The organism is Rhodococcus sp. USK13, assembly GCF_018343855.1.
Taxonomy (GTDB): Bacteria; Actinomycetota; Actinomycetes; order Mycobacteriales; family Mycobacteriaceae; genus Rhodococcus_F; species Rhodococcus_F oxybenzonivorans.
In genome coordinates this window covers 3,277,440-4,197,925 of the sequence record NZ_CP069242.1, presented here as the reverse complement: position 1 = coordinate 4,197,925, position 920,486 = coordinate 3,277,440, and the positions used below count along the sequence as shown (strand labels likewise).

Below are 920,486 nucleotides of genomic sequence, written 5' to 3'. Positions count from 1 at the left end.
ACCGGCGAAGACTAGGCGCACGTCGGCGACCCACACAGCTGACGACGGACCGCGGTGCGGGCCGAAACGATACTCACGAAAAAGCTCCCCTTGGGTCGACGGTGTGACGACCAGTCTAGGGAGTCGCGCGCCTCACGATGACACTGCGATGCGCAACCACGACAAACCGGCGGGCTCCAGGAAATGTCGCGGCACGCCTGCCCCGGTACGCCGCCGTCGCGGCATACCTCCACGAGCGGGATGGTGACCCGGTGACCGCTGCACGGCTCTACGCGGACGCTGCCCGATCGGCGTCCAGCCTCGCCGAACGCGACCACCTCACGCGACAGGCGGCACGACTCAACGCGCAAGGCCGCCGGTGATCCCCGGCGACAGGCCACACTCGCGTCTGCGATTTCAGAAGTTGCTGTCGACGACTACCTGGGGAATGTCCGCGCCGATCGGAACGAACTCGCATCGCGCATTCGGAATGGCGTTGGGGTCCAGAGCCGTTCGGATGAGATCCAACGCGAACGGATCGTACGGTGCCCGGAAATGCCCCGACCCGTCCTGCGGACACAGGTCCTGGATGACGAGGTTCACCGCCCCGTCGCCGTGCAGCGCCATGTTGGAATACGGCTGGATCATTTCGTCGTAGCGCGAGCTGACGGTGGTGTAGGAGACACCGGGAACCGTGTCGCCGCCGGCATTCAGTTCGGTCATGAACGGCGACCCCTGCATCTGCTGACCGACCGCCACAGAGGTGAGCTCGGTGACCACGTCCGGCCCACCGGGGAGCGCCTGGAACATCGGGGCGAGCCCGAACATCACACCGCCGTAACTGGGCGAAGCGAGCCCTACCCACTGGTCGACGAAGCGCGCACCACCGAGCTTGTTCACGTAGTACCTGCTGACATTCGCTCCTTGCGAGTATCCGACCACGTCGACTTTTTCCGCACCCGTCGACTCGCGGACCTGAGCGACGAATCGGCCGAATTCTCCGGCACTGTCGACGATGTCTTCGGTGCCGTACGTGTCGGCGCCGGGTTTGCCGCCGTAATTGAGGGCGAAGACGCAGTATCCGTCCGCCGCGAGCAAGGGAGACAACGCCGCCCAGTCGGTGTAGGCGCTGGCGTCGGTGCCATGCGCGAGAACGACGGGCTCGGGATGCTCGGGCGCGGGCGTACAGGAGAAATCGTTCGATCCGGCGGGAGCGCTGCCCGGATGCGCTTCCGCGTACGCGGCGGCCGCGCTGCGCGCGCTCTGCGGGACCCCGACACCCGCGGGCACTTCGAGTCCCGACGCCTGAACGTCTTCGGCCTGGGCTGTGGTCGGCCCGGCGGAAAACAGCAAGGCAACACAAGCAGCGACCGTGACAACACCTCGAAGGTTCATGATCTCTCCCCGACACCGCGGATATTCCCTGTGAACTTTCCCAGAGTGTGCCCGTGGTGTCGCGACGAGAGTGGGACCCTACGCGCGGTGTGTCGCTAGGAGTCGGCGCTCTTCGTGTCGCCGGAGTCCTGTTCGTCCTCCGCGAGAAGCCGGTACAACGCACGCCGGGTTTCGGTGAGAATTTCTCCGGCTCGCCGGATCTGATCCTCATTTCCCACAGCGGCAACCTGCCCTGCCGCGCCCATGAGCTGCCCGATCAGGCCGCGCAGGTCTTCGGCCGGCCGGCCGACACTCTCGCGGACGTCGTCCCAGGGGGTGCCGAGCTCTGCGGTGTTCGCCTCGACGAACGCCTTCCCTTCCTCGGTCAGACGAGCGGTCTTGCGTCCCGCGACCTTCTCGATGAGAACGAGCCCCTCGTCCTCGAGCTGCGACAGTGCGGGGTAAATCGATCCGGGGCTGGGCTTCCACACCCCACCACTCCGGTCGACGATCTGCTGGATGAGCTCGTACCCGTGCATCGGTTCCTCCGCGAGCAGCAGGAGGATCGCCGAACGGACATCACCGCGTCGCCCCCTGCCACCGCGGCCCCGGCCTCGGCCGAACGCCATACCCGGACCGAATCCGGGATCTCCGTCCGGACCGAACGGCCCGCGACGGTGCCCGTGACGGTGCGCGCCCTCTGGGCGGCCCGTCCGCTGGTGCGCGAATCGGTCCCTGCGGGAACCGCGGTGTCCGAAATCAAAGTTCTGCATGTCAGCCTCCTCAGGCTTATCGGTGATGCATCAACGATATATCGTCAAAAGCCCTCGCGCAACCATAGGGGATGAGTGCATTGGCATCAGCCGATGTGGATGGGGTCGATCTGGACTCGCACCGGATGCGATTCCCGCCGGGCACTGCGGACCGCCTGAGCTGCAGACAGCGCCTCCGCCAACGGTTTTCCCTCACCACGGGGTACGCGCACCAGCATCCGCTCGACATCGGCCGGCTCCGGCGAATCACCGGCGACAGGCAAGCGGGCCCCCTCCGGCAGTTCCACAGGGCCCAACAACTCCGCGTTATCAGGAAGGTCGGCCAGTTCCAGGAGCTCCGCGACAGCCTTTGCGCTGCCGTCGACGGCCGCCAGATGAATCGCCGGCGGAAACCCGACTTCTGCCCGTTCTTCGTACTGCGCGCGGGCGTGACCGACCGGATCCCATCGGACCAGTGCTTGCACTGTCGGAATACCTGAATCGGCGACAACGACCACCTGGCCACCGTCACCGAACGGCTTCACGAGGGCCGAAGCCGTCATCCAGCGCCGCAGGGTCTCCTCAGCCGCTCGGAGATCCGGACGTCCGAGCAACGCCCAGCCGTCCAGGAGCAGTGCGGCGCCGTATCCGCCGGTCATCACCGGTTCGGCGCCGACGGTGGAGACCACCAGCGCCGGCCCCGGCTCGACGACATCGATGACGTCGCTTCCCCCGGACATCCGGACCGGTACACCGGGAAACGCTCGCCCGAGTTCCTCCGCCGTCCGGCCTGCTCCTACCACCACGGCCCGCAGCGCTCGGGCGCCGCAGGCGTGACAGCGGTGCGCGGCGTCCGCGACCCCGCACCATCGGCATGCCGGTGTGCCCGCCCCGTCCGGACCGGCGGCCGACGGAAGCGCCAAGGGCCCGTTGCACCGTCTGCAGCGGGCAGGAGCGCGGCATTTGCCGCACGCGAGACTCGGGACATACCCACGGCGGGGCACCTGGACCAGCACTCCCCTGCCTGCACCGAGCGCCTCGCGTGCCGCGGCGAAGGCAATGGCAGGCAGGCGGGCAGCGCGGGCTCCCGGGTCTCTGGCGAGCGCATGATCGCTGTCAGCGAGGGCGGTGATCTTGGGGGCGCGGGCCCGGACCACGTCGCGGGACGCGACCAGGTCGTGTGCCCATCCGGAGTCGACGAGGGCCTGCCCCTCGGCGGTGCGGGCATGCCCGGCCACCACCATTGCGCTCCCGGCGGCGTACGCCCGCAGGAGCGCCACCTCGCGAGCGTGGGGGTAGGGCGCCCGCGGCTCGGAGTGACTGTCGTCGCCGTCGTCCCAGATGACGATCAAACCTGTCCGAGGCGTCGGCGCGAACACGGAACTGCGGGTGCCCACGACCACTTTGGCGGTCCCCCGAAGGGCGGCAAGCCAACGCCGGTACCGCAGCGCGGGGCCGAGACCCGCGGCGAGACCGACGACCCGGTTACTGCCCAGCAGGGACTCCACAGCCGCAACCACCCGATCCAGATCGCGCTGATCGGGCACCACGATGACCGTGCTGGTGTCGGCGCCGGCGGCGATTGCCGACAGTTCGGCCAGCCGTGCCGGCCAGTCCTCGCCGGGCAGCGCCTGCCAGACGGCCCGCGGACTCCGCTGCTCCGCAAGGGCGGACAGGAACGCCTCACCGTGAACGTACTGGGCCCACGCTTCTCGGTCGACGGCGTGTTCCGGTGTCGGAGCGGATTCCGGCGCGCCCTCCGCTTCTGCCCGGGCGTGCCGCGGCGGAACGGCCAGACGCAGCACATCCGCTCGGGTACCTGCGTACCGAGCGGCAACGAGTTCCACGAGCCGGGTGATCTCCGGAGTGAGTACTCGCTCCGGAGAGATCACCCGTTCGAGCCAGCCGAAGCGTCCCTGGTGATCGCTGGTCGCCGTACGGGAAACCACGAAACCGTCCACGAGACGCCCCGCAAATCGGATGCGCACCCGCACACCCGGTTGAGCCTGCTCGTCGAGCTCGCGAGGAACGAGATAGTCGAACTCGCGGTCGAGGTGCGGGAGCGGCAGCATCGGCAGCACCCGCGCCACCGGATCGACCTCCGCCGCAAGCTTGGCTGACGTCACAGCCTGCCCTCCACCAGGACGGCGCCCGCAGCAGGGCGGCTACCGATCAGAGACCTGCAGCTGCGCGCAGCTTCTCCGCCCGATCGACACTCTCCCAGGGAAGATCGATGTCGGTGCGGCCGAAGTGACCGTACGCGGCAGTCTGTGCGTAGATAGGGCGCAGCAGGTCGAGGTCGCGGATGATGGCGCCCGGACGCAGGTCGAAGGTTTCGGTGATCGCCTGTTGGATCCGCACCGGATCGGTCTTCTCGGTTCCGAACGTCTCCACGAACAGCCCGACCGGCGCAGCCTTTCCGATCGCGTACGCCACCTGAACCTCGATGCGATCCGCGAGACCTGCCGCGACTGCATTCTTGGCCACCCAGCGCATGGCGTATGCGGCCGACCGGTCCACCTTCGACGGGTCCTTGCCGGAGAACGCGCCACCGCCATGACGGGCCATACCGCCATAGGTGTCGACGATGATCTTCCGCCCGGTCAGCCCGGCATCACCCATCGGGCCACCGAGGACGAACTTGCCCGTCGGATTGACGAGAAGTCGAATGTTCGACGTGTCGAGCTCCGGCATCCGGAGGTCGGCGAGCACCGATCCTAGAACCTTCTCCCGCAGATCCGGTGTGAGGAGGTTGTCGAGATCGATGTCGGCAGCGTGCTGCGTAGAGATGACTACGGTGTCGAGGCGGACGGGCTTGTCCCCGTCGTACTCGATCGTGACCTGCGTCTTTCCGTCCGGTCGCAGGTACGGCAGGACGCCGGACTTACGGACCTCGGTAAGGCGACGGGAGAGCCGGTGAGCCAGCGCGATCGGCAGCGGCATCAGTTCCGGGGTGTCCGTGGTGGCGAACCCGAACATCAGTCCCTGGTCGCCGGCCCCTTGCCGGTCGATGTCGTCGTCGGTCAGGCCACCGGTCCGGGCTTCGTGTGAATGGTCGACGCCCTGCGCGATCTCCGGGGACTGCGCACCGATCGCTACGTTGACGCCGCAGGAATTGCCGTCGAAACCCTTCGCCGACGAGTCGTACCCGATCTCGAGCACGGTGTCGCGCACGATCTTGGGTATGTCGGCGTAGGCGGTGGTGGTCACCTCGCCGGCGACGTGGACCTGTCCTGTGGTAACCAGGGTCTCGACTGCGACCCGGGCGCGTGGGTCGTCCGTGAGGAGGGCGTCGAGGATGGAGTCGCTGATCGCATCACAAATCTTGTCCGGGTGCCCCTCGGTCACAGACTCACTGGTGAATAGCCGACTACCGGACTGGCTCACAGAATTCCCTCTCGACAGTTGTCTTCTGGACAGCGCTTGGAAACAGCTTAGCTATGTACCATCGCGAACGACCCTAGCGGCACCCCGGTGTGAGTGACACCTTTACGCTCACCGAAACAACCGAGGATCCGTCCTCAACGGGCCCGGAACAGTTGCTCGACGGCATCGAGCACCCGGCTCGCCATCAGTGCCTTCGAGCCGTGCTCGAGGGCGGACTCCGAACCGTCCGCGCCGAGTAGCCATCCGTCGTTGTGGTCGACCTCGAAGGCTTTGCCCTCCCCGACGGCGTTGACGACCAGGAGGTCGCATCCCTTCCGGGCGAGCTTCGCGCGCGCATAGGTGAGGACGTCTCCGTCCGCGTCACCGGTTTCGGCGGCGAAACCGACGATCACGGTGGCCGACGGAATCTCGCCTTCGGCCCGGGACTGCACCAGACCGGCCAGAATGTCCTCGTTCTTGGTCAGTGCGATGGAGTCGGGTTCTCCGGCGCCCTTCTTGATCTTGCTGGCCACCGTGGTGGACGGACGGAAGTCGGCGACCGCGGCCGCCATCACGACCGCATCGAACTCGGGTGCGTGTTTGGCGACGGCAGCACGCATGTCCTCGGCCGTGCGCACGTGAACGACGTCGACGGCGGCCGGATCAGCGAGGCCTGCGGTGTATCCGGACACCAGCGTGACGTCGGCGCCGCGCTGCACCGCGAGACGGGCGATGGCATAGCCCTGCTTCCCGGAGCTGCGATTGCCGAGGAAACGGACCGGATCGAGCGGTTCCCGGGTGCCACCGGCTGAGACGAGGATCCGACGCCCTTCGAGATCGCGCGGCAACGCGTCGGGCCGCTCGAGGAGCAACGAGGCGAGCCCGACGATCTCATCCGGTTCGGGCAGTCGGCCGGCGCCGGTGTCCTTGCCCGTCAGGCGACCGGATGCCGGCTCGATCACCGTGGCCCCACGCAAGCGCAGGGTTGCCACATTGGACACCGTGGCGGGATGCTCCCACATCTCGGTGTGCATCGCGGGTGCGAACACCACCGGACATCGTGCAGTGAGCAACGTCGCGGTGAGCAGGTCGTCGGCCCGCCCGGCGACGGCACGGGCCATCAGATCCGCGGTGGCAGGCGCGATGACCACGAGGTCCGCTTCCTGTCCCAGGCGGACGTGCGGCACCTGCGGAACGTCGGCGAATACTCCGGTGTGCACCGGATTGCCGGACAGCGCCTCGAACGTCGCCCGGCCCACGAACTCGAGGGCGGACTCCGTCGGGATGACGCGCACGTGGTGGCCGCTCTCGGTGAACGCGCGGATGATCGCGCAGCTCTTGTACGCCGCGATACCGCCGCCGACACCGACGACGATTCGCTTGCGTGCGACTGCGGAGGGGGCAGATTCGGAGAGACCCGTTTCGAGCCCGGGGCTCGCCGCCTTGTCGGGCACGGCAGTTCCTCCGCTCACTCGCCTTCGGTGTGCTCGAGCAGATCGGAGTGGATCTCACGCAGCGCGATGGACAAGGGCTTTTCCTGCAGGCCCGGCTCCACCAGGGGTCCGACGTACTCGAGGATGCCGTCACCGAGCTGGTTGTAGTAATCGTTGATCTGCCGGGCACGCTTGGCCGAGTAGATGACCAGCGCGTACTTCGACGAGGTACGTGCGAGCAGCTCGTCGATCGGAGGATTCGTGATTCCGAGCGGTGTGTCATAGGCAGGCAGGGCGCCATGGCTGGGGGTTGCGGACGCGGCTGCGGGGGTGCTGCTCACTCGGTATCTCCTGAAATAGTTCTGGCTAGTGGATGTGAGAACTAGTGGTCTACCCGGACTGTTCCCGGGGTCCAACCAACAAGGATACCAACTCGTCGCACGATCGGCTGACATCCTCGTTGACGATGACCTCGTCGAACTCGTCCTGAGCCTCGAGCTCGACCTTCGCGGTGGCGAGACGACGCTCCACCACTTCCGGCGATTCGGTGCCCCGGCCGGTCAAGCGCTCGACAAGTGCTTCCCAACTGGGCGGGGCCATGAAGACCAGAAGCGCCTCCGGCATTGCAGCCCGCACTGCCCGGGCACCGGCGAGATCGACCTCGACCAGCACCGGTTTTCCCTGCTCGATGGCGCGGCGGACCGGTTCGGCTGGGGTGCCCGACAGCTGGAGGCCACCGTGGATCTCCGCCCACTCGAGCAGCTCGCCCGACTCGATCATCCGCTGGAATTCGTCGCGAGAGGTGAAGCGGTAATCCTTGCCGTCCACCTCGCCCGGGCGTGGGTCACGTGTCGTCGCGGACACGCTGAAGACGAGCTCCGGCAGCCGTTCCCGCAACAATCGCACCACGCTGGACTTACCGACAGCCGAGGGGCCGGCCAGGACAACCAGCCGACCCCTCCGCACTGCGGTCTTTCTTTCTGACACTCGAGCGTCAGCTACCACTGTCGTGCTCAGGCCTCGAAGTCGAACCTGGCGAGCAGGGCCTTACGCTGCCGATCGCCGAGGCCACGGAGGCGACGGGTCGGAGCGATCTCCAGCTCGGTCATGATCTCCTGCGCCTTGACCTTGCCCACCTTGGGCAGTGCCTCGAGCAACGCCGACACCTTCATCTTGCCCAAGATCTCGTCGTCCTCGGCGTCCTTGAGAACCTGCTTGAGGTCGGTGCCGCCACGCTTCAGGCGCTCCTTGAGCTCGGCCCTGGCTTTACGGGCAGCAGCTGCCTTCTCCAAAGCAGCAGCGCGCTGCTCATCAGTCAACTGGGGAAGGGCCACGGTTCCTCCGTCTCGTCGTTGGCAAATAGTCCAAACCACTGGATAACCAGCAGCGATAGCGACCGTACTCACGCCCGGCGCCGATTGCGAACCCACCCCCCGAGGTCAAAGCCGGATTCCGGTGGGCTATGAGAGTGCGGACTCGACCTCGTCACGAACCTTCACAGCGGCCGCACGCAGGGCCGTCACCGACGGACCCTCACGGAGAATACCGCGAGAACTGTTCGGCAGCAGCAACTTCCGGGAATCGGGAAAAATGTCCGCAAGGTCACGTGCTGTGGCACCCTGGGCACCCAGTCCCGGCGCCAGAATTGGTCCAGAAAAATTCGACAAATCCAGACCGTGTCCGCGTGTCGCACCGACGACCAGCCCGACCAGGTCGGATTCTGCCGCATTGTGCTCGGCCGCCGCATTCACCACGGACTGCGCCACCGACACGCCCCCGGCAACGTCAGCACCCTGCAACTCCCCGCCCTCGGGATTCGAGGTGCGAGCAAGCACGAACAGCCCGCGGCCCTGCTCCGCCGCCAGCGAGAGGGCCGGTTCGAGCGCACCGAACCCCAGATAGGGCGAGACCGTCACCGCATCGGAAGACAGCGCCGAGTCCAGGCCGAGCCACGACTGCGCGTAGGCGGCCATCGTCGACCCGATGTCACCCCGTTTCGCATCCGCGACGACGAGCGTCCCGGCCTCCCGGAGAACACAGATGGTGCGTTCGAGCACCGCGTACCCGGCCGAGCCGTACACTTCGAAGAACGCCACCTGGGGCTTCACGACGGCCACCTCACCGACGAAGGCCTCCACGCAGATCTCGGCAAAGGCCTCGAGCCCCTCCGCATCGACGGGAAGGTCCCACGCCTCGAGCAACCCCGGGTGCGGGTCGATGCCGACGCACAGGCGGCCGCGGTGCTCGACCGCGGCCCTCAGCCGAGCACCCCACGCCTGGTCCTGGTGCCGGTCCGTCACGAGGTGAGGGAACCCGTGTCGGAACCATCGAACGGGGCCGGTGAGCGCAGCCGGGCATGCAACGCCTGCAGCGACTGAACGCCGATGTCGCCGCGGATCGCGGCCTCGATGCCCTGGACCGCAGCGGACGCGCCCTGCACGGTGGTGACGCAGGGGATGTTCACGCCGACGGCCGCGCTACGGATCTCGTACCCGTCCACCCGGGGCCCGGAGTTGCCGTACGGGGTGTTGATCACCATGTCGACCTCACCGTCACGAATCTGGTCGACGATGGTGCGGGCGCCCTCCTCCAGGGGCTCGCCGGAGTGCTTGTGCACGTCCTCGCAGACGATGCCGTTGCGGCGCAGGACCGCCGCGGTGCCCTCGGTCGCGAGAATTCGGAAACCCAGGTCGGCCAGCCGCTTGACCGGGAAGATCAGCGACCGCTTGTCCTTGTTCGCGACCGAGACGAACACCGACCCGGAGATGGGGAGTGACCCGTACGCAGCTGTCTGGCTCTTGGCGAACGCGGTGCCGAAGTCGGCGTCGATACCCATGACCTCGCCCGTCGACTTCATCTCGGGACTCAGCAGTGTGTCCACCCCGGTGCCGTCGGCGCGTCGGAACCGGTTGAACGGAAGAACGGCCTCCTTGACGGCGACGGGTGCGTCCGCCGGGGTGAAACCACCGTCACCGGTGGCCGGAAGGAGTCCGGTTTCCCGCAACTCCGCGATGGTCTCGCCGAGCATGACGCGTGCGCAAGCCTTGGCCAGTTGCACGGCCGTGGCCTTCGACACGAACGGCACGGTCCGGCTGGCACGGGGGTTGGCTTCGAGGACGTACAGGATGTCGTCCTTGAGGGCGTACTGCACATTGAGCAACCCCTTGACGCCGATACCCTTCGCGAGCGCCTCCGTCGAACGGCGGACGTTCTCGAGGTCAGCGCGACCGAGGGTGATCGGGGGCAGGGCGCACGCCGAGTCGCCGGAGTGAATGCCGGCTTCCTCGATGTGTTCCATCACTCCCCCGATGTACACCTCGTTCCCGTCGCAGAGCGCGTCGACGTCGATCTCGATGGCGTCTTCCAGGAACCGGTCGACCAGTACGGGCCGGTCGTCGGATATTTCGGTGGCGCGGGAGATGTAGCTCTCGAGCGAGGCCTCGTCGTAGACGATTTCCATGCCGCGGCCACCGAGCACGTAAGACGGTCGCACGAGCACCGGGTATCCGATACCGGCGGCGATGTCGCGGGCACCGGTGAACGTGGTTGCCGTTCCGAACTTGGGCGCCGGCAATCCCGCCTCTACCAGTACCTTGCCGAATTCGCCACGGTCCTCGGCGAGGTCGATGGCCTCGGGGCTGGTCCCGACGATGGGCACTCCTGCGGCTTTGAGCCGTTTCGCCAGACCCAGCGGTGTCTGTCCGCCGAGCTGCACGATCACGCCGGCGACGGTGCCGGACAGCGACTCCGCCCGGTACACCTCGAGCACGTCCTCGAACGTGAGCGGCTCGAAGTACAGCCGGTCGGCGGTGTCGTAGTCGGTGGAGACGGTCTCCGGGTTGCAGTTGACCATCACCGTCTCGTAACCGGCCTCGGACAACGTCAGGGCCGCGTGGACACAGGAATAGTCGAACTCGATGCCCTGACCGATGCGGTTGGGGCCTGAACCGAGGATGAGGACCTTCGGACGCTCCGTCTGCGGAGCCACCTCCGACTCGGCCTCCGGATCGAGCTCGTAGGTGGAGTAGTGGTACGGCGTCTTCGCCTCGAACTCGGCTGCACAGGTATCCACGGTCTTGTAGACGGGGTGGATGTTCCACTGCTCGCGCAGCGCCCGAACGGAATCTTCGTCACCCAGCTCGGGGCGAAGCACCGCAACCTGCCGGTCGGAGAACCCGTGGTGCTTGACGCGCCGCAGCACGCGCTCGTCCACCTCGTCGACCTCGCGCAGCTCGCTACCGAGCTCGTGGATCTGCAACATCTGGTCGAGGAACCAGGGATCGATTCCCGTGGCGTCGAACAACTGCTCGAGGGTGGCACCGAGACTCATGGCCTTCTCGATGCCGTACAGCCTGCCCTCGTGCGGCACGGCGAGCTCGGCGAGCAGCGTCTCCAGGTTCTCGGTGGCCACCTGCGGCCCGGTCCAGAATCCTGTCTGCTTCGTCTCCAGCGAGCGCATGACCTTACCGAGCGCCTCGGTGAAGTTGCGGCCGATCGACATGGCCTCACCGACCGACTTCATCGTGGTGGTGAGAGTCGCGTCGGCACCGGGGAACTTCTCGAATGCGAAGCGGGGAGCCTTCACCACCACGTAGTCGAGCGTGGGTTCGAAGCACGCCGGGGTTTCCTTGGTGATGTCGTTGACGATCTCGTCGAGGGTGTAGCCGATGGCGAGCTTCGCCGCGATCTTCGCGATCGGGAAGCCCGTCGCCTTGGACGCCAGAGCACTCGACCGCGACACCCGCGGATTCATCTCGATGACGACGAGGCGGCCGTCGGCCGGGTCCATCGCGAACTGAATGTTGCAACCACCGGTGTCGACGCCGACCTCGCGCAGGATGTCGATCGACAGGTCGCGCATCGCCTGGTACTCGCGGTCGGTGAGAGTCATCGCGGGAGCGACGGTCACCGAGTCACCGGTGTGCACGCCGACGGGATCGACGTTCTCGATGGAGCAGACGATGACCACGTTGTCGCGGCCGTCGCGCATGAGCTCGAGTTCGTATTCCTTCCACCCGAGGATCGATTCCTCGATGAGCACGTTGGCGGTGGGCGACGCGGCCAGTCCGCCACCGGCGATGCGGGCGAGGTCCTCGTCGTCGTACGCCATGCCGGACCCCAGGCCACCCATGGTGAACGACGGCCGGACCACCACCGGGAAGCCGAGTTCGGCCACCGTGTCGCGGACCTCGTCCATCGTGTAGCAGACCCGGGACCGGGCCGACTCGCCACCGACCTTGGCGACGATGTCCTTGAATTTCTGGCGGTCCTCGCCGCGTTGGATCGCTTCGAAGTCGGCGCCGATCAGTTCGACGTCGTACTTCTCGAGGATCCCCTGCTCGTGCAGGGCCACTGCGGTGTTGAGCGCGGTCTGACCACCGAGGGTCGCGAGAACCGCGTCGATGGGGTGACCGTTCGCGGCCTCGAGAGCGATGACCTTCTCGACGAACTCCGCCGTGATCGGCTCCACGTAGGTGGAGTCGGCGAACTCGGGGTCCGTCATGATGGTGGCCGGGTTCGAGTTGACGAGGCTGACCCGCAGGCCCTCTTCGCGCAGCACCCGGCATGCCTGCGTACCGGAGTAGTCGAACTCGCAGGCCTGGCCGATGACGATCGGGCCGGAGCCGATCACCAGGATGTGGGAGAGATCTGAACGGCGTGGCATTACTTCTTGACTCCCTCGAGCAGGCTGGTGAATCGGTCGAACAGGTAAGCAGCATCGTGCGGGCCGGCGGCGGCCTCAGGGTGATACTGCACCGAGAAGGCCGAGCCGTCGAGCAGACGGACTCCTTCGACGGCGCCGTCGTTGGCGCAGGTATGGCTGATCACCGCCCTGCCGAAGGGCGTGTCGAATTCCTGCCCGGCCTCCCCTTCGAGCGCGAACCCGTGATTCTGTGCGGTGATCGCGATGCGTCCGGTTTCGTGTTCGATCACCGGGACGTTGATTCCGCGGTGACCGAATTTCATCTTGTAGGTGCCGAGGCCCAGCGCGCGGCCCAGGATCTGATTGCCGAAGCAGATACCGAACAGGGGCAGGCCCTGCCCGATTACTTCCTTCGTGAGATGTACGGCGCCGTCCGCGGTGGCCGGGTCGCCCGGACCGTTCGAGAGGAACACGCCGTCGGCCTTCAGGTCGAGGATCTGCTCGAGCGTCGCGTCGGACGGCAGAACGTGTACGCGGATACCCCGCTCGGCGAACATGCGCGGGGTGTTGGTCTTGATACCCAAGTCGATCGCGGCGACCGTGAAGCGGGCCTCGCCCCCGGTCGGCTCGACGACATACCCGCTGGTGGTGCTGACCTCACCCGCGAGATCGGCGCCGAGCATCGACGGCTGGCTCTTCACCCGCTCCAGCAACACCTCCGGTTCGGCGAGCGCATCTCCGGAGAACACTCCGGCCCGCATCGACCCCCGGGTGCGCAGGTGACGCACGAGGGCGCGGGTGTCGATGCCGGCGATCCCCACGACACCCTGCTTCACCAGTTCGTCCTGTAGCGACCCGGTCGCGCGCCAGCTCGAGGTGCGGCGCGCAGGATCGCGGACCACGTAACCGGCTACCCAGATTTTCGCTTCCGCACTGCTGCCGGTGGGACCGACGGACTCGTCGTCTTCGTCGTTCCAGCCGGTGTTGCCGATCTGCGGCGCCGTGGCCACCACGATCTGGCGGTGATAGCTGGGGTCGGTCAGTGTCTCCTGGTAGCCGGTCATGCCGGTGCTGAAGACGGCCTCGCCCAGTGTCTGCCCGACGGCACCGAACGTGGTGCCGCGAAAGATCCGACCGTCCTCGAGGACCAGTACTGCCGAGTCGGTGTCATAGCCGCTCATGCGTTCTCTCCGTTCTGCTCGACCTCGCCAGAGCTCGCCGCATTCGCTGAATCTTCACTGTCTGTGGTGCCGCCCGACTCGCCCGAGTTGACCCAGACGGGGTAGACGGACTTGTCGTCGCTGCGGAATCCGGTGTCGATCTCGGTGCCGGACGGCAGTGCCCATCGGATCACCAGGAGTCCGTCCTTGCTCATGACCTTGCCGGCGAGGCCGCGCTCCGTGCGCACCGCACGAATCGCGTCCTGCGGAATCCAGATCGCCGAGGCGCCGTCCCTTTCGAGCAGGATGCCGGAGTGGTACCTCGAAATTTCACCGGTGGCCCGGAACCCGAGGTCCCCGACCGCAATTCGGTCCTGCCAGCTGGGTGCAAGCGTGCTGCCGACGTAGAGTCCGGTGGCCGGCGCGATCGTCTGCGCACCCAGGTGGGCGGGAACGGACGGCAGCTGACCGATGCGGTCGGCCTGCCAACGGGCCCGGCCACGCCATCCGACGTACATGAGGTAGATCGCCAGCGCCCAGAAGGCGGCCAGGCCGACGATCCAGAGGATTCTCTCCATCACTGTCCTCCGCCGCCGCGTACGGGAATGCGGACGTCACCGTTCCGCGCGGTGACCCGGCCCCGGAGGATGGTGGTGGTGACCCGCGCCGGCAGCGTCATCGACTCGTACGGCGTGTTGGACGCCACGCTGGCGAGTGCGGGCCCGTGCACCGTCCATTCGGCATCCGGATCGACCAGCACCAAGTTGGCCGGTTCACCGACGGCGATGGGACGCCCCTGGTCGTCGAGTCCGACGATCTCTGCGGGACGTTCGCTCATCACCCGGGCCACCCCACGCCAGTCGAGGAGGCCCGGCCGGACCATGGTCATCGCGACGATCGACAGCGCCGTCTCCAGACCCAGCATGCCGGGACGGGCCGCGGCGAATTCGCAGCACTTGTCCTGCTCGGCGTGCGGGGCGTGATCGGTGGCGACGCAGTCGATGACCCCCTCGGCGAGACCGGCGCGCAACGCCGCGACATCACTGGCTTCGCGCAGCGGCGGGTTCACCTTGTTGACGGCGTCGTATGTTTCGAGACGTGAGTCGTCGAGGAGCAAATGATGCGGCGTCACCTCGGCGGTGATCGAAATACCCTGCCCTCGCGCCCATTTCACCAACTCGACCGTTCCGGCGGTGGAGGCGTGGCAAATGTGGACACGGGCGCCGGAATCCCGGGCGAGCAGCGCATCACGGGCGACGATCGACTCCTCGGCTGCACGAGGCCAGCCGGCCAGGCCCAGCCGGGCCGCGGTCGGGCCTTCGTGGGCGACGGCACCGACGGTCAGCCGGGGTTCTTCCGCGTGCTGGGCGATGAGCACACCGAGCGAGCTCGAGTACTCGAGGGCGCGGCGCATGAGCAGTGGGTCGTAGACGCAATGACCGTCGTCCGAGAACATCCGGACCCGGCCGGATCCTGCGGCCATCGTCGCCATCTCGGCGAGTTGCTTCCCCTCGAGGCCGACGGTGACGGCCCCGACCGGATGCACGTCGACGAGCCCGACTTCCTGCCCGCGGCGCCACACGTGGTCGGTGACGACCACCGAGTCGGCGACGGGGCTGGTGTTGGCCATGGCGAACACTGCCGTGTACCCACCGAGCGCAGCCGCAGCCGAACCGGAATCGATGGTTTCGGTGTCCTCGCGGCCCGGCTCACGCAAATGTGTGTGCAAATCGACGAATCCGGGCAGCAGAATCTGGCCGGCCGCATCGATGACCTCGGTTTCTGCAGCAGCGGACTTCGCGGCGTCCGCGCCGATGGCAGCGACGAGCCCGTCGTCGAGCAGCACATCGGTGGGTTCGCCCTCGCCGTACAGCAACGCGTTCTTGATGAGCACTGTCTCTCCTGTTCCTGTCGAGTTGCTCATCCGGCAACTTCCTCTGCACCGACAAGCAGTCGGAACAGCACGGCCATACGCATGTGCACTCCGTTGGTGACCTGTTGCAGCACAGCGGCTCTCGGGGAGTCCGCGACTGCGGAGGCGATTTCCATACCGCGCAGCATCGGGCCCGGGTGCAGCACGACGGCATGCTCCGGGAGCAGAGCGAGGCGCTTCTCGGACAGTCCGTAATTGATCGAGTACTCACGCTGGGACGGGAAGAATCCCCCGTTCATCCGTTCCGCCTGCACGCGCAGCATCAGGACCGCATCGAGCCCGGGGAGTTCGGCGTCGAACGAGTGTGCCACCGTGACCGGCCAGGAGGAGGCACCGACCGGGAGCAGCGTGGGCGGTGCCACGAGAACGACCTCGGCACCGAGCATCGACAGCAGCAGCGCGTTGGACCTGGCCACCCGGCTGTGCAGGATGTCACCCACGATGGCGATGCGCTTGCCCTCGATGTCCCCGAGGCGCTGCCGCAGCGTCAGTGCGTCGAGCAGCGCCTGGGTGGGATGCTCATGGGTGCCGTCCCCCGCGTTGATGATCGCCGGTCCGCCGTCGTCCTGGCCGGCCGTCCACGAGGCGATCTGGTGAGCGGCGCCCGAAGCCGGATGGCGCACGATCAGCGCGTCGGCGCCCGCGGCACGCAACGTCATCGCCGTATCACGCAGCGATTCGCCCTTCGAGACCGACGAGCTCGAGGCGCTGACATTGATGACATCCGCGCTCATCCACTTGCCCGCGACCTCGAAGGACACCCGGGTCCGTGTCGAGTTCTCGAAGAACACTGTCATGACGGTGCGGCCGCGCAGGGTCGGTAGCTTGTGGACCTCGCGCCCGAGGAGGGCCTGTTCGAAGCGCTCCGCCTCGTCGAGAAGCTCGACCGCCGATCCTCGGGTCAGGTCCGCAATCGACAACAGGTGCTTCACTTAGCTCTTTCCCCCGGAGATCATGACCGCGTCACGGCCGTCGTGTTCGCCCAGGAGAACCTTGACGTCCTCGGTTCGGGCGGTCGGCACGTTCTTCCCCACGTAGTCGGCGCGCAACGGCAGCTCCCGATGGCCGCGGTCGACGAGGACCGCGAGCTGAACTGCGCGTGGCCGTCCCAGGTCACGCAGGGCGTCGAGAGCCGATCGGACGGTGCGACCTGAAAACAGCACGTCGTCGACCAGCACCACCAGCGCGTTGTCGACACCGCCCTCGGGGACGGAGGTCCGCTCGAGGGGGCGGTGCGGCTTGGTGCGCAGGTCGTCGCGGTAGAGGGTGATGTCGAGTGAACCGACCGGCGGACGCACGCCGGAGAATTCTTCGATCTTCGCAGCGAGACGCGCCGCCAGGGTCGTGCCGCGGGTGGGTATCCCGATGAGGACGACGCGAGGCGCTTCACCGTCGGCGGCGTCGATCGCGGTCTTCTCGATGATCTGATGCGCGATACGCGCAATGGTGCGGCCTACATCCGCTGCGGACAACAACTCACGCGCGGGCTCGACTGCCGGTGACGACTTCGGTGTTGCGTCTGCCGGTTCCTCGGCAGGGCGGGACCCTTCGGGCACGCGCATACAACGACCTCCTTCTCCGCCTCACTGGACGGATCGTTAAAGGATGCCTGACGCGGCCAGCTTAGCAGCGCGCCGAGTTGCGCCAGGCCGGGACCCCGGCCTCCGGTTCCCGCGCGCCACTCGGCCTGAGGGACGCCGCGGGACCGGAGTGAGGCAGATGGACCTACGAACGCGGATCTTCCGGCTCGTCGCTTCCTGATTCGGCACGCCGGGAGGTGGCCGCGGCAGCCGACCGCACCTGCGGGGCAACCAGCACGACCTGGCCGAGGACGCCGTTGACGAATCCCGGCGAGTCGTCGGTGGAAAGCTGTTTGGCCAACTCGACCGCTTCGTCCACCGCCACGACCGGCGGGACATCGGTGGCATGGAACAGCTCCCACACGGCGATCCGCAGAATCGCCCGGTCCACCGCCGGTAGCCGCTCGAGCGTCCAGTCCTGCAGGTGCGAGGAGATCACCGCATCGATCCGGTCGAGGTTTTCGGCCACGCCGGTGACCACGGTGACGGTGTACGGGGCGACGGGCGCAACGGACTCGTCCTTGCCGGACATGTCCGCCCGCTCGGTCGCGAGATCGACCGGGTCGAGGTCGCGCGCTTCCGCTTCGAAGAGGAAGTCGACGGCGCGCTTACGGGCCTTGTGCCGTGCGCCGAGCTTCTTATGGGTACCGGACACTCAGGAATTCACACGCCCGAGGTAGTTGCCGTCGCGGGAATCCACCTTCAACTTGTCGCCGGTGTTGATGAACAGCGGCACCTGAATTTCGGCACCGGTCTCGAGGGTGGCGGGCTTGGTACCACCGGTGGAGCGGTCGCCCTGCAGACCCGGATCGGTGTGCTTGACCTCGAGCTCCACCGTGACGGGCAGCTCGACGAATAGCGGGACGTCCTCGTGCACGGCAACCTGAACCGCCATGTTCTCGAGCATGAAGCGTGCACCGTCGCCGACCGTCGCCTCGTTGATCGAGATCTGGTCGTAGGTGTCACCGTCCATGAAGATGTAGTCGCTGCCGTCGTGGTAGAGGTACGTCATGTCGCGTCGGTCGACGGTGGCAGTCTCGACCTTGACGCCGGCGTTGAAGGTCTTGTCGACGACCTTGCCCGACAGCACGTTCTTCAGCTTGGTTCGCACGAATGCGGGGCCCTTGCCCGGCTTGACGTGCTGGAACTCGATAATCGTCCACAGCTGGCCCTCGATCTGCAGGACCAGACCGTTCTTGAAATCACTAGTGGAAGCCACTTGCTTCGCGTCTCCTCGATAAGGTCGAAACCGTCTACACGACAGTCAGGTCTTTGGTGGTGAGGGTGAGTAGCTCCGGACCCTGCTCCCGGACCACGAGCGTGTCCTCGATCCGCACGCCTCCGCGCCCGGAGAAATACACGCCCGGCTCGACGGTCACCGCCGCACCGTCCAGAAGTGTACCGGTGCCCAGCTTGCCGATTCCGGGTGCTTCGTGGATTTGCAGGCCGACGCCGTGCCCGAGCCCGTGCAGGAACAGCTCTCCGTAGCCTGCTTCCTCGATCACGCTGCGGGCTGCCGCGTCGACGGCGGTGACCTCGGCGCCCGGCCGCAGGGCGGCACATCCGGCCGCCTGCGAGCGGGCGACCAGGGCGTACACCTCCCGTTGCCAGTCGGCTGCCTGTTCGAGGATGTACGTGCGCGTCATGTCCGAGTGGTAGCCGCCGACCTCGGCCCCGAAATCCAGTTTGACGAAGTCGCCGCGCTGCAGCACCGCCGAGGTGGGACGGTGGTGGGGAATTGCGGAATGGGCACCCGCCGCGACGATCGTCTCGAATGAGATGCCGTCGGCACCGTGATCGAGCATCAAAGCCTCGAGCTCGCGCCCCACCTCTTTCTCGGTGCGTCCCGGCCGGAGTCCGCCACGCTCGAGAAGGTCGGCGAGCGCGGCGTCGGCGGCAGTGCACGCGGCCCGGAGCAACTCCACTTCATAGTCGTCCTTCACCATGCGTAGCTCCTCCACCAGCCCGGGAACCGGTTCCAGACGCGTATCCGGGGCGAGCAGCGACCACGCTGCGAACTCGTCCACCGTGACGACATGACTTTCGAAGGCGAGCGACGACGCTGTCCGGCGGGCGACCGACTCGACGAGGTGGGCGGCGCTGGCGCGGGCGATTTCGGCCCGGAGGTCGGGTACCTGCTCGGCCACCTGGGTGAGGTAGCGCCCGTCCGTGCAGATCACCGTGCGTTCCTCGGCGCCGTCGGCGTCCGCCGCGTCGACGAGCACTGCGGCATTGGACCCGGTGAAGCCGGTGAGGTACCGCACGTTCACCAGATCCGTCACGAGAAGTGCGTCGAGATCGCGGGCGGCGAGCGCCGCGCGCAGTGCCGCGCGCCGCGAACCATGATCAGCAGGCATGAGAGCAAACGTACCGGCATTGCCACCCGCCCCGCTGACGAGGGACACGACCCGCGCGACGGCGCCGAAATCGACCACCATCGGCGGTGAGAACAGGTTGCAGACAGCGCGTCTGTGGGTTAGACCACACGCCGGAAAACCTTCTCGTTACGCTGTGCCCATGAATGCGTGGGTGGTACGCGGCCTCGGGATGGCCCTGATACATATTTTGGTTCGTGTGTTGCTCGGTGCGGCGATCACACAGTGGCCCCTCCAAGGTTCGATCCTGAGGTGGGTGGCACTCCTGGTCGTGGTGTTGGTGGCGTTGATCTGGGCGGGTATCGACGGCATCCGGGACCGGCATCGCAACCCGGACCCCGACCAGGGTGCCGACCTCACCATGCTGTGGCTGAAGGCAGCGTTGCTCGGCGGCATCGTTGCGGGGGTCGGCAGCTGGCTGGCCGATCTGTTGCCCTCCCTCAACGTCACGCAGAACTCGTTCTTCTTCGAAATCACCTCCGGTGCCGCCTTCACTGTCCTGCTCATCTTCGTTCCGGCCATGCTGGCCGTCTTCCTGGGCCGTTTCTTTGCCGGGCGTGACGCCAAGAAGGCATCGCAGGGGCGTGGCGGCGACCGAGATGCCCGGAGGGGCGCCGGATCGGCGGCAGGCGCAGCAGCGGGAGGTACGGCAGCCGCTGCTGTCGCCGACGACAACGGCTATGGGCAGCACTATCCGGACGGAACGCACGACCAGACCGGTTACGCCGATCCCGATGCCGACACCGCGGTTTTCGAACCGGTACACAACTACCGCCAGGACACCTCGGACCTCGATGCCGGCGAGGGGCAGGACACCACCTGGCAGGAACCCGTCGACCTCGGCAAGCGCAACCCCGAAGAGCCGAAACGCGGCGAGTAGACCGCACGGGTCGGTCTGGTCCGAAGGCGCCGCCGCGGCGGAGGTGAGCGGGTGCTCGCCTCCGCCGCGGCGTGCCTCGGCGTCAGAGAAGTGTCGTGTTTCTGGGTCAGAGAAGTACTGCGCCGCCGGCGGTCTCCTCGCGGGCGACGGCCGAGTACGCCGCGACGAGCAAGGACGGGTCGGGGCCCTCCAGACGTCCGGGCTTTGCCAGTCCGTCGAGAACCACGAACCGCAGCACGCCGGCGCGGTTCTTCTTGTCGGTCTGCATTCCCTCGACCAGCTGACCGAACGCGTCCGCGTCGTACGTCGTGGGGAGTCCGACCAGTTCGAGGATCCGGCGGTGCCGATCGGCGGTCTCGTCGTCGAGCCGGCCGGCCAGACGGCCGAGCTCGGCCGCGAACACCAGTCCGACCGACACCGCGGCGCCGTGACGCCAGCGGTAGCGCTCGCGCCGCTCGATCGCATGACCCAGCGTGTGCCCGTAGTTGAGGATTTCCCGCAGATCGGATTCGCGGAGATCGGCCGCCACAACTTTGGCCTTCACCTCCACCGAACGCTTGATCAGTTCCGGCAGCACGGACCCGGTCGGGTCGAGCGCTTCCTCGGGGTCACTCTCGATGAGGTCGAGGATCACGGGGTCGGCGATGAATCCGGTCTTGATGACCTCCGCCATCCCGGCGACGATCTCGTTGCGGGGCACGGTCTCCAGTGTCACGAGGTCGATGAGCACGGCCGACGGCTCGTGGAACGAACCGACAAGGTTCTTGCCCGCCTCGGTGTTGATTCCTGTCTTTCCGCCGACCGCGGCGTCGACCATGGCGAGCAAGGTCGTCGGCACATGGACCACCCGCACTCCGCGCATCCAGGTGGCTGCGACGAATCCGGCGAGGTCGGTGGCCGCGCCGCCGCCCAGGGAGACGACGGCGTCACTGCGGGTGAGTCCGATCCGTCCGAGCACCTCCCAGCAAAAGCCGGCCACGGCCAGATCTTTACCGTCCTCGGCGTCCGGAATTTCGATCCGGTGAGCGTCGATGCCCTTCTCGGCGAGTGCCGCTCGCACTGCCTCCGCCGTTTCGGCCAGCGGCGGCTGATGGAAGATCGCCACCGTCCTGGTTCCGGTGAGCTCGTCCACCAGCTCACCGAGCAGACCGCGCCCGATGATCACCGGGTAGGGGTGTGCCGTCTGCACCTGTACACGTACCGGTTCGGTCACTGTCTGCTCCGCTCCGTCTCGTCCGATGTTCTCGGATCACCTGTTCCGCCGGGGTCGCACCTCATCCGGCAAGCTTCGCGACCAACTGCTGCACCACCCGCGCGGGGCTACGTCCGTCCGTCCGTATCCGAATGGACGCCACCTCGCGGTACAACGGCCGACGTTTGCGCATCAACTCGGCGTACTTTTCGCGGGGGTCGCCACCGGCGAGCAGGGGACGTGCAGTGCTCGTTCCTGTCCGTTTCAGGCCCTCACCCACGCTGATCTCCAGATAGATCACCGTGTGGCCCTTCAGGAGTGCCCGAGTGCGCTCGGACAGTATCGAGCCGCCTCCGAGCGAGACGATACCCTCGGAACTCTCGATCGCCTTGCGGACGATCTCCTCCTCGAGGGCGCGGAATGCGGGCTCGCCGTCTTCGACGAAGATCTCCGCAATGGTGCGCCCCGCTTCCTCCTCGACCGCCGCATCGGTGTCGAACAGCGGCAGGTCGAGGGCCTGCGCAAGACGTCGGCCGATGGTCGACTTACCCGCTCCCGGGGGGCCGACGAGCACAGCTTTCGGTGCCACGGCCCGTCACCGCCTCGTTTCGACGGCGGACGCGGCGGTCATCGCGCGAGCCGCGCGGCGACACCGGAGGCGTAACGCTCGAAGTTCGCGGCCGTCTCGGCAATGGAGTCGCCGCCGAACTTCTCGAGTGCAGCCTGGGCCACAACCAGCGCGACCATGGCCTCCGCCACGACACCTGCGGCGGGCACGGCACATACGTCGGAGCGCTGATGAATCGCGACGGCTTCTTCACCCGTCGACATGTCGACGGTGGAAAGGGCGCGGGGAACGGTCGAGATCGGCTTCATCGCGGCGCGGACGCGCAGTGCCTCACCGTTGGTCATGCCGCCTTCGAGCCCGCCGGCGCGATTCGTGGATCGCAGAATGCCATCGGGACCCGGGCGCATCTCGTCGTGGGCCTGGCTGCCGCGGCGGCGGGCGGTCTCGAAACCGTCGCCGACCTCGACACCCTTGATCGCCTGAATGCCCATGAGCGCCGATGCGAGGCGGGCGTCGAGACGATCCGCGCCACTGATGAACGAGCCGAGACCCACGGGGAGCCCGTGCACGACCACCTCGACGACCCCGCCGAGGGTGTCGCCGTCGCGCTTGGCCGCCTCGATCTCGGCGATCATCGATTCTTCGGCTGCCTTGTCGAATGCGCGCACCGGGCTGGCATCGATGGCCGCGATGTCGAACGCCGTCGGCTCGACACCGACGTACGGATCGGACGCACCGATGGAAATGACGTGTGAGAGCACCTCGACGCCGAATACCTGGCGGAGGAAGTTGCGGGCGAAGGTCGCAGCCGCGACGCGCGCCGCGGTTTCACGCGCGCTCGCCCGTTCGAGAACGGGACGGGCGTCGTCGAAACCGTACTTGAGCATGCCGGAGTAATCGGCGTGCCCGGGTCGCGGGCGGGTGAGGGGTGCGTTCCGCGCCTGATCGGCGAGCAGGTCGGGATCCACCGGATCGGCGGACATGATGGTTTCCCACTTGGGCCACTCGGTGTTGCCCACCTCGACCGCGATGGGCCCGCCGAGCGTCCGACCGTGGCGCACACCTCCGACGATGGTGACCTTGTCGGCCTCGAACTTCATGCGTGCGCCGCGCCCGTAACCGAGACGCCGTCGCGCGAGTTGAGTCGAGATGTCCTGGGACGTCACTTCGACGCCCGCAACCATTCCCTCGAGCATCGCAACGAGGGCGGGACCATGGGATTCTCCGGCAGTTATCCAGCGCAGCACGACCAATATCCTTCCACGTCGCCGCGACCCGCAGTGACGGTGGTCCTCCCAACCCGGCGCGGACCGAAGGCGGCGCTCACGGAAGGTGCGTGGCCAGCAGCGCGAGGACGGTCGCGGCGCACATGGCCGGCCCGTGGGGAACACTCGTCGGAGATGCCGCGTCCGACTCCGGGCGCGAAGGCCGCGAACGTGCCCTGACCAGTGCGACGCACCCCGCAGCGGCCGTGAACGCCGGTGCCAGGAGGGCGGCCCACACCCAGGCTCCTCCCCCACCCAGTGCGGCCAGCGCGCCCACACCCAGCGCGAGCTTGACGTCACCCGCCCCCAGCGATCCGGGCGCGCAGAGATACAGAAGGAGATACGCCGCCGCGAGCAGTACACCCCCGATCACTGCGGCCGGCGCCTGACCGGTAATACCCGCAAGAACGACGACCACCGCGAATCCGGGCAGAGTCAGGATGTTCGGCAATCTGCGTGCACACCAGTCCGTAGCGGCGAGGCTGACGCACCACCATCCCAGCAGGACAGCGGCAGGTACCAACGCGGGTTCCGGTTCCCGGCCCGAGGATCCGCACCACACCGCGACCGCCACGCCCGCAGCGCACGAACTTTCACACCATCCGCGTCGCACGGCCGCGCCGCCGACGAACCTCGTCGCCGTACGCCGCGCGCACCATCCTGCGCCTGCGCCGGCGAGTACGCCGACCGAGATGAGCCACCACATGGACACAGCGTGACCGGTGCTCGCCAAGCCTCGTCGTCGGCGACGTGCAGAAACTCCCTGGCTTGTGGAGAAAACCGGGCCTGTGGACAACTAGCCCAATGCGGCCACCATCGCCTCTCTCGGCGCAGGCCGGCCGGTAAACTGCTCCACTTGCCCGAAGGCCTGGTGGAGAAGCATCGACAACCCGCCGACCACCGTTCCACCGGCAGCCTCTACTGCGGCGGCCAACGGCGTCGGCCACGGGTCGTAGATCGCGTCCAGCACGAACGGCGCCTGTCCGAGGACATCCGCACAGTCGATGATTGCGGCGGACGGCACGGTGCTGACGAGGGCGGCCGCTCCGGCGCACCGCGCGGCAAGTTCGCGGCTGTCGAAGCCGAGGAGTCGAACCTCGAGACCGATCGCCTCGGCACAGGCCAGCGCGCCCGCGGCCCGACCCTCGTTCCGGGCCACCACGGTGACGCTCTTCACACCCATGTCGGCGAGTGCCACCAGCGCCGGCCTCGCCGTCCCACCCGCGCCCACGACCACGGCGTCGGCTCCGGCAATCGTGCCGATCCCGCCCGCGGTCAAAGCACCCCGGACGCCGTCCACATCGGTGCAATCCGCACGCCATCCACCCTCAATGCGAACCAGCGTGTTGGCGGAGCCGATCGTCACCGCGCGCTCGGTCCGCTCGGTGGCGAAGTCGAGCGCCGCAATCTTGCCCGGCATCGTGACCGACAGGCCCACCCATTCCGGGCCGAGACCGGACACGAGACCCGGAAGACGTTCCCCGTCGCACTCGATGCGCTCGTAGGTCCAGTCGGTCAGTCCCAGCGCCCGATACGCCGCGAGATGCAGCTGCGGAGACCGGGAGTGGGCGATCGGGCTTCCCAGGACAGCAGCCTTGCGTGCCGACCTCACGTCACCGTCCACTGTCGAGGATCCCGTTGTTCAGCGCCTGGTCGATGTTGGACAAGTGCTCCTCATAACTCTTGGTGAACAGCGTCGTCCCCTTCGCGTCCACGGTCACGAAATAGATCCAGTCCCCCGGCTCCGGGGATTCGACGGCCTGCAGGGCCGCGATACTCGGCGACGAGATCGGGGTGGCCGGCAAACCGGGGCTGGCGTAGGTATTCCACGGGGTGACCGTCGCCCGATCCGCATCGGTGGTGGCCAACTCCGTCGTGTCGAGCGCATAGTTGACCGTCGAGTCGAACTGCAGCGCCTGGTTGACTGCCAGCCGGTTCAAGATGACACGCGCCACCTTCGCGAAGTCTTCGGGCATCGCCTCCCGCTCCACCAGCGACGCGGCGATGAGCATCCGGTAGGGGGAAAGGCCCACCACGTTTCCCGCGGTGAGGATGCCCGTCTCCTCGTAGCTCGCCGCGCTCTCGGTCACGAGCTTCCGTAGGATCTCGGCAGCACCGGCCGTCGGATCGAAATCCCAGCTGCCGGCCGCGATGAGACCCTCGAGCTGCCGGTCCCGGTCGGGTACGCCGGCAACGGCATCTCTGGCCCAGTCCGGTACCCCGAGTGCGCCGATGTCGCCCGCACCGGCGTTGTTCAGTTCGTCGTAGCTGATGCACCGTTCCTGCCCGGCTTCGCCCAGGCAGCTTGCCTCCGAGATGAGGGTGTAGATCCCCTTCTTCACTGCACCCGTCTGCACGTCGGTGGTGTCGTGGAGCTGACGGCCCTCCGAAATGATCATCTGGCCCACACGCGACGCCGGATCGACGAGTTCTCGGACGGCATCCACGGCAGGGATCTGTGTCGAGAGACTGTAGAACCCGGGCTGCACCGAATTCATCGCAGTGTTCTGGACCGCGGCGTTGAAGAAGGCCGATCCGCTGGCCACCACGTCTCGCTCGGCCAGCGTGGTCGCGATCTCCTCCGCGGTGTCCCCCGCATGGACCTGGACCACGACTTCGGGTCCGCCCGGACCCGGGTAGTCGGCCGGGGCGTCCGGGCCACCGAAAAAGAGCGTGCCGCCGACGAAGACCATTCCCGCCAAGACGACAAGAACGACTGCGGCCGCCAGCGCTCCGAGGATCTTGCCCCTGCGTGCCCGGCCGCGGGACTTCTGCTCGCGTCGCGCGTGCACGCGCGACGGCGGGGCGGGATGCTCGACGGGAATGGCGGCAATGACCTGTGTTTCGGCCTCGTCGAACGCGGCGTCGGCTCTGTCGTACGGTGCGTCATGTCGCCCCTCGACGGAGACATGGTCGTCGACCGGAAGGCCGTCGTACTCGGTTTCGTGAACTTCGTGCTCGTCATACGCGCGCTCGTCATACGCAGCCTGGTCATACGCAGCTTCGTCGTACGCGGACCGGTCGTACGTGTGTTCATGGGCGGGCTCGTCGAGGGGGTCCTCACGGTAGCGATGCACGGGCTCGTGGTGCGCAGGTCCCGAGTGGGCCGCATCCTGGCGCGCGAGGTAGTCGGGACCGGGCTGGTGGTAGCCGTACACACGATCATCGAGCGCGGAATCGGTGTAGCCGGTGCGGTGGTAACCGAGTTCGGCCGCTTCGGCACGGTCCGGGAAATCCGCGCGCTCGGGGCCGGACTCGTACTCGACCGGTTCGTCCTCGTCGAGATAGCGGTGCCGCCGCGGTTCACGGGGAGGATAGTCGAAACCAGGCTGTTCCCCTGCCGGCCGCCGATGATTGCTCACTGGCCCGCCTCCGGTTGCTGCCTGTCCCCGACTGAATCCCCTGCATTCACCGACCTGCTCCGCTCGTCCAACCACCCCTGCAAGATCGCCACCGCCGCGGCCTGGTCGATCACCGTACGCTGGCTTCTCGCACTGACACCGCTCTCGCGAAGCGCCCGCGTGGCGGTGACGGTGGTCAGACGCTCGTCCGCCATCCGCACCGGGATCGGATCCACCGCCCTTCGCAATCGCTTCGCGAACACAGTAGCGATCGAGGCCGCCTTGCCTCGTTCGCCCCGCAAGGTCTGCGGCAGACCGACGATAACCTCCACGGCCTCGTATTCCTCGACTATGTCGGCAATGCGCCGGATATCCGGCGCGTCGGGGCCGCGTTCCTTCGACCGGGGAACCGTTTCGACCGGGGTGGCGAGAACCCCGTCGGGGTCGCTCGAGGCGACTCCGATCCGGACGCTCCCCACGTCGATACCGATGCGTCGACCGCGCCCAGGGTCGTCGACGCCCGGTCGATCCGGACCGCCCTGTTCCGCGCGATGCACCGCTACTGGTTCCCTACCTTGTCCGCCACGGCCCCTCGGACCGCATCGAGCGCCGCCGCGATGCCGGTGGTGTCCGAGCCGGACCCCTGGGCCATGTCCGCTTTGCCCCCGCCGCGACCCCCGATCAGGGGGCCGAACTCCTTCACGAGGTCACCGGCCGCGACTCCGAGTTCCTGCGCCGCCTTGTTGACGGCGACAACGAACGGAACCTTGCCGTCGGCATCGCCGAACAGGGCGACGACAGCCGGCTGCGTGCCGAACCGTCCGCGAATGTCGGTGACGAGACTCCGGAGGTCGTTGCCACCGACACCGGCGGGAGCCGAGTCCGCCACCAGCAGCACCGGTCCCACGCGCTGAGCCCTGTCGAGGTAGGTTCCTGCGGAGGCCAGAACTGCTTGTGCCCGAGCCTGTTCGAGCTCCTTCTCCGCAACGCGAAGCCGTTCGACCAAGGCCTCGACACGGGCAGGCACCTCTTCGGAGGGCACCTTCAGCGAGGACGACAGTCCGGCGAGCAGCGCCCGTTCCTTGGCCAGGTAGCGGTACGAGTCCAGCCCGACGTAGGCCTCCACACGCCGCACACCCGAGCCGACGGACTGCTCACCGAGGAGGGTCACGTTGCCGATCTGCGCCGAGGTTCCCACGTGTGTTCCGCCACACAGCTCCATGGAGAACGGTCCACCGATCTCCACGACACGTACCTCGTCGCCGTAGTTCTCGCCGAACAAGGCCATGGCGCCCATCGCCTTTGCCTTGTCGAGGTCGGTGACGAACGTGTTGACCGCGTAGTCGGCGGCCACGGCCTCGTTCGCCACGACCTCGATGTCCTGCTTCTGCGACTCGGTGAGCGCACCCTGCCACGAGAAGTCGAACCGCAGATATCCGGGCTTGTTCAAGGAACCGGCCTGAACGGCGTTGGGCCCCAGAACCTGTCGGAGGGCGGCGTGGACCATGTGCGTACCGGAGTGACCCTGGGTGGCACCCTTACGCCACCCGGCATCGACCTGCGCCAGAACGACGTCGCCTTCGGTGATCTCGCCTTCCTGGACGGTGACCTTGTGGACCCACAGCTTCTTCGCGATTTTCTGGACGTCGTTGACCTTCACCCGCAGTCCCGGCCCGGTCAACGCGCCCAGGTCTGCGATCTGGCCGCCCGCTTCCGCGTACAGCGGGCTGCGGTCGAGAATGACCTCGACGTCCTGGCCGGTGGCGGCGACGGGAACGCGCTGCCCGTTGGAGATCAGGGCGAGGACACGCGCCTCGGACACCAGTTCGTGGAAACCGGTGAACTCGGTGGGACCGCGGTCGAGAAGTTCCTTGTAGACGGTCAGGTCGGCGTGCGCGTGCTTGCGTGCCTGGGCGTCGTCCTTGGCACGCTGACGCTGCTCCGCCATCAGCGTGCGGAATCCCTCTTCGTCGACCGACAATCCAGCCTCGGCCGCCATCTCGAGGGTGAGGTCGATGGGGAAGCCGTAGGTGTCGTGCAGCGCAAAGGCTTGATCGCCGCCGATGACCGACTTCCCGGAAGCCTTCACGGACTCGGCGGCACCCTCGAACAACTTGGACCCCGAGGTGAGGGTCTTGAGGAACGCGGTCTCCTCGCCGACCGCGACCGTCTCGATGCGGCCGAAGTCGCTGTCGAGGACCGGGTACGAGGGGGCCATCGTGTCGCGTACGACGGTGATGAACTCACGCATGCTCGGCTTGTCGGCACCGAGCAACTTCGCCGAACGCACGATGCGCCGCAGCAGTCGGCGCAGCACGTACCCGCGTCCGTCGTTGCCCGGATTCACACCGTCCGCGATGAGCATGGCCGCCGTACGCGCGTGATCGGCGATCACCCGGAACCGGACGTCGTCGTCGTGATTGACGCCGTACCTGCGGCCCGACAACTCCTCGGCCTTCGCGATCACGGGGCGCACGAGGTCGGTTTCATACACATTGTCGACACCCTGCAGCAGGAACGCGACGCGCTCGACTCCCATGCCCGTGTCGATGTTCTGCTTCGGCAGCGGGCCGAGGATCTCGAAATTGTCCTTGCTGATGCCGAGTCCGCGCTCGTTCTGCATGAACACGAGATTCCAGATCTCGATGTAGCGGTCTTCGTCGGCCTCCGGGCCGCCTTCCTTGCCAAACTCGGGGCCGCGGTCGTAGTAGATCTCCGAGCAGGGCCCGCACGGCCCGGGGATGCCCATGGACCAGTAGTTGTCTGCCATGCCTCGGCGCTGGATCCGCGCCTCGGGAACGCCGACCTCGTCGCGCCAGATGTCGCGGGCCTCGTCGTCGTCGAGGTAGACGGTGACCCAGATCCGCTCGGGATCGAATCCGTAGCCGCCGTCGTCGACGCTGCCGGTCAGCAACGCCCAGGCGTGCTTGATCGCTTCCCGCTTGAAGTAGTCGCCGAAGGAGAAGTTCCCGGCCATCTGGAAGAACGTGTTGTGCCGGGTCGTGATGCCCACGTTTTCGATGTCGAGGGTGCGCACACATTTCTGCACACTGGTCGCCGTCGAGTACGGCGGCGTCTGCTGGCCCAGGAAGAACGGCACGAACTGGACCATTCCCGCGTTGACGAACAGCAGGTTCGGATCGTCGAGAATCAGCGAGGCGCTGGCTACCTCGGTGTGGCCTGCCTTGACGAAATGGTCGAGGAAGCGCCGGCGAATCTCGTGGGTCTGCACGTCAGTGATCCTTATTGTCTGTCTCGAGGGCAACTGCGGGGTGCTGTCCTGCCGGGCACACGGGAGCCCGGCAGTTCGGCAACAATCAGCTTAACCGGCCACCCGGACGGGTCTCGCCACGGACGATGGCACGCAACTTGTCGACCCGGGCCGCAATGTCGCGCTCACCACCGTGCGTGGTGGGTTGGTAGTAGTCGACGCCGACCAGTTCGTCCGGCGGATATTGCTGGGGCAGCACGCCGTCCGGGTGGTCGTGGGGATAGCGGTATCCGACGGCGTTGCCGAGTTTCGCCGCACCCGCGTAGTGCCCGTCGCGCAGATGCGGGGGCACCAGGCCTGCGTTGCCCGCGGCGACGTCGGCCATCGCCGCTCCGAGCGCAGCGATCACCGCCCCCGACTTCGGTGCGGTGGCGAGGTGGATGGTCGCCTGGGCGAGCGCAAGGCGGGCCTCGGGCATGCCGATCAGCTGCACGGCCTGGGCGGCCGCGGTGGCAGTCTGCAGTGCGGTCGGATCGGCCATCCCGATGTCTTCACTCGCGTGGACCACCAGCCGACGCGCGATGAAGCGCGGGTCTTCCCCCGCGGTCAGCATCCGCGCGAGGTAATGCAGTGCGGCATCGACGTCGGAGCCACGGATCGATTTGATGAAGGCACTGATGACGTCGTAGTGCTGGTCACCGTCGCGGTCGTAGCGGACCGCCGCCTTGTCGACGCTGGCCTCTACCGTGGCGAGGTCGAGCAGAATCGGCCGATCCGCATCGCCCGCCTGGTCGAGGGCAGCCCCTGCGGCCGCCTCGAGCGCCGTCAGCGCTCGACGCGCATCGCCCGCCGCCAATCGGACCAGATGATCCAAGGCATCGCCCGCGATCTCGATCTCACCGCCGAATCCACGCTCGTCGGTGCGCGCCCGCTCGAGGAGTTCCTCGATATCGCCGGGCGTCAACGACTGCAGTTGCAGCACCAACGACCGGGACAGCAGCGGTGACACGACCGAGAAGGACGGGTTTTCGGTGGTCGCGGCAACGAGGAGCACGATCCGGTTCTCCACGGCAGCGAGCAGGGCGTCCTGCTGGGTTTTCGAGAACCGGTGTACCTCGTCGATGAACAACACCGTCTGTTCCCCCGCGAGGAGGCGCCGCCGCGCGAGTTCGATGACGCCGCGCACTTCCTTCACACCCGCGGACAGCGCGGACAACGCCTCGAATCGGCGGCCCGTCGCCCCCGAGATGAGTGAGGCCAAGGTTGTCTTGCCGGTACCGGGAGGGCCGTACAGCAGCACCGACGCTGCTCCGGAACCCTCGACCAGACGCCGTAGCGGCGCTCCGGGCCCCAGGAGGTGCTGCTGTCCGACCACCTCACCGAGAGTGCGCGGGCGCATCCGCACCGCGAGTGGTGCGTGAGGGTTGACAGCCACGTGTCCGGGACCGGATTTCGGCGCGGGTTCCACCTCGGGCCGCACAGTCTCGAACAGTCCGGCCGACTCGTCCTCGCCCAACTCCGAACCGAAATTATCGCTCACAAGTTCGACGCTACTCGGAACGCGTCGCGGAAACCCACTCCGGTCTGCCAGTCGGCGTCACCCGACAGACAAACCTCGAAGCTTGTCGGCAACGAGGCGGGCGTGGTGGGCGACCACCGTGTTCCCGGCGTGGTCGGCGCTTCGGGCCAACCTGTCCCAGCGCTGCGTCAGGGCTTCGGACCGCGGAACCGACAGGTGATGCTCGCGCACGGCGGCGATGCGACTGTGATTCTCCGGAAGGAACAGATACGTGCTGACCCACACCCAGATGAGCTGCGCTTCGACCATGCGGGTGGCCAGCACGTTGTCGTCGGCGAGCGCGGGCCACATCCCCACGACCTCAGCGCGCCAGGCCTCGATCATGGCCTGCGTCCGCTCGTCGGACAGTTCCACGGTGCAGAGGCAACCGGGGAAGGAGACCAGTGCATACGCGATGTCGAGCATCGCGTCGCGGAAGCCACCCCACTCGTAGTCCAGGAAACGAACACCCTCGTCGTTGACCATGATGTTGTCCGGGCACAGGTCCGAGGGGCTGAACGCCCGGAATCGGCCACTGTCGAACAGCTTCGCGGCGCGCGCCACCTGCGCCGTCATGTCCGCGGACACGTCGACACCCAGGATCCGGGAGAGAAGGCGGGGCACCTCGGGAACCGCGCGGTGAACCTGCTCGGCGACGGTGTCGTCACAGTGCGCCACCTCGGCGCGGCGAAGAAGGGCGGTGAAGTCCTCTTCGCGTCCCACCGTGGCCGCGTGCATACGGCCCAGCGCCTGTGCCATGGCCATCAAAGTGTTGGTGACCGTATCGGCGTCGGAATGCTCGAGCAGGGCACTGATCGGCGAGGCGTCACCGAGGTCGCTGAGAACGAGGAGTCGCGCCTCGAGGTCGGAGGCGAGCAGTTCGGCGCCCGGCCTGCTGTCGGTCGCCAGTGCAGTGGCGAATTGGTACGACACGGCTTCACGGAGGAACGCGCTACTGCTGTCGCCCGACAGGTCGTCGGGATCGACCGTCCGTGAGCCGGACACGCCGACGTCCTCACGCAGTTGCTTGATCACCAACGTCCGCGGAAGGGAGAACGGATTCTCGGCCACGCGTACGCGGAGCACGATGGTACGACCACTACCGCCGAGGTCGACGGGGTCTACCAGTGTCACGGGTGCCCCGGTACGACGCGTGAGCAGCTTCTCGGCTGCGGCAACTACCTCGGAAACGGGGTCGGCCAGTATTGCAGTCATCGCGGTCCAACTTACCTGCTAGTGACACGGATCATCGAGTCCTCCGCCGGAAGCCTCGGTGAATTTCAGCATTTCGGCTGATCGGGCGCGAGCGGATGGAGGGGTGCCACGTCAACCGACACCGCAATGGTGCTGTTTCGTGCCTCGGTGTATATGACTCCGCGCAGCGGCGGCACATCCGCGTAGTCCCGGCCCCACGCCACCAGCGTGTAGCGCTCGTCGACGAGTTGATCGTTGGTCGGGTCGAAAGCCAGCCAACGGTCGCCGGGCATCCACACGGCGGCCCACGCGTGGGTGGCGTCGACCCCGATCAGTCTTTCCTGACCGGGCGGCGGCTGCGTTTCCAGATATCCCGACACATACCGGGCGGCGAGCCCGTGTGAGCGCAGACAGGCGATGGCGAGCCGAGCGAAATCCTGGCATACCCCGGACCGCTTCTCGAGCACCTCGGTGACCCGGGTGGACACGGACGTCGACCCCGATCTGTACTGGAAATCGCGGTGGATGCGGCTGGTGAGGTCGAGGACAGCGTCGAGGAGCGGACGTTCCGGCGGGAAGCTCACGGCCGCGTAGTCGCGCACGCCGTCACTGATCTCGGCCGGCTGCACGTCCAGCACGAAGTCCTGCGCCAACGCCCCGTCCGTCCCCACCGGCCGGGACAGCTCCCACCGCGAGTTCGCGGGTGCACTGACGAGCCGGTGCGGTTCCGGCCCGTACACCTCGACTTCGGACTCGGCGGTGACGATCAGCTCCTCGTGCGCTGCGCTCACCTGGAAGTAGAGGTCGCGATTGCCATACACGTCTACACCCACCGACCGATCGGCGGGCGCGGGCGAGATGTCGACGGCCGATCGGACACAGCGCTGATCCTCGGTGTCGCGCGGAAGCAGGTAGCAGCGGCCGTAGGACGACGACACCGGCTCCGAATAGGTGTAGGTAGTGCGGTGGGTGATCCGGTATCGCCGGAGTACGGGGCGCTCGCTGGTCGAATCAGCCGGGGGCGACGGGTCGATCATGCGGGAACTTCCCCCGCGACCGTCCACGAGGCCGTGCTACCCCACAGCGGTTGCATACCGCCAGGCAACGACAACGGCCCCTTCGACATGACCTCGGACAACCGGCCGAGAAGTCCGACGATCTCGGTGGTCAGTTCGCCCACTTCGGTGCGTACTCCGGTATCGTCGATGCGCTCGAGCCGGGCAGGGTCGACCCGTCGAACCGTGTTGAGCATGTCCTCGGCGAGCCGCTCCGCCGGCGAGGATCCGGAGGCGTCGGGTAAGGCCGCCAGATCGGTCCGCAGCGCCTCGAGCTGGAAGACGAGCGAGCGGGGGTTGCCGATGTCGAACAGCAGCAACTCGGCCACCGCGGCAGGGCGGATACTTCGATTCCGCCGGCGGTACACCACCGAGCTCTCGGTGGCGATCAGAAGTGATTCGATCAACGCTCGTTCGGTCGCGGGATCACGCTTCCGCCCCATCGTGGACGCCACCAGGGTGGTGAGGGTAGAGGCCCGTTCGATCCGCTTGCCGATGTCCATGATGTGCCAGCCGGTGTCGCGGACCAGCGATTCCGCTGAGACACCGGACAGCGCCAGCATGCCGCCGAGCACTGCGGATTGCGCCTCGAAAAGCCGGGAGCCATCGTCGATCGACTCGTCGGAGACCTCACCGAGAGCGCGTTCCACGGTGCTCAGCACGGCCCAGATGTCGTTCGACAACTGGCCGCGTACCGCCCGCGCGGCATGCTCCACGTCCCGGACGGCTCGAGCGAGTGATCCGTCGCGGTCGGGATCGACGGTGAGAGACCGCAGTTCCGCCCGCACTTGCTGGAGATCCGCAGTGGGATCGGAGCCCGCAGTTCCGTCGGGAGCGTTCACCGACCGTGCCGGCGCGCCCCCTTCCCCCGGTGCATTTCCCTGCTCCGCGACGGTGAGGACGGCGTCGAGAAGAATGGGAAGACACCCGGCTCCCGGCAGCCACGGGCGGAGCCGATAGTCGCGGTACTTCTCCCCCACGGCGATCATCAGCCGTGCCGAACCCTCGGCCCGCTCCGCGCATCGCCCTATCGAGAAGAGTTCGGACAGCGCGCGGGGCGAGGCCAGCAGATCGGACGAGGTTGCTGCGTAGGTGGGCAGCGACTCGACGTCACGGGCTGCGCCCTCACCGGTATCTGCCGGGCCGAGCCGCGGCGCGAAGCGCACCCAGACGTCCTTGGCTCCCGCATGCCGGCGATCCCAGCGCTCGGCACCCGGGATCAGGGTCGTTCCCAGGCCGCCGGACATGGGTACGTAGCCCACCCGTTGAGCCACGGAGAACAACCGGACGCCGACGGGTGAGAGAGTGACCTCTCCCCCGGCGCCGGCCGACGGCGCATACGACGAGTCGGGGATGATCTGCCCCACCCAGTTGCCGGGATCCGCGCGTACCTGTTCGAGAAACTCCGCGCGCCGGACATCATCGAGTGCGGAGGGGACGACGGGCGGCCCGCCGCGGACCGCGCGGAGCACCATCGATGAAACGTTGGCCAGGAGGTGCGTGAGTTCGGAGCGGTCACCTCCCCAGAACGTCGGCACGGACGGCAACAACAGATCCTCGTCGAGCAGTTGCCGCGAGAGTGCCGGCAGCAGGCGGGTGAGTGCCGGATTCTCCAGGACTCCGCTGCCGAGGGTGTTCACAACGGTCACTGCTCCCCGACGCAGCACCTCGACGAGGCCGACGACGCCGGACCGGGAGCCGGGGCGCAGATCGAGGGGGTCGGCGAGTTCGGCGTCGACCCGCCGGATGATGACGTCGACCTGTTCCAACCGGCCCAGTGACCGCATCCAGACGCGGCCGTCACGGACCACCAGGTCGGCGCTCTCCACGAGCGGGAACCCGAGGACGGTCGCCAGGTAGGCCTGGTCGAACGCGGCACCCGACCTGGTGTGCGGACTGAGCACGACCACGAGCGGGTCTTCCGAGCCGGCGGGCGCCGCGTCGATTGCCGCGAGCCGCATCGACTGCGCGAACGAGGACAACGGCCGGGGGCCCACGGTCTCGTAGATACCCGGAACCGCTCGGGCGATCACTCGGCGGTTCGCCATCGCGTAGCCGGCCCCGCCCGGAGACTGGGTGTGGTCGCGAACAGCGTGGAAATTGCCGTCCGTGCCGCGGCCGACGTCGAGACCGTGGAAGAACAACTGGTGCCGACCCGGGATCGACATGCCGTGCGCAGGCCGAAGATATCCGGGATGACCGAACACGAGGCGGGCGGGCACGGCACCACTCCGCAGGAGCGTCATCGGCCCGTACAGGTCGGCGAGGACGGCATCGAGAAGCCGCGAACGCTGGAGGAATCCCGCTTCGAGGTGCTCCCATTCGTCGGCCGCGAGGAGAAGCGGTATCGCGTCGATCTCCCACCGAGACGGGCCGGTGGCGAGGTCCGATCCGTCGAGGGGGTTGTAGGTGATGCCGTGGTTGTCGACGAGGAGCCGGATGCGGGACTGCAACCGGCGCACGGAGCCGCTGTCCGCGCCGAGGACGCCGTCACCCAGTTCGGACCACGGCGCACGGACCTTCCCGTCGGCATCGAACAGTTCGTCGTTTTCCTGGCCGCGGTGCGGCGCCGCGGTCACCGGAGTCTCCGGACTTGGTGGACGCGGTCTTTCCGTGCCTCGGCGAGCAGGCGATCGGCTCCGTTACCGGCTCGCAACCGCAGCGCGAGGACCAGCACCCCGGCCACCACGATTCCGACCATGTTGATGCCCAGTTGCAGTGCGGACAGTGCGGCGATGCGCCACTCGCCGACCGTCACGGCGACGACGGCGAAACCCGCCGCCGGCACGGTGGTGACCGAGATGAAGACACCGACGAGTGCCGCGGACTTCGCGGACACGAGCGCGAGCATCCCGGCTGCCCCCGCGAGGACGGCGACCACCAGCGACAGGGGTCCGACCTTGTAGATGTAGTCGACCTGATCCTGGGCGTCGAGGCTGTCGAGAGCCATCCACCCGATCCGTTCCATCACCAGCGTGGCAACCAAGGTGGCAGCCATGGCGAAGGGAAAGCCGAGGAGCAGCGCGAACAAGGAGCGTCGTGCGAGACCGGGTTTGCGCCGTGCCAGAGCCACGGCGAGTGCTGCCAACGGACCGAACTCCGGTCCCACCACCATGGCACCGACGATCGTGATCGGTGAGTCGGTCACGACTCCTACCGACGCGAGCAGACACGCGATCGTCAAGAAGGCGAGGAAGGTTCCGTTGAGGGTCGACTCCTCACGGGTGCGGCTGACAAGTTCCTCCCACACGACGCTGTCGGCCGGATCGCCGGGAGCCGCTTTCTCTGCCTTCCGTGCGGCCGTGGACAGGACCGTCTCGACCGGTCCCAAGGTGATCGCGCCCGTGTGCTGGATGTCCAGCGCTTCGAGCGCGTCGATCACCTCGTTGGCCGCCTCGCGGGCCACATCTGCTTGGACCACGTCACCGGCCGGGTCGATCGCCGCACCGCGCAGGACCACCACGTGGGTGGCCCCGGGCTCCGCGGCGAGCACACCGAGAACATCGTCGGTGTGCTCGGCGGGGCAGATCACCCGTAGATGCAACATGGCGTCCCCCTGGTGTCCGCGTCGGTCCCCGTCGATCGATCTAGGTGCCGGCGACCGCGTCCTTCGCCACCGGCGCTGCGCCGGCGCCGCCCTTCGGCTCCGGCTTGGCGTCCACACCCGACTCCTTGCGCTGCTGCGCGGTGATCGGGGCGGGAGCCTCCGTCAGGGGATCGACGCCGCCGCCCGACTTCGGGAATGCGATCACCTCACGGATCGAGTCGACTCCGGCGAGCAGGGCCGTGATGCGGTCCCAGCCGAACGCGATGCCACCGTGCGGCGGTGCACCGAACGCGAACGCGTCGAGGAGGAAGCCGAACTTCTCCTCGGCCTCCTCGTGCGAGATTCCCATCACCTTGAACACTCGTTCCTGAATGTCCTTGCGGTGAATACGGATACTGCCGCCGCCGATCTCGTTTCCGTTGCAGACGATGTCGTATGCGTACGCGAGTGCCGAACCGGGGTCGGTGTCGAACGTGTCGATCGATTCGGGCTTCGGCGAGGTGAAGGCGTGGTGTACCGCCGTCCACGCGCTGTAGCCGAGGGCGACGTCGCCGCTGGCGGTCGCGTCGGCGGTCGGTTCGAACAGCGGCGCGTCCACGACCCACACGAAGGCCCAGGCGTCGGGGTCGATCAGGTTCTGCTTGCGGGCGATCTCTCCCCGCGCCGCGCCGAGCAGCGCACGCATCGGCTTGGTGGCTCCCGCTGCGAAGAAGATGCAGTCTCCGGGCTTCGCGCCGACGTGGTCGCAGAGCCCGGCGCGTTCGGTGTCGGTGAGGTTCTTCGCGACCGGACCGGTGAGGGCGCCGTCCTCGCCGACGAGCACGTACGCGAGCCCCTTGGCGCCGCGCTGCTTCGCCCACTCCTGCCATCCGTCGAGCTGACGCCGGGGCTGGGCGGCACCACCGGGCATGACCACGGCGCCCACGTACTCCGCCTGGAACACCCGGAAGGTGGTGTCCTTGAAGAACTCCATGCATTCGACGAGTTCGATACCGAAACGCAGGTCCGGCTTGTCCGAACCGAACCGCCGCATCGCCTCGGCGTACGTCATCCGTGCGATCGGGGTCTTGATCTCGTGGCCGACGAGCTTCCACAGTGCGGTCAGGACTTCCTCGGCCAGCAGGATCACGTCGTCCTGGTTGACGAAGCTCATCTCGATATCGAGCTGGGTGAACTCCGGCTGACGATCCGCGCGGAAGTCCTCGTCGCGGTAGCACCGCGCGATCTGGTAGTACCGCTCGATGCCACCGACCATCAGCAGCTGCTTGAACAGCTGCGGGCTCTGCGGCAACGCGTAGAAGCTACCCGGCTGCAGTCGGGCGGGGACGAGAAAGTCGCGTGCACCTTCCGGCGTCGACCGCGTCAGCGTGGGCGTCTCGACCTCGACGAACTCGTGGTGCGCGAGAACGGAGCGGGCAGCGGCATTGACCTTCGAGCGCAGCCGGATGGCGTGGCCCGGGCCCTCCCGGCGCAGGTCCAGGTAGCGGTACTTCAGGCGCGCTTCTTCTCCGGCCTGGTCGTCGAGCTGGAACGGTAGCGGCGCGCTCTCGTTGAGAACCTCGAGGTCGGTGACGTTGACCTCGATGGCCCCCGTGGGAATCTCGAAGTTCTGGTTGCCCTCGGGCCGGACCTCGACGATGCCGGTGACCTTCACGCAGTATTCCGCGCGCAGTCGATGCGCCTGGTCGGCAGCAGCTCCCTCACGGAACACCACCTGCGACACGCCCGAGGCATCACGCAGGTCGATGAAGATCACCCCGCCGTGATCACGACGCCTGGCGACCCAACCGGTGAGGGTAACGGTCTGCTGGGCGTGCTCGGCTCGCAATGAACCGGCGAGATGTGTGCGCAGCACGGGATTCCTTTCGAAACGTGGGGCAAGCTACTTCTTTGGCTGCGATCCTACGGAGACACTGTGCGTGAGCGGAAACTCATACCCGCTTCACGTGCAATGCTCGAGCTACCCGTACCGCGACACTCGGAGAGAAAGCGACGACACATGACCTTCAACGAGGGCGCCCGCATGGACTCCGGCCGGGTCTCGGTCGGGGGCGGCGGCGGAGGAGGTGGCCTCGGCGGCAAGTTCGCGATGGGCGGCGGAGCCGGGGGCCTGATCGTGCTGGTTCTCGCTCTGCTGCTCGGCGGCGACCCCGGATCCCTGCTCGGTGGACTGAGCGGTGCCGCCGACCCGTCCGCCCAGAGTCCCGGTGCCAGCCTCGAAGGTTGTGAGACGGGTGCGGACGCCAACCGCGACGTGGATTGCCGGGTGGTGTTCACGGTCGGCAGTCTCGACTCCGTGTGGGGGCAGGAACTCGGTGCACAAACGGGAACCGACTACATCCCGCCCGAGGTGGTGCTGTTCTCCGGCGCGGTGAACACCGGGTGCGGAAACGCCACCAGCGAGGTGGGGCCGTTCTACTGCCCGGCAGACTCGACGGCGTACTTCGACACCAGCTTCTTCCAACTCCTCGTCGATCGCTTCGGGTCGAGTGCCGGACCCCTCGCTCAGGAATACGTCGTGGCGCACGAGGTGGGACACCATATTCAGAATCAGCTGGGCGACATCGGCCGTGCGCAGACCGATCCACGCGGAGCCGACTCGGCCGCGGTCCGCACCGAATTGCAGGCCGATTGCTACGCCGGCGTGTGGGCCCACTACGCCGACACACTTCCCGGGCCCGACGGCGGACCGCCGTTTCTGAACACCCTCACCGACACCGACATCCAGGACGCGCTGTCCGCGGCCTCGTCGGTGGGTGACGACCGGATCCAGCAGTCCGCGGGCGGCCGGGTCAATCCCGAAGGTTGGACGCACGGCTCCTCCGAGCAACGACAGAAATGGTTTGTCACCGGGTACCGGACAGGCCAGGTCGATGCCTGCGACACCTACTCCGCCCGCGATCTGAACAGCCCACCCGCCCTGCGCTGAGACTCCCGGCGGCTCGCGTTCCCGCGCAAGGGAAACTGGGCTCGCTACGCGAAAGGAGACGCCGTGTCGTTCACGGACCAAGAGGTCGCCTACCTCCGCTCACAACCCGTCGCACGGTTCTCCACTGTCTGCCCCGACGGGCAGCCCGACGTGGTTCCGCTTGCCTTCGAGTTCGACGGGACATACTTCTGGATCGGCGGTTCCGGGCGGGCCGTGACCAGAACGCGTAAGTTCCGCAACCTCCGCGCGGGCAACGTCAAGGTCGCCTTGGTGGTCGACGACCTCGAGTCGATCGAACCGTTCATCGCCCGATGCATTCGGGTTTACGGTATCGCGGAGCAGCCGATCGAGCGGGTGGGCATCGTCGGCCCCGGCATGTATGCCCGCATTACGCCGACGATCTCCTGGAGCTGGAACATGGTCGGCGAACCCGTTGGGACCGAATGGTATGAACCGAGACGCACGGTTCACCTGCCGCCCGACGAGGACCCCGAGGGAATTGCGATCAGAACAGAGTGAGAGTCGGTCCGGTACCGCCGGCTCGTACGAGTTCGCGGCGCGCGGACTCTTCCCGACCTGCCGCTCCGGCGTCACGATGTTGCGCGCGACCGGCCAGACCGTGACGCTCGACAAGCGGGTCGACGCGCGCCTTCAGCCACGACTTGTACTCGGCCGGCACATAGGCAGATCGACCGTACAACTGCCGGTACTGCCGTATCAGTGCGGGATGTTCGGTGGAGAGCCAGTTCATGAACCAGCCCTTGGTACTTCCCCGCAGGTGCATCGGCAGCACGGTGACTTTCGACGCTCCTGCCTGCGCGATGGCCTCGAGTAAACCGTCGAGGTGCCGTGCCGAGTCCGTCAGGAACGGGATGACCGGGGCGACCATCACATTGCACGTCATGCCCGCATCCGTGATCGCCCGGATCAGATCGAGGCGCGCCCTGGGCGACGGAGTGCCGGGTTCGATCGACTTCTGCAGGTCGGCGTCGTGGATGGCCAGCGACACGCCGATACTCACCGCGACCTGCTGTGCAGCCAGTGTCAGGAGCGGAAGGTCGCGCCGCAGAAGCGTTCCCTTCGTCAGGATCGAGAAGGGTGTGGCCGACTCGGTCAGTGCCCGGATGATTCCCGGCATGAGTCGGTACCGGCCCTCGGCCCGCTGATACGGGTCGGTGTTGGTACCCAACGCCACGTGCTCCTGCTTCCACGACTTACGGCTCAGTTCTTTTCGGAGCACCGCCGCGACATTCGTCTTCACCACGATCTGACTGTCGAAATCCCGGCCGGCATCGAGGTCGAGGTACTCGTGGGTGGGCCGGGCAAAGCAGTAACGACACGAATGCGAACATCCCCGAAAAGCGTTGACCGTGTAGCGGAACGGGAGCTGGGACTCCTCGGGCGTCTTGTTGAGCGCACTCTTGCAGAGCACTTCGTGAAAGGTGATGCCCTCGAACTCGGGCGTCTGCACGCTACGCACCAGGCCTGCCCGCTCGAGCCCGGGCAACGCGCCGTCGTCCGCATCGAGCGCCTGCCCATCCCACCTCATGCGTACATGCGAACATGTGTTCTAACGGGTGTCAAGTCCAACCGGCGCGACAAGGGCGAAGCCGGCGTCCGGTAGCGCGTGAAGATGTTCCACTCGGGGTACTCGCGGGAGCGTCGACCACACCCCTTGCGAGGTAACCATGTCCACCGACGCGATCGTCCTCCTGCGCAACGACCACAAGGCAATCCGAAAACTTTTCCGCGAGTTCCGCAGCGCCGGCCCCGACGCCGAAGCGGAGAAGGGCCGGATCGTCGACCAGATCATCGAGGCGCTGACCGTGCACACCTACCTCGAGAACGAGTGCATGTACCCAGAGGTACGCAAACTCGCCCCAGACCTCGAGGACGACATCTTGGAGTCGTTCGAGGAGCACCACGTCGCCGACGTTCTCGTAACGGAGCTGGCGGCCATGAAGCCCGACAACGAACGATTCGACGCGAAGACCACCGTCCTCATCGAGAATGTCGAGCACCACATCGAGGAAGAGGAGCAGGAGTGGTTCCCGAAGGTGCGGGAAGAGCTGGGGCGTAAGCAACTTCAGGAAATGGGTGCGCGACTGCTGGAATTGAAGGAAAAGGCACCCCATTCGCCTGCACAACCGTCGGCGTTGAAGAAGACGGTGGACGCCGTCATCAAGTGATGCACCTGGTGGACCTGAAGTGATGGGGAGACCTCCGGCGACTCCACGAGCGTCCTCTCGCAGTGACCCGCTGGACGTCTGCCGGGTAGCGCGCGGACAGCACCTTCCTGTAGAACTGATCCGGATGCCGATTTGTGACGTAAACCACACCTGAACGTTACCGAACAAGCCGGCTACCGGAAACCGAAGCCACCCCGCCCGGAGACACCGCAGTGGCAGTGCGGATCCGCCGTTCGGGAAGGAAGGACACCCCGCATGCTGCTGCCGATGTCGCCGACCGATTCACTGTTCCTGCTCGGCGAGTCGCGGGAGCATCCGATGCATGTGGGCGGCCTGGCGGTGTTCACACCCCCGGACGGCGCCGACGCCGCAGACATGCGGGCGATGTTCGACACGGCCACGACCTCCACCGAAGTCGCTCCGCTGTTCCGCAAACGCGCCCGACGCTCGATGACCACCCTGGGACAGTGGGGGTGGGTCACCGACACGGAGTTGGACCTGAACCATCACGTGCACCGCCACGCCCTCCCCCGCCCGGGCGGCATGCCCGAACTGCTGGCGTTGTCGTCTCGGTTGCATGCAGGTCTGCTCGACCGCAACCGCCCACTGTGGGAGATGCACCTGATCGAGGGCCTCGCCGACGGGAGCTACGCGGTCTACACGAAAATCCACCACGCGCTTGCCGACGGCGCCTCCGCCATGAACCTCCTGCGCCGCAGTATGAGTGAAGATCCCGACCGACGAGGAATGCCAGCCCCCTGGCAGCCGATGCCCACCGCGAGCGGTCGTGTCACACCACCACCGGGAACGGCGGCGCCACACCTGCCCGGAGTTGCAGACGTGCTGGGCCTGCCGAGACTGGCGTTGCACGGCGCCCGAGAAGTCGCAGGTCTGGCACCGGCGCTGGCAGGCACCATGGACCGGGCCCTGCACGCCCGGGGCGGGCCGCTCTCGATGCGCGCACCGCACACCGTGTTCAACGTTCCGATCGGCGGGGCGCGCCAGTTCGGCGCCCGATCGTGGCCGCTCGAACGGATCAGGTTGCTGGCCAAGCACGCCGACGCCACCGTCAACGACATCGTCCTGGCGATGTCCGCCGGAGCTCTGCGCAGCTACCTCGACGACCTGGGCGCCCTACCGGACGAACCGCTCATCGCGATGGTCCCGGTTTCCCTACGCGCCGATGACGGCGAATCCCAGGGTGGCAATCGAGTGGGAGTCCTGATGTGCAACCTCGCCACACACCTTCCCGAGCACGGAGCGAGACTCGCCACGATTCGAACCTGCATGAGCGAAGGTAAGCAGGCCCTGCGCGCGATGAGCCCGGCCCAGGCGTTGGCGATGAGCGCCCTCGGAGCCGCCCCCCTCGGCCTCGAGATGCTGGCCGGCCGGCGGGGACCACTGCGCCCTCCGTTCAACCTCGTCATTTCCAACGTCGCCGGCCCCGCCAGCCCCCTGTATTGGAACGGCGCCCGCCTCGATTCCCTGTACCCTCTGTCGATCCCGGTGACCGGACAGGCACTGAACATCACTGTCACCAGTAGCGACGACCATCTCGTGTTCGGATTGACCGGATGCCGATCCGCCGTCCCGAATCTGCGCCCGATGCTCGATCATCTCGACACCGAACTCGACGCCCTCGAGCAGGCCGTCGGCCTGTAGCCGCCTCGACGGCGGTCGCACGCCTTTGCCAAGTTCTCGATCACCGACGCGCGGTTTCGAGTTCGGTCAGGGAGGTGTCGAGGTGGCCGATGATCCGGTGCAGGTGGGGAACCGCGGTGCGATCGCCCACGACACCGACGTGTAACTCCCCGGATCGGCTGGTGAGGGTGATGCTCAACGCCTGGCCGCGAGCGAGGGCCGGTACCGGGTAGACGGCGTCGAGGCGAGCGCCGTTCCAGAATCGTGGGCGGGTCGGACCCGGGGTGTAGGAGATGGTCACGTTGAAAGGCGGCGGGATCTCCTCGAGCACCCGCCGTACCGGTTCCAGCATGATCGGACTCAACGTCAGCGCGCTCACCAACTGAAACTGTGAGCGACCGAGGGCGGCGACGACCCTGCTGGTATGGGCGACGGAGTCGGCAATCCGCGCCAATCGCGCGAGGGGATCGGCTTCGTCGGTGGCCAGCGACACCACCATTGCCCCGACTCCACGGCCCGCGGCCCCGATGGTAGGGCCCTCACCGAAGTCGAGTGGGACCGGCAGCATTGCGGTCAACGGCGCCTCGGGGAGGGCGTACTGCTCGAGCAGATACTCGCGGAGGGCGCCCGCGCACATCGCCAACACCACCACCTCCAGCGGTGCGCCGGTGCAGGTGGCGAGCCGCCGCAGCGGCTTCAGTGGCCAGGACCGGGTCGCTACCTTGCGGGCGCGACCAGTCGGTGCGTTGAAGATCGTCGGCGGTGACTGCAGCGGCAACGTCAGATGTTCTTCGGTCAGCCCGCGGTAGCCCGTCCGCATCAAGGTGGGGAGAATGGCCGCGCACTGCCATGTCAGTTCCACACCGGACCGCAGTGTCACTCGCGGGTCGAGGGAGAGATGCCGCGCTGGGGCCGCGACCGACGGACTCCACGGCGCCGGGCAGTCTCGGATGCCCGGGTCGATCGAGAGCGTGCGGTGCAGTAGCCGTAGCCCGGAGGCACCGTCGGTCAAAGACAGATGGAACTTCGTGTACACCGCGGTGCGCCCGTCGGTCAGTCCTTCGATGACGTGCATCTCCCACATCGGGTGCTGCGGATCGAGCGGCATCGAGTGCATCTGGGACACCAGCGAGAGTAGGTCGGTCATGGTCCCCCCGCCAGGAACTGCGGTGTGCCGCACGTGATAGTCGAGATCGACCTCCTCGTCGACGCGCCACCACGGATACCCGTGCATCAAGCGGACCGGGCGTTTGCGGAACAGTTCCGAGATCTCGGCGTGGGCGCGGAGACTCCCGACCATATCGGCGGCGTGCGCGCCGGGCACGGTGCCGCTGGGTGGCGCGAAGAGCGTCAGGGTGGCCACGTGCATCGGGTGCGAAGGGGACTCGAACAACACGAACATCGCCTCGGTCATCCCCATCGGCGCCAGTCCGCCGAACGCAGTTCGCACACCGCACCTCCCGGCTCTGTGGTCCCAGCACAGCACACTCCGCTCGCGAAGACTGCGTTTCCCGCAGAGACGAAGCACTGCGACCGGTCCACCGGATGGCACCAGCGATCCTCGGGCGCCGGCCACGGGCAAGTACGCATATCGGTTGCCGCGGGCCCATGAATAATCCTTTTTTCTATCCGACCGAATAGACCATACGCCGACGCATTCGATCGAGCGTCCAGTAAATAAATGGGCATTTGTCCAAGAGTATCTGGGCATTTGTTCAATTCGAAACAAAAAATTCTTTCCGCCCGGTGAAACGTTGCGGAAAGTCTGGTCGATATTCGAGTTAAGCGTGGATCAACTGATCCCGGGGAAATACAACAAAGGTGAGGAGTGACTTCAGATGGGTTCTGCAGGTATCGACTTCAGTGTCGCCTTCGACGCTTTCTTGAAGTGGTTGAGCGTCACATTCGGCGGCGGCATCGGCATCGGCTGACAACGCCGGGCATATACGAAGAACGACAGCAGCTCGACTCACCACACCAGTGGTAGCCGAGCCGCTGCCATGGTCGGCCCGACCCGCTGGTCCGCCTCTCTCGTGATCGCCGGCCTGTTCGAGCGCCAGCCTCTTTCGAGCACATTGGGCATTGCGGTGCATGGGTACACGCGCGTATATTGAGAACTGCGGATCGAGATAGTAATCGGCAACGGTGAAAGACTCGTGAAGCAGAGATCCGGCCGAGAATGTGAGAGCATTCCCGGCCGAACCCCTGTCTGGGGTATGCCTCGCCAGTGCGTCTGGCGACAGTTGTCGCCGCAACCTCCGAATACGCCGCAACCTCCGAATACCCCGAGTCCCCGAGTACGCGAGCGCACTGACGCCGCGCACGCCGCTTCCCTCGACGAGAATCGGGTCGAGATGGCATCCCTCCGGCCGAAGGGGTCAGGCGGCCGGAGGGACTGGCTGTCGCGGGTTCGCCGTCCGAGGTCGCGCGGCAGCACAGACATCGGATACCCGCATCCGCCTGAATTACTCCTCGGGCCCGGACGCCGAGTTCCTCTCGCGTTCTGCCGGTGTTCGGTGAGGACTCGGGTCGTCACCGCGGGTGGCCTTCTCGAATTCTCCTGTTCATGGTGCGCCACTACGCCGGCGGTGGCATATTCCTGACCATGCCGAAGTACAAGGTGACTCTTCGCGACGGAAGCTCGAGCGACAGAACCTTCGAATCAGACTTCCAGGCGATCAACGAGACCCATAGGCCGACCGAATCCGTGGCAAGCATCGTCCGGATCGACCGCTACGAAGACGATGGGGATCCCCGCGGCGTGTGGTCGGCGCCGCCCACTCGCCAGACACGACGCGATTGACGCTCGGCCCTGGAAGGAGCGAATAACCTCCTCCTTTCTTTCGTCGGCGGGAGCTGGACAACCGACTTCAACAGACACGTATTTCTGCCAAGGGTTGTGCGGTTCGCGGTTGCCGAAGTTTCGGAAATGGGAAACGCTCACGAACGGGCAACCGCATCGAGCACAATGGCTACCGGACGAAGCGCGATGGCTTGCCGGAGGTCGTTACCGCAACCGCGAACAGCCTTTTCCCACTATGGAATAGCTTCTGAGCCAGAGGAGCAGACCCAATGCCCGTTCCACAGCACAAATTGCTGCAATCCGTCCAGGATCGCACCATCGAGCTGCGGAGGTGGTTGGACGCTGACCACAACAGCGCGGCCCTCACGGCATATCTGCGCGACGAACCGGTCGACGACCGGTGGCTTGCCACCTATCTCCGGCTCCAACATGACCTCCTCCGAGCGGTCGGCCACGCGCACGAGCCGGAGGCGTCCCGGAAGAGGGCCGACCAGCATCGACACCGACGCAGTGGTGCCGCCACATCCTCACCACGCCGAGGGCGATGAGGGAGGGGACGAGCGGATCAGTGCCTGATACCGTCTCGACCGCTCTACCAACACTTTCCGGACGGCACGTCGGTCAGCCGTCGATCGTGGACTCCCGAGCACTTGGCCGCTCGTCCAACAGACCCCTCGGTGTCGTGTGAGTGTCGCTCGAGTGCAGAAGCCGGAATCGACCGTGAGTCACCGCGATATCCGCCCGCGAGTCGATGGCCCTGAGTAGCATCTATATCATCTCGCTCGAATCCCTTTCGGAGGCCGACGTGCGTGGACTGGGTATCGATCTCGGAACTGCCAATACTGTCGTCGGCACACCGGAAGAGGGTGTCGTCTTGAACGAGCCGTCATTCATGCTCGTTCGCACCAAGGAACCACACCGTGCTCTCGCCATCGGCCACGATGCTCGCAGCCTCGTCGGCCGCACTCCCATCGGCATCACGCAGGTGCGTCCAATGCACAACGGGGCGATCGTCGACCTGGAAACCGCCCGCACGTTCGTCAGCGCCGTCATCAAACGGGCTTCCCCACACAGGCCGTACGGCGTGCGACCGAAGGGTGTCATCGCGGTCCCCGCGGGCGCCACACCCCTCGAACGCCGCGCTCTGCTGGAGGTCGGGCACGAGGCGGGTCTGCGGAAGGTCGGTTTGATACCGGAACCTGTCGCGGGAGCACTCGGCTGCGGTATCAACCCGCTCGAGCCGCGCGCCCACCTCGTTGTGGATATCGGCGGTGGCACTTCGGAAGTCACGGCGATTTGTTTCGGTGGCATTCTCTCGCATCGCAGTTGCCGGCTCGCCGGGGACGAACTCACGCACGCGCTCTACCAATACCTACGGGCCGAGCACAACATCATCGTCGGTGAACTCACGGCCGAACGAGCGAAGGTGGGCGCGCCCGACACCGAGGACGGACAGTCACTCGTCGTGGAAGGCCGCGACGCCGTGACCGGCCGCGCACGTCTGGTCACGCTCGAAACCGAGGAAGTAGCCGATGCCTTACGCCCGACTATGTCGGGGATCGTCCAGACGCTGACCGAATGCCTGGAGGACCTTCCCGCCCAGGCGATCGGCGACGTGATGGCGGAAGGTGTGCTCGCCATCGGCGGTGGGTCGATGCTGCGTGGTGTGTCGGAGATGCTGGAACAGGCCTTCGGATTCCCGGTGAAGACGGCCGAGCGGCCGCTCACCTGCGTCGCCGAAGGCGCTACGGCATGCTTGGAGCACCCCGAGGTCGTGGCCGCGTACAGCAATTGATCACCGAATCGGCAGCACGCCGGGCGGCCGTGGGAAGTAGTGCTCGAGGATTTTCTTGACGACGGGCCCGGAGGTCGCGGACCCGAAACCACCGCCACGAACCAGCACCGACACCACGATCTGGGGAGCGTCGAAGGGTGCGACCGCGGAAAACCAGGCGTTGAGTCCTTCGCCGGGCGCCGACGGATCCTCGGCCGTACCCGTCTTTGCACCCGCCGGCACCGGCAGTTCCGCAAGCTGTCCGGCCGTGCCGGCCGCCGCGGAAGCCCGCATCCCGGCCCGCACCGGGTCGAGTCTGTCTGCGAAGGGCAATCGCACAGGTTCCGCTGTCGGGATGGGGACGACGTCCGGCCCGTACCCTGCTGCGAGCTGGGGGGTGACCATCGCACCCGTCGCAATCCCCGCCGTCCAGCGCGCCACCTGTATCGGGGTGGCAGTGACGGTGCCTTGGCCGATTCCCATCAGAAGCGTAGATCCGGGATACCAAGTGGCGCCGATACTTCCGACATTGGCCGGGGTTCCGAGGAAGCCCTCGGCCTCGCCGGGAAGGTCGATCCCGGATCGTCGGCCGACACCGAGTTGGTCGGCCACTGCGGCGATGTTTTCGGGACCGAGGAGTTCGCCGAGCTTGTAGAAGTAGACGTTGTCCGACCACTGGATGGCCTGGAGCAGATTGTGGGGGCCCATCGGTTGCCAGTTCCGAAAGGTGTGCCCGCCGTATGTATAGGCGGCACCGGTTTCGATCACGGTCTCCGGCGCCAGGACCGGGTACTGCGTATTCGCCGCGGCGACGACGATCTTGAATGTCGAACCGGGCGGCACTGCGGTCTGGGTCACGTTGTTCAGTAACGGGCTCGGGCCCGGGGTCTGGGCCTGAGCCGTCAGGGCAACGAGGTCGGCCGGGGGGCCGTAGACGTTGTTGTCGAATCCGGGAACGCTGGCCATCGCCAGCACTGCCCCGTTGCGCGCATCCATCACGATGGCAGCGCCGAGGTCGCCCCTGCTCTTACGCATCGCCTCGGTGAGCGCATCCGTAGCAAGGTTCTGCACGCCGACGTCGAGGTGCAACCGCAGGTCATGCCCTCGTACAGGGTCTACTCGCTCCCCGGTGGCGACGGGATGCCCGGAGGGATCCACGTAGACGCACTGTTTGCCGTCGCTGCCGCGCAGCAGGGCATCGTACTGCTTCTCGAGTCCCGCCTTGCCGACCCGCGATCCGAGGGCAAGGTGCGGCCAGCGTTCCATGTCCTGCTCGTCGGCCACCCCGACGTGTCCGAGGACGGAGGCGAGCACCGCGCCGTACGGATAGTGCCGGCGACCGGAAGGCACCACGAGAACCCCGGGCAGACGAGCATCCACAACGCGCCGAGCGACTTCGGGGGCGACTGTCCCCACGACGACGTCCTGTTCGCCCTCGCCACGTTCCCGCACGACACTCGTCACCTCCTCCGGCGAGATACCGAGGACTGAGGCGAGACGGCGGCGGGAACCGGCGTCGTTCTCGTCGAACATCCGGGCGACCACCGCTACGGCATACTCCGCAACGTTCACTGCGAGGGGAACACCATTGCGATCGACGACGAGACCGCGCTCGGCCGGCAGGCGGATACAGCGCATCATCTGCTGGTCGCTCATCGCACGTAGGTCCGCGCCCCGGTCGTGCTGCAGCTGCCAGGTGAACAAGGACATCGCGACGAGCAGCGCAGTGACGGTCACGGCGCCGACGGACAGCCCCCTCGGCCGGCGGCGGCGTCGGGGCTCCGGCGCCCAGAGCGGTCGTGCTACGCCGTCCCTCCGCACGGCGAGCACCAGTCCGACGGCCACGAAGCCGACGATCGCCGCAGTGCCTCCGTAGCTGAACAGCGGAATCGGCATGCCGTTGTGCGGCAGCAAGGAGAGACTCGCACCGATCGACACGAGTGCGTGAATCCCGAACAGTCCACCGACGCCCGCTGCGACGAGTGCCGCTTCCCTCGTCCGTGCCGTTCTGGCTGCAAGTGCAGCCCGCCACACGATGACCGAACTCGCCACCACGACAGCGATTCCGGCGATCAAGCCCCATCCATACACCAGGCTCGCGAACGCCAGGTCGTGTTCCGATTCGGGAAGGTATTCGGCACGCACCTCGAAGAGCGGGTCACGCGAGAGGCCCCACAACCCGCCGCTACCGATCGCGATGTTCGCCTGCATTTCGGCCCACCCTGCCCCGCTCGGGTCGGCATTGCTCGACAGGAACACATGGACCCGTTCGAGCTGGTACGGCCGGAGAAAGAGCACGGCGAGTGGCAACGAGGCGATTCCCAGCATGAACAACGGCAACAACGGCAACAGCGGAACCCGCGCCAGGACGAGCATGAATCCCGCGGTCACCACGAGGACGACGGCAGTCGACAGGTCGGGCTGCAGTGCGACCAGCGCCACGGGGATTCCCACGACCGCCAGCGTCGCAACGAAGCGGCGGAGTGTGAACCCCGCAGCAAGCAACCCCGCCGCCACCAGAATTACAGCCAGCTTCGCCAGTTCGGACGGTTGAATGGTGAATATGCCGAAGTCGAGCCAGCGCTGGGCGCCTTTGGTCGCGACCCCGGCGAGTGGGACGGCAGCCAGCATCGCGGTGGTGACAGTGAATATCGCCCAGCCGAATGCTCGCAGGTCACCCATCCGCAGGCGAGAGACGACGCGCATCAATCCGAGTCCGGCTGCAGCGAAGAGGGCATGGCGAACGGCGTGCGAGGTCATCCCCGTCGACGTCAGATTGAGCAGTCCGAGCACCACGAGGACGACCGCTGCCGTGACGATCCAGGGATCCGATTCCCGCTTGTCTTCCTGCATGTCTCACCGCTCCCCGATGCTCAGCAGGATGCGTTCTCGGCAGGTATCAGCACCGGCTCCGAGGCGGCCGTCGCGGGGAAACTCGTGACCGCAGCGACGGCGAGGGCGGTGCTGGGGGGCAGATCTGTCCGGCCGATGCCGTATACCTGTTGTGCGCCGGGTGGGACGTGGAGCGACACCTCCTTGCCCGTCCGCACCTCGCCCGAGCATCGGTCGTACACATTCAGCTTCCAGACCACGGTGCCTTCATTCGGGGCCGAGGCGAGATGAATGTCGACCCTGATGTCGCACGCACGTCCCGACGTGCATTCTCCGTTGGCGAGTGTGGCGGTAACCAAGGTGATGATCCCCGCACTGGCGGGGGCCCCGACCTCCACCGATATCGGTTCCGCACGCTGTCCCCCCGGTGCCGGTGAACCCGGATCGCCGGTGGGTTCGGGTGGCGGTGGCGATACCGGGGCGATCTGATTCTGGTCCGACGGATTCACCGGATTCAGAACGGCATCCCAGCCGCGACGCAATTCCGACCACACCCGCGGCGCCGTCCACAGCGCTCCGGCGAGCACCACGATCGCGATGAGACCCAGCGCACCACGGCGACGCGAGAGCCGTCTCTTTCTGCGGTGCCACGGACTTCGAACCGGTGGAAACCAGTCGCCGGTGGCAAGTGATGCCCCGGCAGCCCCCGGCCGGCGGCCCCGTGGGGTCCGTTCCTCCCCTGTCTCACGGCCATCCGATAGTTGGCGCCCCAGCGTGGCGGAGACCAGCGCGCCGAGTTGTCGCCGCGTCCTTTCTTCGTCGGCCGGGTCGATGTCAGGTGCGATTGCCCGACGAACTCGTTGCATCACATCGACGAGATCTGTTGCTTCTGTGATTGATTCGTGTATCCGCTCAACCAGTGCGGACCCGCGGCAGTTCGCCGCGATGCTTCTCAACAGGTCGGCAATCGCATCGCTGATCTCGCGCCAGGACGCCGCACGCCCGGCGAACTCGATCGTGAGCTTTCCTTCTTCGAACACTGTGACGGCATCTTCTCGGAACAGGATCGGTAGGCGGCCCCTGCTGCGCGCCAGCTCGAGCTGGTCGAGCGCATCGGTGATGAGCCACGACGCCTGCGCCGGGGTCAACGCCGCAATCCCGAGCAGCCTTCGGAGTGAGACGCCGGTACCACGTGCGTCCTCATCTTGTCGTTCAGGAGGTACGGACCCGACCACGACGGGCTCGCCTCTCCCCGCGAGGAGCCCTGACACCACTTCGATCATCGCGCACCCCGAAACGCTATGCCTCCCGCACGGGTTGGAACAGAACCGGGCGGGCGGCGGCGGACCTTGAGCTGGGCTTACTCGCTGTCGAACTCCCATATGCCTGTGAGAGTCAATTTAACTCTCATCCGCGCTCCCGGAACACCGATACGCACTCCCGGAACATCCCGTTACTCATCCGAGATACACGGCGACAAGCACCTCGGCCCATCGCCTGGCCGTACTGCCATACGTGAACCGATCGCGGGTCAGCTTTGCCTCTCCTTCAAGAGATTCCGAATCTGTGCGAGATCCCGGACGATGAGAAGCCGAAGGCGTGAACTGACGCCTGATACGAAAGCGCCTCTGGTACCGAAAGTCTGGACGAGCGACCAAGTCGAAAGTGACCTCCTCCGCCCGATGCCGCATTGCCCTTCAGGTGACGTTTCGCGGAAACACCCGGTTCGGCGCCCACGGTCATCGGCGGGTTACCCCTGCTGCCTTCTCTCGATATCACTCGGCACAGGTGCATCCGTGGGAACATCTCAACTGGTCGAGACGAGACCGAGGGCGATCAGAGGAGGGGTGCGTCGTATGGAGTTGATTCCGCCCGGACGCGCGGTGGCACTGGTAACGATTGCCGTCGCCTCCGCGCTGCTGCTCGCGGGATCAGGGAGTCGAGACGCGGACTCGTCGTCACCGAGCGCGTCGACGGTGGTGGCGAGCGGGGCGGCCCCAGAGGTCGGCACCTCGGGCGAACCGCCGGCAGCCGAGGAGCGCGACACGAGCGGTGTCGACCTGGCGCAGTATGCCGGCGGGGACCCGAGTGTCGCCTACGGCTTCGTCACCCCGTCAGGAAAATGGCTCTGCGCGATCACCCCGGCGAACGGGATGGTCGCCTGCGCGTCTCACACGCCGGGGACGCCTCCAGGAGTTCCCGGCCCGTTACAAATCCCCGTCCAGGCCCCCAGGCCCTCCGCCGAGGCAAACATCGTCGCCATCGAAGCCGCGAAGGGACCGAGCTTCCAGACCGCGAACCAGCCTCTCTTTCCCGGAAACCCCAACGTCCTCCCCTACGGGTCGACCTTGTCTGCCGACGGCTTCACCTGCAATGTGCAGTTCTCGGGCGTCTCGTGCAGAGAGGACGCAACGAATCAGGGATTCACCATCTCGACCGGCGGCTACAAGTTCGAGTTCACCCCGATACCGGGCGCCCCCGACGCCGGCCCACCGCAGATCACGCCTACCGAGCCGACCGCACCTCCTCTTCCCCAGTTGGAAGGCGGATCGAATCAGTGTGGCCGCGTCGTCTACCCGTCGACAGGCGAACCCGCAACGGTCGTCATCGTGAAGGGAACGATCCGCTGCGACGCTGCTCATGCCATGCTCAACAGGTACTTCACCGCCCCCGACGCGACGGACGCGGTGTACGACGTCGACGGATGGAAATGCCGAACAAGGGGCGACCCACACTCCGCGGCGACTGGATACAGCGTCACGTGCACGGATTCCGGCGGGAACATCGTGGTTGCGCAGCCCTAGAACCAGCTTTCCGCAGGTCGAAGGGGTAGCGGGGCGGAGGGGGCGACACGGACTCCGCTGCCTGCGGCCCCCCGGGAAGGTACAGGGAGACGAAAAATAGGTATACCCACGGGCCATCCGGCCGATGTGGCGTAGCCGCACCCGGTGGCAGTCTGTGACTTGTCACACACGCGTCACCCGGCGGCTTCCGGAACCGCGTCGATTGCAGGAGAGGTCCCGCACCATGAAGGCAGAACCGCTTACCTGCGGTGACTATGTCACCGCGACGTTCGCTCGCGACTTCGTCGCGGAGGGATTCGACTATGACACCGTCGAGCGAATCCATTCCGGCGACCTCGACGAATGGACGTTCGCACTCGCCCAATCGGGGCTGTTCACCAACCGCGTGGTCGCGCACGCCCGGCAGGCGTGGCAGGACGATCCGCGATCCCTTCTCGACAGCCTCCTGGCCGACGCGGACGAGATGACAGTCAAGCGTTACGACGTCGTCTGGCAAGCCCTGACCCGGACCGCCCAGTTCGGCACTTCCGGGGTCGCCGCCGAATATGCGTGATCGACGTCCTGCCCCCCGAACAGTCCACATCGCCCACTGAACAGACCACAGCGAAGAACGAGAACCATGACCGTCAACACCTACCCCACCGCCGAGACGATCCGATTGGGCGTACGCGGTCACGAATGCCGTTACTGCGGCCAAACCGTCAGCGCAGACGGCAACCGCTTCCGACATACCGCGACGGGGCAGTACCGGTGCGAACCGGCAAAGCGGGCGTCGTACGAGAAGTCCCTGTCCGACAGTCTTATTCGAAGCTGAATTCGACCTTTCCGGACCGGCCGGCGTCACAATTTCTCTGACACCGATCGCCCCTTCGCTGCGATGAGCACCACCGCGACGACTACCGTGACCACCACCAGGTAGGCGGCCCACATCAGGAGGAAGGGTTGCAGCCATCCGTTGTCGGTCGTCTGCCCCCGTTCTCCCACGCAGTACAGGGTGACATTGGTGGACCGACCGTCCCCGGTGGAATAGGTATCCGACACGACGACCGCGTCGTGTCCGGGCTGTTCGCAGAACACAGGCGCAAGGTAGACGGCTTGTCCCGGCCAGATCAGCGAAGAGATCAGGGTGAGGAAGCCGACGCTCACCGTAATGCCGATTCCCCACAACAGGAGCGGCTTGGCCGCACGGCGCTTCCGAGGTTGTGGATCTACACCCAGTTCCACCGGCTCGGTCATAGCGGATGCACCCCGACCACCGCTCCGTCGGCATCGAACACGACCACCGACCGCGACCGCGGCGACTCGACCATCGCTGTCGGCGAAATTCCGCCAGCCCTGGTCACCGAGATGCCGACTACCTGACCGCCCTCGAGACCGCTGCGGGAGAGGGCTTCGTCTACCAGATGCTCGACTCGACCCAATGCCGGAACGTCGTCGAGGGTGAATGCGCGCGCATCCAGGTCTTCCAGCGCAGAGACCACCACTGGACCGGGCTCACTCACATTCTCACCATCGAAGGTGTACTGGTCGAGCTGATCGGGGTTCGCCGGATCGCGGACGGTGACAGCCAACTGCTCGACCGGCGCGATGTCCAGATTTGTCACCTGCACTTCTGCGACGCCGTAGCGAACGGCGAGCGCTGCTAAACCGTCGCCGACGAGGGCCGAGGTCATACCCCCGCCCCGGGCTCGCATATCCGCGTCGAATTCAGCACGGTCGACAGCTCCGATACATGCCGTGGCGCCGAAGACCACAGCCACCCCCATCGATGACCACACCGACACACGCAACACTGGCGAACGCAGCAGCGGCGGGGTCTTCATTGCATGAGACTATCCACGTCACGGACTTCTCAGGTGGTCCGGCGCGCGGTCAGGTGTCGGATGTTCTTTCCACCGAGATCCTCATAGTGGCTCTGCATCGAGTCGATCAGCACTGCGAACACGCGGTGGGCAGCAGCCAGGTCGGCATCGGGGACGTCCCGCAGGGCACGCGCCGTGCGCTGTCCGAGTGGGGCGAAGAACTCGCGGGCTACTTCCAGCCCGTGGTCGTCGTAACGCAGGATGACTTTCCGGCGGTCCGACGGGTCTGCCTCCCGCCGAATATGCCCTGACGACAGCATGCGCTCCACCAGATAGGTCACCGCCGCCGACGACAGCCCGAGCAGGCTCCCCAGTTCCCCGGCGGTCAGCGGCGTGCCATTGGTGTCGGCGACCATGACGTGCATCAGCGCCTGGAAGTCGTTGGGGCTGAGATCGTGCAGCGCACCGAAAGTGCGTCCGATCTGCTCCGACGCCACGGTCATCGCGCGGACATCTGCCGAAATGTCTGCTTCCAGTCTCGCTCTCGCGTCGGGACGAGCACTGTCCGGCATGTCGTCTGTCATCTCTAGGCCCTCTCAGCGGTCGGCCGACAGCCTATCCTCTCCACTTCTCTCAGTTGCTTAACTATTCAGTTTCTGAAATATTCGAACGGTGAACACCGATGGGCATGCACCGACAGAACACCGTTCTCTCGCTATCCGGGATCGACTCGCCTCCGCCGTGACCGGACAGCGGTCGTGGGCAGTGGCCCTCACCGTCCTTGTCTTGGCCGGCGCCTTCATGGCGCTCGTCGGTGGCAACGACGCCGCGGGACAGTCACCGGCCTCCCTGCCCGCGTCTGCGGAATCGGCCGAGGTGGACGGCCTCCTCACCGACTTTCCCGAATCGGGGGTGACACCGGCGATTCTCGTCGGCAGTCGTGCCGACGGCGGCGTGTTGACCGACGCAGACCTCGCCGCGTTCGACGCGGCTCGGAACCGGATGCTCGGTGTCGACCGCACCCTCGAACCGAGCCCAGGACCGGCACTCATCCCGTCACCGGACGGCAGAGCGGTGATCGGACAGGTTCCCGCCGATTCGGAACTCTCAGGTTTCGCGTTGAACGATCGCGTCGCCGAACTGCGGGCGGCGGCCACCGACTCGCTACCGCCGGGGCTTTTGGCGCAGGTGACGGGAGGTCCGGCATTCGGCGCTGACATCGCCGACTCGTTCTCGGGCGCGAATGTCACGTTGCTCGCGGTCACTGCGCTTGTCGTCGCGGTCCTGCTGATCGTCACCTACCGCTCACCGATCCTCTGGCTCGTGCCACTCGCCGTGGTCGGCTTCGCCGATCGGGTTGCGTCGACCGTCGGTACTGCCGTGGCCGAACTGACCGGGCTGACCTTCGACGGGTCGACGTCCGGCATCACGAGCGTGCTGGTTTTCGGTGCCGGAACTAACTACGCGCTACTCCTCATCTCCCGCTACCGGGAGGAACTCCGCGCGGAGCCGGACCACCGGGTCGCCTTGCGCCACGCCGTGCGCCGGGCCGGACCGGCGATCGTCGCGTCCAATGTCACTGTGGTACTTGCCCTACTGACCCTGCTGTTGGCGACCATTCCCAGTACCCGCAGCCTGGGTGTGCTCGCGGCCGCCGGCCTGCTGGTAGCGCTCATCTTCGTGCTGCTGGTCCTCCCGCCCGCTCTCGCACTCAGCGGAAAGCGATTGTTCTGGCCGTTCGTGCCCCGTGTGGGCGACCCGGACAACACCACGCACGGCGCCTGGTTCCGGGTCGCCTCCGCGGTAGCACGACACCCGCGACGCACCGCAACTGTGTCGATTATGGCGCTCGGGGTCTGTGCGGCGGGGTTGATCGGCACCCACGTCGGGCTGTCCCAAACCGAACAGTTCCGGGTCGCAGCGGAATCGGTCGACGGCTTGGACACTCTCGCTGCTCATTTTCCGTCCGGGCTCTCCGACCCCACCACCGTGGTCGCCCGCACGGAAGCGACCGACGCCGTACAGCGGGTTCTCGCCGACGCCGAAGGGGTCGTGTCGGCGAGCGAGGCCGGCCGGTCGAGCACCGGTTTGATGCGATGGGCCGTCGTACTCGACGCACCACCTGCAACGGAGGAGTCCTTCGCGACCATCGACACCATCAGGGCAGCCTTGGCCGACATCGGCGGTGCGGATGCGCTCGTCGGTGGCAGCGACGCCCAGGCGCTGGACAAGCGGGACGCCGCCCTCCGGGACCAGGTGATCGTCATTCCGGCGATCCTTCTCGTGGTCCTGGCCGTGCTCGTAGTGCTCCTGCGGGCCGTGGTCGCACCCCTGGTCCTCGTCGGGACGACGGTACTCAGCGCGGTCGCGGCGCTCGGGCTGGGCAGCTGGGTGAGCACGCGCATCTTCGGGTTCCCTGCGCTCGACGACACCGTTCCGCTGTTCGCGTTCCTGTTCCTCGTGGCCCTCGGCGTCGACTACAGCATCTTCCTCGTCACCCGGGCGCGGGAGGAAACACCGGGGCGGGGCACGCGGGCCGCGATCGTGCGGGCTGTTGCCGCGACCGGCGGCGTCATCACCAGTGCCGGAATAGTACTCGCCGCCGTGTTCGCCGTCCTCGGTGTGCTGCCGCTGATCACACTGACCCAGCTGGGCATCGTCGTCGGGCTCGGCATCCTCCTCGACACGTTCGTGGTGCGAACACTCGTCATCCCGGCGCTGTTCACGCTCGTCGGGGACGCGGTGTGGTGGCCGAACCGCCAGGCCACCTCGACGCTCGACTCACGGGGCGAAGCAAGGAGCGCGGTTCCGTCAGAAATCTGAGCGTTCGCAGACCGGTCAGGAATCGAGAAGCGTCTCATCGCGGGCCGCATTAACGTCACTCACATGAACATCACCATTCACTCGGCCTTCCTTCCGCACACCGACCACGAGGCCTCGCTGGCCTTCTACCGCGACATCCTCGGGTTCGAAGTCCGCAAAGACGTGGGTTACAACGGGATGCACTGGATCACCGTGGGACACCCGGACCAGCCCGGTACCTCCCTCGTTCTGCACCCACCGGCGGCCGATCCCGGGATCACCGACGAGGAGCGCCGCACCATCACCGAGATGATGGCCAAGGGGACCTACGCCATCCTCACATTGGCCACCCCCGACCTGGACGCAACCTTCGCCCAGCTCGCGGCGAGCGACACCGAAATCGTCCAGGAGCCGATCGACCAGCCGTACGGCATCCGTGACTGCGCCGTCCGCGATCCCGCAGGAAACCTCATCCGCATCAACGAGATCAAGGAGGAGCGCTGACATGATCACCATCAATAGTCTCACCCTCGACACTCCCGAGCCCACCGCCGCGAAGGCCTTCCACACCGCACTCGGCGTCGATGCCCACATCACTGCCCGGGACGCGGACGCACCGACCACCGGCTTCCGCGGTTTCACTCTCTCACTCGTCGTGTCCCAGCCGAACATCGTCGACGCCTACATCCAGGCCGCCCTCGACAACGGCGGCGCCACGATCTCACCGGCCAAGAAGAGCCTCTGGGGGTATGGCGGCGTCGTACAGGGCCCCGACGGCGCCCTGTGGAAAGTCGCGACGTCGTCGAAGAAGAACAAGGGACCGGCCACCCGGCACTTCGAGGACCTCGTGCTGCTCCTCGGAGTCGGAGATGTCAAAGCCGGCAAGCAGTTCTACCTCGACCACGGTCTGGAAGTGACGAGAAGCTTCGGACGCAAGTACGTCGAGTTCGCCACCGGTCCGAAGGTCAAGCTCGCGCTCTACGGGCGCCGCGCCCTCGCCAAGGACGCGGGCGTCTCCCCCGACGGCACCGGCGCCCATCGAATCGTCATCCGCAGCAACGCCGGCGCCTTCACCGATCCGGACGGTTTCTCCTGGGAAACCGACTGAGTCGACACGCTTTCGAGGGCAGGACCCGCCGCAGCGGCACATCACCACCGATGGCGGGCCTGTGAAAGAAGATGATCCCTCCGACGCGTCCGTGCGGGGAGTCAGCGCCCCCGCACCACTTCGAGCGCCGCGGCCTCGATCGTGTCTTCGGACAGCAGGACCTCGAGTGCGGCGTCGCCGAGGGGGATGAAGCTGTTCTCGCTCGCAACCCGGGCGAGGCGGCCGGTGAAGCCTTGGTCCACCAATGCCATGACGACGCCCTCCCCCACACCACCAGCTGCCCGGGTTTCGTCGACGACGAGGACTCGGCCGGTGGCGTTTGCCTCGCGGACGATGTCCGGCACCGGCAGCGGCGCGAGCCACCGCATGTCCACCACCCGGGTCGAGATATCGGCTCGTTCGAGGCGACGCGCCACTCGGAGGCTCATGTGGACCCCGTTCCCGAAAGTGACGATGGTCAGGTCCGTTCCCTTGCCATAGGTGCGCGCCCGCCCGATCTGTACGGAATTCCCGACGCCCTTCAGTGGATCCGGGTAGGGGGCGAGCCACTGCTCGTCGCCGTCCTCGTGCAAATCCCTGGTGTGGTACAGCGCAATCGGTTCCAAGTACACGCACACCGCACCGGCGGTGTGGGCGGCTGCAACACAGGTGTGCATCATGGCCGCGGCGTCGTCGGGCCTGGCCGGGGAGGCGATGACGATGCCGGGGATGTCACGCAACGCTGCGACGGCATTGTCGTTGTGGAAGTGCCCCCCGAATCCCTTCTGGTACCCGTAACCGGCGATACGCACCACCATGGGGTTGCGGTATTGACGATCGGAGAAGAATTGCAGGGTCGCGCCTTCACCGCGGATCTGGTCGGCGGCGTTGTGCAGGTACGCGAGGTACTGGATCTCCGGGATCGGCAGCAGCCCGGAGACTCCCGCGCCGAGTGCGAGCCCGAGAATCGCCTGTTCGTCGAGGAGGGTGTCGAAGACGCGGGCAGCCCCGACTTTCTTCATCAGCCCGCGCGTGACCCCGTAGACGCCACCCTTCCGGGCGACGTCCTCGCCGAAGATCAGCGACTCCGGGTACTCGATGAGCACGTCGAGCAGGGCACGGTTGATCGACGAGGCCAGGGTCAGTGGACCCTCTTCTTCGGGTAGCGGGCCGCCGAAGATGTGTGCGCGGCGAGCGCCTTGGGTCCGTTGCGGTTCGGCCGCCATCGCTTCGTCGAGGCCCTCCCTCAGTGGTCGCATCACCGCGGCGGGACTATCGAGTTGGGGTAGCTCGCTCACGTGCCGTGCGAGTCCGATGACTTCTGCGCGCTTCTTCTCGTAAAGCGCAAGCACCTCGTTCGGGCTGAGATGCCCGCGCTCGATCAGCAGTTGTGCAGTGCACAGCACCGGATCTCGGTCGAAGTCTGCGCTGATCTCGCCGGTGGTGCGGTAGGCGGCTTCGACGTCGGATCCGGCGTGGCCCATCAGTCTCACCGTGCGCAGATGCAGGAACGCCGGGCGCCTGTTCCTGCGGACCCAGTCGGCGGCATGCTGCGCGGTGGCGTAGGCCATCGGCAGATCCGATCCGTCGACGGTGAAGTACTCGAGCCCTTCACGGTTTCCGAAGTTGGCACCGATCCACCCTGCCGGGGTCTTGGTGCTGATCCCGATGCCGTTGTCCTCGCAGACGAACAGCAGCGGAATGGGAAGGCCCTGAAACGCCGAGTAGACGGCGGTGTTGATGGCGCCGATCGCGGTCGAGTGGTTGACCGAGGCATCTCCGAAACTGCACACTGCGATCGCATCGTCAGGCCAGGGTGAGGGGGCGTGTAGCTTGGCGGCGCGCGCGAGGGAGAAGGCAACGCCGACCGCACGCGGCAGATGAGATGCGATCGTCGAGGTCTGGGGGATGATATTGAGGTCGTGGCGACCGAACACCTTGTGCCGGCCACCCGACATCGGTTCCTCGGCGGCGGCGACGACGCCGAGAAGCACATCGCGCAGCGGGTCGCTGCCCTGCACTTGCCGGGCGCGCTCGAGGAAGAACGCACCGGAGCGGTAGTGCAGCAAAGCCGGATCGGTGAGACGGAGGGCGCGGGCCACGACGGCGTTTCCCTCGTGCCCGGATGAGCCGATCGTGTAGAAGCCCTTACCTTTCGAGCGTAACCAGCGCGCCGCGAGATCGAGATGACGGCTGCCCAATTGCGAATCGAACAAGTCCAGAATCTCCTGCACAGAAAGGCTCGACTGCGCCTCCACGGCTCCGTCGCGATCACGTACCCCCGCCCGTACTCCGCCTACCATCTCGGCGATGGTGGTGGTGAAGTAGTCATCGATCTGTTCGGCCATGTATCCGGCTCCTGATAGGCAGGTCATCCTCGTCCGCAGGGCGGTCTAACAGGACGCGTGTCCCCTCACCAGGGTATGCATCTCACGGGTGCCTTCACGCGTCATTGCCGATGATCCGCGTTGCACACGCATCGTGCCTCGCCCCAGATGTGGTCTTGTCCGCCGCGGACAAAACCTGGCGAGAACTCGAGCCTCGCGGAATATTTCGGAGCACCGCCCCCGCGCATAGTGTCGTGAATCACACGGCAACGAAGGGGATCGAAACAGTGTCCGACATCGGCTATTTCACCTGGGACCTCGCGACCGCACACGGCGACGCACCGTGCCTGCGCGACGACCACAGCGACCTCACGTACCGGCAGTTCGCCGATCGGGTGGATGCGTTCGCGGCGCAACTGAGCGAACGAGGGGTCCGCGAGGGTGACGTCGTCGCAGTGATGCTGCCGAACCGGGTGGAGCTGCTCGTCGTCCTCATGGCGGCGTGGCGGCTGGGTGCGGCCGCGACACCGGTCAACCCCACCTTCACCGCCGCCGAAGCGGAGTACCAGATCACCGACGCCGACGCTGCGCTGGTCGTGAACGAGGGACCGGACGCTCCGAGCGCCGGTCGTCCGTCTATTGCGGTCGACGAGATGCACGCATCCCTGCCTGCGGGGCCGGCCCCGGACTTCCGCCCGACGGGGAGCGACGTCGCGCTACTGATCTACACGTCGGGGTCGACGGGACGACCCAAGGGCGTCATGCTCACTCACGACAACCTTCAGTTCATGAGTTCATCGCTGGCCGAGCATCTTTCGCTCACCCGCGATGACCACTGCCTGCTCATCCTGCCGTTGTTCCACGTCAACGCGATCTGCGTCAGCTTCCTCGCGCCGATGCTGGCCGGAGGGCAACTCAGTGTCACCGGACGGTTTTCCCCGGCCCGGTTCTTCGACGACGTGGCCCGGTTGCGGCCGACCTATTTCTCCGCGGTCCCGACGATCTACGCACTACTCGTCTCCCAACCCGATGAAGTTGTCACCGACACGTCGTCGTTACGGTTCGGGGTCTGCGGAGCCGCGCCGATCTCCAAGGAATTGCTCGACCGCGCCGAGCAGCGCTTCGGCCTGGTGATCGTCGAAGGATACGGGCTCACCGAGGGCACCTGCGCGTCGGCGTGCAACCCACCCGGCGGCGTCCGCAAACTCGGCACAGTCGGGCCCGCACTGCCCGGGCAGACCCTCGCGATCATGGACGAGTCCGGCGTTCTGCTCCCACCGGGAGCCGTCGGCGAGATCGTCATCCGCGGCGCCAACGTGATGCACGGCTACCTGAGGCGTCCCGAGGAGACACACCGGACCGTTGTCGACGGCTGGCTCCACACGGGCGACGTCGGGCGACTCGACGAGGACGGCTACCTCACCCTCGTCGACCGGATCAAGGACATGATCATCCGGGGCGGCGAGAACATCTACCCCAAGGAGATCGAGAACGCACTCGCCACCCACGACAGCGTCCTCGAGGCAGCCGTGGTCGGCGCACCTCACGAGGTATATGGCGAAGTACCCGTCGCCTACGTGGTCCCCTATCCCGACAGCCCCGTGACCGACGGACAGCTCACCGACCACCTCCGTGAGCGGCTCACGAAAGTCAAACTGCCCGTCGCTATACACGTCGTCGACGCCTTGCCCCGCAACCCCGTCGGCAAAATCGACAAACCCGGACTGCGCAGCCGGCACCGGCTGCCCACCACTGCTCGCGGCTGAGCAACCGCTCTCACCGCCACCACAGCACCCGTCGCAACTCGGCCCACACCCGAGGCAATGACCCCTACCCCCGCCCGCCCTATCCAGGAGACTTCCGATGGGATTCACAACCGGGAACTTTCCCGAAGTAGACCCCGCAACATTCCTCGACCGTCCCTTCTTCGACCGCATCCGCGCCATGTCGACGCACTGGGTCGACTACGGCTTCGGCACCCCGAAGATGGTGCACACCATCTACATTCTGAAACTGCTGGTCCTCTACATCGGCGCCGGACTGTCCATCGCCACATTCACCTCCGGCTACAACGTGCTCGACATCGGCGCGTGGTGGAACGCACCGATCGTGTACCAGAAGCTCATCCTGTGGACGCTGCTGATCGAGACCATCGGCCTGGGCGGTTCCTGGGGGCCACTCGCCGGCCACTTCAAGCCGATGATGGGTGGCGCTCTGTTCTGGCTCCGGCCGGGCACCATCCGCCTCCCACCCTGGCCGGGGAAGGTGCCACTGACTGCCGGCGACTCTCGCACCGTCTTCGACGTTCTCGTCTACGCCGCGATCTTGGTCAATATCGTCCTCGCGCTCGTGCTCACCGGTGTCCACACACCGTCCATCGACGCGGCACTGCCCGGTAATCACGGCCTGGTGAACCCCACGCTCTTGTTGCCTCTGATCGCACTACTCGTCGTGATCGGGTTGCGCGACAAGGTCATCTTCATCGCCGCCCGCGGCGAGCAGTATTTCCCGGCCGTCGTCTTCTTCGGTGTTCTTCCGTTCGTCGACATGATCGTCGCGCTCAAGCTGCTCATCGTGTCGGTGTGGGTCGGCGCCGGCATGTCGAAGCTGGGCCACCACTTCTCGATGGTGGTGCCCCCGATGCTGTCCAACACTCCCTGGTTGCCGTCGAAGGCGATCAAGCGCGCCCATTACCGCAGCTTCCCGAACGACCTGCGGCCGTCCATCGTCGCCGGTGGTGTCGCCCACGTCCTGGGCACCGTCGTCGAGGTGGTGACGCCACTGGTGTTGCTGTTCAATACAAATGGAACCGTTACCCTGCTCGCTGTTGCACTGATGGTCGCGTTCCACCTGTTCATCCTGTCGACGTTCCCGCTCGCAGTGCCCCTCGAATGGAACCTGTTGTTCGCCTACGCGGCAGTCTTCCTGTTCCTCGGATTCCCCAACGCCGCAGGTTACGGGCTGGGTGACTTCTCCTCACCGCTACTGCTCGCCGCGATCATCGCCGCGCTGGTGTTCTTCCCGATCCTCGGCAATCTGCGCCCCGACCTCGTCTCGTTCCTGCCCTCGATGCGGCAGTACGCCGGCAACTGGGCCTCGGCCACCTGGGCGTTCGCGCCGGGCGCGGAAGACAAGCTCGACCAGTTCATCAAGCGCCCCAGCCAGAACACCCGGACCCAGCTACTCGAAACGTACCCGCCCGAGGTCGCCGACGTCGTGATGCACCAACTGCTGGGCTGGCGGTCGATGCACAGCCAGGGCCGCGCCCTGCTGTCACTGATGAGTCGCCATCTCGGCGACGACATCGACACCTACTCGCTGCGCGAGGCCGAGTTCAGTTGTAACTCGCTGGTGGCCTTCAACTTCGGTGACGGACACCTCCACAACGAGCACCTCATCGCGGCCATTCAGCGGCGCTGCAACTTCGCGCCCGGCGAGTTCCTGATCGCATGGATCGAATCGCAGCCCATCCACAAGGGCGTCCAAGAGTACAAGGTGATCGACGCCGCCCTCGGCGTCATCGAACGCGGAACCTACAAGGTGTCCGACGCCATCGCCGAGCAGCCTTGGCTGCCGAACGGTCCTATCCCGTTCGACGTGAAGTGGACGTTGGATATCGACGCCGACCGGGAATTTACGGATCCCGAAACCTTGTCGGAACCGAGAATGCGCAGCAAGCACGCTAATTCGTCCCGTCAGAGTGACGAAGGCACCGGAGTGCGGCAGTGAGCACAGCGGTCGTGGTCGGCAGCGGGCCCAACGGGCTCGCTGCCGCGGTCCACCTCGCCCGGCATGGGGTCGAGGTCCAGGTCCTCGAGTCGGCCGACACCATCGGCGGCGGTACCCGTTCGAGCGAACTCACCCTTCCGGGGCTTCTGCACGACGAGTGCTCCGCGTTCCACCCCATGGGAGCGGGGTCGCCGTACCTGCAGACGCTCGACCTCGAACGCTACGGCCTGAGCTGGAAGTGGGCCGACGTCGACTGCGCGCATCCCCTCGACAGCGGACAAGCAGGGCTTCTGCACCGTTCCGTCGACGCGACAGCCGCCGGCCTCGGGGCCGACGGGCGTCGCTGGCAGCGGATGTTCGGGGGCCTCGCCGATGGATTCGACGATCTCGCCACCGACCTGATGCGGCCGATCGCGAACGTCCCGCGACACCCCCTGAAGCTCGCGAGCTTCGGGCCCCGGGCATTGCTGCCCGCGACCGCCACCGCCCGCTGGTGGCGCACCGAGAAGGGCCGGGCACTGTTCGGGGGCGTGGCCGCGCACGCGTACTACCGGCTCGACCGCCCCGCCACGTCCGCGGTCGGGTTGATGATCGTGGCCGCCGGCCACCGTTACGGCTGGCCGGTCGCCGAGGGCGGATCCCGGTCCATCACGACCGCGCTCGCCGCGATGCTCACCGATTGGGGAGGCAAGATCACCACGGGCACCCGAGTCCGCAGCGTCCGCGATTTCCCGCCCGCGGACGTCGTCCTGCTCGACGTTGCCCCGTCCGCCGCAGTCGACATCCTCGGCGACCGGCTGCCGTCCCGGGTCGCCAAGGCCTACCGCCGCTACCGCCACGGCCCGGCAGCGTTCAAGGTCGACTTCGCCATCGAAGGCGGCGTTCCCTGGACGAACCCCGACTGCGCACTGGCCGGAACCGTCCACCTGGGTGGCACGTTCGCGGAGATCGCCGACGCCGAACGTGACGTCGCGACGGGCCGGATGCCGACGCGCCCGTTCGTCCTCGTCGGCCAGCAGTACCTCGCCGATCCCGGCCGGTCGAAGGGCGACCTGCATCCCCTGTACGCGTACGCGCATGTTCCGCACGGCTATTCGGGCGACGCCACCGAGGCAGTGGTCGCGCAGATCGAACGGTTCGCCCCCGGGTTCCGCGACCGTGTCGTGGCCACCGTGAGCAGCGGGCCGGTGCGGTTGGCCGCGTCGAACCCGAACTACGTCGGCGGCGACATCATCGGCGGCGCCAACACCGAGACTCAGGTGGTACTGCGACCACGGATCGCCCTCGACCCCTACAGCACCGGAGTGCCGGGCACCTATCTGTGCTCCGCGTCGACGCCGCCGGGCGCCGGCGCCCACGGAATGAGCGGATACAACGCCGCCCAATCCGCACTGCGTTATCTGCGCAGACACGGTGACGATGTGCTGTAGCCGCAGGTACGCCGCTTGAACAGGAAGGATAAGACGGTTGGAGCAGTTCGGGAGAAGTGATCACCCTGGTGCGGCGTTCCTGGAGCGACGTGGTCCGGTCGCAATCATCACTCTCAATCGACCCGAGTTGCGTAACGTCGTCGACGCGGAGGTCTCCGCCGGGGTCGGCGCGGCGATGGAAACCCTGGCTCGTTCTCCCGACCTTCGAGTCGGCATCATCACAGGCGCGGGAGGCACCTTCTGTGCTGGCGCGGATGTTGTGGCACTGACCGCCGGGCACAGTATCGACGCACCCGGACACCCGGAATGGGGCTTTGCCGGCTTCGTCCACCACGAGATCGACAAACCTCTGATTGCAGCCGTGAACGGTTCGGCCTCGGGCGGAGGCCTCGATCTCGTACTGGCGTGTAACGCCGCCATCGTCAGTTCCCACGCCACCCTCGGGCCCCGAGCAGTGCGGAGATACGAGGACTGCAATTTCCGCTCCGGTGCACTTGGCGGCAGACTTCGGTTCGAGTCGGTTTCCTTCAGAGACACGCTCCACCCGGAGACCGCCCTGCGCTGCGGAATTATCGACCGGATCGTCCATCCACACGAAGTATTGCCGGAGGCCATGCGATTGGCGCGTGCACTGGCAACGACACGTCAGACCCCGGACGGGATCGGCGCCGCAGTTCTGCGTCGCCGATCCGGCAAGGATGATCCCGGGTTGCAGCGATCGTGCGGTGCCGATGCGCACGGCCCACGATACTCACGAAGAGGAACCGACACACCATGCTGAAACGTCTCTACGCAGCGCTCCTCACGGCAGCCGGACTGTCCTGCGACGGCTACATCACTCTCGACGAGGCCGTGCGCAGTTCCGACCGCCCACCGCGGACAGGCACAGACCCGCCGACCGGGACGCAACCGGAGGTCGATACGCCCTCGAAGTGAAGCGGGACCACCTGCCCCTGGCATCACAGCCCACCCACGTGGCCACCCTTCGCCTGATCCGGTGTCAGGACAGCAGGTCCCAACCATTGGCACACGAGCAAGGCGAGTTCGACGGATAGGCGGTCCCGAGTGAAATCCTCCCCCCGCTCCTCCGCGGCGCGCTTCACCCGATACTTCACTGAGTTGTAGTGCAAGTCGAGAACTTTCGCGGCCGCAACATTGCTGAGATTGTTCGCGAGGTAGACCTGCACGGTCTCGCGCAGGCGGGCCGCGTTCTCGTTGTCCGCCGCCAGGCCGCGCAAGACGCTCTGTACCCACGTCCGGGTAGCCGCGGGGTCCTCGGTGAGCATCGCGACGGTCGACACTCCTGGTTCGTCGTATGCGATCGCGACGGGGGCATTTTTTCCCGCAGCGATGGCAAGCGCTCGTGCGCGTTGGGCGCGCGCGTGGGACTGCCTGAATCCTTCTGGTCCGGAGGTTATTCCACCGACGGCCACAACTAGCTCCGAATGACGGTCGTGAAGGAATTCGCGCAGCTCAATGTAATCTCGCCGGGGAGCCGATCGGGTACCGAGGGGGACCCATACCCATCCAGTGACGCGGTCCGCCGCCACGAACAGTGGATCGGTCACTGCCCCCATGAACCCGGAGAAGTCGTGTGCAGCCGATTCGATCTTGGCCAGCATGTCTCCTGCACCGGCATCGGGGGCCCAAATGATCGCCGCCAGGTGATTTTGAATCAGGACGTAGTTGAGGGCAGCGCTGGCCCCTGCATCCGGTTGTTCGTTGCCCGCCAATATTTCCTGAACTCGGACGGCACGCACGCTACTCTGGTGGGCCAACCACCGTTCCCGTTCACGCTCGTAGACTGCGACCACCTGCTGCGACACCCTGTCGATGTACACGGACATCACGGTGATGATGCGCTCGAGCACCGGAACGCCCAGTTCCGGCTCAACCGTTTCCCCACCCAACTCGTCGAAGACCAGCTTGAGGAGATTGGTCTGTCCGAGTCGATATGCGCGTACGAGCGCGTTGACCGGAACCCCCTGTTGAGCGAGACGTCTCGCGTACTCCATCGCCGCGGCCGGCGCCTCCAGATTTTCCGGCGCGATGTTGTGCTGCAGCGTGTGAAAGATGGTGTCGAGGTTTCCTTCGACACTCGCCCCGAGCAGTTCGAGCAACTGTCGATCGGCACGCAAGTCGGGAATTTCGGTGTACAACACGTCGGTGATGTCTGCCGTCAGCGACACCAACCGCCGGTTGAGCGAGCTTGCTATTCTTGCGACCAACAGCGCGGTGCGCTCGTCGTGTGAAGCCATGCGAAGACAATAGAGCAGTTGCCTCCCACGCATGACGATTCGCCGCGAAAGCCATTACCAACGTCCCCACCTGCACCTTTCTATCCAGCCGGGAGTCACGGCCCTCACCCGTTCGACACGAGTTTGTCCGATGAGAACAAACCGCGCCACATTCTTGATTCTTCGCGGACGTGGTCATCATCACAGGACTTCCCTACCGTGAAGGGCGCTCGGCCGCAGCCCCAACCATGAAGGGATCACGATGAACGACAAGCGCTTCCGCGGGAGAACCGCCGTCATGTCCGGAGGAAGTCGCGGCATCGGACTTGCTATCGCAAGGGCGATCGCGAGCCGCGGCGGAAACATCGTCCTGCTCGCCAAGACCGATACCCCTGACCCCCGACTACCCGGAACGGTTCACACCGCCGTCGCGGAACTGGCCGAGTTGGGTGGACACGCTGTCCCGGTGGTGGGCGACGTCCGCAACGCCGACGATATCGCCCGAGTCGTCGATTCTGCCCGCGACAACTTCGGCGGCATCGACATCGTCGTCAACAATGCGAGCGTGCTGGACATCTCGAAGACCGAGGCGCTGCCCCTGAAGCGGTTCGATTTGATGCAACAAGTCAACGTGCGCGGCACTTTCGCGCTGACCCAGGCGTGTCTTCCGTACCTGCGGAAATCTTCGAACCCACACGTACTGACGCTCTCACCGCCGCTCAACATGTCGAAATACTGGCTGGGCGCCCACCCGGGCTACATGCTGGCCAAGTATGGGATGACGCTGGCCGCGTTGGGTATCGCGGCTGAACACGCGGATATGTCCTTCTCCAGCAACTGCCTGTGGCCGCAGACAATGATCGCGACAGCAGCGGTCGGGAACCTACTCGGCGGATCCGACAGCCTGCGACACTCACGCTCCCCCGAAATCATGGCCGACGCTGCAATCGAACTACTCGGCCGTCCCGCGGGCACCGACAACGGTCGCACAGTCCTCGACGTCGAAGTGCTCACCGAAGCCGGTGTCACCGACTTCACGAAGTATGGCGGAAACGCTCCGCTGACCATCGACATCTTCGTCGACGAGCCCGGGATCTCCGATAGCTCGGAGCCGTTCCACCGCACCTCCCCGGCCAGCCCGCGGACCAGTAGTTTCGCGTGACATCGGCCCTTTCGTCGGGTCGAGGAGATCGACATCGAGGTCGCGTTCACCAGCGACATCGCTGAACACGGACCCGCACCGCAACCCCGAATCCTCGAGGGCCGGAACCAGATCGCCCACGTCACCGCTAGCCTGGTCGTTCGCCCGCTCAACGGCCGAGCGCGGCCGCGGAAATGGGGAGTCCCACCGCCACGAGACAGTCGCAGACATCAGCCGGGGTGCCGAGTGGATTGCGCCGGGGCGGCGGCGGTCGCGCTACCGCCTGATGGACCAGCACCCCGTCGAGGTGGAACAGATCCATCACGAATTCGTCCGAATGCTTGGCGTCGATACACCGCTGAGTCGTGAGAAGTTGGATGCGAGCAGCCAACTATGTGAGACTCCCCATTTAGTCAACTAGATTGATCAATGTGGTTGTACGCTTTGCTCATGATCACCGAACAGGCCACGGCGCAAGTCCTGCGGGAAGCGCTGCGCCCAATTTGGCGGCAGCTCGCAACCGGCAGAACGATCTCCGTCGGCAAGATAGGTGTGCTCAGCTATCTGTCGAAGTACGGACGAACGTCCGCCTCGACACTCGCCACGGCCGAAAAGATCAGCCCCCAAGCAATCGCAACGACAGTGCGCGAACTCGAAAATCTCGGCCTGATCGTGCGCACCCCCGACGAGCAGGATCGACGCCGAATCTGGATCGAGCTCACCGATGCCGGTCACGAGAGGCTGGCGCAAGAGCGGTCACAAGGCCTGGAGTGGCTCGAACACGCCATCGCGGAAAGGCTGACCGTCGAGGAGAGAAAGACCCTCGACGCCATGGTTCCGATTCTGCGCAAGTTGGTGGACGATGCCCCCGTCGACTGAGTCCACAACGCGTGCCCGGTTACTGCCGGCCCTGGCGTATGCCGCCCTGACGACCGCGGTCGTCAGTTCACTCGGCATGCTGCTGGTGCCCACCATCTCCCACGACATGCACGTCGAGGTGAGCACCGGCCAATGGATGCTCACCGTCAACCTCCTGGTCGGGGCGGTCGCAACACCGATCATGGGACGGCTGAGCGACGGCCCCCACAAGAAGCGCCTGCTCCTGTTCTCCCTGACCACGATCCTCGTCGGTTCGATCGTCGCGGCCGCGGCTCCCAACTTCACTGTCTTCCTGGTCGGGCGCGCCTTGCAGGGACTCACCTACGGGATCGTTCCGGTGACGATCGCTCTGGCCCGCCGCTATCTTCCCGAAAATCAGGCCCGGCTCGGCATCTCCAGCCTGTCGGTAACGGTCACAACTGGCCTGGGACTCGGGTACCCCCTGACCGGCATCCTCGCCGACCTTCTCGGGTTCCGTTTCGCCTTCTGGTTCGCGGCGCTATTCCTGATCACCACCATCCTCGTCGTCTGGCGTGTCGTTCCAGCAGGCCCCGACGAGCGGGCACCACGCAACACACTCGACGTCCCGGGCGCTCTGCTGGTCGGCACCGGACTCGCGTCCCTACTCGTCGCCGTCAGCGAAGGCTCCCGGTGGGGCTGGGGCTCACCATGGACCATCGGATTCTTCGCCGGTGCGGCCACACTGCTGACAGCGTGGTCCCTCGTCGAACTGCGCACCCCGCACCCGCTGATCAACCTCCGAGTCCTCCGCAACGGTGACGTTCTGGTCGCGAACAGCACCGCGATCGGCCTCGGCGCCGCGATGTACATCGGACTCTCGATCGGCAGCCTCATCGCCCAGGCGCCCGCCTCCACCGGATACGGCATTGCGCTGCCCCTGTTCTGGGCCGGATTCGTGATGCTTCCCCTGTCGGTCGCAAGTTTCGGCGCGAACCGGCTCGTGCGCGCCCTCTCGCACCGGATACGCATGAGGACTCTCCTGCTCGTCGGCGCCGGGCTCGTGACGGCCTCGAGCGCGCTTCTCTGGGTCGCCCACGACGCGTTGTGGGAAATCCTGATCGGTATGTTCGGGTTCGGACTGGGGATGGGCATGACCTACGGGGCGATGCCGGCCCTGATCGCCCGCAGCGTGGCCGACACCGAACTCGGCAGCGCCGTGAGCTTCAACCAGGTGCTGCGCACCGTCGGCGGCTCGTTCGGCAGCGCCCTCGCGGGCGCGGTGCTCGCCGCGAACCTGGCACCGGACCTACTTCCCACCGAAGGCGGGATCAAACTCGCCCTTGCCGTAGGTGCGATCGGGTGCGCGGTCGTCTTCGCCGCACTCCTCGTCAATCACGTGATGTCGCGTCCGCCGACTCCGACATCGGAGCCGGCGGAGCGCCATTCCAGTCGCCTTTAGACCCCTTCGACGATGGCAGCCATTCCCTGCCCGCCACCGATGCACATCGTGACGAGCGCCTTGCCGCCGCCGCGCCGCCGCAGTTCATGCAGCGCGGTGGTCGTCATTCGCGCTCCCGTCGCGCCGATCGGGTGTCCGAGCGAGATCCCGGACCCGTTGACGTTCAGTCGGTCCCGGTCCTCGAATCCCCATTCCTTCAGCACGCCGAGCACCTGGCACGCGAATGCCTCGTTCAGCTCGATCAGCGTGAAGTCGTCGAAGCTCGCGCCGGTCCTGCGAAACAGCTTGGACGTGGCCGCGACCGGTCCGAGGCCCATCAGCGCAGGTTCGCACCCGGCGGCGGCCCACCCGGTGAGGAAACCCATCGGCTCGAGCCCGAGTTCGTCGAGTTGATCCTCGGCCACGACGAGCATCGACGACGCCGCGTCGTTCTGCTGGCTCGCGTTGCCCGCGGTGACGACACCGTCCGGGAGCGCGCTGCGCAGCCGTGCCAGCGTCTCGGGCGTAGTTTCCGGGCGGATACCCTCGTCGCGGGCCACGACAGAGACATTGCCCTTGCGGTCGGTGATCTTGACCTCGATCACCTCATCGTCGAACTTGCCTGCCTCCCAGGCGGCGTGGGCCTTGGCGTGGCTTTCGGCGGCGAACGCGTCCGACTCCTCACGGCCGATTCCACACTGTGTTGCGACGTTCTCGGCGGTCTCGATCATGCCGCTGATCTTCCCGAACCGCCATTCCGGCTGGGAGCGTTCCCGCCCGCGGTCGAGGCGGTCGTACAGGTTCAGCGATCCGGCGCGGGTCCCCCAGCGGGCCCCGGTGGTGTAGTGCTCGATATTGCTCATCGACTCGACACCGCCCGCTAGCACGACGTCGGCTGCGCCGGTCTGCACCATCATCGACGCGGTCACGAGGGCCTGCAGGCCCGTGCCGCACCGGCGGTCGGTCTGCAGTCCGGCGACGGAAATCGGCAGTCCTGCTTCGAGGGCGGCCCACCGGCCGATGCACGGGGCCTCGGAGTTGGCGTACGACTGGCCCATCACCACGTCTTCGATGAGGATCGGGTCGATCCCGGACCGCGCCACGGTCTCCTTGATCACGGTGGCGGCCAACGTCTCTGCCGGGACGTCGCGCAGTGCGCCGCCGAAACGGCCGACCGCGGTGCGGACCGGGGCGACCAGTGCTGCTCTTCGCATGTGACTTTTCCTTGTCTCGGGGAACCAGGGCCCCACAGATCACTTGTGTACGGGTTCAGAGTGCTTTCTTGGCTTCGCGGACGAGGCCGCCGCCGATGATCAGACGCTGGATCTCGCTGGTGCCCTCGTAGAGGCGAAGCAAGCGGATGTCCCGATAGATGCGTTCGACCGCAACACCTCTCATGTATCCGCTACCACCATGGACCTGCACCGCGAGGTCGGCGACATTGCCGGCCATTTCCGTGCAGTACAACTTCGCCACGGACGGGGCGATACGACGGTCCTCACCGCTGACGTACTTCTGTGCCGCCTCCCGCACCAGCGCGCGGCCCGCGGACACACCCACCTGCTGGTCGGCGAGCATGGCCTGCACCAGCTGGAAGTCGCCGATCGGAGTGCCTCCCTGCTTCGTGACCGCCGCGAACGACACGGACTCGTCGAGCGCGCGCTGTGCACTGCCGACGGCGAGGGCCGCGATGTGCACCCGGCCCCGGGCAAGGGAGGTCATGGCGGCCCGGTAGCCAGCCTCTTCACTACCGCCGACCAGGGCGGATCCGGGGACGGTGACGTCGTCGAATGCCACCTCTGCCGTCCAGGCACCCTCCTGGCCCATCTTCTTGTCTTTCGGACCGACCACGACACCGGCGGTGTCGGCCGGAACGAGGAACACCGCGATCCCGGTGCCGGTCTCGTCGGCGGGACGGGTGCGGGCAAACACGACGAACAGATCGGCCAACGGTGCGTTGGTGATGAACCGCTTGGTGCCGTTGATCGTCCACGTGCCATCTGTCAGGACGGCGCGGGTGGTCAGGCCCGCCGGGTTCGACCCTGCCTCCGCTTCGGTCAGTGCGAACGACGCGACCACGTCACCCGACGCGATCCGCTCGAGCCATTCCGACTTCTGCTCGTCCGTACCGAAGTTCACCAGCACCTGACCGGCGATCCCGTTGTTGGTGCCGAACATCGACCGCAATGCCAGGCTCGTGTACCCGAACTCCATGGCCAGTTCCACGTCCTGTGTGAGGTCGAGTCCGAGCCCGCCCCACTGCTGCGGGATGGCGTACCCGAACAGACCCATCTCCGCCGCTTTACGGCGAACGTCATCCGGGATCACATCTTTGTCCGCGATTTCACTTTCTCTCGGAATTACTTCCTTCTGAATGAATGTTCTCGTCTGCGCGAGAATGTCCTTGAAGTCTTCATCACTCACTTCGCGTTCAGCCATGAAGGTGAATATCCAGCAATCCCGACCCTGGTGTCAAGTACGGACCACGCGCGAAAACGTGCTGTACAGAGGCCCTTCGATCCATAGGAAGGGGTTAACTCTCGGTTTCCCGGACCGTCTTTGACCACAGCGGATAAAAGCGCTTGAATATGTAGCAGCCTCCGGGCGAATTACTCGTCTCAGACGATTCGCGAACGACAATTTTTATCTAGTGAGACGAGACTCGACATTCCCGGACAGCTTCCGGATCCACGGCGGTGGCGGCTACTCCGAGTTGGGTCGCCTCATGCGAGAGGCACCGTTCCTTCTCATCGGTGAGGGCACCAACCCCGTACACCTACAAACTTAGGGAAACACATGACACTCCTCGAGGGGCGGGTCGCGGTCGTCACCGGCGCGGCTCAGGGCATCGGTTTCGAGATGGCCCGCAAGTTCGCGAGCGAGGGCGCCTCGGTCGTTCTCGGCGACATGCACGCCGAGAACGTCAAGGCCGCCGCCGGAAAGCTGGAGGCCGACGGCTTCCAGGCCGTCGCCGTCGCCTGTGACGTGACGGAGCCGGATCAGATGCAGAACCTGGGAAAGACGGCGCTCGACGCGTTCGGCGGAATGGACGTGTGGGTCAACAATGCCGGCATCACCCGCGACGCGACGCTGCGCAAGATGACGCTCGCCGATTTCCGCTCCGTCATCGACGTGCACCTCCAGGGCGCGTGGCTGGGCACCCAGATCGCGTCGATCGCAATGCGGGAGGCCGGCAAGGGGTCGATCGTGAACATCTCGTCGATCTCGGGCAAGGTCGGCCTGGTCGGACAGACCAACTACAGCGCCGCGAAGGCCGGCATGGTGGGTCTGACCAAGGCAGCCGCGAAAGAACTCGCCCACCTCGGAGTCCGGGTCAACGCGATTCAGCCCGGAGTGGTGAATACCGACATGATCCGCGCCTTGCGCGCCGACATCCTCGAAGCGAAGCTCAGGGAGGTTCCGATGGGACGCGGCGCCGAACCTGAAGAGATCGCCAACGTCGCATTGTTCCTGGCCTCCGATCTGTCCAGCTACATGACCGGCACCGTTCTCGAAGTCACCGGCGGGCGCCACATCTGACAAGCAGCGGATCGGTCGCGGCGTAGGCAGTACTCTGCACGGGTGGAGTCGCGACACGTCGAATACTTCCTCGCCACCGTCGACAACGACGGCTTTGCACTCGCGGCCGAGGCCCTGGGCGTCACCAAACCGTCGTTGTCGAAGGGGTTGCGCAATCTCGAACGTGAGCTCGGTGCCGAATTGTTCCACCGCGTCGGCCGCGGTCTCGTGCTCAGCGCGGCGGGAAAGGCGTTCGTCGGTCCGGCCCGGCAGATTGTGCGAGACCTGGTGGCCGCCGAGAGCTCGTTCGTCGACGTCTCGGGATTTCCGCGCGGGCGACTCGACATCTGCGCGTCGGCACACGTTGCCGAAGGCCCTGTCACGGAACTGATCGGATCCTTTCGCAAGCAGTATCCCGGCGTGGTCGTCCGGCTCGCCGACCTCAGGCCTTCCGAGGTCATCGGGTCACTGATCCGGGACGGACATTGCGAAATAGCCTTCAGTCATCTCCCTTTTGCCGCAGCAGGGTTGACAACACGAGCACTCGGATTCCACGAATACTGGTTGGTGGTCCCCCCGATCGCCGAAATACACTGGCGCGAACCATTCCCCCTCGACGATCTCCCCAATCTCCCCGTGGTGGGGCTGCCCAAGGAATCGTCTTCGCGCACCGTCATCGAGAAGGCGCTACAGGCCGCAGGGAGCCGGACGATCATGTCGGCCGTGGTCGAGCAGCGAGAAGCCGTCGGCGCATTCGTCGTCCAAGGAATAGGAATGTCGTTCATCGAACGCACCAATGCGGAACGGGCCGCAGTCGGTGGCGCCCGGATCTGCCCCCTCGACCCGCCGATCACCGCGCCCTACGGGGTGATCTACGACAAGGCCCGGCTGTCTCCGGCAGGACGGGCATTCCTCGACACGCTCGCGCCCTGAACCTCGTCGAGGGCGGCGATGAACGCCGCCGCAGCGGGAGGAAGCGGATCCGGTCGATGGACGAGACCGATGGTGCGCACCTCCGGCGGTGCGAGCGAGCGAACCACTACACCCGGCAGTTCCTGCTCGGCGACGCGTCGCGGCATCAGGGTCGCCCCCGCACCCTGGACAACCAACTCCCACATCGACTGACGATGCGCACACTCGACTGCGACATTGTGCACCGGCAGTCGTGGACGCGACCCGATCTCCACGATCATCGGAATATCGGCAAGCAGGTCGACCGGCACCGGATCGGGTAGTTCGATCGCCAGATCCGCGTGGATCGCGAGCACGATCTCCTGCTCCCCCACCACTCGGAACCCGAGCACCTGGTCATCGACGAGTAGTTCGGTGAGCCCGAGGTCACACTCACCCGACCGGACCGCGCGGCCCACGCCGTCGGGAATGTCCGCCGACACCGTCGACAGGAGAATCCGTGGGAACAGTCGATGAAACCGACCGACGAGACGTGGGAGTGGATCGGCGGCAAGGGAATTGAGAACAGCAATAGTCAGCGTGCCAGACTGCACGTCGGCCACGTCCTGCACGACCGCCCGCGCCCGCTCGACATCGGCAAGGACCTGCCGCGCCGCATCCGCGAACGCCCTACCCGCCGGAGTGATCCGCAGCTTCCGTCCTCCACGATCGAACAACTCGACACCCAGATCGCGTTCGAGAGTGCGGATCGCCTGCGACAGTGAAGGCTGCGCGATGAACAGCGCCCGCGCGGCCTCGGTGATACTGCCGTGATCGGCCACGGCGACGACGTACTCGGCGTCCCGGATATCCACCAGTCGAGTCTAGCGGCCACGCAGTTCGCCGAGGCCCCCAGTTCGCCGAGGCCACGGCCGGTCGTGGAGTGTCGCGACCTAGTCGATCTGCCGCCCGTTCACGCGGATCCGGCTCCAGTCGTCGATATCGTGATTGACACACACTGTCGTACTCGGTTGGAAGCGCAGCAACTTCATCATTTTCAGTGATCCGGTCGCGTCGGTGGTTTCGGAGTCAGCCGGCATGCCGACGCAACAGCTGATGTTGTCCTGGGTGCGCGCGACGGCGCCGGACAGTATCAGCGTGTTCCGACCGGCAGGCGGAGCTGTAGCCCGAGTGAATCCGGGGTGTGTCCGGGCATCGACAGCACTATGACACTGCCGTCCCCGAACACGTCGTGGTCGTAACCGGCGGGCACCTCCATCCAGTCGATCCGATCGGCCGCGTCGAGGTCCTCCTGACGGAAGAATGCCGTGACGTGGTCGTCGGGAGCGCACGTATCCGAGCTCCCCGGATCGCCGGCTCGCGGGAAGGTTCAGCCGGGCGGCCCCGCACGACAGCGGCCCGCAGATCGGCCTTGCCGGGCGCCGCGGTCACCGGGCGGGCGCGAATGGTACATTATGTCGAGTCTCTGGATCCGGGAAGGTGCGACCGACGATGGCCCTGAATGACAGATCAAGGCGACAGCAACTTCCAGAGGAAGTTGCCACATACGTACGCGAGATGATCATTTCCGGCGAGGTGCGTGCAGGCGATTTCCTCCGCATCGAGCGGATCGCCGAAGCCGTGGGAGTCAGCACGACGCCCGTGCGAGAGGGACTCCTTGCGCTCCGGAGCGAAGGATTCGTCGAGATGGTTCCCCGGCGCGGCTTCGTCGTAGCCCCGTTCACGAAGCAAGACGTGCGCGACCTCTTCTGGGCACAGGCGCAGCTGGCCGGCGAACTGGCCGCCCGGGCCGCGAAGAACATCACACCCCAGCAGATCGTCGAGCTCGAAGGCATCCTTCAGCAGCACCAGGAGGCCATTGCCCAGGGCGACACGGAACGTATCGCCTCCCTCGGCCACGCGTTCCACCGCAAGATCAACCTGACCGCGGACTCTCCGCGCCTTGCGCGCCTCCTGGGCTCCGTCGTCACGAACCTTCCCAACCGCTTCTACGCCACCATCGAAGGCCACATCACCACCACGCAGGAGGAGCACCCCGTCCTCCTCGAGGCGCTGCGCAAGCACGCGGCCAAGAGAGCGAAGACTCTCATGGAATCGCACATCCTGGACGGCGCAGATCACCTGATCGACGAACTGGAGCAGCGCGGGCTGTGGGATGCCGACGACGAGGCGAACGTAGGCTGATTCGAGGCCTGTCGCGCCCGTTCCTCTCAGCGCCGTGAGCGCTGCACCGTTTCGGAGGATAGGGATCCGAATCGCTCGATCTTGCTGAGCGAACCGGCCGTGATGGAAGAACCCCACCGCGTGCAACTCCGGCGCCGCCGAAACAACCGTCCGGCTCGACTCCACCGGATACGATTTGGCGCCGAGGAGGAGATCATCATGGTCGGCGAAGCGCGCAGGACACACCGTGACGTCTCCCCGCTCGAGCTCTTTTTCGATCTGGTCTTCGTACTGGCGATCGGTCAGCTCACGCACCATCTCGTCGAGCATCTGACGTGGCGTGGCGCAGCCGAGACTCTGGTGGCGCTTGTCGCGGTGTGCGGCGTCTGGGCATTTACCACCTTCGAGGTCACCCTGCTCGACATCGAGCACACCGCCACGAGGGCCGTCACGATCACGGTGATGGGCCTCGGCTTGTTCATGAACGCCGGCATCGGACACGCATTCGACGACAGTCCGTGGCTCTTCGTGATGCCCATGCTGCTGGCCCTGGTCGGCCCCGCCGTCTACGCGGCTGCCACCGCCCCGACGTCCCGCTTGCGCAGGCACTTCGTGCATGTGCTGATCTGGTTTGCCGTCTCGGCGCCGTTCTGGGTGGCCGGTGCCGCACTCGACCCGAAATGGCGTCTCTGGTGCTGGGCGGTGGCCGCGCTCATCGATCTCACCGGCACCTGGTTTGCACACCCCGTGCCGAGCGGCACGACGCGAACGCAGCAACTTCCATTCGACGCCGAGCACATGCTCGAGCGCATGCGACTGTTCCTCATCATCCTGCTCGGCGAGACCGTACTGACTCTGGGACGTGTGATCGCAGCTCATCACTCCGATGCACTCACACTCGTACTTGCCGCGGGTTGCTTCGTCGCCCTCGTCTGCCTGTGGGCGGCATACTTCGGTCGTGCCGAACGGTTGGTGGAAAACCACATCGCCGTCACCGAGAATCCGATTCGATCCGTGCACATCGGGATCAACGTCATCTACGGCGTCGTCACCGGCCTCGTCATGTTCGCGGCAGGTAGCGAGTTGGTGCTCGCCCACATTGGTGACGCCCGAGCCGGTGTGGGCGGTGTGCTGATGCTCGCGGGTCCGGCGATCTACCTACTCTCACACGCAATCTACTTCCGCATCACCACCGGAACCGGGTGGGTCGCGCGCGCAGTGGGTGCCGCTCTTCTCGGTATGGCGGCGATCGCAGCGTATGCGCTACCGACTTATGTCGTCGTCATCATGCTGGTCGTCATCCTGCTCGTGCTGGCCATTCACTTGAACAAAGACACGAACCATGAGCCCATATCGAAACCTCTGCTCCCCTGACTGATTCGTGATTCGGAGGGACGTACGTCGAAGCCCCGCATCCGAAAGGATGCGGGGCTTCACCAGTCGGCTGCCGCCGGGCCCCGTCAGGCGTATGCCGCGATGGCTTCCGCCTGCTCGATGATGCCCTCGGCGGTCTTCACGTGTGCGATATCGATGTGCTGCCCTTCGAAGTCGACGGCCGCACTGCCTGCCGCCTCGGCCACCTTGAACGCCTCGATCATGCGGCGGTAGAAGTCCACCTGATCGGCGGACGGCGTGAACACCTCGTTGGCAATGGCGATGTGTGAGGGGTGAATGCACACCATGCCGCGATATCCGAGCTGCTTGTTGTCCAGGCAGAACTGCCGGGCACCGTCGAGGTCCTTGATGTCCTGCCACACGCCGGCAACGGGGTGGTGCAGGCCGGCCGCGCGGGCTGCGAGAACGATTCGGCTCCGGAGGTACAGCGTCTCCAGGCCGGCCGGGGTGAATTCGAAGCCCAGCTCGCGGCCTACGTCCGCACTGGGTCCCGTGGCGCCCAGCAGGCTGCGGATGCGCGGGGTGGCGGCCGCCATCTCCTCGCAGTGCGCCATCGAGACCGCCGTCTCGTAGCTCACGATCAGCCCCACGCTGCCGGCTTCGAGGCCTTCCCGTGCTTCGATGTGTGACACCACCGCATCGATACGCACCAGTTCCTCGGCGTCGAAAACCTTGGGCAGGAACAGGCCGGCCAGACCCGGCCGGATCACAGCCTCGAGGTCCTTGCCCTGGATTCCGGACACGGACGCGTTGGGCCGCACCCACAGGTCGGCGCGAACACCGTCGACATGCAGACGGCCGATGGTGTCGGCGACAACCAGACGCGCCTCGTCCTTGTCTGCGGCGGGCACCGAGTCCTCCAGGTCCAGGATCAGGGCGTCGGCACCAGAGGCGAGACCCTTGTCGGCCCAGCTCGGCTTGTGTCCGGGCACAAACAGCATGGAACGGTACGGTTTCATGAACACTCCTCAGGGATATGCGAATTCAGCGAATCAGGACTCGTCGGCGAACAAGACGCCGGACTCGATTAGTGCGTCGATCTTCTCGGCGGGAAGCACCTCGCTCGCCACGGCTCGGGTGTCGGAGCCGACCCTGGGTGCGCGGGCCCCGCGGTCCGGTCGCTCACCGTCGAAGGTCCATGGCGGGCGGATCAGTGGCAGACCGTCTGGCTGCCACTCGACCAGCTTCAGGTGCTCGACCTGCTCGTGCTCCAAGTAGCCGGTCATCGACAGGACGGGCGCGAACGGCACGTCGGCCTCGGTGAGGACCTTCTCCCAGTAGTCCTTCGACTGCTTGGCGAACTCCGCCTCGACGATCGGCACAAGCTCGAAGTAGTTCGATTCCCGCGGGCGGTACTCGGCGAACCGCGGGTCCTCGGTCAGGTCCATCCGGTCCATGGCGCGGCACAGCGCGTGCCAGAACTTCTGCGATGACGACAGGTGCACGGCCAGGTACTCGCCGGTCGACGTGGGGACGCAGAAGTTCTGCGCCTGGGGGTGCCGGCTCGTGCGGGCAGGGTTGTTGCCGAGTTCGAAAGACTGGGTGATGCCGTCGACGGTGAGCGCGCTGACCGCCTCCATGATCGACGTCTCCATCCGCTGCGGCTTCCCGGTCTTCAGCCGCCCGACCAGGGCCGCGAGGACGCCGGTGGCGGTGCTCAGGCCCGTGACGAGGTCCGCGCTCAAGCCACCGGCCAGTTGCGGGTGGTCACCGTCGCTGAACAGCGAGTACAGACCGCCGAACGCGTGGCCGATCGTGTCGTAGGCGGGACGGTTGGCCAGCGGGCCGCCGGCACCGAACCCGGTGACCGAGCCGTAGACGATGTCGGGACGGAGCGCGCGGCAGTCCTCGGGACCCAGCCCCATGGCCGCCACCTTGCCCGGGCGCAAGTTCTCGAGTACCACGTCGAAGTGCGGTATCAGCGCCTTGACCAACGCGACGCCCTCTTCCGACTTCAGGTCGACCGACAGACTGCGCTTTCCGGTGTTGTATTGCCGAAAGTACGGGCTACCGTCATTCTGGTGCCGCCGGAAGTCCTCGCCCACCACCGGGCGCTCGACCTTGACCACCTCGGCGCCGAGCGCGCACAGCATCGACGTCCCGAACGGGAGCGCGATGTATCCCCCGATCTCGAGTATCCGAATACCCTCGAGTGGCTTGTGCTGCATGTTGCCTCACCTTCGTGTCAGCTCAAATATTATATATAGTCACACCGGAGGTCAAGCCTTTGTCCGGCCCGGCGCCGGGCTGTTGCGGACCTACGCCACGCGAGACGGCATCGGGGTTTCATCCCTTGCCGGAACATAATATACTTTACATGGTGCAGCTCACATATCGAGCCGAAGGCCGTCGTCCAGGCTGGACAGATGACTCCCACCCGAGACCCGGGCACGTCTATGACGAAGCGAATGCGAAGGAGCGGCACAATGAGTGCGCAGACTGAACTGTGGCAAGGACAGTACGACACACTGTTCATCGGCGGACAGTGGGTGCAGCCGGCATCCGAACGCACCTTCGAGGTGATTTCCCCGGCCACCGAACAGCTCGTCGCGCGGGTACCGGAGGGCGTCGAGGCCGACATCGACGCGGCCGTCACCGCGGCGCGTCAGGCGTTCGACAAGGGGCCCTGGCCTCGGATGTCGCTCGACGAGCGCATCACGGTCCTGCGGAAGCTCAGCGCGGAACTCGCCGCGCGTGAGGGCGAGGCAGCCGCGCTCGTCAGCGCAGAGATGGGGTGCCCGATCACCCTGTCCACGAAGATGCAGTCCATCGGCCCCCGCATGCTTCTGGACGCCTTCCTGGACATCGCGCCCACCTACCCGTGGAGCGACACCCGCACGTCCGCATCCGGCAACGCGCTGGTGACCCGCGAGCCGGTCGGCGTCGTCGCCGCCGTCGTACCGTGGAACGCTCCCCTGCTCATCACCATGATCAAGCTCGCCCCGGCGCTGCTCGCCGGCTGCACCATGGTCGTCAAGCCCTCCCCCGAGACACCCCTCGACGCGTATCTACTCGGTGACATGCTCGACAAGATCGGTCTGCCCGAGGGTGTCGTGAACATCGTCCCTGCCCAGCGCGAGGTCAGCGAGTACCTGGTGCGCCACCCCGGCATCGACAAGGTGTCGTTCACCGGGTCCACGGCTGCGGGCCGTCGCATCGCCTCGCTCTGCGGCCAGGACCTGCGCCGCGTGACCCTCGAGCTGGGCGGCAAGTCCGCCGCCATCCTGCTCGACGACGCCGACCTCGACGCCGCCGTCGCCGCGATCCGCGCCGTGTCCCTCCGCAACAGCGGCCAGGTGTGCAGCAACAAGACCCGCATCGTCGTGGCGCGCTCGCGACGTGACGAGCTCCACGACCGTCTGCTGGACCTGATCGGGAAGATGCCAGTCGGTGACCCGTTCGACCCGGCGACCGAAATCGGACCGATGGTCAGCGACCGTCACCGAAGCCGGGTCGAGGGCTATATCGCCGACGCGAAGACGTCCGGAGCCTCCCTGCTGGTGGGCGGCGGACGCCCCGACGGCCTCGACCATGGCTGGTACGTCGAGCCCACGATCTTTGCCGATGTCGATCCCTTCGCGAAGATCGCGCAAGAGGAGGTTTTCGGCCCGGTTCTTACCGTGCACACGTTCGACACCGAGGCCGAGGCCATCGAGATTGCCAACAACTCGGAGTACGGCCTCAGCGGATCAGTGTTCGCCGCCGATCCCGAGCACGCACTGACGGTGGCCCGCCACATCCGCACCGGCACAGTCGAAGTCAACGGCAGCCCGGTGGGCTTCACCGCCCCGATCGGTGGTTTCAAGAACAGCGGCATCGGCCGCGAGGCCGGCCTCGAGGGCTTCGACGCCTACGTCGAACTCAAGTCATACGGCATCTCGGCCGGGCTGCTCGGTTCGCTTTCCTGACCCCAACTCTGCAAAGGACACACACATGGGCACCCTCCCTCCCGTCGAAGAAGCCGTCGCCCGGCTCGTCACGGACCTGACCTTCGACACGATCCCCGCCGACGCACTCGCCGGCGCACGCCGCCTCATGCAGGACCAACTCGCCCTTCAGGTCGCCAGCGCCTCTCTGCCCTGGAGCCGGGCGGTGCTGGAGTTGACGCGCGCTGCGCACGTCCCCGGCAAGGCCCATGTCGCCGCCAGCGGCGACCAGATGAGCGCCGCCGACGCCGCCTTCGTCAACGCCACCTACGGCCACGGGTTCGAATACGACGACGCCCACCGGGCCAGCTCGTCGCACCCGGGCAGCGCCGTCGTGTCCGCCGCACTCGCCGTCGGCGAGGAACTCGGCGCCACCATGCGCGAGGTCATCACCGGCATCGTCGCCGGCTACGAGGTGTACACCCGGATCGGCAACCTCGCCGCTCCCGAACTCCTCGAACGCGGCTTCCACCCCCACGGGCTGCTGTCGAACTTCGGCGCGGCCGCCGTCGTCGCCAAGATGCGCGGCTTCGACGCAGAGACCACGGTCCACGCCCTCGCCATCGCGCTCAGCCACGCCTCCGGCACCACCGAATACACCTCCTCCGGCGGCTCGATCAAACGCGTCCACTCCGGCATCGGCACCCGCAACGGCATCCGCGCGGCGGAGATGGCCGCCGCGGGCATCACCGGTCCGACGACCTTCCTCACTGGCGGCAAGGGCTTCTACCGCACCTTCGTCGGCCGCCCCGTCGCCGACGACGCCGCCGCCACCTTCGGCCTCGACAACACCTTCGAGATCACCCGCATCTGGATCAAGCCGTACTGCTGCTGCGGCATCAACCACGCTTACATCGACGGCGCCCGTCAACTCGCCGCCCGCGCCGCCGACATCGACTCGGTACTCCTGGGCATCCAGACCGGCGGCGACGTGATCATCGGCAACAAGAACGCCAACGCCTACGCACCCAAGATCATCGAACACCTGCAATACAGCCTGCCGTTCCAATTCGCCCTCTCCACACTCGGCAAGGGCAACGGCTTCGCCACCCACCACGCCTACCTGGACGGGCAGCTCGACATCGGACCCGGCAGCGATGTCGCCGCCCTCGCGCAGAAGGTCAAGATCGAGGTCACGCCCGAACTGGACAAGGCCTACCCGGGCCGGTGGGTCGGCGACATCACCGTCACCTACACCGACGGCACCACCGAACACCTGTTCATCGACAACCCCACCGGCACCGCCGAAAACCCGATGTCCCAAGACGGCCTCGACGTGAAGTTCCGCGACGTCATCTCGGGCTCACTCGGCACCGAACGCGGCGACACCCTGCTCCGCGCCATCCAGAGCGGCGACCCCGACCAGCCCGCCTCCGACTTCGCAGCCCTGCTGAAGGTCTGATTTCCTCCCGCCCCGACCCCACCGGGCCGGCGGCCGATGACGAGAAGGAGAGCTGATGGGCGCCCAGACCACAGCCCGGCCGATCCCTGTCGAGTTCACAGGATCTGGTGGGGTCCGCCTTGTCGGTGATCGGTGGGAGACCGACGATCGGCTGACCGATTCGACAGGGGGGACCGTTCTTCTCCTCCACGGCGGCGGCCAGACCAGGCACTCGTGGGATCGCACGGCGGCGCGAATGGCCGAGCACGGCTGGCGCGCGGTCACTCTCGACGCTCGGGGGCACGGTGACAGCGAATGGGCACCCGAGTATTCGGCCGAGCTTTTCGCGGCCGACCTCGAGGCTGTTCTCGCGGACCTCGGCGGCCGTATCGTCGTCGTAGGCGCCTCGCTGGGCGGCCGGACGGGCATCGTCGTCGCGGGCGGACGCCCCGGTTCCCTCGCCGGGTTGGTGCTGGTCGACATCACGCATCGGATCGACCGCACCGGCCAGCGGAGGGTCCGCGACTTCCTGGGCGCGGCGCCCAACGGGTTCGCCTCGCTCGACGACGCATCGGCGGCCATCGACGCCTTCCGCGGCACAGCGCCCCGCCGTCGCCGCAGCGACGGGTTACGAAAGAACCTGCGTCTGCGCGGGGACGGACGCTGGTACTGGCACTGGGATCCGGCGTTCGTCGGCTATGCGGACAATCGCGTCAATTCCGACGAGCGGCGACTCGCCGACCTGGCCGCCCGGATCACGGTCCCCACCTTGATAATTCACGGAACCAAGTCGGAGATCGTCTCGCGGGAGGCGGTCGACGAGATGCTCGCCCTGGTGCCGAACTCCGAGGCCGTCGAGGTGGACGCGGGGCACATGATCGCCGGCGACGACAACGAGGCGTTCGCCCTGCACCTCGAAGGCTTCCTCGAACGGGCTCTTCCACCGCGCTGAACCCTGCCGCCGGTGTTTTGCACTGCGGGTGCCCCGCATCCGAGTGGGGGGCTCGGATGCGGGGCGTCTATGGGGGATGGAGTTATGTTGCGGCGCTAGCCCGGTCAGGCCGCGGCCGGACCGGCCCGCCGGTTGTGCGAGGGCAGCGGCCCGCGGAAGGGGTCGACACTCGGCGGTGGAATGAACCAGGGGTGCCGGTCGGGGCCGATCTGGACTCCGACAGATGCCGGGCTGCGGTGATCGTCAGCGGCCCCATCCACGCCGCCCAGGCGACCCCCGTTTCCGCCAGCACCGCCGCCCAATCCTCCGGAGAAGCGGGCCGGTCGACACTAGTTGGGTCGGCGGGGCCGGCGCCCGAAGCGTGCATGTCGGTGCCGCCTGCGGCGCCTGTGCGGTCGACGCCGCGGGTGTCGATCAGGTCCCGTGCCCGCACCTGCACGCTGATGTGCGGTCGTTCACCGGCCTCGGTGCCGTTCAGTCCGGCCGCGAGGTACCGGCGCAGCAATTCGGTGAACGCGTCGGCACGCCGCCGTCCGGGGGTGCGGGCGTCCCGGGTCTCGTCCGCGGCCGGTCGTGGTGCGGCCAGCTTCGACAACGCGGTCAACAGCATCTCTCCGGTTATCGCATCCAGGTCACCTTCGACCGAGACCCGTCCGTTCAACAACTTCGACGCGTGCAGTTCGTTGCGGTCGACGTCCTCGCTTGCGGGGTGCTCGTCGGTTTCGAAGATCCGCTCCGCCTTGGCGATGCCTTCCCGGATGAGGTCGGTGCGGGCTTGTGGTCCGTCCGCTGCGGCGAGCAACGCGTCCAGCACCGGACCCATTGCGCCCAGCGGCATTCCCTTCGGGGGTCGTTCACAGAACCGCAGAATCAGCCCTGCGTGATCCGCGGAGATCTCGCAGCCGTAGAACTTTGCGGCAATCGCTGGCTGCGACCGCAGCCCACGCGCCAGGTTCACGATCCGGCCAGCTGCCCCGGTTCGAGCATCGTGTGCGCCACGAGCCACGCCTTCGCGTTGGGATGGCCCAGGATGTCGACCCGGCAGCGCGCATCCACCGCGTCCATCAGCTTCACCCGTACCGCCTCGAGGCGAGCGATTTCCGAGGACACCGTCAGCACCGTCTCGAGCAACTGATCCTCGGACAACCGCCACGTCTCCCCCACCGCCGGATCATCGTCCGGCACCGCCCCCTGAGTTCCCTCCCCGTCACCCATGCATGGAGACTACTTCGAACATCAGTTCGAAGTCAATGGGAATTCAAGTAATCATACTGTGCCGAAACGTATTCGACGCGGAGCAGGTCGCCCGGCCTCGGGCTCGCCTGCGCCGGAGTGTCCAGATAGTTGGACACTGCCACCCCGGCTCCCGGGTTTACGTTCAGCGTGGCGAACTCGCCGAATCGAGGAACCACGGAGGTTGCATTGATGACTCGGAATCCATCGGCGGCTGAACGAAAGTGGTCGACCCGAAAGATGCTGCAAGTGCGATTACGTACAACCTTGATGGCAATCAGCCTTGCTGCGACCATGTCCATCGGCACTGTTGCCACTCCCCCAGCAGGCGCGGCCCCGACGGATGATGCGACGGGACCGAGCTACCTTCTGGTCGGTGGCACAGGCTCGTCGAACATAGGAGTGTTGCGTGAATCGAGCGGTCGACTGACTCCCGTCGGGCAGCCCGTGCCCACCGATACCGGCACGCTGTCGATCGCGGTCACGCCGAGTGGCCGATTCGCCTATGTCGCACATACTGTCTCGGGAACACTTCAGGGATTCCGCGTCGACGACGACGGCACACTCGAGCGCCTCGAGGGCGCCCACCTCACCCCCGGCCGGCCGATCGTGGGTGCCGTCGTGAGCATGGACGGGAAGTGGCTCTTCGCCACCGTCGGCTCGGTGACCAACGACGTGCAGACGTATGCCATCGCGCCGTCCGGCGTTCTGACACAGGTCGATTCGGTAACGATCCCCGGTGCGACGAGCGGCCTGTCCATTCCGGTGGTGTCACCGGACGGCCGATTCCTGTTCGCGCCGAGCTTCATCGGAGCGACGATGGACTCCTACGCGATCGGATTCGACGGCAGGTTGACGCGGACCGGCTCGCAGGTGCCGACCGGTGATCGTCCGGCGCTGCCGTCGGTGACGCCCAACGGCAAGTTCCTGTACATCACCAACGAGGGAACCAATGACGTCTCCGGCTACCGCATCGCGCCCGACGGTGTACTGACCCCGATCGGGCGCTTCCCGACGAAGGCGATTCCGCACGGTATGGCCATCACACCGGACGGCAGGTATCTCTACCTTCCCCAGACCGGCGGTCAGGCTGTGAACGGATTCGAGATTCGAGACGACGGCGCCCTGGTTCCCGTGCCCGGCGCCGACGCACCCAGCGCACCGGGACACTTCCCCGGCCGCGTCGTGCTGAGTCCGGATGCCCAGCGGCTCTACGTCATCGACACGCTGACCACGACCGGCACCGAGAAGGTGTTCACCTACCGGGTGAAGCCGGACGGGGCACTCGAGGCCACGGGAGAACCGCCCGTCGATACGGGTGTGACGTTCTCCGACGGCGCAACCGGAGTGTTCGCATCCGTCGGCCCTGCGTGAACGACCCATCTACCCCGCACTACTGAATGAATTCTGGAAAGGACATCGACATGGGACTACTGGACGGCAAGGTCGTCTTCATCACCGGCGCCGCACGAGGGCAGGGGCGAGCGCACGCGGTGACTGCAGCGAAGGAAGGAGCCGATGTCATCATCACCGACATCTGCTCACCCGTCGACGGGATTCGATACGCGCTGGCCAGCAAGGAAGATCTGGACAAGACACAGGCCCTCGTCGAGAAACAAGGCCGACGGGCGGTCAGTGCCCTCGCCGACGTCCGTGATCAGGGTGCGCTCGACGCGGCAGTCGCTCTCGGGCTCGACGCATTCGGCCGCCTCGACGCGGTCATCGCCAATGCCGGACTGTGGGATCTGGGGCCCAAGTCCTGGGAGATCACCGAGCAGATGTGGACGACGGTCACCGACGTGGTGCTCGGCGGCACCTTCCGGACGATCAAGGCCACCGCGCCGCATCTTGTCGAGCAGCGTGGCGGTGCGATCGTCTGTATTGCGTCGGTAGGTGGGCTGGAGGCCACGGCCGGATACACCCACTACATCACAGCCAAGCACGGCGTCCTCGGCCTGATGAAGAACACCGCTCTGGAGATCGCGGAGTACAACGTGCGGTGCAACGCTGTCTGCCCCGGCGCGGTGGACGCGAAGATCTGGGACAACCCGATGGGCCACCAACTGTTCGTCGCCCCCGGCGAGACTGCCAACCGTGATGTCGCAATAGCCGCCACGTACGGATATGCGCCACTGGCCGGCCGGCCCGCGCTTCCGCCGAACGCCACCAGCAATGCCGCATGCTGGCTGCTGTCCGACTACGCCGAGCACATCACCGGTGTCGCCCTGCCGGTCGACGCGGGGCACCTCCTGCTGCCCGGCGTGAACTTCGCACCGCAGACCGAGGGCCCGGAAGCCGATCGCTACCGTTCACCGGCCCAGTCGCCCGACGATCTGTGACGGCCTGACCGACACCGGCCCCGACCGCTGCACGCGGTCGGGACCGGTGTCTATGCGTCCCCGGCCGACGCTTGCCCAAAGTTCGAATATATTATATTGTGTTCTCGCTCAATGTGGTGTAAGTCCGTTCTCATTGCACCTGGTCAGAAGGTGGTGTCGGAGTGCTCAGTAGCTCAGCGCATTCCACGGTCGACGCTCGTCCGGAGATCGCGTCGTCGTGGATGCGTTCGCAATTGTCGGGTCTCGACTGCGCTACGACGTTGAAGCTGGACAGGATCGACGTCGCCCCGGACGGGTGTCTCCGACGCGCCGCGACGCCTGTTCTGGAGCGTGTCTGCCGCGAGTTCGACGGTGCGCCACTGGTGTTCGTTCTCGCCGACCACGACGCCCGGATCCTGGATATCAGGCACGCCAGTCCGGGCGTCCGCGACGCGGTCGACTGGATCGGCATCGAGCCCGGCATCCGGCTGGCCGAGGAAGAGGTGGGAACCAACGCGGTGGGCACCGTCCTGGAAGCCCGGCAACCGCTACTCGTCCACGGCCCCGAACACTTCATGTCCGCGTTCCACGAGTTCAGCTGCTTCGGCCAGCCGATCATTCATCCGATCACGCGACGACTCGAAGGCGTTCTCGACGTCGGGGGCGGCGCCGGCGAGGATCACCGGTACTTCGCGCCGATCGCCCAGCGGTTGGTCAGGGAGATCGAGGACCGGCTGGCGCTGAGCACCCCTGTCACTCAACGAAATCTGCTGGCGGCCTTTCATTCTGCGGCACGGCGGAAGGAACGGCCGGTGATGGTGCTCGGGGAGGGGATGGTCCTCGCGACCCCGGCGGCCCTCGACCTCCTCGATCCCGCCGACCATGCGGCCGTCCGAGCCAGCGCCGACACCGCTCGCACAACGGCCGTCACCAATCGCCTCACGCTCGAATCCGGGCGCGAAGTGGAGTTCACCTGCACTCCGGTCGACGGCGGGAACGGCGTCCTGGTCGATTTCGCAACGGCGAGGACGGGCCCGAAGCCGCAACCACGACCCTCGGTCGAGGAATGGCCGCTCCTCCTCGTCGGAGAAACCGGCACCGGCCGGACAACCGAAGCGGTGCGTGCGGCCGGACCGGGCGGGGCGATCGTCGACGCCGCGGACGTCGTGCATACGGGTGAGCAGGCCTGGGCCGTCGGACTCGGTCGACAGCTCGAGCACGATGGTGCCGTCGTGATCATCGAGAACGTCCACTTCCTCACCGACTCGATGGCCACACTGGTTGCCCGCCTCATCCGGGGCACGCGGCGACACGTCGTCCTGACCTCGACGAGTGCGAATAACGACGCGGGGATCCACCCCTCCCTGGTTGGGCTCTGCGCCGCACGACGTGAACTCGCTCCGCTCCGTCGGCGCCGCCACGAGATCCCCGGGCTGGCGCGGCGGATGCTGGCGAAGGAAGCCGTGACGTCCGACCTGCGCCTCACCTCGGCGACACTGCAGGTCCTGGCAGCACATCCATGGCCGGGCAACCTCGCGGAACTCCGGCGGGTGATTCACGCCCTGGCCCGGACCCGCTCGGCCGGAGACATCATTCCGACCGACCTTCCCGCACCGTACCGGGAAGTCGGCACACCCCTGTCACCCATTCGACATGCCGAACGGGAAGTGATCGTCGCGGCGATCGAAGCGGCAGGCGGCAACAAGCTCAAGGCCGCTCAGTCACTCGGGGTGAGCCGGTCGACTCTCTACAACCGGCTCCGGGTTCTCAAGATCGCCTGACCGCTCCTGTCCTACATCCGGCCCAGTCGCGCCAGTCGCTCCTGGGTCGGCGAACCGTCCTCGGCGGAGTTGAGCACCAACTGCTGCTCGGGCGCGCCCGAGTAGCGGAAGATCTCCCAGTCGAGGGTCAGTTCACCGACGACCGGGTGATTGAGCACCTTGACGCCGAAGTCCTGGCGCGCAACATTTCTCGCCGCCCACCATTGTCCGAACTGACGATCGGCAATCGTGAGTTCGCCGACGAGCGCGGACAGGGCCGGATCGGCCGGATTGATGGCCGCCTCGCGGCGCAGGATCGCCACACAGGACCGTGCGACCGCCGTCCAGTCGGCAAACAGCTCCCGCATCCGAGGGTCGGTGAAGATGAGCCGCACATAGTTCAGCTCGTGCGGCGCCATCGCATCGAAGTCGGCATATACCTTGGTGGCCAGCGGATTCCACGCCAGAATGTCGGTCCGTGGCCCCAGGACGATGGCGGGGGTGTCGGTGAGCTGGTCCAGTAGCCGTCGCACCTGCGGGCGTACCCGGCTGCCGCCGGTGCGCGACTGCGCCGCCGGACGGGGCGTGGACCGGTGGGTGGCGTGATCGGCCAGGCTGTCGAGGTACTCGGATTGATCCGAGTCGAGTTGCAGCGCTCGCACCAAGGCGGCGAGCACCTGCTCGGACGGGGCGAGCCGCCCCTGCTCGATCCGGGTGTAGTAGTCGGTGCTGATCGCGGCGAGCTGCGCCACCTCCTCGCGCCGCAGCCCGCTCACCCGGCGGCGCTGGTCGAGGTCGGGTAGGCCGACGTCGGACGGCGACAGCTCGCTGCGGCGGGTTTTGAGGAACGCGCCGAGCTCACGTAGATGTGGTGCCTGGTGTACCGGACTGGGCATGAAACCAGGGTAGGTCCGGGGCGCGGATTTATCCTGGGAAGGATTGTTCCCAGGATAAATGCCTCCCTTCCCCAGTTTCCCGGGAACTCCGAGACTAGGTGTCGAGCGATCCGGAAATGCGGATCGGAATTCTCGAAACACCACGGAGGCACCATGACCACCAAATTCGATGTTCGGTTCACCAGCAGCGGCTTTCAGCTCGCCGGCCACCTCTACACCCCGACCGAGGTCGACGGGCGGCTGCCCGCGATCGTCGTCGGACATCCCATGACCGGTGTCAAGGAGCAGACCGCGGCACTGTACGCACAGCGCCTCGCCGATCAGGGATTCATCACCCTGGCATTCGACGCCGCGTACCAGGGTGAGAGCGAGGGCGAGCCGCGCGGACTGGAGGATCCGTTCCAGCGCGCGGAGGACTTCCGTAACGCGGTGACCTACCTGAGTGCCCGCGACGACGTGGATCCGGAGCGGATCGGCGTCCTCGGCATTTGCGCCTCGGGCGGATACGTGCCGTTCGCCGCGCAGACCGACCACCGCATGAAGGCCGTCGCCACCGTCAGCGGCGCGGACGCCACCTGCTTCTTCCGGGTGCCGGATCCGGAGGCCTTCGCGAAGCTGGTCGATCAGGCAGGGGCGGCGCGGACTGCGGAGGCGAAGGGCGAGGAGGTCCCCATGGTTCCGGTGCTGCCGGACTCGGTGGACGCGTCGACGCCGAAGGCCGTCGCAGAGTTCTTCGACTACTACAAGACTCCGCGCGCACAGCACCCGCGGTCGATCGGGAAGTTCGCGCTGCGCAGCGTCGACCAGCTCGACCAGTTCGACGCCTACGCCGGGGTCGCGAAGATTGCGCCCAGGCCGCTGCTGATGATCGCGGGAACCGAGGCCGAGACCAAGGGATTCAGTGAGGGCGCGGTTGCGGCCGGCGGCGAGACCGCCGAGCTGTTCGAGATCGAAGGCGCCACCCACGTCGACCTGTACGACGTCGACCAGTACGTCTCTCAGGCAGCGGACAAGCTCACCGAGTTCTTCACCAAGAACCTGGCCGGATAGCAGTCGCGACTGTCACCGGTCGAGTGTGACCGTGCCCCGGCCCCGACTGGGGCACGGTCACATAGCACTGACGGTGCAGCCCTGGGGGACGGCGATATCAGGGCTGAATGCCCATCTCCGGGCCGATGTACTCCCGCACGCGAACTGCCTTACCGTCACGCGCTTCGACGATCTGGACGAGGTGCAACTTGACCGGCTGGCCGCCCATCTCCAGTTCGACGGACGCCTCGTTGAAGAAACCCTTCTCGGTGAATGTGATGCCCTCGGGGCGGAAGTCCGGAATCGGACCGTCTCCGGCGCGTTCGTAGACCGCGGCGACGGCCTCGGACACCGAGACCCACTTGTCGTCGGCACTGTGCCATACGGGGCAGTCCTCGACGCAGATTTCGAGGAACAGGTCTATGTTCGCCAGGGCCTTGACCCAGTTCTCCGAGAGTTCGATGGTCGCCTGGTCTGGGGTGCTGCTCATCTGTGATCGGACCTTTCCGTCGGGTTCACTGCAGGTGATCTGCATCACCCATGCTGCCCGCGCGTGAGCCGATCGAGTGTCCAGATATCTGGACACTGCGCGAAAGACTCTGACGCAGAGTCACCTTCGTCAGGAAACCCGTTCGATGAGATTTACCTTGACGTGGTCCGGTCGCGCGAGGGTGCGGTCGGGCACGAGTTCGACCACCGCCTTGACGCCCAGCGCCGACCGGACCCGCTGCTCGATCGACGAGCGCAGGTTGTCCTGCTGCTCGGCACCGAGTCCGTCGGAATACTCCACGACCAGCATGAGCGGCTTCTGGGTCGAATGCCCCTCGAAGTCGACGCGGATACGCATCTCGCCGGTGGTGGCCGGCGCCAGCTCCGACACCAATTGCTTGACCGCGGAAGGAAAGAGGTTGATGCCGCGCACAATCAGCATGTCGTCGGTCCGGCCGACGCACCGCACCTTGTACCCGGTGCGGCCACACGCGCAGTCGGTGCCGGTTACCACCACGTGATCGCGGGTGCGGAACCGCAACAGCGGCGACGCCTGCCTGCGGAGCGCCGTGTACACCAACTCCCCCTGCGCGCCGGCCACGGGCGCGACGATCTCGTCCGTCTCCGGGTCGATCAGCTCGGCCACCATCAGATCCGGGGAGAGGAAGTGCATTCCGTCGCCCGCGTCGCACTCGCCCCAGTAGATGCAGGCGATATCAGTGCCACCCAACATCTCCCGCGACGTGGCGCCCCACAACGACTCGAGCTTGCCGCGAACGGCGGGCAGGCCGCCGCCGGGCTCGCCGCCCACGCTGATCGCGCGCACACCCAAATCCCTGGCCTGCATGCCGAGAATCACCGGCGCCTGCTCGGCCAGATATGCCAGGAAGTTCGGCGTGCCTATCAGCGCGTCGGGACGCTGGTCTGCCTGCACACGCAAGAGTCGCTCCGCGCCCGCCTCCGCGCCGATCGGGATGTCGACGATGCCCATGTACTGCGCCATCTGCACGACGGGGATCCCGCCGACGAAGCCCTTGCTCATACCGAACCCGTGCAGCAACCGGTCGCCGGGGCGAAAACCGTTGGCGTACAGGGCTCGCGCTCCGAGCTCGCACCAGACGTCGATGTCACGCCGCGTCAAACCGACGTAGGACGGGCTACCGGTAGTACCCGAGGACGCCTGGATCTGCACAATGTCGGCGGCCTCGGCCGCAACGTGGCTGCCCAGCGGCGGCGTGGCCGCCAGGCTGTCCCGCAGTTCCTGCTTTTCTGTGAACGGCAGGCCCGCGAGGTCCTCCACCGTCCGCACACGCGTGACGTCGACAGAATGCTCGGCGAACTTCGCCTTGTAGAAGTCGCTGTGGGCGGCCAGATACTCGAGTTGCTCGCGCAGCCGACGATTCTGCAGATCCGCAGCGTCGCCGGGCGCGATCGACTCGACCGCGCTCCAATGCCGCGCCGAATGGGGAACAGCCATGGTGCGATCCCTTTCCTCTACTCGAATTCGACCCGGATGGCGTCGGTGTGCGCACCGAGTGCGGGCACCGCGCCGCTACGCACCGGCCACCCGTCCGCCACCGCGGGCGGCAACAGCGCCGGAACCGGGCCGGACGGGGTACCCACCTCGCGCCACCGTCCGCGCTCGACCAGCTGCGGGTGCTCGGCCAGGTCGCGCACGCTGCTGAGGCGGGCGTTGCCAATCCCCGCGGCGTCCGCGGTCTTCTGGATCTCCGCCAGCGTGTGCTCGGCGCACCACGCCCCCACGACCGCGTCCAGTTCGTCACGCGCCTCGACGCGATTGTCGTTGTGCGCGTATCGGGATTCGTCGGCGAGTTCCGGTCGGCCGATCATCTCGGCGAGGCGCCGCCACTCGCGGTCGTTGGTGGTCCCGAGCACCGCGGTCTGGCCGTCAGAAGTGGGGTACGCGCCGTAGGGCGCGATCATCGGTGAGCCCATACCGACCGGAACCGGCTCGGTGCCGGCGTGGATGACCTGGTTGAGGGCGAACCCCATCATCTCGGCGACGGTGTCGAGCATGGCGATCGGGATGACCGCTCCGCGCCCGGTCCGCTCCCGGTTATAGAGGGCGGCCAGCACCGCGGAGTACGCGTACAGCGCCGTGCCGACGTCGGCCACCGGGATGCCCGGCTTGGCCGGGTGTCCCGGTGCACCGGTGATGCTGCAGGACCCGCCCTCCGCCTGGATGAGCAGGTCGTACGCCCGCTTGTGGTCGAGGGGACCACCCTTTCCGTAGCCGGAGATGTCCACGACGATCAGGCGCGGGAAGTTTCGCGAGAGGTCCCGGGTGCCGATCCCCAGCCGGTCGAGCGCGCCGGGCGCGAGGTTGCTGACCACGACGTCGGCGGTGGCGAGAATGTTCCGGAAGATCCCCATGTCGGCTGCGGACTTGAGGTCCAGCGCCGCCGACTCCTTGCCGTGGTTCAACCAGGTGAAGTGTGCGGACATCCCCCCGACCACGGAGTCGTACGCGCGCGTCGAGTCGCCGTAGCCGGGGGCCTCCACCTTGATCACGCGGGCCCCGAGGTCCGCGAGATGGCGCGTGCAGAGCGGCGCCGAGATGGCCTGCTCCAGTCCGACCACGGTGATGCCGGCGAGGGGTCCCTGCGTTTCCTGTTCGGTTCCGGTCACGAGAACTTCGGCTCCCGCTTCTCACGATGCGAGGACACGCCCTCGACCACGTCGGGACCGCCGAATCCGTAGAACTCCAGTCCCAGCGACGCGTCGAAGATCGGCATGGCCTGCCGGTACCAGCCGTTGAGGGCCATCTTGGTGCCTTGGATACCGGCCCGGGAGCCGGCGGCCAGCCTCCGCGCGATCTCCATCGCCCGGTCCTGCACCTGGTCGTCGTCGACGCACAGCGACACCATGCCGATCCGCTCCGCCTCCTCGCCGGTGAGCACCTCGTTGGTGAGCAGGTAGTACTTGGCCTTCGCCATGCTCGTCAGCAGCGGCCAGCAGATGGCCGCGTGATCCCCGGCCGCGACACCCAACCGGACATGTCCGTCGACGATCTTGGTGCGGCGGCCCGCGACGGAGATGTCCGCGAGCAGCGCGGCCACCAGACCGGCACCGGCAGCCGGTCCGTTGATCGCGGAGATGATCGGCTGCGGAACTTCGATGATGTTGCGCACCAGGTCGCGTGCCTCACGCATCACCCGGGTCCGCGACGAGTAGTCGCCGATCATGGCCTCGACGAGATCGAAGCTGCCTCCCGCCGAGAACGCCCGCTCTCCGGCGCCGCGAATGATCACCGCGCGCACCGACTGGTCCAGCCCGATCACGGGCCAGATGTCGGCCAGCTCGCGGTGCGCGTCCGGGCCCACCGCATTGAGGTTCGGCCCGTCCAGCATGATGCGGAGAATGCCTTCTTCCGGGCGGTCTACCTTCACGGACGTGAAGTCCTCGTAGCTGGTCACTTGTCTTCCTTCCTGGGAAATTCTCGGGTCGATCGGTGCGGCGGCGGTTCTATCAGGCGCCGACGCCCCACCGCGACGCGACGTCCTCGGTCGCGACCGTGCCCACCCGCGGGATCTCGGGTTCACGAGCGGGTGTGCCGCTGAAACGCGGCGCGGGCATCGGATGCAGGACACCGCCGACGGTCCGGTAGACGCCGCGCTGGGTGTTGTGGGGATCGACCGCAGCCTCGTCGAACGTGAGCACCGGGGTGACGCAGGCATCGGTACCGGCGAACACCTTCTCCCATTCGTCACGGGTGCGGCGCTCGACCGCGTCGCCGATGAGCTTGCGCAGGTGCGGCCACGACGCGCGATCGTTCTGGTCGGGCCAGTCGGCGGTCTCGGGGCCGAGGCGCGACACGAACTCCCGATAGAAGTCGGGTTCGAGCGCACCAACGGCGATGTACCCGCCGTCGGCGCACCGGTAGGTGTCGTAGAACGGTGCTCCGGAGTCGAGGAAGTTCGTCCCCGGATCGTCCGAGTAGAGGCCCGCGGCGCGCAGGCCCTGCAACTTGGCGGTCAGGGCCGCGACACCGTCGACCATCGCCGCGTCGATCACCTGCCCCCGCCCCGTGCGCGCGGCGGAGACCAGGGCGCACGCGATGCCGTACGCCCCCATGGCGCCGCCGGCCGCGTAGTCACCGAGCAGGTTGATCGGCGGGCGCGGCGCACTGTCGGACCTCGCCATGGCGTGCAGTACGCCGGACTGCGCCACGTAGTTGATGTCGTGTCCGGCATCCCGCGAACGCGGCCCCGTCTGTCCGTATCCGGTCAGCCGCACGTAGACGAGGCGCTCGTTCCGTGCCATCACCTCGTCCGGTCCGAGCCCGAGCCGTTCGGTCACGCCGGGCCGGTATCCCTCGATGAAAATGTCTGCAGCCTCGGCCAGTCGCAGCACACGCTCGCGTCCGGCCGGATCCTTCAGGTCGACGGCCACCGCGTCGACGCCCCGGTTGACCACGTCGACTTCCTCGGTCAGACCGTCCGTCTGGCTGAGCACGCGGGCCGACCGGTTCGGTGGCCGCACCACCCGCACCACGTCGGCTCCCATATCGGCGAGCAGCATCGAGACGTACGGCACCGGGCCCATTCCCGCGAGCACCAGCGCCCGGACTCCAGCCAGCGGACCGGTCATCGTCACACTCCTTCGTCGGTGGGGCTCAGTACGACCGCGGCAGGCCTAGCACCTGCTGCGAGACGTAGTTGCGCACCATCTCCTGCGAGAACGGCGCGTTGCGCAGGAGACGCACCTCCCGCCACAGCCGCTCGATGTGGTACTCCTTCGCGTACGCGTAACCGCCCAACGTCGAGAACACCCGGTCGCACGCTTCGAAGCCGGCCTCGGCGCCGAGGTACTTCGCTGCCGCGGCCTCGTGCCCGCACTCCTGTTTGTCGTCGAAGAGTTTCGCGGCGTGCATCGCCATCCGCTCGGCCGCCTCGAGACGAATCCACGAGTCCGCGAGCGGATGGGCGACGGCCTGGTTCTGGCCGATCGGGCGATCGAACACCACCCGGTTCTTCGCGTATTCGGTGCCGATCTCGAGGGCCGCGCGACCGAGGCCGATGCCCTCCATCGCGACGACGATGCGTTCGGGGTTGAGTCCGTCGATGATGTAGTAGAAGCCCTTGTCAACCTCGCCGACCACGTCCTCGTCGGCCACGAACAGGTTGTCGATGAACAGTTCGTTGGTGTCGATAGCCGCGCGGCCGAGCTTGTCGATCTCGCGGATCGTAACGTGTTTGGGGTCGAGTTCGGCGAAGAAGATCGTCATCCCGTGCAGCGGCTTGTCGTCGCGCCGCGGCGACGTGCGGGCCAGCAGCAGGATGCGGTGCGCGTTCTGGGCGTTGGTGATGAACACCTTCTGGCCGTTGATGACCCAGCCACCGTCGACCTTGGTCGCCTTCGTCTTGATGCGTGAGGTGTCCACACCGGCGGTCGGCTCGGTGATGCCGAACGCGGTGAGCATCTCACCCGAGGCCAGCTTGGGGAGATACTTCTTCTTCATCTCCTCCGAGCCGTACCGGACGATCGGCGCCGGCGGGAAGACGTAGAAGTGGATCGCCGAGCCACCGCTCATGCCGCCGCCGGAGGATGCGATTTCGCCCATCATCACCGCGGCCTCCTGCAGGCCCAGACCGATCCCGCCGTACTCCTCCGGGATCATCGCGCCGAGCCAGCCCCCGTCCGCGAAGGCCTTGATGAAATCCCACGGGTACTCGTGCTTGTTGTCCTTGTCGAGCCAGTAGTTGTTGTCGAACTTTCGTGCCAGCTCGCGAGTCGCCTTGCGGACGATCTCGATGTTGCTTTCGGTGTCGAAATCTGCCATCTCAGTACTCCTAGTCTTCGCCCGCGTACACGGGAATGTCCTCGAGCGGCGTCGCCGGGTCGAGCGACGACATGTCGCCGATCGGGGCACCGATGAACCGCGACCGGATGGCGCGGCGCATAATCTTTCCGTTCTTCGTCTTCGGCAGCGTCGGCACCGCATATACCTCGGGCGCAAAGGATTTGCCCGCATTCGCAAGCGCCGTCGCCTGCAGGTCGTCGTTGTCGACACCGTCGGCGCGCAGGACCGCGAACGCCACCGCCCGCTGACCGCGCATCTCGTCCGGCACGCCGATCACCGCAACCTCCGTGATCCGGTTGTCCCGCAGCAGGGCGGCCTCGATCTCGGCCGGTCCCACGCGGCGCCCGGAAAGCTTGATCGTGTCGTCGGAGCGTCCGTGGATCCGCCACATGCCGGCATCATCGACGCTCGCGAGGTCCCCGTGCACCCAGACCCCGTCCCAGCGACTCCAGTAGGTGTCCATGTAGCGGTTCCGGTCCTGCCAGAAGGCATGCGTCATCCCGGGGAACGTGTTGAGCACCGCAAGTTCGCCGATCTGGCCGACGACGGGCTTCCCGTCGTCGTCGAGCACGGCCGCATCGACGCCGGGCAGTGGCCCGGTGAACGCCGCCGGTGCGGCGGGAAGGAACGGGAAGCCGACGAGGATACCGCCGCCGACCTCGGTGCCGCCGCTGTAATTGACGATCGCGCGCTCTCGCCCGCCCACCTCATCGAACAGCCACCACCAGGTCGGCTCGTCCCACGCCTCCCCGGTGGAGACGAACGTTTTGAGGGTCGGCATCGCCGGAGCGCTGCCGTCACCCGCCGCCTTGAGTGCGCGTGCCGCCGTCGGTGCGATGCCCTGCACGGTGACGCCGTTACGGTTCACGATGTCCCACATCCGATTCGGTGTGGGGTGGGTCGGCAGGCCCTCGATCATCACGATGGTCGCGCCGAGCTGCAGCGGACCGGTCATGAGCATCGGGCCCACGAGCCAACCGAGGTCGGTGATCCAGGACACCACGTCGCCGGCGTGTACGTCGAAGCCATAGGCGAAGTCGACCGCAGTCTTGGCCGCGAAACCGCCGTGCGAGTGCACAATGCCCTTCGGCCTGCCCGTGGTGCCGGACGTGTAGACGATGGCCAGCGGGTCGTTCGACTCGGTCTCGGCGGTCGGCACCGGCTCCGGATCGGCGGCCAGTGCGTCGTAGTAGACGTCGCGACCTTCCTGCATCGGCACGTCGGTTCCCAGGTGCCGGACCACCACAACGGAGCGCACCGTCGGCGCCTGGGCGAGTGCGGCGTCTGCGGTCGCCTTCATCTCGACGACCTTGCCTCGGCGCGTCGTGCCGTCGGCGGTCACCAGAAGGACGGCGTCCGAATCCTGCAGTCGCGTGGCCAGGGCGTCTGGCGCATATCCACTGAACGTGGGCACCGCGACCGCGCCGATCATCGCGATCGCGAGGAAGGCCACGGCCGCCTCGGGCACGACCGGCATGAACAACACCACCCGATCGCCGCGGCGCACCCCCAGGCCCGCGAGGTGCGCCGCGAACCGGCTCACCTCCGCCGCGAGTTCGGCGAAGGTCAGCGTGCGCCGCGCTCCCCCGTCGCCCTCGTAGACCACCGCGGTCTTGCCGGCGAGGTCACCGCGGGCGTGCCGGAGGGCCGCCAGTTCGGCAACGTTGATCCGGCCGCCCGGGAACCATCTCGGGAATTCCTTGCCGTCGGACTCGTCGAGAACCCGGTCGAACGGCACCGAGAACGCGACGTCGAGGTCGGCGAGCGCCTCGCGCCAGAACCACTCGGGATCGGCGACGGCGCGACGGCCCAGCTCGGCGACGGCAGCAGCATCGTCGCCGAGGCCCCAGCTCTTCATCGCCGCGAGCAACCTCGCACGCTCGCGCACCGCGGGGCCGGGAACCCAGGCCATCTCCTCGGGCCGGCTACTGATGCCCATTTCCGTCTTCTCCTCGTCTGGGATTGTCGGTCGTCCGGTCGGGGTGTGCGATCAGGCCTGCTCGTCGGCCGACTTCTTGAGCATCAGGCCGACGCGGGTGGCGTCGCACACGATCTCGTCGCGCTGGTTGATGCCGTAGTGGCGGAAGGTGACGATGCCGGAGTCATTGCGGCTCTTCGATTCCCGGGCCGACACGATCTCGGTGCGCACGTGGATGGTGTCACCGTGGAACACCGGCTTCGGGAACTTGATCGAGTCGAAGCCGAGGTTGCCGAGGGTGGTCCCGTACGTGGTGTCGTGCATCGAGATACCGGCAACGAGACCGAGGAGGAACAGGCTGTTCACCAGACGCTGCCCGTGGATGGAGTTCTTGCTGTACTCCGCATCCAGGTGCAGTGGCGCCATGTTCAAGGTCATCGTGCTGAACATGACGTTGTCGGTTTCGGTCACGGTGCGGCGCACCTCGTGATCGATGACCATTCCCGGTGCGAATTCCTCGAAGTACAGACCCGGCATGTGACGTCCTTTCTCTCGAGCGACGGAGAGTACGACCCTCGGTCGCTGCAGTGCGTATCCTCACAATAGGAGAAATATATTATGCACGCAACTGCCGATGTTTTGTGCCTGATGTATTGCACCACCGGGCGACTAGGTGAATAGTATATGATGTACAACACAGGATGTTGATGGCGTGATCTCGACGACAAGATTGAAGGACACCCTTACGTGAACAACACTGAAGAACACCTCGTGGCCGACCCCGTGCCCACGAAAGTCCCGCGGTCCGAACCGGCAACCGAACCGCGCAAGCTGACGGCGTGGGGCATCACGGGAATGCTCGTGGTGCTCTACCTGATGAACGCGTCCGACAAGGCGGTGTTCGGCCTCATCGCCCAACCGCTCAGTGAGGACCTCGGGCTCAGCGCGTCACAGATCGGCTTCACCGGCAGCATGTTCTTCCTCGCGTTCAGCTTCGGCGGCTTCTTCGCGGGGCCGATCAACAAGGTCCTCGCCCTCCGGTGGTCCATCGCGATTATCGCCGTGCTGTGGGGCGTCGTCATGCTGCCGCTCGTCGTGTGGTCGACGTTCGCCGTGCTACTCGCGAGCCGGATGCTTCTCGGCCTCACGGAGGGCCCGACGTCCGCGTTACTGCACACCGCCGCCTACTCGTGGCATGCGCCCGCGAAGCGGGGACTACCGAGCGCACTCATCATCAGCGGAAGCATGCTCGCCAAGATGGCCGTCGTCCCGATCCTCGCGCTCGTGGTGGCCGAGTACGGATGGCGGGCAGCCATCATCGTGCTGGCGTTCGCGACGACGCTGTGGTGCATCCCGTGGCTACTGACCTGGCGTCCCGGCCCGTATACCGTGGGTGGCAAGCACACATCCATGGAAGACATCACCGACAGCGAGCCCGCGGTCGCCTGGAAGCGCCTGCTCACATCGAAGACCTTCGTGTCCGCCGTCCTCGTCGCAATGAGCGCCTACGCGCTCATGACCGTTGTGCTCACCTGGTTGCCTTCGTACTTCGAGCAGGGTTTGGGATACTCGCGGCTCGAGTCGGGCACGTTGTTCGCGGCGCCGAGCTTCGTCGGGCTCGCGACACTGGTCTGCGGGTCCTGGCTGAGCGATCGTGGGATCAGCCGCGGCTTGTCAATCCGGCTGGTCCGCGTGGTCGTGCCCTGCGTCGGCGTCATCGTCGCCGGTGTGTTGCTGCTGAGCCTGCCTGCCCTCGGCTCTCCGCTCCTTGCGGTCTGCGCGGTGTCGGTGGCATACGGCCTGGTGGTCGCAATATTCCCCCTGCTCAATGCCGCGGTGATCGCGACGTGCCCGCCGCGCCAGACAGCCGGGGTCATCGGCGCCTTCTTCGCGATCCAGGCAATCGGCGGGATCATCGGGCCGTGGTCGATGGGGATCGTCGTCGACGCCTCGGCCACGAAGATCGACGGATACCAGGCGGCATTCCAGTGCCTGGGCATCGTGGGTGCCGTCGTCGCGGTTCTCGCGCTGATTCTCGCCGACCCGGCGCGTGACCGCGAGCGCCTCCGCGTCTCCCACTGATACACCGGTAGTAACCGATACCCAGGGAGGCTCCGAACTGTGCGCAGTACTTCTGTCGGTCGACAGAAGTACTGCGCACAAACGTCTGTCGCCGGGCACCCCGAGCGCGACAGCTACTCACCGGCTGGTTGACCGCCCTCGCCTTTTAATATATTATGTTTTCTATTCTCGTCGAGCGATCGGAGCGTGTCCAGTGAGTGCACCGCACGCCGCACCGGAAGTAACCCCGGAAGAATGGCGGTTGCGCGCGCGTTGCCGCGGTATGGATATCACCGTCTTCTACCTCGAAGAGGACAAAAAGAATTCGCAACTCCAGCGCGAGAGGATCGCGAAGAACATCTGTCGACGGTGCCCGGTTATCAACGAATGCCGCCAGTACGCCATCCGTTTCGGCGAACAACACGGCGTGTGGGGAGGATTGACCGCGAGGGAACTCGGCGCTGCCAGAAAATGGAGCCGCTGGCAAAGGAAGCCGGGGTAGGGCTGTAGCGAGCGCCTGCATACCACTGCGCCGCCCTTGCCGTCGAAGTCTCCGGCAAGGGCGGCGCTGTGTTGCGATCCGATCAGCCGACGGGGTTGGACTGCAATCGGTTCAGGATGGTCGAGATGTCGTCGACGTTCGCGAGGTCGTACACGGCGTCTATGACGGCGTCTGCGTCCGCGTCGCTCACGGCTCCGTCGATGGTGTGGCGGAACTTGGTGATCAGTTCGTCGTCGGTCATGTACGTGACCGGGCTTCCAGGAGTCAAATGGTGATCTCCGTCGATTCGCAAGGCGTCGTGGACCGCAGCGGCAGTGAACGTCTCGCTGCGGCCGGCCTCCGGGGCCGTTCCGCAGGAGTCATCTCGTACTCAGCTCGGTTCCGCGGTCGACTCAGGCCGATGCAGAGGTGCGCGGCGACGTGTCCATCGCCTCAGTCGGCAAGCTGTCGATCGTCCGGCCTCGCTGCACCAGCGCGAGCACTCCCACCAATGCGGCACCAGCGATCGAAGGCACCATGAACGCAATAAGGCCGCTGCGCGGGGTCGCGAAGATCGCCCCGAGCTGGGGACCCAGAATCGCCCCCAGACGACCGATGCCCAATGTGAATCCGATCGCCGAGCTGCGGCTAGATGCGGGGTAATGCGCGGCAATCACTCCGTACATCAGTGTGCTGGTACCGATAGTGCCCACCCCGGCGAAGAACGCAGCGATGAAGATGCCGACCACACCCAACTCGGTGCCGTAGGCCAGCGCGCCCAGCGCCACCGCACCCAGTAGGAAGTACGGCACGATGGTCTGCGTCGCGCCGCCGCGGTCGATCAGGATCGCGCCGATGATGGTCCCCACCGCCGCACCGATTTGCAGCATCATCAGCGCCAGCATGCCCTGCATACCGCCGAAACCCATCTCCTTGGTCATGCTGGGCAGCCACGTGTTGGGGCCGTAGCTCAGCACCTGGGTGCAGAACATGATCAGCGTGAAGATCACCGTCGCCACCACGTATTTGGGCGAGAGCAGGAGCCGGTAGCCGCCGCCCGCGCCCGTCTCTTCATGGGCGCGTTGGTCGGCCACGATCCGATCGAAATCCATTCCGAATCGGCGCGCGACGGCGGCCGCCTCGTCGTCGCGACCACGCGCGATCAAGAAACTCGGTGACTCGGGTAGCCGCCGCCACATGAATGGGATCACCAGCAGGAAGGTCGCCGCGAGTCCGTACATGGCACGCCAGCTCTCGTCCGGTGGGTTCGAGGCCTTGATCGCCTCGGCGCCGGGGATGACCGCCAGCGCGACCACCGTGGTGAGAATCCCGCCTACCGCATAGCCGGTCAGCGTGATGCCGTTGAACAGCTGCCGACGACTCGGCGGCGCGAACTCGTTCGCCAGCGCGACCGCCGACGGAACCACCGCGCCCAGACCGAGCCCGGCGAGCACGCGGGCGACTCCGAAGGTGGTGAAGTTCGGAGCGAGGGCGCACAGCGCGCACAACACCGAGAACCACGAGCCGCCAGCGATCAGCACGATGCGGCGGCCGTACCGGTCAGCCAATGGACCAGCGACGAGGAAACCTACCATCAGGCCCGCCAGCGTCATGCTATGAACATTGGCCAACGCCGCCTTACTCAGGCCCCACTGTTGCATCAACGACGGCAGGGTAGCGCCGAAGATGATCAGGTCGAACCCGTCGGCGAGGATCGTAATGAAGCAGATCACGAGCACCATGAAACTGCCCTTCTGCGACCGAGATTTGTTCATGGCTTCCTTCGAATGGATGTAACCGGATGAGCCGCCTCGAATTCGCGGCAAATGTGGCCGCCTCCGTAACGCCGGCGACCCGATAGCGCCTTACCGTGCGCCTATACCATTCATACATCAAACATATTGTTTGGTTGCGAACAGTCGTTACGGGCAATCAAAATTCGATTACTGCCTTGCCGCCGGTTTGCATATCGAAGTTTCGGTACGCGTCGACCGCGTCGTCCAGCCGCCAGTGGTCGGTGAATACTTTGTCGACCTCGACTCCCTGTCGCGCAATGAATTTCGCACAGTCGGCCTGGCCCACCGTGGAGAAGGTGTACGAGCCCATGATGGTGAGCTGCTTCCGAATCATGTCGGGGCTGACGTCCAGGGTAACCGTGCTACCTTCTCCGACGAACGCGACGCTGCCCCATTTCGCGGTGGACTTCACGGCCGCCGCGCGCGCGGCGGGCGCCCCCGAGCAGTCCAACGCCTTGACCACGCCCTTGCCGCGTGTGAGTTCCTTGATCGCCACGACCGGGTCGGTCTCGGCCGAGTTGATGGTGTGCACCGCACCAAATTCCCGTGCCCGGGCCACCCGCTCGGCTGCAACGTCCACAGCGATCACCTCGGCGCCCATGGCGGTGGCGAGTTGCACAGCCGCCTGGCCGACCGGCCCCTGCCCGAATACCGCCAGCGAATCCTTCGCATTCACGTTCATCCTCACCAGCGCCCCGAAGGCGGTACCGGTGCCGCACGAAATCGCCGCGCCAGCCGCGAAACTCAGCTCATCGGGCAGCCGGACCAGGGTGCGAGCGGGCACCTTGATGTAGTCCGCGTGCCCGCCGTGGGCGGTCGCGCCGTAGATCACGTTGCCGCGATCGCACAGTTGAGGCCAGCCGGTGCGGCAATTGTCACAGAACCCGCACCCGTCGTAGTGGTGCACCATCATCCGGTCACCGATACGGATCACGCTCGGATCGATGGCGGCACCGACCTCGACGACCACCCCGCACGGTTCGTGTCCCCCGATGAATCCGGCGTCGTCACCAACCATGCCGAACGCGGCAAGCGCCTGCCCAGCGGGCGCCCGGTAGAAATGCAGGTCGCTGCCGCACATTCCGGATGCCTTCATCTCGAGCACCACCTCGTCGGGGCCGGGGTGGGGATCCGGGAAGTCCTGGATCTCGAGAACCCGCTCGCCCTTGAAGATCACTCCACGCATCTGGTACTCCTTTGGTTTCTGCAATCATTTGGTTTCTGTATCCCGATTTGTTGCCGGACTACCGCTAATGCGCGGCGGCGAACATCAGGCTCTCCTCGTCGGCCTCGTCCGGGGAGAATTCCGCCGCAATGCTGCCCCCGCGGGCGACTAGCACACGATCCGAGAGGGCCTGGATCTCTGGGATGTATGACGAGATCACGATCACGGCAACACCTTCGTCAGCGAGGGCGCGGATCATGGCGTGAATCTCGGGGATGGTACCCAGGTCCACACCGCGGGTGGGCTCGTCGATGATCGCCACCCGCGGCTTGCGCGTCAGCCCCTTGGCCAGCACGACTTTCTGCTGGTTTCCACCCGAGAGCTCCTCCACCACAGCCTTGTTCGGAGCCAGGGTCCGGACTTCGAACTGCTCGACGAATTTCTTCGCGATCGCCCGGCCCAACCTGGGACGGAACCACAGCGGCAGACGCAGCGCGCTGCACAGATACCCGAGGAAGATGTTTTCCGAGATGGTCAGGTGACCGAAGAAGCCGGATGCCTTCCGATCCTCAGTGATGTACACGATCCCAGCTTTTCGAGCGTGCCGTGGGGTGCGGAAACGGACCCGCTCGCCACCCAGCCACACCGTGCCGCCACGCATGTGCCGACGCTTGACCACACCGCTGATGATCTGTGCGACCTCCGAACGCCCCGCCCCCACCAGCCCGTACAAGCCGAGGATCTCGCCGCCGTAGGCGGAGAAGGACATGCTGCGAACTGCCGGCAGCAGGGTGAGATCCTCGACCTGGAGGGAAGGAAAGATGTCCGGCCTCCGGCTCGACGACTTTCGGCCCATCTCGACGGTGCGGCCGACCATCATCTTCACCACCCGGTCGTGACCGAACTCTGAGCGATTCAAGGTGCCCTGGACCACCCCGTCCCGCAGGACGGTAATCCGGTCCGCCTGCTCGAATGCCTCATCCAACATGTGGGTGATGAAAACGACCCCGATGCCGCGCCGACGAAGACTCTGCATCGACATGAACAACTGCAAGCGCTCCTCCGGGGTCACCGATGCGGTGGGCTCGTCCAGGATCACCACTTTGGCATTGCGGTGCACGGCCCGCGCGATCTCCACCATCTGTTTTTGCCCGATGCCCAGCGCACCAGCCTCGGCATCCGGCCGGATGTGGAAGTTGTGCGATTCGAGCAGTTCGCGGGCGACCACATTCAGAGTCCCGAAGTCGTTGAATGCCCGCTCGTCCCCGAGGAACAGATTTTGCGCCACTGTCATGGATTCGACGAGCGAACCCTCCTGGTAGACCATCGCCACCCCGGCCTCGGTGGAGTCCCGCGGCGCGGCGAAGCGCCGCTCTGCACCCTCGACTTCGAGAGTGCCCGCATCTTGGGTGATAGCTCCCGAGATGATCTTCACCATCGTGGACTTGCCAGCGCCGTTCTCTCCCAGCAGCGCGTGGATCTCACCGGGGCGCACGTCGAAGTCGACACCCTGAACCGCGAAGGTCCCGCCATAGCGCTTGCTGACACCGGTCAGTCGGATAACGGGGGTGATGTCGAGGTCAGTGCTGTGCTCGGTCATGAGCGCCCCTCCTGTGCAGTCTCGTCGGTGTGCAGTCGCAGAACTGAGCCGTGACCGTGCAATGCGGTCACGACCTGGCCGTCAGCGACGGCCACGCCGGTGACTCCGTGCCGCGGACTGTCCACCCGGGCATGTGCGCTCTCCGCGATGCGCCCGGTGTCGTCGAGCCGGAACACCACGCCACAGGACCTGGCGGGCGCCCAGCCCTTTACCTGGCCGAGCACCCGCAACTGCCCCATCTGCATCGCTTCGGTAAACAGACTCCCGCTGCGCAACTGCGGGACGAACCACTCCTCCCGATTGATCGTCTCGACCATCTCCGAAAGCAGTGGCCGCTCATCGAGGAGCATCTCGGTGATCCGGTTTCGCGGGTACGGCGCAGCCACCCAGTGGCCATCCGGCACGGCGACGATTCGTCCGGGGTACACCGGTAGGTTGGTAGCTATGGATAGGACCGGCTCGCTCGGATCGCTCAGCGACCGGATCTCCAGGCGGTGAGTCAGGCTCATTGCCACGATCACCTGACCGTCGCCGCTGGGGGCAATCCCGGAGGGCCAGGCCAACCCTGCAGCGACCACTGAGGCGGCACCGTCCCGCACCCGCACGATCCGTCCCGACGCGTCGCCTGCGAGCAAGGTGCGCGCCCAATCGCCGCGCACATCGGCGGTAGTGGATCCGACTGTGACCAGCAGGTCTCCTCCGGGTACGACGGTCAGCGCGGTGACACCGCGCGCGACCGCTAGGTCGGCACACAGCGGGGTCACCGCACCGCTCGCGTCGACCGTGACCAGACCGACGCCTTCGACGGCCGCGACCACCGCGTTCCCGACCGTCGTGACCGCGGCGATGCGCGCGGCACACCGGGCGATCAAGCAGATATCGTCTCGCTCCCAACGCAGCAGCTCACATCCGCTGGAAAGTACGACGGTGCCGTCCTCGGTGACCGTGATGTCGTCCGGAGTGTGCACACCGGCGGCAAGCAGCTCCTCGGCCTCGTCCAGGCGCAGGTTCGGGCGGAGGCCGGTCTCCATCCGGGGCACCGACCGATGCCGCGCCCTGTCCGGATTGATCCACTCTTTGATGGTGTCCAGGACCGAACTCATGAGCCCACCTCCGCGGCGGTCCGGGTGCCGAAGGTGCCGGGCACCAGATTGGTGTCGATAGTGCCGACCTCGTCGGGGTCGAGCTCGAGTCGGCCCAACCGGTTGTTCGAGACGCCGGCGAAGTAGAGGTAGCCATCCCGCTCGGTCGCGGCTGTCACCATCGGATAGTTTTTCAGGCTCTTGTCCCACTTGACGGCAATGATCTCTCCTTTGTCGGAGAATTTGACGATGCAGGAGACGTTGAGCTGCGGCACCATCCAGTTGTCCAGCGAGACCTCGCGCGTCATCCGCCGCCGCACCTCCGGATAGCGGTTGAGCAGATCCGACATCGGAGTCCGCAACGCCACCAGCGGCATCCAGTAATTTCCGTCCGACGAGCGGTGAATGTTGTCCGGATAGCCCGGCAGATTCTCCAGCACCGGCTCGAGCACGCCCTCTTTCGGTCCGGAGATCCACAGCCGATCGACCCGGCACAACCCCGTGCTGGAGACGAGGATCGATTCGCCGTCGTGCGCGGTGCATACACCGTTCGGGAACACAAAGTTCGAGGCCACGACCTCCGCCTTCCCGTTCGGAGCGATTTTGATCAGCCGGCCGTTCGGGCGGAACTCCACAAGTTCCAGGAGGAAGTCGGTGGAATTGTTGCGGATAGAAAAGTCCGAGGCGTAGATCGATCCGTCGGGTGCCACGTCCAGATCGTCGACAGCACGCAGACCGGAGTCGTCAACCAACGACAGCGGGCTCCGTGCGACTCGGTTCGCCACCATCTGCGGCTCTCCGTCGGCGTCGATGCGATAGACGCCCATGCCACCGACCGCCACCAGCATCCGTCCCTCCCGGTCCCATGCGTGCCCGCAAGGGAAGCCTCCGGTTCGCGAGAAGATCTCGCCCTCGGTGTCGTCCGGTCCCCGGAAGCGCCACACCCAGCCGCGCTGGTCACCGGCGTAGATGTTGCCCTCGGGGTCGACGGCACACGCCTCGGCGCCCCGGATCCTGCCAAGTCCCACAGGCGGTGCGTCGGTCAACGCGCAGTTCGGGGTCCAGACGGTGCCTGGCGCCGTAACATCGGTCAGCGGACCGAGTCGCACGCGCGCGGGATCGATCTTGAGCTTCTCGACCGCACGTCGACGGTACTTTCCCCATTGCAGGTCGAGAATGGTGAAGGCGAGCAGTGCTGCGGCGAGGATCACCGTGTAGTAGTTGAAATCGAGTCCTTCGGCGATGGTTGCCTGCCGGATGACGGCCACGACGATGACGCCGACGGTGGCACGCAGGACCGACCCGCGACCTCCCTTGAGGCTGACTCCGCCTAGTACAACGGCGGTAAGCACGATGAGTTCCCAACCGCGTCCGATCGCCGCATCGGTGCGACTCAGCCGGGCCGTGGTCAGAATGGCGGCGCTGCCCGCCATCGACCCGGAAAGCACGTAGGCCCAGAACGTCACCGCGCGCACGGGGATGCCGTTGCGGCGGGCGGACCGGCGGTCGGATCCGGTGGCGGTGACCCACCATCCCCAGCGCGAACGAGTAAGCATCACGTGCGCGACAACGAGCACGCACAGGAACGTGAACCACGCTGTCGGGATGCCAATGATCTTGCCGTAGGGGATGGCGTCCCACACCAGCGCCGGGCGCGCGATCCCAATCTGGGTGGTGTGCGCGTTCTGCAGGGCCACTGCTGCGCCACCGAATGCAATAAGCGTTACCAGGGTGGTGATGAACGGCCGCATACGCAGGAAGGCGATGAGATACCCGTTAACCGAACCGAGCAACGCACCGAGAACCACGGTCGCAGGGATCACCCATCCCGGCGGCCAGTACCAGACCCGGTCGGAGATCAATGCGAACATCGAGCACAGACCGACTATGGAACCGATGGAAAGATCGATGCCGCCGGCGACCAGCACCACCGTCAGACCGATGGCGAGCAATCCCCATTCGGCGACGTCGTCGATGGCGAGCGGTGCGTTCGCGGTGCCCACATCCGTCGTGGCGATCACTACGAAACACAGCAACAGTGCCAGCACCAACGGCACCGCTCCCTCCATCCAGCGTTTCTCGAACAGATCAGAAACGGTGCGGTAGCGGGCGATCCGATCGGAGGCCCGGCCCCCGGTCATCCGGTAGGCGTCAATTCCCCGGCGAAGCGGATTGGGTCCGCGGCGGAGCGTGGTCGTCGTCATTCGTCGACTCCTAGTTGGACCGGTAGCAGGCGATGGTCGTCTCGTCGGCGGTCTTGCCGTCCACGACGTGGTACGAGACGTAGCCCACGTCGTGGCGGCTCCCCGCGGGCGCGCCGTTGATCAGGAGGTTCTGCACCGCTACCGCGCCTGCAGCCCCGATTCCCTGAACGTCGTACGCCGCTGTGGCGGTAACCGTGCCGCGTCTGAGTTCCTCGCAGGTCGCCGAGTTCGCATCCAGGGTGTAAACCCCGATCGCGGCGGGCTGAATCTGCCTACGGCTCTCGGCGGCCTTCACTGTCTGGCCGACTGACACTGCGTTCAGGTCGAAGGTGACCAGGAAGCCACACAGATCGTTGCCGTTCTGCTGCATCGCCGCCTCGGCCGCTGCCTGCGCCTTGGAATTGTCGAACTGTGAATGGCTGACCTGTACCTCGTAGCCCTCGTGCTCGGCTACATCCTTGATTCCGGCGTTCCACAGCAGGGACGCCGGGTCATTGCCCATGCCGTCGATGATCGACAGCTTCTTCGTGGTGCCGCGGGCATTACAATCCTCCACGGCCCGCTTGGTGATCGCCTGCGCTGCACCGTATACATCGACGCCGACGAACGCGTCGCTGAGCCGGGTGGACATCATGTTCAACACCACGGTGTAGATGCCCGCCTGCGCTGCACGTTCAATGACGTTGTCCAACAGGCCCTGCGCCGAACTCTGCAGCACCATCACATCGGCCTGTTTCCGCGCGATGATGTCGTTGAGGATCGCCAGCATACGATCGGGGTCGAAATTCGGATCGTGAATGGTGACCTGGGCTCCGGAGGCCTCGAGCGAGCGTGTGAGCGACGTGCCCCAGTTTTCGGTGAGCTGATACCCCTTGTAGAGCATCGGAACGAATGCGACCCGTTTGCCCTGCATGATGTCCTGCACTTTCTGCCGTGCCGGTAGCAACTCGACGTTGGCACTGAAGCCGTGCCCGTCGCCTCGCTCACCGCCGGTTCCGGCCCCGGCACCGGTGTTCACTGTGCAGCCGGCGATCATGCCGGCAGCGAGCAGCACCGCACTGACAGCTGTCCACTTCCTGTGTGATGACATGTGGTTCTCCTACGTTGGGATGATGTTCGGGGAGCGACGCCGGCGTGGCGTCAGAGCTCACCAGACTTGTCGGTCTCGTCGTTGCGTGGATGCAGCCAGGCGTCGAAGCCGATGGCACCGAGCAGAACCGCTCCCCGGATGAGGTCCTGGACCGCAGTGGACAGTCCATGCATGACCAGAAGGCTGTTCAATATTCCGACGAATAGCGCACCGGCCAGCACTCCGAGGACAGTTCCGCGACCACCCGACAACGAGACACCGCCAATCACCACCACCGTCAACGCGGTGAACAGGATCGGGTCGAACGAGCTGGACGTGGTCTGGATACTGCCCTGGATTGCGACGGTGACGAATCCGGCCAACGCGGCCAGCAGCGCGGACAGTACGTAGGTGAGCACCTGCAGAGGACGCACCGGGGCGCCGGAGGACCGGGCAGTGGCGAAGTTGTCGCCCATCGCCCGGATGAGCCGGCCCGGTGTTGTAAGAGTGATGAACAGCCATGCCGCGAGGAAGATGATCGCCGCGATCAGCACTGGCCGCGGAACGGACCAGAACGCGGTACCACTCAGCCCGGCCAGCACAGAGTCCGGTGGAACTGTGTACACGTTCTGGTCGAGGATCAGTATTCCGATCCCCCCTATCGCCAGCATTCCGGTGGCCAGCGTGACGAATAACGCCGGAACCTCGACAAAGGCGATGATTACACCGTTGGCCAATCCGATGAACGCCGCGAGCAAAATCATCGCCCCGACGGCCTGCCACTGTCCCCACCCTTGGTTTATCAGCGCGAGGGTGGCCTGGGCGCAGCCGAGGCCGATTCCCGCGATCGACAGGTCGAGGCCCTTTCCGATCACTACAATCGCCTGCCCGACCGCCATGATGCCGAACGCAGCGGAAAGATTGAGGATAGTGCTCAAGTTCCCCGTGGTGAGGAAGTTCTTGGTGGTGGCACCGCCGACAAGTACCAGTACCAAGGTGATCGCCAGGACCAGGTACGCCTGGTCGAACGACCCGATCCTGGCCCGGAGCGAGACCCGGGGTCGCTCGGTAAGGGCTGCGGTCATGTCATCTCCTGGTCTGTGGGTGGGGCGTGGCTCAGCGACGGGGTTTCGTCAGGTCAAGCAGGACTGCGACGTCCACGACGTTCTCCAGATCGGAGACGGGCCTCGACGATCGTTCGGCGGCCGCATCGGATACCGCCCCGTCGACGTTGTGCCGGAACTTGGCAATCAGCTGTTCGTCGGTCATGTACGTCTCCAAATCCGGCGATGGCACGCAGTTCGGGTATTGGCGGGAAGCGAGCGGTGGCGGGCCGGAGCGCGAAGTGGTGGCAACCAGTGTGAAGCCAGACACACCTGTCGACATCTGCCGTGGGTTCGATCTTCAGTACGACCTACGGACGATGTTCCAAATCGCGTATAGTATATGATCCGTGATATGAAACACACTCCCGAGACGACGTGGAGGCTGTGGTCATGCGACTGAGTGATATCCGCCCCGTTCACGACGGCATACTGTCCACTGACCTGTCCGCAGAGGTCCGGTCAGTGGGCACGCATGCCGAGGCGGTCCTCGACCGCCCCTTCATCGAACACGGGGCGATGTCCACAGGATCGGCGAAACGATTACTCGATCGTGTGTGGACGGCCACGCTCGGCGAGCTCACCCAGCTTCCGCCCACGACTCCTCCTGGCAGAATTAGTTGCTTGACTTCACTGCTCGGCACCGTCCGCACTCTCGAAAGCCGCATCGACGAGTCGCGTGTGGCGGCGAACGTCGAAGTGATGCGGTCGATCCACCGCTCCCTCGTACGATTACAGTCCGCCAAGACCGTCGACGAGTTACTCAAAAGCGCCGCTGAGGAAGTGATCTCCATCGGTTTCGATCGCGCCCTGATCTCCACTGTGGAACGCGGGCGCTGGAATCTGCACACGATGGTCATCGAGAAGGACCCTCGCCTCGCCGAGGAAATGGTGGCCGCCGGACGAGAACATCCGCCGGCCTTGGACGGCACTTTGGTGGAGTCGGACGTCGTCGACCGTGGCGAACCCGGTCTCGTCTACGACGTACAGGACAACCCCAGGGTGGATCGCACACTCGTGGCGATATCCGGGTGCACGTCCTACGGCGTCGCGCCGATCAACGTGGGCGGGCGGGTCATGGGTTTGGTCCATGCCGACGCCCACTATGCACGTCGTCCAGTCGACAACACCGATCAGTCAATCCTCAACCTTTTCGGCGAAGGCCTCGGCCACGCGCTGGCCCGGGCTACCGTGCTGGAACGAGTGTCGGCGCTGACCACCACACTGTCCGACCTCACCGGAGGCGCAGTCTCTCCGAGTGTGCAGAATTCCTCCTACGGCCTGTCCGGCCGCGAAGTCGAAGTACTCGAGCGGATGGCTGCCGGCGACAACAATCGCATGATCGCCCGCCGCCTGACGATCTCCGAAGGCACCGTCAAGACCCACATCACGCACATCCTGCGCAAGCTGGATGCCGGCAACCGCGCCGAAGCGGTGGCGTATTGGCTGCGCCGCTGACGCGTTTGCACGGCCCCGAAGCTTCCCGACGACGGTGGGGGCGACCTCGACCGCTCCCCCGCCGAATCGTCACTTGGCGCGGAACAGGGTCTTGTACTCGAGATAGGCGTCCAGTGCCTGCGGGCCGAGCTCGCGACCCATCCCGCTATTCTTCACCCCACCGAACGGGGTTTCGATCGGCAGTGTCGCGGTATTGATCCCCACGCTTCCGCTCACGATCCGCCGCGCCACCTCGGTGGCCTTCTCACGATCTGAGGAGAACACCCCACCGCCCAGGCCATACTCGGAATCGTTGGCGATCGCCACAGCTTCGTCGACCGTCTCGTACGACATCACTACCAGTACCGGGCCGAAAATCTCCTCACGCGCGATGCGCATGTCGTTGGTGACGTCGGTGAAGATGGTCGGCTCCACGTAATAGCCCCGCTCGAGACCTTCGGGCCGCCCACCACCCAGAACCACAGTGGCGCCCTCCGCGCGGCCAAGAGCTATGTACGACTCGACCCGCTCACGCTGGGGGGCATTGACCAACGGCCCGAACAAGTTCACCGGATCGCTGGGATCGCCTTGTGGGATCGAGCTCAGCGTCTCCGTGAGCATTTCGACGATCTCATCGTGACGGGACGAGGGCACCAGCACTCTGGTCAGTGCGCGGCAGGTCTGGCCGGTGTTCGGCGAGCACGCCGACAATACGAGCGGCCGGAATTCATCGAGGTTGACATCGTCTAGAAGAATTCCGGCGGACTTGCCGCCCAGTTCCAAAGTCACGCGTTTGAGTTGGGCTGCGCATTCTGCGGCGATTGCCCGACCCGCGCGGGTAGAACCGGTGAATGCGATCTTTCGAACGCCTTGATCGGCAACCAAGGCCGCGCCCGTTTCTCGTCCTCCGGTGACGATATTGACTACGCCGTCGGGTACGTTCGCCTCGGTGAGAATCTCGGCGAACAAGAACGCATCGAGCGATGTCTCCTGCGCCGGCTTGATCACCACCGTGCAGCCCGCTGCCAAGGCCGGACCCAGCTTCCAGGCGGTCAATGGCTGCGGACCATTCCACGGGATGATCGCGCCGACTACGCCGACCGGCTCTCGCCGTACGATCGCATCACCACTGGCGGTTTCCACCAGTTCCTCTGGTTCGAAGACGTCGGCGAGATCGGCGAAGTAGCGGTAAACCACGGGCACCTGGGACTGCATGGCCCGGGCGATCGAGATCGGGGTTCCGTTCTGCCTGGTGACCAGTGCTGAAATCTCATCCATCCGCGCTTCGAAGGCATCGGCAATCGCCCGCAACACGGTCGCGCGTTCGGCCGCGCTCAACGCCGCCCAAGCGGGTGCGGCCGCTTCGGCCGCTCCGACGGCTGCTGCGATGTCACGGGCGTCACCGTCGGCGATCGTCCCGATGACCTGCTCCGTGGCCGGGTCAATCACTTCGATGCGACCAGCGGAGTGTGATTCGACTAGCTTTCCACCGATAAAATGCTGATGGTGCTCGATCATCATTTGAATGGTTACCTCATTCCGGTGAACAGAACCTGGGGTCGTAGCTGGGAAAATCATCATCGGGCTGTTGACAGTGAAGCCCATTGCCGCGCTGCGTGCATCTGCCGCTGTTCGTATTGCGCATCGTCCGAAAGGGGGACGGGTGACGACACTGGGCCCTGCGATTCGGCATTCAGCTTCCACTTCTCCGGCGGAGTTTGCGCCGGCGGTTCGATGAATCAGACCCGCCGACGGCGGATGCGTCGGCGGGCCTGATTCCTCGGCAGAAGCCGCAGCCTGATCGGACTACATCTTTACCCCATCAACCGAGGTTGATGTAGACCGCTTTCGGGTAGAGGTAGCTTTCGACATGCTCTTTGGCGCCCTTCCAGCCGTACCCGCTCATTTTTGTGCCGCCGAACCCGATGGCCGGATCCAGTACGCCGTAGCAGTTGACCCAGACCGTGCCCGCATGGATTCCGCGTGAGACCTTGTGTGCCGTAGCCAAGTTTTGCGTCCACACCCCGCCCGCCAGTCCGAAGGGTGTGTCGTTGGCGATGCGAAGCGCGTCTTCGGGTTCATCGAATGGGATCACCGATGCGACAGGACCGAAAATTTCTTCTTGCGCGATCGTCATCTCGTTGGACGCACCCGCGAAGACGGTTGGCTCCACGAAGAAGCCGTTCGCAAGGGCTCCACCGAGTCGGCTACCGCCGCTGGCCAACTGCGCGCCTTCACCTCCGCCGATGTCGATGTAGTTCATGACGCGGTCGAGTTGCCGTTGTGAGATGAGTGGGCCGAGTTGAGTGTTCGGGTCGAGTCCATCTCCGACCTTGATCGTTTTCGTGAATTCTGTCATTCGCTCTACGAATTCGTCGTGTATCGAGCGCTGAACAAGTATGCGTGTGCCGGCGACGCATACCTGACCGCTGTTGGTGTACACGCCCATGGACGCACCAGGAACGGCCTTGTCCAGGTCGGCATCGGCGAAGACGATGTCCGGTGATTTGCCCCCCAGTTCCAACTGGAGACGCTTGAGGTTGCCCGCAGAGGCTCGGACGATCGATTGGGCTGTGCCGATGGACCCCGTGAACGCGATTCGGTCGATGTCCTTATGTTCCGCCAATGCCTGTCCCGCGTCTCGACCGTATCCGGTCACGACGTTGATCACTCCGTCGGGTAGACCGGCTTCCGACATCAACTCCGCCACGCGTAGCACCGAGAGTGATGCGTCTTCGGCGGGCTTGAGGACCGCGGTACAACCGGTGGCAAGCGCCGGACCGAAAATCCACCACAGACCGATCAACGGCCCGTTCCAGGGGATGATGCCACCGACCACCCCTACAGGGGCAAGGCTTCGAAGGGTGAGGAAATCACCTGGCAGCGAGTTCTCTGGAGTCGCTACGGTTCCGGCGCCACACTGTGAAGCGAAGAAGTGCAGAACTTGCGAGGTCCACTCTGCGAGACCCTTCGTTCGCGACAACGGAGCACCCATGTCGAGGGTTTCGATCAGAGCAAGTTCCTCGAAGTTCTCCAAAACGAGATCGTGAATCTTCAACATCAACTTGCGGCGCTGGTGCGGAGTCCACTGACTCCACTCACCTTCGAACGCCGATCGCGCCGCCGATACTGCGAGATCGATGTCGGTGCTGTCACTTGCTGCGATCTCGCACATCTTCCCGCCGGTAGCGGGATTGACGACATCTATTGTTCTTCCGGATGCAGCGTCGACCCACCTTCCGCCGATCAGATTCTTTTTCTTACCCGCAATGAAATCGGGACGGGGAGGTGAAATCGCCTCTTGTGTAGTCATAATGACTCCTTCTAGTTCTACCGCGTTCGCTTGTGATGTCGCCTGAATACGGACGGGTACGGATCAGTCGAACTCGAAGACACCCTTGCCCGCGTCTTGCTTGTCGAACCACTCGTAGGCCTCGGCTGCCTGATCGATCGTCCAACGGTGCGAATAAAGGTCGTCGACCGGCAGATTGTGGGAGACCACGTAGTCGGCGCAGCGCGCTTGTTCGATGGACGACATGGTCCACGAGGTCATGACCGTCCACTGCTTCTTGTATACGGCTTGCGTCGTGAATTCCACTTCACCAGGCAATCCTGAAAAGCACGCTCGGCCGAATGTCCCCAGCACGCTGAACGCGTCTTTGGTCGCCCGCCCGGACGTCTCCATCACGACATCAGCCAAACGTCCACCGGTGTAGTCACTGACAACGTCGAGCAACGATTCCTCGCGAGAGTTGACGACGACGTCCGCACCGAAGTGTTTCGCGCGCTCCAACCGCCGTGCATCGATGTCCACGCCAATGACCGTCGCACCCATGGAAGCCGCAAACATCGTGGCGGAAAGTCCGACTGGACCCTGGCCGATAACAACGGTGACGGTGTCACTGACTCCGCCGAGTCGCTTGATCGCACCCCATGCAGTTCCAGTACCGCACCCGATCGCCGCGCCGGCTTTGAACGACATTCCGCTGGGCAGCGGCAGTATCGAAGAAACCGGTACGACTGCGAACGGTGCATGTCCCCCGTCGACGTGGACGGCCATCGTCTTGCCTTGACCTGTCTCACACATCTGTGGCCAGCCCGCGCGACAGCGCCTGCACATACCGCAACCGAAGTAGTGGTGGATCATGACGCGGTCGCCGACCGTTGCGGCGGTGGGCGCGACGCCTTCACCGATTGCGTAGATTTCTCCGCACGGTTCGTGTCCCTGGATTACAGAGTGGTCGAAATCGAAACTGCCGTGGTAGAAGTGCAGATCCGATCCGCACATCCCTGAGGCTCGGATCTTGACGACCACCTCGCCAGGGCCAGGTGTCGGCTCCGGCATCTCCCGCAGCACCGTAGTGCCATCACCTGGGAACAGTATGCTCTTCATCACTGTGCCTTTCCACGTAGCGCATCGGTACCAGCGGCGTCGATCCGCAGACCTTCCGGGTCGTTGCGTGGGTCACCGACGACGACGACGCCGTATTGTGCTGCAGCAGCATCAATGCTGACGTACTCGTTGCGTACGTCGGCCAGAACTCGTTCGGGGTCTCGAGCGAAGGGATCGCCCCAACCCCCACCTCCGTTCGTCAAACAGCGCAGGATGGTGTTCGGTGCGGTCGCCCAGACCTGCCGGCGTGCGAAATAGTTGTACTCGCCGTTTTCGGGGTCGAGCGCATGCGTCGACGGATTGAGAACGCCGGCGACCGGTTCGCTGTGTTCGTACGCGCTGTCGGTGGTATCGACGAGGCCTTTCACCGGAGCATCGGTCGTCGGTGGAAATAGCCACATCGCGCCGTTCGGTCCTGCCATGCCTCCGTTGGCGCCGACACCGCTCGGCTTCTTCGTCCGGAAGGGCGACAAATAGTGCTGGCCGGCCGTCAGCCATAAAGTATCTTTCAGATTCGCCGCTCCGCCTCGGAACGTACCCGCGCCACCCGTGTCGATCGCGTGCTCTTTCCGCAGAACGACGACCGGTGAGTCGTGTTCGATCGTTTCGGTAGCCGGGTCGAGATTGTTCAGGGTCAGGAGCACGGTGTAGCTGTCGCCGTCACCGGCCTTCGATGCACCCCACGGGCCGTGCTCCCCTCCGCATTGGGTCGCGCTCGTCCATGGTGTGCCGTCCGGCCGCACGCCAGAGGCATTGTGGGTATTGGTGGAACCGTAGTCTCCTCCCACACCCTGCACTCCGAGAACAGGATTGAGCGCATCGAAGATAGCCGACGCGATCGCGCCCGATGCCTCCCAGAACATCATGATGCCGCCGTCCGGGGGTAGCGAGGAGACGATAGTCCCGGCGGGAGCGGCGATGTCGATGTTGCGCCAGGTTCCGGATGTGAACGGAACTTTCGGATCCAGCAGGATGGTCAAGGCGACACCCACTGCAGTCTTTGCATCGAGTACCCCGCAGTTTATGCATGTCCGCGCCTGAGCCGAGGTCCCCGACAGATCGACCTCGATGTCATCTCCTCGTTTGCGCACCAGCACGCGGACCGTGTAGTCGAGGGTGTCATCCAATCCATCCGCATCGATCAGCGCAGACCCGGCGTAGTCGCCGTCGGGAACGCGTCCGATAGCGTCGCGCATTCGTTCGGCCGACGTGTCGCACGAATAGTCGAGTGTCCCGAGGTAGGAGTCGAGTCCGTAGCGGTCGATGTTTTCCAGGATCAACCGCTCCCCAAGCTTCAATTGCTGATAGATGCTCTTGAAGTCCGGGAGCAGCATTCCCCCCCATCGGGTGTTGTCGAAGATCAGACTGAAGGTGGATCGGACCGGCTTGTCCTCCGACCACAACAACATCGGTGGGATGACGAGGCCATTCTCGTAGACGTTCGACTTGGTGGCCGAAAATCCGCCCGGTACCGTGCCACCCATGTCCAACTGGTGGGCGCACAGGTTGACGTAGGACACGATTTTTCCGTCCACGAAGACCGGGCGCGTGAATGCGACGTCATTGACGTGCCTGCCTCCGCGGTAGGGGTCGTTGCAGATCAGGACATCTCCGGGGCGCAGATTTTCGGGACCGTACTCATCGACGGCGTTGCGAACCGCGTCACCCATCGTTCCCAGGAAGACGACGAGGCTGTTGCTCACAACGGCCATCGGGTAGTCCCGGTCCGCCGGCCCACTGATCGTGCACGCGAAGTCGTACCAATCGCGGATGATCGGAGAGAACGCCTCTCGCATGAAGCCGGTGGACATGTGCTCGACGGCGTATCGGAGCCGGTTCAAGATCACGGATGCGCTGAAGCGGTCGCACCCGTAAGTGTCCTTGAATTCGCTGTCGCTGAGGTCGCGGAGTCGCCGAGTCGATTCCGGCGACACGGCCGGGACGGTCAGAGTGGACATAGTTATTTCCTCCGAATGATCAGTTCGCCGTACTCGCCGACAGTCGCCTGCTGGCCGGCGCCCACATGTGTGGTGGACAGTCCCTCGTCGATGATGGTCGGGCCGGAAAGCACATCACCCGCGCGCAGCGTCGACCGCTCATACACGTGAGCCTCTTGCGCGCCGTCGCCTCCGTCGATGTCGCCGAGGAAACGCAATGTGGTTGTGCGTACTGGAAGTAGGGGCTCGTCGGCTCCGCGAGCGGGGACCCGGGGGAATTCGATTTTCGACGTCTCGACGACGGCGCGTATCCGAAACGTCACGCCTTCGACCGGCATGGCTTCGAAACGGTTGCCTGAGCGACTCTCGTACGTGTCGTGGAATGAGGTCACCATCGTTGCTACGGCGTCTGCGTCGATCACCCCGTCGGGTACCGGCACAAAGGGTGTATCCCAACTTTGACCGACAAGGTGCGCGTCCATGCTGCGGAGGAAGGTCACCGCGGTGGTATCACCCACCTGTTCGCGGAGCTGAGCTTCCATCTCGGCGAACACGGCGTCGATCGACGATGCCTTGTCCGGCGACAGCAGCAGGTAAGCGCTCCGGTTGACCGTGAACACCTGGTCGGCGGCCAACAAACCGATCGCCGAGAACAGACCAGGATTCGGCGGCACGATCACCTGCTTGCAATGCACGGTGTCGAGAACGGCGGGTAGCAACATCGGTCCGGCTGCACCGAAGGCAACGAGGCTGTAGTCACGCGGGTCGACACCGTTCTTGATGGCGACATTGAACACGCCCTCGGCCATGTTGTTGACCGCCATCTCGTACGCATAGCGGACTCGCTGTGCGAGGCTGAAGTCGGTGTCGAGCCCTTCGAACGCGCGCTCGGAGGCCGCGATGTCGAGATCGAGTTCGCCGCCCGCGAAACCTTCCGGCTCGATGATTCCGATCATCAGACACGTGTCTGTGGTCGTGGGTACGGTGCCGCCCCGCCCGTAGCAGGCGGGGCCGGGCTGTGCCCGTGCGCTGTCGGGACCAACCAGAACTTCCCCGGACTGTCCGATCGCGACGATGCTTCCGCCACCGGCGCCGATGCTGGAGATGTCGTTGGCGAGGGCGTTGACGACCAGATCGTGCTCCAGTTCGAAACTGGTGTTGACGAACGGAGCCCCGCCCGTCACTACGCTGATGTCGCAAGAGGTTCCGCCGACGTCGGCACACAGTAGGTCGTTTTCACCGATGAGGTCGCCGAAATGAGCGCATGCGACTGTGCCTGCGGCCGGTCCCGAGAACACGATCCTGAACGGCAGGTCCATTGCGCGCGAGGCGGGAACGAGGGTCGCCGCGCAGTCTGCGAAGTTGAGTTGGCCGGTGAAGCCGAGCTCGGTCAACCCTTCTCCCAAGCTTGCCGAGTACTTGGTGTAGATGATTTTCATCAAGGTGTCGATCACGGTCGTCGATGCGCGTGCGTACTCTTTGGCGAGGGGCGAGACCTCACTGGAGATGGAGCACGGGACGTCGCCCAGCACCTCGCTTACCAGCTCACGTAGCCGGATTTCGTGGGCGGGGTTGACGTACGCATTGATGAGGCAGATCGCCACCCCGGTCACATCGCACCTACGCAGAACTTCTAACTCAGCACGGGCCTGCTCCTCGTCCAATTCGAAAAGCACGCTTCCATCCGAAGTGAGCCTTTCGCGGATGCCTCGGCGGAGGTATCGATCGACGATCGGCCTCGATGCGTCACCGAAGCTGCGGCGCCAATGCGGATCGAGAATTGCATCTGCGGGTCGCCAGACGCGTCCCATGTCGAGAATGTCGCGATGCCCCTCGGTGGTCAGGAATCCGATTTTGGGCAGCTTTCGAGTGATGACCGCGTTGAGGCCGTGCGTGCTGGCGTGGTTGAAGACATCCGAGCCTTCGACTCCGAGCAGCTGCGCGCCCTCGAGCACCGGTCCCGCGACCTCGGTGTAGTCGGTAGACACCTTGGTGGTCAGAATCTTGCCGTCGCGCCATGCGACGACATCGGTGAAGGTGCCCCCTACATCGACTGCAATCATATTTCGTACTCCTAGAGGGTTGCGATTAAACGAGATCGGCGAGCAGCTGGATGTGTCCGAGACGCGACCACCGCTCACGCTCCACGGAATGGAGACAGTTCTGACACTTGACGACGTGGAGCCAGCCGGTCTCGGCGACGACGGGATACGCGCGCAGCTGCTCCTGCCCGCATCGGGGGCATGCCCCTTCTCTCGCGAGCCTCTCGACTTCGAGTCTTGGGGCTTCGTGCGTGGGTTCTGACATGGATTGAGTCCTCCTGTGGGAAGCGACGGTCTAGTCCCAGAACGCTGATTCACAACGCTAAGCAGGAGAGATGCGGGTCACAATCCTCGAAGCGAAGGCGCGGTATCCGCGAAGCGAAGGTGGCACATTCCCTCGGTAAGGCATAATATATTTATAAAGTGTGATACGGGTCACCAGAGGAGGGGAAGGGCCTTGCTACAGGTAGCAGCGACGTCGAGACTCCGGAAGTTTCGAACCGGCGATCCCGACGTCGCCCACAGACACGTAGCCACGACCTTTGCGAACCACGAATTGGCTTTGGACGATCGGCAGCCAGTCGACTTTCGTCTCGACACGATTTCGTCCGGACGCCTTACGCTCGGTCGCATGTCCTACGGGGCGGCGGCCATTCTCAACGGCCCCCCGATGCAGTCCTGCTATCACGTCAACTTCTTGATAGAGGGCAGCAGTGTCGTCGAGCAGCGGGGAGTTCGGAGGAACCTGGATGCGAGGCAAGACGGCGTGGTCTTCGTACCCGATGCACCCGTGATGATCGACTGGAGCGCGGACGCAACGCAGTATCATCTGAAACTGCCCATCGACACTCTGGAGACCCATGCGGGTACGTTGCTCGGCCGACCGGAGAAGCAGGAAGTTCGCTTCGACTTAACCTTCGATACGGCCGCTGGAGCAGGTAGGTCGCTCCTCGCCGCCGTGAAATTCCTCTACCGAGAACTCGCACGTGAGGAGGGGATTGCCACGATGCCTCTCGCACGTCACGATTTCGAATCTTCGCTCATGACCCAACTGCTGCTCACCGTTCCGAACCAGCTGACAGAAGCACTCGTCGGGCCGTCACCGCGTGCTGGGTCGCCAACGGTGCGCCACCTGATCGAGTTCATCGACGCACACCCCGACGAGGCAATGACGACCGCCGACCTTGCCGCCAAGGCAGGCGTGACCGCGCGGGCTTTGCAGCTCGGATTTCAGCAGGCCGTCGGAATGCCGCCCAGTGAGTACGTACGTTCGGTGCGGCTCGATCGAGTCCGCAGCGATTTGGCGACGGGTCGGTCGGAATCGGTGAGCGCTTCTGCCGCACGGTGGGGCTTTTTCCACCTCGGTAGGTTCGCCCGACAGTACCGCGAGAAGTTCGGCGAATTACCCTCCGAGACACTGAACCGTTCGATGAGATAGAACGAAAAACGCCGCACCGGATGCTGTTACTACACCATCCATTTCGACGAACCAAGACGGCGTGTGGGAAGCATTGACTCGGCGGGGAACTCGGCGCTGCAAGAGAAATGGAGCCGCTGGCAGAGGCAGCCCGGGAAGGACTGTAACGAGTGCCCACACAGCACTGCGCTGCTCTTGCCGTCGAACTCTCCGGCAAGAGCAGCGCAGTGTTTCGATCCGATCAGTCAGTGGGGTTGGGTTGCAGTCGGTTCAGGATCGTCGAGATGTCGTCGACGTTCTCGAGGTCGTACACGGCCTCGATGACGGCGTCCGCGACCGCGTCGCTCACTACTCCGTCGATGTTGTGGCGGAATTTGGCGATCAGTTCGTCGTCGGTCATGTAGGTGACCGGGTCGGGGGACGGACTGCCCTTGGGGTAGCCGCGTTCGCCGGTGAACCGGGTGCCGCGCGCGTGGACCTCGATGCGCGATCGGCGTGCGGCCGGGTTGCTCGCCAGTGCCGCGGTGTAGTCGGGGTGTTCCTGAAACGTCGTCTTCGTGGTGAGCTCGAGGACGGACGGATCGAGGACCGCTTCCGGGGTCTGCCAGTCCTTGCCGGGGGGAATCCGGTGCGCGGCGAGGGCAAGGCCGTGGGTCATGCTGAACTGCGCGTCACGCGGATTGCGGATGGTCTCGTTGACCCACACCGGCTGCATCACGAAGCTCTCACCCCAGGCATTGATGGCCTCGATCTCGTCGGGCTTGATGTCGTTGACCTCGATGATCTCGGTGAGGGCATCGAACAGCGCGTGCATCACCCGGCAGTGCGGATACGGCTTGAACGACTGGAACGGGGTGAAGGTCCACTCCGTCCCCAAACCCGCGGTGATCGGCGCCGGCTCCCAGCGTGAGGTCCCGATGAATCGGGGGAAGCCGTACTCGCGGTCGTCGAGCATCTGACGGTCACCGGTGTGGCCGAGTTCGGCCAGCTGTGCGGCCGTGACCGCCGACAGGGCCATCCCCCCGGCGAGCTGGTACTTGATCGTCGTCGACGGCGCGTGCATCATCCATGCCCGCTGGGTGTTGGTCGGCATCGTCGAGCCCATGATCCCGAGCGCATCGGCAAGCGTGTCGTTGCCGAACCCCTTGACCACGCCGATCGCGGCCGCCGCACCGAACAGCGTGCTGCTGTAGCCGATGACCTTCGGGATGGTGACCACACCATCCTTGATGTCGCGTAGATAATCGGTGGCCTTGCCGATGCGATACGACATCTCGTGCGCCACTGCGATCGCGGTGAGCAGGCGTTCGCCCGAGGAGTGCAGAGCTTCTGCCGTCGCCAACGCGCCGGGCACCACGTAGGGGGTCACGTGACCGGGCGGCAGGACCGCGTCCTGGTCGAGTGCGTTGACCAATTCGGCGTTGGCGAACGCCGCACCGGGTACCGACGTCTTCACACCGGTTCCGATAATCGACGCCGGGCCACCAGACCCGCCGAGAAACTGGCCGTACTCGATGCCCCGGCGCGCGCCCGCGTCGCCGAGCGACGCCACCGCGCAGCCGAGGGTGTCCAGCAGAATCCGCTTGGACTCGGCAACCACGTCACCCGGGAGTGACCGTGCTTCGGCGCCGGCGGCGAAATCCGCGAGATCTTCGACAATTGTTGGCATCAGATTCTTCCTCTTGTTGCTGTGATGGTGATCGTGACGTTGGTTCGGTTACACAGGCCACTGAATGTGCTTGACTTCGAAGAACTCACGGAATCCCTCTTCGCCACCTTCGCGGCCGATGCCGCTGTGTCCGGGTCCGCCCCACGGGGCGTCCCCGCGCATTCCGCCCCCGCCGTTGATGGTGACGGTGCCCGACCGAAGACGACGAGCGAACGCGAGTGCGTCGAGGGTGGGGCCCCACACGTTGGCATTGAGGGCATACTTGACACCGTTGGCCATGCGGACCGCTTCGTCCAGGTCGGTGTAGGGCATCACCACCCCGACGGGCGCGAACAGTTCCTCCTGCGCGATCTCCGCGTCGTTCGAGATACCGGTCACCAGAGTCGGTTCGAGGAAGAAGCCGTCATCGAGGCCGGGCGGGCGGCCCCCACCGACGGGAACCTCGGCGCCCTCCTCCCGGGCGCGCGCCAGAAAGCCCTCCACATTTCTACGATGCTCGCCCGTGATCAGCGGTCCCAGGACGGTGTCGGGGTGATGGGGGTCGCCGACCGTGAGGCCACCGAGAAACTTGCCAGACCTCTCGACGTACTCGTCGAACTCGGCCTGAGGCACCAGGGTTCGTGTCGTCGCCCCACATGCTTGGCCGCTGTTTCGGGTGAAACGCAGCGCGGAGGCGGGTACCGCCTTCTCGATGTCGGTGCCGGGCAGCACGATGTTGGGTGATTTGCCGCCGAGTTCGAGGACGACCTTCTTCAGCGTCGGCGCAGCCAAGGTGAGAATCCTGCTGCCGACTGCGGCCGAACCGGTGAACGTCACCAGGTCGACCTCGGGCGCACTGACCACTTGCGCGGTCACACTCGGCGGACCGAAGACCAGGTTGACCGCACCCGGCGGGAATCCCGCCTCCTCGATCAGCCGCATGATCGCGGCCGTCAGCAACACGGCCTTCGGCGAGGTCACCAGGACGGTCGAGCAGCCCGACGCCAGGGCGGGGCCGAGCTTGTACGCACACATCATGACCGGGACGTTGTAGGCGACGACCGCGGCCACCACGCCGGCCGCGTCCCGCACCAGCATGCTGCTCGAGACCACCGGGTCGTGATGCAGCGGAAGGGGCTGCTCGTATCCGTCCCGGGGGCCCCGTGCCGCCGCGTCAGCGAACCATCGGAAAAACCTGACGGGCAGATCGACGTGCAGGGCGGCGGCGCTGCTGATCGGTGTGCCGATCTCGGTGGCGGCGAGGGCGATGATCTTCTCTCGGTCCCGCTCGAGCAGATCCGCCAGCCGGTGTAGCAGGGCACCACGCTCACCCGGCCCGAGGCGGCTCCACTCGCCGTCATCGAACGCCCGCCTGGCAGCGGACACCGCTGCGGCGACCTGCGCGGGGCTCGCCGCCGGTGTGACGGCCAGTTCCCGACCGGTCGTCGGGTTGATCGACCGAATCGCCTCCCCCTCACCCGCGATCGGGCGCCCGTCGATGTGGCACTCGGCCTCGGTAATCGGTGCGGTCATGACAATGAACCTCTACCTCTCGATCGTGTACGGCGCACTCCCCGGCTCACGGCCGGTCCAGGCCACCGTACTCAATATATTATGTTCTTAGGACGATAGCGGCGTTATCCCGCCATATATCCGCCATCGACGACGAACGAGCCGCCGGTCGCATAGCCGGCGCGATCAGAGAGGAGCCAGCACGCCATCTCGGCGATATCGTCGGGTTGAGCGAGCGCGCCGAACGGAATCCGGGACATGATGGTGGATCCGCTGCGGCGCTTGGCATCCTTCATTAAATCGGTGTCGGTATAACCCGGGCACACCGCGTTGATCCGGATGGTCGGCGCGTATTCGATTGCCGCAGTCTTGGTCAGGCCGACGACGCCGTGTTTGGCCGCCGCATACCCGGCTGTGGTTTTGAATCCGGTGAGACCTGCGAGGGATGCGGTATTCACGATGACGCCGCCACCCTGCGTCACCATCTGCTTCAACTCAGCGCGCATACAGAGCCACACGCCCTTGAGGTTCACTGCGACGGCCCGGTCGAATGCCTCCTCGTCCCAATCCGCGACGGATCGACCACCTTGACCGATCTGCCCGCCGCTCACTCCCGCATTGTTGAACGCGCCGTCCAGGCTGCCGTAGTAGTCGACGGCCGCGGCGACCATCGCATTCACCGACGATCCGACCGTGAGGTCGGCGGGAAGCGCGATCGCCTCACCACCCGCCGCGCGCACGAGGTCTGCCGTCGCCGCGACGCCCTCCTCGGACACATCGGTCGCCGCGACCCGGGCGCCTTCCTTCGCGGCCAACAGGGACGCCGCGCGCCCGATGCCTCCCGCCGCACCGGTAACGAGTACTACTTTCCCGTCGAGTAGTCCTGACATTTTCCGTCCTTCTTCCGAGTAGATGCGTTGGTACCTATCCGACGCGTGATGCCGGCCAGTCGCGGGCCGGCGAACGCCATGCTGGCCAGTTGTCCTCGGGCTCGGGACGGGTCACCGACACATGGTGAAAGCACTCTTGGCACTTCACGACCATGCGGGGCCCTAGGTGATTGGCGACGGGATAGCGAGCGAGACTCGTTGCGCCGCACGACGGACATTCGCCGTCGACGGTGGTGCGTTCGACGTAGACCCGGTCGGTCTCGGGACGGGGAAACAGGAGCCGGTCGACTGCCATGGGGATGCCTTTCTCAGAGATTCCAGTTGCGGGGGGTGGCCACCGGTACGCTCCAGCGCCCCTGGTCGCGGTCGGCGGCCAGCTGCGCTCGTCGTGCCGATGTGGCGGCCTCGTCGACGTCACCGTTCGCGATCACGACACCGTGGGCGTCGGCCGCGAACTCGGGGCTGACAAGTCCGCTACGGACGTCCTGCAGCACCTTCCCGGGAATGCGGGTCAGGGGGTCACCCCAGCCGCCGCCACCGCCGATGACGAAGCGGAGCGCATCGCCGGCTTTCAGGACGAGTCCGGAGAACTTGCCGGTCTGGTAGCGCGCACCCCGCCCAAACTCACCGTTGTTCGGGTCCGGCCGACCCTGATCGTCGAACATGCCGAACAGCGGCTCGGCTCCACGCAGGTCGAGTGGATCACCGTGTTCGGCAAGGTCGAAGTTCTCGATGTACCAGCCGTAGGCCGGCGAGCCGGCGCCACCTCCGTTCGAGCCGGGAGCGCCGCAGCGGACCCGGTCGGCGGTGATGGTGACCATTGTGTCGGACTCGGCGAAGATCGAGTAGACCGAGCCGAGACCGCCGCGGAATTCTCCGGCCCCGGCGGTGTCGATCACCATCTCGTGTTGGACGATGACCAGGGGACTCTCGATCTCGACATGTTCCTGCACCGACGTCCGGCAGTTGCCGATCGGAATCACGCAGAAGGAGACACCGTCGTCCTTCCACGTGCCGCCCCAGCCGCCACCGGCGAGCGCGAAGGCACCCCATGGCGCGCCTTCGTGGCCCGGGCGGGTATCGATACCGCCGAGGCTGACGACGACGGCAGTGCCTGTGTCACAGGCGAATGCCTCGTCCATCGCCTGGCTCAGGGCCTGCGTGACGACATTGATCCCCCGGGCGCCGATATCGGCGTGGTTGGAGCAACTCGACGGAGGCAGAACCTGCACCACGCTGCCGGACGGCAGCAGAGTCTCGATCGGGCGTAGCGTGCCACTGTTGACCGGTGTCGACGGGTCGACCATCAGCTTGACCGCCTCGATGCAGCGGGAGGCCTCGCACCAGGCGGTGCCACAGTTACCGAGGGGCTGACGACCCGAACCGGAGAAGTCGATCTCCATGGAATCTCCGCGCACCTTCACGGTCACGTTGACCGGAATCGGCTCGTCGGTGACGCCGTCCTCGTCGAGGAAGTCCTCGGCGGTGTAGTCGCCGTCCGGAATACTCGCGATACCTCGCCGCATGCTGGCCTCGGTGGCCTCGATGGCGAAGCGGCCGGCCGCACGCACCTTCTCCAGGCCCCCGCGGGCGATCAGATCCTGCAGCTGGCGCTCGCCGACCACCAGGCAGCCGTGCAGGGCCCGCAGGTCCCCGAGCACGAGCTGCGGCACCCGGTTGTTCTCCAGGATGAAGTTGAACAGCGGACGAACCGGAACGTCGTTCGCGTACAGCAACGTCGGCGGCAGCTTCAGCTGCTCCTCGAAGTGCGTCTGGGTGCCGTTGGAGAAGCCGCCCGGGATCGCACCACCGAGATCGACGAGGTGGGACGTCGAGTGCAGCAGGAACTCCACACGGCCATCGACGAAGACGGGCCGGAGCAGGTTGACGTCGGACTGGTGGATGGTGCCGCGCCACGGGTCGTTGACGAAGATGACGTCACCGGGCTGCATGCTGTCGATGTCCCACTCGTCCATCACGAAGTTCGCAATGTGCGGGGCGGTGAAGGCGTGCTGCATGCAGCCCTCCCACAGCGCGACGGTTTCCCAGCCGTCGTCGGTGCGCATGTGAATGGCGCTGGTGCAGTCCAGGATGTCGCGACAGACCGGGGAGAAGGCGCTGCGCATCAGCGAGTCGAGCATCTCCCGGGCGACCTCGGTGAGGCCGTAGCGGAGGATGTCGAGTTCGACGTCGACCGCGGGGCCGGCGTCAGGGGTGGTGATCGTCATGGTCTGCTCCTCAGCTCTGGGGCTCGATGATGAGATTCAGGTCGCCGTCCACGTAGGCCATCCGGCCGGGAAGGACGAGGGTTGTCGCGAACTTCTCGGCGACGAGGGCGGGGCCCTGCACCCGCTCGAAGGGTTGGAGGCGCTCCCGAACGTAGATGGACACCTCGACCTGCTCGGTCGTGCCCGGCAAGGTGAGCTCCGTCGTGCGGAGGAATGCCTCGCCGTCTTCGGGGGTGAGGTCGGTCTTGTGCTGCTCGCGCGGGATGATCGCCGTCACCTCCACCGTCGAGATCACGACGGGAATCTCGGTGGCCGCGAAACCGTATGACTCCCGATAGAAGTCGTGGAACTGTGGCACGAGTTCGGTCACACCGTCGGCAGTGAGAGCGCCGGAGTGGATGGGCATGCGGTTGTCCCACGTCTGGCCGCGATACATCGCGAAAACGGCCCGCTCGAAGCGGATTCGATCCACGTCGGCGCCCTGGCTGTCGAGTTCACCGCGGATGCGGTCCTGCAATGCGGCGAAGGCGGCCTCGATCGATTCGGCGCTCGACGGTGCGAGCGGGCTCATGATCGACTGCGCCCGGGTGACCATCAGGTCGCTGCGGAGCAGCCCCATGGCCGAGAACTGGCCGGGGTTGCGAGGCACGATCACCTTGTCCAGGCCCAGGATCTGCCCAACGCGGTCGGCGAGCATCGGGCCGGCCGATCCTGAGGGCTGCAGGGCGAACTCGCGGACGTCGAGTCCCCGGTAGACCGAGATCGTGCGGACCTTCGCGGCGATGTCCTCACACGCGACCTCGTAGGCCGCCGACGCGAGCTCGAGGGCCGACATGCCGAACCGTTCCCCGGTCTTTCGGAGGGCTTCGAGCGACGCGTCGACGTCGAGCCGAATGGAGCCGTTGGCGAACAGGTCCGGCTGGAGGACCCCGAGAGCCGCGCACGCATCGGTGAGCGTGGGCTCGACGCCACCGCGCCGGTAACACACCGGACCGGGATTGGATCCGGCCGAAGCCGGACCGACCGCCACATTGCCGAGCGTGCTGGGCCGGATCAGGCTACCGGCACCCGAGCCGACGCTCTCCACGTCGACCAACGGCATGGTCAGGGTGAGACCGGTTTCCAGCGTCCACAGATCGGTGAGCGGCGTCTTGCCGTGCACAATCGCTGCCACGTCCGTGCTCGTGCCACCGACGTCGATGGTGAGCAGGTTCGGCGAACTGCTCTCATTCGCAAGCTTGACGCTGCCGCTCACGCCACCGACCGGGCCGGAGACCAGCTGGAACACCGGGGCACGCCCCGCGTCGGCGAACGTCGCGACCCCGCCGTTCATCATCATGATCCACAGCGTCCCAGCGTAATTGCGCTCGGACAGCTGGCTCATCAGACGGTCGAGGTAGCCGACGACGGCCGGGCCCACGTACGCGTCGAGGGCGACGGTCGTGGTGCGCTCGTGCTCCTTGGTTACCGGGTACAGCGCCGAAGTTTGAATGTAAGCGTCCGGCAACTCTTCTGCGACGATCTCGGCCGCCCGCTGCTCGTGGGCGGGGTTGATGTAAGAGTTCATCAAACACACGGCCACCGACTTCGCGCCCTGGCTCGCGAGCGAACGTGCAGCGTCGCGAACGGCATTCTCATCCAACGGCAACAACTCGGACCCGTCGTACCGCAGGCGCTCGGGAACGCCGAAGCGCGATTCACGCTGCACGATGGGCCGTTCCTGGTGCGGCCGAAGCCAAGTGGGATCGTAGAAGCGGTCACCGAATTCGCGGTGCATGCGACCGATGTCGAGCAGATCGCGGTGACCGCGTGTCGCGATCAGACCGGTGCGCTCGCCGGTGCGACTGAGCAAGGCGTTGATGCCCACCGTATGGCCATGCACAATTTCGGCGACATCCGGGATCTCGACGCCTATCGCCGCGATACTCTGCAGGACGCCTTCCTCCTGTCGGAGCGTGGAGAGCACCTTGCCGTCGCGGGTTTCTCCCGTTCTGCGGTTGAGCCCGATAATGTCGGTAAAAGTGCCGCCGACGTCGATGCCGACTACCCAGTCGGCCACCCTGTCACTCTGCGTCATATTTCGGCCTCCGTGGTGTGTGCTGCAGTGACATGCGCAGTGCATCTGCGCCATGCGCTTGTGTTGCAGGTCACTCTTCCGCACGGAGGGCGCGGGAACATCTGTCCGGGGTCGTAGATTCGTACGACCTTCGGCCGGCGTCAGCCTTGCGTCGTAGTGCGCGTGTCGTCGGAATTGCGCAGCCAGATCGACACGGCCTCGGCCCGGTTGACTGCGCCAAGTTTGCGCAGGATGCGGGTGATGTGGGTCTTGACGGTTCCCTCGGAGATGACCAGCTTGCGGGCGATCTTGCCGTTGGAGTCGCCGTCTGCCATGAGCCGCACGATCTGCACCTCGCGGCGGGTGAGGACGGAGTCGTCGTCGCGCCCGAGCGCGACGGACTTCGCTACCCCGGGGCCGGCCGCCTTGGTCCAGCGTCCGAGTCCGTCCAACTGGGTACGCACCACCGAAAGCCCCTCGAGCACACTGACTCTCGCCAGGTTTTGGCTCATCGCTTCGGCGAACGTCGACAACAGCGCTTGATCGACACTGGTGAGATTGCGTTGCTGGTGATAGCAGTCGCCGTGCACCAGGCCGACGACGTCACCGTCGACTATCAGCGGCGCGATGCCGTAGGACGAGGACCTGGTGATCTCGGCGAGCGGGCGGTTGACGCGTGGGTTGTCCTGCACCTCGTGGACGAGCGTCGCGCGAGCGCCGACCACGGTGTCGTTCTCGACGAGCATGCGGTCGAGAACCGGCGGGTTCTCCCTGCCCACAGCCACGATCTCCTCCGCCCAGCGCGGGTCGCGGACGACGTGCATCGAATGCAGCCGCCACGACCCGTCTACCGTCGACAGCAGCGCACGATCGAAGCCGAGGCTGCATACCGCCTCGGGAGCGCGCGCCAACAGCGCGTCGACGGTCTGCGCGTCGCCGACCCGTGCCAACGCGGACTGAACCTTGGCCAGTATCTCCGCGTGATCGGCCAGCCCCAACCGCGCCACCGCGGCCTCCGCCTCGCGTATGCGACCGAGAATCGCCATCAGGGACGTCAGAACATCGGACGACGGGTCGTGTTGGCCGATCGCACGCGTCATCTGGGCGGTCACGAGGTCCCACAGCCAGCCCAGCGCCTGACTGTGGGACTGTGCGCCGACCGGCTGCGGACCGCTGAGGTCGCGGTCCAGCAGCACACTCACGTCGTGGGTGATGTCGGCGATCGCATCGTGCAGCGCCACGGCATCTTGCCGGATCGACGTGTTGCGCATACTGCACTCCCATGAACTCGCTGACCTACACCATGCTAGGCATCCTGGTGAGCCACGTCACGACCGGCGCCGGGGCTAATGGCGCTGTCGCTCCAGCACTGTGACCTCGGAGGCCTCCGACGGTGCGTTCGCGTCACGCCTCGTCCGACGGGATTGGTCGAACAGCCCGCCACCGATTACCAGCACCGCGCACCCGATGATCAGCAGCGATACGCCCCACGTCGAGTGGCTGGACGACATGGTCACCATCGTCAGCGCAAGGATTGGGGCCAAGCCGCCCGCAGCGGCGCCGCTGACCTCCCGGCCGGTGCCGATGCCCGAGGCGCGCACCTCGGTAGGGAACTGCCGTGCCATGTACGGGCTCGCCGCCACCATGATCATCGGCGCCAGGACACCAGTGGTCACGACCATGACACCCCAGATGAGCGGGGAGCGGCCGGTGTCGAACAGCCAGAAGGCGGGGAAGGCCATCAGTGCGACCCCGATCGCGCCGCCGATCATGACCTTGCGGGTGTCCACACGGTCGGACAGGCGCCCGATCAGCGGACACGCGATGATCGCCGCGATGCTCGCGAACGTCACCCCGAGGGCGCCGACATTCTTCGCCACACCCTGAAACTCCGTGAGGTAGGACAGCGAGAACGTCTTGAAGGTGTACGAGAGCGCGGAGTACCCGCCGTACACGGCCGCCACCACGAGAAGGCCCTGCCAGTTACCACGCACCAGGTCACGCAGAACCTGGAAGCCCTTACGTTGCCGCGCCTCGGTCGCCACCTTCTCGAATTCCTCCGACTCGGGCATCGCGCGGCGAATCCAATAGCCCACGATTACGATCGCGAAGCTCGCGATGAACGGCACGCGCCATCCCCACGTGTAGAGCGCTTCGTCGTCGAGGCTGGTGACCGCGGCGACAGCGAGTGACGCCGCGAGCAGGCCGATCTGTGCGCCCATCACCGGGTACGCGCCGTACCGGCCCCTGGTCTTCTCGTCGGCATGCTCGTAGGCCACCGTGATCGCACTGCCAAGCTCGGCACTCGCGCCGAAGCCCTGCAGGATCCGCAGAATGATCAGCAGCGCCGGTGCCGCCACGCCGATCGCGGCATACGAGGGCACGAGCCCGATGAGCCCGGACGCGATTCCCATGATCAGCAGGCTGATCGACAGCACCGCCTTGCGCCCGATGCGGTCACCGAGGATTCCGAAGAGGATGCCACCGAAGGGCCGGGCCAGGAATCCGACCGCGAACGTGGAAAACGCCGCGAGGGTGCTGGCCGACGAATTCGCCGACGGGAAAAATACCTTCCCGAAGACGAGCGCCGCCATCGAAGCGTAGAGGTAGAAGTCGAACCACTCCAGCGACGTTCCGATGATGACTGCCGCGCCGACCTTCTTCACCCTTTGCGGGGATTTCCGCCCAACGGATATTTCGCGTTTCTTCGCCACGCGTCAAGTCCTCTCTCAGTGGCCAACCTGTCGCGTGAATCTATTATGCATAATCTTTAAAATCAAGCGACCGGGATCACTGCGTGGAACCGCATGAGAGGTGCGCCACTCCCCCGGCGGCGCGAAAGGAACATGGCTGCCCTCTGCACACGTGCCGTTATTCCGATCGGGCTGCCGTCTCGCTCCGTCCAGCTGTGCCGAACTGATCAATGCACCGCACAGCCCACGCGGTCAGAGACATCCGCCGAACTGTGAACAAGGAGCACCCGCGGGAACTGTCGATGAAACTGACTGACGAGGCGCGGAAGCAGATCGGCAACAAGGAGTTTGAGAACCGCAATCGTCTGCCTGCCGGACCGCAGTTCGGCGACGTCGTGCACGACGGCCCGCGCCTGCTCGACATCGTCAGGGATCTGCCGCGATCGGCCACGGCGAGGACGCACTCGGCATCCCGGACGGGCCCAGGGGCGGTCACCGACCAGCCACCCTCGTCAGTCCTTCCGGGGCGGCGCGATGGGTCATACCAAGCTCACTACTGGAGAATCTTGTGAAGACCTGGGAGATACACGCCCAGGACGGGGCCACATCCGTGTGTATGCGGCCCCGTGAAGGTTTGTCAGACTCCCCGCACGCTCTGGGCTTGCGGACCCTTCTGCCCCTGGCCGACCTCGAACTCCACACGCTGGTTCTCGTCGAGCGACTTGTAGCCGCTGCCCTGAATCTCGGAGAAGTGGACGAAAAGATCAGCTCCGCCATCGTCCGGCGTGATGAATCCGAAGCCCTTTTCACCGTTGAACCACTTCACAACGCCCTGTGCCCTGCTTCGTCTCCCTGCAGCAACTGCGAGCCGGGACCTCACAGCGAAGTCCCGATCTCATGCATGATCCTGCCAGCATCGAGCGCCGTTCACCGGCACGGTTCCACCGAGGACGTCACTACGTCGTTCAAATGCGGTCACTCGTCCAAGAGACGGGCAGTGAGATCCGGCATCAGGTGGACGTCAGGCTGCCGGAAGGGGGCTTGCGGGTTCAGGTATGTTTCCGCACATGAGAGCCGCATCGTGGTTGAGCGTGGCGACCGGGGTGCTGTCCGGCGCCGCCGTTGCCGCAGCGTGGCGGAGGGCATATCTTGCCGAGCAGGCAAGGCTCGACGCCGAAGCCGAGCGGGACGCGGCATTGGAGCAAGTTGCCGAAATAGGGCGGACCGCCGTGCAGCAGGAAAGCCCACGCCCGCAGAACGTCGACTTCCACGTCCAACGCATCCGGGGAGCGGTCGACCGGTTCCGGCTTCGGAATGTCGGGGGCAGCACGGTCACGGACGTGCGCTTCGTCATAGACCCAGCGGAGGAGCAGAACCGCCGCATTCCGACACCACAGTGGCTACACGACGAGCCGGTGACCTTGTTGCCGAATCAATGGGCCGACTTCAGCGCGAGCGCTCTTTCACTCGTCGCCGGTTCCTGGCGAGTAGTGTTTCCGGCGTTTGTCACCGTCCTCTGCGAAGAAGGCAGCACACCCTTGCGAATAGACCTGCCCACTGCCGGCGTTGCCGAAGACGACTCAATCGGCTGACCACTCGATTCGGGTTTCCGACAGACTGCGTCGTCGAGGCCGCCGTCGCCGGAAGCCGATACTGTGGCCACCTGCTACCTGCTCGGAGTCTCGACCCGCCGGATGGAAAAACTGGTCGACTCGCTCGGCATCACCTCACTGTCGAAATCCCAGGTGTCGGTGATGGCGAAGGACCTCGACACCCAGGTCGAGGCGTTCCGCAGCCGCCCGTTGGATGCCGGCCCGTACACGTTCGTCGCCGCCGACGCCCTGGTGCTCAAGGTCCGGGAGAACGGTCGGGTGGTGAATGTGCACACCCTGGTCGCGGTCGGGGTGAACGCCGATGGCTACCGGGAGATCCTGGGCGTGGATGTGACCTCGTCCGAGGATGGTGCCGGCTGGCTGGCGTTCTTCCGGTCGCTGGTGGCCCGCGGCCTGTCCGGGGTGCGGTTGGTGACCTCCGACGCCCACGCCGGCCTCGTGTCGGCGATCGGTGCCACCCTGCCCGGGGCGGCCTGGCAGCGATGCCGAACTCACTACTCGACGAATCTGATGTCCCAGACCCCGAAGTCATCCTGGCCCTGGGTGAAGACCCTGTTGCACTCGGTCTACGACCAACCCGACGCCGATTCCGTTCACGCACAATATGATCGGATCATCGACGCTCTGTCGGAGAAGTTACCGAGGGTAGCCGAGCACCTCGATGCCGCACGGTCTGACCTGTTGGCGTTCACCGCATTCCCGAAGCAGATTCGGAAACAGATCTGGAGCAACAGGAGCGCCTCAATAAGGAGATCCGTCGGCGAACCGATGTGGTCGGGATAGGGACTATCAGTTATTCGGTGGAGCTGGATCTGGCACATCGGTTTAGTTCTCACTCGTGGTGAGCCGGCCCTCGAACGTGATCGCGAATGCGTTCAGTGCCGGCTTCCATCTCACTGCCCATCGTGCTCTGCCCTTCCCTGTCGGGTCCAGTGCCCGGGTCGCGAGATATAGACACTCGAGCGCCGATTGGTCCGTGCGTTTCCACGTCCCGTCGTCGGCGCGGTCAACGGCCCTGCCGCGGGAGTGGGTGTGTCGCTCGCGCTCGCATGCGACCTCACCGTCGCCACCGAGTCCAGCTACTTGCTCCTCGCGTTCACCAAGGTTGGCCTCATGCCCGACGGCGGTGCCACTGCCCTCGTCGCCGCGTCGATCGGTCGCGCGCGTGCACTGAAGATTGCTCTGCTCGCCGAACGCCTTCCCGCCCCGAGGCCCTTGCGGCCGGGTTGATCGCCGACGTGTACCCCGACGCCGAATTCGTCGATAGTGTCGATACTCTCGCACTCGGTATGGCGAGCGGCCCCTCTCAGGCGTACTGCTGGACGAAGAACGCCGTCAACGACGCGACCCTCACACAACTCGGCAGCGCCTTCGCGCGTGAACGGAAAAGACAGCTCGAACTGCTCTCCTCCGCCGATTTCACGGAGGGAATCGCGGCCTTTCTCGAGAAGCGCCAAGCCGCCTTCGGCTAGATGTCGAGACGTACACCGCACCAGTCGACGGAGAACGGCGCTGGTCGTCGGGGCTGACTCGGGAACATGGCCGGAAGCTGTGGCTCCAATCAAACCCCGAGACCTCGCACAGTCAGAACGATTCTTTGCCCTTTCGCTCCACTACCCAGGCCGCGGTCTGCGTCCGGGAGTGGAAGCCTAGTTTGGACAGCAAGTGCTCGGCGGGCACTGTCACGTAAATCGAAAAGTATAACGCTACAGTTGGTTCGGGGCAGGACACTACGGGGACACCGCCGGGCCCTTCACCTACAGAACGAACATCTCGTCGGGATGCTCCGACTCACCCGCGGCGAGCAGGCACCGTTCTACACGCCATCTCTTAGCCGCCTGTCCCCGTCATTCCCTCACCCTGCACTACGTGGTGGAGTTCCTCCTCAGCCACAAAGTGCCGATCGCAACCACCAACTGCCTTATCCCACCGTCCGACGTCTGGGTGCGCACCGGCGCTCTCGTGCCGACGGACACACAGAACGTCCGAGCCGGCCTCGACAATCTCAACGGCCTGACCGGCAGCCACCGTAAAACCGTCGAGATGATCAAGAGGACATACCCCGGGTGAACGTCGACCTCGACGAGTCGATGAGGTCGGACATCGACTATCCGTGCCCGCGATCGCATACGTTGAAAGCATCGAATTCGACTCGAGCGCAATCTAATTCCTGACTACACCGACCGGCCTCTCAATGGGGGGAGATCTTGCGGTAGAGGGTCTCGTGAGAAGGTCCAGCCGTCGGCATCGCCGGCCCCCAGTCACGGCCTCTACCGCCCCGGAACCCGAGGCAGACCGGGGCGCAGGCGGTCCCGCTTCTGCTCGGCGCGCGCCACGAACGGATCCAAACTCTACAGCCACCAAATCACACCGGTCTCGACCCCCACCCTCGCACCGCGCCGCACGCCCGAACGGCACCCGATGCGGCCAATGCCCACCGACCAAGACAAACCTCTGATGTGACGAGCATGGGTCGGAGGGCCGGCGGTCGGAACGGATACGGGGACCGCCGGCAAGGACATCCGCGTCGCGTCCGGGACCTCCCTCACCATCCCCAACCCGGCGCCGCATTCGCGGCCGCGGCCAGCAGCAGGGAGCCGACCATGACGACGGCGCCACCTCGCCAAACGCCACCACCGCGGTCCGACCATGGGTGGCGCCGCGGTCGGGCAGTGGCGAGCGAACCTCGGCGACTCGGCCGTCGCCGGGCCAGGCCGCGCGAATGCGCGTCTCTGACGGTGTCCGAGGCCCTCGCGCGGGGCTGGACTGTGAGCGCGGGTGCGACGAACAGCGGGATCACCCTCCCGCATCAGGTACAGAGGCCACGGCAGCGTCTCCACACCCGCTGATGCTCCGTGCCGGTCGTGCCTGGCCCCGCGTCCCGATCATGGTGGATCGCAACACGCCGCGGACGCCTTCCCCACCAACCCAGCGCTCTCACTGCCACTGTCCCACGTTGGACTCGCACGCCGTATCGACAGCGCGGCAGTGGAATTGGGATACCAAGTCGTCTGACCGTCACGCACGGGGATCTCCAGCTACAGCCGCAGCGCCTCCCGGACCGGATTCAGATGTCGCGGGCGGTACCGAGGACCTGGCTGACGACCGAGTCCAAAATCGGGTACAGCCAGGGGCGTGTGCAGGCGATCAGCTTGGTTGCCTTCTTCTGGCCGATCTCCGGCAGCGCCCACAGGGCGGTTTCCAGGTCCCAGACGGGCCATCCCGGGGCGAGCGGGTTCGGTTCGTCGACCAGGTCCCGATCCGGGCCTACCGCCGTCAGAAGGGGCGTTCAGCGCCTTCGCCTGGGTGTCAGGATCGCCCTCGCCGACTTCGGTGGGACCTAGGGCATGTCCGACAAATGTTGGGTCCAGGCGATGACGGCGTTGAGGACCACTGCGGCTCGGTAGACGATGGCGAGTTTGTCGTAGCGCGTGGCCAGTCCTCGCCATTGCTTTAGATGGCATAACCGGCGTTCGACGACGTTGCGACCCCCGGTAGTCATCACGATCGAATGCTGGTGGGCGGCCGCCACGTGAACCCCGCCGGCGCCGATGGCCGGCCTGATCGTCCGGTTCCGCGATCACCGCCCCGATCCCGCGGCGGCGCAGTAGGTCGCGGTGGGCTCGGCAGGAGTACGCCTTTCTCGTCCCGGACTCGATCCGGGCGGGTGCGGGGGCGCGGCGCCTACCGCCGGCACGCGGTACCTGCAGGTGTGCGAGCAGATAAGGAAATGCTGGTGAATCGCCCGGCTGTCCCGGTGCCACCAGCACCACCAGCGGTAATCCGTGACCGTCGACGAGCTGATGGGCGCGGGCGATGGTCGAGTCCACCGATACTGCCCAGTCGATCATTCCGGAGGCTTCGGCCGCGGTCAGAAGCCGTTCGAGCACTCGATCCCAGGTACCGTCACCGGCAAGCCGCCGATGCCAGGTCCAGATCGTCTGCCAGGGGCCGAACACCTGCGGAACGTGGGTCGGATTTACATGCCAGCCGAGCTGTTCGAGTCGCCGGAATCGCCGTCGACACAGAACCGCTCAACCGGAAGGTCGGGAGAGCGGTGGGCCGGTCCGATCTCGGCAAACAATGCCGCACTGTCGGCGGCGGACCTACGATCGGATGGTTGGTCGAGCTACCTGTGGGCGCTCCTTATACCGCCGGTTGTGTCGCCGTGCGTGCGGCATCGAGCATGTCGTTGATATCGGTGAACTTCACACGCGGGCGACCCTGTTCACGTCCCCGCGAGCGTTCCTCCGCGTCGATCGCCAGCCAGCCTTTCCGGTCGACGACCTCGGGTTGGCGCTCCCGGACCAGCGCCGTGAGAGCTTCTCGGTCGCCGGCGAGTTTCGGCTGCGGCAGCCGTCCCGCGACTACGTCGTCGATCAACGCTGTCACGGTGTCGTGGGCGCAGTGCTTGTTCGTGCCGATCACCCCTGAGGGTCCACGCTTGACCCAACCTGTGGTGTAGACCCCCGAAACCGGGCTGTTGGTATCCGGATCGACGACCCTACCGTCGACGTTGGGGATTATTCCCAATCGGTTGTCGAAAGGAACGGCCGGCACAGCCCTGCCGCGGAAGCCGATCGACCGCAAAACGAGCCCAGCTTCGAGGATCTCTCGGTCGTCGGTCGCTCGGGCTTCGAAGGTACCGTGGTCGCTTCTCACCAACTCGTTACGGACGATCTCCACGCCTTCGACTCGTTCGTCACCAAGGATTCGGGTCGGTGAAGCCAGGTAACGCAGGACGATGCGCTTGTGCGCTGGATTCGGGGCGGAATTCGCAAATTCTCGTGCAACACTGGTCTTGAGATCCATCGAGAAGGAGTGTGTCGATTCGGTCGTTTCACCGAGATCGAGTTCGGTCCGGTCGACCACTACGTCCACGTTCCGTATCCGGCCGAGCGCGAGTAGCTCGGGGGTCGTGTAGGCGGCGTGACCTGAGCCCCTCCTGCCAAGCACGACGACCTCTCGAATATTGCTCTTGCGCAGCGCGTCCACTGCATGCTCTGCCATGTCGGTCCGAACGAGATCGTCCGGGTCCGTCACGAGCAGCCGGGCAACATCGAGTGCGACATTCCCGTTTCCAACGATCACCGCACGCTCACAACCGAGGTCGAATGTCCGGTGTGCGTAGTCCGGGTGGCCGTTGTACCACGCCACGAACTCGGGGGCTGCTGCACTACCCGGAAGCTCGGTTCCGGGAATGTCGAGTTTGCGGTCGTCGAGTGCGCCGACGGCATAGACGACGGCATGGTGGTGATCGAGCAGTTCATGGTGGGTGAGGTGTCGGCCGATCTCGACGTTGAGGTGGAATCGAAACCCGGGTTTCGCTGCGATCTTGCGGAACACCTCGGTGATCGTTTTCGTCGCGAGGTGGTCGGGAGCGACACCAGCACGCACCAGACCCCATGGCGTCGGGAGGCGGTCGAACATCTCGATTTCGACGCTGCCACTCGGCATTCTCCCCATCAACTCTGCCGCCGCATATACGCCGGCCGGACCGGAGCCCACTACGGCCACGCGCAAAGGCACGTCCGGCTTCGACACCTTCACCGGATGCTGCCGGTCCGGCGAGGGGAGTGCGGAGTCGAGCGGGTGGTAACGGAAATACTCAGCGTTGATGTCTCGGTACCGCGCCTGGTCGTCCGGGAGCTCGTCTTCGGGGTATATCGCCTCGACAGGGCACGCTTCCATGCATGCGCCGCAGTCGATGCAGGTCTCCGGATCGATGTACAGCATCTCGGTGGTGCGAAACGCCGGATCGTCCGGGGTAGGGCGGATGCAGTTGACAGGACACACCGCGACACAGGTGGCGTCGTTGCAGCATGGCTGTGTGACAACGAAAGACACGAGAACTCCTCAAAGCTAAGGCAACCGGACCATCGGCTCGAACTTCGGCACTACAGGCATGCACATCGCCACGTCGAACACCGAGAGAAAGGTCAACGCGTGATCGCTCGCGAAGCCGAGGCTCTCCTCCTCGTTCGCCATCCTCGTCGCATCAACCGGGGAGACCAGTTCACAGAGGGCGCCCATCGGGCGGACGCCGGCGGACCGCATTAACCGCACCACCGATTCGGCCATCCCCGACCCCGCGCCTCGTGCGATGAGCGGTGCCACATGCCCCGGCCTGGACAGCGCAGATGGATCAGTGCGCGGATCTGCGATGGTCCTGATCGTGTGAGCCCGGTCGGCTGCGGAAATTCCGGTACCGATACCTTCCACAGCATCCACGGTCACCGACGGGATGGAACTTTCCGCCGATTGGACAAGCTGCCACATCTGGGGCAACTGCAGTCGCACGCAATCCTCCTCCGGTACCGCTACTTTCACGAATCCGGAGGTGTGCCGAATCATGAACGCCACAGATTCGGTGGTCGCGCACTCGGCAGCGACAACAAGACTCGCTTCTCCGCACGCGGGATCGAAGAGGACGATCGTCTTTCCGACGGCGATATCGTCCGCCGTCCGATCGACACGAGCGTGCACGGTGCTCCGCGGATCGAACGGGGGCATGTAACGGATCTCAGCGATCGACATTTCCGCTCCTTGTTCGCACTTCGGTTCCAGCCCTGCTTCGCTTAGCCGCGAAGACGGCGACCGCATCACGGAAGCTGTCTGTGGTCGTCAGCCGAATCTGTCCGTCGCGCTCACGGGCGAAGGCGTTGTCGAGTTCGCTCAGGCTCGCGTCGTTGATCGCGCGTTTCGTTTCGATGAGTGAGTCGAACGAGATTCCGCTCAGTCGTGCTGTCAACTTCTCGAGTTCCGACTCGAACACCTCCGGCTCGTACGCCGCGGCCACCAGACCGGCGCGCTCGGCGTTGGACGCGCTCAGGCGCTCGCCGAGCAGCGACATCCGCATCGAGATCGCCCGACCGGCCGACGCCGCGACCAGCGCGGTGGCGCCACCGTCGGGCATCAAACCGATGGAGGTGAACGGCATCGAGAAGTAGGCATCGGAGCGGATGACGGTGAGATCGGCGGCGAGCGCGAGCGAAACCCCCACCCCCACGGCCGGTCCCCGAACCGCGGCGACGACCGGACGCGGTGCTCGCGTGATCGCGGCGATGCACCGGGACGCGGCATCGGAGGTATCAGCCGTGTTCTCGACCGACAGCGGATCCTCGACATCGAGATCACCACCGGCACAGAAAGCCCGGCCGGTCCCCGACAACACGATTACGCGCACCGTGGGATCCTCACCGGCGCTCTCTACGGCGTCGGACAGCCTGTGCAGGGTCTCCTTGTCGACGGCGTTCATGCGTTCGGGACGATCGATCAGGATGTGCCGCACCGATTTGTCGTCGACGATACTCACAGTCATGGAAGAACCTTCCGGAAGAAGTCAGCGATCTCGGCGACGCCGTCGCGTGCTCGAGGGAGAAAGTCGGTGAAGAGCGTCCACGCATGGCAGGTGTCCGGGTAGACGGACAGCGTGCTCGCACCGCCCCCGGACTGCACCCCATGGCGGATCCGGACCGCATCGTCGAGCAGGATTTCGCTGTCGCTGGCCAGCAGCAGGATCGGAGGCAGGCCGGTCAGGTCGGCGAAGACCGGAGAGGCAAGGGGGTGGTCATGGCCGTGCCCGCGGAGGTATGTGGCGGCGAGCATGCCGAGCGAGCGTTCCGTGATGACGGGGTCGGTGTCGCGGTTGGTGGCGACGCTTTCTCCGGATACCGTGAAATCGGCGAGCGGAGACACCACCGCGGCGACCGCGGGCAATGTGGCGCCGCGGTTGCGGGCGTCGACCAGGACGGACACCGTCAGACCACCGCCGGCGGAGTCACCGCCGACGGCCGTGTGCTCGGGTCCGTACTCGGCGACGAGGGCGTCGACCACGGCGGCGGCGTCCTCGAGCGCCGCGGGGAACGGATGTTCCGGGGCGAGCCTGTAGTCGGGTAGGACGACCACGGACCCCAGTGCCCGTGACAGGGCTGCAGCGGCGTGGCGGTAGCCGTGTGGACTGCCCATGACGTAACCACCGCCGTGGAACCACACGAGGACGTTGTCGTCGATCGCAAGTCCGGCCGCGACGCGCAAGGCCTGGACTCCGCCGACAACGATGTCCTCGACCGAAACATCCTCGGCGAGTGTGGACTCGAGCATCATCGTGTCGAGGTTGCGCCGGAGCTGGTCGAGCGGGAGCCTGCCGTTGCCGAACACCGCGGCGAAGGAGTTGCGGGCACGCGCGAGCGCGGCGTCGGCGTCGGCATCGGCATCGACCGTGGTGTGCCGCGATTCTGTGTTTGTCATCGGTGTGTCCCGCCGGCGGTCGTGTGCATCGGTGCGATTGCCGCGTGGGTGCCGAAGACCCTGCCGTGGTAGGTCAGGGGCGGAATCGTTTCGCTCGCGATGTCCATCACGCGGCCGAACAAGACCGTGTGATCGGCCACCTCGAGGGTTTCCATCACGTCCGCGGCGATCCAGTGGGGGACATCGGCGATGCGTGGCAAGCCCGCGTCGACTCGCCACGGCACGTCCTGGAACTTGTCCGGGCCCTTGCGCGCGAACTGCGCGGCGAGCTTTGACTGCCCGCTGCCGAGGACGTTCATCCCGAAGCGTCCCGATTCGAGGGCCAGTGCCAGCAGATCTGATCCCCGATCCAGGGAGACCAGTACCGACGGTGGCGACATCGACAGCGACGCGAAGGCACTGACGGTCGTGCCGTGGGGACGTTCACCGTCCATCGCGGTCACGACGGCGACGGGGGTACATACCGCGGCCATCGCGTCGCAGAACCGCGCCGCCAGTTCGTCGAGTTTCTGGGGCATGTCGGATGCCTTTCGTACGTGGTGATGCCGGATGGAGGATTGGAACGCGGGTGGCGCACCGCCGGTGCGGCACCCGCGTGTCTTTCGGCTCGTCAGGACGTCAGAGTCCGAGGTGCTTGCGGATGAAGGCTCCAGCTTCATCCGCGGCCTGAATGCCCTCCGGCAGGATCGACGAGAACAGCGGCCACACATGGACCATGTCGTCGTACGTCGAGACGCTCGCCGCTCCCCCCTTCTCCACGATCGCGGCGGCCGCTCGGCGGGAGTCGTCGAGGAGCACCTCGCCGGAACCGACCAGGAAGAGTGTCGGTGGCACGTCGTGCAGGTCGGCGAAGAGCGGAGATGCCAGCGGATCCTTCGGATCGTGGCCCTGCAGGTAGGCGTCGCCGACGTTGCCGATCGACCCGCGGGAGACCGCGACGTCTTTGCCGTCGAATTCGTCGATGCTGTCGCCGCTAGCCGTGAGGTCGAGGAGGGCTGAGATGAATACCGCGGCGGCGGGAAGCGATTCATTCTTGTCGCGCACCGCAACGAGAGCGGCGAGTCCGAGTCCGCCGCCGGCCGAGTCGCCACCGGCCGCGACATTGCCCGCACCATACTGCGAGACGAGTGCGGAGATCACGGCGATGCCGTCGTTGACGGCATCGGGGAACGGGTTCTCGGGTGCACGCCGGTAGTCGGGCAGGACGACGGTCACGCCGCTGGCGCGTGAGAGGTTGTGTCCGAGTTCCTGGAAGCCCCGCGCGCTGCCCATGATGTACCCGCCACCATGGAACCAGACGAGGACCTTGTCCTGCGCCGCTCCCTCAGCCGTGACGAACAGGACGGGGACGCCGCCGACCTCACCCTCGACCGGTTCGGTGCCCTCGGGGAGGGGGAACTGCAGAAACAGCCGGTCGTATGCGTCGCGCAGATCGTCCACCGTCGCCGTCGCCGGGTCAGGGAAACTTTCCACCCACATCTTCTCTGCGCGCACGAGAGCTTCGGTCCTGGCCATGGATCCTCCGAAAATCGAGTTCGAATCCCGACATCGCCTCGCGATGGGGTTGTGAGCAATGTTACATAGTTATCACTAACTGTGGAAGGCATTTCCCAGGACTTTTTTCCGAATGCACAATGATCTGGCCATAACGGAGGTTCACAGGATAGATTTCAGCAGATAGCGGCACGGCCCGGATCACACCAGCCTGTGCCGCAAAGTCACCGCCGGTACCCGCACCCGCGGTCCCGGTCCTTTCCCCCGGCCCGAGTTCTGCTCCGTCGCGACACATCCCCGGACGCGGACACAACGGCCGGGCACTCGCCCAGACGTCCCCACTCTCGCCCGGAGGTCCACAACCATGACCCTCATCTCGGACGACGGTTCCTGCCGCACACAGGAGTCCGACGTTCGCCCCTCACCCTCTCTCGAACGCGTGCTGAACCCGTCGACCATCGCGGTCGTCGGATTGAGTGACAAGTCCCCGGTTGCGTCCTTCATCCGCCCGACCCTCGACAGCGATGCAACGGTGTTCTTCGTCCATCCCACGGCCGCGACCGTTCTCGGGGTACCGACGTATCGCTCCATCTCGGATGTTCCGGTGCCGATCGATGCGGTCCTGTCCGTGATGTCTGCAGAGCGGACGGTGTCCCTGGCCGAGGAATGCGCGACACTCGACTGCGGAGGGCTCGTCATCTACGCCGCCGGCTTCTCCGAAGTAGGCGCGGATGGGGAGGATCTCCAGCGTCGACTCGCCGCCGCGGCGCAACGCGACGGAATGGCCGTGATCGGGCCAAACAGCCTGGGCTACATCAGTGTTCCCCGCAGTCTCAACCTGACCGCCTCGGCGGACTACCGGCCACCGGCGGGTGGGGTGTCGATCGTCTCCCACAGCGGCGCGATGATTGGCGGCATCGCCATCGCCGCCCGCGCCCGCACCGGCACGGGTATCTCACGATTGATCTCAGCCGGAAATGAAGTCACCACCGACATGGCCGACTACGTGGACTTCCTGGCCTCCGATCCGGAGACCGCCGCCGTGGGACTGATTGTGGAGGGCATCCGCCGGCCCGAGGAGTTCCTGCGCGCGGCCCGCCGATGCATCGCGGCAGGAAAGCCGATCGTGGCGATCAAACTCGCACGCAACAGCCGGACCCAGCAGATGGCGGCCTCGCACACGGGAGCTCTTGCCGGGAACGCCTGGGCCTACGACGTGGCGTTCCGTCACGCAGGCATCCAACTCGCCCACGATCTCGAGGAACTGGTGGACCGGCTGTCGCTCGTCGGCCAACTCGACCCCGCAAAGTGGAACAAGGTCGAACGCCTGGGTGTCGTTGCCGGGACCGGAGGCTTCGCGTCCCTGGCCTACGACCTCGCCGAAGCGGAAGGTCTGGTCCTCCCGCCCCTGGACGACCTTGCTGACTGGGTGCGCTCGACCATCCCGGGCATCACCGTCCCGAACCCCCTCGACACCACCGGCTTCGGCGCGACGTTCTGGACGGACATCGTCGACCGTTACGTCGGATCACCCGAACTCGACGCCGTCGTGTTCGTCAACATGTGGGGCGAGGGCGACGACTCCCCGATGTACCGCCGCCTCATCGACGACGTTGCCGTCGCTGCACGCCGATTCGGAAAGCCGGTCGCGATCGCGGCCGGCGTCGGCCCCGTCGGTGCCTATGCGCAGGAAGTCATCGGTTCCGATGGGAGCGTCGCACTCGGGTACGGGCTCCGCGGCACGCTGCGCGGACTGCACACGATGGGAACCTTCGTCCGCGACCGTGAGACGCCACGTCCGCCGGCCGACGTGATTACGCCCGTCGGGCGCCCGACCGGACCGCTCCCCGACGCCGGTGACGGCCGGAGTTTTCTGCCGTTCACCCCGGCGATGGCGCTGCTCGACCGGTTCGGCATACCCACGGCGCCGCATTGCACGGTCGACACTGGTGAGCAGGTCGAGCCCGGTTTCGCGGGACCGTACGCGGTGAAGCTCGCCGATGTGCCCCACCGGACGGAGCTCGGAGCCGTCGCGCTGAACGTCGGCCGGGACGATCTCGAACGCGCCGTGGCCGACATGCGCGCGACCGCGCAGCAACACGGACTCCCCGAGACCGTCGCCATTCAACCGATGACGGCCGCGCGAGGTGAACTGCTGGTCGGCGTCGAGGGGCGCAGCGAGCTCGGGCCGATGGTGGTCCTGGGTATCGGTGGCATCCTCGTCGAGGTACTCGAACGAGTCGGTGGTCGTCCGGCACCGTTGACCCACACCGACGCCGTGGCTCTCATCGACGAGTTCCGAGACCTGCGCCTCATGCACGGTTATCGCGGATCCGATCCCTGGCACCTCGCGCAGCTCGCCGATCTTCTCGTCGGCTTCGGGCACCTGGCCGCCGCGTGCCACGGCTGGATCGAATCACTCGATGTCAATCCGCTCCTCGTCACCGAGGACGGTCTCGTCGCGGTCGACGCCCTCTGCATCGTGCGCAACACGGAAGGAATTCGATGACGACGACCGAAGCAGTCATACGTTGCGGCAACGACGTCCGTACCCACTCGGAGATACGGGCGCGCGCCACTCCCCTGGCCTCGGCGTTGTCCGCGCTCGGTGCGGGGCACGGTGACCGATACGCGCTGGTGATGCGCAACGAGACCGGCTTCGTCGAGGCCACCCTCGCCGGTGCCGCGATCAGTGCGGTTCCGGTCCCTGCGAACTGGCACGGGAACTCCGACGACCTCGGTCACGTGCTCAGCGACAGCGCGGCCAAGGTGGTGCTGGTGCACACCGACCTGCTCCCGAAGGTCGAAGCGGTTCTCCCGCCGGGTACCACGATCGTCGAAGTGCGGACGCCGGAACGACATGATCATCTCCGGCGGGGTCAACATCTATCCGGCCGAGATCGAATCGGTGATAGTCGGCCTCGACGGAGTGGCCGACTATCAGAGTGTTCGGCATTCCCGATCTGGATTTCGGTGAAGCCGTGGCGGCGCACGTTGAACCGGATCCAGGGGCGACCCTCGCCGACGACGACGTCCGCGCGCACGTCGCCCGTCGCCTCGCACGGTACAAGATGCCCAAGGTTGTGGTGTTCGAGGACGTCCCGCGTGAGGACACCGGCAAGTTGTTCAAGCGGCGGTTGAAGACCCACTACTGGGAGCCGCACACGTCCGAGGTGCCCACCGGACACGCATAACGCGGGTACCACACACGAGATGCGCGCCCGATCGATTCGATCGGGCGCGCATCTCGTCCTCGGACGCTGTTGTCGTCAGAATGCTGCCTCGTCCAGGCCCATCACGGAATCGTCGACGGCACCGGCGATCCTGCCCTCGGCCACCACGACAGGAAGGACGTTGCGAGCGAAGAACCGCGCTGCCGCAACCTTGCCCTCGTAGAAGGACCTTTCGGCCGCGGGAAGGTCCGTGTCGAGCGCGCGGAGAGCGATTGCGGCACTGCGCAACAGTAGCCATGCGACAAGAATGTCGCCGAGCACGTAGAGCAGCCGGGTGGCGTTGAGCCCGACTTTGTAGACGTTCTTCTCGGCGCCCCCTGCGACAGTCGGATTCGACTGCTGCAGGTCGGCTGTCATCTTCGCGACGATCGCTTCGACGCTGCCGGTTGCCTCGGCGAGCAGGTCTCGTTCGAACGCGAAGTCGGTGGTCGCGGACGGGTCGCCGGCGAATCCCGAGATCTCTTGTACCAGGTGCCCGAACGCCACTCCCCGGTTCCGGACGATCTTGCGGAAGAACAGGTCCTGCGCCTGGATGGCGGTCGTTCCCTCGTAGACGGTGTCGATCTTGGCGTCGCGCACGTATTGCTCGAGCGGGTAGTCCTGGAGGTATCCCGACCCTCCGAAGGTCTGCAGGGATTCCGTTCCGAGGATCGTCCACGAACGTTCGGAGCCGTATCCCTTGACCACCGGCAGGAGCAGATCGTTGACGCCTTCCGCGAGGGTCGTGTCGGTGCCGGCGGCGTTGCCGATCGCGATCTCGTCCTGCCAGGACGCGGTATAGAGCACCAGGGACCGCAGTCCCTCGGCGAAAGACTTCTGTGTGAGGAGCGACCGGCGGACGTCGGGGTGGCGGGTGATGGGAACCTTGGGCGCCGCCTTGTCAGACGACCGCGTCAGGTCAGCTCCCTGCACCCTGATCTTCGCGTACTCGAGCGCGTTGAGGTACCCACTCGACAGGGTCGCGATCGCTTTGGAACCCACCATCATCCGGGCGTCCTCGATCACGTCGAACATCTGACCGATGCCGTCGTGGACCTCCCCGAGAAGCCAACCGCGGGCGGGCTCGCTCTCACCGAGGGTCATCTCGCAGGTTGCGGAGACCTTCACGCCCATCTTCTTCTCGACATTGGTGACATAGACGCCGTTGCGCTCGCCGGTGAGCTCACCGGTCTCGAGGTCGAAGTGGAACTTGGGGACGAGAAACAGACTGAGGCCCTTGGTGCCGGGTTCGCCGGCGCCCTCGACACCGACGGGCCGGGCCAGAACCATGTGGATGATGTTGTCCGTCAGGCCGTGTTCGCCCGCGGTGATGAACCGCTTGACCCCGGTGATGTTCCAGGTGCCGTCGTCGTTGGGGGTGGCTTTGGTGCGGCCGGCCCCGACGTCGGAGCCTGCGTCCGGTTCGGTGAGCATCATCGTCGCGCCCCACTGCTTGTCCGCGGCGATCTGCGCGATCTTCTTGTCGCGTTCGGTGCCGTGCCGGTACACCACGCGAGTCGCCGTCGGGAACCCTACATAGGTCCACAGAGTGGGGTTAGCACCCAGGACGAATTCGCCGAGAGCCCAGTTGAGGGAACTCGGCGCGTTGGTGCCACCGAGTTCGGGAAGCACACGCAGGCACCACCATTCGGCGTCCATCCACATCTTGTACGTCGCAGCGTAGGACGGCGGAACGGTGACCGTGTGCGACGCGGGGTCGAAGACGGTGGGGCTGCGATCGGAGTCTTCGAACGATTCCGCAAGTTCCTCGCGGGCGAGACGATCGACCTCGCGCAGTGCGACTTTCGCCGTATCGAGATCCACCTCCTCGAACAGCCCGGTGCCGAGTACACGGTCGCGTTCGAGTAGTTCGAACAGGTTGAACTCCACGTCGCGGAGATTGCTCTTGTAATGCCCCATGGTCGGGTACCTCTCACAGTCGTCGACCTGCTGCGGGCAGGCCGGAACGCCGGCCGTGCCCGAAGGCGCGGCCGGACCGGAATCTCAGGTTCGGACCGGAATTTCGGATCAGGCTTCGGCTTCTGCGTAGATCGGGAGCAGAACCCCCGCGGCATTGACGAGCATGATCGGATCGACGAGGAGGTGCTGGGTTGCGACATTCATGTCGCGAACGAAACGGCCCAGCGTGCTCTTGCGGCCGATGCTCTGGCTGCCACCCCAACGGTGGGCGAAAGTCACGACATCGGCTGCGACTTCGTGTACCCAGGACAGCATCTGGCCCACCCGGGCGATGTGTTCGGGGGTCACCGCCTGTCCGGAGTTCACGGCCGCTTCGGCCGCCTTGGTGACCTCGTAGCAGTACAGACGCGCGGCCTGGAGATTGGCTTCCTTGCGCGCGAAGTCGATCCGGAAGATCTCGGCGTCACCCACCGGAACCGTGTAGGTGGGACGCGTTTTTCCGGCGGTCACGCTCGCCACCAGTTCCAATGCCCGGGTCGCGATTCCGAGTGCGATCGCAGCGTGAGGCAGGCCGCCGGCCAACTCGTTCGTCAGCTTGTACATGGTTTCCGACCGGGTGGGGGTGCCGCCGAAGGTCGGGGTGGTGTACTCGGCGGGAACGAACTGTTTCGTGATCGTGTAGTCGTTGCTGCCGGTGCCCGCCAGACCCCATACGTCCCAGTTCTTCTCGAATACACCCTGGCCCTTGGGCAGTAGGGCGATACGTGCCTGCGGCTGGCCGTTCTCACCCAGGATCGGGTTTCCCTGCTCGTCGGCGACGAAGAACCCGGCACCGATCCAGGTGGCGTGGTCCGAGCCGCTGGCGAAGGAGTACTTGCCGTCGATGATGTAGCCGCCGTCAACCTTGACACCGGGGTACCGCGGGAGGAGCTGACCTGCGACAATGAAGGGCTCGTCCTGGCTCATCAGTTCCTTCGTCACCGCGGGATCGAGGTAACCCACGACGCCGGCAGTGCCCCATTCGCTGGCCATCCACGCCCAGCCCGTCGAGGCATCGGACTTCGTGACCTCCTCGAACACCCGCATCCCCTCACTGGGGAGCAGGCCGCCGCCGCCGAGTTCTTCCGGGATCAGCATTCCGTGCAGACCCAGTTCGACGAGCGCGTCCGCGACCGGTTTCGTGATCGTCCGGCCCTCCTCTATGGCGGCCGCTTCCTGCCTGATCAGCGGTGCGATGGAACGGGCGCCCTGCAGATAGTCGGCCTCCCTTTCGCTGCCGGCTACTGCGTCTCGGGTCAGCGTCTCGGTCATGTTCATGCCTTTCGTGGGGATGTTCCATCCGGAGGCGTGCCCAACATTCGAGTGTCTCCCACGCAACCGGTCTTTCGTAGTCTCTACGGCGCTCCCGAAGCTGGTCGAGAAGCATTCCGGTGTGAGTAAGGTAACATAGTTATGACTAATGTCAAGAGCTAATGGCGCAGGTCACGGCGCACTTCATACCAAGATTCTCCACAATGGCTATTTACCGACTCGTTCGCGCAGGGCAAGTAGCTTGATTCGGACAATCTCGGATCTATGCCCAAACGGTCATATGCGAGGAGCGCGCACCGCCCCAGGTGGTCCACCGATCTCATCAAGACGAATCGGGTACATAGTTATGACTAACAGAATGGTCAACTTTGCAGCACACGCGCTATTGACTGCCGCTCCGCGCCATAGTTAGCATTAACAAACGGGCCGATCACCCGCCGCGACGTCGGGCTACCACCAGACGCGAACCGAGCGGTCGAACATCCGAGGACATCCATCGCAGTACGGCGCTGCGAGTTGCGAAAGGCAGGAACCACATGCGCATCGGCACCATCCTGGGCCACGGCCGCCCCTTCCACGAATTAGCTTCGGAGGCAGCGGATTACGAATCCGCCGGACTGGACTCCGCAACCCTGGGCGAAGCCTACTCGTTCGACGCGGTCAGCCAACTCGGTTACCTCGCCGCACGTACGTCGCGAATCGAACTCGCGACCGGCATTCTCGCCCTCGACGCCAGAACCCCCGCCACGCTCGCCATGACCGCCGCCGGCCTCGACTACGTATCCGAGGGACGATTCCGACTCGGAATCGGAGCCTCCGGACCACAGGTGGTGGAAGGATTCCACGGTGCACCCTTCGGCCATGCAGTGGGCAAGACACGGGAAACGATCGATATATGCCGCACCGTATGGCGACGTGAACCACTCCGCCACGAGGGACGCCACTACAACGTTCCACTTCCGGCAGACCGGGGAACCGGCCTGGGCAAACCTCTGAAGTTGATCAATCATCCTGTGCGTTCGGATATTCCGATATCGATCGCTGCACTCGGTGACCAGATGGTCGAGCTGGCCGCCGAGCTCGCGCAAGGTTGGGAACCCATCTTCTTCCACCCGGAGAAGATGCACGAGGTGTGGGGTGAGGCGCTGCAACGCGGGAAGGCCAAACGCGCCGCCGCTCTCGACGAACTGAACACCATCGTTCGCCTTCCCTTCGCGATCGTCGAGGACACCGCGCCCTGGCTCGACCGCGCCCGCCCGCAGCTGGCGCTCTACATCGGCGGGATGGGGTCGCGGGAGCGCAACTTCTACAACACGCTGGCGTGCCGTTACGGATTCGCCGACGAGGCGGCGAAGATCCAGGATCTGTTCCTGGCCGGACGTCATGCCGAAGCCACGGCCGCGGTTCCCGACGAACTCGTCCGCGCCACCTCGCTCATCGGCCCGGCCTCCTACGTGGCGGAACGCGTCGCGATGCTGGGCGAACTGGGCGTCGGCCTGCTCAACGTCGTCCCGATGGCAGCCACGCACGCCGAGCGGCTCGTGGCGATCGAAACCCTTCGCTCCCTGATCGCGTGACCCCTACCCCCCACTCCGGAAGGACAACCGTGAGCCCTGTCTTCACGCCGAACCCGAACCTCGACCGTGCCACCGTGCACGCTGCGGTTACCGCAGGCAACATTCCGTGTCTGCTCCCCGTCCTCTATCAGTTGACCGGTGAGGAGAAATGGCTATCCGCGCCGTACGTTCCCGCCTCGACCAAGGGGTTCGAGGAGCTGAACGACGGCGGCCTCGCACCGGCGATCCAGGCGGAGATCCACAACGCGGTCACCGACGCGGTGCTCGACTGGTGCAACGGCAAGCCGATCGCACAACCCGCTCCGACCGGCAGCGAGCTGACCCGGTTGATGAGCACGGTCATGGGCGAACCGATCTCCGGCGCCTACGCACCGATGATTGCCGAACAACTCGGGTTCGCACCCTTCACCCCCGAGAACGTCGGTGACCTCGTCCGGACGGCGCGCCCCGACTTCGGTGTCGCGATTGTCGGCGCCGGAATATCCGGCATAACCTGCGCCATCAATCTGGAGAAGGCCGGCATTCCCTACACCGTCCTCGAGCGCAACGACCACATCGGCGGTACCTGGTGGGAGAACCGGTACCCCGGCGCACGGGTCGATATCCCCAGCGACCTGTACTCGTTCTCGTTCCGTCCCAAGAATTGGTCCGAATACTTCGCCCGTCGCAATGAGATCTTCGACTACCTCGCCGATGTCGCCCGCGAGGCCGGAATCACCGACCGGATCCGGCTCGGTCACTCGGTCGACACCGCAGTATGGAACGCGGACGAGCAACTGTGGATCCTGTCGGTCACCGGACCCGATCGCACACAACACGAAGTGCGCGCTACCTCGTTGGTGACCGCCGCCGGCCTGCACAGTACTCCCAACGTCCCCGACTTCCCCGGCACGTCGGAGTTCAGCGGTGAGATCGTCCATTCCGCACAGTGGCCCGAAGATCTCGACCTGACGGGCAAGCGGGTCGCGGTGGTCGGCAGCGGCGCGAGCGCCATGCAGCTCGTCGTGGCGATCGCCGATCAGGTCGAGAGCATGGCAGTGCTGCAGCGTCAGCCGCAGTGGATCGCCCCCAACGAGCACTACTTCCAGCAGTCGGATGCCACCAAGCACTGGCTCTACGACAACATCCCATTCTACCGGGGCTGGTACCGGTTCCGTCTGTACTGGCTCTACACCGAACGCACCTTCGCCGCGCTGCCGGTCGACCCGCGCCGCGAGGAGAAGGGCAAGCACGTCAGCTCCCTCAACGACGCGTACCGGGCGCACTTCACCGCGTACCTGAAGCGCCAACTGGCCGGTGAGGAAGAACTGCAACGCAAGACGCTGCCCGACTACCCCCCGTTCGGCAAGCGGCTCCTCATCGACAACGGCTGGTTCGCCACACTCCGCAAGCCCCACGTCGAGCTCCTCACCGACAGCATCGAACGACTCACACCCGACGGAATCGTCACTGCCGACGGTGAACACCGCGACATCGACGTCCTCATCCTGTGCACCGGTTTCCAGCAGCAACGCTTCCTGTACCCGATGGACATTCGCGGGACCGACGGAACGTCGCTACGCGACATCTGGAACGACGACAACGGGCGCGCGTACCTCGGCATCACCACGCCGGGATTCCCGAATCTGTTCTTCCTCTACGGCCCGAACACGAACCCACCCGGCGGTAGTTACATCACCATCGCCGAAGCTCAGGTGCGGTACGTCGTCGAGTCGATCAGCCGGCTCGTCACCGAGGATCTCGCAGCCCTCGAATGCAAGCAGGAGCCGTATGAGCGCTACAACTCCGAGCTCGACGAGGCCAACGCCGCCATGGTGTACGCGATGGACGGGGTGAGCAGCTACTACCGTAACTCCAGCGGACGAGTGGTCACCAACTCGCCTTGGCCGGTACCCGAGTACTGGGCGCGCACCGCCAACCCCGAACCTGGGGACTTCACGGCGACGAAACGTCGCGGGGCCTGAAAGCCGACAAGAGGCAATAGAAATTCGCCGGGTTTCCGAAGAAACCCGGCGAATTTCTATTGCTACTCGGTCGACCGTCGCTACTCAGTGGATTGTCGCGAAGACCTCCGACTCGAGGTCGGACTCGTCGAGGCAGATCGAATTTCCGCCGTCACGAGCTTCCAGCTGCCCGTCTCGGACCTCACCGACGTAATAGCAGGTCGGGTAGGAACGGTCGGTGTCGGAGTACGTCAGCGGCGGAGCCAGCCCGCCAAGTGTGTCACCATCGATTTCGCCCAGTCCCCGAGCGACATCGGCGGGTGTGGAGTCCGACGTCAGCCCTGCGCGATCGGCGGCGGCCTCGAAAAGCTTGCCGGCGATCCAGGAATCGAACGCAACGGCCGAGAACTGCGCCGAGTCCGTCAATCCCTCGTAGTACGAGTCGATCGCCTCCCGGGCCTCACCGACGACGGGAACGGACGGGTCGTAGTACGGAGCATTGGACTGCGTGAACAACAATCCTTCGGCGGCCGGTGACTCCATGAATTCGTTACCGACCGCTCCGGCGGAACTGTAGAACTGGGGCTCGTAACCGATCTTGTGGCAGTCCTCCGCGATCCGGACGTCCACACTGGTGATGTGAGCCAGGAAGAGGCCGTCGACGCCCTCGTTCTTCATCGTTTGGCACACCGCGGTGTAGTTGGGAGCGGCCGCCGCGGCCTTGACCGAGAAATACCCGATTCCGACATCGACCGCCGACTTGCCCGCCAGCGCATCCGAATCCGCGCACACAGGTGATTCCGAGCAGTACACGACACCCAGCTTGGTCGTGCCCTCTTCACGGGCGAGCTTCGCCAGACCGTAGGTGATGACCGGGTTGGGAGAGCCCGCGAGGTAGAAGTTGTCGCTCGCGAGGAACGTTGCGTCGGAGGGCACGCCCCCGAGTACGGGGATCCCCTTCTCCTCGACGTACTGCCTCCACGACCCGGTGGTACCGGTGATGGGACCGACGATCGCAACGGCCCCATCCTCCTCGACGAGGCTCTTGACCGCGGCCAGCGCCTTCGACGGCTCCTGGCCGATGTCCTTGACGATGACCTCCACCGGATGGCCGTTAATTCCACCGGAATCGTTGACGCTCGCGGCCCAGGCCTGCGCGACGTCGTCGACCCGGCCGTGGGTGGGTGCGGACACACCCGAGCACCCACAGACCGTGCCGACCACGATTGCAGGTTTGGTCAGAGTCGTCGACGGTTTCGGTGACTGCTCCTGTTCGGCGGAACAGCCGGACAGCACAAGTGCTCCCACCGCGGCCGCGAGCGCAGCCTGCCTCCACATCGTTCTCATCACACGTTCTCCTCAGCTGTAGATTCTTTCAACTCGGTAGCAATTTCGATTCCCAGGTATCGGCTCATGAGTTCGTCCTCGTTCAGCGACGACGGATCGAGCGGTCCTGATACCTGTCCCCGGTCGATCAGGTGCACCACATCCGCACTGCCCAGTGCGCGACCGACATATTGTTCGACGAGCAGGATCGACTTCCCGGACTCCCGGAGGACGTCGAGGGCATCGAAAATCTGGTCGATCACCAACGGCGCCAACCCCATCGACACCTCATCGAGGATGATCACGGAACTGCGGGGCAGGAAGGCGCGTGCCAGAGCGACCATCTGCTGCTGGCCACCGGACAGGCTTCCCGCTTTCGCGTCCATACGCCTGCCGATCTCGGGAAAGGTTTCCAATGCCAGCGCGTACTGGTCGCTCAGAGAGCCGTCCACCGCGAGGAGGAGGTTCTCCCGCACGGACAGTCCTGGAAAGATCCCCCGCCCTTCGGGTATGAGGCAGATCCCTGCAGCGGCGCGTGTGGCCGGCCGGTGCGAGGTGATGTCCGCTTTCCCGAGCCGAACGGAACCCGAAGTCGGTGTGAGCACACCTCCGATCGCCGCGAGTAGGGTGCTCTTTCCGGCACCGTTCGGACCGAGCAGCGCGACGACCGAACCGGGCTCCACGGTCACGTTCGCGTCCCGCAGCACGGTCAGTTTCCCGTAGCCGGCGGACAGTCCGGTCACCTGCAGGGTCGGCGTGGTCATTTGATCTCCTCCAGTTCCCGATCCGACTGCACGTCGTCGACCGGCTCGGTTGTTCCGAGATATGCCGCCTGCACGACACTCGAGCGACGCGCGTCGGCGGAAGAGCCGGAGAAGATGACGCGTCCGAATTCGAGAACGTACACCTCGTCGGAGACGCCGAGTACCAGCGAGACATCGTGTTCGACGAGGATCACGCCGATTCCGCGTTCGTCGACGACCCGCCGGATCAGCTCGCCGAGCCGCGCCGACTCGTTGTGGTCCAGACCGGCCGAGGGTTCGTCCAGGAGCAGGATCGTGTGGCCGCCGGCAAGACAGCGGGCGACCTCCACCAATCGTCGAGTACCGGTCGGAAGATTCATCACATGCTGGTCGGCGACGTCCTCGAGGCCGCACGCCGTGAGCGCGGATTCGGTCGCCGACCGGATATTGTCCCGTTCGGCTTTCGAGGACCGCAGGTGGGTGGTCGGGTCGAGCCGGACGGTTCGTCCCTCGGCACCGACCGACACGTTGTCCCGCACCGTCATCGACTCGAACAGCTCGACGGTCTGGAACGTGCGGCCGATGCCCGCACGCGCCCGGGCGGACGCACTCTTCCCTCGAAGGTCAACTCCCCCGAAGGACACCGATCCGCCGGAGATGGCGACCAATCCGGTCACCGCGTTGAACAACGTCGATTTGCCCGCACCGTTGGGACCGATCAGCCCTGTCACTCGTCCCGGAGTGCACACGATGTCGGCACCATCGAGCGCCTTGACGCCTCCGAACGCGACACCGACCTTCGAAACCTCGAGTACTGCAGGGTCGATCGGTTCGACGTCCACCGGTTCGGTGCGCAGTGGCGGTGCGGTGTGCAGTGGCGGTGCGGTGTGCAGTGGCGGTTCGGTCCGATCGTCGCGACGGAACCACCGGTCGACGAGAGACGTCACCCGCACCGGGAGCTGTGCCGGCGGCAGCACGACGAGCGCGATCGCGCTGAGCCCGAACAGCAGTTGCAGGTAGGTCCCCACCTCGGCGCTCGGAAAATAGCTGGGAATGAGCGTGTATGCCGCCGCAGCGAGGACCGCGTTCCACGGCACCGCCGGACCGTTCAGGACGATGATGACGAAAACGGTCAGCGAGATGATCGGGGCGTAACTATCGGCCGAGATGCTCTGCTGGGCGGAGGCTGCCAGCGCTCCCCCGATCGCAGCGAGGAACGCCGCGATGCAGAAGATCAACACTCGCGTCATGGCCGCAGGAACTCCGTTGGCCTCCGCCGCTCGTGGCGACTGCTTGATATAGGTCAGTAGTCTGCCCATCCGGCCACGTTCGAGTGTGAACACCACGGCCACCGATACGACCGCGATCGCCAGAACGAGGTAGTAGTACCCGGCATCCGATGCGAAATCGACGATCATGGTGTCGGGCCGTCGTACCTCGAGACCCGACGACGCGGCACCGAACATGAAGTCCTGCGTGTAGAACATCTGCTGCAGAAAGATCCCGAACCCGAACGTCGCGATCGCAAGGTACAACCCACCGAGACGGATCGCCGGTACCGCCAGCACCGCACCGATCGGCACGGCGACCGCACCGGCGAGCAGCAGCGCCACGGGCCACGACATTCCAGTGCCTTGCAGCAGGTGTGAGAACGTCGCGGCACCGACCGCCATGAACCCGATCTGGGCGAGCGACACCTGTCCGGAGGTGTGCACCAGCAACGACAGCGATCCGAAGACCAGGATCATCGCCACCGCGACCGTCCAGTCGACCAGATGGATGCCGGCAAAGAGCGGGACGGTCACCAGGAAGGCGACGACCAGGGCGCCGCCCATGGCCTGGAGCCGGACCGGAGCCTTCCACGTCGGCCGGGGATGTATCCGGACGGCGGTCTTGTCGACGAGGTACTTCTTCGGGAAGAAGAGCAGTACGACGAACAGGATCGCGAAAGGCAGTGCCGCCGGGAGCGAGGCGAGGATGCCGTTCGTCAGCCATCGGGTCGACAGGGCGGCCAGCACACCGACGACGAGTCCGCCGGCGAACGTTCCCGGCAGGTTGCTGAAGGTGCCGATCGCGGCGGCGGCATAAGCTGCGACGACCAGCAACGTCAACTGGACCGGGTCCAGGGGCATGATCGGTGCGAGCAGGACACCCGACAGGGAGGCCATCACGGTGCCGAGAATCCAGGCCCACCGGCGCACCCGTGTTGCGCTGTGCCCGACCAGCTCGAGCAGTTCGGGGTTCTGCACCACAGCCTTCATCGCGATCCCGGTCCGGGTCCACCGGAGGAACGCCCACAGGCCCGCCGTCGCCGCGACAGCGATCACGAAGGTCAGGACATCGTCGTACTGGATGAGGGTGCCACCGACCTCGATGCGGCCCTTCGGCAGGAACGACGGTACCCGGCGCACCTCCTGGGCACCGAAGATCAGCAGCGTCCCGGCCTGGACGACCAGCAGAATTCCGACGACACCGGCGATCTGGAGCGGCAACGCGGCGCCTTGCAGTCGCCGGGCGAGCAATTCGAGGAGCAGCCCGACCGCGGGTCCGACTACGCACACGGTGACGAACGCTGCGATCGGCCACGACAGCTCGAGTTGAACATTGAGCACGTAGAACGAGTAGGCGGCGAGGGCCGCCAGTGCGCCGTGCCCGAGGTTGAATACTCCGGAAGTCTTGTAGGTGAGAACGAGGCCGACGGCCGCCAGTCCGTAGATCGAACCGGCCACCAACCCGATGATGACGAACGAAACTATGTCCACTCTTGCTCCTTGGGCCAGGGCGCACAGACGCGCGCCGCCGGAAGGTCAGTTGATCCCGCGAGCCATCCCCTCCCAGTAGGGAGCCCGCAGGTCGCGCTTGAGCACTTTTCCGACCGCGCTGCGCGGCAGCGAGTCGACGAACACCACCTCGGCCGGGCACTTGAACCGGGCGAGATCGGCCCGGCAGTGCTCCAGTACGTCGTGTTCGGTGAGGTCTGCCCCCGGTCGGGGCACCACGAACGCGATCGGGCTCTCACCCCACCGCTGGCTCGGCACACCGATGACGGCGACGTCGGCAATACCCTCCATCGTGAAGAGCACCTCTTCGATCTCCCGTGGGTAGATGTTCTCCCCACCCGAGATGATCATGTCCTTCACTCGATCCGAAATATACAGGAACCCTTCGGAATCCAGGTATCCGGCGTCGCCGGTCCGGAGCCAGCCGTCGCCGAGGGCCGTGCGGGTGGCGTCCTCGAGAGCCCAGTACCCACTCATCAGCTGCGGCCCTCGCACGAGGACCTCGCCGACGGATCCGGCCGGGACGTCACTGCCGTCCTGTGCCGCCACGCGCAGCGCGGTTCCGAGGACGGGCCGCCCCGCAGACATGAGGATTCCCGGGTTCGATTCGAGCGCCCGATGGTGGTCCTCCGGGGCAAGAATGGTTGCCACCGCGCAGGATTCGGTCATGCCGTATGCCTGCGCGAAGTCGCATCCGAACACGCCCATCGCCTTCTTCAGCACTTCCACCGCCATCGGCGCCGAGCCGTAGACCATCAGGTCCAGAGCGCTGAAGTCCAGTTCCGCGGTCAGCGGGTCGGCGACCATGTCCTGGATCATGGCCGGTGCCAGGGTGAGAAGCTGGATTCGCAGTTCCGACATCGACCGGAGCACGCTCGCCCGATCGAAGTCGCGGACCACGCGGATCGAGCAGCCACCGGTCGTGTACGCGAGAATCTGCAGTGCCGCGCCGGCGTGGAACAGCGGCATCACGCACAGCGTTCGTTTCCTGTTCGCATCCAGGGCGAGCTGGATCTGAAAAGCGTTGGCACACGCGGCCCGGTGGGTCACCATTGCGCCCTTCGGTTTGCCCGTGGTCCCGCTGGTATACATCTGGTGATAAATCGCCTCGGCCGACACGTCCGTGTCGATGCGATCGGTCGGGTATGCGACCACGTCATCGGCGAACTTCAGCCGGGAGTCCCTGTCGTCCCGCATGACCGAGGCCATGACGCCCGGTACGACGGCGGTCAGTGCTTCGGCGTAATCTTCGTGGACGACGGCCAGTGTGCACCGCGCGTCCTCCACGATGTACTTCCACTCCTGGGGTGCCAGCCGGAAGTTGAGAGGCACCGGAACCACCCCGGCGCGTGAGGCGCCGAAGTACAGCGCGATCATCTCCAGCGAGTTGCGGTCGAGCATGCAGAATCGATCACCGGGCTGCAGTGTGTCGGCCAACCAGTTGCCGACCCGATGCGTCCACTCCCGCATCTCGATCCAGGTAAGACTCCGATCGCCGTCGCTGACGTAGATCTCGTCCGGGAAGCGGTCGGCCCAGTGGTCCAGCAGTTCGTGGACACGCATGTCCAACCACCCTTTCCGATCAGCCGGGCAGACCGGCACGCAGTGTGGTCGAAATCTGTTCCTGTACGTCTTGTTCGGAGAACTCGAGCACGGCGTCGACGAGGCTCCTGTCCGGGGGACCGTCGCGGTAGGCAGCGCCGAGGGTTTCGGAGATGTCTCGTCGACGCCTACGCAGCGTGTCGACGTCGACGGCCGGCTCGGGGTCGGGTGCGAGTCCGAGCCGCACCGCGAGCTCCTCGGTGCGTTCGCACGCCTGTCCCAGCTGCGTCTCGTCCCACGCGAGACGTTCCGCCAGGTTGTCGAGCTGTTCGAGCACCGCGGCGAGTTCCACCCGGGCGGGTCCGTCCGGGAGGGCCGGAGCGACGCGCCGACCGAGTGTGTCGGTGATCGTGCTCAGCAGCCTGGGCAGGTCTGTCGAATAGACGGTCATGTCAGTTTCCCCATTCTCCGTCGCGGAGCATCTTCGTCAGCCAACCGATGCTGTAGTAGACGCTGTGCGCCATGTTCGAATACCGCAGTTCGTCGCGGTCCCCGCGCTTGTACACATCCACGGCCTGCAAGCATCCGACGGCGGTCTTGACCAGGGACTGGACCGACCACCAGGTGAGTGTCTCGGGGCTCGGCCGCCACCCGCCCGCCGCCTCGTACTCGTCGAGGAACGGCTCGAGTTCGATCAGCTTGCACAGCAGCGGAGATCGACCCCGCGAGGTGCGCTGCGCGAACCAGGCGATGTCGGCGGTGGGATCGGAGAAGTGCGCGGTCTCCCAATCCAGGACCCCGGAGATCGCTCCGTCCTGCACCACCAGGTTCCCGATTCGAAAATCGTTGTGCACCAGACTTACCCGTCCGGACACGGCGTCGCTGCGATGGTCGAGCCACGCACAGGCCAGATCGAGCACCGGGATCGGGATGTCGGTGACCTCGCGGTACGCCCCAGCCCACTTGTCGTTCTCCATCCTGCCGGTATCGGCACCGTCCGGTACCTCCCCGAGCACACTCAACCCCATCGTGCGCGGATCCACGCTATGTAGACGCGCCATCTCCCGGGCGACCTCCCGCCCGAGGTCCGCGCGCTGTCCGGTGTTAGGGATGAGCCGCGACACGGTGTTCGGCATCGGGATGATGCCCGGCACCTTCGCCATCACGAAAAACCCACGCTCGCCGCGTGTCTCGCCGCGATGTGCGATCACCGCCGGAACCCGCATCCCGGTGCGCGCCGCCGCCTCGAGCAGCGCCACTTCCCGCACGACGTCGTAGTCGCCGGTGATGCCGCTGATCGGCTGGCGCTTGACCGCGAATGTGTCGGTATGCGGGTCGCCGGTGGCGGTCCACTCCGCGGTGACCAGATAGGTTTCCCACGAATTGCCCTCGCCGCGCTGGTCGATGTCGGTCAATCGCAGGGTTCCGCCGGCGGACAACGCAGCATCCAGTGATGCGGTCAGCTCGGCGAAGAAGTCGTCGTGCTCGGTAGTAGGGATGCCTGCCTCGGCCACGGTCGTCACGGAAAGCCTCACTCGTTGTCGGTCGTCAAAAGATGGTCGGATTCGGGCCGCCACCATCGACGACCAGGTGCTGGCCGGTCACGTACCCCGAATCCGGAGAGACCAGGAATGCCACGGTGCCGGCTACGTCCTCGGGCCGGCAGACCCGGCCGAATGGCGACTCGGCGTCGAGGTCGCCGATGTCGGCGCCCTTCGCAGCGGACACCAGACGCTTGCCCATCTCGGTGGCGATCAGTCCGGGGGCCACGATATTCGCGTGGATGCCGTAACGCCGCTCCTCCCGGGCGATCGTGCGGATACACGTCTCCATCGCGGCCTTCGCCATCGTGTACGGAGCCGAGTTCGGCGGAGCAGACATCGTCGTGTTACTCGAGATCATCACGATGTCGCCGCGTCCCACCGCGCCGGACCCAGCCTTGCGCATGTCGGGGAGTAACTGCTGGATCAGGCCGATCGGGCCCAGCGCGTGCACGTGCAGCTGTTGCAGGTAGTCGGCATGCGGCGTGGACGCGACATCCTGACCGCGGCTGGCCGACCCGGCGTTGCTCACGATCAGATCGACTGGACCGAGATCAGACCGGATCGCCACCACCATGTCCGCGACGGCGGCCTCGTCGTCGATCGACGCGCGGTAGGCCGCCGCGCGGCCTCCGGCTGCGATGATCTGCTCGACCACCTCGTCGGCGGCCGCCGCGTCGCGCCGGTAGTTCACGGCCACCGCGGCGCCGTCATTGGCCAGCCGCAGTGCGACGGCTCGGCCGACTCCGCGCGAGCCCCCCGTGACGAGCGCGGTACGTCCGGCGAGCGGGCCTGCGTTCGGTGTGCCGTTCATCGGGTCACCACCGCCCGACCGACCAGATCCTTCATCACTTCGTTCGCTCCTCCGTAGATTCTTTGGATGCGTGCATCGCGCCAGATCCGCGCGATCGGATATTCCTCCATGTAGCCGTAGCCGCCGAACAACTGCAGGCACCGGTCGACCACCTCCCACTGCAGTTCGGTGGCCTTGTACTTGATGCCCGCAGCGTCGTCCGCGGTGAGGTCGCCGCGATTCAGCGCTTCGACGCATCCGTCGACGTAGTGCTGGAGGACCTGGATGTCGGTGTGCATTTCCGCGATCGCCATACGCACCGACTGCAGATCGGCCAGAGGTGCACCGAAGGCCACCCGGGAGCGGACGTGGTCGAGCGCGAGGCCCAGTGCGTGTGCGGCGGACGCGACTCCGGACACCGCGATCGACAGCCGCTCGCGCGGCAGGTTTGCGATCGCCGATCCGAATCCGCGACCGGGCTCACCGACGATGTTCGCGACGGGTACCCGGCAGTCGGTGAACACCAGCTCGGCGGTGTCCTGCGCCTTGCGGCCGATCTTGTGCATCGGTCGGCCGCGTTCGAATCCCGGTGTTCCGTTCTCGACCACGACGAACGACGTCCCGCGTCCGTCCCGCTCTCCGGTCCGCACCAGTACGATCACCAGGTCGCAGGTGGCGCCGCTGGTGATGAACGTCTTGGTGCCGTTGATGATCAGATCGTCGCCATCGCGCACCGCGCTCGTCCGTATCGACGCCAGGTCCGAGCCGGCGCCGGGCTCGGTCATGCCGAGGGCCGTCACGCATTCGCCCCGAGTGAACTTCGGGAGCCAGCGTTGCTTCTGTTCATCGGTGGTGAGGTCGCGCAGATACGGGACGATGATGTCGTTCTGCATGCTGAAGGTGTCGCCGGCCATGCCGGAGCGCACGACCTCCTCGGTCATCACGGCGTTGTAGCGGAAGTCCGAGATTCCGAGGCCACCGAACTCCGGATCGAATTCGAAACCGAGGTAACCGGATTTGGCTGCCGTGGTGATGAAGTCCCGGTCGACGGTCCCGGCCTGTTCCCATTTGTCGACGTTCGGCACGGCCTCCCGGTCGAGCAGCGCGCGAAACGCGGACCGGAACGCCTCGTGTTCCGGGGTGTAGATGCTCCTTCGCACGAATCAGCCCTCCCTCAGCGAGGCCGGCGGGGTGAACCGCGGCCCGTACGCGTCGGCGAGTTCCTGCGCGCGGCGAACGAACGCCTCGGTGCCACCGGGGTATCCGGCGATGAACTGGCTGGTGCCGCCGGTCCAGGTCGGGAATCCGATGCCCAGCAGCGACCCGACGTTCGCATCGGCGGTCGAGCGGAGGATCCCGTCCTCGTGGCAACGCACCGTCTCGAGCACCTCGGCGAACAGCAGGCGATCACGCAGGTCGGTCAGGTCGGCACGTTCGCCGCTGACCGGGAAGCGCTCGGCAAGGCCCGGCCACAACGAACCGCGCCGGCCGTCCGGGTACTCGTAGAAACCGCCACCGGCCACCCGGCTGGGACGGCCCAGCTCCTCGACCATCGCGGTGAGCACCGTGTCGCCGGGATGATCGGCGAGCTCGGCGCCCTGCTGCTGTGCGACCTCGCGGAACTGCCCGCGGATCTTCAGCGGCAACGACAGGGTGAGCTCGTCGAGCAGCGCCAGGGTGCCCACGGGATAGCCGGCCTGCAGCGATGCCTGCTCGATCGACTGGGGGTCGATGCCCTCACCGATCATCGCGGCGGCCTCCACGAGACGCTGCAGGATGACCCGGCTGGTGAAGAAGCCGCGTCCGTCTCCGACGACGATCGGGGTCTTGCGCATCTGCAGCGCGATGTCGAAGGCCTTCGCGAGGGTCGCATCGCTGGTCTTGTCGCCGACGATGATCTCGATCAGTTCCATGCGATCGACGGGCGAGAAGAAGTGCAGTCCGATGAAGTCGTCGGGTCGCGGAAGTTCGCTCGCCAGCTCAGTGATGGGGAGGGTGGAGGTGTTCGAGGCAAGCACGGCCTCCGGCGCCACCACGTCGAGTACCTCCGCGAAGACCGTGCGCTTGAGGTCCGGATCCTCGAACACCGCTTCGATCACCAGGTCGGCGTCGGCGAGGTCGGCGACCGATGCGGTCGGTGTGATGAGGTTCAGGATCGCATCGGCGTCCTCCCGGGTGCGCTTGCCGGCATCGACCTGCTTGCCCAGCACCTTGCGGGCATAGTCCTTGCCACGTTCCGCGGCGGCGATGTCGATGTCCTTGAGCGCCACCCGCATTCCGACGAGAGCGCACGACAGGGCCACGCCGGCGCCCATCATGCCGGCACCGAGTACGGCGACGAAGTTCGCGCGGTGGGCGGGGAAGCCCTCCGGGCGGCTCGCGCCGGACTTGATGGTCTGCTTGTCGAAGAAGGTGCCCTGGATGATGTTCTTCGAGATCGGGCCTGTGGCCAGGTCGACGAAGTACCGGGTCTCGATCGCGGACGCGGTGTCGAAGTCGACCTGGGTGCTCTCGACGGCCGCGGCGAGAATGTCGGCCTGCGCCGGCATCGGCGATCCCTTGTGGCGGGCGCGCAGAGTCGACGCTCGCAGCGGCAATGTCGCCTCGACGGCGGGATCGTATGCCGTTCCGCCGGGGATCGGTGCCTTCCGGTCCCACGGCTGGGTTGCCGCCGGATTCTCCGAGATCCATTCCTGCGCAGCAGGTACGAGCAAATCCGCGTCGGGGACGACGCGATCGATCAGGCCCAGTTCGAGCGCATCCTGCACCCGGTGTGCGGTTCCGGGCAGCAGGACCTTGTCGAGCGCGACGTCCAGGCCGAGCAGGCGCACGGTGCGCACGACGCCACCGCCGCCGGGCAGCAGACCGAGGGTGACCTCGGGAAGCCCGATCCGCAGCGCCGCCGAATCCACCGCGATGCGATGGTGGCACGCGAGCGCGATCTCGAAACCGCCGCCGAGTGCGCTGCCGCCGAGTGCGGCAACCACCGGGACACCGAGGGTCTCGAGCCGTCGCAGCATCGCCTTCGCGCCGTCCGCGAATGCGGTCAGCTCGCCCGCCTGCTCGGGTGTCGTCGCGAGCAGGTCACCGAGATCACCGCCGGCGAAAAACGTCTTCTTGGCGGAGGTGAGGATCACGCCGGTCAGGTCGGGTCCGAGGGCGGCGAGCCGATCGAGGGCTGCGGACAGGGATGCGGACCAGGCCGCGGTCATCGTATTGACCGACTGTGTGGGGTCGTCGAACGTCAGGACGACGACCCCGGATTCGGTCTGTTCCCAGGTGATGGTCTCGGTGGTGGTGTCTGTGCTGGTCACGGCGCTGGCCTCGCTCATGGTGTGGTCACGATTGTCTCGGTGCGATGTCTGTCGGGGGAAAATGTCGGTCACGTGCACTCACACCCGCTCGACGATCGTCGCGATACCCATGCCGCCGCCGACGCACAGCGTCACCAGTCCGCGGTGCAGATCACGACGCTCGAGTTCGTCGACCATCGTCGAGATCAGCATCGCGCCGGTCGCGCCGAGCGGATGCCCCATGGCGATCGCGCCCCCGTTGACATTGACCTTCTCGTGCGGAAGATCGAGGTCTCGCATGAAACGCAAGGCGACCGAGGAGAAGGCCTCGTTGATCTCGAACAGGTCGATGTCGTCGACGCTCAGTCCGGCGACCTCGAGGGCCTTGCGGCTCGCCGGGGCCGGCCCGGTCAGCATGATCGTCGGGTCGGAGCCGCTCACCGCACCCGCGACGATGCGGGCGCGCGGTGTCAGGCCGAGTTCGGTGCCGACCTGTTCGTTTCCGAGTGCGACGAGCGCGGCGCCGTCGACGATGCCCGACGAGTTACCGCCGGTGTGCACGTGTTCGATCCGCTCGACCCAGTGGTACTTCTGCAGCGCGACCGCGTCGAAGCCGGCTGCACCGAGCCCCACGAACGCGGGCTTGATCCGGCCGAGCGACTCGACGGTCGTGCCCCGGCGGATGTGCTCGTCGTGGCCGAGGATGGTCTGTCCGTTCCGGTCGAGCACCGGCACGATCGAGCGCGCGAATCGGCCCTCGTCCCAGGCGGTTGCGGCGCGGCGCTGCGATTCGACGGCGAACGCGTCGACGTCCTCGCGGGTGAAGCCTTCGAGGGTCGCGATGAGGTCGGCGCCGATGCCCTGCGGGACGAACCCGGTGGTCAGGTTGGTCTCCGGGTCGTTGGCCCATGCACCGCCGTCCGATCCCATCGGAACACGGGACATGCTTTCGACGCCGCCGGCGAGGACCAGCGACTCCCACCCCGATGCCACCTTCTGTGACGCGGTGTTGACGGCCTCGAGACCGGATGCGCAAAATCGGTTCATCTGCACCCCGGCCACGGTGTCGGGCAGGCCGGCGGCGATCGCCGCGGTACGCGCGATGTCGGCTCCCTGATCGCGCAACGGTCCGACCACGCCGAGGATCAGATCGTCCACGCGCTTGGGGTCGAGGCCCGGGTTGCGGTCCTGAAGCGCCTGCAGCAGACCGACGACCAGAGAGATGGGCTTGACGCCGTGCAGGGCTCCGCCTCGTCCACGCCCTCGCGGGGTGCGGAAGGCGTCGTACACGTACACGTCATGGGGCATTTCGAATCCTGTTCTCGAGGTGGTGCGGTCGCGCCGGAAGGGGTCCGGACGTCAAGCGCGCGATGCTGCGGCGTCCGCGGTCGTCCAGTACGCGTCGCGGAGCGGTTTCTTGTAGAGCTTGCCGGTGGGCAGCCTGGGCATTTCGTCGGTGAAGTCGAACGATCTGGGGCACTTGAACTTCGCGAGATTCGCTCGGCAGAACTCACTCAGCTCGGCCGCCAGGCCGGAATCGGCCTGTGCCGGGTCGACGGCTTGGATCACGGCCTTGACGGCCTCGCCGAAGTCCTCGTCCGGGACGCCGAAGACGGCGGCGTCCATGACTTTCGGGTGGGTGACGAGCAGATTTTCGATCTCCTGGGGATAGATGTTGACCCCACCGGAGATGATGACGAACGCCTGGCGGTCGGTGAGGTAGAGGAATCCGTCCTCGTCGAGGTAGCCGATGTCGCCGATCCTGGACATCGTGCCGGTGGGGTCCTTGGCCTCGGCCGTCTTGCCGGGGTCGTTGAAATATTCGAAACCGCTGCCCTCGCCGCGGAACCAGATGTTGCCGGCGACGCCGGGTGGGCACTCGTTGCCCTCGTCGTCGAGGATCACCGGTTCGCCCATGAACGGTCTGCCGACGGTTCCCTTGTGCGCCAGCCATTCTTCGGGGGTGCATCCGCACATGCCGTTGGCCTCGGTGCCGCCGTAGTACTCGTAGATCACCGGGCCCCACCAGTCGAGCATGGCCTCTTTCACCGCGACCGGGCAGGGAGCGGCTCCGTGCACCACGACTTCGAGCGACGAGATGTCGTGGTTGCGCTTGTCCTCGGGCAGCTTGAGCATCCGGGAGAACATCGTCGGTACGACCATCGAGTGTGTGATGCGGTGCTGCTCCACGAGTTCGAGGTACTGCTCGGCGTCGAACTTCTCCATCACCACGATTGTCGCTCCCAGGCGCAGGCCGATCGCGACCGTCGACTGCGGACCCGAGTGGTACAGCGGGGCCGGCGAGAGGAACCGCATCCCCTCACGCAGATGGAACAGCTTGCGGCCGAAATCCTCGATCGCCAGGATTTCGCCAGGATGCGCTTCGGGCACAGCGCGTTTGATCGCCTTGGGGCGACCTGTCGTTCCGGACGAGTAGAACATCGGCGTGCCGAGCCGCTCGTGCTCGCCGGGTTCCGTCCCGAAACCGGCGACGGCGGCACTGTAGGACTCGTACGGTCCCGTCAGAGCAATCGAGCCCGGATCGGCGTCGGCCATGAGCCAACGAGTCACCTTCGGGCACAACTCAGGAAAGTCCCGGGCAACAGTCGCTTTCGCCGCCGTAGTGAGGACGAGCCTGGACTGCGAGTCGTCGATGATGTACGCGGCCTCGGACGCCGACAGGAACGAATTGACCGGAGTGTAGAACAGCCCCGAGCGCTCTGCTGCGGACATCGCCACGATCATCTCCATGTTGTTCTCCATGAACAACGCGATGTGATCGCCCGGACCGAGCCCCTCGGAGCGAAACAGCGCGGCCAGACGATTGGCGCGTGCGTCGAGGTCTGCGTAGGTCAGAACCTCACCGCGGGGGGCCATGATGATCGCCGGTCGGTCGGGATGTGTGGTGGCATAGCGCCCGGGGTACATAACGGGACTCCTATCGGACGGTCGTATGAGGGACGAGGTGGCGCAGTGTGTTCAGGGGTGGATGGGACGCAGGAACTCCGCGACCGCCCAGCCGCCGTGACCACCGGCCAAGTCGACGGTCATCTGAGCCATCCGGACGGCGCGGTCCTCGGTTCGCTGGGTGACCGGTACGAAATGCCGGATCGCCCCGTCGACGACGATCGTCGGTAGTCCTTCTGCGGTGATGATGCCGACATGGCGTCCGTTGTAGGTGGATTCGCCCGCGTAGTCGGTGTGCACCGTGTAGTCGGTGATCGGGTGCGCCACGCCGTCGGTCGTGAGTACCGCGCCGGCGGACACCCGGTTCCCGGACTTCTCGTATTCACCGTACGCACTGAACGCGGTGCCGTCGGCAAGCCAGCCGGCCAGCCACTCACCGGTGTACGACGCCCACTCCCGCGGACCCCACGAGTGGTCGCGGAACGAGGTGACCTTGTCGAGCACCCAGGTGCGGTTGCCGACCCGGATGGTGCCTGAAAGGTGTCCGAACTGTTCGTAGTGGTCGCTGGCGATGACGGAACTTCCCGGTGTGCAGTCGCCGTCACCGTCGCTGTTGATGACGAACATCGGGCTCGACGCCTCGTAGGACAGCGAGATCTCGCATTCCTCCGACGGCGCATTCTTGAGCGCGATGCGGCCGTTCTCCGCCATCAACGACGGATGTACCACGCGTGCAACGGTATCGCGGTAGGTAATCTCCGCGGTCCGTGTAGGTTCCTTGATCGTGATCTCCAGGCCCTGACCGGAGAAGCCGTCGTTCGTCTCGCACGGGGTCCGCCCCGCCCTGAACGCGATGGCTCCGCCGGGCAGGGTCAGCTGCACCGATGTCTCGCTGTACCCGAGATTCGGTCGGTTACCGATCCGGACGAGTCCACCGAGCTGCGAGATGGGGTCGACGAAGTTGAAGTAGACGCTCTCGTTGAAATTGGGGATGCCGGCGAAATCGTGGGTTCCCTCCGCATCGGCGCCGTACTTGCACACGGTGAACGGTTCGGTCGTCATAGCACTCCTCAGGTCGATTAGCTTCGATGTCAGAATTTTTCGGCCGGTGACGGATCCAGGGGCGGGAAGACTGCCGGTCGACGTTCGAGGAACGACAGGATCCCTTCCCGCGCGTCTTTCGAGTCGACTCGGCCGGCGTAGGTACGGGATTCGTCCGCCGCCGCCGGACCCGGATGTGCGTGCTGCCAACCCGAGGCCAGGAGCCGCTTGGACAGGGCCACCGAGGTCGGAGACGTCTCGTGGACGAACTGCTCCGCGTACGCCCGGGCCGCCGACATCACCTGATCCGCGGGCACCACCCGGGTGAGATACCCGGCCTCGTACCCCTCGGCGGCGTCGAAGACCCGGCCGGTCAGAATCCAGTCGGTCGCGCGCCCGACCCCGACGAGTCGAGGCAGGAACCACGACGACGCGCCCTCGGGGACCACTCCCCGACGGGTGAAGACGAATCCGAATCGGGCGTCCTCACTGGCGATCCGAATGTCCATCGCCGCCGCGATCGTCGCGCCACCCCCGATCGCATGCCCGTTGAGAGCCGCGATCACAGGCTTCTGCATCGCGAAGAGCCGTTCACTGATCCGTCCCGCGGGTTCTCGGTAACCGGTGGGAGTGTGCCCGTCGGTGTCCTCGACCAGCGCCCGGGAAAGAGTTTCCGGACCGTCCAGGGCCGCACCGACGGAGAACTCGTCGCCGGCGCCGGTGACGATCACGGCCCGCACCTGGGGATCGCGGTCGGCACGATCGAGGATGCGCAGCAGGTCGACCAGCATCCCCACGCGCATCCCGTTGCGGCGCTCGGGGGCATCGAGGGTTAGGACGGCCACGCCGTCGGACACCTCATAGCGCACGTCCTCGTAGTCGAGCGCAGCCTCTTCGTCTTGCACGGACATGTCCGTCACAGCCCTCCGCCGCAGACCAGGACCTGGCCGGTGATGTAGCTCGATTCGGGGCTGCACAGCAGGTAGACCGCGCCGGCCGCTTCTTCGACAGTGCCTGCCCGTCCGAGGGCGATCTGCTTGGTGGCCGCGTCCATCACGGCGGGATCGACACCGACCTTGATGTCACGGTCCTCGACCTTGATGGTCTTCTCCTCGGTGGTCACCGACGTCAGCCGGGTGTTGATCACGCCGTACGCGACGGCGTTGGACGTGACGTTGTACCGTCCCCACTCCTTGGCGATCGTCTTCGTCAACCCGACCATCCCGGCCTTCGCCGACGAGTAGTTCGCCTGTCCCGGATTGCCCTGCAGGCCGGAAGTAGACGAAATGTTCACGACCTTGCGGCACGGCACGAGGCCGGCCTCGCGCTCGCGCTTGACTGCGGCGCTGATGACCGGCTGGGCCGCACGCAGGATGCGGAACGGGGCGGTGAGATGCACGTCGACGATGTCCGCCCACTGCTGGTCGGTCATCTTCTGGATCACGTTGTCCCAGGTATAGCCGGCGTTGTTGACGATAATGTCGATTCCGCCGAAGTTGTCCACAGCTGCGGCGACGAAGCGATCGGCGAAGGCAGGGTCGGTGACGCTACCGACGCACGCGACGGCCTGTCCGCCGAGGGCTTCGATCTCGGCGACCACTTCCTTGGCAGGTTCTGCATCGAGATCGTTGACCACGATCCGGGCACCTTCGGATGCCAGCTTCACGGCGACCGCGCGCCCGATACCGCGGCCCGATCCGGAGACCAGTGCCACTTTGTCCTGCAGTTTGTGGACGCTCACGTGCTTCCTCCTGAGATGTCTGCGTCGAGCGCTCGGCCGCCGATCGCGGCGGCGTCGTTACGCCGAGAATTGTGTTGTGACCCCAGTCACTGGGGTGAATACTAACTTCGCCGCTGTTGCGCGTCAATGGCTACTTTTACTCGGTCTTTGCGGCAATTGTTAGTCATGAATATGTATAGTCGTTGGGAGTACCCACGGAAACCACTTCGAACGAAAGGCAGGCCCCATGAGAAACGTCTGCATCAGCGGCGTCGGAATGATGCCGTTCACCAAACCTGGCAGAAGCGAGACGTACGACCGGATGGGTGCCGCGGCAGCAGCAGCGGCGCTGAAGGACGCCGGTCTCGAATACACCGACGTACAGCAAGCTTTCGTCGGTTACGTGTACGGCGATTCGACGTCGGGTCAGAATGCTCTCTACGAGATCGGAATGACCGGCATCCCGGTCGTCAACGTCAACAACAACTGTTCGACGGGATCGAGCGCCCTGTGGCTCGCACGCCAGGCGGTAGCCTCGGGGTCGGCGGAATGTGTTCTCGCTCTGGGCTTCGAGCAGATGCAGCCCGGCGCTCTCGTCAACGGTTACGGTGATCGTCCGAGCCCCACCGCACGCGGGGAGAACGTCGCCGCGTCGATGCCGGGCGGCGACGAGAACGCCCCGATGGCCGCGAAGCTCTTCGGCGGCGCTGGACTCGAATACATGTCGCGCTACGGCGTATCCGCCGAATTGTTCGGCCGTGTATCGGTGAAGGCGCGCGCACACGCGGCCCAGAACCCCCTTGCGGTGTTCCGTGATCCGATCGATCTGCCCACGGTGATGTCGTCGAAGCAGATCTGGGGACCGCTGACCCTCCTGATGTGCTGCCCGCCGACCAACGGCGCGGCCGCCGCCATCGTGTGCAGCGAAGAGTTCGCCCGCGCCCACGGACTGGACGCAAGCGTCCGAATCCGCGCCCAGTCGATGGTCACCGACCTGACCGGCACCTTCGACACCACCGACATGATGCGGGTCGCCGGATACGACATGACAGCCAAGGCCGCGGCCGAGGTGTACGAACAGTCCGGCGTCGATCCGCTGGACATCCCCGTCGTGGAACTACACGACTGCTTCAGCACCAACGAGGTGATTACGTACGAGGGCCTCGGCCTCACCCCCGAGGGCACCGCGGAGAAATTCGTGCTCGACGGCGACAACACCTACGGCGGGCGGGTCGTGACAAACCCCTCCGGCGGCCTCCTCTCCAAGGGACATCCCCTCGGCGCCACCGGGCTGGCACAATGCGCCGAACTGGTGTGGCACCTGCGCGGGCAAGCCGGGGACCGTCAGGTCGAAGGAGCGCGAATCGCGTTGCAGCACAACCTCGGTCTCGGTGGCGCCTGCGTCGTCACCATGTACGAGAAGGTGGACTGATGTCACTCGACCACGCAATCCTCGATGTCACGGTTCCGCCGATCGTCACCGACGTCGAACGGGGCCGGATCCGGCAGTTCGCCATCGCAATCGGCGAGGAGAACCCGATCTACCGCGATCGTGATGCCGCCGTCGCCGCCGGCCACCCGGACGTACTCGCACCCCCCACCTTCCTGTTCGGCCTCGAACTCGAGAACTCGAACGTCTTCGCCGATCTCGCGGCCCACGGAGTGGATCTCGGCAACGTCCTGCACGGCGAGCAGCGGTTCCGCTACTTCGCCGACGTCCACGCCGGCGACCGGGTCACCTTCGAATCCGCATATGTCGACGCCTACACCAAGGCCGGAGGCGCACTCGACTTCCTCGTGCGTCGCAGCACCGTGACCCGCGACGGCACCGTCGTGGCAGAACTCGAGAGCGTCAGCGTCATCAAGAATCCCGAGGGTAAGAAATGACCTCATTCACACCCACCGCCTCCGACGTCGTAGCCGAGTTGAAGCCCGGTGCCATCTCACGTACGACCCTGGCGTTGTTCGCCGGTGCCTCCGGCGACCACAACCCGATCCACATCGACATCGACTCGGCGAAAGCCTCCGGGATGGAGGACGTCTTCGCCCACGGCATGTTGTCGATGGCCTATCTGGGACGTCTGCTCACTGACTGGATTCCCCAGAGCCGCATCCTGGAACTGTCCACACGGTTCACCGCCATCACGCCGGTCCATGCCGAGCCCGTGTTGACCGCAACGGTCAAGGAGATCGCCGCGGTCGACGGTGAGCAGCGTGCCCACCTGGACCTGAACGTGGTACTCGCCGACGGAACCCGAACCCTGACGGGCGCTGCGGTAGTGGCGTGGTCTGATCCCGATTCACCGGGGAATGCGACACTGGTTCCATGACCGAGCCGAGCGGGAAGAACTGAGATGTCACGATCGACAGCGGCACGTACTGACGTCGAAGACGTTGCCACACCGTCACCTGGACGCGGGAGCGCGCGCACCGAGCAGATCGCACGGGCCGCGGCCAACCTCTTTCAGGAGTTGGGCTATCAGAATGTCAGTATCGATCAGATCGGCGCCGCCGTCGGCCTGACAGGCCCCGCCGTCTACCGGCACTTCAAAGGCAAGCACGGCATTCTCGTGCATGCTCTGATGAGCCAAGTTCGGCTCGTGGACGAGCTCAACGCCCGCGCCGACCAGAAAGGCTCGACCGCGCAGGAACAGCTCGACCTGTTCCTCGAAGGACTCGCAGATCTCACCGCAAACGGTGACGAGGCGACGTTGTGGCGGCGCGAGCAACGGCATCTCGAACCCGCCGAACGCGAGCAGTTCCGTGGCCACTTCGCTGCTAATCAACACCGAATTGCCGCCAAAATCAGGGCGGCGAACCCCGCGATCGACGCACACAAGGCCGAATTGCTCGGCTTCGCAGTCCTGGCGGTGTACTCGAATACTCCCGACATCCGTGGCAGTCTGTCGGCGGAACGGTTGATGGAGATCCAATCGGCGCTGGCCAAGTCGATCCTCGGCTGCAACCTGCCCGCCCCTGATCCCGACGCCGGTTCGGCGCCGCTTCTCGTTCCCCGGCAGCCTGCAGGGCGCCGCGAACGGATCATCGATGCCTCGGCGAAGTTGTTCGACGAGCGGGGGTTCTACGACGTGCGGATCGACGACATTGCCAAGGCGTCGGAGATGTCGGTAGCGACGTTGTATCAGCACGTGACCGGTAAGGCTCAGGTGCTCCGCGCAGTGCTGGAGCGGGGCGCGGAAGGTCTTCTCTACGTGACCGCCGACGCGCTCGCGCTCGCTACCACTCCGGACGAGGTGCTCGACGCCTTGATTCGCACCTACGTCCGTCAGGCGCTCGGTATCCACGGACGGATCATGCACATCCTCTCTACCGACCTGCTATACCTGTCCGACGAGGAACAATCCGCGCTCCGCGAGACCCAGCGCGAATACGTCGCCGAATGGATCGCTGCCATCTGCGCACTCTCCGACGAGCTGGCCACCTCCGACGCACGCGCTCTTGCTCAGGCCGTGATCGGTGTCGTGACCGACGTGGCGCAAACACCCCAGCTCCGGGAACGCCCGGGACTCGCCGGGGAACTGACAGTCCTCGCGCGGGCAATGGCGCTGCCGCCGAGTCTCGTTCCGAAATAGCCACCCCCGAACCCTGAGAAGGGCACATATCTCATGTCCGAAATTGAACCGCGCAGCGCGGTCGTGGTAGGCGGTGCCTCCGGCATCGGTGCTGCCATCGCACGAGCGCTCGCCGCCGACGGAGCAACCGTCACTGTGGCCGACCGAAACGTCGACCAGGCCAAAGAACTCGCCGCCGAACTCGGTCCCACCCACCACGCGGCGCAGGTCGACGTCACCGACGAAAACTCGATCCTCAGATTGTTCGAATCGGTACGCGCAGCACGCGGCCGAGTAGATATCGCCGTGAACAGTGCAGGCATCAGCGTCGCCGGATCCATCACTGATCTTCCCGTCGACAAGTTCCGTCTCGTCGTCGACGTCTGTCTCACAGGGGCATTCTTGGTAATCAAGCACGCAGCCCGAGCGATGGACAACGGCGGGGTGATCATCTCCCTGTCCTCACTCAACGCACGGCAACCCGGCACCGGGATGAGCGCGTACTGCTCGGCCAAGGCGGGGCTCGCGATGCTGACCGAGGTCGCCGCGCTCGAGCTGGCCCCCCGGGGGATCAGAGTCAACGCGATCGCGCCGGGCATCGTCATGACCCCGCTGACCACGCCGTCGATGTCTGTCCCCGGCCTCGAGGACGACTACCTCGCCAACACGCCGCTCGGCAGATCAGGCACCCCCGAGGAGATCGCCGACGCGGCCATCTACATGACCCACGCGTCATGGCTCACCGGTGAGAGCCTCGATCTGAACGGCGGGGCACACCTGGTGAAGTACCCGGACCTGTTGACGCATTTCCGCCGAGCCACCGCCTGACACCACCCGGTGGCACGCGATCTCACCCGTGCACGACGTTCCGCCCTCCGCTCCCATCACGCCCGGCGCCGATTGCAGCGGAGCGCGGATTCGTCGTGCGCACCGCGGACGGTCTATTACTCACCGAAACTGACATACATTCAGAATTATCACTAACATTCGCAGTCAGAATGACTCCGGCCGACACCGCTTCCTGGCACGACTGCCCCTCCTGGCGGGAGATGAAACGACGGGCCAATGTGCCGAATTCGATTCTTTTGCAGAACCATTCGTGCACACTCAAGGAGAAGACACCGTCGACTTCCATCTCACACCGGAGATCGACCAAAGATTTTCATTGACGGCCGGTCGACGCCATGTCACGATATGATCGTTCACAGACTATGTGCCGCCCGTCACACTCTCACGGGTCGCCCCTCCGGTTCGGTCGATCACAGCAGTCACCCGTTCATCGGCTGCACGAATCCCGGACCGAATGTCACGGCACTTCCGCCGCTATCGAAGGAGCACACATGACAACCACACCGGCCGGCGACGTACTCGGCACCGACACAGCCTCCGACACCGGGGGTCACCCCGCCTTTCCGTTCGGCCGTACGTGCCCGTTCGCGCCGAACGACAAGTATCAGTCGTTCAGCGACGACAATCTGCAGAAGGTGGACTTCAAGGGCACCCCCGGATGGCTCGTCACCGGGTACAACAACATGCGCACGGTTCTCGCCGATCCCCGCATGAGCGTGCGCGGGATCGACGATTCCTCGCGCGGCGACGACGGCGAGCAGGCAGTTCCCGGCTTCTTCGTCGCGATGGACCCACCGCAGCACGACGACCTGCGCAGGATCCTGGCGAAGGAGTTCACTCCGCGTCGCATGGCAGCGATGCGCCCGACGATCGAGCGGATCGCCAACGATTTGATCGACGAGATCCTGAAGTCCGACGAACCCGTCGACATCATCGACGCGCTCGCTCTGCCGCTCCCGTCGCTGGTCATCTGCGAGCTGCTCGGCGTCCCCTACGACAGGCACGACTTCTTCCAGGAACGCACCCGCGCCGTTCTCGCAGCCGGCAGCACTCCCGAACAGGTCGGCGCGGCCATCGGCGACGTCATGACCTACCTCGCCGAGCTGGTGACCATCAAGCAGGAAAACCCCGGCGACGACCTGGTCAGCCTACTGGTCAAGCACATCGAGTCGGGCGACCTCAGCGTGATCGACGTCGCGGGCATGTCCACCTTCCTGCTCATGGCCGGCCACGAAACGACCGGCAACATGATCGGCCTCGGCCTTTTCGCGTTGCTCGAACACCCCGACCAACTCGCCGAGCTGCGTGAGGACCCCGAACTCATGCCGCAGGCTGTCGAAGAACTGCTGCGCCACCTCGACATCATCGGAAGCCTCCCCCGGACCGCGACCGAGGACCTCGAAATCGACGGCCAGCGGATCGCCAAGGGCGAATTGCTGATGTTCTCGACCGAGGCGGGCAACCGCGACCCGTCGGTGTTCGACGAGCCGAACCGCCTCGACTTCCATCGGGATGCAAGCCGGCACCTGACGTTCGGACACGGCATCCACACCTGCCTGGGCGCGCCGCTGGCGCGACTCGAGCTGCAGGTCGTGTACTCGCTTCTTCTCGAGCGCATCCCGTCCCTGCGCCTGGCCGTCCCCGCATCGGACATCAAGCTCAAAAACGATGCCCGAATCTTCGGCGTCCACGAACTCCCCATCATGTGGGACCGACCGTAACAACACAACGACGCATCAGGCGGAAAGGAGAAATCCCGTGACGACCCACAACGACAGCGACTTCGACACCGTCGTCGAGGATGATGAGTTCGATGTCGTCGTCGAGCGCATCGAGCCCGCCGCCACCGACGTCAAAGCGCTCGTCCTGCGACCGGTCACCGGCACGACGCTTCCCACCTGGACGCCCGGATCACACATCGATGTCCTCCTTCCGTCGGGAACGGTCCGCCAGTACTCCCTGTGCGGCGATACCTCGGATCACGATGCGTGGCGGATCGCCGTCCTTCGGGAACCACCGGGGAGAGGCCGTGGCGGGTCCGAGTACATCCACAACGCCCTGCACCCGGGATCGAAGTTGCGAGTGGGACTACCACGCAACAACTTTCCGCTCGTCGAGTCGACTCGATACCTGTTCATCGCCGGTGGCATCGGGATCACCCCTATCCTCCCGATGATCGCGCACGCCGAGAAGCAACACCTCGACTGGCGGCTCATCTACGGTGGCCGGAACGCCGAGTCGATGGCCTTTCGCGACGAACTCGCGCGGTACGGCGACCGAGTCGAGATCGTTCCCGAGGACCGCACCGGCCCCCTCGACCTGGGCCATACGCTCGGTATTCCGCGGTCCGACACCGCGGTGTACTGCTGCGGTCCCTCCGGACTGCTCCAGGCGGTCGAGGCAGCGTGCAGTTCCTGGCCGGACGGCTCGTTGCACATGGAACGATTCGCGCCGGCCCCATCACAACCGGATTCGGGCGACACGGCCTTCGAGGTCGTCCTCGCAAAACAGGGCCGCACTTTCGTCGTACCACCGGGCGAGACGATCCTGCACACCCTGGAAGCCAACGGCGTCGACGTCCTCTCGTCCTGCCAGCAAGGAATGTGCGGACGCTGCGAGCAAACCGTGCTCGAGGGAACTCCCGACCACAGGGACGAGATTCTCACACCCGAGGAACGAGCCGCGGGCGAATTCATCCTGATCTGCGTGTCCCGGTGCCACGGCGACCGCCTGGTACTGAATCTGTGATCCCACAAAGAAATCCGAAAAGGAGTAAGCAAATGGGCCGTGTAGAGGGAAAGGTCGCCATCGTCACCGGGGCAACCAGTGTCGAGCCGGGAGGCCTCAACATTGGTGGCGCCACCGCAACCGAACTGGCCTCCGAGGGCGCCCGAGTCGTTCTCGCCGACATCAACGTCGACGGAGCCGAACGCCTCGCGAAGATCCTCAACGATCGCCACGGTGACAAGACCGCACTGGCGGTCGGCATCGACCTGCGGCACGAAGACCAGATCGAGAAGCTCGTCCAGCGCACCGTCGACTACTTCGGCGCACCCGACATCGTCGTCAACAACGCGGGCATCTTCCCTGGCGACGACGGTGACGTCGCCACCATGGCCATTGAAGTGTGGGACAACGTCATGGCCGTCAATGTCCGAGCCGCCATGCTGCTCACCAAACACGCTCTTCCGCATCTTCGAAAACGCGGCGGCACGATTATCAACACCGCATCGACTCACGCGTTCGCCGGTGACACCAGCCTGACTGGATACGGCGCCACCAAGGCTGCGCTCATCGCGTTGACAAAGTACACCGCCACCCAGTACGGGAAGGAAGGCGTGCGTTGCAACGCGATCTGCCCAGGCACCACCACCACACCCCCTGCCCTGGCCTTGCCACAGGAGATCAAAGATGTCTACGTTCGGCACACGATGAGTCCAAAACTCAACGGCCCCAGCGAACTAGGAAAGGTCTACCTGTTCCTCGCATCGGACGAGTCGCGCGGTATAAATGGGGAGGAAATACGCGTCGACGGCGGCCTCCTCGCCCACCAGCCGTTCGTCCCAGACATGCAAATGCTGGGGATGACAAACGCACCCGAACAATAGGTGCCCCGTGCTTACCTCCGTCGATCCGGCACAGAAACGTGCCTGGGTGGTGATGGCTGTGCACCGACGACTCTTCCTGCGTTGACCTCACCAGGGTCGCGCTGATGCGGTCCGAATGGGTGTAGATGATCAGGGGTGGTGCCGCGGAGAAACTCGATGATGAAGAGCGAGAGCCCGGTGTCGTCGGCGAGGTCGATCGTCGGCAAGGAGGGCGCGGACACAGCGGAGGATCGGGATGTTGTTCATCACCGCTTTCTACACCGGCTCGAACGACACCCGCCAACTGACGAGCAGAATGCTCCCCCGCAGCGGGACTCGGTTCCGCTCGGTGGCCCAGCGGGACTCGGTTCCGCTCGGTGGCCCAGCGGGACTCGGTTCCGCTCGGTGGCCCAGCGGATCAGCTTGCCGACCGCGTTGCGGTGTCCGACGTCCTGCTTGATCGTGAGTAATTCCCCGTTGCGGGTGAAGAACCCAGCCCGCGTGCAAGGCCCTATGGTCTCGAACACACGTTGCCGACCGGCAAAGTGGTAGGGCATTTCCGCGATCCTCGCGGCCGTCACCCGCACATGCCCGGTGGCCGGTGTGGAAACTGCAGTCGCGGTTCGCGGTCCAGCTCGCAAGAATGTTGCCGGTGAATGCCTGGTCCGCTGCCGGATCGCGTTCAGCGACGTCTTCCGCACAACTCCGCACGAGGAGGTGGTGTGAAAATTGCGTTCGATTCAGTTGTCGAGCAGAAACACTCCGGGTGCGAGAGTTACGTCGAGGACGTTGTAGGTGTTGACACCGTTGGCGTCGACGCTGCTGGACCCTAGGCCATAACCTGGTTCACACAAGACCCCACGAAGCTTCCATACGCCGCACACTTATGTGCGGAACACTTGTTGAAAGGTACCGACTCATGGGACAACTCGAGAACAAGGTCGCATTCATCACCGGCGCTGCGCGTGGGCAAGGACGGAGTCACGCGATCCGGCTGGCACGGGAGGGGGCCGATATCATCGCAGTCGACATCTGTCGCCCAGTCGAGACCGTTCCGTACCCCACGGCCACTCCGGACGATCTCGCGGAGACGGTCCGACAGGTGAAGGCATTGGGCCGTCGGGTAGTCGCCGCCGAAGCCGACGTTCGGGATCTCGAGGGCCTGAAATCGGCGGTCGACGACGGGGTCGACCAACTCGGCCGTCTCGACATCGTGCTGGCGAATGCGGGGATCTCCGCACCTGCGTCCACACTCGAGATGTCCGAAGAAGTGTGGTCGACGATGATCGACATCAACCTCACAGGCGTGTGGAAAACGTGCAAAGTTGCTGTTCCGCACATCATCGCAGGTCGCGAGGGCGGCTCGGTGGTCATCACCAGCTCGCTGGCGGCCTTGAAGGCGAACGAGAACATCGCTCACTATTCCGCAGCCAAGGCGGGACTCATCGGATTGATGAGAGTGCTCGCAAAAGAACTTGCGCCGAGCCAGATTCGTGTTAACACGGTCCATCCGACCACGGTGGCCACAGAAATGATTCTTAACGACACCACCTACCGACTCTTCCGGCCGGATCTCGCGCATCCCACCAGAAACGACTTCGAGGAAGCCGCGGGCACTCTTAACGCACTGCCGGTCGCCGTCACGGAGGTTGAAGACATCTCACACGCTATCGTGTACCTCGTTGCTGGCAGTGGCCGCTACGTCACCGGCACGACACATGTCGTCGACGCTGGCGGACTGCTCTGACGCCACTGCTGCGTATGTCAGCACGGTCAGAGGCGCGTGGCCTGCCGCCGACCGCGCGTACGACCGAACGGAACCGCGTCCCACTGAGCCGGAGTATGGTGAATTCGACGAGAACGCCGACAGATGTAGCTGCGCGTGCCGCATCGATTTGTAAGCGTTTCATCGCCCGCTCGTGCTACCGGGCCGGCTGATGCGAGTTCGCGGCTCGATTGTTCAGGTACTTGAATCGTCGATGCTCGACGGAGTCGAGCAGGTCGCGATGCGCGACAGTGTAGCTAGCCAGCTTGTCGGTGACCAGCACACGTATCGCACTCCCTTGAGCAGCTTAAAGGAAGAATTGCTTCCGGGAAGGCTCTATGCCAGTGCGTTCATGTCGTCCCATCCGTCGACGTGTTTCCGAGCCACGCAACGTACCGTTTGGCTGTCTCGCTAGGTGAATTCGTCGGTCACCCCGCGACGAGGACCCGTTGGCTAATGCCGCCGAGCGCCGGCGATTCCTTCACGAACCGCGAGATCAGTTACGATGCCATCTTCATCGATCATCGTGGGTGTCACCGGCAGGTGGACGCACGCTTCCTCGACGATCGCGGCACCCGTGTAGTTCAGCACCAGTCGCAGAGATGCGTGGGCGCCGGCCGCGTTCGTCGCGTTGGCGGAAACGTTGATCCACACGGTGGGCTTGTCACCGACCTCGATGCCACCCACAGTCCAGTCGAGCAGATTCTTGAACGATCCGGGCAGCGCCCCTGCGTATTCTGGCGTGCAGATCAGCAGCGCAGCTGCACTGTCGATCTGTTGCCGTAGGTGGACCACCGCCTCCGGCAACGGATCGTGGTCGTCGTCCGGGTTGAAGTGTGGAAGTTCTCCCATCTCGAGGTACAGCACGCCGCGGAAGTTAACAGGGACCAGAGTTTCGACCGTGCGCAGGAGTGCCGAGTTGCTCGACTTGCCGCGCAGGCTCCCAGAAACCAGCAGGATGTCCGACATAGTTCACACCTTCCAATTGACTGCAGATGAATGCGCACTATGCATTACTCAACGTCGATGGTTGCGCGATCAAGGCGGGGCCGACAGCTAGTTGTATGAGGCCATAACGTTGGTGACACCGGCGTGGAGCTTGCGCGCGGGTGGCCGGTTTCCGGCGGCAGTGTGAGGTCGATGGTAGTTGTAGTGCACGTTCCACACTTCGAGAGCTTGTGAGCGCTGCTGCTCGCTGGTCCAGGTTCGGGCGTAGAGGAATTCCTCGGACAGGATCGAAGTTGTAGCGCTCGACCTTGCCATTGTGCCGTGGGGTGTATGGGGGTGATCCGCTGGTGGCGCGCGCCGTGCAGGACCTTGGCGAAGTCTTTCGCGCGGTAGCATGAGCCGTTGTCGGTGACGACCCGATTGATGTGGCCGATGCCGTGTGCAGCGAAGAACACCCGGGCTCGATGCATGAATCCGATTGCCGTGGATGCTTTCTCATCAGTCAAAGCCTCGGTGTAGGCAAGGCGGGAGAACCCGTCGACGGCGGAGTGCAGGTACACGTATCCGGCGCGGGCTCCGGCAGCCTTGGCGCGTTCGACGGCCTTCGCCTGGTCAAAGCCCTTGCCGTGGGCACGCCAGCCACCGCCTTCCGGTATCCGTCCGACTTCGGCCCGCGTCGCCGTGCAACTCGAAGTATGCGAGGCCTTCAAGTCGCGGCGGGAAGTGTCAGTTCGCCGTCCGCACAGCACAGCCACGTCCGAGCAGATCGGTTGCCGACCGGTCATGAGCTCGCATATGTGGGCACGAACCAGCGCTCCAAATCGCGCGGTCGGCATCGTCAGTCCATCGATCCGCTGCTGCGGATCGATCATCGTCACCAGGACATAGAACTCCCGCGCAGCGTCCCCGCGGGTTCCGCCCTGCGCGGTACCGAGCTTCCACCCCGCCAGGCGCGCCTTGTGCTGATGCATGATCGCCATCAACGAGCGGAGATCGCCGACATCCTTTGCAGCTGACCGGCTTTGCCACGCAATCGCCTTCAGGACCACCGCGGCCTCGACGTTAGGAACCAGCACATCGAAGACCAGCGTGTCGCCCCGGTGCAGGCGCGCATGGACCGACACCTAGACAGGTGGGGCGGCCGTCGTTGCTCGCCGACGTCGTTGCCGCGGCCCTGGGTGTGTGCGAGACAGGTCGGCGCGGCCGGTGCGGGAGGTGCTGGTGGACTTCCTCGACCTGAGGCGTCTGCTTGCTCCTCGCGATCGACAACTGCGAGCAAGTGATCGATGCAGTAGCCGCGCTGACCAAGACGCTGCTCAGGGCGTGCCCCGAGCTGAAGATTCTCACCACGAGCCGTGAACCCCTCGGTATCGGCGGTGAGACGGCGCTGCGGGTTCCTCCCCTAGCAGCGCCGGATCCGGACCGTCCGTCCTCATTGCAGGGTCTTCCCGGACACGACGCGGTGACGTTGTTCACCCAACGAGCGACCTCCTCGATGCCGGATTTCAGGCTGACCGACGACAACACGGGGGCGGTAGCCCGGATCTGCGGGTAGCCCGACTGGTGGCTCGGGGAATGACAAACAAGGCAATCGCGTCCGAACTCGTCATCGCCCAGCGAACGGCTCGAGGACACGTAGAGCACGAACTCGCCAAGCTCGGCTTCACCTCCTGCGCGCAGATCGCGGCATGGGTGGTGGAACACGGCAGCCACGGGTGAGGGTAGGTCGCCCTCTATGTGGATCGACCAAGGCTGTGCACCTGATCGGTGATCCAGCCGTGCTTCGGCAAGAAGTTCGAGCGCGGCGTGTGACGAACGCAGATCCGAGCAGGTTCCTTCGGAATGCATATGCATTACGGGCACGTGACAGTCACGGCTCATCGATGCTGCGATGCGTCTCAGCGGCGAAGCGCCCCGCTCAAATTGCCAACCACTAGGTCGCCTGTTGGCGACCTCGCTACAGGCCCGTGACAGACGACGGGAATCCATAGATGCCGCTGCCCAGAACGCGAGGATCGCTATCCCGCGCCCGCAAACTGGTCAAAACGCTTCCCCTTTTCCGGACGTCACTGTAAATGACGTCACTCCCTTCGTCCGGCTCATTCGGATGACCCGATCGTGGACGCCATCCGTCCTGCACTGACCGTGCCGACGATAGGCGACATGCCCCGTAGGCGACTGCCGTCGATTAGAGCGGCGCTTGCCCGTCGAACTCGTGATATAGGGCGGGGAGGAATTGGGCGAGGTGATGCATCTCCTGGCCGCAGTGCAACAGCAGCTCCCGCGCGGAATCCATATCGGTAGCGATGTCCCTAGGGTCGAGGGACGGCCCCCGCTCGACGGCGGCGACGGCGTTGCGGATGTCGGGAAGTCGTAGGCCCCACATGCCGAGATAGAAACGGCTTCGCATTTCACATCCTCCGGCAATCGGACGGACCTGGTGTGCAAGCCATCCGACGTCTAAGGGGGCGACAGCACTGCCGACTCTAGCCAGGATCGTCGTGTGGTCATCGGGCACCTCGAAGCCGTGGGCGAGTGGGTTCTGGAACGCGATCCTCAACTGCTGTAGTTTCGGGCCGATGTACTCGTCGACGTAGGAAGCGTTCCCGATGTACTTGGCTCGGTCAGGGATCGGCTCGGCGGTGTTGTCCACTGCGAGGCCGGCGTATAAGTGCGCGTCCGGATGCCACAGCTTGTATCGGGCGGATTCTGCCGAGTGCCAGCCGAACCACCAGTCCCACATCGCCGCCGTGACGCCCGGCATCTCGGTGTGCACGGCCACCCACACCTTGCCCGAAGTTGCCCTGCCATAGCCGGTCTCGATCGGTGAAGAACCGGTCGCGGCGAGTTCGGTCTGCAGTGTCGAGACTTCCGGGATTTCATGCGCGGGAGTCGGCGGGCCGGCGTAGGCCGCGGCAACCGAAGGCGTAGCGGGCAACGTCCGATCCGCCATGAACTTCGCATACGGCCTCGCCCAATCCTCAGGCGAGTAGCCGCGATAACGGGCGGCGGACACCGGACGCGCACGAGCCGCGCCCGCTCTCAGGCCCGCGGCCCCAGACCCGACCACGAGAACTCCGAGAACAAGGGCCGCACGGCGGGTTACACCCGCATCTCTCAACATCCGTTGAGAGTACGCCCCTGGTGGGAGCCCGTACCCGAGTTGACTAAGTTCGGTCAGGTGACAGCACCGCGCAAATCCCGCCAAGACTCGGCACAACGGCGAGGAGAAATCGCAACAGCCGCATTGCAGGTTCTCGGTGAATCCGGTCTACGCGGACTGACCCATCGCGCCGTCGACGCCGCGGCCGCACTCGCCCCCGGCTCGGTCAACTACCACGCCCCCACACGGCAGCGCCTACTGGATTTGGCCATCGATGAACTGTTTGCCCGAGACATGGCCATCGCCGAACGCTTCTTCCTCCGTGTGCAGAATTGGACACCTGCCGCGATAGCAGAAGCCGCAGCCGGATTCGTCGACGCCATGGGCGGGCCCGGACATCGGCACCTCGTCGTCGCTCGCCACCACCTGCTCGGCGAAGCACAATACAATTCGGCATTGGCCGAAAAGTTCCGGCAGCAACGTGCCGCCTTCGTCAACTTCGTTCGAGACCGGTTCGAGGCCGAGGGCCATCCAGCGTCCACCGCGCTCGCCGAGATGTACGTCATCGCGATCGACGGGCTGACCCACAGGCAGGTTTTCTTCGCCGCATCCGCTCTCGCTCCACACGAAGTGATCGCCGCGCTTCGAACCATCACGGTGCCCCCCTAGCGCCGACACAGGCGCAAGGTGCAGTCCCGTCGGCAGACTCGGCAGTGACGCCCAGGACAGTCCCCACCTTCTCACGTCCTTATTCTCTGCACGGGGACTGTCGGGATAACGGTTGAACTGGCTCTGGCCGACACGCCGAGTTAGCTTGGCGAGAAGGCAAGACAATGACCGAAACACTCGATCCTATGGATCAGACGAAGATCGACCACCAGAAGCTGGCCCAACAACTGCTGGCGCAGGCGAAAGCCGAAGGTGTCGAGCTGGTCGGCCCAAACGGACTGCTCAACCAGCTCACCGCGAACGTCCTGGAAACCGCACTCGAAGCCGAGATGGACGAGCACCTCGGCTATGAGAAGCACCACGTCACGGGGCGAAACGGCGAAAACTCCCGGAACGGGAGGAGGACGAAGACCGTGCTCACCGAAATCGGACCGGTACAAATCCAGGTACCACGGGACACCGATGCCTCGTTCGACCCGCAGATCGTCAAGAAACGGCAGCGACGCCTGACCGGGGTCGACGAGATCATTCTGTCCCTCTCGGCGAAAGGACTGACCACGGGGAAATTGCGGCACACTTCGACGACGTCTACGGCGCATCGGTCTCCAAGGAGACCATCAGCAAGATCACCGACAAGGTCCTCACGGAGATGGCCGAATGGTCCGTCCGTCCCCTCGACCCGGTGTATCCAGTGATGTTCATCGATGCCATCCACGTCAAGATCCGCGACGGTCAGGTCGCCAACCGGCCCGTCTACGTCGCGGTCGGCGTCACCACCGCCGGGCAACGCGACATCCTCGGACTATGGGCAGGTGACGGCGGTGAGGGCGCCAAGTTTTGGCTCGCCGTCCTGACGGAAATTCGCAACCGCGGGGTCGCCGACGTGTGCATCGCGGTTTGCGACGGACTCAAGGGCTTACCCGACGCGATCACGACCGTGTGGCCACGAACCGTGGTCCAGACCTGTCTGATTCACCTGCTGCGCAACACCTTCCGTTACGCATCACGCCAGTACTGGGACGAGATGTCACGAGACCTGCGGCCGATATACACCGCAGTCAACGAGACCGCGGCCAAGGAGCAGTTCACCGAGTTCGCCGACAAATGGGGGCCGAAGTATCCGGCGATCGTCCACCTGTGGGAGAGCGCCTGGAGCGAGTTCGTGCCGTTTCTCGACTACGGAGCCTGTTGCAGAATGCGTGTCGTCGGGACTGATCGTGACGCTCGTCTGGGAAAATTTGGGTATGGCCAAGGGATATCGTCCGGTGTTGCGCGATCAGGTGTTCCTTTTGCCTCCGGATATGCGGGAATGGCTTCCTGCGGATCATCTTGTCTGGTTTCTGTTGGAGACGATCGAGGTGCTCGATTCCCATGAGTTCGACCGGCGTCGTCGCCGTGGTGGGGTGGGCGCGGCCGGTTACGACCCGCGGATGCTGCTGGGACTTCTGATTTATGCCTACTGCAGAGGGATTCGATCCTCGCGGCAGATTGAACGGTTGTGCTCGACCGATGTCGCGTTCCGGGTGCTGTGCGCGCAAGACATCCCCGACCATTGCACGATCGCCCGGTTCCGCGCCGAATGCCAGGACGCGTTCACCGGGTTGTTCACGCAGGTACTGATGATCGCCGGCAAGGCCGGTCTGGGGCATTTCGGAACGGTCGCAATCGATGGTACCAAGATCGCCGCGAACGCATCGATCGACGCCAACCGCGGGCATGAGTGGCTGAGCGAGCAGGTCACTCGCATGGTTGCCGAAGCCGAACAGACCGACGCCACCGAGAACATCCGCGCTGCGCAGCGTGCACATGATGACGATGATCGGGTTCCTGCGCGGCTGATGGACCAGAGCAGTCGTGCACAGCGAATCCGTCAAGCGGCCGACGAGGTGGCCGCACAATTGAAACGCCAGCGCAACAACGAGGATGAGCGCGATGCAGCGGCACGGGCACGGTTGGCGAAATCGCAAGCGGGTGAACCTGTGGTCGGTCGTATCCCTGACGGACCGCACCGGCTCGCGGAAGCACGCGCACACCTGGCACGTGAAATCGCTACTCACCAGTCGAAACTCGAACGACGTGCCGCACTGATCGCCGCGGGGAAGAAACCGATGGGTGCCCCACCTGTTCCATTGGAACAGCACTCACGAATCATCCGCGCCCGACGAGTCGTCGAAGCCGCACTGACGGCCGAACACACAGCTTCCGCCACGAAGCCGGCCAAACCTGTATTGCCGAAGACGGTTGCCAACACCACCGATCCACAATCACGGTTAATGCCGACCAGGCGCGGATTCCTCCAGGGCTACAACGCTCAACTCGCCGTCACCAGCGATCAGATCATCGCGGCCGTACAGATTGGTCAGAGTCCCAATGACATTGCATCCCTTGTACCGATGATGGAGGCAAGTGGGCGCGCCGCCGCGATGCTGCACACCGATACCGGCAGATCCGAACACATCATCGGTGTCGTCCTCGCTGACGCCGGGTACTGCAGTGACAGCAATCTTTCTGCGCCCGGACCAGAGCGGTTAATCGCGTTGAACAAGACACGCGACCACGTGAAAGCGGTCATAGAACAGCCCGTGACAGGACCACCTCCGGAAGGCGCGAGCCCGAGACAGGCGATGTCGCACCGGCTACGCACACCAGAAGGATCCCGTCTCTACAAACGCCGCGGGGCCACCGTCGAACCCGGCATCGGCAACCTGAAGAAGGTCCTCGACCGATTCTCCGGCCGTGGTCTAAACAGCGCCCTCGGCGAGCTCAACCTCGCGGCCAGCGCTTTCAACCTGATGAAGATCCACCGAGCAACAACCAGCTGAACGCGCCGGCCGGAACGTGTCGGCAACCTCAGAATCGGCAGCAAACGAGAAAACCGACTCGACTGCCCCACCTGTTATGCCAGCGCGCATTCTGCGACGGGCTCTACGACGTCGAGATCCGCCGGGTCATTTGCTCGACGAACGCGATCGAGTCCCTCAACGCGCGCTACCGGCGGTCGGTGCGGGCGAGGGGCCATTTCCCCAGCGAGCAGGCCGCGCTTAAGTGTCTCTACCTCGCCACCCGGGCACTGGACCCCACAGGTAAAGGAAGAGCACGATGGGTGACGAGGTGGAAGCCGGCCCTCAACGCGTTTGCTATCACATTCGAAGGCCGCATCACCCCAACGGTGATCTAGATTCATGCGCCAGAACTGGATCCACCGATGTTCTGACAGTCCCTCTGCACGTAGCGGGTCGCCGATGAACTGTTGGATTAGGAGTCGATCACTTGCTGTGCGCGTCTCGACTGCAACAGTTGTCGGTCTTCGACCTCGTTACGCGTCGTGGATCGGTGTAAAATGCTCCACGCGGCTCGTGGATGCGTCGACCGGTGTTCCTTCGACGCGAAGGTGTCACCGAGGATCATTGGTCGCTGGAGTCGGAATTCGAAGCAGGACAGTTCTTTAGCGTTAGATCGCTGGCGGACGAGTTCTGCCATGGATCGCAAGCAGCGGTCCGTGGACGACAAGGCCGGGATAGCCCTCGATGCCCGTGGTGTAGGGGTGGTCGTAGTGAATACGGTGTGTGTTGGCGGTAAGTGCGCTGAACCGGAATGGCCGGGCAGTGTCGGGATGTGGTTCGGCGGTCCAGGTGGCGGTCGACTCTGTTAGAGGTTCGGTGGCACGCGTATATGTGGTGGTCGAGCTAGAGTCGCTGCGGTAGAACAGGTTCTGTTCCTCGACGAGTGCGGTGCCCCCGTCCTGCCGGTATCCGCTGCGTTCGGTGACGAATAGCAGTTTACCGATGCGACCGCGTTTGGTTTGGATGCGGGCGAGACTGGTGTGTTTGGTCGTCGACACTCCCAGCCGCAGCGGTTGGCGTTCTTCGATGCGTGAGCCAGCGAACATTCTGCGGCGGTGCGGGATCGGTGGCAGGAAGTGTCTGTCGCGGGGGTGACCGTCGGCACCGAGGCCACCGGACTGTGGCAAGGCGAGGAAGTACAGCCAGTGCCAGGGCAACGGCGGACAGTCCCCGACTGCGAACGTCTCCTCGGAATCGAGGGCTGCGGTCAGATTATTCACGGGGCCTGGTGGAAGGCCGTCGTGGGTGACAATTGGGTCGGGGTGCCAGTTGGTGACGAACTGCTCAATCCCGGACTCGCTCGTGGCGGTGTGTGTCATGCGCGATTCCTGGTCAATGGGTGGCGATAAGTTCGATGGCCAGCCGGTCGCTGCCGGCACTATACTTCTTCAGTGCCGGCATACCAGCATTCTCCTTGTTAGATCAGGAGTCTCCACCTCGTCCAGGATGCTTCTATATCCGTCAAGTCATGCTGGGGCCGGATACGCGGCGGTCAGTGTTCGGAACAATTGCCGGGTGATGTACCTCTTCAGGCATCGCATGATCTCCTTGGTCGTGCGACCCTCGCTGCGGCGGCGGGCGACATACGCGCGGGTGTCGGGGTGGGTGCGCATCCGGACGAGGACGATAGTGGTCAGCGCCCGGTTCAGTCGTCGATCCCCGCCACGATTGAGCCTGTGACGCATCGTGTTCCCCGACGACGCCGGTATCGGGCAGGTTCCGGCGAGGGCTGCGAACGCGGCTTCGGAACGGACTCGGCCCGGATGAGACCAGGCGATGAGCACCGAAGCGGCGACCACCGATCCGACACCGGGTAACTCCGGCAGTTCCGGTGCGACGGCGTTCACCGCAGAGTCGAGTGCCTTCCTGTTGTCGATCAACTCGGTATCGAGGGCACGGATTCGTCTCGCCAGTCGTACCGCCTCCTGCCGGCACGTTTGCATGGTGATGTCCTCCGACCGGGAACGCCAGGTAGATATCGCATCAATTTGTCTGCGCGTCAGCGCTTTGCGCGCATCGACACCAAGGTCGGTGATCCGGAGCAGGGCGGTGAGCGCATTGACCGCTCGGGTCCGCTCACCAGCCATTTGTTCCCTGGCCACGACCAGGACCCGAAGGGCGGCGCGGGGCCCCTCGGCGCGCGGCCAGCGGAGCCGTGAGATGTCGACCGCGAGCACCGACCGGGCGATCCGGACGGCGTCAAGCGAGTCGGTCTTGCCCACACCGCGGCGGCGCGCCGCCGACATCGCGGCGGGTTCGACGACCGCCAATCTGGAACCGAGGACACGCTCGGCGAGACCTGCTCCGTAGGAGCCGACGCCTTCGATAACTACCAGAGTCGCGTGCTCACCCACGCGCCGGCGGATCCATGTCACCGCTCGCTCGAGCCCGGATGGGCTCGTCGGAAGCATTGATTGGTCGACAATTGCTCCGGTCGCGGCGGTGACAACCGACAGTGAGTGGGTAGCGGCGTGGGTATCAACCCCGATGACGAATTCGTACTGATCTGCAACGATAGGCATGGCGGCGGAATCCTTCCCAAGAGGTGACGTCGTGTCGGCGTCGGCCCGGGAAGAACACTTCGAGGCAGGCCTGTAACGGGCCACGACCCGCGCACACGGGTCGGGCAGGCTTCTGATCAAGCCACCGAAGCGGGACCGGGTCGGCGTCGCCGTCTCGGCCGAGTGGACAGATCCTGGACAGTGCACCCCGAAGGGGCCATGCGGTTCAGGGGTCACACTCAATCGCGACGACGGCACCGATCCTGCCAGCCAGCCCCGGGCCAGCCACTACAAACACTTACAGACGGTTCACTCCCGGCAATGTCACCGCCGTCACCCGACACAGACCAGCACGCCCACGACCGCCACTGCAACCAGCGAAGCGCCGCCGCAGATCAACCACGCCCGTGTCGCCAGCTGCCGCCACCGCTCGCACCGCTCGTCCACGTATACGTCCGAGCCGCTCAGATTGGGATCGGACGCACGGGACTTCGAGAGGCGGCGAACCTTTGCGTCGGCTCGCGCCGCCACACCGAGCGCGACGGGCACCATCAACAGTGCAGCCACCAGTAGAGCCACCATCGCACCCATGCCCGTCCCGAACACTGCCGTTCCTCTCATACCAACAGGCGCCGTCACAGATACCGCGCATTGATCACAGGCCAGGCGGCACCCAGAGGCACAACCACGCCGCCCCCGTCAGCTCCATCGCTGCACAGCCGCCGCCCCGCGTCTCACTTCGCAACGCCAGGCATCGGTGGAAGAGCATGAAGCGCCGTGCGGCTACACGCCGGGCATCGGGAACTTCCACACCGCCACCACGATCACGCCCATGATGAGTGCGGCGTACAGAACGGTCCCAACCACACCGGCCCGCAACGTATTCAGCAGATTCGAGCCCAGGTTCTCGGTGATTCGTGCCATGACATCTCTTCTCTCACGTGCAAACAATCTCGACTGCCACATCCACGGTGGCGTACGGCCTACCAACTACCTTGGACCGTCTTCGACACCTGCACATCGGCCGAACTACCTACACCCATACCCGAAATCAGGTCTGAAAGTTTGGGTCCCGGTATAGGGTGGCAACCGAACATTGCCGAACGCCAGGCTTCTCCGACTAATTCAGCTGTGTTATACGTCACATGTCCGGGCTCGAACCTGAGGCCAGTCGTTCTCCCACAGGTTCTCACGAATCGTCGACATCACACTTACCGGTCGGTTACTGAGGTCGCCGAAAATAGTGCAATGGCGTGGATCACACTCTCTGGACTTCCGGGCTTCGGCTCTCGAAAATCATGGTTGCGCTGCTCGTTACTACGTGCAGATTGTCCGTGTAGCGCCCCCGCCCGCTGATATACATCGCTGGCGGGGGCTGCGCTTGGCTGCGCCGCCACATCACACCCTCACCGGGCGATCAGCGGCCCGCCCGCAGTGCGCCAATGGACGAGACCGCCGCTCATGTTGACCGCGTCGAACCCGGTCTCTACCAACAAGTTCGCAGCACCGGCCGAGCGGATTCCGCCGGTGCAGAAAGTGATGAGCAGGCGGTCGTCAGGAAATTCCAGGCACCGATCCAGTAATTCCTCCAGTGGCGCGTGCACGGCGCCGGGGATGTGGACCCGATTCCACTCGAACTGGCGTCGGACGTCGATAACGAGCGCGCCATCTTCGACGAGGCGAACCGCCTCCGCGGCGCTGACCGCCGGCGGCCGGTACAGGTAGTGCCGAAAACTCATTCGCTGCGAGCCTCTTGTCGCAGGTTGACCATCGTGAGGGGGCCGCTGAGCACGGGCACGAGCGCACCGACGCGGGTCCGGGTCGTCAAACCGCGACCGAGCAGTGCCGTGACGCCGACGGCCAGGTAGAGCGCACCGTGGATCGGACCGAGGACGCGAGCCAACGTGGCGTCGTGCACGGTGCCGAGGTTGATCAGCAACGCGAGGACACTGACGGTCTCGAGCGCCGAGAGCGCAGCCAGGGCGCGCAGCACCCCGGTCATGCGTAACCCGATCCGGGCCGCACGATCATGAGCACGACGACGACCACCCACAGCAGGTTGAACAGGCCGGTCACCATGCCGAGGCGCCGGAGGTGGTCTCCGTCGCCGGGTGCGGTGAGCGCATGTTGCTGCATTGGGGCGATCTGCAGGGCGAGTAGTCCACCGGCAAGGGCGGTGAGCACCATCGCGACCACCACCCAGACCTCGCTCGTGCGGCCTTGCACGGAAGCGAGGACCAGGCCGACGAGGGGGACCGCGAGCGCCAGGACCCCGTAGACACGGGTGATCCGGTGCAGCACACGGGCGACGTGGATGCTCCGCTCGACCTGCGTCGCACCACCTGCCGGGGCGGTCACCGGTGCGTATCGAGGGAACAGACTGGTGGCCACCGCGACCGGACCCACGAAGAGGATGCCCGCCACGACATGGACGGAAAGCAACAGCGATTCCATAACCTTCAGCCTAACTGAAGGTTGGTGATGGGGTCAGTCGGTGGCCGACATCACCCGCAGCATGTGCACCCGCAAGGCCTCGGTCAGCTCGGGATGCTGCGCGGCGAACTCCGCGTCGAGTCGGACAACCACCTCGGCCGCCCGAGCCAGCAGTGATTCCCCCTTCGCCGTGACCCGCAGAGTGGATGCCGCCCCGGCGTGCGCAGTCCCGTCGTCGACCAGCCCGGACTCGACGAACGCCGCGACCGCCGTGTGAGCGCTCTGCACAGTGATGCGGGACCGCCGAGCGAGCTCGCTGAACGAGATACCCGGCGTTCTACGAATGTGCCCCAACAACCCGTACCTCCGGGTGGTCAACCCGAGCGGCTTCAACCCCTCGGCGAACGCGGCATCCCACACTCGGCCCACCGTCAGCAACGCGACCGTGGGACTGAAAGGAGGAAGCTCCGACATGGGAGAAGGCTACCCATCGAACTCGTCACGTTCCGCAAGCGCCGATTTCCGAAACGCCGACCAAGTCTTACCGATAATCGCGGTAACGTCTATCCTGTCGAGATGCCCACTCCAACGGTCTTCATCACCGGCGCTGCCGCCGGGATCGGACGTTCCACTGCCCTCGAATTCTCCCGCGCCGGATACCTCGTCGGGGCCTACGACATCGACGCGACGGGCCTCGCCTCGTTGCAGGAGGCGATCACGTCCGCCGGTGGGCGCGTCGTCACAGGAGTTCTGGACGTCACCGACCCCGAGCAGTGGGAGAAGCGCCTGAGAGAGTTCGACGCCGAAGCGGGTGGTCGTCTCGATATCCTCGTCAACAATGCCGGCATTCTGGTCGCGGGCCGGTTCGAGGAAATTCCGCTGGAGGTACACAAGCGGCAGATCGACATCAACGTCAACGGTGTCGTCTACGGAACGCACGCCGCCTTCCCCTACCTGAAGGCAACGCCGGGCGCACAGGTGATCAATCTGTGTTCCGCCTCGGCGATCTACGGTCAACCGGAACTCGCCACCTACGGTGCCACCAAGTTCGCCGTGCGCGGCATCACCGAGGCACTCGACCTCGAATGGGCCGAGTACGACATCTCGGTGAAGGCGATGTGGCCGTTGTTCGTCAACACCGCCATGACCAAGGGCGTCTCCACGGGCACCACCACCTCGCTCGGTATCAAACTGAGCGCCGACGACGTGTCAGCGAGCATCTTCAAGGCGACTCGTCCCTCGAAGCGGCCGTACCACAAGGTGCATTTCCCGGTGGGCCTGCAATCGAAAGCGCTGTCGCTGGGGTCCCGCTTCTCCCCCGCGTGGCTCACCCGTGAGGTCAACCGCAGACTCAGCCACACCTAGAGTCGCATGCTCGGCGCCGGCTTCCGCTCGGTGCGGGAGGTTTAGCCTCTGCCCGGTCGGAAACGGCGCGACCACGCGGATCTACCCTACGGAAGTCGGGTAGTGCTACTCATGTCTCACGCAGAGTCGACCGCCAAACTGTGTTGCATGACACCGACACCGACACCCAGAACGACGACCGCCTTCTTCGTTCAGGCGGGTATCGCCTTTGCCATCAGTTTCGCGGGATCGCTCATCGGAATCGCCTACCTGCCCATCGATCCGTGGCAGCGTGGCTTTCTCTGCATGACGTTGTTGTTCCTGGTGACGAGTACGTTCACGCTCGCCAAGGTGGTGCGTGATCATCAGGAGGCGTCGACGGTACGCGTTCGCGTGGACGAGGCGCGGCTCGAGAAGTTGATCGCCGAACACGACCCGTTCAAGACGGTGGCCTGATCGCGCCGAGATCCCGTGCAGTCACCGCACAACACCGGCGGCGACTCGCTATGCTCCGGCGATGCACTCTGCGAGATCGTCGATCGCCGTACGCTCGGTCATTTCACTCTGCGCAGTGATCATCAGCGCGGGAGCCCTTCCCGCGCATGTTTCGGCGCAGCCGCCAAGTTCCCTGAGCACGGCATGCGGTGAGGCACTGACGAAGCCGGAGCTCGCGCGGATCATCGAACTCTCCGACCTGTCGACTCTCCCGGACACCCCGTCACTGGAACGCCTCGAGGACGAGGTGGCCCGTCACGCGGAGATCACCGCCGTTCTTGTGCGCCATCACGATTGGCGCGGACTGTTCTCCCTCGGACTCGACGCGGTGGAACACTCTGCGGTGATGCCTCTGCAGCGCGACCCCACTGCGTTCGCGGATCGCCGGTGGGCACCTGCGATCAGTTCGGATCTGCTGCGCCGGTATCTCCGCAACCTGCATGCCGAGTTCACGGGCACCGCCGTCGAGCCACAGTGGGAGCGGTACTTCTCGCTGTCGAAGCAGTGCTCGCTGAGTCCCGCCCGTGTCGCGATGGTGGGGTACAACGCGCACATCACCATCGATCTGGCACGGGCAGTTGCGTCATCCGGCACCGCCGCTGACGACATTCCCGACTACTACGAGATCGTCGATTCCATTGCTCGCGACGGCGACACCATCGTCTCCCGTACCCAAGAAATCTACGGTGCCGATCTCGGGCCTCTGTGGCGGTTCTACTTCGTCGGCGAGGGTCTCGATCGCCTGGCCGGATCCGATGTTCCCTCGGATCTTCTCCTGCGCGCTGCGGACAGTGGTTACAACACTGTCACTCTCGCCAATGGCTTCGCATTGCAGTCACCCAACTCGGCGCCGGTCGCTGAGGCGGAGATGGCGGCGCTGGCACAGGCAACCGACGCCGCGCTGGGAGTCCTGTCCGATTTCGGTGGGCTCTGAGGCGTAGCGCCCTCCTCACCCCACTGTCGTGAATTCCCCCGCCGCGGACCATCTCTGCCGTTCGGCGGCGAAGGCGACAGTCTGCCCGGCGCGGAATTCGCTGATCGAATCGGCGTGCGCGCTGAGAAACCGCTCATGATCGGCGAGCGAAAATGTGCCGTCGGTGATGTCGATGCCACCCCCGCGCCCTGCCGCGACGTCGGACCGCAGATCCATCAGTTCCTCCGGTTCCACGGGATACCAGGAGATCCGGTCGAAGAAGCGAAGCAACCATGGAGTTCCGTCCTCGAACGGACCGGACTTCTCGGGGTGGCGGTGGTTCCACACTTGGGTCGTGCGGCCCACGAACTGGTATCCCCCGGGCCCTTCCATTCCGTAGATGCACAGGTACGCCCCGCCGATCCCGACCGCGTTCTCGGGGGTCCAGGTGCGTGCCGGGTTGTACTTCGTCGTCACGAGCCGATGACGCGGGTCGAGGGGTGTTGCCACGGGCGCGCCGAGGTAGACATCGCCGAGACCGAGCACCATGTATTCGGCGCCGAACACGGTGTCGAATACGTCGTCGACGCTGCCTAGACCGTTCATGCGGCGGATGAATTCGATGTTCCACGGGCACCAGGGGGCGTCGGCGCGAACTCCGTGCATGTACCGCTGGATTGCTTCCCGCGTCGAGGGGTCGTCCCAGGACAGCGGCATCCGAACGGACCGACTCGGAACGACGAGCTCGTTCGCCGCGGGCAATGCGTCCTCCGCGTCACCGAGCAATCCCATGAGCTTGGAAATGGGCAACACATCCGGATCGACCCGGACTTGCAGCGAACGGATCCCCGGGGTGAGGTCCAGAAGGCCGGCCGGCTTCTCGATCTCGAGCCGCTGATGCAGTGCGTGGGCCCGGGCCCGAAGAGCAAGATCCAGGGTCATGTCACCGTATTCGACCAGGACATTGTCGTCGCCGGATCGGCGGTAGGTGACGGCGGTGTCACCGTCGCGGCGTGCGATCACGCCGTCGTCGCCGTCACCGGTAGTGGAGAACACCGAGGAGTGCGCAGCGCGACGGGCAGGACCGAGCGCGCGGGTCGACGCCGCCCTACTTGCTTTGATGGGTACGAATCGCACCGTGTCGCCCGGGGCCAGCTGGCCCAGCTTCCATCGTTCCGCCGCGACCACGGTGACCGGGCAGACGAAACCCCCGAGGCTCGGTCCATCGGGTCCCAACAGGATCGGGGTGTCCCCGGTGAAGTCGAGTGCGCCGACGGAATACGCGTTGTCGTGAATGTTGGACGGGTGCAGTCCCGCCTCGCCGCCGTCGGTCCGGGCCCAGTCGGGTTTCGGACCGATCAGCCGCACCCCGGTGCGGTCCGAATTGAAATGCACCTCGTAATCGGTTTGGTACAACGTGTCGATGTCGGACCTGGTGAAGAATTCGGGAGCGCCGTGTGGCCCTTCGGTGACCGCGATCTCCCAGCGTCGGCAGATTGCCGGAACATGTTCGGCGGGAACGTCCTTCACGGACCCGTTCGCGTCACCGATTGCGAGGATGTCACCCTGTCGCAGGGTCCGGCCCTGGTGACCGCCGAACTTGCCGAGGGTGAACGTCGAGGCGCTCCCGAGGTAGTCCTCGACCTCGAGACCGCCCTGCACCAACACGTAGATCCGCAGTCCGGGACCGGACACGGTACCGACGTCGAGAATGCCCCCGGCCGGTACGTGTATCGGGCGCCATTGCGCCGCCAGGACACCGTCGACGGTGACCGGTGCCGGTGCACCCGTCACGCACACCACGATGTCCTTGTCGAACTGCAGGGCGGGACCTGCCATGGCGCACTCGAGTCCGGCGGCGCCCTCGTCGTTTCCGAGCGCACTGTTGCCGAGCCGGAAGGACAGATCGTCCATGGGGCCCGACGGCGGAACCCCGATGTGCCAGTAGCCGGTCCGGCCCGGAAAGTCTTGCACCGTGGTGAGCATGCCCGGCCGCTGCACGGTGATTTTGCCGGTCATCGTCGGACCCCCGTCGGGCGTGTCACGATCATGCGCACCGGTGTCGGATCGAAACCGTTGCACGGATTGTTGATCTGCGGGCAATTGGACACCAGTACCAGAACATCTCGTTCTGCGCGCAGAGCGAGCCGCTTGCCGGGCGCCGACAGGCCGTCGACGATTCCCAGTGTCCCGTCCGCCTCGACGGGGACGTTCATGAAAAAGTTGATGTTCGACACGAGGTCGCGCTTGGCTATCCCCCACTTGGAACCCTCGGCGAGAAAGTTCTCCACGCACGCGTGCTGGTGTTTGGTGTGGTGGCCGTAGCGCAGCGTGTTCGATTCTTGCGAGCAGGCTCCACCGACGGTGTCGTGGGAGCCGACTTCGTCCGCCACCAGGGTCATCAAGGCATCGTGGTCGTCGGATCTCAGGACACTTCCGGTGGTGAGGAAGAGGTTGCGCTGTGCAGACACGGTCGCAGCCGCCGAGTACCGCTGCCGGTGGTCGTCTGCGGCGTAGACGAGGGTGTCCACGGCCTGATTGCCGTACAGGTCGACGATGGTGAGGACGTCGCCGGCCTCGACGACGGCGGACCACGGTCCGCGGGCGTCGACTTCTTCGTCCAGGACGACCGTTCCCGCCACCAGGGCGGCGGTGTCGGTGCTGGTGGTCATGCCTGCTCCTGCCCCTGCGACTGCGCGGCAGCCCAGCTGTCTTCGGTGTTGAGGAATGCGCGCCGGTATTCCGGCTCGGCTGCTGCGGGTTCTTCGATGCGCCCGCCCGACCACGCGAGTACCTCGAGCGCGGTCGTGTCGAAGGTCGGTGACGGGTCCAGCGGGTGAGCGGTATTCGCGATCAGGACGACGAGTGGGAGATGCAGAACCAGCTCGACTACGCCGCCCGGTCCCGCCGAACCGATGCTGTTCAGGGAGCCATCCGCGCCGACTCGTACTCCGTGGAACAACGACAGTGAAGGTGGCAGATCGCGTCGGTCGAGCCCGTGTTTCGCAGCGGCCACCGTGAAGAGTTCGCGGCCTGCCGGTGACGGCGAATGTAACGAACCGTCCCCGTATTTCGCAGCGTTGGACGCGAGCGACGTAGTGCCGCACAGCGCGTCGTGGTGTCCGGACGTGTCGGCGACGACGGTGGCGAGCAACCTGCCTTGATCCGACAGCAGCGGATGTCCTTCACCGATATACGCCTGCCACTGCACTTTGACCGTGTCGGCGACGTTCAACCGCTCCCACGGCGCATCTGCGCGGAACAGCATAAGGTGTGCGCAGGCCAACCCCTCCAGATCTCGCAACCGCACACGTGTTCCGCGTTCGAGGACCTTGCTGGTGTATCGGCCGCCTGGAACCGTCTCGGCCCACGTCAGGGCCGCCGGGTCGACATCGGCTGGGGGCGCCGGCCACGCCGATGCCGGGACCACGGGCATCGATCCGGTGATCGCGCCCGCCTGGGCGCGCGCGTGTTCTTTCGCGGCAGTGGTGGTCGAGGTATCCACTGAGGTCATGTCAGGCTCCAATCGTGACGGGGTTGGGGGTGCTGCGGCCGCGCGGGAAGCACAGAATTCCGAGTGCGATCACAGCGGTGACCGTGACGGGTGCGGCCCACTGCAGAAGGGGGTAGGCACCGCTCGGGTCGAAGACCTCGGCCCGCGGCCACGAGAGGTTCACCACCATGAGGGCGCCGTAGCCGACAGCCAAAATGTTCACGGGTAGGCCGAGTCGGCCCAGCGAGAAAAGACTCCGGCCGTCCGCGTCCACCTGCGGGCCACCGTGCGGCCAGCCCTTGAGGCGGCGGACCAGGAGGGGCACCGTGACCATCAGATACGCGAGGTAGATCAGGATGATGCAGACACTCGACAAGGTGGCGAAGATTGCGGAGTTTCCGACGTTCACCGCGAGGATCGCAATGCAGACGACACCGATGAGGACGGACGGTGCGATGGGAGTTCCTGTGCGAGCGTTCACCTTCGAGAGCACCTGCGAGGCGGGCAACCGACCGTCGCGGGCCATGGAAAACACCAACCTCGACGCCGCCGTCTGAATGGCGAGTGTGCAGACGAACACGGCGACCGCGACATCGGCCAGAAGCAATGTGCCCCAGGGCGAACTGAGAATCGACGACAACACGTACGGCAGACCCTCCGCGGCGAGGCGACCGTCGGTCAAGCTCGGAGCCGCCATGAGCGCGCCGATGATCATCAGGCCACCACCGAGCGCCGAGACGGACAGCGCCAGCCGGATCGTGCGCGGGGCCACCCGCCGCGGGTTCCGCGTCTCCTCCGCGAGCTCGCCCGCCGAGCCGAACCCGACCATCACGTAGGCGGCCATGAGACCGGACACGATCCAGGCCCAGCCGTATCCGGGGTCGGTGCCCGCCGCACCCGTGTCGAATACGACCTGCGGTCCCCGCTGCGCGTGCGTCAGGAACATGCCGACCACAGCGACGACTCCGACGATCTCGCACGTGACACCGATGTTGTTGATGCGCGACATCCAGTTCACACCGATGCAGTTGATGAAAGTGGTGAGTACCAGCAGGACCGATCCGAGCAGGACCGCGTTGGCGGCACCGCTGGCGGACGTCAACGTGCTGTCTTCGCCGATGATCTGGAATCCGCTCCACACGTTCGGAAGCACAACCTGCAGTGCGATCGCCGCGGCCGAGGCCGTGACCATCTGCGCCAGGATCATGAACCAGCCGGCGAACCAACCCACCACCTCCCCGCCCATCCGGCGCGACCACTGGTAGATGGCACCGGAAATGGGATACCGGGCAGCCAATTCGGCGAAGTTGAGCGCCACCATGAACTGACCGACGAATACCACCGGCCACGTCCAGAAGAACGCCGGTCCGGCGAATCCGAAACCGAGACCGAACAATTGGAAGATCGTCGTGAGGATCGACACGAAGGAGAAGCCGGCCGCGAACGAAGCGAACTTTCCCAGCTTCCGGTGCAGTTGCTGCTCGTAGCCGAATTTACCGAGGTCGCCGGAGTCGTCGATTCTCTCGGCCCCGGTCGGAACAGGAGGTGCAAGTACCGGTGCGGACGGCACTTGCGCAGTCCTCGTAGGTGTACTCAAGGGCCTTCTCCTTCGGCGAGAGCAATATCTGTCGATCGATAGTTTTCTCTCGCGCCCTACCGGATGGGTGACGCGGACGTATACAGATCGGCCCCCGCCGTAACAGGATCGTTGCGAACGTTTCGGAGGTATGACGAAATGCTCACGGCGGGTGTCCACGGTGGCGTGGAGAACCGACCTGACATCATGAGTAGGTGAGCACCGGGCCGGGACGACCGCGACTGACCAGTCAACGCAGGCCGGGTCGGACGACGCCCGAGGAGATACTCGACGCCGCCGGAGAGTTGTTCACAACCAAGGGCTTCGCTGCCACGTCCACCCGCGAGATCGCCGACATGGTGGGCATCAGACAGGCATCGCTCTATCACCACTTCGCCAACAAGGAGGAGATCCTGGTGGCGCTCCTCGAGGAAACAGTGTCGCCCGCACTCGCCGCCGCCCGAGTCCTCGAGATGGTCGACGCGCCTGCCGTCGTACGCCTGCACGCACTCGCCACCTATGACGTCACCCAGCTCACCGGCACGCGCTGGAATCTCGGTGCCCTCTACCTTCTGCCCGAACTACGCACCGAACGCTTCGCCCCGTTCCGGGCGCAACGCACGCTTCTGCGCTCGCACTATCAGCACTGCGCCGAACAGGCGCTCACCGAGATCACGGCCGGCGACACCGAATCATCACCCGGCCTTACCGATCTCCCTTTTCGCATCGTCGAGAGCGCTATCGCCACCCGGGCGGACGTCGAAAGCGGAGCGGTCCCGACACCCGAGAACATCGATGCCGCTGCCCTCCTCGCCGACGCCTGCTTGCGCGCCCTCGGATGGTGGCAGCCACTCGACGAAATCCGTGCGCAGTCGCGGGTTCTCCTCGACCACACGGCAGGTGGCACCTCCCGCGACCTTCCGCCGCCGACGTCGGATCTGTGAGATAAAGTCTGGCGAACGCTTACTACCTGGGGGGTTATCTTGAGCGATGTCTTCGTCGTCACAGACGGCATTCGGCGTTACGGTGCGACGGCGGCGCAAGCCGCGGAGCAGATCAGTAGTGCTGCAGCGATCGACCTCGGTGCCGACCTCGCCGCGCTGGCGCCGGTGTTCGGTCCGATCGGAGCCGACTTCCTCGCGTCCTTCGCGGTGGCGCAGGGCAACCACGCCAAGTCGGTCGCCGAACTCGCCTCCCACTACGCTCACACCGCTGTCGCGTCCGGGGCCACCGCAGACTCCTACGATTCCGTCGACGACGCGAACGGCAGCGCCCTCGGAGACATCGGCGGGGCCATCGGAGACCTCGCATGACGTCTCCCGAGCCCGCCGGCGACATCGCGCACCCGTCGATCCTGGATCTGCTGCAAGGTTCCGCGTTCGGTGAGGCGGTGAACACGCCTCTGCCGAGCACGCCGCTCGAGGCGTTGCAGAGTTCGCCGCTCGGCCCGCTACTCGACACCCCGATCGGCGTGCCGGCGCTGCCCGAACTCCCACCGTTGCCTGCTCTTCCGCCGTTGCCGCCCAATCCGGTGGAGGCCCTCCTCCAAGGACAAGGCCTGCCCGGACTGCCGGGAATCGACCAGTTGTTCAAGCCACTCACCGACCTCGCGGGCGCCTTCGGTACCGGGACGTTCGGCTCCGTCGATCCGACCTCGGTGCTCGACATGTCCTCCGGACTGATCGACCAGGCCATGTCGCTCAGCATGTCGGGACTGAAGGCGCTCGATCTGATCTGGCAGAGCCAGGCGGCGCAGGCCGCTCAGGTCCAGGGACAGCAGGCTCAGGTGAGCGGCGCAGAACTGAGCGAGCGCGGCAGGCAGATTTCCGGGACCACCCAGACCGCCGCTGCGTCGGTGGCCCGTGGCAACGCCAATCTGATGACCATCTCCGAATCATTCGCGTCCACTGCGGTCGCTGCAGCACCGATGGTGATGACGCCCCCCGGGCAGGCGATGCTTCTCGCGTCGGCCGCCGAACACATCAAGGCCGCGATCGGAGTGGTCACACAGACACGAACCGAGCTGAACGAGCAGACCCTCACCATGAACGGCCTCGCGGCACCGGTACCCGTACCACAGCCGCCGCCCGGACCGCCCGCCGCGCCGACGTCGCCGTTTGCAGTCGCGAGCACCGTGCTCGAGAGCGTCGGTACCCCGATGATCTCCACAGTCACCGACAGCCTCGGTCAACTCGTCTCGGCCACGACGCAGGCCGCGAGTGTGTCGCCCAGTGACGTGTCCGCCGACTCCGTCGCGGCCAGGTCCGGCTCGCCCGCGCCGGCCGGTGCAGCGCACGGTGCCCCCGGCTCAGTTGGCATCGCAGGTGGTACCGGAATCGGCATGTACGGCGCCGGCGGCGGAACAGCTTCCGGGATCGTCGCTTCCGTGCCGCGCGCACCGGTGGCCGGTTCCGTTCCGCCAGGCGCTGCTGGTGTGGCGACTCCGGCTGCCACGGGCACGCCAGGAGCACTCGGCACGTCGACAACGACCGGAGCGGGAACAGCCGGCGGACCGATGGGCGCGATGGGCGGCGGCGCAGGAATGGCGGGGGCGGGTCGCGGAGGGGACGAACAGCTCAGCGGCCGCACCACACCCGGCTACCTCGTGAACGCCGGCGACAGCAACGCCTTCGTCGGCGACCTTCCAATGGTGGCTCCGGCCGTCATCGGCGGCGAAGAACTCGACGACGGCCAGATCGACGCCAGGAACTGACAGCCGCAGGTGGGGCGGAGGCACTGCCGCCCCACCTCGGTCTGACTACTCGACGAGCGCTGCTACCTCATGATCGGTGAGCGTGGTCATCGGGACTCGTCCGGCTGCACGGACCAACTCCACCGCCCGGAACAACGGGCGCTCGGTCAGCGCGGCGTCGCGCGCCTCGGCACGTAACTGCTCGATGAGCACCGAGGCGATCGCTGCGGCCGGCACCAGTTCGCTCGTGGTCAGTGCGTCGGCCAGCTTCCGCAGCCCCAGCACGTCCAGTTCACGGCCGCCGTCAGTGGTGTACAACGCCAACGGCACCGCGAGAACACCGTCGGAATCGGTGATGCGGACACTCACTTCGCTGACCCGAGCCGAGCGCACCACCACCTCCGCCGCCACCGCCTTCGTGACATCGACGTGACGGGTTCGCATACCCCCGGTCGACGAAATGACACCGCGTTCCAGCACGACCTTGCGACGCAGGGTGACGAGCGCCGACAGGGCGGTAGGGACGGCGATCACACCGCCCACCACCACGGCCAGCCACAACGGAGTGAAGAAGCTCAGCACGGCACCGACGACCACGCCGATCAGTACGGCGATCATCGCGACCCGCCTGAGGCGCGGCGCAATCAGCTCGATGGGGACGAGGTCGAGTGACACCGGCGGATCGTGCTCAGGCGCCAAGGATCGCTCCGACGTGCGCGACGACATCGGTCGCCGAGATCGATTCCTGGTCACCGGTGGCCAAAGTCTTGATCCCGATGGTGCCCTCGGCGATGTCGCGGTCACCCAGCACGAGTGCGAGTGCGGCACCGGAACGGTCCGCGGCCTTCATCGCGCCCTTCACGCCACGGTTGCCGTAGGCGAGATCGACCCGAATGCCCTGCGCGCGCAACTGCTGGGCGATCACCACCAGCTTCGCCTTCGCCTCGTCGCCCAGCGGAACCCCGAAAACCTCGCAACGGGCTGTCGACCCTGCCGTCTTGCCCTCCGCGGCCAGCGCCAGGACGGTGCGGTCGACGCCGAGCCCGAAACCGATGCCGGACAACGGCTGACCGCCGAGTTGCGCCATCAAGCCGTCGTAGCGTCCGCCGCCGCCGATGCCCGACTGCGCGCCGAGACCGTCGTGCACGAACTCGAACGTGGTCTTCGTGTAGTAGTCGAGGCCGCGAACCATCCGCGGGTTGATGACATACGGCACGCCCAATGCGTCGAGGTGGGCAAGGACCTCGTCGAAATGCGCCTTCGCGGTATCCGAGAGGTGGTCGAGCATGAGCGGCGCATCCGCGGTCATCTCCCGCACCTCCTTGCGCTTGTCATCGAGAACTCGCAGTGGATTGATCTCGGCGCGGCGACGCGTCTCCTCGTCGAGAGGAAGGCGGAAGAGGAACTCCTGCAGACGTTCCCGGTACTGGGGCCGGCAGGTGTCGTCACCGAGTGACGTGATTTCCAGCCGGAAGCCCTCGAGCCCGAGACCCCGGAACCCGGCGTCGGCAACTGCGATGACCTCGGCGTCCAGGGCCGGGTCGTCGACACCGATGGCCTCGACCCCGACCTGCTGCAGCTGTCGGTAACGTCCCGCCTGGGGACGCTCGTAGCGGAAGAACGGACCGGCATAGCTCAACTTGACCGGCAACTGGCCCCGGTCGAGACCGTGCTCGATCACAGCGCGCATCACGCCCGCGGTCCCCTCGGGGCGCAGGGTCACCGATCGATCACCCCGGTCCGCGAAGGTGTACATCTCCTTGCTGACGACGTCCGTCGATTCACCGACACCTCGCGCGAACAGTCCGGTGTCCTCGAAGATGGGAAGCTCGATGTGGCCGTAGCCTGCCAGTCGCGCAGCGCGGGTGAGCCCGTCGCGGACCGCGACGAATTCGGCGGACTGCGGCGGGACGTAGTCGGGAACGCCCTTGGGGGCCGAGAAGGTGCTGGCTTTACTCACTGTCGCTACTTTTCCTTACTTCGAGCCCGGGAGTCCAACGAGGAACGGGTTGGATGCGCGCTCGGCCCCGATGGAACTCGATCCGCCGTGCCCGGGCAGCACCGCCGTGTCGTCGGCGAGGACCAGAAGCTTGTCGGCGATCGACCGCAACAATTGTTCGTGATTGCCACCGGGCAGGTCACTGCGCCCGATCGATCCCTGGAAGAGGGTGTCCCCGGTGAGTGCGAGCTCGACCCCACCGGTCTCCTGCTCGACCCGGGTCCGGAAAACCACGGAACCCTGTGTGTGCCCCGGAGTGTGATCGACGACGAACGAGATGCCCGCCTGCTCGATGCGATCGCCGTCCGACAGTTCGATCACCTCGCTCGGCTCCACGAAATCCATCCCCTCGATGAACGGTTTCATCGTCGGCCCGATACCCCGTCCGGGGTCGGACAACATGTACCGGTCCTCGGGATGGATGTACGCGGGGATGCCGAACTTGTCGCACACCTCATGAGCGTTCCAGACATGGTCGAGGTGACCGTGTGTGAGCAGCACCGCCGTCGGTGTGAGATTCGACTGGGCGAGAAAGTCGATCAGCGGGCCGGCAGCATCCTGACCGGGGTCGACGACGACGCACTCGCGGGCATCGTCCTGGGCGAGGATGTAGCAGTTGGTCTGGAACATCCCGGCCGGAAATCCTGTGACGAGCACGCGCGACGCTCCTGTTCGAGTGATCATTGCAGTCGCTACAGCCTAAGCTGCCGCCCCGCCAGCTCGTTCTCAGGTTCGGATGGCAGACTCTGGAGGTCGTGTGCCGGGGGCAGATCACACCGACCAACTGCTATATCGACCGACTGCCAGAGAAGACCGATACGGGAGGACCACCGCAGTGCCGAGCAACGAGCAGCGCCGGGAAGCAGCGAAACGAAAGCTCGAGCGTCAACTCGAGCGCCGCGCGAACAGAGCACGCAAGCGCAAGCAGCTGACCATTGCCGGTTCGGTGCTCGGTGTAGTGCTCGTCGTGGCGGCCGGCGCGGTCGTCTTCGCCCTCACCAGCGGTGACGACGACACGACCGAAGCCTCCGCCGACTCGGTGTCCGCCTCGCCCCAGTCGCCCGGTGTCATGCCCGCAGGACGCGCCGAGCCGCTCCCCGAGAAGGTGTCGTGCACGTACACCCCGGACGGTCAGCCGCCGGCCAGGCAGGTGAACCCGCCGCGCACCGAGGACATCGACACCACGCTCAGCGAGGTCAGCGTCAGCGTGGAGACCACCCAGGGCAATATCGGACTGACGCTGGACAACGCCGACTCCCCCTGCACGGTCAACAACTTCCTCAGCCTCGCGAGCCAGAACTACTTCGACAACACGCCATGTCACCGGCTCGTCACGTCCGAAGGCCTCAAGGTGCTGCAGTGCGGTGATCCCACGGGCGCAGGCACCGGCGGCCCCGGGTACGGCTTCACGAACGAATTCCCCACCGACCAGTACCCCGCCGACGATCCGTCCCTGCAGGTTCCCGTCACCTACCCGCGCGGAACCATCGCGATGGCCAACAGCGGCCAGCCCGGCAGCAACGGCAGCCAGTTCTTCCTCGTCTACGCCGATTCCCAGCTGCCTCCGCAGTACACCGCTTTCGGAACCATCGACGAGACCGGCCTCGCCACCATCGAGAAGGTCGCGGCCGCCGGTGACGATGCCTCGATGCAGGCGGGCGGCGGCAAGCCGAACCTGCCGATCGACATCAAGTCCGTCCGGATGGACTGAGGCCGCCACATGTGAGGATGGACCGATGAAACGCACCTCGATTCTCGTCGCAGGCGTGGGCCTCGCGGTCCTCCTCGCCGGTTGTTCGGACTCGCCCGACTCGGGCGGTTCGGCAACCGGCACCTCCTCGAAGGCATCCCCCACGAGCGCCGCGGCGCAGTCGCTCGACCTCTCCCGATTCGGCACGTTGCCGCCGGTCCCGGCACCCGCGGCGCCAACCGTCGACTGTTCGTACCAGGCGGGTCGACCACCCGCCAAGGACGTCACTGCCCCGTCCACCACCGGTGTGTCCACCGCAGGCACCGTCGCAGTGAACCTCACCACCAGCGCCGGCCCCATCGGTCTGACCCTCGATCGGGCCGAGGCACCGTGCACGGTGAACAGCTTCGTAAGCCTCGCCGAGCAGGGATACTTCGACGACACCCCGTGCCATCGCCTGACGACGGAACAAGGGTTGCAGGTCCTGCAATGTGGTGATCCGAGCGGCGTCGGCACCGGCGGTCCCGGCTACGGATTCACCACCGAATATCCCGAAACCGCGTTCGCGCCGAACGATCCGGCACTCGCGAATCCGGTGGTCTACCCGCGCGGCACTGTCGCGATGGCGAACAGCGGACAGCCGGGTAGCAACGGCAGCCAGTTCTTCCTCGTCTACGCCGACTCGGTGCTCCCGCCCAATTACACCGTGTTCGGTGCGATCTCCGAGGAGGGCCTCGCAACGGTCGAGAAGGTGGCGGCCGACGGCGACGACGGCTCCATGTCCGCGGGCGGCGGCAAGCCGAACACCCCGGTTCAAATCGAGACCGCGAAGGTCGGCTGACCGCCCGACCTTCCCGGCGCCCGGTCCCGTACCCCGTCACGCACGAACGGGACGTTCGTTCGGTTAGACCGAACGAACGTCCCGTTCGTGCATGTTGGACAGGGCGGAGCTGTCAGGCGGCGGAGGTCACCCGGTAGACGTCGTAGACGCCCTCCACGTTCCGGACGACGTTCAGCACGTGGCCGAGATGCTTCGGGTCGCCCATCTCGAAGGTGAACTTGCTGATGGCTACCCGGTCACCCGACGTCGTCACCGACGCCGACAGGATGTTCACCTTCTCGTCCGCGAGTGCCTTGGTGACGTCGGAGAGCAGCCGGTGCCGATCGAGGGCCTCGATCTGGATGGCAACGAGGAATACCGAGGACGGTGACGGCGCCCACTGGACCTCGATGATGCGCTCGGACTGCTCCTGGAGAGACCCGGCGTTGGTGCAGTCGGTCCGGTGCACGCTGACCGCGCCGCCCCGGGTGACGAAGCCCATGATCTCGTCGCCCGGAACCGGCGTACAGCATTTGGCGAGCTTCGCGACGGTTCCTTCCGCTCCCGGCACCAGGACACCGGCGTCGCCGGTACTGCGCGGGCGCATCGGCATGGTGGACGGTGTGGCCCGCTCGGCCAGCTCCTCCTCCACGTCTCCGACACCACCGAGGTGGGCCACCAGTCGCTGCACCACGTGCTGCGCAGACACGTGGCTCTCCCCGACCGCGGTGTACAGCATCGACACGTCCGTGTAGTGGAGTTCGTGTGCGATGGCCGCCATCGATTCGGCGTTCATCAGTCGCTGCAGCGGGAGACCGACGCGTCGCACTTCCTTCGCGATCGCGTCCTTACCGTTCTCGAGCGCCTCCTCCCGGCGCTCCTTGGCGAACCACTGCCGAATCTTCGTCTTCGCCCGCGGGGACACCACGAACGACTGCCAGTCGCGGCTGGGGCCCGCATTGACCGCTTTGGAGGTGAAGACCTCCACCACTTCTCCGTTGTCGAGGGTGCGCTCGAGGGCAACCAGCCTCCCGTTGACCCGGGCGCCGATACAGCGATGCCCGACCTCGGTGTGGACTGCGTAGGCGAAGTCGACGGGCGTCGACCCTGCGGGCAACGTGACCACGTCCCCCTTGGGGGTGAACACGAAGATCTCCTTGACCGCGAGGTCGTAGCGGAGAGACTCGAGGAACTCGCCCGGATCGGCGGCCTCACGCTGCCAGTCGAGGAGCTGCCGCATCCACGCCATGTCGTCGACCTCGGCGACATCACCGGAGTGCTTGCCCTTGGTCTCCTTGTACCGCCAGTGCGCTGCGATCCCGAATTCGGCGGTCCGGTGCATGTCGTGGGTGCGGATCTGCACTTCGAGTGGCTTGCCCTCGGGCCCGACGACGGTGGTGTGCAGCGACTGGTAGACGCCGTAGCGGGGTTGCGCGATGTAGTCCTTGAAGCGGCCTGCCATGGGCTGCCACAGCGAATGCACCACACCCACTGCCGCATAGCAGTCGCGGACCTCGTCGCAGAGGATCCGCACACCGACCAGGTCGTGGATGTCGTCGAAGTCGCGCCCCTTGACGATCATCTTCTGATAGATCGACCAGTAGTGCTTGGGTCGGCCTTCGACCACCGCGTTGATACGCGACGCCGTCAGCGTGGCGTTGATCTCCGCGCGCACCTTGGCCAGGTACGTATCCCGCGACGGCGCCCGGTCGGCGACCAGCCGCACAATTTCGTCGTACTTCTTGGGATGCAGAATCGCGAACGACAGGTCCTCGAGCTCCCACTTGACGGTCGCCATTCCCAGCCGGTGCGCCAGCGGGGCAATCACCTCGAGAGTCTCACGTGCCTTGCGGGCCTGCTTCTCGGGCGGCAGGAACCGCATGGTCCGCATGTTGTGCAGGCGGTCCGCCACCTTGATCACCAGCACGCGGGGGTCGCGCGCCATCGCGATGATCATCTTGCGGATGGTTTCGCCCTCGGCCGCGTTTCCCAGAACGACCTTGTCGAGTTTGGTGACGCCGTCGACGAGGTGCGCCACTTCGTCGCCGAACTCCTCGGTCAGCTGAGCCAACGAATACCCGGTGTCCTCGACGGTGTCGTGCAGCAACGCTGCGACCAGAGTTGTCGTATCCATGCCGAGCTCGGCGAGGATGCTCGCGACGGCGAGTGGATGGGTGATGTACGGATCACCGGATTTGCGCTTCTGACTGGCGTGCTTTTCCTCGGCGACGTCGTACGCGCGCTGGAGGAGGGCCAGATCGGCCTTGGGATAGAGCTCGCGATGCAGACTGACGAGGGGCTCGAGAACCGGCCGGATGGTCGCGTTCCGTTGCCCCGTGATACGTCTGGCGAGTCGCGCTCGTACCCGGCGCGATGCAGACGCCGGAACGGCGAATCCCTGCGCTCCGCGGCTGTTGCCGGAAGCGGGATCCGCTACAGGTGACTCGGCATCGGACTGTGCAGACGAAGGGGATTTCGCGTTCTGCGACCGATCGAGATTCGAAGTCATGCCGTCACCTCCTACCACTGGTTAGCTGGGCCTTTCGGCACCACCAGGCACAACTTTAGTACTCAGACCGTGACGAGGGACGTGAGCGGGTACTTTCCGAGCCGCGTCCTGCCACCGAGCGCCACGATCTCGAGAACCACCGCCACACCGATCACTACGGCACCTGCCGATTCGAGGAGGCGAGCGGTGGCCTCGATTGTCCCACCGGTGGCCAGGACATCGTCGACGACGAGCACCGAGCGGCCGCCCAATCCGAGGGAGTCGGCAGGGATTTCGAGCGTCGCCGTACCGTATTCGAGGGTGTACGACTGTGCGAGCACCGGCGGCGGTAGCTTGCCTGCCTTGCGCACCGCCACCACGCCGGAGCCGAGCTCCCGTGCGACCCCGCCGCCGAGAAGAAATCCTCGCGCGTCGACGGCGGCGATCATCTCCGCTTCCGGCGCGCATGCGGCCAGAGCATCGACCACGACGCGGAATCCGGTGGCATCGGAGAAGACGGGCGTGAGGTCCGCGAACCGCACCCCAGGCTCGGGAAAGTCGTCCGCCCACCGGGTGAGCCGGGTGACGACGTCATGTGCGGAAGAAGTGTCGGTCACCGCCGCAGAACCCACCTGTCCATATTCCATCCGGCGCCGGAACGCGTCGGATTGACCGCTCCGGCCTCGAGACCCGCCGCGAACCCGACGGTGCGGGGCTGATTGAACAACGGCACGGTGGGCACCTCCGACCACAGGATGTTCTCGGCCTCGGTGGACAAGGCCAGCTGTGTTGCGGTGGAGCTGTCGACCGCGAGCTGATCGACGATCTGATCCACCCGGCCGTTGGCATAGTCCCCGAAGTTGTTTCTGCTACCGCCGCGAAGTGCGTACATCGCGGTAGTCGGCGCCGCAGTCCCGGCCGCGCCCGGAGCGGACGCCGTTCCTGCGAGCAGGCCATCCACCTGTCCGTCTCGCAGCATCGACGGAGTGAACTCTTCAGACCCGGCGTCCTGCACGGTAATTCCGGCCGGGGCGCACGCCGCGGCCACGGCAGCCACGATCGCGGCACGGCGCGGATCTGGTCCGAGGTACCCGATCCGCACGGTGGCCGCGGTGTTGTCGGTCTCGGCCAGCGCCGCAGTGGCTGCGGTCGTATCCGGCGTCTCGTACCGGCCACCGGCGGTTGCCGCGACCGACTCGTACACGAGGCTGTCGGGTGCCGTGAACCGGGTGTCGACGGAGGCCGCGGCGGCACCGTCCTCCGCGGCCGTTCCGAATTCCGCGGCCAACTCCTCGCGGGGCAGGCAGGAGGCGAAGGCGCGGCGCCCGGCCGGGGTCTCGAACAACCCCGACGTGGCCAGCACGAACTGCTCGACGCTGCGCGAGGGCACGTCTGTCACGTCGAAGCCGCCGAGATCGATGTCCGGGACCGATCCCGTGGCCACGTCGACCACCTCGACGGACTCGTCTGCGATGCGCGCAGCCAGATCGGCCGCCTTGGGCCACACGACGATTCGGGAGGTGGCGGGACGATTTCCCCACCAGCGGTCGTTCGCCACCAGCACCAGACCTTCGTCCGCGGAAAACGATTCGACCTTGTAAGGACCGGACGCGGGGAAGAGGGCGAGATCGAGTTCGCCGGGCGTCATCGTCCATCCGTCGTTCCAAAAGTCTGCGATCCGGGCGAGCGCCTCGTTGTCCGAATTCTGAACGGCGGCAACAAGGTCGGGAACACCGGCGGCTCGGGCGACCACATGGGCGGGCATCATCGACGTCGCCCCGAACAGCGACCGCCAATCCGTGAAGTTTCGCCCCGCCTTGAAGGTCACCGTGGCTTCCTTGGCCCCGGTCTGGCAGTCGACACGGTCGATGTCCGAGTAGCCGGCTGCACTGGCCGCATCGAACAGCGGAACCGTTGCCTCGCCGGGTCGGGTGAACCGCCCGCTGTTCGCGGCCCAGGTGAGCACGAGATCATCGCAGGACATCGGAACTCCATCGGAATACACCGAATTGGGGTTCAGCTTGTACTGCACCGTCAGCGCGTCCCCCGGCACGGCGTTGGCCGTGCCGATGTCGGTGTCGGCCACTGGCCCACCCTCCGGCCCGGTATAGCTGAATCCGGGCAGCACGCGGGCGAACGCCTGCCGTGCCCCCGACACCGAGCCGGCCACGCTCCCGGCGTTGTAGGTGGTGACGGTGCTGTCGATCGCGTACCCGATGGACGGGATCTGCTCCCCCTCGTCGGAACATCCGACGAGCGTGCCCGCGAGCACGACGGTGGCGAGCAGTCCGGCACCCGACACCGCCGCAGCGCGGTGGTGTCGGGTTCGAACTCGGGCCGATGCGCGCATGTCAGTGCCTCTTCTTGTGGCGCTTCCCGGTGGGACGCGTTCCGGGCCGAGGCGCACCGCCGGCGGCACGCCGCGGTGCGGCCCCCGCCGTGGCCCCGGCGCTCACTCCGGTCGCGGATGTTGCGGCGGCCGTCTTCACCGACCCGCCCTCCGCGAGCGCTGCTCGGCGAGCGAGCACCTTACGTGTGTGTGCAGCCACGGGACCCCACCGCTCCTTGAGTGACACCAGCAACGGCGTCGCGAAGAAGATCGACGAATACGCACCGACGACGATGCCGACGAGCTGAACCAACGCTAGATCCTTGAGGGTGCCCACACCAAGCATCCACACCGCGATCACCATCAGCGCAAGGACCGGCAGGACGCTGATCAGCGTGGTATTGATCGAGCGCATCAGCGTCTGGTTGACCGCCAGGTTCGCTTGCTCCGCGTACGTTCGGCGGGTCAGGTGCAGGATGCCGCGGGTGTTCTCCTCGACCTTGTCGAACACGACCACCGAGTCGTAGAGCGAGAAACCGAGGATGGTGAGCAGGCCGATCACCGTCGCGGGTGTGACCTCGAAGCCGACCAGTGAATACACGCCCGCCGTCACGGCGATATCGAAGAACAGCGCGACGATTGCCGCGATCGCCATGTCCCGCTCGAAACGGACGGCGATGTACACGCTGACGAGGACGAGGAACACCAGCAGCGCGATCAGCGCCTTCTGGGTGATCTGACCGCCCCACGTCTCGCTGACATCCGCGACGCTGATGGTGTTCTTACTCACCGCGCCGTTGCTGTCCTTGGGCTGGAACTCCTCGTACAGCGCGTCCTGGAGCGTGATCACCTGAGCGGCGTTGAGCGCCTCGGAGCGAATCTGCACCGTTGCGCTCGATCCCGACCCCACGGTTTGCACGGTGACGGGGTCCGTTCCGAGCGCCTCGCTGTACACCTGTTCCACCTGCGCGGTGTCGACGCCGTCGCCCGCGGGAAACTGGATACGCGATCCTCCCTCGAAGTCGATACCGAGGGTGAACCCGCGGACGAGGATGCTCAGCAGGGAGATGAGCACGATGACACCCGTCAGGATGTAGTAGAAGCGTCGCCGCCCGATGATCTCGAATGCGCCGGTTCCGGTGTAGAGCCGGGAGAGCAGGCTGTGTTTCGGCATGGACGCCTGGTCGACACCCGAGTCGGACAGCGAGGCTTCGGCGTCCGCCGGGGATCCGGCTCGGGACGTGGTCGATTCGCTCATACTCGTGACTCCTTCGCCGACGCTGCGGCAGCCTTACGTTCCTTGGCGATCTGCTGCACGGCTCCCAGCCCGTTGACGCCCGGCCTGGACCAGAACGGCGACTTCGACGCCAGGTGCACCAGCGGCCACGTCACCAGGAAGACAACGACGACATCGAGGATCGTGGTCAGTCCGAGCGTGAACGCGAACCCGCGCACCTGACCGACCGCGAGCACGTAGAGGACTGCGGCGGCGATGAAGCTCACCGCATTCCCCGAGAGAATCGTTCGGCGCGCCCGAGCCCAACCGCGGGGAACCGCCGACCGGAAACTCCGGCCTTCCCTCATCTCGTCCTTGATTCTCTCGAAGAACACCACGAACGAGTCTGCAGTCATACCGATACCGATGATCAGACCGGCGATACCGGCCAGGTCGAGGGTGAAGTTGATGTACCGGCCGAGCAGAACCATGATCGCGTACACCATCACACCCGACAGCACCAGCGACAACGCTGTGAGCACCCCGAGCATGCGGTAGTACAGCAGGCAGTAGAGCAGCACGAGGATCAGACCCACGAGGCCGGCGATCAGACCCGCCTCGAGCGAGGCGAGACCGAGCGTCGCCGACACCGTCTCCGCCTCGGATGCCGCGAACGAGAGGGGCAGCGAGCCGTATTTCAACGTGTTCGCCAGTTCCTTGGCACTGGCCGCCGTGAACGAACCGGTGATCGAGGTGGAGCTGCCGGCGGGTGTGGCGCCCTGGACCACCGGCGCACTGACCACCTTGGAGTCGAGGGTGAAAGCGGCCTGTTTGCCGATGTTCTGCGACGTGAACGCGGCCCAGGTGTTACTGCCCTCCGTCTTGAACGTCAGGCTCACCTCGTGCCGCGACTGCTGGGAGTTGTAGCCGGACGTGGCGTCGGCGATCTCCTGCCCGTCGATGATCGACGGCGCGAGCAGGTACACCGCTTGACCGTCGGTGGAGCACGCCACCAGGGGCAGCGCCGGATCGTCGTTTCCCCGCAGCGGGTCGGGAACCGAGCAGTCGAGCGTCGCCATCGCCGCCTGCTGTACTGCGGGGTCCGTACTCTGTCTGCTCGCGCGTGCCGCTGCGATCTCGTCGGCGGCCTCAGCGGTTTCGGACCCGGAGCCGTCGGCCGGGGCGGCCTCGTCGGACGGGGTCGGTTCGGCGGGTGCGGACGGATCCTGCGCCGGGAACGGACGGTTTTGTGGTGCCGGTGCCGGCGTGGCGGGTTCCGGTGTCCCGGTGGGCTCGGCCGGGGTTTCGCCGGCGGGAGCCTGCGCGCCGGGGGCAGCCGCCGCCTGCGACGTCTGCACAGGACGCACGTAGAGGCGGGCGGTCTGACCGAGCGAACGCGCCTGAGCACTGTCGTCACCAGGAACGGTGATCACCAGGTTGTCACCGTCGATGACTACCTCCGAGCCGGAGACTCCCAGCCCGTTCACACGGGTCTCGATGATCTCCTGCGCCTGACGCAGGCTGTCCGGCGTCGGCTTACTGCCGTCGGGTGTGCGCGCCGTGAGGGTGACTCGGGTCCCGCCTTGCAAGTCGATGCCCAGCTTGGGTGTCGCGGACTTGTCGCCAGTGAAGAACACCAGGGCATACAGAACCGCTACGAGCACCGCAAAAACGGTGAGGTAGCGGACGGGATGCACCGATCCTGTGGAAGGTGCCACGATCTCTATGTCTCCTCAGTACGTGCAGTTCGAGTGGAACGTTCGGTGGGCACCCCGCCGCCCTTGCAGGGCTCGGCCCGGTGCAACGCCCGCCGCGCCTCGGACGCGACGGCTACGCGCGGTACGCAGCGGATGCGTCGATCAATCCTTGGTCAACCGCGGCGTGGTGTCTCCGCCGTTCTCGTGGTCATCGGGCGCAGCGTCAGACGCGGGCTCCGCGGGCTCGATCGGAGAGTCGACGATCTGCTCACGGATGACCAGGCGCGACCAGGTCGTGATCACACCGGGGGCGATCTCGAGGTCGACCGTGTCGTCGTTCATCGCGACGATCGTCCCGTGCAGCCCCGCTGTGGTCAGGATGCGGTCGCCGACCGAGAGGGATTCCTGCAGAGCGGTGGTCTTGGCCATCTCCTTCTTCTGCCGGCGGATCCCCAGGAACATGGGGACGAGCAGCGCCAGAATGAGCAGCGGGAAGAGAAAGTCCATCGGTAAGTCAACCTCGAGGTATGTCGCACGATCCGTAGCGCACCGGTCCCGGTTGGACCGATGCAGTACACCAGTGTGCCATTACCGTCCCGTACATCGGTTCGGTCGGCATGCGGCGGCGCGTTCCGCCCGGCCGATCAGGGGTCTTCCGGATCGAACAACGAGGCCTGCGGTTCGTTGACCCGCACCTCGATTCCACCGGCGACGGCGTCCGGTGGCGGCGTCAGCCCGAGTTGGGTCCACGCGGCGGCCGTTGCCACTCGACCGCGGGGTGTGCGGGCGATCATGCCCGCCCGGACCAGGAACGGCTCGCAGACCTCTTCGACCGTCGCCGGCTCCTCACCCACCGCGACAGCGAGGGTGGACACGCCGACAGGGCCGCCACCGAAGCTTCGGACGAGGGCACTGAGAACGGAACGGTCGAGACGGTCGAGGCCCAGTTGGTCGACGTCGTAGACGGCGAGCGCCGCGTGGGCGATGTCGCGGGTGATGACGCCGTCGGCACGAACCTCGGCGTAATCACGCACCCGGCGCAGCAATCTGTTGGCGATGCGGGGTGTGCCGCGGGACCGGCCAGCGATCTCCGCCCCGGCCTCCGCACCGAGCTGCACACCGAGAATCCCTGCCGACCGCATGAGGATTTGCTCCAGTTCGGCGGGTTCGTAGAAATCCATGTGCGCCGTGAACCCGAACCGGTCGCGCAGCGGCCCCGTCAGCGCCCCCGAGCGCGTGGTGGCACCGACCAGCGTGAAGGGGGCCACTTCCAGGGGAATCGACGTAGCGCCCGGCCCCTTACCCACGACGACGTCGACCCGGAAGTCCTCCATTGCGAGGTACAGCATCTCCTCCGCCGGACGGGCGATGCGATGGATCTCGTCGATGAACAGCACGTCCCCTTCGACGAGATTGCTGAGCATGGCGGCAAGATCACCTGCCCGCTCGAGCGCCGGTCCGGAGGTCAACCGTAACGACGACCCGAGTTCGGCGGCGATGATCATCGCCATACTGGTCTTTCCCAGGCCGGGTGGTCCGGACAGCAGGATGTGGTCGGGGGTGCCGCCGCGCATCTTCGCGCCGGTCAGGACGAGTTGGAGTTGTTCCCGCACACGGGGCTGGCCGATGAAGTCGTGCAGGTTCTTGGGGCGCAGACTGGCTTCTATGTCGCCGTCGCCGGCAACGAGGTCGGGCGATACCGGTGACTCGTCTTCGAAGTCCGCGTGGGATTCGAGATTCATCGTGTCTTCCCGAGCAGGGACAGGGCGGAGCGTAACGCTGCGGACGTCGTCGATTCAGGCGCTTCCACCAAGACGGAGTCGGTGGCCTGCTCGGCCTGCTTGGCCGGGAATCCGAGGCCGACGAGGGCTTCGACGACCTGATCGCGAATCGAACCGCTCCCGGCGGCGATCGCCACTGCCCCCGACGACGCAACCGCGTCCACCTTGTCGCGCAGTTCGACCACCATTCGTTCCGCTCCCCGTTTGCCGATCCCCGGTACCCGGGTCAGCGCGGTCACGTTGCCCTCGGCCAGGGCTGTGCGCAGTGCGTCCGGTTCGAGGACAGCCAGCGTGGCCATGGCGAGCCGTGGTCCCACCCCCGACACCGTCTGCAAGAGGCCGAACAGTTCCTTCGACTCAGAATCGGGGAAGCCGTACAGCGTCATCGAGTCTTCACGCACGATCATGGCGGTGATCAGGCGGGCTTCACTTCCGCGGTGCAGCCCACCGAGGGTGGCGGGGGTCGCGTTGACGCGGTATCCCACCCCTGCGGACTCGATCACCGCATGATCGAGCGCGATCTCGAGTACCTCGCCGCGGACGGACGCGATCATCGTGTACCTGCCTTCTTCACCTCGGCCAACCGGGCCTGGTATCGACGTTTCTGTTCGGCCGCGGCCGCCTCGGCCCGGGCCATGCGTTCGATCATCGGCGCTCGCCAACAGTGACAGATGGCGAGTGCCAGGGCATCCGCGGCGTCGGCAGGCTTCGGTGCGGCCGCGAGTCGCAGGATGCGCGTCACCATGGCCGTCACCTGAGCTTTGTCTGCCGATCCGCTGCCCGTGACCGCGGCCTTGACCTCGCTCGGAGTATGGAAGCAGACCGGGATCCCGCGGCGGGCGGCCGCCAGCGCGACCACACCACCGGCCTGCGCGGTGCCCATGGCAGTGCGCACGTTGTGCTGGGAAAACACCCGCTCGATGGCGACGACCTCGGGTCGGTGGAGGTCGATCCACGACTCAGCCGCCTCGGAGATCCGCAGCAGCCGGGCAGACAACTCGAGATCCGCAGGGGTACGCACCACGTCGACAGCCACCGGGATGACCGTCCGTCCTCCTGCGCCGTCGACCACACCGAATCCGCACCGGGTCAGACCGGGATCCACACCCAGCACACGCACGCCCTGCCACCTCTCCCACGCCGAACAGCTGTTCGATAGCTTAGCCGGGGGGTCGGACGGTGAGGCGCACCAACACGCAGGACGAGTGGGGGCGGGTGAGCACCGCTCCCCCGCCCCTCACCGGTTGCCGGCGGTCAGTCCTCCAGCTCGGCGAGGACCTCGTCGGACAGGTCGACATTGGTGTAGACGTTCTGCACGTCGTCGGACTCCTCGAGAGCGTCGACGAGCTTGAAGACTTTGCGTGCTCCGTCTGCGTCGACCGGAACCTCGACGGACGCGCGGAAGTCGGCCTCGGCGGAGTCGTAGTCGATTCCTGCCTCCTGCAGCGCGGTGCGCACGGCGACGAGGTCGGTGGGCTCACTGACGATTTCGAACGTGTCACCGAGATCGGTGACCTCTTCGGCGCCGGCGTCGAGGACGGCCATCAACACGTCGTCTTCGGACTGATCACCCTTCTCCAGGGTGACGACGCCCTTGCGGGTGAACAGGTAGGACACCGATCCCGGGTCTGCCATGTTGCCGCCGTTACGGGTCATCGCGGTACGCACCTCACCCGCGGCGCGGTTGCGGTTGTCGGTGAGGCACTCGATGAGGACGGCGACGCCATTGGGTCCGTAGCCCTCGTACATGATGGTCTGCCAGTCGGCACCGCCCGCTTCTTCACCGGCACCGCGCTTGCGTGCGCGCTCGATGTTGTCGTTGGGCACCGAGGTCTTCTTGGCCTTCTGGATGGCGTCGTACAAGGTGGGGTTTCCCGCAGGATCGCCACCGCCGGTACGGGCCGCCACCTCGATGTTCTTGATCAGCTTCGCGAAGGCTTTGCCACGCTTGGCATCGATCACGGCCTTCTTGTGCTTGGTGGTGGCCCATTTGGAGTGGCCGCTCATGCGATTCAAGCCCCTTTCCTGCTGCCTGTGACACGCCGAATGCGCGGTTTCAGCTCTGACGATGTTACCCGCCCCTCTGTTGTTGCTGCGCGTTCCGGTGCACCGACTCGCATTTATCGCCATTGTTTGCATAGAATGCAAACATGTTGATGCGAGTCGACCACGGGTCGAGCACTCCACTGGGCGAGCAGATCGCCGCGAATGTGCGCGGAGCGTTCATGAGAGGAGAGATAGCGGCCGGCGATCGCCTGCCCTCGGCCCGTGCGCTGGCCGAGTCCATCGACGTCAACTTGCACACCGTCCTGCGTGCGTACGCCGTGCTGCGCGACGAAGGACTGATCGACCTGCGGCGCGGACGGGGAGCAGTGATCCGCGCAGACACGAATTCCGCCCACGCCGGGCTCACGGAAGCCGCCCGAGCATTCGTGGCCGAAGCACGACGCCTCGGCCTGGACACAGACCGGATGATCGACATGATCAAGGAGATTTCGAAGAAATGACCACCACTCGCATACGCCTCGGCGCCGGTGCTGCCGCCACCGTGCTCCCGCTACTCGCCCTCGTCGTCGCGCGGATCGGCTGGGGCGCTGAAGCGCCTCCCGTGATCCCGCAGCACTGGTCCGGGACGCAGCCGGACCGATTCGGGAACACCACGGCGTACTTCTGGATCGCGCTGGCCGTGTGTTGCGTGGCCGCAGTGGTCGCCGGACTGGTGGTGGCCCGCGACAGAAGTGACGCCGCGCTGTGGCTCCCGATCACCGCACTCACCACCTGGACGGTGTCCTCGGCCTGGATCCTCGGCGTCGCCCTCACCGGGCGCGCCGGATCCCCTGCCGCCGCCACGATGGGCGCATGGATCGTCATACCGCTACTCGGGCTGGCTTGGGGCGCGGCAGTATTCGCGATTGCACCCAAGGCCACCCGGGCGCGGCTCAGCGGGCCCACCCCGACCCTGTCCCCACCTCTGGCGCCCAGCGAACGGGCCTCGTGGACGGCATACGCCCGCGGCCCCTGGGCCGCTGCGCTCACCCTCGTCATGACGGCCACCGCAATCGGATCCCTGCTGATGGGCGTCTGGTGGCTCGCCCCGCTCTTCCTGATCCTGGCCGTCGCGAGCGGCGTGTTCGCCTCTGTCGGTGTGCACGTCGATCGAGCGGGTCTGACGCTGTCGTCCTGGAATGTGCGGTGGCGGCGAATTCCCCTCGACAGCATCGAATCGGCCCAGGTGGCCACCATCCGGCCCGCCGAGTGGGGTGGGTGGGGTTACCGTTTCAGCCCCCGAGGCACCGCAGTCGTGGTGCGGGGCGGCGAGGGAATTCTGCTCACCTGCCGGGACGGCAGGCAGTTCGCAGTCACGGTTCCTGCGGCGGAGCAGGGTGCCGCCCTGCTCAATTCGCTGCTGGCCGTGCGGGCAGCGAGTTAAGCCTCACGGACGAGGTCCACGAACAACTCGTGTACCCGCCGGTCGCCGGTGACCTCGGGATGGAAGGAGGTTGCCACCACGCGGCCCTGCCGGACGGCGACGATGCGTCCGGCAGCGGCGCCGCCCGACTCGGGGACACGAGCGAGCACCTCGACGGCGTCCCCGACTCGCTCGACCCAGGGGGCGCGAATGAAGACGGCGCGTACCGGATCGCCGATGATGCCCTCGAAGTCGAGGTCGGACTCGAACGAATCGACCTGCCGCCCGAAGGCGTTGCGGCGAACCGTCATATCGATCGCGCCGAGATGCTGCGCATCCGGCCGGGTGTCGAGGATCTCGCTCGCGAGGAGAATCATTCCAGCGCAGGAACCGTAGGCGGGCAGGCCGTCCCGTAGTCGCGTCTTCAGCGGCTCGAGCAGCTCGAAGATTTCCAGCAACTTGCTCATGGTGGTCGACTCGCCGCCCGGAATGACGAGACCGTCGACCTTGTCGAGCTCTTCCGGACGACGAATACCCACGGCGTCGGCGCCTGCGTCCTGCAGTGCGGCAAGGTGTTCACGCACATCGCCCTGGAGAGCGAGAACACCAACGAGGGGACGGGTCATGCCATATTTCCTGTCTCGATATCGCGCTTGTCCTGGTCGCGCTGGATGCGGGTCAAACCCTCCTGGACCACCGCGGCCACCATGGCGCCGTTCTGGTCGAACATGCGGCCCTGGGTGAGGGCACGACCGAAACCAGCGGAGGGTGAAGTCTGGTCGTAGAGGAGCCACTCGTCGGCGCGGAACGGGCGCATGAACCACATGGCGTGGTCGAGTGACGCCGTCTGGGTCACCACGCCGGGATGCGGCACCTTCGACGCTCCGAGCAACGTGATGTCACTGAGATAGGCGAGGGTACAGATGTGAAGCACCTGATCGTCCGGAAGCTTGTTGCGGTATCGCATCCAGACACGTTGCTGGGCGGCGATGCCGGGAATCGGCTTGACGGCATCGGATGGAACGATGCGGACGTCCCATTCCTTCCACTCCTGATACAGCTCGGTGTTCGCGAACTCCTCGACGGTCTGCGCGTCGACGAGTTCCTCCGGATCTGGCACGGACGGCATCGTGTCCTGATGTTCGATTCCGGCGTCCTCGGCGTGGAAGGAGGCGGACATGGTGAAGATCGCTTTGCCGTCCTGGATACCGGTGACGCGACGAGTGCAGAAGGACCGGCCGTCACGAATGCGGTCGACGAGATACACGGTCGGCTCGGTGGGGTTACCCGGCCGCAGAAAATACCCGTGGAGCGAGTGAACCCGAAACCTCTCGTCGACGGTGCGGACCGCCGACACCAGCGACTGACCGGCCACCTGACCACCGAAGGTCCGCTTCAGCACCGAAGGATGCACCGCGCCGCGAAAGATGTCCTTCTCCAGCGCTTCCAGTTCGAGGATGTCTTCAATGCTCGCCATGTGCCCTCCTACGGTGCCCGTCAAGGTTATCTGCCCTGTTCGCGCTCGAGGCACGATGGGTGTCATGACGATGTTCACACCGACGAGCCCGGAAGGACTCGTCACACTCGTCACGACACGCTGCCTAGACGTCGACGGCACGGTTCTCGTCGCGATCGACGCACCCGACGGCGCTCGCCCGGAGCTGCTGGCGAACGCAGTCTGCGTAGCCCTGCGCGAGCGCGGACGCCCCTGCGACGTCGTCTCGCTCCACGACTATGTTCGACCGGCTTCCCTGCGCTTCGAGCACGGACGCGACGACGAGCTGAGTTACCGCACGCTGTGGTTCGACTACGAGGCGCTCGGCCGGGAGGTCCTGCGGTCGGCACGCACCGAGGGCGTCTGGTTGCCGCGCCTGTGGGACGAAACGGCCGATCGCTCGGCGCGGTGTGCGCGTGTTCCCATCGCGGCGCGGCAGGTACTCCTCGTCACCGGTCCGATGCTCCTCGGGCGCGGACTCGACTTCGACGTCACCGTGGCACTTCACCTGAGCGATGGCGCGTTGCGCAGGCACACACCTGCAGATGCGCTCTGGACCGTGCCCGCGCTCATCCGGCATGCAGCCGGCGTCCTGGATCCACCGGACCTGCTGGTGCGATACGACCACCCACCGAAGCCGGCCGTGCAGACGCTTCGATGACGAGGCAGATTCACTCTGCGCGCAGGAACCGGGTCAACCCTTCCTGGACCACCGCGGCCACCAGGTTCCCGGCCCGATCGAAAATACGGCCCTGGGCCACTGCACGGCCGAAACCTGCGGACGGTGACGTCTGGTCGTACAGCAACCACTCGTCCGCGCGGAAGGGCCGCAGGAACCACAGCGCGTGATCGAGAGAGGCACCGTTGATGTGCACGTCCTTGTGGGGTGTCCTGGCCGAACCGATCAGCGTCATGTCGCTCATGTACGCCAGCGCACACACGTGGAAAACCGGGTCGTCGGGCAACGTCCTCCGCGAACGGAACCACACCTGCTGCTGTGCGGCCGCTCCGCGTCGGCGGTCGACCTCACCGTCACCGACCATCCTGATGTCCCAGTCGGACCATTCGCGGGCAAGCCGGGCAATCTCCGGGTCGTCCGAATCGCGGGCAAAAGGCAGGTTGTCCGGCGGCGGCACCACGGGCATGGCGTCGTGGTGCTCGATGCCGCTCTCCGAGACCTGGAAGGACGCGGACATCGTGAAGATCGCTTGACCGTCCTGAACCGCACTCACCCGCCTGGTCACGAACGATCGCCCGTCTCGAATCCTGTCGACGAGATACACGATCGGCATGGTCGTGTTGCCCGGCCGCAGGAAGTAGCCGTGCAGCGAGTGCACCGCGAACTGGGGGTCGACCGTACGCACCGCCGCCACCAGCGCCTGCCCGGCGACCTGCCCGCCGAAGGTACGGGGAAGCGTGGTCTCGGTGGCAATGCCGCGGAAGATGTTCTTCTCGAGACGTTCCACCTCGAGAATTTCTTCGATCGTCGCCATCTAGTTTCCCTTCCCGATGTTGTTCCGCTGACACTCTCACATCCCGAGTAGAGGCCAACGCAGGAAAGTACTACCGCCGCTCACCGGCCGGCGCAGCGAAGAGATGGGATCGTGCGCCGAGAACACTCGGACGCGCGCAGACGTCACGCAAGGCGATGCCGGATTCGGCAATCCTGCCGTCGGAGGCCTCGTCGTGGCAGCGTTGGGCCATGGCCCTCTCCACTGCCGGGTCGCTCGTGCGCACCGCGCACCCTGGCCCGGCCGCCGCGGTCACCGTACTCACTCTGGTGATTGCGGTCGGTATGGATGCGGATCCGGACACCGTGATGGTCCTCGGAACCGCAGTTCTCAGTGGTCAGCTCGTCGTCGGATGGACCAACGACCTGCTCGATCGCACCCGCGACCAGGTGGCCGGCCGTACCGACAAACCTCTCGTCACCGGACGCATATCCGTGACCGCTGTCCGCCGGGCTGTCGGCATGGCGTCCGCGACATGCGTGGTCGCGTCCTTGCTCTGCGGCCTGGTGGCGGGGCTTCTTCACCTGGCGCTCGTCGGTGCTGCCCTGGCATACAACGCGGGACTCAAATCGACGGTGTGGTCCTGGCTCCCGTACGCACTGGCGTTCGGAGGGTTACCGGCCGTCGTGTCACTGGCGCTCGACCCGGCGCAGATTCCGCCTCTGTGGATGGTGGTGGCCGGCGCACTGTTCGGGATCGCGGCGCACCTACTCAATGTCATGCCCGACCTCGCCGCGGACGCAGCCACCGGCGTGCGGGGACTGCCACATCGCCTGGGCACCCGCACGATTCGGATCATCGCGGCACTGACCCTGGTGGCCGCCTCGGCCACCGTGTTCCTCGGAACCGGTAACCCAGCCACGGTGTGGCACCGGGTATTGCTGGGCGCCGTTCTCGTTCTTGCCGCGTTGACCGTCCGGGCGCCGAACAGAACGCCGTTCTACGCAGCGATCGCCGTCGCCGGCGTCAACGGCATGATGCTCCTGCTCGAGTGAACCGGGCCGACGACCCAGAAAATTCGTCGGCCCGGATCAGTCACCGGTCGAGCGTGCAGATCACCAGCCGCGTTCGGCGAGGCGGTGCGGAACCGGGATGTCGTCGACGTTGATCCCGACCATCGCCTCACCCAGTCCACGCGAGACCTTCGCGAGCACGTCCGGGTCGTCGAAGAACGTGGTGGCCTTCACGATCGCCGCGGCCCGCTCCGCCGGATTACCGGACTTGAAGATCCCCGACCCGACGAACACACCCTCCGCACCGAGCTGCATCATCATCGCCGCATCCGCCGGGGTCGCGATGCCACCGGCGGTGAACATGGTGACCGGCAACTTCCCGGCCTTCGCCACCTCGACCACCAGGTCGTACGGCGCCTGCAGCTCCTTCGCCGCCACATACAGCTCGTCCTCGCTCAGCGACGTCAACCGGCGAATCTCCCCACCGATGGTCCGCATATGCGTCGTCGCGTTCGACACATCGCCGGTACCGGCCTCACCCTTCGACCGGATCATCGCCGCCCCCTCGGTGATCCGCCGCAACGCCTCACCCAGATTGGTCGCACCACACACGAACGGGACGGTGAACTTCCACTTGTCGATGTGGTTCGCGTAATCGGCCGGGGTCAAAACCTCGGACTCGTCGACATAATCGACCCCCAGGGACTGCAGGATCTGCGCCTCGACGAAGTGCCCGATCCGGGCCTTGGCCATCACCGGAATCGAGACGGCGGAGATGATGCCGTCGATCATGTCCGGATCACTCATCCGCGACACCCCACCCTGCGCGCGGATGTCCGCGGGAACCCGCTCGAGCGCCATCACCGCGACCGCACCGGCGTCCTCGGCGATCTTCGCCTGATCGGGGGTGACAACGTCCATGATGACCCCACCCTTGAGCATCTCGGCCATGCCCCGCTTGACGCGCGCAGTGCCGGTGGTGGGGGTGGTGTCGGGGGTGCTCACAGCGAACTCCTGGGTAGTGGCGGGGTGGAACTTCGATGGCGGCATGCGCGAGCGACGACGTTCACGCTGCTTTGTTCGATTCTAGGACGACGGCCCGCGATGCTCTGTAGCCAGTCTCGGATTGCTGGCCTCGTCGAGTCCGCTCCGCGACCTACGTGATGGCGCGCACTTCGGGGTTGTCGGCGGCGGCTGCGACGGCTGCGGCCTCCTCGAGCAGATCGGCAAGATCGCGTGGATAGACGGCTTCACCGGCAGCCGTCAGTTCCCGGACGCAGTCCGCAGTACACCACCGGTGGCCGGTGATAGTGCGCTCCTCGAGTTCTGTGAACCCGCCGTGGTGAGGTTCGAAACCCTCCGTCTGCAGGGCGAAGAACAGTTCCTCGGAGCGAATCAGCTCACCGCCCCAAGAGAAGATCGCCACCCGGCGCCACATCGGGCCGCGCAGCGACTCCGCGGAAGCGGTGTACCCGGTCTCCTCGGCGATTTCCCGGACCGCCGCAGCACGCAGGTTCTCCCCCTTTTCGACCGCGCCACCGATCGTGAACCAGTAGTAGGTGTCGGGAATCTCCGGATCGTGGCCCCTCAGCAACAGCACACGGCCCCGCTCGTCGAGCAGCACCACCCGCGCGGACGTGCGGACGGAGTCGAGAGACAAACCGTCGGTCACCGCCGCAGCCGACGCGCGTTCCGTGATCTCGAAATAGGTCGGTAGCGGTGCGGTGCCGCCCAGGTGTAACCAGCGAACGGGTCTGCGAGCGCGTAATGCCAGGGTGTCCCGTACGGCATCGTTGTGGAAACGGCGCGCAATCAGGACCCTCGCCTCCGCGTCCGCGAGTTCCGCGACGAGCTGAGGTCTGAGATCTTCGGGATCGAGCAGCGAGAGCGCGCTGGACAACGCGTTCTCCGCGCTTTCGCGTTCGGTGCGCTCCGACCGCTCGGCGCGGGCGGCCAGGGCAGTGAGCCTCCTTGCCTCGGGTGGGTCCATCGCCGCAGCCGCAGCCCGCACGACCACCGCCCGACGGGCCAGCGCGGAGTCGAGGGCCTGCCAGGACAGATCGGAACGCACGTGCAAACGGTCGAGTCGGTTGGCCGTTCCGTAGGCCCACAACCCGATCGCCAGAACGACCACTGCCACGAGGGCCAGAACGAAGATGGTCAGCGCGGAGAAGGTCACGATCCGACCTCGTGGACGCCGTCGCGCCCGACGGTTACCGTCTCGTACACCCGCAGAATCTGTTCGGCCACCACCGGCCAGTCATATTCGGTGACGACCGTCCTCCCGACCTCGGTCAGTGCGGCACTGCGCGCCGGGTCGCCGAGCACGGAATCGATACCCTCGGCGAGCGCCGCGGAATCACCCACCGGCACGAGCACACCCGCCTGCCCGTCGCGGAGGACGCGGCGGAACGCGTCGAGTTCACTTGCCACCACCGCGGCGCCGGCCGCCATCGCTTCCACCAGCACGATCCCGAAACTCTCCCCGCCCAGATTGGGGGCGCAGTACACGTCGGCACTACGCAGAGCCGACGCCTTCTCGGCATCGCCGACCTGGCCGAGGAGGCACAGGTGCCCGAACAGCGGGCCCGCCTCACGACGTAGGCGGTCCTCGTCTCCCCGGCCGACCACCAGCACCTGCAGCTCCGGGTACTTGTCGACCAGCGCGGGAAGCGCGCGCAACAGCACAGACATGCCTTTGCGCGGCTCGTCGTATCGCCCGAGGAACACAATGGTCCGGCCCGGGCGGGGGTAGCCCGGCAACGGTTCGGCGTTCGCAAAGGCCCCCACGTCGACACCGTTGGGGATCTCGACGGCGTCCGACCCGAGCGATTCCACCTGCCATCGGCGCGCCAGTTCCGATACCGCGATCCGTCCGCTGATCCTCTCCAGGTAGGGCTGGAGGACTCCCTGAAAGGTGCTGAGCACCAATGATTTCGTCGTCGACGTGTGAAAAGTCGCCACGATCGGTCCCTCGGCCACCCGCATGGCGAGCATCGACAGGCTCGGCGCATTGGGTTCGTGGATGTGCAGGACATCGAAGTCGTTGTCGGAAATCCAGCGCCGCACCCGCGCGCTCGCGGTAGGTCCGAAACTCAACCGGGCCACCGATCCGTTGTACGGAATGGCCAGCGCCCGGCCGGCCGACACGACGAAGTCGGGCAATTCGATGTCGTCCGAAGCGGGGGCCAGGACGCTGACCTTGTGCCCGCGTTCGATCAACACCTCGGCGAGATCTACGACGTGGGCTTGTACCCCGCCCGGAACATCGAACGAGTACGGACACACCATGCCGATCTTCACGGGCTCTCCATACGCGTGAGCCTCGCCTGCGACAGGTCGGACAGCCAGAGCGGCTGCAGCATGTGCCAGTCCTCCGGGTGCTGGGCGATGTTCGCCTCGAACCGTTCCGCCAGCGCCTGGGTGGCCGCCGCCACCCCGACTGACGTATCGATCGGGGGATCGATTCGGAAACCCCACCCGTCCTCGGTGAACCAGCAGTGCACGGGCAGGAGCGGAGCACCGGTGTCGATCGCCAGCTTCGCCGGACCTGCGGGCATCCGCGTCGGTTCCCCGAAAAATGTGACGGGAACGCCCTTCTTCGCGAGATCGCGTTCACCGAGGAGGCACACGATTCCGTTGTCGCGCAGACGCGCCGACAGTTCGACGAACGGGGGATGCTCTCCCCCGCTCAGCGGGAAGATCTCGAATCCCAGCCCTTCGCGGTAGTCGACGAAACGCTGATACAGCGACTCCGGCTTCAACCGCTCGGCCACGGTGGACAGCGTGCCCCAGTGCTGCACACACCACACTCCGGCCATGTCCCAGTTACCGCTGTGCGGCAGTGCGAGTACCGCTCCGCGGCCCGCGGCTTTCGCGGCGTCCAGATGCTCCTGTCCTTCGATGAGCGCGTCGAGAGCCGCCCCGGTCTTCTCCAAATCCATGGCCGGCAGCCGGAACGCCTCCCGCCAGTACCGCGCATAGGACCGCAGCGACGCACGCACCAGCGACTCCGGAACCTCCTCCGGAGTCACTCGCAGCACGCGAGCAAGGTTGCGGCGCAACTGTTCGGGACCCCCGCCTTTGCGTGCGGCGAAGTCGGCACCCGTCTCGAACAGGGTGACAGCGACTCGCTCGGGCAGGGCGCGGACCAGCCGCCAGCCGGCCGCATAGCCGAGGTCGGCGACCCGATCACCGACGCTCATTGCGCCGTCGCCTGTCCGTCTTCGGGCGTCGTGCCGGGTGCCGGCAGCGAGAGGACGTCCCGTGCGCCGGCCGACCCCCGCACCGCCAGAACCCGCTGGAACACCGTGAGCACGCTGCCCGCAGCGAGGAGCCACATGGCGACGTGGATCGCCCAGGGCACGCCGAGCCCGGTGACACCGGCCCCGATGAGGACGATGACCAATCGATCGGGTCGTTCGATGAGTCCGCCGTCCGCGGACAACCCGCTCGCCTCGGCGCGGGCCTTGGCGTAGGAGATCACCTGCGAGGTGACCAGGCACACCAGAGTCGCGATCACGAGCGGCTTGCTCGCCTCGTGGTACACGGCCCACCAGGCGAGACCGGCGAAAATCGCACCGTCCGCCACTCGGTCACAGGTGGCGTCGAGGACGGCGCCGAATCGAGTTCCCCCACCACGGGCACGGGCCATCGCGCCGTCCAGCATGTCGAACAGGACGAACACGGTGATGACAACCGCACCCCAGAACAGATGTCCGCTGGGAAACAGCACGACCGCCCCAGCCACGGTCGCGACGGTCCCTATCACTGTGACCGAATCGGGGGTCAGCCCGGTCTTGACCAGAGCCCTCCCCAACGGCGCGGTCACCTTGGACACCGGTGCCCGTCCGAAAAAGCTCAGCACCTGCCCACCCCGTTCATCACGTCCTGCCACCGACCCTGCACGGAGGAGTGTGCGACCCCCGCGTCATTCATCTATCGAGTCATTCATTCCAAGCCTTCGCCAGCAGACCACGGGTCTCGCGCAACAACTGTGGCATGACCTTGACGCCGGCGAGGACCGTGATGAAGTTGGCGTCCCCACCCCACCGGGGAACCACATGCTGATGGAGATGTTCAGCGAGGGAGCCGCCGGCGGCGGCCCCCAGGTTCAGACCCACATTGAAACCGTCCGGCCGCGACACCCGCTTGATGACGCGCAGCGCCTGCTGAGTGAAGGACATCAGCTCGGCGCTTTCTTCCTCCGTGAGGTCCTCGAGCGCGGCGACCTTGCGGTAGGGCACGACCATCAGGTGACCAGGGTTGTACGGATACAGGTTGAGCACCGCGTAGACGTGCTCGCCGCGCGCGACGATCAGCCCGTCCTCGTCGTTCATCTTCGGGATGTCGGTGAACGGTTCGTTCGGAGTGTCCGGAGACTTCGGCGCCTCGGCGATGTACGACATGCGGTGCGGCGACCAGATCCGCTGCAGATGGTCCGGCTGACCGGGACCACGATCGACGAGACTACCGGGACTGTCTCGAATCCCGTCGGCGGTCACATCATCCCCTCCTGCCATGTGTGTCACCCTCTCCCACCGGGTTGGAGCAACTCCGCGGTCGGGGATGCGTTCTCACGGCGCGCGACCCATTCGGTGACGATCCGAACGGCATCGTCGACCGCCACACCGTTCACCTGAGTGCCGTCGCGGAAGCGGAAGCTCACGGCACCCGCCTCGACGTCGCGGGCACCCGCGAGGAGCATGAACGGAACCTTCTGCGCGGTGTTGTTGAAGATCTTCTTCTGCATCCGGTCGTCGCTCGCGTCGACCTCCGCGCGAATCCCCGCCGCCTTCAACTGCTTCACCACGTCGAAAAGATGATCGGCAAACGCCTCGGCGACCGGGATGCCCACCACCTGGACGGGTGCAAGCCAGGCCGGGAACGCACCTGCGTAGTGCTCGGTCAGCACACCGAAGAATCGCTCGATCGAGCCGAACAACGCGCGGTGGATCATCACGGGCCGCTTCTTCGTGCCGTCGTTCGCCGTGTACTCGAGGTCGAAGCGCTCGGGCAGGTTGAAGTCGAGTTGGATGGTCGACATCTGCCAGGTCCGACCCAGGGCGTCCTGCACCTGCACCGAAATCTTCGGACCGTAGAAAGCGGCGCCCCCGGGGTCGGGCACGAGGTTCAGCCCCGACGCCTCGGCGACCTCGGCCAGCGTCTGCGTGGCCTCTTCCCACACCGCGTCGTCACCGACGAATTTGTCCGGGTTCTTGGTGGACAGTTCCAGGTAGAAGTCGTCGAGCCCGTAATCCTTCAGGAGCCCGAGAACGAACTGCAGGGTGGTGGCCAATTCGTCGCGCATCTGCTCGCGGGTGCAGTAGATGTGCGCGTCGTCTTGTGTCATGCCGCGCACGCGGGTCAACCCGTGTACGACACCCGACTTCTCGTACCGGTACACGGAGCCGAACTCGAAGAGCCGCAACGGCAATTCCCGGTACGACCGTCCGCGGGACCGGAAGATCAAATTGTGCATCGGGCAGTTCATCGGCTTGAGGTAGTAGTCCTGCCCCGGCTTGCGCACGGTGCCGTCCTCGTTCAATTCCTCGTCGATGTGCATGGCCGGGAACATGCCGTCCCGGTACCAGTCGAGGTGACCCGACACCTCGTAGAGGTGCCCCTTCGTGATGTGCGGGGTGTTGACGAACTCGTAGCCCTCGTCGACGTGCCGCTTGCGCGAGTAATCCTCCATCTCGGTGCGGATGATGCCGCCCTTGGGGTGGAACACGGGCAGGCCCGAGCCGAGCTCGTCGGGGAAACTGAAGAGATCGAGTTCGGCGCCCAACTTCCGGTGGTCGCGCCGTTCTGCTTCGGCGAGCAGCTCGAGGTGCTGTTCCTGGGCCTCGGCCGATTCCCAGGCGGTGCCGTAGATCCGCTGGAGATCGGCGTTGTCCTGGTTACCTCGCCAGTAAGCGGCGGAACTGCGGGTGAGCTTGAACGCGGGAATGTGCTTGGTGGTGGGGATGTGCGGGCCACGGCAGAGGTCGCCCCAGATCTTCTCCCCTGTGCGCGGATCCAGGTTGTCGTAGATGGTCAGCTCGTTGCCGCCGACTTCCATGACCTCCGGGTCGTCGATGCCCGACTTGTCGTCGATCAGTTCGAGCTTGAACGGTTCCTTCGCCAACTCCGCGCGAGCCTCGTCGAGAGAGTCGACGACACGACGAGAAAACCGCTGAGAGCCCTTGATGATCTTCTTCATCCGCTTCTCGAGGTTCGCGAGATCCTCCGGAGTGAAGGGACGATCGACCGCGAAGTCGTAGTAGAAGCCGTCCTTGATGGGCGGACCGATGCCGAGCTTGGCCTCGGGAAACTCCTGCTGCACGGCTTGCGCGAGGACGTGCGCCGCGGAGTGGCGGATGACGCTGCGCCCGTCCTCGGTGTTCGCGGCCACCGGCTCGACGTCGGTGTCTACATCCGGCACCCACGACAGGTCCTTCAGCTGACCCTCGGCGTCACGGACCACGACGACGACGTCCGGACCCTTGCTCGGGTAACCGGCTTCCCGAACCGCGGTTCCGGCCGTAGTCCCTGCGGGCACCCGGACAAGGGCGGCGGGGGCGACGGATGCGGGCGTGGTCACAGCGATGTTCTCCTAGGTGAGGTGTGCGGTGCAGACATGAAGAATGTGCCAGCCCATGCTATCGGCCCAGCTGTGCTACCCAATCATGCGTCCGCTAGAGGGGGCTCTCCAGCCACGGGTAGTCGAGGCCGATCCACGTCCCGACCAGACCGAACGTTCCCAGTAACCACAGGGTGGCCAGCACGATCAGACCCGTCAGCACCGCGCCGACACCTTTGACGAGCAGCGACTGCCGGGAGAACCAGTCCATGAAGGCGTCGTACTTCGTGCGCGCGAAGCGAAGCAGTCGATGGGCCCACTCGAACTCGGACGCCAGAATGCCGAGTCCGGCGAAAACGATCAGCCATCCGGGACCGGGATACGGAATTGCCAGCACGCCGGCGGCCAGCACCAAGGCGCCGATCACACCGACGGCGATGCGGTAACCGAGGTTCAGACTCGGCTTGGCGGCGATCCGAGCGCGCCACCGCTTCCAGCGGCTCTCCGCCTCCTGGAACGGCGACAGGTCGGAATCCTCGGTGTCGACAGGGTCGGGACCCTCCGTGTCGGCCTTGTCGGCACGGTCGGCCTCGTCCGGCCGGACTTCCCCGGTGCTCACGATCTACCTGCCCCTCGTGTGTCGACCCAGTGTGAACGGCGATCCGTGACGAAGCAGGCACGGAGGCGCGAGTGAAACTGCCATCATCCACCCTACCCAGTGCCCGCCGCACGGTCGCGCCGTCAGTTCTGGTCTAGCCCTTCACACACACGACCTGCCGCAGATGTGCCACGACCTCGACCAAATCGGCCTGCGCATCAATCACCTGCTCGATGTCCTTGTACGCGGCCGGGATCTCGTCGATCACCCCTGCGTCCTTACGCGACTCGACGCCGGACGTTTGACGCCTCAAGTCGTCGACCGTGAAACGCTTCTTCGCCTTCGTACGGCTCATGGTTCGACCGGCACCGTGCGACGCGGAGTTGAAGGACAGTTCCGACCCCAGTCCCCGCACCACGTACGAACCGGTGCCCATGGAGCCGGGAATGAGACCGAGATCTCCCTTCCCGGCGCGAATAGCACCCTTGCGGGTCACGAGCATCGTCTCCCCGTCGACGACCTCCTCGGACACATAGTTGTGGTGGCACGAGATCGGATCGTCGAAACGGACGGGTCGAGTCGGCAGAGCGTCCCGGAATGCCTGCATGATCAGGGCGAGCATGACGGCGCGGTTGCGGGCCGCGTATTCCTGGGCCCACGACAGGTCGTGGCGGTAGGCGTCCATCTCGGGTGTACCTGCGAGAAAGACCGCGAGATCACGATCGACCAGCCTCTGGTTGTGCTGCAATGTCCGCGCCACCGCGATGTGTCGCTCGGCCAGTTCCTTCCCGATGTTGCGGGATCCGGAGTGAAGCATGAGCCACACCTCGTCTGCGTCGGACAGACACACCTCGATGAAGTGATTCCCGCCGCCGAGCGTTCCGATCTGCTTCATCGCCTTCGATTCACGAGACTGCACGCCCGGGTGCAGATCGCGGAACTCCTGCCAGAATCGCGTCCATCCCTTGTGGACGCCGGCGCCGGACACCGAGAGGGCACCGGTGTCGAGGGACTTTTCGTGCATGGCGAATCCCACCGGAACCGCACGCTCGATGCGCGCGCGCAGCGACCGCAGACTGTCCGGTAGGTCGTCGGCGGTGACATCGGTCCTGACCGCTGTCATGCCGCAGCCGATGTCGACCCCCACGGCGGCAGGTGCGACAGCCTGACGCATCGCGATGACGGAGCCGACCGTCGCGCCCTTACCGACATGGACGTCGGGCATGACTCGGACACCATGGACCCACGGCAGGTCTGCCATGGTGCGGAGCTGGGCAAGTGCAGCCGGCTCTATGGTCCGTTCTTCCGCCCACATCAAGGTCGGCGCTGCAGTGCCTTCGAGGGTGACGGGAAACATTCGACTTCGATCCTTCGACAGCGGCCACCGCGGGTGCAGTTCGGCCTGCCCTGTCATTGTTCGCCGTTTCCGTGTACCCGGACAACCGAATATCGGCACGTGAGGGCGCACGCAGAAAAGGGCGTCTCCGAATTCCCGGAAACGCCCTCTTCGTGTTCTCGGTGGTCCCGGCTGGGATCGAACCAGCGACCTCCCCGGTGTGAACGGGACGCTCTTCCACTGAGCCACGGGACCGAGGCAACTTGCTCGCGCTCGAACGAGTTGGAACATTAACACGACGGACCGGCCGAACGAAAATCACGTCGTGGTGATTCGCGGTCACCCGCACAGACCACTGCTTCCTGGATGCGCCCCGAAGCCCGGCAGCACTCATGACCTGCAGATTTGTAACTAACAGGCATGGTCGGCTAATGTTCTCAACCGCACCACGGAGAACATTCTCCGCGAGTTACACGGTGCATGCGGACGTGGCGCAGCTGGTAGCGCACAACCTTGCCAAGGTTGGGGTCGCGGGTTCGAATCCCGTCGTCCGCTCGAGAGGTTGGACTCAACCTTCACGGTGGAGTGGCCGAGTGGTGAGGCAACGGCCTGCAAAGCCGTGCACACGGGTTCGATTCCCGTCTCCACCTCGCGCGATTAGCTCAGCGGGAGAGCGCTTCCCTGACACGGAAGAGGTCACTGGTTCAATCCCAGTATCGCGCACCGAGATAGATCGTAGGACTGTAGTACTTGCACGACAGTGGACTCCCCCGGACTCGGGGGTTTTCACGCATGCGGACGTGGCGCAGCTGGTAGCGCACAACCTTGCCAAGGTTGGGGTCGCGGGTTCGAATCCCGTCGTCCGCTCCATTTCTTCTCGATCTCGCGCGATTAGCTCAGCGGGAGAGCGCTTCCCTGACACGGAAGAGGTCACTGGTTCAATCCCAGTATCGCGCACCATCTCTTCGGTTCATCCGAAAAGACATTCCCAGCGGTTCGGCCCCGGTCATACGACCGGGGCCGAACCGCTGTCTGTCACGCCGAGTGCACCCTGTTTGCGCCGGAAATCATCGCGCGCAGCGCCGACTCGGTGTCGGATTCACCGATTCCCATCGTCCACAGTCGCACTCCCCCCGCCTCGCACCTCAGGAAGGTTGCCGTGCGGTGCCCGATTCGATGCTGGTGGAAGGCGAGGATCTCGATCGAACATCCGGCGTCGTAGAGCATCGACGTCATCGCGGACACCGGGCCCGGCGCGAGTGCGCTCATCGTGCAGATCGATTCTCCGATACCCAAGGTCGCCTCGAAGACCCACAGGCCCGGGGCGGCTTTCTTTTCGGACCACCGACCGAGACGGAACGGGCCGGACATCGGCGCATACAGGCTCTCGAACACGGTCCAGCTCATCCCGGCTGCCTCGTCCGCGAATTCGCGGGGGAGCGGCTTTCCGTGACGTGTCGCGAAGGGATCGGCGGCGCTGCTCGACGTGCGACAAGTTGCGGCAAACGAAGTGGAGGTGATCATTCTCGTGGTCTTCCTGAAAGTGACGGGAGGACCAACGCGTAGCTCAACGACCCGCAGCGAGGGGTCGGTCCGTATCAGACCCCGCTACGGCGGAGAACTACGAGAATGCGCTGCATGGGAAGACACTCTAGGCGAGGATCGTCCCGAAGGACAACCTGCTACCTCATCGGGAATCCGGCCGCATATCTTCCCGGTGACGAAATTGTTATCCACGAGCCTGGAACGTGAGGAAATCCTCATGTATCGTCGAACGTGCCATCCACCCCCCCGATGGCAATGAGCCCCAGCCATGACCCCCCATCCAAGGCTGGGGCTCAGTCTTGTTCCGGGTCACCTCCGTCGAACAGAATTCCCGGACGGTCACCGATTCGGGCTGTCATTTTCTCCTTGCGCCGGACTCTGCGCAGTCGACAACGAAGCATCGCATACGGTCGGTTTCACACGCCGCACAGGGCGTGGCAGATTGCGGTGAGGACGCAGCTACGGGACAGTACGCACATAATGGTGAAGAACAGGAAAGACGCGGTGACTGAACGGTGACGGTCGAAATAAATTCCGCGGGGATTTGGGACTCCGAGGCGATCGCCGACGTAGCGGCGGCGACGTTTCCGCTCGCCTGCCCACCCGGCGCCACCCAGGACGACATCGCCACCTTCATCGATGATGTGCTGTCGGCGGAACGATTTTCCGAGTACCTCACAGACCCGCGCCGCACCGTGCTCAAGGTGACCCACGAAGGCGCCATCGTCGGCTATGCAATGTTGATCGACGGAGAACCTGCAGATCCCGAGGTGGCCCGGAGCGTGTCACTGCGTCCCGTCACCGAGATCAGCAAGCTGTATGTGCTGCCGGGCAATCACGGCACCGGAGTCGCGTCCGCGCTGATGAACGCCATCGTCGAGCGCGCCGTTGCCGGGGATTGTGCGGGACTGTGGCTCGGAGTCAATCAGGAGAACCTGCGCGCCCAGCGTTTCTACGAGAAGCACGGCTTCGAGACCGTCGGGACGAAGACCTTCCTGGTCGGGTCGCAGCTACACCACGATTTCGTGATGCAGCGGGCCCTCTGAGCCTGCCGGCTCAGTTCGCGGCTACCTCGAAGCGCGACAACGCGAGGAGCCGTGAGGTGGCGCGGAGATACTTCTTGCGATACCCGCCGGCGAGCATCTCGGGCGTGAAGATGGAGTCGAGCTTCGCGCCCGCCACCGTCACGGGGATGCTGGCGTCGTACAGGCGGTCCGCGAGAACCACGAGCCGCAGAGCCACCGACTGGTCGTCGGCCGGATGGACACCGTCCAGGAACACTGCCGGGATGCCCTCGACCAGCTTGTTGTATCGCGACGGGTGCAGGGTGCTCAGGTGGGCACACAGCGCATCGAAGTCGTCGAGTGTGGCACCGGGGATGGCGTCGGCACGCTCGAGGAGCTCCTCCGAGGAGATCGGGTCGGGCGCCGGCGGCAGGTCGCGGTGCCTGTAGTCGGGGCCATCCACCCGGATGGTCTCGAAGATCGAGCCAAGTTTCTTGATCTCCCGCAGGAAGTCCTGCGCGGCGAAGCGGCCCTCACCGAGCTGGCCGGGAAGGGTGTTCGACGTCGCGACGATGGACACACCACGCGCGGACAGCTCGGACAGCAACCGGGACACGAGCATGGTGTCACCCGGATCGTCGAGTTCGAACTCGTCGATGCAGAGGACACTGTGGTCGGAAAGCTGCTCGACCGCCTTGTTGAACCCCAGCGCGCCGACCACGTGGGTCAGTTCGACGAAGGTGCCGAATGCCTTCGGCGACGGGACGCTGTGGTAGATCGACGCGAGCAGATGGGTCTTGCCGACGCCGAACCCACCGTCGAGGTAGAGACCGGCACCGGTGGACGGCGTCTTCTTCCCGAAGAGGCCACGTCGGCCGCCGCTGCGGATCTTGCCGACCTTCTTCGAGAACTCCTCGGCCTTCTGAACGGCCACGGCCTGGCTGGGCTCGGCGGGGTCGGGGATGTACGACGCGAAGCTCACCTCGTCGAACATGGCCGGGGGCACCATTTGAGCGACCAACTGATCAGCCGGCACCACGGGGCTGCGATCGACAAGACGTGCATGCATACAAGCAGGGTATCCACGTGTTGTGATCACTAACATGCAGCGTGTGCATATTGCGACCTACCTCACATCGGACTCCGCGCAGCCGGGGACGGATGCCGGTGAATTGACCGGGGACGCCCTGCGTGAGCTGTATGCGTACCCGGTGGAGATGCCGCGACCGTGGGTGCGGGCGAATTTCGTGTGCAGCATCGACGGAGCCGTCTCTGTCGGTGGTGTGAGCGGAACACTCGGAACGCCCGCCGACAAGAAGGTGTTCGACACCCTTCGGGAGGCGGCCGACGTCGTCCTGGTGGGAGCCGGAACCGTCCGCGCCGAAAACTACGGTGGCGTGCGAATCGACGCGGACGGCAGGCAACGCCGTATCGCATCGGGATTGTCCGCCGTCCCGCCGATTGCGGTCGTGTCGGCAAGGGCACACCTCGACGCCGACGCCCGACTGTTCACCGATACCGAGGTGGCGCCCATCGTGATCACCTGCGCCGCCGCCGATCCGGTTCGGGTGGCTGCCCTCGCCGAGGCCGGTGCTCACGTCGTTCGCACGGGCGGTTCGGAGATCACAGGCCCTGAGGTGATCGCCGCAGTGGAGGGACTGGGACTGCGCAGAATTCTCTGTGAGGGCGGGCCGAGCCTGTTCGGACAGCTCGTGGCCGACGACCTCGTCGACGAACTCTGCCTCACCACGGCACCCGTCCTGGTGGGGGGAACCGCCGGGCGCCTCGCCACCTCCCCCCACGTCGCCACGGTCTCGATGACACCTGCGCACGTCCTCGCCGACACCGACGGCACGGTTCTGACACGCTGGGTGCGGCTTCCCCGCCCGTGAAGGAACCTGGCAGGCTGTCCGGCATGCGCAGATTGGGGTTGCTCGCACTGGTTCTCGTGGTGTGCAGTGCGTGTGGAGCCGGACCGTCGAACCGGCCGCACGTCGCCGTCGAACGCGAGGGCGGCGGCAGCGAACCCACCCCGACCGAGTCCGAGAACGCCGACGCTCCCCCGCCCCAGTTGCAGGTTCCGAAGACGGACCTCACGTGGACGGACTGCACCCCGGGCACCCTCGAGACGCTGGGCCCCGGAGTGGTGGCGCCTTCGGGTCTGATCTTCGAGTGCGCGTCGTACGAGTCGGCCGTCGACGAGAGCGGAGTCCTTCCCGGATCGTTCACCATGGGCGCGATGCGGGCGCGACTCGCGGACACCCCGGCAAACGCCGCCCCCCTCGTCCTGACGTCCGGGTCGGACCGGTCGTCGACGTCGACGCTCGCCGCGCTGAGTACGGGAGGGTTGGCGACTTTGCTCTCGACGCGTCCGGTTGTCGCCGTCGATCGCCGCGGAATCGCGTCGTCACAGAAAATCGAATGCCTTTCGCCGCCGACCTCCGACCTTCGGCGCAGGCTGGCCGACCTCGCACAATTCGATCCGGGTGCCGGCGACCAGGTCGACAAGGTGGCCGCTCTCGGGCGAGATGCCACCATCGCCTGCACCGATTATCTGCAACCGCAAGAACTCGCCTTCGACAGCACCCACGCCGCAGATGACATCGAACAGCTGCGCCGCACGTGGGAGGTCGACTCCCTCGGGATACTGGCCACCGGAAACGGGAGCGCCGTTGCATTGAGCTACGCCGCCGAATACCCGGGACGGGTCGGCCGGCTCGTCCTCGACTCCCCCGCGGTGACCACCGTGGACGCCGCGACCGCCACCGAGCAGCAGGTGGCCGGGCAGGAAGCGGCGTTCGACGCCTTCGCCCGGCAGTGCACCGCACTGAACTGTTCCCTCGGCCCCGACCCGCGAGCGGCGGTCACCGCAGCCGTGGCCGCGGCCGCGGCCGGTCGGATCCCCGGGGTGTCGTCGAACGCGCTACTCACGGCGATCTCGGGAGTACTGGGCACAGCCGGAGGCGACCAGCAGGGCCGGGTACGCATATTGTCCGACGCCGTGTCGGCCGCGACCGCCGGCAACACCGCGCCGCTTCTGGCCCTCGCAGCGCAGGCGGAGGCGGCCTACGAATCCGACGGCCAGTTCATCACCCGATGCACGGACGGGCAGCAGTGGCCTGCCCCGGATCGCGTACGCGAACTCCAGCGCGTGTGGGGTGAACACTTCCCTTTGTTCGGCCCCGATGCGGCCGTCGGCCTCCTGTTGTGCACGTCGTGGCCTGCGACCGCACCGCCCGCGCTCCCCGGTGACCTCGCGATGCCCGTGCTCGTGCTCAGCGGCGCGGCCGACCCCGTCGTCGGTAACGCCGGCGTCGGCACCGTCACCGGGGCAGTGGGCAGCGCGGGCGCCACCACCGCGACCCTGACGTGGCACGGCCGGGGTCACCCGGCCACCCACTCGGACTGCGCGCAGAAGGCCATCGTCTCGTATCTCGCCGACGGAACACTGCCCCCCGACGGCAGCGCCTGCCCCGCCTAGCCGGTGACCGGGCCCGACACCCGCAGGGGGTGCGTGACCGCATGTCACGGCTAGCCGGTGTACCGTGCCGTGGTGTTCCTTCGACATCTCGAACCGCGCACCGGGCGGACTCCTCACGAGGTCATCAACTTCGCGTTGTGGCCGATCGCCGTCATGACCGTGCTGCATCGAGTGGTTGTCAAGGCGGTCAACGGCTACATCACCGACGACTTCCGGCCGGTCTACAACGCCGCCCTGGCGTTCCTCAACCGCCGACCCGTCTACACCGCCAATTTCGACTGGGTGGACCCGCACTACTTGTATCCGCCGTCCGGAACGCTGCTGATGGCACCGATCGCGATCATCGACCCCGAGAAGTCGCGGTGGCTGTTCATCCTGGCCAACACGATTGCCATCGTCATCGCGTTGTACCTGCTGCTGCGGTTGTTCGGCCTGGGTCTGAACTCGATCGCCGCCCCGATCCTCCTCTTCGCGACGTTTTCGTCGGAAACCGTCACGAACACGCTGGTCTTCACCAACATCAACGGTCTGGTGCTGCTCGGGGAGATTGCGTTCCTGGTGCTGCTCATGAAGCGACGGGACATGTGGTCCGGCGTCGCCATCGGCCTGACGTTCGCGGTGAAACCGATCCTGGCGCCACTTCTCTTACTTCCTCTCGTCCGCGGGCAGTGGAAAGTGTTCGTCACCGCCCTCGGCATCCCCCTCGTCCTCACCGCCGTAGCGTGGCCGCTGTCGGCGGATCCGATGGACTTCGTTCACCACACCGTTCCGTACCTGATGGAGTCGCGCGACTACTTCAACAGCGCGATCGTGGGCAACGGCAGGTACTACGGTCTCCCGACGTGGATGATCTTCACGCTCCGTGGAAGTTTCGCCGCACTGGTGGCGGGGTCCCTGTGGCTGCTGTACCGCTATTACCGGCATGACGAACTGTTCTTCGTGGTGACCACGTCCGGTGTCCTGCTGACCGCGTCCTGGCTGCTCGGTTCGCTGGGCCAGATGTACTACTCGATGATGCTGTTCCCGCTCGTCATGTCAGTGGTACTGAAGAACTCGGTGATGCGAAATTGGCCCGCGTGGCTGGCGGTGTACGGGTTCCTCAGTTACGACAGTTGGCTGTCGGGACGGTTCGTCGAGGCGGGCCGCACCGCCGAATACATGAAGACCACCCTCGGGTGGAGTCTGCTGTTGATCGTCATTTTCGGGGTGCTCGCAGTCCGTTACGTCACCGCCAAGCGTGAGGGTCGGCTGGACCAAGGCATAGATCCGGGGTTCCTCCTCGAACCTCGCCCGAAGACCCCGTCGACGGAACCCGAGCTCGAACCGGAACCGGAACCGGAACCGGAACCGGAAACGGAGTCGGCTGTCGCCAAGTCGTAGCCGACTCGCCGGGCGCTGCGGACCCGCGAACGCGAAACGTATTAGCGTGGAGCCATGAGTTCGCAGCAGAAGGATCCCACTCAGTCCGCACCGAAGGTCGTCCTCTCCGACAGTGAATGGCGGGAGAAGCTGACGCCCGAGGAATACGCGGTACTGCGGCAGGCCGGAACCGAACGTCCCTACGTGGGTGAATACACCGACACGACAACCGAGGGTGTGTACCACTGCCGGGCATGTGGCGCGGAGTTGTTCCGCAGTACCGAGAAATTCGAATCCCATTGCGGGTGGCCGTCGTTCTTCGACCCCGCCGATTCCGATGCCGTCATTCTCCGCGAGGACACGTCGCTGGGTATGCGCCGCGTCGAGGTCATCTGTAAGACGTGCCACAGCCATCTCGGTCACGTCTTCGAAGGCGAGGGCTACCCCACCCCGACCGACCAGCGTTACTGCATCAACTCCATTTCGCTGGTCCTCGAGCCGACCGAGAAGTGATCGTCGGCGGGTCGAAGGCGCGAATCGGCGGCAGCTCGTCCAGATAGCGTTCGATCTGCACCAGCACGTGCTGGCCCGTGCAGCCGCGGGACAGTGAAGAACTGCCCACGTCCGCGGTCAACACGTTCGGGTTGCCGTGCACGCACAGCGACTCCGGGTCGGTGGGGTCGAGCGGGTCGTACCAGGCGCCCGTCGACAACTGCACCACGCCTCGCCGGACACCGTCGTCCACCACGACACCGGCGAGGCAGGAGCCGCGATCGTTGTAGACCCGGACGACGTCACCGGCGACGATGCCGCGAGCCGCGGCATCGTCGGGGTGGATCCGGAGCGGTTCGCGGCCCTTGATCTTCGATTCCCGGCTGGTCGCGCCGTGATCGAGTTGGCTGTGCAGCCGACTCCGCGGCTGATTGGCGATCAGGTGCAGTGGATACTGCTGTGCTCGATCGCCACCGAGCCATTCCTCCGGCTCGTACCAGCGTGGATGGCCGGCGCAGTCCGCGTAACCGAAGCTGTCGATGTCTGCCGAGAAGATCTCGATGCGACCGCTGGGTGTCGCGAGTGGGTACGTGGCCGGGTCGGCACGGAAATCGCCGAACAGCACGAGGTCGTCTTCGGTGCGCATCCGCACCTGCCCGTTTGTCCAGAAGTCGTCGAAGCTCGGCGCCGGGCCGCCGTCCGCCCGAACGAATCCGCGCCATTGTTCGTAGAGATGCTCGAGCCATTGCTGCGACGAGCGTCCTTCGGTGAACTTCTCGCCGACGCCCAGCCTGCGGGCGAGTGCGCTGAATGTGTCGTAATCGTCCTGGGCATCGGCGTACGGGCACACCGCGGCGTGCATGGCGACGAGCAGCGGGTCGTTGCGGGTGCAGCTGATGTCGTCCCGCTCGAGCGACGTGGTGGACGGCACCACGATGTCGGCGTGCCGTGCCATCGGGGTCCAGTACGGCTCGTGGACCACGATCGTCTCGGGGCGTGCCAGGGCCCGCCTGAGCCGGCCGAGATCCTGATGGTGGTGGAACGGGTTTCCCCCAGCCCAGTACAGCATTCGGATATCCGGATAGGTCAGCCGCTGACCGTCGTAGTCGAAGGGTGCTCCCGGATTCAGGAGCATGTCCGAGACCGCCGCCACCGGGATGAAGTCCGGGACCGGGTTGAGTCCCTGCGGCAGGGTGGGCAGGGGGTACGGCACGGGTGCGAGGCCCGGCTCGTTCATCGAACCGTAGCCATGGCCGAAGCCCCCGCCGGGCAGACCGACCTGTCCGAGCATCGCAGCAAGAGTGACGCCCATCCACGGCGCCTGCTCCCCGTGCCGCACGCGCTGCAACGACCACGTGACGGTCACCATGGTCCGGCTCGCCGCCATCCGTCGTGCCAGTACCACCAGTTCGTCTGCGGCGATTCCCGAAATCTGCTCCGCCCACGCCGGCGATTTGGGCACTCCGTCGGAACGTCCGAGTAGGTACTCCTCGAAACGGTCGTAACCGACGCAATGGCTTGCCAGGAACGCCGTGTCGTGCAGGCCTTCCGTCGCCAGAACGTAGGCGAGGGCGAGCATGATGGCGACATCGGTGCCGGGGACGGGTGCGTGCCGTTCCGCGGCGCCGTGGAGGTCGTCACGCAGCGGACTGAAGGACACGATGCAGCCACCGCGACGCCGGAGCGCGTCCAGCGCGCCTCGTGTCGGGTGGTCGCTCGTGCCGCCGTGGTTCACTCCGGTGTTCTTCAGCGGGACACCGCCGAAGCACACCAGAAGTTCGGTGTGCTCGGCGATGACCTTCCAGGACGTCGACCGTGCGAACAACTTCCAGTGCGTACCGACGACGCGGGGCATGATCACGCCCGTCGCACCGAGTGAGTAACTGTGGACGGACCGTGTGTAGCCACCGAGCGAGTTGAGGAACCGGTGCACCTGGCTTTGCGCGTGGTGGAACCGTCCGGCGCTGGCCCATCCGTAGGAGCCGCCGAAGATCGCGCTGTTGCCGTACGTGTCGATCACTCGGCGCAGTTCACCGGAAAGGCGCTCCGTCAGCTCTTCCCAGTCGACGGACACGAACTCGTCCGAGCCGCGGGCACTGCTGGGGCCGGGTCCGTTCTCGAGCCAGCCGCGCCGCACGGCAGGGCCGGTGATGCGCGCCTTGTTGCGGACCGAACCGGCGATGTTGCCCAGCGCCGGCGACGGGTCCGAGTCACCCGAATACGGGTGAACCGCGACGACCTCGCCGTCCGACACCTCGGCCTCGAACATCCCCCAATGGGACATGTGCTGGTAGCGGACCCCGCGGTCCGCCTCGTCGACGTCACTCATGGATGGTGCGGTGGATCACGGAAGAGCCGTGACGAGCTTCTCCACATCCACCCGGGGACCGGTGAAGAACGGTACTTCCTCCCGGACGTGCAGGCGTGCCTCGGTGGCCCGGAGATCGCGCATGAGATCGACGATGCGGTACAGCTCGGGCGCCTCGAACGCGAGGATCCACTCGTAGTCCCCCAACGCGAACGAGGGCACGGTGTTGGCGCGGACGTCCTTGTAGGCGCGGGCGGCCATGCCGTGGTCGGCGAGCATCTTGCGGCGCTCCTCGTCCGGCAGGAGGTACCACTCGTAGGACCGCACGAACGGGTACACGCAGATGTAGTTGCCCGGGTCCTCCCCCGCAAGGAAGGCGGGGATGTGGCTCTTGTTGAACTCGGCAGGGCGGTGGCAGGCCACATTGCTCCACACGGGTGCGCTCGCCCGCCCGAGCGCGGTGGTGCGCCGGAAGTCGGAGTACGTGGCCTGCAGCGCCTCGATGCTCGGCGAATGGGTCCAGATCATGAAGTCCGCATCGGCGCGAAGACCGGCCACGTCGTAGAGTCCGCGGACGACGACCCCCTTCTCCGCCTGAGCCTCGAAGAAGATCCGAGCCTCCTTGATCACAGCTTCCCGGTCGTCCCCGAGAACACCGGGTTCCACCTGGAACACGGAGAACATCAGGTAGCGGATTTCAGAGTTCAATGCGTCGAAGTCGAGGCGTGCCATGGGTCTATCGTGCCACTCGCTCGGCGAGGCGTGTAGCCGCCGTCGTCGCAGAGGCGACACAGGCGGGAACACCCACCCCGTGGAGCAACGCGCCGGACACCTCGACACCGTCCAGACCTGCGATGTCGCGCTCGATCTCGGCCACCCGGTCGAGGTGCCCGGGGCCGTACTGCGGCAATCCGCCGTACCACCGCTGGACCCGCGCCGCCACCGGTTCGTCCGTTACTCCGGTGACCGTACCGAGGTCGCGTCGCGCCGCCGCGACGAGATCCGCGTCGGGCGCATCGACGATGCCGGCGTCACCGAACCTGCCGAACGACGCGCGGACCACTGCCACGTCCCGACCGGCGAGATGGGGCCATTTCCGGCTGGACAGCGTGAAGGCCTTGGCCGCGAGCGACGCGTCGGTTGCGACGAGGATTCCCGAGTTCTGCGGTAGGTCCGCCGCGGCGGGAAGAGCCAACGCCACAACAGCAGAGGAGGCGAGGGGAATGAGCCCGGCGGCCGCAGCCGCACCAGGCGCGATCTCGGCGAGCAGGTCCGCCAGTTGCGGTGCGGGTACGGCGAGGACGATGCCGTCCACGAGCCCGACCGGATCGGCCGACCAGCCGCCGCACTCGCGGGTGATGCTCCGTATCTGTTCGTGGACGACGTGCGCGCGTGCGGCGGCTGCGAGCGCGTCGAGGAGAACGCCGTAGCCGTCGCGCAATGCCCCGAAGACCGGCCCGGCGGAGGGCGGAGGAAGCGCCGCCGCCACGGCGGCAGACAAGCTTGTCGCTCCGCGATCGAGGGCGGCGGCAAGTGTGGGCAGGGCGGCCCGCACTCCGATCGTGTCCGCAAGACCCGAATACACGCCTCCGAGCAGCGGATCGACCGAGCGCCGCACGACCTGCTCCCCGAACCGCTCGCCCACCAGCGAACCCACCGCAACGTCGGAGCCGCGAACCCAGCGCAGGGGCAGCTCCGACTCCTCCTCGATCCGGGCGAGTGTCCCGTGGTCGACCAGTCCGGCGAGATCTTCGGGCCGGGCGGGGATGCCCATCAGCGTGTTCTGCGGCAACGGGTGCAGCGAATCCTGGGACCAGATGAGCGGACGCAGGCCCGCCGGATGCACAAGTTGCTCGGTCAGGCCCAATTCGGCCAGTAGCGCAGGCACCTCAGGGCGTCGTGCGATGAAGGCCTCCGCCCCCAGATCGAGGGGCTCCCCCGCCAGTAAGTCCGTGCGCAGCTTGCCGCCGAGTCGCCCGGCACCCTCCGCGAGGGTGATGCGCGCTCCGTCGCCCAATTGCTGACGCAGGCGGTACGCCGCGACCAGGCCGGAGATGCCGCCGCCGACCACGAGCACATTCGGCGACGACACCGTCACAGCGAGTGCACCAACTCGACGACGGCGGTGAGGACTCCCGGGTCGGTGTCGGGCAGAACGCCGTGACCGAGGTTGAAGACGTGACCGGTCGTCCCGGATGCCATCGCAGCATCGGCCTCCGACACGATCCGGCGGACCTGCTTCTCGACGGCCGCCGGTCCGGCGAACAGCACGGAAGGATCCAGGTTGCCCTGCAGCGCCTTACCCGGGCCGACGCGACGGGCCGCGACGTCCAGGGGAATCCGCCAGTCGACGCCTACCACGTCGGCACCCGCTTCCCCCATCGCACCGAGCAGTTCGCCGGTACCCACACCGAAGTGGATTCGCGGAACTCCGGCGCTCTGAATCTCGGCGAACACTCGTTCCGAGTGGGGCAGGACGAACTCGCGGTACTCCGCCAGGGACAGTGCGCCCGCCCACGAGTCGAACAGTTGGACCGCGTCCACCCCGGCGCGCAACTGGGCCTGCAGGAACGTGATCGTGGTGTCGGCCAGGGTGCTCAGTAGTGCGTGCCACGTCTTCGGGTCGGAGTGCATGAGCGCCTTGGTGCGCTCGTGGTTGCGGCTGGGGCCGCCCTCGACCAGATACGACGCGAGAGTGAAGGGGGCACCCGCGAAGCCGATCAACGGGGTCGAGCCGAGTTCGACCGTGAGCAGCCGGACTGCCTCGGCCACCGCGCCCACCTCCTCGGGGACGAGCCGTGGCAGAGCTGCCACGTCCCCGATCGATCGAACCGGGTTGGCCACCACGGGCCCCGTTCCCGCCACGATGTCCAGGTCGATACCGGCCGCTTTGAGCGGCACGACGATGTCGGAGAAGAGAATCGCGGCATCGACACCGTGGCGGCGCACCGGCTGCATGGTGATCTCACTGACCAGCGCAGGGTCGAAGCACGACTCGAGCATTCCGATGCCCGCCCTGATCTTGCGGTACTCGGGCAGCGAGCGCCCCGCCTGCCGCATGAACCAGACAGGACGGTGGCTCGGCGTGCGACCGTTCGCGGCCGCGAGGAACGGTGCGTCGGGAAGCACCCTCCTCGAGGTGAACGTGGCCCGCTCGGCCATGCCTGCATTCGTGCTTTCCAACCCGCTCATCGGTCCTCACGCTCTCTGCCGGCTCGTATTTCGGCAGCTCTCATGCTGCCATGTCCTCGCGCCGTCGCCGATCGGCCCTGCTCGGCGCGCCTCCGACGAGATGCGAACGTCCGGGTCTAACGTCCCGAGCTGTGACGACTTCGGGATCGCGCGCCGAACCCGCCGAGTTCCGCGCCGCCGTCGACGCGATGAACTCCGCGCAGGTTCGTGCGGACATCGAGCTGGGCCCCATCCGGCCCCCTCAGCGACTGGCGCCGTTCAGCTACGCCGTCGGCGCGGAAGTCGTGCACGAGGACACCGGTGTCGTTGCCGAACAGAGCGAGGGCGACGCGTTCGGCCGGCTGATCCTCCTCTACGACCCGGAGGGCGACGAGGCCTGGAACGGCACGATGCGGCTGGTTGCCTACATCCAGGCCGACCTCGATGCCGCTGTCGCGGCGGACCCGCTGCTTCCCGAGGTCGCGTGGAGCTGGCTCGTCGATGCCCTCGAGTCGCGGTCGGAACCACTCACTGCGCTCGGTGGCACGGTCACCGCCACCACGTCCGTCCGCTATGGCGACATCGCCGGACCACCACACGCACACCAATTGGAACTCCGCGCGTCGTGGACCGCGACGTCCGTCGAACTGGCGGCCCACGTCGAGGCGTTCTGCGAGGTACTGGCTTACGCCGCGGGCCTGCCGCCGGCCGGTGTCGCGCAGCTCAAGACCCAGAACGGCGATTAGCCGCTACGCCGGTTCCTCAGCCGCCGGAACGTCGGTGGTGGCGCTGCGCGACCATTCCAGGAATCGCCCGACCGCCTGGGTCACCGAAATGCTGCGAATCGACGGGAAGACGTCGAAGGCGTGCTGGGCTCCCCGCAGTTCGGCGTAGGCGACTGGATTGCGGGACACCTTGCGTAACTCGTCGACGAAGAACCGTGCCTCCGCGACCGGCACCAGGGAGTCGCTCGCGCCGTGTATGACGAAGAACGGCGGAGCGTCGGCCCGCACCTGTGCCAAGGGTGACGCGGCCCGGTAGTCGTCTGGGAAGGTGGCGTGCCTGCCGAGGATCAACGGCATCAGTCCGGAATGGACACGCTGAAGGACGGCCCTGATTCCCGAGTCACCGGCGATGTCGTAGACGCCGTAATACGGGACGCACGCGTGTACGGAAGTGTCGGCGTCCTCGAAACCGGGCTGAAACCGCGGGTCGTTGGCGGTGAGACCCACCATGGCAGCCAGGTGACCGCCTGCGGACCCACCCGTGACAGCGATGAAGTCGGGGTTGCCGCCGTAGTTCTCGATATTCTTCCTCATCCAGGCCAGCGCCTGCTTGATCGCGACGAGGTGTTCGGGCCACTTGGCCCGCGGCGAGAGCGGATAGTTCACCGCCACGCACACCCATCCGCGCGACGCCATCTCGAACATCAGCGGCAGACCCTGCTGGTCCTTGTTGCCGATGACCCACCCGCCGCCGTGGATCTGCAGCAGGATCGGGCTGCTCGCCGGGCGGTCCTTGTGGTGGTAGATGTCAAGTTGCGCACGACGACCGCCCGGGCCGTACGCGAGGTTGCGGATGCGCGTGACGTCTTCGTTGGCCATCCGGAACGGATTGAGCAGCTGACGCCATACCGGCCGTCCCGAACGTTCGATGGCGTCGTCGCGATCGGTGTAGTTTTCGCCGAGCGCCTCGACCAGCGCGCTTTCGGCTTCCTCACCTGCTCCACGGCCGGTGGCGATCGCGGCGGCCAGTCCGCTCATCGAGGCGATTGCGAGTGCGACCCCGATGCGGTCGGTGCGGGAACGAATTCCGTGTCGCGCGACGTGGACGGCCGTGTCCGCAGCAGTCGCCGCGAGGAGGTGCGGCGCCAATTCGGTTGTCAGCCATCCGGAAAAGAAGGCGAAGACCGACGTCGGTGCGCCGGGCAGGGGACGCAGCGCATTGGCGGCGAGCGCCGCCCCCACGCCGTGCCGGAGAACGAAGCCTCGAGTCATCCCGACATCGTAGAACATGTTCTATAGATCGACGCCAGGTGCGACCGAGCACCGAGCTGAACAGATGACTGCGCACCTCCTCCACGCCCCGGAGGCCGCCCATCTCGCATTCTCTCCTTTCCATGGACCAATTACTAGAACGTGTTCTACTATTTGAAGATGCAGCGACTCAGCGGGCTCGATGCCTCCTTCCTGTACCTCGAAACCTCGACGCAGCTCCTCCACGTCTGCGGGCTCATCGTGCTCGATACGTCGACGGTCCCCGGCGGCTACAGCTACGGCCGGTTGAAGGAGGAACTCGGCATCCGGACCGAAGCCATCCCGTCGTTCCGGCGGAAGCTGCAGGATTCCCGCTTCAATCTGGATCACCCCGTCTGGGTCGACGACGCCGATTTCGACATCGACCGGCACTGCCACCGGGTGGCCGTTCCGGCCCCCGGCGGACGGGAGGAGCTTGCCGAATTGTGCGGAAACATCGCGGGGCAGCCGCTCGATCGCGCACGACCACTGTGGGAGATGTGGGTCATCGAGGGCTTGGAGGACGGGTCCGTCGCGGTCATGTCCAAGATGCATCACGCAGGAGTCGACGGAGTTACCGGCGCGAGCATGATCGCCCAGCTGTGCGGCCTCGAACCAGATTCGCCGAGGCCCGATCCCACAGACTCCGCCCAGGGCGCCGGCGACGCCAGCTCACTCGAGATCGCCGTCGGTGGATTGCTGTCCGTCGCGTCACGGCCGGTGAAGCTGTTGCAGATCATTCCCCGGAGCGTCGGCCTGCTCCCCCGCTGGATCGACCGTGCACGGCGTGGAGACGCAATGCCCGCGCCGTTCACCGCGCCCCGAACTTCGCTCAACGGCACGCTGACCAGCCACCGCACCATTGCCTTCACCCAGCTCGATTTCGACCTCGTCAAACAGGTGAAGAACGCCTTCGGGGTCAAGGTGAACGACGTGGTCCTCGCCCTCTGCTCGGGGGCACTGCGGACCTACCTCGATATGCGTCGGGAACTACCCGACAAGTCGCTCGTCGCCATCGTGCCGGTGTCGGTGCGCGGCAAGTCGGACCGGCCCGGAACCAATCAGGTGAGCGGGATGTTCACCGAACTGGGCAGCGATATCGAGGATCCGGTGGAACGACTGCTCGCCATCGCCGAACACAACTCCACGTCGAAAGAGCACAACGAGACGTTGGGCGCGACCCTCCTGCAGGACTGGTCCCAGTTCATCGGGCAGTCGGTATTCGGAGCCGCCATGCGCCTGTACTCGACACTCGGACTCGCCGAACGCCATCCCGTCGTGCACAACCTGGTGATCTCGAACGTGCCGGGACCAACAGATCCGCTCTACTTCCTGGGCGCCCTGATCAAGGCGATGTATCCGATGGGACCGATTTTCCACGGGGCCGGCCTCAATGTGACGGTGATGTCCCTGAACGGGCAACTCGACATCGGCTTGATGAGTTGCCCGGAGCTCGCTCCACAGCTCTGGGACCTTGCCGACGCCTTCCCCGACGCTCTGGACGAACTCGCCAAGGCCGCGGCCACCCGTGCCTGACACCGCCGAATCGCTGCGGGAATCGGGCGGCGACGTAGAGTCAGGTCTCATGTCCGAAGTCACCGACGAGACCTCGTCCACTGTTGCCGACGAGACCTCGTCCACTGTCACCGACGAGACCTCGTCCACTGTTGCCGACGAGCAGACCGCCCGGCAGGTGGTGCCGCTTCTTGCCCCACGCGATGGGGTGCCGCAGGTGGTGACCACGGCGGAGGGCGTGGCGAAGGCGGCTGCCGCCTTGGGTGAGGGCACCGGGCCTTTGGCTGTGGACGCCGAACGTGCTTCCGGTTTCCGGTATTCGGCTCGGGCGTATCTGGTGCAGCTGCGCCGGGAAGGCGCGGGGACGGTGCTGCTCGATCCGATTCCGACGGCGGCCGACCTCGCACCGCTCGCGGAGGCGATCAATCCGCTGGAGTGGATTCTGCATTCCGCTGATCAGGATCTGCCGGGGCTGGCCGAGCTGGGGCTGGCACCGGCGGCCTTGTTCGACACCGAACTCGCCGGTCGTCTCGCGGGCTTCGAGCGGGTGGGACTTGCCGCCATCGTGGAGCGGACCTTGGGCCTCGAGCTGAGAAAGGGGCACGGTGCCGCGGATTGGTCGAAGCGGCCTCTTCCCAACTCGTGGCTGAATTACGCCGCACTCGACGTGGAGGTTCTCATCGAGTTGCGCGAGGTCATGGCCGCGGAACTCGAGAAGCAGGGTAAGACCGAGTGGGCGGCGCAGGAGTTCGAGCACATCCGGCTGGCCGGTCCGCCGAAGCCCAAGCCCGACCGCTGGCGTCGAACCTCACACATCACGTCGTTGAAGACGCAACGCCAGCTCGCCGCGGCGCGCTCCCTCTGGCAGGCGAGGGAGGACCTTGCCCGCACTCGTGACGTCTCCCCCAGCCGGGTGCTGCCCGACTCCGCGATCATCGAGGCGTCGGTGAAGAGTCCGCGGAGCATCGACACTCTGCGCGCCCTTCCGGTGTTCGGCGGCCCGCGTCAGCGGCGGCACACGCGAATCTGGTTGGCGGCGCTGGAGGAGGCGCGGGCGTTGCCGGACGCCGAGTTGCCACCCAAGACTCAGCCCTTCACGGGACCACCTCCGCCGAGCCGGTGGGCGCGGCACGACCCGGCAGCTGCCGACCGGTTGACGGCGGCTCGTGCTGCGCTGGCCACTCTCGGTGTGGAGGTGTCGGTTCCGGTCGAGAATTTGCTGACCCCGGATCTCGTGCGCCGACTGTGCTGGGACTGGACGCCGCCCGTGGACGGGAACGTCGGTGCAGCCGTCGACCGCATCCTCGCAGCGGGTGGCGCGCGTCCGTGGCAGCGGGAGTTGACGGTGCCGGTGCTCGGCGCGGCACTGTCGGCGACCCCCGGCGACGAGCCGCCCAGCGCCTGACCGGCACGATCGCCTGGTTCTGCGGGCAAAATCCTGATGAAGCACCCATTAAGTTACCCGCGAGTAACGATAGGGGTAGTCTGTGCCCGAGGCCGGACGCTTGGCCGTGATCCGGCACCAGACTGCTCCATCAGGAGGAATTCGCGTGGCTCCATCCACCACATCGCAACGCAACGTCGTGTTCGTCGACGGGATCCGGACCCCGTTCGGCAAGGCCGGTCCCAAGGGCATGTACGCCGAGACCCGGGCAGACGACCTCGTCGTCAAAACCATTCGTGAACTACTCCGCCGCAATCCGCAGCTCGATCCCGCGCGGATCGACGAGGTCGCCATCGCCGCGACCACGCAGACCGGTGATCAGGGTCTGACCATCGGCCGCACCGCAGGCATCCTCGCCGGCCTGCCCGAAACGGTTCCCGGTTTCGCGATCGACCGAATGTGCGCCGGCGCCATGACGTCGGTCACCACCACCGCGTCCGGCATCGGTTTCGGCCAGTACGACGTGGTGATCGCCGGAGGCGTCGAGCACATGGGTCACCACCCGATGGGTGAGGGCGCCGACCCGAACCCGCGATTCCTCGCCGACCGCCTCGTCGACCCCAGTGCCCTGGTGATGGGCAACACCGCCGAGAACCTGCACGACCGGTTCCCCAGCATCACCAAGGACCGCACCGACGCGTACGCCGTCGCCAGCCAGAACAAGTACGACGCCGCCAAGAAGGCCGGCTTCATTGCCGACACCCTCGTTCCGGTGGCCACCCGCTCCGCCGCGGGGTGGGGACTCGCCACCGAGGACGAGCCGCCGCGCCCAGGCACCACGATCGAAGACCTCGCCAAGCTGAAGACTCCGTTCCGTCCGGCGGGCCGCATCACCGCCGGCAACGCCGCCGGTCTCAACGACGGCGCCACGGCGGCGATCCTCGCGGGTGAGGACACGGCACACGAGCTCGGACTGCCGATCGGGATGCGCATGGTCGGATTCGCGTTTCAGGGTGTCGACCCCGCCGTGATGGGCATCGGCCCCGTCCCTGCCACTGAGAAGCTGCTCGCGCGTACCGGTCTGAAGATCGAGGACATCGGCCTGTTCGAGATCAACGAGGCATTTGCCGTGCAGGTGCTCGCATTCCTCGAGCACTACGGCATCGCCGACGACGATCCGCGGGTCAACCAGTGGGGTGGCGCCATCGCCTGCGGTCACCCGCTCGCGTCCTCCGGCGTGCGCCTGATGACTCAGCTTTCCCGCCAGTTCGCCCAGCGTCCCGACGTCCGCTACGGCCTGACCACGATGTGCATCGGTCTGGGCATGGGTGGAACGGTGATCTGGGAGAACCCGATTTTCGACGGAGCGAAGTAAATGACTTCTATCACCACAGCATTCGCCGACGAGGTCGTGACGAACGCGTACACCAAGATCGTGGCAGTCCCGGGCATCGAGGGTCCGGTCGCCCTGATCACGCTCGACAACGGTTTCGACCACACCAAGCCGTCGTCGTTCGGCCCGGGCGGCCTCGCTGCCCTCGACGCAGCCCTGGACGAGGCCTTCGCGGCGAACCCGGTTGCGGTCGCGATCACCGGCAAGCCGTTCATCTTCGCTGCCGGCGCCGACCTCAAGGGCGTCCCGAGCATTACCGACCGCGAGCAGGCGCTCGAGCTCGGCCGGTTGGGTCACAGGGTGTTCCGTCGCCTGCGTGAGTCCTCCGTGCCGACTTTCGCCTTCGTCAACGGGGTCGCGCTCGGCGGCGGTCTCGAGGTCGCGCTGCACAGCCACTACCGCACGGTATCCGAGAGCGCCGGCGCGCTGGGTCTGCCCGAGACGTTCCTCGGTCTGGTCCCCGGCTGGGGTGGAACGCAGTTGCTGCCCAACCTGATCGGGCCCTCGAACGCGGTGACCGTCGTCGTCGAGAATGCGCTGAACCAGAACAAAACTCTCAACCCGAAGAAGGCTCTCGAGCTCGGTGTCGTCGATGCCGTGTTCGGTTCGGCCGACTTCCTCGAGCAGTCCTTCGCCTGGGCGGCACAGGTTCTCGCGGGTGAGATCACTCCGTCCCGTCCCGAGATCGATCGGGGTCAGGGCTGGGACGAGGCAATCTCGCGCGCAAAGGCCATCGTCGAAGGCAAGACGAAGAACAACGCTCCCGGACCGGTCAAGGCCGTCGAGCTGCTGGAATTGGCTCGCAACACCGACCTCACCGATCCGGCGTCGCTGGACAAGGGTTTCGCCGCAGAAGACGAAGCTCTCGCCGACCTTCTGCTGGCGGACGAGCTCCGCGCCGGGCTGTACGCATTCGACCTGGTGAACAAGCGGGCGAAGCGTCCCGCGGGTGCGCCGGACAAGTCCCTCGCACGCAAGGTCACCGGCGTCGGCATCGTCGGTGCCGGCCTGATGGCCAGCCAGCTCGCCATGCTGTTCGTGCGGCAGCTGAAGGTTCCGGTGATCCTCACCGACATCGACCAGGAGCGCATCGACAAGGGTGTCGGCTACGTCCACGGTGAGATCGACAAGCTCCAGGGCAAGGGGCGGCTGTCTCCCGACGCCGCGAACCGCCTCAAGGGCCTGGTATCGGGATCGCTGGACAAGTCCGCCTTCGCGAAGACCGACTTCGTGATCGAGGCCGTGTTCGAAAATCTCGATCTGAAGAAGAAGATCTTCGCGGAACTCGAGGAGTACATCGCTCCCGAGACGATCCTGGCGACCAACACGTCTTCGCTGTCGATCACCAAGATGGCCGCGGACCTGAAGCATCCCGAGCGGGTCGTCGGCTTCCACTTCTTCAATCCTGTTGCGGTCCTCCCGCTTCTCGAGGTGATCAAGGGTGAGAAGACCGACGATGCCACTCTGGCAACGGCATTCGCGACCGCGAAGGCGCTGAAGAAGTCGGCCGTCGGTTCCGCCGACCTGCCCGGCTTCGTCTTCAACCGGCTTCTGATCCGCACCCTCGGTGAGGTGATGAACGCGGTGGACGAGGGCACCCCGTTCGAGGTGGCCGACAACGCCATCGCCGAACTGGGCATGCCGATGACGCCCTTCACGCTGCTCGCACTCGTCGGACCGGCGGTCGCGCTGCACACCGGCGAGACGCTCGCCGAGGCGTACCCCGAGCGGTTCCACAACTCCCCCGGGCTCGAGGCCTTGGTCGAGGCCAAGAAGCCCGCGGTGTGGAGCTACGGCGCCGACGGCAAGCAGGTCGTCGACCCCGAGGTCGCCGAATTGTGGAAGCAGGGCGACAAGGCGTCCACGTCCGAAGAGGTTCTCGAGCGCACTCGTCGCGCGTTCGCCGAAGAGATCCAGATCATGCTCGACGAGGGTGTCGTCGCCGCGGCCGAGGACATCGACCTCTGCCTGATCCTGGGCGGCGGGTTCGGTTTCTGGAACGGTGGCATCACGCCGTACCTGGACCGCACCGGCACCTCCGAGGCAGTCAACGGGAAGCGGTTCCTGGCGCCGGGCGTCGCAAGCGTCTGATTTCCTGGTGGGGGCGAAGGACGCCACCGTCCTTCGCCCCCACCTGTGTCAGGCGACCGGGACGCTGTTCGCCGCGCTCAACGCCTGCCGGGCGTAGGCCCGTACATCGGCATCGGTGTCGCCCAGGGCCTCGGTCAAAGCCTGAGCCGCAGTCCGATCGCCGGCCCACCGTCCGAGTGAGAGCACGGCTGCCTTCCGCACATCGAGGTGCGGATCCTCCAATGTTTCCGCGAGAGCGGGCACGGCAATGCCCGGGTCCGCTCCGGCCAGTCCGCGTGCTGCCCCCTGCCGTATCTGCCAGGCGGATTCGCGCAGTGCCGTGACGACGAGGGCGACATCGTCGTCGCGGCACCCCAATCCGGCGAATGCCGTCAGTGCCGCTGCACGCACCAGCGGGTCGCGGTCACCGGCCAACTCTCGCACTGCGTCGAGTCCACCGAGACCGATGGTGGCGAGCCCGTGCGCCACGGTGATCCGCACTTCCCGGTTCTCGTCGTGTGCCCCCGACGCCACCGACTCCCACTTGTCCAGCGACACCAGGCCTCGCACCGCTTCGATCCGAACGTGGTGATCGGAGTCGGACAACGCCGTCAGGAACTGCTCCGCCGACCCCGCGTGCAGTGCGCGCAGCACGTCGATCACCGCGGCCCGGACCACGGCGTCACCCGACTCCAGATGCGCCTCCAGCCCAGCGGCAGAGGTGAGCACCTCGACCAGTTCGCGCAACCCTTCGGCGGCGGCGCGGCGAACGGTGACGGCTTCGTCGGCGAGCGCCGCGAAGAGTGCTCCCGTGAAGCCGTCGGGCGTTCCCTCGGTCAGCACGGACAGTGCGGTCACCCGGACCTGGGGGTCGTTATTTCGGAGGTACGGCTCCAGCTCGTCGATGCTGGGTGCATCGAGGCCGAGCAGCGCGACGAGGGCGGGCGACGACGGTTCCTGCCGGACCGGCGCGGCGATACGTGAACGCTCCTCGACCGGCGCGCGTCCTCCGACCAGCGGCGGCTGAGTCACCGCGATCACCGTCTGGTCCTGCGGCGGAAGGGAATCGAGGCCCGGAACCGAAACGAAGTACGGTGCGACCGGCCTCTTGAAGAATTCCATCTCCCCGTTCGCCCCGCGACGCAGGTTCAGGTGATACCCCCATTCCTCGTCGCTCGACTCCGGTAGGTCGGCGCGCTCATGGTAGAGCCCCCAGCGGCTCTCGGTTCTGGTGAGGGAACTGCGGGAGGCCATCTCGGCGCAGTCACGGATGAACGTGACCTCCGCGCAGCGCATCAACTCGTGCGGGGTGGTGGCGCCCATCTCGGCGATCTCGCGCTCCATCCGTTCGAAAGTTTCCACGGCAATGGACAGCTTGGTGGCCGTCTTCGGCGGCGCGACGTAATCGTTGACGAATCGGCGCAACTTGTATTCCACCTGCGGCTGCGGGGGCCCGTCGGGGTTGCGCAGCGGCCGGTAGATCAGCTCGTGCGCCTCCTTCAACTGGTCTTCGGGCAGCAGGGTGGGCGCTGGGATTCCGGGCAGCGTGCCGGTCGCGTGTGCCCCGGCGAGGTCGCCGTAGACGAACGCGCCGATCATGTAATTGTGCGGAACGCAGGCGAGGTCGCCTGCGGCGTACAACCCGGGAACGGTGGTGGCGCCGTGCTCGTCCACCCACACTCCGGACGCGGAATGCCCGCTGCAGAGTCCGATCTCGGAGATGTGCATCTCGATGTCGTGACTGCGGTAGTCGTGACCGCGGCCCGCGTGGAAGGTGCCGCGGGTGGGACGCTCGGTGGTGTGGAGGATCGATTCCAGGGTGTCGAGCGTTTCCTCCGGAAGGTGGCTCACCTTGAGATAAATGGGCCCACGAGCCGACTCGATCTCGCTCTTGACCTCGCTCATCATCTGCCCCGACCAGTAGTCGGAATCGACGAACCGTTCACCGTGCGCGTTGACCTGATAACCGCCGAACGGGTTGGCGACGTAGGCGCAGGCAGGCCCGTTGTAGTCCTTGATGAGCGGATTGATCTGGAAGCACTCGATGCCACTGAGTTCTGCGCCGGCGTGGTAGGCCATCGAGTAGCCGTCGCCGGCGTTCGTCGGATTCTCGTAGGTGCCGTACAGGTATCCGGAGGCCGGTAATCCCAGTCGGCCGCAGGGACCGGTCGCCAGGATCACCGCTTTCGCGCCGACTGCCACGAACTCCCCCGTGCGGGTGTTCAGCGCAGCGGCCCCGACGGCCCGGCCGTTCTCCGTGAGGACGCGAACGGGCATCAATCGGTTCTCGATGCGGATCTTCTCCCGCATCTTCCGCTGCCGCAGCACCCGGTACAGAGCCTTTTTCACGTCCTTACCCTCGGGCATCGGCAGCACATAGGAACCGGAGCGATGCACGCGCCGCACCGCGTACTCCCCGTACTCGTCCTTCTCGAACTTCACTCCGTACTTTTCGAGGCGCTGCACCATGGCGAAGCCGCGGGTTGCGGTTTGATAGACCGTGCGCTGACTGACGATTCCGTCGTTGGCCCGGGTGATCTCCGCGACGTAGTCCTCGGGTTCGGCCTTGCCGGGAATGACCGCGTTGTTGACGCCGTCCATGCCCATGGCGAGGGCCCCTGAGTGCCGCACGTGTGCCTTTTCCAGCAGCAGGACGTTCGCGCCGTTCTCGGCTGCTGTCAGGGCAGCCATCGTGCCGGCTGTGCCACCGCCGATGACCAGTACATCGCAGTCGAGACGCACGGTCTCGGCAAGGTCGGGGATGTTCATCGGTTCTCCGGATCGTTCGTCGTCGGGGCGTCATCGGTCTGTTCCAGCGCCGCCAGTACCTCGCCGCGTGCGGCTCGGGTTTCGGCGTGGCCGAGGAACTCCCGCTTGCGCGGGTGGGGAATGTCCACGAGCGCCCGCAGTGGTCTGCCCGCTCCGCCCAGGACCGCCACCCGGTCTCCGAGCAGGACCGCCTCGTCCACGTCGTGGGTCACGAAGACCACCGTCGTGGGGTGGGTGCTCCAGGTGTCGACGAGAAGCCGCTGCATCACCCCGCGGGTCTGCGTGTCGAGAGCGCCGAACGGCTCGTCCATCATCACGGCGCGGGGTGCGCCGGCGAGACCACGCGCCAACTGCACACGTTGTCGCATGCCGCCGGAGAGGTTCTTCGGGAGGAAGTCTCCGAACCCGGTGAGACCGACTTCGTCGATCCAGCGGTCGGCAGTGGCCCGGCGGCCCTTCCTCGGCTCACCGCGAAGCGCCAGGGCAAGTTCGATGTTCGAGCGCACGCTGCGCCACGGCAGCAGAGCGTTGTCCTGAAACACCACGGCCCTGTCCCGGGACGTCGACACCACCGACTCACCGTCCGCGACCACCCGGCCGGCGGCGGGTGGCAGCAACCCGGCCAGAGCCCGGAGCACTGTCGATTTACCGCAGCCGGACGGCCCCGTGAGGACGAGGATCTCACCCGGCACCACGGTCAGCGACAGCGAGCGGATGACCGGAGCTCCGGTGTACGACAGTGTGACGTCGTCGAGTATGAGTGACATTCCGGTCGCGAGCGTGGTGGCGGTCATGCGCGCTCCCCTCGGGGCAGCCAGCGGGTGACACGCCTGCCGAGCAACTCCACCGCCGCCGATGTGGCGAAGCCCAGGATGCCGATGGTGATCATGCCGACGAATACACCGGGATAGTCGACGATCGTGTAGGCCTGCCAGGTGCGGTAGCCGACGCCGAGGCGGCCGGAGATCATTTCCGCGGAGATGACGCAGATCCACGCGACACCGATCCCGACCGACAAGCCACCGAACACTCCGGGCAGGATCCCCGGAAGCACCACCCGGGCCAGCACATCCCAGCGCCCACCCCCGAGGGTGCGCACCGAGTCTTCCCACAGCGTGGGCAACGCCCGGACCGCGTGCCGGGTGCTGACCATGATCGGAAAGAATGCGGCCACGAAGGTGATGAAGACGATCCCGGCCTCGTCGCTCGGAAACAACAGGATCGCAACGGGAACCACGGCGATCGCCGGAATGGGCCGGGCCAGTTCGGTCAACGGTCCGAGGACGTCGGCGAACAGCGTCGACCTGCCGAGCGCGATCCCGGCGGCCACACCGATCACGGTGGCGAGTCCGAACCCGCTGAGGATGCGGATCAGGGACTGGCCCAGGTCGAGGTAGAAGAGGTCGTTGCGCAGCTGGGTGCCGAACGCGGACACGACGTCGGTGACGGTGGGAAGGGTGTCGAATCGCAACCACAACCGCACGTCGTTGGCCGTCAGCAGCTGCCACGCTGCGATGGCGGCGACGACGGACGTGATGCGCAGAAGGCGGGATCGCCACGAGGATGCCCACGCGGGCAGCGGTGCCGGATCGGGCTGCAGTACCGCGGCCTCGGATTCGATCGATACGATCGACGGCTGCAGGGTGGTCACTGCCGAACCTCCTCCACAGCGCGGTCGTACGTGACGACTGTTCCCGCCGGGTGGGCGCGCAGGTAGCGGCCGGCGGCGGCGTCGGTGGTGAAGGGCAGGAAGGTGTCACCGTCGCGCACCCACACCGCCTTGTCCGCGAACCAGCGGGTGCCCAGTTCGGCATCGGGAACGTACGCGCTGCGGACGTCACGACCCTCGGCGCGTGCCTGTTTGACCGCCCGGAGCAGGCAGGTCGGGCTCGCCGCAGGCTGGGTCTGCGTCGCATCTGCGAACCAGACTTCCCCGGCCAGAGCCGGATCGGTCGCAGGCGTGCCGCACACAGGATCGGTGCCGGTCACCGCTGTGGGGCTGCCGGGCGTCGTGACAGTGGCATCGTAGTTCTGCCCCTCGGCATCGAATGCCGCGCGCAGAGGCACGTCGTCAACGAACCCCTCGACGTCGAGATCCGCGAAGTCACCGATCGATTTCAGATACGGGACGTCTGCCTTCAGCGCTTCGACCAGTTCGGGTCGGAGCGTGGTGTCGAACGTCGTACCACCGGGCCCGTTGTACAGGTAGACCACCTCCTGCGGCAGTCCGCTGTCTTCGGCGACGATGCGTGCAGCCTCGAGTGGCTCGGTCCGGATGAAGTGCGTGGCGTCGAGTTGTGCACGGAGGAACGCATCGACGACTTCGGGGTGCTCGTCCGCGTAGGCCTCCCGCACGACGACCCCGTGCAGGGTGGGTGTGTTCAGCTCGGCGCCGTCGTAGAGCAATTTCGCCTTGTCCTGGAACACGAGAAGCCCGGGCCAGGCAACGAACTGTGACAATGCCGCGACCTGACCGGATTCGAGGGCGGAGGATCCGACCGGCGGTTGCTGGTTGAGAACCTCGACGCCGGTGCTCGGGTCGATTCCGGCGCGGTCGAGCGCACGGACGAGGGTTCCATGCCCGGCAGAACCGACGCTGGCAGACACTTTCCGGCCCGCGAGATCGGCGAGCGTGGTGGCGGGAGAGTTCGGAGGGACGACCACCATGTTCAGGGCACCCTCCGGGTTGTACCCGGTGACCGACACGATCTCGGTTTTCGATCGCGGATTCGCCTGTGTGCGTGAGCCGTTGATCAGCATGGGATAATCACCCATCGAGCCGATGTCGATCTTCTCGGCCACCATCTGCGCGGTGATCGGCGCGCCGGTGTCGTAGTCCTGCCATTCGACGAAGTACCTCGTCCCCGTCTCCTCGGTCAGTTCTTGCAGACGCTGTTCGAGGTAGCCCTGGGCTCGCAACAGTGTTCCGGCGGTGACCGTGTTGATCGTCTTCGATTGGTAACCGATCACTACGGGCACTGCATCGTCGCTCCCGGCGGTGGTGTCTTCCAGCGAGCAGCCGGTCGCGAGCAGTGCGACCGCAGCGGTCAGCACGAGAGAGAAGTAGGGACGCAACATGTTTTCGAAGTCTTTCGCTCAGCGGAGGAGGTACGGCATATTCACGGTGACGGCGCCGGTGGGACAGCGGGCTGCGCACGGGCCGCAGTACCAGCATTCGTCGACGTGCATGAAGGCCTTGCCGTTGTCCGGGTTGATGGCCAGCGAGTCGAGAGGACAGATTTCGACGCACAGCGTGCACCCCTCGATGCACAGTGACTCGTCGATGGTGACCGGTACGTCGGCGCGGGCGTTGACAAGTGTCATGTGAGCTCCCAGTTCGAAATTTCGGGACGACGGATGAGGTTGCTGCGCATGGTGATTCGATCACCGCGCATGCGGATGTACTCGAGGTCGACGGGACGTCCGTCGACGAGTCGGGTGAGACGCTCGAGCAACAGGAGCGCGGCCCCGTCCGGGGTCTGTAGGTTCGCCGCCGAGTGCGCATCCGCATTCACCGATTCGATCGCCACATCCGCGGAACCGAGTGGTAGCCCACAGACCTCCTCGATCAGCGTGAAGACGTCGTTGCACTCGAGGTCGCGGCCGAGGATGTTCCGCCCGATGTCGGGCACCAGATAGGTGAGGTCGAGACTGAGCGGGAGGTCACCGAGATAGCGGATACGTTCGATGTAGACCGCGAATTCCCCTGCCGCCAACTGTAATCGGCGCACCACGGCCGGTGGTGGCGTGATCTCCCTGGCCACGCGCACGTCGTTGCGCACCTCACCGTGTTCCTTCAAGGTCTCCCTCAGTCCGAGCAGGGCGTCGAGCCCGTGGTCGTACTTGCGCCGCGTCACGTGAGTGCCTACCCGGGGCGCACGGTCGATCAGGCCCTCCTGCTTGAGGAGCGCGAGCCCGTCCCGCACCGCGTTCCGAGACACCCCGAATTCGTGCGCCAACTCCGATTCCGGAGGCAGTGCGCGGTCGGCGAAAGAGTCCGCGTGGATCTGCTGCCGCAAGAGGTCGGCGAATCGGCGAGCCTCGTCGGCGCGAGATCTGCGCGCAGAGGGCTGGCCGTGCAGGGCAGTCGGAGCCACCACCGCCTCTGCATCATCCCCGGCGAGCGCCATGCGTTTCCTCCGTCGATTGTGCAGTGTGCTGAACGACAAGAGACGCTAACTGCTGTTCGACCACCGGAAGTCGCGCCTGCGGACCACCCGGCGCGACCGCCGCGAATCTGCCGGTCGGGTCCCGTGGACTGCCTCGCTCACCTGCGTAAACGCGAATACGGCGCCCCATTACGCCACCGCTGAACCGGAAGCAGAGTTCGAATCACGGTGATCCGAAGTCGAGCGCAGAACCCGGCCCCGGCCCGATATCTAGGTTAGGCTTACCTTTTACTCGCTCGTCGAAGGAGTCGTTGCCGTGTACACATCCCCACGCCCGATCGCTGCCGCACTCGCCGTGGCCGGCACCGCGCTGCTGGTCGCCGCCTGCTCGTCCGGCGACGGCGGCACGAGCGCGGAGGGCGGCGGTGCCGGCTTCCCGGTGACGATCGAGAACACCTTCGGATCCACCACGATCGACGCCGCCCCGGAGCGCATCGTTACCCTGGGCTGGAACGCCCAAGACGTCGTTTACGCGCTCGGCGAGACCCCCGTCGGCATGCCCAAGTACTCCTACGGCGCCGAGGCGAACGGAGTGATGCCCTGGCTCCAGGACCGCTACGACCCGAGCCGGACCACCCTCCTCGACACCGCCACCACCATTCCCGTCGAGCAAGTGGCCTCGCTGGCACCCGATGTCGTCCTCGCACCCTACGAGGGATTCGACCAGGGCACCTACGAAAAACTTTCCGCACTCGCCCCCACCGTCGCCTACCCGGACAAGCCGTGGCAGACCCGCTGGCAGGACCAGACCACCCTGATCGGTCAGGCGCTCGGTAAGACCGCGGAGGCGGACGCTCTCGTCACCGGCCTCGACGACCGGCTCGCGCAGACCGCTGCCGAACATCCGGAGTTCGCCGGAAAGACGGTGTCGGTGGTGAACTTCGATACCGACGCTGCCACGGTGAACGTCTACATGCCCTCCGACCCCCGCGTGCAGGTGCTCACCGAGCTCGGATTCACAGTCGCACCCGGTGTGTCGAAGCTCGCCGAGTCGAATCCGGACAAGTTCTTCGCAGACATCTCGGTGGAGAACATCGCCGATATCGACGCCGATGTCGTGGTCGCGTTCGTCGCCGACGAGAGCACCGTCGCGGCCAACCCTGCCTACGCGAATCTCGGCGCCCTCGGCCGGGGAACCGCGGTGACATTGTCGGATACGAAGGTGATCGCGGGACTCAGCCAGACCAGCGTGCTGGCCACTCCCTGGGCGCTCGAGAGGCTGACGCCGCAATTGAGCGAGGCGGCGAACAAGACCGGTGCGTGAAGTCCCGCCTGATCAGGCAACGCGGGCGTAGCGTGATTCCACACGAAATTTCGTAGCCGGCCCACAGCCACGCTCGCCGAAAGCAGGTATGCGATGACGCAGATATCCGAAAGACACACCGCCAAGGTCATCGGGGTCACGGTCGCTGCAGCCGTCGGGGGTTTCCTGTTCGGATTCGACAGCTCAGTCATCAACGGAGCCGTCGATTCCATCCAGGGGCACTTCGAATTGAGTTCGTTCTTCACCGGCTTCGCCGTGGCAATCGCGTTGCTCGGATGCGCTGTGGGCGCGTGGTTTGCGGGCCGCCTCGCAGACCGGTGGGGCCGCAAGAAGGTGATGCTGCTGGGTTCGGTGTTGTTCGTCGTCTCGTCGATCGGCTCCGGACTCGCTTTCAGCGTCCCCGACCTGATGCTGTGGCGCATTCTCGGCGGCCTGGGAATCGGAATCGCGTCCGTCATTGCGCCGACCTACATCGCGGAGATCGCACCGGCCCGCTACCGGGGCGGCCTGGCCTCTCTCCAACAGCTCGCGATCACCCTCGGCATCTTCGCCGCGCTGCTGTCGGACGCCGTGTTGCAGAACGCGGCCGGTGGAGCGTCGAACGAGCTCTGGCTCAATCTCGAGGCGTGGCGGTGGATGTTCCTCGTCGGAGTTGCGCCGGCGCTGGTGTACGGCCTTCTCGCACTGCTCATTCCCGAGTCGCCGCGATATCTGGTGGGCAAGCACCTCGATCAGGAAGCGGCGGACGTCCTCGCGAACATCACGGGTGAACTGGACCCGCACGAGCGGGTCTCCGAGATCCGGCTCACCCTCCGCCACGAATCGACGGCGTCGTTCGACGATATTCGCGGCCCGAAGTTCGGGCTGCAGCCAATCGTCTGGGTCGGCATCTTCATGGCCATCTTCCAGCAGTTCGTGGGTATCAACGCGATCTTCTACTACTCCACCACGCTCTGGAAGTCGGTGGGCTTCACCGAGAACGAATCGTTCACCACCTCGGTCATCACAGCGGTGATCAACGTGGGCATGACGTTCGTCGCCATCCTGTTCGTCGACCGGATCGGCAGGCGCATCCTGCTCATGGTCGGCTCGCTCGGCATGTTCGTGAGCCTGCTCACGGCCGCAATCGCGTTCTCCCAGGCGACGGGCAGCGGCGACGACGTCGTGCTCCCCAGCCCGTGGGGGGCGGTCGCCCTGATCGGCGCCAACCTGTTCGTGATCTTCTTCGCTGCCACGTGGGGCCCGGTCATGTGGGTGATGCTGGGCGAGATGTTCCCCAACAACATGCGCGCCTACGCACTCGGCATCAGCACGGCGGCGAACTGGATCGCGAACTTCACGGTCACGCTGTCGTTCCCGCCGCTGACCCGTTCGGTGGGCCTGTGGTTCCTGTACGGCCTGTTCGCGTTCTTCGCGCTGCTGTCGTTCTTCTTCGTCCGGTCGAAGGTCCGGGAAACGAAGGGGATGGAACTCGAGGAGATGACGACCTGACGTGGTCTACCTACCGATCCTGCCGAATCGCTCCGATTCGGCAGGATCTGTTCTTCACGGGTGTGTCAGCTCTGCCGGCCGCTGTTCTCGATGTGTTCGGCGCTCTCGTGCGCAACCACCCCGTTGGCCGAAGACGGGGGCTGGTTCCCCAGACTCGCCACCCAGCCGGTGATCTGGCGGGCGACGTCCTGCGCAGTCAACCCCAGTTCGGCGTGAACCTGGGTACGGGAGGCGTGGTCGAGGAACCGTTGCGGAACGCCCAGATCCCGGCACGGGACATCGACGCCGGCAGAGCGCAGGGCCGCCGACACGGTGGAACCGATTCCTCCATGGAGGCCACTGTCCTCGACCGTGACCACCATGCTGTAGTCCTCGGCGAGCTTGACCAGTGATTCCGGTACCGGAAGGACCCAACGCGGGTCGACGACCGTCGCAGAAATGCCTTGCTGCTCGAGACGATCGGCGGCGGCCAGAGTGAGTCCGGCGAACGCCCCGATCGACACCAGCAGGACATCCTTTCGGCCGGAGGAATCCCGCAGGACGTCGACGACACCGTCGATTCGGCTCAGAGCGGGCACGTCGTCACCGACGGTGCCCTTGGGGAAGCGCACCGCCGTGGGCCCGTCATCGACAGCCAGCGCCTCGTCCAGTTCTTCGCGCAGAGTCGCGGCGTCGCGCGGGGCCGCGACCCTCATGCCGGGCACGATGCCCAGCAGCGACATGTCCCACATGCCGTTGTGGCTGGCCCCGTCGTTTCCCGTAATCCCTGCGCGGTCCAACACCAGGGTGACCGGCAACTTCAGCAGGGCGACATCCATCAACAGCTGGTCGAATGCACGATTGAGGAAGGTCGAATACACCGCGACCACGGGATGCAGGCCTCCGAGTGCCAGCCCCGCCGCCGAGGTGACGGCGTGCTGCTCGGCGATGCCGACATCGAACATCCGGTCGGGATAGGCGTCACCGAACGCTGCCAGACCCGTCGGACCCGCCATCGCGGCAGTGATCGCAACGATGTCCTCGCGGCGACCGGCCTGCTCGATCAACTCGGCCGAGAACACGGAGGTCCAGTCGGCGGACGCCGTCGCCGTCGACTTCCCGGTCAGGGGGTCGATCACACCGGTCGAATGCATCTGGTCGGCGACGTGATTCTCTGCGGGTGCGTACCCCATGCCCTTGCGGGTGACGGCGTGCACGATCACCGGTCCCCCGAACGCCTTGGCACGGCGCAGCGCAGACTCGAGGGCAGCTTCGTCGTGACCGTCGACGGGACCGAAGTACTTGATTCCCAGATCCGTGAACATGACCTGCGGGGCGACCGCGTCCTTGAGACCGGCTTTCATCCCATGCAGGACGGAGTAGGCGGTTCGGCCCACCCACGGCAGCTTCTTGACGATTCTGCGACCGTTGTCGAGCACCCGCTCATACGCGGGCTGCAGACGGAGGGTGGCGAGGTGATCGGCGAGACCCCCGATCGTCGGCGCGTACGACCTGCCGTTGTCGTTGACGACGATGATCACCGATCGGCTCTTGCCTGCCGCGATGTTGTTGAGCGCTTCCCAGCACATACCGCCGGTCAGTGCGCCGTCACCGACGACGGCGACCACGTGGCGGGCCTGGCCGGTCAATTCGAATGCCTTCGCGAGACCGTCCGCATAGGACAGTGATGCGGAGGCGTGCGAGGACTCGACCCAGTCGTGTTCGCTCTCGGCGCGGCAGGGGTACCCCGACAGTCCGCCCTGCTTGCGGAGCGACTCGAAGTCGCCCTTGCGACCGGTGAGGATCTTGTGAACGTACGCCTGGTGACCGGTGTCGAAGATGATCGGGTCGGCGGGCGAGACGAACGTGCGGTGCAGCGCGAGCGTCAGCTCGACGACACCGAGGTTCGGTCCGAGGTGGCCGCCGGTCGCGGATACCTTCTGGACCAGGAACTCACGGATCTCCGCGGCGAGTTGCTTCATCTCCGCGGGGTTCAGCTGACGCAGATCGTCAGGCGTCTGGATACGGGCAAGAACACCCAACGAGATCGCTCCCTCCGTGATGCACGCCGCATTACGTGCCTCTGCGTCGTGGCTTCGTGTCACGTCACAGTGCACCCAGTCTACGGAGCCGCGGGACCGGGCGACACACCATGTGCACACAGGCGTCCTCCGAACACGCCCGCATCCTCGACAGCGCTTGACCGGCCGTGACCGGGTTCACACGACTGCGGCCACACGGGCACCCCTCGGAACCCCCGACTTCGCCGTCGTCAGGCTCTAGGGTCGTCTCATGAGCACCGTCGTCGACGCGTTGATCGGGAAGATCTTCTCCGAGACCTCCAGCAACCGCGGCGGCGAGCTGGCCGATTACATTCCGGAGCTGGCGGCCGTGGCCCCCGACTCGTTCGGTATCTGCATCGCCACGGTCGACGGATACGTGTACGAGGTGGGCGACACGCGCCTGCCGTTCACCATCCAGTCGATTTCGAAACCGTTCACCTATGCCCTCGCGCTCGCCGACCGAGGCGCGGAGGCCGTCGCGGAGAAGATCGACGTCGAACCGTCGGGGGAACCCTTCAACGAGATCAGCCTCGACCCGACGACCGAGCGGCCGCGCAATCCGATGATCAACGCCGGTGCGATCACTGCTGCGTCGTTGGTGGCCGGCCCCGACGTGGACTCGCGATTCGAACGTATCCGCGAGGCCTACTCACGGTATGCGGGGCGAGAGCTCACCTTCAACGAGGCGGTGTACGCATCCGAGTCGCACACGGGCCACCGCAACCGCGCCATCGGGCACATGCTGCGCTCGTTCGACATCATCACGGGCGACCCCGACGAGGCGGTAGACCTCTACTTCCGGCAGTGCTCGATCGACGTGACCTGCCGGGACCTGAGCCTGATGGCGGCGACGATGGCCAACAACGGGGTCAATCCCGTCACGCACGACACGGTGCTCGCGCCGGTCCTGGTCGAGCGGGTGCTGAGTGTGATGTCCACTTGCGGCATGTACGACGGCGCCGGTAAGTGGCTCTACGAGGTGGGCCTGCCCGCCAAGAGCGGCGTCGGCGGCGGGATCGTGGCGGTTCTGCCGGGCCAGATCGGCATCGCCATCTACTCGCCGAGGCTCGATGCCCACGGCAACAGCGTCCGCGGAGTCGAGGCATGCAGGGCACTGTCGGCCGAACTCGAGTTGCATTTCCTTCACGTCACCCGGGCGGCACGCGCCGCGATCCGCGCCCGCTACTCCGTGTCGGATGCCCCGTCGCGCATGCGGCGCACTCCGGTCGAGCGGGCCACCCTCGACGATGTCGGCAAACGCAGCCGCATCTACGAACTGCACGGCGATCTGTTGTTCGCCGGCGCGGAGACCGCCGTCCGTGAGATCGGCGGCGTCGACGAGGACCTCGAGGTCGTGGTGGTCGACGTCCGGCGAGTCGACGATGTGAGCGGGGTGGCCTGCCGGATGATCGACACCCTGCGAGGCACGCTCGCCCAGCGCGGGTGCGCCGTGGCGTTCGTCGACCCCGGCGGATTGCTCGGCAACTCCCGCTCGGACCTCGCGGGAGACACCGGACGGGTATTCGCCGACCTCGACGCCGCCGTGCAGTGGTGTGAAGACGTTCTCCTCGATCGGCACTGCCGGTCGGCTCGCCAGCCGGCCTCCCTCGCTGTCAGCGAACATCCGGTCCTGTCCGCACTCGACCCCGAACAGCTCGATCGGCTCACCCGCGACCTCGAGATCCGAACCTTCGACCGCGGCGAGCACATCGTTCACCGAGGGGATTCCGCCTCCGGGCTCTTCCTCATTCTCTCGGGGAAGGTGAGCACCACGATCACCGATCAGTCGGGGTCGACGTACCGCATCATCACGTTGTCAGCCGGGATGAGTTTCGGTGAGATGCCGATGATGCTCGATTCCCGCTTCCTCAACGACGTCCGGGCCGACACCGCGGTGACCGTCGCGGTGCTGACTCCCGAGCGGTACGCCGACATGGCGTCGAAGGAACCCGCACTGAAAGTCGCGCTGCTCGAGCGACTGGCGTCGGGCGCCTACGAACAGCTCGACCTCATGCTGCGGTCGCTGTTGAGGCAAGGGAACGGCACCTGAGCGGCATACCGAAATCCGCTTGCCGGAATCGGGAAAATCGGACAGGCTCGGGGTCTCGGGATTCGACGACATTCGAATGCGAAGGCAGGGCGCAATGCTGACAGCCACGAAGCTGGCCATCGAGACGACGAGACTCGTCAAGACTTTCGGTTCCACCCGCGCCGTCGACGGACTCGACCTCTGCGTACCCCTCGGCGGCGTCTACGGCGTCCTGGGTCCCAACGGTGCCGGCAAGACCACCGCGATCCGCATGCTCGCCACGCTGCTGCCCCTCGACGGCGGATCGGCCACTGTACTCGGACACGACGTCGCCACCGAACCGGACGCCGTCCGCGGCAAGGTATCGCTGACGGGTCAATTCGCCTCGCTCGACGAGGATCTGACGGGGACCGAAAACCTCCTGCTGCTCGGCCGCCTCTTCGGTTACTCGCGCGCGGCAGCGCGATCGCGATGCGAGCGGCTGCTCGCGGCGTTCGGGCTCGAGGAGGCCGGAAATCGACAGGTGAAGAACTACTCGGGCGGGATGCGTCGCAAGCTCGACATCGCCGCGAGCATCATCGTCACACCCGAGATGATCTTCCTCGACGAACCCACCACCGGACTCGATCCCCGCAGCCGCAACCAAGTCTGGGACATCGTGCGCGCCCTCGTGGCCGGCGGGACGACAGTGCTGCTGACCACGCAGTACCTCGACGAGGCAGACCAGTTGGCCGACCGGGTGGCCGTGATCGATCACGGCAAGGTGATCGCGGAGGGCACCACCGGCGAACTCAAGGCGTCCGTCGGATCCGGGGCTCTGCATGTGCGCGTCACCGATGCGGACACCCGGCCGGCCGCAGCGAGGTTGCTCCGTGACGTACTCGGTGTCCCAGTGACCGAGGAGAACGACCCCGTGGCGCTGACTGCCCGCATCGACGATCCGCGAAGGGTCGCGCAGGCACTCCCCGCCCTCCACGACGCCGGAATCGCCGTCAGCACCTTTGCATTGGGGCAGCCGAGCCTCGACGAAGTATTCCTTTCCCTGACCGGCCGACCCACCGAGGAGCCTGCGTCATGACCTCCACCGCCGACCGGACCACCGACACCACGAAGGCGGTCGCCGACGTCCTGAAGATGCCCGGACCGCGCCCTTCGCGTCCCACTGCGTGGTCGACCTCCCTGTCGTTCGGGTGGCGTGCATTGCTGAAGATCAAGCACGTTCCCGAACAACTCTTCGACGTCACCATGTTCCCGATCATGTTCACGTTGATGTTCACGTACCTATTCGGTGGGGCACTCGCCGGATCGACCGACGCCTACGTCCAGTTCCTGCTGCCCGGCATCCTCGTTCAAACCGTCGTCATGATCACCATGTACACCGGCCTGACGCTGAACAAGGACATCGAGAAGGGTGTCTTCGACCGCTTCCGTTCGCTTCCGATCTGGCGTCCGTCGCCCCTCGTCGGCGCCCTGCTCGGTGACGTGGTGCGCTACACGATCGCCTCGATCATCGTCCTGATCCTCGGTCTGATCCTGGGTTTCCGACCGGATGGCGGGATCGTCGGAGTCGCGGCGTCGATCGGACTGCTGTTGCTGTTTTCCTTCAGCCTGTCCTGGATCTGGACGATGTTCGCGATGCTCATGCGAACCGAGCAGGCGGTGATGGGGGTGTCGATGTTCATCCTGTTCCCGCTGACATTCGCCAGCAACATCTTCGTCGATCCCGCCACGATGCCCGGATGGCTCCAAGCGTTCGTGGGGGTCAATCCGATCAGCAAGCTGGTGACGGCCATTCGCGGACTGATGGCCGGATCGGTGCAGTCGGCTGACCTCGTCGTGGTCTTCGGCTGGTGCGCCGGTTTCATTGTCATCTTCGGACCCCTGACGATGCGCCTCTACAACCGGAAGTCCTAGTGCCCGGCACCGGCCGGAAGCGGGTGTCTAGTCCTTCTCGGTCCGGACCGGGCGCTGAGGCGGCGCAGCACTCTGCACGCGACCGTTTCGCTGTTGCACAGACGCGGTAAACGTCTCGTTGAGTTGCAGCAGCGACGTCACCGCGGCCGATGCCTGCTCCTGGGACCAGCCGTCCAACATGGCTCGCAGCCGTTCCGCGCGACGTTCGGTTGTCTCGCGGAGGACGTCGAATCCCTTGGGCGACACTTGGATACGCGACGCGCGTTTGTCGTGCGGGTCAGCCGTGCGCAGGACGTATCCCGCATCGACGAGTTCGGCGATCTGCCGGCTCAGGGACGACTGACTGACGCACAGGTCGGCGGCGAGCTCGTTCTGCCGGCACTCACCACGGGTGGACAGCACGAACAACACGCTCGTCAGAGCGGGCGCGATCACCGTCTCACCGCTCGTGAAGACGACTGCACGCAGGGAGCGCCCCAGTGCGAGTACCGCATCGGCGAGTGCCCGCGCTGTATCTGGCTGTACCGACATCCGATCCCCGTCCTAGTCCCGCTGTTGCAGGGAGAACTATACGGAGGTCGGGGTGCGGCACGCCGCTGCAGTCCGGTCACCGCGTGAGCAGGGCGATGCACTCCACGTGGTGAGTCAACGGGAATGCATCGAAGGCCCGGACGGTATCGAGCCGGTAGCCCTCACCGAGGTAGAGACCGACGTCCCGGGCGAAGGACGCCGGATCACATCCGACGTGCACGATGCGTTCGGCACCTGCCGACGACACCGCCGCGATCACGTCTCGCCCCGCGCCGGTGCGCGGCGGGTCGAGCACCACCACCCGGGGCGGCCTCGCGAGTTCGGACAGCGCACGTTCGACCCGCTCCGGATGGAAACGGACCTGCGGTAGATCCGCCAGTGCTGCTCTTCCGTCGGCGACAGCCTGCTTCGAGGACTCCACCGACTCCACGAGCCCCGCGCCTGCCAGTGCTGCCGCGAACACACCCACCCCTCCGTAGAGGTCCCACGCCGTATCACTCGCGGTCACACCGGCCCACTCCGCTACCACGGTCGAATACGTCTGCGCCGCTCCACGATGCGCCTGCCAGAAACCGGTGGCAGCCAGCGTCCATTCTCGGTGGTGTACCCCTTCCCGCGGGCGCCCAGACCCCTCGAACAGCCGCTCGATTCGCGGCGCCGCGACAGCCGCCCGTCGCGCTGCGGCACCCCGTCGACCGGGACTCGTGCGTCCCGTCTTCGACACCTTCGGGGGCGCGATCTCGACAACGTGGCGCTCTCCGGCACCGTCGAGAACGATCTGCACCTCACTGCCCGGCGTCCACTCGTGCTCGGCGATGCCGTCATACGCAGCACTCTCGATTTGCGGGCACTCGAGGTCGGTAACGATGCCCGAACTTCGATATCGGTGATATCCCGGCAGCCCGTTGCCATCGACAGCCAACCGCACACGGGTGCGCCAGCCGGTTCCGTCACCGGTGCCGGGCAGTTCCTCCACGTCCACGTTCCGGTCCACCCGCGCGAGCCGCAGCAGCTGCTCGGCCACGATCTGCGACTTCATCTGTCGCTGGAAGGCGACGCGGGCATGAGACATGTCACAGCACCCAGCGCCTCCCGGTCCCGATATCGGGCAGATCGACGCAATCCGCTCCGGCGATCCCTCGAGAATGTCGACGGCCTCCGCGCGGCAAAACGATCCGCCACGATCTTCGGTGACGATCGCGATGACCCGCTCCCCGGGCAGGCCATGACGCACGAACACCACCCGCCCCTCGTGCCGTGCGACGACGAATCCACCGTGCCCAGGATTGCCGAGGGTCAGCTCGAGGCGCCGGCCGGTCCAGTTCTCAGTCAACGCTGCCATCCGTCCAACACTGCCATTCGTCACTTCTCTTCGGGGTCGTACCCGCGCCGGGTGGCGCCGGCGGTGTACTCGACGCCGAGCGTCTTCGCCTTCTCCGACGAGTTCAGCTGCCAGGGAACGCTGGTCACCATCACACCTGGTTGGAACAACAGCCTGCTCTTCAGTCTCAGCGCGCTCTGGTTGTGCAGGATCTGCTCCCACCAGTGCCCGACGACATACTCGGGAATGAACACAGTGACGACGTCACGCGGAGCATCCTTGCGGACCCGCCGCACGTAGTCGAGGACCGGTTTGGTGATTTCACGGTAGGGCGATTCGATGACCTTCAGGGGCACCGCGATGTCGCTCTTCTCCCACTGCCGCACCAGCGCCCGCGTATCCGGTTCGTCGACGTTGACAGTGATCGCCTCGAGGGTGTCGGGGCGAGTGGCCCGGGCGTACGCGAGTGCTCGCATGGTCGGCATGTGAAGCTTGGACACCAGGACGATCGAGTGGGTCCGGCTCGGCAGCACACCGTCCCATTCCTGCTCCTCGAGCTCGGCAGTGACACTGTCGTAATGCTTCCGGATCATCTTCATCACCACGAAGATGGCCACCATGGCGACGATGGCGATCCATGCCCCGGCCGCGAACTTGGTGATCAACACGATGATCAGGACCGCGCCGGTCATGGTGAGACCGATCGAGTTGATCACCCGCGAACGCTGCATCCGACGGCGTTGCCGCGGATCGGTCTCCGAGGCGAGATGCCGGGTCCAGTGCCGGATCATCCCGGTCTGGCTCAGGACGAACGAGACGAACACCCCGACGATGTAGAGCTGGATCAGCTTGGTCACCTCGGCGTCGAAGAGGACGACGAAGGCAATGGCCGCACCGGAGAGGAACAGGATGCCGTTGCTGAAGGCGAGCCGGTCACCACGGGTGTGGAGCTGCCGCGGCAGATACCTGTCCTGCGCCAGGATGGAACCCAGGACCGGGAACCCGTTGAATGCCGTGTTGGCCGCCAGCACGAGGATGAGCGCCGTGACGATGGCAATGAAGTAGAAGCCGATGGGAAATCCACCGAAGACCGTCTCGGCCACCTGAGCGATGAGCGTCTTCTGCTCGTAGCCGGTCGGCGCGCCGATCAACTGTGCAGCGGGATTGTGTGCGTAGACGATTCCGATCTTCTGCGCCAGGATGATGATGCCCATCAGGAGGACGATCGCGATCGTGCCCAGCAGGAGCAGCGTCGTGGCGGCGTTCCGGGACTTCGGTTTACGGAACGCGGGAACACCGTTGCTGATGGCCTCCACACCGGTGAGCGCCGCGCACCCCGAGGAGAACGCGCGCGCGATGAGGAAGGCGAAGGCGACGCCGTACAGGTGGGAGTCCTCTGCCGCGAGTTCGAACCCCGCAGATTCCGCCTGTAGGTCTTCGCCGAGAACGTAGATCCGGAACAGCCCCCAGGACAGCATCAGCACCATGCCGAAGATGAACGCATACGTCGGAATCGCGAACGTGGTACCTGATTCGCGGATGCCGCGAAGGTTGATCGCGGTGAGCAGGACGATGGCCGCCACGGCGAAGAGAACCTTGTGCTGAGCCACGAACGGCACGGCCGAGCCGATGTTGGACGCTGCCGATGAGATGGACACCGCGACGGTCAGCACGTAGTCGACCAGCAGCGCGCTGCCCACGGTGAGGCCGGCAGTGGGACCCAGATTGACCGTGGCGACCTCGTAGTCGCCGCCGCCCGACGGATAGGCGTGCACGTTCTGCCGATAGCTCGCCACCACCACCGCCATCACGGCGGCCACGGCAAGTCCGATCCACGGCGTGTACGCGTACGCGGAGATGCCTGCCACCGACAGCACCAGGAAGATTTCCTCAGGCGCGTACGCAACCGAGGACATCGCGTCGGACGCGAAGACCGGTAGTGCGATTCTTTTGGGAAGCAGCGTGTGCCCGAGCTTGTCGCTCCGGAAGGGTCTGCCGAGCAGTAGCCGCTTGGTGGCGGTCGAGAGCTTTGACACTGGCAAAGCGTAAGCCGTCGGCGAAGAAACTGGACCGTCGCCCACCGAAGTGTCCGGATTGCGATCTGTGTCTCGGTTGCTCTTTCGCCTGGGCACTGTACGGTTCGATTCGGTATGCACGTGCTCGGGACGTGACACCACAAGTCCATGAACGGAGTAACAGGTGTATGTGGTCATCATGGGATGCGGCCGAGTCGGCTCGTCCCTCGCCGGATCGCTGACCCGCATCGGACATGACGTCGCGGTCATCGACCGCGATCCGGCCGCATTTCTGCGACTCGATCCCGACTTTCCCGGACGCACGGTCGTCGGGATGGGCTTCGACCGCGACGTACTGGTGAAGTCCGGTATCGAACGGGCCGAGGCCTTCGCGGCCGTGTCTTCCGGCGACAACTCCAACATCATCTCGGCACGTGTGGCGCGGGAGACGTTCGGAGTCGAGCGCGTAGTCGCCCGCATCTACGACGCGAAGCGCGCCGCGGTCTACGAGCGGCTCGGAATCCCCACCGTGGCGACGGTCCCGTGGTCGACGGATCGTTTCCTGCACACCCTGACTCGTGACAGCCAGACGGCCAAATGGCGTGACCCCTCGGGAACCGTTGCCGTCACCGAGTTGTCGCTCCACGAGGACTGGATTGGCAGGCCGATCGCCGAACTCGAGGCCGCCACCTCGTCACGGGTGGCCTTCATCATCCGTTTCGGAACGGGCATCCTCCCCGACCGCAAGACGATCTTCCAGGCTGACGATCAGGTGTATATCGCGGCAGTGTCCGGAACCGTCGCCGAAGCCGTCGCTCTCGCGGGCAATCCCCCACCCTCGGAGAACTGAGTGCCAGTGAGAAATTTCACGATCGAACACCCGAACGGAAGCAGCCGATGAGAGTCGCAATCGCAGGCGCGGGTGCCGTAGGACGCTCCATCGCGCGGGAATTGGTGCGCAGCGAACACGACGTCATGCTGATCGAGCGCAAGCTCGAACACATCGAGCAGGAGTCCGTACCCGAGGCCACCTGGGTTCACGCCGACGCCTGTGAACTGAGCAGCCTCGAGGCCGCCACCCTGGAAACGTACGAAGTGGTGATCGCTGCCACCGGCGACGACAAGGCGAATCTCGTCCTCAGTCTCCTCGCCAAAACCGAGTTCGGGGTTCGCCGCGTCGTCGCCCGGGTCAACGACCCCCGCAACGAATGGCTGTTCGACGAGTCGTGGGGCGTCGACGTGGCGGTGTCGACGCCACGCATGCTGGCGTCACTCGTCGAGGAGGCGGTGTCGGTCGGCGACCTGGTTCGCCTCATGACCCTCCGTCAAGGGCAGGCCAACCTGGTCGAGGTCACGCTGCCCGACAACACCCCACTTGCAGGCAAAGCCGTGCGCAAGCTCCAGTTGCCGCGTGACGCAGCGCTGGTCACCATTCTTCGCGGTGGTCGAGTGATCGTGCCGCAGCCGGACGACCCGCTCGAGGGCGGCGACGAACTTCTCTTCGTCGCCGGAGTCGACGTCGAAGACGCTCTGCGGACCGCTGTCGGCCTCTCGTAGGCTCGCGGAGAAGCGGATGAGGCGGTCGGGGCGACCGCCTACGACGACCGTGGATCCTCGCGGGGTCCACCCGCCTCCGTGTCGTCGGTCGGCATGACCGCGCCCTCCGGATGATCGGTGGGCTCGGCCGCCTCCGTGGGTCGCGGCTCGACGATCCGATCGGCGCGCCGCACGGCCCAGATGGTCACCAGCAGCGCCAATCCGGCGAGCGGCCACCCCATCGCTATGCGGGCGACGGCGAGCCAGCCGGTCTGGTCGGAATCGTACAACTGTGACTGCACGAGGTACCGGGCACCGAAGACCAGCGCCCACGCCCCGGTCGCCACGTCATAGGCCCGCACGGCGCCCCGGTGGCGACGCCACAGATTCCCGTGGCCGTTCAGGAACCCCCAGATGATGCCGACGATCGGCCAGCGCACGAGGATCGAGCCGAGAAACACCGCAGCGTACGCGAGGCTGGTGTAGATCCCGAAGAGGAAGTAGCCCTTCGCATCACCGGTGCGATAGGCGATGAAGGCAGAAATTCCGACCCCGAAGAAGCCGGAGATGGCCGGTTGGACGGGACTGCGGCGAATGATGCGCCAGACGAGGATCGACGCGGCAACACCCAGGGCGGCCCAGATCGCCGGACCGAGACCCCATACTCCGTTGACCGGCACGAAGACGAGAATGGGCAGGGTGGAATAGATCAGTCCGCTGAACCCGCCGAGCTGCTCGAGAACGGACTGCTGCTTCGTTTCGGTCACTCGACGAGAGTGCCACACGAACCGGGACCTACGATTCGCCCCGCAACTCGTAATACGGGTTGAAGATCACCTTCTGGCCGTCGCGATCACCGACACGACCCCGGACCAACAGGGTTTTGCCGGGTTCGATCCCCGGAATTCGGCGTCGCCCGATCCAGACCAGCTTGACCTGTTCGGTGCCGTCGAAGAACTCCGCTTCGATGCTGGCGTTGCCGGACTTGGGACACGCCTCGACGCTGCGGAGCCGGCCCAGCATAGTTACTTCCTCGCCGCGGCTGCAGTCGCAGGCCCGCTGCGCGCCGGACGCCTGAGACGTCTCGGCCATTTCCTCGGCGTCCAGCTGATCGAGGTCTTCGGTGAGCCTGCGGGTGAGCCGACGAAAATATCCTGCCGTGGCGGGTGCCATTGCGCGCTCCTGGAGCATGTGCGGCGCGAGATCTTCGCGCCGCTCGTAGGGCTGTGTAATCGCCACTGTAGACCCAATGCTTCGCGGCAACCACACGACCGCAGTGGCATCGTGACGGACCAGGCAAGATCACCTCATGCCTTCGACATTCCGGCCACGCACGGCCGTGGTCCTGCCAGGAACGGGATCCGACGCGGACTTCGTCGCACGGGCCTTCACCGAGCCTCTTGCCCGGCGCGGAGTTCGCACACTGGCCGTCGACCCGGACCCCCGGAGAGTCGTCGGAAGCTACGTGGACGCACTGAACACCGCCGCCGCGGCCGGTGAACCGATTCTGGTCGGTGGAGTCTCCATCGGCGCCGCGGTTGCGCTGCAGTGGGCCGCGACCCACCACGAACACGCGGCAGGTGTGCTGGCGGCTCTCCCAGCCTGGACCGGAACGGCCGAGGATGCGCCAGCGGCTGCGAGCGCACGATTCACGGCGGCCCGACTACGCGCGGACGGCCTCGAACAGGTGACCGCCGAGATGGTCGCATCCAGTCCGCCCTGGCTCGGCCGCGAACTGGCGAAGTCGTGGCGGTCGCAGTGGCCGCATCTTCCGGCTGCCCTGGACGAGGCGTCGCGGTACCACGGTCCCGCCGAGGACGATTTGGAACGGATCGACGTGCCGGTAGGGATCGCCGCGGCCACCGACGACGCCGTTCACCCGATCGAGGTGGCCCGGACGTGGGCCGCTCTGCTACCGCACGCGGGCCTGTTGACCGTGTCACTCGACGACATCGGCGTGGACCCGGCCGTACTCGGATACGCGAGCCTGCGCGGGCTGGACTCGGTACTGCGCCGGCCCTGAGTGGTCAGCGGCCCAGCTGCTGCATCGCGGAGCCGGATTCGCCGCGCCGTTGTTGGGGCGAAGCCGGTGCCGGCTGCCCGTCCTGGGGTTGCGCGGGAGCCGTCGCGGGCTGCGCACCGGATTGCTGAGAAGCAGGCTGGGCAGCGGCTTGCTGCTGAGCCAGCTGCTGCTGGTGGGCCGCCGCGAGCTGCTGGGCGAGAGCCTGCGGCAGGACGACCGGGAGCGGGGTCCGGACCGGGTGCGGTTCGGTTCCCCGCTTGACCACGGTATCCCGCAAGATGGCCCGGGCTGTGGCGACGAGGTCGGAGTCGGCGGTGTTTCCGCCACTGGGACCGGCGACGACGCACCGCACCATCCACCGGTAACCGTCCACTCCGATGAAGCGCAGGTCTGCGTTGGGCGTCACGGCGAAGACCTCACGTCCCCACGGCCCGTTCTCGATGCTGACCGCCGCGTTGTCGCCCCTCAGGGACTCGGCGAGGTCGCCGGCCACTTCCCGCCACTGGCCGGGCGACTTGGGTGCGGCGTACGCCGCGACCGTGATCCGTCCGAGCTGGGTGACCAGATGAACAGCCTGCGGAGAACCGTCGGGCGCCATCTCGACCTGCAACTGAGCGCCCTGAGGCATCGGGACGAGCACCGACCCGAGATCGAGCCGGGTCCCCACCTCGCCCACCGTGAGGTCGGCGTCCGATTCGAGGTCGTCGGCGTCGTAGGGGCCGCCGTCCACATCGCCGATCGCGTCGTAGTCACCCTCGGCATCGTCGTAGTCGTCAGCGGGGATTGCCGCGTCGGCGTCGTCGAAGAAGCCGGGACGGTCCTCCTCGGATTCGTTCTTCTTGCGGCGTCCGAACATGATCACGCTCCTTCTCTGGCGTTGCCGACGAGGCTGGCATGGCCTCCGCTCGACCCGTGTCCGTCGGTGCCGCGAGTGGTGTCGTCGAGCGACTCCACCTCGACGAAGGACACCAACTCCACACGCTGCACCAGCAGCTGGGCGATGCGGTCGCCGCGGCGGATCTCGATCGGTGTCTCACGATCGTGGTTGATCAGGCAGACCTTGATCTCACCGCGGTACCCGGCGTCGATGGTGCCGGGCGTGTTGACCACCGACAGTCCCGACTTCGCGGCCAGACCGGACCGGGGGTGAATCAGCCCGACGGTGCCCAAGGGCAGCGCGATCGCGATTCCGGTACCGACGAGGGCGCGCTGACCCGGTTCGAGGGTGAGATCGGAAGTGCTGCACAGGTCGACACCGGCGTCGCCGTCGTGCGCGCGTCGCGGTACCGGAATGGCTGGATCCAACCGCTGGAGGCCAACGGGGGGAAGGGCTGCAGTTCCTGCGAGAGGAAGGCCGGGAGATAGGTCGCTCACGTGCACCGAGCCTACTCGTAGGCAGCGACTATCCTGGTGGCGTGTCAGAAACGTCCAGGCCCGAAGCCGCGCCCACCGACCACACCTCGCCGACGCTGTACTCGGAACGCCTCTGGGTACCCGTCTGGTGGTGGATCGCGGGCCTCTTCGTCGCCGGACTGCTGGCTGCAGAGGTACACATGGGTGCGCCCGGCCTTCGTGCCTGGTTGCCCTATGTCCTGCTACTTCCCCTCCCGATATGGGGAATGGTCTGGCTCAGCAGAACGAGAGTCGAACTCGTCGACGAGGCGGACGGCGTCCACCTCCGAGTCGGACAGGCTCACCTGCCGGTCGATGTCATCGCGCGGGTTGCCGAGGTTCCGGCCACCGCGAAGAGCGCAGCACTAGGACGGCAGCTCGACCCGGCCGCCTTCGTGCAGCACCGGGTGTGGGTGAAGACGATGGTGCTGATCGTCCTGGACGATCCCGAGGATCCGACTCCGTACTGGTTGATCAGCACCCGACGGCCGGCCGAATTGCTGGCCGCTCTCGATCGTGTGCGCCCCGAGGGACACTGAACCGGGTCCTGTACCGGCGGTACCGGCACGGTTCGCTCCGCAGACACAACGGCCGGATCAGTCCCCCGGCACATAAAACGGACGGTGGTATTCCACCGTCCGTCGCATGCGCTCGTACCTCAGGCTGCGCAGTCCCTGCACACGAGCACTCCACCTGCATCGGTGGCGAGGCGGCTGCGGTGGTGCACGAGGAAGCAGCTCGAACAGGTGAACTCGTCGGCCTGCTTGGGGATGACCCGCACCGAGAGTTCCTCGCCGGACAGGTCGGCGCCCGGAAGTTCGAACGATTCCGCGGTGTCGGATTCGTCTACGTCGACAACAGCCGACTGAGCCTCGTTGCGTCGCGCCTTGAGCTCCTCCAGCGAATCCTCCGAAACCTCGTCGGACTCCGTTCGCCGCGGTGCGTCGTAGTCAGTTGCCATGTCGTCTTCCCCTCATCTTCTTTCATGTATCCCGGCCTCGCGGGGCCCGTCGAACGAAAGTCGGTCGATCGTCCACACGAAAACCGCCTCGGCGCAGATCACACCCGCGGCGGCACAACGTCGCAGCGGCCGCCCACGTGCCCGGATCCAGCTCCCGGGGACATGATGTGCGCCTCACTTCGTCTCTTCTGTCCGCCCTCGTCGTACGTGCATTTAACGACTGGGGCCGCCAGACAGTAGCCGAAGGGAGTACAAAAGTCGTAACCGAATCAACGGATCGCGCAAATTGTCTGCTAATCGTCACCAACCCCACAGCAAGTTGTGACATTCGACAAAAGGGACGGGTACGGAGATATGACACTGGTGGGATCTAAGGTAGGTGCCGAACCTGCGCCACAACGTGTGGCCGGGCCCTGTATCGATGCGCTGTACGGGGTGGACGTATCCAGCGCTGTTCGTAGGAGAGGTCGAGGCACACTGTGGTTTCACTGATCACCGAAGGCAGTTCGCGCGACGAGAACGGTCGTCCGTTCCGGCGACGGCGAGCGTTGCCCATTCTCGTGGTGTTCGCGGTTCTCGCCCTACTCGGCGCGGTGGTGTGGGCGGGAATTCTGGGCGAGGACGAAAACCTCGCCACCACCGTGGATTGCAACGCTCCTGCGCCGGCGTCGCAACCGGCGGATCCGGGGGCCCCGCCGCAACAGACTCTCGGTGAAAAGGTAGACCCGTCGACGCTCCGGGACGTCGAGCCGGCCGCCCTGTCCGCCACCAAGGTGCGGGTGTTCAACGCGAACGGTGAGCACGGCCAGGCAGCCCAGGTCGCCGCCCAGCTGAGCGACTACGGCTTCGCGAGCGCACCCGACGTGCAAGCCGGCAACGACCCGATCTACCTCGACCAGAACATGCAGTGTCAGGGGCAGCTGCGGTTCGGTCCTCAGGGTCTCGCCGCCGCGAGCGCCGTCTGGCTGGTGGCGCCGTGCGCGGAACTGATCCAGGATGCACGCACCGACGACACCGTCGATCTCGCGCTCGGCACCTACTTCCGGAAGATCTCACCGAACACCGACGCCGAGGAGGTGTTGCGGTCCCTGAAGGATCCTCCTCCGGGAACGCAGCCCGCCCCACTCGACATCGACCTGCTGAAGGCCGCTCGCACCGCCCGCTGCTGATCCCGCGGCCGTTACTCCGGGATCGGCCGGTCGCACCCGACCTCCGCGAACAATGCGTCGAGGGCGTCGGCGATGCCGGGGGCGGCAGCGACGGTGATCTCCCCGTCGGCGCTGGAGGTGTGCGGTGACGGGACGCGTACGCGGGCGCCCGCCTCCGCGGCGATCAGCGATCCGGCGGCCCAGTCCCAGGGGCTCAACCCGTGTTCGAAGTGGGCATCCACCCGGCCCGCAGCGACCATGCACAGATCGAGCGCCGCTGAGCCGATGCGTCGGATGTCCCGCACGCGCGGCAGAATGTCGCCGATCAGTGCGCCCTGTACGGCGCGCCTGCCTGCGCCGTATCCGAATCCTGTGGCGAGCAGAGTCATCGACAGCTCGCGGACAGGGTTGCAGCGTAATTCGCTCACCCGGCCGTCCACATCAGTCATCGTGGCACCGCGGCCCGACGCGGCGGAGTAGGTCGACTGCGCCGCCACGTCGACGACCGCCCCGGCCACCGAGACCCCGTCGATCTGCGCCGCCACCGAGACGGCGTAGGCCGGTACGCCGTACAAGAAGTTCACCGTGCCATCGATCGGATCCACCACCCACCGCACGCCGTCGAGCGAATCCCCCTCTCCCCCACCTTCTTCCCCGAGGATCGCATCGTCCGGACGCCACTGCGCGAGGCGCTCCCGGATGACGAGTTCAGCTTCGGTGTCGACCACCGTCACAGGATCGGTCGGACTACTCTTCGACGCTACCGAGTCGCCGGAACCCAGTCGGCTCCCGACGATCCCGAAAACCTCGGGCCGCCGGGCGCGGACATGAGCTGCGGCCTCCTGCGCCACCGCCACGGCAACCTCGCGGAGATGCTGGGGATCGGGGGCGGTGTGGCCTCGGACAGTGTCTCGACTCTGGGGTGCGTGCACAGACCCATCGGATCACACTTCCCCTGCCTCCCACCACCGCTGGAGGCACGGTGGGGCCTCCGTGTCATCCACCCAACTCGGCACGACCCATTAGTGTGACGATCAGCAGGAGCGTTTCCGAGCACGCCACAGTCGACACGGAGGAGTACACGCGATGACCAGGACCGGGTTCGGCGTCGACGTCGGAGGCAGTGGCGTCAAGGGCGGTGTGGTGGACCTCGAGACCGGCAAGCTGGTCGGGGATCGCATCAAGATTCTCACTCCACAACCGTCCACGCCGGAGGCCGTCGCCGACACCGTCGCCGAAATCGTTCGTCAAGCGTCGTGGGACGGGCCGGTGGGGATCACCTTGCCGAGCGTCGTCACCGGCGGAGTCGCCCGGTCCGCGGCGAACATCGACAAGAAGTGGATCGGTACGGACGCCCGTGCACTGTTCAGCGAGGCGCTCGGCGGACGGAGCGTCACCGTCCTCAACGACGCCGACGCCGCCGGGATCGCCGAGGACGCCCTCGGCGCCGGCAGGGACGCCAAGGGCGTCATCATCCTCCTCACCTTCGGCACGGGTATCGGATCGGCGATCCTCCACAACGGCGTCCTGCTTCCCAACACCGAGTTCGGGCACATGGAAGTGGACGGAGAGGAAGCCGAGCATCGTGCGGCGTCCTCGGTCAAAGAGGACAAGGATCTCTCCTACAAGGAGTGGGCGGTGGAGGTGTCCCGGGTGCTCACCCGCTTCGAGGACCTCCTGTGGCCGGATCTGTTCATCGCCGGGGGCGGAATCAGCCGCAAACACGAGAAGTGGATTCCCCATCTCACCAACCGGACCACCGTCGTACCTGCTGCCCTCCTGAACTCGGCGGGCATCGTCGGCGCTGCTCTGGCGGTCGAAACGGGCATCGCTCCGTAACTGTTTCGGATAGGTCGTTACAATGGAAGAGCCCGGCTGCGCGCCGGCAAAACCAGTAGACCTCTCCGCCGGATGACCACTCTGGCGTGACGCCGCACGACACCGTCACGAAAGGGCGTACGTGGCAGCCACCGATACACGTCAGACTGCTGATTCGACTTCAGAGTCAGGACCGGAAGCACCAGTCGCACAGGCCGCCGACGGAACTGCTTCGGCAGTCGAGGAAGCTCCCGCGAAGAAGGCTCCGGCCAAGAAGGCTCCCGCCAAGAAAGCGGCGGCAAAGAAGGCTCCTGCGAAGAAGGCAGCAGCAAAGAAGGCGGGCGGCAAGAAGGCCACGTCCGGCAAGACCGGCGACGGTGAGGACGGCCCCGACGAGGATGTCGCGGACATCGAGGACATCGACATCACCGAGGGTGACCTCGCGGAGGTTGAGTCCGATGTCGTCGAGGTCGTTGCAGTCGGCGAGGAGGACGAAGCCGAAGAGCCGTCCGACAAGGACAAGGCATCCGGCGACTTCGTGTGGGACGAGGAAGAGTCGGAGGCGCTCCGGCAGGCCCGGAAGGACGCCGAACTGACGGCCTCGGCCGACTCGGTCCGTGCCTACCTCAAGCAGATCGGCAAGGTCGCCCTCCTGAACGCCGAGGAGGAGGTGGAGCTCGCCAAGCGGATCGAGGCGGGCTTGTATGCCACGCAGATCATGCAGGAGCTCGCCGACGCGGGCGAGAAGCTTCCCGCCGCCCAGCGTCGCGACATGAGCTGGATCTGCCGTGACGGCAACCGCGCCAAGAACCACCTGCTCGAGGCGAACCTTCGCCTCGTGGTGTCGTTGGCCAAGCGCTACACAGGCCGCGGCATGGCTTTCCTCGACCTCATCCAGGAAGGCAACCTGGGCCTCATCCGTGCAGTCGAGAAGTTCGACTACACCAAGGGCTACAAGTTCTCGACCTACGCAACGTGGTGGATCCGTCAGGCCATCACCCGCGCCATGGCGGACCAGGCACGCACCATCCGTATCCCGGTGCACATGGTCGAGGTCATCAACAAGCTCGGCCGCATCCAGCGTGAACTGCTCCAGGACCTGGGTCGCGAACCCACTCCCGAAGAGCTCGCGAAGGAAATGGACATCACGCCGGAGAAGGTGCTGGAAATCCAGCAGTACGCCCGTGAGCCCATCTCCCTCGACCAGACCATCGGTGACGAGGGCGACAGCCAGCTCGGTGACTTCATCGAGGACTCCGAAGCTGTGGTGGCCGTCGACGCCGTGTCGTTCACGTTGTTGCAGGACCAGCTGCAGTCGGTACTCGAGACGCTGTCCGAGCGCGAAGCAGGTGTCGTCCGGCTCCGCTTCGGACTCACCGACGGGCAGCCGCGCACGCTCGACGAGATCGGACAGGTGTACGGCGTCACGCGCGAGCGCATCCGTCAGATCGAATCCAAGACCATGTCGAAGCTGCGGCACCCGTCCCGGTCCCAGGTGCTGCGCGACTACCTGGACTAGACGCACAGATCCCACTCGATGCCCCGGACTTCCGAGTCCGGGGCATCGTCGTGTCGTAGGGACCGGTGTCGGGCCCTCAGGCGCTCGCGCGCACTCGCAGCCATGCTTCGGCGACCGGTTCCACCACACGCGCCGCGATGGGTCCGATGACCGCCATCAGGAGAACGTAGGCCGTGGCGAGGGCGACGAGTTGGCTTTCGACTGCACCGGCCGCCACGGCGAGTCCGGCGATGACGATCGAGAATTCCCCCCGCGCAATCAGCGCCACCCCGGCCCTGGCGCGGCCCAGGCGGCCGACACCCTGTTGCTTGGCCGCCCACGCACCGGTGATCATCTTGGTGAGCGCTGTGGTGACCGCCAGAAGGACGGCCCAGCCGAGGACCGGGGGAATTGCCGTCGGATCCGTGTTGAGACCGAACACGACGAAGAACATGGCGGCGAAGAGATCGCGGAGGGGTTCGAGGACGCGGCTCGCGTTGTGCGCGGTGGAACCGGAAATCGCGATCCCCAGCAGGAAGGCCCCCACCGCAGCCGACACCTGCATCGCCGAACTGATCCCGGCGATCAGAAGGGCTGCGCCGAGCAACTTCAACAACAACGTCTCACTGTCCGGGCTGTCCAGCACAGCGGAGACGTAGCGTCCGTACCGCAGGGCGATCACCAGGACGACCGAAATCACTATCAGCGAGATGCCGACTGCCTCGAGGCCACCGAGAATACTGACCCCGGCGAGCAACGCGGTGAGGATCGGAAGGTAGACGGCCATCGCGAGGTCCTCGAACACCAGGATGGACAGCACGACCGGAGTTTCCCGGTTGCCGAGGCGGCCGAGATCGGTGAGGACCTTCGCGATGATGCCGGAGGACGAGATGTAGGTGACGCCGCCCAGCACCACCGCCCCGGTGGTCCCCCAGCCGAGGAATAACGCGACGGCCGCGCCCGGCGCGGCGTTCAGAACCAGATCGACGACACCGGCCATCCACGATCTGCGTAAACCGGTGACGAGCTCCGAGGCCGTGTATTCGAGGCCGAGAAGCAGCAGAAGCAGTACGACTCCGATCTCACTGGCGATATGGCTGAACTCACTGATGTCTCCGAGCTGGACGAAGCCGCCACTCCCGAAGCACAGCCCGCCCAGCAGGTAGAACGGGATCGGCGACATGCCGAATCGTGCGGCGAGGCGGCCGAGAAGCCCGAGCGCGAAAAACACCGCGCCCAGTTCGATGAGCGCGAGCGTGGTGGTGTTCACGGGACTGTCAGCCGTTGGCCAGGAGCTTGGCCGCTGCGTCCAGTCCCTCTGTGGTTCCGACGGTAACTAGAAGATCGCCTGACGTGAGCATGAAATCCGGCTTCGGCGACGGGTACACCTCGCCCGCCCGCATTACCGCGACGATCGAGACCCCGGTGCGGGTACGCATCGCCGTATCCCCGAGCGGACGCCCGTCGAACCGGGAATCTTCCTTGATGTAGAGCTGCTTGGTGCGGATTCCGGGGAGGTCGCGGTGCTCCTCTTCCAATTGGGCCACCAGTTGCGGCGCACCCAGCAGATTGCTGAGGACCGCCGCCTCCTCGGTACTCAACGGCAGGGACGCGGCGCACGCGTCGGGGTCGTCCTGTTTCGACACGATCAGGTCTGTGCGACCGTCACGATGGCTGACGACACCGATACGACGACCGGAGGCGAGTACGAAGTCTTTGCGTACGCCGATTCCGGGTAGAGGCGTCACTTCTACGTTCATGCCTCCACGGTAGTCCCGCGGGGCGACACGGCGGTGTCGGGCGCGCGAGAGGGTGTTCGGCGACCCGCGCGGTCTTTCGGTTCCGTCACACCAGAGCGGGAAACCGGCCGTCGGCGCCGGGACGGTAGTCCTCGATCGAGGTGACCGCAGCCAACGGCAGTGGCCCGTAGAGGTGGGGAAAGAGCATCGAGGACGGGTCGGTCGGCACACCGGGCTCCCAGAGCACCGGCGAGCCGAGAGCGGTCGGATCGAGCCACAGAATCACCAGATCCGAGCGCCCCGCGAAGAGCCGGTTGGCCGGCAGGTGCACCTGCGCCGGCGTCGACAGATGAATGAATCCGTCGGCGCCGAACGACTCCGGTATACGTCGGCCGCTTCCCAGCGCCTCATTCCAGTCATCGCGGCTACAGATGTGCACGAGCGCCTGTTCCGAATTCACTCGGCGAGAATAGCGTTCCGACGCGGGACGGCGAATCAGCTGTCAGCGAACTCATACCGCGAAGTCTGTTCATATTCGCCCTCGTCACGGGGTGTTGCGCAGGTTTCCGAGCTGTTTCGTGTGTGATGCAACACTGAGAAACGCCTACGGGAACAACGCGTAAACCGCAAACGTCTGACAGAGTAGATCCACCGCGCCACCCCGACGCGGCGGACCAAGGCCCCAGGCACTCGGCACCAGTCGAAAGCCAGTACGGAGGAGTCATGCCCGGAACACTGACCAGCCCCCCGTTGACCGCAGCCGACCGGTGCGACCGGTGCGGTGCGGGAGCCCGCGTTCGCGCGGTACTTCCGACCGGAGGAGAGTTGCTCTTCTGCGGTCACCACGCCAACGAGCACGCAGACCGTCTTCGCGAGATGAACGCCACGATCGTGTCCGAAGCCGAAGCTGCAATCTGATACGTCAGCCCGGGTGACCCGTCCCAGGCTCACCTCTTCAGACCGAGAGACCGGCGAGTGCCTGCACTCGCCGGTCTCTTCTGTGTCGCCCACATGTGCACGAGCTACCACTGGCGCAGGGTGGCGATCCGATCGGTCAGCTGCTCGACGGTGGCAATGGCCGTCGGCGGTCCACCACAGACTCGGCGCAGTTCCCCGTGAATGGTGCCGTGCGGCTTTCCTGTCCTGTGGTGGTGCATCGCGACGAGACTGTTCAACTCGCGCCGGAGCTGGGCAAGCTGCCCCGCTGCTGCCACCCGCTCGGCGACCTGCGGGACCGGTGGCGCAACGACGGGCGGGGCCTCCGGCTTGCTGATCTGCTCCTGCTGGCGTTGACGAAGTAGCGCGCGCATCTGCTCGGCGTCGAGCAGCCCCGGCAATCCCAGGTAATCCGCCTCCTCGTCCGAACCGGAGAAGGTCGCCGTCCCGAAGGACGAACCGTCGTAGATCACCTGATCGAGTTCCGCGTCGGCGCCGATCGAGGTGAACGCCTTCTCGTCCTCCCCGAGCTCGTCCTTCTGCTTGTTCGCGTCGGCGAGGAGGTCGTCGTCGAACCCTTCCTTCTCCCGATGCGGCTTACCCAGTACGTGATCTCGCTGTGCCTCGAGCTGGCTGGCAAGGTCAAGAAGAACCGGCACCGACGGAAGGAAGACGCTGGCGGTCTCACCCTTGCGCCGCGACCGCACGAACCGTCCGATCGCCTGCGCGAAGTAGAGGGGGGTGGACGCACTGGTGGCGTAGACACCGACGGCCAAGCGGGGAACGTCGACACCCTCGGACACCATCCGGACGGCGACCATCCATTTTTGGGTACTTGCGCCGAATTCCGCGATCCGCTTGGAGGCCGTGGGGTCGTCCGAGAGCACGACGACCGGTTCTTCGCCGGTCACGGCCGTCAACGTCTGGGCATACGCGCGGGCAACCGTCTGATCGGTGGCGATAACAAGTCCGCCCGCGTCGGGCATACCACCCGCACGTAGCTGTCCGAGCCGGGTGTCGGCGGCGTGCAGCACAGCCGGAATCCAGTCACCGGCAGGGTCGAGCGCGGTCCGCCAGGCACGCGCAGTCTGTTCCGCGCTGAGGGGCTCGCCCAGTCGAGCCGAGAATTCCTCGCCCGCGTTGTTCCGCCACCGGGCCTCACCGGAATATGCGAGGAACACCACCGGCCGGACGACTCCGTCGGCGAGCGCATCGGAATATCCGTACGAGTGATCGGCCTTCGACCGGAGAAGCCCCTCTCGGTCGGGTTCGTACGTGACGAAAGGAATCGCGCTGTCGTCGCTTCGAAAGGGCGTTCCGGTCAGCGCAAGGCGGCGCGTGGCATCACCGAACGCCTCACGGATCGCATCTCCCCAGCTCTTCGCGTCACCGCCGTGGTGGATCTCGTCGAGGATCACCAGCGTGCGCCGGCTCTCGGTGCGCACCCGGTGCTTGAACGGGTGGGAAGCCACCTGCGCGTAGGTGACCACCACACCCTGGTAATCACTCGAGGTCTGCCCGGTCGAGTTGGAGAAGTACGAGTCCAGGGCGATCCCGTTGCGGGTTGCCGACTCGGCCCACTGGTGTTTGAGGTGTTCGGTGGGTGCGACCACCGTCACCTGGTCGACCGTGCGGTCCCGCAGCAGTTCCGACGCCACCCGCAGCGCGAACGTCGTCTTACCGGCACCCGGTGTTGCGACAGCGAGGAAATCGCGCGGACCGGTGGACAGGTATTTGGCCAGGGCACGACGCTGCCAAGCGCGCAGTGACCCCGCCGCCGGTCGAGCTGGTTCGGTCTGAGCGAGATATGCCTCGGTGCCCACTATCTGCGCCGCCCCGGGACCTACGGTCTCAGCACTCACTGGCGGCCCTCCGCTGACATGGCACTGTTTGCTGCACTCCTCGTGTGTCCGTCCGACGTGTTCCGGTCCAGCCCCGCGGGTGCTGTCCGTCAAGGAGCCTAGCGTCCGAGTCCGACTCGAACCGCATTCGCGGCGCCCGGCAGCGGCAGATTCTTTGCGACACGAGGAAGGCAGCGGTGGGCAACCGGGCGTGTCGTCAGGGATGCTGGAGGAATCATGAGCGAAACGCGCGCGAAGGCGTCGGACAAGGGCGCCGCCCGACACCGAGCGCGGTGGCATCCGCTACACCGGACGCTGAGCGTGATCACGCACACAGCGAGCCAGGCGTGGGACGACTCGATCTTCGCCAAGGCGGCGACCGCTGCGTTCTGGCAGACCCTCTCGCTGCCCCCGCTCCTGCTGGGACTGCTCGGAATGCTCGGTTACGTGGGGGGATGGTTCGGGCCGGACACTGTCGACATCATCCAGTCCAAGATCATCACCTTCAGTGGAACCGTATTCAGCGACAGTGTGGTCGAGGAGATCATCCGCCCCACTGTCGGCGACGTGTTGCGTCAAGGTCGCCCGGAGATCGTATCCCTGAGTTTCCTGCTGTCGCTGTGGGCCGGGTCGTCCGCAATCTCGACGTTCGTGGACTCGATCGTGGAGGCACACGGGCAGCAGGAGGCACGCCACCCCGTCTGGCAGCGGGTCTTCGCGTTGTTGCTCTACGTCGCTTTTCTCGTCCTCGCGGTGTTCACCCTGCCGCTGGTGGCGCTGGGACCTACCCTTGTCGGCCAGGTCCTGCCCGAGGCGTGGCGCACCATCGGAACGGAAGTCGTGGACACGTTCTACTACCCGGGTGTCGGATTGCTCATGATCATCGGCCTGACCACCCTGTACAAGGTGGCGCTGCCGAAGTCGCTGCCCTGGCACCGCCTGCTCGGCGGCGCACTCGTGGCGGGAGTCTTCTTCCTGGCCGCCAGCACGGGCCTGCGGCGGTACCTGAGCTGGGCGACCGGTACCGGATACACATACGGGGCGCTCGCCGCCCCGATCGCGTTCTTGCTCTTCACGTTCTTCCTCGGTTTCGCCGTGGTTCTGGGCGCCGAGTTCAACGCAACGATTCAGGAGTTCTGGCCGGCCCGCGCGACTCGCATCGATCAGATGCGGGACTGGATCGCCGCCCAAGCCGATAGCCCCTCGGCGGGTCCGGTGACCAACCTCACCCGCCGCATCGCCACGGGACCGATCAACATCATCGGCGACCGCAATCGGCAAGGCGGAAGACATGAGGCCTCCGACGGGGACGCCACACCAAACCGTCCCCGAGACGGCAGCCCGGGAGAGGGCAGCCCTGAGAGCGCCCCGGAAGACGGGGTCCTACGGGACGAAACCCCCGCGTCCCCCGGTCTGCGTGAACCGTCGACGCCTCATTCGCCCTTGCGCAACCCCTCATAGATCTTCTTGCAATCGGGGCAGACGGGTGATCCCGGCTTCGCGGACTTGGTGACCGGGAAGACCTCACCGCACAGCGCGACGACGTGCGTGCCCATCACAGCGCTCTCGGCGATCTTGTTCTTCTTCACGTAATGGAAGAACTTCGGGGTGTCGTCATCGGTCGACTCGTCAGTGGTGACGTCGGGCCGTTCCTTTGTTTGAGTGCTCACCCCTCAATAATGCCGCAACGGCCCGAGGATCCCACCCCCACGACCCGCCGTGTGCATTTGCTCCCCGACAGTGGAACAGTGGAGGCATGGCCCGAAGTGCAGGGTTCGGCGCATCAGGCGAAGCCGGCTCACCGAACAACCCGGTTCTCATCACCGAAGCGGCGCGATCCATCGAGGATCAGCACCGCGCGCGTGTCCGCAAGTACTTGATCATCATGTCGTTCCGCTTCCCTGCACTTATTTTCTCCGCGGCGGCCTACGGCATCTGGGGCAATGCCTGGATCTCCATGGCGATCATCGGTCTGTCCATCCCGTTGCCGTGGATCGCAGTCCTCATCGCGAACGACCGGCCCCCGCGCACCAAGGACGAACCGAGTCGGTACGACCATCGAGACACCACCGCTCTGCCTGCGCCGCCGCACCGAACGATCGAAGGCTGACACCGGAGCGCGACCTGCAACAATGCACCGGTGAACCGCAACACACTGCTGTCGATCTGCGCTCCCCTGCGAGAAGCTCTCCTTCGCAACCGGTATGACACCGACACCCTGCTCGACACGCTGGGCCCGGACATCCATGCCGCACTGGGCCGCAACGAGCCCGTCCCGGTCCGGCGGGCCAGCGCGAGCTGCGGTGAACTCGGAACACTGATCCGGTTGTTCCTTCTCGGCGACGACTGCCCGACCGCCGAGGTCGCGGCCGCACTCCACCCGCTGAGCGTCGAGGCGGCGGTCGACGCGGGTCTCCTCGAGAGCGATGCCGGTGTCGTCCGCGCGGCACTGGACCTCCGGCCCATCGATACCGGCTCCGGAAATCGGTGGGTGCTTTCGGACCTCGACGGGTCGATGCGCCCCCGCGAGACTGCGGTCGATCACGTCATCGGGGTCGGCCACGCCTCTCTGTCCTTGTTGCAGGCCACCCCGGCGGCGCCCGTCGGGTCTCTCCTCGACGTGGGAACGGGGTGTGGCATCCAGGCCCTGCACGGAACGACCTATGCGCAGTCGGTCACCGCAACCGACCTGAACGTCAGGGCGGTGGATCTGGCAGCCGTCACGATGGCCCTCAACGAAGAGGAGGTCGAACTGCTGACCGGGTCGTGGTTCGAGCCGGTGGAGGGCCGCACTTTCGACCAGGTCGTCGCGAATCCGCCGTTCGTCGTCAGCCGAGCGACAGTGGGCCGCACGTATCGCGACTCCGGCCTCGACCTCGACGGTGCGAGCCAACTGATGATCTCCCGGTCTCCCGACTACCTGGCTCCCGGCGGCACCGCCGCGCTCCTCGCGTCCTGGGTCCACGTCGCGGGAGAGGACTGGCGGAGCCGGGTGGCGTCATGGTTGCCCGCACACGGCATCGACGCGTGGGTGGTCCAGCGGGACGTGGCCGACCCAGCCCTCTACGTGGGCACCTGGATGCGCGACGGTGGACTGGACACCAAGGATCCCTCTGCCGCCGCGACGGCCGAGCAGTGGCTCGATCACCTCGAGAGCGCCGATGTCGAGGGAGTCGGATTCGGGTTCGTCTACCTGCGTCGGACCGACGCGCCCACCGACCTCCTGGCCGAGGATCTCACGCACGGTTTCGACGATCCGCTGGGGGCGGAGGCGCTCGCCTACTTCGACCGGGTGGCGTGGTTGCGCGAGAACGACGTGCTCACGGCCCGCTTCCACGTGCAGGAGAGCACAGCGCTCGAGCGGGTCTTCCTCCCCGGTGAGGAGGGGTGGACTCAGGTGGTCGCACGACTGCATCGCGGGAACGGTCCCGCATGGCAGCACGAGATCGACGACCTGGTCGCCTCCCTCGTCGCGGGAATGCGGAGCGACGGTCTCGTTCTGGGAGAACTGATCGATCTCCTGGCTGCCGCCCACGACATGGTTGCCGCCGACCTCGCCGAGTCGGCGATACCGCTCGTGCACTCTCTCGTGCGGCACGGTTTGGTGCTGCCGGTGTAGCCGCTGGGGTTCCGTGCGGTTCCCCTTATACGTGTTCTCAGCAACTTCTCAGGACCGAACGCACGAAGTCGCAGGTCAGAGCCCTCCTACCGAAAAGTGTCCGGGAACTTTCCGTGCCCGTCGGAGCGTTGTTCCCTATGAGACACCACCGATGAGGAGGCAAGTCATGACAAGCCCCAGCACCACTACTCGCATTCGCCCCAGCGCCGCCGATCTGGACGCCCAGAGCCCGGCTGCCGACCTGGTCCGCGTCTACTTGAACGGGATCGGCCGCACCGCTCTGCTGACTGCCGCAGACGAGGTGGAGCTGTCCAAGCGAATCGAGGCTGGGCTGTACGCCGCGCATGTTCTCGAGACCGGCAAGCGACTGTCCCCCGCGAAGAAGCGAGACCTTGCAACGATCGTCCGCGACGGACAGTCGGCCAGGGCGCACCTGCTGGAGGCGAACCTTCGCCTCGTCGTGTCGCTGGCCAAGCGCTACACGGGCCGCGGCATGCCCTTGCTCGACCTCATCCAGGAAGGCAACCTGGGCTTGATCCGGGCGATGGAGAAGTTCGACTATTCCAAGGGTTTCAAGTTCTCGACGTATGCCACGTGGTGGATCCGTCAGGCGATCACCCGGGGCATGGCCGATCAGAGCCGCACCATCCGGCTGCCAGTGCACCTCGTCGAGCAGGTGAACAAACTCGCCCGCATCAAGCGTGAACTGCACCAGCAACTCGGCCGTGAGGCCACCGACGACGAACTGGCGGAGGAGTCGGGCATTCCGGCCCACAAGATCGCGGATCTCCTCGACCACAGCCGCGACCCGGTAAGCCTGGATATGCCGGTCGGCAACGACGAAGAAGCTCCTCTGGGCGACTTCATCGAGGATTCGGAAGCCACGTCGGCGGAGAACGCGGTCATCGCCGGTCTTCTGCACAGCGACGTTCGCAGCGTTCTGGCCACTCTCGACGAACGCGAGCAGCAGGTGATCCGCTTGCGGTACGGACTCGACGACGGTCAGCCGCGCACCCTCGATCAGATCGGCAAGCTCTTCGGGCTCTCACGCGAGCGGGTCCGCCAGATCGAGCGTGAAGTGATGGGCAAGCTTCGTCAGGGTGATCGCGCGGAGCGGCTGCGTTCCTACGCCAGCTGATCCTTCGCTCTGCACCGACTGATTTGTGTCTACCCGCTGCCGGTGCCGGTCTTCGAGACCGGCGCCGGCAGCGTCGCATCTAACGGAGCCTGCGTGGCCCCAGGTCGGCGAAACTCGGTTCCGGACCGATGCGCACCCGTGAGTCGGTAACCTGAGCGCCCTCGGCGGACGCGAGTACGGGTTCGCAGGCCAGTTCCCGTACCTCGGGGAGGTCGTCGGCGAGCGCGGAGATCCGCTGGACCAGATCGACGAGCGCCGACTTGTTCACCGGCACCGCACTCCGGTAGCCCGACAGCAGCGGTGCAGCCTTCGGCGCATCGATCAGTTCGGTAGCCGCGTCTTCGGTGAGGGGCAGCACCCGGTACGCGCGGTCCCCGAGGAGGTCGGAAATCACGCCGGCGAGCCCGAACGAGATGAGTGAGCCGAACGACGGGTCGTCCTGCACGCCGACCACGCAGCCGATTCCCTTCGTCGCCATTCGCTGCACGTGAAGGAGGGGTTCACCGGATGCCGCGGCCAGGTCGCGGTATGCCAGCCGAACGGAGTCGGGGCCGACGAGGTCGAGCCGCACACCCCCGAGGTCGGGGCGGTGGCGCCACTGCTCACCGGTCGCTTTCACCGCCACCGGGTAGCCGAGTTCGCCGGCCGCGGCAACAGCTTCTTCCTCGGTGGTGGCCGAGCGGAACTCCACCACCTCGACTCCGTAACACGCGAGTAGTTGCGCCGCCTCGTAATCGGACAGCCACCGCCCCGACGACGTGGACAGCCAGGTGTCCACCATCGCTTTCGCCTTCTCGGGGTCGATCCCGGCGGGTCGCACGACCTTGGATGCGGGTTTGCTCTTCCACGCGGCATACCGCCAGGCGCGCGCAAGCGCCAGCGCGGCCCGTTCCGGTCCCGGATAGGACGGCACCGAGCCACGCGTGGGATGTCCGTCCTCGCCCCGCACCGCGAGGACGTCCGGGACGCCCTCCGCTGCGAGGAACGTGGTCAGAACCGGCTTGTCGGCATCGCGGACGGCTTCCTTCAGCGCCTGGGCGAACGGCTCGACAGGTATGGCCACGGGCGGAACGAAGACCGCGATGACCGCGTCGACGTCGGCCGAGGACAGCGCCGTGCGCACGGCACTGGCGAATTCGTCCGGTCCGGCCTGCGGTCCGAGGTCGACCGGGTCGCCGACGTGCAGGCCTTCGCTGCGCGCCGCGTCAGCGGCCAGCACCCCCAAGGCGGTGGAATTTCCGACCACAGCGAGCCGCGGCCCCGCAGGCAGCGGTTGATACCCGAACAGGAGGGCGCAGTCGAACAGCTGGGAAATCGACCCCACCTGCACGACACCGGCCTGCTCGAACAGTGCCCGCACGATCGAATCGTCCATTTCGACGCCCGTGGCCGCCAGGGCCGGGGGAACCGCGTGCCGGCCACTTTTCACCGCGACGATCGGCTTGTTGCGGGCGACGCGGCGAGCGATGCGCGAAAACTTCCGTGGGTTGCCGAAACTTTCGAGGTAGAGCAGGACCACCTCGGTAGCAGGATCGGAATCCCAATACTGCAGGAGATCGTTACCCGAGACGTCAGCCCGGTTGCCGGCCGAGACGAACGCAGACAAGCCGATTCGACTGCGGGCAGCCTCGTCGAGGATGGCGATTCCGAGCGCACCGGACTGGCAGAAGAATCCGACGTTGCCAGGGCTCGGGAGCACGGGCGCCAGCGTGGCGTTGAGGGACACCGTGGTGTCGTTGTTGGCCACTCCGAGTGCGTTGGGCCCGATGAGCCGCATCCCGTGCGCCCGCGCCGCGTGTACGAGACGCCTCTCGGACTGCTTTCCGTCGAGCCCGGTTTCGCTGAATCCGGACGAGACCACGACGAGCGCTTTGACGCCTTTGTCGAGGCAGTCGTCGAGAACCGCGCTGATCGACTCGGCAGGGACGGCGACCACGCCGAGATCCACCTCGTCGGGAATGTCGCGGACGGTCGGGTAGGCCCGCACACCCTGGACGGAACGATGCTCAGCATTGACCGGGTACACGGGGCCGGTGAACCCGGCCCGCAGCAGGTTGGTGAGCACGGCGTGCCCGACCTTGGCACTGTCTGTGGAGGCACCGATCACCGCAACCGACCGCGGACTGAGCACGTTCCGCATGCTGCGCGCCTCGGCCGCCCGCTCCCGGGAATTGCGCACCGAGACCATGGCTTCGGTGGGGTCGATCGCGAACTCGAGTTTGAGCACTCCGCCCTCGTAGCTGCGACTGACCTGATAACCCGCTTCGCGGAACACCGTGACCATGTTGCGGTTCTCCGCGAGGACCTCGGCGACGAACATGGTGAGCCCGTTTTCTGCTGCGGCCCCGGCGAGATGCTCGAGGAGGATCGGCCCGAGTCCCCGTCCCTGGTGCGCGTCGGCGACGACGAATGCCACTTCCGCCGACTTGCCGTCACCCTCACCGACGAGCCGTTCGTACCGCCCGACGGCGATGATCTCGTCGCCGAGCACCACCACGAATGCCACCCGATTCTTGTGGTCGACGGTGGTGAAGTGCACGATGTCGCGTTGGGACATGGTGGGGTACGGGCCGAAATAGCGTAGGTAGCGGGTACGTTCGGACAACTTCGCGTGAAACGCGACGAGCTTCTCGGCGTCCTCCGGCACGATCGGCCGCAGCGCCACCGCGCCGCCGTCCGCTGCCAGCACATCGACCACCCAGTGATGCGGGTAGTCGTGCGCCGAATCGGGAGCGCCGTCCGTCGATTCAGTCACGAGGATCCTCCGGATCGAGGCCGAGTAGCGGGAAGCAGGCCCGGCGGGTGGCGATGACTGCGGAGTCGATGCGGGTCAGTGCGCGGTCGACCGAAGCGTTTCCTGTTTCCGGTGTGCCTCCCGGTCCATCCCAGGGCAGGTAGGCGACCTCGCCACCGTCACCCATCGTCTCGGGTAGGTCGACACTGGGTGCGAGCGCAGACGCTTGCTCGCGCCACACCTCGGGTACTGCGGTGCCGGTGTCGATCTCGCGGTCCAGGGCCGCGGCGATGAGGTGTGTCCACGACCGCGGAACCACCCGCACGAGCCCGTAGCCGCCGCCGCCCACAGCCAGCCAGCGACCCTCCGAGTACCGATCCGCAAGGTCACGCATCGCGAGAAACGCTGCACGCTGACCGTCGACCGTCAGTGACAGGTCGGCGAGCGGATCCTCACGGTGGCTGTCGACACCACATTGGCTGATCACGATCTGCGGGCGGAACGCCGCGATCGCCCCGGGAACGATGGCGTGAAACCCTCTGAGCCACAGTGCATCCACCGTGCCCGGAAGGACCGGAAGGTTGATCGAGGTACCCTCCCCCGCCCCCTCGCCCACTTCGCTGGACCACCCGGTATTGGGCCACAACGTCGCAGGATGCTGATGCAACGAAATGGTCAGTACACGTGGATCGCCGGCAAAAGCGTGCTGGACACCGTCCCCGTGGTGCGCGTCGACATCGATGTAGGCGATGCGGTCGAACCCGTTGTCCAGCAACCAGGAAATGGCGATGGCGACATCGTTGTACACACAGAAGCCGGACGCCCAGCCGGGCATCGCGTGGTGCATTCCCCCGCCGATGCTCACCGCCCTGCGTGTGCGCCCCGATGCGATTTCCTTGGCCGCAGCGAGAGAGCCGCCGGCGAGGATGGCACTCGCCTCGTGCATCTGCGGAAACACCGGATTGTCCTCGGTACCGAGCCCGTACGGCGCGTCCGCGCCGAGCACGCCCGAGGCTTGCGAGTGCCCGGCCTGCTTGACCGCCTCGACGTATCCGGGGGTGTGGATGCGCAGAAGATCTGCGTCGGCGGCCGCGTCGGGACGAACCAACTCCACACCCTCGAGCGTTCCCAACGCACGCGCGAGCGACATGGTGAGCTCGAGCCGAGTGGGATTCATAGGGTGGTCCGCACTCCACCGGTAGCTGAGATAGTCCGGACTCCACACGACTACACGGTTCGATACCACTGCAGCCGAATCCTCCCCGGAACTGAACGACGCGGTCATGAACTCACGCTACTGGTCCTCCGCAGACCGTGCGAGCAGACCCCTCCCGCGGCCCGGGGACCGCGCGAGCAGACCCCTCCCGGGGCCCGGCTGAGCGCGCTCCGGGAGGGAGCGCGCCGGTGAGGGCCGATGACCGGTAGAATCGGCAAGGACGAAGGGGTGTGAGTGTGAAGGATCTGGTCGACACCACGGAGATGTACCTCCGGACGATCTACGACTTGGAAGAAGAGGGCGTCGTCCCACTTCGAGCACGGATTGCCGAACGACTGGAGCAGAGCGGCCCGACGGTGAGCCAGACCGTCGCCCGGATGGAACGCGACGGCCTTCTCCTGGTCGCCGGTGACCGCCATCTGGAACTGACGGAGAAGGGGCGCGAACTTGCGGTGTCGGTCATGCGCAAGCACCGACTGGCGGAGCGCCTTCTGGTCGACATCATCGGCCTGAAGTGGGAAGAGGTCCATGCCGAGGCGTGCCGCTGGGAGCACGTCATGAGTGAAGAGGTCGAACGGCGGCTCGTGGAGGTGCTCAACAACCCCACCACGTCGCCGTACGGAAATCCGATTCCCGGACTCGCCCTGCTCGGCCTCGAACGCCCGGTGGACGCGCCGGAGACACTCATCCGTCTCACGGACGTTCCTCCCGGTAAGCCGACAGCTGTAGTCGTGCGGCGCCTCGCCGAGCACGTTCAGTCGGATCCCGATGTCATCGGTCAACTGCGCGAGGCAGGCGTGGTTCCGGACGCCCGCGTGACGGTCGAGACCAAACCGGGATCGGTCACGATCACCGTGCCCGGTCACAGCGGATTCGACCTTTCCGAAGAGATGGCGCACGCCGTCCAGGTGAAGGTCCAGGGATAGTCGATGAAACTTCTCGTCACCGGCGGCGCCGGTTATGTCGGCAGTGTGTGCAGCACTGTGTTGCTCGAGCGGGGACACGAGGTCGTCATCATCGACGACCTGTCCACGGGCAATGCCGACGCGGTGCCGCTCGGTGCCGAGTTCATCGAAGGTGACGTCGCCGACGTCGCCGTGGATGTCCTCGGGACCAGCGGAACTCCCCGGTTCGACGGTGTGCTGCACTTCGCGGCCCAGTCGCTCGTCGGCGAGTCCGTGGAGTACCCGGAGAAGTATTGGCGCGGCAACGTCGTCACCACTCTCGAACTCCTCGAAGCCATGCGGCATTCGGGAACGCGGCGGCTCGTCTTCTCCTCGACGGCCGCCACGTACGGTGAGCCGGCGCATTCGCCGATCACCGAAGCGGATCCGACCCGTCCCACGAATCCATACGGAGCCACCAAACTCGCCATCGACCATGCCATCACGTCCTACGCAGTGGCGCATTCGTTCGCCGCGACGAGCCTGCGCTATTTCAACGTGGCGGGCGCGTACAAGTCGGTCGGCGAAAACCGGGTCGTGGAAACGCATTTGATCCCTCTTGTGCTTCAGGTCGCGCTCGGCCAACGCGAGAAGATTTCGATGTTCGGAACCGACTGGCCCACGCCGGACGGGACGGCGGTCCGCGACTACATTCACGTTCTGGATCTGGCCGAGGCGCATCTGCTCGCGCTCGAGTCGTCCATCGACGGCCGTCACAGAATCTACAACCTCGGCAGCGGTGCGGGATTCAGTGTCCGCGAGGTGATCTCGGCCTGTGCCCGGGTCACCGGACTGCCCATCCCGGTGGAGGACGCACCGCGCCGAGCCGGCGACCCAGCGATTCTCGTCGCGTCCAGTGACCGCGCCATCGCGGAACTCGGATGGCGGCCGGAACACACCGATCTCGATGAGATCGTCGCCGACGCGTGGGCCTATCTGCAACAACTCGGCGACAGGTCCCACGCGGCGCGGCGATGATGCTGTTCTCAGGTGTCGATCGGCGGCGGCAGGGTGACGCCGATCTTCCGCGCTGAGTCGTAGCCGAGACCGGCCAGTTCCCGAACCGACGCCGGCCGAAGTCCCGACTGCAAGGCGTTGTCCAGGAGCGCGGCCAGTGCATGGTCAGGATCGGATTCCAGTGCCGCGCAGAAGGCAACGCCGGCCAGCGGTCCGTCGCCGCGTACGTACGCGCTGTACCCGAGAAGGGCTGCTGCGGTGGCCCGTTCGGGATCGGGAAGATGACGTGCCAGCAGAATCCACAGTTGTTCGGCATCGTCGGCATATGCGCTGACGGCGAGCGCGAGAAGACTGTCGCGAACAACCAGATTGTCCAGCGCCAGGGCCAGCTCGACATATTCGTGCGCGGCCACTCCCTGTCCCGAATGCAACCGTGCGATGTGGGCCAGCACGAATTCCAGTTCGCGGCGATCACCCCGGGTGTCGATGCGTCCCACGAATCCGCCTCTCGGCGCGGCGGATTCGCGAACATCGTCGAGGAGTTCGGCGATGCGGACCCGCTCGCCGACCGGACCTGCCTCTACGGTCGCTTCCAGATCCTCACGGGACGACCGGATCACCCGGCCACTGACGACCTGCGCCACGGCGACATGAGAGGCCGCCGGATCCGACTGCACACCGTATCGTCCCCCACCCAGCAGTCCGAACCACCGGTTGCCGGCGCCGATGTCGGCGGTCACGAAGACATCGAGCAGTTCGGTGGACGTCCGATCCAGGAGGTCCTCGAATTCCGACACGATACTTGCCACTTCGGCCCGTGACGTGTCCGTAGGATCCGCGAATCGGTCGTCGACGAGGACGACCAGCACGCCCGTGGCCTGTTCACGCTCGCATACCACAGCGAATTGGTCCACGGCCGCGTACATGGGTGCAGTCGGTGTATCACCGCCTCCGAGCACGAGGTCGTGCCTCATCACGGCCCCGACCGTCGAATCATCCGTCAAACACACGGCCACAATGGACCGTTCCGGACGGAAGCCGAGGAGCGCGGGGATCGCGGCGAGGAGGTCGCCGGGATCGCACAGGCGGAGCTGCTCGGGTGGCAAGAAGTGTCGGCCGGTGGGGTCGGAACCGGACCTGTGTGGAAACGCGGACGTCGTCATGCACTTGACTCTGAACGCGCACCGGAGCCCCCGAATTCACCGACCAGCGACAATGGGTCGGGCTGTGGATGAGCGGCAGGTTGTGGACAAACGGGCAGCCGAGCCGGACGAATGCGCTGTGGACCCGCGCAGGGTGTCGGAGCCGTGTGCTAGCTGCCGCGCTCAGCCTGACCGAACCTTCTGCACCGCTTTCGTGAACACGTCGTCGAGCGCCGAGGTGTCTGCCGTGGCGTGTCCGAAGGACATGAACGTTGCCGACACACGGACATCTCCTACCTGCGCGATCAACGTGAGCATCGACTGCGTGACCTTGTCGCCGTCACTGCCGGATCGAACCGTGCGGCGCAGGGCCAGCGTGTCGTCCGCTCGAATCGGCGGGGCAGGCATGATGTCGGTGGCGACGGTCGATTCGGCACCGCTGGCCGTTACGGTCATCTCACCGCAGTTCGCAGTCTGCTGCTCGAGTTCGTCGAGCGGTGTGTCTGTCTTGGCGAGCTCCACCGTGATCGTCGACCGGCTCGCGTTGTCGGTGCCCACGGCCATCACCGTTCCGGTCGGCCCGTAGTCCTGGGTCGGCGGAGCACACTCCGACGGATCGACGACGGCGTCCTGGGGAACACCCGTGAGATCCGGTGCGGCCATCGACACAGCGTGCGGCGGCAACACGATCGCCAGATATTTGGACGGGAAGTCGGACGGCTCCAACAACAGTGCCGACAAACCCTTGCCGGAGGGCACTCCGGCCGCGATGCTGCTCGAGGGCTGAGCCACACCCGGGACCTCGGACGCGCATGACGCGAGCGCCCCGGCTACCGCGGCAAGCACAGCGACAGGAACGAGGACCGCGCTTCGACACGTCGTACGCCGCGAACTCACCGTCGACCTCCCGTACCGCTGCTGGCGGCTCGTCGCGAGCCCTTTCCGCCACTCTGCCAGACGCCCGCAGTGCCCTCGGGGAGGCAGAGCGCTCAACTTCGCGCGGGCGATGGGCCCGCGGATTCGACACCTCGTTACCCGCGTCCACGCCATTTTCCGAGAGGAGCTGCCATTGTCCTGGGCGTATCGTGAAAAGATGAAGACCAAATCGGTTCAATACGAGCTCGCCCGGCGATTGGCCGAGCGGGATCAACTGAACGTCGACATCCTCGAACTAAGGGGTCGACTCGCACGAGCACAGCGCCGACTTCACGAGTTGTCCACCGAAATCGCTTCGCTGGGGCACGTCGAGCACTGAGTGCCGCTCATCCGCCCAGGAGCGCGGATGCCGTTCGCGGCGACCTGCCCACCACGCTGGGCATGGGATCTCGCTGTGGGCGAACACGGAAACGGGGTACACGGGAATTATCCGTTGCCTTCGAGGCGTTCCCCCGAAGCAGACCTCCGCGAAGAATGTCCGACGTATCGATGCCGGAGACGATAGGGGACACTGGAGGTCACGCACGAAGGAGATGAGGTCTGTGATGGACGAACAGTCGAAGATGTACGAGCTCGAGTTTCCCGCGCCGCAGCTGTCCTCCGCGGACGGGCAGGGACCGGTGCTGATCCACGGACTCGAAGGTTTCTCCGACGCGGGCCACGCCGTCAAACTTGCAACGACACACCTCCGGGAGAGCCTCGAGAGCGAATTGGTCGCCTCCTTCGCGGTGGACGAACTGGTCGACTATCGCTCACGTCGCCCGACCATGACTTTCAAGTCCGACCACTTCTCGGACTACGACCAGCCGGAACTGAATCTGTATGCCCTGAAGGACACGGCGGGGACCCCCTTCCTTCTGCTGGCCGGAATGGAGCCCGATCTGCGGTGGGAACGCTTCACCACTGCGGTTCGCCTGCTGGCAGAACAACTCGGTGTCCGGCGCACAGTAGGCATCAACGCGATCCCGATGGCGATTCCGCATACTCGGCCGCTGGGAGTGACTGCTCATTCGACCAACAAGGAATTGATCAAGGACCACCAGCGCTGGGCAGGCGAACTTCAGGTACCCGGCAGCGCGTCGTCGTTGATCGAGCTACGGATGGCTCAGCACGGTCACGAATCGGTCGGGTTTTCCGTTCACGTTCCGCACTACCTTGCGCAGACCGACTACCCGGGGGCGGCCGAAACCCTCCTGGAGAATGTGAGTGAGGTCACAGATCTTCAGCTGCCCCTCAACGCGCTCGGGGAGGCAGCCGCACGGGTGAAGGAACAGGTCGACGAGCACATCGCGGGTAACGAAGAGGTCCAAACCGTGGTTCATGCCCTCGAGCGTCAGTACGATGCCTACGTAACGGCCCAGGAGCAGCAGTCGAGCCTGCTGGCCAGCGAGGAAGACCTTCCGAGCGGGGACGAATTGGGGGCCGAATTCGAGCGTTTCCTTGCCGAGCAAGCGCAGCAGGACGGCCATGGAGAGCGGTCCGATGGCGAGTCCGGAACAGCGGGCGGAGCCTGACGGAAAGGCGGCTGTGCGGCCGCCACCCGGTGGCTGTGCGACCGCCCTGATCAGTTGTTCACCGGACGCCCGTGCAATAGCGTCGAACCGAAGCGGATGATTGAGAGGTCAACATTCGGGAAGTTCACCTAGTTCAGGAGGCGACATGAGCGACACTCGCATTCGTAAGCTCAGGCCTGTTCCCGACGCCGAAACCCGCATGATGTTTCGCACCATCCACGGATACCGTCGCGCGTTCCGCATGGCCGGTGAGGGCCCAGCCCTGCTCCTGATCCATGGAATCGGGGACAACTCGTCCACCTGGACCGAGATCATCCCGCATCTGGCCCGCAACTACACAGTCATTGCACCGGACCTTCTCGGTCACGGACGCTCCGACAAGCCCCGCGCCGACTACTCCGTGGCGGCCTACGCCAACGGCATGCGCGATTTGCTCTCGACCCTCGGCATCGACAACGTCACCGTCATCGGGCACTCACTCGGTGGCGGAGTAGCTATGCAGTTCGCCTACCAGTTTCCGCAGATGGTCGACCGATTGGTCCTGGTCTCTGCCGGCGGCGTCACCAAGGACGTCCATCCCCTGCTCCGCCTCGCGTCGGTCCCGATCCTGAACGAGGCACTCAAACTGCTGCGCATTCCCGGAGCAATGCCGACGGTCCGGCTGCTCGGCAATGCGATCGGCCAGCTCAACGGAACCAGGCTCCGCCCCGGCGCGATCCTGCACGACACCCCGGACCTCGTCCGCGTGCTCGCCGAGCTGTACGACCCCACGGCGTACGAGGCGTACCTACGCACGCTGCGCGCGGTCGTCGACTGGCGCGGTCAGGTGGTCACCATGCTCGACCGGTGTTACCTGACCGAGAACCTCCCGGTGCAACTCATCTGGGGCGACCAGGATGCGGTCATCCCGGTCGCTCACGCCCACCTCGCTCATGCCGCCATGCCGGGTTCACACCTCGAGATCTTTCGCGGTGCCGGTCACTTCCCGTTCCGGGACGACCCGATGCGCTTTCTGCGCACCATCGAGAAGTTCCTCGCCGGCAGTCGTCCGCTGGCATTCGACGAGGCCAGATGGCGGCAGATGTTGATTTCCGGTGTCGGTGAGGGAACGATCACCGGCAGTGCGTCCACCCGAATGGCTGTTCTCGACGCCATGGGTTCCGACGAACGCAGCGCTACATAGGCGCGAGAGTGGCGCGCTGCTGTACGGCTAGCCTGTAGCAGTGCTTCTTCCCGACCTTCTCCCCGAAGACGCGGATCCTGATTCCGTTTTCGACGCCTTCACCTCGTGGACCGAAGATCGAGGTCTGCGGCTCTATCCCGCCCAAGAAGAGTCGATCATGGAGCTCGTCTCCGGCGCCAATGTGATCCTGGCGACGCCCACCGGATCCGGCAAGTCGATGGTCGCGGTCGGTGCGCACTTCTTCGCCATGGCCACCGGGAAGCGCACCTTCTACACCGCCCCCATCAAGGCCCTGGTGAGCGAGAAGTTCTTCGCGCTCTGTGAGGTGTTCGGCGCAGAGAATGTCGGAATGATGACCGGTGACGCCGCCGTCAACTCCCGGGCGCCCATCATCTGCGCGACCGCAGAAATCGTCGCGAATCTCGCCCTACGTGAGGGACCCGACTCCGACATCGGGCAAGTCGTTATGGACGAGTTCCATTTCTATTCCGAGCCGGATCGTGGCTGGGCGTGGCAGGTGCCACTCATCGAACTTCCCCACGCCCAGTTTCTCTTGATGTCCGCCACCTTGGGTGAGGTCGACTTCTTCTCCACCGACCTCACGAGGCGCACGGGCAGGCCTACCACCGTCGTCGCCGGTACCGAGCGACCCGTTCCGCTGATGTTCTCGTATGCGACCACCCCGGTGAGCGAGACCATCGAAGAACTGGTGACCACCAATCAGGCTCCGGTATACGTCGTGCACTTCACCCAGGCCGCGGCGCTCGAACGTGCCCAAGCGCTGACCAGTGTGAACTTCTGCTCCCGCGCCGAAAAGGATGCCATCGCCGAGGCACTCGGCGGCTTCCGATTCACCACCGGCTTCGGCAAGACCCTCTCCCGCCTCGTGCGGCACGGTATCGGTGTGCACCATGCGGGGATGCTGCCCAAGTACCGCAGGCTGATCGAGAAGCTGGCCCAGGACGGACTACTCAAAGTGATCTGTGGCACCGACACACTGGGGGTGGGCATCAACGTGCCCATCCGCACCGTGCTCCTCACCGGCCTGACCAAGTTCGACGGCAGCCGCACGCGCCACCTGCGTGCGCGCGAGTTCCATCAGATCGCGGGACGTGCCGGCCGCGCGGGGTACGACACCCTCGGCACCGTCGTGGTCCAGGCCCCCGAGCACGAGGTCGAGAACCTGCGGGCACTGGCCAAAGCCGGCGACGACCCGAAGAAACGTAGGAAGGTCCAGCGTAAGAAGGCACCGGACGGATTCGTCTCGTGGAGCGAGGCCACGTTCGACCGCCTCGTCGCAGCCTCACCCGAGCCGCTGATCTCACGGTTCTCGGTATCGAACTCCATGCTGCTCAATGTCATCGCGCGACCCGGCAACTGTTTCGCCTCGATGCGGCATCTCCTCGAGGACAACCACGAATCGCGGCCCGCGCAGCGTAAGCACATCTTGAAGGCACTGTCGCTGTATCGCGGGTTGATCGACGCGGGCATCGTGCAGCGCCTGGACGAGCCGGATGCCGATGGGCGGATGGCCCGGCTCACGATGGAACTGCAACGGGACTTCGCTCTGAACCAACCGTTGTCGACATTCGCGCTCGCGGCGCTGGAACTACTCGACGCGGAGTCGGAATCCTATGCGCTCGACGTTGTCTCGGTCATCGAGTCGACCCTCGACGACCCGCGGCAGGTACTCATGGCGCAGCAGCATGCCGCCCGCGGCGAGGCTGTCGCGCAGATGAAGGCGGACGGAATCGAGTACGACGAGCGCATGGAACTCCTCGAGGAGGTCACGTGGCCGAAGCCGTTGTCCGATGTACTGTTCCCGGCGTTCGAGATGTATCGCGGTGGGCATCCGTGGATTTCGGAGTTTGCGCTGTCACCCAAGTCGGTGGTCCGCGACATGGTCGAGCGGGCAATGACCTTCGCCGAGCTCGTCAGCCACTACGGACTGGCACGGTCCGAGGGACTGGTCCTGCGCTACCTCGCCGACGCCTATCGCGCCTTGCGGCAGACGGTTCCGACGGAAGCTCGGACGGAAGAACTCGACGATCTCATCGAGTGGCTGGGTGAACTCATCCGCCAGGTGGATTCCAGCCTTCTCGACGAGTGGGAATCACTTACCGATCCGGGCGCGGAAGGTGACGTTCAGCAGGTCGCGTTCGGTGCCGACGTCCCACGACCCATTTCCGCCAACGAACGTGCATTCCGGGTGATGGTGCGCAATGCGATGTTCCGGCGCATCGAGCTGGCGTCACGGCGACGGTGGTCCGAGCTCGAGGCGCTCGGCGACGGCATCGACGCGTACGAGTGGGAGGAACAGCTCCTCCCCTACTTCGACGAGTACTCCACCGTGGGCACCGGACCCTCCGCGCGTGGACCCCAGCTCTTCCAGGTGGAGGTGGCCCCCGAGTTCTGGCGCGTGCGTCAGGTCCTCGAGGACCCGCAGGGCGATCACGGCTGGGCCTTGACCGCCGTCGTCGATCTCCCCGAGTCCGATGCCGCCGGAGAAGTGGTGTTCGACGAACTCAGCATCGTCGAGGGCTAGCGGTTCACGAACGTCGTTTCCGGGGCTGATCGCGTCGTGCCGCCTTCTTCTCCTTGATTCGCACGGCCTCCTGCCGAACCTCGGCCTGGGTGGCGCGCTCCTGTTGCAACCACTCCGGCCGATCCGCCATGAGGCTGTCGATCTCCTCGGTGGTGAGGGCCTCGGTGACCCCGCCACGCGCCAGGCCCGCGATGGAGACCCCCAGCTTCGCCGCGACCACGGAACGCGGGTGCGGGCCGTTGCGCCGCAGTTCGAGCAACCACTCGGGCGGATCGGACTGCAGCGCGGTGAGCTCGTCGCGGGACACGACACCCTCCTGGAACTCGGCAGGTGTGGCTTCGAGGTACACACCCAGCTTCTTCGCCGCGGTTGCCGGCTTCATCGTCTGGGTGCTCTTGTGCGACGTCATGGTGCCAAGAGTAACGAGGATGCGCAGTGGTTCCGACCACGGCCGGTAGCCTGACGGAGTGACAGACGCGGTAGTGCCCCCTTCGTTCCGCCTTGCGTACGTCCCGGGGGTGACACCCACCAAGTGGATCCGGATCTGGAACGAGCGGATGCCCGGCGTACCCCTCACCCTGATTGCGCTGTCCGCGGCCGACGCGCCCGCAGCTCTGCGAGACGGCGAGGTGGACGCCGGGCTCGTCCGGGTGCCGATCGACAGGGAAGGCCTCAGCGCCATCCCCCTCTATGCCGAGACCCCCGTCGTCGTCATCCCCCGAGACCATGTGGTGGCAGCGGTGGACGAGATCGCCGCGGAGGACCTTGCGGACGACGTCGTGCTGCATCCCCTCGACGACATTCTCGATTGGGCAGAATTCCCCGGAGTACCGGCGAAGGAGCGTCCCGCCACGACGGCGGATGCGATCGAACTGGTGGCGGCCGGAGTGGGCCTCGTCGTCGTACCGCAGTCGCTGGCCCGGCTGTATCACCGTAAGGATTTGACGTTCCGGCCGGTGACCGACGGCCCCGAGTCGCGGATTGCACTGTCGTGGCCCGAGGATCGGAAAACGGAACTGGTCGAGGAGTTCATCGGGATCGTGCGCGGGCGTACGGTCAACAGTTCGCGAGGGCGTCCACCGGCCGAGCCGGCGAAGAAGAAACGTCCGGAACCCGGCGCTACGCGGCAGCAGCGGGCAGCCGGGAACAAGAATGCCCGTGGAGGTTCGGGGAAGCGCGGTGGCAGCCGCGGGAGACCTCGCCGCCGGTCGTGAGTTCGCGGCGGGGGCTCAGTCCCGAACGGTGAGCCGCCGTCGGCGGCTCAGTCCCGAACGGTGAGCCGCCGTCGGCGGCTCAGTGCGAAGTAGTGACCGGGGCCGAGTTCGTGAGCAGGGCCGCCAGCTGCCCGTAGTCTTCGGCGCGCGCACTCGACGAGCGGAAGACGAGTCCGATCGTCCGGCCCGGAGCGGGGGCGGCAAAGCGTGCGGTGGCCAAGGGGCCGCGCCCGATCTCTACCCGCACGGCACACTCGGGGACCAGCGTCACCCCGAGCCCGCCTGCAACGCACTGGACCACCGTCGACAGCGACGTCGCGCGGGTGTCGCCCGCCATAGGCTGGACATCCGCCGATCTGCAGAGGTCGAGGGTCTGGTCCCGCAAACAGTGACCTTCGTCGAGGAGCAGGAGCGGCAACGCACCCAGCACCGAGGGCGAGATACCCGTATGTCCGGCCAGCTCATGCCCTTCGGGCACGACCATCACGAAGTCTTCTGTGTACAGCGGTATTTCGGTGAGCCCGGCCGCGCCGCTGGGCAGTGCCATCACCGCGACGTCGAGCGAGCCGGTGCGCAGTGATTCGAGAAGGCGCGCAGTCTGATCCTCGATCACCTGTGGTTCCAGAGCGGGCATGTCCTGCCGGAGGGCCGGCAGCAATGCGGGCAACACGTACGGGGCCACAGTGGGGATCAATCCGATCCGCAGCGGTCCGGTGAGCCGCTCCCCCACGCCCGCCGCCGTCGCGACGAAACCATCGGTGGCTTCGAGGATGACCTTCGCCTGGCCGAGCAGTCTCTCACCGGCTGTGGTCACGAGGACCCGGCGGGTACTCCGCTCGATCAGCTGTACGCCGAGGCCGCTTTCGAGGGCGGCGAGGGACTGGGAGAGTGTGGGTTGGCTCACACTCAAACGTGTAGCCGCAGTGCCGAAATGGCGGTGTTCGGCCACCGCGACGAACGCACGCAGCTGCGACAGTGTGGGTTGATAACTCTGATCAGCCATGCCTATCAGTATAGAGACATCTATCGGCTTTACCTTTCAGCCGGTTTCGTGCAGAATGGAATCACACCAGAAAACGCGGGTGCACGACCTTCGTGCCACCCGCTTCCGGTACCGAAACCCTCAACTGCGCCTTCGGGTGTGGTTGCACTGCGTTCGACGTGTTCACAAGACAAGTAGGAGGACGAAATATGGCTCTGCTCACCATCGGCGATCAGTTCCCCGCGTACAACCTGAAAGCCGTCATCGGCGGTGACCTCTCCAAGGTCGACGCCCAGCAGCCCGACGACTACTTCACCACGATCACCAGCGACGACCACGCCGGCAAGTGGCGGATCGTCTTCTTCTGGCCCAAGGACTTCACGTTCGTGTGCCCCACCGAGATCGCCGCATTCGGCAAGCTGAACGACGAATTCGCCGACCGCGACGCGCAGGTGCTCGGTGCGTCCGTCGACAACGAGTTCGTCCACTTCCAGTGGCGTGCCCAGCACGAGGACCTGAAGACCCTTCCCTTCCCGATCCTTTCGGACCTCAAGCGTGAACTGGTCGAGGCCACCGGCGTTCTCAACGCCGACGGTGTCGCCGACCGCGCCACCTTCATCGTCGACCCCAACAACGAGGTCCAGTTCGTCTCCGTCACCGCCGGTTCCGTGGGCCGCAACGTCGACGAGGTCCTTCGTGTCCTCGACGCCCTGCAGTCCGACGAGCTGTGCGCCTGCAACTGGAAGAAGGGCGATCCGACGATCGACGCCGGCGAACTGCTGACTGCGAGCGTCTGAGTCATGACTGTCGAGAATCTGAAGAACTCACTCCCCGAATACGCCAAAGACCTCAAGCTCAATCTGAGTTCCATCGCGCGCAGTACCGTGCTGAACGAGCAGCAGCTGTGGGGCACCCTCCTCGCCACCGCAGCTGCCACCAAGTCGGCGACCACCTTGAAGGAGATCGCCGAAGAGGCGGCCGACTCGCTGTCGGCCGAGGCCTACAACGCAGCTCTGGGTGCCGCGTCGATCATGGGCATGAACAACGTCTTCTACCGCACCAAGGGCTACCTTGACGGTAAGTACGACGATCTCCGTGCGGGCCTGCGGATGAACATCATCGGCAACCCGGGTGTCGACAAGGCCGATTTCGAGCTGTGGTCGCTCGCGGTCTCCGCGATCAACGGCTGCAACCACTGCCTCGAAGCCCACGAGAACACCCTCCGGCAGGAAGGCGTCGACCGTGAGGTGATCTTCGAAGCGATCCGCGCCGGTTCGATCGTCGCGGGTGTCGCTCAGGCCGTCGAGGCCAACGAGACCCTCGCCACCGCGAGCGTCTGACACCTCGCAGAGGTACTCCCGAAGGGCCCCGCTCGCGTACTGCGCATGCGGGGCCCTTCGTCGCTCCTCGGAGCGATAGAGTGCGTCAATGCCCCTTCACGTAGACGTCGTCCGGGTATTCACGGACGAGAACGGACGCCACGGCAATCCGCTCGGCATCGTCGATGCGTCGACCGTCCCGCCCGGCGACCGGCAGAAAGTCGCGGCCGCCCTCGGATACAGCGAGACGATCTTCGTCGATCTCCCCGCCCCGGGCGACGACTCCGCCCGCGCGGTAATTTTCACACCCGGAACCGAGCTTCCCTTCGCAGGACACCCCACCGTCGGGCTGTCCTGGTGGCTGCGTGAACGCGGTACCGCAGTGAAGACGCTGGACGTACCAGCTGGACCTGTGACCACCCGGCACTCGGGTGCGATCACCTGGGTGCGGGCAAAGCCGGAGTGGGCGCCCGAATTCTCGTTGTACCTGATGAACAGCGTCAGGGACGTCGAGACTGCCGATCCGAAGAAGTTCGGCAAGGGCCACCACTACCTGTGGGCCTGGACCGACAAGGTGGAGCACTCGATTCGGTCACGAATGTTTGCGCCCGACATGGGCATCGTGGAGGACGAGGCGACTGGAGCCGCCGCCGTCCGTATCACCGCTCACCTCCGGCACGCCCTGCTGATCACGCAGGGCCGCGGCTCCGAACTGCGCACCACGTACGACCCCGCCGGCTGGGTCGAGGTCGGCGGGCGGGTGCATGCCGAAAAGTCACGAACCCTCTGACGGGCGACGGCCGCGCCCCGCGGCGAGATCGGCGTCGCTGAGGACGACCTCGATCTCGCGGCCCAGCGTGACACCGGGGACCAGGGGAAGCCGGTCGCCACTCCAGAACTTTCCGGGGTCGTACCAACTCGTGCGGTGATCCCCGGCGAGAAGGCCCATCTCTTCGTAAGTTGTGGCGACCACCTCGGCACAGTAAGCACTTTCGAGGCTCCCTGAACGAATGCCCGAGTTCCGCGTGCCACATCAGCGGCGGCAGATCTTCGAGCACTACCGACATGCCCACGTGGTTGACGGGGCTGTTGGTCAGCGTCTGAATGGCCCGGTCCGCCGGCGATTCTCCGCGGAAGATCCAGATATCTCCGGTGCGGGTGATGTTCACCGCGGTGTCGAGGTCGATACGGGAACCGGCCGATCGAGCGTCGGTGTGCGAGGGCGCGTGCATGGGCTCTAGCCTAAGGCGATGAGACCCCGAGGCAGACAGTGGTGGAAACTCGTCGGGCTCGCCGGTGTGGTGGGCGTGGCAGCGACCGGTGTCGTGGCGGCCCGCGCAGACCGGCAACGCAAGGCATACACGCCGGACGAGGTCCGCGCCCGGCTCCATGAGCGCTACACCCGCGCCTACGCAGCACGCGATGGGAAGCAGGAGATTCCGTTGACACCGCCGACCTGGCGGGCTCGCTCGGCCGCCGCCCTGCACCGACTCCGCAGCCGGCTACCCGGATCGCACTAGCCGAGTGCGCGTCCGAATCCGTCGGCGAGCGCGCCCACCTGCTCGTCCGTCATGACGAACGCGGGTGAAATCTGCATCGCACCTTGACCGGCGGCACGACTCGAAATTCCGTGTTCGCGAAGAGTCTTTACCAAGGGCAAAGCCTCCTCGGGGTCGGCGAGTTGCACGGCGGCGACAGCGCCGAGGCCGCTGCGAATCTCCGCGACCCGGGGGTGGTCGGCGAGCGGTGCGAGGTGCCGATGTAACGAGGCCTCGAGGCGCTTCGAGTCCGCGAGAAGGTTCTCCCGCTCGATGATGTCGAGGTTGGCAAGTGCAGCGGCCGCCGCGCCGGCGTGGCCACCGTAGGTGTATCCGTGACGCCACCAGACACCGCCGGCGAAGAAGGGCTCCGCCACCCGGGGTGCGATGAAGACCGCCCCCATGGGGACGTAGCCGGAGGTCAAGCCCTTCGCCGTGGTCATCATGTCGGGTTCGAGACCGAACCGCGTGGACGCGAACCAGTCGCCGCCGATTCGCCCGAAGCCCGTGACCACCTCGTCGACGACGAACAGGATGTCGTGTTCACGGCAGATGTCCCGGACCTCGGTGAGGTAACCGTCCGGCGGCAGATACACGCCGCCCGCGCCGATGATCGGCTCGCAGAAGAATGCCGCGATCCGGTCGGCGCCGACCTTCTCGACGAGCTCGAGGAGACTCTTGGCGTCGTCCCATGCCACGGTCGCGGCGTCGGACATCAACTCGCCGTAGCCCTCCCGGTTGACGGGGATGCCTGCCAGCGCGGTACCCGCGACATGCATGCCGTGGTACGCCTTCTGCCTGCCGACCACGATCGTCTTGTCGGGCCTGCCCATTTCGTGCCAGTAGCGGCGCGCCAGTTTGGCTGCCGTGTCCACGGAGTCGGATCCACCGGAGGTGAAGAAGATCTTGCTGCCCGGCACGGGAGCCAGCGCGGCCAGCCGGTCGGCGAGTGCTGCTGTGGTTGCGGGGACGAAATCACCGAAATTCGAGAAATGCGCGACGGTCCGAAGTTGGTCCGCCACAGCGTCCGCGATCTCCGAGCGCCCGTGGCCGACGTTGGTGAACCACAGACCCGCGGTGGCGTCGAGGTAGCGGTTTCCCTGATCGTCCCAGATGTACGCGCCGTCGCCGCGGGAGACGACGAACGCGCCGTTCTCCTCCACCGCGCCCATATCCGCGAAGCCGTGCCACAGTGCCGACGCCATGATCATCCCTTCGTGAACCCCACTCCGAGGCGACTATGCCATGTCGCCGGGCAGGGATCTCGCCCGCCTACTTCTCGGCGTATGCGGTGGGATGCGGTTCCGTGTCGATTCCCGGCAGCCCCCGGCCTCGGATGGAGGCTCCTGCCGTCTCGGCCACGAAGTAGAGCGCCACGAGACCGATCCCGCACGCGATCATCATGTAGAACGCGGGCATCAGCGTGTTGTCCGTCCACTCGATCAGCAGTTCGTTGACGGCAGGCGCCGTTCCCCCGAACAGCGAGGTGGACACGTTGTAGGCGATGGCGAATCCGGCGAAGCGCACGTGCGTGGGAAACATCGCCGGGAACGTTGCGGAGATCGTCGACAGCTGCAGCACGTACAGCAACCCCAGGACGGCGAAAGCGAAGATTGCCCAAGCGAATCCCTGGCGCATCAGCAGATACATCGGCACCGCCAGCACGATGAGACCGACGAGCGAGACGTACCACAACGGTTTTCGTCCGAATCGGTCCGACAACCCGCCCGCGAACGGGATCACCGCCATCATCACGAGTTGCCCGACGATGAACAGGGTCAACGACGCGGTGGACGACAAACCGATCTGGGTTTCCAGATACGTCGGCATATAGCTGAGCAAGGTGTAGTTGGTGACGTTCAGAGCGACGACGAGACCGGCGAGCAGCAACATCGGCCGCCAGTACTCCGTCACCAGATCCTTGAACTCCGTCGCGGCCCCCTCCTCGACCGCCCCTTCCTCGTCGAGTTCGCGGAAGACGGGTGTTTCCTCGAGTTTCGTGCGCAGGTACAGGCCGATCAGACCCATCGGGCCCGCGATCAGGAAGGGAATACGCCATCCCCAGGTCTCCATGAACGGTTCGGTGGACGCCAGCTCCACCGTCAGAACCACAATGGCGCCCAGCGCGTATCCGCCGAGCGTGCCGAATTCGAGGAAACTACCGCAGAATCCTCGCTTCCGGTCGGGCGAATACTCGGCCATGAAGGTTGCCGCGCCGCCGTACTCACCTCCGGTGGAGAAACCCTGGATCATGCGAAGAAGCACCAGCAACAAGGGTGCCCAGAATCCGATGACGTCGTATCCGGGAACGAGTCCCACACAGAACGTCGCTCCCGCCATCAGCAGGATGGTGAGCGCCAGAACCTGTCGGCGGCCGAGACGGTCACCGAGCGGGCCCCAGACGAGCCCGCCGAGGGGTCGCACGACGAAGGAGACAGCGAACACCAGCAGGGCATACAACGTGGCAGAGCCGGTGTCGCCGGGAAAGAAGGACGCCGAAATATACGACACCGTGAACGCATACACGCCGTAGTCGAACCATTCGGTGGCGTTACCCATTGCCGAAGCCGCGATTGCGCGTCGAAGAACTCCTGGCGGCAGGGCATCCTGGTCGGCTGGTGGATTCTCGTATGCCATGTTCCGCCCCCTCGAGGCCGCTGTCAGGTGAGTCCATTGTGTCCCGAGTGGCGGATGTTGTCGCCACTTTTGCGATTGCCACCGTGTCCGCGGACGCCGATATCTTCGACCAGCGGCAGTGTGCGCCGACTCATCGACGGGTAGTCGACCGGGATGAACAGTCGCATCATCGCCGTGGCCGTCGACTGCCACGACGCGCAATCACTGGCCCAATTCTGGTGTGAGGCTCTGGACTATCCGTCGACCCGCCAGTGGAACGACGCGTACGGCCGCACCTACCTCGAGGCGAATCGACCGGGACTTCCGGCGCTGCTCTTCCAACCCGTCGCAGAAGAGAAAGCGGCCAAGAATCGACTGCACCTCGACATCGCCCCGTCGTCGCGCACGCAGGACGCCGAGGTGCAACGACTCCTCGCGCTCGGGGCCCGGCTGCTGAGCAACGATTCGAGGGTGCCGTGGGTGGTGCTCGCCGATCCGGAGGGCAACGAGTTCTGTGTTCTTCCCCCACACCCGGTGGGCGACGATGCGGGCGGATAGCGACGCCCTTCGGTCAGCGGTGAGACCGCGACACCCGCTGCCGAACCACCCGCCCCCATGCCGCCACCCGGCGACGAGCGGTGTCGATCCACGGATGCTCGGTGACCAGCAGCACGGCGTCCCGCCAGGCACTGGGTGCGGGCAGCGATTCCACCGACCTCGTGACGAGACGATCGAGCGCCTCCGAGACCAGTGACGCCCGTTCCAAATGCACCATGTGTCCTGCGCCGGGCACCCTGACGAGTTCTGCCTCCGGCAATTGCTCGGCGATCGCCTTCGAATACCGGAACGGCGTCAGGAGGTCCCTGTCGCCGCACAGCACCAGAGTGGGAACCGGTTCGAGGAGCGGCACCGCGGCGGTTTCGTCGTGGTTCTTGAACGAGGGCAGAAAATCGACGAGCGTCTTCAGGGGTGTGTCGTTGATCATCTGTTCGGAGTGCCAGACGATGGCCGGGCTGATACGACGATCACCGAACGACGCCGACCGCAGAATCGGCGCCAGCACGCGCTTGCTCGCGCCCCGGCCACCCTGGACTACGCGAGGCAGGGCACGTGCCGCCGTGCTGAATCCGGCGACCACCGGCGTGTTGAGGGTCCGCGCGAGGCCGACGTCCCCCAGTGCACCCGCCGCGGTCGCGATCAGTCCGACCCCCACCACCCGGGAACCGATCAGGTCGGGATACCGGCCGACATAGGAGAGCACCGCCATTCCGCCCATGGAGTGCCCGACCAGCACGATCGGCCCCTCAGGGACGAGTGCCCGGATCACGGCGTCGATGTCCCGGGCGAGGTGCGGAATCGTGCAGGTCTCACGTCGCGGCACACCCGAATTGCCGTGCCCACGCAGATCGAAGAACACCATGCGGATCGTCGGTCCCCATACCTCTTCGAGGTGTACGCGCTGGAAATGCCAGCCGGTCATCCGGTTGCAGAAACCGTGCACGAAGACCACGGTGAGCGGCGCATATTCGGGACCGACCTCGCGGACGGCCAGCGGAACGCCATCGTCGGCCGCGACGACGCTGCCGCGGTCGCGGCTGAGCAGGTCGAAATTCTCACCTGCGAACTCGTCGAACATAGTCTCCCAGCCGTTGCCGATATCGGGGTACGCGTCTGACGTTGGTCGTCCTGGAGAATAGCGCGTGGCGACGACCTGCCCCCGCCGCTACGCCCGAGCCGTCGGCTCGTCGACCGCGTTGGCTAGGCTGTAGCTCAGCATGTCCATCACAGCACCGAGCCGGCGAGATCTGAAGAACTCCCTCGGCGAACTCACTTTGCGCGACGAGCACCGGCTCCGCAGGCGACTGGACCGAGCGCGCACGCCCCAGGCGCTCGCCGGCGTCTCGGACGAGATCGCGACCGCCCGCGCCCGGCTCGAGCGCCGACGGGCGAGCGTTCCCCGCATCGACTACCCCGACGCGCTCCCGGTCAGCCGGCGCCGTGACGACATCGCGCACGCCATCTCGGAGCACCAAGTGGTAATCGTCGCGGGTGAGACCGGGTCGGGCAAGACCACGCAGATTCCGAAGATCTGCCTCGAACTCGGCCGCGGGGTACGCGGGCTCATCGGGCACACGCAGCCCCGCCGGCTCGCAGCCCGGACGGTAGCCGAACGGATCGCCGAAGAGGTACACAGCGAACTCGGGGAGACCGTCGGCTACACGGTGCGGTTCACCGACCAGGTGTCGGACGGCACACTCGTCAAACTGATGACCGACGGCATCCTCCTCGCCGAGATTCAGCGAGACAAAATGCTCCGCCGGTACGACACCCTCATCATCGACGAGGCTCACGAGCGCAGCCTGAACATCGACTTCATCCTGGGGTACCTACGCCAGCTACTCCCCCGGCGACCCGACCTCAAGGTCGTCATCACCTCGGCCACGATCGACCCTCAGCGGTTCGCCGAGCACTTCGCCGTCGACGGCGTGCCCGCGCCGATCGTGGAGGTGTCGGGGCGAACCTTCCCTGTCGAGATGCGTTACCGCCCTCTCACCGTCGAAGTGGGCGATCAGACCTTCGATCGTGATCCCGTCGACGCGGTGTGTGAAGCCGTCGAAGAACTGTCGGCGGAAGGGGACGGCGACATCCTCGTCTTCCTGTCCGGCGAGCGGGAGATCCGCGACACCGCGGACGCGCTGCGGGACAGACGACTACGGGGTACCGACATCGTTCCGTTGTATGCGCGACTCTCCGCGGCGGAACAGCACAAGGTGTTCACTCCCCACACGGGACGTCGGGTCGTCTTGTCGACGAACGTCGCCGAGACGTCCCTGACCGTGCCCGGCATCCGTTACGTCGTGGATCCGGGAACTGCCCGCATCTCGCGGTATTCGGTGCGCACAAAAGTGCAGCGTCTCCCGATCGAGCCGATCTCCCAGGCCTCCGCCCGCCAGCGCTCCGGTCGCTGTGGACGCGTCGCGGACGGCATCTGCATTCGGCTGTACTCGGAAGAAGACTTCGAGTCCAGGCCCCCGTTCACCGAGCCGGAGATTCTTCGCACCAACCTCGCATCCGTCATTTTGCAGATGACCGCCCTCGGTCTCGGTGACATCGCCGCGTTTCCGTTCGTCCAACCGCCCGATCCGCGCGCGATCCGGGACGGCATCGGCCTGCTCGAAGAGCTGGGCGCGATCGAGCAGTCCACCCAGAAGGAGCAGCCCGTCCTGACCCCGGTCGGACGCGAACTCGCCCAGATTCCGGTGGACCCTCGCATGGCCCGCATGCTCGTCGAGGCGCACCGCAACGGCTGCCTCGCCGAAGTCCTCGTGATCGTCTCCGCCCTGTCGATCCAGGACGTGCGCGAACGTCCTGCCGAATTCCAGCATGCGGCCGACGAGAAACATGCCCGTTTCGCCGTGGAGAACTCGGACTTCCTGGCCTTTCTCGAGCTGTGGAAGTATCTCGGCGAACAACGGAACGAACTGTCCTCCAACCAGTTCCGGAAGATGTGCCGCAACGAATTTCTTCACTGGCTCCGCATCCGCGAATGGCAGGACCTCCATGGTCAGCTCCGCCAGATCACCCGCGGACTGGGCTGGGAGGTGAGCAGCACCTCCACCGCCGGGGAGGCGGCGATTCACCAATCGCTGCTGGCGGGACTGTTGTCGCACATCGGACTTCGCGAGGGCGACAAGCGCGACTTCCTCGGTGCGCGTGGAAGCCGATTCGCCATCTTCCCCGGTTCGAGCCTGTTCAAGAAGCCCCCGCGGTGGGTGATGGCCGCAGAACTCGTCGAAACCTCTCGGTTGTGGGCACGCATGTCCGCGAGGATCGAACCCGAGTGGGCCGAGAAGCTCGCGCCGCACCTCGTGAAACGCACCTACTCCGAACCGCACTGGTCGTCCAAGCGCGGATCCGCGATGGCGTACGAACGCGTGACGTTGTACGGAATCCCCCTCGTCGCCCGGCGCGCGGTGAACTACGCTGCCATCGACCCCGAAACGTCCCGCGAACTGTTCATCCGCCATGCACTCGTCCAGGGCGAATGGCAAACGCAGCACACATTCTTCCACGCCAACCGCGCACTGCTCGAAGATGTCGAGGAACTCGAGCATCGCGCGCGTCGCCGCGACATCCTTGTCGACGACGACACGTTGTACGAATTCTACGATCAGCGTGTGGGCGTCGAGGCAGTGTCAGCCCGCCACTTCGACTCCTGGTGGAAAGTGGCCCGCCGCGCCACGCCGGACCTCCTCACCTTCACCCAGTCGACGGTCGTCAACGCCGATTCGGCCGCCGTGCTGGGCGGCGACTACCCCGACGCCTGGCGTCAGGGCGATATGCAGTTCCCGCTCACCTACCAGTTCGAGCCCGGAAACGAGGACGACGGCGTTACCGCTCGCATCCCGATCGCCCTGCTCGCCGGTCTCCGGCCGGTGGGCTTCGATTGGCTCGTCCCCGGCATGCGCGTCGAGTTGGTGACGGCCCTGATCAAGACTCTCCCCAAAGCCCTACGCCGGCAGGTGGTTCCGGCTCCCGACTTCGCGGCAGCGGCCCTCGCGGCGGTGAAACCGCGTTCCGAACCGCTCGTCACCGCGATGGCTCGGGAGTTGTCGCGACTCGGCGCATGCCGCATCGATCCGAAGGACTTCGATGTCGCGGCACTCCCCGACCACTTACGCATGACGTTCGCGGCCGTGGACGAGAAGGGCACCGTTCTGGGCCGCGACAAGGATCTGTTGGCGCTCCGCACGTCCCTCGCTCCCCGCGTGCAGAAGGAAGTCGCGAAGGCGGCCTCCACTTCCGAGCGGCCCCCTGCGCTCACCTGGACGCCGGACACGCTCGGTTCCCTCGAGCCGACGGTGACCCGAGAACTGGGCGGGCAAAAAGTCACCGGCTATCCCGCCCTCGTTCCCGAGGGCGACGGTGTCGCCGTCCGTGTCCTGAGCACACCGTCCGAGCAACGGGCGGCTATGCGCGCCGGAACCCGCAGGCTCCTCCTGGCCGCCGTACCGACCCAGGCCAAGACGGTCGTCTCCGGGTTGAGCAATACCCAGCGACTGACCCTCGGCCAGAATCCGGACGGCAGCCTCGACGCGTTGATCGACGACTGCCGCAATGCCGCGGCTGACCAGTTGATCGCCGCCCACGGGGCGCCGATCCGCACTCCCCGTGACTTCGACGCGCTCGTCGCCGAGGCGCGAGCGGCGATCGCCCGCGAGGTCGCAATTCTGCTGCGCCTTGTCCTGCCGATTCTGGAATCTGATCACCGACTGGCAGTGGTTCTCGAACGGGCCACCGGCGAGGCTGCCGACGACGTGCGGGAACAGCGCGCGGCGCTGCTCTTTCCTGGTTTCGTTGCCGAGACCGGATCCGCGCGGCTCCGTGAGCTACCTCGGTATCTCTCCGCCGCCACCGCACGCCTCGAATCGCTCCCCGGCAGTGCACCCCGCGATCGGAAGGGAATGGACGTCCTCGACCGCGTATATGCAGCATATGAACGCATGCTGGCAACGCTGCCGGAGGAGCGGCACCATTCGCCCGACATCGACGCGATCCACTGGATGATCGAGGAACTTCGAGTCAGTTTGTTCGCCCAGACGATCGGGACACCGATACCGGTGTCCGAAAAGCGGGTTCTCAGCGCGATGCAGAAGGTGCGCTGATAGCCGAACCGGGTGTCATTCGCTTTCGCGGGACTCGCGATGAGCGCGTAGTTCTTTGATTTCGCGCGCGAAGTCTTCCGCCGAACTGAACGAGCGGTACACGGACGCGAAACGCAGATACGCGACCTCGTCCAGATCCCGGAGGGGACCCAGGATGGCGAGCCCGACCTCGTTGCTGGGAATCTCCGCGGAACCTGAGGCCCGCACGGCATCTTCGACTTGCTGGGCAAGAAGGTTCAGTGCGTCGTTGTCGACCTGGCGGCCCTGGCAGGCGCGCCGAACGCCGCGCACCACCTTCTCCCGACTGAACGGTTCGGTGACACCGCTGCGCTTGACGACCGAGAGGACCGCGGTTTCCACGGTGGTGAACCGGCGGCCGCACTCGGGACACGAGCGTCGCCTGCGGATGGCCTGACCTTCGTCGGCTTCCCGGGAATCGACCACACGTGAATCGGGGTGCCGGCAAAACGGGCAGTGCATGGCGATTCCTTCGTCGTAGCCGTCGTAGCCGCGGCTTTTCGCCTCCCCCGATGGCGAACCGACGAATACGGATTCACGCAGCGGATGCACGATCTCGACGCGACCACACGAAGTGGTGGGACTGACAGCATTCGAGACTACTCGTCTGTCGATCGGTGGAGGCATGCAGAGCCACCCCGATCACCGGGTGCCGGACGCAGGAACGATCAACGTCTGCCCCGGATGCACGACGGAGTCCGACATGGCATTGAGTTCCATGATCTGTTCGACGACCCGCGCCACAGGACGGTCCGGGAAGGCAGTCGCGGCCACAGCAGCGAGAGTGTCTCCCTCCCGAACGTGAACGACCTCGGTGGCGCCCGACGACCCCATGTCGTCGATGGTGGCAAGCTGCGCCGCTCCCACGAGCCCCAACAGAACTGCGGCCGTGATCGCGATGCTTGCGAGGACCATCTTCCAACCCACGTCGCTTCCCCGATGCGCGTGCTCGGCGCGAGACATGCGTGACCGGGTGCCGTAGGCGACCGTTCCGGCTGCGGGACGGCGAAGGTCACCCTCGACGAAACGCCGGCGAGGCCGTGTCCGGTACGACCGCCCCCCACGCGAGCGGACGACGCGTGACCCGGCGCCTGCCCGAACCGCGCGCGGGCCGAGTGCCTGCCGATCCAGGACGGCCTGGCCATCCAGGTTTCGGCCGTTCAGTACCGACTGCCGATGGAGAACTGACTGCCGATGGAGAACTGCGTTGCTCATCGGGACCTCCGCTGCTCGAATCCGATTCCGTCCCGCCAGGCGTGGGAGTCTGCCGGGTGTTCGATCACGCGTTCGAAAGAACACATGTTCGATTTCTACCACGCGGGTCCGACAAAGTCTTCCCTTCGCGGTCGAACACGTGCACGACACGGTCGAACAGGTGTTTGATACTGCGGCGGAACCGCGATAGATTCGAGGCAACGAAACAACAGTCACATACGACCCATTTTCGAGTGGATCCGCACGACCCACAGCACCCGATCCACATCCGCACGGCAGAAGATCGACACGACAAACGGAGGCCCCTCGCCATGAAGGACGACAGCTCGACCGACGGTTCGGCTCCACAGGTGAGCGGCGGCACCGCCGCCGGGTTGACCGATCGGCAGCGCCGCGTCCTCGAGGTGATTCGGACGTCCGTGAACGAACGGGGTTACCCGCCGAGCATCAGGGAGATCGGCGACGCGGTGGGCCTCACCTCGACATCGTCGGTCGCCCACCAGCTCCGCACGCTCGAACGCAAGGGCTTTCTCCGCCGCGACCCCAATCGTCCACGCGCCGTCGACGTGCGCGGTGTGGACGAGGTCGCCGCAGGCGCCGCCGCGAACGCTGCCAATGCGGGCAATGCTGCCCGCGCCACCACCGCCCCTTTGGCCGCGGTTCCTACCGGTGTCGAGGGCGCACCGCTACCGGAGCCGACCTTCGTGCCGGTTCTCGGCCGAATCGCCGCAGGTGGCCCGATCCTCGCGGAGGAGGCTGTCGAGGACGTCTTCCCGCTTCCCCGCGAACTCGTGGGCCAGGGGTCGTTGTTCCTGTTGAAGGTGGTCGGTGAGTCGATGATCGACGCGGCGATCTGCGACGGCGACTGGGTGGTGGTGCGTCAGCAGAACGTGGCGGAGAACGGTGACATCGTCGCCGCGATGATCGACGGCGAGGCCACGGTGAAAACCTTCAAGCGCACGAAAAACGAGGTGTGGCTGATGCCCCACAACGCGTTGTTCGAGCCGATCCCCGGCAACGAGGCCGTGATCCTCGGCAAGGTCGTCACCGTGATGCGCAAGATCTAGAGCGCAATCCTCACACGGAAGAGCCCGCGGCACACACGCTGCGGGCTCTTCCGTGTTCTCGAGATGGCGCTGACCGGTCAGAGGTTGAGACCCCGACCGATGATCTCTTTCATGATCTCCGTGGTTCCGCCGTAGATCGTCTGCACACGGGAATCCATGTAGGCCTTGGCAATCGGGTACTCCTTCATGTACCCGTACCCACCGTGCAGCTGCAGGCACCGGTCGATGAGCCGGACCTGGGCTTCGGTGGTCCACCACTTGGCCATGGCGGCTTCCTGGACGGAGAGCTTCTCGTCGTTGAGCAGTTCGATGAACTTGTCGACGAGGACGCGTACAGCTGTTGTCTCCGTAGCGAGCTCGGCGAGTACGAAGCGCGTGTTCTGGAAACTGCCGATGGACTTGCCGAAGGCCTTCCGGTCGCGGCAGTACTGAATCGTCATCTCCAGCGCCGACTCCATGGCCGCCGCGGCCACCACGGCAATCGACAGACGCTCCTGCGGGAGATTCTTCATGAGGTAGAGGAAGCCCATTCCCTCCTCACCGAGCAGATTCGCCGCGGGAACACGCACGTCGGTGAAGCTCAATTCCGCGGTGTCCTGGGCCTTCATGCCGATTTTGTCCAGGTTGCGGCCGCGTTCGAAACCCTCCATGCCCCGTTCGACGACGAGGAGGCTGAATCCCTGCGCGCCCTTGTCGGGATCGGTACACGCGACGACGATCACGAGGTCTGCGTTGATGCCGTTGGTGATGAAGGTCTTGGAGCCATTGAGAACCCAGTCGTCGCCGTCACGAACCGCACGGGTCTTGATTCCCTGCAGATCACTGCCGGTACCGGGTTCGGTCATGGCGATCGCCGTGATCAGCTCACCGGAGGCGAACCCGGGCAACCAGCGCTGCTTCTGCTCCTCGTTGGTGAGCTCGAGCAGGTAGGGGGCCACCACGTCGTTGTGCAGTGTGAAGCCGATGCCGCTGTATCCCCCGCGCGTGGTCTCTTCGGTGATGATCGCGTTGTACCTGAAGTCGCGGACACCGCCGCCGCCGAACTCCTCCGGCACCGCCATACCGAGGAAGCCCTGCTTACCGGCCTCGACCCACACGCTGCGGTCGACAATGTTCTGTTCTTCCCACTTGGCGTGGTTGGGTTCGGCGTGCTGGGCGAGAAACTTTCGGTACGACTCCCGGAACAGTTCGTGCTCCGGTTCGAACAGGGTGCGCTCCACGCCGTCTCCTCATATCAAACTTGTTCGGGTACGTCTCGTTCGACGGTAGAGGTGGCGGGCGCAGCGGAGAATGACCCAGGTGATCGCGATTCATGACCCACCCGGTTCGGTCAGGACCTGCGGAACCTCGCGAGCGACCGCATGACGGGATAGGCGACGAGGATGCCGATCGAACCCCAGGCGATTCCGCCGAGCTCCACCGAGCCCATCGTCAGCGTGAGGTCACCGATGCCGGCGACCAGCGCCGCCGCAACGACGGTCAGATTTACCGGGTCGGTGAAATCGACCTTCGCCTCCATCCAGATGCGGACACCCAGGACGCCGATGAGCCCGTACAGCACCAGAGTCGCGCCGCCGATGACACCGCTCGGGACGGTGAAGACCAGGGCGCCGAACTTGGGGGAAAATGCGAGGACCACGGCCGTGGCGGCAGCAACCCAGTACGCCGCGGTCGAATAGACCCGTGTCGCGGCCATGACCCCGATGTTCTCGGCGTAGGTGGTGGTGCCGGAGCCACCGCCGAATCCCGCCAGGGTGGTGGCGAGTCCGTCCGCGACGAGTGCGTCGCCGGCAACGTCGTCGAGTGATCGGCCGGTCATCGCGGACACCGCTTTCACGTGGCCGACGTTCTCGGCGACGAGGACGATGACGACGGGCAATGTCAGCGCGATCACCGACCATTCGAACGTGGGCCCCCGCAACTCGGGCATTCCGAACCAGGCGGCATCGCGCAGGGCGGTCACGCGTTCGTCGGCGAGGCCCCCGGTGATTGCCGCGAATATCCAGCCGAGGACAACGCCGACCAGGATCCCGAGACGGCCGAGCAATCCGGGTCCGAGAACGGTGACGACAAGAATGGCGAGCAGGGTCACGCCCGCGATGAGGGGTTGTGACTCGAACGAATCGACCGCTGTCGGAGCGAGATTGAGCCCGATCAGCGCCACGACAGCGCCCGTGACGACGGGCGGCATGACCGCGTCGATCACCCGGGAGCCCGCCAGTTTCACGGCCACGCCGACCAGCAAGAGGAGCACACCCGCCGCCGCCACCCCGCCGAGCTGGGCGGCAGGACCTGATGCCTGGGATGCCGTCAACGGGGCGATGAACGCGAAGGAGGAACCGAGGTAGCTGGGAATGCGGCCGCGGGTCAGGAGCAGGAAGAGCGCCGTTCCGATCCCGGAGAACAGCAGCGTGGTGGTGACAGGGAAGCCGGTAATCGTCGGCACCAAGAGGGTGGCACCGAACATCGCGATGACGTGTTGCATCCCGATCCCGACCGTACGGGGCCAGGTCAGACGCTCGGCAGGTGCAACGACCTCGCCGTCGGCAATCCGCCTACCGTCACCGTGCAGGGTCCACCCGAAGGCCTTCGCGGGGGCGGCCTGGTCGGAACCCTCTCCGACAGGGCCGTCGGAGGCGTCGATTTCTCTTCTCGTCACAGTTGGCCAATAGTAGGGACGATCTGCGAATTTCGCGCCGCGGGGCCCGAAACGACACGGCAAGCGTCGTCAGCCCAAGACCCGGGCCGCGACGTTCCGCGCCTCCATGGGATCGCTGGTGGCCAGTACCTCCTCGGCGGCGCGACGGCACTGTTCCTCGGACACCGTGCCTATCTTGGCGCCAACGCCGGACACCGCAGCACCTGCGCAGGACAGCGACGTCACCCCGAGCCCCACCAGCACGCATGCGAGAAGAGGATCGGCTGCTGCCTCGCCGCACACTCCCACGGGCTTCCCGGCCGCGAGTCCCGCCGCAGCGGTGCGCGCGACGAGGTCGAGGACCGCAGGCTGCCACGGATCGGTGAGCGCCGCGAGTTCGGAGGACATGCGGTCGGCAGCCATCGTGTACTGCGCAAGGTCATTCGTACCGATCGACAGGAAGTCGACGTGCCGGAGCAGGCGGTCCGCGAGCAGCGCAGCCGCTGGTACCTCGATCATCACGCCGGGGGTCAGACCCCGCGCGCGGACCTCGGCAGCGAAGTTCTCGGCCTCCGCGGTGGTGGCGATCATCGGCGCCATCACCCACGGCTGTGACTGAGTCTGTTTCGCCGCAGCAGCGATGGCGTCGAGTTGCCTACCGAGAATGCCCGGGTTCTGAACTGCGATGCGGATTCCCCGGACGCCGAGCGCCGGATTGGCCTCGTCTGCCGTAGTGGCGAAGCGCAGCGGCTTGTCCGAACCGGCATCCAAGGTGCGGATCACTACCTTCCGACCGGAAAACGCCTCGAGCACCTCCGCGTAGATGTCCGCCTGCTCGTCGACACCGGGTTCGACATCACGGTCGAGGAAGCACAGTTCGGTGCGGAAGAGGCCGACGCCTTCGGCGGCGGTCTCCCGTGCGGATCTGGCGCCGGCGCCGTCCTGCACGTTGGCGAGGATCGATACGGGTCGGCCGTCGCTGGTCTGCCCCGGACCCGACCACGTCGAAATCCTCGCCCGCTCCGCTCGGCCGTGCTCGACCGCGGCCCGCGCTTCGGCTGGATCCGGCTCCACCACCACTTCGCCAGCCGCACCGTCGAGCAGCACGGGAGTGCCGGCCGGAACCGACTCGAGATCGTGTACTGCCACCACGCACGGAATGCCGAGCTGCCGCGCGATGATCGCGGTGTGGCTGGTCGGCCCCCCGAGCAGGGTGACGAGTCCGACGATCGACGCGGGGTCGAGACCAGCGGTGTCTGCTGGAGCCAGATCCCGGGCGCACAGGATCGACGGCGCATCGGGAACGGGAATGCCGGGTTCGGGTAGACCCCGGAGTTCCGACACGACCCGATCGCGGATGTCGCGCAGATCGGTCACGCGTTCGGCCATCAGCCCACCCATCTTGGTGAACAACGCCGCGAACTGCTCGGTTGCTTCGGAGGCTGCTTCCTCGGCGGGCGCCCCGCCGGCGATCAGCTTCTGAGCTGCGCCCAGCCACCCCCTGTCTGCCGCCATGGCCGCGTTGGCCTGAAGGACTTCCGCAGCAGCTCCCGACACGGTGGCTGCCCGATCGCGCAGGCGCTGAGCGACCACCGCTGCAGCTTCCTCGAAGCGGATTTTCTCCTGGTCGCGCCCGGATTCGTCGACCCTCGGCAGTCCGCTGGTGACCTCAGGTCGAGCGGCGGGCCAGATGACCGGCGCATAGGCGATGCCCGGCACCACCGGGGTACCTCGCACGATTTCACGGTTCTCGGTCATCGGGTCCTCCTGGCCGGTCGGTTCAGTCATCGCGTGGTTCGCACACGCATCAACTCTGTGACGGAGATTACTCTCAACTCTTGACATGTCAACACAGTCGGGCGTAAAACAACATGACACAACATTTCGTGTGATGCGGACCATAGCGGACTTTTGTCCCGATCGGACTTCCTCACCGAACTTCTTCGAGACAAGGAACGGGGAGACGGTGTACCCGGAAGAACGTCAGCAGGCAGTCACCACACTGATCTCGCAACGCGGCCGCATGTCGGTCGCGGATCTCTCCGACACCTTCGGCGTCACCACCGAGACGGTCCGGCGGGATCTCGCCCTGCTCGAGCGGCTGGGACACGTCCGACGCGTGCATGGTGGCGCGGTGCCCGCAGGATCTCTCACGGTCACCGAACCGGGCATGACGGAGCGGGACCACACCCGCGCCGAGCAGAAGGACCGGATCGCCAAGCGCGCGGCCTCGTTCCTGCCTCCCTCCGGGGGAAGTGTGCTGTTCGATGCGGGAACGACCACCGGCCGGATCATCCCGGAACTGCCGTCCGACGCCGACCTCACAGTGATCACGAACTCCGTGCCCATTGCCGCCCGGCTTGCCGGACTGAACTCGGTCACCCTTCACCTGCTCGGCGGCCGGGTGCGGGGTGTCACCCAGGCCGCAGTCGGCGAGGAGGCATTACGCATTCTCGACGTTCTTCGGGTGGACGTCGCATTCATCGGCACCAACGCCCTGAGCGTCGGCCACGGTCTGTCCACACCGGACACCGACGAGGCGGCGGTGAAGCGGGCCATGGTCCGATGCGCCAACCACGTCGTGGTGGTGGCCGACTCGTCCAAGGTGGGGCGCGAGCACCTGGTGAGTTTCGCACCCATCCACAGCGTCGACATTCTCGTCACCGATTCCGACATCAGCCCCGCAGACCGAGCCCATTTCCACGACCAGGGAATCGAGGTGGTGATCGCATGATCGTCACGCTGACCGCAAATCCGAGTATCGACCGCACCGTGACCCTCGGGGGACGGCTCGAACGCGGCTCCGTCCTTCGCGCTGTCGCCACCCATAACGATCCGGGTGGCAAGGGTGTCAACGTGGCGCGCGCACTGACCTCCGCCGGCGTCGCCACTGTGGCGATCCTCCCCGCCAACGCCGGCGATCCGTTGCCGTCCACCCTCAGGGACAACAAAATCGAGCACGTCACCGTGGCCATGTCCGGCTCGGCCCGCACCAACATCACGATCACCGAACCCGACGGCACGACCACGAAGATCAACGAACCCGGTGTCCCGATGACGGCTCAGTCCCTCGCCGATCTGCACACCGCGCTTTCCGAGTTCGGTGCGCGTGCCGACTGGGTCGTGCTGGCTGGTTCCCTGCCGCCTGGCGTTCCGACCGACTGGTACGGCACGCTTGTCGAGTCGCTGCGCTCGGCGTCCTGCAAAGTGGCGGTCGACACCTCCGACGCGCCCCTACTGGCCTTGGCGGAACGTTTTCCCTCCGCCGCGCCGGACCTCGTCAAACCGAACAGCGAGGAACTCGCCCAGCTCACCGGCTACGACGGTCGTCTACTCGAAGAGGCCGCGCTGCAAGGCGATCCGACTGCGGCCGCCCACGCAGGAAGGCTGCTCCTCGATCGGGGCGTCGAGACGGTACTCGTCACCCTTGGAGCGGCCGGTGCCGTTCTCGTGACGAACGACGGATCCTGGTGGGCGACGCCGCCACCCATCGTCGCGCGAAGCACCGTCGGGGCCGGCGATTCCTCGCTGGCCGGCTATCTGGCGGCGCACGTCGCCGGTGCAGCCCCTCCGGAGTGCCTACGATCCGCCGTCGCCTACGGCAGCGCGGCGGCGGCCCTCCCCGGTACCACCCTGCCGAGTCCCGAACACGTGCACAGGGACGCAGTCACTGTGACCGTCCTCACCTCCCCCGCCCCCGATCCGGCCTGACCCGAAGGACACCCCATGTCTCACTCCACTCCCGACCGCGATTCGGGGCCGCAGATCATCAGCGAAGATCTGATCTCCCTGGATTCCGACCTCGGAACATCCAAGGAGGACGTGATATCCGCGCTCTCCACCCGGTTGGCCGACGCCGGCCGAGCCACCGATGCGGACGCTCTTCGCGACGCCGCGCTGGCACGCGAATCACAATCCGCGACAGGCCTTCCCGGTGGAATCGCCATTCCCCACTGCCGCGCGGAGGCCGTGTCGGCTGCTTCCCTCGGCTTCGCCCGGCTCGCACCCAAGGTCGACTTCGGCGCCCCCGACGGCCCCGCCGACCTGGTGTTCCTCATCGCCGCCCCGGAGGGCGCCGGCGCCGAGCACATGAAGTTGCTGTCCTCACTCGCCCGGGCGCTGGTGCGTCCCGACTTCGTCGGTGCACTGCGGGAGGCGTCCACCCCGGCCGACGTGGTCACCCTCGTCCAGGGCGTGCTGTCCCCGGCACCGGCCACTGCCGCGGCGTCGACACCCGCGCCGACACCGACCGCGGCGTCGACTCCCGCTGCGGCCGCACCCGAACCGGCTGCCGCCGCACCCGAACCGGCCGCCGATGAGGTGTCCCGCCACATCGTCGCCGTCACGGCGTGCCCCACCGGAATCGCGCATACCTACATGGCCGCCGACTCCCTCGTCGCCGCCGGTGAGCGTGCGGGGGTGAAGGTGCACGTGGAAACCCAGGGTTCGAGTGGCAGCACTCCGCTGGCCCCCGGACTGATTGCCGGCGCCTCCGCTGTCATTTTCGCCACAGATGTCGGCGTGAAAGGCAAGGAGCGGTTCGCGGGCAAGCCCGTGGTCGCCTCCGGCGTCAAGCGCGCAATCAACGAGCCCGACGTCATGATCACCGAGGCTCTGCGCGCAGGGCTGAATCCGTCGGCATCGACGGTGGCGGGCACCGCATCCACCGAGCCCGCGGAACCGGCCGGCTCGATCGGCTGGGGCACCCATCTACGTCAGGTCCTGCTGACCGGCGTCAGCTACATGATCCCCTTCGTCGCCGCGGGCGGCCTGCTGATCGCCCTCGGTTTCCTGCTCGGTGGGTACGAAATCTCCGGACCTGCCGAGGACATCGTCCTGAACAACTCCCTCGGTAGCCTGCCCGAGGGCGGTCTCACCACCTATCTGGGTGCAGTGCTGTTCCAGCTCGGTTCGCTGGCATTCAGCTTCCTCGTTCCGGCCTTGGCCGGTTACATCGCCTTCGCGATAGCTGACCGACCCGGCATCGCGCCCGGTTTCACCGCCGGCGCGGTAGCGGTATTCGTCGGAGCCGGCTTCATCGGCGGCCTGGTCGGTGGGCTCATCGCGGGTGTCGTCGCCCTGTGGATCAGCCGAATCGCCGTTCCTCAGTGGTTGCGCGGCCTCATGCCGGTGGTCATCATCCCGCTCTTCGCGACCCTCATCGTGGGTGCGCTGATGTTCCTGGTGCTCGGCCGTCCCCTCGCCGCCATCACGTCCGGCCTGACCAATTGGCTCAACGGACTGTCCGGCAGCTCGGTCATCTTCCTCGGCATCATCCTCGGGCTGATGATGTGCTTCGACCTCGGTGGTCCGGTCAACAAAGCCGCCTATGCCTTCGCGGTGGCAGGACTCAACGTCAACGATCCCGCCTCGCTCCGCATCATGGCGGCCGTCATGGCGGCCGGAATGGTTCCGCCGCTGGCCATGGCCCTCGCGTCCACCGTCCTGCGACCGAGCCTGTTCAGTGAGGCCGAACGGGAGAACGGCAAGGCCGCCTGGCTCCTGGGTTCGGCGTTCATCTCCGAGGGCGCCATTCCCTTCGCCGCCGCCGATCCCTTGCGCGTGATCCCGTCGATGATGGCCGGCGGCGCTGTCACGGGCGGCCTCATCATGGCGTTCGATGTAACCCTGAGCGCACCCCACGGCGGCATTTTCGTGTTCTTCGCCATCGGCAACCTGCTGTGGTTCCTGATCTCCCTGGCCGCCGGCGTGGTCGTCGCCGCTCTCTGTGTCGTCGGAGCCAAAGAATTCATCAAACCCGGCGCGTCCGACGCCGAACTCGACCCCGACGTTGCGACAGTCGCAGCATAGGAAACAACACCGCGAGACAACCCCAACAGACCAAGGAGAGATTCATGCCCAGCACCACAGTCGCCGTTGGTTCGTCCATCGGACTGCACGCCCGCCCCGCCGCCGTCATCGCCGAAGCGGTGGCCGCTGCCGGAGTCCCCGTCACCCTCTCGGTCGCGGACAGCGAACCGGTCGATGCCGGCTCCGCACTCCTCATCATGACGCTCGGCGCCACCAAGGGCACCGATGTGACAGTGACCAGCGACGATGCGGATGCCGTCGAGAAAGTGGCTCAGCTGGTGGCGGCAGATCTCGACGCATAGGACACGCGAAGCCGCATCGTTCCGCGTCCGGAGCCCTGCACGCGCCGCCACACCCGGCCGGGCAGGGCCCCGTTCGCGTTGCTACCCCGCGCCGCCGGCTACTCGAGCAGCACGATTTCTCCATCCGGGCCGATTCGGACCGCGCGCCGAGCATGAATCAACAGCATCAGTCCGAGCAGCCCGGCGACCTCTCGTTCGGCGGGCAACAACCTACGGAGGATCCGCCCCAGCCGGATCGCTTCCTCGGCGAGATCGAGCCGTTGCAGGTCGTTGCGATCGAGGCTATTTTGGGCGACCGGCCCTCACGCCGCACCTATTCAGCGGGTGCGACGAAGACACGCGTAGGCCACGACCGCGATGAGCCCGCACAACGCGACTGCCCCCACTCCGATCGACAGCCCGGCGGAGGAACTCTTCTCCTCATCGGACGCCGCTTCGGAAGAGGCGTGATCCTGCGCCATCGCCACCGCCCCGCGGAGCACCTCAACGGGGGGTATGGGACCGTCCCGCGCCTCGGAGGCAATGAGAAGATCCCCGTCCTCGGTGAACGCCACCGCCTCACCTTGCGGCTGCGCAGGCAGGTGCACCCGGACGGTGGGACCCGCGGCCAAAGCCGCCGCGACATCACCATCCGGGGCGGCGAACAGGAACACGTCGGTGTAACTGCGCACCGCCGCAACGGTTCCGTCCGCGGATACCGCACCTCCGGTGAACATGGTGGAATACACCGCCGGGGCCGTGGTGCCTGCGCCCGTGGTCGCATTGCCGGCGCCGTTCGGTTCCGCGACGTCGAGTGACCCCACCCTCTCGAGCGGGGTCGGCCCGGGACTGGCCAAGGCGTCGACAGACACTCCCCCCGCAGGCCGGTACACGATGCCCGGCCCGAAGACCTCTTTCGTCACGATCAGCGGTGTGCCGTCACGCTGGACCAGCACCGTCTCGGCGTCGTGGGCGCCATCCGGATACGTGAGCCGGTGCAATTGCCCTGCCCCGGTCGCCCGGTCCATTCCGATCAGCGCGACCGTCTCCCGCCTGCGACCGTTGTCGCCGATGTCGGCCAGCCACAGACGCCCGTCCGGGCCGGTTGCCAGATCCTCGACGTCGTAGGGATCGACGGGCACCGACAGCCAGCCGGTGACGCCGCAGGAGCCGTCCAGGTCGGCGACAGCACGATCGGAGCCGCTGTCACCGACCGCGTAGGACCGGCCCTTCACCGACACCAGTCCGGACAACTCGTCGAGCGACGCTTCGTCCGGGATCGACCCCGGATCGACTGTGTGCGGGGTGCAGAATGGTTCGAAGTCGGACGCTTCCACGGTGATCTGATCACCCAGGATCGGCTGCGCCGAACCCGACGCGGTAGTCGCCAGGGGTGCACAGACGGCCACGACTGCGACCGATCCCGCAGTGAACCACCGGGACCGTTCAGGCACTGCCGGCGTACTGCAGCAGCGCCGACGCCAGGGCCTGCGGCACACGCGCGTGGATCAACGTGCCGTCCTCCTCGTGCGAGGATTCGAGGATCTGTCCATCGGAGTGGATCCGCGCCATGAGGTCGCCCCGCGAATACGGGAGACGCACGTTGACCTCGATCTCGGGTCTGAGCAGTACCTCGTCGAGTTGCGTCCGCAGTTCAGCGATTCCCTCACCCGTGCGGGCGGAGACGAACGCCGCACCGGGTAACAGTCCGCGCAGCTGGGTCAACGTGACCGGATCGGCTGCGTCGATCTTGTTCACCACGATGAGTTCGGGCGGCGCCGGCGCGTCGTTCTCCCGGATCACCTCGGTGATCACGGCATGGACGGCGCGGATCTGATCGAGCGGCAACGGGTCGGACCCGTCCACCACGTGCAGCAGAAGATCCGCATCCGTCACCTCCTCGAGTGTGGATCGGAAGGCCTCGATCAACTGTGTGGGCAGGTGCCGCACGAAACCGACGGTGTCGGTGAGGATGTACTCGCGGCCGTCGTCGAGCGCAGCCCGACGGGTGGTCGGGTCGAGGGTGGCGAACAGGGCGTTCTGCACGAGCACCCCGGAGCCGGTGAGCGCGTTGAGCAAACTCGACTTTCCGGCGTTGGTGTAACCGACGATGGCGATCGACGGCACCTCACTGCGCAGGCGCCGGGTGCGCTTGGTGTCGCGGGCGGCCTTCATACCCTTGATTTCGCGCCGCAGCTTCGCCATCCGCTCACGGATGCGACGCCGGTCGGTCTCGATCTTGGTCTCACCCGGTCCGCGCAGACCCACACCACCGTTGCTGCCGGCGCGACCACCGGCCTGCCGGGACATGGACTCACCCCAGCCGCGCAGTCGCGGCAACATGTATTCCATCTGGGCCAGCGCCACCTGGGCCTTGCCCTCTCGGGACGTGGCGTGCTGGGCGAAGATGTCGAGGATTAAGGCCGTCCTGTCGATGACCTTGACCTTGACGACCTTCTCCAGTGCGGTGAGCTGCGCAGGAGTGAGTTCACCGTCGCAGATGACGGTGTCCGCCCCGGTGGACAAGACGACCTCGCGCAGCTCCTGCGCTTTACCCGAGCCGATGTAGGTGGCGGCATCAGGCTTGTCCCGCCGCTGCACGAGGCCTTCGAGGACCTCGGATCCCGCGGTCTCGGCGAGAGCGGCCAGTTCGGCCATGCTCGACTCGGCCTGCGCTGCGGTGCCCTGAGTCCAGACACCGACCAGGACCACGCGTTCGAGTCGGAGTTGTCGGTACTCGACCTCGGTGACGTCGGTGAGTTCGGTGGACAGGCCGGCAACTCGGCGCAGCGCGCTGCGATCCTCGAGTTGCATCTCGCCGACCGAGGGCCGCCCATCGTCGTGGGCGAACTCACCGGAGTCCGAGATCGGCGATTCTTCTGTGCGATGTGATTTCGTCATACACCCTCATGATCCCACGGAATGTCGAGGGTGCGCACGTCCATTTCGCGCAGGGCGATCAGGTGAGCGCGTTCCACCACGAATCGTCGACAGTGCCCGACGCCACCAGGACGGACGGCCCGCGCAGGGTCGCCCGGCCGTCGGACAGCGAAACAGTGACCTGACCACCGGGAATGCGGACGATGACCTCCCCGGAGTCCGCGCCTTCGTGACGCAGAGCAGCGGTTGCCGCGGCGACCGTTCCGGTCCCGCAGGAGCGTGTCTCCCCGACCCCACGCTCGTGGACCCGCATGTCGACTGCACCCGAATCGATGCGGGTGAGGATCTCGACGTTGACGCCGTGCGGGAAGAAGCCGGGGTCGAAGCCGGGCGCGGCGGTCAGGTCGAGCGCGGAGAGTGATGCGGCGGTGAGGTGGGGGTCGACGCACGCCAGATGCGGATTTCCGACGTCGATGCCGATTCCGTTGAACACTCTGCCGTCGAGGGTGGCAGTGCTCGATCCGAGGTCGCGAACCTTTCCCATGTCGACGGTCACCTCACCGAGCGGACCCGCGGCCGAGTGGACGACAACAGGCTTACCCCCGGCACGACTCCCGACCACGAATTCATCGCGTGTCTCGAGTCCGGTGGACAGAAGGTAGTGGGCAAAAACCCGGACGCCGTTGCCACACATCTCGGCGAGAGAACCGTCCGCGTTGCGGTAGTCCATGAACCAGTCGTCGGCGGATGTTCCGTCGGGCAGGTCGGCGAGGACACCGGCCTCGGCGAGCGCGCCCGCCTTGGCGACCCTCAGGACGCCGTCGGCGCCGAGTCCGCGCCGGCGATCGCACAGTGCCTTCACCCGCGGCACCGTCAGGTCGAGGCGCACGTCGAGATCGGGAAGGACGACGAAGTCGTTCTCGGTTCCGTGCCCCTTGCTGAAGTCCATGTGTCCCACCTTATCCAACCGAGGTGCGCGCCCACCCGGACCGCGCTTGTTCGCGGCCGCTCATCGTCGCTGTCGGGCGATCTCATAGAGGGCAACGGCACCGGCCGAAGGTGCACCTAGCGAACTGGCGGCGCCGCCGATGGGAATGTTGACCACGGTGTCGCAAGCCGCTCGCCACGCGGCGCTCATGCCACGAGTCTCATTGCCGATCACCAGAACCGTGCCTCCGGTGAAGTCGTGGGCGTCGATCGTGACGGAACCTGTCTCATCCGTTCCCACGATGTGCAGATCGGTGCCGGCCGCTCGACGTGTGTCCCGGAAGGCGAGGATGTCGTCGACCGAGGACGCGGTGACGACCGGCATCGCGAAGAGCGAACCGGTGGAGGCGCGCACGCTCTGCGGGTCGAACGGGTCGGCGCCGTGGCCAACCACGATTACCGCGTCGGCACCGAATGCGTTGGCGGACCGGACAAGGGTGCCGAGGTTGCCCGGCGAGCTCGGCCGGTCGAAGACCACGATCAACGGACTCGTCTGCAGCTCCAGATCTTTCAGTCGCGGTGCGCGGATCTTCGCCACGGCGATCAGTTCCGGGGCGGTGTCGGCCTTCTCGCCCAACTCCCCCATCAGTTCGGCACTGACACCGATCTGTTCGATCGACCGGGCGCCGCGCACGTCGCGGGCCCACTCCGACAGGGGTGGGCCGTCGACGCGGTACAGCAGCGATTCGATCGGCCACCCGTAGTCGAGCGCCAGCGTGAGGGGGCGCACACCCTGAATCAGGAAGCGCCCCGCTTTCGAGCGTTTACTGCGGTTGGTGAGGTAGGACTGCCACTGCTGGAAGCGGGCATTGCGGGCGGTGACCAGGAGATTCGAGGTCGGACGGTTCCGTCCGGACGGCGTGCGGCTCATCGTTCTCCCGGTGTCGGCGGCTGTTGCAGCATTCGGACGGTCGTGTCGGCGAGGTGTGGATCGCTGCCGTCGACCCAGCGGATACGCGTGTCTCGGCGGAACCACGACCGCTGACGGCGCACATAGCGACGAGTCCCGATGAACGTGCGCTCCCGGGCCTCGTCCAAGTCGTATTTCCCGTCGATCCACGCGAGTACCTGCGCGTAGCCGATGGCGCGCGGCGCGGTCACCCCTTCCCGCAGGCCCACGTCGATCAGACCGCGCACCTCCTCCACGAGACCGCGATCGAACATCAGCTCGGTCCGAAGTCCGATGCGTTGATCTAGCTCCGCGGTCTCCCTGTCGACACCGACAATGCGTGTGCCCCATCGTGGTTCACCGATGCGGGGCGCAGATGCCGCGAACGGCCGACCGGTGATCTCGACAACCTCGAGGGCCCGCACCAGACGTCTGCCGTCGGTCGGAAGGATGGATGCGGCGGCATCAGGATCCACCCGGCTGAGCTCCGCATGTACTGCGGCGACACCGTGCTCGGCGAGGACGGCTTCCCACCGCGCGCGCACCGAAGGGTCGGTGGCCGGGAAGCTCCACTCGTCGAGCAGGGACTGCACGTACATCATCGATCCGCCGACGATGATGGGGACGGCGCCGCGCGCCGCGATCGCCTCCACGTCATGGACTGCGGCCCGTTGGTAGTTCGCCACCGTGGCGGTCTCGGTCACGTCGAGCACGTCGAGTTGGTGGTGCACGATGCCGCGTCGCTCGTGGGGTGCCAGTTTCGCGGTCCCGATGTCCATGCCGCGATAGAGCTGCATCGCGTCGATGTTGACGATCTCCCCGCCCCACCGTTCGGCGAGGTCGAGGGCAAGCTCCGATTTCCCGGTGGCCGTGGGCCCGACCACCGCCACTGGAACCGGCGACGTCATGGACGCCACTCCCCCACGTGGTACGCCACTCCGTACGGCGCCGCGCTGTAGAGCGTCCGGCACGAGGAAGGGGGCGCGTCGAACACGCCGGCGAGCACCTGCCACGGAACCCGTCCACCGAGCCCCAGTTGGTTGCACAGCCCCGGTTCGAGGGCCAGAAGAGCATCGCGGTCGCCTGATTCCAGCGCCGCATCGATTCGGGCCTGCACTCCCTCCGCTCGCGGGTCGAACGCACCGGGCGCCTTCGCGGTCAGGGTGTTGGCCCCGTCCGCGACAATCATGAGGCCGCGGGGCTCGTCATCTCGGTCGAGGAAGCCTCGCAGTGCCGCGCCGTACTCGGCGCACCGCTCGACCGGCAGGTCGGCGGCCAATACACGGGCGTCGACTACCGCGTCCGGCGCCCAGGTTCCGCGTATCCATCCGGCTGTCAGTGCCGCGAGCGGTAGCTCCGGGTCCGGATTCTCGGCGTGTCCGGGCCGCAGCGTCACCCGGACGTCGACCCCGTAGCCCAAGTACGTGCCCTGCGCCTCGGAAGGCACATCGATGGTGGTGGCGCCCGCACCTACCGCAACCCACTCGGAGGAGAGCGCCGACAACGCCTTGGCGGCCACCGCCACCGCGTCCCTCAAGGACGCCGTCTCTGCTGCCGCTGCGCCCGCCAGTTCAGGGACCAGAAGCGGCGGTGAGGGCACGAGAATTGCGGCGGTGAACACACGCGTCACGCTAGTCGACCGCCCGAACGCACCCGACATCCGATTCGGCGCCTGCACTCGTTCGGTACCAACGGTGCCCGTCTGACCTGATTCAATAGTCCCCAGAGCCCGTACCGGGTTGAATGGAACAAGCCCTGCCGGGTCGGTATGGAGCCGGTAATGCGTTCAGGCAGCCGTGACGCGCGGCAGAGATGAGGAAGCGATGACCGACAGTAGCGACGCACAGCCCGCCGTGGAGCCTGCCGCCGAGCAGCACGACACGCCGAAGCCGAGTGTCCCTAAACCGGGCGGCGCCGCGAAACCGGGTGCACCCAAACCGGGCCCCACGCCGAAGCATGCACTCTCCGCCCCCGCCGTCGCAGCCCCGCCCGGGAGCGACCCCAGCAAGTTCGGCCGGGTGGACGACGACGGCACCGCATGGGTCAAGACCGCCGACGGTGAACGCCAGATCGGTTCGTGGCAGGCCGGTGACGCTGCCGAGGGGCTGGCCCATTTCGGTCGACGATTCGACGACCTCGCCACCGAGGTGGCCCTCCTCGAGGCCCGGCTCAACTCCGGAGCCGGAGACGCGAAGAAGACCAAGGCCGCGGCGATCGCACTCGCCGAATCGTTGCCGACCGCAGCGGTGATCGGTGACATCGAATCGCTCGCTGCCCGACTCGATGCCGTCATCGCCGGCTCGGACGAAGCCGCCGCGCACGCGAAACACGAGAAGGAAAAGTCGCGGCAGGCACATACCGAACGCAAGGAGGAGCTGGCCGCCGAGGCTGAGCGGATCGGCGCGGAATCCACGCAGTGGAAGGCCGCGGGTGATCGCCTCCGCGAAATCCTGGAAGAGTGGAAAACCATTCGCGGAATCGACCGGAAGGTCGACGATGCGCTGTGGAAGCGGTACTCCAAGGCGCGGGAGGCATTCAACCGACGCCGCGGCGCGCACTTCGCCGAACTCGACCGCGAACGCGCGGCGGCGAAGACGAAGAAGGAAGAGCTCGTCGCCCGCGCCGAGGCCCTGGCCGACTCCACCGATTGGGGACCCACCGCCGGGGCGTTCCGTGATCTCCTCGCCGAATGGAAGGCCGCCGGGCGCGCTCCCCGCGAAGCCGACGACGCACTGTGGAAGCGGTTCAAGGGCGCTCAGGACTTGTTCTTCGCCGCGCGCAACGCCGCCTCCTCCGAACGCGACGCCGAGTTCGAGGAGAATGCGGTCGCGAAGGAGGAGCTGCTGAAGTCCGCCGGACACATCGATCCCACCAAGGACATCGACGCTGCCCGGGCCGCACTACGCGACTTGCAAGAGAAGTGGGATGCCATCGGCAAGGTGCCCCGCGAGCGGATGCACGACCTCGAGGGCAAGTTGCGGGCCATCGAGAAGCGCGTGCGTGACGCCGCCGACGAACAGTGGCGACGCACTGATCCGGAGGCTCTCGCCCGGGCAGCGCAGTTCCGCGAACGCGTCAGCCAGTTCGAGGAACAGGCCGCCAAGGCGACCGCGGCGGGTAAGACCAAGGACGCCGAAAGCGCACTCGCTCAGGCGCAGCAGTGGCGTGAATGGGCCGAGGCCGCGGAAGGCGCCGTCAGCGGACAGTAAGTCGCGAGAACGGCGTCGTCAGACGTTCCAGTCGCCGCGTCGCTCCGCTTCGGCGGCAGCGGCGCGGCGTTCCTCTTCCGCGGCCAGCTGCAACGCGGTCCTGCTCCACACGACTTTCAGCCAGTGGAAGGTCAGCACGATCACGGTCAGCCAGCCGATGATCAGGCCGATTCCCGGACCCGCCGCCTCGACACCCGGCGCCGGAGTCTGGCGGGTCCAGATGGCGAGCATCCCGAAGACGATCGACACGGCGGTTCCCGCGAGCGCAACCCAGGCCAGTGCCCAACGGCGCGTGATCAGCGCCAGCATCGACGCGACGACGCCGAACACCACTTCGAACCAGACGAACAGTCGCGACGGCAAAGTGATGACTTCTGCGCGGGCATCGTCCCCGTAGACCAACACCTCCCAGCCGTTCGCGACACCGGAATGCGGCAAGGTCAGGGACCCCAGCAGAATCACGACAGCGATCGCGACGACCAGCGCCCGCACTCCCGGGTCGATCTCACCGGCGACCTTCTTCTCGGCCGCGTCGAAATCTTTCAGATAGCTCTCGATCGGATCGCTCTCGCCGCTCGGACCGTTGTCCCCGCTGGTGCGATCGTCGTCATGCGAGGAGGTCATGCGCTGCATCCCATCTGAGCGGGTAGTGGTGCCGGTGCACCGATCTGCGGGAGTCCGAGCCCGACACCGATAGGCGGAGTCTTGGGCGTGACGCCCTTCTCGAAGGAGTCACCGGCGCGGGTGCGACGGTGGGTGAGGACCGGGGTGTCGGCGACCAAGTGGTGCGGGGCCGCCGCGCTCACCACCAGGGTGACGACATCGCCCGGCCGGATGTTGCCGTCGATGTTGCCCTCGGGACGGAAATGGACGAGCCTGCCGTCGCGGGCGCGTCCGCTCATCCGCAACGTTTCGGCGTTCTTGCGACCCTCACCGGCAGCGACGAGGAGTTCCACCTCGGCACCGACCAGCTTCCGATTCTCCTCGAGCGTGATCTCCTCCTGAAGTGCAATGAGACGCTCGTACCGTTCCTGAACGACGGCTTTGGGAAGCTGACCCTCCATGTCGGCGGCGGGCGTGCCCGGACGCTTGGAGTACTGGAAGGTGAAGGCACTGGTGAACCGGGCCTGCCGGACGACGTCGAGTGTGCCTTGAAAGTCTTCCTCGGTCTCACCGGGGAAACCGACGATGATGTCGGTGGTGATCGCCGCGTGCGGCATCGCAGTGCGGACCTTCTCGATGATGCCCAGAAACCGCGTCGTCCGGTACGAACGCCGCATCGCCTTCAGTACGCGGTCGGAGCCGGACTGAAGCGGCATGTGCAGTTGCGGGCAGACCGCCGGAGTTTCCGCCATGGCCTCGATGACGTCGTCGGTGAACTCGGCCGGGTGCGGAGACGTGAATCGGATCCGCTCGAGTCCGTCGATCTCGCCGCATGCGCGCAGCAGTGCGGCGAACGCCCCCCGATCGCGCGGCTGCTCCGGGTCGGCGAAGGACACGCCGTAGGCGTTGACGTTCTGGCCGAGGAGGGTCACTTCGAGGACGCCCTCGTTCACGAGAGCCTGAACCTCGGCGAGAATGTCGCCGGGCCTGCGGTCGACTTCCTTGCCACGCAGGGCGGGCACGATGCAGAACGTGCAGGTGTTGTTGCAGCCCACCGAGATGGACACCCACCCGGCATACGCCGACTCTCGCTTCGCGGGCAGCGTGGACGGGAACGCCTCGAGGGCGTCGAGGATCTCGACCTCGGCTCGCTGGTTGTGACGCGCACGGTCCAGCAGCGCAGGGAGCGACCCGATGTTGTGGGTTCCGAACACCACGTCCACCCACGGCGCCTTCTTCACGACGACCTCGCGGTCCTTCTGGGCCAGGCAACCACCGACCGCGATCTGCATGTCGGGGTTCTTCTCCTTCGCAGGCGCGAGATGACTCAGATTGCCGTACAGCTTGTTGTCGGCGTTCTCGCGCACCGCGCACGTGTTGAACACCACGAGGTCGGGCGTCTGCCCGGTGGCCGCCTTGGTGTACCCGGCGTCCTCGAGCAGACCCGACAGGCGCTCGGAGTCGTGCACGTTCATCTGGCAGCCGTAGGTGCGCACCTCGTAGCTGCGCTGAGAGTTCTGGTCGATCGTGTCCACGTTCCCAGGGTACGGGCCTCGACAAATCGCCTCGTCGGGGCCGCTGTGCACCACGACACACCGTCGGCACCCGGCAGTAAAGTTTCCGTGACATCCCGAGGATTCTCGGAGTAAATGTCGAGACTGCCGCTTCCACCACATAGGGTCATCGACTATGACGCAAGCCGACGACGCGACGCCGACACCCCCGACGGGTGCGGCCACGTCCATGATCTCGATGCAATCGGTGAACAAGCACTTCGGCGCCCTCCATGTTCTTCAGGACATCGACCTCGAAGTTCCGCGCGGGCAGGTCGTGATCGTCCTCGGACCCTCAGGTTCCGGGAAGTCGACGCTCTGCCGCACCATCAACCGCCTCGAGCCGATCGACTCCGGGGTCATCGCAGTGGACGGCAAGGTCCTGCCCGCCGAGGGCAAGGCTCTGGCAGCGCTCCGCGCCGACGTGGGCATGGTGTTCCAATCCTTCAACCTGTTCGCCCACAAGACAATTCTCGAGAACGTGATGCTCGCTCCGATGAAGGTCCGGAAGAAGAGCACCGCGGATGCGAAGGCCACCGCTCGCCAACTGCTCGAACGGGTCGGCATTGCGAATCAGGCGGACAAGTACCCCGCTCAGCTGTCGGGTGGACAGCAGCAGCGCGTAGCGATAGCGCGTGCCCTCGCCATGAATCCGAAGGTGATGCTGTTCGACGAGCCCACCTCCGCACTCGACCCCGAGATGGTCAACGAGGTCCTCGACGTCATGACCTCGCTCGCCAAGGAAGGCATGACGATGCTCGTGGTCACCCACGAGATGGGGTTCGCCCGCAAGGCCGGTGATCGCGTCCTGTTCATGGCCGACGGCCAGATCGTCGAAGACTCCGATCCCAGCACCTTCTTCACTGCTCCCGAATCGGAGCGCGCGAAGGACTTTCTCGGCAAGATTCTCAGCCACTGATCCAGTCGAGGGCCGCGGGCGGACATCCGCTCGCGGGCTTCGGTGGACTGCCCTGTCTCAACCCGTTATTTCTATGGAGAGGAACTCGATGAGGATCAATCGCGCGATTCGTTGGGGAATCGGCGTCATGGCAGTCGCCGTCGTCGCGTCCGGCTGCGGCGGAGGTGAGGAGAAAAGCGCTTCTCAGAGTGCATCCGAGGGCAAGTTGACCGTGGGCATCAAATTCGACCAGCCTGGTCTCGGGCAGCGTAACCCCGACGGAAGCTTCAGCGGCTTCGACGTCGAGGTGGCCGAATACGTGGCCGGTAAGCTGGGCGTCGCACCCGAGAACATCGAGTTCAAGGAGTCGCCGTCCGCACAGCGCGAGACCCTGATCCAGAACGGTGAGGTCGACTACATCGTCGCCACCTACTCGATCACGGACGCCCGCAAGGAAAAGGTCGACTTCGCGGGACCGTACTTTATTGCGGGACAGTCACTTCTGGTGAAGTCGGAGAACACCGACATCACGGGCCCCGATTCACTGCGCGGCGGAAAGAAGTTGTGCTCGGTCACGGGTTCCACGCCCGCGCAGAAGGTCAAGGACCAGTACGCCCAGGATGTGCAGCTGCAGGAGTTCGACACCTACTCCGCCTGTGTCGAGGCCCTGCGTAACGGCGCGGTCGACGCCGTGACCACCGACGACATCATCCTGGCCGGTTACGCCGCCCAGTACCCGGGTGAGCTGAAGGTGGTCGGTGAACCCTTCACCGAGGAGCGGTACGGAATCGGCCTCGCCAAGGGCGACGACGAAACCCGCGGCAAGATCAACGACGCCGTCGACGCGATGATCGCGGACGGTTCGTGGCAGACCGCGTTCAACGACACCGTCGGAGCTTCCGGCTACCCGCTGCCTGCACCGCCGACCGTCGATCGTTACTGAGTATTTTCTCTCCGTGTCGGACGGCCTCGCTTCGGCGGGCCGTCCGACACGGTTCGACTCCAACCACCGGGATCTCGGGAGACGGTAAGTGGACCTATTGAGCAAGTACAGCGATCAGCTGATCGACGCCTTCTGGACGACGGTGCAACTCACCGCCTTCTCGGCCATCGGCGCGCTGATACTCGGCACCATCCTCGCCGCGATGCGGGTGTCGCCGATTCCCGTCGCACGCGGCGTCGGCGCCGCGTACGTGACAATCTTCCGGAACACTCCCCTGACACTCATCATCATTTTCTGTTCGTTCGGGCTCTTCCAGACGATGGGCGTCACTCTCGCCCCCGAACAGTCACCGACTTTCTTCACCGAGAACAACTTTCGGCTCGCCGTTCTGGGTTTGAGCGTCTACACCGCGGCCTTCGTCTGCGAGTCGCTCCGGTCCGGTATCAACACCGTGCACGTCGGGCAGGCCGAGGCCGGACGGTCACTCGGCCTCACGTTCTCTCAGAATCTGCGCCTGATCGTGCTGCCCCAGGCTTTCCGCGCCGTGACCGCACCCCTGGGTAGCGTCCTCATCGCCTTGACCAAGAACACCACGATCGCCTCGGTGATCGGCGTCGCCGAGGCGTCACTTCTCATGAAGGAGATGATCGAGAACGAGGCCGCAATCTTCGTCGTCGGTGGCATCTTCGCCCTCGGATTCGTGGTTCTCACACTGCCGATGGGCCTTCTGTTCGGCTACCTGAGCAAGCGATTCGAGGTTGCACGATGAGCAATTCCGCCACTGTCCTCTACGACGCCCCCGGACCCCGCGCGCGGAACACCTACCGCTTGATCTCCGTGGCGGTGGCCGTCGTCCTCCTCGGCATCGGTTACCTCGTCTTCGTAGCGCTCGACGACAAGGGACAGCTGACGTCCGCGAAGTGGAATCCCTTCGTCGAGTCGACATCGTGGACCACCTATCTGATTCCCGGCATCCGCGGAACGCTCGTGGCTGCAGCCGTGTCGATCGTGTTTGCGTTGATTCTCGGCGCGATTCTCGGTATCGGCCGACTGTCGGATCATCGACCGATTCGGTGGATTGCCGGCGGGATCGTGGAACTTTTCCGTTCCATCCCGGTGCTGATTCTGATGATCTTCTCGTACCAGCTCTTCGCCGAATACGAGGTCTTCAAGTCGAAGTATCTGGCCCTCGCCGCCGTCATCGTGGGTCTCACTCTCTACAACGGTTCGGTGATCGCCGAAATTGTGCGCGCAGGGATCAACTCACTCCCCAAGGGGCAAAGTGAGGCGGCGATGGCCCTGGGTATGCGCAAAGGCCAGATCATGCGGACGATCCTCCTTCCGCAAGCCGTCACGGCGATGCTGCCGGCCATCATCTCGCAGATGGTGGTGGCTTTGAAGGACTCCGCTCTCGGTTACCTCATCGGGTACGTGGAGGTGGTGCGCTCGGGGCAGCAACTCGGCGCCTTCTACGGCAACTACCTGCCCGCGTTGATTGTCGTGGCCATCATCATGATTGTGCTCAACTCGACACTGACCGTGGTGGCGACCCGAGTGGAGAAGCGACTGCGTTCCGGTCGCAAGGGTGGAGCGATCCCCCCTGCGGACATCGGGGTCGTTCCTGCGGTCTCGGTTCCGGGACTGGACATCACCGACAAGAGACTGTGATGTGGAGCGGCAGGGTGGAACGCCGTCCCACCCTGCCGTAACTGCCGGAATGCTGCGGGGCTCACCCGTCGTCGAACATTCCGTCGGTGTCGTCGCCGAGGTGATCGAGCTGCTCTTTGACCACCTCGAATGCCATTCCCTGTGAAAAGCCCCGGCGCGCAAGCATCGACACGAGGCGTCGAACTGCCCGGTCGCGGTCGTCGACGGAAAGCGTCCGCAGCTTCTTCGCGACCAGTTCTGTGGCCCGTTCGCGTTCGTCTTCGTTGTCGATCTGTGCGAGCGCCTCGCTGGCGTGCTCCTGGCCGATGCCTTTGCGGCGCAATTCCATGGCTAGCGCCCGCTTGCCTTTGCCGGAGTAGGTGTGCCGCGACTGGACCCATTGCTGGGCGAAGTCGGCGTCATTGACCAATCCGACTTCGCTGAGGCGATCGAGTACACGTTCGGAAATATCGGCCGAGTAGCCCTTCTTCGCGAGCCGCTCGGACAGTTCTGCTCTGCTTCGGGCACGATCCGTGAGGAGACGCAGGCACAATTCCTTGGCCTGCGTCTCTGTCCCACCTTCGCCCGTCGGACGCACGGTCTCTTCCCTAGAAGTCGACCGGGGCAGCGTCGTCCGTCACAGCGGTCACGTCGGCCCCGATCCCGAGCTTTTCCTTGATCTTCTTCTCGATCTCGTCCCGGATATCGGTGTTCTCCAGCAAGAACTTTCGGGCATTTTCCTTACCCTGCCCCAACTGGTCGCCTTCGTACGTGTACCAGGATCCGGACTTGCGGATGAACCCGTGCTCGACGCCCATGTCGATCAGCGAGCCTTCCTTGCTGATTCCGAGGCCGTAGAGGATGTCGAACTCTGCCTGCTTGAACGGCGGGGCCACCTTGTTCTTGACGACCTTGACGCGCGTGCGGTTACCGACCGCGTCCGTGCCGTCCTTGAGGGTCTCGATACGCCGAACGTCCAGGCGCACCGAGGAGTAGAACTTCAGCGCTTTACCGCCCGTGGTCGTTTCGGGGGAACCGAACATGACGCCGATCTTCTCGCGCAGCTGGTTGATGAAGATGGCGGTGGTGCCCGAATTGCTGAGCGCACCAGTCATCTTGCGCAGCGCCTGGCTCATCAGACGGGCCTGCAAACCCACGTGGCTGTCGCCCATTTCGCCTTCGATCTCGGCACGGGGGACGAGCGCCGCCACCGAGTCGATCACGAGAATGTCGAGGGCGCCGGAACGGATCAGCATGTCGGCGATTTCGAGTGCCTGCTCGCCGGTGTCGGGCTGCGACACCAGCAGGGCATCGGTGTCGACACCGAGCTTCTGGGCATAGTCGGGATCGAGAGCGTGCTCGGCGTCGATGAAGGCGGCGATGCCGCCGGCAGCCTGGGCATTGGCGACCGCATGCAGAGCGACCGTCGTCTTACCCGACGACTCCGGGCCGTAGATTTCGACGACTCGGCCCCGGGGCAGGCCGCCGATGCCGAGGGCCACGTCCAACGCGATGGAACCGGTCGGGATGACAGCGATGGGCTGACGCACACCTTCGCCCAGGCGCATCACCGAGCCCTTGCCGAAGTTCTTGTCGATCTGCGCAAGCGCCAGGTCGAGCGCCTTGTCGCGATCGTGTGCGTGTGGTGCCATCGTCGGTCCCCATTCTCGAGTTCGTCTGTGCTCTGCGGTCAGGTTAGATCCAGGTAGCGACAAGAACCGTGACCACTGAACATCTCCAGCATAGGGGAACGTGTGTTCGATTGTCGCGATCGGGTGTTCGACACGCCGCCCGGATTGCCGGCCGCCTGATCAGGCGGCGGTGCCGCTCATCTACCCCGCGGCGGTGCCGCTCATCTACGCTGCGGGGGGACGTCGAATTCGGCGCAGAGTTCTCGCCACACTTCCCGTGGTTCGCGGCCTTCCTCGATGGCTTCGGCGGCGGTTTTGCCACCGAGGCCGAGGAGGACGTGGTCGACGAGCAGTGCGTCGCCGCGCATCTGCCCGAACTCGTCGCGGACCAGTTGGTGAAATTCGGTCAGTCGCACGTTTCTACGCTAGCGGACGCGCGCAGCGCAGGTTGTCATCGCAGCGCTCCACGGCACACTTCGACGGGATCATCGACTTCGGCGACGGTTTTCGCGGCCCGTTGTGCCGCCTCGGTGAATGCCGCGTGGGACAGCACCCGTTCCACCGCGGCACGAAGAGCATCCGGGCTCGGTGGTCGGACGATGACGGCGCTCCCCTGCCGGACGGCTCGGTTGGCCAGTTCCCATTGATCGCCGCCTCCGGGCACTACCACGACCGGGACTCCTGCAAGCAGCGCCTTTGCGAGCATCCCGTGGCCACCCCCGCAGACGACGACGTCGGCATGCTGCAACATGACGTCCTGCCGTCCGAGCCCGGCGCGCGCCCAGGCCGGGACCGTCGTCGGCGCTCCCTCCAGGATGGAGGCGATCACCCGCACTCCGGCTCCCTCGAGTCCGCTGAGGGTGGTCTCGAGCATGCCTTCGGCGCCGGTGAAGGCGGTGGACGGCGCAACCATGACCAGCGGATCGCTGCCGTCGGGGACGGGTAGCACCTCGTCGGTGGGTTCCCACAACAGCGGGCCGACCACATACGTCTCCGCAGGCCAATCGGGTCGCGGCACCTCGAGCGCAGGGAGGGTGGCGATAAGTCGGCGCACAGGCCCCGGGTCCTCGCTCGGCAGTCCGACACTGACGCGCGCCTGCGTGCGCTGCCGCTCACCCTGCCGGATCGATCGTGCCGTCGCGGCCCGCATGAGGGTATCGCGAATCCGGCCGCGGACACCGGTCCCGGGAGCGAGACCACTACCGATCGGCGGCAATCCCTTCGACGGTGCGTAGAGCGGATGCGGTGACAGTTCGATCCAGGGGATCCCCAACCTCTCGGCGGCCATTCCTCCGCCCGCGGTGAGGATGTCGGATACCACCAGGTCGGGGTTCATCGCGCGCAGGTCGGGCAAGAGTTCGGTGGAGATGTGCGCGGCCCGTCCGTGGATGCGCGCGCCTGCGTCGAGATCGTCATCGATGGGCCGCGGTGCGAGGCCCCTCAGCAGTTCGGTGGGCACTCCGGCGGCCCGTGCCGGCTCGATCCAGCGGGCGCCTGTGAACAGGACCGGTTCGTCGCCCGCCTCGATGAATGCCAGGCACAAGGCAAGGGCAGGAAAGGCATGTCCGGGATCCGGCCCGGCGACCACAGCGACTCGCACGAGCACAGGGTGTCACACGGCCGTCGTCACCGAGTCTCGAACGCCGATTCGGCAGCGCCCAGCGCCCGCGCCCGGTCGGCCGCGACGAGCCCGATCCGGGTACGCCGGTCGAGGAGATCATCTACGTCGAGCGCGCCCTCGTGCGAGACCCCGAAGTCGAGTTCGGCACGGCTGACGTCCAACCCGTCCGCAATCGGCGCCAGCATGGCAGGGTCGGCGGCGACCAGCGCGGCTTCGGTTCCGTAGCGGGCGATCAGCGACGGCGGCGCGGCCACGTTTCGCAGGGCGTCCGGGGAGGCGGCACCGACGAGCGGCAGTGCGCGAGTGCGGCAGGGACCCGCCGGCAGTCCTGCGAGCTCGACGACGGCGTCGACCGCGTCTTCCGCCATCTTGCGGTAGGTGGTCAGCTTGCCACCGACCACGCTGACGAGTCCCGTGCTGGAATGCAGGACCGCGTGGTTGCGGGACAGGTCGGCCGTCGAGCCGTCGCCGGTGTGGAGGAGAGGGCGCAGACCTGCGAATGTACCCAGAACATCCGAGCGTCCCAGCGGGTTCTCCAAAGCAGTGTTGACTGTGGCCAGCAGGAAGTCGATCTCCTCCTCGGACGCGGCCGGGATGTCGGGCACAGGCCCGGGTGCCGCCTCGTCCGTCAAACCGAGGTACACCCTGCCCAATTGGGCCGGCAACGCGAAGACGAAACGATTGGACGCCCCCGGGATGGGCACGGTCAGCGCGGCGGTGGGATTGCCGAGGCGGCCTGCGGACAGCACGAGGTGCGTGCCACGACTCGGCCTGAGACTGATGTCGGGGTCGATCTCCCCCGACCAGACCCCCGCCGCGTTGATCACCGTGCGCGCCTCGATCACCATTTCCGACCCGGTCAACTCGTCACGCAGTGTGGCCGACGTGCCGGTCACCTTGTACGCGCCCGTCCGTGTGAGAATTTTCGCGCCGTGCATCGCTGCCGTACGGGCGAGACCGATCACGAGTCGAGCATCGTCGACGAGCTGTCCGTCGAACGCGACGAGACCGCCTCGCAACCCCTGCCTGCGCACTGCTGGGGCGAGCTCGGCCACACGGTCGGGACGCACCGTCCGCGACCTCGGCAGGATGGTCGGCGACGTGTGTGCCCCGGCGCGCAAGATGTCGCCCGCGAGGAAACCCGCGCGAACCAGGGTCTTGCCGAACACGGTGGTGGAGTCGAGGACGGGAACCAGCTGCGGCAGTGCCCGGACGAGGTGTGGGGCCGTCCGGGTCATCAGAATCCCCCGTTCGATCGCACTTTCCCGTGCGATACCGACGTTGCCCGACGCCAGGTAGCGCAATCCCCCGTGCACGAGCTTGGAACTCCACCTGCTGGTTCCGAACGCGAGGTCGCGTTTCTCGACGAGCACGACATTCAACCCCCGCGTCGCGGCATCGAGGGCCACACCGGCGCCGGTCACGCCGCCACCGATCACGAGTACGTCGATGCGCCCGTCGTCTGCCAGCTGGTGCAGTTCGCGGGTCCTGCGGTCGGCATGGAGCGCCGAGGGGTGAGTCGAAATTCCGTCGTTCACCGAAGTCCTCCAGCGCTCTCGTGGTTCGGTGGTGCAAGGTAGGCACCGATCGCCCGGCGCAGCTCTCCGGTAAGCGCATCGTCGGGTAGTTCCTCGGCGACCATTGCCGCTGATTGGACCGCGGACTGCGCGACGAGCAGCACCATGGTGGCGATGTGGCGACTGTCGCCGGCGCGCACGGAGTTCTGTCGCTGGCCGGCAACCACGGCGAGTGCCACCCGGTCGATGATCGCTTTCTGGCTGGTTCCCAGGCGCTCGAGGACGTATGTCGTGAAGAGTTCCTGATCCGAGCGCAGAATCTTGACGAAGAGCGGATGATGTCGCACCGCCGCGGAGACATCGACGACAGCGTCGACGAGTTGGTCGTAAACCGGCTCGTCGAGTGTGAATGCCGGGGTGAGATCGGCGATCTCGCGCGTCATGAGGTCGGCGACCACCGCCCGGGTGTCCGCCCAACGACGGTAGACCGTCGGTCGGCTGACCCCCGCCCGGCGCGCGACCTCGGCCAGGGTGGTTCTGCGCAACCCGAAGTCGAGGATGCAGGAACGAGCTGCGTCGAGTATGGCGTCGTCGACGCTCGGCGTGCTGTCGTCACGCGACAGAGGATTACGGATAGACATCGTGTGTAACACCGTAACGCATCGGCGATGTTCTCACCTCGGCACCGCAGTACTCAACTGTGCTCGAGACTGTGGGCGTCGGCCGTCAGTGGAGGGCGCGGACACGTAGTTCGGGAATCGTAGGGTTTCCGTCACGGCCCGAGTCTTGAACCGCCACCGCAAGCCCCCGCCACGCCGGCGCGGGGGCCACAGCGCTTCAGGAAGGCGGAGTCACTCGAAGTAGTAGAGGTCGAAGCCGACGGCGCGGTCGGCTTCGAATCCGGGCTGTGGGGCGGTGACCGCCTCGACCTGGGCGCGCGCCTGTTTTCCCACGGGGATGTCGGACAGCGCTTCGAGATAGCGTGCATGCTCGGCGAGTGACAGCACGGCTCGATCGACGGTGTCCGTGACGTCGACCGCATGAGTGGGTTGCATGGTGTTGACCGCGACCCAGCGCACGCCGCGCCACGGCGGCAGTCCCCTCTCCCCCAGTTCGGGAAAGATCCACTCGTTCGCGGCATCCGCTGCGGCATCGAGGACACTGCGTCCGAGGGCGCGATGGTCGGCACTGTTGGGCTGCCCGGGACCCCAGGTATCGCCGAAGTGTGCGGTTACCACCATGTCGGGGCGATGACGCCGAATGGCCGCAGCGAGGTCGCGGCGCAGATCCAGACTTTCGACGAGCCGCCCGTCGGGGTAGCCGAGAAACTCCACTTGGGACACCCCCACGACGGCCGCCGAGCGACGCTCCTCCTCCTCGCGGATGGGACCCGATTCACGAGGGTGCAGTCCCGCGATTCCGGCTTCGCCACTGGTCGCGAGCACATATCGGATGTCCTTGCCCTGCGCGGTCCATCGGGCGATCGCCGCTGCCGCCCCGTATTCGATGTCATCGGGGTGGGCGACGACGACGAGCCCGCGATGCCAGTCCTCAGGTACCGGTTGCATGGTTCGAGACTGCACCTCAGAGGCGTGTGATGTCAGACGTCTCGCCGGATCCGGACATCGCCTTGTACAGGAGGTATGCCCCGAACACGACTGCACTGACGACAAGTACCCAGAACAGGCCCTCGATCAAGGCACCGACGACGGCCAGCGCGATCCAGATCAGCACGATCGCCAGAACGATTTTCCAGAACATGACTTCCTCCACTCACATCTCCCCGATCGATTCCTGCGCGACATCCGATGGACCCCACTCGTCGGGTACGCACACCAGCCTGGCACGTAGCTGCTCGTAAAGCACCAGGTCATCGCAAAGATCAGGGAAAGTTCAGGGTTGTCCCCCACTCCCCTGAGCCCGGACGGCGCCGGTCACGACGCCATGGGAAAGACATGACCGAGCTCAGCGGTATCGGCGCACGACGTCGTCGATCTCGCCGAGCGCCGCGGCGAGGCCGGCCAGCTTTTCGGTAGCCGAAACCAGCTCCGCACGTTCGGTGGCCAGGCCGCCCACCGCCCCGGACGCGCCGGGAACCGTGACTTCGGCGGCAGCAGCAACCAGTTCCTCGAATTGATCGACGCCGTCGTCGAGTTGTGCAGCGGCGGAAGCGATGGCCCGGTGGAGCGACGGCGCTGCCGCCCGGCTTCCGGCGGCGGCGCTCTCCATCTCCGCGATATCGACGGCGACCGCGTGCAGAGCGGCCGCCGCGGACCGCGCTGTGCGGTGGGTGTCTTCGACATCATCCGGCCTGATCGCCGCCGAACGACTGAGCACCCCCAGAATTCCGTGGAGTGCGCGCTCGCTGTGCACGAGCCGCTCCATCGGCTCCCGGGCGGCCGAGGAGGGCGGCGGGAGGGACCGTCGGTCAGGGCGGCCCGGCGGCGGCACGACGGCGTCGAGCTTCCGGTAACGGTTCAGCGCCATCACCGCCGGCACCGCGAACACGACCGCGCCGCCGCCGGCCATCACCATCGACCATTCGGGAGCAGCAGCGAGGGCGAGGCCCGCAGCACCGGTCGCCGAGGATCCGGACACGACGCCGTAGCGCTGCGCCCACCGGCGAGCGCGTCGCTTCTTCCGTAACAGGCGTTCGCGCGGATCACGCCAGCGCTGAGCAGCCTCGACGACCGACTCACCGGCGTCCCGCAAGGCGCCCTGCACTCCAGCGAGGCCGGATACGACAGTGGCCGACCGGACGACACGTCCGGGTCGGCCACCTCGGGTGGAACTCATGGGGATCAGTGTTCGGCTACTGACCCGCAGTGCCGGTCTGGCCCGCGGCGGGAGGCTGCTGGTTGGCGGCTGGGGTAGCCGGGGCGGCGGCGGCGCCACCGGAAGGGAGCGCATCACCCTTCATCGACGCGCGGATCTGCTCGAGGCGGCTGTGGCCTGCCATCTGGATGCTGGCCTGCTGCACTTCCATCATGCGACCGGAGACCGAGTTCTGGGCGAGTTCGGCGGAGCCCAGTGCGTCGGCGTAGCGGCGTTCGATCTTGTCGCGCACGGCGTCGAGGCTGGGTGTATTGCCGGGCGCGGACAGCGTGCTGTCCATCGAACGCAGCGACTCGCTGACCCGCTCCTGCATCTTCGCCTGCTCGAGCTGACTGAGCAGCTTGGTGCGTTCCGCAACCTTGGACTGCAGTGCCATCGCGTTCTGCTCCACGGCCTTCTTTGCCTGCGCGGCGGCCTGGAGCGACTGATCGTGCAAGGCTTTGAGGTCTTCGACGCCCTGCTCTGCTGTGACCAGTTGAGCAGCGAAGGCCTCGGCGGCGTTGGTGTACTGGATCGCCTTCTCGGTGTCACCGGCAGCTTGCGCCTGATCAGCCAGGTTGACGGCCTGCCGGGCATTGGCGTTCAGCTTCTCGACCTCGTCGAGTTGACGGCTCAGCTTCATCTCGAGCTGGCGCTGGTTGCCGATGACAGACGCGGCCTGCTGTGAAAGGGCCTGGTGCTGACGCTGCGCATCCTCGATCGCCTGCTGAATCTGAACCTTGGGGTCAGCCTTCTCATCGATCTTGGAATTGAAGAGCGCCATCAGGTACTTCCATCCCTTGACGAAAGGATTAGCCATGGGTTTGATCCTGCCTCCATCTGTTGCGCCGCGCGATGCGCGACCCGATGCGCGACCGTCACGCACCGGAACAAGGGCTGCGCCCCGACTGCCTGTCTGACCACCGAAGACGAGATCGGCGTTACGTGAAATCTATCGGTTCGGCGGGCGCGGTGCTACGCAGCAGCGAGTGCCTGCGCCGTCGGGGCGGGAATCACGACCCTCGTGTCGCGGGCGATGGTCGTCGAACCGGCCCGTGCGGACACCTCGGCCGAAGCTCCGTCAGCCGCACGCTCGGCCGACGATCGGTCGGACAGCGACTCGCTGACGTCGACGAGGACATCGGAGAGTGGAACCTCCAACGCATCGCAGATCGCCGCCAGAAGCTCGCTCGAGGCCTCTTTACGCCCCCGCTCGACCTCGGACAGGTACCCGAGGCTCACTCGCGCACTGTTCGACACCTCACGCAGGGTCCGGCTCTGCGAAACGCGCGTGCGCCGAAGACTGTCACCGATTGCCTCACGCAATAGCAGCGCCATCTCGCTCCTCCTTCATCCGTCACCTGTCTCGCCTACTCAACGCGCGAACAGGACCGATTGGTTCCCGACCTTAGCCTGCGGATGTTTCCTGCATGCGATCGAGGAGTTCCGACACGGCCGCAGAAACCGCAGATTTACGGATTCCCCATCTGTCGCCTGCCAATCGCAGTTCGAGCACCGAGTGCCCACCGGCACCGGCGATTCCCAGGAATACCGTGCCGACGGGGTGCCCGTCCTGCGTGTCCGGGCCCGCGACACCGGTCAGGCCGATCCCCCAGTCGGCGGTGCAGCGCACGCGTGCAGCCTCGGCAAGTCCGCCGGCGGTGGACGCCGAGACGGGTCCGTCCGCGGCCAGCGAGACGGGATCCACGCCTGCAAGGGTCTCTTTGAGATCTGTCGCATAGACGACGAGGCCGCCGCGGAGGATCTTGCTGGCGCCCGGAACGCCCGCGATGGTCGCCGCGAGAAGTCCCGCCGTCAGTGATTCCGCAGTCGCGACCGTCTCACCGCGCCGGGTCAGCAGATCCACCAGTTCGCCCACGCGGGTGCCGGGGGTCAACGGGTCGGTCATGCGCCGGTGCCCGCCCTCATCTCGACTCGGTGGACCCCGGCGCGTAGACGAACGGCCTGGACGACATAGTCGAGCCCGGTGATCACCGTCAGTGCCACGGCAGCGCCCATGAGTACCCAGCCGGCGACATCGAAGGCGTCGGGAAGGGGCAAGAGGTAGAAACCGATCGCGATCGTCTGCACGAGTGTTTTGAGCTTTCCTCCCCTGCCTGCCGGAATGACGGCGTGGCGCAACACGGCGAACCGCAGCAGGGTGATGCCCAGTTCACGTACCGCGATGACGACCGTCACCCACCAGGGCAGATCGCCCAGCACGGAGAGACCGACCAGTGCGGCACCGATCAGCGCCTTGTCTGCGATCGGATCGGCGAGCTTGCCGAAATCGGTGACCAATCCGTATTTACGGGCCAGCTGACCGTCGATCCGGTCCGTGATGGCCGCCACCGCGAACACGCCTGTCGCCACCAGCCGCCACACCAGCTCGTGACCGTCGCCGATCAGCAGTACGACCAGGAAGACCGGCACCAGCAAGATCCGCAGGATCGTCAGAATGTTAGCGATGTTGAGTAGTGGCACCTGCGTCTCACTCGCCGGCTCGACAGCGGGGTTCGGAGCCGTCGGGTCATCTGCCGACGGCCGATCCTCACGCTGCGTACTCATCGGCACACCACGGCGTCGAACTGCGCCCCTGGACGTCCTGGGGATCGGGGAGAAGTCAGAGGCGGTACCGGCACGTGCCTAAGAATATCGGTAGGGCTGTTGGCTAATGTTCACGCCATGACATCTCGGACGCCGAACACCGCCGACAATCAGCTGATCGTGCGGCGAGCACGAACCTCCGACGTGCCCGAGATCAAGCGTCTGATCGACATCTACGCCGGCAAGATTCTGCTCGAAAAGAATCTCGTCACCCTGTACGAATCCATCCAGGAGTTCTGGGTCGCCGAGCGTGACGGCGCTGTAATCGGTTGCGGCGCAATGCACGTCCTGTGGGCCGACCTGGGCGAGGTGCGCACCATCGCAGTCGATCCGCAGGCGAAGGGCCGGGGTGCGGGCCACCAGGTGGTCGCAAAACTGATCGAGGTCGCGCGCGAACTCGAACTCGAACGACTCTTCGTGCTCACCTTCGAGGTCGATTTCTTCGCCAAACACGGGTTCGTGGAAATCGACGGCACACCCGTCACCGCGGAGGTATACGCCGAAATGTGCCGTTCGTACGACACCGGTGTCGCCGAATTCCTCGACCTCAGCTATGTCAAGCCGAACACCCTCGGGAACACCCGGATGCTCCTCACACTCTGACGAATCCCGGCATCCGGGACGAAATCGGCCCAGCCGCGAGTGAATTTTTCATACCTACAGAGAGCGAGAACATGTCACTGTTCGTAGTGGAGTACACCTATTCGGACGAGACCGCGGCCGGCCGCGACGAACACCGTGCCGCCCACCGGGTCTGGCTCGGTGACCTCGTCGAGCGCAAGACCGTACTGTCTTCGGGTCCGTTCGCCGACGGCAGTGGTGCCTTCATCATCGTCGACGCCGCCGACGCCGAGACCGTGGAGTTGCTGTTCACCCACGACCCGTTTGCCGTCCACAACCTGGTGACGGCGTCCCGGATCGTGGAGTGGATCCCGGTACTCGGCGAGTTCAGTCTCTGACCCGCCGAGTACCGGCCCCCACCGGCGTTCCGCGAGTGAACGCTACGTGACGGAGCTCATGTTCCGCGTCTTGAGGAGGCTGGCCACAGTCGTGACGGCCAGCACCCCGACGATGACGGCGAGAGACGTTCCCGTCGTGATCTCGGGGACCGCGACGTGTTCCCCGCCGTTGACGAAGCCCAGCGTGTTCTCGTGGAGGGCGTGCAACACCAGCTTGACACCGATGAACGCCAGAATGATCGACAGCCCGTAAGACAGGTACACGAGCCGGTCGAGCAGCCCACCGATCAGGAAGTACAGCTGGCGCAGTCCCATGAGCGCGAACGCGTTGGCGGTGAAGACCAGGTACGGCTCCTGAGTGAGGCCGTAGATCGCCGGAATCGAGTCGAGGGCGAACAGCACGTCGGTGAAGCCGATGGCGACGAGTGCCAGAAGCAGCGGTGTGACCACGCGCTTGCCGTTGATCCTGGTGACGAGCTTGTCGCCGTCGTAGGAATCCGTGGTGGGAAGAACCTTCTTCACCAGGGCGACGATCCTGCTGTCGCGTTCCTCCTCGACCTCTTTCTCGTGCCCGTGGTCACGGACCAGCGTGTACGCGGTGTAGATGAGGAACGCGCCGAACAGGTAGAACACCCAGCTGTAGGTGTTGATGGCCGCCGCGCCGACGGCAATGAAGATGCCGCGCATCACCAACGCCATGACGATGCCGATCAGCAGTACCTTCTGCTGGAACTCCCGCGGCACGGAGAACGTCGCCATGATGATCACGAAGACGAAGAGGTTGTCGACCGACAGCGCTTTCTCGGTGACGTAACCCGCGAAGTATTCCCCGCCGTACTGGCTGCCCCAGAGCCACATCACGATCAATCCGAACAGGATCGCGATGGCGATGTACACCGTCGACCAGAAGGCCGACTCCCGGAAGCTCGGGGCGTGCGGGGTGCGCACGTGGGCGAAGAAGTCGAAGACGAACAGTCCGAGAATCACCACACAGGTGATGACCCAGACCAGCGGCGAGACATGCATGTAGACAGACCTCCGGTAGACCTCGTTGGGTACCGGAGGTCTCTCCCGCCGAGTCGAACCGAGGTCCGACCGACTGGCAGCCCCGGATCGGCAATGGTGCCGATCGTGCTGACGATGCTGCCACAGAGGTGGGGATACTCCCCTCCAAGTCGCTGACCATTCAACCACATCGCGCCGGAATCGCACATTTCGGACACTGCGTCCGCTCTACTCGTCGGACGGGGCCTCGTTCGGATCTCCACCGCGGATCGACCACAGCAGGCCGTCCAACTCATCGGGCTTGATCAGAACCTCACGTGCCTTGGAGCCTTCGCTGGGTCCGACCACACCCCGAGTTTCCATCAGGTCCATCAACCGGCCGGCCTTCGCAAACCCGACACGCAGTTTGCGCTGCAGCATCGACGTGGAACCGAACTGGCTGGACACGACGAGTTCGACCGCCTGCAGCAGCACGTCCATATCGTCGCCGATATCGGAGTCGACATCCTTCTTCTCCCCGACCTTCGCCGCGGTGACACCCTCGGTGTACTCCGGCTCCGCCTGGTTCTTACTGAAATCGACCACCGCCGAGATTTCTTCGTCGGTGATGAAGGCGCCCTGAAGACGGGTCGGCTTGCCCGCACCCATCGGGAGGAACAACCCGTCGCCCATACCGATCAGCTTCTCGGCACCGGGCTGATCCAGGATGACTCGGGAGTCGGTGAGCGAGGACGTCGCGAAGGCGAGTCGCGAGGGCACATTGGTCTTGATCAACCCGGTTACGACGTCCACCGACGGTCGCTGCGTGGCCAGCACGAGGTGGATGCCGGCTGCACGCGCCTTCTGGGTGATGCGCACGATTGCTTCCTCGACATCGCGCGGCGCGGTCATCATGAGGTCCGCGAGCTCGTCGACGATGGCGAGAATGTACGGATACGGACGGTAGACCCGTTCACTTCCGAGTGGGGCAGTGATTTCCCCGGACTTCACCTTGGAGTTGAAGTCGTCGATGTGACGCACCCGATTGGCCTGCATGTCCTGGTAACGCTGTTCCATCTCTTCCACCAACCAGGCCAGCGCGGCAGCGGCCTTCTTGGGCTGGGTGATGATGGGCGTGATGAGGTGCGGAATGCCCTCGTACGGCGTCAGTTCGACCATCTTGGGGTCGATGAGGATCATCCGAACCTCGTCGGGCGTCGCGCGCGAGAGCAGCGACACCAGCATCGAGTTGACGAAGCTGGACTTACCGGAGCCGGTCGACCCTGCCACGAGCAGGTGCGGCATCTTTGCCAGGTTCGCGCTGACGAAGTGGCCCTCGATGTCCTTACCGAGGCCGATCACCAGCGGATGGTGGTCCTTCCGCGTCGAAGGCGCGGTGAGGACGTCGGCCAGGCGCACCATCTCGCGGTCTGAGTTGGGCACCTCGATACCGACGGCGGACTTTCCGGGGATCGGCGCCAGCAGGCGCACGTTGTCGGTGGCGACGGCATACGCGATATTGCGGGCCAGAGCGGTGATCTTCTCGACCTTGACGCCGGGACCGAGTTCCACCTCGTACCGGGTGACGGTGGGGCCCCGGGTGAACCCGGTGACCGCGGCATCTATCTTGAACTGGTCGAGGACCTCGGTGATCGCCTCGATCATCGCGTCGTTGGCCGAACTGCGCTTCTTCGGTGGATCACCGTCGATCAGCAGCGACGTCGGAGGCAGCGTGTAGTCACCCTCCACAACCCGATCGGTCACGAACTTGTCGACCTCGGGCAGCGGCGGCTCCGGTTCGGGTTCCGGCTTCGGCGCCACCACCGGCTTGGTCTTGGGGCGAGCGGGTTTCGGCGTCGGAACAGGTGGCGGCGGCACCGGCTCCGCCGCGGTCTCGGCGTCCCAGAGTCCGAGGACTTCCGTCTTCGCCGTGTCGCTCACGGTGTATTCGTCGGTGGGATAGTTGTCGGCCGGTGCGCCCTTCGGTCCGGACGCGTAGTCGTCCACCGGGTAGCCGTCGGCGTCGAACAGCGTGGGGTCGTATTCGCCGTCCTCGTAGTACTCGCTGTCGTAGTCGGCGTAGTGGTCGCGGCCGAAGGATGTGCCGAAGTACGCCTGCAGCTTGCCGGGGACTTCGCGCACCGTGGTCCCGGTGACCAGCAGGACGCCGAAGAGCGCTGCCATGAGCAGCAAAGGAGCGGACAACCACACGGTCAGTCCGTCCGTCAACGGGCCGCCCGCCGCATAGCCGACGAAACCCGCACCCTGCGCGCGGCCGTCGGCGTCGGTGGGGGCGCCACTCGCGATGTGCCAGAGACCCAGTGCGGGCAACCCCACCAACAGCGACCCGAGCACCAGTCGCGGCCGGATCTCCGGCTTCGGCTCCGTTCGCATCAGCACGACGGCAATGCCGACGCCGATCACGGGCAACACCGCGGAGGCGCCGCCGAATACCGCCCGGACACCGGTTTCGATCCACTCCCCCACAGGACCGCCCGCAGAGAACCAGATGCCTCCGGCGATGACGACACTCATCGCGATCAGGCCGAGGGCGATTCCGTCGCGCCGATGTCCTTGTTCGATCTCGGCAGCCTTACCGACGGTGCGGGTGGTTGCCCCGACACCCTTGGCCACCAGCGACCATCCGGCGCCGATGCCGCGGCCCACCGACTTCAACGGGCTCGCGCCGGACGCCTTCTTCGCCGCCGGCTTTCTGCCACCGCCGCGGGCGGCACCGGCACGCGGCGAGGTGGCCTTACGCGGAGTGCTGACCGTGCGGGTCGTCCGCGACTTCGGCTTGGACGCAGACGAGGCACCCCGCACGCCCGTCCTTGCCGTGGACGTCGTCGTGCTCGAACCGCGGGCGCTCGCCTTACCTGCCATGGTTCTCAGATTAGTCGCTGCGGCACCTTCCGGACCATCCGCAACACCCGTAACAGCCGTCGACCTGTGCCGAGCGCCTCAGAAGCTACGGTCCAGTGACATGATCGCGGCGACATCCTCGGCGTCGCCCGCGGCTTCGATCCGTACGGCGTCTCTCCCGAACGCGTGCAGGGCCAATTCGGCCGGTTCACCTCGGAGAACGACCTGTCGGGGCGCGGCGTTGCGCACCGTCGCCTGCTCACCCGACGGACGTTCGAGCACCACCGTGACAGGCGCGCGGCGATAGCCGAGCCGTCCCACCTTGCGTGCCAGACCCCACAGGGCGTCCTGGCGCGCTGTGGGGAGAATCCGCGGCTCCCACCCCTCGTGGGCACGGCGCACGTCCTCGTGGTGGACGAACATCTCGCCCAGGTTCACCTGAGCGTCGACCCAGTACATCGGCGACCACCGCGGAGGACCGGTCCGGACCTCGTCGAGCAGCCGGCTCCACGGGCGCGTCGCCGTCTCGTTCTGGACCCGCTCGGTGTAACCGGCGAGACGGCTGACGAGGATTCCCGGGGCCGCGTCGAGCCGCCGTTCACGGACGACGAGGTGGGCAGCGAGATCCCGGTTGGTCCAGTCCCCGCAGAGGGTGGGCGCATCCGGGCCGAACTCGGCCATCGAGTCGACCAGGGCAAGGCGTTCATCTCGGGCGAAGGTCACCCGAACGAATTTACCTGCCGCGGAACTATTTGCCGTCGAACGACGGCACCGCGATCACGGTGGGCACGATCATCGGCCGGCGACGGTACTTGTCCGCAACCCACTTACCCACTACCCGCCGGATCGCCTGGGCGATCCGATGCGCGTCGTTGATGCCCTCCGTGGCCAGGCGCGCGAGTTCCGCCTCGACCAATTGGGCGGCATCCTTGAGGGCGGTCGGGTCGTCGGAGAATCCGCGCCCGGACACCTCCGGGGTGCTGACGGCGCGGCCGGTGTGGTCGTCGATCACCACGTTGATCGCAATGAACCCGCCCTCCCCGAGAACCAATCGATCCGACAGCGTGGAGTCGCCGACATCACCGACGGACAGTCCGTCGACGTAGACGTGTCCGACCGGCACCTGCCCGACGATTTCGGCGAGACCGTCCACCATGTCGACCACGACGCCGTCCTCGGCGAGCACGATGCGTTCTTCCGGAACGCCGGTGGCCTTGGCCAGCGCGGCGTTGGCGCGCAGGTGCCGCCATTCGCCGTGCACCGGCATGGCGTTGGTGGGCCGGACCGCGTTGTACAGGTAGAGCAGCTCACCCGCCGACGCGTGGCCGGAGACGTGCACCTTGGCGCTCTGCTGCGTGACCACGGTGGCACCGCGCTTGGCGAGACCGTTCACGACCGCGAAGACGGAGTTCTCATTGCCCGGAATCAGTGACGAGGCGAGGACCACCAGGTCGTTGGCCCGGACATTGATCTGCCGGTGTTCACCCCGCGCCATCCGCGACAACGCCGACAGCGGTTCACCCTGAGAGCCGGTGGAGATGAGAACGAGGCGATCGTCGGGCAGGTTCGCCGCGGTGTCGATGTCGACCACCAGACCGTCGGGCACGCTCAGGTAGCCGAGATCCTGTGCGATCTGCATGTTGCGGACCATGGATCGGCCCACGAACGCAACCCGGCGGTTGTAGCGGTGCGCCACGTCGACGACCTGCTGGATGCGGTGGACGTGGCTGGCGAACGACGCCACGATCACACGTTGCTTCGCCTTACCGATGACGTTGTCGAGCACGCCGCCGATCTCACGTTCCGGTGTGACGAATCCCGGCACCTCGGCGTTGGTCGAGTCGACCAGGAACAGGTCCACTCCTTCGTCGCCGAGACGCGAGAAGCCGGCGAGGTCGGTGAGCCTGCCGTCGAGCGGAAGCTGGTCGAGTTTGATGTCACCGGTGTGCAGCACGACTCCGGCGTCGGTCCTGATGGCGACCGCGATCGCGTCCGGGATGGAGTGGTTGACCGCGAAGTACTCACACTCGAACGGGCCGTGTGCCGTGCGCTGGCCTTCCGTCACCTCGACGAGGTTGGGTCGCTGACGATGTTCCCGGCACTTGGCTGCGACGAGCGCGAGCGTGAACCGGGAGCCGATGACCGGCAGATCCGGCCGGAGGCGGAGCAGGAACGGGATCGCCCCGATGTGATCCTCGTGACCGTGGGTGAGGACGACGGCCTCGACATCGGCCATGCGATCCTCGATGTGCCGGAAGTCCGGCAGGATCAGATCCACACCAGGCTGCTGATCCTCGGGAAACAGCACGCCGCAGTCGACGATGAGCAGTTTGCCCTGATGCTCGAAGACGGTCATGTTCCGGCCGATTTCACCGATGCCCCCGAGGGCGACCACTCGCAGTCCCTTGAAGGGCGCCTTGGGCGGTGCACCGAGCCGCGCGGTCGGATCGGGAGTTGCCGCCCGGTTGTCCGGACGCTTGTTGCCGTTACCACCGCGACGAGAGCGCGAGGGCGACTTGCCGGTGGCGCCCGTCTTGGTGGATGCAGCCTTCACCGGCGCGGACTTCGCTTGCTTCGGCGCAGTGGGGCTCTCTGCGAGCGGGGGTTCCGATTTCGGTTGCTCCACCGCCGCCGCCGACGGCTCGGGCACGGGAGGTGCTGCGGGCTGCTCGGCCGGGCTGGGAGCCGGCGGTCCGGCCTGACGGCTTGCGCTGCGACGACGGGGGGGACGGGTCATGCGAGTACCCCCGCAGCGTGAAGGTCGGCTGCCAGGAGATCGAGCTGATCGTGGGTGGGTGCCACTTGAGGGAGCCTGGGTTCGCCCACGTCGAGACCTATCAATCGCAATCCTGCCTTTGACGCACTGACCCCGCCCAACCGCGCAACGGATCGGATGACCGGGATCAGGGTGAGGTTGATGGCACGCGCCCGGGCGATATCGCCGGCCGCGAATGCCGTGTGGAGTTCACGCAGCCGGGACGGCACGAGGTGCCCGATCACGCTGACGAAGCCGGTGGCGCCGACCGCCAACCACGGCAGGTTCAGCGGATCATCGCCCGAGTAGAAGAGGAGGTCGGTGGTTCCGATCAATTCGGCGCCGGCGTTCAAATCGCCCTTCGCGTCCTTGACCGCGACGATGCGCGGATGCTCGGCGAGGCGGCGGATCGTCTCGGTCTCGATGGGGACGACTGAGCGCGGCGGAATGTCGTAGAGCATCACCGGAAGGTCGGTGGCATCTGCGACAGCGGTGAAGTGGGCGTACAGACCCGCCTGCGGCGGACGCGAGTAGTACGGGGTGACGACGAGGAGTCCCTGCGCCCCGGCGCGGGCGGCGTCGCGCGCGAGTTCGACACTGTGGGCGGTGTCGTTACTTCCTGCGCCTGCGATGATCTTCGCCCGGTCGCCGACGGCGTCGATGACGGCGCGGAGCAGCTCGAGCTTCTCGTTCTCGGTGGTTGTCGGCGACTCACCGGTGGTACCGGCGAGCACGAGAGCATCGCATCCATTGTCGACGAGGTACGCCGCGAGGCGGACACCCGCGTCGACGTCCAGCTTTCCGTCGGAGGTGAACGGCGTCACCATCGCAGTGGAAACTGTGCCGAACGGACGCTCGACGTGAGAAGCGGAATCACCGTAGGTCATGGTCAGAAGGCTACCCGGTGGCCCAGGTACTTTCGCACACCACTCACAGGTCGGCGGAAAACGTGCTCCGCGCCACTTCCGATCCGTCTCCCCAGTCGACGATCTCGAAGTCGCCGAACACATTAGGTGCCGCCTTCTGCAACTGCCTGAGGCATTCGACAGCAAGTCGACGAATCTCGACGTCGGCGTGCTCGGTCGCCCGCATCGACACGAAGTGACGCCACGCGCGGTAGTTGCCGGTGACCACCACCCGGGTCTCGGTCGCGTTGGGCAATACGGCCCGGGCGGCCTGGCGGGCCTCCTTGTTCCGCACGGGAAGGCTCGAGGTCTCCGCAAGCTTGGCCTCGAGTGCTTCGAGCAGCTCGCCGTATGCCGCCCGGCTCGCGTCCGTCGCTCTGGCGAAGAGTGCCTCGAGCTCGGGATCACCGGCGATCGCGGGCGGCACGACCACGTTGGAGTCGTTCTCCCGCACGAACCGCTGCGACAACTGCGAGTAGGAGAAATGCCGGTGCCGAATCAGCTCGTGGGTGCACGAGCGGGAGATTCCGGTGATGTAAAAGGTGACGCTGCCGTGTTCCAGGACGGATTCGTGCCCGACTTCGAGGAGGTGGCGAAGATACCCGGCGTTGGTCGCCGTGCGCGGGTTGGGCTTCGACCAGCTCTGATAGCAGGCGCGTCCCGCGAACTCGGCCAGCGCCTCCCCTCCGTCGGCGTCCGTCTCCCACGGGATGTCCTCCGGTGGAAGGAACTCCGTCTTCGCGACGAGCTGCACCCTGAGCGACACCGTCTGCGGCACTGCGTGATCCTCCTACCGGACCCGAGAACGGATCCATTCCTGATGCATAAACCCTAGTTGCGCCGTGATTCGGGCTCCGTGCGGGTGGGGGCGCCCGTGCGGCGGTCGCAGCCACCCCTCGACCGACACCCTTGACCGACGTCACAGATGACGTCATGCTGGCGTCATGAACCTCGACAGTTACGTCGCCCGGCTGCGCGACGACCTCACGGCAGCCGCAGCCCTCGGCGACGACCGGACCCGGGACACAGCGGCGGCGCTCGCGGTAGCCGTCGAACCGGCGGCCCGGCTCCTCCTGCTGTCCGCACTCACTGAATTCGCTGGTGAGGTGTCTTCTGTGCTCGAGAGTCGCACCGTGAAGGTGCGACTGGAGGGTACCGAGGTCGGGGTCGACATTGCCCGTACCACCGCAGACACCGCAGGAGCGGAGGACAAGAACACCACCACCGCCGAAGACATCAGCGCGGCCTTCGATGACGCCACAGGTGACATCAGCCGCGTCACTCTGCGGCTGATGGATCAGATCAAGTCGAAGGCAGAGGAGGCCGCGTCACAGAACGGAGTGTCGCTGAACTCGTGGGTGTCCCAGGCAGTGCAGGGCGCCCTCAAAGACCATATGCGCCGTAACCTCGGCAACAATTTCTGAAGCGGCGCCGCACTCCCTCCATGGCCCCGGCACCGACGGTGGTCTAATTACGTCGCAACAGCCACACGGTGAGAGTCGCCACGGGCTCGAAGGAGCGAAAAATATGGCCGTTTCCGGCGTCAAAGAGTTCGAGATCAAGGCCGATCCGGCCACGGTGATGGCCGCGATCGCCGCGGTGGATCGGCTGCCCGAGTGGTCGTCTGCCCACAAGTCGGTGACCATCGAAAGCACCCACGACGACGGCCGCCCCCACCGTGTTCGGATGAACGTCTCCATTCTCGGCATCAGCGACGAGCAGGTGGTCGACTACACCTTCGAGGGTGACGACACCGTGTCGTGGCACCTCGTCGAGAGCGGTCAGCAAAATGCGCAGGACGGCTCGTATGTTTTGACCGAATCAGGCTCCGGTACCAAGGTGACTTTCGAGCTGACGGTCGATCCCAAGATCCCGTTGCCCGGTTTCCTCGTGAAGAAGGCGCAGAAAACTGCACTCGAGACGGCCAGCAAGGGTCTCACCAAGTTCGTCGAAAGCCTGTAGCGCTCACACTTCTCGCGGTCGCTTCGCCGCGGCCGCGAGAAGTGGGGCGAGATCTCCACGCTTGTCTACCGTGACTTCGCCCAGCTCGAGCCACTCCGCCATCCGGTACAGCTCGGACAGCAGCGGCTCCACCACCCGCTCGGGACGCGCTCCCGCTTCGACGAAGGCCGACCGCACCTCGAGCGCTCCCCTCGCTCGGTCGGCTTTCACATCGACTCGGGCTACCAACTCGCCGTCGAGTAGGAACGGAAAGACGTAGTAACCGTGCACCCGCTTGTGCGCGGGAGTGTAGATCTCGAGGCGATACCGGAAGTCGAACATCCGCTCCGTCCGCGGCCGGAAAAATACAAGCGGATCGAACGGACACAACAGCGCAGCGCCCTCTACCCGCCGCGGCGTCCGGACGTCGCGATGCATGTAGGCCGCAACGTCCCAGCCTCGCACGGTGACCGCGTGGAGCACACCGTCCTCGACGAGGTCCTCGACTGCGGGCTTGATCTGCGCCGGGGACAGCCGGTAGTAGTCGCGCAGGTCAGACTCCGTCGCTACTCCCAGCGCCCGTGCGGACCGGCCGACGAGCCGCCGGATCGACTCCTCCTCCGAATACTCCTGCGCGAGAATGCTTTCGGGCAGCACTCGATCGGTGAGATCGTAGTGACGGGTGAACGCGACTCGTTTGTCGACCGCGAGGGCCCCGGCGGCGAACAACTGCTCGCATACGACCTTGGTGTCGCTGCGGTCCCACCACGGCCCTTTGCGATCGGGCCGATCGACCTCGAGGTGCTTCTCCACGTCGCGGGCGCTGCTGGGACCCACCGCCCGGATCACGTCGAGCACATCGGCGGCGAGGGTGGGATTGCTGTCGAGTACCCGGGCCTCGCCTGCCCACCTGCCGTGCCGGTAGCGGTGCATACGCCACCGGAACAACGGCCAGTCCTCGACCGGGATGAACGCCGCCTCGTGCGCCCAATACTCCGCGAGCATGCGCGGCGTGCGGGCACGGTGCGACCACGCCGCCGAGTCGAGCAGTCCCCGGTCGTAGACGCCGATTCTGCTGAACAGCGGAACGTAGTGGGCCCGAGCCGCCACCGACACCGAATCGATCTGGAACAACCGGATCCGGTCGAGAACCGAGCGGATGTGCCGTCGGGTAGGGATACCCGTCGGCCTGGCATCGGCAAATCCCTGCGCCCACAGTGCCGACTTTCTGGCCGCGGCGGCGGTCATCTCACGCATGACCGCATCCTGTCACCAGGTACCGACAGTATGAGGCAGGATCGCGGATCGACACGTCCCAGCGGGCGTCAGATGCCCTCGGCGAGAACCACTGCCACCGTCGCACCGAGGTCGTAACAGCGCTCACGTGCTGCCGCGTCGACCGCACCGGTGAGTTCGAGCGCTTCGGCGGCTTGCGTGAGTGCGAGGCCGGTCACGATCTTCTGTACCGACGTGACCGCGCCGGCTGTGTCGTTGTTGCCGTGTACCCACAGACCGTAGGGGCGGCCCGCGACCGCGTCGAGACAGGGGTAGTACACCGTATCGAAGAAGTGCTTGAGCGCTCCCGACATGTAACCGAAGTTGGCGGACGTCCCGAACAGGAAGCCGTCGGCGGCGAGGACGTCGGGCACGGTGGCCCCGAGAGCGGGTATCGACCGCACCTCGACGCCCTCGATGTCGGGGTCCCGGGCACCCTTCAGCACCGCTTCGAGGCACTCGCGGGTGACCGGCGACGGGGTGTGGTGGACGACGAGGAGTGATGGCACAGTCGTCAGCGTACGACCGGTTGCGGCATTACTGCCCCGCCCCGCTCTCGCGTTCGAGACGTTCCAGTTCCACGGCCCGCTTCATCGTCTCCCGGGCGCGGCCGCGGTCGCCGGCGTAGTCGTAAGCGCGGGCAAGCCGGTACGAGCTCCGCCAGTTGTCGGGATCCGCCTCCCATTCCGCCTTGACCTGCTGGAAGAGGGCGTCGGCAGCGTCGCGGTCTATTCGTCCGGACGGACGCTTCGGCAGATTCGTGACGTCCAGTTCGAGACCCTCGTCGCCGATGCGACGGGCGAGTTTCTGATGTTGCAGGCCTGCCCGGAGTGTCGCGTAGACGATCCACGCACCGAGGAACGGAAGGATGAGAACTCCGACGCCGAGCCCCACCGCGGCGACCCCGCCATCCTGGATCAGGGCGATCCCACGCTGACCGAGCAGCACGAAGTAGAACACGAGCGCGGCGACAAGCAATGCGATCGTGACGACCGTCTTGGTCGACTCGTTACTCTTCACAGGTCGAGAAGCGGGTCGATACCCACAGTGAGGCCGGGGCGGGACGCGATCTGCCGCACCCCGAGGAGTACGCCGGGAGCGAAGGAATTGCGGTCGATCGAGTCGTGCCGGATGGTCAGCGTCTCCCCCTGTGTTCCCAGGATGACCTCCTGATGCGCGACGAGCCCGGCGAGCCGGACAGAGTGCACCCGGACACCGTCCACATCGGCGCCGCGGGCACCGTCGAGTTCGGTGGTGGTGGCGTCCGGACTGAGGCCGAGGCCCGCCTTGCGGCGCGCCTCGGAGATGAGCGCCGCGGTCCGGTAGGCGGTGCCGGACGGTGCGTCCGCCTTGTTGGGGTGATGCAGTTCGATGACCTCGACGGAGTCGAAGAAGCGCGCGGCGGCCTCGGCGAACCGCATCGACAGAACGGCTCCGATTGCAAAGTTGGGAGCGATGAGGACGCCCACCGAGGGCTGATCGGCCAGCCACGACCGCACCGTGTCGAGGCGGGTGTCATCGAAGCCCGTGGTTCCCACCACTGCGTGAATGCCATTGGCAACGAGAAAGTTCAGGTTGTCCATCACCACATCGGGGTGCGTGAAGTCGACGACAACCTGAGCACCGGACTCGGTGAACACCTCCAACCGGTCGCCGTGATCGACCTCCGCCACGAGCTCGAGGTCCGACGCCTGCTCCACCGCCTCGCAGATCGCTCGGCCGACCTTGCCCTTGGCTCCGAGAACTCCGACCCTGATGGGTGCTGCTGCGCTCACTTCTCCACGCTCCGTCCAGTCACATCGATTCGCCCGAAAGCCTACGCAACCACCGGGTGACGGCCGAAGTGCAGGGGCCGACCGGGAGATCTTCCTCTCCTCACCCGTAGCTTCCACACCCGTAGCCGGGTGCGATCAATCGAAGACGATGATCTGGCGGATCGCGCGGCCCTCGGCGAGTTCGTCCATGCCGTGGTTGATCTGGTCGAGTGAGATGCGGGACGAAATCAGCTTCTCCACGGGCAGCTTCCCCGAACGCCACAGATCCTCGTAGACGGGGATGTCCCGAGCGGGAACAGCCGATCCGAGGTAGCTGCCGATGATTGTGCGGGCCTCGGCCACCAGGGTCAACGGCGAGATCGACGAGCGCGCCTGTGGGGACGGCAGCCCGACGGTGATGGTTTTTCCGCCGGGGGCGGTGGCGGACACGGCCGATTCGAAGGCTCGCGCATTGCCGGCGGCCTCGATCACGATGGGCGCCCGTATGCCGGCCTCCACCAGTTCGGCAGGCGTGTATACCGCCGTCGCACCCAGTTCGAGTGCGGCCTGGAGCTTTTCCGGCACCGAGTCGACCCCGATGACCTCGCCGGCACCCCGCGAGACGGCGGTGAGAATCGCGGCCATTCCGACCCCACCGAGGCCGACCACCATGACGGCCTGACCGGGGCGCGGATTGCCGGCGTTGAGAACGGCTCCGCCTCCGGTGAGAACAGCGCATCCGAGTACCGCGGCCACATCGGCGGGCACGTCGTCACCGACAGGAACGACAGAATGGCGGTTGACCACGGCATGCGTGGCGAAACCGGACACTCCGAGGTGGTGGTGCACCGACTCGTCGCCCCGATGCAGACGCGAGCCGCCGTCGAGCAGGGTTCCGTCGTTGTTGGCTTTCGAACCCGGCACGCACGGCCTCTGGCCGTCGGTGGCGCAGCCCTCGCACTGGCCACAGCGCGGCAGGAACGTCATGACGACCCGTCGTCCGACGCTGAGGTCGTCCACGCCAGCGCCGAGTTGCTCGACACGCCCGGCCGCCTCATGACCGAGCAACATCGGAACCGGCCGGACCCGATTGCCGTCGACGACGGACAGGTCCGAATGGCACAGTCCCGCAGCCTCGATCCGGACCAGAATTTCACCCGGACCCGGCTCGTCCAGTTCGAGTTCGGCGATAGAGATGGGCGCGGACTCCGCGAAGGGTCGTGTTCGGCCGATCTCTTCGAGCACTGCTCCACGAATCTTCATCTCGCACGCCTCCTGTTGTCGGGCTCGTTACCGGACGATGCCACGCACCGACGCGGGCAAATCACGTTTGCGCCGATACGGCCCTACGACGGCGGCGCCGAAGGGGCGCTGCAACAGCACCCTCGCCACGTCACGAACCTCGTCGGTGGTGACCGCATCGATCTTCGCCAAGGTTTCGGCGATGCTGCGATGGTTGCCGTAGTTCAGTTCGCTCTTGCCGATGCGGTGCATCCGCGATCCCGAATCCTCCAGGCCGAGGACCAGACCCCCGCGCAGAGACCCCTTCGCGCGGGCACATTCGGCGTCTGCGATGCCGTCGGCGGCGACGGTGGACAGCACCTCTCGGATGACCGTGGCGACCTCGCCGAGGTTCTCGGGCTGGCAGCCCGCATAGACCGAGAACGCACCGGTGTCGGCGAACGTATCGACGCCGGAGTACACGGAATACGCGAGCCCGCGGATTTCGCGCACCTCTTGGAAGAGACGGGAACTGAGCCCGCCCCCGACGGCGGCATTGAGCACCGACAGCGCCCACCGATGCGACTCGTGCCTGCCGAACGCCCGAACGCCGAGGGAGAGATGGACTTGTTCGCTGTCGCGGTTGGTGAGGCTCAGCGTGGGCGCTGTGCGCAGCCGCAACGCACCGGCGCGGCGAGGCGCGGGCTCGGCCGCCTCCTCGAGATGACCGGCGAACGCCCGGCGCACCATCTCCACCGTGTGCTCGTGGTCGACGTTCCCGGCCACCGCTACCACCATCCGCGGCGGTGTGTACCGGCGAACGTGGAACGAGTGCAGCTGGGTGCGAGTCATCGATTCGATCGACTCGACACTGCCGATCACGGGACGGCCGACGGGGTGGTCGCCGTACAGAGCCGTGAGGAAGGCATCGCCGAGCAAGTCCTCGGGATCGTCGTCACGCATCGCGATTTCCTCGAGGACCACCTGGCGCTCCACGTCGACATCCGAGGAACGGCAGCGGCCTCGAAGCACCACATCGCTTACCAGGTCGACTGCCAGGGGCAGATCCTCATCCAGCACGTGCGCGTAGAAGCAGGTGTGTTCCTTCGAGGTGAAAGCATTGAGTTCGCCTCCTACACCGTCCATCACCTGGGCGATGTCGAGGGCACTGCGTGACGGAGTGGCCTTGAAGAGCAAATGCTCGAGGAAGTGCGCAGCTCCCGCGACCGTGGGTTGCTCATCGCGGGATCCCACACCGACCCACACACCGACGGATGCGGATCGCACGCCGGGAACGTATTCGGTGACAACGCGGAGACCGCCGGGAAGCACAGTGCGCTCGACACCGGGATCCGGTTCACGCAGGGTCGACGCTGCAGTGGGGGCCGCGACGCGGCGGCGATCGATCTTGGCCATGTAGTGGTTCAGCGGTCCTCGAAAACTGGGCGACGTCGAACGGCAAACTTTACACGGAGACACCGACCGACCCGTTTCCGCCTCCGGCGGGATCACTCGTCGAAGCTACCTGGGCGTAAACCGGCTCTCGACCCCACATCCGTGGCGGCCAGTACGACGATCCGCTCGGTTCGCTGCCCAGGGAGAATCATTCCCCGCTCCTCCAGCATCCGCGCGCGGCCGGCGAGTGCTGGGCCGAACGGAACGTGTTCCGAGGCAACGACCTCGACCCGCAGACCCCGCTCCTCGAGCATGGTTCGCGACTTCTCCACACCGTTCAGAACAGACTGGACGAGGAGAAGAGTGCCGCCCGGAGCAAGGAGTTCCGGGACCGCGACGCAGAGGCGGTCGAGGACGGTGCGCCCGTCGATTCCCGCATCCCACGCCAGCCCGCGAACGCGCCCGCGACCGCGACCGCGAACAGAGTCGTCCGACGTCGCCGAGTACGGCGGATTCGCCACCACCACATCGAAGCGCAGCGTCCGCACCGGGTCGACGAGATCGCCCCGCACCACCCGCACGGTCCGGCGGTTCAGCTTGGAGTTGAGCCAAGTGCTGATCACGGCGCGGCGAGACACGTCGACGGCGGTGACCCATCCCGCGCCACCTTCACAGGCGGCCACACTCAATGCGCCGGTGCCACAGCATAAATCGAGCACACGCGTTCCCGGCCCGAGCTTTCGTCCGGCAAGTACCTCGGCGAGCAACCAGGTGTCCCGCTGAGGCCGATAGACCCCGGGCAGGCGAAACAACATGACCGGCTCCCTCCCACGCCGTTGATGACCAGCGTGGGAGGGACCCACAGTTACATGCAACTCGACTGGCCGCATTTCATCCGGTGTTCACGTCGGATCCCGTCCGAGCCGGCTGAAGACTTCGCGAATCGGGTATATGACGGGGGTGCCCCGTTCCTATTCCGCCGATTCTCCCGCGCCGGCCGACGCGATATGGTCCCTGCTGTCACGGCCGTCACGGTGGCCAGAATGGGCTCCGCACATTCGCGGTGCCTGGGCTCTGGGATCTCCGGAGGTGCAGTGCGGGCGCCGCGGGGCAGCACGGGTGCTGTGGTTCATTCCGGTTCCGGTGGTCATCTCCGCCAAGACGCCCGGTCGGTCCTGGACCTGGCGGGTGGGTCCCATGGACCTCGAGCACTCCGTCGAACCTCTCGGTTCCGGCTCGCGAATCACGATGACGCTGTCGGCGCCCGGGCCGGTGGAGCCGGTGTTGGCCGCCACCTACGGGCCGATCATCGCCCTTCTCGTTCGGCGGCTCGCCCGCGTCGCCGGCGCGGCACCCGCCACCTGACAGTGGTCCCGAATACGCGAGCGGCCCCGCACGAGTAACGTGCGGGGCCGCTCGGCAGGAGCCGGGAGAGACCTACTTCTCGGCTGCCTGCTCTTCGTCCTGCTCGGTGGCCGGCGCAGCGCCGTCCTCCTCGACCGGGATCAGCGAGATCTTGCCGCGGTTGTCGATGTCGGCGATTTCGACCCTCAACTTGGAGCCGACGCTCACGACGTCCTCGACCTTGGCAATGCGCTTGCCGGAGCCCAGCTTCGAGATGTGCACCAGCCCGTCGCGGCCGGGGAGGAGCGACACGAATGCACCGAAGGCGGTGGTCTTGACGACCGTGCCCAAGAAGCGCTCGCCGACCTTCGGCAGCTGCGGGTTGGCGATGGCGTTGATCATGTCGATCGCGGCCTGCGCGGACGGGCCGTCCGTCGCACCGACGAACACGGTGCCGTCATCTTCGATGGAGATGTTGGCGCCGGTCTGCTCGGTGATCGAGTTGATCATCTTGCCCTTGGGCCCGATGACCTCGCCGATCTTGTCGACGGGCACCTTGATGGCCGTCACGCGCGGAGCGAACGGGCTCATTTCGTCCGGAGTGTCGATGGCCTCGGCCATGACGTCGAGGATCGTCGCACGCGCATCCTTGGCCTGCGACAACGCGCCGGCGAGGACCTTCGACGGGATGCCGTCGAGCTTCGTGTCGAGCTGGAGGGCCGTCACGAAGTCCTTGGTGCCCGCGACCTTGAAGTCCATGTCACCGAAAGCGTCTTCGGCACCGAGGATGTCGGTGAGGGCCACGTAGCGGGTTTCCCCGTCGACCTGGTCGGACACCAGACCCATGGCGATACCGGCAACCGGAGCCTTCAGCGGCACACCGGCGTTGAGCAGCGCGAGCGTCGACGCACACACCGAACCCATCGAGGTGGAACCGTTGGAGCTGAGGGCCTCCGACACCTGGCGGATGGCGTAGGGGAACTCCTCGACACTCGGCAGTACAGGCATGAGTGCCCGCTCGGCCAGCGCGCCGTGTCCGATCTCGCGGCGCTTCGGCGAACCGACACGACCAGTCTCTCCGGTGGAGTACGGCGGGAAGTTGTAGTGGTGCATGTACCGCTTGGTGGTCTCGGGCCCGAGGCTGTCGACCTGCTGCGCCATCTTCACCATGTCGAGGGTGGTGACGCCCAGGATCTGGGTTTCGCCACGCTCGAACAGCGCGGAACCGTGTGCCCGCGGCACGAGGGCGACCTCGGCGGAGAGCGAACGGATGTCCGTGATTCCACGGCCGTCGATGCGGAACTGGTCGCGCAGGATGCGCTGACGTACCAGCTTCTTGGTCAGCGAACGGAACGCTGCGCCGAGTTCCTTCTCACGTCCCTCGAACTTGGGTGCGACCTGCTCGAGCACCTCGACCTTGACCTCGTCGGTCTTGTCGTCGCGCTCCTGCTTGCCGGCAATGGTGAGTGCGGCACTCAGCTTTTCGGCGGCGGCCTCTTCGACCGCGGCGAACACGTCGTCCTGGTAGGCCGGGAAGACGGGGAACTCGCCGGTGGGCTTCGATGCCTTCGCCGCGAGCTGCTGCTGAGCGGTGCACAGCCGCGCGATGAACGGCTTGGCCGCCTCGAGGCCCTCGGCCACGATCGCCTCGGTCGGCGCCTGAGCGCCGTCCGCGATCAGGGCGATCACGTTGTCGGTGGCCTCCGCCTCGACCATCATGATCGCGACATCGGCGTCGTCACCGGAACCGGAGACGATGCGGCCGGCAACGACCATGTCGAAGACTGCGTTCTCGAGCTGCTCGACCGTCGGGAATGCCACCCACTGGCCGGCCTTGTTCTCCGCCGAGGTGATGAGCGCTACACGCACACCACCGACAGGACCGGAGAACGGCAGGCCGGCGATCTGGGTGGACGCCGACGCCGCGTTGATGGCGACCACGTCGTAGAGGTCCTGCGGGTTGAGGCTCATCACCGTGACGACGACCTGGATCTCGTTACGCAGGCCGTCGACGAATGACGGGCGCAGCGGACGGTCGATCAGGCGGCAGGTGAGGATGGCGTCGGTGGAGGGCCGGCCCTCACGGCGGAAGAACGAGCCGGGAATGCGACCGGCCGCGTACATCCGCTCCTCGACGTCCACCGTCAGGGGGAAGAAGTCGAAGTGCTCTTTGGGGTGCTTGCTGGCGCTGGTGGCCGACAGCAACATGGTCTCGTCGTCGAGGTAGGCGACGACGGCGCCGGCGGCCTGCTGGGCGAGGCGGCCGGTCTCGAATCGAATGGTGCGGGTGCCGAAGGACCCGTTGTCGATCACGGCGGTGGATTCGAACACGCCCTCATCGATCTCTACTGCGGAGTTCTCTGTCATCTTTTCTCTTCACTTCCCTCTCGTCTTCGCCGTACCCGCGCGGGCGTTCTCACCCTCCTGGCGAGAACTGCGCACCTGAGGGACATCCCCCTCTCGAGATCTCGGGATGTCGCTGTGCGGAGGCGGCCGTCGATCGAAGTCCCCCGGACCGTGTCCGGACGACCACTACCGAAGACCGACACCACATTCTCGGGTGCATACGGTAGTGCTGCCCTACGGCAGCGAACGCCGATAGCCAGCGAGGCCCAGTCTAAGCAAGGCCACGCCGGCTACCGGAGTGATTGGCGATCGAATGATCGCCGTGCCACGAAACTCAGCGACGCAGGCCGAGACGCTCGATCAGCGAGCGGTAACGCTCGATGTCGACCTTCTGGACATACTTGAGCAGACGACGACGGCGTCCGACCAGCAGCAACAGGCCGCGGCGGGAGTGGTGGTCGTGCTTGTGCATCTTGAGGTGTTCGGTGAGATCGACGATGCGCTTGGTGAGCATGGCCACCTGCGCCTCCGGCGAACCGGTGTCGGTCTCGTGCAGGCCGTACTCGCCCAGAACCTGCTTTTTCTGTTCGGTGGTCAATGCCACTGTTTTCACTCCTGGTAATGACGTTCGCGTGAAAGGATCGATATTCGACGCGGCCACCGCGAACCGCAGCGCACGCCAGCGGACTACTTTACCAGCTGAAATGCGGCTCGATTACGTTGCGCTGTCCGAAGCGGACAGGATTTCGCGCGAGCGCTCCGCGTCGCGCCCCATCGCGACGATCAAATCGTCGACGGAGTCGAATTTTTCCATCCCGCGCAACCGCTCGACCAGGTCGACAGCGACATGCTGGCCGTAGAGGTCGGCCTCACGATCGAGAACGAAGGCCTCCACCGTGCGGGTGCGGCCCGAGAACGTGGGGTTGGTGCCGACCGACACGGCCGCCATGTAGCGCTCCCCCGAGGTGACCGTCCCCAGATCGACGCCGTGCCCGAGCACGGTGAACCAGGCTGCGTAGACCCCGTCCGCGGGGATGGCTGCGTACATCGGAGGCGCGACATTGGCCGTCGGATAACCGAGCTGACGGCCGCGACCGTCCCCGTGGACGACGACCCCCTCTACCCGGTGGGGCCGGCCCAGGGCCTCCGTCGCGGCGGCCATGTCACCGGCATCCACGCACGAACGGATGTAGGTGGAGGAGAAGGTGACGGCGTGCTCGGCGAGCAGCGTGACGCCGTCGACCGCGAACCCGAACCGGTCGCCGATCTGACGCAGCAGGTCGACGTTGCCCGCGGCCTTCTTGCCGAAGGTGAAGTTCTCACCGACGACGACCTCGGCCACGTGCAGACGCTCCACGAGAATTTCGTGGGCATACCGCTCCGGCGTCAGCTTCATGAATTCGGCGGTGAACGGCATGACGCAGAACACGTCGATCCCGAGGTCTTCCGCGAGTTCGGCGCGGCGGGCCAGCGTCGTCAACTGGGCGGGATGACTGCCCGGGCGAACCACTTCCATGGGATGTGGGTCGAAAGTCATGAGCACGCTGGGTATTCCACGCTTGCGTGCAGCCGACACTGCCCGGCTGATCAGTTGGGCGTGACCTCGGTGCACGCCATCGAATACGCCGATCGTGAGTACACAACGACCCCAGTCGGCAGGAACCTCGTCGAGACCACGCCATCTCAGCACGACTGGCAGCCTACGGTGCGGCGCGCCGATGTTCATCTCCGGACCGGCCGGTCCCCCGGGATCGTGTAGGCGGACGTGCCGTCACCTCGCCGTTCTTCCCCCGCGAGTCCGCCTTCGAGGTGTGTCGATGTGTCTGTCCGGTAAGACTTGCCTAAGCTCGGGGCGTGGCCGGAAACAAAAATGACCAGATCGCGACCGAGGACACGGCATCGGAGACCGGCTCCTTGTCGGCTGTGGCGCAGGACTACCTCAAGGTCATCTGGACCACCGGGGAGTGGTCGCAGGAGCGGGTGTCCACCAAGTTGTTGTCCGAGAAGATCGGCGTGTCGGCGTCCACCGTGTCGGAGGCCATCAGGAAGCTGTCCGATCAGGGGCTGGTCGATCACGCCCGCTACGGTTCCATCGCACTCACCGAGGCGGGCAGGGTAGCCGCCATCGGAATGGTCCGTCGCCACCGGCTCATCGAAACGTATCTGGTGCGCGAACTGGGGTACGGCTGGGACGAGGTCCACGACGAAGCGGAAATACTGGAGCACGCCGTGTCCGATCTCATGATCAACCGGATGGATGCCAAGCTGGGACACCCGGAGCGGGATCCCCACGGTGACCCCATCCCGTCGGTCGACGGTTCGGTTCCGACTCCCCCGGCCCGCCAGCTGAGTCACTTCGCGAACGGCGAAAGCGGCCGGATCGCGCGGATCTCCGACTCGGACCCGGCCATGCTGCGCTATTTCGATTCGGTCGGAGTAGCACTGGACGTCGAAGTGACGGTGCTCGAGCGACGCGACTACGCGGGGACGGTGTCAGTCCGGCTCGACGCCGGTCCGGACTCCGTCGAACTGGGCAACCCGGCGGCCCAGGCCATCTGGCTGGTGTGAGCTATCTCAGCGTCGCCGGACGAACCACCATCACCGAACTGGCACGCTTGCCGCGCTCCTGCAGCAGTGCGATGGTCGACCCGCCCGGGTCGATGGCGGCGTACACACCCTTGATTCCGACCGGCTCGAGCCACCGGCCCTGACTGATCGACTCGGCCTCCGCAGCATCGACGAGTCGGTGCGGGAACGCAGTCTGCGCTGCCGCGTCGATGTCGAGGCTGACCGCCGGCTCCTCGGCCAACTGTTCGAGGGTTCGGGCATGGTCCAGTGTGAATGGCCCGACTCGAGTTCGCCGCAACCTTGTCAGGTGACCGCCCACCCCGAGCGCGGCGCCGAGATCGCGGGCGAGAGAACGAATGTAGGTGCCGGACGAACATTCCACCTCGACATCCAGATCGACGAACGTGTCCTCGTCGCGTCGCGCGACCACGTCGAAGCGGGACACCGTCACCGAGCGCGCCGCCAGTTCCACTTCCTCGCCCGCACGAATCCGGGCATGGGCGCGTTGCCCGTCGACCTTGATGGCGCTGACACTCGCAGGAATTTGCGAAATCTCGCCCGTGAGGAGCGCCACGTGTGCGGCGATCTCCTCGTCTCGCACAGCAGAGGCATCGGCCGACGCCAGAGTCTCGCCCTCGGCGTCGTCGGTGGCGGTCGACTGCCCCAACCGAATAGTCGCGGTGTACGCCTTCGTGGTCAACGCCAGAAGCCCGAGCATCTTCGTCGCCCGCTCCACACCGAGGACGAGGACGCCCGTCGCCATGGGATCCAAAGTGCCCGCATGCCCGACTTTCCGGGTTCCGAGGAGTTTGCGGCACCGCGCCACGACATCGTGGCTGGTGATCCCGGCGTCTTTGTCGACGATGAGCAGACCGGCACCGACGAGACCGGACGAAGGCTTTTCACGCGCAGGCACGTGTTCCGATTCTGCCAGCCCGGCAAGCGGCACTCTCACTGCACCGCAATTGTTGTGATGATGAGGCCGTCCGACACCATCCAGCGTCCGTCGAACGACGCCAGCGGCGGCCCGTCGAGGGTCTCCCCCGAAATGAGCAGATTTGAATGAAAGGTGCCCGTGCCGCCGTCCGTGGCCTCGAAGGTGATGTGTGCGTCCTCGAAACCCAGCCATCTCCCGGTGAGCGGGAACCATGCCTTGTACGTCGCCTCCTTGGCACAGAACAGCAGCCGGTCCCAGTGCACCGAGTCGTCCGTCCCCGACAGCCACTTCCGTTCCACTTCGAGGCTCACCGCGTCGAGCACACCCTCGGGCAGAGCCTCGTGCGGCTCGGCGTCGATTCCGACGGACCGCACCTGCATCGCATACCCGAGCACGGCGCCGCGGTAGCCGTCACAGTGCGTCAGACTTCCGACGACGCCGCGAGGCCACACCGGCGCGCCTTTCTCTCCCCGGAGAATCGGGGCAGGGTCCACACCCAGCTTCGCCATGGCCAGTCGCGCGCAGTGCCGGGCGCTGGTGAATTCGCGGCGGCGTTTCTCGACCGCCCGCCCGATCAGCGCCTCCTCCTGCGGATGCGGACGCAAACCCGGTGGGTCTTCGAAGAGCTCGGCAGACGCCACACCGGAGGGCAGGATCCTCTCGATCACAAAGTCCCCCTCGCCCGCATCTTCTCCACTTCCGCCTCCTGCTCGGGAGTCACCTTGAAGTGACCGCCCCACTTGTTGAGCGTCCCCGGCGGATACTCCGGCACCGGCATGATCTGGCGGAGCAGTTTCTCCGGAAGGCCACGCCGCTGCCACTCCCTCGGATAGCCGAGAGAGACCTCTTCGAACCGCACGCCGTCGTAGTAGGTGGTACGCGGAATGTGCAAGTGCCCGTACACCGCACAGACCGCGTTGTACCGGGTATGCCAGTCCGCCGTCATCTCGGTGCCGCACCACAACGAGAATTCCGGGTACCACAGCACCTGGGTCGGCTCACGCACGAGGGGAAAGTGGTTGATCAGCACCGTCCGGGTGCCGGCGGGCAGCGCATCGAGGCGCTCCTTCGTCGTCTCCACGCGGTGACGGCACCACGCATCCCGGGTGCCGTACGGCTCGCTCGACAACAGGAACTCGTCCGTCGCCACCACGTTCTTCTCCCGCGCGATCGCGAGGCCCTCCTCCTTGTTGGCCGCTCCGGCGGGCAGAAACGTGTAGTCGTAGAGAAGGAACATCGGAACCAGCGTGACCGGGCCGTCCTCTGCCTCCCACACCGGAAACGGATCCTCGGGAGTGATGACGTCGATCTCGCGGCACATCGTGACCAGGTAGTCGTAGCGCGCGACGCCGTGCATCTGGACCGGATCCTTGGCCGTCGTCCACAGCTCGTGATTGCCGGGCACCCAGATGACCTTGGCGAACCTGCTCCGAAGCAGCTTCAGGGCCCAGCGAATGTCGTCGGTCTTCTCGGAGACGTCACCCGCGACGATCAGCCAGTCCTCCGGGGAATCCGGGTAGATCTCCTCGGTGATCGGGCGATTTCCCCGGTGTCCGACATGGGTGTCGCTCACGGCCATCAACTTGGCTGCCACGTCCACTCCCCTTCCCGATCTGTTTCCTTGTCGATCGCTCGCTTCACCGGTTCGCGTTTCACTCCGCGTCAGGACTCGGGGCACCGGACCTGAAGGTCGGCACCGGTCACCGCCCAGCGGCCGGTGCCGACGCGCCAGACGACCGCCAGCATCCGAAGCACTATGAACACGGTCAACCCCGTCCAGATTCCCGCCAGACCCCAGTCGCGGAGCATCGACAGCCAGATCAAGGGCAGGAAGCCGACCAACGCGCAGGCCAGCGTGGCATTCCGGAGAAACACGACATCTCCCGCCCCGAGAAGCACACCGTCGAGAGCGAAGACCACTCCGGCCACGGGAATGATGGCAACGAAGAACCACCACACCACCGCCATGTCGTCCAGCACCGCAGTATCGGAGGTGAACAGGCGGGGTACGACACTGTGACCGAGCGCGAACATGAGCGCCAACGCCGACGCGAAGAGCGTGGACCACCGCGTGATACGCCACGAGAGGCGGGTGGCCCCGCGGGCGTGCCCCGCGCCCAATGCGGCACCCACCAAGGCCTGTGCCGCGATCGCGAGGGAATCCAGGGTGAGTGCGACCAGATTCCACAACTGCAGGACCACCTGATGTGCGGCGACAGCTGCGGCCCCGAACCGGGATGCGACTGCGGCTGCCGAGAGGAAACACGCCTGGAACGCCAGACTCCGGAGGATCAGGTCCCGGCCGAGGATCATCTGAGCCCGCATCACGCCCCACCGCGTACGCAGCGGCACTCGTTCGAATACCAGCGCACCGACGAAGAGACTGGCCGACACTGCCTGGCCGATCACATTCGCCACGGCCGAACCCTCGAGTCCGAGGCGCGGGGCGCCCCACAGTCCGTGTACGAGCAGCGGACAGGCGATCGCCGACACGACGAGGCCCGCGATCACGAACCGTAGGGGCCGCACGGTGTTCTGCATGCCGCGCATCCAGCCATTGCCGGCCATCGCGATCAGGATCAACGGGGCGCCGAACACGGCGATGCGCAACCAACTCGCCGCCGCGTGCGCGATGTCGGAGCCACCGGCGATCGCCGAAGTCACGGGACCGGCCAGCAGATGAACGAGCGCGACCACCGTCACGCCGATGATGAGCGCCAGCCACGTCGCCTGCACCCCCTCGCGGACGGCACCACGCTCGTCGCCGGCACCGTGCATCCGCGAAGCGCGGGCCGTGGTCCCGTAAGACAGAAACGTCAGCTGGGTGCTGACCTGCGCCAGGATCAGTCCGCCGACCGCAAGACCCGCGAGTGCCAGCGCACCGAGCCGTCCGACGACAGCGATGTCGAACAGCAGATAGATCGGTTCCGCGGCAAGCACCCCCAGTGCCGGGAGCGCAAGACCGAACACCGTGCGGGCAGCGACATCGCCCGAAACCTTCGTCCCAGCCGTTACATCGCCCGTGCTCTCCGAGACTTCCGCCAACTGACCCGAACCTCAGCCGAGCGACTCGACGAGTGACGCCACGATCTCGTCGACGGAGGTGACTGCGGTGTACCCGGCCGCGAACCGGTGTCCGCCGCCGCCGAGGTATCCGGCGACGAGCGAGACGTCCACGTCGGACTTGGAGCGCAGTGAGACCGACCAGGTGCCGTCTGCGGCCTCTTTCAAGACCGCGGCGACCTCGGCCTCCGAAGTGGTGCGGACGATGTCGATGACGCTTTCGATTTCTTCGGAGCGCAGACCCCGCACATCGGCCTGTCGGATGACGGCATAGACCAGACCACGGCCGCCTGCGGCGCCGGGAACGAATGTGGCTGATCCCAGCACCGTGGACAGCATCGGCAGCCAGCCGAAGGGATGGGTGTCGAGCAGCCGCCGGGCGATCCGGGCACCGTCTATACCGGTCGCGAGTAGCCGCTCGGCGAGGGTGTGGGTGCCGGGCTGGACCCAGCGGAACGAACCGGTGTCGGTCACGAGGCCGGCGTAGAGGCAGTGCGCGAGGTCGGCGTCGATCTCCACGCCCCACAGGTCGAACATCTGAGCCAGGACTGCAGTGGTCGATTCCGCCGACTCGTCCACCAGGTTCATCCGTCCGAACCGGGTGTTGGACCGATGGTGGTCGATGACGAGCGTCTCCGCCGCATCATGGAGGCGGCCGGCGAGCGTGCCGAGCCGTCCTGCGCTGCCACAGTCGACGGTGACCAGCAGATCGACGTTTCGATGCACCTGATCCGCCGGCACCAGCAGGTGGGTGCCGGGCAATTCGCGCATCGACTCGGGCAGTTCGTCCGGAGCAGCGAACGCCACCTGCACCGGGATACCTTTGCGCTCGAGAACCAATCCGAGCGCAAGGCCGCTGCCGATGGTGTCGGCATCGGGCTGAACGTGACACAGAACCGTCACCGACGTCGCGTTCTCGAGGACGGCGACCGCCTGCGGCAGATACACCTCTTGGCGATCGAGATCAGACAGGGACGTCTCCTGAGTGTGGGTCATGTCGTCGGCGTCAGTCCGCCTGGCGGGAACCGGACGGCTCGTCGACATCCACGTCGTCCGAGTCCTCGGTTCGTGGCTCCTTGTACGGGTCCGGGTCTCCGGCCGGGGACGCCGCGGCAGCGACACGGGCGACCTCGTCGTCCGCGGCACGAGCGCGGGCGAGGAGTTCTTCCATATGACGGGCGGTGTCCGGCACGGTGTCCGCGACGAACGTCAGCGTCGGCGTGAATCTCACGCCGGTACCGGCACCGACCTTGGAGCGCAGAACACCCTTGGCCTTCTCCAGGCCTGCGGCCGCAGCAGCGAGATCGGGTTCCGACTCGAGGTCGGCGCCCATCACGGTGTAGTACACGGTCGCGTCGTGGAGGTCGGCCGTCACCTTGGTATCGGTGATGGTCACGAACGCCAGGCGGGGGTCCTTGATTTCGTGATCGATTGCCGTCGCAACAATGGTGCCGATGCGCTTGGCGAGCTTGCGTGCCCGGGCGGGATCCACCATGACAATCAGACTCCTCTCCCTGGCCGCTCGATAAGTTGTGGTCCTACTTTTGCTCTGTCTTTCTCATTCTGCACGCCGGGGCGTCGTGACGACCCGCCGGGCAGGGCATACCGAGTCAGTCCTCGGGCCCGAAAATTCTCCGCCGCACGGCGAGTAGTTGCAGCTCCGGCAGATCTGCAACATGCCGCTCGCAGGTGTCGAGCACTTCGTGTACGTGATCGACGGCCGAGCTCGCCATGGTGACGCCCAGCATCGACCGGCGGTACCGATCTTGTTCGCCGGTTTCCGCGGCGGACACACCGTAGCGACGCAGCTCCGCGAGAACCGGTTTGACCATTGCACGCTTCTCTTTCAGAGATCGCACGTCACCGAGCAAGATGTCGAGCTCGAGCGCACCGACGTACAACTTTCCTCCTTCGGGGAGACGTGCGCTTCTCCGGCCGAACCAGTCGGCCGGAGAAGCGCACGCCGGATAACGCTGCTACGTCACCCCACTCGAAAAGGGAGATCAGTCACGCGGCTTTTCCCGAAGCTCGTAGGCCTCGATGACGTCACCGACCTTGATGTCGGTGTAGGTGACCGTCAAACCGCACTCGTAACCCTCGCGTACCTCAACGACGTCGTCCTTCTCCCGCTTCAGCGAAGAGATGGTGACGGTCTCGGCGACAACCGTGTTGTCACGCAGCAGCCGGGCCTTTGCATTGCGACGGATGCTACCCGAGGTGACGAGGCAACCGGCAATGTTGCCGACCTTGGACGAGCGGAACATCGCGCGGATCTCCGCCTTGCCCAGCTCGACCTCTTCGTAGATCGGCTTGAGCATGCCCTTGAGGGCCTTCTCGACCTCGTCGATTGCCTGGTAGATCACCGAGTAGTACCGGATGTCGACGCCCTCGCGGTTCGCCAACTCGGTCGCCTTGCCCTCGGCGCGCACGTTGAACCCGATGATGATCGCGTTCGACGCAGCGGCCAGGTTGACGTTCGTCTCGGTGACGCCACCGACACCACGGTCGATGACGCGCAACTGCACCTCGTCGTCGATCTGGATGCCGTGCAGCGCCTCCTCGAGTGCCTCCACGGTTCCGGAGTTGTCACCCTTGAGGATGAGGTTGAGCTGCGACGTCTCCTTGAGGGCCGAATCGAGGTCCTCGAGGCTGATCCGCTTGCGGCTCTTCGCGGCCAGAGCGTTGCGCTTACGCGCATTGCGCCGGTCGGCGATCTGACGGGCGATGCGATCCTCGTCGACCACGAGCAGGTTGTCGCCTGCACCGGGGACCGACGTGAAACCGACCACCTGCACGGGACGTGAGGGCATTGCCTCGAGTACGTCCTCGCCGTGCTCGTCGACCATCCGGCGCACACGGCCGTAGGCGTCGCCGGCGACGATCGAGTCACCGACCCGCAACGTTCCACGCTGGATGAGCACGGTCGCGACGGGTCCGCGTCCACGGTCGAGGTGCGCCTCGATAGCGACACCCTGTGCGTCCATATCCGGGTTGGCCCGCAGGTCGAGGGCAGCATCCGCCGTCAACAGCACGGCGTCGAGCAGTGCATCGATGTTGGTGCCCTGCTTCGCCGAGATGTCGACGAACATGGTGTCTCCGCCGTATTCCTCGGCCACCAGCCCGTACTCGGTGAGCTGCTGCCGGATCTTGTCCGGGTTCGCGCCTTCCTTGTCGATCTTGTTCACCGCGACCACGATCGGCACATCGGCCGCCTGGGCGTGGTTGATCGCTTCCACCGTCTGCGGCATGACGCCGTCGTCGGCGGCGACGACCAGGATCGCGAGGTCGGTGGCCTTGGCACCGCGAGCACGCATGGCCGTGAAGGCCTCGTGACCGGGGGTGTCGATGAACGTCACGAGACGCTCGTTGCCGTCGAGCTCGGTGAGCACCTGGTAGGCACCGATGTGCTGCGTGATACCGCCGGCCTCGCCCTCACGGACATTGGCCTTACGGATCGTGTCGAGCAGGCGGGTCTTACCGTGGTCGACGTGGCCCATGACGGTGACCACCGGCGGACGGGACATGAGGTCCTCTTCGCCGCCTTCGTCTTCACCGTAGGTGAGGTCGAAGCTGTCGAGCAGCTCACGGTCCTCGTCCTCCGGGCTGACGACCTGGACGACGTAGTTCATCTCGCCGCCGAGCAGCTCGAGGGTCTCGTCGTTGACGGACTGGGTAGCCGTCACCATCTCACCGAGGTTGAACAACGCCTGCACGAGGGCGGCCGGGTTCGCGTCGATCTTCTCCGCGAAGTCCGAAAGCGAAGCACCGCGAGCGAGGCGAATGGTCTCGCCGTTGCCACGGGGCAACCGCACGCCACCGACGGCGGGCGCCTGCATGGAGTCGTATTCCTGGCGCTTCTGACGCTTGGACTTGCGCCCACGACGCGGGGCGCCACCGGGGCGACCGAACGCGCCCGCTGCTGCACCGCGCTGACCGGGGCGTCCACCGCCACCGGGACGGCCGCGGAAACCACCTGCGGGTGCGCCGCCACCGGGAGCACCGGCACCGGCACCGGGGGCACCGCCACCGCGGTAGCCACCGCCGCCGCCCGCACCGCCGGGACGCCCACCGGGAGCGCCGCCGGGACGGCCGGGACGACCACCACCGGGAGCGGGACGAGCCGAGCGTGCCGGCATCGCGCCGGGGTTCGGACGCGGAGGCATCGAACCGGGACTCGGACGAGGACCGCCCTGACCCGGAGCCGGACGAGGACCACCCTGACCCGGAGCCGGACGAGGACCACCCTGACCCGGAGCCGGACGAGGACCACCCTGACCCGGAGCCGGACGAGGACCGCCCTGACCCGGAGCCGGACGAGGACCGCCCTGGCCCGGAGCGGGTCGAGGAGCACCGGGACGCGGTGCGCCGGGAGCCGGACGCGGCGCCGGACGCTCGGCCGGAGCCGACGAGTACGGGTTGTTACCGACACGCGGAGGCTTGGGGCCCGGTCGCGGCCCACCCGGCTTTGCGCCGGTGGACGGAGCCGCGGACGCACTGGCGGCCGGAGCCGACGGCGCAGCGGGTGCCGGCGCGGCCGGAGCCGGGCGACCCGGCTTCGGCGCATTGCTGATCGGTGCACTGCTGGTAGGTGCACTGCTGGTGGGTGCACTGCTGCTGGGAGCTGCCGGAGCCGCTGCTGCGGGCGCCGCCGGAGCCTGCGCCGCAGGCGTGGCTGCGGGAGCTGATGCAGCCGGGGCCGCCGGTGCGGGTGCTGCCGGAGCCGGAGCTGCCGGCTTGGGGCCGGGACGGGGTCCGCCCGGCTTGGCCGACGTCGTCGACGGTGCGCTCGGCGCCGGCGCGCCGGGCTTGGCCGCCGGGCGTGCCGCTGAATCGGGCGACGAAGACTTCGGGAACGACTCCCGCAGACGTCGGGCAACGGGCGCCTCCACTGTGGAGGACGCCGACTTCACGAACTCGCCCTGCTCCTTGAGCGTTGCGAGTAGTTCTTTACTTGTGACACCGAGTTCTTTAGCCAACTCGTGCACGCGGGCCTTGCCTGCCACTGCTCTCCTCACTGATGAGGTCGAGCAGGAGGCTCCCCTGACAGGGGCCCGCACGACCTCGGGTTATCTCCGATGGACGATCATCGCTGGTGCTTCACGGTGTGCTCATGAGTGCTTGTGCCTGTTCTGTTCGAGAGGTACTGCTCTGCGTGTGCGTTCTGCTCGTACCCAATGTTCGATCTCTGACGTATCCACACTTCCGGTGACTCGCAGCGCTCTGCCGAAGGCTCGGCGTCGCTCCGCGAGACTCAGGCAAGCCTGATCGGGGTGCAGCCACGCACCTCGTCCGGGAAGCCTACGTCGTGGGTCGGGAACGAGTATATGGCCTTGCGGCCCACTCTCACTTACCACGACCCTGAGCAGATCGAGAGCCAGCGCGCGCTCTCGACATCCAATGCACGTCCGTACCGGCGAACCGGCACTGGCGCGCGTGAAGTCCGGGAGCTCATGCTGAACCATTGACCACTCTACCGCTGACTCGCCCCGATCTCCGCATTCCACGCTCAACGAGTGGTCGCGGCGGGTCCGTCGGCCGACTCCGGGGTGGGCGCCGCATCACTGCGGATGTCGATCCGCCAACCGGTCAGGCGCGCAGCCAGACGGGCATTCTGCCCTTCCTTGCCGATCGCGAGGGACAGCTGGAAGTCGGGGACGACGACTCGCGCCGCGCGCGCATCCGGATCCACCACTGTGACGGACACCACCTTCGACGGCGACAACGCGTTGCCGACGAACCGGGCGGGATCCTCGTCGAAGTCGATGATGTCGATCTTCTCGCCGGCGAGTTCACTCATCACGTTCCGCACGCGCTGGCCCATCGGGCCGATGCACGCCCCCTTCGCGTTGAGTCCCGAGACGCGCGACGCGACGGCGATCTTCGACCGGTGGCCCGCTTCCCGCGCCACGGCGATGATCTCCACCGACCCGTCCGCGATCTCCGGAACCTCGAGCGCGAACAACTTCCGGACGAGATTCGGATGTGTCCGGGAAAGGGTGATCTGTGGTCCGCGCTGCCCCCGCGACACCCCCACGACGTAGCACTTGAGACGCTCGCCGTGCTCGTAGGTCTCGCCGGGAACCTGCTCGGCGGGCGGTATCAGCCCCTCGGCACCGTTGGCCTCGCTGCCGATCCGCACGACGACCATGCCTCGGGAATTCGCCCGCGTGTCGCGCTGGATGACACCGCCGACGATCTCACCCTCGTGGGTGGAGTACTCACCGAAGCTCCGCTCGTGCTCGGCGTCGCGCAGGCGCTGGAGGATGACCTGACGCGCGGTGGTCGCCGCGATGCGGCCGAAGCCCTCCGGAGTGTCGTCCCACTCCTCGCCGACCATGTTGCCGTCCGCGTCGACGTCGTGCGCCATCACGCGCACGATGCCGCTTTTCGTATCGACGTCGATCCGCGCATGATTCTTGTGGCCCTCGGTGTGCCGATAGGCCGTCAGCAGCGCCGTCTGGATCGTCGAGATGACGGTTTCGATCGAAATGCCTTTGTCAGCCTCGATGGCGCGCAACGCCGCAATGTCGATATTCACTTGTCCAACTCCTCTGCTACTTCTTCCTCTTCCGATATATCGGAGTCGGACGGCGACACCCGACCCTCGGGTATTCCACCTGCGAGCTCCAACTCTCGCGGGTCGGGCTTCGAAAACTCCACCTGCACAATGGCTTTCTCGATGTCCGACACGGATACTCGGCGAACCTCCGGCCCGGAGCGCGACCCGATCACCACCTCGACTGCGTCGTCGTCCCACCGACCGATCCGGCCCACGACGGTCTCGTTCGGAAGGTCGATGCGCACCTTCCGGCCGCGGGCCCGGCGCCAGTGCCGCTCATGCGTGAGCGGCCGGTCGATACCGGGAGAGGTGACCTCGAGCGTGTACGGAGTCTCCCCGAAGTCGGGAACCGAGTCGAAGACCTCCGAGATCGTGTGACTCAGGCGAGCCACGGCATCGAGCTCGAGCCCGGCGTCGCTGTCCACCATGATCCGGACCGCGCTGTGCTTGCCCGCAAGGTTGACGGCAACGTCCTCCAAGTCGTAACCCTGGCTGTGCACCAGGTCGGAGATGAGCTCCGTCACCCTCTCCTTGGATGGAACCGGCATCGGGAAAGCTCCTCGTTTCAGTTGTCGTTCGTCGGGCGGGTCGTTCGTCGGAAGTCTGGGGCTGCTGTGTCACGTGCTGGGCGCACGCGGCACCGCTACCCGTTCCGACGGGTTCGGGCATCTAAGAGTAACGCTGATCGGAGGCTTCCGTGACCAGCACCGCTCGCCGATTCCCGGCTTCGCCACCCGACCTGGCACCATGGACCGGTGCTCACGCCCACCGCCTCCCGACCGCCGACGTTCGGCCCGGCCGTGTCCCGGCGCGCCGCTCTCCGGCTCGCAGCAGTCTCCGCAGTCGGTGCCACCGGTGTCGCCCTATTGGCGGGGTGCACCGAGGACACGAACGACCGGGCAGAGGTCGATTCCCTCGTCGCCCAGTCGCAGCTTGCCCGACGTGATGCAGCAGGCGCTGCGGCCGCGATCGCACTGCTCCCCGACCGCAGCGCCGCGCTCGACCTCGTCCGCGTCCAGCGCACCGCGCACGCAGACGCGTTGGACGCCGAAATAGCTAGAGCTGCAGGAACTTATCCGGACGGAACGACGCCGACCACCTCGCCGTCCGCGTCCGCGGCACCGACCGTGCCGGTTCCCCCGCCGACATTGGATCAGCTACGCGCCGAACTCGCCGAGTCCCAGCGCAGTGCAGCTGATTCGGCGCGGACTCTGAGTGGCTACCGCGCCGGGCTGTCGGCGTCCATCAGCGCCGCGTGCGCCACCTACCTGGCGGTGGTGCTGTCGTGACCGCTCCTACCGAATCCGAGGGGCGGAGTCTCGCCGACGCACTCGCCGCCGAGCATGCCGCAGTATTCGCTTACGGGGTGGTCGCTGCATTCTCCAATCCGGTTCGTGCGGATCAAGTGGCTGCCGGCGCCGCGGGCCACCGTGCACGCCGCGACGCCCTGATCGACACGTTGACGGCCGCAGAGTTGACGGCCCCGGCCGCCGAGGCGGGTTACACCCTGCCGTTCCCGGTCACCGACCCTGTCTCGGCGGCCCAGCTCGCCGCACGAGTAGAGGCCGATACCGCCATCGCCTGGCGCGCTGTCGTCGAGCACGGCGAGACGGAGGACACGCGGTCGCTGGGTGTCGCCGGGCTGACGGAGTCGGCGATCCGGGAGGCGGGCTGGCGGCTCGCGCTCGGAACAGACCCCACGACAGCGGTCTTCCCCGGCCAACCGTAACCGCGCCCAGGCCCCGACGACCCGGTTCCCGGCCACCGGGATGCGCACACCCACGCGGCTCGTTCTCGGCCTAGCGTCTGAGCCAGGCCACTGGTGGAACGAGAGGACGACGGCGTGGACGATCGCTCGATGGAACGGCGTCTGGACGATCTCGAGAGGGTCGAGGCCATCAAGGCACTGAAGTACCGGTACTGGCGGGCCTGTGACGGAAAGGACCCGGACGCGTTCCGGGCCTGCTTCGTCTCGTCGGGCGCGTCGATCGACTTCGGCGTCCTCGGCCGGTTCGACGACGCTGACCGCATCACCCAGGTGTTCACGGACATTGCACTACGGGAAGTGGACGGTCGGCCGGTCATCCTCGACATGCATCACGGCTTTCATCCCCACATCGAGTTGCACGGCGAGACCGAGGCGTCCGGCGCGTGGACGCTGGCCTTCCGTCAGGTCGATCTGCTCCACGGTACGGAGACGGTGTCCTCCGGCGAGTACGACGACGACTATCGGGTCGAGAACGGTGAATGGCGAATGTCGCGGTGCCACTACAGCGTGAGATGGTCGATAACCCGTCCGCTCACTTCGGACACGGTGGTGGTGCAGTGACCGCCCGCGTTGCCTTGGTCACCGGGGCGAGCCGCGGCGTCGGTAAGGGTGTGGCCACGGCTCTGGGTGCGGCGGGATGGACGGTGTACCTGACCGGCCGGGGCCCCGCACCGGAAGGCAGCCCACTGGTTGCCGCTGCCGAGACGGTCTCCGACTCTGGCGGCACCGGAGTCGCCGTTGCGTGCGATCACCGGAACGACGACGACGTGCGGACCCTGTTCCGTCGCATCGCCGACGAGCAGGGTGGCCGGCTCGACCTGCTGGTCAACAACGTCTGGGCGAGTCCGCGAGGGTTCGGGGGATTCAGCACTCCCTTCTGGGAGCGTCCGCTCGACGACTGGGACTCCCTCATCGGCGTCGGATTGCGGGCCCACTATGTTGCGTCCGTGGAGGCTGCCCGGCTGATGGTTCCGCGCCGCCGCGGCCTGATCGCCAACATCTCGTCGTTCGGCACCAGGAGCCACCTTCATTCCGTCCTCTACGGCATGTCGAAGGCGGGGCTGGACAAGATGGCCAGTGACATGGCCGTCGAGCTGGCGCCGCATGACGTGCGGACGGTGTCCCTGTGGCCGGGGATCGTCCGGACGGAGATGATCCTCGCCAGCGGTGTCGACAGCATCGCGGGATTTCCTGTCGCGGACGCCGAGTCACCGCAGTTCGTCGGTCAGGTGATCTGCGGGCTCGTCGACGATCCGTCCCTCTCCCACCGCAGCGGTCACACCTTCGTGACCGCGGAACTCGCGCGCGAGTACGGAATCACCGACACGAACGGCCGCACCCCGCCGTCCCACCGGGCGGCGTTCGGCGGCGGACCCGTCTTCTGAGCCGCCGCTGTCGATGCGACCGACACCGCAAGCACCCCGCCGCACTTGATCTTGCTCAGCACACCCGCGGCGGGGCAGGATAGGAACGTGCCGAAGGGTTGTCGCCGTGGACCGAGACACTGAATCTCGTCTGAGCTATTCCGATCGGGAAGGTCACCACCACACCGTGGACCTCTCCCTCGAATCGCCGCGCGTCACCATCGGACGATCGCCGGGTTCCGACCTCCCCCTCACCGAAGACGATGAGGTGTCACGACTCCACGCCGTGGTCGAATGCGTGGGCTCGCACTGGACCATTCTCGACGACGGACTGTCCCGTAACGGCACCTTCGTCAACGGCGAACGCCTTGCCGGACGGCGGCGACTACGGCAGGGCGACAGCATCCGCATCGGTGCCACCCGCATCCGCTATCAGGAGTTCGGCGGCGGACCCGACGAGGCAACCCGGATGGGCACCGACATGCCCGACGTCCGGTCTCTCACGGAGACGCAGCGCGGCGTGCTCACGGCGTTGTGCCGGCCCTACAAGCACGGTGCCGCCTTCGCGAATCCGGCGTCGAATCAACAGATTGCCGAGGAGCTCTTCCTCAGCGTCGATGCGATCAAGACGCATTTGAGGACGTTGTTCGCAAAATTCGGGGTCGGGGATCTGCCCCAGAATCAGAAGCGCGTTCGCCTGGCGGAGCAGGCGATGCGCAGCGGCATCATCAACGAACGCGATCTCTGATCAGCCGACCGCCATCAGTTCACGGCCGGAGGCGGCGGGCGCGGTGTGCGCAATCCGCTCGACCAGCCCGATGATCGCGGCTGCCACATCGGCCGCACGTTCGAGAATGACGGAGTGTCCCGCCCCGTCGACACTGACCAATTGCGATGCGGGCAGCAGCGACGCCATGGCAGCGGAGTGCTGGAACGGTGTGAGCATGTCCACCGAGCCGCAGAGGACCAACGACGGGATGTGCGCGAGAGCCGCGAGGGAGGCGCGCTCGTCGAAGCCGAGCAGCGATTCGAGGAAGCTGGACATCGTCACCACGGAGGTCGTGTTGACCATGGCGGCCACCAGAGCGGCGAGCCGTGGGTCGACGGGCCGATTGCGTGCCTCCGCCGCTTTCGCCAGTGCAGTACCGACTGTCCGGCCGAGCTTTTTCGATCCGTGCACGACCCGTGGCGCCCGCCGGACAGCGCTGCGAAGCAACGACACTGCCGGACTGCGCAGATGGCGGGCGAGGCCCGCCTCGGCGAGATCGTATGCGGCCGTCGATATCAGGGCCATCCCGACGATGCGCGAACCGATCGTGTGCGGATTCTGCCGCGCGTACGACAACGCGGTCATTCCGCCCATCGAGTGTCCGACGAGAACGATCGGACCCCGGGGCGCCACCGCGTTCAGCACCGAACCGAGATCGCGACCGAGTTGGTCGATGGTATACGTCGAGGCAGGGGCTTCTCCGGACTCACCGTGCCCGCGATGATCGTAGAAGACCATGCGCACCTCGTTGCGCCAGAAGCGGACCAGCTGCTTGCGCAGCGCCCACCAGGATTCGGTGCGGAGGCAATGTCCGTGGACGAACACCACCGTAGTCGGCGCATCGGGTGGCCCGAACTCTCGCACTGCAAGAGGAATCCCATCTTCTGTCCGGACCGTGAGCCGGCGACCATCGTGCTCGGATGAAACCGGGGTGTTCGACATGAGGGCCTCCTCGGTATCTTCGCTCGGGACGGGTGGAGTGTTACCGCTCCTCGACTGATGTCCACCTTGCCGTCCGGCAACCGAACCCTCCAGCACCCTCAGAGGTGGCGCTCGCCCCCGAAGGTGTCGGTATTTACACCCTTGGTGGGGATGACGACATGGCGAAGCCCCCTCGGAGAGGGGGCTCCCGGGACAATCGTCCACGCCGCTCGATCAGCTCGAGTCACCACCCGCGGGACCGGCTTCGATCGTCCGATGCTCACCGGCACCGAGGCTGGATACTTCGATCCGGCGCGGCTTCGCCCGTTCGGCGACCGGGATGGTCACACTCAGCACCCCGTTCTCGTACGACGCCGAAATCTTGTCGGAGTCGATACCTTCGCCGAGTGACAGCTGCCTCCGGAATGTACCGGTGAACCGTTCCGAGGCGATCCACTGCACGTTCTCCTCGGATTGAGCGCTCCGATGAGCCGTCAGCGTGAGCGTCCCGTTGTCGACACTGACGTCGACCGATCCCGGATCGACACCGGGCAGGTCGGCGTGCAGAACATAGTGGTCGTCGACCTTGTACAGATCCATCGGCATGAATCGCGGGACCCGGGCGGAACCGACCGGAGAGCCGAGCATGCTCTTCGTCATGGATTCGAGATCACTGAAGGGGTCGAAGCGAAGCACAGCAACACACCTCCCACGTCTCCAACGGTGCCCGCCACCGCGGCGGACATCCACCATCACTGTGCACTTGAAAATTTAGCACTCGTCACCCGAGAGTGCCAGCATGAATCTGTTCGGAAAACCGGCACCCGCCGGTGCCGGTCCACCGCGAAAACGGCACCCGCCGAGCGCAACCCGCATCTGCGGCATTCCACGTGGATATCGGCGAGTGTCTCTGCCACACCAGAATGCACTGCCTACACCACCGAGGCCAGCCACCCTGGGATGGCCATTCCCGCACCCCTGTCGCACGACCGACGTCGCCACCGCCGACCGTCGAAGGCCGCGACCAACCCTACGGGCTCATCTCGTAGGCGCCGTCGTAACTCTCCACCTGCGTCCACACTCGCGAGAATCGCTCCGCGTCTACCACCGGACGCCGGATCGCACCGAGCGCCCACTTCTGCTGCCCTTCGGTTGCGGACGACTTTCCGTGCAGCGCAACGGCGTAGCCGGAGAAGTCCCGAATCTGGAAGTGGAAGATCTGGTCGATCAGTTCGCGGTTCAGGTGAAGGATGTCCGCCTGCTCGAGGATCAGCTGCCCGTAGACGACGAGCGAGAACAGGTGACCGAGGTCGAGCAGGAAGTCGAGATCCTTCTGCTGCGCCGCATCGGGCGGAGCGGTGGTGAGCAGTTCCCGCAATGCGGTTGCCTGCTCGTAGAACCGGGCCACGTTGGGAATGTCCGAGTGCGCCTCGTATTCCTTCGTCCAATCGTGGAACCGGATCTTGCCCGCGCCGCGGGTCGGGCCCTGAGCCCAGAAGAAAGTGTCGTCGACGGCGTCGAGCCGGGTGCCGATCTCCGGGTACTCCGCGGGGTTGAGCAGGTAGTTCGGCATGAACTTCAGAATGAGTCCGACGTTGACATGCACGGTGCCCTCGAGCTTCGGCAGGGTGCCGATCAGCTGAGCCGCCTCCCGGAAGTAGGTGTTCTTCTCGTACCCCTTCGCCGCGATCACGTCGTGCAGTAGCGCGATCACCTTCTCCCCTTCGGAGGTGACCTTGGCCTTCGTCATCGGGTTGAACAGCAGGTACCGGCGATCGTCGAGACTCGCGCTGCGGAAATAATCGACTGCGCGGGCACTGAACAGCTTCATCGCGATCAACCGGCTGTAGGCGTCGACGAAGTTCCCGCGCACATGCGGAAAGTCGGTGACCGGGTTGCCGTACAGGACCCTGTTGTGGGCATGCGTGATCGACTCGTAGAACGCGTGCTCGGAGATTCCGATCGACCCGGTGCACAGATTGAACTTCCCGACGTTGACGGTGTTCAGCGCCGCCTCGAACGCCGCTACGCCGGTGTGCAGGATGTCCTCCTCGCGCACCGGGTACTCCTCGAGCCGGAAGGTGCTGACGTACATCTGCCCGCGCACCACGTTGCCCGCGAGGTGGTAGGCGGGATGCCTGCTGTCGGCGACGAAGAAGACGTACCCGTCGCTGCCCTCGACGTCGGTGCGGCGCCCGAACACCGACACCATGCCGGCGACGTTGCCGTTGCCGATGTAGTACTTGTCGCCGGTCGCGGTAAAGGCGAGGTCCCGGTCCGGAGAGGGTGTGAGAAGCATGTCCGTCGAGTAGACGTCGGCGCCGTGTGCCTTCTCCGACAGACCGAAACCCAGCACCCCGCCCTCGTCGAGAAGTCGGGCGGCGCGTTCCTTCCCCGCCCGGTTCGCACTCATCCAGATCGGACCGAGCCCCAGTACTGTCACCTGCCACGCGTACCAGTACGCCAGCCCGTAGAACCCGAAAATTTCGCTCAGCGCGGCGTTGCGCGCGGCGTCCCAGCGCTTGTCCGGGTTGCCGTCCGCGAGTTCGGCAGGAGTCAGGAAGGTCGCGAACAGCTTCTCCCGCTTCACGAACTCCAGGAATTCGGCCGGCCATACCGCCCCGAGATCGTCCTCGAGCAGCCTCTTCTTACCCCGCGCCTCGAACCAGTCGATCAGCGACCGCAGTTGCCGTCGCGTCTCGGGGTCGAAATGCTCGGGGTCGTAGGAAGTCGGGTCGAACAGCAGGGAGTTCGTCACAGCGGGCCTCTCGTCCGAACGTCTCAGGCCAAGCTAACAGTCGAGACGAAAGGCGCGCGGCGATTTGATCAGCCCCTGACGGTCTGCACGATCTCGCTCAGCGCGGACTCGGCGGCAACCTCACGGCTCTCGCCGGTGAAGCGATCGCGGACCTCCACCTTTCCCTCACCCCAGCCGCGCCCGACCACCACGACCAGTGGCACGCCGAGCAGCTCGGAGTCCTTGAACTTCACGCCGGGCGAAGCCTTACGATCGTCGAGAATGACCTCGAGTCCGGCCTTGTCGAGTTGTGCCGCGAGCCCCTCCGCGCCCTCACGCGCGGTGTCGTCCTTGTTGGCGATCACTACGTGCACGTCTGCGGGAGACACCTCCGCCGGCCAGCGCAAACCCTTGTCGTCGTGGTGCTGTTCCGCGATCACGGCGACGAGGCGGGACACGCCGACACCGTAGGAGCCCATCGTGGGCCGGACCGGCTTGCCGTTCTCGCCCAGAACGTCGACGGAGAACACATCCGTGTACTTGCGACCGAGCTGGAAAACGTGGCCGATCTCGATGCCACGGGCAGCCACCAGGGCACCAGCGCCGTCCGGCGACGGGTCCCCGTCTCGAACCTCCGCCGCCTCGATGGTGCCGTCCGGGGTGAAGTCGCGGCCGGCGACGAGACCCACCACGTGCTTACCCTGCTGGTCGGCGCCGGTGATCCAGCTCGTGCCGTCCACCACCCGGGGGTCCACGAGGTAGCGAACACCGTTCTCCTGCAGAGCCTTCGGTCCGATGTACCCCTTCACGAGGAACGGGTTCGCCTCGAAATCGGCCTCGGTGAGCATCTCGAACTCCGCCGGCTCCAAGGACGCACCGAGGCGCTTGTCGTCGATCTCCCGGTCACCGGGGATGCCGATTCCGAGCAACTGCCACTTGCCACCGGGCTGCCGGGTCTTGACCAGGATGTTCTTCAACGTGTCGGCGGCCGTCACGGTCCGGCCGAGGTCGGCCCCGTTGGCCCAGTCGACGAGCGTCGCGATGGTCGGTGTGTCCGGCGTGTCGTGCACCTGCGCGGGAGGAAGCCCGTCGAAGGGAATGGGCTCGGGCGCCAGGGTCTCGACCGCTTCGACGTTGGCGGCGTAGCCCGACTCGAGGCAGCGGACGTAGGTGTCCTCGCCGATCTCGCTTTCCGCCAGGAACTCTTCGGACGCACTTCCGCCCATAGCGCCCGAAGTGGCCGACACGATCACATACTTCACACCGAGACGGGCGAAGATCTTCTCGTAGGCGTCCCGGTGGGCCTGATATGAGGCGATGAGACCGTCATCGGTGAGGTCGAAGGAGTACGAGTCCTTCATGATGAATTCGCGACCACGGAGAATCCCGGCGCGGGGGCGCTCCTCGTCGCGATATTTGGTCTGCACCTGGTAGAGGGTGACCGGGAAGTCTTTGTAGGAGTTGTACTCACCCTTGACGGTGAGCGCGAACAGCTCCTCGTGAGTGGGGCCCAGCAGATAGTCGCCGCCCTTGCGGTCCTTGAGGCGGAAGAGCCCGTCGCCGTACTCGGTCCAGCGATTGGAGGCCTCGTAGGGTTCGCGCGGCAGAAGCGCGGGCAGGGAAATCTCCTGGCCCCCGATCGCGTTCATCTCTTCCCGCACCACCCGCTCGACCTCACGCAGCACGCGCAGACCCAACGGCAGCCACGAGTACACACCGGGAGCGATACGCCGTACGTAGCCGGCACGGACCAGCAGCTTGTGGCTCGGAACCTCGGCGTCGGCGGGGTCGTCACGCAAGGTGCGGAGGAACAGGTGGGAGAGGCGGGTAATCACGGGTCATCAGAATAGTCCGCTGGTAGCCGCACCACTGCGTCGGCACGGCTTCGGCATCGATGAAAGGGCCGATCGGTAGGGTCTCCACCGTGCTGGTGTTGCTTCCTCCCTCAGAAACCAAGTCCGACGGTGGCGCCGACGCCCCCCTCGACCTGGCCGAGCTGTCCATGCCGCAGCTCACCGACACTCGAGAGGTGCTGGTGTCGGCGCTGGTGGCTCTCGCCGCCGATGCGGAGGCGTCGCAGGAGGCACTGGGCCTCGGCCCGACGCAGGCCGACGAGATCGAGCGGAACGCCAAGCTGTGGGTGTCGCCGACCCGGCCGGCGTTGGAGCGATATACCGGCGTCCTGTTCGACGCGCTCGACGCGAAGTCGTTCACCAAGGCACAGAAGTCGAAGGCTCTCTCGCGCCTCGCGATGGGATCGGCACTGTTCGGCGCGGTGCGCGCGGGTGACCTGATCCCCGCCTACCGGTTGTCCGGCGGGTCGAAGCTGCCCGGTCTGGGGACCCTCCGGTCGTTGTGGAAGCCGGAATTGAGCCGGGCAATCACCGCGGAAGCGGATGGCCTCGTCGTCGATCTGCGATCCGGGACGTATCAGCAGCTCGGCCCGATTCCGGACGCGGTGATCGCCACCGTGCTCACCGAAAAGCCGGACGGCACCCGCACCGTCGTGAGCCATTTCAACAAACACCACAAGGGGCTGCTCGCCCGCGCGCTCACCCTTTCGCGCGCCGAACCCCGGGACGTACGCGGCGTCGCCCGCGTGGCGTCGAAGGCCGGACTCCGCGTCGAAGTCGCCTCGAAGCGGGAGTTGATCATCCTCACCGACTAACCCCCGTGAGTACTTGTCAACCGCGGGCGGTTAACAAGTACTCACGGGGGGCTACTCCGGTTTGACGGCCAGAACGGGCTTGCGGCAGGACAGCAGCAGGCGTTGCGCAGTGCTCCCCATCAGCAGCTTCCCGACGGGGGTGCGGTCGCGGATACCGATGACGAGCAGCTCGGCGGTCGGTGCTGTCGTCGCCTCGATGATGACGTCGACCACCTCGTCGCCGACGATTTGCCGGACCTCGTGTTCGACACCGCTGTCGGCGAGCTTCTCTTCCAGTTTCTGCAGCTGCGTGTGGTCGGCGAACGACTGATCCGCAAGAGCGTCGCCCTTCGAGGAGTTGATCACCACCAGTGATGTCTGGCGCAGCCGTGCTTCTGCGAGGCCGTGGTCGAGGGCTGCCTCTCCGTACCGGTCCGGGGTGTAACCGACGACGATCATGCGTGCGCCTTCTCTCTGGTGTCCGGGGAATCGTCGGCGGACGGTCCCTCCGGGAAGTCGAGTGTGGGGACTGGAAGCCGCGAACGGACGAACTTCGCGACGAGCGGGGCGAGAAGCAGAAGCGCGATGATCACGTAGACGATGATTGCCACCGGCTCGGTGAACAGACTTCCCCAGTCTCCGCCACCGAGTTGCAGACTCTGCCGCAGTTGCCGTTCGATGCGCGGACCGAGGATGACACCGATGATCAGTGGCAGCACGGGCAATCCGAATCTGCGCATCATCAGACCCATCAGGCCGAAGACGAGGAGCAGCGCCAGGTCCAACCACTGGAGGTTCACTGCGAAGGCGCCGAGCGCAGCGAAGAACAAGATGCCCGCATACAGGTAGGGGCGCGGGGTGCGGAGCAGCTTGGCCCACAGCGGCGCGAGAGGCAGGTTCAGGACGAGCAGGAGGAAGTTGCCGATGAACAGGCTCGCGATCAACGTCCAGATGAGGAGCGGTTCCTTCTCGAACAGGGTCGGTCCGGGCTGGATCCCGTACGAGACGAAGGCGGTGAGCATGACAGCCGCGGTCGCGTTGGTGGGCAGACCGAGCGACAGCATGGGCACGAGCGTGCCCGCCGCGGAGGCGTTGTTGGCCGCCTCGGGGCCTGCGACCCCTTCGATGGCGCCCTTGCCGAATTCGTCCTTGTGCTTCGAGAGCTTCTTCTCGGTGATGTAGGACAGGAAGGTGGGAAGTTCGGCGCCACCGGCGGGGAGTGCCCCGAACGGGAATCCGTACGCGGTCCCTCGCAGCCATGGCTTCCACGACCGCTTCCAGTCCTTCTTGCCCATCCACGGCCGGCCGACCGGAATGACCTCGGCCGGCCTGCGGCGCAGGTGCGCCGCCACCCAGAGGGCTTCACCGAGCGCAAAGACTGCGACTGCCACGACGACGATATCGATGCCGTCGGACAGCTGCGGGATCCCGAAAGTGGCGCGCGGTTGCCCGGTGAGGAAATCGATCCCGACCAGCCCGATCGCGAGCCCGAGCAGCAGGGAGATGCATCCACGAAGCTTCGAGCTTCCCAACACCGCCGTGACGGCAACGAGGGCCAGCAGCATGATCGCGAGATACGAAGGAGCACCCAAGGTTACCGCGAAACTCGAGACCGCGGGGGCGAAGAGTACGAGCAGCATCGTGCCGATCGATCCGGCGACGAAGGAACCGATCGCCGCGGTCGCCAGAGCCTGCGCCGCTCTTCCTGCTCTCGCCATCTTGTTGCCTTCGATGGCCGTGATCACCGAGGACGACTCCCCCGGGGTGTTCAACAGAATGGATGTGGTGGAGCCGCCGTACATTCCGCCGTAGTAGATGCCGGCGAACATGATGAAGGCGGCGCTCGGACTGACGTTGTAGGTGACGGGGAGCAGGAGTGCCACGGTCATGGCGGGGCCTATGCCGGGAAGGACGCCGACGGCGGTACCGAGCAGGACGCCCAGGCATGCGTAGAGGAGGTTCATCGGGGTGGCTGCCTGCTCGAACCCCTGCAGCAGCCAGTTCAGATTGTCCATGTCAGAGAATTCCGTCCAGAATGCCTGCGGGCAGCGGGATTCCGAGCCCGACGTAGAACGCGTAGAAGCTACCGAAGCCGAGCACCGCACCGATGGCGATGTTGCGTACCCAGTGGCGGCTGCCGAGAATTGTTGCCGCCCCGGCGAAGAGGAACGTTCCGGTGATCGCCCATCCGAGGAAGTCGATCAGCGCGATGGTGGCGGCGAACAGACCGACGAGCAGCCCCACCGTTCGCCAGTCACTCGACGAATCGAGGTCGACGTCCTCGCCCCCGTCGGCCTCCCCCGTGGAGCCGCGCAGGATCGCGACAGCAAGGATCGCGGTGAGGACGAGCAACCCGATGCCAACCGCCAGCGGAAACAGCCGCGGCCCGACCGGGTCCACCTTCGCGAACCCGGCGCTGAGGGTCAGTGCGTCGACGATGAGAAACACGCCCACCGTGAGCATGACCGCACACACGATGAACTGCGCCAGGTCCCGTTTGCGTGGCGCCGGGACCACGTCGGGGGCGCCGGCGGGCGGTGGCACGGGCGTGGTCATGCCAACCCCAGTTCGGACAGGGTGGACGAGACCCGCTCGTCCTGGTCGCGCAGGAACTGCTCGAAATCCGGTCCCGTCATGAAGGCGTCACTCCAACCGTTCTTCACCAGGGCCTCCTTCCATTCGGGTGTGTCGTGCAACTTCTCCAGCGCCTCCACCATGTCGGCCCGGGCACTGTCCGAAAGGCCAGGGGGCGCAAGGACTCCACGCCAGTTGGTGAAGGTGAGATCGATTCCCGCCTCCGACAGCGTCGGCGCATCGACGCCCTCGACCCGTTCGCTACCCGACACCGCGAGCACGCGCACCTGACCGGCTTCGATCTGGTCGACGTACTCCCCCAGCCCCGAGGTGCCCGCGGTGATCTTCTGTCCGAGCAGCGCCGTCAACAGGTCACCTCCACCGTCGTAGGAGACGTAGTTCACTGCATTGGGATCCACCCCTACCGCGCGGGCGGTCTCCATCGGGAACAGGTGGTCCGGCCCGCCCGGTGACGATCCGCCGCCGATCGTGACCGAGGCCGGGTCGGCCCGCCACGCCGCGACGAAGTCGTCGATGGTGCGCAGCGGCGAATCCGCAGGAACCAGAATGCCTTCCTGCTCTTCCACCACCTTCGCCAATGCGGTCGCGTCGGACACGCGGGCGGACGACCCGTTGGTGTAACCGGCACCGACGACTCCGAGACCCATCATCATCATGAGATCGTCGTTGCCCGACTCGTTCATCAGTCGAGCCATGGCGACCGTTCCACCTGCACCTATGACGTTGAAGACCTCGACTCGGCCGGTAATGTCCTGATCTTCCATGATCTTCACCGCAGTCCGCGCGGTGAGGTCGTAGCCGCCGCCGGGGCTGTTCGGAACCATCATCCGCACCCTGTGCAAGCCCTCGTCCTCGCCACGGGTAACTCCGCACCCGGCCACGAGAAGGCCTACGAGCGCCAGCAGGAGCACCGCGCGTACGCTGCTTCCGCCACCTGTTCTCGCCATCGTTCCCCATTTCGCCATCGATGTGATCTTCGGCAATACTGTCCCCATTGGTGACGCACGTCACCTATGCGAACGAAATGGAACTTAAGTTCATTGTGGTCACCACGTCACCCCAGAGTGCGAAGTCTTGCCGGGCAGGTCCTGGTGCTCCAGCTGGTGGTCGTCGGCGTCGTCCTTCTCGCGGTCGCTGCCGTCTCGGTTCACCAATCGACGGTGGAGTTTCGCGAATTGCAGGGCCAGCGCATGATCGCCGTGGCCGAGAACGTCGCCTCGACCCCGGTGGTGCGTGACCGCCTCTCGGACCCGTCGGTCGAGCGAGTCCTCGCCCCCGAAGTGGATCGGGCAGTCAATCTGTCGGGCGCGACATTGGCGGAGATCGTCACACCCGAAGGGGTGACGGCAGTGTCCTCCGACCCCACCCGGATCGGGCTGCCCGCGGAACTCGGCGGCAGCGACGTGCTGACCGGCCGCGCCTGGTCGGGTGATGTCGTGGTCGACGACCGGCGCGCCATCGTCGGCCACGTTCCTATCCTCACTGCCACCGGTGACGTCCTGGCAGCAGTATCGGTCAGCGACGACTACCCGTCGACCTGGGCCCTGCTCAGCAGTGCCGGTGCGCGGCTGCTCCTCTACCTCGGGATCGGCGCCGGGCTGGGACTTCTCGGTTCGTGGCTTCTCTCACGCAGAATCAAGACACACACCCGGGGGCTGGAGATCGCCGAGATCGCCAGTCTCGCCGACCACCGGGAGGCCCTGCTTCACAGCATCCGTGAGGGCGTGGTGGCGGTGAACACCGAGGGCATCATCACGCTCCTCAACGACAGCGCCCAGGAACTACTCGACCTCAGCGGTGACGTCGTCGGCAGGCACGTCGACGACGTCCCACTCGACCCGGGCGTCCGGCGGTATCTCCTCACCGGCGAGGACGGCCGTGACGTGGTGCTCTCGACGTCCTCGCGCATGCTGGCGCTCAGCCGGCGGGCCGCTACCAGCCAGGGCCACAAGATCGGCACCGTCACCACCATGCGCGACAGCACCGAGCTGGCGTCGATGCAGAGCCAGCTGTCGTCCCACAAGAGCGTCACCGACACGCTGCGCGCGCAGACGCACGAATTCGCCAACCAGTTGCACACCATCTCGGGACTCACTCAGCTCGGTGACTACGACGCCGTCACCGAATTCGTCGGAACCCTCACTCGACGCCGAGCAGAGATCAGCGACGCGGTGACGCAAAGGATTTCCGATCCCGCCGTGGCCGCCCTCCTGATCGCGAAGACCTCGTTGGCGGCGGAGACCGGAGTGTCTCTGACACTCGAGCCCGATTCACGCCTGCACGCCCTCGACCCAGAGCTCGCGACCGACGTCATCACCGTCGTCGGGAATCTCATCGACAATGCCGTCGACGTGTCCGAAGGCGGACCGCACGCGACGATATCGATTCGAATCACGGACGGCGACGGCATTTTGATCGAGGTCGCCGACTCGGGCCCCGGGGTACCCGAGTCGATGCGCGAGGAAATCTTCTCCCGGGGAGTCACGTCCAAGACAGGGGTGCCAGGAGGTCGCGGGATCGGGCTGGCCCTGGTGCGACTGGTCAGCGCGCAGCACGGCGGATTCGCATCCGTGTCGGACGCGCCCGGCACCGGAGGCGCTTTGTTCACCGTCCACGTTCCCCGTAGTTAGACTCTCCGACCATGACCGTTCGGCGGAACGATGTATGAGGTGCTGGTCGTCGACGACGACTTCATGGTCGCGGAGATACACCGCCGGTTCGTCGACAAGACGCCGGGGTTCACCACCGTCGCAGTCGCGCGGACCGCGGCCGACGCCCTCGATGCCGTGCGCTCTCGTCGGCCGGATCTCGTGCTTCTCGACGTGTACTTGCCGGACATGTCCGGACTCGATGTCCTCCAGTCCCTCCGGGCGGAGGGAAATCCGGTCGGCGTGATCATGATCACCGCTGCAAGAGAGATCGACACCGTCAGCCGCGCACTGCACGGCGGCGCCTCCGACTACCTGGTGAAACCGTTCGAGTACGCCCACCTGCAGGAGAAGCTCGAGAACTTTCGGCGGCGGGCACGGGCACTCGAATCACAATCCGGCGCGGATCAGTCGTTGATCGACTCCCTGTTCGGCAGCGCAGGCAAGAACGCCGACCCGGGCCGCCTCCCCAAGGGGCTCAGCGCCGAAACCGGCAAGTTGGTCCTCGACATCGTGCAGGAGCGGGGCGAGTTGTCGTCCATGGAATGCGCCGAGCTCGCGGGACTGTCCCGGGTGAGCGTGCGCAGGTACCTCGAGCATTACCTGGCCGAGGGTTTGCTCGAAGTACGCCTCGAGTACGGGGGCGCGGGCAGACCTGTTCGCCGGTACCGGCCCGTTCGCCACTGAGGCAGGCGGCATCAGGACAGTCTGCGGGGGCCTGCCGCTACCCCACCGGCGTACCCGCGTCGGCGGACACCTCGTAGGCTGCGATGTCGAAACGCTGTGTCTGGCGGCGGAATTTGAAGGTGAAGTCGGGCCACAGTGTGGTGTTGTTGCCGTGCCGATCGAGGTACCAGCTGGCGCATCCGCCCGTCATCCAGACGCTGTTCGACAGCTTCTCCTGAAGGTCCCGGTTGTAATCGTCCTGAACCTCCTTGCGTACCTCGACCGTGCGAAGTCCGTTCTGCTCCAACGCCGCAATGGCATCGGCGACGTAGTTGATCTGTGATTCGATCATGTACACCATCGACGTGTGGCCGAGCCCCGTGTTGGGTCCGACGAGAAAGAACATGTTGGGGAAGTTGGCGACAGTCGCGCCCTTGTAGGCCTGCATACCGGCCTCACCGAAAACCTGCGCCAGACTGCGTCCGTCCCGCCCGAAGATGACCTCGAACATCGGTGAATCCGTCACCTGGAATCCGGTCGCGATGACGATGGCATCCACCGGACGCACGGTGCCGTCCCTCGTCACCACCGCATGCTCTCGTATCTCCGCGATCGGGTCGGTGACGAGTTCGACGTCGTCCCGGTCGAGGGCCGCGTAGTAGTCGTTGGAAATCAGCATTCTCTTGCAGCCGATCCGGAAGTTCGGAGTGACTTTCTCACGCAGGGCCGGGTCCTTGATCTCCGTCCGGATCTTCATGCGCGCCAGCCATTCCAGCGGTTTCATGAAGACGGGCGCCTTGGCGAGGCCGACCACCTGCACTTCCCGGCCTCCGTAGATTGCGGCGCGGAGCAGTCGCTGGACGCCGGGCACGTGGTGGAAGGCCCACCGCTCGATCCGGGTATAGGCCCGGTCGAATCGCGGCAGCAACCAGGGGGCGGTGCGCTGATACACGTCCAGGTGTTGCACTTGGTCGACGATGGCAGGAACGATTTGAATTGCCGATGCTCCCGTGCCGATCACTGCCACGCGTGTGCCGGTGAGGTCGGCATCGTGATTCCATTGCGCCGAGTGGAAGATCTCGCCGTCGAATACTTCGATCCCGGGAATGCTCGGCAGAGAGGGCTCGGCCAGCGCCCCGAACGCGCAGATCACGGTGTCCGCGGAGAAGTGGCCGCGGCTGGTGGTGAGCTCCCACCGCGAGACGCCGCAATTCCAGCGGGCCTCGGTCACGTCGCAGTCGAAGACGTGCTTTCCGAGGACGTTGTACTGACGCGCAACCCTGCGAATGTAGTGCTGGATCTCCGGTTGTGCCGAAAACGAACGTGACCATTCGGGGTTGAGTGCGAACGAGTAGGAGTACAGGTGCGAGGGCACGTCACAGGCCGCGCCGGGATAGGTGTTGTCGCGCCAGGTGCCCCCGACATCACCGTCCCGCTCGAGGACGAGGAAGTCATCCCGCCCGTCCTTGCTCAGTCGTATAGCCGCACCGAGTCCCGCGAAACCACTGCCGATGATCACCGTGCGGACGTGCCGCACGCTGTCCTCCGGAACGACGCCGACCGCTGCAGTGTCTGTTACCCGGTCATCCATATAAATGACCCTAGACAGTTACAGAACGCCAGGCACAGCGATTGCGGATCTTTTCGCCCGCACGCCCGGGGAGGGCGAGTCAGGACTGCTGCGCTGCCTTTTCGGCCGCTTGTGCCTGCGCAACCTGTTGCGGGGTGAACCGGATGAACAGTGCCGCCAGACCGGCGATCAGCGCACAGACGGCGCTGCCTACCAGGGCGAAGGTGTAGCCCTCACCGAGCGCAGTGATCTGCACCGGCGTCATGTCGGCGATCTTGCCCGACACCCCACCGAGGGACAGCGTCCGGGATGTCGCCATCGCCCCGATGAGAGCGAGGGCGAGCGGGCCGCCGAGCGTCTGCGCGACCTGAGCAATGGCGGCCACCGGTCCGATCTCGGTTTCCGGCACTCCCGCGATGGCGCACAGAGGAAGCGGAACGACGGCAAGTCCGACACCGAAACCGATTCCCACGACCGGCACGAACAGGTTGGCCGGATACGTCGCCGACGCGTCCAGGGTGGAACCGTAGAGCAGGCCCACCACCATGATGGCCGCCCCGGCGATCACCAGCCAGCGCGGCTGGATGCGGACGGCGAGTTTCGACGCCACGAAGGCCGCGGCTCCCAGACCGAACGCGAACGGGATGAAGGCCAGGCCCGCTTCGAGTGGGCTGTAACCGAGAATGTCCTGGACGAACAGCGCCACGAAGGCGGCGACTGTGAACATCACGGCGCCTGCGAAGAAGATGGCGACGAAGGTGGCCACCCTGTTCTTGTCGGTGAACAGCGAGAAGGGAAGCAACGGGTTGTCGGCGGTGCGCTCGACATACAGGAACGCGACGAACAGCAGCAGACCCGCGATGAGCGCACCGATCACGAAGGGACTGGTCCACCCGAGTTCCGGTCCCTCGGTGAGAGCGAACACCACACCGGTTGCCGCGACCGTCGCCAGAACGGCGCCCGGTACGTCGAGCGCCAGGCGCTCACCGGCCGTCTCTTTCAACGCCGTGAAGGCGAACAGCACGATGACCACACCGATGGGCACGTTGATGAGGAAGATCAACCGCCACGACACTTCGGTGAGTGCACCGCCGATGATCAGCCCCGCGATCGATCCGATCCCGGTCATTGCAGCGAAGATCGCAATGGCCTGGTTGCGAGCGGGACCGGCGGCGAACGTCGTCGCTACCAGGGCCAGCGCGGTGGGCGAGGCCACCGCAGCACCCACACCCTGCAGGAAGCGGGCACCGATCAGCATGAATTCGTTGACCGCGAGGCCGCACAACAAGGAGGCGACGGTGAAGAGTGCGACGCCGCCGATGAACATTTTCTTCCGGCCGAAGGCGTCCCCGAGCCGGCCCCCGAGGAGCATGAGCCCACCGAACGCCAATGCATAGGAGGTCAGCACCCAGTTGCGGCCGCTGTCGGTGAGACCGAGGTCTGCCTGCAGGGGGGCCAGGGCCAGGTTGGCGACGGTCCCGTCGAGGACCACCATCATCTGCAATCCGCTCAGGACGATGATGGCGAGACCCAGCACACGGGTCGCCGCGGCCGGGACCGCTGGGGCATCTGCCGCAGAGTTCACTGAAGCAGATTTCGGCACTCGGGAATCAGACACGAGCGTTCACGTTACCCAGCGTCCACGCTAAACCCTGCCACCGGTCCGATGACCACGATGGCGGGCGGCCGAATCTGCTCTTCTTTCACCCGGGCCGCGACACTCTGCAGATCCGCGCGGAGCGTGCGCTGAGTGCGCAGTGTGCCCTCCTGGATGACGGTGACCGGGGTGTTTACGGGCCGGCCGCCCGCCATCAGGACCGTCGCGAACGCGTCGATGCGTTCGACCGCCATCAGCAACACGATGGTGCCCTTCAGCCGCGCCAGCGCCGACCAGTCGACGAGAGAATCGGGATGGTCGGGAGCCACATGCCCGCTCACGACCACGAACTCGTGGGTGACTCCTCGGTGGGTCACCGGAATTCCGGCGGCCGACGGGACCGAGATCGCGCTGGTGATACCGGGGACCACCGTGACGGGGACCCCTGCTGCGGCGCACGCCTCGAGCTCTTCGTACCCCCGTCCGAACACGTAGGGGTCGCCGCCTTTGAGACGAACCACGAACTTGCCCGCCTTGGCGTTGTCGATCAGGGCCGCGTTGATAGCTTCCTGCGCCATCGCGCGGCCGTACGGAATCTTCGCAGCATCGATCACGTCGACATCGGGACCGAGTTCGGCCAGAAGCTCCGGCGGCGCCAGACGATCGGCCACCACGACGTCGGCGCGCGACAGCAGTCGGCGGCCGCGGACGGTGATGAGGTCGGGGTCACCGGGACCTCCGCCTACCAGCGCCACACCGGCTGCGGGCGCCTCGTCGGTGTCGGGAACGACTCCGGACTGCAAGCCTTCCACCAGGGCGTTTCTCACGGCCGCGGAGCGGCGGTGATCGCCGCCCGCCAGCACACCGATGCTCAAGCCGTCGTAGCCTGCACTGGCCGGGGTGACGGCTGTGCCGTACCGGGCGTTGTCTGCCCGGACACAGAACACCCTGTTCCGTTCGGCCTCGGCGACGATCGCCGCATTGGTGTCGGGTTCGTCCGTGCAGGCGATGGCATACCAGGCGCCGTCGAGGTCACCGTCCCGGTAGTCGCGCAGTTCCAGGGTGATCTGACCGGAGGTCGCCATCCCCTCGACCGCGGGAGTGACGGCGCGGCTGATCAGATGCACGCGTGCTCCCGATGCGATGAGCAGGCCCAGTCGACGCTGTGCGACGCTTCCGCCACCGATCACGACCACACGGCGATCGGTCAAATTGAGGCCGACCAGGTAGTTGGTCTCGTCTCCGGTGGCGGCAGTCACGCGCTATCCCCGTTTCTCCAGATTTTCCGGTAAGTCTTGTCTCGAACCTACGAAACTTTACGGGCTGCCGCGACGACGACGCCATTCGCGGACCGTTTGGGAATGATCAGTGGCCCGCCGCCGGCGCTCAGTACCGCCGCCGCCTCCGCGATACTCGGCGAACCGGTGCGTGCATGCACCACGCCGGACGGGTGTGGGACGACGACGGCAGCGAGATCTCCGGTGTCGAATCCGAGGACCGGAACCCCGAGTACCGCGGCCGCACCCACGACGGCAGGCTCGTTCGCCTTGCGGTCGAGAGTGCCCAGGCAGATCAATGTCACGGGCGCCTCGACGTTCGCGGACTCCAACGCCGCGCGCACCGCCGAGACGATGTCGGCGCTCGACGCACTCGTGCGGAACCCGACGCCCACGCAGACCTCAACCATGGTCGGCGAAGTCGCGGGCGGCGCTCACGAACCGCGCGACAGCGGTGGGGTGTCCCGCCGGATGCGTGTGAAGGTACGACGCGTGAATGCCCCCTCCAGCGAAACCTTCGCGCGCAGGTGCACCGTCCCACGGCCGCCATCCCCACGCCGGCGTATAGCCGGACGCCTCTGCCCGGGTGAGCGACGTTCGATGGAATTCGTGCCCCACCACCCGCTCGCCCGCAGCGAAGAGCGGCGAATCGGTCAATGCCACGGCATCGCGGTAGCCCAGAGTCAGGCGTGAGCCGAACGAGGCGTCGACATCGATGACCGATGCCATCGCCGAACCGTCGAGGCTGCGCGCGAGATACAGCAGTCCGGCGCATTCGGCGTGTATCGGTGCGCCGCCGTCGGCCAATGCGCGTATCTGTGCGAGGAGGCGCCCGTTCCCGGCGAGCGCGGCGGCATGCTCTTCCGGGAAGCCGCCCGGAAGGACGACTCCGGCCGTGTCCGTGGGCAGTTCGTCGTGCAGCGGGTCGAAGGTCACGACGCGCGCCCCGGCCGCCGCGAGCAGTTCTCGATGTTCGGCGTACCCGAAAGTGAAGGCCCGGCCGCCGGCGATTGCCACCGTCGGGCGAGCACCGGCGGGCACCTCACCCACCTCGACGGTGGGATCCCACGCCGGTCCGTCGATCGCAGAGCGTGCGAGCGCCCGGATCGCAGCCAGATCGAGATGCCGGGCGGCCAGCCGTGTCATCGCCTCCATGGCCTGCATGGCAGCGGCGCCGTGTTCGGCAGCGGGAATGAGGCCGAGATGCCGGCTCGGCACTTCCAGTTCCGCCATCCGGGGAACCGCGCCCAGCACGGGGAGTCCGACGCGCTCGCTGGCCTGTCTCAGCACCTCCTCGTGCCGGGCGCTTCCGACCCGGTTGAGGATCACACCGCCGATGCGCACCGACGCGTCGTACGTCGAAAATCCGTGAAGCACAGCGGCCAGAGACTGGCTGTGCCCGCGGGCATCGACCACCAGCACGACGGGAGCGCCGAGCAGTGCCGCGACCTGTGCTGTCGATCCCTCGGCCGACGGCTCCGCAGACGCGGCGTCGATCTTGCCGTCGAACAATCCCATGACACCCTCGACCACGGCGATGTCGCACTCGGTGCTCCCGTGACGGTAGAGCGGGCCGATTCGGTTGGCTCCCACCATCACCGGGTCGAGATTGCGTCCGGGCCGACCCGCGGCCAAGGCATGGTAGCCGGGATCGATGTAGTCGGGGCCGACCTTGAACGGCGCCACCGCATTTCCCGACTGACCCAGCGCACCCATCAAGCCCGTGGCGACTGTCGTCTTTCCGCTCCCCGAGGCAGGGGCCGCAATGACTACGGCGGGAACCGCGGAGTGCGCAGTCACCACTCGATGCCTCGCTGGCCCTTGCGGCCCGCGTCCATCGGATGGGCGATCTTCGTCATTTCCGTCACGAGGTCGGCCGCGTCGATCAACGCCTGTGGGGCATCCCTGCCGGTGATGACGACGTGCTGTGCACCCGGCCGGTCACGCAGTACTGCGACGACCTCGTCGACGTCCACCCACCCCCACTTGAGGGGATAGGTGAACTCGTCGAGCACATAGAAACGGTGTTCCTCGGCAGCGAGCCGCCGGGCGATTTCACGCCATCCCTCGGCAGCGGCCGCGGCATGGTCTTCCTCGGAGCCGTGCTTCCGCGCCCACGACCAGCCCTCACCCATCTTGTGCCATTGGACGGCGCCGCCGACCCCGGTGTCCTCGTGAAGTTGCCCCAAGGCACGGAACGCCGCCTCCTCCCCGACCTTCCACTTGGCGCTCTTCACGAACTGGAACACCCCGACATCGAAGCCCTGGTTCCACGCACGCAACGCCATCCCGAAAGCCGCGGTGGATTTTCCCTTACCCGGGCCGGTGTGGACCGCGAGTATCGGTGCGTTCCTTCGCTGCCGTGTGGTGAGGCCGTCGTTCGGGACGTTCTCGGGAACACCCTTGGGCATGTCCTACTCTCCTACCGTTCGATAACACCCGGCTTCTTGTATGCCGGTTCCGTTACGTCGAATATCGTTATGCCGCAGCGCGAACGACACCTGCGACGTGCTGCGCGGAGAGTTCACCGAGTCGGACGTACCCGCCACGCAGATGCCGGGCGAGTTCTGCCGCCAGACCGAGCCGGACCATTCCGGTCTCGCAATCCACCACCACCGTGGCGACTGCACTGTCGGCGAGCAACCCTGCCGCCACTCTGGCGCGGTGCAGAGCGTCCTTGCCGCCCGTGGCCCGTCCGTCGGTGAGTGTGACCACGAGCGCCCGCCGTTGCGGGTCACGGAGCCGCTCACGCAATACCACCTGCCGAGCCCGCAGAAAGCCCTCCGCCAGAGGCGATTTACCGCCGGTGCGCATCCCGCGCAGCCGACGGACCGCGATGTCCACCGACGATGTCGGTGGCAGAACCAATTCGGCGTCTCGTCCACGCACGGTGATGACGGCCACCTTGTCCCGGCGCTGATAGGCATCGCGCAGGAGGGAGACGACGGCCCCGGTGACCGCGGACAGCCGATCTCGCGCCGCCATCGAGCCGGACGCGTCCACGACGAACACCACGAGGTTTCCCTCGCGGCCTTCTCGGACAGCGCCTCGCAGGTCGGCCGAGTCGAGAATCATCCGGCCGGCCGTGCGTCCGCGAGCGGCCTGCCGTTCCGCTGCCGCGAACAGCGTGCCCACGAGGTGCAGGCCGTGCCCTTGCTCGCTCGCCGCCCGTACCGCTCGACCACGCGACGAGCGGGAACGCGAGCGCCGACCCGGCGCGCCTTCACCGACACCGGGAATCTCGAGCAGCTTGGTGGTGAACTGCGAGCCCGCCGGCCCGGCAGGCCGGTCCGGCGGCGGCGCTCCGCCCCCGGGTCCGCCCGGGTCGTCGGGTCCGTCGGGATCCTCCGCGGCCCCGCCCGCGGTCGGCTCGGACGAATCCTCGCTCGACGGTGCTTCGGCGGGCGGTTCGTCGGCCGCCGCCCTGGTGTCCTCGTCGGCCTGACGCAACGCCTCGTCGAGTTGATCCTGGTCGAGGCCCGGCTCGTCGAACGGGTCCCGCCTGCGCCGGTGCGGCAGCGTCAACTCCGCAGCAACCCGCACGTCCTCTGCCGTCACGGCGTCCGCACCGCGCCAGGCGGCGTGCGCGGTGGCCGTGCGAGCGAGGACGAGATCGGCGCGCATACCGTCGACGTCGAACGAGGCGCAGAGGAACGCGATCCGGCGCAGTTCGGTGTCGTCGAGCTCCACCGAATCGAGTCGATTGCGGGCTTCCAGGATGGCGGTGGCCAGAGCGTGATCCTGCTCGGCATAGCGAGCGGCGAACGTCTGCGGGTCGCGTTCGAAGTCGAGGCGCCGCCGCACCACCTCCATCCGCACATCGACGTCACGCGACGCAGCGACATCGACAGCGAGGCCGAAACGGTCCAGAAGCTGCGGCCGCAGTTCGCCTTCTTCCGGATTCATGGTGCCCACCAGAACGAACCGCGCCGGATGCGAGTGGGAGATGCCGTCCCGCTCGATATGTACCCGGCCCATCGCTGCGGCGTCGAGAAGAACGTCGACCAGATGATCGTGCAGAAGGTTCACTTCATCGACATAGAGAACGCCCTGGTGGGCAGCGGACAGCAGGCCCGGACGAAAGGCGCGTTCACCGTCGCGCAAGACTTTCTCGAGGTCGAGTGAACCGACAACACGGTCTTCGGTGGCTCCCACCGGCAACTCGACCAGCCGCGCGGGCCGCGGGCCGTTCTCGTCACGGACCGCCGGCAACAACGTGGTGAGCGCCCGGACGACCGTCGACTTGGCCGTGCCCTTCTCGCCCCGCACCAGGACGCCGCCGATGCCCGGGTGGACGGCGCACAGGACGAGCGCCAGACGCAGCTGGTCCTGGCCGACCACCGCACTGAACGGGAAACCCGTCGAGGAGTCCCGTGGAGACTGGTCCACGTCACGGTTCGTGCGCACGATGCATCCCTTCACGCCCCGGTTTCCTCGCCGAGAGCTGTTGGCTGGTACGAATGCCGCGGCGATCTGGCTGGGACTTCCGATTCGCCGCGCCCGTGGCAGCAGCGAATCAGAGATCCGTCACAGTGGCGGGACCGCGCCTGATTGGAACAGGACTTCCCCGCGGACATTCTTTCGCCGACCCTAGTCGGCGCTCACCGGCCCGCCGTCGACGGGGCACCCTGCGCATTCGATACCGACGCCGTATCCCCCGCATCGCGGGGCGCCCCGCCACCACGCTTCATGGGCACGTGCGGGATACCGTCCTCGACGAACTCCTCGCCATCCGGGGTGAATCCGTGCTTCGCATACATATCCACCAGGTAGGTCTGGGCGTTGATCCGGCAGGGTGCGGACCCCACCTCTGCGAGCGCCGCCCGCAGGAGACGAGTGGTATGGCCCTGCCCACGCGCGGGCCGCGACGTGCACAGTCGCCCGATGCGGAACGAGGTGGTGCCGTCGCCGTGCTCCTCGAGCAGACGGAGTGTGCAGACCACCTGACCGTCCTGCTCCAACCAGAAATGGCGCGTCTCCGCCAGCAGATCCTGCCCGTCCAGCTCCGGGTACGGGCAGGCCTGCTCCACGACGAACACCTCGACTCGAAGCTTCAGCAACTCATAGAGCGTCTTGTTGTCGAGATCGAGTGCCCACGAACGCTTCAGTGCTGCAGTTGCCGTCATGACAAGCAACTATGGCACAGGCCCGCTCGGCGCGCCCCCGCAGCCGAGCCCGCCCGTCGCCATCAGACCGCGGCGACCGAGGCCTCTTCCACCGCGATGGTATCGAGCTGAAGGACCTTGGACGTGTGCTCCCAGACCTGCGCGAACAGCCCCGGTTCGTCAGTGAGCTTCACCCCGAGCGACGGCACCATTTCCTGCAGCTTCGGCTTCCAGGACTCGTACCGGTCCGGGAAGCAGCGCTCGAGCACGTCGAGCATGGCCGGCACAGCCGTGGACGCGCCGGGAGACGCACCGAGCAGACCGGCGATGCTGCCGTCCGCGGCGTTGACCACGGCGGTGCCGAACTCGAGGACACCGCCCTTGCCCTTGGCCCGCCGGATGACCTGGACACGCTGGCCGGCGGTGATCAGTTCCCAATCCTTGCCGACGGCCTTGGGTACGAACTCGCGCAGCGTGTCGATCCGTCCGGCCTCCGACTTCGTGAGCTCGCTGATCAGGTATTTGACCAGGCCGAGTTCACTGACACCGACGCCGAGCATCGACAGAAGGTTGTCGGGCTTGACCGAACCGGGGAGGTCGGTGACGCGACCTTCCTTGAGGAATTTGGGTGACCAGCCGGCGTAAGGGCCGAACAGCAGTCCGGGCTTGCTACCGATCACCCGGGTATCGAGGTGCGGCACCGACATGGGCGGAGCGCCCACGGCAGCCTTGCCGTACACCTTGGCGCGGTGCTGGTCGATGAGTTCCGGATTGGTGCAGCGCAGGAAGGCTCCGCTGACCGGAAATCCGCCGAAGCCCTTGGCCTCGGAGATACCCGACTTCTGCAGGAGATGCAGGGCACCGCCGCCGGCGCCGACGAAGACGAACTTGCTGCGCACCACCTTTTTGGCACCGTTGCGACGGTTGGTGACCTTGACGACCCAGCTGCCGTCGGACTGCTTGGTGAGATCGGTGACCTCGTGACCGAAATGCACGATGCCGCCGGATGCACCGACGTAGCCGAGAAGCTGCTTGGTGAGGGCACCGAAGTCGACGTCGGTGCCGTTCTCGGTCCAGTTCAGCGCGATCGGATCGCTGTAGTCGCGGCCCTTCGCCATCAACGGCAGGCGGCGGGCGAACTCGACCGGATCCTCCACGTATTCCATGCCCGCGAAGAGAGGGTGTCCGGCGAGCGCGTCGTAACGGGCGCGCAGATACTTCACGTTGGCCTCGCCGTGCACGAAGCTGACGTGGGGAATCGGGTTGATGAATTCCTTCGGCTTGGTCAGGACGCCGTTCTCCACGGCGTGCGCCCAGAACTGGCGCGACACCTGGAACTGCTCGTTGACGTTGACGGCCTTCGCGATCTCGACGGTGCCGTCGGGGTTCTCGGGTGTGTAGTTGAGTTCACACAACGCGGAGTGACCGGTGCCGGCGTTGTTCCACGGGTCGCTGCTCTCGGCCGCGACGGCGTCGAGCCGTTCGAAGGTGGTGATCGACCAGTCGGGCTGCACCTGCCGCAGGATCGCCCCCAACGTCGCGCTCATGATGCCCGCGCCCACCAGCACTACATCCGTCTTCGTCTCTACCGCGTTCTGATCTGACACTGGAGAATCGACTTCCTTGTCCATTTGCCGTGCGCGCATCCGCCTGCCGTGTTCGCCGCATAGGTTACCCGCGCGTATGAGCGGAAGTTACCTGCCCCAATTGTGCCCCTCCCCGCGGCCCGGGATCGCCCATTAGATTGTGATCTGTGACTACATGGGCTCCCGACGTCCTCGGCGACGGATATCAGCAGTTGACCATCCCCCTCGGTACCGATCCCGACGGTGAAGGTGAGGTCGAGGCAACGTTGATCCGTTACCAGCCTGCACAGGAGACGAAGCGGACCGGCCGGGCCGTGCTCTACGTGCACGGGTTCACCGACTACTTCTTCCAGAAGCACCTGGCCGAGCACTTCGCCGACCAGGGATACGCCTTCTTCGCCCTGGACCTGCGCAAGTGTGGTCGTTCCCTCAAGCCCGGTCAGACGGCGCACTTCGTGTCCGACCTCACGCTGTACGACGCCGAACTCGACGAAGCGCTCCGCGTCGTGCGCGAGGCGACCGGCGAGGGCCAGGTCCTGCTGGTCGCGCACTCCACCGGGGGACTCGTGCTCCCGCTGTGGCTGCACCGACGGCAGAAGAAGGCCGGCGGCACCGCGGCCCTCGGCGTCAGCGGCGTCATCCTGAACAGCCCGTGGTTCGACCTGCAGGGGCCGTCGTACCTGCGAAATGTGGGAACGGTGGCCGTCGACGCACTGGGCCGTGTCAAGCGGAAGTCGATCGTTCCGAAGACCACCCTCGACACCTACGGGGTGAGTCTCCACGTCGACGGCAACGGAATCTGGAACTACAACCTGGACTGGAAACCGCTGGGCGGCTTTCCCGTCACCTTCGGCTGGCTCCGCGCCGTGCGCCGCGGGCATGCGCAACTGCACCGGGGTCTCGATATCGGTGTTCCTGCGCTGATTCTGCGTTCCAAGGCGTCGTACTTCGCACCGAGATACGACCCTCAGGTCGACACAGCCGATGCAGTCCTCGATGTCCGGCAGATCGCCCGGTGGGCCGGGTGTCTCGGCGACCGCACGACGATAGTGCCCATTCCGGGCGCCAGGCACGACGTCTTCCTGTCTTCGGACGAACCTCGCGCCCAAGCGTTCGCCGAGGTGGACCTCTGGCTCGACTGGCTGCACGGCCACAATTCCGCGGAGGCGCCGCGATGACCCACTTCGATCTCGCCATCATCGGCTCCGGGTCGGGCAATTCCCTTCCCGACGAACGCTTTTCAGACAAGAAGATCGCTCTCCTCGAGAAGGGCACGTTCGGCGGGACGTGCCTGAACGTCGGGTGCATTCCGACCAAGATGTTCGTCTACGCCGCCGAAGTGGCCCGCACGGTCACCGATACCGCGAAATTCGGCGTCGACGCCCAGCTCGAGGGTGTGCGCTGGCCCGACATCGTCAAAAGGGTCTTCGGCCGCATCGATCCCATCTCCGCAGGCGGTGAGCGCTACCGCGCGGAAGACACCCCGAACACGACGCTCTTCCGCGGGCACGCGTCCTTCGTCGGGCCGCGGACGATCGACACCGGAGCAGGTGAGGTCATCACCGCGGATCAGGTGGTCGTCGCTGCGGGATCGCGGCCGATCATCCCGGACGTTGTGCGCAGTTCGGGGGTGCCGTACTACACCAACGACGACATCATGCGGCTCCCCGAGCTCCCCGAGCGCCTGGTGATCATCGGAGCCGGTTTCATCGCCGCGGAGTTCGCGCACGTGTTCTCGGCACTGGGCACGCGGGTGTCGCTGATCTCGCGGGGCGAGCACCTGTTGCGCCATCTGGACGACGACGTGGCCCGTCGGTTCACGGATCTGGCGGTCTCGAAGTGGGATGTGCACCGTGGCCGGACGGTGGCGTCGGTGCGCCCGGACGGTGCCGGGGTCGCAGTGGAACTCGACAACGGACGGGTCGTGGCGGGCGACGCCCTCCTCGTGGCCACCGGCCGTCGATCCAACGGGGACGTGATCGATGCGGCCGCCGGCGGCATCGACCTCGACCAGGGGCGCGTCGTCGTCGACGAGTTCCAGCGCACCAGCGCCGAGGGGGTGTTTGCGCTCGGCGACGTCTCGTCGCCCTATCAGCTCAAGCACGTTGCCAACCACGAAGCGCGCGTCGTCCAGCACAACCTGCTGCGGGACGCGTGGCAGGACACGTCGGGCCTGCGCCGCACCGACCATCGTGTCGTGCCCGCGGCTGTGTTCACCGACCCGCAGATCGCCCACGTCGGGCTCACCGAGCGCGAGGCTCGGGACGCGGGCTGGGACGTCACTGTGAAGATTCAGGCTTACGGCGACGTCGCCTACGGGTGGGCCATGGAAGACGACGAGGGTTTCTGCAAGATCATCGCCGAGCGTGGCACCGGGCGACTGCTGGGCGCACATGTGATCGGCGCACAGGCCTCCACGGTGATCCAGCCCTTGATCCAGGCCATGAGTTTCGATGTGACGGCACACCGGTTGGCTCGGGGCCAGTACTGGATACACCCGGCTCTCCCCGAGGTCGTCGAGAACGCCCTGCTCGGGCTCGACGTCGACGACAGCGGCCTGTAATCGACTCGGCGCTCGACTACCAGGGGCTGGTGCGGAGAACGATCTCGGTGGCGAGCGCGGCGGCCGCGGAGGCCGGGACATTGGTGACACCGTCGAGTTCCACGACGCGGAAATCCGAGTAGACGAAGCGACCACTCGCATCGGCCTCGGCTCGCCGCGTGGGGCTTCCGACCATCACGGTCGTCGGGAGCTCCACCGGTGGGCATCCCGCCTCGCGGACCACACCTTTGTCGTCGGGCGCCGCCGGGTGACCCCGATCGGCAACGACGAGACTGGCGAAGCGCCCGAACTGGCGAGCGGCGAGCGTCCAGGCGAGCTCGGCACCCTCGCGGCTTCCCACGAGGTTGACCCATCCCACCTTCAGCTCGTCGAGCAGCCCCATCACAGCGGAGTCGTCGAGTCCCTCGACGGACTCGGGCACGATGGTGCGCAGATCCGAATTGTGCAGGCGGGCGCACACATCGTCGTAGACGTCCGGGGCGTCCCCCGCACCGGGCAGCAGCAGGACAGCGTGCCTGGTCGACGGCCCGTCGAGCCGAACTGTACAGTCTCCGTCTCCCACAGCCACGTGTGTCAGTTCCATGGCAGAAAACCTACGCGATCCGCGCCGCCTTGCGCTCGCACCCTTATCCGGTCCGGTTCACAACGCTGGTTCGGCAGATCGGAACATGGCTGATCGTGCGCGGGCAACTGCCTAGAAAGAGAGGCGGGAGCCGATGGTGGCCAGCCCCTCCGGGGCACCTTCACCGATCAAGGTGTCCAGGGCGCCCACATCCACGTGCTTCTCGACGAGATCAGCCAACAGGTCGAGCTGCGCGACCCGCACGGCGGCCACGTCGGTGTCGGGGGCGGGGACGAAGCCGGTTCGACCCGAATGCTCCGCGACATCGTCGAGGAGTAGACGGCGGAATCGATCGTTCTCGAGCAGACCGTGCCAGTGCGTTCCGTAGACAGCTCCGCGGATACTCCCCTCCGCCGCCCCGGTGCTCGCGTAGAGCAGCGGCTGATCACCGTTACGCCGGACCCGACCGTGGTGTATCTCGTAACCGTCGACCGGGACCCCGTACGCGTCACCGGTGACCCGGCCCAGCACTTTATCTGCCGCGAACTCCACCTCGAGGTCGAGCAGTCCCAGACCCGGGGTCTGGCCGCGACCGGATTCGACGTCGTCGACGATCACCGAGCCGAGCATCTGGTAGCCGCCGCAGACGCCGAGTACCGGGCGGTCGAGATTCGCCTGCGCCACCACGGCATCGGCAATTCCGTTGCGCTGCATCCACTCGAGGTCCGACACCGTCGACTTGCTGCCGGGCAGGACGATCAGGTCGGCATCCTGCAGGCGGGAAGGATCGTTGACCCAGCGAACCGAAACTCCGGGTTCGCACGCCAGCGCTTCCACATCCGTCGAGTTGGAAATTCGTGGCAGGCGGATCGCCGCCACTCGCAGCCATTCGCTTCCCACCGGCGGTCCGGGACGCCCGACGGGGGCGTCGCCCACGACGCCGAGCGAATCTTCCGCGTCCAGCCACAGGTCGTCCGCGAACGGAATGACACCGAGGGTCGGCCGGCCGGTCAGGGCAGTCAACTGCTCGAGGCCCGGGGTCAGCAACGACACGTCGCCGCGGAACTTGTTGACGACGAAGCCGGCGATCAACGCCTGATCTTCGGGCGAGAGCACAGCCACCGTGCCGAAGAGGTGGGCCAGCACTCCACCGCGGTCGATGTCGCCGACCACGAGCACCGGAATCCGGGCGGCGCGGGCAAGACCCATGTTGGCCAGATCCGTTGCCCGCAAGTTGATCTCGGCGGGTGAGCCCGCGCCCTCACAGATCACCACGTCGAACTCGTTCCGCAGGGACGCCAGTTCCTCGGCCACCACCACCCGGAGATGGTCGCGGTGCTCGATGTAGTCGCGGGCACCGACGGAAGTGACGGCGCGGCCGCGCACCACCAGCTGGGACGTCCGATCACTCCCCGGTTTGAGCAGCACCGGGTTGAAACGCACGCTCGGTTCCAGTCCACACGCGGCGGCCTGCAGCGCCTGCGCACGTCCGATTTCGCCGCCGTCGAGGGTGACGACGGAATTGTTGGACATGTTCTGGGCTTTGAACGGCGCCACCCGGACACCGCGACGCGCCAGCATCCGGCACAAGCCGGCAACGAGCACGCTCTTCCCAGCATCCGACGTGGTTCCGGCGACGAGCAGTGCGCCCTTCAGTTGGCCCGGGCTCAAGGCAGGGTGAGAATTTCGGCGCCGGTCTCGGTGACCACGATCGTGTGCTCGAACTGGGCAGTCCACGAGCGATCCTTGGTGACCACGGTCCAGTCGTCTTCCCAGACCTCCCAGGCGATGTCACCGAGATTGATCATCGGCTCGATCGTGAACACCATTCCCGGTTCGATCACCGTGTCGACCGACGGCTCGTCGTAGTGCAGGATGACGAGGCCGTTGTGGAACGTGGTGCCGATGCCGTGGCCGGTGAAGTCCCGGACCACGCCGTAGCCGAAGCGGTGGGCATACGATTCGATAACCCTGCCGATCACGTTGAGCGCGCGTCCGGGCTTGACCGCCTTGATGGCCCGCATGGTGGCCTCGTGCGTCCTCTCCACCAGCAAGCGGTTCTCCTCGGCGACGTCGCCTGCGAGGAAGGTCGCGTTGGTGTCTCCGTGCACCCCGCCGATGTAGGCCGTGACGTCGATGTTGACGATGTCACCGTCCTGGATGACGGTCGAATCCGGGATCCCATGGCAGATCACCTCGTTGAGCGAGGTGCAGCAGGATTTCGGAAAACCCTTGTAACCCAGCGTCGACGGATAGGCGCCGTGGTCGATCATGTATTCGTGGGCGATGCGATCGAGTTCGTCGGTGGTGACGCCGGGCGCCACCGCCTTTCCCGCCTCCTGAAGAGCGCGGGCGGCGATCTGGCTCGCCAGGCGCATGGCCTCGATCGTCTCGGGTGTCTGCACCCACGGCTCGTGACCCTCGTTGGCCGTCGGCTTCCACGCGTACTCGGGCCGCTCGATACTCGCAGGCACGGCGAGGACGGGTGACACGGTTCCGGGGCTCAATGCTGTGCGGACAGACATGGGTATCAGGGTAGACCTGCCCTTCTCCGTGCGCCTTTCTGGTAGCGGGAACTACCAGAAAGGCGCACGAGCGCGAAGCGCCTACCGCTGGCGCAGGAGGTAGCGCTGCACCTTGCCGCTGGGAGTCTTGGGAAGGTGCGGAACGAAGTGCACGGTGCGCGGATAGGCGTGTGCAGCGAACTTCTTCTTCACCAAGGTCTGCAGCTCGACTTCGAGTGCGTCGGTGCCCTCGACTCCGTCGCGGAGAACGACGAAGGCTTCGAGTACCTCACCGCGCAGGTCGTCGGGCATTCCGACGACCGCGGCCTCGACAACGGAGTCGTGCATGACGAGCACGCTCTCCACGTCGAAGGGCCCGATCCGGTATCCGGCCATGATGATGACGTCGTCGTCGCGGGCCGAGAAGAAGTAGAAGCCGTCCTCGTCGGTCTGGCCCGCATCGCCGGTGAGGTACCAGCGGCCGTCGCCGGTGAAGCGCTGCGCGGTCTTCTCGGGGGCGTCGACGTACCCGGTGAACCACAACAGCGGGCTGTTCCGGGTGTCGATAGCGACCCGGCCCGGTGTCCGGGGCGGGGCGATCGCGTCGGAGTCGTCGGCGAGTACCGCACAGGACCAGCCTGGGAGCGGCTTGCCCATCGAGCCGTCGCGGACCTCGTCCTGCAGACCCTCCGCCCACGCATTGGCGATAAACATTCCGTGCTCGGTCTGCCCGTAATGGTCGCGCACGAGAACCCCGAGGTTGGCCTTCGACCACGAGATCACGTCCGGTGTGAGTGGTTCACCGGCAGACGACGCACGCCGCAACCGCACCGTCTCGGGGATCGGCGTCGGATCCGCCCGCAGACTCCGGTAGACGGTCGGGGCGGCCGCAAAGTTGGTGACCCCGAAGCGTTCCATGACCTTCCAGGTGAGCGGCGCCGAGAATCCCGCGTGCAGCAGGATGCTGCGCGTCCCCGCGGCGAGCGGCCCGAGGAGTGCATAGTAGAGGCCGTACGCCCACCCTGGATCCGCGGCGTTCCAGAAGACGTCGTCCTTGCGAACGTCGAGCCCGAACTCCTGGTAGGCGTGGAACGACGCCAGCGCCCGAACCGGGACCGGCACGCCCTTGGGGGTTCCGGTAGTCCCACTGGTGAACAACTGCACGAGGGGTCCGTCACCGCCGACGGCAACGGCCGCACCCCGGGCATCGCTGGGATCGTGCGACGTCAACAGCGTCTCGAAGTCCACGGTGCCGGACTTCTCGCCGCCGACGACCACCACCTGCCAGGGCGCGTCTGCCGGAATGTCCTCACCGGGCGTCAGCTTGTGCAGCTGGTTCGCATCGGCGATCACAACCTTCGCTTTGCTCGCCCCGAGTCGGAACGCGATGGCCGGGGAGGCGAACGCCGTGAACAACGGAACGTGGACCGCCCCGCGACGCCAGATCCCGAGCAGGGCTACAACCAGTTCCGCCGACTTGCCCATCAGCGTCGCCACGTGCTCACCCGGTTCGACACCGAGGTCTGCCAAGGCTGCCGCACATCGTGATGACTGTTCGCGAAGGAATCCGTAGGTGAGGTCCGTCGAGGTCAGATCCGCTTCCACAACGGTGAACGCCACGTCGTCGGCAGGGTGTCGATCACACAGCAACTCCGCCGCGGCGGCGGTCGGCGTGTCGTACTGATCGAGCAATTCACGCACGCGTGCGGTGGGATCGGTGGTCATGCGGTACTCCTCGTATTCTGCGGGCTGGTATATCGGGTCCGAACGTTCGCGGGGCCGGGTCGGCGACGGCGTGGCCTCATCCGAACTCGCTACGGTTATGATCTAGCTCACAGACCGCCCTGACTACCCCCGGAAAGGGGTGACCCACTTGGTTCTCCCGTCGCTACTACGCCCCCGGGACGGCGACGCCCTGCGCGGTGAGCTGCGCACGATCGCCGCCCAGGGTGTCGTGCCGGTTCTCTTCGGCGGTGAAGTGAGCGACGACACTCTCCATCTCAGCGAGTTCTTCGGAACACGGACCAACAACCTCAAAGGGCTGGCCATCCCACCGCTGTCCGGCCTCGGCGGCCGAGTGGTGGCTCAGCGCAGGCCTGTCTCGGTCAACGACTACAGCTCCTCCCAGACCATCACGCACCACTTCGATCGCCCCGTCCTCAGCGAGGGTCTCCGCTCCATCCTGGCCGTGCCCGTCATCGTGCAGGGCAAATCCCGGGCCGTCCTCTACGCCGCCATCCGCGAGTGCGCCCCGATCGGTGATCGGACCGCGGATGTCGTCGTCGCGGCCTCGCGCCGACTCGGTACGGAGATCGCCATTCGTGACGAGGTCGACCGCCGCCTCCAGATGCTCACGACGTTGGACGCGCAGGGTGTCGACGGCGCCACCACCGAAGAGCTTCGCGACATACACGCTCAGTTGCGGAGTGTGGCCCAGACGGTCACCGATCCGTCGTTGCAGGAGCAGTTGCGCGGGTTGTCCCAGCGGCTCGCGGCAGTCGTCCGCCCCGGTGGCGGCGATGGTGCCGACGCGTCTGACGACGCTGGTATCACCCTCACCCCCCGAGAGGTCGACGTGCTGGCGCACGTCGCGCTGGGATGCACCAACGCCGAGGTCGCCCAGCGGCTGTCGGTGGGAGCCGAGACCGTCAAGAGTTACCTGCGCAGTGCCATGAACAAGCTGGACGCGCGGTCCCGCCACGAAGCCGTGGTCACCGCACGCCGGCTGGGTTTACTCCCCTAGCGACAAGCGTCTTCTCGGCCGGGAAGCGCGCGCAGCGAAAGGCGGTGGGTCATGGGATCGACAACGGATTCGAACGCGTCGAGCTCGAATGCGTCCGGTGCGAGTTCTTCCGAGCAGCCGAGCCTGAAGCGGGTCATGGGACCCGGTCTGCTTCTGTTGTTCATCGTCGGCGACATCCTCGGAACCGGCATCTACGCGCTGACCGGCAAGGTGGCGAACCAGGTCGGTGGCGCGGTCTGGTTGCCCTTTCTCATCGCCTTCCTCGTCGCCATCGTCACGGCCTTCAGCTACCTCGAACTCGTCACCAAGTTCCCCAAGGCAGCGGGCGCTGCGCTGTACACACACAAGGCTTTCGGGGTGCACTTCCTGACGTACATGGTGGCTTTCGCCGTGATGTGCTCCGGCATCACGTCTGCCTCCACAGCGTCGCGTGCCTTCGCGGCCAACTTCGTCGAAGCCTTCGATCTCGATTTCACCACCGGAATCGGGATCACTCTCCTCGGTCTCGCGTTCATGACGCTGGTGGGAATCATCAACTTCCGCGGGGTCAGCGAAAGCGTCAAAACCAATGTGGTTCTCACGTGCATCGAGCTGTCCGGGCTTCTGATCATCATCATGATCGGTCTGTGGGCACTCGGCGTGGGCGACGGTGACTTCTCCCGGGTCGCCACGTTCGACACCGGTGAACGATCCCCGGTCGGCGCCGTGATCGCGGGTACCGCGCTCGCCTTCTTCGCGATGGTCGGTTTCGAGGATTCGGTCAACATGGCCGAGGAGTGCAAGGAACCCAGCCGGATCTTCCCCAAGGTGTTGCTGACGGGACTTCTCGTCACGGGGGCGATCTACGTGTTCGTCTCCATCACGGCCATCGCGCTGGTACCGGTGAGCGACCTCGGCGAAGGTGACACACCACTGCTCAAGGTGGTGCAGGCCGGCGCCCCCGGCTTCCCGATCGGGATCTTCGCCTTCATCACCATGTTCGCGGTCGCCAATACCGCACTGATCAACATGCTGATGGCAAGCCGGCTGCTGTACGGCATGAGCCGCGAGAAGGTACTCCCTCCTCCGTTCGGGAGAGTGCACGCCCGCCGCCGCACTCCGTACGTGGCCATCGTCTTCACCACGCTCGTCGCGTTCGGCTTGATCACGTTCGTCGGTGAGGTGCCCGAACTCGGCGGCACCACGGCCCTGCTCCTGCTGTGCGTGTTCACGATCGTGAACGTCACCGTGCTGGTCCTCCGGAAACAGCCCGTGGAGCACAACCACTTCCGGGTACCGACGATTCTTCCGATCGTCGGCACCCTGACGTGTGGCTTCCTCGCCACACCCTTCGCCGACCGCCCGATCGTGCAGTATCAGATCGCCGGCGTGCTACTCGGGATCGGCGTCGTCCTCTGGGCGGGCACAGTGCTCGTGAACAAGAGGCTCGGAAAAGGCGGCCCGGAACTCGATCCCGAAAAGCTCGCCGAACACGAGTAGCGCGTCAGAGAGCATCCCTCAGAAGGCGGGCATTGCGGACGCTGACGCAGGGCACCCCACGGCCCCTCGCCTGCTGCATCGCCATGGCTTCCGCTGGGGTGCAGAGTCCGTCGAGGACGTCTTCGGTGGCGATGACGCACAGGACGTCTCCTTCGCAGGAGCTGATCGACGCGATTCCGCGGCCCGACGCCCACTGCTTCATCGCGAGCCACTGAGTCAGTTCCGTGCCTGGGTCCGGATTGCCGACGAACAACACTGTGCGGACGCCATCCGATGCGTCTACCCGAGCTTCTTCCGAGACGAGTGTCATGTGTGAAAGTCCCTGTCTGCGTGGTCTCTTCGATCCCGCGGTTGCGAAAATCTTCTGCAACCCACTATGGGCGCTCCCGACGGCGGTGTCTGTCCCCCGAACGGGTCCCTGAACCGACTACACCTGTGTCCCCCGATCGGCCGATGACGCCTCGACGACACGGGCGGAGGGTCAATACCCTTCGGGCAACGCCGCAAACATGTCTCGGGTGACGGCGACGGCATTGTCGGAACTCCCGCCCCGGACCACCAGCGTGGCGAAGGCGAGATCACCTCGATAGCCGACGAACCAGGCGTGCGAGCCACCCTCGACCTCGGCCTCCCCCGTCTTTCCGTATACCTCGCCCTGGTCCTCGATCCGTTCAGCTGTGCCACTGGTCACCACGAGCCTCATCATCGAGCGCAGCCCCTCGACCATGTCGGGGCTGATCGGCGGATGGTCACCCTCGATGACGGTCTCGCGTCCGGCGATCAACCGCGGAACGGGAGTCGAACCGTGCGCGATCGTCGCCGCGGCCAGGGCCATTCCGAACGGACTGACCACGACCTTGCCCTGGCCGAAGCCGTCCTCTGTTCGTTGCACCAGCTCTTCGGCCGGCGGGACGGAGCCGGAATCGGTCGGCAGGCCCACGACCTGGTAGTCGGGGCCGATCCCGTATTGCGACGCTGCGACCGTCAGCGCGTCGGGCTTCATCTCACTGGCCAGTTTCGCGAACGAGGTGTTGCACGAACGGGCGAATGCCGTGGCCATCGGCACGGTGCCCAGCGCGAACTCGTTGTAGTTGGGAACGCTGCGCTCCCCGATCTCGATACGTCCCGGACACGGCACCATCGTGTCGGGGCTCGCGATCCCCGAAGAGATGGCTGCCCCGGCGGTGATGATCTTGAACGTCGATCCCGGAGGGTAGAGACCTGTCAGGGCGACCGGCCCGTCCCGGTCTGCCGCCTTGTTCTGCGCCACCGCGAGAACGTCTCCGGTCGACGGCTGGATCACCACCATCATGGCCTGGTCGGTCCTGGCGTCGACGGCGTTCTGCGCCGCAACCTGAATGGGCCGGTCGAGGCTGATCGAGAAGGACGGGGAGGTCTGCGGCGGGGTCTCGGTGAGGACATCCGTGTCGACGCCGTTCTGGTTGACGGTGACCACGCTCCACCCGGCTTTGCCGTCGACCTCGTCGATCACCGTCTTCTTCACCTGTCCGACGAGGTCCGGGGCGAAAGTGCGATCCGTGGCCACCAGGTCCGCCTCGTCCGAGACACTGACTCCGGGAAGGGCGCCGAGGATGCCCGCGACCTGCTCGTAGTCTTCGGACCGCAGTCGGGTGACGAGGTAGTCACCCTCGACCGCCGTCGCAGATTCCGCGATCGACTGCGCGGTGAGCGTGTTGTCGAACGGGGAGAGCGCGGCGGCAAGACCCTGCGCCGTGGAGATCACGTTGCCCGACTCCCCGGCGTCGAATTTGACGCGGTACACCACTCCGGGAACCAGAACATCCGAGCCGGAGTGCTCGTTGACGCGAGCGCGGGGAGCCGCAGTCGACCGGAGCGACATCGTCTGCCGGTCGCCGAGCCGAGGGTGGATGTTGGTGGAGCTCCACCGGACCGCCCACTCCCCGTTCCGGCGCCCCATCTGCAGCTCACCGGAGTAGGTCCATACCCGATTCTTCGGTAGATGCCATTCGTAGGCGTAGCCAACGGTGGCCGTGTCTCCGTTGATGTCCACGTCGGTCGTCTTCGCCTCGAGCGACTCCGCCTGCAGCGATTCCCAGGCCGACTCGAGAACTCGCTGAGCATCGTCGGGCCGATCGGACAATTGTGCGGCCTGCTCGGAATCGCGGTCGGCGAAGGCGGTGAGAAATGCCTGAGCGGCGGGCGCGGGGCCGTCGGGCTTCGGTGTGCACGCCGTCGAGCCGAGGATCAGTGCGGCCGCGCCGCCGAGGGCGATGGACCGCACGACGCGGAATCGAGTGGTTGGCCAGAGGTTCATCGCCGCTCATGGTATGTCTCCGACCACCGTCGGCACGGTAGGCGGCCAGCGAGTCAGTCCAGGAGAATTGTGGCGAACGTCGCGACTTGGCTGAAACCGATGCGTGCGTACGCACTGCGGGCCACGGTGTTGAAGCTGTTGACATACAGACTGGCGATCCGGCCGTCGGCGATGACGGCCTCGGCCACGGTTGCCGTTCCCGCGGCCCCGAATCCCTGCCCTCGATACATCGGGTGGACCCAGACGCCCTGGATCTGCCCCACCCGCGACGACACCGACCCGACCTCGGCCTTGAAGATCACCTGTTCGTCCTCGAACCGGGCCCAGGCTCGGCCGGCGGCGATGAGATTGGCGACCCGGCGCCGGTACCCGCGACCGCCGTCATTAGCGCGGGGGTCGACGCCGACTTCCTCGATGAACATGGCCACCGCTGCGGGAAGGTACTGCTCGAGTTCGTGCATCCGGACTTGGCGGACGAGCGGATCGGGGCGGCAGTGCGGCTTGCCGGCCAACGCGAGGAGGGGCTGGTCGGCCCGGACCTCGCGAGCGGGGCCCCAGTCCATTTCCAGCATCTCCCACAACGGCAGTGTCAGCTCGGCCCTGCCCACCAGCGACGAACACATGCGGGGCGTCCGGCAGGCTCGGTCCGCGAACGCGCGCATGTCGTCGACGCTGCCGCGAAGCGGAACGAAGTTGGCACCGGAGAAGCACAGCGACTCGAGCGGTCCTCCTCGACTCCACAACTCCCCGTGGATCATCCGCGGATCGACTCCGCATTCTTCGACGCGCGCGGCGACCATGCAGGCGGCGACAGGATCGGCGTCGAGAACGCGGAGCACATGTGCCGCGTCTCGACTGCTCAACTGTTTGGCACCGAGGAGCTTGAGCATCTACCCAACCTTGTCAGCTAGTGGTTCTGCCCACCAGATTGCCACGAACACGCCAGAAACGGGAGACGTTTCGATGCCCAGGGGCGGGCGGGTCAGCTGACGGTCACGACGGGGGACCCGGCCGACGCGTCACCCTCCATCTCTTCCGCGATGCGCATCGCTTCCTCGATGAGCGTTTCGACGATCTGCGCTTCCGGCACAGTCTTGATCACTTTGCCCTTCACGAAGATCTGGCCCTTGCCGTTTCCGGAGGCCACTCCGAGGTCGGCCTCGCGGGCCTCGCCGGGACCGTTCACCACGCAGCCCATGACGGCGACGCGCAACGGGATTTCCATGCCTTCGAGCCCGGCGGTCACTTCGTCGGCCAACGTGTAGACGTCCACCTGGGCGCGCCCACACGAGGGGCACGACACAATTTCGAGCTTGCGCGGGCGCAGGTTCAGTGATTGCAGGATCTGCGTTCCGACCTTGATCTCCTCAGCGGGCGGCGCCGACAGCGATACCCGGATGGTGTCGCCGATGCCCTCGGAAAGGAGCGCACCGAAGGCGACGGCCGACTTGATCGTTCCCTGGAACGCCGGACCGGCCTCGGTCACGCCCAGGTGCAGGGGGTAGTCGCACTGCGCGGCCAGCTGACGGTAGGCCTCCACCATGATCACCGGGTCGTTGTGCTTCACCGATATCTTGATGTCGCCGAACCCGTGTTCCTCGAACAGCCCGGCTTCCCACAGAGCCGACTCGACGAGCGCTTCCGGCGTCGCCTTGCCGTACTTCTGCATCAGCCGGGGGTCGAGCGACCCGGCGTTGACTCCGATGCGGATCGGGATGCCGGCGTCACCGGCCGCCTTGGCGACTTCCTTGACGCGTCCGTCGAACTCCTTGATGTTGCCCGGGTTCACGCGTACCGCGGCACACCCCGCCTCGATGGCCGCGAAGATGTAGCGCGGTTGGAAGTGAATATCGGCGATAACCGGGATCTGGCTCTTCTTCGCGATCGTCGCGAGTGCGTCGGCGTCCTCCTGGCGCGGGCAGGCGACTCGGACGATGTCGCAGCCGGACGCGGTGAGTTCGGCGATCTGCTGGAGGGTCGCGTTGACGTCGTGGGTCTTCGTGGTGCACATCGACTGCACGGACACCGGAAAATCGCTGCCGACGCCGACTGTCCCGACCTGCAGTTGACGGGTCTTGCGGCGGGGCGCGAGAACGGCGGCCGGGCCTTCGGGCATACCCAATCCGACAGGGCTGGTCACGTGGGTGCCTTCTTTCGTAGCTTCAGGTCCGAGTTTAGCGATCACTGGAAGAGCTTGATCGGGTTGACGATGTCGGCGGTGAGGGTGAGCAGCATGTATGCGCCGCCGATGACGATCACGACATAGGTCACGGGCAGCAACTTCAGGTAGTCCACGGGGCCGCCTCGGGGCAACCCTCGCCTGCTCCGGAACCAGTCGCGAATTCGCTCGTAGAGCGTCACTGCCATGTGTCCGCCGTCGAGTGGGAGCAGCGGGAGCATGTTGAACATGCCGAGGAAGAAGTTGAGGCTTGCGAGGAGGAGAACGAACGCTTCCCAGATCCCCTGTTCGGCGATCTGGCCGCCGATCACGCTCGCGCCGTACACGGAGATCGGTGTCTCCGGGTCCCGTTCCCCGCCGGTCACGGCGTGCCACAGGTCGACAGCCTTGCTCGGCATCTGCACAAGACGTTCGGCCGTCATGACGAACATGTCACCGGTGAATTCGAAGGAGGCTGGGACCGCAGATACCGCCGAATGCTCGACGACCACCGGCGGCGCGGCGATGCCGACAGCACCGACGGTCGCCTCGTGCGGTTGGCTCTCCCCCTCCTCCTGAACCCACCGCTGTACCTGCTGGACGGGAACGACGACCGTCTGCTCGGTGCCGTCCCGTTCGACAGTGAAGTCCACTGCACCCGACAGCGGTCGCGTTGCGGCGGCGACGTCCGCGAAGGTGGGCGTCTCCTTGCCGTCCACCGCGACGATGATGTCGCCCGCCCGGATACCGGCCTCCTCGGCGGGCCCGGTACCGGTGCACGGGGACAGCGCGTAGTCGGGAGCGGGACCCTGGGTGGCGGCCACACAGCCGACCGAACCGACCTCGGCATGGCTGGGCCGGTCGAGGTCGGGCAGACCCCACCCGACGGCAAGGACGTACACCAGGACGAGACCGAGCAGGAAGTTCATGCCGATCCCGCCGGACATCACGACGAGGCGTTTCCAGGTCGCCTTCTTGTACATGGCCCGGTCTTCTTCGTCCGGCGCGAGTTCGTCGAGGGCCGTCATTCCCGCGATGTCGCAGAAGCCACCGAGCGGCAGGGCCTTGAGCCCGTACTCGGTTTCACCGCGGCGGAAGGAGAAGATCCTGGGGCCGAAACCGATGAAGTATCGACGGACCTTCATGCCGGTGGCCTGAGCCACCCACATGTGACCCGCTTCGTGAAGCGCGATCGACAGTGCGATTCCGAGGGCGAAGAGAACAACGCCCACTGCGAACACCATGCAGTTCTAGCCTTCCTGCTTGACGAGCTGACGTGCTCGGTCACGCGCCCAGCCGTCGGCGGCCAGTACGTCCTCCACGGTAGCCGGTGGCGCCGCCCACTCGTCCGCCTCGGACAGCACGGCGGCGACGGTGCGGACGATGGCCGGGAATCGGATGATCCCGTCCAAGAATGCCTGAGCCGCGACTTCGTTGGCAGCGTTGTAGACGGCGGTGAGGCAACCGCCACGCCTGCCGGCTTCCCGCGCGAGGTCGACAGCAGGGAAGACTGCCGAGTCGAGTGGTTCGAAGTCCCAGCGGGAGGCGCTGGCGAAATCGCACGGGGCGGCAGCTCCTGCGACCCGGTCCGGCCAGCCGAGCGCGAGCGCGATCGGCAGCTTCATATCGGGCGGGCTGGCCTGTGCGAGCGTGGAGCCGTCGGTGAAGGTGACCATCGAGTGCACGATCGACTGCGGGTGAACCGTGACGTCGATGCGGTCGTACGCGATCCCGAACAGCAGGTGGGTCTCGATCAGTTCTAGTCCCTTGTTCACCAGCGTTGCGGAGTTCAACGTGTTCATCGGGCCCATCGACCAGGTGGGATGGGCGCCGGCCTGCTCGGGAGTGACCGAGTCGAGTTGCTGAGCGGACCATCCCCGGAAGGGACCGCCCGAGGCCGTGAGAACGAGGCGGGCCACCTCGTCTGCACTGCCTCCGCGCAGGCACTGGGCGAGCGCGGAATGTTCGGAGTCCACGGGCACGATCTGGCCGGGGGCCGCGGCGGCGGTGACAAGGGGCCCGCCCGCCACGAGGGATTCCTTGTTCGCGAGCGCGAGCCGCGCGCCGGACTCCAGGGCGGCCAGGGTCGGTTCCAGACCCAGGGAGCCGACGAGGGCGTTGAGGACGACGTCCGCTTCGGTGTTCTTCACCAGTTCGGTGACCGCGCCCGGACCGCTCAACACTCCCGGCCATTCGAGTGTGGCAGCGGCCCGCGGATCGGCGACTGCGACGGATGTCACACCTGTTTCGGCGATCTGCCGTGCGAGAAGGTCGACACTTCCACCACCGGCGGCGAGGCCGACAACGGAGAACTTGCCGGGGTTGGCCGCGATCACCTCCAACGCCTGGGTGCCGATCGAACCTGTGCTGCCGAGCAGCAGGACGCGGGTGGGCCTGGTTTCATCCACCCACCCATTGTTCCTGATCGAACAGCGGTCGCCCGCCATGGATGGCCCCGGTACATACGACGGACGGTCGTATGTCACGATATGGCGAGTAGCGCAACCGAATCTGCAGGAGGATCGATCGTGGCCGGTACCCAGTTGGAGCCCTCGTCCAGCGACCCCGTCGTGGCCGCACACGTCGATACGGCCGAGGTCCCGTCGGCGGCATGGGGCTGGAGTGGTGAAGCGCCCAAGACGTTCCGCTTCCTCGGCTGGTTCTTCGCGCTGTTCCTGCTGCTGATGATCATCGGTAACCACACCGGCCGGGTCGAGGACCTGTGGTTGGTCGGCTGCGCAGGCCTCATGGTCGTCGTCCTGGTCCGCGACATCCTCCGGCGGCGCAAGCCCCGGTAAACTCCTGCTTTCCACGAAAACCCCTCGCCCGAAGTCCTCGGCGAGGGGTTTTCGCGTGCCTGTTGTCGCTACTCGTGGCGGCGAATCAGTTTTCGGCGGCGAGTTGGCCGCACGCCGCGGCGATCTCCTGCCCCCGGGTGTCCCGCACCGTGCAGGACACACCTTGCGCGATGACGCGGCGAACGAATTCCTTCTCCACCGGCTTGGGGCTGGCATCCCATTCGCTGCCCGGTGTGGGGTTGAGCGGGATGAGGTTCACGTGCACGAGGGGACCGAGAGCCTTGCGCAGCTTCTTACCCAGCAGGTCCGCTCGCCACGGCTGGTCGTTGACGTCCCGGATCAAGGCGTACTCGATCGAGACGCGTCTGCCCGACTTGTCCGCGTAGTAGCGGGCGGCATCGAGGACCTCGGCTACCGACCACCGGTTGTTGACAGGCACCAGGGTGTCGCGCAGTTCGTCGTCGGGTGTGTGCAAGGACACCGCGAGGGTGACGCTCAAATCCTCGTCGGCGAGCTTGCGGATGGCAGGCGCCAGTCCCACCGTCGAAACCGTCACCGAACGCTGCGACAAACCCAGGCCCTCGGGGGGCGGGGCCGTGATACGACGCACTGCCGCGACGACCCGCTTGTAATTGGCGAGCGGCTCCCCCATACCCATGAACACCACATTCGACAGGCGCCCCGGACCTCCGGCAACCTCACCGTCGCGCAGGGATGCGGCCGCGGCCCGCACCTGGTCGACGATCTCGGCAGTCGACAGGTTGCGTTGCAGACCGCCCTGGCCGGTCGCGCAGAACGGACACGCCATTCCGCACCCGGCCTGACTCGAGATACACAAGGTCGCACGGTCGGGGTATCGCATCAGAACACTCTCGAGAAGTGTTCCGTCGTTCGCCTTCCACAGAGTCTTCCGGGTATCTCCACCGTCGCACGCCAGATGTTTGACGGGTGTCAGCAGCGTCGGGAAGAGGGCGGCCCCCACCTGCTCCCGGACCGCAGCCGGAAGATCGGTCATCCTCTCCGGATCCGCCTCCAAGCGCGCGTAGTACTGCCGGGCCAGCTGGTCGGCACGGAAACCGGGCAGACCCAGTTCCTGGACGACCTTCCGGCGTTCGGCGGAGTCGAGGTCCGCGAGATGCCGCGGCGGCATCCCGCGCCGGGGCGCGGTGAACACGAGGGGGAGCGAGACAGCCATAGTTTTCCCATTGTCCCATTGATTCGGGGGCCGATGTCGCGCGGATACGTGATCGACGCCATTCCGCCGTCCGATGCGGGTGCAGAACCGCGCCGAGTGGGTGAAGATCGAGTTATGTCGACAACACCGGACGACCCCTCGCATTCCCCTACGGATGTCCCGGCCGGCGGTGGCCCAGTCGGCGGGCCCACGCCTGGCGATCCGCCCTACCCGGACACCACCCATCCAGGACCCCAGCATCCGGACGTCGGACGGAAGAAGGGCATCAGACACACTCGGGCGGGCGCGACCTGGACCGGCCTCGTCATCGGAATCATCGTTCTCGTACTGCTTCTCGTGTTCATCCTGCAGAACCTCGACAGCGCAACACTCGAACTGTTCGCCTGGGAGTTCACGCTTCCGCTCGGCGTGTCGTTGTTGCTGGCATCGATCGCCGGCGCCGTGATCATGGCCCTCGCCGGGGGAGTCCGGATCATCCAGATCCGGCGAGCGGCAAACCGGCAGCAACGCCTGAACACTAATTACTGACTGAACAATAGTTACGCAAGTGGATCGGGTCGGCGCCGACCGCGCATGATGGTTGTCGTGGATATCACCGGAACGGTACGACTGTGAAGGCCGACATGGAGACGACTGTGGCACCGCGCATCGCTGCCGAGCAGGCGCGATCCTGGCTGCTGGTTCCCGCCGGCAAGCGCGAAGGTTTCGAGGCGGCGCATGCGAGCGCCGCGGACGCCGTCATCCTCGACCTCGAGGACGCCGTCACCCCCGACCGTAAGCCTCGCGCGCGCGCCGACGTGGTCGCCTGGCTCGGCGAGAATCGGCGGGCGTGGGTTCGCATCAACGATGCAACCACCCCTTTCTGGGCAGACGACCTCGCTGCACTGAACGACGTCCCCGGACTCGAGGGCGTCATGCTCGCCAAGACCGAGAGTGGAATGCAGGTCGACGCCACAGCCGATCGCCTTCCCGCGGGGACCAAGGTGCTCGCTCTCGTCGAATCCGCCATGGGTCTCGAAGCTGCGCCGGAGATCGCTCGCGCCGAGGCGACTTTCCGGCTCGCCTTCGGTAGCGGCGACTTCCGGCGCGACACGGGGATGGACGATTCGCCGCTGGCCATGGCCTATCCGCGCTCACGGCTGACGATCGCGAGCCGCGCCGCCCGGATCGCCGCACCGATCGACGGGCCTACCCTCGGTTCGGACGTCGAGGCGCTGGTGCGCGCGTCGGCGCTCACGCTGTCGATGGGAATGACCGGGAAGCTGTGCATGACCATCGCTCAGACGGCGTCCGTGAATGATGCGCTCAGCCCCTCCCCCGCTGAAGCCGAGTGGGCGATGGATGTGATCGCCGCCCTCGGCGAAGACGGATCGCGGGTACGCGATGGTAGTGACCTGCCCAAACTCGCGAAGGCGAAGAAGATTCACGCGCTCGCGAAGCTGTTCCACATCGCGCCGCGTCCGTAATCACTCGGTACGCGGTACTTCCAGCCCGGCCGGCTTTCGGCGAATGTGCACGCGGTAGCGCACGTCGACGGCCAGGCCGGGCGTCTGCGCATAGGCTTTCGCCGCGGTGCTTCGGGTGAACTCGATGCCCAGGACTCGGCGCAGCGACTCCCGATCCGGGAAGAGCCACCGCGTCTGAACCCGGGTCAGGTCGAACCCCTGCGCCGCGAAGAAGGCTTCGACCGCGGCCGGTCTGTAGTGCGGCATGTCGGCACGCATCCATGCACCGTAGGGCTCCGCCGTCGCGTCGAGATCGATGACCGCGAGCGCTCCTCCCGGTCGGAGCACCCGCATCGCCTCGAGTATTCCCGGTCCGCATCCTGGGCCGAAGAAGTAGGCGGTTCGGGCGTGCACCAGGTCGACGCTCGAGTCTTCGAGGGGAATCTGCTCGGCCGATCCGGCAAGTATTCGCACGTGGGACAGGCCGGAGACCCGCTGCCGGGCGAGGTCGAGTAGAGGTGGATGCGGTTCGACACCGATCACGGTGCTCGCTGCTTCGGCGAAGACCGGAAGATGAAAACCGGAACCGCAGCCGATGTCGACGACGGTCTTGCCTTCCCAGTCCAGGGAGGACCGTAGATGCCGGAACAGCGCACCGTCGACGTCCTGCGCCCGGTTCTCAAGCTCGTAGGTGTCGGGCCAGTGCCAGATGTTGGGGCTGGGAATGGTCACGGCCGGTCGGTCACACGAGGACCGTGAGCACCAGCCACGTCACGAACGCCGACGGCAGCAGGGAATCGAGACGGTCCATGATTCCGCCGTGTCCGGGAAGAAGGGTGCCCATGTCCTTGATCCGCAGTTCACGTTTCACCTGGGATTCGATGAGGTCACCGAGCGTGGCCGTGACCACCAGGACCACACCGAGCAGTACACCGATCATCGGGTTCTCGCCGAGGATGAGGGTGACCGTGAGCAGGCTGCCGATCACGCAGAACAGCAGGGAACCGAAGAAACCCTCCCACGACTTCTTCGGGCTGATCGCCGGCACCATCGGATGCTTACCGAAGAGAACTCCGGCGGCGTAACCACCGACGTCGGAGCAGACCACCCCGATCATGAGGCAGAGCACCCGGCCCGCCCCGTCGTCCTGCAACACCATCAGCACCGCGAACGAGGCCAGAAGGGGAATCCACGCGGCCACGAATACGGTGATCGCCGTGTCCCGCAGATAATTCCGTGGGGTCGCCTTGAGTCCGTGGTCGAACAGGCGCCACACCATGCACACCAGAGCGGTACCCGCGAACGCGCTGAGCACACCCTCCGGGCCGAATGGCCAGGCCAGCCACAGTACGGCCTGCCCGCCCACGAGCAACGGTATCCGAGGAGCGCTGATGTCCGCTTCCCGCAACCGCTTGGTGACCTCCCAGGTGGCAACGGCCATCGCGACGGACACGACACCGATCCACACCAGCGGTACGTACACGAGTATCAGGATCAGTGAGACTCCGAGGCCGACGCCGACAGCGATCGCGGCGGGAAGGTTCCTTCCCGCCTTCGATCCTGTGGCCGGGGGCACCTCCGACTGTGCGGGGCGCGTTCCCTCCGACTGCGCGGAAGGCTCGCCCTCGGACGTTGGCCCCCCTGGCGTCCCGTGTTCTGTTGGCACGGTCACTGTCCCCGATCCACTCCTCGTCCCGCGCTCAAACCTCGAGCAACTCGGCTTCCTTGTGCTTCACCAGCTCGTCGATGTGCGCGACGTAACGAGCAGTCGTCTTGTCGAGTTCCTTCTCGGCGCGCCCGACCTCGTCCTCGCCGGCTTCACCGTCCTTCTGGATGCGGGACAGTTCGTCCATCGCCTTGCGGCGCACGTTGCGCACCGACACCTTCGCGTCCTCGCCCTTCGCCTTCGCCTGCTTCACGAGTTCGCGGCGGCGTTCCTCCGTGAGCTGCGGCACGGAAATGCGGATCAGGTTGCCGTCGTTGGACGGGTTGACGCCCAGATCGGAGTTACGGATCGCGTTCTCGATCGGTCCGAGCTGAGAGGCCTCGTAGGGCTTGACCACCACCAGCCGCGCCTCCGGGACGTTGATGCTGGCCAGCTGTGTGATCGGGGTGAACGCACCGTAGTAGTCGATACCGATGCGCGAGAACATTCCAGGGTTCGCCCGGCCCGTCCGGATGGAACCCAGGTCATCCTTGGCCACCGTGACAGCCTTCTCCATCTTCTCCTCGGCTTCGAAGAGAGTTTCATCAATCACGGCCGTTCCTCCATGTCGTTCTGCATCGATTCGTCATGACTTGACGAGCGTTCCGATCTTCTCACCAGATACTGCCCTGGCAATATTGCCCTCGGTGAGCAGATTGAACACCATGATCGGCATTTCGTTGTCCATGCAGAGACTGAATGCGGTCGCATCGGCCACCTTGAGTCCCTGTTCGATGACCTCGCGGTGGGTGATCTGCGTGTACATCGTCGCGGTGGGGTCGAGATTGGGGTCCGCCGTGAATACGCCGTCGACCGCCTTCGCCATCAGCACCACCTCGGCGCCGATCTCGAGAGCCCGCTGGGCAGCCGTGGTGTCGGTCGAGAAATACGGCATTCCCATCCCCGCCCCGAAGATCACGACGCGCCCCTTCTCGAGATGACGCTGCGCGCGCAGCGGGATGTACGGCTCGGCCACCTGCCCCATGGTGATCGCTGTCTGCACGCGGCTGTCGACGCCTTCCTTCTCCAGGAAATCCTGGAGTGCAAGGCAATTCATCACGGTGCCGAGCATGCCCATGTAGTCGGAACGAGCACGGTCGAGGCCTCGCTGCTGCAGTTCGGCACCACGGAAGAAGTTTCCGCCGCCTATCACTACCGCCACCTGCACGCCGGACCGCACGACTCCGGCGATCTGTTCGGCGACCTTGGTCACCACGTCAGGGTCCAGGCCGACCTTTCCGCCACCGAACATTTCGCCACCGAGTTTGAGAAGGACTCGATGAAATCCTGGACGTTCGCTGGCTGGTTCGGACATTGCTCTCCTCGGTTCATCCGCACTCGTCGGTTCCACTACAGCCGAGCGGACCGACGGGCCGGCTCGACACCTACAGACGGCCATCCTCATCCTGCCTCATCGAGGAAGGGGCGGCACACGTAGACCCCGCCGGGCGAGCGCACTCGTCCGACGGGGTCATACGATTGACACGACTAGCTCGAAGAACCGACCTCGAAACGCACGAAGCGCTTGATCGTCACGCCGGCCTCGTCGAGGATCGCCTTCACGGACTTCTTGGAATCCTGAACCGAGGACTGCTCGGTCAGCACGACGTCCTTGAAGTACCCGTTGACACGGCCTTCGATGATCTTCGGCAGCGCCTGCTCGGGCTTGCCCTCCGCGCGGGCGGTCTCTTCGGCGATGTGGCGCTCGTTGGCGACGATGTCCTCGGGGACCTCGTCGCGCGTCACGTACTTGGCCTTGAGCGCGGCAACCTGCATGGCTGCGGCGCGAGCGGCCTCGGCCGCAGCGTCGCCTTCGCCGGTGTACTCGACGAGAACGCCGACGGCGGGCGGCAAGTCCGCACTGCGCTTGTGCAGATAGACGGCAACGGGACCGTCGAAGGACGCGATCTTGCTCAGTTCGAGCTTCTCACCGATCTTCGCGGACTGTTCCTGCACGACGGTGTCGACAGTCTTGCCGTCGAGCTCGAGGGCCTTGAGGGCGTCGATGTCGGCGGGCTTCTCCGCGGCGGCGACCGAAACGATCGACTCGGCCAACTTCAGGAAGTCTTCGTTCTTGGCGACGAAGTCCGTCTCGCAGTTGATCTCGAGCAGGACGCCGTCCTTGGCAACGACCAGGCCCTCGGCCGTGGTGCGCTCCGCACGCTTACCCACATCCTTGGCACCCTTGATGCGCAGCTGCTCGACAGCCTTGTCGAAGTCGCCGTCGGCCTCGGCGAGGGCGTTCTTACAGGCCATCATTCCGGAGCCGGTCAGCTCGCGGAGCCGCTTGACGTCAGCGGCGGTGTAGTTCGCCATGGTGAGCGAGCCTCCTCATATGTCTGTCGGGACGTAAGTCAGGGTAGTACTCGGTGCAGACCGTGAAACGGCCCTGACCACTCGAGCTTCTGGTCAGGGCCGTTGTCATCGGATCAGGCCTCGGTGGCCGGTGCCTCTGCTGCGGGAGCTTCGGCTGCGGGAGCTTCGGCTGCGGGAGCTTCGGCTGCCGGAGCGGCAGCGGCCTCGTCCGCGGGGGTCGCCTGGGACAGCAGTTCCTGCTCCCACTCGGCGAGGGGCTCACCGGCGCCGGCCTCGGGCTTCGCGTCCTTGTCGGCGCTCAGTCCGGCACGGGCCTGCACTCCCTCGGCCACTGCGGAAGCGACGACCTTGGTGAGGAGCGCGGCACTGCGGATGGCGTCGTCGTTACCCGGGATCGGGTAGTCGACGAGGTCGGGGTCGCAGTTCGTGTCCAGGATCGCGATGACCGGGATGTTGAGCTTGCGAGCCTCGGCAACCGCCAGGTGCTCCTTGTTGGTGTCGACGACCCACACCGCGGAAGGAACCTTGGCCATGTCGCGGATACCGCCGAGGGTGCGGTCCAGCTTGGTCATCTCACGCGTGAGCATGAGGATTTCCTTCTTGGTGCGTCCCTCGAAGCCACCGCTCTGCTCCATCGACTCGAGTTCCTTGAGGCGGAGCAGACGCTTGTGGACGGTGGTGAAGTTGGTGAGCATGCCGCCGAGCCAACGCTGGTTGACGTAGGGCATCCCGACGCGAGTGGCCTCGGCCGCGATGGACTCCTGGGCCTGCTTCTTGGTGCCGACGAAGAGAACGGTGCCGCCGTGGGCAACGGTCTCCTTGACGAATTCGTACGCCTTGTCGATGTACGTCAGCGTCTGCTGCAAGTCGATGATGTAGATGCCGTTGCGGTCGGTGAAGATGAATCGCTTCATCTTCGGGTTCCAGCGACGGGTCTGGTGACCGAAGTGTGTGCCGCTGTCGAGCAGCTGCTTCATTGTTACAACAGCCATGGCTGTGTATCTCTCTTTCATTGCCGGTTGATGCACAGCATCGGTGATGCTGTGCCCTGACGCCCGTGACCACCGGAACTCACACCGAGATGCGAGACCAGCCGATGGCCGATAACCTGCGCGGGCGCGCGAAGTCGGACTGTGCGAGCACAGACCGCTCGATCAGTGTACGGCCTCGGTGGCGTTCGCCCTAACCGTGCCGTCTCCCGGGCACACACGCGCCCGTCGCGCAAGTGGTGCCCGCGCATCTGTGGATCGACCCGGACCTGTCCACAGATTCCCCGGGCGCCGGGTTCGGGTCTCCGGACTGCGGCATGGTTCGAGCCGTGACGATGATCGGTACAACTCTTCGGACGCTGGTGTCGACAGTCGCCGTCGCCACCGTGCTGTGTGCCTCGGTCGTCGCCGCCACGCCCGCCGACGCGGCTCCCACCGCGGAGTTCGATTGGCCGCTCCACCCACGACCACGCGTCGTCCGGGTGTTCGACAATCCGGAGCACGACTGGCTTCCCGGTCACCGCGGCGTCGATCTGGGCGGCGTGCCCGATCAAGCGGTGCTCTCTGCGGGGGAAGGGGTAGTGGTATTCGCCGGCACGGTGGCCGGCAAACCCGTCGTGTCCGTCGACCACCACGGTGGGCTACGCACCACGTACGAACCGGTCACCGCCCGCGTCACCGCCGGTCTCCGGGTAGGCAGGGGAACCGTGCTCGGCACGCTCGAACCCGGACATCCGGGCTGTATCGCGCCCGTCGCCGCGTGCCTGCACTGGGGTCTTCGCCGCGACCGCGTCTATCTCGACCCGTTGGGTCTGGTCCGGGTGGCACCGATACGGCTGAAACCCGTCGTTCCGCGGTGATCCGGGGAGTTACCGCCATTCCGCGACGGCGTGCCGGCCAGCCGACTCGGGGAAGTCGTCGGCCACCATCGCCGCGAGTTCGACGAATGCCTGACGTGTCTGCGGTCGCACGAGGTCGAGATCGACGACCGACCCCTCCGCGAGATGCTCGTCGAAAGGCACCACCTTCACAGCCCGGCAGCGCTGCAGGAAGTGATTGGCCAGTCCCGTCATATCGATTCCGGACGACCCCGGCCTGGCGGCACTGATCACCACGACGGTGCGGGAGACGAGGTGACCGTAACCGTGATGCCCCAGCCAGTCGAGAGTGGCCGCCGCGCTCCGCGCTCCGTCGATCGCGGGCGAGCTGACCAGAACCAACGAATTTGCCAGTTGCAGAACGCCGTTCATCGCAGAGTGCATGATGCCCGTGCCGCAGTCCGTCAAGATGATGTTGTAGTACACCTGCAGGATGTCGATCACGCGGCGGTAGTCGTCCTCGCTGAAGGCCTCGGAGATGGCCGGGTCCTGTTCGCTCGCGAGCACCTCGAGCCGACTCGGCGCCTGCGACGTGTGCGCGCGAACATCCGAATAGCGGCGGATCGTCGACTCAGCCGCAATGAGATCGCGGACCGTCGAATGGGTCTGAAGAGGTACCCGCTGCGCCAGCGTCCCGAAGTCGGGGTTTGCGTCGACAGCGATGACGCAGTCTCCACGCAAGGACGCGAATGTCGAGCCCAGTCCGATGGTGGTCGTCGTCTTACCGACACCGCCCTTGAGGGACAGGAACGCTATCCGGTAATCCCCCTGAATCGGTTGCCGAATACGGGCGAGGAGTGCGGCGTCGCGCGCTTCCCCCGAGGACTCCCCCGGATTCAGCGTTCCGCCCGTCAGCCGGTGCAGACCCCGCCGCCACCCGCGGGCGGGGGCACGTCGCGGCCGCCTGAGCAGGGCATCCGCCACCAGGTCCTGGTTGCTGATCTGATGCTGGCTCGTCGCCGGAGGGCGTTCGTCCCACGACTGTTGCCCCCACGGATCCGTAGCCGCGGTCCCCCTCGGTGCTTCGCCGCCGTCGTTCAGCCACGCCGGCTGCGGCCCTGTCACGTTTTCGCGGTCCACGATTCCCCCGGGATAGTGCAGAAAAACTGCAGATTCGTGGAGCGACGCTACCAAACGGGCTCAGGCGCGGGGATGCGCCTGATCGTGCACGGCGCGCAACCTCGCCACGGACACATGCGTATACAGCTGAGTGGTGGCCAGGCTCGCGTGACCGAGCAGTTCCTGGACCACGCGCAAATCGGCTCCGCCTTCGAGCAGATGCGTTGCCGCAGTGTGCCGGAGTCCGTGCGGACCGAGGTCGGGGGCACCGGGTACGGCGGACAGAACCTCGTGAACGGCTGTCCGCGCCTGACGTTGATTCAGCCGCCTCCCCCGCTTCCCGAGCAGCAATGCCTGCCCGGACGCCTCGGTCGCCAGAGCCGGACGGCCGATATGCATCCAGGCGTCCACCGCCTCGGCCGCCGGCTTGCCGTACGGCACAGACCTTTCCTTGTCGCCCTTGCCGATCACACGCAGCAGCCGCCGCTCGCGATCCACCGAGCCGAGGTCCAGCCCGCACAGTTCACCGACCCGAATACCCGTGGCGTAGAGCATTTCGACGATGAGGCGATCACGCAGGGCAAGGGGGTCCTGCTCCCGCGCACCCGTTTCCGCGGCGTCCATGGCGTCGGCGGCCTGCGACTGTCGCAGAACCGCCGGCAACGTCCGGTGCGCTTTCGCCGCGCCCAGCCTGGCGCCCGGGTCGAGCGGGATTCGCCTCGTACGTAACAACCAGGCTGTGAAGTTTCGCACGGACGACGTCCGCCGAGCGAGTGTCGTGCGCGCGACCCCCGCAGCAGACTGGCCGGCCAGCCACGAGCGCAGCACCCGGATGTCCAATTCCGCGAGTTGTGCGCCGGGCGCTGTCGACAGCCAGTGGTGCATCAGCGATCTCGCGTCCGCGAGGTACGCCTTCACCGTGTGCGGGGAGCGTCCGCGTTCGAGCCCGAGATGCCGCGCGTACTCGTCGAGTACCGTCTCGAGATGCGGCGGCAAGGCGGTACTCATGGTGGCAAGAGTCGCCGCGCGGGGACGACGAGTCAAGCGGCCGCGCCGGTAGAGTTCATTCGTGCAGCGAACGATCTCCATTCCCATGTTGTGTGTGCTGGCATTGCTGTCGGCGATCGCCCCGCTGGCCACCGACATGTATCTCCCCGGACTACCCGTCATGGCGGAGAGCCTGCGCACGTCGGCGCCCAGTGTTCAACTCACACTCACCACCTTCATGGCCGGGCTCGGCATCGGCCAATTGGTGGTGGGTCCGCTGTCGGATGGTCTGGGTCGACGACGCCTTCTCCTCGCGGCCACGGTAGTCACGACGATCGCAGCGATGGTGTGTGCTCTGGCACCGAGCGTCCAGACTCTGATCGCGGCACGACTTTTCCAGGGCCTCAGTGGTGGCGCCGCGATCGTGCTCGCACGTGCCTGCATAGCGGACCGCGCCCGCGGCGACAACGCCGCGCGGCTCTTCAGCATCATGATGATCATCGGCGGGGTCGCGCCTGTTATCGCTCCGCTGATCGGAGGAGCGTTACTGGGCCCGGTCGGCTGGCGGGGAATCTTCTGGGTGCTCGCCGGCGCAGGGTTCGTGATGGTGCTCGGCGTGCTCACGCTCGTGCCGGAAACACTTCCCGTCGAGAAAAGGCATGGAGGCGGTCTCGCGGCTCTCGCCCGGAATCTCCGGTATGTGGTCGGCAACCGCGTGTATCTCGGCTATGCGTTGACGTTCATCTTCGGATTCGGTGCACTCTTCGCCTATATTTCCGCTTCACCCTTCGTCGTTCAAAACGTGCTGGGGCTCAGCCCCGGCCAGTTCTCCATCGTGTTTGCGATCAATGCTTCGGGCATGGTGATTGCCGCGATCGCGAACACGCGCCTGCTCGGCACTTTCCGCGCCCGTCAGCTGCTCGGGTTCGGGGTTACGGTGCTGCTTGTCGGCGGCGCGGTACTGCTCATCGCCGCGACAACGATCGATGCCCCGTCGTGGTGGATGCTCCTGGTTCCGTTGTTCGTCTCGGTGGCGAGCCTCGGGTTCGTCATGGGAAATGCGACCGCGCTTGCTCAAGGCGAGGTGACCGAGGCATCGGGAACTGGTTCCGCCCTGTTGGGTGCTGGTCAGTTCGGGTTGGCGGCACTCGTCTCCCCTCTGGTCGGAGTCGCCGGCCCCGCCACCGCGGTCCCGATGGCTGTAGCGATTCCGCTCTCGGGCGCCATCGCGATGCTCGCGCTCGTGCTGCTGACGCGGCGGACGCACACGGCGTAACGCCCGCCGCGAAGATCAGCGCGCGGCGCCCTCGCTGGCAGCGAGTTCGGACTTCCACACGCGGAAGCCTTCCTCGGTGCGCCCGCGACGCCAGTAGCCGGAAATCGATGCGGAGGAGGCCGGCACTCCGCGCTCGTGTCGCACATAGGACCGCAGATTGTGCATGACGGCCTGCGCTTCGCCGTGGATGAAGACCTGCGGATTGCCGGACAACCAGTCGGCGTTCTTCACCGCCCCGATAAGGGGCGCGCTGTCTCCGGACGCGTCGTCACCGATTCGGTCTGCTGTGTCACCGCGGTGTATCCACGCTATGTCGACCCCTGCCGGTGCGTCGAAGCCGACCTCGTCTTCCGGTCCTGCCACCTCGAGGAAGACGTAACCCTTCGCTGCCGCGTCGAGCTTCTCGACCGACGCCGAGATGGCGGGGATCGCGGTCTCGTCGCCGGCGAACAAGTACCAGTCGGCCGCGGTGTCCGGAGCGAAGGCGCCGCCGGGACCCCGAAGCCGCACAGTGTCACCCGCCGTGGCGGCTGCCGCCCACGGCCCTGCGACGCCGGCATCGCCGTGGACCACGAAGTCGATGGCGATCTCGCGCTCGACAGAGTTCACCGAGCGGATCGTGTATGTGCGGAGCGTGGGCTGTTCGCTGGGGCCGAACTCGAGCTTCGCGTAGGCGTCGGTGAACGCGTTGGGCACAAAGCTGTCGAATCCTGGGTCACCCAGGAAAACGCGAACCATGTGGGGGGTCAGCCACTCGGTCCGGCGAACGGTCAATGTGGCACTCGGCTTGGCCATGCGTCACCTCTCCACTACACATCAAGTTGGTTAGTCTTACCTAACTACGGTACAGGAGGGGTAACCAACGTCCTCGCACAGCGGGACTCCGACCCGTTCCGAAGAGGATCGGACCCACCGCTTTCGGCTCTACGAGCCGGACGCAATCAACAAGCTCAAGACGTGTGCGACGAAGTTCCGCCACAGATCACCCGCTGATCCCATGTCTCACTCCTTACGTGATCCCGAACCTTGCCCGGTTCGTCTGCGATTGGGAGGTAGCACTACGAAGGTTGTACCTCAGCTCGTAGCCGATCGGGTGCTTCGACTCGCGCTTCCCGTCACCGAACGAAGCGCCGACCATCTTCATCACTGCCGCGACCACCCCGTGTCGCCGGAGTCCACGAAACCTTCCATTTCGAGCATCGGCAGCACCGCCCGCACCTTCTCGACCGCGATACCGGAGGCCTCCGACAGCTCTCGCACTCCGCTGGCACCGAGCGCCGGCAACGCCTCATACACCACCAATGCATCCCCCGACAGTCCGTCGAGAGCACGCACGGCATCGAGATCGCGTTCGACATCACCATCAACTCCCGCACGCAACCCGATCGGACCCGCCTCGTCGACCACGTCGACCGCATTCGCCACCAGACGAGCCTCCCCCTCCCGGATCATGCGATTGCACCCTGTCGAGGACACCGACGTCACCGGCCCCGGCACCGCCATCACCGGGCGCCCGAGCTTGCGCGCCCAACTCGCCGTGTTCCGGGCACCACTGCGCCACCCTGCCTCCACCACGACGACACCGTCGGACAAACTCGCCACAAGCCGGTTCCTGGCAAGGAATCGGTACTTCGCCGGTGTCGTCCCCGGCGGATACTCACTGATCACCGCGCCGTTCTGCGCGATCTGGCGCAACAAGCGGGCATGACCGGCCGGATACGCCCGGTCCACTCCGCATGCCAGCACTGCCACGGTCAGACCACCGACACCCAACGCCGCCCGATGCGCGGCGCCATCGATCCCGAACGCCGCCCCCGACACAATGGTCCAGCCGTCGACGGCGAGGTCACCCGCCAGCTCTGCAGTGACGTGTTCGCCGTAGCCACTCGCCGCGCGGGTGCCCACAACAGAGATCGCGCGTTCAGTCAGCTCGGTCAGCGAACGTGAACCCAGCACCCACAGCGCAAACGGCGCGCCGTCCTCCCGCGACGCCGACAGAGTGTCGAACCCGAGTAGCCGCCACTGTGGCCACTCGTCGTCGTCGGGAGTGATGAGCCGACCACCCATCCCGGTCACCAGATCGAGGTCGTGGGCAGCAGTATCTACGTGCGCCCGCGCAACAGTCTTCTCCCCCAGCAACTCCGACAGATCCCGTTCACGTACCGCGCGCGCAGCCTCCTCCGGTCCCACCTCGTCGACGAGTCGCGACAGCGCCGGGCACGGACCTTGCACCACCTTCGACAGATAGGCCCAGGCCAACCGACGCGGATCGTGCGCACCCGGCCGATTGTCGGTACCGCCGCGGATCTCCACAGTCATTGAAAACTCCGATCACGAAATCCCAAGGCGGTCACCACTTGCTCCGGTCCGGGCATCGCGAGACCGGCCAGATCGCCTACCGTCCATGCCACCCGCAGTGCCCGATCGGCGCCACGCGCGGTGATCATTCCCTTCTGCAGCGCACGCTCCACCGGTGCGAGTGCGGGCCGGGACAAGCGGAACTTCTGGCGCAGAGCCGGCCCCGGCACCTCCGCGTTGGTACGCCAACCGTGGTCGTACCAGCGCTCCCCGGCCGCGGCGCGGGCATCGGCCACCCGCCGGCGGACGTTTTCGGTGCTCTCACCGATCTCGTCGATGAACGCGCCGGTCGCCACCGCCTGCATCCGCACACGCAGGTCCACACGATCGAGGAGCGGCCCCGACAATTTCCCCAGATACCGCCGCCTCGCCGTCGGAGCGCAGATGCAGTCGGCCTCACGGGCCGGGGCACACGGACACGGGTTCGCGGCGAGGATCAACTGGAAACGAGCGGGGTAGCGCGCCACACCGTCCCGGCGGGCGATCCGCACCTCGCCGTCCTCCAGGGGCGTACGAAGGGCCTCGAGTACCTTGGTGCCGATTTCGGCGAATTCGTCGAGAAACAGCACGCCCCGGTGTGCACGACTCACGGCGCCCGGCCTCGCGACGCCACTGCCCCCGCCGACGAGAGCGCTGACCGTAGCCGTGTGGTGTGGCGCGATGAAGGGTGGGGCGTCGATCAGTGGCCTATCCGGTGGCAGCAGGCCCGCCACCGAGTGAATCGCGGTCACCTCGAGCGATTCGTCTTCGGTCAGCGGTGGCAGTATGCCCGGAAGCCGCTGTGCGAGCATCGTTTTGCCGACTCCGGGTGGGCCGGTGAGCATGAGGTGGTGCGCACCGGCCGCGGCGACTTCGATGGCCCAGCGCGCCTCCGCTTGACCGACCACCTCGGTGAGGTCGCCGCGCACAGGCTGAATCAGACGCTCCGTCGGTTCGGGATACTCGAGTTCGTACTCGCCGCGCATCCATGCGACAGCGGACCGCAGATCACGCGCGCCCAGGACCTCGATCCCGCTGACGAGCCCGGCCTCGGGCAAGGTCTGTACGGGTACCACGACCGTCGACCATCCCGCGTTCTTGGCCGCGAGCACCGCTGGGAGCACACCGCGCACCGCACGGAGCCGGCCGTCGAGCGCGAGTTCGCCGAGCAGTACCGTCTCACGGAGCCGATCACGCTTGACCTGCTTGGCCGCATCGAGCACCGCCGCCACCAGTGCGAGGTCGTATACGGACCCGACTTTCGGCAAGGTCGCCGGCGACAAGGCCAGGATGACCTTCGAATCCGGCCACTGTTCGCCCGAATTCGTCACGGCGGCGCGAATTCGGTCGCGCGCCTCCTGTAGCGCCGTGTCCGGGAGTCCCACGAGGTGCACGGCCGGAAGACCGCGTCCGATGTCCGCCTCGATTTCCACCAATTGACCGTCCACCCCCGTCACCGCTACCGAATGCGCGCGCCCCAGCGCCATCAAAACGCGTCCCGGACATGCTCGATCTGTGGTTCCCCGGCACGGTTCACCATGATCGCAACGACATCGAACCGCACCCGGGACCAATGCCGGCCCGAGTCGCGCAGCCATTCCACCGCCAGCAATCGGATCCTTCGCTGCTTGGAAAACGTCACCGCCTCGGCCGGGCTACCGAAACCGAGACCGCGGCGTGTCTTCACCTCGACGAATACGAGCCAGTCACCCTCTGCTGCAACGAGATCGACCTCCCCGTACCGCGACCGCCAGTTGCGGTCGACGATCTCCATACCCGCATCGGTGAGATACCGGGCCGCCAGATCCTCCCCATGTGCGCCGAGCGCAAGATTGTGCGCCATCGCAGCCTCCGTCGACTCCCCGGCGGTCCACCGATGCGGACCGCGCCCCTCCATCACTGTGCCGCCGGGCGAATCGTGCGGGACCCTGCGAACTGGTCGAAAAGATTGACCTGTGGAGCAACCACAGGTTGTGGACAACTAGGCGATCTACGCCTCGGATCAGCACTCGAACCGCTGGTCAATCGTGTCAAGCTCGGAAAACACGCTCACGATTCGAACTTCACTGGCGGCCGACCGCACCGGGCGGAATGCTGGACGAAAGAACGTGCACCGGAGAACGAGAAGGAGAGTCGGCGCCATGGTGGTCGGATTCGACTATTGGCAGGTCATCAGCCACTATCCCGAGTATTTTCGCGAGCTCGCCGACATGCATCGGTCGGCCGGCCACGACGTGGTCATCATCTCCGCCGTCGGGGATCGCACCGCAGGCACCGTCGAACGTGACGTTCGAACACTGGGATTCAGTACCGCCATACCGGTGTACGAGGTCAGGTTCGACCATCCGCGCCAAGCGCCCGAATTGAAACTCGACAAGTGCCGGGAGCTACGGGTGAGCGTCTTCTACGACGATCGCGACGACGTGTGCCGGATGATGAACGCCCACGGCATCCTCGCTCTGCGCGTGACTCGCCGGGACGGCTCGACGTACGACCTCGGTTCGGAGCGGGGCTAGGTCCCCGACATGCCGGTGTCCGATCCGGTGAAGCCGGCAGAGTCCTCGACCGTGGCAGTCAGTCCGGCGTCAGCAAGAGCACTTTCGGTGCGGGCGCGACCCAGTTCGATCATCTCCGCCGCGCGATGGAAGTCGAGACTGCGACATGCGGTGCGCGGAATGCGGACGAGGACGTCCGGTGGGTACGCAGCGAGCTGGTATCGAGCCAGTGTTGCCTGCATCATGTCCAGCGAGCGGTTCATCACTGCGAATCGGCTGAACTTGGGAACAGCCATCGCCCCGCCCGCATTCACGCTGTCCCCGCCCGGCACCTCGACCGTGTCGTCCAGCGAATCGAGCTCCGCATGGGCAGTACCGAATCGGCCGACGACCGATCGCATGATATCCAGTTCACGGAGCTGGGCAGTACTGCGGCGGAACCTCGCGAGCCACTCGTCGACAGGTCGCGAGTCCGCGCTCGCGTTCTCGGGAGCCTGAGACCGGTTTTCCCTGTCGTCGGCACCCAGGCTGACCGCGATTCTGAGCGCCGGCCCCGCAGCCACGAGTGGGGCCAAGGGCAACGGATCGAGCACCCCGCCGTCGGCAAGCACGCGACCATTGAGCACGGACGGCGTGATAACTCCGGGGATGGCGATCGATGCTCGGATCGCGGCGTCGACAGGCCCCCGCTGGAACCACACCGATCGTCCCGCTGCCAGATCGGTCGCGACCGCGGTATACGGAATAGGAAGGTCCTCGATCCGGACCTCGCCCAGTACCTCACGAACTCTCTGGAGAATTCTCTCCGCGTGAATGGCACCGGGAGCCGAGACCGACAGATCCAGCAGGCGCATCACATCGAGCTGAGTCAGGCTCAACGCCCAGCGCGTGAAGTCGTCGAGCTTTCCGGCCGCGTACACACCCCCGACAAGAGCGCCCATGGACGACCCCGCAATCCCGACGATCTCGAAACCGTGCTCCTCGAGCACCTGAATCGCTCCGATGTGCGCATAACCGCGCGCTCCCCCGCTGCCCAGAGCGAGCGCAACGCGCCTCTGTTCGGCCATCGGCTGATCGTACGTGGACGAAACCTCAGGACAACCCGTTGTCGGGCAGCCGTAGGTCAGGTTTGTCCAGTTCCTCGATGTTCACATCCTTGAAGGTGATGACCCGGACATACTTCACGAACCGCGCGGGCCGATACATGTCCCAGACCCACGCGTCGGACATGCGCAGCTCGAAGTAGATTTCACCATCCGCGTTGTGCGGCAGCAACTCCACCGAGTTGGCCAGATAGAACCGGCGCTCGGTCTCCACGACATAAGAAAACTGACCGACGATGTCCCGGTACTCGCGGTAGAGCGACAGCTCCATCTCGGTTTCGTACTTCTCGAGATCCTCGGCACTCATCGGTCTCGGAGTCCTCCTGCTCTGGTGTGAATAGTCATCATCTCGCACTTTCCGAACGGTTATCCACTCGGTGCCGCGGTGCCCTGCACTCGGTTCCGTACCGCGGCGACGTTCGCCCACGACCGGCGGTGCTCGCGACAGGGGCCCAACGCCTCGAGCGCGCTCGTGTGTGCGGATGTGCAATAGCCTTTGTGGATCGCGAACCCGTAACCCGGATACTCGTCGTCCATCTCCACCATGACGCGGTCGCGGGTGACCTTCGCCAGGATGCTCGCGGCCGCGATGCATGCCGCCGCGCCGTCACCGCCGATGACCGGCAAGGAGGGAGCGGGGATACCCGGCACGCGGAAACCGTCGGTGAGGACGTAACCCGGCGTGGTGGACAACCCGGCAACCGCCCGACGCATGCCCTCGATGTTGGCAACGTGTACTCCGATGCGGTCGACCTCCTCGGCCGAAATGGACACGACACTCCATGCCAGGGCAAGCCGGGTGATAGCCGGGTAGAGCTCCTCACGCGTCCGTTCGGTGAGCTTCTTGGAATCGTCGAGCCGAGCCAGGGCGGGATAGGGCTTGGGGGCCAGGACGCAGGCCGCTACGACGAGTGGACCCGCACATGCTCCCCGGCCCGCCTCGTCCACGCCCGCCACCGGCCCCAGCCCGCTACGAATGAGGGCCGATTCCATCGTCCGCAGACCAGCCGACCTGCGGATGACGATACGTGGCGGCCAGGAAGTCACTTGCCCTGAATATCGGGGGAGCTGATGGTGCCCATCCGCGACGGTGGCAATGCGATAACGACCGCCTTGCCGATGACGTTGTCGAGCGGAATGGTGCCCTGCATGTCGTCGCCGACGTGATATCGCGAGTCCGCCGAATTGCTGCGGTTGTCACCCATCACCCACACGTGCCCCTCCGGGACGGTAACCGGACCGAAGCAGCGCGCCGACTTCAGCGCGGTGTCGCAGGCCTGCGAACCGGGCACGAACGGGAAGTCCGTCACGACGTACGGCTCGTCGAGGGGTTTGCCGTCGACGAGGATGCGTCCCTGTTCGTCGCAACATTCGACGGTTTGGCCGCCGGTGGCAATCACTCGCTTGACCAGGTCGTTCTCGTCCGGCGGCACGAGGCCGACCAATGAACCGAGTTCTTGTGCGCCGCGAACCACCACATTCGAGGAACGAATGGAGACGAAATCCTGCGACCAGGAGTCGGGACCACGAAAGACGATGACGTCACCCGGCTGAGGTTCACCGAAGTGGTAACCGACCTTTTCGACGACGATGCGGTCGCCGGTGCACCCGGCACATCCGTGAAGGGTGGGTTCCATCGACTCCGACGGGATGAGATAGACGCGGGCGATGAAGGTCTGCAGAAGAAAACTCAGCACGAGCGCGACCAGAATGAGGATCGGCAACTCGCGCAGGAAAGAGCGGGGCTTCTTCTCCGGCTTTGTCGCACCCGCAGGGGCGGATGCGACCGCGGGATCGCCGGTGGTATCGGATTCCGACGACAATGCCCGCTCCTTCGAAGAATCTGTCACGAAATCAGATTAGCCCGGCACTGCGCGAACGCAGTGCCGGGCTTCTGGGAAAGCTCAGCGCTTTTCCTTGATCTTGGCAGCCTTGCCACGGAGATCGCGGAGGTAGTACAGCTTGGCGCGACGAACGTCACCGCGGGTGACGACCTCGATCTGGGCCAGGTTGGGGCTGTGCACGGGGAAGGTGCGCTCGACGCCGACGCCGAAGGACACCTTGCGGACGGTGAAGGTCTCGCGGACGCCGCCGCCCTGGCGGCGAATGACGACACCCTTGAAGACCTGCACACGCTCCTTGGAGCCTTCGATGACCTTGACGTGCACGTTCAGGGTGTCACCGGGACGGAAGTCGGGGATGTCGTCGCGGAGGGACTTCTTGTCCAGGAAATCGAGCGTGTTCATCGGTGTTCCATCCTTGCGTATTCGCAGGAGCAGAGGAACCGAGCGGCACCCGAACGTTCGAGGAACGCCGTTGCTCGTCTGGTTCGTGCCCAGTTCACGTAATGCTGCCTGGTCCAGGCAACCCGTCCATTGTGCCAGACGCGACCGCGCGTGACGAAATCGGCGGGGGCGCCGGATGCACCACCTCGTCGAGTTCCGCCTCCGCGGCCACCTTGGCGTGCTCGGCAGCTTCCTTCACGTGCTCGGCGCTCGGGGTCCCCGCGATGAAGTCCTGCACGAAGATCTTGGCCCGGATCACCGGTCGGCGCAATTTCCGTTCGCGCTCGAGCGCGCGAAGCATCCGCTTGGGCTTGCTGGTGTATCGCCAGCGGGCCCACGGCGCGCTCGGCCTGCTCAACCGGATGGCGCCGACCAAGAGGATCGGAAAAATGAACAGACCCAGCAGCCCGGTCCAAATTTTCCCTTTGAGCAGCACCACGCCGGCGATGAGCAGATTGACCACGGAGAGCACGCCGATCGCCACCCGGACCCACGGGTCGGGTGAGTCGCGGAAGCTGGTGACGTCCATCAACTCGAGCGGTCTGAGTCCGAGCAGCAGCAGGCCTGTGACGGCGATCGCCACGAAGACGGCGTCCACCGACGCCCTCCCCTCGTCGGCCCAGTACACGTCCTGCAGATAGAAGATCAGTGCGAACTCGTCGAGCACCAGTGCGGCGCCGATTCCGAAGAAGGTGGCGAGCACCGCGCCGGTGGTCTGTGTCCCGTCCACGTAGACGGCGACGAGCGCGACACCCGAGATCAGCATGGTGACTACACCGAAGACGACGTGGTGCACATGGTGCCCGCCGGGCTTGACATTCCCCGGCCACCACGACACCTCCGCGCGGATCATCCGGACGCTCAGTCGAATGAAGAGGAAGGCCCCGAGAAACCCCAGCAGGAAGAAGAGCAGGGGCAGGCGCCCGTGCCCGACGATCTCCCGATCCAGCCATTCGTACATGGACATCCACTATCCCAGCAAAGAACTGGTCACTCCATCGAAAAGCGAATGCTCGTGCCCGACACGGTGCTGATCAGACACGGTGCTGATCAGACACGGTGCTGATTACTTGCCGAAGCCTGCCTTCCGCAAAGCATCCGCCATCGAGCCACCGGCGGGGGCCGGGCGCGCATCCCGGCCGCCGCGTTCGCGGCCACCTTGCTGGGGCTTACCGCCCCCGCGGCGATCCTGCCGTTGTCCCCCGCCGCGCTGGCCCTCGCTCTTGCGCGCCGCCGCGCCCACCTCGTCATCGAGCCGCAAGGTCAGCCCGATGCGCTGCCGCGCCTCGTCCACCTCGAGCACCTTCACCTTCACCACATCGCCCGACTTCACGACGTCGCGCGGGTCCTTCACGAAGTTGTGAGACATGGCGGAGACATGGACGAGACCGTCCTGGTGCACGCCGATGTCGACGAAGGCGCCGAACGCTGCCACGTTGGTGACCACTCCTTCGAGTGTCATCCCGGGCTTCAGGTGCGCCACTTTTTCGATGCCCGCGGCGAACGTCGCCGTCTTGAACTCCGGCCTCGGGTCGCGCCCGGGCTTCTCCAGCTCACTGATGATGTCGGTGACCGTCGGCAGTCCGAAGCGGTCGTCGACGAAGTCTGCGGGATTGAGGCTGCGGAGAACCGCCGTGTTGCCGATGACGTCGCGCACACCGCTGCCGCTGGCGCCGACGATCTTGCGCACCACCGGGTACGCCTCCGGGTGCACGCTGGACGCATCGAGCGGATCGTCGCCGTTGGGAATACGGAGGAAGCCGGCGCACTGTTCGAACGCCTTGGGCCCGAGTCGAGCGACATCCTTGAGTCCCTTGCGGCTCCGGAACGGGCCATTCTGGTCCCGGTGCGCGACGATGCTCTCGGCCAAGGAGCCTGCGATACCGGACACGCGGGACAACAACGGCACGGACGCCGTGTTCACATCGACACCGACCGCGTTCACCGCGTCCTCGACCACAGCGCCGAGGGACCGGGCGAGCAGCGTCTCCGAAATGTCGTGCTGGTACTGCCCCACACCGATCGACTTGGGGTCGATCTTCACCAACTCCGCGAGGGGGTCCTGCAGTCGACGGGCGATCGACACGGCGCCGCGGATGGAGACGTCGAGGTCAGGCAGTTCCTGCGACGCGTACGCGGATGCCGAGTACACCGACGCGCCGGCCTCGGACACCACGATCTTGGTGAGGTTGGTGGCACCGGACTTCGCGATCAGTTCGGTGGCGAGCGCGTCGGTCTCACGCGATGCGGTGCCGTTTCCGATAGCGATCAACTCCACGCCGTGGCGAGCCACCAGGTCGGCGAGGGTGGCGAGCGCGGCGTCCCACTTGTTGTGGGGCTGGTGCGGGTAGATGGTGTCGTACGCAACTACCTTGCCGGTCGCGTCGACGACGGCCACCTTCGTTCCGGTGCGGAAACCCGGGTCGAGACCCATCGTGGCGCGGGTGCCTGCCGGCGCCGCGAGCAACAGGTCGCGGAGATTGTTGGCGAAGACGTCGACAGCGTCCTTCTCTGCCGACTGACGCAACCTCATCCGGACGTCGATGCCCAGCGTGACGAGCAGCTTCGTCTTCCACGCCCACCGCACCGTGTCGAGCAACCACTTGTCGGCCGGCCGGCCACGGTCGGCGATCCCGAACCGGCTTGCGATTCGGCCCTCGTAGACGGTCGGTTCACCGGGAACCGGCTCATCCCGGTCCGGAGCCAGCGTGAGCGTCAGTACCTCTTCTTTCTCACCACGCAGCACGGCAAGGATTCGGTGCGAGGGGAGGGTGGTGAACGGCTCGGAGAACTCGAAGTAGTCGGCGAACTTCGCGCCTTCTGTCTCTTTGCCCTTGCGGACGACGGAAACCAGCTTGCCGCGCGTCCACATCAGCTCGCGCAGATCGCCCACCAGATCGGCGTCCTCGGCGAAACGCTCGACGAGAATCGCTCGCGCACCCTCGAGTTGCTCGGCCGTGTAGGACGCGGGGTCGGTGGCGGGGTCTGTGATCAGCGCATCGGCGACAGGCTCGTGACCCGCCTCGCGGGCGATCTGCGCCTTGGTGCGCCGCTTCGGCTTGAAGGGCAGATAGATGTCTTCGAGCCGAGCCTTGGTCTCGGCCGTCATGATCTGTCCGCGCAACTGGTCGTCGAGCTTGCCTTGCGAGTCGATCGACTCGAGTACCGCGACACGCCGTTCGTCGAGCTCACGCAGGTAGCGGAGCCGCTCTTCGAGCTGGCGAAGCTGAGCGTCGTCGAGGGTTCCGGTGACTTCCTTGCGGTAACGGGCAATGAAGGGAACGGTGGCCCCGCCGTCGAGGAGGTCCACGGCGGCCGCGACCTGTCCCTCCCGGACGTCGAGCTCCTCGGCAATGCGTTGGTTCACGGTCTTCAGAGTCACAAAAATGGACCCTACCGCTACCGGGGGACACCCTCGTCGGCGGTGAGGCGGTCGGGAGTGCGAAAGCGGCGTTTCATGCCGGCCGTCGCCTCCGGGGACAGATCCGGTGCGCGGGGCATCGACGACCGGGGACAGCCGCTGGGCTGACTCAGGGCAACAGGTCCGGCCGGCGCTCCGCGGTGCGCTGCAACGATTGCTCGTGGCGCCACTGCGCGATCTTGGCGTGGTCACCCGACAAGAGCACCGGTGGGACGTCGAGTCCGCGCCACGTGGCAGGCCGGGTGTAGCTCGGCCCTTCGAGGAGCCCGTCGCTGAACGAATCTTCCTGGTGTGACTGCTGATTGCCCAGGACACCGGGGACCAGCCGGACGAAGGCCTCGACCATGACGAGTACTGCCGCCTCACCCCCGATGAGGACGTAGTCGCCGATGCTGACTTCTTCGACCCGCACGCGCCGGGCAGCGTCGTCGATGACTCGTTGGTCGATGCCTTCGTATCGCCCACAGGCGAAAACGATGTGGCGCTCCCCTGCCCAGCGTTCCGCCGTCGCCTGGGTGAAGGGGACGCCCGCCGGTGTGGGGACCACCAGAAGTGTGTCGGCGTCGTCCCCGCCCCGGGCGAGGACGTCATCCAGGGCCGGTCCCCACACACTGGGTTTCATGACCATTCCGGGGCCGCCGCCATAGGGCGAGTCGTCGACAGCTTTGTGGACGTCGTGCGTCCAGTTCCTCAGATCGTGCACGTCTACCGAGAGGAGTCCCTTGTCGATCGCCTTGCCGAGCAGGGCAGCGCGAAGGGGCTCGAGGTACTCCGGAAAGATGGTGACCACGTCGAGACGCATGGTTACCGGCTCATTCGCCGACAGGAGATTCACCGAAGTCAGGGTCGAGCAACCCTTCCGGTGGGTCGATCTCGACGACGCCGTCCGCAACGGACACCGAGGTCACGATCGCGGCGACGAACGGAACGAGTAATTCCGGCGCCCCCTCACGACGGACGGACAGGAGTTCGCCTGCCGCCGAATGCAGTACCTCGACGACGGTACCCACCGGAGTGCCGTCCGCCAGCCGAACGGCAAGGCCCTCGAGTTCGTGATCGTAGAACTCGTCCGGGTCCTCGGACGGTTCGAGTTCCGCACTGTCGATGACGAAGAGCGTGCCGCGCAACGCATCGGCGGCAGCACGATCCGCTACACCCTCGAGGCGCAGCAGAAGCCGCCCGGAATGCTCCCGGGCGGCTTCTACCGTGTACGTGGTGAGCTTCTGCTCGCGCGGCTTCCGTCCCCGCAGCACGGCACCGAGAGCGAAACGCTGTTCGGGTTCGTCGGTGCGAACCTCGACGACGACTTCCCCTTTGATGCCGTGTGACTTGGCGACACGGCCGACGACGAGCTCCACTGCTGTGCGGCCGCTACTGATCGGTGTCGACGACGTCGACACGGATCCCGCGGCCACCGATACCGGAGACCAACGTGCGCAGCGCTGTCGCTGTGCGACCGCCACGTCCGATGACCTTGCCGAGGTCGTCAGGATTGACGTGAACCTCGACAGTGCGCCCCCGACGCCCGGTGATCAGCTCGACACGAACGTCGTCGGGATTGGCGACGATGCCACGAACGAGGTGCTCCACGGCATCGGCGACGACGGCACTCACTTGTCAGCAGCCTCGGAGTTCTCGGCCTCTGCACCCGACGCGTCGGCAGCAGCCTCGGCGTCATCGGCCTTGGCCTTCTTCTTCTTCGGGGTGATGGCCTCGGACACCGGCTCGTTCTCGGCCTGCGCCAGCGCAGCCTGGAACAGCTCCAGCTTGGACGGCTTGGCTTCCTTGACACGGAGAGTGCCCTCGGTACCCGGCAGGCCCTTGAACTTCTGCCAGTCGCCGGTGATCTTCAGGAGTGCCTCGACGGGCTCGGTGGGCTGCGCGCCCACGCCCAGCCAGTACTGCGCCCGCTCGGAATCGATGTCGATCAGCGAGGGCTCTTCCTTGGGGTGGTACTTGCCGATGGTCTCGATCGCGCGGCCGTTGCGACGGGTGCGGGCGTCGGCAACGACGATGCGGTACTGCGGGTTCCGGATCTTGCCGAGCCGGGTGAGCTTGATCTTGACAGCCACTGCTGTACTTCTCCTTCGGTGCGCACACCAAGTGCACACATTGTCACGTGCAATTCAGCGACGCACAGGAATAGTGCGTCCGGTTTTGCCTCTCACCTGTGACCGCCGCGCGGTACGGAACCGGATGCGACGAACAGCGGATCATTCTGCCAGACGAGCACCGTCAGGGTAAAACCAGGTCATCGCGTCTTGACGACATTTCCGCGCAGTACCACGATGTCGGGTGCGGCGAGGGCGTCGCTTCCGGTACGTGGGTCGTCCCGGTAGACGAGCAGATCCGCGGGTGCGCCCGGTTCCAGCCCGGGATGCCGCAGCCAGGTCCGGGCGTTCCAGCACGCAGCGCCGAGCGCGTCGGTCGGCGACAGCCCGACGGCTTTGAGCTCCTCGACCTCGTCGGCGATCCGGCCGTGCACGATGGATCCGCCGGCATCGGTGCCCGCGTAAATCGGAATCCCGGCCTCGTGGGCCGCGCCGATCGTGTCTTTCACCCGCGAGTGCAGGTCCCGCATATGAGCCGCGTACACCGGGTACCGCGTCGCAGAGTCGGCGATCTCGGGGAAGGTAGCGATGTTGATGAGCGTCGGGACGAGGGCAGTGCCGTGCCCCACCATCAGCTCGATCGTCTCGTCGGTGAGCCCCGTACCGTGCTCGATGCAGTCGATACCGGCGTTGATCAGACCGGGAAGCGCGTCCTCGGCGAAGACGTGGGCCGTGACCCGTGCGCCTTCTCGGTGGGCGGCGGCGATGGCTTCCACCAGAATGTCGTCGCTCCACAAGGGTGCGAGGTCACCGATCGACCTGTCGATCCAGTCACCGACCAGCTTGACCCAGCCGTCACCGGCGCGCGCCTGCCGCGCAACCTCGGCCGGCAACTGCTCCTCGTCCTCGAGGTCTACCGGCAGCCCCGGAATGTATCGCTTGGGCGCGGCAATGTGCTGACCTGCCCTGACGATTCGCGGCAGGTCGACCCGCTCGTCGAGGAATCGGGTGTCCACGGGAGACCCGGCGTCGCGGATCAGGAGGACACCGGCATCGCGCTCGGTCTCCGCCTGCGCGATCAGCCCCTCGATGCTCTCACCACCGCCGCCGCCGAACTTGATGCCGACATGGCAGTGCGCATCGACCAGTCCGGGAACGATCCACCCCGAATCACAGATGGTCTCGGCACCGGCGATCGGCTCGGTGGAAACGACCCCTTGATCCACCCAGTATTCGACGGGCTGTTCGCCGGGCAGGCCGATACCCCGCAAGTGCAGTGCGCTCATCGCTCTACTTCTTCGGCAGCTTCAACTGCGACAGGTCGATGCCTTCGAGACCGGGCGGTAGCTCGTCCAGCCCCTTCGGCATGCTCGACAAATCCGGCATGCCTGCCGGAAGGCCACCGGGCATTCCGGGGAAACCACCCGGCATGCCCCCGGGGAATCCTCCGCGCACCTTCGGCGGCGTCGGACCCTTCCCGCCCTTCTTGCCCTTCTTGCCCTTCTTGCTGCGCTGCGGCTTGCGGGATCCGGGCATGCCCATCCGACCGGCCATCGCCGCCATCATCTTGCGGGCTTCGAAGAAGCGGTCGACGAGCTGATTGACGTCGGACACCTTGACGCCCGAGCCGTTGGCGATCCGCAGCCTGCGCGAAGCGTTGATGATCTTGGGGTCTTCGCGCTCCGCCGGTGTCATGCCCCGGATGATGGCCTGCACCCGGTCGAGTTGCTTCTCGTCGACGTTGGCGAGGGCGTCCTTCATCTGACCGGCGCCGGGAAGCATCCCGAGGAGGTTGCCGATGGGCCCCATCTTGCGGACGGCCATCATCTGTTCGAGGAAGTCCTCGAGGGTCAGCTGCCCCGAGCCGATCTTCTGCGCGGTGGCCTCGGCCTGCTCGGCATCGAAGTGCTGCTCGGCCGCCTCGATGAGGCTGAGGACGTCACCCATGCCGAGGATGCGGCTGGCCATCCGGTCGGGGTGGAAGACGTCGAAGTCCTCGAGCTTCTCACCCGTGGAGGCGAAGAGGATGGGCTGTCCGGTGACCTCACGGACGCTCAGAGCCGCGCCGCCGCGAGCGTCACCGTCGAGCTTGGTGAGCACGACACCCGTGAATCCGACGCCTTCACGGAAGGCTTCGGCGGTACTGACCGCATCCTGGCCGATCATCGCGTCGAGAACGAAGAGAGTTTCGTCCGGATCGACAGCATCGCGGATGCCCGCGGCCTGCGCCATCAGATCTGCATCGATACCCAGGCGCCCCGCGGTGTCGACGATGACGACGTCGTACTGCTTGTTGCGGGCCTCGTCGATACCGGACCGCGCGACTTCGACCGGGTCTGCCGCGGTGATCCCGAGCGGGTTGTCACCGCCGCCGATCGACGTGCCCGGGTGGGGCGCGAACACGGCGGCGCCTGCGCGTTCACCGACGATCTGCAGCTGGGTGACAGCACCCGGACGCTGCAGGTCGCACGCCACCAACAGTGGGGTGTGCCCCTGATCGCGCAGCCACTTGGCGAGCTTGCCGGCGAGAGTGGTCTTACCCGAACCCTGCAGACCGGCGAGCATGATCACGGTCGGCGGTGTCTTGGCGAACGCAAGTCGACGGGTCTCACCGCCGAGGATCCCGACGAGTTCCTCGTTGACGATCTTGACGACCTGCTGCGCCGGATTGAGCGCCGCGGACACCTCGACGCCCTTGGCCCGCTCCTTGATCCTCGCGATGAACGCGCGCACCACGGGCAGCGCGACGTCCGCCTCGAGCAGAGCCAACCGGATCTCACGACACGTGGCGTCGATGTCGGCCCCGGAAAGGCGACCCTTGCCACGCAGATCCTTGAGGGCTCCGGTCAACCTGTCGGAAAGGGATTCGAACACCGAGTGCGCTCCTGAAGTCGTGCGAGTATGCGGTGGATATTCTCGGGCACCAGCGTAACCGCTCCGGTCCGGCCGATCACTCCCGCCCGCTGCCCTCCTGCTTCTTCGGCTTCGGCAGCGGAACGACGCCGAGGATGGCGCGCTCGACCTCTTCCCTGCTCGCCCGCGTGTCGTGATCGCCGACATCGAGGCAGAACGAGTCGACGACCGATGATCCCAGCGTCGTCACCTTCGCCCACCGGACGTCCGCGCCGCAGGTATCGAACGCGGCGGCCAGCCGGCACAGGAGACCCAGCCTGTCTTCCGCACGCAGTTCGAGAATCACCTCGCCGGGGACCGCGGTGTCGAACCAGAGGACCCGCGGCGGGGCCTGCGCGTACAACACGGGAACGGCGTCTCCCCGCTCTTCCTCCGCCGCGACGCGCTGGCTCTCGCGGGCCTCGTCCTCCTTGGCCGTGAGCATCTCCAGCAGATCCAGTTCGCCGGCCAGCGCTCGGATCAACTCCTGCCTGAGCAGCCCTGCCTGCGGCGGTGCTCCGAAGCGCGGCGACACGACGAAGGAATTGACGGCCGAATCACCGGAGCTGCCCAACGAGGCCGAATAGACCCGAAGGGAATGCAGCGCAAGCACTCCGGCGGCTTTCGACAACAGTCCGCGCTCGTCGGGGGCGATCACGGTGACCACGTAGGTGTGGGGACTGTCGGCCGGGTTCAGCGCGACATGGACCCCACCGCCCGCCGCCAGCGCGACATGTTCCGGATCGAGCGGATCCGGCGCGGGAAGATCCTCACCCGCCATGACCATGCGGCACCTGCGGACCAGCTCCCCGATGAGCGACGACTTCCAGTCGCCCCACACGCCGGGACCCGTCGCGAGCGAATCGGCCTCGGCCAACGCGTGCAGCAGCTCCAGGAGTACCCCGTCCCCGCCGAGCGCCTCCACGACCCGTTCCACCGTTTCCGGATCGTCGAGGTCGCGTCGGGTCGCGGTCTGCGGCAACAGCAGGTGATGGCGCACCATCGCCGTCAACGTCGCGATGTCCGACGGCCACAGCCCGAGCCGCTTACCGATCTGGATCGCCAGTTCGGCTCCCACGACGCTGTGGTCACCTCCCCGCCCCTTCCCGATGTCGTGGAGCAGAGCGCCGAGCATCAGCAGGTCGGGCCGGGCGACGCGCGTGGTGAAACCGCTCGCGTACGCCGCGGTTTCGACGAGATGACGATCCACCGTCCACGTGTGCACGGCGTCCCTCGGCGGTAGGTCGCGGACGGCTCCCCACTCCGGCAGAAGCCGCCCCCACAGTCCCGTACGGTCGAGCGCTTCGATCGCGGCGACGGCCCTGCTTCCCGAGCCGAGGAGGACCAGAAGGTCGTTGACCGCCTCCTTGGGCCATGGTTCCCGCAGTTCCGGCGCGTGGTCGGCCAGGCGGTTCAGCGTCGAAGCGGACATCGGCATGCCTGTGGTGGCCGACGCTGCCGCCACCCGCATGACGAGACCGGGGTCCTTGCCGGGCCGGGCATCGCGCGCCAGAACCACTTCGCCGGCATGCTCGACCACACCCTCGTCGAGAGGTCGCCGCACAGGCGGCCTCCGCAGTCGCGCGAGACCACGGCGGGGCAGGGCATTTCCCGCCGTCCGCACCCCGACATCCACCGAGTAGCTGATGGTGCGGGCGGCGTCGCTGAGCATGCGGGCCAGATCGAAACGATCCCCGATCCGCAGCGCCGCGCCGATCTCGTCGGCGTCCTGGGCCCGCAGCTGGTCACGGGGGCGTCCCGCGACCCGGTGCAGCTCGGTACGCACGTCGAGGAGACGACGATGCGCCAATGCGAGTCCCCCACCGGGCGATTCGGGTCCGAGTCCGGGCATGCCGTCGGTGAGCTGCGCGATGGACAGCGCGTTGAGCAGCTGTACGTCCCGCAGTCCACCGCGACCGCTCTTGAGGTCCGGTTCGGCGCGATGGGCGATTTCGCCGCTACGTTCCCACCGCGACCTGGTCTGGGCGATCAGCTCGTCGAAGCGGTTGCGGATGTCGGTGCGCCATTGGCGCCGGACGCCGCTGATGAGCAGGTTGCTCAATTCGACGTCGCCGACGATGTGCCGCGCCTCGAGCATCCCCAGTGCGGCAGTGATATCCGTGGATGCGACCTGCAACGCCTGCGGGATGGTGCGGACACTGTGGTCGAGTTTGATGTGCGCGTCCCACAGCGGATACCAGAGCTGGTCCGCAACCCGCGACACCACGGCAGGATCCATGTCGTCGTGGAGGAGCACGAGATCGAGGTCCGAGTAAGGCAGCAGCTCGCGGCGGCCGAGCCCGCCGACCGCGACGAGCGCGAACCCGCAGTCGGGCTTGATACCGAGTTCGGCGCCTTTCGTGGTCAGCCAGAATTCGTGGAGGTCGACGAGGGCGTGCCGGAGCGCAGGCGCGTCGAGCCTTCGGCCGTGTCCTCCCCTCGCCCCCGGGGTGCTCTCCGAACCGCCGCTGAGGAGCTGTCGGCGTGCGCGGGCCAGGTCCGCAGCTTCGTTCGATCCGCCTGACGCAACCGGCCCTGGTTCCGTCGCCTTCGCGACGGGACCAGGGCCGGTCTTACCGGACCCGTTGGGGTCAGAGCGCATCCGCGCCGCGTTCCCCGGTGCGTACCCGGATGACCGACTCGACGGGTGACACCCACACCTTGCCGTCACCGATCTTTCCGGTGCGGGCTGCTTCGACGATCACCTCGACGACCTTGTCCACTGCCGCATCGTCCACGACGACCTCGACTCGAACCTTCGGTACGAAATCGACCGAGTACTCGGCCCCGCGGTAGACCTCGGTGTGACCTTTCTGGCGGCCGTAACCCTGGACCTCGCTGACGGTCATTCCGAGGACGCCCGCCTGCTCGAGTCCCGTCTTGACGTCCTCGAGAGTGAACGGCTTGACAATTGCGGTGATCAGCTTCATTTCCTCATCCCTCCTTGCCGGACACGCGAGCGGTTGACGAATTTCCGCCGAGTGCAGCGAAATCGTAAGCCGTTTCTGCGTGTTCCGACTCATCCACTCCCAGTGATTCACCCTCGTCGCTGACCCGCAGACCGATGGTGAACTTCACGATCAACGCAACGATGGCCGTACCGACGAGCGAGTAAAGCAGTACTGCTCCGGCGCCCACTGCCTGACGCCAAAGTTGATCGAAACCTCCACCATAGAACAGTCCGTCGACGCCCGCGGGTGCCTCTGTGGTTGCGACGAGTCCGACCATCAGAGTTCCGACGATGCCGCCGACGAGGTGCACTCCCACCACGTCGAGTGAATCGTCGAAGCCGAAGCGGTACTTGAGCCCGACGGCGAGTGCGCAGAGGGCACCGGCGACAACACCGATCGCCAACGCGCCGAGGACGTTCACGGACGAGCAGGAGGGGGTGATGGCAACCAGACCGGCCACGATTCCGGACGCGGCACCGAGGGTGGTCGCATGGCCGTCGCGGATGCGTTCGACGAGAAGCCACGCGAGCATCGCTGCACACGTTCCGACGACGGTCGTGATGAAGGTCGCTCCGGCAATTCCGTTGGCGCCGACGGCAGAACCTGCGTTGAAGCCGAACCAGCCGAACCACAGCAGGCCTGCGCCGAGCATCACGAAGGTCAGGTTGTGCGGGCGGAAGGGCGTGCCCGGCCAGCCGCGGCGCTTCCCGAGGATGATGCAGAGGACGAGTCCGGCGGCGCCGGCGTTGATGTGCACGGCCGTACCACCGGCGAAGTCGATGGCGGCGAGTTTGTTGGCGATCCAGCCACCGGTCTCGGCGGTGACGCCGTCGAAGGCGAAGACCCAGTGCGCCACCGGGAAGTACACGACCGTCGCCCAGAGGCCGGCGAACAGCAGCCAGGGACCGAAGCGCAGGCGATCTGCGACGGCACCCGAGATCAGTGCAACGGTGATGATGGCGAACATGGCCTGGAAGGCCACGAAGACCGTCGCGGGAATCGTTCCGACGAGGGGGATCGCCGAATCGGCGATGACCGAACCGGCGTCATCGGTTTCCGCGAGGTACGAGCCGCCGATCAGTCCCTTCAAGCCGAAGTACTGGAACGGGTCACCGAAGAGGTTCGACTGGTCTTCACCGAACGCGATGGAATAGCCGTAGAGCACCCAGAGGATGCCGACGACGCCCATGGCGCTGACGCTCATCATGACCATGTTCAGCACGCTCTTGGCACGAACCATGCCGCCGTAGAAGAACGCAAGACCCGGAGTCATGAGCAACACAAGCGCGGCGCTGGTCAGCATCCACGCTGTGTCCCCGGTGTCCGGTGCACCGATAGTGGGGAAATCCACCTTGAGCCTCCTCCTTCTCAGCCCAGCCCGTTGCTGGCTGACGACCTGAGAAGAAGGGTGCTCATGCGGTGTTTCAGCCGTGCCACTGCACTGTTTCGCGCAGGTGAACGCATCACCCATTTGTGTTGCGTACAGGTTTCGTCGCGGCAATTCCAGGTTTTGTGAGGTCGTTCCGCTCAGCCCAGCAGGGCGTCGACGAATGCACCCGGCTCGAACGGGGCGAGATCGTCGGCGCCTTCGCCGAGTCCGACGAGCTTCACCGGAACACCGAGTTCGTGCTGCACCTGAAAGACGATGCCACCCTTGGCCGTGCCGTCGAGCTTCGTGAGCACCACTCCGGTGATGTCGACGACCTCGGCGAACACGCGTGCCTGCGCCAGACCGTTCTGGCCGATCGTCGCATCGAGTACCAGAAGCACGTCGTCCACCGACGCCTTCTTCTCGATCACCCGCTTCACCTTGCCGAGCTCGTCCATCAATCCTGTCTTGGTGTGGAGGCGGCCCGCGGTGTCGATCAGCACGGCGTCCACGCCGTTCTCGATGCCCCTCGACACGGCATCGAATGCGACGGCAGCCGGATCCGCTGCTTCCTTGCCCCGAACCACCTCGGCGCCCACGCGTTCCGCCCACGTCTGGAGCTGGTCCGCAGCCGCGGCGCGGAACGTGTCCGCTGCCCCCAGCAGGACGCGTCTGCCGTCGGCAACGAGAACACGCGCGAGCTTGCCGGTGGTGGTCGTCTTGCCGGTGCCGTTGACTCCGACGACCAAGAGGACCGCAGGGTGGTCATCGTGCGGCAGCGCACGAATCGATCGATCGAGCTCGGGCCGTAGCTCAGCGATCAACACTTCGCGCAGCAGTGCCCGCGCGTCTGCCTCGGTACGGACGCTCCGCGCCGCCATCTGCTCACGCAGCGCGGTGACCACCTTCGTGGTGGTCGCCGAGCCGAGGTCCGCGATCAGAAGAGTGTCCTCGACCTCTTCCCACGAATCCTCGTCGAGGTCGCCGCCACCGAGCAGGCCCAGCAGACTCTTCCCGACAGCGGACTGAGAGCGGGACAGCCGACCGCGCAGGCGGTCGAGTCGGCCCTCGGTCGGGGCGATCTCGTCGAGCGCGGGCACGGGCGGCGCTGCCGGTTCCGGCGTGACCACCGGCTCAGGTGCGACCACGGGTTCGGGTGCGACCACCGGCTCGTATGCGACCACGGGTTCCGGCGCGACCACGGGCTCGGGTGTGATCACGGAATCCGTGTCCGCGGGCTTTTCGGGAGCCGGAATCACCTCGTCCGGCGTCGTCGTCGGCTTCGCGGGCGGGACCACCTCGGGAGTGGGCGCCGGTGTCGGGGCCGGGGGTCGTGGCGCCGGCGCGGGTTCACGCGGCGGAGCAGTCGCCGTCGACCCTTCACTGAAACTGAAACCGGTGCCTGCCCGATAGCCGCCCGACCGGTCCTTCTCCGCGGCGATCTGTGGCGTGTCGGGCGCCTTCAGGGAGATCCGGCGTCGCCGGTACAGCACTGATCCGACAACGAGAACGACGAGAAGAACGGCCAATGCGGCCGCGATGGCAATCCAGGCTCCGGTAGTCACGTCGCCCATTGTTTCAGGCTCCGGTTTCGCCCGCGCAGTGCCTTCCCACGTGCGAGGGCTCCCACCGAACCCCAGATCAGGTCCCGGCGGCTGCCATGTCCTGACCCCGCAGACGCTGGGAGATGACGGTGGTGATGCCGTCACCGCGCATGCTCACACCGTAGAGAGCGTCCGCAACTTCCATCGTCGGCTTCTGGTGGGTGATGACGATCAGCTGCGACTTCTCCCGCAGCTGCTCGAACAAGCCGATGAGACGACGCAGGTTGGTGTCGTCCAGCGCGGCCTCGACCTCGTCCATCACATAGAAGGGTGACGGCCGGGCCCGGAAGATCGCGACCAGCATGGCGACCGCGGTCAGTGACTTCTCCCCACCCGACAGCAACGACAGTCGTTTGACCTTCTTTCCGGGCGGACGGGCCTCGACCTCGATGCCGGTGGTGAGCATGTCGGACGGGTCGGTGAGCACCAACCGACCTTCACCACCGGGGAACAATTTCGCGAACACCTGCACGAACTCCCGTTCGACGTCGGCGTACGCCTCGGTGAACACCTGCAGGATCCGGGCGTCCACATCGGCGACGACACCGAGCAGGTCCTTGCGGGCCGTCTTGACGTCTTCGAGCTGAGTCGACAGGAAGTTGTACCGCTCCTCGAGTGCCGCGAACTCCTCGAGGGCCAGCGGGTTGACTTTGCCGAGTGTCGCCAGATCTTTCTCCGCACGCTTCGCGCGACGCTCCTGCGCAGCCCGGTCGTAGGGAATTGGCGCAGGCATCGTGACCTGCTCCCCCCGCTCCTTCGCCTGCTCGTACTCCTCCATCTCCAGCGGCGAGGGCGGCAACGGCACATCCGGCCCGTATTCGGCGATCAGGTCGTCCAACCCGATGCCGTGCTGTTCGAGGATCGATTCCTCGAGCTGCTCGATGCGCGTCGCGGCCTGGGCGCGGGCCACCTCGTCGCGGTGGACGGCGTCGGTCAGTGAAGCGAGCTGTGCCGTCAACTGACGGACCTTCTCCTTGACCTGCTCGAGCTGCTCGGTCCGCTCGGTGCGCGACCGGGCGAGTTCGTCGCGGTGCGCCATCGCCGCTGCGACCACCTCGCCGAGATGGTCGGCCACCCGCTGTCCCGATTCGGCCACCGCAGCCGCGACAGCGGCAGCGTTCTGCCGCGCCTTCATCGCACGTTCCGCACGCGCCCGGGCGTCGCGTTCCACCTGCGCTGCCCGGCGCAGCGAATCCGCCTTTCCGCGCACCGACTCCGCCCGCTCCTCGGCCGTGCGAACCGCGAGCCGGGCCTCCACCTCGACGGCGCGCACTTCGGCGAGCGCAGCGGCCGCCATCTCGCGCTCGTAGCTCGTGGAGTCGGACCCACCCGATTCGGCGCCGCCGGGCGTGGCGTCCTGCTCAGCCAGGCGCAGCCGCTCTTCGAGTTCGGCGAGAGCCGCCAGGGTCTCCTCGCGCCCGCTTTCCGCCTTCTCCCGCTGCCGGGTGAGGCGATCGGATTCGGCATGTGCCGCGCGAGCCGCCTGCCCGAGGCGGCCGAGCCGCTCGTAGATGGCGGACATCGCGGCGTCGGACTCGTTGAGGGCGGCGAGGGTCTGCTCGGCGTTCTCCTGTCGGGCGACCTGTTCGGCAAGCGCTCCCGACAACGCCGCGGACAATTCCTCGGCACGCCGTTCGGCATGAGCCAGATCGCTCACCGAGTTGTCGATCGCGGCCTGAACCTCGAGAGTGCTGGGCTGCCTGTCCGAACCGCCACTGATCCACCCGGCACCGAGCAGGTCTCCGTCCCGGGTGACGGCGCGCAGTTCCGGTGCCGAGTCGACGATCTCGACGGCGTGGTCGATCGAGTCGACCACAACTACACCGGCGAGGAGCGCGAACAGGCCTGTTCGGAGCTCGGCAGGGCACTCGATGACGTCGGCCGCCCAACGAGCGCCGAGGGCGAGCGAGGCACCGGACGAGGGAATCCGGTCACTTCCGATCACCAGAGCGGCCCGTCCGCTGTCGGTATCTTTCAGCGCGCCGACCGCTGCGCGGGCCGCATCGAGTGAGTCGGCGACGACGGCATCGGCTGCCGGACCCAACGCCGCTGCGACCGCGCCTTCGTACCCCTTCTCTACGGTGATGAGGCCGCCGAGTGGTCCCGCAATGCCGTCATCGCGGCGATTCTCGACGAGCCAGCCTGCCCCGTCTTTGCGTTCGAGTCCCATCGACAGGGCGTCGATCCGGGCGCGAAGCGATGCCACTTCCTGACCTGCCGCGCGTTCGGCGCTCTGCAGTTCGGTGACACGCTCGGTGACCAGGCGCAGCGCTTCGACCGCTCGCTCGTGGTGGGAGTCGAGTCCGACCTCCCCCGCGTCGAGGTCACCGATCTCGTCCTGGACCACTTCGAACTCGGCTTGCGCGGCGTCGCCGCGCGCCCTGGCTTCCTCGATCGCCATCGTCAACCGCGACACCTCGGCGTCCACCGAGTCGGCGCGAGTCCGCAGGGTGTCGACCTGGCCCGACAGCCGGGCAAGCCCCTCCCGGCGATCGGCGATGGCACGGACGGCGGCCATGTGCGCGCGTTCCGCTTCGGCGGCAGCCTCCTCCCCCGCGGCGAGCTGCTCCTTGGCCGCGTCGAGTGCCGCGCGCGCCATCTCGACGGCCTCGGCCAGTTCTTGTTCCTCCGCGGCGAGCCGATCGGCACGCGCCTCCATCTCGTCGGGATCCTGACCGCGATGTGCCGAAGGCTCCGAATCGAGATGCCGTGCCCGTTCGCGCGCGATCCGAATGGTGGCATTGACGCGCTCAGCGAGGGCGGACAACCGAAACCACGTCTGGGCTGCCGCCTCGGCGCCCGGCGTCAGCCGCGACAGCTCCTGCTCGTGACGGCCGAGCTCGAGAGTGGCCCCGTCGAGTGCCTCGGTGACGGCATCGTGCTGCTCACGGGCTCTCTTCTCGTCCTGCGCCTGATTCGCCAGCTCCGCCCGGCGGGTCACCAGGTCATCGGCAGCGAGCCGCAGCTTGGCATCGCGAAGGTCGGCTTGCACGGTCTGCGCGCGCCGAGCCACCTCCGCCTGCCGCCCCAGTGGCTTGAGCTGTCGACGCAACTCGGCCGTCAGATCGTTGAGCCGGGCGAGGTTGGCCTGCATGGAGTCGAGCTTGCGGACGGCCTTCTCTTTACGTTTGCGGTGCTTGAGCACTCCCGCTGCTTCTTCGATGAACGCACGCCGGTCCTCGGGCCGCGACTCGAGGATGGACGCCAGACGCCCCTGCCCGACGATGACGTGCATTTCCCGTCCGATGCCGGAGTCGCTGAGCAATTCCTGCACATCCATCAGCCGGCAGGAACTGCCGTTGATCTCGTATTCGCCTGCACCGTCGCGGAACATTCGACGGGTGATCGAGACCTCGGAGTAGTCGATGGGGAGTGCGCCGTCCGAGTTGTCGATGGTCAGCGTGACCTCGGCGCGGCCCAGCGGCGCCCTGCCCGCCGTGCCCGCGAAGATGACGTCCTCCATCTTGCCGCCGCGCAGGGCCTTCGCGCCCTGCTCCCCCATCACCCAGGTGAGGGCATCGACCACGTTGGACTTACCCGATCCATTGGGTCCCACGACGCACGTGATACCGGGTTCGAATCGCAGAGTCGTTGCGGACGCAAAGGATTTGAATCCCTTCAGCGTCAGACTCTTCAGATGCATGACGGACGACTTTACCTTCGGTTCACCGTTCGACGAACCCGGTGACGTCTCCGCGAGCGGAATCCCATTGCTCGACCACCAGGTCCACGGTGCCCGGTGTGTTGCCCGAACGCAGGAGTGCGAGCAGCGCGTCCAGCTTGTCGCGCGGGCCCTCGGCTATCACCAGCACCCGGCCGTCCGCCTGGTTGGCCGCATAACCGACGAGACCGAGTTCCAGCGCCCGCGCGCGCGTCCACCACCGGAAGCCCACGCCCTGCACGTACCCGTGAACCCACGCTGTCAGTCGTTCCGTCGTCATGTCACGGCCGTTCCAGTCGGTAAATGGTTCCGGTGAAACTCGTCACGTACAGCGCGTCCGCGTTCCAGCCCGGCCCGGCGCCGAACCGCACCGACGACACCAGCGGGAGCCCGGACGCGAGTGCGCAACTCTCCCCGGTCGCCGGATCGACGCGCACCACCTTGCCGCCGCCGTTGTACGCGACGTACACGATGCCGTCCGGTCCTACGGTGAGATCGTCAGCGGCATTGAGCGGACCGGCCCCTGGCAACGGTATCGACACCACCGGGCCGGTCAGGTCGTCCTCTCGCAGAATGCGCAACGTGGTGGCCGTATCGAACGTCGTCACCGTGTAGATGTTCCCGTCGTGGGCAGCGAGGCCGTCGACGGTTCCCAGGTCGGTACGCACCACTTCGGGTGTGTGTGGATCCGCGGCCGGAACACGGGTCACTCCTGCGCCCGACCCCAGATTCCGCGCGGTGAGGAGGTCGCCGTTCCCGAGCCGCACCAGCCCGTTCGGCATGACGAGTCCCTTGGCCACCGTGTGCGTATCCCCGGTGTCGAGATTCACGACGTCTATCGTTCCACTTTCCGTCCCGGCAACTCCTGCGGAGAACGAATTTCCGGTGGCGAAGTAGGCGTCGGAGCCATGCATCGCGATTCCGCCCGGCGCGTCGACATCGGGCACGATCGAGCGGACCGTTCCGTCCGGCTCCACACCGTCCAGGGCGCCGCCGCCGACGAGACCGGTCCGGGACACCAGCATCGTTCCCGCCCCGTCGAATGCGAGGTTCTCGAGGATGCCCGCGCCGGAGACCACTTCGGACACCGACCAGGGCGTGCACACTCCGACCGGCGGCGCGAACGCCGGTCCGGCAGCAGCGGGCGCGGCCACGAGAAGGCCGGCGCTCAATACCAGCCCTCCGGCGAGGGCGGTCAGCTCACGCCGCATCATGCGTCGCTTTCGATGGTCAGTGTGACTTTCGTTCCCGTCTTCAGAGTCCGGCCCACGGTGCATACCTTGTCGATCGAGCGCTCCACCAGCGCGACGAGACGCTCCTGCGCGGCAGCGTCGAGCTCGCTCAGGTCCAGTTCGAGGACCTCGTCCAACTGCGGGTACACCTCGTTCTCCCGGTCGGCCGCACCCGACACCCGGATCGTGGCGTCGTAGTTGTCACCCAGCCGTCGAGAGAGAGGGAAATCAGAACTCATCCCACTGCACGCCGCGAGCGCGATCTTCAGCAATTCACCCGGAGTGAATACACCTTCGACGCCCTCCGAGCCGATCAGGACCTCGGCGCCGCGTGAGCTGCGTCCCGTGTAGCGGCGGGTGCCCGTTCGCTCGACCCACAACGAGGTCGTGGCCGGCGTGTCGGAAGTCTGTTCTGCCATGCGCACAATCCTGCCACTCGGGGCCGACGGACCTGCACCGTGGGCGTCCATCCTCCCGACGGGCAGTCGTAAGGCGGGCTGTGGATTTGCAGGCACCGAAGCACGGCACGGTCGATCGGTGCACCGTAGGGTGAACCGACCAATGACACCGACACGTAAGCGGGGCAATGCAGATGGGCCAGATCGGTAGCGCGGGTGAGCGAACCCTTCAAGTCGAGTACGGCACCGAGGATCGCGCCGTGAAATTCTACTCTGACCAGGTGCTCGACCACCTCAATCCGACGATGATCGATTTCGTCGGCCGCCAGGAACTCGCGTTCGTCGCTACCGCCGACGCATCCGGCGAATGTGACAACAGCTTGCGCGCCGGCGCACCCGGTTTCATGCACGTCATCGATCCGAAGACGGTGGCGTATCCGGAATATCGTGGCAACGGAGTGATGGCGAGTCTCGGCAACATCCGGGAAAACCCACACGTGGGAATCATCCTCGTGGACTTCGTCCATGACCTGATCGGCTTGCACGTCAACGGTTCCGCCCGGATCGTGGAAGACGCGGACCTGCGTTCCGAGATCTCGGATCTACCAGCAGATCACACCAAGGGACGGGTGCCCGAGCGATGGGTCGTCGTGGACGTGGAGGAGGCGTATATCCACTGCCGCAAGCACATTCCCCGGATGGCACCCGTACCGCACCACCGGGAGTGGGGCACGGACGACGTCAAGCGCAAGGGCGGCGACTATTTCGAGGCCAAATCGACTCTGCGACACGATGAAGAGCTCAGGCAGGGCGTTTCGGCGGACTTCGCCGCGGCGCAGGCTGGCACCTCGGGCAGCTGAACGACGAGCGATTCATGAACTTCTCACGACGAATTGCAGTGCCGCACCGCGGGCAGGGACGATCCTCCTGCCCGTATGCGGACAGCGATCGATCGAAGTAACCGGACTCGCCGTTCACGTTCACGTACAAGGCATCGAAGGACGTGCCGCCCTGATCCAGGGCTTCGCGCATGACTTCTCGAGCGGCCCCGAGCAGCTGGCGGAGGGTCGCAGCAGTCAATCGATCGGTGAGGCGGGTCCCGTGGATCTGCGCGCGCCACAGGGCCTCGTCGGCGTAGATGTTCCCGATTCCCGACACCACCGTCTGGTCGAGAAGAGCACGTTTGATCTCGGTGTGCTTGCGGCGCATCACCGTAACGGTCGCCGCAGAGTCGAATCTCGTGTCCAGTGGATCCCGGGCGATGTGCGCAACCGAATCGGGGACGAGCGAGCCGTCGACATCGACCAGAGGCGCGAGCGCCCATCCGCCGAAGGTGCGCTGATCCACGAACCGCAAATCGAGCCCGGAATCGAGCCGCGCCCGAATGCGCAGATGTTTCTCGGTGACGGCCTCGGGTGGCTGCACGAGCATCTGCCCGCTCATCCCCAGGTGGACCACGAGCGCGACGGCACTGGGCTCGAGGACCAGCCACAAGTACTTTCCGCGGCGGTCAGCTCGCGCAATTCGCTCGCCGGTGAGCTGGCCGGCGAGATCCGCTGCGCCCAGAAGATGCCGCCGGATCGCACGGGGGTGGAGGACGTCGACCGAATCGATCGAAGCTCCGACAATGTGCCGTTCGAGTCCGCGGCGAACTACCTCGACCTCGGGTAGTTCAGGCACTGACGTCGTCGGCTGCTACGTCCGGACCACCGTCGGACAGAGCGTTCCACGCGGTACTCGCGGCCTTCTGCTCGGCTTCCTTCTTGGATCTGCCGATTCCGACACCGAACGCCTTGCCGCCCACCACGACGGTGGCGGTGAATTCCTTGTCGTGGTCCGGTCCCGTTGCGGTGATCTCGTATGAGGGCACACCGACACCACGTTCCGCTGTGAGTTCCTGCAGGCTCGTCTTCCAGTCGAGCCCTGCGCCGAGACGCGGAGCGCGTTGGAGTAGGTCGCTGAACAGGTCGAGTACCACTCGACGCGCTGTCTCGATCCCGTGCTGCAGATGGATCGCCCCGAGTATCGACTCCATGCCGTCCGCCAGGATGCTCGGCTTGTCGCGCCCGCCGGTCATCTCCTCGCCCTTGCCGAGGAGCAGATGCGCTCCCAGCCCGCCGTCACCGAGTGCACGAGCCACCTCGGCGAGCGCATGCATGTTGACGATGCTCGCCCGGATCTTCGCGAGGTCGCCCTCGGACTTCTGCGGATGCGCAAGGTACAGCTGCTCGGTGATGGTGACTCCGAGCACGGAGTCGCCGAGGAACTCGAGTCGCTCGTTGGTGGGAAGGCCACCGTTCTCGTAGGCATACGAGCGGTGGGTCAACGCCAACGTGAGCAGCGAAGGTTCGATTTCTACGCCGAGAGCGGCGAGGAGGGAAGCATGATCCTCCTCGCCGCCGGCGGGTGTATTACTGATGTCGCTCGTCACGACGCCTCTCCGTGGCGAACTAGACGGCGGCAGTGACCTGGCGGCCCTTGTATGTGCCGCAGGACGGGCACGCGATGTGGGGCAGCGTCTTCTCGCCGCAGCCACGGTTGGGGCAGGTAACGAGGGTGGGCACAGTGGTCTTCCACTGGCTGCGACGCGACCTCGTGTTGGATCGCGACATTCTGCGCTTGGGGACAGCCACTTCTACTTCTCCTCGGCTTCGTTGTTCACAAGATTCTTGCTGGGATCTGATTCCACGCCAAATTTGGCTGCAAGACCAGCCCAGCGAGGATCAAGTATGTCATGCCCATGGCCAGATTCGGCAATCGCCAGGCGAACGCCACATTCTGGGCACAGTCCTTGGCAGTCGTCGCTGCAGAGCGGCTGCAGAGGAAGCGCGAGTCCGACCGCGTCGATGATGACGGGCTCGAGGTCGATCTCGTCGTCCTCGACGCGATAGATCTCATCCTCGTCCGTGGTCTCCTCGGTGGCGCTGTCCGGGTAGGCGAACAGCTCGGTGAGGCTGAGATCGACAGATCCGCTGAACGGCTCGAGGCATCTCGAGCACTCGCCGACGGTGTCGGCGCTGACGGAACCGGTGACCAGGACGCCCTCGGACACGGCTTCCAGGCGGAGATCGAGATCAATCTCCGATCCCTCCTCGATCGCAATCATGTCGAGTCCGATGCGCCGCGGCGCCGTCACCACCCGTTCGACAGTGCGCATCGAACCAGGACGACGGCCTAGTTTGACCGTGTCCAGCACGAAATCCGCGTCCCTACGGGAACGCGATGAGCTGCGGCGATGGGTTGACAAGACACTTCACTTTCGAGATGAGGAGAACGACTTTGGGCAACCACTCCACGATACGCAATCGGCGTAGATGATCCAAATGCCGGTCAGCGGCGGCGCTCGGCCCGCCGGTCGTCTGCGTCGTAGTCGGAAGCGTAGTCGGGCACGCCCGAACCCGTCCGCAGCTGCTGGCGTCCCCGTCCGACGGAGCGAATAGTGCCGGACAGGAACTCCTCGAACTCGGCGAGTTTCGTGTCGACATACAGGTCACAGTCGGACCGGAGCCGGTCGGATTCGGCGTGTGCGGCGTCGATCACCCGGGCGGATTCGGCATGCGCCTGCTGCACCACCTCGGTCTGGGATACCAGGCGTTCCTGCTCGGCGGTGCCTTCGGCGACGGAGCGCTCGTACGACGCCTTCCCTGCCTCGATCATGCGATCGGCCTCGGACCGGGCGCGGGTGGTGAGAGTGTCGTACTCGCGCTGGCCCTCGGCGATGGTCGCCTCGGATTCTGCCTCTGCGTCGGCGACCAGCTGTTCGGCGTGCGCACGCGCCTCCGCGACCATCCTGTCGGCCTGAGCTTTTGCGTCCGCGAGAATGCGATCGGCGTCGTCCCGTGCATTCTCGATCGTCGACGTAGCTTCGGCGTTGGCGCTGGCGACTGTCTTTTCAGCGTTGGACCTGGCGTCACCGACCAGCTTGTCGCGGTGGTCCAGCACGTCCTGGGCGTCGTCGAGTTCACCGGGAATGGCATCGCGCACATCGTCGAGTAATTCGAGAACATCGCCGCGTGGGACCACACAGCCTGCGGTCATGGGCACACCGCGTGCCTCTTCGACAATCGCGACAAGTTCGTCGAGCGCCTCGAAAACCCGGTACACGAGCAACCCCAATCTTTCATGACCTCAGCAGGTCGGCGCAGCCTTCTTCGTGCAAGTCTGCCGGATGGGGACGCCAGTGGTGTGCCGTGACGGCCGGTGTGTCGGGTATCAGCTCTCGGCGGCCCGCTCGGCGATCCTCGTCAGCAGACGGGCGTGCACTTTCTCGGGCAGCATTCCCGTGACGTCGCCGCCGAAGGTGGCCACTTCCTTGACCAGTGAGCTGGAGAGGTAGCTGTAGGCAGGGTTGGTGGGAATGAACAACGTGTCGACGCCAGTGAGTTTCTGGTTCATCTGCGCCATCTGCAGTTCGTAGTCGAAGTCGTTGGCGCCACGTAGACCCTTGACGATCGCTGTGATCCCTTGCTGCTTTGCGTAATCCACGAGCAGGCCGTGCCAGGAACTGACTCGCACGTTCGGCAGTGCACTGATGGAATCCTCGAGCATCTCGATCCGCTCTTCTACCGTGAAGAGGCCACGCTTGCTCTTGTTGATCATCACCGTGACGATGACCTCGTCGAACTGCGCGGCAGCTCTGCCGATTACGTCGAGATGACCATTGGTCACAGGGTCGAAGGATCCGGGGCAGACAGCGCCAGTCATGAGTCCAGACCGTAGCAGGTCGCCAGCTCGATCCGAGCCTCGCCGTACTTCTTCGCCTTGACGGGCGCATAGCCCTCCGGCCACGACGTCTCCGGTGACCGCGACGAGCGCTCCAGGACCACGATCGACCCGTCGGCCACCCAGCCGTGCCCCCGCAAATCACTCAGAACCGTCTGCACCGCGCCGTCATCCACCGCATACGGCGGATCCGCGAGAACCAGGTCGTACACGCGATCGGCGGTGCCGGCCAGCACCGCGGACACCGGAGCCGTCCGCACCGCTGCACCCGGCAATCCCACCGCACTCACATTCTGCGAGATGACCCCCGCAGCTTTCGCATCCGATTCGACGAGCAGGACACGATCAGCGCCCCGCGAGAGCGCCTCGAGCCCCAGGGCCCCCGAACCTGCGTACAGGTCGAGAACCGAGGCGCCCTCGAGATCCATCCGGCTGTGCAGGGCACTGAACAACGCCTCACGGACCCGGTCCGAGGTGGGCCGGGTCCCGCTCGGCGGGACCCGCAGGCGTCGGCCGCCCGCGAGCCCCGCGATGATGCGGGTCATCGAACGTCCGTCACTCGCTTGCGGACTCCTTCGTCGAGACGACGGCGAGGAGGTCGCCGCCCTCGACTTGCTGGACGGAGCCGATGGCCAGGCGGGTAACGGTTCCGCCGCGAGGTGCGGTGATGGCCGCTTCCATCTTCATCGCCTCGATGGTGGCGAGAGTATCGCCGGCCTCGATGTGCTGCCCCTCGGTGACGGCGAGAGTGACGACGCCGGCGAACGGGGCGGCGACGTGGCCGGGATTGCTCTTGTCGGCCTTCTCCGTGGCGGGGATTTCGCTGGCGATGGAGCGGTCACGCACCGACACCGGACGCAACTGGCCGTTGAGAATGCACATGACGGTGCGGTAGCCGCGCTCGTCGGGCTCGGAGATCGCCTCGAGACCGATGATCAGCTCGACACCCGGGGCGAGCCGCACCCGATGCTCGTCGCCGCTCCGAAGGCCGTAGAAGAACTGGTTGGCCGACAGCTGGGAGGTGTCGCCGTACTTGTCGCGGTGCTCGAGGAATTCCTTGGTTGGACCGGGGAAAAGCAACCGGTTGAGCGTCGCTCGGCGTTCGGCGGAGGTACCGGACAGCGCCTTCTCGTCCTCCACCGACAGGGCGACTTCGGGTTTGGCCGGCCCGCGGCCCTCGAGAGCCCGTGTACGGAACGGTTCGGGCCAGCCGCCGGGCGGGGTGCCCAGCTCGCCGCGCAGGAACCCGATGACCGAATCCGGAATGTCGAAGCGGGCGGGGTTTTCCGCGAACTCGTCGGTGGAGGCACCGGATCCGACGAGGTGCAGGGCGAGGTCGCCGACCACCTTCGACGACGGCGTCACCTTGACCAGGCGTCCGAGCATGCGGTCGGCGGCGGCGTAGTTGGCTTCGACGTCCTCGAAACGGTCGCCGAGACCCAGGGCGACGGCCTGGGTACGCAGATTCGACAACTGCCCACCGGGGATCTCGTGGGTGTAGACGCGGCCGGTCGGGGCCGGCAGCCCGGACTCGAACGGCTTGTACACCTTGCGCAGCGCCTCCCAGTACGGCTCGAGGTCGCACACCGCTTGCAGGTCGAGCCCGGTGTCGTGCTCCGAGTGCGCGGCCGCCGCCACGATCGCCGACAACGCCGGCTGGCTGGTGGTGCCGGCCATCGCCGCGGAGGCGCCGTCCACGGCGTCCGCGCCCGCCTGCCAGGCGGCCAGATAGGTGGCGAGCTGGCCACCGGGGGTGTCGTGGGTATGCACGTGCACCGGCAGGTCGAAGTTCTGGCGCAGCGCCGTGACCAGGGTGGTCGCGGCCGGGGCGCGGAGCAGCCCGGCCATGTCCTTGATCGCGATGATGTGCGCTCCGGCCTCGACGATCTCCTCGGCCAGGCGGAGGTAGTAGTCGAGGGTGTAGAGCTTCTCGTTCGGGTTCGACAAGTCGCCGGTGTAGGACAGGGCGACCTCGGCGAGCGCGGTACCGGTCTCGCGGACGGCGTCGATGGCCGGCCGCATCTGGTCGACATTGTTGAGGGCATCGAAGATGCGGAAGATGTCGATACCGGTGGCCGCGGCCTCGTCCACGAACGCCCGCGTCACCTTCTCCGGGTACGGGGTGTAGCCGACGGTGTTACGTCCGCGCAGCAGCATCTGCAGGCAGATGTTCGGTACGGCCTCCCGCAGCGCCGACAGCCGGTACCAGGGGTCCTCGTGCAGGAACCGCAGTGCCACGTCGTACGTCGCGCCTCCCCACGCCTCGATCGAGAGCAGTTCGGGAGTCATCCGGGCCACGTGCCCGGCGACGTCGAGCAGACCGCTGGTCCGCACCCGGGTCGCGAGCAGCGACTGGTGGGCGTCGCGGAACGTGGTCTCGGTGACGGCGAGGGCCTTCTGCTCCCGCAACGCCCTGGCGAATCCCTCCGGCCCCAGGGCGAGCAGCTTCTGGCGGCTGCCGTCCGGCGGCGGGGTGGACAGGTCGATCTGGGGCAGCTTGTCACGCGGGTACACCGCGGACGGCCGTTCCCCGTGCGGCTTGTTCACCGTCACGTCGGCGAGGTAGGTGAGGATCTTGGTGCCGCGGTCGGCGGAGCTGCGCAGCGTGAGCAGCTGGGGGCGTTCCTCGATGAACGAGGTGGTGACTCGGCCCGCCTTGAAATCGGGGTCGTCGAGAACCGCCTGCAGGAACGGAATGTTCGTCGAGACCCCGCGGATGCGGAACTCCGTGACTGCCCGGCGCGCCCGGGCGACGGCGGTGTCGAAGTCGCGGCCGCGGCAGGTGAGCTTGACGAGCATCGAATCGAAATACGCCGAAACCTCGGCCCCGACCGACGTACCGCCGTCGAGGCGGATACCGGCACCGCCCGGGGTGCGGTAGCCGGTGATCCGACCGGTATCCGGGCGGAACCCGTTGGCCGGGTCCTCGGTGGTGATCCGGCACTGCAGCGCCGCACCACGCAACGTGATCTTGTCCTGACTCAGGCCCAGATCGGCGAGGGTCTCCCCCGAGGCGATTCGCAACTGCGACTGCACCAGGTCGACGTCCGTGACCTCCTCGGTCACCGTGTGCTCGACCTGGATCCGTGGGTTCATCTCGATGAACACATGATTGCCGCGGGTATCGAGGAGGAACTCGACAGTGCCCGCGCAGGAATAATTGATCTCCTTCGCGAACGCCACCGCGTCCGCGCAAATCCTCGCCCGCACCTCGTCCGGCAGGTTCGGGGCCGGCGCCAGCTCGATCACCTTCTGGTGACGGCGCTGCAGCGAACAATCCCGCTCGAACAGGTGGATGACGTTGCCCTGACCGTCGGCCAGGATCTGGACCTCGATGTGACGCGGATCGATGACCGCCTGCTCGAGGAACACCGTCGGATCGCCGAACGCGGACTCCGCCTCCCGCGCGGCCGCCTCGATCGATTCCCGCAACTGGGACCGCTCGGCCACCCGGCGCATGCCGCGGCCACCGCCGCCGGCGACCGCCTTCACGAAGATCGGGAACTGCATCGACTCCGCCGCCGCGAGCAACTCGTCAACATCCGCCGACGGCTCCGACGACGCCAGCACCGGCAGGCCGGCCGCCTTCGCCGCCGCGATCGCACGGGCCTTGTTACCGGTCAGCTCGAGGACCTCCGCGGACGGGCCCACAAAGGTGATGCCCGCCTCCGCGCACGCAGCAGCCAGATCCGGATTCTCGGAGAGGAACCCGTACCCGGGATAGACCGCGTCGGCACCTGCCTGCTTCGCGGCGGCGACGATTTCCTCGACCGAGAGGTACGCCCGAACCGGGTGCCCCTCCTGACCGATCTGATAACTCTCATCGGCCTTCAGACGGTGGATCGAGTTCCGATCCTCGTACGGAAACACCGCAACAGTTCCAGCACCTAGTTCGTAGGCGGCACGGAAAGCGCGGATCGCAATTTCGCCACGGTTGGCGACCAGGACTTTGGAGAACATTGGAGCAAACTACCCCGCCAACTCCGGCGGCGGAGAAACGGTATCCCATTATGCAGGATCGTCCGCAATCTTCACAAAGCGGCCCCTGACGTGTGCGAATTCTGCAATGGGCCCGAAACAGAGCAGCGAAGAATTACGTGACCGGAAGTAACTGCTTCACGTCGATCGTCGACTTCTCACGTTTTCTCGAGAAATTCGATCCGGTCCGCATCGAGAGCCGAAGTGACCATCGCAGAAAGACCCGGGTGGTTTTCCAGGCGCGGATCGTCGGCAGTCACCGACCGGGCGAACTCGGCAGCCGCGGCGATCACGTCCTCGTGGCCGAGAAGTGAGAGCAACCGCAGCGTCGAGGTGGTACCCGATTGCGCTGCCCCGAGAATGTCACCCTCCCGCCGGGTCGCGAGGTCGAGTTGCGCGAGTTCGAAGCCGTCGTTGGTGGAAGCCACGTTCTGCAGGCGCCCAAAGGCAGGCGCACCCGGATTCATCTCCGTGACGAGAATGCACAGCCCCTGGTGGGCACCCCGGCCGACCCGGCCGCGGAGCTGATGGAGCTGGCTGACCCCGAAGCGGTCGGCATCCAGGATCACCATGATCGTGGCGTTCGGGACGTCGACGCCCACCTCGACCACCGTGGTGCAGACGAGGACGTCGATGTCGCCGGCCGTGAAGTCGCGCATCACGGCGTCCTTCTCGTCCGTGGGCAGCCTGCCGTGCAGCAGACCGACGCGGAGGTCGGGCAGGACGGTGCCGCCCAGTTCCTCGAAGACCTCCACGGCCGACTTGGTGTCGGGCTGCTTGTCGTCGACAGTGTCCTCGCCGTCGCCCTTCTCACCGTCACCGATGCGCGAGCAGACGACGTATGCCTGCCGTCCCTCGGCCACGTCCTCGCGGATCCGTTCCCACGCGCGTGCGACCCACTGCGGTTTCTGGGACGCCGGTACCACACTGCTCTTGATCGGCGAACGACCCTTCGGAAGCTGGCGCAAGGTGGATACGTCGAGGTCACCGAGCACCGTCATCGCGATCGTGCGGGGTATGGGTGTCGCCGTCATGACCAGCAGATGCGGGCTCAGGCCTTCGCGCGCCCGCGACCGGAGCCGGTCGCGCTGTTCGACGCCGAACCGATGCTGTTCGTCGACCACCACCATGCCGAGGTTGAAGAACTCGACGTTGTCCTGAATGAGGGCGTGCGTGCCGATGACGATGCCTGCGTCGCCGGTCACCACCTCGAGTAGCGCGGCTCGTTTCGCAGCGACCGGCATCGACCCGGTCAGCAGCGCTACGCGGGTCGCCTTCTCGTCCGCGCCGAGTTCGCCCGCCGTCGCCAGTGAGCCCAGCAGTGCCCGCAGCGAACGCGCATGCTGAGTCGCGAGCACTTCGGTGGGGGCGAGCAAGGCGCACTGATACCCCGCATCGACAACCTGCAGCATGGCGCGCAGGGCAACGATGGTCTTACCGGACCCCACCTCACCCTGCAGGAGCCTGCTCATCGGATGCGGCTGGGACAGATCCGCGGAGATCTCCTCGGCCACGGCGTGCTGGCCGTCGGTCAGCTGGAAGGGAAGTCTGCGCTCGAACTCGTCCGCGATTCCACGCGGTACCGGCGGGCACTCGGGCGCCACCCGCTCGGCGTTGTCGTGCCGGCGTCGAGCGAGCACCAACTGCAGGGCCGCGGCCTCGTCGAAGCGGAGCCGGTCGTGCGCATTCTCGATGTCGTCACGAGTGTCGGGGAGGTGGACGAGGCGGAGCGCCTCGTCCAGACCGATGAGGTTGCGCTCGTGACGGATCCGTTCGGGGAGCGGGTCGTCGATCCGGTCGAGTTGGTCGAGGACCTGCCGCGCGCACTTCATGATCGTCCAGCTCTCCACCTCCCGCGTCGCCGGATACAGCGGGATCAGGGCGCGGTCGAACACGGACATGTCGACGCCCGCGCCCGGCTCCTGGGCGGCCCGGGCGATACCCGCGAGATCCCCCGCCCCGCGAATCCGCCCGACGTTCACCACCGGGTCGTCGCCGCCCTCACGAGGCTCCGGGAGGATCAGGTAACTCGGATGAGTGAGGCTCCACTTGCTGCGGAAATACTTCACGGTGCCGGAGAACATCGCGCGCACACCGGGTTTGATGACGTGCTTGACCTTCTGCGGACTGAAGAAGGTGACGTCGACGTTCTGCGTATCGGTCGCGAGAACCACCTTCAGCATGCTGCCGGGACGGTTCTTCATCTTCACGATTGCCGCCGACGACACCCGCGCGATGATCGTGATGTGCTCGCCCTCCGGCGGATCCTTCTCGGCAAGTTCACGGCCCTGGGAGGCGTACCGATGCGGGTAGTGCCGCAACAGGTCCTCGACGGTGCGAATGTCGAACGCCGCCTCCAGCGCGTCGGCGGTCTTACGCCCCAGCAGGTGATCGAGCCTGTCGGCGAGTGTGGCCATCGAATTCCTCATTCCACCCCGAGTTGCAACAGATCTCCCGGTTGTCCGCCGTGGTAGATCATCACCTCGACGCCGGGATGCCGCTGGGAGATGTGATCGGCCAGTTCCGTGTCCAGCCCGGCCGGTGCTTCCGCGCCCATCAGGAGCGTGACCAGTTCGCCGCCTGCCCCGAGGACGACGTCGACCAGACGCTTCCCGGCGGCGACCGCGTCCGGTTCGATCACGATCACCTCGTGCCCCATCAGACCGATACCGTCTCCCGGTTCGCAGGTGCCCACGTAGGTCAGGGCCCGCTCCCGCGCGATGCGCAACGAACCCCACCGGGTGGCGGCCGCGGCCTCGGACATCGCGAAAGCGTCGTCGACCGCTTCGCGTTCCGGATCGTGCACTGCGAGGGAGGCCAGCCCCTGCACCATGGACGAGGTTGCGAGGAGCAGCACCTCGTGCCGGGAATCGCGGGCTGCGGCACTCACCGCGACGAGTTCCTGAGCCGACAGCGCCCCGTTGGGAAGGACCAGCACCTCGCGGCGTCCCAGCTGGCGGATGATGCCGAGCAGCTGCGCGCGGGTGACGGGGGCGGCGTCGCATCGGAGCACGGTCGCACCCTCCCCGGAGAAGAGGTCGGCCGCGCCGTCGCCTGCGACGACCGCGACGATGCCCCGATCGTCCTGATCGGGGCGAGTGCGGACGGGAGGTAGGAGCCTGCCCTGTTCGCGCGCGTCGACGAGAAAACTGCTGACGCGAATCCTGTGTACGCGTCCGGCATCGAGACCGGCCTCCACAGCCGCCCCGGCGTCCGCACAGTGCACGTGCACCGACCATCCCCCGTCGCCGTCACCGACGATTACCGTGGAATCCCCCAGCTCGTCGAGTGCGTTCCGCAGTTCTGCCATCCGGGCTTCGTCTGTGTCGGCCACCAGATACATGACCTCGAAATCCTGATGTGAGCTCTCACAGGCGGAGTGGTGGCCACGATGCGCTAGGTCGTCGCCGGCGTCCGGCAACTCGACGTCCGACAACTCCGTGCCTGAATCCGGGGACGGCAGGCGGCGCGGCACTCGCAGCGCGATCGGGGCGCGGACGGGCCGCTCACCGGTGACCGCCGCGACGAAGGCATCGAGAATGACGACGAGCCCCAGCCCGCCGGCGTCGACCACACCGGCGGTCCCGAGCGCGTCGAGCTGGCCGGGCGTGCGGGCAAGTGCGGCGGCCGCGGCATCTGCCGCGGAGCGCGCTGTGTCGGCGACAGGCGCATCGTCCGGGAATTCCGCTGCCGCGTCCGCAGCGCAACGCAGGACCGTGACGATCGTTCCTTCCACCAGGTAACTGACCGCGTCGGTCACCAGGTTGGTGGCCATCAACAGTCCGGTCCGGACGGTCCTGGTGTCGACGACGCCGGTGACCGCTGCCTCGGCGACGCCGCGCAACACTTGGGACAGGATGACTCCCGAGTTGCCCCGTGCACCCGCCACCGCGCCGCGGGCCAGCGCGATGGCCACTTGACGGACGTCCGTTTGGTGGCCGTCGTTCCCGGCATACTTGTCGATTGCCTCGAGGGCAGCCCGCATGGTGAACAGCAGATTGGTTCCCGTGTCGGCGTCCGGAATCGGGAACACGTTGAGACTGTTGATCTCCTCGCACCGTGCCTCGAGTCCCGCGACCGCCGTCCTCGCCCACGACGTCAGGACTCGGCCGTCCATCGGGTGCTCAGGAACCACTGGCATCCTCTCTCACGGGTTCAATCGAAGGTGCCGTCAGACTAGTCGCGGGACGCCGATCGAGTCTGACGTGCTCGGTCATCCGGCCGAGTTTGGCCAATCAGCACTCGAGCGGCTACTCTTGCACGGTTGCCTCGTAAGGGCCGCGATCACTGCGGCCTGCCTACGTGGGGCCAGTTAAATTTCACAGTTCACTATCTTGAAGGAGTTCGCGACTATGGCTGCCGTCTGCGACGTATGCGCCAAGGGGCCCGGCTTCGGTAAGTCGGTCTCGCACTCGCACCGGCGTACCAATCGTCGCTGGAACCCGAACATTCAGACTGTTCGTGCCGAAGTTGCCCCCGGAAACACCCGGAAGCTCAACGTCTGCACGTCCTGCCTGAAGGCTGGAAAGGTTGCTCGGGGCTGACCCCGACGCTGCGTGTGTTCCGAAGCCCCCGACACCTCGGTGCCGGGGGCTTCGTCATGTCGCATCGATGCAGCACATCGGGTCCTGGTGATGCCGGGTCGGGCGCCACGTAGGGTGCAACCGTGACTTCTCTCGATGGACTCAGCAAAGTACAGCTCGACGAGGGCGTGCTCCGCATCACGATTTCGACCGCCGACAACGGCACATCGCTGGACGGCGAAGGCCTCGATCAGGGCACACGTGCCCTCGAGGCCGTGGGCGATCGGATCGGTAGCGTTCTCCTCGTCGGCGAGGGGCCGAACTTCTGTGCCGGCGGTAATGTCCGCGCCTTCGCCGCCGCACCCGTGCGCAGCGAGTACGTCGCCGAGATCGCGCGCGTCTTCCACGCCTTCGTGCGCGCTCTCGACGCGGTGACCGTTCCGGTGATCGCCGGTGTGCACGGGTGGGCTGCAGGCGCGGGAATGAGCCTCGCCTGCCTCGCCGATGTCGCGATCGGCGGGCCCGGCACCAAGATGCGGCCGGCGTACCCCTCGATCGGTTACACGCCGGACGGCGGTATGTCGTGGACTCTTCCGCGGATCGTCGGCATCACCCGTGCTCGCGAAATCCTGCTGACCGATGCGGTTCTCAGCGGCGACGAGGCCGTACGCCTCGGAATTCTGAGCCGCTTGGTCGGTGACGACGTGGTGCAGGACGAGGCGCTTCGACTCGCGCGAACCCTGGCTGCGGGCCCGACCTCCTCGTACTCCGGGATCAAGACCCTGCTCTCCGCATCGACCACACGCACTCTGGCAGAGCAACTCGATGCGGAGGCCGCCTCGATCGCCGTCGCAGCGGACAGCCCGATCGGACGTGAAGGCGTCGATGCGTTCGTCGAGAAGAGACGCGCAGACTTCGCATCGATCAAGGAAGTGCGGGCGTAAACGCTAGGGCAGTTCCCAATTCACAGGTTCGGCGCCGAGGCTGTCCAGCAGTTCGTTCGCTCTGCTGAACGGACGTGAACCGAAGAATCCTCGTGAGGCGGACAGCGGTGAAGGGTGAGCGCTCTCGATCGTCGGCACGTCTGCGAGCATCGGCTTCAAGGTGGACGCGTCCCGGCCCCAGAGAATGGCGACGAGGGGTTCGGTTCGCTCCACCAACGCGCGAATTGCCTGTTCCGTGACAGCTTCCCACCCCTTCCGCCGATGGGAGGCCGGAAGTCCCGGCTGGACGGTCAGGACCCTGTTCAAGAGCAACACACCCTGACGAGACCACGGTGTCAGATCTCCCGTGGACGGCGTCGGAAAACCGAGGTCCTTGCTGTACTCGGCGAAGATGTTGCCGAGACTGCGGGGAACGGGTCGCACGTCGGGCGCCACCGAGAAGCTGAGCCCCACGGCGTGCCCGGGAGTTGGATACGGGTCCTGACCGACGATCAGCACCTTCACTTCGGCGAAGGGGTGCGTGAACGCGCGCAGCACGTTGTCGCCGGACGGAAGATACTCCCTGCCCTCGGCAATTTCCGCGCGGAGGAATGCACCCATCTCGGTGATGCGATCGGCTACCGGAGCGAGAGCCTCGGCCCAGCCGGCCTCCACCAGATCGGATAGCGGCGCAGCCATCAGTCGAGCCTGCGCAGGGCGTCGCGGTAGTACGCCGCGTTGGCCGAGTACATCTTCACGTTCATTTCCACGTGCCCCTCGGGAACCTCGTAGCCTTCTCGGATCTTGGCGGGCACGCCGAGTGCCATCCGTCTCGGCGGCACCTCGAACTTGAACGGAATGACAGCGCCCGCCCCGACCACGGAACCGGCCCCGATCACCGAACCGTTCAACACCACCGAACCCGACGCGATGAGGCAATTATCCCCGATCGTGGAACCCTCGATGTGTGCCGCGTGTCCGACGACGCATCCGGACCCGATGACGGTGGGGTCGATCGGCGTGCAATGGATGACGGTGCCGTCCTGGATGTTGGTCCCGGCACCAATGGAGATGGTGCCGTAGTCGGCGCGGAGCACGGCCTGCGGCCACACCGATGCGCCCGCCGCGAGCGTGACGTTCCCGATCACTACCGCGTCGGGGTGGACGTAAGCGTCCGGGGAAATGTCCGGTTCCTGCTCGCCGAGTGCGTAGATAGCCATGGGTGCAACCTATACCGAGAAACTCTGCCAGCCGGAGGCCCCCGGCCACCGCCGGCCGTCGACCGTGATGCCCGTCCCGTCATGGACCGTTCCGATGCGAAGCCAGCCCTCGGGTAGCGGCACGCCGGAGGGGAAGGTGGCGGCGAAACCGTGGTCTTCTCCCCCGGTCAGTACCCACTCCCAGTAGTCGGTCCCCAGGATCGCAGCTGCGGACACCAGGTCCGGCGACACGGCGATGTCGTCCCGCGCGAGCGCCATCCCGACTCCCGACGCGGCGCCGATGTGCCCGAGATCGGCGAGTAGCCCGTCGGAGATGTCGGTCATCGAGTGTGCGCCCGCCTCGGCGGCGGTCCACGCCGCTGCATACGGTGGGTGCGGTACGCGGTGGGCGGCGAGAAGTCCGGGAAACCGAGTCGATTCCGCGAGGAAGAGGGCCAGACCACAGGCGGATGCACCCAGCGTGCCTGCGACAGCGACGACGTCGCCCGCCTGGGCGCCCGAGCGAAGGACGGCGCGCTGCCCAGCGAGGTCACCGAGCACCGTGACAGAGATCACGACGGAATCCGCCTGAACCAGATCGCCGCCGACCACGCCGGCACCGAGTTCCTCGGCAGAATCCCAGATTCCCGCGGAGATACCGTCCGCCACCTCCACCGGGGTATCCGGCGGCAGACCGAGCGACACGAGAAACGCGGTGGGCCGCGCCCCCATCGCCGCGACATCGGCCGCGTTCTGGGCCACCGCCTTGCGCCCGACCTCACGCGGAGACGACCAGTCGAGCCGGAAGTGCCTGCCTTGCACCAGCATGTCGGTGGACACGACGACGCGGCCGTCTCCTGCCCGGACGAGCGCGGCATCGTCGCCGGGGCCGAGAAGTGTGGTGGGCGGCTGGACGCGACCCTCCACGGCGCGGTCGATCACGGCGAACTCCCCGACATCCGCGACGGTGCGGGGAACGGGGGAACCCGGGGTATCCGTTGGTGTGATGGTGTGCCTCCACGAGCGCCGTTGTGTCGGATCACCCGGCGCAGCGCCAGTGTGGCCGGTCGACGGAATGTGCGACTGCGGTACCTTTTAGCTGTTGCCGGGACTCTCCGGCACGTGACCGATCAGCGCGCCGAAGCACCCGCGACTCTACCGAGATCCATGCGGGGCGGAGCAGGGAAGGGCCGGAGCGAGAGTGCAAGCGTTCATCCTGATCCAAACCGAGGTCGGACGAGCTTCGGCCATTGCGGCGCAGATCGCGCAGATCACCGGGGTGCAATCAGCGCAGGACGTGATCGGGCCGTATGACGTGATCGCGCGGGTCAGCGCCGACGACATCGCGCCGGTGACGCAGGAGATCCGCCGGGTCCCCGGTATCACCCGCACCCTCACCTGCGACATTCCCGAGAAGCCGAAGACGATCTGAGCATGCCCGAACACGAATCGCGCCCGACCGACGCAGCTACCGATACCGAACCCGTCGAGCGGCGTAATCCTGCTCTCATCGCCACTGCGGTGGCGCTTCCGGTCGCGTTGGTGATCGGCATCGTCGTCGCCGCGGTCATTGCCGGGCGCAACCCTGCGAAATCCCCCGTGTCGCTGGGTCCGGTGCCCGCTCCCGCGGCTGCCTCCGCGGAGTGCACGGCGTTGATGGCCGGTCTCCCGGACGCATTGGGCGAGTACACGCGAGCCGAACTCACTCCACCGGCACCCGCGGCGACCGCGGCGTGGCAACCGGCCGAGGGTGAACCACTCGTTCTGCGATGCGGCCTCGACCGTCCCGCAGAGTTCGACCAGGCGTCGTCATTGCAGGTGATCAACGGGGTGCAGTGGTTCGAGATCTCCGGGGAGAGCGCAGGAATCGACGCGAGCAGCTGGTTCGCCGTGGACCGCGGGATCTACGTAGGGCTTACCGTTCCCCGGGGCGTCGGGCCGACGCCGCTGCAGGAAATGTCGGATGCGGTGTCGAAGGTTCTGCCACAGAAGCCGCTGGACCCCGCACCCGTCCCCAATCCGTGAACCACAGCGAGCGCAGCAAGCCGGGCGCGCACATCGTCTAGCGCAGCCCGGTGCCCCGGGCGAGCGCAGTATCGACCAGGGTGGACACGAGGGTGCCGTAGTCGACTCCGATCGCTCCCCACATGCGCGGATACATCGAGATCGAGGTGAACCCGGGCATGGTGTTGATCTCGTTGATGACCGGACCGTCTTCGGTGACGAAGAAGTCGACACGCGCGAGACCCTGGCAGTCGAGGGCGGCGAAGGCGCGCACCGCGAGAGCGCGAATGTCTTCGCTCACCGATTCGTCGAGTTTCGCGGGCACATCGAACTCGCACACATCATCGAGGTACTTGCTGTCGAAGTCGTAGAACGCCTCGTCGCTGCCCGACGCAGCCGGCATCCGGATCTCGGCGACGACGCTGGCCCGGACTTCGCCGTCCGGGAATTCGAGAACCCCGCACTCCACCTCACGTCCACTGATCCCCGATTCGACGATCACCTTGGGATCGTGCTCACGGGCGTGGGCGATGGCATCGTCGAGGGCGGCCCAGTCGGCGACCCGGGTGATGCCGATGGACGAGCCCCCTCGCGCGGGCTTCACGAACACCGGCAGATCGAGGCGGGACTTCTGCTCCTCGGTGAGATTGTCGGTACCCGGCCGCAGCACCACCTGAAATCCGATGGGCAACCCCTCGGCCGCAAGCAACTTCTTGGTGAACTCCTTGTCCATTCCGGCAGCGCTCGCGAGTACGCCGGGACCGACGTACGGAATTCCGGCGAGCTCGAGCAGACCCTGGATCGTGCCGTCCTCGCCGTAGGCGCCGTGCAGGACGGGGAATACCACGTCCACCGAGGCGAGGATCTTCCCTGCTTCACCGTCGTCGAGAGCAACGAGGTCGCCCGAGCGGGTGGGGTCGGCCGTCAGGGCCAACGCGGAACCCCCGGCATCGACGCTGGGCAGCGACCGGCCGCGGATGGACAGGGAGGCGGGATCGGTGGAGCCGAGAACCCACGACCCTTCGGTCGTGATACCGATCGGCACCACCTCGTACCGTTCGGGGTCGAGGTTCCTCAGGACGCTCCCGGCGGAGACGCAGGAAACGGAATGCTCGTTGCTACGGCCACCGAAGATGACGGCTACCCGGGTACGCGGTGTGCTCACGAACAAACCGTACCGCCGCCCCGCCGTGCCCACCGCACCCACCTCCGATCGCCGACACTTCGCCGACCTCACGACTTCGAGCCGACAGCCGCGGTCACACTCTCGACAGTGCCCGTTCGACGTCGGTAAGGAGATCGTCGGTGTCCTCGATCCCGCAGGACAGTCGTACGAACCCGTCGGGAACCGCATCTCCCCACCTCGCCCGGCGATCGGCCGTGGTGTGGATGCCACCGAAGCTCGTCGCCGAAACGAGTAGTTCACTGCCCGCCACGAAGCGATGGAACTGCTCGGCGGAGCCGAGTTCGAAACTCACCAGTCCACCGAATCGGCGCATCTGCCCCGACGCGACGGCGTGGGAAGGATCACTCGCCAGACCCGGATAGCGCACCCGTTGCGCCGCGGGATGCGCGGCCACAAGGTCTGCGACAGCCGACGCGTTGGCGCATTGCCGCTCGAAACGCAGCCCCGCAGTTCCGAGACTTCGGTGGGCAAGCCATGTCTCGAATGGCCCGAGCACCGTTCCCGACAAAGCTCTTTCCCGCTCCATCCCGGCGAGGAATTCGGCGTCCGATACCGCGATGTAGCCCATGAGGAGGTCGCTGTGCCCACTCAATGCCTTTGTGCCACTGGCAACCACGACGTCTGCGCCGAGTTCCAGAGGTTGCTGGCCGAGCGGGGTCGCCGTCGTGTTGTCGACGACGAGCACGGCCCCGGCATCCCGGCACCGCTGCGACAGCGCGCGTAGGTCGACGACGTCGAGGGACGGGTTGGCGGGAGTCTCGGCGACGACAACCGTCGTTCCTTCCGCCGACGCCAACAGTGCCGCGGTGCTCTCGCTCGCCATGTCCGAGGTCGTCACTTCGTGCACGGTGATGCCCATCGGCTCCCACCGCTCCCGCGCGTAGGCACGGACTTGGTAGTACCCGTCCGCCGGAACGATCACCGTGTCCCCTGCCGTGAGAAGAGTGCGCACTGCGACGGTGACCGCAGACATCCCGGAGCCGACCACCAGCGCCCCGGAGGCGCCTTCGAGCGTGGCGAGCGCCGATTCGAGATCGCGCCAGCCAGGATTCGATGCCCGGGCATACGTGTCCGACTCGGTTCCTTCGTCGGCGCTCAGCTGGTACGGGGCGGCGAACACCGGCCCCCGCTGCATCGGAGACCCTGGATGCGCTTCTGCCGCAACAGCTTTGACACAACGGGTGGAGTCTCCGCTCACCCGGTCACTCCGACTTCGTACGACGGCCGAGCAACTGGCCGATCGCGTCCTGCACGACGAGACCTTCATGACACACGCGGTGCACGGCGTCGGTGAGCGGCATTTCGACGTCGTAGCTCGATGCGAGCGCCCGAACCGACGAGCAGGATTTCACGCCCTCGGCCACCTGTCCGTGAGTGGCCTCCTGGGCGGTCTCCATGGACCCGCCCTGCCCCAGCCGCTCACCGAAGGACCGGTTTCGCGACAGCGGGGACGAGCACGTGGCTACCAGGTCGCCCACGCCGGCCAACCCTGCAAGGGTGGTCGGTTTTGCACCCAAGGCAACACCCAGACGAATGATCTCCGCCAGGCCGCGCGTAATGATGCTCGCAATTGTGTTGTCGCCCAATCCACTTCCGGCTGCCATGCCGCACGCGAGGGCGATCACGTTCTTACATGCGCCGCCGATCTCGCAGCCGATCACGTCGGAGTTCGTGTACGGACGGAAGTACCCCGTGGCCGACGCCTTCTGCAGCGCGAGCGCGCGCGTCGAGTCGGTGCACGCGATCACTGTCGCCGCCGGTTGTTCGATCGCGATCTCGCGGGCAAGATTGGGTCCCGACAGGACGGCGACACGCCCCGGATCGGCGCCCGTGACCTGGACGATGACCTGACTCATCCGCATCAGAGTGCCGGTCTCGATCCCCTTCGCGAGGCTGAGGAGGGTGGCATCCTCGCCGATCATCGGACTCCACTCCGCCAGATTGCTTCGCAACGACTGGGAGGGAACGGCGAGAACGACGAAGTCTGCACCGTCCAGCGCGGCCGCCGCATCGTCGGTGGCAGTCAGCGTCGACGGAAGCGTGACGCCGGGTAGATAGTCGACGTTTTCGTGCCGCCCGGCGATCGATTCGGCGACCTCGGCGCGGCGCGCCCACATGGTGACATCGGTTCCGGCATCGGCCAGGACCTTCGCAAAAGCCGTCCCCCACGAGCCTGCCCCCAATACAGCAGCCTTGCTCACACAGCCCCCTCATCATCGATTCTCTTCGTATCCCGCTCACAGTAGCGCCGATACCGGGGCACGACACCGCAGCGTCTGGACTGGACTGGCAAGATATCGGGCATGAGCACCGCGACTCCATCCGTGACGCCGCGCGCGCACGTACTGGTCGCGGTCAAAGAACTTCACGTGGCCAAAACCCGCCTGTCCGGAATGTTCGACGTTGCCGACCGCACCGGCCTGGTGCTGTCGATGCTGCGCGACACCCTGACGGTGGTCCGTGACGTCGACTCCGTGGTGGGTGTCACGGTGGTCACGCCCGATGCGGCAGTCGCGCGTCTCGCGCGTAGCGTCGGCGCCCAGGTCTATGCCGATCCCACATCGACGCCGGTCGAGGGCGGTGTGGACGAGCAGGGTAGCGAGGGAGACCAGGGCGAGCACGGACTCAATGCGGCGCTGGCGGCCGCGGCCGACCATGTTCGAAAGAATGAGCAAGGTGTGGATGTCGTGGCCCTGCAGGCCGATCTCCCGTCGCTGCGCAGTGACGAATTCGGCGAAGCTCTCGCTGCGGCCAGAACCGGCGGCCGATCGGTGGTCGTCGACCATCACGGAACCGGCACCGCGGCACTGTTCTCGTGCGACCCTTCCGTTCCGCTCGATCCGCAGTTCGGGCCAGGATCGGCGCGGCGACACCTCGAGTCGGGGGCCCGCCCGTTGCACGGGCACTGGCCGGGTTTGCGAACCGATGTGGACACCGCCGACGACCTGGATACCGCTCGCGCACTCGGAGTCGGGCCTGCCACGCGCGCTGCGCTCGACGCTGCAACTCCTATCGCCGCTTCCCCGGGCGGAAAGTCGTAGCCGACGACCAGTGTGAATTTGCCCCATCGATTGTCCGCAGGAGTTTCCTCGAGGGATGATCGTGATGTGAGTAATGGCGAAGCACTCGACCGGCAGACCGACGTCGACGACAAGAACGGATCGCACGACGGCACCCTCGTGGTGAACTCGACGACCATCCCGATGGCGCCTCCTGCGGCTACGAATGCTCCCGCGAGCGTCCTCACCGAGGGACTGCCCGAAGATCGTTATCTCAATCGGGAACTCAGTTGGCTCGACTTCAATTCGCGTGTTCTCGCGCTTGCCGAGGACACGTCACTGCCGCTCCTCGAGCGTGCCAAGTTCCTCGCGATCTTCGCGTCCAACCTGGACGAGTTCTTCATGGTGCGGGTCGCGGGCTTGAAACGACGGGACGAGACCGGTCTGTCCGTGCGTTCCGCGGACGGTCTCTCCCCCCGGGAACAGCTCTCGCTGATCGCAAAGCGCACCCAGGAAATTTCCGACAAGCATGCTCGGGTGTTCCTCGACTCCGTGCGTCCGGCGCTTGCCGCGGAAGGGATCTCCATCATCGGGTGGTCCGATCTCACCGATGACGACCGGGTACGCCTGTCGGTGCATTTCCAGGAGCAGGTCTTTCCGGTGCTCACTCCCCTCGCTGTGGACCATGCGCACCCGTTCCCCTACATCAGCGGGCTCAGTCTCAACCTCGCGGTGACGGTGAAGGACGCGGCTACCGGCGGCGAACACTTTGCTCGCGTCAAGGTTCCGGACAACGTGGGTCGGTTCGTCCGCGTCAACCGCAACGAAACCCCGTCTTCGATCGACGCCTTCCTCCCCATGGAGGACCTCATCTCGGCCCACCTCGACGTGTTGTTCCCCGGTATGGAGATCGTGGAGCACCACGCTTTCCGCATCACGCGCAACGCCGATTTCGAAGTCGAGGAAGATCGCGACGAAGACCTCCTGCAAGCGTTGGAACGGGAATTGGCCCGTCGGCGCTTCGGATCACCGGTGCGTCTCGAAGTAGCCGACGACATGACCGAGCACATGCTCGAATTGCTGCTGCGCGAACTCGACGTCGACCCGGGTGACGTCATTCAGGTACCCGGACTCCTGGACTTGTCGTGCTTGTGGCAGGTGTACGCGGTCGACAGGCCGGCACTCAAGGACCGGCCGTTCGTGCCTGCGACCCATCCGGCTTTCGGCGAGCGGGAGACGCCCAAGAGTGTCTTCTCCACACTTCGCGACGGCGACGTGTTGGTGCACCACCCGTACGACTCCTTCTCCACGAGCGTGCAACGTTTCATCGAGCAGGCGGCGGCCGATCCGCAGGTTCTGGCGATCAAGCAGACCCTGTACCGGACTTCCGGTGATTCGCCGATCGTCAACGCGCTGATCGCCGCCGCCGAGGCAGGCAAACAGGTTGTGGCTCTAGTCGAAATCAAGGCCCGGTTCGACGAGCAGGCCAACATCAAGTGGGCCCGCAAACTCGAACACGCAGGCGTTCACGTGGTGTACGGACTCGTCGGACTCAAGACGCACTGCAAGACCTGCCTCGTCGTCCGTCGTGAAGGTTCGGCGATCCGCCGTTACTGCCACATCGGTACCGGCAACTACAACCCGAAGACGGCCCGGCTCTACGAAGACGTGGGGCTGCTGACAGCCGCTCCCGAGATCGGCGCGGACCTCACCGATCTGTTCAACTCGTTGACGGGCTATTCCCGCAAGACTCACTACCGCAATCTCCTCGTTGCGCCCTACGGAGTCCGCCGGGGAATCATCGAGCGGATCGACGCCGAGGTGGCCCGCAAACTGCAGGGCCACGAAGCCGGAATTCGCATGAAGGCCAACGCGCTGGTCGACGAACAGGTGATCGACGCGCTCTATCGTGCGTCCAAGGCCGGCGTTCCGGTGGACATCGTCGTCCGTGGAATTTGCGCTCTGAAACCGGGAGTTCCGGGAATGAGCGAAAACATCGTGGTTCGCTCCATCCTCGGCCGATTCCTCGAACATTCCCGAATCTTCCATTTCCGCGGCGCCGACGAGTTCTGGATCGGCAGCGCCGACATGATGCACCGCAATCTCGACCGGCGCGTCGAAGTGATGGCGCAGGTGAAAGATCCTCGCCTCACAGCGCAGATGGGGGACATTCTCGATTCTTCCCTCGACCCCACCACTCGGTGTTGGTTGCTGCAGCCGGACGGACGTTGGGCGGCGGCACCGGCGGACGGTGAGGATGTGCGCGAGCACCAGGAGGCCATGATGCGGACGCGGATGGGTGGCGGATCCTGAACGCGACGACGGCGCGGCAGAAGGAAGGAACCCGTTGAGCAGCTCAGGTGACAAACCCGTCAGAGCCAACATCTTCGCCGCCGGTGCGGTGTTGTGGCGAAAATCTCCCGACAATCCCGACGAGACGGAGGTCGCGCTCGTTCACCGGCCGAAATACGAGGATTGGTCTTTCCCGAAGGGCAAGCTCGATCCCGGGGAGACCGCGGTCGTTGCCGCGGTGCGCGAGGTAGAGGAAGAAACGGGCCTCCGAGGACGTCTCGGTCGCCACCTCGGGGCATTGACCTACCCCATCCCCGGACACCGGCGATTGAAGCGCGTCGAATACTGGGCAGCCGAGGCGCGGGAAGGCGTTTTCGAGGCCAATGACGAAGTAGACGAATTGCGCTGGCTTCCGGTCCCCCAGGTCGCCGATCAATTGTCGTATCCGATGGATCGCAAAATTCTGCGCCGATTCAGCGCCTTACCTCCCGACACCGCAACAGTGTTGCTGGTACGCCATGCGAAGGCAGGGAGTCGGAAACGGTACAAGGGTGACGACGACACCCGACCGCTCGATCCGACCGGCGAATTGCAGGCAGACGCACTCGTCACGCAGCTCCGGGCTTTCGGCGCCACCGAGATTTCTTCTGCAGATCGCACGCGGTGCACCCAGACCATGGAACCGCTGGCGCGCTCGCTGGACACCACGATCCGGGTCGAGCCGCTGCTGTCCGAAGAGAGTTACAAGGCCGATCCCGCCGCCGCACGGACCCTCGTGCGCAAAATCGCCGCACGCGGTGGAGTGCAGGTGATCTGCAGTCAGGGCGGGGTCATTCCCAATCTGCTCGAGTGGTGGGCGAAGACTGATGGTGTCTCACTACCGCCGGCGCGCAACCGGAAAGCGAGCACGTGGGTGCTCTCGCTCTCCGGCGGGAAGCTCATCGCAGCCGACCACATCGACAGCCCCCTCCCACTGTCTCGTCAGGACTGAGCTGCCCGAAGCTTCGCCCGGGGCAGCACACACACAGGCGCCGACCACGAGATCGTGGTCGGCGCCTGCTGTCACGCGGAGCGCTGCGTGCGCGAGCTCTACTTGCTGCGCTTGGCCGGAGCCTTCTTGGCGGCGGTCTTCTTCGCCGTCGTCTTCGCGGGCGCCTTCTTGGCGGCGGTCTTCTTCGCCGTCGTCTTCGCGGGCGCCTTCTTGGCGGCGGTCTTGGTGGCCGTGGTCTTGGCCGGAGCCTTCTTGGCGGCGGTCTTGGTGGCCGTCGTCTTGGCCGGAGCCTTCTTGGCGGCGGTCTTGGTGGCCGTCGTCTTCGCGGGCGCCTTCTTGGCGGCGGTCTTGGTGGCCGTCGTCTTCGCGGGCGCCTTCTTCGCGGCCGTCTTCTTGGCGGCGGCCGACTTCTTCGCCGCTGCCTTCTTGGCCGCAGCCTTCGTGGCGGTTGCCGATGCACCGCGCTTGACCGCGGGACCCGTGGCCGGAAGCTTCTGGCCGCCAGCGATAACCGCCTTGAACTGGGCGCCCGGGCGGAATGCCGGCACCGACGTGGGCTTGACCTTCACGGTCTCACCCGTGCGGGGGTTACGTGCCACACGGGCCGCACGGCGGCGCTGCTCGAAAACACCGAATCCGGTAATGGTCACACTGTCGCCGCGGTGCACTGCCCGAACAATGGTGTCCACAACATGCTCGACAGCTTCAGTTGCCGTGCGCCTGTCCGAACCCAGCTTCTCGGTCAGAACATCGATGAGCTCTGCCTTATTCATTGAAAATCCTCCGCGAACTAATGGCCCACCATTGGACCGACTACGAACTACGGTAAACCTGAATACCGCAGGAGTCTATGTGCCACGCCAATTCTCATACAACGCGGCACCATTCTCAGGGAATTGTTATCTGGCGGAGAGACTCGGATTTGCTCTGTCAGTCGGTCGAAACAGGCTCCGGAAGCGTCGTTGGTTTCCAAGAAGGCCTTGACTTTTCGAACTCAGAAATGGCCTCTACCTGCCGTAATGTCAATCCGATGTCGTCCAGACCCTCAATCAGGCGCCAACGGGTGTAGTCATCAATCTCAAAGGGCACCACAGTGGTTCCGGCCGTGACCGTCTTGTTTTCGAGATCGACGGTCAATTCGAGACCCGGCTGCTCGTCGAGCAACTTCCAGAGCAGTTCCACGTCCGATTGGGCCACCTGAGCGGCCAGCAGGCCGGCCTTGCCGGCGTTCCCACGGAAGATGTCGGCGAACCGCGACGCGATCACGACCCGAAAACCGTAGTCGGATAGTGCCCACACCGCGTGCTCCCGGGACGACCCCGTGCCGAAGTCGGGACCAGCGACCAGAACGCTGCCCTTGTCGTACGGTGCGACGTTGAGAACGAAGGAGGGGTCACCCCGCCACGCGGCGAAGAGGCCGTCCTCGAAACCTGTGCGCGTCACTCGCTTCAGATACACGGCCGGAATGATCTGGTCCGTGTCCACGTTGGATCGCCGCAGCGGAACGCCGATACCTTTGTGTGTGCTAAAGGATTCCATCGAAAAATCTCCTAAATTCCTTGAGTCCTAGGCCAGATCTGCCGGAGCGGACAACGTTCCCCGGACCGCGGTCGCGGCGGCCACGAGCGGCGAAACGAGATGCGTCCGACCTCCCTTGCCTTGACGTCCCTCGAAGTTTCGGTTGGACGTGGAGGCCGAACGTTCCCCCGGCGCCAGCTGATCCGGGTTCATTCCGAGGCACATCGAGCACCCGGCCTGGCGCCACTCGGCACCCGCAGCGGTGAAGATCTCGCCGAGTCCTTCCTTTTCCGCCTGCGCGCGAACCCGCATCGAGCCGGGCACAACGAGCATCCGGACGCCTTCCGCAACGTGGCGGCCACGCAGAACCTCGGCAACGGCACGAAGATCCTCGATCCGGCCGTTGGTGCACGAGCCGACGAAGACGGTGTCGATCGCAACCTCACGCAACGGGGTCCCGGCTTCGAGTCCCATGTAGGTCAACGCTTTCTCGGCCGCCTGCCGTTCGCTCTCGTCGGCGATGTCGGCGGGGTCGGGAACGGCCTCACCGAGCGGCAGACCCTGCCCGGGGTTGGTGCCCCACGTCACGAACGGCGTCAAAGTGCTCGCGTCGATGTGGACTTCGTTGTCGAAAACGGCGCCCTCGTCAGTCTTCAGCTGTTCCCACGCCGCCACTGCGGCGTCCCAGTCGGCGCCCTGGGGAGCATGCGGACGACCCTTGATGAATTCGTACGTGGTCTCGTCGGGTGCGATCATCCCGGCGCGGGCGCCCGCCTCGATCGACATGTTGCAGATGGTCATCCGCGCTTCCATCGACAGCTTCCGAATCGCCTCGCCGCGATATTCCAGAACGTAGCCCTGACCGCCGCCGGTTCCGATCTGCGCGATGACGGCGAGAATGAGGTCTTTACTCGTGACACCGTCGGGCAATTCGCCGTCGACGGTGACAGCCATCGTCTTGAAGGGCCGCAGCGACAGCGTCTGGGTCGCCATGACGTGCTCGACCTCGCTCGTGCCGATTCCCATCGCGAGTGCGCCGAAGGCGCCGTGCGTGGAGGTGTGGCTGTCACCGCACACCACCGTCATGCCCGGCTGTGTCAGACCCAGCTGGGGGCCGACCACGTGCACGATGCCCTGATCGATGTTTCCCATCGGATGGAGACGGACACCGAACTCCTCGCAGTTCCGCCGGAGCGTGTCGACCTGAGTCCGGGAGATGGGGTCTGCGATCGGCTTGTCGATGTCCACGGTGGGAACGTTGTGGTCCTCGGTGGCGATTGTGAGATCCGGCCTGCGCAGGGGCCTGCCGGCGAGCCGCAATCCGTCGAACGCCTGCGGGCTCGTCACTTCGTGAACGAGATGCAGGTCGATGTAGATGAGATCGGGATTGTTCCCCTCACCCCGAACGACGACATGGTCGTCCCACACCTTCTCTGCCAGGGTGCGTGCTTTCTCCGCCATCTTCTCCACCTCTGTGTGTCACTTCGCACAGCGGGCTTCGGGCCGGTCCGCGGTGCGCTTGATGTCGTCAGTCTCATCCCGGGCACGCACTCGACGGAAGCCGTAGGTGCGCTATGATCCCACCATGCGAGAAACTGGTATCGACCTATGAGACAGCATAGCGGCATCGGAGTGCTGGACAAAGCGGTAGGCGTGCTACATGCCGTGGCCGAGAAGCCCTGCAGCCTCACCGAACTGTGCTCGCGCACCGGACTACCCCGTGCCACCGCACACCGGCTGGCCGTAGGTCTCGAAGTGCACCGCCTCCTCACCCGGGACACGGACGGACTCTGGTGCCCCGGCCCAGGCCTGGCCGAACTCGCTGCCACAGCCAATGATCCGCTCGTGTCGGCAGCAGCGCTCGTGCTTCCGCGGCTGCGCGAGATCACCGGGGAGAGCGTGCAGTTGTACCGCCGGGAAGGTACCCAGCGCATCTGTGTGGCGGCCATGGAACCGCCGACCGGCCTGCGCGACACCGTCCTCGTCGGTGCCCGGCTTCCGATGAGCGCCGGCTCGGGCGCCAAGGTGCTACTCGCGTGGGCGGATCCCCAGACTCAGCGCGCCGTTCTTCCCGACGCCGCGTTCGGCGAACGCGTCCTCCTGGAAGTCCGTCGGCGAGGCTGGGCGCAGAGCGCCGCCGAACGGGAACCGGGCGTCGCCAGCGTCGCCGCGCCCGTCCGCGACGGGAACGGTTCTGTCATCGCCGCCATTTCGGTGTCGGGGCCCATCGACAGAATGGGTAGACGGCCCGGTGCCCGGTGGGCGGCTGATCTCCTCGCCGCTGCGGAAGCGTTGCACAAGCGACTGTGAATATGCTCGGTCTCATCCGTACCGCGACAGGAGAGACTTGATGGGCAGCAATCAGCGAGCACAGATCACGATGACGGATTCGGAGATCACCGAATTCGTCGACCACAGCAGGGTCGCGACTCTCGCAACGGTGGGTGCGGACGGCCGACCGCACCTCGTGGCCATGTGGTACGCCGTGATCGACGGCGAGATCTGGTTCGAGACCAAGGCGAAGTCGCAGAAGGCAGTCAATCTGCGCCGAGACAACCGTGTCACGATCCTCATCGAGGACGGTGACACCTACGACACCCTGCGGGGTGTGTCGATCGACGGACGGGCCGAGGTCGTCGACAATCCGGACGCGCTGTTTGCCGTCGGCGTCAGCGTCTGGGAGCGGTACACGGGCCCCTATTCCGACGAACTCCGCCCCGCGGTCGACCAGATGATGCACAAGCGGATCGCTGTTCGTGTGGTTCCCGACCGTGTCCGGAGCTGGGACCACGCAAAGCTCGGTCTCCCGGCCATGCCCGTAGCCGGGACCACCGCCGCCTACCTGACACAACCCGCTCGCCGACAGTGACGCGCGACGACTGATTCTTCTGCCACTTCCGCCCCTGGGAAAAATGAGGCGCATTCTCCATTCCACCGGCGTAACTTCACACAGTGAACCATCTACCGAGGGAGTTCGCCGTGGCCGAAGCGAGTAACGAAGAAATGCGCAAGAAATTCCGTGAGGCACTCGAGCGGAAGAATCATCAGGCCGGAATGTCCACTCAGCACAAGGACGGCAATTCCAAAGTGCATCACGTGCACGGCCCGGCCGATCACAAACGCGAATTCCGCCGCAAGAGTGGATAAGCGAGCACACTGACAGAAAGAGAAACACCCTCCACCGAAGTGGAGGGTGTTTCTTGTGTAGCCCCGACGGGATTCGAACCCGCGCTACCGCCTTGAGAGGGCGGCGTCCTAGGCCGCTAGACGACGGGGCCAAGAACTCGGTATTGCACTAACTGATATTGCACGAACCTGGTGTTGCTCTGGAAGCTCAGCAAGCATAACTTGCTGAAGTTCGGTAACAAAATCGGCCGAACTTCCGCTGGGGTACCAGGACTCGAACCTAGAATGGCGGTACCAGAAACCGCTGTGTTGCCAATTACACCATACCCCAATGGCCTGTTCGGACCGCTGAGCCGGAGGGCTCCGCGGGCCGCTCGGGCCGAAGAAGAGATTACCAGCCTAGTGGCGGGATTTACCAAATCGCCTGGTCAAGGGCAATTTCTCTCGTCCTTCGGCCGTCGGCCACTCTCAGTCGGCGATACTCGCGCGAGCTGAACGCAACCGGGACAGTGACACGTCGCGCCCGAGCAGTTCCATCGACTCGTAGAGGGGCGGGCTGATGTGCGAGCCGGTGATGCCGACTCGGACCGGGGCGAACGCCTTCCGCGGCTTGAGACCCAGTCCGTCGACGAGCGAGGCCTTCAGGGCCTCCTCCAGCGACGCTGCATTCCACACCGCGACGGCTTCCAACGAAGCCAGGGCGGCGTCGAGGACGGGCGCAGCATCGGCACCCAGGTTTTTGGCTGCGGCGGCGGGATCGATGGTGAAATCGTCCTCGTCCACGAACAAGAATTTCAGCAGTCCCCAGGCGTCGGACAGCACCACGATCCGCGTTTGGACGAGTTCTGCCGCCGTCGCGAACACCGCCTCGTCGACCGTCTCCCCCAGATGTCCGTGCACGGTGAGGAAGGCGCGCAACCGCGCAGCGAAATCGGCGGGCTCGAGGAGCCGGATGTGCTCGGCATTGATGGCGTCGGCCTTCTTCTGGTCGAACCGCGCGGGATTCGAGTTGACCTTCGTGATGTCGAAGGCTGCGACCATCTCGTCCAGCGAGAACACGTCGTGATCGTCGGAAATGCCCCAGCCGAGGAGGGCGAGGTAGTTCAGCAGGCCCTCGGGTACGAAGCCGCGGTCGCGGTGAATGAACAGATTCGACTCGGGATCCCGCTTGGACAGCTTCTTGTTGCCCTGACCCATGACGAACGGGAGGTGGCCGAATTGCGGCGTGAAATCCGCCACACCGATGCGCTGCATAGCCTCGTAGAGGGCCAGCTGCCGGGGCGTCGACGAGAGGAGATCCTCGCCGCGCAACACGTGGGTGATCTTCATCAGGGCGTCATCGACCGGATTGACCAGGGTATACAGAGGAATGCCGTTTCCACGGGTGAGCGCGAAGTCGGGCACCGTACCGGCCTTGAACGTGGTGTCACCACGGACGAGGTCGACCCAGCCGAGGTCGTGATCGGGCATACGCAACCGGACGACGGGCTTGCGCCCTTCGTCCAGATAGGCCTGGCGCTGCTCCGGGGTGAGATCTCGGTCGAAGTTGTCATACCCCAGCTTGGGATCGCGGCCGGCGGCCTTGTGCCGCTCTTCGACCTCTTCCGGCGTGGAGAAGGACTCGTAGGCTTCACCCGCCGCCAGAAGCTTCCCGACCACGTCCAGGTGGAGTTCGCGTCGCTGGGACTGCCGGTAGGGCTCGTAGGGCCCACCGATCTCCGGGCCCTCGTCCCAATCCAAGCCGAGCCAGCGCAGCGCATCCAGGATCGCCTGGTACGACTCCTCACTGTCACGGGCAGCATCGGTGTCCTCGATACGGAACACGAACGACCCGCCGTTGTGGCGGGCGAAGGCCCAGTTGAACAGGGCGGTACGGACGAGCCCCACGTGCGGGGTTCCGGTGGGCGACGGGCAGAAACGGACGCGAACTTCGCTTGTGGTCATGGCTCACTTGGGTCGACGCTGGGAAAACGGACCCCTACAGGCTAGTCCGCCCCCCAGGTCGACACGAGAGCCGTCAGCGCTTTGCGGTCACGGGGTTGGTGAGTGTCCCGATACCACCGATGGTCACACTGACACTCTGCCCCTCGACGATCGGCCCGACGCCTTCCGGCGTGCCCGTGAGGATGACGTCGCCCGGGAGGAGAGTCATGACCGCGGACACCCATTCGATGATCTTCGGAATGTCATGGAGCAGAAGCGAAGTGTTGCTGCTCTGCTTCACCTCTCCGTCCACCTCGGTCGTGATGTCGACATCCGACGCATCGAGCTGCGTTTCGATCCAGGGCCCGAGGGGGCAGAAGGTGTCGTGGCTCTTCGCTCGAGTCCACTGAACGTCCTGGCGCTGATGATCACGCGCCGACACGTCGTTGGCGGCCGTGTAGCCGAGAACGACGTCGAGGGCCTTGGCCGCCGGGACGTCCTTGCACGGCCGGCCGATCACCACGGCCAACTCACCCTCGTAATGAACCTCGTTCGAGGATTTCGGCAGGACGATCGCCGCGTCCGGGCCCACGATCGACGTATTGGGCTTGAGAAAGATCACCGGATCCGCAGGCGCTTCCCCACCCATCTCCGCGGCGTGGGCGGCGTAGTTCTTGCCGACACAGATCACTTTGCTGGCGAGTATGGGGGCGAGCAGGCGAACGTCGTCCAGTGGCCAGCTACGACCGGTGAAAGTAGGAGTGCCAAAAGGGTGCTCGGCGATTTCCCGGGCCGTCAGGGAGCCGTCCTCCCCCTCGATACTCACGAACGCAACACCATCGGGACTTGCCACTCGACCAAGACGCATGCCCGAGAGTCTATCGCCCGGCATCGGGCGGCCTCCGGCATTCCCACCCGGGAGGGTATAGACTCCGACCGTTCGCCAATATATGGGACCTTAATCCTAGATACTGAGATTGACATGACTACAACGAACGTCGAGGCCACCGCCGTCGGATCGGCGCGCAAGTGGTGGATGCTGGCACTCGGGATGTTTGCGCAGGCGGCGCAGGCGGTCTTCGTCAACGGCGTGGCCTTCCTCATCCCGGAACTACAGGCGAGCCACGGCCTGAGTTTGGCCCGCACCGGACTTCTCGTCGCAGCGCCCACCGTCGGCGTGATGCTGACGTTGATTGCGTGGGGCGCGCTGGCCGACCGGTACGGCGAACGCACCGTGCTCGCCATCGGAATGGCGGTGACTGCGGCCGCCGGACTCGGAGCCGCCTCGTCCGGATCACTCTCCGCCACGGGCGTCTTCCTCGTCCTCGGCGGTATGGCCGCGGCCTCCGCGAACGCGGCGAGTGGACGAGTCGTGGTCGGCTGGTTCCCGCCCGAACGCCGGGGTCTCGCCATGGGAATCAGGCAGATGTCCCTCCCCCTCGGGATCGCGTGTGCAGCGCTCACCATGCCTTCCCTCGCACACGAACACGGCATCGGCTGGGCTCTGGCATTGCCGACCGCCCTGTGCGCGGCCGCAGCACTCGCCTGCGCAATCGGAGTCGTCGACCCGCCACGACCGAGTCGCACGTCGGCCGCGGGGCTCGAGATGCTCGCGAATCCGTACCGGAACAGCAGTACTCTGTGGCGAATCCACGCGGTATCGGTGCTACTCGTCGTCCCGCAATACACGGTATGGACCTACGCCCTCGTCTGGCTCATCTCCGAAAGGCATTGGGAAGCAACCGCTGCAGGCCTACTGGTGACCGTCGCTCAGGTTCTCGGCGCACTCGGACGGATGGCAGTCGGCGTCTGGTCGGACGCCGTCGGTAGCCGATTGAGGCCACTTCGCTGGGTGGCCGCCGCCGGTGGACTGACGATGGCGGCGCTGGCCCTGTCGGATTCGGCCCCGTCCCTGCTGGCGATACCGGCGCTCGTCGCCGCCTCCGTTGCCACCGTGGCTCCCAACGGCCTCGCGTTCACGGCCGTCGCCGAGATCGCCGGTCCGTTCTGGGGCGGACGCGCACTCGGAGTCCAGAACACGGGACAATTCGTCGCTGCGTCACTGGTCCCGCCCACCTTCGGGGCGCTGATCGGAATACTCGGCTTCCCGCTGACCTTCGCTATCGCGGCGGCCTTTCCGGTGGTTTCCATACCGATGATCCCCCTGGCCGGGTCCGCAGACCCGGCCAGGGGGACCGGAAAAGACTAGAGACCAACCGCGTTTCTAGAGTGCTGCGGCAATCCGGTCGCCCACCTCTGCGGTCACGACCGCAGCGTCACCGCGCGAAGCCAGATCCGCTTCGACAGCGGTCTCGATACGGACGGCATCCTCGTCACGCCCGAGATGGCGCAGCAGCAGGGCCGCAGACAAGATGGCCGCCGTGGGATCGGCGATGCCACGGCCGGCGATGTCCGGGGCACTACCGTGAACCGGTTCGAACATCGAGGGATTGGTGCCGGACGCATCGATGTTGCCCGACGCCGCCAGACCGATACCCCCGGTCACCGCACCCGCGAGATCGGTGATGATGTCACCGAACAGGTTGTCGGTGACGATGACATCGAAGCGCGACGGATCGGTCACCATGTAAATGGTGGCCGCGTCGATGTGGCAGTACGCAGTCTCGACGTCCGGGTACTCGGCCGAGACGGTTTCGACCGCACGGGTCCAGATTGCACCGGCGTTGGAGAGCACGTTCGTCTTGTGGATCAGGGTGACGTGTTTGCGTCGAGTCTGCGCGAGCGCGAAGGCGTAGCGCACCACCCGCTCCGCGCCGAACCACGTATTGACCGACACCTCGGTGGCAATCTCGTGGGGAGTACCGACTCGGATTGCGCCACCGTTACCCGTGTACGGGCCCTCGGTCCCCTCGCGCACCACCACGAAGTCGATGTCCGGTTGTGCGGCGAGCGGCGACTTCGTTCCCGGATAGAGCTGGGAGGGACGGAGATTCACGTGGTGGTCGAGCGCGAAGCGCATGGTGAGCAGGAGTCCTCGCTCGAGGATGCCCGGTGTCACGGAAGGATCGCCGATGGCACCCAGCAGGATCGCGTCGTGGGTGCGGATCGCCGCCAGATCAGCGTCCGGCAGAAGTTCACCGGTGGCGTTGTATCGACGGGCGCCGAGGTCGTACTCGGTGGTTTCCAGGTCGGGTACGAGCTTCCGCAGCACCTTCAGCGCCTCGGCAGTGACCTCGACACCGATTCCGTCACCGGGAATGACCGCAAGCTTCATGAACGCCTCACTTCATCAGAGAACTGTGCGCGTGTTCCGGCACGAGGCGCCGGAACACGCGCACGAAAGAATTTCAGGCCAGGTCGACGAGTTCGATCTTGGTGGCGCCCACTGCGGTGGAGATCGCGTCACGCACGTCGGCAGGAACCTCGCGATCGACCCGCAGGAGAATGGTGGCACCCTCACCCTCGGCGTCCTGGCTGAGCTGCGCGGCCTGGATATCGATGCCGGCGTTGCCCAGCTGGGTGCCGATCTTGCCGAGCGCACCCGGCTGGTCGGTGTAGTTGATCACCAGGTTCAGGCCTTCGGCGCGCAGTTCGAAGTTGCGGCCGTTGATGTTGACGATCTTCTCGACCTGCTGAGGACCGGTCAGGGTACCCGACACGCTGATGACGCTGCCGTCACCGAAGACGCCGCGAAGGTCGACGACGCTACGGTGGTTGGGGCTCTCGGCGGCCTTGGTGACCTCGGCCGTCACGCCACGCTCTTCCGCGAGGGCAGGCGCGTTGACGAACGTCACGGCGTCCTCGATCACCGCCGAGAACACGCCACGCAGAGCCGACAGGGCCAGCACCTCGACGTCCTCGGAGGCGAGCTCACCGCGCACATCGACGGACAGATTGACGGGGACCTCGCCCGACAGCGCCCCGAGGAGCACACCCTGCTTGCGAACGATTTCGAGCCACGGGGCGACTTCCTCACCCACGGCGCCACCGGACACGTTGACGGCGTCGGGAACGAAATCGCCTGCAAGAGCCAGCAATACGGACTTCGCGACATCGGTGCCGGCGCGGTCCTGAGCCTCACTCGTGGAGGCGCCGAGGTGCGGCGTCACGACGACCTCGGGAAGGTCGAACAACGGGCTGTCCGTGCAGGGCTCGGTCTCGAACACGTCGAGGCCCGCAGCACGCACGTGACCCGACTTGATGGCCTGGGCCAGCGCCGCCTCGTCGATCAGGCCACCGCGGGCGGCGTTGACGATGACGACACCCTTCTTGGTCTTGGCCAGGTTCTCCGTACCGATCAGGCCCTTGGTCTCCGGAGTCTTGGGAAGGTGGACCGAGATCAGGTCGGCGCGCTGCAGCAACTCGTCGAGCGAAACCAGCTCGATGCCCAACTGGGCGGCACGGGCCGCGGACACATAGGGGTCGTAGGCGATGACGTGCGTCTCGAACGCCGCAAGACGCTGAGCGAAGAGCTGACCGATCCGGCCGAGCCCGACGACGCCGACGGTCTTGCCGAAGATTTCGACACCGTTGAACTTGCTGCGCTTCCACTCACGGTCACGCAGGGTGGAATCGGCTGCGGGGATCTGGCGGGCCGCGGCGAGCATCAGCGCGACAGCGTGCTCGGCTGCAGTGTGGATGTTGGACGTCGGCGCGTTGACCACCATGACACCGCGCTCGGTGGCGGCCGGGACGTCGACGTTGTCGAGCCCGACACCGGCGCGGGCGACGATCTTGAGCTTGGTACCGGCGGCGAGCACCTCGGCGTCGACGGTGGTGGCGGAGCGGACGAGGATCGCATCGGCCTCGGGCACCGCCGCGAGCAGGGCCGGGCGATCAGGTCCATCGACCCAACGCACCTCCACACCGTCGCCCAATGCCTCGACGGTGGACGGCGCGAGCTTGTCGGCGATCAGAACAACAGGACGGCCTGGCTGGCTCACGTGCAAACTCCCTGATTAGGTGGGTGTGGAGGTGTTTTAACCACACACAGCTTAGTCCGCCCTCACCGGGAATCCGCATCCCGGTAGGCAATACCACATAGTGGACGCCCGCGACAGCGGAAACGGTCCGATACGACGCCGGCCCAACGCCACACCCGGGTGCTCTGTCGAGACCGAGGTGACATTGGGCCGGCGTCGTGCGCGCAACGGTAAAAGCGATGAAACCTAAGCGGTTTCGGTGATCGGCCGGTCGACCCAGCTCATCAGGTCGCGCAGCTTCTTGCCGGTGACCTCGATCGGGTGCTCGGCGTTGGCCTTGCGCAGACCCTCGAGCTCGGTGTTGCCGTTCTCGACATTCGCGACGAGGCGGCGGGTGAACTCACCGGACTGGATGTCGGCGAGGATCGCCTTCATGCGCTCCTTGGTGCCGGCGTCGATGACGCGCGGGCCGGAGAGGTAGCCGCCGAACTCCGCGGTGTCGGACACCGAGTAGTTCATGCGGGCGATGCCGCCCTCGTACATGAGGTCGACGATGAGCTTGAGCTCGTGCAGCACCTCGAAGTACGCCATCTCGGGCGCGTAGCCGGCCTCGACCATGACCTCGAAACCGGTCTTGACCAGTTCCTCGGTGCCGCCGCACAGCACTGCCTGCTCGCCGAAGAGGTCGGTCTCGGTCTCTTCCTTGAACGTGGTCTTGATGACGCCGGCGCGGGTGCCGCCGATGGCCTTGGCGTAGGACAGCGCGAGCGCCTGGCCCTCACCCTTGGGGTCCTGGTCGATCGCGATGAGCGCGGGAACACCCTTGCCGTCGACGAACTGACGGCGAACCAGGTGGCCGGGTCCCTTCGGGGCGACCATGCCGACCGTGACGAACTCCGGGGCCTTGATCAGGTCGAAGTGGATGTTGAGGCCGTGTCCGAAGAACAGCGCGTCGCCGTCCTTCAGGTTGGGCTCGATGTCGTTCGTGAAGATCGACGCCTGAGCGGTGTCGGGTGCGAGCACCATGATCACGTCGGCCCACTCGGACACCTCGGCCGGCGTGCCGACCGTCAGGCCCTGCTCCTCGGCCTTGGCGCGCGACTTCGAGCCCTCCTTCAGACCGATGCGGACATCGACGCCCGAATCGCGCAGGCTCAGCGAGTGCGCGTGGCCCTGGCTTCCGTATCCGATCACAGCGACCTTACGGCCCTGGATGATCGACAGATCGGCATCGTCGTCGTAGAACATCTCGACTGCCACAGTTCAACCTCTTTCTTGGAATTTGCGTATCTAAAGTACTAGCGAGTGGCCGTGATGGACTTCGGCCCCCGTCCCACGGCCACGACCCCGGACTGCACGATCTCCCGGATGCCGTACGGATCGAGCATCCGCAACAATGCATCCAGCTTGGATCGCGTTCCTGTCGCCTCGATCGTGACCGACTCCGGGGAGACGTCGATCACCTTGGCGCGGAACAGATTCACTGTCTCGATCACCTGAGTGCGCACGCTGGCGTCGGCACGCACCTTGATGAGCAGCAACTCGCGGGCGACGGAGGCGTCACCGTCCTGCTCGACAATCTTGATGACGTTGATCAGCTTGTTGAGCTGCTTCGTCACCTGCTCGAGCGGGAACTCGTCGACGGTCACGACGATGGTCATACGCGAGATCTCGGGGATCTCGGTGCCGCCGACGGCGAGCGACTCGATGTTGAATCCACGACGGGAGAACAGCGCGGCCACCCTGGCCAGCACGCCCGGCTTGTCCTCGACGAGAACACTGAGGGTGTGGCTGGTGCTCACTGATCTTCCTTCCCGGCCGCTGTGGCCGCGCCCGAACGCTGTTCGCGTTCCATGGCCTCGTGAATGACTGCGGGCTCCGCCGCGGCCTCGTCGTCGTCGAACAGCGGCCGGATGCCCCGAGCCGCCATGATCTCGTCATTGCTGGTGCCCGCTGCGACCATCGGCCACACCTGGGCGTCGGCGCCGACGATGAAGTCGATCACCACCGGCCGGTCGTTGATGGACTGCGCCTCACGGATCGCCGCCTCGACGTCTTCCTCGCGCTCGACCCGGATTCCGTGACACCCCAACGCTTCTGCGAGCTTGACGAAGTCGGGGATGCGGATCGCACCGTGCGTACCGAGGTTGGTGTTGGAGTAGCGCTGGTCATAGAAGAGCGTCTGCCACTGGCGAACCATGCCGAGGTTGCCGTTGTTGATGAGCGCAACCTTGATCGGGATTCCCTCGAGTGCGCACGTCGCAAGTTCCTGATTGGTCATCTGGAAGCAGCCGTCGCCGTCGATGGCCCACACCTCGGTGTCCGGCTTGCCCATCTTCGCGCCCATGGCGGCAGGCACGGCATAGCCCATCGTGCCGAGCCCGCCGGAGTTCAGCCACGTACGGGGCTTCTCGTAGTTGACGAACTGCGCAGCCCACATCTGGTGCTGTCCGACTCCGGCGCAGTAGATCGCGTCGGGACCGGCGAGCTTGCCGACCGCCTGGATGACGAACTCGGGAGACAACGCGCCGTCCGAGGGGCGGTCATAGCTGAGCGGGTACGTCCGCCGGATCCCGTCGAGATACGCCCACCACTCGGTGAGGTCGAGAGTCGTCCCGGTCGCCCGGTCCGCCTTGATGGCCTCGATCAGCTCGACGATGACCTCTTTGCAGTCGCCCACGATCGGAACGTCCGCGTACCGGTTCTTCCCGATCTCGGCCGGGTCGATGTCGGCGTGGATGACCTTGGCGTCGGGTGCGAACGAGTCGAGCTGACCGGTGACGCGGTCGTCGAACCGCGCGCCCAGGGTGATCAGCAGATCACTGCGCTGCAAGGCGGCCACGGCCGCGACCGTGCCGTGCATGCCGGGCATGCCGCAGTTCAGGGTATGACTGTCCGGAAACGCACCGCGCGCCATGAGAGTGGTGACCACCGGGATACCGGTCAGCTCGGCGAGCTCGAGCAGTTCGGGTGAGGACTCCGACTTGATCACACCGCCACCGACATACAGCACCGGCTGCTTGGAGTCGGCGATCAGGCGCGCTGCCTCACGGACCTGCTTGCCGTGCGGCTTGGTGACGGGACGGTAGCCGGGCAACCGCATCTCCGGCGGCCACGAGAACGTCGTCTGCGCCTGCAGGACGTCCTTCGGGATGTCGACGAGTACCGCACCGGGGCGCCCACTCGACGCGAGATAGAAGGCTTCCGCGATGATCCGCGGGATGTCGACGCCGTCGGTGATGAGGAAGTTGTGCTTGGTGATCGGCATCGTGATGCCGGAGATGTCGGCTTCCTGGAAGGCGTCGGTTCCGATCAGGCTGCGGCCCACCTGGCCGGTGATCGCCACGACCGGAACAGAGTCCATCTGAGCGTCCGCCAGTGGCGTGACCAGGTTGGTGGCACCCGGGCCGGACGTCGCCATGCAGACACCGACCTTGCCGGTCGCCTGGGCGTACCCGGTGGCGGCATGGCCTGCACCCTGCTCATGACGAACGAGGACGTGCCGGACCTTCTTCGAGTCGAAGAGAGGGTCGTAGACAGGCAGAACCGCACCACCCGGAATACCGAATACCGTGTCGACCTCGAGCTCCTCGAGGGCTCGGACCACGGACTGGGCGCCGCTGACCCGCTCGGGGGCGAGTTGGCGGCGGCTACCGGTCTGCGTCGCGGCGGCCGCGGTCGTAGGGCTGGCAGCCCCCGACTTGCGCGGCGTGGGTTGAGGCCGTGCGGTTGGTGCGCTCACTGGGAAATCCTCTGATTCTGGCTCCGGGCAACAAAAAACCCCCGTCAGCGAATGCTGTACGAGGGTGGCGCGTCGTTTCTGGCGAGTTGAAGAAATCGACTCAGGCGACGACGCGCCGGCCGATTACGAGCAACTCATTCTGTTTCACGCGCTCGACGGTAGGCGCGCTAATGGTGAACAGTCAACTTGGTGAGTCGGCCGTCCCAGAATGTGAGATACGTCGGCTGCGGTGCGAAGATGTAGAGGTGTCAACTCCGCAGCAGCCCGTGCCACCAGAGTCATCATCCCACACGACCGACATCCCCAAGCAGGTCATCCGAATTTCGCCACTCGCCTATATCGGATGCGCCTTCCTGCTCTTCGCCGTCTCGTTCCCCATCTTCGGCTGGCCGGCCGCCTTCGGGTGGCTCCTCGTGGCCCCGATCCTCGCCGCGGCATGGGTCGCCCGGGTTCGAACCACCGTCACACCCGAGGGACTTCACGTGCGAAGACTGGTCGGCGGGCGGGCCCTCTCGTGGTCGGAGATCACCGGATTCCGCTTCCCGAAACGCGGCTGGGCGCGCGCCACGCTGACCGACGGCGGCGAGGTGGCTCTCCCTGTCGTCACCTTCGATCGTCTTCCCCAACTCGCCGCGGCGAGCGGTGGGCGGATCCCCGACCCCTACGCGGCGGCCGCGGCGGACGCGGATCAGGCGCCCGACCCGGCCTCCGACGGTGAAGACCCGGACAAGAACCAGCCGCGCACTGACGGCGGATAACGCGCGAGTAGCGTTGATCAGTACTTCCGTACGCTGACTAAGGAATACGCTCATGCCCCCGCTGAGGTCCCGAACCACCACCGCAGGACGAAATGCCGCCGGCGCCCGCGCGCTGTGGCGTGCGACCGGAATGACCGACTCCGACTTCGGTAAGCCGATCGTCGCGATTGCGAACTCCTACACCCAGTTCGTCCCCGGGCACGTCCATCTCAAGAACGTGGGTGACATCGTCGCCGACGCCGTGCGCGCTGCCGGTGGGGTACCTCGCGAGTTCCACACGATCGCCGTCGACGACGGAATCGCCATGGGACACGGCGGCATGCTCTACTCCCTCCCCAGCAGGGAAATCATCGCCGACTCCGTCGAGTACATGGTCAACGCCCACACCGCCGATGCGCTCGTGTGCATCTCGAACTGCGACAAGATCACTCCGGGCATGCTCAATGCCGCACTGCGGCTGAACGTTCCCACGGTCTTCGTCTCGGGTGGGCCCATGGAAGCCGGCAAGGCGGTGGTCGTGAACGGTGTGGCCCAGGCGCCGACCGACCTCATCACCGCAATCTCGGCGAGCGCCAGCGACGAGGTCGACGACGAAGGGCTCGCCGAGGTCGAGCGCAGCGCCTGCCCGACCTGTGGGTCCTGTTCGGGCATGTTCACCGCCAACTCGATGAACTGCCTTACCGAGGCACTCGGACTCGCGTTGCCCGGCAACGGTTCCACACTGGCCACCCACGAGGCCCGGCGCGCGCTCTTCACCCGCGCGGGCACCACCGTCGTCGAAGCAGCCCTGCGCTATTACAAGGACGACGACGAGTCGGTCCTCCCGCGCAACATCGCGACGCCCGCCGCGTTCCGCAATGCGATGGCCCTCGATGTCGCGATGGGTGGTTCCACCAACACGGTGCTGCACACCCTCGCTGCCGCCCAGGAGGGCGAGGTGTACGACTTCGATCTCGACAAGATCGACGAGATCAGCCGCAAGGTGCCGTGCCTGTCCAAGGTCTCACCCAACTCGGACTACCACATGGAAGACGTGCACCGAGCGGGTGGAATCCCCGCGATCCTCGGCGAACTCCGCCGGGCCGGGCTGCTCGAAAGCGACGTCTCGACCGTGCACACAAAGAGCTTCGACGAGTGGCTCGACACGTGGGACATCCGGTCGGGCAAGGCTTCCGACGAGGCCGTCGAACTCTTCCATGCCGCACCCGGTGGTGTCCGCACCACCGAGCCGTTCTCGACGAACAACCGCTGGTCGTCACTCGACACGGACGCCGCGAACGGCTGCATCCGCGACTTCGAGCACAAGCACACGGTCGAGGGCGGTTTGGCCGTACTCCGCGGCAACATCGCCGTCGACGGCGCAGTCATCAAGACGGCGGGAATCGACGAAGACCTGTTCCACTTCCAGGGGCCCGCGCGCGTCGTGGAGTCGCAGGAAGAGGCGGTGTCGGTGATCCTCGGTAAGAAGATTCAGCCCGGTGAGGTCCTCGTCGTGCGCTACGAGGGTCCCGCCGGCGGGCCGGGAATGCAGGAGATGCTGCACCCCACGGCATTCCTCAAGGGCTCCGGCCTCGGGAAGAAGTGCGCGCTGATCACCGACGGCCGGTTCTCCGGCGGTTCCTCCGGACTGTCCATCGGCCACATCTCCCCCGAGGCCGCCAGCGGCGGCGCCATCGGCCTCGTGGAGGACGGCGATCAGATCCTCATCGACATCGCGACCCGCACGCTGAAGCTCCTCGTCGACGACGAGGTGCTCGCCGAGCGCCGGGCGAAGATGGAGTCGTCCGAACGTCCGTGGCAGCCGGTGAACCGCGAACGCACGGTCACTACCGCACTGCGCGCCTACGCGGCGTTGGCGACCTCCGCCGACAAGGGAGCGGTGCGCCAGGTCCCCTGACCGACGATCGATTCGGGTGCACGATGCCGGGCACCGCTGTGGAGCTTCCTTCGCCGCGGTGCCCGGTTTCTTTCTTCCTCGGCGAGGGCCGATCCGCCGTGACGTGACCGCAATCACGAGGTAGTCAACTCGCTCAGAGCCCGAGCCGCTCGCACGACCTCCACTGATCATTCTGATCAGTTACCGGCCCGCTCCTTGCACACGGCGCTCAGTAGTGGTTCCCTCAGTTGGCCGATGAGACCTACATCACATCGGCGCACAGCCACCATCCTCCGGCCCACGAGGCCACCGGGAACACAACCTAGGAGCGACACATGCCAGGAGTCGGCATATGGCGAACGAAATCCGTCGAGCAATCGATCGCGGACACCGACGAGCCTGACACTCGGCTGCGGAGGGAATTGACCGCCAAGGATCTCACCGTCTTCGGCGTGGCTGTCGTGATCGGTGCCGGCATCTTCACGCTCACGGCCCGCACCGCAGGCAACGTCGCCGGGCCGTCCATCTCGCTCGCTTTCGTACTCGCCGCCATCGCGTGCGGGCTCGCCGCGCTGTGTTACGCCGAGTTCGCGTCCACCGTTCCAGTGGCCGGAAGCGCATACACCTTCTCGTACGCCACCTTCGGCGAATTCGTCGCCTGGATCATCGGCTGGGACCTCATCCTCGAATTCGCACTCGCGTCGGCCGTGGTGGGTAAAGGCTGGTCGCTGTATCTGGGCAACGCGCTCGGCTTCAGCGGCGCCACCACAGCGCATCTCGGGCCGATCGACTTCGACTGGGGTGCGCTGATCATCGTCGGCGCTATCACCGCCGTGCTCGCCGTCGGCACCAAGGTCTCCTCCCGCGTCTCTGCGATCATCACGGCCATCAAGATCGCCGTCGTTCTTCTCGTCATCGCGGTGGGCGTCTTCTACATCAAGAAGGAGAACTACGCGCCCTACATTCCGCCCGCCGAGGGTGCGTCGAGTACTGCGCAGGGCGTGCACCAGACCCTGTTCTCCTTCCTCACCGGCGCCGACGGCAGCAGCTACGGCTGGTACGGCCTGCTCGCCGCGGCCAGCCTCGTGTTCTTCGCCTTCATCGGGTTCGATGTCGTCGCCACCACTGCCGAGGAAACCAAGAACCCGCAGAAGGCTCTGCCCCGCGGCATCCTGGGCTCCCTCGCCATCGTCACCGTCCTCTACGTCGCCGTCACCCTCGTCCTCACCGGCATGGTCAAGTACACCGATCTGAAGACCGGGAGTCCGCTGGTCGGTGACAGCAGTGCCACTCTCGCCACCGCTTTCGAGGCACACGGCATCACCTGGGCGCAGACGGCCATCAACTTCGGCGGCCTCGCCGGCCTGACCACCGTGGTCATGGTCATGATGCTCGGACAGACCCGAGTGCTCTTCGCAATGTCTCGGGACGGACTGATGCCGCGCGGGCTGGCCAAGACGGGCACCAAGGGGACGCCAGTTCGGATCACCCTGATCGTCGGGGCGGTCGTGGCTTTCCTCGCCGCGTTCTTCCCCATGGGCACGCTGGAAGAGATGGTGAACATCGGCACGCTGTTCGCGTTCGTGCTGGTCTGCATCGGTGTGATCATTCTTCGCCGCACGCGGCCCGACCTGCCGCGCGGTTTCCGCGTCCCGCTCGTTCCGCTGGTTCCGATCCTCGCCGTCGCCGCCTGCGGATGGTTGATGCTCAATCTCTCGGTGGAGACGTGGATCCGGTTCGTCGGGTGGATGGCACTCGGTGTGCTGATCTACTTCGCGTACGGCCGGCGCAAGTCCGTCCTGGGCCGGCGTCTCGCCGCCGAGGCAGAGCCGCCGGAAGAGGAGAAGCTCCCCGAGTTCGCACAGAACTGATTTGCACAGAACTGACCTGAGAGACATGACTCCGCCGCACCTCCCTGAGAAGGTGCGGCGGAGTCGTCTGCGAAGTCAGATGAGCGGGTTGGCCCCGTTGAGGAAGATCCAGGTGCAGACGCCGGCAGCGACACCCAAGATCAGCGCGACGAACGAACCGATGAACGGACGGGTCGCCCATCCCCGGCGACCGTCGAGAGAGATGCGACCGGGCCCGGTGAGAATGATGACCCCGGCGCACACACCGAGCAGGGTCTCATACTCGGTTCCCGCAGGCGCGAAGTACTCGAGGCCCGGTTCCGCCGTCTGGCGGAACGCCCACGCGTTGATCATTACCGCGAGAACCGAAGCAGCGGCCAGTGGCGTCACCAGTCCGAGGATCAGCAACGCCCCACCGGCGACCTCACCGACAGCACCCAGGATCGCCAGGAGCTTCGCCTGCTGGAATCCGGAGTTCGCCAGCATCTCCTCGAACCCGTCGAGACCCGGGCCGTTCCATATCCCCGTCAACTTCTGCAGTCCGTGCACCAGAGCCGTGCCGCCCACTGCGAGGCGCAGTGCGAGCAACCCGAGATCCAGGGTTCCGCGACCGATTTTCACGTCACCGTCACCCGCCGTCCCGACCGCGGTCGTACCCGGCGATGCGGCCGCTGCGGCGGAAGTGCCGCCGAGAACCTCCGTCGGCTGATCCGATCCGAACGACCCCGAGTCCCGGTAGGCCGGGATCTGCTCGGTCGGCAGACCCGCGCCCCGAGAGTCACCGAAATCCAGTTCGTCGTCAGTGTGCGGAAGCGTGCGTCCCCCGGAACCCGCCGCCGGCGTGGCCGTCGGAAAACGCTCCGTCGGAGAGTCGTACGGGCTGGAGACCTTGCCGTAGTCCGGTGAGGCGCCGTGGTCCGAGGCACCGGGGTCCGGCGACTCGCTGGGATCTTTCCGCATGTCAGTCACACCGTCCAGGGTAGGTCGGCGCGGGGAACATCGCCGGGAAGCAGGTGCGGCGTGGCGGTGACGCCGCACCCTTCCGTAACGTTTCACTCATGATGGTGGGTGGGCTGAGCCGCAGGGCGACCGGCAGATCGACATGGATGGTGTCCGTGCTGTGCGTCACCGCGTTGCTCGCGGCAGGCTGTGCGAAGTTCGACGATTCGGCCTCCTCACCGTTCAGCCCCGAACCTTCCGAGGCGTCGGGTGCCGAGGTAGAGCCCGAGAGTCCGCCTCCGTCCACCACCACACCCCCACCGCCCAGCGGGCCGCTCGGACCGTGCCAGGATCCGGACCCCAGTGTCATCGCCACCTGTCTCGACACCACGGGCGGGCTCGTCGTCCTTCCCGACGCAGCCACCGCGCTGGTCGCAGAACGACGCACCGGACGCATCCTCGAGGTCGCACAGGGTCGCCAGCCCAGAGAGATAGCGCACATCGACGTCGACGCCAGTTCCGACGGCGGACTCCTCGATATCGCACTGTCACCGAGCTTCGTCGAGGACAACTTGATCTACGCCTACATCTCGACTCCCACCGACAACCGGGTGGTGCGGGTGGCACCGGGCGATACGGCCAAGGAAGTGCTCGGCGGGATACCGCGTGGGAATGTCGGCAATGCCGGTTCACTCGAATTCTCCGGCGACGAACTCATGGTGCTCACCGGAAACGCCGGCAATCCTGCCGCCGCGTCCGATCCCGCCTCTCTCGCCGGCAAGCTGTTGAAGGTCACCGCGCTGTCACCCGCCCCGACCCCCGCGCAGCCCCGCCCGCAGGTCGTCCTGTCCGGCATCGGGACCGCCGGTGGGGTGTGCGTCGACCCCGGTGTGGCGGTCTGGGTCACCGACCGCACACCCCTCGAGGATCGCCTGCAGCGCGTGAGTGCCGACGGTGCCGTGTCCTCCCCGGTGTGGACGTGGCCGGAGCGCCCCGGAGTGGGGGGCTGCGTGGCGGCGCAGGATGTCGTCGCGGTGTCGTTGAGCACGGCCAAAGCAATGTCGGCGCTCGCCGCCGACCCGAGCACCGGAGCGGTCACCACTGCCCCGGGCGTCATCGTCCAGGACCGGTACGGCCAGCTCGGTGGGGCCGCCCTCGGACCGGACGGGCTGATCTGGGTCAGCACGGTGAACAAGACAGCCGGTCAGCCCGGCCCCAACGACGACCGCGTGATCAAGATGCCGTTGCCCTCGGGCGGCGGCGGATTCGACTGATCGGTTCCGCTCCACCCCGCGTGCACCCCCTGCACACATGCACGCGGCAGCGAGGGTCTAGCTGCACGCCTCGATGACGAGTTCCTTGACGCGTGCGGGATCTGCCTGACCCCGCGTCGCCTTCATGACGTCGCCGACGATCTTGCCTGCAGCGGCCACCTTTCCGCCGCGAATCTTGTCGGCGATATCAGGGTTGGCTGCCAAGGCCTCGTCGACGGCAGCCTTCAGCTTGGTGTCGTCCCGCTCCACCACGAATTCCGGATGGTTCGCGACAACCTGCTTGGGGTCGCCCTCGCCGTCGAGGACGCGGTCGACCACCTGGCGCGCCACCTTGTTGTTCAGCGTGCCGTTGTCGATGAGCGCGACCACCTCGGCCACCTGCGCCGGGGTGATCGGCAGGGCCGTCAACTCCACGCCGCGGGTGTTGGCCTGCTGGGCGAGGTACGACACCCACCACGACCGTGCGGCTTCCGGGGAGGCTCCGGCGTCGGCCGTGGCGATCACCAGGTCGAGGGCACCTGCGTTCACGAGGTCGCGCATCACCTCGTCGGAAACACCCCAGTCGGCTTGGATCCGGGCCCGACGGACCCACGGCAACTCCGGCAGTGTGCCGCGGAGTTCCTCGATCCATTCGGCGCTGGGCGCTACGGGCTCGAGGTCGGGTTCCGGGAAATAGCGGTAGTCCTCGGCGGTCTCCTTGCGCCTGCCCGGCGACGTGGTGCCGTCCGCCTCCTGGAAGTGGCGTGTTTCCTGGATCACCGCACCCCCCGACTCCAGCACGGCGGCCTGACGGCGCATCTCGTACCGGACCGCCACCTCGACGCTCTTGAGGGAGTTGACGTTCTTCGTCTCGGTCCGGGTTCCCAGTTCGGTAGCACCGATCGGCATCAGCGACACGTTGGAGTCGCAGCGCATCGAGCCCTGGTCCATGCGCACGTCCGACACCTTCAGCGACTTCAGCAGATCACGGAGGGCGGTGACGTAGGCGCGGGCCACCTCGGGCGCTCGCGCACCTGCACCACTGATGGTCTTGGTCACGATCTCGACCAGAGGCACGCCCGCCCTGTTGTAGTCGAGTAGCGAGTGGCTTGCTCCGTGGATACGGCCGGTCGCGCCGCCGACGTGCAGCGACTTCCCGGTGTCCTCTTCCATGTGGGCACGCTCGATCTCGACGCGCCAGGTGGTGCCGTCGTCGAGGACGACGTCGAGGTAACCGTCGGTGGCGATCGGCTCGTCGTATTGCGAGATCTGATAGTTCTTCGGCTGGTCCGGGTAGAAGTAGTTCTTCCGCGCGAAGCGGCCCCACGGCGTGATCGAGCAGTTCAGCGCCAGACCGATCCGGATCGCGGACTCCACCGCCGCCTCGTTGACCACCGGCAACGACCCCGGCAGGCCCAGGCACACCGGGCACACCTGCGTGTTCGGCTCCGCCCCGAACTCAGTGGGGCACGGGCAGAACATCTTGGTGTTGGTGCCGAGCTCTACGTGTACCTCCATGCCGAGAACAGGCTCGTACTTGGCGAGCACATCGTCGTAGTCGAGGAGGGCAGGCGCGTCGACAGCAGTCATGCAGAAGAGTTTATGCGCCTGCTCGCGTGCCGAAAAACGCGGTCAGCCGAAAAAGGCGGCTGCCTCGTCGTACCGCTCGCGCGGCACGGTCTTGAGGTGACGGGTGGCGTCGGTGAGCGCCACCAATTCGATCGACGTGCCGTGCAAGGCCACCATCTGCCCGAAGTCTCCGCGGTGGACCGCGTCCGTGGCGTGCACCCCGAAGCGGGTGGCGAGTACCCGGTCGTACGGGGTGGGAGTGCCGCCCCGCTGCACGTGCCCGAGAACCGTTGTCCGTACTTCCTTGCCGATGCGGCGCTCGATCTCGGCGCCGAGCTGCTGCGCGACACCGGTGAATCGTTTGTGCCCGAACTCGTCGATGCCGCCTTCGCGCAGCGTCATCGACTCGGGGGTGGGTGCCGCACCCTCGGCGACAACACAGATGAAGTGGGAGTCGCCCCTTTGGAACCGCTTCTTCACCATGTCGCACACCTCCGCGACGTCGAACGGCACCTCGGGAACGAGGGTGAGGTGCGCGCCCGTCGCCAGACCCGAGTGCAGCGCGATCCAGCCGGCGTGTCTGCCCATCACTTCCACCAGCATGACCCGTTGGTGCGACTCTGCCGTGGTGTGCAACCGGTCGATCGCATCCGTCGCGATGGACAGCGCGGTGTCGAAGCCGAACGTCACGTCGGTGCAATCGATGTCGTTGTCGATGGTCTTCGGAACCCCGATGACCGGGACACCGCTTTCTGCCAACCATCCTGCGGCAGTGAGCGTTCCCTCACCTCCGATCGGAATGAGGGCGTCGATCCCGTTGTCGTCGAGGGTTTGGCGGATCTGGTCCAGTCCGGCTTTCAATTTGTCCGGGTTCACCCGGGCCGTTCCGAGGATGGTGCCACCGCGGGTGAGGATGCGGTCGATCCGGTCGTCGTTGGACAACGGAACCTTGCGATCCTCGAGCAGGCCGCGCCACCCGTCCCGGAATCCGACCACCGAGCTGCGGTACCGACCGTCGGCAGTACGCACCACCGCCCTGATCACCGCGTTGAGTCCGGGGCAGTCGCCGCCGCCGGTCAGGATCCCGATCCGCATCCAAGCACCCCTCGTTCTCCCGTTGCGGCGCCGTCTCCCGGAGGGACGGCACCTCGTGTGGTGATCGTGGTTCTCCTTATCCATCTTGCCGCTCCGGCGCCGTGAGAGCACCTCGGACCGCCGGGTTCTTTTTCAGCCCGGTGTGACGAGGCCACTCTCGTAGGCAAGTACCACGGCCTGTGCGCGGTCGCGGAGATCGAGCTTGGACAGCACCTTTCCGACGTGCGTCTTGACGGTCTGCTCGGCGACGAACAGGCGGTCGGCTATCTCGGTGTTGGACATCCCGCGGGCGATGAGTTCGAGAACCTCCCGCTCGCGCGGGGTCAGCGCCGACAGCGCAGCGGGTTTACGACGCGTAGTGCTGCGGCGGCTGGTCACGTCGGCGATGAGACGCCGGGTGACGGTCGGCGCCAGAAGTGCCTCACCGTCGGCGACGACGCGGACCGCACGAACCAGTTCTTCGGCGGGCGCATCTTTGAGCATGAAACCGCTGGCTCCGATACTGAGTGCTTCGTAGACATAGTCGTCGACGTCGAAGGTGGTGAGCATCAGCACACGCACCGGGGGGTCGAATCCGGCCGACAGGATCATGCGCGCCGCATCGAGGCCGTTCATCTCCGGCATCCGGACATCCATGAGCACCACGTCGGGACGCAGACGTTTGACCTCGGTCACCGCCACAGCCCCGTCCGGTGCGTCGCCGATCACGCTGATGTCGGGCTGTGAGGAGAGGAGGGCGCCGAAGCCCTGACGGACCATGGCTTGATCGTCTGCGATGAACACGGTGATGGCCACGCCCGTCAGCCTAGGCTGACGCGGCCGCAAACTCGGCGTGCACCTCGAATCCACCGTTGTCGTGCATCCGGGTGGTGAGCACTCCTCCGACGGCCTGCGCACGCTCGCGCATGCCGATGATTCCGTTGCCTCCGGTGGATTCGTGCCTGGTCAGCGCGGATGCGAGACTCCGTTTCGCCGGACCGTTGACCACGGCAAGCGACACGATCGGAGATTGGTACGTGATCTTCACCTCGACCGCCGCACCCGATGCGTGCCGCGCAGTATTGGCCAGTGACTCCTGCAGGATGCGATACATCACCAATCCGACCGACTCGGACACGAGTGTCCGATCACCGGACACAGTCCAGGTGACTGGAATCCCGGCCCGCCGACTGCCCTCGAGCAACTCGCCGATCTGGTCCACCCCCGGCTGCGGGGCGTGCTCGGCGAGCTGGCCGTCGCTCCGCAAGACGCCGAGCAGTCCGCGCACCTCGTTCAGTGCGGCGCGCCCGGCGGCGCCGATCGACTCGAATTCCGCGCGGGTCTCGTCCGACACGTTCGCGATGCGGTAAGGGGCGCTCTGCGCCTGCACGACGACCATCGACATGTGATGTGCGACAACGTCATGCAGGTCGCGGGCGATGCGCGCCTTCTCCTCGAGAATCGTGCGACGCGTGCGTTCGAGCTCGCTCAACTCCTCCTGCCGGGCGAGTTGCCTGCGGGAGAGCACGAGCCAGCGGATCAGCAGGCCGAAGACGACGATCGCCGTGAGCCCGACGGCCCAGCCGCGGCCGTTGGTGCCGGGAGTGTCGGCGAGGAAGAGGAGTACCGTCGAGATCCACGCGACGCCGACCACCGGAATGGCCGCCCGCATACTCACAGCCGCCAGGAGCGCGAGGATCACCAGGATATGGACTACCTGCCAGGGATAGTCGTAACCCTCCTGCAGTCCGAAGACCCGCGGAATGACCAGAGCGGACACTGCAGAGACAGCCCACCCGAGTGCGGGGTTGGCGCGGATCAGAACGAAAGGGAACGCTGCGAGCGCCGCAACGAACGGCTGAATCGGCGGGCTGACCTGGTGCGTCAATTGCAGTGTCGGCCACGCGACAGCGAAGAGAATCGCTGTGACCGAGGCAATTGCCACGTTGAGCCACTGACCTCGAGCAACGCTCCGGATTCGCGTCTTCTTGTCCACACGTCGAGCGTAGGAGCTGCCTTCGCAGCGAGTCCTCACTCCGCGGGCCGAGGTAGTTCTAGTACCGAGGTATGAGATTGCAGCCGACTGGTCCTCCGAAGCCAGGAATCGAACCGGACTCCGGTGTGATGTGGCTGCGTAACGCTTGTTCATACCGTCGTCCTCATGCGAACGACGGGGACAGGGCGAACGACGGGGACACGGAGAACTACGTGGGCAGCGGTGGCCTGTGCCGCAACGGCACTTCTGACCACTACCGGGTTTTCCGGGACCGGGACCGCGGACACACCCCGGGCGGAGAACCCCGCCGCGTCGGACGCGGTGCGCACGCTCACCTCCGCCGAGGAGTTCGGCGAAGCGTCCATCCCCGGGGACTTCGAATCCGTCATGGGATACACACCCCAGCGCGTCGAGGGAATGCTCGCCGACCCGGACGGCGACTGCTCGTCCCCGGTTCCGCTGCCGGTCGAATTCGTTGCGTCGTGCAAGGCCCACGACCTCGGATACGACCTCCTCCGTTACGCCTCCCGGTCCGGGAACGACCTCGAGCCGTGGGCCCGACAGAGCCTGGACGCACAGCTCGATCGACGCATGCACGCGGCCTGTGACACGCGCGTCGACGAACGGGCTCGCGCATCCTGCTTCGTCATGGCGAACATCGCGGCCACTGCCGTCACGGGAAATAGCTGGCGCCAGGGATATTCCACGCCCGTCACGGAGTCCGGAGTCAGGTACGGGCTCGCAGGCGGTCTCGGTGTGGCGCTTCTCGCGGGTGCCGTCTGGTCCCTCCGCCGCCGTCCGGAACCCGAGGGAGCCGTCGCATGAGCACGACCACCGTTCTGGGCACGCGGCCTCTCGGGGACTATGGCTGCCCGGTACCGGCATCTGCGCTGCGCCGGGCCCTCGCCACGACGATTCCGGTGTCGGCACTTCCTCGGGCGTCCTCCACGATCGTCGTCACTCTCTGCGTACTCGCATCTCTCACACCGTCATTGCTCCCTCGAAGCGCCCTGACGCAGGCCCTGTTCACCGGGGTCCTCGCTGCGGCGGGGCTCGGGATGCTCGTCCTCGCTCGTCGGCTGCGACAGGTGCTCACCCGCTCCTCCGGCTCCCGGGTACCACGGGAATCCGTTCGACTCCTCGTCTTGCTCGGCGCGATGGTCACCACCACCTGGGCGATGGTCGCGGCCGATCACTGGCAGGACTCCCTACGACAGGTGATGGGGATGAGCAGCGCCGGCCCGGGCCACTGGATGCAGGTGATACTCGGAGCCGTAACAACCTTCGTGATCGTGGTCGCCGCCGGTGCGACCGTCTCCTCGGTGGCCCACCGGCTCGGCTGGATCGGCAGTGCTACGACGGCCGTCGTTCTCGCGACCGGTCTGCAACTGGTTGCCGGGCCCGCTGTATGGGAGATGATGTCGCGCTCCTACAGCGATTCCAATGACGTGGTCGACGTCTCGTTGCAGCGCCCGATGTCTGCCGCACGAGCGGGGAGCCCCGAGTCCGTTGTCAGCTGGGAGTCGCTCGGGCGACAGGGACGTCGCTTCGTGGCGGCCGGTGAACAGGCCGGGAGTATCCGCACCTACGTCGGGATGAACTCGGCACCGGACGTGAAGTCCCGTGCGGCGCTGGCAGTCTCGGAACTCGAGAGGGCCGGCGGATTTGCCCGCTCGGCCATCGTCGTCACCGTCCCCACCGGCTCCGGCTGGATCGACGAGAACGCGGCGGAAGGATTCGAGGACCGCTTCGACGACGACGTCGCGATTGTCGGGCTCCAATATTCCTACGCACCGAGTTGGATCACCTTCGTCTTCGGCCGTTCGGCGGCCGACGAATCGGCGGCAGCCTTGTTCGATGCGGTCGCCGATCGCATCACGGCACTACCCGATGCGATCCGTCCCGCCCTCTACGTCTACGGTCAGAGCCTCGGATCCGTCGGCGGGAGCGCGCAATTCGCCGACGCGGCAGACCTTGGCCGGCGAGCATGCGGGGCGCTGTGGGCCGGACCGCCCGCCGGGTCTGTGATGACCGACGGCGCAACGGTTCTGGCCAACACGTCCGATCCCGTCGTGTGGTGGTCACCCGACCTGATCCTGCGCCGGCCCGATCTGTCACGGGCCGTGGCCGATGCCCCTATCCCACAGTGGATTCCCGGCCTGACGTTCCTCCAGGCGAGCGTCGACCTCCTGTCAGCGCTGAACTTCCCCGCCGGGCACGGGCATCGCTACGGGAAGGAACAGGGCACAGCCCTACCCGACTGCGACCTCACTCGGTGATTCGAGGGGACCACGAGCAGCTTCGAACGCCGCACCCACCCGGTAGAGCCGCTCGTCGGCCAGCGCCGGCGCCATGATCTGCAACCCGACCGGAAGACCGTCGTCCGCCGACAGTCCGGACGGAACGGACATCGCGCAATGGCCCGCGAGATTGGTAGGCAGGGTGCACAGGTCCGACAGATACATCGCGAGTGGATCGCCGACCTTCTCCCCCAGCTTCCAGGCCGTGAACGGACTGGTGGGCGACACGAGGACATCGACCTTCTCATAGGCCCTGTCGAAGTCGCGGGAGATGAGAGTCCGGACCTTGAGCGCCTGGCCGTAGTACGCGTCGTAGTACCCCGCCGAGAGTGCGTAGGTACCGATCATGATGCGACGCTTGACCTCCGGGCCGAAGCCCGCGGCACGGGTAGCGGCCATCACCTGATCCGCGCTCATGTCACCCTCGTCGATCCGCAGTCCGTAACGCATGGCATCGAACCGGGCGAGATTGGAGGACACCTCACTCGGGAGGATCAGGTAGTACGCCGCGAGCGCGTACTCGAAGTTGGGACACGACACTTCGACGACCTCGGCACCCAGTTCGGTGAGCTGTGCCACGGCAGCGTCGAACGAGGAGAGGACGCCGGGCTGGTAGCTGTCGGAGTGCAGTTCCTTGACTACGCCGACCTTCACACCCCGCAGGTTGCCGCCCGCGCCCTCGCGCGCTGCGGCGACCACCGGGCGGACCGGCGCATCGATGGACGTGGAGTCGCGCGGATCATGTCCGGCGATCACCTCGTGCAGCAGGGCGGTGTCGAGAACTGTGCGACCACAGGGCCCACCCTGATCCAGCGACGACGCACAGGCGACCAGGCCGAAACGGGACACCGTGCCGTAGGTCGGCTTGGTGCCCACCGTCGCGGTGAGGGCGGCGGGCTGACGGATCGATCCACCGGTGTCGGTACCGATCGCGAGCGGGGCCTGCCGGGATGCGAGCGCCGCGGCGCTGCCGCCACCCGAGCCACCCGGGACGCGCGTGGGGTCCCACGGGTTGCGGGTGGGGCCGTATGCGGAGTTCTCGGTGGACGAGCCCATGGCGAACTCGTCGAGGTTGGTCTTGCCGAGGATCGGAATTCCGGCGGCGCGGAGCTTGCCCGTGAGAGTCGCGTCGTAGGGGGCCACCCAGTTCTCGAGGACCTTCGAGGCACAAGTGGTGGGCATGTCGGTGGTGGTGAAAATGTCTTTGAGCGCCAACGGAACTCCCGCCAGCGGCGATGCAGGAGCCTCACCGGCCGCTAGCGCGCTGTCCACCTCCTTCGCCGACACGAGGGCCTGCTCCCCCGCAACGTGCAGGAAGGCTCCGAGTCCGCCGTCGACCTCCGCGATACGGTCGAGATGTGCCTGGGTGACCTCGACGGACGACACCTCACGGCTGTGAATCTTCGACGCCAGTTCTGCCGCGTCGAGTGTGGTCAGTTCGGCGCTCATTCGCCCTCTCCGAGAATCTGCGGGACGGCGAAACGATCCTGTTCGACAGCGGGCGCGCCGGACAGCGCCTGCTCCGGGGTGAGCCCGGGAACGATCACATCCGGACGGGTCACGTTGGTGACCGCGTTCGGGTTCGCCATCGGCTGGACGTCTTCTGCGGGAACCTCGGTGACCACCTTCACGTGGCTGAGAATCGAGTCCAGCTGACCCGCGAACTCGTCGAGTTCGGCGTCGGTCAGGGCGAGTCGAGACAGCCGCGCGAGGTGCGCGACCTCGTCACGGGAGATGGCAGGCACCGCGGGGCCCCTTTCAGGTCGGACGTACACAATGTCCTTCCCAGCCTAGAGCGTGGCCTAATCAGGCGTGCAGCCAGCGCCGCTTCCTGACGGTCGGGAAGGGTGGTGGAACCACGAAGACCATGACCGGTGTGGTGGTGACGGGCCCAGGTTTCGAGTCGACATGTTTCGCGAATGAGGCGATTCGGTATCGGGGGTGTCAACTAATCGCGCGCGACCAGCAACTCCCGCGCAGCCGGTCCCCGAAGGCGGAGGGGGGACCGCATACTCGGAACCGAAAGTGCAAGGATGGTCGTGACGGGGGTCGCAGGTAGCACTCCCGCGTTTATCTCGTGGTGAAAGGGACGCACGTGTCGTATCTGCTTCGCGTCCAGCTCCCCGACCGACCAGGTAGCCTCGGCTCGCTCGCCGTCGCCCTCGGTTCGGTGGGCGCTGACATTCTGTCGCTCGACGTGGTGGAGCGGGGTGCAGGATTCGCCATCGACGACCTCGTGGTCGATGTCGAGCCGGGGTCCCTCCCCGACACCCTGATCACCGCCGCCGAGGCCCTCCCCGACGTCACCATCGATTCCATTCGTCCCTATGCCGGAATACTCGACACCCACCGCGAACTCGAGTTGATAGATCAGGTGGCCACCGCGGCGGACGACCGTCTGCAGGTCCTGGTCGACGGCGCTCCGCGGGTGCTGCGCGTCGGCTGGTCCGTGGTCGCGGACCTGGGACCGCGGGGCGCTTACCGGGTCGTCGGAAGTTCCGGAGCTCCGGAAACCCATGCCACGGACATCCCGTGGATGCCCCTCGAGAAGCCGACGGCACTGGACGGTGAGGGCGACTGGGTACCGCAGGTGTGGCGCGATATGAACACCACGCTGGCCGCGGCCCCACTCGGCGCCACCGGACGCGTGCTGATGCTGGGCCGGCCCGGGGGTCCGGAGTTCCGCCCTTCGGAAGTCGCGCGGCTGGGGTACCTGGCCGGCATCATCGCGACCGTACTGGGCTGAGGGCCTGACCCGCGGCCTGCCTCACACCAGTTCGCGGACCAGGACGGTCAGCTCCACGCCGGGTACCGGATTCCAATTCCGTTGGGCCACAGGAACAAATCCGTTGCGGTCGTAGATACGCCGGGCGGCTTCCATCGACGGCTGCGTCGACATCACGACGGCGCGGTCGCCCCGGTCGTAGGCGGTGTCCAGTACGTGTCGCACCAACGCCGAACCGACGCCGGAGCCGCGCGCGTCCGGCGACACCGCGAGCATGCGGAACTCGAGCTCGCCCGGCTGTGCCACATCCGCGTAGGGCGACGTCGGATCCGCGATCGTGACCGAGCCGACGACCTGACCGTCGATGACGGCAACCCGGACATCCGCCTTCTCCACACGTCCGGCCGTATCGCGCAAGCGTTCGGTGTACGGATCGTGCGCTTCGACGAATCCGCCGCCGACGTACGCGATCACCGTCAGGTCGCCGACGACCTCGTACTCCTCCGGGGTCACATCCCGTATTTCGATCATGTCCAGAACTATGGCAGGACACCTCACGGTGCCCAAAAAAGGGGAGTGAGGAACCGGTCACATCGCCGAATCGGTCACAGCCTCCGGCCCACTTTCGAGCAGTCGCCGGAATCCGTCCTCGTCGAGAACAGGAACACCGAGTTCGACGGCCTTGTCGTGCTTCGAGCCCGGTGATTCCCCGACCACCACGTAGGCCGTCTTCTTCGACACCGAACCCGCGGCCTTGCCGCCTCGGACGAGGATGGCTTCCTTGGCCTGATCACGTGAGAACGTCTCGAGCGATCCCGTCACCACGATCGACAAGCCCTCGAGGTTGCGCGGGATCGATTCGTCACGTTCGTCTTCCATGCGCACCCCGGCCGCCGCCCACTTCTCGACGATCTGCAGATGCCAGTCGACTCCGAACCATTCCGCGACCGCCGCGGCAATGGTGCCGCCCACGCCGTCCACTGCCGCCAACTCCTCGACAGAACTCTGGCGGATCCGATCGAGCGAACCGAACTCGCCGGCAAGCGCACGGGCGGCCGTAGGTCCCACATGACGAATCGACAACGCCACGAGCACCCGCCACAGCGGTTTATCCTTCGCGGAGTCGAGGTTGTCGAGGAGCCGCCGGCCGTTGGCGGAGAGAGCGCCCGCCTTGGTCCGGAAGATCGACGTCTTCAGGAGATCGTCCTCCGTGATCGAGAACAGGTCACCCTCGTCCTCGATCGCCCCGGCCTCGAGTAACCCCGTCGCGGCCTCGTAACCGAGCACCTCGATGTCGAACGCGCCGCGGCCCGCGACGTGGAAGACCCGCTCCCGGAGCTGCGCGGGACAGTAGCGCTGATTGGGGCAGCGGATGTCGGCATCCCCCTCCTTGGCCGGGGCCAGAAGGGTGCCGCACTCGGGGCAGTGCGTCGGCATGACGAACTCGTGCTCCTCTCCCGTGCGCACGTCGACGACGGGGCCCAGAACCTCTGGGATGACGTCACCAGCCTTGCGGATCACCACGGTGTCACCGATCAGGACACCCTTGCGCTTGACCTCGGAGCCGTTGTGCAGGGTGGCGAGTGACACGGTGGAACCGGCGACGGTGACCGGTTCCATGTAGGCGAATGGTGTGACCCGTCCCGTCCGCCCCACATTGACCCGGATGTCGAGGAGCTTGGTGGTGGCTTCCTCGGGCGGGTATTTGTACGCGATTGCCCACCGCGGGGCTCGCGAGGTGGAACCGAGCCGGCGTTGCAGCGACATCTCGTCGACCTTCACCACCAGTCCGTCGATTTCGTGCTCGACGTCGTGCCGGTGTTCACCCCAGTACTGGACCTTCGCCACCACCGCGTCGGCGCCCACGACGCGGGAGGTATGTGAGGAGACGGGCAGACCCCATGCGGCCAGCGCCGTGTAGGCGTCGTACTGCGAGACGGGCTCGAACCCTTCGATACGGCCGAAACCGTGACAGATCATTCCGAGACGGCGACGGGCCGTGACCGCGGGATTTTTCTGCCGAAGCGAGCCGGCTGCGGAGTTGCGGGGATTCGCGAAGGGTGCCTTGCCTTCGTCGACGAGCGCGGCGTTGAGAGCCGCGAAATCCTCGAGCCGGAAGAACACCTCGCCGCGCACCTCGAGCAAGGCGGGAACCGGGTATTCGTCTGTGCCGGTGAGCCTTTCCGGAATATCGTCGATCGTGCGTGCGTTGAGTGTGACGTCCTCGCCCGTGCGCCCGTCACCGCGAGTGGCTGCGCGCACGAGTCGGCCGTTCTCGTACACGAGGTTGAGTGCGACGCCGTCGATCTTCACCTCGCAGAGGTAGGGCAGATCGGCACCCGCCTCCTGTTCCACCCGGCTGATCCAGGTGCGCAACTCGTCGGTGGCGAACACGTTGTCGAGACTGAGCATGCGCTCGAGGTGGTCGACGGAGGTGAAATCCGTCGCGAAGCCGCCGCCGACGAGCTGGGTCGGCGAGTCGGGGGTGCGCAGGTCCGGGTACTGATTCTCGAGGTCGTTCAACTGTCCGAGCAGCGCATCGAACTCACCGTCGGAAATGACGGGCGCGTCGCGGACGTAGTAGCGGAACTGATGCTGCCGCACTTCCTCGGCCAGTTCGTTCCACCGCTCCCGTACGTCGCCGGGGGCGGGTGTCGGGGCTTCGGTCGATTCAGTCACGTCCGAAGATTAACCGGTCGGGCCGACAGCCAACCGGCGAGTCACAGTGATTCGGGGTCGTCGGTGAACGCACTACTCACTTCAGTGCTCAGACGCAGGGCCTCACGACTCCACTGCTCGTCTGCTCCGGCGAGCCCACATGCCGGCGTGACCGCCACCTGGGTGCGCAGTGTCGTGCGGGGAAAACCGAGTCGGTCGATCAGCGTCACGGCCGGTGCGGCGAGGTCACGCCACGTGGTGGGGATCGACGGCGCCACGCTGGGGATCAATCCGAGAGCCAGCTCCTTCCCGGCGTCGAGCAGTTCCCCGATGCCGTCCAGATCGGCTGCTGTCAGCTGCGCCACGTCCAGGCCGACCGCTTGTGCCGTACTGCGCCGCAGCAGGTCGGTGGGTATCCCCGCGGCGCAGCAGTGCACCATCGTGACACCACCGGAGCCGGTGAGAGCCGCCTCGAGCACCGCGAGGGCCTCCGGCTCGGGCAGCGCGCGAACCGTCTCGAGACGGGTCCGGCCGGACAACGTGCCCGCCAGCACCGCAGGCAACCGCGGTTCGTCGAACTGGATCAGGACCTGCGCACCGAGACGGCGGCTCACCTCGGCGGCATGCCGGGCCACACCCTCACCCAGCGACTCGGCGAAGTCCCGCACCGCGCCCGGATCGGTGAGGACGCGGCGGCCCGTGCCGAACTCCACTTCCGCGGCCAAGGTGAGCGGTCCGACCGCCTGCACTTTCACCACATGGTCGGCGCCGACCAGACCGGCCGTCTCCCAGGCTTCTTCGAGCGCGTCGAGGTCCTGGTTCAGCAGGTCGGTAGCACGCTTGGCCACCGAACCTCTCCGCGAGACCACCCGGTACGCCGTCGTGGATACGTCCAGCTGCAGATCGACGAGAAGTGCGCTCGCACGGCCGATCAAGTCTGCTCCCAGCCCCCGCGCGGGCAACTCCACCAGGTGGGGAAGCCTGCCCAGTTCACCGAGAACGATCGTGGCGGCTTCGCGTGCATCGGTTCCGGGCCACGAGCCGACGCCGGTGACGGCACCGGCCAGCGAAACAGTGTGTGTCACTGCGCGGTCGGACGGGAGTCGGTACCCGAGATCGTTCCACTGCCGAGGACGATGTCGCCCGCCGGATCGGTTCGGTAGAGGACCACTGCCTGACCCTTGGCCACACCGGTGAGGGGTTCGCGCAGCGAAATAGCGATGCCGCCGTCGACTGCCTCGGCCACGGCCTCGGCCAGGCCGCCGTGCGCGCGTACCTGAACTGTGCACTCGATCGGCGCGTCCGGCACCCGGCCCGACGTCCAGACGGCTCGCTCGGCCCTGATCGTGAGCACCTCGAGGTTGCGAGCAGAACCCACCCGGACGGTGCCCGTCTCCGGCTCGATCGCCGTGACATACCGCGGCTGTCCGTCCGCTGCGGGACCCTGGACGCCGAGACCCTTGCGCTGGCCGATGGTAAAGCCGTGTACGCCTTCATGTTCCGCGAGAACTTCACCCGAGTCGGCGTCGACCACACTTCCCGGGCGCACACCGATCCGCGCGCCGAGGAACGCCCGGGTGTCGCCGGAGGGGATGAAGCAGATGTCGTGGCTGTCGGGCTTGTTCGCCACGGCCAGACCCCGCTCGGCCGCCTCCGCCCGGATCTGCTCTTTCGGAGTGTCACCTACCGGGAACATCGCCCGGGACAACTGCTCGGCGGTGAGCACACCGAGAACGTAGGACTGGTCCTTGTCGGCATCGACAGCGCGCCGCAGCACCCCGTCGTGAAGCTGCGCATAGTGACCCGTGGCCACTGCGTCGAACCCGAGTGCGATGGCGCGGTCCGCCAGCGCCGCGAACTTGATCTTTTCGTTGCAGCGCAGGCAGGGGTTGGGTGTCTCACCGGCGGCGTAGGACGCCACGAAGTCGTCGATCACGTCTTCCTTGAAGCGATCGGCGAAATCCCAGACGTAGAAGGGGATCCCGAGAACGTCCGCCGCACGCCTGGCATCACCGGCGTCCTCTTTGGAGCAGCACCCCCGCGATCCGGTCCGCAAGGTTCCCGGTTCGGCGGACAACGCCAGGTGCACACCGACCACGTCATGCCCTGCGGCCACAGCCCGGGCCGCAGCGACGGCGGAGTCGACTCCGCCACTCATGGCCGCCAGTACTCGCATCAACGATTCCCTCCACGCGCTCCGACACCGGCGAGCCCCGCGGCGCGGGCTCGCTCCACTACTTGCGGCAGCGCCGCGATCAACGCTTCCACGTCTCCCGCCGTCGACGTGTGTCCCAACGAGAACCGCAGCGAACCCCGCGCGGTGGCCGGGTCCACACCCATCGCCGTCAGGACGTGACTCGGGCGAGCCACGCCCGCCGTACACGCCGAACCGGTGGAGCACTCGATCCCCGCTGCGTCGAGCAACATCAGCAGGGAATCACCCTCACAGCCCGGGAAAGTGAAATGGGCGTTGCCGGGCAGGCGTGCAGCACCGACCGGCCCGTTCGACACGGCGTCGGGAAGAATTTCCTGCACTCGGGTGATCAGCTGGTCCCGCAGGACGGTCAACTCCTCGGCGCGCGCGTCGAGGTTCGCGGTGGCGTGCCGCAATGCCGCCGCCATCCCGACGACACCGGCCGTGTCCGGGGTACCCGAACGCAGGTCGCGCTCGTGACCGCCGCCGTGCAGTAGCGGAACGCATGCCACCTGCCGTCCGAGCAGCAGTGCACCGACTCCCTGCGGGCCGCCCACCTTGTGCGCGGCGATACTGAGCGCGGAGAGACCGCTCGCGGTGAAATCGACCGGCAGATGGGTGACGGCCTGGACCGCGTCGCTGTGCATGGGAATTTCGAACTCCGCCGCGACCGCCGCCAGTTCGGCGATCGGCATGATCGTGCCGACCTCGTTGTTGGCCCACATGATCGTGGCCAGTGCGGTTTCGTCGGCATGGCGGGCCAACTCGTCGCGCAGCACGTGCGGGGACACCCGACCGCGCTCGTCGACCGGAAGCCACGAAACCTGAGCGCCTTCGTGCTGCTCGAGCCACTCCACCGCGTCGAGGACGGCATGATGCTCGACGGAACTCGTGATGATCCGCACCCGGGCGGGATCAGCGTCGCGGCGGGCCCAGAAGATGCCTTTGACCGCCAGGTTGTCACTTTCGGTTCCGCCGGAGGTGAAGATCACCTCGGACGGACGGGCCCCGAGGTCGGCCGCGATCGATTCGCGCGCCTCCTCGATACGTCGGCGGGCGGCACGCCCCGAGCCGTGCAGCGAGGACGCATTGCCCACGGTCGAGAAGACGTCGGTCATCGCCTGGACGGCCGCCGGCACCATGGGAGTGGTAGCTGCGTGGTCCAGGTAGACAGGGCTGTCGGCACTGCGGGCAGAGGTCATGACCCGACCAGGATAGCTCAGGCGATCAGGCGCTCTTCCGTCTCGATCCGGGTACCGGCCCCCTGGGCGGGCTCCCGCGTCGGATCGAGGATGTCGTGCGCTGCGAGATCGATGGGCTCGGACCCCCGCACGGCGCGCTCACAGCGGGCGGCAAGATCCCGGCGCGACTCCCCCGGGTACTCGATCGGCGCCAGCCGGACTTCGGCGACGACGCCTTTGTGCCGAATGATTCGCCGAATCGACCCGCCGATCGTCTCCTCACCCACGAAGCACGGCCCGGTGGTCAATTCTCCCCCGCGCATCGTGTACCGCAGGGACACCGGCTGCACCGGGCACTCCGCGTCGATCGCCGCCTGGAACAGCGCCGGGCGGAAGCCTCCGTACGCGCGCCCACACCATGTCGTCCCCTCCGGGAAGGCGGCCACCCTTTCGCCGTCCCGCAGTCGTGTCGCTGTTGCGGCCACGGTGCCGGGCAGCGCCCGCAGGTCGTGCCGGTCGATCGGGACGATCCGCATCCGCCGCGCGAGCGACCCCAGGATCGGCCAGTCGAGAAGGTCTCCCCGCGCAACGAAGCTTGCCGGGTGAAGAGCATTGAGAACCAGGACGTCGGTCCAGGAGACGTGGCCCGCCACCACCAGGATGCCACCCTCGTGCCGCCGCTTGCCGCGGTGATCGACCACCTCCAGCCGCAGGCCCACACACCGCAGCAGCATCGCCGCGTACCGGCGTTGAAGACCGGTCCGCCACGTCTGTGGCATCACGCACCCGGCCGTCAGCAGCGGCGCGGTCACCAGGGCGGAGGCTACGAGGAACCAACGGATCGCGACGACAACGGCCGAGACGCCCGGCGCCTCCGGGGGCAGGCATCTGCTGCCGCACGGACTCGACGGCATCCAGGCGTGGACGGGAACCGGCGTCTCGCTCGAGGTGGTGCTCACGCCTGGGTCCCGGTTTCGAGGTACGCCGACGCCGAACGCAGCCGTTCGAGGTAACGCTCGTTCGCGTGATGCAGTCCCTGCAGCGCGACGAAGTCGGCGACACCGAATTCCGGGTCGTGCGCCGGCTCCCCGCACACCTTCGCGCCCAGACGGAGGTACCCCCGCAGCAACGGGGGCAGCGAAGGCCGGGCAGGTGGCTCGATCTCGTCGAGGGATCGGCCTGCCACGCGGACCGGGTTGCGGGGAACGACCCGGGCCGCAGGGTCGTTGCCGTGCTTGCTCAGGAGCAGATCTCGCACACCGCGCACGTTGGAGCCGGCCGGGACATCGGGATGCTCCTGCATGGGCACGGACACGCAGCCCATCACCCAGTCGTAGCCGGTCAGCTGCAGGTAGTGGAGAATTCCGGACCACATCAGGCTCAGTACCGAGCCGGAACGGTGGTCGGGGTCGACGCACGCCCTGCCCATCTCCACGATCCGATTGCCTCGCGGGTCCAGGGCCGAGATGTCGAACTCGGTGGCCGTGTAATAGCCACCGGCCTGCGCGGCGGCATCCGGCGGAAGCATGCGGTAGCAGCCGACGAATTCGCCGGTGGCCTCGTGGCGGACGAGTAGATGGTCACAGAATTCGTCGAATCGGTCGGCCTCGAGCCCGGTGGTGGTGGCGGGAACCGAAAAACCCGGCTCCGCGGCGAACACGCGGTAACGCAGCCGCTGGGCCGCCACCCGATGCTCGCGGTCGGAGGAGACGACGAGGGAGTACCGGGGTGGAACTACAACGGTATCGGCGGTGTCACTCGCTGCGCGAAGAACAGACGAAGTTGTCATGGCGCAGGTTTACCGAGCAGGGGCGGCGGCGGGGCATCGACGAGGTGTCGTGTCGATGCAGCCGGGGTGAACGGTATAGATACGACGGCGGCCCCGCTCCCTCGAGGGGAACGGGGCCGCCGACGGGCGATATCTAGCCCTTGTGGGTCTTGACAGCCTCAGTGAGCTGCGGAGCCACGTTGAACAGGTCGCCGACGATGCCGAAGTCGGCGATCTCGAAGATCGGCGCTTCCTCGTCCTTGTTCACGGCGACGATGGTCTTCGACGTCTGCATACCTGCGCGGTGCTGGATGGCACCGGAGATGCCGAGCGCGATATACAGCTGCGGGGAGACCGTCTTACCGGTCTGACCGACCTGGAACTGGCCCGGGTAGTAGCCGGAGTCCACAGCGGCACGCGAGGCGCCCACCGCGGCGCCGAGCGAATCGGCGAGTTCCTCGACGACGGAGAACTTGTCTGCGCTGCCGACGCCACGGCCACCGGAGACGACGACGGTCGCCTCGGTGAGCTCGGGCCGGTCGCCGCCGACGATCGGATCACGCGAGGTGATCTTGACGACGCCCTCGTCCTGCGCGGGAACCTCGACCTCGACCTTTTCGCCCGCGCCCGCCTCCGGCTTCGCCTCGATGGCACCCGGACGCACCGAGATGACCGGGACGTCACCGTTGGCCTTGGCCTCGACGGTGAACGCGCCACCGAAGATGGAGTGCACAGCGCTGCCGTCGGACTTCACGTCGACGACGTCGCAGAGCAGGCCGGATCCGATGCGGGCGGCGAGACGTCCGGAGACCTCTTTGCCTTCGATGCTCGCGGCGGTGATGACCGCGGCCGGGGCAGCGGACTCGACGAGCGACGCGAGGACGTCGACCTTCGGGGTCACCAGGTAGCCCTCGATGTCATCCGACTCGGCGACATAGATCTTGGCTGCGCCGGCGGCCGCGAGTGCGTCGGCGAGCTTGTCCGCGGTACCGGCGGGACCGGTGACCACTGCGGCCGGCTCACCGAGCGCGCGAGCGGCGGTGATCAATTCGGTGCTGACCTTCTTCAGTGCACCCTCTGCGTGCTCGACGAGCACCAGTACTTCTGCCATGTCTAACTCTCCCTGTATATGTCTGCTGGTCTATGGAGGGCGCGGATCAGATGATCTTCTGGCCGACGAGGTATGCGGCGATCTTGCTGCCGCCGTCGCCCTCGTCGACGATGCGCTCACCAGCGGTACGCGGGGGCTTGGGCGTCGAGGCGGTGACGGTGGTGCCCGCGTTCGCGACACCGACGGTCTCCGGGTCCACACCGAGGTCGGCCAGGGTGTAGGTGATGACTTCCTTCTTCTTCGCGGCCATGATGCCCTTGAAGGAGGGGAAACGGGGCTCGTTGATCTTCTCGGTGACGCTCACGATGGCAGGCAGGTTCGCCTCGAGGCCGAACACACCCTCGTCGGTCTCCCGCTCACCGGTCGCGACGCCGTCGGCAACCGTGAGCTTGCGCAGCTGCGTGAGCTGCGGGATGCCCAGGTACTCGGCGATGATCGCGGGAACCGCGCCCATCCGGCCGTCGGTGGCCTCGTTGCCGGCGATGATCAGGTCGGCGGGCTCGTCGTTCTCGAACGTGATCTGTCCGAGAGCGGCCGCAAGCGTCCACGCCGTCTGGACCGCGTCGGAACCGTGGAGTGCGGGGTCATTGATGTGCACAGCCTTGTCGGCACCCATGGACAGGGCCTTGCGGATGGCGTCGGTGGCGCGGTCCGGACCTGCGGACAACACGGTCACCTCGCCGCCCTGCGCCTCCTTGATGAGAAGCGCTTCCTCGACGGCCCGCTCATTGATCTCGTCGAGCACGGCGTCGGCGGCCTCGCGGTCAAGCGTGTAGTCACCGTCGGTCAGCTTGCGCTCGGACCATGTGTCGGGGACCTGCTTGATCAAAACAACGATGTTCGTCATGGGTCTTCGTCGACCTCCTGTGTGTACTTGCCTGGTTATCGCGAGTTGCTCCGCATGAGCGGAGCTCTCGTCTTCGTATGTCCTCGCACAATTGCTCTGCGACAGATTACCTCACGTTAAGTTACCCGCTGGTAACTTGCGCGAAAGCCTCGTTCACCATAAGCCGGAACATCACTTTCGGTGCTGTGATGTGGACCACCTGGACGAGCGACCTCGTCAGTGGCACTAATCTCGCACCGGTGAGCGAATCATTTGTCGGCGACCGCGAGAACGCACCGCTGCCCGCAACCGGAGACGAGCAACTGCCCCTCACGGGCGAGCGGACCGTGCCCGGCATCCCCGAGGAGAACTACTGGTTCCGGCGTCACGAGGTGGTCTACCGCGACCTCCTGCCCCGCTGCGCCGGCCGGACCGTCCTCGAAGCAGGATCGGGAGAAGGCTACGGCGCCAACATGATTGCCGACGTGGCGGTGCGCGTCACCGGCCTCGACTACGACATTTCCGCAGTCGAACACGTTCGGGCCCGGTACCCCCGGGTCGAGATGCTGCACGGCAACCTGGCCGAGCTTCCCCTCGGCGATGCCTCGGTGGACGCCGTCGTCAATTTTCAGGTGATCGAACATCTCTGGGATCAGGCACAGTTTCTGCGGGAATGCTTCCGCGTGTTGACGCCGGGCGGAGAACTTCTCGTCAGCACCCCCAACCGAATTACGTTCTCGCCCGGTCGGGACACACCGCTCAACCCGTTCCACACCCGTGAACTCGACGCCGCCGAGTTGACCGAGCTACTCGAGGAAGCGGGGTTCACGGTGTCGCTGATGACCGGCGTCCACCACGGTGAACGACTGAAGGCACTCGACGCCAAGCACGGCGGTTCGTTCATCGGCGCCCAGATCGACCGGGCCCTCGCGGGCGAGCCCTGGCCGGCGGAACTCACCCGTGACGTCGAGGGCATCACGGTCGACGACTTCGTCTTGCGCGAGGGCAACATCGACGACAGCCTCGACCTCGTGGCCGTCGCGATGAAGGATCCCGTGCAGTGACCGATTCCACACGAATGGGGAGCGTGGGAAGCGGGACGCGCCCGCCCGACCACACGGAGCCGGGCATGTTCTGCCTGGTTCTGCACTCGCACCTGCCCTGGCTCGCCCATCACGGCCGCTGGCCGGTCGGAGAGGAGTGGCTGTACCAGTCGTGGGCCGCGTCGTACCTTCCCCTCACGGCCATGTTGCGGCGACTGTCCGACGAAGGCCGCTCCCATCTCTTGACTCTGGGGATCACCCCGGTCCTCGCCGCTCAACTCGATGATCCGCACTGCCTGACGGGCATGCATCACTGGCTGGGGAATTGGCAGATTCGAGCTCACGAAGCTGCCGGAATGCCCGATGACGCACACCGCGATCTCGGCGCCCGGGAGCACCGCGCCTCCGCCGACGCACTCACCGATTTCGAACTGCGGTGGCGGCACGGTGGCTCGCCCGTCCTACGCGATCTTCTCGATCGGGAAGCCTTCGAGCTTCTCGGCGGCCCCCTCGCGCACCCGTTCCAGCCGCTGCTCGAGCCACGACTGCGCGAGTTCTCCTTGAGGGAGGGACTCGCCGACGCGAAGAACAGGTGGAACACCACACCCACGGGCATCTGGGGGCCCGAATGCGCCTACACCCCGGGCATGGAGATCGGCTACGCCGAGGCGGGGGTCACCCACTTCATGGTCGACGGTCCCGCCCTGCGCGGGGACACCTCCCTCGGCCGGCCGGTCCGAGACTCCGACGTCGTCGCGTTCGGCCGCGACCTGCAGGTCAGTTACCGGGTGTGGTCGCCGAAGTCGGGTTACCCCGGCCATGGCGCTTACCGGGACTTCCACACCTACGACCATGCCACCGGACTGAAGCCCGCCCGGGTCACCGGCCGCACGGTGGACTCGGCGGACAAGGCGCCGTACGACCCGGAACTGGCGTCCGCCGCCGTCGACCGGCACGTCGCCGACTTCGTTTCCACGGTCCACAGGCGACTGCGCGGAGAGGCCGAGCGAATCGGGCGCCCAGCGGTCGTCGTCGCGGCCTTCGATACCGAGTTGTTCGGGCACTGGTGGCACGAAGGCCCCGAGTGGCTCGAGAAGGTGCTGCGCGCTCTCCCCGAGGCGGGAATCCGGGTCGGCACCCTCGAGGACGCCCGCACCCAGGGATACGTCGGTGCGCCGGTCCCCCTGGAGAACTCGTCGTGGGGGTCCGGCAAGGACTGGCGGGTGTGGGCGGGCGAGAAGGTGTCCGATCTGGTGGCACTCAACTCCGAGGTGGTCGGGGCCGCACTGGACACGGTCGACAAAGCCCGTAGCCTCGGTTCTGCACCCGGAAGACCCGAACTCCGCAACCGCATCAACGATCAGATTCTGCGAGAGGCACTCATGACGGTGTCGAGCGACTGGGCATTTATGGTCAGCAAGGACTCTGCGGCGGAGTATGCGCGCGACCGGGCACACAAGCACGCGCACGCGATGCGCGAGATCGCGGCCGCGGTGGCTGCGGGCAACGACGCGTCGGCGGCGCGCCTCGCGGCCGGTTGGAACGCTGCCGACGGCCTGTTCCCCGGCCTGGACGCCCGGCGCCTGCCTGTCCGTTCCGCAGCATCGGCGGTCGGCGTCTCGGGAGTGGCCTCGTGAAAATCCTCATCGTGTCGTGGGAGTACCCGCCCGTGGTCGTGGGCGGCCTCGGCCGCCACGTGCACCACCTCGCGACCGCTCTTGCCGCCGCCGGCCACGAGGTGGTGGTGCTGTCGCGGCGGCCGTCGGGAACCGATGCGTCCACGCACCCCACCGTCACCCACATCGAAGAAGGCGTACTCGTCGTCGCCGTCGCCGAAGATCCGCCGCATTTCGTGTTCGGCGAGGACATGCTGGCGTGGACACTTGCCATGGGGCACGCCATGGTGCGGGCCGGCGTCGCCCTGCACAAGCCGGGTGTCGGAGAAGGATGGCAGCCCGACGTGGTGCATGCCCACGACTGGCTGGTAGCACATCCGGCCATCGCACTCGCCGAATTCTACGACGTGCCTTTGGTATCCACGTTGCACGCCACCGAAGCCGGCCGCCACAGCGGCTGGGTGTCGGGCCGCATCAACCGTCAGGTGCATTCGGTCGAATGGTGGCTGGCCAACGACTCCGATGCGCTCATCACCTGCTCGGCATCGATGCAGGACGAGGTGACCACCCTCTACGGGCCCCATCTTCCGCCGATCACTGTGATACGCAACGGGATCGACGTGACCACGTGGAATTTCCGTCGACGCGCGCCGCGATCGGGTCCACCCAAACTGTTGTTCGTCGGCCGCCTCGAGTACGAGAAGGGGGTGCAGGATGCGATCGCCGCGCTTCCCCGTATCCGCCGGAGTCACCCGGGGACCACACTGTCGATCGCGGGTGAGGGCACCCAGTTCACCTGGCTCTATCAGCAGGCCCGCACTCACCGCGTTGCCCGCGCCGTCAACTTCCTCGGCAATCTCGACCACTCCGAACTGCTGAGCTGGCTTCACGGCGCCGATGTCATCGTGCTGCCCAGCCGTTACGAGCCGTTCGGCATCATCGCGCTCGAGGCTGCCGCCTCCGGAACTCCGCTGGTGACGTCTACCGCCGGCGGTCTCGGCGAGGCGGTCGTCGACGGAGTGACCGGCATGTCCTTCCTTCCCGGCGATGTCACGGGACTCACCTCGGCGGTTCGGGAGGTTCTCGACGATCCGGCGGCGGCGCAGCAACGAGCAGTGGCCGCCCGCGACCGCCTCACCGCGGATTTCGACTGGCACACAGTGGCCGAAGACACGGCGCACGTTTACGCCGGCGCCAAACGCCGCGTGCGACACCCCTTGGCGCGCCCGGTTATTCCCGAGCGACCCCTGCCCGGACGCTGAGTCGCGAGGGCGAATGTACCGCCGGACGCCTCCAGCGCGCCGAACGGTACATTCGCCTCACTCGTGGACACGGCGAATTCGGATCGGACCACGCACCGAGTCCGGATCCACCACCGCACCCCGCTGGCTGATCTCGACTTCCCCTGCCGCGACAAGGCGTCGGGCGGCCTGGCGCACCGGCTCCATGAGAGGTCGCCACTCGTCGGGGGCGATCGCGCGGGCCACGTCCGACGGGCAGATACTCGAATCCGCCGACCGCGCATACAGCAGCTCGCGGATACGATCCTCGAGTTCGCGGTCCGAGACGCCCATGGGTCGACAATGCCACCCGGCTCAGCCCTCCCGGGCCGCCTTCTTGCGGGCAATGTCCTCTAGTGCGGCGATGTATTTGGCCCGCTTCTCGGCGCCGGCCTCCCACTCGGCCCTGCGATTCTTCACGGCCTTGGCGGGCGATCCCACTGCGATGCTGAAATCAGGGATGTCGCCCTTGACGACGGCGTGGGCGCCGAGCACGCAACCGCGTCCCACCCGGGTGTTGCGGAGCACCGTGACCTTCGCGGCCACCCAGGTATCGGGACCGATGCGTACCGGGCCCTTCACGATGCCCTGATCCTTGATGGGCACGTTGATGTCGTCCATGCGGTGATCGAAGTCGGTGATGTAGCACCAGTCGGCGACGAGCGTGGACGCTCCGATCTCGATGTCGAGGTACGTGTTGACCACGTTGTCCTTGCCGAACACCACCTTGTCGCCGATACGCAGCGACCCCTCGTGGCACCGGATCGCGTTGCCGTCACCGATGTGGACCCAGCGACCGATTTCGAGGCGGGACAGGTCCGGCGTCGAGTGGATCTCCACGCGCTTGCCGAGGAACACCATGCCCCGCAGGATCACGTGCGGGTTGGCGAGCTTGAACTTGGCCAGCCGGTAGTACCGCACCAGGTACCACGGCGTGTACGCCTTGTTCGCCAGCACCCAGCGCAGCGAGTCGAGGGTCAGGAAGCGGGCCTGCTCACTGTCCTTCCGCCGGGATCCCTTCCACCTCGTACGCAACGGTGCGCCCCACATGCTCGTCATAGCCCGTCAGCCTACGTTCACCCGCCGGAGCCGTGCGCGGGTGTGTCCGGACACCGACACCGTTCGGGGTGTGCCGATCGTGCCTGCCTCGGCGGGATAGTCTCTGGGCCGAGCGTTTGTCGAAAACTGAGGAGATGTAATGCGGCGGGTCCTACGTTCGTCAGTACTGGCGCTGGCGACGATCTCGGCTGTCGTCCTCAGCGGCTGCGGGGGCGGGGCGCACGTCGACGACATCTTCTCCGCGGGCGGGTGGCCGGGGATGCATGCGGACGCCCGCAACAGTGACACCAGTCCGGTGACAGGGTCGCGCGACGTCTCGCTCGCGTGGTCGCGGCCCCTCGGTGGGCCGGTGGCGAACTACGCATCCGTGGCGGCAAGCGGCCAGATCTTCCTCACCGCTCGCACCGATAAGGGGTGCAATCTCTTCTCCTTCCAGATGGAGAGCGGCCGCAAACGCTGGTGCCGCCAGCTTGCCCCCGGAGTCGTGGCGTCCACCCCGGTGGTCGACGGCGCCGCCAATGTCTACGTGGGCGAGAACGGGGCCATGAACTCGTTCAACGAACACGGCCAGTTACGTTGGCGCACACCGGTGGTCGGAACACCGCTGTCGGCACAATTCACGGGCGACGGCAACCTGCTGTTCATCACCCAGCTCGGGCAGATCAGCGTGCTCGATCCGCAGACCGGGCAAAAAGTGGTGGCGTCGTACGACCTCATCCCGCCACCGTCCGTCGCCGACGGCGCGAACGTGGACATCCTTCCCGACGACAAGGGCCTCAGCGGCTGCTTCTTCGGCTCCCCCGACTGCCCGGTGGCCAACATGCCGGCCATCGACCTGGCGTCCGGCACGTTCTACTTCACGTTCTTTGCGCCCGGCGCGACCGAGGCCGACCTCGTCGCGATGAAATACTCCGGCGGCGACAATCCCACGATCAGCCAGGAATGGTCCAGCGACACCCTGCCGGGGGGCAGCGCATCGAGCCCCGATCTGTCGGCTGACGGTTCCGTCGTGTACGTCAACGACAACTGGGGCACGGTGTGGGCGATCGACGCTGCGACGGGTGATCCGAAGTGGAGTTACGACATCGGGTACGCCGCTGCGGGCAGCCCGTCGACGTCCGCGGACGGTCTGATCATTCCCGCGGGCGGACTCGACGGCCACCTCCTTGCGCTGCAGGACAAGGGCGACCACGCCGAACTTGCTTGGGAACGTAGGGATCTACTGCATTTGGGAGTCCCCGCCCAGACGGCCGGATCCACCGGCTACTCGGTGATCCGCGAGGGTGTGGACGGACTGGCGGCGCTCACGTTCGACACCTCCACCGGCGAAACGCTCGATCAGGACACCCTGCCGGGGGCGAAGGGATTCACGGTCGGCACGTCCATCGGCCCTGAGGGTGAGGTCCTCACTCCGACGCTGCTCGGGGAGCTGTTCGTCCTCCGCTGACCCCGTGAGTACTTGTTAACATCCCGTAGTTGACAAGTACTCACGGGGGCGGAGCGCAGATGAAGGCGACGCCCGATCGGCCGATCCGCGTGATCACCACACTGAGCGAGCGGTTTCCGCGAAGCTTCAACTTGGGACGCAGCACGGCCGGATCGACGTCGACGCCGCGCACGAGGATCTCCGCCGCACCGCAGTCGTGGCGGGCGAGCTCCTGCCGCAGCGACTTCTCCGAATATTTCACCTGCTCGAGAATTCGAAAGCCCCGCACGCCCGCGGGAACCGAATCGCCCGTGAGATAAGCGATCCGAGGATCGAGCTGCCACAGTCCGTGCCGGGCGGCGTAGTGCCGCACCAAACCCGCCCGGACCACAGCGCCGTCAGGATCGACGATCCACTCCCCCGGCGCGCGTTCGGGGATGTCGTCGTCCTCGGCGTCCGTCACCGTCCACACCGCGCCTCCGGAGTCGAGGACGCTTGCCCGGCGAGTGACTCCGGCGCCCGACAGTCCGGCCGACCACAGGCACGCCTCACGGACGCCACCGTCGAGGGACACGACCTCGACCTCGCCTTCCCAGTCGAGCCGATCGAAATCGAGGCCGGGAGCGCACTTCACCGCGAGATCACGGCCTCGGTACGCGTCTATGAGGTCGGGTAGTGGCGGCTCGAGAGCAGCGGGATCATGTGTGCGCCTGCCACCCGACCGCCGCGCCGGATCTGCGAGCACGACGGTGTCGCGGGTACACGGCACCAATGCGTCTGCGCGCACGATCGCCGCAGCGGGAACATTGTGCCGGGCCATGAGCAGCCGGACGGGATCGATGTCGCTGCCGACCACCGTATTGGCCGTCCCGATGACAGCATCGAGTTCCGCACCGATCGAGCAGGTGACGTCGTGAACGTTCCTCTCTGCCAGGCGCGTCGCGCGGTGGGCTGCCACGGCACGCGGAGTCGCCTGTTGCAGTGCATCATCGGTGAAGAGCCAGTGCTCGCTGCCGGGCAACTTGATCGAGGCCTTGCGCCGCAACAGCACCGTCTCCACCAGCATGGCCACCCGAGAGCCGAAACGCGAACGCGCCCAGCCGATATCGGCCAGGCGCGTCGACGTGGTCAGCGCAAGTTCGTCTACCTCGACGAGAGCTGCTGCGCCTGAAGCACTCTGCAGGAACTCCACGTCTTCGGGAGTGAACGCATAGCCCAATTCAGTTGCCGGGCTTCACGCCGGTGATCATGACGTTGTAGAAGAAACCGCGCGGCACCACATGGCGGAGGATCTTCTCGTCGACCCAGCTGAGCGTCTTCCATCCGGTGAACGCGAAACGGCCCCAGCCCCAGCCCAACTTCTCCGGCGGAACAGCGGCCTCGAAGGTGCGGACGGGCCACCCGAGCAGGGCGGCGGCGAACTCCTCGGTGGCGGCGTGCACCTGCGCGGCGCCCGCGGACTCGGCGATCTTCTCGAGATCACTCGGATCGAACGTGTGGAGATCGACGACGGCTTCCAGTGCCGCAGCGCGGGAGGATTCGTCCAGTTCCGCCTGCGGGCGACGCCAATCGGCAAGGAAGGGCAGCTTGGTGACACGCGTCGTGGTCTCCCACGTGACGCGGCCGAGCCAGCGGGCGTAGAAGTTGCCGATGGTGGTGGGCTCGCCGGCGAACACGAAGCGCCCACCGGGCTTCAGCACCCGCAGTACCTCGCGGAGCGACTGCTCCACATCCGGGATGTGATGTAGCACAGCGTGCCCGACCACGAGGTCGAACGTGTTGTCGTCGTACGGAATCGTTTCGGCGTCGGCGACACGACCGTCGACGGGCAACCCGAGACCCTCGGCATTGCGCAATGCCACCTTGACCATGCCTGGCGAGAGGTCGGTCACTGAACCGGTCTTCGCGACCCCGCCCTGCATCAGATTGAGAAGGAAGAAGCCGGTACCGCAGCCCAGTTCGAGCGCCCGCTCGTACGGAAGGGGCTGATCTCCCGCGACGGCGTCGAAGCGACCCCGCGCGTAGTCGATGCACCGCTCGTCGTACGAGATGGACCACTTCTCGTCGTACGTCTCGGCTTCCCAGTCGTGGTAGAGCACCTGGGCGAGTTTGGTGTCCTTCAGCGCCGCCTCGACCTCTTCGGCGGTGGCGTGCGGATGAGGAGCGGGGTCGTCGTGGGCGCTAGCAGTCATGCGGCAAATCCTACTCGCTGGTAAGAGTGAACAGGTTCTAGTTTTCCGGGCTCAGGCTACTCGCCGGTGAACTGAGCCTTACCGGGGCCGTTCTCGATGAACGATTCCATCCCGATCGTGCGGTCCTGGGTGGCGAACAGGGACGCGAACAGCTGGCGCTCGACCGCCAGTCCGCTGTGCAGGTCGACGTCCAATCCCTGGTCGACGGCGGCTTTCGCCGCGGCCAGCGCGCGGCCGGCACCCTTCGTGAACTGGGACGCCCATCGTCGAGCTGCCTCGTACACGTCGTCGGGCGCCACCACCTCGTCGACCAGACCGATCGCCAACGCCTCGTCGGCGTTGACGAAGCGCCCGGTGAACACCAGGTCTTTCGCTTTCGAGGGACCGATCAGCCGAGCGAGACGCTGAGTGCCGCCGCCACCGGGAATGATGCCGAGAAGGATCTCGGGGACACCGAGCTTGGCGTTGTCACCAGCGATCCGCCGGTCGGCCGAGAGTGCGACCTCGAGGCCGCCGCCGAGCGCGTACCCCGTGATCGCGGCGACGGTCGGCTTGGGAATCTCCGAGACCGCGGCCAGGTCCGATTGCAGATCGGTGATGACATCCGTCATCTGGCCGAAGCTCATCTCGGCCATTTCCTTGACGTCGGCGCCTGCGGCGAACACCTTCTCTCCGCCGTACACGATCACTGCCTTGACGTCGGGACGCACCGTCGCTTCCCGTGCGGCGGCCCGCAACTCCTGTTGCACCTGCCGATTCAGTGCATTCATCGGGGGACGCGCGAGTCGAATGGTGCCGATGCCTTCGGAAACCTCGAGAGTGACGAATTCAGCCATGAGGCAAGAGGCTACTTGCTCCGCTCGGCCGACTCGGCGCGACCCGGCGGTGTCCGCTTCCGTCCCCGCACCGACCACGGGTGCGGGCCTGCCTCGTAATAACCGTCCTGCCCGGGAAACTCGACCCGAATCGTTTCCTCGTCCGTGATGAGGGTCGGCAGGATCACCGGGATCTCCGGCTCCGCGGCGAGGACCGCTGCCACCGAATCGAAGTTCTGCAATGCCGACAGCTGACTCCACGTGGGTGGGAGCAGGATGCTGCCGCCCCCCTTCCATGCGTCCAGGGCCGCCGCGGGGCTCAGCCACGTCACTTCCTCGGCTTCGGACGTGGCCCCGTCCGCGATCTGCCCGTCGGGAGCCGCTGCGACGAAGAACCGGGTGTCGTAACGCCGCCCTTCGCCGATCGGCGTGATCCAGTTCGCCCAGGGGCGCAGGAGGTCGGCTCTGAGCACGAGTTCCTCGCGTGCCAGGAACTCACTGAAGGAAAGTTCACGTCGTTCGAGCGCAATGCGCGCCTGCGCGTAGTGCGACGTGTCGGCCACTACCGTGTCCGTGCTTCCGCCCGCGAGCAGCACGCCACATTCCTCGAATGTTTCACGTACCGCCGCGCACACCAGAGCCTTCGCCCGGGCGGGGTCGGTGGAGAAGCGTTCGGCCCACCACTCGACGGGAGGTCCGGCCCACTGCACGTCCGCCACGGCATCCGACGGGTCGACACCGCCTCCCGGAAACACCGTCATACCTCCGGCGAACGCCATGCCCTTGACGCGGCGCAGGAGAAATACCTCGATGCCGCCCCCTGGGAGTTCCGGTGCTGCATCCCGGATCAGGATGACCGTCGACGCGTCCTTCGGTGACACGTCGACGGCGTCGACTGCCGCCTGTTCTTGCTTCGAGACCATGATCTTGGAACCTACGCCTCCGGTGATGTGCGTCGCACCGGCACCCCACTGGAACAGGTGCCCGTTTCGACCCTCACGCCCGGTGGGCGCCCGGGATCCGGCTGCGCCGCGCGAAGTACCGTCCATCGACCTTGTCGAGGCTGATGGACTGGCTGAAGGCCTCACTGAGGTTCTCCGACGTGATCACGTCGTCGAGCAGACCCTGCGACACCACCCGGCCCTCGTTCAGGAGCAGCGCGTGGGTGAAGCCGGGTGGGATCTCCTCGACGTGGTGGGTGATGAGAACGGTTGCGGGAGCGTCGGGATCTGCAGCCAGGTCGGTCAGTCGCGCGACGAGTTCCTCTCGCCCGCCGAGGTCGAGTCCGGCGGCGGGTTCGTCGAGGAGGAGAAGTTCGGGGTCGGTCATCAGTGCACGGGCGATGAGCACGCGCTTGCGTTCCCCCTCGGACAGGGTGCCGTAGCTGCGATGGGCGAGGTGCTCGGCCCCGAGACTTTCGAGCATCTCGACCGCCCGCTCGGTATCCATGTCTTCGTACCGCTCCCGCCAGCGACCGAGTACGGCGTAGCCGGCGGACACGACGAGATCGCTCACCACCTCCTCGGCAGGCACCCGGTTCGCCAGCGCCGACGACGACAGCCCGATTCGCGGTCGTAGCTCGTTGATGTCGACTCGCCCGAGCCGTTCCCCCAGAAGGTGGGCGCTACCGCTCGTCGGATGCAATTCGGCAGCCGCGATGCGGAGCAACGAGGTCTTGCCGGCTCCGTTCGGGCCGAGGACCACCCATCGCTCGTCGAGCTCCACTTTCCAGGACACCGGCCCTACGAGAGTGTTACCCCCGCGCCGGAGGAGGACGTCGTCGAAATCGATGAGGAGATCAGGATCAGGTTGATGCACGGATCCATCTTCCCGCACATCTTCGGCGCATTCGCGGCAGGATCAGTTACGTGTCGTCTCACATCGATTCACGTGCCGGCGAGAGAGCGTCGTTCCCGCCGAGCCTGCGCCTGCCCGGATCGCCGTTTCCCCTGGGAGCACACGTGCGAGGCACCGGCACCCAGTTCTCGGTCCACGCTCCGGACGCGGAGCTGGTACAGGTGTGCCTGATTTCTCCAGACGGTGCGGAGACACGAATCGACCTCGTGCAGCGCACCTACGGAATCTGGCACGGGGTGGTGGACGGCGTCGGTCCCGGCCAGCGCTACGGCTACCGGGTCCACGGAGAGTGGAACCCCCGCGCGGGAGTCCGGATGAACCCCGCCAAACTCCTCGTCGATCCGTGGGCGAAACGCATTACCGGCGGGACCGGCGACCACCGTGCCCTGATCTCGCATGCCGGAGACCCGTTCGGCGAACCTTCGCCGCTCGACAGCCTCGGCCACGCGCCGCTGTCCGTGGTCACGCCCGCCGTCCCCCGGACCACCGGTCCCAGGATCGAAAGGCCCTGGGAGGAAACCGTCCTCTACGAACTGCACGTCGGCGCGTACACCGCCCGACATCGGGGCGTCCCTCCCCAGTACCGCGGCACATATCTGGGACTGGCGGAGCCCGCCGTCATCGGTCACCTCGTTCGACTCGGGGTGACCGCGGTCGAGCTACTTCCGGTACATGCACACCTGACCGAACAGACGGTGCGTGAACGGGGAATGCGTAACCACTGGGGCTATTCGACAGCGTCGTTCTTCGCGCCCCATCCCGGCTACGCGGCAGTGGCCGGCGAGGAGATCGCCGAATTCCACACCATGGTCGACGCCCTGCACGCTGCCGGAATCGAGGTGATCCTCGACGTCGTCTACAACCACACGTGCGAAGAGGGCGTCGACGGGATCAGCCTCAGCTGGCGTGGTCTCGACGCCCCGGGCTATTACCTTCTCGATGCCGACGGCCGCGACGTCGACCTCACGGGATGCGGCAACACGGTGGACGCGCACTCCCCCATCGTCGTCCGGATGATCTGCGACAGCCTCCGGTACTGGGCACACGACATGGGGGTCGACGGCTTCCGTTTCGACCTGGCCTCCGCCCTCGGCCGACCCGGAGGAGGCCGATTCGACTCTCGCGCTTCGGTGTTCTCCGCCATCACCGCGGATCCTGTTCTGTCCCGCTGCAAACTCATCGCCGAACCCTGGGACGCCACCTCCGACGGATACCGGGTCGGGCACTTCGGCGCCCAGTGGTCGGAGTGGAACGACCGATACCGCGATACTGTCCGACGCTTCTGGAACGGCAACACCGGCGTTCGCGAACTGGCCTCCAGAGTGGCCGGCTCGGAGGACCTGTTCCACAGTCGCCGGCCCTGGGCCTCCATCAACTTCGTGACCGCACACGACGGCTTCACCGCGGCGGACCTCGTCGCGTACCGGCGCAAGCACAACGAAGCCAACGGGGAGGACAATCGGGACGGCGCCGACCACAACGACTCCGTCAACCACGGGGTGGAAGGCCCCACCGACGACCCGTCGATCACCGACGCCCGCGAGCGTCATGTCCGCGCTCTGCTGGCCACCCTCGCCCTCTCCACGGGCACCCCGATGTTCACGGCAGGCGACGAATTCGGTCATTCGCTGGGCGGCAACAACAACGCGTACTGTGTCCCCGCCGACACTGCGCGCGAGGATTCCTGGGCGCTCGACTGGAGCACCGGTGACCGGACGCTCACCGCGTTCGTCACGCGCGCTCTCGATCTGCGCCGTGCGTCCCCCGCACTGCGCCAACCGGAATTCTTCGAAGGGCGGCATACTCCCACCGGTCACCCGGACCTCGTCTGGTTCGGCGCCGACGGTGCGGAGATGGACGACGATGCGTGGCACGACGACTCACGCCGCACCCTGCAGGCATGGATCGACGGGTCCGACATCCGGTCCCACACCGAGGACGGATTTCAGCTCACCGACGACAACTGGCTCCTCGTCTTCCACTCCGGCGGACCGGTCGAGGTGGCATTGGGCAGCCCCGACTGGTTCTACGGAATCCTGCTCGCCGAATTCGATTCCAACTCCCCTGACGGCGCGCCGGAACCGGGTGGCCCCATTTCGGGAGACTCGACGATCAGACTGTCCGGACCCGGGCTGCTCGTCTTCCGAGCGGTCGGATAGAGACCGCCGGCACGCATCATCAACTGGATCAGCGGACCGATCCCCAGCGCGTAGACCACGGTCCCCACTCCCACGGTGCCGCCGAGCAGCCACCCGGTCGCCAGCACCGCAACTTCGATCGACGTCCGAACAAGGCGCACGGACAATCCGGTTCGTCGTACCAGACCGGTCATCAGTCCGTCCCGCGGTCCCGTACCCATACCGGCACCGATGTACAGCACGGTCGCCAGAGCGTTGAGCACGACACCACCGACCATCATCGCCACCTGCACGGCCGGCGACCCGACGGGCGGGAGAAGCACCAGTGAAGTGTCCACGGACACCGCAATGACCACAACGTTGGCGATCGTGCCGAATCCCGGCTTCTGACGCAGCGGAACCCAGAGCAGCAGAACAGCCGCACCGGTGAGGGCGGTGACGGCGCCGAAACTGAGCGACGTGCGGCCCGCGACGCCCTGATGGAATACATCCCACGGATCGAGGCCGAGGCCGGCGGTAATCATCATGGCCATCGAGAAGCCGTACAACCAGAGTCCGGCGAAGAGCGCTATCACGCGTCGAGCGAGCATGGGGGCCAGTGTTCCCCGATTGTTCCCGACGCCCCATAGCCAAGCCGCGGGTACTGGACCCGCCGCGGCTCACAGGGCGGCGATCACCGTCACGGATCCGGGAGCCACCTCGGTGAAACCGGCATCACGCACCGCGACCGCATGCCCCGCGGACTCGAGCTCGCGCAACGCCGTCCACCTCACCGCATCGGCGTCACGGACGGCGCAGCGGTAACCCGTATCCGCCCAGTGCTTCGCAGCTTCGACGCTCATCGCTCCCGCGAGCAGCATCGATGCGTGGCCCACTTGTGCAGCGGCCTTCCCGACGGTCATGTCCAGGGTCGAGTCGATCCACAGCACGGGTGTCCCGCCGGGCGGCGGGCCGGGGTCGTCGTGCTCGAGGTCGGTTCCGCCGATCTGCAGCTTCTTGATGCGCGGGTCGAGCGCACCGACCGCGACGGGAACGAGTGCCCGCGCCTCGGCGCCGTCGACCTCCACGGTGATGCCGTCCACCTCCTGCGCGGCGCGCCACTGAGCACCGCGAGCCCGGCGCGACACCTTGCGGATGCGAGACCCCACCCACGCGAGGTAGTCGGAGCGCCAGGGTCCCGGTTGCCCGTCTGCATCGACGCCGACCCGTGGGTCGAGGCACAGCGCCACCGACGCCGTCGCGGCCGCCGCCAGCACCGCACTACGCGCAGGCGGGTTCGACTTCGGGATGTGCAAGACGATCGGCATCGCGAGCACCAGGGCAGGATCCTCGGGATCGGGCCGTCCACCGTAACCGGCCGCGAGGATCGCGTGGCGTGCCTCCCACAGCGCGGCGTCGCCGGTGATCGCGGCTGCACACGGTTCCGTCACGACAGGGGAACTCGTCTCACCACGCCGTCCACGGCGTCGGCGGCTTCGACCTCGTCCCGAGTGACGCCGAGGATGAACAGTACGGCGTCGAGGAACGGATGCGAGAGCGCCGTGTCGGCGACCTCACGCAACGCCGGCTTGGCGTTGAAGGCGATACCGAGGCCTGCGGCATTGAGCATGTCGATGTCGTTGGCGCCGTCACCGACCGCGACCGTCTGCTCCATCGGCACGCCCACCTGGGCAGCGAACTTACGCAGCGCCGTGGCCTTGGCGGCCCGGTCGACGATGTCCCCCACGACTCGTCCGGTGAGCTTGCCGTCCACAATTTCGAGAGTATTGGCTTGAACGAAGTCGAGCTCCAGTTCGTGGGCGAGCCCCTCGATCACCTGACGGAAGCCACCCGACACCACCCCGCAGTGGAATCCGAGGCGTCGCAACGTGCGAATGGTGGTCCGGGCACCCGGCGTCAGTTCGAGGCCCTCGGCGACGTCGTCGATCACGGAGGCGTCGAGACCGGCGAGCGTCGCGACCCGCTGGTGCAGCGACTCGGTGAAGTCGATCTCGCCGCGCATCGCCGATTCGGTGACCGTACGGACTTCGTCTTCGACCCCGGCTCGCGCTGCGAGCATCTCGATGACCTCGCCTTGGACCAGGGTCGAGTCGACGTCGAAGACGATGAGCCGCTTGGCCCGGCGCGCAAGCCCACCCCGCTCGACCGCGATGTCGACGCTTTCCGCCACAGCAACCTCGGCCAGGACCGTGCGCAGCCGCTTGTCCACCGCCGGCGTCGCGGGAGCACTGACGAGGAGTTCGAGACCGGTCACCGGATAATCGGCGACGCCCCGGATGGAGTCGATGTTGACACTCAGCTTCGCCATCTCACGAGCGACCGATCGCAGGGCCCGCGCGGACACCGGAGAACCGAGAATGACCACCGCGTGTGTGGACAGCGACTGCCGGCCGGGGTCCGCCCCGATCTCGACATCCACCGACATCCCGACGGTGGCCATCGCCTCCTCCAGTTCCTCCTGGAGGGCTTCCCCGTCCTCCGGGCACGCCACGAGCACGCCGAGGGTCAGGCGGCCACGGATCACCACCTGTTCCACATCGAGCAGGCTCACGTCGTGGCGGGAGAGCGCCGCGAAGAGCACCGATGTGACACCGGGGCGGTCGGGCCCCGTGACGGTCACCAGGACAGTCGTGTCAGCTGCGCCCACTACGAACTCCGTTCGTGTTACTCACGCTGGAAAGAACTCCGTTCGTCTCACGTGCGCAGAAGCACGGAAGGTCGTCGTGCTCGCGCAGCTTGTCCGGCACCCATTGTGCCAAGGGAAAGGCCCCGCCCGATGGTGGGGCGGGGCCTTTCGGCAACGATCTGTATCAGCGGCCGGAGTCGGTGCCGGGCTCGCCTTCACCGCTCACGGTGAGCGGTGCGTGGCGTTCCTCCTCCAGGACCGTGCTGGCGTGCTTGCCGCCGTGCCCGGGTCCGACGTGCGCTTCTGCCTTCATCCGCTCCACCATGTGCGGGTAGTGCAGCTCGAACGCGGGACGCTCGGAGCGGATGCGCGGCAGTTCCGTGAAGTTGTGACGCGGCGGCGGGCAGGTGGTGGCCCACTCGAGCGAGTTGCCGTAACCCCACGGGTCATCGACGGTGACGACCTCGCCGTACCGGTAGCTCTTGAAGACGTTCCAGATGAACGGGAGCGTCGAGGCACCGAGGACGAAGGCGAAGATGGTCGAGAACGAGTTCAGCATGGTGAACCCGTCCGACGGCAGGTAGTCGGCGTACCGGCGCGGCATGCCTTCGGCCCCGAGCCAGTGCTGCACCAGGAATGTGCCGTGGAAGCCGATGAACGTGGTCCAGAAGTGCCACTTGCCGAGGCGTTCGTCCATCATCCGCCCGGTCATCTTCGGGAACCAGAAGTAGATGCCGGCGTAGGTGGCGAACACGACCGTGCCGAAGACCACGTAGTGGAAGTGGGCGACCACGAAGTAGCTGTCGGTGACGTGGAAGTCGAGCGGCGGGCTGGCCAGGATGACGCCGGAGAGGCCACCGAAGAGGAAGGTGATCAGGAAGCCGACCGAGAACAGCATCGGCGACTCGAAGGTCAATTGACCCTTCCACATGGTGCCGATCCAGTTGAAGATCTTCACACCCGTCGGCACCGCGATCAGGAAGGTCATGAACGAGAAGTACGGCAGCAGTACCGCGCCCGTGGCGTACATGTGGTGCGCCCACACGGCGATCGACAGGGCAGCAATCGCGATCGTCGCGTACACCAGACCGCTGTAGCCGAAGATCGGCTTACGGCTGAAGACCGGGAAGATTTCCGAGACGATGCCGAAGAACGGCAGCGCGATGATGTACACCTCGGGGTGACCGAAGAACCAGAACAGGTGCTGCCACAGCAGAACACCGCCGGTAGCCGGATCGAAGATGTGGCCGCCGAGGTGACGGTCGACGAACAGACCCAGCAGCGCGGCCGTCAGCAGCGGGAAGGCCAGCAGGATCAGGATGCTGGTGATGAAGATGTTCCAGGTGAAGATCGGCATGCGGAACATGGTCATACCCGGGGCGCGCAGGCAGATCACCGTGGTGATCATGTTGACACCACCGAGGATGGTGCCGAGGCCACCGACCGCGAGGCCCATGATCCACAGGTCGGCACCGACACCCGGGGAGTGCAGGGCACTGGTGAGCGGCGTGTACGCCGTCCAGCCGAAGTCGGCTGCGCCGCCCGGAGTGATGAAGCCTGCGGTCGCGATGATCGCGCCGAACAGGTACAGCCAGTAGCTGAAGGCGTTCAGTCGCGGGAACGCAACGTCGGGTGCACCGATCTGGAGCGGCAGGATGTAGTTGGCGAAGCCGAAGACGATCGGGGTCGCGTACAGCAGCAGCATGATCGTGCCGTGCATGGTGAACAGCTGGTTGAACTGCTCGTTCGACAAGAACTGCATACCGGGCACAGCGAGCTCGGCACGCATCATCAGGGCCATCAGACCGCCGATGAGGAAGAAGATGATCGAGGTCGTCAAATACATGATCCCGAGCACCTTGGGGTCGGTGGTCGTGATCATTTTGAAGATGAACGAGCCCTTGGGTCCCTGCCGCGGCGGGTAAGGCCTGGCTGCAGCTATCGCGGGGACTGGCTGGGGCGCTACGGCAGTCACTGATCCTCCTGAATGCGCGTCCGTCCCCGGGCTGCGAGGCGAACGGTCTCTGGCTTGCGCTCATCGAATCGTAGACGGTGCCCCGAGCGGCCTCGGACTCGGTCCTACCTCCTGTCGTACTTACCCCGGCTCAGCGCCCACGGGGGTATCGCCGACCAGCGGATTGTCTGCAGGAGCGTGCTCTTTCTCACCCGAGACGGCGTGTCGCGGATGTCGGCGGGAGAGGCAGGGAGACCACCAGGATTCGGACTTTTCCGGTGCTAAGGTATCGCTCACCTAACTTCTACCAGGAGCTTCAAGTGAACATTCTTTCCCGACGCCGCGCCCTGGCCGCCGTCGTCGCTCTCGCGGCCGCGGTCGCCGTCACGTCCTGTTCCAGCAGCGACGACGCGTCCTCCACGTCCGACGCCGCCGCATCGGCGCAGTTCCCCCGCACGGTCGAACACTTCCGCGGCAGCACCGAGATTCCCGCCGCACCGCAGCGGGTCGTGGCCCTCGACAACAGCTTCACCGATGCCGTACTCCTGCTCGAGACGCCGCTCGTCGGGTATGTCGACTACCGGGACCCCGGGCTGCCCGACTACCTCGGCAGCACCCGCGACGAGTACGCAGCCGAAGCCGAGTCGGTGGGCGAGGTGAGCAGCGCGAGCCTCGAAAAGATCGCCGCACTGCAGCCGGACCTCATCATCTCGGCCGAGGTTCGCGACGGAAAGAACTACGAACAGCTGTCGGCCATTGCGCCGACCGTCTTCACCGAGACGACCGGTCCCACGTGGAAGGAGAACATCCGTCTCGTCGGTCAGGCGCTCGGCAAGGAAGAACTCGCCAACGAGAAGATCGCCGCCTACGAGTCGCGCGCCGCGGCCGTCGGTGCCGACATCAACACCAAGGCGTCGAATCCGGTGGTATCGGTGATCCGATTCGCCGGTGAACCCACCGCCCGCCTCTATCGCACCACCTCCTTCAGCGGCATCGTGCTCGAGGATGCGGGCATTGCCCGGCCCGCCAGCCAGGGACCGGACCCGGCCGACCCGACCAGCATCATGCAGTCGATCAGCCCGGAGCTGCTCAGCGAGGCCGACGGCGACGTGATCTTCGTCAGCACCTGGCAGGATCCGGCGGGAGAGAGCGCCGAAGCCGCCCGCCCCTTCCTCGAAAGCCCGCTGTGGCAGACGCTGCAGGGCCGCAAGGTCGACGTCGACGACGCCCACTGGATGTCGCCCGTCAGCATCCAGGGCGCGCACCTGATTCTCGACGACCTGTCGGACACGTTCGAGGTCGACAAGCACAGCGGCTAACCTGAACGCGCCCGCTCACACAGGAAGTCGCCGCATTGTCCCTTCGCAGGTTTTCGACCGTCCGCCGCGCGTCCATCGGTCTCGTTGCCGGTGTCGCCGCCTTCGCTCTCGCCGGCTGCTCCCAACCGGCCGACGACGACCCCGCGTCCTCGATCGTCCGGACCACGACGAAGATTGCGGGCGCGGCGGTGGTCGGCATCGAGAGGGACACCACGACGGCGTGCCCGGAGCCGGCACCGGTCGACCCGGAGCTGGCGGGGTCGACGACGCATCGGGTGGTCCATACGACGGGTACGAGTGAGGTGCCCGCCGATCCCCAGCGAATCGTGGTACTCGACAGTGCCGCGCTGGACGCGGTGTGCGCACTCGGTCTGTGGGAACGCGTCGTCGGCGCCGCCACGAGCGGCGACGGCGACTCCCCACAGCCGGGGTACCTCGGCACGGGCATCTCCGAACTTCCGAGTGTCGGGCCGGCCGGCGCACCGGACGTCGCCCGGATCGCGCAGGCGGCGCCGGATGTGATCCTCGGTTCGAGTCCGGCCACCGGCACACTGTACGGCGAGCTCTCCCCCATCGCACCCACCGTGTTCGTCGGTTCCGACCCCGTGTACTGGAAGACGCAGTTCCTCCTCGCGGGCAACGCCCTCGGCCGGGCCGATGCCGCCGCAGCCGCGCTCGAGCGATACCAGGCGGACGCGAAGCAACTCGGCATCGATATCGACGCCGCCCAAACCCAGGCCTCCATCGTGCGTTTCGACGCCGACAGTCTGGAGGTGGAGGGACCGGCGGCGTTCGCCGGTCAGGTACTCACCGACGCGGGAGTCCGCAGGCCCGCCTACCAGAACCTCGACGGTGCGGTGACCGAAACGATCGACGATGCCGAACTCGACCGCGCCGAAGGCGATCTCATCTATGCCGTCCTCGTCGGCAAGGACGGCACCGAGCACGCCGAGGAGGTCATGTCCGGGCAAGCGTGGGAAGACCTCGGGGCCGCCGCCGACAGTCGCGTGTTCGCCGTCGAGGGCGAGGTCTGGAACGGCAACGGCCTGGTGGCCGCGCGGGCTGTGCTGACCGATCTCCGGAACACCCTGAACGGATACGCCGGCTAGGAGAACTTGTGCCCGTCCCGGAGTTCGTGGCTGCACTACGCAGGCATGTCGGACACGCGCCGCTGTGGTTGTCGGGAGTGAGCGTCGTCGTCCGCGACGACGACGGGCGGCTACTGCTGACCCGCCGCGCCGACAACGGCCGGTGGGCGGTGGTGTCAGGCGTTCTCGAACCCGGTGAGGAGCCCGGGCCCGCGGCGCTCCGGGAAGTACGCGAAGAGACCGGCGTCGACGCGGAACTGGTGCGCATCACCAGCGTCGATGTGACCGGACCCATCACCTATCCCAACGGCGATGTCGCGCAGTACCTCGACGTGTGCTTCCTCGCGCGTTACATCGGCGGAGCCGCAGCGGTGTCCGACGACGAGAACCTCGAGGTGGCATGGTTTTCCCCGGAGTCAGTGCCGTCCGACCTCACCCCGTCTTCGCGACTTCGACTCGAGAAAGCGCTGCAGGACGTGTCGGAGGCGTGGTTCCAGCGCTGAACGCAGTTCGCCCAATGTCGCATCGGTGCAGTCGAACTGCGTCGGTGCGGCATTGGGCGAAGCTGTCGGGGCGTTAGAAGTCCCGAGCGGGTCGCTCTAGAAGTCCCGAGCGGGTCGCTCTAGAAGTCCCGAGCGGGTCGCTCTAGAAGTCCCAGTCTTCGTCTTCGGTGTTGACGGCCTTACCGATGACGTAGGAGCTGCCGGAGCCGGAGAAGAAGTCGTGGTTCTCGTCGGCGTTGGGTGAGAGCGCGGACAGGATGGCCGGGTTGACGTCCGTCTCGTCCTTCGGGAACAGACCCTCGTAGCCGAGGTTCATCAACGCTTTGTTGGCGTTGTACCGCAGGAATTTCTTGACGTCCTCGGTGAGACCGACCTCGTCGTAGAGGTCCTGGGTGTAGTCGACCTCGTTGTCGTAGAGCTCGAAGAGCAGCTCGAACGTGTAGTTCTTCAGGTCGTCGCGCTCGGCCTCGGTGAGCTGCTCGAGACCCTTCTGGTACTTGTAGCCGATGTAGTACCCGTGTACGGCCTCGTCGCGGATGATGAGACGGATGAGGTCGGCGGTGTTGGTGAGCTTGGCGCGCGACGACCAGTACATCGGCAGGTAGAAGCCGGAGTAGAACAGGAAGCTCTCGAGCAGGGTGGACGCCACCTTGCGCTTGAGCGGCTCGTCGCCCTGGTAGTAGTCCATGACGATCTCGGCCTTGCGTTGCAGGTTCGGGTTCTCCTCGGACCAGCGGAAGGCGTCGTCGATGTCGCGGGTGGAGCACAGCGTCGAGAAGATCGAGCTGTAGCTCTTCGCGTGCACCGACTCCATGAACGCAATGTTGGTGTACACCGCCTCCTCGTGCGGGGTGATCGCATCGGGGATGAGGCTGACCGCACCCACGGTGCCCTGAATGGTGTCGAGGAGCGTCAGCCCCGTGAACACCCGCATCGTGAGCTGCTTCTCCTGCGCCGTGAGCGTGCCCCACGACGGAATGTCGTTGGACACCGGGACCTTTTCGGGCAGCCAGAAGTTGCCGACGAGGCGGTCCCACACCTCGGCGTCCTTCTCGTCCTGGACGCGGTTCCAGTTGATCGCGGATACGCGACTCACCAGCTTGACCATTGAATCCTCACTTCGTTCGGCTGTGAGTACTTGTCAACCGCCGCCGGTTGACAAGTACTCACGGGCGGCGGAGCCGCCTACAGCATGCAGGAAACGCAACCTTCGACCTCGGTGCCTTCGAGGGCCATCTGACGCAGACGGATGTAGTACAGCGTCTTGATCCCCTTGCGCCACGCGTAGATCTGCGCCTTGTTGATGTCGCGGGTGGTGGCGGTGTCCTTGAAGAACAACGTCAGCGACAACCCCTGGTCCACGTGCTGGGTGGCCGCGGCGTAGGTGTCGATGATCTTCTCGTAGCCGATCTCGTACGCGTCCTGGTAGTACTCCAGGTTGTCGTTGGTCAGGTACGGCGCCGGGTAGTAGACGCGGCCGATCTTGCCTTCTTTGCGGATCTCGATCTTCGACGCCACCGGGTGAATGGAGCTGGTGGAGTAGTTGATGTAGGAGATCGACCCGGTGGGCGGGACCGCCTGGAGGTTCTGGTTGTAGATGCCGTGCTTCTGCACCGACGCCTTCAGCTCACGCCAGTCGTCCTGGGTGGGGATGTGCACACCGGAGTCGGCGAAGAGTTGACGCACCTTGTCCGTCTTCGGCTCCCACACCTGATCGGTGTACTTGTCGAAGTACTCGCCGGACGCATACTGCGACTGCGGGAAGCCCTTGAAGTACGTTCCCCGCTCGATGGCAATCCGGTTGGACGCCTGCAGCGCATGGAACACCACGGTGTAGAAGTAGATGTTCGTGAAGTCGATGCCCTCGTCGGAGCCGTAGTAGATCCGCTCGCGCGCCAGGTACCCGTGCAGGTTCATCTGGCCGAGCCCGATGGCGTGAGAGTCGTTGTTGCCCTCCTCGATCGACGGCACCGAGTAGATGTGCGTCTGATCGGACACCGCGGTCAGTCCGCGAATCGCCACCTCGATGGTCAGCGCGAAGTCCGGCGAGTCCATCGTCTTGGCAATGTTCAGCGACCCCAGGTTGCAGGAGATGTCCTTGCCCACCTTGCTGTACGAGAGGTCGTCGTTGAACAGCGACGGCGTCGACACCTGCAGGATTTCGGAGCACAGGTTGGAGTGCGTGATCTTGCCCTCGATGGGGTTGGCCCGGTTCACCGTGTCCTCGAACATGATGTACGGGTAGCCCGACTCGAACTGCAGCTCGGCGATGGTCTGGAAGAACTCGCGCGCCTTGATCTTCGACTTCCGGATCCGCTTGTCGTCGACCATTTCGTAGTACTTCTCGGTGACGTTGATGTCCGCGAACGGAACGCCGTAGATGCGTTCGACGTCGTACGGCGAGAACAAATACATGTCCTCGTTCTTCTTCGCCAGCTCGAAGGTGATGTCCGGGATGACCACGCCGAGCGAGAGCGTCTTGATGCGGATCTTCTCGTCGGCGTTCTCACGCTTGGTGTCGAGGAACCGGTAGATGTCCGGATGGTGGGCGTGCAGGTACACCGCGCCCGCACCCTGACGCGCCCCGAGCTGGTTGGCGTAGGAGAAGGAGTCTTCGAGGAGCTTCATGATGGGGATGACACCCGAGCTCTGATTCTCGATTCGCTTGATCGGAGCGCCGTGTTCACGAACATTGGTGAGCAGCAACGCGACTCCGCCGCCGCGCTTGGACAACTGCAGGGCGGAGTTGATGGAGCGGCCGATCGACTCCATGTTGTCCTCGATACGGAGGAGGAAGCAGGAGACGGGTTCACCGCGCTGCTTCTTGCCGGAGTTGAGGAACGTGGGGGTGGCGGGCTGGAAGCGTCCGGCGATGATCTCGTCGACCAGCTTGGTGGCCAGGTCCTCGTCACCTGCTGCAAGGGTGAGCGCCACCATGCACACTCGGTCTTCGAACCGCTCGAGGTAGCGCTTTCCGTCGAACGTCTTGAGCGTGTACGAGGTGTAGTACTTGAAGGCCCCCAGGAACGTCGGGAAGCGGAACTTCTTGGAATACGCGTGGTCGATCAGAAACTTCACGAAGGCACGCGAGTACTGGTCGAGCACCTCGGGCTCGTAGTAGTTCTCCTCGACGAGATAATCGAGCTTCTCGTCGAGGTTGTGGAAGAACACCGTGTTCTGGTTGACATGCTGCAGGAAGTACTGGCGGGCCGCGGCGACATCCTTGTCGAACTGGATCTCGCCGTTCGGCCCGTACAAGTTGAGCATCGCGTTGAGCGCGTGGTAGTCGAGACCGTTCGTCGAGTCCCCACCGCGCGCGTCACGCTCTACGCTCCCCGCATCGATGGTGTCTGTGATGGTCGGCGCCACAGCTCCTGCTCCTTGTCGTCTAAGTGTTCCCAGAATTCACCCAGACCGACCTTCACCCGTTCGACGTCCTCGGCTGTGCCCATGAGTTCGAAGCGGTAGAGGTAGGGAACGTGACACTTCTGAGAAATGATGTTTCCTGCAAAGCAATAGGACTCACCGAAATTGGTGTTTCCCGCCGCGATCACTGCTCGGATCAGCGACCTGTTGTGTGGATTGTTGAGAAATCGGATGACGGGCTTCGGGACGTAACTGGTGTCCCTACCCATCGCCGTGGTCCCGCCGCCGTACGTGGGGAGGATCAAGACGTAGGGCTCGTGCACCTCGAAGGTGCCGTCGCGGTCGTGGATGGGTATGCGCGTCGCAGGCACCCCGAGCCGCTGAACGAATCGGTGCGTGTTCTCCGAGGCGCTGGAGAAGTACACCAGCGAAGTCATCGGTACTCACCATCTCGAGTGAAACTGTCGGTCAGTGCTGCTCCGGAATCGGTTCGCTCTCGCTCGCGGAGGGTGCGATCGTGTCGCTTCAAGCAGCGTTTGCCGAGAGGGTCTTGATGCGATCGGGCCGGAAGCCCGACCAGTGCTCGTCACCGGCTACGACCACGGGCGCCTGCAGGTATCCCAGCGCCATCACGTAGTCCCGGGCTTCGGCGTCTTCGGTGATGTCGACGACGGCGTAGTCGATACCCTCCTTGTCGAGGGCCCGGTAGGTGGCATTGCACTGAACGCAAGCGGGCTTGGTGTAGACGGTGATGCTCATGAAGTCCCTCTTTCCACTGCCGAAAATGGAGCTGACGAAGTGTGTGTTCAGCACCCGAGATCTCCCTGATCGAGAGGACGGTCACCCCATCGGAGGGGTTCACCGAGCCGATTCCCGTAGTGGTCTCTCAGTGCTCAAGACACTACACCTAGTGGCCGACAGAAACACTTAACCCGAGATGTTGTGAGTCACATCGATGAAATTCCCTGGTCGACATCTGCTGAACCACAAATTTCGCCATCCCGTCGGCGTGTCGCGCATCACATTTTCGGCGGGCCTCGGAACGCTCCCGCCTGCGCGATTCGCACACCCGAGGCTCGAGGAGCCTACGTCACCTGTGAGCAGGCTCCAGCATTCCCCAGCGCCCCGAGCAGTGGACTGTCGCGACCCTCATTTCAACCGGCTTCCGCTCGACCCGGTCGGCGGACGGCGGCCTTCGGTCGAGACCCGACTCCCCCGCCGCCGCGTGCACCCGGCGCCCCAGCCTCCACCGCCGCTTGCCGGCCGGTAACTGCCTGCCTCCCGGTACCGTGACCGGATGCCCGTGCACTCCTCCGAGCAACCCGACCGCTGGGCGCCCGTCGTCCGCACGGAGCGGGTGACGCCGAACATGCAGAGGATCACCCTGTCTGGTGGTGATCTGACGGAGTTCGAGTCGAGTGGCGTGCCCGACGAGCGCGTATTGCTCGCCTTTCCGCCCGGTGGCGCGGAGCAGAGGAGCTTCACCGTCCGCCGCTGGGACCCGTCGTCCTGCGAGATGGACATCGATTTCGCCGTCCACGCGGGCGGCGCTGCGATTCGGTGGGCGCTCCAGGCGTCGCCCGGCGATGTTCTGGGGTTCTCGGCCGCCGCCGGCTGGTATTCACCGCCCAGCGATACGGCATGGCAACTTCTCGTCGCGGACATGACCGGTTTACCTGCCGTCGGCCGGATTGTGGAGGAATTGCCCGGTTCGGCGCACGTGCACGTGATCGCCGAGATCACGGCCGCCGAGGATCGGCAGCAGTTCACCACCGAGGCCGACGTGACGGTCACCTGGTTGCACGGCAGCGGCAACGGCACCGGACGCAGCAGGCTGGCGGAGGCTGCACGCACCTGGCCGCGACCCTCCGAGCCGGGATACGTGTGGTTCGCGGGCGAAGCGCGTACATCCCGAGACGTACGCCGCCGGCTGCGCCACGAATTGGCCTGGCCGGCGAATCGATATGACGTCATGGGTTATTGGCGCGAGAACAAGGAGGACTGGGTCGCGCGGTACGAGACGGTCCGTGAGCAGATAGAAGCCGCCAGGGACTCTGCCCTGGCGGCCGGTGAAGACTTCGACGCGGTGCGGGACGCCGTCGACGCAGCCCTCGAGAGATCCGGGCTGTAGCGACGGCGGTCCCGCGAGCGACTCAGGCGTCGACGAGCTGCTTGGTGGCGTCCACGAGGCTGGTCACGACATCGGCGACCTGCTGTGCGACCTCGGAGTTCTCCCGCGGGTGGCGGTCACCGAACTTGTCGATCGTGCCGCCGATGGCGAGCGTGACGTCCTCGAGCACCTTGCCGCCGGCGATACGGACGGCCTTGCGGGTGTCTTCATGGGCCCACTGTGCGCCGTTGCCGCTGGGGGACGCGCTGATGACGGCGACCGGCTTGTCCTTGACGGCGCCGGTTCCGTACGGACGGGAGATCCAGTCGATGGCGTTCTTGAGCACGGCGGGAATCGTGCCGTTGTACTCGGGGGTGAGGATGAGAAGCGCATCGGCGCGGCCGGCGGCGTCACGCAACGCCTCGACGGCGGGGAGGGAACCTGCGACGTCGATGTCCTCGTTGTAGAAGGGCACCTCACCGAGCCCTTCGAACACGGTGATGTCGGTCCCTGCCGGAGCAACCGAGACTGCCGTCTCGGCGAGCTGGCGGTTGACCGACGCGGCTCGCAGGCTGCCGACGAGTACGAGAATGTTGGTCTTCGACATGTCAATTTCCTTCGATGGTGCGGTGGGCGACTCGGGAACAGGTATATCACCTAAACGGACCACGGTCCACTTACATTCCCCGACGCGGTAGGATTGCGCCGTGACCCGCCTCCTCCTTCCCCAGATCGGGGTCGAACCGCCCGAACGGTGTGATGCCGCACGTAATCGGCGGCTCCTGCTCGATGCTGCGGCCCTCTTGGTGTCCGAGCGGGGCGTCGACGCGGTGACGATGGACGCCGTCGCCTGCAAGGCCGGTGTGGGCAAGGGCACAGTGTTCCGCCGGTTCGGAAGCCGATCGGGACTCATGCTCGCCCTCCTCGACCATTCCGAGCGCGAACTCCAGCAGGCGTTCATGTTCGGACCCCCACCGCTGGGGCCGGGCGCCGCCCCGGTCGAACGGCTCATCGCCTACGGCCGGGCGCGCATCGCCACCGTCGAGGTCGAGGGCGAGGTCCGGCGGGCCGCGGAGAATTCTCCGGGCACCCGTTTCGCCGCGCCGGCTCGCGCAGTGTCGGTGACGCACGTCGTGTCGCTGCTCCGCGAGGCGGGCGTCGAAGGAGATCACGAACTGCTGGCGTGCTCGCTCCTCGCACCCCTCGAGGCGACGCTCGTACTGCACGAGATCCGCGACCTCGGGATGTCGACCGAGCGCCTCGAGGCTGCCTGGGAGGATCTTGTCAGGCGTGTCACCCGCGCCTGAAGGTCACAGGGCGCGCAGCCACAGCGCCAACTCCCTGGCGCTCGCGTCGATGCGCGCCGGCCAGTCGAGCGCCGAGTCGTCAGCCGTATCGCTCACGTGCTTGACGAGGCGGCATTGTGCACCGACCTGTGCGCACGCGTAGGCGACGGCGAAACCTTCCATGTCGACGAGATCGGCCCGCTCCGCGAGCACGTCGCGCACCCCCGCCTCCGATACGAAGACGTCCCCCGTTGCAAGCACCGAGCCGTCCCCCTCCGGCATCTCGAGCCGGTCCGCGACCTCGTGCCCCAAGGCCCGGATGGCGTCGCCGCTGATGTCGTGGTTGAGCACGGTCGACGGCGTGAAGAGGCCACTGTGGTGTTCGTGCAGGGCTCCCGCGGTGCCGATGTTGACCACCAGCGGTTTCTGCGACGACGGATAGTCGCCGAGCGCCTTCGCGACGGCCACCGCAGCGCTCACCTTGCCGATGCCCGTGAGCAGCACGTCGAACTCCGGTGGGACGTGCACCGCCTCCGCCTTGGTAGCGCTGACGACGAGGATGTCCGATCTGCTCATGCGCGGAACCGTACCGGGCCTTCCCCATACTGCGTCCCACGTGCCCACTCGCTACAGTTTCTGACATGGCGAATCTACGTGCGCAGATACTCGAGGAACTCGGTGCCCAGCCCACCATCGACGCGGCGAAAGAAATTCGCACCCGCGTCCAGTTCCTGAAGGAGTACCTCCTGTCGACGCCCGCGAAGGGCTTCGTTCTGGGCATCAGCGGCGGCCAGGACAGCACTCTTGTCGGGCGTCTCGCTCAACTCGCGGCGAGCGAACTGCGAGAGGAGGGACACGAGGCCGAGTTCATCGCTGTCCGTCTTCCCTACGGCACCCAGGCGGACGAGTCGGACGCACAGATCGCGCTGAAGTTCATCCAGCCCGACCGGTCGGTGTCGGTCAACGTCAAACCCGGCGCCGACGCCACTGCCAAGGAATCGGCCTCAGCCCTGCGGGACATCCTCGGCGACGGCGGCGAGCTGCGCGACTTCGTCCGCGGAAACATCAAGGCCCGAGAGCGCATGGTCATCCAGTACTCGATCGCGGGGCAACTCGGCTACCTCGTACTCGGTACCGACCATGCAGCTGAGGCCATTACCGGGTTCTTCACCAAGTACGGCGACGGTGGCGTGGACGTCACTCCCCTGACCGGCCTCTCCAAGCGTCAGGGCGGCGCCCTGCTCCGCGAGCTGGGGGCACCGGAGACCACCTGGAAGAAGGTGCCCACCGCCGATCTCGAGGACGACCGCCCGGCGCTCCCCGACGAGGAGGCGCTCGGTCTGACCTACACGCAGATCGACGACTACCTCGAGGGCAAGGACGTTTCCCCGGAGGTCGCCGAGAAGCTGGAGACCATGTACCTGAACACGCGTCACAAGCGCACGGTCCCCGTCACACCTCTCGACACCTGGTGGCGGTGATCCGGTGACCCTGGTTCTGGTCGCGGGCGGTACCGGTACGGCGGGCAGGCAACTGGTCAAGGAGTTGCTTGCCCGCGGGCACTCGGTCCGTGTCCTCACTCGGCACGGTGGTGCGCCGGGCACCGAGATCGTCCATGTCCACGGCGACTTGGTGACGGGCGAGGGGCTCGCAGAGGCGCTGGACGGGGTCGACGTGGTAGTGGACACGACCGACGGCAAAACCCGCCGCACTCGGGCCGTGCTGGACGAGGGCGCCACCAATCTGCTGGCGACAGCGGACGGTGCGGGTGTGCGACGCGCGGTGCTGCTGTCCATCGTGAACGTCGACCGCGGCGAGTTCGCCTACTATCAGGCCAAGCGACGGCAGGAACGGGTCTACGAGAGCTCGCCGCTCGACACAGTCGTCGTGCGCGCCACCCAGTTTCACGACTTCATTCCCATGGTCGCGAAGCCGCCGAGCCATGTCGGGGTGATTCCGGCATTCGCGAGAACGCGATTCCAGTCGATCGACACCCGCGATGTCGCGCGGGCGCTGGCGGACGCCGCTCTGGCGACCGAGCCGGCGTCCGAGGGTCTCGTCACCATCGGCGGCCCGGAAGTCCGCACGGCCCGTGACCTCGTCGTGGCATGGAAGAAAGCCACGGGGACGCGCGGACTCGTCATCGACGTGCCCCTGCCGGGAGCACTGGGTTCCTTCCTGAGGGCAGGGCACAACCTGGCTCCGGGAAAAGAGTTCGGGTCGATCACCTTCGACCGGTGGCTGGCCGACACGACGACGGCCTGAGCGGCTCCCGGAGTGCTGTAACTCCTCTAGCCTCCCGCGAACGGCGGCAGGACGTCCACCTGGTGTCCGGCGGTGCGCGTGAGGTCGCGCGTGAGCTCTGAATCGACGAGGAAGGCCGCCACCGACAGCACCCGCTCCATGTCGGCTCCGTACTTGGCGACGAGGGCGGTCTTCACCTGACCGAGTGGGGCGTCCGTCGGCAGATCGAGGGTTTCCTTCGTGCAACCGGCGGCGTCGGCGGCCGCCGCGAAATACCGCACCGAAATGCCTGTCACCGTGTCAACCACCGATAGCTCCCATACTGCGCTGCGGCGGCGCGAATCCGTCCGCATTGATTCCGTGTCCCGCCCACTTGTTCCACATCGCGCCACGCCACAACTGGGCCAGGTCCTCGTCGCCGGCACCGGAACGCAGTGCCCCCCGCAGGTCGACCTCCTGGTCACTGAACAGGCACGACCGTACCGTTCCCTCGGCGGTCAGACGGGTTCGGTCGCAGTCGGAGCAGAACGAGCGGGTGACCGACGCAATGATCCCCACGGTGGCCGGACCACCGTTCACCAACCACTCCTCCGCCGGTGCGGACGCGTCCTCCCTCCCGTGTTCCACGAGGGTGAACCGCTCACCCAGAACCGACAGCAACCGGTCGGCGGACACCATCTGCTCACGTGCCCACTCGTGGTCCGCGTCGAGGGGCATCTCCTCGATGAAGCGGAGCGCAATCCCTTCGGTCAGGCACCATTCGAGGAGATCCGCCGCCCCCGCGAGTGTCTCGGGCATCAGAACTGCGTTGACTTTGAGCGGCGCCAGGCCTTCATCGGCGGCGGCCCGGATCCCAGCGATCACCGACGGCAACCGATCGCGTCGCGTGAGCCTGGCGAAGTGCTTCCTGTCGATCGAGTCGAGGGAGACGTTGACGCGGGTGAGGCCGGCGCGGGCGAGTGCAGCAGCCCGGTGTTCGAGCCCGACTGCGTTGGTGGTCATCGACAGCGGCACACCCGGAACCCGTTCGGCGCACCCGGCGATCATGGCTTCGAGGTCGGCGCGCATCAGCGGCTCGCCACCGGTGAACCGGACCTCCCGGACCCCGAGCTGATGCACCGCGATACCCACCAACCGGACGATTTCCTCAGCCGTGAGCAGATTGTGCGCCGGGATGGCCGGCAGACCTTCCTCCGGCATGCAATAGGTGCAGCGCAACGAGCATTTCTCGGTGATCGACACCCGAAGGTCGCGCGCTACCCGACCGAATCTGTCGACGAGGTCCCCCACATCGGGGCGGCCCGCGAGCGAGACGGCCGACCGCACGGTGGGAATACCCATCTCCACCATTGTCATCGCGTTGCCTTTCCCCGCATTGGTCCAGTATGCCGCGAGGCGGTGATCCGTGCCGCACCGCCGTGCATAGGATTGGTAACCATGGCCGGAGGAACGTCGTGACCACGCGGACGGTGGAGCAGCATGCTCAGCACGTCGCCGAACTTCTCGCACCGCTCCATACGCGCCCCGGCGAGGAGATTCCACTCGGTGAGGCGCTGGGACGCGCCCTCGCCGCCGACGTCCATTCACCCGTCGATCTGCCCCTGTTCCGGAACTCCCAGATGGACGGCTACGCCGTCGACGCCGCATCCATCACGACGGTCCCTGTGATGCTGCCCGTGCGCGGGGTGATCGCGGCCGGGCCGGCCGAACCCGTCACGCACCTTCCCGGCACGGCCTACCGAATCATGACCGGAGCACCGGTTCCGCCGGGCGCGGACGCGATCGTCCCCGTCGAGGACACAGTCACCTCGGATGGCGAGGTGCGGATCGAAAAAACCCGCTCGGCCGGGGAATTCGTGCGCGAACGTGGCAGCGACGTCCGGGCGGGAACCCTTCTCCTCGCCGCGGGCAGCCTTCTCGCTGCCCGTCACATCGCCGTGCTCGCCGCTGTCGGGCTGCAGCGCGTATCGGTACGCCCGCGGCCGCGTGTCGCGGTGATCACCACAGGCGCCGAACTCGTCGATGCGGGAAGCGCACTGCGTCCCGGCCAGATCTACGATTCGAACGGCATCGCACTGGCGTCGAGTGCACGAGCCAACGGTGCAGAGGTGGTCTCCATCGCCCGTAGCACCGACGACCCCGCCGAGTTCCGCACCCTGCTCGCCGAGGCGGTCCTCACCGCCGATGTCGTGCTGACTTCCGGCGGTGTATCGATGGGCGACTTCGAGGTGGTGAAGGAAACGCTGTCCCCGCTCGGCGCTCAGTTCGCTCACGTGGCCATGCAGCCGGGCGGACCGCAGGGGACAGCCGTGGTCAACGGCGTCCCGGTATTGAATTTCCCGGGCAATCCGGTGAGTACCCTCGTCTCCTTCGAGATCTTCGCCCGTCCCGACATTCGCCGCGCAGCGGGCCTTCCTCCCACGGAAGCCGTGGAGGGGCCGCTCGCGGCGCCGCTCACCTCCGTCCGAGGTAAGCGGCAGTTCCTCCGCGCTCGCCGCACCGACACCGGGGTAGAACTCGTCGCCGGTCCGGGCTCACATCTTGTCGCAGCGATGGCGTGGGCGGATGTCCTCGTCGATGTTCCCGCCGATGTCACCGCACTCGACGCCGGCCAACTCGTGAAGGTGATTCCCCTATGAGCGATTTGACGCACCTCGACGGCGAGGGTCGTGCACGCATGGTCGATGTGAGCGCGAAAGCCGATACCACCCGGACTGCCGTGGCGGAAGGACGACTCGTCACGACCCCCGAGGTCATTGCGCTCGTCCGGGCCGACGATCTCCCCAAGGCAGATGTACTCGCGACCGCCCGGATTGCGGGTATCTCGGGTGCGAAGAAGACGTCCGAGCTCATTCCGTTGTGCCATCAGCTTGCGCTCTCGTCGGTCAAGGTGGAGTTCGGATTCGCCGACGATGCCATCACGATCGAGGCGACAGCGAAGACGAAAGGGCCGACCGGCGTCGAAATGGAGGCACTGACCGCAGTGGCTGTGGCCGGGCTGACTCTGCACGACATGGTGAAGGCCGTGGATCCCGCTGCCACCCTGGACGGTGTCCGCTTGCTCACGAAAGACGGCGGCAAACGCGGGCACTGGACCCGGGAGCCGGCGACCGACTCGGCATCACCGAGAGGGCGCACTGCCGCGGTCCTGGTCGCCTCCACAGGCGGCGCCGCGGGCACGCGGGAAGACACGACCGGTCCGGCCATCACTGCCTGGCTCGACGAACGCGGGTTCCGGACGCGCGGCCCCCTGGTCTACGCCGACGCCGAGATCGCGGCCGGCCTCGCCGACGCGCTGTCCGGCAGCCCCGCACTGGTCATCACCACCGGCGGGACGGGTGTCTCCCCCACCGACGCCACTCCCGAAGCCACCCGGGCCGTACTCGACCGCGAACTGCCCGGCGTCGCGGATGCCATCCGCAATCGGGGAACGACAGTGACGCCGCATGCATCTCTGAGCCGGGGACTCGCCGGTGTGTCGAACGGCACAGTGATCGTGAATCTGCCGGGTTCACCGGGCGGAGTGAAGGATGGACTTGCGGTGCTCGACCCCATCGTCGATCACCTTCTTGCACAGATCGCCGGTGGAGGTATGCACGATGAGTGACATTCTTGCCCAGATTTCGGACCTGCCCCTGGACGCGGCCGTTGTCGATGCGGCCGTGGCGGGACCGGAACACGGCGCGGTAGTCGTCTTCACCGGGGTGGTACGTAATCACGATGCCGGACAATCCGTTTCGGCACTCGAGTATCAGGCACACCCCGATGCCGAGCGCTTTCTCCGCACGTGTTGTGAGGAGGTTGCGTCGTCGACGGGACTGCCTGTTGCCGCGGTCCACCGGGTGGGTGCGCTGACCGTCGGGGACCTGGCGCTCGTGGCTGCCGTAGCCGCACCGCACCGGGCCGAGGCGTTCGCGGCCTGCGCCGAACTCGTCGAACGGATCAAGCACGAGGTCCCCATCTGGAAGCGGCAGCATTTCGCCGACGGCGCGTCCGAATGGGTGGGACTGTGAGTCCTGAGTCGGACCGGCATCGCATCACCGGGTAGACTCGGCGGCACTAGGTGACCATGACGGTCACCCAGCGTCGTAGAACGCATTCAGTTCGGGAACCTCCGAATCCTGTTGGGTGTGCACAGCGTGTGCATCCGCTCTTCTTACGGCGAAGAAGCTTGCCGACCGGCAACGCCGCCAACCTGTGCTCGAGCTCCGACGGGATCGCCTTTCCGTGTCGGCCCTCCGGGCACAACCCTGTGCCCGAAAGGCTCTGACACTTGTCTGACACGACGACACCCGACACCACCTTCGCCGCTCTCGGCGTCCGCGAACCGCTGGTGCGGGTGCTCTCCTCGCAGGGCATCACCGCGCCCTTCCCCATCCAGGTCGACACCCTCCCCGACACGCTGTCGGGCCGCGACGTGCTCGGCCGCGGCAAGACGGGCAGCGGTAAGACGCTGGCCTTCTCCATCCCGATGGTGTCCCGCCTCGCCGGTGAACTGTCGGGCGGAAAGCGTCGGCCCGGCCACCCCGTCGGTCTGATCCTGGCCCCCACCCGCGAGCTGGCCACCCAGATCACCGCCACACTCGAACCGCTGGCGCAGGCGTACGACCTGAAGGTCACCACCATCTTCGGTGGCGTCTCCCAGAACCGCCAGGTGTCGGCGCTCAAGGCAGGCGTCGACATCGTCGTCGCATGCCCCGGCCGCCTCGAAGACCTGATGAAGCAAAGGTTCGTGAGCCTCGACGCAGTCGAGATCACCGTGCTCGACGAGGCCGACCACATGGCCGACCTCGGCTTTCTGCCCGTCGTCACGCGCATCCTCTCCGCTACGCCGCAGCAGGGGCAGCGACTGCTGTTCTCGGCCACGCTGGACAACGGTGTCGACAAGCTCGTCAAGCGGTTCCTGAAGAACGAGGTCCTGCACTCGGTCGACGAGGCGAACTCACCCGTCGCGGCCATGACACACCACGTGTTCGACGTCGACAGCCCCGAGACCAAGCGCAAGCTGGTCGAGAAGCTGGCATCGGGCACCGGACGCCGAATCCTGTTCATGCGCACCAAGCATCAGGCGCGAAAGCTGGCGCGTCAGCTCACCGAAGCGGGTATTCCGTCGGTGGATCTGCACGGCAATCTGTCGCAGGCCGCCCGCGACCGCAACCTGGCCTCGTTCTCGGCCGGTGAGGCACGCGTGCTGGTGGCCACCGACGTGGCGGCGCGAGGCGTCCACGTCGACGATGTGGAACTGGTCGTGCACGTCGATCCGCCCGCCGAGCACAAGGCTTACCTGCACCGTTCGGGCAGAACCGCACGCGCAGGCAGCGCCGGCGACGTCGTCACCGTCGTACTGCCCGAGCAGCGCAAGGATCTGTCCATCCTCATGCGGAAGGCAGCGATCAAAGTCACTCCCGTCCGCAGCACCGCGGACTCCGCCCACGTTCTCGAACTCGTCGGTGACCTCGCACCACATGTGACGCCGGCACCGAAGGCCACGCCGGTGTCCAGCACCGGCGGACGCACTCAGCGGCCCGGCGGTGGCCAAGGCGGTCAGGGTGGACGAGGCGGCCAGGGCGGACGCGCCCACGGTCAGGGCGGCGGCGCTCGTCGCTCCCGTTCTGGCGCTGTGGGCAGGCCGCGGGCGGCGTCGTCCACGGGCGGCGGAACTCGTACCGCGTCGGCCGGCGCGTCACGCCGCCGTCAAGGCTAGAACTCGTCGAGGTGGACGGCGTCGGCCAATGGCCGGCGCCCCCGCCACCCGAAGCGCTCGAGGTCGGGTACCTGCTGGAACTCGGCGACGTGTCCCACACACAACCAGGCGATGGGACGCACCGGCTCGGGAATCCCCAGCAATTCGGTGAGGTAGGGCTCGTCATAAAAGGACACCCAGCCCACTCCGACGTTCTCGGCGGCGGCCGCGAGCCACAGATTCTGAATCGCCAGCACGGCTGAGAACAAGCCGGTGTCGTCGACCGTGTGCCTGCCGAGAATGTGCTCGCCGCCGCGACTGCGGTCATAGGTGACGACGACGCCCATGCCGCTCTCACGTATTCCTTCGATCTTGATCGGATCGAACGTCGTCCTGCGATCGTCGGGTAGCGATTCGGCGAACCTTCTGCGGGCATCGGCGACGTGCTCGGCGAACACGTCGAGGGTCGCCGGCCTGCGCACGACAACGAAATCCCACGGCTGCGTGTTGCCGACGCTCGGGGCGCTGTGCGCTGCCCCCAGGATGCGGTTCAGAACCTTCTCCGGTACCGGCTCCCCCGTGAACTCCGCTCGCACATCCCGTCGGCGGCGGATCGCCTCATACACGGACAGCATGGGTTCGGGATACGACGGCGTGCTACACGCGGGCTCGGTCACGCCGTCACGGTATAGCGGTGCACCCCCAACATCGCGCCGGGGTCGACATCTTCGCCCTCGGACACGATGCAGTCCTCGAGGCCCGCGCGCACCTTCTCCGGTTCGATGTCCGCACCGATGAGTACCAATTGCGTTGTGCGTTCCTCCCCCGATTCCCAGCGCGTGGAGGTGAACCGGATGTGTGGCCCCACCGTCTGCACCTCGAACTTGCGCGACTGCCCCGGTACCGCGAAGTGCACGAATCCCTTGATGCGATAGATGCCGACGGGCCGGCTTTCGAGGAAATCGACCAGCCGCCGTGGATCGATCGGGTCGACCGACGCGAAATCGACTGACTCGTAGGACGAATGCAGGTGGTCGTGACCGCCACAACCCTCATCGCAGTGCTCGTGCTGATCCAGCAACAGCCGATCGAGCGTGAGCTGTTCACCGGGGGCCGGATCACGTCCCGGTTCCTGATCGAAGAGCAGGGTGGGCTCGATGCGCCCGTGCGCGGTCGCGAGAATCGGGGCACGATCGTTGTAGTCGCGGACCAGCTGCTTCACCGCACCGAGTCGTGGTTCGTCGATCCGGTCGGTCTTGTTGAGTACGACGAGGTCGGCCAGGGTCACGTGCTTCCCGAGATCAGGATGCCGGGCGGACGTTTCCTCGAACTGCTCACCGTCGACCATCACCACCAGCCCCCCGTACACGACGTGCGGATTTCTGCTGCCGAGCACGAGCCGAATCATGTTGCGCGGCTCGGCAAGCCCGCTGGCCTCGACGATCACCACATCGATCTGTGAAGAGGGATTCGCCAGACGATCGAGCATGTCGTCCATGTCGCTCACGTCGACGGCGCAGCACATGCACCCGTTGCTCAGCGACACCATCGAATCGACCTGCCCCGCCACCATCATCGAATCGATGTTCACGGCTCCGAAGTCGTTGACGATGACACCCACGCGGACACCGCGATTGTTGCGCAGCACATGATTGAGCAGGGTGGTCTTACCGGAACCGAGGAATCCAGCGACGATGACCACCGGAATCCGCTTCTTCGCCAACTGCCCCGACCTCCATGGATCTCGATGAGCCACCGGGCGCCCATGGTAGCGCCCGGCCGACCGATCTCAGCTCACCGCGCCGACTATCGCCGCGCCGATGGCGGCGGCAGGCACCATCGGCATGGTGTGGTGAGTGGCTCCCTCGATTGTCGTGACCGTCGCCGAGGGAAGCCTGCGCCGGATCGTGGCCGCCACCGCCGCCGCGTCGTGCGCGCGGCTACTTCCTGCCAGCAGCACGGTAGTCGGGACGGTCATCCGGGCGAATGCGGCAGGCTTCGGACGGCGCGGAACCACGACCTTCGCGCCGGCGAAGGCAACCGCCCCGAGGGCGGCCAACTCGAGCCATCGCTCGTCCAGGCCGACGCCACCAGTCTCCCAGCGGATCAGCGCGCGTTGCCGCTCCGCAGTGGGACGAAGCAGCAGCGGTGCGGCCCGAAGCAGGTAGCGGGTGCTCAGTCCCGCAAAACACGATGTCGGGTCGAGCAGCACCACACTGTCGACGTTTCCGCGTCCGCTCGACGTGTATCCGAGGGCGATCATCGCCCCGTAGGAATGTCCGACGAGTGCGGTCGACTCCAGACCTAATCCATCCAGTACCTCATCGAGCCAGGTGAACAAGTCGCTCGTGCTGCGCAACGGGGTGCCATCGCTTACGCTCCGCCCGGCGTCCTGCATGATGTCGACGGCATAGACGCGATGGCGACGCGCCAGGACCTCGACGTTGGCCGCCCAGACCGTGGAAGTCGCTCCGCCTCCGGGCAGGAGAAGCAGTGGTGCGCCCGATTCGGGACCGCACACGTTCACCCGAGTCATGCCGTAGGCCGTCGGCACGTCGACCGGTGTAGCCACCACCGGCCAGCTGCCCAGCAGGACGTCGTAGGCGCGATAGAAGTCATCGAGTTTCGCCACAGCGCCTCCTCCATTTATCTCGATGATCGAGATATTATCTCCTCGGCCGCGCTCCGGCAGTACATTCAGGTCTCGTGAATCTCGACGAAAGCGCTCAGACTGTGCACAAGCTGCGCGCTCTCGCGGTGGAGCTGAATCTGCTCGGCGCCGAGTTCGCCCAGCTGCACGGACTGCACACCACGGACCTCCGGGCACTTATCAGCATCCTGGACGCCGGTCGCGCAGATATCGCTGCAACCCCGGGTTGGCTCGGCGACCGCCTCGGGATCAATTCGGCATCCGTCACTGCACTTCTCGACCGCATGGAGAAGGCCGGGCTCGTCCGTCGCACGCCGGACGCCGAGGACCGGCGCCGCTCCCGAATCACGGTCACTGCCACAGCGATGAACCTCGGTGAAACCTTCTTCGGCCCGCTCATCAACCGGACGACAACCATCCTCGAGGGATTCGAACCTTCAGAGCGACAGACTATTTCACGATTCCTCGACGGCATGAACGCCGCTGTCGCCGTCGAACGGCAGGTGGCCGTTCACCCGACCGAGGACTCGGTGTCGAGATCGCGGACGCGTCGCGCGGGTGAGCCGACGTAGAGTCCGTTCGGCGAGCAGTCGCGGGTGACTACCGCTCCTGCACCGACGACACAACCTTCGCCGACCGTCACTCCTGGCAGGATGATTGCCCCTGCGCCGATCCAGCAGCCGTCACCGACCACGATGGGAAGGTCTACCGCCGCCCCGCACCGTCCCGACACCGGACCCAGCCGATGTGTGCTGGTAATGAACTGGACACGGTGACCGACCGCCACTTGCCGACCGAGCGTGATGGTTGCGGTGCCATCGAACAGCACTCCGCGGTTGATGAAGGTACCAAGACCTAGACTGACATCTTTGCTGCCGAAATAGCATCCTGAGTAGATCCCGGCACCCCATACCTACGCGCCGGCAGCCAGCAACAAGAGAGTCCGTAGCCAGACCGGCACAAATGCGGACGACTGGACGATCGTGACGAAGCGCACGCGCCAACCCTAGCCAGTGATCGCGCCCCGCGCTGGATGGTCATCTGCTCGGTCGGCACACATGCGACTCGGTAACGGTCCCGACACCGAGCCCGATGATGTTCCCGAGACCCAAGGGGGGCGAGTGGCACAACTCGATAGCGAAGGATTCGCTGCCATGCTCGAATCAATCCCGCATGCGATCAGCGTCCACGACAAGAACCGCCAGGTCATCTTCCGCAACTCGGCCTGCGCCGCTCTGATCGGCGCCGGCGTCGACGAGTTCGACAGTCTCCGGCACGAACAACTCTTCCATCCCGACGACAGTGACCTGTGGAGCGCGATGCTCGCCCGCTCCCTGGGTGGTGAGAGGGCAAGCGCGACGGCACACCTGCGTATCCGTCACCGTAATGACCATTGGCTCTGGGTTCACGTCGCGGTGTCCGCCTTCGACGTGGGCGATGAGACGTTGGTCGTTCTGGTTCTCCAGGATCAATCCGACACCATCTGGGGCAACCCGCGGTCCGTCAAGCAGAAAATCTGACACCTACCGACCCTGACCGGTCGGCCGACTGCGACAAGGCGGGGTGCGGATCGTGGCACCACACCGCCGGCAGAAATGCGTGCGGTGCCCGCCGTTCTTCGACGTGCCGCAGTCGCACACTTCCCACCCGACAAGGCAGGTGTTGGCACCGAGCAGGTGCCCGTTGGGGCATCGCCGTGGGGCGAGCTCGGTCCGGCGCGTCACAGAACCGAATCTACACGTTAATCGAACGTATGTTCTATCACATGTAGTTGCCCGGGGCCCCCGCACTGCCGTCGGCGCGCTCCACCAGGAACCAACTTCCCGGCGCATAGACCAGTTCCCGGTCTTCGCGGACGATGACGAGCGCACCACTGTCATGGATGCTGTAGGTGTCGTCGCCGCTGAAGTCGGTGACGGCGAACTCTGCCAGTTGGTCGAACGACCGATGTGTCACGGTGAAAGTCATACTGCCAGTGTCCCACTGCGACAACGTCCCGACCCGAGATCGCCGACGCAGCTACTTCACATGTGGGGCAGGGCGGCAGCGAGAAAGACGATTCCGAGCGCGATTCCGAAGGCACCGGTGAGTATGCCGATCAGAGCCTCCAGGGATGTCGACTCGTCCGCCTCGACCGACGGATTTCGAGATGCAACGACGCCCGTCGCTATGGCTCCGGCCCCGAGGAGAATGCCGAAGCCGAACATCCAGAACATCACAATCGACAGCGCGCCGAGCATCACCGAGACGTCGTTGCAGTAGGCGCCGAGAGGCCGCGTCGACGTCATCAGCCATGGCAGGTGGCCGCGCCGGCGATCGGACGAGGGAGACGGTGACGTAGTCATGGTCATGGTTGCGGTAAATCCTCTCCGTGCAGACGTACGGGGACAGTGCCGGGGCGCGTGATAGACAGCGACTCACCGACGCGCCGTTGCGCGTGATCCGACCGCGACTGCCCTCAGCTAAGCGTCGGCGACCGAGCGGGACTGCGGACCGGGCCCGAAGTGAAGCACAGCTATCCATCTTCCGGGTTCGGTCCACAAGCGCCTGCCACCTGGTCGGATGCGGCATCGCTGCGCACCAAGAATTTAGCACTCTCCTATATTGAGTGCCAATTCAGAGGAGGTGCACAGCGACAGCTAACAGACTGCCCATGCTGGTTACTTTGTCGTTACCGATCGGTAGCGCTGGCACGCGACCGATGTGAGTGCTAATTTCCGAGATGCACAGGCATCCGTGTCCGTCGCCGTGGCGGGCACGCCGGGTAATGGGGAGGTGCACAGCTGTGCGGTACCGCAAGCACGGATCTTCCGAGGTGAAAGACCGACGCGACCATCGAACAGCACATACCGAAGAGTGTGTGCGCTGGCCGGATCCGAGTCCACTGAGCAGTTGGTGGGAACGCGTCGTGTGGGGTGATCGGAGCGTCACATGAGCGGTGAAACTGTCCCCTCGCGCCCCCGCGCGTGGGACTTCCATTGTGACCACTGCGATCACACGTACCGCGCCCTGGCTGACAGTCGAACCGCTGCCCGCTGCACAGCCCGGTTGAACGGCTGGGTCACGGACGGCACCACTCTCTGCCCGGGATGCGCCGTCGTCGCCGCCGTCGAACAACAGCTTCTGCTGCCCGGGAAGGCAACGGGCTAGCCGCCGGCCAGGTTCGACTGCCCCGACCGGCAGCAGCGGACGAAGACCATGGGAAATGCGTGTGGTCACGCACATGAAGAAGTCCCCCACCATGCGATGCATGGTGGGGGACTTCTCAGTGGGTGGAGCTAAGGGGACTCGAACCCCTGACCCCCACACTGCCAGTGTGGTGCGCTACCAGCTGCGCCATAGCCCCGTATTCAGTTCTTTCTCTCGCACCAGGAATGACTTCCGCGTGCTCGAAGAAAGTTACACCATCGTCGACCTGGCCAACAAATCGCCTGCTCAGAGGCGCTTCGCACCCGTGCGCCTTTGTGGTTGCCGGGACAACCAGAAAGGCGCACGGGCGGCGGAGCCGCCTACAGCTGGGACACCCAGTTCTCGTTGGAGAGCGCGTCGATGACGGTGCCGTCCTGAACCACTGCCGGAGTGCCGGTTGCGCCGCTCGCGCTCAGAGCTTGACGGCCGGCCTCCGCGTCGATCGCAGCCTGCTCGACCTTCGCCCCGGTAGTGATGCACTGCGCGGCCTCGTCGGACGCTCCGGCGTCGCGGGCCATCTGCGCCAGTTCCTCGTTGGAGTGGTCGGAATCGCCGTTCTCCGCCGGCTGGTTCTCGGGCGCGAACAGGGCGGCGTGGAAGTCCGAGTACACCGACGCGTCACCGGTAGCCGCAACGCACTGTGACGCCGCGACAGCGCGCGTGGAGTAGTCACCGCTGGCCGACAACCGATTGAGGAAGTTCAGAATGTGGTAGCGGACAGCCACTTTCCCGTCGTCGACCGCCTTGGCCAGTTCCTGCCCGTTCTTGTTCTCCAACTCGGCGCAATAGGGACACATCGGGTCCTCGAACAGATCGATCGTGGTGGCTGCGTCGGGACGGCCGAGGAGCACCACGCCGTTGTCTTCGACCGACACTCGGACCTCGGAGTTCTGCACTCCCCCGTAACCGTCGTTGCGCGGCTTGCTTCGGTTGTTCTGCCAGATCACGCCGCCTATCACGAGGGCTGCGATGACGAGTACGGCGAGCCCACCGAGAATGTAGGTGGACCGGCTGGACTCCGGCTGCGGGGTGTACTTGTTCTTCGAGCTCACGTGGATGCAGTCCTTCGATGTCGGATCGATTTACCAGGTGCTTACTCTGCCATCGTCGGCTGAGGGGCCACTGAGAAAGGCGCCCGCGACGCGGGCCCCAGCGCGAACGGAGTACGGGGGAACACGATCAACCAGGCCGCCAGCGCGAGGAATCCGATGTCCCGCAGGATTTCCTTGGTGTAGTCCCAGCCGTCGACGTCGGCCGCTCCCCCACCGCCGAAACAACCGCAGTCGATGGACAGGCCACGCGCCCACACCGAAATGATGACGCCGACGAGGACGAGCAGGAGGGTCGCCGACACCACCGCCGTGGCCCGGACCCCGAGCCCGATCAGAAGCAGTAGTCCGAGGGCGATTTCGAAGAACGGTAGGGCGTTGGCAACGGGACGGACGAGCTCTTCCGGGAGCAGTTGGTAGGCGCGAACCGCGATGATCGTTTGTGCGGGATCCGCCACCTTGAGCGCGCCGGAGACGAGCCAGACGACGGCGAGGGACACGCGGGCGACGAGGGAGACGATCCTGATCCACACCGAAACGAGAGTACAGACGTCGCCGGTCAGAGCGCTTCGACCGACACCTTCGGGGCCGGCTTGTTCGGCACCAGCATCCAGCCTGCTGCGGCGACGAGCATCACACCACCCGTAACGGCAAAGGAGACTGCGTAGGACAGGTGCTGGGCGAGTAGACCGGCGCCGACCGGACCGAGAACGCCGCCCACGTCGGCCACCATTTGGAACGTGGCGAGCACAGGCCCGCCACGCGACTTCGCACCCACGACGTCCGCCACGGCCGCCTGCTGGGCGGGACTCATGATGCCGGACCCGATACCCGCGACACCGGAGAGCACGAGGAAAACGACGAGATCCTCGCTGAATCCCATGCCGACGGTGCTCGCCCCGCACACCAGGAGGCCGAGCACGACGAAGAGCTTCCTCCCGTAGGTGTCGGAAAGCCTTCCCGACACGATGAGGACCAGCGCGTTGCCGACGGCGAACACGGCGAGTGCGATTCCGGCGAGCGCTTCCTCGCGGTGGAGCGCCTCGACGACGAATAGCGGGACCATCGCGACCCGTACGCCGAAGATGACCCCACCGAAGGCGAAGTTGGATCCGAGCGCGGCGCGGTACACGGACGATCTCGAGGCCTCCCGCAAGGTCATGGCGGCCCCCGCAGCGGTGGCGTCCGGTGCGGTGAGATGCGATCCCCTCAGGCTGACGAAAACGACTGCGGCGGCGATCACGAGGGCGATGGCGTAGATGACGAACGGGACACGCAGACCGAATCCGACGAGCAGCCCGCCGACGAGCGGTCCGCTGATCGAGCCCAGCAGGAAACTTGTGGCATACAACCCGGATACCCGGCCGCGACTGTCGACCGGTGCGATCCGGATGACGAGACCCATCGCGGACACGGTGAACATCGTCGAGCCGATCCCGCCCAGTGCGCGGAAGATCAACAGCTGCCAGTAGTCGCCTGCCACCGCGCACGCCGCTGTGGACGCTGCAACGATCAGCAGACCGGTGATGTAGACCGGGCGCTCGCCCAACTTCTGCACCAGCCGCCCACTGAGCGGGGCGAACACCAGCCGCATGAAGGCGAAGGACGAGATCACGACCGTCGCGGCCGTCACGCTGACGTCGAAGCTGCGCGCGAACTGCGGCAGCGCCGGCGCGACGATGCCGAAACCCAATGCGATGACGAAGCTGGCCGACACCAGCACCCAGATTTCCGAGGGAAGTCGGGGTTTGGTCCCGGAGAGCGGCCCAGCTTCACGAGTGTTCATCGGGAATCGATGCTATGTGCAGCCGCCGACACGAAGACACTCACCCCGGATCGCCTCGGCGCGGGGTCACCGCAGCGCGTCGGCCACCAGTTCCTTGGCGGCCGCCTGCACCTGTGCGAGATGCTCGGGACCTTCGAACGATTCGGCGTAGATCTTGTACACGTCCTCGGTTCCCGACGGCCGCGCGGCAAACCACGCGTTGGCCGTGGTGACCTTCAACCCGCCGAGCGGTGCCCCGTTTCCCGGAGCAGTCGTCAGGGTCGCGGTGATGGGCTCCCCCGCGAGTTCGGTTGCCGTCACCTGTTCCGGCGACAGCTTGGCCAGGACTGCTTTCTGCTCCCGCGTCGCGGGCGCATCGATACGGGCATACGCCGGACTGCCGAACTTCTCTGCCAGCTCCCCGTAACGAACCGATGGTGTCTTACCGGTGACCGCCGTGATTTCGGAGGCGAGCAGCGCGAGGATGATGCCGTCCTTGTCGGTGCTCCACACCCGGCCGTCGTGTCGCAGGAACGACGCCCCCGCGCTCTCCTCCCCGCCGAATCCGAGTGATCCCTCGAGAAGTCCGGGGACGAACCACTTGAAACCCACCGGGACCTCGAGCAGGTCGCGGCCGAGGCTGTCGACCACCCGGTCGATCATCGACGAACTGACGAGTGTCTTGCCCACCCGCACCGCCGGACCCCACCCCGGCCGGTGGGCGAACAGGTAGTCGATGGCTACGGCGAGATAGTGGTTGGGGTTCATCAGTCCGCCGTCGGGAGTGACGATTCCGTGCCGGTCCGCGTCGGCATCGTTTCCCGTGGCGATGTCGAAGCGGTCCCGTGCTCCGATCAGGGACGCCATGGCATCCGGGGACGAGCAGTCCATACGAATCTTGCCGTCTGTGTCGAGAGTCATGAACCGCCAAGTGGGGTCCACGAGCGGGTTCACGACTTCGAGATCGAGATGATGCGTGTCGGCGATGGCACCCCAGTAGTCGACACTCGCACCGCCCAGCGGATCGGCTCCGATCCGCACTCCCTCGCGGCGAATGGCATCGAGGTCGAGCACGCTCGGTAGGTCGTCGACGTAGAAGCGGAGGAAGTCGTATCGCTCCGCGCGCTGCATGGCCCGCTCCGCGGACGCGCGCTTGACTCCCGACAGATCGCGGCGCAGTAATTCGTTCGCGCGGTCGGCGATGATCGTTGTCGCCTCGGAACCAGCGGGACCCCCGTGTGGTGGGTTGTACTTGAATCCGCCGTCGCGCGGCGGATTGTGCGAGGGCGTCACCACGATCCCGTCCGCCTCGGACTCGGGACGGCTGCTGTTGTACCGCAGGATGGCGTGGCTGACCGCGGGGGTCGGCGTGTAGCGGTCCCGTGAATCGATGAGCACCGTCACGTCATTGGCGGCCAGCACCTCGAGTGCCGACATCCAGGCGGGTTCGGACAGCGCGTGCGTATCGCGACCCAGGAACAGCGGACCGTCGATACCCTGCGACGCCCGGTATTCGACGATGGCCTGCGTCGTGGCGAGGATGTGGGCCTCGTTGAATGCGGAGTCGAGGCTCGATCCGCGGTGCCCGGAAGTCCCGAACAGCACCTGCTGCAAGGGGTTTTCGGGATCGGGCACACGGCTGTAGTACGCAGTGACCAGATGCGCAATGTCCACCAGATCCTCCGGCAGTGCCACCTGACCCGCCCTGTCGTGCGCCACGAGACCTCCTCCACGTCGACGATGTCGTACTCGACTATCGGTCCCATCCTGCACCCTCGCGGCACAGTCCGCGATCAATACGTCCATCGGAAGCCGAGCCAGGCGGCGCCCAATCCGGCGCCGACGCTGGCCACCACGTAAAGGAGTGAGGTCACGGTGCGCCGGATACGCGCGAGCCCGACCGACTCGACCGCGAAGGTGGAATAGGTGGTGAGGCCCCCGCAGAAACCGGTGCCGAACAACGCGAACAGCTGCGCAGACATCGCTGCGCCCGACACCATTCCGAGGATCAGGCAACCGCTGATGTTCACCACGAAGGTGGCGACGGGAAAGCTGCGGTACGGCACCACATAGCGCGCAGCGAGGTAGCGGACGGCGGATCCGAGCCCACCACCGAGGGCAACGAGGAGCAGGGTCATACGAGCGCTCCACGAGCCCGGCGATGGCGGTGGCCGACGAGCATGCCCAGTCGTGCCGCCAGGAGGGCAGGCAGCAGAGTAGCCGTCACATACAGCGCGGCGCGGCCGGCATCCTCCCCCACGGCATCGACGGCAAAGGTCGAGAACGTGGTGAATCCGCCGAGGACACCGACCCCGAGGAACAGCCGCAACGGTCGGTCCGGCCCGAGCATCTCGGCGAGGTACCCGAGCAGCAACGAACCGACGACGTTGATGGCCAGAATGGTCCAGATACCGGGCCACTGCTGGGCCAGAATGAACCGTACGGTGGCTCCGAGCGCTCCTCCCGCGGCGACCACGAGGACGGATTTCGACACGGGCACCGGCGTTCCTTCCCTCGCGGACACGATTCGGGCCGGACACCTGGTGTGGTGTCCGGCCCGGATTCGGGGTGGAGCTGCCGGGAATTGAACCCGGGTCCTACGCAGCAAAGCTAGGGCTTCTCCGTGTGCAGTTTGCTATGCCTCTACTTGGATCTCCCAGTCTCGCAAACAAGCCAGGATGACGATCCCAGTCGCTGTGAGTTGTCCCGTTCGGCTCCGCGACCGAGCCGAACGGTAAAGCCCTCTAGCTGATGCCAGTACCCGGGCCGAGGGCGAACCCGGACTGACAGACACGCAGTCGCTACTTAGGCAGCGAGTGCGTAGTCGCGCTGATTGGAATCGGCGCTTATATGTTTGCAGCGACGCTTACGGTGGTCTCTTGCCTGCACCGACACGCTTCCCCTACCTCAACGTACGCAGTCGAAACCGTTCAGCCCCGTACGTCCCCCACGACTCTCGGGGGGCCACCCAGTGTAACGCGAACCCGGCGCGGTTTCATCCCACTTGTCTGCAGCGGCGTGTGGGCGGTCTCAACTGGCGACGGCGATCATCCCGACGGCCGCCAGCGCCAGCAGCATTCCGGCCTGTTGCACCTTGCTCACCCGTTCGCCGAGCATCACCATGGCCAGCAGCACGGTCGCTGCGGGGTACAGCGATCCGATCACACTGACCAAGGAGAGCAACCCGCCCTGGAATGCGTAGAGCATTGCGGCGTTGGCCGCGACATCGAGGAAACTGACGTAGACGGCGAGCTTCATCGGCTCTCCGTGTGGCAGAAGGAAATGACCGGACGCCAGCGCCACCACCCACACCACGGCTGTGGCGGCGGCGCGCGAGACGGCCAGGGGCCACAACCCGCCCTCGGCACCGATCTGGTGCAGCGCCACGAACGCGATGGCGAAGGCGACACCGGAACCGACGGTCAGCAGCGCGACGGACTTCGTGAACGTGAGCACTCGCCCACCCGCCACCTCGCCGGCCGTCTCGTCGGGCGACTCTCGGCTGACCAGCACGACGGCGACGAGCGCGACAGCAATCCCGGCGTACGCAATCGATCCGGGCCGTTCCCCGAAAGCGAGACCGACGAGAACAGGGATGCCTGCCACCAGGACGGCAGTCAACGGCGACACCACCGACATCGGGCCTGCCGCCAGCGCCAGATAGAACCACCACACGGCGACACCACCGGCCACGCCGGAGACCGCGCCCCACAACAGGGACGAGGTGGTGAACGTGCCCGCCACGAACGGCGCGATCACCAGCACGATCAACAGCGACAACGGATACGAGACGATGACCACCCGCAGTGCAGCCACCCGCCGAGAGGCCACTCCACCGACGAAATCGCTCACGCCGTAGCCGATGGCAGCGACCAGCGCGAGCAGGACGCCGGTCAGCGCATTCCCTTGACTCGTCGTCCGAGTTCGCGGGTCACCTCACGTTCGGCGGTGCGCTTGGCCAAATCCTGACGCTTGTCGTAATCCTGTTTACCCTTCGCGAGCGCAAGTTCCACCTTGACCTTGCCGTCCGAGAAGTACATCGACAGGGGCACGAGGGTCTGATTACCCTCTCTCGTCTTCCCGACGAGGTGATCGATCTCACGCTTGTGCAGCAATAGCTTCCGGGTGCGCCGTGGCGCGTGGTTGGTCCACGTGCCCTGGGTGTACTCGGGAATGTGGAGCGATCGCAGCCACACCTCGCCGTTGTCGACGGTGGCGAATGCGTCGACGAGCGACGCCTTTCCCTCGCGCAGGCTCTTCACCTCGGTTCCCACGAGTGCGATGCCCGCTTCGTAGGTGTCGATGATGGCGTAGTTGTGACGCGCCTTGCGGTTGGTCGCAATGACCTTGCGGCCCTTTTCCTTCACGTTCCGGGCCTTTCAGTCCGCGATGTTCATGAGCAGTTCGTTGTCTCCAGCATAGGAGAGGGAGCAAACCGAATTATTCGCGCACATACAAGCGCAACGTCACGTAGGCGGTGACCGCCGCCATGCCCACACCGACCAGCAGGAGCACGGGTGAGACGAACAGCACGTCGCTGTTGGAGATCCGGGCGACAATGTTCGCCTCGTACACATCGGCCAGCACGTCGTCGATGAACATGTTCTTCGCGGTGAACAAGCCCACGATGGCGAGTATGGCACCGATCACCGCCGCGACCACCGCCTCGAGGAGGAACGGCAACTGCGTGTACCACCGGGTAGCGCCCACCAACCGCATGATCCCGACTTCCGTCCGCCGGGTGAACGCCGCGATCTGCACCATGTTCGCGATGAGAAGCACAGCGGCGACCGCCTGCACGACGGCGATCGCGAACGCCGCATTGCGGACCCCGTTGAGGACGCTGAAGAGACGCTCGACCAGTTCACGTTGGTTGAGCACGCTCTCGACCCCGGGACGGGTACCGAACTGGTCGTTGATCACCCCGAACCGTTCGGGGTCGCTCAGCTTGACCTTGAACGACGCAGGGAAGCTGTCCGGGCTGACCAGTGCAGCGAGCTCGGGCTGATCCTTGAACACCCGCTCCGTCGCGTCCTTCACGGCATCGTCCCGGTTGAGGTACTCCACCGATACCACTGACGGGGTGTCGTCGAGTTCCGTGCGTAGCGAACGGCAGATCTCCGCCTCGCAGCCGGGGTCCGAGGTGGAGATGTCGTCCGTGAGGAAAATCTGCACCTCCACCCGGTCGAGGAAGATCTGCTGTGTCTTGCCCGCCATCTGCACCACGAGGAGTCCGCTTCCGAACAGCCCGAGGGAGATCGCGGTGGTGAGGATCATCGCGATCGTCATGGTGACGTTGCGACGGAGTCCGGTGAGGAGCTCACTGACAATGAAACTGGCACGCATCGGTAATCGGAGTCCTTCGTCGAATGGCTTGCGGACGGGCTGGCGTCGAGGGAGGGCGGGCGGCTAACGCCCCACGCCGTACACACCTCGGGCTTCGTCCCGCACCACTCTTCCGAGGTCCAGTTCGACCACTCGACGACGCATCGAGTCGACGATGTGATGATCGTGCGTCGCCATCACCACGGTCGTGCCCGTGCGGTTGATCCTCTCGAGCAACAACATGATGTCCTGGCTGGTCTCCGGGTCGAGGTTGCCGGTGGGCTCGTCGCACAGCAACACCAACGGCCGATTCACGAACGCCCGCGCAATCGCGACGCGCTGCTGCTCACCACCGGAGAGTTCGGTCGGCAAACGGTCCGCCTTGCCGGACAGACCCACCATCTCGAGTACCTCGGGAACCGTGCGCGCGATCATCGCCCGCGGCTTTCCGATCACCTCCAGAGCGAAGGCGACGTTCTCCGACACCGTCTTCTTCTGCAGAAGCCGGAAGTCCTGAAACACCACGCCCATGCTCTGACGCAACTTGGGCACCCGCCGAGCCGACAGCTTGTTGACGTGGAAATCGGCGATGTGAATGTCGCCCGAGGTCGGTGATTCCTCCTTGAGGAGCAGACGCATGAAGGTCGACTTGCCCGAGCCCGACGGGCCGATGAGGAAGACGAACTCACCCTTGTCCACTTCGACGCTCACCTTGTCCAGGGCGGGTCTCGTGGAGGTCTTGTACGACTTCGACACATTCTCGACGCTGATCACGAGGAGCCAGTCTAGACGTTATCGAACAGTGACCAAGTGAAGCGCAGGCCGAGCGTCATGGTCCGGTCTGCGAGCTGGGCGCGGTCGGGACCGGGGACATCGTCGTCGGCGTCCCGGGTGCTGCAGGAGCGGGGAAGAGTTGCGGCAATCCGAACGGCTGCGTGGTCGTGGTCGGCTGCGTGCTCTGCGACGGCATCGTCAACCCGGGGGTGGATTGGGGCGTCGGCTCGGTAGTGGTCGACTCCGTCGTCTCGGTGATCTCGGTCGGGGTGTCGACCGTCGACGACGGCAGTGATGTCACCGGAACCTGTTCCTCACTGGGCACGGGAGTGGTGATGGTCGGGGCCGGCGGGGGTGCCTGTCCAGCGTCCTCGGCGGGATTGAGCGAGGTGTACAGGGTGTACAGCGCTACCCACAGCAAGCACAGCACCAGCGTCGACGTCCGTACCCGTCCGCCGAACAGCTTCGACGGAAGGACATGCGAGTGCAGGATCCGATCGAGTCCGCGCCTCGGTTCTTCACTCATACCGCGTCCTCCCCCACCCGGACGGTCTGCAGGTCCGGGGACACGGTGATCCCCTGCCGGCGCATCGCGCTGGCGACGCGCACCCGGAGAGCACGCCCGACCTGGAATTGCTTACCCGGAAGGGTCCGGGCGACCATACGAACGCTCACCTCGTCGACGGTCAGGCGTTCGACACCCATCACCGTCGGCTCGTCGAGCAGCAGCTTCTTCAGTCCGCGATCCGCAAATGCTTCGACGCCGACCTGGTGCAGTACCTCGTTGACCTGGTTGATGTCGGCGGCCGCGGGCACCGGAACGTCGATCACGGCGCGCGCCCAGTCCTTCGACAGGTTGATCGCCTTGACGATCTGGCCGTTGGGGACGGTGATGACTTCGCCGTCGGTGTTCCGCATCCGCGTCACACGCAGCGTCACGTCCTCGATGACACCTTCGGCGTCGTCCGAGGCCCCGGTGACGGCGAGCCGGACCGTGTCACCGAAGCCGTACTGACGTTCGGTGATGATGAAGAATCCGGCGAGGATGTCCTGAACCACGCGCTGCGCGCCGAAACCTAGCGCCGCACCGAGTACGGTGGCCGGCGCCACGAGACTGCCGATCGGCAAGCTGAGCTGATCGAGCACCTTCATGGTGGCGATGACATAGATGATGGTGATGACCACCCAGGTGATCACCTGAGCCACCGAGTGTCTGTGCTTGGTGGTCTCGGATCGGACCAGGGCGTCGCCCTGCATGTAGCTGTTGTCGATGCGGTCGGTGATCTTGTCGCCGCCCCAGCTGACGAGTCTGGCCATCAGTAGGGCACCGAGCACCGTCAACGACACGGCCAGCCCTGTGGAGCTGAGCCAGTCGAGAAGATTCCGAGTGGGAGCGAACATGGTTGCGGTGATCTCCATAGGCGTCTAGGCCTGGTTCTCGCGCATCCGCCACCGGATGCCGGACTCCAGGAATCCGTCGATGTCGCCGTCGAGGACGGCCGACGGGTTGTTGACCTCGTACTCGGTACGCAGGTCCTTCACCATCTGGTAGGGGTGCAGCACGTAGGAACGCATCTGATTGCCCCACGAACTGCCGCCGTCGCCCTTCAATGCATCCATCTCCGCGCGCTCCTCCTTCCGCTTGACCTCGAGCAACTTCGCCTGCAGGACCCGCATCGCCGACACCTTGTTCTGCAGCTGCGACTTCTCGTTCTGACAGGTGACGACGATTCCAGTCGGAATGTGCGTCAGGCGCACCGCCGAGTCGGTGGTGTTGACCGACTGCCCACCCGGACCGGAGGAGCGGTAGACGTCGACGCGGACGTCGTTCTCGTTCACGTCGATGTGGTCGGTGGTCTCGACGACCGGCAGTACTTCCACCTCGGCGAAGGACGTCTGCCGACGCCCCTGGTTGTCGAAGGGGCTGATCCGCACAAGGCGGTGGGTGCCCATTTCCACCGACAGGGTGCCGTAGGTATACGGCGCCTTGATCGCGAACGTCGCGCTCTTGATTCCGGCCTCCTCGGCATACGAGGTGTCGTAGACCTCGACCCCGTAGCCGTGCTTCTCCGCCCACCGAATGTACATACGCATCAGCATCTCGGCCCAGTCTGCGGCATCGATACCTCCTGCGCCGGATCGAATGTTGACCAGCGCGTCACGCTGGTCGTACTCGCCGGACAGCATGGTTTTGACTTCCATGGCCTCGATGTCGGCCCGCAGCGACTCCCTCTCGGCATCGGCGTCGGCGAGCGCCTCGGCACCCGCATCCTCCTCCGCGAGCTCGTAGAGAAGAGGAAGGTCGTCGAGCCGCTGGCGCAGCTCCTCGACGCGGCGCAGTTCGGCCTGCGAGTGCGAGAGCTGGCTGGTGACCTGCTGTGCATGCTCCTGGTCGTTCCACAGGTCAGGGTCGGCCGCCTGGTGTTCGAGTTCGTCGATGCGGCGACGCAGCTCCTCCACATCCAGCACCGATTCGACGGTACGGAGGGTGGTGTCGAGCTCGCCTAGTTCTGCAGATACGTCGGGATGCACGGTGTTCAAGGTTACCGGGTAATTCTGCGGGCGATTTCACCCCCGCGCGCAACTGCAGTCACCCCTTCCGATCAGCCGATGCGAACCCTTGCGGTCGCCGACGTGCCAGGCGTTCGATGCACGGGTGCGCACATGCCTGTGCGGTCCCCATTCCGCAGTTTCCCCGGACGGAGTTGTACCGGATCCTCGGCCTCCAGGAAGGAGAGAGCCACGTGATCCGAAACGCCAGGCGGGGTGGTGACGGACAACGAGATCCGCTCACTCGCCATCAGTCAGCGGCTACTCGGCACCACGGAGATCATCCTGATCCATCACACCGACTGTGGGATGCTGACCTTCACAGACGACGACTTCAAGCGATCCATTCAGGACGAGACAGGGCTGAAGCCTAGCTGGGCGGCCGAGACATTCTCGGACCTCGACGAAGACGTCCGGCAGTCGCTGCGCCGGATCGAGTCGAGTCCCTTCATCACGGCCACCACCTCACTGCGCGGATTCGTGTTCGACGTGGCCACGGGAAAGCTCAGGGAAGTCACGAGCGGCTGAAGTTGGGCGGGCGCCGCCGAGTAATCTGTGCAACCGTGACCGACCTCGACGCCGACCTCCAGCTCGCACTCCACATCGCAGACGAGGCGGACGCGATCACCACGGCCCGGTTCGGCGCTCTCGATCTCGCGGTCGACGACAAACCCGACCTGACTCCGGTGTCCGACGCCGACCTGGCGGTGGAGCGGGCGGTCCGGTCGACGCTCGAATCGGAGCGCCCGGGCGATGCCGTGCTGGGTGAGGAATTCGGCGGCGATGCCCAATTCTCGGGACGTCAGTGGGTGGTGGACCCGATCGACGGGACCAAGAACTTCGTCCGCGGCGTTCCCGTGTGGGCAACTCTCGTCGCCCTCCTCGACGACGGAGTGCCCGTCGTAGGCGTGGTCAGCGCTCCTGCACTGGCTCGCCGATGGTGGGCGGCAGCGGGCGCCGGCGCCTGGGCCTCGTTCGCAGGGGCCGCGCCGAGCCGTATTTCCGTCTCCGCCGTGGACCGACTCGAATCGGCGAGTCTCACGTTCTCGAGCCTGTCGGGGTGGAGGGATCTCGGCATCCGCGAGCAGTTCCTCTCCCTCACCGACGACGTCTGGCGGGTCCGTGGCTTCGGCGACTTCTTCTCCTATTGTCTGCTCGCCGAGGGCGCCGTCGACATCGCCGCGGAACCCGAGGTCTCGCTGTGGGACCTCGCTCCGCTGGATGTACTGATCCGGGAGGCGGGCGGGCGCTTCACCGACCTCACCGGTGCTGACGGACCGCACGGCGGAAGCGCTGTGGCCACCAACGGCCTGCTGCACGACGAGGTCCTCGACCGCCTACGAAAGCCCCACCTGCACGCTCACTGACATCGCCGAACGACGAACGGCCCGGCCTGGAACTTCAGGCCGGGCCGTTCGCCGTTCAGGGACCTGACGCCCGGAACTTACTCAATAGTAGACACCAACCTTACTGCTGAGTAAGATAGCTGGTGTCCACGCCCGAACACCGAGAAACAGCTGGTGATCATGAGCAAGCAAGACACAGTTGCCCCCCACGACAGCGGAAAGCGGAAGCCCCGCGACACGTCCGCGGTCGGACTCAACCCCGTCAGGCGCGACGCCATGGGTGCCGCGATGCGAGTGTTGACCAAGATCACGGGTTCCGATCTGGCAGAGAAGTACAACTTGCGTCAGACGATCGATCGGGTGACCTACGAAGGCACGAAGACAGGTTTCCGAACCCTCGGTGCCGCCACCCGCGGTTTCAAGAAGGTGTCCGGCGGGGGCGCGCCGAAACGGCTCCCCGGCAATCCGAGCGCTGCAGCGGGCTATTTCGACCTGACCCCGACCGACGAGCAGCAGATGATCGTCGAGACCGTGCGCGAGTTCGCCGCCGAGATCCTGCGCCCAGCCGGCCATGACGCCGACGCCGCCGCGGCCGCCCCGGCCGATCTCGTGAAGCGCGCCGCCGAACTCGGTATCACCCTGATCAACGTCCCGGAGGAACTCGACGGCGCGGCCAGTGAGCGCGGAGCCGTCACCAACTCGCTCGTCGCCGAGGCCTTGGCGCACGGAGACATGGGCCTGGCGCTTCCGATCCTCGCTCCCAGTGGCGTCGCGGTAGCCCTGACGCAGTGGGGTACCGACGCCCAGCAGAAGACGTACCTTCCCGCGTTCACCGGCGAGCAGGTTCCCAATGCCGCTGTCGTCGTGAACGAACCACGGGCGCTGTTCGATCCGTTCGCGTTGCAGACCAAGGCGGTCCGCTCGCCGAGTGGATACCGGCTCAACGGAGTGAAGAGCCTGGTTCCGGCTGCCGCAACATCCGAATTGTTCATCGTGGCAGCAGAACTGGACGGCAAGCCGTCCTTCTTCATCGTCGAGGCCGACTCCAAGGGACTCGTTGTCGAAGCCGATCCGAGCATGGGCCTGCGCGCCGCCGGACTCGGCCGCCTCGAGCTGACCGATGTCGCGGTGCCGGAGTCGGCGCTGCTCGGAGACGGTGACGCCGATGCGCGAAAGGCCGAGTACGCGGACGCCATCCGCCTCGCCCGCCTCGGTTGGGCATCGCTCGCGGTGGGCACCAGCCAGGCCGTGCTCGACTACGTCATCCCGTACGTGAACGAGCGGGTGGCGTTCGGCGAGCCGATCAGCAACCGTCAGGCAGTGGCCTTCATGGTCGCCAACATCGGTATCGAGCTCGACGGAATGCGTCTGGTCACGCTGCGTGGTGCATCACGGGCGGAACAGGGCCTCTCGTTCGCCCGCGAATCGGCACTCGCCCGGAAGCTCGCTTCCGAAAAGGGAATGCAGATCGGTCTCGACGGCGTGCAGTTGCTCGGCGGCCACGGCTACACGAAGGAACACCCCGTGGAGCGCTGGTACCGCGACCTTCGCGCCATCGGTGTTGCCGAAGGCATCGTCCTGATCTGAGCGGCCGGATTCGAACTAAGGAAACAGTCATGATCAACCTCGAACTTCCCAAGAAGCTCAAAGCCTCCGCGAACCAGGCACATCAGGTCGCTGCGGAGATTTTCCGGCCGATCTCGCGCAAGTACGACCTTGCCGAGCACGCCTACCCCAAGGAACTCGACACCATGGCCGCCATGGTGGAGGGGCTCAACGACTCCGGCAAGGGTGCCGCAGGCGCTGCCCTCGGGCGCGGTGACGAGCCCAAGGTCATCGGAAACGTCAACGGGGGCAACATGTCCTCACTGATGAACGTGATCGAGACCTGCTGGGGCGACGTGGGACTCACACTCGCCATTCCGTACCAGGGTCTCGGCAACTCTGCGATCGCCGCGGTCGCCACCGATGAGCAGCTCGAGAGGTTCGGCAAGGTGTGGGCCTCGATGGCCATCACCGAACCGGGCTTCGGTTCGGACTCCGCCGCGGTCACCACCACGGCGGTGCTCGACGGCGACGAGTACGTCCTGAACGGTGAGAAGATCTTCGTCACCGCCGGTGAACGTTCCACGCACGTCGTCGTATGGGCCACGGTCGACAAGACCAAGGGCCGGGCAGCGATCAAATCGTTCGTCGTCCCCCGGGATGCACCGGGACTGAGCGTCGCGCGTCTCGAGCACAAACTGGGGATCAAGGCGTCCGACACCGCGGTATTACTGTTGCAGGACTGTCGGATTCCGAAAGACAACCTCCTCGGTACGCCCGAGGTGAACGTCGAGAAGGGTTTTGCCGGCGTCATGCAGACGTTCGACAACACCCGTCCGATCGTCGCCGGCATGGCCGTGGGACTCGGCCGCGCTGCACTCGAGGAACTGCGCCACATCCTCACCGACGCGGGGGTCGAGATCTCCTACGACACCCCGGCATACAACCAGCACGCGGCCGCCGCAGAATTCCTGCAGCTCGAGGCCGACTGGGAAGCTGCCTACCTGCTGGCGCTGCGCGCCACCTGGATGGCCGACAACAAGAAGCCGAACTCACTCGAAGCGTCCATGTCGAAGGCCAAGGCCGGTCGCACCGGAACAGCGATAACTGTGAAGGCCGTCGAACTTGCCGGCACGTGGGGATACTCCGAGCGTCCGCTTCTCGAGAAGTGGGCTCGCGACTCGAAAATCCTCGACATCTTCGAGGGCACGCAGCAGATTCAGCAGCTGATCGTGGCCCGCCGCCTGCTGGGGAAGTCGTCTGCCGAATTGAAGTAGCAGCTCAGGAATAGTTTCAACGAGGGATGTAGCCCCCGCTGCGGTCACCTGCGGCGGGGGCTTCTTCGTGTCCGAAATCCGGTGACGAGGACCGACGTAACGGCAGTACACGACACCGACCGTCCTCTAGTCTGAACGTGACATCCGTCACGCCGGAAGGGGCATCCATGCCAGCTCAGCACCTTCTCACCAAGATCGCGGACACCGCGGGAGCCGTTCGGGTGATGAACCGCTCCGGCCTCGTGCCGTTCCCCCGGGTCGACCAGGGCATTCGTTCCCTCCTGGCAGTCCGGAAATACGGCCCGTTTGCGGGTCCGGTGCACGCTCACGCCGAGGCCCGACTCGACGCGGTGGCGTTGATCGACGAGCGCGGGCCACTCACCTATATCGACATCGACGAGCAGTCGAACGCCCTGGTGCGCGCGTGGCAGGCAGAGGGCATCACCCCAGGGTCCGTCATGGGATGTATGTGCCGCAATCACCGCGGCCTGGTACTCACCATGCTCGCGGCCGCCAAGAACGGCACCCGCCTGGTACTGATGAATACCGGTTTCGCACGGCCGCAGCTCGTCGACGTGGCCGCCCGCGAGCAGATCGAAGCGTTCGTCTACGACGACGAATTCCGCCAGGTCGCCGAGGCACTCCCCGATGAGGTCATCTCGTACCGATCGTGGGCAGAAGACGGTTCTGCGTCGCAGGTGCGCACCCTCGACGACCTGATCGACGGCGTCGATCGCGGCCCCGTCCCGGCCCCTTCCACCGAGGGTGGTTTCGTTCTCCTCACCAGCGGCACCACCGGAACGCCGAAAGGTGCGCCGCGGGGCCACACCTCGCCGCTGGCGTCTGCCCAATTCCTCGACCGGGTTCCCCTGCGGCGCGGGCAGACGATGATGATGGCCGCGCCCGCGTTCCACGGAACAGGCGTCTCGCAGTTCGCGCTCGCGCTCGCCCTCGGCCAAACGGTGGTCATGCACCGAAAGTTCGACCCGGAGAACACCATCCGCCTGTTGGAGAAGCACCGCTGTGACGTTCTCGTCGTTGTTCCCACCATGTTGCAGCGCATCATCGACCTCGGCCCGGACACCCTGTCGAAGTACGACACCTCGAGCCTGACCATCATCTTCGCGGCCGGGTCGTCGCTGTCCCCCGATCTGTGCAAACGGACCACCGCAGCGTTCGGACACGTTCTGCACAACCTCTACGGGTCCACCGAGGTCGCCGTTGCCACCGTGGCGACGCCCGCCGACCTCGCGTTGGCCCCCGGCACCGCCGGCCGTCCGCCCGTCACCTGCCACGTGGAACTGTACGACGAAGCCGGACAACGGATCACCGAACCGGAAACGGTCGGACGAATATTCGTGGCCAGTGGGCTCAGTTTCTCCGGCTACACCGACGGCCGCGACAAGGAACGGATCAACGGCCTGCTCTCGACCGGCGACGTGGGCCACTTCGACCGCAACGGACTGCTCTTCGTCGACGGCCGCGACGACGACATGATCGTGTCCGGTGGCGAGAACGTCTACCCCCTCGAAGTCGAGAATCTCCTCGCAGACAGGGAAGACGTGATCGAGGCGGCCGTCATCGGTGTCGAAGATGCCGATTTCGGGCATCGGCTACGAGCATTCGTCGTCCCTGCACCGGGGTCCGCGAAGGATGCCGAGGAGATGAAGGCTTACATCAAGTCGAATCTCGCCCGGTACAAGGTTCCGCGCGACATCGTGTTCATCGACGAACTCCCCCGCAACGCCACCGGCAAACTGCTCCGTAGGGCGCTCATCGAGATGGAGCCCTGAGCGCAGCCATGCACAGCGAAGAACGGCGTCCTGGAATCCAGGACGCCGTTCTTCAGTGGTAGCGGGGACAGGATTTGAACCTGCGACCTCTGGGTTATGAGCCCAGCGAGCTACCGAGCTGCTCCACCCCGCGCTGCATGAACAAAGTTACACGAGCGAACGAACGGAAAGCAAATCGCGTCGACGGCCGCTCCCCAGGGGTCGCCGGCGGGCCGAGCAGACGGTCACGAATTGCCGAGTTCGGCTTCCAGAATGCCCTTCAGGCGGGCTAGATCCTTGTTGTTGGCTCGGCGCATGGCGCGGGCCGACACCGGCGCACCGATCCTCGCAAACCCCGACGGCTCGCCACGATTGCGCAGGGTCATTCTCGTACTCCTATCGGCTGTCTCTTCCCATTCATAGATCGTTTCCATCGGGAAGGGACCCTCAGCAGTGCGCATCACGAGGCGCGTGTCCGGTACGTGCTCGACGACCTCGTAGGTGTACACGAGACGTCGCCCCAAGAACTCGGCGACGAAGGCGAACTCGGCGCCCATCTCCACATGGCCCGCACAATCACCCTTCACCTCGGTGATATTCGCGTACCACGCGGTCGCATTTCCCGGGTTCGACGCGTACGCCGCGACCTCGTGTCGCGGTCGCGCGATCGTGGTCTGAGTCACGACGTCCACAGCGGCCATACATTCTCCCATCGGCTACTTTCCAGCACCTCAACAGTCACAGCCGTTACCGGAACGTTATGATGCTCGTCACATTCTAGCGAATTCCTGTAACGGTCTCCGTGACCATTTCTCACCTTCCGACCTGCGGAAATCCCAACCATACGTCCCACTATTTGGACGGGCGTCACAAAAAACGACCCCGTGACCATTCCGTGATCGACGCGTACGTTCGTTGCCAGCCCGAAACTACCGGGCAACGCCGACCCGCCGCAGCTCGACCTGCCCCCGCGGATTCGGAATCCCGACACCTCGAGGGGCAGGGGCGAAAACGACCAGGGTCGGCACACCAGCCGACGCGTGACGTACTTCGTCAGCACATTGCGGAGAGGAAACAGACTTATGACCAACACCAGCATCGTCAAGCGGACCATGGGCGCGATCGCACTCGCCGGAGCAGTCGTCGGCGTGCCGCTCGGACTGAGCACCGGTACGGCATCGGCCGCCTCCGGCAACTGGGACGCAGTCGCACAATGCGAGAGCGGCGGCAACTGGGCCATCAACACCGGAAACGGCTACTACGGCGGACTCCAGTTCTCGCAGAGCACCTGGGAGGCCAACGGCGGCAGCGGCAGCGCATCCAACGCCTCGCGCGAAGAGCAGATTCGGGTGGCCGAGAATGTTCTGGCAACTCAAGGCCCGGGCGCCTGGCCGGTCTGCGGTCAGTACCTCTGATCCGCTGACCGCGATCGAACGATGCCCTGCGCGCAGTACGACTGCGCGCAGGGCACTTTCGCGTCGCGTGCGTGCTCGAAGGCTGCCGGACAACAGGATTCGCGGACACGCTGACGTGAGCTACTCCACAATAACCCCGTGATCCGCACCACATAACGCGAAGGTAACGACGCGGCCCCGAATTGGTCTCGACACGCGCCTACCAGCACATATGCCGGATTTGCCAGCTTGGTGCTGTACCCGCGTACCACAAATCGCCGGGTGAATCGGCGGCAAACCTCCCGTACGGTCGCTCTCGGCCCGAAACAACCGGGCACAAGCCGGCCCGCCGCTGCCAACTCTGCCCCGCGGGTTCGGTAATCCCCGAAACCTTCGAGGGGCAGGGACGTGGCAACCGGTACACGTGCCGGGAACGACGAGGACGTCGCCCGCAGGCCGGCCACGCCAGCAAGCGCGGAGAGGATTTGCCCCACATGACCAATTCCACCTTCAGCAAGCGTGCCCTCGGCTGGATCGCCGTCACCGGTGCTGTCGTCGCCGTCCCGCTCGGACTGAGCACCGGCACCGCCTCGGCTGCTTCCCACAACTGGGACGGTGTCGCGCAGTGCGAGAGCGGCGGCAACTGGGGCATCAACACCGGGAACGGCTACTACGGCGGACTCCAGTTCTCCCAGAGCACCTGGGAAGCCAACGGCGGCACCGGCACGGCCTCCAGCGCCAGCAAGGCCGAACAGATCCGCGTCGCCGAGAACGTCCTCCAGACCCAGGGCCCCGGAGCATGGCCGACCTGCGGTCAGTACCTGACCACCGGTGGTGGCGACGTCGCCGAGGCCCCGGCCCCGGCCCCTGCGCCTGCCCCGGCCCCTGCGCCTGCCCCCGAGCCCACCCCGGCGCCGGCACCGGTCACCGAGGGGCCCGCACCGGCTCAGCCGATTGCCCAGCAAGGGATCGACACCGCTCGTCAGCTCGCCGAGCAGAACGGCTTCGGACAGCAGTTCCAGCAGCTGATCGATGCGAACCCGCAGCTGATCGCCGCGTTGCGCTGATCGACCAGTACACGACGAGGCCCTGTCATCCGCTCGGATGACAGGGCCTTGTCGTTCGTACTTTTCGTGAGGCTTACTTGGGGATGGCCTCGTAGGCGGCAACCGCCCGCTGTACGCGAGCGAGGGCGTCGCCGTATGCGGCGAAGTCACCGCTGCGCTGAGCCGCAGTCAGCGCATCCAGGGACGCGTCCAACTCGGCGACGGCGGCCGCAACATTCGACGACGGCGGCGGCGCAGGCGCCGCGGGTGCGGGTGCCCCGCCCTGGCTGGCCGGCGGCGTGCCCCCGTCGGGGTCGGGGGGTGTGCCCTCTGCTGCGCTGGGCGCCGTGGCCACCGCACCGGTGCCCGCACCGAAGACCTGGTCGAGCGCCTGGGCCAACGTGGGGGCGTAGCCGACGCGAACGCTGTTACTCGGCGGTGGCTCGCGGTAGCTCACGAGCACCCGCGACAGCTGCGGGAACGTGGACGTGTTCTGGCCGGTCGAACTCCGCTCCGTATACATCGGCTCGACGTACAGGATCCCGCCGTCGGCGATGGGCAACGTCAGTAGGTTGCCGTACTGAATCTTGTTCGAACGCTCGAGCAGAGTTCGTTCCGAAGCCACCCGCGGATCGGAAATCATCGAGTTCTGTGTCTGCTGCGGACCTTGGGTCTGCGTATCCGTCGGCAACTGGAGCACGGTGAATTTGCCGTAGTCCTCCGGATCCGATTTGACCGACAGATAGGCGGACAAGAACTCGCGACTGTAACCCACCATCGCACTGGTCAGGTTGAACGACGGTTTCCCGGTTTCGGGGTCGCCCACGAGGACGTAGTACGGCGGCTGATTGGCGCTCGTGTCGATCGTGGGATCACTCGGCACCGACCAGAAGGCGTTGTTCGTGAAGAATTCCTTCGGGTCGTCGACGTGGTACTTGGCCAGCATTTCGCGCTGAACCTTGAAGAGGTCCTCGGGGTAACGGAAGTGCGCGCCCAGTTCCTCGGGAATCGAGTCCTTGGCTTCCACGGCCCCGGGGAACACTCCCATCCAGGCATCGAGGACGGGATCGTTGTCGTCCACCTGGTACAGCTTGACGGTTCCGTCGTACGCGTCGACGGTGGCCTTCACGGAGTTCCGGATGTATGAGACCTCTTTCCGCGGAAGCAATCGACCTGTGTTCTGGTCGATGCTGTCCTCGACGAGCCCGTCGAGGGAGCTGCGCTGCGCGTACGGGTAGTTCTCCAACGTGGTGTAGGCGTCGACGATCCACACGATCTTCCCGTCGATGACCGCCGGGTACGAATCCCCGTCAGCCGTGAGCCACGGTGCCACATGCGTGACACGCTCGCGGGGATCACGGTTGTAGATGATTTTCGAATCCGATCCGATGGCACCCGAGAACAGGATGTTGCGTTCCGTGTACTTGGCTGCAAAGGCCAGCCTGTTGAACCAGTTCCCGATGGGAACACCCCCGGCCCCGGTGTAGCGGTACCGCGCCTGGTCGGTGTCATATTCGCGAGGATCGGAACCGTTTGCACCACCGACGATGGCATAGTCGGCATCGGTGTCCGCGATAACCTCGCCGTAGTAAATACGTGGCTGTTCGACCGGGATGACCTGGTTCCCGGCCTGCTGCGACGCGATGTCGCTGACCATGTACACCGGGTAGCCGCTGTTACTGTTGGCCGCCTCCTCGACGGATTCGCCCGCGGCGGCGTTGACCCGGTTGGCCGGTGCCGCGACCAGTCCGTTGCCGTGGGTGTAGACGGTGTGCTTGTTGATCCAGTCCGTCTGGTTGCCCGTGAGGCTCTTCGACGACAGTTCACGCGCCGCAACGATGTAGTCACGCACTTCGCCGTCGATGTCGTACCGATCGATGTCGAGCGACGGCGGGAAGCCGTAGAAGTTCTTGAGCTGCTGCTGTTGCGTGAACGTCCGGGACAGGATGTTCGGATCGAGCAGGCGCGTGTTCGCGATGGTGGACACGTCTGCCGGTACGTCTCGTGGCGGCTGTGTGCCGTACCCCTGATAGTCCTTGTACTCGACCTTGTCGTCGGTGATGCCGTACGCCTGCCGGGTGGCCGCGATGTTGCGTTCGATGTACGCGCTCTCCTTGTCGGCCGCGTTGGGACGCACCGAGAACTGCTCCACGACCAGCGGCCACACGGCCCCGACCAGAATGGACGACAGCACGAGGAGCGCGGTGGCCATGGCCGGGATGCGGAGGTCGCGCAGAACGATTGCCGCGAAGAAGGCGCCGGCACAGATCACCGCGATGGCGAGCAAGATCAGCTTCGCCTGCAGCACTGCATTCATGTCCGTGTAGCTACCGCCGGTGAAGGTGGGTTCCTTACGACTGCTCGACAGAAGTGAATAGCGATCGAACCAGTAGGCGACCGCCTTGAGCAGGATGAAGGTACCGGCGAGCACGGCCAGCTGGACACGGGCCGCGTTGGTGAGCGCACCTCCCCGGCCGGCCAACTTGAGCCCACCGAAGATGTAGTGCGTCACCAGACTTGCGAAGAAGGCGAGCAGCACTGCGACGAACAGCCAGTTGAGAACGAAACGATAGAACGGCAGATCGAACGTGTAGAAGCCGACGTCGAGGCCGAACTCGGGATCGGTGACCCCGAACGCGCCACCGTTCATGAACAACTGCACGGTGACCCAACTCGACTGCGCGATCAGCCCGGCAAGAAGGCCCACAGCGATCGGAATGGCCAACCCGAACAGGCGCAGACGCGTCATCACGGTGGTCCGGTACCGCGCCACCGGATCGCTCGGCCCCGAGACCGGGACGAACACGGGACGCGACCGGTACGCGAGCAGCAATGCCAGCCAGACGATTCCGCCGACTACCAGGCCGACCACGAGGAAGAGGAGCAGCCGGGTGACGAGCACCTTGGTGAAGACGCCGCGGAAGCCGACTTCACCGAACCACAACCAGTCCGTGTAGGTCGTGATCAGCCGAGGGCCCACCAGCAGCAGGGCAGCGACGACAAGCGCCAGCACCAGCAGCACTCGACTGCGTTTGGACAACGACGGTAATCCTGCGGGGGGCCGCATGCCCACGTGCCACACTCCAACGACTCGGCGACGCTGACGCGCCGCGATCAACTGCACCGTTCTGCCGTCCACACCCGAACTGCGTGGGCGTGACCGTTTCGTCCCACTCTACGTAACAACGGGCGGACGCGACCGCCGGTCCTCGTTCGAGGGTGCGAAGATGAGTCCGTGAGTGAAGAGAATGTGAACCCGGAGTCGGACGCCCTTGCCCGTTGTGTGCGCGAGGTCGTCGAATTCGTCGATGCAGGAGGGTGGGATCAGCCCCCGCAGATGTTCGCACTCGTCCCGACCGAGCTTCTCGCCGCCGCCGAACCCAGCCTGCTCGACCAGCTGGCCGACGGTGCGGAATTGACTCCCATAGAACAGGATCCGTTCCCCGACGACATTTCCGGCGGGTCACGCGCTCTCGACGAGTTCCTCGCCACCACCAGTTGGCCGGAATCGGTGGCGGGATGCGCGCTCGTGCAGGAAATCGTCATTCTGCCGCCCGAGGCGGAATCCGACCTCGACGAGGCACTGGTACCCCTGCTGTCCGATCGGGACGCCGCCGACGACGCCGCGCGGGCCGCCGCCGAGTCCCATCCCGACCGTCGATCCGCCCGATTGATCGCAGCGGTACTGCGAGACGGACCGTCGCTGTGCCTGATGCAGTTGCGACCCGACGAGGACGCCGATCCCTACGCGCCGATCGAGCTGCTGGCATACGAGAATCTGGCACCGAATCTCGTCAGCGCCCTGTACGCCACCCTCGACGCAGCCGAGGACGACGACTAGGCCGGCCCCGGTCTCAGCAGACGACTAGCCGGGCCGGTCTCAGCAGTGGGGCGCGTCGGCTCCGGAGTTGACGGCCGCGAGTCCGTCGACCGCCCCGTCGAGGTTCTCGACCTTCACCAACCGCAGCCCGTCGGGAGCACCCTGTCGCGCCTCGTCGCAGTTCATCGCGGGAACGAGGAACGTCTCGGCGCCTGCCTCGCTCGCGGCGATCAGCTTGTACTTGATACCGCCGATCGGCCCGACGTCTCCGTCGGAGTCGATCGTGCCGGTGCCCGCAACGAACTTGCCGCCGTTCAGTTCACCCGGGCTGAGTTTGTCGATCAGCGCGAGCGCGAACATCAGTCCCGCCGACGGGCCGCCGACGTCGGCGAGATTGAAGTCGACGGTGAACGGGACGTCCGGCGACTCCTCCGGAGTGATGCCCAGATAGCCTTTCGACCCGTCGTCCGGGCGCGCGCCCAGGACCACCGGGACGGAAGTTTCGACGCCGTCGCGGACCACCACGACCGGCACCTCCGAGTGCGGCGCAGTGTCGGCCACGGCTTGCTGGACGTCACCTACCGTGGACACCGGTGTGCCCGCGACACTGACGAGCCTGTCGCCCTGCTTCAGGATGTCCCTGGACGGGCCGTCCTCGCCGACCTTGGCGATCTCGAGCGCCACCGGCTTGTCGAGAAAGTGAAGGGCCGCCAGTTCGGCGCTGTTCTCGGACTGCTGGAAGTCTGCGTCGTTTTCCTGCTTCACTTCGTCCTTCGACTTGTCGGGCGGGTACACCTCCTCGCGGGGAACGATTCCCTGGCGCCCGCTGGCCCACAGGCCGAAAGCCTCGAACACGTTGAGGTTGTCGCGCACTGCCACGGTGGTCATGTTGAGGTGTCCGGTGGTGTCGTCCACCTCGGCCCCCTCGATGGCGACCACCTCTTCGCCGTCCACTTCGCCGAGCGTGTTGAAGGTCGGGCCGGGACCGAGGGCCACATAGGGCACCGTGATGACCGTTCCCAGCACTCCGAGCACCACGATCGGGGCAAGGGCAGCCAGGAGTGTCACTATCCGTCGATTCACCTGGACCAGGGTAGAGCGCGCAGCCGCCGTCACCCCGCGCGACCGCGGGCGTGTTCGCCGTCAGCGTGACGCGGAGAGGGACCCCGGGACTGTCGGCCTTGTACCGTTGAGTCATGAGCAATATGCCGTTCGGCTTCTCGAACTCCGACGACGATCCCGACCGCGACAAGGACAAGGGAGACCAGTCCGGGCCCGACAGCGCCAAGAATGCGGGCGGCCCCGGGGACTTCGGTTTCGGGGCGGGTGGTTTCCCCTCGGGTGATTTCGATCCGGCGGCCCTCGGCCAGATGCTCACTCAATTCGGTCAGATGCTGAGCGGCATGGGGTCGTCGATGGGTTCGGGCGAGCAGACCGGGCCGGTCAACTACGAGATCGCGAAGAAGCTCGCGCGCCAGCAGATGGGGTCGGTCACACCGATCACCAAGGGTAATTCGGAGGCGATCGCCGACGCGTCGCGCCTGGCTGAACTGTGGCTTGATGCGGCGACGACCCTGCCTGCCGGAGCGACGAGAACCGTCGCGTGGACGCCTAACGACTGGCTCGACAACACCCTCGACACGTGGAAGCGGCTGTGTGATCCCGTCGCCGAGAAGGTCTCGGGAATGTGGGTGCAAGGGTTGCCCGAAGAGGCGAAGCAGATGGCCGGACCCATGCTCGGCATGATGAGCCAGATGGGGGGTCTCGCGTTCGGGTCACAGTTGGGCCAGGCTCTCGGCCAGCTGTCGAAAGAGGTGCTGACCTCCACCGACATCGGGTTGCCCCTCGGCCCGGCCGGTACCGGAGCACTTCTTCCCGCCGCCGTGGAAAGGTTCAGCAAGGGCCTCGAACAGCCCGACCGCGAGATTCTCGTCTTCCTCGCCGCCCGGGAGGCCGCCTACCAGCGCCTTTACAGCCATGTCCCGTGGCTGCGGCAACGACTTCTCGCCACCGTCGAGGAGTACGCGCGCGGAATCACCATGGACTTCTCCGCCATCGAAGACATGGCCAAGGGACTCGACCCGTCCGCGCTGACCGATCCCTCGCAGCTCGAGAACATCCTCCAGCAAGGCGCATTCGAACCGCAGACCACGCCGGAGCAGAAGCAGGCCCTCGAGCGTCTCGAAACGCTCCTCGCCCTCATCGAGGGGTGGGTCGAGGTGGTCGTGTCCGCCGCACTGAACGACCGCCTGCCCGGAGTCGCGGCGTTGAGCGAGACACTCCGGCGCCGACGTGCCAGCGGTGGACCGGCAGAGCAGACATTCGCGACCCTCGTCGGTCTCGAACTACGCCCCCGCAAGGTGCGCGAGGCTGCCCAGCTCTGGAGCCGTCTCACCTCGGAGTCCACCATCGACGCCCGCGACGGTGTCTGGGCTCACCCCGACTTGCTGCCGGACTCGTCCGACCTCGACAATCCCGGCATGTTCGTCGATCGCGTCCTCGGCGGTGGGGAGAGGGGAAACTTCGACGATCCGATGGCGCAACTCGAGGCGACCGAAGCGCGCGAGCGAGCCGAGGAAGCCGAGCGCGGCGATTCCGGCGCGGGCGACGAACCGACCTCCTGAAAGTCGCTGTGCCCCAATTTTCGGTGCGGCCGAGAGTTGCCAGGTCAGCCACCATTTCGTCCTGTGGATAACCGTCGTCGGACCGGTAGGGGCGCGGAGGCGTCGTGACACGCTCTGCGTGTGACCGTCCAGCATCCGCGTCCCATCGGCCCCACTCTCGACCCTCGCATCGCGGTACTGACCCGCCCCGACGGCCGCGTCCAGTTCGGCTGGGATCCCGAGCGTGCCCTGATCCTCGAGCCGCCGCCCGGAATCCTCACTGAGCAACTCCTGGCAATTCTCCGATTACTCGACGGCAAGACCTCCCGACCGCACGTGCTCTGGACGGCGGTCGAAAGCGGTATGTCGCCCACCGACTTCTCGAAGCTTCTCGGGGACCTCGACAGGGCAGGACTGCTCGACGTCGCGGACTCCCCCGACGCCGCCGAGACCCATACGGTTCGGGTGCACGGTCGCGGACCGCTCTCGGACGCAGTCTCGGCGGGACTGACCGATGCCGGCATCCGCGTCTCGCGGTCGTCCCGCTATTCCGCAGAAGGCGACGTGCGGCGGTGGAACGCCACCTGCGCCGTGCTCGCCGACGATCTGGTTGCCGAGCCGCGACTGGTCGCCGATCTCGTGCGCAGCGGCATCCCCCACCTCCCCGTGCGGGTACGTGACGGGCGAGGAGTCGTAGGCCCCCTCGTTCTCCCCGGCCACACCAGCTGTCTCCGCTGCGCTGATCTGCTTCGCTCGGCCTACGACCAGGACTGGCCGCATCTGGCCGCACAACTCCTCGGGACGGTGGGGCACGCGAGCCCCGCGGTCATCATGGCAACCACTGCCGTGGCGCTGGGGCAACTCGAGGTCGTCCTGTCCTCTCCTCGAGGGCACGCACCTGTCAGCCTCGACGCGACCCTCGAGATCGACCTCGGCGCTCACCGACTGGTCACCCGAAGGTGGCCGAGGCAGGTGACCTGCAGCTGTGCATACCTGGCACCCGCTGTGGGCGAATCGAGCCGTCTTCCGTCATGATGGTGGAGTGTCCGACATCCCCCGCAGGAGTTCTGCCCGCACCGCCAAACTCGCGAGCATTCCCTTGGGGATCGCCGGTCGTGCCGCCGTCGGGTTCGGCAGGAAGCTGACCGGCGGCGACCGGGTGGAGATCGACGCGCAGCTGAGCGCACGGGCAGCGGAGCAGTTGTTCGCCGTACTCGGTGAACTCAAGGGCGGGGCCATGAAGCTCGGTCAAGCCCTCAGTGTGATGGAGGCGGCGATCCCCGAGGAATTCGCCGAGCCATACCGGGAGTCGCTCAACAAACTTCAGGCGCAGGCTCCTCCCCTTCCTGCACGCGCTGTGCACAGAATGCTGGACCAGCAGCTCGGTACCAAATGGCGTGAGCGGTTCATGTCCTTCGACGACACGCCGACCGCCTCGGCCAGCATCGGACAGGTACATCGCGCCGTGTGGGCCGACGGCCGGGACGTCGCCGTCAAGGTGCAGTATCCGGGGGCCGACGAAGCCCTGCGAGCAGACCTCAAGACCCTCGGACGTTTCGCGGGTCTCTTTGCGTCGGTGATGCCCGGCGTCGACGTGCGTCCCGTCATCGACGAGTTCACTGCCCGCACCGAAGAGGAACTCGACTACCGCATCGAGGCGAACAATCAGCGCCGATTCGCCAAGGCATACGACGGCGACCCGCAGTTCGCGGTCCCGCATGTCGTCGCCAGCTCCCCCAAGGTGGTGGTGAGCGAGTGGATGACCGCGAAGCCGCTCTCGGCCATCATCGCCGACGGAACACCCGAGGAACGCAACACTGCGGGCGCTCTGCTGGCCGAATTCCACTTCGCCTCCCCTGCGCGGGTCGGACTGCTGCACTGTGATCCCCATCCGGGAAACTTCATGTTGCACAGCGACGGTCGGCTCGGCGTCATCGACTTCGGTGCTGCCGCACCCTTTCCCGACGGGCTGCCTCCCGTCCTCGGCACGATGGTGCGTCTGGCACTGCACGAGCAGTTCGACGAGCTGACGGAGTTGCTGCACGCCAATGGATTCGTTCTTCCCGGTCGGAAAGTAACCGACAAGGAGATCGCCGACTACCTGCGTCCGCTGACGGATCCGATTCGGACCGAATCCTTCCACTTCACCCGTGCCTGGCTACAGAAGGCTGCCGGCACCGCAACGGACTTCAACAGCGCACAGTTTCGGACTGCCCGAGCCCTGAGTCTGCCACCCGAGTACCTCATGATCTTCCGAGTCCTCGTCGGCTCGGTGGGTATCTGCGCTCAGCTCGATGCGTACGCGCCCTATATGGCGATCCTCACGCGGTGGCTTCCCGGATTCGACGATCCGACGCAGGAGGGCGACGGCACCACCGTCCGCTGAACGACGTCAGACGTCCGCCCAGACAACTCGTGCGAGTTCCCTGGGCGGACGCCGTTGTCCATGCACTCAACCGGTCGTCAGGCACACACCAGGGTCTGCGCCTTGCGCGGGCGGCCGCGAGGACGCTTACGAGCGACCACAACTCCCTGATCGAAGATTTCGCCGCCCCAGACTCCCCACGGCTCGCCCCGATCGAGCGCTGCATCGAGGCAGCGCAACCGGATCGGACACGACGCGCACAGCGCCTTGGCCTGCTCCAGCTGGGTGGGGGAATCCGCGAACCACAGGTCCGGATCGTCGGCCCGGCAGGGCAGATCCCGTCGGGTGGAAACAATGTCAACAAATCCGCTTGTGGCGGTTGAGGTTTCGGATACCCCTCGGCATGTCACGGTAGACACGTCGTTCTCCTCTGCTCTCAGTGCGTCGGTCGTTTGTCGGTTCGATGTACAAGGTGCGAACCAGAGCCGAGGCTGCGAGCGAGGAAAGTGCTCGAACTACGAAGGCCACGGTCCGCGATGCGGGTCCGTGGCCTTGGAAAGACGGTGGGAGTGTTCTAGCGAGGAATTCCTCGACAACTCCGCGACACGGACTCGGCTGCTGCTGCGGGACGACGACGGGATGCCGACCAGGCAATTGCCGGTGCCGCCTCCGTCGCGCTCATGCCGAGCAACGCAGAGGTGGCAGCGACTGCCGTCTTGTGTACGGAGTAGAACTTCATGTCGGGGCCACCTCCACTTCTTGTCGAACCGATGTGAACTGCACGAGTCCCCCCGTGCGCTGAAACCACAGTAGGCAAAATTCCATATCCGCACAACCTATTTTTGACCTGCGGCGATGCGCCTTTTGTTCGCCTGCGGACGGAGAGTCGTCATGGCGATCCGCTCGACCTGATCACGCCGAGCACATCCTCACCGAACTGTTCGAGCTTCTTGGCGCCGATCCCGGGGATGGCGACAAGTCCCCGGTCGTCCTGCGGGCGCTGTTCGGCGAGCGCCGTCAGCGTGTTGTCGCTGAACACCACATACGCGGGCACCTTCAACTCCCTGGACTTCTCGAGCCGCCACGACCTCAGCGAATCGAGCAGTTCCACATCCACATTCGACGGGCAACCTTCACACCGTCCGAGCATCGTGGCCGTGGTACCGATCAGTGGCTTCCCGCACAGTCGGCACCGCGGACGCTTCTTCGCGTTCTGGGGCGGAGCGGCGATGCGCGACGCCGGCGAGTCTTCCGGAATCAGCCCGTGCAGGAACCGGGACCGCCGACGGCTCTTGCGGCCGCCCTCGTTGCGGGAAAGCGCCCAGGACATCTGCAGGTGTTCGCGCGCGCGGGTGACCCCGACATAGAGAAGCCTGCGCTCCTCCTCGATCGCGGCCTCGTCGGGGGCCGAGTTGGCATCGCCCAGCACGTGCTGAATGGGCAAGGTGCCGTCCGTCAGACCTACCAGGAACACCGCGTCCCACTCGAGTCCCTTCGCGGCATGCAACGACGCCAGCGTGACGCCCTGTACCACCGGTGGGTGCCGCGCCTCCGCGCGAAGGCCGAGTTCGCGGAGCAGTCCGTCGAGCGTCAGATCGGGATCCTGCGCCAGCTGTTCCTCCGTGAGAGCGACGAGCGCGGACAGCGAGGACCATCGCTCGCGGGCCTGCGCACCCGAAGGTTCCGTGTCGGTCAAACCCAGCGGCACCAGCACGGCACGCACCAGGGTGACGAGGTCGGCACCGACCGCATCGGGCAGGTCGTCGCGACCGGCCGCCTGACGCAGTGCCGATACGGCCTGACGAACCTCGGTCCGCGTGAAAAAGCCCTCGCCGCCGCGGACCTGATATGGGATGTCGAGCTTGGTCAGGGCCTGCTCGTGCACCTCGGACTGGGCGTTGATCCGGTACAGCACCGCGATCTCCGCGGCAGGCGTTCCGCGGGCGATGAGCCGCTTGATCGCACGGGCCACTCCGGCGGCCTCGGCAGGCTCGTCATCGAACTCCGCGAAAGTCGGTTCGGGCCCCGACTTCCGCTGGCCGATCAACTGCAACCGCGTACCAGCGATCCTGCCCCGCGCCGCGCCGATCACCCGGTTGGCCATCGAGACCACCTCGGGGGTCGACCGGTAGTCGCGCTCGAGGCGGACAACGGTGGCTTCGGGGAACCGTCGCGAGAAGTCGAGCAGATAGTTGGGCGTGGCGCCCGTGAACGAGTAGATGGTCTGGTTGGCATCGCCGACGACCGTGAGATCGTCGCGCTCGCCGAGCCATGCATCGAGCACCCGCTGCTGCAGTGGCGTCACGTCCTGGTACTCGTCGACCACGAAGCACCGGTACCGGTCCCGGAACTCCTCGGCTACCGCCGAATGCTCCTCCAGGGCGGCCGCGGTGTGCAGCAGGAGGTCGTCGAAGTCGAGCAGCATCGCATCCTGGCCTCGAGCCTTGAGTTGCTCGTACCCGTGATACACCTCGGCCACTTTGGCGGCGTCGGCAGGCGCCTCGCGGTGCACCTTCGCCACCGCGCGTGGATAGTCCTCCGGCGCGATCAGCGACGCCTTGGCCCATTCGATCTCGCTTGCCAGGTCCCGAACACTCTCGGTGCTGGTAGACAACCCGACACGACCGGCCGCAGCGGAGACCACCGCGAACTTTCGGTCCAGCAGCCGCCACTCGGTGTCTCCGACCACCTGCGGCCAGAAGTACCTCAGCTGGCGCAGTGCGGCCGCGTGGAAAGTGCGCGCCTGCACCTGGGTGCCGCCATCACCGATTCCGAGGCTCCTCAGCCTGCCTCGCATCTCCCCCGCAGCCCGGGCCGTGAACGTGACCGCCAGTACCTGTCCCGCCGCGACGTGTCCGCTGCCGACGAGGTGGGCAATCCTCCGGGTGATGGTCCGCGTCTTTCCCGTCCCCGCGCCCGCCAGCACGCAGACCGGACCACGAGGCGCGAGGACGGCCGCGGACTGTTCGGGATCGAGGCCGGTACTCGTCGCCTCTGCTGGGGCACCTGCTGACATGGCGTCCATCATGGCAGGGACAACCGACACCCCGCGCAGCGGTGGAAGAGCCGCATGGGAACACTTCACTCGGCCGTGGTGTTATATGCGCCGTGACTGCTACAGACAACAAGGCCCTGACCATCTACTCCACCACCTGGTGTGGCTACTGCCGCCGCTTGAAGAAGCAGCTGGACGAGTCCGGTATCGGCTACGTGGAGATCGACATCGAGGAGGATCCGGCTTCGGCCGAGTTCGTCGGTAGCGTGAACGGTGGCAACCACGTCGTCCCCACGGTCAAGTTCGCCGACGGCAGCACCGCGACCAACCCGTCGCTGTCCCAGGTCAAAAAGGCACTCGGGGTCTAGGCCTCCGCCCCGTCTGCTCCCACCCAGGATTCGATCATTCCGCGGGCAATGGAAATCGAGCCGGGGAGCAGCAGGGGTGCGTCGGCGTCGGATGCCCAGTCACCGAACTCGAGTGCACTGCGCACCTCCTCGCGGGTGAACCAGCGAGCCTCGGCGATCTCGCCGTCCGCGAAGATCAACGCGGCGCCGGGATCGCCGACGGCCGAGAATCCGATCATCACCGACCGCGGAAACGGCCACGGCTGACTACCGAGATACTGCACGTCGCGGACCTCGAGACCCACTTCTTCCTTGATCTCGCGCATCACACACGTCTCGAGCGACTCCCCCGCCTCGACGAAGCCGGCGAGAATCGAGAACCGGCGCGGCGGCCACGTGGGTTGCCGTGCCAGTAGCACCCGGTCTCCATCGTCGTGGACGAGGCAGATGACGGCGGGATCGGTGCGCGGAAACTCCTCGTGCCCGGTGCTGGTCGAAATTCGTGACCAACCCGACATCGTCGGTTCCGACGCAGCACCGTCGAGGGCGCTGAAACCGGCACTGTCGTGCCAGTTCAACATCGCGATCGCGCCGGTCAGCACGCCGGCATCCGCATCGTCGAGTGTTCCGCCCAGCACGCGAAGGTCGGCCAGCTCGCCGGTCATGGCCTGCACGCGCACCGCCCAGACGTGCCGGTCCTTGCGGATGCCCAGGAAAACCGCACCGCGGACGGGCTCCGGACCGAGCTCGGTTGCCGCTCCGAACACGAGGCCGTCGTCGTCGACACGGACCTGACCGCGATGGTTGACCCGCAGAAGTACCGCGTCCTGCCATCCCGTTCGCAGGGCGTCGGTGTCCGAACGCAATTCTTCGGCGCGGCCGACCGCGGAGCGCGACAGGAGCGGAGTTTCGTTCAACCGGAATGCAGTCACACGTCGACAGTACTGCCGGTCAGTTAGCGACCCTACGGATGTACAGCAACCGGTCGTTCTCCTCCACCGAATCGACCTCCGGGGAGCCGACCCGCACCAGTCGCCCGTCCCGGACGACACCGAGGACGATGTCGGCCAGATGCCGCGGTGAACCGCCGATCTCGTCGCGTTCCACTGCCCGTTCGGCGATCGCGAAGCCGGCCTCCGGAGTCAGCAGATCCTCCATCATCTCGACGACACTGGGAGTGGTCGTGGCGATGCCGAGCAGCCGGCCCGCAGTCTCGGAGGACACCACCACCGAGTCGGCGCCCGACTGCCGCAGCAGGTGGGTGTTCTCCGACTCTCGAATGGCCGCGACGATCTTTGCTTGCGGCGCGATCTCGCGTGCCGTCAGGGTGACGAGAACGGCGGTGTCGTCGCGGTTGGCCGCCACGATGATGGCCGCCGCATTCTGGGCGCCCGCCAACCGCAGGACATCCGACTTGGTGGCGGAACCGTGGACGGTGACCAGCCCTTTGCTTGCCGCCGATTCGAGGACCGCCTGATCGGTGTCGACGACGACGATGTCCGACGGGGTGACCCCGTCGCCGAGCATCGCGTCGATCGCGGTGCGCCCCTTGGTTCCGTAACCGATCACGACCGTGTGGTTGCGCACGTGCTGCCTCCAGCGCTGGATTTTGAACGCCTGCCGGGAACTCTCCGTGAGAGCGGAGAGAGTCGTACCGACCAGGACGATGAGGAAGAAGATTCGAAGGGGTGTGATGAGCAAAACGTTGATCAGACGCGCCGACGGCGTGAACGGGGTGATGTCGCCGTACCCCGTCGTCGACAACGACACCGTGGCGTAGTAGACGCAGTCGAGCAGTGACAACTCGTTGTCCTGGGCGTCGCGATACCCGGCGCGATCGATGTAGACGATCAGGACGGCCAGGGCCAGAGCGGCGAGAGCGATCGCCACTCGGCGGTAGATCGCCCGCGCAGGACTGGTCTGCAACTGGGGAATCCTGAGGACACCCACCAGTGCGAAGTCCGGCCGGTCCGTCAGGGTGTCCGACCTGTTCAATCTCGCACGTAGCCTACCGGCCATATATTCGTCTCCACTGGGCACAGAACTCCGACATCGGCTGGCAGCCTAACCCCGATTCTCCTCGAAGGGACACAGCGGCGTCTCGCTCAATCGTCACAGCGGCGTCTCGCTGTGGTGCCGGGAGTGATTCGGGCAAGCTGTCGTCATGCAACGCGACAGCACCCTTTCCCGGACCGGCCGCACGCCCGCGCTCCGACTCGCCGCCCTGCTTGTAGGCATGGGCGTGCTTCACTTCGTCACCCCCAAGTTCTTCGACGCGATCGTTCCCGAGCGACTCCCCGGCGACCCTCGGACGTACACCTACGCGTCCGGTGTGGCCGAACTGACGGTGGGTGCGGCGCTCGTGGTACCGAGAACCGGCCGGCTCGGCGGTGGACTGGCCGCGCTTCTCTTCCTTGCGGTCTATCCGGCCAACATCTCGATGGCCGTCGACTGGCTGAAGAGCACCGAGACGTCGCGCCTGCAGAAAGCCGGTGTACTGCTGCGCCTTCCGTTGCAGATCCCGTTGGTCACCGAGGCCCTGAAAGTGCGCCGTCAGGCCTGACGCGCTTCCTCGTCCGCGCCGGCGGTGCGGATGAGGCCGGCAAGAGCGTCGGCATCCGGCAGGGTGTCCGGCGCGATCGTGCGGCCTGTGCGGACGTAGTGGAACGCGGCCCGCACACGCTCCAGGGGTACGTCCATCAGCTCGGCCCAGGCAAGCCGATACGCGGCGAGCTGCATCACCACCGCCTTCTCCTTGTCGGCACTCGGCTCCGCTCCGGTCTTCCAGTCGATCACCGTCCACCCGCCGTCGGGGTCCGCGAACACTGCATCGATCCGCCCCCGCAGAACCGTCCCTGCCACCGCCGTCTCGAACGGAACCTCCACCTCGATGGGACTGCGATGAGCCCACGACGAACGCAGGAATGCGTCCTGCAACGTCACCAGGTCCGTGTCCGGTCCTGCATCGGTGTCGGCCGCACCAGGGAGCTCGTCGAGGTCGAGCAGCCGAGTGGCCCCGAACCGGCGCTCCACCCAGGCGTGGAACGCGGTCCCTCGCCGTGCCAGCGGGTTCGGCGGATACGGAAGTGGCCTGCGTAACCGCGCAGCCAGCGCATCCGGGTCCGCCTCGAGTTCGACCAGCTGACTCACCGACAGCTGCGCAGGCAGAACCACTTCGAGGCGAGCCTGCGCGCGGGCTTCGCGTTCAGCGAGGAGCGCGTCGACGTCGGCCGCCCAGTTCTCGGGGTCTTCTTCGTCTTCCAGGGATGCATCACCGATTTCGGTCAGCGCCGCGAGCACCAGGGAAGCACCGTGTTCGACCGACTCACGTCGCACTCCCAGCGGGTCCGGCGGCCATGCTGCCGCTTTGGGGGTTCGGGTGAGAGGATTCTGCGTCTCGGCGTCGGGTGCGGGCGCCCATACGTCCACGGCGCCGAGACCCTCGTGTGTCTCGTCTGCGATCAAGTCGCGGAGTTCGGTGAGGAACTCGGACGGGCCCTTCGGTTCGCTGCCCGACTCCGCCCAGTGATGACCGGAAGCGAACAGCACCCGCTCCGTCCGCGTGAGCGCAACGTAGAAGAGCCGGCGATCCTCGTCGAGTTTGCGTGCCGCGAGGGCCGCCTTGTGCGACTTGACCGCATCCTCGAGATCCTTGCGGCTGTAGAGGTTTTCGAGATCGAGAACCGGTACGCCGTCTGCGGCTTCTCCCGGCCGCGCGCGGTCGCCGCGCAACGACGGCGGCAATTCACCGAGCGCGCCGAGCCAGGTTCCGGTCGCGGTCCGTGACGGGAACACGCCTGCGGTGAGATGGGGCACCGCCACCACTTCCCATTCGAGCCCCTTCGCCGAGTGCACCGTGAGCACCTGGACGCGGTGCGGATCGACCTCCACTTCGCCGGGCGCCAATCCCTTTTCGACGGATTCGGCCGCGGAAAGGAACGCGAGCAATCCGGTGATGGTGGCCGAGGACCGGCTGGCGTATCCGGCAACGACATCCGCGAAGGCGTCCAGGTGTTCACGCCCTGCCCCTGTTCCCGCGCCAGTGCGGGTCCGGGCCTGAGCCTCGATGCCGATGCCGAGTACCCGTTCCACCTCGGCCACGAGTTCGGTGAGGGGCTGCCCGATCCGCTCACGCAGGGATGCCAGCTCGGCTGCGACTGCGGTGATGCGCGCGTACCCCACCGGTGAATATTGTTCGGCCGGTCCGGGATCCGCCAACGCGTCGGCGAGCCCGGCCTGCTCGGCCTGTTCGCCGGGCAGTGCGCCCTCGACCGCCTCCGCCAGTGCCGAGGAGTCGGTAACGGCGCCGGCGGTGCCGTATCCGGTTCCGATGCCCAGCTCCCTCGCTCGCCGGGACAACGCCGTCAGGTCTGCAGCCCCGATCTGCCACCGCGCCCCCGTCAGCAACCGGACCGCAGCGCTGCCTGCCATGGGGTCGGCGACCACGCGCAGCATCGCGATCACGTCGGCCACCTCGGGAGTGTGCAGCAGGCCACCCAGGCCCACCACCTCGACGGGAAGCCCGCGCGAGCGCAGCACCTCCGCGATCGGGGCGGCGTCGGCGTTGCGCCGGATCAGTACCGCCGCAGTCGGTGGATCCTCTCCCCTGCTCGAGGCCTGCGCGTACTGCTCGGCGATACGGTCGGCAACCCACGCACGTTCCTCGGCCACGTCGCCGGTCAACGCGAGCCGCACATCGCCCGGAACAGCCTGAGGCCGCGCCCGCAGCGTACTGACCTGCACTCCCCGCTCCCGTAGCGGCGCCGAGACCAGGTTGGCGAGCGCCAGCGCCTCGGGCGGGTTCCGCCAACTGGTCAGCAATTCCAGTGTCGGCGCCGGTGTGCCGTCGGGCAGCGGAAAATCGGTGGCGAACCGCGGAAGGTTGGCCGCCGACGCGCCACGCCAACCGTAAATCGACTGCATCGGGTCACCGACCGCGGTGAGGGCGAGCCGCCCGTCGAGGCCGCCGCCGAACAATGACGACAGCAACACACGCTGGGAGTGCCCGGTGTCCTGGTACTCGTCGAGCAGCACCACCCGAAAGCGCGCACGCTCGGCGTGCCCCACCTCGGGGTGGTCCGACGCCACACGTGCCGCGAGCGACATCTGACTGCCGAAGTCGAGGGCGCCCTCCCGCCGGAGCGTCTCCGCCAGGCGGTGCACCAGCGGAAGAAGTTCCACCCGCCGATGCTGGGTGTCGAGAATGTCGAGCAATTCCTTACCCGGCCCGCCTCGCTGGCGTGGTCCTGCCGGCAGTGTGTGAACGAGCTTGTCGAGTTCGGTGTGCGCCTCCCGAAGATCCTCGGGTTCGACGAGGTGCTCTGCCAATTGTCCGGAAAGCGCCAGCACGGCCTCGGTGACCGACGCAGGATTCCGGTCGGTGTCGAGGTCGCCGTCCCACGAACTGACCACGCGATGAGCGAGCTGCCACAGTTCCGTCTCCGACAACAAGGTGGCCGACGGTTCGATGGGCAGTAGCAGCCCGTGCTCGGACAGCAGCCGCCCGGCGTACGCGTGATAGGTGCTCACCTCCGGCTCACCGGCGAGGAGCTTGGACCTCAGCTCACCACTGGGATCGACCCGCCGAAGAAGATCCGAACCCGCCAGCCGGGCAAGCCTTTTCCGGATGCGACTGGTGAGCTGTTGAGCGGCCTTGCGGGTGAAGGTGAGGCCCAGTACCGCTTCCGGGTCGACGAATCCGTTGGCGACGAGCCACACCACCCGCGCCGCCATCGTCTCGGTCTTTCCGGCTCCGGCGCCGGCGACGACCAGCGTCGGCCCCAGCGGGGCGGCGATGACCGCCGCCTGTTCCGGTGTGGGTGGGTGCTGACCGAGTCCGATGGCGAGTTCCACCGGGTCGATGTGCGCTGTCATTCGGACGTCACCTGCCTGCCCTCGTCGTGCGCTGGGCAACTCGTCCGCACCGGGCAGTGCCGGCAACCGTCATTGACACGGGCAAGGAACTGTGGCCCCCTGGTGGCGGCGGCCGCGGCGGAAATGACGGCCAGCCAGGTGTCGACGTCCTCGTCCGACAACGGCGCCTGCACACGTTGCGTAGCGCCCTCCTTCTTGTGCGGCTTGGCCACGAACACGAGTCGGGCCCCGCCGGGTTTCGACGCCGGTTCGCCCTCGATCGCACCGACAGCGGCCGCCACCTGGTACGCCGCGAGCTGCGCGTGTTGCTGCGCGTCCTCCTTACTCACGGGCGCACGAGCGGTCTTGACGTCGACGATCACGGGCCTGCCCTCGGCGTCACGTTCGAGCCGGTCGATGCGTCCACGCAGTCGAATCGCCGGCGCACCCTCCTCCCTCGGCTCCAGCACACCGTCGACGGCGACCTCGACCCCGACCTCGGTGAGCTCGGACCGCGTAGTGCCGAGCCATGCGGTGAACGTGGCCAGCATGTCCCGGGTGCGTGCGAGTTCCCGTCGCGAATACCACTGTGAACCCAGATCGATGGAGTCCCAGGCGTCTTCGAGGGCTCGTTCCACCTGATCCGCCGGTATGCGCCCGGCGAGCGCCTGCACCAGCGTGTGCACGAGCGTTCCCGCGATGGCATGCGTGTTGTCGCCGTCGGATCCGCCGTGGCGTTCGAGTAGCCAGCGCAGCGGGCAGGTATTGAGGAGGTCCACGGTGGACGGTGACAGCGACACCGGCCCGTCCTCCTCCGTCCACAACGCCACTGCAGTACTGGGCTCGGCCGTGCCGTACCACTGGTCCGGATGCGCGCCACGGACACCGGCCCGGGCGAGTCGGGCCAGTTGACGAGCGGCCCGGCCCTGCCTGTCCGGGTCGTCCCGAGCCACTCGAGGATCACACACCACTCCGCGCAACTCGGCGACGAGCGCGGGCAGGGCAAGGACCCGGGTGGACTGATCCGTGACCGGTACCACCGCATCCACGACGTCCGCGCCGACGAGTAGTTCGTCCACGAACCGGGAGTGAACGAGATCGGTGTCGCTCCCGGCGGAGTCGACGGCGGTCACCAGCAGACTCCGCCGTGCCCGGCTGCATGCGACCAGGAAGAGACGGCGTTCTTCCGCGAGAAGCGGCGCGGTGCGCGACAGCCGATCGGCCGCCTCCGCAGTGCCGTCGGACACTCCACTGACAAGGTCGATCAGCGCCTCGGTTCCGAGCAGGCTTCCGCGCGTCCGCAGACTCGGCCACAACCCCTCCTGCACGCCTGCCACCGCCACCACGTCCCACTCACGCCCCGCCGCGGAATGCGCGCTCAGCACCGTCACCGCGTCACTCGGCACTACGGAAGCAGTTCGCGACGAACTCGGAATGGCCTGGCCGGTGAGATAGTCGACGAATCCGGCGAGCTGAGCGCGCGGCAACCGGTCGACATACCCCGCGGCGGCGTCGAACAGCGCGACCACGGCGTCGAGGTCGCGGTCTGCCTGCGCACCGATGGGGCCACCCCACGCCGACGCCGACGCCCAGCGTCGTTCCAGTCCCGTCGCCTGCCAGGCAGCCCACAGGACCTCCTCGACACCCCGACCGCGGTCGAGCTGCGCACGCGCTTTGCGGAGTACGGACAACACTCTGTTGAGGGAGGCCGCCTCCACATCGGTGAGCTTGGCGACGACCTTGCGGGTACTGCCGGTCTCCCCGGTCAGGATGAGGCGCAGCAACTCTGCCGAGTCGCGGTCACCGCCCGATGCGAGTTCTGCGCGACGCAGACCGCGCCGGAGCCGTCGGAGAGCCACCGGTTCGGCCCCACCGATCGGTCCGGCGAGTAGAGCGAGCGCGTCCTCGCCGGTGAATTCCTCACCCGACAATGCGCGGAGCACCAGCATCAGACCGGACACGCCGTGCCTGCGGGCCAGCGGCAACTCGGACGCGGGTGTGGTGACCGGTACTCCCGCGCCGAGAAGTGCCCGCCGGAGCGGAGCCAGAGCACGGGGCACCGAGCGCACGATGACGGCCATGTCGGACCACGGGACCCCGTCGAGGAGATGCGCACGGCGCAAGGTATCGGCGATGACCGCGGCTTCCTTGGCGGGTGTGCTCAGTACGTGCACGGACGTTCGGCCGCCGTCGTTCGACGGTACCCACGTCCGATGCGGCAGCCGACCGGGCAGCCGGGAAGTGATGCGCGCCGACGTCGCCGCCACCGTGGAGGCGCTGCGGAAATTGAGTGGAAGAACGATCTGGCGCTCGTCACCCTTGTCCGCGAGCCCGATCAGGAATGCGGGATCCGCTCCACGGAAGCCGTAGATCGACTGGTCCGGATCGCCCGCGACGACAGTGGTCCGGGTGCCGGTGCCCACGAGGCGGACCAGCTCCGCAGCCTGGGGATCGAGGTGCTGAGCATCGTCGACCAGAAGGTGGCGCACGCGTGCACGTTCCGTCCGCAGGAGGTCGGGGTCGGTGGCGAAGGCCGTGAGTGCGGCACCGATGAGCTCGGCGGCGTCGAGAGCGGGGGCCGTGGCTTCGGGAGCCTCCACACCGACCGCCCCTCGCAGCAGCATGCCGTGTTCGTATCGCGCGGCGAACTTTCCGGCCGCCACCCACTCGGGTCGCGAGTGCCGACGTCCCAGCGCGACGAGATCCTCGGGGCCGAGCCCACGTTCGCTCGCACGCAGCATGAGATCCCGCACCTCGACCGCGAATCCCCCCAGCCCCAGGGCGGGACGCAGCCGCTCCGGCCAGAGGTGGGCGCCGTCGGCGATGTCGCCGTGCAGCATCTCGCGCAGCACCGCGTCGTGTTCGGCGCCCGTGATGAGTCGGGGCGGCGGGTTTCCGTGTGCTGCCGCCTGGAGTCGCAGGACTGCGAAGGCATAGGAGTGCACGGTCCGCACGAGTGGTTCACGCGTGGCACGGGCACCGTGCTGTTCGCCCTGTCCGAGTAGCGCCGCGGTGATCTCCTCACGCAGACGGCCTGCCGCCCGCCGCGACTGGGTGAGGACCAGCACGTGCTCGGGATCTTCTCCACCGGTAATACGGTCGACCGCGACATCGACGAGAAGTGACGTCTTGCCCGTTCCCGGACCGCCGAGCACCTGCCAGGGATTCCAGCCCACACCCGGTGTTGTGGTGGCGAAGACCCGCTTCGTCGATTCGTCCCAGGCCCGGGGTGCCTGCTCGGGCCGGCGACGGTGCACGAGCCGGGCACGAGGAGCAGCCGTCCTGGTGCGCACCGTCGAATCCGTCATGCGGGCATTCCATCAGAACGGTCCGACATCTCGCCGGTCGGCCCGATCCGGCATCATGGATCCGTGTCAGCACTGCATACCTATCTGTTCGGCGCCGAAGACGGTCCCGAGATTCTTGCTCTGCACGGAGTGACCGGGCACGGCAAGCGCTGGCAGGCCCTGGCCACCGACCACATCCCCGACGCGCGTTGGATCGCGCCCGACCTGCTCGGTCACGGCCGGTCAAGCTGGTCACCGCCATGGAATTTCGAATCGCACGTCTCGTGCGTGATCGACACGTTGCGTACTCACGCACGGGGTCCGGTTCTGGTCGTGGGCCACTCGTTCGGCGGCGCGCTGGCTCTCCACCTCGCCCGGGCAGTCCCCGAACAGGTCCGGGGTCTCCTCCTGCTGGATCCGGCGATCGGGCTGGATCCCGAGAAGATGCGATCGGCGGCGGACGACACGATCTCGTCGCCCGACTACACCGATGTCGACGAGGCACGTGCCGAGAAGGTGCACGGTTCCTGGGGTGAGGTGGACGCCGAGGTATTGGAAGCGGAGATCGCCGAGCACCTGATCACCCTCGCGAACGGCCGGGTCAACTGGCGAATGTCCGTACCGGCGCTCGTCGCGGCATGGGGCGAGCTTGCGCGTCCTGCCGTTCTTCCGCCGGCGAACCTGCCCACCGTTCTCGTCCAGGCGGCCAAGGTGCAGCCGCCGTATGTCACGCCCGAGTTCCGACGCGCCCTGGCCGAACATCTGGGTGAACAGCTCACCGCCGTCGATCTCGACTGTGACCACATGGTCCCGCAGGCCCGGCCCGACGAGGTGGCTCAGCTCATCCGCACGCTTCTCTGATGCCCGCCACAACCGAGGAGCAGGTCGAACGCGTACGCGAACTGGTCGCCTCTATTCCTCGCGGCCGCGTGGCAACATACGGCGACATCGCCACCGCCGCCGGGTTGTCGAGCCCACGGACGGTCGGCTGGATCATGCGCACCGATTCCGCGGATCTGCCCTGGCACCGGGTGCTGGGCGCCGGCGGGCGTCCGGCTGCGCATCTCGCGCACCGCCAGATCGCGAAGCTCGAACTCGAAGGCGTGCCCGTGCGGGACGGCCGCGTAGATCTCGCGGCGGCACGCCACCGGTTCTGACGGACTGCTCAGCAGGTGCTGGGAGGGGGATCCCCGCGGAAGCGAGCATCCATCCAGTCCAGCCCCTGGAATAGTCCGAGAGCGGCCGCGGACAGATGGTCGGGTGTCGGAGTAAGCAGCGTCTGCACGGGTGTTCCGGCCTCGCAGTAGCGACGCAGCGTGTTGTCGATGGAGTCCACCGGTATCAGGGCGTCGGTGGGGCTGTGCCATTCGAAGATCGGCGCTTTCGGCACGCCGGGATACAGCTCGACGCTGTTTTCGTCCATCACCTTCCAGGCTTCGGGGTTGTCCATGAAGTTCTTGTTGTCGGTCATTTCCGTGGCGCTGCGGCCCACGCCGAACAGCATGATCTCGTTGGTGCACCCGTTGCCGATCATCTGCTTGAGCCAGCGGCCCTGAGCGTTGAGTTGGCCGCTGACGTCGATGCGGTCGGGATACTCACGTTCCAGCCCGAGCGCCGCGGCCATCGCAAGGCCGAAGGCGGGGTGGGGGTTGGTACCCAGACCTTGTGCCATCTGCCCCAGATTCATCGGTGCACCACCGATGGCCGCACCGACGATGTCGAGTTCCGGCGCGTACGTGGGGGCCAGCGCAGCCGCCCAGGCGGTGGCCATTCCCCCACCGGAATATCCGCCCAGCCCGACCGGGCTGTTCGTGACCTGGAGTTCCGGCACCCGCTTCACGGCCCGGATCCCGTCGAGGGTGATCTGGCCACCCAGCTTCGCCGCGCCGTAGGCCATTCGCGGTCCCAGGTGATCGGGCAGCGAAACCGCCCAGCCCCGGGCCAACGCGATGTTGAGGCCGGCAGCCTCACGAATCTGGTGGAGCGGGTCGCTGGTGTACAGCTCGGTGACGATCTTGCACTTGTGCCCGAGCGAATTGATGATGTGCTGGTACGACACCAGGGGCCCGTCGGGGGCGTGATTCGCCGGGAGTACATAGGTGGTGTTGGCCGCGATGGGGTTCCCTTGCGAGTCGGTGGACCGGAAGAGCACCTCCCACATCGCGCTGCCGGGGAAGTAGTACGACGGCGGTAGCCGGCGCACTTTCAGGACATCGCCTGGCGCTCGCGCCGCGATGTCCGGCGTCGGCTGGTAGAACGGATCCGGGTCCGGGATGGGAAATGCTATGTCCGCCCTCGGGGGCGGCGGCAACAGCGGCTGCGCTGCAACGGTGCCAGCACTTGCGAGGGTGACGGCGAGGCCGGCAACGAGGCCCGCGACGGCGGCGCCCAGAGATCGACGAATCAACGAGCACATGAGAAACCCCACAATCCGGCGAGCAGGTCGGCGGCCATCACTATGCCAGACAGTTGCGGAGGACCCGCCGGTTTTCCGGGTACCGAACAGGTCTCTGACCGATACTCTGGTTCACAGGTATCTTTTACCGGCCAAGACCGGACGGTCAGATTACGACCGTTGTCGCCGTGGACAGCGGTGGTTCGCCCGACATCACCAGGGTGGCCAGCACGTCCACGGCGGCGGTCAACTCGGTGACCGGTCTGGTGAACGGGAGTCGCTGGTGGTCGTCGAACAGATGACCCGAACCGAACCGGGGTCCGGGTGCGAGCAGAAGATTCCTGGCGCGTGCGGCTGCTACGAGTTCGCTCGACCCGGTTCCCGCCGGGAGGCGGCACCACAACGACAGCCCACCGGACGGCAGATGGAAGCTCCAGCCCGGCAACCGTTCGGTGACGGCCGCTGCGAGGGCGTCACGCTGCCCCCGCAACTCACGACGACGGCGTAGTACCAGTCCTTCGTGCTGCGCGAACAGCCGCACTGCGGCGAGTTGGTCGAGAACGGAGACCGACAACTGTCTCCGCGCCATGATTTTCGCCATCTGCGTGGTGCGGGCGGCCTCGGCGCGCACCCAGCCGATGCGAATGCCTCCCCACACGGTCTTGCTGAGGCTGCCGATCGCCACGGTCGCCGATTCCGGGACAGGGACACCGAACGGCTCGAGGTCGCCCGAACCGTCCAGCACGAGTTCCGCCGCCACCTCGTCCACGACGGTCACCACGCCGTGGTGGGCCATGGTCGCGGCCAGCCGCCGCCTGCCGTCGGGAGTCGCCCTGGCTCCCGACGGATTGGAGAAGTCCGGCATCAGGTACGCCACGGTGGGAGCGCTCTGGCGGGCAGCGCGATCCGCCTCGGCGACGAAGGCGTCGGGGTTCCTCGCATCGATCGGCACAGGGACAGGGCGGCCCCCCGCCGCCTGCACGGACTCGACCGCGCCGGGATAGGTCGGATGTTCGACCAGGACCCGGTCGCCCGTCTCGACCAACGCCTCGAACACCACTTCGGTCGCATCACCCGCGCCGCCGGTGACGAGGATCTGGTCCGGGGTGGTCGGGCGACCCCTGCGGGTGTAATGGCCCGCTATCGCCGCACGCAGCGTCGTCAGACCACCGGGGTGGTAACCGTGCTGAGGCATGAAACGGGGCAGCTCTTCGACGGCGTCCAGATAGGCCTCCCTGAGCTCAGGGGCCGCGGCCGGCGCGGCGTTGACGAGGTCGATGACACCGTCGACGGGCGCACCCACCATGCTTCCCCACGCCGGCGGACCGGAGGGCATCGCCACGTACGTCCCTGATCCGTGTCGCGCCGACGCCCAACCGGCCTCGCGCAGTTCGCGATACGCGGCACTGACGGTCACCCGGCTGAGCCGGAGTTCCTCCGCGAGGGCCCGTTCGGCGGGCAGCCGGATACCCACGGCCATCGATCCGTCGGCGACCCTCTCGCGGAGGGCGTCGGCGAGTCCGCGGTACAGCGGTTGCCCGCCGGTAGGCGCCGCGCCGAGCAGCACCGCCAACTCTGCTGCCGAGACGGTTCGGACTGGTTCACCACTCATACAGGCCACTTTCCCACAGAGGACTGGGAATCGCGGTCCACTTTGCACCGACAATCGATACATGCTGGTAATTGGAATCCTCTTCGTTCTCAGCCTGGCGTCGGTGGCATGGCTCTGCGTCAGCACGACGCACGGCGGACGCTCCGGGCTCGCCGGACCTCCGCGTAGCCACCTGCACAGCGATTGAGGGTGTGCGGCAGCATGAGGGAATGAACCCTGCCGCACCCGTTCACGCGATCGTCCTCGCCGGTGGACGAGCCACTCGGATGGGCGGCGTCGACAAGCCTGCCGTGGTGGTCGGCGGACGCCGGATGCTCGACACCGCTCTCGACGCCGTCGACAACTGTGCGCGCATCGTCGTCGTGGGACCTCGGCGCTCCGACCTCGACTCGACGGTGCTCCAGACGCAGGAGACGCCGCCGGGCGCCGGGCCGGTGGCGGGGGTGGCCGCCGGACTGGCGGTGCTCGACGCCGAACCGGGAGACCGGGTGATTCTGCTCGCGTCGGACCTGCCGTTCGCGGAACCCACAATGGTGGAGGCTCTCGCCGCCGCCGTGCAGGACGCCGACACCGTGTTCGCGGTCGACGAGTCGGGCCGCTTGCAGTTCCTGTTGTCCGCGTGGCGCGTCGGCGCGTTGACCGACCGTGTCCGCTCGCTCGGGTCGGCGATCAATCAGCCGATGAAGGCCCTCGTTCCCGAAACGTTCGGCACGGTACTCTTCCGCGGCGTCACCGACTGCGACACACCGGAGGACATCGATCGGGCCCGCAGCAGGGCCGCTACGTCGCCGGTCACGATCGCCGAGGCCAGGCGCGCGATCCTCGAGGTGGTCCCCCCACTCCCGCCGCGGTCCGCGACGCTCGGCACGTCACTCGGCGCCACACTCGCCGAGCCGCTGCTCGCCGCCGAAGCTCTGCCGCGCATCGCCGTCTCCGCCATGGACGGATACGCCGTTGCGGGCGACGGTCCGTGGGTGCTGCGCGACGACATCCGGTTCGCGGGCAGCTCCGAGGAACTCGAACTGGCGGATGGCGAGGCGGCCCGGATTGCGACGGGCGCGCACCTCCCCAGCGGCGCCACCGCCGTCGTGCGCGACGAATTCGCCGTAGTGACAAACACTTCCGACGGACCGCAACTGTCCCGCAGCCAGGACGCCCCCGTGCGCGACGACGCGCGGCGGCGCGGCGAGGACTGGCACGAGGGCTACCGGCTCGCGGTGGAGGGCACGGCCGTCACGCCGGCACTCGTCTCCGCAGCCGCGAGCGCGGAGGTGACCACTGCGGGGGTACGCGGCCCCGTCCGCGCGCACGTGGCGGTGACCGGAGACGAGATCCGGCGGGAAGGTCCGCTTCGACGAGGGCAGACGCGGGACGCTCTGGGACCCGTTCTCCCCCAGTTCCTCTCGTGGTGTGGCATCCGGACGGTCGCGGACACGCACCTGCGGGACAAGTCCGACAGCTTCGACGAATTGTTCCGGGAAGTCCGCCAGCCCGATCTGATCGTGATCGTGGGGGCGACCGGTGGCGGCGCGGCGGATCAGTTGCGTGCGGCGCTCGACCGCGCGGAGGCCCGGATCGTGGTGGGAAGGGTGCAGTGCCGCCCCGGCGGTTCGCAGGTGACCGCCCTTTTGCCCGACGGACGGGTGGTGCTCGGGCTGCCCGGAAACCCGTACGCCGCGGTCGCGACGCTCCTGATCACGGTTCCGTCCATCGTGGCCGCACTCACGGGTCGCACCCAGGCGCCACGTCAGCTGGCTCGTATCGCGAATGCATCCGAGGTCAGTGGCGATGCCACCCGGATCCTGCCCGCCGTCCCGCAGCCCGACGGCACGTGGCGGGTCGACCCCGGAATCCGGACCGCGCATCTCGCGGGCATCATCGACCGCGAAGCGTTGGCGCTGGTCCCGGCGGGCGCAGCCGACGGGGATCTGGCAGAGCTGGTGCCGCTACCGCGCTGACGGGTCAGCGCTGGAACGACAGGGTGTGCTGTTCGGCAGGTATGCCACTGCGGTAGCGCTCGGCCACCAACCCGACGACGGCCGGATCGACTCCCAACGGCTCCGCGACACCATCCGCCCCTGCGTCACCGAGTCGGGCGTGGAAGAGTCCGTGCGCGAGGAGGTACGAGGCGATGAACACTCGCTTTTCACCCTGCGCGCGCAGCGACCCGACGACAGCCGGTACGCGAGGCTCGGCGGTAGCCACGAATCCTATGCGGACCCGCGTCGCCGCGAGTTCCGCCAACATCGCTGCGGCGCGGCGCACGTCACTGAGTGCGCGGGGGTCGGACGATCCCGCCGCAGCGAGGACGACGGCATCCCCCGGCTGCCACCCGGCATCGACGAGACGCCGCAGGAGTACTGCGGCGAGTACGGGGTCAGGACCGAGTGCCCGCGTGACGGCGACCGACGGGTGCCCGCTGTCCGCGACTTCCCGAGGAACGTCGGTGTGGACGTGATACCCGGACGCCAGAAACGCCGGAACCACGACCGCGGGGCCGGTGATGTCCCGCAGTACCTCGGACGGCGACGGTCCGAGAACGTCCACGAAGGCGACGCGCGTCGGACCGACCTGCTCGGCGACGGCATCCGCGAGCGTGGCGATCATCTCCACGCCGCGCGAACTCCGCGTGCCGTGTGCCACCAGTACCAGCGCTGGCTCGTTCATCGAACGCCCTCCTCACGAGAATCGACGCAGTCGACCGGGTCGAGCGCCAGGCGGTAACCGCGCTTGACCACCGTCTGCACCGCTTTCGGTGCTCCCAGGGACGCGCGGAGCCGAGCCACAGCCGTCTCCACCGCATGGGTGTCACCGCCGCCCCCGGGCAACGCGGCGAGCAACTCCTCGCGGGGAACGACGCGCCCCGGACGTGCGCCCAGTGTCCGCATCAACGACATCGCTGCGGGCGGCAACTGCCGGACCTCACCGTCGACCACCACACAACCTCCCCGGATGCTGAGTTCATGGCCCGCAGTCTGGATCTTGTTGGCGCGCCGGGGCAGCTCGTCGGCGATGTGCCGGGCCAGGGCGCCGAGTCGCGAACGTTCCGGCATCGTCGTCGGGACCTCCAACTCACGCAACGGCCCGGCCGTCACGGGTCCCACACACACGGCGAGCACGCGATGGCGGAGCGAGTGCAGCACCATCTCGATCAGTCCGGTTTCCTTGGCTCGCGTCAGGAGCGACGCCACTGCCGGTGCACTGGTGAAGCTCACCGCGTCGAGTCCGCCGCTGGCGATGAGATCGATCATCCGGTCCATCGGGGCCTGATCTTCGAGCGGTGTCCACCGATAGACCGGCACGGCGATCACGTCGGCGCCGGCGCACCGAAGCACCTCGCAGAAGTCGGCGATCGGTTCCCATTCGGTGGTGGCGCCATGTAGCTGCACGGCGATCCGTTTGCCTTCGACACCCTCACCGAGGAGGTGGTCGAGTACTTCCGCCGACGATTCCGACGCCGGGGACCATTCCTCCCTCAGGTCGGCGGCGCGGATAGCACCCTTGGCCTTGGGACCCCGGGCCAGCAGTCGGCTCGCTGCCAGTGCCCGGCCGAGCTCTTCCGCTTCGCCCCAGCCTTCCGCGGCCTCCATCCAGCCGCGGAATCCGATTCCCGTGGTGGCGACCACGATGTCGGGCGGACTGTCGATGATCTGACGCGTGACGCGCTCGAGCTCGGTGTCATCGGCCAGCGGAATGATCCGGATCGCCGGAGCGTGAACCACGGTGGCGCCACGCCTCGTCAGAAGTGTCGCGAACTCCTCGGCACGTCGTGACGCAGTGATCCCGACCGTGAACCCACACAGGGGTGTCCCCTCGTTCACGAACTCGGAGCCCCCGCCACGGACACGTCGTCAGCCGGTGCTTCCGCGACATTCCCATGTGAACTGTGAATCTGGACGACACCGGCCCAGACGCGCACGTCGTACACGGGCAGGCGAACTGATTCGTCGTCGAGGCAACGACCGTCGATCAGCGAGAACACCTGCTTGAGCAGGGGCGACGCCACGGTGGGCTCTCCTGCGCGGTCACCGACGAGGCCGCGGGACATCACTGCTGCGCGCCCGTACGGATCGATGTTCCCGACTGCGCGCAGGGATCCGTCCTCGAGAAGAAACAGCGCCACCTGCTCACCGCCGCGCAGCAGGACGGCCACGCCGAGTCCGGGGATCAATCGGCTGAGTGGGCATGCGGACGTCCATTCGAGCCGGCCTGATTGGACGCTCTCGCGCCTGTTTCCACTGGCACTGTGCACGCTCACGTCGACGACGGTCATCACAGTCCTCCTTTGGGGCTGGTGCATTTCCGTGTGGGGTACATACTTCGGGTCTGGTGTTTCGTGGGCGTTAAGAAGGGATTACTCCGAGGTAGAAGCTGCGAATTTCGGCATTCCCATCAGCACGGGAACCTTCCGGACACCGGTCTCGTCGAAGGCGACGGTCGGATCGGCCTCCTCCGGCGCGTTGACGAACGACACGAATCGGGACAGCTTCTCCGGATCCTCGAGCACACCCGCCCATTCGTCCCGATATCCCTCGACGTGCTTGTCCATCGCTGCTTCGAGCTCGGCCGCGATGCCCAGGCTGTCCTCGCACACCACTGCCTTGAGGTGCTCGAGCCCGCCCTCCAGGGAATCCACCCACGGCGCCGTGCGCTGGAGGCGGTCCGCAGTGCGGATGTAGAACATGAGGTAGCGGTCGATGTAGCGGACCAGCGTCTCGTCGTCGAGTCCACCTGCGAGCAGCTGCGCGTGCTTCGGCGACTGACCGCCGTTACCGCCGACGTACAGGTTCCAGCCGTTCTCGGTGGCGATGACGCCGACGTCCTTGCCGCGCGCCTCGGCGCATTCGCGGGCACAACCCGAGACACCGAACTTGATCTTGTGCGGCGACCGCAATCCGCGGTAGCGGTTCTCCAGGTCGACCGCCATGCCCACGGAGTCCTGGACTCCGTAGCGGCACCAGGTGGACCCGACACAGCTCTTCACGGTGCGCAGCGACTTGCCGTACGCCTGACCCGACTCCATGCCGGCGTCGACGAGGCGTTTCCAGATGGCAGGCAACTGCTCGACGCGGGCACCGAAGAGGTCGATGCGCTGACCACCGGTGACCTTGGTGTACAGACCGAAGTCGCGGGCCACCTCGCCGATGACGATGAGCTGCTCCGGCGTGCACTCGCCACCGGGCATCCGCGGCACCACCGAGTAGGTGCCGTTCTTCTGGATGTTCGCCAGGAAGTGGTCGTTGGTGTCCTGCAGGCCGGCCTGGTTGCGGTGCAGGATGTGATCGGAATCGGTGGAAGCGAGGATCGAGGCGACCACTGGCTTGCAGATGTCACATCCGGAACCTTTGCCGTACTTGGAAATCAGCGCGGAGAAGGTGCGGGTGTCGGTGGCCTGCACGATCTCGAAGAGTTCGGCACGCGACTGCTCGAAGTGCTCGCACAGCGCCTTCGACATCACCACGCCCGACGAAGCCAGCAACTGCTTGATGGTGGGAAGGCAGCCACCACAGGTGGTTCCGGCGTTGGTGCAGCTCTTCACCTGCGCGATGTCGCAGGCGCCCTCCGCGATGGCCCCACAGATCGCGCCCTTCGTGACACCGTTGCAGGAGCACACCTCGGCGTCGTCGGGAAGCGACCCGGCACCTGGCTTCTCGCCAGCCGGGGAGATGAGGGACGCCGGATCACCCGGCAGTTCGCGGCCCACCAGCGGACGCAGCGACGCATACGCGGACGCATCGCCGACGAGAATGCCACCCAGCAGGGTTTTGGCGTCGTCCGACACGACGAGCTTGGCGTACGTGCCCTTCGCGGCGTCGTTGAGGACGACCTCGAGCGCGCCTGGGGTCTGCGCAAGGGCGTCACCGAAGCTGGCGACGTCCACACCCATCAACTTCAATTTGGTCGACAGATCGGCGCCCGGGAACTCGGCGTCTCCTCCGAGGAGGCGGTCCGCGACGATCTCCGCGGTGGTGTAACCGGGAGCGACGAGCCCGTAGCAGCGGCCCTCCACCGCGGCGCACTCCCCGACCGCATAAATGTTCTCGTCGGACGTACGGCACCCGAGGTCGGTGACAATTCCGCCACGCTCGCCGACGTCGAGCCCCGCGTCGCGGGCCAGCTGATCCTGGGGCCGCACGCCGGCGGAGAAGACCAGAAGCCCTGCCTCGATGGTCGAACCGTCCGACAGTTCGACAGTGATGCCGTCGGGGCCTTCGGTGATCCCCGCGGTACCGACACCCGCGTGGACGGTGACGCCGAGGTCGGTGACGAGCTTGGCCAGCAGCGCTCCACCGCCCTCGTCGACCTGTAGCGGCATCAGCCGGGGTGCGAACTCGACCACGTGCGGGGTCATGCCCAGCAGCTTGAGTGCATTCGCTGCCTCGAGACCGAGCAGACCGCCGCCGACCACGACGCCGACAGCGCCGGGACCGGCCGCCTCCGCCCGGGCGCGGATACCGTCGAGGTCGTCGAGCGTGCGGTAGACGAAACACTCCGGGCGATCGTGGCCCGGGATCGGCGGAACGAACGGGTACGACCCCGTCGCCATGACCAGAGCGTCGTAGGCGACGACCTCCCCCGAATCGGTCGTGACCTTGCGCGACTCACGATCGATGGACGCGGCCCTGCGGCCGATCCGGAGGTCCACCAGGGCATCGCCCTGGTAGTCGTTGCCTGCGAGCGCAAGCTCCTTGGGGTCCCACGCACCCACATAGGAGGAGAGGCCCACGCGGTCGTACGCGGGGAGGGGCTCCTCGCAGAGCACCGTCACCGACCAGTCGTCCGACTCGTCGCGTGCGCGGAGCGCCTCGACGAAGCGGTGCCCGACCATTCCGTGCCCGATAACTACTGCTGACTTGCGGCTCATGCCGTCGCTCCTTCTAGCTGAAATACTCGAGTTCTTGCGGTAACTGCTCGTTGGTCACGCCGAGACGGAGACCTTCTCGTCGCCGTCGGTGACGGAGATGCCGCGAGCGATGGACGGGCGGCGCAGGAAGACGACCCAGGTGACGGCGATGCAGGCGATATAGAAGGCGAGGAACACCCAGAACGCCATGGTCGCCGACTTGGCAGACCCGCCGTAGGAGGCGCGCAGCACCAGGTTGATGCCGACACCGCCGAGGCCTCCGATAGCGCCCGCGAAACCGATGAGGGCTCCCGACATTGCACGCGACCAGGCCGCCTTGGCCTCCCGGCTCAGCCCGTCGAGGCCCTGCGCCTTGGCCTCGAAGATCGACGGAATCATCTTGTAGACGGAACCGTTGCCGATACCCGCCAGCAGGATCAGGGCGATGAAGCCGAAGACGAAGGCCACCATCACGCCTGCCGTGGCGGCGCCGGGCGTGCCGTCGTCGATGGTGCCGGCGGTCACGAGCACGGAGGCGGCGAGCGCCATGGCAACGAAGGTGTACAGCGTGATCTTCCCGCCACCGATCCGGTCGGCGAGCTTGCCGCCCATCGGTCGCGCGATGGACCCGAGCAGCGGACCGATGAAGGCGATCTGCGCCGCATGCAGTGCAGCCTGTGCGGGAGTCTCACCACCGGCGAGGAAGTTGATCTGCAGAACCTGGCCGAACGCGAAGCTGAACCCGATGAAGGATCCGAAGGTGCCGATGTAGAGGAAGCTGATGACCCACGAATCGGAGAACTTCAGCGCCTTGGCCATCGAGCGGAGATCGGACTTCTGGTTGCCGAGGTTGTCCATGAACAGGGCGGCGCCGACCGCTGCCACCGCAATGAACACCAGGTAGACCGCACAGACGATCCACGGTTCCGTGTTGCCCACGGTGGCGATCACGAGAAGACCGACCAGCTGGATCATCGGGACACCGATGTTGCCGCCGCCCGCGTTGAGGCCGAGGGCCCAGCCCTTGAGCCGCTGCGGGTAGAAAGCGTTGATGTTGGTCATCGACGAAGCGAAGTTTCCGCCGCCGACTCCGGCGAGTGCGGCCACGAGCATGAAGGTCGTGTACGAGGCCCCGGGGTTCATCATCAGGTACAGGGTGAACAGCGTCGGGATCAGCAACACCAGGGCACTGAAGATGGTCCAGTTACGGCCGCCGAAGCGGGCCGTTGCCACGGTGTAGGGAATCCGGAGCACCGAGCCGACCAAAGTGGGAACGGCGACGAGGAAGAACTTGCCCGCCGCGTCGATGCCGTAGATATCGGTGGGCATGAACAGAACCATGACCGACCAGATCGACCAGACGGAGAAGCCGACGTGTTCGGCGACGACCGACCAGATCAGGTTCCGCTTGGCGATGTTCTTGTTGCCCGCCTCCCAGGCGTCGACGTCTTCTGCGTCCCAGTGCTCGATGTAATGCTTCACCCGGGCCTCCTCGTTGTGTGGGAGACCCAAAGGTAGAAAACGGGTGTTGCGGCGGTGCTGCGGTCGGTGACCGCAACGTCAACTGATCCTCACTTCCCGACGGAGTCGATGTGAGGTTTCGTGGACGTTTCCGCAGCGTGTCGACGAGCGTCCGAAACGCCGTTCCAGCTGTCCTCGAGCATCCGCGGCTTACAGGCCTGAGCTCCCGCTATGACGAGGATCACTACCGCGACGGTCAAGAATCCGAACGACAGCGCCCAGCCGTCGGTGGAATCGTGGAACACGCCGAACAGTAGCGGACCGAGACACGCGACGGCGTACCCCACACCCTGCGTGAAACCCGACAACGTCGCCGAGCCGAGGTGTGTGCGGGTGCGCAGATTGATGAGCGTCAGCGACATCGGGAAGGTACTGGGCCCGAGCCCGAGCAGCACCACCCACAGGACCGGGGCCGCCATCGGCGCGAACAGCAGGCCGGAGAAGGCCACGAGGTAACAGAGCGCGCAGCCGATCACCACCGGGAAGGGATTACGCATTCGTGCGCACAGAGTAGGAGCACCGAACGCGGACACGAGCCCCATGAAGGAGAAGAGACCCACCATTGCGCCACCGAACGCCTCGCTCGCGCCCGCATCGGCGAGGACGTCCGGAATCCAGGTGAACATCGAATACGTGATCATCGACGTCATCCCGAACATTCCCGCCATCCCCCAGCCGACGGGTGATCGCCACGCCTTGCCGTGTGGCGTTCCCGGGGGAACACCGACAGCCGCTCCCGCCGGCGTGGAGGCTGCCCGGCGACGCGCCCGCGCCAGCACCACGGTCCACGGAAGTGCTGCCGCGAAACCGACCACGGCCCACACACCGATCGAAGTACGCCAGCCGAACGCCTCCGCGAGAGGGACCGCAACGAAAGCCGGGACGATGGTCCCGATCTGCACACCGACGATATACACCGAACTCATCGCGGCCAGCGAGTCGGAGAAGTAGCGCTTGACGAGCGGGGGAATGACCACGTTGCCGATACCCATCCCCGCGAGCGCGAGCGCCGACAGCGCCAGCAACGACCACGTGTCGTTCACCAGCGCCCGAGTGAACATTCCCACCCCGGCCATCAACATGGCCACCAGCGCCGTCCGTTCCAGCCCCCATCGCTTGGCGACGAGCGGAGTGGTCAGGCCGAACAGCGCGAACATCGCCGTCGGCACCATCCCGAACACTCCGACGACGGTGGGTGAGAAGCCGATGTCCTCACGAATCTGAGACGCGAGTGGGCTGAACGACGTGACCGCCAACCTGAGGACGAGCGCAGACATGGCGATCGCGCAGAAGACGAGTAGGCGGCCGCGCAGAAGTTTCACCTGAGAAATCATAGGATGACCGGATGACCTTTGGAAAACCGATTCGGCGTGCGAGCCTCATCTCGCAGGTCACCGAGCAGTTGCGGGAAGAGATCTGCAGCGGACGCTGGGCGGTCGGCGAAAAGATTCCGACCGAGACGGCGCTGTCGGAACTGACCGGAACGGGACGCAACACCGTCCGGGAAGCCGTCCAAGCGCTGGTCCATACCGGGCTGCTCGAACGGAGGCAGGGATCGGGGACCTACGTCGTCGCCACCTCCGATGTCGGCGGAACCCTCGGAAAGTACTTCGCCGGGGCCCACGAGCGCGACGTCCTGGAACTCCGCCAGGCCCTCGACGTGACCGCCGCCGTGCTCGCCGCCCGGCGGCGCACGCCCGAAGACGTCGCCCGCCTCGAGGGCTTGCAGCGCGAACGCCGACGCCTGTGGGAGGAATCGGCGGATGCGGCGATCACAGCCGATGTCGCCCTTCACCGCGCGATTGTGGAAGCCAGTCACAACGCGGTGTATCTGGAGTTCTACGACTCGCTGCTCCCCGCGATCGAGCACACCGTGGATCAGCATGTGCACGCCACCGGTGAGGGATTGCACGAGGAGCACGAACGCCTCGTGCGGGCCGTCATCGACGGAGACGAGCATCGCGCATCGCTCGCCGCGCGGGACCTCTTCGCCGAACTTCTCGACTAGCCGGGCCTCCTCGGCACGTCCACTCAGAGCAGCAGTCGCACCACGTCGGCGGTACGGGCGAGTCCGGGGAAGGCTTCGGCCGTGGATCGGGGGTGCAGCACATGGACGGCAAGACGGAACAGAACGGCACGCAACAGCATCTGCGGCCACTCGGGAAGGTCTTCCCAGCGTCCGATCAGGGCCTCGTCCGCCCCACCCCAGGAGATGGCGTCCACGACGGCCACCGCGGCCGCCCACGCCGCGGGCCGCCAGTACGGGGTGATGTCGGTGATGCCGGGTGCCAGGGCACCCGAGAACAGCACGGTGCCGAACAGGTCCCCGTGCACGAGCTGATCAGGACTGACCACAGGTTTACGCAGAGTTGCCAGGCCGGTGATCAGTTCCAGGCTCTTGCGCCCGTCCGGCGACGGCGTTTCGAGTTGCTCGGCACCCTTCGCGCCGCGCAGGGGAATCTTCTCCCACGCGGCCCGATCGGCCGCCACGAAGACGTCGACCTCCGCCCACGGGGCGACGGGAGGCTGCACCAGGAATCGGGGACGCTCCAATTGGGACGTCGCGGCGTGCAGCCGGCCCGACATCGACACCACCTCGTCGTGCCGGGGTTCGGGCGTGCCCTCGATGAACGTGTCCGCACGCCACCCCGACACCACATACCGGCCGTCGGTCGAACGCACCGGACGAGCGAGCCGCACCCCGTCCACTTCGAGGGCTTCCCGCACCTTGGCCGACCAGGCGGCACGGGCGTGGTCGGCGACGGCTGAGAGGACTACGTCTCCACAGAGCCACCCGCCGTCCCAGTCCGCACCGAGTGGAATGGGCTCGACTTCCCGGAGGCCGAACGTGGAGCACACGTGCTGAGGGGGTTGTCCTGTGCTCACGATGTCAACGCTACCGCCGGGTGACCCGGCGACCCCGGAAGGCGCGCTGACCAGGTGCCGCCGAAGTCAGTACACGGGCAGGCTGGTGTCTACCTGCCTGGCCCACGCGATGACTCCACCCTGTAGATGTGTCGCGTCGGAGAAGCCGGCCTTCTTGAGGGCGGCCAGCGCTTCGGCCGACCGCACGCCGGTCTTGCAGTGCAGCACGATCGGCTTGTTCTGCGGCAGCTCGGCGAGAGCCTCCCCGGACAGGATGCGGTCCTTCGGGATCAGCACCGCGCCGGGCAGATGGACGATGTCCCATTCGACGGGTTCGCGCACATCGACGATCTGGATGTCCTTCCCCGCATCGAGAAGATCCCGCAGCTCCGTCGCGGTGATGGTCGACCCGGCCGCTGCAGCCTGACCCTCGTCGGAGACGACGCCACAGAAGGCGTCGTAGTCGATCAGTTCGGTGATCGGTGTGCGTGCCGGGTCACGGCGAAGGGTGATGGTGCGATACGTCATGTCGAGCGCGTCGTAGACCATGAGCCGGCCGAGCAGCGATTCACCGATACCGGTGATCAGCTTCACCGCCTCGGTGGCCATGATCGACCCGATCGAGGCGCACAGCACCCCCAGCACTCCCCCTTCGGCGCACGACGGGACCATTCCGGGCGGCGGCGCCTCCGGGTACAAGTCGCGGTAATTGAGTCCGCGCCCATCCGGTGCGTCCTCCCAGAACACCGACGCCTGCCCCTCGAAACGGTAGATGGAACCCCACACGTACGGCTTGTGTGCCAGGACAGCGGCATCGTTGACCAGATAGCGGGTGGCGAAGTTGTCGGTGCCGTCGAGGATCAGGTCGTACTGACCGAACAGCTCCACCGCGTTGTCGGGTTCGAGCCGGAACTCGTGCAGCCGGACGTCGACGTGTTCGTTGATCTCCTTGATGGAGTCGCGGGCGCTTTCCGCCTTCGGCCTGCCCACGTCCGAGCGGCCGTGGATGACCTGACGTTGCAGATTGGACATGTCGACCTCGTCGAACTCCACGATGCCGAGGGTTCCGACACCTGCAGCGGCGAGATAGAGCAACGCCGGCGAGCCCAGGCCGCCCGCGCCGATGACGAGGACCTTGGCATTCTTCAGCCGCTTCTGCCCCGCCATGCCGACGTCGGGGATGATCAGGTGCCTGCTGTAGCGAGCCACCTCGTCACGCGAGAGTTCGGCGTCCGGCTCCACCAGCGGTGGCAGTGGCTGCGGGGTTCTTCCAGAACGGTCAAGCGACACGATCCACTCCTGACGATTGCACGACGGCTTCCGGCGTCGAGACGTCCCCTTGGCGACACCTCGACGATGTCCTCAATGTCGACTCCTCGACAATGTCACTGTCGACTCCTCGACGATGTCACTGTCAACACCCCGGCAACCCCCATTCTTCCCCCCGCGACGCCGGCGGGACACATGGGCTCAACTCAGCCACGCGGGAACGGCCAAGGATTGAAATGGCACGTCAGGCCATTCTTGGGCACTATCCCTTCGGGGTCGAGTTCGGCGATGTCGTTGTTGGAGGTGCCGAACGACTGCTGCATCATCACCGGGGCGAGACCGCCCTCCGTTTCGCAGGGTTGGTGATCCTGGTAGCCGATCGCATGACCGACCTCGTGGTTGATCTGGTACTGCCGATACGAACCGATGTCACCCTGGAAGGCGATGGCTCCGCGCACCCAGCGGGGTTCGTTGAGGAGAACGCGGTCGATCCCGGGGTTGTAGCAGGACACCTCGAGCTGGATGTCGTATCCGCAGGCCTCCCTGATGGTCATCTGGGAGGTCAGGGACACGCGGAAGTCAGGGTCGCCCTGGTCTACCCGCCGGAACGCGAACCGTGGGTCCTTGGTCCAGCTCTTCGGGTTGGACAGGGTCTGGTCGACCATGCGCCCGAAGGATTCGTCGCCCCCGAATCCCGAGGTGTCCACGCCGTCCTCGATTTCGACGGAGTAGGTGAACTCCCGCTCGGTACCCTGTCCGACCTTGGGACCCGAGCCGGGCACCACCCGCCACGTGCGGGCCCCCGCAGTGGTGAACGGGCCGCCTTCCGGCAACGCTCCGGATGGCAGATCGGCCGCGAAGTTTCCATCCGCCTCGGGAGGCACTCCGATGACGCTCGAGCCGTCCGTGTCCCGGGACAGCGTCCCGAATCCGGGAGTGTCGGTGCTCGCTGCCGGATCTCCGGCGCCAGTGCCGCGCACCGCGTCGACCACGACGAAGATCGTGACCACGAACAGGATCGGTATCGCATAGGCGCGCCACCCATAGGTGGAGACGAATCGGCCCACCCTGCTCTGTTTCCGAACCTGCCGTTCCGGCCGGGGGGTCCGGGGTTTGGTGACGTCCCCGGTGATCGGATCCCACTGCGCACGGAGAGGTTGATGGGATTGCGCCCGGGAAGTGGACCGAGAGGCACCGGGTGCGGCGACACGCTGATCCAGGCTGCGCGATGGCCACTCCCCCTGATCGGAGCTCTCGGGAGCCCTGCCGCGCACGCGCGATCCTCCTCGGTCAGTCACGACGCCAGAATCTCACAGTCCGGCATCAGCTCGTCCCAGCCGTCCACCGATGTCCTCTTCGGCGTGTCCGCCCCGGACCACCCGCAACACTGGGGCAACCCGTGCCAGCTGGTATGGCCGCAAGCGGGGATCCGGGCAGTTACCGGTCAGGCAATATTGCAGTCGGACATCGACCTGTGAGTCCACCATGAACGGATTCCTACGCGCGGGTATCGTTCACACAGTTACACAGAATGTGACGCGGAATACTTGTGCAGATTGGAAAGCGCTATGACTGAACTCGCAGATCGGACGAACTCCGATCGCGACGCCACCACCGGAAAGGGTAACGGGCCGCGGCGCAGTACGCGTCTCCCCCGCGACGCCCGGCGACTGCAGCTACTCGCTGCAGCCAGCGAGGTCTTCGTCACGCGCGGGTACCATGCTGCCGGTATGGACGAGATCGCCGAGTGCGCCGGTGTGAGCAAGCCCGTCCTCTACCAGCACTTTCCCGGCAAGCTCGAGTTGTATGTCGCCGTTCTGCAGAGCTATGTCGACAGCCTGATCTCGGGTGTCCGTCAGGCATTGCGATCGACCACCGACAACAAGCAGCGCGTCCGTGCGGCGGTCCAGGCGTTCTTTGACTTCGTCGACAATGATTCGCAGGGCTTCCGGTTGGTGTTCGAGTCGGACCTGATGGGCGAACCTCAGGTTCAGAGCCGTGTCGAGCAGGCCACCGAGGCGTGCGTCGACGCCGTCTTCGACCTCGTCAGTCACGATTCCGGTCTCGATCCCTATCGCGCCCGCATCCTGGCTGTGGGATTGGTCGGCGCAAGTCAGTTCACGGCGCGCTACTGGCTCGAAGCGGCGCGTCCCATTCCCAAGGAAGAAGCGGTCGACACCACCGTCACCCTGGCGTGGGGTGGTCTGTCCCGCGTGCCGCTGCATCCTGAGCAGCGCTAGAACCTAGGTGTACGAGAAAGGGCCCGCAGCCGGTTACGGCTGCGGGCCCTTTCTCGTACACCGTCACGCAGTGGGAGCGAACCCGACCTTGCGGATATCCGACGGACCGATCTCCACGTACGCAATCTTCGCCGCCTGGATGAGGAACTTGCGTCCCTTGTCGTCCTGCAGAGACAGGATCCCGTCGCCGCCGCCGAGGGCGCCCGAGACCAGTGTCTCGACCTCGTCCGGGGTCTGCTCGCTGCTGACGATGAGCTCACGTGGGCTGTCGATTACACCGATCTTGACCTCCACGGTCAACCTCCGAACTCTCCGAGAAACATCAGCTGTCCTGGCCAGGCTAATGCAGTCGGCCCCGCCGGGGCGCGCAGGTGCGCTGTGCCCTGAGCGAACAGGGCGTCCGCATGGGGCGATGTCACACGAGACCGAGCACCGCCATGCGCTCGGCGTGCATCTTCTGCATGCGGTCGAACAAGGCGACGACACCATTGAGGTCTCCCGACGCGGAGATCACGAGATCGGTCAGGGCCTCGCGCTGCGCCAACACGAATTGCGCCTGCGTGATCGCTTCACCGAGCAGACGCCGGCCCCACAGCATGAGGCGGTCCTTGTCCCGGTTGCTGGCGGCGATCGCCCGCTGCACCTCGTGTACGACGAACTCCGAGTGGCCCGTCTGTGACAGCACTTCTTCGACCGTTCCGGCCGCCTCGGCGGGCAAGGAATGGCCGATCTCGCGGTAGAAGTCGGCGGCGATTCCGTCACCGACATAGGCCTTGACGAGCGCCTCGAGCCAGGTGGAGGGCGTCGTCGAGGCGTGGTAGTTGTCCAACGCGCGCACAAACGGGTCCATGGCCTCGTAGATGTCGAATCCGCGCGCGGTCAACGCGCGCTCGAGCATTTCGAAATGGCCCATTTCGGCGGCTGCCATGCTGGCGAGCGCGACCTTACCCTCGAGGGTTCGCGCCATCTGCGCGTCCTCGGACAACCGGTAGAAGGCGGAGATCTCGCCGTATGCAAGGACCGCGAAGAGTTCGCTGACACCGGGGTGATCAGCGGGAATGGTCGAGTTCGACGAGGCAGGCGTGTTGGGCTCCATGGCGCCCCAGCCTAGTGCGTCGGGGAGTGACATTCCCCATGAGCAACCGGCGAGCGGGCGTTGTCCGGCTACAATGATGGTGGATAACCGCTCGTCGCCACGTTCGTCACCATCGAACGCCGGTCCGGCACTGATCGCGTTCACGATGTGGTCAGCGGTTCTCCACCGATAATGTGCGCGCACCTGATCGACGGTCCCAGCCGCGCCTCGCCGAAATTCTTCGAATTTCCGCGCTGAGGCAGAGGCAGGATCACTCGGAAGAGGACCTCGACAAGCGTCGACTGGGAAATCGGGCCGAACAGCGGCCTGGCCCTTACCTCGTGCGTGCGTGCAGCTACGAGGAAGGCTAGTCCCCTGAGCAAGATCACTGTCGACCATGAAGACGACGCGACCGAGACCACGCTGTCTGCGCAGCTCGACTCCACTCACGTTGCTCCCACCTTTGCCGAACTCGGTGTTCGTGACGAAATCGTCCGGGCTCTCGACGAGCAGGGCATCGAGCGCACGTTCGCCATCCAGGAACTGACCCTGCCGCTCGCCCTCGCAGGCGACGACCTGATCGGTCAGGCCCGCACGGGCATGGGAAAGACCTTCGGTTTCGGTGTCCCGCTGCTTCACCGCATCTCCAGTGGCACCACCGGAACGGCCAAGCTCGACGGCACCCCCCGGGCACTGGTCATCGTGCCGACCCGCGAGCTGTGCATTCAGGTCACCAAGGACCTCGACAACGCGGCGAAGTACCTGAAGGGCGAGAAGAACAAGCTCGAGGTTCTCGCCATCTACGGTGGCCGCCCGTACGAAACGCAGATCGCAACGCTCCAGAAGGGCGCCGACGTCGTCGTGGGCACCCCGGGCCGCCTGCTCGACCTCGCCAACCAGGGTCATCTGATCCTGGGCAAGGTCGAGGTCCTCGTTCTCGACGAGGCCGACGAGATGCTCGACCTGGGCTTTCTGCCCGACATCGAGCGCATCCTCGGGATGGTGCCGGGCAAGCGTCAGACGATGCTGTTCTCGGCGACCATGCCGGGTCCGATCATCACGCTGGCCCGCACGTTCCTCACCCAGCCGACGCACATCCGCGCCGAGCAGGCCGACGACTCTGCGGTGCACGACCGGACCAGCCAGCACATCTACCGGGCGCACGCGCTCGATAAGGCGGAGATGGTGGCCCGCGTGCTGCAGGCCGAGGGCCGCGGCGCGACGATGATCTTCACCCGCACCAAGCGCACCGCCCAGAAGGTCGCCGACGATCTCGCCGAGCGCGGTTTCTCCGTGGGCTCCGTCCACGGCGATCTCAATCAGGTCGCTCGTGAGAAGGCGCTGAAGGCGTTCCGCACAGGCAAGATCGACGTACTGGTCGCAACGGACGTCGCGGCCCGCGGCATCGACATCGACGACGTCACCCACGTCATCAACTACCAGTGCCCGGAGGACGAGAAGACGTACGTCCACCGGATCGGCCGCACCGGCCGGGCGGGCCGCACCGGCATCGCGGTCACGCTGGTGGACTGGGACGACATTCCGCGGTGGCAGCTCATCGACAAAGCCCTGGGCCTCGACATCCCGGACCCCGTCGAGACTTACTCCAGCTCACCCCACCTGTACGAAGAGCTGTCGATCCCGGCGGGGACGACCGGCTCGGTGAAGGCGGCTCCGGCGGCGAAAGCCGAGAAGCCCGCGCCCGTCGAGGACGGCGACAGCACCGAGCGGGCTCCTCGCCCGATTCGCACCCGTGCCCGGCGCCGCACACGGGGTGGGCATCCTACCGACAGTGTCGGCCCCAAGTCGGTCACAGCCGAGACGACGGCCCCCGAATCCGCTGCTTCCGGCGACACCGAGGGTGACGGTGCATCCGCGCCGCGCCGTCGTCGTCGCCGCCGGACCTCGAAGGTCGGCGCCACGACGAACGCGGAGTAAATTACTACCGTGCTCGCACCTGAGCGGCGCTCGCGCGCCGATCTCGCCGTCGCGGCCGGAATCGCACTGATTGTGACGGTCGCCCTGGTCGTCGTGTGGTTCCGTAGCGACGCAAGGGGCACCACTTCGGTGACGGCGGCCGAGCCGCCCTCTGCACTCGTCACGGCTCTGGCCGTGCCCGAGAATCTCGATCCGCTGTGGGAAGCGTCGAGCGCCGTCCCCACTGCACCTCTCGTCGCCGCCGGCGCCGTGGTGACCGCGGACGGTGGTGACGTCGTCGGACGTGACCGTACGTCCGGTGACGAGCTGTGGCGGTACTCCCGGGATCGTGAGCTGTGCGGTGTGACCGCCTCGTGGGACAAAGTCGTGGCGGTCTACCGCGACGAGCGAGGGTGCTCTCAGGTGACGGAACTCGACGGCGGCACCGGTGCCCGGGTAGCGCAGCGTTCCAGTGACGCCGACCCCGAGGTGATGTTGTCGGCGGATGGAACCTATGTCACCGCGCGTGGGAACAGCCGACTCGAGCTGTGGCGCTCCGATTTGGTGCGCACCGTCGAATACGGCCGCGTCGGCGCACCCGTCAACCCCGGCAAACAGCCTCGCAGCGGATGCACGTTGCTCGACGTCGGTTCCAGCAGTAGCCGGCTCGCCGTGCTCGAGCGTTGCCCCGGCGAGGAGGGTGACCGACTGACCGTCATGAACCCGTCACCGAAGGACAATCAAGAGCCCGAAGAGTACGGGTCCAGCGTCCTCGCCGGCGTCGAGGCAGGGGTCGAGGGTGCTCGGGTTCTCGGCGTGTCCGGTGAAACCATTGCCGTCTATCTACCCGGCGGGAAGTCCACCGGTCCGCGGATCGGTCTGTTCGACGGCACCGGCAACGCAGTCTCCGAGTACTCTCTCACCTCTGCAGTGGGGCCCGATTCGGTCACTGCGGCAAGCAGTTCCGTCGTCACGTGGTGGACGGGTTCCGATGTCGTGACTTTGGGCGCCGCAGATCTTGCGCCACGGTGGAGCTTTCCCGGCGCCCTCGGTCCCGGGGCCGTGATGGCGGGCAGCCTCCTCGTGCCGGTCGACAACGGGATCGCTGTTCTCGACCTGTCGACGGGTGCGCGGCTGAGAACCATTCCGGTCGAACGCGATCCCGGTACGGGACCGATCACCACCGCTGTGGCGGGCGACCTCGTCATCGAGCAACGTGGCGACCGGATCACCGTCCTAAGCTGACGGGGTGGAGGATTCCGCGATCACAACAAGGTAGCCGTCGAGGTCACGCAACCAGATCTCCCGGTGGCCCGCATTGGGGTTGAAGTGAACGTCGGTCACGATGTCGACATCCGAAACTCGTATTCGTGTCAGCACATCGTCGAAGTCACCGGCCTCGAACCAGATCGCCACCCCGTTACCCCTCGGGAGCGCCGGGTCGCACAGCGCGCCATGATGGTGGCCGAGGTCGATCCTGTGCAATTGCAGGATCAGAACGCCGTCGACGAGAAGTTGCTCGTACTCGCATCCCCCGTGGCCGCTCACCGCTCCGAGGACGTGGCAATACCAGTCGGCGGCCCGTTCGACGTCGGCTACGGAGACGAGCGGTTGCGCCCGTATTTTCGGGATCGTGCTCGGTGGCGTCATGCCTGTGACGGTAACGTGGCCCGACCCCCCGAGGCTTGGACAAATGCGCACACACACGACGCGTCCGGTCAGCGGAAGGTGGCCCGGTATGCAGTCGGGGACACCCCGAGTGTGCGTCCCAGATGCTGCCGCAGGGAGGTGGCGGTGCCGAAACCTGATGCGTCCGCGCCCTCGTCGACCGGCAGGTCGGTGTTCTCCAGCAATTCCCGGGCACGATTGATGCGCTGCTCGACGAGCCACGGGTCGGAGACATGCCAGTTTCCATGCGAAATTTCCGCGTGAACGTGCGCACACTCATCGACTCCTGCGCAGCGAGTTCGCGCAGGGACACCGGTTGGTCGAGCCGGGACAACGCCCAGGCCCGCGCAGCCGAAGTCGAGGTTGTTCCGGTCTCCGGAACGGGTTCGGTGATGAACTGGGCCTGCCCCCCGCTCCGATGGGGCGGCACCACGGTGCCTCTGGCCACCTCGTTCGCTACCGACGCCCCGTGGTCGCACCGAATCATGTAATGACACAGGTCGATTCCCGACGCCACACCCGCCGCGGTGAGCACCGCGCCTTCGTGGGTATAGAGCACCCCGGGGTCGAGATCGACGTCGGGGTAGAGCCGCCGGAACGCGTCGGCTGATTTCCAGTGCGTGGTCGCGCGGCGGTTGTGCATCGCTCTCCCGGAACCACGGGATTCCGGGCTCATTATGGCGAAGTGGCACGATCCGAGCAGAACTCCGCCCTCGCGCGAGCTGTAACGTGTTCTAATTCTTCAATGGCAACCTACGTGATCACGGGCGCCGCGTCAGGCATCGGCGCCGCCACCGGTCAGCTACTCATCTCGGCCGGTCACAACGTCATCGGTGTCGACCTCGCGAACACCCACGTCGTCGCCGACCTGTCGACCCCTGAAGGCCGGTCTGCGGCGGTGGCGGCAGTAACCGAGGTCAGCGAAGGAGTCGTGCACGGGCTCGTGTGCTGTGCGGGACTCGGACCGCTCTCCCACGCTCCCGGCGGGACACTCGTCGCTGTCAACTACTTCGGCGCTGTCGACCTCGCCACCGGACTGCGGCCGGCGCTCGAGCGGGCCGAGGGTGCGTCGGTGGTCGTGATCTCGTCGAGCAGCACTACCACCCAACCGGGCATCTCGGAACACCTCGTAGCCGCATGCCTCGATGGCGACGAGGCCAGAGCCCTGGAACTCGGGGACGAGGCCACCGCCATTCCGGCATACCCGGCGTCCAAGCTGGCGCTGGCCTGGTGGGTCCGGCGCGAAGCCGTCCGCACCGAATGGGTCGGGCGGAAGATCCGCCTCAACGCCGTCGCACCGGGGATGATCGACACACCGATGACGAACGGGCCCGACCTCGACCCCGAGCTGGCGAAAGCCCTGGATTTCTACCCAGTACCACTGGGACGCCGCGGCCGGCCCGAGGAGATCGCAGCCGTGGTCGAGTTCCTGGTGGGACCGGGCTCCACACTCCTCTGCGGAAGTGTCGTTTTCGCCGACGGCGGCACGGATGCATTACTCCGGCAACAGGATTGGCCTGCGGCCTGGAACCCGACCCCTGAGGACCTTACTCGGCACTTCCAGTCGAGAACGTGACCAGCTCGGACCCGGCCCAGTGCTTCGCCAGGTTGTCCGCCAGGTCACGATAGGCCTGCGCACCCTTGTTCTTGCGCCCTGCCAGAACGGTGGCGCCGGACGCCGTCGCCTCCGCGAACCGGACGGTCCGCGGAATCGGCGGCGACAGGACCGGCAGATCGTATCTGTCGGACACATCGGACAGTACGTCGCGACTGTGCGTGGTCCGGGCGTCGTAGAGCGTGGGCAGTGCACCGAGCAGCACGAGGTCGGGGTTGGTGATCTGCTGGACCTCCCGGACCGTCCGCAGCAGCTGGCCCACACCGCGATGGGCGAGCGTTTCACATTGCAGCGGGACCAGCACCGATTGCGAAGCAGTGAGACCGTTGAGCGTGAGCACCCCGAGCGACGGCGGGCAGTCGATGATGACGGTGTCGTAGTCGTCCAGTAGCGATGCCAGAGCGCGCTTGAGGGCGAACTCGCGCCCGGGACGCATCAGGAGCAACGCTTCCGCACCGGCCAGGTCGATCGTGGCAGGAAGCAGATCGACACCGTCCTCGGTGGGGATCACGGCATCCTTCGCAGCGAGGTCGCCGGTCAGCACCTCGTGGACCGAGGCCTCGAGGCGGTCAGGATTGTGGCCCAGGGAGAAGGTCAGACATCCCTGCGGATCGAGATCGACCACCAAAACCTTGTGGCCCAGCGCAACGAGCGCCGCACCCAGAGAAGCGACGGTGGTGGTCTTGGCGACCCCACCCTTCTGATTTGCCACTGCAAGAACCGTTGTCACGGCTCGATCCTGTCCTACTTCGCCCCTCGAGGCGAGCCTTACACGCGATTCGACTGACATGATGGATCAATGCCACCGAGTGATTCGCCGTCAGAACGTCGGATCGTCCTCCTCCGGCACGGCGAGACAGAATGGGCGCGTGCCGGTAAACACACAGGTCGCACGGATATCCCGCTCACCGACGTGGGCGAACGGCAGGCCCGGACGCTGGGCACCGCACTCGACGCTCTGGGACTGCGCAATCCACTCGTGATCGTCAGCCCCCGCCGCCGCGCCCAGGACACCGCTCAGCTCGCGGGACTGAAGATCCACCGCACGTGGGACGCGCTCGTCGAATGGGACTACGGCGCCTACGAGGGTCTGACGACGCCGGACATACGCACGAAGGTGCCCGACTGGACGGTGTGGACTCATCCCTGTCCGCGCGGAGAACAGGCGGAGCAGATTCATGCCCGGTGCGATCTCGTCCTCTCGGTTGCCCATTCGCAGCTTCCCGACCGCGACGTGATCCTCGTCGGGCACGGCCACTTCTCTCGCGCCCTCATCGCGCGGTGGGCGGATCTGCCGGTAAGCGAGGGGCGCCGATTCGCACTGTCTCCCGGCGCCTACTCGATACTGGGTTTCGAGCACGGCGCACAACAACTGGTCACTCACAACGTGACGATCGAGGAAGGTTCCCGATGATCAGACGCGCACGACCCGAGGACGTCTCTGCCATCACGGCCATGATCTACGAGCTCGCCGAACACCAGAAGGCGCGCGACGCGTGCACCGTCACGGCAGAGCAAATGCAGGACGCGCTCTTCGGACCGCAGCCGTCCACCTTTGCGCACGTCGCCGAGAGCGACGACGGGCGCGTGGTCGGCATCGCAGTCTGGTTCCGCAATTTCTCCACGTGGGACGGCACCCACGGTATCTACCTCGAGGACCTGTTCGTCAGCCCCTCCGAACGAGGTGCCGGGCACGGCAAAGCGCTGCTCGCCACACTCGCCAAGGAGTGCATCGACAACGGCTACACGCGACTGTCGTGGTCGGTGATCAATTGGAATACTCCGTCGATCGAGTTCTACGAATCGCTCGACGCTCATCCTCAGGACGAGTGGACCACCTACCGGCTCACCGGGGACCCGCTGGGAAAGCTGGCATCCGAGGTGAGCTGACTGTCATTCGTCCTGACCGTATTCGGCGGCCATCCACTTCGACGTGGGGCTGCTGAACAGGCAGCCGAGAGCACCGATCACCACGACCCCGAGCAGGACACCGAACACGGGCTGGTGTGAATCGGTGAGAAGCGACCACGCCACCGGGAGCAGGAGCAACTGCGCGACGATCGCGATGGCCCGACCCCAGCGCCTGCCGAAGATCAACGCCACGCCCGCGGCGAGCACTGCGCCACCGAGGATGGCGAACCATGCCGCGGTTCCGTAGCCGCTGCTCACACTCTGATCGTGGCCGAGCAGCCCACGCACGACCAGCACGACGGCCACCCCGACGGCGACGGCACCCTCGAGCGACACCAGTGCACCCGCGGAGCGGACCGTTGCGGGCGTGGACTGGCTGAGAGGCGGCTTCGGCACGCGGCAAGCCTAGAACACCGAGACGCCGGCAGGCTCGGGACGGTGACGCACAACGCCCCACTAGTCTTGGTCCCTGTGCGCGCGCTGCTGATCGTCAATCCGAATGCCACCTCGACGACCCCCGCCGGGCGCGACCTCCTCGCTCATGCACTGTCGAGCAGAGTGCGATTGACGGTGGCGCACACGACGCACCGCGGCCACGCCGCCGAACTCGCGCAGCAGGCCTGTGTGGACGGAATGGGGTTGATCATCGTCCACGGCGGCGACGGCACCGTCAACGAAGTCGTCAACGGCCTCCTGGGTACGCCCCCGCCGGGGTCGACACGAGTCGAGTCGGTGGGACCGGTTCCGCCGATCGCCGTCGTACCCGGAGGTTCGGCGAACGTGTTCGCCCGGTCACTCGGCATCGCCGCCGATCCTGTCGATGCCACCAACCAGCTCATCGCCCTGCTGGCGCGCGGGGAGCTGCGCAGGATCGGTCTGGCCCACTGCGACAACCGCTGGTTTGCGTTCAACGCGGGTCTCGGGTGGGACGCCGCGGTCTGTGAGGCCGTGGACGCCCACCGCAAGAACGGCCGACCGGCCACGCCTGCCCAGTACGTGCGGGCAGCGGTCCGGGTCTTCTTCCGGTCGAAGAACGCCGAGCCGACGCTCACGGTGCACGTTCCCGGGCAGGAACGGGTCGAGGGCGTCCACTACGCATTCGTGTCGAATGCCAGTCCGTGGACGTATCTGAACAAACGGGAGGTCCACACCAACCCGGACACGAATTACGACAGTGGGCTCGGCATCTTCGCCATGACCTCCACGTCGATCGTCACCACACTTCGTGTGGCCCGCCAGTTGTTGACCCCCGGTGCCAGTCCGCGCGCGAAGAAGCTCATCAGGGTCGACGACGTGCCGTCGGTGCGAATCTCGGCGTCCCGGCCGATCGGACTGCAGATGGACGGCGATTACATCGGCCTGTGCAACGACGTGGAGTTCGTGTCGGTGCCGGAGGCCCTGGACGTGGTTGCGCCCAGATCCTGAGCAGACCTCGAGAAATCGGGTTTCCACCTCGCGGGCCGGGCTGCCATGGGGTACAAAGGACGGCGCGCCTCATAGGGCGACCTTAGTAAGTGAGTTCCCCCACGGTGCGGCGGATTTCTATTGACATCCCGCCAGTTCGTGAAAGCATTCACAAGCAACAGTGCGGAAACATTCTCTACGCACAGATGAACTCACCAAGACAAAATGGTGCATTACGCACCCAGTTAAGGAGCAGAAGGATGGACTGGCGCCACAAGGCAATCTGTCGCGACGAAGACCCCGAGTTGTTCTTTCCCGTAGGCAACAGCGGTCCGGCTCTCGCGCAGATCGCCGATGCCAAGGTTGTCTGCAACCGCTGCCCGGTCACCGCCGAATGCCTCTCCTGGGCTCTCGAGTCGGGCCAGGACGCCGGTGTCTGGGGCGGTATGAGCGAAGACGAGCGACGCGCACTCAAGCGCCGTAACGCGCGCACGCGGGCCCGCACGACCGTATAGAAGTACTTCGAGGAAGACGGGCCCGGCACCACATGGTGCCGGGCCTCTTGCTTTGTGCACCCTCTTGCTTTTGGGGGCCGTCACGTCGCGTTCCAGTACCGAGGTCCGCGGCGGCCCAGCGGAACCCGCAGCACTGCGTCCGTTCCGCCGTCCGTTCCCGGGTGCAGGCCCAGGGAACCGTTCAGTTCGGCGGCCACGAGTGTCCGGACGATCTGCAGGCCGAGACGATCGGAACGTTCGAGGCTGAAACCGGGCGGCAGGCCTTTCCCGTCGTCGTGGATCACCACGTCGAGCCAGCGTGCGGACCTCTCGGCGCGCATCGTGACCGTCCCGGGTGCACCGGGTTCGAAGGCGTGCTCGATGGCGTTCTGCACGAGTTCGGTCAGGACCATGACGAGCGGTGTGGCCCGTTCCGCGGAGAACACCCCCAAACTTCCCTCACGCCGGACCTTGATGGGTGTGCTCACGGTTGCCACGTCGGACAGGATCGGTACCAGCCGGTCGACGACCTCGTCGAGGTTCACTTCCTCGTCCACGGACATCGACAACGTGTCGTGCACGAGCGCGATCGAGGTGACCCGGCGCACGGATTCCGTCAGCGCCTGGCGCGCTTCTTCGTTGTTGGTGCGCCGCGCCTGCAAACGGAGCAGGGCGGCCACCGTTTGCAGATTGTTCTTGACCCGGTGATGAATCTCACGGATCGTCGCATCCTTGCTGAGGAGCGCTCGATCGCGCCTCTTGACTTCCGTGACATCGCGGACGACGACGGCAGCGCCCACCCTTTTACCGCCGGGCTTGAGGACCAGCGCACGCAACAGCACCGTCGCTCCCCTCGCTTCGATCTCCATCCGCCTGCCGGGGATATCTGCCAGCGTGTCGCGGATATAGCCCGCAACCTCCTGCGACTCGAACGGGTCGGTGACCAGTGACCGCGTCGTGGCCGCCAGGTTGCGTCCCACCAGGTCGGAGCTCAGACCCATGCGGTGATAGGCGGACAAGGCGTTGGGGCTGGCATAGACGACGCGACCCTCGGTGTCGAGGCGGATGAAGCCGTCGCCGGCGCGGGGACTGGAATTGGTGTCCGACCGCGACTCCCGGATCGGGAAGGTACCGTCGCTGATCATCTGGCACAGGTCTTCGGCGCAGTCGAGGTAAGCCACTTCGAGCGGGCTCTGCGCCCGCTGATGCGACAGGTTCGTGTCCCGGCTGAGTACCGCGATCACCTCGCCGCCCCAGCGCACCGGGACGGCCTCGCCCCGCGGCGGCAGACCGGCATGCGTGCCACCATCCGTCGGCCGCACAACCCGCTCCTCGACGAGGGCCTGCAACACCTGCGGATGCTGGGACTCCGAGGCCACCGTTCCGACGACGTCCTCGGGATACGCGGTCGACGCAGTGGTGGGCCGGCAGTGGGCGACGCAGATCACCGTCCGCGTTTCTTTCGGGGACGCAGAATCCTCGACCCACAGCAGCACGTCGGCGAACGACAGATCGGCCAGGAGTTGCCACTCCCCGACCACTCTCTGCAGGTGATCGACGGCGGACCCGGGAAGATCGGTGTGCTCGGCGAGCAGATCGCTCAGGGTGGACATCGGCTGAGGGGACTTCGAGTCAGCTCACGAGATGACGGCGATGAGGTCGCCCTGCTGGATCACGTCGCCGACCTTGACATCCACGGAGGTGACGGTGCCGGGCTCCTCGGCGATGACGGGAATTTCCATCTTCATGGATTCCAGAATGACGAGGGTGTCGCCTTCCTTCACCTCGTCACCCGCACTGACCACAACCTGATACACCGTCGACACCATCTCGGCGCGCACGTCTTCTGCCATCGTGATCCTTACTCCCGGGGTCGAGAAAGCCCTGTTGCACAGACACCCAACCACACGTGGAACACTGTAGTGAAAAGAAGGGAGATCTACTCATGGGTAAGCGTGGTCGCAAGAAGCGCAGTCGCAAGGGCAATGCCGCCAACCACGGCAAGCGTCCCAACGCCTGACGCGCCGTAGAACGCACATCAGGGGCCGGAAAGCAGCACGCTTTCCGGCCCCTGACTGCTTGTCTGACGCCCTAAGTCTCGCGTTCGGTCTCTGTGATCAGGATGGTCCGCCGTAACTCGACGGAGAGCCGCTGCCGCAGGCTTTCGGGGGCGTGCTCGCCACCGCATTTGCGGCTCACCAAGCTCTTGACCTTCTCCTCGATCCCGTAGGCCTCGAGGCAGGAGCCACACTCGTCGAGATGCCGCTGCAGCCGCGCGCGCGAGGCCGCATCACATTCGCGGTCCAGCATCAGCCAGACGTCGGCGATCACCGCGGAGCAGTCGAGCTGCTCGAATTCGTCCTGCTCGCTCACCGGGAAACCTCCTGATCCGCACCTACGGCTGCCTCGGCCGGCAGCTCTCCGTTACCCCGGTTGAAGCCGCGTTCACGTGCGACGTCACTCAGCAGGCCGCGCAGCTGCTTACGTCCGCGGTGCAGACGCGACATCACGGTCCCGATGGGGGTACCCATGATGTCGGCAATCTCCTTGTACGGGAATCCCTCGACATCGGCGTAGTAGACGGCCATCCGGAACTCCTCCGGAAGCGCCTGCAGCGCCTCCTTGATGTCGTCGTCGGGAAGGGCATCGAGCGCCTCCACCTCGGCGGACCGCAAACCGGTAGACGAGTGCTCTGCCGTCGCTGCCAGCTGCCAGTCCGTGATCTCGTCGGTGGGGTATTGCGCGGGCTGCCGCTGTTTCTTCCGGTACGAGTTGATGTAGGTGTTGGTCAGGATCCGGTACAGCCAGGCCTTGAGATTGGTGCCCTCACGAAACGACCGGAATGCCGTATAGGCCTTCACGTACGTTTCCTGCACCAGATCTTCGGCATCCGCAGGGTTGCGCGTCATCCGCAGCGCAGCACCGTACAACTGATCCAGAAGTGGAAGCGCATCCCTTTCGAAACGCGCGATCAACTCGTCCTGGGGCTCGGGTCGGTCTGCCTTCGGACGGTCATGTTCGTGCACGCTGATCCCTTCGGTCGCCGTGGGCGTCAAGGCTACCGCCAACTGCAGACGCGACGTGGGCTCCGCTACCGTGGCCATCACGAGTAGGACCACTCCCTTCACTGGACGCTTGCTTCTGCCGGTACCAACACGGCTGCCCCCGACTGTGTTCCCGGGACGTACTCCTGAGGCCGCCGGGACGAGATGGCACAGTGTTCATCCATGGCCGGAACTGCGACCCCCGCGACCACCCTGCTCGGTAAACAGCGCGTCGCGCACCGGGTACACAGCTATGCGCACGACGCGCGCGCCGAGTCGTACGGCTCCGAGGCCGTCGACGCGCTCGCCGAAACGGTAGGGGTCGCGGCCCATCAAATTCTGAAGACCCTCGTGATCAAACTCGACACCGGCAAGCTCGCCGTCGCGGTCGTGCCGGTGCCGGACATGCTGTCGCTGAAGGCCGCAGCGGCGGCACTCGGGGCGGGTAGAGCGGTGATGGCCGAGCGGAGCGAGGCGGAGCGGTCGACCGGTTACGTTTTCGGGGGCATCTCGCCGCTCGGGCAGCGGAAGATCCTTCCGACCGTGATCGACGCCTCCGCCATGAACTGGGATCGGGTGCTGTGCAGTGCGGGTCGCCGGGGTGTGGAGATCGAACTCGCTCCAGCCGACCTGGTGCGGCTGAGCGGAGCGGTGGTCGCCGCCGTCACAGCAGGCTGAGCTGCTCTCCGGCCTGCGCTTGGTCGGGCATGCCCGGATCGTGCTCGAGTAGCTCGGGTCCGTTGTTCCGGACGTTGTTCACTCGGGTCGACACCCGGAGGATCCCGATGTCGGCGATGGCGTCGGTCGAGACCGTGAGTAGGTCGGCCGAGGCGGGTTGCCGAGGATCGAGCCAGGCGTCCCACCGGTCGCGCGGCAACACGAGCGGCATCCGATCGTGCACATCCGCCAACTGGGCAGCGGAGTCGACCGTGACGATGGCGCAACTCAGGACAGGTGCGGGGGCGCACACCGACCGGTCGTGCCATACGGACCACAGCCCTGCCACGTACAGACGGGAACCGTCCTGCGGCGACAGATAGTACGGAATCTTCTCGGTTCGGCGCGACGCCCGTCCCTGGCCGCCTGTGGCTTCGTTCTTCCACTCGAACCACCCGTCCATCGGCACCAGACACCGCGTGTGTGTGAACGCGTTCCGGAACGCGGGTTTGTCGATCGAGTCGGCGCGGGCGTTGAACAGGACGGGTCCGCCGCCGACTTTCCTCGACCACGGCGGGACGAGCCCCCACCTCATCCGCCGGACACGACGCGCGTCGTGGCGGTCGAGGACAGTGAGTACCTCGGTGGTCGGGGCGACGTTGAAATCCGGTCGACCCGGCTCCTCCCCCACCTCGTCGATGGCATCGAGGTCGGTCGCCAGCGTTGCCGGATCCGCAGTGGTCGCATACCTGCCACACATACCCACCAGAATGGCACGGACCACCGACACCGTGCCGAGCCGTCCATCCACCCACCCGACACGCCGCCCAGCCGTGCCCCTCACCCCTCGCGTAGGCGAAGATGGAGACCGTGAGCCTGAGCCTGTGGAAAGCCCCCCGCGCCGAAGAGCCTGTCGTTGCGACGGTTGTCCTGCCCGGATCGAAATCCATCACCAACCGTGCACTGATCCTCGCCGCGCTCGCGCAGGGCCCCTCGACTTTGCGCGGTGCGCTCCGCAGTCGCGACACCGACCTCATGATCGACGCTCTCCGCACTCTCGGGATCACTGTCGAAGAGCAGGACGACACCACGACGCTCGAGGTCACCCCCGGACCCCTCCGCGGTGGATCGGTGGAGTGCGGTCTGGCGGGCACGGTCATGCGCTTCTTGCCACCGGTGGCGGCACTCGCGTCGGGCACGGTCCGGTTCGACGGGGACGAACAGGCCCGCACACGCCCCTTGGGCACCATTCTCGACGCGCTGCGCAGCCTGGGCGCGGACATCGACGGGAACGCACTGCCGTTCACGGTCGAAGGCCGCGGCTCGCTCCGAGGCGGACACGTCACGATCGACGCGTCCGGTTCCTCACAATTCGTCTCGGGCCTGCTGCTGTCGGCGGCTGCATTCGACGAAGGTGTCACCGTGCACCACGACGGCAAGTCCGTTCCCTCGATGCCCCACATCGAGATGACCGTCGAGATGCTGCGCGCAGCCGGTGTCGCGGTGTCCACGCCGGCAAGCGGCGGTGACGCCGACACGTGGCGGGTGCGTCCAGGCGTGATCCGGGCCGTCGATTGGGCGATCGAACCGGACCTGTCGAACGCCACGGCCTTCCTCGCGGCGGCCGCCGTCACCGCCGGAGAGGTGACGGTGCCACGCTGGCCCGGCCGCACAACACAGCCCGGTGATGCGATACGCGAGATTCTCCTCGCCATGGGTGCGCAGGTGCGGCTCGACGGCGACGAGTTGACGGTCACCGGACCGGGCACACTGACCGGAATCGACATCGATCTGCACGACGTCGGCGAACTCACTCCCACCGTCGCCGCCCTGGCGGCCCTGGCCGAAGGGCCCTCCCATCTGCGGGGAATCGCGCATCTGCGCGGTCACGAGACCGACCGGCTGGCAGCGCTCTCCACCGAGATCAACGCGCTCGGCGGGAACGTCACCGAGACAGAGGACGGTCTCACCATCGTTCCCACGACGCTGCACGGCGGGACGTGGCACTCCTACGCCGATCATCGGATGGCGACGGCAGGCGCCATCATCGGACTCGTCGTCGACGACATGGCAGTCGAGGACGTGGGCACCACGGCCAAGACGCTGCCGGGCTTCGAAAACCTCTGGGCCGCAATGGTGACCGCAGCTGCGGGCACCGGTCGGAAGGCGAGCTTCTGAGCCGCCGCGAGTACGACGAGTCCGATGTGCGGGTCCGTCCGGGTAGGGGGACGCGGCCGCGGACCAAGACCCGACCGGAGCACCTGAGCGCGGAGTCGGCGATGGTCGTGTCGGTGGACCGGGGACGGTGGGGCTGCGTACTGGGCGGCGATCCAGAGCGCCTGATCGTCACCATGCGCGCCCGAGAATTGGGCCGCACCCCCATCGTGGTGGGAGACCAGGTCAGTGTAGTGGGCGATCTTTCCGGCAAGCCCGACACTCTCGCCAGGATCGTGCGGGTGGCCGAGCGCTCCACCGTTCTGCGCCGGACGGCCGACGACACCGATCCGTACGAGCGGATCGTCGTCGCCAACGCCCAGCAGTTGCTGATCGTGGTCGCGCTCGCCGATCCCCCACCGCGCACCGGTTTCGTCGAGCGCGCGCTGGTCGCCGCCTATGTCGGCGGGTTGAACCCCATCATCTGCCTCACCAAGAGTGACCTCGAGCCGCCCGAGGAATTCGCGAGCGCTTTCGCGGATCTCGATGTTCCCGTGGTGGTCGCCGGACGAGACGATCCCGTCGACGACGTCATGACCATGTTGTCGGGAAAGCTCACCGCACTGATCGGTCATTCCGGTGTGGGCAAGTCCACGCTGGTCAACCGGCTCGTTCCGGATGCCGATCGGGCGGTGGGTGTGGTGTCCGGGGTCGGGAAAGGGCGGCACACCTCGACACAATCCGTGGCGCTGTCCCTACCGACGAGTGGATGGGTGATCGACACCCCCGGAATCCGGTCGTTCGGGCTTGCCCACATCTCCCCCGAGAATGTGGTGGCCGCCTTCTCCGACCTGGCCGCGGCGATCGAAGACTGCCCGCGCGGGTGCACCCATCTGGGCCCGCCCGCCGATCCGGAGTGCGCGCTCGATCAGCTCGAAGGGAAAGCGGCCCGACGCGTCGACGCGGTCCGCCACCTCCTCACCGCGATCGCTTCCAACGAAGCGTGGTGACGAAGGGGCGAACCGCGCCCGGTGAAAACTTCTTCTAGCGCGACAACAGCGCACGCAGGCCGCGGCGCCCGCGTGAGCGCTGGATCGCGCTGCGGAGCCCCTGCCGACGACCGGTCACGGGATCGATTGTGGCTGTGGTCTTTCCACCGAACTTGCGCTCCGACGCGGTTTCCGGTGCGTCGTCCGCCGTGGCCTTGAGGTACTTGTTCGGCAGCGACAACTTGGCGATGGTGCGCCACGACTTCGCGTACTGCACGAGGAACGGTCCCGTCGTATACGGCAGGTCGTACTTGTCGCACAGCTCACGCACGCGGACCGCGATCTCGGCGTAGCGGTTGCTCGGCAGATCGGGGAACAGGTGATGCTCGATCTGGTAGCTGAGGTTGCCGGACATGAAGTCCATGACCTTGCCGCCCTCGATGTTTGCGCTACCGAGCATCTGGCGCAGGTACCACTCGGCGGGCGTTTCCTTGTCGATGTCCGCCTTGGTGAACTTCTCTGCACCGTCCGGGAAGTGACCGCAGAAGATGATGGCGTTGGTCCACACATTGCGGATCATGTTGGCGCTGACGTTGGCCGTCAGCGTGCTCTTCCACGCCGGGCCGGTAATCGCCGGGTGCACGACATAGTCCTTGAGGATCTGCTTGCCGATCTTTTCGCCGACCTCGCGGAGCTTGCGCTGAGTCTCCTCCTTCGGCACGCGCCCCTTGGCGACCTTGCCGAGCTCGAGGTGCTGGGCCGCAATGCCGTATTCGAAGAACAGTGCCAGCAAGGTGTTGTACACGAGGTTGCCGGCATTGAACGGCTTCCACCGCTGATCACGGGTGACACGCAGCAGCCCGTATCCCACGTCGTCGTCCATACCGAGGACGTTGGTGTACTTGTGGTGAATGTAGTTGTGGGTCTGCTTCCAATGGGCGGACGGCCCCGTGACGTCCCACTCCCACGACGTGGAGTGGATCTCCGGGTCGTTCATCCAGTCCCACTGGCCGTGCATCACGTTGTGGCCGAGTTCCATGTTCTCGATGATCTTCGAGAGGGCGAGCATGGCGGTGCCCGCCAACCAGGCCGGGCGGCGTTTGCTCGCGAAGAGAACGGCCCGGCCACCGATTTCGAGCGACCGCTGCAACCGAATGGTATTGCGGACGTACCGTGCGTCACGTTCGCCGCGGGATTCCTCGATATCGCGCCTGATCGCATCCAGCTCGCGTCCGAGCGCCTCGATGTCGGCTTCGGTGAGATGTGCGTATTCCTTGACGTCTGCAATCGCCATGGGGAACCTCCTCCTGGCTGGGTCGACAGTTCACACCCGTAGGCGCTGACATGACCTACCGTACCGTAAGTTACGACACCGTAGGTTACCTCAGCGTAGGTGTGATGGGAATCACCGTCGACGGCGAGGAATCTTGGCCTCCGCGCGGGCCCGGAGGGCCGACAGCAGACCTCGGCGCTGCCCCGTCACAGGATCCGTACGCAGCGTTTCGACCATGGCGGCACCAGCGTCGCGAGCGTCGCGGAACTTGCGCTCCGAGGAGGTCTCCGGAGCGTCGTCCGCCGTCGCCTTGAGCATCCAGTCGGGTAGCGCAAGTTTGTGGATGGTGCGCAGCGCCAGCAGGTACTGCTTGGCCAGCGAGCCCGTCGTGTAGGGCAGGTCGTACTTCTCACACAGCGCCCGCACCTTCACCGCGATCTCGGGGTAGCGGTTGCTGGGCAGATCCGGGAACAGGTGATGCTCGATCTGGTAGCTGAGGTTCCCGCTCATGAAACCCATGACCTTACCGGAATCGAAATTGGCGCTCCCGAGCATCTGTCGCAGGTACCACTCGTGCCGGGTTTCGTTCTCGTACTCCTCCACGGTGAACTTCTCGGCACCGTCCGGGAAATGGCCACAGAAGATCACCACGTACGCCCACAGGTTGCGGACCAGATTGGCGGTGGCGTTCGCCGACAACGTCGACTTCCATGCGGGTCCCGCGAGCACCGGGAAGAGAAGGAAATCCTTGCCGACCTGACGGAAGATCTTGCGTGCGAAATCCTTGTTCGCCTGCGAGTTGAGCTGACCCTTCTCCACACCCTCGAGCTCGGCCGCGAACGTGAGGTCGTGCAGCGCGATACCCCATTCGAAGGTAGCTGCCAGAACGATATTCGCGATCGGCTGCAGCAGATTGATCGGCCGCCACTCCTCGTCGCGGGTCATCCTGAGAATGCCGAAACCCACATCGGAGTCCATTCCCACGATGTTGGTGAACGTGTGGTGGGAGTAGTTGTGGGCGCGCTTCCAATGCTCCGACGGACCCGTCTGGTCCCACTCCCAGGACATCGAGTGGATCTCCGGATCGTTCATCCAGTCCCACTGGCCGTGCATCACGTTGTGGCCGAGTTCCATGTTCTCGATGATCTTCGAGAGGGACAGCATGGCGGTGCCGGCGAGCCAGGCCGGGCGGTACTTGCTTCCGAACAACGCGAGCCGGCCACCGAGCTCCAGCAGCCGCTGGGTCCGGATCGCTCGGCGAATGTAGCGGGCGTCGCGAACGCCTCGCGAATCCTCCACATCGAGCCGAATCGCGTCCAGCTCCCGCCCGAGCGATTCGATGTCCGCTTCGGTGAGGTGTGTGAATTCTTTGATGTCGGTGATTGCCACCGTGCTCCTCCGTCTGGTCAGAGACTCCGAGAATAGCCGAGACAGATGAACAACACGCCGACGCTTACGCGTCGAGTGTGCAGTCGCCCGCCGCGGACGAGATGCACGTCTGGACGCGGTCTCCCTCGGCGTGCTGCTTCCCGGACCTCAGATCGATGGCATGTCCCGACAGAATCGGCACGACGCAGGTCTGGCAGATACCCATCCGGCAGCCGAAGGGCAGCAGTGCCCCGGCCTTCTCGCCGGCCTCGAGCAGGGTGGTGGCGCCGTCGATCGTCATCACTTTGTCCGCTTTGGCGAAGGTCACGGTGCCGCCTTGACCCGAGGTGTCCGCCCGGGAGACCGCGAACCGTTCGAGGTGCAAGCGATCCTCGATGTCCTCGTCCCGCCACAGCGTCTCGATTTCGTCCAGCATCGGCAGCGGCCCGCAGGCCCACGTCTGCCGCTCCCGCCAGTCCGGACACACGTCGTCGAGGGAGGACAGCGCAAACTTGCCTTCGGTGCGGGTGAGCTGGATCTTGCACCGGAAGTCGTCGTGTTCGTCGTGCAGGCGGGTCAGTTCCTCCGCGAACATGACGTCGGCATCGGTGGGCGCCGAGTGGACGTGGAACACGTCGGGAAGCTGGCCGCGGCGGTTCATCGTGCGCAGCATGGCCATGACCGGAGTGATTCCGCTGCCGGCGGTGAGGAACAGGATGCGCTCCGGCGGGGGGTCGGGCAGGGCGAAGTTCCCGGTAGGCGTCGCGAGTCGCACGATCGTCCCGGACGGCACGCCGTTGACGAGGTGACTGGACAGGAATCCCTCGGGCATCGCCTTGACCGCAATAGAGATGAGCTTGTCGTCCCAGTTGGGCGGGGAGGTGAGCGAATACGAACGCCAGTGCCATCGGCCGTCCACGTGAAGTCCGATGCCGATGTACTGACCGGGCTCGTAGTTGAAGTCGAATCCCCAGCCGGGCTTGATGACGATCGTGGCGGAATCGGCCGTCTCGGCGCGCACGTCGACGATCTGGCCGCGCAGCTCCCTGGCCGACCACAGCGGATTGGCCAGATGTAGATAATCGTCCGGGAGCAACGGCGTCGTGAGCCGTGCGGCCGCACCACGCAACCAATTGAGTTTGGACCGCTTGGCGGGCACCACCGCTGCTGCGGGCGCCTCGATCCAATCCTTCAGACCCATCAAACCTCCACCTGTCTCATCGTGACCTACGCTACCGTAGGTTACCGACTTACGGTACCGTAGGTTACCTCGAGGTAGGGATGCGGTCCTCCCGGGACGACCCTGAGGTCAGAGCAATTCCAGGAGAAAAGAAATCTCCTGGGTGGCATACCACGCGAGCACGTGATCCTCGGCGTCGCCGAGCACGAATTCCGCATCCGGGTCGCCGAGGTCCGCCTCGTCGATCGCCGCGACGGCCCGCTCGATGTCCGGTTCGGCCTCCGCCAGATCGACATGGACCGACGCCACCTGAGCGAGAGTCACCGGCCCCGGTAACCGCACCACGGCATCGTCGAGATCGGGGCGCGGCGTGACGTCGTCCACGTCTGCTGCCACGACCACCCGCCGGAAACGGACGCCGTCGCCGCCCTCCGCCAACCGGCCCGCGATCAACCGGAGCGAAGCCCGCGCGGCCTCACCCATCGCCACCTCGGCCAGCTCCTCGTCGTCGCCCGACGAGTAAGCCTCACGCAGGGTGGCGGTCACAGCGAACGCGGTCCGGCTCATCGGATCGAACTTCGACTCGGTCACCAGCTCGTGCAAAATTTCGATCGTCGCGGGAACGTACACCCTCGTCATGTGTCACCCGTCATTCGCAACGCGGACTTCTCACCGGCTGGCATCCAACAACTCCTCGAGAGATTGGTACAGCAGCGCCGCCACCACGTCCACATCGGCCATCGCATCACGGTCTGCATTCAAACCGTAGTAGACGTTGCCGTCGTAAGAGGTCAGCGCAATGCTCAATGTCTGATTTTTCAGAAGCGGCGACACCGGGTACATCTCGAGCATGCGCGCTCCGCCGACGTACAGCGGCATCTGCGGACCGGGCGCATTGGTGATCATCAGATTGAACATCCGCTGCGAGAAGCTGCTCGCCGCACGGGCACTCATCGCGTGCAGGGTGGCAGGCGCGAACCCGGACAGCCGCACGAGCGTCTGAGCCGTCACGCGCCGACTCTGCTTCGCGTGCGCCTCCATCGCATGCGCCACGTGTGAGAGTCGCACCACCGCATTCGGTTCCCCCACGGGCAGGTCGATGAGAAACGACGACACCATGCTCCGCGGATCCGACCACTCACCACGCTGGCCCAGGTCTACGTCCGTGTCGGGGTCGACGTACACCGACATCGGTACCATGGCGCGCACCGTGGTCGATTCGGCGACCGGCTCGCCGCGCGAGAGCAACCAGTTCCGCAGGGCACCCGACACCACGGCGAGGATGACGTCGTTGACCTCGCACCCATACCGTGCGCGGATCTTTCGGTAATCCCCCAGTTCGGTCTTGACCACGGCGAAGCGCCGGTTACGGGAGATGGTCGCATTCAGCGGGGTCGCGGGCGCGACCTGTGTGGCGGTACGCACCACAGCGGCCAACTTCCCCACCGCGCGCACGGTCTCGCCGAACGCAGACGCCATGCCGCTCAGGGTCATTCGCAACGACGCCAGCCCCTCCCCGGGCCGCGCCAGGATGTCGGCGAGGGCGCCGGCGACGAGGGTGGTCTCGCTCGGCTCCGGGCTGGGCATCCACAATTCCTCCGCCATGGGTCTGCGTGTCTTCGCCGAATCGAGAATGACCTGACCGATTTCGGGTGCCGTCTCCCCGTCGACGAGGGAGGAATGCGACTTGGTGAAGATCGCAAAGCGGTTGTTCGACAAGCCCTCCACCAAGTACATCTCCCACAGGGGGCGGGTGTTGTCGAGAGGCCGCGACGTGAGGCGCGCGACCAGATCATGTAGCTGCGCGTCCGAACCCGGCTTCGGCAACGCCGATCGCCGGACGTGGTACTCGATGTCGAAATCCTGATCGTCCACCCACACCGGACGTGACAATCCCAACGCCACCTCCCGCACCTTCTGCCGGTACCGCGGCACCAGACTCAGGCGTTCCTCGACGAGACGAAGTAACTCCTCGTAGGACAACCCATTTCGGGGCTTGCGGAAGATGGCGAGCGAACCGACGTGCATCGGCGTGCTACTTGCCTCGAGAAAATAGAACGACGCGTCCTGCGTTGTCAGTCTCGTCACCATGTCGACGCCTGTTCCCCTTGCATTCCGTCTCGATCCACGTCGAGAAGCACCGCCAGCTCGCTCGCGGTCACCACGCCGTCGACGTGGTGCACACCCACCATCCCGACAGCCACCGCACCGCGAACGTTGACCGCCAGGTCGTCGACGAAGATACAGTCCCGCGGTTCCAAACCGAGCACTTCGGCCGTCAACCGGTATATGCGCGGATCGGGCTTGGCCACACCGACATCGCCGGACAGCACCACCCGGTCGACCAGCCGGCCGTCACCGAGTTTCCGCAACCACTCACCCCCGGGACCGCCGGGGTCGTTACTCAGGATCGCGGTCCGGACGCCGCGACGCCGCGCGTCGGCGAGGACCGCCGACAGCCCGTCGAAGTCCGAACCGGGGCCCACGAGCACACCACCGACGTCCACAATCAATCCCCGCACGACCCCACCCTAAGGTTCCCTGCGTGGTTCGGCGACACGACCGTTGAATCCGTGCAAGGATGGCCGCTACGACGGCCGTCTCATGCCGAAACCGGGGGGAAGAAATGAGTGAGTCCTACACGTTCCTGTCACGCGTGCCCAACTACGAACCGGCGGCCGGTGAGGCGCTGGGCGCGGCCGGTCCGGCCGTATTGTCCGGCACCCGGCGAGCACCGGGTCGGGGCCGTCACTCCTCACCGGCGCGTAGCTCGGCGCACTCCGGCACCTCGCCGCGCTCCTCGCCCGACGTCACTCGTCCTCGCGCCGCACCCGACGCACAGCGCTTCACCGAACACGCATTCCGGCTGGTGCTGGAAGTACTGGATCGGCGGCGCAACGTGCGGCAGCTGCGGCCCGTGATCGTTCCCTCACTGCTGGACGTGGCACGGACTCTCGCTCTTGCCGAGTCACCGTCGAGACGGCTCGGAGTGGCAACCCTGCTCCGTGTCCACCTTCGGGTACTCGACGACAACACACTCGAGGCCTTCGGCACCTACGGACGGGGACCGCGGGTGTTCGTGATAGCAGCCCGTGTCGAACGGAAATCCGACACGGGCTGGATCGTCACCTCAATGGTGGTCGGCTGACGAAGCGGCTCAGCGCTTGCGCTTGGACCGCGGCGCCTTCTTACCCTTCGACTGCGACCGTGCAGCATCACGTCGCTGGCGCCGGGTTCCCGGGTCCGAGTTGGTGTCGCTGCCGGTGCCGCGGCGGCTGAGCTGGGCGTTGCCGTCCTCCGCCGGACCCGAATAGGTCAGACCACGCGGCTCCGCCTCGTCCAGTCCCTTCGCGCGCAGGGCAGACGGTGCAGCGGTGCCCTGAGCCTGACGTGCCGCCTCCTGGGTGGGCAGCGGCCGGCCAGGAGCGGGCGTCGGCGAACCAGACGCCGTCGCGGCCGCCGAGGACGCCGTCACATTGACGCCGGGGGCGGCCGCCTGCTGCGGCGCAGCGGCCTCGACCTGCAGATTGAACAGGAATCCGACCGACTCCTCCTTCAGGCCCTCGAGCATGCCGGTGAACATGTCGAAACCCTCGCGTTGGTACTCGACCAGCGGGTCGCGCTGCGCCATCGCACGCAGACCGATTCCCTCTTTGAGGTAATCCATTTCATACAGGTGCTCGCGCCACTTGCGGTCGAGCACACTCAGCAGCACCCGCCGCTCGAGTTCGCGCATGGCACCCGCACCGGCTGCGGCGTCGATTTCTGCTTCCCGGCGTGCATACGCCTGGTGTGCATCCTCGAGAAGCATCTCGCGGAGTTCGTCGCTGGTGACGTCCTTCACCTCACCGTCGGAGCCGTCTCCGACGATTTCCTTGTAGTCGAGGCCGATCGGGTAGAGCGTCTTCAGCGCGGTCCACAGCTGTTCGAGATCCCAGTCCTCGACGTACCCCTCGGAAGTGGCACCGTCGACGTACGCGGTGACCACGTCCGTGATCATCTTCTCGACCTGGCCCTCCATGTCCTCGCCTTCGAGGATCTGGCGGCGCTCCTTGTAGATGACCGTGCGCTGCTGATTCATCACCTCGTCGTACTTGAGAACGTTCTTCCGGATCTCGAAGTTCTGCTGCTCCACCTGCGTCTGTGCACTCTTGATGGCCTTCGAGACCATTTTCGCCTCGATCGGAACGTCGTCGGGCAGGTTGAGCCGGGTCATGATCGACTCGAGCGCCGCGCCGTTGAACCGTCGCATCAACTCGTCACCGAGCGAGAGGTAGAACCGTGACTCGCCCGGATCGCCCTGACGTCCGGAGCGACCACGAAGCTGGTTGTCGATTCGCCGGGACTCGTGCCGCTCGGTACCGAGTACGTACAGTCCGCCCGCTTCCCGGACCTTGTCCGCATCGGCTTTCACCTCCGCCTTGACCTGCTCGAGAACCTCGTCCCACGCCGCCTCGTATTCCTCGGGCGTGTGGACGGGATCGAGTCCCCGCTTGCGCAGGGCGATGTCCGCGATGATGTCGGGGTTGCCGCCGAGCACCACGTCGGTTCCACGACCGGCCATGTTGGTTGCCACGGTGACAGCCCCGGACCGGCCTGCCTCGGCGATGATGGTGGCTTCCTGCTCGTGGAACTTCGCGTTCAGCACGTTGTGCGGCACGCCCCGCTTGGTGAACTGCTTCGACAGATACTCGGACCGCTCGACGCTCGTGGTGCCGATCAGGACGGGCTGCCCCTTCTCGTGCCGCTCCACCACATCGTCGACCACGGCGTCGAACTTGGCCTCTTCGGTCTTGTAGATGAGGTCACCGTTGTCGACGCGGACCATCGGCCGGTTGGTGGGGATCGGGATGACACCGAGGTTGTAGATCTGGTGCAGCTCAGCGGCCTCGGTTTCGGCGGTACCCGTCATGCCCGACAACTTGTCGTACAGCCGGAAGTAATTCTGCAGCGTGATCGTGGCGAGCGTCTGATTCTCGGCCTTGATCTCCACCTTCTCCTTGGCTTCGATCGCCTGGTGCATGCCCTCGTTGTAGCGGCGACCGACGAGGACACGACCGGTGAACTCGTCGACGATGATCACTTCGCCGTCGCGGACGATGTAGTCCTTGTCCTTCGTGTAGAGCTCCTTCGCCTTGATGGCGTTGTTGAGGTAGCTCACGAGCGGCGAGTTGGCAGCCTCGTACAGGTTGTCGATACCGAGCTGGTCCTCGACGAGCTCGACGCCCGCTTCGTGCACACCGATCGTGCGCTTGCGGATGTCGACTTCGTAGTGGACGTCTCGCTTCAGCATCGGCGCGATACGCGCGAACTCCGCATACCACTTACTCGACGCATCGGCGGGTCCGGAAATGATGAGGGGGGTTCGGGCCTCGTCGATCAGGATGGAGTCGACCTCGTCGACGACGGCGAAGGCATGACCACGCTGAACGAGATCGTCCAGCGAGTGCGTCATGTTGTCGCGCAGGTAGTCGAATCCGAACTCGTTGTTCGTGCCGTAGGTGATGTCTGCGGCATAGGCCGCGCGCCGCTCGGCGGGAGACATTCCGGACAGGATCACGCTCGTCTCCATACCCAGGAAACGGTGAACTCGTCCCATCCACTCCGAGTCGCGCTTGGCGAGGTAGTCGTTGACCGTCACGACGTGGACGCCGTCGCCGGCGATGGCATTGAGATAGGCGGGCAGAACGCAGGTGAGGGTCTTGCCTTCACCGGTCTTCATTTCGGCGATGTTGCCGAAGTGCAGCGCAGCCCCACCCATGATCTGCACATGGAAGTGCCGCTGGTCGATGACGCGCCACGACGCCTCGCGGGCCACCGCGAACGCCTCGGGGAGCAACTCGTCGAGCGATTCACCGTCGCGGTATCGCGAGCGGAACTCGTCGGTCTTCGCCCGCAACTGCTCGTCGGTCAGGTCTTCGACCTCGGACGACAGCGAGGAAACGTGGTCGGCGATGTGCTTGAGCCGCTTGACCATGCGACCTTCACCAACACGGAGCAGCTTGGATAGCGACAGCGACGGCACAGTCTTGTTCGTCCTCAATCTTCGGCGGTGGGTGGGTGACACACAAAATCCGGCCGGAGGTCCGAGAACCCCGGCCGGATTCCATGGTAGGCGCTCTTCGGTGCGGACGAGTAGACCGACCGCTCACACCGTCACGTGGGACGAGTGCAGATCACGCCAGGCGGATGAGTCCGTAGTCGAACGCGTGCCGCCGGTAGACGACGGAAGGCTTGTCCGACTCCTTGTCGTGGAACAGGAAAAAATCGTGTCCTACCAGCTCCATCTCGTACAGAGCGTCGTCGATGGTCATCGGTGTGGCCTTGTGTTCCTTGGTCCGCACCACCTGACCCGGCCTGTGCTCGTGCGACTGCGATTCCTGGCCGTCGAGGGAGATGTCGGGGTTGATACCGAGACTCTCGTCCTCGGCGAGTGCAGCAGTGGCCTCTGCCACCGATACCGGGGTCTTCTCCCCGTAATGGACCTTCTTTCGGTCCTTGGTGCGGCGGAGCCTGCTCTCGAGCTTCGCGGTGACCGACTCGAATGCTGCATAGAAACTGTCGGCCGACGCTTCGGCTCGGGCTACCGGCCCTTTGCCTCGGGCAGTGATCTCGACGCGCTGGCAGCTCTTCCTCTGGCGTCGATTGCGTTCGTGCTGTAGTTCGACATCGAACAGGAAAATGGAGGGGTCGAAGCGCTCGAGGCGCGACAGCTTCTCGGAGACGTACACACGAAAGTGGTCGGGAACCTCGACGTTGCGTCCCTTGACGACAATATCGGCGCTAGGGGCATCGGTCTTCTCTTGTGCATCCGTGGTGCGTTCGTCGATGAAAACCGAAGCTTGCGAAGGGGTCGTCACTCGTACCTCCCGATTACGGCCCCGCCCCGAAATGGGCGGCGGCGGATTTGAGCAATGCCGGGAAGGGGTCCGCCCGGCACCAGGTTCGAAGTACCACCTCCTACCTGTGTTTCGGGTGTGTCCGCGACGCTAGTACGTAACTCGCGCGAGTGCCACTGTTCGGCGCAATTTCATACGACCGACACCGAGATTGTCGCGGCCTCGCCGCGAGGTCAGCCGACACCGGCCAGGACTACCACCGAGGAAACCGGAATGCCGGCGCCGGACAGCACCCGGATCGACTCGGCCGCGGTCGCCCCCGTGGTCGAGACGTCGTCGATCAGGACTACCGTCTTACGTTGCGCCGCAGACCTTTCCGAACACAAATGCTGTGCGAATCGGTGGCCGCGCGGGGTGAGGAGAACACCACCCTCGAGGTTTACTCTACGTTGATCCGCGGACAGTCCGACGGAATCACGCACCCCTCTGCGCATGGCCAGCGCCGGACACACCCGCGACGCTCCCACCGCGGCGACAGCGATCCGGGTTACGGGGTCGCCACCCCGCATCCTGGCCGCCCGCGAACGAGTGGGAGCGGGGACGAGGACCACCGGCGCGACCTCGGGCGGCGCCAGTTCACCCCACTGGTGCAGCCGCGCGAGTGCGCCCGCGACAGCGGAACCGAGCGGCACCGCGAGGTCGCGTCGGCCCCGTTCCTTCGCAGCGATCACCGCCCGGCGACGTGGACCCGAATACGGACCCAACGCCCACACCGCAACTCCCGGATCGACCCGCGGCTGCAGGAGAATCGGATCGTCCGCCAACTCGGCGGCGCAGCCCTGGCACCATTGCGTACCCGGATCTGCGCACCCACCGCATTCTGCCGGCAGAATCAGATCGAGCAGCGTCCGTGAGCCGGGCAGTATGCGCATGCCGTCATCTTCCGCACCCCCACCGACAGACTCGCCCCGCCGGAATCAGCCCGGCAGAATCGGTATCGCTTTCACGCCCGTCAGCCCGGGAACCTCTCGCCAGTACCGATCCCCCGCCGGATCGTTGTTGTTCAACTGGAAGACGGCGCGCGAATCGGCGACGAACTCCGTCGTCGTCGAGGCGTCCACAGCCACCACCGGGGCCGTGAGGTTACGGCTCGGCAGGGCGTCCATCCGTGAGCCGTCGACCGCGATCTGCACCACCGGAATATCCGAGGCCGCACGTGCGACGACGATCGTGTCACTCGTGCTCCAGTCGAGCGACAGAGCCGGACTTCCGAGGCCGATCGCCACCGCGCGCGGGTTGGTGAGGGCGTACCCGCCACCGGGCTTCTGGGCCACGATGGCCAAATACACCTTGCCGTCCACGATGAGCGCCGCACGCACACCGTCGCGAGAGAGCCGAAGCTCGGTGATGGTAGACCCCAGCGCCGTGACGGCACCCACATCCACGTTCTCGACCGAGGTCCGCCCTGTTCCGGGCTCGCGCAGCACCCGGATCACGGCATTGCCGTTGACCGCCGCCCAGATCGCCGAGTTGTCGGGCGCCCACGTCGGACGGGTTATCGCGCCCCCTTCGAGCACGGACGCCGCCCCGTCTTCATAGGCGCCGACCATCAGGGCGCTCGCCGGCTCGGGCGGTGGACGTCCGGTGTCCGCGACGGCGGCCACGAGTTTGCCGTCCTGCGACAGCGCGAGAGAACGCATGTTCCGCGCCGAACCGAAGTATCCCGGCACCGGGGTCACCCCGGTCTCGGTGACACTCACCATCGACCCGTCGCGGAGGGCATGCAGACCCACTGTGGCACTCGAGGTCGCGAACGGATTCATCGACGCGACGTCGGCGGTGGTCCAGCCGTTGGGGAAACGATCGTCGAAGGGCTCACCGTCCGCGAGCAGCACGTAGGGACCGGAGATTTCCGCGTTCGCGAGGGTCCAGATCACCTGCGCCGCAAACAAACCCTTCGCTTGCTGATCCATCGGCCGTACACCGGAGAAGTCGATCCGGATGCCCCCTAGCCCCACACCCACCTGAGCGGTGCGCCCGTCCGCCTTCGTGATCGGTCCCCGGATCGACACACCCTCGCCGAGCTCGTTACGCACGGCCGGGGCGAGTGCCGACTTCGGCCCGTCGATCAGCAGACCCATCAATTGGGCCGCCATCTGATCCTGCGCGCCCGACACCCAGCGTGGATCCGGCACCACCGTCGTCCCGGCAGGGTCGAGGAAGTACAGCGATTTCCGTTGATAGGTGTTGAGGAACTGGGCCCGGTCGAGAATCACCCCGGACGGCAGCTCCGAGATCCGCCACTCCCCGCCCTGCATCTCCAGACTGATCTTCGTCTCGAAACTTCCCTCTTCTGCGACGTACAGTCCGCCCGGTTCCAGTTGCCCCACCTTGTTGGCACGGATGGTGTAGGTCGCGCGATCGGTAGACCGGGCCTCGGGCAGAACGTCGACCTTGTCGACGATGGTGGCGCTCGCCGCATCGTCCCACCTGCCGGACACCCCGGGGGTGAGGAACTGCCGTGCAGCAAGGTGGCGGCTCGACGGATCGGTGCTGGCCTTGAAGAAGTCGCGCAAGAGTAGGTCCGGTTCCCTGCCCGGTGCAGGTGCGGCCACGCTCGATCCCGGCGAATCGCGGTTAATGGTGCCGATCGCCTGGGGTGTCGACGAATCCGGCAGGCTGGCACATCCACCGACCGTGACCAGCACGGCTCCCACCACAGCAGCCCAGATCGACCGGATCACGGGCGACGACGCCGAGCGCATCATCCGTCCCGCTCCGTTGTATGCGACCCTTCACGATCGCCGACGTGGGCACTCTCGCGCTCGCGTGGCCCGGGGGGCCCTGAGTGTTCAGGCAACTCGCGTTTCTGCGGCACGGTCCGGGATTCGTCGACGGCGGTTTCGGGGCTGTCGTTACGCAGCGGCATCGACGTGTCCCCCGGGAAAGGCTGTCCCTGAACGTATTTGCCGGTGCCGGGTTTGAGCGGCAGCGGACTCGAGACCACCTTCCGGCCCCGCACCCTCGGCAACGTCAACCGGAAGCAAGCCCCCTGGCCGGGCTCACCCCACGCCTCGAGCCGGCCGTCGTGCAGGTTCGCGTCCTCGACACTGATGGCCAGTCCGAGTCCGGTGCCGCCCGAGCGGCGCACTCGCGAGGGGTCCGACCGCCAGAACCGATTGAACACAAGTTTCTCCTCGCCCGGCCGCAACCCGACACCTTGGTCACGCACGATGAACGCTGCGGCGCTGTCGTCGGCACGCAGACGCAACAGCACCGGTTTGCCCTCTCCGTGGTCGATGGCATTGGCGAGGAGGTTGCGCAGTATCCGTTCGACGCGGCGCGGATCCACCTCCGCCATGACAGCCTGGTCCGGCAGGTCGACGATCAGTTCCGTCCCGCTCTCGCGCGCAAGGTGCCGCACCGTGGACACGGCGGCTCGCGCGCACATCCGCAGGTCCAGTTGCTCGGCCGCCAGCTCCGCGACACCGGCGTCGTGGCGGCTGATCTCGAGCAGATCGACCAAGAGGCCCTCGAACCGGTCCAGTTCAGCGACGAGTAGCTCGGAGGAGCGCCGGAGCACGGGGTCGAGTTCGTCGCTGCCGTCGTGGATGAGATCGGCCGCCATCCGCACGGTGGTGAGCGGCGTGCGCAGCTCGTGGCTGATATCCGAGGTGAAGCGCTTCTGCAGGTTGCCGAACTCCTCCAGCTGGGTGATCTGCTTGGACAGACTTTCTGCCATCTCGTTGAACGACATCGCCAGCCGGGCCATGTCGTCCTCACCGCGCACGGGCATGCGCTCCTTCAGACGGCCGTCGGCGAACCGCACCGCGATCCGGGAGGCGGACCGAATCGGGAGGACCACCTGCCGGGCCACGAGGAGCGCGATGGCCGCCAGGAGCACGGCAAGCACCGCGCCACCGACGAGCAGAGTCCCGCGTACCAGCGACAGGCTGCGGTCCTCGCTCGCCAACGGGAAGATGAGATACAGCTCGAGTGTCGAGATGGCCGAGGCCGTCGGGCTTCCGACGATCAGCGCGGGGCCGGAGTATCCCTCAGGGTCGTTCACGGTGGCGAACTGGTAGCTCACCTGACCCGCCTGCACGAACGCCCGCAGCGACTCCGGTATCTGATCCGCAGGACCACTCGAGGTCGGCGCGCGCGACCCGTCACCGGGCACGATCAGCACCGGGTCGAATGTGCCTGCCGATCCGGAATCCTGACCGGCGTCCGGCTCCCTGTTGGTGAGTGCAGCGCGGGCACCGTCGAGCTGTGTGGTGGGCGAACTGGTGTCTTCGGCCCCGGCCAGCTGCCCTTCGACCGTGCTCCGAGCGCGGTCCATCTCCTCGGTCGCGGCGTTGATCTTCGTCTCGAGCAGCCGATCGGTGATCTGGCTGGTGAGCACGACTCCGAGGACGACGATGACGATGAGCGACAACGTCAGCGTCGACACGACCACTCTCAACTGCAGCGAGCGACGCCACGTGTGCGCGAGGGTATTACTCAGTGAGTGACCCCACCGAAGGATCGGCGATACGCGTCGGTTGACACGACGCCGCCATCGGGAAACACCTGTCACGGCGGTCCGGCCTTGTAGCCGACCCCCCTGACCGTCAAAACCACTTCGGGATTCTCGGGATCAGTCTCGACTTTGGCGCGCAGACGCTGAACGTGCACGTTGACCAGTCGGGTATCGGCTGCATGACGGTAACCCCACACCTGCTCGAGCAGAACCTCACGGGTGAACACCTGCCGCGGCTTGCGGGCCAGCGCAACCAGGAGATCGAATTCGAGGGGTGTGAGGGAAATCAGGTCTTCGCCCCGGCTCACCTTGTGAGCGGGAACATCGATGACGATGTCGGCGATGCTGAGCAGTTCGGCAGGTTCGTCCTCGGTCCGGCGAAGCCGCGCGCGAACCCTCGCCACCAGCTCCTTCGGCTTGAACGGCTTCATGATGTAGTCGTCCGCGCCGGATTCCAATCCCAGAACCACGTCGACAGTGTCCGTCTTCGCCGTCAGCATCACGATCGGCACACCGGAGTCGGCGCGGAGCACCCGGCACACGTCGATACCGTTCATCCCGGGCAGCATCAGGTCGAGTAACACCAGGTCCGGGCGAGTCTCCCGGACTGCGGTGAGCGCCTGGGTCCCGTCCCCCACCACGTACGGGTCGAAACCTTCGCCGCGGAGAACGATCGTGAGCATCTCCGCGAGCGCAGTGTCGTCGTCGACAACCAGAATCCTTGGCTTCATGTCCCTATCGTTGCATCTTCGGAGCCCGTAACAGCCCGTTCGCCGTTACGGCGTGCCGTGTTCTTTCACGCCACGGCGTCCCGTGCCGTCATTCAAGAGTGCCAGGTTTTCGGCGAGCGTGAGCGGATCGGTGTCCGGGGACAGCACCCACCACGGCGATATCCAGTCGGCCGCGGCCAGTTGTCGGTACACCTCACCGGTGCGTTCCTGCAGCCCGCGGTCGCGCTCGTAGGCGTCGAGCGCCCGGCTCGCGTCTTCCGACTCACGTCCGCGCGCACGTTGTTCGGCCAGAGCCACGGGCACATCGAGGTACAGCTGGAGGTCGGGCCGGGGCAGTGCCAGGCGACCGTATTCGAGCTCCCGTACCCAGTCCACGAATTCGCCGTCTGCGCCCTGATGCAACCGAGCGGCCCCGTAGGCGGCGTTGGACGCCACGTAGCGATCGAGGAGGACGATGTCGCAGCCGGCGAGCAGTTCGGACATCTCCGCGATCGCGCCGGACCGGTCGAGGGCGAACATCACCGCCATCGCGTGCACCGATCCGCTGAGATCGCCGTGTGCCCCCTTCAGCGCCTCCGATGCCAGATCGGCATGGACGGAGCGACCGTATCGAGGGAAGTCGAGGGTGCCGACCCGGAGCCCCGCCTCGTCAAGTCGCTTCTGGACGGCCGTGACCAGTGTCCGTTTGCCTGCGCCGTCGAGGCCTTCGAGCGCTACGAGCGTTCCGACAGAAGTGGTTCCCACGGGGAAGAAGGCTATCCCCCGGCCCGCACGCAGCGGACCGGGGGACGCCATCATCTCTAGTAGCGGTAGTGCTCGGGCTTGTACGGTCCCTCGACATCGACGCCGATGTACTCCGCCTGCTCCTTGGTGAGCTTGGTGAGCGTGCCACCGAGTGCCTCGACGTGGATCTTCGCGACCTTCTCGTCCAGGTGCTTGGGCAGCCGGTACACCTCGTTGTCGTACTCGTCCGGCTTGGTCCACAGCTCGATCTGAGCGATGACCTGGTTGGAGAAGCTGTTGCTCATCACGAACGACGGGTGCCCGGTGGCGTTGCCGAGGTTCAGGAGTCGTCCTTCGGACAGCACGATGATGGAGTGACCGTCCCCGAAGCGGAACTCGTCCACCTGGGGCTTGATGTTGATACGGGTCACCTCGCCCGACCGTTCGAGACCGGCCATGTCGATCTCGTTGTCGAAGTGACCGATGTTGCCCAGGATGGCCTGGTGCTTCATCTGCTTCATGTGCTCGAAGGTGATGATGTCCTTGTTGCCGGTGGACGTGATCACGATGTCCGCCCAGCCGATGGCCTGCTCGACCGTCTTCACCTCGAAGCCGTCCATGAGCGCCTGCAGCGCGTTGATCGGGTCGACCTCGGTCACTGCGACGCGCGCACCCTGTCCGCGGAGCGCCTCGGCGCAGCCCTTGCCGACATCGCCGTAGCCACAGACCAGCGCGGCCTTGCCACCGATCAGGACGTCGGTACCGCGGTTGATGCCGTCGAGCAGCGAGTGGCGGGTGCCGTACTTGTTGTCGAACTTGCTCTTGGTGACGGAGTCGTTGACGTTGATCGCCGGGAAGGTGAGCTCACCGGCAGCCGCGACCTGGTACAGGCGCAGAACTCCGGTAGTGGTCTCCTCCGTGACACCCTGCACGGATTCAGCGATCTTCGACCACTTGCCCTTGTCGGCCTCGAGGGAGCGGCGTAGCAGGTTGAGGAAGACCTTGTACTCGTCGGAATCCTGCTCGTCGTCGGTGGGGGGCACGACGCCGGCCTTCTCGAACTGCGCACCCTTGAGGACGAGCATCGTGGCGTCGCCGCCGTCGTCGAGAATCATGTTCGCCGGCTTGTCGGCGTCCGGCCAGGTGAGCATCTGCTCGGCGGCCCACCAGTACTCCTCGAGTGTTTCGCCCTTCCACGCGAAGACCGGGGTTCCCTTCGGCTCCTCCGGCGTCCCGTGTGGACCGACCACGATGGCGGCAGCGGCGTGATCCTGGGTGGAGAAGATGTTGCATGATGCCCAGCGGACCTCGGCGCCCAGCGCGGTGAGCGTCTCGATGAGAACTGCGGTCTGAATCGTCATGTGCAGCGATCCGGAGATCCGTGCGCCCTTCAGTGGGAGCACCTCCGCGTACTCGCGGCGAAGCGCCATCAGTCCCGGCATCTCGTGCTCGGCGAGCCGGATCTCCTTGCGGCCGAACTCCGCGAGCGAAAGGTCCGCCACCTTGAAATCGATCCCGTTACGGCTCTCGGCCACGGGCGTGGTTGAAACTGAGGTCGTCATCTGCCTCTCCTGGTTGGCTGCTGTTTCGATCAAGGCTATCGGTACGGCCGCCGAAGGGTGACACTCAGACGACCGTCCGCGCACTCAGCCTTCCAACCGATCGGCCCCGTCGACTGCCCTGTCCACGAAAGGTCCGAGAAGAGCACCGAGATCCTCGGCAACGTTGGCCTCCGACTCGGGGGGCATCGAGATGTAACTCATAGCCAGCCGCACGATGGCGCGACTCAGAATTCCCGCGTCCACCACACTCGCTCGCACCCAGCTACGGTGGAAAACTTCTGCCAGCCGCGTCGATGCACGCTCGATGATGGGTGCACTCTCGGTCGTGATCAACCGCAGCAGGTCCGGTTTGGTCTCACCGCGTAGCAGCGACTGCACCAGCGGATCGGAGAGACTCGCGGCGAAGAACGCGGTGAAGCCTGACAGCAGTGCGGCTCGCCCCTGCCCGACGTGGGCGACCAGCGCCTCGTCGACCGCATCGACCAATTCGTCCGCCAACCGAAGGGCGTATGCCTCCGCAAGCCCCTGACGGGACTTGAACTCGTTGTACAGGGTTTGCCTGCTTACCCCGGCACCGGCCGCGACGTCCGACATCGTGATGTCGGACCAGTCCTTCTCGAACAACAGATCGCGCATGGCGTCGAGCACCGACTGACGCAGCAGCAGCCGCGTGGCCTCCTGGTAGGTCACTCTGACACGCGACGAAGTCATGTTCACGACATTAGTGCCCGGCACCGCACGCCGGTGCGTCCGGTACGTTTCCACGCCGGGCACTGTCATCCGGAAGTCAGCTCCGCTCGATCTCGACCATGAAGAAGTCAGCTTTCGCAGCGCCGCAATCCGGGCAACTCCAGTCTTCCGGTATGTCGTCCCAACGAGTTCCGGGTTCGATGCCGTCTTCCGGCCACCCCAGCGCCTCGTCGTATTCGAACCCGCACTGCACACACTGGTAGAGCTTGTACTCGGTCATGTCGTGCCTCCTGTTGTGATCGCCGCCTTCTCGAAGTCGAGCTTCTCCCGCACCCCGCAGTCGGGGCAGCACCAGTCCTCGGGGATCGAATCCCACTGCGTGCCAGGGGGGAATCCTTCCCGGGGTGCGCCGGTCGCCTCGTCGTACACGTACTCACAGACCGGACAGCGGTACGCGCTCATGCCCGGGCTCCGTACTTCGCGAGAACTGCGGCGCGCTTCGCGGGGTGGATGTTGACGCGGGTGACGTCCCCGTCGTAGTGAGCGAGGACCCGGGGATCCATCACCTTGCGCCACAGCGGCGGGAAGTAGGCGAGCGTAATCATGCTCGCGTAACCGCTGGGCAGATTGGGGGCGCCGTCCATGCTCCGCAGCGTCTGGTATCGCCGGGTCGGGTTGGCGTGGTGATCACTGTGTCGCTGCAGGTGGTACAGAAAGATGTTGGTGCAGATGTGGTCGCTGTTCCAACTGTGCTCGGGAGTGCAACGTTCGTAGCGACCACTGGCTGTCTTCTGCCTGCGCAGCCCATAGTGCTCGAGATAGTTGACCGTCTCGAGCAGGCAGAAGCCGAAGACGGCCTGGATCGCCAGATACGGTGCGATGCCGAGGCCGAACGTCGCCAGCAGAGCACCGAACAGCACCACCGACATCGCCCAGGCGTTGAGGACGTCGTTGTGAATCGTCCACGGTCCCTTACCCAGGCGGTCCAGCCGGGCCTTCTCGAGTCGCCACGACGACGTCAGGCTCCCCCACACGCTGCGCGGCAGGAATGCCCACAACGTTTCGCCCATGCGGGAACTCGCGGGATCCTCGGGCGTGGCGACCCGCACGTGGTGACCGCGGTTGTGCTCGATGTAGAAGTGGCCGTAGAACGATTGCGCCAAGGTCACCTTCGACAGCCACCGTTCGAGCTCGTCCTTCTTGTGGCCCAGCTCGTGTGCGGTATTGATCCCGATTCCTGCCACACAGCCGATGCTGATCGCGAGGCCGATCTTCGAGAGCACCCCGAGGCCACCCTCGATACCCAGCCACCCGAGATCGGATGCGGACCATAGGTAGCAGGCCGTCACGAGACTGAGAATCTGGAAGGGAATGTAGGCGTAGGTGCAGTACCGGTAGTACTTGTCGTTCTCGAGCCGGTCCATCACCTCGTCGGGCGGGTTCTCGCCATCCGGGCCGAAGAACACGTCCAGAATCGGCAGCAGGACGTAGACGAGCAGTGGGCCGATCCACCACCACACGGGCGCCACCGCGTCGAGTCCGATTCGACCCGAGGCCCACACGAGGCCGATCGCGAGAAACACCGCAGTGGGCGGTATGAGTCCCAGTAGCCATAAATAGCGCTTCTTGTCCCGCCACTGTTCGGTCGATATCGCCGGTTCCGCCTGTGGACGTATTGCCATGTCCGCTCCTTCGCTTTCACCTCATACGTGAGGCAGGTCACCAATGAGTTAGACACTATCTGCGTTTTCGTTCTTGATCTATACAAATAGACAATTTTGTAAACTTGATCGATCAAGAAGGTCGCGGCAAAACAAATCCGCCGGGAAAGCACCGTTGTGCTTTCCCGGCGGACCGGATATCCGAGGCGGGTTGCGGGTCAGATCACCTCGCCGCGACTGCGCCTGCCCATCATGGAATGTCTGCGGCCGTACGCGAAGTAGATGATCACGCCGAGCAGCATCCACACGACGAACCGGATCCACGTTTCGACGGAGAGGTTGAACATCAACCACAGGCAGGCCAGTACCGCGAGAATCGGCACCCACGGCACCAGCGGGACGCGGAACCCACGGGGCAGGTCGGGCCGGGTCCGGCGTAGCACGATGACGCCGACCGAGACCAGGACGAAAGCGAACAACGTGCCAATGTTCACCATCTCTTCGAGGGTGCCGATCGGGAAGAAGCCGGCGAGAACAGCTACCACGACACCGACGAGCACGGTGATGCGGACCGGCGTGCCGTGCTTGCCGGTCGGCGCGAGACGCCTCGGCATCAGGCCGTCACGCGACATGGCGAACAGCACCCGGGTCTGGCCAAGCATGAGCACCATTACGACCGTCGTCAGACCGGCCAGTGCACCGAACGAGATGAGATTCTTCGCCCACGTGATGCCGTGAATGTCGAAGGCGGTAGCCAGATTGGATGTGTCGCCGGCCAACTCCTTGTAGTCGACCATCCCGGTGAGAACCAGGGTGACCGCGACGTAGAGAACGGTGACGATCGCGAGTGAGCCCAGGATGCCGCGGGGCAGAGCCTTCTGCGGGTCCTTGGTCTCCTCGGCGGTGGTGGCAACGATGTCGAAACCGATGAATGCGAAGAACACGAGACTGGCCGCGGCGAGGAGCCCGTACCAACCGAACGTGCTGCCACCGGCGCCCGTCACATAGGAGAACAGCGACTGGTGGATACCCTCACCGGTCTCGGCGGGCTCGGACGGCGGGATGTACGGCGAATAGTTGTCACTCTCGATATAGAACGCGCCCACGACTACCACCACGAGCACGACCGCCACCTTGATCGTCGTGATGACGAGCGACACGCGTGACGACAGCTTGGTACCGGTGACGAGCAGAACGGTGATAACCGCGACGATCAGCACCGCGCCCCAGTCGAATTTCCACGACCCGAACTGGGCGATCGGCGTGTGATTGCCGATCACCTCGCCGAGATAGAGGGACCATCCCTTGGCGACGACCGAGGCGGCGAGGGCGAACTCCAGGATGAGGTCCCAGCCGATGATCCAGGCGACGAACTCACCGAACGTCGCGTACGAGAAGGTGTATGCACTGCCTGCCACCGGAACGGTCGACGCGAACTCGGCATAGCACAGGGCCGCGAGACCACACGCGATTGCGGCGATCACGAACGCCGCCGACACAGCAGGTCCCGCGACGTTCCCGGCGGTCCGGGCGGTAAGGGTGAAGATGCCGGCACCGATGACGACGGCGACACCGAACACCGTGAGGTCCCACGCCGTGAGATCTTTCCGGAGCTTGGTCTCGGGCTCGTCCGTGTCGCGGATCGACTGCTCGATCGACTTGGTCCGGAACAGTCCATTGGCGCGACCGCTCACCTCCGGTCCACTGCCTTTGTCCTGGATGGCCACATCAGCCTCCTCATTCGAAAGTTGCGGTTCAGCCTATGCTTCGGCGGCCCTGAACAGGTCGGGTTCGAGGTAGATGGGACGGCCGCCGGAACCGCTCGTCGCACCCGGACCTCGGTCCGCAAAGGCGGCTCACAGGCTACGCGATGGGTGCGCCGACTCTCGCATTGAACAGCTGGACCCGGTCCGATGTCGCGGTGACCGACACGTCGGGGTCCTCGTCGGCGATCCAGACTGCACTGCCCTGTTCCACATCGAGGCGCTCGCTACCGCACGCCACCTGAACCGAACCCGCGGTGCAGAGCAGAATCTGCGGACCTTCCGTCCGGAAGCGATGTTCGACAGCACCGTTCAACGACAGATCGATCCTCGTCAAACAGAATTCGGGAGCGGGCGAGACGTACATGAGCTCGGCGCTGCCGGGCAACTCCTCGGCCTCGAGGACAGGGATGTCGACGGAATCGAAGTCGAGCACCCGGAGGAGTTCGGGAACGTCGACGTGCTTGGGAGTGAGTCCGCCGCGGAGAACGTTGTCGGAGTTCGCCATGATCTCCACGGCCATCCCGTGCAGGTACGCGTGGAGGTTCCCCGCGTCGAGATAGAGCGCCTGCCCAGGCTCGAGGGTGACCCTGTTCAGCAGGAGAGCGGCGAGGACGCCCGCATCACCGGGATACACCTCACTCAACTCGAGTGCGGTTCGGACCTCGGCAACGAAGTCGCCGTCCTTGGCTCCCGACAAATACTCGACGCACCCGTCGAGCACACGCGGCATCAGCGCACTGAGGACGGGCTGGGGCAGGGTGATCCAGGTGGTGAACAGGGCACGCAACCCGTCCGAGTCGGGTTGCCCCGCAATGAGCCCGGCGTAGGGCTGGAGTTCGGGCACCGCGATCGCGTCGAGCAGCTCCACCGTCCGCTTCGGATCCCGGAAACCGGCCAGGGCATCGAACCGGCTCAGCGCGACCACGAGCTCCGGTTTGTGGCTGTCGTCCTTGTAGTTGCGGATCGAGGATCCGAGCGGGATGCCCAACTCGTTCTCGCGCGCGAAACCTTCGCGGGCCTGTTCCGCACTCGGGTGCGCCTGGAGCGACAGCGGCTCCTCGGCGGCAAGCAGTTTGAGGAGGAACGGAAGGCGTTCGCCGAAGGTCTCGACGCTGCGGCGACCGAGTTGGCGCTCCGGCTCGGTGCGCACCAAGTCCAGGAGCGACCGCTCCCCTTCGTCGGTGACGACGCGTGCGGGATCCGCCGGATGAGCGCCGAGCCACAGTTCCGCCTCCGGATGTGCCGTCGGAACGGGCAGTCCGCGCAGCTCAGCGATAGCGGTGCGCGATCCCCATGCATAGGATCGCAGCGCACCTTCGAGTCGGTGCACTAGATACCGCCGATCAGCTGCAGGTATGCGGCAGTCATGTCGAGCCGCCCTACGAGGACAGCTGCCTGCTCGAGTTCCGACCGCTGCGACGGCGAGGGGCCCTCGTCGGAAGCTGCGACGACGATGTCGGCGTCCCCCAGCACCGCGGTCTTGCGTTCGGTCAGCATCAGCTCGGCCTCGGCCGAGAAGACAAAGGTGCGGACAGGACTGGCAGAGGACGGGCCGTCGAGTTCCGGATCGTGGAAGATCGAATCGGGAACGGCCGCCGGCGCACGGAAGGTGCTCGCCGCACTCAGGACGTCCGACAGTTCGGACGCGGTTGCCACCCGGCCCGCGTGCAGTAGCGCCTCGGCGCCGTGACGCGCCAGTTCCATCGCGCTTTCCGTGTCGCCGGTGAGTACGACCCGTCGTCCCTGCATCCGCGAGGCGAGAGACTTCGCCGGATTGTGGAAGACCTCGTTCGTCGGTCGATCGCGGAGGGCTTCGCTGTCGACGGCGTCGGCGAGCTGCTCGAGATCGGGCACCTCGTCTCCCCACCGCTCGGATCCCACCACGCGCAGGACCGCGAGGAGGACCGCGAAGTACCGCAGCAGACCATGACGGGTCAGAGCCCGAACCCTGGGCGCGAACATCAGCACGCGCCCCGCCGCGGCCGCCTGCAGAGGCCCCTCATCGGGTGCAGCCACCACCACCTCGGCGCCCCGGCGCACCGCCGCATCGATGGCCTGCACGAGTCGAGGATCACCGGCGTCGTCGCCGGCCACCACGACCACGTCGAGGGGTCCGACCCATACCGGCGTACTGGCGGCACGCACGAGGGGGAACCCGATCCGTTCGGCGAGGACCGCCGTGAGGATCGCCGCGCCACGGCTTGCCCGTCCCGAGCCGGTCACCACCACCACACTGCGCGGCCGAAGACCGTGCAGGCGTTCGAGAACCCCCTCCTCGACGGCGGCTCTGGTGGCCCGGATCTGGGCGCCGCCCATCGCCGCGGACCGAAGGACTCCCACGGTGTCCGCGGCAACCAGTGCGTCACCGTCGTCGAGATCCAACAGGGGCGTCGGCGCTGTCATGACACCGCACCCCCTTTCTCTTTTCTCGGAACAAGCCTCATCGAAACTTGTGTGCGTGCAAAACCTGTTATTCCAACTATGGCAGTCAGGATCGGACGATGCCCAGTATCTCGGTAACGAGTGCGTCTACGTCTTCCGCCGTGGGCGCTTCCACGTTGAGCCGTAGCAGCGGTTCGGTATTGGAGGCCCGCAAATTGAACCAGGCACGGCCGGCCAGATCGACGGTCACGCCATCGAGCCGGTCGACACCCGTGGTGCGATCGGCGAACGCAGACACGACTGCAGCGGTGCGCTCTGCAGCGTCGGCGACGGTGGAGTTGATTTCCCCGGAGGCCGCGTACCGCTCGTACTTGGCCATCAGCTCGGACAACGGACGCTCCTGCTCCCCCAGCGCAGCGAGCACGTGCAGTCCCGCCAGCATCCCCGAGTCGGCGCCCCAGAACGAGCGGAAGTAATAGTGCGCGGAGTGCTCACCACCGAAGACCGCACCGGTCTCCGCCATCTGTTGCTTGATGAAGGAATGGCCGACCCTTGTGCGCACCGGCGACCCGCCCAGCTCGGTGACCAGTTCCGGGACCGCCCGCGACGTGATGAGGTTGTGGATGATGGTGGCGCCGGGCTCCTTCGCCAGCTCCCGCTCGGCAACGAGGGCCGTCACCGCCGACGGCGAAACGGGATTTCCCAGCTCGTCCACGACGAAGCAGCGGTCGGCGTCACCATCGAATGCCAGACCGATGTCGGCACCCGTCTTCCGCACATGCTCCTGCAGATCGACCAGATTGGCAGGGTCGAGCGGATTCGCCTCGTGGTTGGGGAACGTGCCGTCGAGTTCGAAGAACAGCGGTTCCAAGGTCACCGGCATGGGCTCGAGCACGGCAGGCACAGTGTGCCCGCCCATCCCGTTCCCCGCGTCGACCGCGACCTTCAAAGGTCGCATGTCGGCGAGATTGACGAGGCCGCGGACGAAGCTCGCGTACCGCTCGAGTACGTCCTCGTCCGTCACCGCGCCGGGCGCGCCGTCGAACTCGGGAACTCCCTCGATCACCTCCGCGGCGATCGTCGCCAGGCCGGTCTCCTGACCGACCGGCTTGGCTCCGGCACGGCAGAGTTTGATCCCGTTGTACTCGGCCGGATTGTGGCTCGCAGTGAACATCGCACCCGGGCAGTCGAACAGCCCCGACGCGAAATACAGCTGGTCGGTCGACGCCAGGCCGATGAGAACCACGTCGACACCCTGCGCGGTGACACCGTGGGCGAAGGCCTTCACGAGGTCCGGGGAGGATGCCCGCATATCGTGGCCGACGACCACCTTTTTCGCCCCGTCGTCGCGTACGAGTCGCGCGAAGGCGCCGCCGACATCCTGGACGAACGCGGCATCGATGAGTTCACCGACCACACCACGCACGTCGTAAGCCTTGATCACGGCATGTACGGACTCGGCTGATCGCGCCACTTCTGTTTTCTCCTTTACGAGCACCAGTGCTGGCGCCAGCCTAATGCCTGCCCGGCGCGGGCACGTCCCGGCAACCGCGAGACGGCGCTCACGCCAGGACCGACGACCGGGAAGTCAGTTGGCCGGGTCGGGAAGAACCCGCAGGTGACCACGGCGACCGGTTCGGACCGGTGGGGTGTGCATGCCGGTGTCGGCACGTTCTTCGGCGGAGGCGGCTCGTTCGGAACGCCCGCGCTCGCCCAACCCAGCCTCGCGCACGGCCTCCGCCAACGCGGTCAGATCATCCTCGTCCGGCGTGCTCGAGGAGAATCCGCCCTCGTACCGGACCAGTTCCCACCCCTTCGGTGCGGTGATCCGCGAAGCGTGGGTGTCGCACAGATCCCAGGAATGAGGCTCGTCGACGGTGGCCAGAGGACCCACGACGGCGGTGGAATCCGAATAGACGTACGTGAGCGTCGCGACAGCGGGGTTCTTGCACCCGGGGCGGCAGCATCGACGCAGAGATCTCACAGCTAGGGAGCCTAGCCCCACGGAGGCCCGACACCTACTCGGACACACCGAGAGTGTGCGGCTGTCGTAATGTCCAGTCCATGTCCAGAGCACGACGCAGGCGTCCGGTGACCACCCGATCAGTCGACCGTCGGGGACGCGGAATTCGCGGGTCGGTGTTTCCGCCGGACGCGCCCGCACGGCGCAGTCGCGCGGAGAAATTCGATCTCGTGGTGCTCGAAGCGTTTGCGCCGATCGACGCACAGTGGCGTGAGCGCCTCACAAAGCTGGACATCGCCGTGGACGAGGTCCCGAAAATTCATGCGCTCGATCCGGATTCGGTGAACTGGCCGCCGGAGGTCGTGGCGGACGGACCGGTGCCGCTGTCGCGACTGATACCCGCAGGCATCGACCGGCACGGCACCGCTACCCGCGCGCGGGTCGTCCTGTTCCGCCGTCCGCTCGAACAGCGTGCTAAGGACCCGGACGATCTGACCGACCTGGTGCACGACGTGCTCGTACAGCAGGTGAGCACCTACCTCGGCGTCGAACCAGAGATCATCGACCCCGATTTGCCGGGCGAGGAGGACTGACTAGACGATCCCCCGCTTGAGCCGACGGCGCTCGCGCTCCGACAGCCCACCCCAGATGCCGAACCGCTCGTCGTTGGCCAACGCGTAGTCCAGGCACTCGTCCTTGACTTCACAGCCCAAGCAGATTCGCTTCGCCTCCCGCGTGGAGCCGCCCTTTTCCGGGAAGAAGGCCTCAGGATCGGTCTGCGCGCACAGCGCGCGTTCCTGCCACTGATCCTCGATGGTCTCGAAAAGATGGTCGAAACCCGTCACCACGCTCAACGCCGGGCGAGTGCCCGCCGTCTCGATCTCCTGCGCGACGAGTTGTCGCACCGGATTTTCACTTACCTTGTCTTCTTGCACACAGACTTCTTGAACACAGACGCCGTCTGCTGCGCCTGCTTCGGAATTGGTCTGCGGTTCGTCGCTTACTGTGCTCCAGCGAGTCTCCGACTCGACCTGCTCATTGGGCATCGCTCCGCCTCCTCACCTGTGATAGCGCAGAAAATTTCGATCGTTCACGTACCCCGAACCGAACACCCCTGCCATCCGTTCGAACAACCGTTCGAATTGATCCCCGCTGCAAGCGATTCCACGCCCACAACGTCGGAATGACATATTTGTGATTAGACACGCCCAGCGTGTCGCGGTCAAGCTAAGCCGAAATTGTCCATTACTATTTCGCGCTCGAATTCGCGGGGGGAAGCGGCCGATCGCCTCCCCCGGAGCACCGCCTAGGCTTTGCTTCGTGAACGTGACTGTATTGGTTGGCGGAGTCGGTGGGGCTCGATTCCTGCAAGGCGTACGCAAACTCCTCGGCACCGACGGGGCGCAGGATGGCGACTCCCCCACCCCTCGGATCACCGCTGTCGTCAATGTCGGTGACGACGTGTGGATGCACGGCCTGCGCATCTGCCCCGACCTGGACACCTGCATGTACACCCTCGGCGGCGGCATCGACACCGAGCGTGGATGGGGTCATGCGGGAGAGACCTGGAACGCCAAGGAGGAACTTGCGGCGTACGGTGCCAAACCCGATTGGTTCGGTCTGGGCGACCGCGACATCGCCACACACCTGATTCGCAGCCAGATGCTGCGTACGGGGTACCCGTTGTCGGCTGTGACCGAGGCCCTGTGCAATCGCTGGCAGCCGGGTGTCGCCCTGTTGCCGGTCACCGACGACCGCAGTGAGACGCATGTCGTCATCACGGATCCGGAAGACGGTGAGCAGCGCGCAATCCACTTCCAGGAATGGTGGGTCCGGCACCGCGCCCAGGTCCCGACACACAGTTTCGCGCACATCGGCGCCGAGCAGGCGAAGCCTGCCCCCGGAGTGGTGGAGGCGATCGAGTCCGCGGACATCGTCCTGCTCGCCCCGTCGAATCCGGTGGTCAGCATCGGGGCGATCCTCGCCGTCCCGGGTATCCGCGGGGCCTTGCGCACGACGGCCGCGAAGGTGGTCGGCGTCTCCCCGATCATCGGCGGAAAGCCGTTGCGCGGCATGGCGGACGAATGCCTGGACGTCATCGGGGTCGAGACGTCGGCGGAGGCGATCGGACGCTATTACGGGGCGCGCAGCGGGACCGGAATCCTCGACGGCTGGCTGGTACACGACACCGACACCGCCGACGTTCCCGGGGTCGAGGTCCGGAGCGTGCCGTTGATCATGACCGACCCCGACGCGACCGCGGCAATGGTCCGGGCCGCCCTGGACGTGGCAGGGGTGCCGCTGTGAACGATCACGCGCCGGGCGGCCCGCTCGAAATCCTGCCGGTCCTCGGTCTGCCCGAGTTCCGCCCCGGCGACGATCTCGCCGCCGCCGTGGTTGCGGCGGCATCGTGGCTTCGCGACGGCGACGTGCTGGTGGTCACCAGCAAGGTGTTCTCCAAGGTGGAGGGCCGCATCGTCGCCTCCCCCACCGATCCCGACGAACGAGACGCTGCCCGGCGGCGCCTCGTCGAACAGGAAGCCGTCCGCATCGTCGCCAGGAAGGGACGCACGCTGATCACCGAGAATCGCCTCGGGATCGTCCAAGCGGCATCGGGGATCGACGGTTCGAACGTCGAGGGGTCCGAACTCGCTCTGCTGCCCGAGGATCCGGACCGCAGCGCTCGTGGTCTCCGGGACGCGATCAAGGCCGCCCTCGGTGTGACCGTCGCTGTCGTCGTCACCGACACGATGGGACGGGCGTGGCGTAATGGTCAGATCGATGCCGCGATCGGCGCGGCCGGTCTTCCCGTCCTGCACGCGTATGCCGGGGCCCGAGACGGCCAGGGCAACGAGCTGATCGTCACCGAAGTGGCGATCGCCGACGAGATCGCCGCGGCAGGCGATCTCGTGAAGGGAAAGCTCGGCGGCGTGCCCGTCGCTGTCGTGCGCGGCCTCGACGTCGGCGACGACGGATCCCGCGGGGCGGATCTGATCCGGCGCGGACCGGAAGACTTGTTCTGGCTCGGCACCGCCGAATCGCTGGCTCAGGGCCGATCCGAGGCCCTTCTGCTGCGGCGCTCGATCCGGCAATTCTCCGACGAGCCGGTCGACGCCGACGCCGTTCGCGCCTCGATCTCCGAAGCGCTCACCGCTCCTGCGCCGCACCACACTCGCCCGGTCCGGTTCGTCTGGATCCGGACCCGCGCGATCCGGGACGAACTGTTGTCCCGCATGCGGGATCAGTGGCGGGCCGATCTCACCTCCGACGGCATGGACGCGGCCGCCGTCGAAGCCCGGGTGGCGCGGGGAAACATTCTGTTCGACGCCCCCGAGGTCGTCATCCCCTTCTGTGTTCCCGACGGCGCCCACAGCTATCCCGACGCGCGCAGGCAAGCGGCCGAATCCACCATGTTCACCGTGGCCGTCGGCGCGGCTGTGCAGGGATTGCTCGTCTCCCTGGCCACCAAGGGAATCGGCAGTTGCTGGATCGGCTCGACAATTTTCGCCGCCGACGTCGTGCGCAGCGTCCTGGAACTGCCCGCCGACTGGCAGCCGCTCGGTGCCGTCGCGATCGGTCATCCCCTGGACCCGCTCGCGCCGCGAGATGCTCCCGACCCCGCCGACGCCGTTCTCGAACGGTGATCGCCGCGACATGAGCGCCGAATCTCTGCACCGGTCTGCGACCGAGGTACTCGAGTCCTGGAAAACAGGTAGCGAGAGCGACGAATCGTTACGCCACACCATGCTTGCGTTCCTCGGTTCCGCACCCCTCGGCTGTCTTCGCGAGCACGCCCCCGGTCACATCACGGCGTCGTCGCTGGTTTTGGACGAAGGCGGATGCCACGTGCTCCTCACATTGCATCCCCGTGTCGGCCGGTGGATCCAGCTGGGCGGGCACTGCGAGGCCACCGACGAGACCGTCGTCGACGCGGCTCTGCGCGAGGCCTGCGAAGAGTCGGGTATTCCCGATCTACGGATCGACCCCGAATTGCTTTCGGCGCACACACATCCCATCACCTGCTCACTGGGACAGCCGACCCGGCATCTCGATCTGCGCTTCCTCGTACGGGCCCGGCCCGACGCACACATCGTGCGCAGTTCCGAATCCACAGACCTGCGCTGGTGGCCGGTGGACGCGCTGCCGCCCGCCGCGGAGAAGTCGACGATCGACCACCTGGTCCAGCTCGCCGGGCTGCGCTGAGCAGCAGGACTACCTGCGCCAGGTGGCGCAGTAGTCCTGTGTGCCTAGGCCTTTCACACGTCGGTGCTGAACCGCACTCCGCCGTCCGGAAGCGTCACACCCGGCCACACCCGGGCCCCACGCAACAGCTCACACCGGGCACCGATGTCGGCTCCGTCGCCGATCACCGCATCGCGGACCAGAGCCCGCGGACCGATGCGCGCACCGAAACCGATGATGGACCGTTCCACGGTCGCCCCTGCCTCGACGACCGCACCGTCGAACAGCACGGCGCCGTCGAGGCGTGCACCCGCCCCGACCTCGGCCCCTCGGCCGACCACGGTGCCGCCGATCAGCAAGGCACCCGGGGCGACACCCGCTCCGGGGTGCACCAGGGATTCGCCGCGGGGCCCGTCGAGTGCGGGCGAGGGGGCAATGCCCCGGACGAGGTCCGCCGAGCCGCGGACGAAGTCCTCCGGAGTGCCCATGTCACGCCAGTACGACGAGTCCACGTGCCCGTAGACCCGGGCGCCCTCCGCAAGGAGAGCCGGGAAGACCTCGCGCTCCACCGACACGGGTCGTCCGGATGGGATCTGTTCGATGATGTCGCGCTTGAACACGTAGCAGCCAGCGTTGATCTGGTCTGTCGGCGGGTCCTGAGTCTTCTCCAGGAATGCGGTGACGCGTCCGTCCGCGTCGGTGGGAACGCAACCGAACGCCCGCGGATCGCCCACCCGCACGAGGTGCAGTGTGACGTCGGCTTCGGTGGTTCGGTGTGTGTCGAGGATCCCACCGAGGTCGGTGCCACCGAGCACGTCACCGTTGAACACCATGGTGTTCTCACCGCGCAGTTTCGGAAGCACGTTGCGGATGCCGCCGCCGGTTCCGAGCGGCTCGGTCTCCGTGACGTAGTCGATCTCGAGACCCAGCTTCGACCCGTCACCGAAGTACTCCTCGAACACCTCCGCTTTGAAGGACGTGCCCAGGACGACGTGGTTGATTCCCGCCGCCGCGATACGCGCGAGCAGGTGGGTGAGGAACGGCAGACCTGCCGTCGGCAGCATCGGCTTGGGCGCCGACAACGTCAGTGGGCGAAGACGAGTGCCCTGGCCCCCCACCAACACCACCGCATCGGTCTTCTGTTCACCTGTCATCGGACGTCGCCCCCTCGTTGGTCATTCTTGTGTCGTTCGCGCACTGCCGCGGCCACCGCCAACCTCGACCGCACCGCCAATCCTCCGCGGAGGGCCCACCGCAACGGCGCCTGCCACCAGTGCGGGTGCCGGTCTGCCTGGAAGCGGTAGGCACTCTGGTGATGGGCGGGCAACATCAATTCGGGATGCTTCCCGGCTGCATGCCCCTTGGCGTGCGTGACCTCGGCGGACGGGACGTAGACGTTGAGCCATCCCGCCTTGCCCAACCGGTCACCGAGATCGACATCCTCCATGTACATGAAGTAGCGGGCGTCGAAACCGTTGATCGAATCGAATGCCGCCCGGCGCATCAGCAGGCATGAACCGGACAACCAGCCGACCGCGCGCTCGCTGATCGACTCGTTCTCCTGACGGTAACCGGCGGTCCACGGATTGGACGGCCACACTGTGCCCAGGACCGCGTGGCCTGCCCCCGACACCAGGTCGGGCACCTGGCGCGCCGAGGGATACACGCTTCCGTCGGGTTCGAGCACGAGGGGACCGAGGGCTCCCGCCCGTGGCCACCGCTCCGCAGCCGCGAGAAGAACGTCGATCGATCCGGGCGCCCACCGAACATCCGGATTGGCCACGACGACGAACTCGATCTCTTCGTCGATCTCCGCCACAGCCCGGTTGACGGCACCGCCGTAACCGATGTTCCCGCCGGTGCGTAACAGGCGCACATGGTCGTACGCCTTGTCCGCAGCCTCGGGAGCGCCGTCCGTCGAACCGTTATCGGCCATCACGACCTGCGGCTCTTCTTTCGTCGCCTCGGCGAGAGTGTCCAGGAAATGCTCCAGATGCTCGCCTGGCGAATAGGTCACCGTCACCACGGCCAGCTTCGAACTCACGCGGGCAAGCGTAGCCGTTCCGGCGCGCTCTGCCTCACACGACCGTTGTCAGCGCTGCGCGCAAGGCGTCACGCCACGGCCGCATAGGAGTGAGCCCTGCGCCTACCCAGGCGTTCTGTGAAAGAACAGAGAACGCCGGGCGCGGGGCGGGGCGCACGAACTGCGCACTCGAGCATGGACGAACCCGCTCCGGGTCGGCCCCTGCCTCCTCGAAAACCGCCCGGGCGAGGTCGTACCAGCTGGCCTTCCCCGCGTTGGTGGCATGCAGCACCGGGACCGTGACATCGGTGCGGAGCACCAGTTCCAGGAGGGCAGCCGCGAGGTCCCCGGCGAAGGTGGGCGAACCCACCTGATCGTTCACCACGTCGATCGTGTCGCGCTCACGCTCGAGGCGCAGCATGGTGGCCACGAAATCGGAACCCGCACCGCTGTAGACCCACGCGGTCCGCACGACGTGGGCGGTGGGAAGCGCTGCGTGTACAGCGCGCTCACCCGCCAGTTTGGTGCGCCCATACGCTGTCGCCGGCCCGGTCGGCGAATCCACCTCGTACGGCGTGTCCGCCTGGCCGGCGAACACGTAGTCGGTGGAGACGTGCACCAGCCGGGCACCCGCACGGGCACACGCCGCCGCGAGATTCGCCGGGCCTCGCTCGTTGACGGCGAGTGCCGTCGCCTCGTCGGATTCGGCGGCGTCCACTGCGGTGTACGCAGCGCAGTTGATCACGACCGATCCGCTCTCCACCTGCGCGTCCACGGCGCCGCGGTCGGTGATGTCGAGTTCATCCGATCCCACGCCGCGCACCGCGATTCCTGCCGCCTCCGCGTATCGGACAAGGTGTCTGCCCAGTTGTCCCCGGGCACCGGTCACCAGTATTTCCGTCACGCGGTCAGTCTGGCACGCCGATCGCCGCGTCCCGACTCCGAACGCGCCGACCAGTAGCCTGGTTTGCGTGTCACACGAGCAACCCGTTCCGGGCGACCCCCCGAGGACGCGCCGGCATCCCGTCCACATCGCGGCGGCCGTGCTGTCGGTGCTCGCACTCGTCGTCACGGGCTTCGCGTGGCGGAGCATCGATTCGTTGCGGAACAATCTGGCGACGGCGGGCGGTCTCGGACTCGGCGGAAGCGCCGACGGCGCCGTCGACATCCTCATGGTGGGTACGGACAGCCGCACCGATGCGCACGGCAACCCGCTGTCCCAGGAGGAACTCGATTCGCTGCGGGCCGGCGAGGAGGTGGCGTCCAATACCGACACCATTGTCCTGATCCGCGTACCGAACGACGGCAGTTCCGCCACCGCCATCTCCATCCCCCGCGACTCCTACGTCAACGTTCCGGGAATCGGCAAATCCAAGATCAATGCGGCATACGGCGCCACCAAAGAAACGGAGCGGTTGAAGCTCGTCGAGGGCGGCGCGACCGATGAGGAGGCCGAGGAGCAGTCGACGGAGTCCGGCCGGGAGGCACTCATCAAATCGGTCGCGGAATTGACCGGTATCACCGTCGACCACTATGCCGAAGTCGGGTTGCTCGGATTCGTCCTCCTGACCAACGCGGTGGGCGGCGTCGACGTGTGCCTCAACGAGCCGGTGGACGAGGACCTGTCCGGGGCACATTTCCCCGCTGGTGAGCAGTCGCTGAAGGGCGCCGACGCGTTGAGCTTCGTCCGGCAACGCCACGACCTCCCCCGTGGTGATCTCGACCGCATCGTGCGCCAGCAGGTGTTCATGGCGTCGCTCGTCGGCAAGGTTCTGTCCGCGAAAACTCTCAGCGATCCGGGCAAGCTGAACGAACTGAGCGCTGCGGTCCAGCGTTCGGTCGTACTCGACGACGACTGGGACATCATCGAATTCGCCACCCAACTCCAGGACCTGGCCGGTGGCAAGGTGCAGTTCGACACCATTCCGGTGGCCGATCTCAACGGCATGACCGACTACGGCGAGTCCATCGTCGAGGTCGATCCGAAGGCCGTGAAGAAGTATGTGGCGGGTCTCGTCGGTGATGAACCGAGCGACTCGGACGACACGTCCACCACCACACCGAACATCGACACGTCCAGTGTCACCGTGGATGTCGCGAACGCCAGCGACATCGGGGGCCTCGCCACCGGTGTCTCCGATGCGCTCACCGCGCTGGGCTACGCACAGGGTGAGGTGGGTAACTACACCGGCACCTCGGTGAGTTCCACCACGGTCTTCGCCCACTCCGCGGACGACGACAGCGCCAAGGCGGTTGCATCGGCACTCGGTGGGCTGCCCACCGACACCGATTCGTCTCTGCCCGAAGGCTCGGTTCGCGTGGTGCTGTCCGACGACTACGACGGCCCGACCTCCGCGGAGACCACCTCCACGAGCGGAACGACCGAGACCGCCGGCACGTCCTCCGCGGCAGGCACCTCGCCCACTCCGGCACCGTCCGGCCCGCCCATCGACGCCGGCTCCTCCGGCCCGCGCTGCGTGAACTAGAGAACGAGAAACGAGCTGTGTCCATGAACCATGCCTCCCGCACGCTGACCGATGCCCTTCTCGACCCCATCCTGGCGAGCGACCCGGCGGGCCCACGAGTGACGTTCTACGACGACGCCACCGGCGAACGGGTCGAACTCTCCGCGCTCACCCTGACCAACTGGGCGGCGAAGACCGCCAATCTGCTGCGGGACGAGTTCGCCCTCGAACCGGGAGCACGGGTGTGCGTGCTGCTGCCCGCGCACTGGCAGACCGCCGCAGTCCTCCTCGGTGCCTGGTGGGCTGGGGCCGAGGTCGTCCTCGAGCCCGACGAGCGGGCGGAAGTCGCACTTGTCTCGGTGGACCGTCTCGACGACGTCGACGACGTACCTGAGGTCGCGGTGCTCTCTCTCGACGCATTCGGACGCCCCGTCCCCGATCTCCCGGTCGGCATTACCGACTACGCCACCTCCGTCCGCGTCCACGGCGACCAGTTCCGGCCGACCGTCGCCGGACCGGCGCTCGCCGGGGCCGGCGTGGACGATGTTCTCGAGGCCGCACGAGCGTCGGCCGAAGCGCAGGGAATCACGTCGACGGATCGGGTGTCGTCCGATGCCGATTGGGATTCGCCCGATGCACTGATCGCCGGGCTGATCGCCGTCTTCGCGGCCGGCGCGTCGCTGGTGCAGGTTGCAAACGCCAACCCGTCGGCTCACGCGCGGCGGATCGATACCGAGAAAATCACGCGTCAGCTGACGCGGTAGCCACCGTCCGCCAGTCCCGCGGCGATCTCGAATCTGTTGCGCCTCCCGGGGTGCCGTAACTCCTCGAACAGGTACCGCAGCGCGAAGGTCCACCCGTACGTCGCCCACTGGTCGGCATGCACCGACTCGTGTCGCAGTAGCGGTCGCGCCGGCATCCGGCCTGTGAGGAACGCGCCACCGATGGTGGTGCCCCCACGCGCGAAGCCGCCCCTCATGCCGCTGCACACGAAGATGCCGAACTCGTCGTCGAAGGCAATCCGTCCACCCCACGCCCGCCCATACACCAACGCCAAGCGGGTGATCGCCACCGACTGTGCATTACCCCGTGACGCACGGATGACCGCGATCCCACGACTGCGTCTCATTCGTGGAGGATAGGTGCTTGCGGCTCGGTACCGGAGTGCAGACGAACTCAGCCGAGGAGCTTCTCGCGCAGGGCCTTGTCCTTGTCGAGCACCATCGATTCGAGCCCGTCCTGGAACGCGGCCATCTGCCGTTGCAGGGTGGGGTCGGCGGCACCGAGGATGCGGACGGCGAGCAGACCCGCATTACGGGCTCCGCCGATGGAGACCGTCGCGACGGGAACGCCCGCAGGCATCTGCACGATCGAGAGCAGGGAATCCATGCCGTCGAGGTACTTCAGCGGAACGGGCACACCGATGACGGGCAGTGGGGTGGCCGAGGCGACCATGCCGGGCAGATGGGCCGCGCCGCCGGCGCCGGCGATGATCACCTTGATGCCGCGACCGGCGGCGGACTTCGCGTAGTCGAGCATCCGCTGCGGTGTGCGGTGGGCGGACACCACACCGACCTCGAACCGGACACCGAACTCCGCGAGGGCCTCGGCGGCGGCTTCCATGGTGGGCCAGTCGGAGTCGCTGCCCATGATGAGCCCGACCTGCGCGCCCTGCTGTGCTGCCGATTCACTCACCGTGTACATCCCATCCGTCGGTCCATTCCGCGTGTGAAAGCCAATGCGCCGCCCGCTCGGCCCGCTCACGCACCGCGGCCACGTACTCGGGGTCGTCGACGGACCCGGGGCCGCCCACGATGTTGACGTGGCCGATCTTCCGGTCCTTGCGTTCGCCCTTGCCGTAGAGGTGCACCTTGGCGTCGGGCATCCGCGCAAACAGGTGGTGGACCCGTTCGTCCATGCTCATCTCCGGAGCGGTGGGCGCCCCGAGGACGTTCGCCATGACGGTGAGCGGCGCGATCGGCGCGGTATCACCGAGGGGGTAGTCGAGGACGGCACGCAGATGCTGCTCGAACTGCGAGGTGCGGGCGCCGTCCATGGTCCAGTGGCCCGAGTTGTGCGGGCGCATCGCCAGTTCGTTGACCACGAGGGTGCCGTCGGAGGTTTCGAAGAGCTCTACCGCCATGGCGCCCACCACACCGAGTTCGGAGGCGAGCCGCAACGCCAGTCCCTCTGCCTCTGCGGCGAGGGACTGGGGCAGCTGCGGAGCCGGAGCCAGGACGACGGCGCACTGGCCGTGCCGCTGAACGGTTTCCACGACCGGCCACGTGGCTCCCTGGCCGAACGGTGACCGTGCCACCATCGCCGACAGCTCGCGGCGCATGTCGACCTTCTCCTCCACTAGGAGGGCGACACCGTTGTCGAGTTGCTGCGTGACGATGCGCTCGGCTTCGTCCGAATCGTCGGTGATCCAGACACCCCGGCCGTCGTATCCGCCGCGGACGGCCTTGATCACCAGCGGCCATCCGTGCTGCGCGCCGAACTTCACGACGTCCTCGGCCCATGTCACTTCGGCGAAGGCCGGGACGGGCGCACCGAGCTCGCCGAGCTTGCGACGCATCGCCAGCTTGTCCTGCGCATACACCAGAGCCTGCGGCGGCGGCTGCACATTGACGCCCTCGGCGACGAGGACGTCGAGGTGCTCGGTCGGGACGTGCTCGTGGTCGAAGGTCAGCGCATGCGAACCGACTGCCGCCTCACGCAGCGCGTTCAGGTCGGTGTGGCTGCCGAGAACGACGTCGGGGCTCACCTGTGCGGCAGGTTCGTCGAGTGCACCCGAGAGCACGCGCAGCGTCTGCCCGAGCGCAATCGCGGCCTGGTGCGTCATCCGCGCGAGTTGGCCACCGCCGATCATCGTCACGACGGGTTGCCCGGCGTGCAGATCGCGGGGGGTCGTGGGACGCGGTGAGGAGTCAGAGTTGCCGGTCACGGGTCATAAGTTTGTCACGTCCGTTGCCGGGTCCCCGCGCCGAGGTGGTAGCACGCCAGTTTCTGTGATTCTCCTGATGATTTCACCGCCAGTTAGTGGTATTGCGTCCTGCTTTCGTAAACTTCTCCGTTGTGTCATTCGTCGATGGTGTCCTTGCACGCGTACCCCAGCCCTTCCGGGCTCTCGCGTTGCGGCATCACGAGCTGATCAAGTTCGCCATCGTCGGCGGCACCACCATGGTCTTCGACCTGGCTATCTTCTACTCGCTCAGCCTCACGATCCTGGAAGAGAAGCCGGTCGTCGCGAAGGTTCTTTCCGGCGTCCTGGCGACAGTGCTGAGCTACATCCTCAACCGCGAATGGTCCTTCAAGAATCGCGGTGGACGCGAGCGCCACCACGAGGCGTTGCTGTTCTTCACCATCAGCGGCATCGGAGTTCTCATCGCCGCTGCACCCTTGTGGACCGCCAACAACGTCTTCGATATCCGTGCAAACCAGGAAAATCTCACCACTCTGGTGATCGTCGACTTCGTGCTCAACTACATCATCGGGAATCTTCTGCAGATGGTCTTCCGGTTCTGGGCGCTGCGCCGGTTCGCCTTCCCGGAACAGACCGTCCGCATCGATCCAGATCTGGTCGACGAGGCCGCCGAGGAAGAAATCGGCCACGCGTGAGCCGAGGGAGCGCTCCTACCGTGGCTCCCTGATCCCGGCTACCCGGGTCGGCACGTGCTCCCGCGCGACCGGGACGAAGATCGCGAACAACGCCGGCCGGCGCCGCTGCAACTCGAGCCGGCCCCCGTCGGCCTCTATCAGCGCCCTGGCCAGCGCGAGCCCGACACCGGTGGATCCGGCCCCGGAGAACCCGCGGTCGAAGATGTGCGGCGCGAGGTCGTTGCTCACCCCGTCGCCTTCGTCGGAGACCTCCACGCACACCGTCGCTTCGCGGATGGAAGCATCCGGACCCGCCGCCCTGAGCGTCTGCCCGTGAATCAGCCGCACCGCGACAGTGCAGGTACCGGCGCCGTGCATGAGGGCGTTGTCGACGAGAACCGCGACGGCCTCACGCAGCCGTGAGCCCGTGGTCGACGCCATCACCGTGGCATCACCGCGCAGCACCAGGTCGCGGGAGGCATCCTCGAAAGGCCGCTTCCAGTCGGCGATGACGACGCCGAGTTCCCGGATCACGGACACATGGTTTTCGGTACCGCTGTTACGCGAGGAGCGCACCAGTTCGTCGATCGCGACGGTGAGGCGGTCCACCTGCGCCATCGCCTCGTCCGCCTCGACCACGACAGCGGGGTCGGAGTGCTCCGACAGTTCGTCGAGGCGCAGGCGCACAGCGGTCAGGCGGCTACGCAACTGGTGCGACACATCGGCGACGAGGGCGTGCTCACGCTGCAGCCTGCCGGCGATCTCGACGGTGGCGGAATCGAGGACATCGGACACCCTGTCCAGTTCGGGAATGCCGTGGCGACGACTGTCCGGGCGAAAATCGCCCTCGGCGAGACGGGCAGCGCGGCCGGCCACGTCCCGCAGCGGATCGGCGAGCCGGTTGGCCGTGACGACCGCGACCACGGTTCCCGCTGCGACCGACACCAGGACCAGCAGCGCCACGGCGCCCACCGCCTGGCGTTGCTGAGTGCGCATCTCGTCGGACGGCACCTCGAGGCGCAGGGAACCGGACGTGCCCATCGCCAGCGACTCGACCAACGGTGAGGGGACGACGGGTTCCCCGATATCGACGCGGGCGGCACCGTCGTCGGGGGTCGGATATACCACCACCAACCGGCCGTCCGACGGGGTCAGAAGACGCAGCGAATCAATGTCGAGGGCCCCCTCCACGACACCGTCCGCACCTTCTTGAGCGATGATTTCCGTCGCCATCCGGTCGAGGCGGATTTGGAGGTCACTGCGGGTGAAGTCCTCGACCCACAACCAGGCGGTGTAGATCAGCGGGACACCGAGCAGTAACGCCGTGAGGATGACGACAGCGAGGATCGACTGGAGAATTCTGCGGCGCACGAACCGGCCTAGTCGGTGTTGATCCGGAAACCGACGCCGCGGACCGTCGCGATCCGACGTTCGGCGGCGGGCCCCTCGTCACCGATCTTTCGGCGCAGCCACGACATGTGCATGTCCAGCGTCTTGGACCCTCGCAGCTCGACGTCGCCCCACACCTCCGCCAGGATGGTGTCGCGCGAGACCACCTGTCCCGCATGCTCGAGCAGGACCCGAAGCAGTTCGTACTCCTTGTTGGCCAGCGCGATTTCGGCGCCGTTCACCATTACTCGCCGGGCGGCCGGTTCGAGACGGATGCCCCCGACCTCGACGACGGAATCCTCGCCGCCGCCGCGGCGACGCAGGAGGGCGCGGACCCGCGCCATCAGCTCAGCCAGCCGAAACGGCTTGCCGACATAGTCATCGGCGCCGGCGTCGAGACCGACGACGAAATCCACTTCGTCGGTGCGGGCGGTGAGCATGAGCACCGCCAGGTCGGAACTGTGGGCGCGGACTTGCCGGCAGACCTCGAGACCGTCCATTCCCGGTAGTCCGAGGTCGAGGATCAAGAGGTCGTACGCACCGTCGAGCGCCTGTTCCAACGCCGCCGGCCCCGTGTGCTCGATGGTGACGTCGTATCCCTCCCGACCCAGTGCCCGCGACAGCGGGGCGGCAATGGCTTCGTCATCTTCGGCAAGCAATACGGCGGTCACCTACACAGGGTACGGAGATGCGCGAACAGCTGTGACCGGTTACCAGCCTTTGCCGGGATCGACGTCCCCGCGGGGGTCTTCGCGCTCGCGACCACGGTGCAGATCCATCGCATCGAACACCTGGTGGTACAGGAGCGAGTGGACACGCTGCACGTCGGGAATGTCGTCGAACTCGAGGGGATCGTCGGAGGACGAGACGATGACCAGTGTGCCGGTACGCAGCATCCGGTCGAGCAGGCCGTGCCTGAACTGGACGTTGCTGATTCGTCCCATCGGAATGTCGATGCCTGTGTGGGTCAGCACGCCGTGCCGGATGAGTACCCGACGGTCGGTGGCGATGAAGTGTGTGGACTTCCAGCTGAGGAACGGCGCCAGGCATCGCCAGATCACGACCGCGAGCCAGAGCGCGGCCACGACGATCATTGCGACGTTCAGCGACGACCCGTCGAGTTTGTTCCCGGCGAAGCCGAGCGCGAATCCTGCAACAGCCGTTGCCGCTACCAGGGTGACGGCGGGCAGCAGCAACATCTTCCAGTGCGGATGACGATGGAGTAAGAGTTCCTCGTCGTCGGCGAGGGCGTCCTCGGGGTATCCCATACGGAAGAGTCTGCCCTCACCGCATACGGCTCAGCACGATCGGGGTAATGACGATGACGATGCCGTACAGCACCATCCATACTCCGACGACGATGACGAATACCTCGAGCGAGAGTTCGGGTTGCAGCAGTACGATCGCTCCGGCCACGACGCTGATGACGCCGAGCACGATGCTCAGCCCACGGTCCGCGGCAGTTCCCGATGCGCCCTCGACGATCTCGAGCACACCACGGAACACCCACCACGCACCGACGACGAGGGCGATGATCACCACCGTCTGGAGCGGGCTCCGCAGCACCAGGAACGCCAGAAGTATTGCGAGCGCGCCGGATACGCCGACGAGCGTTCGAGCGGCCCCGCCCGCGTCGACGTCGGCGAACGCCCGGATGATCTGAACCAGACCGAAACCGAAGAACTGGATGGCGATGAGGACGGCGACCACCGTGAGCGTGACGTCCGGCCAAACCAGCACCGCGACCCCGAGACCCAGTGTCAGCAGTCCGAGTACCACGGTGAGACCGGTCATTGTGCGCCGAACGGTGAGGTCGGCCGATTTGGGAGTCGAGGTACTCATATACCACAGTGTGGCATCACTCCTTGCGCACCGGACGCAAATGTGTAATGTCGCCCGCGGAGACCGCTACCGTGTCGGCTCGGCCGTCCGGCGCGATCACCACCCGCCCTTCGGTGTCGATGTCCGTCGCGATCCCGAGAAGTTCGGTGCCGCCGGGCAATTCGGCGCGCACCCGCTGACCGAGTGTGCCGCAGCGGGCACGGTAGGCGTCCGCGAGATCGGTGACGTCCCAGTTCGTGTCGTGCCATTGCTGCCACCGACCCGCGATGGCGCGCAGCACCGCTCGCACGAGTGTGTTCCGGTCGGTGACCTCCGCGCCTTCGAGCATCAACGACGTCGCGTGTGGAACGGGCAGCTCGTCCCGGGCGAGGGTGACGTTGATCCCGATTCCGACGACGACCGCCGGATCAGGCGTCGTGGTGGCCACTTCGGCAAGAATTCCGGCCACCTTGCGGCCGTCGATCAGCACGTCGTTCGGCCACTTCAACTCGGCGGGCACCTTCGCGACGGCGCGCACCGCGTCGACCACCGCAACTCCGGTCAGCAACGGCAGCCAGCCCATGTCGCCGACGCTCATGCCGGGCATCGTCAGCAGCGCGGAGACGGCGATCTGCGCCTGTGGTGGACTGACCCAGGCGCGCGAGTGGCGCCCACGCCCGCTCCCCTGAAATTCGGCCAGCAGGACGTGCCGGTCACAGTCCGCGTGAGCAGCCCGCGAAAGGAGGTCCGCGTTGGTGGAACCGGTCTCCTGCACGACGTCCAGCCGCGACCAGAACGCGCGCGGATCGCCGCCGGCGGATCCTTCGTCGTCGCCGCGGACGAGGGCTTTACGCAGTGCGTCGGCGTCGAGCGGGGGTCGGTTCAGATCAGTCCACATTTCTCCAGCCTATGGTGGGCCGGAAAATGTACTGGTCAGTAGCCGCGTTCGGACGCCCACCTCCCTTGGCCACGGCCCCGCCACTCTCGTTAAGCTGACCTGTCATGACCACTGTTCAGGAGCCGAGCGCGCCGGAGTCGGCGAGCACGCCCGATATTCACACGACCGCGGGAAAGCTCGCCGACCTGCGTAATCGTCAGGCCGAGGCGCAGCACCCCAGCGGTGAAGCAGCGGTCGAGAAGGTCCACGCCAAGGGCAAGCTCACCGCCCGCGAACGCATCACCGCATTGTTGGACGAGGGCAGCTTCGTCGAACTCGACGCCCTCGCCCGCCACCGCAGCGTGAACTTCGGCCTCGCCGACAACCGCCCCGTCGGCGACGGCGTCGTCACCGGCTACGGCACCATCGACGGCCGCGACGTGTGCGTCTTCTCCCAGGACGCCACCGTCTTCGGCGGCTCCCTCGGCGAAATCTACGGCGAAAAAATCGTCAAGGTCATGGACCTCGCCCTCAAGACCGGCCGCCCCCTGATCGGCATCAACGAAGGCGCCGGCGCCCGCATCCAGGAAGGCGTCGTCTCCCTCGGGTTGTACGGCGAAATCTTCCACCGCAACGTCCAGGCCTCCGGCGTCATCCCACAGATCTCGCTGATCATGGGCCCCGCCGCCGGCGGCCACGTCTACTCCCCCGCCCTCACCGACTTCGTCGTGATGGTCGATCAAACCTCCCAGATGTTCGTCACCGGCCCCGACGTCATCAAAACCGTCACCGGCGAAGACGTCACCATGGAAGATTTGGGTGGCGCGCACACCCACATGGTCAAATCCGGCGTCGCCCACTACGTCGCCTCCGGCGAACAGGACGCCCTCGACTACGTCAAGGACCTGCTGTCCTACCTGCCCAGCAACAACCAGGCCGCCGCCCCCCGCACCCAGCCCACCGACCCGATCCCCGGCGCCATCGAAGACTTCCTCACCGACGAGGACCTCGAACTCGACACCCTGATCCCGGACTCGGCGAACCAGCCCTACGACATGCACGAGGTGATCCGCCGGATCCTCGACGACGACGAATTCCTCGAGGTCCAGGCCGAACGCGCCGGCAACATCGTCGTCGGCTTCGGCCGCGTCGACGGCCGCAGCGTCGGGATCGTCGCGAACCAGCCCACCGTCTTCGCCGGCTGCCTCGACATCGACGCCTCCGAAAAAGCCGCCCGCTTCGTGCGCACCTGCGACGCGTTCAACGTCCCGATCATCACCCTCGTCGACGTCCCGGGCTTCCTGCCCGGCACCGACCAGGAATACGGCGGCATCATCCGCCGCGGCGCGAAACTGCTCTACGCCTACGGCGAGGCCACCGTCGGGAAGATCACCGTGATCACCCGCAAGGCCTACGGCGGCGCCTACGACGTGATGGGCTCCAAACACATGGGCGCCGACGTCAACCTGGCCTGGCCCACCGCCCAGATCGCCGTCATGGGCGCCTCCGGCGCCGTCGGGTTCGTCTACCGCAAACGCCTCCTCGAGGCCGCCAAGAACGGTGACGACGTCGACGCGCTGCGCCTGCAACTGCAACGCGAATACGAAGACACCCTCGTCAACCCCTACGTCGCCGCCGAACGCGGCTACGTCGACGCCGTCATCCCGCCCTCCCACACCCGCGGACAGATCGTGGCCGCCCTGCGCCTCCTCGAACGCAAAATGGTCACCCTCCCGCCCAAGAAGCATGGGAACATCCCCCTATGACCGCTTTCACTGAAGAGCGCACGGAGAACGGTTCGGACACGACGGCCGAGAGGTCGTCGGTCAACGGTTCCGCCGCCGAGGCCGCCCTCGCGGACGCGGACACCACGCTGTTGCCGGGTGCGGAACCGGGTGCCACCGCCTCCGAACCCTTCGTGACGGTGATCAAGGGCTCGCCCACCGATGAGGAGATCGCGGCCCTGGTCATCGTGTTGACGGCCGCCGCGAACACCGGCAGCGGAGACCCCGATTCGCATCTGCCACCGGAGTCCTGGGGTGCTCCGACGCGTATGCACCGCAGTGTGGCGCCCTTCTCGCCGTACGCGTTCCCGAACGTGTCGGCATCCCGGCGTTGACGGTGACGCTGCCGGTGGTCGTGAGGCGCCAACTGTGACGGCGTTCGTACTTGCCTCGGCCTCCCCGGCGCGGCTCGCTGTGCTGCGCAGCGCCGGGGTCGAGCCGATCGTCCGGGTGTCCGGCGTCGACGAGGACGCGCTCATCGCGGCACTCGGTGCCGAGGCGCCCCCGGAGCACGTCGTCACCGAACTGGCCCGCGCCAAGGCGAAGGATGTGCTGCCCGGCCTGACGAGCGAGTGCCTCTCCGACTTCGTGGTGGTCGGATGCGACTCCATGTTGCTGCTCGACGGCGAGTTGCAGGGCAAACCCGGGTCGGTAGAAGTTGCGCGCTCTCGCTGGGCGTCCATGGCCGGCCGTAGCGCGACCCTGCTTACCGGGCACAGTGTTCTGCGGGTGATGAACGGCTCGGTGATCGGCGACGCCCACGAGTCGAGCGCCACGGTGGTTCACTTCGCGAGCCCTGAGGACTCCGACCTCGAGGCGTACCTCGCCACGGGAGAGCCCCTGCAGGTTGCGGGCGCGTTCACACTCGACAGTCTCGGTGGGTGGTTCGTCGAGCGCATCGACGGTGATCCGTCGAGCGTGATCGGGATCGGTCTACCCCTCGTGCGCACTCTGCTCGGCCGGGTGGGCGTCGGTATCGCCGAGTTGTGGGCGACGTCGGGCCGTACCGCCTGACTCTGCTTCGCCCTGCCGGTTCCGCCGCGGAAGGGTGAGCGACGCCACGCCGATTGCCGCGGCCACCGCCGAGATGATCCACAGGATGCGCCGCTCCGCCTGCAGGAAGGCCTCACCCGCCGCCGCACGCGTGGATTCTCGGGCGGCGACCAGCGCGGAATCTGCGATCTGCTGCCCCGAAGCACCCAAGGCCGTAGCGTTTCCCTGCCCGAGCGACCGGCAGTCGTCAGGCACCTTCATCGGCGAGGTGGACCCGAGCTGGTCCGTGGCACACCGCACGAAGGTCTCCTCGGCCCGCGGAACGAGGGCCGCCGGCACACCGACCCGTACCAATTCCGCGGTCAATGAGGGCCTTTCCGCCTGGACAGCCTGCGACGACTGCGTAGCCACCAGGTTGAAGAACACCACCCCGATCACGGCGAGGCCGAGGGAACTGCCTACCTGCTGGACCGTGGGAAGCAACCCGGACACCGAGCCCGCATTGTCCGGTCGCACAGTGGCGAGGATCGCCGTCTGCAGGGGGGCGACGAACAACCCGAGCCCGGCACCTCCCAGGAACAATGGACCTGCCAAGGCCCCCCACCGTGGATCGGTGCCCTCGTGCTGTAACTGCGCGGCCAGCACGACGAGCGAGCCCGCGAACAAAAGCATCCCCAGCGGAAGTACGAGGTTGCCGATTCGCCGGTAGACCACCGAAGACGCCAGCGCGGCGAGACCCGTGCCCAGCGCCCACGGCACCGTCATCACCCCCGCCCGCAACGGGGAAAATCCGAAGCCGAACTGGAGCGTGAGCGAGATGGTGAAAATCAGCGACGTAAGTGTCCCGAAGAATACGAAGGCGATGGCGGCGCCGATCGAAAACGCACGATCGGCGAACAGTTCCACTCGCAGCACCGGGTCGCCACTCCGGCGCCCGAGACGCCACTCGTACACGACGAAGGTGATGAGCACCGGCACCGAGCAGGCCAGCATCACCACGATCGAGGTCGGCCAGTCCCGCTCGCGTCCCTCCGCCAGCGGGAAGATGAGCAGGAAGAGGCCCAACGCCGACAGGACGGCGCCGCCCACGTCGAGGCGCCGGACACCGTCAGCCTTGGCGTCGACGAGATAGAAGTACCCGAGCACCAGCGCGGCGATGCCGAGCGGGATGTTGACGAAGAAGATGAGGCGCCACCCCCAACCGAGCAGATCCCACTGGATGAGAAGGCCCCCGACGAGGGGACCTGAGATCGTCGCAAGCCCGATGGTCGCTCCGTAGATACCGAAGACCCGCGGGTGGGCACGTTGGGGAAACAGGCCCGAGATGATGGCGAAGGTCTGGGCAGACATCGATCCGGCAGCCAGGCCCTGCACGGCCCGCGACAGGACCAATTCCATCGGCGTCTGTGCCAGCCCGCAGAGCAGGGATGCGAGAACGAACACGGCCAGAGCGGTGAGGAAGATCCGGCGCCTGCCGAGCAGATCACCCAACCGAGCGGCCGTGATCAGCGAACATGCGAACGAGAGGGTATACACGCTCACCATCAGCAACTGGGCAGACACCGAAGCGCCCAGGTCGACCGCGATGCTCGGCAGCGCGACGTTGACGATCGTGGCGTCGAGGAGTTGCATGAACACGGCGGCGAGACTGGTGGTGAGACCCAGCCACGGGGCCCATCGACCGAGCTCTCCGCGGTCGGGGACTTCATGCTGTGTCACAGGCATCCGCACAGGCTAGTAGCCCGAAGTGCGCCGTGGGTTGTGAGGTAGGTCAAAGATTCGGGACGCTACATCAGGAAGTTGCAGCGTAGGGGGCGTTTGATCGACACTTGACTGGGCTGGAACCGACCTGTAATCAATCTCCGTACTCCGTTACCTCTCGCGGTAAGGCACTCAGTGCCGCATCCTGTTGCGAGACGCGCGTGCACGACCGAACTCGCACACCTCGACATTCGACTACCTCAGGAGCCGCTCGATGGACTTGAACTTGATCACCCACTGGAGACCACAGCCTGGGAGGGTCGTCGAGTGGAAAGTCACGGACGTGAGTGCACGAGCGGCTGCGCAGGCTCCGATCGACCCTGCCCCGCCGACCACCATGCAGGAACGACATCTGAGGCGGGCACGACTCGCCGTGCAGAACGGGGAGACGCAATCCCCCTGGATCGGTATCGCGTTCGATTTTCCCGGCAGACTCGACAGGGCCGCCATGACGCGAACCCTCGAGCGGTACGTTCTGCGGCACGACACCCTTCACAGCTGGTTCTCGTTCGCCGACCCAGCAGCAGATCCCACGGATACGACGAATCCCGTTCGGCGACACGTCGTTCCGGCTGAGTCCATCAACCTCGCCCCAGCCGAGGGCGCCGTTCTGGACAGGCCTGAGCACGTACGCGACCACGTCGCGACACGCTTCGCGAACGACACCAGTGCACTCGCCTGGCCGGCCTTCGTATTCGGTGCAGTGGAACACTATGCGACTGACGCACCCGACGCCGAGGAGAGCTTTACGCTCTTCCACGCGATCGACCATGCGCACACCGACATGCAGTCGATGATCCTGATGTTCGCCGAGACGAGAATGATCTACCAGGCCGAACTCGACGGCGTGGAGCCGGAATTGCCGGACCCCGGCAGCTACGTGGACTACAGTCGGCGCGAGCGTGAGAAGGCCGCGACGTTGACGATGGCGTCTCCGGAGGTGCACAGCTGGATCGGTCACCTCACCCGTAATGGAGGAAGCTTCCCGAGCTTCCCCCTCGACCTCGGAGCGTCCGACGCGCCGAAGCCGGCAATCGGCAGCCGGTTCGAGCTGGCCGACGCACGGGACTGCGAACTGTTCGGGGTCGCATGCAAGGCCAATGGTGCCAACTTCATCGGTGGTGTATTCGCGGCACTGGCCATCACCGAGCACGAGCTCGTCGGACGCGACCGTTACATGGCGCTCTCCCCGGTCACCACCCGCAACGATCCGCAGTTCTATTGGTCACAGGGGTGGTTCATCAATCTTGTTCCGGTCGGATTCGAATTGGACGGCGCCACCACGTTTTCCGCGCTCGCGCAGCGCGCGCAAGAGGCATATCGCTCAGGGAAGACTCTCGGCGAAGTCTCGGTGCAACAGGTGATCGACACGGTGCTGGCCGCCTCGGGCCCCGGCACCCTGTCACAGCACACAACACTCACGCCTCCCCCGATCGTGTCGTACATCGACGGACGCAGATTGCCCGACACCGAGAACTTCTCGTCCACCCGCGCCACCGGCATCGTGGGAGGGAAAGCAACCCAGATCGCCTCCATCTGGATCAACCGGGTCCTCGAAGGAACGTGGATGGCCATTTCCCATCCCGATACCCCGGAAGCGCATCGCTCCGTCGCCGCCTATACAGGACGCCTGTCGACCATCATGAGAACCGTCGCCCGCGAAGGTGATTACCCGATCTCGTCCTTCACTCCGGCGGCCTCGGGAACTCGCCCGCAGGAGGGGGTGCGCTAGTGCACGTCACGTCCATCGACAAGTACATGCTCGAACCCGGCATTGTGACCGAATGGTCCGTGGACCCGGGGGTGGTGTCGCAGTCGGCGGTGCCGCCGTCCTACAACCAGCAATTCCACCTCGACACGGCGCGCACCCACGGTAACGGCCGGAGTGTATGGATGGCAGCGGCTTTCGACCTTCCGGGCCGGCTCGACAAAGATGCCCTGGAACTCGCGCTCGTTCACTTCATCCGGCGTCACGACACCCTGCAGACCGGGTTCGATGTCACCTCCGACGTGTTGATGCGGGTCGATCTCGACCCTGCCCTCGCCTCGGTGGTCGCCTCCGATCCGGTGCTCACGTCGTCACCGGACGAGCTTCGTGACCACCTGCGCCGCCGCTTCACCGAGGCCTGCGACCCGTTGACGTTTCCCGCGTATCTCTTTGCCACCATCGAGCGGGACGACCACTACACCGTTGTCAGTGCCTTCGATCACACTCTGGTCGACGGCTATTCGCTGGTCATTGCGCTGGGTGAACTCAGACAGATCTATCAGAAACTGTTGTCGCACAGCGTGCCCCACGACATCACCGCGGCGGAGTTGACCGAGGGACTCGGCGATCCCGGCAGCTTCCTGCGGTATTGCGAACTCGAGGCCGAGACGCCGGTCACCGAGCTGGGTGACCCCCGGGTTCGTGAATGGGCACGGTTCTACGAGCGGTGCGGCGGCACCGCGCCGAGTTTCCCGTTGGACCTGGGTGTCGAAGCCGGCAAACCCGCACCGCAGGGCGCCGACGTCCGCCCACTACTGGGCACCGCCGACGCCGAACGCTTCGAGGAGATCTGCTTCGACTCCGGCGGAAGTCTGTTCACCGGCACGCTTACCGCGATGGGGTTGGCTGTCCAGTCGATCAACGGCACATCCCGGATGCCGCTGCAGTTTCCGCTGCACATTCGCCAGGACCCACAGTGGGCAAACGCACTCGGATGGCTCACGACGAGTGCCCCCCTGACCGTGGAGGTTACCCCCGACGGCGACTTCCAGTCCTCGCTGGCGCACACGCATGCGTCCTTCCGCACCGCCCTGACCTTGAAGGGCGTCACGATGGCCCAGGTCCGCGAATCGCTCGGCGACGCGTACCGGCGAACCCGGACGGACGTGTTCATGGTGTCCTACATCGACTACCGCCGACTCCCGGGCACCGACGATCACGACGAGTTGAACGCCCACCACATCAGCAACGTGACGGTGGCCGACGACGCACAATTCTGGATCTCACGAACAGGGAGGGGCCTTGCGCTGCGCTCCCGATTCCCCGAAACCCCGACGGCAAGGCGTGCGATCACCGACTTTCTCGAACGGCTGCGCGAGATCATGCTGAACATTTGCGAGAACGGTGTCGCACCCATCGCCGAACTGACCACCCAGCTGCACCTCGAGGGCACTCCCGTCATCTGACGCCTGCCCAGCTCGGTCGGACGGATCGACAATGCGTTGCCGCATGGTCAGCGCGATGTCGACCGCCCGCATCCGTGCACGGCCTGCGACCTCGCCGCCGAACAGGTCGTCGACACTGGCGGTCCACAGCTCGACCCATCGGTCGAAGTGCCGGTCGGTGAACCCGTGCTGACCGTGCAGCGCGCGGTGGACGGCGAGGACGCCGCCGCGGTAGCTGCCGGACCCCAGAAGGACCGACTCCCAGAAGTCGCACATCACGGGGAGATGGTCGTCGAGTCCGACGGTCGCGAGTGTGTCGAACGCCGGTCGGAGGATCGGATCCGTGAACGCCCGTGCGTAGAAGTGCCGCAGCAGCAACTCCAGGTCGGCGCGGGTCGAGATGTCGGGCATGAAACCTCCGTTCATGGGCGAATCTCCGCACGCCGAACGCGCTGCGGCGAACCCCCGGACGGTTACTGTGAACGCCGTTCGGACGAACTCGAGCCGTCGGCCTAGAATTGGCTTTCGTCCCACCGAGTCTGCCCCGTCGTCCAATCCCGCAGGAGCCCGCCCGTGCCCGTAGCGCCAGATCCCACGCCCTCCTTCGCCGAGTACGCCCACCCCGAACGGCTGGTGTCGACGGAGTGGCTCAACGCACATCTGGGAGCGCCCGGCCTCAAGGTGGTGGAGTCCGATGAAGACGTCCTTCTCTACGACGTCGGTCACATCCCCGGCGCCGTGAAGGTCGACTGGCACCTCGACCTCAACGATCCGGTCACCCGCGACTACATCGATGGCGAGAAGTTCGCGGAACTGATGAGCCGGAAGGGCATCAGCCGCGACGACACCGTCGTGATCTACGGCGACAAGAGCAACTGGTGGGCCGCATACGCGCTCTGGGTGTTCACCCTCTTCGGGCACGAGGACGTCCGCCTCCTCGACGGTGGCCGCGACGCGTGGATCGCCGAGAACCGCGACACCGCGTTCGACGTACCTGACATCACTCCCACCGACTATCCGGTGGTGGAACGCAACGACGCCCCGATCCGGGCGTTCAAGGACGACGTGCTCGCCCACCTCGGCAAGGGCCCGCTCATCGACGTGCGTTCTCCTCAGGAATACACCGGCGAGCGCACACACATGCCCGATTACCCGGAGGAGGGCGCACTGCGCGGCGGTCACATCCCGAGTGCGCAGAGCATTCCGTGGGCCAAGGCCGCGGCGCCGGACAGCCGTTTCCGCTCGCGCACGGAATTGAACGAGATCTACAGCGGCGTGTCCGCCGCCGACGACATCGTCGCGTATTGCCGAATCGGTGAACGCTCGAGTCACACCTGGTTCGTGCTCACCCACCTGCTCGGCTACCCGCAGGTCCGCAACTACGACGGATCGTGGACCGAATGGGGCAATACCGTGCGCGTTCCCATCGTCAGGGGTGAGGAGCCGGGCGAGGTCCCCGGCTCGCCGTCATGACACTGATGCCCGATTCCCTTGCCGAGATCGTCGACGACTTCGCTGCCGTCGACGGTTCCGACAAGCTGCAGCTGCTGCTCGAGTTCAGCCGTGAACTGCAACCTCTGCCTGCCGAACTCGAGCAGGACGCCATGGAGCCCGTTCCGGAGTGCCAGTCGCCGCTGTTCCTGTCGGTGGACAGTTCCGATCCCGAGCACGTGCGACTGCATTTCAGCGCGCCCCCGGAGGCACCGACGACGCGCGGTTTCGCGTCGATCCTCCAGCAGGGTCTCGACGGCCACAGCACGGCCACGATCCTCGGCGTACCCGACGACTTCTACTCCGCCCTCGGGCTGGCGGACGCCGTCAGCCCGCTCCGGTTGCGCGGCATGTCCGCGATGCTCGCGCGAATCAAGCGGCATCTGCGCGGCTAGGCCGGAATTCAACGACAGCCTATGGAATTCACAGAACTCGCCGATTACCCCATACCCGTGGGAGCACTCACCGAGTGGTTGCCCTGTGCGCGCTCGGCGTGGATCGACGATCCACGCCCGGCGTCGTACATCCACGAGGCGCACCTGCGCCGCTGCGCCGCTGCCGACGGGCGTGAGTCCTGGCTCGGGACCGCTTTCGAGATCGAGGGCCGCCTCGATGTCGCCGCTTTTCAGTCGGCACTCGAGAAGTGGACCGACCGACACGAGGTGCTGCGCTCACACACCTCGTTCGATCCCGCCCACGACACCATCCGCCGGCGCACAGTACCGGCCGGCGGATTACACATCGGCGTCATCAGCCACGGTTACGACGCTGCGGGCGGTGACAACTTCGCCCACCTCCAGCAACTGTTCGACGAGTACGCGTCTCCGCACAGCTGGCCGTCCTATGTGTTCGCGACGCTCGAGCCGGTGGAGCGCGATCGGTTCACCGTGTTCTTCGCTGCCGACCACTCGATCATCGACGGGTTCTCGATTGTGCTGGTCGCGCACGAGCTGAGGGCGCTGTACGAAGAAATTCTGTCGGGTCGCGCCGCCAACCTGTTTCCGGTCGGTAGTTACGTCGATTTCGGGCGGGACGAGCGGGAGTCACCCACCGACGCCGACGTGCAGCGCGAGGCACTCGACGTGTGGCGGGGTGCTCTCGCCGATCGAGGACTGCCGGAGTTCCCTCTCGAGATCGGGCCGCGCACACACGATGCGCAGCAGAACCTGTCGGCGTGGATTCTCGACGCCGATCAGGCAGCGGCCTTCTCTACGGCTTGCAGAGACGCCGATGTGGGGTTCTTCTCCGGGCTCCTGGCGTGCTTGGGCCTGGCAGGCGCGGAAGTCGCCGGGCAGCAACGTTTCCGCACCATCACGCCGGTCCACACCCGGCATGCGCCCCAGTGGGCGTCGGCGCTCGGATGGTTCGTCGGGCTCAGCCCGGTCGATTTCGAGCTTCCCTCCCACGAGTTCGGGGAGGTGGCCCGCGCCGCGGAAGCGAGCACGGCCCGGACCAAGCCGATCGCCGTCGTCCCGTTCGACCGGATCGAGCGAGAACTCCACCTCCCCATCAGGCCTCGCTTCGTCGTCTCCTACATGGACGTCCGTTTCGTCCCGGATGCGGGCCAGTGGGTCGACCGCAATGCCCGGGCGCTGCGAAGCCGGCAATACACCCACGATGTCTATGCATGGATCAATCGCACACCTCGGGGAGTCAATCTGGCGGTCCGATATCCGGGCAACGACATCGCTGCGGCGAGCGTCCACACCTGGGTGGCGAGCCTTCGGCGGCAACTAGAACAGGTTGCAGTAACCTACCCGTCGGTAGGGCGCGAAGTGTCGCTGAAGCCCTGACCAAAATCTCGATCCGGTGACGACCGCGTTCGGTTCAGTGCTTAGACTCCGAAGTGATGCCCGTATCCCACCGCTGGTGCGACTTCACGGAACCACCGCGGCGACCGACCACATGAACCACAGGAGGCTCAGTGCCCAGTCATGCCAGCGCGCACATCACGAAGGTGCTCGTCGCGAACCGCGGTGAGATTGCAGTGCGGGTGATCCGGGCCGCCGCCGATGCCGGGTACACCAGTGTCGCGGTCTACGCCGAACCCGACGCCGATGCCCCGTTCGTGCGCCTGGCCGACGAAGCGTTCGCGTTGGGTGGGCAGACCTCCGCCGAATCGTATCTGGTGTTCGACAAAATCCTCGACGCCGCCGCCAAGTCCGGCGCCGACGCGATCCACCCCGGCTACGGCTTCCTCTCCGAGAACGCCGACTTCGCCCAGGCCGTGATCGACGCCGGCCTGATCTGGATCGGCCCCTCCCCGCAATCGATCCGCGACCTCGGCGACAAGGTCACCGCCCGCCACATAGCCGAAAAGGCGAAGGCCCCGATGGCCGCCGGCACCAAGGACCCGGTCCGCAACGCCGACGAGGTCGTCGCGTTCGCGAAGGAATACGGGGTTCCGGTCGCGATCAAGGCCGCGTTCGGCGGCGGCGGCCGCGGCATGAAGGTCGCGCACACCATCGAGGAAATCCCCGAACTGTTCGACTCCGCCACCCGCGAGGCCGTCGCCGCGTTCGGCCGCGGGGAATGCTTCGTCGAACAATATTTGGACAAGGCCCGCCACGTCGAAGCCCAGGTCATCGCCGACCAGCACGGCAACGTCATCGTCGCCGGCACCCGCGACTGCTCCCTGCAGCGCCGCTTCCAGAAACTCGTCGAGGAGGCCCCCGCCCCGTTCCTCACCGACGACCAACGCAACCGGATCCACACCTCCGCCAAGGCCATCTGCAAAGAGGCCGGCTACTACGGCGCCGGCACCGTCGAGTACCTGGTCCAGGGCGACACCGTCTCCTTCCTCGAGGTCAACACCCGCCTGCAGGTCGAACACCCGGTCACCGAGGAAACCGCCGGCATCGACCTGGTGCTGCAACAGTTCAAGATCGCCAACGGCGAGAAGCTCGACATCCTCGAGGACCCCACCCCCCGCGGGCACGCCTTCGAGTTCCGGATCAACGGTGAGGACGCCGGCCGCGGATTCCTGCCCGCCCCCGGCCCGGTCACCAAGTTCGTCCCACCGACCGGCCCCGGTGTGCGGATGGACTCCGGTGTGGAAACCGGATCGGTGATCGGTGGCCAGTTCGACTCGATGCTCGCCAAACTCATCGTCACCGGCGCCACCCGCGACGAGGCCCTCGCCCGCGCCCGCCGCGCCCTCGCCGAATTCCAGGTCGAGGGGCTGGCCACGGTCATCCCGTTCCACCGGGCCATCGTCTCCGATCCCGCCTTCATCGGCGACGGCACCGGCTTCGACGTCTACACCAAGTGGATCGAAACCGAGTGGAACAACCAGATCGAACCGTTCACCGGCGGCCAGCCGGTCGACCAGGACGACTCCCTGCCCCGGCAGAACGTGGTCGTCGAGGTCGGCGGCCGCCGCGTCGAGGTGTCCCTGCCCGGCCAGTTCAGCCTCGGCGCCCCCACCACCGGCGGTAACGGTGCCGTCCGGAAGAAGCCCAAGGCCCGCACCCGCGGCGGCGCCGGCGGCGGTGCCGCGTCCGGTGACGCCGTCACCGCCCCGATGCAGGGCACCGTCGTCAAGGTCGCCGTCGAGGAAGGCCAGGAAGTCGCCGAGGGCGACCTCATCGCCGTCCTCGAGGCCATGAAAATGGAAAACCCGGTCAACGCCCACAAAGCCGGCATCGTCACCGGACTGACCGTCGAACCCGGTGCCGCCATCACCCAGGGCACCGTCCTCGCCGAGCTCAAATAGGTCCGAGATCACTCGCATGTCCGACCTCCCCGACATTCGTATCGGCACGGCCGACCGTGAGCAGGCCCTCGACCTGCTGAGCGAGCATTTCGCGGCCGGCCGCCTGACGGTCGTCGAGTTCGACGAGCGCAGTGCCACCGTGGCCGGGGCGACCACCCGCGGCGAGCTCGATCGGGTGTTCGCAGACCTCCCGATTCCCGCCGTCGCCGCCCCGGCCACAGCGCGCCCCACGTCGACGAAACCCGACGGTGACCACAACTGGCGTCGCATCGTGATGTCGGTGATCCCATTAGTGGCGCTCGTGCTGTTCTTCGTCGTCCCGGTCGACAACAGTTGGTTGTTCTTTCTGATGATTCCGGCCGCCGGAGCAATCCTTTTCGGGACGCGGAACGACCGCGAGCGAGATCGCTGACATGGAACCGATCGAAGTCAATGCCGGCGGCTGGTATCTGCGGGCACTCCGCGCGGATGAACGGGTGGACGACCGGCCGGCCCTCGCCGACGGCGGTATCGACGACGCCGACTACATCGCCCGACGGACCGCGCAGTGGTCGAGCGACGAGCACTATTCGTGGGCGATCTGTCAACCCAACACAGGTGAGATGCTGGCCGAGGTCGGACTGACTCGATCGGGTGATACCGCGGTGCTCACCGGATGGGCTCGGACCGGGCACGACGCCGCCCTTGCCAGTGGCGCCGATGCCGTACAACGCTTCGCGGAGGGCGCGTTGGGGTTGACGGTCCAGCGGTGACGATGCGGTCCGTACCCGTAGTCGCGCTCACCGGGTTGGCGCTGATCATGCTGCTGTCGCCGGCGTCGGCAACGCCAACGGGTCCCGAACACGCCGACAAGGTGATGCACGCCCTGCTGTTTGCGGCGCTCGCAGGCGCCTCCCGCTACGCACTGCTACCGGTTCGGGTCACGGTGCTGTGGCTTACAGCCTTCGCTGTGGTCACAGAGATCCTGCAGGGCATTCTGCCGATCGGGAGACACGGATCCGTGTGGGATCTGCTTGCGGACACGCTAGGTGTAGTAATGGGCCTCGCCGTTCACTCCGCAGTCATGCGCTCCCGCAGCAACGCCTGACGCTCCGCGTCGAGGCCCAGGCCGTCGGAGAAATAACCCTCGATTGTGCCGAATGACGTCCGCATCGTGGCGAGGGACACCTCCAGGTATTGCCGGCGTACACCGAGCACCGGCTCGAGCAGCGAGGGGTCTCCACCTGCATCGGTGAACTTCTCGAAGACCCCGGCGAAGGACGGCAGTAGCAGTTCATTGGTCAGCAGGTAGTCGTCGAACACGTCCTCTTCACTGACACCGAGCAACAGCAGCAGGGCTGCGGTAGCCCATCCCGTCCGGTCTTTGCCGGTGGTGCAGTGCACGAGAGCGGGTGTGCTGTCATCCGCCGCAAGGTCCCGGAAGAGCTCCCGGTACGACGACACCGCGCTCGGCATCGATACGAAATCACGGTAGCTGCCCTCGAAGTATTCGATCGCCCTGCCGCCGCCGAGTTCACGTTCGGCGATCATCGGGTCGGCGATCACCTGGAGCATCTGTGCGGGGATCGATCGGATCCCCTTGTCGGCGAGCACGTCCAGGGCAACTGCTCGGGCCCCGTCCGGCAGCTTGTCGGGGGCGACTTCGCGTTCGTCGGCGGTACGGAGGTCGTAGACGGTCCGAATTCCGAGGTCCGCGAGTAGCGGCATGTCTGTGTCCGCTACCCGACTGAGATCGGTCGAGCGATACAACACGCCAGTGCGCACCTTGGCCCCACTCTTTGTCCGATATCCGCCGACGTCTCTGAGGTTGGGCACGGAGGTGAGCGCAATGGGGGTCATCCGTCGACGGTACCGCCCACCACTCGGCCCAGCGCATCGACGGCGGCGTCGAGTTCTGCGGTAGTGACGTTCAACGGAGGACGGAACCGTATCCCGCACTTACCAGTCGGGAGAACAAGTACCCGTTCGCGCTCTCGCAGTGCCGTGACCACTTGGTCCCGCCGCGATGTCGTCGGCAGGCTGATCGCGCACATCAGGCCGCGACCACGAGGCTCTCTGATCTCTGGCACTGCCACGGCCAGCTGGCGGAGCCGCTCGAGAAGGTGCGCCCCCGTCAACCGGGCGCGGTCCACCAGGCGATCGTCCTCGATGACCTCGAGGATCCGGCGCGACCGCACCATGTCGGTGAGGTTGCCACCCCAGGTGGAGTTGATGCGGGAACTCACTGCGAACACGTGGTCCGGGATCTCGTCCACCCGGCCGCCGGCCATGATTCCGCACACCTGGGTCTTCTTGCCGAATGCCACGACGTCGGGGCGAACACCCAGTTGCTGATACGCCCAGTTGGTTCCGGTCAGTCCACACCCGGTCTGCACTTCATCGAGAACGAAGAGGGCGTCGTTCTCGCGGCACAACTGCTCCATCGCCTGGAAGAAGTCCGGCCGGAAATGGTGGTCGCCTCCTTCGCCTTGGATGGGTTCGGCAATGAAACATGCAATGTCGCAGGGATTGTCGGCAAACGCGCGCCGCGCTTGTTCCAGGGCATGGCGCTCGGCCACCTCGACGTCGCGTCCCTCGGACAGGTAGGGAGCGTCGATCCGCGGCCACTGAAATTTGGGGTATCGCGCTACTTTCCCCGGTTCGGTGTTCGTCAGCGACATCGTGTATCCGCTTCGGCCGTGGAAGGCCTCGGTCAGATGCAATACCTTCGTTCCGAGCGCGGGGTCGATGCCGCGGCGTTCGTTGCATCGGCTCTTCCAATCGAAGGCGACCTTCAACGCATTTTCGACCGCGAGGGCACCGCCGTCGACGAAGAACAGATGCGGCAGTGCGGGATCCCCGAGTACGCGGAAGAAGGTGTCGACGAAACGCGCCATCGGCACCGTGTAGATGTCCGAGTTGCTCGGCTTGTTGATCGCCGCTTCCACCAGCTCCTCACGGAAGTCGTCGCTCTCCGCCAGCGCCGGATGATTCATGCCGAGTGCGGACGAACCGAAGAACCCGAACATGTCGAGGTAGTCGGTTCCGTCCCGCTCGTCCACGAGGTGCGTTCCTCGAGACTGCTCGAGATCGAGCACCAGGTCGAAACCATCGACCAGAATGCGCGCACGCAGTACGTCCTGGACCTGGTCGGCGGACAACTCGCCCCCGCCGCCGGGAAATCGAATCGCTGTGCTCATATCGAGAGATTACGTCATATTTCCTGCCATACGCGTGTCAACCGAGAAAACATACGGCGAGTCCGCTAGCTGTCGTAAAATGTCTGGAGGATGATCGTGCTGCGGGTGTGTACGTTGGCGGTAGCGCGGATCTCCTGAAGGAGATGTTCGAGCTCCCGGGGGGACGCCACCCGCACCAGCAGAACGTAGCTTTCGTCGCCCGCCACCGAATGACACGCCTCGATGGCAGGCAAGTGGCGCAGACGGGCAGGCGCATCGTCCGGTTGGGACGGATCGAGAGGGGTGATGGCGACGAACGCCGACAAACCGTGGCCCAGCGCTTCGGGGTCGATCTTCGCGGTGTACCCGCGGATGATCTTTCGGGCTTCGAGCCTGCGGACCCGGGACTGGACCGCAGAAATCGACAATCCCGCCTTCTCGGCGAGAGTCGCCAGGGTCGCACGGCCGTCGGCAACCAACTCCTGCATCAGAACCCGATCGATGTCGTCGAGAGGAGTATGGGGTGTGTCGCTGCGAAAAGATTCCACCACCAGCGCAGGCTAGCCCAGCGGAGGTGCGTCATGGTTGAAACGTGGGAGCTCCGAGCCCGGTTCGCCCGCGCACTGTCGGTGTTGTACTGCCGTGAGGTACCGATTTACACCACGCTCCGACAGGTGACCGGGGAGGTCAACGCCGATTTCGCCGAACGCGAGCCCGCGGAGGCGGAGCGATGGGGCAGCCTCGACCGAGTCACCGCGGAGCTGCACGGCGCGATCCGCTTGGGTAGTGCCGCAGAACTGCGTCAGGCCGCGATACTGTTTGCCGGATTCGGGATGCACCCCGTCGGCTTCTACGACCTGCGCGATGCCGCCACCCCTGTACCCGTCGTCGGGACCGCCTTCCGTCCGATCGACTCGTTCGAACTGGACCACAACCCGTTCGGCATTTTCACCTCGGTGCTCACGACTGCGGATCGCCGGTTCTTCGACGCCGATCTGCACGCACGCCTCGAAAGGTTTCTCGCCGGGCGGTCGCTCTTCCCGACGGAGCTGTTGCATCTCGCCGCGATCGCCGCCGAAGAGGGAGGTTTGACTGCTCCCTCGGCCGAGCGGTTCGTGTCACTCGCGACCACGGTGTTGGCGCGGGCGAAACTACCGGTCGACAAGGGGTGGTACTCCGAGCTCGAAGCGGTGTCGCCGGTCGCCGCGGAAGTCGGCGCAAGCGCCGGCACCCGCATCCACGCCCTCAGGCCGCGCGTGCTGGACATCGACGAGTTGAGCCGCCGCATGAGGGCGCTGGGCTTCGCGATGGTCGACGGCATTCAGGGACCTCCCGAGTGGGATGGGCCCGCCGTTCTCCTCCGTCAGACCTCGTTCCGCGCGCCGTCGGAGCCCCACCAGTTCATCGCGAGCGACGGAACAGTCGTGGGAGAAGGGTTCGCGGGGGCCGAGGCTCGTCGCCTCGCCCTGACGCCTCCCGGACGCGAGCTCTACGACCGGTTGGCTGCCGCGGACGCCGACGCGGCCGAGTGGGAGCGCCGGTTCCCGCGCACCGAAGCCGAACTCGACAGTCGAGGGATGGCGTACTTCACGTATCGACGCGAGTATGGCCGGCACATCGCCGAACCGATCGTGTACGAAGACTTCCTCCCTGCGCCGACGAATGGCGCATGTACCCGCGCCGAGGTCGACTGCGGCGCCCGGTACCACCTACCCTGGCTCGCCGAGACACTCGGCCGGGCCGTGCACGACCCGTACGCGCTCTATCAGGAGCAGCAGGACAGATCCCGAGAGAGGACAGCATCGTGAACCTTCCCGCCCCCGAGGAGTTGCGTCGACGCGCCGAGGAAGCACTGATCAGGTGCGGTGCCGACATCGGTGCTCCCAGCGGTGCACTCGTGGCCCGAAGCCCCATCACCGGAACCGACTTGCGGACGGTCGATACGAGTAGCACCGACGACGTCGACGCGGCGATCTCCGCGGCCCACGAGGCGTTTCTCACGTGGCGCTCGGTTCCGGCGCCCCAGCGCGGTGCCGTCGTGCGGCGGCTCGGACAGCTACTGACAGAACACAAACGCGACCTGGCGGAACTTGTCACCCTCGAAGCCGGAAAGATCCCCTCCGAGGCGCGGGGCGAGGTGCAGGAGATGATCGACATCTGCGAGTTCGCCGTCGGTCTCTCCCGGCAGCTGTACGGCAGGACGATGGCATCGGAACGTCCGGGGCACCGGTTGATGGAGACCTGGCATCCGCTGGGTGTCGTCGGCGTGATCTCCGCCTTCAACTTTCCTGTCGCGGTGTGGTCCTGGAACACGGCGATAGCGTTGGTGTGCGGGGACACCGTGGTATGGAAGCCCTCGGAGAAGACTCCGCTGACGGCGATCGCCTGCGACGCCCTGCTAACGCAGGCCGCACTCGAAGTGGGAGCGCCCACGGGCCTTCACGCACTGGTGCAGGGATCAGTGGACGTCGGCGAGCAACTCGTGGACGACGCCCGGGTCGCCTTGGTCAGCGCCACCGGATCTGTGCGGATGGGCCGCGCCGTCGGACCGCGGGTTGCCGCGCGTTTCGGCAAGAGCCTGCTCGAATTGGGCGGCAACAACGGCGCAGTCGTGGCCCCGTCAGCCGATCTCGACCTCGCTGTGCGCGGCATCGTCTTCTCGGCTGCAGGGACTGCAGGTCAGCGTTGCACATCGCTCCGCCGGTTGATCGTGCACTCCTCCATCGCGGACGAGCTGCTGAACCGGATCTCCGCGGCCTATCGAACATTGACGGTCGGAAACCCCTTCGACGACGGAGTACTCGTCGGCCCCCTCGTGGACTCGCAGGCGTTCGACGCCATGCAAACGGCCCTCGACAAGGCTCGCGCCGACGGCGGAACCGTAATCTGCGGCGGCGAACGTCGCGGGACGGACAGCTCCGCCTACTACGTCTCACCCGCATTGGTACGCATGCCGGCACAAACATCGGTGGTGCGGGAAGAAACGTTCGCGCCCATCCTCTACGCCCTCACCTACGACACATTCGACCAGGCCATCGCGATGCACAACGAAGTCCCGCAGGGGCTTTCGTCGTCCATCTTCACCACCGACCAGCGTGAGGCCGAACGGTTCCTCGCCGCGGACGGTTCAGACTGTGGCATCGCCAACGTCAACATCGGCACGTCGGGCGCGGAGATCGGCGGGGCGTTCGGCGGAGAGAAGGACACCGGCGGCGGACGGGAATCCGGATCCGATGCCTGGAAGGCCTACATGCGTCGCGCCACGAACACCGTCAACTACTCCGACCAATTGCCGCTCGCGCAGGGTGTCGAGTTCACCTGATCGCGCCGGTGGAGCGGTTACGCTCGGGACGTGAGCAACTGGGCCGAAATGGCGCGAGAGATCGCCGAGAACGTCCTGTTCCCGGTGGCGGACAGCGTCGATGCCGATGGTGAGATCCCCGACAGCCATTTCGAGACGTTGGCCGCCGACGGCTTCTACGGTCTCGCAGCGCCTGACGACGAGAGCGTGACACCGTCCGTCCTGGTCGATGTACTGGAAACCTTGTGCGGCGGGTGCCTCGCGACCGCCTTCACGTGGATGCAGCATCACGGAGTGGTCGCCGGTCTCGCGGCCTCACCCAACACCACCCTGCAGGGACGGTACCTCGACGGGCTCGTCGACGGCACGGTGCGAGCCGGAGTCGCGCTGGCCGGAGCCATTCCGGTACCACCCACGCTGTGGGCCCGCCGGGTCGAGGACGGGTACGTGCTGGACGGCGTCGCACCGTTCGTCACCGGTTGGGGCATCGTCGATCTGCTTCAGGTTTCGGCCCGCGACGAGTTCGACGACACCATCGTGCACGTCATCATTCCCGCCCAACCGCTTCGCGGGCTCAGCGCAGCAGACCTACCGCTGATCGCCGCCCGCGGCTCCAACACCGTTCGCCTCACCTTCGACGGCCTCGCAGTGCCAGGCGAACTGGTAAGCGCCGTCGTCTCGCCCGACGACTTCGCGAAGAGCCAACTGTTCGGCTCCTGGATCAACGGGTGCATGGCCATGGGCATCACCCGCCGCGCGATCAGCGAACTCGAAACTCTGGGGGTCGATTCGGACCCGTTCGAGGAGCAAGCTGCCCGAGCACGACTCGACCTCAACGCGGCATTGGAGGGCAGGGCCGACATCGCCGACGCGCGGGCACGGGCATCCGAACTCGCCGTGCGGACCGCGACGGCGCTCGTCACCGCCAAGGGCAGCTCCGCTCTGATCGCGGGCAATACCGCCGAGCGGTTGGTGCGCGAAGCAACCTTCACCCTGGTCGCCGCCGGACGTCCTGCAATCAAAGCCGCACTGCTGGAACGCCTGAGCCGCGACTGACCGTCCCACCCCGACGTGTCGGTACGTTCGTCTACGGTCTGACGATTGCCCTGCGAAGCCGGGCCCCTCCGACCGAAGCGAGTCAACGTGTTCAGGATCGTCCGCGCAGTGGCAGTGGTGTTGCTCGCGTGCGTCATCGGTGCGTATGCCGCGGCGGCCGCACTGCCGCCCGACACGGTCGAAGTGCCGTGGCCGTTCACGCCGGCGTCCGCAGATTCCGACGTCGTCTGACCAAGTTTGGCAGCGAACACAACTTTGCTACGGCACAGCATCACCCCCTTCTCGTGGTGCACGCATTCCACGCCGTGCGTGGCCGATCAACTCGCCGGGATGATGGCGATGATTGATGCGAGGCCTTCGGTCGGGGTCGACGTGCGGCGGCGGAATCCATTCGGTCCTCCCGGGATATCGACCCTCAGCAGTCCTGGTGACCCACCCGGCGGCGCTGTCGTCGACCCGAGCGTGGCAGGCATCGCAAGCGAGAGTGAGGCCGTCGATGTCGGTGGTACCGCCTTTCTGCCAGTCCGTGACGTGGTGGACCGCGCACATGCTGGCCGGCGTCGCGCATCCTGGGCGGGTGCATCCGCCGTCGGCGGCGATCAATGCAAGCCGCTGATCCGCACTGGCCAGACGTCGGCGGCGTCCCAGATGCAGGGGACGGCCGTCATGGTCGAACAACACCAAGACCGGGTGGGCCTGCTCGGCCAGCGCCAACGCATCCTCGATCGGTAGAAGGCCCCCGCTGGCTGTGGTGGCAACCCCTCCGATCGCCCTCTCGAGTTGCTCGAGCGTCATGGTGATGATCGTGGTGGCAGGCAGACCCCGGTGCCGGCCCAGTATTCCTGATTCCAGCACGGCTCGAAACATGGCACTGAACGCGTCGTGGTTGCGTTGCGCCGTGGTGCGCGTGTCCCGGGCGGCCGCGGCGGCGAGAACGTCCGAATCCACAGTGGGGTGCTCGGCATCGCCGGTGGGCGAGGATGGATCGGCCGGATTGTTCATGCCCGGTCGCGCCCACTTGGCAAGAATCGGATCGAGCAGTGCCCGCGCCGTGGGGTCGAGTTCACCGGAGATTCGCGACATCAGTTCTGTGTCCTGCCGGCCGAGGGTGAGTGCCCGGCGGCGGGTGCGGTCGATGTCGTCGCCGAGATTCCCGTCCGGATTCAGATACGCGAGAAGTCGGTGCCCCGCCTGCTCGACGTCCTCGGGCGTCCCGTCACGGGCCACTCGCGCAAGAGTCGATTCCGCTGCCTTGGTGTCGTCGGCGTCGACCGCGTGCGGGATCTTGCGCAGAATTCTCGACACGGCTCGGGCATGATCGGCGCCTATGTCGCCGTTCCGTTGCGCGGCCGCGGTATCGGGCAGAGCGGCCGGGAGAGATTCTCCGGTCGAGGCGTGCCACACCCCGAGTTGCCGGGCCGCGCTGACCCGGGCTGATGCGTCGGCCGCGGATACGCGCAGGACGTCGACCAGGAATCTGTGGGGCGAACGGTAGCCGAAGGATGCGGGCAGGGACCGTTCCACGCTCTCCACAACCAGCCGGTGCGACACCGCACCGGCGCGGCGAAGGGCGCGTTCCAGGTTCCTGATCGCGTCGACCACCTCGGCGTCCGACAATCCCACCACGTCGGCGTCCAGCAACCCGTCCACCGCAGCGGTGAGCAGCGACAGCTGCCCCGCCACCCGGCTCTCCGCCGACCCCCCAGTCGAACTCATGTGCGAAACCTATCTCAGCGCTCCGACACATTCTTCCAACCGCACTCTCGCCCTCTCGGCCGTTCCGAGCAGACGTGCGGTGCCTGTCGGACCTCCGGTGCACTATGGAACGGTGACCGAAGTCCTCGGCAAGTTCTCTGCCGCCACCAGGGAGTGGTTCGGCGGCGCCTTCCCCGCGCCGACGAACGCGCAGCTCGGCGCCTGGGAGTCGATCGCCAGCCGCGCCAACACGCTGGTGGTCGCACCCACGGGGTCGGGCAAGACCCTCTCGGCCTTCCTGTGGTCCCTCGACCAGCTCGCGGCGACGGGCGAGAGGGACCGGTCCACCAAGGTTCTGTACATCTCACCGCTGAAGGCACTCGGCGTGGACGTCGAACGCAATTTGCGCGCACCACTGGTCGGCATTACCCAAACAGCGAAACGGCTCGGCCTGACACCGCCCGAGATCTCGGTCGGTGTCCGCTCGGGCGACACCCCGCCCGCCGACCGCCGCGCGCTGATCAAGAATCCGCCGGACATCCTCATCACCACCCCCGAGTCGCTGTTTCTCATGCTCACCTCGTCGGCGCGGGAAACGCTGACCCGGGTCGATACCGTGATCGTCGACGAAGTGCACGCTGTCGCAGGAACCAAGCGTGGGGCGCACCTGGCACTGTCGCTCGAGCGACTCGACCGGCTCCTCGACACCCCCGCGCAGCGCATCGGACTGTCGGCGACGGTGCGCCCGCACGAAGAAGTGGCACGCTTCCTCTCCGGTTCGGCGCCGATTCGGATCGTCGCTCCACCGTCACCGAAGACGTTCGACCTGACCGTTCAGGTTCCCGTCGAGGACATGACGGAGCTGGGTCTCGCCGAGCCCGCCGAGGGCTCGGCATCGTCGACTCCGCAGGCCGGGTCGATCTGGCCACACGTCGAGGAACAGATCGTGGATCTCGTCCTCGCACACCGATCGTCCATCGTGTTCGCCAACTCGCGGCGGCTCGCAGAGCGACTTACCGCACGACTCAACGAGATCTATGCAGAGCGTAGTGGTGCCGACGTCGACAGAAACCCGAAGCCCGCCTCGCAGATCGGCACCCCTTCCGAGGTCAACTTCGGCGCCGACCCTCTGCTCGCGAGGGCTCACCACGGTTCGGTCAGCAAGGATCAACGAGCCCTCATCGAGGACGACCTCAAATCCGGACGGCTCCGCTGTGTCGTCGCGACGAGCAGCCTCGAACTCGGAATCGATATGGGTGCAGTGGATCTCGTGGTCCAGGTGGAGGCTCCGCCCTCGGTGGCGAGCGGCCTGCAACGTGTGGGCCGCGCCGGACACCAGGTCGGGGAGATCTCCCGCGGTGTCGTGTTCCCCAAGCACCGCACCGACCTGATTCACTGCGCCGTCACCGTCGAACGCATGGTGACCGGCAAAATCGAAGCCCTCGCGGTGCCGGCCAACCCACTCGACATCCTCGCTCAACACACCGTTGCGGCCACCGCACTCGAACCGCTCGACGTCGACGACTGGTTCGAGACGGTCCGCCGCAGTGGATCCTTCGCCTCCTTGCCGCGCTCCGCTTACGAGTCCACGCTCGACCTGCTGGCAGGGCTGTATCCTTCCGACGAGTTCGCGGAATTGCGCCCCCGGCTCGTCTGGGATCGCGAAGCCAACACACTGATGGGTCGTCCCGGCGCGCAACGTCTCGCGGTCACCTCGGGGGGCGCCATTCCCGATCGCGGACTGTTCACCGTCTACATGGTGGGCGAGAAAGCTTCTCGGGTCGGCGAACTCGACGAGGAGATGGTGTACGAGTCTCGGGTCGGGGACGTCTTCGCGCTCGGTGCCACCAGTTGGCGGATCGAGGACATCACCTTCGATCGGGTGCTGGTCAGCCCGGCGTACGGTCAGCCCGGCCGTCTCCCCTTCTGGCACGGCGACGGCCTCGGCCGACCGGCGGAACTCGGTGAGGCGCTCGGACAGTTCCTCCGGGAGATTTCACTCGGCCACGAAACGGAGGTGAAGGAACGGTGCCTCACCGGAGGTCTGGACGACAATGCCACGAACAATCTTGTTCAGCTGGTCAATGAACAGAAGACCGCCACGGGTCAGGTTCCCACGGATCGCACCCTCGTGGTCGAACGATTTCGCGACGAGCTCGGCGACTGGCGTCTGATCCTGCACTCCCCCTATGGACAGCGCGTGCACGCACCGTGGGCTCTGGCTGTCAGTGCCCGGCTCAGCGAGCGCCATGGTCTCGACTCCAACGCGACTGCATCGGACGACGGCATCATCGTCCGCCTTCCCGACACGGAGGACACACCGCCCGGGGCAGACCTCTTCGCCTTCGATACCGACGAGATCGAGGACATCGTCACCGAACAGGTGGGCGGGTCTGCGTTGTTTGCCTCGCGGTTCCGTGAATGTGCCGCTCGCGCTCTACTGTTGCCGCGCCGCAATCCTGGAAAACGGGCGCCGCTGTGGCAGCAGCGTCAACGTTCGGCGCAGCTCCTCGACGTCGCCCGCAAGTACCCGACGTTTCCGATTCTGCTCGAGACCGTGCGCGAATGCCTGCAGGATGTGTACGACCTTCCGGCACTGAAGGATCTGTTCCGCCGGATGGCGCGGCGGCAGATCCGCATCGTCGAGGTCGAGACACAGTCACCGTCACCCTTCGCCGGCGCGTTGCTGTTCAACTATGTCGGTGAATTCATGTACGAGGGCGACAGCCCGCTGGCCGAACGCCGGGCCGCCGCCCTGTCCCTCGATTCTGCCCTACTCGCAGAACTGCTCGGCCGTGTCGAGCTGCGCGAACTTCTCGACGCCGATGTCATCACGCAAGCGGAGCTGGAATTGCAACGCCTCCTCCCGGACCGCAAGGCGAAAGACCTCGAAGGCGCGGCCGACCTGCTCCGCATTCTCGGCCCACTCACCACGGAGGAGGTCACCGCACGCTCGACGCAGGATCCCACACCGTGGCTGGACGAGCTGGTTCGCGCCAAGCGTGCCCTCGCCGTCTCCTTCGCCGGCGCCCACTGGTGGACGGCGATCGAGGACGCCGCGCGCCTGCGAGACGGACTGGGTGTTCCGTTGCCCATCGGTACGCCGGCCGCATTCATCGAACCCGTCGACGACCCACTCGGTGACCTGCTCAGCCGATACGCGCGCACCCACGGACCATTCTCGCTCGGTGATGCAGCCGGGCGCTTCGGCATCGGGTCCGCTGTCGCCCGCGACGTTCTGCAACGACTCGCCTCGGAAAAGCGGGTCATGGAAGGGGAATTCCGCCCCGGTGCCTCCGGTAGTGAGTGGTGCGACTCGGAGGTTCTCCGTCGCCTCCGCAGGCGTTCACTGGCTGCAGCCCGCCAGGAAGTGGAGCCCGTCAGCACTGCCACCCTGGGCCGCTTCCTCCCGAGTTGGCAACATGTCGGCGGAACTCTGCGCGGAATCGACGGAGTCGCCACGGTTGTGGAACAGCTTGCCGGCGTGCCGGTTCCCGCGTCGGCGCTCGAGTCGCTGATTCTGCCGTCCCGCGTCGCCGACTACTCCCCCGCCATGCTCGACGAACTGACCTCCACCGGAGAGGTGTTGTGGTCGGGCGCAGGAAACATTTCGGGAAAGGACGGGTGGGTGTGTCTCCACCCGGCCGACACCGCCCCCCTGACGCTGACGACCCCCGCCGAGTCGGATCTGTCCGACCTGCAACGTCGGATCCTGGACACGCTGTCCGGCGGCGGTGCGTACTTCTTCCGTCAGCTCGCCGACACGCTGGGGATGTCCGAGGACGGTGCATTGGCCACTGCTCTGTGGGATCTCGTGTGGCTCGGGCACATCGGCAACGACACCCTCGCCCCGTTGCGTGCTCTCCTTTCGGACACGTCGAGAACCACCACCAGCCACCGTTCGCCACGGCGCCCACCGCGCGCCCGTGCATACCGCAGCCTCGCAACCCCGGTTCGCACGGCGCCGCCCACCGTCGGCGGCCGGTGGTCGATTCTTCCGGGCGCCGAGACGGATGCCACCCTGCGTGCCAGCGCTACCGCCGAACTTCTCCTCGAACGCTACGGCGTGGTGACACGCGGATCCGTGACGACCGAGAACGTTCCGGGTGGATTTGCTCTGATATACAAGGTGCTCGGCACCTTCGAGGACAACGGGCGATGCCGCCGGGGGCACTTCGTCGAGTCGCTCGGCGGCGCACAATTCTCCACTCCCCACGTCGTGGACCGGTTGCGAAGTTACGGTGATTCGCTGGAAGGCCGGCACACGTCGCTGCCCGCCGTGACACTCGCCGCCAGCGACCCCGCCAACCCGTACGGTGCGGCGCTGCCATGGCCGAAGCGCGGCGACGACGCGCCAGGTCATCGCCCCGGGCGCAAGGCAGGCGGCCTCGTGGTCCTGGTCGAGGGCGAGTTGATCCTGTTCGTAGAACGCGGCGGGCGAACAGTTCTGACGTTCACCGACGATCCCGGTGTACTACGCACCGCGGCGTCTGCTCTCGCCGGAGTGGTCAAACGTGGGGGAATCGACCGAATCGTCGTGGAGAAGGTCGACGGCGAGACCATCCATGGCAGCGATTTCGCGCCGATTCTCACCGAGGCGGGGTTCGCGCCGACGCCCCGCGGCTTCCGGTTGCGAGCCTGACATGCCCGAAGGCGATACCGTCTGGCGCACGGCCAACTCGCTGCGTGACGCACTCGTGGGTCAGGTACTGACCACGTGTGATGTGCGGGTTCCGCGGTACGCCACCGTCGATCTGTCCGGGTTGAAGGTCGACGAAGTCGTCAGCCGTGGCAAACATCTCCTCATCCGGGTCGGTGGGTACTCCATCCACACCCATCTGAAGATGGAAGGTGCGTGGCATATCTACCGGGCGGGCGCACGGTGGCGTCGCCCAGCCCATCAAGCCCGTATTGTGCTGGCCACCGAAGAACATGTCGCTGTGGGCTTCTCCCTCGGCATCACCGAAGTACTCGACCGGAGTGCGGAAGCCGCCGCGGTTGGTCACCTCGGGCCCGACCTTCTCGGGCCGGACTGGGATGCAGACACGGCCGTCCGCAATCTCCGGGCGGCCGGTGATCAACCCATCGGTGTTGCCCTTGTCGATCAGCGCAACCTCGCGGGTCTCGGCAATGTCTACCGGAACGAGGTGTGCTTCCTCCGTGGCGTCGATCCCTACACTCCCGCGCGCGAGGTGACAAACCTGCCGGCCATGGTCGCGCTTGCCCATCGCATGATCCACGCAGACAAGAACAATCCGATCCGGCACCGTCCGTGGGTGTACGGCCGCGCGGGCAAGCGTTGCCGCCGGTGCCGAACGGTGATCCGAAGCCGGGAACTCGGGCAGCAGGACATCTTTTTCTGCACCTACTGCCAGCCACCGTTCGACCGCTAGCGCAACACCGTGGTCGGCGGTCCGAGCGGTGGAGGCTTGCGCGTCACTCGGCGGCCGAACAGCCAGGCGGTGACGTCCGGTATCCACAGCACTGCCGCGGTCGCCAACGTCAGTAGGTAGGTCGGTGCGACCACCGGAAGGAGTATGCATCCGAGCAGTGCCACGGGAAAGTCCCTGCGCCACAGGAGTGAAAGGACACACGGAAGCGCGAGAAGGCCGACCGCTGTCGGATAGTGGGAGGTGGCGATCGCCCACGGCACTCCCACCACCCAGCACACCATTCCGAGGATGTGGTGGGCGATCAGCAGGAACCTCGTGTACGTGGTGAAAGTCCAGAACCGCCCGACCTCTACCCCGATCCAGAAGATCCGACTGCGAAACGGTCCGACGCCCTCGTCGAGCAGCGCAGTCCGGAACAACTCGTCGGCCCGGCGGCGTAGCGCCATGCCAGATTTTCCGTGAGCTTCCGCACAGCGACACAGATCGTCGTGCATGATCGCGGGAAGCAGCTGGCGGCCGTACGGAGCGAGCAGTCCCCGAAGCGGCGCGGGCACGGAGGCGAGGTCGGTCCGGAGTACGCACGGCTCCGGCGCGCAACCGGGCACGGTCACCACCGTCTCACCGTGGACGTACACGAAGTGGTCGGTGAGCTGAAAGTATTTGTGGTCGAGCGCCCGAAGGGACGGCTGTGGACGAGCCGGGTCGTCCGCTGATACCTGAAACGGCATGCTCACCTCATTCGTGACCGGACCGGTTGGCCTCCATCACCAGAGTGACGCAATGGGCGACGAATTGCTCGCGCGACGCGGCAACGGTTCCGTCGAGATATCCGATGAACAACGTCGTGAGCGCGCCGACGACGCCGATCGCGACGAGCTGCTTCTCCACCTCGTCATCCACGGCCGAGAGTTGGTCGTGGACGAGCGCTACGAACCCGGGCATGAGGTCCATTCCGCGCCGGCTCAGCGCGGGCTCGGACAGCGGCGCGAGCAGCAGCACCCGACCCCTCTCGGGGTTGTCGACCATCAGCTCGACGAACGCTTCGACGGCGGCCTCGGCTCGCGCCCGCGCAGTGTGGGTCGACGCCACCGCGCCCAGAAGCGCCGCCTGCGCCTCGTCGCCGACCGTGGCATAGACGGATCGGACGAACTCGTCGCGGTCGGCAAACGACTCGTAGAAGTAGCGCTCGGTCAACGAGGCCGCACGGCAGACGGCCCGGACGTTGACTGCAGGCCCTGCAGGGGCGCCCAGGAGCATGATCCCTGCCCGCAAGAGCGCCGTTCGCCGGGCCTCGCGACGGTCTTCCAGCGTCACGCTTCCAGTTCCCACTGTTGACTACGCACGTTGTCAGATCCTAGTCTGACAACGTGCGTAGTCAATCGAAGTCGAACAGCGCGTCCGTGCAGGACACCGCGCCCACACCGCTTGGACCCGACTCCCTGACCTGGAGGTACTTCGGTGACTGGCGCGGGATGTTGCAAGGCGTCTGGGCGGGCTCGATGCAGAACATGCATCCGGGCCTCGGCGCTGGGGTCGAAGAGCATTCCGAGTTCTTCGACGAGCGGTGGGAACGTTTGTATCGCTCGCTCTACCCGATCGGCGGCGTGGTGTTCGACGGTGACCGCGCCCAGCACACTGCCGAGCAGATCCGGGGATACCACAACACCATCAAGGGCGTCGACAAGCACGGGCGGAAGTATCACGCGCTCGATCCCGACACGTTCTATTGGGCGCACGCCACCTTCTTCATGGGCACGATCCTCACGGGCGACAATTTCATGGGCGGCCTCACCGACGAGCAGAAGCGGCAACTGTTCACCGAACACATCCAGTGGTACCGCCTGTACGGAATGAGCATGCGTCCGGTCCCGGAGACCTGGGAAGCGTTCCAGGAGTACTGGGACCACATGTGCCGCAACGTCCTCGAAGACAACAAAGCCACCCGTGACGTGCTCGATCTGTCCGGCCTGGGCGTCCCACCGTTTCTGAGATGGCTACCCGACCGAGTATGGGCCCTCGCGCGCATCCCAGTCGCCAAGGGCTTCGTCTGGCTGACAGTGGGAATGTACGACGAAGCGGTACGAGAGCGGCTCGGGTTCCGCTGGACGGCGCGCGACGAACGCCTGCACACCCTGGTAGGCCGGACGGTGAATGCCCTGTTCCGCCTCGTCCCGTGGCGCTACCGTTACCATCCTCGCGCCCGCGCCGGGTGGGACCGTGAGACCGGGCGCACCCGCCGGGACGCCCCGCTGGTGCATACGCCGCCGCGGAACCTGCCGCCCCTCGGGCGTCGCGACGACCCGAAGCACTACAGCCCGCGGGTGTGATTCCCAGGGAGAGCACAGGCAAATCGTGACATGCTCGAAGGATGGAGTGGGACCTTCCGAGGCTCTTGAATCGCCCGCCACTGATGAGCGAAAAAACGCTGTCGCCCGACCATGCGGCAAGCCGCATCAGCGCGTATATCTACGGCAACATTCTCGTGCTCGCCGCGCTCATTCCCGTTACCAAATCCCAGGAGACCCTGGGCATTGCCATCGTGGTGGGCGCCGCTCTGTCCACGTTCCTCGCCCACGCTTTTGCCGAGTCCGTGGGCCAGACACTCCGGCTCGGCCGATCGCTGTCCAGAACCGAAAGAGTTCGGGAACTGCGGGACGGTCTCCCCATCCTGACCTCCGCGGTGGCGCCCACCGTGATCCTCGGCACGGCTTATCTGGGTTGGCTCGAGCCGCGAACGGCGCAACTGACCGCGGAGATCGTGATGATCGTCCGCATCGGCTCGATCAGCTACGTGATCAGCCGGCTGCGGCGCGAAAAGGTCACCCACACGACGCACTGGGCGGCGATCGGCCTGGCGTTCGTTGCCGCAGTGATCGTGGTGGTCAAGGTACTTCTGACACACTGACGGGCGGTTCGAGCAATTCGACGCGAGATTCGGGTGCCGCCGCCCGCAACGCGTCCGCGGAGAGGTCGTCCGGCTGCGCTTGGGACTGCACCTCCGCCTCCACACGCGCACGGTAGGTCTTCAGTTCGCGGTCGATCATGTCGGAGTCCCACCCGAGGACAGGAGCCACCAGCTGTGCGACCTGCTCGGCGCAGTTCACACCACGATGCGAGTATTCGATCCCGATACGCGTCCTTCTGGTCAGAATGTCGTCGAGGTGCAGCGCGCCCTCTGCCGCAGCGGCATAGACGGCCTCGACCTGAAGGTAGGCCGGTGCGTCGGTAATGGGCTGCAGCAGTTCGGGTCTACCCTCCGCCAGATCGAGCACTTCACCGATCAGCGAACCGTACCGATCGAGGAGATGCTTGACGCGGTAGGGGTGAAGGCCGTACAGCTGACCCAGGTGCACGGTCTGGTTCACCAGCGCGTAGTAGCCGTCCGCACCTGCCAGCGGCACCTTCTCGGTTATCGAGGGCGCGACCCTGGCCGGAATGTCATCGGCAGCCAGATTTACCGCGTCCTCGGCCATCACCCGGTAGGTGGTGTATTTGCCGCCGGCGATCGCGACCAATCCGGGCGCGACGCGCGCGACGGCATGCTCGCGCGACAGCTTGGAGGTCTCGTCGCTTTCCCCCGCGAGGAGGGGGCGCAGACCTGCGTAGACACCGTCGATGTCCTCGTGCGTGAGGGCCGTCACCAGGACCTTGTTGACATGGCCCAGAATGTAGTCGATGTCGGCTTTGGTAGCTGCCGGATGGGCGAGGTCGAGATTCCAGTCCGTGTCGGTGGTTCCGATGATCCAGTGGCTGCCCCACGGGATCACGAACAGCACCGACTTCTCGGTCCGCAGGATGATGGCGGCATCGCTCACAATGCGATCCCGCGGTACCACGATGTGCACACCCTTGGAGGCGCGGACACGGAATCGGCCGCGCTGGCGGGACAACGCCTGGATCTCGTCCGTCCAGACACCGGTCGCATTGATGACGACGTGCGCCTGCACCTCCGCGGTTCGCCCGTCTTCACAGTCACGGATCCGAACGCCGGACACGCGATCCGCTTCCCGCAGGAATCCCACGACCTGAGTGGACGTGCGTACCACCGCTCCGTAGTGGGCAGCGGTTCGGGCGACGGTCATGGTGTGGCGAGCGTCGTCCACGACGGTGTCGTAGTACTGGATGCCGCCGGTCAGCGAATTCCGCTTGAGTCCCGGCGCCATCCGCAAGGCACCTGCCCGGGTGAGGTGTTTCTGCGCAGGCACCGATTTGGCCCCGCCCATCCGGTCGTAGAGGAAGATCCCCGCCGCCATGTAGGGGCGTTCCCATACCCGATGGGTGATGGGAAACAGGAACTTGAGCGGCTTGACGAGATGGGGCGCCAGCGTCGTCAGCGACAATTCACGTTCCCGCAGGGCCTCCCGCACCAGCCCGAACTCGAGCTGCTCGAGATAGCGCAACCCGCCGTGGAACATCTTCGACGAGCGGCTCGACGTTCCGGACGCGTAGTCCCGCGCCTCGACCAGGGCGACCTTGAGTCCGCGGGTGGCTGCGTCGAGGGCCGCACCGGCACCGACGACACCGCCGCCGATCACGACGACGTCGAACTGTTCGGTCTGCAGCTTCTCCCACGCAGCGTCGCGCTGCCCGGGACCGAGGAACTGCACACCTGGCGAACTACTCAACTCGGGCTCCTGTGAGATGACGACGGATTCATGCCCAGGCTAGTAGCTTCATGCGTGTGATTCAGTACATCGCTGCGATAGACCAGGGCACCACCTCGAGCCGCTGCATGATCTTCGATCACGACGGAGCGGTGGTCAGCGTCGCTCAGAAGGAGCATCAGCAGATCCTTCCCCGTGCCGGTTGGGTGGAGCACGACCCGAAAGAGCTGTGGATCAATACGCGCGAAGTGGTGGCATCCGCCCTTGCGAAGGCGGATCTCACCAAACGCGACATCGCGGCCATCGGTATCACCAATCAGCGCGAGACTGCGGTGGTGTGGGACCGGAACACCGGAGAACCGGTGTACAACGCCATCGTCTGGCAGGACACCCGGACCGACGAGCTGTGCACCCGGCTCGGCGGCGACGAGGGACCCGGGCGTTATCAGAAGCGTACGGGCCTGCCGCTGTCGACATATTTCGCAGGACCCAAGGTGCGATGGATCCTCGACAACGTCGACGGCGCCCGTGCGCGAGCAGATGCCGGCGAACTGTGTTTCGGCACCATCGACAGCTGGATTCTGTGGCATATCACGGAAGGCACGCACGTGACGGATGTCACCAACGCCTCCCGTACGTTGCTGATGAATTTGGAGACACTCGACTGGGATCCGGACATCTGCGCCGACTTCGAGATTCCCCTGTCGATGCTTCCCGAAATACGCAGTTCCTCCGAGATCTACGGCGTGGGCCGTCCCCACGGCACCCTTCCCGGAGTACCGGTCGCAGGGATCCTCGGCGATCAGCAGGCCGCGACATTCGGGCAGGCCTGCCTGTCCGAGGGAGAAGCGAAGAACACGTACGGGACGGGGAACTTCTTGCTCCTCAATACGGGGACCACCCCCGTGCACAGTAAGCACGGCCTCTTGACCACGCTGTGCTACAAGATCGGTGACGCTCCTGCCGTGTACGCGCTCGAGGGGTCGGTGGCGGTCACCGGTTCACTGATCCAATGGCTGCGGGACAACCTGGGGATCATCTCGTCGGCCGAAGACATCGAGCCGCTGGCGAATTCGGTCGACGACAACGGAGGTGCCTATGTCGTCCCGGCGTTCTCCGGGTTGTTCGCACCTCGGTGGCGACCGGACGCGCGCGGTGTGATCGCAGGCCTCACCCGTTTCGTGAACAAGGGTCACCTCGCCAGGGCGGCTCTCGAAGCCACCGCCTATCAGACCCGGGAAGTGATCGAGGCCATGCGTGCCGACTCCGGGGTCGAGCTCGCCTCACTCAAGGTGGACGGCGGCATGGTCGTCAACGAAACACTGATGCAGTTTCAGGCCGACATCCTCGGAGTTCCGGTCATCCGCCCCGTCGTCAGCGAGACCACCGCGCTGGGCGCCGCCTACGCCGCGGGACTGGCCGTCGGCTTCTGGTCCGGTGAACAAGATATTCGCGACAACTGGGCCATGGAGAAGCGGTGGGAACCCGGGATGGACGAAGCGGAGTCCACCAGGCTGTTCGCCGAGTGGAACAAGGCCGTCGAGCGCACCTACGACTGGGCGTGAGCGAGGTAGGCGCTGCCGAGTCTCTCGCAAGCGTCTGCCAGAACATCCTCCGGGCAGGTGGCGAAGCACAGTCGTAGTGCGGCGCCGAGATCTGCCCCGACACCGAACGCCGACCCGGGTACGAACGCCACACCGTGCTCGACCGCGGCCGGCAGCAGATCCGCGGTGTCGATGGTGTCGTCGGTGAACTCGACCCAGCAGAACATCCCGCCCTGCACGTCGGACAGCGTCGCAGCATTACCGAAAGTGGTCGTCATCGCGGCGGTCAAGGCTCGGGCCCGGGCACCGTAGCGGGTACGGAGCGTGTCGAGGTGAAGTGCCAGCCACGCCTCGTCCGACAGCATCCCCGCCGTGATCTGGTGAGTGAGCGAGGAGCCGCACAGGTCCGCGCCCTGTTTGAGAAGTTCCACCGCCTCGCACACAGCGCGATCACCGTGCAACCAGCCGACCCGCAACGCCGGAGCCAGAATCTTCGAGGCACTGGACAAGCGGATCACCCGGTCCGAGAATGTAGCGACCGGAGGGGGCGGCGTAGCGTCGAAAAACAACTCGCCGTACGGGTCGTCCTCGATGACCCAGAAACCGTACCGGTCGGCCAGCGCCGCCAAGTGCTCCCGCCGATCGGCGGCGAGAACGACGCCACGCGGATTGTGGAAGTTACTCACCGTGTGAACGACAGTGGGGCGCACGCCCGCTTCGAGAAGGTCCTGCAGTGCGGTCGTGTCCATGCCGTCGCGATCGAGCGGCACCGCACGGATGTCCGCCTGAGCCGCCCGAAATACCTGCAGCGCACCGGTATACGCGGGCTCTTCGACAACCACGATATCGGCCGGGTCGAGTAGAACCTGGGCGAGGAGGCTCAACGCCTGCTGCGATCCGTGGGTGACGACCACCTGGCCCGGGTCCAACGGCCGTCCGATCCGGGCGCCCTCACGGGCAGCGAGCACGTCACGCAAGCGGCGCAGGCCCGTGGTTTCGCCGTACTGGACCGAGGCGGGATCGGCGAGCGCACACTCCGCTTCCTTCCGAATTCGTTCTCGCGGAATGAATTCGGGATCGGGGAGACCGCCGGCCAGGCTGACGACGTCCGGGCGGGCGGTCAGGGTGAGGAGGTCACGGATGGCGGAACTGCGCACGCCGTCCATCCGGCGGGAGAATGTGTGCGGCATATCGACTCCCAGGGGCACGTCGAGACAGAGGTCAGGAGAAGAACACCCTGTCCGTCCTGGGTCTGCGGGGCGGTAGGGCGCCGAGGCACGGCCGATGATTGTGGACCGTGCCTCGACTATCCCACCACTGCTGTCAGTATGTGAAATGCATTTCCCAAATAGCGGGATCAGTCAAGATCGTCGTGGCGCATCAGCTGGCGGGCGGCCTCGGTGATCGAGCCGGTCAGCGACGGGTACACCGAGAACGTCGCTGCCAAGTCGTTGACGGTCAGGTTGTTCTGGACGGCGATCGCGATGGGCAGGATCAGCTCCGACCCATTGGGCGCCACCACGACGCCACCGATCACCACACCGGTCGCAGGTCGGCAGAAGATCTTCACGAAGCCGCGCCGCAGGCCGGACATTTTTGCCCGCGGATTGGTGTTGAGCGGGAGCATGACGGTGCGGGCCGGCACTTCGCCGTTGTCGATCGCGGCCTGACTGACGCCTACCGTGGCGATTTCGGGCCGGGTGAACACCGCCGAGGCCACCGTCTTCAGCTTGATGGGACTCACGCCCTCGCCCAGAGCGTGGTACATCGCGATGCGACCCTGCATGGCGGCAACCGAGGCCAACGGGAGCAGCCCCGTGCAGTCACCCGCGGCGTAGATGCCCGAGACCGGCGTCCGCGACACTCGGTCGACTCGCAGATATCCACCCTTGTCCAATTCGATGCCGACCTTCTCGAGTCCGAGGTTCTCGGTGTTGGGAACCGAGCCGACCGTCATCAAGGCGTGACTGCCTTCCACGGTTCGTCCGTCGGCGAGCACGACGACCACACCGTCTTCGGTGCGCTTGACCGCGTCGGCCCGCGCGTGCTTGACGAGGGTGACACCACGTTCGGCCAGGACGTCCTCGAGTACGAGTGCGGCGTCGGCGTCCTCACCGGGGAGCACCCGGTCCCGGCTCGACACCAGCGTTACCTTGACACCCATTTCGGTGTAGGCGGACACGAACTCCGCGCCGGTCACACCGGAACCGACGACGACGAGGTGGGTGGGCAATTCGTCGAGGTCGTAGAGGTCACGCCAGGTGAGGATGCGCTCACCGTCCGGCTCGGCCCCGGCGATCACCCGAGGACTGGCACCGGTGGCGATGAGGACGACGTCGGCATCGAGCGTCTTCTGCTCGCCGTTCGCGAGGGTGGCGCGGACCTGATGTGATGCCATGCCGAGGCGCGCGTCCGTGAGCTCCGCAGTACCCGAGAGCAGCTCGACACCAACCGTCTGGAGCCTGGTTCGGATGTCGGCGGACTGAGCCTGAGCGAGACTCTTCACCCGGGCGTGGATCTGAGGCAGGGCAATGGTGGCTTGCGCCGGATCTAGAGCGATACCCAAATCGGTGGCGCGTCGCATGTCCGTGCGTACACCCGTCGAGGCGATGAATGTCTTGGAGGGCACACAGTCGTACAGAACGCACGCCCCGCCCACCCCGTCCGAATCGATCAAGGAGACGGCGGCGCCGTGCTGAGCGGCCACCAACGCTGCCTCGTATCCGGCAGGCCCGCCACCAATGATCACGATTCGGGTCATCTGTCCTCCAAATAGACGTGCCGACCAGGGTCTCCGGTCTGCAACTCGAGCATCACAGCGCGTCGTGTCGTGCACTGCCAGGGAACAGATTACTAGCCACAGATCGGGACCGTCGCCGCGTAGACCTCGGGCGGCGGCTCGGCGCGGGATCGAGCGGTCAGGTCAATGGAGTGCCGCCGGTGACGCCGATGATCTCACCGGTGATGTAGCTCGATTCCTGGGAAGCCAGGAAGACGTACGCGGGCGCCAGTTCCGCCGGTTGCCCGGGGCGACCCAACGGCACGTCGCCTCCGAACGCCTCGAACTTCTCGGTCGGCATGGTCGCCGGAATCAACGGCGTCCAAATCGGCCCCGGGGCAACGGCGTTGACCCGAATGCCCTTCTTCGCGACATCGGCGGCGAGCCCCTTGGTGAAATCGATGATGCCGGCCTTGGTGGTGGCGTAGTCCAACAACTCCGGGGAGGGGTTCGCGCCCTGGATCGAGGACGTGTTGATGATGGTCGATCCCGGCTCCATCACCGCGACCGCAGCCTTGCACAACCAGAACATCGCGTAGAGGTTGGTCTTCAGAACACGGTCGAACTGTTCCGTACTGATCTCGGCGATTCCGCCCATCTGCACCATTTGATAGGCAGCGTTGTTCACCAGAATGTCCAGCCCACCGAGTTCGGACACGGCGGTGTCGACGAGCGCTCGGCAGTGATCCTCCGACCTGATGTCACCGGGCACCGGCACCGCCTTGCGGCCGGCGTCCTCGATGAGCCGAACCGTGTCCCGGGCGTCCGGCTCTTCCGCTTCCAGGTAGCTGATCAGCACGTCGGCACCCTCGCGCGCGAACGCAATTGCGACCGCTCGCCCGATACCCGAATCACCTCCGGTGATGAGAGCCTTCCGCCCTTCCAGCCGCCCGCTCCCCCGGTAGGTCTTCTCACCGTGGTCGGGTGCCGACACCATGTCCGAGGTGAGCCCCGGATGTTCGATCTCGCCCTGCCCTTCGCGGTCCGGCATCGGGTACGCGGTGGTGGGATCCTGTTTCGTGTACTGGTCTGCCATTGCTCTCACCCTTTCGCTACGCCGACCGGTCCCCTCCGATGTACCCAGTTTCACGGATCGAAATCGAGTGAACGACAGGTGAGCTGCGCCTCGCGCGTCTCCCGCGCGGTCGTGCAACTCCTCGCGGTTCATGCCTACGCCTTTGCATCCCTGAGCAACCCGGTATGTAGTCTGACCTGCGTGAGTTACTACGCCGCCTATGGGTCCAACATGCATCCGGAGCAGATGCTGCAGCGCTGCCCTCACTCGCCGATGGCGGGAACGGGCTGGTTGCGCGGTTGGCGGCTCACGTTCAGCGGCGGTGACATCGGCTGGGAAGGCGCGCTCGCCACGGTGGTCGAAGACCCCGATTCCAAGGTCTTCGTGGTGCTGTACGACGTACCGGAGGAGGACGAGGTGAGCCTCGACCGCTGGGAGGGCTCCGAACTCGGAATTCACCGCAAGATCCGGGTACGGGTCGACACCGACGGAGAACCGGTGCTGGCCTGGCTGTATGTGCTCGACGCCTACGAGGGTGGGCTGCCGTCTGCGCGGTACCTCGGTGTCATGGCCGACGCCGCCGAAATCGCCGGGGCACCCGCCGACTACGTGCGCGACCTACGTACCCGCAACAGCCGCAATGTCGGCCCGGGCACCGAATAGGGCGTCCCGGAGCTGTCAGCCCAGCACGAGGCTGGACAACACCCGCACGCCGACACCGAGCGCCCGCTCGTCCAGATCGAATGTGGGTTGATGGATGTCGAGCTGTTCACCGACGCCAGACCACACGCCCAGCCTGGCCATGGCACCCGGAACTTCCTCGAGATACCAGGAAAAGTCCTCGCCACCACCGGACTGCGGGGTGTCGGCGAGGGCGTCCGCACCCACGGTGCGGATAGCATTCTCGAACATTCGGGTCGACACCTCGTCGTTGACGACGGGCGGCACGCCCCTGCGGTAGTTGAGTTGGTATCGCACTCCCGTGGGCGCCAGCAGTCCGTGCACGATGTCGCGAACGAGCGGCTCGAGCATTTCCCACGTCTCGTGGTCACCGGTCCGCACCGTGCCGGTCATCATGCCGGTCTGCGGAATGGCGTTGGGGGCTCGGCCCGCGCTGACCGCTCCCCACACCATGACGGTGCCTGTACGTGGATCGATTCGCCGGCTCAGCATGCCCGGCAGGCCGGTGACCACGGTGCCGAGCGCGAAGACCAGATCGGTGGTGAGGTGCGGCCGCGACGTGTGACCGCCGGGTGAGTCGAGCACAACCTCGATCGTGTCGGCGGCAGAGGTGATGGCGCCGAGCCGAATTCCGACGCGCCCGGCCGCGAGACGGGGATCGCAGTGCAGCGCGAAGATGCGGGAGACGCCTTCGAGTCGCCCTGCCGCGACCACCTCCAGTGCGCCGCCGGGCATCACCTCTTCGGCGGGCTGGAATATCAGGCGGACACCGACCGGTAGTTCCGGGATCTCGCTGAGGGCCAAGCCTGTCCCGAGCAGGATCGTGGTGTGGGCGTCGTGGCCGCACGCGTGGGACACACCCGGCACTGTCGACGAGTACGTCGCTCCGGTGAGTTCCTGCAGCGGAAGCGCGTCCATGTCGGCGCGCAACGCGATCCGGGGTCCGGTGTCCGGGCCGAGATCACAAGTGAGTCCGGTACCTCCCGGCAGCAGTTCCGGTGAAAGACCCGCGGCAGCAAGCCGGGTCGCCACGAACTCCGTCGTGGCGTACTCGTGCCGCGCCAACTCCGGGTTGGCATGGATGTGCCGACGCCAATGCGAGAGGTCATCGGTGTGAGCACTGATCCATTTGTCGACGGCCGCATTCACCGGCGATCAACTCCTTCCAACAGCCGCACCCGCTGTGTGTCGTCCGTTGCAGCGCGAACTGCCGTCCGAGCCAACGCAATTGCCCCGTCTACCACGGCGCGATCCGCCGACTCGGTGATACATGCCGCCGCGAAGCCGGGCTGATGCGTGACAGCACCGCCCGAGTCCAGTCCGATGATCGGATGGATTCCCGGTAGAACGTTCGTGACGTTCCCCATGTCGGTACTGCCCAGCGGACGTGTGCCTTCCCACTCGAGTGGCACCGGTGTCCGTCCCATGTCGAGAATCTCTTCCCGGTAGGTCGCGACGAGCCACGGGTCGGGGGTGAGCTCCGTGTACGTCGGGGACACCGTGCGGATCTCATGGGTACATCCGGTTGCGAGTGCACCTGCAGCGAAACACGCCTCCGCTCGCGCGGTCAGTTCGGACAGCGCCCACGCCGTCTCGGCGCGCAGGTAATAGAGCATCTCGGCCCGCGCCGGCACGATGTTGGGCGCGGTGCCACCATCCGACACGATGCCGTGAATCTGCTGGCCCGGCGAAAGATGCTGGCGCAGCAGACCGATACCGACCTGCGCCACGGTCGCGGCGTCGGCCGCATTGCGGCCGAACTCGGGCGCGGCCGACGCGTGCGCCTCCCGCCCGGTGAAGGTGATCGCGATGTCCGCGAGCGCCAGTGACGTGGCGCCCGTGATGTCGACCGGCCCAGGGTGCACCATCAGGGCGGCTGCCACACCGTCGAAGATGCCCTGCTCGAGCATGGTGATCTTTCCGCCACCACTTTCCTCGGCAGGTGTCCCGATCACTCGCACCGTGATGCCCAGGCGCTCGGCGACCGTCGCGAGGGCAACTCCGGCACCGACCGCCGATGCCGCGATGATGTTGTGCCCGCACGCGTGGCCGATCTCGGGAAGCGCGTCGTATTCGGCGCAGATGCCGAGCACCAGATCACCGCTGCCGAAGGTCGCGTCGAACGCGGTGGGCAGGCCCGCCACTCCCTGCCGCACCTCGAAACCGCTCCGTTTCAGCAGTTCGGTGACCTTTGCAACACTCCGAAACTCCTCGAACGCCAGTTCCGGTTCCGCGTGGATCGAATGGGACAGCGCAACCAGATCGGTCTCGATGGACCTGACCGCCGCCTCGACATCCGCATTCACGTGCTCATTCTCTCACCCGAAGCTGAAGTTGCTCTTGTCCGTCACCGTGGCGAGAGCGGTGAGGGCTTCCTGATGGATTCCGCGCTTGATGCCGGACAGGTTGTCACCGCGTGTCGCGGTGAGCGCGGATGCCCGGGTTACGGCCGCCGTGAGCACGGAGTTCCCGTCCGCAACCTCCTCCACGATGCCCGTGGCGAGCGCATCTGCGCCGCCATAGCGACGGCCCGTCGTCATGGCGTCCACGGCGGTCTGTTTCGGCAAGCGGGTGGTGAGCAGCGCCGACATACCCACGGTGAACGGCATGTTCAGCGTCACTTCCGGCAGGCAGTAGAACCCGCGGTCGGCGCGCATCACCCGGAAATCGTGGGATGTCGCGAGCATGGCGCCCGCGCCGAACGCGTGCCCCTGGACGGCCGCGACCGTGGCCATCGGAAAAGTCAGCAGCCGGGTGTAGAGAGTGTGGACGCGGTCGAGGTACTCCGGGAGCTTGTCGGTGTTGGAGAAAATCCAGGTGGTGTCCAGTCCATTGGTGAAGAACTTGCCCGTTGCGGTCGTGACCAGCGCGGCGGGGCCTTCGTGCGACTCGATCTCGTCGAGCGTGGCGTGGGTGGCATCGATCCAGTCCGGAGAGAAGCGGTTCTCGTTGTCCACCTCCCCCTCGTTCCCGAGGTACAGGATGAATACGTCACCGTCGCGATCGATATAGGGCATGAGTGGAAGACTATCGCCTCATGGGAACGCCAGACGCCGCGGCTGCCGCGCTCGCCGAGTACACCGACTGTGCCGAACACCCGATTGCCGTCGTCCTCGGATCGGGGTGGAACGCCGCCGCCGACCGGTTCGGGGAACCGTTCGCCACCGTGCCGATGGCCGAACTACCAGGCTTCACGCCGCCGTCGGCGCTCGGGCACGCAGGGACGATCCGATCCGTCGACGTGGGCGGGCGGCGGGTACTTCTTCTCCTCGGACGTACGCACGCCTACGAAGGTCATCCGCTGGACTCCGTCGTGCATCCCGTGCGGACTGCCGTCGCCGCGGGCGCGCGCACCGTCATCCTCACCAACGCCGCCGGCGGAATCCGCAGCGAGTACGCGGTCGGGCAGCCCGTCCTCGTCAGCGACCACCTCAATCTCACCGGACGTTCGCCCCTCGTCGGCGCGGAGTTCGTCGATCTCGTCGACGCCTACGACCCCGAATTGCGGGCGCTCGCCCGCGACATCGACCCGAGCCTTGCCGAAGGGGTTTACGCCGGACTGCCCGGACCGCATTACGAGACCCCGGCCGAAATTCGGATGCTGCGCACGCTCGGCGCCGATTTGGTCGGTATGTCCACCGTGCACGAGACGATCGCGGCGCGTGCCCTCGGTGCCCGGGTCCTCGGAATTTCACTGGTCACCAATCTTGCTGCCGGGATTACCGGTGAACACCTCGATCACGAAGACGTGCTCGCCGCGGGCCGCGCGTCCGCGGACCGCATGGGAGGGCTTCTGCGCAAACTGGTGGAGCGCCTGTGAGCGACGTCGTCACCCGGTGGATCGCCGAGGACCCCGACCCACAGTCGCGCGCCGAACTCGCCTCGCTGTCCGCCGACGAACTCGCTCACCGGTTCTCCGCGCCACTGAGCTTCGGCACCGCCGGCCTGCGCGGGCCGGTCCGGGCGGGGCCCAACGGCATGAACGTCGCGGTAGTGGTCCGCACCACTGCCGGCCTCAGCGCCTGGTTGAAGGACCGGTGCCTGGGCGGTTCCACCGTGGTGGTCGGCCGTGATGCGCGGCACGGGTCCGAGAAGTTCGCCCTGGCCGCGGCGGAGGTTCTGGCCGGTGCCGGTTTCTCCGTGGTCCTGCTGCCGCGTCCGCTCCCCACGCCGATCGTCGCGTTCGCGGTACGCCGGCTCCGCGCGGCGGCCGGAGTGCAGATCACCGCGTCGCACAACCCGGCAACCGACAACGGCTACAAGGTGTACCTCGACGGCGGCGCACAGTTGATCTCGCCGTCGGACCGGGAGGTCGAGGCCGCCATTGCCGCGGTGGGGCCAGCACACCTCGTCCCGCGCAGCCCGGTAATCCCAGCGTCCGACGAACTCGTGCAGTCGTATCTTGCGCGGGTCGCCTCCCTTCCGAGGGGAACGTCGCGCACGGTGCGCATCGCACTCACCGCGATGCACGGCGTCGGCGGCGAGACGGCGGTGGCGGCCCTAGGGGCTGCCGGGTTCACCGATATCCACACCGTCGCTTCCCAATTCCACCCTGACCCCGACTTCCCGACTGTCGAGTTCCCGAATCCGGAGGAACCCGGAGCGTCGGACGAGCTTCTCGCACTCGCCGACCGGGTCGACGCCCACCTCGCACTCGCCCTCGATCCCGATGCGGATCGTCTCGCCGTGGGTGTGCCGGGACCGGACGGCTGGCGCATGTTGCGTGGCGACGAGACCGGGGTCCTGCTCGCCGACCACGTCCTCGCGTGCGCACCGCCCGACCCGCTCGTCGCCACGACTATCGTGTCCTCGGACCTGCTCGAGAAGCTGGCGTCGGCGCGCGGTGCGCGAAGTGCGCGGACGCTCACTGGTTTCAAATGGCTCGTCCGCGCAGGACACGGGCTCGTGTACGCCTACGAGGAAGCGATCGGACATTGCGTCGACCCGGACGTGGTGCGCGACAAGGACGGAATCTCCGCCGCCGTCGTCGCCGCCGACCTCGCCGCTACCCTGCGCAGCGAGGGCTCGACCCTGCTGGACCGCCTGGACGATTACGCGCTCGAATTCGGTCTGCACGCCGGCGACCAGGTGTCCCGTCGCGTCGCGGACATCAGCGAGATCGGGGCCATGATGCAGCGCCTGCGGGCGAACCTGCCGACCGAGTTGGCCGGCGAGCCGGTGCGGGCAACCGACCTGGCGGAGCTGCGCGGCTCATCCCGCACCGACGCCCTCGTCCTCACCGGTTCCTCCGTCCGGGTGGTGGTCCGGCCCTCCGGAACGGAACCGAAGCTCAAGTGCTACCTGGAGGTCGTGGTCGGAGCACCGGACCGGGAGGGGCTCGGCGCTGCCCGCGCCACGGCACGCGAGCGGCTGGCCGTTCTGCGCGACTTCGCCCACGCTCTCTGAGTCAGCGGGGGCCGAACTGACGGTCACCGGCGTCCCCCAGTCCCGGCACGATGAAGGCGTCCTCGTTCAACCCCTCGTCGACGGCAGCGGTGACGAGCCTGACCGGATGTCCCGACTCCTGCAGCGCCGCAACACCTTCGGGTGCCGCCACGACACAGACTGCGGTGACGTCGGTGGCCCCACGGGCAACGAGTAGATCGATGGTGTAAATCATCGACCCACCCGTCGCCAACATGGGGTCGAGAACGAAGACCGGCATCCCCGAGAGATCCTCCGGCAGCGACTCCAGGTACGGAACCGGCCGGTGCGTCTCCTCGTCGCGGGCCATCCCCACGAACCCGACACGGGCCTGCGGGATCAAGGAGCTGGCCTGCTCGACCATGCCCAGTCCGGCACGCAGCACGGGAACCAGGAGAGGTGGCTGCGCGAGCCGCACCCCGTCCGCGACCGCGACCGGAGTTACCACGTCGAACGTTGCGACGGGAGCCTCACGCATCGCCTCGTACACCAACATGTGCGTGAGCCTTCTCAACGCGCCGCGGAAGGTGGCATTGTCGCTGCGCGCGTCGCGCATGGTTGTCAGGAGGACCGCTGCGAGCGGATGGTCGACCACGTGCGTGTTCATGCTCGAAGAATAAGGGGACCGGGCGGGGATTCCCTCCGGATCGACTTCGCCGGGCCACACGGGTCCGCCGACATGTGTATTCGGATTACCCGTGCAGCACGTCTCGGGTGTCAATGGGGGGTGGAACCGTATCGATGTCGACGGCGTCCAATAAGGTGACCGGTATCAAATCCGACTGGGGGGATTGACGATGAACGACTTGAGGGCGGATACCGCGAGTATCGCCACGTTCGCGGCCACGGCCGCGACCATGGGGGCAGAGATGCAGGCGGCCGGGCTCGCTGCTGCGGCGGCGGGCCCGCTGCTGCTCGGACCGGTGTTCGGCGTGATCGGCGGAGACTTCGTCGCCGCCTTCGCCACGGCGCACGCCGCGCACCTGGCGTCGATCGAGAAGCTCGCGGGTGTTCTCGGCGCGATCAGCACGACCGCGCTGGCCAACGCCGCCAACTACGACAGCACCGACATGGCCACGACGGCTGCGCTCGCCGCCGATGCTGTCGGACTGGGGGCCTGATCATGATCCCCATCGATATACTCGCCCGCCCAATGCTCGATCTCCTCGGTGCCTTCGGCAGCGGTGTCCTCCCCGCGGGCGGTCCGGCTGACGCTCTCCGTGCATCCTCGGTCGCCATCGACGCCGTGCACGACACCGGGCGAACCGGGATCAGCGCCGTCTACGGCGACTGGGAAGGACGAGGCGGTACGGGCGCGATCGTGAAGACCGAAGAGGCGCAACGATCCACGGTCGCCGTCGCCGATCGCGGCAACGACATGGCTGCCGTCGTGGCCGAGGCGTCCGAGATCGTGCGGGCCGGAATGGCGCAATTGCAGGAGATCCTGCAGTCGTTCCTCTCCCTCGCGATCGCGGCCGGACCGGCGCTCGCCACCCCTCCGGGACAAGCCATGATCATCGCTGCCGCGATCGACCATCTCGGGAGAGCGACCACCGTCGTCGCCGCGGTGCGGACCCAACTGAGTGAGCAGACCGCGCGAATGGTGGAGCTCACCCCTGCCGAGGACACACCGACCGCGCCCGCCGCCACTGCTCCCGCGAGCACGTCCGCCGCGAGCACCGTGCCCGCGTCCGCAACGCCGGTGTCCCCCGCGGGCGCCGACCCGATGAGTCGCGCGGCGTCCGGATTCGCGAGTTCGTCGAGCGCGCCGTCGATGTCCGGATTGATGAGTCCGGTCTCGAACATCGCCTCTTCGGGTGGCCGGGGCGCGAGTGGGAGCCGATCGGATTCCCTCATGGGCAATTCCGGAGTTACCGGCCGCGGCGCCGCCACTTCCGACGCCACGCACAGCGGTGAGGGCGTCGAGGTTGTTCTCCCGGACGGCAGCACTGCCCTGGCACCAAACAAGGAAGCCGCCGACGCCGTCCGCAATGCGCTGTCACAACAAGGTGTCCCGTATGTCTGGGGTGGCACCGCTCCCGGCGAGGGCCTCGACTGCAGCGGTCTGACGCAATGGGCGTATGGCGAAGCCGGAGTAGGGATTCCACGTCTTGCACAGGAGCAGAACGTGGGTACCGCGGTCGACCCAGGCGATTTGATGCCGGGCGATCTGGCCGTGTGGGACGGACACGTGGCAATGGTGATCGGCAACGGCCAACTCGTGGAGGCCGGTGACCCCGTGCAGGTGGGCCCCATCCGAACCAGTAACAGCGGCATGGGCTTCTACGGCTTCTACCGACCTACCGAATGACAGGATTCATGTTTCCTCCCACCCCATCCCCGGCCGGAGTCACGGCAGCAGTGAGCAATCGATCGGGCACCGTGTCGGTGCGCACCACCGAGCACGGTCTCCCCCTCGAACTTCGCATCGATCCGCGAGAACTGCGCTACGGCGGCCAGCGCCTCGCCGACGAGATTCTGACGCTGTGCCGTCGTTCCGCCATGGAAGCCGGCGCACGGCGCCGCGACGAACTGGCCCGTGACGGAATGCCTGCCGACGTGCTCCACAAGCTCGGTCTGCCCACCCGCGCCGACGTAGCAGCGGCCCAGGCCGCCGAGGACGAGGAAGAACCCGCCCCGACGAGCTGGATGCGACCACTGTGAGCGAACACGAAATGGACACCATCGTCGGCCGTGCCACCGAACAGGTCGCTCTCCTCGAGGAAGCACTCGAGGGACTGCGGTCGATCAAGGCCCGCGCCTCGAGTGAGTCCGATCACGTCACCGCCGAGGTGGACGGCAACGGAACCCTGACCGGCCTGTGGATGAACGATTCCATTGCCGGCCTCGACCCTGTGGCCCTGGCCACGCTGATTACCGGCACCACCCAGGAGGCCGCGCGCCTGGCCGCCGAACAGCGCAGCCAGGTCATGACGACGTTGCACGACGAGTTCGGGAAGGTCTAGCCATGGGCCGGGTATATCTTTGGCCGCCGGGTCGATAGGCTTCCCGCCATGGCTGGAGACATCGTCCCGATCGAACTAGGTCTCACCGACGGCGACCTCGTCACACTGTGGGCCCCACGGTGGCGTGAGGGCGACGACGAGTGGGAAGCATTCCTGGGTCACGAAGAAGACCTGTACGGGTTCGAATCAGTGGCGGAGTTGGCTGCGTTCATCCGCACGAATACCGACAACGATCTCGTCGAGCATCCTGCGTGGAGCGTCGTATCCGGGCTGTCCGCTGCCGAACTCGAACCGGACGAGAACTTCTGCTTCGATCTGATCGGGGTGCCGGAACTCGCTGCGAGCGACCCCGACGCCATCGTCGTCAGCGAACTCGAAGACACGCTCAACATGGTGCGCAACATCGGCGAAGTCTGCGAGCTCGACGCCGTCGTCAAATTCTTCAGCGCCAATCCGATCCTCGGCGCGCTCCCCGCAGGTGTGAGTGCATTCGAGGGTCGCGAAGGCGAAGAGCTCTGGAGCCAGATCGGAACGGCCATAGCGAAAGGCTGGGACGACGTCCTCGACGCCATCGACGGCATCGTGTCCACCCCCGACGTCGACGCCGATGCGGTGGCCGTTGCGGAAGCAGAGTTACTGGCCGCCGACGAGAACACCGTGGACGTGGACGACGCCGCGGAGGCCGAAGAAGAGGAGGAGTTCGTTCCCCTCGATCTGGAAGAAGAAGACGACGACGAGGACGACTCGTTCTGGGGCTCGGTGGGCGTCGATCCCATCAAGATCATCACCTCGGGCGGCACCTACTTCACCCTTCGGTGCTATCTCGACGATGACGCTCTCTTCCTGGGACGCGAAGGCATGATCTTCGTGTTCACCTCGGAGCGTGCCCTCGCGCGTTACCTCGCCGACAACCACGACCACGCACTTGCCCAGGTCAGCACCTACGAAGAGATTCAGGTGGCGGCCGTGGACGGCTCACTCGAGGTGGAGGTCACGGACGAGAACGTGTACGTCCTTCCCGGTTTGGCCGACGACCTGGCCGCCGGACCGAAAGCCGTGGACGCGGACCAACTCGACCTCGCCGTCGAATTGTTCACCGATGCAGCGGACTTCGCCGACGACGACTCGGTGGAAACCGCGCTCGCCACGTCCGACCCGCTCGGCTGGTACGTGTCGTTCATTCTCGACCCCGACCCGACCCGTCTGGCGCCCAGCGCGCCGTACGACGCCGAGGCCGACGCATGGCGAACCCTCGAGCGCGAATTCGAGGCTCGCCTGCGCGCGATGTAGGCACGCAAACGCTCAGCCCACGAGGACGGCGAATCCCGGCTTGATCACTTCGTCGATCAGCTGGAGTCGCTGATCGAACGGGATGAACGCCGACTTCATGGCATTGATCGTGTAGCGCTCGAGGTCCGTCCAGCCGTAACCGAACGTTTCGACCAGTCGAAGCATCTCGCGGCTCATCGTGGTATCGCTCATCAACCGGTTGTCGGTGTTGACCGTCACCCGGAACCGCAACTGTGCGAGCAGGCCGAACGGATGATTCTCGAGGGCATCGACCGCTCCGGTCTGAATGTTCGAACTCGGACACAGCTCCAACGGAATCCGCTTGTCGCGCACATAGTTCGCGAGCGATCCCAGAACGGGGACACCGTCGTCGCCGATCGTGATGTCATCGGTGATCCGAACCCCGTGCCCCAGCCTGTCCGTGCCGCAGAAGGCGATGGCCTCGTGGATCGACGGCAGGCCGAATGCCTCGCCGGCGTGGATGGTGAAGTGCGCATTGTTGTTGCGCATGTATTCGAACGCGTCGAGGTGACGGCTCGGCGGGTTACCGGCCTCGGCTCCGGCGATATCGAAACCGACCACACCGCGGTCGCGGAACCGCACTGCGAGTTCTGCGATTTCCCGGCTTCGCGCCGCGTGCCGCATCGCGGTGAGCAGAACCCCCACGCGCACTCGCTGACCGCGCGTCTCCGCGGCCGACTCCCCCGCCCGGAAGCCGAGCAGTACCTGCTCCACCACCTGATCGAGCGTCAGCCCCTCCTCGAGGTGCTGCTCGGGAGCGAAGCGGACCTCGGCGTATACCACGCCGTCGTCCGCCAGATCCTCCGCGCATTCCCGGGCCACCCGCTCCAGCCCTGTCGGTGTCTGCATCACCGCGACCGTATGAGCGAACGTCTCCAGGTAACGCTCGAGCGAGCCGCTGTCCGCAGCCTCGCGGAACCAGGTGGCGAGTGCCGGCGCGGTATCGGCGGGCAATCCGTCGTACCCGCAGTCGCGGGCCAGTTCGAGAACTGTCTCGGGCCGGAGACCTCCGTCGAGATGGTCGTGTAGCAACACCTTCGGCGCTCGGCGCAGGGCCGACAGATCCAGTGCGGTCATGCGTCGACGTTAGCCTGAGGGCTCCTCGATTCGCTCGATGACGAGCGGAGCCGTCACACTCGGCGCGTCGGCGACGATGGTCCATGCATTGGTGAGTGACACCTTCGCCGCCCTGAACCGCTCCGGCGTGTCCGTGTGCAGCGTGGCGAGCGGAGTGCCGACCGAGACGGTCTGCCCCGGCTTCGCGTGCATCTCGATGCCTGCCGCCGCCTGCACCGCCTCACCTTGGCGCGCTCGACCCGCGCCCAGCCGCCACGCAGCGAGACCGACCGCCATGGCGTCGAGACCACACACCACACCCTCGGTCTCCGAGAGAATCACCTCGGTGTGGCGGGCTTTCGGGAGCGGGGCGTCGGGGTCGCCGCCCTGCGCCCCGATCATGGCCCGCCAGCGGTCCATGGCGGACCCGTCCCGAAGCTTGTCCGCGGGGTCGACTCCGTCGATTCCCGCTGCTTTCAGCATCTCTCGGGCCAGCTCGAGGGTGAGCTCGACCACATCGGCGGGGCCGCCGCCCGCCAGCACCTCCACGGCCTCCCGTACCTCGAGGGCGTTGCCGGCGGTGAGCCCGAGGGGTGCGTCCATCGCCGTGAGCAACGCCAGTGTCCGCACCCCGGCGTCGTTCCCCAGATCCACCATCGTCTGCGCGAGCTCGCGCGCATCGTCGAGCTTCTTCATGAACGCGCCCGACCCCACTTTCACATCGAGCACCAGCGCTTCGGTGCCTTCCGCGATCTTCTTGCTCATGATCGAGCTGGCGATCAGAGGAATCGATTCGACGGTCCCGGTCACGTCGCGCAGCGCATACAGCCGCCGGTCGGCGGGGGCGAGGTCGGCACCGGCCGCGCACACCACGGCGCCGATAGCCGGGTCGGACAGGATTTCGGCCATCTCGGAGGTGTCGAGGTCGGCGCGCCAGCCGGGGATCGCCTCCAGCTTGTCGAGTGTCCCCCCGGTGTGGCCGAGGCCGCGGCCGGACAGCTGCGGTACGGCGGCCCCGCACGCGGCGACGAGGGGCGACAACGGCAGGGTGATCTTGTCGCCCACTCCCCCTGTCGAGTGCTTGTCCACCGTGGGGCGTCCCAGGTGCGTGAAGTCGAGCCGGCGACCCGAAGAGATCATCGCGGTGGTCCATCGGCTCACCTCCTCGCGGGTCATGCCACGGAAGTAGATCGCCATCGCCAGCGCCGACATCTGCTCGTCGGCGACGACTCCGTGGGTGAATGCCTCCACGACCCAGTCGATCTCTGCACCGGTCAGCTCTCGGCCGTCTCGTTTGGCGGCGATGATCGAGGCAGCATCATGCACGGCGGATCCTTTCGGTCTCGTCCGGACCGAAGGCGTCCGGCAGCAACTGGTCCAACGGCCGGATTCCGGCTCGGTGATCGACGAGCAATCGAGGGCCTCCGTGCTCGAGGAGTAGCTGACGACAACGTCCGCACGGCATCAGTATCTCCCCGGCCGCGTCACAGCAGGTGAAGGCCAGCAGCCTGCCTCCCCCGCCCGCAAATAAGTTACCGACCAGTACACACTCGGCGCAGAGCCCTAACCCGTATGAGACATTTTCCACATTGCATCCGACGACAATTCGCCCATCGTCCACCAGTGCAGCCGCACCCACGGCAAATCCCGAGTAGGGCGCATAGGCCCTACTCATCACCCGTTGCGCGTTGGCGCGCAACAGATTCCAATCGATCTCGCTCATGGTTGACCATCCAATCATGCCCACTGAATGGATGCAGAGAATCCCCCTGAAGCCGTCATTTCGATTTGGGGAGGCAAACCTAACTTCGTTTCCGCAGGCTGTACGAATCCGGAGTCGAGTTAGTTCCCGAGATTCTGTTGGGTTTACAGTTCAGAGAAGTCGGTTCAGGATCTCGTCGGGTCCAGCTGAGGTACCCCCGAAAAGCTACGCAGGCTCGACGCGTCCACCAATGACGTTGGAGGCACAGCACTCGATGAGTAGCACGACTGAAGCCGCTCCGGCCAAGGAGCGCACACGGTCGCTTTACCGGGGCGACCCCGGAATGTGGTCCTGGGTTTTGCACCGGATCACAGGCGTAATGACGTTCTTCTTCCTTTTCGTCCACGTGCTGGATACCGCGCTGGTGCGCGTGAATCCCGACACGTACGACAGTGTCATCGAGACCTACAAGAACCCGATCGTCGGGCTCATGGAACTCGCGCTCGTCGCCGCGGTGCTGTACCACGCACTGAACGGTGTCCGGGTGATGCTGGTGGACTTCTGGTCCAAGGGACCGCAATACCAGCGCCTCATGCTCTGGGTCATTCTCGCGATCTGGTTCCTGGTGATGATCCCGGGCGCCGGCCGCATCTTCTACAACATGTTTGCGGGGCACTGACATGACGACAGAAGCCAAGAGTCTCGGCAAGACCTACGACCGTCCCGCCAGCCTGGACAACCCGCGCTCACCACGCCGGACGTCGAAGAACAACTTCGAGCTGTACGCCTGGCTGTTCATGCGGTTCTCCGGTCTCGCGCTGATCTTCCTCGTCCTCGGCCACCTGTTCATCATGCTGATGCTCGACGACGGTGTGCACCGCATCAACTTCGCGTTCGTCGCAGGCCGCTGGTCCAGCCCGTTCTGGCAGTTCTGGGACCTCACCATGCTCTGGCTTGCCCAGCTGCACGGCGGCAACGGACTCCGGACCGTCATTGCGGACTACTCCCGCAAGGACTCCACGCGCTTCTGGCTGACCACGATCCTCGTTCTCTCGATGATCCTGATCATGGGCCTGGGCACGTACGTCATCTTCACCTTCGACCCCAATATCTCGGCGAGCTAGGGGAGCACAGACTTCATGCAGGAACACCGTTATGACGTGGTCATCGTCGGTGCCGGCGGCGCCGGCATGCGCGCAGCGATCGAGGCCGGGCCGCGCGCCCGCACCGCGGTTCTGACCAAGCTCTACCCCACCCGCAGCCACACGGGCGCTGCCCAGGGCGGCATGTGCGCGGCACTGGCGAACGTCGAGGAAGACAACTGGGAGTGGCACACCTTCGACACCGTCAAGGGCGGCGACTACCTCGCCGACCAGGACGCCGTCGAGATCATGGCGAAGGAAGCCATCGACGCGGTGCTCGACCTCGAGAAGATGGGTCTGCCGTTCAACCGCACTCCCGAGGGCAAGATCGACCAGCGTCGTTTCGGTGGCCACACCCGCGATCACGGTAAGGCGCCTGTGCGCCGTGCGTGTTACGCCGCCGACCGCACCGGCCACATGATCCTGCAGACGCTCTACCAGAACTGCGTCAAGCACGACGTCGAGTTCTTCAACGAGTTCTACGCGCTCGACATCGCCATCACCGAGACGGAGAACGGCCCGGTTGCCACCGGCGTCATCGCCTACGAGCTGGCCACCGGCGAGATCCATGTGTTCCACGCGAAGTCGATCGTGTTCGCCACGGGCGGCTCGGGACGCATGTACAAGACGACATCCAACGCCCACACCCTCACCGGTGACGGCATGGGCATCATCTTCCGCAAGGGCCTGCCGCTGGAGGACATGGAGTTCCACCAGTTCCATCCCACAGGCCTGGCCGGGCTCGGCATCCTCATCTCCGAGGCGGTGCGTGGTGAAGGTGGCATCCTCCGTAACGCGGACGGTGAGCGCTTCATGGAGCGGTACGCCCCCACCATCAAGGACCTCGCTCCGCGTGACATCGTCGCCCGCTCGATGGTGCTCGAGGTACTCGAGGGCCGCGGCGCCGGACCGAACAAGGATTACGTCTACATCGACGTGACCCACATTCCCGAGGAAGTCCTCGACGAGAAGCTCCCGGACATCATGGAGTTCTCCCGCACCTACCTCGGTGTCGACCCGGTCAAGGAACCGGTGCCGGTGTACCCGACGTGCCACTACGTCATGGGCGGTATCCCCACCAAGATCAACGGTGAGGTCCTGCGAAACAACGAGGACATCGTCGCCGGCCTGTACGCCGCCGGTGAATGCGCCTGCGTCTCCGTGCACGGCGCCAACCGCCTCGGCACCAACTCGCTGCTCGACATCAACGTCTTCGGACGCCGCGCCGGCATCGCCGCCGCGGAGCACGCGAACACCACCGAGTTCGTGCCCCTCCCCGATGCCCCGCAGAAGATGGTCGAGGACTGGATGGAACTCATCCTCTCCGATCACGGCCACGAGCGTGTCGCGGACATCCGCAGCGAACTGCAGCAGTCCATGGACAACAACGCGTCGGTGTTCCGGACCGAAGAGCGCCTCACTCAGGCCCTCAAGGACGTACGCGCCCTCAAGGAGCGCTACAACCACATCACGGTGCAGGACAAGGGCAAGCGCTACAACAGCGACCTGCTCGAGGCCGTCGAGCTCGGCTTCCTGCTCGAAATGGCAGAGGTCACCGTCGTCGGTGCGCTCAACCGCAAGGAGTCCCGCGGCGGCCACGCTCGCGAAGACTTCCCCGACCGCAACGACGCCGAGTACATGAAGCACACGATGGCATACAAGGAGGGCGACGGCCTGCTCTCCGACATCCGTCTCGACTACAAGCCGGTAGTCCAGACCCGTTACGAGCCGATGGAGCGTAAGTACTGATGAGCGCACCTGCAGTCGACAAGAGCGAAGACAAGTCGGATCTCCCTGCCATCCCCGAGGGCGCCGTCATGGTCACCCTCAAGATCGCGCGGATGAACCCGGAGTCGGGCGAGGGTCAGCACTGGGACAGCTTCCAGGTGCCGGCGCTGCCCACCGACCGCATGCTGAACCTGCTCCTCTACGTGAAGGGCTACCTCGACGGCACCCTCACGTTCCGGCGCAGCTGCGCCCACGGCGTGTGCGGCTCGGACGCGATGCGGATAAACGGCGTCAACCGTCTGGCCTGCAAGCTCCTCATGAAGGACATGCTGCCCAAGGACGGCAAGCCGGTCACGATTACCGTCGAGCCCATCAGGGGTCTGCCGGTGGAGAAGGACCTCGTCGTCGACATGGAACCCTTCTTCGACGCATTCCGCGCCGTGAAGCCGTTCCTCATCACCACCGGCAACGAGCCCACCCGCGAGCGCATCCAGTCGCAGCACGATCGCGCGCGTTTCGACGACACCACCAAGTGCATCCTGTGCGCCTGCTGTACGACGTCGTGCCCCGTGTACTGGAGCGACGGCAGCTACTTCGGTCCCGCTGCCATCGTCAACGCGCACCGCTTCATCTTCGACAGCCGTGACGAGGGCGCCTCGGAGCGCCTCGACATCCTGAACGACAAGGACGGTGTCTGGCGCTGCCGGACCACCTTCAACTGCACCGACGCATGCCCGCGTGGCATCCAGGTCACGAAGGCGATCCAGGAAGTCAAACGCGCATTGCTGTTCGCGCGCTGAACGAAATTTCCCCGCACACCAGCAGTTCCCGAGCGCCTGCGGTAACCGGACACGGTTACCGCAGGCGCTCTGGGCTGTGGCCCCTCCCCTCCCGCCGCAATCTGATGCGCGGCAGGCTCGGCGGGGAAATCACCTCGCCGTCGACGACCTCGGTCCAGCCGGTGACACGGGCACGCTCTGCTCGAAATTGAAGACGTTGTCCGGATCGTAGGCGGTCTTCACCTGGCGTAGCCGCTCGCAGTGCGAGCCGTAGTACTCGCGCTCCCAGTCCGATGCGGCAGCGTTGGGTACGTTGACGTAGGCGCCGTCACCGTAGGGGCGCAGTGCGCGCCAGAAGTCGGCCGCCCAACTCAGTGCCTTCGAGTTCAGGGCGCGGTCGTTCCAGGCCGCGCCCGGCTCGCAGTAGAACAGCGCGTCGCGGTGCGGGAACGCCGATCCACCGGGTGGCGCGTGCCGTACGGCTCCGCCGAAGCTCGAGCAGAAGAAGTTGCTCGGCGGGCTGGGCGTGTTGCTCATATAGCGGACGATCAGATCGATTGCCTCGTCGGGGAATGGACGACTGACGAACTGAGAGTGGAACTTCCAGAACGGTACGTCGTCCGGACCCCTGTCGACGTCGCCGTAGATGGTCGGCCAGGCGCCCTCCGTCACGGTGACGTCGGGCGTGCCGATCGCGAGCAGCGAACGTAGCTCGTCCTCGAGCCCTGCCCGTGAGCCACCGTGCAGCAGAGCAGACAGCTCGACCGCCGTGGAATCCACTTCCAGCGCACTGGTCAGCCGCTCGTCGGCGATCGGCGCCTCGCGCTGCCATGTGCGCAGCAGGTCGCCCAGGTGGTCGTGACCGGTCCACCTTGCGACCAGGTAAGTGACGGTCGAGAGCTCGTGCAGCTTCAACGTGTACGAGGTCGCAATCCCGAAGTTGCCTCCACCGCCGCCGCGGCACGCCCACAGCAGGTCCGGGTTGTCGTGCTCGGTGGCCTGGACGACCGTCGCCGAACGGGAGCCGTCGGCCACCACGATCTCGGCGGCGAGGAGGTTGTCGCATGCCATGCCCAAGCTGCGGGTCAGTAGCCCGAAGCCACCGCCGAGGACCACGCCGCCCAGACCGACCCCACCCTCCGAGCCGGTCGGAACGACGAATCCGCGTTGTCCCAGCGCCGCGACCGTCTCCTGCTGCGTCAGCCCCGTCCCGACCGTCGCCGTGCGCGCAGTGTCGTGGATGACGACGCTCTTCATCCGACTGACGTCGATGACCAGGCCCCCGTCGAGCGACGACCAACCCTCGAGACTGTGGCGTCCGCTGCGCACCCGCAGGGCAATGCCTTCCGTACGTGCCCATCGGACCGCGTTGACCACGTCCTGTGTACTGCAGCAGAACACGATCGCCTCGGGATAGTGCGAATACACACGGTTCCAGCCGACCCGCGCCGCTTCGTAGCCGTCGTCACCCGCACGCACGACCTCGCCCGTCAGATCTGCCGTGGTGAGAGTCATCTGTTCACTTTCAGGTCAGTGCGAGAAGACATCGGCGTCTCCCGGCTCGGTTTCCAGTACCTCGCGTGTGAACACCAGTAGGTAGAGGAAGTACACCCCTCCCGCGAGGAGCACACCGAGCGCAATCAGGAGTGCCGTCACAGCACTCGAGGGCGACATGATCACGAACAGCACCACCGCCGACCACACGAGGGCGCCGTACGCGATCGGCATCTCGAAGCGCCCGAGGTCGAACGCGCCCTCCTTACGATCCAAATGCTTGCGCACCGCAAGGTAGAGGACAATTATCGCGCCGTAGAGGACCGCTGAAATGACCGTTCCCACCGTGAGCAGCTCGAGCAGCGCCCCACCCGGCAACGCAGCCATCAGGACTACCCCCACGACGACGATCAAGATGGTCGCCGGAATAGGTGTCTGCGTGCGCGGGTTGACCCGGCGCATCAGTCGGTAAGCAGGGAAACGTGCGTCGCGCGACATGGCGAACACCATCCGCGAGCAGGTGGCCAGGGTCACCATCCCGGCGCCGAAGAAGGCGAACGCGATCGCGACCAGCAGCGTCCTCTCCATCACCGGACCCAACTGATCGCGCAGAATCGCCGCCACCGGTGTGTCACTGGCACTGACCCGGGCGACGTCGTCGATCGCAATGGTGAGTGCTACCAGGAACACCAGTCCCAGGACGCCTGCCGCCACCACCGACCCCACGATCGCCCGCGGAACACTGCGAAACGGGTCTTTCGCCTCCTCGGCCATGTTCGCCGCGGAGTCGAACCCGACGAGCGTGGCAAGCCCCATGATCATCGCAGCCATCAACCCACCGCCGACGGCGAAATAATTGGGGGCGCCCTCGGCGATGCCGCGTGAGGTGAGGTTGCCGATCGAGCCCTTGCCCGAGAACGCCACAGCGACGAAAAGCCCGATCGCCAGCACCACGACGATCACCAGCTCCAGCCCCACCGCGCCCGACGTGATCAAGCCGACGAGACGCGTGGAGAACACGACGAAGACCGCCTGAATGAGCACCACGACGAGCGTGATCACCCGTGCGGTGCCTTCGTCGGGCTGCATGCCGAACAGGGGCATGAGTGCGCTGCTTGCCATGGCATTGTCCACCGTCACCACACCGATGGCGAGATAACAAAAGGTCAGCCACCCGAACAACCAGCCGACTTTCGGGTTCGCCAGCCGCGACGCCCATTGGTAGGAGGAGCCACTGAGTGGTATTCGGGCCGCGAATTGGGCGATCACCAAGGCGATCAGGGTCTGACCTAGTGCGACGACGACCCAGAGCCAGATGCCCACCGGACCGGCGTCTCGGAGGACGTCGTTGTACGTGCCGAAGATCCCGACCGCCACCGAGATGAACGCGAACGACACCGCGAACACCTGGAAGGAGCCCAGGGTGCGCTTCAGCTCCGGCTTATAGCCGCAATCGCGACATTCTCGGTCTGCGGTCTGCGCGCCCACCACATCTTCTGCCGTCATCTCGGCCGCCTCACATCAGAATCGGGAATTGCCGGAAGTGCGGATCGCTTGGGAACGACGATGTCGCGACGCTCGTTCCCACCATCAGAGCGAGACTGGTCTGTTTCATACTCCCCCTACTGGATACGTATGTCAGCGTTGGTTCGGCTCCCTAAATACCTCGCTCACTTTCAGGGTGAGGCCCGCCGGACTCGCCCCGACGTCACGAATGGATGTCACTCGGCCAGTGCTTTTCTCGCGCTCGGTACCCATGGCATACGCTCCTTCTTCGATGAGGTGGCGTCGAGTGGGTATCGCAGTCGTGTCCGGGGTTCTCTTCGCCGGACTCTCGGTGACGTCTGCGGGCGCCATTCCTCCCGTCGTTCCGCCGCCGCCCACGTCGACGCCGTTCACCACTCCCAACACCGACAACTGTCCGAACCGGTCGTCTCCCGCTCCCGCCGTCGACTCTTCGGAGGTTCCTCGGCCGGGTGATCCGACACCGAGCGCGATGGCCGTGCCCGACCGCCCTGTCGGGGGTGCGAAGCTCGGTGCCTGCGGGGTGGTTCTTCCCGACGACGCACCGCCACCTCCCGCGGACATCTCCGCGTCGGGATGGGTAGTCGCGGACATCGACAGCGGTGCCGTACTCGCTGCCAAGGACCCGCACGGCCGATACCGCCCGGCCAGCACTATCAAGATGCTGCTGGCGCTCGTGGCTCTCGACGAGCTCGACCTCGACAAGACTGTGACGGCCACCGCCGAAGACGCCGAGGTGGAGGGCAGCGCCGTCGGGATCGGCAAGAACGGCCGATACACGAATCGACAACTGATGCAGGGCCTGGTGATGGCGTCGGGTAACGATGCGGCTCATCTGCTGGCACGGCAGTTGGGCGGCGACGAGATCGCGGTCGAGAAGATGAACCGCCTCGCCGACACTCTCGGCGCCCACGACACCCGTACAGCGACGCCGTCCGGGCTGGACGGGCCCGGCATGAGCAGCTCCCCGTTCGACCTGGCCCTGATCTTCCACGCCGCGATGAAGAACCCGACGTTCGCCGAGCTGATCTCCACGGAGACTGTGCAATTCCCCGGATTCCCCAGGGACCCCGCGATTCCCGAGGATCAGGACCGTCCCCCATTCGCGTTGGCCAACGACAACCAACTGCTCTACAACTATCCCGGCGCACTGGGCGGCAAGACCGGATTCACGGACGATGCGCGCCACACCTACGTCGGCGGCGCCGACCACGGTGGCCGTCGATTAGTGGTCACTCTCATGGGCGCCGAAGCTCAACCCATCCGGCCCTGGGAACAGGCCGCCCGGTTGCTGGACTACGGATTCGGGCTCGATTCAGACGCGGAGGTGGGTTCCCTCATTGATCTCGAACCGTCCGAGGACTCCTCGGGCGCGGTACTTGCAGCAACGCCGGATCAGAATTCGGCTGACACGACCAGCTCTGGCGTCGCCTCCAGCTCCGATCGCGCCCACGACACCACGGCTCTGCGCATCGGTGTAGGCGTCGGCGGTTCGGCGATCATCCTCGTGCTGCTGCTGTGGGCGTGGCGCCTCCTGCGCCGTCGTTGACTGCCGCCGTCAGCGTTTACTGCGGAACAGAAGGCCGGACAGTCCCAGCGCGGCGAGTGCGCCTGCGCCGACGAGAGCGAGTCCGCCGCCGATCCCGGGACCTTCGTTCACCTGGACGCGAGGCGTGATGACCGCCGGATCCGGCGGGGGGACGAAGGCGAGCGCGAGACTCTCCTGGGTAGTGGCCGCCCACGCGGTCGCGAAGAGCAGCATCCGGCACGTCAGGTAGATGAAGACCAGGAGACCGATGATGGGTCCGAACGCCACGCCGGCCGGACCGCTGGTGACGATCGAGAGATAGATGGCCCCGACCTGCTTGAAGGCCTCGAACACCACCGCGGCGAGCACAGCCGCCTTCATCGCACTGCGGAAGGCAACAGGTTCGCGGGGTAGGCGGGAGATCACCCAGGTGAACACCGCCCAGGTAGCGACCACGGACACCAGCGTCGACAGGACGCGCAAACCGAGGTCGATGCCCGCGATGTTGCCGAGGTTCAACACACTCACGACTGTGCCTGCCACCGGACCGCTACTGAGGGCCGATGCGCCCAGCGACACCACCATCGCCAGACCGAGTCCGATGAGAGCCCCCGCATCACCCAGCTTGGTCTTCAGGAAGCCCGGCGATTCGTGGGTACTTTCCCACATCGCGGTGAGGGCATCGCGCAGATTCGCCATCCACCCGAGCCCCGCGTAGGCGGCGCCGAGCAGGCCGAGGACACCCACGCCGGCGCGGGACGCAATCGCCGAATCGATGACGGTGTTGAGCGTGTCCCCGAGACTCCCGGGAACATTCTTGGTGATGCTCTCCTGCAGTTCCTGCAACAACTCGGGCTGGCCGGCGAGTACGAAACCGGCGATGGCGAACGCGATCATCAGAATCGGAATGAGTGCCAGCACACTGAAATACGTGATTCCTGCGGCGTAGTAGTCGCCCTTCTGCTGCTGATATCGCCCGGCGGCCCGTATCACGTGGTCGAACCAGGGGCGCGCTGCCCGCTGTTTCTCGAGGATGCTCGCTTCGTCCGCCACGGTGCTCAACCCTTCGGTGTCAGGAACCCGACCTTCTCGTACACGGTCGCCAGCGTCTGCGACGACACCTCACGGGCGCGGTGCGCACCGGCTGCGATGATCCGATCCAGTTCGGCCTCGTCCGCGAGGAACTCGTCGACCTTCGCCCGTAACGGTGTCACGAAGTCGGTGAGAACGTCGGCCGTATCGGATTTCAGATCGCCGTATCCCTTGCCCTCGTAGCCCGCCACCAATGTCTCGATAGGCGTGCCGGACAGTGCGGACTGAATGGTCAGCAGGTTGCTCACACCAGGTTTGGTCTCCCGGTCGTAGCGGATCTCCCGCTCGTTGTCGGTCACGGCGGACTTGATCTTCTTCGCGGATACCTTGGGGTCGTCGAGCAGATTGATCAAACCGGAGGGACTCGGCCCCGATTTGCTCATCTTCGACGTCGGATCCTGCAGGTCGAAGATCTTGGCGGTGCCCTTGATGATCTGGGCCTCGGGGATCACGAACGCCTTGCCGAACCGGGTGTTGAACCGCTGGGCGAGATCGCGGGCCAATTCGAGGTGCTGGCGCTGGTCTTCGCCGACTGGTACACGCTGCGGCCGGTAGAGCAGGATGTCGGCGGCCATCAGCACCGGGTAGGTGAACAGGCCGACGCTGGCGTTCTCGGTGCCCTGTTTTGCGGACTTGTCCTTGAACTGCGTCATGCGGCTGGCCTCACCGAAACCGGTGATGCAGTTGAGCACCCACGCCAACTGCGCATGCTCCGGAACCTGGCTCTGCACGAACAGCGTCGAGCGGTCGGGGTCGATTCCGACGGCGAGCAACTGGGCCACAGCGATCTTGGTGCGACGACGCAACTCCTTGGGATCCTGCGCGACGGTGATCGCGTGCAGATCCGGGATGAAGTAGAACGCGTCGAATTCGTCCTGCAGAGGAACCCACTGCTGCAGCGCGCCCAGGAAGTTGCCGAGGTGGAACGAGTCGGCGGTGGGCTGGATGCCGGAGAGCACCCGGGGCCTGGCGGTGGGCTTCTGATCTGCAGGGGTCGACATGAGTACTGATCTTTTCACGTGGGGCGGAACGAGACGAATCAGATACCGGGGTCAGCGGTACTGGACGGTGACGGGTGCGTGATCCGACCACCGCTGGTCGTAACTCTCAGCTCTCTCGACCACGGCCTGCTTGGCGCGTTCCGCGAGCGCTCTGGTGGCGATCTGGTAGTCGATGCGCCACCCGGAGTCGTTGTCGAACGCCTTTCCCCGGTAGGACCACCACGAGTACGGGCCTGCGATGTCGGGGTGGAGGAGACGCACCACGTCAGCCCAATGGGCGTCCTCCGCGAAGAGAGCGCTCATCCATTCCCGCTCGTGTGGCAGGAACCCGGAATTCTTCTTGTTGGTCTTCCAGTTCTTCAGGTCGAGTTCGGTGTGAGCGATGTTCCAGTCGCCGCATACCACCATGTGCCGCCCGGCGGCGACCGCAGCGCGGGCGCTGTCCGCCAGGTAGCGGCCGAAGGACTGCATGAACCGTTCCTTCTCCTCCTGCCGGGGCGTTTGCGCCTCGCCGGACGGCAGGTACAGGCTCGCGACCGTCAGATCGTCGAAGTCGGCCTCGAGGTACCGGCCCGCTCCCAGGAACTCCTCGTCACCGTGACCCACCCGAAAGGCGTCCGCCGGTCTACGCGAGAGGACGGCGACACCGTTGCGTCCCTTCGCCGACGGCTCTGCGGACGCGAGATGCCAGCCGCTCGCCAGCGCAGGCGCGAGAGTCTCGGCCAGCTGTTCGTCGGACGCCCGCGTCTCCTGCAGGCACACGACGTCAGCCTCTGTGCGCTCGATCCACTCGGTGAGCCCCTTGCGGGCGGCGGCGCGAACGCCGTTGACATTGACGGTGGTGATGATGTGTGGCACGGCAAGCACCGTAGCGGACGCGTACGACAGCGCGGCTACCGAGACGAACGGGAGCTGCGGCGTTCCATGGCGACCGCCACGGTGAGGACCACGAGCCCGGCCACGGCGAGCAGCGCACCGACCGCGGCGGGCGCGGTGTACCCGTAGCCGGCCGCGATCACGACACCACCGATCCAGGCTCCGAAGGCGTTCGCGATGTTGAGCGCGGCGTGGTTGAGGGACGCCGCGAGCGTTTGGGCGTCCGCGGCGACGTCCATCAGCCGGGTCTGCAGCCCCGGCACCATCGAGGCACCGGCCGCGCCCACGCCGAAGACGAGCACGAGCGCAGTGTACGGGTTGCGGGAGGCGAAAACGAAAACCGCGAGGAGCACCCCGAGCGCCGTCATCGAGACGAAGAGACCGGGAACCAGTGCCCGGTCGGCCAGTCGGCCGCCGAGGAGATTGCCCGCCACCATGCCGAGCCCGTAGATCATCAGCGCCAGTGGCACCAGGGACCGCGAGAGGCCGGCGACATCGGTGAGCGTCGTACTGATGTACGTGTAGACGGCGAACATGCCGCCGAACCCCACCATGCCGATGATCAGCGTCATCCACACCTGAGGACGGCGGAGGGCGCCGAGTTCGGTGAGCGGATTGGTCATCCGCATCGCCGCGAGTGGAGGCAGCCAGGACCAGATGGCGACGAGGGTCACCGTGCCGATGCCGGCAACGAGGACGAAGGCGCTACGCCAGCCGAGATTCTGGCCCAGCCACGACGCGGCGGGCACACCCACGACGTTGGCCACGGACAGTCCCATCATCACGAGGGCCACGGCCTTGGCCCGCTTGCCACGCTCCGCGAGGTGTGCGGCGACGAGTGCTGCGACACCGAAATAGGCACCGTGCGGTAGCCCCGCCACGAAGCGTGCAGCCATCAGGACCCCATAGTTCGGTGCAAGCACGGTGGCGAAGTTGCCGAGCGTGAAGGCGGCCATCAACGCGATCAGCAGCGTCTTGCGCTGCACTCGCGCCGTCAGGGCGGCGATGAGCGGCGCCCCGACGACCACTCCCAGCGCGTACGACGAGATGACGTGCCCCGCAGTCGGCTCGCTGATGCCCAGGCTCGCCGCCATGTCGGGCAGGAGGCCCATGGCGACGAACTCGGTGGTCCCGATGCCGAAGCCACCCAGGGCGAGCGCGACCATGGCGAGCGTGCGGACCGACGAATGATGCGCGACGACACCGGCCGGCTCGGGGCGGACGGACGTGGAGGTGCTCACAGAAGACACACTTTCGAATAGAGACGTACACGACTACACGGCAGAGAGCGCCTCAGTCGGCAACCACCTCCGGAAGGATTCTCTTCCCTGTTCCGGCCCGGACGTGCAGAGAACGGCCGTGAGCTCACTCACCCACGGCTGACCTGCGAACACAGAACGGGACGTCCCCACAGAGGGAACGTCCCGTATCTGTACTGCTGGAGGTGCTGTGTGCTTACTGCTCGGCGATGGCCTTCTGGAGGTTGATGTCGAGCGCACCGAGGAACTCCTCGGTGGTCAGGAAGCCCTGATCGCCGCCGACCAGCATCGCGAGGTCCTTGGTCATCTGGCCACCCTCGACGGTCTTGATGACCACGTCCTCGAGCTTCTGCGCGAAGGCGATGACGTCGGGGGTGTTGTCCAGCTTGCCGCGGTGCTCGAGTCCACGGGTCCAGGCGAAGATGGACGCGATGGGGTTCGTGGACGTCGGCTTGCCCTGCTGGTGCTGACGGAAGTGACGCGTCACGGTGCCGTGTGCGGCCTCCGCTTCACAGGTCTTTCCGTCCGGGGTCAGCAGCACGGAGGTCATGAGGCCGAGCGATCCGAAGCCCTGGGCCACAGTGTCGGACTGCACGTCGCCGTCGTAGTTCTTGCACGCCCAGACGTAGCCGCCCTCCCACTTGAGCGCCGACGCCACCATGTCGTCGATGAGGCGGTGCTCATAGGTCAGACCTGCCGCGTCGAACTCCGACTTGAACTCGGTTTCGTAGACGTGCTGGAAGATGTCCTTGAACGCGCCGTCGTACGCCTTGAGGATCGTGTTCTTGGTCGACAGGTAGACCGGGTAGTTCTGCTGCAGGCCGTAGTTGAGCGAGGCCCGGGCGAAGTCCGTGATGGACTTGGTGAAGTTGTACTGACCCTGGACGACGCCGCCGTCCTCGGGGAAGTTCACCAGCTCGTGCTCGATCGGCTCGCTGCCGTCCTCGGGCGTGTAGGTGATCATCACCTTGCCGGGGCCGGGAACCTTGAAGTCGGTGGCGCGGTACTGGTCACCGAACGCGTGGCGGCCGATGATGATCGGCTTGGTCCAGCCCGGAACCAGTCGCGGAACGTTGGAGATGATGATCGGCGCACGGAAGATCGTTCCACCGAGGATGTTACGGATGGTGCCGTTGGGCGACCGCCACATCTTCTTCAGGCCGAACTCCTCGACACGGGCCTCGTCCGGGGTGATGGTCGCGCACTTGACGCCCACGCCGTGCTTCTTGATGGCGTTGGCCGCGTCGACGGTCACCTGGTCGTCGGTCTCGTCCCGGTATTCGATGCCGAGGTCGTAGTACTCGAGGTTCACATCCAGGTAAGGATGGATCAATTTGTCTTTGATGAACTGCCAGATAATGCGCGTCATCTCGTCGCCGTCGAGTTCGACGACGGTGCCCTCAACCTTGATTTTGGACATGGGTGCTTCGCGTCCTCCTAGGAAGTTTCCCTGGTTACACGGTTGCGGGCACACTTTGTGAGTGGGTCCGCGAACGGTTCGCTTATCAAACGTAGACGGTCAGGACGGTCGCTGGGAGACCGTGCCTAAACAAGACAAGCGTACTGCTATGCGCCGGGCTCGCAACACCTGGGGCCCTGCAACCTGCTCCTACTCGCGGGTAACTTTTCCCTGCTAGGGGCCCTGATCGGTGCCGTTTCCGGTCGTTCGGCTCCAGCCGCTAAGATCACCAGAGGTCATGAGTGCCAGCAACGAGCCCCGGCTAGCTGGCCGGCAACCCTCCACCGCGGTGGGGTGCCCCGGGTGATGACCTGGTTCCCTGATTAACACGCAGTCGGGTGACAAGCGCGGGTCCGACATCGGAGGTTCATGATGTGTTGTTGTTGTCGTAGATAGACCCCAGCCACGCCCTGTGCGCGAACGATCCCGAATATGTCGTCCGCGCCTCGTCAGACCACTGGAGTAGACAGCACATGACCGAGAACTGGTCGTTCGAGACCAAGCAGATCCACGCCGGGCAGACATCCGACGCCACCACGAAGGCGCGGGCACTGCCGATCTACCAGACCACCTCGTACACCTTCGACAACACCGATCATGCTGCCGCACTGTTCGGCCTGGCCGAGCCGGGCAACATCTACACCCGCATCATGAACCCCACCCAGGACGCCGTCGAGCAGCGCATCGCCGCACTCGAAGGGGGCGTCGCGGCCCTGCTGCTGTCCTCCGGGCAGGCCGCGGAGACCTTCGCGATCCTCAACCTCGCCGAGGCCGGCGACCACATCGTCTCCAGCCCCCGTCTCTACGGCGGCACCTACAACCTCTTCCACTACACGCTGCCCAAGCTCGGCATCGAGGTCTCGTTCGTCGAGGATCCCGACGACCTCGAGCAGTGGCGCGGCGCGATTCGCGACAACACCAAGGCCTTCTACGGCGAGACCGTGTCGAATCCGCGGAACGACGTCCTCGACCTCCCGGGCATCTCCGGCATCGCGCATCAGCACGGCATACCGTTGATCGTCGACAACACCGTACCCACGCCCTACCTCATCCGCCCGCTCGAACACGGCGCGGACATCGTGGTCCATTCGGCCACCAAGTACCTCGGCGGCCACGGCACGGCGATCGCCGGTGTGATCGTCGACGGCGGCACCTTCGACTGGACCCAAGGCCGGCACCCGAACTTCACTACCCCTGACCCCAGCTACCACGGGGTCGTCTTCGCCGAACTCGGTCCACCGGCCTACGCCCTCAAAGCGCGGGTGCAACTGCTGCGCGACCTCGGTTCCGCGATCTCGCCCTTCAACGCGTTCCTCATCGCACAGGGCCTCGAAACGCTGAGCCTGCGCATGGAACGGCACGTGTCGAACGCGACCACCGTGGCCCAGTACCTCGAAGCCCGGCCCGAGGTCGTCTCGGTCGGGTACACCGGGCTCGCTTCCTCACCCTGGCACGAGCGCGCCAAGCAGATCGCTCCCAAGGGCGCAGGCGCCATCGTGACGTTCGAACTCGCCGGCGGAATCGACGCCGGAAAGAAGTTCGTCAACGCTCTCACCTTGCACAGCCACGTCGCCAACATCGGTGACGTGCGTTCCCTGGTGATCCATCCCGCGTCCACCACCCATTCGCAGCTGACCCCCGAGGAGCAGGCGGCCAGCGGCGTCACCCCCGGGCTGGTCCGCCTCGCCGTGGGCATCGAGGGAATCGACGACATCATCGCCGATATCGAAACCGGCCTGACGGCGGCGGCATCTTGACCGTGAGCGCACTGCAGCAGCTGCCCGTGTCGGACGGACGTCTGGGCTACATCGACATCGGTTCTCTCGAGCTCGAGAGTGGAGCCGTCCTTCCGTCGGTCACCCTCGCCGTGCAGCGCTGGGGCGAGCTGTCCCCTACTCGGGACAACGTGGTTCTGGTCGAGCACGCTCTGACCGGCGACTCCCACGTGACCGGCCCCATGTCCGACGAACATCCTTCACCCGGCTGGTGGAGCGGGATGGTGGGTCCGGGTGCACCGATCGACACCGACGAATGGTGCGTCGTCGCCACCAACGTGCTCGGCGGTTGCCGGGGCACGACAGGGCCGGGTTCGATCGCCGAAGACGGCCGTCCGTGGGGCAGCCGCTTTCCCGAGATCTCCATCCGCGACCAGGTTGCGGCCGAGAAGAAACTCACCGACCTTCTCGGCATCGGGAAGCTGGCGTCGGTCATCGGCGGGTCGATGGGCGGAATGCGCGCCCTCGAATGGGCCGTCACCTACCCCGACCGGATCGCGTCCGCACTCGTCCTGGCCGTCGGTGCCCGCGCGACCGCGGACCAGATCGGTACCCAGACCACGCAGATCGAAGCGATCATCAGCGACCCCGACTGGCAGGGCGGCGACTATCACGGCACCGGGCGGATTCCCCGTACCGGGCTCGGCATCGCCCGCAGGATCGCGCATCTCACCTACCGCAGCGAGAGCGAGCTCGATTCGCGGTTCGCGAACTCCCCGCAGGTGGGCGAGGACCCGTGGCGCGGCGGCCGGTATTCCGTCGAGAGCTATCTGCAGCACCAGGCGGACAAGCTGGTCGGCAGGTTCGATCCGAGCACCTATGTGCTTCTCAGCGAGGCGATGAACCGGCACGACGTCGGCCGCGGCCGCGGTGGGGTCGCCGCTGCGCTCGCCACCGTGACTGCACCGGTGATCGTGGGCGGCGTCGATTCGGATCGGCTCTATCCGATCCGCCTGCAGGAGGACCTCGCCAACGAGATCCCCACCTGCGACGGCCTCCGGGTACTCAACTCCCGGGACGGCCACGACGGGTTCCTCACCGAGGCCGATGCCGTGGCCAAGCTGCTTGCCGAGACGATGGAATTGGCCCGCACAGGGCGCTGACGTTCCGCCTGCTCGGGACCGTCAGTCGGTCCCGAGCGGGTCGATCGACACGGCGAGCCAGACGATGGCTCCCCCGACGGCCACCAGCGCGCCGACGTCGAACGACTTGCTGCGGACGGCGAGAAGGCCCACGCGCTCGGAGGGCATCGTCAAGCGGAAGATCGCGGCCAGCAGCGTCGCGGCACCGAAGACGAACGCTCCCCGTCGCCACCGTTCGGCCAGCACGAAGACGACGGCCACCGCGATGACGAGGAGAACGGCGAGCATCGGCAGATTCTTTTTCGCGAACTGCCCCCAGTCCGCCATCTCAGCCGCGAGAAGCCGCGACGCGCTCGGCCCGCTCCACGACGTTGCTCAGCAGGAATGCGCGGGTGAGGGGTCCGACACCGCCCGGGTTCGGTGACAGGAAGCCGGCGACCTCGGCGACATCGGCCGCCACGTCTCCGCGCAAACCGTCCTCGGTGCGGCTGACACCCACGTCCAGCACGGCCGCGCCGGGCTTGACCATGTCGGCCGTGACCAGCCCGGGAACACCCGCCGCGGCGATCACGATGTCGGCGCGGCGGACCTCGCCGGCCAGGTCCCGCGTGCGGGTGTGGCAGAGCGTGACGGTGGCATTCTCGCTGCGCCGGGTGAACAGCAGACCGATCGGGCGGCCCACCGTGACACCGCGACCGACGACGACCACGTGCGCCCCCTCGATCGGCACCTCGTAGCGCCGGAGAAGGTGCAGGATTCCGCGCGGCGTGCACGGCAGCGGCGCCTCCTTGCCCAGGACGAGCCGACCGAGGTTGACGGGGTGCAGTCCGTCCGCGTCCTTGTCGGGGTCGATGCGCTCGAGGGCGGCGTTCTCGTCGAGCTGCCGGGGCAGCGGCAGCTGCACGATGTATCCCGTGCAGTCCGGGTTGGCATTGAGCTCGTCGATCGTGGCGTCGAGCTTCTCCTGGGTGATATCACCAGGAAGGTCTCGACGGATCGACGTGATCCCGACCTTGGCGCAGTCGTTGTGCTTGCCGCGCACGTACGCCGCCGATCCCGGATCGTCGCCCACCAGGACGGTCCCGAGCCCGGGTGTGATGCCCTGGTCCCTCAGTGCGGTCACCCGCACCTTCAGGTCTTCGAAAATCTCGTCGCGGGTGGCCTTGCCATCGAGGATCGTTGCAGTCACGGAGCCCATTCTCTCAGGTACCCGATACATGCGTCAGGTCGGTTCCACCACCAGCCCGTGAGCGGCGGCGTAGGCGATGGCCTGGGTCAGTTCGATCTGTGTCCCGTCGAGTGAGGCCGCCGTCCACAGATGTGCGTCCACGTGGGCGCCCCGCAGGTCAGCGCCGCCCAGTTTAGCGCCCCCTGTCCGGGCACCGAGGAGGTCAGCCGCACGCAGAACCGTGCCCCGCAGGTCGGTTCGCACGAGGTTGGCCTCACGGAACCGACAGTCGGTGAAGTCGAGGTCCCGCAGATCGGCGCCGCCGAGCGAGGCGAGCGTGAAATCGCATTCCTCGACGATCATCGGGCGCAACCGGCAGCCGTCGAACTCGGAACCGAGGAAGCTGCAATGCCGGAACGTGCTGTGCCACAACGTTGCCCGCGTGAACGAACAGGACCGAAAGGCCGTTCCGACATGCTGCGACTCCGACAGGTCGGCACCGGTGAAGTCGCAGTCCGTGAAGATCACCGATTCCGTGCGCAGTCCACTGAGATCGGCGTCGCGGAAGTGGCACTTCGTGTAGTGCCGCCGACGCCAGTCCTGACCCGGGAGTCGCGCGTCGCCGAAGTCCTCACGCACCACTTCTTCCACTGCATCCATCCGTCCATCATGCCGCCCGCCGGCATACCCCTAAGCTGTGCGGGTGTTCCGAGTGATGTTCCACGAACCCCGTATCCCACCCAACACCGGCAACGCCATCCGCCTGGTGGCAGGCACGGGATGTGAGCTGCATCTGGTGGGGCCGCTGGGGTTCGACCTCTCGGAACCGAAACTCAAGCGCGCGGGGCTCGATTACCACGACCTGGCGTCCGTGACCGTCCACGAAAATCTGGACGCCGCGTGGGCGGCAGTCGAACCGGCGCGAGTGTTCGCCTTCACAGCCCATGCCACCGTGTCGTACGCCGATATCTCCTACGAACCGGGCGACGTACTGCTCTTCGGCCCCGAACCCACCGGGCTGTCGCAGGATGTGCTGTCCGACCCGCACGTGACGGAACGCCTGCGCATCCCGATGTTGCCCGGCCGGCGGTCGTTGAATCTGTCGAATGCCGCTGCCCTGGTGACGTACGAGGCGTGGCGGCAGCACGGATTCAGAGGGGCTGCGCTGTAAGTCCGGCTCCCGCGGTGGCCCCGACCGCGATGTCGAGGAAGTCCCGTGCGGCACCGCGCACTCCCCGCACCGGATCCCAGACGGCCGACAACCGCCGCGGAAGGGTCAACCCATCCACCTGTACCGAGGCCAGCCGCCCGTCGGTGAGGTCGGCTGCTACCGCGAGGGAAGACAGCACTGCCGGGGCGTTTCCGGCGATCACCGCGGCCTTCACCGCGGTGCACGAGGTGAGCTCCAATAGAGGTGGGACACAGTGCGGTACCGCATTCTCGAGCGTGGTGCGCGTTCCCGAACCCGACTCCCGTTGGATCATCGGCGTGGTTGCCAACTCCGACACGGGGATCGGCGAGCGTCGAACCCAGTGATGGTCCGGCGGGACGACCACGACGAGATGATCCCGGCCGATCTCCCGGGACTGCAGTCCCGGCGGAATGTCGGGTCCCTCGACGAAACCGAGGTCGGCCTCACCGGACAACACGCGCGCCGTCACCTCGGACGAGTTGAGCAGGCGCACCGATGTGACCACGTTGGGGTATTTGCGCCGCATCGCGACCGTCCAGCCCGGAACGAGGTACTCGGCGATGGTCATGCTGGCCGCCACCGTGAGCCCGGCCTGCCTCTCACCCCGCAGTGCCGCGACTCCGGACGCGAGCTCCTCCGCTGTCGCGAGGATGTGACTGGCCCATTCGAGAATGAGAGCACCCTCGGCCGTGGGCCGCACTCCGCTGGCGCCGCGGCTGAACACCTTGATGCCGAACAGACGCTCCGCCGTGCGGACCCGCGCGCTGACCGCCTGCTGACTGAGTCCGTGTTCGCGGCCCGCCGCACCCATGCTCCCGAGACGCTCGACCGACAGCAGTACATCGAGGGCATTGAGTTCGGGGACTCGGGGAGAGAGCGGCACATCCCAAGGCTAGTCCCACAAACGCGATTTGTGGGTACGCAACCGCAAGCCTTCTACCGGCGGCGACAGGTACTCGGCAGGCTGTGGGCATGACGCCGAATTGGTTCGCAGCCGTGATGGGAACCGGCATCGTCGCGGTCGTGGCCGCCTCGCTGCCGACCGAGGTTCCCGGCGTACGCGGCGTGTCCGAGGTGTTCTGGCTGCTCGCCGCCGCGCTACTTCTCACATTGGCCACCGCTCTCGGGCGCCACTGGTTCCGGTGTCGCGACGAGGCTCTGGCCGACGTCCGCAGCCACACCATGTTCCCCTTCTACGGTGCCGTGTCGATGGCCCTGTCGACGGTCGGCGCGGCCACCGGCTCGGCCGGTCACCACCGTCTCGGCGAACTGTCGGTGACCGTGGCGGCGGCGCTGTGGTCGATCGGGACGGTCGTCGGCGTCGTCACCTACGCAGTGATGGCCGGCCGACTGCTGCAGCCGTACCGGGTGACGCCCACGCCGTCGTGGTTGCTGCCGGTGGTTCCCCCGATGGTGTCCGCCTCGGGCGGCGCCGCACTGGTCCGGCACCTCCCGGAAGGCGCGCCGCAGATCACGTTGCTGGTGTTCTGCTACGCACTGTTCGCGCTGGCTCTCACCGCGGCAGTGGCGGTCACCGTCGTCGTCGGCCGGCAATTGCTGCGCGACGGCCTTCCGGGCACCGCCCTCGTCCCGACCTTGTGGATACCGCTGGGAGTGATCGGGCAGTCGGTCGCGGCGATCAACCTACTCGGCGCCGCGTCCGGGCACGCCTGGCTCCACACGGTCGGCGTCGTCTACGGAACTACCGTGGGCGCGGGCGGTGTTCTCGCGCTCGCAACCGTGATCACGGTGACGGCGCGGGCTTTTCACCGAGGACTCGACTTCACGCCCGCCTGGTGGAGTTTCACGTTTCCCGTCGGTACCTGCGCTCTGGGCGCGAACGCACTGGGCAGCGCGATGCACTCGACGGTGATCGTGGGCGCGGCAACGACGCTGTGGTGTGCGTTGCTTCTGATCTGGAGCGTCGTGGTGTTCCGCACGCTGCGCTACCTGCATCGACTGCTGGTCGAGCGTGCGCTAACCGGTTTCGACGGGTCGTCCCGACTGCAGCCAGGCCGAGGTGCCGCCGGCGACCGACACGGCGTTGATTCCTCGACCGTTCAGGTATTCAGCGGCCTGCAGGCTGCGCCCACCGACCGCACAGATCACGTACACGACGTCGGCGTCGGGTATCTCCCCGACTCGGGAGACGAACTCGCTCAACGGGATGAGGGTCACGCCCGGCACCCTCACCTGCGCGTACTCGTCGGCTTCACGCACGTCGATGACGGGGGCGCCTGACGCCAACGCCTCGTCCAACGCCGACAGGTCGACTTCGATCATTCGGTGTTCGCCTCTTCTTTCTGCGGCGCCGTACCGGTCGTGGGCCGGCGCGGCGTGTTGTACATCCGGCGCAGACGGTACGCGCCGTAGACGACCAGTGCGATGACGGCCACGAAACCGAACCAGGGAATCAGCGCCCCGACGACCACCGCGCCGCCCTTGATCGCCGACAGCAGAGCGTGCCACCCGGCGACGAGACCCTCCCAGAAGTTGTCGGGGCCCGAGCTCGGTCTTTCCGTGTCAGTGGTGGTGACGTCGATCGTGAGGGTGGCGAGTGCGATCTGATCGCTGAGCAACCGCTTCTGCGCGGTAAGGCTGTCCAGTTCGCCCTGCCGCTCCGACAGTGCCCTCTCCGCTTCGATCAGATCGGCGGTGTTCGCGGCCGACGCGATGAGCCCCTGGAGCCGGGTGACCGACGCTGTCAACGCACCGATCCGGGCATCGAGATCCTGCGACTGCATCGTCACATCGCTCTTGGTGACGCTGACGCTGGTGACCTTGCCGAGTTCTCGCAGATCGTCCAGCGTGCGGGTGAGGTCGTCGGCGGGCACGCGGATGGTGAGGGAACTGCTGGCATCCTGATCTTCCGAGCCGGGCTGCTCGGTGAGCTGATCGACACGACCACCCACCGCATCGACCTTGTCGACGATCTGCCTGCCCACCGCAACCGGGTCGTCGGCAGTGATCGACACCTGGCCGGTGATGATTTCCTGCCGTTCGGTGGGTGCCTGATCCTTCGCGGGCGCCTGCAGCGCACCCCCCGCTTCCAGCGACCTGCTGTCACCGGGCACCGGCGCGGGCGCGGGCTGGGAAGAGTCGCTGTCGGATCCGCCACACCCCGCCAGCACCAGCGACATGAGGACGATGGCCGACAGAACGTATCTCTTCATGCCCGAATGTTAGCGGTGTGCCGAAGGCCCGGTTGACGATCGACGACGACATGTGCCCGCACGCGATCACCGAGCGCGCTCAGCGGAAGTCCCGGGACTTGGCCTTCATCCGCAAGTCCATCAACTGCAGGCGATCCGCCACCACCGTGACGGCCCCCTCCGCATTTTGGACCTTGCCCCGCACCAGGAGCGCAGGTGCAGTGTTCGCGAGCTTGCGGTACTTCGCCCACAGGCCCACCGAACACACCACATTGACCATCCCGGTCTCGTCCTCGAGGTTGATGAACGTGACACCGGCCGCAGTCGCCGGGCGTTGCCTGTGTGTCACGGCACCGCCCACCAGGACCCGATCGCCGTCGGGAATCTGCAGCAACCGGGCTGCCGGAATCACCCCGAGCGCATCGAGTTGCGGGCGAAGGAACTGGGTGGGATAGGTGTCCGGGGACACTCCGGTAGCCCACACATCCGCTGCCGCCAGTTCGAGATCGCTCATTCCCGGCAGGGTCGGCGCCCGAGTGGACGCCCCCATTCCGGGAAGCCGGTCACGCCGCTCCCCTGCCGCGGCGCCCGCGGCCCACAACGCCTCCCGCCGGGTGATACCGAAACTGTCGAGGGCCCCTGCAGTGGCGAGCGACTCGGCCTGGGCCGTGTTCAGTTCCACCCGGCCCGTGAGATCGAGGAAGGAGGTGAACGGACCCCCGTCGTTCCGGACTTCGACCATGCGCTCGGCCAGTGCGGTACCGATGTGCCGCACCTCCCCGAGACCGAGCCGCACCTCCAGGCCCCCGGCCTCGACGGTGGCGTGCGCGAGACTGGCGTTGATGTCGGCACCGTGCACCCGCACCCCGTGCCGTCGGGCGTCGGCCACCAGCGACTGCGGCGAGTAGAACCCCATCGGCTGTGCCCGCAGCAGACCTGCGCAGAATGCGGCCGGATGATGCAGTTTGAACCACGACGAATAGAACACCAGCGCCGCAAAGCTCTGCGAGTGACTCTCGGGAAACCCGAAATTGGCGAAGGCGTACAGCTTCTCATAGATCCGGTCGGCCACGTCGCTACCGATTCCGTGCACGTCCCGCATGCCTTGATAGAGCCGGTCCTTCAGCTGCTCCATCTTCTCCGTCGAGCGTTTGGACCCCATGGCCCGGCGAAGCTGGTCGGCCTCGGCCGGAGTGAACCCCGCGACATCGACCGCTACCTGCATCAGCTGCTCCTGAAACAACGGCACCCCCAGGGTGCGTTCGAGCGCCTTCTCCAGCGACGGGTGGTCGTAGGTGACCGGTTCGAGCTTGTTGCGACGGCGGATGTAGGGATGCACCGAACCACCCTGGATGGGTCCGGGCCGGATGAGAGCCACCTCCACCACCAGGTCATAGAAATTCCGCGGCTTCAGCCTCGGGAGGGTGGCCATCTGCGCCCGCGACTCCACCTGGAACACCCCGACCGAGTCGGCCCGCTGTAACATGTCGTAGACGGCCTCCTCGGACAAGTCCAGTTGCGCCAGATCCACTTCGATCCCTTTGTGCTCGGCCACCAGATCGATCATGTAGTGCAGGGCCGAGAGCATGCCGAGTCCCAGCATGTCGAACTTCACCAGGCCCACCGCCGCGCAGTCGTCCTTGTCCCATTGCAGGACGCTGCGGTTCTCCATGCGCGCCCACTCCACCGGGCACACGTCGGCGATGGGCCGATCGCAGATCACCATGCCGCCGGAGTGGATGCCGAGATGCCGTGGATATCCCTCGATCTGGGCTGCCAGTTCGAGCACGGCAGGGGGTATGTCGGTGCCCTCCCCCTTTCCGACGCCTCCCCAGCGATCGACCTGTTTGCTCCACGCATCCTGTTGGCCCTGCGAGAAGCCCAGGGCCCGTGCCATGTCCCGCACCGAGGACTTCCCCCGGTACGTGATGACGTTGGCCACCTGCGCCGCGTACTGCCGCCCGTACTTCGCGTAGACGTGCTGGATGGCCTCTTCGCGGCGGTCCGATTCGATGTCGACATCGATGTCCGGCGGGCCGTCGCGTTCGGGTGAGAGAAAACGTTCGAACAACAATTTGTTGCGCACAGGATCGACGTTGGTGATGCCGATGGCGTAGCAGACCGCCGAGTTGGCCGCCGAACCCCGTCCCTGGCAGAGGATGTCGTTGTTCTTGCAGAACGACACGATGTCGTGGACCACCAGGAAGTAGCCAGGGAAGTTCAACGTCGTGATGGTGTCGAGCTCGTGCTCGATCTGCCGGTACGCCTGCGGGTGGTCCTCCGGTGCACCGTAACGGCGGCGCGCCCCTTCCATCGTGAGCTGACGCAACCAACTGGCCTCGGTGTGGCCGTCGGGCACGTCGAAGGGTGGTAGCTGCGGTGCGATGAGCCGGAGGTCGAAGGCGCATTCCAGCCCGAGTTTCGCCGCACCGCTGACCGCTTCCGGGTACGCGGCGAAGAGGTGGGCCATCTCCTCGCCGGAACGCAGGTGGGATCCGCCCGTCGGAGGTAGCTGCCCGGCCGCGTCGTCGAGGCTGCGGCGACCCCGGACCGCGGCCATCGCCATCGCCAGCCGCCGGCGCGGGGGGGCTGCGAAATGTGCTGCAGTGGTAGCTATTACACCCAGTTCGTGCTGTTGCGCGAGTTCGGCGAGGCAGTCGTTGCGTTCACCGTCCTCCGGAATGCCGTGGTGTGTGAGTTCCACCGTGACCCGCTCGGCCCCGAACCGGTCGATCAGCTCGCGCAACCGGCGGGCCGCCGCGTCAGTACCGCCGTGAGCCAAGGCCTGACGCACCTGCCCCTTGCGGCAACCGGTCAGGATCTGCCAATGACCTCCCGCCGCATCGGCGAGCCGGTCCATGTCGTAGAGAACTTTGCCTTTCTCTCCTCCTGCCAGGTGCGCTGCCGCGATTTCCCGGGACAGTCGGCGATATCCCTCCTGTCCTCGTGCAAGGACCAGCAGATGGGCGTCGCCCACGGTGAGCTCGGAACCGAACACCGTGCGCATGTTCAATTCCTTCGCCGCCTCCGCGAACCGGACCACACCGTAGAACCCGTCGTGATCGGTGAGCGCGATGGCCTCGAGACCCAGCCTGACCGCCTCTTCCACCAATTCCTCCGGCGGGGAGGCACCGTCGAGGAAGCTGAACGCCGAATGCGCGTGCAGTTCGGCGTAGGGGACGGTGGAGCCGGCACGTATCTGCTCGCCTGCCCGATACTCTCCCCGCTTGCGTGACCACGCCGGACTGTCGCTGCCGTCGCCCGGATACAGCGACTGCGGGTCGACGCGTCCGGGTCGGCCCGACAGGACCCGCTCCATCTCCGACCACGACGGCGGACCGTTGCCCCAACCCACTACTACACACCTCTTCATGCCGAGCACGTGCCGTGCCGAAACCATGGAAGATGCCACCGGGGAAGACGCATCATTCGAACGCAAGTTCGAACACTCTCAGTCTGCCATCACACTCGCAGGCAGGTCAACGCGGGCCACCGGACTCACGTCACGAGCGCGGCCAGACCACCCAGACGGTCCTCGGCCGGCCTCCGCGGGCAGCTCACACACTTGGCCGAACCGGGCGTCTCGTAGATCAGGCAACACGACGCCCGCTGCGTGAACCGGCGGGTCAACGTACCGGCGTGCACGTCGACGAACCGCGGTCGGGGCAGAACCACCCCGTCGGCACGCATGGCGTCGACGAGCTGCCGGGCGAACATGCTCCCTCTCATACGATCACCGATCCCGTCGCCGGCGTCGAGCGCGCGGTTGGCGATCGAATCGGTGGTGATCGCCCACAACACTGCCCGCCGCACTCCGGACGCCTCGGCCAGTGCGTCGATGAGAACGGTCAACGTCCCCGCGAGTTCCGACGCCAGATCCGCCACCGGCAGCACCGACGATGCCGTCAGACCGCCGAGGTATCCATCGGCGGTCAGGAACGCCCGAGCACCCTCCAATCGAGGGCAGGCAGCGACACCGGTGACGAGGGCCGTCGCGATCGGGATCCCGGTCAGGGTGGAACTGGCCGAATACCACCACAGGGTGCCGTTGACCCGGGGATTCCCACTGCCCCACCGGCGCGCGGTGTCCGCGAGACGGTGGGCCATCCACTCGGCGTCTGCCATGTCTGCTGCCGGAAACGAGCGGCCGTCGGGAAGCGCCGTCCAGGTGGCCAGCAGCGGAACCCGACGGGCGGTCAGCGCGTACGTCTGCGCCAGGTGCTCATCCATCGGCCAACCCCAGAATGTCCATCGACCGCCTCGGCCCCGACCGCACAACGGCGCGGATTCCGAACACCTCGCCCAGCACCGTGTCGTCGAGGACATCGGGTGGTGGGCCGGCGGTGATCACCCGTCCATGCTGCATCACCGCCAGCGTGTCGCAGTACTGCACCGCCAACCTGAGATCGTGCATGGTCACCACGAGTGCGAGTCCGCCGGCGGCGAGATCGCGCAGGAATTCCATCAGGATGAGCTGATGACGAAGGTCGAGGTGATTCGTGGGTTCGTCGAGGAGCAGGACGCGCGGTTGCTGCGTGAGCGCCCGCGCGATCGCCACCCGTTGACGCTCACCTCCCGAGAGCGCCTGTACGTCGCGCCCCGCGAGTTCCGCCAACCCCACCTGCTGCAGGGACCTCTCGACGATCTCGCGGTCGGCGGCGCTGTCGCGCTCGAACCAACCCTGGTGGGGAATCCGGCCCAGCGACACCGACTCGCGCACCGTCACCCCCGTCGACGACTGCGGCTCCTGCGGAACCGCCCCGACCGTGCGGGCGAGTTGTCGCCGGGCCAGGTCGGCAACGTTCACCCCGCCGACGACGACGGCGCCCGCGGTGGCGGACACCGCGCGGTAGCAGCAGCGCAGCGCCGTCGTCTTGCCGGACCCGTTGGGCCCTACCAGGCCGAGCAGCTCGCCGGGCCGGACAGCGAAGTCGACCCCGTGCAGCACGTCGCGTGAGCCGAGTTGGGCCCGGAGTCCTTGCACGCCCAGCCCGGTCATCGTTCGGCCCGCCGGTAGCGGCGCTGCAGCATCCACACGAACAGCGGGGCGCCGACGAGCGCAGTGACGACACCGACCGGCACCTCGAGGCTCGACGTGATCGACCGCGCCGCGGTGTCGGCTCCCACCATGGCGATCGCACCGAGCAGCGCGGCGACCGGTAACAACCTGGCGGCGCGGATACCGACGACGTAACCGGCCAGGTGTGGTACGAGGAGGCCGATGAAGCCGATACCCCCGGCGACCGAGACTGCAGCGCCGGCCAGTAGTGACACTCCCAGCAGTTGGACGATCCGGAAGCGGGGCACGTTCATGCCGAGCGCGGCCGCTCCGTCGTCCCCGGTCTGCAGCACGTCGATCCGGCGGGCACTCCACAGCATGGCAGTGCCGACCGTCGCGAGCGCCGATACGGGAAAGATCATCGTCGACCAGCGCGCGTCACCGAATCCGCCTGCGAGCCAATGCATCACCGAACCGAGTTGCCGTTCGTCGGCGAGCACGAGGAGCGAGAAGGTGATCAGTGCCGAGAAGACCTGTGCCAGCGCGACACCGACGAGGATGATCGCAGTGGGTTGCGGATACCGTCCGCCGATTGCCAGCGACAGGAACAACGGCACCATCGCGCCGACGAACGCCGCCACGGGAACGGTGAAGACCCCGAGCATTCCGGCGCCGAACCCGAGCACCGTCACGATCACGACACCGAAACCGGCACCCGAGGACACGCCGAGCAGGTATGGGTCGGCCAGCGGGTTGCGGGTCACGAGTTGCGCCACCGCACCGGACAGTGCCAGCGCGGCGCCCACCGTCGCCGCGGTCAATGCCCGCGGCAGACGAGAACCGACGACGATGGATTCCCGTGCCTGCGACCACCAGACCTCGAACGCACCGGGCAGCATCCGGTTCACCGCGATCGCCCAGACGTCACCCACCGGTATGCGCACCGAACCGAACGACACGGCGAGCCCGACCACGAACAGCGTGGTCAGCACCAGAAGTACGATCAGCCCGGCAAATCCGAGAGGGGAACGAGCTGAGGGCGCGGATGGGCGCACCTCGGTCCGTTCGGTGAGCGCCGTCATCGCGCGGAGAAGGCGCCGGGATGGACGGCGCGCGCGATGGTCTCGACCGACCGCACGAGGCGGGGGCTCTCGAAGAAGTCGTCGAGCGGTACGACGACGAAGCGGCCTGCCTTCACGGCAGGCGTCGCCGACATGATCGGGTGTGCGGTCAGGAAGTCGATCTTGTGTTGTGCACTCGTCGCGCCGTAGTCGAGGACGACGATCACCTCGGGACTGCGTTCTCCGACAACCTCCCAGGTGGCCGTCGAAAACGGTTTCTGCCCCTCGGAGAAGATGTTCGCGGCACCCGCATGGTCCGCGATGAGCTGACCGATTCCGACACCGCCGACAGTCAGCGGGACGTCCTCGCCGGAATCGTAGAAGAACACCGGGACGGCGGTACTGCCCGCAAGTGTCGCGCGCACGGACTGCAATCCGGACGTCACTCGGTCGCTGATCGCACGCGCCCTGTCTGGAACTGCGAGGATTTCGCCCAGCTGTGTGAAGTCGTCCCGCAGCAGAGCGATGTCGGGGAAGCCCTGCCCGCAGTACTCGGAGAACAGGAACGTGGGAATGCCCTGGTCGGCGAGGAACTCTCGCGAACGCCCCTCCTTCTCGTCGAATGCGCTCCGCATTCCCCCCACGACCAGGTCTGGCTCGAGGTCGAGTAACTGCTCTCGCGTCGGATACTCCTTCGACCGATGCGGGATCTTCGCGAATTCCTCGGCGAATGGGGGTAGCGGGGTGGCGTCACCGTACCCGGTGCCGACGATACGGTCGCCGACACCCATCTCGATCAGAACCTCGGTGACATGATCGTTCATGCTGACGATGCGCTGGGGTGGTGCATCGAAGCTCTGCGCGAGCGAACAATTGGTGATCGTCACCGCGGCGGTGAATGGCTCGACGGAAGTAGTGCCCGGGCCAGGTTCCCCACGCGAGCAGGCGGCAGCGAGCAGCACTGCCACGGCGGCGGTGAGCAATCCGGACCTTCGGAACAACAGACGGTGCATGTAAACCTCATTGCGGCTCAGAGCCACGAATGAAAGTCGTGCAGGTCACTCCACGACCGGAGTCGCGGTGCGCCTGCGGGACTCCGCTTCGTAGACCACGACGAATGGATGTCGCACACCACACACCGGGTAATCGGGCTCGCCACCGGAAAATACTCCGATGGCCCACCGTTGCGGGTCAGCGCCGGATTCGGACCGGCTTCCCCCATGTGTGTGGCTGCACGTGCACATCCGAGTATGCATCATGGCGCGGGAGCCGGATCACACCACCGCCGCTCACCGCCGCACGCGCACTACAGTCGGCAGTCGCACAATGCCGACGACGACCCGGAGATGACGCATGACACGTTGGGCCTCGACCGTTGTTTCCCGGCGATGGTGGATTCTGGTGCTTGCCGTGGCCGCCGTACTGGTGAGCGGCGTCTGGGGTACGGGGGTGTTCGCGACATTGGGCTCGGGCGGCTACACCGACCCCGGCAGCGAGTCCGCTGAAGTGGCGAGGATCGTCGAGGCCAACCTGGGTCCGCAGACCGCGGACATCATCGTCGTCTACACCGCGCCCGAAGGGAGAACGCTCGACGACATCGGTCCCGAGGTGACCGCCGATCTCGAACGGTTCGCCGCCGAGGTCCCCACGCACAAGATCACCTCCTACTGGACCGCGGACACCGCGACGAAGCAGCGGATGGTGTCGGAGGACGGCACCAAGGCGTCGGCCGCGGTCACTGTCGACCCCGAAGCCGGAATCACGGTGGCCGCCTTCAACGGCCTGCTACCCAAGCTCGAAGTCGAGGGCATCGACACCGAGTTCGCGGGCAACTCGGTGGTGGGTGTGGCTTTCAACAACCGGCTCCAGCAGGATCTGGTGCTGGCGGAGGCGATTGCGCTTCCCATCACACTGGTCCTGCTGGTCTTCCTCTTCGGCGGCGTGGTCGCCGCGGCCGTACCCGTCTTCGTCGGACTGCTCTCCATCTTCAGCGCGCTGGCAACCCTTCGGGTGCTCACCCTGTTCACCGACGTCAACTCCTTCGCGATCAATGTCGCCTCTCTGCTCGGTCTCGGGTTGGCAATCGACTACGGGCTCTTCGTCGTCGGACGTTTCCGTGAAGAACTGGAGGCGGGCGCCGACACTGCCGAGGCCACCCGGCGCACCGTGCTCACGGCCGGCCGCACCGTTCTGTTCTCCGGACTGCTGCTGGTGTGCGCCTTCTCGGGCATGCTCGTGTTTCCCCAGGACGTCATCGCATCGCTGGGATTCGGTGCCATGGCCGCGGTCGCGAGTGCGGCGCTGCTGTCCCTGACCGCCGTCCCCGCTCTCCTCGCGATCCTCGGCCCACGCATCAACGCAGGGAGCTGGCGCAAGGACGCAGCCCAGCGCAGCGAGGCGAGGGCCCGCATGTTCTGGGGGTCCGTCGTCACGTGGGTGATGCGCAGGCCGGCCGCGATCGCAGTCGGAATCGTCGCCGGACTTCTCGTTCTGGCAGCTCCCCTCCTCAGCGCCTCCCTCGGAGAGGTCACGTACACCGCGCTGCCCGCGGACGACCCTGCGCGCATCGCCACCGACACACTCACCCAGGAGTTCCCGACGACGGGCAATGGAGCCACCCTTATTCTGCGGGGCACGGACGGCAGCGGACCGACTGCCGCGGACGGTGCCGCCGTCGCCGAACAGGCCGGACAGGTCGAGGGCATCGGTGCGGCCACTGTCGTGGCGTCGAACGGTGAACTGGTCGCCGTCCAGGCGGTATACGCGGAGGGCGTCGACAGCGACGACCAGAGTGGTGCGGTCGCGGCACTGCGAGACATCGCAGGACCGGAAGGGACCGAACTCCTCGTCGGCGGTGGACAGGCCACCGTCGACGACAGCAACGCGGCGATCGTCCGCTGGTTGCCCGCGATGGTGGCGATCATGGTGCTGTCGACGCTGGTGCTGCTGTTCCTGGCATTCGGCTCGGTGGTCCTGCCGCTCAAGGCGGTGGCCATGGCGGGACTGAGCCTGGCCGCCACCTTCGGTGTCCTGACCTGGATCTTCCAGCTCGGCCACGGCGCGAGCCTGCTCGGGGTCAGTCCGGCACCGCTCGAGGCGACGTTCGTCGTCCTGATCCTCGCGGTCGTGTTCGGCTTGTCCACCGACTACGAGGTGTTCCTGATGTCACGGATGGTGGAGGCGCACGCGGCGGGGGCGACCACGGAGGAGGCGGTGCGCTTCGGAACGGAGCGCACGGGGCGGATCGTGACCGCGGCCGCTCTGCTGCTCGTCGTCGTCACCGGAGCATTTACCGTGTCCGGCCTGTCGATCATGCGGTTCCTCGGGGTGGGCATGATCGTGGCGCTGCTCGTGGACGCCACCGTGGTGCGCATGTTGCTCGTGCCGTCGCTGGTGAAGCTGATGGGTCCGGCCAACTGGTGGGCTCCGGCGTGGATGACGAAGGTCCATTCCAAGGTCGGAATCCGTCACTAGTGCATCATCTTACTTCGGAGTAAGTTCGGGGAATGGCCACCTACCTCGTCACGGGCGGAACCGGATTTCTGGGTCGACACGTCCTGCCTCTGATCCTCGACCGCGATGACACAGCAGAGATACACGTCCTCGTCCGCCCCTCCTCGCTGACCAAACTCGATGCCCTCACCGAAAGCATGCCCGGCGGCGATCGTGTGCATCCGCTGATCGGCGACCTGACCGAGCCCGGCCTCGGCCTCGCCGCGGTGCCGGCGGCCCAGCACGTTCTGCACCTCGGCGCGATCTACGACCTCACCGTCGGCGACGAGCAGGCGTCGACCAATGTCGACGGCACGCGCGCGGTGGCCGCCCTCGCGACAGAGCTGGGCGCAACCCTTCATCACGTGTCGTCGATTGCGGTCGCGGGCGATTACGCGGGCACCTTCGCCGAGTCGGATTTCGATCGGGGACAAAGTTTTCCGACGCCCTACCACCGCACCAAGTTCGAGGCGGAGAAGATCGTTCGCGACAGCGAGGGACTGCGCTGGCGGATCTACCGCCCGGCCGTGGTGGTCGGCAGTTCGGTCACCGGTGAGATGGACAAGATCGACGGGCCGTACTACCTGTTCCCCGCCATCTCGACTCTCGCCAAGCTCCCGGCCGCACTCCCGGTGGCTGTCCCCGACATCGGATCGACCAACGTCGTTCCCGTGGACTATGTGGCGGCGGCCATCGTGGAGCTGATGTCGGCACCGGACCGCGACGGTCAGGTGTTCCACCTGGTCAATCCGCGCCCGCAGCCGGTCCGCGAGATCTACGCGGGGCTCGCCAAGGCCGCCGGTGCCCCGCGCCCGGCGGCGAGCCTGCCCGGCGGACTGGTCCGTCCCTTTCTGACACCCACCCCGGACTCGACTCTCGACACGGGCCGCAAGTTGGTCCTCGACGGGCTCGGCATCCCGCCCGTGCTCGTGGCGAACATGACGCTGCCTACCGTCCTCGTCAACGAAGAGACGCGAAATGCTCTGCAGGGTACGGGAATCGAGGTTCCGCCCTTCGCCTCCTACACGAAGGCGCTGTGGACCTACTGGCAGAACCATCTCGATCCCCATCGAGCCCGCCGCTCCCACCCCGGCGGACCGCTCGTGGGACGGCACGTCGTCATCACCGGGGCCTCCTCCGGGATCGGTCGCAGCGCGGCGATCGCCGTGGCCCGCAAGGGCGCGAAAGTTCTTCTCCTCGCGAGACGTACCGAGGAACTCGAGGCCGTGGTCACAGAGATTCGCGCGGCGGGCGGTGCGGCGTTCGGATATCCGTGCGACATCACCGACGAGACGTCGGTCGAACGCACGGTCGCCGCGATCCTCACCGAGCACGGTCACGTGGACATGCTGGTCAACAATGCCGGCCGGTCGATCCGGCGGGGCCTCTACCGCTCGACCGAGCGGTTCCACGACTTCGAACGCACCATGGCCGTCAACTACTTCGGTGCCGTTCGACTCGTCCTCGCGTTCCTTCCGCAGATGCGTGAACGCCGGTTCGGGCACATCGTCAACATCAGCAGCGCCGGGGTCCAGGGGGCAACGCCGCGATTCGCCGCCTACGTCGCCAGCAAGGCGGCGCTCGACGGGTTCACCGATGTTGCCGCCGCTGAAACACTGTCGGACGGCATCACGTACACCACCATCCACATGCCACTCGTCGAGACGCCGATGATCGCACCGACCGGCAACTACAACGTCGGACCCATCACCTCACCGGAGAAGGCGGCGGCCATGGTGGTCCGGGCCCTGGTCGAGCGGCCGAAGCGCATCGATGTCCCCAGCGGCACTCTCGGGGAACTCGGCAGTATGTTCGCGCCTGCCGTCAAAGACCGGGTGATGCATCAGATGTATCGCATGTTCCCCGACTCGCCGGCGGCCAAGGGACAGAGCGTCACCGAGAGGACACCCGAACCTCCACGAGCCGGCGAGGTACGCGCGCACAGGTCGACACCGTGGGGACGCGCCGCCCGCAAGGTCGGAAGGCTTGTACCCGGCGCCCATTGGTGAGCGCACTCGGTCAGCACAGCGGGCGTACCCCGGTGGCGACGACGGGACGAACCGGTTTCGGGGCGGCTCCGCAACTGGGCGGCCTGGGCGCGAGTTCCCGCTCCTCCACATCGACGGACCACCGGCGTCCGTCGATGTGGGTGACCACCGACGCCCCGTCCACCGCGAGCTCGTTCGGGCCCGCGGTCACCAGTTCCCGGACCGCGAGTTCGGCAACCTGGCCCCGCTCGTCCCAGCAGCTTCGTCCCCGTAGTCCCTGCGCGTACACCTCGTCCCGGGCGGCGGCGCGCACCGCCTCGACGCTCTGTTCCGCAGAGAGCCGGCCGTACGTATATCCGGTGGGCAGCAGAATCATCGAAGGCGCGAACCGGTGTCCTCCCGTGTGCGAGCATTCCCACACGGTGTCGCCGAACTCTGTAGACAGCCGGGCGGCGATGGGACGTCCCAGGACGGCACAGCACTGATCCCGTTTACCGTGCGCGCACACCAGCACCACCGGCTCCGCGACCGGCTCCCCCCACCGCGGAGCCGGACCGGCGACCACACCGAGGTCGAGGTCGAGGAGGTCGGCCGGACTGCCGATGTCCAGGCGTTCGCACCAGGCCGACGCGGGATGAGAGTGTGCAAGGAGAACTGTGGCCATCGCCGGATCGGTCGTGCTTCGTCCTGGCCGGCGGATGAACATGAACCGTACTCCGGCCGCCTTCGCACGGGCGTCGAGTTCCCCGGCGAGTTCGCTGCCCAGCGCGGTGCCGTCCACCACGTCCCGGCCCCACGCACCCGGGTGTTCGAGACACACCCAGCCCGTGACGTGCGCCGCCGTTCCCGGCAGGGGTTCGTCGGCGGCGGACAGCGCGGAGCAGGTGGTAGAGGTGATCGTGTCGTTCACGAGGCCATTGTGTCAGGCCGATTTTTCGCTCAGTCGTGGAACTTGCGCCGCTCCGACAACTGCTGAACGAACTTTTCGATGCGCCGGGCACGCGTCTCCGGACGTTTCGCGTCCTGTAACCGGTAGATGACGGCGTAGCGGTTGTGGCTGTTCAGTGTCGCAAAGAACGCCTCCGCCTCCGGATTTTGCGCGAGGGCGGCAAGGAAGTCCTCCGGGATTTCAGCCGCCTTCTGTCCGGCATAGGCACGGTCCCACCGCCCGTCGGCTCTGGCCTTCTCCACTTCCGCCGCTCCGGCAGCCTCGAGGGCCCCGGCGGCTTCCAGTTTCTCGGCATATTCGCGGTTGCGTTTCGACCACGGACTGCGCGCCGATCGTGGGGTGAACCGTTGGACGAAGAAATCGTCGTCGATCCGGCGGACTTGGCTGTCGATCCAGCCGTAACACAACGCCACCTCGAGTGCCTGGTCGTAGGTGATCGACGAGTGGGCCGATCCCTTCTTCGCCATCTTCAGCCAGATACCGGGTGAGGTGGCGTGATGAACTGCGAGCCACTGGCGGAATTCGATCTGCCCGGCGAAGTACTCGACCGGCAACTCTGCTGCACCCATGCGCCGGAATCTATCGGCCTCGTGCCCACACCCGCACGAAACCCTGCGACAGATACGCAAGCGAGCCGAGGGCCAGCACCCACTTGGTGATGCTGACCGCGGAGGTGGCGCGGACGGTGGCATCGGTGATGTGCTCCCGATGTGTCAGCAGATGCAGGCCGACGACATTCTCGACGTAGTCACCGGCCGCGGCCACGACCGGCGCAGCCGCCAGCATCTTTTGCGTTGTAGGCGACAACGGCGTCAACTCCGCCAGCCGTCGCGCACCCGTACGCAGAGCGACGGCGTAGATGGCGGGATGGACGAAGTCGGGGTAGTAATGACTCCGATATCGCGCGGTCTCGGTGGCGTCCATGCCGTCGAGGATCGCGATGTAGTCCCAGGCGGATCGCGCCGTCTGAATCTCGGCCACCCGAGGGGCAGCAGGACCGAGCAATCGGGCGATATTCGCCTGCGAGATCACGAACGCGGCAGACCAGCCGAGGAGCTTGCGGTCGAGCGAGGTGAGCGCCATGGCCAGATCCTGCCATGGATACCCGACGGTTGATCGTCCCTTCGTCCGAGTCCGCTCAGCCTGCTGCCTCGGTCAGCGCCTTGGCGTCCTCCTCGCCGAACCGCTCCTCGAGCACCTCCGGGGAGTAGTCGAGGTCGATTTCCTCGACCGGCCGGCCGCGTGCCGACTCGATCGCCGAGAGCCGACGCTGCGCACGGTCCGCGGCGTAGGCCAGGAACTCGTCGTTGTCGAGCCCGAACGGCTGAACCTCGAATTGTGCATTGACCCAATCGATCATGCCCAGTGCCATCGGCATCAGCTCCGCCATCCGCTCCTGCACCACATTCCAGTTGTTGTCGTCGGCCGCGACATGCCGTCGGCAGGTGAAGGTTCCCCAGGCCATGTGACGACGTTCGTCGTCGCCGATCCGCTTGACGAGATCCTGCATGCCGGGAAGTATCCCGCGGGTCGCGCACACCTTCTGCCACGCGTAGTACCCGGTCAGCGCAAGACTGCCCTCGATGACATGGTTATAGGTGACGCTGGCGCGAATCTGGTTGGCGGGGCTCGGATCCGTCTCGAGAACGCCCAGAGATCCGGGAAGCTCCTCGTAGAACAATTGGCGGTAGTACGGATTGTCGGCGACGAACGGATGCAAGTCCTGCGTGAGCCCGACCGCGTCCATCCACAACCGGAACACCTGCGTGTGCTTGGCCTCTTCGAAACAGAACTGAGTCAGGTACATCTCGTCACCGAACCGGCCCTCTGCGGCCATCGCCTTCATGAAGGGCTGAATGTCCTCGGTGACCGCCTCCTCACCGGCGATGAACTGCGCGCACAGGTACGTCGCGCTCCGCTGCTGCTCGCTGTTCAACTCCTCCCAGTCCTGCGCATCCCGGCTGAAATCGAGATCGACGGGATTCCAGAACTTGGCATTCCCCTTGGTGAACAGTCGCAGCGGAAAGGCGTCCCAGTTCAGGCCGCCGGAGCGGAGCGAGCTGAACCCCTCCCTGCCGGGTGCGTACGGTCGTCCGGGTGTGATCGTCGACATCTCGTGCCTTCTTCCCGATGTACGAATACCTGTGCAGCCGGGTCCGAGCCCCCGCTTCTACTCCACGCTAGTCCTGCCCAGCCAGCTGCGGGTTTACATTTGCGGACTTTTGTCTGAATCCGGCCGACGGTGAACAGCGCGCGCTCAATTCGGCTCGGACTCCATCAGGAACGGCATCGCCGCCGCCTCGAACTCGTCGTACCGATCACGGTGAATGCTGTGCCCCCCGGGAAAAACCACCACCCGGCATCTCGGTATCGCGGCGACTGCGGATTCGAGTCGACGGGCATCCACCATCCCGCCGGGACCGCCGCGCAGGATCAGTGTGTCCGCCTCGATCCGTGGCAGCTGGTCCCACCACAACGGGTCCGGGCGGCGGAACTGCTCGAGCGCCGAGCGTGTCATCGACCGGTCGAAGGCGAACGCGGCCCGCGGGTGCCGGATCAGGCTGGTCGTCGCATGCCACAGCTCCGGCAGGGACGGCAGCCGGTTCGAGAAGACCTGCTCCGGGTCACCGGGCCGCAGCGGAAGTGGGGCCTCCTCGATGACCAACCGCCGCACCAGCTCGGGGCGGGTCTGGGCTGCGAGTGAGGCGGCATGACCACCGAGCGAATGACCGACGAGATCGACCTGCGACAGGCCCAGGTTGTCGCACACTTCCACCACATCGGAACCGAATTCTTCGAACAGGTACGACGCAGCGCGGGCACTGCGACCGTGTCCCCGTAGATCGAGCACGACGACCCGGCGCCCGCGGGAGACCAGCGCCCGCATGAACCGATCCCACGTTCCGCCGTCACCGCCCATTCCGTGCACGAGAACCACGGGCACGAGATGAGCGGCCGGGCCACTGCGCACTCCGCTGTCGCGGTACGCGATGGCGACACCGGTGCGGGTCGCGGTCGTCCTGCTCGTCTCCACGAGAAACAAGCCTAGGCGGACGGCCGCGCCGCACGGGCGGTCCGTTCACAAGTTGGGTTTCACGGTGTGGCGGGGACGACCCGATAGCGCAGCGTCACGATCCCCGACTCGTAACCCTTCGCCTCGAGGAGCGTGAGGGCGTGCATCCCGGTGTCCTCGTCGAGAAGGCGCTGCCCGCGCCCCAGCAGCACCGGCACCACGCGTAACTGAATCTCGTCGACCAGATCTGCCGCGAGTAGCGACTTGGCCAGCGTGATACTTCCCCACACGACCACGTCACCACCGGGCTCCCGCAGCAACTGCCGCACCCGCTCGATCACGTTCCCGTCGTACACCTGCGCCGGTTCCCACGATCCCCACGGCGCCCTGCCGAGGGTGGACGAGAACACGAGCTTGGGAAGCGTGTTCACCACCTCGGCCACCACCTCGCCTTCCGCGGTGGGCCAGTACTCGACGAACATCTGATAGGTGTTGCGGCCCAACAGAACCAGATCCACATCGGCGAGAAGATCTATGTTGTCCCGATCGACCTCACCGAAATCGGACACCGCCTCGAAGAAGTCGAGCTCGCCCGACGGCCCGGCGACGAACCCGTCGAGAGTGGTCAGTTCCTGCACGATCACCCGGCGAACTGCGGGCGTAGACAGCTCACTCATAGATTCCCTCCACCGTCCACCGATCCGCCGTGCAGATCACCAGCAGCGCCCGCGACTCCTCGAGCAGCACCTGCGCCCTGGCCGCCGTCCGGGCGGCGGGCGGATCCCACCACCGCTCGTCCACCGGCCACGGTCCCGCCCATCCGCACACCGTCCACTCTTTACTCCCCCAGCGCAACCGAGCGGGAGGCGCACTGAACACACCGCGTTCCGTGACCGTCACGGCAGCACCCCGTGCGTCCACGATGCCGACCTCGGGATGTGCCGTCAACACAGCGGAAGGTGCCGGTTCGGGAAGCGTTCCCGGCCACGGCTCCGACGGATCGGAACGAGGAATCAGCTCATCCCCCAACGGCAGCAGGGTGATGCGCTCCGCCGGACCCCGCCCACCACTGAGAACACCCACCTGCACGGCTTCACCGCCGAGAAGTCCCTGCACCCGCACCAGGGCTCGCCGGGCCCTCTCGTCCTGATCTCCGACTCCACCCCACAGCCCCAACTGCAGGGCGCCGGAAGCCACCACCTCCACCGGCTCGAGCCGCAGGACCGCGATACCCGCGGTGGGACGCTTCTCGCTGCGCCCGGTCAACCACCCGTCCAACTGCCACCGCACCCGGTCCGCCGTCGCCTCCGGCGTCAACGGCTCCGCGCATCGCCACGTCCGGGACAACTGCTCCCCGTTGCCGGTGATTGCCGACACCGACAGCCGAGTACAGGCCACCCCCGCGTCGGACAGGGTGCGGTGCAGTTTCTCCGCCAACGCCCTGCCTGCGAACGCTGCGGCGTCGACCCGTTCGATCACGGGGTCGCAGTGTTCTTCCACCTCCAGGTCGGGAGGTAGCGATCGCGCCGACGGGGGACGCTCCGGCTCACCCCGCGCCGCACGATGGGCAAGCACCGCGTCGGTTCCGAAGCGGGACGCCACATCACCTGCCGGCAGCGCCGCGAAGGCGCCGATGGTGCGAAGTCCCAGACGGTGCAGCAGATCGACCAGTTCACCACGGTGAGCTGCCGCGAGACTGGGTTCGGCAGCCAGTTCCCTCATCGGCAGCGGCGCCAGGAACTCCGCTCCCCGGCCGGGAGGCACGAGCACCCCTCTGCGAGCGGCGATCACGGCCGTGGACAGTTGATCGGCAATGCCCACCTGGCACTCGACCCCCACAGCCGACACCTGGTCCACCAACCGCTCCGCAGCGGCTTCCTCGGAGCCGAAATATCTGCTGACACCCCGCGCCGACAACACCACGAGCCCGGGACGCAGCACCTCGACTCCGGGAGCCACGGCGTCGATGGTCGCGGCAACCGGCTCGAACAACCGCGCGTCCCGCTCGGCATCCGCTGTCACCACGTGCAACCGGGGGCACCGGGCCTGGGACTCGCGGCGACGCAGTCCCCGGTGCACCCCGTCCGCCCGGGCCGTCGCCGAACAGGCCACCACACGATTACCCGACGTCACCGCCACCGGATGAGTGGGCGGGAGGTCAACGGCTGCAGCAGCTGCGACCGCAGGCCAGTCGGGACACCACAACGCCACTACGCGGCTCACAGCCCCACCACTTCCGCCGCTTCCGGAAAACCTGCCTCCGGGAGAGCGTTGTCCGGCGTGCTCACCCACTCCACTCGACCCTGCGCCGAACGCACGTCCAGCCGGGTGGTGCGCGGCTGAAACGACCGCCCCCGGGCGCACACTGCCAGGCTGAGTGAACGTAGCCGGCCGCACCCCCGTTCCTGGGATCCATTGCCCAGTCCCGCATATCCGCGGACCCGGGCATCCAGTCGCATCTCAGCACCGTCCCAGTGTCCGTCGGTGACCACCAGGGTCGAACCCTTGCTCCGCGCGCGGGCCATCACCGCGCGGGCACGGGACGGCGCCACCGAGGCTCCACCCAGGCCGAGTACCACCAGATCCATACCGTCCAGCAGCACCGCGGCGATCTCCACCGGATCAGCTCCGGGGTCGGGAATCAGAGCGAGGCGTTCGAGCTGCGCCCCCATCTCGACAGCGGCGAGCAACCCGAGCTGGGGATGCCCGATCACAGCGACATGTCCCCCGTCTGCGGTGACCGACGCGACCAGCCCCAGCAGAAGTGAGGTGGCACCGGAAACCGATACCACGGAACCCCGCACCAGCCCGCCTCTCGGAAGAAGGTCGGCCAGCGCAGCCGGAACCGGGAGCACCCCGGCCGTGTCCGAATCGGGGGCCGAAGACTTGCCCGGTGTGTGCAGCGCTCCCTCCATCGGAGCGCGATTCGCCACCGATTCCCCGCGAGCGGGGACCGCCGCCATCCTTCGCCGGAGGAAGTCCAGACGCTCCTGACGGGAGAGCCCCGACAACTCCGGCGGCGCAGCAGACTCCGGAACTGCGGCCACATCAGCCAACTCGACACCCCTGTCACTCGACATCAACAGCGGTCGGCAACCACGGGGAAGACGCGGCTCGAACAGACGCTACGTTCGAACGTATTTTCGAACTCGTTTCCAGTAAAGCCGGTCGGTGAGTGCCCGTCAAGTGGACCACGTATTCGCAGGTCAGGAGCGTCGCACCGCCCGTGTCCGCATCATCCTCTAACCTGAACGCGTGACTGAGCAGGCGCAGAGCGAAAGGGGCATCGGACCCGAATATCTGGTGGCGGGAAGGTACCGTCTGAGGTCCAAACTGGGCGGCGGCGGCATGGGTGCCGTGTGGCTGGCGAGAGACACCCTGCTGCACCGGGACGTAGCCGTCAAACAGGTCACCACGACGGCCGGACTCGACCCCGACGAGGCCCGCCGCGTCCGTGAACGCACTCTCCGGGAAGGGCGCAACGCCGCCAAACTCACCCACCGCCATTCCATTGCGATGTACGACGTGGCGCTCGAAGCCGGGGAGCCCTGGCTGGTCATGGAATACCTACCGTCCCGCAGCCTCGCCCAGGCGATGAATATCGCCGACACGCTGCCGCCTCTCGAGGTAGCTCAGATCGGTGCGCAGGTGGCGGACGCCCTGGTGGCCGCGCATGCCGCGGGCATCGTGCACCGGGACATAAAACCGGGCAACATCCTCGTCGCCGACCGGGGCCGGGAACTCGGCACGGTCAAGATCAGTGACTTCGGCATCGCCCGCGCCAAGGGCGACGCCGCCGAATCCACGAACGGCGTCATCACCGGAACCCCCGCGTACTTCTCCCCCGAGGTTGCCCGCGGCCAGGATCCCACCGAGGCCAGCGATGTCTTCTCCCTCGGGTCCACTCTGTATACCGTGGTCGAGGGGCAGCCGCCGTTCGGCATCGATTCCGACTCCATCGCACTCCTCCATCGCGTCGCGAAGGCCGAGATCTACCGCCCGGCCAAGGCCGGGCCGCTCACCGAAACGCTGTTGCACCTACTCGAACCCGACCCGGCGCGACGTCCCACGATGGCCGAGGCCCGCGATGCGCTGGCCCGGGTGGCCATGGGCGGGGACGGTGATGTCGCCCACCTCGTCGGCTCACCCGTCTATTCCGCCGACGGCACGATTCCCTCCTGGGCCCACCGTTCCACTCCGTTGCCCCCTCCGCACCGACGGAGCAAGATCGGCTCCACTCAGGCCGGCCTCCCCGCGGTGCCCCAGAGCACGCCCTTGAAGAACGTTCCCCGCCCGCTGGGCAAACTGCAGTGGCCGCCGCGGCCCACTCCGCCCGCCCCCGGTGCACCCGAACCCACGGTCCGCGATCAGGTGGTGGCGTGGGCACCGATCGCCATGGGCGTGATGGTCGCCATCTTGATACTGGCCGTGCTCGTCGCCGTGGTCGTCCTGCTGGCCCAGCCCTGAGCGGCCGTACGTATCAGTCGATCCGACGACGGTGCGCCCACCGGGTCAGCGCATTGCGGTTCGACTGCTGCGTTTTGCGCAGCACGTTGGACGCATGGGTTTCCACCGTCTTCACCGAGATGACCAGTTCCTCGGCGATCTCACGGTACGTGTACCCCCGCGCGAGCAGCCGCAGAACTTCCATCTCGCGCGGGGTGAGCGAATCGAGTTCCGGATCCAGCTGCGGTTCGGGAGCATTGGAGCGGCCGGTGAAGGAGTCCAGCACGAATCCGGCCAGCCTCGGGCTGAACACGGCGTCACCGCCGGCGACCCGGCGGACTCCGTCGGCCAGCTCCCCACCCGAGATCGTCTTGGTTACATAACCGCGTGCACCCGCCCGGATCACGGCGATCACATCCTCGGCGGCGTCGGACACGCTCAGCGCCAGACACACCGGCCCCTCCTCGATGCCGCGCAATACGGCGACACCACCACCGTCGGGCATGTGAACGTCGAGGAGGACGACGTGCGGGGCGGTGGCGTTGATACCCGACACCGCCTCTGCCACACCGCCGGCCTCCCCCACGACCTTCATGTCTGCTTCCCGTCCGAGTTCGGCACGCACACCGGACCGGAAGACGGCGTGATCATCTACGAGAAAGACGCGATACGGCGGTGTTTCAGGCAAGCTCACTGTGGCTGTTCCTCGGCGTGGACGGTAGTGTCGCCCCACTCTAGGCCAGCGTCGTCCGTAATCTCGGTAGCATCCGCCCCGGCCTTGGCATGGCCGTTTCGCGGCATGGAGATCCGGACCTCGGTGCCCTTGCCCGGTGCCGACCGCACGTCCACGTGTCCACCCCGGCGATCGATCCGCCCGCGGATCGACTTCGCCAGTCCCTGCCGATCCGGCGGCACTTCGTCGATGTCGAAGCCGACACCACGGTCCCGGACGAACACACTGACCTGTTCGCGCTCCGCCTCGGCGAAGAGGTTGATGTCGGTCTCGCCGGAATGCTTGGCCGCGTTGACGAGTGCCTCCCGCGTCGCACCGAGCAAGGCTGTGAAGCTTTCCTTCGACAGCCCCTCTCCCGTCCCCTCCACATCGAGGGGGACGTCGCCCACCGTCACCGGCCGCACCGTCACACCGTGCTGGTCCTCGACCTCACCGGCGATGATGCGCAGCGCCTCCGCGAGACTCGACTGGTCGGCGTCACCGCCGCCGAACAACCACTTGCGCAGTTCGCGTTCCTGTCCGCGCGCGAGCCGGGCCACCTCCTGTGGGTGATCTGCCTGCTTCTGGATCAGCGCCAGCGTCTGCAGGACCGAGTCGTGCAGATGGGAGGCGATCTCCTCACGCTCCTCGTTGCGAATCCTCGCTGCCCGTTCCGCTCCGAGCGCACGCCACAGCCGCAACCACAGGGGCACGGTCAGTAGGCCGGCGCCGACAAGGGTCACCACGACCGCCAGCAACGACGACCGCAGGGCCTCCAGATCGACCTGAGCGAGGATCACCACGCCCAGCCCGGAGACGATCAGTGTCACGCCACCGAGAACCCGCGCCCACGTGAGAACGGTGGGCCGCTGCGGCAGCCCGATCACGGTGCGCGGGCCCTCCGAATCGAATTCCCGCCACACCAACGCCGCACCCACCGCGACCACGATGATCGGCGCAATCACCGATCCCGCACGGCCACTGAACAACCACGACAATGCGGAGGCACCAGCGAGACCGATGGCGATCAGGCCGATGGCCCTGCGTCGTTCGGACGCGCTGGGCTTCTCCGTGTCGACACCCGCCGACGTGAAGATCCACAGGAGGCCGTACGCGACGATGCCGGCACCGGCCAGCGCCGCCAGAGCGGCGAACACGACGCGCACCTTCAGGACGTCGACACCCAGCTGATCGGCGATACCGCCCGCGACGCCACCGACGACACGACCCGCAGCCCGGCGTTCGAGCCGCGGCATCGGCACATCGCCCGGCGCCACCGGTGGCATCAGCGGGCCACCACCGGTCTGCGCTGCAGAAGGCACGGCGTTCGACACAGATTGCACATACTCGATACTGGCACGATCACCCCGCCCGGGCATCAGGGTCCAACCCTGACTTCGCGGACCGGCACGGCCAATTCCGGGCGGAAAGATCAGGGTAGTTCCCGATGTACGCGCGGGGCGTCGGCCGCAACGATGGTCGTATGAGCAATGGGAGTTTCCAAGAGCAGATGCACGATCTGTGGCGGACCCGGCCGGTGCGGTTGCCCGGGCGAGGTCACGTCGCCGGTGTCTGTGCGGGAATCGGATACCGTTACGGCGTCGATCCCGTACTGATACGAGTCGCTTTCGTGGTGTCGACCATCTTCGGCGGCGCCGGTGTACTCCTCTATCTGGTGTGCTGGCTCGGCCTCACCAAATCCGGTGACCCGGCCTCGCCGGCGGAGTCCCTCGTCGGTCGCGGCCACAGCTCGGATTCGGGCACCAAGACCGTCGTCCTCCTCGTCGCTCTCGCCATCGCCGCCAGCACGGTCGGGCCGTTCGGTGTCGGACTCGGCGGATCGGGTCTGATCAGCATGGCGTTGATGCTCGGCGGACTGTGGTTGTTGTATCAACGGCAACCGGTGCCGCCGCCCCTCCCGCCCGGGGTCGCACCGACCGGTGTCGGAACTGGCTATCCGGGCACGAGTTACGCCCCCGGACCGTTCGGCGGCAACCTGTTCGGCGCCGACCCGTATGGAGCCGGTGTCTACGGCGGCAGCGCGTACGGCGCCGGCCCGCACCCCACCTACAGTCCGTACACCACGCTTCCCGATTCCTACACGCCGAGCCCCGCGGCCACTCCCACCGCGGACAGCACGGATCGAACGAACACACCGTCCCCCACCGAACCCCCAGCGAGCGAGCAGAAGACGGTGTCGTTCGAGAAGTCTTCCGAGCCGACCCCCAGCAGCTTCGCGCCTCCGACACCGTTCGCACCACTCGAACCACGTCCACCGGCCTGGGATCCGCTCGGAGTGGCCCCCTTCGCCTGGGACCTTCCCGAGCCGGCCGGAACTCCCACACCCGCCGCAGCACCCGGGCGTAAGCACTCGCGCCTGACCACCATGGTCATCGGACTCGCCATCCTCGCCGCCGCAGCAGCGACGGCACTGTCGGTCGCCACCGGATCGGAATGGCTGAACCCGGGACGTATCGGTGCCGTCGCACTCGCTGTGATCGGTGCAGGCCTCGTAGTCGGGAGTGTTGTCCGCAAGGGCTACGGATTGCTCGTCGTCGCCGGACCACTGGTGGGATTCGTCGTTCTGGCCTCGCTCGTCGGCTCACTGAACTTCGACGGACGCAGCATGGGCGAACAGAGATGGGAGCCCATGTCGGCGGCCGACCTCGATTCCGAATACTCGGGCGGTTTCGGCAGCTTCACCCTCGACCTCCGCAGGGTCGAGCTCACCGAGGACAAGACGGTGACCGTGAACGGAAACGGTGAGGTGATCGTGCTCCTGCCACCGAACATGAACGTCCGCAACGACTGCTCGGTTCAGTTCGGTGACAGCCAGTGCCTGCCCGACGGTCTCGACGGCGGAGCGGACGGACCGGAAGGACCCGTATTGAATCTCGACGTGAACGCACAATTCGGAAATGTGGAGGTGCGTCGTGGATGACATCGACGACACTCAGGACACCGGCACCACCTCACGGAAACGGCCGTCCCCGCTCCTGTTCCTCGCAGGTCTGGCAGCACTGCTCGTGAGCGGCTGGGCCCTCGTCGGTCCCTTTTCCCTCGAACCCCTCGCGAATGTCGAATTCCGCTGGTTGTTCGTCCTGGTCGCCGTGGTCGTCGGGGCAGTTCTCGTCTTCGCACCGAATAGAAAGAGATAGTCCGGCAACACGAAAGCGCGGTGGGCGGGGCCTCGGCCTCGCCCACCGCGCTTTTCAGTGCGTCACTCCCACTCGATGGTTCCCGGCGGCTTGCTGGTGATGTCGAGCACCACTCGGTTGACGTCGTGCACCTCATTGGTGATGCGGGTGGAGATGCGCTCGAGCACCTCGTACGGCACTCGTGTCCAGTCCGCCGTCATCGCGTCTTCACTCGACACGGGCCGCAACACGATCGGGTGACCGTACGTCCGCCCGTCACCCTGCACCCCTACGCTGCGGACGTCGGCCAACAGCACCACCGGGCACTGCCAGATCAACTTGTCCAGCCCGGCGACCGTCAACTCTTCGCGCGCAATGGAATCGGCGTGCCGCAGGATGTCGAGGCGCTCTTCGGTGACCTCGCCGATGATGCGGATACCGAGCCCCGGCCCCGGGAACGGCTGGCGTCCCACGATCTCCTCGGGCAGGCCGAGTTCGCGGCCGACCGCACGCACCTCGTCCTTGAACAGCAACCGGAGTGGTTCGACGAGCGTGAACTGCAAATCTTCCGGCAACCCGCCCACATTGTGGTGACTCTTGATATTGGCGGTTCCGGTGCCTCCGCCCGACTCGACCACATCCGGGTAGAGCGTGCCCTGCACCAGGAAGTCGACGGTGTCACCGTGCGCAGCGTTCTCACCCAGCACGTCGCTGACCGCGCCCTCGAAGCTGCGAATGAACTCGCGGCCGATAATCTTGCGCTTGGTTTCGGGATCCGACACCCCGGCCAGAGCGCCGAGGAAGGTGTCCGCGGCATCGACGGTGATCAGTTTCGCACCTGTCGCAGCCACGAAGTCCTGTTCGACCTGCACTCGTTCCCCGGCACGCATCAAACCGTGATCGACGAACACACAGGTCAGTCGGTCGCCGATCGCGCGCTGCACGAGGGCCGCCGCGACCGCGGAATCGACACCACCGGACAACCCACAGATCGCCTTGCCGTCTCCGACCTGCTCGCGCACCTGCTCGATCAGGGCGTCGGCAATGTTCGCGGCCGTCCACGCCGGCGGAATGTTCGCGATCTCGTGCAGGAATCGGCTGAGTACCTGCTGGCCGTGCGGCGAATGCAGGACCTCGGGGTGGTACTGCACTCCCGCGAGTTTGCGGGCCCGGTCCTCGAACGCGGCCACGGGGGCGCCCTCACTGGTCGCGGTCACCTCGAAGCCTTCCGGCGCTTCGGTGACCGCATCCCCGTGACTCATCCACACCGGCTGGTTCTTGGGCAGGCCGTCGTGCAGCAGCCCGCCCTGCACCGTCAAGTCGGTGCGGCCGTACTCGCGTGTGCCCGTGTGCGCCACCGTGCCGCCGAGAGCGCCGGCCATGGCCTGAAATCCGTAGCAGATTCCGAACACCGGGACGTCCAGATCGAACAACGCCGGGTCCAGCTGCGGCGCACCCTCGGCATACACGCTCGACGGCCCACCCGAGAGCACCACGGCGAGAGGTTTCTTCGCCTCGATCTCCGCGACGGTCGCGGTGTGCGGGACCACCTCGGAGTAGACCTTCGCCTCACGCACCCGCCGGGCGATCAGCTGCGCGTACTGCGCGCCGAAGTCGACGACGAGGACGGGTCTCTGTTGCTCGATATCTGTCACCGGGTCAGTCTAATCGGCGCAGCTCTGTGGTCTACGCGACCCCATGTCCGTGCACAACCGCCGCCCTTCGAACGACCTGCCATTCAGCCGACACTGCGATTCAGGCGACGCCGTGGCTCTGGGCGACACCCTGGTTCTGGGTGACACCCTGCTCCTTCGCGGCCGTCGTCGAGGAACCGTTGCGGATTTCGACGATCGGCAGCACCAGCGCTGCGGGCGCGTCGGCGGGAACCACCGGCGCGGTCGGCGGCACCGGGTTCAGGCGGCGGTATCCCTCACCCTGGGCGGGGCGTAAGTCCTTCTCACCCTTGTTCGGCCACAGCGACGCTGCCCGCTCTGCCTGCGCCGAGATCGTCAGCGACGGGTTCACCCCCAGGTTCGCCGACACCGCGGCACCATCGACCACGCTGAGCGTCGGGTATCCCCACACGCGGTGGTAGGGGTCGATGACACCGTGCTCGGGGTCCGAGGCGATCGTGCAGCCACCGAGGAAGTGCGCCGTGAGCGGAATGTTGAACACATCACCCCACGTGCCTCCCGCGCGGCCGTCGATTTTCTCCGCGATGCGCCTCGTGGCCTCGTTGCCCGCAGGAATCCAGCTGGGGTTCGGCTCACCGTGACCCTGCTTGCTCGTGAACTTGCGCCGGCCGAACAGGCCCTTCTTGGTGTACGTCGTGATGGAGTTGTCGAGATTCTGCATTACCAGCGCAATGATGGTGCGCTCACTCCACCGGTACGGGGTGAGCACCTTCAGCGCCTTCGGATCCTTCGCGAGTTCCCTGAGGAACGTCATCCACCGTCGGCCGCCGCCGTCGGTCAGGAGCGTCTGCAGCAGCGCCATCGAGTTCGAACCCTTGCCGTAGCGCACGGGCTCGACGTGGGTGTCCGAGGTGGGATGGAACGACGACGTGATGGCGACGCCCTTGGTCAGCTCCAGCGCGGGATCGACCTTGTTCTTGGCCGCGCCGAGAATCGACTCCGAGTTGGTACGGGTCAGCACACCCAGTTGATCGGAGATCTTCGGGAGCGCGCCCGTCTCCTTCTGGTCGAACAGCAGGTGCTGCGTGCCCCACGTTCCGGCGGCCAGCACGACCTGGGCAGCCGTGTACGTCTTGCGCTTGCGATTCTTGACCGGGCCGGTCCGCCGGGTGAAGACGTCCCAGGTGCCGTCCGACGCCTCCCGCAGACCGGTGACCGTCGTCATCGGGATGATGTCGGCGCCCGCCTTTTCGGCAAGACCGAGGTAGTTCTTCAGCAGGGTGTTCTTGGCACCGTGCCGGCAGCCGGTCATACATTCACCGCACTCGATGCACCCGGTGCGGTCGGGGCCCACTCCGCCGAAGTAGGGGTCGGGCACCGTCTTGCCCGGCTCACCGAAGAACACGCCGACCGGGGTCTGGATGAACGTGTCACCCGCCCCCATGTCCTCGGCCACCGCCTTGATGATTTCGTCGGCCGGCGTCATGTGCGGGTTCTGAACTACGCCGAGCATCTTCCGTGCCTGGTCGTAGTAGGGGCTGAGCTCGTCGTACCAGTCGGTGATGTGCGCCCACTGCCGGTCCTGGAAGAAGGAGGCGGGCGGCTTGTACAGCGTGTTGGCGTAATTGAGCGATCCGCCGCCCACTCCGGCGCCCGCGAGGATCAGGCAGTCGCGCAGGAGGTGAACCCGCTGGATGCCGAAAAGTCCCAGCGCAGGTGCCCAGAGGAACTTCTTCAGGTCCCAGCTGGTCTTGGCGAAGTCGGCATCGGCATAACGCCGGCCGGCTTCGAGGATGCCGACCTTGTATCCCTTCTCCACCAGCCGGAGCGCGGTGACGCTGCCACCGAATCCGGACCCGACGATGAGAACGTCATAGTCCGTCGCGCGTTGCTTCTTCATCCTCGACCTCCACCGAACCTGGGTTATTACTCGCCAGTATGCACCCCAGCGCTGTGACAGCTGCCACAGGGGTTACCTTAACTGTAACGATTGGTATCAGGAACGGCTGCGCACCTGCACAAGAAAATCGCCCAACGCCGCACCGGTGCTGTCGAATTGACACCGGGGGCATTGGGCGATGAGAGAAAAGTGGAGCGGAACGAGGCCCTACGCGCGGACCGTCAAGCCCACCTTCTGGAATTCCTTGAGGTCCGAGTAGCCGGACTTCGCCATGGATCTGCGTAGGCCGCCGACGAAGTTCAGGGAACCGTACGGATCGTTCGACGGGCCCGCGAGGACCTGGTCGAGCGACGGTCGTTCGCCGAAGGACACCGGCAGCATCGTGCCACGGGGAACCGACGGATGGGCTGCCGCCGACGGCCAGTACCAGCCGCCGCCGGGTGCTTCGGCCGCGACCGCGAGCGGCGCACCCAGCACCGCTGCGTCCGCACCACAGGCGATCGCCTTGGCGAGATCACCCGACGACGCGATGTCCCCGTCCGCGATGACATGGACGTACCGCCCACCGGTCTCGTCGAGGTAGTCACGTCGAGCGGCCGCTGCGTCGGCAATGGCGGTGGCCATGGGAAGACCGATGCCGAGCACTTCACCGGTGGTGGTAGCCCCCTCCGTGGAGCCGTACCCGACGATGACACCCGCCGCTCCCGTGCGCATCAGGTGGAGCGCGGTGCGGTGATCGCTCACCCCACCGGCCACGACGGGAACGTCCAGTTCGGAGATGAACGTCTTGAGGTTGAGCGGCTCACTGTCGCCATGGGCGACGTGCTCGGCGGAGATGATCGTGCCGTGGACGACGAGGAGGTCGATGCCGGCCTCGATCAGATGCGGAGTCAGTGCCCGCGCATTCTGAGGGCTCACCCGCACAGCGGTGGTGACCCCGGAGTCACGGACCTGCGCCACCGCGGCAGCGAGCAGGTTCGGCTGCAGCGGCGCAGCATGCAGTTCCTGCAGCTTCCGGATGGGAGCTTCGACGTCGACGTCCGATTCCGCGAGGGCGACGAGCTCGGCGAGTTTCGCCTCGACATCGGCGTGGCGGCCCCACAGTCCTTCACCGTTGATGACGCCGAGACCACCACGCTTGCCCAGCTCGATCGCGAACGCCGGCGACACCAGCGCGTCGGTGGGATGCGCGAGCACGGGAATGTCGAAGCGGTAGGCATCGAGCTGCCAGGACGTCGACACCTCCTTGGAGGAGCGTGTCCGCCGGGAGGGGACGATGTCGATGTCGTCCAGCTCATAGGTTCGTCGGGCTGTTCGGCCCATGCCGATCTCAACGAGGTCGCGCACGCGCGCCCCTTTCTCGTGACTGGTTGCTAGCGAGCGGTGTAGTTGGGAGCTTCCACCGTCATGGTGATGTCATGCGGGTGGCTTTCCTTCAGACCCGCCGCGGTGATCTGCACGAACTGGGCGTTCTGCAGCTCCTCGATGGTCGACGCTCCCGTGTAACCCATCGCGGCCCGCAGACCGCCGGTGAGCTGATGCGTGACCTGGGACAGGGGGCCGCGGAACGCGACCCGGCCCTCGATGCCCTCGGGAACCAGCTTGTCCTCGGACAGCACGTCGTCCTGGAAGTAGCGGTCCTTCGAGTACGACTTGGCGGCGCCGCGGCTCTGCATGGCGCCGAGGGAACCCATTCCCCGGTAGCTCTTGAACTGCTTGCCGTTGACGAGGATCAGTTCGCCCGGCGACTCCGCGGTGCCGGCGAGCAGCGACCCGAGCATCGCCGTCGACGCGCCCGCGGCGAGCGCCTTCGCGATGTCGCCGGAGAACTGCAGGCCACCGTCTGCGATGACCGGCACACCGTGCGGTTTCGCGGCGGCGACCGCCTCGAGGATCGCAGTGATCTGCGGGGCGCCGACGCCGGCGATCACACGGGTGGTGCAGATCGAACCGGGGCCCACACCGACCTTGACGGCGTCGACTCCTGCCTCGATGAGTGCAGCCGCACCGCTACGGGTGGCGACGTTGCCTCCGATGATCTGGACCCGCTCGTCCACTTCGGCTTTGAGCTTCGAGATCATGTCCAGCACGCCGGCGGAGTGCCCGTGCGCACTGTCGACGACCAGAACGTCGACGCCGGCGTCGGTGAGCGCCATCGCCCGACTCCACGCCTCGTCGCCGACACCCACCGCCGCACCGACCAGCAGGCGCCCGTCTCGGTCCTTGGTGGCATCGGGATGCTGTTCCGTCTTCACGAAGTCCTTGACCGTGATGAGGCCGGTGAGCTTGCCTTGACCATCCACGATCGGGAGCTTCTCGATCTTGTGGCGACGGAGCAGACCCAACGCCACCTCCGCGGTCACACCCTCCTGGGCGGTGATCAACGGCGACTTGGTCATGACTTCCGACACGGCGCGGTTCTGGTCGACTTCGAAGCGCATGTCACGATTCGTGATGATGCCGACGAGCTGACCGGCGTCATCCGTTACCGGGAGTCCGGAGATGCGGAAGCGCGCGCACTTGGCGTCGACCTCGGCGAGGGTGTCGGACGGCTTGCACGTGACCGGGTCGGTGACCATGCCCGCTTCGGATCGCTTGACCGTCTCGACCTGCCCGGCCTGAGCGTCGATGGACAGGTTCCTGTGCAGAACACCCATACCGCCTGCGCGGGCCATGGCGATGGCCATGCGCGCTTCGGTGACAGTGTCCATCGCGGAACTGACGAGGGGAACCCGCAGTCTGATGTCGCGAGTCAGCTGGCTGGACGTATCGACCTGGCCAGGGATGACGTTCGACGCCGCCGGTAAGAGCAGGACGTCGTCGTACGTGAGACCCAGCATTGCGACCTTGTTCGGGTCGTCACCGCCGGTGTGTACATGCCCTGCTGAACTGGTCATGCGGTTCGGGCCCTCCATGGAACTCGGATGCAGCGCCGGTAGCGCCGTCGTGGAAATTTCGGGAATGCGGATACAGACAGAAAGTACGGAGCAACGATCGATATTCCCAGCTCCTCAGACCATGGTATCGGCTCCCCGGGATCCTCATGCGAGCCCACCCACGCTGGGCCTACGCCGAACGGCTGGCGCAGACCGGCCTGACCTGCGTACCGTGGTGCTGTGCGCGATCAACTGCCTCCCGGTCTGCCCCCGGACCCCTTTGCCGGCGACCCCGCCGACCCGTCCGCAGCTCTCGATGCGATCGAACCGGGCCAGCCACTCGACCCCCACGAGCGACTCGCTGTGGAGGAAGACCTGGCCGACCTCGCCGTATACGAGGCTTTGCTGGCCCATCGCGGGATCCGTGGCCTCGTCGTGTGCTGTGAAGACTGCCAACAGGATCACTATCACGACTGGGACATGCTCCGGGCCAACCTCCTCCAGCTCCTCGTGGACGGCACCGTCCGGCCACACGAGCCTGCCTACGACCCGACACCTGAGGCGTACGTCACCTGGGACTACTGCCGCGGCTACGCCGACGCCTCGATGAACGACGCTCTGCACGGTGACGGCTTCGACGCCTGATCCGAACAACCCGTAGACGCAGCTGTGGCCCGACACGCGAAGTGTCGGGCCACAGTTGTGTGCGCCGGTAACGGCGCACCATGTCAGCTGGTGGGGGGCGGAGGCACCGGAACGGTGGTCGTGGTGGGCAAGGGCACCGTCGACTGCTGCTGTTGCTGCGTCGGCGGCTCAAAGGTCGGGAGATCGTCCGTCGGCTGTGTGGGAACCAACATGATCGTCGGATCGACCGTGGAGGGCGGCGGAGGCTCGGTCTGCGGCAGTTGAGGCAACTGCGGCAACGGAATCGGGGGGAGTCCCGGCAACTGGAGGTCGGTGCTCGGCAGAGTAGTTCCTGGCTGCGGTTCGACGCCCGGCAACGTGGTGCCCGGCAGTCCTGGCAGCGACGTCGGTAGCTCAGTGGTCTGAGCGGGCGCGTCCGTCGTGGTCGTACCGGGCGCGGGCGCCTGCGCGGTCGTGGTGGGTGCAATCTCGGCCAGCTGGGCTGCGAGCTTCGCACGCCAGACCTCGAGTTCGCGCCGCTGGTCGGCATCGCGGATACCGCCGGCCCGGTCGGCCGCGTTGTCGAGGAGGTTCTTGACGGACTCGGCGTCGCCGGTCGCGAGCATGCGCTCGGCTTCCTGCAGCTGTGACGTGGTGTCGATCTGCGCCACCGTCGAATCGGCCTGCTGGCTGAAGACCACCGATTTGACGCTCCACAGCGGATCGCCCGGTTCGGCGTTGTAGGAGAAAATGGTGGCGCCGCCCATCACGACGGCGATCGCTGCGGCAGCGCCCGCGATCGGCCGTAGTAGACGCAACTTGCCGCGAGCGGCGCTCCGGGCTTCGCGAGCATCCGCCTCGTCCATGGCCGCGATGACGTCGTCGAGCAGCGGCCCGTCCGGCATCGGTGTCGCGACGATGTCTGCACGCCAATTCGCGAGCAGGAGTGCCAGCTCGTATTGCTCCGGCGAATCCGTCGCAACAGGACCACCACCGGCGATTGCGTCGATCAGTGCATCGTCACGGCGCACTGCCGCAACGTCCACTGGTGCGTCGCCGCCTGGGAGATCGGCATCGGGATTGCCGATCCGCTTGTTTCCCCTAGCCAAACCTCTCACCTGCCTTTGTCACTTCTTTTTTCAGTTTCGCGATAGCTCGGTGTTGAGCTACGCGGACAGCTCCCGCGGTACTACCCACGGCCGCAGCCGTCTCCTCTGCCGACATTCCGACCACGAGGCGGAGGATCAAGATCTCCCGGTGCTTCTCCGGCAGCGTGCTGAGCAGATCGTTCATCTGCCTGCTCGCTTCCGAGTCGAGCGCCCTCTGTTCGGGTCCGTCATCGTTGGCTACGACATCTGGTACTTCGGCGACCGGTTCCGATTTGTTACGTGCGGAGTTCCGATGCGCATCTGCGACCTTGTGTGCGGCGATCCCGTAGACGAATGCCATGAAAGGCCGTCCCTGGTCCTCGTAGCGAGGTAAGGCGGTCATCACAGCGAGGCACACTTCCTGTGCCACGTCATCCGCGGAGAGTTGTCCCCTCTCCGCAGCACCGACCCTGGCTCTGCAGTAGCGCACAACCAGGGGCCGAATGTTTTCCAGGACCAGAGCTAAAGCGGCCCGGTCGCCCTGCGTTGCAGCGGCGACAGCGGAGTCCAACTCCTCGCTCGTATTAGTCATCGTCCGTGAATATCCTGGCGTTACAGTGGCACCTCCCCCGATGGGTGTGCTCCCGCTCTCAGCGGAACACTTAAAGGGTAACGGTGCGGACCGAGCGGTATTCGCCCGGATTCGCCCGGAAGCGCCCCTGGACGTCCGACCAGGACCATCACCGCCGGAAGTGTCCGCCGCGGCCCGCGACGATCTCCTCACACTCTTCGCGTGCCTGCTGTGCGCGCGGATCGCCGGTCACGCCGGCGAGCAACATGGCAGCGGCCCACTTCAGGGGTATCAGACCGTGTTGTTCACATCCCTCGAGTACTTCGGCGGCGAGGTGCGCAGCCGGTCCGGAATCGGATTCCCCTGTCATCGATGCGCTACGGAGCAGTTGGGATTTCAGGTGGTGGCGGACCGAACCGACGTGCGCCGAAATTTCTGCCGCGTCCACGGCGTGGCGGCGCGCCGACGAGAAGTCGGCGCCCGCCAGGAAGAGTTCGGCGCTCACCCAATGCAACCGGACGTGCTGTCGCCAGAGATTCCCGGTGTCGTCCGTATCCGCACCTTCCCCTCCGAGGTGCTGTCCACAGCGATCGAGTAGACGCCATCCCAGGGCCAGGCGTCCGCATCCCAATGCGTCGGCGGCGAGCCCGGTGAGCGCATCGCACCGTGCCGCCAGCTCGAGCGCACTCCCCGCCGCGGGGTCGGCCGGTCCGCTGCCGATCAGGGCGAGCGCCCGGCCGTCGAGACCGGACGCGGCCCGGTGGTCCCCCAGCTGCCGTAACAACGAGGCTTGCGTGCTCCAGGCCAGGGATGCGACCGCCGGACCGGCCTGCCGGTCGCGGGTGATGTCCGTGAGCTCCGCCCGCGCCCTGCTGTAGCGGCCTTGACCACCCAGCGCCACCGCCCGCATCCACCGCTCCACGGGTCGCGTGGACGTCGGTAGCGGGTGCCGTCCCGGATCGGCGCCGAACGCCGCGCCGGTCAAGATCCGGGTGATGTCGATGTGGCGACTAGTGGCGGGCACGACCGCATCCTGTCACCGCTGCGCCGCAGCTTCATGTCACCACTGCGCCGGGGCTGGTCAGATGAGTGCGGTGACGGCATCGACGGCGTCACCCAGATTCCCGACCGACTTCACCGACCGGGGCAGATGTGCCGCTGCGGCCCCGGGTCCGGCCGCCAGCAATGCAAGTCCACTGCGGCGACGTCGGATGGCGCGCGAGAGAGATGCCACGTCACAGTCTCCCGCCGGCAGCCAGAGCACGATCACGTCCGGTTCTGCGTTCGTCACGGACGCGAGTAGGGCGGTGCGGCCCACCGGCCTCGAGGTGCGGACGTCGACCGACGCCGTGGCCAGCGCGGCGCCGAGCGCGCGGAACCCGAGGTCGTGCGCGATTGACGGCCGTCGAAAGTCGAGGCCGGTGGGGACGTCCACGAGCAGCACCCGTCCGCCGACGGCGATCGGGGCGTCGAGTGTCATCGTCGACAGCATGCCCGTCACGCATTCGACGAAGGCACGACAGTTCACTGCGGCCGCGTCCGAGTTCCGCCCCTCGTTCGCCCAGTCGAGGACCGGGACGAGCACGGTCTCCCACACGGCAGGCAATCCGCGCTCGGCGGCGGCGCGGGAAACGATGCGGCGGATCGTGACGATGTCGCGAGCGATCAAGGCCCTCGACAGATTCCGCACCGCAGGCTCGGCGTCTTCGAGGACGGAAATCGTGGCCGAAAAGTGCGACGAGTTTGTTTTGCCTTCGTTTACAGAGTTGTCACCCAGAATTTGCGGAGAACTCGTCGGTTCCGAATTCGACGAATATGTAGCTATTGCGTTAATCGCATATCTCGCAGCCTCGGCCGGGCTCGCCCCCTCGTCGAGCGCTTGCTGCATACACTCCAGTCGAGCCACATCCCGCGGTGTGTATCGGCGGTGACTGCCGTGAGCATGCGCGGACGGCCCGATCCCATAACGACGGTCCCAGGTGCGCAGTGTCGACGGCGCCACGCCAAGCCGTCTGGCCAGGGCGGATACCGCCATCGTCGGCTCGCTGCCGACAGGATCGGGAGCGTGCTGAGCGTCGGACTCCGCTGACTGGGACACGTCGCCATCGTTACCTGTGACCCATGGTCTTTCAACCCGAAACCGAATCACGGACCGGCCGGAATGTAAATATTTTCCAGGTTAACTTTCAGTTTGTGGGATATGTAAATTCCCACTGTGAACAACTATTGACGCGATTTCCGAAACGACTCTACGGTTAGCGACGTGAAAGATTAGCGGCTTGAACATCGAGCCCACGGTCCGCTCGCCGCCCGAGGCGAGCTTGCAGCTAAGGAGTCCATATGCCTGCACCCAACCACCTCCCCGGTCCGAACGCCGATATCTGGGATTGGCAGATGCACGGACTGTGCCGCGGAGTCGACTCCTCGATGTTCTTCCATCCCGACGGCGAGCGTGGGCGGGCGCGAGCACAGCGGGAGACCCGCGCCAAGGAGATGTGCCGCCGCTGCCCCGTCCTCGCGCAATGCCGAAACCATGCGCTGAGCGTGTCCGAGCCGTACGGAATCTGGGGCGGAATGTCCGAGACCGAGCGTGAAATGCATGCGCGGCACCGCCGCGGGCGTATCGCGGTCTGACGCGCCGGGCGGACCGACCCCGGAACCCCTCGTCCACGGACGGGGGGTTCCGTGCATCACGCACCCGGCCCGATCACCCATCCACATCGATGCCGTCTCCGAATGCCTACCGGCTGGAGGAGATGACCGGACATGCACGCTACCGTGGTGCTCGATGAAGCGAGACGAGCGTTCGTGACCCACAACGAGGGCATCTCACCGGCCGAAGATCTGTGCCCGGTGGGCTCTGCCGATGCCGCTGCAGTGCGTGCCACCGACAACGCGGAACTTCGTGACGCGATGGTCCGCGTTGCGCGCGGTGATGCCGAGGCCTTCGCGGAGCTCTACGACCGCACGAGCGCCCGCGTCCACGGACTGGTCCTGCGCGTGCTGCGCGACCCCGGATACGCCGAGGAGACCACCCAGGAAGTGTTCCTTCAGGCATGGAACACCGCGTCGAATTTCGACCCGAGCCGCGGCTCGGTGATGTCCTGGCTGATGACGCTCGCCCACCGCCGGGCGGTCGACCGTGTGCGGTCCGAACAGGCGGGTACCGACCGTCAGGCGCTCTACGAGAGCACCTCTGTTGCGGGGCCGTTCGATCACGTCACCGAAGAGGTCACCCGCCGGCTCGAGCATCAATCGGTACTCGCGTGCCTCGACACTCTCACTGCCACCCAACGCGAATCGGTCGCGATGGCGTATTACGACGGACGCACCTATCGAGAGGTCGCCGCTCACCTGGGCGTAGCCCTGTCCACGGTGAAGACCCGTATACGTGACGGGTTGACACGTCTTCGTGGATGCCTGGGAGGTCTGTGAGATGAACGAAGACCTTCTGGGCATGGCCTATCCATACGCACTGGACGCGCTCGACGACAAGGAACGCCGCGAACTCGACGCCCGGGTCGCCGTCGCCGACGAGGACACCCGAGTCGCGTTCGCCGTCGAGGTACGGGCAATTCGCGAATCCCTCGCCGTGGTCAGCGAGGTGGGCGCCGTCGCCCCGCCACCCCAGCTGCGGGCCCGGTTGCTCGAACAGATCGGACAGGACGCACAGGCCGACACCTATGCGCCCGTCCACCTCGACCACCACCGCAACCGCCGGCATCGTTGGCGGATTGCGGTGGCAGCCGCCGCTGCGGTCGGAATACTCGCAGGCGGAACCGTCATCGCCCGGCAACTCACGGAAGGCCCCGACCCGACGGTAGCCGAGCAGGTACTCCAGGCAGCGGACATGCAGTCGTCGAGCACTCCCATTCCCGGGGGCGGCTCCGCCACGGCCAGCTACTCGAAGTCCGAGGATGCCGCCGTGCTCGTCATGAACGATGTCGTCCCGCCCGCCGCCGACAGCGTGTATCAGATGTGGCTACTGCCCGAGTCCGGCGACGCACCGGTCCCCGCCGGAACCATGACCCCCGACGACGTCCTGCCGACCACCACCGTCGTCCTCGACGACATCGGACCGATGACGAAGCTGGCCTTCACCATCGAGCCGCCCGGTGGCTCACCACAGCCGACGTCGAATCCGTTCGCCGTGCTCACGCTGAGCTGAGCGAACAGGGTCAGCGGGAATACGGCCGCGACACGACGAAACCCCCGCGCGGGAAATCCGCACGGGGGTTTCGTTCGGCCGAAAGATGAAGACATCGATCGGTTCGCGGCTACCGCCTCAGTGGCTGTGTCCGTGACCGGTCTGCTCCTGCTCTTCTTCGGGCTTCTCGACCACAGCGCTCTCGGTCGTGAGGATCATCCGTGCCACCGACGCCGCGTTCACGACAGCGGAGCGGGTGACCTTGACGGGGTCGACGACACCGTCAGCGAGCAGGTCACCGTAGGTGAGGGTCGCGGCGTTGAAGCCGTGCCCCTTGGGCTGCTCGGCGACCTTGCTGGTGACGACGGAACCGTCGAGACCGGCGTTGCTGGCGATCCAGAACAGGGGCGCCTGCAGCGCTTCGCGCACGACCTTGACGCCCGTGGCCTCGTCACCGGTCAGACCGAGGTTGTCGACCAGCTCGGTGCTCGCCTGCACGAGGGCTGATCCGCCACCGGGAACGATGCCCTCGGCGACAGCAGCCTTGGCGGCGTTGACGGCATCCTCGACGCGGAACTTGCGTTCCTTGAGGTCCGTCTCGGTTGCGGCACCCACCTTGATGACCGCGACACCGCCGGCCAGCTTCGCCAGACGCTCTTCGAGCTTCTCGCGATCCCAGTCGGAGTCGGTGTTCTCGATCTCCCGGCGCAGCTGCGCGACGCGGCCCTTGATGTCGGCGTCGGTGCCGGCGCCGTCGACGATCGTGGTCTCGTCCTTGCTGACCACAACGCGACGGGCACTGCCGAGGAGGTCCAGTCCGGCCTCCTTGAGGCTCAGCCCGACCTCGGAGTTGATGACCGTACCGCCGGTGACGATGGCGAGGTCGTCGAGGAACGCCTTGCGACGGTCACCGAAGAACGGCGCCTTCACCGCGACGGCCTTGATCGTCTTCCGGATGGAGTTGACCACCAGGGTCGAGAGAACCTCGCCCTCGACGTCCTCGGCGATGATGAGAAGCGGCTTGCCGCTCTCGGCAACCTTCTCCAGCAACGGCAGGAAGTCGGGAAGTGAGCTGATCTTCTCGCGGTAGAGCAGTACGAGGGCGTCCTCGTACACGGCTTTCTGCGCGTCGAGATCGGTCACGAAATACGGCGACAGGTAACCCTTGTCGAACTGGACGCCTTCGGTGATCACGAGCTCGGTTGCGAGGCTGGAGGATTCCTCCACCGTCACGACACCGTCCGTGCCCACGCGAGTGAGCGCCTCGCCGACCAGTTCGCCGATCTCTTCGTCACGCGAGGAAACCGTGGCGACCTGGGCGATGGACTTCTTGCCCTCGACCGGGGTGGCGGCCGCGAGCAGCGCCTCGACGACCTTCTCGGCGGCGGCGTTGATGCCGACTCCGAGTGCCATCGGGTTGGCGCCTGCCGCAATGTTCTTCAGACCGCCGCGAACGATGGCCTGAGCCAGCACGGTGGCGGTGGTGGTGCCGTCACCCGCGACGTCATTGGTCTTGGTGGCGACGCTCTTGACCAGCTGCGCGCCGAGGTTCTCGAAGGGATCCTCGAGGTCGATCTCCCGCGCGATGCTGACGCCGTCGTTGGTGACGGTGGGGCCGCCGAAGGCCTTCGCCAGTACTACGTGGCGGCCACGCGGACCCAAGGTCACCTTGACCGCGTCGGCCAGCTTGTCGACCCCGCGCTCGAGAGACCGGCGTGCGGTCTCGTTGAACTCAATCTGCTTGGACATGTGTTCCGTCTTCTCCTGGATTTCAGGGTTCTGCGCGTGAACGCACTCCGCCCCGGGATCCTGTAGGGACTCCGGGGCGGATCACGTATGGCCTTACTTGGAGACGACAGCCAGCACGTCGCGTGCCGACAGGATCAGGTATTCCTGACCGGCGTACTTGATCTCGGTTCCGCCGTACTTGGAGTAGATGACGGTGTCACCCTCCTTGACGTCGACCGGGATGCGGTTGCCCTGCTCGTTGACGCGGCCTTCGCCGACTGCGACGACGGTGCCCTCCTGGGGCTTCTCCTTGGCCGTGTCGGGGATGACCAGGCCGGAGGCAGTCGTCGTCTCAGCCTCGTTGGCCTGGACGAGGATCTTGTCCTCGAGCGGCTTGATGTTGACGCTCGCCACGATGAGCCCTCCACTTTGGGGTATCTGGGTCCGAGGAACATCCTCGGACACCTGTTTGAGTGTTCCGTTTACGGCACTTCACACAGCCCCGTCGTCGCGGGTGCCGGAGCTCGATCGGCGCCACTTGGCACTCTATACGTGAGAGTGCCAACGCTCAAGGAGGAGCCCCCGGCTGATCGCGCTCAGCGGAATCCCACCCTCCGGACGGGTTGTCACCTAAGGTCGTCTGGTGTCTGACATGAACCGGCGTACCTTCCTCACGATTGCCGGACTCGGCGCCATCGGAGCGGTGGGCATCAGCGGACGTCCGTGGGGACTGCAGTACGCAGGCGCCGCCCCCCTTCCCACCTCGGGAGCGGGCACCACACTCGAAGCGACAGCCGTCCCGCTGGGAACGTCCGGATACCGCAAGCTCGGCGCGGGTGCGGGTTGGCCCACGATCGTGCGCACCGAACTCGCCGAGGCCCGGAACGGCCGCGAAGACCGCCGCACCGCGCTCGCGTCGCTGGTGCAGCTCACCGACGTCCACCTCGTCGATGCCCAGTCCCCGGTGCGGTTCGAATACGTCCATCCCTTCACAGGTTCCGCGTTCCGTCCGCAGGAAACCCTCACGGCGCACGGGCTGGTCGCCCTCGTTCACCGCGTCAACGCTCTCGCCACCGGCCCCCACACCCAGCGGCCGTTCGACGCGGTCGTGAGCACCGGCGACAACACCGACAACAAAGAGTTCGCCGAGTTGAGCTGGTTTCTCACCGCCCTCAACGGTGGCACCATCGTCCCCAACACCGGTGCGCCCGACCGCTACGAGGGCGTGCAGAATTCGGGTGCGGATCTGTACTGGAACCCGGAGTCCCCGATCCAGGACATGTACAAGAAGGCCGGCTTCCCCGAAATCCCCGGCCTGCTCGGAGCGGCGATCGACCCCGTCACCAGCCCCGGACTTCGCACGCCGTGGTACTGCGTCTTCGGGAATCACGAAGACTCCGTCGAAGGCACTGTGCCCAGCGGTATCCCACCGCTCGACGCGATGTACACCGGTTCACTGAAGTTCGAGGTTCCGGGATCGCCCGAGCAGGCGAAGGCGGTCGACATCGCGACGAAGTACGACCCCGGCGCCATCGCCGGCGTCCTCTCCGCCTTCACGACGCCACCGCGGGTGGTCACCCCCGATCCGACGCGAGCCCCGTTCACACCACGCCAGTTCATCGCGGCCCATCTGGATCCGGCCAACACCGGCCCCGGGCCGGTAGGCCACGGGTTCGCTCCCGACGCGGGTGATACGGGAATCGGCTACTACGCCTTCGACATCGCTCCCGGTGTGGTCGGTATCAGCATGGATTCCACCAATCACGCCGGTTTCGTGGACGGCTCATTGGGCGCCGCCCAGTTCCGCTGGATCGAGGACACGTTACTCGCCGGCAGCAGCGTCTACTACGACTCCGCGGGCGCCCGCGTGTCGCAGTCGCGTTCGGACACCTGGTTCGTCCTCTTCAGCCATCACACGAGCACCACCATGGACAACCTCGTCCCGGACCCGGCCAATCCGACCGAACCCCGAATTCCGGCCGCACAATTGGTGAGCCTGCTCCATCGCTTCCCGAACGTGCTCGCCTGGGTCAACGGACACACCCACGAGAACCGGATCACTCCCTGGGCCGGACCCACACCGGAACAGTCGTTCTGGGAGGTCAATACCGCATCGCACATCGACTTTCCGCAGCACGGGCGAATCCTCGAAGTGGTCGACAACGCCGACGGCACAGTGTCGATCCTCACCACCTTGTTCGAAGCCGACAGCCCGTACTCGGTCGACTACACGGACCTGTCCCCGCTCGGACTCGCCTCTCTGTATCGGGAGCTGTCCTTCAACGACATTCACACCGACCCCGTCCGGCTGGGCGCTTCCGTCGACCACAACGTCGAACTGTTGCTGTCGTCGGGTCGTTAGTCACTTCCGTCCACGGGCCCAGCCGACGGCTGCCGCCACCACGCGGATGCCGACGCCGATGAGAATCAGGTTCCCGATGATCTGGACACTGACGACAGCGCGGGACGGATCGGTCGTCGCCGTGATGTCCCCGAAGCCCACGGTCGAAAACACCGTCAATGAGAAGTAGAGCGCATCCATCCGGCTGAGCGGTTCGGAAAAGTATGTCGGGTAACTCTGGGACATCAGGCTGTATCCCACGGCGTAGCCGAGCAGATAGACGGGAAGAATCAGTGCCAGCGCCTCGATGGCCTGCAGCGTGGGCACGTCGGACCGCAGAATCTGCCGGATCTGCCACACGGCGACCAGCAGCACGACCAGCAGTCCCCCCACGAGGAGCGTGAGCGTCGAGATGCCGTCGACCGAGGTCCACGGGAGCACGAAGTAGCTCACGCCGCAGAGCGCAACCGTCGCGACCGGGCGCACGAGCCCGCGGCGCAGCAGCCGCCGACGATCGCGCGGGTCGAGGTTGCGAAACTCGCTGGCATTTCCCATGAAATTCCTCCGGACAACTGCGCAGGTGGGACCGGATATCGAGCGCCATCCTCGTCTCGTTGGATCGAAACTCGAGAGCGAAAGCCACCAGATTTCTGTAACGTTCGGGTAACGGTCGCCGATTCATGGGGCAGGGATGCTTCTCGTGGAGGGCGTTCCGGGAAAGACAGCAGGGCACGACGCGACAATGTGGGAGGGGGTGTGGAATGAATATGTCCTTGGGCATGTCCACGGGTGCTGCCGGAGTCGGTTCCGCCCTCGTCACCACCGACTCCAACGGTTCGCAGAGCGTCGAGTTCCGATACCTGTCGGCCGACGAGGCTCACACCGACCTCGGTGACCTCGTCCGTTCCTCTATCTCCCTCATGACCACCCAGGTGCCTGCCGACCCCACGACCCCCGACGCATTCGCCGTCACGTACCGCACTCCGGAACAGGCCCATTCGATTCGCAGTGCCGTCAGCAGGCAGCGGCATCGTGTGCACGTCGTGCCGGAAGCCGCTGCCACCCTCACGTACCTACGCCACACCGGTGAAATTGCCCAGCACGCGACGGTCGCCATCGTCGACTTCGGCGAGTCCGGTTTGTCGGTCTCGGTGGTCGATCAGGTCGACGGCACCGTGCTGCACGCCGACCGCACCGCCCAGGTGAGTGGCAGCGTGATCGACGACCTCGTGTTCGAGTACGCCGTCGCCAATCTCGCCACCCCCCACCACCTGCGGCACCTCGATCGCGAACTGCTCTCGGAGCGTTGCCGCGTCGCGAAGGAGCAGCTGTCGACCGACCTGAATGCCACGGTCGACGTCGAGTTCCGGGGCATGGCGCCGATCCGGATCAGTCGCAGCGCCTTCGAAGACTTCGCGGCACCGGTGATTCGGGTCGCTGTCGAGTTCGTCCGATCCACCGTTGCGGACTCACCACGCGCACCGGAGGCCATCGCGCTGGTCGGGGGCGGAGCGAACATTCCCGCGTTGCGGGCAGCTGTACGCAGGGCCTTCACTGCCCGTGTCGTCGCCGTCCCCGAACCGGAAACCGCCACCGCCAAAGGCGCAGCACTCCTTGCCGTATCCAATGCGATCGAGCTGTACCCGCCCACGGAGTCGACGCGGCCGAGTTCGACGGCCAAGGTGTCCGGCGCACTCGTCGGCGCGTTGGTGGTGGGCGGACTGGTACTGGGCTACGGGGTACGTGAACTCGCGCCGGCACCCGACCCCAATGTCGCGCCCGCCGGGAGCGACACCTTCCACACGTCGCAGCAGCACGCGCCCGGTACGGACACACCGGCTGCTACGCGAATTCCGTCGTACGATCCCACACCGACGTCGGACTTCACCCCGGAGCAGGGTGTGCCGACTACGTCGTCGTCTCAGGGGTGGGATCGAAGCTCTGTCCGGATGCCCGACTCCACGACGAGCACAACGCCTCCCACCACGACACCACCGGCGCCGACCACCACTCCCGCGCCGACGCCCCGGCCTCCGACCGATCCCACTCAACCGGATTGGCCGCACATAGAATGGCCGGCTATTCCTCCCCTGTGGCCGCAGGTTCCCGGGGAGTCGACCCCGGATCAACCGAGCCCTGTCGCACCCTTGCCTGGAGAGAGCGCACCGCCCGCTGAGCGTGCGCCACTGCCACCGCCGCCGGAAGGCGCGCCCGCGCCGCTGCCGCCTATCGGTGACGCCGAAGAGGGAATCGCGGTGGTTCCGGCGCCGATGCCCGTGGCGCCGACTCCCGCCTTCGCACCCCCGAGTGTCTTCCCGTTCAGGTGAATACTTGACTGGTCGCCACCGAGAGGCCAGGATCGCTCGCCACGGTGAGCAATGACGGCGCTGCACCCCCCGCGACGATGTGTGCTCCCAGCGAAGCGATCATGACCCCGTTGTCGGTGCACAACCGCGGTTTCGGCACGCGCAGCGTGAGACCGGCTTCGGCGCACCGTTCCTCGGCGAGCGAGCGGATGCGTGAGTTCGCGGTGGCACCGCCGCCGAGTACCAGCGTGTCCACGCCCGTGTCGCGGGCGGCGCGTACCGCCTTCATCGTAAGGACGTCGGCTACGGCTTCCTGGAAGCTGGCGGCGATGTCGGGGATCGAATAGGCCTCGCCGGCACGCTCCTTGGCTTCGACGTACCGCGCAACCGCGGTTTTCAAGCCGGAGAAGGAAAAGTCGTGCCGCGCGTCCCTCGGCCCGGTCATCCCGCGGGGGAAGGGAATCGCGTCCCGATCGCCTTCTCGAGCTGCGGCGTCCAGTGCGGGGCCGCCGGGAAATCCGAGTCCGAGGAGGCGGGCCACCTTGTCGAACGCCTCTCCCGCCGCGTCGTCCACGGTCGTGCCGAGCTCGGTGATCGGCTTCGCGAGATCCTCGACATGCAGGAGGTGAGTGTGTCCGCCCGACACCAGCAACGCGACGCACGACGGCATCGGTCCGTGTTCCAGGGTATCCACCGCAACATGGCCACCGAGGTGGTTCACCGCGTAGAACGGAATGTCCCAGGCGGCCGCGTACGCTTTCGCGGCGGCGACACCGACCAGCAGCGCCCCGGCGAGTCCTGGACCGATGGTGACGGCGAGTGCGTCCGGCTTGCTGATGTCCGCTGCGGCGAGCGCACGCCGCATCGTCGGGACGATAGCTTCCAGATGCGCGCGGGACGCGACTTCGGGCACCACCCCGCCGTAGCGGGCGTGCTGATCGACGCTCGAGGCCACCTCGTCGGCGAGGAGCTCGCACGTACCGTCACCGTTCCACCGGACGATACCGACTCCGGTTTCGTCACACGAACTTTCGATACCCATGACGATCATTGCACCGGCTCCTCACCCGCTCCGGCGCGACGCATGGTGTACGCGTCCGCGCCGCTCGGTTGGTAGTACTGCTTTCGGGTTCCCACGATGTCGAATCCTTCACGTCGATACAGTGCGATCGCCGCGTCGTTGTCGGTCCGCACTTCTAGAAAAACCGGTCCGCCCCGCGCATCGGCCAGTCGGAGAAGTTCGGCCAGAAGCGCTCCGCCGATCCCCCGGCGCATGTACTGCGGGTCGGTCCCGATCGTGTGCACCTCCGCTTCGGGATGTGAAGGATTGCCCAGCAGGGCCAGTCCGGCATATCCCACCACCCGGCCGGTGTCGGTGCGCGCCACCACGTACCGCACGTGCGGCGCAGCCAGCTCGGCACGGAAAGCAGCTGCGCTCCAAGGTCCGTCGCCCGCAAACAGCAGGCGCTCGAGCTCGGCGCACCGCTCGGCATCCGCGGCGACCATGGGTTCGATGGAGAACGTCACTTCGGGCGATCCGCCAATTCGACCGCATCCGGTCGTCGCAGATAGAGCGGAACGAGCGGCTCCGGCACGTCCCCACCGGCCAGCACCGACGCAGCAGCCTCGACCAGTCCTGCGGGCGAGGGTGTTTCGACGGGTTCGACCGGGAGGTCGAAGAAGTCGACGTGCGACGGCGACCCCGCCACCGCCTCCGACGGCATCGGCTCGAGCTCGCGGGGCTTGATCACGCCGGGCCCTTCCACCCGCCGGCCCGCCGAGTAGCGGGCCCAGTAGACTTCACGGCGGCGCGCATCGGTGACGACGAGGAGGTTCCGCTCGTCGTGCACCTGCGCGGCGATCGCGTCGAGGCTGCAGACTCCGTACACCGGTGTGCCCAGGGCATCACCGAAAGCCGCTGCGGTAGCCATTCCGACCCGGAGGCCGGTGAACGGTCCCGGGCCTACCCCGACGACGATCGCGTCGAGATCAGCCGGCCTGTGACCCGACTCGGTAATGCACTCGAGGATGTGCGGCGTGAGGACCTCGGCGTGGGCGCGCGGGTTGACCGTCACGCGCACCGCGAGCGTGTCCACCGCGTCAGTGGGCGCGGATCCTGCCGAGAACCGGACGACTCCGGCGGTCACGGCGGGTGTGGACGTATCGATGGCGAGAACAAGCACGGTATCTGAGGGTACTCGCACGTCAGCACGGCTCCCGCCCCCCGGACCCGTCAGGAAATCCACTCCCACTCGGCGGTGCGCACATCCGACTCGGGCTCGCGGCTCAAGCGCACCCGGAGATGCCGGTCGGCCAACTGCTCGACGATGCCCTCACCCCACTCGACCACGACCACCGCTTCGGCCAGGTCGGTGTCGAGGTCGAGGGCGTCGAGTTCGTCCAAGGCGTGCGGACCGCTGCCTCCCAGACGGTAGGCATCCACGTGCACCATGCCCACCGGAGTCCCGCCGCCGGGACGCACCCCTGGACGATGCTCCCGGGCGATGACGAATGTGGGCGAAGTCACTCTCCCCTGCACACCGAGACCGGCGGCAATCCCCTTCGTGAGTGCGGTCTTTCCCGCACCGAGAGGTCCGTCGAGGATGATCAAATCCCCGGGTGCCAATCCCCGGGCGAGATCACGCCCGAATCTTTCGGTGTCGGCGGCTGTCGGCAACACCACGGTCCCGCTCACCGCCAGCACTCTATTTTCGGCCGACACGATAACTACCGCCCACCGACATAGGTCCGCACGGTACGCCCACGCACTCCGGTCACCACCTCGTAATGGATGGTATCGAGCTTGTCCGCCCACTCCTGGGCGTGTGGTTCACCGTGATCGCCGTTGCCGAAGAAGACAGCGGTGTCGCCCTCGCGGACGCCGCCGCCGTCCGGTCCGAGATCCACGACGACCTGGTCCATGCACACCCGTCCGATGCCCGGCCGACGCTCCGAACCGAGCAGGACTTCGAATCGTCCGCTGAGCGAACGGGGAAGCCCATCCGCGTACCCGAACGGCAACAGCGCCACCACTGTGTTCCGCGGCGCTATCCACTGATGGCCGTAGGACACGCCCTCACCTGCAGCCACCTTTTTCACCAGCGCGACACGCGAACGCAGAGTCATCGCAGGACGCAGCCCGAATTCGCCGAGTTCGGGGGCTGGCGACAATCCGTAGATCGCAATGCCGGGGCGCACCATGTCGAAACGAAGATCCGGGCGCGTGAGAGTGGCCGCGGAGTTGGACAGGTGCACCACCTCGGGAACCAGGCCGTGGCGTTTGGCGTCGGCCACCGCGCTCGACAGCCGGTGACACTGGGCGTCGATCACCGCATGATGCGGCTCGTCGGCGTGAGCGAGATGCGAGAAGATGCCTCGGAGCCGTACCGCACCCTCGGCCTGTGCACGCGCCAAGTCGATGAGAACCTGCGCCAACTCGTCGGGCGCGACGCCATTGCGGTTCAATCCGGTGTCGACCTTGATCGTCACGGTCGCCGGGGTGCCTACCTCCCGTGCCGCAGCCACGACGGAGGCGAGGTGCCGCGGTGACGACACCCCGAGCTCGACGTCCGCTCGAATAGCGGGGGCGAAGTCCGCGTCGACGGTGTGCAGCCAGGCGAGGATCGGTGCGCCGATACCTGCCCGGCGCAACGTGAGGGCCTCCGAGACCGTTGTCACGCCGAGTTCCGCCGCACCGGCCGCGAGCGCCGCGCGCGCCACGGGGACGGCGCCGTGGTTGTAACCATCCGCTTTGACAACGGCCATCACTGCCGCGTCGCCGGCTTTCTCGCGCAAAATTCCGACGTTGTGCGCAATAGCGTCCAGATCGACCACTGCTTCGGCCTGCGGGGCCGGCGTCGCGTGGGCGGAATCGGCGGGCTCGACCCGGCCGTGTTCGTCCGACGGTACTGCTTCGGCAAGCGTCATGCCTCCGATCCTGCCATTCACCGATGGATCGCCGTTTCCTCGGGTGACACACCTGCACGGAGAACTCTGATCGACTCCCTCAGATGAGCGAGCAGATTTCCTGCGGAGATCGGTGCCGTCCCGCGTCCCGCTGCGAGATCTCCCCGGCCACCGCGAGCCGCCACGTTCGCCGCGAGCGAGTGCGCGCGCGCCCCCATCGCAGCCGCCCGGTCCGGGACTGTCCCCGCGGCCAGCAAGGCACCCACAATGCCCGCCAGAACGTCCCCGGCACCCGCCGTGGCCGACCAGGAACCGCCCGCCTCGTTGACGAATACCTGCCCACCCGGCGCCGCGATCACCGTGGCGCGGCCCTTGAGGAGGATGTACGTCCCCCACTCCGCCGCCAGCGACCGGGCGGCCGCGACTCTGTCCGATCCGGGATCACTTCCGGTGATGCGTGTGAACTCACCTGCATGCGGGGTAAGGAGGGTGGGCGCCGACCGGGAGCGCACCAGACCGGGGTCCTCGGCCAGCAGGGTGAGACCGTCCGCATCAACGAGGACGGGAACGTCGGTGTCCAGCACGGTCCGCAGGGTGCGACGTGCCGCATCGTCGGTGCCCATACCGGGACCCACCACCCACGCCTGGACCCGTCCCGCTTTCGCGACGTCCGTCGTCGCGATCACCTCCGGCCAGTGAGCCAGCACCTCCGACGCGCCCGGACCTGCGTAGCGGACCAAGCCGGACGTGGCCGAGACGGCGGCCCCGGTGCACAACACTCCCGCGCCCGGATACTGCCCACTCCCGGCGACCACGCCCACGACGCCCTGCGAATACTTGTCGTCGTGAGGACCGGGCACCGGCCAGGCCCCTCCCACTTCGGTCGCATCGAGCGACGTGATCCCGGCATCACCGAGCGTCAACCCGATGGGTATCAACTCGACGCGCCCGCACTGTGCTGCAGCCAGGACATGTACCGGTTTCAGCGCACCGAACGCCACGGTGACCGCCGCCCGTACCGCGGGCCCCTCGACGGCACCCGTCACCGGGTCCACCCCGCTGGGCAGGTCCGCAGCAATGATCGGCGCCTCCATGGACGCGACCAGAGTCGCCGCGTCAGGGCGCAGGGCTCCCCTCCCGGATATCCCGACGATCCCGTCGATCACCAGTTCGGGCATGCCGACTTCCTCGATCGCGCGGGCCGTTCGTCCGCCTGCTCGCCGGAAGGCCGCCAGACCGCCCCGATGCGCCTTGTCGGGTTTCAGCAGCACGGCGGTGACCGCGACTCCGCGCTTGCGTAAGAAGGTGCCGGCCCAGAGCGCGTCGCCTCCGTTGTCCCCGGAACCGACCAGCAGCAGCACGGCCCGCCCGGCGACTCCCCCGGTCCGCGCGCGCAACTCCGCAACCACCACGCCCGCGAGTCCGTGCGCTGCGCGTCGCATCAGAGCGCCGTCGGGAAGGGATGTCAGCAGCGGCGCCTCGGCCGCTCGGATCTCGTCAGGGGTGTAGTAGCCCCGCATGGGCACTCCTCGTCCGGAACGGTCGGTACCGAGGCAAGACTACGCTCGACGGCATGCGTGAACGTGCAAGGTCCCGGATCGTCGGAGTCGCTCTGGCCGCAAGCATTTCGGCCGCGAGTGCGATCGCCGGCTGCAGTTCGGAATCCGCCGGGGTGAACGAGCAGCCCAGCGGTCCGGTCGTCGAGGTCGCCGGCATGGCCTTTTCGCCCGCCCGGCTCACGGTCCGGGTAGGTGAGACTGTCACCTGGAAATTCGACGATCGCGGCGTCACCCACGACGTGGCGGGCGTCGGTGAGGCGAAGGGCGTACTGCGCAGTCCCCTGATGCAGACGGGCAGCTTCACCTACAACTTCACCGAGCCCGGAACCTACGAGTACACCTGTTCCCTGCACCCCGACATGCGCGGCACCATCGTCGTCACCTGAGCGGAGCCGTTATTCGACCGTGACGGACTTCGCGAGGTTTCGGGGCTTGTCCACGTCGTACCCGCGCGTCTGCGCGACCTCGGCGGCGAAGACCTGCAACGGCACGGTCGACAGCAACGGCTGCAGCAACGTCGGCGCCGCCGGAATCTCGATCAGGTGGTCGGCGAACGGCCGCACGGCCTCGTCGCCTTCCTCCGCGATCACGACGGTCCGTGCACCGCGAGCCTGAATCTCCCGGATGTTGCTCAGCAGCTTCGAGTGCAGCACCGCGCGACCCTTGGGAGAGGGCATCACGACGATGACCGGCAACCCGTCCTCGATCAACGCGATCGGGCCGTGCTTGAGTTCACCGGCGGCGAAGCCCTCGGCGTGCATGTACGCCAGTTCCTTGAGCTTCAGCGCGCCCTCGAGCGCCACCGGGTAACCCACGTGCCGGCCGAGGAACAGCACCGTCGGCGACGACGCCAGTTCCCGAGCCAACGCCCGGACCGGACCCACCGTCCCGAGGACCCGACTCACCAGCTCCGGCATCGCCTCGAGATCGGCGTATTCGCGCGCCACCTCGTCCGGGTACTTGGTGCCGCGAGCCTGGGCCAGCGCCAAACCGACGAGGTAGTTCGCGGTGACCTGCGCAAGGAACGCCTTGGTCGACGCCACGCCGATCTCCGGACCGGCACGGGTGTAGAGAACGGCGTCGGCTTCGCGGGGAATCTGGGCACCGTTGGTGTTGCAGACCGCGAGGACGCGCGCCTTCTGGTCTTTGGCGTGCCGCACCGCCTCGAGGGTGTCGGCAGTCTCACCGGACTGGGAGATCGCCACCACGAGCGTCGAGCGGTCGAGGACGGGGTCGCGGTAACGGAACTCGCTGGCCAGCTCCACCTCGACAGGCAGCCGGGTCCAGTGCTCGATTGCGTACTTGGCGAGCAATCCGGAGTGGTACGCGCTGCCGCACGCGACGACGAAAACCTTGTCGACGTCGCGCAGCTCCTGGTCCGACAACCGCTGTTCGTCGAGGACGATCTTGCCGTCCGCAAAGTGCCCGAGGAGAGTGTCGGCGACGGCTGCCGGCTGCTCTTCGATCTCCTTGAGCATGAAGTAGTCGTGGCCACCCTTTTCGGCAGCAGCGAGATCCCAGTCGATGCGGAACGGTCGACCCACAGCGACCGTTCCGTCGAAGTTGAGGATCGAGTAGCCGTCCGCGGTAATGGTCACCACCTGGTCCTGGCCCAGCTCGACCGCATCCCGGGTGTGCTCGATGAATGCCGCGACGTCGGAGCCGAGGAAGGTCTCGCCCTCGCCGACACCGATGACGAGCGGAGTCGAACGACGCGCGGCCACGATGGTGTCGGGATGGTCGGAGTGAGTGAAGACGAGGGTGAATGCTCCCTCGAGGCGGCGGAGCACACTCAGGGCGCTCTCCACGAAGTCCCCGGCGGTCTCACCGGACGCATAAGCCCGCGACACCAGGTGCACCGCGACCTCGGTGTCGGTGTCGCTGGAGAGGTCGACGCCCGCCTGCTCGAGTTCGGCGCGCAAGGGCGCGAAGTTTTCGATGATGCCGTTGTGTACGACGGCGACGGTTCCGGTCGCGTCCCGGTGCGGGTGGGCGTTCCGGTCAGTCGGGCGACCGTGCGTGGCCCAACGGGTGTGCCCGATCCCCGTGTGTCCGGCGAACTTCTCGGCACCCACCTCGTCGAGTTCGGCCTCCAGGTTCGACAGGCGACCGGCCTTTCGCTCGACGGCCATACCGCCCTTCCCGTCGAGCACGGCGATCCCTGCAGAGTCGTATCCGCGGTATTCCATCCGCCGCAAAGCCTCCACCACAACAGACAGAGCCTGCCGGTGGCCGACGTATCCCACGATTCCGCACATGGTTCATCAGGGTACTTGGAGCGGACGGTGCGGCGAAGTCGGACACCAACGCGACGCCGGGAGCGGGGACTCCGTCCCTGTGTGGTCCGCGCGGGGACTTCGTCCCTGTGTAGTCGGCGCGGGGACTCCGTCCCTGGGGAGGTGATCGGATAACGTTCTCTCCGTGGCGCCGAAACTGAAGAACCTGGCCCGGGAACTGTCGAAGCGGGGACCGCACCGCGTGCTGCGGGGAGACCTCGCGCTGGCTGGACAGCCGGGAGTCGTCTATACACCCGAGTCCGGCTTCAACTTGCCTGCGGTGGCGTTCGCGCACGGGTGGATGACCGGAGCTGACCACTACCGGAACACGCTGGAGCACCTTGCGTCCTGGGGCATTGTCGTCGCGGCGCCCAACAGTGAGCGGGGCCCGGTGCCTTCACACCTGGGCCTCGCGACCGACCTGCGGGCCACTCTCGACATCTGTGTCGGTGTCCGGCTGGGACCCGGCCAGATCAGTGTTCAGCCGGATCGAGTGGCCTTTGCCGGCCACGGTATGGGTGCGGGCGCGGCGGTGCTCGCCGCCGCACAGCGTGACGTGACCGCGGTGGCCGCATTGTTCCCGGCGCCGACTGCCCCGAAGGCGGAGAAGTATGCGCCCAAGATCACAGTTCCGGGGCTGATCGTGGCGGGCGCGGATATCGACACCATGAACAGCAACGCCAAGGCCCTCGCCGAGGCGTGGGGCGGCGATTCCGTACTGCGAGCCGTGGACGGCGCAACCGATTCGGGGTTGACCGAGGGGCGTCGACTTCTCGGCGCACTCGGCATCGGTGGATCCGAGCGCAAGACGCAGCAGGTGACACGGGCGTTGCTGACCGGGTTCCTGCTCTACGAACTGACGAATGACAAGAAATACGCGGCCTTCGCGGACGCCGAGGCGCACATCCCCCGCACCACCGTCGTCGATCCGCAGGAGATCAATACGGACGCCGGCTTCCAGGGACTGATTCCCCACATCTGAGCGTTCCACGACGGCTCCGGCTGTTCCGGCGTTACTCGACGAGCCAGCTCCGTGGACGGTAGAACTCGTCGTCGTCCTCGGCTGCGCTGCGACCGGGTGCGACCGCGTCCGCCGCCGTGCTCGTGTGTGCGGGGTGCCCCGCAAGCTGCCGTCGTCGCGTGGCTTCTGCCTCGTCTCGCACCCGCTGCTCCTCCAGTCGTCGTCGAAACAGCGAGAGTTCCGCCCTCATCTGCGCACGTCGAGCGCGCAACTGTGCGGCCCGCTCGCTCACAGCGGTCCGGCCTCCGCGAGTTCTGCGCCGCTGTCGAGCGCAGCCGACGGGCCGCTGGCAAGCTCTGGTGCAGGTGCAGGTGCAGGTGCAGGTGCAGGGACTGTGAGCGTTTCCGGAAGCGGCTCGTTCTGCATGGTCACGGGCTGCGGACCAGGTGCGGTGGTGGGCTCCGGTGGCGACTGCTCGGCCTCGTGATGTTCAGGTTGGCTGACGTCGGGAGCGGCGGGCGGTCTGGCGTCGACAGCGCCGGTCTGCGGCACGTCAGTGCCGGACGCGGCCTCGGGCGCAGCTGCCGCCTGGTGCAGCGGGTCCTCCCCCGGACGGGATTCTGCGAAAATCTGAGGCAGGCCGTTCGGACCGATCTCCACACCGAAGCGCGACGTGGCGCCTTGGCCGTCGATGATGTCGAGGTGAACTCCGGCACCGTCTTCGTCGACGACCAGAGTCCATGACTTGCCGTCGAGCTTCAGCTCGAGGCTCTTGTCGGGAGTGGTAGGCAACGCTTGTCCGCCCTCGCCGTCGACACCCGAATCGCGCTCGTCCTCGAGGTCGGGCTCCTCCTCCGCCCCCACATCCCCGTCATCGTCCCGACGGGTGAGAGCCGACACCGCGTCCTCTATCAGTGGACGGATGAGCGACCCCAGGTCGCCGAGTTCACCGGCCAACCCCTGTACCGCCCCGGTGAGGTCACCAAATCCGGTCATACCCCCGATGCCGGGAACACCGGCAAGACCCGGCACACCGGCCAGACCTGGCACACCGCCGAGACTCGGCAGTACGGGAGGAGAGGCCGCGGGCAAGGACGTCGCGGGTTCGGTGTGTACATCCCGCGTTCCCACTCCTACGTCCCGAACTCCTAGGTCCCGGCCTCCGTTACCGGAACCGATCGGCGCCGTCATCGGTGCCAGGTGGGCGGTGTCACTCGGAGTCGTTCCCGTCGGCGAACTCCATCCCGCCGGTTGTCCAGCGAATCCCCCAGGCGCGGTGACAGAGGGTGCACCGGCAGGAGCTGTCGGCGCAGCGTCGACGGGAGTTCTCGGGGCGTCGAGAGGGGGCGGAGCGGGAGAGTGCCCCGGAGCGGTGCGATCCACGGAGCGAATATCGCTGTCCGACTGCAACATTCCGGCTTCGGCGATCACCGCCGCATACGACGCTTCCACAGTGTCTGCGCAGGCCTCGCACGCGGCCGCGAATTCGCGCTGTTTCTCTTCGTAGACGGGCCGGAAGTGCGCGTCGAGCCACGCGCGGGCGATACCTGCCGCTCGCTTCACGACGTCGTCTCGGTCGAGCCACCGCAGAGCGCCGCCTCCCCCGTCCTTGTACAAGCCGTTGATGTGCCGGTAGTCGTCGTCGGCAAGTTCGGGGAACCAGTACGACGCGTCTTCCATGCAATCCTTGGCGACGGAGTTGTCTCCATCCCGGCCGTGCACGGCGATGTCGGCCAGCACTGCGATTTGGGCTGCGCTGTATCCCGCGACAGTGGACTGGTGCAGCGACACCACCCTGTACGCCTTGTCCGTCACTGCGGCGCTGAGGGTGAGGTTCGCTTCGAACAGCACGTCGACCAGTCCGCGTAACCGGTCGACATCGGCCACTGCCCGGGCATTCCTGCGGCCCGAGGCATCGATCGCGGCGGCGGCTGCATCCCCACTCCACGCGGCGCTGACCGCTGCAACACACGCCTCGTGCTCCTCGAGTTCCCTGCGCGCAGAGTCGAGGGTGTGCTGCAGCGTGTCGATGTCCCGGCTCAGCACATGAAGGTTCATGCCCCGCTCGGCGTCGAACCGGGCGTAGTACTCGGTGATCGCGCGACCGTCGTACTGCAGCTGCTGCGCGGCAGGAAGGAACATCTCGAAGAACTCGAGCCCCCGTGCTCCGAGGTCCAGCATGTCGCCTGGGACATTGAGCGAATCAGGTCGCAGACAATCCTCCAAGTGGCGGCGGTCGGCGGCAGCAGATCGGGCATCGCTCCCATCCGCGAGGAGTGCGATGTAACGCTCGTCGGCGGACGGCGTGCGTTCGCGTCTGTCGATGCCGTACGCGTCGAAGTAGGGCTGCCACAACGCCACATCCTCTTCGCGAGACGAGGCCCAGGCCTGAAGGAGCTGCTCCTTGTAGTCACGGCTCAGCGTCGGATCGTCCATCAACGAAGCCGCATCCGTCGTCACGGAAGCACCCGGTCGAGGCCGTCGGCAAAGGCACCTTCCGTGCCTGCATAACGCGTGGCGCCGGCTCGGAAGTTGTGACCGACGGCCTCCGTGTCGGTTGCCCACTCGTCGAGTGCCACGGACACGACTGCGAGCGCGTTCCGTAGCTCGTCGCCGAGTGCACAGTAGTCGCGTCCGGCCTGCACACCGCCGAACTCCAGCCGGCCGGCGTCGATTGCCTGCTGCCTCAGCACCTGCGCTGAGCGCACCATCCGCGCGCCAACGCTCGCCACCGCCCTGACGTCGACCTCGAGTCCATCGCTCATGCCCCCACCCTCTCTTCACGACCTACTGCTTTAGACGCGCCGGCGCGCCGATCGGTTCCCCACACCGACCGATACGCTGCGCCACTCAGACCGAGGCGACCGTACTTGCCAGCTTGTCGGCGAGGCGTTGAGCCAAGTCGAGGTCCGCTGCCTCCACCATCACGCGCACGAGCTGTTCGGTTCCGGAAGGTCGCAGCAGAACACGACCCTGATCACCCAGCGTCCGCTCCGCCGCCGCCACGGCATCCAGAACGACGGGGGATGCGGCCACGGCACGCTTGTCGGCGACTCGCACATTGACCAGCACCTGGGGAAGGGTCGTCATCGCCGATGCCAGTTCCGCGATCGGCCGCCCCGTCTGTGCCATTCGGCCCATCAATCGCAGGCCGGTCAGAATCCCGTCACCGGTGGTACCGAACGCGGGCAACACGACATGCCCCGACTGCTCACCGCCGAGAGTGAAACCGCCCGCCCGAAGTCCTTCGAGCACGTAGCGGTCACCGACTGCGGTGGTGATCAGCGAAATACCCGCCTCGCGCATTGCGATGTGTAACCCCAGATTGCTCATCACAGTCGCGACCAGCGTGTTGTCGACCAACTCGCCGGTGTCGCGCATGCCGAGGGCCAGGACGGTCATGATGGCGTCACCGTCCACCAGGGAGCCACCGGCGTCGACCGCAAGGCAGCGGTCCGCGTCCCCGTCGTGCGCGAGGCCGAGGTCTGCGCCATGCTCCACCACGGCCTTCTGCAGGCTCTCGAGGTGCGTGGAGCCGCAGTTGTCGTTGATGTTGAGCCCATCCGGCTGGGCGTTGATCGCGATGACGTTCGCGCCGGCGGCGCGGTAGGCGGTCGGCGCCACAGCCGAGGCGGCGCCGTGCGCGCAGTCGACCACGACGGTGAGGCCGTCGAGGCGGTGAGACAGGGCCGTGGCCAGGTGTTGCAGATACCGATCGGCGGCGTCCGACACCACTCGCACGCGCCCGATGCCGGCTCCGGTGGGCGCTCGCTTGGTCGTCGTGCCGACGGCGACCGATTCGATACGGTCCTCGACCTCGTCGTCGAGCTTGTGCCCACCCGCGGCGAAGATCTTGATTCCGTTGTCGGGCATAGGGTTGTGCGAGGCGGAGATCATCACACCGAGTGCAGCGTCGAGCTCTGCCGTGAGGTACGCCACCGCAGGAGTGGGGAGAACGCCGACGTTCAAGACGTCGACACCCGCCGACGTCAAACCGGCGACAACGGCTGCTTCGAGCATCTCGCCGCTGGCCCGCGGGTCACGGCCGACCACAGCGGTGGCACGCCCCGAATCCGCTGATGCCAGCACCGTGGCAGCGGCAGATGCGATCTGCAACGCCAATTCGGCGGTCAGCTCCGTATTCGCCAGCCCGCGAACCCCATCCGTCCCGAACAACCGCCCCATAGACCAGACCCCTCGTACCTCGGAAACCACTACATCTCGGATAAAGCGCGAGAGCAGGCGTCCGGTAACGATGGACGCCTGCTCTCGGGAAGAACAGGTGCCGAAGCCGTCCCCGGAGGGCGGCTTCGGCGACACATCAGCGCTTGGAGTACTGAGATGCCTTACGGGCCTTCTTCAGGCCGTACTTCTTGCGCTCGACGGCGCGGGCGTCACGGGTGAGGAAGCCGGCACTCTTGAGCGCCGGACGGTCCTCGGGGGTGACCTCGATGAGCGCGCGGGCAATGGCGAGACGCAGTGCGCCGGCCTGTCCGGACGGTCCGCCACCGTGGAGCAGGGCGACGATGTCGAACGACTCGGCACGCTCGACCGTGACGAGCGGAGCCTTGATCAGCTGCTGGTGCACCTTGTTCGGGAAGTAATCCTCGATGGTGCGGCCGTTGAGCTTGAACTGGCCGGAGCCCGGGGTCAGACGGACGCGGACAACCGCTTCCTTACGACGACCGACGGTCTGGATGGGCCGATCGATCACGATCGGGGCCTGCGGAGCAGCAGCGGCCTCGATGTCCTCGGCAACCTCGGGCTCCTCGACGGACACGTACTCGTCCGCCGCGACCTCGACAGCCTCGGTGATCTCTTCGGGATTGGACACGTTCTGCTCCTCCGGCGCCGTCACTGGGCCACCTGCTTGATCTCGAATGGCACCGGCTGCTGCGCGGCGTGGGGGTGGTTGGGGCCCGCGTAGACCTTCAGCTTGCTGCTGATGGCGCGACCCAACTTGTTCTTGGGGAGCATGCCGACGATGGCCTTCTCCACGAGGCGGTCGGGGTTCTTGTCGAGAACCTCGCCGACGGAGCGGGACTTGAGACCACCGGGATGTCCGGAGTGGTGGTACAGGAACTTGCCGTCACGCTTGTTGCCGCTGATGGCAACCTTCTCGGCGTTGATGATGACGACGAAGTCGCCGCCGTCAACGTGCGGTGCAAAGGTGGGCTTGTGCTTGCCGCGCAGCAAGTTGGCTGCTTGGACGGCAAGGCGGCCGAGCACCACGTCAGTGGCGTCGATGACGTGCCACGTGCGGGTCACATCTCCGGCCTTCGGGGTGTACGTAGACACAGAACTTCCTCGTCTTGTTCAATCCGCTGCTGGCCATTGCGTATCGTCGAGCGATTCCCGGCGGCCAGTTGAGACCCGAGAACCGCCAGCCACTGTGACATGAAGACACAGCGACGCACGGCACGCCAACGGAGAACGATACCGGTCGCGGCGCCTCCGGGTCAAAATTCACTCGGCGAGCGCATCAGCAAGCTGTTCGACCGCCCAGGTCAGCTCGTCACGTTCGACCACCAGCGGCGGGGCGATACGAATCGTCCCCTCGTGCGCGTCTTTCGCGAGCACACGGCGCGCGACAAGGCGTTCACACACTTCCCTCGCGGAAGGCATCCCCTCAGCCAGTTGCACACCGGCCCACAGCCCACGCCCCCGTACTTCTGCAACATGGCGGCCAGGCAGCTCGCGCAGCATGCCGTGCAGGTAGGCACCCAACCGGCGGCTGCGCTCCTGATATTCGCCGGTTTCGAGCAGCGCCACCACGGCACTGCCCACAGCGCACGCGAGGGGGTTGCCACCGAAAGTGCTTCCGTGTTGCCCGGGCCCGATCACGCGCATCACCGGCCAATCGGCGACGACCGCCGAGACGGGGACGAGGCCACCGCCCAGCGCCTTGCCGAGAACGTAGATGTCGGGTGTCACATTCTCGTGATCACAGGCAAAGGTCTCCCCCGTCCGGCCGAGTCCGCTCTGGATCTCGTCCGCGATCATGAGGACGCCGCGACGCGTGCACACCTCGCGCACCGCCGCAAGGTAGCCCGCCGGGGGCACGAGGACGCCTGCCTCCCCCTGGATCGGTTCGAGCAGCACCGCTACGGTGTCGTCGGTTATCGCCGACTCGAACGCGTCGACGTTCCCGTATTCGACGGAGACGAAACCTGCGGGATACGGCCCGAACCCGGTGTACGCGTCCGGGTCGGAGGAGAATCCCACGATCGAAATTGTGCGGCCGTGAAAGTTGCCGGAGCAGGTGACCACCTCGGCTCGCCCCGGCGGCACCCCCTTCACGTCGTACCCCCACTTGCGGACAAGCTTGAGCGCCGTCTCGACCGCCTCTGCGCCGGTATTCATCGGCAGCACGGCTTCTTTGCGACACAATCGGCTCAGGTCTTCGCAGTACTGCGCGAAACGGTCGTGCTGGAACGCACGACTGGTCAAGGTGAGTCGGCCCAGTTGTTCGCGAGCGACGCGCACGAGAGCAGGATGTGCGTGGCCGAAGTTGAGGGCCGAGTACCCCGCGAGGACATCGAGATAGTCGACGCCGTCGACGTCCTTGACCCAGCAACCTGCGCCCGACTCGATCACGACGGGCAAGGGTGAGTAATTGTGCGCGCTGTGGTCCTCCGCCCGGTCCAGCTGCTCACGCGTGGCGCCGGATACCGACACGACACTGTCCGACATTGGTCCTCACCCCTCAGCTTCCCATCTCGCAGAACTGGCGATACCCGCGCAGTTCCATTGTGCTGCATTTGATTCCGCCGCCAGATTTCAGAAATTCCGAATAGTCCACCGGTACCGGGTCGTAGCCGCGGTCCACCAGCTGATCCGACAGCTGCGTCGCCTGCGCGGGCAAGACGACATGAAGTCCGTCGCTCACCAGGTTGAGGCCGAGCCACTGCGTATCACTCTCCTCGGCGATCACCGCGTCCGGAAACATCCGGCGCAACAGGAGGAGGCTCTCCGGAGAGAAGGCGGCGGGAAGGTAGGCGATTGTCGCATTGTCGAGTACTCCGAGGGCGGTGTTGAGGTGGTAATAGCGCGAATCCACCAGAGTCAGCGGAACTACAGGACGCCCGAGATGCGCGGCAGCCTCCGCATGGGATCGAGGGTCGGACCGGAAGCCGGTACCCCCGAGAATCACGTCACCGACCACGAGGAAATCGCCCTCGCCCTCGTTCACGAAACGCGGCAATCTAGGTTTGAGCAGTCCGTTCTCGCGGAACCATCGAAGAACGTGGCCCGCTTCCGCTCGCCTCTGAGCACATCGGTAGCGGGCGCCGAGAGCGACACCGTCGACCACCACGCCACTGTCGGTGACGAACACCATGTCCGGGAGCCCCTCGACGGCATCGATGACCACGACCTCGTGACCCAGCGCTCGATACGTGTCCACCAGGGTGTGCCACTGCGCGAGCGCCCGGGGCCGATCGACCTGCTCGCCCGGACTCATCCAGTCGTTGATCGCGTAGACGACATCGAAGTAGGTGGGTGGACACATCAGGTAGGTGCGGGGGTAACCGCGCCGGCCGGCACTCGCCACAGGCCCGGTCGCGTCCCGCACTGCGCTTCCCGGGCCGCTATCCACAGTCGGTGGCACGTTCCCCCCGTTCTCCGATGGTGCTGAGAGAAAGTATCCGCCCTCCCTCAGCGACAAACAATGCGCTAGCGTTGCTCTGTATGGACGATTCGTTGCGCCTGGACACCTTGGACCGACTGATCGTTGCGCAACTGGAGTGCAACGCGAGGTCGAGCTTTGCCACCATCGGCGCCGAGGTGGGCTTGTCCGCTCCGGCGGTGAAACGGCGCGTCGACCGACTGGTCGACTCAGGGGTCATTACCGGTTTTCACGCGTCACTCGACCCGCAGGCACTCGGACACGGTGTGGAGGTCTTCGTCGAGCTGTACTGCGACGGACGTACCTCCGCGGTCGAGATCGCGCGCATCGTCTCTCGACACGCCGAAGTACAGGAGGCGTACACCATCACGGGTGACGCCAACGCACTGCTGCGCGTCCGGACGACCGACACCGCTCACCTCGAGAGGACGCTCGAGAATCTCCGGTCGGAACCAGCGGTACTCCAGACGAAGAGCAGCGTGGTGTTGAGCAGATTGATTCCACCGGCCGGCTGACGTCACCGAGATTTCGCCGCACCTCTGACGACAGTGCCCCAGCATCCGTCGATTGCTGGGGCACTGTCGCACATCACAGGATTGTCAGAGCCAGGCAGCAGCGTTCCTGTCCTCGGCGCTCTGCATGTCGACAGCGCCGTCCTGGACGACCTTGGCGATCGTCTGGAGTACCTGGAGCAGGTCGTTGTGTGCGCCGTCCCACTTGGCCTGCACCGCTTGGTAGTTCTGCTGGGCACCGCTCTCCCACTGCGCGACCAGACCCTGCACGTAGCCCTGGAGCTCGTCGTGGGTTTCGCGCAGCTTTCCCTCGTTCGACCTGATGTCGCTCGCCAGGGCCTGCAGCTCGGCAAATCCGTACTTCAATGACATTCCATGCTCCTTGTTGTTGTGTAACCGGTGTCGAACTCGGAACGCATGTCAGAGATCGAGCGATCCCGAAGCTCCGGCAGAATGGATCGCATCCTGGTTGGCCTGCTCTGCGGCGTCGTACCCCTTGCCGTTCTCGCGAATCTTCACGGCAATTTCGGCGAGCGAATCCTGCATCCGACGGGACGCATCGTTGTAGCGGACCATGAGTGCCTGGAACGCATCCTGCGCGCCACCCGCCCAAGCCGAGGACGATTCTTCGCAACGCCCCTTGAGGCCGGCGATAGTGGCTTGCAGCTGCCCATTCACCGTCTCCACATGGTTAGCCGCGGCCTCCATCTGGCCGACATCGGTAACAACTCCCGCCATGGGAACTCCTTCTGATCGTCTGGTGTGGCGGCCCCCACTGGACTGCCCGATCCACCCCTACACATGATTGGACGCATCAACCGTCCAATCGGTTCCACCACAGTGGAAGTTTTCGGCTCTGTCGCCCGTCGGGTTCACTCATCGACTTCCAGTGACCGCACGACGTGCTCACACTCGGCTTCGATTTCGGCCCATTCCGCCGACAGGAACTGACATCCCACGCTGACCTGGAGGTCACGTTCGACGACGACGTGCCACCTCACCGCGGAGTTCTCGTCCGGGAATTCGCTGTACGTGATACCCGGTCTCCCACCGAACACGACGTCCTTCTCCAGTTCGGCGAACAGCTCGGGTCTGCCGCGCTGCGCGATTTTCGCCGCAAGCGTGACCGCGACCTCGTCGTACCCGGCACCGCCCTGGAGGTTGTTCTGCATCACGATGATTCGTCTGTCCGCGCCACCGTCGGGCACCAGTTCGATCCGGAACGGTGTCGCCGACTGTGGCCGCTCCCGCCATCGGTCGGGCGCCGTGAGACGAACTCCCCCGACCGACACTTCCCGTCCCGTGCCCGCCGCCGTCGAAGGAATCGTGGACTGCGATGGTGCAACGGACGACGACGCCGGAGCCGAAGGCGACTGTGATTCTGCAACAACACCCTCGACGGTCGACGTCGAGACGGAATGGAGGGTTGATTGGATGAAGGCAACTCCGGCTCCGGTCACCACCGCCAGGGCCGCTGCGACCGCGACGAACGTCGGCCACGACCTCCTCGTCCGTTCCTGTTGCTCCCGCTGCAGAACCGGTTGGAGCCAATTCCTCTGAGGTATCGCGACGATCGATTGCTCGTGTACCCCATCGCTGCGCGGCATTGCGAGCGCGCGAACGATGTCCACACCCGACACGCTCTCGACCGGTACCTCACGGCCGAAGGCAGCCACGACCGCACGCCGTACAGGTGCCAGATCATGCCGGGTGTCGATGTGGTCCGTCACCAGAATGCCGTCGAGCGCCCGGCCTCGGCAGACGCGCCCGACCAGCTCCGTGATTGCCTCGGCCTGCCGATCGAGATCGTCGACGACCAGCGAGGATTCGTGCTCGACTTCCACGACGCGGTAGTCACCGGATGTTGCCGCCACGTAAGTGGAAGTGGTGCCCGTCGCCCGGCATTCGACGACCGCCCAGGTGCTGTCGCGCTCGGCCAGGCCGGCGACTGCGGCTACGGCAACCGCCACGGGCTCAAGCACGGTGTCGGCGGCGATCGCCGAGCCTGCGTCGGCCAGAACCTGCTGTCGCGCCGTGCCCCACTCGGTCGGGTATGTCAGCACCGCACCGACGGACGGCCCGCCCGCCACGGCCTCGACCGCGCCACGGAGAACGGCGGCGAGCACGTCCGGGACCGGAGCGATACCACCGCCCACATCGATGTACTCGTCGTCGATAGAGCACAGCGGTGACGACTCGGTGGAAGAAGTCTCGCGCACCGAAGTGATCAACGAACCGTCGGTTGCGACACGGACCGAGGGCAGCCCCTCCACCGCCCTGTCCTGACAACACGACCACATGCCGGATTCAGTGAGGTGAATCGCGACCGCGGACCTCACTGCGGTGGCATCCATGCGAGCTGGATCAGTCCGCTGCCGCCGCGCGTCACCAACGTGCCCCGCCCGGGGGGCATGGCACTTGCCCGTACGGTTCCGATGAGGTTGCCTTCGTCTCGGTTTCCACTCATCACCAAGCCGGCGGATGCCAGATCACGCATGCGTGCAATGACCGGTTCGTACAGCGCCCGTGCCGCGCCACCGGAACGGCGCGCGATGACGAGGTGGAATCCGATGTCCTTCGCATGGGGAAGGTACTCGACGATCGCGGCCACCGGATTGCCGCTCGAGGTCACGACGAGGTCGTAATCGTCGATGACAACGAAGATGTCCGGCCCCGTCCACCAGGAACGCTCTCGAATTTGTTGCTGGCTGATCTGCGGGTGCGGCATCCGCGATTCGAGCACAACCGCGAGGTCATTCATGTTCTTGGTCAGCACGCCCGACGACGGCGCATAGGCGGCGAGGTGCTCCGATTCCACCACCCCCAGCATGGTGCGCCGATAGTCACCGAGGATGATCTTCGCCTGTCCAGCGGTGTTCGACGCCATGATGCCCTCGCAGATGTTGCGCAGCAGCGTCGTCTTGCCGCATTCACTGTCCCCGAATACCAGGAAGTGTGGTTGCACGGCGAAGTTGAGAAATGTGGGCGCCAGTTCGGCCTCGTCGAGTCCGATCGGAATCTGGAGGCACTTCTCGGTCGGGTCCAGGTAGGAGGGCCACGAACCGGCGGCGTCGAGAACCGCCTCGCGAGTGATCTGTCCCGGCAACATGCGTACGGCAGGAGCATGGCGGCCATGGGTGGTGGCAGCGATCGACGACACGGCATGCGCGACACCGGACGCAAGGTCGGCGGGGTCAGAGTTCCCGTCGATCCGGGGGAGGCCGACCAGCAGATGCAGACTGTCGCGCGTCATGCCTCGACCCGGCCTGCCTTCCGGCACGAGCGCAGCGGTCTTACGACCGAGGTCGGAGTCCGCGGGATCACCCAACCGGAGTTCGATGCGAGTGCCGAGCTGGTCCTTGAGGGCCGGCCGCACTTCGCCCCACCGAGACGCCGTGATGACGACGTGGACGCCGTACGACAGGCCCTGTGCCGCAAGGTTGATGATCTGTTGTTCCAGGGTTTCGAAATCCTGCCGGATGCTACCGAAGCCGTCGACGACGAGGAACACGTCGCCGAAAGGATCTTCGGCGACCCCGGCGGCAGGGGCGCCGCTGGACGGATCGGTAGCGCGTAGTCGCCGGAATTCGGCCATGGATTCGACCCCGAGGTCGCGAAATCGGGCTTCACGCTGTCGCACGATCGTGTTCATCTCGGCGACGGTGCGGCGAACCCGGTCGACGTCGAGACGGTTGGCAACCGAACCGACATGCGGCAGGCCCGACAGTCCGGCAAGCGTGCCACCGCCGAAGTCGAGGCAATAGAACTGCACCTGCTCGGCCGAATGAGTGGCGGCGAGCGACATGATCACCGTTCGGATCGCAGTCGATTTCCCCGACTGCGGGCCACCGACCACCGCCATGTTTCCGGTGGAACCGGACAGGTCCACCACAAGCAGGTCCCGCCGCTGATCGTAGGGCCTGTCGATGATCCCGATCGGTGCACGCAGCGCACTGAGCGCCGGGACTGGTTCGGTGAGTATCGACCTCGGCAGCAGCGCGTCGAGAGTCGGTGCCGCGTCGAGCGGGGGAAGCCACACCTCGTGCGCTCTCGAACCGCGGTTGCGGATGCGTTCGACGACGACGTCGATGGTCGTCCGAGTTTCCGCATGTTCCTCGTTGATGTCGAGGGAGAACGGTTCTTCCGGTATGTCGACGACGTCGACGGCGACGGGGGCGGCGGTGAAAATTTTCGGGCGCAGCTCGACGGGCGCCTCGCCCGGCCGTCGGACGCTGTCGACGTGACCGCCCTCGTAGGTTCCCGACACGTAAGAGGCCTGGAAGCGCACGATTTCGGCCGAGTCGCACTTGAGGTAACCGGCGCCGGGAGTGGCGGGCAGATGATAGGCGTCCGGGACACCGAGCACTGTGCGCGATTCGTTGGCGGAGAATGTCTTGAGCCCGATCCGGTACGAGAGGTGGCTGTCGAGACCGCGAAGCTTCCCTTCCTCGAGTCGCTGGCTCGCCAGGAGCAGGTGGATGTGCAGCGATCGACCGAGTCGTCCTATGGCCACGAAGAGATCAGCGAATTCGGGCTGCTGACTGAGCAATTCCGAGAATTCGTCGACCACGATGAAGAGCGCCGGCAGCGGGTCGAGGTCTGCGCCTGCCTGACGCGCCTTTTCGTAGTCGGTGACGTTGGCGAAGTTTCCGGCCGAGCGCAGCAATTCCTGCCGGCGATTCATCTCCCCGGCCAGCGCGTCGCGCATTCTGTCGACCATGGCCAGTTCTTCGGCAAGGTTGGTGATCACCGCGGCGACGTGGGGAGCCTCCTCGAGGCCGAGGAAGGTGGCGCCACCTTTGAAATCGACCAGTACGAGGTTGAGTGCATCGGGCGAATGAGTAGCGATGAGACCCAGCACCAGCGTTCGGAGGAACTCGGACTTTCCCGATCCGGTAGCTCCGATGCACAGCCCATGAGGCCCCATGCCGTTTTCCGCGGACTCTTTGAGGTCGATCTCGACCGGATTCCCGTCGACTCCTACGCCGATAGGGACGCGTAAGCGGGCGCGACCCTGCCGGGGCAGCCACGCGTGATCGGGGTTGAGCCGGCCGACGTCGCCGACACCGAGCATTTGGCTCCATGTCTGTGCGGGTTGATCGTCGTCTCCCGTGTCGACCGATGTGTGCGACGTCGTACGGTACGGCGCGAGGCGACGCGCAAGAGTTTCCGCCTGATGCGCGCTGACGAGGTCGGCCGTCGCGAACATCTCGACACCGGTACCGCTGCGGGCCCCGAGCGACCCGTCCTGTGCCACCAGCTGGAGACCGCGGGTGGCCGTCAACCGCGGGCAGAATCCGGCGATGTCGAGGACGGTCACCGAATCCACTCCCCCGTCGGTGATCATGCCCGACTCGCCTTCGAGGATTCCGCCGTCGATGACGAGGACGAACTGGGGCACGCCCGGAGCAGCCGGAGCATTGCGGGAGAAGCGATTCCGCATTGCCAGCTGCGGGCCGAGCGCGGACTCGAGTTCGAGAATCGATCCGTAGATCATCCGGGAAGAACCCACGCCGTCGGAGGAATCCGGGTGCTGGGCGTGCGGCAGCCACTTCGCCCAGTCCCACTCGTGTTGGGTGTCGGGACCGCACACGACCGCAACGAGCAGGTTGTCGGGACCGTGGAAGGCGCACAACTGCATGAGCATCGACCGGACCAGGGAACGGGCCGCCCCACGCTCACCCTCGACGGAGATGGCGGCGAACCCCCGCAACGAGACTGCGGTGGGCAACTCCTGGACCACCGAGTGCGCGCGGACGAATCGGCGAAGAGACACGGCGGCAACGGGTTCGAGATCTTCCACCGGTCCCGTTTCAGGCGCGATGAGACGAGTGGCGAGCCGCTGACTGCCCCGCCCCACGCGCACATGACAATAGTCCGGGTCGGTGACACGGCGCTCCCACATGCGGGCCGTTCCCGCGATGGTCCAGAGCAGGCCGGGTTCGGGATGGCTCCAGTCGAGCGCCTTGCGCTGTTGCTCGCCGGTCTCGGCGACATCACGCCGTAATTGATCGAGGTAGCGCAGGTAGTCCTTGCGGTCTTCGTTCGCTTCCGCTGCCTTGGGACCGCTGCGACCGCCACCCGCCAGCATGCCGAGCATCGAGACCATCATCATGAGGGGGAACAGCATCGACATGGGGTTGCGAGCCATACCCGACGTGAACATCAACGCCATCATGCCGACCATCGCGACGACCATCACGAGGGGGAGAAGCTTCGTGAGCAGATTTCCCGGGACCAATCTCGGGATTTCCGGCGGAGCCTGCAGACTCACCTCGCCGCCCGGAATACGCGGAACTTCTCGCCGCGCTTTACGCACGAAGCGAATAGTGCTCACTGCCCGTCCCCCCATGACGCCAACCGACCCGAACCGTGCATCAGATCCGATCCGGAACTTCCGGTTGCCCCCCTGGGCTCGGCCCGCGAAGTCAGAGATTAACCCATTCCGAGGGATCCGACATACAGGAGGCATTTTCGCCGGATGCCCACTGGAGGCTGCGGCCCGGCTCACGTAGTGTTCCCGTGATCGAATCGGACGACGGCCTCCGAGTGGTCGTCGATCAGTGCCGTAACGACGCAGGGTGGGATGTGCGTCGCAAAGTGGGGGGAAATCGTATTGTCCATCGCCCATGACGAGTCGCGCGCGTCCGCGCCGTCCACGCGTCCGAGTGCCGCAGCAGACCTGTGCCGGATCACCGTGCTCTCGACCCATTCACAGGTCGACATGGCGGTGCCGTTCGGTGTTCCGATCGCCATCCTCGTTCCGGGGATCGTCGACACGATCCGCAGCCATCGCAGCACCAATGACTTCGACGATTCACTCGAGCAGTACGAACCGAGCGAGTGGGTTCTCGCGAAGATCGGTCAGTCCCCGCTCTCGACCACGCTGACGTTGCACGAGCACGGTATTCGCGACGGCGACCTCCTGGTCCTGCAGAGTGTGCAGGACAGTGCCCCGCCGCCCCTGTTCGACGACATCATGTACAACGTCGCCATCGCCGATGCCGATGCGGACCGGGAATGGACGCGCGGCTCCGCACGGGTCGTCGGTTCGGCCGCCGCCGGGCTCGGAACGGTGATCGGCTCGTTCGCGCTGCTGTGGTCCGAATCCGGGACGGACGGGTTCGTCGGTGCAGGTTGCGCACTGACATCGGCCCTCCTCTTCCTCGTCGCCGGTGCGGTCACCGGCCGCATCTACGGTGACGCAGCCAGTTCCGTCGTTCTCAGCGGGTGCGCCGTTCCGCCGGCCTTCGCCGCCGGGATGCTCTTCGTCCCCGGCGACTTGACCGCTGCCCACCTGCTCCTCGGGCTCGCACTGTCGGGCACCACCGCGGTCCTCGCGCTGCGACTCGGTGGTGTGGGGCTGAGAGTCTTCACGGCTCTGGCGGTAGCCTCCCTGTTCGGGACCCTCGCCGCGTTGGTATCGGCGACGACCGACACCGCAGCGCCCGCGGTGGCCGCCGGTGTCGTCGCCGCCGCATTGACAGGGCTCGCCTCATCGGCTCGCGTGGCGATACTGCTGGCGAAGCTGCCACTGCCGCCTGTTCCCGCACCGGGTACCTCGGTCGATCCTTCCGAGGACGATCCGGACGACGAGACCACGATGCCGTCGTTCGATTCCCTTGCCCAACGCGCCACACGTGCGCGCAGGTATCTCACCGGACTCGTCACCGCCATGACCATCCTCGCGGTCAGCGGCGCACTCCTGGCCGCCCAGCCCACCCTGCACGGCGAGATCTACTGGCCCGGTTTGTGTCTGGCCGTTGCAACCGCGACCGTCCTGATGTTCCGGGGACGCACCTACAGCAGCGCCGAGCAGGCCGTTCCGCTGATCGGCGGCGGCGTGACGATCCTCGTACTGCTGCTCACCGCAGCTGCGGTCGCCGTCCCCGACTACGCGATAGTTCTGTTCGCCGTGGCAATGCTGTTCGCAGCGGGCGGGCTGGTCCTCGGCATCATCGCCCCGCGGCAGACGTTCTCGCCCGTCATGCGACGCGTCGCCGAATTGATCGACCTCGCCCTGATCACGTCGATCATCCCGCTGGTGTGCTGGGTGACCGGCCTCTACTCGCTGATGCGCGGGCTGTGATGCGGCGGCTGGGTCGCCTGGTTCTGGCCACCGCGGTGGTGGCCCTCATCGCAGCACTGGGTGAAGGCAACGCCGTGGCAGTGGTACCCGCACCCATCGACGTGGGACTGGTTCCGCCGAAGGACGGCACCAAAGTGGAGAAGCGAAGACCGTGCAAAGATGCCGTACGGGTGCCCGATGGTCCGGAAGTCCCGGTGGCTCAGCGGGACCTCGATTTTCGTTCGGTGTGGCCGATCAGTCGGGGCGCCGGGCAGCTCGTCGCGGTCATCGACACCGGGGTGGCGCGGCATCCGCGACTTCCCGGTCTCGTCGATGGTGGTGACCTGGTCGGGACCGAGACCGGGACAACCGACTGTGACGCTCACGGAACGCTCGTCGCAGGCCTCATCGCCGCACGACAGGTTCCCGGGTCCGGTTTCTCCGGCGGCGCTCCGGACTCCCGCATCCTCGCAATCCGGCAATCGAGCAGTGCCTACAGTCCCGCAGGGCAGACCGATCAGGTCGACAACGCCGGCAACTCGGTCGGTGGATACGGCAACGTCGCGACCATGGCCGCCGCTGTCCGGCGCGCCGCCGACATGGGTGCCAACGTCATCAACATCTCCGAAGTCGCCTGCAAGACTGCGGCAGAAGGAATCGGCGGCGGCGACCGCTATCTCGGCGCAGCCGTCAAATATGCGGCGACGGTGAAGGACGTCGTGGTGGTTGCTGCCGCGGGCAACTATGGATCCGCGGAATGCAAGATTCAGAATCCGGCGGCCGACCCGCTCCGACCCGGAGCCGACCTGTGGGATTCGGTGAGCACCATCGCCAGCCCGGCGTGGTACGACGACTACGTCCTGACCGTCGGGTCGGTCGAGTCCGACGGTCGGGTGAGTGACTTCAGCCTCGCGGGCCCCTGGGTCGACGTCGCGGCCCCGGGATCGGGCCTTACCTCACTGCATCCGACGACGGGCGATCTGACGAATACCGTGTACAGCGCTCAGGGAAGCGCAGAACCCGTCAACGGCACCAGCTTCGCGGCCCCCTATGTCTCGGCCACCGTCGCCCTGGTTCGCTCCAGGTTTCCTCAATTGTCGGCCCAGCAGGTCATCGCGCGTATCGAGGCCACGGCGCATGCGCCCGCGGAAGGGTGGAATCCGTTTGTCGGGCACGGCGTCATCGACCCGCTCGCAGCCGTATCTGCGAATGTTCCGACGGGCGGCGCAGCAACCGACGGCGCCGCACGCTCGGTCCCCCTGGAGGCCCTTCCTGCAGTTACTCAGCCCGATCACCGCCCTCGCGATGTCGCGTTGGTAGCGGTCGGCTCGCTCGCTGCACTGCTCACCCTCGGAGTGCTGGCGTCATTCCCACTCAGGCGGAAATTGCAGTCCGCGACGCAGCACCGAAGCTGACTCGTTCTCCGAGTCAACCCGGGCCGACGCGAATGTGCGTCGGCCCGAGTTGGCAGTTCGGTGTTTCAGTTCGAACCGGAGGCGACTGCGGCCGGGTCCGGGTCGGGCGCCACCCCGTCGTGTGCGACGAGCGCGGAGGACTTCGCGAGCGTGGGGCCCGGCGCGAGGAGTCCGAGTATCTGCCACGGAGCGAGCGGCGGCTCGGCTGTCACCCCCAGTGCTTTCGCGGCGTCTGCGTCGGGAACGCCGAACCGTACTCCGGTGTCAGCCACGAAGAACGTGCTGTCTCGCCGGGTGCTGTGGGGTTCGATACCGGTCGCTTGCACGAATCCCCCCGAACCGGGTTCGACGTAGACGAAATCGGCACTGTCCCCGCCGCCGTCCGCCTGCGCCAGCTTCACCGTGTGCGCACCATCGGGGATGGGGAGACTACGTCCTGCAATAAGGGACAACTCGGCGGCCGGACCACTCGCTGCGGTCTCGTCCTGTCCGCGCAAAGGTTTCCAGATCAGGCAACTCACCGGACTCGAGATGGCGTCGACGATCTCGGGTGCCGACTCCGGGAAGCTCGACACGGCGATCTGCTCCACCGAAGGAATTCGGTTGGTGGCGTCCGGCGAGACACTCGACATCTCGATATCCCCGTGCGAATCCGAAAGGAAGATGAGGTTTGCCACAGCGGAACTGATCTTCTGAATTCCGTCCCGCAACACGACGTAGTGGGTGGTTTCCGATCCGATCACTACCTGGAACACCGACCCGATCACTTTGTCGCGCAGAGTAAACCGTGGCTGGCTCCCTGCTCCCGGGATGCTGGGCGCGACCAGCGGCGGCACTTCGGGAACCGCGTTGACGAATCCGAGGCTTACCGGTCGTGGCGTGGCATTCTCGAGGCCGAGGGCACGGGTGATCGCAGGGTCGTGCAGGTCGATCTTCGCGCGGGTGCCGTTATACATCAGATAGGCGGCGTCCGAGGTGGACACCAGCAGCGCCTGGTCGCGGGCGAGGCCTCCCCCGCCCTCGATCGGGTCCGGCTCACCGACCACTACGGAGGTCGTGACCGCACGATGTCCGTCCGCCCCGACCGAGTCGCATACGGCCCACGGTGTCTTTGCTGCTGCGTCACCCGGCGGGAGCGCCGACGGCGCACCGGGGATTCCGACCAGCGCCCCGCGGGGCCGAGTGTCGATCTCCGATTCTTTGACGATTACCGGCTTCTCGGCCTGCCCCACAATGAGGCGGGCAGACGACAGATTGAGCACCGGGCGCAGCGTGTCCCCCATGACCACGAACATCGCACCGGAATCCTTGCCGACGACGATGGACGCGTCACCGATTTTGTCCTGGGGCCGGAACAGCGCCAGCGCTGCACACCCCGCGAGTCCTAGCGAGGCGATCACCACCCCCACCGCGAGTGCGCGCGACTGTGACCGCATAGGGTCGTGCAACATTCGTACGTCACGCCGCACCAGTGCGTGTTCCATCCGTCTGACCAGAAAGCGATACCCGTTGACCTGCCACCGAGTGGTGGGTGTTACAGCCATTGTTCCTCCCCCGTGCTGCACAGCGCTCGGGGTGACACAGTACAGTTCGGATCACAGTCGTCACGGCGGACGGGTACGGGTCTGCCTGGGTTCAGGTATTCGGGGGAGGCACCGTGGACCGTTCGCACGTCACAAGCTGGCCGTTGGCACATCGCGTTTCGGCGACCGAGGTCGTTGTCGCGCAAATTGTGGGAGTTCTGGCCGGGGCACTGGCCTCGGTGTGCGGAGTGGTGTGGTGGTGCGCCGTCATACTCGCCGTCGTCGTCGCGCTCCTGGCGGTCGTACCCATCGGCGGGTGGTCGACCCTGGTCTGGGCGCGAACGGCGTTGCGCTACTTCACGACACCGAAGGTCCCGCGCTCCCGCACCGTCAGTTTCGCCGGTCCGACAGGACAGTCCGTCGGTTTGCGGTGGGACGGCGCAAGCGTGGTCGCGGTGGTCGAGGTCCTTCCGCCGGCGGGAAGCCTGACCCAGATCACCCGGGACGGCTTCCAGTCGACGCACGACCTTCCCACCGAGGCGCTCATAGGATGCATTGTCCAGCACGATATCTCGCTCAGCGGCATCGATATCGTCAGCCATGGGTATCGCGCCGCCGCGGGCACGCCGGCCACCGATGTCTACGACCGCCTGGTCGCTCCCCTTCCCGCGACAGCCACCCGGACGGTGTGGGTCGCCCTCCGATTCGACGCGACCGGCAGTGTCGAGGCCGTCGCGCGCCGCGGCGGTGGTGAGCACGGCGCCTCTCGCGCCATTACCATCGCGGCAAGTCGCGTCGTACGCGCACTCGCCGACGCGGGATGCCGGGCCCGAATTCTCACAGCACCCGAGATCGATTCCGCAGCACTAGTCGTCAGCCGCGGTGTCGACCCGAGATCTCTCACTCAGACGTGGAAGCATGCTCTGTTGCCGGGGGTATGCAATACCGGATACAGCGTCGATCCGTGCTTTCTCTCCAAAGATTTGCTCGCGAAACTGTGGGTGCCGTCCAGTCTCGGCACCACCGTGACCATTCGGCTACGACCGAGCGCCAACGACGGGCAGGTACTGATCGGCGCCGGATGTCGGATCACCACCCGGACGATGCCGGAACCATTCGCTGTGCACGGGCTCGTCTCGATGCGAGGCCGCCACAAAGAAAGTTTGCTGTCCAATCTTCCTGTGGCAGTGTCTGATCTGGACGCTGTGATGCCTATGGCCGATGTGCCGGTCGACGCAGTGCGACACCTGCAGTTGCCGCCGGCGGGGTGTGGCCAGTTGATCGGATCCGACGACTACGGTCATGGGATCACAGCACGCATCTTCGGCCCGGGCGTCGGCATGGTGTACGTCGCGGGCGAGCTGTACCTCGCCCAGCAACTCGTGTTCCGTGCCGTCGCCACTGGGGCCCGGGTCCTCATCCAGACAGATCGACCCGATGCATGGTCGTCCCTGATCGACTCGATCGCCACGCCCGACCGCCTGCGCGTCGCGGGACATTCCCAATCCGACAACAGGTTCAACACCGTAGTGTTCGACGGTGTCGAAGCTTCGACCCCGCGGGCCGGCGTCACTGCTCTCTACCTTTATGCCGAGCCCAGCCAGTGGCCGGGCGCCGAACCCGACCTGTCCATTGTCCAGCCGAGCGCGATGGGTGATCGGATTCTCCTGTCGACCGGCGGGACGAGTATCGAGTTGATGCTGGTCACCATTTCCTCCGAAACGGCATTCATCGGACGGCCCCGCGCGGTAGACGATTACCAGCCGGCCTACCAGTCCTAACCGGGGTAGCTCTCGGTCGCACGCTGGAGTCGCACAGCACGGGCCCACCAGACCAACTGCGCGAGCATCCGATCCGCCGAGTCGACGGCGGCGCCATCAGTGGTGCGACCGTTGTCGTCGAACTTCTTGCGCACTTGGTGGAAGCTCACACTTTGACGCACCGAAACCATGTGTAATTCCGCCACGACCTGGCGCAGTTGCTCGGTCGCACGCAAGCCGCCCGACACTCCCCCATACGACACGAAGCCGATGGGCTTTGCGCGCCACTCATGTTTCACACTGTCGAATGCGGTCTTCAAGGCGGCCGGATACCCATGGTTGTACTCGGATGTGACGGCCACGAATCCGTGGGCGCGCCCCACCCGTGCCCGGAACGCGTCGGTGGCGGGAGAATCGTCGAGGTTCTGAGGCAGCGAGGTTTCGAGCAAGTCGATGACGCCCAGTTCCACGTGAGGATATGTGCGAGCGCGTTCGACGAACCAGTTCGCCACGACGGGGGCAATGCGCCCGACCCTGGTCGATCCGATGATGAGTTCTAACCGGACGGGCTCGATTTCGCTCATCAGGAAACGAGCTGCCCGGCAAGTTCGGCCGCGTGATCGAAATTCTCGGCGAGGTGGGTATCCGGGAAATTGCTCAGATAGTCGCCATGAATTCTGGACACCTTCTTGTTGGCATTGTCGACCAGGACGACAGGCTTGCCCATCAGTACGGCAAGGATTCCCGCATGCAGCCGATCGGTGACCACGAGCCGCCCCTGCGACAAGATCGCCACTGCATTGTCGACCACCATGTCCGCTTGCCAGTCGAAGGCACGGCGCGTCAGCGGGTACATACGGGACCGAACACCCGGCAGCTTGTTCAGTAGCAGAAGTCCGAGCGTCGTGGGCCACCACTGGGCGTTGTCGGCGGCACTGACGTGCCAATCCGTCATGTACGCCGACGCGAGTGAGGCCGGAAGGCTCTTCGCGGACTGAACGGATTCGGGGTCGCGGCGTTTGAGAAGTACGATATCGCGCGTGGGTTCGGCGGAGGGCGCGATCCTTCCGACTCCCAATGCTGCATCGGCACAGAAGACGACGGTGTTCTCGGGAAACAGTTCACGGGCTAGTTCATAACCGCGCCGGTCCCGCATCAGCAACGTGAGATCGGGATGCTGCGCATAGATTCGCTGCGCCCTCGCCAGCGCTGCGTCGTCGTGGAACTCGATGGTCTGTGGCATCTGAACGATTCTTCGTTCCGGATGCTCCGCGATCACGCGCTCACGGAACTTTTGGTAGCCGAACCATCGATCGCCGAAATTCCCGCCGCCATTCAACAGCAACGGTCCTTCGGGAACACACGCGGACAGAACCTTCGTGTCATAGGTGTGCAGCGCGCAGACGTAATCCACGCTCGCACCCATCCTGGCCAGATAGCTGAGCGTCCCCTGGTAGATGAGAAGGTCACCCGCATTGAAATGCGCCGGATAGTCGAGGAGAGCGACCGACTGTCCATGCTGCACAGTGGGTGCGAGCGCAGCGATGGTTGCTCGTTGCAGATCGTCCAAAGGGTCGTTCATGAAATCCTCACGGCTGGGAACTTCCTCGGGGCATCCTGCACGTTACTGCACCATCGCGATACCCGCCGGTATACGAACGACGCCTAGCCACGCTGCTGACACCTATCCCTTCGTCATACCCAGCCAGCGTCGGGTGATTCCACCGAGAACCTTGTCCCGCGTACGCCCTCGCCGAATGGCGCGCTCGAGTGCCGTCTCCAACTCCAGGTCCCGGACCCGGGACTCTCGTAACGCGTTCAGATTTTCCAGGGCGAAGAGCGTGCCGGTGCCGCTGAGCGACAGACGGTTCACTGCCTCCGGTGTCACACGGTGAGGGAGAGTGCGGGATGCGCCGTCGGCGGCACGAAGGCTGACCATTGTGCGAACACACTTCTCACACCGGCCACAGTTGAACTTGCCGTCACGGTTCTTCCAGCAGACCCTCAGATTGTCCATCGCGACGTCGTTTCGCGCGAGGAACGCAATTTTCTCCGTCCGCGTCAACGACGTGCCGTAGTGCTCCAGCCGCACCGCACTACTCGACCACAACGGGTCCAGATCCGGATGCGTACCCCAGGGATGCAGATCAGCCTCCTGAAAGGAGGACGGAATGAGCGCGGTGTGGATGTGATCCGACAACGAGTGCGCGACGGTCGCCAGCGCTGCTCCGTGATAGTCGGTGCCCCACAGACACCTCGCCTTGTCCGAGAGCTGCCTGAGATTCGTCCTGACGACGACAAGCGTCTTGCCGAGCGCATCCGCCGCGTTTCGCGCTCCCGCCTCCGCCTTCGCCGCCAACTCGACATCCGAAAGCTTGATGTCGAACCCGTGAACGAAAATCAGATGCGTAATGCGTTCGCTCGCTGCGATTGCCGAGTGAAAGGAGTCGACACCTCCACTGAAGAAGCAACCCACTCCCCGCTGCGAACCAGCATCCCACCCGGCTACCTCGTCTGCCTCCACCCTTACCGACGAATACCGTCTCGGGTACCAATCGCGCAGAATCCGCTGAGCGTGCGGAAGATTCGACAACGCGAGAGCGTCGACTGGATCCGAGAAGATCAGATCGGTATGAAGACGCATCGCGACAACCGACAGCGCAGGGAGCCACGGTGTGGCCGATCTATCGACGTCGACGTTCGCGTCGACGTGCAACTCGAACGGCCCCTTGGGGGTCGTGACCCCGACCTTGGCTGTGCGGCTGCGTGCATCCTCCACTCGAACACGAATTTCTGATGGCATGATGCGGATTCTTGCACAGCCCGATTGGCTTCGTCGGCCGCGAGTTTTTCCGCCTCAGTCAGTCGCCACAGCAACCTTCGGGCAGAGTGCGAATGTCACGGGTGACTTCATTGCGCGCCGCAAGATCGGCGTCGTCGGGATAGTCGACCCGAACCAGCGACAGACCGTGCGCGGGTGCCACCAGGATCGAACTTGCCCTCGACCGCTCTCGCAGCAACTCGTCCACCCACCCGAGGTCGCGGCGGCCCTCCCCCACGGCGAGTACGGCACCGACGAGGCTGCGAACCATCGACCAGCAAAAGGCATCGGCGCTGACGAATGCGGTGAAGATCTCCTCGTCACGTTCCCAGTCGAAGCGTTGCAGATCGCGAACGGTGGTGGCCCCTTCTCTGCGCTTGCAGAACGCGGCGAAGTCGTGCAGCCCTATCAGTCTGGCGGACGCGGAGCGCATTACGTCGAGGTCGAGCACCTTCGGATACGACACGATGTCGCGGGCACGCAGGGGATCCGCTCCGTACTCCGCGGTGGTCAGGCGGTACTCGTAGTGTCGGCGCATCGCCGAGAATCGCGCGTCGAAATGCTGCGGCGCACGTGAGATGCGGGTGATTCGTACATCTTTCGGAAGGAAGCGGGCGAGTCTGCGGACGAGTCGGGAGGGATCGTCCGGCAGCGACTCGGCGGGAACGTCGACGTGCGCGACCTGACCTGCCGCGTGGACCCCTGCGTCGGTCCGTCCCGCCACCGTCAGTTGCAGGGGGGTACGCAGGACGGCTCCGAGTTTCTCCTCGATTTCCCCGCAGACCGTGCGCAGCCCGTTCTGGCGAGCCCACCCGGAAAACTCGGTTCCGTCGTAGGCGATGTCCAGCCGCAATCGAACGAGCCCGTCGCCCCGAGAGGGGGTGACGGGCTCGTTCGATTCAGCGTGTGCCGAAACCAAGTGGACTAGTCCTTCTTGGCCTCGTCGGCCTCTGTCGCATCTGCGGCGGTGGCGGACTCGTCTTCGATGGCGTCGACGACGGCGTCAGCGTTCGCGACCTCGGCGGCGGTGGCCTCGGCCTCGACTGCGTCGACAACGTTCTCGTCCGACGCGGCGGGGGCCGCGACCGGAGCATCCTTCGACGCCTTCACGCGACGTGCGCGGTCGGCCTCGGAGGTGACGGTCTTTTCCTTGACGAGCTCGATGATGGCCATCGGAGCGTTGTCACCCTTGCGGGGAACCGTCTTGATGATGCGGGTGTATCCACCGTCACGGTCCGCGTAGAACGGGCCGATCTCAGCGAACAAGGTGTGTACGACATCCTTGTTGCGGATGACCTTGAGAACCTCGCGGCGGTGCGCCAGGGTTCCCGCCTTGGCGTGCGTCACGAGCTTCTCGGCGTACGGCCGCAGGGCCTTCGCCTTGGACTCGGTGGTGGTGATGCGACCGTGCTCGAAGAGCGCGGTAGCCAGATTGGCGAAAATCGCCTTCTGGTGCGAAGCCGACCCGCCGAAGCGGGCACCCTTCTTGGGCTTGGGCATGATGATCTCCTAGTAAAGGACCGGAAGCGGCTACAGCTGTTCGGTCTCGGCGTAGTCCTCGGTACCGTCGGCATCGCCGAAGGAACCGGCATCCGTGTCACTCCACGTTCCGGTGGCGGCGTCGTAACCGGCAACGGTGGTGGGATCGAAGGACGCGGGGCTGTCCTTGAGGGACAAGCCCAGCGAATGCAGCTTGACCTTCACCTCGTCGATGGACTTCTGTCCGAAGTTGCGGATGTCGAGCAGGTCGGACTCGGTACGGCCGACAAGCTCACCGACGGTGTGAACACCTTCGCGCTTGAGGCAGTTGTAGGAACGGACGGTGAGGTCCAGGTCCTCGATGGGCAGTCCGAAGGAAGCGATGTGATCGGCCTCGGCGGGCGAGGGTCCGATCTCGATGCCTTCTGCTTCGACGTTCAGCTCACGGGCCAGGCCGAAGAGCTCAACCAGGGTCTTGCCCGCAGAAGCGAGCGCGTCCCGAGCGGTGATGGAGTTCTTGGTTTCCACATCGAGCACGAGCCGATCGAAGTCGGTGCGCTGCTCGACGCGGGTGGCCTCCACCTTGTAGGTGACCTTGAGCACCGGCGAGTAGATCGAGTCGACCGGGATGCGGCCGATCTCGGCGCCGGACGCCTTGTTCTGGACGGCGGGGACGTAGCCGCGACCGCGCTCGACGACGAGCTCGATCTCCAGCTTTCCCTTGTCGTTCAGGGTGGCGATGTGCAGATCCGGGTTGTTCACGGTGACGCCGGCCGGGGGCACGATGTCGCCTGCGGTCACAGCGCCGGGGCCCTGCTTACGGACGTACATGGTGACCGGCTCGTCCTCTTCGGAGCTCACGACGAGGCCCTTGAGGTTCAGGATGATGTCGGTGACGTCTTCCTTCACACCGGGGACCGTGGTGAACTCGTGCAGAACGCCGTCGATGCGGATGCTGGTGACAGCAGCGCCGGGGATCGAAGACAGCAGCGTGCGGCGGAGCGAATTGCCGAGGGTGTACCCGAAACCTGGCTCGAGGGGCTCGATGACGAACTTCGAGCGGTCGTCAGCGATGACCTCTTCGGTCAGCGTGGGTCGCTGAGAAATGAGCATTGGATTTCCTCCTGTACGGGCGTCCGCTATTTGACGCCCACGATGGGAAAGGCACTGCGCGCCCGTGCGCCTTTCTGGTAGTGGGAACTACCAGAAAGGCGCACGGGCCGGAGGCCTTACTTCGAGTAGTACTCGACGATCAGCTGTTCCTGCAGCGGGACATCGATCTGCGCACGCTCGGGAAGCTGGTGAACCAGGATCCGGAGCCGTCCGCCGACAACCTGCAGCCAACCCGGGATCGGGCGATCGCCCTGGGTCTCACGCGCCACCTGGAACGGAAGCGTCGACAGCGACTTCTCCTTGACATCGATGATGTCGTACTGCGAGACGCGGTAGCTGGGGATGTCGACCTTCTTGTTGTTCACAAGGAGGTGACCGTGCGTGACCAGCTGACGTGCCTGGCGGCGGGTGCGAGCCAGTCCGGCGCGGTACACGACGTTGTCGAGACGCGACTCCAGGATGCGGAGCAGGTTCTCACCGGTCTTACCGGGGCGGTTGTTCGCCTCCTGGTAGTAACGACGGAACTGCTTCTCCATGACGCCGTAGGTGAAGCGAGCCTTCTGCTTCTCCTGCAGCTGGAGCAGGTACTCGCTCTCCTTGATCCGCGCACGGCCGTGCTGGCCCGGCGGGTAGGGACGACGCTCGAACGCCTGGTCGCCTCCGACGAGGTCGACGCGCAGACGACGCGACTTGCGGGTGATGGGTCCGGTATAACGTGCCATTTTTTTCTACCTATCCTTCCCGCTAGACCCGACGCCGCTTGGGCGGACGGCAGCCGTTGTGGGGCTGGGGGGTGACATCGGAGATGGTGCCGACCTCGAGGCCTGCAGCCTGAAGCGAGCGGATCGCGGTCTCACGGCCGGAGCCGGGTCCCTTGACGAAGACGTCGACCTTCTTGACACCGTGCTCCTGCGCCTTGCGGGCTGCGTTCTCTGCAGCGAGCTGAGCGGCGAACGGGGTCGACTTACGCGATCCCTTGAAGCCGACGTGTCCCGAGGACGCCCAGGAAATGACATTTCCGGCGGGGTCCGTGATGGACACGATGGTGTTGTTGAAGGTGCTCTTGATGTGAGCGGCGCCGTGCGGGACGTTCTTCTTGTCCCTGCGACGCGTCTTCTGGGTCTTCTTCGGACCGGTGCTACGTGACTTGGGGGGCATTACTTCGCCTTCTTCTTGCCGGCAATGGTGCGCTTGGGGCCCTTACGGGTGCGGGCGTTGGTCTTGGTGCGCTGACCACGCACGGGCAAGCCACGGCGGTGGCGCAACCCCTGGTAGGCACCGATCTCGATCTTGCGACGGATGTCGGCCTGGACCTCGCGGCGAAGGTCACCCTCGACCTTCAGCGACTCCTCGATGTACTCGCGGAGCTTGGCCAGATCCTCGTCCGAGAGATCCTTGCTCCGCAGATCCGGGTTGACGCCGGTGGCGCCCAGGATCTCCTTGGAGCGGGTACGGCCGATGCCGTAGATGTAGGTGAGTGCGATCTCCATCCGCTTTTCGCGGGGCAGATCGACACCTGCTAGACGTGCCATGTGGCAGTTCCTATCGGTGAGCGGAGGTCTGCTCCCAGTCCATCCCCTGTGCCTCTTCAAACTCCGGCGGTCTCGCGACCGAAGGGGTCTCAACTAACTCAGTGGGGCCCCGGCCTCCGTGCCGGGGGTGGACCAGTACCTGCCGTGGGTGGTGAACCCGGTGGCCGAAAGTACTGGCTGGTGCTGGGAGGTCATCTTTGCTTGTTGCCAAGCAGATCCTCGAAAAGCGGAGATCTAACCCTGACGCTGCTTGTGACGCAGGTTCTCGCAGATCACCATGACCCGGCCGTTACGACGGATCACCTTGCACTTTTCGCAGATCTTCTTGACGCTCGGCTGAACCTTCACGTCTTCTGATCTCCTGTTTTGTGGCAGCCCACTACGCAGTTCCGCGGCGGACGTACTTCTCCCCGACCTGGTCAGAGCGGGGAAGCTTTTTACTTGTACCGGTAAACGATGCGTCCGCGCGACAGGTCGTAGGGCGAGAGCTCCACGACTACGCGATCTTCCGGGAGGATGCGAATGTAGTGCTGACGCATCTTTCCGCTGATGTGGGCGAGAACCTTGTGGCCGTTCTCGAGCTCAATGCGGAACATCGCATTGGGCAGCGGCTCGACTACTCGTCCCTCGACCTCGATGGCCCCGTCTTTCTTAGCCATATCCTCCGCGATCCATGTTGTTTGACGTGCTTCTTGCATCTGTTTCCGTTACCGTGGCGCCCAATGGCTTCTTCACCGGCCGAAACATGAACATTCCGGATCGAAACCGGTACTGAGCACGCAAACAACCGGCACGCATAGCGCACCGCTGATCCATGTTACGGGAAATTGCTTACCAGGCCAAATGCAATCGGCGAGGCGAAGGATGGTGTTGCGCGTGCGTGCGCTGGTGCAGAGAGTCTCGGCCGCATCCGTCCGGGTCGACGGAGTCGTGGTCGCACGCATCACTCCCCCGCCTGCCGGCCACGGACTTCTCGTCCTGGTCGGCGTCACCCACACGGATGACGCGGCGAAAGCAGCGCTCCTGGCAAAGAAGGTGTGGACGATGCGAATCCTGGAGGACGAGCAGTCGGCCGCCGACCTCGATGCCCCGATCCTCGTGGCCAGTCAGTTCACGCTGATGGCCGACACACGACGGGGGCGACGTCCCTCATGGTCCGCGGCCGCGCCCCGGCCCGTGGCGGAGCCGCTGGTCGAATCCTTCGCGGACGCGCTACGACAGCTGGGCGCGTCGGTCGATACGGGCGTGTTCGGCGAGCACATGCAGATCGATCTCGTCAACGACGGACCGGTCACGCTGCTGATCGACGTGTAGCGGCGCAGTCACTCCGGGCGCAGCGTGAGAATCCGCGGACCATCCTCGGTGACGGCCACGGTGTGCTCCCAGTGGGCAGCACGCGTACCGTCCGCGGTAACCACCGTCCAGTCGTCTTCCAGGACAACGGTGTCGGTGGTGCCGAGCGTCAACATCGGCTCGATCGCCAGCACGGATCCGACCACCAGCTGGGGACCCTTACCCGGAGCGCCCTCGTTGGCGAGGAACGGTTCCATGTGCATTTCCCGGCCGATCCCGTGCCCGCCGTAGCCGTCGACGATCCCGTACTTCCGGCCGTGTGTTACTTCCGCCGCGCGGGTTCCCAGCTCGATCGCATGGGAGATGTCGGTGAGACGGTTCCCGGGCAGCATGGCTGCAATTCCCGCGTCCATCGACAACCGCGTGGCTTCGCTCAGATCCTGATCAGCCTCGATGAGTTCGCCGACACCGAACGTCCAGGCCGAGTCACCATGCCACCCGTCGAGAATTGCACCGCAGTCGATCGAGACGAGGTCTCCCTCGGCGAGGATGTCCTGCGCCGAGGGAATCCCGTGCACCACACGGTCATTGACGGACGAACATATCGATCCGGTGAACCCGTGGTACCCCTTGAACGACGGCACCGCACCTGCGTCGCGGATTACCGACTCGGCCACCTCGTCGAGTTCGAGCGTGCTCACACCAGGCTTGGCCGCATCACGCACCGCCACCAGCGCTGCACCGACGATGGCGCCCGCGGCCGCCATCGCATCGAGCTCACCGGCAGTCCGGAAGGGAACAACTTTGCGCTTGCGCCCGAAACCCATTTACTTGCCCAACGCTGCCAGTGCGCGCGAGTTGACTTCGTCGACCTCACCCAGTGCGTCGACGGTGAGCAGATCGTTCTTGTAGTAGTCGAGCAGCGGCGCCGTCTCCTCGCGGTACACCCGGAGCCGGTTGCGGATGACGTCTTCCTTGTCGTCGGCGCGACCACGCGCCAGCATCCGTTCCACGACGATGTCCTCGTCCGCCACGAACGAGAGAACGCCGTCGAGCTTGGTGTCCAGATCAGCCAGGATCGCCTCGAGTGCCTGCGCCTGATCGACCGTACGCGGGAAACCGTCGAGAAGGAAACCGTTGGCGGCATCCGGCTCCGCGACGCGAGCCTTCACCATGTTGTTGGTGATTTCGCTGGGAACGAGATCTCCGGCGTCGAGGTACTTCTTCGCCTCGAGACCGAGCGGTGTCTCCTGGCCGATGTTCGCCCGGAACAGGTCGCCGGTCGAGATGTGCGGGACACCGAGCTTCTCGGAAAGAATCGCGGCCTGGGTGCCCTTGCCTGCACCGGGAGGACCAAGGAGGACAAGTCTCACTTGAGGAACCCTTCGTAGTTGCGTTGCATCAATTGACTTTCGATCTGCTTGACCGTGTCCAGGGCGACACTGACGAGGATCAGCACTGCCGCGCCACCGAAGATGCTGCTGGTGGTCTGGCTCCCGGACAGGAAGAAGTGGGGCAACACTGCGATCAGGCCGAGGTAGATGGACCCCGGGACCGTGATGCGGTTGAGCACGTAATTCAGGTAGTCCGCGGTGGGGCGTCCCGGGCGGATGCCGGGAATGAACCCACCGAACTTCTTCATCTCGTCGGCGCGCTCTTCCGGGTTGAACGTGATCGCGACGTAGAAGAACACGAAGAACACGATCAACGCGAAGTAGATGGTGATGTATACCGGATTGTTCGGGTTCACCAGATACTCGTTGATGATCCGCTGCCACCAGCTCGGATCTGCAGCCGACGTCGCCCCGGTGAGCTGCGCGATGAGGTTCGGCAGATACAGCAGAGACGACGCGAAGATCACCGGGATGATGCCGGCCTGGTTGACCTTCAGCGGCAGGTAGGTGGACGAACCGCCGTACATCTTGCGTCCGACCATGCGCTTGGCGTACTGGACGGGGATACGGCGCTGGCCCTGCTCGACGAAGACCACGCCGGCGATGATGGCCAGAGCGGCGACACAGATGATCGCGAAGATCAGCCCGCCGCGACTGTCGAGAATGGCCTTGCCCTCCGACGGCAGCCGGGATGCGATACCCGCGAAGATCAGCAGCGAGAAGCCGTTACCGACACCGCGTTCGGTGATGATCTCGCCGAACCACATGACGAGCGCGGCACCCGCCGTCATCACGAGGACGATGATGACGAGCCCGAAGATGCTCTTGTCGGCGATTATTTCTTCCTGACAGCCCTGCAACAGCTGTCCGCGCGCTGCGAGCGCGACGATGCCGGTGGCCTGCAGAATCGCCAGCGCGATCGACAGATATCGGGTGTACTGCGTCATCTTCGCCTGGCCGGACTGGCCTTCCTTCCGAAGCTGCTCGAACTTCGGGATGACGACCGTCAACAGCTGAACGATGATGCTTGCCGTGATGTAGGGCATGATGCCGATCGCGAACACCGAGAGCTGGAGCAGGGCTCCACCGGAGAACAGGTTGATCAGCGAATAGATACCGGCGGAATCGCCGCCCGACAACTGGTCGACACAGGCTCGGACGTTGGCGTAGTCGACGCCGGGTGAGGGCAGCACGGCACCGACGCGGTAGAGCGCGACGAGGCCGAGCGCGATGAGGATCTTCCGCCTCAGGTCCGGGGTCCTGAGGGCCGAGACGAAGGCGGAAAGCAAAGATCCTCCTGGCACGACGGTGGGTGGACGAGTCACTGGGACTTTGTCCGTGAATGAACTCTAGAACTCTAACAGTGGCGACTGAACGTGCAGTTGGGAGACCTGGGGCCGACCCGGTGCACAGCGGCAAATGGCCGCAGTACAGCGCGAAGCTGTACTGCGGCCATCTACTGGCTAGCGGTGATTGCTCACAGCTCGGTGGCGGTACCACCGGCAGCAGCGATCTTCTCCTTGGCGGAGCCGGTGAACTTGTCGACCGTCACCTGGACGGCGACAGTCAGGTCGCCGTCGCCGAGAACCTTGACGAGCTGGTTCTTGCGAACGGCGCCCTTGGCAACGAGATCCTCGACCGTGACCTGCCCACCCTCGGGGAACAGACGGGCGATGTCGCCGACGTTGACGACCTGGTACTCGGTGCGGAACGGGTTGGTGAAGCCCTTGAGCTTGGGCAGACGCATATGCAGCGGCATCTGTCCACCCTCGAAGGCGACGGGCACGTTCTTGCGGGCCTTGGTGCCCTTGGTGCCGCGACCCGCAGTCTTACCGCGCTTGCCGCCCTCGCCTCGACCGACGCGGATCTTGGCTGACTTGGACCCGGGCGCGGGGCGCAGGTGATGCAGTTTGATGGTCATGGTTAGACCTCCTCAACTGTGACGAGGTGGCGCACCACGTTGATCAGACCGCGGTTCTGCGCATTGTCCTCGCGGACAACCGTCTGCCGGATGCCCTTGAGACCGAGGGTGCGCAGCGAGTTCCGCTGGTTCTGCTTGGTACCGATGGTGCTCTTGATCTGAGTGACCTTGAGTTCGGCCATTACTTCACGCTCCCAGCCTGTGCACGCGCACGCAGCATGCCGGCGGGGGCCACATCCTCGAGGGCGAGACCGCGACGAGCGGCAACTTCCTCGGGACGCTGCAGACCCTTGAGCGCAGCAACGGTCGCATGGACGACGTTGATGGCGTTGTCGCTACCGAGCGACTTCGACAGGATGTCGTGGATACCCGCGCACTCCAGCACGGCACGCACCGCGCCGCCGGCGATGACACCGGTACCGGCGCTCGCGGGACGCAGCATGACGATGCCGGCAGCGGCTTCACCCTGGATGGGGTGCGTGATGGTGCCGCCGATCATCGGAACGCGGAAGAAGCTCTTACGAGCCTCCTCGACACCCTTCTGGATGGCCGCAGGAACTTCCTTGGCCTTGCCGTAGCCGACGCCGACCAGTCCGTTGCCGTCGCCCACGATCACCAGTGCGGTGAAGCTGAAGCGACGACCACCCTTGACGACCTTCGACACGCGGTTGATCGTGACGACCCGCTCGATGTGGTTCGACTTCTCGGCTGACTGTCCGCCGCGACGATCGTCGCGACCGCCACCACGACGGTCGCCGCCGCCGCGGTTGTCCCCCGTGTTGGGTCCATTCTGTCCGGCGGGTCCGCTTCCGCCGTCACGCCTCTGACGTCCCGGCATCAGGCTGTCCTTCCGTTCGAAATGATGGTCATCAGAACTTCAACCCGCCTTCGCGAGCTGCGTCTGCCAGGGCCGCGATGCGACCGTGGTAGCCGTGTCCGCCGTGGTCGAAGACCACAGCCTCGACTCCGGCAGCCTTCGCGCGCTCGGCGATCAGCTGACCGACCTTCGCGCTGAGGGTCTTCTTGTCGCCGTCCGCAGCGCGCACGTCTGCCTCGGTGGTCGACGCCGCGGCCAGCGTGTGGCCCGCGAGGTCGTCCACCAGCTGGACGTGGATGTGGCGCGAGGACCGGTTGACGACCAAGCGGGGACGCTCGGGCGTGCCGGACACCTTCTTGCGGAGACGGAAGTGACGACGCACCTTCGACAGGCGACGCTTCGTGGACGCATCCTTGCCCAGCGGAATCCGCTTGGCTTTCTGGTTTGCAGTCTGGCTCATATCACTTACCCGTCTTTCCGACCTTGCGGCGGATCTGCTCACCCTCGTAACGCACGCCCTTGCCCTTGTACGGGTCCGGACGGCGGAGACGACGGATGTTGGCCGAGATCTGCCCGACCTTCTGCTTGTCGATGCCCGACACGGAGAACTTGGTGGGCGACTCGACCGCGAAGGTGATGCCTTCCGGAGCCTCGATCGGGACCGGGTGGCTGTATCCGAGCGCGAACTCGAGGTCCTTGCCCTTGAGAGCAACGCGGTAACCGACGCCGTGGATCTCCATTTTGGTGGTGTAACCGTCGGTCACACCGGTGACCAGGTTCTGCACCAGCGTGCGAGAAAGACCGTGCAGTGCACGGCTACGACGCTCGTCGTCCGGACGGGTGACGCTGAGCGTTCCGTCCTCGTTCTTCTCGATGGTGATCGGCTCTGCGATGGTGAGGCCGAGGGTGCCCTTCGGCCCCTTGACCGTGACGTCCTGGCCGTCGATCGACACGTCGACACCGGCGGGGACGGTAACGGGAATCTTTCCGATACGCGACATTGTGGTGGCCTCCCTTACCAGACGTAGGCGAGGACTTCCCCGCCCACTCCTTGATTGGCCGCCTGGCGATCGGTGAGCAGGCCGGTGGACGTGGAAATGATCGCCACGCCGAGGCCGCCCAGAACCTTGGGCAGGTTGGTGGACTTTGCGTACACACGCAGACCGGGCTTCGAGACACGACGCACGCCGGCAAGGCTGCGCTCACGGCTCGGGCCGTACTTGAGGTCGACGATGAGGGTCTTACCGACCTCGGCGTCCTCGGTGCGGTAGTCGGCGATGTAACCCTCACGCTTGAGGATCTCGGCGATGTTCGCCTTGATCTTCGAGTGGGGCAACTTCACCTCATCGTGGTACGCCGTGTTGGCGTTGCGCAGACGTGTCAAGAAGTCTGCGATGGGGTCGGTCATGGTCATGAGGTTGACCTCTACCTTTCTCACAACGGTTCCCTCTGCCGTGTCCGGCGCAGGCCTATCGCGAAGTAGGTCTTACGTTTCCCGGCCCGAGATTACGAACCGGAAGTCTGTGGTGGGTGACGTCATCGTCGAGGCGACGACGTCACCGGATCACCAGGAGCTCTTGTGAACGCCGGGCAGCTCGCCGGCGTGCGCCATCTCGCGGACGCAGATTCGGCACAGGCCGAACTTGCGGAACACCGAGTGCGGACGACCGCACCGCTGGCAGCGGGTGTAGGCGCGCACCGCGAACTTGGGCTTCTTGTTGGCCTTGTTGACCAATGCCTTCTTAGCCATTAGCTCAGTTCTCCTTGAACGGGAAGCCGAGGTGCTTGAGCAGGGCACGGCCTTCTTCGTTGTTGGTCGCGGTGGTCACCACGGTGATGTCCATGCCGCGCGGGCGGTCGATCTTGTCCACGTCGATCTCGTGGAACATCGACTGCTCGTTCAGGCCGAACGTGTAGTTGCCGTTGCCGTCGAACTGGGTTCCCGACAGGCCACGGAAGTCCCTGATGCGGGGAAGGGCCACGGACACGAGACGGTCCAGGAATTCCCACATGCGGTCGCCACGAAGCGTGACGCGGGCACCGATCGGCATGCCCTCGCGAAGCTTGAACTGCGCGATGGACTTACGTGCCTTGCGGATCTCGGGCTTCTGACCGGTGATCAGGGCGAGGTCGTTGACGGCACCGTTGATGAGCTTGGCGTCGCGGGCGGCGTCACCGACACCCATGTTGACGACGACCTTGACGACGCCCGGGATCTGCATCACGTTGGCGTAGTCGAATTCGCTGTTCAGCGCAGCCTTGATCTCTTCGCGGTAGCGAGTCTTCAGGCGCGGCTGGATCTTGTTCTCAGTGGAGGTCATGTCAGATGTCCTTCCCGTTCTTCCGGGAAATCCGAACGCGCTTGCCGGACTCTTCGTCGGTCCGGTAGCCCACGCGGGTGGGGTTGCCGTCCGAGTCGATGACCGCGACGTTGGAAACGTGGATCGGGGCTTCCTGCGTCACGATGCCGCCGGAGGAAGCTCCGCGCTCGTTCGCGGAAACCGCGGTGTGCTTCTTGATGCGGTTCACGCCTTCGACGAGGACCTTGTTGGTCGCGGGGTAGGCCTGAATGACCTTGCCCTTCGCGCCCTTGTCCTTGCCGGCGATGACCAGCACGGTGTCACCCTTGTGCACCTTCATCACAGCACCTCCGGGGCGAGCGAGACGATCTTCATGAACTTCTTCTCACGCAGCTCACGGCCGACGGGGCCGAAGATGCGGGTGCCACGGGGATCGTTGTCCGGCTTGATGAGGACGGCGGCGTTCTCGTCGAACTTGATGTACGACCCGTCCGGACGGCGACGTTCCTTCGTGGTGCGGACGATGACGGCCTTGACGACCTCGCCCTTCTTGATGTTTCCACCCGGGATGGCGTCCTTGACGGTGGCGACGATGATGTCACCGATCCCGGCGTAGCGGCGTGACGAACCACCGAGAACGCGGATGCAGAGAATCTCCTTGGCACCCGTGTTGTCGGCGACGCGCAGCCGCGACTCCTGCTGAATCACTTACTTCTCCTTGACCTGGTGTTTTCGACTGGAGCGACCAACTGGCGATCACTCTGTCGTGCACGGCAGATTTCCGACCCGACGTGCGCGGTCCGTACCCGTACCCTGCATGAGGCCGCCCTGACGGACGGCACAACGGTGGGGTTGCCGTGCATCTGTCGCAAGGCAACCCCACCATCATACTGGACACATTTTGTGGTTCTTACTTGGCCTTCTCGACGACCTCGACGAGGCGCCAGTGCTTCGTCGCGGACAGCGGACGGGTTTCCATCAGCTGCACGAGGTCACCGACACCGGCGACACCGTTCTCGTCGTGGGCCTTGACCTTGCTGGTCCGGCGGATGATCTTGCCGTAGAGCGGGTGCTTGACCCGGTCTTCGAGCTCGACCACGATCGTCTTCTCCATCTTGTCGGAGACGACGTATCCGGTGCGGACCTTGCGGCTTCCGCGCTCTGTAGTGCTCACTGCTTTTTCCTCACTCATGCCGCGTCACCTGCGTCCGGACCAACGGCCAGCCCGAGCTCACGCTCACGCAGAACGGTGTAGATACGCGCGATGTCGTGACGGACGGTCCGAAGCCGGCGGTTGTTGTCCATCTGGCCGGTGGCCATCTGGAAACGAAGGTTGAACAGCTCTTCCTTCGACTCACGAAGCCGGGTGACCAGCTCTTCTTCGGTGAGCTCGCGGAGCTCTGCGGCTGGGGTTCCAGTAGCCATCAGAACTGCTCCTCCCTTGTCACGATCCGGCACTTGCAGGGGAGCTTGTGCATCGCGCGACGCAGGGCCTCGCGTGCGATCTCCTCATTGGGGTAGCTCATCTCGAACATCACGCGACCAGGCTTGACGTTCGCGATCCACCACTCGGGGGAACCCTTACCGGAACCCATGCGGGTTTCGGCCGGCTTCTTGGTGAGGGGGCGATCCGGGAAGATGTTGATCCAGATCTTGCCGCCACGCTTGATGTGCCGGGTCATGGCGATACGAGCGGACTCGATCTGCCGGTTGGTGATGTAGGCAGGCTCGAGAGCCTGGATGCCGTAGTCACCGAAGGTCACCTGGGTTCCACCCTTGGCGGCACCCGAACGGCTCGGATGGTGCTGCTTGCGGTGCTTGACCCGCCGTGGGATCAACATGCGTCAGCCCTCCTTCTGTTCAGTCGTAGCGGGTGCATCGGCGGTGGCGGTCGCTGCGCGACCGGCCTCGGTGCTGGTCGCGGTGGTGCCGGTGGCACCGGAACGACGGGGGCGGCTCGGACGCTCACGCCGCGGACGATCGCCGGCGGGAGCAGCCACGTTGGCGGCGAGCTCACGCTTGCCACCGACGATGTCGCCCTTGTAGATCCAGACCTTCACGCCGATGCGGCCGAAGGTGGTCTTGGCCTCGTAGAGGCCGTAGTCGATGTCGGCGCGCAGCGTGTGCAGCGGGACGCGACCTTCGCGGTAGAACTCCGAGCGGGACATCTCGGCACCACCGAGACGACCGGAGCACTGGACCCGGATGCCCTTGACGTTCGGCTGACGCATGGCCGACTGGATGGCCTTACGCATGGCGCGACGGAAAGCGACGCGGTTCGAGAGCTGCTCGGCGACACCCTGGGCGACGAGCTGAGCCTCGGCCTCGGCGTTCTTGACCTCGAGGATGTTCAGCTGGACCTGCTTGCCGGTCAGCTTCTCGAGCTCGGAACGGATGCGGTCGGCCTCGGCGCCGCGGCGGCCGATGACGATGCCCGGACGCGCGGTGTGGATGTCCACACGCACACGGTCACGGGTGCGCTCGATCTCGACCTTCGCGATGCCCGCGCGCTCCATGCCGGTGGCGAGGAGCTTACGGATGGCGACGTCTTCCTTGACGTACTCCGCGTACTGCTTGTCTGCGTACCAGCGGGACTTCCAGTCGGTGGTGATGCCGAGTCGGAAGCCGTGCGGGTTGATTTTCTGGCCCACTACTGAGCACTTCCCTTCCGGCGATTACGGGTCGATGTTCCGGTCTTCGGCAGGCTCTCCACGATCACGGTGATGTGGCTCGTCCGCTTACGGATACGGAACGCACGTCCCTGTGCACGCGGCTGGAACCGCTTGAGGGTCGCGCCCTCGTCCACGTACGCCGTGGCAACGACAAGCGTGCTCGGGTCGAGGTCGAGGTTGTTCTCGGCGTTGGCTGCAGCGCTGGCGATCACCTTGGCGACCGGCTCGCTCGCTGCCTGCGGCGCGAACTTCAGGATGGAGAGGGCGTCTTCAACCGAACGCCCGCGGACCAGGTCCACAACTCGACGCGCCTTCATCGGCGTGACGCGCACGTGGCGCGCAACTGCCTTGGCGGTCGGGTTGGCGGTTTCGGTGTTGCTCATCGCCTCTTCGCCTTCCGATCATCCTTGATGTGACCCTTGAACGTGCGGGTCGGTGCAAACTCTCCGAGCTTGTGTCCGACCATCGAGTCGGAGACGAACACGGGGACGTGCTTGCGGCCGTCGTGAACCGCAAACGTGTGGCCGATGAAGTCCGGGATGATCGTGGAACGACGGGACCAGGTCTTGATGACCTGCTTGGTTCCCTTTTCGTTCTGCACGTCCACCTTCGCGAGGAGGTGGTCATCGACGAACGGGCCCTTCTTGAGGCTGCGTGGCATCCTTCACTCCCTCCTAGCGCTTGTTCTTGCCGGTACGGCGACGACGGACAATGAGCTTGTCACTCGCCTTGTTCTTGCGGGTGCGGCCTTCGGGCTTGCCCCACGGGCTGACCGGGTGGCGACCACCGGAGGTCTTACCCTCACCACCACCGTGCGGGTGGTCGACCGGGTTCATCACGACACCACGGACGGTCGGGCGCTTGCCCTTCCACCGCATACGGCCGGCCTTGCCCCAGTTGATGTTCGACTGTTCGGCGTTGCCGACCTCACCGATCGAGGCGCGGCAGCGAACGTCGACGCGACGGATTTCGCCGGACGGCATACGCAGCGTGGCGTAGGTGCCTTCCTTACCGAGCAGCTGGATGCTGGAACCAGCCGAGCGGGCCATCTTGGCGCCGCCACCGGGGCGGAGTTCGACGGCGTGGATGGTGGTACCCGTCGGGATGTTGCGCAGGGGCAGGTTGTTGCCGGGCTTGATGTCGGCGCCTGCACCGGATTCGACCGGCGCACCCTGGAACAGGCCCTTGGGGGCGATGATGTAGCGCTTCTCGCCATCTGCGTAGTGCAGCAGGGCGATACGCGCGGTGCGGTTGGGGTCGTACTCGATGTGCGCGACCTTGGCGGGCACGCCGTCCTTGTCGTTGCGACGGAAATCGATCAACCGGTAGGCGCGCTTGTGACCGCCGCCCTTGTGCCGGGTGGTGATACGACCGTGTGCGTTACGTCCACCGCGTCCGTGGAGCGGGCGAACCAGCGACTTCTCGGGGGTCGACCGAGTGATCTCGGCGAAGTCCGAGACGCTCGAGCCACGACGGCCCGGAGTTGTCGGCTTGTACTTACGGATTGCCATGAGTCTTCTCGTCCTCTATGTCTCGTCAAGTCCCGGCGCTTACGCGACCGGTCCTCCGAAGATCTCGATGGGCTTGCTGTCGGCCGAGAGGGTCACGAGCGCGCGCTTGGTGTCCTTGCGCTTGCCGTAACCGAACCGGGTCCGCTTGCGCTTGCCCTGACGGTTGGCGGTGTTGACGCTTGTCACGGTGACGCCGAAGATCTTCTCGACGGCAATCTTGATCTGCGTCTTGTTCGAGTCCGGGTGCACCAGGAAGGTGTAGGTGCCTTCCTCGATCAGTCCGTAGGACTTCTCGGAGATGACCGGGGCCAGCAGGATGTCGCGGGGGTCAGCGATGGTCGTCACTTGGCCTCCTCCTTGTTCTCTTCCTGGACGCTCTCGGCGGGCCCGTGGATGAACGTGTTGAGCGCCTCGACGCTGAACACGACGTCATCGCTGTTGAGCACGTCGTACGTGTTGAGCTGGTCGGGTGCGATGGGATGCACACCGTCCAGGTTCTGCACGCTCTTCCACGCCGCGATGTCTTCACGTCCGACGACGAGCAGGACCTTCTTGCGGTCCGAGATCTCGCCCAGGAACGTCTTGGCGCCCTTCGTCGAGGGAGTCTGACCGGCGACCAGCTCGGTGATCACGTGGATACGCTCGTTGCGCGCCCGGTCGGAGAGAGCTCCGCGCAGGGCGGCGGCCTTCATCTTCTTGGGCGTCCGCTGGCTGTAGTCGCGCGGCTGCGGGCCGTGGACGGTGCCACCACCGGCGAACTGCGGTGCACGGGTCGAGCCCTGACGAGCGCGGCCGGTGCCCTTCTGGCGGTACGGCTTCTTTCCACCGCCGCGAACCTCGCCGCGGGTCTTGGTGGAGTGGGTGCCCTGACGCGCAGCTGCGAGCTGAGCGACGACAACCTGGTGGAGAAGCGCGATGTTGGCAGGCGCGTCGAAGATCTCCGCGGGGAGATCGACGGTGCCGTTGGTCTTGCCGCCGGCGACCTTGACGTCCAGCGTCAGCTTGGTCGTCGATGTCTCGGTGCTGGTCATGCCCGTGCACCACCCTTCACTGCACTCTTGACGATCACGAGGCCACCCTTGCGGCCGGGGATCGCACCCTTGATCAGCAGCAGGCCGTTCTCGGCGTCCACTTTGTGGACCGAGAGGTTCTGCGTCGTGATGCGGTCGCTACCCATGCGGCCGGACATGCGCATGCCCTTGAACACGCGGCCCGGAGTGGCGCAGCCACCGATGGAACCGGGGCGACGGTGCACAGCCTGGGCGCCGTGCGAGGCGCCCTGGCCGGCGAAGCCGTGGCGCTTCATGGTTCCGGCGAAGCCCTTACCCTTGCTGGTTCCGGTGACGTCGACGTAGGCGCCGTCCTCGAAGACCTCGGCGGTAAGTTCCTGGCCGACCTCGTACTCCGAGGTGTCGGCAACGCGGAGCTCCACAACGTGGCGGCGCGGGGTGACGCCGGCCTTGGCGAACTGGCCGGAAGTCGGCTTGTTCACCTTGCGCGGGTCGATGGCGCCGAACGCGAGCTGCACGGCGCTGTAGCCGTCACGCTCTTCGGTACGAATCTGGGTCACGACGTTGGGCCCGGCCTTCACGACGGTGACCGGAACGACCCGGTTGTTCTCGTCGAAGACCTGGGTCATGCCGAGCTTCGTGCCCAGGATTCCCTTGATCTTGGTATCAGTCATTGTTTTTGTCTCCGCCGCGCTCACTGAATATTGACGTCGACGCTGGCCGGAAGGTCGATGCGCATGAGCGCGTCCACCGTCTTGGGCGTCGGGTCGAGGATGTCGATAAGCCGCTTGTGAGTACGCATCTCGAAGTGCTCGCGCGAGTCCTTGTACTTGTGCGGCGAGCGGATGACGCAGTACACGTTCTTTTCGGTCGGCAACGGCACGGGTCCAACGACGCGGGCCCCGGTACGGGTCACCGTCTCGACGATCTTGCGCGCTGACGCGTCGATCGCCTCATGGTCGTAGGCCTTGAGCCTGATGCGGATCTTCTGTCCCGCCACGCTTAGTGTCCTTTTCTTGCCGCGTTTCGTAGAACCACCCGAGTCGGGCCGAACTACCTCGTCGTCTGCACAGTCCTTACCTGGGCCGCAACTGTCCGAACGCTAGGCGACCGGGACGCACCCGATCCGCTGCCGCTGTTCATCTGTCATGGTTCTCCGGTACACGCGGTCGGGCGTGTCGCCCTCCCACTCATTCTCCGACCCGCAACTTTTCAGCTTTCGGGCCGGGAATTCGCACCGGATGCACTCGAAATCGAGTGCACAGTAGGTACTGCTTCCGTCTTGCATGGGCCGCGAACAGCTCTTTCGAACCGCTCGACGACGTTCTTCACCCCACCTGTTTCAGGCCGCAATAGATCGCGTCCCAGACAAGGCAACCCGACCAGTATGCCGTACGAGGCCCGAGACTTCAAACCGACCCGGACCGGTGCTGCGGCCACAGAACTTACTTTCGAGTAAGGTGTCGGGATGACGACTTCGAGTCCTACCTTCGCCGCCTGGCAGAAGCTTCCGGACAACGCCTTCGGTCACACTCTCTTCTCCCTGGCGATGTGTGTACGCGTTCCCTACTTCGGCTCGGTGCTCCCCCGCGTCGTCGACATGCGCCCCGGACGCTGCGAGGTACACGCCCCGAAATGGTGGGGCGTGCGCAATCACCTCGGCACGTTTCACGCCATCGCGGCCTGCAACCTCGCCGAGGTCGCCATGGGCATGCTGTCCGAAGCGACCGTGCCGAGCACGCATCGATGGATTCCGAAGTCCATGACGGTCGACTATCTCGCCAAGGCGAACGGATCGCTGCGGGCTATCGCCGAACTACCGGAGCCGCCGGACTTTGCCACCATCACCGAGGGCGCTGAGCTGGTGGTGCCGGTACGCATCGTCGACCGCGCGGGGAACGAGGTGGTCCACGCCGACATCACGACGTGGGTGACACCCCGCAGTGCGGGACCGGAGACTTCCTAGCTCTCGGGCGAGCAGCCACGGTGAGCGCACCGACGCGTAAGCGGAGGTGGACGACGGCACGACGCATGTCGAAGCTCACATTTCGGCCCCGACCCCTCCGCGGCGGCGAATTGCCCTGCGGGAGTACCGCGGACACCGGGCCTGACGTTCGCACACCATGGCCGTCGACGTGGAAGACGCCGATGTCGCGGCGGTCGCGGGAGTGGAACTGGTACAGGTGTGCGGCATTTATCGTGTACCTGTCTGCGCGCGTTACAGAAGATTCCCCGGCCCCTTCCCCGGACGTGGACATGGTTCGCGGGTCTGGCTTCATCTCCCTTCTCGCGTGCCATACTCGAGGACATGCCTGCACCTGACACCGCCGTACTTGTCGAGGGAATCGAAAAATCCTTCGGTGACGTCGCAGCGTTGCGGGGCGTGAGCTTCGAGGTACCCCGCGGCACGGTTCTGGGCATCCTGGGCCCCAACGGCGCCGGAAAGACCACCACCGTCAACGTCTTGTCCACACTGCTCCGGCCTGATGCCGGACGGGCCTTCGTCGCCGGGCACGACGTCGTCACCGAATCGGCGGACGTGCGGCGGAGCATCATGATGACGGGGCAGTACGCAGCCCTCGACGAGTCGTTGACCGGCCGCGAGAACCTCGTGTTGTTCGGGCGTCTGATGGGTCTGCCCAAGGGCGACGCGAAGGCGCGGGCCCAGGATCTCCTGACTCAGTTCGACCTCCTCGATGCCGGTGACCGAAAAGTGTCCGGCTACTCGGGCGGTATGCGTCGACGCGTCGACATCGCGTGCGGTCTGGTGATCCGGCCGGAAGTGGTGTTCCTCGACGAACCGACCACCGGCCTCGACCCCCGCAGCCGTCAGGGCGTGTGGGGTCTCGTGTCTGCGCTGAAAGATCAGGGCATCACCATTCTGCTCACCACGCAGTACCTCGAAGAGGCCGACTTGCTGAGCGACAACATCGTGGTCATCGACAAGGGCACGGTGATCGCCGAAGGCTCGGCGGACGACCTCAAGGCCCGCACCGGCGGCAGCTATTGCGAAGTGGTTCCGGTCCAGCTCTCCGATCTGCCGCGCGTGCGCGAGGTTCTGGCAGGCCTGTGCCCTCCCGACCGCGTCATCGAGGAAGGTTCCGACCGCTTGTCGATTCCGGCCGAGCACGGTGCCCAGACTCTCGCCGAGGTGCTTCGTCGCCTCGACATGGCTGGTGTCAAACTTGCCGACATCGCACTCCGACGGCCGTCGCTCGATGACGTGTTCCTCTCGCTCACCGGACATGCACGCGTCGACGAGAGCCTGCCGTCGTGACGGCGCCCCCGCAGGTAGCCTTCGAACGCGCTCTCGCGGGCAAGCACCGCAAGCCCCAGCCGTCCAACGTGCAGCAGTGGGTTGCACTGACCCAGCGAAATCTCCACACCATGTCGGTGACGGGTCAGTTCTTCATCGCGGTGCTGGCACCGTTGATCTTCACGGTCGGCTTCTACCTACCGCTGCGTCTGGTGATGAAGTTCCAGGGCGTCGACTACGCCCAGTTCGTCATGCCGATCATCGTGCTCCAAGCAATGGCGTTCACGGCCGTGTCCGCCGCGCATCGAGCGGCGACCGAGTCGTCGAACGGTATGAATACCCGATTCCAGACCATGCCCGTAGGAGCAGCCATACCCTTGGCGGCGCGCATGTCTGCGTCACTCGTGCACTCGTCCATTTCGCTCGTCGCTGCCGTGACCTACGGGTACCTCATCGGTTTCAGGTTCGATGGCGGCACGAGGCTGACCCTCGGCTTCTGTGCCCTGGCGATGCTCATCGGGTTCGCACTCACGACCGGTGCGGATGCGCTCGGAACGCTGACGGGGAGCCCGGAAGTCACCAGCCAGGCGCTCACGCTCCCGCAGCTGATTCTGGGGATGTTCTCCTCCGGATTCGTTCCGGTGAGCCAGTTCCCGGAGTGGGCGCAGGGCTTTGTGCGGAACCAGCCGATATCTCAGTTCTCCGAATCGATGCGTGCCATGACCGAGGGCACGATCACCCTGCACCAGATGACGCCGACTCTGCTGTGGTGCGCCGGACTCGTGCTCGCTTTCGTTCCATTGTCGATCTGGTCGAATGTGAGGCGCGGATGACTACCGAGTATCGAGCCGAGGCGCCAACCCGGGTGACGTTCCCCGCGGTGTCGAAGCCACATCCCGAGAATTCGGCATCCGCCCTGGTGGTTCACAGCCTGTTGCAGACGAAACGGCTTCTTGTGCGTTGGGCTCGCGACCCCGGAACGATGATCCAGGCCATCGTCTATCCCGCACTGATGCTCGTCATGTTCTGGGCCGTGTTGGGCATTTCGATCACCAAGGCCACGGGCGTCAACAGTCTGTACGGCACCGTCCCCATGATCACTCTGGTCGGTGCCATGTTCGGCTCCATCGCGGGGGGACTGTCCCTCAAGAAAGAATGGGCCAACGGCCTGCTCGGCAGGTTCTGGGTTCTCCCCGTCCACAGGGCTTCTCCCCTGGTCAGCCGGCTGCTGGCCGAGTGTGTGCGCATCTCTCTGACGACGGTCCTCATCATCGCCGTCGGAATTGCCCTCGGCTTCCGGTTCGACCAGGGCGTTCTCGCCGGCGTGGGCCTCATGCTTCTGCCACTTCTCTTCGGCGTCAGCTTCGCGACGATGGTGACAGCCCTCGCTGTCAACGCGGGGAAGGCGCCACTCGTCGAACTGCTGTCCCTGCTCTGCACACTTCTGCTGTTCTTCAACTCGGGATTCGTACCCACCGCCGCGTACCCGACCTGGTTGCAGTCGTTCGTCGAGAACCAGCCGATGTCCTGTGCCATCGACGCGATGAAGGGTCTGTCGATGGGCGGTCCGGTGGCGGAACCACTGATCAAGACGATCGCCTGGTCGATCGGTGGACTGATCGTGTTCACCTACCCCGCAGTGCGCGGATACCGAAGGGCCGCAGGGACTCCCCCGTAGCACCCACGTCCGCCTGCGGTCCCGTCGAGTCCCGCGGAATCAGCGAGGGGTGCGGCCTGTGAGGGGTGGCTGAATCACCAACGGATCCTCTGCGGCCGGCGGACCGTACACACCCCCGCTCCGAGTCGCGTTCTCCTGCCCGAGATCGTCGGGGCGTGGGACATTGACCGCACCACGCTGTTCGAGGTACTCCTGCGACTGGCACGTCCAGTCGAGGGCCGGTTCACGTGGTTCCGCCTCGGTGACCAGTCGGCGGGGGGCGTCGTACACGCACATCGGGCCCTGCGTGCCGACGAGGAGCAGATCGGCCAGTCCGCCCTTCTCGATCGAACCGATCTTCGGCAGTGCCGTGGGCATGATCGACAGGCCGTACTCGAGTGACGGTTGCCGATCCGCCACGATGCGGGTGGGGAGGACCAGATCGGCGAGCATCGTGCCGAGGGAGTCGCGGTTGCCGGCAAGCAGGGAGTCGAGGCTCGCCATCGTTTGGGGCGAGCGTCCCATCAATTCGACGAGGGCCGCATCGTTGGCCCGCAGTTGTTCGAAAACACTTCGTGCGGTGCTTGCCGATCCGGGCAGTGCTGCGGCCAATCCGTCGGCGCTGTCCAGGAGTGGCATTCCCTTGTCGACGATGGTGGTGAGCGCTTCTGTGCGACTGTCGAGTAGCTGCGCTGCCTCGGCCGAATTGTCGAGCAGGTTCTGCAGGTCCGGTCCGGTTCCCTGGAAGGCGGTGCCGAACGTGTCGGCAATCGTCGAGAGGTCGCGCACGTCGAGTGTGTTCACCAGGTCGGTCGCCTGAACGAGGGTAGCGTCCAGCGACTTCGGAACCCCGTCCGCCGGGACGGCGATGACGTCTCCGTCGACCAGATAGGGCGGCTGGTCGGTGGTGGGCATGATGTCGAGGGACTGAATGCCGACCGGATTCTCGGTGCTGATCTTCGCGACGGACCCGATCGGTATCTCGGTGCCCGGATGCAGTTCGATTCCGAGCACGATGCCCGAACCGGACGGGCTGACGTCGACCGATTCGACTGTTCCTACTCCCACTCCGCGGTAGTTCACCGAGGTTCCGCGGGCGAGCCCGGCTGCGTTGTCCAGTTCGGCGCTCAGCCGGAGAGGATCGCCGAACGTGTCCGGTCCGGCGACGTACCGCAACCCGAACAGGATCGCGACCAGTGAGATCACAACGAACATGACGAGCTGCGCCACGAGGTGCCGGGTCATCAGCGGACACCTCCGCCGAGGACCTCGGCCAGCGTCCGGGCTTCCGGGACCTCGAGGGGCGCCGAGCCGGTGAGCAGTTTCGCGATGACCGCTGTGACGTCGAAAGTCCCGTTGAAGGTCACGTAGTCGCCGGGTGTGGCGGCGGCGAATCCACCGAGGAACCGTGCGACCGCGTCCAGTGTCGGCGCCAGCTCCGATTCGAATCCTTCGAGGGCGGCCAGTACCGTGCCGGCGTCATCGATTTCGGCCGACAGCTCCGTTCCGGCGCTCCCGAGGACACGTTCGGCTTCCCCGGTGAGTGCGGACGCCTGTTGCATGAGCGCGGTGATCTGTTCACGCTGGGACAGCAGTAGGTCGATCACCGGCGACATTTCGGTCAGCGCCCGATCCAGTATCGGCTGCCCGGCCGCCAATTCGGCGGAAAACGCATGGGAGGCCCCTATTGCCCTGTTCAGTTCGTCACGGTGGTCGTCGACGACGCCCAGCGTGTTGTTCAACATGTCGGCGAGGTCTCGCACCTTGTCGGAGCGGCCGGCGAAGGCTGCGCTCAATTCCCGCATGATGGTGCTCATCTGATCGATTCCACTGCCGTTGAGCACGGTGGCGAGCGCTGCCAGTCCACTTTCGATGTCCGGGCCGCGCGACGTGTGTACCAATGGAATCGCGTCACCGTCGCCCATCGGTGCCCCGATTCCGTCCTCCAAATTCAGCCGCACGAACGGATTGCCGAGGGCAGTGGGCAACTCGATCCGCGCGGTGACATCTCGAGGCACACGGACGTCGTCACGGATCCGCAACTCGAGCCTGGCCGTGAAGTTTCGGGTGGACACCTCGGATACGCGACCGATCACATCCTGTCCGGCCCGGACTTCGGCACCGGGTACGACCCGGTCGGCACCCGCGAACTCTGCGGTGATGCGATACGACGGCCCGTCGGGCGCGTGACCGACCGACAGGCTTTGAAGGCTGAGCGAGCATCCGGACGTGATCGCGGCGGCCCCGAGGATCACCACAGTCGTCAGTGCGTGCATTCTGCTCCGGATCGTCATCGTCCTCCGACCATGAGTTCACGTAGCCCGAACGGATCGGACATGCTGGGAGGGAATTGAATCGGGTTGGTGATTCCTGGTCCGCGGCAGAGGACCGGATCGACCACCTGACACAGAGGCGACGTCGGCTCGGCCTGCGCAAGATTGGTCGAGATGTTCAATCGGATGCGGGCACGCTGGTCGGGGGTGACCGCACGCTGAATATTGTCGACGAGCAAGGGCAGCAGATCCATGATCTCGGCGAGGTCGGTGTCGTGCTGTCGAAGAACTCCACTCATTCCGGCGAGGTTGTCGATACTGGCACTCAGGTCGCCGCCACGAGCGGCAACGAGCTGATCGATGTGGTCCAGCAGAGTCGTGAGCTGGACTATCGTGGAGCCGATCTCGAACTGCTGTCCGGCGAACTCGTCGCCGACGACAGTCAGCGACTGTGCCAGCGAGTCGACCTGAGCCTGCCGCGCCGAGATCGTCGTGACGAGCACCTCCACATTATCGATGAGGGCGCCGAGATCCTCGCTGTTGCCGGCGACGACCGAACTCGCCTGGGACAGCGTGCGGATGGCATCGTTCATCGCCTGGCCCGTACCGTGAGTGGATGCCGCGGTGGCCGAGAGTGCCGCTCCCACGTTGCCGCCTTCCGGACCGAGCACCTCGACCACAGTCTCGACACTGTCCATCAGTTGGTCCCAGGTAATCGGCGAGTGACTGCGCTCGAGCGGGATGGTGTCGCCACTGCCCAGTACCGGTCCGCCGGTGTAGGCCGGTCCGAGTTCGACGAAGCGTTCACCGATCGCGGACGACACCAGCACATACGAGTGCGCATCTGCAGGAAGGCTGACATCGGCGGCGACCGACATGGTGATCAGGACCGTCGCACCCCTCGGTTCCACCGCCTCGACGGTGCCCACCGGAACTCCCAGCACGGTGACCTTGGTTCCGGGAAAGACCCCGTTCACGTAGGCGAACTCCGAATGCACTGTGGTTGAGGACGACCGGAAGATCACCAGCCAACCGGCAACTGCGATCGCCACCACGAGCCCGACCGTCAGAGCGATCCTCACAACCCTGCGCGCCGCGGTCTTCACGAACACCCCGTCAGCAGTCCGACGACGCACAGAAGGTTGTCCGCGATGAAGGCGGAGGGTGCGGAGACGTCGGCCCAATCGCCGGTTCCGGTCGAGTTGACCAGGGCGCGTGCGGCCGGTGCACCCTGCGTGAGGAGGGCGTCGATATTGCCCAGGTTCGCGTTGAGGCGGTCCGTCACCTGACGCGCGTTCGCAAGCAGAAGGTCGAGATCGTGTGTGTTCTCGCCGAGGAACTGCGACGCCTGAGCTACCAGGGACTCCAGATCTTCGACCATCTGACGTATCGCTTCCCGTCGCGTCGCAAGCGTCTTCATGACGACCTCGGCATTTCCCAGCAGCGTCGACAACTGGTCCTGCTGACTTACCAGCACATCCGTCACAGTTCGGGAACTGTCGAGCAATTGCGTGATCTGGTCCGCATTCTTGGCCAGGATCGCGGACGCTGCGCTGATCCCTGCCAGCGCATCCCGGTTGAGGGTGGCATCCGTGGGCATCGTGTCCGTGACCGTCGCAACCATTTTCTGCAGTCCCTCGACGTCCAGTTCGCTCGCTGCTTCGATCGCGCCGGACCCGATGTCGTCGAGGGAGTAAGGCACGCTGGTGCGGCTCAGCGGGATCACTCCGTTCGACGGCGTCTCACCCGGCCCGGAAGGCGCGACATCGAGATATCTCTTACCGAGGATGGTCGACAGTTTCACTCCCGCCGAAGTCGTGGAGCCGAGGCGTCGTTCACCGTCGAGCCGGAAATGTACGAGGACGCGATCGCCGGCAAGATCGACCTCCGTGACCCGGCCGGCAGGAACTCCGGCGACGTAGACATAGTCCGAGGTGGTCAGGCCCGCCGCGTTGGCGAGTTCCGCGGTGTACGCGTCGGTCCGAACGGTAAAGCTCAGCCGAGGTACGACGAGGACGACTGCCAGAACCAGTGTGGCGGCCGTGATTCCCACGGCCCCCACGGCAAGGGGACTGACCGGTCGCACACGTTCCTTGCCGGACAGGGAGTCCCAGACGTCCCGAATCTTGTCCACGAACGTCATTGGCAATACCTCGAATGCAGGTCTGGACCCAATGCGCCTTCCTGACCGTCGACATTGACGATGAAGGTGCACAAGTAGATGTTGAGCCACGATCCGTACTCGCCGGCGCGGTTGACGGAGGCGAAGAAGCTCGGAGTCGCCGTCATCAGGTGGTCGAACTCGGCGTTCGCGCCGAGCATCGCACCCGTAAGCGAATTCATCCGGTCTACCGTTCGGGTGAGTTCGGGAACTCGGCCGTCGAGGATGTCGATCATCGAGGCGCTGACGGCAGCCGTGTTGTCGAGGGTGTCGATCAACACGTCGTTGTTCTCGGCGAGCATCCCGGTGAACGCGGTGAGGCTTTCCACCAAGTGCGAGAGTTCTGGTCCCCTGGCGGCCGCGGTGGTGGCAACGGCCTCGAGATTGCCGATGAGCTCACCGATGACCTGATCGTGATTCGCCAGATTTTCGGTCACCGCGGTGACCCTTCGCAGCAGGGTGTCGACACTGGTTCTCCCGCCGTCGAATACGGCGACGACCTCGGAGGCGAGTTCGTTGACCTGGGTGGGGTCGATCGCCTCGAACAGGGGCTTGAAACCATTGAACAGACTCGTCAGGTCCAGGGCAGGCGAAGTGCGGTCGAGCGGGATCGTCTCCCCCTCCTCGAGGGTGCCTTTCCCGATTTCGCCTGCACTCAGGTCGAGGTACCGGACACCCAGCAAGTCGCCGTATCGAATGGCGACGGTGGTGTCCGCGGGCAACTTCTGATCGCGCTCCACCCGGAAACCGACCAGGGCGGAGGCGGTTCCGGCATCACCGTCCACGATCTGCACCGAATCGACCTTTCCTACTCGCACGCCGGCGATGGTGACGTCGCTGCCAGGCGTGACGCCCTGGGCGTCGGTGAACATCGCCTTGAATCCGACAGTCGGGCCGGGGACGGGGACTCGCAGGGTGTTGACCACGAGAACTGCGGCGAACACCGCGACGACCAGGAAGATCGCCAATTTGAACGCCGATCCGCGGACGTTCATCGACCACGTCCTTCACCGCAGTTGGGCCCGCTGAGGCCGGGATAACGAGGGCAGTCCGCAGCGGTGTACGGCCGCGGATTCGACAGGTCGGCAGCGACCCGCACCGCAAACTTGCCGGTCGCGAAAACCGATGCCCCTGCCTCGCCGAACGGACCGAGCTCGTCGAGTGTTGCCCGCAGCATGTCGGACTTACTCGCCATCGTGCCGAGGGTGGGTGAAAGATTCAGTGCCACAGCGATCATCGAATCTGCGTTCTCCTCCACGACAGCCCCCGAGTTCCTGGAGACGACGAGACTGGCGGCGAGAAACCCGGTGAAGCTGTCGGCGTTCTCCACCAGGGTGTGCGACAGGGACGTCGCCGCCTCCATCGTGGCCAGTAGATCCGGGGACGCCGCACCCAGCTGCTCACTGAGACGGGCGATCTGCGGGGCGCGCTGCGCCACCGAATCGACGAGCGGCGCTGTCGCCTGCGCGACCTCGTGGAGGCTGTCGAGAGTGTGACCCAGCTGCTCGCCTCGGCCGCGCAGCGCGTCCGCGACCGCACTGAGGGCCGCCTGCATCTGTTCCGGCTCCACCTCGGACAACAGCTGGTAGACGCGCGAGTACAGGTCGTACATCTGCACCGTTTCGGTAGAGGTGTCGGGTTCGAGGTGCGCTCCCTCGGCGAGCCTCGCTCCGGCTGCGGCGCCGGTGGGTACGAGGTCCACGATCTGGTCGCCGAACAGGGTGCGGGGCACGATCCGAACGCGAACGCTCGCCGGGATGTGGTGGATCTGCTGGGGATCGAGGCTGATCTCCAGCCCCGACTTCTCGATGCCAGGATCGACACTGGCCACGGTGCCCACCGCGGCGCCGCGGTACGACACCGTCGAATGCGACTTCACGGCCCCCGCCTCTGCCGGCAGGGTCGCGTGCACCACGGGATCGGTCACGATCGACTCGGTGCCGAAGCCGACGAGGAGAATCGATCCGGTGGCGAGGACGACGACGCCGAGTAGTCCGCGAACGGCGAGGGCGATCGTACCTGGGCCGCCCGGGCGGCCCCGCATCACGGCAGCCCCAGCGCGGGAGCGGACGGCACGAGACCCCAGAGTGCAAGAGTCAACAGCAGGTCCACGATTCCGATGGCGAGGATGCTGGTGCGCAACGCGCGCCCGGCGGCCCGGCCGACGCCCTCGGGACCTCCGAATGCGTGATACCCGTACGAGCAGTGCACCAGCGCGATGATGGTGGCGAAGACGATGGCCTTGACGAACGAATACAGGATGTCGGTGGGAGTGAGCATGAGATGGAAGTAGTAGTCGTAGGTACCAGCGGACTGTCCGGCGAAGGTGACGATCACCAGCCGCGACGCCAGGTACGACGACAGGAGCCCCACGATGTAGAGCGGCACGACACAGATCAGGCAGGACACGAGCCGGGTGCTCGCCAGAAACGGCAGCGAGCGGATCGCCATCGCGTCGAGCGCGCTGATCTCCTCCGAGATCCGCATCGATCCCAGCTGCGCGGTGAACCCGGTCCCGACCTTGGCCGCGAGCGCTATCGACGCAATCACCGGCGCCAGCTCACGCGTGTTCAGAATCGCGGACAGGAGCCCGGACAACGACCCCATTCCCAGTAGATCGAGCCCGCGCAAACCCTCGATGCCCACCTGAGTGGCCGCAACAGCGGACATGGCGAACACGACTCCGATCGCGCCTCCGCCGGCGAGTACGGTGGCGCCACCGAAGCTGATGTCACCGACCTGGCGCATGATGTGCCGCCAGTACTTCACCACTGCGAGGGGTATTCCTGCGATTGCGCTTCCGTAGAAAGTGAATTCCCGGCCCAGCCCCGTCAGCAGATTCAGGGGTTGACGAGCCTTCGACTTCACACAGTGCGCCGCGGACCATCTGGCATCGACCACCACCATCAGTAACCACCCACTGGGACGACGAGAACGGAATAAAGCTGACTGAGAACGGTATTCACGATGAAGACCAAGATGAAAGCGAGGACCACTGCCTCGTTGACGGCATCGGCAACACCACTGGGACCGCCCTTGGTGTGCAGGCCCTTGAAGCTGGCGATCAGCGCTGAGGTGACGGCGAAGGCTGCGGACTTGACGAGCGCGACGACGAAATCCGAGAGCCGGGTGTACTGGGACAGTGCGGTGAGGAAGCTGCCGGCCGAGGTGTCCTGGACGACGACCTGAAAGAAGAAGCAGGCCGACACACCGATCGCCGTGACCATCGCGCACAGCGCGACCCCGACGACGACCGATGCGAGAACCCTGGGGACGACCAGCCTTTCGATCACGTTGAGCCCGATGACTTCCATGGCTTCGACCTCTTCCCGGATCGTGCGCGACCCCAGGTCGGCGCAGATCGCGGAACCCCCGACACCGGCCAGCATCAACGCGCATACCAGTGCAGACGCCTGCCCGACGATCACGAAGCCGACGACCGCCCCGGTATATCCCTCGGCACCGAGCTGACCGGCGAGACTGCCGATCGTCACAGCGATCAGAACCCCGATCGGGATCATGAGAAGCAGTGCAGGCGCCGAGGTGACCGACGCGAGCCGCCACGCCTGGTCGAGAAATTCTCGCCATGCCAGCTTGCGCCTGACGAGCACTTGCACTGCGGCAACCACAGTCGCAATCGAGAAACCGATGAGCGCACCGACCTCATGGGCGAACTGGCTCAACGGCCCCTTCGTGGGTGGCAGTTCGAATGTCATCTCGGCACGGGTTCAGACCACGACGCTGTTCGCGCCGTGCATTTTTCGAAGTTCGCCCTTGACGACCTTGCCGCTGGCATTGCGCGGCAACGCCTCGACGACGACGACGTCTTTCGGATGCTTGTAGCGGGCCAGTTTGTCGTCGAGCCATGCCGTGAGCTCGTCGGCCGAGAGGTCGTCACCGTCGTCGGCGAGCGCCACGATGGCGACGGGCACTTCGGTCCACTTCGGATCGGGGCGGCCGACGACGGCTGCCTCGCGGATCCTCGGGTGCGCGAACAGTACGTTCTCCACCTCGGCGCAGTAGATGTTCTCGCCACCCGAGATGATCATGTCTTTCTTGCGGTCCACGACGTAGACGAAGCCTTCCTCGTCCTGTCGCACGAGGTCACCGGAGTGGAACCAGCCGCCGGCGAAAGCCTCGGCTGTGGCGGTCGGGTTCTGCCAGTACTCCTGCATCATGGTCGGTCCGCGGTAGACGATTTCGCCGACGGTGCCCGGCTCGACGTCGTTCATCTCGTCGTCCACGATGCGGGTGTGGATCGTCGGGATCGGCTTGCCCACGGAACCGAGTTTGCGGATCGCGTCGTCGCCGTCGAGCACGCACGTGATCGGTGACATTTCGGTCTGCCCGAACACCGCGACGATCAGGGCGTGCGGGAAAGTGTCCGCCATGGAACGGAGGACCGTATCCGACGCCGGGGCTGCACCCCAGCTGATGACTCGCAGCGCGAGATCGCGGCCCTCGACGGTGGGGTCGGCACACACTGCCTGCCACTGAACCGGTACCAGGAAAACGGAGGTGACCCGTTCCTGTTCCCACACGTCCAGCATCTCGGTGGGATGAAAGGCCTTGAGGGGATGGATCACTGTGGTCCCCCCGAGCATCAGCATGGGGGCGACGGAACCGAGCGCGGCGACGTGGAATACCGGTGACGCAAGGAACCCGATGTCGTCACCCCGGTCGTAGCGCATGGCGCGGATGCAGGTGATGGCCTGCCCGCCCATGTTCGAGTGGGACAGCACCGCCCCTTTGGGGGTTCCGGTGGTTCCGGAGGTGTACAGAATGAGAGAGGCGGTGTCCTCCGGAAGGTCGACAGGGTGGTACGCAGGCCCGCCTTCGACGAGTAGCTCCTCGTAACCGAGCACGTCGCCCTCGGTCACCGCGCCCATGTTCACGACCAGGCTCAGCTCCGGAACTTCCTGGCGTACGGCCGCGACCAGCGGCGCGAGCGCCGGCTCGGTGAACACGGCACGTGCACCGGAATCGCGTGCGATGAACGCGACCTCAGGGGGTGTGAGCCGAAAGTTCACCGGCACGGCGATGGCGCCGAGCGCGTTGATCGCGAGCACCGCTTCGAAGAACTCGGTCCGGTTGAGGGTCAGGAGGAGGACGCGATCGCCGAACGCGACTCCACGGCGGGACAGTGCCCCGGCAAGCGCCTCGGAGCGGTCGTGGAGTTGACGCCAGGAGGTGTTCTGCCCGAGGAAGCGAAACGCGGCATGGTCCGGCTTCATCTCGGCATGGGTCGCTACCCAATTGTTCCAGTGGTTGCGACGGGATTGCAGTGGCTGGGTGAGCAGCTCGCTACGAGATGGCATTGTGTTCGTGGTCCCTTCGCTGCACTCGTCTCTTCCAGCGCGCTTCGACGGACCTGCGCGATGGCTGTGACGAGTATTACAGATCATGACTGTGATCGGAACGGTTTTGTTAACCGGAATTCGCATGCTGAACGGATGCGGACGCCTCGAACGACCGGTGGAATCACCCCAGGAAGCGAGCCGCTCGCTTGCCGAGCATCGCGGTCACTCCCTCGACGAAATCCTGCCCCTGCAGCAGTTCGGTCTGCCCGTCCTTCTCCCGCTCGAGGGCACCTTCGAGCGCTGTCAGCGTCGATGCCGTAAGCGCCCTCTTGGTCAGTTCGACGGCACGCCGCGGACCATGAGCCAGCTTCGCCGCGACGGCGTCGACGTGAGCCGCCAGTTCACCGGCCGGCAAGACTCCCGCGATCAACCCTTCGCGCTCGGCCTCCGGCGCCCCCAGGCGTTCACCGAGCAACGCCATCCGGGTGGCCCTCGCGCGGCCGATCGACGCAGCGATGAGCGCACTGGAACCGCCGTCGGGCATCAGCCCGATGTTGACGAACGCAAGGAGCAGGTACGCATCCTCGCAGGCGTAAGTGAGGTCGGCTGCCAGCGCGATCGAGGCGCCGACCCCTACTGCGGCACCGCTCACCTGCGCTATGACAGGCACCGGCAGGTCGACGATGGCTCGTACCACCCTGTTCGCCGCCTCCATCACCACCTCGGGTGGCGCCTCCCTCCCTCCCGCCGCCGCGGCGGCCGCGAGGTCGGCGCCCGTGCTGAAAGCCTTTCCCGCTCCGGAAATGACGACGACCCGGACGGAGCGGTCGGTGGCCGCGCCGGTGAGGATCGCGCCGAGAGCTGTCATGTGCGCCAGGTCCAGCGCATTCATCCGGTCGGGGCGATCGATGGTGATCCGGAGGATCCCGCCGTCGCTGACGACGCGGAGGCCGTCGACCGCGGGGGCGGTCACGACGCTGCCCCGACGCGCATACCCGTCACGTCCGAAAGTCGTCGAGTGATCAATGCTTCGGCTTCCGTGAATATCGTTCTCAGCATCTCAGTGCACCTCTTCATAGGTGCCGCCCCGCGGCGGCCCGGTTATCGACGATGGAGAGCGCGCGCGGCCTCGAACCGGCTGAACGCGCATGCGAATACGAGTTAACTTATTCGCCAACTCGCACCGGTGTCAATGCTGGGCAAGCACTATCCGCACGTGCACACAGGGCTTTCGGCATGTTGGCGCGAGCCGCGCCCCGGAACTGCCCCCAGAGTCGATCGATACGCACGGGAGTGCCGGTTAAGATGACGTACCGATAAACTGGCAGCACAGGCCGACTACCGGAGGTGACCGTGGCCCGGACCAAGACGGCGGCCGGCGCCGCCACCGAAAGGCCCGTTCGGCGTCGGCCGAAAGACCGCAAGGCGCAGATCGCCACCGTCGCGGCGGAAGCGTTCAGCGAGCGCGGCTACCACGCCGTCGGCGTCGACGACATCGCAGCCACCATCGGAATCTCAGGTCCCGCCCTCTACCGGCACTATCCCAACAAGTACGCCCTGTTCGTTCATGCAGCCACCACGACCGCCGATGCACTGCGCACCGCCGCCGACGATGCACTCGCAGGCCTCGACGAGGCGGCCGCCGGGGAGCGACTCGACCGGCTGATCTCCGCGCTGGTCACCAACACGATCGAACACCGCAAACTGGGGGGCCTCTACCGGTGGGAGGGCAGGTACCTCCAGGCCGACGACCGCACTCGCATCCGGAACGTCTTCGTCCACGTAACCCAATGCGTGGCGGCGCCGCTGCAAGAGCTGCGGCCGGAACTGTTGGCCGTCGATGCCACGACTCAGGGTGCCGCGACGCTCAGCGTGATGGCCAGTATCAGCGCACACCGCACCGCCCTGGCCACTCGTCGCCTCCACGCGCTTCTGACGAGCGCGTGTGAGTCGATTCTCCGCACAACCCTTCCGCCTGCGGTACCGACCGGTGACGTGCCGGCACGAGTCGAGGGCGCGGGTGGGCTGACCATGACGTCCAAGCGCGAGTTGCTGATCAACGAGGCCGTGCACATTTTCGACCGGAACGGCTATCACGACTCGAGTATCGAGGAAATCGGCGCGGCCGCCGGGATCAATGCCTCCAGTGTGTACCGGCACTTCCCCAGCAAGGCAGATCTTTTGGCGGCGGTTTTCTATCGTGCGGCGGATCGGCTCGCAGTGGCGACGTCGGCTGCCCTGTCCGCCGCTACCGACCCTCGCGAGGCGTTGTGCACCCTGGCGGAGTCGTATCTGGAATTGGCCTTCCGCAATCCGGCAGTGCTGTCCGTCTACTTCGCCGAAATCGGGAATCTGCCCGAGAACGAACGACGAAATCTCCGCAACGTGCAGCGTCTCCACGTCGAGGAGTGGGTACATCTCGTCACCGCGGTGCGGTCGGAGCTTTCGGCAGCCGAGGCGCGGTTCCTCGTACATGCCGCGCTCGGACTGGTACTCGACATCGGCCGGCTCATCCACTTCGATACCGCCGAGGAGTCACGCGCCCGGCTCCACGCTCTGATGGTGGCCGTCCTCCTCGGACAATGACGGACCAAGGGCGCCGCGGTGGTTGTCCTTGTCTGCGCCGAGGTCCCGCGGCCGGTAGCCCACCGGATAACCCGGATAACTGCGATTGTGCGGGTCCCGGGCGGCCTTCGAGCTGGCGCGCGGCGGCAGGAAGCGTACGAACTTGCCCCGCAATCGGAGCACACGCCGGGCGGTGTGCTGCAACCACACCGGTGCAGCGTCGAATCCGAACGCCGACAGCATCATCGGGTCGAGCAGAGCATTCACTCCCTGTGCGACGAAGGGCCGCAACGGCCTAGGGAACCACGAGCAGAACAAATCTCGTGTGTAGGTTCCGACGCGGTGGTTGTCCTCCGTGTACCGGAAATGTTTCCGTTCGTAGTCGGCTTTGAACCGGTAGAAGTCCTCGTAGCTCGTGGGAATATCCTTGATACCCATTCGAACCCCGACGCCGCGGTAGAAGTGGAAACACGCGAGGCGCTCGTGCGGAGTGAGCCGCCGCCACCCGAAGCGGTCGATCCAATCGATCGGCTCGTAGATGAACGTGGTGAGCACGTACAGCATGTCGTCATTGTCGATGTCGTACTTGCCGTGCATGCGGTTGACCACACGCAGGGATTCGATCCCCCGCTCGGAGTCGTACCCGTGTTCGACCAGTTCGGCCATCAGGAGGGCCGTGTCGTCGTAGCGCTTCTGTGGCCGCTTCTCGAATTCACCGGTGCGCTGGAGCAATTCGGAGACGGTCGGGACGCAGTAGGTCCGGAACAACGCGAACTCGAGGGACCGCTGGTAGTCCCAGGGAAACTCGAAACCTGCCGTGATGCGGTGAATCTCCTGGTGATCACGCACCGGATCGAGTTGTTCGATTCGGTGTACCCAGCCATACCTGCCGCGGGGAGCGGCGCCTGGGGACCTGTCGGCACTGTCGTTCTTCATCAGCATGGGATTGTCGCCCTTTCCCGCCGCACTCAACGCCCGTGACGGTTCTTCAGCATCCAGGCGGAAACAAGCATGTCGCGCTTCTTTCGCTCCATCGTCAGCAGATTCAACGGTGCCGCGAACCGCTGCCGGGCGATCGACTTGACCCTGCAGAACTCCCGCAGCCCGTCCGCGCCGTGGATGCGACCGAAACCCGAGTCGCCGACGCCACCGAAGGGCAACGCAGCGACACCGGCGAAGCCGAGTACCGAACCGATCGTGACGACACCGGCCCGCAAGGCTTCGGCCACGCGCATCGCCTTTCCGGCGTCCTTCGTGAATACGGAAGCACCGAGGCCGAATGCGGTGCCGTTCGCTCTCGTCACCGCCTCGTCGAGACTCGTGACCTTGTTCACCACGACTGTCGGCCCGAAGGTCTCCTCACAGATCGCTGTGCTGTTCTCCGGAACGTTGGTCAGGACGATCGGGCCCACGTAGCCGTCCTTGATGGAGTCGAGCCCGCCGACCACGGCGGAGCCACCCTTGTCCAACGCATCCTGTACGTGACGGCGCACGACGTCGGACTGGCTGGTCATCGTCATCGGCCCGTAGGACGCATCCTTCGGACCAGGGTGCAAAGCCTTCGCCTTGTCGGTGACCAATCGGACGAAATCGTCGTAGACCGAGTCGACCACGTAGATTCGTTCCACTCCGGCGCACGTCTGCCCGGCGTTGCCCATGGCACCGAAGACGGCGAAGCCGGCTGCTTCCTCGAGATCTGCGTCCGAGTCGACGAGCATGGCGTCCTTGCCGCCTGCCTCCACGACGAGCGGAGTCAGCGTTTCCGCACACGCGGCCATCACCCGCTTGCCCGTCGCGGCAGAACCTGTGAAGGCGATCTTGTCCACGCCGGCTGCGACGAGCGCCGATCCGGTAGATCCATCACCCGTGACGACCTGGAGGACAGGCTGATTCGGGACGAGGGCCGCCCACTTCTCGGCGATCCATACCGCCACCCCGGGGGTCAGCTCGCTGGGCTTGAACACTACGGCGTTGCCCGCCGCCATAGCGTAGGAGACGGAGCCCATCGGGGTGTACACCGGATAGTTCCACGGACCGATGACGCCGACCACGCCCATCGGCTCGTATCCGACGCTGCTCGCCTGATTCGCACTGACCAGCCCGGAAGCCACCTTGCGGCGGCGCAAAACTTTGCCGGCGTTCTTGGCCGCCCAGTCGAGGTGCTCGATCGCGAGCATGACCTCGAGGAGTGCGTCGTCGTACGGCTTTCCCGTTTCGTCCGCAACGAGCCGGGCGAGTTCCTCTCCGTCCCGCGCCATCGACTTCTTCCAGTCGAGCAGCCACTTCTTGCGGCCGTCGAAATCGAGCCCCTTCCACCACTGAGCCGCGCTGCGGGCTCGCTCGACCGCGTCACGCACGTCACGCTCGCCGTGGATGGGGTACTCGGCCAGTACTTCGCCGGTGCGCGGGTCCAGGGACGAGAACGTTCCTGGTGACGGTTCCGCGGAAGGCAACGGCGTGGTGCCTGCACTCGTGTCGGTCGTTTCGGCCTGCTGTGGCATGGCACTTCCTCCTGGGAATCACATCAAATATATGTGATGTAATGTAGTGAACATCACAGTATGCGGCAGACCGCATTCCGGCAAGCCCCGCACAAACCCCTGCGCAGGGCCGGCCGTCCGCCGCCTCACCCACGAGGAGCCCTTCGCGCATGAGCGTCGAATTCACCAGTGAACAGAAAGACTTCGCCGCGGCGATCGCCGATTTCTGCAGGCGCGAGACCGGCACCCGCGAACTGCGGGACAAGCTGACGAACCACGGTGAGCACAACCACAACCAAGACGTCTACGAGAAGATGGCCAAGCTCGGCTGGCTCGGAATCACGGTTCCGGAGGAATACGGCGGCTCGGGCGCCGGCCTCGTCGACATGTGCATCCTTCTGGAAGAGGCCGCCAAGGGAATGGCCCCGATCGGTGGCATCGGGCCGACGTGGATCACCGGTGGCGCGTACGCCAAGTTCGGTACCGAGGCCCAGAAGGACGTCGTCCTGCGCGGCATCGTGGCCGGCCGCTCGCAGTCGATCTCGATGTCCGAACCGGAGGCCGGGTCGGACGTCGGAAATCTCAGCACCCGCGCGGAGAAGACCGCCGACGGCTGGGTGATCAACGGGCAGAAGACATGGTGTTCCAACGCGCACTTTGCCGACAACATCCTGCTCGTGGCTCGCACGGGGCAACCGGTCAAGCGCAGCGCGGGAAGTTCTGCCGGGGAGGGAAAGCACGAAGGGCTGACGATGTTCCACGTGCCCGCCGGGACGGAAGGGCTGACGATCAGAGGCATCGGCACCATGGGCGGCAAGGAGGTGAACGACCTCTACTTCACCGATTGCGCGCTTCCCGCGGATGCCGTGGTCGGCGAGGTCGGCAACGGCTGGCGGCAGTTGATGACCGGCTTGAACTTCGAACGCCTGATCCTCGCGGCCATGATGCTCGGTACGGCGCAGCGGGCGTTCAACGACACCCTCGAGTTCATCACCCAGCGTAAGCAGTTCGGGAGGCCGGTCGGAACGTTCCAGGTACTACGTCACCGCATCGCCGATCTCGCCACCGAGATCGAGTGCTGCAAGCTTCTCGTCTACAGCGTCGCCAAGGAGGCCGACGCCCACCCGGACAAGATGCTGGCCCGCGAAGCGTCGATGGCCAAGTTGAAGGTCACCGAGACTGCCAAGAAGGTGGCGCTCGAAGGCATGCAGATGATGGGCGGTTACGGCTACGCCACCGAGTTCGACATGGAGAAGCACGTTCGCTCGGCCCTCGTCTCCAGCATCTACGGCGGCACCAACGAAATTCAGCGCGACATTATCGGTAAGACCTACGGCTTGTAAGCACCGCTCGCGGTTTATGCTGGTTGCCGCATCTAAGGAGTTACCCATGACGTTGCCCTCCGTGTCACGAAGCTCAGCGGCCCTGCGCCGTCGACCGCAGCTGTCCGACGACGTCGCCGTGCACGTGCGGAACCTGATCATGTCCGGGGGCGTTCGTCCGGGTGACTTCATCCGTCTGGACGACACTGCCGCGGAGTTGGGAGTCAGCGTCACGCCGGTACGCGAAGCCCTCCTGACTCTGCGCGGTGAAGGGCTCGTCGAACTCGTCCCCCACCGCGGCTACGTGGTCGCCCCACTCAGTCGCGAAGACATCAACGACCTCTTCTGGCTCCAGAGTCAGATAGGCGAGGAACTCGCGGTGCGGGCCACCCGGGCAGCTACCCCCGAGGCCATCGAGGAATTGACCGACATCAACGACAAGCTCGAGCGGGCGGTGGAGGACAACGACGCCGCCCGCATCGAGGATCTCGAGTTCAAGTTCCACCGGGTCATCAACCACCTGGCGAACGCGAACAAGCTGTCGTGGTTCCTTCTCAGCGCCACTCGCTACACGCCGGCGCACTTCTACTCCTCAGACCCCGACTGGGGCGAGTCGGCGGTCGCGAGTCATCGCCGTCTGATCGCGGCGATGGCGGAGAAGAAGGCCGACGTGGTGGGGGCCGAGAACAAGGCACACTTCATGGACGGTGCCCAGCGATTGGTCGCCCACCTCGACGAGATCGGCATCTGGGACTGAGTCCGTCCCGACCAGGTGCCGCCCTCAGGGCACGTTTCAGCCCGCCTCACACGGGGCCGGGTTCCGGTCGGCGTACGTGGGGTCGAGAGCCCGCTGAATGATGTAGAGCGCGCGCGGATCGGTCGTCAGCTCGTTGTGCTCGGCAGCGTTCGACTCACACCCGTCCTGAAGCCACACGTTGTGCACGGTCGCACCCGGTCCGGCGGTGAGGAACGTGTTCTCCGGCGGAGTCGAGACCGTGTCCCGGCGACTCGCGACCACTGTGTACTCGATACCCGGGTCCGTGTCGCCCGCGGCATTGAGGACCTGGAGGAACGGCGAACCGACCATCTGCTGGATGTACGAGGGCCCGACGGCCACGCCGGCGAGCGTCGTCACGGGCACACCCAGGGCCTGGGCGACGGCACCGAGCATCTGCACGTCCCCGAAACTGGTGCCGTGATTGGTAGCACCCAGCGTGACGAGCGAATGCACCTTGTTCAGGGCGGGATTGTTGCGATCGGCGCCACCTTCGAAACGGAGGTACTGCCGGGAGAGCGTGCCACCGAGCGAGTGCCCGACGATGTCGACCTGAGGGGCACCCGTCGTGGAACGGACCCGATCGACGAATACCGCGAGTTGCCGAGCCGACTCGGCGATGTCGGCACCGCCGAACATGCGCAGCAAATTGCCTTCGGTGAGACCCGCGACCTGCCCGTAGTTGAGGGCGAAGACGCAGTACCCCTCGGCCGCGAGAGCCGGCGCGAGGTCCTTCCAGGTGGCCGCCATGCTGACCCACGTGCCGTGCACGAGCACGACCGGGCGGGGGTGCTCGGGCGAGGGCTTGCAGTTCCAGTCGTTCGCCCCGGGCAGCACCGCAGGATCTGCGACGGGCTCGGGCTCAGTCGCCGCAGGGTCCGCCGCTGCAGGTGCCGCACCGAGCATAAAGATGCCCGCGAGCACTAACATGAGGGCCTGGGTGGCCGACGAAATACGCATATGCCTCATATCCTGGATAGGCCGAAAATAGACTTCTGGTTACGTTACCCAAAAGTCCATCAAAGTCTCAATCCGTGATTGAGACTATGGGGGTGATCACCACCGGTTCGCATCCGCAACCCGACATTTCGCCGTCTCGGCAGTCCGGGAGGCGCGGAGAAACGAACCACCACTGACACACGATAGTCGGGATGAGAAAGCTACTGCCGATCGAGTGACTGGGGCGACTATGTATTTCTCCGTAGAAGAGGGGAAGAGCGATGATTCCGGAAAGGCCCCTGACGCCTCGGCGCACCAGGCACTCGAGGATCTGCGCGCCGAACTCGACGCCGTCGACGCCACGCTGCTCGACGCCGTAGGCCGGCGACTCGAAGTGTGCCGACGTATCGGTGAACTCAAGCGACGCTCCGACATCGCGATGATGCAACCGCACCGGATCGGCCTGGTGCACGAACGCGCTCGCCGCTACGCGGACAGCCACTCCCTGTCCCCCGCCTTCTTCGACGCGCTCTACGACCTGCTGATCGCCGAGACGTGCAGGCTCGAGGAGTTGGTCATCAACGGCGAGACGGGCGCGAGCGGTCCCGGTGACAGTGGCCACAACGGCCACCACCGCCCCCATCCCTCGACGAATGTCGAATCGTCATGAGTACGCGGACGCTGCTCGTCGACAACTACGACTCCTTCACCTACAACCTCTTCACCTTGCTCGCGGAGGTGAACGGCGAGCCCCCGACCGTCGTGCACAACGACGTCGAATGGGACTCCGTGCCGTGGTCCGAGTTCGACAACATCGTCATCTCCCCCGGCCCAGGACGCCCCGAACGCCCCCGTGATTTCGGCATCAGCGCCCGGGTCATCGCCGAGACCGGACTGCCCGTCTTAGGGGTGTGCCTTGGTCACCAGGGACTGTGCCAGTTGTTCGGCGGACAGGTCGTCCTGGCGCCGGAGCCGATGCACGGACGCGTATCGCTCGTCGAACACCACGGCAGCGAACTCTTCGAGGGCATCCCGTCGCCGTTCCCCACGGTGCGTTACCACTCGTTGATCGCACGGGATCTGCCCGACGACCTCGAGGCGACGGCCTGGACTACCGACGGTCTCCTGATGGGCGTGCGTCACCGGAGCCGGCCCCTGTGGGGCGTCCAGTTCCACCCCGAGTCGATCAGTACGGCGTTCGGACACGAACTGCTCGCAAACTTCCGCGACCTCACCCCGACGCACTCGGGTACACCGACTCCCGGGTCGATGCTGAAGATCCCCGTCCCGCACGCGCCGTACGTCATCTCGCAGGTCCGCATCGACCACGAGGTCGACCCGCGCACCACCTTCGAGGATCTGTTCGCCACGGGGCCGAACGCATTCTGGCTCGACGGCACGTCGGCATCGGAACCGACTTCTCGCTTCACCATCATGGGCAACTGCTCCGGGCCCCGCGCCGAGTACATCACCTACGACGTCGGTGAATCGATCGTGCGGATCATGCGCGAGGGGCTACCCGTGGAACAGGTCCACGCCCCGTTCTTCGACTACCTGGAACGCCAACTGGCGGCCAGGTCGGTTCCCGGACTCCCCGGAGTGCCGTTCGGGCTGGGCTACGTCGGCTATCTGGGCTACGAACTGAAGGCCCAGACGGGTGGCGCCGCCGCCCACCGATCGCCCACCCCCGACGCTGCACTCGTGTTCGCCGACCGAGCCGTGGTCATCGATCATTCCAACGAACGCACGTATGCGCTGTGTCTCAGTGATCACCAGGACGATCCCGAGATGCGCCGTTGGCTCGACGAGATGGAGGCGGCGCTACGGCGGCTCGCGGAGCCTGACCACCCGGCGTCGGCAGTGCCTCCTATCAGGAAACCCGAATCGACGGAGCTGGCACTGCGTCACGACCACGACCGGTATCTCGAGCACATCGCGTCCTCGCTCGCCGAGATTCGGACGGGCGAGTCGTACGAGGTGTGCCTGACCAACATGGCGACCGTCGATCAGACGATCGATCCACTGCACACCTTCGAGCTGCTTCGCACCATCAGCCCCACTCCGTACAGTGCGTACCTCCAGTTCGCGGGCCTGTCCGTTCTCAGCGCGTCGCCCGAACGCTTCCTTCGGATCGGCCCGGACCGCGTGGTGGAGTCCAAACCGATCAAGGGAACGCGTCCGCGTGGGGCGACCCCGGCCAAGGATGCGGCCCTGCGTCAGGACCTGCTCGACAGCGAGAAGGACCGCGCCGAGAACCTGATGATCGTGGATCTCACGCGCAACGATCTGGCGAGGGTGTGTGTGCCGGGGTCGGTGCACGTTCCCAAGCTCTTCGACGTGGAAACGTATGCAGCGGTCCACCAGCTGGTGTCCACGGTGCGTGGGACGCTCAGTGCCGACGCCTCGGTCGTCCAGTGCGTCCGCGCCGCCTTCCCCGGCGGTTCCATGACGGGCGCGCCGAAGATCCGGACGATGGAGATCATCGACCGGCTCGAGTCGGGACCGCGCGGTGTCTACTCGGGAGCGATCGGCTACTTCTCGCTGACCGGCACCGCCGACCTGTCGATCGTCATTCGCACGATCGTCGCTACCGACAGCGAAGTGACCTTCGGGATCGGCGGCGCCATCACGGCACTGTCCGATCCGGAGGAAGAATTCGACGAGGCCATGGTCAAGGCCGCCACCATGGTGCGGGCATTATCCGTCACCGCGGACACCCCGAACGAAATAGGACCATGACCATTCCGGCGACATCATCCCGGACCGTCGCACTGATCGGCGGCCGCGGTGATGTCGGCCGAATGCTGACCGGTCGGCTCCGCGGCGACGGCATGCGCGTCCGGACCGTTGACATCGACGTTCCGGATGTGGCCGACGCCGACTCCGTGCAGGGCGACATCACTGATCCGTCACCCGAAGTGCGCGCACTGGTGCAGTCGGCTGACGCGGTGGTGCTGGCGGTACCGGAAACCGTGGCGTTGAACGCACTGGCGTTCCTGTCCGAGTCGCTGGCCGAGCATGCCCTGCTGGTCGACACCCTGTCGGTGAAGTGCCGATTCGATGCCGCTCTGCGGGCGAACCCGCTGCCCAACAGTGCCCTCGGAATCAACCCGATGTTCGCCCCCGCATTGTCGCCGCAGGGCAGGCCGATCGCGGCGGTGATGTATCAGGACCGCGGTGACCTCGGCTGGTTCCTGACGTCGCTGTCCGGGTGGGGTGCGTCGGTCGTCCATCTGGACGCCGAGCGCCATGATCGGCTGACCGCGCTCACCCAGGCACTCACCCACGCCGGTGTGCTCGCATTCGGACTGGCGCTGGGCGAACTGGGGGCCGACGGCGCCGAGCTGACGGCGATGGCAACCCCACCGCACTTGATGTCCCTCGCCCTTCTCGCACGGGTGGGGGGTGGGGTACCCGAGGTGTACCGGGACATTCAGGTCGGCAATCCGTTCGCCGCGCAGGCCCGACGCGCGCTCACCGACGCGATGCGCGCTGTCGACCACACCGTCGAGAACGGCACCGACCAGGACTTCGCCGACCTCATGTCCCGGTCGATCTCGACACTCGGTGACCGGCGCGAGCCCCTCGCCCGCCTGTGCGCCGAACTCTTCGCCGACCTCCAGCACACCGCGCCCCGGTTCTGGGACGGGAACGGAGAATCCTCATGACGATCGACAACGCCCACGCCCTGCCGGAGCACGACCCGAACGACCCGGTCGAAAGCGCCGTGGTTGCCCGGCTCGCACGCAATTGGGGGCAGCGGGCGACAGTGAAGAAGCCGGAACCTGATCTCGACGCCCTGTTCGACCTCGACAAGCGGGACTACCCCGACGAACTGCTGCCTTTCGCCGACCACGACAGTTTCCGCCACGCACCTGAGGATCAGCAGAACAGACTCCGCGCGTGGGGCTGGATCGCGTTCAACAAGAACGTGATGGACATCGAGCAGTACGTCGTGAATCCGGGCTTCGATCTCGTCGCCCACGACGCCCTCGACACCGGTATCGGCGACACGTTCGCGGTAGCGGTACACGAGGCCATGGTCGACGAGCAGTACCACACGCTGATGCATCTGAATGCGAGCGCGGTGACGCGCAGGCGCCGCGGCTGGGCCATGCCGAACAACGCCTTGCCGGACGTGCTGACACTGCGCCGCCAGCGTGCCGCCACCGCTGACGCCGCCGACCCCCGGAAGCGGGCGATCACCACCTTCGCCTTCATGACGGTCGCCGAGATCTCCATCAGCTCCTACCTGGACCTCATCTCCGAGAACGAGGCGATCCAGCCGGTCAACCGGGCCACGGTGCGACTACACAATCGCGACGAGTACTGCCACGCCTCCATCGCCGACGAGATCGCGGGTGTCGTCTACGACACGCTGGGGCCCGACGACCGGCGGCACCTCCTGGACGGGCTCGTCGATGCGATGACCGCCTTCAGCAGCAACGACTACTCGACGTGGCGCACCATCGTCGAGGTCATCGACCTCCACAACGGCCAGACGATGATCGACGACGCCGAACACGACACAGGGCGTTCTGCTCTGGTGCAGGACTTCGGCGGTATTCACAAACTGTGCAAGCACCTTGGCGTCGCGGGCGAGATGTCGTTCGACTGGGCATAGCACCTCATACGTGCGCGCGAGGCTGCGGTCGCCGTTCGGCGCCGGCGAAAAGGCGGCCCAGCGAGAACGACTCCCGCTCGGGATCCCACGCACGGAACGGCACCCACATGAGGAGATAGAACGGCATCGCGGTCGCGGCGACAGCGAACGTCCCGAGAGCCGCCGACAGGCGCTTGCCGTGCAGCGTCAGCGTGCGAGGACCGCGCAGCACGTAACGCCAGTAACTGCCCACCGGAGACAGATACCGACGACCGGAGATGCTCGCTTCCATCCCCGGCACCATCGCACAGGACAATCCCTCGCTCTGCAGGGTCAACGACAGATCCGTGTCTTCGTGGACGTCCTCGCCGTCGTGTAACGCGGACTTGATCTCCTCCCACGCCGTCTTGAGAATCGCCATGTTCGAACCGAAAAGTCCGGGCGCGGCGATCGACTCACCCCGTTCGAGTTTCGCCTCATTCTTCGCATTCATCTTTCGCTGCAAGGACGCGAACAGCCCCTGAAACGGAAGGTCATAGCAGGTGCAGGTACCGGTCGCCGCGGCATATCTGTCGCTGTGCCGGGAAAAGAACGATTTGATATTCGCGGCCCAATCCTCATTAATTTTCGTGTCGACATCAATTCTCGCTACGATATCTCCCGTCGCGGAATTCATTCCCGTGCTACGCGCGGGCGCACAGCCCTGTGCCACTTCCTTGACGAGCCGCACCTTGGGTTCCCGGTGCTGCGCAGCAGCAACTATCGCTGCCGTCGCGTCGGTCGAGTTGTTGTCGACCACGATGACCTCGTCGATGTGATCGATCTGCTCGAATATCCTGTCCAGACACTCCTGGATTGCCGCTTCCTCGTTGTACGCCGGGATAACCACGGAGAGAGTTGAAATCGACATGCCTCAGTAATAGCAAAGGTTCCGAATATCCGCGCACCGAGGCCATTAATTGGACAATTGTTCAGAATACTCTCGGTCTGTCGCGAAGACGCTCGCCACCTGAAGTTATCGAGTAATTCACCCGGCACGGTACCGACGGCGGGTTATGCGCCGATCCAGTGAACTCGAGGTATTTATCGAGGCGAAAATATACTGAGTCGGCTCCGGCCCGTCCTGGCGGCGGAAGAGACGAGCTCTCCCACCGCCCGGATGATGCCTCAGCGTCCGGCTCGGGACCGCGCCTGTGCCACCAAACCGGTCAGTGCCGCCACCCAGCACTGCCCGAAGTCGTCCACCTCGGAGGCCGTCAGAATCCCGGGGGGGAACGACATGAACGCCGTCAACTGCCGACCATCCGCGGTATCGGTGATCACCGACTGGATGTCGAGCACCGCTTGGGCCGGCATCTCACTGTTCACCTGTCCACCCGTCACCGAGGTCTCGAAATCGGGCAGCCAGTCCAGGCCCTGCGCCGCCTCGGGAATTTCCGCAGCATTGACGCGGCCGATGTAGTTGAACACGATCTGTGGTTCCGGCCAGTTGCTCATGACCGCGGCGGTCTCCGGATTCAGGTAACGCAGCAACCCGTAGCCGATCCCCTTGTCAGGTACCGCACCGAGCTGATTCCGTACCGCCTGGACCGCGGCTGCCGCACTCGGGCCACCCTCGATCGCCTCGCCGATATCGACCCCTGCGAGATCGAGTCGAGCCGGGTACATCGTGGTGAACCAGCCGACCGTACGGGACAAATCTGCACCGGGAACCACTGATTCTTCGCGTCCGTGGCCCTCGAGAGTGACTACCGCCGACGGCTCGTCGATCCCACGGCCCTGCCGCCAGGCGGCCACCGCGAGTGCGAGGGCCGCGGCGAGCACGTCACCGATTTCCGCGTCGAGTGCGCCGGGAGCCGTCCCGAGCAAGGCCTCGGTGACGGGGGCCGGCACATCGACCCGGGTGCGCTCGAGAGTGCTGACGAGGTCGGACCGAAGATCCAGTTCCCGCGACCCCAGCACGGGGTCCGGGCCGGTGAGCATCCGCTCCCACACGGCCAGTTCGGCCACCCGCTCCGGACTCGCGGCTGCCTCGAGGAGGCCGTCGGTCCACCGCCGCAGGGACGTTCCCACCGGCTCCAGCGACGGCGTCTGCCCCGCTGCGATCTGGGCACCGGCCGTTGCAAGGTCCGGGACCAGAATGCGCCACGAGACCGAGTCGATCACGAGGTGATGGGGCACCACCAGCAGTCGGCCCGCCCGGCTCGGATCGGCCGGGTCGAACCACACGAACTGGAGCATCGAACCTGTTCGGGGGTCGAGCCGGTCTAGCGCCTGCGCGAAGGCGGCACTCGCCACCTCGTCGAACTCCGGGGAACCGGGTTCGGCGGTGACGGCGACACGCTCCACGGCACCGTCGAGGTCGACGCGGCCGGCGGGTGCGATCTCGAGGGCAGGCTCCGACGACTCCGACACCAGCGTGGCGCGGAGAGCGTCGTGCTTGTCCACCACCGCCGAGAGTGTCGCGATCAGCTGGTCACGTCCGATGCCGGCAGGAAGCGTCACCATCAGCGGCATCACGAAGCGGTCGAAATTCCCGCCGCGCTCGACCATCTTCCGGGCGACCGGAGTGAGCGGCACCGTGCCGACACCGCCACCCTCGTATTCCTGCAACGCCGCGGCCGCGGACTCCCCCGAATCGGCGACCGCCGCCAGCTCGGCGACGGTGCGCCGTTCGAACACATCGCGTGCTGTGAAGTGGATACCGGCCGACCGTGCCCGCGCTACCAGCTGAATGGAGACGATGCTGTCGCCACCGAGCTCGAAGAACGAGTCGTCGACACCCACGCGGTCCCGCCCGAGCAGTTCCGCGAAGATCGACGCCAGCGCGCGTTCGCTGTCGGTGCGCGGCGCCCGGAACTGGGCCGCCGAGGCGAAGTCGGGCACCGGTAGGGCACGCCTGTCGAGCTTGCCGCTGGTACCCAGCGGCAGTTCGGCCAGAACCATCACGGCGTCCGGCAGCATGTAGTCAGGCAACGATTCTGCGACGAACCCCGTGAGCGCAGCCGTGTCGACAGCCGAACCCGGCTTCGGGACGACGTACGCCACGAGCCGGGCGCCGACCTCGCTGTCCCGCACGATCACAGCCGCCTGCGCCACCTCTGTGTGGCGCACGAACGCCTCCTCCACCTCACCGAGTTCGATACGCAGGCCGCGGACCTTCACCTGGAAGTCGGTACGTCCGACGAACTCCAGTTCACCGCTCTCGTTCCACCGCACGAGGTCACCGGTGCGGTACATCCGTGAACCGTCGGCGCCGAAGGGGTCGGCGACGAATCGTTCGGCGCTGAGCGCGGCGCTGTTGATGTATCCGCGCGCCAGCTGGGCCCCGTCGAGGTACAGCTCACCGGGGACACCGATCGGCGACGGCGTCAAGTGCGCGTCGAGCACGTAGGCCCGGGTGTTCCAGACCGGGACACCGATCGGCGCGATGGTCCCGGTGTGCGAACGGTCCACGACCTGAGCCGCCGAGTTGATTGTGACCTCGGTCGGTCCGTACAGGTTGACCAGCTCGGCGGAACCGATCCGTGCGAGCCGATCCGCCGCCGACTGCGGAAGTGGTTCACCGCCGGCGAAGACCAGCCGCAGCGAACCGCACAGGTCGGCCGTGGCCGCGTCGAGGAACATCGTCAGGACCGACGGAACGAACTGGACCACGGTCACCGACTCCGCGCCCACCGTCTTCGCCATGTACTCGGGGTCGCGGTGACCGTCCGGGGAGGCGACGACGAGGGTGCCGCCGACCACCAACGGCAAGAACAGCTCCCACACCGAGGCGTCGAACGTGAAGGGAGTCTTCTGCAGGACCACGTCCTCGGCACCGATGCCGTACTCGTCCCGCATCCACTCGAGCTGGTTGGCCAGCGCCGAATGCGGAATCGCCACACCCTTGGGGCGTCCCGTCGAACCGGACGTGTACAGCGCGTACGCCAGGTTCTCCGGGTGGAGTTCACCGAGCCGCTCGGCATCCTCGACTGCAGTGTCGGCGTAGCCGGAGAGGTCGAAGTCCTCCACCAGATACACGGGGACGTCGACGTCGAGATTGGCGATGTCGTCGGCAACGCTCAGCACACACGTCGGGGCAGCGCTGTCCACCACGTAGGTGGTCCGGTCGGCCGGATGCTCCGGGTCGATCGGCACGTATGCACCACCCGCCGCGTGCACGGCGTACAGGCTGATCACCATGTCGAGGGAGCGTCGCATCGCGATACCGACCACCGAGTCCGGTCCCACGCCCAGCGCGATCAGGTGACGGGCCAGCCGGTTCACCCGCGCGTCGAACTGCGCGTAGCTCAGTCGATCCAGTCCGGCGACCACGGCGGTCGCATCCGGGGTGCGCGCCACCTGAGCACGGAACATCGAGGTCACGGACTGGGCGGAGACGGCGTGCGCGGTGTCGTTCCACCGGGACAGTACGAGGTCGCGTTCCTCCGCCGCCAGCAGGTCGAGATCGCCGACCAGCGTGGCACCGCCGGCAGCGATGGTGTGCAGAATGCGGTCCAGGCGTGCCCCGATCCGCTCGACAGTGTCTGCCCCGAACACGTCCGGGAGGTACTTCAGTACCAGCTGGACCTCGGCGTCCGACTGCGCCAGGAGGCTCAGCGGGTAATGCGAGGCGTCGCTGATCTGCGCGCCGGTGACCCGCAACCCGTCGATGTCGCTGGACTCGGTGAGACCGGCCCGATCGATCGGGTACGACTCGAACACCGTCAACGTGTCGAACAGTCCGCCGATTCCGGCGATTTGCTGGATCTCGGGCAGCCCGATGTGGTGATGCTCGAGCAAAGCCGACTGTTCGGCCTGTAGACGCTCGAGAAGCCCGAGGAGCGACTCGCGGGGATCGATGCGCACGCGGATCGGGATCGTGTTGATGAACAGACCCACCATCGATTCGATGCCGTTGACCTCCGGCGGACGACCCGACACCGTGGCACCGAAGACGACGTCGTCGGACGCCGTCATCCGGGACAGGAGCAGACCCCACGCTGCCTGGACGATGGTGTTCATCGTCAGGCCACGATCCCGGGCGACGCGCGCCAGGTTCTCGCTGACCGCCGCGCCGAGGCGTACCGCGAACTCGGCGGGCTCGGGGCGTACCGGTCCGCTGGGTGCGGGGGCGAGCACGGTGGGACCGTCCAGCCCGGCAAGTGCGTGCGCCCACGCCGTGCGTGAGGCGTGCGTGTCACGCGCGGACAGCCAGCTGAGGAAATCCCGGTAGCCACGTACCCGCGGCAACACCGAGCCGTCTCCCCGGGTGGCGTACAACACCAACAAGTCCTTCATCAGCAACGGCATCGACCATCCGTCGAGCAGGATGTGGTGGTTGCTGATGGAGAAGCTGCAGGTATCCGGCCCCGTGCGAATCAGCAGGAATCGCATCAACGGGGGTCGCGCCATGTCGAAGCGAGCCGAGCGGTGCTCACCCAGAAGGGTGCTCATCCGTTCTTCACGTGCCGCCACGGACAGTCCGGACAGGTCGATCTCTTCCCAGGGCAGTTCCACGGAATCGACGACCACCTGTACCGCTTCCCCGGCATCGTCGGTGACGAAGGCAGTACGCAGGTTCGCGTGACGCGCGATGAGCGCCTCGGCGGCAGCCCGCAGTCGGGCGGCATCGACGGTGCCTGCGAGGCCGAGCACCACCTGTGCGGTGTAGACGTCGACGGCGTCCTCGGCGAGGACCGAGTGGAAGAACATGCCGGACTGCAGCGGTGCCAGCGGCCACACGTCGGAGGCCTCCGGGTAGCGCCGTTCCAGGATCTCGAGATCGTGCTGGGTCACGGTGACGAGCGGGACGTCCGACGGGGTCAGGCCGCCGCCGTCGGGCCGTGACGCGTGCTCTGCCAACGCAGCCGCCGCCGCGTGCCAGAGTTCGGCCAGCTCCCAGACGTCGGATTCGTCGAGGATCTCCTCCGCGAACGCGATCTTCGCCTCGAGTTGGGGACCCGATGCCGATTCGGAGGTGACGGCGTTGATGCTGAGCACAGCAGGCGCGACCATCTCGTCGTCCATTGCGCCGCCGAACTCGCCCGAGTCGCTGTCGGGGACCCAGCCGAGGTCCCGGATCTCCTCCGGGAGGTCGACCGAACCCGCGCGACCGAGATAGTTGAAACCGATCTGCGGCGTCGGCAACGCTGCCAGCGCCGGGGCGGTCTCCTCGTTCAGGTAGCGCAGCAAGCCGAAGCCCATCCCGCGGTCCGGGACCGCGAGCAGCTGTTCCTTCACGGCCTTCAGAGCCGCACCCGCAGATCGTCCACCGTCGAACGCCTCGGCCAGGTCGGCACGGGAAACATCGAGGCGAACGGGGAACAGGCTGGTGAACCAGCCCACGGTCCGCGACAGGTCGGCACCCGGGACAACGGATTCTTCACGGCCGTGGCCCTCGAGGTTGATGAGCACCGACTGGTCGCCCGGGGCGTCGTCGACTCCGGTCTTGTTCCGGCGCCACTGCGCGACAGCGAGCGCGAGCGCCGCGAGAAGGCCGTCGTTGACGCCACCGTTCACGGACTGCGGGATCGAGGTCAGCAACGCCTGCGTCACCGGTGTGGAGAAGGTCATGCTCAGACTGTGCGTCCGGGCGATCACATCCCGCTCCGGGTCGAACGCCCGCTTGCCCAGCAGCGGATCGGTGCCGTCGAGCATGGTCCGCCAGAAGTCGAGTTCGGCCACGCGGTGCGGAGACTTCGCTTCCTCCACCAACCCGTGCGCCCACGCCCGCACCGACGAGCCGACCGGCTCGAGCTGCGGCTTCTCGCCCCGCGCGATCTGTGATCCCGCGGTGGCGAAGTCGGGCAACAACACTCGCCACGACACACCGTCGACGACGAGGTGGTGCGCCAGGACCAGCAGTCGTCCGCTCTGTCCGGGCAGCGACTCGGCGGGCGCGAACCAGACGAATTCCGTCATCCGCCCCGATGCGGGATCGAGTCGGCTCGCGGCGCGGTCGAGTGCCGCACGCCCCAGCCGCTCGAATGCCTCGGTCCCCGGCTTGTCGGTGAACTCGACGCGTTCGAACAGCTCATCGGCGCCGAGAGCCTCGCCGACGGGCAGTGTGTCGAACACCCACTCGTTCCCCGAGCGGGTCAACCGGGATCGGAGGATGTCGTGGTGACTCAGGATCGCGTCCACGGTCTCCACCAACTGCTCCCGGGTCACGCCTGCGGGCGTGGTCAGCAGAACCGCCTGCGAGAACCTGTCGAATCGGCCCGCGCTGTCGGTCAGCCAGTGCGCGATCGGCGTGAGGGGTATCGAACCGACTCCGCCGCCGGGCAGTTCCTCGAGGGTCACCGACTCGACGTCGGTGGCCCAGGCGGCGACGTCGGCGAGTTCGGCAACAGTCTTGCGCTCGAACACGTCTCGCGCCGAGAACAGGACACCGGCGTTCTTGGCCCGCGTGGTCAGCTGGATCGACACGATGCTGTCGCCACCGAGGGCGAAGAACGAATCGTCGACGCTGACCCTCTCCACACCGAGGACCTGTGCGAAGACGTCGGCGATGGCCTTCTCCATCGGCGTCGACGGCGCGCGGAACTCGGTGGCGACCGATACGAACCGGGGTTCCGGTAGTGCCTTGCGGTCCAACTTTCCTGCGGGTGTCAGCGGCACCGAGTCGATCGGCATGATCGACGAGGGCACCATGTAGCCCGGCAGCGTCTCGGACACGAACGCGGACAACTCGGCGACGTCGATCGACGCGCCCGGGGCAGGCATCACGTAGGAGACGAGGACGGTCTGACCCGTCTGCTCGCGATGATGGCCGAGAGTGACCGCGAAGTCCACGCTCGGATGCCTTCCTAGTTCGGCATCGATCTCGCCGAGCTCGATACGGAATCCGCGGACCTTCACCTGGAAATCGGATCGACCGACGTAGTCGAGGACGAGCTCGCCCTGTCCTTCCGATCCTTCTTCGTCGGCGTAGACCCAGCGGACGACGTCGCCCGTGCGGTACAGCCGCTCCCCCGGACCACCGAACGGGTTGGCGACGAAACGCTCTGCAGTGAGGGCGAATCGATTGTGGTAGCCGCGTGCCACGCTCGGCCCCGCCACGTAGAGCTCACCCGCGACACCGACCGGGACGGGGCTGAGCCGGGAGTCGAGCACGACCACGTCGACACCGCGCGTCGGACCGCCGATGGTGACGGGCCGATCGGCCCTCATCGGGGAGCTCGACGTGCTCCAGATCGTCGCTTCGGAGGGGCCGTACAGGTTGTACATGCGCCGGCCGGGCGCCCACCTCTGCATCAGCTCGGGCGGGCAGGCTTCACCGGCCACCGACAGAACCTCGATGCCATCCAGGCCGGCGGGATCCACCGTCGTCAGCGCCGCCGGGGTGATGAAGGCGTGGCTGACCTCCTGCTCCCTGAGCAGTCGAGCCAATTCCTCGCCGCCGTACACGACTCCGGAGGCGATGACCATCGTCGACGAGGCGGCAACGGCCAGAAGCAATTCGAACACGGACGCGTCGAAGCTCGGCGACGCGAAGTGCAGGACCCTCGACTGCGGCGTGAGCCCCAGCCGTTCGACCTGTTCCCGCGTGACGTTCGCCAGCCCGGTGTGGGTGACGACGACGCCCTTCGGCAGACCGGTCGAGCCCGAGGTGTAGATGACATATGCGGCGTCGTCCACCCGCGTGGGACGGATTCGTGTGTCGTCGGTGACGGCCTCGGACGAGACGTGGGCGCATGCACTGTCCATGTCTTCGTCGCCCAGGACGAGCCACCGCACCGTGTCCGGCAGGTCGGTGCTGTGCGCCGCCGTGGTCAGACCGATCTCCACGCGGGAATCGGTGACCATGTGCAGAATGCGGTCGTACGGGTAGCTCGGGTCGACGGGCACGAAGGCGGCACCCGTCTTCGCGACCGCCCAGATCGAGAGGATCGACTCCACCGATCGGGTGAGTGCGAGAGCCACGAAATCGTCCGAACCGATTCCGCGGCCGATCAGTACCCGGGCCAGACGGTTCGAGCGCTCGTCGAGTTCGCGGTACGTGACCTGCTGGTCCCCGCACACGACCGCCACGGCCTCGGGGTCTGCCTCCGCCGCGGCGGCGAGGATGCGGGCCAACGTCTGCGGCGGAACCGATGCTGCACCGCGCACGGGCGCGAGGACCCGCTGCTCGTCGCTGTTCAGGACGTCGATGTCACCGATGACCACCGAGGCGTCGCGGGTGATCGCCTCGAGGATGCGGCGGAACCGGAACGCGAACGCGGCGATGGTGCGTTCGTCGAACAGGTCGGTGGCATAGGTGAACACTGCGCGCATCGGCGCGGAGCCACCGGTGTCCGTGGGTTCTCCGGCAGCGTCCGCGAGGGTCAGCTGGAGGTCGAACTTGGCCGCGCTGACTCCCCCGTCGAGACCCTCGACGGTCAGCCCCGGAAGTTCGAGGTGGGCCTGCTCGATGTTCTGGAACGCCAGCGCAACCTGGAACAGCGGCGAGAAGGCGGTCGACCGCTCCGGCTGCAGAATCTCCACCAGACGCTCGAACGGCACATCGGTGTGCGTGAACGCGCCGAGGTCGTGCTGGCGGACCTGCGCGAGCAGGTCGGCGAATCGGTCGTCGACATCCACCTGCGAGCGCAGCACCAGGGTATTGACGAACATGCCGACGAGGTCGTCGAGCGCTGCCTCACCGCGTCCTTCTATCGCGGTGCCGATGGCGATGTCCTGCGTGGCGCTGAGCCGGGCCAACAGGACTGACAACGCGGCGTGCGCCACCATGAACAGCGACGCATTGTGCTCGCGGGCGAGCACGCCGAGGCGTCGACGGAGTTCCGCATCGATCTCGAACTCGAAGTTGGCGCCGCGCATCGACTGGGCCGGGGGCCGGGGTCGGTCCGTCGGCAGCGGTAGCACGTCCGGCAACCCGGCCAGGGTCTCGCGCCAGTAGTCGATCTGCTTCGCGGCCAACGAATCCGGGGCGTTCTCGTCGCCGAGCAGTTCATGCTGCCACAACGCGAAATCGGCGTACTGGACGTCGAGCGGGGCCCAGTTGGGTTCCGATCCGGCGGTCCGGGCGCTGTAGGCGACCACGACGTCACGCGCCAGCGGCGCCGTCGAGGCACCGTCCGCGGAGATGTGGTGGACGACGATCACCAGCACGTGATGCGCGGAGTCGAGCCGCAGGAGGCGGGCCCGGACGGGTACTGCCTTCGCGACATCGAATCCGGCGGTGACGAGGGCGATCACGTGGTTCCGCAGACCGTCCTCGTCGGCGACGCTCTCGACTTCGAGTTCCGTGAACGCCTCGGCACGGGACACGACGACCTGCCCGGGACCCTCTCCCGTGTCCGGGTAGCGGGTGCGCAGGGTCTCGTGCCGTTCGACGACGTCCCCGAGGGCCTGTTCGAGCGCCCGGACGTCGAGTTCGCCGGTCAACCGAATGGCGAGTGGGATGTTGTAGGCCGCCGATGCGGTGTCGAACTGGTTGATGAACCACATCCGAGACTGCGCCGGGGACAACGGGATCCGCGCCGGACGCGGTTGCGGGACCAGCGCGGGCCGGCCGACCCCCGCCGAATCGGATTGCTCGACCCGTGCGGACAGGGCGATCACGCTGGGCGCCTCGAAAAGCTCACGCACACCGATCGAGGAATCGAGTGCGGCGTTCACCCGGGCCACCACACGGGTGGCCACGAGCGAGTTGCCACCCAGGTCGAAGAAGCTGGAATCGACACTGACACGCTCGTGGCCGAGCACGTCCGCGAACACTCCCGCGACGATCTCCTCGACCGGGGTCCGCGGCGCCTTGTACTGGTCCGAAACCCCTGCGAACTCGGGCTCGGGCAGCGCCTTGCGGTCGATCTTGCCGTTGATGTTGAGGGGCAACCGGTCGAGCGTCACGAGTGCCGCCGGAACCATGTATCCCGGCACCGAGCGGCCCACGGATCCGAGCACGTCCGCGATGTCGAGTGCATCTCCGGACTCCGGCACGACGTAACCGACCAGCCGGTCACCGGTGTGGCGATCGCTGTGCACGACGACGACTGCCTGAGCCACCGCGGGGTGCGCGAGAAGCGCACGCTCGATCTCGCCGAGCTCGATGCGGAATCCACGGACCTTCACCTGGAAGTCGGAGCGGCCCACATAGTCGAGGTTGCCGTCCCGATTCCACCGCACCAGGTCACCGGTCCGGTACATCCGGGCGCCCGAAGGCCCGAAGGGGTTGGCCACGAACCGTTCCGCGGTGAGGTCGTGGCGGCCGAAGTAGCCGCGAGCCAGCTGGTCACCCGCCAGATAGAGCTCACCTGTCACGCCGGCAGGCACGGGGTGCAGCCGGGTGTCGAGAACGTACGTCTGCGTGTTCCACTCGGGCCGCCCGATCGGGACGGAACCGCCCCGTTCGACGCCGCACCGGTAGTACGTGACGCTGACCGCCGCTTCGGTCGGGCCGTACAGGTTGAAGATTTCGGCACCGCTGACGTCCCGCAGGCGCTGCACGGTGTCGGCCGGGAGAGCCTCACCGATGCAGAGAACCCGTCGCAACGACGCGAGCTGGGCAGACTCCGCCACCGATACGAAAGCCGCGAGCAGCGACGGAACGAAGTGCACGTTCGTGACCTGCTGCTCGGCAACGAGTCCGGCGAGGTACGACGGATCTCGGTGACCGTCCGGCTTGGCGACGACGAGCCGTGCCCCCGAGGTCAGCGCCCACCAGAACTCCCACACGGAGAGGTCGAAGGTGGCCGCCGTTTTCAGCAACACCGCATCGTCGGCGGTCAGGGGGTACTCGTCCTGCTTCCATCGCAATTGGTTCGCGATGGCACCGTGCGTGATGGTGACGCCCTTGGGCCGGCCGGTCGAGCCGGACGTGTAGATCACATAGGCCGCATGGGTCGACCGCAACGGTGCCCGGCGATCGGCATCGGTGATCGACGTGTCCGCCGCCCCGGTGAGGTCGAGCTCGTCGAGGACGACGACATCGACACCCGTCGGCAGCGACGCGACGACGCTCCGGAGAGTCAGCACACACACGGGTTGCGCGCTGCCGAGCACGTACGCGGTCCGCTCGACGGGATGATCCGGATCGATCGGCAGGTACACGCCGCCGGCCTGCGCAATGGCATACATGCCGACCAGCAGTTCCACCGACCGCGGAAGGGCAAGGCCCACGACGGTTTCCGGTCCCACACCCAGATCGATGAGGTGGCGAGCGAGCCGGTAGACCCGTGCAGCGAATTCGCCATAGGTCAGCGACTCGTCCTCGAACACGACCGCGGTGGCGTCCGGATCCCTGACGGCCGCGGCGGTGAACATATCGGCGAGTGTCGTCTCGGGCAGTGCCCGTGCCGTGTCGTTCCAGCCCGACACCACCTGGGCGCGCTCGTCGTCCCCGATCAACGGCAGATCGCCGACAGCGACCTGCGGTGACGCGACGGCAGCCGAGAGCACCCGCAGGAACCGATCCGCGAAGCCCTGCACGGTCACCGCGTCGAACAGGTCGGTGGCGTAGGTGAACACACCGGACATCTCCTCGCCCTCGGGGCTGTCCCCGAGGACGAGGTGCAGGTCGAACTGAGCTGTGTCGCCTTCCATGTCGAGCGGTGCGACGGTCAGGTCGGGTAGCTGCAGGTCGGACTTCGTCGTGTTCTGGAACGAGTAGCCCACCTGGAAGATCGGGTGATGGGCCATCGATCGTGCCGGATTGAGCACCTCGACCAGCCGCTCGAACGGCACGTCGGCGTGCGAGAACGCCTCGAGGTCCGCTTCACGTGCACGGTCGAGGATCTCGTCGAAACTCTGCCCGTCGTCCACCTGCACGCGCAGGGCGAGGGTGTTGACGAACATGCCGACGACGTCGTCGAGTTCACGCTCACCGCGGCCGGCGATCGGCGTTCCGACCGAGATGTCCTCGGTGCCCGACAGCCTGCTCAGGAGCACCGCGAATGCCGCGTGGACGGCCATGAACACACTGGCGTTGTGCCCTCGGGCGAGCGCCGCCAGGCCTCGGTGCAGCGCCGCGTCGATCGTGAAATCGACCCTCGCTCCGCGCAGCGACTGCACGGGCGGACGCGGGCGGTCGAGCGGAAGCTCGAGAAGGTCCGGCACACCGGCCAGCGCCTTCTTCCAGAAGTCGAGCTGTCCCGAGATGAGACTCTGCGGATCGTCTTCGCTGCCCAGCAGTTCGCGTTGCCAGATCGCATAGTCGGCGTACTGCACGGGAAGCGGACCGAAGCCCGGCTCCCGTCCCGCTGCACGGGACGCGTACGCCACCATGACGTCGCGGACGAACGGTGCCGTCGACTCGCCGTCGGTGGACACGTGGTGCACGATGAGCGCGAGCACGTAGTCCTGTGGGGCAGTCTCGAACAACCGCATCCGGATCGGGGGCACGTCGGCGGTCACATCGAATCCCGCGGTGGCCATCTCCACCAGGCGGGAGCGTAGTTCGTCGCCCGTCACGGCAACCGGCGCGAGATCGACCGGTACCTGCTCGGCGGGGAGGATGACCTGATGGGGTCCGTCCGCGGAATCCGGGTAGGTGGTCCGCAGTGATTCGTGCCGTTCGAGCACGTCGAACACCGCGGCCCGCAGCGCCTCCACGTCGAGGGCGCCCGTCAACCGGACCGCCAACGGGATGTTGTAGGCCGCCGACTCGGGATCGAAGCGGTTGATGAACCACATTCGCGACTGCGCGAGGGAGAGGGGAATGTGATCCGGTCGCTTCCGTGGCCCGAGGACGGGTCGAACCTCGTCGCTGGTGGCAGTCGCCGAGATGCGGACGGCGAGCGAGGCCACGGTCGGCGCCTCGAACAACTCCCGGACGCCCACCCGGAGCCCGAATGCCTGCCCCACCCGGGACACGACGCGAGTGGCGCTGAGCGAGTTGCCGCCGAGGTCGAAGAAACTGTCGTCCACGCTCACCGCGGACAGACCGAGGACCTCGCAGAAGATTGTGGCGACGGTCTCCTCGGCCGGTGTCGACGGTGCGCGGAACTCCGCACTCGAGGAGACGAACTCCGGCTCGGGCAGGCGCGCGCGGTCCAGCTTGCCGATTCCGGTCAACGGGATCTCGTCGAGCAGGATCACCACCGACGGCACCATGTACGGCGGAAGAGTCTCGCCGACAACCGTCTTCAGCGATTCCGGATCCACCGCCGCACCATCGACCGGCAGGACGTAGGACACGAGGGTCGTCAGGCCCGCGGGGTTCTCACGGCCCACGGTCACGGCGAACTCGATGTCCGGCTGGGCTGCCAGTGCGGCGTCGATCTCACCGAGCTCGACGCGGAACCCGCGAACCTTCACCTGGAAGTCGGACCGGCCGACGTACTCCACGCGGTGGTCGTCCGCCCACCGCACCACGTCTCCGGTGCGGTACATGCGCGAGCCGGGCTCGCCGAACGGGTTGGCCACGAACCGCTCCGACGTGACCGACGGACGGTTGTGGTATCCGCGGGTCACCGACGGTCCACAGATGTAGAGCTCACCGGGAACGCCTTCGGGCACCGGACGCAGGCGGGAGTCCAGGATGAGTGATTCGACACCGCGCAACGGCTTACCGATCGTCACCCGTTCCCCGGCCACCATCGGTTCGGTGATCGTGACGATCACCGTGGTCTCGGTCGGCCCGTAGGCGTTGCGCATCTCGCGGCCGGGCGCCCATCGGGCAACCAGTTCCGGTGTGCACGTGTCGCCGCCGACCACGACGGACCGCACGGAGTCGAGCCCCTCGGGATCGACGGTCATCAGTGCGGTCGGCGTCATCACGACGTTGTTGACCTGCTCACGGCGGATCAGGTCGGCGAGCTCGTCGCCCCCGTACACGTCCGCGGGTGAAATCACCAGAGTGGCACCGGCACTGAACGCGGCGAGCATCTCACCGACCGAGGTGTCGAAGCTCGGCGACGCCACGTGCAGGAAACGCGAACTCGGCGACACGACGTAGTGCTCACGAACCTCGCTGGTGAGGTTCGCCAGACCGCGGTGGGTGACCACGACGCCCTTCGGTTTGCCCGTCGAGCCGGACGTGTAGATCAGGTACGCCGGATGATCGACGGTCAGCTGACGGCGACGATCCGCGTCGCGAACCGGAGCCGCCGACACCACACGCGTCTGGTCGGCGAACTCGGGAGCATCGAGGACCATCCAGGACACCGTGTCCGGCAGGTCGTCTCGATGACGATCGACCGTGAGACCCAGGACAGCACCCGAATCGGACAACATCTCGTTGATTCGCTCGAACGGAAGCTTCGGGTCGACGGGCAGGTAGGCGCCACCCGCCTTCGCGATCGACCAGATTCCCAGGATCGATTCCACGGAACGGGTGATGGCGAGCGCTACGTAGTTCTCCGGCCCCACTCCCCGATCGATCAGCACGCGCGCCAGCCGGTTCGACTGCTCGTCGAGTTCGCGGTAGGTGAGCTCACGGCCCTCGAAGGACAGCGCCACCGAATCCGGTGCGAGGTCCACGCCCGAACGCAACAGTTCGGGCAGGGTCCGCGGTTCGAGCGACCGGGGACCGCGCACAGGTGCGATGGCAGCCTTCTCGGCCGCGTCGAGAATGTCGATGTCGCCGAGAATCACGTCCGGCTCGGTCGCCACCGCTCCGAGAATCCGGACGAACCGATCGGCGAACCTCTGCACCGTCCGCTCGTCGAACAGATCGGTCGCGTAGTTGAACGACGCGACGATGCCTGCCGCTCCCCCGTCGACGTAACGCTCACCCACACTGAGCTGCAGATCGAATTTCGCGACATCCAGCGGGGTCTCGAGGACCGAGACCTCGAGGCCGGGGAACTCGAGAGTCGAGCTACCGATGTTGTTGAACGCCAAGGCAACCTGGAAGAGCGGTTGGTGGGCCGTGGAACGGGGGACGTTCAGCACGTCGACGAGCCGCTCGAACGGAATGTCTCCGTGTGCGAATGCCTCGAGGTCCGTCTCCCGAACCTGCGCCAGCAGCTCCAGGAACCGCAACTCCGGATTCACCGAACTACGCAGGACGAGGGTATTGACGAACATGCCGACCATCTCGTCGATCTCACGCACGCCACGGCCCGCGACAGGCGTGCCGATGGCGAGATCGGTATTCGAGCTGAGCCGCTCGAGCAGTACGGCGAACGCGGCATGCACGACCATGAACATGCTCGCGTTGTGCCGGCGGGCGAGCGCCGCCAGTGCGCGATGCGTGTCCGGGTCGATGTCGAAGTCGAGCGTCGCGCCGCGCAGCGACTGCACGGGCGGACGCGGGCGGTCGGTGGGAAGTTCGAGCGACTCGGGAAGGTCGGCAAGTGCGTGACGCCAGTAGTCGACCTGGCGCGACGCGATCGACTCCGGGTCGGATTCGTCGCCGAGTACCTCACGCTGCCACAACGCGAAATCCGCGTACTGCACAGGCAGTGGTTCCCAGCCCGGTGCGTCACCGGCTGCGCGGGTCACATATGCCTGCATCATGTCCCGGAACAGTGGTGCCATCGAGGCGCCGTCCGCGGCGATGTGGTGGACGACGAGCACCAGAACGTGCTCGCCTCCACTCATCTGGAGGAGACGGACCCGGAACGGCACCGAGAGACTGACGTCGAAACCTGTGTTCGCGAGCGCACGCGCTCGGCGGTAGGCGTCGGCCTCGTCCGTGGTCGGCTCGACGGTCAACGGCTCCACGGCCTCGGCCGTCGGAAGTATCACCTGATACGGACCATCGGGCGACTCGGGGAACAGGGTGCGCAGCGACTCGTGACGCTCCACCACGTCGGTGAGAGCAGCACCCAGCGCATCGATGTCGAGGTTTCCCCTCAGACGCACCGCCATCGGCAGGTTGTACGCCGCCGACTCGGTGTCGAACTGATTGATGAACCACATCCGAGACTGCGCCAGTGACAGAGGGATTCGTTCCGGCCGCGGCCCCGCGGTCAACGGCAGGCGCTCGCGGTCGGCGTCGGCCGAGTGCTCGGCAACGGCCGCCACGCCCTCGACCGTCGGGTTCTCGAAGACCGAGCGGACAGTCAATTCCGTGCCGAGGGCCTCTTCGAGACGCGCCACCACCCGGGTGGCACTGAGGGAGTTTCCACCGAGGTCGAAGAACGAATCGGTGGCGCCGGCCCGTTCGATACCGAGAACGTCGGCGAAGACGCCGGCCACGATCTCTTCGAGCGGAGTACGGGGAGCGACGTACTCGTGGTCGTCGGAGTCGAAGTGCGGTTCGGGCAGCCGCTTCCGATCCACCTTGCCGTTGTTGTTCAGCGGCATGGATTCGAGGACTACGAGGACGTCGGGAACCATGTGCGCGGGAAGGGTCTTCGCGAGCGAGGACAAGACCTCCCGCGAATCGATATCCCCGGCAGCCGGCACGGCGTAGGCGACGAGCCGCTGTCCCTGCGGGGTGTCCCGGACGACGACGACTGTCTGAGACACGTCGGGGTGCGCCAGCAGAGCGAACTCGATCTCGCCGAGTTCGATGCGCAGGCCACGGATCTTGACCTGGAAGTCGGTCCTGCCCAGGAAGTCGTAGTTCTTGTCGCTTCGGCGCCGCACCAGGTCGCCGGTGCGGTACATCCGGGTGCCGGGAGCGCCGAACGGGTCCGCGATGAATCGCGTGGAGGTGATCCCGAACATGTTGCCGTAGCCGCGGCCGACCGCGATACCACCGACATAGAGCTCACCCGTCATACCGTCGGGAACCCGGCGGAGCCGGCCGTCCAGAACATACAGCGCCACGTTGTCGAGTGCGGGGCCGATGGGAAGCCGCAATTGATCGGACACCGCATCTTCGGGTGTGATGACGTAGGACGTGACGATGTCGGACGCTTCGGTAGGCCCGTAGCTGTTGTGGCAGCGGACTCCTCGGTCGAGGAACTTCTTCAGCGGCGCAGCCTTGACCGCCTCACCGCCGAGCGCGATGGTGCGGACACTACGAAGTTCCTCGTTCTGCTCGAGCTCTGCGACGATCTCGAAGGCGCCGGGCGCCATGTTGACCACCGTCAACTCGTTCTCGTCGATCTGACGGAGAATCGACTGGGGTTCGAATCCCTCGACCGCAAGGTGGATCGCTCCACCCAATGACAGCGTTCCCCACACCGTCTTCTGTGTCAGGTCGAATCCGGGTGCCGAGGAGACCAGGACGCCGTCGCCCTGCTCGAGCGCGAGTTGGCCGCGGAACCACACCATCATGTTGCAGAATCCGGCCATCGGCACCAGCGCGGGTTTGGGCCTACCGGTCGAACCGGATGTGGAGATGACGTAGGCCAGGCGAGCGCCGGATCCGTCCTCGGTCCAGTGATTGACGGGGTCGGAGTCATCGTGTGCCGCCAACTCCGACGCCACGGTGGGGTCGTCGAGTACGAGAACGTCGGCCTCGACGTCGTCGGCGCCTGCCCACGCCGTCGTGGCGACAACGGCACGAGCACCACAGTCGTGGAGCATGGCGCCGATACGTTCCGCGGGGTAGGCCGGATCGATCGGTGCGTAGGCGGCGCCCGCTTTCCACGTTGCGAGCATGCCGATGATCCACTCGATCGAGCGGGGAACCACCAGGGCAACCACGTCGTCGGGACGGACACCGCGGGACGCAAGCTCACGGGCCAGCTGATTGGCCCGGGCGTTCAATTCCCGGCGGGAGAGAGCGTGGCCGTTCCCCTTCAACGCAAGGGCGTCCGGATTTGCCCGGACCTGCTCCGACCAGCACTCCACGAGGTCGACGGGAAGCGCACCGGCGCGGCGATCCGACGCAGAAGTGGCTTCGGCGATCACCCCGGCGAGCATGCCGGCGAACTGATCCGCGAAACCTTCACCGGATGCTCCGTCGAGCAGACCCGGCAGCAAGGTCGACAAGGCCACCGTCACAGCAGCCTCCGGTCCGACACCGACGCTCGCAAGCGTACGTGCCAGCTCACCGGACTTCTCGTGCCATTGCCGGTAGGTCACATCGTTACCGTTGTGAGACAACGCAATACCGTGAGGATTGATCGATGCTGCCGCATCGAGCAACTCCGGCAACGGCCGCGTCGCGAGCTCCTCCGCAACACTGTGCGACCCCAGCGACTCCACCGCGTCGCTGGAAGTGCCACCGAGCTCCGCATGTTCTGCGGCCGACAGGATGTCGATGTCACCCACGATCACCGAACTGTCCGCCACGACCGCATCGAGAATCGCCAGGAACCGAGACCGGTAGCCCTCGATCGTCGCTTCGTCGAAGATGTCCGTCGCGTAGCTGAACATCGCCTTCGTCGGACCGTCCGCGTCGGCGCCCTGCTCGTCGACGGCGAGGGTGAGATCGAACTTTGCCAGGTTGGCCTCGTTGTCGAGTGCCGTCACCGTCAGACCAGGCAGCTCGAGCTTGGCCGCTTCGTTGTTCTGGAAGGTCAGCGTCACCTGAACGAGCGGTGCGTAGGTGTTCGACCGCGCCGGGGCGAGTGCCTCGACGAGCCTTTCGAAGGGAATGTCGGTGTTTCCGAAAGCACCCAGATCCGTGTTGCGCACGCTATCGAGCACATCGGCGAAGGTCGCCGACTGAGAGACCTCTGTCCGCAGCACCAGCGTGTTCACGAACATGCCGACCAGATCGTCCAGGGCGGCGTCGCCGCGGCCGGCGACGGGCGTACCGACCACGATGTCCTCGGTACCGCTCATTCGCGCCAGCAGTACGGCGAACGCCGCGTGTACCACCATGAACACGGAGGCCTGGTGCGCCTGCGCGACCTCCGCGAGGGCAGCCTTCAGGTCAGGGCCGAACTCGAACTCGACTCGCGCAGACTGTGGAACCCGGTTGGGCGTGCGCTGGCGGTCGAGAGGTAGCTCGAGAAGCTCGGGCGCATCGGCGAGCGTGTTCACCCAGTAGTCCAGCTGCCGGGCTGCCGGCGACGCAGGATCTTCCTCCGAACCGAGCACCTCCCGCTGCCACAGGGCGAAGTCGGCGAACTGCACCGCGAGGGGCGCCCATGCCGGAGCGGAGCCCTCGACCCGCGCGCTGTACGCCGTGAACAGGTCACGCGCCAGTGGCGCGATCGAGCCGCCGTCCGCGGAAATGTGGTGGATGACGATGAGGAGAACGTGCTCGGCGGAGTCCGCCTCCCCCACCCGGAAGAGCGCTGCGCGGACCGGCACGGACTTGGTGACGTCGAACCCGGTGGTGGCGACGGCCAACAGGCGATCGCGGAGTTCCGACTCGTCGGCGACGTGCGTCACCTCGAGGTTCAGATCCACCTCGGCGGCCGGCCGGATGACCTGGTGCGGCCCTTCAGGGGAACTCGGGAACTGGGTACGCAGAGATTCGTGGCGTTCGAGCACGTCGGCGAGTGCGGACTGCAGCGCTGTGACGTCGAGAGCACCCGACAGACGCAGTGCCATCGGGATGTTGTACGACGGGGAGGACGGATCGTAGCGGTTGGCGAACCACATCCGCTGTTGCGCGAGCGACAGCGGGATGCGGTCGGGACGCGGACGCGGTGCCAGAGCAGGGCGGGCGGCGATGCCGGTGCCACGCGCATCCACCCGCGACGCGAGAGCGCCGACGGTGGGAGCCTCGAAGAGTTCGCGTACACCGATGTCCGTATCGAGGGCCGTGTTGATCCGGGACACGACGCGGGTAGCGATGAGCGAGTTGCCGCCGAGTTCGAAGAAGGCGTCGTCGAGCCCCACTCGCTCGACACCGAGAACCTCGGCGAACACAGCTGCCACCGTCTGCTCGATGTGTGACTGCGGAGCGCGGTATTCGCGTGTGACGGAGAACGTTTCGGGAACCGGCAACGCCCGCCGATCGAGCTTGCCCACAGGGGTCAGGGGCACGGATTCGAGAGCGATGACAGTGGCCGGAACCATGAACGACGGCAGGAACTCACCCGCGAAGTCCATCAGTTCTGCCTGGTCCACAGTTCGTCCCGCGGCGGGCAGCACGTAGGACACCAGGGCGGCGTCGCCGGACGAGGTGGTCAACGCAGACGTGGTGACGAACTCGACCGACTCGTGTCGCGCGAGGACGGCATCGATTTCACCCAGTTCGATCCGGAAGCCGCGAACCTTCACC

854 protein-coding genes, 10 tRNA genes, 1 other RNA gene, 17 pseudogenes and 2 riboswitches (2 of these 884 cut by a window edge) are annotated in these 920,486 nt (G+C 66.1%); of the genes and pseudogenes, 296 read left to right on the top strand and 586 right to left on the bottom strand.

Annotated features, from left to right (window positions below; translation table 11 throughout):
• Positions 1–21 carry the 5' end (the start) of a methionyl-tRNA formyltransferase gene (gene fmt, locus JQT59_RS21845; RefSeq protein WP_213571972.1) on the bottom strand. The gene continues 903 nt to the left of window position 1, outside the view, so the window shows 21 of its 924 coding nt (coding positions 1–21); the start codon lies at positions 19–21; its stop codon lies off the left edge, out of view.
• A gap of 173 nt (positions 22–194) precedes the next feature.
• On the opposite strand from fmt, the pseudogene JQT59_RS21840 reads away from it, so the two are divergent.
• Positions 195–362, top strand: a pseudogene (locus tag JQT59_RS21840) (RNA polymerase subunit sigma-24); the annotation flags it as partial.
• Between the two features lie 34 nt (positions 363–396).
• Here the strand turns inward: JQT59_RS21840 and JQT59_RS21835 are convergent.
• The 18 genes from JQT59_RS21835 to JQT59_RS21750 form a co-directional block, all read right to left on the bottom strand.
• The gene (locus JQT59_RS21835; RefSeq protein ID WP_213571971.1) at positions 397–1,374 is read right to left on the bottom strand and encodes an esterase/lipase family protein; all 978 of its coding nucleotides are present in this window, start codon (positions 1,372–1,374) and stop codon (positions 397–399) included.
• A 95-nt stretch (positions 1,375–1,469) separates the two neighbouring features.
• Complete coding sequence (locus JQT59_RS21830) at positions 1,470–2,126, bottom strand: PadR family transcriptional regulator (protein ID WP_213571970.1); 657 nt, start codon at positions 2,124–2,126, stop codon at positions 1,470–1,472.
• Positions 2,127–2,212: 86 nt separating this feature from the next.
• Positions 2,213–4,177 (bottom strand): primosomal protein N', encoded by a 1,965-nt coding sequence (locus JQT59_RS21825; RefSeq protein ID WP_502939874.1) that lies wholly within the window; start codon positions 4,175–4,177, stop codon positions 2,213–2,215.
• Positions 4,178–4,277: 100 nt separating this feature from the next.
• On the bottom strand, positions 4,278–5,492 hold the full coding sequence (gene metK / locus JQT59_RS21820; RefSeq protein ID WP_109330265.1) for a methionine adenosyltransferase: 1,215 nt from the start codon (positions 5,490–5,492) through the stop codon (positions 4,278–4,280).
• A 134-nt stretch (positions 5,493–5,626) separates the two neighbouring features.
• On the bottom strand, positions 5,627–6,925 hold the full coding sequence (gene coaBC / locus JQT59_RS21815; RefSeq protein WP_213577959.1) for a bifunctional phosphopantothenoylcysteine decarboxylase/phosphopantothenate--cysteine ligase CoaBC: 1,299 nt from the start codon (positions 6,923–6,925) through the stop codon (positions 5,627–5,629).
• 14 nt (positions 6,926–6,939) lie between these two features.
• Entirely contained in the window at positions 6,940–7,245 is a 306-nt protein-coding gene (gene rpoZ, locus JQT59_RS21810) for a DNA-directed RNA polymerase subunit omega (RefSeq protein WP_213571968.1), read from the bottom strand.
• 49 nt (positions 7,246–7,294) lie between these two features.
• A complete protein-coding gene (gene gmk / locus JQT59_RS21805) occupies positions 7,295–7,909 on the bottom strand; it encodes a guanylate kinase (protein WP_109330271.1) in 615 nt (204 codons plus the stop codon).
• A gap of 8 nt (positions 7,910–7,917) precedes the next feature.
• Positions 7,918–8,238 carry an integration host factor, actinobacterial type gene (mihF, locus tag JQT59_RS21800; protein WP_005262298.1) on the bottom strand — a complete coding sequence of 107 codons (321 nt, stop codon included), beginning with the start codon at positions 8,236–8,238 and terminating at the stop codon, positions 7,918–7,920.
• Between the two features lie 126 nt (positions 8,239–8,364).
• Positions 8,365–9,204 (bottom strand): orotidine-5'-phosphate decarboxylase, encoded by an 840-nt coding sequence (pyrF, locus tag JQT59_RS21795; RefSeq protein ID WP_213571967.1) that lies wholly within the window; start codon positions 9,202–9,204, stop codon positions 8,365–8,367.
• The gene (gene carB / locus JQT59_RS21790; RefSeq protein WP_213571966.1) at positions 9,201–12,569 is read right to left on the bottom strand and encodes a carbamoyl-phosphate synthase large subunit; all 3,369 of its coding nucleotides are present in this window, start codon (positions 12,567–12,569) and stop codon (positions 9,201–9,203) included. The genes pyrF and carB overlap by 4 nt, the downstream gene beginning before the upstream one ends.
• Positions 12,569–13,729: a glutamine-hydrolyzing carbamoyl-phosphate synthase small subunit gene (gene carA, locus JQT59_RS21785; protein ID WP_159922683.1), complete on the bottom strand. Its 1,161-nt coding sequence runs from the start codon at positions 13,727–13,729 to the stop codon at positions 12,569–12,571. The genes carB and carA overlap by 1 nt, the downstream gene beginning before the upstream one ends.
• Complete coding sequence (locus JQT59_RS21780; protein WP_213571965.1) at positions 13,726–14,286, bottom strand: PH-like domain-containing protein; 561 nt, start codon at positions 14,284–14,286, stop codon at positions 13,726–13,728. Before JQT59_RS21780 ends, carA begins: the two co-directional genes overlap by 4 nt.
• Positions 14,286–15,632: a dihydroorotase gene (locus tag JQT59_RS21775; RefSeq protein WP_213571964.1), complete on the bottom strand. Its 1,347-nt coding sequence runs from the start codon at positions 15,630–15,632 to the stop codon at positions 14,286–14,288. Before JQT59_RS21775 ends, JQT59_RS21780 begins: the two co-directional genes overlap by 1 nt.
• The gene (locus JQT59_RS21770) at positions 15,629–16,573 is read right to left on the bottom strand and encodes an aspartate carbamoyltransferase catalytic subunit (protein WP_159922689.1); all 945 of its coding nucleotides are present in this window, start codon (positions 16,571–16,573) and stop codon (positions 15,629–15,631) included. Before JQT59_RS21770 ends, JQT59_RS21775 begins: the two co-directional genes overlap by 4 nt.
• Entirely contained in the window at positions 16,574–17,203 is a 630-nt protein-coding gene (gene pyrR, locus JQT59_RS21765) for a bifunctional pyr operon transcriptional regulator/uracil phosphoribosyltransferase PyrR (RefSeq protein WP_213571963.1), read from the bottom strand. It abuts the gene before it with no gap.
• A gap of 163 nt (positions 17,204–17,366) precedes the next feature.
• Positions 17,367–17,876 (bottom strand): transcription antitermination factor NusB, encoded by a 510-nt coding sequence (nusB, locus tag JQT59_RS21760; RefSeq protein ID WP_213571962.1) that lies wholly within the window; start codon positions 17,874–17,876, stop codon positions 17,367–17,369.
• Positions 17,877–18,440, bottom strand: coding sequence for an elongation factor P (gene efp, locus JQT59_RS21755; RefSeq protein WP_109330289.1), 564 nt, complete (start codon positions 18,438–18,440; stop codon positions 17,877–17,879).
• Positions 18,441–18,474: 34 nt separating this feature from the next.
• Positions 18,475–19,578, bottom strand: a complete 1,104-nt coding sequence (locus JQT59_RS21750) for an aminopeptidase P family protein (RefSeq protein WP_213571961.1) — start codon at positions 19,576–19,578, stop codon at positions 18,475–18,477.
• A gap of 160 nt (positions 19,579–19,738) precedes the next feature.
• Here JQT59_RS21750 and JQT59_RS21745 point away from each other — a divergent pair, with 160 nt between their 5' ends.
• Positions 19,739–20,476 carry a B-4DMT family transporter gene (locus JQT59_RS21745; protein WP_213571960.1) on the top strand — a complete coding sequence of 246 codons (738 nt, stop codon included), beginning with the start codon at positions 19,739–19,741 and terminating at the stop codon, positions 20,474–20,476.
• A gap of 106 nt (positions 20,477–20,582) precedes the next feature.
• On the opposite strand, the gene aroB is transcribed toward JQT59_RS21745, so the two are convergent.
• The 14 genes from aroB to aspS all read right to left on the bottom strand — a co-directional run bounded on the left by aroB (position 20,583) and on the right by aspS (position 39,262).
• Entirely contained in the window at positions 20,583–21,689 is a 1,107-nt protein-coding gene (gene aroB, locus JQT59_RS21740) for a 3-dehydroquinate synthase (RefSeq protein WP_213571959.1), read from the bottom strand.
• A gap of 61 nt (positions 21,690–21,750) precedes the next feature.
• Positions 21,751–22,257, bottom strand: coding sequence for a shikimate kinase (locus JQT59_RS21735; protein WP_109330295.1), 507 nt, complete (start codon positions 22,255–22,257; stop codon positions 21,751–21,753).
• A 38-nt stretch (positions 22,258–22,295) separates the two neighbouring features.
• Positions 22,296–23,483: a chorismate synthase gene (gene aroC / locus JQT59_RS21730; RefSeq protein ID WP_109330297.1), complete on the bottom strand. Its 1,188-nt coding sequence runs from the start codon at positions 23,481–23,483 to the stop codon at positions 22,296–22,298.
• Between the two features lie 76 nt (positions 23,484–23,559).
• On the bottom strand, positions 23,560–24,207 hold the full coding sequence (locus JQT59_RS21725) for a prepilin peptidase (RefSeq protein WP_213571958.1): 648 nt from the start codon (positions 24,205–24,207) through the stop codon (positions 23,560–23,562).
• A gap of 90 nt (positions 24,208–24,297) precedes the next feature.
• Entirely contained in the window at positions 24,298–25,113 is an 816-nt protein-coding gene (locus JQT59_RS21720; protein WP_502939727.1) for a shikimate dehydrogenase, read from the bottom strand.
• Position 25,114: 1 nt separating this feature from the next.
• The gene (locus tag JQT59_RS21715; RefSeq protein WP_213571956.1) at positions 25,115–26,863 is read right to left on the bottom strand and encodes an endolytic transglycosylase MltG; all 1,749 of its coding nucleotides are present in this window, start codon (positions 26,861–26,863) and stop codon (positions 25,115–25,117) included.
• Positions 26,860–27,399, bottom strand: coding sequence for a Holliday junction resolvase RuvX (gene ruvX, locus JQT59_RS21710; RefSeq protein ID WP_109330305.1), 540 nt, complete (start codon positions 27,397–27,399; stop codon positions 26,860–26,862). Before ruvX ends, JQT59_RS21715 begins: the two co-directional genes overlap by 4 nt.
• A 2-nt stretch (positions 27,400–27,401) precedes the next feature.
• Positions 27,402–30,074: an alanine--tRNA ligase gene (gene alaS, locus JQT59_RS21705; RefSeq protein WP_213571955.1), complete on the bottom strand. Its 2,673-nt coding sequence runs from the start codon at positions 30,072–30,074 to the stop codon at positions 27,402–27,404.
• Positions 30,075–30,159: 85 nt separating this feature from the next.
• Complete coding sequence (locus tag JQT59_RS21700) at positions 30,160–31,593, bottom strand: replication-associated recombination protein A (protein ID WP_213571954.1); 1,434 nt, start codon at positions 31,591–31,593, stop codon at positions 30,160–30,162.
• A 57-nt stretch (positions 31,594–31,650) separates the two neighbouring features.
• A complete protein-coding gene (locus JQT59_RS21695) occupies positions 31,651–32,826 on the bottom strand; it encodes a phosphotransferase family protein (RefSeq protein WP_159922713.1) in 1,176 nt (391 codons plus the stop codon).
• Between the two features lie 65 nt (positions 32,827–32,891).
• Positions 32,892–33,842, bottom strand: a complete 951-nt coding sequence (locus JQT59_RS21690) for a transglutaminase family protein (protein WP_213571953.1) — start codon at positions 33,840–33,842, stop codon at positions 32,892–32,894.
• The gene (locus JQT59_RS21685; RefSeq protein WP_213571952.1) at positions 33,839–36,439 is read right to left on the bottom strand and encodes a circularly permuted type 2 ATP-grasp protein; all 2,601 of its coding nucleotides are present in this window, start codon (positions 36,437–36,439) and stop codon (positions 33,839–33,841) included. The genes JQT59_RS21690 and JQT59_RS21685 overlap by 4 nt, the downstream gene beginning before the upstream one ends.
• A complete protein-coding gene (locus JQT59_RS21680) occupies positions 36,436–37,407 on the bottom strand; it encodes a DUF389 domain-containing protein (RefSeq protein ID WP_213571951.1) in 972 nt (323 codons plus the stop codon). The genes JQT59_RS21685 and JQT59_RS21680 overlap by 4 nt, the downstream gene beginning before the upstream one ends.
• Before the next feature lie 40 nt (positions 37,408–37,447).
• A complete protein-coding gene (gene aspS, locus JQT59_RS21675; RefSeq protein WP_213571950.1) occupies positions 37,448–39,262 on the bottom strand; it encodes an aspartate--tRNA ligase in 1,815 nt (604 codons plus the stop codon).
• Between the two features lie 144 nt (positions 39,263–39,406).
• On the opposite strand from aspS, the gene ypfJ reads away from it, so the two are divergent.
• Both ypfJ and JQT59_RS21665 read left to right on the top strand, forming a co-directional pair.
• Entirely contained in the window at positions 39,407–40,336 is a 930-nt protein-coding gene (gene ypfJ, locus JQT59_RS21670) for a KPN_02809 family neutral zinc metallopeptidase (RefSeq protein WP_213571949.1), read from the top strand.
• 63 nt (positions 40,337–40,399) lie between these two features.
• Entirely contained in the window at positions 40,400–40,855 is a 456-nt protein-coding gene (locus JQT59_RS21665; RefSeq protein WP_213571948.1) for a PPOX class F420-dependent oxidoreductase, read from the top strand.
• Here JQT59_RS21665 and JQT59_RS21660 read toward each other — a convergent pair.
• The gene (locus JQT59_RS21660) at positions 40,842–41,885 is read right to left on the bottom strand and encodes an Rv2578c family radical SAM protein (protein WP_213571947.1); all 1,044 of its coding nucleotides are present in this window, start codon (positions 41,883–41,885) and stop codon (positions 40,842–40,844) included. The two genes, JQT59_RS21665 and JQT59_RS21660, sit on opposite strands and share 14 nt — an antisense overlap.
• Positions 41,886–42,024: 139 nt before the next feature.
• Here JQT59_RS21660 and JQT59_RS21655 point away from each other — a divergent pair, with 139 nt between their 5' ends.
• Together JQT59_RS21655 and JQT59_RS21650 are read left to right on the top strand one after the other, a co-directional pair.
• On the top strand, positions 42,025–42,525 hold the full coding sequence (locus JQT59_RS21655; protein WP_213571946.1) for a hemerythrin domain-containing protein: 501 nt from the start codon (positions 42,025–42,027) through the stop codon (positions 42,523–42,525).
• 255 nt (positions 42,526–42,780) lie between these two features.
• A complete protein-coding gene (locus JQT59_RS21650; protein ID WP_213571945.1) occupies positions 42,781–44,187 on the top strand; it encodes a WS/DGAT/MGAT family O-acyltransferase in 1,407 nt (468 codons plus the stop codon).
• Positions 44,188–44,227: 40 nt separating this feature from the next.
• On the opposite strand, the gene JQT59_RS21645 is transcribed toward JQT59_RS21650, so the two are convergent.
• Positions 44,228–45,586 carry a wax ester/triacylglycerol synthase family O-acyltransferase gene (locus tag JQT59_RS21645; protein ID WP_213577957.1) on the bottom strand — a complete coding sequence of 453 codons (1,359 nt, stop codon included), beginning with the start codon at positions 45,584–45,586 and terminating at the stop codon, positions 44,228–44,230.
• A 1,146-nt stretch (positions 45,587–46,732) separates the two neighbouring features.
• Between JQT59_RS21645 and JQT59_RS21640 the strand changes: the two genes are divergently transcribed.
• The 3 genes from JQT59_RS21640 to JQT59_RS21630 all read left to right on the top strand — a co-directional run bounded on the left by JQT59_RS21640 (position 46,733) and on the right by JQT59_RS21630 (position 48,764).
• Positions 46,733–46,969 (top strand): hypothetical protein, encoded by a 237-nt coding sequence (locus tag JQT59_RS21640; RefSeq protein ID WP_249353719.1) that lies wholly within the window; start codon positions 46,733–46,735, stop codon positions 46,967–46,969.
• Between the two features lie 269 nt (positions 46,970–47,238).
• Positions 47,239–47,517 (top strand): hypothetical protein, encoded by a 279-nt coding sequence (locus JQT59_RS21635; protein ID WP_236603156.1) that lies wholly within the window; start codon positions 47,239–47,241, stop codon positions 47,515–47,517.
• Positions 47,518–47,774: 257 nt separating this feature from the next.
• Positions 47,775–48,764 carry a rod shape-determining protein gene (locus tag JQT59_RS21630; RefSeq protein WP_213577954.1) on the top strand — a complete coding sequence of 330 codons (990 nt, stop codon included), beginning with the start codon at positions 47,775–47,777 and terminating at the stop codon, positions 48,762–48,764.
• Here JQT59_RS21630 and JQT59_RS21625 read toward each other — a convergent pair whose 3' ends face one another.
• Positions 48,765–51,596, bottom strand: a complete 2,832-nt coding sequence (locus JQT59_RS21625) for an FtsW/RodA/SpoVE family cell cycle protein (protein WP_213571944.1) — start codon at positions 51,594–51,596, stop codon at positions 48,765–48,767.
• 20 nt (positions 51,597–51,616) lie between these two features.
• A complete protein-coding gene (locus tag JQT59_RS21620) occupies positions 51,617–52,723 on the bottom strand; it encodes a hypothetical protein (protein ID WP_502939725.1) in 1,107 nt (368 codons plus the stop codon).
• A 708-nt stretch (positions 52,724–53,431) separates the two neighbouring features.
• On the opposite strand from JQT59_RS21620, the gene JQT59_RS21615 reads away from it, so the two are divergent.
• Together JQT59_RS21615 and JQT59_RS21610 are read left to right on the top strand one after the other, a co-directional pair.
• Positions 53,432–54,379, top strand: a complete 948-nt coding sequence (locus tag JQT59_RS21615; protein WP_213571942.1) for a hypothetical protein — start codon at positions 53,432–53,434, stop codon at positions 54,377–54,379.
• A gap of 223 nt (positions 54,380–54,602) precedes the next feature.
• Positions 54,603–54,932 (top strand): hypothetical protein, encoded by a 330-nt coding sequence (locus tag JQT59_RS21610; RefSeq protein ID WP_109330336.1) that lies wholly within the window; start codon positions 54,603–54,605, stop codon positions 54,930–54,932.
• A 287-nt stretch (positions 54,933–55,219) separates the two neighbouring features.
• Here the strand turns inward: JQT59_RS21610 and JQT59_RS21605 are convergent, their stop codons facing one another.
• The 3 genes from JQT59_RS21605 to JQT59_RS21595 are packed head-to-tail and all read right to left on the bottom strand — an operon-like array spanning position 55,220 to position 56,765.
• Complete coding sequence (locus JQT59_RS21605) at positions 55,220–55,615, bottom strand: hypothetical protein (RefSeq protein WP_213571941.1); 396 nt, start codon at positions 55,613–55,615, stop codon at positions 55,220–55,222.
• The gene (locus JQT59_RS21600) at positions 55,612–56,202 is read right to left on the bottom strand and encodes a hypothetical protein (RefSeq protein ID WP_213571940.1); all 591 of its coding nucleotides are present in this window, start codon (positions 56,200–56,202) and stop codon (positions 55,612–55,614) included. The genes JQT59_RS21605 and JQT59_RS21600 overlap by 4 nt, the downstream gene beginning before the upstream one ends.
• A 29-nt stretch (positions 56,203–56,231) precedes the next feature.
• Positions 56,232–56,765: a MarR family winged helix-turn-helix transcriptional regulator gene (locus JQT59_RS21595; protein WP_244373330.1), complete on the bottom strand. Its 534-nt coding sequence runs from the start codon at positions 56,763–56,765 to the stop codon at positions 56,232–56,234.
• Positions 56,766–56,922: 157 nt separating this feature from the next.
• On the opposite strand from JQT59_RS21595, the gene JQT59_RS21590 reads away from it, so the two are divergent.
• From JQT59_RS21590 to JQT59_RS21580, 3 genes are all read left to right on the top strand, one after another.
• The gene (locus JQT59_RS21590; RefSeq protein WP_249353717.1) at positions 56,923–59,004 is read left to right on the top strand and encodes an MMPL family transporter; all 2,082 of its coding nucleotides are present in this window, start codon (positions 56,923–56,925) and stop codon (positions 59,002–59,004) included.
• 63 nt (positions 59,005–59,067) lie between these two features.
• On the top strand, positions 59,068–59,487 hold the full coding sequence (locus JQT59_RS21585; protein ID WP_159922739.1) for a VOC family protein: 420 nt from the start codon (positions 59,068–59,070) through the stop codon (positions 59,485–59,487).
• A 1-nt stretch (position 59,488) separates the two neighbouring features.
• Positions 59,489–60,091 carry a VOC family protein gene (locus JQT59_RS21580; RefSeq protein ID WP_213571939.1) on the top strand — a complete coding sequence of 201 codons (603 nt, stop codon included), beginning with the start codon at positions 59,489–59,491 and terminating at the stop codon, positions 60,089–60,091.
• A 101-nt stretch (positions 60,092–60,192) separates the two neighbouring features.
• On the opposite strand, the gene JQT59_RS21575 is transcribed toward JQT59_RS21580, so the two are convergent.
• Complete coding sequence (locus JQT59_RS21575; RefSeq protein WP_213571938.1) at positions 60,193–62,418, bottom strand: thiamine pyrophosphate-dependent enzyme; 2,226 nt, start codon at positions 62,416–62,418, stop codon at positions 60,193–60,195.
• Between the two features lie 266 nt (positions 62,419–62,684).
• On the opposite strand from JQT59_RS21575, the gene JQT59_RS21570 reads away from it, so the two are divergent.
• The 5 genes from JQT59_RS21570 to JQT59_RS21550 all read left to right on the top strand — a co-directional run bounded on the left by JQT59_RS21570 (position 62,685) and on the right by JQT59_RS21550 (position 68,492).
• Positions 62,685–64,163 carry a class I adenylate-forming enzyme family protein gene (locus JQT59_RS21570; RefSeq protein ID WP_213577950.1) on the top strand — a complete coding sequence of 493 codons (1,479 nt, stop codon included), beginning with the start codon at positions 62,685–62,687 and terminating at the stop codon, positions 64,161–64,163.
• 97 nt (positions 64,164–64,260) lie between these two features.
• Positions 64,261–66,126 carry a DUF3556 domain-containing protein gene (locus JQT59_RS21565; protein WP_213571937.1) on the top strand — a complete coding sequence of 622 codons (1,866 nt, stop codon included), beginning with the start codon at positions 64,261–64,263 and terminating at the stop codon, positions 66,124–66,126.
• On the top strand, positions 66,123–67,556 hold the full coding sequence (locus JQT59_RS21560) for a phytoene desaturase family protein (RefSeq protein WP_213571936.1): 1,434 nt from the start codon (positions 66,123–66,125) through the stop codon (positions 67,554–67,556). Before JQT59_RS21565 ends, JQT59_RS21560 begins: the two co-directional genes overlap by 4 nt.
• A gap of 37 nt (positions 67,557–67,593) precedes the next feature.
• Complete coding sequence (locus JQT59_RS21555; protein WP_213571935.1) at positions 67,594–68,337, top strand: enoyl-CoA hydratase-related protein; 744 nt, start codon at positions 67,594–67,596, stop codon at positions 68,335–68,337.
• Positions 68,331–68,492 carry a hypothetical protein gene (locus JQT59_RS21550; RefSeq protein WP_213571934.1) on the top strand — a complete coding sequence of 54 codons (162 nt, stop codon included), beginning with the start codon at positions 68,331–68,333 and terminating at the stop codon, positions 68,490–68,492. Before JQT59_RS21555 ends, JQT59_RS21550 begins: the two co-directional genes overlap by 7 nt.
• 23 nt (positions 68,493–68,515) lie before the next feature.
• On the opposite strand, the gene JQT59_RS21545 is transcribed toward JQT59_RS21550, so the two are convergent.
• Positions 68,516–69,814: a PucR family transcriptional regulator gene (locus JQT59_RS21545; RefSeq protein WP_213571933.1), complete on the bottom strand. Its 1,299-nt coding sequence runs from the start codon at positions 69,812–69,814 to the stop codon at positions 68,516–68,518.
• Between the two features lie 241 nt (positions 69,815–70,055).
• On the opposite strand from JQT59_RS21545, the gene JQT59_RS21540 reads away from it, so the two are divergent.
• Positions 70,056–70,955 (top strand): SDR family oxidoreductase, encoded by a 900-nt coding sequence (locus JQT59_RS21540; RefSeq protein ID WP_249353715.1) that lies wholly within the window; start codon positions 70,056–70,058, stop codon positions 70,953–70,955.
• A gap of 148 nt (positions 70,956–71,103) precedes the next feature.
• Here JQT59_RS21540 and JQT59_RS21535 read toward each other — a convergent pair whose 3' ends face one another.
• Positions 71,104–71,325, bottom strand: coding sequence for a VapC50 family PIN domain-containing toxin (locus JQT59_RS21535; protein WP_213571932.1), 222 nt, complete (start codon positions 71,323–71,325; stop codon positions 71,104–71,106).
• A gap of 59 nt (positions 71,326–71,384) precedes the next feature.
• On the opposite strand from JQT59_RS21535, the gene JQT59_RS21530 reads away from it, so the two are divergent.
• The gene (locus JQT59_RS21530; RefSeq protein ID WP_213571931.1) at positions 71,385–71,813 is read left to right on the top strand and encodes a MarR family winged helix-turn-helix transcriptional regulator; all 429 of its coding nucleotides are present in this window, start codon (positions 71,385–71,387) and stop codon (positions 71,811–71,813) included.
• Complete coding sequence (locus JQT59_RS21525; RefSeq protein WP_213571930.1) at positions 71,797–73,233, top strand: MFS transporter; 1,437 nt, start codon at positions 71,797–71,799, stop codon at positions 73,231–73,233. The genes JQT59_RS21530 and JQT59_RS21525 overlap by 17 nt, the downstream gene beginning before the upstream one ends.
• On the opposite strand, the gene JQT59_RS21520 is transcribed toward JQT59_RS21525, so the two are convergent.
• Both JQT59_RS21520 and JQT59_RS21515 read right to left on the bottom strand, forming a co-directional pair.
• Positions 73,230–74,426 (bottom strand): acetyl-CoA C-acetyltransferase, encoded by a 1,197-nt coding sequence (locus JQT59_RS21520; protein ID WP_213571929.1) that lies wholly within the window; start codon positions 74,424–74,426, stop codon positions 73,230–73,232. The genes JQT59_RS21525 and JQT59_RS21520 overlap by 4 nt on opposite strands.
• Before the next feature lie 55 nt (positions 74,427–74,481).
• The gene (locus tag JQT59_RS21515) at positions 74,482–75,651 is read right to left on the bottom strand and encodes an acyl-CoA dehydrogenase family protein (RefSeq protein WP_213571928.1); all 1,170 of its coding nucleotides are present in this window, start codon (positions 75,649–75,651) and stop codon (positions 74,482–74,484) included.
• A gap of 357 nt (positions 75,652–76,008) precedes the next feature.
• On the opposite strand from JQT59_RS21515, the gene fabG reads away from it, so the two are divergent.
• Together fabG and JQT59_RS21505 are read left to right on the top strand one after the other, a co-directional pair.
• A complete protein-coding gene (gene fabG / locus JQT59_RS21510) occupies positions 76,009–76,752 on the top strand; it encodes a 3-oxoacyl-ACP reductase FabG (RefSeq protein ID WP_213571927.1) in 744 nt (247 codons plus the stop codon).
• A gap of 42 nt (positions 76,753–76,794) precedes the next feature.
• Entirely contained in the window at positions 76,795–77,664 is an 870-nt protein-coding gene (locus tag JQT59_RS21505) for a LysR family transcriptional regulator (RefSeq protein WP_213571926.1), read from the top strand.
• Here the strand turns inward: JQT59_RS21505 and JQT59_RS21500 are convergent.
• Positions 77,604–78,497: a LysR family transcriptional regulator gene (locus JQT59_RS21500; protein ID WP_213571925.1), complete on the bottom strand. Its 894-nt coding sequence runs from the start codon at positions 78,495–78,497 to the stop codon at positions 77,604–77,606. The genes JQT59_RS21505 and JQT59_RS21500 overlap by 61 nt on opposite strands.
• Positions 78,498–78,775: 278 nt before the next feature.
• On the bottom strand, positions 78,776–78,901 hold the full coding sequence (locus tag JQT59_RS37740) for a hypothetical protein (protein ID WP_283254003.1): 126 nt from the start codon (positions 78,899–78,901) through the stop codon (positions 78,776–78,778).
• 233 nt (positions 78,902–79,134) lie between these two features.
• Between JQT59_RS37740 and JQT59_RS21495 the strand changes: the two genes are divergently transcribed.
• Positions 79,135–79,827, top strand: a complete 693-nt coding sequence (locus JQT59_RS21495) for a GntR family transcriptional regulator (RefSeq protein WP_109330404.1) — start codon at positions 79,135–79,137, stop codon at positions 79,825–79,827.
• Between the two features lie 198 nt (positions 79,828–80,025).
• A complete protein-coding gene (locus tag JQT59_RS21490) occupies positions 80,026–81,180 on the top strand; it encodes a low temperature requirement protein A (protein WP_249353714.1) in 1,155 nt (384 codons plus the stop codon).
• 86 nt (positions 81,181–81,266) lie between these two features.
• Here JQT59_RS21490 and JQT59_RS21485 read toward each other — a convergent pair whose 3' ends face one another.
• Both JQT59_RS21485 and JQT59_RS21480 read right to left on the bottom strand, forming a co-directional pair.
• Complete coding sequence (locus tag JQT59_RS21485; protein ID WP_213571924.1) at positions 81,267–82,160, bottom strand: HpcH/HpaI aldolase/citrate lyase family protein; 894 nt, start codon at positions 82,158–82,160, stop codon at positions 81,267–81,269.
• A gap of 33 nt (positions 82,161–82,193) precedes the next feature.
• Positions 82,194–83,369, bottom strand: coding sequence for a CaiB/BaiF CoA transferase family protein (locus JQT59_RS21480; protein WP_213571923.1), 1,176 nt, complete (start codon positions 83,367–83,369; stop codon positions 82,194–82,196).
• A 258-nt stretch (positions 83,370–83,627) separates the two neighbouring features.
• Between JQT59_RS21480 and JQT59_RS21475 the strand changes: the two genes are divergently transcribed.
• Genes JQT59_RS21475 through JQT59_RS21465 form a run of 3 tightly spaced genes read left to right on the top strand, consistent with a single transcriptional unit; the run spans position 83,628 to position 87,460 of the window.
• On the top strand, positions 83,628–85,109 hold the full coding sequence (locus JQT59_RS21475) for an aldehyde dehydrogenase (RefSeq protein WP_213571922.1): 1,482 nt from the start codon (positions 83,628–83,630) through the stop codon (positions 85,107–85,109).
• 25 nt (positions 85,110–85,134) lie between these two features.
• Positions 85,135–86,529: an MmgE/PrpD family protein gene (locus JQT59_RS21470; protein WP_213571921.1), complete on the top strand. Its 1,395-nt coding sequence runs from the start codon at positions 85,135–85,137 to the stop codon at positions 86,527–86,529.
• A gap of 55 nt (positions 86,530–86,584) precedes the next feature.
• Positions 86,585–87,460 (top strand): alpha/beta fold hydrolase, encoded by an 876-nt coding sequence (locus JQT59_RS21465; protein ID WP_213571920.1) that lies wholly within the window; start codon positions 86,585–86,587, stop codon positions 87,458–87,460.
• Positions 87,461–87,542: 82 nt separating this feature from the next.
• Here the strand turns inward: JQT59_RS21465 and JQT59_RS21460 are convergent, their stop codons facing one another.
• The 3 genes from JQT59_RS21460 to JQT59_RS21455 are packed head-to-tail and all read right to left on the bottom strand — an operon-like array spanning position 87,543 to position 89,001.
• Positions 87,543–88,418 (bottom strand): DUF222 domain-containing protein, encoded by an 876-nt coding sequence (locus tag JQT59_RS21460; RefSeq protein WP_349306984.1) that lies wholly within the window; start codon positions 88,416–88,418, stop codon positions 87,543–87,545.
• Entirely contained in the window at positions 88,415–88,675 is a 261-nt protein-coding gene (locus JQT59_RS38040; protein ID WP_349306983.1) for a hypothetical protein, read from the bottom strand. Before JQT59_RS38040 ends, JQT59_RS21460 begins: the two co-directional genes overlap by 4 nt.
• 32 nt (positions 88,676–88,707) lie before the next feature.
• Positions 88,708–89,001, bottom strand: a complete 294-nt coding sequence (locus JQT59_RS21455; RefSeq protein WP_213571919.1) for a hypothetical protein — start codon at positions 88,999–89,001, stop codon at positions 88,708–88,710.
• Between JQT59_RS21455 and JQT59_RS21450 the strand changes: the two genes are divergently transcribed.
• From JQT59_RS21450 to JQT59_RS21440, 3 genes are all read left to right on the top strand, one after another.
• Complete coding sequence (locus JQT59_RS21450) at positions 88,988–90,067, top strand: lactonase family protein (RefSeq protein WP_213571918.1); 1,080 nt, start codon at positions 88,988–88,990, stop codon at positions 90,065–90,067. The genes JQT59_RS21455 and JQT59_RS21450 overlap by 14 nt on opposite strands.
• A 50-nt stretch (positions 90,068–90,117) precedes the next feature.
• Positions 90,118–91,032: a mycofactocin-coupled SDR family oxidoreductase gene (locus JQT59_RS21445; RefSeq protein ID WP_213571917.1), complete on the top strand. Its 915-nt coding sequence runs from the start codon at positions 90,118–90,120 to the stop codon at positions 91,030–91,032.
• A 161-nt stretch (positions 91,033–91,193) separates the two neighbouring features.
• The gene (locus JQT59_RS21440; RefSeq protein WP_213571916.1) at positions 91,194–92,792 is read left to right on the top strand and encodes a sigma-54-dependent Fis family transcriptional regulator; all 1,599 of its coding nucleotides are present in this window, start codon (positions 91,194–91,196) and stop codon (positions 92,790–92,792) included.
• Between the two features lie 11 nt (positions 92,793–92,803).
• On the opposite strand, the gene JQT59_RS21435 is transcribed toward JQT59_RS21440, so the two are convergent.
• Positions 92,804–93,667, bottom strand: coding sequence for a helix-turn-helix domain-containing protein (locus JQT59_RS21435; RefSeq protein ID WP_213571915.1), 864 nt, complete (start codon positions 93,665–93,667; stop codon positions 92,804–92,806).
• A gap of 153 nt (positions 93,668–93,820) precedes the next feature.
• On the opposite strand from JQT59_RS21435, the gene JQT59_RS21430 reads away from it, so the two are divergent.
• Complete coding sequence (locus JQT59_RS21430) at positions 93,821–94,717, top strand: alpha/beta hydrolase (protein WP_213571914.1); 897 nt, start codon at positions 93,821–93,823, stop codon at positions 94,715–94,717.
• 97 nt (positions 94,718–94,814) lie between these two features.
• On the opposite strand, the gene JQT59_RS21425 is transcribed toward JQT59_RS21430, so the two are convergent.
• The 8 genes from JQT59_RS21425 to JQT59_RS21390 form a co-directional block, all read right to left on the bottom strand.
• On the bottom strand, positions 94,815–95,186 hold the full coding sequence (locus tag JQT59_RS21425) for a nuclear transport factor 2 family protein (protein ID WP_249353712.1): 372 nt from the start codon (positions 95,184–95,186) through the stop codon (positions 94,815–94,817).
• A gap of 129 nt (positions 95,187–95,315) precedes the next feature.
• Positions 95,316–96,662, bottom strand: coding sequence for a phenylacetate--CoA ligase family protein (locus JQT59_RS21420; protein ID WP_213571912.1), 1,347 nt, complete (start codon positions 96,660–96,662; stop codon positions 95,316–95,318).
• Between the two features lie 17 nt (positions 96,663–96,679).
• Positions 96,680–97,834: a CaiB/BaiF CoA transferase family protein gene (locus tag JQT59_RS21415; protein ID WP_213571911.1), complete on the bottom strand. Its 1,155-nt coding sequence runs from the start codon at positions 97,832–97,834 to the stop codon at positions 96,680–96,682.
• On the bottom strand, positions 97,831–98,622 hold the full coding sequence (locus tag JQT59_RS21410) for an enoyl-CoA hydratase/isomerase family protein (protein WP_213571910.1): 792 nt from the start codon (positions 98,620–98,622) through the stop codon (positions 97,831–97,833). The genes JQT59_RS21415 and JQT59_RS21410 overlap by 4 nt, the downstream gene beginning before the upstream one ends.
• A 52-nt stretch (positions 98,623–98,674) precedes the next feature.
• Positions 98,675–99,796, bottom strand: a complete 1,122-nt coding sequence (locus JQT59_RS21405) for a CaiB/BaiF CoA transferase family protein (RefSeq protein WP_213571909.1) — start codon at positions 99,794–99,796, stop codon at positions 98,675–98,677.
• Between the two features lie 25 nt (positions 99,797–99,821).
• Complete coding sequence (locus tag JQT59_RS21400) at positions 99,822–100,988, bottom strand: acyl-CoA dehydrogenase family protein (protein WP_072944485.1); 1,167 nt, start codon at positions 100,986–100,988, stop codon at positions 99,822–99,824.
• Positions 100,989–100,998: 10 nt separating this feature from the next.
• Positions 100,999–102,948, bottom strand: a complete 1,950-nt coding sequence (locus JQT59_RS21395) for an AMP-binding protein (RefSeq protein WP_213571908.1) — start codon at positions 102,946–102,948, stop codon at positions 100,999–101,001.
• Positions 102,949–102,999: 51 nt separating this feature from the next.
• Positions 103,000–103,464, bottom strand: coding sequence for a MaoC family dehydratase (locus tag JQT59_RS21390; protein ID WP_109330439.1), 465 nt, complete (start codon positions 103,462–103,464; stop codon positions 103,000–103,002).
• Positions 103,465–103,674: 210 nt separating this feature from the next.
• On the opposite strand from JQT59_RS21390, the gene JQT59_RS21385 reads away from it, so the two are divergent.
• Together JQT59_RS21385 and JQT59_RS21380 are read left to right on the top strand one after the other, a co-directional pair.
• A complete protein-coding gene (locus tag JQT59_RS21385; protein WP_213571907.1) occupies positions 103,675–105,009 on the top strand; it encodes an MFS transporter in 1,335 nt (444 codons plus the stop codon).
• A gap of 193 nt (positions 105,010–105,202) precedes the next feature.
• On the top strand, positions 105,203–105,490 hold the full coding sequence (locus tag JQT59_RS21380; protein ID WP_213571906.1) for a WhiB family transcriptional regulator: 288 nt from the start codon (positions 105,203–105,205) through the stop codon (positions 105,488–105,490).
• A gap of 82 nt (positions 105,491–105,572) precedes the next feature.
• On the opposite strand, the gene JQT59_RS21375 is transcribed toward JQT59_RS21380, so the two are convergent.
• From JQT59_RS21375 to JQT59_RS21335, 9 genes are all read right to left on the bottom strand, one after another.
• On the bottom strand, positions 105,573–105,731 hold the full coding sequence (locus tag JQT59_RS21375; RefSeq protein WP_213571905.1) for a hypothetical protein: 159 nt from the start codon (positions 105,729–105,731) through the stop codon (positions 105,573–105,575).
• Positions 105,732–105,882: 151 nt separating this feature from the next.
• Positions 105,883–107,211 carry an MFS transporter gene (locus JQT59_RS21370; RefSeq protein ID WP_213571904.1) on the bottom strand — a complete coding sequence of 443 codons (1,329 nt, stop codon included), beginning with the start codon at positions 107,209–107,211 and terminating at the stop codon, positions 105,883–105,885.
• Between the two features lie 190 nt (positions 107,212–107,401).
• Positions 107,402–108,451, bottom strand: a complete 1,050-nt coding sequence (locus JQT59_RS21365) for a zinc-dependent alcohol dehydrogenase family protein (protein ID WP_213571903.1) — start codon at positions 108,449–108,451, stop codon at positions 107,402–107,404.
• A 64-nt stretch (positions 108,452–108,515) separates the two neighbouring features.
• Positions 108,516–110,030, bottom strand: coding sequence for a sugar ABC transporter ATP-binding protein (locus JQT59_RS21360; protein WP_213571902.1), 1,515 nt, complete (start codon positions 110,028–110,030; stop codon positions 108,516–108,518).
• Positions 110,027–111,133 carry a hypothetical protein gene (locus JQT59_RS21355; protein WP_213571901.1) on the bottom strand — a complete coding sequence of 369 codons (1,107 nt, stop codon included), beginning with the start codon at positions 111,131–111,133 and terminating at the stop codon, positions 110,027–110,029. The genes JQT59_RS21360 and JQT59_RS21355 overlap by 4 nt, the downstream gene beginning before the upstream one ends.
• Entirely contained in the window at positions 111,130–113,316 is a 2,187-nt protein-coding gene (locus tag JQT59_RS21350; protein ID WP_213571900.1) for an ABC transporter permease, read from the bottom strand. The genes JQT59_RS21355 and JQT59_RS21350 overlap by 4 nt, the downstream gene beginning before the upstream one ends.
• Before the next feature lie 10 nt (positions 113,317–113,326).
• On the bottom strand, positions 113,327–114,406 hold the full coding sequence (locus JQT59_RS21345; protein WP_213571899.1) for a sugar ABC transporter substrate-binding protein: 1,080 nt from the start codon (positions 114,404–114,406) through the stop codon (positions 113,327–113,329).
• A gap of 50 nt (positions 114,407–114,456) precedes the next feature.
• Positions 114,457–115,470, bottom strand: a complete 1,014-nt coding sequence (locus JQT59_RS21340; protein ID WP_213571898.1) for an ABC transporter permease — start codon at positions 115,468–115,470, stop codon at positions 114,457–114,459.
• A 31-nt stretch (positions 115,471–115,501) separates the two neighbouring features.
• A complete protein-coding gene (locus tag JQT59_RS21335) occupies positions 115,502–115,654 on the bottom strand; it encodes a hypothetical protein (protein ID WP_213571897.1) in 153 nt (50 codons plus the stop codon).
• Between the two features lie 227 nt (positions 115,655–115,881).
• Between JQT59_RS21335 and JQT59_RS21330 the strand changes: the two genes are divergently transcribed.
• Positions 115,882–116,946, top strand: a complete 1,065-nt coding sequence (locus tag JQT59_RS21330) for a LuxR C-terminal-related transcriptional regulator (protein WP_213571896.1) — start codon at positions 115,882–115,884, stop codon at positions 116,944–116,946.
• A 69-nt stretch (positions 116,947–117,015) separates the two neighbouring features.
• Here the strand turns inward: JQT59_RS21330 and JQT59_RS21325 are convergent, their stop codons facing one another.
• The 5 genes from JQT59_RS21325 to JQT59_RS21305 form a co-directional block, all read right to left on the bottom strand.
• Positions 117,016–118,443, bottom strand: a complete 1,428-nt coding sequence (locus JQT59_RS21325) for an aldehyde dehydrogenase (RefSeq protein WP_502939872.1) — start codon at positions 118,441–118,443, stop codon at positions 117,016–117,018.
• A 304-nt stretch (positions 118,444–118,747) separates the two neighbouring features.
• Positions 118,748–120,238 carry an aldehyde dehydrogenase family protein gene (locus tag JQT59_RS21320; protein WP_213571894.1) on the bottom strand — a complete coding sequence of 497 codons (1,491 nt, stop codon included), beginning with the start codon at positions 120,236–120,238 and terminating at the stop codon, positions 118,748–118,750.
• 63 nt (positions 120,239–120,301) lie between these two features.
• Positions 120,302–121,318, bottom strand: a complete 1,017-nt coding sequence (locus JQT59_RS21315) for a zinc-binding dehydrogenase (protein ID WP_213571893.1) — start codon at positions 121,316–121,318, stop codon at positions 120,302–120,304.
• A complete protein-coding gene (locus JQT59_RS21310; protein WP_213571892.1) occupies positions 121,318–123,276 on the bottom strand; it encodes a hydantoinase B/oxoprolinase family protein in 1,959 nt (652 codons plus the stop codon). The genes JQT59_RS21315 and JQT59_RS21310 overlap by 1 nt, the downstream gene beginning before the upstream one ends.
• Positions 123,277–123,278: 2 nt before the next feature.
• Positions 123,279–125,396, bottom strand: coding sequence for a hydantoinase/oxoprolinase family protein (locus JQT59_RS21305; protein ID WP_249353710.1), 2,118 nt, complete (start codon positions 125,394–125,396; stop codon positions 123,279–123,281).
• A gap of 358 nt (positions 125,397–125,754) precedes the next feature.
• Here JQT59_RS21305 and JQT59_RS21300 point away from each other — a divergent pair, with 358 nt between their 5' ends.
• Positions 125,755–126,735, top strand: coding sequence for an AraC family transcriptional regulator (locus tag JQT59_RS21300; RefSeq protein ID WP_213571891.1), 981 nt, complete (start codon positions 125,755–125,757; stop codon positions 126,733–126,735).
• A 220-nt stretch (positions 126,736–126,955) separates the two neighbouring features.
• On the opposite strand, the gene JQT59_RS21295 is transcribed toward JQT59_RS21300, so the two are convergent.
• From JQT59_RS21295 to JQT59_RS21255, 9 genes are all read right to left on the bottom strand, one after another.
• Complete coding sequence (locus JQT59_RS21295; RefSeq protein WP_213571890.1) at positions 126,956–128,383, bottom strand: MmgE/PrpD family protein; 1,428 nt, start codon at positions 128,381–128,383, stop codon at positions 126,956–126,958.
• 48 nt (positions 128,384–128,431) lie between these two features.
• A complete protein-coding gene (locus tag JQT59_RS21290; protein ID WP_213571889.1) occupies positions 128,432–129,895 on the bottom strand; it encodes an aldehyde dehydrogenase family protein in 1,464 nt (487 codons plus the stop codon).
• A gap of 104 nt (positions 129,896–129,999) precedes the next feature.
• Positions 130,000–130,764 (bottom strand): SDR family NAD(P)-dependent oxidoreductase, encoded by a 765-nt coding sequence (locus JQT59_RS21285; protein ID WP_213571888.1) that lies wholly within the window; start codon positions 130,762–130,764, stop codon positions 130,000–130,002.
• Positions 130,765–130,798: 34 nt separating this feature from the next.
• Complete coding sequence (locus JQT59_RS21280; RefSeq protein WP_185726531.1) at positions 130,799–131,059, bottom strand: hypothetical protein; 261 nt, start codon at positions 131,057–131,059, stop codon at positions 130,799–130,801.
• A gap of 13 nt (positions 131,060–131,072) precedes the next feature.
• Positions 131,073–132,992, bottom strand: coding sequence for a hydantoinase B/oxoprolinase family protein (locus tag JQT59_RS21275; protein WP_213571887.1), 1,920 nt, complete (start codon positions 132,990–132,992; stop codon positions 131,073–131,075).
• Positions 132,993–133,002: 10 nt separating this feature from the next.
• On the bottom strand, positions 133,003–135,069 hold the full coding sequence (locus tag JQT59_RS21270; protein WP_213571886.1) for a hydantoinase/oxoprolinase family protein: 2,067 nt from the start codon (positions 135,067–135,069) through the stop codon (positions 133,003–133,005).
• A gap of 140 nt (positions 135,070–135,209) precedes the next feature.
• Positions 135,210–136,319 carry a LuxR C-terminal-related transcriptional regulator gene (locus JQT59_RS21265; protein ID WP_213571885.1) on the bottom strand — a complete coding sequence of 370 codons (1,110 nt, stop codon included), beginning with the start codon at positions 136,317–136,319 and terminating at the stop codon, positions 135,210–135,212.
• Between the two features lie 75 nt (positions 136,320–136,394).
• Positions 136,395–137,762 (bottom strand): MFS transporter, encoded by a 1,368-nt coding sequence (locus JQT59_RS21260; RefSeq protein WP_213571884.1) that lies wholly within the window; start codon positions 137,760–137,762, stop codon positions 136,395–136,397.
• Between the two features lie 616 nt (positions 137,763–138,378).
• Positions 138,379–138,621, bottom strand: coding sequence for a cold shock domain-containing protein (locus JQT59_RS21255; RefSeq protein ID WP_213571883.1), 243 nt, complete (start codon positions 138,619–138,621; stop codon positions 138,379–138,381).
• Between the two features lie 187 nt (positions 138,622–138,808).
• Here JQT59_RS21255 and JQT59_RS21250 point away from each other — a divergent pair, with 187 nt between their 5' ends.
• A complete protein-coding gene (locus tag JQT59_RS21250) occupies positions 138,809–139,333 on the top strand; it encodes a hypothetical protein (protein ID WP_213571882.1) in 525 nt (174 codons plus the stop codon).
• A 63-nt stretch (positions 139,334–139,396) separates the two neighbouring features.
• Positions 139,397–140,199: pseudogene (locus JQT59_RS21245) on the top strand (IS256 family transposase); the annotation flags it as partial.
• On the opposite strand, the pseudogene JQT59_RS21240 reads toward JQT59_RS21245, so the two are convergent.
• Positions 140,180–140,332 (bottom strand): annotated as a pseudogene (locus JQT59_RS21240) (IS256 family transposase); the annotation flags it as partial. The pseudogenes JQT59_RS21245 and JQT59_RS21240 sit on opposite strands and share 20 nt — an antisense overlap.
• On the opposite strand from JQT59_RS21240, the pseudogene JQT59_RS21235 reads away from it, so the two are divergent.
• Positions 140,327–140,826, top strand: a pseudogene (locus JQT59_RS21235) (enoyl-CoA hydratase-related protein); the annotation flags it as partial. The pseudogenes JQT59_RS21240 and JQT59_RS21235 overlap by 6 nt on opposite strands.
• 397 nt (positions 140,827–141,223) lie before the next feature.
• Positions 141,224–141,424 carry a hypothetical protein gene (locus JQT59_RS21230; RefSeq protein ID WP_213571881.1) on the top strand — a complete coding sequence of 67 codons (201 nt, stop codon included), beginning with the start codon at positions 141,224–141,226 and terminating at the stop codon, positions 141,422–141,424.
• 997 nt (positions 141,425–142,421) lie between these two features.
• On the opposite strand, the gene JQT59_RS37150 is transcribed toward JQT59_RS21230, so the two are convergent.
• The 8 genes from JQT59_RS37150 to JQT59_RS21190 all read right to left on the bottom strand — a co-directional run bounded on the left by JQT59_RS37150 (position 142,422) and on the right by JQT59_RS21190 (position 149,119).
• Positions 142,422–142,607, bottom strand: a complete 186-nt coding sequence (locus JQT59_RS37150; protein ID WP_249354647.1) for a DUF6308 family protein — start codon at positions 142,605–142,607, stop codon at positions 142,422–142,424.
• Positions 142,608–142,694: 87 nt separating this feature from the next.
• Positions 142,695–142,859: a transposase gene (locus JQT59_RS21225; protein WP_213571880.1), complete on the bottom strand. Its 165-nt coding sequence runs from the start codon at positions 142,857–142,859 to the stop codon at positions 142,695–142,697.
• 641 nt (positions 142,860–143,500) lie between these two features.
• Complete coding sequence (locus JQT59_RS21215) at positions 143,501–145,201, bottom strand: FAD-dependent oxidoreductase (protein WP_213571879.1); 1,701 nt, start codon at positions 145,199–145,201, stop codon at positions 143,501–143,503.
• Between the two features lie 15 nt (positions 145,202–145,216).
• Positions 145,217–145,891 carry a 3,4-dihydroxy-2-butanone-4-phosphate synthase gene (locus JQT59_RS21210; protein ID WP_213571878.1) on the bottom strand — a complete coding sequence of 225 codons (675 nt, stop codon included), beginning with the start codon at positions 145,889–145,891 and terminating at the stop codon, positions 145,217–145,219.
• Complete coding sequence (locus JQT59_RS21205; protein ID WP_213571877.1) at positions 145,878–146,675, bottom strand: enoyl-CoA hydratase-related protein; 798 nt, start codon at positions 146,673–146,675, stop codon at positions 145,878–145,880. The genes JQT59_RS21210 and JQT59_RS21205 overlap by 14 nt, the downstream gene beginning before the upstream one ends.
• The gene (locus tag JQT59_RS21200; RefSeq protein ID WP_213571876.1) at positions 146,672–147,604 is read right to left on the bottom strand and encodes an alpha/beta hydrolase; all 933 of its coding nucleotides are present in this window, start codon (positions 147,602–147,604) and stop codon (positions 146,672–146,674) included. Before JQT59_RS21200 ends, JQT59_RS21205 begins: the two co-directional genes overlap by 4 nt.
• The gene (locus tag JQT59_RS21195) at positions 147,601–148,122 is read right to left on the bottom strand and encodes a flavin reductase family protein (protein ID WP_213571875.1); all 522 of its coding nucleotides are present in this window, start codon (positions 148,120–148,122) and stop codon (positions 147,601–147,603) included. Before JQT59_RS21195 ends, JQT59_RS21200 begins: the two co-directional genes overlap by 4 nt.
• 100 nt (positions 148,123–148,222) lie before the next feature.
• Entirely contained in the window at positions 148,223–149,119 is an 897-nt protein-coding gene (locus JQT59_RS21190) for an alpha/beta hydrolase fold domain-containing protein (RefSeq protein WP_213571874.1), read from the bottom strand.
• A 343-nt stretch (positions 149,120–149,462) separates the two neighbouring features.
• Here JQT59_RS21190 and JQT59_RS21185 point away from each other — a divergent pair, with 343 nt between their 5' ends.
• From JQT59_RS21185 to JQT59_RS37140, 3 genes and pseudogenes are all read left to right on the top strand, one after another.
• Entirely contained in the window at positions 149,463–151,607 is a 2,145-nt protein-coding gene (locus JQT59_RS21185) for an acetate--CoA ligase family protein (protein WP_213571873.1), read from the top strand.
• Positions 151,604–151,912 (top strand): annotated as a pseudogene (locus JQT59_RS37145) (AMP-binding protein); the annotation flags it as partial. The gene JQT59_RS21185 and the pseudogene JQT59_RS37145, both read left to right, overlap by 4 nt.
• A 131-nt stretch (positions 151,913–152,043) precedes the next feature.
• Positions 152,044–152,292, top strand: coding sequence for an AMP-binding enzyme (locus tag JQT59_RS37140; protein WP_249353707.1), 249 nt, complete (start codon positions 152,044–152,046; stop codon positions 152,290–152,292).
• Positions 152,293–152,367: 75 nt separating this feature from the next.
• Here JQT59_RS37140 and JQT59_RS21175 read toward each other — a convergent pair whose 3' ends face one another.
• Entirely contained in the window at positions 152,368–154,230 is a 1,863-nt protein-coding gene (locus JQT59_RS21175) for an acyl-CoA dehydrogenase (RefSeq protein ID WP_213571872.1), read from the bottom strand.
• Between the two features lie 108 nt (positions 154,231–154,338).
• Positions 154,339–155,541 (bottom strand): acyl-CoA dehydrogenase family protein, encoded by a 1,203-nt coding sequence (locus JQT59_RS21170; RefSeq protein ID WP_213571871.1) that lies wholly within the window; start codon positions 155,539–155,541, stop codon positions 154,339–154,341.
• A gap of 536 nt (positions 155,542–156,077) precedes the next feature.
• Here JQT59_RS21170 and JQT59_RS21165 point away from each other — a divergent pair.
• Together JQT59_RS21165 and JQT59_RS21160 are read left to right on the top strand one after the other, a co-directional pair.
• Positions 156,078–157,118, top strand: a complete 1,041-nt coding sequence (locus JQT59_RS21165) for an LLM class F420-dependent oxidoreductase (RefSeq protein ID WP_213571870.1) — start codon at positions 156,078–156,080, stop codon at positions 157,116–157,118.
• 29 nt (positions 157,119–157,147) lie between these two features.
• Positions 157,148–159,082 (top strand): flavin-containing monooxygenase, encoded by a 1,935-nt coding sequence (locus tag JQT59_RS21160; protein WP_213571869.1) that lies wholly within the window; start codon positions 157,148–157,150, stop codon positions 159,080–159,082.
• Positions 159,083–159,166: 84 nt separating this feature from the next.
• On the opposite strand, the gene JQT59_RS21155 is transcribed toward JQT59_RS21160, so the two are convergent.
• The 14 genes from JQT59_RS21155 to JQT59_RS21090 form a co-directional block, all read right to left on the bottom strand.
• A complete protein-coding gene (locus tag JQT59_RS21155; RefSeq protein WP_213571868.1) occupies positions 159,167–160,408 on the bottom strand; it encodes an ABC transporter substrate-binding protein in 1,242 nt (413 codons plus the stop codon).
• Positions 160,408–161,151, bottom strand: coding sequence for an ABC transporter ATP-binding protein (locus JQT59_RS21150; protein WP_213571867.1), 744 nt, complete (start codon positions 161,149–161,151; stop codon positions 160,408–160,410). The genes JQT59_RS21155 and JQT59_RS21150 overlap by 1 nt, the downstream gene beginning before the upstream one ends.
• On the bottom strand, positions 161,148–163,892 hold the full coding sequence (locus tag JQT59_RS21145) for an ABC transporter permease subunit (protein WP_213571866.1): 2,745 nt from the start codon (positions 163,890–163,892) through the stop codon (positions 161,148–161,150). Before JQT59_RS21145 ends, JQT59_RS21150 begins: the two co-directional genes overlap by 4 nt.
• A gap of 45 nt (positions 163,893–163,937) precedes the next feature.
• Entirely contained in the window at positions 163,938–165,473 is a 1,536-nt protein-coding gene (locus tag JQT59_RS21140) for a class I adenylate-forming enzyme family protein (RefSeq protein ID WP_213571865.1), read from the bottom strand.
• Positions 165,474–165,492: 19 nt separating this feature from the next.
• Positions 165,493–165,903, bottom strand: a complete 411-nt coding sequence (locus JQT59_RS21135; RefSeq protein ID WP_213571864.1) for a hypothetical protein — start codon at positions 165,901–165,903, stop codon at positions 165,493–165,495.
• Position 165,904: 1 nt separating this feature from the next.
• On the bottom strand, positions 165,905–166,975 hold the full coding sequence (locus JQT59_RS21130) for a phosphotransferase family protein (RefSeq protein ID WP_249353705.1): 1,071 nt from the start codon (positions 166,973–166,975) through the stop codon (positions 165,905–165,907).
• A 25-nt stretch (positions 166,976–167,000) separates the two neighbouring features.
• Complete coding sequence (locus JQT59_RS21125; protein ID WP_213571862.1) at positions 167,001–167,807, bottom strand: SDR family NAD(P)-dependent oxidoreductase; 807 nt, start codon at positions 167,805–167,807, stop codon at positions 167,001–167,003.
• Positions 167,804–168,946, bottom strand: a complete 1,143-nt coding sequence (locus JQT59_RS21120; RefSeq protein WP_213571861.1) for an acyl-CoA dehydrogenase family protein — start codon at positions 168,944–168,946, stop codon at positions 167,804–167,806. The genes JQT59_RS21125 and JQT59_RS21120 overlap by 4 nt, the downstream gene beginning before the upstream one ends.
• Positions 168,947–168,949: 3 nt before the next feature.
• Positions 168,950–171,100 carry a 3-hydroxyacyl-CoA dehydrogenase NAD-binding domain-containing protein gene (locus JQT59_RS21115; RefSeq protein ID WP_249353703.1) on the bottom strand — a complete coding sequence of 717 codons (2,151 nt, stop codon included), beginning with the start codon at positions 171,098–171,100 and terminating at the stop codon, positions 168,950–168,952.
• 78 nt (positions 171,101–171,178) lie between these two features.
• Positions 171,179–172,387, bottom strand: a complete 1,209-nt coding sequence (locus tag JQT59_RS21110; RefSeq protein ID WP_213571859.1) for an acetyl-CoA C-acetyltransferase — start codon at positions 172,385–172,387, stop codon at positions 171,179–171,181.
• A gap of 51 nt (positions 172,388–172,438) precedes the next feature.
• Complete coding sequence (locus JQT59_RS21105) at positions 172,439–174,007, bottom strand: AMP-binding protein (protein ID WP_213571858.1); 1,569 nt, start codon at positions 174,005–174,007, stop codon at positions 172,439–172,441.
• Between the two features lie 51 nt (positions 174,008–174,058).
• Entirely contained in the window at positions 174,059–175,048 is a 990-nt protein-coding gene (locus JQT59_RS21100; RefSeq protein WP_213571857.1) for a DUF7064 domain-containing protein, read from the bottom strand.
• A gap of 29 nt (positions 175,049–175,077) precedes the next feature.
• A complete protein-coding gene (locus JQT59_RS21095) occupies positions 175,078–175,938 on the bottom strand; it encodes an enoyl-CoA hydratase-related protein (RefSeq protein ID WP_213571856.1) in 861 nt (286 codons plus the stop codon).
• Positions 175,939–175,943: 5 nt separating this feature from the next.
• On the bottom strand, positions 175,944–176,768 hold the full coding sequence (locus JQT59_RS21090; protein ID WP_213571855.1) for an SDR family NAD(P)-dependent oxidoreductase: 825 nt from the start codon (positions 176,766–176,768) through the stop codon (positions 175,944–175,946).
• Between the two features lie 226 nt (positions 176,769–176,994).
• On the opposite strand from JQT59_RS21090, the gene JQT59_RS21085 reads away from it, so the two are divergent.
• The 8 genes from JQT59_RS21085 (at position 176,995) to JQT59_RS21050 (ending at position 184,776) form a co-directional block, all read left to right on the top strand.
• The gene (locus tag JQT59_RS21085) at positions 176,995–178,179 is read left to right on the top strand and encodes a lipid-transfer protein (protein WP_213571854.1); all 1,185 of its coding nucleotides are present in this window, start codon (positions 176,995–176,997) and stop codon (positions 178,177–178,179) included.
• Positions 178,179–178,634 carry a MaoC family dehydratase N-terminal domain-containing protein gene (locus tag JQT59_RS21080; RefSeq protein WP_213571853.1) on the top strand — a complete coding sequence of 152 codons (456 nt, stop codon included), beginning with the start codon at positions 178,179–178,181 and terminating at the stop codon, positions 178,632–178,634. Before JQT59_RS21085 ends, JQT59_RS21080 begins: the two co-directional genes overlap by 1 nt.
• Entirely contained in the window at positions 178,631–179,077 is a 447-nt protein-coding gene (locus JQT59_RS21075; protein ID WP_213571852.1) for a MaoC/PaaZ C-terminal domain-containing protein, read from the top strand. The genes JQT59_RS21080 and JQT59_RS21075 overlap by 4 nt, the downstream gene beginning before the upstream one ends.
• A gap of 24 nt (positions 179,078–179,101) precedes the next feature.
• A complete protein-coding gene (locus tag JQT59_RS21070; RefSeq protein ID WP_213571851.1) occupies positions 179,102–180,340 on the top strand; it encodes a TetR/AcrR family transcriptional regulator in 1,239 nt (412 codons plus the stop codon).
• Positions 180,341–180,373: 33 nt separating this feature from the next.
• Positions 180,374–181,147 carry an SDR family NAD(P)-dependent oxidoreductase gene (locus JQT59_RS21065; protein WP_213571850.1) on the top strand — a complete coding sequence of 258 codons (774 nt, stop codon included), beginning with the start codon at positions 180,374–180,376 and terminating at the stop codon, positions 181,145–181,147.
• A 512-nt stretch (positions 181,148–181,659) separates the two neighbouring features.
• Entirely contained in the window at positions 181,660–182,889 is a 1,230-nt protein-coding gene (locus JQT59_RS21060) for a cytochrome P450 (protein WP_213571849.1), read from the top strand.
• Positions 182,890–182,926: 37 nt separating this feature from the next.
• Positions 182,927–183,916 (top strand): PDR/VanB family oxidoreductase, encoded by a 990-nt coding sequence (locus JQT59_RS21055; protein WP_249353701.1) that lies wholly within the window; start codon positions 182,927–182,929, stop codon positions 183,914–183,916.
• Between the two features lie 32 nt (positions 183,917–183,948).
• Positions 183,949–184,776, top strand: a complete 828-nt coding sequence (locus JQT59_RS21050; protein ID WP_213571847.1) for an SDR family NAD(P)-dependent oxidoreductase — start codon at positions 183,949–183,951, stop codon at positions 184,774–184,776.
• Between the two features lie 245 nt (positions 184,777–185,021).
• Here the strand turns inward: JQT59_RS21050 and JQT59_RS37135 are convergent, their stop codons facing one another.
• The gene (locus JQT59_RS37135) at positions 185,022–185,342 is read right to left on the bottom strand and encodes a formate dehydrogenase accessory sulfurtransferase FdhD (protein ID WP_349307035.1); all 321 of its coding nucleotides are present in this window, start codon (positions 185,340–185,342) and stop codon (positions 185,022–185,024) included.
• Positions 185,343–185,674: 332 nt separating this feature from the next.
• Here JQT59_RS37135 and JQT59_RS21040 point away from each other — a divergent pair, with 332 nt between their 5' ends.
• Positions 185,675–186,502 carry a mycofactocin-coupled SDR family oxidoreductase gene (locus JQT59_RS21040; RefSeq protein ID WP_213571846.1) on the top strand — a complete coding sequence of 276 codons (828 nt, stop codon included), beginning with the start codon at positions 185,675–185,677 and terminating at the stop codon, positions 186,500–186,502.
• A 93-nt stretch (positions 186,503–186,595) separates the two neighbouring features.
• On the opposite strand, the pseudogene JQT59_RS38430 reads toward JQT59_RS21040, so the two are convergent.
• The 3 genes and pseudogenes from JQT59_RS38430 to JQT59_RS21030 form a co-directional block, all read right to left on the bottom strand.
• Positions 186,596–186,806: pseudogene (locus JQT59_RS38430) on the bottom strand (DDE-type integrase/transposase/recombinase); the annotation flags it as partial.
• 167 nt (positions 186,807–186,973) lie between these two features.
• Complete coding sequence (locus JQT59_RS21035; RefSeq protein WP_213571845.1) at positions 186,974–187,489, bottom strand: NADPH-dependent FMN reductase; 516 nt, start codon at positions 187,487–187,489, stop codon at positions 186,974–186,976.
• Between the two features lie 87 nt (positions 187,490–187,576).
• Positions 187,577–188,136 (bottom strand): annotated as a pseudogene (locus JQT59_RS21030) (integrase core domain-containing protein); the annotation flags it as partial.
• A gap of 581 nt (positions 188,137–188,717) precedes the next feature.
• Between JQT59_RS21030 and JQT59_RS21025 the strand changes: the two are divergent.
• Together JQT59_RS21025 and JQT59_RS21020 are read left to right on the top strand one after the other, a co-directional pair.
• Positions 188,718–189,017 (top strand): annotated as a pseudogene (locus tag JQT59_RS21025) (ATP-binding protein); the annotation flags it as partial.
• Between the two features lie 26 nt (positions 189,018–189,043).
• Positions 189,044–189,187 carry a LuxR C-terminal-related transcriptional regulator gene (locus JQT59_RS21020; RefSeq protein ID WP_213571843.1) on the top strand — a complete coding sequence of 48 codons (144 nt, stop codon included), beginning with the start codon at positions 189,044–189,046 and terminating at the stop codon, positions 189,185–189,187.
• A 469-nt stretch (positions 189,188–189,656) separates the two neighbouring features.
• Here the strand turns inward: JQT59_RS21020 and JQT59_RS21015 are convergent, their stop codons facing one another.
• Positions 189,657–190,592, bottom strand: a complete 936-nt coding sequence (locus JQT59_RS21015) for a DAPG hydrolase family protein (RefSeq protein ID WP_213571842.1) — start codon at positions 190,590–190,592, stop codon at positions 189,657–189,659.
• Positions 190,593–190,649: 57 nt separating this feature from the next.
• Between JQT59_RS21015 and JQT59_RS21010 the strand changes: the two genes are divergently transcribed.
• The 4 genes and pseudogenes from JQT59_RS21010 to JQT59_RS20995 form a co-directional block, all read left to right on the top strand.
• Positions 190,650–191,240: a TetR/AcrR family transcriptional regulator gene (locus tag JQT59_RS21010; protein WP_213571841.1), complete on the top strand. Its 591-nt coding sequence runs from the start codon at positions 190,650–190,652 to the stop codon at positions 191,238–191,240.
• A 164-nt stretch (positions 191,241–191,404) separates the two neighbouring features.
• Positions 191,405–192,615, top strand: a pseudogene (locus JQT59_RS21005) (IS256 family transposase).
• Complete coding sequence (locus JQT59_RS21000; protein ID WP_249354646.1) at positions 192,599–194,062, top strand: transposase; 1,464 nt, start codon at positions 192,599–192,601, stop codon at positions 194,060–194,062. The pseudogene JQT59_RS21005 and the gene JQT59_RS21000 overlap by 17 nt, the downstream one beginning before the upstream one ends.
• Before the next feature lie 104 nt (positions 194,063–194,166).
• A pseudogene (locus JQT59_RS20995) lies at positions 194,167–194,418 on the top strand (transposase); the annotation flags it as partial.
• A 273-nt stretch (positions 194,419–194,691) separates the two neighbouring features.
• On the opposite strand, the gene JQT59_RS20990 reads toward JQT59_RS20995, so the two are convergent.
• The 8 genes from JQT59_RS20990 to JQT59_RS20955 form a co-directional block, all read right to left on the bottom strand.
• Complete coding sequence (locus tag JQT59_RS20990) at positions 194,692–195,402, bottom strand: HTD2 family dehydratase (protein ID WP_213571839.1); 711 nt, start codon at positions 195,400–195,402, stop codon at positions 194,692–194,694.
• A 147-nt stretch (positions 195,403–195,549) separates the two neighbouring features.
• On the bottom strand, positions 195,550–196,605 hold the full coding sequence (locus JQT59_RS20985; RefSeq protein ID WP_213571838.1) for an IS110 family RNA-guided transposase: 1,056 nt from the start codon (positions 196,603–196,605) through the stop codon (positions 195,550–195,552).
• 312 nt (positions 196,606–196,917) lie between these two features.
• Positions 196,918–197,205 carry a hypothetical protein gene (locus JQT59_RS20980; protein ID WP_213571837.1) on the bottom strand — a complete coding sequence of 96 codons (288 nt, stop codon included), beginning with the start codon at positions 197,203–197,205 and terminating at the stop codon, positions 196,918–196,920.
• Between the two features lie 162 nt (positions 197,206–197,367).
• A complete protein-coding gene (locus tag JQT59_RS20975) occupies positions 197,368–197,508 on the bottom strand; it encodes a hypothetical protein (protein ID WP_213571836.1) in 141 nt (46 codons plus the stop codon).
• 482 nt (positions 197,509–197,990) lie between these two features.
• Positions 197,991–198,323 (bottom strand): rhodanese-like domain-containing protein, encoded by a 333-nt coding sequence (locus tag JQT59_RS20970; protein WP_213571835.1) that lies wholly within the window; start codon positions 198,321–198,323, stop codon positions 197,991–197,993.
• Positions 198,320–198,586, bottom strand: coding sequence for a hypothetical protein (locus JQT59_RS20965; RefSeq protein ID WP_213571834.1), 267 nt, complete (start codon positions 198,584–198,586; stop codon positions 198,320–198,322). Before JQT59_RS20965 ends, JQT59_RS20970 begins: the two co-directional genes overlap by 4 nt.
• Positions 198,583–199,038: a hypothetical protein gene (locus JQT59_RS20960; RefSeq protein WP_213571833.1), complete on the bottom strand. Its 456-nt coding sequence runs from the start codon at positions 199,036–199,038 to the stop codon at positions 198,583–198,585. Before JQT59_RS20960 ends, JQT59_RS20965 begins: the two co-directional genes overlap by 4 nt.
• 33 nt (positions 199,039–199,071) lie before the next feature.
• Entirely contained in the window at positions 199,072–199,491 is a 420-nt protein-coding gene (locus JQT59_RS20955) for a MarR family winged helix-turn-helix transcriptional regulator (protein WP_213571832.1), read from the bottom strand.
• Between the two features lie 102 nt (positions 199,492–199,593).
• Here JQT59_RS20955 and JQT59_RS20950 point away from each other — a divergent pair, with 102 nt between their 5' ends.
• The 3 genes from JQT59_RS20950 to JQT59_RS20940 all read left to right on the top strand — a co-directional run bounded on the left by JQT59_RS20950 (position 199,594) and on the right by JQT59_RS20940 (position 201,790).
• On the top strand, positions 199,594–200,382 hold the full coding sequence (locus JQT59_RS20950) for an SDR family oxidoreductase (RefSeq protein WP_213571831.1): 789 nt from the start codon (positions 199,594–199,596) through the stop codon (positions 200,380–200,382).
• Positions 200,383–200,529: 147 nt separating this feature from the next.
• The gene (locus tag JQT59_RS20945; RefSeq protein WP_213571830.1) at positions 200,530–200,817 is read left to right on the top strand and encodes a YiaA/YiaB family inner membrane protein; all 288 of its coding nucleotides are present in this window, start codon (positions 200,530–200,532) and stop codon (positions 200,815–200,817) included.
• A 61-nt stretch (positions 200,818–200,878) separates the two neighbouring features.
• Entirely contained in the window at positions 200,879–201,790 is a 912-nt protein-coding gene (locus tag JQT59_RS20940) for a DUF5995 family protein (RefSeq protein ID WP_213571829.1), read from the top strand.
• 15 nt (positions 201,791–201,805) lie between these two features.
• Here JQT59_RS20940 and JQT59_RS20935 read toward each other — a convergent pair whose 3' ends face one another.
• The 4 genes from JQT59_RS20935 to JQT59_RS20920 are packed head-to-tail and all read right to left on the bottom strand — an operon-like array spanning position 201,806 to position 206,832.
• The gene (locus JQT59_RS20935) at positions 201,806–203,788 is read right to left on the bottom strand and encodes a 5-oxoprolinase/urea amidolyase family protein (RefSeq protein ID WP_213571828.1); all 1,983 of its coding nucleotides are present in this window, start codon (positions 203,786–203,788) and stop codon (positions 201,806–201,808) included.
• On the bottom strand, positions 203,785–204,441 hold the full coding sequence (locus tag JQT59_RS20930; RefSeq protein WP_213571827.1) for an urea amidolyase associated protein UAAP2: 657 nt from the start codon (positions 204,439–204,441) through the stop codon (positions 203,785–203,787). Before JQT59_RS20930 ends, JQT59_RS20935 begins: the two co-directional genes overlap by 4 nt.
• Positions 204,438–205,283 (bottom strand): urea amidolyase associated protein UAAP1, encoded by an 846-nt coding sequence (locus JQT59_RS20925; protein ID WP_213571826.1) that lies wholly within the window; start codon positions 205,281–205,283, stop codon positions 204,438–204,440. Before JQT59_RS20925 ends, JQT59_RS20930 begins: the two co-directional genes overlap by 4 nt.
• Position 205,284: 1 nt before the next feature.
• Entirely contained in the window at positions 205,285–206,832 is a 1,548-nt protein-coding gene (locus JQT59_RS20920; protein ID WP_213577939.1) for an amino acid permease, read from the bottom strand.
• Between the two features lie 221 nt (positions 206,833–207,053).
• Here JQT59_RS20920 and JQT59_RS20915 point away from each other — a divergent pair, with 221 nt between their 5' ends.
• The 3 genes from JQT59_RS20915 to JQT59_RS20905 are packed head-to-tail and all read left to right on the top strand — an operon-like array spanning position 207,054 to position 209,551.
• Positions 207,054–207,782 (top strand): TetR/AcrR family transcriptional regulator, encoded by a 729-nt coding sequence (locus JQT59_RS20915; RefSeq protein WP_213571825.1) that lies wholly within the window; start codon positions 207,054–207,056, stop codon positions 207,780–207,782.
• A gap of 39 nt (positions 207,783–207,821) precedes the next feature.
• Complete coding sequence (locus tag JQT59_RS20910; protein WP_213571824.1) at positions 207,822–208,151, top strand: type VII secretion target; 330 nt, start codon at positions 207,822–207,824, stop codon at positions 208,149–208,151.
• Positions 208,148–209,551, top strand: coding sequence for a hypothetical protein (locus JQT59_RS20905; protein WP_213571823.1), 1,404 nt, complete (start codon positions 208,148–208,150; stop codon positions 209,549–209,551). Before JQT59_RS20910 ends, JQT59_RS20905 begins: the two co-directional genes overlap by 4 nt.
• 45 nt (positions 209,552–209,596) lie before the next feature.
• On the opposite strand, the gene JQT59_RS20900 is transcribed toward JQT59_RS20905, so the two are convergent.
• The 3 genes from JQT59_RS20900 to JQT59_RS20890 are packed head-to-tail and all read right to left on the bottom strand — an operon-like array spanning position 209,597 to position 212,186.
• On the bottom strand, positions 209,597–210,256 hold the full coding sequence (locus JQT59_RS20900; protein WP_213571822.1) for a hypothetical protein: 660 nt from the start codon (positions 210,254–210,256) through the stop codon (positions 209,597–209,599).
• On the bottom strand, positions 210,219–211,490 hold the full coding sequence (gene hisS, locus JQT59_RS20895) for a histidine--tRNA ligase (protein ID WP_109330540.1): 1,272 nt from the start codon (positions 211,488–211,490) through the stop codon (positions 210,219–210,221). The genes JQT59_RS20900 and hisS overlap by 38 nt, the downstream gene beginning before the upstream one ends.
• 15 nt (positions 211,491–211,505) lie before the next feature.
• On the bottom strand, positions 211,506–212,186 hold the full coding sequence (locus JQT59_RS20890) for an MBL fold metallo-hydrolase (RefSeq protein ID WP_213571821.1): 681 nt from the start codon (positions 212,184–212,186) through the stop codon (positions 211,506–211,508).
• A 178-nt stretch (positions 212,187–212,364) separates the two neighbouring features.
• Here JQT59_RS20890 and JQT59_RS20885 point away from each other — a divergent pair, with 178 nt between their 5' ends.
• On the top strand, positions 212,365–213,240 hold the full coding sequence (locus tag JQT59_RS20885; protein WP_213571820.1) for a peptidylprolyl isomerase: 876 nt from the start codon (positions 212,365–212,367) through the stop codon (positions 213,238–213,240).
• A 25-nt stretch (positions 213,241–213,265) separates the two neighbouring features.
• Positions 213,266–214,060 carry a peptidylprolyl isomerase gene (locus JQT59_RS20880; protein ID WP_213571819.1) on the top strand — a complete coding sequence of 265 codons (795 nt, stop codon included), beginning with the start codon at positions 213,266–213,268 and terminating at the stop codon, positions 214,058–214,060.
• Positions 214,061–214,172: 112 nt separating this feature from the next.
• Here JQT59_RS20880 and JQT59_RS20875 read toward each other — a convergent pair whose 3' ends face one another.
• The 10 genes from JQT59_RS20875 to JQT59_RS20830 form a co-directional block, all read right to left on the bottom strand.
• Positions 214,173–216,548, bottom strand: coding sequence for a RelA/SpoT family protein (locus JQT59_RS20875; RefSeq protein WP_109330548.1), 2,376 nt, complete (start codon positions 216,546–216,548; stop codon positions 214,173–214,175).
• Between the two features lie 62 nt (positions 216,549–216,610).
• Positions 216,611–217,144, bottom strand: coding sequence for an adenine phosphoribosyltransferase (locus JQT59_RS20870; RefSeq protein WP_213571818.1), 534 nt, complete (start codon positions 217,142–217,144; stop codon positions 216,611–216,613).
• Complete coding sequence (locus JQT59_RS20865) at positions 217,141–218,877, bottom strand: ABC transporter substrate-binding protein (protein WP_213571817.1); 1,737 nt, start codon at positions 218,875–218,877, stop codon at positions 217,141–217,143. The genes JQT59_RS20870 and JQT59_RS20865 overlap by 4 nt, the downstream gene beginning before the upstream one ends.
• A gap of 1 nt (position 218,878) precedes the next feature.
• The gene (secF, locus tag JQT59_RS20860) at positions 218,879–220,114 is read right to left on the bottom strand and encodes a protein translocase subunit SecF (RefSeq protein ID WP_213571816.1); all 1,236 of its coding nucleotides are present in this window, start codon (positions 220,112–220,114) and stop codon (positions 218,879–218,881) included.
• Entirely contained in the window at positions 220,111–221,790 is a 1,680-nt protein-coding gene (gene secD, locus JQT59_RS20855; protein WP_213571815.1) for a protein translocase subunit SecD, read from the bottom strand. Before secD ends, secF begins: the two co-directional genes overlap by 4 nt.
• A gap of 141 nt (positions 221,791–221,931) precedes the next feature.
• Positions 221,932–222,276, bottom strand: a complete 345-nt coding sequence (gene yajC, locus JQT59_RS20850) for a preprotein translocase subunit YajC (protein WP_213571814.1) — start codon at positions 222,274–222,276, stop codon at positions 221,932–221,934.
• Positions 222,277–222,413: 137 nt separating this feature from the next.
• Positions 222,414–223,511, bottom strand: a complete 1,098-nt coding sequence (gene ruvB, locus JQT59_RS20845) for a Holliday junction branch migration DNA helicase RuvB (protein ID WP_109330560.1) — start codon at positions 223,509–223,511, stop codon at positions 222,414–222,416.
• Positions 223,508–224,104, bottom strand: coding sequence for a Holliday junction branch migration protein RuvA (gene ruvA / locus JQT59_RS20840; protein WP_213571813.1), 597 nt, complete (start codon positions 224,102–224,104; stop codon positions 223,508–223,510). Before ruvA ends, ruvB begins: the two co-directional genes overlap by 4 nt.
• Positions 224,101–224,670: a crossover junction endodeoxyribonuclease RuvC gene (ruvC, locus tag JQT59_RS20835; RefSeq protein WP_109330564.1), complete on the bottom strand. Its 570-nt coding sequence runs from the start codon at positions 224,668–224,670 to the stop codon at positions 224,101–224,103. The genes ruvA and ruvC overlap by 4 nt, the downstream gene beginning before the upstream one ends.
• Before the next feature lie 134 nt (positions 224,671–224,804).
• A complete protein-coding gene (locus JQT59_RS20830; RefSeq protein ID WP_109330566.1) occupies positions 224,805–225,557 on the bottom strand; it encodes a YebC/PmpR family DNA-binding transcriptional regulator in 753 nt (250 codons plus the stop codon).
• Positions 225,558–225,700: 143 nt separating this feature from the next.
• Between JQT59_RS20830 and JQT59_RS20825 the strand changes: the two genes are divergently transcribed.
• Positions 225,701–226,057, top strand: a complete 357-nt coding sequence (locus tag JQT59_RS20825) for a GntR family transcriptional regulator (RefSeq protein WP_213571812.1) — start codon at positions 225,701–225,703, stop codon at positions 226,055–226,057.
• A complete protein-coding gene (locus JQT59_RS20820) occupies positions 226,054–226,980 on the top strand; it encodes a hypothetical protein (protein ID WP_213571811.1) in 927 nt (308 codons plus the stop codon). The genes JQT59_RS20825 and JQT59_RS20820 overlap by 4 nt, the downstream gene beginning before the upstream one ends.
• Here the strand turns inward: JQT59_RS20820 and pdxT are convergent.
• Together pdxT and JQT59_RS20810 are read right to left on the bottom strand one after the other, a co-directional pair.
• Positions 226,977–227,585, bottom strand: a complete 609-nt coding sequence (gene pdxT / locus JQT59_RS20815; RefSeq protein ID WP_213571810.1) for a pyridoxal 5'-phosphate synthase glutaminase subunit PdxT — start codon at positions 227,583–227,585, stop codon at positions 226,977–226,979. The genes JQT59_RS20820 and pdxT overlap by 4 nt on opposite strands.
• Positions 227,582–228,436, bottom strand: coding sequence for an acyl-CoA thioesterase (locus tag JQT59_RS20810; protein ID WP_213571809.1), 855 nt, complete (start codon positions 228,434–228,436; stop codon positions 227,582–227,584). The genes pdxT and JQT59_RS20810 overlap by 4 nt, the downstream gene beginning before the upstream one ends.
• Before the next feature lie 55 nt (positions 228,437–228,491).
• On the opposite strand from JQT59_RS20810, the gene JQT59_RS20805 reads away from it, so the two are divergent.
• Positions 228,492–229,115: a nucleoside/nucleotide kinase family protein gene (locus JQT59_RS20805; RefSeq protein WP_213577937.1), complete on the top strand. Its 624-nt coding sequence runs from the start codon at positions 228,492–228,494 to the stop codon at positions 229,113–229,115.
• 10 nt (positions 229,116–229,125) lie between these two features.
• Here the strand turns inward: JQT59_RS20805 and JQT59_RS20800 are convergent, their stop codons facing one another.
• Together JQT59_RS20800 and JQT59_RS20795 are read right to left on the bottom strand one after the other, a co-directional pair.
• Complete coding sequence (locus JQT59_RS20800; RefSeq protein ID WP_213571808.1) at positions 229,126–229,947, bottom strand: acyl-CoA thioesterase; 822 nt, start codon at positions 229,945–229,947, stop codon at positions 229,126–229,128.
• Between the two features lie 70 nt (positions 229,948–230,017).
• Positions 230,018–230,158 (bottom strand): hypothetical protein, encoded by a 141-nt coding sequence (locus JQT59_RS20795; protein ID WP_213571807.1) that lies wholly within the window; start codon positions 230,156–230,158, stop codon positions 230,018–230,020.
• Between JQT59_RS20795 and JQT59_RS20790 the strand changes: the two genes are divergently transcribed.
• Complete coding sequence (locus JQT59_RS20790) at positions 230,157–230,960, top strand: UbiA family prenyltransferase (protein WP_213571806.1); 804 nt, start codon at positions 230,157–230,159, stop codon at positions 230,958–230,960. The two genes, JQT59_RS20795 and JQT59_RS20790, sit on opposite strands and share 2 nt — an antisense overlap.
• A gap of 60 nt (positions 230,961–231,020) precedes the next feature.
• Here JQT59_RS20790 and pdxS read toward each other — a convergent pair whose 3' ends face one another.
• The 10 genes from pdxS to JQT59_RS20740 all read right to left on the bottom strand — a co-directional run bounded on the left by pdxS (position 231,021) and on the right by JQT59_RS20740 (position 240,671).
• A complete protein-coding gene (pdxS, locus tag JQT59_RS20785; protein WP_005565691.1) occupies positions 231,021–231,923 on the bottom strand; it encodes a pyridoxal 5'-phosphate synthase lyase subunit PdxS in 903 nt (300 codons plus the stop codon).
• Between the two features lie 151 nt (positions 231,924–232,074).
• Entirely contained in the window at positions 232,075–233,097 is a 1,023-nt protein-coding gene (locus JQT59_RS20780; RefSeq protein WP_213571805.1) for an NUDIX hydrolase, read from the bottom strand.
• A complete protein-coding gene (locus JQT59_RS20775; protein ID WP_213571804.1) occupies positions 233,094–234,221 on the bottom strand; it encodes a glycosyltransferase family 4 protein in 1,128 nt (375 codons plus the stop codon). The genes JQT59_RS20780 and JQT59_RS20775 overlap by 4 nt, the downstream gene beginning before the upstream one ends.
• Positions 234,218–235,123 carry a phosphatidylinositol mannoside acyltransferase gene (locus JQT59_RS20770; RefSeq protein ID WP_213571803.1) on the bottom strand — a complete coding sequence of 302 codons (906 nt, stop codon included), beginning with the start codon at positions 235,121–235,123 and terminating at the stop codon, positions 234,218–234,220. Before JQT59_RS20770 ends, JQT59_RS20775 begins: the two co-directional genes overlap by 4 nt.
• On the bottom strand, positions 235,120–235,785 hold the full coding sequence (pgsA, locus tag JQT59_RS20765; RefSeq protein ID WP_213571802.1) for a phosphatidylinositol phosphate synthase: 666 nt from the start codon (positions 235,783–235,785) through the stop codon (positions 235,120–235,122). The genes JQT59_RS20770 and pgsA (JQT59_RS20765) overlap by 4 nt, the downstream gene beginning before the upstream one ends.
• A gap of 79 nt (positions 235,786–235,864) precedes the next feature.
• On the bottom strand, positions 235,865–236,440 hold the full coding sequence (locus tag JQT59_RS20760) for an ATP adenylyltransferase (protein WP_213571801.1): 576 nt from the start codon (positions 236,438–236,440) through the stop codon (positions 235,865–235,867).
• 5 nt (positions 236,441–236,445) lie between these two features.
• Entirely contained in the window at positions 236,446–238,503 is a 2,058-nt protein-coding gene (thrS, locus tag JQT59_RS20755; RefSeq protein WP_213571800.1) for a threonine--tRNA ligase, read from the bottom strand.
• A 94-nt stretch (positions 238,504–238,597) separates the two neighbouring features.
• Entirely contained in the window at positions 238,598–239,008 is a 411-nt protein-coding gene (locus JQT59_RS20750) for a TIGR02611 family protein (RefSeq protein WP_213577935.1), read from the bottom strand.
• A 226-nt stretch (positions 239,009–239,234) separates the two neighbouring features.
• Positions 239,235–240,437, bottom strand: coding sequence for an RtcB family protein (locus tag JQT59_RS20745; protein WP_213571799.1), 1,203 nt, complete (start codon positions 240,435–240,437; stop codon positions 239,235–239,237).
• Between the two features lie 162 nt (positions 240,438–240,599).
• A tRNA-Val gene (locus JQT59_RS20740) sits at positions 240,600–240,671 on the bottom strand.
• 227 nt (positions 240,672–240,898) lie between these two features.
• Between JQT59_RS20740 and JQT59_RS20735 the strand changes: the two genes are divergently transcribed.
• From JQT59_RS20735 to JQT59_RS20715, 5 genes are all read left to right on the top strand, one after another.
• A tRNA-Gly gene (locus JQT59_RS20735) sits at positions 240,899–240,971 on the top strand.
• Positions 240,972–240,995: 24 nt separating this feature from the next.
• Positions 240,996–241,066: transfer RNA gene (locus tag JQT59_RS20730), tRNA-Cys, on the top strand.
• 1 nt (position 241,067) lies between these two features.
• Positions 241,068–241,139: transfer RNA gene (locus tag JQT59_RS20725), tRNA-Val, on the top strand.
• A 71-nt stretch (positions 241,140–241,210) separates the two neighbouring features.
• A tRNA-Gly gene (locus JQT59_RS20720) sits at positions 241,211–241,286 on the top strand.
• Between the two features lie 15 nt (positions 241,287–241,301).
• Positions 241,302–241,376 (top strand) — tRNA-Val (locus JQT59_RS20715).
• A 75-nt stretch (positions 241,377–241,451) separates the two neighbouring features.
• On the opposite strand, the gene JQT59_RS20710 is transcribed toward JQT59_RS20715, so the two are convergent.
• Positions 241,452–241,940, bottom strand: a complete 489-nt coding sequence (locus JQT59_RS20710; RefSeq protein WP_213571798.1) for a 2-isopropylmalate synthase — start codon at positions 241,938–241,940, stop codon at positions 241,452–241,454.
• A gap of 536 nt (positions 241,941–242,476) precedes the next feature.
• Between JQT59_RS20710 and JQT59_RS20705 the strand changes: the two genes are divergently transcribed.
• Positions 242,477–243,007: a GNAT family N-acetyltransferase gene (locus tag JQT59_RS20705; RefSeq protein WP_109330596.1), complete on the top strand. Its 531-nt coding sequence runs from the start codon at positions 242,477–242,479 to the stop codon at positions 243,005–243,007.
• A 10-nt stretch (positions 243,008–243,017) separates the two neighbouring features.
• Here the strand turns inward: JQT59_RS20705 and zapE are convergent, their stop codons facing one another.
• Positions 243,018–244,034 carry a cell division protein ZapE gene (gene zapE / locus JQT59_RS20700; RefSeq protein WP_109330598.1) on the bottom strand — a complete coding sequence of 339 codons (1,017 nt, stop codon included), beginning with the start codon at positions 244,032–244,034 and terminating at the stop codon, positions 243,018–243,020.
• 34 nt (positions 244,035–244,068) lie between these two features.
• Here zapE and JQT59_RS20695 point away from each other — a divergent pair, with 34 nt between their 5' ends.
• The 4 genes from JQT59_RS20695 to msrB all read left to right on the top strand — a co-directional run bounded on the left by JQT59_RS20695 (position 244,069) and on the right by msrB (position 248,318).
• Positions 244,069–244,857: a pyrimidine reductase family protein gene (locus tag JQT59_RS20695; RefSeq protein WP_213571797.1), complete on the top strand. Its 789-nt coding sequence runs from the start codon at positions 244,069–244,071 to the stop codon at positions 244,855–244,857.
• A gap of 23 nt (positions 244,858–244,880) precedes the next feature.
• Positions 244,881–246,446 (top strand): alpha/beta hydrolase, encoded by a 1,566-nt coding sequence (locus JQT59_RS20690; protein WP_213571796.1) that lies wholly within the window; start codon positions 244,881–244,883, stop codon positions 246,444–246,446.
• A gap of 72 nt (positions 246,447–246,518) precedes the next feature.
• The gene (locus JQT59_RS20685; RefSeq protein ID WP_213571795.1) at positions 246,519–247,826 is read left to right on the top strand and encodes a glycosyltransferase family 87 protein; all 1,308 of its coding nucleotides are present in this window, start codon (positions 246,519–246,521) and stop codon (positions 247,824–247,826) included.
• 54 nt (positions 247,827–247,880) lie between these two features.
• Positions 247,881–248,318 carry a peptide-methionine (R)-S-oxide reductase MsrB gene (gene msrB / locus JQT59_RS20680; RefSeq protein ID WP_109330604.1) on the top strand — a complete coding sequence of 146 codons (438 nt, stop codon included), beginning with the start codon at positions 247,881–247,883 and terminating at the stop codon, positions 248,316–248,318.
• On the opposite strand, the gene JQT59_RS20675 is transcribed toward msrB, so the two are convergent.
• From JQT59_RS20675 to hemE, 4 genes are read right to left on the bottom strand one after another with little or no spacing between them, the layout of a single operon-like run.
• Entirely contained in the window at positions 248,278–250,626 is a 2,349-nt protein-coding gene (locus JQT59_RS20675) for a molybdopterin-dependent oxidoreductase (protein WP_249353697.1), read from the bottom strand. The genes msrB and JQT59_RS20675 overlap by 41 nt on opposite strands.
• Positions 250,627–250,641: 15 nt before the next feature.
• Entirely contained in the window at positions 250,642–251,337 is a 696-nt protein-coding gene (hemQ, locus tag JQT59_RS20670) for a hydrogen peroxide-dependent heme synthase (protein ID WP_109330606.1), read from the bottom strand.
• Between the two features lie 4 nt (positions 251,338–251,341).
• Positions 251,342–252,703: a protoporphyrinogen oxidase gene (locus tag JQT59_RS20665; RefSeq protein ID WP_213571794.1), complete on the bottom strand. Its 1,362-nt coding sequence runs from the start codon at positions 252,701–252,703 to the stop codon at positions 251,342–251,344.
• Complete coding sequence (hemE, locus tag JQT59_RS20660; RefSeq protein ID WP_213577931.1) at positions 252,700–253,767, bottom strand: uroporphyrinogen decarboxylase; 1,068 nt, start codon at positions 253,765–253,767, stop codon at positions 252,700–252,702. Before hemE ends, JQT59_RS20665 begins: the two co-directional genes overlap by 4 nt.
• Positions 253,768–253,928: 161 nt before the next feature.
• Between hemE and JQT59_RS20655 the strand changes: the two genes are divergently transcribed.
• A complete protein-coding gene (locus JQT59_RS20655) occupies positions 253,929–254,522 on the top strand; it encodes a DUF3000 domain-containing protein (RefSeq protein ID WP_109330612.1) in 594 nt (197 codons plus the stop codon).
• A 3-nt stretch (positions 254,523–254,525) separates the two neighbouring features.
• Here the strand turns inward: JQT59_RS20655 and JQT59_RS20650 are convergent, their stop codons facing one another.
• Positions 254,526–255,773, bottom strand: coding sequence for an alpha/beta hydrolase (locus JQT59_RS20650; RefSeq protein ID WP_213571793.1), 1,248 nt, complete (start codon positions 255,771–255,773; stop codon positions 254,526–254,528).
• 159 nt (positions 255,774–255,932) lie between these two features.
• Here JQT59_RS20650 and JQT59_RS20645 point away from each other — a divergent pair, with 159 nt between their 5' ends.
• The 4 genes from JQT59_RS20645 (at position 255,933) to JQT59_RS20630 (ending at position 262,174) form a co-directional block, all read left to right on the top strand.
• Positions 255,933–257,327, top strand: a complete 1,395-nt coding sequence (locus tag JQT59_RS20645; RefSeq protein ID WP_213571792.1) for a WS/DGAT/MGAT family O-acyltransferase — start codon at positions 255,933–255,935, stop codon at positions 257,325–257,327.
• Positions 257,328–257,376: 49 nt separating this feature from the next.
• Complete coding sequence (locus JQT59_RS20640) at positions 257,377–258,711, top strand: ribonuclease D (protein WP_213571791.1); 1,335 nt, start codon at positions 257,377–257,379, stop codon at positions 258,709–258,711.
• A gap of 145 nt (positions 258,712–258,856) precedes the next feature.
• Positions 258,857–260,065 (top strand): thiolase family protein, encoded by a 1,209-nt coding sequence (locus tag JQT59_RS20635; protein ID WP_109330614.1) that lies wholly within the window; start codon positions 258,857–258,859, stop codon positions 260,063–260,065.
• Positions 260,066–262,174 carry a 3-hydroxyacyl-CoA dehydrogenase NAD-binding domain-containing protein gene (locus JQT59_RS20630; RefSeq protein ID WP_213571790.1) on the top strand — a complete coding sequence of 703 codons (2,109 nt, stop codon included), beginning with the start codon at positions 260,066–260,068 and terminating at the stop codon, positions 262,172–262,174.
• Positions 262,175–262,222: 48 nt separating this feature from the next.
• On the opposite strand, the gene JQT59_RS20625 is transcribed toward JQT59_RS20630, so the two are convergent.
• The 6 genes from JQT59_RS20625 to JQT59_RS20600 are packed head-to-tail and all read right to left on the bottom strand — an operon-like array spanning position 262,223 to position 269,052.
• Entirely contained in the window at positions 262,223–264,922 is a 2,700-nt protein-coding gene (locus tag JQT59_RS20625) for a fumarate reductase/succinate dehydrogenase flavoprotein subunit (RefSeq protein ID WP_213571789.1), read from the bottom strand.
• Positions 264,919–265,716 (bottom strand): ABC transporter ATP-binding protein, encoded by a 798-nt coding sequence (locus JQT59_RS20620; RefSeq protein WP_213571788.1) that lies wholly within the window; start codon positions 265,714–265,716, stop codon positions 264,919–264,921. The genes JQT59_RS20625 and JQT59_RS20620 overlap by 4 nt, the downstream gene beginning before the upstream one ends.
• Positions 265,713–266,573 carry an ABC transporter permease gene (locus JQT59_RS20615; protein WP_213571787.1) on the bottom strand — a complete coding sequence of 287 codons (861 nt, stop codon included), beginning with the start codon at positions 266,571–266,573 and terminating at the stop codon, positions 265,713–265,715. Before JQT59_RS20615 ends, JQT59_RS20620 begins: the two co-directional genes overlap by 4 nt.
• Positions 266,570–268,000: an ABC transporter substrate-binding protein gene (locus JQT59_RS20610; protein ID WP_213571786.1), complete on the bottom strand. Its 1,431-nt coding sequence runs from the start codon at positions 267,998–268,000 to the stop codon at positions 266,570–266,572. The genes JQT59_RS20615 and JQT59_RS20610 overlap by 4 nt, the downstream gene beginning before the upstream one ends.
• Before the next feature lie 18 nt (positions 268,001–268,018).
• Positions 268,019–268,246, bottom strand: a complete 228-nt coding sequence (locus JQT59_RS20605; protein WP_109330625.1) for a 4Fe-4S dicluster domain-containing protein — start codon at positions 268,244–268,246, stop codon at positions 268,019–268,021.
• Positions 268,243–269,052 carry a GntR family transcriptional regulator gene (locus tag JQT59_RS20600; RefSeq protein ID WP_213571785.1) on the bottom strand — a complete coding sequence of 270 codons (810 nt, stop codon included), beginning with the start codon at positions 269,050–269,052 and terminating at the stop codon, positions 268,243–268,245. The genes JQT59_RS20605 and JQT59_RS20600 overlap by 4 nt, the downstream gene beginning before the upstream one ends.
• A gap of 295 nt (positions 269,053–269,347) precedes the next feature.
• Here JQT59_RS20600 and JQT59_RS20595 point away from each other — a divergent pair, with 295 nt between their 5' ends.
• Both JQT59_RS20595 and JQT59_RS20590 read left to right on the top strand, forming a co-directional pair.
• Positions 269,348–270,355, top strand: coding sequence for an iron-siderophore ABC transporter substrate-binding protein (locus JQT59_RS20595; protein ID WP_213571784.1), 1,008 nt, complete (start codon positions 269,348–269,350; stop codon positions 270,353–270,355).
• Positions 270,356–270,448: 93 nt separating this feature from the next.
• Positions 270,449–271,846: a sugar porter family MFS transporter gene (locus JQT59_RS20590; protein WP_213571783.1), complete on the top strand. Its 1,398-nt coding sequence runs from the start codon at positions 270,449–270,451 to the stop codon at positions 271,844–271,846.
• Positions 271,847–271,911: 65 nt separating this feature from the next.
• Here the strand turns inward: JQT59_RS20590 and dxs are convergent, their stop codons facing one another.
• On the bottom strand, positions 271,912–273,867 hold the full coding sequence (gene dxs / locus JQT59_RS20585; protein ID WP_213577929.1) for a 1-deoxy-D-xylulose-5-phosphate synthase: 1,956 nt from the start codon (positions 273,865–273,867) through the stop codon (positions 271,912–271,914).
• Positions 273,868–274,117: 250 nt separating this feature from the next.
• On the opposite strand from dxs, the gene glsA reads away from it, so the two are divergent.
• The 3 genes from glsA to JQT59_RS20570 all read left to right on the top strand — a co-directional run bounded on the left by glsA (position 274,118) and on the right by JQT59_RS20570 (position 277,831).
• A complete protein-coding gene (gene glsA, locus JQT59_RS20580) occupies positions 274,118–275,938 on the top strand; it encodes a glutaminase A (protein WP_213571782.1) in 1,821 nt (606 codons plus the stop codon).
• A gap of 94 nt (positions 275,939–276,032) precedes the next feature.
• Positions 276,033–276,995 (top strand): ATP-binding cassette domain-containing protein, encoded by a 963-nt coding sequence (locus JQT59_RS20575; protein ID WP_213571781.1) that lies wholly within the window; start codon positions 276,033–276,035, stop codon positions 276,993–276,995.
• Entirely contained in the window at positions 276,992–277,831 is an 840-nt protein-coding gene (locus JQT59_RS20570; protein ID WP_213571780.1) for an ABC transporter permease, read from the top strand. The genes JQT59_RS20575 and JQT59_RS20570 overlap by 4 nt, the downstream gene beginning before the upstream one ends.
• 27 nt (positions 277,832–277,858) lie before the next feature.
• On the opposite strand, the gene JQT59_RS20565 is transcribed toward JQT59_RS20570, so the two are convergent.
• The 3 genes from JQT59_RS20565 to JQT59_RS20555 form a co-directional block, all read right to left on the bottom strand.
• Complete coding sequence (locus JQT59_RS20565; protein WP_208961401.1) at positions 277,859–278,362, bottom strand: MarR family winged helix-turn-helix transcriptional regulator; 504 nt, start codon at positions 278,360–278,362, stop codon at positions 277,859–277,861.
• 76 nt (positions 278,363–278,438) lie between these two features.
• Complete coding sequence (locus tag JQT59_RS20560; RefSeq protein ID WP_213577920.1) at positions 278,439–279,695, bottom strand: class I SAM-dependent RNA methyltransferase; 1,257 nt, start codon at positions 279,693–279,695, stop codon at positions 278,439–278,441.
• Between the two features lie 29 nt (positions 279,696–279,724).
• A complete protein-coding gene (locus JQT59_RS20555) occupies positions 279,725–281,719 on the bottom strand; it encodes an APC family permease (RefSeq protein ID WP_213571779.1) in 1,995 nt (664 codons plus the stop codon).
• 163 nt (positions 281,720–281,882) lie between these two features.
• On the opposite strand from JQT59_RS20555, the gene JQT59_RS20550 reads away from it, so the two are divergent.
• Both JQT59_RS20550 and JQT59_RS20545 read left to right on the top strand, forming a co-directional pair.
• Positions 281,883–282,548 (top strand): potassium channel family protein, encoded by a 666-nt coding sequence (locus JQT59_RS20550; RefSeq protein ID WP_109330643.1) that lies wholly within the window; start codon positions 281,883–281,885, stop codon positions 282,546–282,548.
• A gap of 47 nt (positions 282,549–282,595) precedes the next feature.
• Positions 282,596–283,255 carry a potassium channel family protein gene (locus JQT59_RS20545; protein ID WP_109330645.1) on the top strand — a complete coding sequence of 220 codons (660 nt, stop codon included), beginning with the start codon at positions 282,596–282,598 and terminating at the stop codon, positions 283,253–283,255.
• A gap of 38 nt (positions 283,256–283,293) precedes the next feature.
• Here the strand turns inward: JQT59_RS20545 and JQT59_RS20540 are convergent, their stop codons facing one another.
• Both JQT59_RS20540 and JQT59_RS20535 read right to left on the bottom strand, forming a co-directional pair.
• Positions 283,294–284,001: a DUF3159 domain-containing protein gene (locus tag JQT59_RS20540; RefSeq protein ID WP_213571778.1), complete on the bottom strand. Its 708-nt coding sequence runs from the start codon at positions 283,999–284,001 to the stop codon at positions 283,294–283,296.
• A 28-nt stretch (positions 284,002–284,029) separates the two neighbouring features.
• Complete coding sequence (locus JQT59_RS20535; protein WP_109330649.1) at positions 284,030–284,407, bottom strand: OB-fold nucleic acid binding domain-containing protein; 378 nt, start codon at positions 284,405–284,407, stop codon at positions 284,030–284,032.
• 136 nt (positions 284,408–284,543) lie between these two features.
• On the opposite strand from JQT59_RS20535, the gene JQT59_RS20530 reads away from it, so the two are divergent.
• Positions 284,544–285,257 (top strand): alpha/beta fold hydrolase, encoded by a 714-nt coding sequence (locus JQT59_RS20530; RefSeq protein WP_213571777.1) that lies wholly within the window; start codon positions 284,544–284,546, stop codon positions 285,255–285,257.
• A 4-nt stretch (positions 285,258–285,261) separates the two neighbouring features.
• On the opposite strand, the gene JQT59_RS20525 is transcribed toward JQT59_RS20530, so the two are convergent.
• Both JQT59_RS20525 and dut read right to left on the bottom strand, forming a co-directional pair.
• The gene (locus JQT59_RS20525; RefSeq protein ID WP_213571776.1) at positions 285,262–286,113 is read right to left on the bottom strand and encodes a DUF3710 domain-containing protein; all 852 of its coding nucleotides are present in this window, start codon (positions 286,111–286,113) and stop codon (positions 285,262–285,264) included.
• Positions 286,114–286,115: 2 nt separating this feature from the next.
• Positions 286,116–286,637 carry a dUTP diphosphatase gene (dut, locus tag JQT59_RS20520; RefSeq protein WP_213571775.1) on the bottom strand — a complete coding sequence of 174 codons (522 nt, stop codon included), beginning with the start codon at positions 286,635–286,637 and terminating at the stop codon, positions 286,116–286,118.
• 35 nt (positions 286,638–286,672) lie between these two features.
• On the opposite strand from dut, the gene JQT59_RS20515 reads away from it, so the two are divergent.
• Complete coding sequence (locus tag JQT59_RS20515; protein ID WP_213571774.1) at positions 286,673–287,188, top strand: DUF3093 domain-containing protein; 516 nt, start codon at positions 286,673–286,675, stop codon at positions 287,186–287,188.
• Between the two features lie 119 nt (positions 287,189–287,307).
• Here JQT59_RS20515 and JQT59_RS20510 read toward each other — a convergent pair whose 3' ends face one another.
• Positions 287,308–287,610 carry a DUF4193 domain-containing protein gene (locus tag JQT59_RS20510; protein ID WP_109330657.1) on the bottom strand — a complete coding sequence of 101 codons (303 nt, stop codon included), beginning with the start codon at positions 287,608–287,610 and terminating at the stop codon, positions 287,308–287,310.
• 479 nt (positions 287,611–288,089) lie between these two features.
• Here JQT59_RS20510 and cei point away from each other — a divergent pair, with 479 nt between their 5' ends.
• The gene (gene cei, locus JQT59_RS20505; protein ID WP_213571773.1) at positions 288,090–288,779 is read left to right on the top strand and encodes an envelope integrity protein Cei; all 690 of its coding nucleotides are present in this window, start codon (positions 288,090–288,092) and stop codon (positions 288,777–288,779) included.
• Between the two features lie 11 nt (positions 288,780–288,790).
• Here the strand turns inward: cei and JQT59_RS20500 are convergent, their stop codons facing one another.
• Positions 288,791–289,690, bottom strand: a complete 900-nt coding sequence (locus JQT59_RS20500) for an inositol monophosphatase family protein (RefSeq protein ID WP_109330661.1) — start codon at positions 289,688–289,690, stop codon at positions 288,791–288,793.
• A gap of 154 nt (positions 289,691–289,844) precedes the next feature.
• Here JQT59_RS20500 and ppgK point away from each other — a divergent pair, with 154 nt between their 5' ends.
• Positions 289,845–290,597: a polyphosphate--glucose phosphotransferase gene (ppgK, locus tag JQT59_RS20495; RefSeq protein WP_213571772.1), complete on the top strand. Its 753-nt coding sequence runs from the start codon at positions 289,845–289,847 to the stop codon at positions 290,595–290,597.
• 121 nt (positions 290,598–290,718) lie between these two features.
• The gene (locus JQT59_RS20490) at positions 290,719–292,095 is read left to right on the top strand and encodes an RNA polymerase sigma factor (protein WP_109330665.1); all 1,377 of its coding nucleotides are present in this window, start codon (positions 290,719–290,721) and stop codon (positions 292,093–292,095) included.
• 76 nt (positions 292,096–292,171) lie between these two features.
• Here JQT59_RS20490 and JQT59_RS20485 read toward each other — a convergent pair whose 3' ends face one another.
• From JQT59_RS20485 to JQT59_RS20475, 3 genes are all read right to left on the bottom strand, one after another.
• Positions 292,172–293,344 carry a cation:proton antiporter gene (locus JQT59_RS20485; RefSeq protein ID WP_213571771.1) on the bottom strand — a complete coding sequence of 391 codons (1,173 nt, stop codon included), beginning with the start codon at positions 293,342–293,344 and terminating at the stop codon, positions 292,172–292,174.
• Between the two features lie 7 nt (positions 293,345–293,351).
• Positions 293,352–293,834 carry a cation:proton antiporter regulatory subunit gene (locus tag JQT59_RS20480; protein ID WP_109330669.1) on the bottom strand — a complete coding sequence of 161 codons (483 nt, stop codon included), beginning with the start codon at positions 293,832–293,834 and terminating at the stop codon, positions 293,352–293,354.
• Between the two features lie 85 nt (positions 293,835–293,919).
• On the bottom strand, positions 293,920–294,273 hold the full coding sequence (locus JQT59_RS20475; RefSeq protein ID WP_213571770.1) for a DUF952 domain-containing protein: 354 nt from the start codon (positions 294,271–294,273) through the stop codon (positions 293,920–293,922).
• 263 nt (positions 294,274–294,536) lie between these two features.
• On the opposite strand from JQT59_RS20475, the gene JQT59_RS20470 reads away from it, so the two are divergent.
• Positions 294,537–294,731, top strand: coding sequence for a DUF7455 domain-containing protein (locus tag JQT59_RS20470; RefSeq protein ID WP_005240831.1), 195 nt, complete (start codon positions 294,537–294,539; stop codon positions 294,729–294,731).
• A 104-nt stretch (positions 294,732–294,835) separates the two neighbouring features.
• Here the strand turns inward: JQT59_RS20470 and JQT59_RS20465 are convergent, their stop codons facing one another.
• Positions 294,836–296,611: a DEAD/DEAH box helicase gene (locus tag JQT59_RS20465; RefSeq protein ID WP_502939722.1), complete on the bottom strand. Its 1,776-nt coding sequence runs from the start codon at positions 296,609–296,611 to the stop codon at positions 294,836–294,838.
• 216 nt (positions 296,612–296,827) lie between these two features.
• On the opposite strand from JQT59_RS20465, the gene JQT59_RS20460 reads away from it, so the two are divergent.
• Positions 296,828–298,051, top strand: coding sequence for a YihY/virulence factor BrkB family protein (locus tag JQT59_RS20460; protein ID WP_213571769.1), 1,224 nt, complete (start codon positions 296,828–296,830; stop codon positions 298,049–298,051).
• On the opposite strand, the gene JQT59_RS20455 is transcribed toward JQT59_RS20460, so the two are convergent.
• Entirely contained in the window at positions 298,024–298,260 is a 237-nt protein-coding gene (locus tag JQT59_RS20455) for a DUF3039 domain-containing protein (RefSeq protein ID WP_213571768.1), read from the bottom strand. The genes JQT59_RS20460 and JQT59_RS20455 overlap by 28 nt on opposite strands.
• Positions 298,261–298,346: 86 nt before the next feature.
• Here JQT59_RS20455 and JQT59_RS20450 point away from each other — a divergent pair, with 86 nt between their 5' ends.
• The 3 genes from JQT59_RS20450 to JQT59_RS20440 all read left to right on the top strand — a co-directional run bounded on the left by JQT59_RS20450 (position 298,347) and on the right by JQT59_RS20440 (position 301,347).
• Positions 298,347–298,700 carry a DUF3099 domain-containing protein gene (locus JQT59_RS20450; protein WP_109330675.1) on the top strand — a complete coding sequence of 118 codons (354 nt, stop codon included), beginning with the start codon at positions 298,347–298,349 and terminating at the stop codon, positions 298,698–298,700.
• Positions 298,701–298,730: 30 nt separating this feature from the next.
• A complete protein-coding gene (locus tag JQT59_RS20445) occupies positions 298,731–300,209 on the top strand; it encodes a DUF7782 domain-containing protein (protein WP_213571767.1) in 1,479 nt (492 codons plus the stop codon).
• 166 nt (positions 300,210–300,375) lie between these two features.
• The gene (locus JQT59_RS20440; RefSeq protein WP_109330679.1) at positions 300,376–301,347 is read left to right on the top strand and encodes a sigma-70 family RNA polymerase sigma factor; all 972 of its coding nucleotides are present in this window, start codon (positions 300,376–300,378) and stop codon (positions 301,345–301,347) included.
• A gap of 79 nt (positions 301,348–301,426) precedes the next feature.
• On the opposite strand, the gene JQT59_RS20435 is transcribed toward JQT59_RS20440, so the two are convergent.
• Positions 301,427–304,102 carry a bifunctional acetate--CoA ligase family protein/GNAT family N-acetyltransferase gene (locus JQT59_RS20435; RefSeq protein ID WP_213571766.1) on the bottom strand — a complete coding sequence of 892 codons (2,676 nt, stop codon included), beginning with the start codon at positions 304,100–304,102 and terminating at the stop codon, positions 301,427–301,429.
• Positions 304,095–305,366, bottom strand: coding sequence for an acetoin utilization protein AcuC (locus tag JQT59_RS20430; RefSeq protein ID WP_213571765.1), 1,272 nt, complete (start codon positions 305,364–305,366; stop codon positions 304,095–304,097). Before JQT59_RS20430 ends, JQT59_RS20435 begins: the two co-directional genes overlap by 8 nt.
• A gap of 167 nt (positions 305,367–305,533) precedes the next feature.
• Between JQT59_RS20430 and JQT59_RS20425 the strand changes: the two genes are divergently transcribed.
• Together JQT59_RS20425 and galE are read left to right on the top strand one after the other, a co-directional pair.
• Positions 305,534–306,223 carry an iron-dependent transcriptional repressor DtxR gene (locus JQT59_RS20425; RefSeq protein WP_109335161.1) on the top strand — a complete coding sequence of 230 codons (690 nt, stop codon included), beginning with the start codon at positions 305,534–305,536 and terminating at the stop codon, positions 306,221–306,223.
• A gap of 3 nt (positions 306,224–306,226) precedes the next feature.
• On the top strand, positions 306,227–307,219 hold the full coding sequence (gene galE, locus JQT59_RS20420; RefSeq protein ID WP_213571764.1) for a UDP-glucose 4-epimerase GalE: 993 nt from the start codon (positions 306,227–306,229) through the stop codon (positions 307,217–307,219).
• An 8-nt stretch (positions 307,220–307,227) separates the two neighbouring features.
• On the opposite strand, the gene JQT59_RS20415 is transcribed toward galE, so the two are convergent.
• The gene (locus tag JQT59_RS20415) at positions 307,228–308,361 is read right to left on the bottom strand and encodes a DUF4192 domain-containing protein (RefSeq protein WP_213571763.1); all 1,134 of its coding nucleotides are present in this window, start codon (positions 308,359–308,361) and stop codon (positions 307,228–307,230) included.
• Positions 308,362–308,523: 162 nt separating this feature from the next.
• A complete protein-coding gene (locus JQT59_RS20410; RefSeq protein ID WP_502939870.1) occupies positions 308,524–309,186 on the bottom strand; it encodes a DUF5642 family protein in 663 nt (220 codons plus the stop codon).
• A gap of 247 nt (positions 309,187–309,433) precedes the next feature.
• On the opposite strand from JQT59_RS20410, the gene JQT59_RS20405 reads away from it, so the two are divergent.
• The 4 genes from JQT59_RS20405 (at position 309,434) to JQT59_RS20390 (ending at position 314,518) form a co-directional block, all read left to right on the top strand.
• A complete protein-coding gene (locus JQT59_RS20405; protein ID WP_213571761.1) occupies positions 309,434–309,595 on the top strand; it encodes a hypothetical protein in 162 nt (53 codons plus the stop codon).
• Between the two features lie 226 nt (positions 309,596–309,821).
• Positions 309,822–310,790, top strand: coding sequence for a proteasome assembly chaperone family protein (locus tag JQT59_RS20400; RefSeq protein ID WP_213571760.1), 969 nt, complete (start codon positions 309,822–309,824; stop codon positions 310,788–310,790).
• Between the two features lie 145 nt (positions 310,791–310,935).
• Positions 310,936–311,973, top strand: coding sequence for an alpha/beta fold hydrolase (locus JQT59_RS20395; RefSeq protein ID WP_213571759.1), 1,038 nt, complete (start codon positions 310,936–310,938; stop codon positions 311,971–311,973).
• A gap of 40 nt (positions 311,974–312,013) precedes the next feature.
• Positions 312,014–314,518 carry a DEAD/DEAH box helicase gene (locus JQT59_RS20390; protein ID WP_213571758.1) on the top strand — a complete coding sequence of 835 codons (2,505 nt, stop codon included), beginning with the start codon at positions 312,014–312,016 and terminating at the stop codon, positions 314,516–314,518.
• 4 nt (positions 314,519–314,522) lie between these two features.
• Here the strand turns inward: JQT59_RS20390 and JQT59_RS20385 are convergent, their stop codons facing one another.
• A complete protein-coding gene (locus tag JQT59_RS20385) occupies positions 314,523–314,927 on the bottom strand; it encodes a DUF5997 family protein (RefSeq protein WP_109330697.1) in 405 nt (134 codons plus the stop codon).
• Positions 314,928–314,985: 58 nt separating this feature from the next.
• On the opposite strand from JQT59_RS20385, the gene JQT59_RS20380 reads away from it, so the two are divergent.
• Positions 314,986–315,732, top strand: a complete 747-nt coding sequence (locus JQT59_RS20380) for a LysR substrate-binding domain-containing protein (protein WP_213571757.1) — start codon at positions 314,986–314,988, stop codon at positions 315,730–315,732.
• 79 nt (positions 315,733–315,811) lie between these two features.
• Here JQT59_RS20380 and JQT59_RS20375 read toward each other — a convergent pair whose 3' ends face one another.
• Positions 315,812–316,735 carry a hydrogen peroxide-inducible genes activator gene (locus JQT59_RS20375; protein ID WP_109330700.1) on the bottom strand — a complete coding sequence of 308 codons (924 nt, stop codon included), beginning with the start codon at positions 316,733–316,735 and terminating at the stop codon, positions 315,812–315,814.
• A 188-nt stretch (positions 316,736–316,923) separates the two neighbouring features.
• Between JQT59_RS20375 and JQT59_RS20370 the strand changes: the two genes are divergently transcribed.
• The 3 genes from JQT59_RS20370 to JQT59_RS20360 all read left to right on the top strand — a co-directional run bounded on the left by JQT59_RS20370 (position 316,924) and on the right by JQT59_RS20360 (position 318,823).
• Positions 316,924–317,511 carry a peroxiredoxin gene (locus tag JQT59_RS20370; protein WP_109330702.1) on the top strand — a complete coding sequence of 196 codons (588 nt, stop codon included), beginning with the start codon at positions 316,924–316,926 and terminating at the stop codon, positions 317,509–317,511.
• A 3-nt stretch (positions 317,512–317,514) separates the two neighbouring features.
• Entirely contained in the window at positions 317,515–318,054 is a 540-nt protein-coding gene (gene ahpD / locus JQT59_RS20365) for an alkylhydroperoxidase, AhpD family (protein ID WP_109330704.1), read from the top strand.
• An 88-nt stretch (positions 318,055–318,142) separates the two neighbouring features.
• On the top strand, positions 318,143–318,823 hold the full coding sequence (locus JQT59_RS20360) for a PhzF family phenazine biosynthesis protein (RefSeq protein ID WP_213571756.1): 681 nt from the start codon (positions 318,143–318,145) through the stop codon (positions 318,821–318,823).
• Here the strand turns inward: JQT59_RS20360 and JQT59_RS20355 are convergent.
• Positions 318,809–319,265, bottom strand: a pseudogene (locus JQT59_RS20355) (C40 family peptidase). The gene JQT59_RS20360 and the pseudogene JQT59_RS20355 overlap by 15 nt on opposite strands.
• A gap of 18 nt (positions 319,266–319,283) precedes the next feature.
• Here JQT59_RS20355 and JQT59_RS20350 point away from each other — a divergent pair.
• Positions 319,284–319,553 (top strand): hypothetical protein, encoded by a 270-nt coding sequence (locus JQT59_RS20350; RefSeq protein WP_213571755.1) that lies wholly within the window; start codon positions 319,284–319,286, stop codon positions 319,551–319,553.
• Here the strand turns inward: JQT59_RS20350 and JQT59_RS20345 are convergent.
• The gene (locus tag JQT59_RS20345; RefSeq protein ID WP_213571754.1) at positions 319,550–320,782 is read right to left on the bottom strand and encodes an aminotransferase family protein; all 1,233 of its coding nucleotides are present in this window, start codon (positions 320,780–320,782) and stop codon (positions 319,550–319,552) included. The genes JQT59_RS20350 and JQT59_RS20345 overlap by 4 nt on opposite strands.
• A 61-nt stretch (positions 320,783–320,843) precedes the next feature.
• A complete protein-coding gene (locus tag JQT59_RS20340; protein ID WP_109330713.1) occupies positions 320,844–322,208 on the bottom strand; it encodes an MFS transporter in 1,365 nt (454 codons plus the stop codon).
• A 153-nt stretch (positions 322,209–322,361) separates the two neighbouring features.
• Between JQT59_RS20340 and JQT59_RS20335 the strand changes: the two genes are divergently transcribed.
• Complete coding sequence (locus JQT59_RS20335; protein WP_213571753.1) at positions 322,362–322,745, top strand: VOC family protein; 384 nt, start codon at positions 322,362–322,364, stop codon at positions 322,743–322,745.
• Positions 322,746–322,758: 13 nt separating this feature from the next.
• Here the strand turns inward: JQT59_RS20335 and JQT59_RS20330 are convergent, their stop codons facing one another.
• Positions 322,759–323,823: an alpha/beta fold hydrolase gene (locus tag JQT59_RS20330; protein ID WP_213571752.1), complete on the bottom strand. Its 1,065-nt coding sequence runs from the start codon at positions 323,821–323,823 to the stop codon at positions 322,759–322,761.
• 139 nt (positions 323,824–323,962) lie between these two features.
• Between JQT59_RS20330 and hrpA the strand changes: the two genes are divergently transcribed.
• Positions 323,963–327,853, top strand: a complete 3,891-nt coding sequence (hrpA, locus tag JQT59_RS20325; RefSeq protein WP_213571751.1) for an ATP-dependent RNA helicase HrpA — start codon at positions 323,963–323,965, stop codon at positions 327,851–327,853.
• Positions 327,854–327,868: 15 nt separating this feature from the next.
• Here the strand turns inward: hrpA and nrdR are convergent, their stop codons facing one another.
• Both nrdR and JQT59_RS20315 read right to left on the bottom strand, forming a co-directional pair.
• Complete coding sequence (gene nrdR / locus JQT59_RS20320) at positions 327,869–328,333, bottom strand: transcriptional regulator NrdR (RefSeq protein WP_109335162.1); 465 nt, start codon at positions 328,331–328,333, stop codon at positions 327,869–327,871.
• Between the two features lie 180 nt (positions 328,334–328,513).
• Complete coding sequence (locus JQT59_RS20315) at positions 328,514–329,086, bottom strand: LysM peptidoglycan-binding domain-containing protein (RefSeq protein ID WP_213571750.1); 573 nt, start codon at positions 329,084–329,086, stop codon at positions 328,514–328,516.
• Between the two features lie 311 nt (positions 329,087–329,397).
• On the opposite strand from JQT59_RS20315, the gene lexA reads away from it, so the two are divergent.
• Positions 329,398–330,153, top strand: a complete 756-nt coding sequence (gene lexA / locus JQT59_RS20310; RefSeq protein WP_159926339.1) for a transcriptional repressor LexA — start codon at positions 329,398–329,400, stop codon at positions 330,151–330,153.
• 77 nt (positions 330,154–330,230) lie between these two features.
• On the opposite strand, the gene JQT59_RS20305 is transcribed toward lexA, so the two are convergent.
• The 3 genes from JQT59_RS20305 to ptsP form a co-directional block, all read right to left on the bottom strand.
• Positions 330,231–331,373, bottom strand: coding sequence for an acyl-CoA dehydrogenase family protein (locus JQT59_RS20305; protein ID WP_213571749.1), 1,143 nt, complete (start codon positions 331,371–331,373; stop codon positions 330,231–330,233).
• A gap of 110 nt (positions 331,374–331,483) precedes the next feature.
• Entirely contained in the window at positions 331,484–332,812 is a 1,329-nt protein-coding gene (locus JQT59_RS20300) for a uracil-xanthine permease family protein (RefSeq protein ID WP_249353693.1), read from the bottom strand.
• 69 nt (positions 332,813–332,881) lie between these two features.
• On the bottom strand, positions 332,882–334,549 hold the full coding sequence (gene ptsP, locus JQT59_RS20295; RefSeq protein WP_213571748.1) for a phosphoenolpyruvate--protein phosphotransferase: 1,668 nt from the start codon (positions 334,547–334,549) through the stop codon (positions 332,882–332,884).
• 208 nt (positions 334,550–334,757) lie between these two features.
• Here ptsP and JQT59_RS20290 point away from each other — a divergent pair, with 208 nt between their 5' ends.
• Genes JQT59_RS20290 through JQT59_RS20275 form a run of 4 tightly spaced genes read left to right on the top strand, consistent with a single transcriptional unit; the run spans position 334,758 to position 338,904 of the window.
• Positions 334,758–335,525: a DeoR/GlpR family DNA-binding transcription regulator gene (locus JQT59_RS20290; protein WP_159926334.1), complete on the top strand. Its 768-nt coding sequence runs from the start codon at positions 334,758–334,760 to the stop codon at positions 335,523–335,525.
• Complete coding sequence (gene pfkB / locus JQT59_RS20285) at positions 335,522–336,502, top strand: 1-phosphofructokinase (protein ID WP_213571747.1); 981 nt, start codon at positions 335,522–335,524, stop codon at positions 336,500–336,502. Before JQT59_RS20290 ends, pfkB begins: the two co-directional genes overlap by 4 nt.
• A 15-nt stretch (positions 336,503–336,517) precedes the next feature.
• On the top strand, positions 336,518–338,602 hold the full coding sequence (locus tag JQT59_RS20280) for a PTS fructose transporter subunit IIABC (RefSeq protein WP_213571746.1): 2,085 nt from the start codon (positions 336,518–336,520) through the stop codon (positions 338,600–338,602).
• Positions 338,603–338,646: 44 nt separating this feature from the next.
• Complete coding sequence (locus tag JQT59_RS20275; protein ID WP_213571745.1) at positions 338,647–338,904, top strand: HPr family phosphocarrier protein; 258 nt, start codon at positions 338,647–338,649, stop codon at positions 338,902–338,904.
• 101 nt (positions 338,905–339,005) lie between these two features.
• Here the strand turns inward: JQT59_RS20275 and JQT59_RS37125 are convergent.
• From JQT59_RS37125 to JQT59_RS20245, 7 genes and pseudogenes are all read right to left on the bottom strand, one after another.
• A pseudogene (locus tag JQT59_RS37125) lies at positions 339,006–339,170 on the bottom strand (DUF6596 domain-containing protein); the annotation flags it as partial.
• A gap of 51 nt (positions 339,171–339,221) precedes the next feature.
• Positions 339,222–340,337, bottom strand: a complete 1,116-nt coding sequence (locus JQT59_RS20270; RefSeq protein ID WP_213571744.1) for a hypothetical protein — start codon at positions 340,335–340,337, stop codon at positions 339,222–339,224.
• Positions 340,330–341,784: a GTPase HflX gene (gene hflX / locus JQT59_RS20265; RefSeq protein WP_213571743.1), complete on the bottom strand. Its 1,455-nt coding sequence runs from the start codon at positions 341,782–341,784 to the stop codon at positions 340,330–340,332. The genes JQT59_RS20270 and hflX overlap by 8 nt, the downstream gene beginning before the upstream one ends.
• A gap of 58 nt (positions 341,785–341,842) precedes the next feature.
• Positions 341,843–342,712, bottom strand: a complete 870-nt coding sequence (gene dapF / locus JQT59_RS20260; RefSeq protein WP_213571742.1) for a diaminopimelate epimerase — start codon at positions 342,710–342,712, stop codon at positions 341,843–341,845.
• Between the two features lie 60 nt (positions 342,713–342,772).
• Complete coding sequence (locus JQT59_RS20255) at positions 342,773–343,621, bottom strand: TrmH family RNA methyltransferase (protein WP_213571741.1); 849 nt, start codon at positions 343,619–343,621, stop codon at positions 342,773–342,775.
• Entirely contained in the window at positions 343,618–344,547 is a 930-nt protein-coding gene (gene miaA, locus JQT59_RS20250) for a tRNA (adenosine(37)-N6)-dimethylallyltransferase MiaA (protein WP_213571740.1), read from the bottom strand. Before miaA ends, JQT59_RS20255 begins: the two co-directional genes overlap by 4 nt.
• The gene (locus JQT59_RS20245) at positions 344,544–345,260 is read right to left on the bottom strand and encodes a class III extradiol dioxygenase subunit B-like domain-containing protein (protein WP_213571739.1); all 717 of its coding nucleotides are present in this window, start codon (positions 345,258–345,260) and stop codon (positions 344,544–344,546) included. Before JQT59_RS20245 ends, miaA begins: the two co-directional genes overlap by 4 nt.
• A 202-nt stretch (positions 345,261–345,462) precedes the next feature.
• Between JQT59_RS20245 and JQT59_RS20240 the strand changes: the two genes are divergently transcribed.
• On the top strand, positions 345,463–346,848 hold the full coding sequence (locus JQT59_RS20240; protein WP_213571738.1) for a DUF349 domain-containing protein: 1,386 nt from the start codon (positions 345,463–345,465) through the stop codon (positions 346,846–346,848).
• Positions 346,849–346,866: 18 nt separating this feature from the next.
• Here the strand turns inward: JQT59_RS20240 and JQT59_RS20235 are convergent, their stop codons facing one another.
• Entirely contained in the window at positions 346,867–347,472 is a 606-nt protein-coding gene (locus JQT59_RS20235) for an Rv2732c family membrane protein (protein WP_213571737.1), read from the bottom strand.
• Complete coding sequence (gene miaB / locus JQT59_RS20230; RefSeq protein ID WP_213571736.1) at positions 347,469–348,986, bottom strand: tRNA (N6-isopentenyl adenosine(37)-C2)-methylthiotransferase MiaB; 1,518 nt, start codon at positions 348,984–348,986, stop codon at positions 347,469–347,471. The genes JQT59_RS20235 and miaB overlap by 4 nt, the downstream gene beginning before the upstream one ends.
• 208 nt (positions 348,987–349,194) lie before the next feature.
• On the opposite strand from miaB, the gene JQT59_RS20225 reads away from it, so the two are divergent.
• The 4 genes from JQT59_RS20225 (at position 349,195) to JQT59_RS20210 (ending at position 352,513) form a co-directional block, all read left to right on the top strand.
• Positions 349,195–349,923 (top strand): amino acid ABC transporter ATP-binding protein, encoded by a 729-nt coding sequence (locus JQT59_RS20225; RefSeq protein WP_109335165.1) that lies wholly within the window; start codon positions 349,195–349,197, stop codon positions 349,921–349,923.
• An 88-nt stretch (positions 349,924–350,011) separates the two neighbouring features.
• Complete coding sequence (locus JQT59_RS20220; protein ID WP_213571735.1) at positions 350,012–350,845, top strand: glutamate ABC transporter substrate-binding protein; 834 nt, start codon at positions 350,012–350,014, stop codon at positions 350,843–350,845.
• Between the two features lie 88 nt (positions 350,846–350,933).
• Positions 350,934–351,614, top strand: a complete 681-nt coding sequence (locus JQT59_RS20215; protein ID WP_213571734.1) for an amino acid ABC transporter permease — start codon at positions 350,934–350,936, stop codon at positions 351,612–351,614.
• Entirely contained in the window at positions 351,611–352,513 is a 903-nt protein-coding gene (locus JQT59_RS20210) for an amino acid ABC transporter permease (RefSeq protein WP_213571733.1), read from the top strand. Before JQT59_RS20215 ends, JQT59_RS20210 begins: the two co-directional genes overlap by 4 nt.
• Positions 352,514–352,574: 61 nt before the next feature.
• On the opposite strand, the gene recX is transcribed toward JQT59_RS20210, so the two are convergent.
• From recX to pgsA (JQT59_RS20145), 13 genes are all read right to left on the bottom strand, one after another.
• Entirely contained in the window at positions 352,575–353,090 is a 516-nt protein-coding gene (gene recX / locus JQT59_RS20205; protein WP_249353691.1) for a recombination regulator RecX, read from the bottom strand.
• A gap of 10 nt (positions 353,091–353,100) precedes the next feature.
• Positions 353,101–354,144 (bottom strand): recombinase RecA, encoded by a 1,044-nt coding sequence (recA, locus tag JQT59_RS20200; RefSeq protein WP_213571732.1) that lies wholly within the window; start codon positions 354,142–354,144, stop codon positions 353,101–353,103.
• Between the two features lie 200 nt (positions 354,145–354,344).
• A complete protein-coding gene (locus tag JQT59_RS20195; protein WP_109330762.1) occupies positions 354,345–354,539 on the bottom strand; it encodes a DUF3046 domain-containing protein in 195 nt (64 codons plus the stop codon).
• Positions 354,540–354,574: 35 nt separating this feature from the next.
• A complete protein-coding gene (locus JQT59_RS20190; RefSeq protein ID WP_213571731.1) occupies positions 354,575–355,723 on the bottom strand; it encodes a glycosyltransferase in 1,149 nt (382 codons plus the stop codon).
• A 26-nt stretch (positions 355,724–355,749) separates the two neighbouring features.
• Positions 355,750–357,282 carry a glycerol-3-phosphate dehydrogenase/oxidase gene (locus tag JQT59_RS20185; protein ID WP_502939720.1) on the bottom strand — a complete coding sequence of 511 codons (1,533 nt, stop codon included), beginning with the start codon at positions 357,280–357,282 and terminating at the stop codon, positions 355,750–355,752.
• Positions 357,279–357,902 carry a TetR/AcrR family transcriptional regulator gene (locus tag JQT59_RS20180; protein WP_213571730.1) on the bottom strand — a complete coding sequence of 208 codons (624 nt, stop codon included), beginning with the start codon at positions 357,900–357,902 and terminating at the stop codon, positions 357,279–357,281. Before JQT59_RS20180 ends, JQT59_RS20185 begins: the two co-directional genes overlap by 4 nt.
• A gap of 210 nt (positions 357,903–358,112) precedes the next feature.
• Entirely contained in the window at positions 358,113–358,829 is a 717-nt protein-coding gene (locus tag JQT59_RS20175; protein ID WP_213571729.1) for a PIG-L deacetylase family protein, read from the bottom strand.
• 16 nt (positions 358,830–358,845) lie between these two features.
• Positions 358,846–359,022 carry a hypothetical protein gene (locus tag JQT59_RS20170; RefSeq protein ID WP_213571728.1) on the bottom strand — a complete coding sequence of 59 codons (177 nt, stop codon included), beginning with the start codon at positions 359,020–359,022 and terminating at the stop codon, positions 358,846–358,848.
• Positions 359,023–359,226: 204 nt separating this feature from the next.
• Complete coding sequence (gene pspM / locus JQT59_RS20165; RefSeq protein WP_213571727.1) at positions 359,227–360,057, bottom strand: phage shock envelope stress response protein PspM; 831 nt, start codon at positions 360,055–360,057, stop codon at positions 359,227–359,229.
• Between the two features lie 16 nt (positions 360,058–360,073).
• The gene (locus JQT59_RS20160; protein WP_213571726.1) at positions 360,074–360,895 is read right to left on the bottom strand and encodes a PspA/IM30 family protein; all 822 of its coding nucleotides are present in this window, start codon (positions 360,893–360,895) and stop codon (positions 360,074–360,076) included.
• 155 nt (positions 360,896–361,050) lie between these two features.
• Positions 361,051–361,413 (bottom strand): helix-turn-helix domain-containing protein, encoded by a 363-nt coding sequence (locus JQT59_RS20155; RefSeq protein WP_213571725.1) that lies wholly within the window; start codon positions 361,411–361,413, stop codon positions 361,051–361,053.
• Positions 361,414–361,483: 70 nt separating this feature from the next.
• Entirely contained in the window at positions 361,484–361,984 is a 501-nt protein-coding gene (locus JQT59_RS20150) for a CinA family protein (RefSeq protein WP_213571724.1), read from the bottom strand.
• A complete protein-coding gene (gene pgsA / locus JQT59_RS20145; RefSeq protein WP_213571723.1) occupies positions 361,981–362,643 on the bottom strand; it encodes a CDP-diacylglycerol--glycerol-3-phosphate 3-phosphatidyltransferase in 663 nt (220 codons plus the stop codon). The genes JQT59_RS20150 and pgsA (JQT59_RS20145) overlap by 4 nt, the downstream gene beginning before the upstream one ends.
• Positions 362,644–362,760: 117 nt before the next feature.
• Here pgsA (JQT59_RS20145) and JQT59_RS20140 point away from each other — a divergent pair, with 117 nt between their 5' ends.
• Together JQT59_RS20140 and JQT59_RS20135 are read left to right on the top strand one after the other, a co-directional pair.
• Positions 362,761–363,285 (top strand): amino-acid N-acetyltransferase, encoded by a 525-nt coding sequence (locus tag JQT59_RS20140; RefSeq protein WP_159926295.1) that lies wholly within the window; start codon positions 362,761–362,763, stop codon positions 363,283–363,285.
• Between the two features lie 71 nt (positions 363,286–363,356).
• Entirely contained in the window at positions 363,357–363,641 is a 285-nt protein-coding gene (locus JQT59_RS20135; protein WP_213571722.1) for a YciI family protein, read from the top strand.
• Between the two features lie 42 nt (positions 363,642–363,683).
• On the opposite strand, the gene JQT59_RS20130 is transcribed toward JQT59_RS20135, so the two are convergent.
• The 6 genes from JQT59_RS20130 to thyX form a co-directional block, all read right to left on the bottom strand.
• A complete protein-coding gene (locus tag JQT59_RS20130; protein WP_213571721.1) occupies positions 363,684–364,667 on the bottom strand; it encodes a TerC family protein in 984 nt (327 codons plus the stop codon).
• A gap of 207 nt (positions 364,668–364,874) precedes the next feature.
• A complete protein-coding gene (locus JQT59_RS20125; RefSeq protein ID WP_213571720.1) occupies positions 364,875–367,508 on the bottom strand; it encodes a DNA translocase FtsK in 2,634 nt (877 codons plus the stop codon).
• A 78-nt stretch (positions 367,509–367,586) separates the two neighbouring features.
• A complete protein-coding gene (locus JQT59_RS20120; protein WP_213571719.1) occupies positions 367,587–368,210 on the bottom strand; it encodes a TIGR03085 family metal-binding protein in 624 nt (207 codons plus the stop codon).
• A gap of 25 nt (positions 368,211–368,235) precedes the next feature.
• On the bottom strand, positions 368,236–370,224 hold the full coding sequence (locus JQT59_RS20115; protein ID WP_249353689.1) for a ribonuclease J: 1,989 nt from the start codon (positions 370,222–370,224) through the stop codon (positions 368,236–368,238).
• The gene (gene dapA, locus JQT59_RS20110) at positions 370,221–371,129 is read right to left on the bottom strand and encodes a 4-hydroxy-tetrahydrodipicolinate synthase (RefSeq protein ID WP_213571718.1); all 909 of its coding nucleotides are present in this window, start codon (positions 371,127–371,129) and stop codon (positions 370,221–370,223) included. Before dapA ends, JQT59_RS20115 begins: the two co-directional genes overlap by 4 nt.
• A gap of 43 nt (positions 371,130–371,172) precedes the next feature.
• Positions 371,173–371,925 carry an FAD-dependent thymidylate synthase gene (gene thyX / locus JQT59_RS20105; RefSeq protein ID WP_213571717.1) on the bottom strand — a complete coding sequence of 251 codons (753 nt, stop codon included), beginning with the start codon at positions 371,923–371,925 and terminating at the stop codon, positions 371,173–371,175.
• A gap of 166 nt (positions 371,926–372,091) precedes the next feature.
• Here thyX and JQT59_RS20100 point away from each other — a divergent pair, with 166 nt between their 5' ends.
• A complete protein-coding gene (locus JQT59_RS20100) occupies positions 372,092–372,571 on the top strand; it encodes a toxin-antitoxin system HicB family antitoxin (RefSeq protein ID WP_213571716.1) in 480 nt (159 codons plus the stop codon).
• A gap of 103 nt (positions 372,572–372,674) precedes the next feature.
• Positions 372,675–373,109 carry an SRPBCC family protein gene (locus tag JQT59_RS20095; RefSeq protein WP_159926281.1) on the top strand — a complete coding sequence of 145 codons (435 nt, stop codon included), beginning with the start codon at positions 372,675–372,677 and terminating at the stop codon, positions 373,107–373,109.
• A 3-nt stretch (positions 373,110–373,112) separates the two neighbouring features.
• Here the strand turns inward: JQT59_RS20095 and JQT59_RS20090 are convergent, their stop codons facing one another.
• From JQT59_RS20090 to JQT59_RS20060, 7 genes are all read right to left on the bottom strand, one after another.
• On the bottom strand, positions 373,113–374,345 hold the full coding sequence (locus tag JQT59_RS20090) for a winged helix-turn-helix domain-containing protein (RefSeq protein ID WP_213571715.1): 1,233 nt from the start codon (positions 374,343–374,345) through the stop codon (positions 373,113–373,115).
• Positions 374,346–374,413: 68 nt separating this feature from the next.
• A complete protein-coding gene (locus tag JQT59_RS20085; protein ID WP_213571714.1) occupies positions 374,414–374,872 on the bottom strand; it encodes a flavodoxin family protein in 459 nt (152 codons plus the stop codon).
• 28 nt (positions 374,873–374,900) lie between these two features.
• Entirely contained in the window at positions 374,901–375,383 is a 483-nt protein-coding gene (locus JQT59_RS20080; RefSeq protein ID WP_159926277.1) for a hypothetical protein, read from the bottom strand.
• Positions 375,380–376,138: a 4-hydroxy-tetrahydrodipicolinate reductase gene (gene dapB, locus JQT59_RS20075; RefSeq protein WP_213571713.1), complete on the bottom strand. Its 759-nt coding sequence runs from the start codon at positions 376,136–376,138 to the stop codon at positions 375,380–375,382. Before dapB ends, JQT59_RS20080 begins: the two co-directional genes overlap by 4 nt.
• A gap of 135 nt (positions 376,139–376,273) precedes the next feature.
• Complete coding sequence (locus JQT59_RS20070) at positions 376,274–377,380, bottom strand: alcohol dehydrogenase catalytic domain-containing protein (protein ID WP_213571712.1); 1,107 nt, start codon at positions 377,378–377,380, stop codon at positions 376,274–376,276.
• A gap of 27 nt (positions 377,381–377,407) precedes the next feature.
• The gene (locus tag JQT59_RS20065; protein ID WP_213571711.1) at positions 377,408–378,754 is read right to left on the bottom strand and encodes a M16 family metallopeptidase; all 1,347 of its coding nucleotides are present in this window, start codon (positions 378,752–378,754) and stop codon (positions 377,408–377,410) included.
• A gap of 92 nt (positions 378,755–378,846) precedes the next feature.
• The gene (locus JQT59_RS20060) at positions 378,847–379,548 is read right to left on the bottom strand and encodes a HemK2/MTQ2 family protein methyltransferase (protein WP_213571710.1); all 702 of its coding nucleotides are present in this window, start codon (positions 379,546–379,548) and stop codon (positions 378,847–378,849) included.
• A 136-nt stretch (positions 379,549–379,684) separates the two neighbouring features.
• Between JQT59_RS20060 and JQT59_RS20055 the strand changes: the two genes are divergently transcribed.
• Positions 379,685–380,098, top strand: a complete 414-nt coding sequence (locus JQT59_RS20055) for an SRPBCC family protein (protein ID WP_249353687.1) — start codon at positions 379,685–379,687, stop codon at positions 380,096–380,098.
• Between the two features lie 72 nt (positions 380,099–380,170).
• On the opposite strand, the gene JQT59_RS20050 is transcribed toward JQT59_RS20055, so the two are convergent.
• The 3 genes from JQT59_RS20050 to JQT59_RS20040 form a co-directional block, all read right to left on the bottom strand.
• Positions 380,171–382,444 carry a polyribonucleotide nucleotidyltransferase gene (locus tag JQT59_RS20050; RefSeq protein ID WP_213571709.1) on the bottom strand — a complete coding sequence of 758 codons (2,274 nt, stop codon included), beginning with the start codon at positions 382,442–382,444 and terminating at the stop codon, positions 380,171–380,173.
• 313 nt (positions 382,445–382,757) lie between these two features.
• Complete coding sequence (gene rpsO / locus JQT59_RS20045) at positions 382,758–383,027, bottom strand: 30S ribosomal protein S15 (RefSeq protein WP_213571708.1); 270 nt, start codon at positions 383,025–383,027, stop codon at positions 382,758–382,760.
• Between the two features lie 111 nt (positions 383,028–383,138).
• Positions 383,139–384,113, bottom strand: a complete 975-nt coding sequence (locus JQT59_RS20040) for a bifunctional riboflavin kinase/FAD synthetase (RefSeq protein WP_213571707.1) — start codon at positions 384,111–384,113, stop codon at positions 383,139–383,141.
• A gap of 164 nt (positions 384,114–384,277) precedes the next feature.
• Here JQT59_RS20040 and JQT59_RS20035 point away from each other — a divergent pair, with 164 nt between their 5' ends.
• Positions 384,278–384,991 carry a metal-dependent transcriptional regulator gene (locus JQT59_RS20035; protein ID WP_109330819.1) on the top strand — a complete coding sequence of 238 codons (714 nt, stop codon included), beginning with the start codon at positions 384,278–384,280 and terminating at the stop codon, positions 384,989–384,991.
• 1 nt (position 384,992) lies between these two features.
• On the opposite strand, the gene truB is transcribed toward JQT59_RS20035, so the two are convergent.
• From truB to rimP, 11 genes are all read right to left on the bottom strand, one after another.
• A complete protein-coding gene (gene truB / locus JQT59_RS20030) occupies positions 384,993–385,907 on the bottom strand; it encodes a tRNA pseudouridine(55) synthase TruB (protein ID WP_213571706.1) in 915 nt (304 codons plus the stop codon).
• A gap of 35 nt (positions 385,908–385,942) precedes the next feature.
• Positions 385,943–386,596, bottom strand: a complete 654-nt coding sequence (gene npt / locus JQT59_RS20025) for a 4'-phosphopantetheinyl transferase Npt (protein ID WP_213571705.1) — start codon at positions 386,594–386,596, stop codon at positions 385,943–385,945.
• Positions 386,593–387,522 (bottom strand): metallophosphoesterase family protein, encoded by a 930-nt coding sequence (locus JQT59_RS20020; protein ID WP_109335170.1) that lies wholly within the window; start codon positions 387,520–387,522, stop codon positions 386,593–386,595. Before JQT59_RS20020 ends, npt begins: the two co-directional genes overlap by 4 nt.
• Before the next feature lie 68 nt (positions 387,523–387,590).
• Positions 387,591–388,973, bottom strand: coding sequence for an MATE family efflux transporter (locus JQT59_RS20015; RefSeq protein ID WP_502939718.1), 1,383 nt, complete (start codon positions 388,971–388,973; stop codon positions 387,591–387,593).
• 12 nt (positions 388,974–388,985) lie between these two features.
• The gene (locus JQT59_RS20010) at positions 388,986–389,987 is read right to left on the bottom strand and encodes a DHH family phosphoesterase (protein WP_213571704.1); all 1,002 of its coding nucleotides are present in this window, start codon (positions 389,985–389,987) and stop codon (positions 388,986–388,988) included.
• Between the two features lie 10 nt (positions 389,988–389,997).
• Positions 389,998–390,486: a 30S ribosome-binding factor RbfA gene (gene rbfA, locus JQT59_RS20005; protein ID WP_109330825.1), complete on the bottom strand. Its 489-nt coding sequence runs from the start codon at positions 390,484–390,486 to the stop codon at positions 389,998–390,000.
• 115 nt (positions 390,487–390,601) lie between these two features.
• Complete coding sequence (locus JQT59_RS20000; RefSeq protein WP_109330827.1) at positions 390,602–390,892, bottom strand: DUF503 domain-containing protein; 291 nt, start codon at positions 390,890–390,892, stop codon at positions 390,602–390,604.
• Positions 390,893–390,994: 102 nt separating this feature from the next.
• Positions 390,995–393,994: a translation initiation factor IF-2 gene (infB, locus tag JQT59_RS19995; RefSeq protein WP_109330829.1), complete on the bottom strand. Its 3,000-nt coding sequence runs from the start codon at positions 393,992–393,994 to the stop codon at positions 390,995–390,997.
• 105 nt (positions 393,995–394,099) lie between these two features.
• Positions 394,100–394,453, bottom strand: coding sequence for a YlxR family protein (locus JQT59_RS19990; protein ID WP_213571703.1), 354 nt, complete (start codon positions 394,451–394,453; stop codon positions 394,100–394,102).
• 44 nt (positions 394,454–394,497) lie between these two features.
• The gene (gene nusA / locus JQT59_RS19985; RefSeq protein ID WP_109330833.1) at positions 394,498–395,529 is read right to left on the bottom strand and encodes a transcription termination factor NusA; all 1,032 of its coding nucleotides are present in this window, start codon (positions 395,527–395,529) and stop codon (positions 394,498–394,500) included.
• Complete coding sequence (rimP, locus tag JQT59_RS19980; RefSeq protein ID WP_213571702.1) at positions 395,526–396,098, bottom strand: ribosome maturation factor RimP; 573 nt, start codon at positions 396,096–396,098, stop codon at positions 395,526–395,528. The genes nusA and rimP overlap by 4 nt, the downstream gene beginning before the upstream one ends.
• Positions 396,099–396,305: 207 nt before the next feature.
• On the opposite strand from rimP, the gene JQT59_RS19975 reads away from it, so the two are divergent.
• The 5 genes from JQT59_RS19975 (at position 396,306) to JQT59_RS19955 (ending at position 399,430) form a co-directional block, all read left to right on the top strand.
• Positions 396,306–396,839 carry a hypothetical protein gene (locus tag JQT59_RS19975; RefSeq protein WP_213571701.1) on the top strand — a complete coding sequence of 178 codons (534 nt, stop codon included), beginning with the start codon at positions 396,306–396,308 and terminating at the stop codon, positions 396,837–396,839.
• Positions 396,836–397,279 (top strand): ferritin-like domain-containing protein, encoded by a 444-nt coding sequence (locus JQT59_RS19970; RefSeq protein ID WP_213571700.1) that lies wholly within the window; start codon positions 396,836–396,838, stop codon positions 397,277–397,279. The genes JQT59_RS19975 and JQT59_RS19970 overlap by 4 nt, the downstream gene beginning before the upstream one ends.
• A gap of 114 nt (positions 397,280–397,393) precedes the next feature.
• On the top strand, positions 397,394–397,879 hold the full coding sequence (locus JQT59_RS19965) for a nuclear transport factor 2 family protein (RefSeq protein WP_213571699.1): 486 nt from the start codon (positions 397,394–397,396) through the stop codon (positions 397,877–397,879).
• On the top strand, positions 397,876–398,703 hold the full coding sequence (locus JQT59_RS19960; protein WP_213571698.1) for an SDR family NAD(P)-dependent oxidoreductase: 828 nt from the start codon (positions 397,876–397,878) through the stop codon (positions 398,701–398,703). Before JQT59_RS19965 ends, JQT59_RS19960 begins: the two co-directional genes overlap by 4 nt.
• Before the next feature lie 106 nt (positions 398,704–398,809).
• Positions 398,810–399,430, top strand: a complete 621-nt coding sequence (locus tag JQT59_RS19955) for an FHA domain-containing protein (protein WP_213571697.1) — start codon at positions 398,810–398,812, stop codon at positions 399,428–399,430.
• Here JQT59_RS19955 and JQT59_RS19950 read toward each other — a convergent pair whose 3' ends face one another.
• The 4 genes from JQT59_RS19950 to JQT59_RS19935 form a co-directional block, all read right to left on the bottom strand.
• The gene (locus tag JQT59_RS19950; protein ID WP_213571696.1) at positions 399,431–400,393 is read right to left on the bottom strand and encodes an alpha/beta fold hydrolase; all 963 of its coding nucleotides are present in this window, start codon (positions 400,391–400,393) and stop codon (positions 399,431–399,433) included.
• A 213-nt stretch (positions 400,394–400,606) separates the two neighbouring features.
• Positions 400,607–401,068 (bottom strand): Hsp20/alpha crystallin family protein, encoded by a 462-nt coding sequence (locus tag JQT59_RS19945; protein ID WP_213571695.1) that lies wholly within the window; start codon positions 401,066–401,068, stop codon positions 400,607–400,609.
• A 334-nt stretch (positions 401,069–401,402) separates the two neighbouring features.
• Positions 401,403–403,130: an acyl-CoA dehydrogenase family protein gene (locus tag JQT59_RS19940; RefSeq protein WP_213571694.1), complete on the bottom strand. Its 1,728-nt coding sequence runs from the start codon at positions 403,128–403,130 to the stop codon at positions 401,403–401,405.
• 68 nt (positions 403,131–403,198) lie between these two features.
• Positions 403,199–404,944 (bottom strand): proline--tRNA ligase, encoded by a 1,746-nt coding sequence (locus JQT59_RS19935; protein ID WP_213571693.1) that lies wholly within the window; start codon positions 404,942–404,944, stop codon positions 403,199–403,201.
• A gap of 89 nt (positions 404,945–405,033) precedes the next feature.
• Here JQT59_RS19935 and yaaA point away from each other — a divergent pair, with 89 nt between their 5' ends.
• Positions 405,034–405,777, top strand: a complete 744-nt coding sequence (yaaA, locus tag JQT59_RS19930; RefSeq protein ID WP_213571692.1) for a peroxide stress protein YaaA — start codon at positions 405,034–405,036, stop codon at positions 405,775–405,777.
• Positions 405,778–405,828: 51 nt separating this feature from the next.
• On the opposite strand, the gene JQT59_RS19925 is transcribed toward yaaA, so the two are convergent.
• The 4 genes from JQT59_RS19925 to JQT59_RS19910 are packed head-to-tail and all read right to left on the bottom strand — an operon-like array spanning position 405,829 to position 409,298.
• Positions 405,829–406,215 carry a universal stress protein gene (locus JQT59_RS19925; RefSeq protein ID WP_109330857.1) on the bottom strand — a complete coding sequence of 129 codons (387 nt, stop codon included), beginning with the start codon at positions 406,213–406,215 and terminating at the stop codon, positions 405,829–405,831.
• Complete coding sequence (locus JQT59_RS19920; RefSeq protein ID WP_208961355.1) at positions 406,212–407,771, bottom strand: tripartite tricarboxylate transporter permease; 1,560 nt, start codon at positions 407,769–407,771, stop codon at positions 406,212–406,214. The genes JQT59_RS19925 and JQT59_RS19920 overlap by 4 nt, the downstream gene beginning before the upstream one ends.
• Position 407,772: 1 nt before the next feature.
• On the bottom strand, positions 407,773–408,312 hold the full coding sequence (locus JQT59_RS19915) for a tripartite tricarboxylate transporter TctB family protein (RefSeq protein ID WP_213571691.1): 540 nt from the start codon (positions 408,310–408,312) through the stop codon (positions 407,773–407,775).
• Positions 408,309–409,298, bottom strand: a complete 990-nt coding sequence (locus JQT59_RS19910; protein WP_159927618.1) for a Bug family tripartite tricarboxylate transporter substrate binding protein — start codon at positions 409,296–409,298, stop codon at positions 408,309–408,311. The genes JQT59_RS19915 and JQT59_RS19910 overlap by 4 nt, the downstream gene beginning before the upstream one ends.
• Before the next feature lie 66 nt (positions 409,299–409,364).
• Between JQT59_RS19910 and JQT59_RS19905 the strand changes: the two genes are divergently transcribed.
• Together JQT59_RS19905 and JQT59_RS19900 are read left to right on the top strand one after the other, a co-directional pair.
• The gene (locus JQT59_RS19905) at positions 409,365–410,981 is read left to right on the top strand and encodes a sensor histidine kinase (RefSeq protein WP_213571690.1); all 1,617 of its coding nucleotides are present in this window, start codon (positions 409,365–409,367) and stop codon (positions 410,979–410,981) included.
• Between the two features lie 30 nt (positions 410,982–411,011).
• Complete coding sequence (locus JQT59_RS19900; RefSeq protein ID WP_213571689.1) at positions 411,012–411,686, top strand: response regulator; 675 nt, start codon at positions 411,012–411,014, stop codon at positions 411,684–411,686.
• 37 nt (positions 411,687–411,723) lie between these two features.
• On the opposite strand, the gene JQT59_RS19895 is transcribed toward JQT59_RS19900, so the two are convergent.
• The 9 genes from JQT59_RS19895 to mqo all read right to left on the bottom strand — a co-directional run bounded on the left by JQT59_RS19895 (position 411,724) and on the right by mqo (position 422,845).
• Positions 411,724–413,256, bottom strand: a complete 1,533-nt coding sequence (locus JQT59_RS19895; RefSeq protein WP_213571688.1) for a flavin-containing monooxygenase — start codon at positions 413,254–413,256, stop codon at positions 411,724–411,726.
• Positions 413,257–413,335: 79 nt separating this feature from the next.
• Positions 413,336–414,733: an MFS transporter gene (locus JQT59_RS19890; RefSeq protein WP_249354643.1), complete on the bottom strand. Its 1,398-nt coding sequence runs from the start codon at positions 414,731–414,733 to the stop codon at positions 413,336–413,338.
• 131 nt (positions 414,734–414,864) lie between these two features.
• Positions 414,865–416,091: a uroporphyrinogen-III C-methyltransferase gene (gene cobA, locus JQT59_RS19885; protein ID WP_213571686.1), complete on the bottom strand. Its 1,227-nt coding sequence runs from the start codon at positions 416,089–416,091 to the stop codon at positions 414,865–414,867.
• A 47-nt stretch (positions 416,092–416,138) separates the two neighbouring features.
• A complete protein-coding gene (locus tag JQT59_RS19880; RefSeq protein ID WP_249353685.1) occupies positions 416,139–416,504 on the bottom strand; it encodes a cobalamin biosynthesis protein in 366 nt (121 codons plus the stop codon).
• Between the two features lie 7 nt (positions 416,505–416,511).
• Complete coding sequence (locus tag JQT59_RS19875) at positions 416,512–417,912, bottom strand: cobyrinic acid a,c-diamide synthase CobB (protein ID WP_213571684.1); 1,401 nt, start codon at positions 417,910–417,912, stop codon at positions 416,512–416,514.
• Entirely contained in the window at positions 417,906–418,520 is a 615-nt protein-coding gene (gene cobO, locus JQT59_RS19870; RefSeq protein ID WP_109330876.1) for a cob(I)yrinic acid a,c-diamide adenosyltransferase, read from the bottom strand. The genes JQT59_RS19875 and cobO overlap by 7 nt, the downstream gene beginning before the upstream one ends.
• A gap of 67 nt (positions 418,521–418,587) precedes the next feature.
• Positions 418,588–420,516: a magnesium chelatase subunit D family protein gene (locus JQT59_RS19865; RefSeq protein ID WP_502939715.1), complete on the bottom strand. Its 1,929-nt coding sequence runs from the start codon at positions 420,514–420,516 to the stop codon at positions 418,588–418,590.
• Between the two features lie 194 nt (positions 420,517–420,710).
• Complete coding sequence (locus tag JQT59_RS19860) at positions 420,711–421,235, bottom strand: GNAT family N-acetyltransferase (protein ID WP_213571683.1); 525 nt, start codon at positions 421,233–421,235, stop codon at positions 420,711–420,713.
• A gap of 62 nt (positions 421,236–421,297) precedes the next feature.
• On the bottom strand, positions 421,298–422,845 hold the full coding sequence (gene mqo, locus JQT59_RS19855; protein ID WP_213577905.1) for a malate dehydrogenase (quinone): 1,548 nt from the start codon (positions 422,843–422,845) through the stop codon (positions 421,298–421,300).
• A 122-nt stretch (positions 422,846–422,967) separates the two neighbouring features.
• Between mqo and JQT59_RS19850 the strand changes: the two genes are divergently transcribed.
• Both JQT59_RS19850 and mtr read left to right on the top strand, forming a co-directional pair.
• Positions 422,968–423,978, top strand: coding sequence for an alpha/beta hydrolase (locus JQT59_RS19850; RefSeq protein ID WP_213571682.1), 1,011 nt, complete (start codon positions 422,968–422,970; stop codon positions 423,976–423,978).
• Positions 423,975–425,363 (top strand): mycothione reductase, encoded by a 1,389-nt coding sequence (gene mtr, locus JQT59_RS19845; protein WP_213571681.1) that lies wholly within the window; start codon positions 423,975–423,977, stop codon positions 425,361–425,363. The genes JQT59_RS19850 and mtr overlap by 4 nt, the downstream gene beginning before the upstream one ends.
• Before the next feature lie 16 nt (positions 425,364–425,379).
• Here mtr and JQT59_RS19840 read toward each other — a convergent pair whose 3' ends face one another.
• From JQT59_RS19840 to JQT59_RS19825, 4 genes are all read right to left on the bottom strand, one after another.
• Positions 425,380–425,946 (bottom strand): alpha/beta fold hydrolase, encoded by a 567-nt coding sequence (locus JQT59_RS19840; protein ID WP_213571680.1) that lies wholly within the window; start codon positions 425,944–425,946, stop codon positions 425,380–425,382.
• A gap of 111 nt (positions 425,947–426,057) precedes the next feature.
• Entirely contained in the window at positions 426,058–427,581 is a 1,524-nt protein-coding gene (locus JQT59_RS19835; RefSeq protein WP_502939868.1) for a cobyric acid synthase, read from the bottom strand.
• 11 nt (positions 427,582–427,592) lie between these two features.
• The gene (gene map / locus JQT59_RS19830) at positions 427,593–428,450 is read right to left on the bottom strand and encodes a type I methionyl aminopeptidase (RefSeq protein ID WP_213571678.1); all 858 of its coding nucleotides are present in this window, start codon (positions 428,448–428,450) and stop codon (positions 427,593–427,595) included.
• Positions 428,451–428,531: 81 nt separating this feature from the next.
• Positions 428,532–430,154, bottom strand: coding sequence for an AMP-binding protein (locus JQT59_RS19825; protein WP_213571677.1), 1,623 nt, complete (start codon positions 430,152–430,154; stop codon positions 428,532–428,534).
• Between the two features lie 139 nt (positions 430,155–430,293).
• Between JQT59_RS19825 and JQT59_RS19820 the strand changes: the two genes are divergently transcribed.
• Positions 430,294–431,172 carry a LuxR C-terminal-related transcriptional regulator gene (locus JQT59_RS19820; protein ID WP_213571676.1) on the top strand — a complete coding sequence of 293 codons (879 nt, stop codon included), beginning with the start codon at positions 430,294–430,296 and terminating at the stop codon, positions 431,170–431,172.
• A gap of 51 nt (positions 431,173–431,223) precedes the next feature.
• The gene (locus tag JQT59_RS19815; RefSeq protein WP_213571675.1) at positions 431,224–432,651 is read left to right on the top strand and encodes an APC family permease; all 1,428 of its coding nucleotides are present in this window, start codon (positions 431,224–431,226) and stop codon (positions 432,649–432,651) included.
• A gap of 4 nt (positions 432,652–432,655) precedes the next feature.
• Here the strand turns inward: JQT59_RS19815 and JQT59_RS19810 are convergent, their stop codons facing one another.
• The 6 genes from JQT59_RS19810 to dxr all read right to left on the bottom strand — a co-directional run bounded on the left by JQT59_RS19810 (position 432,656) and on the right by dxr (position 439,513).
• Positions 432,656–432,961 carry a hypothetical protein gene (locus JQT59_RS19810; RefSeq protein ID WP_213571674.1) on the bottom strand — a complete coding sequence of 102 codons (306 nt, stop codon included), beginning with the start codon at positions 432,959–432,961 and terminating at the stop codon, positions 432,656–432,658.
• A gap of 171 nt (positions 432,962–433,132) precedes the next feature.
• Complete coding sequence (locus tag JQT59_RS19805) at positions 433,133–434,947, bottom strand: penicillin-binding transpeptidase domain-containing protein (protein ID WP_213571673.1); 1,815 nt, start codon at positions 434,945–434,947, stop codon at positions 433,133–433,135.
• 53 nt (positions 434,948–435,000) lie between these two features.
• Positions 435,001–435,837, bottom strand: a complete 837-nt coding sequence (locus tag JQT59_RS19800) for a GNAT family N-acetyltransferase (RefSeq protein ID WP_109330903.1) — start codon at positions 435,835–435,837, stop codon at positions 435,001–435,003.
• A gap of 92 nt (positions 435,838–435,929) precedes the next feature.
• Positions 435,930–437,087, bottom strand: coding sequence for a flavodoxin-dependent (E)-4-hydroxy-3-methylbut-2-enyl-diphosphate synthase (gene ispG, locus JQT59_RS19795; RefSeq protein ID WP_213571672.1), 1,158 nt, complete (start codon positions 437,085–437,087; stop codon positions 435,930–435,932).
• 41 nt (positions 437,088–437,128) lie between these two features.
• The gene (locus JQT59_RS19790) at positions 437,129–438,349 is read right to left on the bottom strand and encodes a M50 family metallopeptidase (protein ID WP_213571671.1); all 1,221 of its coding nucleotides are present in this window, start codon (positions 438,347–438,349) and stop codon (positions 437,129–437,131) included.
• Between the two features lie 6 nt (positions 438,350–438,355).
• Positions 438,356–439,513, bottom strand: a complete 1,158-nt coding sequence (dxr, locus tag JQT59_RS19785; RefSeq protein ID WP_213571670.1) for a 1-deoxy-D-xylulose-5-phosphate reductoisomerase — start codon at positions 439,511–439,513, stop codon at positions 438,356–438,358.
• Positions 439,514–439,633: 120 nt separating this feature from the next.
• Between dxr and JQT59_RS19780 the strand changes: the two genes are divergently transcribed.
• Positions 439,634–439,903 carry a DUF2631 domain-containing protein gene (locus JQT59_RS19780; RefSeq protein WP_213571669.1) on the top strand — a complete coding sequence of 90 codons (270 nt, stop codon included), beginning with the start codon at positions 439,634–439,636 and terminating at the stop codon, positions 439,901–439,903.
• Positions 439,904–439,988: 85 nt separating this feature from the next.
• Here JQT59_RS19780 and rlmN read toward each other — a convergent pair whose 3' ends face one another.
• Positions 439,989–441,098: a dual-specificity RNA methyltransferase RlmN gene (gene rlmN, locus JQT59_RS19775; protein WP_109330913.1), complete on the bottom strand. Its 1,110-nt coding sequence runs from the start codon at positions 441,096–441,098 to the stop codon at positions 439,989–439,991.
• 114 nt (positions 441,099–441,212) lie between these two features.
• On the opposite strand from rlmN, the gene JQT59_RS19770 reads away from it, so the two are divergent.
• Positions 441,213–441,626, top strand: coding sequence for a LapA family protein (locus tag JQT59_RS19770; RefSeq protein WP_213571668.1), 414 nt, complete (start codon positions 441,213–441,215; stop codon positions 441,624–441,626).
• 83 nt (positions 441,627–441,709) lie between these two features.
• On the top strand, positions 441,710–442,564 hold the full coding sequence (locus tag JQT59_RS19765) for an HpcH/HpaI aldolase/citrate lyase family protein (RefSeq protein ID WP_213571667.1): 855 nt from the start codon (positions 441,710–441,712) through the stop codon (positions 442,562–442,564).
• Here the strand turns inward: JQT59_RS19765 and JQT59_RS19760 are convergent, their stop codons facing one another.
• From JQT59_RS19760 to rpsB, 6 genes are all read right to left on the bottom strand, one after another.
• Positions 442,565–443,275 carry a class I SAM-dependent methyltransferase gene (locus tag JQT59_RS19760; RefSeq protein ID WP_213571666.1) on the bottom strand — a complete coding sequence of 237 codons (711 nt, stop codon included), beginning with the start codon at positions 443,273–443,275 and terminating at the stop codon, positions 442,565–442,567.
• A gap of 10 nt (positions 443,276–443,285) precedes the next feature.
• The gene (locus JQT59_RS19755) at positions 443,286–444,215 is read right to left on the bottom strand and encodes a phosphatidate cytidylyltransferase (protein WP_397517645.1); all 930 of its coding nucleotides are present in this window, start codon (positions 444,213–444,215) and stop codon (positions 443,286–443,288) included.
• 28 nt (positions 444,216–444,243) lie between these two features.
• Complete coding sequence (gene frr, locus JQT59_RS19750; protein ID WP_213571665.1) at positions 444,244–444,801, bottom strand: ribosome recycling factor; 558 nt, start codon at positions 444,799–444,801, stop codon at positions 444,244–444,246.
• A gap of 33 nt (positions 444,802–444,834) precedes the next feature.
• Positions 444,835–445,563 (bottom strand): UMP kinase, encoded by a 729-nt coding sequence (gene pyrH, locus JQT59_RS19745; RefSeq protein WP_109330919.1) that lies wholly within the window; start codon positions 445,561–445,563, stop codon positions 444,835–444,837.
• A gap of 173 nt (positions 445,564–445,736) precedes the next feature.
• Positions 445,737–446,564 (bottom strand): translation elongation factor Ts, encoded by an 828-nt coding sequence (tsf, locus tag JQT59_RS19740; protein ID WP_109330921.1) that lies wholly within the window; start codon positions 446,562–446,564, stop codon positions 445,737–445,739.
• A gap of 113 nt (positions 446,565–446,677) precedes the next feature.
• Complete coding sequence (gene rpsB, locus JQT59_RS19735; RefSeq protein WP_208961341.1) at positions 446,678–447,556, bottom strand: 30S ribosomal protein S2; 879 nt, start codon at positions 447,554–447,556, stop codon at positions 446,678–446,680.
• Positions 447,557–447,888: 332 nt separating this feature from the next.
• Here rpsB and JQT59_RS19730 point away from each other — a divergent pair, with 332 nt between their 5' ends.
• Complete coding sequence (locus JQT59_RS19730) at positions 447,889–448,413, top strand: M23 family metallopeptidase (protein WP_502939867.1); 525 nt, start codon at positions 447,889–447,891, stop codon at positions 448,411–448,413.
• Positions 448,414–448,422: 9 nt separating this feature from the next.
• Here JQT59_RS19730 and JQT59_RS19725 read toward each other — a convergent pair whose 3' ends face one another.
• Together JQT59_RS19725 and JQT59_RS19720 are read right to left on the bottom strand one after the other, a co-directional pair.
• Entirely contained in the window at positions 448,423–449,496 is a 1,074-nt protein-coding gene (locus JQT59_RS19725; protein WP_249353683.1) for a MinD/ParA family ATP-binding protein, read from the bottom strand.
• A gap of 75 nt (positions 449,497–449,571) precedes the next feature.
• Complete coding sequence (locus tag JQT59_RS19720; protein WP_213571663.1) at positions 449,572–450,498, bottom strand: tyrosine recombinase XerC; 927 nt, start codon at positions 450,496–450,498, stop codon at positions 449,572–449,574.
• Positions 450,499–450,583: 85 nt separating this feature from the next.
• Between JQT59_RS19720 and JQT59_RS19715 the strand changes: the two genes are divergently transcribed.
• Positions 450,584–451,753 (top strand): multidrug effflux MFS transporter, encoded by a 1,170-nt coding sequence (locus JQT59_RS19715; RefSeq protein ID WP_213577899.1) that lies wholly within the window; start codon positions 450,584–450,586, stop codon positions 451,751–451,753.
• Between the two features lie 15 nt (positions 451,754–451,768).
• Here the strand turns inward: JQT59_RS19715 and JQT59_RS19710 are convergent, their stop codons facing one another.
• The 4 genes from JQT59_RS19710 to JQT59_RS19695 form a co-directional block, all read right to left on the bottom strand.
• On the bottom strand, positions 451,769–452,548 hold the full coding sequence (locus tag JQT59_RS19710; protein ID WP_213571662.1) for a siderophore-interacting protein: 780 nt from the start codon (positions 452,546–452,548) through the stop codon (positions 451,769–451,771).
• Positions 452,549–452,896: 348 nt separating this feature from the next.
• On the bottom strand, positions 452,897–454,072 hold the full coding sequence (dprA, locus tag JQT59_RS19705) for a DNA-processing protein DprA (RefSeq protein WP_213571661.1): 1,176 nt from the start codon (positions 454,070–454,072) through the stop codon (positions 452,897–452,899).
• On the bottom strand, positions 454,069–455,577 hold the full coding sequence (locus JQT59_RS19700; RefSeq protein ID WP_213571660.1) for a YifB family Mg chelatase-like AAA ATPase: 1,509 nt from the start codon (positions 455,575–455,577) through the stop codon (positions 454,069–454,071). Before JQT59_RS19700 ends, dprA begins: the two co-directional genes overlap by 4 nt.
• Positions 455,577–455,933, bottom strand: a complete 357-nt coding sequence (locus JQT59_RS19695; RefSeq protein ID WP_213571659.1) for a YraN family protein — start codon at positions 455,931–455,933, stop codon at positions 455,577–455,579. The genes JQT59_RS19700 and JQT59_RS19695 overlap by 1 nt, the downstream gene beginning before the upstream one ends.
• A gap of 298 nt (positions 455,934–456,231) precedes the next feature.
• On the opposite strand from JQT59_RS19695, the gene JQT59_RS19690 reads away from it, so the two are divergent.
• The gene (locus JQT59_RS19690) at positions 456,232–456,606 is read left to right on the top strand and encodes an HAD family hydrolase (protein WP_213571658.1); all 375 of its coding nucleotides are present in this window, start codon (positions 456,232–456,234) and stop codon (positions 456,604–456,606) included.
• On the opposite strand, the gene JQT59_RS19685 is transcribed toward JQT59_RS19690, so the two are convergent.
• The 21 genes from JQT59_RS19685 to JQT59_RS19585 all read right to left on the bottom strand — a co-directional run bounded on the left by JQT59_RS19685 (position 456,603) and on the right by JQT59_RS19585 (position 479,573).
• Positions 456,603–457,652 carry a patatin-like phospholipase family protein gene (locus tag JQT59_RS19685; protein ID WP_213571657.1) on the bottom strand — a complete coding sequence of 350 codons (1,050 nt, stop codon included), beginning with the start codon at positions 457,650–457,652 and terminating at the stop codon, positions 456,603–456,605. The two genes, JQT59_RS19690 and JQT59_RS19685, sit on opposite strands and share 4 nt — an antisense overlap.
• A 25-nt stretch (positions 457,653–457,677) precedes the next feature.
• The gene (locus JQT59_RS19680) at positions 457,678–457,995 is read right to left on the bottom strand and encodes a DUF2469 domain-containing protein (RefSeq protein ID WP_005240496.1); all 318 of its coding nucleotides are present in this window, start codon (positions 457,993–457,995) and stop codon (positions 457,678–457,680) included.
• Positions 457,996–458,054: 59 nt separating this feature from the next.
• Positions 458,055–458,735: a ribonuclease HII gene (locus tag JQT59_RS19675; protein WP_109330957.1), complete on the bottom strand. Its 681-nt coding sequence runs from the start codon at positions 458,733–458,735 to the stop codon at positions 458,055–458,057.
• Positions 458,732–459,511 carry a signal peptidase I gene (gene lepB / locus JQT59_RS19670; RefSeq protein WP_109330959.1) on the bottom strand — a complete coding sequence of 260 codons (780 nt, stop codon included), beginning with the start codon at positions 459,509–459,511 and terminating at the stop codon, positions 458,732–458,734. Before lepB ends, JQT59_RS19675 begins: the two co-directional genes overlap by 4 nt.
• 81 nt (positions 459,512–459,592) lie before the next feature.
• The gene (rplS, locus tag JQT59_RS19665) at positions 459,593–459,934 is read right to left on the bottom strand and encodes a 50S ribosomal protein L19 (protein WP_072687550.1); all 342 of its coding nucleotides are present in this window, start codon (positions 459,932–459,934) and stop codon (positions 459,593–459,595) included.
• Positions 459,935–460,028: 94 nt separating this feature from the next.
• Positions 460,029–460,934 carry a hypothetical protein gene (locus tag JQT59_RS19660; protein WP_159927606.1) on the bottom strand — a complete coding sequence of 302 codons (906 nt, stop codon included), beginning with the start codon at positions 460,932–460,934 and terminating at the stop codon, positions 460,029–460,031.
• A gap of 105 nt (positions 460,935–461,039) precedes the next feature.
• Positions 461,040–463,355, bottom strand: a complete 2,316-nt coding sequence (locus JQT59_RS19655; protein WP_213571656.1) for a Tex family protein — start codon at positions 463,353–463,355, stop codon at positions 461,040–461,042.
• A 148-nt stretch (positions 463,356–463,503) separates the two neighbouring features.
• Complete coding sequence (gene trmD, locus JQT59_RS19650; protein ID WP_213577897.1) at positions 463,504–464,196, bottom strand: tRNA (guanosine(37)-N1)-methyltransferase TrmD; 693 nt, start codon at positions 464,194–464,196, stop codon at positions 463,504–463,506.
• A gap of 10 nt (positions 464,197–464,206) precedes the next feature.
• The gene (gene rimM, locus JQT59_RS19645; RefSeq protein ID WP_208963556.1) at positions 464,207–464,752 is read right to left on the bottom strand and encodes a ribosome maturation factor RimM; all 546 of its coding nucleotides are present in this window, start codon (positions 464,750–464,752) and stop codon (positions 464,207–464,209) included.
• A gap of 13 nt (positions 464,753–464,765) precedes the next feature.
• Complete coding sequence (locus JQT59_RS19640; protein WP_005240479.1) at positions 464,766–465,008, bottom strand: RNA-binding protein; 243 nt, start codon at positions 465,006–465,008, stop codon at positions 464,766–464,768.
• Positions 465,005–465,466, bottom strand: a complete 462-nt coding sequence (rpsP, locus tag JQT59_RS19635) for a 30S ribosomal protein S16 (RefSeq protein ID WP_159926140.1) — start codon at positions 465,464–465,466, stop codon at positions 465,005–465,007. The genes JQT59_RS19640 and rpsP overlap by 4 nt, the downstream gene beginning before the upstream one ends.
• 179 nt (positions 465,467–465,645) lie before the next feature.
• Positions 465,646–466,731, bottom strand: a complete 1,086-nt coding sequence (locus JQT59_RS19630) for an amidohydrolase family protein (RefSeq protein WP_213571655.1) — start codon at positions 466,729–466,731, stop codon at positions 465,646–465,648.
• Positions 466,732–466,735: 4 nt separating this feature from the next.
• Complete coding sequence (ffh, locus tag JQT59_RS19625; RefSeq protein WP_159926136.1) at positions 466,736–468,319, bottom strand: signal recognition particle protein; 1,584 nt, start codon at positions 468,317–468,319, stop codon at positions 466,736–466,738.
• 76 nt (positions 468,320–468,395) lie between these two features.
• Positions 468,396–470,939 carry a [protein-PII] uridylyltransferase gene (locus JQT59_RS19620; RefSeq protein WP_213571654.1) on the bottom strand — a complete coding sequence of 848 codons (2,544 nt, stop codon included), beginning with the start codon at positions 470,937–470,939 and terminating at the stop codon, positions 468,396–468,398.
• Positions 470,929–471,267 carry a P-II family nitrogen regulator gene (locus JQT59_RS19615; protein ID WP_005240467.1) on the bottom strand — a complete coding sequence of 113 codons (339 nt, stop codon included), beginning with the start codon at positions 471,265–471,267 and terminating at the stop codon, positions 470,929–470,931. The genes JQT59_RS19620 and JQT59_RS19615 overlap by 11 nt, the downstream gene beginning before the upstream one ends.
• 4 nt (positions 471,268–471,271) lie before the next feature.
• Complete coding sequence (locus JQT59_RS19610; RefSeq protein WP_284707283.1) at positions 471,272–472,591, bottom strand: ammonium transporter; 1,320 nt, start codon at positions 472,589–472,591, stop codon at positions 471,272–471,274.
• A gap of 224 nt (positions 472,592–472,815) precedes the next feature.
• A complete protein-coding gene (ftsY, locus tag JQT59_RS19605) occupies positions 472,816–474,231 on the bottom strand; it encodes a signal recognition particle-docking protein FtsY (protein ID WP_213571653.1) in 1,416 nt (471 codons plus the stop codon).
• Between the two features lie 67 nt (positions 474,232–474,298).
• Positions 474,299–477,904 carry a chromosome segregation protein SMC gene (smc, locus tag JQT59_RS19600; RefSeq protein ID WP_213571652.1) on the bottom strand — a complete coding sequence of 1,202 codons (3,606 nt, stop codon included), beginning with the start codon at positions 477,902–477,904 and terminating at the stop codon, positions 474,299–474,301.
• 22 nt (positions 477,905–477,926) lie between these two features.
• Complete coding sequence (locus JQT59_RS19595) at positions 477,927–478,202, bottom strand: acylphosphatase (protein ID WP_109330975.1); 276 nt, start codon at positions 478,200–478,202, stop codon at positions 477,927–477,929.
• 1 nt (position 478,203) lies between these two features.
• Positions 478,204–479,133 (bottom strand): NHL repeat-containing protein, encoded by a 930-nt coding sequence (locus JQT59_RS19590; protein ID WP_213577895.1) that lies wholly within the window; start codon positions 479,131–479,133, stop codon positions 478,204–478,206.
• Positions 479,133–479,573: an OsmC family protein gene (locus JQT59_RS19585; protein ID WP_109330977.1), complete on the bottom strand. Its 441-nt coding sequence runs from the start codon at positions 479,571–479,573 to the stop codon at positions 479,133–479,135. The genes JQT59_RS19590 and JQT59_RS19585 overlap by 1 nt, the downstream gene beginning before the upstream one ends.
• Positions 479,574–479,740: 167 nt before the next feature.
• Between JQT59_RS19585 and JQT59_RS19580 the strand changes: the two genes are divergently transcribed.
• Positions 479,741–480,412: a pyridoxamine 5'-phosphate oxidase family protein gene (locus tag JQT59_RS19580; RefSeq protein WP_213571651.1), complete on the top strand. Its 672-nt coding sequence runs from the start codon at positions 479,741–479,743 to the stop codon at positions 480,410–480,412.
• Here JQT59_RS19580 and mutM read toward each other — a convergent pair.
• The 10 genes from mutM to JQT59_RS19530 form a co-directional block, all read right to left on the bottom strand.
• Positions 480,354–481,232, bottom strand: coding sequence for a bifunctional DNA-formamidopyrimidine glycosylase/DNA-(apurinic or apyrimidinic site) lyase (mutM, locus tag JQT59_RS19575; RefSeq protein ID WP_159926124.1), 879 nt, complete (start codon positions 481,230–481,232; stop codon positions 480,354–480,356). The genes JQT59_RS19580 and mutM overlap by 59 nt on opposite strands.
• Positions 481,225–481,983, bottom strand: coding sequence for a ribonuclease III (gene rnc, locus JQT59_RS19570; RefSeq protein WP_159926122.1), 759 nt, complete (start codon positions 481,981–481,983; stop codon positions 481,225–481,227). Before rnc ends, mutM begins: the two co-directional genes overlap by 8 nt.
• A gap of 19 nt (positions 481,984–482,002) precedes the next feature.
• The gene (gene rpmF, locus JQT59_RS19565; protein ID WP_109330985.1) at positions 482,003–482,185 is read right to left on the bottom strand and encodes a 50S ribosomal protein L32; all 183 of its coding nucleotides are present in this window, start codon (positions 482,183–482,185) and stop codon (positions 482,003–482,005) included.
• 2 nt (positions 482,186–482,187) lie between these two features.
• Positions 482,188–482,799 carry a YceD family protein gene (locus JQT59_RS19560; protein ID WP_284707201.1) on the bottom strand — a complete coding sequence of 204 codons (612 nt, stop codon included), beginning with the start codon at positions 482,797–482,799 and terminating at the stop codon, positions 482,188–482,190.
• An 83-nt stretch (positions 482,800–482,882) separates the two neighbouring features.
• Positions 482,883–483,656, bottom strand: a complete 774-nt coding sequence (locus JQT59_RS19555) for a DivIVA domain-containing protein (protein ID WP_109335185.1) — start codon at positions 483,654–483,656, stop codon at positions 482,883–482,885.
• Between the two features lie 108 nt (positions 483,657–483,764).
• Entirely contained in the window at positions 483,765–484,256 is a 492-nt protein-coding gene (gene coaD / locus JQT59_RS19550) for a pantetheine-phosphate adenylyltransferase (RefSeq protein ID WP_213571650.1), read from the bottom strand.
• Positions 484,253–484,819 carry a 16S rRNA (guanine(966)-N(2))-methyltransferase RsmD gene (rsmD, locus tag JQT59_RS19545; RefSeq protein WP_213571649.1) on the bottom strand — a complete coding sequence of 189 codons (567 nt, stop codon included), beginning with the start codon at positions 484,817–484,819 and terminating at the stop codon, positions 484,253–484,255. The genes coaD and rsmD overlap by 4 nt, the downstream gene beginning before the upstream one ends.
• Before the next feature lie 10 nt (positions 484,820–484,829).
• Entirely contained in the window at positions 484,830–488,234 is a 3,405-nt protein-coding gene (locus JQT59_RS19540; protein WP_213571648.1) for a pyruvate carboxylase, read from the bottom strand.
• Between the two features lie 176 nt (positions 488,235–488,410).
• Positions 488,411–490,669 (bottom strand): ATP-dependent DNA helicase RecG, encoded by a 2,259-nt coding sequence (recG, locus tag JQT59_RS19535; RefSeq protein ID WP_213571647.1) that lies wholly within the window; start codon positions 490,667–490,669, stop codon positions 488,411–488,413.
• 8 nt (positions 490,670–490,677) lie between these two features.
• A complete protein-coding gene (locus JQT59_RS19530; RefSeq protein WP_213577893.1) occupies positions 490,678–492,369 on the bottom strand; it encodes a DAK2 domain-containing protein in 1,692 nt (563 codons plus the stop codon).
• Positions 492,370–492,604: 235 nt separating this feature from the next.
• Between JQT59_RS19530 and rpmB the strand changes: the two genes are divergently transcribed.
• Both rpmB and JQT59_RS19520 read left to right on the top strand, forming a co-directional pair.
• A complete protein-coding gene (rpmB, locus tag JQT59_RS19525; protein ID WP_109330998.1) occupies positions 492,605–492,796 on the top strand; it encodes a 50S ribosomal protein L28 in 192 nt (63 codons plus the stop codon).
• Between the two features lie 122 nt (positions 492,797–492,918).
• A complete protein-coding gene (locus JQT59_RS19520) occupies positions 492,919–493,719 on the top strand; it encodes an enoyl-CoA hydratase/isomerase family protein (protein WP_213571646.1) in 801 nt (266 codons plus the stop codon).
• A gap of 3 nt (positions 493,720–493,722) precedes the next feature.
• Here JQT59_RS19520 and JQT59_RS19515 read toward each other — a convergent pair whose 3' ends face one another.
• The 3 genes from JQT59_RS19515 to JQT59_RS19505 are packed head-to-tail and all read right to left on the bottom strand — an operon-like array spanning position 493,723 to position 495,839.
• Positions 493,723–494,400: a uracil-DNA glycosylase gene (locus tag JQT59_RS19515; RefSeq protein ID WP_213577891.1), complete on the bottom strand. Its 678-nt coding sequence runs from the start codon at positions 494,398–494,400 to the stop codon at positions 493,723–493,725.
• The gene (locus JQT59_RS19510; protein WP_109331003.1) at positions 494,397–494,918 is read right to left on the bottom strand and encodes a gamma carbonic anhydrase family protein; all 522 of its coding nucleotides are present in this window, start codon (positions 494,916–494,918) and stop codon (positions 494,397–494,399) included. Before JQT59_RS19510 ends, JQT59_RS19515 begins: the two co-directional genes overlap by 4 nt.
• A 9-nt stretch (positions 494,919–494,927) precedes the next feature.
• Positions 494,928–495,839 carry a thiamine-phosphate kinase gene (locus tag JQT59_RS19505; protein WP_397517973.1) on the bottom strand — a complete coding sequence of 304 codons (912 nt, stop codon included), beginning with the start codon at positions 495,837–495,839 and terminating at the stop codon, positions 494,928–494,930.
• Positions 495,840–496,098: 259 nt separating this feature from the next.
• Here JQT59_RS19505 and JQT59_RS19500 point away from each other — a divergent pair, with 259 nt between their 5' ends.
• Both JQT59_RS19500 and JQT59_RS19495 read left to right on the top strand, forming a co-directional pair.
• Complete coding sequence (locus tag JQT59_RS19500) at positions 496,099–496,329, top strand: Lrp/AsnC ligand binding domain-containing protein (RefSeq protein ID WP_109331007.1); 231 nt, start codon at positions 496,099–496,101, stop codon at positions 496,327–496,329.
• Between the two features lie 2 nt (positions 496,330–496,331).
• Positions 496,332–496,922: a DUF3515 domain-containing protein gene (locus tag JQT59_RS19495; protein WP_213571645.1), complete on the top strand. Its 591-nt coding sequence runs from the start codon at positions 496,332–496,334 to the stop codon at positions 496,920–496,922.
• A 37-nt stretch (positions 496,923–496,959) separates the two neighbouring features.
• On the opposite strand, the gene JQT59_RS19490 is transcribed toward JQT59_RS19495, so the two are convergent.
• The 3 genes from JQT59_RS19490 to JQT59_RS19480 form a co-directional block, all read right to left on the bottom strand.
• Complete coding sequence (locus tag JQT59_RS19490) at positions 496,960–498,066, bottom strand: D-alanine--D-alanine ligase family protein (RefSeq protein ID WP_109335186.1); 1,107 nt, start codon at positions 498,064–498,066, stop codon at positions 496,960–496,962.
• A gap of 94 nt (positions 498,067–498,160) precedes the next feature.
• Positions 498,161–499,285: a cystathionine gamma-lyase gene (locus JQT59_RS19485; protein ID WP_213571644.1), complete on the bottom strand. Its 1,125-nt coding sequence runs from the start codon at positions 499,283–499,285 to the stop codon at positions 498,161–498,163.
• Positions 499,286–499,289: 4 nt separating this feature from the next.
• Positions 499,290–500,288, bottom strand: coding sequence for an NAD(P)H-dependent glycerol-3-phosphate dehydrogenase (locus tag JQT59_RS19480; RefSeq protein WP_213571643.1), 999 nt, complete (start codon positions 500,286–500,288; stop codon positions 499,290–499,292).
• Positions 500,289–500,411: 123 nt separating this feature from the next.
• Between JQT59_RS19480 and cofC the strand changes: the two genes are divergently transcribed.
• The 3 genes from cofC to JQT59_RS19465 all read left to right on the top strand — a co-directional run bounded on the left by cofC (position 500,412) and on the right by JQT59_RS19465 (position 504,369).
• Complete coding sequence (cofC, locus tag JQT59_RS19475; protein ID WP_317746617.1) at positions 500,412–501,128, top strand: 2-phospho-L-lactate guanylyltransferase; 717 nt, start codon at positions 500,412–500,414, stop codon at positions 501,126–501,128.
• A gap of 66 nt (positions 501,129–501,194) precedes the next feature.
• Positions 501,195–503,399 (top strand): RNA degradosome polyphosphate kinase, encoded by a 2,205-nt coding sequence (locus tag JQT59_RS19470; RefSeq protein ID WP_213571641.1) that lies wholly within the window; start codon positions 501,195–501,197, stop codon positions 503,397–503,399.
• Positions 503,400–503,433: 34 nt separating this feature from the next.
• Positions 503,434–504,369 (top strand): NUDIX hydrolase, encoded by a 936-nt coding sequence (locus JQT59_RS19465; protein WP_213571640.1) that lies wholly within the window; start codon positions 503,434–503,436, stop codon positions 504,367–504,369.
• 98 nt (positions 504,370–504,467) lie between these two features.
• Here JQT59_RS19465 and JQT59_RS19460 read toward each other — a convergent pair whose 3' ends face one another.
• The 3 genes from JQT59_RS19460 to leuC form a co-directional block, all read right to left on the bottom strand.
• Positions 504,468–505,142 carry an HU family DNA-binding protein gene (locus JQT59_RS19460; RefSeq protein WP_213571639.1) on the bottom strand — a complete coding sequence of 225 codons (675 nt, stop codon included), beginning with the start codon at positions 505,140–505,142 and terminating at the stop codon, positions 504,468–504,470.
• 157 nt (positions 505,143–505,299) lie between these two features.
• Positions 505,300–505,908 carry a 3-isopropylmalate dehydratase small subunit gene (leuD, locus tag JQT59_RS19455; RefSeq protein ID WP_109331021.1) on the bottom strand — a complete coding sequence of 203 codons (609 nt, stop codon included), beginning with the start codon at positions 505,906–505,908 and terminating at the stop codon, positions 505,300–505,302.
• Positions 505,909–505,935: 27 nt separating this feature from the next.
• Positions 505,936–507,357, bottom strand: a complete 1,422-nt coding sequence (gene leuC / locus JQT59_RS19450; RefSeq protein WP_213571638.1) for a 3-isopropylmalate dehydratase large subunit — start codon at positions 507,355–507,357, stop codon at positions 505,936–505,938.
• Between the two features lie 138 nt (positions 507,358–507,495).
• Between leuC and JQT59_RS19445 the strand changes: the two genes are divergently transcribed.
• The 3 genes from JQT59_RS19445 (at position 507,496) to JQT59_RS19435 (ending at position 509,034) form a co-directional block, all read left to right on the top strand.
• Positions 507,496–508,197: an IclR family transcriptional regulator gene (locus JQT59_RS19445; protein WP_109331025.1), complete on the top strand. Its 702-nt coding sequence runs from the start codon at positions 507,496–507,498 to the stop codon at positions 508,195–508,197.
• 40 nt (positions 508,198–508,237) lie between these two features.
• Entirely contained in the window at positions 508,238–508,756 is a 519-nt protein-coding gene (locus JQT59_RS19440) for a pyridoxamine 5'-phosphate oxidase family protein (RefSeq protein WP_213571637.1), read from the top strand.
• 110 nt (positions 508,757–508,866) lie between these two features.
• Positions 508,867–509,034 carry a DUF5302 domain-containing protein gene (locus JQT59_RS19435; protein ID WP_159926095.1) on the top strand — a complete coding sequence of 56 codons (168 nt, stop codon included), beginning with the start codon at positions 508,867–508,869 and terminating at the stop codon, positions 509,032–509,034.
• Positions 509,035–509,092: 58 nt separating this feature from the next.
• On the opposite strand, the gene JQT59_RS19430 is transcribed toward JQT59_RS19435, so the two are convergent.
• The 4 genes from JQT59_RS19430 to JQT59_RS19415 all read right to left on the bottom strand — a co-directional run bounded on the left by JQT59_RS19430 (position 509,093) and on the right by JQT59_RS19415 (position 511,804).
• Positions 509,093–509,165 (bottom strand) — tRNA-Glu (locus JQT59_RS19430).
• A gap of 107 nt (positions 509,166–509,272) precedes the next feature.
• A tRNA-Gln gene (locus JQT59_RS19425) sits at positions 509,273–509,344 on the bottom strand.
• A gap of 137 nt (positions 509,345–509,481) precedes the next feature.
• Complete coding sequence (gltX, locus tag JQT59_RS19420) at positions 509,482–510,957, bottom strand: glutamate--tRNA ligase (protein ID WP_213571636.1); 1,476 nt, start codon at positions 510,955–510,957, stop codon at positions 509,482–509,484.
• 73 nt (positions 510,958–511,030) lie between these two features.
• Positions 511,031–511,804 (bottom strand): fumarylacetoacetate hydrolase family protein, encoded by a 774-nt coding sequence (locus JQT59_RS19415; protein ID WP_109331029.1) that lies wholly within the window; start codon positions 511,802–511,804, stop codon positions 511,031–511,033.
• Positions 511,805–511,918: 114 nt separating this feature from the next.
• Between JQT59_RS19415 and JQT59_RS19410 the strand changes: the two genes are divergently transcribed.
• The gene (locus JQT59_RS19410) at positions 511,919–513,145 is read left to right on the top strand and encodes an MFS transporter (protein WP_213571635.1); all 1,227 of its coding nucleotides are present in this window, start codon (positions 511,919–511,921) and stop codon (positions 513,143–513,145) included.
• Positions 513,146–513,160: 15 nt separating this feature from the next.
• On the opposite strand, the gene JQT59_RS19405 is transcribed toward JQT59_RS19410, so the two are convergent.
• From JQT59_RS19405 to JQT59_RS19385, 5 genes are all read right to left on the bottom strand, one after another.
• The gene (locus JQT59_RS19405; RefSeq protein ID WP_109331032.1) at positions 513,161–514,171 is read right to left on the bottom strand and encodes a 3-isopropylmalate dehydrogenase; all 1,011 of its coding nucleotides are present in this window, start codon (positions 514,169–514,171) and stop codon (positions 513,161–513,163) included.
• 73 nt (positions 514,172–514,244) lie between these two features.
• Positions 514,245–515,840, bottom strand: coding sequence for a phosphoglycerate dehydrogenase (gene serA, locus JQT59_RS19400; RefSeq protein WP_159926091.1), 1,596 nt, complete (start codon positions 515,838–515,840; stop codon positions 514,245–514,247).
• 225 nt (positions 515,841–516,065) lie between these two features.
• A complete protein-coding gene (gene ilvC, locus JQT59_RS19395; protein WP_172652251.1) occupies positions 516,066–517,067 on the bottom strand; it encodes a ketol-acid reductoisomerase in 1,002 nt (333 codons plus the stop codon).
• A gap of 50 nt (positions 517,068–517,117) precedes the next feature.
• Positions 517,118–517,621 carry an acetolactate synthase small subunit gene (gene ilvN / locus JQT59_RS19390; RefSeq protein ID WP_109331036.1) on the bottom strand — a complete coding sequence of 168 codons (504 nt, stop codon included), beginning with the start codon at positions 517,619–517,621 and terminating at the stop codon, positions 517,118–517,120.
• Positions 517,618–519,561: an acetolactate synthase large subunit gene (locus JQT59_RS19385; RefSeq protein WP_213571634.1), complete on the bottom strand. Its 1,944-nt coding sequence runs from the start codon at positions 519,559–519,561 to the stop codon at positions 517,618–517,620. The genes ilvN and JQT59_RS19385 overlap by 4 nt, the downstream gene beginning before the upstream one ends.
• 266 nt (positions 519,562–519,827) lie before the next feature.
• Here JQT59_RS19385 and JQT59_RS19380 point away from each other — a divergent pair, with 266 nt between their 5' ends.
• The 3 genes from JQT59_RS19380 (at position 519,828) to JQT59_RS19370 (ending at position 524,066) form a co-directional block, all read left to right on the top strand.
• Positions 519,828–520,319 (top strand): PH domain-containing protein, encoded by a 492-nt coding sequence (locus JQT59_RS19380; RefSeq protein WP_213577887.1) that lies wholly within the window; start codon positions 519,828–519,830, stop codon positions 520,317–520,319.
• Positions 520,320–520,371: 52 nt separating this feature from the next.
• Positions 520,372–522,216, top strand: coding sequence for a dihydroxy-acid dehydratase (gene ilvD / locus JQT59_RS19375; RefSeq protein WP_159926089.1), 1,845 nt, complete (start codon positions 520,372–520,374; stop codon positions 522,214–522,216).
• Between the two features lie 314 nt (positions 522,217–522,530).
• Complete coding sequence (locus tag JQT59_RS19370; RefSeq protein ID WP_213571633.1) at positions 522,531–524,066, top strand: amino acid permease; 1,536 nt, start codon at positions 522,531–522,533, stop codon at positions 524,064–524,066.
• A gap of 75 nt (positions 524,067–524,141) precedes the next feature.
• Here the strand turns inward: JQT59_RS19370 and JQT59_RS19365 are convergent, their stop codons facing one another.
• Entirely contained in the window at positions 524,142–525,005 is an 864-nt protein-coding gene (locus tag JQT59_RS19365) for a DoxX family protein (RefSeq protein ID WP_213577880.1), read from the bottom strand.
• 98 nt (positions 525,006–525,103) lie between these two features.
• Here JQT59_RS19365 and JQT59_RS19360 point away from each other — a divergent pair, with 98 nt between their 5' ends.
• Positions 525,104–526,258 (top strand): PQQ-dependent sugar dehydrogenase, encoded by a 1,155-nt coding sequence (locus JQT59_RS19360; RefSeq protein ID WP_213571632.1) that lies wholly within the window; start codon positions 525,104–525,106, stop codon positions 526,256–526,258.
• Positions 526,259–526,315: 57 nt separating this feature from the next.
• On the opposite strand, the gene gatB is transcribed toward JQT59_RS19360, so the two are convergent.
• From gatB to JQT59_RS19340, 4 genes are all read right to left on the bottom strand, one after another.
• On the bottom strand, positions 526,316–527,827 hold the full coding sequence (gene gatB / locus JQT59_RS19355) for an Asp-tRNA(Asn)/Glu-tRNA(Gln) amidotransferase subunit GatB (RefSeq protein WP_213571631.1): 1,512 nt from the start codon (positions 527,825–527,827) through the stop codon (positions 526,316–526,318).
• A gap of 42 nt (positions 527,828–527,869) precedes the next feature.
• Complete coding sequence (locus tag JQT59_RS19350) at positions 527,870–528,901, bottom strand: ATP-dependent 6-phosphofructokinase (RefSeq protein ID WP_109331051.1); 1,032 nt, start codon at positions 528,899–528,901, stop codon at positions 527,870–527,872.
• 132 nt (positions 528,902–529,033) lie between these two features.
• A complete protein-coding gene (locus tag JQT59_RS19345; protein WP_213571630.1) occupies positions 529,034–529,696 on the bottom strand; it encodes a response regulator in 663 nt (220 codons plus the stop codon).
• Between the two features lie 10 nt (positions 529,697–529,706).
• Positions 529,707–530,876 (bottom strand): sensor histidine kinase, encoded by a 1,170-nt coding sequence (locus JQT59_RS19340; RefSeq protein ID WP_213571629.1) that lies wholly within the window; start codon positions 530,874–530,876, stop codon positions 529,707–529,709.
• 165 nt (positions 530,877–531,041) lie between these two features.
• Here JQT59_RS19340 and JQT59_RS19335 point away from each other — a divergent pair, with 165 nt between their 5' ends.
• Together JQT59_RS19335 and JQT59_RS19330 are read left to right on the top strand one after the other, a co-directional pair.
• Entirely contained in the window at positions 531,042–531,701 is a 660-nt protein-coding gene (locus JQT59_RS19335; protein WP_249353681.1) for a hypothetical protein, read from the top strand.
• Positions 531,698–533,155, top strand: coding sequence for an alpha/beta-hydrolase family protein (locus JQT59_RS19330; protein ID WP_213571628.1), 1,458 nt, complete (start codon positions 531,698–531,700; stop codon positions 533,153–533,155). The genes JQT59_RS19335 and JQT59_RS19330 overlap by 4 nt, the downstream gene beginning before the upstream one ends.
• Here the strand turns inward: JQT59_RS19330 and gatA are convergent.
• Complete coding sequence (gene gatA, locus JQT59_RS19325) at positions 533,129–534,625, bottom strand: Asp-tRNA(Asn)/Glu-tRNA(Gln) amidotransferase subunit GatA (protein ID WP_213571627.1); 1,497 nt, start codon at positions 534,623–534,625, stop codon at positions 533,129–533,131. The genes JQT59_RS19330 and gatA overlap by 27 nt on opposite strands.
• Positions 534,622–534,921 carry an Asp-tRNA(Asn)/Glu-tRNA(Gln) amidotransferase subunit GatC gene (gene gatC / locus JQT59_RS19320; protein ID WP_109331061.1) on the bottom strand — a complete coding sequence of 100 codons (300 nt, stop codon included), beginning with the start codon at positions 534,919–534,921 and terminating at the stop codon, positions 534,622–534,624. Before gatC ends, gatA begins: the two co-directional genes overlap by 4 nt.
• 350 nt (positions 534,922–535,271) lie before the next feature.
• Between gatC and JQT59_RS19315 the strand changes: the two genes are divergently transcribed.
• Positions 535,272–535,922: an ACT domain-containing protein gene (locus JQT59_RS19315; RefSeq protein ID WP_213571626.1), complete on the top strand. Its 651-nt coding sequence runs from the start codon at positions 535,272–535,274 to the stop codon at positions 535,920–535,922.
• A gap of 21 nt (positions 535,923–535,943) precedes the next feature.
• Here the strand turns inward: JQT59_RS19315 and JQT59_RS19310 are convergent, their stop codons facing one another.
• The 9 genes from JQT59_RS19310 to JQT59_RS19270 all read right to left on the bottom strand — a co-directional run bounded on the left by JQT59_RS19310 (position 535,944) and on the right by JQT59_RS19270 (position 545,660).
• Entirely contained in the window at positions 535,944–536,432 is a 489-nt protein-coding gene (locus tag JQT59_RS19310) for a GNAT family N-acetyltransferase (RefSeq protein WP_213571625.1), read from the bottom strand.
• A 57-nt stretch (positions 536,433–536,489) separates the two neighbouring features.
• Positions 536,490–538,580 carry an NAD-dependent DNA ligase LigA gene (ligA, locus tag JQT59_RS19305; protein ID WP_213571624.1) on the bottom strand — a complete coding sequence of 697 codons (2,091 nt, stop codon included), beginning with the start codon at positions 538,578–538,580 and terminating at the stop codon, positions 536,490–536,492.
• A gap of 41 nt (positions 538,581–538,621) precedes the next feature.
• Positions 538,622–539,644, bottom strand: a complete 1,023-nt coding sequence (locus tag JQT59_RS19300; RefSeq protein ID WP_213571623.1) for a methionine synthase — start codon at positions 539,642–539,644, stop codon at positions 538,622–538,624.
• Positions 539,641–540,735 carry a tRNA 2-thiouridine(34) synthase MnmA gene (mnmA, locus tag JQT59_RS19295; RefSeq protein ID WP_213571622.1) on the bottom strand — a complete coding sequence of 365 codons (1,095 nt, stop codon included), beginning with the start codon at positions 540,733–540,735 and terminating at the stop codon, positions 539,641–539,643. Before mnmA ends, JQT59_RS19300 begins: the two co-directional genes overlap by 4 nt.
• Positions 540,735–541,955 carry a cysteine desulfurase family protein gene (locus tag JQT59_RS19290; protein WP_213571621.1) on the bottom strand — a complete coding sequence of 407 codons (1,221 nt, stop codon included), beginning with the start codon at positions 541,953–541,955 and terminating at the stop codon, positions 540,735–540,737. Before JQT59_RS19290 ends, mnmA begins: the two co-directional genes overlap by 1 nt.
• A 17-nt stretch (positions 541,956–541,972) precedes the next feature.
• Positions 541,973–542,893 carry a lysophospholipid acyltransferase family protein gene (locus tag JQT59_RS19285; protein ID WP_213571620.1) on the bottom strand — a complete coding sequence of 307 codons (921 nt, stop codon included), beginning with the start codon at positions 542,891–542,893 and terminating at the stop codon, positions 541,973–541,975.
• Positions 542,890–543,723, bottom strand: coding sequence for a GNAT family N-acetyltransferase (locus JQT59_RS19280; RefSeq protein ID WP_159926063.1), 834 nt, complete (start codon positions 543,721–543,723; stop codon positions 542,890–542,892). The genes JQT59_RS19285 and JQT59_RS19280 overlap by 4 nt, the downstream gene beginning before the upstream one ends.
• 133 nt (positions 543,724–543,856) lie before the next feature.
• A complete protein-coding gene (locus JQT59_RS19275) occupies positions 543,857–544,813 on the bottom strand; it encodes an electron transfer flavoprotein subunit alpha/FixB family protein (protein WP_109331078.1) in 957 nt (318 codons plus the stop codon).
• Positions 544,814–544,859: 46 nt separating this feature from the next.
• Positions 544,860–545,660: an electron transfer flavoprotein subunit beta/FixA family protein gene (locus JQT59_RS19270; protein ID WP_213571619.1), complete on the bottom strand. Its 801-nt coding sequence runs from the start codon at positions 545,658–545,660 to the stop codon at positions 544,860–544,862.
• Between the two features lie 239 nt (positions 545,661–545,899).
• On the opposite strand from JQT59_RS19270, the gene JQT59_RS19265 reads away from it, so the two are divergent.
• From JQT59_RS19265 to JQT59_RS19255, 3 genes are read left to right on the top strand one after another with little or no spacing between them, the layout of a single operon-like run.
• On the top strand, positions 545,900–546,703 hold the full coding sequence (locus JQT59_RS19265) for a class I SAM-dependent methyltransferase (RefSeq protein WP_213571618.1): 804 nt from the start codon (positions 545,900–545,902) through the stop codon (positions 546,701–546,703).
• A gap of 14 nt (positions 546,704–546,717) precedes the next feature.
• Positions 546,718–548,319 carry a 1,4-alpha-glucan branching protein domain-containing protein gene (locus tag JQT59_RS19260; protein ID WP_213577869.1) on the top strand — a complete coding sequence of 534 codons (1,602 nt, stop codon included), beginning with the start codon at positions 546,718–546,720 and terminating at the stop codon, positions 548,317–548,319.
• Positions 548,316–549,560, top strand: coding sequence for a glycosyltransferase family 4 protein (locus tag JQT59_RS19255; RefSeq protein WP_213571617.1), 1,245 nt, complete (start codon positions 548,316–548,318; stop codon positions 549,558–549,560). The genes JQT59_RS19260 and JQT59_RS19255 overlap by 4 nt, the downstream gene beginning before the upstream one ends.
• A 57-nt stretch (positions 549,561–549,617) precedes the next feature.
• Here JQT59_RS19255 and JQT59_RS19250 read toward each other — a convergent pair whose 3' ends face one another.
• Both JQT59_RS19250 and JQT59_RS19245 read right to left on the bottom strand, forming a co-directional pair.
• The gene (locus tag JQT59_RS19250) at positions 549,618–549,872 is read right to left on the bottom strand and encodes a DUF3253 domain-containing protein (RefSeq protein ID WP_213571616.1); all 255 of its coding nucleotides are present in this window, start codon (positions 549,870–549,872) and stop codon (positions 549,618–549,620) included.
• A 21-nt stretch (positions 549,873–549,893) separates the two neighbouring features.
• Complete coding sequence (locus tag JQT59_RS19245) at positions 549,894–550,637, bottom strand: acyltransferase (RefSeq protein WP_213571615.1); 744 nt, start codon at positions 550,635–550,637, stop codon at positions 549,894–549,896.
• 139 nt (positions 550,638–550,776) lie between these two features.
• On the opposite strand from JQT59_RS19245, the gene JQT59_RS19240 reads away from it, so the two are divergent.
• On the top strand, positions 550,777–552,084 hold the full coding sequence (locus JQT59_RS19240) for an outer membrane protein assembly factor BamB family protein (protein WP_213571614.1): 1,308 nt from the start codon (positions 550,777–550,779) through the stop codon (positions 552,082–552,084).
• A 40-nt stretch (positions 552,085–552,124) separates the two neighbouring features.
• Here JQT59_RS19240 and JQT59_RS19235 read toward each other — a convergent pair whose 3' ends face one another.
• From JQT59_RS19235 to JQT59_RS19215, 5 genes are all read right to left on the bottom strand, one after another.
• The gene (locus tag JQT59_RS19235; RefSeq protein WP_213571613.1) at positions 552,125–553,282 is read right to left on the bottom strand and encodes a THUMP-like domain-containing protein; all 1,158 of its coding nucleotides are present in this window, start codon (positions 553,280–553,282) and stop codon (positions 552,125–552,127) included.
• Between the two features lies 1 nt (position 553,283).
• A complete protein-coding gene (locus tag JQT59_RS19230) occupies positions 553,284–554,255 on the bottom strand; it encodes a class I SAM-dependent methyltransferase (protein WP_159926045.1) in 972 nt (323 codons plus the stop codon).
• Positions 554,256–554,311: 56 nt separating this feature from the next.
• Positions 554,312–555,091, bottom strand: coding sequence for an enoyl-CoA hydratase/isomerase family protein (locus tag JQT59_RS19225; protein WP_213571612.1), 780 nt, complete (start codon positions 555,089–555,091; stop codon positions 554,312–554,314).
• Positions 555,092–555,102: 11 nt separating this feature from the next.
• Positions 555,103–555,993, bottom strand: coding sequence for an NUDIX hydrolase (locus tag JQT59_RS19220; RefSeq protein WP_213577867.1), 891 nt, complete (start codon positions 555,991–555,993; stop codon positions 555,103–555,105).
• Between the two features lie 73 nt (positions 555,994–556,066).
• Complete coding sequence (locus JQT59_RS19215; RefSeq protein WP_159926041.1) at positions 556,067–556,888, bottom strand: ABC transporter ATP-binding protein; 822 nt, start codon at positions 556,886–556,888, stop codon at positions 556,067–556,069.
• Positions 556,889–556,938: 50 nt separating this feature from the next.
• Between JQT59_RS19215 and glgX the strand changes: the two are divergent.
• Positions 556,939–558,933 (top strand): annotated as a pseudogene (gene glgX / locus JQT59_RS19210) (glycogen debranching protein GlgX); the annotation flags it as partial.
• A gap of 20 nt (positions 558,934–558,953) precedes the next feature.
• Here the strand turns inward: glgX and yczE are convergent.
• The 4 genes from yczE to ctaD form a co-directional block, all read right to left on the bottom strand.
• Positions 558,954–559,655, bottom strand: a complete 702-nt coding sequence (gene yczE / locus JQT59_RS38425) for a membrane protein YczE (protein WP_249353679.1) — start codon at positions 559,653–559,655, stop codon at positions 558,954–558,956.
• 69 nt (positions 559,656–559,724) lie between these two features.
• Entirely contained in the window at positions 559,725–560,495 is a 771-nt protein-coding gene (locus JQT59_RS19200; RefSeq protein ID WP_213571610.1) for an aminoacyl-tRNA hydrolase, read from the bottom strand.
• Positions 560,492–561,712, bottom strand: coding sequence for a phosphoserine phosphatase SerB (gene serB / locus JQT59_RS19195; protein WP_213571609.1), 1,221 nt, complete (start codon positions 561,710–561,712; stop codon positions 560,492–560,494). Before serB ends, JQT59_RS19200 begins: the two co-directional genes overlap by 4 nt.
• A gap of 163 nt (positions 561,713–561,875) precedes the next feature.
• Positions 561,876–563,666, bottom strand: a complete 1,791-nt coding sequence (ctaD, locus tag JQT59_RS19190; protein ID WP_109331105.1) for an aa3-type cytochrome oxidase subunit I — start codon at positions 563,664–563,666, stop codon at positions 561,876–561,878.
• A gap of 299 nt (positions 563,667–563,965) precedes the next feature.
• Between ctaD and JQT59_RS19185 the strand changes: the two genes are divergently transcribed.
• Genes JQT59_RS19185 through JQT59_RS19175 form a run of 3 tightly spaced genes read left to right on the top strand, consistent with a single transcriptional unit; the run spans position 563,966 to position 566,555 of the window.
• Positions 563,966–564,964 carry an ABC transporter substrate-binding protein gene (locus tag JQT59_RS19185; RefSeq protein WP_213571608.1) on the top strand — a complete coding sequence of 333 codons (999 nt, stop codon included), beginning with the start codon at positions 563,966–563,968 and terminating at the stop codon, positions 564,962–564,964.
• A gap of 35 nt (positions 564,965–564,999) precedes the next feature.
• Positions 565,000–566,073: an ABC transporter substrate-binding protein gene (locus JQT59_RS19180; RefSeq protein ID WP_213571607.1), complete on the top strand. Its 1,074-nt coding sequence runs from the start codon at positions 565,000–565,002 to the stop codon at positions 566,071–566,073.
• Between the two features lie 8 nt (positions 566,074–566,081).
• Positions 566,082–566,555 (top strand): NUDIX hydrolase, encoded by a 474-nt coding sequence (locus JQT59_RS19175; protein WP_213571606.1) that lies wholly within the window; start codon positions 566,082–566,084, stop codon positions 566,553–566,555.
• 142 nt (positions 566,556–566,697) lie between these two features.
• On the opposite strand, the gene nrdF is transcribed toward JQT59_RS19175, so the two are convergent.
• The 4 genes from nrdF to JQT59_RS19155 all read right to left on the bottom strand — a co-directional run bounded on the left by nrdF (position 566,698) and on the right by JQT59_RS19155 (position 570,680).
• On the bottom strand, positions 566,698–567,663 hold the full coding sequence (gene nrdF / locus JQT59_RS19170) for a class 1b ribonucleoside-diphosphate reductase subunit beta (RefSeq protein ID WP_015890191.1): 966 nt from the start codon (positions 567,661–567,663) through the stop codon (positions 566,698–566,700).
• A gap of 77 nt (positions 567,664–567,740) precedes the next feature.
• A complete protein-coding gene (gene nrdE, locus JQT59_RS19165; RefSeq protein ID WP_502939713.1) occupies positions 567,741–569,924 on the bottom strand; it encodes a class 1b ribonucleoside-diphosphate reductase subunit alpha in 2,184 nt (727 codons plus the stop codon).
• Positions 569,882–570,358 (bottom strand): class Ib ribonucleoside-diphosphate reductase assembly flavoprotein NrdI, encoded by a 477-nt coding sequence (nrdI, locus tag JQT59_RS19160; RefSeq protein ID WP_159926029.1) that lies wholly within the window; start codon positions 570,356–570,358, stop codon positions 569,882–569,884. Before nrdI ends, nrdE begins: the two co-directional genes overlap by 43 nt.
• Positions 570,359–570,446: 88 nt before the next feature.
• Positions 570,447–570,680, bottom strand: a complete 234-nt coding sequence (locus tag JQT59_RS19155) for a redoxin NrdH (RefSeq protein WP_109335193.1) — start codon at positions 570,678–570,680, stop codon at positions 570,447–570,449.
• A 538-nt stretch (positions 570,681–571,218) separates the two neighbouring features.
• Between JQT59_RS19155 and JQT59_RS19150 the strand changes: the two genes are divergently transcribed.
• The gene (locus JQT59_RS19150; protein WP_213571605.1) at positions 571,219–572,052 is read left to right on the top strand and encodes a siderophore-interacting protein; all 834 of its coding nucleotides are present in this window, start codon (positions 571,219–571,221) and stop codon (positions 572,050–572,052) included.
• Positions 572,053–572,074: 22 nt separating this feature from the next.
• Here JQT59_RS19150 and JQT59_RS19145 read toward each other — a convergent pair whose 3' ends face one another.
• Entirely contained in the window at positions 572,075–572,638 is a 564-nt protein-coding gene (locus JQT59_RS19145) for an NAD(P)H-dependent oxidoreductase (RefSeq protein ID WP_213571604.1), read from the bottom strand.
• A 100-nt stretch (positions 572,639–572,738) separates the two neighbouring features.
• Between JQT59_RS19145 and JQT59_RS19140 the strand changes: the two genes are divergently transcribed.
• Positions 572,739–573,338, top strand: a complete 600-nt coding sequence (locus tag JQT59_RS19140; RefSeq protein ID WP_213571603.1) for a TetR/AcrR family transcriptional regulator — start codon at positions 572,739–572,741, stop codon at positions 573,336–573,338.
• A gap of 3 nt (positions 573,339–573,341) precedes the next feature.
• Here JQT59_RS19140 and JQT59_RS19135 read toward each other — a convergent pair whose 3' ends face one another.
• Positions 573,342–573,893, bottom strand: coding sequence for a nucleosidase (locus JQT59_RS19135; protein WP_213571602.1), 552 nt, complete (start codon positions 573,891–573,893; stop codon positions 573,342–573,344).
• Between the two features lie 65 nt (positions 573,894–573,958).
• Here JQT59_RS19135 and nadE point away from each other — a divergent pair, with 65 nt between their 5' ends.
• Positions 573,959–574,798 (top strand): NAD(+) synthase, encoded by an 840-nt coding sequence (gene nadE, locus JQT59_RS19130; RefSeq protein ID WP_213571601.1) that lies wholly within the window; start codon positions 573,959–573,961, stop codon positions 574,796–574,798.
• Between the two features lie 4 nt (positions 574,799–574,802).
• Positions 574,803–575,582, top strand: coding sequence for an SDR family oxidoreductase (locus JQT59_RS19125; protein ID WP_213571600.1), 780 nt, complete (start codon positions 574,803–574,805; stop codon positions 575,580–575,582).
• Positions 575,583–575,608: 26 nt separating this feature from the next.
• Here the strand turns inward: JQT59_RS19125 and JQT59_RS19120 are convergent, their stop codons facing one another.
• On the bottom strand, positions 575,609–575,869 hold the full coding sequence (locus tag JQT59_RS19120) for a MoaD/ThiS family protein (protein WP_213571599.1): 261 nt from the start codon (positions 575,867–575,869) through the stop codon (positions 575,609–575,611).
• Positions 575,862–576,917: a GTP 3',8-cyclase MoaA gene (gene moaA / locus JQT59_RS19115; protein WP_213571598.1), complete on the bottom strand. Its 1,056-nt coding sequence runs from the start codon at positions 576,915–576,917 to the stop codon at positions 575,862–575,864. The genes JQT59_RS19120 and moaA overlap by 8 nt, the downstream gene beginning before the upstream one ends.
• Before the next feature lie 98 nt (positions 576,918–577,015).
• Here moaA and JQT59_RS19110 point away from each other — a divergent pair, with 98 nt between their 5' ends.
• The 4 genes from JQT59_RS19110 to JQT59_RS19095 all read left to right on the top strand — a co-directional run bounded on the left by JQT59_RS19110 (position 577,016) and on the right by JQT59_RS19095 (position 581,265).
• Entirely contained in the window at positions 577,016–578,200 is a 1,185-nt protein-coding gene (locus JQT59_RS19110; protein WP_109331132.1) for a molybdopterin molybdotransferase MoeA, read from the top strand.
• Positions 578,197–579,168: a bifunctional molybdenum cofactor biosynthesis protein MoaC/MoaB gene (moaCB, locus tag JQT59_RS19105; RefSeq protein ID WP_213571597.1), complete on the top strand. Its 972-nt coding sequence runs from the start codon at positions 578,197–578,199 to the stop codon at positions 579,166–579,168. Before JQT59_RS19110 ends, moaCB begins: the two co-directional genes overlap by 4 nt.
• Positions 579,161–579,574 carry a molybdenum cofactor biosynthesis protein MoaE gene (locus JQT59_RS19100; protein ID WP_159926009.1) on the top strand — a complete coding sequence of 138 codons (414 nt, stop codon included), beginning with the start codon at positions 579,161–579,163 and terminating at the stop codon, positions 579,572–579,574. Before moaCB ends, JQT59_RS19100 begins: the two co-directional genes overlap by 8 nt.
• Positions 579,575–579,834: 260 nt before the next feature.
• Positions 579,835–581,265 (top strand): DEAD/DEAH box helicase, encoded by a 1,431-nt coding sequence (locus tag JQT59_RS19095; protein WP_213571596.1) that lies wholly within the window; start codon positions 579,835–579,837, stop codon positions 581,263–581,265.
• On the opposite strand, the gene bluB is transcribed toward JQT59_RS19095, so the two are convergent.
• From bluB to JQT59_RS19080, 3 genes are all read right to left on the bottom strand, one after another.
• Positions 581,262–581,879, bottom strand: a complete 618-nt coding sequence (gene bluB / locus JQT59_RS19090) for a 5,6-dimethylbenzimidazole synthase (RefSeq protein WP_213577862.1) — start codon at positions 581,877–581,879, stop codon at positions 581,262–581,264. The genes JQT59_RS19095 and bluB overlap by 4 nt on opposite strands.
• A 38-nt stretch (positions 581,880–581,917) precedes the next feature.
• Entirely contained in the window at positions 581,918–582,967 is a 1,050-nt protein-coding gene (locus JQT59_RS19085) for a CobW family GTP-binding protein (RefSeq protein WP_213571595.1), read from the bottom strand.
• Positions 582,968–583,033: 66 nt separating this feature from the next.
• Positions 583,034–583,876: an alpha/beta fold hydrolase gene (locus JQT59_RS19080; protein WP_213571594.1), complete on the bottom strand. Its 843-nt coding sequence runs from the start codon at positions 583,874–583,876 to the stop codon at positions 583,034–583,036.
• Between the two features lie 74 nt (positions 583,877–583,950).
• On the opposite strand from JQT59_RS19080, the gene JQT59_RS19075 reads away from it, so the two are divergent.
• Complete coding sequence (locus tag JQT59_RS19075; RefSeq protein WP_213571593.1) at positions 583,951–584,466, top strand: MarR family winged helix-turn-helix transcriptional regulator; 516 nt, start codon at positions 583,951–583,953, stop codon at positions 584,464–584,466.
• On the opposite strand, the gene JQT59_RS37120 is transcribed toward JQT59_RS19075, so the two are convergent.
• The gene (locus JQT59_RS37120; RefSeq protein WP_249354641.1) at positions 584,406–584,588 is read right to left on the bottom strand and encodes an acyltransferase; all 183 of its coding nucleotides are present in this window, start codon (positions 584,586–584,588) and stop codon (positions 584,406–584,408) included. The genes JQT59_RS19075 and JQT59_RS37120 overlap by 61 nt on opposite strands.
• Positions 584,589–585,048: 460 nt before the next feature.
• On the opposite strand from JQT59_RS37120, the gene JQT59_RS19065 reads away from it, so the two are divergent.
• Positions 585,049–585,414 carry a PAS domain S-box protein gene (locus tag JQT59_RS19065; protein ID WP_213571592.1) on the top strand — a complete coding sequence of 122 codons (366 nt, stop codon included), beginning with the start codon at positions 585,049–585,051 and terminating at the stop codon, positions 585,412–585,414.
• Positions 585,415–585,655: 241 nt separating this feature from the next.
• Here the strand turns inward: JQT59_RS19065 and JQT59_RS19060 are convergent, their stop codons facing one another.
• Complete coding sequence (locus JQT59_RS19060) at positions 585,656–585,862, bottom strand: hypothetical protein (RefSeq protein ID WP_159926001.1); 207 nt, start codon at positions 585,860–585,862, stop codon at positions 585,656–585,658.
• 56 nt (positions 585,863–585,918) lie between these two features.
• Entirely contained in the window at positions 585,919–586,182 is a 264-nt protein-coding gene (locus JQT59_RS19055; protein WP_502939865.1) for a hypothetical protein, read from the bottom strand.
• Between the two features lie 643 nt (positions 586,183–586,825).
• On the opposite strand from JQT59_RS19055, the gene JQT59_RS19050 reads away from it, so the two are divergent.
• Positions 586,826–587,044, top strand: coding sequence for a hypothetical protein (locus tag JQT59_RS19050; RefSeq protein ID WP_213571591.1), 219 nt, complete (start codon positions 586,826–586,828; stop codon positions 587,042–587,044).
• A gap of 123 nt (positions 587,045–587,167) precedes the next feature.
• Here the strand turns inward: JQT59_RS19050 and JQT59_RS19045 are convergent.
• The 15 genes from JQT59_RS19045 to prfB form a co-directional block, all read right to left on the bottom strand.
• Positions 587,168–587,240 (bottom strand) — tRNA-Ala (locus JQT59_RS19045).
• 163 nt (positions 587,241–587,403) lie between these two features.
• The gene (locus JQT59_RS19040) at positions 587,404–588,135 is read right to left on the bottom strand and encodes a DsbA family protein (RefSeq protein WP_213571590.1); all 732 of its coding nucleotides are present in this window, start codon (positions 588,133–588,135) and stop codon (positions 587,404–587,406) included.
• Between the two features lie 41 nt (positions 588,136–588,176).
• Positions 588,177–588,665, bottom strand: a complete 489-nt coding sequence (locus tag JQT59_RS19035; RefSeq protein ID WP_213571589.1) for a MauE/DoxX family redox-associated membrane protein — start codon at positions 588,663–588,665, stop codon at positions 588,177–588,179.
• A gap of 26 nt (positions 588,666–588,691) precedes the next feature.
• A complete protein-coding gene (locus JQT59_RS19030; protein ID WP_213571588.1) occupies positions 588,692–589,918 on the bottom strand; it encodes an MFS transporter in 1,227 nt (408 codons plus the stop codon).
• A gap of 66 nt (positions 589,919–589,984) precedes the next feature.
• The gene (gene pgm / locus JQT59_RS19025; protein WP_213571587.1) at positions 589,985–591,616 is read right to left on the bottom strand and encodes a phosphoglucomutase (alpha-D-glucose-1,6-bisphosphate-dependent); all 1,632 of its coding nucleotides are present in this window, start codon (positions 591,614–591,616) and stop codon (positions 589,985–589,987) included.
• 74 nt (positions 591,617–591,690) lie between these two features.
• The gene (gene crcB / locus JQT59_RS19020) at positions 591,691–592,035 is read right to left on the bottom strand and encodes a fluoride efflux transporter CrcB (protein ID WP_109331149.1); all 345 of its coding nucleotides are present in this window, start codon (positions 592,033–592,035) and stop codon (positions 591,691–591,693) included.
• Positions 592,032–592,397 carry a fluoride efflux transporter FluC gene (locus JQT59_RS19015; RefSeq protein ID WP_213571586.1) on the bottom strand — a complete coding sequence of 122 codons (366 nt, stop codon included), beginning with the start codon at positions 592,395–592,397 and terminating at the stop codon, positions 592,032–592,034. The genes crcB and JQT59_RS19015 overlap by 4 nt, the downstream gene beginning before the upstream one ends.
• Before the next feature lie 66 nt (positions 592,398–592,463).
• Positions 592,464–592,835, bottom strand: a transfer-messenger RNA (tmRNA) gene (ssrA, locus tag JQT59_RS19010).
• Between the two features lie 92 nt (positions 592,836–592,927).
• Positions 592,928–593,794: an EamA family transporter gene (locus tag JQT59_RS19005; protein WP_502939863.1), complete on the bottom strand. Its 867-nt coding sequence runs from the start codon at positions 593,792–593,794 to the stop codon at positions 592,928–592,930.
• Positions 593,791–594,264 (bottom strand): SsrA-binding protein SmpB, encoded by a 474-nt coding sequence (gene smpB / locus JQT59_RS19000; RefSeq protein WP_109331155.1) that lies wholly within the window; start codon positions 594,262–594,264, stop codon positions 593,791–593,793. The genes JQT59_RS19005 and smpB overlap by 4 nt, the downstream gene beginning before the upstream one ends.
• Positions 594,265–594,337: 73 nt before the next feature.
• Entirely contained in the window at positions 594,338–595,243 is a 906-nt protein-coding gene (gene ftsX / locus JQT59_RS18995; protein ID WP_213571585.1) for a permease-like cell division protein FtsX, read from the bottom strand.
• A gap of 63 nt (positions 595,244–595,306) precedes the next feature.
• Positions 595,307–595,996 (bottom strand): cell division ATP-binding protein FtsE, encoded by a 690-nt coding sequence (gene ftsE, locus JQT59_RS18990; protein WP_109331159.1) that lies wholly within the window; start codon positions 595,994–595,996, stop codon positions 595,307–595,309.
• A 55-nt stretch (positions 595,997–596,051) separates the two neighbouring features.
• Entirely contained in the window at positions 596,052–596,522 is a 471-nt protein-coding gene (locus JQT59_RS18985) for an Rv3103c transmembrane domain-containing protein (protein WP_213571584.1), read from the bottom strand.
• A complete protein-coding gene (locus JQT59_RS18980) occupies positions 596,519–597,415 on the bottom strand; it encodes a mechanosensitive ion channel family protein (RefSeq protein ID WP_213571583.1) in 897 nt (298 codons plus the stop codon). The genes JQT59_RS18985 and JQT59_RS18980 overlap by 4 nt, the downstream gene beginning before the upstream one ends.
• 6 nt (positions 597,416–597,421) lie before the next feature.
• Positions 597,422–598,528, bottom strand: coding sequence for a peptide chain release factor 2 (gene prfB, locus JQT59_RS18975; RefSeq protein WP_109331164.1), 1,107 nt, complete (start codon positions 598,526–598,528; stop codon positions 597,422–597,424).
• A 164-nt stretch (positions 598,529–598,692) separates the two neighbouring features.
• Between prfB and JQT59_RS18970 the strand changes: the two are divergent.
• The 5 genes and pseudogenes from JQT59_RS18970 to JQT59_RS18950 form a co-directional block, all read left to right on the top strand.
• Positions 598,693–599,074: pseudogene (locus JQT59_RS18970) on the top strand (beta-class carbonic anhydrase); the annotation flags it as partial.
• A gap of 35 nt (positions 599,075–599,109) precedes the next feature.
• Entirely contained in the window at positions 599,110–599,913 is an 804-nt protein-coding gene (gene hisN, locus JQT59_RS18965; RefSeq protein WP_159925981.1) for a histidinol-phosphatase, read from the top strand.
• Between the two features lie 153 nt (positions 599,914–600,066).
• Complete coding sequence (locus JQT59_RS18960) at positions 600,067–601,479, top strand: acyl-CoA dehydrogenase family protein (RefSeq protein WP_213571582.1); 1,413 nt, start codon at positions 600,067–600,069, stop codon at positions 601,477–601,479.
• Between the two features lie 29 nt (positions 601,480–601,508).
• Entirely contained in the window at positions 601,509–602,714 is a 1,206-nt protein-coding gene (locus JQT59_RS18955; RefSeq protein ID WP_213571581.1) for an acyl-CoA dehydrogenase family protein, read from the top strand.
• A 167-nt stretch (positions 602,715–602,881) separates the two neighbouring features.
• On the top strand, positions 602,882–604,507 hold the full coding sequence (locus JQT59_RS18950) for an acyl-CoA synthetase (RefSeq protein WP_213571580.1): 1,626 nt from the start codon (positions 602,882–602,884) through the stop codon (positions 604,505–604,507).
• Between the two features lie 56 nt (positions 604,508–604,563).
• Here JQT59_RS18950 and JQT59_RS18945 read toward each other — a convergent pair.
• A tRNA-Met gene (locus tag JQT59_RS18945) sits at positions 604,564–604,640 on the bottom strand.
• 91 nt (positions 604,641–604,731) lie between these two features.
• Positions 604,732–605,187, bottom strand: coding sequence for an SRPBCC family protein (locus tag JQT59_RS18940; RefSeq protein WP_213571579.1), 456 nt, complete (start codon positions 605,185–605,187; stop codon positions 604,732–604,734).
• 381 nt (positions 605,188–605,568) lie between these two features.
• Here JQT59_RS18940 and JQT59_RS18935 point away from each other — a divergent pair, with 381 nt between their 5' ends.
• Complete coding sequence (locus tag JQT59_RS18935) at positions 605,569–605,901, top strand: transglycosylase family protein (protein WP_213571578.1); 333 nt, start codon at positions 605,569–605,571, stop codon at positions 605,899–605,901.
• 473 nt (positions 605,902–606,374) lie between these two features.
• Positions 606,375–606,947, top strand: coding sequence for a transglycosylase family protein (locus JQT59_RS18930; RefSeq protein ID WP_213571577.1), 573 nt, complete (start codon positions 606,375–606,377; stop codon positions 606,945–606,947).
• Between the two features lie 73 nt (positions 606,948–607,020).
• On the opposite strand, the gene JQT59_RS18925 is transcribed toward JQT59_RS18930, so the two are convergent.
• Complete coding sequence (locus JQT59_RS18925; RefSeq protein ID WP_213577376.1) at positions 607,021–609,999, bottom strand: UPF0182 family protein; 2,979 nt, start codon at positions 609,997–609,999, stop codon at positions 607,021–607,023.
• A gap of 162 nt (positions 610,000–610,161) precedes the next feature.
• On the opposite strand from JQT59_RS18925, the gene JQT59_RS18920 reads away from it, so the two are divergent.
• Entirely contained in the window at positions 610,162–610,767 is a 606-nt protein-coding gene (locus tag JQT59_RS18920; RefSeq protein WP_213577374.1) for a PPA1309 family protein, read from the top strand.
• 39 nt (positions 610,768–610,806) lie between these two features.
• Here JQT59_RS18920 and JQT59_RS18915 read toward each other — a convergent pair whose 3' ends face one another.
• The gene (locus JQT59_RS18915) at positions 610,807–611,829 is read right to left on the bottom strand and encodes a YlbL family protein (protein WP_213577372.1); all 1,023 of its coding nucleotides are present in this window, start codon (positions 611,827–611,829) and stop codon (positions 610,807–610,809) included.
• Positions 611,830–611,942: 113 nt separating this feature from the next.
• On the opposite strand from JQT59_RS18915, the gene JQT59_RS18910 reads away from it, so the two are divergent.
• From JQT59_RS18910 to JQT59_RS18900, 3 genes are all read left to right on the top strand, one after another.
• The gene (locus JQT59_RS18910; RefSeq protein WP_213577370.1) at positions 611,943–613,370 is read left to right on the top strand and encodes a zinc-dependent metalloprotease; all 1,428 of its coding nucleotides are present in this window, start codon (positions 611,943–611,945) and stop codon (positions 613,368–613,370) included.
• A 120-nt stretch (positions 613,371–613,490) separates the two neighbouring features.
• Positions 613,491–614,384: a hypothetical protein gene (locus JQT59_RS18905; RefSeq protein ID WP_213577368.1), complete on the top strand. Its 894-nt coding sequence runs from the start codon at positions 613,491–613,493 to the stop codon at positions 614,382–614,384.
• A 7-nt stretch (positions 614,385–614,391) separates the two neighbouring features.
• Positions 614,392–615,735, top strand: a complete 1,344-nt coding sequence (locus JQT59_RS18900; protein WP_213577366.1) for an ABC1 kinase family protein — start codon at positions 614,392–614,394, stop codon at positions 615,733–615,735.
• 77 nt (positions 615,736–615,812) lie between these two features.
• Here JQT59_RS18900 and JQT59_RS18895 read toward each other — a convergent pair whose 3' ends face one another.
• Together JQT59_RS18895 and JQT59_RS18890 are read right to left on the bottom strand one after the other, a co-directional pair.
• Positions 615,813–616,154: a WhiB family transcriptional regulator gene (locus tag JQT59_RS18895; protein WP_284707313.1), complete on the bottom strand. Its 342-nt coding sequence runs from the start codon at positions 616,152–616,154 to the stop codon at positions 615,813–615,815.
• A gap of 449 nt (positions 616,155–616,603) precedes the next feature.
• Entirely contained in the window at positions 616,604–618,742 is a 2,139-nt protein-coding gene (locus JQT59_RS18890) for an ATP-dependent DNA helicase UvrD2 (RefSeq protein WP_213577860.1), read from the bottom strand.
• Positions 618,743–618,822: 80 nt separating this feature from the next.
• Between JQT59_RS18890 and JQT59_RS18885 the strand changes: the two genes are divergently transcribed.
• The gene (locus JQT59_RS18885; RefSeq protein WP_109331191.1) at positions 618,823–619,077 is read left to right on the top strand and encodes a mycoredoxin; all 255 of its coding nucleotides are present in this window, start codon (positions 618,823–618,825) and stop codon (positions 619,075–619,077) included.
• Here the strand turns inward: JQT59_RS18885 and nudC are convergent.
• Both nudC and JQT59_RS18875 read right to left on the bottom strand, forming a co-directional pair.
• Positions 619,074–619,988: an NAD(+) diphosphatase gene (nudC, locus tag JQT59_RS18880; RefSeq protein ID WP_213577364.1), complete on the bottom strand. Its 915-nt coding sequence runs from the start codon at positions 619,986–619,988 to the stop codon at positions 619,074–619,076. The two genes, JQT59_RS18885 and nudC, sit on opposite strands and share 4 nt — an antisense overlap.
• 19 nt (positions 619,989–620,007) lie before the next feature.
• Complete coding sequence (locus JQT59_RS18875; protein ID WP_109331193.1) at positions 620,008–621,075, bottom strand: potassium channel family protein; 1,068 nt, start codon at positions 621,073–621,075, stop codon at positions 620,008–620,010.
• Positions 621,076–621,220: 145 nt separating this feature from the next.
• On the opposite strand from JQT59_RS18875, the gene JQT59_RS18870 reads away from it, so the two are divergent.
• The gene (locus JQT59_RS18870) at positions 621,221–621,619 is read left to right on the top strand and encodes a DoxX family protein (protein ID WP_213577362.1); all 399 of its coding nucleotides are present in this window, start codon (positions 621,221–621,223) and stop codon (positions 621,617–621,619) included.
• Here the strand turns inward: JQT59_RS18870 and JQT59_RS18865 are convergent.
• Both JQT59_RS18865 and JQT59_RS18860 read right to left on the bottom strand, forming a co-directional pair.
• The gene (locus tag JQT59_RS18865) at positions 621,610–624,930 is read right to left on the bottom strand and encodes an ATP-dependent helicase (protein ID WP_213577360.1); all 3,321 of its coding nucleotides are present in this window, start codon (positions 624,928–624,930) and stop codon (positions 621,610–621,612) included. The two genes, JQT59_RS18870 and JQT59_RS18865, sit on opposite strands and share 10 nt — an antisense overlap.
• On the bottom strand, positions 624,927–628,217 hold the full coding sequence (locus JQT59_RS18860) for an ATP-dependent helicase (protein WP_213577358.1): 3,291 nt from the start codon (positions 628,215–628,217) through the stop codon (positions 624,927–624,929). Before JQT59_RS18860 ends, JQT59_RS18865 begins: the two co-directional genes overlap by 4 nt.
• Positions 628,218–628,280: 63 nt before the next feature.
• Here JQT59_RS18860 and JQT59_RS18855 point away from each other — a divergent pair, with 63 nt between their 5' ends.
• Both JQT59_RS18855 and JQT59_RS18850 read left to right on the top strand, forming a co-directional pair.
• Positions 628,281–629,057, top strand: coding sequence for an alpha/beta fold hydrolase (locus tag JQT59_RS18855; RefSeq protein ID WP_213577356.1), 777 nt, complete (start codon positions 628,281–628,283; stop codon positions 629,055–629,057).
• Positions 629,057–629,353, top strand: a complete 297-nt coding sequence (locus JQT59_RS18850) for an MGMT family protein (protein ID WP_213577354.1) — start codon at positions 629,057–629,059, stop codon at positions 629,351–629,353. Before JQT59_RS18855 ends, JQT59_RS18850 begins: the two co-directional genes overlap by 1 nt.
• An 8-nt stretch (positions 629,354–629,361) precedes the next feature.
• Here the strand turns inward: JQT59_RS18850 and JQT59_RS18845 are convergent, their stop codons facing one another.
• Positions 629,362–630,612: a lipase family protein gene (locus tag JQT59_RS18845; RefSeq protein ID WP_213577352.1), complete on the bottom strand. Its 1,251-nt coding sequence runs from the start codon at positions 630,610–630,612 to the stop codon at positions 629,362–629,364.
• A 145-nt stretch (positions 630,613–630,757) separates the two neighbouring features.
• Positions 630,758–632,203 (bottom strand): MocR-like transcription factor YczR, encoded by a 1,446-nt coding sequence (yczR, locus tag JQT59_RS18840; protein ID WP_213577350.1) that lies wholly within the window; start codon positions 632,201–632,203, stop codon positions 630,758–630,760.
• A 61-nt stretch (positions 632,204–632,264) separates the two neighbouring features.
• Here yczR and JQT59_RS37735 point away from each other — a divergent pair, with 61 nt between their 5' ends.
• Positions 632,265–632,390: a hypothetical protein gene (locus tag JQT59_RS37735; protein WP_283254080.1), complete on the top strand. Its 126-nt coding sequence runs from the start codon at positions 632,265–632,267 to the stop codon at positions 632,388–632,390.
• Positions 632,391–632,412: 22 nt separating this feature from the next.
• A complete protein-coding gene (locus JQT59_RS18835; protein WP_213577348.1) occupies positions 632,413–634,161 on the top strand; it encodes an NTP transferase domain-containing protein in 1,749 nt (582 codons plus the stop codon).
• 4 nt (positions 634,162–634,165) lie between these two features.
• On the opposite strand, the gene JQT59_RS18830 is transcribed toward JQT59_RS18835, so the two are convergent.
• The 6 genes from JQT59_RS18830 to JQT59_RS18805 all read right to left on the bottom strand — a co-directional run bounded on the left by JQT59_RS18830 (position 634,166) and on the right by JQT59_RS18805 (position 641,902).
• Complete coding sequence (locus JQT59_RS18830) at positions 634,166–634,870, bottom strand: sirohydrochlorin chelatase (RefSeq protein WP_213577346.1); 705 nt, start codon at positions 634,868–634,870, stop codon at positions 634,166–634,168.
• Positions 634,867–636,024 carry a uroporphyrinogen-III synthase gene (locus JQT59_RS18825; protein ID WP_213577344.1) on the bottom strand — a complete coding sequence of 386 codons (1,158 nt, stop codon included), beginning with the start codon at positions 636,022–636,024 and terminating at the stop codon, positions 634,867–634,869. The genes JQT59_RS18830 and JQT59_RS18825 overlap by 4 nt, the downstream gene beginning before the upstream one ends.
• The gene (nirD, locus tag JQT59_RS18820) at positions 636,021–636,476 is read right to left on the bottom strand and encodes a nitrite reductase small subunit NirD (RefSeq protein WP_213577342.1); all 456 of its coding nucleotides are present in this window, start codon (positions 636,474–636,476) and stop codon (positions 636,021–636,023) included. The genes JQT59_RS18825 and nirD overlap by 4 nt, the downstream gene beginning before the upstream one ends.
• Positions 636,477–636,557: 81 nt before the next feature.
• On the bottom strand, positions 636,558–639,068 hold the full coding sequence (gene nirB, locus JQT59_RS18815) for a nitrite reductase large subunit NirB (protein ID WP_213577340.1): 2,511 nt from the start codon (positions 639,066–639,068) through the stop codon (positions 636,558–636,560).
• A gap of 54 nt (positions 639,069–639,122) precedes the next feature.
• Positions 639,123–640,529 carry a nitrate/nitrite transporter gene (locus JQT59_RS18810; protein WP_236603298.1) on the bottom strand — a complete coding sequence of 469 codons (1,407 nt, stop codon included), beginning with the start codon at positions 640,527–640,529 and terminating at the stop codon, positions 639,123–639,125.
• Positions 640,530–640,618: 89 nt separating this feature from the next.
• Positions 640,619–641,902, bottom strand: a complete 1,284-nt coding sequence (locus JQT59_RS18805; protein ID WP_213577338.1) for an MFS transporter — start codon at positions 641,900–641,902, stop codon at positions 640,619–640,621.
• A gap of 11 nt (positions 641,903–641,913) precedes the next feature.
• On the opposite strand from JQT59_RS18805, the gene JQT59_RS18800 reads away from it, so the two are divergent.
• Positions 641,914–642,576 carry a FadR/GntR family transcriptional regulator gene (locus JQT59_RS18800; protein ID WP_213577336.1) on the top strand — a complete coding sequence of 221 codons (663 nt, stop codon included), beginning with the start codon at positions 641,914–641,916 and terminating at the stop codon, positions 642,574–642,576.
• A gap of 23 nt (positions 642,577–642,599) precedes the next feature.
• Here JQT59_RS18800 and JQT59_RS18795 read toward each other — a convergent pair whose 3' ends face one another.
• From JQT59_RS18795 to JQT59_RS18780, 4 genes are all read right to left on the bottom strand, one after another.
• Complete coding sequence (locus tag JQT59_RS18795) at positions 642,600–643,454, bottom strand: TIGR02569 family protein (RefSeq protein WP_213577334.1); 855 nt, start codon at positions 643,452–643,454, stop codon at positions 642,600–642,602.
• A 66-nt stretch (positions 643,455–643,520) separates the two neighbouring features.
• Positions 643,521–644,723: an adenylyltransferase/sulfurtransferase MoeZ gene (gene moeZ, locus JQT59_RS18790; protein ID WP_109331220.1), complete on the bottom strand. Its 1,203-nt coding sequence runs from the start codon at positions 644,721–644,723 to the stop codon at positions 643,521–643,523.
• Between the two features lie 185 nt (positions 644,724–644,908).
• On the bottom strand, positions 644,909–645,922 hold the full coding sequence (locus JQT59_RS18785; protein ID WP_249354640.1) for a DUF3152 domain-containing protein: 1,014 nt from the start codon (positions 645,920–645,922) through the stop codon (positions 644,909–644,911).
• A gap of 90 nt (positions 645,923–646,012) precedes the next feature.
• On the bottom strand, positions 646,013–646,189 hold the full coding sequence (locus JQT59_RS18780; protein WP_213577329.1) for a hypothetical protein: 177 nt from the start codon (positions 646,187–646,189) through the stop codon (positions 646,013–646,015).
• Between the two features lie 81 nt (positions 646,190–646,270).
• Between JQT59_RS18780 and fasR the strand changes: the two genes are divergently transcribed.
• Positions 646,271–646,942, top strand: a complete 672-nt coding sequence (gene fasR, locus JQT59_RS18775; protein ID WP_109331224.1) for an HTH-type transcriptional activator FasR — start codon at positions 646,271–646,273, stop codon at positions 646,940–646,942.
• Positions 646,943–647,005: 63 nt separating this feature from the next.
• Here fasR and JQT59_RS18770 read toward each other — a convergent pair whose 3' ends face one another.
• Positions 647,006–647,236, bottom strand: a complete 231-nt coding sequence (locus tag JQT59_RS18770) for a DUF3107 domain-containing protein (protein ID WP_109331225.1) — start codon at positions 647,234–647,236, stop codon at positions 647,006–647,008.
• Between the two features lie 121 nt (positions 647,237–647,357).
• Positions 647,358–648,038: a ferritin-like fold-containing protein gene (locus JQT59_RS18765; RefSeq protein WP_208961267.1), complete on the bottom strand. Its 681-nt coding sequence runs from the start codon at positions 648,036–648,038 to the stop codon at positions 647,358–647,360.
• Between the two features lie 324 nt (positions 648,039–648,362).
• Between JQT59_RS18765 and JQT59_RS18760 the strand changes: the two genes are divergently transcribed.
• Entirely contained in the window at positions 648,363–649,955 is a 1,593-nt protein-coding gene (locus JQT59_RS18760) for a DEAD/DEAH box helicase (protein WP_213577327.1), read from the top strand.
• A 9-nt stretch (positions 649,956–649,964) separates the two neighbouring features.
• On the top strand, positions 649,965–651,179 hold the full coding sequence (locus JQT59_RS18755) for an Rv3212 family protein (RefSeq protein WP_213577325.1): 1,215 nt from the start codon (positions 649,965–649,967) through the stop codon (positions 651,177–651,179).
• Here the strand turns inward: JQT59_RS18755 and JQT59_RS18750 are convergent.
• Entirely contained in the window at positions 651,171–651,584 is a 414-nt protein-coding gene (locus tag JQT59_RS18750) for a VOC family protein (RefSeq protein ID WP_213577323.1), read from the bottom strand. The two genes, JQT59_RS18755 and JQT59_RS18750, sit on opposite strands and share 9 nt — an antisense overlap.
• A 68-nt stretch (positions 651,585–651,652) precedes the next feature.
• Positions 651,653–652,245, bottom strand: a pseudogene (locus JQT59_RS18745) (GlxA family transcriptional regulator); the annotation flags it as partial.
• A gap of 102 nt (positions 652,246–652,347) precedes the next feature.
• Here JQT59_RS18745 and JQT59_RS18740 point away from each other — a divergent pair.
• On the top strand, positions 652,348–653,178 hold the full coding sequence (locus JQT59_RS18740) for an SDR family oxidoreductase (protein ID WP_213577321.1): 831 nt from the start codon (positions 652,348–652,350) through the stop codon (positions 653,176–653,178).
• Here the strand turns inward: JQT59_RS18740 and JQT59_RS18735 are convergent.
• Positions 653,150–653,947, bottom strand: coding sequence for a ParA family protein (locus tag JQT59_RS18735; RefSeq protein WP_213577319.1), 798 nt, complete (start codon positions 653,945–653,947; stop codon positions 653,150–653,152). The genes JQT59_RS18740 and JQT59_RS18735 overlap by 29 nt on opposite strands.
• Before the next feature lie 69 nt (positions 653,948–654,016).
• On the opposite strand from JQT59_RS18735, the gene JQT59_RS18730 reads away from it, so the two are divergent.
• Together JQT59_RS18730 and JQT59_RS18725 are read left to right on the top strand one after the other, a co-directional pair.
• Positions 654,017–654,631: an acid phosphatase gene (locus JQT59_RS18730; protein ID WP_213577317.1), complete on the top strand. Its 615-nt coding sequence runs from the start codon at positions 654,017–654,019 to the stop codon at positions 654,629–654,631.
• Positions 654,628–655,107, top strand: a complete 480-nt coding sequence (locus JQT59_RS18725; RefSeq protein WP_159925907.1) for a GNAT family N-acetyltransferase — start codon at positions 654,628–654,630, stop codon at positions 655,105–655,107. The genes JQT59_RS18730 and JQT59_RS18725 overlap by 4 nt, the downstream gene beginning before the upstream one ends.
• Before the next feature lie 3 nt (positions 655,108–655,110).
• Here JQT59_RS18725 and JQT59_RS18720 read toward each other — a convergent pair whose 3' ends face one another.
• Complete coding sequence (locus JQT59_RS18720) at positions 655,111–655,524, bottom strand: hypothetical protein (RefSeq protein WP_109331244.1); 414 nt, start codon at positions 655,522–655,524, stop codon at positions 655,111–655,113.
• A 75-nt stretch (positions 655,525–655,599) separates the two neighbouring features.
• Here JQT59_RS18720 and JQT59_RS18715 point away from each other — a divergent pair, with 75 nt between their 5' ends.
• Both JQT59_RS18715 and JQT59_RS18710 read left to right on the top strand, forming a co-directional pair.
• Positions 655,600–656,553: a diacylglycerol/lipid kinase family protein gene (locus JQT59_RS18715; RefSeq protein ID WP_213577859.1), complete on the top strand. Its 954-nt coding sequence runs from the start codon at positions 655,600–655,602 to the stop codon at positions 656,551–656,553.
• A gap of 239 nt (positions 656,554–656,792) precedes the next feature.
• On the top strand, positions 656,793–657,047 hold the full coding sequence (locus tag JQT59_RS18710) for a WhiB family transcriptional regulator (RefSeq protein WP_005240099.1): 255 nt from the start codon (positions 656,793–656,795) through the stop codon (positions 657,045–657,047).
• Positions 657,048–657,127: 80 nt separating this feature from the next.
• On the opposite strand, the gene JQT59_RS18705 is transcribed toward JQT59_RS18710, so the two are convergent.
• Entirely contained in the window at positions 657,128–658,639 is a 1,512-nt protein-coding gene (locus JQT59_RS18705; protein WP_159925903.1) for a sensor histidine kinase, read from the bottom strand.
• A gap of 24 nt (positions 658,640–658,663) precedes the next feature.
• Positions 658,664–658,879 carry a biotin/lipoyl-binding carrier protein gene (locus JQT59_RS18700; RefSeq protein WP_005240095.1) on the bottom strand — a complete coding sequence of 72 codons (216 nt, stop codon included), beginning with the start codon at positions 658,877–658,879 and terminating at the stop codon, positions 658,664–658,666.
• A gap of 92 nt (positions 658,880–658,971) precedes the next feature.
• Here JQT59_RS18700 and JQT59_RS38420 point away from each other — a divergent pair, with 92 nt between their 5' ends.
• Positions 658,972–659,046, top strand: coding sequence for a 50S ribosomal protein bL37 (locus JQT59_RS38420; RefSeq protein WP_022597109.1), 75 nt, complete (start codon positions 658,972–658,974; stop codon positions 659,044–659,046).
• 71 nt (positions 659,047–659,117) lie between these two features.
• On the opposite strand, the gene rsrA is transcribed toward JQT59_RS38420, so the two are convergent.
• Positions 659,118–659,399, bottom strand: a complete 282-nt coding sequence (gene rsrA / locus JQT59_RS18695; RefSeq protein ID WP_213577315.1) for a mycothiol system anti-sigma-R factor — start codon at positions 659,397–659,399, stop codon at positions 659,118–659,120.
• Positions 659,396–660,052: a sigma-70 family RNA polymerase sigma factor gene (locus JQT59_RS18690; RefSeq protein WP_502939862.1), complete on the bottom strand. Its 657-nt coding sequence runs from the start codon at positions 660,050–660,052 to the stop codon at positions 659,396–659,398. Before JQT59_RS18690 ends, rsrA begins: the two co-directional genes overlap by 4 nt.
• 201 nt (positions 660,053–660,253) lie before the next feature.
• On the opposite strand from JQT59_RS18690, the gene ybaK reads away from it, so the two are divergent.
• The gene (ybaK, locus tag JQT59_RS18685) at positions 660,254–660,748 is read left to right on the top strand and encodes a Cys-tRNA(Pro) deacylase (protein ID WP_109331250.1); all 495 of its coding nucleotides are present in this window, start codon (positions 660,254–660,256) and stop codon (positions 660,746–660,748) included.
• Here the strand turns inward: ybaK and JQT59_RS18680 are convergent.
• On the bottom strand, positions 660,735–661,487 hold the full coding sequence (locus JQT59_RS18680; RefSeq protein ID WP_213577855.1) for an SOS response-associated peptidase: 753 nt from the start codon (positions 661,485–661,487) through the stop codon (positions 660,735–660,737). The two genes, ybaK and JQT59_RS18680, sit on opposite strands and share 14 nt — an antisense overlap.
• Before the next feature lie 101 nt (positions 661,488–661,588).
• Between JQT59_RS18680 and aroA the strand changes: the two genes are divergently transcribed.
• Complete coding sequence (gene aroA / locus JQT59_RS18675; RefSeq protein WP_213577313.1) at positions 661,589–662,905, top strand: 3-phosphoshikimate 1-carboxyvinyltransferase; 1,317 nt, start codon at positions 661,589–661,591, stop codon at positions 662,903–662,905.
• Positions 662,902–663,891 (top strand): ribosome small subunit-dependent GTPase A, encoded by a 990-nt coding sequence (gene rsgA, locus JQT59_RS18670; protein ID WP_109335200.1) that lies wholly within the window; start codon positions 662,902–662,904, stop codon positions 663,889–663,891. Before aroA ends, rsgA begins: the two co-directional genes overlap by 4 nt.
• Positions 663,892–663,925: 34 nt before the next feature.
• Here rsgA and JQT59_RS18665 read toward each other — a convergent pair whose 3' ends face one another.
• From JQT59_RS18665 to JQT59_RS18640, 6 genes are all read right to left on the bottom strand, one after another.
• Positions 663,926–665,164, bottom strand: coding sequence for a fatty acid desaturase family protein (locus JQT59_RS18665; RefSeq protein ID WP_213577311.1), 1,239 nt, complete (start codon positions 665,162–665,164; stop codon positions 663,926–663,928).
• A 111-nt stretch (positions 665,165–665,275) separates the two neighbouring features.
• On the bottom strand, positions 665,276–666,532 hold the full coding sequence (locus tag JQT59_RS18660) for a fatty acid desaturase family protein (protein ID WP_213577309.1): 1,257 nt from the start codon (positions 666,530–666,532) through the stop codon (positions 665,276–665,278).
• A 64-nt stretch (positions 666,533–666,596) separates the two neighbouring features.
• The gene (locus tag JQT59_RS18655; RefSeq protein WP_213577307.1) at positions 666,597–667,712 is read right to left on the bottom strand and encodes a ferredoxin reductase; all 1,116 of its coding nucleotides are present in this window, start codon (positions 667,710–667,712) and stop codon (positions 666,597–666,599) included.
• A gap of 108 nt (positions 667,713–667,820) precedes the next feature.
• Positions 667,821–668,330 carry a DUF6912 family protein gene (locus JQT59_RS18650; protein WP_213577305.1) on the bottom strand — a complete coding sequence of 170 codons (510 nt, stop codon included), beginning with the start codon at positions 668,328–668,330 and terminating at the stop codon, positions 667,821–667,823.
• Positions 668,331–668,360: 30 nt separating this feature from the next.
• On the bottom strand, positions 668,361–669,782 hold the full coding sequence (locus tag JQT59_RS18645; protein WP_213577303.1) for a WS/DGAT/MGAT family O-acyltransferase: 1,422 nt from the start codon (positions 669,780–669,782) through the stop codon (positions 668,361–668,363).
• Positions 669,776–670,213, bottom strand: coding sequence for an HAD-IA family hydrolase (locus JQT59_RS18640; protein ID WP_213577301.1), 438 nt, complete (start codon positions 670,211–670,213; stop codon positions 669,776–669,778). Before JQT59_RS18640 ends, JQT59_RS18645 begins: the two co-directional genes overlap by 7 nt.
• A 104-nt stretch (positions 670,214–670,317) precedes the next feature.
• On the opposite strand from JQT59_RS18640, the gene JQT59_RS18635 reads away from it, so the two are divergent.
• Entirely contained in the window at positions 670,318–670,839 is a 522-nt protein-coding gene (locus JQT59_RS18635; protein WP_213577299.1) for an Rv3235 family protein, read from the top strand.
• 9 nt (positions 670,840–670,848) lie between these two features.
• On the opposite strand, the gene secA is transcribed toward JQT59_RS18635, so the two are convergent.
• The 17 genes from secA to JQT59_RS18550 all read right to left on the bottom strand — a co-directional run bounded on the left by secA (position 670,849) and on the right by JQT59_RS18550 (position 690,551).
• Positions 670,849–673,716 carry a preprotein translocase subunit SecA gene (gene secA, locus JQT59_RS18630; protein ID WP_213577853.1) on the bottom strand — a complete coding sequence of 956 codons (2,868 nt, stop codon included), beginning with the start codon at positions 673,714–673,716 and terminating at the stop codon, positions 670,849–670,851.
• Positions 673,717–673,867: 151 nt separating this feature from the next.
• Entirely contained in the window at positions 673,868–674,551 is a 684-nt protein-coding gene (gene hpf / locus JQT59_RS18625; RefSeq protein WP_213577297.1) for a ribosome hibernation-promoting factor, HPF/YfiA family, read from the bottom strand.
• Positions 674,552–674,763: 212 nt separating this feature from the next.
• Positions 674,764–675,462: a ComF family protein gene (locus tag JQT59_RS18620; RefSeq protein WP_213577295.1), complete on the bottom strand. Its 699-nt coding sequence runs from the start codon at positions 675,460–675,462 to the stop codon at positions 674,764–674,766.
• Positions 675,463–675,507: 45 nt separating this feature from the next.
• On the bottom strand, positions 675,508–677,298 hold the full coding sequence (gene lpqB / locus JQT59_RS18615; RefSeq protein WP_213577294.1) for an MtrAB system accessory lipoprotein LpqB: 1,791 nt from the start codon (positions 677,296–677,298) through the stop codon (positions 675,508–675,510).
• A complete protein-coding gene (gene mtrB / locus JQT59_RS18610) occupies positions 677,295–679,109 on the bottom strand; it encodes an MtrAB system histidine kinase MtrB (RefSeq protein ID WP_213577292.1) in 1,815 nt (604 codons plus the stop codon). The genes lpqB and mtrB overlap by 4 nt, the downstream gene beginning before the upstream one ends.
• A complete protein-coding gene (mtrA, locus tag JQT59_RS18605; protein WP_213577290.1) occupies positions 679,106–679,783 on the bottom strand; it encodes an MtrAB system response regulator MtrA in 678 nt (225 codons plus the stop codon). The genes mtrB and mtrA overlap by 4 nt, the downstream gene beginning before the upstream one ends.
• Before the next feature lie 45 nt (positions 679,784–679,828).
• Entirely contained in the window at positions 679,829–680,527 is a 699-nt protein-coding gene (locus JQT59_RS18600; RefSeq protein WP_249354533.1) for a dTMP kinase, read from the bottom strand.
• 56 nt (positions 680,528–680,583) lie between these two features.
• The gene (ahcY, locus tag JQT59_RS18595) at positions 680,584–682,068 is read right to left on the bottom strand and encodes an adenosylhomocysteinase (protein ID WP_213577289.1); all 1,485 of its coding nucleotides are present in this window, start codon (positions 682,066–682,068) and stop codon (positions 680,584–680,586) included.
• A gap of 84 nt (positions 682,069–682,152) precedes the next feature.
• The gene (locus JQT59_RS18590; RefSeq protein WP_109335204.1) at positions 682,153–682,779 is read right to left on the bottom strand and encodes a TetR/AcrR family transcriptional regulator; all 627 of its coding nucleotides are present in this window, start codon (positions 682,777–682,779) and stop codon (positions 682,153–682,155) included.
• Positions 682,780–682,855: 76 nt separating this feature from the next.
• Complete coding sequence (locus JQT59_RS18585) at positions 682,856–683,038, bottom strand: rubredoxin (protein ID WP_109331265.1); 183 nt, start codon at positions 683,036–683,038, stop codon at positions 682,856–682,858.
• On the bottom strand, positions 683,035–683,220 hold the full coding sequence (locus JQT59_RS18580) for a rubredoxin (RefSeq protein WP_213577288.1): 186 nt from the start codon (positions 683,218–683,220) through the stop codon (positions 683,035–683,037). Before JQT59_RS18580 ends, JQT59_RS18585 begins: the two co-directional genes overlap by 4 nt.
• Positions 683,217–684,440, bottom strand: coding sequence for an alkane 1-monooxygenase (locus JQT59_RS18575; RefSeq protein WP_213577286.1), 1,224 nt, complete (start codon positions 684,438–684,440; stop codon positions 683,217–683,219). The genes JQT59_RS18580 and JQT59_RS18575 overlap by 4 nt, the downstream gene beginning before the upstream one ends.
• 197 nt (positions 684,441–684,637) lie before the next feature.
• Positions 684,638–686,146: an amino acid permease gene (locus JQT59_RS18570; RefSeq protein WP_213577285.1), complete on the bottom strand. Its 1,509-nt coding sequence runs from the start codon at positions 686,144–686,146 to the stop codon at positions 684,638–684,640.
• Positions 686,147–686,282: 136 nt separating this feature from the next.
• Entirely contained in the window at positions 686,283–687,515 is a 1,233-nt protein-coding gene (manA, locus tag JQT59_RS18565) for a mannose-6-phosphate isomerase, class I (RefSeq protein ID WP_213577284.1), read from the bottom strand.
• Positions 687,515–688,588, bottom strand: coding sequence for a tobH protein (locus JQT59_RS18560; RefSeq protein WP_213577283.1), 1,074 nt, complete (start codon positions 688,586–688,588; stop codon positions 687,515–687,517). The genes manA and JQT59_RS18560 overlap by 1 nt, the downstream gene beginning before the upstream one ends.
• Before the next feature lie 85 nt (positions 688,589–688,673).
• Positions 688,674–690,041: a phosphomannomutase/phosphoglucomutase gene (locus JQT59_RS18555; protein WP_208961253.1), complete on the bottom strand. Its 1,368-nt coding sequence runs from the start codon at positions 690,039–690,041 to the stop codon at positions 688,674–688,676.
• 114 nt (positions 690,042–690,155) lie between these two features.
• Complete coding sequence (locus tag JQT59_RS18550) at positions 690,156–690,551, bottom strand: DUF3499 domain-containing protein (RefSeq protein WP_109331273.1); 396 nt, start codon at positions 690,549–690,551, stop codon at positions 690,156–690,158.
• An 80-nt stretch (positions 690,552–690,631) separates the two neighbouring features.
• On the opposite strand from JQT59_RS18550, the gene JQT59_RS18545 reads away from it, so the two are divergent.
• Positions 690,632–691,123, top strand: coding sequence for a metallopeptidase family protein (locus JQT59_RS18545; RefSeq protein ID WP_201453459.1), 492 nt, complete (start codon positions 690,632–690,634; stop codon positions 691,121–691,123).
• On the opposite strand, the gene JQT59_RS18540 is transcribed toward JQT59_RS18545, so the two are convergent.
• Complete coding sequence (locus tag JQT59_RS18540; protein WP_201453656.1) at positions 691,124–691,384, bottom strand: WhiB family transcriptional regulator; 261 nt, start codon at positions 691,382–691,384, stop codon at positions 691,124–691,126.
• A gap of 466 nt (positions 691,385–691,850) precedes the next feature.
• On the opposite strand from JQT59_RS18540, the gene cofD reads away from it, so the two are divergent.
• Genes cofD through JQT59_RS18525 form a run of 3 tightly spaced genes read left to right on the top strand, consistent with a single transcriptional unit; the run spans position 691,851 to position 694,733 of the window.
• On the top strand, positions 691,851–692,837 hold the full coding sequence (cofD, locus tag JQT59_RS18535) for a 2-phospho-L-lactate transferase (RefSeq protein ID WP_213577282.1): 987 nt from the start codon (positions 691,851–691,853) through the stop codon (positions 692,835–692,837).
• A complete protein-coding gene (locus tag JQT59_RS18530; RefSeq protein WP_213577281.1) occupies positions 692,834–694,174 on the top strand; it encodes a coenzyme F420-0:L-glutamate ligase in 1,341 nt (446 codons plus the stop codon). Before cofD ends, JQT59_RS18530 begins: the two co-directional genes overlap by 4 nt.
• 10 nt (positions 694,175–694,184) lie before the next feature.
• Complete coding sequence (locus JQT59_RS18525) at positions 694,185–694,733, top strand: NUDIX hydrolase (protein WP_213577280.1); 549 nt, start codon at positions 694,185–694,187, stop codon at positions 694,731–694,733.
• 53 nt (positions 694,734–694,786) lie between these two features.
• Here the strand turns inward: JQT59_RS18525 and manB are convergent, their stop codons facing one another.
• The 3 genes from manB to rfbD are packed head-to-tail and all read right to left on the bottom strand — an operon-like array spanning position 694,787 to position 697,639.
• Complete coding sequence (gene manB, locus JQT59_RS18520) at positions 694,787–695,866, bottom strand: mannose-1-phosphate guanylyltransferase (RefSeq protein ID WP_213577279.1); 1,080 nt, start codon at positions 695,864–695,866, stop codon at positions 694,787–694,789.
• A complete protein-coding gene (locus tag JQT59_RS18515; protein ID WP_213577278.1) occupies positions 695,863–696,756 on the bottom strand; it encodes a glycosyltransferase family 2 protein in 894 nt (297 codons plus the stop codon). Before JQT59_RS18515 ends, manB begins: the two co-directional genes overlap by 4 nt.
• Before the next feature lie 34 nt (positions 696,757–696,790).
• Positions 696,791–697,639: a dTDP-4-dehydrorhamnose reductase gene (gene rfbD / locus JQT59_RS18510; RefSeq protein WP_213577277.1), complete on the bottom strand. Its 849-nt coding sequence runs from the start codon at positions 697,637–697,639 to the stop codon at positions 696,791–696,793.
• 67 nt (positions 697,640–697,706) lie between these two features.
• Between rfbD and JQT59_RS18505 the strand changes: the two genes are divergently transcribed.
• Positions 697,707–699,221, top strand: a complete 1,515-nt coding sequence (locus tag JQT59_RS18505; protein ID WP_213577276.1) for an LCP family protein — start codon at positions 697,707–697,709, stop codon at positions 699,219–699,221.
• Positions 699,222–699,244: 23 nt separating this feature from the next.
• Entirely contained in the window at positions 699,245–699,964 is a 720-nt protein-coding gene (locus tag JQT59_RS18500) for a TIGR03089 family protein (protein ID WP_213577275.1), read from the top strand.
• Here JQT59_RS18500 and JQT59_RS18495 read toward each other — a convergent pair.
• Genes JQT59_RS18495 through JQT59_RS18485 form a run of 3 tightly spaced genes read right to left on the bottom strand, consistent with a single transcriptional unit; the run spans position 699,949 to position 702,147 of the window.
• Positions 699,949–700,329 (bottom strand): hypothetical protein, encoded by a 381-nt coding sequence (locus JQT59_RS18495; protein ID WP_213577274.1) that lies wholly within the window; start codon positions 700,327–700,329, stop codon positions 699,949–699,951. The two genes, JQT59_RS18500 and JQT59_RS18495, sit on opposite strands and share 16 nt — an antisense overlap.
• 47 nt (positions 700,330–700,376) lie before the next feature.
• Positions 700,377–700,904 carry a 5-(carboxyamino)imidazole ribonucleotide mutase gene (gene purE, locus JQT59_RS18490; RefSeq protein WP_109331293.1) on the bottom strand — a complete coding sequence of 176 codons (528 nt, stop codon included), beginning with the start codon at positions 700,902–700,904 and terminating at the stop codon, positions 700,377–700,379.
• Positions 700,888–702,147 (bottom strand): 5-(carboxyamino)imidazole ribonucleotide synthase, encoded by a 1,260-nt coding sequence (locus tag JQT59_RS18485; protein ID WP_213577273.1) that lies wholly within the window; start codon positions 702,145–702,147, stop codon positions 700,888–700,890. Before JQT59_RS18485 ends, purE begins: the two co-directional genes overlap by 17 nt.
• A gap of 131 nt (positions 702,148–702,278) precedes the next feature.
• Between JQT59_RS18485 and JQT59_RS18480 the strand changes: the two genes are divergently transcribed.
• Positions 702,279–702,821 (top strand): GtrA family protein, encoded by a 543-nt coding sequence (locus tag JQT59_RS18480; RefSeq protein ID WP_109331307.1) that lies wholly within the window; start codon positions 702,279–702,281, stop codon positions 702,819–702,821.
• 15 nt (positions 702,822–702,836) lie between these two features.
• Here JQT59_RS18480 and JQT59_RS18475 read toward each other — a convergent pair whose 3' ends face one another.
• The 5 genes from JQT59_RS18475 to JQT59_RS18455 are packed head-to-tail and all read right to left on the bottom strand — an operon-like array spanning position 702,837 to position 706,908.
• Complete coding sequence (locus JQT59_RS18475; RefSeq protein WP_213577272.1) at positions 702,837–704,171, bottom strand: sensor histidine kinase; 1,335 nt, start codon at positions 704,169–704,171, stop codon at positions 702,837–702,839.
• Positions 704,172–704,179: 8 nt separating this feature from the next.
• A complete protein-coding gene (locus tag JQT59_RS18470; protein ID WP_109331309.1) occupies positions 704,180–704,860 on the bottom strand; it encodes a response regulator transcription factor in 681 nt (226 codons plus the stop codon).
• A gap of 39 nt (positions 704,861–704,899) precedes the next feature.
• Complete coding sequence (locus JQT59_RS18465) at positions 704,900–705,457, bottom strand: PH domain-containing protein (RefSeq protein WP_213577271.1); 558 nt, start codon at positions 705,455–705,457, stop codon at positions 704,900–704,902.
• 16 nt (positions 705,458–705,473) lie between these two features.
• Positions 705,474–706,031 (bottom strand): HdeD family acid-resistance protein, encoded by a 558-nt coding sequence (locus tag JQT59_RS18460; RefSeq protein ID WP_213577270.1) that lies wholly within the window; start codon positions 706,029–706,031, stop codon positions 705,474–705,476.
• A gap of 16 nt (positions 706,032–706,047) precedes the next feature.
• Positions 706,048–706,908, bottom strand: a complete 861-nt coding sequence (locus JQT59_RS18455) for a biotin--[acetyl-CoA-carboxylase] ligase (protein ID WP_213577269.1) — start codon at positions 706,906–706,908, stop codon at positions 706,048–706,050.
• Between the two features lie 104 nt (positions 706,909–707,012).
• Between JQT59_RS18455 and JQT59_RS18450 the strand changes: the two genes are divergently transcribed.
• From JQT59_RS18450 to JQT59_RS18440, 3 genes are read left to right on the top strand one after another with little or no spacing between them, the layout of a single operon-like run.
• Complete coding sequence (locus JQT59_RS18450; protein ID WP_213577268.1) at positions 707,013–708,653, top strand: acyl-CoA carboxylase subunit beta; 1,641 nt, start codon at positions 707,013–707,015, stop codon at positions 708,651–708,653.
• A complete protein-coding gene (locus tag JQT59_RS18445) occupies positions 708,650–709,006 on the top strand; it encodes an acyl-CoA carboxylase subunit epsilon (protein ID WP_213577267.1) in 357 nt (118 codons plus the stop codon). Before JQT59_RS18450 ends, JQT59_RS18445 begins: the two co-directional genes overlap by 4 nt.
• Positions 709,007–709,040: 34 nt before the next feature.
• The gene (locus JQT59_RS18440; protein ID WP_213577266.1) at positions 709,041–709,685 is read left to right on the top strand and encodes a Maf family protein; all 645 of its coding nucleotides are present in this window, start codon (positions 709,041–709,043) and stop codon (positions 709,683–709,685) included.
• Here the strand turns inward: JQT59_RS18440 and JQT59_RS18435 are convergent.
• Positions 709,605–711,389, bottom strand: coding sequence for an MFS transporter (locus tag JQT59_RS18435; RefSeq protein ID WP_213577265.1), 1,785 nt, complete (start codon positions 711,387–711,389; stop codon positions 709,605–709,607). The two genes, JQT59_RS18440 and JQT59_RS18435, sit on opposite strands and share 81 nt — an antisense overlap.
• A 319-nt stretch (positions 711,390–711,708) precedes the next feature.
• Between JQT59_RS18435 and JQT59_RS18430 the strand changes: the two genes are divergently transcribed.
• The 10 genes from JQT59_RS18430 (at position 711,709) to JQT59_RS18385 (ending at position 720,871) form a co-directional block, all read left to right on the top strand.
• Positions 711,709–713,157, top strand: coding sequence for a condensation domain-containing protein (locus JQT59_RS18430; RefSeq protein ID WP_249354531.1), 1,449 nt, complete (start codon positions 711,709–711,711; stop codon positions 713,155–713,157).
• Positions 713,157–714,599, top strand: a complete 1,443-nt coding sequence (locus JQT59_RS18425; protein ID WP_213577263.1) for a condensation domain-containing protein — start codon at positions 713,157–713,159, stop codon at positions 714,597–714,599. The genes JQT59_RS18430 and JQT59_RS18425 overlap by 1 nt, the downstream gene beginning before the upstream one ends.
• A gap of 36 nt (positions 714,600–714,635) precedes the next feature.
• The gene (locus JQT59_RS18420) at positions 714,636–715,094 is read left to right on the top strand and encodes a hypothetical protein (RefSeq protein WP_213577262.1); all 459 of its coding nucleotides are present in this window, start codon (positions 714,636–714,638) and stop codon (positions 715,092–715,094) included.
• Positions 715,095–715,151: 57 nt separating this feature from the next.
• Entirely contained in the window at positions 715,152–716,051 is a 900-nt protein-coding gene (locus tag JQT59_RS18415) for a sulfurtransferase (RefSeq protein WP_213577261.1), read from the top strand.
• Positions 716,048–716,464, top strand: coding sequence for a SufE family protein (locus tag JQT59_RS18410; RefSeq protein WP_109331326.1), 417 nt, complete (start codon positions 716,048–716,050; stop codon positions 716,462–716,464). Before JQT59_RS18415 ends, JQT59_RS18410 begins: the two co-directional genes overlap by 4 nt.
• A 21-nt stretch (positions 716,465–716,485) precedes the next feature.
• Positions 716,486–717,862 (top strand): condensation domain-containing protein, encoded by a 1,377-nt coding sequence (locus JQT59_RS18405; protein ID WP_213577260.1) that lies wholly within the window; start codon positions 716,486–716,488, stop codon positions 717,860–717,862.
• Between the two features lie 131 nt (positions 717,863–717,993).
• Positions 717,994–719,784 (top strand): acetyl/propionyl/methylcrotonyl-CoA carboxylase subunit alpha, encoded by a 1,791-nt coding sequence (locus JQT59_RS18400; RefSeq protein ID WP_213577259.1) that lies wholly within the window; start codon positions 717,994–717,996, stop codon positions 719,782–719,784.
• Positions 719,785–719,800: 16 nt separating this feature from the next.
• A complete protein-coding gene (locus JQT59_RS18395; protein ID WP_213577258.1) occupies positions 719,801–720,196 on the top strand; it encodes a DUF1707 SHOCT-like domain-containing protein in 396 nt (131 codons plus the stop codon).
• Between the two features lies 1 nt (position 720,197).
• Positions 720,198–720,536 carry a GNAT family N-acetyltransferase gene (locus JQT59_RS18390; protein WP_213577257.1) on the top strand — a complete coding sequence of 113 codons (339 nt, stop codon included), beginning with the start codon at positions 720,198–720,200 and terminating at the stop codon, positions 720,534–720,536.
• A 2-nt stretch (positions 720,537–720,538) separates the two neighbouring features.
• Positions 720,539–720,871 (top strand): VanZ family protein, encoded by a 333-nt coding sequence (locus JQT59_RS18385; RefSeq protein ID WP_213577849.1) that lies wholly within the window; start codon positions 720,539–720,541, stop codon positions 720,869–720,871.
• Here JQT59_RS18385 and JQT59_RS18380 read toward each other — a convergent pair.
• The 3 genes from JQT59_RS18380 to JQT59_RS18370 form a co-directional block, all read right to left on the bottom strand.
• The gene (locus tag JQT59_RS18380) at positions 720,835–721,623 is read right to left on the bottom strand and encodes a tyrosine-protein phosphatase (RefSeq protein WP_213577256.1); all 789 of its coding nucleotides are present in this window, start codon (positions 721,621–721,623) and stop codon (positions 720,835–720,837) included. The genes JQT59_RS18385 and JQT59_RS18380 overlap by 37 nt on opposite strands.
• Positions 721,620–722,963 (bottom strand): L-lysine 6-transaminase, encoded by a 1,344-nt coding sequence (gene lat, locus JQT59_RS18375; RefSeq protein ID WP_213577255.1) that lies wholly within the window; start codon positions 722,961–722,963, stop codon positions 721,620–721,622. The genes JQT59_RS18380 and lat overlap by 4 nt, the downstream gene beginning before the upstream one ends.
• Before the next feature lie 65 nt (positions 722,964–723,028).
• Complete coding sequence (locus tag JQT59_RS18370; RefSeq protein WP_109331368.1) at positions 723,029–723,493, bottom strand: Lrp/AsnC family transcriptional regulator; 465 nt, start codon at positions 723,491–723,493, stop codon at positions 723,029–723,031.
• A gap of 30 nt (positions 723,494–723,523) precedes the next feature.
• Between JQT59_RS18370 and JQT59_RS18365 the strand changes: the two genes are divergently transcribed.
• The 4 genes from JQT59_RS18365 to JQT59_RS18350 all read left to right on the top strand — a co-directional run bounded on the left by JQT59_RS18365 (position 723,524) and on the right by JQT59_RS18350 (position 727,530).
• A complete protein-coding gene (locus tag JQT59_RS18365) occupies positions 723,524–724,750 on the top strand; it encodes a 2-oxoadipate dioxygenase/decarboxylase family protein (RefSeq protein WP_213577254.1) in 1,227 nt (408 codons plus the stop codon).
• Positions 724,747–726,264, top strand: a complete 1,518-nt coding sequence (gene amaB, locus JQT59_RS18360; RefSeq protein ID WP_213577253.1) for an L-piperidine-6-carboxylate dehydrogenase — start codon at positions 724,747–724,749, stop codon at positions 726,262–726,264. The genes JQT59_RS18365 and amaB overlap by 4 nt, the downstream gene beginning before the upstream one ends.
• Before the next feature lie 30 nt (positions 726,265–726,294).
• Positions 726,295–727,299, top strand: a complete 1,005-nt coding sequence (locus JQT59_RS18355) for an acyl-CoA dehydrogenase family protein (protein WP_213577252.1) — start codon at positions 726,295–726,297, stop codon at positions 727,297–727,299.
• A gap of 87 nt (positions 727,300–727,386) precedes the next feature.
• Positions 727,387–727,530, top strand: a complete 144-nt coding sequence (locus tag JQT59_RS18350; protein ID WP_213577251.1) for a hypothetical protein — start codon at positions 727,387–727,389, stop codon at positions 727,528–727,530.
• Between the two features lie 27 nt (positions 727,531–727,557).
• Here the strand turns inward: JQT59_RS18350 and JQT59_RS18345 are convergent, their stop codons facing one another.
• Positions 727,558–729,015, bottom strand: coding sequence for an HNH endonuclease signature motif containing protein (locus tag JQT59_RS18345; RefSeq protein ID WP_249354529.1), 1,458 nt, complete (start codon positions 729,013–729,015; stop codon positions 727,558–727,560).
• Positions 729,016–729,127: 112 nt separating this feature from the next.
• On the opposite strand from JQT59_RS18345, the gene JQT59_RS18340 reads away from it, so the two are divergent.
• Both JQT59_RS18340 and JQT59_RS18335 read left to right on the top strand, forming a co-directional pair.
• Complete coding sequence (locus JQT59_RS18340; RefSeq protein WP_213577250.1) at positions 729,128–733,636, top strand: ATP-dependent helicase; 4,509 nt, start codon at positions 729,128–729,130, stop codon at positions 733,634–733,636.
• A 1-nt stretch (position 733,637) separates the two neighbouring features.
• Entirely contained in the window at positions 733,638–734,387 is a 750-nt protein-coding gene (locus JQT59_RS18335) for a DNA-formamidopyrimidine glycosylase family protein (protein ID WP_213577249.1), read from the top strand.
• Here the strand turns inward: JQT59_RS18335 and JQT59_RS18330 are convergent.
• Together JQT59_RS18330 and JQT59_RS18325 are read right to left on the bottom strand one after the other, a co-directional pair.
• Positions 734,384–735,115 (bottom strand): DUF1353 domain-containing protein, encoded by a 732-nt coding sequence (locus tag JQT59_RS18330; RefSeq protein WP_213577248.1) that lies wholly within the window; start codon positions 735,113–735,115, stop codon positions 734,384–734,386. The genes JQT59_RS18335 and JQT59_RS18330 overlap by 4 nt on opposite strands.
• 7 nt (positions 735,116–735,122) lie before the next feature.
• Positions 735,123–735,701, bottom strand: a complete 579-nt coding sequence (locus tag JQT59_RS18325; protein WP_213577247.1) for a TetR/AcrR family transcriptional regulator — start codon at positions 735,699–735,701, stop codon at positions 735,123–735,125.
• Between the two features lie 53 nt (positions 735,702–735,754).
• On the opposite strand from JQT59_RS18325, the gene JQT59_RS18320 reads away from it, so the two are divergent.
• Together JQT59_RS18320 and JQT59_RS18315 are read left to right on the top strand one after the other, a co-directional pair.
• Positions 735,755–736,714 carry an oxygenase MpaB family protein gene (locus tag JQT59_RS18320; RefSeq protein WP_213577246.1) on the top strand — a complete coding sequence of 320 codons (960 nt, stop codon included), beginning with the start codon at positions 735,755–735,757 and terminating at the stop codon, positions 736,712–736,714.
• Positions 736,715–736,755: 41 nt separating this feature from the next.
• Positions 736,756–737,292 (top strand): hypothetical protein, encoded by a 537-nt coding sequence (locus tag JQT59_RS18315; RefSeq protein ID WP_213577245.1) that lies wholly within the window; start codon positions 736,756–736,758, stop codon positions 737,290–737,292.
• On the opposite strand, the gene glpD is transcribed toward JQT59_RS18315, so the two are convergent.
• Entirely contained in the window at positions 737,270–739,012 is a 1,743-nt protein-coding gene (glpD, locus tag JQT59_RS18310) for a glycerol-3-phosphate dehydrogenase (protein ID WP_213577244.1), read from the bottom strand. The two genes, JQT59_RS18315 and glpD, sit on opposite strands and share 23 nt — an antisense overlap.
• 50 nt (positions 739,013–739,062) lie before the next feature.
• On the opposite strand from glpD, the gene glpK reads away from it, so the two are divergent.
• On the top strand, positions 739,063–740,556 hold the full coding sequence (gene glpK, locus JQT59_RS18305; RefSeq protein ID WP_213577243.1) for a glycerol kinase GlpK: 1,494 nt from the start codon (positions 739,063–739,065) through the stop codon (positions 740,554–740,556).
• Here the strand turns inward: glpK and JQT59_RS18300 are convergent.
• From JQT59_RS18300 to JQT59_RS18290, 3 genes are all read right to left on the bottom strand, one after another.
• Positions 740,541–741,725 (bottom strand): aminotransferase-like domain-containing protein, encoded by a 1,185-nt coding sequence (locus tag JQT59_RS18300; protein ID WP_213577242.1) that lies wholly within the window; start codon positions 741,723–741,725, stop codon positions 740,541–740,543. The genes glpK and JQT59_RS18300 overlap by 16 nt on opposite strands.
• A gap of 167 nt (positions 741,726–741,892) precedes the next feature.
• Positions 741,893–743,296 carry an NAD(P)H-quinone dehydrogenase gene (locus tag JQT59_RS18295; RefSeq protein ID WP_213577241.1) on the bottom strand — a complete coding sequence of 468 codons (1,404 nt, stop codon included), beginning with the start codon at positions 743,294–743,296 and terminating at the stop codon, positions 741,893–741,895.
• 157 nt (positions 743,297–743,453) lie between these two features.
• Complete coding sequence (locus tag JQT59_RS18290; protein ID WP_213577240.1) at positions 743,454–744,350, bottom strand: SDR family oxidoreductase; 897 nt, start codon at positions 744,348–744,350, stop codon at positions 743,454–743,456.
• 180 nt (positions 744,351–744,530) lie between these two features.
• Between JQT59_RS18290 and JQT59_RS18285 the strand changes: the two genes are divergently transcribed.
• On the top strand, positions 744,531–744,992 hold the full coding sequence (locus JQT59_RS18285) for a gamma-glutamylcyclotransferase family protein (protein ID WP_213577239.1): 462 nt from the start codon (positions 744,531–744,533) through the stop codon (positions 744,990–744,992).
• A 15-nt stretch (positions 744,993–745,007) separates the two neighbouring features.
• Here JQT59_RS18285 and JQT59_RS18280 read toward each other — a convergent pair whose 3' ends face one another.
• Genes JQT59_RS18280 through JQT59_RS18270 form a run of 3 tightly spaced genes read right to left on the bottom strand, consistent with a single transcriptional unit; the run spans position 745,008 to position 748,027 of the window.
• Positions 745,008–746,159: a M20 family metallopeptidase gene (locus JQT59_RS18280; protein ID WP_159925785.1), complete on the bottom strand. Its 1,152-nt coding sequence runs from the start codon at positions 746,157–746,159 to the stop codon at positions 745,008–745,010.
• Positions 746,156–747,316, bottom strand: a complete 1,161-nt coding sequence (locus JQT59_RS18275; protein WP_208961227.1) for a M20 family metallopeptidase — start codon at positions 747,314–747,316, stop codon at positions 746,156–746,158. Before JQT59_RS18275 ends, JQT59_RS18280 begins: the two co-directional genes overlap by 4 nt.
• A 12-nt stretch (positions 747,317–747,328) precedes the next feature.
• Positions 747,329–748,027 (bottom strand): enoyl-CoA hydratase/isomerase family protein, encoded by a 699-nt coding sequence (locus JQT59_RS18270; protein WP_213577238.1) that lies wholly within the window; start codon positions 748,025–748,027, stop codon positions 747,329–747,331.
• A gap of 20 nt (positions 748,028–748,047) precedes the next feature.
• Here JQT59_RS18270 and JQT59_RS18265 point away from each other — a divergent pair, with 20 nt between their 5' ends.
• Entirely contained in the window at positions 748,048–748,830 is a 783-nt protein-coding gene (locus JQT59_RS18265; RefSeq protein WP_213577237.1) for a purine-nucleoside phosphorylase, read from the top strand.
• Entirely contained in the window at positions 748,827–750,416 is a 1,590-nt protein-coding gene (locus tag JQT59_RS18260) for a phospho-sugar mutase (protein WP_213577236.1), read from the top strand. The genes JQT59_RS18265 and JQT59_RS18260 overlap by 4 nt, the downstream gene beginning before the upstream one ends.
• A 1-nt stretch (position 750,417) precedes the next feature.
• Here JQT59_RS18260 and upp read toward each other — a convergent pair whose 3' ends face one another.
• Complete coding sequence (gene upp, locus JQT59_RS18255) at positions 750,418–751,041, bottom strand: uracil phosphoribosyltransferase (RefSeq protein WP_213577235.1); 624 nt, start codon at positions 751,039–751,041, stop codon at positions 750,418–750,420.
• A gap of 190 nt (positions 751,042–751,231) precedes the next feature.
• Between upp and JQT59_RS18250 the strand changes: the two genes are divergently transcribed.
• Genes JQT59_RS18250 through JQT59_RS18230 form a run of 5 tightly spaced genes read left to right on the top strand, consistent with a single transcriptional unit; the run spans position 751,232 to position 754,690 of the window.
• On the top strand, positions 751,232–751,555 hold the full coding sequence (locus JQT59_RS18250) for a type VII secretion target (RefSeq protein WP_213577234.1): 324 nt from the start codon (positions 751,232–751,234) through the stop codon (positions 751,553–751,555).
• A 2-nt stretch (positions 751,556–751,557) separates the two neighbouring features.
• The gene (locus JQT59_RS18245) at positions 751,558–752,745 is read left to right on the top strand and encodes a C40 family peptidase (RefSeq protein ID WP_213577233.1); all 1,188 of its coding nucleotides are present in this window, start codon (positions 751,558–751,560) and stop codon (positions 752,743–752,745) included.
• 8 nt (positions 752,746–752,753) lie between these two features.
• The gene (locus tag JQT59_RS18240; RefSeq protein WP_213577232.1) at positions 752,754–753,098 is read left to right on the top strand and encodes a hypothetical protein; all 345 of its coding nucleotides are present in this window, start codon (positions 752,754–752,756) and stop codon (positions 753,096–753,098) included.
• Complete coding sequence (locus tag JQT59_RS18235; RefSeq protein WP_213577231.1) at positions 753,095–753,400, top strand: YbaB/EbfC family nucleoid-associated protein; 306 nt, start codon at positions 753,095–753,097, stop codon at positions 753,398–753,400. Before JQT59_RS18240 ends, JQT59_RS18235 begins: the two co-directional genes overlap by 4 nt.
• 48 nt (positions 753,401–753,448) lie before the next feature.
• Entirely contained in the window at positions 753,449–754,690 is a 1,242-nt protein-coding gene (locus tag JQT59_RS18230) for a SatS C-terminal domain-containing protein (RefSeq protein ID WP_213577230.1), read from the top strand.
• A 12-nt stretch (positions 754,691–754,702) separates the two neighbouring features.
• Here JQT59_RS18230 and JQT59_RS18225 read toward each other — a convergent pair whose 3' ends face one another.
• Genes JQT59_RS18225 through JQT59_RS18215 form a run of 3 tightly spaced genes read right to left on the bottom strand, consistent with a single transcriptional unit; the run spans position 754,703 to position 757,490 of the window.
• Positions 754,703–755,788, bottom strand: coding sequence for an adenosine deaminase (locus tag JQT59_RS18225; RefSeq protein WP_213577229.1), 1,086 nt, complete (start codon positions 755,786–755,788; stop codon positions 754,703–754,705).
• A 9-nt stretch (positions 755,789–755,797) separates the two neighbouring features.
• The gene (locus JQT59_RS18220; protein ID WP_213577228.1) at positions 755,798–757,093 is read right to left on the bottom strand and encodes a thymidine phosphorylase; all 1,296 of its coding nucleotides are present in this window, start codon (positions 757,091–757,093) and stop codon (positions 755,798–755,800) included.
• The gene (locus JQT59_RS18215) at positions 757,086–757,490 is read right to left on the bottom strand and encodes a cytidine deaminase (RefSeq protein WP_159925763.1); all 405 of its coding nucleotides are present in this window, start codon (positions 757,488–757,490) and stop codon (positions 757,086–757,088) included. Before JQT59_RS18215 ends, JQT59_RS18220 begins: the two co-directional genes overlap by 8 nt.
• 253 nt (positions 757,491–757,743) lie before the next feature.
• Between JQT59_RS18215 and sdhC the strand changes: the two genes are divergently transcribed.
• The 4 genes from sdhC to JQT59_RS18195 are packed head-to-tail and all read left to right on the top strand — an operon-like array spanning position 757,744 to position 761,139.
• Positions 757,744–758,148: a succinate dehydrogenase, cytochrome b556 subunit gene (gene sdhC / locus JQT59_RS18210; protein ID WP_109335215.1), complete on the top strand. Its 405-nt coding sequence runs from the start codon at positions 757,744–757,746 to the stop codon at positions 758,146–758,148.
• Between the two features lies 1 nt (position 758,149).
• On the top strand, positions 758,150–758,593 hold the full coding sequence (locus JQT59_RS18205) for a succinate dehydrogenase hydrophobic membrane anchor subunit (protein WP_005239887.1): 444 nt from the start codon (positions 758,150–758,152) through the stop codon (positions 758,591–758,593).
• 15 nt (positions 758,594–758,608) lie between these two features.
• Positions 758,609–760,360, top strand: a complete 1,752-nt coding sequence (gene sdhA, locus JQT59_RS18200) for a succinate dehydrogenase flavoprotein subunit (protein WP_159925761.1) — start codon at positions 758,609–758,611, stop codon at positions 760,358–760,360.
• Positions 760,360–761,139 (top strand): succinate dehydrogenase iron-sulfur subunit, encoded by a 780-nt coding sequence (locus tag JQT59_RS18195; RefSeq protein WP_109331418.1) that lies wholly within the window; start codon positions 760,360–760,362, stop codon positions 761,137–761,139. The genes sdhA and JQT59_RS18195 overlap by 1 nt, the downstream gene beginning before the upstream one ends.
• Positions 761,140–761,268: 129 nt before the next feature.
• Here JQT59_RS18195 and JQT59_RS18190 read toward each other — a convergent pair whose 3' ends face one another.
• Both JQT59_RS18190 and JQT59_RS18185 read right to left on the bottom strand, forming a co-directional pair.
• The gene (locus JQT59_RS18190; RefSeq protein ID WP_213577227.1) at positions 761,269–762,633 is read right to left on the bottom strand and encodes an FAD-binding oxidoreductase; all 1,365 of its coding nucleotides are present in this window, start codon (positions 762,631–762,633) and stop codon (positions 761,269–761,271) included.
• Positions 762,634–762,648: 15 nt separating this feature from the next.
• The gene (locus JQT59_RS18185) at positions 762,649–764,118 is read right to left on the bottom strand and encodes an APC family permease (protein WP_213577226.1); all 1,470 of its coding nucleotides are present in this window, start codon (positions 764,116–764,118) and stop codon (positions 762,649–762,651) included.
• Between the two features lie 286 nt (positions 764,119–764,404).
• On the opposite strand from JQT59_RS18185, the gene JQT59_RS18180 reads away from it, so the two are divergent.
• Positions 764,405–765,685, top strand: coding sequence for a D-alanyl-D-alanine carboxypeptidase family protein (locus tag JQT59_RS18180; RefSeq protein WP_213577225.1), 1,281 nt, complete (start codon positions 764,405–764,407; stop codon positions 765,683–765,685).
• A gap of 9 nt (positions 765,686–765,694) precedes the next feature.
• Here the strand turns inward: JQT59_RS18180 and yhjD are convergent, their stop codons facing one another.
• The 5 genes from yhjD to JQT59_RS18155 all read right to left on the bottom strand — a co-directional run bounded on the left by yhjD (position 765,695) and on the right by JQT59_RS18155 (position 771,312).
• Complete coding sequence (gene yhjD / locus JQT59_RS18175; RefSeq protein WP_213577224.1) at positions 765,695–766,717, bottom strand: inner membrane protein YhjD; 1,023 nt, start codon at positions 766,715–766,717, stop codon at positions 765,695–765,697.
• A 5-nt stretch (positions 766,718–766,722) separates the two neighbouring features.
• Positions 766,723–767,757, bottom strand: a complete 1,035-nt coding sequence (gene trpS / locus JQT59_RS18170) for a tryptophan--tRNA ligase (protein WP_208961217.1) — start codon at positions 767,755–767,757, stop codon at positions 766,723–766,725.
• 51 nt (positions 767,758–767,808) lie between these two features.
• Complete coding sequence (locus tag JQT59_RS18165) at positions 767,809–768,615, bottom strand: exodeoxyribonuclease III (protein WP_213577223.1); 807 nt, start codon at positions 768,613–768,615, stop codon at positions 767,809–767,811.
• Between the two features lie 35 nt (positions 768,616–768,650).
• On the bottom strand, positions 768,651–769,874 hold the full coding sequence (locus JQT59_RS18160) for an MFS transporter (protein WP_213577222.1): 1,224 nt from the start codon (positions 769,872–769,874) through the stop codon (positions 768,651–768,653).
• Between the two features lie 214 nt (positions 769,875–770,088).
• On the bottom strand, positions 770,089–771,312 hold the full coding sequence (locus JQT59_RS18155) for an NADP-dependent isocitrate dehydrogenase (protein WP_109331429.1): 1,224 nt from the start codon (positions 771,310–771,312) through the stop codon (positions 770,089–770,091).
• Positions 771,313–771,585: 273 nt separating this feature from the next.
• Positions 771,586–771,705, top strand: a riboswitch (SAM riboswitch).
• 119 nt (positions 771,706–771,824) lie between these two features.
• On the opposite strand from JQT59_RS18155, the gene JQT59_RS18150 reads away from it, so the two are divergent.
• Together JQT59_RS18150 and metX are read left to right on the top strand one after the other, a co-directional pair.
• A complete protein-coding gene (locus tag JQT59_RS18150; protein WP_213577221.1) occupies positions 771,825–773,108 on the top strand; it encodes a bifunctional o-acetylhomoserine/o-acetylserine sulfhydrylase in 1,284 nt (427 codons plus the stop codon).
• Between the two features lie 2 nt (positions 773,109–773,110).
• Complete coding sequence (gene metX / locus JQT59_RS18145; RefSeq protein ID WP_502939834.1) at positions 773,111–774,229, top strand: homoserine O-acetyltransferase MetX; 1,119 nt, start codon at positions 773,111–773,113, stop codon at positions 774,227–774,229.
• 21 nt (positions 774,230–774,250) lie between these two features.
• Here metX and JQT59_RS18140 read toward each other — a convergent pair whose 3' ends face one another.
• From JQT59_RS18140 to JQT59_RS18130, 3 genes are read right to left on the bottom strand one after another with little or no spacing between them, the layout of a single operon-like run.
• Entirely contained in the window at positions 774,251–774,535 is a 285-nt protein-coding gene (locus tag JQT59_RS18140; RefSeq protein WP_109331438.1) for a DUF3017 domain-containing protein, read from the bottom strand.
• Between the two features lies 1 nt (position 774,536).
• Positions 774,537–775,397, bottom strand: a complete 861-nt coding sequence (locus tag JQT59_RS18135; protein ID WP_213577219.1) for a bifunctional methylenetetrahydrofolate dehydrogenase/methenyltetrahydrofolate cyclohydrolase — start codon at positions 775,395–775,397, stop codon at positions 774,537–774,539.
• 33 nt (positions 775,398–775,430) lie between these two features.
• Positions 775,431–776,036 (bottom strand): pentapeptide repeat-containing protein, encoded by a 606-nt coding sequence (locus JQT59_RS18130; RefSeq protein ID WP_213577218.1) that lies wholly within the window; start codon positions 776,034–776,036, stop codon positions 775,431–775,433.
• A gap of 43 nt (positions 776,037–776,079) precedes the next feature.
• Between JQT59_RS18130 and JQT59_RS18125 the strand changes: the two genes are divergently transcribed.
• On the top strand, positions 776,080–776,547 hold the full coding sequence (locus JQT59_RS18125; RefSeq protein WP_213577217.1) for a tRNA (cytidine(34)-2'-O)-methyltransferase: 468 nt from the start codon (positions 776,080–776,082) through the stop codon (positions 776,545–776,547).
• On the opposite strand, the gene JQT59_RS18120 is transcribed toward JQT59_RS18125, so the two are convergent.
• Positions 776,528–777,451 (bottom strand): LysR family transcriptional regulator, encoded by a 924-nt coding sequence (locus JQT59_RS18120; RefSeq protein ID WP_213577216.1) that lies wholly within the window; start codon positions 777,449–777,451, stop codon positions 776,528–776,530. The genes JQT59_RS18125 and JQT59_RS18120 overlap by 20 nt on opposite strands.
• Positions 777,452–777,540: 89 nt before the next feature.
• On the opposite strand from JQT59_RS18120, the pseudogene JQT59_RS18115 reads away from it, so the two are divergent.
• Positions 777,541–778,500 (top strand): annotated as a pseudogene (locus JQT59_RS18115) (TDT family transporter); the annotation flags it as partial.
• Positions 778,501–778,545: 45 nt separating this feature from the next.
• On the opposite strand, the gene JQT59_RS18110 reads toward JQT59_RS18115, so the two are convergent.
• The 7 genes from JQT59_RS18110 to JQT59_RS18080 all read right to left on the bottom strand — a co-directional run bounded on the left by JQT59_RS18110 (position 778,546) and on the right by JQT59_RS18080 (position 786,793).
• The gene (locus tag JQT59_RS18110; RefSeq protein ID WP_159925735.1) at positions 778,546–778,851 is read right to left on the bottom strand and encodes a rhodanese-like domain-containing protein; all 306 of its coding nucleotides are present in this window, start codon (positions 778,849–778,851) and stop codon (positions 778,546–778,548) included.
• A complete protein-coding gene (locus tag JQT59_RS18105) occupies positions 778,848–779,741 on the bottom strand; it encodes a DUF4349 domain-containing protein (RefSeq protein WP_109331445.1) in 894 nt (297 codons plus the stop codon). The genes JQT59_RS18110 and JQT59_RS18105 overlap by 4 nt, the downstream gene beginning before the upstream one ends.
• 79 nt (positions 779,742–779,820) lie before the next feature.
• Positions 779,821–783,075 carry an error-prone DNA polymerase gene (locus tag JQT59_RS18100; RefSeq protein WP_213577215.1) on the bottom strand — a complete coding sequence of 1,085 codons (3,255 nt, stop codon included), beginning with the start codon at positions 783,073–783,075 and terminating at the stop codon, positions 779,821–779,823.
• Between the two features lie 143 nt (positions 783,076–783,218).
• A complete protein-coding gene (locus JQT59_RS18095; protein ID WP_213577214.1) occupies positions 783,219–783,950 on the bottom strand; it encodes a (2Fe-2S)-binding protein in 732 nt (243 codons plus the stop codon).
• Complete coding sequence (locus JQT59_RS18090) at positions 783,943–784,719, bottom strand: ABC transporter ATP-binding protein (RefSeq protein WP_213577845.1); 777 nt, start codon at positions 784,717–784,719, stop codon at positions 783,943–783,945. The genes JQT59_RS18095 and JQT59_RS18090 overlap by 8 nt, the downstream gene beginning before the upstream one ends.
• On the bottom strand, positions 784,716–785,801 hold the full coding sequence (locus tag JQT59_RS18085; protein WP_213577213.1) for a FecCD family ABC transporter permease: 1,086 nt from the start codon (positions 785,799–785,801) through the stop codon (positions 784,716–784,718). The genes JQT59_RS18090 and JQT59_RS18085 overlap by 4 nt, the downstream gene beginning before the upstream one ends.
• Positions 785,798–786,793, bottom strand: a complete 996-nt coding sequence (locus tag JQT59_RS18080) for an ABC transporter substrate-binding protein (RefSeq protein ID WP_213577212.1) — start codon at positions 786,791–786,793, stop codon at positions 785,798–785,800. Before JQT59_RS18080 ends, JQT59_RS18085 begins: the two co-directional genes overlap by 4 nt.
• Positions 786,794–786,900: 107 nt before the next feature.
• Positions 786,901–787,048: riboswitch (cobalamin riboswitch) on the bottom strand.
• A gap of 85 nt (positions 787,049–787,133) precedes the next feature.
• Between JQT59_RS18080 and JQT59_RS18075 the strand changes: the two genes are divergently transcribed.
• Both JQT59_RS18075 and JQT59_RS18070 read left to right on the top strand, forming a co-directional pair.
• Positions 787,134–789,254: an MMPL family transporter gene (locus tag JQT59_RS18075; RefSeq protein ID WP_213577211.1), complete on the top strand. Its 2,121-nt coding sequence runs from the start codon at positions 787,134–787,136 to the stop codon at positions 789,252–789,254.
• 32 nt (positions 789,255–789,286) lie between these two features.
• Positions 789,287–791,281, top strand: a complete 1,995-nt coding sequence (locus JQT59_RS18070; RefSeq protein ID WP_213577210.1) for an SDR family oxidoreductase — start codon at positions 789,287–789,289, stop codon at positions 791,279–791,281.
• Between the two features lie 10 nt (positions 791,282–791,291).
• On the opposite strand, the gene JQT59_RS18065 is transcribed toward JQT59_RS18070, so the two are convergent.
• The 8 genes from JQT59_RS18065 to imuA' all read right to left on the bottom strand — a co-directional run bounded on the left by JQT59_RS18065 (position 791,292) and on the right by imuA' (position 798,269).
• Positions 791,292–792,170 (bottom strand): ferredoxin family protein, encoded by an 879-nt coding sequence (locus JQT59_RS18065; protein WP_213577209.1) that lies wholly within the window; start codon positions 792,168–792,170, stop codon positions 791,292–791,294.
• Positions 792,171–792,199: 29 nt separating this feature from the next.
• Positions 792,200–792,778, bottom strand: coding sequence for a YdeI/OmpD-associated family protein (locus tag JQT59_RS18060; RefSeq protein WP_213577208.1), 579 nt, complete (start codon positions 792,776–792,778; stop codon positions 792,200–792,202).
• Positions 792,779–792,788: 10 nt separating this feature from the next.
• Entirely contained in the window at positions 792,789–793,292 is a 504-nt protein-coding gene (locus tag JQT59_RS18055; protein ID WP_213577207.1) for a hypothetical protein, read from the bottom strand.
• A 55-nt stretch (positions 793,293–793,347) separates the two neighbouring features.
• Positions 793,348–794,322: a R2-like ligand-binding oxidase gene (locus JQT59_RS18050; RefSeq protein ID WP_213577206.1), complete on the bottom strand. Its 975-nt coding sequence runs from the start codon at positions 794,320–794,322 to the stop codon at positions 793,348–793,350.
• A 144-nt stretch (positions 794,323–794,466) separates the two neighbouring features.
• On the bottom strand, positions 794,467–795,243 hold the full coding sequence (locus JQT59_RS18045) for an alpha/beta fold hydrolase (protein WP_213577205.1): 777 nt from the start codon (positions 795,241–795,243) through the stop codon (positions 794,467–794,469).
• 59 nt (positions 795,244–795,302) lie between these two features.
• A complete protein-coding gene (locus tag JQT59_RS18040) occupies positions 795,303–795,899 on the bottom strand; it encodes a dihydrofolate reductase family protein (RefSeq protein ID WP_213577204.1) in 597 nt (198 codons plus the stop codon).
• A complete protein-coding gene (locus JQT59_RS18035; RefSeq protein ID WP_159925707.1) occupies positions 795,892–797,445 on the bottom strand; it encodes a DNA polymerase Y family protein in 1,554 nt (517 codons plus the stop codon). The genes JQT59_RS18040 and JQT59_RS18035 overlap by 8 nt, the downstream gene beginning before the upstream one ends.
• Positions 797,442–798,269, bottom strand: coding sequence for a DnaE2-dependent mutagenesis accessory factor ImuA' (gene imuA' / locus JQT59_RS18030; RefSeq protein ID WP_502939860.1), 828 nt, complete (start codon positions 798,267–798,269; stop codon positions 797,442–797,444). The genes JQT59_RS18035 and imuA' overlap by 4 nt, the downstream gene beginning before the upstream one ends.
• A 208-nt stretch (positions 798,270–798,477) precedes the next feature.
• Here imuA' and JQT59_RS18025 point away from each other — a divergent pair, with 208 nt between their 5' ends.
• Positions 798,478–799,689: a serine/threonine-protein kinase gene (locus JQT59_RS18025; RefSeq protein ID WP_109331477.1), complete on the top strand. Its 1,212-nt coding sequence runs from the start codon at positions 798,478–798,480 to the stop codon at positions 799,687–799,689.
• Between the two features lie 13 nt (positions 799,690–799,702).
• Here the strand turns inward: JQT59_RS18025 and JQT59_RS18020 are convergent, their stop codons facing one another.
• A complete protein-coding gene (locus tag JQT59_RS18020) occupies positions 799,703–800,362 on the bottom strand; it encodes a response regulator (protein ID WP_213577202.1) in 660 nt (219 codons plus the stop codon).
• Complete coding sequence (locus tag JQT59_RS18015) at positions 800,359–801,714, bottom strand: sensor histidine kinase (RefSeq protein WP_502939858.1); 1,356 nt, start codon at positions 801,712–801,714, stop codon at positions 800,359–800,361. The genes JQT59_RS18020 and JQT59_RS18015 overlap by 4 nt, the downstream gene beginning before the upstream one ends.
• A gap of 149 nt (positions 801,715–801,863) precedes the next feature.
• On the opposite strand from JQT59_RS18015, the gene JQT59_RS18010 reads away from it, so the two are divergent.
• A complete protein-coding gene (locus JQT59_RS18010) occupies positions 801,864–803,321 on the top strand; it encodes a PspC domain-containing protein (protein ID WP_249354525.1) in 1,458 nt (485 codons plus the stop codon).
• On the top strand, positions 803,299–803,538 hold the full coding sequence (locus JQT59_RS18005; RefSeq protein ID WP_159925701.1) for a hypothetical protein: 240 nt from the start codon (positions 803,299–803,301) through the stop codon (positions 803,536–803,538). Before JQT59_RS18010 ends, JQT59_RS18005 begins: the two co-directional genes overlap by 23 nt.
• 62 nt (positions 803,539–803,600) lie before the next feature.
• On the opposite strand, the gene guaA is transcribed toward JQT59_RS18005, so the two are convergent.
• From guaA to guaB, 4 genes are all read right to left on the bottom strand, one after another.
• Positions 803,601–805,172 (bottom strand): glutamine-hydrolyzing GMP synthase, encoded by a 1,572-nt coding sequence (gene guaA, locus JQT59_RS18000; RefSeq protein ID WP_159925699.1) that lies wholly within the window; start codon positions 805,170–805,172, stop codon positions 803,601–803,603.
• A 100-nt stretch (positions 805,173–805,272) separates the two neighbouring features.
• On the bottom strand, positions 805,273–807,051 hold the full coding sequence (locus tag JQT59_RS17995) for a GMC family oxidoreductase N-terminal domain-containing protein (protein WP_213577200.1): 1,779 nt from the start codon (positions 807,049–807,051) through the stop codon (positions 805,273–805,275).
• Positions 807,052–807,258: 207 nt separating this feature from the next.
• A complete protein-coding gene (locus tag JQT59_RS17990) occupies positions 807,259–808,398 on the bottom strand; it encodes a GuaB3 family IMP dehydrogenase-related protein (protein WP_159925695.1) in 1,140 nt (379 codons plus the stop codon).
• A gap of 26 nt (positions 808,399–808,424) precedes the next feature.
• The gene (gene guaB, locus JQT59_RS17985) at positions 808,425–809,948 is read right to left on the bottom strand and encodes an IMP dehydrogenase (protein WP_109331493.1); all 1,524 of its coding nucleotides are present in this window, start codon (positions 809,946–809,948) and stop codon (positions 808,425–808,427) included.
• A gap of 219 nt (positions 809,949–810,167) precedes the next feature.
• Here guaB and JQT59_RS17980 point away from each other — a divergent pair, with 219 nt between their 5' ends.
• Entirely contained in the window at positions 810,168–810,572 is a 405-nt protein-coding gene (locus JQT59_RS17980) for a DUF5319 domain-containing protein (RefSeq protein WP_005239778.1), read from the top strand.
• An 83-nt stretch (positions 810,573–810,655) separates the two neighbouring features.
• Here the strand turns inward: JQT59_RS17980 and JQT59_RS17975 are convergent, their stop codons facing one another.
• The 5 genes and pseudogenes from JQT59_RS17975 to JQT59_RS37110 form a co-directional block, all read right to left on the bottom strand.
• Complete coding sequence (locus tag JQT59_RS17975) at positions 810,656–811,669, bottom strand: anti-sigma-D factor RsdA (protein WP_213577199.1); 1,014 nt, start codon at positions 811,667–811,669, stop codon at positions 810,656–810,658.
• Positions 811,653–812,231 (bottom strand): sigma-70 family RNA polymerase sigma factor, encoded by a 579-nt coding sequence (locus tag JQT59_RS17970; RefSeq protein ID WP_109331498.1) that lies wholly within the window; start codon positions 812,229–812,231, stop codon positions 811,653–811,655. Before JQT59_RS17970 ends, JQT59_RS17975 begins: the two co-directional genes overlap by 17 nt.
• Before the next feature lie 148 nt (positions 812,232–812,379).
• Positions 812,380–813,234 (bottom strand): hypothetical protein, encoded by an 855-nt coding sequence (locus JQT59_RS17965; protein ID WP_249354523.1) that lies wholly within the window; start codon positions 813,232–813,234, stop codon positions 812,380–812,382.
• 57 nt (positions 813,235–813,291) lie between these two features.
• Positions 813,292–813,930, bottom strand: a complete 639-nt coding sequence (locus tag JQT59_RS37115; RefSeq protein ID WP_502939856.1) for a transcriptional regulator — start codon at positions 813,928–813,930, stop codon at positions 813,292–813,294.
• 129 nt (positions 813,931–814,059) lie between these two features.
• Positions 814,060–814,245 (bottom strand): annotated as a pseudogene (locus JQT59_RS37110) (MerR family transcriptional regulator); the annotation flags it as partial.
• A 305-nt stretch (positions 814,246–814,550) separates the two neighbouring features.
• Here JQT59_RS37110 and JQT59_RS17955 point away from each other — a divergent pair.
• The 3 genes from JQT59_RS17955 to JQT59_RS17945 all read left to right on the top strand — a co-directional run bounded on the left by JQT59_RS17955 (position 814,551) and on the right by JQT59_RS17945 (position 816,378).
• Positions 814,551–814,844 (top strand): WhiB family transcriptional regulator, encoded by a 294-nt coding sequence (locus JQT59_RS17955; protein WP_005239766.1) that lies wholly within the window; start codon positions 814,551–814,553, stop codon positions 814,842–814,844.
• A gap of 132 nt (positions 814,845–814,976) precedes the next feature.
• On the top strand, positions 814,977–815,645 hold the full coding sequence (locus tag JQT59_RS17950) for a sigma-70 family RNA polymerase sigma factor (protein ID WP_213577198.1): 669 nt from the start codon (positions 814,977–814,979) through the stop codon (positions 815,643–815,645).
• A gap of 1 nt (position 815,646) precedes the next feature.
• Complete coding sequence (locus tag JQT59_RS17945; protein ID WP_213577197.1) at positions 815,647–816,378, top strand: anti-sigma factor; 732 nt, start codon at positions 815,647–815,649, stop codon at positions 816,376–816,378.
• 117 nt (positions 816,379–816,495) lie between these two features.
• Here the strand turns inward: JQT59_RS17945 and groL are convergent, their stop codons facing one another.
• Both groL and groES read right to left on the bottom strand, forming a co-directional pair.
• Positions 816,496–818,106, bottom strand: coding sequence for a chaperonin GroEL (gene groL, locus JQT59_RS17940; protein ID WP_109331503.1), 1,611 nt, complete (start codon positions 818,104–818,106; stop codon positions 816,496–816,498).
• A 93-nt stretch (positions 818,107–818,199) separates the two neighbouring features.
• Positions 818,200–818,499, bottom strand: a complete 300-nt coding sequence (gene groES, locus JQT59_RS17935; protein WP_003940763.1) for a co-chaperone GroES — start codon at positions 818,497–818,499, stop codon at positions 818,200–818,202.
• A 229-nt stretch (positions 818,500–818,728) separates the two neighbouring features.
• On the opposite strand from groES, the gene JQT59_RS17930 reads away from it, so the two are divergent.
• Positions 818,729–820,447, top strand: coding sequence for a TIGR03767 family metallophosphoesterase (locus JQT59_RS17930; protein ID WP_213577196.1), 1,719 nt, complete (start codon positions 818,729–818,731; stop codon positions 820,445–820,447).
• On the opposite strand, the gene JQT59_RS17925 is transcribed toward JQT59_RS17930, so the two are convergent.
• Positions 820,448–820,981: a potassium channel family protein gene (locus JQT59_RS17925; RefSeq protein WP_213577195.1), complete on the bottom strand. Its 534-nt coding sequence runs from the start codon at positions 820,979–820,981 to the stop codon at positions 820,448–820,450.
• 206 nt (positions 820,982–821,187) lie between these two features.
• Between JQT59_RS17925 and JQT59_RS17920 the strand changes: the two genes are divergently transcribed.
• On the top strand, positions 821,188–822,753 hold the full coding sequence (locus JQT59_RS17920) for a DUF7159 family protein (RefSeq protein WP_213577194.1): 1,566 nt from the start codon (positions 821,188–821,190) through the stop codon (positions 822,751–822,753).
• Here the strand turns inward: JQT59_RS17920 and tsaD are convergent.
• The 6 genes from tsaD to JQT59_RS17890 are packed head-to-tail and all read right to left on the bottom strand — an operon-like array spanning position 822,746 to position 828,158.
• Positions 822,746–823,783 carry a tRNA (adenosine(37)-N6)-threonylcarbamoyltransferase complex transferase subunit TsaD gene (gene tsaD, locus JQT59_RS17915; protein WP_213577193.1) on the bottom strand — a complete coding sequence of 346 codons (1,038 nt, stop codon included), beginning with the start codon at positions 823,781–823,783 and terminating at the stop codon, positions 822,746–822,748. The two genes, JQT59_RS17920 and tsaD, sit on opposite strands and share 8 nt — an antisense overlap.
• Positions 823,780–824,259 carry a ribosomal protein S18-alanine N-acetyltransferase gene (gene rimI / locus JQT59_RS17910; RefSeq protein WP_159925677.1) on the bottom strand — a complete coding sequence of 160 codons (480 nt, stop codon included), beginning with the start codon at positions 824,257–824,259 and terminating at the stop codon, positions 823,780–823,782. Before rimI ends, tsaD begins: the two co-directional genes overlap by 4 nt.
• Positions 824,256–824,915, bottom strand: a complete 660-nt coding sequence (gene tsaB / locus JQT59_RS17905) for a tRNA (adenosine(37)-N6)-threonylcarbamoyltransferase complex dimerization subunit type 1 TsaB (RefSeq protein ID WP_213577192.1) — start codon at positions 824,913–824,915, stop codon at positions 824,256–824,258. Before tsaB ends, rimI begins: the two co-directional genes overlap by 4 nt.
• A 50-nt stretch (positions 824,916–824,965) precedes the next feature.
• Entirely contained in the window at positions 824,966–825,454 is a 489-nt protein-coding gene (gene tsaE / locus JQT59_RS17900; protein WP_213577191.1) for a tRNA (adenosine(37)-N6)-threonylcarbamoyltransferase complex ATPase subunit type 1 TsaE, read from the bottom strand.
• A 5-nt stretch (positions 825,455–825,459) separates the two neighbouring features.
• The gene (alr, locus tag JQT59_RS17895) at positions 825,460–826,659 is read right to left on the bottom strand and encodes an alanine racemase (RefSeq protein ID WP_213577190.1); all 1,200 of its coding nucleotides are present in this window, start codon (positions 826,657–826,659) and stop codon (positions 825,460–825,462) included.
• 17 nt (positions 826,660–826,676) lie between these two features.
• The gene (locus tag JQT59_RS17890; protein ID WP_213577189.1) at positions 826,677–828,158 is read right to left on the bottom strand and encodes an NAD(P)H-hydrate dehydratase; all 1,482 of its coding nucleotides are present in this window, start codon (positions 828,156–828,158) and stop codon (positions 826,677–826,679) included.
• 53 nt (positions 828,159–828,211) lie between these two features.
• Here JQT59_RS17890 and JQT59_RS17885 point away from each other — a divergent pair, with 53 nt between their 5' ends.
• Positions 828,212–828,583: a cupredoxin domain-containing protein gene (locus tag JQT59_RS17885; protein WP_213577188.1), complete on the top strand. Its 372-nt coding sequence runs from the start codon at positions 828,212–828,214 to the stop codon at positions 828,581–828,583.
• A gap of 9 nt (positions 828,584–828,592) precedes the next feature.
• Here JQT59_RS17885 and glmS read toward each other — a convergent pair whose 3' ends face one another.
• Positions 828,593–830,455, bottom strand: a complete 1,863-nt coding sequence (gene glmS / locus JQT59_RS17880) for a glutamine--fructose-6-phosphate transaminase (isomerizing) (protein ID WP_213577187.1) — start codon at positions 830,453–830,455, stop codon at positions 828,593–828,595.
• A gap of 163 nt (positions 830,456–830,618) precedes the next feature.
• Between glmS and JQT59_RS17875 the strand changes: the two genes are divergently transcribed.
• Positions 830,619–831,455: a poly(ethylene terephthalate) hydrolase family protein gene (locus JQT59_RS17875; protein WP_213577186.1), complete on the top strand. Its 837-nt coding sequence runs from the start codon at positions 830,619–830,621 to the stop codon at positions 831,453–831,455.
• Positions 831,456–831,486: 31 nt separating this feature from the next.
• Here JQT59_RS17875 and JQT59_RS17870 read toward each other — a convergent pair whose 3' ends face one another.
• The 8 genes from JQT59_RS17870 to ddaH all read right to left on the bottom strand — a co-directional run bounded on the left by JQT59_RS17870 (position 831,487) and on the right by ddaH (position 839,007).
• Positions 831,487–831,636 carry a hypothetical protein gene (locus tag JQT59_RS17870; protein WP_249354521.1) on the bottom strand — a complete coding sequence of 50 codons (150 nt, stop codon included), beginning with the start codon at positions 831,634–831,636 and terminating at the stop codon, positions 831,487–831,489.
• 86 nt (positions 831,637–831,722) lie between these two features.
• Complete coding sequence (locus JQT59_RS17865; RefSeq protein WP_249354519.1) at positions 831,723–833,894, bottom strand: hypothetical protein; 2,172 nt, start codon at positions 833,892–833,894, stop codon at positions 831,723–831,725.
• Complete coding sequence (locus JQT59_RS17860; RefSeq protein ID WP_213577185.1) at positions 833,891–834,199, bottom strand: type VII secretion target; 309 nt, start codon at positions 834,197–834,199, stop codon at positions 833,891–833,893. The genes JQT59_RS17865 and JQT59_RS17860 overlap by 4 nt, the downstream gene beginning before the upstream one ends.
• Positions 834,200–834,284: 85 nt before the next feature.
• Positions 834,285–835,619: a phosphoglucosamine mutase gene (gene glmM, locus JQT59_RS17855; RefSeq protein WP_213577184.1), complete on the bottom strand. Its 1,335-nt coding sequence runs from the start codon at positions 835,617–835,619 to the stop codon at positions 834,285–834,287.
• A 136-nt stretch (positions 835,620–835,755) separates the two neighbouring features.
• Positions 835,756–836,292, bottom strand: coding sequence for a 30S ribosomal protein S9 (gene rpsI, locus JQT59_RS17850; protein WP_109331534.1), 537 nt, complete (start codon positions 836,290–836,292; stop codon positions 835,756–835,758).
• On the bottom strand, positions 836,289–836,732 hold the full coding sequence (rplM, locus tag JQT59_RS17845) for a 50S ribosomal protein L13 (RefSeq protein WP_109331545.1): 444 nt from the start codon (positions 836,730–836,732) through the stop codon (positions 836,289–836,291). The genes rpsI and rplM overlap by 4 nt, the downstream gene beginning before the upstream one ends.
• A gap of 168 nt (positions 836,733–836,900) precedes the next feature.
• Complete coding sequence (gene rocD, locus JQT59_RS17840) at positions 836,901–838,127, bottom strand: ornithine--oxo-acid transaminase (protein ID WP_213577183.1); 1,227 nt, start codon at positions 838,125–838,127, stop codon at positions 836,901–836,903.
• Between the two features lie 13 nt (positions 838,128–838,140).
• Positions 838,141–839,007 carry a dimethylargininase gene (gene ddaH / locus JQT59_RS17835; protein WP_249354518.1) on the bottom strand — a complete coding sequence of 289 codons (867 nt, stop codon included), beginning with the start codon at positions 839,005–839,007 and terminating at the stop codon, positions 838,141–838,143.
• Between the two features lie 116 nt (positions 839,008–839,123).
• Between ddaH and JQT59_RS17830 the strand changes: the two genes are divergently transcribed.
• Positions 839,124–839,576, top strand: a complete 453-nt coding sequence (locus JQT59_RS17830; RefSeq protein ID WP_213577182.1) for an Lrp/AsnC family transcriptional regulator — start codon at positions 839,124–839,126, stop codon at positions 839,574–839,576.
• Positions 839,577–839,660: 84 nt separating this feature from the next.
• Here JQT59_RS17830 and JQT59_RS17825 read toward each other — a convergent pair whose 3' ends face one another.
• From JQT59_RS17825 to eccCa, 4 genes are all read right to left on the bottom strand, one after another.
• Positions 839,661–839,945, bottom strand: coding sequence for a WXG100 family type VII secretion target (locus JQT59_RS17825; protein ID WP_109331548.1), 285 nt, complete (start codon positions 839,943–839,945; stop codon positions 839,661–839,663).
• Positions 839,946–839,993: 48 nt separating this feature from the next.
• On the bottom strand, positions 839,994–840,311 hold the full coding sequence (locus tag JQT59_RS17820) for a WXG100 family type VII secretion target (protein ID WP_159925651.1): 318 nt from the start codon (positions 840,309–840,311) through the stop codon (positions 839,994–839,996).
• A 134-nt stretch (positions 840,312–840,445) separates the two neighbouring features.
• Positions 840,446–841,927 (bottom strand): type VII secretion-associated protein, encoded by a 1,482-nt coding sequence (locus JQT59_RS17815; protein ID WP_213577181.1) that lies wholly within the window; start codon positions 841,925–841,927, stop codon positions 840,446–840,448.
• Entirely contained in the window at positions 841,909–845,910 is a 4,002-nt protein-coding gene (gene eccCa / locus JQT59_RS17810; RefSeq protein ID WP_213577180.1) for a type VII secretion protein EccCa, read from the bottom strand. The genes JQT59_RS17815 and eccCa overlap by 19 nt, the downstream gene beginning before the upstream one ends.
• A gap of 279 nt (positions 845,911–846,189) precedes the next feature.
• Between eccCa and eccD the strand changes: the two genes are divergently transcribed.
• Both eccD and mycP read left to right on the top strand, forming a co-directional pair.
• Positions 846,190–847,662 (top strand): type VII secretion integral membrane protein EccD, encoded by a 1,473-nt coding sequence (eccD, locus tag JQT59_RS17805; protein WP_213577179.1) that lies wholly within the window; start codon positions 846,190–846,192, stop codon positions 847,660–847,662.
• On the top strand, positions 847,659–849,056 hold the full coding sequence (gene mycP, locus JQT59_RS17800) for a type VII secretion-associated serine protease mycosin (protein ID WP_213577832.1): 1,398 nt from the start codon (positions 847,659–847,661) through the stop codon (positions 849,054–849,056). Before eccD ends, mycP begins: the two co-directional genes overlap by 4 nt.
• Positions 849,057–849,121: 65 nt before the next feature.
• On the opposite strand, the gene eccB is transcribed toward mycP, so the two are convergent.
• Complete coding sequence (eccB, locus tag JQT59_RS17795; protein WP_213577178.1) at positions 849,122–850,600, bottom strand: type VII secretion protein EccB; 1,479 nt, start codon at positions 850,598–850,600, stop codon at positions 849,122–849,124.
• Between the two features lie 113 nt (positions 850,601–850,713).
• Between eccB and eccE the strand changes: the two genes are divergently transcribed.
• A complete protein-coding gene (gene eccE / locus JQT59_RS17790; RefSeq protein ID WP_213577177.1) occupies positions 850,714–852,360 on the top strand; it encodes a type VII secretion protein EccE in 1,647 nt (548 codons plus the stop codon).
• Here eccE and JQT59_RS17785 read toward each other — a convergent pair.
• The 11 genes from JQT59_RS17785 to infA all read right to left on the bottom strand — a co-directional run bounded on the left by JQT59_RS17785 (position 852,357) and on the right by infA (position 859,943).
• Positions 852,357–852,923: an NADPH-dependent FMN reductase gene (locus JQT59_RS17785; RefSeq protein WP_159925642.1), complete on the bottom strand. Its 567-nt coding sequence runs from the start codon at positions 852,921–852,923 to the stop codon at positions 852,357–852,359. The two genes, eccE and JQT59_RS17785, sit on opposite strands and share 4 nt — an antisense overlap.
• Positions 852,923–853,921 (bottom strand): polysaccharide pyruvyl transferase family protein, encoded by a 999-nt coding sequence (locus JQT59_RS17780; RefSeq protein ID WP_213577176.1) that lies wholly within the window; start codon positions 853,919–853,921, stop codon positions 852,923–852,925. The genes JQT59_RS17785 and JQT59_RS17780 overlap by 1 nt, the downstream gene beginning before the upstream one ends.
• A gap of 102 nt (positions 853,922–854,023) precedes the next feature.
• On the bottom strand, positions 854,024–855,142 hold the full coding sequence (locus JQT59_RS17775; protein ID WP_213577175.1) for an adenine nucleotide alpha hydrolase family protein: 1,119 nt from the start codon (positions 855,140–855,142) through the stop codon (positions 854,024–854,026).
• A 58-nt stretch (positions 855,143–855,200) separates the two neighbouring features.
• Positions 855,201–856,013, bottom strand: a complete 813-nt coding sequence (gene truA, locus JQT59_RS17770) for a tRNA pseudouridine(38-40) synthase TruA (RefSeq protein ID WP_249354630.1) — start codon at positions 856,011–856,013, stop codon at positions 855,201–855,203.
• Between the two features lie 71 nt (positions 856,014–856,084).
• Complete coding sequence (rplQ, locus tag JQT59_RS17765) at positions 856,085–856,660, bottom strand: 50S ribosomal protein L17 (protein WP_213577173.1); 576 nt, start codon at positions 856,658–856,660, stop codon at positions 856,085–856,087.
• A gap of 30 nt (positions 856,661–856,690) precedes the next feature.
• A complete protein-coding gene (locus JQT59_RS17760) occupies positions 856,691–857,752 on the bottom strand; it encodes a DNA-directed RNA polymerase subunit alpha (RefSeq protein WP_213577172.1) in 1,062 nt (353 codons plus the stop codon).
• A gap of 116 nt (positions 857,753–857,868) precedes the next feature.
• Positions 857,869–858,474, bottom strand: a complete 606-nt coding sequence (gene rpsD, locus JQT59_RS17755) for a 30S ribosomal protein S4 (RefSeq protein WP_109331567.1) — start codon at positions 858,472–858,474, stop codon at positions 857,869–857,871.
• 22 nt (positions 858,475–858,496) lie between these two features.
• Positions 858,497–858,910, bottom strand: coding sequence for a 30S ribosomal protein S11 (rpsK, locus tag JQT59_RS17750; protein WP_213577171.1), 414 nt, complete (start codon positions 858,908–858,910; stop codon positions 858,497–858,499).
• Entirely contained in the window at positions 858,910–859,284 is a 375-nt protein-coding gene (gene rpsM, locus JQT59_RS17745; RefSeq protein WP_109331568.1) for a 30S ribosomal protein S13, read from the bottom strand. Before rpsM ends, rpsK begins: the two co-directional genes overlap by 1 nt.
• Positions 859,285–859,518: 234 nt before the next feature.
• Positions 859,519–859,632, bottom strand: a complete 114-nt coding sequence (rpmJ, locus tag JQT59_RS17740) for a 50S ribosomal protein L36 (RefSeq protein WP_003938068.1) — start codon at positions 859,630–859,632, stop codon at positions 859,519–859,521.
• Positions 859,633–859,721: 89 nt separating this feature from the next.
• Positions 859,722–859,943, bottom strand: coding sequence for a translation initiation factor IF-1 (gene infA, locus JQT59_RS17735; RefSeq protein WP_003418601.1), 222 nt, complete (start codon positions 859,941–859,943; stop codon positions 859,722–859,724).
• A gap of 217 nt (positions 859,944–860,160) precedes the next feature.
• Between infA and dtd the strand changes: the two genes are divergently transcribed.
• On the top strand, positions 860,161–860,598 hold the full coding sequence (gene dtd / locus JQT59_RS17730) for a D-aminoacyl-tRNA deacylase (RefSeq protein WP_213577170.1): 438 nt from the start codon (positions 860,161–860,163) through the stop codon (positions 860,596–860,598).
• A gap of 8 nt (positions 860,599–860,606) precedes the next feature.
• On the opposite strand, the gene map (JQT59_RS17725) is transcribed toward dtd, so the two are convergent.
• From map (JQT59_RS17725) to rpsJ, 24 genes are all read right to left on the bottom strand, one after another.
• The gene (map, locus tag JQT59_RS17725) at positions 860,607–861,404 is read right to left on the bottom strand and encodes a type I methionyl aminopeptidase (RefSeq protein WP_213577169.1); all 798 of its coding nucleotides are present in this window, start codon (positions 861,402–861,404) and stop codon (positions 860,607–860,609) included.
• Positions 861,405–861,950 carry an adenylate kinase gene (locus tag JQT59_RS17720; RefSeq protein WP_109331573.1) on the bottom strand — a complete coding sequence of 182 codons (546 nt, stop codon included), beginning with the start codon at positions 861,948–861,950 and terminating at the stop codon, positions 861,405–861,407.
• Entirely contained in the window at positions 861,947–863,260 is a 1,314-nt protein-coding gene (secY, locus tag JQT59_RS17715) for a preprotein translocase subunit SecY (protein ID WP_213577168.1), read from the bottom strand. The genes JQT59_RS17720 and secY overlap by 4 nt, the downstream gene beginning before the upstream one ends.
• Positions 863,261–863,448: 188 nt before the next feature.
• The gene (gene rplO / locus JQT59_RS17710) at positions 863,449–863,892 is read right to left on the bottom strand and encodes a 50S ribosomal protein L15 (protein WP_109331575.1); all 444 of its coding nucleotides are present in this window, start codon (positions 863,890–863,892) and stop codon (positions 863,449–863,451) included.
• Positions 863,893–863,894: 2 nt separating this feature from the next.
• Positions 863,895–864,074 (bottom strand): 50S ribosomal protein L30, encoded by a 180-nt coding sequence (rpmD, locus tag JQT59_RS17705; protein WP_005253859.1) that lies wholly within the window; start codon positions 864,072–864,074, stop codon positions 863,895–863,897.
• Positions 864,074–864,730, bottom strand: coding sequence for a 30S ribosomal protein S5 (gene rpsE, locus JQT59_RS17700; protein ID WP_213577167.1), 657 nt, complete (start codon positions 864,728–864,730; stop codon positions 864,074–864,076). Before rpsE ends, rpmD begins: the two co-directional genes overlap by 1 nt.
• 31 nt (positions 864,731–864,761) lie before the next feature.
• Entirely contained in the window at positions 864,762–865,169 is a 408-nt protein-coding gene (rplR, locus tag JQT59_RS17695) for a 50S ribosomal protein L18 (RefSeq protein WP_213577166.1), read from the bottom strand.
• 1 nt (position 865,170) lies between these two features.
• Positions 865,171–865,710 (bottom strand): 50S ribosomal protein L6, encoded by a 540-nt coding sequence (gene rplF, locus JQT59_RS17690; RefSeq protein WP_109331583.1) that lies wholly within the window; start codon positions 865,708–865,710, stop codon positions 865,171–865,173.
• Between the two features lie 14 nt (positions 865,711–865,724).
• Positions 865,725–866,123, bottom strand: coding sequence for a 30S ribosomal protein S8 (gene rpsH, locus JQT59_RS17685; RefSeq protein WP_005239657.1), 399 nt, complete (start codon positions 866,121–866,123; stop codon positions 865,725–865,727).
• A 150-nt stretch (positions 866,124–866,273) separates the two neighbouring features.
• Positions 866,274–866,459, bottom strand: a complete 186-nt coding sequence (locus JQT59_RS17680) for a type Z 30S ribosomal protein S14 (protein ID WP_005239644.1) — start codon at positions 866,457–866,459, stop codon at positions 866,274–866,276.
• Positions 866,460–866,463: 4 nt separating this feature from the next.
• The gene (rplE, locus tag JQT59_RS17675; RefSeq protein WP_109331587.1) at positions 866,464–867,030 is read right to left on the bottom strand and encodes a 50S ribosomal protein L5; all 567 of its coding nucleotides are present in this window, start codon (positions 867,028–867,030) and stop codon (positions 866,464–866,466) included.
• Between the two features lies 1 nt (position 867,031).
• Positions 867,032–867,349, bottom strand: coding sequence for a 50S ribosomal protein L24 (gene rplX, locus JQT59_RS17670; RefSeq protein ID WP_109331588.1), 318 nt, complete (start codon positions 867,347–867,349; stop codon positions 867,032–867,034).
• Positions 867,349–867,717, bottom strand: coding sequence for a 50S ribosomal protein L14 (rplN, locus tag JQT59_RS17665; RefSeq protein WP_005239639.1), 369 nt, complete (start codon positions 867,715–867,717; stop codon positions 867,349–867,351). Before rplN ends, rplX begins: the two co-directional genes overlap by 1 nt.
• Before the next feature lie 202 nt (positions 867,718–867,919).
• Positions 867,920–868,201, bottom strand: a complete 282-nt coding sequence (gene rpsQ / locus JQT59_RS17660) for a 30S ribosomal protein S17 (protein WP_109331594.1) — start codon at positions 868,199–868,201, stop codon at positions 867,920–867,922.
• Positions 868,198–868,434, bottom strand: coding sequence for a 50S ribosomal protein L29 (gene rpmC / locus JQT59_RS17655; protein ID WP_109331597.1), 237 nt, complete (start codon positions 868,432–868,434; stop codon positions 868,198–868,200). Before rpmC ends, rpsQ begins: the two co-directional genes overlap by 4 nt.
• Entirely contained in the window at positions 868,434–868,850 is a 417-nt protein-coding gene (gene rplP / locus JQT59_RS17650; protein WP_005239636.1) for a 50S ribosomal protein L16, read from the bottom strand. Before rplP ends, rpmC begins: the two co-directional genes overlap by 1 nt.
• Positions 868,851–868,853: 3 nt before the next feature.
• Complete coding sequence (gene rpsC, locus JQT59_RS17645) at positions 868,854–869,660, bottom strand: 30S ribosomal protein S3 (protein ID WP_005239635.1); 807 nt, start codon at positions 869,658–869,660, stop codon at positions 868,854–868,856.
• Positions 869,660–870,064 (bottom strand): 50S ribosomal protein L22, encoded by a 405-nt coding sequence (gene rplV, locus JQT59_RS17640; RefSeq protein ID WP_213577165.1) that lies wholly within the window; start codon positions 870,062–870,064, stop codon positions 869,660–869,662. The genes rpsC and rplV overlap by 1 nt, the downstream gene beginning before the upstream one ends.
• Complete coding sequence (rpsS, locus tag JQT59_RS17635; RefSeq protein ID WP_003940820.1) at positions 870,061–870,342, bottom strand: 30S ribosomal protein S19; 282 nt, start codon at positions 870,340–870,342, stop codon at positions 870,061–870,063. Before rpsS ends, rplV begins: the two co-directional genes overlap by 4 nt.
• Before the next feature lie 13 nt (positions 870,343–870,355).
• On the bottom strand, positions 870,356–871,192 hold the full coding sequence (rplB, locus tag JQT59_RS17630; RefSeq protein ID WP_015889918.1) for a 50S ribosomal protein L2: 837 nt from the start codon (positions 871,190–871,192) through the stop codon (positions 870,356–870,358).
• Positions 871,193–871,231: 39 nt separating this feature from the next.
• The gene (gene rplW, locus JQT59_RS17625; RefSeq protein ID WP_109331599.1) at positions 871,232–871,537 is read right to left on the bottom strand and encodes a 50S ribosomal protein L23; all 306 of its coding nucleotides are present in this window, start codon (positions 871,535–871,537) and stop codon (positions 871,232–871,234) included.
• Positions 871,534–872,223, bottom strand: a complete 690-nt coding sequence (gene rplD, locus JQT59_RS17620) for a 50S ribosomal protein L4 (RefSeq protein WP_213577164.1) — start codon at positions 872,221–872,223, stop codon at positions 871,534–871,536. The genes rplW and rplD overlap by 4 nt, the downstream gene beginning before the upstream one ends.
• On the bottom strand, positions 872,220–872,876 hold the full coding sequence (gene rplC / locus JQT59_RS17615; protein WP_009479366.1) for a 50S ribosomal protein L3: 657 nt from the start codon (positions 872,874–872,876) through the stop codon (positions 872,220–872,222). The genes rplD and rplC overlap by 4 nt, the downstream gene beginning before the upstream one ends.
• 20 nt (positions 872,877–872,896) lie before the next feature.
• Positions 872,897–873,202 carry a 30S ribosomal protein S10 gene (rpsJ, locus tag JQT59_RS17610; RefSeq protein ID WP_003938093.1) on the bottom strand — a complete coding sequence of 102 codons (306 nt, stop codon included), beginning with the start codon at positions 873,200–873,202 and terminating at the stop codon, positions 872,897–872,899.
• 468 nt (positions 873,203–873,670) lie between these two features.
• Between rpsJ and JQT59_RS17605 the strand changes: the two genes are divergently transcribed.
• The 4 genes from JQT59_RS17605 (at position 873,671) to JQT59_RS17590 (ending at position 877,136) form a co-directional block, all read left to right on the top strand.
• Positions 873,671–874,168 carry a hotdog fold domain-containing protein gene (locus JQT59_RS17605; RefSeq protein WP_213577163.1) on the top strand — a complete coding sequence of 166 codons (498 nt, stop codon included), beginning with the start codon at positions 873,671–873,673 and terminating at the stop codon, positions 874,166–874,168.
• 342 nt (positions 874,169–874,510) lie between these two features.
• Positions 874,511–875,479, top strand: a complete 969-nt coding sequence (locus tag JQT59_RS17600) for an ATP-binding cassette domain-containing protein (RefSeq protein WP_109331608.1) — start codon at positions 874,511–874,513, stop codon at positions 875,477–875,479.
• Positions 875,476–876,291, top strand: a complete 816-nt coding sequence (locus JQT59_RS17595) for an ABC transporter permease (RefSeq protein ID WP_213577162.1) — start codon at positions 875,476–875,478, stop codon at positions 876,289–876,291. The genes JQT59_RS17600 and JQT59_RS17595 overlap by 4 nt, the downstream gene beginning before the upstream one ends.
• Positions 876,288–877,136, top strand: a complete 849-nt coding sequence (locus tag JQT59_RS17590) for an ABC transporter permease (RefSeq protein ID WP_109331610.1) — start codon at positions 876,288–876,290, stop codon at positions 877,134–877,136. The genes JQT59_RS17595 and JQT59_RS17590 overlap by 4 nt, the downstream gene beginning before the upstream one ends.
• A 39-nt stretch (positions 877,137–877,175) precedes the next feature.
• Here JQT59_RS17590 and JQT59_RS17585 read toward each other — a convergent pair whose 3' ends face one another.
• From JQT59_RS17585 to JQT59_RS17540, 10 genes are all read right to left on the bottom strand, one after another.
• Positions 877,176–878,360, bottom strand: a complete 1,185-nt coding sequence (locus tag JQT59_RS17585) for an MCE family protein (protein WP_249354516.1) — start codon at positions 878,358–878,360, stop codon at positions 877,176–877,178.
• The gene (locus JQT59_RS17580; RefSeq protein ID WP_249354514.1) at positions 878,360–879,391 is read right to left on the bottom strand and encodes an MCE family protein; all 1,032 of its coding nucleotides are present in this window, start codon (positions 879,389–879,391) and stop codon (positions 878,360–878,362) included. Before JQT59_RS17580 ends, JQT59_RS17585 begins: the two co-directional genes overlap by 1 nt.
• 14 nt (positions 879,392–879,405) lie before the next feature.
• Entirely contained in the window at positions 879,406–880,494 is a 1,089-nt protein-coding gene (locus JQT59_RS17575) for an MCE family protein (RefSeq protein ID WP_249354512.1), read from the bottom strand.
• Entirely contained in the window at positions 880,491–881,531 is a 1,041-nt protein-coding gene (locus JQT59_RS17570; RefSeq protein ID WP_213577159.1) for an MCE family protein, read from the bottom strand. The genes JQT59_RS17575 and JQT59_RS17570 overlap by 4 nt, the downstream gene beginning before the upstream one ends.
• Entirely contained in the window at positions 881,528–882,544 is a 1,017-nt protein-coding gene (locus JQT59_RS17565) for an MCE family protein (RefSeq protein ID WP_213577158.1), read from the bottom strand. Before JQT59_RS17565 ends, JQT59_RS17570 begins: the two co-directional genes overlap by 4 nt.
• Positions 882,541–883,593 (bottom strand): MCE family protein, encoded by a 1,053-nt coding sequence (locus tag JQT59_RS17560; protein WP_213577157.1) that lies wholly within the window; start codon positions 883,591–883,593, stop codon positions 882,541–882,543. Before JQT59_RS17560 ends, JQT59_RS17565 begins: the two co-directional genes overlap by 4 nt.
• A complete protein-coding gene (locus JQT59_RS17555) occupies positions 883,593–884,453 on the bottom strand; it encodes an MlaE family ABC transporter permease (RefSeq protein WP_213577828.1) in 861 nt (286 codons plus the stop codon). Before JQT59_RS17555 ends, JQT59_RS17560 begins: the two co-directional genes overlap by 1 nt.
• A 2-nt stretch (positions 884,454–884,455) precedes the next feature.
• Entirely contained in the window at positions 884,456–885,265 is an 810-nt protein-coding gene (locus tag JQT59_RS17550) for an MlaE family ABC transporter permease (RefSeq protein ID WP_213577156.1), read from the bottom strand.
• Between the two features lie 12 nt (positions 885,266–885,277).
• Positions 885,278–886,867, bottom strand: a complete 1,590-nt coding sequence (gene fadD5, locus JQT59_RS17545) for a fatty-acid--CoA ligase FadD5 (protein ID WP_213577155.1) — start codon at positions 886,865–886,867, stop codon at positions 885,278–885,280.
• A 163-nt stretch (positions 886,868–887,030) separates the two neighbouring features.
• Positions 887,031–887,822, bottom strand: a complete 792-nt coding sequence (locus tag JQT59_RS17540) for an enoyl-CoA hydratase (RefSeq protein WP_213577154.1) — start codon at positions 887,820–887,822, stop codon at positions 887,031–887,033.
• A gap of 374 nt (positions 887,823–888,196) precedes the next feature.
• On the opposite strand from JQT59_RS17540, the gene JQT59_RS17535 reads away from it, so the two are divergent.
• Positions 888,197–889,435 (top strand): TetR/AcrR family transcriptional regulator, encoded by a 1,239-nt coding sequence (locus JQT59_RS17535; protein ID WP_213577153.1) that lies wholly within the window; start codon positions 888,197–888,199, stop codon positions 889,433–889,435.
• On the opposite strand, the gene JQT59_RS17530 is transcribed toward JQT59_RS17535, so the two are convergent.
• Complete coding sequence (locus JQT59_RS17530; RefSeq protein ID WP_213577826.1) at positions 889,385–890,356, bottom strand: oxygenase MpaB family protein; 972 nt, start codon at positions 890,354–890,356, stop codon at positions 889,385–889,387. The two genes, JQT59_RS17535 and JQT59_RS17530, sit on opposite strands and share 51 nt — an antisense overlap.
• Before the next feature lie 26 nt (positions 890,357–890,382).
• The gene (locus tag JQT59_RS17525) at positions 890,383–891,915 is read right to left on the bottom strand and encodes an aldehyde dehydrogenase family protein (RefSeq protein WP_213577152.1); all 1,533 of its coding nucleotides are present in this window, start codon (positions 891,913–891,915) and stop codon (positions 890,383–890,385) included.
• Between the two features lie 149 nt (positions 891,916–892,064).
• Between JQT59_RS17525 and JQT59_RS17520 the strand changes: the two genes are divergently transcribed.
• Together JQT59_RS17520 and JQT59_RS17515 are read left to right on the top strand one after the other, a co-directional pair.
• Positions 892,065–893,237, top strand: coding sequence for an acyl-CoA dehydrogenase family protein (locus JQT59_RS17520; protein ID WP_213577151.1), 1,173 nt, complete (start codon positions 892,065–892,067; stop codon positions 893,235–893,237).
• Positions 893,238–893,283: 46 nt separating this feature from the next.
• Positions 893,284–893,973 (top strand): GntR family transcriptional regulator, encoded by a 690-nt coding sequence (locus JQT59_RS17515; RefSeq protein WP_213577150.1) that lies wholly within the window; start codon positions 893,284–893,286, stop codon positions 893,971–893,973.
• Positions 893,974–894,009: 36 nt separating this feature from the next.
• On the opposite strand, the gene JQT59_RS17510 is transcribed toward JQT59_RS17515, so the two are convergent.
• Complete coding sequence (locus tag JQT59_RS17510) at positions 894,010–894,951, bottom strand: esterase/lipase family protein (protein WP_213577149.1); 942 nt, start codon at positions 894,949–894,951, stop codon at positions 894,010–894,012.
• A 229-nt stretch (positions 894,952–895,180) separates the two neighbouring features.
• Here JQT59_RS17510 and JQT59_RS17505 point away from each other — a divergent pair, with 229 nt between their 5' ends.
• The 4 genes from JQT59_RS17505 to JQT59_RS17490 are packed head-to-tail and all read left to right on the top strand — an operon-like array spanning position 895,181 to position 899,554.
• Entirely contained in the window at positions 895,181–895,600 is a 420-nt protein-coding gene (locus JQT59_RS17505; protein WP_213577824.1) for a chorismate mutase family protein, read from the top strand.
• A complete protein-coding gene (pabB, locus tag JQT59_RS17500; protein WP_213577148.1) occupies positions 895,597–897,669 on the top strand; it encodes an aminodeoxychorismate synthase component I in 2,073 nt (690 codons plus the stop codon). Before JQT59_RS17505 ends, pabB begins: the two co-directional genes overlap by 4 nt.
• On the top strand, positions 897,666–898,598 hold the full coding sequence (locus JQT59_RS17495; RefSeq protein WP_213577147.1) for a prephenate dehydrogenase: 933 nt from the start codon (positions 897,666–897,668) through the stop codon (positions 898,596–898,598). The genes pabB and JQT59_RS17495 overlap by 4 nt, the downstream gene beginning before the upstream one ends.
• On the top strand, positions 898,595–899,554 hold the full coding sequence (locus JQT59_RS17490; RefSeq protein ID WP_213577146.1) for an AurF N-oxygenase family protein: 960 nt from the start codon (positions 898,595–898,597) through the stop codon (positions 899,552–899,554). Before JQT59_RS17495 ends, JQT59_RS17490 begins: the two co-directional genes overlap by 4 nt.
• Positions 899,555–899,558: 4 nt before the next feature.
• Here JQT59_RS17490 and JQT59_RS17485 read toward each other — a convergent pair whose 3' ends face one another.
• Both JQT59_RS17485 and JQT59_RS17480 read right to left on the bottom strand, forming a co-directional pair.
• A complete protein-coding gene (locus tag JQT59_RS17485; protein WP_213577145.1) occupies positions 899,559–900,443 on the bottom strand; it encodes a glycosyltransferase family 2 protein in 885 nt (294 codons plus the stop codon).
• Positions 900,444–900,700: 257 nt separating this feature from the next.
• Positions 900,701–920,486, bottom strand: partial view of a non-ribosomal peptide synthase/polyketide synthase gene (locus JQT59_RS17480; protein WP_249354508.1) — the 3' portion only. 13,991 nt of this gene lie beyond the right edge of the window; the window shows 19,786 of its 33,777 coding nt (coding positions 13,992–33,777); its start codon lies off the right edge, out of view; the stop codon is at positions 900,701–900,703.

What these genes read in the sequence shown, in the direction of transcription:
- JQT59_RS21835 (WP_213571971.1), bottom strand. Translation starts at nt 1,374, where the DNA reads ATGAACCTTCGAGGTGTTGTCACGGTCGCTGCTTGTGTTGCCTTGCTG.
- JQT59_RS21830 (WP_213571970.1), bottom strand. Translation starts at nt 2,126, where the DNA reads ATGCAGAACTTTGATTTCGGACACCGCGGTTCCCGCAGGGACCGATTC.
- JQT59_RS21825 (WP_502939874.1), bottom strand. Translation starts at nt 4,177, where the DNA reads ATGCTGCCGCTCCCGCACCTCGACCGCGAGTTCGACTATCTCGTTCCT.
- carB (WP_213571966.1), bottom strand. Translation starts at nt 12,569, where the DNA reads ATGCCACGCCGTTCAGATCTCTCCCACATCCTGGTGATCGGCTCCGGC.
- carA (WP_159922683.1), bottom strand. Translation starts at nt 13,729, where the DNA reads ATGAGCGGCTATGACACCGACTCGGCAGTACTGGTCCTCGAGGACGGT.
- JQT59_RS21780 (WP_213571965.1), bottom strand. Translation starts at nt 14,286, where the DNA reads ATGGAGAGAATCCTCTGGATCGTCGGCCTGGCCGCCTTCTGGGCGCTG.
- JQT59_RS21775 (WP_213571964.1), bottom strand. Translation starts at nt 15,632, where the DNA reads ATGAGCAACTCGACAGGAACAGGAGAGACAGTGCTCATCAAGAACGCG.
- pyrR (WP_213571963.1), bottom strand. Translation starts at nt 17,203, where the DNA reads ATGCGCGTGCCCGAAGGGTCCCGCCCTGCCGAGGAACCGGCAGACGCA.
- JQT59_RS21750 (WP_213571961.1), bottom strand. Translation starts at nt 19,578, where the DNA reads ATGCCTGCTGATCATGGTTCGCGGCGCGCGGCACTGCGCGCGGCGCTC.
- JQT59_RS21745 (WP_213571960.1), top strand. Translation starts at nt 19,739, where the DNA reads ATGAATGCGTGGGTGGTACGCGGCCTCGGGATGGCCCTGATACATATT.
- JQT59_RS21725 (WP_213571958.1), bottom strand. Translation starts at nt 24,207, where the DNA reads ATGTGGTGGCTCATCTCGGTCGGCGTACTCGCCGGCGCAGGCGCAGGA.
- JQT59_RS21695 (WP_159922713.1), bottom strand. Translation starts at nt 32,826, where the DNA reads ATGACTGCAATACTGGCCGACCCCGTTTCCGAGGTAGTTGCCGCAGCC.
- JQT59_RS21690 (WP_213571953.1), bottom strand. Translation starts at nt 33,842, where the DNA reads ATGATCGACCCGTCGCCCCCGGCTGATTCGACCAGCGAGCGCCCCGTA.
- JQT59_RS21680 (WP_213571951.1), bottom strand. Translation starts at nt 37,407, where the DNA reads ATGTTGCATCTACGGGTGATCTGCCCCGCCGAGCACACCGACGATGTT.
- ypfJ (WP_213571949.1), top strand. Translation starts at nt 39,407, where the DNA reads ATGACCTTCAACGAGGGCGCCCGCATGGACTCCGGCCGGGTCTCGGTC.
- JQT59_RS21660 (WP_213571947.1), bottom strand. Translation starts at nt 41,885, where the DNA reads ATGAGGTGGGATGGGCAGGCGCTCGATGCGGACGACGGCGCGTTGCCC.
- JQT59_RS21655 (WP_213571946.1), top strand. Translation starts at nt 42,025, where the DNA reads ATGTCCACCGACGCGATCGTCCTCCTGCGCAACGACCACAAGGCAATC.
- JQT59_RS21650 (WP_213571945.1), top strand. Translation starts at nt 42,781, where the DNA reads ATGCTGCTGCCGATGTCGCCGACCGATTCACTGTTCCTGCTCGGCGAG.
- JQT59_RS21645 (WP_213577957.1), bottom strand. Translation starts at nt 45,586, where the DNA reads ATGGGGATGACCGAGGCGATGTTCGTGTTGTTCGAGTCCCCTTCGCAC.
- JQT59_RS21640 (WP_249353719.1), top strand. Translation starts at nt 46,733, where the DNA reads ATGGTGCGCCACTACGCCGGCGGTGGCATATTCCTGACCATGCCGAAG.
- JQT59_RS21635 (WP_236603156.1), top strand. Translation starts at nt 47,239, where the DNA reads ATGCCCGTTCCACAGCACAAATTGCTGCAATCCGTCCAGGATCGCACC.
- JQT59_RS21625 (WP_213571944.1), bottom strand. Translation starts at nt 51,596, where the DNA reads ATGCAGGAAGACAAGCGGGAATCGGATCCCTGGATCGTCACGGCAGCG.
- JQT59_RS21615 (WP_213571942.1), top strand. Translation starts at nt 53,432, where the DNA reads ATGGAGTTGATTCCGCCCGGACGCGCGGTGGCACTGGTAACGATTGCC.
- JQT59_RS21610 (WP_109330336.1), top strand. Translation starts at nt 54,603, where the DNA reads ATGAAGGCAGAACCGCTTACCTGCGGTGACTATGTCACCGCGACGTTC.
- JQT59_RS21605 (WP_213571941.1), bottom strand. Translation starts at nt 55,615, where the DNA reads ATGACCGAGCCGGTGGAACTGGGTGTAGATCCACAACCTCGGAAGCGC.
- JQT59_RS21600 (WP_213571940.1), bottom strand. Translation starts at nt 56,202, where the DNA reads ATGAAGACCCCGCCGCTGCTGCGTTCGCCAGTGTTGCGTGTGTCGGTG.
- JQT59_RS21595 (WP_244373330.1), bottom strand. Translation starts at nt 56,765, where the DNA reads ATGACAGACGACATGCCGGACAGTGCTCGTCCCGACGCGAGAGCGAGA.
- JQT59_RS21585 (WP_159922739.1), top strand. Translation starts at nt 59,068, where the DNA reads ATGAACATCACCATTCACTCGGCCTTCCTTCCGCACACCGACCACGAG.
- JQT59_RS21580 (WP_213571939.1), top strand. Translation starts at nt 59,489, where the DNA reads ATGATCACCATCAATAGTCTCACCCTCGACACTCCCGAGCCCACCGCC.
- JQT59_RS21575 (WP_213571938.1), bottom strand. Translation starts at nt 62,418, where the DNA reads ATGGCCGAACAGATCGATGACTACTTCACCACCACCATCGCCGAGATG.
- JQT59_RS21565 (WP_213571937.1), top strand. Translation starts at nt 64,261, where the DNA reads ATGGGATTCACAACCGGGAACTTTCCCGAAGTAGACCCCGCAACATTC.
- JQT59_RS21550 (WP_213571934.1), top strand. Translation starts at nt 68,331, where the DNA reads ATGCTGAAACGTCTCTACGCAGCGCTCCTCACGGCAGCCGGACTGTCC.
- JQT59_RS21545 (WP_213571933.1), bottom strand. Translation starts at nt 69,814, where the DNA reads ATGGCTTCACACGACGAGCGCACCGCGCTGTTGGTCGCAAGAATAGCA.
- JQT59_RS21540 (WP_249353715.1), top strand. Translation starts at nt 70,056, where the DNA reads ATGAACGACAAGCGCTTCCGCGGGAGAACCGCCGTCATGTCCGGAGGA.
- JQT59_RS21530 (WP_213571931.1), top strand. Translation starts at nt 71,385, where the DNA reads ATGATCACCGAACAGGCCACGGCGCAAGTCCTGCGGGAAGCGCTGCGC.
- JQT59_RS21525 (WP_213571930.1), top strand. Translation starts at nt 71,797, where the DNA reads ATGCCCCCGTCGACTGAGTCCACAACGCGTGCCCGGTTACTGCCGGCC.
- JQT59_RS21520 (WP_213571929.1), bottom strand. Translation starts at nt 74,426, where the DNA reads ATGCGAAGAGCAGCACTGGTCGCCCCGGTCCGCACCGCGGTCGGCCGT.
- JQT59_RS21515 (WP_213571928.1), bottom strand. Translation starts at nt 75,651, where the DNA reads ATGGCTGAACGCGAAGTGAGTGATGAAGACTTCAAGGACATTCTCGCG.
- fabG (WP_213571927.1), top strand. Translation starts at nt 76,009, where the DNA reads ATGACACTCCTCGAGGGGCGGGTCGCGGTCGTCACCGGCGCGGCTCAG.
- JQT59_RS37740 (WP_283254003.1), bottom strand. Translation starts at nt 78,901, where the DNA reads ATGGAGGTGCCCGCCGGTTACGACCACGACGTGTTCGGGGACGGCAGT.
- JQT59_RS21495 (WP_109330404.1), top strand. Translation starts at nt 79,135, where the DNA reads ATGGCCCTGAATGACAGATCAAGGCGACAGCAACTTCCAGAGGAAGTT.
- JQT59_RS21490 (WP_249353714.1), top strand. Translation starts at nt 80,026, where the DNA reads ATGGTCGGCGAAGCGCGCAGGACACACCGTGACGTCTCCCCGCTCGAG.
- JQT59_RS21485 (WP_213571924.1), bottom strand. Translation starts at nt 82,160, where the DNA reads ATGAAACCGTACCGTTCCATGCTGTTTGTGCCCGGACACAAGCCGAGC.
- JQT59_RS21480 (WP_213571923.1), bottom strand. Translation starts at nt 83,369, where the DNA reads ATGCAGCACAAGCCACTCGAGGGTATTCGGATACTCGAGATCGGGGGA.
- JQT59_RS21475 (WP_213571922.1), top strand. Translation starts at nt 83,628, where the DNA reads ATGAGTGCGCAGACTGAACTGTGGCAAGGACAGTACGACACACTGTTC.
- JQT59_RS21470 (WP_213571921.1), top strand. Translation starts at nt 85,135, where the DNA reads ATGGGCACCCTCCCTCCCGTCGAAGAAGCCGTCGCCCGGCTCGTCACG.
- JQT59_RS21465 (WP_213571920.1), top strand. Translation starts at nt 86,585, where the DNA reads ATGGGCGCCCAGACCACAGCCCGGCCGATCCCTGTCGAGTTCACAGGA.
- JQT59_RS38040 (WP_349306983.1), bottom strand. Translation starts at nt 88,675, where the DNA reads ATGGGTGACGGGGAGGGAACTCAGGGGGCGGTGCCGGACGATGATCCG.
- JQT59_RS21450 (WP_213571918.1), top strand. Translation starts at nt 88,988, where the DNA reads ATGTCCATCGGCACTGTTGCCACTCCCCCAGCAGGCGCGGCCCCGACG.
- JQT59_RS21445 (WP_213571917.1), top strand. Translation starts at nt 90,118, where the DNA reads ATGGGACTACTGGACGGCAAGGTCGTCTTCATCACCGGCGCCGCACGA.
- JQT59_RS21435 (WP_213571915.1), bottom strand. Translation starts at nt 93,667, where the DNA reads ATGCCCAGTCCGGTACACCAGGCACCACATCTACGTGAGCTCGGCGCG.
- JQT59_RS21430 (WP_213571914.1), top strand. Translation starts at nt 93,821, where the DNA reads ATGACCACCAAATTCGATGTTCGGTTCACCAGCAGCGGCTTTCAGCTC.
- JQT59_RS21425 (WP_249353712.1), bottom strand. Translation starts at nt 95,186, where the DNA reads ATGAGCAGCACCCCAGACCAGGCGACCATCGAACTCTCGGAGAACTGG.
- JQT59_RS21420 (WP_213571912.1), bottom strand. Translation starts at nt 96,662, where the DNA reads ATGGCTGTTCCCCATTCGGCGCGGCATTGGAGCGCGGTCGAGTCGATC.
- JQT59_RS21405 (WP_213571909.1), bottom strand. Translation starts at nt 99,796, where the DNA reads ATGACCGGTCCGCTGGCTGGAGTCCGGGCGCTGGTGCTCGCGGGAATG.
- JQT59_RS21400 (WP_072944485.1), bottom strand. Translation starts at nt 100,988, where the DNA reads ATGGCAGATTTCGACACCGAAAGCAACATCGAGATCGTCCGCAAGGCG.
- JQT59_RS21395 (WP_213571908.1), bottom strand. Translation starts at nt 102,948, where the DNA reads ATGGGCATCAGTAGCCGGCCCGAGGAGATGGCCTGGGTTCCCGGCCCC.
- JQT59_RS21390 (WP_109330439.1), bottom strand. Translation starts at nt 103,464, where the DNA reads ATGCCGGGTCTGTACTTCGAGGAATTCGCACCGGGAATGGTCATCGAT.
- JQT59_RS21375 (WP_213571905.1), bottom strand. Translation starts at nt 105,731, where the DNA reads ATGACCGACGACGAACTGATCACCAAGTTCCGCCACACCATCGACGGA.
- JQT59_RS21370 (WP_213571904.1), bottom strand. Translation starts at nt 107,211, where the DNA reads ATGGTGCTCGTGATCTGCTTCATTACGATCCTCGCCGACGGGTTCGAC.
- JQT59_RS21365 (WP_213571903.1), bottom strand. Translation starts at nt 108,451, where the DNA reads ATGCGTGGAGTGATCTTCAAGGGCGAGCGGGTTCTCGAGATCCAGGAC.
- JQT59_RS21360 (WP_213571902.1), bottom strand. Translation starts at nt 110,030, where the DNA reads ATGACCGAGCACAGCACTGACCTCGACATCACCCCCGTTATCCGACTG.
- JQT59_RS21355 (WP_213571901.1), bottom strand. Translation starts at nt 111,133, where the DNA reads ATGAGTTCGGTCCTGGACACCATCAAAGAGTGGATCAATCCGGACAGG.
- JQT59_RS21350 (WP_213571900.1), bottom strand. Translation starts at nt 113,316, where the DNA reads ATGACGACGACCACGCTCCGCCGCGGACCCAATCCGCTTCGCCGGGGA.
- JQT59_RS21345 (WP_213571899.1), bottom strand. Translation starts at nt 114,406, where the DNA reads ATGTCATCACACAGGAAGTGGACAGCTGTCAGTGCGGTGCTGCTCGCT.
- JQT59_RS21340 (WP_213571898.1), bottom strand. Translation starts at nt 115,470, where the DNA reads ATGACCGCAGCCCTTACCGAGCGACCCCGGGTCTCGCTCCGGGCCAGG.
- JQT59_RS21335 (WP_213571897.1), bottom strand. Translation starts at nt 115,654, where the DNA reads ATGACCGACGAACAGCTGATTGCCAAGTTCCGGCACAACGTCGACGGG.
- JQT59_RS21330 (WP_213571896.1), top strand. Translation starts at nt 115,882, where the DNA reads ATGCGACTGAGTGATATCCGCCCCGTTCACGACGGCATACTGTCCACT.
- JQT59_RS21325 (WP_502939872.1), bottom strand. Translation starts at nt 118,443, where the DNA reads ATGATCGAGCACCATCAGCATTTTATCGGTGGAAAGCTAGTCGAATCA.
- JQT59_RS21320 (WP_213571894.1), bottom strand. Translation starts at nt 120,238, where the DNA reads ATGACTACACAAGAGGCGATTTCACCTCCCCGTCCCGATTTCATTGCG.
- JQT59_RS21315 (WP_213571893.1), bottom strand. Translation starts at nt 121,318, where the DNA reads ATGAAGAGCATACTGTTCCCAGGTGATGGCACTACGGTGCTGCGGGAG.
- JQT59_RS21310 (WP_213571892.1), bottom strand. Translation starts at nt 123,276, where the DNA reads ATGTCCACTCTGACCGTCCCGGCCGTGTCGCCGGAATCGACTCGGCGA.
- JQT59_RS21295 (WP_213571890.1), bottom strand. Translation starts at nt 128,383, where the DNA reads ATGCCAACAATTGTCGAAGATCTCGCGGATTTCGCCGCCGGCGCCGAA.
- JQT59_RS21290 (WP_213571889.1), bottom strand. Translation starts at nt 129,895, where the DNA reads ATGACCGCACCGATTACCGAGGCCGAGTGCCACATCGACGGGCGCCCG.
- JQT59_RS21285 (WP_213571888.1), bottom strand. Translation starts at nt 130,764, where the DNA reads ATGTCAGGACTACTCGACGGGAAAGTAGTACTCGTTACCGGTGCGGCG.
- JQT59_RS21280 (WP_185726531.1), bottom strand. Translation starts at nt 131,059, where the DNA reads ATGGCAGTCGACCGGCTCCTGTTTCCCCGTCCCGAGACCGACCGGGTC.
- JQT59_RS21275 (WP_213571887.1), bottom strand. Translation starts at nt 132,992, where the DNA reads ATGACGATCACCACCCCTGACGCCGGCCCCGCGGTCGACGTCGAACTC.
- JQT59_RS21270 (WP_213571886.1), bottom strand. Translation starts at nt 135,069, where the DNA reads ATGACGCAGAGTGACAGGGTGGCCGACTGGGTAGTCGGCATCGACGTC.
- JQT59_RS21265 (WP_213571885.1), bottom strand. Translation starts at nt 136,319, where the DNA reads ATGCGCAACACGTCGATCCGGCAAGATGCCGTGGCGCTGCACGATGCG.
- JQT59_RS21250 (WP_213571882.1), top strand. Translation starts at nt 138,809, where the DNA reads ATGAGAGCCGCATCGTGGTTGAGCGTGGCGACCGGGGTGCTGTCCGGC.
- JQT59_RS21210 (WP_213571878.1), bottom strand. Translation starts at nt 145,891, where the DNA reads ATGTCGATCGCTGAGATCCGTTACATGCCCCCGTTCGATCCGCGGAGC.
- JQT59_RS21205 (WP_213571877.1), bottom strand. Translation starts at nt 146,675, where the DNA reads ATGACTGTGAGTATCGTCGACGACAAATCGGTGCGGCACATCCTGATC.
- JQT59_RS21200 (WP_213571876.1), bottom strand. Translation starts at nt 147,604, where the DNA reads ATGACAAACACAGAATCGCGGCACACCACGGTCGATGCCGATGCCGAC.
- JQT59_RS21195 (WP_213571875.1), bottom strand. Translation starts at nt 148,122, where the DNA reads ATGCCCCAGAAACTCGACGAACTGGCGGCGCGGTTCTGCGACGCGATG.
- JQT59_RS21190 (WP_213571874.1), bottom strand. Translation starts at nt 149,119, where the DNA reads ATGGCCAGGACCGAAGCTCTCGTGCGCGCAGAGAAGATGTGGGTGGAA.
- JQT59_RS21185 (WP_213571873.1), top strand. Translation starts at nt 149,463, where the DNA reads ATGACCCTCATCTCGGACGACGGTTCCTGCCGCACACAGGAGTCCGAC.
- JQT59_RS21175 (WP_213571872.1), bottom strand. Translation starts at nt 154,230, where the DNA reads ATGGGGCATTACAAGAGCAATCTCCGCGACGTGGAGTTCAACCTGTTC.
- JQT59_RS21170 (WP_213571871.1), bottom strand. Translation starts at nt 155,541, where the DNA reads ATGACCGAGACGCTGACCCGAGACGCAGTAGCCGGCAGCGAAAGGGAG.
- JQT59_RS21165 (WP_213571870.1), top strand. Translation starts at nt 156,078, where the DNA reads ATGCGCATCGGCACCATCCTGGGCCACGGCCGCCCCTTCCACGAATTA.
- JQT59_RS21155 (WP_213571868.1), bottom strand. Translation starts at nt 160,408, where the DNA reads ATGAGAACGATGTGGAGGCAGGCTGCGCTCGCGGCCGCGGTGGGAGCA.
- JQT59_RS21150 (WP_213571867.1), bottom strand. Translation starts at nt 161,151, where the DNA reads ATGACCACGCCGACCCTGCAGGTGACCGGACTGTCCGCCGGCTACGGG.
- JQT59_RS21140 (WP_213571865.1), bottom strand. Translation starts at nt 165,473, where the DNA reads ATGCGTGTCCACGAACTGCTGGACCACTGGGCCGACCGCTTCCCGGAC.
- JQT59_RS21135 (WP_213571864.1), bottom strand. Translation starts at nt 165,903, where the DNA reads ATGACCGTCTATTCGACAGACCTGCCCAGGCTGCTGAGCACGATCACC.
- JQT59_RS21125 (WP_213571862.1), bottom strand. Translation starts at nt 167,807, where the DNA reads ATGAACGGCACACCGAACGCAGGCCCGCTCGCCGGACGTACCGCGCTC.
- JQT59_RS21110 (WP_213571859.1), bottom strand. Translation starts at nt 172,387, where the DNA reads ATGCCCCATGACGTGTACGTGTACGACGCCTTCCGCACCCCGCGAGGG.
- JQT59_RS21105 (WP_213571858.1), bottom strand. Translation starts at nt 174,007, where the DNA reads ATGTACCCCGGGCGCTATGCCACCACACATCCCGACCGACCGGCGATC.
- JQT59_RS21100 (WP_213571857.1), bottom strand. Translation starts at nt 175,048, where the DNA reads ATGACGACCGAACCGTTCACCGTGTGCAAGTACGGCGCCGATGCGGAG.
- JQT59_RS21095 (WP_213571856.1), bottom strand. Translation starts at nt 175,938, where the DNA reads ATGTCCGTGCAAGACGAAGAGGCTGCGCTCGACTACGAGGACGTGCGC.
- JQT59_RS21085 (WP_213571854.1), top strand. Translation starts at nt 176,995, where the DNA reads ATGAGAAACGTCTGCATCAGCGGCGTCGGAATGATGCCGTTCACCAAA.
- JQT59_RS21080 (WP_213571853.1), top strand. Translation starts at nt 178,179, where the DNA reads ATGTCACTCGACCACGCAATCCTCGATGTCACGGTTCCGCCGATCGTC.
- JQT59_RS21075 (WP_213571852.1), top strand. Translation starts at nt 178,631, where the DNA reads ATGACCTCATTCACACCCACCGCCTCCGACGTCGTAGCCGAGTTGAAG.
- JQT59_RS21070 (WP_213571851.1), top strand. Translation starts at nt 179,102, where the DNA reads ATGTCACGATCGACAGCGGCACGTACTGACGTCGAAGACGTTGCCACA.
- JQT59_RS21065 (WP_213571850.1), top strand. Translation starts at nt 180,374, where the DNA reads ATGTCCGAAATTGAACCGCGCAGCGCGGTCGTGGTAGGCGGTGCCTCC.
- JQT59_RS21060 (WP_213571849.1), top strand. Translation starts at nt 181,660, where the DNA reads ATGACAACCACACCGGCCGGCGACGTACTCGGCACCGACACAGCCTCC.
- JQT59_RS21050 (WP_213571847.1), top strand. Translation starts at nt 183,949, where the DNA reads ATGGGCCGTGTAGAGGGAAAGGTCGCCATCGTCACCGGGGCAACCAGT.
- JQT59_RS21040 (WP_213571846.1), top strand. Translation starts at nt 185,675, where the DNA reads ATGGGACAACTCGAGAACAAGGTCGCATTCATCACCGGCGCTGCGCGT.
- JQT59_RS21035 (WP_213571845.1), bottom strand. Translation starts at nt 187,489, where the DNA reads ATGTCGGACATCCTGCTGGTTTCTGGGAGCCTGCGCGGCAAGTCGAGC.
- JQT59_RS21020 (WP_213571843.1), top strand. Translation starts at nt 189,044, where the DNA reads ATGACAAACAAGGCAATCGCGTCCGAACTCGTCATCGCCCAGCGAACG.
- JQT59_RS21015 (WP_213571842.1), bottom strand. Translation starts at nt 190,592, where the DNA reads ATGTTGAGAGATGCGGGTGTAACCCGCCGTGCGGCCCTTGTTCTCGGA.
- JQT59_RS20990 (WP_213571839.1), bottom strand. Translation starts at nt 195,402, where the DNA reads ATGACACACACCGCCACGAGCGAGTCCGGGATTGAGCAGTTCGTCACC.
- JQT59_RS20985 (WP_213571838.1), bottom strand. Translation starts at nt 196,605, where the DNA reads ATGCCTATCGTTGCAGATCAGTACGAATTCGTCATCGGGGTTGATACC.
- JQT59_RS20980 (WP_213571837.1), bottom strand. Translation starts at nt 197,205, where the DNA reads ATGAGAGGAACGGCAGTGTTCGGGACGGGCATGGGTGCGATGGTGGCT.
- JQT59_RS20975 (WP_213571836.1), bottom strand. Translation starts at nt 197,508, where the DNA reads ATGGCACGAATCACCGAGAACCTGGGCTCGAATCTGCTGAATACGTTG.
- JQT59_RS20970 (WP_213571835.1), bottom strand. Translation starts at nt 198,323, where the DNA reads ATGAGTTTTCGGCACTACCTGTACCGGCCGCCGGCGGTCAGCGCCGCG.
- JQT59_RS20965 (WP_213571834.1), bottom strand. Translation starts at nt 198,586, where the DNA reads ATGACCGGGGTGCTGCGCGCCCTGGCTGCGCTCTCGGCGCTCGAGACC.
- JQT59_RS20960 (WP_213571833.1), bottom strand. Translation starts at nt 199,038, where the DNA reads ATGGAATCGCTGTTGCTTTCCGTCCATGTCGTGGCGGGCATCCTCTTC.
- JQT59_RS20955 (WP_213571832.1), bottom strand. Translation starts at nt 199,491, where the DNA reads ATGTCGGAGCTTCCTCCTTTCAGTCCCACGGTCGCGTTGCTGACGGTG.
- JQT59_RS20950 (WP_213571831.1), top strand. Translation starts at nt 199,594, where the DNA reads ATGCCCACTCCAACGGTCTTCATCACCGGCGCTGCCGCCGGGATCGGA.
- JQT59_RS20945 (WP_213571830.1), top strand. Translation starts at nt 200,530, where the DNA reads ATGACACCGACACCGACACCCAGAACGACGACCGCCTTCTTCGTTCAG.
- JQT59_RS20940 (WP_213571829.1), top strand. Translation starts at nt 200,879, where the DNA reads ATGCACTCTGCGAGATCGTCGATCGCCGTACGCTCGGTCATTTCACTC.
- JQT59_RS20935 (WP_213571828.1), bottom strand. Translation starts at nt 203,788, where the DNA reads ATGACCGGCAAAATCACCGTGCAGCGGCCGGGCATGCTCACCACGGTG.
- JQT59_RS20930 (WP_213571827.1), bottom strand. Translation starts at nt 204,441, where the DNA reads ATGACCACCAGCACCGACACCGCCGCCCTGGTGGCGGGAACGGTCGTC.
- JQT59_RS20925 (WP_213571826.1), bottom strand. Translation starts at nt 205,283, where the DNA reads ATGACCTCAGTGGATACCTCGACCACCACTGCCGCGAAAGAACACGCG.
- JQT59_RS20905 (WP_213571823.1), top strand. Translation starts at nt 208,148, where the DNA reads ATGACGTCTCCCGAGCCCGCCGGCGACATCGCGCACCCGTCGATCCTG.
- JQT59_RS20900 (WP_213571822.1), bottom strand. Translation starts at nt 210,256, where the DNA reads ATGTCGTCGCGCACGTCGGAGCGATCCTTGGCGCCTGAGCACGATCCG.
- JQT59_RS20880 (WP_213571819.1), top strand. Translation starts at nt 213,266, where the DNA reads ATGAAACGCACCTCGATTCTCGTCGCAGGCGTGGGCCTCGCGGTCCTC.
- JQT59_RS20875 (WP_109330548.1), bottom strand. Translation starts at nt 216,548, where the DNA reads ATGACTTCGAATCTCGATCGGTCGCAGAACGCGAAATCCCCTTCGTCT.
- JQT59_RS20865 (WP_213571817.1), bottom strand. Translation starts at nt 218,877, where the DNA reads ATGCGCGCATCGGCCCGAGTTCGAACCCGACACCACCGCGCTGCGGCG.
- secF (WP_213571816.1), bottom strand. Translation starts at nt 220,114, where the DNA reads ATGAGCGAATCGACCACGTCCCGAGCCGGATCCCCGGCGGACGCCGAA.
- yajC (WP_213571814.1), bottom strand. Translation starts at nt 222,276, where the DNA reads ATGGACTTTCTCTTCCCGCTGCTCATTCTGGCGCTGCTCGTCCCCATG.
- ruvB (WP_109330560.1), bottom strand. Translation starts at nt 223,511, where the DNA reads ATGAATCTCGAATCCCACGCGGACTTCGAAGACGAGTCACCGGTATCG.
- ruvA (WP_213571813.1), bottom strand. Translation starts at nt 224,104, where the DNA reads ATGATCGCGTCCGTCCGCGGCGAGGTACTCGAGATCGCGCTCGATCAT.
- JQT59_RS20830 (WP_109330566.1), bottom strand. Translation starts at nt 225,557, where the DNA reads ATGAGCGGCCACTCCAAATGGGCCACCACCAAGCACAAGAAGGCCGTG.
- JQT59_RS20825 (WP_213571812.1), top strand. Translation starts at nt 225,701, where the DNA reads ATGTTGATGCGAGTCGACCACGGGTCGAGCACTCCACTGGGCGAGCAG.
- JQT59_RS20820 (WP_213571811.1), top strand. Translation starts at nt 226,054, where the DNA reads ATGACCACCACTCGCATACGCCTCGGCGCCGGTGCTGCCGCCACCGTG.
- pdxT (WP_213571810.1), bottom strand. Translation starts at nt 227,585, where the DNA reads ATGACCCGTCCCCTCGTTGGTGTTCTCGCTCTCCAGGGCGATGTGCGT.
- JQT59_RS20810 (WP_213571809.1), bottom strand. Translation starts at nt 228,436, where the DNA reads ATGGCGAGCATTGAAGACATCCTCGAACTGGAAGCGCTGGAGAAGGAC.
- JQT59_RS20805 (WP_213577937.1), top strand. Translation starts at nt 228,492, where the DNA reads ATGGGTGTCATGACGATGTTCACACCGACGAGCCCGGAAGGACTCGTC.
- JQT59_RS20800 (WP_213571808.1), bottom strand. Translation starts at nt 229,947, where the DNA reads ATGGCGACGATCGAAGAAATTCTCGAGGTGGAACGTCTCGAGAAGAAC.
- JQT59_RS20790 (WP_213571806.1), top strand. Translation starts at nt 230,157, where the DNA reads ATGGCCCTCTCCACTGCCGGGTCGCTCGTGCGCACCGCGCACCCTGGC.
- JQT59_RS20795 (WP_213571807.1), bottom strand. Translation starts at nt 230,158, where the DNA reads ATGGCCCAACGCTGCCACGACGAGGCCTCCGACGGCAGGATTGCCGAA.
- JQT59_RS20770 (WP_213571803.1), bottom strand. Translation starts at nt 235,123, where the DNA reads ATGAGCGTCGGTGATCGGGTCGCCGACCTCGGCTATGCGGCCGGCTGG.
- JQT59_RS20760 (WP_213571801.1), bottom strand. Translation starts at nt 236,440, where the DNA reads ATGGCAGGAGGGGATGATGTGACCGCCGACGGGATTCGAGACAGTCCC.
- JQT59_RS20745 (WP_213571799.1), bottom strand. Translation starts at nt 240,437, where the DNA reads ATGTTTCCCGTCACCCTCGAAGGCACTGCAGCGCCGACCTTGATGTGG.
- JQT59_RS20710 (WP_213571798.1), bottom strand. Translation starts at nt 241,940, where the DNA reads ATGATCACCTCCACTTCGTTTGCCGCAACTTGTCGCACGTCGAGCAGC.
- zapE (WP_109330598.1), bottom strand. Translation starts at nt 244,034, where the DNA reads ATGCATGCACGTCTTGTCGATCGCAGCCCCGTGGTGCCGGCTGATCAG.
- JQT59_RS20695 (WP_213571797.1), top strand. Translation starts at nt 244,069, where the DNA reads ATGCAGCGTGTGCATATTGCGACCTACCTCACATCGGACTCCGCGCAG.
- JQT59_RS20690 (WP_213571796.1), top strand. Translation starts at nt 244,881, where the DNA reads ATGCGCAGATTGGGGTTGCTCGCACTGGTTCTCGTGGTGTGCAGTGCG.
- msrB (WP_109330604.1), top strand. Translation starts at nt 247,881, where the DNA reads ATGAGTTCGCAGCAGAAGGATCCCACTCAGTCCGCACCGAAGGTCGTC.
- JQT59_RS20675 (WP_249353697.1), bottom strand. Translation starts at nt 250,626, where the DNA reads ATGAGTGACGTCGACGAGGCGGACCGCGGGGTCCGCTACCAGCACATG.
- hemQ (WP_109330606.1), bottom strand. Translation starts at nt 251,337, where the DNA reads ATGGCACGCCTCGACTTCGACGCATTGAACTCTGAAATCCGCTACCTG.
- hemE (WP_213577931.1), bottom strand. Translation starts at nt 253,767, where the DNA reads ATGGCCGAGCGGGCCACGTTCACCTCGAGGAGGGTGCTTCCCGACGCA.
- JQT59_RS20650 (WP_213571793.1), bottom strand. Translation starts at nt 255,773, where the DNA reads ATGACTCGAGGCTTCGTTCTCCGGCACGGCGTGGGGGCGGCGCTCGCC.
- JQT59_RS20645 (WP_213571792.1), top strand. Translation starts at nt 255,933, where the DNA reads ATGCAGCGACTCAGCGGGCTCGATGCCTCCTTCCTGTACCTCGAAACC.
- JQT59_RS20640 (WP_213571791.1), top strand. Translation starts at nt 257,377, where the DNA reads ATGTCCGAAGTCACCGACGAGACCTCGTCCACTGTTGCCGACGAGACC.
- JQT59_RS20630 (WP_213571790.1), top strand. Translation starts at nt 260,066, where the DNA reads ATGACTTCTATCACCACAGCATTCGCCGACGAGGTCGTGACGAACGCG.
- JQT59_RS20625 (WP_213571789.1), bottom strand. Translation starts at nt 264,922, where the DNA reads ATGAACATCCCCGACCTTGCCGAGACCGTGCGTCTCGACTGCGATGTA.
- JQT59_RS20620 (WP_213571788.1), bottom strand. Translation starts at nt 265,716, where the DNA reads ATGACCGCCACCACGCTCGCGACCGGAATGTCACTCATACTCGACGAC.
- JQT59_RS20610 (WP_213571786.1), bottom strand. Translation starts at nt 268,000, where the DNA reads ATGTTGCGTCCCTACTTCTCTCTCGTGCTGACCGCTGCGGTCGCACTG.
- JQT59_RS20605 (WP_109330625.1), bottom strand. Translation starts at nt 268,246, where the DNA reads ATGACACTTGTCAACGCCCGCGCCGACGTACCGGTCACCATCGACGAG.
- JQT59_RS20600 (WP_213571785.1), bottom strand. Translation starts at nt 269,052, where the DNA reads ATGGCGCTCGCCGGGGATGATGCAGAGGCGGTGGTGGCTCCGACTGCC.
- JQT59_RS20590 (WP_213571783.1), top strand. Translation starts at nt 270,449, where the DNA reads ATGACGCAGATATCCGAAAGACACACCGCCAAGGTCATCGGGGTCACG.
- glsA (WP_213571782.1), top strand. Translation starts at nt 274,118, where the DNA reads ATGAGCACCGTCGTCGACGCGTTGATCGGGAAGATCTTCTCCGAGACC.
- JQT59_RS20575 (WP_213571781.1), top strand. Translation starts at nt 276,033, where the DNA reads ATGCTGACAGCCACGAAGCTGGCCATCGAGACGACGAGACTCGTCAAG.
- JQT59_RS20570 (WP_213571780.1), top strand. Translation starts at nt 276,992, where the DNA reads ATGACCTCCACCGCCGACCGGACCACCGACACCACGAAGGCGGTCGCC.
- JQT59_RS20565 (WP_208961401.1), bottom strand. Translation starts at nt 278,362, where the DNA reads ATGTCGGTACAGCCAGATACAGCGCGGGCACTCGCCGATGCGGTACTC.
- JQT59_RS20545 (WP_109330645.1), top strand. Translation starts at nt 282,596, where the DNA reads ATGAGAGTCGCAATCGCAGGCGCGGGTGCCGTAGGACGCTCCATCGCG.
- JQT59_RS20535 (WP_109330649.1), bottom strand. Translation starts at nt 284,407, where the DNA reads ATGGCACCCGCCACGGCAGGATATTTTCGTCGGCTCACCCGCAGGCTC.
- JQT59_RS20530 (WP_213571777.1), top strand. Translation starts at nt 284,544, where the DNA reads ATGCCTTCGACATTCCGGCCACGCACGGCCGTGGTCCTGCCAGGAACG.
- JQT59_RS20525 (WP_213571776.1), bottom strand. Translation starts at nt 286,113, where the DNA reads ATGTTCGGACGCCGCAAGAAGAACGAATCCGAGGAGGACCGTCCCGGC.
- JQT59_RS20510 (WP_109330657.1), bottom strand. Translation starts at nt 287,610, where the DNA reads ATGGCAACTGACTACGACGCACCGCGGCGAACGGAGTCCGACGAGGTT.
- ppgK (WP_213571772.1), top strand. Translation starts at nt 289,845, where the DNA reads ATGACCAGGACCGGGTTCGGCGTCGACGTCGGAGGCAGTGGCGTCAAG.
- JQT59_RS20480 (WP_109330669.1), bottom strand. Translation starts at nt 293,834, where the DNA reads ATGAACGTAGAAGTGACGCCTCTACCCGGAATCGGCGTACGCAAAGAC.
- JQT59_RS20470 (WP_005240831.1), top strand. Translation starts at nt 294,537, where the DNA reads ATGCCCGGAACACTGACCAGCCCCCCGTTGACCGCAGCCGACCGGTGC.
- JQT59_RS20460 (WP_213571769.1), top strand. Translation starts at nt 296,828, where the DNA reads ATGAGCGAAACGCGCGCGAAGGCGTCGGACAAGGGCGCCGCCCGACAC.
- JQT59_RS20450 (WP_109330675.1), top strand. Translation starts at nt 298,347, where the DNA reads ATGGCCCGAAGTGCAGGGTTCGGCGCATCAGGCGAAGCCGGCTCACCG.
- JQT59_RS20440 (WP_109330679.1), top strand. Translation starts at nt 300,376, where the DNA reads ATGACAAGCCCCAGCACCACTACTCGCATTCGCCCCAGCGCCGCCGAT.
- JQT59_RS20430 (WP_213571765.1), bottom strand. Translation starts at nt 305,366, where the DNA reads ATGACCGCGTCGTTCAGTTCCGGGGAGGATTCGGCTGCAGTGGTATCG.
- galE (WP_213571764.1), top strand. Translation starts at nt 306,227, where the DNA reads ATGAAACTTCTCGTCACCGGCGGCGCCGGTTATGTCGGCAGTGTGTGC.
- JQT59_RS20415 (WP_213571763.1), bottom strand. Translation starts at nt 308,361, where the DNA reads ATGACGACGTCCGCGTTTCCACACAGGTCCGGTTCCGACCCCACCGGC.
- JQT59_RS20405 (WP_213571761.1), top strand. Translation starts at nt 309,434, where the DNA reads ATGAAGACCAAATCGGTTCAATACGAGCTCGCCCGGCGATTGGCCGAG.
- JQT59_RS20400 (WP_213571760.1), top strand. Translation starts at nt 309,822, where the DNA reads ATGGACGAACAGTCGAAGATGTACGAGCTCGAGTTTCCCGCGCCGCAG.
- JQT59_RS20395 (WP_213571759.1), top strand. Translation starts at nt 310,936, where the DNA reads ATGAGCGACACTCGCATTCGTAAGCTCAGGCCTGTTCCCGACGCCGAA.
- JQT59_RS20385 (WP_109330697.1), bottom strand. Translation starts at nt 314,927, where the DNA reads ATGACGTCGCACAAGAGCACCCAGACGATGAAGCCGGCAACCGCGGCG.
- JQT59_RS20375 (WP_109330700.1), bottom strand. Translation starts at nt 316,735, where the DNA reads ATGGCTGATCAGAGTTATCAACCCACACTGTCGCAGCTGCGTGCGTTC.
- JQT59_RS20370 (WP_109330702.1), top strand. Translation starts at nt 316,924, where the DNA reads ATGGCTCTGCTCACCATCGGCGATCAGTTCCCCGCGTACAACCTGAAA.
- ahpD (WP_109330704.1), top strand. Translation starts at nt 317,515, where the DNA reads ATGACTGTCGAGAATCTGAAGAACTCACTCCCCGAATACGCCAAAGAC.
- JQT59_RS20360 (WP_213571756.1), top strand. Translation starts at nt 318,143, where the DNA reads ATGCCCCTTCACGTAGACGTCGTCCGGGTATTCACGGACGAGAACGGA.
- JQT59_RS20350 (WP_213571755.1), top strand. Translation starts at nt 319,284, where the DNA reads ATGAGACCCCGAGGCAGACAGTGGTGGAAACTCGTCGGGCTCGCCGGT.
- JQT59_RS20345 (WP_213571754.1), bottom strand. Translation starts at nt 320,782, where the DNA reads ATGATCATGGCGTCGGCACTGTGGCACGGCTTCGCGGATATGGGCGCG.
- JQT59_RS20340 (WP_109330713.1), bottom strand. Translation starts at nt 322,208, where the DNA reads ATGGCATACGAGAATCCACCAGCCGACCAGGATGCCCTGCCGCCAGGA.
- JQT59_RS20335 (WP_213571753.1), top strand. Translation starts at nt 322,362, where the DNA reads ATGAACAGTCGCATCATCGCCGTGGCCGTCGACTGCCACGACGCGCAA.
- JQT59_RS20330 (WP_213571752.1), bottom strand. Translation starts at nt 323,823, where the DNA reads ATGTTCGACGAGTTCGCAGGTGAGAATTTCGACCTGCTCAGCCGCGAC.
- hrpA (WP_213571751.1), top strand. Translation starts at nt 323,963, where the DNA reads ATGTCCATCACAGCACCGAGCCGGCGAGATCTGAAGAACTCCCTCGGC.
- nrdR (WP_109335162.1), bottom strand. Translation starts at nt 328,333, where the DNA reads ATGCACTGCCCGTTTTGCCGGCACCCCGATTCACGTGTGGTCGATTCC.
- JQT59_RS20315 (WP_213571750.1), bottom strand. Translation starts at nt 329,086, where the DNA reads ATGAGCAACGCAGTTCTCCATCGGCAGTCAGTTCTCCATCGGCAGTCG.
- lexA (WP_159926339.1), top strand. Translation starts at nt 329,398, where the DNA reads ATGAAGGACGACAGCTCGACCGACGGTTCGGCTCCACAGGTGAGCGGC.
- ptsP (WP_213571748.1), bottom strand. Translation starts at nt 334,549, where the DNA reads ATGACCGAGAACCGTGAAATCGTGCGAGGTACCCCGGTGGTGCCGGGC.
- pfkB (WP_213571747.1), top strand. Translation starts at nt 335,522, where the DNA reads ATGATCGTCACGCTGACCGCAAATCCGAGTATCGACCGCACCGTGACC.
- JQT59_RS20280 (WP_213571746.1), top strand. Translation starts at nt 336,518, where the DNA reads ATGTCTCACTCCACTCCCGACCGCGATTCGGGGCCGCAGATCATCAGC.
- JQT59_RS20275 (WP_213571745.1), top strand. Translation starts at nt 338,647, where the DNA reads ATGCCCAGCACCACAGTCGCCGTTGGTTCGTCCATCGGACTGCACGCC.
- hflX (WP_213571743.1), bottom strand. Translation starts at nt 341,784, where the DNA reads ATGACGAAATCACATCGCACAGAAGAATCGCCGATCTCGGACTCCGGT.
- dapF (WP_213571742.1), bottom strand. Translation starts at nt 342,712, where the DNA reads ATGGACTTCAGCAAGGGGCACGGAACCGAGAACGACTTCGTCGTCCTT.
- JQT59_RS20255 (WP_213571741.1), bottom strand. Translation starts at nt 343,621, where the DNA reads ATGAGCCGCACGCCGTCCGGACGGAACCGTCCGACCTCGAATCTCCTG.
- miaA (WP_213571740.1), bottom strand. Translation starts at nt 344,547, where the DNA reads ATGACGTCGCCGGTTCCAGTGGCGGTGGTCGGGCCCACGGCCACCGGG.
- JQT59_RS20240 (WP_213571738.1), top strand. Translation starts at nt 345,463, where the DNA reads ATGACCGACAGTAGCGACGCACAGCCCGCCGTGGAGCCTGCCGCCGAG.
- JQT59_RS20235 (WP_213571737.1), bottom strand. Translation starts at nt 347,472, where the DNA reads ATGACCTCCTCGCATGACGACGATCGCACCAGCGGGGACAACGGTCCG.
- JQT59_RS20225 (WP_109335165.1), top strand. Translation starts at nt 349,195, where the DNA reads ATGATCTCGATGCAATCGGTGAACAAGCACTTCGGCGCCCTCCATGTT.
- JQT59_RS20220 (WP_213571735.1), top strand. Translation starts at nt 350,012, where the DNA reads ATGAGGATCAATCGCGCGATTCGTTGGGGAATCGGCGTCATGGCAGTC.
- JQT59_RS20210 (WP_213571733.1), top strand. Translation starts at nt 351,611, where the DNA reads ATGAGCAATTCCGCCACTGTCCTCTACGACGCCCCCGGACCCCGCGCG.
- recA (WP_213571732.1), bottom strand. Translation starts at nt 354,144, where the DNA reads ATGGCACCACACGCACACGATCGCGACAAGGCGCTCGACCTGGCGCTT.
- JQT59_RS20180 (WP_213571730.1), bottom strand. Translation starts at nt 357,902, where the DNA reads ATGTCTATCCGTAATCCTCTGTCGCGTGACGACAGCACGCCGAGCGTC.
- JQT59_RS20175 (WP_213571729.1), bottom strand. Translation starts at nt 358,829, where the DNA reads ATGCAACCGGTACCTGAGGACTGGCATCGCGGGCTCGTCGTCGTCGCC.
- JQT59_RS20170 (WP_213571728.1), bottom strand. Translation starts at nt 359,022, where the DNA reads ATGTTCTGGAAAATCGTTCTGGCGATCGTGCTGATCTGGATCGCGCTG.
- pspM (WP_213571727.1), bottom strand. Translation starts at nt 360,057, where the DNA reads ATGAGTTCCACCCGAGGTGGCCGACCCGGACGTGTCGTCCGGTCGGCC.
- JQT59_RS20160 (WP_213571726.1), bottom strand. Translation starts at nt 360,895, where the DNA reads ATGGCTAATCCTTTCGTCAAGGGATGGAAGTACCTGATGGCGCTCTTC.
- JQT59_RS20155 (WP_213571725.1), bottom strand. Translation starts at nt 361,413, where the DNA reads ATGGCGCTGCTATTGCGTGAGGCAATCGGTGACAGTCTTCGGCGCACG.
- JQT59_RS20150 (WP_213571724.1), bottom strand. Translation starts at nt 361,984, where the DNA reads ATGACCGACCCGTTGACCCCCGGCACCCGCGTGGGCGAACTGGTGGAT.
- pgsA (WP_213571723.1), bottom strand. Translation starts at nt 362,643, where the DNA reads ATGAGTACGCAGCGTGAGGATCGGCCGTCGGCAGATGACCCGACGGCT.
- JQT59_RS20140 (WP_159926295.1), top strand. Translation starts at nt 362,761, where the DNA reads ATGACATCTCGGACGCCGAACACCGCCGACAATCAGCTGATCGTGCGG.
- JQT59_RS20135 (WP_213571722.1), top strand. Translation starts at nt 363,357, where the DNA reads ATGTCACTGTTCGTAGTGGAGTACACCTATTCGGACGAGACCGCGGCC.
- JQT59_RS20130 (WP_213571721.1), bottom strand. Translation starts at nt 364,667, where the DNA reads ATGCATGTCTCGCCGCTGGTCTGGGTCATCACCTGTGTGGTGATTCTC.
- JQT59_RS20125 (WP_213571720.1), bottom strand. Translation starts at nt 367,508, where the DNA reads ATGGCAGGTAAGGCGAGCGCCCGCGGTTCGAGCACGACGACGTCCACG.
- JQT59_RS20115 (WP_249353689.1), bottom strand. Translation starts at nt 370,224, where the DNA reads ATGACCCGTCCCCCCCGTCGTCGCAGCGCAAGCCGTCAGGCCGGACCG.
- dapA (WP_213571718.1), bottom strand. Translation starts at nt 371,129, where the DNA reads ATGACCTACGGTGATTCCGCTTCTCACGTCGAGCGTCCGTTCGGCACA.
- JQT59_RS20100 (WP_213571716.1), top strand. Translation starts at nt 372,092, where the DNA reads ATGAACCTCGACAGTTACGTCGCCCGGCTGCGCGACGACCTCACGGCA.
- JQT59_RS20095 (WP_159926281.1), top strand. Translation starts at nt 372,675, where the DNA reads ATGGCCGTTTCCGGCGTCAAAGAGTTCGAGATCAAGGCCGATCCGGCC.
- JQT59_RS20090 (WP_213571715.1), bottom strand. Translation starts at nt 374,345, where the DNA reads ATGCGTGAGATGACCGCCGCCGCGGCCAGAAAGTCGGCACTGTGGGCG.
- JQT59_RS20070 (WP_213571712.1), bottom strand. Translation starts at nt 377,380, where the DNA reads ATGAAGATTCGTGGAGCAGTGCTCGAAGAGATCGGCCGAACACGACCC.
- JQT59_RS20065 (WP_213571711.1), bottom strand. Translation starts at nt 378,754, where the DNA reads ATGGCCAAGATCGATCGCCGCCGCGTCGCGGCCCCCACTGCAGCGTCG.
- JQT59_RS20060 (WP_213571710.1), bottom strand. Translation starts at nt 379,548, where the DNA reads ATGTTGTTTCGCCTGCCCGGGGTCTATCGGCCTCAGCGGGACACCTGG.
- JQT59_RS20055 (WP_249353687.1), top strand. Translation starts at nt 379,685, where the DNA reads ATGACGGGGGTGCCCCGTTCCTATTCCGCCGATTCTCCCGCGCCGGCC.
- JQT59_RS20050 (WP_213571709.1), bottom strand. Translation starts at nt 382,444, where the DNA reads ATGACAGAGAACTCCGCAGTAGAGATCGATGAGGGCGTGTTCGAATCC.
- JQT59_RS20010 (WP_213571704.1), bottom strand. Translation starts at nt 389,987, where the DNA reads ATGACCCACACTCAGGAGACGTCCCTGTCTGATCTCGATCGCCAAGAG.
- rbfA (WP_109330825.1), bottom strand. Translation starts at nt 390,486, where the DNA reads ATGGTGGATCCCGCCCGGGCACGCAAGCTCGCCAAGCGCATCGGCACC.
- JQT59_RS19990 (WP_213571703.1), bottom strand. Translation starts at nt 394,453, where the DNA reads ATGGTTCAGCATGAGCTCCCGGACTTCACGCGCGCCAGTGCCGGTTCG.
- rimP (WP_213571702.1), bottom strand. Translation starts at nt 396,098, where the DNA reads ATGCCGGTTCCATCCAAGGAGAGGGTGACGGAGCTCATCTCCGACCTG.
- JQT59_RS19950 (WP_213571696.1), bottom strand. Translation starts at nt 400,393, where the DNA reads ATGTCGAACACCCCGGTTTCATCCGAGCACGATGGTCGCCGGCTCACG.
- JQT59_RS19925 (WP_109330857.1), bottom strand. Translation starts at nt 406,215, where the DNA reads ATGATCGTCGTCGGTTACACCCCGGACCGGTACGGAGAGGCAGCCCTC.
- JQT59_RS19920 (WP_208961355.1), bottom strand. Translation starts at nt 407,771, where the DNA reads ATGGACAATCTGAACTGGCTGCTGCAGGGGTTCGAGCAGGCAGCCACC.
- JQT59_RS19915 (WP_213571691.1), bottom strand. Translation starts at nt 408,312, where the DNA reads ATGACCACGCCCGTGCCACCGCCCGCCGGCGCCCCCGACGTGGTCCCG.
- JQT59_RS19910 (WP_159927618.1), bottom strand. Translation starts at nt 409,298, where the DNA reads ATGGCGAGAACAGGTGGCGGAAGCAGCGTACGCGCGGTGCTCCTGCTG.
- JQT59_RS19905 (WP_213571690.1), top strand. Translation starts at nt 409,365, where the DNA reads ATGCGAACGAAATGGAACTTAAGTTCATTGTGGTCACCACGTCACCCC.
- JQT59_RS19900 (WP_213571689.1), top strand. Translation starts at nt 411,012, where the DNA reads ATGTATGAGGTGCTGGTCGTCGACGACGACTTCATGGTCGCGGAGATA.
- JQT59_RS19895 (WP_213571688.1), bottom strand. Translation starts at nt 413,256, where the DNA reads ATGGATGACCGGGTAACAGACACTGCAGCGGTCGGCGTCGTTCCGGAG.
- JQT59_RS19890 (WP_249354643.1), bottom strand. Translation starts at nt 414,733, where the DNA reads ATGATGGTGGTCCTCGACGGGACCGTCGCCAACCTGGCCCTGGCCCCC.
- cobO (WP_109330876.1), bottom strand. Translation starts at nt 418,520, where the DNA reads ATGCCCAAGGGTGTTCCCGAGAACGTCCCGAACGACGGCCTCACCACA.
- JQT59_RS19860 (WP_213571683.1), bottom strand. Translation starts at nt 421,235, where the DNA reads ATGACGGCAACTGCAGCACTGAAGCGTTCGTGGGCACTCGATCTCGAC.
- mqo (WP_213577905.1), bottom strand. Translation starts at nt 422,845, where the DNA reads ATGGACAAGGAAGTCGATTCTCCAGTGTCAGATCAGAACGCGGTAGAG.
- mtr (WP_213571681.1), top strand. Translation starts at nt 423,975, where the DNA reads ATGACCCACTTCGATCTCGCCATCATCGGCTCCGGGTCGGGCAATTCC.
- JQT59_RS19840 (WP_213571680.1), bottom strand. Translation starts at nt 425,946, where the DNA reads ATGGAACTGACACACGTGGCTGTGGGAGACGGAGACTGTACAGTTCGG.
- map (WP_213571678.1), bottom strand. Translation starts at nt 428,450, where the DNA reads ATGTCTGTCCGCACAGCATTGAGCCCCGGAACCGTGTCACCCGTCCTC.
- JQT59_RS19825 (WP_213571677.1), bottom strand. Translation starts at nt 430,154, where the DNA reads ATGACCACCGATCCCACCGCACGCGTGCGTGAATTGCTCGATCAGTAC.
- JQT59_RS19815 (WP_213571675.1), top strand. Translation starts at nt 431,224, where the DNA reads ATGGGATCGACAACGGATTCGAACGCGTCGAGCTCGAATGCGTCCGGT.
- JQT59_RS19810 (WP_213571674.1), bottom strand. Translation starts at nt 432,961, where the DNA reads ATGACACTCGTCTCGGAAGAAGCTCGGGTAGACGCATCGGATGGCGTC.
- JQT59_RS19805 (WP_213571673.1), bottom strand. Translation starts at nt 434,947, where the DNA reads ATGAACCTCTGGCCAACCACTCGATTCCGCGTCGTGCGGTCCATCGCC.
- JQT59_RS19800 (WP_109330903.1), bottom strand. Translation starts at nt 435,837, where the DNA reads ATGCTCAAGCTCCTCGGTGCCAAACAGTTGAGCAGTCGAGACGCGGCA.
- JQT59_RS19790 (WP_213571671.1), bottom strand. Translation starts at nt 438,349, where the DNA reads ATGGTGTTCGCAGTGGGCGTTGTTCTCTTCGCCCTCGGAATCGCACTG.
- rlmN (WP_109330913.1), bottom strand. Translation starts at nt 441,098, where the DNA reads ATGGCTGTCTCGCTCCCCCTCGTGTTCACCGCGCCCCGGCGCGGGATG.
- JQT59_RS19770 (WP_213571668.1), top strand. Translation starts at nt 441,213, where the DNA reads ATGTCGACAACACCGGACGACCCCTCGCATTCCCCTACGGATGTCCCG.
- pyrH (WP_109330919.1), bottom strand. Translation starts at nt 445,563, where the DNA reads ATGTCCGAACCAGCCAGCGAACGTCCAGGATTTCATCGAGTCCTTCTC.
- tsf (WP_109330921.1), bottom strand. Translation starts at nt 446,564, where the DNA reads ATGGCGAACTACACCGCCGCTGACGTCAAGCGGCTCCGCGAGCTGACC.
- rpsB (WP_208961341.1), bottom strand. Translation starts at nt 447,556, where the DNA reads ATGGCTGTTGTAACAATGAAGCAGCTGCTCGACAGCGGCACACACTTC.
- JQT59_RS19730 (WP_502939867.1), top strand. Translation starts at nt 447,889, where the DNA reads ATGATCGGTACAACTCTTCGGACGCTGGTGTCGACAGTCGCCGTCGCC.
- JQT59_RS19720 (WP_213571663.1), bottom strand. Translation starts at nt 450,498, where the DNA reads ATGAGTACCGCCTTGCCGCCGCATCTCGAGACGGTACTCGACGAGTAC.
- JQT59_RS19715 (WP_213577899.1), top strand. Translation starts at nt 450,584, where the DNA reads ATGTTGTGTGTGCTGGCATTGCTGTCGGCGATCGCCCCGCTGGCCACC.
- JQT59_RS19710 (WP_213571662.1), bottom strand. Translation starts at nt 452,548, where the DNA reads ATGGCCAAGCCGAGTGCCACATTGACCGTTCGCCGGACCGAGTGGCTG.
- dprA (WP_213571661.1), bottom strand. Translation starts at nt 454,072, where the DNA reads ATGACTGTGGAGATCCGCGGCGGTACCGACAATCGGCCGGGTGCGCAC.
- JQT59_RS19700 (WP_213571660.1), bottom strand. Translation starts at nt 455,577, where the DNA reads ATGGCGCTGGGGCGCGCGCATTCGGTAGCGGTGACGGGGGTGGACGGT.
- JQT59_RS19695 (WP_213571659.1), bottom strand. Translation starts at nt 455,933, where the DNA reads ATGGCGCACAATCTTGCGCTCGGCGCACATGGGGAGGATCTGGCGGCC.
- JQT59_RS19690 (WP_213571658.1), top strand. Translation starts at nt 456,232, where the DNA reads ATGGTGGTCGGATTCGACTATTGGCAGGTCATCAGCCACTATCCCGAG.
- JQT59_RS19685 (WP_213571657.1), bottom strand. Translation starts at nt 457,652, where the DNA reads ATGGCCGAACAGAGGCGCGTTGCGCTCGCTCTGGGCAGCGGGGGAGCG.
- JQT59_RS19680 (WP_005240496.1), bottom strand. Translation starts at nt 457,995, where the DNA reads ATGAGTGCCGAGGATCTCGAGAAGTACGAAACCGAGATGGAGCTGTCG.
- rplS (WP_072687550.1), bottom strand. Translation starts at nt 459,934, where the DNA reads ATGAACACGCTCGATTTCCTGGACAAGAAGTCCCTCCGCGACGACATC.
- JQT59_RS19660 (WP_159927606.1), bottom strand. Translation starts at nt 460,934, where the DNA reads ATGTACGAATGGCTGGATCGGGAGATCGTCGGGCACGGGCGCCTGCCC.
- trmD (WP_213577897.1), bottom strand. Translation starts at nt 464,196, where the DNA reads ATGCGTCTCGACGTGGTCACCATCTTTCCGGAGTACCTCGAGCCCCTT.
- JQT59_RS19630 (WP_213571655.1), bottom strand. Translation starts at nt 466,731, where the DNA reads ATGAGCGCACTGCACTTGCGGGGTATCGGCCTGCCCGGCGAACAGCCC.
- JQT59_RS19620 (WP_213571654.1), bottom strand. Translation starts at nt 470,939, where the DNA reads ATGCGCTCTGACCCCAACGGGTCCGGTAAGACCGGCCCTGGTCCCGTC.
- JQT59_RS19615 (WP_005240467.1), bottom strand. Translation starts at nt 471,267, where the DNA reads ATGAAGCTGATCACCGCAATTGTCAAGCCGTTCACTCTCGAGGACGTC.
- JQT59_RS19610 (WP_284707283.1), bottom strand. Translation starts at nt 472,591, where the DNA reads ATGCTGACCAGCGCCGCGCTTGTGTTGCTCATGACTCCGGGTCTTGCG.
- ftsY (WP_213571653.1), bottom strand. Translation starts at nt 474,231, where the DNA reads ATGGGCGACGTGACTACCGGAGCCTGGATTGCCATCGCGGCCGCATTG.
- smc (WP_213571652.1), bottom strand. Translation starts at nt 477,904, where the DNA reads ATGCATCTGAAGAGTCTGACGCTGAAGGGATTCAAATCCTTTGCGTCC.
- JQT59_RS19595 (WP_109330975.1), bottom strand. Translation starts at nt 478,202, where the DNA reads ATGACGACGGAACGACTGACAGCGTGGGTTCACGGGTACGTGCAGGGC.
- JQT59_RS19590 (WP_213577895.1), bottom strand. Translation starts at nt 479,133, where the DNA reads ATGCGGCGTGAGCTGACCGCCCTCGCCGGAGGGCTGGTATTGAGCGCC.
- JQT59_RS19585 (WP_109330977.1), bottom strand. Translation starts at nt 479,573, where the DNA reads ATGGCAGAACAGACTTCCGACACGCCGGCCACGACCTCGTTGTGGGTC.
- JQT59_RS19580 (WP_213571651.1), top strand. Translation starts at nt 479,741, where the DNA reads ATGCAGATGGGCCAGATCGGTAGCGCGGGTGAGCGAACCCTTCAAGTC.
- coaD (WP_213571650.1), bottom strand. Translation starts at nt 484,256, where the DNA reads ATGACTGGCGCTGTCTGCCCCGGATCCTTCGACCCTGTGACCAATGGT.
- rsmD (WP_213571649.1), bottom strand. Translation starts at nt 484,819, where the DNA reads ATGACCCGCATCATCGCGGGGCTCGCGGGCGGCCGACGCCTGCGGGTC.
- JQT59_RS19540 (WP_213571648.1), bottom strand. Translation starts at nt 488,234, where the DNA reads ATGTTCTCCAAAGTCCTGGTCGCCAACCGTGGCGAAATTGCGATCCGC.
- recG (WP_213571647.1), bottom strand. Translation starts at nt 490,669, where the DNA reads ATGGCCACACTCGCCGACAGGCTCGATCACCTGCTGGGGCGTAAGACC.
- JQT59_RS19530 (WP_213577893.1), bottom strand. Translation starts at nt 492,369, where the DNA reads ATGGACGGCCGAGTCCTGACGTCGTGGGCGAGGACGGCGGTCGCGGGA.
- rpmB (WP_109330998.1), top strand. Translation starts at nt 492,605, where the DNA reads ATGGCTGCCGTCTGCGACGTATGCGCCAAGGGGCCCGGCTTCGGTAAG.
- JQT59_RS19510 (WP_109331003.1), bottom strand. Translation starts at nt 494,918, where the DNA reads ATGGCTATCTACGCACTCGGCGAGCAGGAACCGGACATTTCCCCGGAC.
- JQT59_RS19495 (WP_213571645.1), top strand. Translation starts at nt 496,332, where the DNA reads ATGCCCGAACACGAATCGCGCCCGACCGACGCAGCTACCGATACCGAA.
- JQT59_RS19460 (WP_213571639.1), bottom strand. Translation starts at nt 505,142, where the DNA reads ATGAATAAGGCAGAGCTCATCGATGTTCTGACCGAGAAGCTGGGTTCG.
- leuD (WP_109331021.1), bottom strand. Translation starts at nt 505,908, where the DNA reads ATGGAATCCTTTAGCACACACAAAGGTATCGGCGTTCCGCTGCGGCGA.
- JQT59_RS19445 (WP_109331025.1), top strand. Translation starts at nt 507,496, where the DNA reads ATGAGACAGCATAGCGGCATCGGAGTGCTGGACAAAGCGGTAGGCGTG.
- JQT59_RS19440 (WP_213571637.1), top strand. Translation starts at nt 508,238, where the DNA reads ATGGGCAGCAATCAGCGAGCACAGATCACGATGACGGATTCGGAGATC.
- gltX (WP_213571636.1), bottom strand. Translation starts at nt 510,957, where the DNA reads ATGACCACAAGCGAAGTTCGCGTCCGTTTCTGCCCGTCGCCCACCGGA.
- JQT59_RS19415 (WP_109331029.1), bottom strand. Translation starts at nt 511,804, where the DNA reads ATGCGTCTTGGTCGAGTGGCAAGTCCCGATGGTGTTGCGTTCGTGAGT.
- JQT59_RS19410 (WP_213571635.1), top strand. Translation starts at nt 511,919, where the DNA reads ATGACTACAACGAACGTCGAGGCCACCGCCGTCGGATCGGCGCGCAAG.
- JQT59_RS19405 (WP_109331032.1), bottom strand. Translation starts at nt 514,171, where the DNA reads ATGAAGCTTGCGGTCATTCCCGGTGACGGAATCGGTGTCGAGGTCACT.
- ilvC (WP_172652251.1), bottom strand. Translation starts at nt 517,067, where the DNA reads ATGTTCTACGACGACGATGCCGATCTGTCGATCATCCAGGGCCGTAAG.
- ilvD (WP_159926089.1), top strand. Translation starts at nt 520,372, where the DNA reads ATGCCCCCGCTGAGGTCCCGAACCACCACCGCAGGACGAAATGCCGCC.
- JQT59_RS19370 (WP_213571633.1), top strand. Translation starts at nt 522,531, where the DNA reads ATGCCAGGAGTCGGCATATGGCGAACGAAATCCGTCGAGCAATCGATC.
- JQT59_RS19365 (WP_213577880.1), bottom strand. Translation starts at nt 525,005, where the DNA reads ATGCGGAAAGATCCCAGCGAGTCGCCGGACCCCGGTGCCTCGGACCAC.
- JQT59_RS19360 (WP_213571632.1), top strand. Translation starts at nt 525,104, where the DNA reads ATGATGGTGGGTGGGCTGAGCCGCAGGGCGACCGGCAGATCGACATGG.
- gatB (WP_213571631.1), bottom strand. Translation starts at nt 527,827, where the DNA reads ATGACTGCTGTCGACGCGCCTGCCCTCCTCGACTACGACGATGTGCTC.
- JQT59_RS19350 (WP_109331051.1), bottom strand. Translation starts at nt 528,901, where the DNA reads ATGCGGATCGGGATCCTGACCGGCGGCGGCGACTGCCCCGGACTCAAC.
- JQT59_RS19335 (WP_249353681.1), top strand. Translation starts at nt 531,042, where the DNA reads ATGCGAACGACGGGGACAGGGCGAACGACGGGGACACGGAGAACTACG.
- JQT59_RS19330 (WP_213571628.1), top strand. Translation starts at nt 531,698, where the DNA reads ATGAGCACGACCACCGTTCTGGGCACGCGGCCTCTCGGGGACTATGGC.
- gatA (WP_213571627.1), bottom strand. Translation starts at nt 534,625, where the DNA reads ATGAGCGCCGAACTGACCACACTCGACGCGGCAGAACTGGCGTCGAAG.
- JQT59_RS19310 (WP_213571625.1), bottom strand. Translation starts at nt 536,432, where the DNA reads ATGATCGAAATACGGGATGTGACCCCGGAGGAGTACGAGGTCGTCGGC.
- mnmA (WP_213571622.1), bottom strand. Translation starts at nt 540,735, where the DNA reads ATGCGAGTACTGGCGGCCATGAGTGGCGGAGTCGACTCCGCCGTCGCT.
- JQT59_RS19290 (WP_213571621.1), bottom strand. Translation starts at nt 541,955, where the DNA reads ATGACCTCTGCCCGCAGTGCCGACAGCCCTGTCTACCTGGACCACGCA.
- JQT59_RS19280 (WP_159926063.1), bottom strand. Translation starts at nt 543,723, where the DNA reads ATGACAACTTCGTCTGTTCTTCGCGCAGCGAGTGACACCGCCGATACC.
- JQT59_RS19275 (WP_109331078.1), bottom strand. Translation starts at nt 544,813, where the DNA reads ATGGCAGAAGTACTGGTGCTCGTCGAGCACGCAGAGGGTGCACTGAAG.
- JQT59_RS19270 (WP_213571619.1), bottom strand. Translation starts at nt 545,660, where the DNA reads ATGACGAACATCGTTGTTTTGATCAAGCAGGTCCCCGACACATGGTCC.
- JQT59_RS19260 (WP_213577869.1), top strand. Translation starts at nt 546,718, where the DNA reads ATGGGGAGCGTGGGAAGCGGGACGCGCCCGCCCGACCACACGGAGCCG.
- JQT59_RS19250 (WP_213571616.1), bottom strand. Translation starts at nt 549,872, where the DNA reads ATGGGCGTCTCGGACCGCGAACTCGAGGATCGTATCCGCGAGCTGCTG.
- JQT59_RS19245 (WP_213571615.1), bottom strand. Translation starts at nt 550,637, where the DNA reads ATGACGAGCATGTGGGGCGCACCGTTGCGTACGAGGTGGAAGGGATCC.
- JQT59_RS19240 (WP_213571614.1), top strand. Translation starts at nt 550,777, where the DNA reads ATGCGGCGGGTCCTACGTTCGTCAGTACTGGCGCTGGCGACGATCTCG.
- JQT59_RS19230 (WP_159926045.1), bottom strand. Translation starts at nt 554,255, where the DNA reads ATGACTGCTAGCGCCCACGACGACCCCGCTCCTCATCCGCACGCCACC.
- JQT59_RS19225 (WP_213571612.1), bottom strand. Translation starts at nt 555,091, where the DNA reads ATGGCTGAATTCGTCACTCTCGAGGTTTCCGAAGGCATCGGCACCATT.
- JQT59_RS19220 (WP_213577867.1), bottom strand. Translation starts at nt 555,993, where the DNA reads ATGGTCTCGAAGCAAGAACAGGCGGCAGTCGACGCCGTCGACGTGTCA.
- yczE (WP_249353679.1), bottom strand. Translation starts at nt 559,655, where the DNA reads ATGCTCGCTCGACGCGTGATAGCGCTCTTCGCCGGACTCTGGTTGTAC.
- nrdF (WP_015890191.1), bottom strand. Translation starts at nt 567,663, where the DNA reads ATGGTCAAGCTGGTGAGTCGCGTATCCGCGATCAACTGGAACCGCGTC.
- nrdI (WP_159926029.1), bottom strand. Translation starts at nt 570,358, where the DNA reads ATGACTTCGCTGGTGTACTTCTCCAGCGCCTCGGAGAACACGCACCGA.
- JQT59_RS19155 (WP_109335193.1), bottom strand. Translation starts at nt 570,680, where the DNA reads ATGAGCATCACCGTCTACACCAAGCCCGCTTGCGTTCAGTGCAATGCC.
- JQT59_RS19150 (WP_213571605.1), top strand. Translation starts at nt 571,219, where the DNA reads ATGCCCGTGCACTCCTCCGAGCAACCCGACCGCTGGGCGCCCGTCGTC.
- JQT59_RS19145 (WP_213571604.1), bottom strand. Translation starts at nt 572,638, where the DNA reads ATGTCGAAGACCAACATTCTCGTACTCGTCGGCAGCCTGCGAGCCGCG.
- JQT59_RS19135 (WP_213571602.1), bottom strand. Translation starts at nt 573,893, where the DNA reads ATGAGCAGATCGGACATCCTCGTCGTCAGCGCTACCAAGGCGGAGGCG.
- nadE (WP_213571601.1), top strand. Translation starts at nt 573,959, where the DNA reads ATGGCGAATCTACGTGCGCAGATACTCGAGGAACTCGGTGCCCAGCCC.
- moaA (WP_213571598.1), bottom strand. Translation starts at nt 576,917, where the DNA reads ATGACAATGGTGGAGATGGGTATTCCCACCGTGCGGTCGGCCGTCTCG.
- moaCB (WP_213571597.1), top strand. Translation starts at nt 578,197, where the DNA reads ATGAGCGATTTGACGCACCTCGACGGCGAGGGTCGTGCACGCATGGTC.
- JQT59_RS19100 (WP_159926009.1), top strand. Translation starts at nt 579,161, where the DNA reads ATGAGTGACATTCTTGCCCAGATTTCGGACCTGCCCCTGGACGCGGCC.
- bluB (WP_213577862.1), bottom strand. Translation starts at nt 581,879, where the DNA reads ATGCTGTCCGTGTATGAGGCGATCCGCCGCCGACGGGATGTGCGAGCG.
- JQT59_RS19065 (WP_213571592.1), top strand. Translation starts at nt 585,049, where the DNA reads ATGCTCGAATCAATCCCGCATGCGATCAGCGTCCACGACAAGAACCGC.
- JQT59_RS19060 (WP_159926001.1), bottom strand. Translation starts at nt 585,862, where the DNA reads ATGACTTTCACCGTGACACATCGGTCGTTCGACCAACTGGCAGAGTTC.
- JQT59_RS19055 (WP_502939865.1), bottom strand. Translation starts at nt 586,182, where the DNA reads ATGACGTCGACGCGGCCTCTCGGCGCCTACTGCAACGACGTCTCGGTG.
- JQT59_RS19050 (WP_213571591.1), top strand. Translation starts at nt 586,826, where the DNA reads ATGAGCGGTGAAACTGTCCCCTCGCGCCCCCGCGCGTGGGACTTCCAT.
- JQT59_RS19030 (WP_213571588.1), bottom strand. Translation starts at nt 589,918, where the DNA reads ATGAACACTCGTGAAGCTGGGCCGCTCTCCGGGACCAAACCCCGACTT.
- crcB (WP_109331149.1), bottom strand. Translation starts at nt 592,035, where the DNA reads ATGACCCTGCTCCTCGTTGCCCTCGGTGGTGGGCTCGGATCCGCCGTC.
- ftsX (WP_213571585.1), bottom strand. Translation starts at nt 595,243, where the DNA reads ATGCGTGCCAGTTTCATTGTCAGTGAGCTCCTCACCGGACTCCGTCGC.
- JQT59_RS18985 (WP_213571584.1), bottom strand. Translation starts at nt 596,522, where the DNA reads ATGAGTGAAGAACCGAGGCGCGGACTCGATCGGATCCTGCACTCGCAT.
- JQT59_RS18980 (WP_213571583.1), bottom strand. Translation starts at nt 597,415, where the DNA reads ATGGAGATCACCGCAACCATGTTCGCTCCCACTCGGAATCTTCTCGAC.
- JQT59_RS18955 (WP_213571581.1), top strand. Translation starts at nt 601,509, where the DNA reads ATGATCAACCTCGAACTTCCCAAGAAGCTCAAAGCCTCCGCGAACCAG.
- JQT59_RS18950 (WP_213571580.1), top strand. Translation starts at nt 602,882, where the DNA reads ATGCCAGCTCAGCACCTTCTCACCAAGATCGCGGACACCGCGGGAGCC.
- JQT59_RS18940 (WP_213571579.1), bottom strand. Translation starts at nt 605,187, where the DNA reads ATGGCCGCTGTGGACGTCGTGACTCAGACCACGATCGCGCGACCGCGA.
- JQT59_RS18935 (WP_213571578.1), top strand. Translation starts at nt 605,569, where the DNA reads ATGACCAACACCAGCATCGTCAAGCGGACCATGGGCGCGATCGCACTC.
- JQT59_RS18930 (WP_213571577.1), top strand. Translation starts at nt 606,375, where the DNA reads ATGACCAATTCCACCTTCAGCAAGCGTGCCCTCGGCTGGATCGCCGTC.
- JQT59_RS18910 (WP_213577370.1), top strand. Translation starts at nt 611,943, where the DNA reads ATGAGCAATATGCCGTTCGGCTTCTCGAACTCCGACGACGATCCCGAC.
- JQT59_RS18890 (WP_213577860.1), bottom strand. Translation starts at nt 618,742, where the DNA reads ATGATGGACGCCATGTCAGCAGGTGCCCCAGCAGAGGCGACGAGTACC.
- JQT59_RS18875 (WP_109331193.1), bottom strand. Translation starts at nt 621,075, where the DNA reads ATGGCCGGTAGGCTACGTGCGAGATTGAACAGGTCGGACACCCTGACG.
- JQT59_RS18870 (WP_213577362.1), top strand. Translation starts at nt 621,221, where the DNA reads ATGCAACGCGACAGCACCCTTTCCCGGACCGGCCGCACGCCCGCGCTC.
- JQT59_RS18865 (WP_213577360.1), bottom strand. Translation starts at nt 624,930, where the DNA reads ATGACAGCGCACATCGACCCGGTGGAACTCGCCATCGGACTCGGTCAG.
- JQT59_RS18860 (WP_213577358.1), bottom strand. Translation starts at nt 628,217, where the DNA reads ATGACGGATTCGACGGTGCGCACCAGGACGGCTGCTCCTCGTGCCCGG.
- JQT59_RS18850 (WP_213577354.1), top strand. Translation starts at nt 629,057, where the DNA reads ATGCCCGCCACAACCGAGGAGCAGGTCGAACGCGTACGCGAACTGGTC.
- JQT59_RS18845 (WP_213577352.1), bottom strand. Translation starts at nt 630,612, where the DNA reads ATGTGCTCGTTGATTCGTCGATCTCTGGGCGCCGCCGTCGCGGGCCTC.
- yczR (WP_213577350.1), bottom strand. Translation starts at nt 632,203, where the DNA reads ATGAGTGGTGAACCAGTCCGAACCGTCTCGGCAGCAGAGTTGGCGGTG.
- JQT59_RS37735 (WP_283254080.1), top strand. Translation starts at nt 632,265, where the DNA reads ATGCTGGTAATTGGAATCCTCTTCGTTCTCAGCCTGGCGTCGGTGGCA.
- JQT59_RS18835 (WP_213577348.1), top strand. Translation starts at nt 632,413, where the DNA reads ATGAACCCTGCCGCACCCGTTCACGCGATCGTCCTCGCCGGTGGACGA.
- JQT59_RS18830 (WP_213577346.1), bottom strand. Translation starts at nt 634,870, where the DNA reads ATGAACGAGCCAGCGCTGGTACTGGTGGCACACGGCACGCGGAGTTCG.
- nirD (WP_213577342.1), bottom strand. Translation starts at nt 636,476, where the DNA reads ATGACCGTCGTCGACGTGAGCGTGCACAGTGCCAGTGGAAACAGGCGC.
- nirB (WP_213577340.1), bottom strand. Translation starts at nt 639,068, where the DNA reads ATGAGCCGCAAGTCAGCAGTAGTTATCGGGCACGGAATGGTCGGGCAC.
- JQT59_RS18805 (WP_213577338.1), bottom strand. Translation starts at nt 641,902, where the DNA reads ATGATTTCTCAGGTGAAACTTCTGCGCGGCCGCCTACTCGTCTTCTGC.
- JQT59_RS18800 (WP_213577336.1), top strand. Translation starts at nt 641,914, where the DNA reads ATGACCTTTGGAAAACCGATTCGGCGTGCGAGCCTCATCTCGCAGGTC.
- JQT59_RS18780 (WP_213577329.1), bottom strand. Translation starts at nt 646,189, where the DNA reads ATGGTGGACTCACAGGTCGATGTCCGACTGCAATATTGCCTGACCGGT.
- fasR (WP_109331224.1), top strand. Translation starts at nt 646,271, where the DNA reads ATGACTGAACTCGCAGATCGGACGAACTCCGATCGCGACGCCACCACC.
- JQT59_RS18765 (WP_208961267.1), bottom strand. Translation starts at nt 648,038, where the DNA reads ATGGAGCCCAACACGCCTGCCTCGTCGAACTCGACCATTCCCGCTGAT.
- JQT59_RS18750 (WP_213577323.1), bottom strand. Translation starts at nt 651,584, where the DNA reads ATGACGCCACCGAGCACGATCCCGAAAATACGGGCGCAACCGCTCGTC.
- JQT59_RS18740 (WP_213577321.1), top strand. Translation starts at nt 652,348, where the DNA reads ATGGCAACCTACGTGATCACGGGCGCCGCGTCAGGCATCGGCGCCGCC.
- JQT59_RS18730 (WP_213577317.1), top strand. Translation starts at nt 654,017, where the DNA reads ATGCCACCGAGTGATTCGCCGTCAGAACGTCGGATCGTCCTCCTCCGG.
- JQT59_RS18725 (WP_159925907.1), top strand. Translation starts at nt 654,628, where the DNA reads ATGATCAGACGCGCACGACCCGAGGACGTCTCTGCCATCACGGCCATG.
- JQT59_RS18710 (WP_005240099.1), top strand. Translation starts at nt 656,793, where the DNA reads ATGGACTGGCGCCACAAGGCAATCTGTCGCGACGAAGACCCCGAGTTG.
- JQT59_RS18705 (WP_159925903.1), bottom strand. Translation starts at nt 658,639, where the DNA reads ATGTCCACCCTGAGCGATCTGCTCGCCGAGCACACCGATCTTCCCGGG.
- JQT59_RS18700 (WP_005240095.1), bottom strand. Translation starts at nt 658,879, where the DNA reads ATGGCAGAAGACGTGCGCGCCGAGATGGTGTCGACGGTGTATCAGGTT.
- ybaK (WP_109331250.1), top strand. Translation starts at nt 660,254, where the DNA reads ATGGCCGGAACTGCGACCCCCGCGACCACCCTGCTCGGTAAACAGCGC.
- JQT59_RS18680 (WP_213577855.1), bottom strand. Translation starts at nt 661,487, where the DNA reads ATGTGTGGCAGGTATGCGACCACTGCGGATCCGGCAACGCTGGCGACC.
- aroA (WP_213577313.1), top strand. Translation starts at nt 661,589, where the DNA reads ATGGAGACCGTGAGCCTGAGCCTGTGGAAAGCCCCCCGCGCCGAAGAG.
- JQT59_RS18665 (WP_213577311.1), bottom strand. Translation starts at nt 665,164, where the DNA reads ATGGCGATTGCAGACGTCAAGGAATACGCACATCTCACCGAAGCCGAC.
- JQT59_RS18655 (WP_213577307.1), bottom strand. Translation starts at nt 667,712, where the DNA reads ATGGGTCTGAAGGATTGGATCGAGGCGCCCGCAGCAGCGGTGGTGCCC.
- JQT59_RS18650 (WP_213577305.1), bottom strand. Translation starts at nt 668,330, where the DNA reads ATGACGAGGGTGTACGTTCCCGCGACGATCGAAATTTTGCACGAGCTG.
- JQT59_RS18645 (WP_213577303.1), bottom strand. Translation starts at nt 669,782, where the DNA reads ATGGTGACGAGACTGACAACGCAGGACGCGTCGTTCTATTTTCTCGAG.
- JQT59_RS18635 (WP_213577299.1), top strand. Translation starts at nt 670,318, where the DNA reads ATGAGTGAGTCCTACACGTTCCTGTCACGCGTGCCCAACTACGAACCG.
- JQT59_RS18620 (WP_213577295.1), bottom strand. Translation starts at nt 675,462, where the DNA reads ATGCGCATACTGCCCGGCTCACGGACGCTGCTCGATCTGATTCTGCCG.
- lpqB (WP_213577294.1), bottom strand. Translation starts at nt 677,298, where the DNA reads ATGATGCGCTCGGCGTCGTCGCCCGTGATCCGGTCGATCTGGGCTGCT.
- mtrA (WP_213577290.1), bottom strand. Translation starts at nt 679,783, where the DNA reads ATGAAGCCAAGGATTCTGGTTGTCGACGACGACACTGCGCTCGCGGAG.
- ahcY (WP_213577289.1), bottom strand. Translation starts at nt 682,068, where the DNA reads ATGACGACCTCAGTTTCAACCACGCCCGTGGCCGAGAGCCGTAACGGG.
- JQT59_RS18590 (WP_109335204.1), bottom strand. Translation starts at nt 682,779, where the DNA reads ATGACTTCGTCGCGTGTCAGAGTGACCTACCAGGAGGCCACGCGGCTG.
- JQT59_RS18585 (WP_109331265.1), bottom strand. Translation starts at nt 683,038, where the DNA reads ATGACCGAGTACAAGCTCTACCAGTGTGTGCAGTGCGGGTTCGAATAC.
- JQT59_RS18580 (WP_213577288.1), bottom strand. Translation starts at nt 683,220, where the DNA reads ATGAGCGCGTACCGCTGTCCGGTCTGTGAGTACGTGTACGACGAGGCG.
- JQT59_RS18575 (WP_213577286.1), bottom strand. Translation starts at nt 684,440, where the DNA reads ATGGCAATACGTCCACAGGCGGAACCGGCGATATCGACCGAACAGTGG.
- JQT59_RS18560 (WP_213577283.1), bottom strand. Translation starts at nt 688,588, where the DNA reads ATGACAGCGCCGACGCCCCTGTTGGATCTCGACGACGGTGACGCACTG.
- JQT59_RS18545 (WP_201453459.1), top strand. Translation starts at nt 690,632, where the DNA reads ATGTCCAGAGCACGACGCAGGCGTCCGGTGACCACCCGATCAGTCGAC.
- JQT59_RS18525 (WP_213577280.1), top strand. Translation starts at nt 694,185, where the DNA reads ATGAGCGCCGAATCTCTGCACCGGTCTGCGACCGAGGTACTCGAGTCC.
- manB (WP_213577279.1), bottom strand. Translation starts at nt 695,866, where the DNA reads ATGACAGGTGAACAGAAGACCGATGCGGTGGTGTTGGTGGGGGGCCAG.
- JQT59_RS18500 (WP_213577275.1), top strand. Translation starts at nt 699,245, where the DNA reads ATGAACCATGCCTCCCGCACGCTGACCGATGCCCTTCTCGACCCCATC.
- JQT59_RS18495 (WP_213577274.1), bottom strand. Translation starts at nt 700,329, where the DNA reads ATGAGACGCAGTCGTGGGATCGCGGTCATCCGTGCGTCACGGGGTAAT.
- purE (WP_109331293.1), bottom strand. Translation starts at nt 700,904, where the DNA reads ATGTACACGGTGAGTGAATCGGCAGCACAGCAGGGCGCGCAGGTCGGG.
- JQT59_RS18465 (WP_213577271.1), bottom strand. Translation starts at nt 705,457, where the DNA reads ATGGGATACCCCGAGGACGCCCTCGCCGACGACGAGGAACTCTTACTC.
- JQT59_RS18460 (WP_213577270.1), bottom strand. Translation starts at nt 706,031, where the DNA reads ATGAGTACCTCGACTCCCAAATCGGCCGACCTCACCGTTCGGCGCACA.
- JQT59_RS18455 (WP_213577269.1), bottom strand. Translation starts at nt 706,908, where the DNA reads ATGTGGACTGATCTGAACCGACCCCCGCTCGACGCCGACGCACTGCGT.
- JQT59_RS18450 (WP_213577268.1), top strand. Translation starts at nt 707,013, where the DNA reads ATGACCACTGTTCAGGAGCCGAGCGCGCCGGAGTCGGCGAGCACGCCC.
- JQT59_RS18445 (WP_213577267.1), top strand. Translation starts at nt 708,650, where the DNA reads ATGACCGCTTTCACTGAAGAGCGCACGGAGAACGGTTCGGACACGACG.
- JQT59_RS18435 (WP_213577265.1), bottom strand. Translation starts at nt 711,389, where the DNA reads ATGCCTGTGACACAGCATGAAGTCCCCGACCGCGGAGAGCTCGGTCGA.
- JQT59_RS18410 (WP_109331326.1), top strand. Translation starts at nt 716,048, where the DNA reads ATGACACTGATGCCCGATTCCCTTGCCGAGATCGTCGACGACTTCGCT.
- JQT59_RS18405 (WP_213577260.1), top strand. Translation starts at nt 716,486, where the DNA reads ATGGAATTCACAGAACTCGCCGATTACCCCATACCCGTGGGAGCACTC.
- JQT59_RS18395 (WP_213577258.1), top strand. Translation starts at nt 719,801, where the DNA reads ATGTCCGACCTCCCCGACATTCGTATCGGCACGGCCGACCGTGAGCAG.
- JQT59_RS18390 (WP_213577257.1), top strand. Translation starts at nt 720,198, where the DNA reads ATGGAACCGATCGAAGTCAATGCCGGCGGCTGGTATCTGCGGGCACTC.
- JQT59_RS18385 (WP_213577849.1), top strand. Translation starts at nt 720,539, where the DNA reads ATGCGGTCCGTACCCGTAGTCGCGCTCACCGGGTTGGCGCTGATCATG.
- JQT59_RS18380 (WP_213577256.1), bottom strand. Translation starts at nt 721,623, where the DNA reads ATGACCCCCATTGCGCTCACCTCCGTGCCCAACCTCAGAGACGTCGGC.
- lat (WP_213577255.1), bottom strand. Translation starts at nt 722,963, where the DNA reads ATGAGCACAGCGATTCGATTTCCCGGCGGCGGGGGCGAGTTGTCCGCC.
- JQT59_RS18365 (WP_213577254.1), top strand. Translation starts at nt 723,524, where the DNA reads ATGGTTGAAACGTGGGAGCTCCGAGCCCGGTTCGCCCGCGCACTGTCG.
- JQT59_RS18345 (WP_249354529.1), bottom strand. Translation starts at nt 729,015, where the DNA reads ATGAGTTCGACTGGGGGGTCGGCGGAGAGCCGGGTGGCGGGGCAGCTG.
- JQT59_RS18335 (WP_213577249.1), top strand. Translation starts at nt 733,638, where the DNA reads ATGCCCGAAGGCGATACCGTCTGGCGCACGGCCAACTCGCTGCGTGAC.
- JQT59_RS18330 (WP_213577248.1), bottom strand. Translation starts at nt 735,115, where the DNA reads ATGCCGTTTCAGGTATCAGCGGACGACCCGGCTCGTCCACAGCCGTCC.
- JQT59_RS18315 (WP_213577245.1), top strand. Translation starts at nt 736,756, where the DNA reads ATGGAGTGGGACCTTCCGAGGCTCTTGAATCGCCCGCCACTGATGAGC.
- glpK (WP_213577243.1), top strand. Translation starts at nt 739,063, where the DNA reads ATGCGTGTGATTCAGTACATCGCTGCGATAGACCAGGGCACCACCTCG.
- JQT59_RS18300 (WP_213577242.1), bottom strand. Translation starts at nt 741,725, where the DNA reads ATGCCGCACACATTCTCCCGCCGGATGGACGGCGTGCGCAGTTCCGCC.
- JQT59_RS18295 (WP_213577241.1), bottom strand. Translation starts at nt 743,296, where the DNA reads ATGACCCGAATCGTGATCATTGGTGGCGGGCCTGCCGGATACGAGGCA.
- JQT59_RS18290 (WP_213577240.1), bottom strand. Translation starts at nt 744,350, where the DNA reads ATGGCAGACCAGTACACGAAACAGGATCCCACCACCGCGTACCCGATG.
- JQT59_RS18270 (WP_213577238.1), bottom strand. Translation starts at nt 748,027, where the DNA reads ATGCCCTATATCGATCGCGACGGTGACGTATTCATCCTGTACCTCGGG.
- JQT59_RS18265 (WP_213577237.1), top strand. Translation starts at nt 748,048, where the DNA reads ATGGGAACGCCAGACGCCGCGGCTGCCGCGCTCGCCGAGTACACCGAC.
- upp (WP_213577235.1), bottom strand. Translation starts at nt 751,041, where the DNA reads ATGAACACGCACGTGGTCGACCATCCGCTCGCAGCGGTCCTCCTGACA.
- JQT59_RS18250 (WP_213577234.1), top strand. Translation starts at nt 751,232, where the DNA reads ATGAACGACTTGAGGGCGGATACCGCGAGTATCGCCACGTTCGCGGCC.
- JQT59_RS18245 (WP_213577233.1), top strand. Translation starts at nt 751,558, where the DNA reads ATGATCCCCATCGATATACTCGCCCGCCCAATGCTCGATCTCCTCGGT.
- JQT59_RS18240 (WP_213577232.1), top strand. Translation starts at nt 752,754, where the DNA reads ATGTTTCCTCCCACCCCATCCCCGGCCGGAGTCACGGCAGCAGTGAGC.
- JQT59_RS18230 (WP_213577230.1), top strand. Translation starts at nt 753,449, where the DNA reads ATGGCTGGAGACATCGTCCCGATCGAACTAGGTCTCACCGACGGCGAC.
- JQT59_RS18225 (WP_213577229.1), bottom strand. Translation starts at nt 755,788, where the DNA reads ATGACCGCACTGGATCTGTCGGCCCTGCGCCGAGCGCCGAAGGTGTTG.
- JQT59_RS18215 (WP_159925763.1), bottom strand. Translation starts at nt 757,490, where the DNA reads ATGAGCGAGATCGATTGGAATCTGTTGCGCGCCAACGCGCAACGGGTG.
- sdhC (WP_109335215.1), top strand. Translation starts at nt 757,744, where the DNA reads ATGAGTAGCACGACTGAAGCCGCTCCGGCCAAGGAGCGCACACGGTCG.
- JQT59_RS18205 (WP_005239887.1), top strand. Translation starts at nt 758,150, where the DNA reads ATGACGACAGAAGCCAAGAGTCTCGGCAAGACCTACGACCGTCCCGCC.
- sdhA (WP_159925761.1), top strand. Translation starts at nt 758,609, where the DNA reads ATGCAGGAACACCGTTATGACGTGGTCATCGTCGGTGCCGGCGGCGCC.
- JQT59_RS18195 (WP_109331418.1), top strand. Translation starts at nt 760,360, where the DNA reads ATGAGCGCACCTGCAGTCGACAAGAGCGAAGACAAGTCGGATCTCCCT.
- JQT59_RS18190 (WP_213577227.1), bottom strand. Translation starts at nt 762,633, where the DNA reads ATGACTCTCACCACGGCAGATCTGACGGGCGAGGTCGTGCGTGCGGGT.
- JQT59_RS18185 (WP_213577226.1), bottom strand. Translation starts at nt 764,118, where the DNA reads ATGACGGCAGAAGATGTGGTGGGCGCGCAGACCGCAGACCGAGAATGT.
- trpS (WP_208961217.1), bottom strand. Translation starts at nt 767,757, where the DNA reads ATGTCGACCCCTGCAGATCAGAAGCCCACCGCCAGGCCCCGGGTGCTC.
- JQT59_RS18155 (WP_109331429.1), bottom strand. Translation starts at nt 771,312, where the DNA reads ATGTCCAAAATCAAGGTTGAGGGCACCGTCGTCGAACTCGACGGCGAC.
- JQT59_RS18150 (WP_213577221.1), top strand. Translation starts at nt 771,825, where the DNA reads ATGACCGAGAACTGGTCGTTCGAGACCAAGCAGATCCACGCCGGGCAG.
- JQT59_RS18140 (WP_109331438.1), bottom strand. Translation starts at nt 774,535, where the DNA reads ATGGCGGACTGGGGGCAGTTCGCGAAAAAGAATCTGCCGATGCTCGCC.
- JQT59_RS18130 (WP_213577218.1), bottom strand. Translation starts at nt 776,036, where the DNA reads ATGGATGCAGTGGAAGAAGTGGTGCGTGAGGACTTCGGCGACGCGCGA.
- JQT59_RS18110 (WP_159925735.1), bottom strand. Translation starts at nt 778,851, where the DNA reads ATGATCGAAGTCGACCTGTCGGCGTTGGACGAGGCGTTGGCGTCAGGC.
- JQT59_RS18105 (WP_109331445.1), bottom strand. Translation starts at nt 779,741, where the DNA reads ATGAAGAGATACGTTCTGTCGGCCATCGTCCTCATGTCGCTGGTGCTG.
- JQT59_RS18095 (WP_213577214.1), bottom strand. Translation starts at nt 783,950, where the DNA reads ATGGATGAGCACCTGGCGCAGACGTACGCGCTGACCGCCCGTCGGGTT.
- JQT59_RS18090 (WP_213577845.1), bottom strand. Translation starts at nt 784,719, where the DNA reads ATGACCGGGCTGGGCGTGCAAGGACTCCGGGCCCAACTCGGCTCACGC.
- JQT59_RS18085 (WP_213577213.1), bottom strand. Translation starts at nt 785,801, where the DNA reads ATGACGGCGCTCACCGAACGGACCGAGGTGCGCCCATCCGCGCCCTCA.
- JQT59_RS18080 (WP_213577212.1), bottom strand. Translation starts at nt 786,793, where the DNA reads ATGCACCGTCTGTTGTTCCGAAGGTCCGGATTGCTCACCGCCGCCGTG.
- JQT59_RS18075 (WP_213577211.1), top strand. Translation starts at nt 787,134, where the DNA reads ATGACACGTTGGGCCTCGACCGTTGTTTCCCGGCGATGGTGGATTCTG.
- JQT59_RS18070 (WP_213577210.1), top strand. Translation starts at nt 789,287, where the DNA reads ATGGCCACCTACCTCGTCACGGGCGGAACCGGATTTCTGGGTCGACAC.
- JQT59_RS18060 (WP_213577208.1), bottom strand. Translation starts at nt 792,778, where the DNA reads ATGGGTGCAGCAGAGTTGCCGGTCGAGTACTTCGCCGGGCAGATCGAA.
- JQT59_RS18055 (WP_213577207.1), bottom strand. Translation starts at nt 793,292, where the DNA reads ATGGCGCTCACCTCGCTCGACCGCAAGCTCCTCGGCTGGTCTGCCGCG.
- JQT59_RS18050 (WP_213577206.1), bottom strand. Translation starts at nt 794,322, where the DNA reads ATGTCGACGATCACACCCGGACGACCGTACGCACCCGGCAGGGAGGGG.
- JQT59_RS18040 (WP_213577204.1), bottom strand. Translation starts at nt 795,899, where the DNA reads ATGAGTGAGCTGTCTACGCCCGCAGTTCGCCGGGTGATCGTGCAGGAA.
- JQT59_RS18010 (WP_249354525.1), top strand. Translation starts at nt 801,864, where the DNA reads ATGAGCAATGGGAGTTTCCAAGAGCAGATGCACGATCTGTGGCGGACC.
- JQT59_RS18005 (WP_159925701.1), top strand. Translation starts at nt 803,299, where the DNA reads ATGTGGAGGTGCGTCGTGGATGACATCGACGACACTCAGGACACCGGC.
- JQT59_RS17995 (WP_213577200.1), bottom strand. Translation starts at nt 807,051, where the DNA reads ATGAAGAAGCAACGCGCGACGGACTATGACGTTCTCATCGTCGGGTCC.
- guaB (WP_109331493.1), bottom strand. Translation starts at nt 809,948, where the DNA reads ATGACCAGTTCAGCAGGGCATGTACACACCGGCGGTGACGACCCGAAC.
- JQT59_RS17970 (WP_109331498.1), bottom strand. Translation starts at nt 812,231, where the DNA reads ATGACTAATACGAGCGAGGAGTTGGACTCCGCTGTCGCCGCTGCAACG.
- JQT59_RS17955 (WP_005239766.1), top strand. Translation starts at nt 814,551, where the DNA reads ATGCCTGCACCCAACCACCTCCCCGGTCCGAACGCCGATATCTGGGAT.
- JQT59_RS17950 (WP_213577198.1), top strand. Translation starts at nt 814,977, where the DNA reads ATGCACGCTACCGTGGTGCTCGATGAAGCGAGACGAGCGTTCGTGACC.
- JQT59_RS17945 (WP_213577197.1), top strand. Translation starts at nt 815,647, where the DNA reads ATGAACGAAGACCTTCTGGGCATGGCCTATCCATACGCACTGGACGCG.
- groL (WP_109331503.1), bottom strand. Translation starts at nt 818,106, where the DNA reads ATGTCCAAGCAGATTGAGTTCAACGAGACCGCACGCCGGTCTCTCGAG.
- JQT59_RS17925 (WP_213577195.1), bottom strand. Translation starts at nt 820,981, where the DNA reads ATGGGAAATGCCAGCGAGTTTCGCAACCTCGACCCGCGCGATCGTCGG.
- JQT59_RS17920 (WP_213577194.1), top strand. Translation starts at nt 821,188, where the DNA reads ATGAATATGTCCTTGGGCATGTCCACGGGTGCTGCCGGAGTCGGTTCC.
- tsaD (WP_213577193.1), bottom strand. Translation starts at nt 823,783, where the DNA reads ATGATCGTCATGGGTATCGAAAGTTCGTGTGACGAAACCGGAGTCGGT.
- alr (WP_213577190.1), bottom strand. Translation starts at nt 826,659, where the DNA reads ATGACGCTTGCCGAAGCAGTACCGTCGGACGAACACGGCCGGGTCGAG.
- JQT59_RS17890 (WP_213577189.1), bottom strand. Translation starts at nt 828,158, where the DNA reads ATGCGGGGCTACTACACCCCTGACGAGATCCGAGCGGCCGAGGCGCCG.
- JQT59_RS17885 (WP_213577188.1), top strand. Translation starts at nt 828,212, where the DNA reads ATGCGTGAACGTGCAAGGTCCCGGATCGTCGGAGTCGCTCTGGCCGCA.
- glmS (WP_213577187.1), bottom strand. Translation starts at nt 830,455, where the DNA reads ATGTGCGGAATCGTGGGATACGTCGGCCACCGGCAGGCTCTGTCTGTT.
- JQT59_RS17860 (WP_213577185.1), bottom strand. Translation starts at nt 834,199, where the DNA reads ATGAGCGATGGACTCGAGGTCGACGTCAGGGCGGTGGCGAGCGTTGGC.
- glmM (WP_213577184.1), bottom strand. Translation starts at nt 835,619, where the DNA reads ATGGGGCGGTTGTTCGGGACGGATGGGGTTCGCGGGCTGGCGAATACG.
- rocD (WP_213577183.1), bottom strand. Translation starts at nt 838,127, where the DNA reads ATGTCGGACAGTGTCGTGTCGGTATCCGGCGCCACGCGTGAGCAGCTG.
- JQT59_RS17830 (WP_213577182.1), top strand. Translation starts at nt 839,124, where the DNA reads ATGGACGATTCGTTGCGCCTGGACACCTTGGACCGACTGATCGTTGCG.
- JQT59_RS17825 (WP_109331548.1), bottom strand. Translation starts at nt 839,945, where the DNA reads ATGTCATTGAAGTACGGATTTGCCGAGCTGCAGGCCCTGGCGAGCGAC.
- JQT59_RS17820 (WP_159925651.1), bottom strand. Translation starts at nt 840,311, where the DNA reads ATGGCGGGAGTTGTTACCGATGTCGGCCAGATGGAGGCCGCGGCTAAC.
- JQT59_RS17815 (WP_213577181.1), bottom strand. Translation starts at nt 841,927, where the DNA reads ATGGATGCCACCGCAGTGAGGTCCGCGGTCGCGATTCACCTCACTGAA.
- eccB (WP_213577178.1), bottom strand. Translation starts at nt 850,600, where the DNA reads ATGGCTGTAACACCCACCACTCGGTGGCAGGTCAACGGGTATCGCTTT.
- JQT59_RS17785 (WP_159925642.1), bottom strand. Translation starts at nt 852,923, where the DNA reads ATGAGCGAAATCGAGCCCGTCCGGTTAGAACTCATCATCGGATCGACC.
- JQT59_RS17780 (WP_213577176.1), bottom strand. Translation starts at nt 853,921, where the DNA reads ATGAACGACCCTTTGGACGATCTGCAACGAGCAACCATCGCTGCGCTC.
- JQT59_RS17775 (WP_213577175.1), bottom strand. Translation starts at nt 855,142, where the DNA reads ATGCCATCAGAAATTCGTGTTCGAGTGGAGGATGCACGCAGCCGCACA.
- rplQ (WP_213577173.1), bottom strand. Translation starts at nt 856,660, where the DNA reads ATGCCCAAGCCCAAGAAGGGTGCCCGCTTCGGCGGGTCGGCTTCGCAC.
- JQT59_RS17760 (WP_213577172.1), bottom strand. Translation starts at nt 857,752, where the DNA reads ATGCTCATTTCTCAGCGACCCACGCTGACCGAAGAGGTCATCGCTGAC.
- rpsD (WP_109331567.1), bottom strand. Translation starts at nt 858,474, where the DNA reads ATGGCACGTTATACCGGACCCATCACCCGCAAGTCGCGTCGTCTGCGC.
- rpsK (WP_213577171.1), bottom strand. Translation starts at nt 858,910, where the DNA reads ATGCCCCCCAAGTCACGTAGCACCGGTCCGAAGAAGACCCAGAAGACG.
- rpsM (WP_109331568.1), bottom strand. Translation starts at nt 859,284, where the DNA reads ATGGCACGTCTAGCAGGTGTCGATCTGCCCCGCGAAAAGCGGATGGAG.
- infA (WP_003418601.1), bottom strand. Translation starts at nt 859,943, where the DNA reads ATGGCTAAGAAAGACGGGGCCATCGAGGTCGAGGGACGAGTAGTCGAG.
- map (WP_213577169.1), bottom strand. Translation starts at nt 861,404, where the DNA reads ATGGGTTTCGGGCGCAAGCGCAAAGTTGTTCCCTTCCGGACTGCCGGT.
- rplO (WP_109331575.1), bottom strand. Translation starts at nt 863,892, where the DNA reads ATGACCATCAAACTGCATCACCTGCGCCCCGCGCCCGGGTCCAAGTCA.
- rpmD (WP_005253859.1), bottom strand. Translation starts at nt 864,074, where the DNA reads ATGGCCGAACTCAAGGTCACTCAGATCAAGAGCACCATCGGTACCAAG.
- rpsE (WP_213577167.1), bottom strand. Translation starts at nt 864,730, where the DNA reads ATGCCGGGACGTCAGAGGCGTGACGGCGGAAGCGGACCCGCCGGACAG.
- rplR (WP_213577166.1), bottom strand. Translation starts at nt 865,169, where the DNA reads ATGAGCCAGACTGCAAACCAGAAAGCCAAGCGGATTCCGCTGGGCAAG.
- rplF (WP_109331583.1), bottom strand. Translation starts at nt 865,710, where the DNA reads ATGTCGCGTATCGGAAAGATTCCCGTTACCGTCCCCGCCGGTGTCGAC.
- rpsH (WP_005239657.1), bottom strand. Translation starts at nt 866,123, where the DNA reads ATGACCATGACCGACCCCATCGCAGACTTCTTGACACGTCTGCGCAAC.
- JQT59_RS17680 (WP_005239644.1), bottom strand. Translation starts at nt 866,459, where the DNA reads ATGGCTAAGAAGGCATTGGTCAACAAGGCCAACAAGAAGCCCAAGTTC.
- rplE (WP_109331587.1), bottom strand. Translation starts at nt 867,030, where the DNA reads ATGACCTCCACTGAGAACAAGATCCAGCCGCGCCTGAAGACTCGCTAC.
- rplX (WP_109331588.1), bottom strand. Translation starts at nt 867,349, where the DNA reads ATGAAGGTGCACAAGGGTGACACCGTGCTGGTCATCGCCGGCAAGGAC.
- rpsQ (WP_109331594.1), bottom strand. Translation starts at nt 868,201, where the DNA reads ATGAGTGAGGAAAAAGCAGTGAGCACTACAGAGCGCGGAAGCCGCAAG.
- rpmC (WP_109331597.1), bottom strand. Translation starts at nt 868,434, where the DNA reads ATGGCTACTGGAACCCCAGCCGCAGAGCTCCGCGAGCTCACCGAAGAA.
- rplP (WP_005239636.1), bottom strand. Translation starts at nt 868,850, where the DNA reads ATGTTGATCCCACGGCGGGTCAAGCACCGCAAGCAGCACCATCCGAGC.
- rplV (WP_213577165.1), bottom strand. Translation starts at nt 870,064, where the DNA reads ATGAGCAACACCGAAACCGCCAACCCGACCGCCAAGGCAGTTGCGCGC.
- rpsS (WP_003940820.1), bottom strand. Translation starts at nt 870,342, where the DNA reads ATGCCACGCAGCCTCAAGAAGGGCCCGTTCGTCGATGACCACCTCCTC.
- rplB (WP_015889918.1), bottom strand. Translation starts at nt 871,192, where the DNA reads ATGGCAATCCGTAAGTACAAGCCGACAACTCCGGGCCGTCGTGGCTCG.
- rplD (WP_213577164.1), bottom strand. Translation starts at nt 872,223, where the DNA reads ATGACCAGCACCGAGACATCGACGACCAAGCTGACGCTGGACGTCAAG.
- rplC (WP_009479366.1), bottom strand. Translation starts at nt 872,876, where the DNA reads ATGACTGATACCAAGATCAAGGGAATCCTGGGCACGAAGCTCGGCATG.
- JQT59_RS17605 (WP_213577163.1), top strand. Translation starts at nt 873,671, where the DNA reads ATGACGACTTCGAGTCCTACCTTCGCCGCCTGGCAGAAGCTTCCGGAC.
- JQT59_RS17600 (WP_109331608.1), top strand. Translation starts at nt 874,511, where the DNA reads ATGCCTGCACCTGACACCGCCGTACTTGTCGAGGGAATCGAAAAATCC.
- JQT59_RS17590 (WP_109331610.1), top strand. Translation starts at nt 876,288, where the DNA reads ATGACTACCGAGTATCGAGCCGAGGCGCCAACCCGGGTGACGTTCCCC.
- JQT59_RS17585 (WP_249354516.1), bottom strand. Translation starts at nt 878,360, where the DNA reads ATGACCCGGCACCTCGTGGCGCAGCTCGTCATGTTCGTTGTGATCTCA.
- JQT59_RS17580 (WP_249354514.1), bottom strand. Translation starts at nt 879,391, where the DNA reads ATGCACGCACTGACGACTGTGGTGATCCTCGGGGCCGCCGCGATCACG.
- JQT59_RS17570 (WP_213577159.1), bottom strand. Translation starts at nt 881,531, where the DNA reads ATGACGTTCGTGGACAAGATTCGGGACGTCTGGGACTCCCTGTCCGGC.
- JQT59_RS17565 (WP_213577158.1), bottom strand. Translation starts at nt 882,544, where the DNA reads ATGAACGTCCGCGGATCGGCGTTCAAATTGGCGATCTTCCTGGTCGTC.
- JQT59_RS17560 (WP_213577157.1), bottom strand. Translation starts at nt 883,593, where the DNA reads ATGCGGGGCCGCCCGGGCGGCCCAGGTACGATCGCCCTCGCCGTTCGC.
- JQT59_RS17550 (WP_213577156.1), bottom strand. Translation starts at nt 885,265, where the DNA reads ATGACATTCGAACTGCCACCCACGAAGGGGCCGTTGAGCCAGTTCGCC.
- fadD5 (WP_213577155.1), bottom strand. Translation starts at nt 886,867, where the DNA reads ATGCCATCTCGTAGCGAGCTGCTCACCCAGCCACTGCAATCCCGTCGC.
- JQT59_RS17530 (WP_213577826.1), bottom strand. Translation starts at nt 890,356, where the DNA reads ATGCTGATGAAGAACGACAGTGCCGACAGGTCCCCAGGCGCCGCTCCC.
- JQT59_RS17525 (WP_213577152.1), bottom strand. Translation starts at nt 891,915, where the DNA reads ATGCCACAGCAGGCCGAAACGACCGACACGAGTGCAGGCACCACGCCG.
- JQT59_RS17520 (WP_213577151.1), top strand. Translation starts at nt 892,065, where the DNA reads ATGAGCGTCGAATTCACCAGTGAACAGAAAGACTTCGCCGCGGCGATC.
- JQT59_RS17515 (WP_213577150.1), top strand. Translation starts at nt 893,284, where the DNA reads ATGACGTTGCCCTCCGTGTCACGAAGCTCAGCGGCCCTGCGCCGTCGA.
- JQT59_RS17510 (WP_213577149.1), bottom strand. Translation starts at nt 894,951, where the DNA reads ATGCGTATTTCGTCGGCCACCCAGGCCCTCATGTTAGTGCTCGCGGGC.
- JQT59_RS17505 (WP_213577824.1), top strand. Translation starts at nt 895,181, where the DNA reads ATGTATTTCTCCGTAGAAGAGGGGAAGAGCGATGATTCCGGAAAGGCC.
- pabB (WP_213577148.1), top strand. Translation starts at nt 895,597, where the DNA reads ATGAGTACGCGGACGCTGCTCGTCGACAACTACGACTCCTTCACCTAC.
- JQT59_RS17495 (WP_213577147.1), top strand. Translation starts at nt 897,666, where the DNA reads ATGACCATTCCGGCGACATCATCCCGGACCGTCGCACTGATCGGCGGC.
- JQT59_RS17490 (WP_213577146.1), top strand. Translation starts at nt 898,595, where the DNA reads ATGACGATCGACAACGCCCACGCCCTGCCGGAGCACGACCCGAACGAC.
- JQT59_RS17485 (WP_213577145.1), bottom strand. Translation starts at nt 900,443, where the DNA reads ATGTCGATTTCAACTCTCTCCGTGGTTATCCCGGCGTACAACGAGGAA.